General features: G+C 67.8%; 802 protein-coding genes, 7 tRNA genes, 1 other RNA gene, 3 pseudogenes and 2 riboswitches (1 of these 815 running past the window's edge). Of the genes and pseudogenes, 325 read left to right on the forward strand and 488 right to left on the reverse strand.

Going from position 1 to position 910,079, the window contains the following annotated elements; all coding sequences use genetic code 11:
* The 4 genes from CLU95_RS00005 to CLU95_RS00020 all read right to left on the reverse strand — a co-directional run.
* Positions 1–650 (reverse strand): ABC transporter substrate-binding protein (locus CLU95_RS00005; RefSeq protein WP_180288494.1); only part of this gene is annotated, 650 nt, incomplete at its 3' end.
* A gap of 200 nt (positions 651–850) precedes the next feature.
* Positions 851–2,080 (reverse strand): branched-chain amino acid ABC transporter substrate-binding protein, encoded by a 1,230-nt coding sequence (locus tag CLU95_RS00010; RefSeq protein WP_099789128.1) that lies wholly within the window; start codon positions 2,078–2,080, stop codon positions 851–853.
* 142 nt (positions 2,081–2,222) lie between these two features.
* A complete protein-coding gene (locus CLU95_RS00015) occupies positions 2,223–3,866 on the reverse strand; it encodes a 3-(methylthio)propionyl-CoA ligase (protein WP_099789130.1) in 1,644 nt (547 codons plus the stop codon).
* 117 nt (positions 3,867–3,983) lie between these two features.
* On the reverse strand, positions 3,984–5,822 hold the full coding sequence (locus CLU95_RS00020) for a carboxylesterase/lipase family protein (protein ID WP_099789132.1): 1,839 nt from the start codon (positions 5,820–5,822) through the stop codon (positions 3,984–3,986).
* A gap of 150 nt (positions 5,823–5,972) precedes the next feature.
* Between CLU95_RS00020 and CLU95_RS00025 the strand changes: the two genes are divergently transcribed.
* The 6 genes from CLU95_RS00025 (at position 5,973) to CLU95_RS00050 (ending at position 10,755) form a co-directional block, all read left to right on the forward strand.
* Positions 5,973–7,064 carry an AraC family transcriptional regulator gene (locus tag CLU95_RS00025; protein WP_099797041.1) on the forward strand — a complete coding sequence of 364 codons (1,092 nt, stop codon included), beginning with the start codon at positions 5,973–5,975 and terminating at the stop codon, positions 7,062–7,064.
* Positions 7,065–7,137: 73 nt separating this feature from the next.
* Positions 7,138–8,619, forward strand: a complete 1,482-nt coding sequence (locus CLU95_RS00030) for a protein adenylyltransferase SelO (RefSeq protein ID WP_099789134.1) — start codon at positions 7,138–7,140, stop codon at positions 8,617–8,619.
* Positions 8,616–9,026: a peptide-methionine (R)-S-oxide reductase MsrB gene (gene msrB, locus CLU95_RS00035; protein WP_099789136.1), complete on the forward strand. Its 411-nt coding sequence runs from the start codon at positions 8,616–8,618 to the stop codon at positions 9,024–9,026. The genes CLU95_RS00030 and msrB overlap by 4 nt, the downstream gene beginning before the upstream one ends.
* Positions 9,023–9,562 (forward strand): septation protein A, encoded by a 540-nt coding sequence (locus tag CLU95_RS00040; RefSeq protein ID WP_099789138.1) that lies wholly within the window; start codon positions 9,023–9,025, stop codon positions 9,560–9,562. Before msrB ends, CLU95_RS00040 begins: the two co-directional genes overlap by 4 nt.
* Positions 9,559–9,840 carry a BolA family protein gene (locus CLU95_RS00045; protein WP_099789140.1) on the forward strand — a complete coding sequence of 94 codons (282 nt, stop codon included), beginning with the start codon at positions 9,559–9,561 and terminating at the stop codon, positions 9,838–9,840. The genes CLU95_RS00040 and CLU95_RS00045 overlap by 4 nt, the downstream gene beginning before the upstream one ends.
* Positions 9,841–9,969: 129 nt before the next feature.
* Positions 9,970–10,755, forward strand: a complete 786-nt coding sequence (locus CLU95_RS00050; protein ID WP_099789142.1) for a foldase protein PrsA — start codon at positions 9,970–9,972, stop codon at positions 10,753–10,755.
* Positions 10,756–10,805: 50 nt separating this feature from the next.
* Here CLU95_RS00050 and CLU95_RS00055 read toward each other — a convergent pair whose 3' ends face one another.
* From CLU95_RS00055 to CLU95_RS00065, 3 genes are read right to left on the reverse strand one after another with little or no spacing between them, the layout of a single operon-like run.
* Complete coding sequence (locus CLU95_RS00055) at positions 10,806–11,792, reverse strand: Bug family tripartite tricarboxylate transporter substrate binding protein (protein ID WP_099789144.1); 987 nt, start codon at positions 11,790–11,792, stop codon at positions 10,806–10,808.
* 37 nt (positions 11,793–11,829) lie between these two features.
* Positions 11,830–13,188 carry an amidase gene (locus CLU95_RS00060; RefSeq protein WP_099789146.1) on the reverse strand — a complete coding sequence of 453 codons (1,359 nt, stop codon included), beginning with the start codon at positions 13,186–13,188 and terminating at the stop codon, positions 11,830–11,832.
* A 16-nt stretch (positions 13,189–13,204) separates the two neighbouring features.
* Positions 13,205–13,891, reverse strand: a complete 687-nt coding sequence (locus CLU95_RS00065; protein ID WP_099789148.1) for a DUF2848 domain-containing protein — start codon at positions 13,889–13,891, stop codon at positions 13,205–13,207.
* A 104-nt stretch (positions 13,892–13,995) separates the two neighbouring features.
* Here CLU95_RS00065 and CLU95_RS00070 point away from each other — a divergent pair, with 104 nt between their 5' ends.
* Entirely contained in the window at positions 13,996–14,697 is a 702-nt protein-coding gene (locus tag CLU95_RS00070) for a GntR family transcriptional regulator (protein ID WP_257214492.1), read from the forward strand.
* A gap of 113 nt (positions 14,698–14,810) precedes the next feature.
* Here the strand turns inward: CLU95_RS00070 and purL are convergent, their stop codons facing one another.
* Positions 14,811–18,818, reverse strand: coding sequence for a phosphoribosylformylglycinamidine synthase (purL, locus tag CLU95_RS00075; protein ID WP_099789153.1), 4,008 nt, complete (start codon positions 18,816–18,818; stop codon positions 14,811–14,813).
* 200 nt (positions 18,819–19,018) lie between these two features.
* On the opposite strand from purL, the gene map reads away from it, so the two are divergent.
* A complete protein-coding gene (gene map / locus CLU95_RS00080) occupies positions 19,019–19,843 on the forward strand; it encodes a type I methionyl aminopeptidase (RefSeq protein WP_099789155.1) in 825 nt (274 codons plus the stop codon).
* A gap of 22 nt (positions 19,844–19,865) precedes the next feature.
* Entirely contained in the window at positions 19,866–22,475 is a 2,610-nt protein-coding gene (locus tag CLU95_RS00085) for a [protein-PII] uridylyltransferase (protein ID WP_099789157.1), read from the forward strand.
* A 34-nt stretch (positions 22,476–22,509) separates the two neighbouring features.
* Here the strand turns inward: CLU95_RS00085 and CLU95_RS00090 are convergent, their stop codons facing one another.
* Both CLU95_RS00090 and CLU95_RS00095 read right to left on the reverse strand, forming a co-directional pair.
* A complete protein-coding gene (locus CLU95_RS00090) occupies positions 22,510–22,854 on the reverse strand; it encodes a hypothetical protein (RefSeq protein ID WP_099789159.1) in 345 nt (114 codons plus the stop codon).
* 53 nt (positions 22,855–22,907) lie between these two features.
* Positions 22,908–23,540 (reverse strand): response regulator, encoded by a 633-nt coding sequence (locus CLU95_RS00095; protein ID WP_180288495.1) that lies wholly within the window; start codon positions 23,538–23,540, stop codon positions 22,908–22,910.
* A gap of 199 nt (positions 23,541–23,739) precedes the next feature.
* Between CLU95_RS00095 and CLU95_RS30465 the strand changes: the two genes are divergently transcribed.
* The 3 genes from CLU95_RS30465 (at position 23,740) to CLU95_RS00105 (ending at position 26,191) form a co-directional block, all read left to right on the forward strand.
* A complete protein-coding gene (locus CLU95_RS30465; protein ID WP_143605919.1) occupies positions 23,740–23,982 on the forward strand; it encodes a helix-turn-helix domain-containing protein in 243 nt (80 codons plus the stop codon).
* A gap of 123 nt (positions 23,983–24,105) precedes the next feature.
* A complete protein-coding gene (gene pgm, locus CLU95_RS00100) occupies positions 24,106–25,761 on the forward strand; it encodes a phosphoglucomutase (alpha-D-glucose-1,6-bisphosphate-dependent) (RefSeq protein WP_099789164.1) in 1,656 nt (551 codons plus the stop codon).
* A gap of 16 nt (positions 25,762–25,777) precedes the next feature.
* Entirely contained in the window at positions 25,778–26,191 is a 414-nt protein-coding gene (locus CLU95_RS00105) for a PPC domain-containing DNA-binding protein (protein ID WP_099789166.1), read from the forward strand.
* Here the strand turns inward: CLU95_RS00105 and CLU95_RS00110 are convergent.
* The 3 genes from CLU95_RS00110 to CLU95_RS00120 are packed head-to-tail and all read right to left on the reverse strand — an operon-like array spanning position 26,146 to position 29,257.
* Positions 26,146–27,204, reverse strand: coding sequence for an amino acid ABC transporter permease (locus tag CLU95_RS00110; protein WP_099789168.1), 1,059 nt, complete (start codon positions 27,202–27,204; stop codon positions 26,146–26,148). The two genes, CLU95_RS00105 and CLU95_RS00110, sit on opposite strands and share 46 nt — an antisense overlap.
* On the reverse strand, positions 27,201–28,202 hold the full coding sequence (locus CLU95_RS00115; RefSeq protein WP_099789170.1) for an amino acid ABC transporter permease: 1,002 nt from the start codon (positions 28,200–28,202) through the stop codon (positions 27,201–27,203). The genes CLU95_RS00110 and CLU95_RS00115 overlap by 4 nt, the downstream gene beginning before the upstream one ends.
* Positions 28,199–29,257, reverse strand: a complete 1,059-nt coding sequence (locus CLU95_RS00120; protein ID WP_099789172.1) for an amino acid ABC transporter substrate-binding protein — start codon at positions 29,255–29,257, stop codon at positions 28,199–28,201. The genes CLU95_RS00115 and CLU95_RS00120 overlap by 4 nt, the downstream gene beginning before the upstream one ends.
* Positions 29,258–29,430: 173 nt before the next feature.
* On the opposite strand from CLU95_RS00120, the gene CLU95_RS00125 reads away from it, so the two are divergent.
* The gene (locus tag CLU95_RS00125; RefSeq protein ID WP_099789174.1) at positions 29,431–29,820 is read left to right on the forward strand and encodes a DoxX family protein; all 390 of its coding nucleotides are present in this window, start codon (positions 29,431–29,433) and stop codon (positions 29,818–29,820) included.
* 24 nt (positions 29,821–29,844) lie between these two features.
* Here CLU95_RS00125 and def read toward each other — a convergent pair whose 3' ends face one another.
* From def to smc, 5 genes are all read right to left on the reverse strand, one after another.
* On the reverse strand, positions 29,845–30,384 hold the full coding sequence (def, locus tag CLU95_RS00130) for a peptide deformylase (protein ID WP_099789176.1): 540 nt from the start codon (positions 30,382–30,384) through the stop codon (positions 29,845–29,847).
* Between the two features lie 32 nt (positions 30,385–30,416).
* On the reverse strand, positions 30,417–30,863 hold the full coding sequence (locus CLU95_RS00135) for a hypothetical protein (protein ID WP_099789178.1): 447 nt from the start codon (positions 30,861–30,863) through the stop codon (positions 30,417–30,419).
* Between the two features lie 119 nt (positions 30,864–30,982).
* Positions 30,983–33,079 (reverse strand): NAD-dependent DNA ligase LigA, encoded by a 2,097-nt coding sequence (ligA, locus tag CLU95_RS00140; protein WP_099789180.1) that lies wholly within the window; start codon positions 33,077–33,079, stop codon positions 30,983–30,985.
* Positions 33,080–33,105: 26 nt separating this feature from the next.
* A complete protein-coding gene (locus CLU95_RS00145) occupies positions 33,106–34,212 on the reverse strand; it encodes a cell division protein ZipA C-terminal FtsZ-binding domain-containing protein (protein WP_099789182.1) in 1,107 nt (368 codons plus the stop codon).
* Positions 34,213–34,225: 13 nt separating this feature from the next.
* Positions 34,226–37,741: a chromosome segregation protein SMC gene (gene smc, locus CLU95_RS00150; protein ID WP_099789184.1), complete on the reverse strand. Its 3,516-nt coding sequence runs from the start codon at positions 37,739–37,741 to the stop codon at positions 34,226–34,228.
* Between the two features lie 113 nt (positions 37,742–37,854).
* On the opposite strand from smc, the gene CLU95_RS00155 reads away from it, so the two are divergent.
* From CLU95_RS00155 to CLU95_RS00170, 4 genes are all read left to right on the forward strand, one after another.
* Complete coding sequence (locus CLU95_RS00155; protein ID WP_099789186.1) at positions 37,855–38,625, forward strand: hypothetical protein; 771 nt, start codon at positions 37,855–37,857, stop codon at positions 38,623–38,625.
* 55 nt (positions 38,626–38,680) lie between these two features.
* Complete coding sequence (locus CLU95_RS00160; protein ID WP_099789188.1) at positions 38,681–39,001, forward strand: helix-turn-helix domain-containing protein; 321 nt, start codon at positions 38,681–38,683, stop codon at positions 38,999–39,001.
* A complete protein-coding gene (locus CLU95_RS00165) occupies positions 38,998–40,296 on the forward strand; it encodes a type II toxin-antitoxin system HipA family toxin (protein WP_099789190.1) in 1,299 nt (432 codons plus the stop codon). The genes CLU95_RS00160 and CLU95_RS00165 overlap by 4 nt, the downstream gene beginning before the upstream one ends.
* Before the next feature lie 79 nt (positions 40,297–40,375).
* On the forward strand, positions 40,376–41,068 hold the full coding sequence (locus CLU95_RS00170; RefSeq protein WP_095948584.1) for a mobilization protein: 693 nt from the start codon (positions 40,376–40,378) through the stop codon (positions 41,066–41,068).
* A 137-nt stretch (positions 41,069–41,205) separates the two neighbouring features.
* On the opposite strand, the gene fabG is transcribed toward CLU95_RS00170, so the two are convergent.
* The 10 genes from fabG to CLU95_RS00220 are packed head-to-tail and all read right to left on the reverse strand — an operon-like array spanning position 41,206 to position 50,739.
* The gene (gene fabG, locus CLU95_RS00175) at positions 41,206–41,937 is read right to left on the reverse strand and encodes a 3-oxoacyl-ACP reductase FabG (protein WP_099789192.1); all 732 of its coding nucleotides are present in this window, start codon (positions 41,935–41,937) and stop codon (positions 41,206–41,208) included.
* On the reverse strand, positions 41,934–42,407 hold the full coding sequence (locus CLU95_RS00180; RefSeq protein WP_099789194.1) for a hydroxymyristoyl-ACP dehydratase: 474 nt from the start codon (positions 42,405–42,407) through the stop codon (positions 41,934–41,936). Before CLU95_RS00180 ends, fabG begins: the two co-directional genes overlap by 4 nt.
* Complete coding sequence (locus CLU95_RS00185) at positions 42,404–43,174, reverse strand: class I SAM-dependent methyltransferase (protein ID WP_099789196.1); 771 nt, start codon at positions 43,172–43,174, stop codon at positions 42,404–42,406. The genes CLU95_RS00180 and CLU95_RS00185 overlap by 4 nt, the downstream gene beginning before the upstream one ends.
* Complete coding sequence (locus CLU95_RS00190; protein ID WP_180288496.1) at positions 43,171–44,004, reverse strand: polysaccharide deacetylase family protein; 834 nt, start codon at positions 44,002–44,004, stop codon at positions 43,171–43,173. Before CLU95_RS00190 ends, CLU95_RS00185 begins: the two co-directional genes overlap by 4 nt.
* Before the next feature lie 20 nt (positions 44,005–44,024).
* Complete coding sequence (locus tag CLU95_RS00195; RefSeq protein WP_099789200.1) at positions 44,025–46,430, reverse strand: MMPL family transporter; 2,406 nt, start codon at positions 46,428–46,430, stop codon at positions 44,025–44,027.
* A complete protein-coding gene (locus CLU95_RS00200) occupies positions 46,427–47,062 on the reverse strand; it encodes a LolA-related protein (RefSeq protein WP_099789202.1) in 636 nt (211 codons plus the stop codon). Before CLU95_RS00200 ends, CLU95_RS00195 begins: the two co-directional genes overlap by 4 nt.
* Entirely contained in the window at positions 47,034–48,044 is a 1,011-nt protein-coding gene (locus tag CLU95_RS00205; protein WP_099789204.1) for an acyl-CoA synthetase, read from the reverse strand. Before CLU95_RS00205 ends, CLU95_RS00200 begins: the two co-directional genes overlap by 29 nt.
* Complete coding sequence (locus CLU95_RS00210; protein WP_257214493.1) at positions 48,041–49,759, reverse strand: AMP-binding protein; 1,719 nt, start codon at positions 49,757–49,759, stop codon at positions 48,041–48,043. Before CLU95_RS00210 ends, CLU95_RS00205 begins: the two co-directional genes overlap by 4 nt.
* A gap of 20 nt (positions 49,760–49,779) precedes the next feature.
* Positions 49,780–50,424: a hypothetical protein gene (locus CLU95_RS00215; RefSeq protein WP_099789208.1), complete on the reverse strand. Its 645-nt coding sequence runs from the start codon at positions 50,422–50,424 to the stop codon at positions 49,780–49,782.
* A 3-nt stretch (positions 50,425–50,427) separates the two neighbouring features.
* Positions 50,428–50,739, reverse strand: coding sequence for a phosphopantetheine-binding protein (locus tag CLU95_RS00220; protein ID WP_062482694.1), 312 nt, complete (start codon positions 50,737–50,739; stop codon positions 50,428–50,430).
* 102 nt (positions 50,740–50,841) lie between these two features.
* Between CLU95_RS00220 and CLU95_RS00225 the strand changes: the two genes are divergently transcribed.
* Positions 50,842–52,353 (forward strand): helicase HerA-like C-terminal domain-containing protein, encoded by a 1,512-nt coding sequence (locus CLU95_RS00225; RefSeq protein ID WP_099789210.1) that lies wholly within the window; start codon positions 50,842–50,844, stop codon positions 52,351–52,353.
* A 10-nt stretch (positions 52,354–52,363) separates the two neighbouring features.
* Here the strand turns inward: CLU95_RS00225 and CLU95_RS00230 are convergent, their stop codons facing one another.
* Positions 52,364–53,005 (reverse strand): DUF1109 domain-containing protein, encoded by a 642-nt coding sequence (locus tag CLU95_RS00230; RefSeq protein WP_099789212.1) that lies wholly within the window; start codon positions 53,003–53,005, stop codon positions 52,364–52,366.
* Entirely contained in the window at positions 53,002–53,586 is a 585-nt protein-coding gene (locus CLU95_RS00235; protein WP_099789214.1) for a sigma-70 family RNA polymerase sigma factor, read from the reverse strand. Before CLU95_RS00235 ends, CLU95_RS00230 begins: the two co-directional genes overlap by 4 nt.
* Before the next feature lie 82 nt (positions 53,587–53,668).
* Here CLU95_RS00235 and CLU95_RS00240 point away from each other — a divergent pair, with 82 nt between their 5' ends.
* From CLU95_RS00240 to CLU95_RS00305, 14 genes are all read left to right on the forward strand, one after another.
* Complete coding sequence (locus CLU95_RS00240; RefSeq protein WP_099789216.1) at positions 53,669–54,088, forward strand: hypothetical protein; 420 nt, start codon at positions 53,669–53,671, stop codon at positions 54,086–54,088.
* 14 nt (positions 54,089–54,102) lie between these two features.
* The gene (locus tag CLU95_RS00245; protein WP_099789218.1) at positions 54,103–54,570 is read left to right on the forward strand and encodes a DUF6152 family protein; all 468 of its coding nucleotides are present in this window, start codon (positions 54,103–54,105) and stop codon (positions 54,568–54,570) included.
* Between the two features lie 82 nt (positions 54,571–54,652).
* Positions 54,653–55,978, forward strand: coding sequence for a GTP cyclohydrolase II (locus CLU95_RS00250; RefSeq protein ID WP_099789220.1), 1,326 nt, complete (start codon positions 54,653–54,655; stop codon positions 55,976–55,978).
* Positions 55,975–57,372, forward strand: coding sequence for a URC4/urg3 family protein (locus CLU95_RS00255; protein WP_099789222.1), 1,398 nt, complete (start codon positions 55,975–55,977; stop codon positions 57,370–57,372). Before CLU95_RS00250 ends, CLU95_RS00255 begins: the two co-directional genes overlap by 4 nt.
* A 51-nt stretch (positions 57,373–57,423) precedes the next feature.
* A complete protein-coding gene (gene upp, locus CLU95_RS00260; RefSeq protein WP_099789224.1) occupies positions 57,424–58,053 on the forward strand; it encodes a uracil phosphoribosyltransferase in 630 nt (209 codons plus the stop codon).
* A gap of 189 nt (positions 58,054–58,242) precedes the next feature.
* Entirely contained in the window at positions 58,243–59,244 is a 1,002-nt protein-coding gene (locus CLU95_RS00265; protein WP_099789226.1) for a BMP family protein, read from the forward strand.
* Between the two features lie 8 nt (positions 59,245–59,252).
* Positions 59,253–60,203: a 5'-methylthioadenosine/S-adenosylhomocysteine nucleosidase gene (locus CLU95_RS00270; protein ID WP_099789228.1), complete on the forward strand. Its 951-nt coding sequence runs from the start codon at positions 59,253–59,255 to the stop codon at positions 60,201–60,203.
* Between the two features lie 74 nt (positions 60,204–60,277).
* Complete coding sequence (locus CLU95_RS00275) at positions 60,278–60,940, forward strand: alpha/beta fold hydrolase (protein WP_257214494.1); 663 nt, start codon at positions 60,278–60,280, stop codon at positions 60,938–60,940.
* Entirely contained in the window at positions 60,937–62,526 is a 1,590-nt protein-coding gene (locus CLU95_RS00280; protein WP_099789230.1) for an ABC transporter ATP-binding protein, read from the forward strand. The genes CLU95_RS00275 and CLU95_RS00280 overlap by 4 nt, the downstream gene beginning before the upstream one ends.
* Positions 62,526–63,590 carry an ABC transporter permease gene (locus tag CLU95_RS00285; RefSeq protein ID WP_180288712.1) on the forward strand — a complete coding sequence of 355 codons (1,065 nt, stop codon included), beginning with the start codon at positions 62,526–62,528 and terminating at the stop codon, positions 63,588–63,590. The genes CLU95_RS00280 and CLU95_RS00285 overlap by 1 nt, the downstream gene beginning before the upstream one ends.
* A gap of 130 nt (positions 63,591–63,720) precedes the next feature.
* On the forward strand, positions 63,721–64,644 hold the full coding sequence (locus CLU95_RS00290) for an ABC transporter permease (protein ID WP_099789232.1): 924 nt from the start codon (positions 63,721–63,723) through the stop codon (positions 64,642–64,644).
* A gap of 1 nt (position 64,645) precedes the next feature.
* Positions 64,646–65,116 (forward strand): hypothetical protein, encoded by a 471-nt coding sequence (locus tag CLU95_RS00295; RefSeq protein WP_257214495.1) that lies wholly within the window; start codon positions 64,646–64,648, stop codon positions 65,114–65,116.
* A 28-nt stretch (positions 65,117–65,144) separates the two neighbouring features.
* Positions 65,145–66,425 (forward strand): amidohydrolase family protein, encoded by a 1,281-nt coding sequence (locus CLU95_RS00300; RefSeq protein WP_099789234.1) that lies wholly within the window; start codon positions 65,145–65,147, stop codon positions 66,423–66,425.
* A 17-nt stretch (positions 66,426–66,442) separates the two neighbouring features.
* Complete coding sequence (locus CLU95_RS00305; RefSeq protein ID WP_099789236.1) at positions 66,443–66,952, forward strand: DinB family protein; 510 nt, start codon at positions 66,443–66,445, stop codon at positions 66,950–66,952.
* A 1-nt stretch (position 66,953) separates the two neighbouring features.
* Here the strand turns inward: CLU95_RS00305 and CLU95_RS00310 are convergent, their stop codons facing one another.
* The 7 genes from CLU95_RS00310 to CLU95_RS00340 all read right to left on the reverse strand — a co-directional run bounded on the left by CLU95_RS00310 (position 66,954) and on the right by CLU95_RS00340 (position 71,968).
* On the reverse strand, positions 66,954–67,445 hold the full coding sequence (locus CLU95_RS00310) for a RidA family protein (protein WP_099789238.1): 492 nt from the start codon (positions 67,443–67,445) through the stop codon (positions 66,954–66,956).
* A gap of 86 nt (positions 67,446–67,531) precedes the next feature.
* Positions 67,532–67,852, reverse strand: a complete 321-nt coding sequence (locus CLU95_RS00315; RefSeq protein WP_056580656.1) for a non-heme iron oxygenase ferredoxin subunit — start codon at positions 67,850–67,852, stop codon at positions 67,532–67,534.
* Positions 67,853–67,874: 22 nt separating this feature from the next.
* On the reverse strand, positions 67,875–68,840 hold the full coding sequence (locus CLU95_RS00320) for a Bug family tripartite tricarboxylate transporter substrate binding protein (RefSeq protein ID WP_099789240.1): 966 nt from the start codon (positions 68,838–68,840) through the stop codon (positions 67,875–67,877).
* Positions 68,837–69,205: a chorismate mutase gene (locus CLU95_RS00325; protein ID WP_099789242.1), complete on the reverse strand. Its 369-nt coding sequence runs from the start codon at positions 69,203–69,205 to the stop codon at positions 68,837–68,839. Before CLU95_RS00325 ends, CLU95_RS00320 begins: the two co-directional genes overlap by 4 nt.
* Positions 69,206–69,214: 9 nt before the next feature.
* Entirely contained in the window at positions 69,215–69,697 is a 483-nt protein-coding gene (locus CLU95_RS00330; RefSeq protein WP_099789244.1) for an aromatic-ring-hydroxylating dioxygenase subunit beta, read from the reverse strand.
* Entirely contained in the window at positions 69,694–70,953 is a 1,260-nt protein-coding gene (locus CLU95_RS00335) for an aromatic ring-hydroxylating dioxygenase subunit alpha (RefSeq protein WP_099789246.1), read from the reverse strand. Before CLU95_RS00335 ends, CLU95_RS00330 begins: the two co-directional genes overlap by 4 nt.
* Positions 70,954–70,978: 25 nt before the next feature.
* Complete coding sequence (locus tag CLU95_RS00340; RefSeq protein ID WP_099789248.1) at positions 70,979–71,968, reverse strand: 2Fe-2S iron-sulfur cluster-binding protein; 990 nt, start codon at positions 71,966–71,968, stop codon at positions 70,979–70,981.
* A 132-nt stretch (positions 71,969–72,100) separates the two neighbouring features.
* On the opposite strand from CLU95_RS00340, the gene CLU95_RS00345 reads away from it, so the two are divergent.
* Positions 72,101–73,021, forward strand: coding sequence for a LysR family transcriptional regulator (locus CLU95_RS00345; RefSeq protein WP_099789250.1), 921 nt, complete (start codon positions 72,101–72,103; stop codon positions 73,019–73,021).
* Here CLU95_RS00345 and CLU95_RS00350 read toward each other — a convergent pair.
* On the reverse strand, positions 73,018–73,479 hold the full coding sequence (locus CLU95_RS00350) for a 2'-5' RNA ligase family protein (RefSeq protein ID WP_257214496.1): 462 nt from the start codon (positions 73,477–73,479) through the stop codon (positions 73,018–73,020). The genes CLU95_RS00345 and CLU95_RS00350 overlap by 4 nt on opposite strands.
* Positions 73,480–73,822: 343 nt before the next feature.
* Between CLU95_RS00350 and CLU95_RS00355 the strand changes: the two genes are divergently transcribed.
* Positions 73,823–74,434, forward strand: a complete 612-nt coding sequence (locus CLU95_RS00355) for a porin family protein (protein ID WP_180288497.1) — start codon at positions 73,823–73,825, stop codon at positions 74,432–74,434.
* Here the strand turns inward: CLU95_RS00355 and argE are convergent.
* From argE to guaB, 8 genes are all read right to left on the reverse strand, one after another.
* Positions 74,431–75,537 carry an acetylornithine deacetylase gene (gene argE / locus CLU95_RS00360; RefSeq protein WP_099789257.1) on the reverse strand — a complete coding sequence of 369 codons (1,107 nt, stop codon included), beginning with the start codon at positions 75,535–75,537 and terminating at the stop codon, positions 74,431–74,433. The two genes, CLU95_RS00355 and argE, sit on opposite strands and share 4 nt — an antisense overlap.
* Positions 75,538–75,541: 4 nt before the next feature.
* Entirely contained in the window at positions 75,542–76,465 is a 924-nt protein-coding gene (locus CLU95_RS00365) for a DMT family transporter (RefSeq protein WP_099789259.1), read from the reverse strand.
* A gap of 2 nt (positions 76,466–76,467) precedes the next feature.
* Positions 76,468–77,187, reverse strand: coding sequence for an alanyl-tRNA editing protein (locus tag CLU95_RS00370; protein WP_099789261.1), 720 nt, complete (start codon positions 77,185–77,187; stop codon positions 76,468–76,470).
* 81 nt (positions 77,188–77,268) lie between these two features.
* Positions 77,269–78,099: a helix-turn-helix transcriptional regulator gene (locus tag CLU95_RS00375; protein WP_306511987.1), complete on the reverse strand. Its 831-nt coding sequence runs from the start codon at positions 78,097–78,099 to the stop codon at positions 77,269–77,271.
* Positions 78,100–78,208: 109 nt separating this feature from the next.
* Positions 78,209–79,825, reverse strand: coding sequence for a glutamine-hydrolyzing GMP synthase (guaA, locus tag CLU95_RS00380; RefSeq protein WP_099789265.1), 1,617 nt, complete (start codon positions 79,823–79,825; stop codon positions 78,209–78,211).
* 11 nt (positions 79,826–79,836) lie between these two features.
* Complete coding sequence (locus CLU95_RS00385) at positions 79,837–80,271, reverse strand: type II toxin-antitoxin system VapC family toxin (RefSeq protein WP_180288498.1); 435 nt, start codon at positions 80,269–80,271, stop codon at positions 79,837–79,839.
* Positions 80,268–80,516 (reverse strand): type II toxin-antitoxin system Phd/YefM family antitoxin, encoded by a 249-nt coding sequence (locus CLU95_RS00390; protein WP_099789267.1) that lies wholly within the window; start codon positions 80,514–80,516, stop codon positions 80,268–80,270. Before CLU95_RS00390 ends, CLU95_RS00385 begins: the two co-directional genes overlap by 4 nt.
* A gap of 77 nt (positions 80,517–80,593) precedes the next feature.
* Entirely contained in the window at positions 80,594–82,063 is a 1,470-nt protein-coding gene (guaB, locus tag CLU95_RS00395; protein WP_099789269.1) for an IMP dehydrogenase, read from the reverse strand.
* Positions 82,064–82,191: 128 nt separating this feature from the next.
* On the opposite strand from guaB, the gene CLU95_RS00400 reads away from it, so the two are divergent.
* Entirely contained in the window at positions 82,192–82,707 is a 516-nt protein-coding gene (locus CLU95_RS00400) for a DUF4124 domain-containing protein (RefSeq protein WP_099789271.1), read from the forward strand.
* An 18-nt stretch (positions 82,708–82,725) separates the two neighbouring features.
* Here CLU95_RS00400 and CLU95_RS00405 read toward each other — a convergent pair whose 3' ends face one another.
* Both CLU95_RS00405 and CLU95_RS00410 read right to left on the reverse strand, forming a co-directional pair.
* Positions 82,726–83,073 (reverse strand): RnfH family protein, encoded by a 348-nt coding sequence (locus CLU95_RS00405; RefSeq protein ID WP_099789273.1) that lies wholly within the window; start codon positions 83,071–83,073, stop codon positions 82,726–82,728.
* Positions 83,073–83,519 (reverse strand): type II toxin-antitoxin system RatA family toxin, encoded by a 447-nt coding sequence (locus CLU95_RS00410; protein ID WP_099789275.1) that lies wholly within the window; start codon positions 83,517–83,519, stop codon positions 83,073–83,075. Before CLU95_RS00410 ends, CLU95_RS00405 begins: the two co-directional genes overlap by 1 nt.
* A gap of 62 nt (positions 83,520–83,581) precedes the next feature.
* Here CLU95_RS00410 and smpB point away from each other — a divergent pair, with 62 nt between their 5' ends.
* The 6 genes from smpB to CLU95_RS00440 all read left to right on the forward strand — a co-directional run bounded on the left by smpB (position 83,582) and on the right by CLU95_RS00440 (position 87,170).
* Positions 83,582–84,058, forward strand: a complete 477-nt coding sequence (gene smpB, locus CLU95_RS00415; RefSeq protein WP_099789277.1) for an SsrA-binding protein SmpB — start codon at positions 83,582–83,584, stop codon at positions 84,056–84,058.
* A 96-nt stretch (positions 84,059–84,154) separates the two neighbouring features.
* Positions 84,155–84,535 (forward strand): COG4315 family predicted lipoprotein, encoded by a 381-nt coding sequence (locus tag CLU95_RS00420; protein ID WP_099789279.1) that lies wholly within the window; start codon positions 84,155–84,157, stop codon positions 84,533–84,535.
* 24 nt (positions 84,536–84,559) lie between these two features.
* Positions 84,560–85,078, forward strand: coding sequence for an RNA polymerase sigma factor (locus CLU95_RS00425; protein ID WP_099789281.1), 519 nt, complete (start codon positions 84,560–84,562; stop codon positions 85,076–85,078).
* A gap of 16 nt (positions 85,079–85,094) precedes the next feature.
* A complete protein-coding gene (locus tag CLU95_RS00430) occupies positions 85,095–85,919 on the forward strand; it encodes an anti-sigma factor family protein (RefSeq protein WP_099789283.1) in 825 nt (274 codons plus the stop codon).
* Positions 85,920–85,996: 77 nt separating this feature from the next.
* Positions 85,997–86,392 (forward strand): COG4315 family predicted lipoprotein, encoded by a 396-nt coding sequence (locus CLU95_RS00435; protein ID WP_099789285.1) that lies wholly within the window; start codon positions 85,997–85,999, stop codon positions 86,390–86,392.
* A 100-nt stretch (positions 86,393–86,492) separates the two neighbouring features.
* A complete protein-coding gene (locus CLU95_RS00440) occupies positions 86,493–87,170 on the forward strand; it encodes a hypothetical protein (RefSeq protein ID WP_099789287.1) in 678 nt (225 codons plus the stop codon).
* A gap of 13 nt (positions 87,171–87,183) precedes the next feature.
* Here CLU95_RS00440 and CLU95_RS00445 read toward each other — a convergent pair whose 3' ends face one another.
* The 12 genes from CLU95_RS00445 to CLU95_RS00500 all read right to left on the reverse strand — a co-directional run bounded on the left by CLU95_RS00445 (position 87,184) and on the right by CLU95_RS00500 (position 103,485).
* Positions 87,184–88,098, reverse strand: a complete 915-nt coding sequence (locus CLU95_RS00445) for a DMT family transporter (RefSeq protein WP_099789289.1) — start codon at positions 88,096–88,098, stop codon at positions 87,184–87,186.
* Between the two features lie 16 nt (positions 88,099–88,114).
* Entirely contained in the window at positions 88,115–89,953 is a 1,839-nt protein-coding gene (gene typA / locus CLU95_RS00450; RefSeq protein ID WP_099789291.1) for a translational GTPase TypA, read from the reverse strand.
* The gene (gene truB / locus CLU95_RS00455) at positions 89,950–90,906 is read right to left on the reverse strand and encodes a tRNA pseudouridine(55) synthase TruB (RefSeq protein ID WP_099789293.1); all 957 of its coding nucleotides are present in this window, start codon (positions 90,904–90,906) and stop codon (positions 89,950–89,952) included. The genes typA and truB overlap by 4 nt, the downstream gene beginning before the upstream one ends.
* A gap of 2 nt (positions 90,907–90,908) precedes the next feature.
* On the reverse strand, positions 90,909–91,280 hold the full coding sequence (rbfA, locus tag CLU95_RS00460; RefSeq protein WP_062479819.1) for a 30S ribosome-binding factor RbfA: 372 nt from the start codon (positions 91,278–91,280) through the stop codon (positions 90,909–90,911).
* Between the two features lie 117 nt (positions 91,281–91,397).
* Entirely contained in the window at positions 91,398–94,385 is a 2,988-nt protein-coding gene (gene infB / locus CLU95_RS00465; protein WP_099789295.1) for a translation initiation factor IF-2, read from the reverse strand.
* A 23-nt stretch (positions 94,386–94,408) separates the two neighbouring features.
* On the reverse strand, positions 94,409–95,893 hold the full coding sequence (gene nusA / locus CLU95_RS00470; RefSeq protein WP_099789297.1) for a transcription termination factor NusA: 1,485 nt from the start codon (positions 95,891–95,893) through the stop codon (positions 94,409–94,411).
* A 17-nt stretch (positions 95,894–95,910) separates the two neighbouring features.
* The gene (gene rimP / locus CLU95_RS00475) at positions 95,911–96,540 is read right to left on the reverse strand and encodes a ribosome maturation factor RimP (protein WP_099797045.1); all 630 of its coding nucleotides are present in this window, start codon (positions 96,538–96,540) and stop codon (positions 95,911–95,913) included.
* Positions 96,541–96,727: 187 nt separating this feature from the next.
* The gene (locus CLU95_RS00480; protein WP_099789299.1) at positions 96,728–97,933 is read right to left on the reverse strand and encodes a YbfB/YjiJ family MFS transporter; all 1,206 of its coding nucleotides are present in this window, start codon (positions 97,931–97,933) and stop codon (positions 96,728–96,730) included.
* A gap of 19 nt (positions 97,934–97,952) precedes the next feature.
* Positions 97,953–99,587: an ABC transporter ATP-binding protein gene (locus tag CLU95_RS00485; RefSeq protein ID WP_099797046.1), complete on the reverse strand. Its 1,635-nt coding sequence runs from the start codon at positions 99,585–99,587 to the stop codon at positions 97,953–97,955.
* Positions 99,588–99,592: 5 nt separating this feature from the next.
* Positions 99,593–100,636 (reverse strand): ABC transporter permease, encoded by a 1,044-nt coding sequence (locus CLU95_RS00490; protein WP_099789301.1) that lies wholly within the window; start codon positions 100,634–100,636, stop codon positions 99,593–99,595.
* Positions 100,629–101,642 carry a microcin C ABC transporter permease YejB gene (locus CLU95_RS00495; protein WP_099789303.1) on the reverse strand — a complete coding sequence of 338 codons (1,014 nt, stop codon included), beginning with the start codon at positions 101,640–101,642 and terminating at the stop codon, positions 100,629–100,631. The genes CLU95_RS00490 and CLU95_RS00495 overlap by 8 nt, the downstream gene beginning before the upstream one ends.
* 10 nt (positions 101,643–101,652) lie before the next feature.
* Entirely contained in the window at positions 101,653–103,485 is a 1,833-nt protein-coding gene (locus CLU95_RS00500) for an extracellular solute-binding protein (protein WP_099789305.1), read from the reverse strand.
* Positions 103,486–103,522: 37 nt separating this feature from the next.
* On the opposite strand from CLU95_RS00500, the gene fabI reads away from it, so the two are divergent.
* Entirely contained in the window at positions 103,523–104,305 is a 783-nt protein-coding gene (fabI, locus tag CLU95_RS00505; RefSeq protein ID WP_056580549.1) for an enoyl-ACP reductase FabI, read from the forward strand.
* Positions 104,306–104,342: 37 nt separating this feature from the next.
* On the forward strand, positions 104,343–105,203 hold the full coding sequence (locus CLU95_RS00510) for a DNA ligase (protein WP_099789307.1): 861 nt from the start codon (positions 104,343–104,345) through the stop codon (positions 105,201–105,203).
* A 31-nt stretch (positions 105,204–105,234) separates the two neighbouring features.
* Here CLU95_RS00510 and CLU95_RS00515 read toward each other — a convergent pair whose 3' ends face one another.
* Together CLU95_RS00515 and CLU95_RS00520 are read right to left on the reverse strand one after the other, a co-directional pair.
* Positions 105,235–105,801: a fasciclin domain-containing protein gene (locus CLU95_RS00515; RefSeq protein WP_099789309.1), complete on the reverse strand. Its 567-nt coding sequence runs from the start codon at positions 105,799–105,801 to the stop codon at positions 105,235–105,237.
* 94 nt (positions 105,802–105,895) lie between these two features.
* Entirely contained in the window at positions 105,896–108,214 is a 2,319-nt protein-coding gene (locus CLU95_RS00520; RefSeq protein WP_099789311.1) for an arginine/lysine/ornithine decarboxylase, read from the reverse strand.
* Between the two features lie 216 nt (positions 108,215–108,430).
* Between CLU95_RS00520 and CLU95_RS00525 the strand changes: the two genes are divergently transcribed.
* The 3 genes from CLU95_RS00525 (at position 108,431) to CLU95_RS00535 (ending at position 109,948) form a co-directional block, all read left to right on the forward strand.
* Complete coding sequence (locus CLU95_RS00525) at positions 108,431–108,844, forward strand: NfeD family protein (RefSeq protein WP_099789313.1); 414 nt, start codon at positions 108,431–108,433, stop codon at positions 108,842–108,844.
* A 48-nt stretch (positions 108,845–108,892) separates the two neighbouring features.
* The gene (locus tag CLU95_RS00530) at positions 108,893–109,822 is read left to right on the forward strand and encodes an SPFH domain-containing protein (RefSeq protein ID WP_099789315.1); all 930 of its coding nucleotides are present in this window, start codon (positions 108,893–108,895) and stop codon (positions 109,820–109,822) included.
* 35 nt (positions 109,823–109,857) lie between these two features.
* A tRNA-Ser gene (locus tag CLU95_RS00535) sits at positions 109,858–109,948 on the forward strand.
* A gap of 115 nt (positions 109,949–110,063) precedes the next feature.
* Here CLU95_RS00535 and CLU95_RS00540 read toward each other — a convergent pair.
* The 13 genes from CLU95_RS00540 to CLU95_RS00600 all read right to left on the reverse strand — a co-directional run bounded on the left by CLU95_RS00540 (position 110,064) and on the right by CLU95_RS00600 (position 123,664).
* Positions 110,064–110,807, reverse strand: a complete 744-nt coding sequence (locus CLU95_RS00540) for a GntR family transcriptional regulator (protein WP_099789317.1) — start codon at positions 110,805–110,807, stop codon at positions 110,064–110,066.
* A 58-nt stretch (positions 110,808–110,865) separates the two neighbouring features.
* Positions 110,866–111,627, reverse strand: coding sequence for an aspartate/glutamate racemase family protein (locus CLU95_RS00545; protein WP_099789319.1), 762 nt, complete (start codon positions 111,625–111,627; stop codon positions 110,866–110,868).
* A gap of 23 nt (positions 111,628–111,650) precedes the next feature.
* Positions 111,651–113,078, reverse strand: a complete 1,428-nt coding sequence (gene hydA / locus CLU95_RS00550) for a dihydropyrimidinase (RefSeq protein WP_099789321.1) — start codon at positions 113,076–113,078, stop codon at positions 111,651–111,653.
* Positions 113,079–113,129: 51 nt separating this feature from the next.
* The gene (locus CLU95_RS00555) at positions 113,130–113,858 is read right to left on the reverse strand and encodes a maleate cis-trans isomerase family protein (RefSeq protein ID WP_099789322.1); all 729 of its coding nucleotides are present in this window, start codon (positions 113,856–113,858) and stop codon (positions 113,130–113,132) included.
* A gap of 19 nt (positions 113,859–113,877) precedes the next feature.
* The gene (locus tag CLU95_RS00560) at positions 113,878–115,191 is read right to left on the reverse strand and encodes an MFS transporter (RefSeq protein ID WP_099797047.1); all 1,314 of its coding nucleotides are present in this window, start codon (positions 115,189–115,191) and stop codon (positions 113,878–113,880) included.
* 230 nt (positions 115,192–115,421) lie between these two features.
* Positions 115,422–116,648, reverse strand: a complete 1,227-nt coding sequence (locus CLU95_RS00565) for a pyridoxal-phosphate-dependent aminotransferase family protein (protein WP_099789324.1) — start codon at positions 116,646–116,648, stop codon at positions 115,422–115,424.
* 44 nt (positions 116,649–116,692) lie between these two features.
* On the reverse strand, positions 116,693–117,463 hold the full coding sequence (locus CLU95_RS00570) for a fumarylacetoacetate hydrolase family protein (RefSeq protein ID WP_099789325.1): 771 nt from the start codon (positions 117,461–117,463) through the stop codon (positions 116,693–116,695).
* Between the two features lie 43 nt (positions 117,464–117,506).
* Positions 117,507–118,301 (reverse strand): 2-keto-4-pentenoate hydratase, encoded by a 795-nt coding sequence (locus tag CLU95_RS00575; RefSeq protein WP_257214497.1) that lies wholly within the window; start codon positions 118,299–118,301, stop codon positions 117,507–117,509.
* A complete protein-coding gene (locus tag CLU95_RS00580) occupies positions 118,277–119,662 on the reverse strand; it encodes an amidase (protein WP_099789327.1) in 1,386 nt (461 codons plus the stop codon). The genes CLU95_RS00575 and CLU95_RS00580 overlap by 25 nt, the downstream gene beginning before the upstream one ends.
* Before the next feature lie 11 nt (positions 119,663–119,673).
* Positions 119,674–120,966 (reverse strand): TRAP transporter large permease, encoded by a 1,293-nt coding sequence (locus CLU95_RS00585; RefSeq protein WP_099789329.1) that lies wholly within the window; start codon positions 120,964–120,966, stop codon positions 119,674–119,676.
* Positions 120,963–121,607 (reverse strand): TRAP transporter small permease subunit, encoded by a 645-nt coding sequence (locus CLU95_RS00590; protein ID WP_099789331.1) that lies wholly within the window; start codon positions 121,605–121,607, stop codon positions 120,963–120,965. Before CLU95_RS00590 ends, CLU95_RS00585 begins: the two co-directional genes overlap by 4 nt.
* Positions 121,604–122,659: a TRAP transporter substrate-binding protein gene (locus tag CLU95_RS00595; protein ID WP_099789333.1), complete on the reverse strand. Its 1,056-nt coding sequence runs from the start codon at positions 122,657–122,659 to the stop codon at positions 121,604–121,606. The genes CLU95_RS00590 and CLU95_RS00595 overlap by 4 nt, the downstream gene beginning before the upstream one ends.
* Before the next feature lie 183 nt (positions 122,660–122,842).
* Complete coding sequence (locus CLU95_RS00600) at positions 122,843–123,664, reverse strand: IclR family transcriptional regulator (RefSeq protein WP_099789335.1); 822 nt, start codon at positions 123,662–123,664, stop codon at positions 122,843–122,845.
* 226 nt (positions 123,665–123,890) lie between these two features.
* Between CLU95_RS00600 and CLU95_RS00605 the strand changes: the two genes are divergently transcribed.
* Together CLU95_RS00605 and CLU95_RS00610 are read left to right on the forward strand one after the other, a co-directional pair.
* A complete protein-coding gene (locus tag CLU95_RS00605; protein WP_257214498.1) occupies positions 123,891–126,920 on the forward strand; it encodes a hybrid sensor histidine kinase/response regulator in 3,030 nt (1,009 codons plus the stop codon).
* A gap of 318 nt (positions 126,921–127,238) precedes the next feature.
* Positions 127,239–127,943, forward strand: coding sequence for a response regulator transcription factor (locus tag CLU95_RS00610; protein ID WP_099789336.1), 705 nt, complete (start codon positions 127,239–127,241; stop codon positions 127,941–127,943).
* A 55-nt stretch (positions 127,944–127,998) separates the two neighbouring features.
* Here the strand turns inward: CLU95_RS00610 and CLU95_RS00615 are convergent, their stop codons facing one another.
* The 3 genes and pseudogenes from CLU95_RS00615 to CLU95_RS31315 form a co-directional block, all read right to left on the reverse strand.
* On the reverse strand, positions 127,999–128,583 hold the full coding sequence (locus CLU95_RS00615; RefSeq protein ID WP_099789338.1) for a response regulator transcription factor: 585 nt from the start codon (positions 128,581–128,583) through the stop codon (positions 127,999–128,001).
* Between the two features lie 128 nt (positions 128,584–128,711).
* Positions 128,712–129,461: a fimbrial biogenesis chaperone gene (locus tag CLU95_RS00620; protein ID WP_099789341.1), complete on the reverse strand. Its 750-nt coding sequence runs from the start codon at positions 129,459–129,461 to the stop codon at positions 128,712–128,714.
* A gap of 100 nt (positions 129,462–129,561) precedes the next feature.
* Positions 129,562–130,245: pseudogene (locus CLU95_RS31315) on the reverse strand (response regulator); the annotation flags it as partial.
* Positions 130,246–130,487: 242 nt separating this feature from the next.
* Here CLU95_RS31315 and CLU95_RS00635 point away from each other — a divergent pair.
* Positions 130,488–130,877: a response regulator gene (locus CLU95_RS00635; RefSeq protein WP_099789347.1), complete on the forward strand. Its 390-nt coding sequence runs from the start codon at positions 130,488–130,490 to the stop codon at positions 130,875–130,877.
* A gap of 111 nt (positions 130,878–130,988) precedes the next feature.
* Here the strand turns inward: CLU95_RS00635 and CLU95_RS00640 are convergent, their stop codons facing one another.
* The 4 genes from CLU95_RS00640 to CLU95_RS00655 all read right to left on the reverse strand — a co-directional run bounded on the left by CLU95_RS00640 (position 130,989) and on the right by CLU95_RS00655 (position 134,746).
* Entirely contained in the window at positions 130,989–132,194 is a 1,206-nt protein-coding gene (locus CLU95_RS00640; protein WP_099789350.1) for a branched-chain amino acid ABC transporter substrate-binding protein, read from the reverse strand.
* Positions 132,195–132,330: 136 nt separating this feature from the next.
* Positions 132,331–132,771 carry a hypothetical protein gene (locus tag CLU95_RS00645; protein WP_099789352.1) on the reverse strand — a complete coding sequence of 147 codons (441 nt, stop codon included), beginning with the start codon at positions 132,769–132,771 and terminating at the stop codon, positions 132,331–132,333.
* Positions 132,771–133,214, reverse strand: coding sequence for a DNA polymerase III subunit chi (locus tag CLU95_RS00650; RefSeq protein WP_099789354.1), 444 nt, complete (start codon positions 133,212–133,214; stop codon positions 132,771–132,773). Before CLU95_RS00650 ends, CLU95_RS00645 begins: the two co-directional genes overlap by 1 nt.
* The gene (locus CLU95_RS00655; RefSeq protein ID WP_099789357.1) at positions 133,211–134,746 is read right to left on the reverse strand and encodes a leucyl aminopeptidase; all 1,536 of its coding nucleotides are present in this window, start codon (positions 134,744–134,746) and stop codon (positions 133,211–133,213) included. The genes CLU95_RS00650 and CLU95_RS00655 overlap by 4 nt, the downstream gene beginning before the upstream one ends.
* 21 nt (positions 134,747–134,767) lie before the next feature.
* On the opposite strand from CLU95_RS00655, the gene lptF reads away from it, so the two are divergent.
* The 8 genes from lptF to CLU95_RS00695 all read left to right on the forward strand — a co-directional run bounded on the left by lptF (position 134,768) and on the right by CLU95_RS00695 (position 140,727).
* A complete protein-coding gene (gene lptF / locus CLU95_RS00660) occupies positions 134,768–135,916 on the forward strand; it encodes an LPS export ABC transporter permease LptF (protein ID WP_099789360.1) in 1,149 nt (382 codons plus the stop codon).
* A complete protein-coding gene (gene lptG, locus CLU95_RS00665) occupies positions 135,913–137,019 on the forward strand; it encodes an LPS export ABC transporter permease LptG (protein WP_099789363.1) in 1,107 nt (368 codons plus the stop codon). The genes lptF and lptG overlap by 4 nt, the downstream gene beginning before the upstream one ends.
* Positions 137,016–137,387 carry a sirohydrochlorin chelatase gene (locus CLU95_RS00670; protein WP_099789366.1) on the forward strand — a complete coding sequence of 124 codons (372 nt, stop codon included), beginning with the start codon at positions 137,016–137,018 and terminating at the stop codon, positions 137,385–137,387. Before lptG ends, CLU95_RS00670 begins: the two co-directional genes overlap by 4 nt.
* A gap of 63 nt (positions 137,388–137,450) precedes the next feature.
* Entirely contained in the window at positions 137,451–138,392 is a 942-nt protein-coding gene (locus CLU95_RS00675) for a CysB family HTH-type transcriptional regulator (RefSeq protein ID WP_099789369.1), read from the forward strand.
* A gap of 30 nt (positions 138,393–138,422) precedes the next feature.
* Positions 138,423–139,604 (forward strand): pyridoxal phosphate-dependent aminotransferase, encoded by a 1,182-nt coding sequence (locus CLU95_RS00680; RefSeq protein WP_099789371.1) that lies wholly within the window; start codon positions 138,423–138,425, stop codon positions 139,602–139,604.
* Between the two features lie 28 nt (positions 139,605–139,632).
* A complete protein-coding gene (locus CLU95_RS00685) occupies positions 139,633–140,007 on the forward strand; it encodes a rard protein (RefSeq protein ID WP_099789373.1) in 375 nt (124 codons plus the stop codon).
* 10 nt (positions 140,008–140,017) lie between these two features.
* Positions 140,018–140,470 (forward strand): DUF3592 domain-containing protein, encoded by a 453-nt coding sequence (locus tag CLU95_RS00690; RefSeq protein WP_099789376.1) that lies wholly within the window; start codon positions 140,018–140,020, stop codon positions 140,468–140,470.
* A 98-nt stretch (positions 140,471–140,568) separates the two neighbouring features.
* Complete coding sequence (locus CLU95_RS00695; RefSeq protein WP_099789379.1) at positions 140,569–140,727, forward strand: DUF3309 family protein; 159 nt, start codon at positions 140,569–140,571, stop codon at positions 140,725–140,727.
* A 45-nt stretch (positions 140,728–140,772) separates the two neighbouring features.
* Here the strand turns inward: CLU95_RS00695 and hrpA are convergent, their stop codons facing one another.
* On the reverse strand, positions 140,773–144,738 hold the full coding sequence (gene hrpA / locus CLU95_RS00700) for an ATP-dependent RNA helicase HrpA (RefSeq protein ID WP_373667934.1): 3,966 nt from the start codon (positions 144,736–144,738) through the stop codon (positions 140,773–140,775).
* A gap of 362 nt (positions 144,739–145,100) precedes the next feature.
* On the opposite strand from hrpA, the gene CLU95_RS00705 reads away from it, so the two are divergent.
* The 11 genes from CLU95_RS00705 to CLU95_RS00755 all read left to right on the forward strand — a co-directional run bounded on the left by CLU95_RS00705 (position 145,101) and on the right by CLU95_RS00755 (position 158,531).
* A complete protein-coding gene (locus tag CLU95_RS00705) occupies positions 145,101–147,122 on the forward strand; it encodes an AAA family ATPase (protein WP_099789384.1) in 2,022 nt (673 codons plus the stop codon).
* 43 nt (positions 147,123–147,165) lie between these two features.
* A complete protein-coding gene (gene argA / locus CLU95_RS00710; RefSeq protein ID WP_099789387.1) occupies positions 147,166–148,512 on the forward strand; it encodes an amino-acid N-acetyltransferase in 1,347 nt (448 codons plus the stop codon).
* Between the two features lie 28 nt (positions 148,513–148,540).
* Positions 148,541–149,185, forward strand: coding sequence for a LysE family translocator (locus CLU95_RS00715; protein ID WP_099789390.1), 645 nt, complete (start codon positions 148,541–148,543; stop codon positions 149,183–149,185).
* 114 nt (positions 149,186–149,299) lie between these two features.
* Entirely contained in the window at positions 149,300–150,298 is a 999-nt protein-coding gene (locus tag CLU95_RS00720) for a DUF3829 domain-containing protein (protein WP_099789392.1), read from the forward strand.
* Between the two features lie 58 nt (positions 150,299–150,356).
* The gene (gene dapC / locus CLU95_RS00725; RefSeq protein WP_099789395.1) at positions 150,357–151,568 is read left to right on the forward strand and encodes a succinyldiaminopimelate transaminase; all 1,212 of its coding nucleotides are present in this window, start codon (positions 150,357–150,359) and stop codon (positions 151,566–151,568) included.
* A gap of 50 nt (positions 151,569–151,618) precedes the next feature.
* The gene (dapD, locus tag CLU95_RS00730) at positions 151,619–152,452 is read left to right on the forward strand and encodes a 2,3,4,5-tetrahydropyridine-2,6-dicarboxylate N-succinyltransferase (RefSeq protein WP_099789398.1); all 834 of its coding nucleotides are present in this window, start codon (positions 151,619–151,621) and stop codon (positions 152,450–152,452) included.
* Positions 152,453–152,534: 82 nt separating this feature from the next.
* Positions 152,535–153,683 (forward strand): PilT/PilU family type 4a pilus ATPase, encoded by a 1,149-nt coding sequence (locus CLU95_RS00735; protein ID WP_099789401.1) that lies wholly within the window; start codon positions 152,535–152,537, stop codon positions 153,681–153,683.
* A 25-nt stretch (positions 153,684–153,708) separates the two neighbouring features.
* Positions 153,709–154,887, forward strand: coding sequence for a succinyl-diaminopimelate desuccinylase (gene dapE, locus CLU95_RS00740; RefSeq protein ID WP_099789404.1), 1,179 nt, complete (start codon positions 153,709–153,711; stop codon positions 154,885–154,887).
* Positions 154,884–155,765 carry a 50S ribosomal protein L3 N(5)-glutamine methyltransferase gene (prmB, locus tag CLU95_RS00745; protein ID WP_099789407.1) on the forward strand — a complete coding sequence of 294 codons (882 nt, stop codon included), beginning with the start codon at positions 154,884–154,886 and terminating at the stop codon, positions 155,763–155,765. Before dapE ends, prmB begins: the two co-directional genes overlap by 4 nt.
* A gap of 143 nt (positions 155,766–155,908) precedes the next feature.
* A complete protein-coding gene (locus CLU95_RS00750) occupies positions 155,909–157,927 on the forward strand; it encodes an ABC-F family ATP-binding cassette domain-containing protein (protein ID WP_099789409.1) in 2,019 nt (672 codons plus the stop codon).
* 91 nt (positions 157,928–158,018) lie between these two features.
* On the forward strand, positions 158,019–158,531 hold the full coding sequence (locus CLU95_RS00755) for a hypothetical protein (protein WP_099789412.1): 513 nt from the start codon (positions 158,019–158,021) through the stop codon (positions 158,529–158,531).
* A gap of 16 nt (positions 158,532–158,547) precedes the next feature.
* Here the strand turns inward: CLU95_RS00755 and CLU95_RS00760 are convergent, their stop codons facing one another.
* On the reverse strand, positions 158,548–158,778 hold the full coding sequence (locus CLU95_RS00760; RefSeq protein WP_099789415.1) for a helix-turn-helix domain-containing protein: 231 nt from the start codon (positions 158,776–158,778) through the stop codon (positions 158,548–158,550).
* Positions 158,779–158,849: 71 nt separating this feature from the next.
* Between CLU95_RS00760 and CLU95_RS00765 the strand changes: the two genes are divergently transcribed.
* Both CLU95_RS00765 and CLU95_RS00770 read left to right on the forward strand, forming a co-directional pair.
* On the forward strand, positions 158,850–159,575 hold the full coding sequence (locus CLU95_RS00765) for a helix-turn-helix domain-containing protein (protein WP_099789418.1): 726 nt from the start codon (positions 158,850–158,852) through the stop codon (positions 159,573–159,575).
* 542 nt (positions 159,576–160,117) lie between these two features.
* Positions 160,118–160,372, forward strand: coding sequence for a hypothetical protein (locus tag CLU95_RS00770; protein WP_099789421.1), 255 nt, complete (start codon positions 160,118–160,120; stop codon positions 160,370–160,372).
* A gap of 43 nt (positions 160,373–160,415) precedes the next feature.
* Here the strand turns inward: CLU95_RS00770 and CLU95_RS00775 are convergent, their stop codons facing one another.
* Positions 160,416–161,366, reverse strand: coding sequence for a helix-turn-helix transcriptional regulator (locus tag CLU95_RS00775; protein WP_099789424.1), 951 nt, complete (start codon positions 161,364–161,366; stop codon positions 160,416–160,418).
* A gap of 305 nt (positions 161,367–161,671) precedes the next feature.
* On the opposite strand from CLU95_RS00775, the gene CLU95_RS00780 reads away from it, so the two are divergent.
* Positions 161,672–162,574, forward strand: coding sequence for a helix-turn-helix domain-containing protein (locus CLU95_RS00780; RefSeq protein ID WP_180288500.1), 903 nt, complete (start codon positions 161,672–161,674; stop codon positions 162,572–162,574).
* An 11-nt stretch (positions 162,575–162,585) separates the two neighbouring features.
* Here the strand turns inward: CLU95_RS00780 and CLU95_RS00785 are convergent, their stop codons facing one another.
* The 19 genes from CLU95_RS00785 to sctV all read right to left on the reverse strand — a co-directional run bounded on the left by CLU95_RS00785 (position 162,586) and on the right by sctV (position 189,591).
* Positions 162,586–163,632, reverse strand: coding sequence for an ABC transporter ATP-binding protein (locus CLU95_RS00785; RefSeq protein WP_099789430.1), 1,047 nt, complete (start codon positions 163,630–163,632; stop codon positions 162,586–162,588).
* Positions 163,633–163,663: 31 nt separating this feature from the next.
* A complete protein-coding gene (locus CLU95_RS00790; protein ID WP_099789432.1) occupies positions 163,664–165,925 on the reverse strand; it encodes an ABC transporter permease in 2,262 nt (753 codons plus the stop codon).
* A gap of 28 nt (positions 165,926–165,953) precedes the next feature.
* Complete coding sequence (locus CLU95_RS00795) at positions 165,954–167,009, reverse strand: ABC transporter substrate-binding protein (RefSeq protein ID WP_180288501.1); 1,056 nt, start codon at positions 167,007–167,009, stop codon at positions 165,954–165,956.
* 124 nt (positions 167,010–167,133) lie between these two features.
* Positions 167,134–168,474 (reverse strand): sensor histidine kinase, encoded by a 1,341-nt coding sequence (locus tag CLU95_RS00800; RefSeq protein WP_257214499.1) that lies wholly within the window; start codon positions 168,472–168,474, stop codon positions 167,134–167,136.
* A gap of 12 nt (positions 168,475–168,486) precedes the next feature.
* Entirely contained in the window at positions 168,487–169,209 is a 723-nt protein-coding gene (locus CLU95_RS00805; RefSeq protein ID WP_099797051.1) for a response regulator transcription factor, read from the reverse strand.
* A 100-nt stretch (positions 169,210–169,309) separates the two neighbouring features.
* On the reverse strand, positions 169,310–177,454 hold the full coding sequence (locus tag CLU95_RS00810) for a DUF4781 domain-containing protein (RefSeq protein ID WP_099789438.1): 8,145 nt from the start codon (positions 177,452–177,454) through the stop codon (positions 169,310–169,312).
* A 117-nt stretch (positions 177,455–177,571) separates the two neighbouring features.
* A complete protein-coding gene (locus CLU95_RS00815) occupies positions 177,572–178,603 on the reverse strand; it encodes an EscU/YscU/HrcU family type III secretion system export apparatus switch protein (RefSeq protein ID WP_099789441.1) in 1,032 nt (343 codons plus the stop codon).
* A gap of 8 nt (positions 178,604–178,611) precedes the next feature.
* Positions 178,612–179,394 carry a type III secretion system export apparatus subunit SctT gene (sctT, locus tag CLU95_RS00820; RefSeq protein ID WP_099789444.1) on the reverse strand — a complete coding sequence of 261 codons (783 nt, stop codon included), beginning with the start codon at positions 179,392–179,394 and terminating at the stop codon, positions 178,612–178,614.
* A gap of 21 nt (positions 179,395–179,415) precedes the next feature.
* Positions 179,416–179,904: a serine kinase gene (locus CLU95_RS00825; protein ID WP_099789446.1), complete on the reverse strand. Its 489-nt coding sequence runs from the start codon at positions 179,902–179,904 to the stop codon at positions 179,416–179,418.
* The gene (locus tag CLU95_RS00830) at positions 179,901–181,247 is read right to left on the reverse strand and encodes a FliI/YscN family ATPase (RefSeq protein WP_099789449.1); all 1,347 of its coding nucleotides are present in this window, start codon (positions 181,245–181,247) and stop codon (positions 179,901–179,903) included. Before CLU95_RS00830 ends, CLU95_RS00825 begins: the two co-directional genes overlap by 4 nt.
* On the reverse strand, positions 181,244–181,882 hold the full coding sequence (gene sctL, locus CLU95_RS00835; RefSeq protein ID WP_099789452.1) for a type III secretion system stator protein SctL: 639 nt from the start codon (positions 181,880–181,882) through the stop codon (positions 181,244–181,246). Before sctL ends, CLU95_RS00830 begins: the two co-directional genes overlap by 4 nt.
* Positions 181,864–182,577 (reverse strand): SctK family type III secretion system sorting platform protein, encoded by a 714-nt coding sequence (locus tag CLU95_RS00840; RefSeq protein ID WP_099789454.1) that lies wholly within the window; start codon positions 182,575–182,577, stop codon positions 181,864–181,866. Before CLU95_RS00840 ends, sctL begins: the two co-directional genes overlap by 19 nt.
* Before the next feature lie 6 nt (positions 182,578–182,583).
* Positions 182,584–183,393, reverse strand: a complete 810-nt coding sequence (sctJ, locus tag CLU95_RS00845; protein WP_257214500.1) for a type III secretion system inner membrane ring lipoprotein SctJ — start codon at positions 183,391–183,393, stop codon at positions 182,584–182,586.
* Positions 183,394–183,400: 7 nt separating this feature from the next.
* Positions 183,401–183,814: a hypothetical protein gene (locus CLU95_RS00850; protein WP_099789457.1), complete on the reverse strand. Its 414-nt coding sequence runs from the start codon at positions 183,812–183,814 to the stop codon at positions 183,401–183,403.
* A 55-nt stretch (positions 183,815–183,869) separates the two neighbouring features.
* Positions 183,870–184,076, reverse strand: a complete 207-nt coding sequence (locus CLU95_RS30475) for a hypothetical protein (RefSeq protein WP_021004014.1) — start codon at positions 184,074–184,076, stop codon at positions 183,870–183,872.
* A gap of 141 nt (positions 184,077–184,217) precedes the next feature.
* Positions 184,218–185,411 carry an FHA domain-containing protein gene (locus CLU95_RS00855; protein ID WP_143606075.1) on the reverse strand — a complete coding sequence of 398 codons (1,194 nt, stop codon included), beginning with the start codon at positions 185,409–185,411 and terminating at the stop codon, positions 184,218–184,220.
* Between the two features lie 20 nt (positions 185,412–185,431).
* Complete coding sequence (gene sctC / locus CLU95_RS00860; protein ID WP_099789460.1) at positions 185,432–187,207, reverse strand: type III secretion system outer membrane ring subunit SctC; 1,776 nt, start codon at positions 187,205–187,207, stop codon at positions 185,432–185,434.
* Positions 187,204–187,470 carry a type III secretion system export apparatus subunit SctS gene (sctS, locus tag CLU95_RS00865; protein ID WP_099789463.1) on the reverse strand — a complete coding sequence of 89 codons (267 nt, stop codon included), beginning with the start codon at positions 187,468–187,470 and terminating at the stop codon, positions 187,204–187,206. The genes sctC and sctS overlap by 4 nt, the downstream gene beginning before the upstream one ends.
* A 42-nt stretch (positions 187,471–187,512) precedes the next feature.
* Complete coding sequence (gene sctV, locus CLU95_RS00870; RefSeq protein WP_099789466.1) at positions 187,513–189,591, reverse strand: type III secretion system export apparatus subunit SctV; 2,079 nt, start codon at positions 189,589–189,591, stop codon at positions 187,513–187,515.
* A 323-nt stretch (positions 189,592–189,914) separates the two neighbouring features.
* Here sctV and sctQ point away from each other — a divergent pair, with 323 nt between their 5' ends.
* Both sctQ and sctR read left to right on the forward strand, forming a co-directional pair.
* Positions 189,915–191,048, forward strand: coding sequence for a type III secretion system cytoplasmic ring protein SctQ (gene sctQ / locus CLU95_RS00875; RefSeq protein WP_099789468.1), 1,134 nt, complete (start codon positions 189,915–189,917; stop codon positions 191,046–191,048).
* A gap of 2 nt (positions 191,049–191,050) precedes the next feature.
* Positions 191,051–191,710: a type III secretion system export apparatus subunit SctR gene (gene sctR / locus CLU95_RS00880; protein WP_099789470.1), complete on the forward strand. Its 660-nt coding sequence runs from the start codon at positions 191,051–191,053 to the stop codon at positions 191,708–191,710.
* A gap of 255 nt (positions 191,711–191,965) precedes the next feature.
* Here the strand turns inward: sctR and CLU95_RS00885 are convergent, their stop codons facing one another.
* The 6 genes from CLU95_RS00885 to CLU95_RS00910 all read right to left on the reverse strand — a co-directional run bounded on the left by CLU95_RS00885 (position 191,966) and on the right by CLU95_RS00910 (position 199,232).
* Positions 191,966–193,024 (reverse strand): porin, encoded by a 1,059-nt coding sequence (locus CLU95_RS00885; protein WP_180288502.1) that lies wholly within the window; start codon positions 193,022–193,024, stop codon positions 191,966–191,968.
* 85 nt (positions 193,025–193,109) lie between these two features.
* Positions 193,110–194,111: a tripartite tricarboxylate transporter substrate binding protein gene (locus tag CLU95_RS00890; RefSeq protein ID WP_099789472.1), complete on the reverse strand. Its 1,002-nt coding sequence runs from the start codon at positions 194,109–194,111 to the stop codon at positions 193,110–193,112.
* A gap of 37 nt (positions 194,112–194,148) precedes the next feature.
* Complete coding sequence (locus CLU95_RS00895) at positions 194,149–196,458, reverse strand: arylsulfatase (protein ID WP_099789474.1); 2,310 nt, start codon at positions 196,456–196,458, stop codon at positions 194,149–194,151.
* Complete coding sequence (locus CLU95_RS00900) at positions 196,455–198,074, reverse strand: GMC family oxidoreductase (RefSeq protein WP_099797054.1); 1,620 nt, start codon at positions 198,072–198,074, stop codon at positions 196,455–196,457. Before CLU95_RS00900 ends, CLU95_RS00895 begins: the two co-directional genes overlap by 4 nt.
* An 11-nt stretch (positions 198,075–198,085) precedes the next feature.
* Complete coding sequence (locus CLU95_RS00905) at positions 198,086–198,688, reverse strand: thiamine pyrophosphate-dependent enzyme (RefSeq protein ID WP_099789477.1); 603 nt, start codon at positions 198,686–198,688, stop codon at positions 198,086–198,088.
* Positions 198,689–198,698: 10 nt separating this feature from the next.
* The gene (locus CLU95_RS00910; RefSeq protein WP_099789480.1) at positions 198,699–199,232 is read right to left on the reverse strand and encodes a thiamine pyrophosphate-binding protein; all 534 of its coding nucleotides are present in this window, start codon (positions 199,230–199,232) and stop codon (positions 198,699–198,701) included.
* Positions 199,233–199,327: 95 nt separating this feature from the next.
* Between CLU95_RS00910 and CLU95_RS00915 the strand changes: the two genes are divergently transcribed.
* Positions 199,328–199,996 (forward strand): Crp/Fnr family transcriptional regulator, encoded by a 669-nt coding sequence (locus tag CLU95_RS00915; RefSeq protein WP_099789483.1) that lies wholly within the window; start codon positions 199,328–199,330, stop codon positions 199,994–199,996.
* A gap of 111 nt (positions 199,997–200,107) precedes the next feature.
* On the opposite strand, the gene CLU95_RS00920 is transcribed toward CLU95_RS00915, so the two are convergent.
* The 5 genes from CLU95_RS00920 to tolB all read right to left on the reverse strand — a co-directional run bounded on the left by CLU95_RS00920 (position 200,108) and on the right by tolB (position 203,650).
* Positions 200,108–200,183: transfer RNA gene (locus CLU95_RS00920), tRNA-Lys, on the reverse strand.
* A 51-nt stretch (positions 200,184–200,234) separates the two neighbouring features.
* Complete coding sequence (locus CLU95_RS00925; protein ID WP_099789487.1) at positions 200,235–201,053, reverse strand: tRNA threonylcarbamoyladenosine dehydratase; 819 nt, start codon at positions 201,051–201,053, stop codon at positions 200,235–200,237.
* A gap of 63 nt (positions 201,054–201,116) precedes the next feature.
* Positions 201,117–201,869, reverse strand: a complete 753-nt coding sequence (gene ybgF / locus CLU95_RS00930; RefSeq protein ID WP_099789491.1) for a tol-pal system protein YbgF — start codon at positions 201,867–201,869, stop codon at positions 201,117–201,119.
* Positions 201,869–202,387, reverse strand: coding sequence for a peptidoglycan-associated lipoprotein Pal (gene pal, locus CLU95_RS00935; RefSeq protein WP_099789493.1), 519 nt, complete (start codon positions 202,385–202,387; stop codon positions 201,869–201,871). The genes ybgF and pal overlap by 1 nt, the downstream gene beginning before the upstream one ends.
* 36 nt (positions 202,388–202,423) lie before the next feature.
* Positions 202,424–203,650, reverse strand: a complete 1,227-nt coding sequence (gene tolB / locus CLU95_RS00940; RefSeq protein ID WP_218967419.1) for a Tol-Pal system beta propeller repeat protein TolB — start codon at positions 203,648–203,650, stop codon at positions 202,424–202,426.
* 253 nt (positions 203,651–203,903) lie between these two features.
* Between tolB and msbA the strand changes: the two genes are divergently transcribed.
* Complete coding sequence (msbA, locus tag CLU95_RS00945; protein ID WP_099789499.1) at positions 203,904–205,688, forward strand: lipid A export permease/ATP-binding protein MsbA; 1,785 nt, start codon at positions 203,904–203,906, stop codon at positions 205,686–205,688.
* A 6-nt stretch (positions 205,689–205,694) separates the two neighbouring features.
* Here the strand turns inward: msbA and rng are convergent, their stop codons facing one another.
* Genes rng through CLU95_RS00985 form a run of 8 tightly spaced genes read right to left on the reverse strand, consistent with a single transcriptional unit; the run spans position 205,695 to position 212,653 of the window.
* A complete protein-coding gene (rng, locus tag CLU95_RS00950; protein WP_373669993.1) occupies positions 205,695–207,257 on the reverse strand; it encodes a ribonuclease G in 1,563 nt (520 codons plus the stop codon).
* Complete coding sequence (locus CLU95_RS00955) at positions 207,229–207,840, reverse strand: Maf family protein (protein ID WP_099789505.1); 612 nt, start codon at positions 207,838–207,840, stop codon at positions 207,229–207,231. Before CLU95_RS00955 ends, rng begins: the two co-directional genes overlap by 29 nt.
* 40 nt (positions 207,841–207,880) lie before the next feature.
* Positions 207,881–208,348: a 23S rRNA (pseudouridine(1915)-N(3))-methyltransferase RlmH gene (rlmH, locus tag CLU95_RS00960; RefSeq protein ID WP_062470115.1), complete on the reverse strand. Its 468-nt coding sequence runs from the start codon at positions 208,346–208,348 to the stop codon at positions 207,881–207,883.
* The gene (rsfS, locus tag CLU95_RS00965) at positions 208,345–209,037 is read right to left on the reverse strand and encodes a ribosome silencing factor (protein ID WP_099789507.1); all 693 of its coding nucleotides are present in this window, start codon (positions 209,035–209,037) and stop codon (positions 208,345–208,347) included. Before rsfS ends, rlmH begins: the two co-directional genes overlap by 4 nt.
* Complete coding sequence (gene nadD, locus CLU95_RS00970; protein WP_099789510.1) at positions 209,037–209,669, reverse strand: nicotinate (nicotinamide) nucleotide adenylyltransferase; 633 nt, start codon at positions 209,667–209,669, stop codon at positions 209,037–209,039. The genes rsfS and nadD overlap by 1 nt, the downstream gene beginning before the upstream one ends.
* The gene (hemF, locus tag CLU95_RS00975; protein ID WP_099789513.1) at positions 209,666–210,586 is read right to left on the reverse strand and encodes an oxygen-dependent coproporphyrinogen oxidase; all 921 of its coding nucleotides are present in this window, start codon (positions 210,584–210,586) and stop codon (positions 209,666–209,668) included. The genes nadD and hemF overlap by 4 nt, the downstream gene beginning before the upstream one ends.
* Complete coding sequence (gene purD / locus CLU95_RS00980) at positions 210,586–211,884, reverse strand: phosphoribosylamine--glycine ligase (protein WP_099789516.1); 1,299 nt, start codon at positions 211,882–211,884, stop codon at positions 210,586–210,588. Before purD ends, hemF begins: the two co-directional genes overlap by 1 nt.
* Before the next feature lie 43 nt (positions 211,885–211,927).
* The gene (locus tag CLU95_RS00985) at positions 211,928–212,653 is read right to left on the reverse strand and encodes a YebC/PmpR family DNA-binding transcriptional regulator (RefSeq protein ID WP_099789518.1); all 726 of its coding nucleotides are present in this window, start codon (positions 212,651–212,653) and stop codon (positions 211,928–211,930) included.
* A gap of 118 nt (positions 212,654–212,771) precedes the next feature.
* Between CLU95_RS00985 and CLU95_RS00990 the strand changes: the two genes are divergently transcribed.
* From CLU95_RS00990 to CLU95_RS01005, 4 genes are read left to right on the forward strand one after another with little or no spacing between them, the layout of a single operon-like run.
* A complete protein-coding gene (locus CLU95_RS00990; protein WP_099789521.1) occupies positions 212,772–213,563 on the forward strand; it encodes a class I SAM-dependent methyltransferase in 792 nt (263 codons plus the stop codon).
* 2 nt (positions 213,564–213,565) lie between these two features.
* A complete protein-coding gene (locus CLU95_RS00995; protein WP_099789524.1) occupies positions 213,566–214,606 on the forward strand; it encodes a chorismate transformation enzyme, FkbO/Hyg5 family in 1,041 nt (346 codons plus the stop codon).
* Between the two features lie 39 nt (positions 214,607–214,645).
* Entirely contained in the window at positions 214,646–215,443 is a 798-nt protein-coding gene (locus CLU95_RS01000; RefSeq protein ID WP_099789527.1) for a lysophospholipid acyltransferase family protein, read from the forward strand.
* Complete coding sequence (locus CLU95_RS01005; protein ID WP_099789530.1) at positions 215,407–216,186, forward strand: glycosyltransferase family 2 protein; 780 nt, start codon at positions 215,407–215,409, stop codon at positions 216,184–216,186. Before CLU95_RS01000 ends, CLU95_RS01005 begins: the two co-directional genes overlap by 37 nt.
* A gap of 241 nt (positions 216,187–216,427) precedes the next feature.
* Here the strand turns inward: CLU95_RS01005 and CLU95_RS01010 are convergent, their stop codons facing one another.
* From CLU95_RS01010 to CLU95_RS01065, 11 genes are all read right to left on the reverse strand, one after another.
* Entirely contained in the window at positions 216,428–217,816 is a 1,389-nt protein-coding gene (locus tag CLU95_RS01010; protein WP_099789533.1) for an efflux transporter outer membrane subunit, read from the reverse strand.
* Positions 217,809–219,791 carry a macrolide ABC transporter ATP-binding protein/permease MacB gene (gene macB, locus CLU95_RS01015; protein ID WP_099789536.1) on the reverse strand — a complete coding sequence of 661 codons (1,983 nt, stop codon included), beginning with the start codon at positions 219,789–219,791 and terminating at the stop codon, positions 217,809–217,811. The genes CLU95_RS01010 and macB overlap by 8 nt, the downstream gene beginning before the upstream one ends.
* Positions 219,788–220,948, reverse strand: coding sequence for a macrolide transporter subunit MacA (gene macA, locus CLU95_RS01020; RefSeq protein ID WP_099789539.1), 1,161 nt, complete (start codon positions 220,946–220,948; stop codon positions 219,788–219,790). Before macA ends, macB begins: the two co-directional genes overlap by 4 nt.
* A gap of 201 nt (positions 220,949–221,149) precedes the next feature.
* Complete coding sequence (locus CLU95_RS01025) at positions 221,150–221,653, reverse strand: disulfide bond formation protein B (protein ID WP_099789542.1); 504 nt, start codon at positions 221,651–221,653, stop codon at positions 221,150–221,152.
* Entirely contained in the window at positions 221,650–222,747 is a 1,098-nt protein-coding gene (locus tag CLU95_RS01030; RefSeq protein WP_099789544.1) for a sulfate/molybdate ABC transporter ATP-binding protein, read from the reverse strand. Before CLU95_RS01030 ends, CLU95_RS01025 begins: the two co-directional genes overlap by 4 nt.
* Before the next feature lie 88 nt (positions 222,748–222,835).
* On the reverse strand, positions 222,836–223,729 hold the full coding sequence (gene cysW, locus CLU95_RS01035; protein ID WP_099789551.1) for a sulfate ABC transporter permease subunit CysW: 894 nt from the start codon (positions 223,727–223,729) through the stop codon (positions 222,836–222,838).
* 130 nt (positions 223,730–223,859) lie between these two features.
* Positions 223,860–224,747, reverse strand: coding sequence for a sulfate ABC transporter permease subunit CysT (cysT, locus tag CLU95_RS01045; protein WP_099789553.1), 888 nt, complete (start codon positions 224,745–224,747; stop codon positions 223,860–223,862).
* Complete coding sequence (locus tag CLU95_RS01050; protein ID WP_099789556.1) at positions 224,748–225,764, reverse strand: sulfate ABC transporter substrate-binding protein; 1,017 nt, start codon at positions 225,762–225,764, stop codon at positions 224,748–224,750.
* Complete coding sequence (locus CLU95_RS01055) at positions 225,761–226,336, reverse strand: RBBP9/YdeN family alpha/beta hydrolase (protein ID WP_099789558.1); 576 nt, start codon at positions 226,334–226,336, stop codon at positions 225,761–225,763. Before CLU95_RS01055 ends, CLU95_RS01050 begins: the two co-directional genes overlap by 4 nt.
* A 22-nt stretch (positions 226,337–226,358) precedes the next feature.
* On the reverse strand, positions 226,359–227,000 hold the full coding sequence (locus CLU95_RS01060; RefSeq protein ID WP_099789561.1) for a peroxiredoxin: 642 nt from the start codon (positions 226,998–227,000) through the stop codon (positions 226,359–226,361).
* Between the two features lie 148 nt (positions 227,001–227,148).
* Entirely contained in the window at positions 227,149–228,063 is a 915-nt protein-coding gene (locus CLU95_RS01065) for a LysR family transcriptional regulator (RefSeq protein WP_099797055.1), read from the reverse strand.
* Positions 228,064–228,198: 135 nt separating this feature from the next.
* On the opposite strand from CLU95_RS01065, the gene CLU95_RS01070 reads away from it, so the two are divergent.
* A complete protein-coding gene (locus CLU95_RS01070; RefSeq protein WP_099789563.1) occupies positions 228,199–228,846 on the forward strand; it encodes an FMN-dependent NADH-azoreductase in 648 nt (215 codons plus the stop codon).
* 66 nt (positions 228,847–228,912) lie between these two features.
* On the opposite strand, the gene CLU95_RS01075 is transcribed toward CLU95_RS01070, so the two are convergent.
* Genes CLU95_RS01075 through CLU95_RS01090 form a run of 4 tightly spaced genes read right to left on the reverse strand, consistent with a single transcriptional unit; the run spans position 228,913 to position 231,840 of the window.
* Entirely contained in the window at positions 228,913–229,470 is a 558-nt protein-coding gene (locus CLU95_RS01075) for an NADPH-dependent FMN reductase (protein WP_099789566.1), read from the reverse strand.
* Positions 229,471–229,517: 47 nt separating this feature from the next.
* A complete protein-coding gene (locus tag CLU95_RS01080) occupies positions 229,518–230,252 on the reverse strand; it encodes an amino acid ABC transporter permease (protein WP_099789569.1) in 735 nt (244 codons plus the stop codon).
* On the reverse strand, positions 230,249–230,965 hold the full coding sequence (locus CLU95_RS01085) for an amino acid ABC transporter permease (protein ID WP_218967420.1): 717 nt from the start codon (positions 230,963–230,965) through the stop codon (positions 230,249–230,251). The genes CLU95_RS01080 and CLU95_RS01085 overlap by 4 nt, the downstream gene beginning before the upstream one ends.
* A gap of 32 nt (positions 230,966–230,997) precedes the next feature.
* Positions 230,998–231,840: a transporter substrate-binding domain-containing protein gene (locus CLU95_RS01090; protein WP_099789571.1), complete on the reverse strand. Its 843-nt coding sequence runs from the start codon at positions 231,838–231,840 to the stop codon at positions 230,998–231,000.
* Between the two features lie 226 nt (positions 231,841–232,066).
* On the opposite strand from CLU95_RS01090, the gene CLU95_RS01095 reads away from it, so the two are divergent.
* The 5 genes from CLU95_RS01095 (at position 232,067) to yjjJ (ending at position 237,421) form a co-directional block, all read left to right on the forward strand.
* Positions 232,067–233,050, forward strand: coding sequence for an aliphatic sulfonate ABC transporter substrate-binding protein (locus CLU95_RS01095; RefSeq protein WP_099789574.1), 984 nt, complete (start codon positions 232,067–232,069; stop codon positions 233,048–233,050).
* 19 nt (positions 233,051–233,069) lie between these two features.
* Positions 233,070–234,296 (forward strand): N-methyl-L-tryptophan oxidase, encoded by a 1,227-nt coding sequence (solA, locus tag CLU95_RS01100; protein ID WP_099789576.1) that lies wholly within the window; start codon positions 233,070–233,072, stop codon positions 234,294–234,296.
* 65 nt (positions 234,297–234,361) lie between these two features.
* Entirely contained in the window at positions 234,362–235,294 is a 933-nt protein-coding gene (gene panE, locus CLU95_RS01105; protein ID WP_099789579.1) for a 2-dehydropantoate 2-reductase, read from the forward strand.
* A gap of 14 nt (positions 235,295–235,308) precedes the next feature.
* Positions 235,309–235,986: an aspartate/glutamate racemase family protein gene (locus tag CLU95_RS01110; RefSeq protein WP_099789582.1), complete on the forward strand. Its 678-nt coding sequence runs from the start codon at positions 235,309–235,311 to the stop codon at positions 235,984–235,986.
* 106 nt (positions 235,987–236,092) lie between these two features.
* Entirely contained in the window at positions 236,093–237,421 is a 1,329-nt protein-coding gene (yjjJ, locus tag CLU95_RS01115) for a type II toxin-antitoxin system HipA family toxin YjjJ (RefSeq protein ID WP_099789585.1), read from the forward strand.
* A 9-nt stretch (positions 237,422–237,430) separates the two neighbouring features.
* Here yjjJ and CLU95_RS01120 read toward each other — a convergent pair whose 3' ends face one another.
* A complete protein-coding gene (locus CLU95_RS01120; protein ID WP_099789588.1) occupies positions 237,431–238,789 on the reverse strand; it encodes an NAD(P)/FAD-dependent oxidoreductase in 1,359 nt (452 codons plus the stop codon).
* Between the two features lie 168 nt (positions 238,790–238,957).
* On the opposite strand from CLU95_RS01120, the gene CLU95_RS01125 reads away from it, so the two are divergent.
* The gene (locus CLU95_RS01125) at positions 238,958–239,887 is read left to right on the forward strand and encodes an alpha/beta hydrolase family protein (protein WP_257214501.1); all 930 of its coding nucleotides are present in this window, start codon (positions 238,958–238,960) and stop codon (positions 239,885–239,887) included.
* Positions 239,888–239,901: 14 nt separating this feature from the next.
* Here CLU95_RS01125 and CLU95_RS01130 read toward each other — a convergent pair whose 3' ends face one another.
* The 16 genes from CLU95_RS01130 to CLU95_RS01205 all read right to left on the reverse strand — a co-directional run bounded on the left by CLU95_RS01130 (position 239,902) and on the right by CLU95_RS01205 (position 255,163).
* A complete protein-coding gene (locus CLU95_RS01130) occupies positions 239,902–241,809 on the reverse strand; it encodes a family 2A encapsulin nanocompartment cargo protein cysteine desulfurase (protein WP_099789592.1) in 1,908 nt (635 codons plus the stop codon).
* 66 nt (positions 241,810–241,875) lie between these two features.
* Positions 241,876–242,808 carry a family 2A encapsulin nanocompartment shell protein gene (locus CLU95_RS01135; RefSeq protein ID WP_042579703.1) on the reverse strand — a complete coding sequence of 311 codons (933 nt, stop codon included), beginning with the start codon at positions 242,806–242,808 and terminating at the stop codon, positions 241,876–241,878.
* Between the two features lie 75 nt (positions 242,809–242,883).
* Complete coding sequence (locus CLU95_RS01140; RefSeq protein WP_099789595.1) at positions 242,884–243,153, reverse strand: helix-turn-helix domain-containing protein; 270 nt, start codon at positions 243,151–243,153, stop codon at positions 242,884–242,886.
* Positions 243,150–244,070 carry a serine O-acetyltransferase EpsC gene (epsC, locus tag CLU95_RS01145; RefSeq protein WP_099789598.1) on the reverse strand — a complete coding sequence of 307 codons (921 nt, stop codon included), beginning with the start codon at positions 244,068–244,070 and terminating at the stop codon, positions 243,150–243,152. Before epsC ends, CLU95_RS01140 begins: the two co-directional genes overlap by 4 nt.
* A gap of 37 nt (positions 244,071–244,107) precedes the next feature.
* On the reverse strand, positions 244,108–244,590 hold the full coding sequence (locus CLU95_RS01150; protein ID WP_099797058.1) for a rhodanese-like domain-containing protein: 483 nt from the start codon (positions 244,588–244,590) through the stop codon (positions 244,108–244,110).
* A gap of 475 nt (positions 244,591–245,065) precedes the next feature.
* Positions 245,066–245,281 (reverse strand): TOBE domain-containing protein, encoded by a 216-nt coding sequence (locus CLU95_RS01155; RefSeq protein WP_007829250.1) that lies wholly within the window; start codon positions 245,279–245,281, stop codon positions 245,066–245,068.
* A gap of 54 nt (positions 245,282–245,335) precedes the next feature.
* Positions 245,336–245,932 carry a malonic semialdehyde reductase gene (locus tag CLU95_RS01160; RefSeq protein ID WP_099789601.1) on the reverse strand — a complete coding sequence of 199 codons (597 nt, stop codon included), beginning with the start codon at positions 245,930–245,932 and terminating at the stop codon, positions 245,336–245,338.
* Between the two features lie 16 nt (positions 245,933–245,948).
* The gene (locus CLU95_RS01165; protein ID WP_099789604.1) at positions 245,949–247,238 is read right to left on the reverse strand and encodes an O-acetylhomoserine aminocarboxypropyltransferase/cysteine synthase family protein; all 1,290 of its coding nucleotides are present in this window, start codon (positions 247,236–247,238) and stop codon (positions 245,949–245,951) included.
* A gap of 36 nt (positions 247,239–247,274) precedes the next feature.
* Positions 247,275–248,105, reverse strand: a complete 831-nt coding sequence (locus CLU95_RS01170) for an ATP-binding cassette domain-containing protein (RefSeq protein WP_099789607.1) — start codon at positions 248,103–248,105, stop codon at positions 247,275–247,277.
* A gap of 4 nt (positions 248,106–248,109) precedes the next feature.
* A complete protein-coding gene (locus CLU95_RS01175) occupies positions 248,110–249,072 on the reverse strand; it encodes an aliphatic sulfonate ABC transporter substrate-binding protein (protein ID WP_099789610.1) in 963 nt (320 codons plus the stop codon).
* An 11-nt stretch (positions 249,073–249,083) separates the two neighbouring features.
* The gene (gene ssuC / locus CLU95_RS01180; RefSeq protein WP_099789612.1) at positions 249,084–249,944 is read right to left on the reverse strand and encodes an aliphatic sulfonate ABC transporter permease SsuC; all 861 of its coding nucleotides are present in this window, start codon (positions 249,942–249,944) and stop codon (positions 249,084–249,086) included.
* Positions 249,945–249,952: 8 nt separating this feature from the next.
* Positions 249,953–251,122, reverse strand: a complete 1,170-nt coding sequence (ssuD, locus tag CLU95_RS01185; RefSeq protein WP_099789615.1) for an FMNH2-dependent alkanesulfonate monooxygenase — start codon at positions 251,120–251,122, stop codon at positions 249,953–249,955.
* 148 nt (positions 251,123–251,270) lie between these two features.
* Positions 251,271–252,230 (reverse strand): sulfonate ABC transporter substrate-binding protein, encoded by a 960-nt coding sequence (locus CLU95_RS01190; protein ID WP_099789618.1) that lies wholly within the window; start codon positions 252,228–252,230, stop codon positions 251,271–251,273.
* 23 nt (positions 252,231–252,253) lie between these two features.
* Positions 252,254–253,303, reverse strand: coding sequence for a sulfonate ABC transporter substrate-binding protein (locus CLU95_RS01195; RefSeq protein ID WP_099789620.1), 1,050 nt, complete (start codon positions 253,301–253,303; stop codon positions 252,254–252,256).
* Between the two features lie 126 nt (positions 253,304–253,429).
* Positions 253,430–254,014 (reverse strand): NADPH-dependent FMN reductase, encoded by a 585-nt coding sequence (gene ssuE / locus CLU95_RS01200; protein ID WP_099789623.1) that lies wholly within the window; start codon positions 254,012–254,014, stop codon positions 253,430–253,432.
* A gap of 99 nt (positions 254,015–254,113) precedes the next feature.
* Entirely contained in the window at positions 254,114–255,163 is a 1,050-nt protein-coding gene (locus CLU95_RS01205) for a sulfate ABC transporter substrate-binding protein (protein WP_099789625.1), read from the reverse strand.
* A 138-nt stretch (positions 255,164–255,301) separates the two neighbouring features.
* Here CLU95_RS01205 and CLU95_RS01210 point away from each other — a divergent pair, with 138 nt between their 5' ends.
* From CLU95_RS01210 to CLU95_RS01220, 3 genes are read left to right on the forward strand one after another with little or no spacing between them, the layout of a single operon-like run.
* A complete protein-coding gene (locus CLU95_RS01210) occupies positions 255,302–255,577 on the forward strand; it encodes an oxidative damage protection protein (RefSeq protein ID WP_013541095.1) in 276 nt (91 codons plus the stop codon).
* Positions 255,578–255,584: 7 nt separating this feature from the next.
* A complete protein-coding gene (mnmC, locus tag CLU95_RS01215; protein ID WP_257214502.1) occupies positions 255,585–257,393 on the forward strand; it encodes an FAD-dependent 5-carboxymethylaminomethyl-2-thiouridine(34) oxidoreductase MnmC in 1,809 nt (602 codons plus the stop codon).
* A gap of 39 nt (positions 257,394–257,432) precedes the next feature.
* Entirely contained in the window at positions 257,433–258,344 is a 912-nt protein-coding gene (locus CLU95_RS01220) for a transglutaminase family protein (protein WP_099789631.1), read from the forward strand.
* A 29-nt stretch (positions 258,345–258,373) separates the two neighbouring features.
* On the opposite strand, the gene CLU95_RS01225 is transcribed toward CLU95_RS01220, so the two are convergent.
* From CLU95_RS01225 to CLU95_RS01240, 4 genes are all read right to left on the reverse strand, one after another.
* Positions 258,374–259,582 (reverse strand): glycerophosphodiester phosphodiesterase, encoded by a 1,209-nt coding sequence (locus tag CLU95_RS01225; protein ID WP_373667979.1) that lies wholly within the window; start codon positions 259,580–259,582, stop codon positions 258,374–258,376.
* A gap of 141 nt (positions 259,583–259,723) precedes the next feature.
* On the reverse strand, positions 259,724–260,647 hold the full coding sequence (locus CLU95_RS01230) for a crotonase/enoyl-CoA hydratase family protein (RefSeq protein WP_095948677.1): 924 nt from the start codon (positions 260,645–260,647) through the stop codon (positions 259,724–259,726).
* A gap of 100 nt (positions 260,648–260,747) precedes the next feature.
* Positions 260,748–262,223: a sensor histidine kinase gene (locus tag CLU95_RS01235; RefSeq protein ID WP_099797060.1), complete on the reverse strand. Its 1,476-nt coding sequence runs from the start codon at positions 262,221–262,223 to the stop codon at positions 260,748–260,750.
* Positions 262,223–262,954 carry a response regulator transcription factor gene (locus CLU95_RS01240; protein ID WP_099789634.1) on the reverse strand — a complete coding sequence of 244 codons (732 nt, stop codon included), beginning with the start codon at positions 262,952–262,954 and terminating at the stop codon, positions 262,223–262,225. Before CLU95_RS01240 ends, CLU95_RS01235 begins: the two co-directional genes overlap by 1 nt.
* Positions 262,955–263,051: 97 nt before the next feature.
* Between CLU95_RS01240 and CLU95_RS01245 the strand changes: the two genes are divergently transcribed.
* The 4 genes from CLU95_RS01245 to msrA all read left to right on the forward strand — a co-directional run bounded on the left by CLU95_RS01245 (position 263,052) and on the right by msrA (position 265,625).
* Positions 263,052–263,675: a cytochrome b/b6 domain-containing protein gene (locus CLU95_RS01245; RefSeq protein ID WP_099789637.1), complete on the forward strand. Its 624-nt coding sequence runs from the start codon at positions 263,052–263,054 to the stop codon at positions 263,673–263,675.
* On the forward strand, positions 263,672–264,466 hold the full coding sequence (locus tag CLU95_RS01250) for a molybdopterin-dependent oxidoreductase (protein WP_099789640.1): 795 nt from the start codon (positions 263,672–263,674) through the stop codon (positions 264,464–264,466). The genes CLU95_RS01245 and CLU95_RS01250 overlap by 4 nt, the downstream gene beginning before the upstream one ends.
* A 111-nt stretch (positions 264,467–264,577) precedes the next feature.
* Complete coding sequence (locus CLU95_RS01255) at positions 264,578–264,829, forward strand: pentapeptide MXKDX repeat protein (RefSeq protein ID WP_099789643.1); 252 nt, start codon at positions 264,578–264,580, stop codon at positions 264,827–264,829.
* 94 nt (positions 264,830–264,923) lie between these two features.
* Positions 264,924–265,625, forward strand: a complete 702-nt coding sequence (msrA, locus tag CLU95_RS01260) for a peptide-methionine (S)-S-oxide reductase MsrA (RefSeq protein ID WP_099789646.1) — start codon at positions 264,924–264,926, stop codon at positions 265,623–265,625.
* 25 nt (positions 265,626–265,650) lie between these two features.
* Here msrA and CLU95_RS01265 read toward each other — a convergent pair whose 3' ends face one another.
* Both CLU95_RS01265 and CLU95_RS01270 read right to left on the reverse strand, forming a co-directional pair.
* Positions 265,651–266,946, reverse strand: a complete 1,296-nt coding sequence (locus CLU95_RS01265; RefSeq protein WP_099797061.1) for an acetyl-CoA hydrolase/transferase family protein — start codon at positions 266,944–266,946, stop codon at positions 265,651–265,653.
* 8 nt (positions 266,947–266,954) lie between these two features.
* Positions 266,955–267,857 (reverse strand): LysR substrate-binding domain-containing protein, encoded by a 903-nt coding sequence (locus CLU95_RS01270; RefSeq protein ID WP_099789648.1) that lies wholly within the window; start codon positions 267,855–267,857, stop codon positions 266,955–266,957.
* Between the two features lie 139 nt (positions 267,858–267,996).
* On the opposite strand from CLU95_RS01270, the gene CLU95_RS01275 reads away from it, so the two are divergent.
* Positions 267,997–268,401 (forward strand): RidA family protein, encoded by a 405-nt coding sequence (locus CLU95_RS01275; RefSeq protein ID WP_373667984.1) that lies wholly within the window; start codon positions 267,997–267,999, stop codon positions 268,399–268,401.
* Positions 268,398–269,492, forward strand: a complete 1,095-nt coding sequence (locus tag CLU95_RS01280) for an oxidoreductase (RefSeq protein WP_099789651.1) — start codon at positions 268,398–268,400, stop codon at positions 269,490–269,492. Before CLU95_RS01275 ends, CLU95_RS01280 begins: the two co-directional genes overlap by 4 nt.
* On the opposite strand, the gene CLU95_RS01285 is transcribed toward CLU95_RS01280, so the two are convergent.
* Positions 269,489–270,661, reverse strand: a complete 1,173-nt coding sequence (locus CLU95_RS01285; protein ID WP_099789654.1) for an NAD(P)/FAD-dependent oxidoreductase — start codon at positions 270,659–270,661, stop codon at positions 269,489–269,491. The two genes, CLU95_RS01280 and CLU95_RS01285, sit on opposite strands and share 4 nt — an antisense overlap.
* Before the next feature lie 78 nt (positions 270,662–270,739).
* Here CLU95_RS01285 and CLU95_RS01290 point away from each other — a divergent pair, with 78 nt between their 5' ends.
* Positions 270,740–271,633, forward strand: coding sequence for a LysR substrate-binding domain-containing protein (locus tag CLU95_RS01290; protein ID WP_099789657.1), 894 nt, complete (start codon positions 270,740–270,742; stop codon positions 271,631–271,633).
* 14 nt (positions 271,634–271,647) lie between these two features.
* Here the strand turns inward: CLU95_RS01290 and CLU95_RS01295 are convergent, their stop codons facing one another.
* Positions 271,648–272,676 carry an aldo/keto reductase gene (locus CLU95_RS01295; protein WP_099789660.1) on the reverse strand — a complete coding sequence of 343 codons (1,029 nt, stop codon included), beginning with the start codon at positions 272,674–272,676 and terminating at the stop codon, positions 271,648–271,650.
* Positions 272,677–272,799: 123 nt separating this feature from the next.
* On the opposite strand from CLU95_RS01295, the gene CLU95_RS01300 reads away from it, so the two are divergent.
* Both CLU95_RS01300 and CLU95_RS01305 read left to right on the forward strand, forming a co-directional pair.
* Entirely contained in the window at positions 272,800–273,252 is a 453-nt protein-coding gene (locus tag CLU95_RS01300) for a GNAT family N-acetyltransferase (RefSeq protein ID WP_099789662.1), read from the forward strand.
* A 116-nt stretch (positions 273,253–273,368) separates the two neighbouring features.
* The gene (locus tag CLU95_RS01305) at positions 273,369–273,815 is read left to right on the forward strand and encodes an SRPBCC family protein (RefSeq protein WP_099789665.1); all 447 of its coding nucleotides are present in this window, start codon (positions 273,369–273,371) and stop codon (positions 273,813–273,815) included.
* A 24-nt stretch (positions 273,816–273,839) separates the two neighbouring features.
* On the opposite strand, the gene CLU95_RS01310 is transcribed toward CLU95_RS01305, so the two are convergent.
* Together CLU95_RS01310 and CLU95_RS01315 are read right to left on the reverse strand one after the other, a co-directional pair.
* On the reverse strand, positions 273,840–274,043 hold the full coding sequence (locus tag CLU95_RS01310) for a hypothetical protein (protein WP_099789667.1): 204 nt from the start codon (positions 274,041–274,043) through the stop codon (positions 273,840–273,842).
* Positions 274,044–274,239: 196 nt separating this feature from the next.
* The gene (locus CLU95_RS01315; protein WP_099789670.1) at positions 274,240–274,686 is read right to left on the reverse strand and encodes a MerR family DNA-binding protein; all 447 of its coding nucleotides are present in this window, start codon (positions 274,684–274,686) and stop codon (positions 274,240–274,242) included.
* 171 nt (positions 274,687–274,857) lie between these two features.
* On the opposite strand from CLU95_RS01315, the gene CLU95_RS01320 reads away from it, so the two are divergent.
* On the forward strand, positions 274,858–275,061 hold the full coding sequence (locus CLU95_RS01320) for a heavy-metal-associated domain-containing protein (protein WP_099789673.1): 204 nt from the start codon (positions 274,858–274,860) through the stop codon (positions 275,059–275,061).
* Positions 275,062–275,106: 45 nt separating this feature from the next.
* Here the strand turns inward: CLU95_RS01320 and CLU95_RS01325 are convergent, their stop codons facing one another.
* Complete coding sequence (locus CLU95_RS01325) at positions 275,107–275,976, reverse strand: alpha/beta hydrolase (RefSeq protein WP_257214503.1); 870 nt, start codon at positions 275,974–275,976, stop codon at positions 275,107–275,109.
* A 362-nt stretch (positions 275,977–276,338) separates the two neighbouring features.
* On the opposite strand from CLU95_RS01325, the gene CLU95_RS01330 reads away from it, so the two are divergent.
* The 8 genes from CLU95_RS01330 to CLU95_RS01375 all read left to right on the forward strand — a co-directional run bounded on the left by CLU95_RS01330 (position 276,339) and on the right by CLU95_RS01375 (position 285,842).
* The gene (locus tag CLU95_RS01330) at positions 276,339–277,313 is read left to right on the forward strand and encodes a MurR/RpiR family transcriptional regulator (RefSeq protein ID WP_099789676.1); all 975 of its coding nucleotides are present in this window, start codon (positions 276,339–276,341) and stop codon (positions 277,311–277,313) included.
* Positions 277,310–278,269: an isoaspartyl peptidase/L-asparaginase family protein gene (locus CLU95_RS01335; protein WP_099789679.1), complete on the forward strand. Its 960-nt coding sequence runs from the start codon at positions 277,310–277,312 to the stop codon at positions 278,267–278,269. Before CLU95_RS01330 ends, CLU95_RS01335 begins: the two co-directional genes overlap by 4 nt.
* A 32-nt stretch (positions 278,270–278,301) precedes the next feature.
* Complete coding sequence (locus tag CLU95_RS01340) at positions 278,302–280,191, forward strand: dipeptide ABC transporter ATP-binding protein (protein WP_099789682.1); 1,890 nt, start codon at positions 278,302–278,304, stop codon at positions 280,189–280,191.
* Positions 280,192–280,287: 96 nt separating this feature from the next.
* A complete protein-coding gene (gene gsiB, locus CLU95_RS01345) occupies positions 280,288–281,841 on the forward strand; it encodes a glutathione ABC transporter substrate-binding protein GsiB (RefSeq protein WP_099789685.1) in 1,554 nt (517 codons plus the stop codon).
* Between the two features lie 125 nt (positions 281,842–281,966).
* Complete coding sequence (gsiC, locus tag CLU95_RS01355; RefSeq protein WP_099789688.1) at positions 281,967–282,887, forward strand: glutathione ABC transporter permease GsiC; 921 nt, start codon at positions 281,967–281,969, stop codon at positions 282,885–282,887.
* Between the two features lie 121 nt (positions 282,888–283,008).
* Positions 283,009–283,926, forward strand: coding sequence for a glutathione ABC transporter permease GsiD (gene gsiD / locus CLU95_RS01365; protein ID WP_099789691.1), 918 nt, complete (start codon positions 283,009–283,011; stop codon positions 283,924–283,926).
* An 18-nt stretch (positions 283,927–283,944) separates the two neighbouring features.
* A complete protein-coding gene (locus CLU95_RS01370) occupies positions 283,945–285,009 on the forward strand; it encodes a DmpA family aminopeptidase (RefSeq protein ID WP_099789694.1) in 1,065 nt (354 codons plus the stop codon).
* A gap of 11 nt (positions 285,010–285,020) precedes the next feature.
* The gene (locus CLU95_RS01375; protein ID WP_099789697.1) at positions 285,021–285,842 is read left to right on the forward strand and encodes a M55 family metallopeptidase; all 822 of its coding nucleotides are present in this window, start codon (positions 285,021–285,023) and stop codon (positions 285,840–285,842) included.
* Positions 285,843–285,848: 6 nt separating this feature from the next.
* Here CLU95_RS01375 and CLU95_RS01380 read toward each other — a convergent pair whose 3' ends face one another.
* Positions 285,849–287,879 (reverse strand): sensor histidine kinase, encoded by a 2,031-nt coding sequence (locus tag CLU95_RS01380; RefSeq protein ID WP_099789699.1) that lies wholly within the window; start codon positions 287,877–287,879, stop codon positions 285,849–285,851.
* A 99-nt stretch (positions 287,880–287,978) separates the two neighbouring features.
* On the opposite strand from CLU95_RS01380, the gene CLU95_RS01385 reads away from it, so the two are divergent.
* From CLU95_RS01385 to CLU95_RS01425, 9 genes are all read left to right on the forward strand, one after another.
* Positions 287,979–288,671, forward strand: a complete 693-nt coding sequence (locus CLU95_RS01385) for a response regulator transcription factor (protein ID WP_099789702.1) — start codon at positions 287,979–287,981, stop codon at positions 288,669–288,671.
* Positions 288,672–288,778: 107 nt separating this feature from the next.
* Positions 288,779–289,099 (forward strand): hypothetical protein, encoded by a 321-nt coding sequence (locus CLU95_RS01390; protein WP_143605921.1) that lies wholly within the window; start codon positions 288,779–288,781, stop codon positions 289,097–289,099.
* Between the two features lie 265 nt (positions 289,100–289,364).
* Positions 289,365–291,143: a nitrite/sulfite reductase gene (locus CLU95_RS01395; protein WP_099789709.1), complete on the forward strand. Its 1,779-nt coding sequence runs from the start codon at positions 289,365–289,367 to the stop codon at positions 291,141–291,143.
* Positions 291,140–291,535, forward strand: coding sequence for a DUF934 domain-containing protein (locus tag CLU95_RS01400; protein WP_099789712.1), 396 nt, complete (start codon positions 291,140–291,142; stop codon positions 291,533–291,535). Before CLU95_RS01395 ends, CLU95_RS01400 begins: the two co-directional genes overlap by 4 nt.
* A gap of 17 nt (positions 291,536–291,552) precedes the next feature.
* The gene (locus CLU95_RS01405; RefSeq protein ID WP_099789715.1) at positions 291,553–292,185 is read left to right on the forward strand and encodes a phosphoadenosine phosphosulfate reductase domain-containing protein; all 633 of its coding nucleotides are present in this window, start codon (positions 291,553–291,555) and stop codon (positions 292,183–292,185) included.
* Between the two features lie 32 nt (positions 292,186–292,217).
* Complete coding sequence (gene cysD / locus CLU95_RS01410; protein WP_099789718.1) at positions 292,218–293,171, forward strand: sulfate adenylyltransferase subunit CysD; 954 nt, start codon at positions 292,218–292,220, stop codon at positions 293,169–293,171.
* Positions 293,171–294,508 (forward strand): sulfate adenylyltransferase subunit 1, encoded by a 1,338-nt coding sequence (locus CLU95_RS01415; RefSeq protein WP_099789721.1) that lies wholly within the window; start codon positions 293,171–293,173, stop codon positions 294,506–294,508. Before cysD ends, CLU95_RS01415 begins: the two co-directional genes overlap by 1 nt.
* A gap of 43 nt (positions 294,509–294,551) precedes the next feature.
* Positions 294,552–294,881, forward strand: a complete 330-nt coding sequence (fdxA, locus tag CLU95_RS01420) for a ferredoxin FdxA (protein ID WP_056580277.1) — start codon at positions 294,552–294,554, stop codon at positions 294,879–294,881.
* Positions 294,839–295,915, forward strand: coding sequence for an NAD(P)/FAD-dependent oxidoreductase (locus tag CLU95_RS01425; RefSeq protein WP_099789724.1), 1,077 nt, complete (start codon positions 294,839–294,841; stop codon positions 295,913–295,915). The genes fdxA and CLU95_RS01425 overlap by 43 nt, the downstream gene beginning before the upstream one ends.
* Here the strand turns inward: CLU95_RS01425 and CLU95_RS01430 are convergent.
* Positions 295,902–297,212 (reverse strand): aspartate aminotransferase family protein, encoded by a 1,311-nt coding sequence (locus tag CLU95_RS01430; RefSeq protein ID WP_099789727.1) that lies wholly within the window; start codon positions 297,210–297,212, stop codon positions 295,902–295,904. The genes CLU95_RS01425 and CLU95_RS01430 overlap by 14 nt on opposite strands.
* Before the next feature lie 11 nt (positions 297,213–297,223).
* Positions 297,224–298,153, reverse strand: a complete 930-nt coding sequence (locus tag CLU95_RS01435; protein WP_099789729.1) for a LysR family transcriptional regulator — start codon at positions 298,151–298,153, stop codon at positions 297,224–297,226.
* 84 nt (positions 298,154–298,237) lie between these two features.
* Here CLU95_RS01435 and CLU95_RS01440 point away from each other — a divergent pair, with 84 nt between their 5' ends.
* The 3 genes from CLU95_RS01440 to CLU95_RS01450 are packed head-to-tail and all read left to right on the forward strand — an operon-like array spanning position 298,238 to position 301,469.
* Complete coding sequence (locus tag CLU95_RS01440; protein WP_099789732.1) at positions 298,238–299,269, forward strand: Bug family tripartite tricarboxylate transporter substrate binding protein; 1,032 nt, start codon at positions 298,238–298,240, stop codon at positions 299,267–299,269.
* Entirely contained in the window at positions 299,266–300,492 is a 1,227-nt protein-coding gene (locus CLU95_RS01445; RefSeq protein WP_099789735.1) for an aromatic ring-hydroxylating dioxygenase subunit alpha, read from the forward strand. Before CLU95_RS01440 ends, CLU95_RS01445 begins: the two co-directional genes overlap by 4 nt.
* A gap of 5 nt (positions 300,493–300,497) precedes the next feature.
* A complete protein-coding gene (locus tag CLU95_RS01450; protein WP_099797064.1) occupies positions 300,498–301,469 on the forward strand; it encodes a PDR/VanB family oxidoreductase in 972 nt (323 codons plus the stop codon).
* Here the strand turns inward: CLU95_RS01450 and CLU95_RS31320 are convergent.
* The 7 genes from CLU95_RS31320 to CLU95_RS01485 all read right to left on the reverse strand — a co-directional run bounded on the left by CLU95_RS31320 (position 301,443) and on the right by CLU95_RS01485 (position 308,465).
* Positions 301,443–302,480, reverse strand: a complete 1,038-nt coding sequence (locus tag CLU95_RS31320; protein WP_373669996.1) for an adenylate/guanylate cyclase domain-containing protein — start codon at positions 302,478–302,480, stop codon at positions 301,443–301,445. The two genes, CLU95_RS01450 and CLU95_RS31320, sit on opposite strands and share 27 nt — an antisense overlap.
* A 984-nt stretch (positions 302,481–303,464) precedes the next feature.
* Entirely contained in the window at positions 303,465–304,274 is an 810-nt protein-coding gene (locus CLU95_RS01460; protein ID WP_099789741.1) for a sugar phosphate isomerase/epimerase family protein, read from the reverse strand.
* 4 nt (positions 304,275–304,278) lie between these two features.
* A complete protein-coding gene (locus CLU95_RS01465; protein WP_099797065.1) occupies positions 304,279–305,043 on the reverse strand; it encodes an amino acid ABC transporter ATP-binding protein in 765 nt (254 codons plus the stop codon).
* Between the two features lie 23 nt (positions 305,044–305,066).
* Positions 305,067–305,903, reverse strand: a complete 837-nt coding sequence (locus CLU95_RS01470; RefSeq protein WP_099789744.1) for a transporter substrate-binding domain-containing protein — start codon at positions 305,901–305,903, stop codon at positions 305,067–305,069.
* Positions 305,904–305,963: 60 nt separating this feature from the next.
* Positions 305,964–306,611 carry an amino acid ABC transporter permease gene (locus tag CLU95_RS01475; protein WP_373669998.1) on the reverse strand — a complete coding sequence of 216 codons (648 nt, stop codon included), beginning with the start codon at positions 306,609–306,611 and terminating at the stop codon, positions 305,964–305,966.
* Positions 306,612–306,621: 10 nt separating this feature from the next.
* The gene (locus CLU95_RS01480; protein WP_099789750.1) at positions 306,622–307,290 is read right to left on the reverse strand and encodes an amino acid ABC transporter permease; all 669 of its coding nucleotides are present in this window, start codon (positions 307,288–307,290) and stop codon (positions 306,622–306,624) included.
* Between the two features lie 122 nt (positions 307,291–307,412).
* Positions 307,413–308,465, reverse strand: coding sequence for a Gfo/Idh/MocA family protein (locus CLU95_RS01485; RefSeq protein ID WP_099789753.1), 1,053 nt, complete (start codon positions 308,463–308,465; stop codon positions 307,413–307,415).
* Positions 308,466–308,573: 108 nt separating this feature from the next.
* Here CLU95_RS01485 and CLU95_RS01490 point away from each other — a divergent pair, with 108 nt between their 5' ends.
* The 4 genes from CLU95_RS01490 (at position 308,574) to CLU95_RS01505 (ending at position 312,236) form a co-directional block, all read left to right on the forward strand.
* Positions 308,574–309,488, forward strand: coding sequence for a LysR substrate-binding domain-containing protein (locus CLU95_RS01490; protein WP_257214504.1), 915 nt, complete (start codon positions 308,574–308,576; stop codon positions 309,486–309,488).
* Between the two features lie 131 nt (positions 309,489–309,619).
* On the forward strand, positions 309,620–309,901 hold the full coding sequence (locus CLU95_RS01495; protein WP_099789759.1) for a type II toxin-antitoxin system RelE/ParE family toxin: 282 nt from the start codon (positions 309,620–309,622) through the stop codon (positions 309,899–309,901).
* A 52-nt stretch (positions 309,902–309,953) separates the two neighbouring features.
* Complete coding sequence (locus tag CLU95_RS31255; protein ID WP_099789761.1) at positions 309,954–310,544, forward strand: HigA family addiction module antitoxin; 591 nt, start codon at positions 309,954–309,956, stop codon at positions 310,542–310,544.
* 166 nt (positions 310,545–310,710) lie between these two features.
* A riboswitch (TPP riboswitch) is annotated at positions 310,711–310,815 on the forward strand.
* Between the two features lie 77 nt (positions 310,816–310,892).
* Positions 310,893–312,236: a purine-cytosine permease family protein gene (locus CLU95_RS01505; RefSeq protein ID WP_099789764.1), complete on the forward strand. Its 1,344-nt coding sequence runs from the start codon at positions 310,893–310,895 to the stop codon at positions 312,234–312,236.
* On the opposite strand, the gene thiD is transcribed toward CLU95_RS01505, so the two are convergent.
* On the reverse strand, positions 312,181–313,029 hold the full coding sequence (gene thiD, locus CLU95_RS01510) for a bifunctional hydroxymethylpyrimidine kinase/phosphomethylpyrimidine kinase (RefSeq protein WP_099789767.1): 849 nt from the start codon (positions 313,027–313,029) through the stop codon (positions 312,181–312,183). The two genes, CLU95_RS01505 and thiD, sit on opposite strands and share 56 nt — an antisense overlap.
* Positions 313,030–313,214: 185 nt before the next feature.
* On the opposite strand from thiD, the gene CLU95_RS01515 reads away from it, so the two are divergent.
* From CLU95_RS01515 to CLU95_RS01550, 8 genes are all read left to right on the forward strand, one after another.
* Positions 313,215–314,309, forward strand: a complete 1,095-nt coding sequence (locus CLU95_RS01515; RefSeq protein WP_099789769.1) for an FAD-dependent oxidoreductase — start codon at positions 313,215–313,217, stop codon at positions 314,307–314,309.
* 14 nt (positions 314,310–314,323) lie between these two features.
* Positions 314,324–314,521, forward strand: a complete 198-nt coding sequence (gene thiS / locus CLU95_RS01520) for a sulfur carrier protein ThiS (protein ID WP_062472460.1) — start codon at positions 314,324–314,326, stop codon at positions 314,519–314,521.
* Positions 314,522–314,558: 37 nt separating this feature from the next.
* Positions 314,559–315,368, forward strand: a complete 810-nt coding sequence (locus CLU95_RS01525; protein WP_180838993.1) for a thiazole synthase — start codon at positions 314,559–314,561, stop codon at positions 315,366–315,368.
* Between the two features lie 5 nt (positions 315,369–315,373).
* The gene (gene thiE, locus CLU95_RS01530; RefSeq protein ID WP_099789774.1) at positions 315,374–316,333 is read left to right on the forward strand and encodes a thiamine phosphate synthase; all 960 of its coding nucleotides are present in this window, start codon (positions 315,374–315,376) and stop codon (positions 316,331–316,333) included.
* Positions 316,330–318,465 carry a TonB-dependent siderophore receptor gene (locus tag CLU95_RS01535; RefSeq protein ID WP_099789777.1) on the forward strand — a complete coding sequence of 712 codons (2,136 nt, stop codon included), beginning with the start codon at positions 316,330–316,332 and terminating at the stop codon, positions 318,463–318,465. The genes thiE and CLU95_RS01535 overlap by 4 nt, the downstream gene beginning before the upstream one ends.
* Positions 318,466–318,577: 112 nt before the next feature.
* A tRNA-Asn gene (locus CLU95_RS01540) sits at positions 318,578–318,653 on the forward strand.
* A gap of 188 nt (positions 318,654–318,841) precedes the next feature.
* A tRNA-Asn gene (locus CLU95_RS01545) sits at positions 318,842–318,917 on the forward strand.
* A gap of 240 nt (positions 318,918–319,157) precedes the next feature.
* Complete coding sequence (locus CLU95_RS01550; protein ID WP_099789780.1) at positions 319,158–319,601, forward strand: YXWGXW repeat-containing protein; 444 nt, start codon at positions 319,158–319,160, stop codon at positions 319,599–319,601.
* Between the two features lie 33 nt (positions 319,602–319,634).
* On the opposite strand, the gene CLU95_RS01555 is transcribed toward CLU95_RS01550, so the two are convergent.
* From CLU95_RS01555 to CLU95_RS30805, 6 genes are all read right to left on the reverse strand, one after another.
* On the reverse strand, positions 319,635–322,454 hold the full coding sequence (locus tag CLU95_RS01555) for a prealbumin-like fold domain-containing protein (RefSeq protein WP_257214782.1): 2,820 nt from the start codon (positions 322,452–322,454) through the stop codon (positions 319,635–319,637).
* A gap of 293 nt (positions 322,455–322,747) precedes the next feature.
* On the reverse strand, positions 322,748–325,993 hold the full coding sequence (locus CLU95_RS01560; RefSeq protein WP_180288506.1) for a prealbumin-like fold domain-containing protein: 3,246 nt from the start codon (positions 325,991–325,993) through the stop codon (positions 322,748–322,750).
* A 561-nt stretch (positions 325,994–326,554) separates the two neighbouring features.
* Entirely contained in the window at positions 326,555–332,881 is a 6,327-nt protein-coding gene (locus CLU95_RS01565) for a DUF11 domain-containing protein (RefSeq protein WP_099789789.1), read from the reverse strand.
* A 265-nt stretch (positions 332,882–333,146) separates the two neighbouring features.
* The gene (locus CLU95_RS01570) at positions 333,147–336,047 is read right to left on the reverse strand and encodes a DUF11 domain-containing protein (RefSeq protein ID WP_099789792.1); all 2,901 of its coding nucleotides are present in this window, start codon (positions 336,045–336,047) and stop codon (positions 333,147–333,149) included.
* 162 nt (positions 336,048–336,209) lie between these two features.
* Positions 336,210–336,719, reverse strand: coding sequence for a hypothetical protein (locus CLU95_RS01575; RefSeq protein WP_257214783.1), 510 nt, complete (start codon positions 336,717–336,719; stop codon positions 336,210–336,212).
* Between the two features lie 599 nt (positions 336,720–337,318).
* Positions 337,319–337,504 (reverse strand): hypothetical protein, encoded by a 186-nt coding sequence (locus CLU95_RS30805; RefSeq protein WP_180288508.1) that lies wholly within the window; start codon positions 337,502–337,504, stop codon positions 337,319–337,321.
* A 279-nt stretch (positions 337,505–337,783) separates the two neighbouring features.
* Here CLU95_RS30805 and CLU95_RS01580 point away from each other — a divergent pair, with 279 nt between their 5' ends.
* A complete protein-coding gene (locus CLU95_RS01580; protein WP_099789797.1) occupies positions 337,784–338,185 on the forward strand; it encodes a GreA/GreB family elongation factor in 402 nt (133 codons plus the stop codon).
* A 37-nt stretch (positions 338,186–338,222) separates the two neighbouring features.
* On the opposite strand, the gene CLU95_RS01585 is transcribed toward CLU95_RS01580, so the two are convergent.
* The gene (locus CLU95_RS01585) at positions 338,223–338,453 is read right to left on the reverse strand and encodes a hypothetical protein (RefSeq protein ID WP_099789800.1); all 231 of its coding nucleotides are present in this window, start codon (positions 338,451–338,453) and stop codon (positions 338,223–338,225) included.
* A 178-nt stretch (positions 338,454–338,631) separates the two neighbouring features.
* Between CLU95_RS01585 and CLU95_RS01590 the strand changes: the two genes are divergently transcribed.
* Entirely contained in the window at positions 338,632–339,519 is an 888-nt protein-coding gene (locus CLU95_RS01590; RefSeq protein WP_099789803.1) for a peptidoglycan-binding protein, read from the forward strand.
* An 81-nt stretch (positions 339,520–339,600) separates the two neighbouring features.
* Positions 339,601–340,677, forward strand: a complete 1,077-nt coding sequence (locus CLU95_RS01595; RefSeq protein WP_099789806.1) for an MBL fold metallo-hydrolase — start codon at positions 339,601–339,603, stop codon at positions 340,675–340,677.
* Positions 340,678–340,684: 7 nt separating this feature from the next.
* On the opposite strand, the gene CLU95_RS01600 is transcribed toward CLU95_RS01595, so the two are convergent.
* A complete protein-coding gene (locus CLU95_RS01600) occupies positions 340,685–341,698 on the reverse strand; it encodes a zinc-dependent alcohol dehydrogenase family protein (protein WP_099789809.1) in 1,014 nt (337 codons plus the stop codon).
* Between the two features lie 114 nt (positions 341,699–341,812).
* Between CLU95_RS01600 and CLU95_RS01605 the strand changes: the two genes are divergently transcribed.
* Genes CLU95_RS01605 through CLU95_RS01615 form a run of 3 tightly spaced genes read left to right on the forward strand, consistent with a single transcriptional unit; the run spans position 341,813 to position 344,145 of the window.
* Positions 341,813–342,715 (forward strand): LysR family transcriptional regulator, encoded by a 903-nt coding sequence (locus CLU95_RS01605; RefSeq protein WP_099797066.1) that lies wholly within the window; start codon positions 341,813–341,815, stop codon positions 342,713–342,715.
* 30 nt (positions 342,716–342,745) lie between these two features.
* Positions 342,746–343,612 (forward strand): alpha/beta fold hydrolase, encoded by an 867-nt coding sequence (locus CLU95_RS01610; RefSeq protein WP_099789813.1) that lies wholly within the window; start codon positions 342,746–342,748, stop codon positions 343,610–343,612.
* Positions 343,609–344,145: a GrpB family protein gene (locus CLU95_RS01615; RefSeq protein ID WP_099789816.1), complete on the forward strand. Its 537-nt coding sequence runs from the start codon at positions 343,609–343,611 to the stop codon at positions 344,143–344,145. The genes CLU95_RS01610 and CLU95_RS01615 overlap by 4 nt, the downstream gene beginning before the upstream one ends.
* Position 344,146: 1 nt before the next feature.
* Here CLU95_RS01615 and CLU95_RS01620 read toward each other — a convergent pair whose 3' ends face one another.
* Positions 344,147–344,560 carry a PaaI family thioesterase gene (locus CLU95_RS01620; protein ID WP_099789819.1) on the reverse strand — a complete coding sequence of 138 codons (414 nt, stop codon included), beginning with the start codon at positions 344,558–344,560 and terminating at the stop codon, positions 344,147–344,149.
* A gap of 183 nt (positions 344,561–344,743) precedes the next feature.
* Here CLU95_RS01620 and CLU95_RS01625 point away from each other — a divergent pair, with 183 nt between their 5' ends.
* From CLU95_RS01625 to CLU95_RS01635, 3 genes are all read left to right on the forward strand, one after another.
* Positions 344,744–345,718 carry an energy transducer TonB gene (locus CLU95_RS01625; RefSeq protein ID WP_180288509.1) on the forward strand — a complete coding sequence of 325 codons (975 nt, stop codon included), beginning with the start codon at positions 344,744–344,746 and terminating at the stop codon, positions 345,716–345,718.
* A 209-nt stretch (positions 345,719–345,927) separates the two neighbouring features.
* On the forward strand, positions 345,928–346,566 hold the full coding sequence (locus CLU95_RS01630) for a response regulator (RefSeq protein WP_099789824.1): 639 nt from the start codon (positions 345,928–345,930) through the stop codon (positions 346,564–346,566).
* A gap of 4 nt (positions 346,567–346,570) precedes the next feature.
* Positions 346,571–348,439 (forward strand): sensor histidine kinase, encoded by a 1,869-nt coding sequence (locus tag CLU95_RS01635; RefSeq protein ID WP_257214505.1) that lies wholly within the window; start codon positions 346,571–346,573, stop codon positions 348,437–348,439.
* Positions 348,440–348,457: 18 nt separating this feature from the next.
* Here CLU95_RS01635 and CLU95_RS01640 read toward each other — a convergent pair whose 3' ends face one another.
* The 4 genes from CLU95_RS01640 to CLU95_RS01655 form a co-directional block, all read right to left on the reverse strand.
* On the reverse strand, positions 348,458–349,945 hold the full coding sequence (locus tag CLU95_RS01640; protein WP_099789827.1) for a Do family serine endopeptidase: 1,488 nt from the start codon (positions 349,943–349,945) through the stop codon (positions 348,458–348,460).
* 76 nt (positions 349,946–350,021) lie between these two features.
* The gene (locus tag CLU95_RS01645; RefSeq protein WP_257214506.1) at positions 350,022–351,362 is read right to left on the reverse strand and encodes an ATP-binding protein; all 1,341 of its coding nucleotides are present in this window, start codon (positions 351,360–351,362) and stop codon (positions 350,022–350,024) included.
* 11 nt (positions 351,363–351,373) lie between these two features.
* A complete protein-coding gene (locus CLU95_RS01650) occupies positions 351,374–352,033 on the reverse strand; it encodes a response regulator (protein ID WP_062478105.1) in 660 nt (219 codons plus the stop codon).
* Positions 352,034–352,096: 63 nt separating this feature from the next.
* Positions 352,097–352,867 carry an IclR family transcriptional regulator domain-containing protein gene (locus CLU95_RS01655; protein ID WP_099789830.1) on the reverse strand — a complete coding sequence of 257 codons (771 nt, stop codon included), beginning with the start codon at positions 352,865–352,867 and terminating at the stop codon, positions 352,097–352,099.
* 154 nt (positions 352,868–353,021) lie between these two features.
* Between CLU95_RS01655 and pobA the strand changes: the two genes are divergently transcribed.
* Positions 353,022–354,203, forward strand: a complete 1,182-nt coding sequence (gene pobA / locus CLU95_RS01660) for a 4-hydroxybenzoate 3-monooxygenase (protein WP_099797069.1) — start codon at positions 353,022–353,024, stop codon at positions 354,201–354,203.
* Here pobA and CLU95_RS01665 read toward each other — a convergent pair.
* From CLU95_RS01665 to CLU95_RS01680, 4 genes are read right to left on the reverse strand one after another with little or no spacing between them, the layout of a single operon-like run.
* Positions 354,173–354,598: an SRPBCC family protein gene (locus CLU95_RS01665; RefSeq protein WP_099789832.1), complete on the reverse strand. Its 426-nt coding sequence runs from the start codon at positions 354,596–354,598 to the stop codon at positions 354,173–354,175. The genes pobA and CLU95_RS01665 overlap by 31 nt on opposite strands.
* A gap of 19 nt (positions 354,599–354,617) precedes the next feature.
* The gene (locus CLU95_RS01670) at positions 354,618–354,980 is read right to left on the reverse strand and encodes a VOC family protein (RefSeq protein WP_099789834.1); all 363 of its coding nucleotides are present in this window, start codon (positions 354,978–354,980) and stop codon (positions 354,618–354,620) included.
* Complete coding sequence (locus CLU95_RS01675) at positions 354,959–355,873, reverse strand: helix-turn-helix domain-containing protein (RefSeq protein ID WP_099789836.1); 915 nt, start codon at positions 355,871–355,873, stop codon at positions 354,959–354,961. Before CLU95_RS01675 ends, CLU95_RS01670 begins: the two co-directional genes overlap by 22 nt.
* Positions 355,874–355,912: 39 nt before the next feature.
* Positions 355,913–358,243 carry a xanthine dehydrogenase family protein molybdopterin-binding subunit gene (locus CLU95_RS01680; protein ID WP_099789838.1) on the reverse strand — a complete coding sequence of 777 codons (2,331 nt, stop codon included), beginning with the start codon at positions 358,241–358,243 and terminating at the stop codon, positions 355,913–355,915.
* Positions 358,244–358,469: 226 nt separating this feature from the next.
* Here CLU95_RS01680 and aat point away from each other — a divergent pair, with 226 nt between their 5' ends.
* From aat to CLU95_RS01695, 3 genes are read left to right on the forward strand one after another with little or no spacing between them, the layout of a single operon-like run.
* Complete coding sequence (gene aat / locus CLU95_RS01685; protein WP_099789840.1) at positions 358,470–359,225, forward strand: leucyl/phenylalanyl-tRNA--protein transferase; 756 nt, start codon at positions 358,470–358,472, stop codon at positions 359,223–359,225.
* Between the two features lie 6 nt (positions 359,226–359,231).
* Positions 359,232–359,981 (forward strand): arginyltransferase, encoded by a 750-nt coding sequence (locus CLU95_RS01690; RefSeq protein WP_099789842.1) that lies wholly within the window; start codon positions 359,232–359,234, stop codon positions 359,979–359,981.
* Positions 359,982–360,012: 31 nt separating this feature from the next.
* Positions 360,013–360,837: an IclR family transcriptional regulator gene (locus tag CLU95_RS01695; protein ID WP_070060913.1), complete on the forward strand. Its 825-nt coding sequence runs from the start codon at positions 360,013–360,015 to the stop codon at positions 360,835–360,837.
* 108 nt (positions 360,838–360,945) lie between these two features.
* Here the strand turns inward: CLU95_RS01695 and CLU95_RS01700 are convergent, their stop codons facing one another.
* The 7 genes from CLU95_RS01700 to CLU95_RS01730 form a co-directional block, all read right to left on the reverse strand.
* Positions 360,946–362,112, reverse strand: coding sequence for a serine hydrolase (locus CLU95_RS01700; protein ID WP_095950197.1), 1,167 nt, complete (start codon positions 362,110–362,112; stop codon positions 360,946–360,948).
* A gap of 117 nt (positions 362,113–362,229) precedes the next feature.
* The gene (locus CLU95_RS01705; protein WP_099789844.1) at positions 362,230–363,768 is read right to left on the reverse strand and encodes a 2-isopropylmalate synthase; all 1,539 of its coding nucleotides are present in this window, start codon (positions 363,766–363,768) and stop codon (positions 362,230–362,232) included.
* 53 nt (positions 363,769–363,821) lie between these two features.
* A complete protein-coding gene (leuA, locus tag CLU95_RS01710) occupies positions 363,822–365,525 on the reverse strand; it encodes a 2-isopropylmalate synthase (protein WP_099789846.1) in 1,704 nt (567 codons plus the stop codon).
* A 208-nt stretch (positions 365,526–365,733) separates the two neighbouring features.
* On the reverse strand, positions 365,734–366,558 hold the full coding sequence (gene pssA / locus CLU95_RS01715) for a CDP-diacylglycerol--serine O-phosphatidyltransferase (RefSeq protein WP_099789848.1): 825 nt from the start codon (positions 366,556–366,558) through the stop codon (positions 365,734–365,736).
* Between the two features lie 193 nt (positions 366,559–366,751).
* Positions 366,752–367,768 (reverse strand): ketol-acid reductoisomerase, encoded by a 1,017-nt coding sequence (gene ilvC, locus CLU95_RS01720; RefSeq protein ID WP_062478069.1) that lies wholly within the window; start codon positions 367,766–367,768, stop codon positions 366,752–366,754.
* 148 nt (positions 367,769–367,916) lie between these two features.
* Positions 367,917–368,408, reverse strand: coding sequence for an acetolactate synthase small subunit (gene ilvN / locus CLU95_RS01725; protein ID WP_099789850.1), 492 nt, complete (start codon positions 368,406–368,408; stop codon positions 367,917–367,919).
* A 106-nt stretch (positions 368,409–368,514) separates the two neighbouring features.
* Positions 368,515–370,299, reverse strand: a complete 1,785-nt coding sequence (locus CLU95_RS01730; RefSeq protein WP_099789852.1) for an acetolactate synthase 3 catalytic subunit — start codon at positions 370,297–370,299, stop codon at positions 368,515–368,517.
* A 283-nt stretch (positions 370,300–370,582) separates the two neighbouring features.
* On the opposite strand from CLU95_RS01730, the gene CLU95_RS01735 reads away from it, so the two are divergent.
* Genes CLU95_RS01735 through CLU95_RS01760 form a run of 6 tightly spaced genes read left to right on the forward strand, consistent with a single transcriptional unit; the run spans position 370,583 to position 374,016 of the window.
* A complete protein-coding gene (locus CLU95_RS01735) occupies positions 370,583–371,149 on the forward strand; it encodes an RNA polymerase sigma factor (protein WP_099789854.1) in 567 nt (188 codons plus the stop codon).
* On the forward strand, positions 371,146–371,571 hold the full coding sequence (locus CLU95_RS01740; RefSeq protein WP_099789856.1) for a DUF3619 family protein: 426 nt from the start codon (positions 371,146–371,148) through the stop codon (positions 371,569–371,571). The genes CLU95_RS01735 and CLU95_RS01740 overlap by 4 nt, the downstream gene beginning before the upstream one ends.
* Before the next feature lie 59 nt (positions 371,572–371,630).
* Positions 371,631–372,419 carry a DUF3106 domain-containing protein gene (locus tag CLU95_RS01745; RefSeq protein WP_257214507.1) on the forward strand — a complete coding sequence of 263 codons (789 nt, stop codon included), beginning with the start codon at positions 371,631–371,633 and terminating at the stop codon, positions 372,417–372,419.
* A gap of 10 nt (positions 372,420–372,429) precedes the next feature.
* The gene (locus CLU95_RS01750) at positions 372,430–372,999 is read left to right on the forward strand and encodes an RDD family protein (protein WP_099789860.1); all 570 of its coding nucleotides are present in this window, start codon (positions 372,430–372,432) and stop codon (positions 372,997–372,999) included.
* Positions 372,996–373,394 carry a diacylglycerol kinase gene (locus CLU95_RS01755; protein ID WP_099789862.1) on the forward strand — a complete coding sequence of 133 codons (399 nt, stop codon included), beginning with the start codon at positions 372,996–372,998 and terminating at the stop codon, positions 373,392–373,394. The genes CLU95_RS01750 and CLU95_RS01755 overlap by 4 nt, the downstream gene beginning before the upstream one ends.
* 31 nt (positions 373,395–373,425) lie before the next feature.
* Entirely contained in the window at positions 373,426–374,016 is a 591-nt protein-coding gene (locus CLU95_RS01760; RefSeq protein WP_099789864.1) for a TIGR00730 family Rossman fold protein, read from the forward strand.
* A gap of 123 nt (positions 374,017–374,139) precedes the next feature.
* On the opposite strand, the gene CLU95_RS01765 is transcribed toward CLU95_RS01760, so the two are convergent.
* Together CLU95_RS01765 and CLU95_RS01770 are read right to left on the reverse strand one after the other, a co-directional pair.
* Complete coding sequence (locus tag CLU95_RS01765; protein ID WP_056580191.1) at positions 374,140–374,478, reverse strand: P-II family nitrogen regulator; 339 nt, start codon at positions 374,476–374,478, stop codon at positions 374,140–374,142.
* Positions 374,475–376,172, reverse strand: coding sequence for an NAD+ synthase (locus CLU95_RS01770; protein ID WP_099789866.1), 1,698 nt, complete (start codon positions 376,170–376,172; stop codon positions 374,475–374,477). The genes CLU95_RS01765 and CLU95_RS01770 overlap by 4 nt, the downstream gene beginning before the upstream one ends.
* Positions 376,173–376,191: 19 nt before the next feature.
* Here CLU95_RS01770 and CLU95_RS01775 point away from each other — a divergent pair, with 19 nt between their 5' ends.
* Both CLU95_RS01775 and CLU95_RS01780 read left to right on the forward strand, forming a co-directional pair.
* Positions 376,192–377,433 carry a GNAT family N-acetyltransferase gene (locus tag CLU95_RS01775; protein WP_099789868.1) on the forward strand — a complete coding sequence of 414 codons (1,242 nt, stop codon included), beginning with the start codon at positions 376,192–376,194 and terminating at the stop codon, positions 377,431–377,433.
* Between the two features lie 77 nt (positions 377,434–377,510).
* Positions 377,511–378,263: a hypothetical protein gene (locus CLU95_RS01780; protein WP_099789870.1), complete on the forward strand. Its 753-nt coding sequence runs from the start codon at positions 377,511–377,513 to the stop codon at positions 378,261–378,263.
* A gap of 42 nt (positions 378,264–378,305) precedes the next feature.
* On the opposite strand, the gene ppa is transcribed toward CLU95_RS01780, so the two are convergent.
* Positions 378,306–378,833 (reverse strand): inorganic diphosphatase, encoded by a 528-nt coding sequence (ppa, locus tag CLU95_RS01785; protein WP_056518061.1) that lies wholly within the window; start codon positions 378,831–378,833, stop codon positions 378,306–378,308.
* A 254-nt stretch (positions 378,834–379,087) separates the two neighbouring features.
* Here ppa and CLU95_RS01790 point away from each other — a divergent pair, with 254 nt between their 5' ends.
* From CLU95_RS01790 to CLU95_RS01820, 7 genes are all read left to right on the forward strand, one after another.
* Positions 379,088–381,604, forward strand: coding sequence for a sodium-translocating pyrophosphatase (locus tag CLU95_RS01790; protein WP_099789872.1), 2,517 nt, complete (start codon positions 379,088–379,090; stop codon positions 381,602–381,604).
* 1 nt (position 381,605) lies between these two features.
* The gene (locus tag CLU95_RS01795) at positions 381,606–381,974 is read left to right on the forward strand and encodes a nuclear transport factor 2 family protein (RefSeq protein ID WP_099789874.1); all 369 of its coding nucleotides are present in this window, start codon (positions 381,606–381,608) and stop codon (positions 381,972–381,974) included.
* A 73-nt stretch (positions 381,975–382,047) separates the two neighbouring features.
* Complete coding sequence (locus CLU95_RS01800; protein ID WP_099789876.1) at positions 382,048–382,779, forward strand: MerR family transcriptional regulator; 732 nt, start codon at positions 382,048–382,050, stop codon at positions 382,777–382,779.
* Positions 382,780–382,784: 5 nt separating this feature from the next.
* Positions 382,785–384,224, forward strand: a complete 1,440-nt coding sequence (locus tag CLU95_RS01805) for a TolC family protein (RefSeq protein ID WP_099797070.1) — start codon at positions 382,785–382,787, stop codon at positions 384,222–384,224.
* 2 nt (positions 384,225–384,226) lie between these two features.
* Positions 384,227–385,213: an HlyD family secretion protein gene (locus CLU95_RS01810; RefSeq protein WP_099789878.1), complete on the forward strand. Its 987-nt coding sequence runs from the start codon at positions 384,227–384,229 to the stop codon at positions 385,211–385,213.
* A gap of 13 nt (positions 385,214–385,226) precedes the next feature.
* Entirely contained in the window at positions 385,227–386,411 is a 1,185-nt protein-coding gene (locus CLU95_RS01815) for an ABC transporter permease (RefSeq protein ID WP_099789880.1), read from the forward strand.
* A complete protein-coding gene (locus CLU95_RS01820) occupies positions 386,411–387,553 on the forward strand; it encodes an ABC transporter permease (protein WP_257214508.1) in 1,143 nt (380 codons plus the stop codon). Before CLU95_RS01815 ends, CLU95_RS01820 begins: the two co-directional genes overlap by 1 nt.
* Here CLU95_RS01820 and CLU95_RS01825 read toward each other — a convergent pair.
* A complete protein-coding gene (locus tag CLU95_RS01825; RefSeq protein WP_099789882.1) occupies positions 387,550–388,179 on the reverse strand; it encodes a TetR/AcrR family transcriptional regulator in 630 nt (209 codons plus the stop codon). The two genes, CLU95_RS01820 and CLU95_RS01825, sit on opposite strands and share 4 nt — an antisense overlap.
* Positions 388,180–388,297: 118 nt before the next feature.
* Here CLU95_RS01825 and CLU95_RS01830 point away from each other — a divergent pair, with 118 nt between their 5' ends.
* On the forward strand, positions 388,298–389,134 hold the full coding sequence (locus CLU95_RS01830; RefSeq protein ID WP_099789884.1) for a metal-dependent hydrolase: 837 nt from the start codon (positions 388,298–388,300) through the stop codon (positions 389,132–389,134).
* Between the two features lie 5 nt (positions 389,135–389,139).
* Here the strand turns inward: CLU95_RS01830 and CLU95_RS01835 are convergent, their stop codons facing one another.
* The 8 genes from CLU95_RS01835 to CLU95_RS01870 all read right to left on the reverse strand — a co-directional run bounded on the left by CLU95_RS01835 (position 389,140) and on the right by CLU95_RS01870 (position 396,672).
* Positions 389,140–389,733, reverse strand: a complete 594-nt coding sequence (locus CLU95_RS01835; protein WP_099789886.1) for a hypothetical protein — start codon at positions 389,731–389,733, stop codon at positions 389,140–389,142.
* Between the two features lie 225 nt (positions 389,734–389,958).
* A complete protein-coding gene (locus tag CLU95_RS01840; protein WP_056580179.1) occupies positions 389,959–390,207 on the reverse strand; it encodes a hypothetical protein in 249 nt (82 codons plus the stop codon).
* Entirely contained in the window at positions 390,194–390,553 is a 360-nt protein-coding gene (locus CLU95_RS01845; RefSeq protein ID WP_373668027.1) for a hypothetical protein, read from the reverse strand. Before CLU95_RS01845 ends, CLU95_RS01840 begins: the two co-directional genes overlap by 14 nt.
* A gap of 26 nt (positions 390,554–390,579) precedes the next feature.
* The gene (locus tag CLU95_RS01850) at positions 390,580–391,491 is read right to left on the reverse strand and encodes a DUF6999 family protein (protein ID WP_099789890.1); all 912 of its coding nucleotides are present in this window, start codon (positions 391,489–391,491) and stop codon (positions 390,580–390,582) included.
* Positions 391,475–393,394 carry a StlD/DarB family beta-ketosynthase gene (locus CLU95_RS01855; RefSeq protein WP_099789892.1) on the reverse strand — a complete coding sequence of 640 codons (1,920 nt, stop codon included), beginning with the start codon at positions 393,392–393,394 and terminating at the stop codon, positions 391,475–391,477. Before CLU95_RS01855 ends, CLU95_RS01850 begins: the two co-directional genes overlap by 17 nt.
* A gap of 4 nt (positions 393,395–393,398) precedes the next feature.
* Positions 393,399–394,343, reverse strand: a complete 945-nt coding sequence (locus tag CLU95_RS01860) for a fatty acid desaturase family protein (protein WP_099789894.1) — start codon at positions 394,341–394,343, stop codon at positions 393,399–393,401.
* On the reverse strand, positions 394,324–395,097 hold the full coding sequence (locus CLU95_RS01865; RefSeq protein ID WP_099789896.1) for a sterol desaturase family protein: 774 nt from the start codon (positions 395,095–395,097) through the stop codon (positions 394,324–394,326). The genes CLU95_RS01860 and CLU95_RS01865 overlap by 20 nt, the downstream gene beginning before the upstream one ends.
* 9 nt (positions 395,098–395,106) lie before the next feature.
* Entirely contained in the window at positions 395,107–396,672 is a 1,566-nt protein-coding gene (locus CLU95_RS01870; protein ID WP_099789898.1) for a phospholipase D family protein, read from the reverse strand.
* A 132-nt stretch (positions 396,673–396,804) separates the two neighbouring features.
* Here CLU95_RS01870 and CLU95_RS01875 point away from each other — a divergent pair, with 132 nt between their 5' ends.
* Positions 396,805–397,362: a peroxiredoxin gene (locus tag CLU95_RS01875; protein ID WP_099789900.1), complete on the forward strand. Its 558-nt coding sequence runs from the start codon at positions 396,805–396,807 to the stop codon at positions 397,360–397,362.
* A 55-nt stretch (positions 397,363–397,417) separates the two neighbouring features.
* The gene (locus CLU95_RS01880; RefSeq protein WP_099789902.1) at positions 397,418–398,851 is read left to right on the forward strand and encodes an aldehyde dehydrogenase family protein; all 1,434 of its coding nucleotides are present in this window, start codon (positions 397,418–397,420) and stop codon (positions 398,849–398,851) included.
* Positions 398,852–398,875: 24 nt separating this feature from the next.
* On the opposite strand, the gene CLU95_RS01885 is transcribed toward CLU95_RS01880, so the two are convergent.
* A complete protein-coding gene (locus tag CLU95_RS01885) occupies positions 398,876–399,775 on the reverse strand; it encodes a ZIP family metal transporter (RefSeq protein WP_257214784.1) in 900 nt (299 codons plus the stop codon).
* 46 nt (positions 399,776–399,821) lie between these two features.
* Positions 399,822–400,457 (reverse strand): superoxide dismutase, encoded by a 636-nt coding sequence (locus CLU95_RS01890; RefSeq protein WP_099789906.1) that lies wholly within the window; start codon positions 400,455–400,457, stop codon positions 399,822–399,824.
* A 252-nt stretch (positions 400,458–400,709) separates the two neighbouring features.
* Here CLU95_RS01890 and CLU95_RS01895 point away from each other — a divergent pair, with 252 nt between their 5' ends.
* From CLU95_RS01895 to moeA, 4 genes are read left to right on the forward strand one after another with little or no spacing between them, the layout of a single operon-like run.
* On the forward strand, positions 400,710–401,999 hold the full coding sequence (locus tag CLU95_RS01895) for a serine hydrolase domain-containing protein (protein ID WP_099789908.1): 1,290 nt from the start codon (positions 400,710–400,712) through the stop codon (positions 401,997–401,999).
* Positions 402,000–402,048: 49 nt separating this feature from the next.
* Complete coding sequence (gene moaA, locus CLU95_RS01900) at positions 402,049–403,194, forward strand: GTP 3',8-cyclase MoaA (RefSeq protein WP_099789910.1); 1,146 nt, start codon at positions 402,049–402,051, stop codon at positions 403,192–403,194.
* Positions 403,195–403,205: 11 nt separating this feature from the next.
* Entirely contained in the window at positions 403,206–403,850 is a 645-nt protein-coding gene (gene mobA / locus CLU95_RS01905; RefSeq protein WP_099789912.1) for a molybdenum cofactor guanylyltransferase MobA, read from the forward strand.
* Positions 403,847–405,157: a molybdopterin molybdotransferase MoeA gene (moeA, locus tag CLU95_RS01910; RefSeq protein WP_099789914.1), complete on the forward strand. Its 1,311-nt coding sequence runs from the start codon at positions 403,847–403,849 to the stop codon at positions 405,155–405,157. Before mobA ends, moeA begins: the two co-directional genes overlap by 4 nt.
* A gap of 13 nt (positions 405,158–405,170) precedes the next feature.
* Here the strand turns inward: moeA and rnhA are convergent, their stop codons facing one another.
* The gene (rnhA, locus tag CLU95_RS01915) at positions 405,171–405,620 is read right to left on the reverse strand and encodes a ribonuclease HI (protein WP_099789916.1); all 450 of its coding nucleotides are present in this window, start codon (positions 405,618–405,620) and stop codon (positions 405,171–405,173) included.
* 68 nt (positions 405,621–405,688) lie between these two features.
* Positions 405,689–406,459, reverse strand: coding sequence for a class I SAM-dependent methyltransferase (locus CLU95_RS01920; protein ID WP_257214509.1), 771 nt, complete (start codon positions 406,457–406,459; stop codon positions 405,689–405,691).
* Between CLU95_RS01920 and gloB the strand changes: the two genes are divergently transcribed.
* Positions 406,458–407,237, forward strand: a complete 780-nt coding sequence (gene gloB / locus CLU95_RS01925; protein ID WP_099789921.1) for a hydroxyacylglutathione hydrolase — start codon at positions 406,458–406,460, stop codon at positions 407,235–407,237. The genes CLU95_RS01920 and gloB overlap by 2 nt on opposite strands.
* Positions 407,234–408,832, forward strand: coding sequence for a transglycosylase SLT domain-containing protein (locus CLU95_RS01930; RefSeq protein WP_099789923.1), 1,599 nt, complete (start codon positions 407,234–407,236; stop codon positions 408,830–408,832). Before gloB ends, CLU95_RS01930 begins: the two co-directional genes overlap by 4 nt.
* A gap of 33 nt (positions 408,833–408,865) precedes the next feature.
* On the opposite strand, the gene CLU95_RS01935 is transcribed toward CLU95_RS01930, so the two are convergent.
* From CLU95_RS01935 to dnaX, 8 genes are all read right to left on the reverse strand, one after another.
* Positions 408,866–410,059 carry a low temperature requirement protein A gene (locus tag CLU95_RS01935; RefSeq protein ID WP_099789925.1) on the reverse strand — a complete coding sequence of 398 codons (1,194 nt, stop codon included), beginning with the start codon at positions 410,057–410,059 and terminating at the stop codon, positions 408,866–408,868.
* A 64-nt stretch (positions 410,060–410,123) separates the two neighbouring features.
* Positions 410,124–410,957 (reverse strand): ABC transporter permease, encoded by an 834-nt coding sequence (locus CLU95_RS01940; RefSeq protein ID WP_099789927.1) that lies wholly within the window; start codon positions 410,955–410,957, stop codon positions 410,124–410,126.
* Positions 410,954–411,769 (reverse strand): ABC transporter ATP-binding protein, encoded by an 816-nt coding sequence (locus CLU95_RS01945; RefSeq protein WP_099789929.1) that lies wholly within the window; start codon positions 411,767–411,769, stop codon positions 410,954–410,956. The genes CLU95_RS01940 and CLU95_RS01945 overlap by 4 nt, the downstream gene beginning before the upstream one ends.
* A gap of 52 nt (positions 411,770–411,821) precedes the next feature.
* Entirely contained in the window at positions 411,822–412,859 is a 1,038-nt protein-coding gene (locus CLU95_RS01950; protein ID WP_099789931.1) for an ABC transporter substrate-binding protein, read from the reverse strand.
* A 138-nt stretch (positions 412,860–412,997) separates the two neighbouring features.
* On the reverse strand, positions 412,998–413,390 hold the full coding sequence (locus CLU95_RS01955; protein ID WP_099789933.1) for an MAPEG family protein: 393 nt from the start codon (positions 413,388–413,390) through the stop codon (positions 412,998–413,000).
* Between the two features lie 60 nt (positions 413,391–413,450).
* Positions 413,451–414,041, reverse strand: a complete 591-nt coding sequence (gene recR / locus CLU95_RS01960; RefSeq protein ID WP_062473120.1) for a recombination mediator RecR — start codon at positions 414,039–414,041, stop codon at positions 413,451–413,453.
* Between the two features lie 7 nt (positions 414,042–414,048).
* On the reverse strand, positions 414,049–414,381 hold the full coding sequence (locus CLU95_RS01965; RefSeq protein WP_007836669.1) for a YbaB/EbfC family nucleoid-associated protein: 333 nt from the start codon (positions 414,379–414,381) through the stop codon (positions 414,049–414,051).
* 73 nt (positions 414,382–414,454) lie between these two features.
* Positions 414,455–416,320: a DNA polymerase III subunit gamma/tau gene (gene dnaX / locus CLU95_RS01970; protein WP_099789935.1), complete on the reverse strand. Its 1,866-nt coding sequence runs from the start codon at positions 416,318–416,320 to the stop codon at positions 414,455–414,457.
* A gap of 112 nt (positions 416,321–416,432) precedes the next feature.
* On the opposite strand from dnaX, the gene ffs reads away from it, so the two are divergent.
* Positions 416,433–416,529: signal recognition particle sRNA small type (gene ffs / locus CLU95_RS01975), an RNA gene on the forward strand.
* Positions 416,530–416,634: 105 nt separating this feature from the next.
* Complete coding sequence (locus CLU95_RS01980) at positions 416,635–417,063, forward strand: GNAT family N-acetyltransferase (protein WP_218967421.1); 429 nt, start codon at positions 416,635–416,637, stop codon at positions 417,061–417,063.
* Between the two features lie 13 nt (positions 417,064–417,076).
* On the opposite strand, the gene CLU95_RS01985 is transcribed toward CLU95_RS01980, so the two are convergent.
* From CLU95_RS01985 to CLU95_RS01995, 3 genes are read right to left on the reverse strand one after another with little or no spacing between them, the layout of a single operon-like run.
* Positions 417,077–418,315, reverse strand: a complete 1,239-nt coding sequence (locus CLU95_RS01985; RefSeq protein ID WP_099789937.1) for a TIGR03862 family flavoprotein — start codon at positions 418,313–418,315, stop codon at positions 417,077–417,079.
* A complete protein-coding gene (locus tag CLU95_RS01990) occupies positions 418,312–421,593 on the reverse strand; it encodes a UvrD-helicase domain-containing protein (protein WP_099789938.1) in 3,282 nt (1,093 codons plus the stop codon). Before CLU95_RS01990 ends, CLU95_RS01985 begins: the two co-directional genes overlap by 4 nt.
* Positions 421,590–424,145, reverse strand: a complete 2,556-nt coding sequence (locus CLU95_RS01995; protein WP_099789940.1) for a PD-(D/E)XK nuclease family protein — start codon at positions 424,143–424,145, stop codon at positions 421,590–421,592. The genes CLU95_RS01990 and CLU95_RS01995 overlap by 4 nt, the downstream gene beginning before the upstream one ends.
* Before the next feature lie 160 nt (positions 424,146–424,305).
* On the opposite strand from CLU95_RS01995, the gene trxA reads away from it, so the two are divergent.
* A complete protein-coding gene (gene trxA / locus CLU95_RS02000; RefSeq protein WP_042578306.1) occupies positions 424,306–424,638 on the forward strand; it encodes a thioredoxin TrxA in 333 nt (110 codons plus the stop codon).
* Positions 424,639–424,820: 182 nt separating this feature from the next.
* Complete coding sequence (rho, locus tag CLU95_RS02005; protein ID WP_099789942.1) at positions 424,821–426,086, forward strand: transcription termination factor Rho; 1,266 nt, start codon at positions 424,821–424,823, stop codon at positions 426,084–426,086.
* Positions 426,087–426,139: 53 nt separating this feature from the next.
* Here rho and CLU95_RS02010 read toward each other — a convergent pair whose 3' ends face one another.
* Entirely contained in the window at positions 426,140–427,207 is a 1,068-nt protein-coding gene (locus tag CLU95_RS02010; protein ID WP_099789944.1) for an oxidoreductase, read from the reverse strand.
* A gap of 200 nt (positions 427,208–427,407) precedes the next feature.
* Between CLU95_RS02010 and CLU95_RS02015 the strand changes: the two genes are divergently transcribed.
* From CLU95_RS02015 to CLU95_RS02025, 3 genes are all read left to right on the forward strand, one after another.
* A complete protein-coding gene (locus tag CLU95_RS02015) occupies positions 427,408–427,668 on the forward strand; it encodes a type B 50S ribosomal protein L31 (RefSeq protein WP_099789946.1) in 261 nt (86 codons plus the stop codon).
* Positions 427,669–427,758: 90 nt separating this feature from the next.
* Positions 427,759–429,492, forward strand: coding sequence for a hypothetical protein (locus CLU95_RS02020; protein ID WP_099789948.1), 1,734 nt, complete (start codon positions 427,759–427,761; stop codon positions 429,490–429,492).
* A 3-nt stretch (positions 429,493–429,495) separates the two neighbouring features.
* The gene (locus CLU95_RS02025) at positions 429,496–430,854 is read left to right on the forward strand and encodes an MATE family efflux transporter (protein WP_257214510.1); all 1,359 of its coding nucleotides are present in this window, start codon (positions 429,496–429,498) and stop codon (positions 430,852–430,854) included.
* A gap of 16 nt (positions 430,855–430,870) precedes the next feature.
* Here the strand turns inward: CLU95_RS02025 and phoR are convergent, their stop codons facing one another.
* The 7 genes from phoR to pstS are packed head-to-tail and all read right to left on the reverse strand — an operon-like array spanning position 430,871 to position 437,546.
* Complete coding sequence (phoR, locus tag CLU95_RS02030; RefSeq protein ID WP_180288511.1) at positions 430,871–432,208, reverse strand: phosphate regulon sensor histidine kinase PhoR; 1,338 nt, start codon at positions 432,206–432,208, stop codon at positions 430,871–430,873.
* Positions 432,209–432,252: 44 nt separating this feature from the next.
* A complete protein-coding gene (gene phoB / locus CLU95_RS02035; protein ID WP_007836652.1) occupies positions 432,253–432,945 on the reverse strand; it encodes a phosphate regulon transcriptional regulator PhoB in 693 nt (230 codons plus the stop codon).
* 31 nt (positions 432,946–432,976) lie between these two features.
* Positions 432,977–433,678, reverse strand: a complete 702-nt coding sequence (gene phoU / locus CLU95_RS02040) for a phosphate signaling complex protein PhoU (RefSeq protein ID WP_099797075.1) — start codon at positions 433,676–433,678, stop codon at positions 432,977–432,979.
* A gap of 22 nt (positions 433,679–433,700) precedes the next feature.
* Positions 433,701–434,486 (reverse strand): phosphate ABC transporter ATP-binding protein PstB, encoded by a 786-nt coding sequence (pstB, locus tag CLU95_RS02045; protein WP_099789950.1) that lies wholly within the window; start codon positions 434,484–434,486, stop codon positions 433,701–433,703.
* Between the two features lie 20 nt (positions 434,487–434,506).
* On the reverse strand, positions 434,507–435,394 hold the full coding sequence (gene pstA / locus CLU95_RS02050) for a phosphate ABC transporter permease PstA (protein WP_099789952.1): 888 nt from the start codon (positions 435,392–435,394) through the stop codon (positions 434,507–434,509).
* Complete coding sequence (pstC, locus tag CLU95_RS02055; protein WP_099789954.1) at positions 435,391–436,473, reverse strand: phosphate ABC transporter permease subunit PstC; 1,083 nt, start codon at positions 436,471–436,473, stop codon at positions 435,391–435,393. Before pstC ends, pstA begins: the two co-directional genes overlap by 4 nt.
* Before the next feature lie 38 nt (positions 436,474–436,511).
* Entirely contained in the window at positions 436,512–437,546 is a 1,035-nt protein-coding gene (pstS, locus tag CLU95_RS02060) for a phosphate ABC transporter substrate-binding protein PstS (RefSeq protein WP_099789956.1), read from the reverse strand.
* 251 nt (positions 437,547–437,797) lie between these two features.
* On the opposite strand from pstS, the gene CLU95_RS02065 reads away from it, so the two are divergent.
* The gene (locus tag CLU95_RS02065) at positions 437,798–439,318 is read left to right on the forward strand and encodes a Ppx/GppA phosphatase family protein (RefSeq protein ID WP_099789958.1); all 1,521 of its coding nucleotides are present in this window, start codon (positions 437,798–437,800) and stop codon (positions 439,316–439,318) included.
* A gap of 6 nt (positions 439,319–439,324) precedes the next feature.
* On the opposite strand, the gene CLU95_RS02070 is transcribed toward CLU95_RS02065, so the two are convergent.
* The 4 genes from CLU95_RS02070 to CLU95_RS02085 form a co-directional block, all read right to left on the reverse strand.
* On the reverse strand, positions 439,325–440,176 hold the full coding sequence (locus tag CLU95_RS02070) for a hypothetical protein (protein WP_099789960.1): 852 nt from the start codon (positions 440,174–440,176) through the stop codon (positions 439,325–439,327).
* A 220-nt stretch (positions 440,177–440,396) separates the two neighbouring features.
* Positions 440,397–440,858 (reverse strand): SixA phosphatase family protein, encoded by a 462-nt coding sequence (locus CLU95_RS02075; protein WP_180288714.1) that lies wholly within the window; start codon positions 440,856–440,858, stop codon positions 440,397–440,399.
* Between the two features lie 31 nt (positions 440,859–440,889).
* Complete coding sequence (ppk1, locus tag CLU95_RS02080) at positions 440,890–443,025, reverse strand: polyphosphate kinase 1 (protein WP_257214511.1); 2,136 nt, start codon at positions 443,023–443,025, stop codon at positions 440,890–440,892.
* Positions 443,026–443,210: 185 nt separating this feature from the next.
* Entirely contained in the window at positions 443,211–444,131 is a 921-nt protein-coding gene (locus tag CLU95_RS02085) for a GNAT family N-acetyltransferase (RefSeq protein ID WP_099789966.1), read from the reverse strand.
* Between the two features lie 158 nt (positions 444,132–444,289).
* Here CLU95_RS02085 and CLU95_RS02090 point away from each other — a divergent pair, with 158 nt between their 5' ends.
* From CLU95_RS02090 to CLU95_RS02120, 7 genes are all read left to right on the forward strand, one after another.
* Positions 444,290–445,966 carry an FAD-dependent oxidoreductase gene (locus CLU95_RS02090; RefSeq protein ID WP_099797076.1) on the forward strand — a complete coding sequence of 559 codons (1,677 nt, stop codon included), beginning with the start codon at positions 444,290–444,292 and terminating at the stop codon, positions 445,964–445,966.
* Between the two features lie 20 nt (positions 445,967–445,986).
* Complete coding sequence (locus CLU95_RS02095; protein WP_099789968.1) at positions 445,987–446,250, forward strand: UBP-type zinc finger domain-containing protein; 264 nt, start codon at positions 445,987–445,989, stop codon at positions 446,248–446,250.
* A gap of 115 nt (positions 446,251–446,365) precedes the next feature.
* On the forward strand, positions 446,366–447,070 hold the full coding sequence (locus CLU95_RS02100) for a glutathione binding-like protein (protein WP_099789970.1): 705 nt from the start codon (positions 446,366–446,368) through the stop codon (positions 447,068–447,070).
* Between the two features lie 35 nt (positions 447,071–447,105).
* Positions 447,106–447,182, forward strand: a tRNA-Pro gene (locus tag CLU95_RS02105).
* Positions 447,183–447,512: 330 nt separating this feature from the next.
* Positions 447,513–447,698: a hypothetical protein gene (locus CLU95_RS30490; protein ID WP_143605924.1), complete on the forward strand. Its 186-nt coding sequence runs from the start codon at positions 447,513–447,515 to the stop codon at positions 447,696–447,698.
* Positions 447,699–448,258: 560 nt separating this feature from the next.
* Positions 448,259–448,335 (forward strand) — tRNA-Arg (locus CLU95_RS02115).
* A 194-nt stretch (positions 448,336–448,529) separates the two neighbouring features.
* The gene (locus CLU95_RS02120; protein ID WP_143605925.1) at positions 448,530–450,389 is read left to right on the forward strand and encodes a hypothetical protein; all 1,860 of its coding nucleotides are present in this window, start codon (positions 448,530–448,532) and stop codon (positions 450,387–450,389) included.
* A gap of 105 nt (positions 450,390–450,494) precedes the next feature.
* Here the strand turns inward: CLU95_RS02120 and CLU95_RS02125 are convergent, their stop codons facing one another.
* Together CLU95_RS02125 and CLU95_RS02130 are read right to left on the reverse strand one after the other, a co-directional pair.
* A complete protein-coding gene (locus CLU95_RS02125; RefSeq protein ID WP_143605926.1) occupies positions 450,495–451,034 on the reverse strand; it encodes a hypothetical protein in 540 nt (179 codons plus the stop codon).
* Positions 451,035–451,065: 31 nt separating this feature from the next.
* Positions 451,066–451,683 carry a hypothetical protein gene (locus tag CLU95_RS02130; RefSeq protein ID WP_143605927.1) on the reverse strand — a complete coding sequence of 206 codons (618 nt, stop codon included), beginning with the start codon at positions 451,681–451,683 and terminating at the stop codon, positions 451,066–451,068.
* A 66-nt stretch (positions 451,684–451,749) separates the two neighbouring features.
* Here CLU95_RS02130 and CLU95_RS02135 point away from each other — a divergent pair, with 66 nt between their 5' ends.
* Both CLU95_RS02135 and CLU95_RS02140 read left to right on the forward strand, forming a co-directional pair.
* The gene (locus CLU95_RS02135) at positions 451,750–452,148 is read left to right on the forward strand and encodes a hypothetical protein (protein ID WP_099789980.1); all 399 of its coding nucleotides are present in this window, start codon (positions 451,750–451,752) and stop codon (positions 452,146–452,148) included.
* A gap of 138 nt (positions 452,149–452,286) precedes the next feature.
* Positions 452,287–453,573 carry an acyl-CoA dehydrogenase family protein gene (locus CLU95_RS02140; RefSeq protein WP_099789982.1) on the forward strand — a complete coding sequence of 429 codons (1,287 nt, stop codon included), beginning with the start codon at positions 452,287–452,289 and terminating at the stop codon, positions 453,571–453,573.
* Between the two features lie 16 nt (positions 453,574–453,589).
* On the opposite strand, the gene CLU95_RS02145 is transcribed toward CLU95_RS02140, so the two are convergent.
* Together CLU95_RS02145 and CLU95_RS02150 are read right to left on the reverse strand one after the other, a co-directional pair.
* Entirely contained in the window at positions 453,590–453,871 is a 282-nt protein-coding gene (locus CLU95_RS02145; RefSeq protein ID WP_223301334.1) for a hypothetical protein, read from the reverse strand.
* Positions 453,872–454,222: 351 nt separating this feature from the next.
* Positions 454,223–455,050, reverse strand: coding sequence for a crotonase/enoyl-CoA hydratase family protein (locus CLU95_RS02150; protein ID WP_099789984.1), 828 nt, complete (start codon positions 455,048–455,050; stop codon positions 454,223–454,225).
* 115 nt (positions 455,051–455,165) lie between these two features.
* Here CLU95_RS02150 and CLU95_RS02155 point away from each other — a divergent pair, with 115 nt between their 5' ends.
* Both CLU95_RS02155 and CLU95_RS02160 read left to right on the forward strand, forming a co-directional pair.
* The gene (locus CLU95_RS02155; RefSeq protein ID WP_099789986.1) at positions 455,166–457,043 is read left to right on the forward strand and encodes a PhoX family protein; all 1,878 of its coding nucleotides are present in this window, start codon (positions 455,166–455,168) and stop codon (positions 457,041–457,043) included.
* A gap of 42 nt (positions 457,044–457,085) precedes the next feature.
* Positions 457,086–457,475 carry a DUF488 domain-containing protein gene (locus tag CLU95_RS02160; RefSeq protein ID WP_099789988.1) on the forward strand — a complete coding sequence of 130 codons (390 nt, stop codon included), beginning with the start codon at positions 457,086–457,088 and terminating at the stop codon, positions 457,473–457,475.
* A 10-nt stretch (positions 457,476–457,485) separates the two neighbouring features.
* Here CLU95_RS02160 and CLU95_RS02165 read toward each other — a convergent pair whose 3' ends face one another.
* From CLU95_RS02165 to CLU95_RS02175, 3 genes are all read right to left on the reverse strand, one after another.
* On the reverse strand, positions 457,486–458,097 hold the full coding sequence (locus CLU95_RS02165) for a glutathione S-transferase (protein ID WP_099789990.1): 612 nt from the start codon (positions 458,095–458,097) through the stop codon (positions 457,486–457,488).
* A gap of 37 nt (positions 458,098–458,134) precedes the next feature.
* A complete protein-coding gene (locus CLU95_RS02170; protein ID WP_099789992.1) occupies positions 458,135–459,037 on the reverse strand; it encodes an SDR family oxidoreductase in 903 nt (300 codons plus the stop codon).
* A 121-nt stretch (positions 459,038–459,158) separates the two neighbouring features.
* Complete coding sequence (locus CLU95_RS02175; protein ID WP_099789994.1) at positions 459,159–460,214, reverse strand: OmpA family protein; 1,056 nt, start codon at positions 460,212–460,214, stop codon at positions 459,159–459,161.
* 158 nt (positions 460,215–460,372) lie between these two features.
* Here CLU95_RS02175 and CLU95_RS02180 point away from each other — a divergent pair, with 158 nt between their 5' ends.
* Entirely contained in the window at positions 460,373–461,245 is an 873-nt protein-coding gene (locus CLU95_RS02180; protein ID WP_099789996.1) for a CoA transferase, read from the forward strand.
* A gap of 6 nt (positions 461,246–461,251) precedes the next feature.
* Here CLU95_RS02180 and CLU95_RS02185 read toward each other — a convergent pair whose 3' ends face one another.
* The 3 genes from CLU95_RS02185 to CLU95_RS02195 form a co-directional block, all read right to left on the reverse strand.
* Positions 461,252–463,339 carry an esterase-like activity of phytase family protein gene (locus CLU95_RS02185; protein ID WP_099789998.1) on the reverse strand — a complete coding sequence of 696 codons (2,088 nt, stop codon included), beginning with the start codon at positions 463,337–463,339 and terminating at the stop codon, positions 461,252–461,254.
* 145 nt (positions 463,340–463,484) lie between these two features.
* On the reverse strand, positions 463,485–464,399 hold the full coding sequence (locus CLU95_RS02190; protein ID WP_099790000.1) for a hypothetical protein: 915 nt from the start codon (positions 464,397–464,399) through the stop codon (positions 463,485–463,487).
* A gap of 4 nt (positions 464,400–464,403) precedes the next feature.
* A complete protein-coding gene (locus CLU95_RS02195) occupies positions 464,404–465,324 on the reverse strand; it encodes a DMT family transporter (RefSeq protein WP_099790002.1) in 921 nt (306 codons plus the stop codon).
* 289 nt (positions 465,325–465,613) lie between these two features.
* On the opposite strand from CLU95_RS02195, the gene CLU95_RS02200 reads away from it, so the two are divergent.
* On the forward strand, positions 465,614–466,258 hold the full coding sequence (locus tag CLU95_RS02200) for a DUF1294 domain-containing protein (RefSeq protein ID WP_099790004.1): 645 nt from the start codon (positions 465,614–465,616) through the stop codon (positions 466,256–466,258).
* A gap of 19 nt (positions 466,259–466,277) precedes the next feature.
* Here the strand turns inward: CLU95_RS02200 and CLU95_RS02205 are convergent, their stop codons facing one another.
* Entirely contained in the window at positions 466,278–468,656 is a 2,379-nt protein-coding gene (locus CLU95_RS02205; protein WP_099790006.1) for a YgiQ family radical SAM protein, read from the reverse strand.
* A 156-nt stretch (positions 468,657–468,812) separates the two neighbouring features.
* Here CLU95_RS02205 and CLU95_RS02210 point away from each other — a divergent pair, with 156 nt between their 5' ends.
* The gene (locus CLU95_RS02210; RefSeq protein ID WP_373668057.1) at positions 468,813–469,754 is read left to right on the forward strand and encodes a bifunctional helix-turn-helix transcriptional regulator/GNAT family N-acetyltransferase; all 942 of its coding nucleotides are present in this window, start codon (positions 468,813–468,815) and stop codon (positions 469,752–469,754) included.
* A gap of 143 nt (positions 469,755–469,897) precedes the next feature.
* Here CLU95_RS02210 and CLU95_RS02215 read toward each other — a convergent pair whose 3' ends face one another.
* The 4 genes from CLU95_RS02215 to CLU95_RS02230 form a co-directional block, all read right to left on the reverse strand.
* Positions 469,898–470,680 (reverse strand): 3-hydroxybutyrate dehydrogenase, encoded by a 783-nt coding sequence (locus CLU95_RS02215; RefSeq protein ID WP_099790010.1) that lies wholly within the window; start codon positions 470,678–470,680, stop codon positions 469,898–469,900.
* Positions 470,681–470,738: 58 nt separating this feature from the next.
* Positions 470,739–471,488 (reverse strand): acetoacetate decarboxylase, encoded by a 750-nt coding sequence (locus tag CLU95_RS02220; RefSeq protein ID WP_099790012.1) that lies wholly within the window; start codon positions 471,486–471,488, stop codon positions 470,739–470,741.
* 102 nt (positions 471,489–471,590) lie between these two features.
* A complete protein-coding gene (locus tag CLU95_RS02225) occupies positions 471,591–472,820 on the reverse strand; it encodes a patatin-like phospholipase family protein (protein ID WP_099790014.1) in 1,230 nt (409 codons plus the stop codon).
* A gap of 74 nt (positions 472,821–472,894) precedes the next feature.
* Positions 472,895–473,347 carry a CHRD domain-containing protein gene (locus CLU95_RS02230; protein WP_099790016.1) on the reverse strand — a complete coding sequence of 151 codons (453 nt, stop codon included), beginning with the start codon at positions 473,345–473,347 and terminating at the stop codon, positions 472,895–472,897.
* Between the two features lie 106 nt (positions 473,348–473,453).
* Between CLU95_RS02230 and CLU95_RS02235 the strand changes: the two genes are divergently transcribed.
* A complete protein-coding gene (locus tag CLU95_RS02235) occupies positions 473,454–474,008 on the forward strand; it encodes a DUF924 family protein (protein ID WP_099790018.1) in 555 nt (184 codons plus the stop codon).
* Here the strand turns inward: CLU95_RS02235 and CLU95_RS02240 are convergent.
* Entirely contained in the window at positions 474,005–474,934 is a 930-nt protein-coding gene (locus CLU95_RS02240; protein ID WP_099790020.1) for a YihY/virulence factor BrkB family protein, read from the reverse strand. The genes CLU95_RS02235 and CLU95_RS02240 overlap by 4 nt on opposite strands.
* Before the next feature lie 46 nt (positions 474,935–474,980).
* Between CLU95_RS02240 and CLU95_RS02245 the strand changes: the two genes are divergently transcribed.
* The 3 genes from CLU95_RS02245 to CLU95_RS02255 are packed head-to-tail and all read left to right on the forward strand — an operon-like array spanning position 474,981 to position 477,179.
* Positions 474,981–475,571 carry a chromate transporter gene (locus CLU95_RS02245; protein WP_099790022.1) on the forward strand — a complete coding sequence of 197 codons (591 nt, stop codon included), beginning with the start codon at positions 474,981–474,983 and terminating at the stop codon, positions 475,569–475,571.
* The gene (locus CLU95_RS02250; protein ID WP_099790024.1) at positions 475,568–476,167 is read left to right on the forward strand and encodes a chromate transporter; all 600 of its coding nucleotides are present in this window, start codon (positions 475,568–475,570) and stop codon (positions 476,165–476,167) included. Before CLU95_RS02245 ends, CLU95_RS02250 begins: the two co-directional genes overlap by 4 nt.
* A 46-nt stretch (positions 476,168–476,213) precedes the next feature.
* A complete protein-coding gene (locus CLU95_RS02255; protein WP_099790026.1) occupies positions 476,214–477,179 on the forward strand; it encodes an aldo/keto reductase in 966 nt (321 codons plus the stop codon).
* 7 nt (positions 477,180–477,186) lie between these two features.
* Here the strand turns inward: CLU95_RS02255 and CLU95_RS02260 are convergent, their stop codons facing one another.
* Positions 477,187–477,708: a GNAT family N-acetyltransferase gene (locus tag CLU95_RS02260; RefSeq protein ID WP_099790028.1), complete on the reverse strand. Its 522-nt coding sequence runs from the start codon at positions 477,706–477,708 to the stop codon at positions 477,187–477,189.
* 42 nt (positions 477,709–477,750) lie between these two features.
* Between CLU95_RS02260 and CLU95_RS02265 the strand changes: the two genes are divergently transcribed.
* The 3 genes from CLU95_RS02265 (at position 477,751) to CLU95_RS02270 (ending at position 479,959) form a co-directional block, all read left to right on the forward strand.
* Positions 477,751–478,350, forward strand: coding sequence for a helix-turn-helix domain-containing protein (locus tag CLU95_RS02265; protein ID WP_180288512.1), 600 nt, complete (start codon positions 477,751–477,753; stop codon positions 478,348–478,350).
* 108 nt (positions 478,351–478,458) lie between these two features.
* Positions 478,459–478,629, forward strand: a complete 171-nt coding sequence (locus CLU95_RS30495) for a SoxR reducing system RseC family protein (protein WP_143605928.1) — start codon at positions 478,459–478,461, stop codon at positions 478,627–478,629.
* 202 nt (positions 478,630–478,831) lie between these two features.
* Positions 478,832–479,959, forward strand: a complete 1,128-nt coding sequence (locus CLU95_RS02270) for an NAD(P)/FAD-dependent oxidoreductase (protein ID WP_306512081.1) — start codon at positions 478,832–478,834, stop codon at positions 479,957–479,959.
* Positions 479,960–479,982: 23 nt separating this feature from the next.
* Here the strand turns inward: CLU95_RS02270 and rlmB are convergent, their stop codons facing one another.
* The 4 genes from rlmB to CLU95_RS02290 all read right to left on the reverse strand — a co-directional run bounded on the left by rlmB (position 479,983) and on the right by CLU95_RS02290 (position 483,062).
* Positions 479,983–480,729 (reverse strand): 23S rRNA (guanosine(2251)-2'-O)-methyltransferase RlmB, encoded by a 747-nt coding sequence (gene rlmB, locus CLU95_RS02275; protein ID WP_099790034.1) that lies wholly within the window; start codon positions 480,727–480,729, stop codon positions 479,983–479,985.
* Positions 480,730–480,762: 33 nt separating this feature from the next.
* Positions 480,763–481,752: a hypothetical protein gene (locus CLU95_RS02280; protein ID WP_099790036.1), complete on the reverse strand. Its 990-nt coding sequence runs from the start codon at positions 481,750–481,752 to the stop codon at positions 480,763–480,765.
* Between the two features lie 4 nt (positions 481,753–481,756).
* On the reverse strand, positions 481,757–482,278 hold the full coding sequence (locus CLU95_RS02285) for a ribosomal protein L7/L12 (protein ID WP_099790038.1): 522 nt from the start codon (positions 482,276–482,278) through the stop codon (positions 481,757–481,759).
* 61 nt (positions 482,279–482,339) lie between these two features.
* Positions 482,340–483,062, reverse strand: a complete 723-nt coding sequence (locus CLU95_RS02290) for an ABC transporter ATP-binding protein (protein ID WP_095947226.1) — start codon at positions 483,060–483,062, stop codon at positions 482,340–482,342.
* Positions 483,063–483,098: 36 nt separating this feature from the next.
* Here CLU95_RS02290 and CLU95_RS02295 point away from each other — a divergent pair, with 36 nt between their 5' ends.
* On the forward strand, positions 483,099–483,734 hold the full coding sequence (locus CLU95_RS02295; protein WP_257214512.1) for an arylesterase: 636 nt from the start codon (positions 483,099–483,101) through the stop codon (positions 483,732–483,734).
* Positions 483,735–483,821: 87 nt separating this feature from the next.
* Here CLU95_RS02295 and CLU95_RS02300 read toward each other — a convergent pair whose 3' ends face one another.
* Together CLU95_RS02300 and CLU95_RS02305 are read right to left on the reverse strand one after the other, a co-directional pair.
* Entirely contained in the window at positions 483,822–484,025 is a 204-nt protein-coding gene (locus tag CLU95_RS02300; protein WP_099790040.1) for a hypothetical protein, read from the reverse strand.
* A gap of 104 nt (positions 484,026–484,129) precedes the next feature.
* Entirely contained in the window at positions 484,130–485,323 is a 1,194-nt protein-coding gene (locus CLU95_RS02305; RefSeq protein WP_099790042.1) for a PLP-dependent transferase, read from the reverse strand.
* Between the two features lie 134 nt (positions 485,324–485,457).
* Between CLU95_RS02305 and CLU95_RS02310 the strand changes: the two genes are divergently transcribed.
* The 3 genes from CLU95_RS02310 (at position 485,458) to CLU95_RS02320 (ending at position 487,717) form a co-directional block, all read left to right on the forward strand.
* A complete protein-coding gene (locus tag CLU95_RS02310; protein WP_099790044.1) occupies positions 485,458–486,213 on the forward strand; it encodes a M48 family metallopeptidase in 756 nt (251 codons plus the stop codon).
* A gap of 80 nt (positions 486,214–486,293) precedes the next feature.
* Entirely contained in the window at positions 486,294–487,175 is an 882-nt protein-coding gene (locus CLU95_RS02315; protein ID WP_099790046.1) for an AraC family transcriptional regulator, read from the forward strand.
* 74 nt (positions 487,176–487,249) lie between these two features.
* Positions 487,250–487,717, forward strand: coding sequence for a VOC family protein (locus CLU95_RS02320; RefSeq protein ID WP_099790048.1), 468 nt, complete (start codon positions 487,250–487,252; stop codon positions 487,715–487,717).
* A gap of 31 nt (positions 487,718–487,748) precedes the next feature.
* On the opposite strand, the gene CLU95_RS02325 is transcribed toward CLU95_RS02320, so the two are convergent.
* The 20 genes from CLU95_RS02325 to CLU95_RS02420 all read right to left on the reverse strand — a co-directional run bounded on the left by CLU95_RS02325 (position 487,749) and on the right by CLU95_RS02420 (position 508,435).
* Complete coding sequence (locus CLU95_RS02325; protein ID WP_099790050.1) at positions 487,749–488,273, reverse strand: phosphoribosyltransferase; 525 nt, start codon at positions 488,271–488,273, stop codon at positions 487,749–487,751.
* Positions 488,274–488,291: 18 nt separating this feature from the next.
* Positions 488,292–489,623, reverse strand: a complete 1,332-nt coding sequence (locus CLU95_RS02330) for an adenylosuccinate synthase (RefSeq protein WP_099790052.1) — start codon at positions 489,621–489,623, stop codon at positions 488,292–488,294.
* Between the two features lie 23 nt (positions 489,624–489,646).
* Positions 489,647–490,807 carry an ATP phosphoribosyltransferase regulatory subunit gene (locus tag CLU95_RS02335; RefSeq protein ID WP_099790054.1) on the reverse strand — a complete coding sequence of 387 codons (1,161 nt, stop codon included), beginning with the start codon at positions 490,805–490,807 and terminating at the stop codon, positions 489,647–489,649.
* A 44-nt stretch (positions 490,808–490,851) separates the two neighbouring features.
* Positions 490,852–491,040 carry a DUF2065 domain-containing protein gene (locus tag CLU95_RS02340; RefSeq protein ID WP_062480756.1) on the reverse strand — a complete coding sequence of 63 codons (189 nt, stop codon included), beginning with the start codon at positions 491,038–491,040 and terminating at the stop codon, positions 490,852–490,854.
* Between the two features lie 39 nt (positions 491,041–491,079).
* Positions 491,080–491,976: a protease modulator HflC gene (gene hflC / locus CLU95_RS02345; RefSeq protein WP_056580103.1), complete on the reverse strand. Its 897-nt coding sequence runs from the start codon at positions 491,974–491,976 to the stop codon at positions 491,080–491,082.
* A 17-nt stretch (positions 491,977–491,993) separates the two neighbouring features.
* The gene (hflK, locus tag CLU95_RS02350) at positions 491,994–493,373 is read right to left on the reverse strand and encodes an FtsH protease activity modulator HflK (protein WP_099790056.1); all 1,380 of its coding nucleotides are present in this window, start codon (positions 493,371–493,373) and stop codon (positions 491,994–491,996) included.
* 74 nt (positions 493,374–493,447) lie between these two features.
* Positions 493,448–494,617, reverse strand: a complete 1,170-nt coding sequence (gene hflX, locus CLU95_RS02355; RefSeq protein ID WP_070061004.1) for a GTPase HflX — start codon at positions 494,615–494,617, stop codon at positions 493,448–493,450.
* Positions 494,618–494,671: 54 nt separating this feature from the next.
* Complete coding sequence (hfq, locus tag CLU95_RS02360; protein WP_056582504.1) at positions 494,672–494,917, reverse strand: RNA chaperone Hfq; 246 nt, start codon at positions 494,915–494,917, stop codon at positions 494,672–494,674.
* A gap of 164 nt (positions 494,918–495,081) precedes the next feature.
* Positions 495,082–496,425: a ribosome biogenesis GTPase Der gene (gene der / locus CLU95_RS02365; protein ID WP_099790058.1), complete on the reverse strand. Its 1,344-nt coding sequence runs from the start codon at positions 496,423–496,425 to the stop codon at positions 495,082–495,084.
* A 66-nt stretch (positions 496,426–496,491) separates the two neighbouring features.
* Entirely contained in the window at positions 496,492–497,634 is a 1,143-nt protein-coding gene (bamB, locus tag CLU95_RS02370; protein WP_099790060.1) for an outer membrane protein assembly factor BamB, read from the reverse strand.
* A gap of 12 nt (positions 497,635–497,646) precedes the next feature.
* Positions 497,647–498,339 carry a YfgM family protein gene (locus CLU95_RS02375; RefSeq protein WP_099790062.1) on the reverse strand — a complete coding sequence of 231 codons (693 nt, stop codon included), beginning with the start codon at positions 498,337–498,339 and terminating at the stop codon, positions 497,647–497,649.
* 6 nt (positions 498,340–498,345) lie between these two features.
* Positions 498,346–499,656 carry a histidine--tRNA ligase gene (gene hisS, locus CLU95_RS02380; protein ID WP_099790064.1) on the reverse strand — a complete coding sequence of 437 codons (1,311 nt, stop codon included), beginning with the start codon at positions 499,654–499,656 and terminating at the stop codon, positions 498,346–498,348.
* Between the two features lie 15 nt (positions 499,657–499,671).
* The gene (gene ispG / locus CLU95_RS02385) at positions 499,672–500,952 is read right to left on the reverse strand and encodes a flavodoxin-dependent (E)-4-hydroxy-3-methylbut-2-enyl-diphosphate synthase (protein WP_099790066.1); all 1,281 of its coding nucleotides are present in this window, start codon (positions 500,950–500,952) and stop codon (positions 499,672–499,674) included.
* Complete coding sequence (locus tag CLU95_RS02390) at positions 500,949–501,875, reverse strand: helix-turn-helix domain-containing protein (protein ID WP_099790068.1); 927 nt, start codon at positions 501,873–501,875, stop codon at positions 500,949–500,951. Before CLU95_RS02390 ends, ispG begins: the two co-directional genes overlap by 4 nt.
* Positions 501,868–502,719 (reverse strand): type IV pilus biogenesis/stability protein PilW, encoded by an 852-nt coding sequence (gene pilW, locus CLU95_RS02395; protein WP_099790070.1) that lies wholly within the window; start codon positions 502,717–502,719, stop codon positions 501,868–501,870. The genes CLU95_RS02390 and pilW overlap by 8 nt, the downstream gene beginning before the upstream one ends.
* 4 nt (positions 502,720–502,723) lie before the next feature.
* On the reverse strand, positions 502,724–503,893 hold the full coding sequence (gene rlmN, locus CLU95_RS02400; protein ID WP_099790072.1) for a 23S rRNA (adenine(2503)-C(2))-methyltransferase RlmN: 1,170 nt from the start codon (positions 503,891–503,893) through the stop codon (positions 502,724–502,726).
* A 21-nt stretch (positions 503,894–503,914) separates the two neighbouring features.
* Positions 503,915–504,340 carry a nucleoside-diphosphate kinase gene (gene ndk, locus CLU95_RS02405; protein ID WP_099790074.1) on the reverse strand — a complete coding sequence of 142 codons (426 nt, stop codon included), beginning with the start codon at positions 504,338–504,340 and terminating at the stop codon, positions 503,915–503,917.
* A gap of 152 nt (positions 504,341–504,492) precedes the next feature.
* Positions 504,493–506,349 carry a pseudouridine synthase gene (locus CLU95_RS02410; protein WP_099790076.1) on the reverse strand — a complete coding sequence of 619 codons (1,857 nt, stop codon included), beginning with the start codon at positions 506,347–506,349 and terminating at the stop codon, positions 504,493–504,495.
* On the reverse strand, positions 506,346–507,281 hold the full coding sequence (scpB, locus tag CLU95_RS02415) for an SMC-Scp complex subunit ScpB (protein WP_099790078.1): 936 nt from the start codon (positions 507,279–507,281) through the stop codon (positions 506,346–506,348). The genes CLU95_RS02410 and scpB overlap by 4 nt, the downstream gene beginning before the upstream one ends.
* A 128-nt stretch (positions 507,282–507,409) precedes the next feature.
* Entirely contained in the window at positions 507,410–508,435 is a 1,026-nt protein-coding gene (locus CLU95_RS02420) for an RluA family pseudouridine synthase (RefSeq protein WP_373668076.1), read from the reverse strand.
* Positions 508,436–508,449: 14 nt separating this feature from the next.
* Between CLU95_RS02420 and CLU95_RS02425 the strand changes: the two genes are divergently transcribed.
* Positions 508,450–509,259, forward strand: coding sequence for an outer membrane protein assembly factor BamD (locus CLU95_RS02425; RefSeq protein WP_099790080.1), 810 nt, complete (start codon positions 508,450–508,452; stop codon positions 509,257–509,259).
* Positions 509,260–509,289: 30 nt separating this feature from the next.
* Here CLU95_RS02425 and CLU95_RS02430 read toward each other — a convergent pair whose 3' ends face one another.
* The gene (locus tag CLU95_RS02430; protein WP_373668078.1) at positions 509,290–511,374 is read right to left on the reverse strand and encodes an ATP-dependent DNA helicase; all 2,085 of its coding nucleotides are present in this window, start codon (positions 511,372–511,374) and stop codon (positions 509,290–509,292) included.
* Entirely contained in the window at positions 511,374–511,580 is a 207-nt protein-coding gene (locus tag CLU95_RS02435; RefSeq protein WP_099790084.1) for a YdcH family protein, read from the reverse strand. The genes CLU95_RS02430 and CLU95_RS02435 overlap by 1 nt, the downstream gene beginning before the upstream one ends.
* A 107-nt stretch (positions 511,581–511,687) precedes the next feature.
* Here CLU95_RS02435 and CLU95_RS02440 point away from each other — a divergent pair, with 107 nt between their 5' ends.
* Positions 511,688–512,464, forward strand: coding sequence for a PP2C family protein-serine/threonine phosphatase (locus CLU95_RS02440; protein ID WP_099790086.1), 777 nt, complete (start codon positions 511,688–511,690; stop codon positions 512,462–512,464).
* Positions 512,465–512,479: 15 nt separating this feature from the next.
* On the opposite strand, the gene CLU95_RS02445 is transcribed toward CLU95_RS02440, so the two are convergent.
* The 8 genes from CLU95_RS02445 to CLU95_RS02480 all read right to left on the reverse strand — a co-directional run bounded on the left by CLU95_RS02445 (position 512,480) and on the right by CLU95_RS02480 (position 523,514).
* A complete protein-coding gene (locus CLU95_RS02445; protein WP_099790088.1) occupies positions 512,480–513,127 on the reverse strand; it encodes a hypothetical protein in 648 nt (215 codons plus the stop codon).
* On the reverse strand, positions 513,124–514,221 hold the full coding sequence (zapE, locus tag CLU95_RS02450; protein WP_099790090.1) for a cell division protein ZapE: 1,098 nt from the start codon (positions 514,219–514,221) through the stop codon (positions 513,124–513,126). Before zapE ends, CLU95_RS02445 begins: the two co-directional genes overlap by 4 nt.
* 82 nt (positions 514,222–514,303) lie before the next feature.
* A complete protein-coding gene (gene lpdA, locus CLU95_RS02455; RefSeq protein WP_099790092.1) occupies positions 514,304–515,734 on the reverse strand; it encodes a dihydrolipoyl dehydrogenase in 1,431 nt (476 codons plus the stop codon).
* Between the two features lie 19 nt (positions 515,735–515,753).
* Positions 515,754–517,010, reverse strand: coding sequence for a 2-oxoglutarate dehydrogenase complex dihydrolipoyllysine-residue succinyltransferase (odhB, locus tag CLU95_RS02460; protein ID WP_099790094.1), 1,257 nt, complete (start codon positions 517,008–517,010; stop codon positions 515,754–515,756).
* Between the two features lie 54 nt (positions 517,011–517,064).
* The gene (locus tag CLU95_RS02465) at positions 517,065–519,941 is read right to left on the reverse strand and encodes a 2-oxoglutarate dehydrogenase E1 component (RefSeq protein WP_099790096.1); all 2,877 of its coding nucleotides are present in this window, start codon (positions 519,939–519,941) and stop codon (positions 517,065–517,067) included.
* Between the two features lie 195 nt (positions 519,942–520,136).
* Positions 520,137–522,050 (reverse strand): propionate--CoA ligase, encoded by a 1,914-nt coding sequence (locus CLU95_RS02470; protein WP_099790098.1) that lies wholly within the window; start codon positions 522,048–522,050, stop codon positions 520,137–520,139.
* 159 nt (positions 522,051–522,209) lie between these two features.
* Positions 522,210–522,815 (reverse strand): isochorismatase family protein, encoded by a 606-nt coding sequence (locus tag CLU95_RS02475; protein WP_099790100.1) that lies wholly within the window; start codon positions 522,813–522,815, stop codon positions 522,210–522,212.
* Between the two features lie 12 nt (positions 522,816–522,827).
* On the reverse strand, positions 522,828–523,514 hold the full coding sequence (locus CLU95_RS02480) for a TetR/AcrR family transcriptional regulator (protein WP_099790102.1): 687 nt from the start codon (positions 523,512–523,514) through the stop codon (positions 522,828–522,830).
* Between the two features lie 127 nt (positions 523,515–523,641).
* Between CLU95_RS02480 and CLU95_RS02485 the strand changes: the two genes are divergently transcribed.
* Entirely contained in the window at positions 523,642–525,276 is a 1,635-nt protein-coding gene (locus CLU95_RS02485) for a 4-hydroxyphenylacetate 3-hydroxylase family protein (RefSeq protein ID WP_099790104.1), read from the forward strand.
* Positions 525,277–525,286: 10 nt separating this feature from the next.
* On the forward strand, positions 525,287–526,087 hold the full coding sequence (locus tag CLU95_RS02490; RefSeq protein WP_099790106.1) for an alpha/beta fold hydrolase: 801 nt from the start codon (positions 525,287–525,289) through the stop codon (positions 526,085–526,087).
* An 8-nt stretch (positions 526,088–526,095) separates the two neighbouring features.
* Here the strand turns inward: CLU95_RS02490 and CLU95_RS02495 are convergent, their stop codons facing one another.
* Positions 526,096–527,148, reverse strand: a complete 1,053-nt coding sequence (locus CLU95_RS02495) for a PQQ-dependent sugar dehydrogenase (protein ID WP_257214786.1) — start codon at positions 527,146–527,148, stop codon at positions 526,096–526,098.
* A 322-nt stretch (positions 527,149–527,470) separates the two neighbouring features.
* On the opposite strand from CLU95_RS02495, the gene CLU95_RS02500 reads away from it, so the two are divergent.
* Entirely contained in the window at positions 527,471–528,046 is a 576-nt protein-coding gene (locus CLU95_RS02500; protein WP_099790110.1) for a C40 family peptidase, read from the forward strand.
* Between the two features lie 96 nt (positions 528,047–528,142).
* On the opposite strand, the gene lpdA (CLU95_RS02505) is transcribed toward CLU95_RS02500, so the two are convergent.
* Genes lpdA (CLU95_RS02505) through aceE form a run of 4 tightly spaced genes read right to left on the reverse strand, consistent with a single transcriptional unit; the run spans position 528,143 to position 534,987 of the window.
* Positions 528,143–529,960, reverse strand: coding sequence for a dihydrolipoyl dehydrogenase (lpdA, locus tag CLU95_RS02505; RefSeq protein WP_099790112.1), 1,818 nt, complete (start codon positions 529,958–529,960; stop codon positions 528,143–528,145).
* Entirely contained in the window at positions 529,957–530,550 is a 594-nt protein-coding gene (locus CLU95_RS02510) for an MFS transporter (protein WP_099790114.1), read from the reverse strand. The genes lpdA (CLU95_RS02505) and CLU95_RS02510 overlap by 4 nt, the downstream gene beginning before the upstream one ends.
* Positions 530,547–532,208 carry a dihydrolipoyllysine-residue acetyltransferase gene (aceF, locus tag CLU95_RS02515; RefSeq protein ID WP_099790116.1) on the reverse strand — a complete coding sequence of 554 codons (1,662 nt, stop codon included), beginning with the start codon at positions 532,206–532,208 and terminating at the stop codon, positions 530,547–530,549. The genes CLU95_RS02510 and aceF overlap by 4 nt, the downstream gene beginning before the upstream one ends.
* A 49-nt stretch (positions 532,209–532,257) precedes the next feature.
* A complete protein-coding gene (gene aceE, locus CLU95_RS02520) occupies positions 532,258–534,987 on the reverse strand; it encodes a pyruvate dehydrogenase (acetyl-transferring), homodimeric type (RefSeq protein WP_099790118.1) in 2,730 nt (909 codons plus the stop codon).
* Between the two features lie 183 nt (positions 534,988–535,170).
* Here aceE and CLU95_RS02525 point away from each other — a divergent pair, with 183 nt between their 5' ends.
* From CLU95_RS02525 to CLU95_RS02545, 5 genes are all read left to right on the forward strand, one after another.
* The gene (locus CLU95_RS02525; RefSeq protein WP_099790120.1) at positions 535,171–537,711 is read left to right on the forward strand and encodes a PAS domain-containing sensor histidine kinase; all 2,541 of its coding nucleotides are present in this window, start codon (positions 535,171–535,173) and stop codon (positions 537,709–537,711) included.
* Positions 537,708–538,343 (forward strand): response regulator transcription factor, encoded by a 636-nt coding sequence (locus tag CLU95_RS02530; RefSeq protein ID WP_099790122.1) that lies wholly within the window; start codon positions 537,708–537,710, stop codon positions 538,341–538,343. Before CLU95_RS02525 ends, CLU95_RS02530 begins: the two co-directional genes overlap by 4 nt.
* 80 nt (positions 538,344–538,423) lie before the next feature.
* The gene (gene folD, locus CLU95_RS02535) at positions 538,424–539,275 is read left to right on the forward strand and encodes a bifunctional methylenetetrahydrofolate dehydrogenase/methenyltetrahydrofolate cyclohydrolase FolD (protein WP_099790124.1); all 852 of its coding nucleotides are present in this window, start codon (positions 538,424–538,426) and stop codon (positions 539,273–539,275) included.
* 5 nt (positions 539,276–539,280) lie between these two features.
* Positions 539,281–541,338, forward strand: a complete 2,058-nt coding sequence (locus tag CLU95_RS02540; RefSeq protein ID WP_099790126.1) for a M3 family metallopeptidase — start codon at positions 539,281–539,283, stop codon at positions 541,336–541,338.
* A gap of 31 nt (positions 541,339–541,369) precedes the next feature.
* A complete protein-coding gene (locus tag CLU95_RS02545; RefSeq protein ID WP_099790128.1) occupies positions 541,370–542,032 on the forward strand; it encodes a glutaredoxin family protein in 663 nt (220 codons plus the stop codon).
* Between the two features lie 40 nt (positions 542,033–542,072).
* Here the strand turns inward: CLU95_RS02545 and rpiA are convergent, their stop codons facing one another.
* Positions 542,073–542,777, reverse strand: coding sequence for a ribose-5-phosphate isomerase RpiA (rpiA, locus tag CLU95_RS02550; protein WP_099790130.1), 705 nt, complete (start codon positions 542,775–542,777; stop codon positions 542,073–542,075).
* A gap of 40 nt (positions 542,778–542,817) precedes the next feature.
* Between rpiA and CLU95_RS02555 the strand changes: the two genes are divergently transcribed.
* The gene (locus tag CLU95_RS02555) at positions 542,818–543,897 is read left to right on the forward strand and encodes a quinone-dependent dihydroorotate dehydrogenase (protein ID WP_099790132.1); all 1,080 of its coding nucleotides are present in this window, start codon (positions 542,818–542,820) and stop codon (positions 543,895–543,897) included.
* A gap of 15 nt (positions 543,898–543,912) precedes the next feature.
* On the opposite strand, the gene CLU95_RS02560 is transcribed toward CLU95_RS02555, so the two are convergent.
* The 4 genes from CLU95_RS02560 to CLU95_RS02575 all read right to left on the reverse strand — a co-directional run bounded on the left by CLU95_RS02560 (position 543,913) and on the right by CLU95_RS02575 (position 546,394).
* On the reverse strand, positions 543,913–544,614 hold the full coding sequence (locus tag CLU95_RS02560; RefSeq protein WP_099790134.1) for a phage holin family protein: 702 nt from the start codon (positions 544,612–544,614) through the stop codon (positions 543,913–543,915).
* Positions 544,615–544,701: 87 nt separating this feature from the next.
* Positions 544,702–544,998 carry a glycine zipper domain-containing protein gene (locus CLU95_RS02565; protein WP_099790136.1) on the reverse strand — a complete coding sequence of 99 codons (297 nt, stop codon included), beginning with the start codon at positions 544,996–544,998 and terminating at the stop codon, positions 544,702–544,704.
* Between the two features lie 134 nt (positions 544,999–545,132).
* Positions 545,133–546,236 carry an NAD(P)/FAD-dependent oxidoreductase gene (locus tag CLU95_RS02570; RefSeq protein ID WP_099790138.1) on the reverse strand — a complete coding sequence of 368 codons (1,104 nt, stop codon included), beginning with the start codon at positions 546,234–546,236 and terminating at the stop codon, positions 545,133–545,135.
* A gap of 35 nt (positions 546,237–546,271) precedes the next feature.
* The gene (locus tag CLU95_RS02575; protein WP_099790140.1) at positions 546,272–546,394 is read right to left on the reverse strand and encodes a stereocilin; all 123 of its coding nucleotides are present in this window, start codon (positions 546,392–546,394) and stop codon (positions 546,272–546,274) included.
* 1,314 nt (positions 546,395–547,708) lie between these two features.
* Here CLU95_RS02575 and CLU95_RS02580 point away from each other — a divergent pair.
* From CLU95_RS02580 to gmd, 19 genes are all read left to right on the forward strand, one after another.
* Positions 547,709–554,866 (forward strand): type I polyketide synthase, encoded by a 7,158-nt coding sequence (locus tag CLU95_RS02580; protein ID WP_099790142.1) that lies wholly within the window; start codon positions 547,709–547,711, stop codon positions 554,864–554,866.
* A complete protein-coding gene (locus CLU95_RS02585) occupies positions 554,863–559,860 on the forward strand; it encodes a non-ribosomal peptide synthetase (protein ID WP_099790144.1) in 4,998 nt (1,665 codons plus the stop codon). The genes CLU95_RS02580 and CLU95_RS02585 overlap by 4 nt, the downstream gene beginning before the upstream one ends.
* 2 nt (positions 559,861–559,862) lie before the next feature.
* The gene (locus CLU95_RS02590) at positions 559,863–560,636 is read left to right on the forward strand and encodes a 4'-phosphopantetheinyl transferase family protein (protein WP_099790146.1); all 774 of its coding nucleotides are present in this window, start codon (positions 559,863–559,865) and stop codon (positions 560,634–560,636) included.
* Positions 560,633–561,457, forward strand: coding sequence for a serine aminopeptidase domain-containing protein (locus CLU95_RS02595; RefSeq protein WP_099790148.1), 825 nt, complete (start codon positions 560,633–560,635; stop codon positions 561,455–561,457). The genes CLU95_RS02590 and CLU95_RS02595 overlap by 4 nt, the downstream gene beginning before the upstream one ends.
* A 4-nt stretch (positions 561,458–561,461) precedes the next feature.
* The gene (locus CLU95_RS02600) at positions 561,462–562,373 is read left to right on the forward strand and encodes a hypothetical protein (RefSeq protein WP_257214514.1); all 912 of its coding nucleotides are present in this window, start codon (positions 561,462–561,464) and stop codon (positions 562,371–562,373) included.
* 124 nt (positions 562,374–562,497) lie between these two features.
* Positions 562,498–563,583 carry a polysaccharide biosynthesis/export family protein gene (locus tag CLU95_RS02605; RefSeq protein ID WP_257214787.1) on the forward strand — a complete coding sequence of 362 codons (1,086 nt, stop codon included), beginning with the start codon at positions 562,498–562,500 and terminating at the stop codon, positions 563,581–563,583.
* Positions 563,584–563,627: 44 nt separating this feature from the next.
* Positions 563,628–565,910: a polysaccharide biosynthesis tyrosine autokinase gene (locus CLU95_RS02610; RefSeq protein WP_099790152.1), complete on the forward strand. Its 2,283-nt coding sequence runs from the start codon at positions 563,628–563,630 to the stop codon at positions 565,908–565,910.
* Positions 565,907–566,587, forward strand: a complete 681-nt coding sequence (locus CLU95_RS02615) for a sugar transferase (protein ID WP_099790155.1) — start codon at positions 565,907–565,909, stop codon at positions 566,585–566,587. The genes CLU95_RS02610 and CLU95_RS02615 overlap by 4 nt, the downstream gene beginning before the upstream one ends.
* A 37-nt stretch (positions 566,588–566,624) precedes the next feature.
* Complete coding sequence (locus tag CLU95_RS02620; protein WP_099790157.1) at positions 566,625–567,602, forward strand: GDP-L-fucose synthase family protein; 978 nt, start codon at positions 566,625–566,627, stop codon at positions 567,600–567,602.
* Positions 567,603–567,622: 20 nt separating this feature from the next.
* Positions 567,623–568,936, forward strand: a complete 1,314-nt coding sequence (locus tag CLU95_RS02625) for a hypothetical protein (protein WP_099790159.1) — start codon at positions 567,623–567,625, stop codon at positions 568,934–568,936.
* 8 nt (positions 568,937–568,944) lie between these two features.
* Entirely contained in the window at positions 568,945–570,036 is a 1,092-nt protein-coding gene (locus CLU95_RS02630; protein ID WP_099797080.1) for a glycosyltransferase, read from the forward strand.
* Entirely contained in the window at positions 570,033–571,001 is a 969-nt protein-coding gene (locus tag CLU95_RS02635) for a hypothetical protein (RefSeq protein ID WP_099790161.1), read from the forward strand. The genes CLU95_RS02630 and CLU95_RS02635 overlap by 4 nt, the downstream gene beginning before the upstream one ends.
* A 29-nt stretch (positions 571,002–571,030) precedes the next feature.
* On the forward strand, positions 571,031–571,987 hold the full coding sequence (locus tag CLU95_RS02640; RefSeq protein ID WP_099790163.1) for a hypothetical protein: 957 nt from the start codon (positions 571,031–571,033) through the stop codon (positions 571,985–571,987).
* Positions 571,984–573,252 (forward strand): polysaccharide biosynthesis protein, encoded by a 1,269-nt coding sequence (locus CLU95_RS02645; RefSeq protein WP_099790165.1) that lies wholly within the window; start codon positions 571,984–571,986, stop codon positions 573,250–573,252. Before CLU95_RS02640 ends, CLU95_RS02645 begins: the two co-directional genes overlap by 4 nt.
* Entirely contained in the window at positions 573,249–574,520 is a 1,272-nt protein-coding gene (locus tag CLU95_RS02650; RefSeq protein WP_099790167.1) for a glycosyltransferase WbuB, read from the forward strand. The genes CLU95_RS02645 and CLU95_RS02650 overlap by 4 nt, the downstream gene beginning before the upstream one ends.
* Positions 574,517–575,626: a UDP-glucose 4-epimerase GalE gene (gene galE, locus CLU95_RS02655; protein WP_099790169.1), complete on the forward strand. Its 1,110-nt coding sequence runs from the start codon at positions 574,517–574,519 to the stop codon at positions 575,624–575,626. Before CLU95_RS02650 ends, galE begins: the two co-directional genes overlap by 4 nt.
* Before the next feature lie 10 nt (positions 575,627–575,636).
* On the forward strand, positions 575,637–576,416 hold the full coding sequence (locus CLU95_RS02660) for a LuxR C-terminal-related transcriptional regulator (protein ID WP_099797081.1): 780 nt from the start codon (positions 575,637–575,639) through the stop codon (positions 576,414–576,416).
* A 58-nt stretch (positions 576,417–576,474) separates the two neighbouring features.
* Positions 576,475–577,962, forward strand: coding sequence for a mannose-1-phosphate guanylyltransferase/mannose-6-phosphate isomerase (locus tag CLU95_RS02665; RefSeq protein WP_099790172.1), 1,488 nt, complete (start codon positions 576,475–576,477; stop codon positions 577,960–577,962).
* Between the two features lie 29 nt (positions 577,963–577,991).
* Positions 577,992–579,029: a GDP-mannose 4,6-dehydratase gene (gmd, locus tag CLU95_RS02670; RefSeq protein WP_099790174.1), complete on the forward strand. Its 1,038-nt coding sequence runs from the start codon at positions 577,992–577,994 to the stop codon at positions 579,027–579,029.
* Between the two features lie 107 nt (positions 579,030–579,136).
* Here the strand turns inward: gmd and CLU95_RS02675 are convergent.
* The 10 genes from CLU95_RS02675 to uvrB form a co-directional block, all read right to left on the reverse strand.
* A tRNA-Val gene (locus CLU95_RS02675) sits at positions 579,137–579,211 on the reverse strand.
* A 75-nt stretch (positions 579,212–579,286) separates the two neighbouring features.
* A complete protein-coding gene (gene dnaQ, locus CLU95_RS02680) occupies positions 579,287–579,994 on the reverse strand; it encodes a DNA polymerase III subunit epsilon (RefSeq protein WP_099790176.1) in 708 nt (235 codons plus the stop codon).
* A complete protein-coding gene (gene fdx / locus CLU95_RS02685; protein ID WP_099790179.1) occupies positions 579,994–580,332 on the reverse strand; it encodes an ISC system 2Fe-2S type ferredoxin in 339 nt (112 codons plus the stop codon). The genes dnaQ and fdx overlap by 1 nt, the downstream gene beginning before the upstream one ends.
* A gap of 13 nt (positions 580,333–580,345) precedes the next feature.
* Positions 580,346–582,208 (reverse strand): Fe-S protein assembly chaperone HscA, encoded by a 1,863-nt coding sequence (gene hscA / locus CLU95_RS02690; protein WP_099790181.1) that lies wholly within the window; start codon positions 582,206–582,208, stop codon positions 580,346–580,348.
* A gap of 6 nt (positions 582,209–582,214) precedes the next feature.
* Complete coding sequence (gene hscB / locus CLU95_RS02695; protein WP_099790183.1) at positions 582,215–582,733, reverse strand: Fe-S protein assembly co-chaperone HscB; 519 nt, start codon at positions 582,731–582,733, stop codon at positions 582,215–582,217.
* A gap of 90 nt (positions 582,734–582,823) precedes the next feature.
* On the reverse strand, positions 582,824–583,147 hold the full coding sequence (gene iscA / locus CLU95_RS02700; protein WP_007828190.1) for an iron-sulfur cluster assembly protein IscA: 324 nt from the start codon (positions 583,145–583,147) through the stop codon (positions 582,824–582,826).
* 1 nt (position 583,148) lies between these two features.
* Positions 583,149–583,571 (reverse strand): Fe-S cluster assembly scaffold IscU, encoded by a 423-nt coding sequence (gene iscU / locus CLU95_RS02705; RefSeq protein WP_070061054.1) that lies wholly within the window; start codon positions 583,569–583,571, stop codon positions 583,149–583,151.
* A 50-nt stretch (positions 583,572–583,621) separates the two neighbouring features.
* Entirely contained in the window at positions 583,622–584,842 is a 1,221-nt protein-coding gene (locus CLU95_RS02710; RefSeq protein WP_099790185.1) for an IscS subfamily cysteine desulfurase, read from the reverse strand.
* Positions 584,843–584,927: 85 nt separating this feature from the next.
* On the reverse strand, positions 584,928–585,464 hold the full coding sequence (gene iscR, locus CLU95_RS02715) for a Fe-S cluster assembly transcriptional regulator IscR (RefSeq protein WP_056580055.1): 537 nt from the start codon (positions 585,462–585,464) through the stop codon (positions 584,928–584,930).
* 238 nt (positions 585,465–585,702) lie between these two features.
* Positions 585,703–587,820: an excinuclease ABC subunit UvrB gene (uvrB, locus tag CLU95_RS02720; protein WP_099790187.1), complete on the reverse strand. Its 2,118-nt coding sequence runs from the start codon at positions 587,818–587,820 to the stop codon at positions 585,703–585,705.
* Positions 587,821–587,925: 105 nt separating this feature from the next.
* Between uvrB and CLU95_RS02725 the strand changes: the two genes are divergently transcribed.
* The 4 genes from CLU95_RS02725 to CLU95_RS02740 all read left to right on the forward strand — a co-directional run bounded on the left by CLU95_RS02725 (position 587,926) and on the right by CLU95_RS02740 (position 592,016).
* Positions 587,926–589,122 (forward strand): amino acid aminotransferase, encoded by a 1,197-nt coding sequence (locus CLU95_RS02725; RefSeq protein ID WP_099790189.1) that lies wholly within the window; start codon positions 587,926–587,928, stop codon positions 589,120–589,122.
* Between the two features lie 155 nt (positions 589,123–589,277).
* Positions 589,278–590,738, forward strand: coding sequence for a polyhydroxyalkanoate depolymerase (locus CLU95_RS02730; protein ID WP_099790191.1), 1,461 nt, complete (start codon positions 589,278–589,280; stop codon positions 590,736–590,738).
* 19 nt (positions 590,739–590,757) lie between these two features.
* Positions 590,758–591,384, forward strand: a complete 627-nt coding sequence (locus CLU95_RS02735; protein ID WP_099790193.1) for an RnfABCDGE type electron transport complex subunit B — start codon at positions 590,758–590,760, stop codon at positions 591,382–591,384.
* The gene (locus tag CLU95_RS02740) at positions 591,381–592,016 is read left to right on the forward strand and encodes a LysE family translocator (protein WP_099790194.1); all 636 of its coding nucleotides are present in this window, start codon (positions 591,381–591,383) and stop codon (positions 592,014–592,016) included. The genes CLU95_RS02735 and CLU95_RS02740 overlap by 4 nt, the downstream gene beginning before the upstream one ends.
* Positions 592,017–592,028: 12 nt before the next feature.
* On the opposite strand, the gene yedA is transcribed toward CLU95_RS02740, so the two are convergent.
* Complete coding sequence (gene yedA, locus CLU95_RS02745; protein WP_099790196.1) at positions 592,029–592,946, reverse strand: drug/metabolite exporter YedA; 918 nt, start codon at positions 592,944–592,946, stop codon at positions 592,029–592,031.
* Positions 592,947–593,062: 116 nt separating this feature from the next.
* Between yedA and CLU95_RS02750 the strand changes: the two genes are divergently transcribed.
* The gene (locus CLU95_RS02750) at positions 593,063–593,560 is read left to right on the forward strand and encodes an Lrp/AsnC family transcriptional regulator (RefSeq protein WP_099790197.1); all 498 of its coding nucleotides are present in this window, start codon (positions 593,063–593,065) and stop codon (positions 593,558–593,560) included.
* Here the strand turns inward: CLU95_RS02750 and CLU95_RS02755 are convergent.
* From CLU95_RS02755 to scpA, 7 genes are read right to left on the reverse strand one after another with little or no spacing between them, the layout of a single operon-like run.
* Positions 593,550–594,035 carry a VOC family protein gene (locus tag CLU95_RS02755; protein WP_099790199.1) on the reverse strand — a complete coding sequence of 162 codons (486 nt, stop codon included), beginning with the start codon at positions 594,033–594,035 and terminating at the stop codon, positions 593,550–593,552. The two genes, CLU95_RS02750 and CLU95_RS02755, sit on opposite strands and share 11 nt — an antisense overlap.
* Complete coding sequence (gene bioB / locus CLU95_RS02760; RefSeq protein WP_099790201.1) at positions 594,032–595,069, reverse strand: biotin synthase BioB; 1,038 nt, start codon at positions 595,067–595,069, stop codon at positions 594,032–594,034. Before bioB ends, CLU95_RS02755 begins: the two co-directional genes overlap by 4 nt.
* Complete coding sequence (gene accC, locus CLU95_RS02765; protein WP_099790203.1) at positions 595,069–597,117, reverse strand: acetyl-CoA carboxylase biotin carboxylase subunit; 2,049 nt, start codon at positions 597,115–597,117, stop codon at positions 595,069–595,071. The genes bioB and accC overlap by 1 nt, the downstream gene beginning before the upstream one ends.
* 20 nt (positions 597,118–597,137) lie before the next feature.
* Positions 597,138–598,682 (reverse strand): acyl-CoA carboxylase subunit beta, encoded by a 1,545-nt coding sequence (locus CLU95_RS02770; RefSeq protein WP_099790205.1) that lies wholly within the window; start codon positions 598,680–598,682, stop codon positions 597,138–597,140.
* A gap of 59 nt (positions 598,683–598,741) precedes the next feature.
* A complete protein-coding gene (gene meaB / locus CLU95_RS02775) occupies positions 598,742–599,791 on the reverse strand; it encodes a methylmalonyl Co-A mutase-associated GTPase MeaB (protein ID WP_099790207.1) in 1,050 nt (349 codons plus the stop codon).
* On the reverse strand, positions 599,788–600,261 hold the full coding sequence (locus CLU95_RS02780; RefSeq protein WP_099790209.1) for a GNAT family N-acetyltransferase: 474 nt from the start codon (positions 600,259–600,261) through the stop codon (positions 599,788–599,790). The genes meaB and CLU95_RS02780 overlap by 4 nt, the downstream gene beginning before the upstream one ends.
* A gap of 16 nt (positions 600,262–600,277) precedes the next feature.
* Positions 600,278–602,443 carry a methylmalonyl-CoA mutase gene (scpA, locus tag CLU95_RS02785; protein ID WP_099790211.1) on the reverse strand — a complete coding sequence of 722 codons (2,166 nt, stop codon included), beginning with the start codon at positions 602,441–602,443 and terminating at the stop codon, positions 600,278–600,280.
* Between the two features lie 131 nt (positions 602,444–602,574).
* Here scpA and CLU95_RS02790 point away from each other — a divergent pair, with 131 nt between their 5' ends.
* Positions 602,575–603,222 carry a GntR family transcriptional regulator gene (locus CLU95_RS02790; protein WP_099790213.1) on the forward strand — a complete coding sequence of 216 codons (648 nt, stop codon included), beginning with the start codon at positions 602,575–602,577 and terminating at the stop codon, positions 603,220–603,222.
* Between the two features lie 168 nt (positions 603,223–603,390).
* On the opposite strand, the gene CLU95_RS02795 is transcribed toward CLU95_RS02790, so the two are convergent.
* The 4 genes from CLU95_RS02795 to CLU95_RS02810 form a co-directional block, all read right to left on the reverse strand.
* Complete coding sequence (locus tag CLU95_RS02795) at positions 603,391–604,176, reverse strand: IclR family transcriptional regulator (protein WP_099790215.1); 786 nt, start codon at positions 604,174–604,176, stop codon at positions 603,391–603,393.
* 165 nt (positions 604,177–604,341) lie between these two features.
* A complete protein-coding gene (gene dusA / locus CLU95_RS02800; RefSeq protein WP_099790217.1) occupies positions 604,342–605,340 on the reverse strand; it encodes a tRNA dihydrouridine(20/20a) synthase DusA in 999 nt (332 codons plus the stop codon).
* A gap of 31 nt (positions 605,341–605,371) precedes the next feature.
* Positions 605,372–606,187, reverse strand: a complete 816-nt coding sequence (locus tag CLU95_RS02805) for a helix-turn-helix transcriptional regulator (RefSeq protein ID WP_099790219.1) — start codon at positions 606,185–606,187, stop codon at positions 605,372–605,374.
* A 46-nt stretch (positions 606,188–606,233) separates the two neighbouring features.
* A complete protein-coding gene (locus CLU95_RS02810; RefSeq protein WP_099790221.1) occupies positions 606,234–607,031 on the reverse strand; it encodes an acetoacetate decarboxylase family protein in 798 nt (265 codons plus the stop codon).
* 236 nt (positions 607,032–607,267) lie between these two features.
* On the opposite strand from CLU95_RS02810, the gene CLU95_RS02815 reads away from it, so the two are divergent.
* A complete protein-coding gene (locus CLU95_RS02815) occupies positions 607,268–607,651 on the forward strand; it encodes a response regulator (protein WP_099790223.1) in 384 nt (127 codons plus the stop codon).
* A 4-nt stretch (positions 607,652–607,655) separates the two neighbouring features.
* Here the strand turns inward: CLU95_RS02815 and gabT are convergent, their stop codons facing one another.
* Genes gabT through CLU95_RS02830 form a run of 3 tightly spaced genes read right to left on the reverse strand, consistent with a single transcriptional unit; the run spans position 607,656 to position 611,187 of the window.
* Positions 607,656–608,945 carry a 4-aminobutyrate--2-oxoglutarate transaminase gene (gene gabT, locus CLU95_RS02820; RefSeq protein ID WP_099790225.1) on the reverse strand — a complete coding sequence of 430 codons (1,290 nt, stop codon included), beginning with the start codon at positions 608,943–608,945 and terminating at the stop codon, positions 607,656–607,658.
* Positions 608,946–608,980: 35 nt separating this feature from the next.
* Positions 608,981–610,219, reverse strand: coding sequence for a serine hydrolase domain-containing protein (locus CLU95_RS02825; protein WP_257214515.1), 1,239 nt, complete (start codon positions 610,217–610,219; stop codon positions 608,981–608,983).
* Between the two features lie 14 nt (positions 610,220–610,233).
* On the reverse strand, positions 610,234–611,187 hold the full coding sequence (locus CLU95_RS02830; RefSeq protein WP_099790229.1) for a GntR family transcriptional regulator: 954 nt from the start codon (positions 611,185–611,187) through the stop codon (positions 610,234–610,236).
* A 164-nt stretch (positions 611,188–611,351) separates the two neighbouring features.
* Between CLU95_RS02830 and CLU95_RS02835 the strand changes: the two genes are divergently transcribed.
* The 10 genes from CLU95_RS02835 to CLU95_RS02880 all read left to right on the forward strand — a co-directional run bounded on the left by CLU95_RS02835 (position 611,352) and on the right by CLU95_RS02880 (position 623,968).
* A complete protein-coding gene (locus tag CLU95_RS02835; protein WP_257214516.1) occupies positions 611,352–612,710 on the forward strand; it encodes an aspartate aminotransferase family protein in 1,359 nt (452 codons plus the stop codon).
* A 49-nt stretch (positions 612,711–612,759) separates the two neighbouring features.
* The gene (locus tag CLU95_RS02840) at positions 612,760–613,857 is read left to right on the forward strand and encodes a C45 family autoproteolytic acyltransferase/hydolase (protein ID WP_099790231.1); all 1,098 of its coding nucleotides are present in this window, start codon (positions 612,760–612,762) and stop codon (positions 613,855–613,857) included.
* 38 nt (positions 613,858–613,895) lie between these two features.
* Positions 613,896–615,500 (forward strand): ABC transporter substrate-binding protein, encoded by a 1,605-nt coding sequence (locus tag CLU95_RS02845; protein ID WP_099790233.1) that lies wholly within the window; start codon positions 613,896–613,898, stop codon positions 615,498–615,500.
* Between the two features lie 15 nt (positions 615,501–615,515).
* Positions 615,516–616,460, forward strand: a complete 945-nt coding sequence (locus tag CLU95_RS02850) for an ABC transporter permease (RefSeq protein WP_099790235.1) — start codon at positions 615,516–615,518, stop codon at positions 616,458–616,460.
* Positions 616,457–617,272 carry an ABC transporter permease gene (locus tag CLU95_RS02855; protein ID WP_099790237.1) on the forward strand — a complete coding sequence of 272 codons (816 nt, stop codon included), beginning with the start codon at positions 616,457–616,459 and terminating at the stop codon, positions 617,270–617,272. The genes CLU95_RS02850 and CLU95_RS02855 overlap by 4 nt, the downstream gene beginning before the upstream one ends.
* A complete protein-coding gene (locus tag CLU95_RS02860; RefSeq protein WP_099790239.1) occupies positions 617,269–618,930 on the forward strand; it encodes an ABC transporter ATP-binding protein in 1,662 nt (553 codons plus the stop codon). Before CLU95_RS02855 ends, CLU95_RS02860 begins: the two co-directional genes overlap by 4 nt.
* On the forward strand, positions 618,927–619,916 hold the full coding sequence (locus tag CLU95_RS02865; protein ID WP_257214517.1) for an alpha/beta hydrolase fold domain-containing protein: 990 nt from the start codon (positions 618,927–618,929) through the stop codon (positions 619,914–619,916). Before CLU95_RS02860 ends, CLU95_RS02865 begins: the two co-directional genes overlap by 4 nt.
* Positions 619,917–619,926: 10 nt before the next feature.
* Positions 619,927–620,565: an FMN-binding negative transcriptional regulator gene (locus tag CLU95_RS02870; protein WP_099790241.1), complete on the forward strand. Its 639-nt coding sequence runs from the start codon at positions 619,927–619,929 to the stop codon at positions 620,563–620,565.
* A 23-nt stretch (positions 620,566–620,588) separates the two neighbouring features.
* Positions 620,589–622,322 (forward strand): hypothetical protein, encoded by a 1,734-nt coding sequence (locus CLU95_RS02875; RefSeq protein WP_257214518.1) that lies wholly within the window; start codon positions 620,589–620,591, stop codon positions 622,320–622,322.
* Positions 622,323–622,762: 440 nt separating this feature from the next.
* Positions 622,763–623,968, forward strand: coding sequence for an NHL domain-containing protein (locus CLU95_RS02880; protein ID WP_143605929.1), 1,206 nt, complete (start codon positions 622,763–622,765; stop codon positions 623,966–623,968).
* A 101-nt stretch (positions 623,969–624,069) separates the two neighbouring features.
* Here CLU95_RS02880 and ilvB read toward each other — a convergent pair whose 3' ends face one another.
* Positions 624,070–625,863, reverse strand: coding sequence for a biosynthetic-type acetolactate synthase large subunit (gene ilvB / locus CLU95_RS02885; RefSeq protein ID WP_099790248.1), 1,794 nt, complete (start codon positions 625,861–625,863; stop codon positions 624,070–624,072).
* 65 nt (positions 625,864–625,928) lie between these two features.
* Here ilvB and CLU95_RS02890 point away from each other — a divergent pair, with 65 nt between their 5' ends.
* The 10 genes from CLU95_RS02890 (at position 625,929) to CLU95_RS02925 (ending at position 633,086) form a co-directional block, all read left to right on the forward strand.
* Positions 625,929–626,423 carry an Lrp/AsnC family transcriptional regulator gene (locus CLU95_RS02890; RefSeq protein WP_180288514.1) on the forward strand — a complete coding sequence of 165 codons (495 nt, stop codon included), beginning with the start codon at positions 625,929–625,931 and terminating at the stop codon, positions 626,421–626,423.
* Positions 626,424–626,718: 295 nt separating this feature from the next.
* A complete protein-coding gene (locus CLU95_RS02895; RefSeq protein WP_099790250.1) occupies positions 626,719–626,979 on the forward strand; it encodes a hypothetical protein in 261 nt (86 codons plus the stop codon).
* A gap of 262 nt (positions 626,980–627,241) precedes the next feature.
* Positions 627,242–628,993 carry a hypothetical protein gene (locus tag CLU95_RS30500; protein ID WP_143605930.1) on the forward strand — a complete coding sequence of 584 codons (1,752 nt, stop codon included), beginning with the start codon at positions 627,242–627,244 and terminating at the stop codon, positions 628,991–628,993.
* Positions 628,994–629,032: 39 nt separating this feature from the next.
* The gene (locus CLU95_RS02900) at positions 629,033–629,560 is read left to right on the forward strand and encodes an AAA family ATPase (RefSeq protein ID WP_099797084.1); all 528 of its coding nucleotides are present in this window, start codon (positions 629,033–629,035) and stop codon (positions 629,558–629,560) included.
* 4 nt (positions 629,561–629,564) lie between these two features.
* Positions 629,565–629,888, forward strand: coding sequence for a hypothetical protein (locus CLU95_RS02905; RefSeq protein ID WP_099790252.1), 324 nt, complete (start codon positions 629,565–629,567; stop codon positions 629,886–629,888).
* 20 nt (positions 629,889–629,908) lie between these two features.
* A complete protein-coding gene (locus CLU95_RS02910; protein ID WP_218967422.1) occupies positions 629,909–630,358 on the forward strand; it encodes a GNAT family N-acetyltransferase in 450 nt (149 codons plus the stop codon).
* Between the two features lie 87 nt (positions 630,359–630,445).
* Complete coding sequence (locus tag CLU95_RS02915) at positions 630,446–631,012, forward strand: GNAT family N-acetyltransferase (protein ID WP_257214789.1); 567 nt, start codon at positions 630,446–630,448, stop codon at positions 631,010–631,012.
* Positions 631,013–631,021: 9 nt separating this feature from the next.
* Positions 631,022–631,270 (forward strand): DUF1272 domain-containing protein, encoded by a 249-nt coding sequence (locus tag CLU95_RS02920; RefSeq protein WP_099790258.1) that lies wholly within the window; start codon positions 631,022–631,024, stop codon positions 631,268–631,270.
* Between the two features lie 672 nt (positions 631,271–631,942).
* The gene (locus tag CLU95_RS30505; RefSeq protein WP_143605931.1) at positions 631,943–632,251 is read left to right on the forward strand and encodes a hypothetical protein; all 309 of its coding nucleotides are present in this window, start codon (positions 631,943–631,945) and stop codon (positions 632,249–632,251) included.
* A gap of 82 nt (positions 632,252–632,333) precedes the next feature.
* Positions 632,334–633,086 carry a class I SAM-dependent methyltransferase gene (locus tag CLU95_RS02925; protein ID WP_099790260.1) on the forward strand — a complete coding sequence of 251 codons (753 nt, stop codon included), beginning with the start codon at positions 632,334–632,336 and terminating at the stop codon, positions 633,084–633,086.
* Positions 633,087–633,212: 126 nt separating this feature from the next.
* Here the strand turns inward: CLU95_RS02925 and CLU95_RS30810 are convergent, their stop codons facing one another.
* Complete coding sequence (locus CLU95_RS30810) at positions 633,213–633,374, reverse strand: hypothetical protein (protein ID WP_180288515.1); 162 nt, start codon at positions 633,372–633,374, stop codon at positions 633,213–633,215.
* 9 nt (positions 633,375–633,383) lie between these two features.
* On the opposite strand from CLU95_RS30810, the gene CLU95_RS02930 reads away from it, so the two are divergent.
* From CLU95_RS02930 to CLU95_RS02940, 3 genes are all read left to right on the forward strand, one after another.
* Positions 633,384–634,028, forward strand: coding sequence for a LysR substrate-binding domain-containing protein (locus CLU95_RS02930; RefSeq protein ID WP_257214519.1), 645 nt, complete (start codon positions 633,384–633,386; stop codon positions 634,026–634,028).
* A 171-nt stretch (positions 634,029–634,199) separates the two neighbouring features.
* On the forward strand, positions 634,200–634,616 hold the full coding sequence (locus CLU95_RS02935; protein ID WP_099790262.1) for a VOC family protein: 417 nt from the start codon (positions 634,200–634,202) through the stop codon (positions 634,614–634,616).
* Positions 634,617–634,775: 159 nt separating this feature from the next.
* Positions 634,776–634,985 carry a DUF4287 domain-containing protein gene (locus tag CLU95_RS02940; RefSeq protein ID WP_099790264.1) on the forward strand — a complete coding sequence of 70 codons (210 nt, stop codon included), beginning with the start codon at positions 634,776–634,778 and terminating at the stop codon, positions 634,983–634,985.
* Between the two features lie 589 nt (positions 634,986–635,574).
* Here the strand turns inward: CLU95_RS02940 and CLU95_RS02945 are convergent.
* Both CLU95_RS02945 and CLU95_RS02950 read right to left on the reverse strand, forming a co-directional pair.
* Positions 635,575–637,056, reverse strand: coding sequence for an ankyrin repeat domain-containing protein (locus CLU95_RS02945; RefSeq protein ID WP_099790266.1), 1,482 nt, complete (start codon positions 637,054–637,056; stop codon positions 635,575–635,577).
* Between the two features lie 59 nt (positions 637,057–637,115).
* Complete coding sequence (locus CLU95_RS02950; protein WP_099790268.1) at positions 637,116–637,625, reverse strand: hypothetical protein; 510 nt, start codon at positions 637,623–637,625, stop codon at positions 637,116–637,118.
* A gap of 211 nt (positions 637,626–637,836) precedes the next feature.
* Between CLU95_RS02950 and CLU95_RS02955 the strand changes: the two genes are divergently transcribed.
* On the forward strand, positions 637,837–638,229 hold the full coding sequence (locus CLU95_RS02955; RefSeq protein WP_099790270.1) for a VOC family protein: 393 nt from the start codon (positions 637,837–637,839) through the stop codon (positions 638,227–638,229).
* Positions 638,230–638,300: 71 nt separating this feature from the next.
* Here the strand turns inward: CLU95_RS02955 and CLU95_RS02960 are convergent, their stop codons facing one another.
* Complete coding sequence (locus CLU95_RS02960) at positions 638,301–638,657, reverse strand: winged helix-turn-helix transcriptional regulator (protein ID WP_099797085.1); 357 nt, start codon at positions 638,655–638,657, stop codon at positions 638,301–638,303.
* Between the two features lie 142 nt (positions 638,658–638,799).
* On the opposite strand from CLU95_RS02960, the gene CLU95_RS02965 reads away from it, so the two are divergent.
* From CLU95_RS02965 to CLU95_RS02975, 3 genes are read left to right on the forward strand one after another with little or no spacing between them, the layout of a single operon-like run.
* Entirely contained in the window at positions 638,800–639,360 is a 561-nt protein-coding gene (locus tag CLU95_RS02965) for a (2Fe-2S)-binding protein (protein ID WP_099790272.1), read from the forward strand.
* A 1-nt stretch (position 639,361) separates the two neighbouring features.
* A complete protein-coding gene (locus CLU95_RS02970; protein ID WP_099790274.1) occupies positions 639,362–640,351 on the forward strand; it encodes an FAD binding domain-containing protein in 990 nt (329 codons plus the stop codon).
* Positions 640,348–642,525, forward strand: coding sequence for a xanthine dehydrogenase family protein molybdopterin-binding subunit (locus tag CLU95_RS02975; RefSeq protein ID WP_099790278.1), 2,178 nt, complete (start codon positions 640,348–640,350; stop codon positions 642,523–642,525). The genes CLU95_RS02970 and CLU95_RS02975 overlap by 4 nt, the downstream gene beginning before the upstream one ends.
* Positions 642,526–642,611: 86 nt before the next feature.
* On the opposite strand, the gene CLU95_RS02980 is transcribed toward CLU95_RS02975, so the two are convergent.
* Together CLU95_RS02980 and CLU95_RS02985 are read right to left on the reverse strand one after the other, a co-directional pair.
* Complete coding sequence (locus CLU95_RS02980) at positions 642,612–642,923, reverse strand: hypothetical protein (RefSeq protein ID WP_099790281.1); 312 nt, start codon at positions 642,921–642,923, stop codon at positions 642,612–642,614.
* A gap of 203 nt (positions 642,924–643,126) precedes the next feature.
* Positions 643,127–644,020 carry a LysR family transcriptional regulator gene (locus CLU95_RS02985; protein ID WP_099790283.1) on the reverse strand — a complete coding sequence of 298 codons (894 nt, stop codon included), beginning with the start codon at positions 644,018–644,020 and terminating at the stop codon, positions 643,127–643,129.
* Between the two features lie 88 nt (positions 644,021–644,108).
* Here CLU95_RS02985 and CLU95_RS02990 point away from each other — a divergent pair, with 88 nt between their 5' ends.
* Positions 644,109–644,927, forward strand: a complete 819-nt coding sequence (locus tag CLU95_RS02990; protein ID WP_099790285.1) for an NAD(P)H-dependent oxidoreductase — start codon at positions 644,109–644,111, stop codon at positions 644,925–644,927.
* A 95-nt stretch (positions 644,928–645,022) separates the two neighbouring features.
* Positions 645,023–645,412, forward strand: coding sequence for a DUF427 domain-containing protein (locus tag CLU95_RS02995; protein ID WP_099790287.1), 390 nt, complete (start codon positions 645,023–645,025; stop codon positions 645,410–645,412).
* A gap of 118 nt (positions 645,413–645,530) precedes the next feature.
* Here the strand turns inward: CLU95_RS02995 and CLU95_RS03000 are convergent, their stop codons facing one another.
* The 5 genes from CLU95_RS03000 to CLU95_RS03020 form a co-directional block, all read right to left on the reverse strand.
* On the reverse strand, positions 645,531–645,911 hold the full coding sequence (locus CLU95_RS03000) for a helicase SNF2 (protein ID WP_099790289.1): 381 nt from the start codon (positions 645,909–645,911) through the stop codon (positions 645,531–645,533).
* A gap of 242 nt (positions 645,912–646,153) precedes the next feature.
* Complete coding sequence (locus CLU95_RS03005) at positions 646,154–646,963, reverse strand: APH(3'') family aminoglycoside O-phosphotransferase (protein WP_099790290.1); 810 nt, start codon at positions 646,961–646,963, stop codon at positions 646,154–646,156.
* A 3-nt stretch (positions 646,964–646,966) separates the two neighbouring features.
* The gene (locus CLU95_RS03010; protein WP_099790292.1) at positions 646,967–647,302 is read right to left on the reverse strand and encodes an SMR family transporter; all 336 of its coding nucleotides are present in this window, start codon (positions 647,300–647,302) and stop codon (positions 646,967–646,969) included.
* Between the two features lie 114 nt (positions 647,303–647,416).
* Positions 647,417–647,566 (reverse strand): hypothetical protein, encoded by a 150-nt coding sequence (locus CLU95_RS03015; protein WP_257214520.1) that lies wholly within the window; start codon positions 647,564–647,566, stop codon positions 647,417–647,419.
* Positions 647,567–647,605: 39 nt separating this feature from the next.
* Entirely contained in the window at positions 647,606–648,418 is an 813-nt protein-coding gene (locus CLU95_RS03020; RefSeq protein ID WP_099790294.1) for an ankyrin repeat domain-containing protein, read from the reverse strand.
* Between the two features lie 341 nt (positions 648,419–648,759).
* Here CLU95_RS03020 and CLU95_RS03025 point away from each other — a divergent pair, with 341 nt between their 5' ends.
* From CLU95_RS03025 to CLU95_RS03045, 5 genes are read left to right on the forward strand one after another with little or no spacing between them, the layout of a single operon-like run.
* On the forward strand, positions 648,760–649,860 hold the full coding sequence (locus tag CLU95_RS03025; RefSeq protein WP_099790296.1) for an N-acetyltransferase: 1,101 nt from the start codon (positions 648,760–648,762) through the stop codon (positions 649,858–649,860).
* Positions 649,857–650,708, forward strand: coding sequence for a PA4780 family RIO1-like protein kinase (locus CLU95_RS03030; protein ID WP_099790298.1), 852 nt, complete (start codon positions 649,857–649,859; stop codon positions 650,706–650,708). The genes CLU95_RS03025 and CLU95_RS03030 overlap by 4 nt, the downstream gene beginning before the upstream one ends.
* Positions 650,709–650,731: 23 nt before the next feature.
* On the forward strand, positions 650,732–651,661 hold the full coding sequence (locus CLU95_RS03035; protein WP_099790300.1) for an ABC transporter substrate-binding protein: 930 nt from the start codon (positions 650,732–650,734) through the stop codon (positions 651,659–651,661).
* Between the two features lie 13 nt (positions 651,662–651,674).
* Entirely contained in the window at positions 651,675–652,538 is an 864-nt protein-coding gene (locus tag CLU95_RS03040; protein WP_180288516.1) for a GNAT family N-acetyltransferase, read from the forward strand.
* Positions 652,535–653,089: an SET domain-containing protein gene (locus tag CLU95_RS03045; protein ID WP_099790304.1), complete on the forward strand. Its 555-nt coding sequence runs from the start codon at positions 652,535–652,537 to the stop codon at positions 653,087–653,089. The genes CLU95_RS03040 and CLU95_RS03045 overlap by 4 nt, the downstream gene beginning before the upstream one ends.
* Positions 653,090–653,114: 25 nt before the next feature.
* Here CLU95_RS03045 and CLU95_RS03050 read toward each other — a convergent pair whose 3' ends face one another.
* From CLU95_RS03050 to CLU95_RS03095, 10 genes are all read right to left on the reverse strand, one after another.
* Positions 653,115–653,411 (reverse strand): DUF1090 family protein, encoded by a 297-nt coding sequence (locus CLU95_RS03050; protein ID WP_099797086.1) that lies wholly within the window; start codon positions 653,409–653,411, stop codon positions 653,115–653,117.
* Between the two features lie 90 nt (positions 653,412–653,501).
* Positions 653,502–653,906 carry a RidA family protein gene (locus CLU95_RS03055; RefSeq protein ID WP_099790306.1) on the reverse strand — a complete coding sequence of 135 codons (405 nt, stop codon included), beginning with the start codon at positions 653,904–653,906 and terminating at the stop codon, positions 653,502–653,504.
* 133 nt (positions 653,907–654,039) lie between these two features.
* Complete coding sequence (locus CLU95_RS03060; RefSeq protein WP_099790308.1) at positions 654,040–654,786, reverse strand: vWA domain-containing protein; 747 nt, start codon at positions 654,784–654,786, stop codon at positions 654,040–654,042.
* The gene (locus tag CLU95_RS03065) at positions 654,690–655,748 is read right to left on the reverse strand and encodes an ATP-binding protein (protein WP_099790310.1); all 1,059 of its coding nucleotides are present in this window, start codon (positions 655,746–655,748) and stop codon (positions 654,690–654,692) included. The genes CLU95_RS03060 and CLU95_RS03065 overlap by 97 nt, the downstream gene beginning before the upstream one ends.
* Positions 655,745–659,557 carry a cobaltochelatase subunit CobN gene (gene cobN, locus CLU95_RS03070; RefSeq protein ID WP_099790323.1) on the reverse strand — a complete coding sequence of 1,271 codons (3,813 nt, stop codon included), beginning with the start codon at positions 659,555–659,557 and terminating at the stop codon, positions 655,745–655,747. The genes CLU95_RS03065 and cobN overlap by 4 nt, the downstream gene beginning before the upstream one ends.
* A 7-nt stretch (positions 659,558–659,564) precedes the next feature.
* Positions 659,565–660,632, reverse strand: a complete 1,068-nt coding sequence (gene cobW, locus CLU95_RS03075; RefSeq protein ID WP_099790325.1) for a cobalamin biosynthesis protein CobW — start codon at positions 660,630–660,632, stop codon at positions 659,565–659,567.
* Positions 660,633–660,713: 81 nt separating this feature from the next.
* Positions 660,714–661,391 carry an energy-coupling factor ABC transporter permease gene (locus CLU95_RS03080; RefSeq protein WP_099790327.1) on the reverse strand — a complete coding sequence of 226 codons (678 nt, stop codon included), beginning with the start codon at positions 661,389–661,391 and terminating at the stop codon, positions 660,714–660,716.
* Positions 661,392–661,464: 73 nt separating this feature from the next.
* Positions 661,465–663,003 carry a PepSY domain-containing protein gene (locus CLU95_RS03085; RefSeq protein ID WP_099790329.1) on the reverse strand — a complete coding sequence of 513 codons (1,539 nt, stop codon included), beginning with the start codon at positions 663,001–663,003 and terminating at the stop codon, positions 661,465–661,467.
* A 10-nt stretch (positions 663,004–663,013) separates the two neighbouring features.
* Positions 663,014–665,197 carry a TonB-dependent receptor gene (locus tag CLU95_RS03090; protein WP_099790331.1) on the reverse strand — a complete coding sequence of 728 codons (2,184 nt, stop codon included), beginning with the start codon at positions 665,195–665,197 and terminating at the stop codon, positions 663,014–663,016.
* A gap of 130 nt (positions 665,198–665,327) precedes the next feature.
* Positions 665,328–665,607, reverse strand: a riboswitch (cobalamin riboswitch).
* Between the two features lie 81 nt (positions 665,608–665,688).
* On the reverse strand, positions 665,689–665,910 hold the full coding sequence (locus CLU95_RS03095; RefSeq protein WP_099790333.1) for a hypothetical protein: 222 nt from the start codon (positions 665,908–665,910) through the stop codon (positions 665,689–665,691).
* Between the two features lie 149 nt (positions 665,911–666,059).
* Here CLU95_RS03095 and CLU95_RS03100 point away from each other — a divergent pair, with 149 nt between their 5' ends.
* Complete coding sequence (locus tag CLU95_RS03100; protein WP_099790335.1) at positions 666,060–666,467, forward strand: hypothetical protein; 408 nt, start codon at positions 666,060–666,062, stop codon at positions 666,465–666,467.
* Here the strand turns inward: CLU95_RS03100 and CLU95_RS03105 are convergent.
* The gene (locus tag CLU95_RS03105) at positions 666,437–667,306 is read right to left on the reverse strand and encodes an EI24 domain-containing protein (protein ID WP_143605932.1); all 870 of its coding nucleotides are present in this window, start codon (positions 667,304–667,306) and stop codon (positions 666,437–666,439) included. The two genes, CLU95_RS03100 and CLU95_RS03105, sit on opposite strands and share 31 nt — an antisense overlap.
* Positions 667,307–667,408: 102 nt before the next feature.
* Positions 667,409–669,112 (reverse strand): YbaL family putative K(+) efflux transporter, encoded by a 1,704-nt coding sequence (gene ybaL, locus CLU95_RS03110; protein WP_099790339.1) that lies wholly within the window; start codon positions 669,110–669,112, stop codon positions 667,409–667,411.
* 182 nt (positions 669,113–669,294) lie between these two features.
* Here ybaL and katG point away from each other — a divergent pair, with 182 nt between their 5' ends.
* Entirely contained in the window at positions 669,295–671,553 is a 2,259-nt protein-coding gene (gene katG / locus CLU95_RS03115; protein ID WP_099790341.1) for a catalase/peroxidase HPI, read from the forward strand.
* A 70-nt stretch (positions 671,554–671,623) separates the two neighbouring features.
* Here the strand turns inward: katG and CLU95_RS03120 are convergent, their stop codons facing one another.
* Together CLU95_RS03120 and phbB are read right to left on the reverse strand one after the other, a co-directional pair.
* Positions 671,624–672,967, reverse strand: coding sequence for a dicarboxylate/amino acid:cation symporter (locus CLU95_RS03120; protein ID WP_099790343.1), 1,344 nt, complete (start codon positions 672,965–672,967; stop codon positions 671,624–671,626).
* A 149-nt stretch (positions 672,968–673,116) separates the two neighbouring features.
* Positions 673,117–673,854: an acetoacetyl-CoA reductase gene (gene phbB, locus CLU95_RS03125; RefSeq protein ID WP_099790345.1), complete on the reverse strand. Its 738-nt coding sequence runs from the start codon at positions 673,852–673,854 to the stop codon at positions 673,117–673,119.
* A 206-nt stretch (positions 673,855–674,060) separates the two neighbouring features.
* On the opposite strand from phbB, the gene CLU95_RS03130 reads away from it, so the two are divergent.
* Positions 674,061–674,708, forward strand: a complete 648-nt coding sequence (locus CLU95_RS03130; protein ID WP_099790348.1) for a DJ-1/PfpI family protein — start codon at positions 674,061–674,063, stop codon at positions 674,706–674,708.
* A gap of 68 nt (positions 674,709–674,776) precedes the next feature.
* Entirely contained in the window at positions 674,777–675,307 is a 531-nt protein-coding gene (locus CLU95_RS03135; RefSeq protein ID WP_099790350.1) for a CinA family protein, read from the forward strand.
* A 26-nt stretch (positions 675,308–675,333) separates the two neighbouring features.
* On the opposite strand, the gene CLU95_RS03140 is transcribed toward CLU95_RS03135, so the two are convergent.
* The 5 genes from CLU95_RS03140 to CLU95_RS03160 are packed head-to-tail and all read right to left on the reverse strand — an operon-like array spanning position 675,334 to position 680,404.
* Positions 675,334–676,338, reverse strand: coding sequence for a tripartite tricarboxylate transporter substrate binding protein BugD (locus CLU95_RS03140; RefSeq protein ID WP_099797087.1), 1,005 nt, complete (start codon positions 676,336–676,338; stop codon positions 675,334–675,336).
* Positions 676,339–676,377: 39 nt separating this feature from the next.
* Positions 676,378–677,268 (reverse strand): HpcH/HpaI aldolase/citrate lyase family protein, encoded by an 891-nt coding sequence (locus tag CLU95_RS03145; protein WP_099790351.1) that lies wholly within the window; start codon positions 677,266–677,268, stop codon positions 676,378–676,380.
* Positions 677,265–678,446, reverse strand: coding sequence for a CaiB/BaiF CoA transferase family protein (locus CLU95_RS03150; protein ID WP_099790353.1), 1,182 nt, complete (start codon positions 678,444–678,446; stop codon positions 677,265–677,267). Before CLU95_RS03150 ends, CLU95_RS03145 begins: the two co-directional genes overlap by 4 nt.
* Before the next feature lie 21 nt (positions 678,447–678,467).
* Entirely contained in the window at positions 678,468–679,358 is an 891-nt protein-coding gene (locus CLU95_RS03155; protein WP_099790355.1) for an FAS1-like dehydratase domain-containing protein, read from the reverse strand.
* Positions 679,359–679,393: 35 nt separating this feature from the next.
* Positions 679,394–680,404: a Bug family tripartite tricarboxylate transporter substrate binding protein gene (locus CLU95_RS03160; protein WP_373668133.1), complete on the reverse strand. Its 1,011-nt coding sequence runs from the start codon at positions 680,402–680,404 to the stop codon at positions 679,394–679,396.
* Between the two features lie 92 nt (positions 680,405–680,496).
* Here CLU95_RS03160 and CLU95_RS03165 point away from each other — a divergent pair, with 92 nt between their 5' ends.
* Both CLU95_RS03165 and CLU95_RS03170 read left to right on the forward strand, forming a co-directional pair.
* A complete protein-coding gene (locus CLU95_RS03165; protein WP_099790357.1) occupies positions 680,497–681,408 on the forward strand; it encodes a LysR substrate-binding domain-containing protein in 912 nt (303 codons plus the stop codon).
* Between the two features lie 493 nt (positions 681,409–681,901).
* Positions 681,902–682,126 (forward strand): hypothetical protein, encoded by a 225-nt coding sequence (locus tag CLU95_RS03170; RefSeq protein WP_143605933.1) that lies wholly within the window; start codon positions 681,902–681,904, stop codon positions 682,124–682,126.
* A gap of 107 nt (positions 682,127–682,233) precedes the next feature.
* Here the strand turns inward: CLU95_RS03170 and CLU95_RS03175 are convergent, their stop codons facing one another.
* Both CLU95_RS03175 and phaC read right to left on the reverse strand, forming a co-directional pair.
* Positions 682,234–683,412 (reverse strand): acetyl-CoA C-acetyltransferase, encoded by a 1,179-nt coding sequence (locus tag CLU95_RS03175; protein WP_099790359.1) that lies wholly within the window; start codon positions 683,410–683,412, stop codon positions 682,234–682,236.
* 61 nt (positions 683,413–683,473) lie between these two features.
* A complete protein-coding gene (phaC, locus tag CLU95_RS03180) occupies positions 683,474–685,246 on the reverse strand; it encodes a class I poly(R)-hydroxyalkanoic acid synthase (RefSeq protein ID WP_099797089.1) in 1,773 nt (590 codons plus the stop codon).
* Between the two features lie 126 nt (positions 685,247–685,372).
* Between phaC and CLU95_RS03185 the strand changes: the two genes are divergently transcribed.
* Complete coding sequence (locus CLU95_RS03185; RefSeq protein WP_099790361.1) at positions 685,373–685,681, forward strand: hypothetical protein; 309 nt, start codon at positions 685,373–685,375, stop codon at positions 685,679–685,681.
* Here CLU95_RS03185 and pgeF read toward each other — a convergent pair.
* From pgeF to CLU95_RS03200, 3 genes are read right to left on the reverse strand one after another with little or no spacing between them, the layout of a single operon-like run.
* The gene (pgeF, locus tag CLU95_RS03190) at positions 685,613–686,368 is read right to left on the reverse strand and encodes a peptidoglycan editing factor PgeF (protein ID WP_099790363.1); all 756 of its coding nucleotides are present in this window, start codon (positions 686,366–686,368) and stop codon (positions 685,613–685,615) included. The two genes, CLU95_RS03185 and pgeF, sit on opposite strands and share 69 nt — an antisense overlap.
* Positions 686,369–686,382: 14 nt before the next feature.
* Complete coding sequence (gene maiA, locus CLU95_RS03195) at positions 686,383–687,021, reverse strand: maleylacetoacetate isomerase (RefSeq protein WP_099790365.1); 639 nt, start codon at positions 687,019–687,021, stop codon at positions 686,383–686,385.
* 34 nt (positions 687,022–687,055) lie between these two features.
* Complete coding sequence (locus tag CLU95_RS03200; RefSeq protein WP_099790367.1) at positions 687,056–687,970, reverse strand: hypothetical protein; 915 nt, start codon at positions 687,968–687,970, stop codon at positions 687,056–687,058.
* Positions 687,971–688,125: 155 nt separating this feature from the next.
* Between CLU95_RS03200 and CLU95_RS03205 the strand changes: the two genes are divergently transcribed.
* The 4 genes from CLU95_RS03205 to CLU95_RS03220 all read left to right on the forward strand — a co-directional run bounded on the left by CLU95_RS03205 (position 688,126) and on the right by CLU95_RS03220 (position 690,518).
* A complete protein-coding gene (locus CLU95_RS03205; RefSeq protein WP_099790369.1) occupies positions 688,126–688,827 on the forward strand; it encodes a fumarylacetoacetate hydrolase family protein in 702 nt (233 codons plus the stop codon).
* Between the two features lie 19 nt (positions 688,828–688,846).
* Positions 688,847–689,398 (forward strand): NUDIX hydrolase, encoded by a 552-nt coding sequence (locus CLU95_RS03210; protein ID WP_099790371.1) that lies wholly within the window; start codon positions 688,847–688,849, stop codon positions 689,396–689,398.
* 11 nt (positions 689,399–689,409) lie between these two features.
* Positions 689,410–689,898: a CreA family protein gene (locus CLU95_RS03215; RefSeq protein ID WP_099797090.1), complete on the forward strand. Its 489-nt coding sequence runs from the start codon at positions 689,410–689,412 to the stop codon at positions 689,896–689,898.
* A gap of 113 nt (positions 689,899–690,011) precedes the next feature.
* On the forward strand, positions 690,012–690,518 hold the full coding sequence (locus tag CLU95_RS03220; protein WP_099790373.1) for a murein hydrolase activator EnvC family protein: 507 nt from the start codon (positions 690,012–690,014) through the stop codon (positions 690,516–690,518).
* Between the two features lie 12 nt (positions 690,519–690,530).
* Here the strand turns inward: CLU95_RS03220 and CLU95_RS03225 are convergent, their stop codons facing one another.
* The 19 genes from CLU95_RS03225 to CLU95_RS03310 all read right to left on the reverse strand — a co-directional run bounded on the left by CLU95_RS03225 (position 690,531) and on the right by CLU95_RS03310 (position 742,322).
* Positions 690,531–692,156 carry a phospholipase D family protein gene (locus tag CLU95_RS03225; RefSeq protein ID WP_099790375.1) on the reverse strand — a complete coding sequence of 542 codons (1,626 nt, stop codon included), beginning with the start codon at positions 692,154–692,156 and terminating at the stop codon, positions 690,531–690,533.
* Between the two features lie 137 nt (positions 692,157–692,293).
* Positions 692,294–692,497 (reverse strand): hypothetical protein, encoded by a 204-nt coding sequence (locus CLU95_RS03230; protein ID WP_257214521.1) that lies wholly within the window; start codon positions 692,495–692,497, stop codon positions 692,294–692,296.
* A gap of 87 nt (positions 692,498–692,584) precedes the next feature.
* Positions 692,585–693,142, reverse strand: a complete 558-nt coding sequence (locus tag CLU95_RS03235) for an RNA polymerase sigma factor (RefSeq protein WP_099790379.1) — start codon at positions 693,140–693,142, stop codon at positions 692,585–692,587.
* Positions 693,143–693,155: 13 nt separating this feature from the next.
* Positions 693,156–705,785 (reverse strand): filamentous haemagglutinin family protein, encoded by a 12,630-nt coding sequence (locus tag CLU95_RS03240; RefSeq protein ID WP_099790382.1) that lies wholly within the window; start codon positions 705,783–705,785, stop codon positions 693,156–693,158.
* Positions 705,786–705,924: 139 nt separating this feature from the next.
* Entirely contained in the window at positions 705,925–706,890 is a 966-nt protein-coding gene (locus CLU95_RS03245; RefSeq protein ID WP_180288517.1) for a FecR family protein, read from the reverse strand.
* Between the two features lie 73 nt (positions 706,891–706,963).
* The gene (locus CLU95_RS03250; protein WP_099790387.1) at positions 706,964–707,500 is read right to left on the reverse strand and encodes an RNA polymerase sigma factor; all 537 of its coding nucleotides are present in this window, start codon (positions 707,498–707,500) and stop codon (positions 706,964–706,966) included.
* 9 nt (positions 707,501–707,509) lie between these two features.
* Entirely contained in the window at positions 707,510–708,169 is a 660-nt protein-coding gene (locus CLU95_RS03255) for a secretin and TonB N-terminal domain-containing protein (protein ID WP_180288518.1), read from the reverse strand.
* 160 nt (positions 708,170–708,329) lie between these two features.
* Entirely contained in the window at positions 708,330–709,700 is a 1,371-nt protein-coding gene (locus tag CLU95_RS03260) for a trypsin-like peptidase domain-containing protein (protein ID WP_257214522.1), read from the reverse strand.
* Entirely contained in the window at positions 709,684–710,154 is a 471-nt protein-coding gene (locus CLU95_RS31030; RefSeq protein WP_257214523.1) for a YbaB/EbfC family DNA-binding protein, read from the reverse strand. The genes CLU95_RS03260 and CLU95_RS31030 overlap by 17 nt, the downstream gene beginning before the upstream one ends.
* Positions 710,155–710,186: 32 nt before the next feature.
* Positions 710,187–710,882 (reverse strand): S1 family peptidase, encoded by a 696-nt coding sequence (locus CLU95_RS03265; RefSeq protein WP_180288519.1) that lies wholly within the window; start codon positions 710,880–710,882, stop codon positions 710,187–710,189.
* A gap of 237 nt (positions 710,883–711,119) precedes the next feature.
* Positions 711,120–711,704, reverse strand: a complete 585-nt coding sequence (locus CLU95_RS03270; protein WP_180288520.1) for an RNA polymerase sigma factor — start codon at positions 711,702–711,704, stop codon at positions 711,120–711,122.
* Positions 711,705–711,800: 96 nt separating this feature from the next.
* On the reverse strand, positions 711,801–724,568 hold the full coding sequence (locus CLU95_RS03275) for a filamentous haemagglutinin family protein (RefSeq protein WP_180288521.1): 12,768 nt from the start codon (positions 724,566–724,568) through the stop codon (positions 711,801–711,803).
* A 211-nt stretch (positions 724,569–724,779) separates the two neighbouring features.
* Entirely contained in the window at positions 724,780–725,781 is a 1,002-nt protein-coding gene (locus CLU95_RS03280; protein ID WP_143605934.1) for a FecR family protein, read from the reverse strand.
* 72 nt (positions 725,782–725,853) lie between these two features.
* Positions 725,854–726,369, reverse strand: a complete 516-nt coding sequence (locus CLU95_RS03285; protein ID WP_099790401.1) for an RNA polymerase sigma factor — start codon at positions 726,367–726,369, stop codon at positions 725,854–725,856.
* Between the two features lie 6 nt (positions 726,370–726,375).
* On the reverse strand, positions 726,376–727,092 hold the full coding sequence (locus tag CLU95_RS03290; protein ID WP_143605935.1) for a TonB family protein: 717 nt from the start codon (positions 727,090–727,092) through the stop codon (positions 726,376–726,378).
* A gap of 336 nt (positions 727,093–727,428) precedes the next feature.
* Positions 727,429–739,938: a filamentous haemagglutinin family protein gene (locus tag CLU95_RS03295; RefSeq protein ID WP_099790405.1), complete on the reverse strand. Its 12,510-nt coding sequence runs from the start codon at positions 739,936–739,938 to the stop codon at positions 727,429–727,431.
* Positions 739,939–740,078: 140 nt separating this feature from the next.
* Positions 740,079–741,095: a FecR family protein gene (locus tag CLU95_RS03300; protein ID WP_218967424.1), complete on the reverse strand. Its 1,017-nt coding sequence runs from the start codon at positions 741,093–741,095 to the stop codon at positions 740,079–740,081.
* Positions 741,095–741,649 (reverse strand): RNA polymerase sigma factor, encoded by a 555-nt coding sequence (locus tag CLU95_RS03305; RefSeq protein WP_099790409.1) that lies wholly within the window; start codon positions 741,647–741,649, stop codon positions 741,095–741,097. The genes CLU95_RS03300 and CLU95_RS03305 overlap by 1 nt, the downstream gene beginning before the upstream one ends.
* Positions 741,650–741,656: 7 nt before the next feature.
* The gene (locus CLU95_RS03310) at positions 741,657–742,322 is read right to left on the reverse strand and encodes an STN domain-containing protein (protein WP_099790411.1); all 666 of its coding nucleotides are present in this window, start codon (positions 742,320–742,322) and stop codon (positions 741,657–741,659) included.
* 192 nt (positions 742,323–742,514) lie between these two features.
* Between CLU95_RS03310 and alkB the strand changes: the two genes are divergently transcribed.
* The 5 genes from alkB to CLU95_RS03335 all read left to right on the forward strand — a co-directional run bounded on the left by alkB (position 742,515) and on the right by CLU95_RS03335 (position 747,617).
* A complete protein-coding gene (alkB, locus tag CLU95_RS03315) occupies positions 742,515–743,171 on the forward strand; it encodes a DNA oxidative demethylase AlkB (RefSeq protein ID WP_099790413.1) in 657 nt (218 codons plus the stop codon).
* A gap of 7 nt (positions 743,172–743,178) precedes the next feature.
* Complete coding sequence (locus CLU95_RS03320) at positions 743,179–745,008, forward strand: ABC transporter ATP-binding protein (protein ID WP_099790415.1); 1,830 nt, start codon at positions 743,179–743,181, stop codon at positions 745,006–745,008.
* A 169-nt stretch (positions 745,009–745,177) separates the two neighbouring features.
* Positions 745,178–746,860 (forward strand): alpha/beta fold hydrolase, encoded by a 1,683-nt coding sequence (locus CLU95_RS03325; RefSeq protein ID WP_099790417.1) that lies wholly within the window; start codon positions 745,178–745,180, stop codon positions 746,858–746,860.
* Between the two features lie 30 nt (positions 746,861–746,890).
* Positions 746,891–747,226, forward strand: coding sequence for a YnfA family protein (locus CLU95_RS03330; protein ID WP_180288522.1), 336 nt, complete (start codon positions 746,891–746,893; stop codon positions 747,224–747,226).
* Between the two features lie 13 nt (positions 747,227–747,239).
* Positions 747,240–747,617 carry a YkvA family protein gene (locus CLU95_RS03335; RefSeq protein ID WP_099797092.1) on the forward strand — a complete coding sequence of 126 codons (378 nt, stop codon included), beginning with the start codon at positions 747,240–747,242 and terminating at the stop codon, positions 747,615–747,617.
* A gap of 7 nt (positions 747,618–747,624) precedes the next feature.
* Here the strand turns inward: CLU95_RS03335 and CLU95_RS03340 are convergent, their stop codons facing one another.
* The 22 genes from CLU95_RS03340 to CLU95_RS30995 form a co-directional block, all read right to left on the reverse strand.
* Positions 747,625–748,281, reverse strand: coding sequence for a DUF2894 domain-containing protein (locus CLU95_RS03340; protein ID WP_257214524.1), 657 nt, complete (start codon positions 748,279–748,281; stop codon positions 747,625–747,627).
* Positions 748,274–748,936 carry an OmpA family protein gene (locus CLU95_RS03345; protein WP_099790421.1) on the reverse strand — a complete coding sequence of 221 codons (663 nt, stop codon included), beginning with the start codon at positions 748,934–748,936 and terminating at the stop codon, positions 748,274–748,276. Before CLU95_RS03345 ends, CLU95_RS03340 begins: the two co-directional genes overlap by 8 nt.
* A 1-nt stretch (position 748,937) precedes the next feature.
* On the reverse strand, positions 748,938–751,760 hold the full coding sequence (locus CLU95_RS03350) for a DUF802 domain-containing protein (protein ID WP_099790423.1): 2,823 nt from the start codon (positions 751,758–751,760) through the stop codon (positions 748,938–748,940).
* A gap of 36 nt (positions 751,761–751,796) precedes the next feature.
* Positions 751,797–752,501 (reverse strand): DUF3348 domain-containing protein, encoded by a 705-nt coding sequence (locus tag CLU95_RS03355; protein ID WP_099790425.1) that lies wholly within the window; start codon positions 752,499–752,501, stop codon positions 751,797–751,799.
* A gap of 145 nt (positions 752,502–752,646) precedes the next feature.
* On the reverse strand, positions 752,647–753,123 hold the full coding sequence (locus tag CLU95_RS03360) for a hypothetical protein (RefSeq protein WP_099790427.1): 477 nt from the start codon (positions 753,121–753,123) through the stop codon (positions 752,647–752,649).
* 63 nt (positions 753,124–753,186) lie between these two features.
* Positions 753,187–753,681 (reverse strand): pentapeptide repeat-containing protein, encoded by a 495-nt coding sequence (locus CLU95_RS03365; protein WP_099790429.1) that lies wholly within the window; start codon positions 753,679–753,681, stop codon positions 753,187–753,189.
* 44 nt (positions 753,682–753,725) lie between these two features.
* Positions 753,726–754,112 carry a VOC family protein gene (locus CLU95_RS30510; RefSeq protein WP_143605936.1) on the reverse strand — a complete coding sequence of 129 codons (387 nt, stop codon included), beginning with the start codon at positions 754,110–754,112 and terminating at the stop codon, positions 753,726–753,728.
* Positions 754,113–754,212: 100 nt separating this feature from the next.
* Positions 754,213–754,494, reverse strand: a complete 282-nt coding sequence (locus CLU95_RS03370; RefSeq protein ID WP_099790430.1) for a hypothetical protein — start codon at positions 754,492–754,494, stop codon at positions 754,213–754,215.
* A 46-nt stretch (positions 754,495–754,540) separates the two neighbouring features.
* Positions 754,541–754,960, reverse strand: a complete 420-nt coding sequence (locus CLU95_RS30515) for a VOC family protein (RefSeq protein ID WP_143605937.1) — start codon at positions 754,958–754,960, stop codon at positions 754,541–754,543.
* Between the two features lie 222 nt (positions 754,961–755,182).
* Positions 755,183–755,515 (reverse strand): hypothetical protein, encoded by a 333-nt coding sequence (locus tag CLU95_RS31035; protein ID WP_257214525.1) that lies wholly within the window; start codon positions 755,513–755,515, stop codon positions 755,183–755,185.
* A gap of 25 nt (positions 755,516–755,540) precedes the next feature.
* Positions 755,541–760,403: an RHS repeat-associated core domain-containing protein gene (locus tag CLU95_RS03380; RefSeq protein WP_099790432.1), complete on the reverse strand. Its 4,863-nt coding sequence runs from the start codon at positions 760,401–760,403 to the stop codon at positions 755,541–755,543.
* 66 nt (positions 760,404–760,469) lie between these two features.
* Positions 760,470–763,637 carry a type VI secretion system Vgr family protein gene (locus CLU95_RS03385; RefSeq protein ID WP_099790434.1) on the reverse strand — a complete coding sequence of 1,056 codons (3,168 nt, stop codon included), beginning with the start codon at positions 763,635–763,637 and terminating at the stop codon, positions 760,470–760,472.
* Between the two features lie 81 nt (positions 763,638–763,718).
* A complete protein-coding gene (locus tag CLU95_RS03390) occupies positions 763,719–765,026 on the reverse strand; it encodes a hypothetical protein (RefSeq protein WP_099790436.1) in 1,308 nt (435 codons plus the stop codon).
* Complete coding sequence (locus CLU95_RS30815; RefSeq protein WP_180288523.1) at positions 765,023–765,169, reverse strand: hypothetical protein; 147 nt, start codon at positions 765,167–765,169, stop codon at positions 765,023–765,025. Before CLU95_RS30815 ends, CLU95_RS03390 begins: the two co-directional genes overlap by 4 nt.
* A 58-nt stretch (positions 765,170–765,227) precedes the next feature.
* Complete coding sequence (locus tag CLU95_RS03395; protein ID WP_180288524.1) at positions 765,228–766,511, reverse strand: hypothetical protein; 1,284 nt, start codon at positions 766,509–766,511, stop codon at positions 765,228–765,230.
* Positions 766,512–766,522: 11 nt separating this feature from the next.
* Complete coding sequence (locus CLU95_RS03400) at positions 766,523–769,819, reverse strand: metallophosphoesterase (RefSeq protein WP_099790440.1); 3,297 nt, start codon at positions 769,817–769,819, stop codon at positions 766,523–766,525.
* Between the two features lie 3 nt (positions 769,820–769,822).
* On the reverse strand, positions 769,823–770,932 hold the full coding sequence (locus tag CLU95_RS03405) for a DUF4123 domain-containing protein (RefSeq protein WP_180288525.1): 1,110 nt from the start codon (positions 770,930–770,932) through the stop codon (positions 769,823–769,825).
* Between the two features lie 2 nt (positions 770,933–770,934).
* Positions 770,935–773,454, reverse strand: coding sequence for a type VI secretion system Vgr family protein (locus CLU95_RS03410; protein WP_099790445.1), 2,520 nt, complete (start codon positions 773,452–773,454; stop codon positions 770,935–770,937).
* A gap of 721 nt (positions 773,455–774,175) precedes the next feature.
* Positions 774,176–775,039, reverse strand: coding sequence for an EamA family transporter (locus tag CLU95_RS03415; RefSeq protein ID WP_099790447.1), 864 nt, complete (start codon positions 775,037–775,039; stop codon positions 774,176–774,178).
* Positions 775,036–775,653 (reverse strand): nitroreductase family protein, encoded by a 618-nt coding sequence (locus CLU95_RS03420; protein WP_180288716.1) that lies wholly within the window; start codon positions 775,651–775,653, stop codon positions 775,036–775,038. Before CLU95_RS03420 ends, CLU95_RS03415 begins: the two co-directional genes overlap by 4 nt.
* A gap of 59 nt (positions 775,654–775,712) precedes the next feature.
* The gene (locus CLU95_RS03425) at positions 775,713–776,195 is read right to left on the reverse strand and encodes an SgcJ/EcaC family oxidoreductase (protein WP_099790449.1); all 483 of its coding nucleotides are present in this window, start codon (positions 776,193–776,195) and stop codon (positions 775,713–775,715) included.
* Positions 776,192–776,773, reverse strand: coding sequence for a DUF6506 family protein (locus CLU95_RS30995; RefSeq protein WP_099790451.1), 582 nt, complete (start codon positions 776,771–776,773; stop codon positions 776,192–776,194). The genes CLU95_RS03425 and CLU95_RS30995 overlap by 4 nt, the downstream gene beginning before the upstream one ends.
* Before the next feature lie 100 nt (positions 776,774–776,873).
* Between CLU95_RS30995 and CLU95_RS03435 the strand changes: the two genes are divergently transcribed.
* The 5 genes from CLU95_RS03435 to CLU95_RS03450 all read left to right on the forward strand — a co-directional run bounded on the left by CLU95_RS03435 (position 776,874) and on the right by CLU95_RS03450 (position 782,190).
* Entirely contained in the window at positions 776,874–777,797 is a 924-nt protein-coding gene (locus CLU95_RS03435) for a LysR family transcriptional regulator (protein ID WP_099790453.1), read from the forward strand.
* 166 nt (positions 777,798–777,963) lie between these two features.
* Entirely contained in the window at positions 777,964–778,119 is a 156-nt protein-coding gene (locus CLU95_RS30825) for a hypothetical protein (protein ID WP_180288526.1), read from the forward strand.
* 133 nt (positions 778,120–778,252) lie between these two features.
* On the forward strand, positions 778,253–779,434 hold the full coding sequence (locus CLU95_RS03440) for a calcium:proton antiporter (RefSeq protein WP_099790455.1): 1,182 nt from the start codon (positions 778,253–778,255) through the stop codon (positions 779,432–779,434).
* A gap of 345 nt (positions 779,435–779,779) precedes the next feature.
* Positions 779,780–781,465: a sensor histidine kinase gene (locus tag CLU95_RS03445; protein ID WP_099790456.1), complete on the forward strand. Its 1,686-nt coding sequence runs from the start codon at positions 779,780–779,782 to the stop codon at positions 781,463–781,465.
* A 29-nt stretch (positions 781,466–781,494) separates the two neighbouring features.
* Positions 781,495–782,190: a response regulator gene (locus CLU95_RS03450; RefSeq protein WP_099790458.1), complete on the forward strand. Its 696-nt coding sequence runs from the start codon at positions 781,495–781,497 to the stop codon at positions 782,188–782,190.
* A 36-nt stretch (positions 782,191–782,226) separates the two neighbouring features.
* Here CLU95_RS03450 and CLU95_RS03455 read toward each other — a convergent pair whose 3' ends face one another.
* The 18 genes from CLU95_RS03455 to CLU95_RS03535 form a co-directional block, all read right to left on the reverse strand.
* A complete protein-coding gene (locus CLU95_RS03455) occupies positions 782,227–783,141 on the reverse strand; it encodes a type II secretion system F family protein (RefSeq protein ID WP_099790459.1) in 915 nt (304 codons plus the stop codon).
* Positions 783,142–783,153: 12 nt separating this feature from the next.
* A complete protein-coding gene (locus CLU95_RS03460) occupies positions 783,154–784,143 on the reverse strand; it encodes a type II secretion system F family protein (RefSeq protein WP_099790461.1) in 990 nt (329 codons plus the stop codon).
* Between the two features lie 9 nt (positions 784,144–784,152).
* Positions 784,153–785,523, reverse strand: a complete 1,371-nt coding sequence (locus tag CLU95_RS03465) for a CpaF family protein (protein ID WP_099790463.1) — start codon at positions 785,521–785,523, stop codon at positions 784,153–784,155.
* Between the two features lie 51 nt (positions 785,524–785,574).
* A complete protein-coding gene (locus CLU95_RS03470; RefSeq protein WP_099790465.1) occupies positions 785,575–786,726 on the reverse strand; it encodes an AAA family ATPase in 1,152 nt (383 codons plus the stop codon).
* 19 nt (positions 786,727–786,745) lie between these two features.
* Positions 786,746–787,174, reverse strand: coding sequence for a TadE/TadG family type IV pilus assembly protein (locus tag CLU95_RS03475; protein ID WP_099790467.1), 429 nt, complete (start codon positions 787,172–787,174; stop codon positions 786,746–786,748).
* On the reverse strand, positions 787,171–787,629 hold the full coding sequence (locus CLU95_RS03480) for a TadE/TadG family type IV pilus assembly protein (RefSeq protein WP_099797095.1): 459 nt from the start codon (positions 787,627–787,629) through the stop codon (positions 787,171–787,173). Before CLU95_RS03480 ends, CLU95_RS03475 begins: the two co-directional genes overlap by 4 nt.
* 5 nt (positions 787,630–787,634) lie before the next feature.
* Positions 787,635–788,906: a pilus assembly protein TadG-related protein gene (locus tag CLU95_RS03485; protein ID WP_099790469.1), complete on the reverse strand. Its 1,272-nt coding sequence runs from the start codon at positions 788,904–788,906 to the stop codon at positions 787,635–787,637.
* 45 nt (positions 788,907–788,951) lie between these two features.
* Positions 788,952–789,128, reverse strand: a complete 177-nt coding sequence (locus CLU95_RS03490; protein WP_099790471.1) for a Flp family type IVb pilin — start codon at positions 789,126–789,128, stop codon at positions 788,952–788,954.
* A 105-nt stretch (positions 789,129–789,233) separates the two neighbouring features.
* Positions 789,234–789,443, reverse strand: a complete 210-nt coding sequence (locus CLU95_RS03495; protein WP_099790473.1) for a Flp family type IVb pilin — start codon at positions 789,441–789,443, stop codon at positions 789,234–789,236.
* A 134-nt stretch (positions 789,444–789,577) separates the two neighbouring features.
* Positions 789,578–789,871: a hypothetical protein gene (locus tag CLU95_RS03500; protein ID WP_099790474.1), complete on the reverse strand. Its 294-nt coding sequence runs from the start codon at positions 789,869–789,871 to the stop codon at positions 789,578–789,580.
* Between the two features lie 12 nt (positions 789,872–789,883).
* Positions 789,884–791,374 carry a type II and III secretion system protein family protein gene (locus CLU95_RS03505; RefSeq protein WP_373670004.1) on the reverse strand — a complete coding sequence of 497 codons (1,491 nt, stop codon included), beginning with the start codon at positions 791,372–791,374 and terminating at the stop codon, positions 789,884–789,886.
* 92 nt (positions 791,375–791,466) lie between these two features.
* Positions 791,467–792,303, reverse strand: coding sequence for a Flp pilus assembly protein CpaB (cpaB, locus tag CLU95_RS03510; protein WP_099790478.1), 837 nt, complete (start codon positions 792,301–792,303; stop codon positions 791,467–791,469).
* Between the two features lie 33 nt (positions 792,304–792,336).
* A complete protein-coding gene (locus CLU95_RS03515; RefSeq protein ID WP_099790480.1) occupies positions 792,337–792,921 on the reverse strand; it encodes an A24 family peptidase in 585 nt (194 codons plus the stop codon).
* Positions 792,922–792,937: 16 nt separating this feature from the next.
* Complete coding sequence (locus CLU95_RS30830) at positions 792,938–793,084, reverse strand: hypothetical protein (RefSeq protein ID WP_180288527.1); 147 nt, start codon at positions 793,082–793,084, stop codon at positions 792,938–792,940.
* Between the two features lie 256 nt (positions 793,085–793,340).
* Complete coding sequence (locus CLU95_RS03520; RefSeq protein WP_099790482.1) at positions 793,341–794,558, reverse strand: CaiB/BaiF CoA transferase family protein; 1,218 nt, start codon at positions 794,556–794,558, stop codon at positions 793,341–793,343.
* Entirely contained in the window at positions 794,558–795,526 is a 969-nt protein-coding gene (locus tag CLU95_RS03525; protein WP_099790484.1) for a Bug family tripartite tricarboxylate transporter substrate binding protein, read from the reverse strand. The genes CLU95_RS03520 and CLU95_RS03525 overlap by 1 nt, the downstream gene beginning before the upstream one ends.
* A 36-nt stretch (positions 795,527–795,562) precedes the next feature.
* Complete coding sequence (locus CLU95_RS03530) at positions 795,563–796,702, reverse strand: acyl-CoA dehydrogenase family protein (RefSeq protein WP_099790486.1); 1,140 nt, start codon at positions 796,700–796,702, stop codon at positions 795,563–795,565.
* Complete coding sequence (locus tag CLU95_RS03535; RefSeq protein WP_099797096.1) at positions 796,699–797,856, reverse strand: acyl-CoA dehydrogenase family protein; 1,158 nt, start codon at positions 797,854–797,856, stop codon at positions 796,699–796,701. Before CLU95_RS03535 ends, CLU95_RS03530 begins: the two co-directional genes overlap by 4 nt.
* A 76-nt stretch (positions 797,857–797,932) precedes the next feature.
* On the opposite strand from CLU95_RS03535, the gene CLU95_RS03540 reads away from it, so the two are divergent.
* Positions 797,933–798,763, forward strand: a complete 831-nt coding sequence (locus CLU95_RS03540) for an IclR family transcriptional regulator (protein WP_099790488.1) — start codon at positions 797,933–797,935, stop codon at positions 798,761–798,763.
* Positions 798,764–798,888: 125 nt separating this feature from the next.
* Here the strand turns inward: CLU95_RS03540 and CLU95_RS03545 are convergent, their stop codons facing one another.
* Positions 798,889–800,481: a DUF6351 family protein gene (locus CLU95_RS03545; RefSeq protein ID WP_099790490.1), complete on the reverse strand. Its 1,593-nt coding sequence runs from the start codon at positions 800,479–800,481 to the stop codon at positions 798,889–798,891.
* A 50-nt stretch (positions 800,482–800,531) separates the two neighbouring features.
* Between CLU95_RS03545 and CLU95_RS03550 the strand changes: the two are divergent.
* Positions 800,532–801,131: pseudogene (locus CLU95_RS03550) on the forward strand (tripartite tricarboxylate transporter substrate-binding protein); the annotation flags it as partial.
* A 74-nt stretch (positions 801,132–801,205) separates the two neighbouring features.
* Here CLU95_RS03550 and CLU95_RS03555 read toward each other — a convergent pair.
* On the reverse strand, positions 801,206–802,099 hold the full coding sequence (locus CLU95_RS03555; RefSeq protein WP_099790492.1) for a LysR family transcriptional regulator: 894 nt from the start codon (positions 802,097–802,099) through the stop codon (positions 801,206–801,208).
* A 149-nt stretch (positions 802,100–802,248) separates the two neighbouring features.
* Between CLU95_RS03555 and CLU95_RS03560 the strand changes: the two genes are divergently transcribed.
* Entirely contained in the window at positions 802,249–803,319 is a 1,071-nt protein-coding gene (locus tag CLU95_RS03560; protein WP_099790494.1) for an alkene reductase, read from the forward strand.
* Positions 803,320–803,408: 89 nt separating this feature from the next.
* Here CLU95_RS03560 and CLU95_RS03565 read toward each other — a convergent pair whose 3' ends face one another.
* The 8 genes from CLU95_RS03565 to CLU95_RS03600 form a co-directional block, all read right to left on the reverse strand.
* Positions 803,409–804,623 carry a hypothetical protein gene (locus tag CLU95_RS03565; protein ID WP_143605938.1) on the reverse strand — a complete coding sequence of 405 codons (1,215 nt, stop codon included), beginning with the start codon at positions 804,621–804,623 and terminating at the stop codon, positions 803,409–803,411.
* A 337-nt stretch (positions 804,624–804,960) separates the two neighbouring features.
* On the reverse strand, positions 804,961–806,832 hold the full coding sequence (locus CLU95_RS03570) for an ATP-binding response regulator (RefSeq protein ID WP_099790498.1): 1,872 nt from the start codon (positions 806,830–806,832) through the stop codon (positions 804,961–804,963).
* Positions 806,833–806,893: 61 nt separating this feature from the next.
* Entirely contained in the window at positions 806,894–807,571 is a 678-nt protein-coding gene (locus CLU95_RS03575) for a response regulator transcription factor (RefSeq protein WP_257214526.1), read from the reverse strand.
* A gap of 65 nt (positions 807,572–807,636) precedes the next feature.
* Positions 807,637–808,623, reverse strand: a complete 987-nt coding sequence (locus CLU95_RS03580) for a Bug family tripartite tricarboxylate transporter substrate binding protein (protein ID WP_099790502.1) — start codon at positions 808,621–808,623, stop codon at positions 807,637–807,639.
* On the reverse strand, positions 808,620–809,069 hold the full coding sequence (locus tag CLU95_RS03585) for a GAF domain-containing protein (RefSeq protein WP_099790504.1): 450 nt from the start codon (positions 809,067–809,069) through the stop codon (positions 808,620–808,622). Before CLU95_RS03585 ends, CLU95_RS03580 begins: the two co-directional genes overlap by 4 nt.
* Positions 809,070–809,074: 5 nt before the next feature.
* Positions 809,075–810,049: a Bug family tripartite tricarboxylate transporter substrate binding protein gene (locus CLU95_RS03590; protein WP_099790506.1), complete on the reverse strand. Its 975-nt coding sequence runs from the start codon at positions 810,047–810,049 to the stop codon at positions 809,075–809,077.
* A gap of 41 nt (positions 810,050–810,090) precedes the next feature.
* Entirely contained in the window at positions 810,091–811,281 is a 1,191-nt protein-coding gene (locus CLU95_RS03595; protein ID WP_099790508.1) for a M24 family metallopeptidase, read from the reverse strand.
* A 66-nt stretch (positions 811,282–811,347) separates the two neighbouring features.
* A complete protein-coding gene (locus CLU95_RS03600) occupies positions 811,348–812,589 on the reverse strand; it encodes a metal-dependent hydrolase family protein (protein WP_099790510.1) in 1,242 nt (413 codons plus the stop codon).
* A 132-nt stretch (positions 812,590–812,721) separates the two neighbouring features.
* On the opposite strand from CLU95_RS03600, the gene CLU95_RS03605 reads away from it, so the two are divergent.
* On the forward strand, positions 812,722–813,666 hold the full coding sequence (locus CLU95_RS03605; protein WP_099797097.1) for a LysR family transcriptional regulator: 945 nt from the start codon (positions 812,722–812,724) through the stop codon (positions 813,664–813,666).
* A 15-nt stretch (positions 813,667–813,681) separates the two neighbouring features.
* On the opposite strand, the gene CLU95_RS03610 is transcribed toward CLU95_RS03605, so the two are convergent.
* The 6 genes from CLU95_RS03610 to CLU95_RS03635 all read right to left on the reverse strand — a co-directional run bounded on the left by CLU95_RS03610 (position 813,682) and on the right by CLU95_RS03635 (position 821,556).
* Complete coding sequence (locus CLU95_RS03610; protein WP_099790512.1) at positions 813,682–814,608, reverse strand: NAD(P)-dependent oxidoreductase; 927 nt, start codon at positions 814,606–814,608, stop codon at positions 813,682–813,684.
* Entirely contained in the window at positions 814,605–815,294 is a 690-nt protein-coding gene (locus CLU95_RS03615; RefSeq protein WP_099790514.1) for an RraA family protein, read from the reverse strand. The genes CLU95_RS03610 and CLU95_RS03615 overlap by 4 nt, the downstream gene beginning before the upstream one ends.
* A gap of 103 nt (positions 815,295–815,397) precedes the next feature.
* Positions 815,398–816,411, reverse strand: a complete 1,014-nt coding sequence (locus CLU95_RS03620; protein WP_099790516.1) for a Bug family tripartite tricarboxylate transporter substrate binding protein — start codon at positions 816,409–816,411, stop codon at positions 815,398–815,400.
* Positions 816,412–816,542: 131 nt separating this feature from the next.
* Complete coding sequence (locus tag CLU95_RS03625; protein ID WP_306513254.1) at positions 816,543–817,496, reverse strand: LysR family transcriptional regulator; 954 nt, start codon at positions 817,494–817,496, stop codon at positions 816,543–816,545.
* A gap of 4 nt (positions 817,497–817,500) precedes the next feature.
* Entirely contained in the window at positions 817,501–817,857 is a 357-nt protein-coding gene (locus tag CLU95_RS03630) for a hypothetical protein (RefSeq protein WP_099790520.1), read from the reverse strand.
* 90 nt (positions 817,858–817,947) lie between these two features.
* A complete protein-coding gene (locus tag CLU95_RS03635; RefSeq protein WP_099790522.1) occupies positions 817,948–821,556 on the reverse strand; it encodes an indolepyruvate ferredoxin oxidoreductase family protein in 3,609 nt (1,202 codons plus the stop codon).
* Positions 821,557–821,648: 92 nt separating this feature from the next.
* Here CLU95_RS03635 and CLU95_RS03640 point away from each other — a divergent pair, with 92 nt between their 5' ends.
* A complete protein-coding gene (locus CLU95_RS03640; RefSeq protein WP_099790524.1) occupies positions 821,649–822,170 on the forward strand; it encodes an Lrp/AsnC family transcriptional regulator in 522 nt (173 codons plus the stop codon).
* A gap of 41 nt (positions 822,171–822,211) precedes the next feature.
* Here the strand turns inward: CLU95_RS03640 and CLU95_RS03645 are convergent, their stop codons facing one another.
* The 3 genes from CLU95_RS03645 to CLU95_RS03655 form a co-directional block, all read right to left on the reverse strand.
* The gene (locus CLU95_RS03645) at positions 822,212–822,619 is read right to left on the reverse strand and encodes a GNAT family N-acetyltransferase (RefSeq protein ID WP_099797098.1); all 408 of its coding nucleotides are present in this window, start codon (positions 822,617–822,619) and stop codon (positions 822,212–822,214) included.
* A 29-nt stretch (positions 822,620–822,648) separates the two neighbouring features.
* The gene (locus CLU95_RS03650) at positions 822,649–824,058 is read right to left on the reverse strand and encodes a DUF2130 domain-containing protein (RefSeq protein ID WP_099790526.1); all 1,410 of its coding nucleotides are present in this window, start codon (positions 824,056–824,058) and stop codon (positions 822,649–822,651) included.
* A gap of 186 nt (positions 824,059–824,244) precedes the next feature.
* Entirely contained in the window at positions 824,245–824,703 is a 459-nt protein-coding gene (locus CLU95_RS03655; protein WP_099790528.1) for a GNAT family N-acetyltransferase, read from the reverse strand.
* A 109-nt stretch (positions 824,704–824,812) separates the two neighbouring features.
* Here CLU95_RS03655 and CLU95_RS03660 point away from each other — a divergent pair, with 109 nt between their 5' ends.
* Positions 824,813–825,496, forward strand: coding sequence for a class I SAM-dependent methyltransferase (locus CLU95_RS03660; protein ID WP_099790530.1), 684 nt, complete (start codon positions 824,813–824,815; stop codon positions 825,494–825,496).
* Positions 825,497–825,505: 9 nt separating this feature from the next.
* Here the strand turns inward: CLU95_RS03660 and CLU95_RS31040 are convergent, their stop codons facing one another.
* Positions 825,506–825,997: a phosphotransferase gene (locus tag CLU95_RS31040; protein ID WP_257214527.1), complete on the reverse strand. Its 492-nt coding sequence runs from the start codon at positions 825,995–825,997 to the stop codon at positions 825,506–825,508.
* Between the two features lie 97 nt (positions 825,998–826,094).
* On the opposite strand from CLU95_RS31040, the gene CLU95_RS31045 reads away from it, so the two are divergent.
* Entirely contained in the window at positions 826,095–826,508 is a 414-nt protein-coding gene (locus tag CLU95_RS31045; protein ID WP_257214528.1) for a hypothetical protein, read from the forward strand.
* An 82-nt stretch (positions 826,509–826,590) separates the two neighbouring features.
* Here the strand turns inward: CLU95_RS31045 and CLU95_RS03670 are convergent, their stop codons facing one another.
* The 9 genes from CLU95_RS03670 to CLU95_RS03710 all read right to left on the reverse strand — a co-directional run bounded on the left by CLU95_RS03670 (position 826,591) and on the right by CLU95_RS03710 (position 835,710).
* Positions 826,591–826,878, reverse strand: a complete 288-nt coding sequence (locus CLU95_RS03670) for a hypothetical protein (protein WP_143605939.1) — start codon at positions 826,876–826,878, stop codon at positions 826,591–826,593.
* A gap of 8 nt (positions 826,879–826,886) precedes the next feature.
* Positions 826,887–827,432 (reverse strand): YbjN domain-containing protein, encoded by a 546-nt coding sequence (locus CLU95_RS03675; protein ID WP_099790534.1) that lies wholly within the window; start codon positions 827,430–827,432, stop codon positions 826,887–826,889.
* 36 nt (positions 827,433–827,468) lie between these two features.
* Positions 827,469–828,416, reverse strand: a complete 948-nt coding sequence (locus tag CLU95_RS03680) for a peptidylprolyl isomerase (RefSeq protein ID WP_099790537.1) — start codon at positions 828,414–828,416, stop codon at positions 827,469–827,471.
* Positions 828,413–829,129 (reverse strand): hypothetical protein, encoded by a 717-nt coding sequence (locus tag CLU95_RS03685; RefSeq protein WP_099790539.1) that lies wholly within the window; start codon positions 829,127–829,129, stop codon positions 828,413–828,415. Before CLU95_RS03685 ends, CLU95_RS03680 begins: the two co-directional genes overlap by 4 nt.
* 19 nt (positions 829,130–829,148) lie before the next feature.
* Complete coding sequence (locus CLU95_RS03690; protein ID WP_099790541.1) at positions 829,149–830,945, reverse strand: putative porin; 1,797 nt, start codon at positions 830,943–830,945, stop codon at positions 829,149–829,151.
* 59 nt (positions 830,946–831,004) lie between these two features.
* A complete protein-coding gene (locus CLU95_RS03695; protein WP_225616730.1) occupies positions 831,005–831,748 on the reverse strand; it encodes a hypothetical protein in 744 nt (247 codons plus the stop codon).
* A 10-nt stretch (positions 831,749–831,758) separates the two neighbouring features.
* Entirely contained in the window at positions 831,759–832,172 is a 414-nt protein-coding gene (locus tag CLU95_RS03700) for an ExbD/TolR family protein (RefSeq protein ID WP_062474100.1), read from the reverse strand.
* A 12-nt stretch (positions 832,173–832,184) separates the two neighbouring features.
* Positions 832,185–833,990, reverse strand: a complete 1,806-nt coding sequence (locus CLU95_RS03705; RefSeq protein WP_099790546.1) for a DUF2341 domain-containing protein — start codon at positions 833,988–833,990, stop codon at positions 832,185–832,187.
* A gap of 82 nt (positions 833,991–834,072) precedes the next feature.
* Positions 834,073–835,710, reverse strand: a complete 1,638-nt coding sequence (locus CLU95_RS03710) for a ShlB/FhaC/HecB family hemolysin secretion/activation protein (RefSeq protein WP_099790548.1) — start codon at positions 835,708–835,710, stop codon at positions 834,073–834,075.
* 492 nt (positions 835,711–836,202) lie between these two features.
* On the opposite strand from CLU95_RS03710, the gene CLU95_RS03715 reads away from it, so the two are divergent.
* Positions 836,203–836,568 carry a hypothetical protein gene (locus CLU95_RS03715; protein WP_099790550.1) on the forward strand — a complete coding sequence of 122 codons (366 nt, stop codon included), beginning with the start codon at positions 836,203–836,205 and terminating at the stop codon, positions 836,566–836,568.
* Positions 836,569–836,794: 226 nt separating this feature from the next.
* On the opposite strand, the gene CLU95_RS03720 is transcribed toward CLU95_RS03715, so the two are convergent.
* Positions 836,795–837,052: a hypothetical protein gene (locus CLU95_RS03720; RefSeq protein WP_099790552.1), complete on the reverse strand. Its 258-nt coding sequence runs from the start codon at positions 837,050–837,052 to the stop codon at positions 836,795–836,797.
* Between the two features lie 239 nt (positions 837,053–837,291).
* Here CLU95_RS03720 and CLU95_RS03725 point away from each other — a divergent pair, with 239 nt between their 5' ends.
* The gene (locus tag CLU95_RS03725) at positions 837,292–837,612 is read left to right on the forward strand and encodes a hypothetical protein (protein WP_099790554.1); all 321 of its coding nucleotides are present in this window, start codon (positions 837,292–837,294) and stop codon (positions 837,610–837,612) included.
* A gap of 16 nt (positions 837,613–837,628) precedes the next feature.
* Here the strand turns inward: CLU95_RS03725 and CLU95_RS03730 are convergent, their stop codons facing one another.
* The gene (locus CLU95_RS03730; protein ID WP_099790556.1) at positions 837,629–838,126 is read right to left on the reverse strand and encodes an arsenate-mycothiol transferase ArsC; all 498 of its coding nucleotides are present in this window, start codon (positions 838,124–838,126) and stop codon (positions 837,629–837,631) included.
* Positions 838,127–838,275: 149 nt separating this feature from the next.
* On the opposite strand from CLU95_RS03730, the gene CLU95_RS30835 reads away from it, so the two are divergent.
* A complete protein-coding gene (locus tag CLU95_RS30835; RefSeq protein WP_180288528.1) occupies positions 838,276–838,413 on the forward strand; it encodes a hypothetical protein in 138 nt (45 codons plus the stop codon).
* A 60-nt stretch (positions 838,414–838,473) separates the two neighbouring features.
* Here CLU95_RS30835 and CLU95_RS03735 read toward each other — a convergent pair whose 3' ends face one another.
* The 6 genes from CLU95_RS03735 to CLU95_RS30520 form a co-directional block, all read right to left on the reverse strand.
* Positions 838,474–840,606 carry an HlyD family efflux transporter periplasmic adaptor subunit gene (locus CLU95_RS03735; RefSeq protein WP_099790558.1) on the reverse strand — a complete coding sequence of 711 codons (2,133 nt, stop codon included), beginning with the start codon at positions 840,604–840,606 and terminating at the stop codon, positions 838,474–838,476.
* Positions 840,600–841,952 carry an efflux RND transporter periplasmic adaptor subunit gene (locus CLU95_RS03740; RefSeq protein ID WP_099790560.1) on the reverse strand — a complete coding sequence of 451 codons (1,353 nt, stop codon included), beginning with the start codon at positions 841,950–841,952 and terminating at the stop codon, positions 840,600–840,602. Before CLU95_RS03740 ends, CLU95_RS03735 begins: the two co-directional genes overlap by 7 nt.
* Before the next feature lie 25 nt (positions 841,953–841,977).
* Entirely contained in the window at positions 841,978–842,772 is a 795-nt protein-coding gene (locus tag CLU95_RS03745) for an efflux RND transporter periplasmic adaptor subunit (protein WP_099790562.1), read from the reverse strand.
* Between the two features lie 17 nt (positions 842,773–842,789).
* The gene (locus tag CLU95_RS03750) at positions 842,790–844,685 is read right to left on the reverse strand and encodes a TolC family protein (protein ID WP_180288529.1); all 1,896 of its coding nucleotides are present in this window, start codon (positions 844,683–844,685) and stop codon (positions 842,790–842,792) included.
* A 65-nt stretch (positions 844,686–844,750) separates the two neighbouring features.
* Entirely contained in the window at positions 844,751–854,800 is a 10,050-nt protein-coding gene (locus tag CLU95_RS03755) for a VCBS domain-containing protein (protein WP_143605940.1), read from the reverse strand.
* Between the two features lie 26 nt (positions 854,801–854,826).
* Positions 854,827–856,182, reverse strand: coding sequence for a DUF4347 domain-containing protein (locus tag CLU95_RS30520; RefSeq protein ID WP_180288530.1), 1,356 nt, complete (start codon positions 856,180–856,182; stop codon positions 854,827–854,829).
* Positions 856,183–857,201: 1,019 nt separating this feature from the next.
* Here CLU95_RS30520 and CLU95_RS03765 point away from each other — a divergent pair.
* Complete coding sequence (locus tag CLU95_RS03765) at positions 857,202–857,597, forward strand: hypothetical protein (RefSeq protein WP_099790568.1); 396 nt, start codon at positions 857,202–857,204, stop codon at positions 857,595–857,597.
* Positions 857,598–857,736: 139 nt separating this feature from the next.
* Positions 857,737–858,417 (forward strand): GNAT family N-acetyltransferase, encoded by a 681-nt coding sequence (locus CLU95_RS03770; protein ID WP_099790570.1) that lies wholly within the window; start codon positions 857,737–857,739, stop codon positions 858,415–858,417.
* Positions 858,418–858,441: 24 nt separating this feature from the next.
* On the opposite strand, the gene CLU95_RS03775 is transcribed toward CLU95_RS03770, so the two are convergent.
* Positions 858,442–858,846, reverse strand: a complete 405-nt coding sequence (locus CLU95_RS03775; protein WP_099790572.1) for an OsmC family protein — start codon at positions 858,844–858,846, stop codon at positions 858,442–858,444.
* A 38-nt stretch (positions 858,847–858,884) separates the two neighbouring features.
* On the reverse strand, positions 858,885–859,814 hold the full coding sequence (locus tag CLU95_RS03780) for a LysR family transcriptional regulator (protein ID WP_099790574.1): 930 nt from the start codon (positions 859,812–859,814) through the stop codon (positions 858,885–858,887).
* Between the two features lie 186 nt (positions 859,815–860,000).
* Here CLU95_RS03780 and CLU95_RS03785 point away from each other — a divergent pair, with 186 nt between their 5' ends.
* The 7 genes from CLU95_RS03785 (at position 860,001) to CLU95_RS03815 (ending at position 867,605) form a co-directional block, all read left to right on the forward strand.
* On the forward strand, positions 860,001–860,537 hold the full coding sequence (locus CLU95_RS03785) for a cupin (RefSeq protein WP_099790576.1): 537 nt from the start codon (positions 860,001–860,003) through the stop codon (positions 860,535–860,537).
* Between the two features lie 61 nt (positions 860,538–860,598).
* Positions 860,599–861,633, forward strand: coding sequence for a tripartite tricarboxylate transporter substrate binding protein (locus CLU95_RS03790; RefSeq protein ID WP_099790578.1), 1,035 nt, complete (start codon positions 860,599–860,601; stop codon positions 861,631–861,633).
* A gap of 90 nt (positions 861,634–861,723) precedes the next feature.
* Positions 861,724–862,644 carry a dioxygenase family protein gene (locus CLU95_RS03795; RefSeq protein WP_099790580.1) on the forward strand — a complete coding sequence of 307 codons (921 nt, stop codon included), beginning with the start codon at positions 861,724–861,726 and terminating at the stop codon, positions 862,642–862,644.
* Between the two features lie 57 nt (positions 862,645–862,701).
* Entirely contained in the window at positions 862,702–863,691 is a 990-nt protein-coding gene (locus CLU95_RS03800) for a quinone oxidoreductase family protein (protein ID WP_099790582.1), read from the forward strand.
* Between the two features lie 85 nt (positions 863,692–863,776).
* Positions 863,777–864,763 carry a Bug family tripartite tricarboxylate transporter substrate binding protein gene (locus CLU95_RS03805; RefSeq protein WP_257214529.1) on the forward strand — a complete coding sequence of 329 codons (987 nt, stop codon included), beginning with the start codon at positions 863,777–863,779 and terminating at the stop codon, positions 864,761–864,763.
* A 34-nt stretch (positions 864,764–864,797) separates the two neighbouring features.
* Positions 864,798–865,820 carry a porin gene (locus tag CLU95_RS03810; protein ID WP_099790586.1) on the forward strand — a complete coding sequence of 341 codons (1,023 nt, stop codon included), beginning with the start codon at positions 864,798–864,800 and terminating at the stop codon, positions 865,818–865,820.
* A 9-nt stretch (positions 865,821–865,829) separates the two neighbouring features.
* Positions 865,830–867,605 (forward strand): amidohydrolase, encoded by a 1,776-nt coding sequence (locus CLU95_RS03815; protein WP_099790588.1) that lies wholly within the window; start codon positions 865,830–865,832, stop codon positions 867,603–867,605.
* 34 nt (positions 867,606–867,639) lie between these two features.
* Here CLU95_RS03815 and CLU95_RS03820 read toward each other — a convergent pair whose 3' ends face one another.
* From CLU95_RS03820 to CLU95_RS03830, 3 genes are all read right to left on the reverse strand, one after another.
* Positions 867,640–868,617, reverse strand: coding sequence for a Bug family tripartite tricarboxylate transporter substrate binding protein (locus CLU95_RS03820; protein ID WP_099790590.1), 978 nt, complete (start codon positions 868,615–868,617; stop codon positions 867,640–867,642).
* 38 nt (positions 868,618–868,655) lie between these two features.
* Entirely contained in the window at positions 868,656–870,074 is a 1,419-nt protein-coding gene (locus tag CLU95_RS03825) for an amidohydrolase family protein (protein ID WP_099790592.1), read from the reverse strand.
* A 100-nt stretch (positions 870,075–870,174) separates the two neighbouring features.
* Positions 870,175–871,107 carry a LysR family transcriptional regulator gene (locus tag CLU95_RS03830; RefSeq protein WP_099790594.1) on the reverse strand — a complete coding sequence of 311 codons (933 nt, stop codon included), beginning with the start codon at positions 871,105–871,107 and terminating at the stop codon, positions 870,175–870,177.
* 100 nt (positions 871,108–871,207) lie between these two features.
* On the opposite strand from CLU95_RS03830, the gene CLU95_RS03835 reads away from it, so the two are divergent.
* The 3 genes from CLU95_RS03835 (at position 871,208) to CLU95_RS03845 (ending at position 874,556) form a co-directional block, all read left to right on the forward strand.
* Positions 871,208–872,785 (forward strand): amidohydrolase family protein, encoded by a 1,578-nt coding sequence (locus CLU95_RS03835; protein WP_257214530.1) that lies wholly within the window; start codon positions 871,208–871,210, stop codon positions 872,783–872,785.
* Positions 872,786–872,950: 165 nt separating this feature from the next.
* Positions 872,951–874,156, forward strand: a complete 1,206-nt coding sequence (locus CLU95_RS03840) for a porin (protein ID WP_099790596.1) — start codon at positions 872,951–872,953, stop codon at positions 874,154–874,156.
* Positions 874,157–874,328: 172 nt separating this feature from the next.
* Positions 874,329–874,556, forward strand: a complete 228-nt coding sequence (locus tag CLU95_RS03845; protein WP_099790598.1) for a hypothetical protein — start codon at positions 874,329–874,331, stop codon at positions 874,554–874,556.
* Here the strand turns inward: CLU95_RS03845 and CLU95_RS03850 are convergent.
* Positions 874,553–874,804, reverse strand: coding sequence for a hypothetical protein (locus CLU95_RS03850; RefSeq protein ID WP_143605942.1), 252 nt, complete (start codon positions 874,802–874,804; stop codon positions 874,553–874,555). The two genes, CLU95_RS03845 and CLU95_RS03850, sit on opposite strands and share 4 nt — an antisense overlap.
* Positions 874,805–874,850: 46 nt before the next feature.
* On the opposite strand from CLU95_RS03850, the gene CLU95_RS30525 reads away from it, so the two are divergent.
* The 3 genes from CLU95_RS30525 to fusA all read left to right on the forward strand — a co-directional run bounded on the left by CLU95_RS30525 (position 874,851) and on the right by fusA (position 877,956).
* A complete protein-coding gene (locus tag CLU95_RS30525; protein ID WP_143605943.1) occupies positions 874,851–875,162 on the forward strand; it encodes a hypothetical protein in 312 nt (103 codons plus the stop codon).
* Positions 875,159–875,626 (forward strand): hypothetical protein, encoded by a 468-nt coding sequence (locus tag CLU95_RS03855; RefSeq protein ID WP_099790602.1) that lies wholly within the window; start codon positions 875,159–875,161, stop codon positions 875,624–875,626. The genes CLU95_RS30525 and CLU95_RS03855 overlap by 4 nt, the downstream gene beginning before the upstream one ends.
* A gap of 269 nt (positions 875,627–875,895) precedes the next feature.
* Positions 875,896–877,956, forward strand: a complete 2,061-nt coding sequence (gene fusA, locus CLU95_RS03860; RefSeq protein ID WP_099790604.1) for an elongation factor G — start codon at positions 875,896–875,898, stop codon at positions 877,954–877,956.
* 5 nt (positions 877,957–877,961) lie between these two features.
* Here the strand turns inward: fusA and CLU95_RS03865 are convergent, their stop codons facing one another.
* From CLU95_RS03865 to CLU95_RS03885, 5 genes are read right to left on the reverse strand one after another with little or no spacing between them, the layout of a single operon-like run.
* Positions 877,962–878,972 (reverse strand): Bug family tripartite tricarboxylate transporter substrate binding protein, encoded by a 1,011-nt coding sequence (locus tag CLU95_RS03865; protein WP_099790606.1) that lies wholly within the window; start codon positions 878,970–878,972, stop codon positions 877,962–877,964.
* A 34-nt stretch (positions 878,973–879,006) separates the two neighbouring features.
* Positions 879,007–879,870 (reverse strand): isocitrate lyase/PEP mutase family protein, encoded by an 864-nt coding sequence (locus CLU95_RS03870; RefSeq protein ID WP_099790608.1) that lies wholly within the window; start codon positions 879,868–879,870, stop codon positions 879,007–879,009.
* Between the two features lie 5 nt (positions 879,871–879,875).
* Positions 879,876–880,868, reverse strand: coding sequence for a tripartite tricarboxylate transporter substrate binding protein (locus tag CLU95_RS03875; RefSeq protein ID WP_099790610.1), 993 nt, complete (start codon positions 880,866–880,868; stop codon positions 879,876–879,878).
* Positions 880,865–881,806, reverse strand: coding sequence for a hydroxymethylglutaryl-CoA lyase (locus tag CLU95_RS03880; protein ID WP_099790612.1), 942 nt, complete (start codon positions 881,804–881,806; stop codon positions 880,865–880,867). The genes CLU95_RS03875 and CLU95_RS03880 overlap by 4 nt, the downstream gene beginning before the upstream one ends.
* Positions 881,803–883,002, reverse strand: coding sequence for a CaiB/BaiF CoA transferase family protein (locus tag CLU95_RS03885; RefSeq protein WP_099797100.1), 1,200 nt, complete (start codon positions 883,000–883,002; stop codon positions 881,803–881,805). The genes CLU95_RS03880 and CLU95_RS03885 overlap by 4 nt, the downstream gene beginning before the upstream one ends.
* A gap of 164 nt (positions 883,003–883,166) precedes the next feature.
* Here CLU95_RS03885 and prpR point away from each other — a divergent pair, with 164 nt between their 5' ends.
* Positions 883,167–885,125: a propionate catabolism operon regulatory protein PrpR gene (prpR, locus tag CLU95_RS03890; RefSeq protein WP_099797101.1), complete on the forward strand. Its 1,959-nt coding sequence runs from the start codon at positions 883,167–883,169 to the stop codon at positions 885,123–885,125.
* A 158-nt stretch (positions 885,126–885,283) separates the two neighbouring features.
* Here prpR and CLU95_RS03895 read toward each other — a convergent pair whose 3' ends face one another.
* Positions 885,284–887,656, reverse strand: a complete 2,373-nt coding sequence (locus CLU95_RS03895; protein ID WP_099790614.1) for a DNA polymerase II — start codon at positions 887,654–887,656, stop codon at positions 885,284–885,286.
* Between the two features lie 171 nt (positions 887,657–887,827).
* Here CLU95_RS03895 and CLU95_RS03900 point away from each other — a divergent pair, with 171 nt between their 5' ends.
* The gene (locus tag CLU95_RS03900) at positions 887,828–889,459 is read left to right on the forward strand and encodes a glycosyltransferase family 39 protein (RefSeq protein ID WP_099790616.1); all 1,632 of its coding nucleotides are present in this window, start codon (positions 887,828–887,830) and stop codon (positions 889,457–889,459) included.
* Positions 889,460–889,495: 36 nt separating this feature from the next.
* A pseudogene (locus CLU95_RS03905) lies at positions 889,496–889,861 on the forward strand (TetR family transcriptional regulator C-terminal domain-containing protein); the annotation flags it as partial.
* Between the two features lie 20 nt (positions 889,862–889,881).
* Here CLU95_RS03905 and CLU95_RS03910 read toward each other — a convergent pair.
* Positions 889,882–890,820: a LysR family transcriptional regulator gene (locus CLU95_RS03910; RefSeq protein WP_099790618.1), complete on the reverse strand. Its 939-nt coding sequence runs from the start codon at positions 890,818–890,820 to the stop codon at positions 889,882–889,884.
* A 111-nt stretch (positions 890,821–890,931) separates the two neighbouring features.
* Here CLU95_RS03910 and CLU95_RS03915 point away from each other — a divergent pair, with 111 nt between their 5' ends.
* Both CLU95_RS03915 and CLU95_RS03920 read left to right on the forward strand, forming a co-directional pair.
* Entirely contained in the window at positions 890,932–892,149 is a 1,218-nt protein-coding gene (locus tag CLU95_RS03915) for an MFS transporter (protein ID WP_099790620.1), read from the forward strand.
* Between the two features lie 136 nt (positions 892,150–892,285).
* Positions 892,286–893,062 carry an SDR family NAD(P)-dependent oxidoreductase gene (locus CLU95_RS03920; protein WP_257214531.1) on the forward strand — a complete coding sequence of 259 codons (777 nt, stop codon included), beginning with the start codon at positions 892,286–892,288 and terminating at the stop codon, positions 893,060–893,062.
* Between the two features lie 22 nt (positions 893,063–893,084).
* Here CLU95_RS03920 and CLU95_RS03925 read toward each other — a convergent pair whose 3' ends face one another.
* The 4 genes from CLU95_RS03925 to CLU95_RS03940 are packed head-to-tail and all read right to left on the reverse strand — an operon-like array spanning position 893,085 to position 896,711.
* Complete coding sequence (locus CLU95_RS03925; protein ID WP_099797102.1) at positions 893,085–894,461, reverse strand: enoyl-CoA hydratase-related protein; 1,377 nt, start codon at positions 894,459–894,461, stop codon at positions 893,085–893,087.
* A 23-nt stretch (positions 894,462–894,484) separates the two neighbouring features.
* Positions 894,485–894,955, reverse strand: coding sequence for a nuclear transport factor 2 family protein (locus tag CLU95_RS03930; protein WP_099790624.1), 471 nt, complete (start codon positions 894,953–894,955; stop codon positions 894,485–894,487).
* Positions 894,956–894,957: 2 nt separating this feature from the next.
* Complete coding sequence (locus CLU95_RS03935) at positions 894,958–895,815, reverse strand: SDR family NAD(P)-dependent oxidoreductase (RefSeq protein ID WP_257214532.1); 858 nt, start codon at positions 895,813–895,815, stop codon at positions 894,958–894,960.
* On the reverse strand, positions 895,812–896,711 hold the full coding sequence (locus tag CLU95_RS03940) for an NAD-dependent epimerase/dehydratase family protein (protein WP_099790626.1): 900 nt from the start codon (positions 896,709–896,711) through the stop codon (positions 895,812–895,814). Before CLU95_RS03940 ends, CLU95_RS03935 begins: the two co-directional genes overlap by 4 nt.
* A 320-nt stretch (positions 896,712–897,031) precedes the next feature.
* Between CLU95_RS03940 and CLU95_RS03945 the strand changes: the two genes are divergently transcribed.
* Entirely contained in the window at positions 897,032–898,165 is a 1,134-nt protein-coding gene (locus CLU95_RS03945) for an ABC transporter substrate-binding protein (RefSeq protein ID WP_180288531.1), read from the forward strand.
* Positions 898,166–898,228: 63 nt separating this feature from the next.
* Here CLU95_RS03945 and CLU95_RS03950 read toward each other — a convergent pair whose 3' ends face one another.
* Positions 898,229–898,981 (reverse strand): SDR family NAD(P)-dependent oxidoreductase, encoded by a 753-nt coding sequence (locus CLU95_RS03950; RefSeq protein WP_099790630.1) that lies wholly within the window; start codon positions 898,979–898,981, stop codon positions 898,229–898,231.
* Positions 898,982–899,173: 192 nt separating this feature from the next.
* On the opposite strand from CLU95_RS03950, the gene CLU95_RS03955 reads away from it, so the two are divergent.
* Positions 899,174–899,689 carry a nuclear transport factor 2 family protein gene (locus CLU95_RS03955; protein WP_180288532.1) on the forward strand — a complete coding sequence of 172 codons (516 nt, stop codon included), beginning with the start codon at positions 899,174–899,176 and terminating at the stop codon, positions 899,687–899,689.
* Between the two features lie 21 nt (positions 899,690–899,710).
* On the opposite strand, the gene CLU95_RS03960 is transcribed toward CLU95_RS03955, so the two are convergent.
* The 10 genes from CLU95_RS03960 to CLU95_RS04005 all read right to left on the reverse strand — a co-directional run.
* The gene (locus CLU95_RS03960; protein ID WP_099790634.1) at positions 899,711–900,331 is read right to left on the reverse strand and encodes a phenylacetic acid degradation protein PaaY; all 621 of its coding nucleotides are present in this window, start codon (positions 900,329–900,331) and stop codon (positions 899,711–899,713) included.
* Between the two features lie 13 nt (positions 900,332–900,344).
* Positions 900,345–901,055 (reverse strand): ABC transporter ATP-binding protein, encoded by a 711-nt coding sequence (locus CLU95_RS03965; RefSeq protein WP_099790636.1) that lies wholly within the window; start codon positions 901,053–901,055, stop codon positions 900,345–900,347.
* Positions 901,048–902,820, reverse strand: coding sequence for a branched-chain amino acid ABC transporter ATP-binding protein/permease (locus CLU95_RS03970; protein ID WP_218967425.1), 1,773 nt, complete (start codon positions 902,818–902,820; stop codon positions 901,048–901,050). Before CLU95_RS03970 ends, CLU95_RS03965 begins: the two co-directional genes overlap by 8 nt.
* Before the next feature lie 80 nt (positions 902,821–902,900).
* Positions 902,901–903,782 (reverse strand): branched-chain amino acid ABC transporter permease, encoded by an 882-nt coding sequence (locus CLU95_RS03975; protein WP_099790640.1) that lies wholly within the window; start codon positions 903,780–903,782, stop codon positions 902,901–902,903.
* Positions 903,783–903,833: 51 nt separating this feature from the next.
* Positions 903,834–905,237, reverse strand: coding sequence for a DcaP family trimeric outer membrane transporter (locus tag CLU95_RS03980; RefSeq protein WP_099790642.1), 1,404 nt, complete (start codon positions 905,235–905,237; stop codon positions 903,834–903,836).
* A gap of 174 nt (positions 905,238–905,411) precedes the next feature.
* Complete coding sequence (locus tag CLU95_RS03985; RefSeq protein ID WP_218967426.1) at positions 905,412–906,371, reverse strand: SDR family NAD(P)-dependent oxidoreductase; 960 nt, start codon at positions 906,369–906,371, stop codon at positions 905,412–905,414.
* A 3-nt stretch (positions 906,372–906,374) separates the two neighbouring features.
* Complete coding sequence (locus tag CLU95_RS03990) at positions 906,375–907,577, reverse strand: acetyl-CoA C-acyltransferase (RefSeq protein WP_099790646.1); 1,203 nt, start codon at positions 907,575–907,577, stop codon at positions 906,375–906,377.
* A gap of 3 nt (positions 907,578–907,580) precedes the next feature.
* The gene (locus CLU95_RS03995; RefSeq protein ID WP_099790648.1) at positions 907,581–908,648 is read right to left on the reverse strand and encodes an acyl-CoA dehydrogenase family protein; all 1,068 of its coding nucleotides are present in this window, start codon (positions 908,646–908,648) and stop codon (positions 907,581–907,583) included.
* A 10-nt stretch (positions 908,649–908,658) separates the two neighbouring features.
* A complete protein-coding gene (locus CLU95_RS04000; protein ID WP_099790650.1) occupies positions 908,659–909,825 on the reverse strand; it encodes an acyl-CoA dehydrogenase family protein in 1,167 nt (388 codons plus the stop codon).
* 8 nt (positions 909,826–909,833) lie between these two features.
* Positions 909,834–910,079: the final stretch of an enoyl-CoA hydratase family protein gene (locus CLU95_RS04005; RefSeq protein WP_180288533.1), read on the reverse strand. Its footprint extends 558 nt past the window's final position; 246 of the gene's 804 nt are visible here — the last part of the coding sequence; its start codon lies off the right edge, out of view; its stop codon occupies positions 909,834–909,836.

Genomic DNA, 910,079 nt, shown 5'->3' on the forward strand with positions numbered 1-910,079 from the left:
AAGTCGCGCACCTGGGCCAGCGGGTGCAGGTCGTCGCCGACGATCTGCACGTCGGGGCGCTTGGTCTTGAGGTTGTCCTTGGCGTACTTGGAGACCTGCTGGCCGTGCGAGTAGTTCTGGTTGATCAGGTAGACCTTCTTGATGTCGGCCTGGTCCTTCATGAAGGTGGTCAGCGCTTCCATCTTCATGGAGGTGTCGGCGTCGAGGCGGAAGTGCCAGTAGCTGCACTTGCTGTTGGTCAGGTCGGGATCGACGGCCGCGTAGTTGAAGTACACGACTTCCTTGCCCGGGTTGCGGGCGTTGTGCTTCTCGAGCGCGTCCATGATGGCCAGCGCCGGGCCGGAGCCGTTGCCCTGCACCACGTAGCGCGCGCCCTGGTCCATGGCCGAGCGCAGCGCGGCGGTGGTTTCCTGCGGGCTGAGCTTGTTGTCGATGCCGATGACCTCGAACTTCACGCCGGCCACGTTCTTCTTGTTGAACTCTTCGGCCAGGAACTGGAAGGTCTTGAGCTGGTTGGTACCGACCGCCGCCATCAGGCCCGACAGCGGGTCGAGCCACGCGATCTTGACGGTCTCACCCTTCTGGGCGAATGCACCGGCGGCAGTTGCCGCGAGCACGGCGGCGGTAGCGATCTTCAGAGCGAACTTCAATCTATATCTCCTGGTCAAACCGATATCAAAAACGCTGCACAAGCGTACAAGTCTTTGCCACCCCACCCCTCAGGGAATGCCCGTAAGGAGGGGGCCGCAAGGGCACGTATCTATCGCGCAGGCGACAGTGCATTTCCTGATTTGCTACCCATCGGTAGGTTTCTTCTACCGATGGGTAGGAAATGCGTTCACAAAGACGCCTAGGGGCGCTTCATCTGGCAGGTCGTGGGCGTGCTCGCCACATACGACTCGTAATACTTCACAGGGACGTTGGTGTAGCCGGTGTTCTCGGCGTCGTAGGGGTACTTGGCGCTGGCCTTCTCCCAGCGCGAGATGTACAGGCCCTGCTGCAGCTGGTGGTCGGCTTTGCGCATCTCGACCTCGCCGTTGAAGCTCTTGATCTTCATGCCCTCGAGCGCCGCGGCCACCTTGACGGGGTCGGTCGACTTGGTCTGCACGAAAGCGGCATCGAGCAATGCGAACGTGTGATAGATCGACGACTGCGTCAGGTCGTCGTTCATCTTCTTCTTGTAGCCGGTCAGCAGCCTCTGAATCTCGCCGCCCATGTTGTAGTGGGCATAGGCCACGGTGTAGACCTTGCCTGCCGAGGTGGCGCCCATGGCCGTGGGCGTACCGGCGCCCGGTGCGTAGTACGTGAGGAACTTGACGTCCAGCCCCGAGTCGTTCGCCGCCTTGATGAGCAGCGAGAGGTCGGAGCCCCAGTTGCCGGTGATGACCGTGTCGGCGCCCGAGGCCTTGATCTTGGCGATGTACGGCGAGAAATCGCGCACCTGCGCGAGCGGGTGCAGGTCGTCGCCCACGATCTGGATGTCCGGGCGCTTGATCTTCAGGTCTTCCTTGGCGAACTTGGACACCTGTTGGCCGTGGGAGTAGTTCTGGCCAAGGATGTAGACCTTCTTGATGTCGGTCTGGTCCTTCATCCAGGTGGTCAGCGCTTCCATCTTCATGGAGGTGTCGGCATCGAGGCGAAAGTGCCAGTAGCTGCACTTGCTGTTGGTGAGGTCGGGATCGACCGCCGCGTAGTTCAGGTAGAGCAGTTCCTTGCCGGGATTGCGCGCATTGTTCTTCTCGACGGCGTCGATGATCGCGAGCGCCGGGCCCGAGCCGTTGCCCTGGGTGATGTAGCGCGCGCCCTGGTCCTGCGCCGAGCGCAGCGCCGCGGTGGTCTCCTGCGGGCTCAGCTTGTTGTCGATCGCGATGATCTCGAACTTCACGCCCGACGCATTCTTCTTGTTGAACTCGTCAGCCAGGTATTGGGTGGTCTTGAGCTGGTTGGTGCCCACGGCCGCCATGAGACCCGACAGCGGGTCGAGCCAGGCGATCTTGACGGTCTCGCCCTTCTGGGCGAAGGACGCTGAAACGCTCACCAGCATGGCACAGGCTGCCACTGACTTGATACCGAAGTGCATGAAGAGTCTCCTGAGTGAAAGAGGCGGGACGCCAGCGTACAAGCGCCCTTTTCTTCGCCGCACAGGGAATGCCCGGAAGGAAAGCCGCCGGGGCGGCCTTCCTATCGCGTGCGCGACAGTGCGGGTGGGCTTTGGCCGTGCTTCAGAGGCCCGGCAGCTTGTAGTCCTTGAGCAATTCGCGAAGCTTGGTCTTGAGGATCTTGCCGGTGGCGCCGATCGGAATGGCCTCCACGAACACCACGTCGTCGGGAATCTGCCACTTGGCGGTCTTGCCCTCGTAGAACTTCAGCAGCTCTTCGCGGGTGACTTCGGCGCCGGGCTTCTTCACGACGGCAATGATCGGGCGCTCGTCCCACTTGGGGTGGAACACGCCGATGCACGCGGCCATGGCCACAGCCGGGTGGGCAACGGCGATGTTCTCGATCTCGATGGAGCTGATCCACTCGCCGCCGGACTTGATCACGTCCTTGCTGCGGTCGGTGATCTGCAGGTAGCCCTCGGCATCGATGGTGGCCACGTCGCCGGTGGGGAACCAGCCCCGGCCCGCGCCGTCGGCGACCAGCGGGTTGCCGCCCTCGCCCTTGTAGTACTCCTTGACGACCCAGGGGCCCTTGACCAACAGGTCGCCGTAGGCCTTGCCGTCCCAGGGCAGCTCGTCGCCGTTGCCGTCGACGATCTTCATGTCGACGCCGAAGATGGCGCGGCCCTGCTTCATGCGGATCTGCAGCTGCGCGTCGGCCGGCAGCGACAGGTGCTTGTTCTTCAGCGTGCACAGCGTGCCCAGCGGGCTCATCTCGGTCATGCCCCAGGCATGCAGCACCTCGACGTTGTAGTTCTCCTGGAACGCCGTGATCATGGCCGGCGGGCAGGCCGAGCCGCCGATGACGGTGCGGTTCAGCTTGCTGAACTTCAGGCCGTTGGTCTGCATGTGGCCCAGCATCATCTGCCACACGGTGGGCACGCCGGCCGCGAAGGTCACGCCTTCGGCTTCGATGAGTTCATACACCGACTTGCCGTCCAGCGACGGGCCCGGGAACACGAGCTTGCAGCCCACCAGCGCGGCCGAGTACGGAATGCCCCACGCGTTGACGTGGAACATCGGCACCACCGGCAGCACCGAGTCTTGCGCCGAGATGCGCATGACATCGGGCAGCGCGGCAGCGTAGGCGTGCAGCATGGTCGAGCGGTGGCTGTACAGCGCGGCCTTCGGGTTGCCCGTGGTGCCGCTCGTGTAGCACATGCTCGAGGCCGAGTTCTCGTCGAAGGTGGGCCAGTCGTACGCGGTGGGCTGCGCGCCCATCCAGGTTTCGTAGCTCACGAGGTTGGGCACGCCGCTGTCGACCGGCAGCTTGTCGGCATCACACAGTGCAACCCATTTCCGGATCGTGGGACAACGCGCATGCACCGCCTGCACCAGCGGCAGGAAGCTCAGGTCGAAGCACAGGATCTGGTCTTCGGCATGGTTGGCGATCCACGCGATCTGGTCGGGGTGCAGGCGCGGGTTGATGGTGTGCAGCACGCGGCCGCTGCCGCTCACGCCGTAGTACAGCTCCAGGTGGCGGTAGCCGTTCCAGGCCAGGGTGGCGATGCGGTCGCTGAACAGCAGTTGCTCGCCGTCCAGCGCGTTGGCCACCTGTCTGGCGCGCGATGCGATGTCGCTCCAGGTGCAGCGGTGGATATCACCCTCGACACGACGCGAGACGATCTCGCCGTCGCCGTTGTGGCGCTCGACGAACTCGATCAGCGACGAGATCAAAAGCGGTTGGTCTTGCATCAAACCCAGCATCTACGGACTCCTATGTGAAATGACTTCAGAAAGCTTTGCGAACGAGAGATTCACGCAAGCTTCGGCCACTTGCACAATGACACAAACCCGCACTGCATGATTGAACGAAGCGGCTCTTCAAGGGACGGTCACCGGCGTGATCTTGGCGGCCGTCGGCGTCGCGTCGAGCAGCATCTGCGAAGGCCACGTGCCCCAGGTTGCACCGAGTTCGGGCGTGTTCGGATCGCCGTTGCGCATGAACGCGCCCACGCTGGCCATGACGGCCTTCGACAGCGCCAGGCGCCCCTTCTCGTTGGCCTTGCCGCCCATCACGTTGCTGAGCAGCGAGCCCTCGAAATTGCCGAACACGAACGGCAGGTCGAAGGCGTGCGCGGCGCCGTACACGTCGTTCCACGGCGCGGCCTCCTGCGACCAGTCGAGGCGGTAGTGCCAGATGTTCGACTGGCGCGTCTTCATGGTGTTGAGCAGGTTGTCGCGGTTGGCGCCGAACAGGCCCTGCGTGATGGTGTCGGTGGCCGCGTTGTAGCCCAGCCCTGGCGCACCTACCGGCAGGTAGGTCGGGTGAATGATGTCGGCCACCGTCAGCGTGGGCGCGGCATCGGGGTTGAAGCCGGACATCATCGTGAAGCGCTGCGCGTCGTTCACGATCCAGCCGACGTCCGGGTAGCCGATGGTCTTCAGCAGCGAGGCAAAGAGCTTGCCTTCGTCGCGCGTGTTGCCCGCGAGCATGGGCACCTTGACGTACTTGTCGGCCGCGATGGCACCGATCGGGTCCGACGGCAGCACCGTGCCGTCCGGAATGGGCGCAACGGAACCCTGCCCGGCCGCAGTGACTTTGGTCAGCAGCGCCCCACCCTCCTGCGCACGCAGGTACTCGGCGATCTGCGCCGGCGTGCGCGTGCCGATGTACACCTTGGCCGCCGCGTCGTCGGCCACGGTGCCGTCGGCGACCAGCAGCTTTTCGAGGATCGTCTGGCCCTGCGTCAGCGACACCGACGCTGGCTGCAGCGAAGGCAGCGTCTTCACCGGCAGGTTGGTCGCGAGCGAAATGCCGCCGCTCATCTCGAAGGCCTTGTGGAACAGGCCCTTGGCCATCGGCGAGGTCATCACCGACAGCAGGTTGGTCGCGCCGGCCGACTCGCCCGACAGCGTGACGTTGCCCGGGTCGCCGCCGAAGTTGGCAACGTTGCTCTGAATGAAGCGCAGCGCCGCCATGTTGTCCAGCAGCGCGAAGTTGCCCGAGTCGTCGCCCGCCGTGCCGCCCGGCCGCAGCTGCGGCACGTTCAAAAAGCCCAGGATGCCCAGGCGGTAGCTGGCGGTGATGACCACCGCGTTGGTGGCCTTGGCCAGCGCCGCGCCGTCGTACAGCGGATCGGCCGTGTAGCCCGAAATATTGCTGCCGCCGTGGATGAACAGCAGCACCGGCAGGTTCTTGTCGGTGGTGGCCGGGCGCCAGATGTTGACGAACAGGCAGTCCTCGCTGCCGACCGGCTTGCCCAGGTTGGTGCCGATGGTCGCGTCGTAGGTGTTGTGGGTGCCGGGGCTGAAGAGCCGGCCGATCTGCAGGCAGGCGTTGCCGAAGGCCTTGGCGGGGCGGATGCCGGTCCAGGCTTCGGGCTCGACCGGTGCGCGCCAGCGCAGCGCACCGACCGGCGGCTGGGCGAACGGAACACCCTTCCACGACCAGGTGCCCGTCTTGGCGCTGTCGTCGACGCCCTCGACCTTGCCGGCCGTGGTCTGGCGCACCATGGGGCCGTCTGCGGCGGGCGCCGGAGCAGGCGCCGGTGCCGGTGCCGGTGCGGGCGGCAGGATCGGGAAGCCTGGCGATCCCGACGAGCCACCGCCGCAGGCCGCGAGCGCCGCCGCGGCGGCCAGCGTGGCCACGGTTGCAATGGCGCGCGCCATCGCCGTTTGTGCTGCCGCACCCTGGTTTTGTGCTGTTGTCGTTGTCTTCATGTTTTGTCTCCACACCGGGTTAATCGGAATTCCTGGCTCGGTGCGCGCCGCCCATACTGCGGGGCCGCTGTGCACTGGAAAAATTCTAGGAACCGGCGCCGTTTTCACCGCTATCGCAAGCGAGCCAATCGAATGACTTCAGAAGCCTCCCTGCCGCGCCATTCGCGCCGGCCGTCGCGCCGCCCCGGATGTCCGCAGCCGGAGTCGCGCACCAGTTCCGCCGCGTGGCTGGAAGGCGTGCTGTCGATGTTCCAGGCCGAGGGGCTGCACGTGCCCTCGCTGCTGCGCGACGCCGGCTTCGACCCGGATTCCCTGCACCGCCAGAACGCGCGCTTCCCCGTCGACGAGATCTCGGTGCTGTGGCAGGTGGCCGTGGCGCACGCCGGCCGGCCCACGCTGGGCCTGGACCGCGACCTGGCCGCCGCCCACAGCAAGCTGGGCACGGTGGGCCATGCCATGGCCTGCAGCCCCAACCTGGGCGCGGCGCTCACGCGGCTCACGCGCTACATGGCCGTGATTTCCGACGCTACGGCCTTCTCGCTGCAGTCCGATGCGCGCGGCTGCTGGATGGTCATGGAGCACACCGGCGGCACCCTGCCGATTCCGCGCCAGCGCGTCGAGTACGCCCTGCTCACCGTCTTCATGCAGTGCCAGTGGCTCACGCGGCGCGAGCTGCAGCCGCTGGCCATGGAGTTCGTCTACCCGCCGCCGGCCAACGACCGGCTGCACCGCGAGGCCTTCGGCTGCGAAGTCCGCTTCAACGCGCCCGCCAACCGCCTGCTGTTGTCGTCGGCCGACATGACGATGCCGCTGCCCACCCACCACGCGGCGCTGGGCGAGATGCAGGAGCACCTGCTCGACGACCAGCTCAACCTGCTGGGCCAGACCACCACCGCCAGCCTGGTGTGCGCCGAGATCGCGCGCCGGCTGCAGCACGGCGAGCCGCGCCGCCAGGACGTGGCCTCGGGCCTCGGACTGGCCGACCGCACGCTGCAGCGCCGCTTGCAGGAAGAGTCGGTGTCGTTCCAGGCGCTGCTCGACCGCACGCGCCGCGAACTCGCCAGGCAGTACCTGGCCGAACAGCGCCACACGCTCGCGGACGTGGCCGACCGGCTGGGCTTCGTGGACGTCAGCAACTTCTTCCGCGCCTGCAAGCGCTGGTTCGGCCTGCCGCCGGCCCAGTACCGCGCCAGCCTCGCGCTCGACGGCGCCGGGGCGCTGCGCGGCGCGCTGCTGAACTGATCGAAGGCATCCACCCCACGTCCCCGATGGCCTCTGCGGCCCGGGGTTTCGTGGGCTGCCGGACAATCCGGGCATGAGCTTGTTAGCCGAAGACACCCCGGTCGCCGACCTGGGCCTGCGCTGGAAGCCCGGCTTCTCGACGCTGGGCCCCGCCTTTTTCACCGAACTGCGCCCCACGCCGCTGCCCGACCCGTACTGGGTCGGCCACAGCGACGCCGTGGCGCGCGAACTGGGCCTGCCGCCCGGCTGGCGCGACTCGGACACCACGCTCGCCGCACTCACCGGCAGCCTGCCGGTCGCCGGCACGCGGCCTATCGCCACCGTTTACAGCGGCCACCAGTTCGGCGTCTGGGCCGGGCAGTTGGGCGACGGACGGGCGATCCTGCTCGGCGAGACCGAGGGCGGGCTCGAAGTGCAGCTCAAGGGCGCGGGGCGCACGCCCTACTCGCGCGGCGGCGACGGCCGCGCCGTGCTGCGCTCGAGCATCCGCGAGTTCCTGTGCAGCGAGGCCATGCATGGCCTGGGCATTCCGACCACGCGCGCGCTGTGCGTGACCGGCTCCGACGCCCGCGTGCGTCGCGAAGAGCTGGAAAGCGCCGCCGTCGTGACCCGCGTGGCGCCGAGCTTCGTGCGCTTCGGCCACTTCGAGCACTTCGCCGCCAACCAGCGCGAAGACGAACTGCGCGCGCTGGCCGACTACGTCATCGACCGCTACTACCCCGAATGCCGCACTACCGCGCGCTTCAACGGCAACGCCTACGCGGCATTCCTCGAAGCCGTGAGCGAGCGCACCGCCGCCCTGCTCGCCCAGTGGCAGTCCGTGGGCTTCTGCCACGGGGTGATGAACACCGACAACATGAGCATCCTCGGGCTCACCATCGACTACGGGCCGTTCCAGTTCCTCGATGGCTTCGACCCGCGCCACATCTGCAACCACAGCGACACCCAGGGCCGCTACGCCTTCAACCAGCAGCCCAACGTCGCCTACTGGAACCTGTTCTGCCTCGCGCAGGCGCTGCTGCCGCTCATCGGCGAGCAGGAAGTCGCCGTGGCTGCGCTGGAGTCGTACAAGACCGTGTTCCCCAACGCCTTCGAAGACCGCATGCGCGCCAAGCTGGGCCTCACGGCGCCCGCCGAGGGCGACCGCGCGCTGATCGAGCGCGTGCTCAAGCTGATGGCCGCTGAAAAGGTCGACCACACCATCTTCTGGCGCCGCCTGTCGAACCAGATGGCCGACGGCAACGTCGAGCCGGTGCGCGACCTGTTCCTCGACCGGGCCGGCTTCGATGCCTGGATGCTCTCTTTTTCAGAGCGGCACGCGCAGACCTCGCGGCCGGATGCGGCCGATTTGATGCTCCAATCGAACCCCAAGTTCGTGCTGCGGAACCACCTGGGCCAGCAGGCCATCGAAGCCAGTCAGCAAAAGGACCACACGGGTGTGGCAACCTTGCTGGCGCTGCTCCAAACCCCATGTGAAGAACACCCCGGTGCCGACGACTACGCCGGCTTTCCGCCCGACTGGGCATCCACGATCGAAATCAGCTGCTCATCATGACCACGCCCGTACAGAAAACCGACGCCGAATGGAAAGCCCTGCTCGCTGAAAAGGGCGCCGAACCCGCCGCCTTCGAGGTGACGCGCCACGCCGCCACCGAACGCCCCTTCACAGGCAAGTACGAAGCCCACTGGGACGACGGCACCTACCACTGCGTCTGCTGCGGCGCCAAGCTGTTCGAAGCCGCCACCAAGTTCGACGCCGGCTGCGGCTGGCCCAGCTTCTCCGAAGAAGCCGTGCCCGGCGCCATCCGCAACATCGTCGACCGCTCGCACGGCATGGTGCGCACCGAAAACGTGTGCGCCAATTGCGGCGCCCACCTGGGCCACGTGTTCCCCGACGGCCCCACCGAAACCGGCCTGCGCTACTGCATGAACTCGGCGTCGCTCGACTTCCAAAAGAAATGAAACTGCTCCTCGACTTCTTCCCGATCCTGCTGTTCTTCGGCGCCTACAAGTTCGCCGACATCTACACCGCCACCGGCGTGCTCATGGCCGCCACCGTGGTGCAGATGGCCGTCATCTACGCCATGGAACGCAAGCTGCAGGCGATGCAGAAGGCCACGCTGGTGCTGATTCTTTTGTTCGGCACGCTCACGCTGGTGCTGCACGACGACCGCTTCATCAAGTGGAAGCCGACGGTGCTGTACGGCGCCATGGCGATCGCGCTGGCGGTGGCGCTGTGGGCGCTGAAGAAGAACTTCCTGAAGATGCTGCTGGGCGCGCAGCTCGAGCTGCCCGAGCGCATCTGGGGCCGGCTCAATGTGGCGTGGATCGGTTATTGCCTGTTCATGGCGCTCATCAACGGCTACGTGGCGGCGTACTTCACGACCGAGGCCTGGGTCAACTTCAAGCTCTGGGGCTATGTGTTCCCGATCGTCTTCCTGGTGGCGCAGGGCCTGTACATCGCGCCGCACCTCAAGGAAGACAAGCCGACCGCATGACCGACGCCACCACCTTTCCCCTGCCCACCGTGGCCGCGCTCGAGGCGGCGCTGCGCGCATCGCTTGCGCCCACGCAGCTCGAAGTGATCGACGAAAGCGCGTCCCACGCGGGCCATGCGGGCGCCAACGCCGAGGGCTACGGCACCCATTTCCGGGTGCGCATTGCATCCCCTCTGTTCGACGGAAAGCCCCGCGTGGCGCGGCATCGGCTTGTGTATGATGCCCTCCAAGTTTTTATCGCACAGGGTCTGCACGCCATCGCCATCGAGGTGCTCTGAGTCGTCCAATCGGTTGCTTGCCGCGTTTGCCGCGGCCGCCCGCCCTCTCCTTCTTTCCTCCTGATTCCTGCTTTCTTTCCCGCGCCTTTTCCTACACGCGCATTTCCTCTCCAGCCTGATATTCATTTCATGAAAAAACACATCTTGCAGGCCGTTGCGGCCGCAGCGCTGATCGGTGCATTCCCCCTGACGGCCCTGGCGCAGAACGCAGCCATCGTCAACGGCAAGGCGGTGCCCAAGGCCCGCATGGACGTTCTGGCCCAGCAGCTGGCTGCCGCCGGCCGCCCGGTGACGCCTGAAATGCAAAACCAGCTGCGCGAGGAAATCGTGGCGCGCGAAGTGTTCATGCAGGAAGCGCAGAAGCAAGGCCTCGACGCCACCGAGGACTACAAGAACCAGCTCGAGCTCGCCCGCCAGGCCATCATGATCCGCGCGCTGTTCGAGAACTACCGCAAGACCAACGCGGTGTCCGACGCCGACGTGAAGGCCGAGTACGACAAGTTCGTCGCAGCCAACGGCGGCAAGGAATTCAAGGCCCGCCACATCCTGGTCGAGACCGAAGACCAGGCCAAGAAGATCATGGCCGACCTGAAGAAGGGCGCCAAGTTCGAAGACATCGCCAAGAAGCAGAGCAAGGACCCGGGTTCGGGCGCCAACGGCGGCGACCTCGACTGGGCCAACCCCGCCAGCTTCGTGCCCGAGTTCTCGGAAGCGATGATCAAGCTCAAGAAGGGCGAGACCACCCCTGCCCCGGTCAAGACCCAGTTCGGCTACCACATCATCCGCGTCGACGACATCCGCCAGGCCCAGCTGCCGAAGCTGGAAGAAGTGAAGCCGCAGATCACGCAGCAGCTGCAGCAGCAGCGCCTGCAGAAGTACCAGGAAGACCTGCGCGCGAAGGCCAAGGTCGAGTAAGCCTCAGGCCATCGCCCCCAGCAAAAAGCCCCGCAGTCGCGGGGCTTTTTTCATTGCGGCGTGATGTTGAAGTCTTTCACGAACCGGGCGTAGTCGTTCGACTCCTTGTGCACGAAGCCCGTGAAGTCCGGCGCCGAGCCGCCGATGACCTCCAGGCTGAGGTCGGTGAACTGCTTCTGCGTGTCGGCGTTCTTGAGCAGCGCCTGCACCTGCTCGTTGAGCTTGGCGATGACCGGTGCCGGCGTTCCGGCCGGCGCCACCAGGCCGACCCAGCCCATGAAGCGGTAGCCCGGCACGCCGGATTCGGCCACCGTCGGCACGTCGGGCAAGGTGGGAACGCGCTTGTCGCCCGTGACCGCCAGCGCCTTCAGCTTGCCGCTCTTGGCATAGGGCACGGCGGTCGGCGAGGTCTCGAACATCATGTCGATCTGGCCGCCGACCAGGTCGGACAGCGCGGGCGCGCCGCCCTTGTACGCCACGTTGAGCAGATCGGTACCGGTCATCTGCATGAAGCGGCGCGCGGCCACGTCCTGCGGGCCGCCCACGCCCGAGGTGCCGACGCTGAGCTTGCCGGGGTTGGCCTTGGCATAGGCCACCAGCTCGCCGACGTTCTTGAACGTCCACTTGGGATTCATGATGAGCACGTTGGGCTGGTCGGCCACGCGGATCACGGGCGCCAGGTCCTTGATCGGGTCGTAGGGCAGCTTGGCGAACATGTGCCCGTTGGAAGCCAGGCCGGTGTGCACCATCAGCAAGGTGTAGCCGTCCTTGGGCGCCTTGGCGACGTAGTCCATGCCGATGTTGCCGCTCGCGCCGGGACGGTTGTCCACCAGCACCGGTTGGCCCAGTGCCGTCGAGAGCTTCTGGCCGACCAGGCGCGCCGTCATGTCGATGCTGCCGCCCGGAGGGAACGGCACCACCATGCGGATCGGCTTGGACGGGTAGGCGTCCTGCGCGTGGGCCGCGGGCACGATGCACGCCAGGCCGGCGGCAAAGCACGCGAACGAGGCGAGCGAGAAACAAAAGCGCTTGTTCATGAAGTTCTCCGGAGTTTCTTGAGGGTTGGCAGACGGGTCAATCGACGGTGGCGCGCAGGGCGCGTTCGATGTCGGCGGCCCAGCCGAGCAGCGCGGCATCGCGCATCGCCAGGCCTGCAAGGCTCAGGCCCACGGGAGCTTCGCCGGCCGCGTGGCAGGGCAAGGAGATGGCGCCGCCGTCCATGAAGTTGACGATGGAGGGGTTGCGCAGCATCGCGGCGTTGACCGCGAAGTACTGCGCCTCGTCGGCTTCGAGGGCCTCGATGCGCGGCGCCACCAGCGGCACGGTCGGCATGAGCCAGCCGTCGAACTCGCCCAGGCGCGCCGCCACGCGGCGCTGCCAGTCGGCCCGCTGCGCCTGCAGCGTGAGGTAGGCGCGCGCCGTGAAGTCCTTTCCGCGCAGGATGCGGTTGAGCACCCGCGGGTCGTAGCCGCTGCCGCTGCGTTCGATCAGCTCGGCGTGCCACGCCCATGATTCGGCAGCGCTGAAGCCGCCTGCGGCGTTGATGGCGGCGAGCTCGTCGAACTCGGGCACCGCCAGCTCGACCAGTTGCGCGCCGGCGGTCGAGAGACGCTGCAGCGCACGTCGGAACGTGGCAGTGACGTGCGCGTCCATGCCGTCCTGCACCAAGGTGGTCGGCACCGCGAAGCGCGCCTGGCGCAGGTGCTGCGGCCGGGTCGTTTCGGACACGCCGGACAGCACCGCATCCATCGCCACACAACCGGCCACGTCGAGCGCCATCACGCCGACCGCGTCGAGGCTGTGCGACAGCGGCACGAGCCCGGTGCCGGGCATGCGGCGCGCCGTCGGCTTGAAGCCGGTGATGCCGCACAGCGCCGCCGGAATGCGCACCGAGCCGCCGGTGTCGCTGCCGACGCTCGCAACGCACATGCCGTCGGCAACCGCCACCGCAGCGCCCGAAGACGAGCCGCCGGGAATGCGCCGCTCGCCGCGCTGCCACGGATTGGCCGGCGTCCCGTAGTGCGGGTTGAGGCCGAGGCCGGAGTACGCGAACTCGGTCATGTTCGTCTTGCCGACCAGCACCGCGCCCGCAGCCAGCAGGCGCTGCACGGCCTCGGCGTCGTGCGCGGCGGGCGGTGCGTCGCGCAGCACGACGGAGCCGGCGGTCGTTGTTTCGCCGGCCACGTCGAACAGGTCCTTGACGGAGACCGGCAGACCTTCGAGCGGCGAGCGCACGAGGCCGGCTGCGCGCAGGCTGTCGGAGGCGCGCGCCAGGTGCTGGGCACGGTCTGTCAGCACGCGGGTGAAGGTGCGAGCGCCTTCACCGGAAGGATCGGCGATGCGTTCCAGCGCCGACGCGGTCAGCGCGGCGGAGGTGACGCGGCCTGCGGCCAGGTCGGCGCGGGCGGCTTCGAGGGAGATCGGGGCGGGCATGTGCGGTCCTTGTGCGTCAGGCGACGATGGGCAGCGAGACCGCGCGGTACTCGTGCGCGATGCGGCGGCCGGTGTGTTCATCCACCAGCTCCATGCGAAAGCGCGCGGCCGGGCGGATGCCGCCGATGGCGCCGACCGTGCCGCAGGTCATTGCGAAACCCTCGCCCGGTTCGCCATCGGCCGCGGCGCAGCGCGCCAGCAGATCGGCCGGCGGGCGCAGCGCGGCCAGCGCGCCTTCCTGGTACAGGCGCCATTCACCGCCCTCCTCGATCCACGAACGCAGCACCAGCGTGTCCCAGCGCTCCTGCACGTCGGCCAGCCGCCAGGCGCTGCGCGCCACGGGCTTGACGCAGATCTGCTTGGACAGCGCCACGCTGTGCGCTTCCAGCGCGCGGTCGGTGTGGTCCGAACCGATCGAGACGAAGAACTCGCCCCCGTGCAGGAACAGCAGCGGTTCGACCTCGCCCGAGGTGTCGGCCCCCACCACCTGCACGACGTCGGCCTGGCTCAGCTGCTGGGTGGCCACCCGGTAGAACAGCGGCACGGCACTCGGCGCGGGCACGCCGAGCTCGGCGAGTTCCTCGATGTGGTGCTCGATGGCGGCGGTGTCGCGCCCGGTCCAGCCGGCGATCACGAGGTGCCTGGCCTCGAAGCTCATCGTGTGCGGGGCATTCCCCTCGGGAAGTTCGAAAGACAGGTTCATGGCGGTGCTTCGTTGAAGTTTCAGTGAAATTTCACAACGATATTACAGTGACTCCACAAAAACTTCAAAGGGATTTCCCACAGGTACCATCAGGGCACCCCACCATGAAGACCCTCGCGCCGATGAAAGCAGCCACGCCCGCCCGCAAAGCCCCCGCCCGGCGGCCCGAAGCAGCCATTTCCCTCAACGAGACGGCCTACCTGCGCCTGAAGGAAGCCCTGGTGACCCTGGCCTACAAGCCCGGGGAGTACCTCAACACCGCCCAGGTGATGGAGCGGCTGGGCGTGGGCCGCACGCCGGTCAACCAGGCGCTGCACCGCCTGTCGGCCGAGGGCCTGGTCCGCATCATTCCGCGCAAGGGCGCGATGGCCTCGCCGCTGTCGATCAACGACGCGCTGGAACTCATCGAGGTCCGGCTGGTGAACGAGGTGCTGTGCATGCGCCTGGCCGCAGCGGCCATCACCGAGGCCGAGCTGGCCGAGCTGCAGGCCGTCGCAGAGCAGTTCGAGGCCGCGGCGCAGCGGCGCGATGCGATGTCGGTCATGAACCTCGACCGGCTCTTCCACGAGAAGATCGCGGCTGCCGCGCGCAACACCATGCTGCAGGATATCCTGAGCGTGCTGCATGCGCGCTCGCAGCGCTTCTGGGCGATTTCACTGGCCGCCGAGGGGCATCTGGCCGAAGTGATCGAAGAGCACCGCACCATCGTCGCCACGCTGCAGCGGCACGACGCCGACGCGGCGGCCGAAGCGGCGAAGACGCATGTGCTGTCGTTCAAGGCGTCGATGCTGAACAGCCAGCGCTGATCGACAGCGCTTCAGGGGCACCATCCCCATGAAAAATGCCCTCCAGACCCAAGCTTGGAGGGCATTTTTTGTTGACCTGACTCAGGCCGTTTGCACGGCCTGAATGCGCCCGATCACCCCACCCACTTGCGCGCGTTGCGCCAGATCTGCATCCACGGGCTCAGTTCGCTCTTGTCGCCCGACGTCCAACTCGTCTGGATGTTGCGGAACACGCGCTCCGGGTGCGGCATCACGGCGGTGAAACGGCCGTCCGGCGTGGTGACCGAGGTCAGGCCGCCGGCGCTGCCGTTCGGGTTGAACGGGTACTGCTCGGTCGGCTGGCCGTAGTTGTCCACGAAGCGCATCGCGCCGATGGCCTTTCCGGCGTCGCCGCGATGCTTGAAGTTGGCATAGCCCTCGCCGTGCGCCACCGCGATCGGCAGGCGGCTGCCGGCCATGCCCGCGAAGAAGAGGCTGGGCGACTCGAGCACTTCGACCATCGACAGGCGCGCCTCGAAACGCTCGCTCTGGTTGGTGGTGAAGCGCGGCCAGGCGTCGGCGCCCGGAATGATGTCGGCCAGCTCGGCAAACATCTGGCAGCCGTTGCACACGCCCAGGCCGAAGGTGTCGGTGCGGCCGAAGAAGGTCTTGAACTGCTCGGCCAGCTTCGGGTTGAAGGTGATGCTGCGCGCCCAGCCGATGCCAGCGCCCAGCGTGTCGCCGTAGCTGAAGCCACCGCAGGCGACCACGCCCTTGAAATTGGCGAGGTCCGCCCTGCCCGTCTGCAGGTCGGTCATGTGGACGTCGAAGGCCTCGAAGCCGGCTTCGGTGAAGGCATACGCCATCTCGACGTGCGAGTTGACGCCCTGCTCGCGCAGGATCGCGACCTTGGGGCGCGATTGCAGGATGGCGGGTGCCACCGGGGCGTTCGGCAGGAACACATGCATACCCGGATCGCTCGGCACACCGGCCGCGGCGTGCTCGGCGTCGGCGCAGGCCGGGTTGTCGCGCTCGCGGGCGATCTTCCAGCTGACCGAATCCCAGACCTGGTGCAGGTCGTGCAGCGATGCGCTGAACACCGACTTGGCATCGCGCCAGACTTCGAGCTTGCCCTTGCCTGCGTCCATGGCCGAGCTGGCGGGGCGCGTCTTGCCGACGAAGTGGCTGTGCGCGCTGAGGCCGTGGGCACGCAGCACCTGCATGACCTCGTTGCGCTCGGCCGTGCGCACCTGCAGCACCATGCCCAGCTCTTCGTTGAACAGCGCCTTGAGCGTGAGCTCTTCGCGGCGCGCGCTGACCTGCTGCGCCCAGTTCTTGGCGTCGCCGGTTTCCATGCGGCTGTCGGAAATGCCGTCGCCTTCGGTGACGAGCATGTCGACATTCAGCGCCACGCCGACGTGGCCGGCAAAGGCCATTTCGCAGGCGGTGGCGAACAGGCCACCGTCGCTGCGGTCGTGCATCGCGAGGATCTTGCCGTCGGCGCGCAGCGCGTTCACGGCGTTGACCAGCGCGACGAGCTGCGCCGGGTCGTCGAGGTCGGGCACGGTGTCGCCGCTCTGGTTGAGCGTCTGCGACAGGATGCTGCCGGCCATGCGGTGCTGGCCACGGCCGAGGTCGATGAGCACCAACGTGGTGTCGTCTTCGGTCGCGTCGAGCTGCGGCGTGAGCGTGCCGCGCACGTCGGCCAGCGAGGCGAAGGCGGTGACGATCAGGCTGACCGGCGACGTGACCTTCTTGGCTTCGCCATCGTCCTTCCACTGCGTGCGCATCGACAGCGAATCCTTGCCGACCGGAATCGACACGCCGAGCGCCGGGCACAGCTCCAGGCCCACGGCCTTGACGGTCTCGTAAAGCGCGGCGTCTTCGCCGGGTTCGCCGCAAGCAGCCATCCAGTTGGCCGACAGCTTGACGCGCGACAGCTCGATCGGCGCGGCCAGCAGGTTGGTGATGGCCTCGGCCACGGCCATGCGGCCCGAGGCCGGCGCGTCGAGCGCGGCCAGCGGCGTGCGCTCGCCCATGCTCATGGCTTCGCCGGCAAAGCCCTTGTAGTCGGCGAGCGTCACGGCGCAATCGGCCACGGGCACCTGCCACGGGCCGACCATCTGGTCGCGGTGCGTCAGGCCGCCCACGCTGCGGTCACCGATGGTGATGAGGAAGCGCTTCGAAGCCACGGTCGGGTGCGCGAGCACGTCGATGGCGGCCTTCTGCAGGTCGACGCCCGTGAGGTCGAGGGGCTTGAAGCTGCGGGCCACGGTCTTCACGTCGCGGTGCATCTTGGGCGGCTTGCCGAGCAGCACGTCCATCGGCATGTCGACGGGCTGCACCGCTGCGCCTTCGTCGGCCACCAGCAGCTGGCGCGCTTCGGTCGCCACGCCGACCACCGAGAACGGGCAGCGCTCGCGCTCGCAGAAGGCCTTGAACTGTTCGAGCGACTCCGGCGCGATGGCCAGCACGTAGCGCTCCTGGCTTTCGTTGCACCAGATTTCCTTCGGCGCCATGCCCGATTCTTCGAGCGGCACGGCGCGCAGGTCGAAGCGCGCGCCGCGGCCAGCGTCGTTGGTCAGTTCGGGGAAGGCATTGCTCAGGCCGCCCGCGCCCACGTCGTGGATCGCGAGGATCGGGTTGGCCGCGCCCTGCTGCCAGCAGTGGTTGATGACCTCCTGCGCACGGCGTTCGATTTCGGGATTGCCGCGCTGCACCGAGTCGAAGTCGAGCTCGGCCGCGTTGGCGCCGGTGGCCATCGAGCTGGCGGCGCTGCCGCCCATGCCGATGCGCATGCCGGGGCCGCCGAGCTGGATCAGCAACGAGCCGGCCGGGAACAGGATCTTCTTGGTCTGCGTGGCGTCGATGCTGCCCAGGCCGCCCGCGATCATGATGGGCTTGTGGTAGCCGCGCTGCACGGTGTCGAGGTCGCTCGTCACGGCCTGCTCGTACTCGCGGAAGTAGCCCAGCAGGTTGGGACGGCCGAATTCGTTGTTGAACGCGGCGCCGCCCAGCGGGCCCTCGGTCATGATCTGCAGCGGGCTGGCGATGTGCTCGGGCTTGCCGTAGTGGCCGTCTTCTGGCCACAGCTTGGAAACCGTGAAACCGGTCAGGCCGGCCTTGGGCTTGGAGCCGCGGCCCGTGGCGCCTTCGTCGCGGATCTCGCCGCCCGCGCCAGTCGAGGCGCCGGGGAACGGGGAAATGGCGGTCGGGTGGTTGTGCGTCTCGACCTTCATCAGCACGTGGCTCAGGGCGCTCTCTTTTTGATAGCTCTGCGAGCCTTCGACGGGAATGAAGCGCTCGATGGTCGCGCCTTCCATCACCGAGGCGTTGTCCGCATAGGCGATCACCGTGTGCTGCGGGTTCTGCTTCTCGGTGTGGCGGATCATCGAGAACAGGCTCTGCGGCTGGGCCACGCCGTCGATGGTGAAGTTGGCGTTGAAGATCTTGTGGCGGCAGTGCTCGCTGTTGGCCTGCGCGAACATCATCAGTTCGACGTCGCTGGGGTTGCGGCCCAGGCGGGTGAAGGCTTCAACGAGGTAATCGATTTCGTCTTCCGCCAGGGCCAGGCCGAAGCCGGTATTGGCTGCCACAAGAGCTTCGCGGCCGCCGGTTTGCACGTCGACTTGCGCCATCGGCTGGGCTGGCAGTTCGCTGAACAGGCTCGCCGCCTGTTCGACGGCGGCGAGCACCGATTCGGTCATGCGGTCGTGCAGCGGGCCGGCCACGGCAGCCAGGGCGTCGCCCTCGAGCACGGGGGCCTTGCCGATCAGCGGCGCCTTGAGCTTCAGGTGGTACTGGGTGACGCGCTCCACGCGGCGCAGCGCCAAGCCGCAGTTGTGGGCGATGTCGGTGGCCTTGGAGGCCCACGGCGACACGGTGCCCAGTCGGGGCGTGACCACGACCGAGGCGCTTGCCTTGGCCGCCAGGGCTTCGAAGGGCTCGCCGTAGGTCAGCAGCGCCGCAAAGCGCTCGCGGTCGGCCGTGGCCAGCGACCCGTCGGTGACCACCAGATGGACGAAACGGGCCGAAATGCCCTCGATGCGCGGCTCGATGGCCTGCAGCTTCGGCAGCAGCTGGCGTGCACGGAAATCGCCGAGTGCGCTGCCGCCCTCGAACAAGGTTACGACGGGAAGGGCTTGAGGTGCGGGCTGCGTCACGGTCGATGGGGGGCCTGGGGGCCGCGTTGGGAATCAAGGAATCTGGGCGGAGGGCCGCTGACTGGGGTCATCCGCGTTAACCCGGAATTTTAGGCCATCGCCGGGCCGCCCCAAGATGGCCGCCCCCCTCGGGGGGCAACGGAACACGAAGTGGTCCGTGTTGGGGGCAGGTTCATTTGCCGAATGGGATAATTCGGGGCATGAGCATTACCTACAAAGACGCCGCAGGCATCGAAGCCATGCGGGTCGCCTGCCGCCTCGGTTCCGAGGTGCTGGACTACCTCACGCCCTTCATCAAGCCCGGCATCACGACCAACGACGTGGACCGGCTGGCCGCCGAATACATGGTCAAGCAGGGCACCACCTCGGCCACGGTGGGCTACATGGGCGCCAGCAGCGTCCCGTTCCCGAAGTCGCTGTGCACCTCGGTGAACCACGTGGTGTGCCACGGCATCCCCAATGACAAGCCCCTGAAGAAGGGCGACATCATGAACGTCGACGTCACCGTCATCAAGGACGGCTGGTTCGGCGACAACAGCCGCATGTTCGTGATCGGCGACGCTTCCATTGCCGCCAAGCGCCTGTGCAGCGTCACCTTCGAAGCCATGTGGCACGGCATCCTGCAGGTGCGCCCCGGCGCTCACCTGGGCGATGTGGGCCATGCGATCCAGAAGTTCGCCGAAGGCCAGGGCTTCTCGATCGTGCGCGAGTTCTGCGGCCACGGCGTGGGCCAGCGCTTCCACGAAGAACCCCAGGTGCTGCACTACGGCCGCCCGGGCACCATGGAAGAGCTCAAGCCCGGCATGATCTTCACCATCGAGCCGATGATCAACGCCGGCAAGCGCGACGTGAAGGAAGACTTCAAGGGCGGCCAGTACGACGGCTGGACCATCGTCACGCGCGACCACTCGCTGTCGGCCCAGTGGGAGCACACGGTGCTCGTCACCGAAACCGGCTACGAGGTGCTGACGCTCTCCGAAGGCAGCCCGCCGCTGCCGGCCTTCGTCACCTCGACCAAAACCTGACGCGCCCCAGCGCGCCCCCGCCGTGATCGAAGCAGCCAAGATCGACGTGGCGACGCTGCGCGAAGCCTATCGCGCGAAAAAGCTCGCCCTTTTCGACACCCTGCGCTTCGCACGCGCGCCCACCCGCAGCGTCCACACGGTGCTGCGCCAGCTCTCGGCGCTGGCCGACCAGACGCTCACTGCCCTCTGGAACGAAGCCGGCTTCGGCGACGCCTTCGCGCTGGCTGCGGTCGGTGGTTTCGGGCGCGGCGAGCTGTTCCCCTACTCCGACGTCGACGTGCTGCTGCTGCTGCCGCCCGACGGCCATGACAGCGGCATCGACCCGGCCCGCATCGAGGCCTTCATCGGCCAGTGCTGGGACGCCGGCCTCGAGATCGGCTCCAGCGTGCGCACGCTCGACGAGTGCCTGGACGAGGCCGCCAAGGACATCACGGTCCAGACCTCGCTGCTCGAATCACGCCTGATCACGGGCGACAAGAAGCTCTTTGCGTCCTTCCGCCGCCGCTTCACGCAGGCCATCGACCCGCAGGCTTTCTTCGTGGCCAAGTCACAGGAAATGCGGCACCGCCACCAGAAGTTCGACAACACGCCCTACGCGCTCGAACCCAACTGCAAGGAATCGCCGGGCGGCCTGCGCGACCTGCAGACCATCCTCTGGATGAGCAAGGCCGCCGGCTTCGGCAGCCGCTGGGACGACCTGGCCAAGAACGGCCTGGCCACGCCTTTCGAGGCACAGCAGATCAAGCGCAACGAGGCCCTGCTCTCGCTGATTCGCGCCCGCCTGCACGTGATTGCCAACCGCCGCGAAGACCGGCTGGTGTTCGACCTGCAGACCGCCGTGGCCGCGAGCTTCGGCTACGAGAGCGAGTCGCAGCGCAAGTCGAGCGAGGCGCTGATGCGCCGCTACTACTGGGCGGCCAAGGCGGTGTCGCAGCTCAACCAGATCCTGCTGCTGAACATTTCCGAGCGGCTGCAGCCCATCGACGAGCAGCCCACGACCATCAACGAGCGCTTCTACGAGCGCGCCGGCCTGATCGAGATCGCGAGCGACGACCTGTACGAGCGCGAGCCGCATGCGGTGCTCGAGACCTTCCTGCTGTACCAGAAGACCATCGGCGTGAAGGGCCTGTCGGCGCGCACGCTGCGCGCGCTGTACAACGCGCGCCACGTGATGGACAGCAAGTTCCGCAACGACCCGGTCAACCACGTGACCTTCATGCGGATCCTGCAGCAGCCCTACGGCATCACGCATGCCTTTCGGCTGATGAACCAGACCTCGGTGCTGGGCCGCTACCTGCGCGTGTTCCGCAGCATCGTGGGGCAGATGCAGCACGACCTGTTCCACGTGTACACGGTCGACCAGCACATCCTGATGGTGCTGCGCAATGTGCGCCGCTTCTTCATCGCCGAGCATGCCCACGAGTACCCGGGCTGCTCGCAGCTCGCGGCCGGCTGGGACAAGCCCTGGATTCTTTACGTCGCCGCCCTCTTCCACGACATTGCCAAGGGCCGCGGCGGCGACCATTCCACGCTCGGCGCACGCGACGTGCAGCGCTTCTGCAAGCAGCACGGCATTGCGCGCGAAGACGGCAAGCTCATCGAGTTCCTCGTGGCCGAGCACCTGGTGATGAGCCAGGTCGCGCAAAAGCAGGACCTGAGCGACCCCGAGGTGATCGGCGCCTTCGCCAAGCGCGTGGGCAACGAGCGCTACCTCACCGCGCTTTACCTGCTGACGGTGGCCGACATCCGCGGCACTTCGCCGCGCGTGTGGAATGCCTGGAAGGGCAAGCTGCTCGAGGACCTGTACCGCTTCACGCTGCGCGCACTCGGCGGCCGCATGCCCGACCCGGACGCGGAAATCGAATCGCGCAAGCGCGAAGCGCTGGTGCAGCTCGCCCTGCACGCCCAGCGCTTCGAGGCGCACAAGGCGCTGTGGGACACGCTCGACGTCGGCTACTTCATGCGCCACGACGCTACCGAGATCGCCTGGCACGCCAAGCAGCTCTCGCGCTTCGTGCCGCCGAAGAACGTGCCCATCGACCCGAAGGCGCTGCCCATCGTGCGCGCGCACCTGTCGCCGGTGGGCGAAGGGCTTCAGGTGGTGGTCTACACGCCCGACCAGTCCGACCTGTTTGCGCGCATCTGCGGCTACTTCGACCAGGCCTCGTTCAGCATTCTGGATGCCAAGGTCCACACCACGAGCAACGGCTACGCGCTCGACACCTTCCAGGTGGTGACGACTTTCCAGCCCGACCACTACCGCGACCTCATCAGCATGGTCGAGACAGGCCTGGCGCAAACGCTCACCGAGGCCGGCGCCCTGCCCGCGCCGAGCATGGGACGCGTGTCACGGCGGGTTCGCAGCTTTCCGATCAAGCCGCGCATCAGCCTCGTACCCGACGACAAGGCCCAGCGCTGGCTGCTCAGCATCTCGGCCAGCGACCGTGCAGGGCTGCTGTATTCGGTGGCGCGCGTGCTCGCGCGGCATCACCTGAACCTGCAACTGGCGAAGGTGACAACCCTGGGCGAACGGGTGGAAGACACGTTCCTGATCAGCGGGCCGGAACTGCAGGGCCAGAAGACTCAGCTGGCCATCGAGACGGACCTGATGGAGGCGCTGGCCTCCAAGTAAGGCTGCGTGAGGCCGAGGGCTTTGCGTGTGCGGTTCAGCCGCAGTACGCGCCGAGGATGCGACCCGTAGGATCGACCTGTGCATTGAGCCGTGTCGCATCCTGCGCCGGGTCGGCCGGGGCCGTGGCCGGCACCGTGCGGGCGGTTTTCGCGCCGGCGCGCTGGCGCATCTCTTCGAGCAACGGACGCGTCGCCTGCAAGCCGAGCGCAAAGCGCACTTCCGGGGCCTGGCAACTTTCGGGCGGCGGCGCGAAGCTCGGCGGGGCAGGCACGTCGGAGGTGAGCGGCCGGTCTTTGGGCGGGGCCTCGCAGCCCGCGAGCACTGCAGCCAGGGCCACAGCCATCAGAAGAACCCCGTGCCGGCCAAACGTCATGCGCATCTTGTCTTGCTCCTTGAAACCAGCCCGAAGCTTAGCCGCCCGCGGCGGCCGGTTCATGACCCCTTGCGCTGCAACGGGGACAGCAGCCCCAGGCGGATGCCCGTGATCACGGCCTCGGTGCGATTGTGCACACCCAGCGCCTGGAACAAGGTGCCGATGTACTCCTTCACCGTGTGCTCCGAAAGGCCGAGCTCGCGCGCGATCGACTTGGTCGGCAGCCCGCGCGCCAGGCCGTGCAAGGTGTCGGTCTGCCTCGGGCTGAGCGTGGGCCTGTCTATGCTTTTCGGCCCCAGGTGCAAGATCTCTTGGGGCAGGTAGACCTCCCCCGCGAGCACGGTCTCGAAGGCCCGCTTCAAAAAGTCGGCCGGCATGCTCTTGGGCACGAAGCTCATCGCGCCGGCCTCCAGACAGCCACGGATGATGTCGACATCGGTCGACGCCGACACCACCACGGCCGCGATGTCGGGCGCCCCCGCTTTCAGACGCACCAGCGCGTCCAGGCCGTACTCGCCCTTGAGTTCGAGGTCCAGCAGACAGATCGCCAGGTCGGGGTGGCGCAGCGCCAGGGCGCAGGCCTCGTCGACCGTGGCAGCTTCGAAGATCTCCGCGCTGTGCTCCATGCTCTCGAGCAGCATGCGCAGGCCGGCGCGGAACAACGCGTGATCGTCCAGCATCATCACTTTCATGGCACACCCCCTTCGACCTTTGTGGTCGATATGCAGCCCCATTCTGACGCTGGCGTGCAAGGGTGCACCCGCCGCGCGTCGGAACTAGATCACCCTCCACGCAAAAAACTACCAGCCCCCTGCGAAGGAGGGGTTGGGCCTGTGGCCCGTTTGGAGGAGATTCGCATCCGACCGCTGTTGCGGCCAAGGGAGTCCGACCATGAACGCCAGCTTTCAAGACCGCTTGATCTCGCTCGTCGCCGGATCGCAACCCCAGTGGAAATCCGAGCTCGCCCGACAGTGCGGCGTCAGCGCTCCCACGGTGATCCGCTGGCTCACCGACCGCCACAGCTGCGCCGGCACCCTGCATCTGCACACGATTGCCGCCTACTTCGAAGTGCCCGCTCAATGGCTGGCCACAGGCGATGGCCCGGAGCGGGTCCGCGCACGGCGCTCACATTGAAAGGGTTGTAAGCGAACCGCTGCGAACGGGCGCGCAGACGGCAAGCCGGCCCCGGTCATGGCGTATGCTGAAAGGCCGCGCACGGCACCGCCGGCACGCTCCCTTTCATCACCCGCTTTCGACATGAGCACTTCTTCCCATCCCCTCGCGGGCCAGCCGGCCCCGTCTGATCTGCTGGTGGACGTGCCGCGCCTCGTCTCGGCCTACTACACCGGTCGCCCCGACCCGGCCGTGCCGAGCCAGCGCGTGGCCTTCGGCACCTCGGGCCATCGTGGCTCCTCGTTCGACGACGCGTTCAACGAATGGCATGTGCTGGCAATCAGCCAGGCCATCTGCGATTACCGCAAGCAGAAAGGCATCGACGGCCCGCTGTTCCTGGGCATCGACACGCACGCGCTGTCCACGCCCGCCTTCGCCAGCGCGGTCGAGGTGCTGGCGGCCAACGGCGTCGAGCTGATGCTCTCGAAGGACGACGAGTACACGCCGACGCCGGCCGTGTCGCATGCGATCCTGGTCTACAACCGCGGCCGCACCAGCGGCCTGGCCGACGGCATCGTCATCACGCCCTCGCACAACCCGCCCGAGAGCGGCGGCTTCAAGTACAACCCGCCCAACGGCGGACCCGCGGGCACCGACATCACGTCAGCCGTCGAAGCCGCCGCCAACAAGATGCTGGCGAACAAGCTCGAAGGCGTGAAGCGCCTGCCGCTCGCGCAGGCGCTGAAGGCGTCCACCACGCACCGCCACGACTACCTGAACACCTACGTCGAAGACCTGGCCCAGGTGCTCGACATGGACGCGATCCGCGGCGGCACCATCGACCTCGGCGTCGATCCGCTGGGCGGTGCCGGCGTGCACTACTGGCCCGCCATTGCCGCGCGCTACAAGCTCCAGCGCCTGAACGTGCTGAGCCAGGCGGTCGATCCGACCTTCCGTTTCATGTCGCTCGACTGGGACGGCCGTATCCGCATGGACCCGTCGTCACCCGATGCGATGCACGGACTGGTCGCGCTCAAAGACCGCTTCGGCATTGCCTTCGCCTGCGACACCGACCACGACCGCCACGGCGTGGTCACGCGCAGCGCGGGCCTCATGCAGCCGAACAACTACCTCGCGGTGATGATCGACTACCTCTTCACGCACCGCCCGCACTGGCCCGCGCAGGCGGCTGTCGGCAAGACCGTGGTCAGCAGCCGCATGATCGACCGCGTGGCGGCGCAGTTGGGCCGCCCGCTGTACGAAGTGCCCGTGGGCTTCAAGTGGTTCGTCGACGGGCTGGTCGATGGCTCACTCGGCTTCGGCGGCGAGGAAAGCGCAGGCGCCACCTTCCTGCGCCACGACGGCAGCGCGTGGACCACCGACAAGGACGGCATCGTGCCCGCCCTGCTCTCGGCCGAGATCGCCGCGCGCGTCGGGCGCGACCCCGGCGAGCGCTTCAACGAACTGACGCAGGCGCTGGGACGCCCGGTGTCCGACCGCGTGGACGCGCCCGCCACGCCCGAGCAGAAGAAGCGCCTGTCGGCCCTCTCGCCGCAGCAGATCACCTCGACCACGCTGGCGGGCGAGAAGATCGAGAACGTGCTGAGCCACGCACCGGGCAACGGCGCAGCCATCGGCGGCGTGAAGGTCGTCACCGAGAACGGCTGGTTCGCCGCGCGGCCTTCGGGCACGGAGAACATCTACAAGATCTACGGCGAGAGCTTTCTCGGCGACGACCATCTCGCACGCATCCTCGGCGAGGCGCAGCAGGTGGTCGACAAGGCGCTGTCGGCGAGCTGACGCGAGGCAACAGCGCATGGACACGCTCGTGCTGCGGCTGCAACCCGGCGACGACCTGCGTGCGGCACTCGATGCCGTGCTGAAGCAAGACGGCATCGGCGACGCGGCTTTCGTGGTCTCGGGCATCGGCAGCCTGCACGGCGCGAGCATCCGTTTCGCGGGCGCCGAGACGGCGACGCGGATCGAAGGCGATCTTGAAATCCTCACGCTCGCGGGCACGCTGACACCCGATGGCTCGCACCTGCATCTCAGCGTGTCGGATGCCAGTGGCCGGGTGTCGGGCGGCCATGCCGCGCCCGGTTGCGTGGTGCGCACCACGGCCGAGATCCTCGTCGCGGTGCTGCCCGAATGGCGTTTCTCGCGCGAACCCGACGCGCAGACCGGCTACGCCGAGCTGGTGCCCAGGCGCCGCTCGAGCCAGACGCTGTAGCGCGACAGCCCGAAGCACAGCAGCCAATAAACGGCTGCCACGAACAGGTAGCCCTCGAGATAGAACGGCCGCCAGACCGGATCGCCGCCCAGCGCCAGCCCGAGTGCGCCGGTCAGCTCGAACAGACCGACCACGGTGACCAGCGAGGTGTCCTTCAGCGTGCCGACCACGCTGTTGGTCAGCGCCGGCACCACGAGGCGCAGCGCCTGCGGCAGCACGATGTCGCGCTGCACCGGCCAGCGACCGAAGCCCAGCGCCATCGCCACCTCGGTCTGGCCACGCGGCACGGCCTGCAGGCCGCCGCGGATGATCTCCGCCAGATAGGCCGCGACGAACAGCGTGAGCCCCATCAGCACGCGCACCAGCACGTCGGGCTGCCAGCCTGCGGGCCACAGCAGCGGCAGCAGGAACGAGGCCATGAACAGCACCGAGATCAGCGGCACGCCGCGCACCAGCTCGATGTAGCTCGCGCTCAGCGTGCGCACCACGGGCCATTCGGAGCGCCGCCCCATCGCGAGCAGCAGCGCCAGCGGAAAAGCCAACGCCAGCCCGACCACAGCCAGCCCGATGGTGAGCGGCAGGCCGCCCCAGCGGCTGGTCGGCACCACGCTCAGCCCGGCCACACCGCCATGCATCAGCCCGACGAACAGCAACAACGCCACGAGCCACAACGGCACCAGCCACCAGCGCCAGCTGCGCGGCCAGGCGCTGAGCACGGTCACCGCGGACAACACGACCACCGCGATGGCCGGACGCCATTGCTCTTCATACGGAAAGCGGCCGAACAGCATCGGCCGCCACTTCTCGGCCACCACGCCCCAGCAGGCGCCATGCTGCACCGCGCGGCAGGCGTCGGCGTCGGGACGGAACACGGCATGCACCACGCCCCACTCGAACGCATGGAACCCGGCCCACGCGAGCACGCCCAGCAGCAGCACCGTGGCCAGCGCGCGCAGCGGTGAACCCCACAGCTCGCTGCGCCATGCGATGGGGCCTTGCGCGACGTTTCTCATCGCCAGCCTCGCAGCGCGACGCGCGCGTTGTAGCGGTTCATGCCGAAGGAGATCACGAGCGACAGCAGCAGGTACACCGCCATGATGATCGCGATGCACTCGAAGGCGCGTCCGTTCGAGCCGATGGTGGTGTTGGCCACCGACACCAGCTCCGGGTAGCCCACGGCCACGGCCAGCGACGAATTCTTGGTGAGGCTCAGCAACTGGTTGGTGAGCGAGGGCACGATCACGCGCAGCGCCTGCGGCAGGATCACGATGCGCAGCTGCTGCACCGACGACAGCCCCAGGGCCTGCCCCGCCAGCACCTGCCCCTGCGAGACCGAGAGGATGCCGGCGCGCACGATCTCCGCCACGAAGGCCGCCGAGTACAACGACAACCCGGCGACGATGGTCACGTACTCCGGGCTCAGCGCCGCGCCGCCGCTCACGCCGAAGTCACCGCGCTCGGGCCATTCGAAATGCGTGGGCCACCAGCCACCCTCGCCCGCCACGGGCCAGGGCACGCTGAGCCCGCCCTTGCTGAGCCACACGCCCGGCAGCAGGTGCACGGGCTCGGTCGGGTCGGGCAGCAGGTTGGCCATCGCGAAAGCCAGCATCAGCAGCTGCACCAGCAGCGGCACGTTGCGCAGCAGCTCCACGTACGCGGTGCAGATGCCGCGCAACAGCACGTGCGGCGCGAGCCGGCCGATGCCGATCAGTGTGCCGAGCACCACCGCGAAGATGGCCGCCGGCACGGCCGCGCGCACGGTGTTGATCAAGCCCGCAAGGAACGCGCGCCACGACGGCTGGCTGGCATCGAAGTCGAGCCAGCCTTCGCTGATCGAGAAACCCGCGGGCTCGGTGAGAAAGTCGAAACCCGAGCGCACGCCGCGTGCGCGCAGCACGTCGAGCGCATGGTTCACCACCCAGACGGCGCCGGCCACGACGGCCAGCACCAGAAGGGCCTGCACGAGCCAGGCCAGCCAAGCGCCGCGGCGCGAGGCGCCCTCCTGCCTCATCGCACGGGTGGTGCGTAGATCAGGCCGCCTTTGCTCCAGAGGTTGTTGGAGCCGCGCGGCAGCTTGAGCACCGACTTCGGTCCGACGTTGCGCTCGAACATTTCGCCGTAGTTGCCCACGGCCTTGATGGCGCGGTACGACCAGTCTTTGTCCAGGCCCAGCAGCTTGCCGAGGTCTTCACCGGCGCCGAGCAGACGCTGTTGCGCCGGGTCTTTGCTGGCGGCCTTGAGCTGGTCGGCATTGGCCTGCGTGACACCGAATTCTTCGGCCTCGATGAGCGCGTTGGGCACCCACTTGGCAATGGCGAACCACTCGTCGTCACCGCGGCGCACCAGCGGCGCGAGCGGTTCCTTGGAGATCAGCTCGGGCAGGATGAGGTAGTCGTCGGGGTTCGGCGCTTCCTTGTTGCGCAGGCCGGCCAGCGCCGAGGCGTCGGTCGTGAAGGCCTGGCAGCGGCCCGAGAAGAAGGCCTTGAACGAAGCTTCGAAGCTCTCGAACACGACGGTCTTCACGGGGATGTTCTGCGCGCGGAAGTAGTCCGACACGTTCTTTTCGTTGGTGGTGCCCGACTGCGTGCAGATGGTGGCGTTCTTGAGCTGCTTGGCGCTCGTCACCTTGAGCTTCTTGGGCACCAGGAAGCCCTGGCCGTCGTAGTAGGTGATGGTGGTGAAGTTGAAGCCCAGCGACGCGTCGCGCGTGAGCGTCCAGGTGGTGTTGCGCGCGAGGATGTCGATCTCGCCGGCCTGCAGGGCCGAGAAGCGCTGCTGCGAGTTGAGCGGCACGAAGTCGACCTTCTTCGGATCGCCCAGCACGGCCGCGGCGATGGCGCGGCAGGTGTCGACGTCCAGGCCCGACCAGTTGCCCTGCGTGTCGGGGGCCGAGAAACCGGCCACGCCGTTGGTCACGCCGCACTTGACGGTGCCGCGCTGCTTGACCGCATCGAGCGTCTTGCCGGCAAAGGCCGGGGCCGCGGTGGCCAGTGCGAGAACGGAAGCGGCGGCGAGCAGTGCCGGGCGCAGTCGGATGGTTGGGGTGGTCGTTGTCTTCTTCGTCATTGGTGTGTACTCCTCAACAGTAGGCAAAAGGCAGTGTACGGGGCGATGCAGGTCGGCGACAAAGAACCCCGCGTTGGATACATATGTCGATTCCTTCGCGGGCGATCGGTTGGCGGCGCGGTCAGTTTCACTACCATACGGCCCTTTCATCACTCCAGAACAGGAATCACACCATGGTCAAGTCCGACGACACCGGCAAGCTCATCCTGCGCGTTGCGCTGGGCATCCTCATCCTGCTGCACGGCATTGCCAAAGTCGGCAAGGGCGTCGACGGCATCGGCGGCATGCTCGCGTCGCACGGCGTGCCCGCCGTGCTGGCCTACGGGGTCTACGTGGGCGAGATCCTGGCGCCGGTGCTGCTGATCGTCGGCCTGTTCACGCGGCCCGCCGCGCTGGTCGTGGCGATCAACATGGTCGTGGCGATCTGGCTGGCGCACCGCAAGGACCTGGGCGCTTTGAACGGGCAAGGCGGCTGGGCGCTGGAACTGCAGGGCATGTTCCTGTTCGCGGCGATCTCGCTTGCGTTCATGGGTGGCGGGCGCTTCGGGCTCAACAACAAGTAAGCCAGTCAACAGACGGACGACCCGTCAGTCGTCGTCGGCCGCATCGAGGCCTGGAAACAGGACCTCGGTGTAGCCAAAGCGCGAGAAATCGCGCACCCGCATCGGGTACAGCTTGCCGAACAGGTGATCGACCTCGTGCTGCACCACGCGCGCATGGAAGCCGTCGGCGGTGCGATCGATCGGGTCGCCATACAGGTCGAAGCCCGTGTAGCGGATGTGGGCGAAGCGCGGCACCACGCCGCGCAGGCCCGGCACCGACAGACAGCCTTCCCAGCCCTCTTCCTCTTCATCGCCCAGCGGGGTGATGACAGGGTTGAGCAGCACGGTGCGTGGCACCGGCGGTGCGTCGGGGTAGCGTGGATTGACGGTGTCGGTGCCGAAGATCACCAGTTGCAGGTCGACGCCGATCTGCGGCGCGGCAAGGCCGGCGCCATTGACCGCTTTCATGGTCTCGAACATGTCGCGCACCAGCAGGTGCAGTTCGTCGGTGTCGAAAGCGACGACCGGCTGCGCAGTGCGCAGCAGCCGGGGGTCGCCCATCTTGAGAATTTCGCGGAAGGCCATCGCGGGATTATCGCGAGAGCCTCACCCCATGATCACGGGATACCCCCGGGGTTGTTCTTCGAGTCTGGCGAGGTCCACAGCCGCTCGCGGCCGCGCGGCATCTGTTGCGGTTGCGACGGCGTGATGCCAGGCACGCCACCCGCGCCGGGTCGCACCGGCGGCACCACGGCAACCGGGGGACGGCCACCGCCCCAGGGCGGGCGCGTCGTCGGATAGGTTGGTCGCACGCCAGGGTACGGATAGGCCGGCCGGTGACCGTCGTAGTACGGACGGCGGTCGTAGTACGGACGGCGGTTGTCGTAGTAACCGCCACCCTGGATGTAGACCGGCGCCGGCACCACCACGGGACCCGGATCGGCGTAGTACGGGTCGGAATAGCCGCCGGAGTAGTACGGATCGCCAGGAACAGCCACGCAGCCGCTCAGCAGCGCGATGCCGCCGAGTGCGAGGCTGGTAGCGAGAACACGAATTTTTTGCATGAGGGACTCCTTGTCGGCCTTCTGTCATCGTTCAACGTCCGCTTGTAGACCCTGTTGACTGCGCGGATGTGAAGTCGCGTAACGGCCGGTAAAGGCCCCAGTCAACGCCGCCGACCGGATCAGGCCTCGGGTGCCGGTGGAACCCCGTTCGCGAGGATCTCCAGCATACGCGCCTCGTCGATCACCGTGACGCCGATGTCGCGCGCCTTGTCGAGCTTGCTGCCGGCCTCTTCCCCGGCCACGAGGTAGTGGGTCTTCTTGCTGACGGAGCCGGCCACCTTGGCACCGGCTGCCTCCAATTTATCCTTCGCTTCGTCGCGGCCCAGCGTAGGAAGGGTGCCGGTGATCACGAAGGTCAGGCCCGCCAATGGCTTGGGCGCACGGGCTTCGGGCTCGAACTCTTCCCAGGTCAGGCCGCAGGCACGCAGCTGCTCGACCACCTCGCGGTTGTGCGGTTGGTCGAAGAAGGTGCGCAGGCTCTGCGCCACCACGGGGCCAACGTCGTTGACCTCGAGCAACTGCTCCTCGGTCGCATCCATGATGGCGTCGAGCTTGCCGAAATGCTTGGCGAGGTCTTTGGCCGTGCTCTCGCCCACGTGGCGGATGCCCAGGCCGAACAGGAAGCGCGGCAGCGTCGTCTTCTTCGAGGCTTCGAGCGCATCGACGAGGTTCTTGGCCGACTTCTCGGCCATGCGGTCCAGGCCCGCCAGCGTGACGAAGCCGAGCTTGTAGAGATCGGGCAAGGTACGGATCAGGTTGGCATCGACCAGCTGTTCGACCAGCTTGTCGCCCAGCCCGTCGACATCGACCGCGCGCCGCGCCGCGAAATGCAGGATGGCTTCCTTGCGCTGCGCCGCGCAGAACAGGCCGCCGGTGCAGCGGTAGTCGACCTCGCCCTCCTCCCGCACGGCTTCCGAATCGCACACGGGACACTTGTGCGGCATGGTGAAGATGGCGCCGCGCTGGTCGTCGGGCTTGGCCAGGCTGTCGGGTGCGACGCCGACCACTTCGGGAATCACGTCGCCGGCACGCCGCACGATCACGGTATCGCCCACGCGCACGTCCTTGCGGCGGGCTTCGTCTTCGTTGTGCAGCGTGGCGTTGGTCACGGTCACACCACCGACGAACACCGGCGCCAGCTTGGCCACCGGCGTGAGCTTGCCGGTGCGGCCCACCTGGATCTCGATGCCGACCACCTCGGTCAGTTGCTCCTGCGCCGGGTACTTGTGGGCCACGGCCCAGCGCGGTTCGCGCGAGACAAAACCGAGTTGCCGCTGCAGCTCCAGGCTGTCGACCTTGTAGACCACGCCGTCGATGTCGTACGGCAGCGCATCGCGCTGGCGGCCGATGGTTTCGTGGAATGCTATCAGTTCAATAGCACCTGTCGCCCGCGCCGTCTGCGTGGCGACCGGAAACCCCCATGCATGGAACTGCTGCAGCCAGTCGAACTGGGTGGCAATCTCCGGACCGCCTTCGCTCGCAGACGAAACCTCGCCAAGGCCGTAGGCGAAGAAGCTCAGCGGCCGTGCCGCTGCGATCGCCGGATCATGCTGGCGCACCGCGCCGGCCGCCGCATTGCGCGGATTGACGAACACCTTCTCGTTCTTCTGTCCGGCGGCGATCTTCTCGCGCTGGCGCTCGTTGAGGCCGTCGAAATCGGCGCGCTTCATGTAGACCTCGCCGCGCACCTCGACCACGGGCGGCGCCGTGTCCTTGAGCTTCAGCGGAATCTCACGGATGGTGCGGATGTTCTGCGTGACGTCCTCGCCCACCTCGCCGTCGCCGCGCGTGGCGGCCTGCACCAGCACGCCTTGCTCGTAGCGCAGGCTCATGGCCAGGCCGTCGAACTTGAGTTCGCAGACATAGGCAATCTGCGGTGCGTCTTCGGCCAGGCCCAGTTCGCGGCGCACACGTGCATCGAACGCGCTGGCGCCGGTCGGCGTGATGTCGGTCTCGGTGCGGATCGACAGCATCGGCACCCGGTGGCGCACCTTGGCCAGCCCGTCGAGCACCGCACCGCCCACGCGCTGCGTCGGCGAATCGGGCGTGCGCAGTTCGGGAAACTCGGTTTCCAGCACCTGCAGACGCTGGAACATCTTGTCGTACTCCGCGTCGGGCAGCTCAGGGGCGTCGAGCACGTAGTACAGATGGGCGTGGCGATGCAGCTGCTCGCTCAGTGCGGCGGCTTCGCGTGCCGCTTCGTCGCGCGTTGTCATGGGGTGTCCCTCGGGAAAAAGACGGATCAGCTGAAGAGGCGTCGCGCCAGCGGCGAGCCGGCGGCGAGGTCGCGTGCGTCGAGCGTGTCGTACAGCTGCTCGAGGTCGGTGCCGATCACGTCCATGGTTTCGTCGCGCAGCAACTGGCCGTCGCTGTCGGTCACCACGCCGTCCATCTCGCGGGCCAGCGTGGCAGCAGCTTCACGCATGCGGCGGAACGGCTCTTCGCCGCGATCGACCTGCGGCACATCGAGGCTCAGGCTGAGTTCGCGAATCGCCGATTGCGCCGGATCGTCGGCCAGCGCGGCCTGGGTGTCGAACGAGAGCCCGAGGATCGGCGGCAGGCCGGCTTCGCTGGTCGGCAGCACCATGCGACCCGGAATGATCCCGGCGACAAAGCCCAGCCGTGCGGCGTTCTGTTGCACGTAGCCCGGGCTCCAGGCCGCATGCAGCGCGCGCAGCACGAAGCCCAGTTGCGCGTCGTGGGCGCTGGCGAACTGGTCGAGTTCACGGGCACGTGCCACTTCGTCGAGCATCTCGGGAAACTCGGGCGCACCGTTCACAGCGTCGGCAAAGGCCTGCGCCTTGACCACGAACTCGGAGTACTCGATCTCGTTGAGCGCCCCGGTGCGGTTGGCCAGCTGCACGCCGACCTGGAACGCACGGTAGCGCTGCCCGGGCGCCGGCGGCTCCCACTGGCTGGTGAAGTCGTTCAGGCCCTCGATGGCCACCGGCTTGCTGCCCGCGCGGCGCGTCGACGGCATGGCCGCGAGCGCAGCGTCGCCCGAGGCCAGGCCTTCAAGCGAAATGGGCGCGATGACGTCGATCAACGGATCGAGCCCGCCGCGGCGCTCACCGGTGGGCACGGGCACGCCGCTGGGCGCGGGCAGGTCGGGGTCGAACAGTGGCTCGTGGCGGTCGCTTCCGGCCACCTGGCTCGGGTCGGCATGGAGCATCGGCTCCACGCCGCCGTCGCTGCCGCCGGCCAGCGCGCGTTCGGCTTCTGCCAAGGCGACATCGACCGCGTCGGGCTGGCGCGGCGCATTGCGACGCGACATCAGGGTGTTGTAGGCCACGACGGCCGCGAGAACGAGGCCGCCAAGGATCGCCAGGGCGAGGGTGAGATTGCTCATGCGCGCGCCTGCCTTATGCCGCTTCGACCATCGAGGCCGCCGACTCCATGTCGACCGCAACGATGCGCGACACGCCCTGCTCCTGCATGGTCACGCCGATCAGTTGTTCGGCCATTTCCATGGCGATCTTGTTGTGGCTGATGAAGAGGAACTGGGTTTCACGGCTCATGGCGGTCACGAGTTTGGCGTAGCGTTCGGTGTTGGCGTCGTCCAGCGGCGCGTCCACTTCGTCCAGCAGACAGAAAGGCGCCGGGTTGAGTTGGAAGATGGCGAACACGAGCGCAATGGCCGTAAGCGCCTTCTCGCCGCCTGAGAGCAGGTGGATGGTCTGGTTCTTCTTGCCGGGTGGCTGCGCGAGCACCTGCACGCCGGCATCGAGGATTTCGTCGCCGGTCATCACGAGACGTGCATTGCCGCCACCAAACAGCTCGGGGAACATGCGGCTGAAGTGCTCGTTGACGATCTTGAAGGTGCCGCCGAGCAGGTCGCGCGTTTCAGCGTCGATCTTGCGGATGGCGTCTTCGAGCGTGCCGATGGCTTCGTTAAGGTCGGCCGACTGGGCGTCGAGGAAGATCTTGCGCTCGCTCGCAATCGCGAGTTCATCGAGCGCGGCGAGGTTGACGGCGCCGAGCGCGACCACTTCGCGGTTCAGGCGGTCGATTTCGCTTTGCAAGCCCGTCAGGCGCACCTTCTCGGTCTCGATCGATTGCGCGACCACTTCGAGGTCGGCACCGGCATCGTCCAGCAGCTGCTGGTACTGCTCGACACCCAGGCGCGCGGCCTGCTCCTTGAGCTGGAACTCGGTGATGCGCTGGCGCAGCGGATCGAGTTCGCGCTCGAGCTGCAAACGGCGTTCGTCGCTGGCGCGCAGCTTGAGCGTGAGGTCGTCGTACTGGCTGCGGGCTGCGCCCAAGGCGGTCTCGCGCTCCAGCTTGAGCGAGAGCGCGTCCTGCAGCCCGGCTTGCGCGGCAGCATCCGACAGGCGGCTCAGCTCGGCGCGGGCGCGCTCGTCTTCGTCGGTGAGTGCGACGGTCTGCTGCGAGGCGGTTTCGATGCTGCGGTTCAGCTCGCCGCGGCGCGCTTCAAGCGTGCGCTGCGAGAAGGTGGCTTCCTGCGCCTGCCGCTCGAGGCTGCGGTGCTGCTCGCGGCTGGCATTCAGCGTGCGACCGGCTTCGATCACGCGCTCGTCGAGCTGCGCATGGCGCTCCTGGCTGTCGGCCAGTTGCATGTCGAGCTCTTCGAAGCGGCCTTCGGCGGCGATGCGCTTTTCTTGCAGTTCTTCGAGCTGGGCATCGACCTCGCCGAGGTCGGCGGCCAGCTGCTGGCTGCGCGCGCGAGTTTGTTCCGCGAGCTGCGTCATGCGCAGCGTTTCGACCTGCAGCTCATGGGCGCGCGACTGCGTTTCGGCGGCTTCGCGGCGGGCCGTGACGAGGCGTTGTGCGGCATCGCCGTAGGCAGCTTCGGCGCGGACCAGCGCGGTGCGCGCCTCTTCGTTGATGAGCGTCTGGGCCTTGAGCTGGCGCTCGAGGTTTTCCATTTCCTGCTGGCGGGCCAGGAGGCCGGCCTGCTCGGAATCGGGCGCGTAGAAGTTCACGCTGTGCGACGACACGGCATGGCCGCTGCGCACATAGATCACTTCGCCGGGCTGCAGCGTGGCGCGCTGGGCCAGCGCCTCTTCGAAGGTCTCGGCCGTGAAGCAGCCATGCAGCCAGTCGTTCAGCAGCGCTTGCTGGCCGGCGTCGTTCAGGCGCAGCAGGCTCGACAGCTTGGGCAGCGCGCCCGCGGCTTGCGGTACGCCTGCGGCAGGCGCGCTGTAGAAGGCCAGCTTGGCGGGCGGTGCGTCGTTGCCGAAGGCACGCACCATGTCGAGCCGGCTGACTTCAAGCGCGCCCAGGCGCTCGCGCAGTGCGGATTCGAGCGCACTCTCCCAGCCCTGTTCGATGTGGATGCGACTCCACAGGCCCTGCAGGCCGTCGAGGCCATGTTTGGCGAGCCACGGCGCGAGCTTGCCGTCGGTCTTGACCTTTTCTTGCAGCGCACGCAGCGCTTCGAGGCGGGCCGAAAACTCGGCGTGGCGGGCGCCTTCGGTGTTGACGGCCTGCTGCTTGGCGCGACGGTCTTCGTCGAGCTGCGGCACGGCTTCCTGCAGTTCCTGCAGGCGGGCGTCGGACTCGCTGGCGGCTTCTTGCGCCGCGGCCAGCTGCTCCTGCATTTCGGTCAGCCGGTCTTCGTCGGGTGCGGCCAGCGCGTTCTGGTCGGCGCGCAGGCGTTCGCCGCGCAGCGTGAGCTGACGGCTCTGGTCTTCGATGTTGCGCTGGTCGGCGGCCAGCACCTGGATCTGCTGCTGCACCTGCGACACGGTGGCGCGCTGCGTGTTGGCTTCGTTCTGGGCACGCTGCACGGCTTCTTCAAGATCAGGCAACCGTGCGTCGTGTTCTTCGAGCTGCGCGGCCAGCAGGATGGCCTGCTCCTCGGCATCGACGCCGGCACCGGCCAGCGTCTCGATTTCGGCTTCGGCTTCTTCGCGGCGACGGCCCCACTGACCCATCTGTTCGCGCAGTTGCACCAGGCGCTGTTCGACGCGTTGGCGGCCTTCGACCACGAAGCGGATCTCGCCTTCGAGCCGACCGACTTCGGCGCTGGCTTCGTAGAGCTTGCCCTGCGCCTGGTTCACCAGGTCGCCGGCGCCGTAGTGGGCCTGGCGCACGGTTTCGAGTTCGGACTCGATGCGGCGCAGATCGGCGGTGCGCGATTCGAGGTCGTTGATGGCCTTTTCCGAATCGGCCTTGATCTTGGCCTGGTCGGCGTCGCTTTCGCCGCGCTTCAGGAACCACAGCTGGTGCTGCTTCTTCGTGGCGTCGCCCTGCAGCGCGTTGTAGCGCGCCGCCACCTCGGCCTGCTTCTCGAGCTTTTCGAGGTTGGCGTTGAGTTCGCGCAGGATGTCTTCAACGCGCGTGAGGTTCTCGCGCGTGTCGCCCAGACGGTTCTCGGTTTCGCGGCGACGCTCCTTGTACTTGGAGACGCCCGCGGCTTCTTCGAGAAACAGGCGCAGCTCTTCGGGCTTGGACTCGATGATCCGGCTGATCGTGCCCTGGCCGATGATGGCGTAGGCGCGCGGCCCGAGGCCCGTGCCCAGGAACACGTCCTGCACATCGCGGCGGCGCACCGGCTGGTTGTTGATGTAGTAGCTGCTGGTGCCGTCGCGCGTGAGCACGCGGCGCACGGCGATTTCGGTGAACTGGTTCCACTGGCCGCCGGCGCGGTGGTCGGCGTTGTCGAACACCAATTCGACGCTTGAACGGCTGGCCTGCTTGCGGGTGGTCGTGCCGTTGAAGATCACGTCCTGCATCGACTCGCCGCGCAGTTCCGACGCACGCGACTCGCCGAGCACCCAGCGCACGGCATCCATGATGTTCGACTTGCCGCAGCCGTTCGGCCCCACCACCCCGACCAGTTGGCCCGGCAGCAGGAAGTTGGTGGGTTCGGCGAACGACTTGAAGCCCGAGAGCTTGATGGAGTTAAGACGCACGACTTGTCGCCCTGCCTTGGCATAGCGCCAAGGTATTGATTTGTAAGGAAAATTGCACGGGCCCGCAGCTTGAAGCGGGCCGCCGCCCCAGCCGTGGATGATAACGTCAGGGCATGAGCGATTCCTTGGCTTCTCCCCTCGCGGCGCGACGCACCTGCCTGCTGGCGGGCACCGCGGCCGCCCTGCTTGCGCCGCTGGTGCTGACGGGCTGTTCCTCCCTCCGATCCACCGAGCGCGCCGAACCCTACGGTAACCAGGAGTGGCTGCAATCCGCCACCAACCGCATCGCCAACCTGTCGCTGCGCGACAACCTGCAATCGGTGCGCCGCGTGCAGACCACGCTGTACCGGCGCAACCCGCGCGAATGGCGCAAATCGGCCGCCACCATGGAGGAAGCCACGCAGCGCACCTGGGACGCGATCCTGCAGGGCACGCCCCTGCCCGAACTGCGCGGCGCCATCGGCATCGACGCCATCCGCCTGGCCTTCGAGACCGGCCCGCAGGCCTACCAGGGCGACCGCGTGGCGGCACTGGTCGTCGGGTGGGCCACGATGCTCAAGCAGGCCAACGGCGACACCTGGGACCAGACCATGATCGACGGCGTCAACGCCGAGAACAGCTACCGGGCCGCGCGCAATTTCGAGATCTCGCTCTGGCTGATCTCGTCCAAGACCGGCCCCGACGGCCAGCCGCTGCTCCTGGCCACCGAGATCAGCGACCGCGGACGCAACCTCGTGGCCGACCGCGAGCTGTCGAAGGTGGTGGCGCGGCTCGACCTGCTGGCCGCGCAGGCCGACGAGAAATACCGCCGGGCGGCCCTCGATTTCGGCCAGAACTGGGTGATGGGCGTGGTCATGCCGCTCTTCACGCTGATCCCCAAGTAGGTTGTTCACATCGGAAATATGTTTCCCAAATAGGCATTTGCGGTAATATATTTCCGTGGACAAGCAGGAACTCATCACCGCCCTCACGGCGCGACGCGCGGCCACCGGCCTCACGAACGCCGAGATCGCGCTGCGCTCGGGGCTCACCGAGCGCTCGGTGCGCAATGCCCTGAGCCTGAAGGGCAATCCCCAGCTGTCGTCGCTGCTCGCGCTGGTCGATGCGCTGGGGCTCGAACTGCAGCTCGCGCCCAAGGGCTTCGGCGAAGGCACCGCCGTCGATCCCGGCTACCGCCCCGTCGCCACGCGCGTCGGCCGGGCACTGGCTGAAGCGCCTGCCGCGCCGCCCTACGTGCGAGGCCGCCGCTCACCGCCATGAACGTCAAGATCCTCGAGATTTCGCTCGGCGCACACCGCCTCGGCAAGCTGTTCCAGTACGCCGACCTGTGCCGCTTCGTGGCGGAGCCCGAGCTGATCGCCAGCCCGCCGCCAGGCGTGCTTTCGCTGTCGATGGTCGCGAGCGACCCGGCGGCCCAGGCTGCGCTGTGGAGCGACGTGAAGAACCCGTTGTTCAACGCCCAGGGCGGCCAGTTGCCCGGCTTCTTCCAGAATCTGCTGCCCGAAGGCGTGCTGCGCAGCCACATCGCGCAGCTGCGCGGTTGCCGCGACAACGACCACTTCGAATTGCTGGCGGCCTGCGGTGGCGATCTGCCCGGTGCGGTGGCCGCACGCCCGGTATCGGTCGACCGCGGCACGCTGCAGCGCCTCATCACCCAGGACCAGGACGCGCTCGAGATGTCGGTGGTCGAGCTGCCGATGCCGCAGGGCATTTCGGTCTCGGGCGTGCAACCCAAGCTGGGCCTGCGACGCCAGGGCGGTCGCTATGTAGCGCGCGTGCGCGCTGGGGCGAGCACGCGCGTGATCGCCAAGCTGCCGGTGGCGGGCCGGCCCCACATGCCGCAACTCGAAATGCTTTCGTTGCAGATGGCCGGGGCGGCGGGCGTCGAGGTGTGCCACGCCGAGCTCGCACCGCTGTCGGCCATCGCGGCGGAGCACAGCTATGCGCTACCGGATGAGCCCGAGTTCCTGGCCGTCACGCGCTTCGACCGGGACGGTGCGCGCCGCATCCACTTCGAGGATTTCGCCCAGGTGCTCGCGGTCGATCCGATGCACAAGTACAGCGGAAGCTATCTCGACATGGCGCTCGCGATGCGCGCCTTTCCGTCGCTGGGCGAAGACGCCGTGCTCGAACTGGTGCGGCGGCTCGTGGTCAACGATCTGTTGGGCAACCCCGATGCGCACCTGAAGAACTTCGGCGTGCTCTACCCCGACGGCATCGCGCCACGGTTGGCACCGGCCTACGACATCGTGGCCTACGCAGCGCTGCAGGGCGTCGAGGGCCACGCACTCCCGCTGCTGCCGGCCCCAGTGAGCGCCACCGCGGCCCGTCGCACCGCGATGTTCACCCCGGCCAACGTGCGCGCGTTCTGCTTCTCGGCCGGCCTGCACGAGCCGCGCATGCGACGCGTGGTCGCCGACGCGGCCCGGCTTGCGCGCGACCAGTGGCCCGCGATGATCGACGGCTCGGCGCTGCCGGCTCCGTGGAAGAAACGGCTGCAGCTGCGCTTGCAGGCACACCCTTTGCTGCAGGGCATGAGCAAGCGGGGCCGCTAGCCACAGTGGCGTGACAGGCGACCCCTAGAATGAATCCGCCCTCCCCCTCCCCTCAACCCATTCGAGGCAGCAACCACTCATGAGCTCCATCAATTTCATCGGCGGCGAAAAAGGCGGTGTCGGCAAATCGGTCACGGCACGCGTGCTGGCCCAGTACTTCATCGATCGCAGCCGGCCCTTCACCGGCTTCGACACCGACCGGTCGCACAGCTCCTTCACGCGCTTCTACGAGGGCTTCGCCTCGCCCGTCGTGGTCGACAGCTTCGAAGGGCTGGACACGGTGGTGAACGGCTTCGAGACCAACCCGAAGCAGAGCGTGATCGTCGACCTTGCGGCGCAAACGCTGGCGCCGCTGTCGCGCTGGATCAAGGAATCCGACCTGTTCGACGTGTTCGAGGAGATCGATGTCACGGTCAACTTCTGGCATGTACTGGACGACGGCAAGGACTCCACCGACCTGCTCGGCACGCTCATCGACACCTTCGGCAACCGCCCCAACTACATCGTGGTGCAGAACTACGGACGCGGCAGCGACTTCGGGATGCTGCTGGCATCGCAGTCGCTGTCGAAGGCCAATGCGAATGGCGCGCGCGTCATTGCATTGCCGCGACTGCACGAAGCCAGCATGCGCAAGATCGATGCGCAGAACACGAGCTTCTGGAAGGCGGTGAACGACCGCGAAGGGGCGCATGCGCTCGGGTTGCTGGAGCGGCAGCGCGTGAAGTCGTGGCTGGCTACGGCTTACGCTGCGTTCGATACGCTGCCGCTTTAGACCTTTGGGGGGCGCCCGACAGGCGGCACGGCGCGGGCGGCCCCACTGTGCCGGCCGGGCTCCGGGGATGAATGAGTGCCCCGTCCTTCAACGAGAAAGACGAATGCGGAGCGCTCCAGGTTGGAGGCTCCGATGCCTCAAATCATCCCGCCGTTGATCGAGATCACCTGCCCCGTGATGTACGCGGCTTCATCGCTCGCCAGGAACGCCGCCAGCGCCGCCACTTCCTGCGGCGTGCCGGCGCGCTTCACGGGCACCATCTGATTGATGAGCGCTGGGTCGAACACCGCATCGGCCATCGGCGACGCGATGATCCCCGGCGCAATCGCATTCACCGTCACGCCACGCGACGCCACTTCGAGCGACAGCGCCTTGGTCGCGCTGTTCAGCGCCCCCTTGGCTGCCGCGTAGTTCACCTGCCCCCGGTTCCCCGCGATGGCGGCGACGGACGAGATGTTCAGCACGCGCCCCCAGCGGGTGCGCATCATCGGCAGCAGCAGCGGCTGGGTCACGCGGAAGAAGCCGTTCAGCGACACGTCGATCACCTTGTGCCATTGCTCGGTGCGCATGCCGGGCAGCACCGCGTCGTCGTGCACGCCCGCGTTGTTGACGAGGATCTGCACCGCGCCGCCTTCGAGGATGCGTGCGCAGCCGGTCGCGCAGGCCTCATCGCTGCGCAGATCGAACACATGGCATTCCGCCTTGCCGCCGGCTGCGGTGATTGACGCGGCCAGTTGCTCGATCGCCTCGGGCCGCGAATTCGCGTGCAGCAGCACGGTGGCGCCGTCGCGTGCAAAGCGCTCCGCCATGGCCGCGCCGAGCGCCCCGCTGGCGCCGGTGATCAGTGTGCGTTTTCCTTCGAAACTCATGACGGTGTGCTTCCCATGTCCGCCAGCGGCGTGTTCAAGACCACCACGGCCCGGCCCTCGGCCAGCAGGCGGCCGTCGTCGGCCGCCACCGTGAATTCATACAAGACCTGCCGGTCGTCGCCGGACAGTCGTTTGGCGCGCACCTGCAACGCCCCGTCGATGTCGTCCAGCCGCGCCACCGCCAGCTTCACGTTGCGTGCGCTGGCCAGGAAGCCGGCCGATGGCCTGCTGCCCTCGACAGCCAGCAGGCCACCGTGTAGCGCCATCGCCTGCGCCGCGTACTCGATGGCGTTCGGCGCGAGCAGCCCGCTGTCGGTGCGCAGCGGGTTGTCCGCCTGGCGGTGCGTCGTGGTGCTGCAATGGATCGATTCGGCGTCCCAGCCTTCGAGCAGCTCCAGCAGGCACATGCTCCCGCTGTGCGGAATGCGCTGCGCAATGCCCGCGCGATCGAGCGTCTGCGGTGCCGTCAAGCGACGGCCTCCAGATCGGCCACCAGCAGCACGTTGGCAAACGGCGTGCCTTCGCTCATCGGAATGCTCTGCACGCGGAAACCCAAGCGCTGCAGCAATGCCGTCCATTCGATCAATGGCCGGCCCCAGGTCGGCGACACCTTGTGGCCGCGGATGCGCGTCACGGTGCGATCGACCCACTGGCTGATGGCGAACCCACGCGTGCTCGACGCATCGCCCACGCGCAGCAGCAGGCGCGCCTTCGGGTTGCCACCACGGCGGAGCGCATCACGCACACGCGTCAACACACCCTCCTGCGCGGTGAGGTCCACGTAGTGCAGCACGTCGAGGATCACGACCAGGTCGCAATCGGGCAAGGTGGCCGAGCACATGTCGGCGCACACGAGTCGCGGCGTGGGCTTCAGGTGACCGACCGACGCCTCGGCGCGCGCCACATCCTTCGGCATCAGTTCGATACCCGTGTAGTCCGCGGCGGCCGGCGTGGCGGCCCATGAAGCGGGCCAGCGTCCCTGCTGTTGCATCGCGCTCATCGACGCCAGCAGGCTCACGAAGAGGCCTTGCCCGCAGCCGATGTCGACCACGCGCCGATGTTGCGCATCGATCAGGCCGCGTTCGAGCAGGCCGCGGAACACCGGGTCGCGCCCGAGCTTGCCGCGCGCGAACTGCCAGGCGAAGGTGCCGCCCTTCTTGTAGGGCACGGTCGCGGCTTCGTGCAGCTCGCGCCAGGCTTGGTCGGTGGTCATCGTCGATGGCATCACGGCGCTCATGCGGTCTTTAATCCTTCAGGCAGGGTCACGGCACGCAATCCGTCGGTGCGCAAGCGTTGGAACAACAAGGGCAGGACATCCAGCAGAACGGGTTGCCCCGCAGCGGTGCGCGCGGCGTTGCCGTCGTGCAGCAGCAGGATGTCGCGCGCCTGCAGGTTGCGAGCGAGGCGCGCCATCACCTTGGCGGCGTCGCCTTCGCGGGTGTCGAAACCGCGCCGCGTCCAGCTCACGAGCGAGAGGCCGAGGCGGTGCAGCACGGGTTCGAGGAAAGGGTTGCGCAGGCCGGCAGGCGCGCGGAAACAGATCGGGCGCTGACCGGTCACGTCGGTCAGGATGTCCTGCGCCCGAGCGATCTCCTCCGCGAAGCCGCGCGGCCCGAGGAAGGAGAAGTTGTGGCGATGCTGCGCCGTGTGGTTCTGGATGCTGTGGCCGCGCGCGACGATCTCGCGCGCCAGCGCCGGATGCGCCTGCACGCGCTCGGCGATGCAGAAGAAGGTGGCGCGCTGGCCGTGCGCGTCCAGCAGGTCGAGCACGCGGGGCGTGACCTCGGGCTCGGGGCCGTCGTCGATGGTGATCGCCACCTCGCGCCGCGCACCCGCCGCCTCGGGCAGACGCGTGACGTTCGGACCCAGCAGGTTGCTGCGCGGGGTGAGCCCCGCGCCGGTGATCAGCGCATGGTTCAGCACCACCGCGCCGAGGGCCCAGGGCCATGCGCCCGGCACCAGCACGCCCGCGCCCAGCGCCGCCACATGCACGGCCGCGCTGGCGCGCATGGCCGGCGGCCAGGGCCAGGATTCGGAAGCAGCGACAGGGGCGGAAGGCGACGACATGGTGCGTCCGGATTTTCCCATCAGCGCGGTCGCTGTGGGCTCGGGCCCTTCCCGGGCACCACGTTGCGCGCGAACGCAGCCGACAGCAGCAGCGCCAGCAAGGCGCCCGGCGCCACCACGCGGCCGATGGACGACAGCGCCGGAATGTCCGAGATCGCGATCAGCCCGAACGACACCACCGTCGTGAGGTTGGCCAGCATCAGCGAGGCCAGCGTGTCTTCATCGGCGCGCCCGGTCGTGCGCAGCTGGTCGAAGAACAGCGCGTAGTTCGACCCCACAGCGACGATCAGCAACAGGCCCACGAGGTGCAGGATGCCGAGCGCCGCCTGTGCCAGCGCCATGCCGCCCAGCGTGAGCACCACCGCGAACAGCAGCGGCTGGCACACGGCCAGCAGCCGGCGCCACGAGCGCAGGTACACGCCCAGCAGCACCACCACCGCCAATGCGCCCAGCAGCACCTGCACGAAGGCCTCGTGCAGGTAGCGTTGGTAGAGGCCGCCGAGTTCGCGGCCGACGTCCACCACCTGCACCTCGGGCAGGCCAGCCAGCGCGGCTTCGAGCCGACCCTGATCGAAGCCCGGACCGGGATGCAGCACGACCAGCGTGGACCAGCCACCGCCCGGTCGCTCGTACATCAGCGTGTTCACCACGGAACCCAGCGGACCGCCCATGAGGTCGGCACGCTGCACGGGCGCCTGCTTGCGCGCGGCTTCCACATCGGTCACGAAGGCGCCGAGCCGTGAGGCCGGTAGCGGCAAGCCCTTCGTCGCTTCGGCCAGGTTGGCGCGCAGCGTGTCGGCATCGGGCAAGCTGGCCAGGCGTGCGGTCTGCGCCGCCACGCTCGGCAGCACGCGGGTCACGGTTTCGTAGCCGCTGAGCTCACCCTTGTCGACCAAGGCGTCGAGGCGCGTTGCTGCGGCCTCGGTGTGGCGCAGCGCGGCCTGTTCGTCGTCGCCGAAGGCCACGACCAGCACGCCGCCGTCGCTGGCGCCGATGTCCTTGCGCAGCATTTCGTCGAGCAGCTGGGCCGAGCGCGGCACCGGGCTCATGGCGCTCAGGTCGGCGCGCCACAGATGACCACCCTGCCACAGCACCAGCGCCAGCGCCGCCACGCCGAGCGCCACCAGCGGCCAGCGCAGGCCCGGCAGGCCGCGCACCAGCACGCCGGCCAGCCGCGCCATGTGCCGCCGCATGCCCATGCCGGTCGCGCCATCGGGCGCCAGCACCGGCAGCACGTAGCGCGTGGCCAATGCGGCCGACACCAGTCCGGCGATCGAGAACACACCCAGCTGCGCCAGCCCCGGGAAGCCCGAGAACACCAGCGCCGCGAAACCGCACACGGAGGTCAGCAGGCCGAGCCGCACCGTGGGCCAATGCACCTCGCGCCAGCGCTGCCAGCCGGTGCCGGCCACGTTCGCGCCGCGCGCCTGGATCAGGTAATAAATGGCGTAGTCGACCGTCTCGCCGATCAGCGTGCTGCCGAAACCGAGCGTGAGCCCGTGCACCGAGCCGAACACGAGACTGACCGATGCCGTGCCGACCACCACGCCCGTGGCCACCGGCAGGAAGGCGATGACGAGCGCACGTGGCGAGGCAAACGCCAGCAGCAGCAACACGCTCATCACGATGCCACCCACCACCGCGAGGTGGATGGCTTCGGTCTTGATCTTTTCGCGGCTCATCACCGAGAACACGGGCGGTCCGCTCAGCAACAGCTTGGGAGTGGCTTCACCCATGCCGCGCGCGGCAGCTTCATAAGCGGCCTGCACGCGCGCGATGGCGGAGGCCTGCGCATCGAGGTCACCGCCAGCCGCACGCGTCGTGGCGATCATCAGCGCACGCGGCGCATCGCGCGACATCCAGACGCCACCTTCGCTGCGCGGCGCGCTCGCCGGCACCAGCTCCATCGCCACGCGCTGGGTTTCGCCGGTCGGGTCGCGGTCGAGCAAGGGCTTGATCGCGTTGCCGGCCGGCGTGCCGAGCATCGACAGCGTGTCGATGATGGCGTCGCGCAGCCCGGCCACCGTGAACTGCCCGGGCATCACGCCGGGCGACAGCTGGTAGCGGTGCTCGAACACCCAGGTGCCGGCCTCGCTCCAGTCGCTCACGTCGCCGTTTTGCACCAGGTCGAAGAGCTTGCTTTCGCGCATCGCCTTGCCAACGGCACGCGAGACTTCAGCACGCTGTTCGACGCTGCCGCCTTCGAAACCCAGCATCAGCGTGCGCGAGGCGACGCCGCTTTGCAGCTGCTCGATCAGCACGCGCTGGCGCAGGTCCGGGCTCTTGGGGAGAAAGGCCGACAGGTCGGCGCCGATCTGGGTGCGCGCGATGACGACCGCGCCCAAGCCCACGACCAGCAGCCATGCCAACAGAACCACGATGCGGCGCGACCACCCCGGCGGCCCGCCCGCCTGCGCCAGGCTCACGGCGTCGCGCGCCGGGGAGCGCCAGCCGGCACCGCCGACGGTGGCGCGTTGGGCGAGATGTTCATGACCGAGCGGTCGCCGCCCACGAACTCCATCTCCAGCCCCAGCACCTCGCCGCCGCGGCCCGTGATACGCATGCTTCGCACCTGCGCGGCCAGCCGGCTGTCATTGGGAGTCAGGTCGAGCGTCCATTGATTGGCGACGCCGGTCACGGTGCTCTTGAAATAGCGCTGCAGCGTGGTGCCGTCGCCGGTCAGGGTGCCGCGCATGGCTTCGACCAGGCCCAGCAGCTCGGGCATGCTGTCCAGCGCGAGCGTGCGGTTGCGGTTGCCGCGCGACAAGGTCAGCGTGTTGCCGTCCACCGCCATGGTTTCGATGCGCGGCGACAGCGTGCGGCGCACCAGCTTGTCGGGCGCCTCGAAGCTCAGCGTGCCGCTCGCGTCGAGCGGGCCTTCGAGGCCGTGCACGAAGCGCTGTTCGGTGAAGCGCGCCTCGCCGCTCTTCTGCTTGGACAGCAAGCCCATCAGTTCGGGCAGGTCGAACGCCGCCCACGCGGGCGCGGCGCAGAAAGCCACGGCGAGCACCACCACCCTGCAAAGCCGATCAAGCCGCATCTTCGAGCCAGAAATCATGAAAATTGAACCAGTTGTACGGGTAGGCGCGGCACAGCGCCTCGAGGCGGGCCACATAGGCTTCGACTGCGCTGCGGATACGCTGTTCGCGCTCCGCGGCATCGGTGAACGGCGTGCCGAAGTCGGCCAGCGGGTCGAACCGGACATCGTAGCGGGCACCGCCGCCGTACATGCCGGCCATGAAGAACACCTTGCGGCGCAGCAGCGCCGCCAGCCGGAACGGGCCGTCGTTGAAGACGGCCGGCTGCCCCAGAAACGACAGCACGATGTTGTTGCCGCGCTGGTGCGCCGGCTGCTCCTCGCTGCCCGGCAGCGTGCGGTCGGCCAGCATGCCGCCGAGGCCGCCGCCGTCGAGCCAGTCGCGCAGCGCGAGCATCGAGTGCGGCCGGCCCAGCGAGATCACATGGGGCCGCATCTCGGGCAGCGCGATGGCGTTCAGGATGGCGGTGATGCGCTGCGCGTTGTCGGGGTACATCAGCATCGCCAGCCGCATGCGGTTCTGGTGCGCCTGCTGCTTGCAGGCGCCGAGCACCTCGAAGCTGCCGATGTGGGCGCCGAGCAGGAAAGCGCCCCGCCCTTCGGCCGCCTCGGCCTCGATCGGGCCGTTGCCTTCGATCTTCACCTGGAACAGGTCCATGCGCCCGCGCAGGAAGTACACGCGGTCGAGCACGGTCGAGGAAAACGCGTGCAGCAAACGGTAGCCGTCGACCCAGCCCGCGCGCGGACCGATGGCGCGGAACAGGTAGCGCTTGATGTAGCGGCGCGGCGCCGGCGCAAACAGCAGGAAGTACAGGCTGATCGGCGGCAGCAGCAACCGCGTGACATGCCGCCCGCACACCAGCGCCATCAGGCAGATGAAGCGCAGCGCGAGCATGTTGCTGCGCTCGGGCGCACGCGCCCAGTCGCCCTGCTGGGGCGTCGCTCGGGCGGTCTGCCGCGCCGCTTCGTCCACGGCGCGCGTTTCGGCGTCGGTGTGCTTCATCCCGCCGACTCTGGCACAGCCGTCCAGCGGCCGGTGACAGCCACCACGCCGTCGCAGCGCACGTCGAAACGCACGCCGCGGCCCGTTCCGGCCTCCGGCTGCAGCTCGATGGACAGCGTGCTGCCGGGGCGCACGGGCGCAAGGAACTTGGCGGCTGCGAGCGTCGGGCTCGGGCCGAGCCGCGCCGACAGCGCCGGCACGCGCCGCACGACTTCCATGACTTCGGCCAGCAGCAGCGCGCCGGGCACCAGCGGCTGGCCGGGGAAATGACCGGCAAAAGCGGGGTGGTCAACCGGCACCGTATGCGCCATCTGCACCGGCGTCTGGTCGTCGGCGAGCTGGGCCAGCGCAAATTCGCGCAGCGCCCGCACCGTCAACTTGCCCGTGCCTTCGCGCGGGAAGGCCTTGACCTGCACCACGCGGCGCGGCACGAACACGGGTTCCAGGCGTTGCCGCAATGCAGCAATGATGTCGGTCGCCGACAGCGTGGGTGCAACCACGAATGCCACCGGCCGCACCACGCCGTCGGCCACCTCGTCGGGCAGCCAGAAGGCGCCGTCCTCGACGCCCGCGATGCTGTTGAGGTGGTAGTTCAGGTGCGCGAGCGAACTGCGCCGTCCGGCGACGTGGATCAAATCGTTGGCGCGGCCGAACAGGCGAAAGCGGCGCGCATCGAGCAGTTCGAGCACGTCGGCCATCGGCGTCGGCTCGGGAATGAAGTCGCCGCTGAAGATGAAGCGCTCGGGGCCATCGCCCTCCCCCGGCTCCGCGTGCACGCGGATCTCGCCGAAGGTTTCCCAGATCTCGCTATGGGTCGTGCGGCGCGTCGCCACCTGGCCCGATTCGGTGCTGCCGTAGATTTCGAGCAACACGCCGCCCAATGCCTGCTCAGCCTGCAACGCCAGTTGCGGCGACAGCGGCGCGGTGGCCGACAAAATCAGGTCGACTGGCGGCAGTTCGATGCCCGACAGCAGCAAGGTCTTCAGATGGAACGGCGTGGTCACGAGCGCGCGAGGCCTCGGCACCGAGGCCAGCGCCTTCGCCACGTCGGCCGGGAAAAACGGCCGCCCGGTCTCGAAGGCCGCGCCGCCGAGCATCGCGAGCAGCACCGACGATTCGAGTCCGTAGCTGTGCTGCACCGGCACGGTCGCGACCAGCGTGAGCCCTTCGAGCGTGGGCCGCTGCAGCACGCGGCACAGCCGCTCGACCGCCACTTCGACGTCACCGACCAGCGTGCGCCAGGCTTTTGCGTGCGGCTGCGGAACGCCGGTGGAGCCCGACGTGAGCAGGCTGGCCGCATGCCGGCCGCCGTCGATGGTGGGCACGGGCGCATCGCCAGCCGGACCGGGAACGGCCTCGACCTGCAGGCGCCGCATGCCGGGGGTGTCGAGCTTCGCATCGTCGGTCAGCGCGAACAAATGGGGGCCGCCGGTTTCGGTCAGGCGCGCCAGCGTGTCCGGCCGCGCATCGGGCGGCAACAGGCTGGCGTGCCCGCGCACCAGCGCGGCGCCGAGGCTCACGGCGAAGGCGTAGCGGTCGAGGCACAGATTGACGGCAGGACCTTCGGCAGGCAGTGCGGGCGCCAGGCGCGCAACGTCGGCCAGGAACTGGCGCGCACTGACCGGCTGGCCGCCGCGCCACGCCAGCGGGGCGTCGGGGTTGCGGTCCGCGAGCAGCGGCAGGAAGGAAGAGGAAGAAGCGGTGTCGGTCGTCACGCGGGCTGCCTGCGCCTGTTTCATTGGCCGCCGGCGCCGTTGTCCACCGTCGAGGTGCCGTAGAACGCGCGCACCGCATCGACGAGCCGCGTGCGTTCGAATTCGGGGTGCAGGCGGTAGCGCACGAGGTGCTCGCCCACGAACAGCAGCGCCACGCTCAGCGGCGACAGCACGTTGGCCAAGAGCGACCAGGCCGAGAACGGCATCGTCAGGTAGACCACGATCGACGACACGACCACGACGGCGAAATACACCGTCCACACCTGCGTGAGGTGCGTCGTATAGGACAGCATGTGCCCCTTCAACGGGTGCACACGCTGCGCGAACTGGGTGATCAGCGGCAAGCCCTTGCCGCGCAGCGTCGAGCCGAACCAGCCACAGAGCGCGCCGTTGATGCCGATGTGCTGCAGCACATACAGACGATTCGTGTCGCCCGCCTCACCGAGGAAGACGAGCGAGAAACCACCGATGCCCAGCGCCGCCGCGGCGGCAAGGCCCCAGCGGCCGAACCAGCTGGCAGCGCAGCCCATGGCGGCGATCCACAACGGGCCGAGCAACACCACCACAGCCCAGGGCTCGGTGGCGTGGAACAGCGTCATCCAATGGGAGAGGCCGGCATACGTGACCCCCACCAGCAGCAGGAGGACGAGTCGCCATCGAGACATGGATCAGGTGGCGCTGCGGTGCTCGGCGACGTGGGTCGCGAGCGTACGCAGCGACTGGAAAATCTGCTGGTTGCGCTCGTCGTCCGAGCGCAGCTGGAAACCATAGCGGCGCGAAACTTCGAGCGCGACTTCGAGGATGTCGATGGAGTCGAGGCCCAGACCTTCGCCGTACAGCGGGTCGGTGGGAACGATCTCTTCAGGTGCGACCTCGAGATTGAGCGCGTTCACGAGCAACACGGCCAGCTCTTTTTCGATCGGCGACTGTTCGGATGCATCGCCAGTGGCGGGAATGGGGGGCTGAGCAGTCGATGACAAAAAAACCTCCTGAACTTTTTTCCTGAACGACCGTGCGGGGTCGTGAATTATAGGAGTGGCGGTTGATTAGACTGCGCGCTTCGATACGACCCGGAGCGCCCCATGGCCGACCCCCTTCTGATCGCACGCCACGACACCATCGAGTGCGCCCTCCTGCCCGGCCTGGCCAACCGCCACGGCCTGATCACCGGCGCCACCGGCACCGGCAAGACCGTCACGCTCCAGACCATCGCCGAACAGCTGTCGAACATCGGCGTGCCGGTGTTCATGGCCGACGTCAAGGGCGACCTGACCGGCATCAGCCAGAAAGGCGCCGTCGGCGACAAGCTGGCCGCCACGCTCAAGGAACGCGGCATCGAGGTGCCCGAGCCCGCCGCCTGCCCCGTCACGCTGTGGGACGTGTTCGGCGACCAGGGCCATCCGGTGCGCGCCACGGTGTCCGACATGGGCCCGCTGCTGCTGGGTCGCATGCTCGACGTGAACGAAACCCAGGCCGGCGTGCTGAACCTGGTGTTCAAGATCGCCGACGACAGCGGCATGCTGCTGCTCGACCTGAAAGACCTGCGCGCCATGCTGCAGTACGTGGGCGAGAACGCGAGCCAGTTCACCACCGAGTACGGCAACATCAGCGCCGCCAGCGTGGGCGCCATCCAGCGCGGCCTGCTGCAGATCGAGACCCAGGGCGGCGACAAGTTCTTCGGCGAGCCGATGCTCAACATCTCCGACTTCATGCAGACCGTCGGCGGCAAGGGGGTGGTGAACATCCTGGCGGCCGACAAGCTCATGAACTCGCCGCGCCTGTACGCCACCTTTTTGCTGTGGATGCTGTCCGAGCTGTTCGAGCAATTGCCCGAAATCGGCGACCCCGAGCAGCCGAAGCTGGCCTTCTTCTTCGACGAGGCCCACCTGCTGTTCAACGAGGCGCCCAAGGCGCTCGTCGAACGCATCGAGCTGGTGGTGCGGCTGGTGCGCTCCAAGGGTGTCGGCGTGTACTTCGTGACGCAAAACCCGCTGGACATTCCCGATTCGGTGCTGGCCCAGCTCGGCAACCGGGTGCAGCACGCGCTGCGTGCCTTCACGCCGCGCGACCAGAAGGCCGTAAAGGCTGCTGCCAGCACCATGCGCCAGAAACCCGGCCTGGACATCGAGACCGCCATCACCGAACTCGCCGTGGGCGAGGCGCTGGTGAGCTTCCTGGATTCCAAGGGCCGCCCGAGCATCACCGAGCGCGTGTACGTGCTGCCGCCGGGCAGCCAGCTCGGCCCGATCACGCCCGACCAGCGCAAGGCGCTCATTGCCGGGTCGCTGGTGGCCGGCGTGTACGAAAAGACGGTCGACCGCGAATCGGCCTACGAAAAGCTCAAGGGCCGCGCCGAGAGCGCACCCGATGCGCCGGCCGCAGCCGGCAAGGGCGCAGCGGCGGCAGAAGAGTCGTCCGGCATGGGCGGCATGCTCAACGACATGCTCTTCGGCAGCACCGGCCCGCGCGGCGGCAAGCGCGACGGCCTCGTGCAGACGATGGCCAAGTCGGCGGTGCGCACCATGGGCACCTCGGTGGGCAAGGAGATCCTGCGCGGCGTGCTGGGCGGGATCTTCGGCAGCAAGAAGCGCTGAAGCAGCGCCCTTACCAGCGCAGCAGGCGCGGTCCCAGCATCGCGCCCAGCAACACCGGCACAGCAATCCCGCTCACGAACCAGACCGCGAGAAACGGGGCCGCGAGTTCGGGACAGCGCAACGCATACACCGACGCGCCGATGCCGCCCGCCAGCGCCCCGGCGGCAGCGCCCGCCCATGCGGGCCGCGTCGGGGCCAGCCCGCGCAAGGCCACGAAGGCGCCCACGAACACGGGCAGCGCAATCTGACAGATGTTGATCGCGCACAGGCGCCACGACCTCCCCATCAGCAAGGCCATGCGCTCCTCCTGCGGCGCCGAGAACCAGACCACCGCCGCCAGCACCCACAGCCCCAGCACCGGCAGCACGGGGATGAGCCAGGCCTGCCGCACGGGCACGCCGGGACGGGCCAGCCGCTGGACGACCACGAAGGCGCCCACGGCGATGCCCAGCGGAAACAGCAGCTTGACCCAGAACATGGGCGAGGCCATGGCCTTCATCCCGAGCATGTCCAGCCCGTACTTGGCGAACAGGACCATGAAGGACAGCGGCAGCGCCAGGGTCAGCGCCTGTGCGAGGCGCTCGCTCGCGCCGCGCCGCCGCTCGGCCGTGGCGCCGGTGGCCAGCAGGGCCACGAGGTCGTCGGTCTTCACGCGGTGCCTCCGGTGGCGAAACGGGCCGCCAGCGCCTTGAGGCCCCGGTGGATGCCGATCTTCACGGCCGACTCCGACATGCCCGTGAGGCTGGCAGTCTCGGCCACCGACAGGCCTTCGAGCTTCACGTGCACGATCGGCAGACGCTGGCGCTCGGGCAAGGTCTGCAGCAGGCCCCCGAGGTCGCGCTTCGCGTCGCTGGCCTCGGTGGCGGAATCGGCGAACACGGCCAAGTCGTCGTCCAGTGGGTCATGCAGGTCTTCGCGGACGGCCTTGGCGCGCAGCAGATCGATCATCTTGTAGCGCGCAATCGCATGCACCCAGGCCGTCAATGGCTGGTCGCTCTGGTACGTGTGGCGCTGGTTGTGCATCGCGAGCAGGCATTCCTGGACAAGGTCTTCCACTTCATCGGGCCAGCCAAAGAGGCGTTTGCCCAGAAAAGCGCGCAGGTGCGCGCTGAGCTTCTGCAGGAATTCGCGGTACGCCCCGGCGTCGCCGTCCAGTCCCCGAAGGAAAAGGCCGCGCAGCGCCACTTCCGCGTCGCTCGCGCCTGTCCTGCTTCCTAGAAGGGTTCGTTCCATCGGGCGCGTCGGTTACAGACTTTGTAAAAAAGATTGCAAGCGATTGTGCGCGCCCCGGCGGGGGCTCCGCTAAGCTGCGCCGATGCTGGCCGGACTCGTCTCGCACCCCTGGGCCTACCCGGCGCTGGAGGCCGTGCACATCGTGGGCATTGCGCTGCTGTTCGGCGGCCTGCTGGTGTTCGAGCTGCGCGCCCTGGGCCTGGCCCGCGAGCTGCCGGCGCCGCTGCTGGCCCGCCTCACGCTGCGGCCGGCCCTCGTCGGCTTCGGGCTGTGCGCCGTCACCGGGCTCACCATGTTCTCCGGCCAGCCTGACGAACTGCTCGCCAACAACGCCTTCCGCGTCAAGCTGGCCCTGATCGCGCTGGCCGGCGCCAATGCGGCGCTCTTTCACTGGCGCAGCGGCGTGGCCGCCATCGACCGTTTCGGCCAGGCGCAATGCCTTCTCTCCCTGGGGTTTTGGCTCGCTGTCATCATCTGCGGGCGCTGGATTGCCTATGTCTGAACAAGGAGAACGCGATGCTGCATCGACGCATGTTCGTGGCCGGTTCGATCAGCCTGGCCCTGCCCGCCTGGGCCCACCACGGCTGGAGCCGTTTTGACCAGGAGCGCCCGCTGTATGTGGAAGGCCGCGCCACCAAGGTGAGCTGGCGCAATCCGCACGGCGAGCTGGAGATCGAGCTGCCCGAGAACCTCGCCCTGCCGCCCGACCTGAAGCAGCGCGTGTTGCCCAAACAGAGCGCAACGGTCGACGGCGCGGCGCTGCTGGCCAAGGCGCAGTTGCCGACACGCCGCGACCGCAAGTGGCAGGTCGAGCTGGCCCCGCTCACGCGGCTGCAGGCCTGGGGCGTCGAGGAGATCAAGCCCGGCACGCCCGTGGCGGTGCTCGGCTTCACCTTCACCGGCGAGAAAGGCGACGCGGTGCTGCGCGCCGAGTACCTGTTCGTGCACGGCAAGACCTACGGCCTGCGCTCGTCTCCGGCCTGACCGTCAGTGCGGCCAGGCCGCGCGGGCCCTCGCTTGCCAGCCGCACAAGTGCTCGGTACATTGCATTTTTTGAGGGCCTCAAATGTCTGCAGACAGTACCGCGATCCCTTCCGCCCTGCCGACCGCGACCGGCGCCAGCCCGACGCCCTACCCTCCGCTCCACCCCTCGTCCTCGACCGGCCACATCCGCCTGACCTCGCATGCCGGCGGCTTCGGCGCGCTGCCCATCCAGTGGGGCGCAGCCACCGCCCCCGAGCGCGGGCCGGTGGTCGGCACCACCACCAAACGCGCGCACCGCAACGTCATCGGCACCCACAGCGGCTCGTACAGCGTGTACCGCGCGCTCGCCGTGGCGGCCGGCGCCCTGAAGCGCGAACACAAGGCCGACCTCACCAACACCGCGCCGACCGACGTCATCGGCCCCTACCCGCAGTGGAGCGAGCCCGGACGCATCGTCTCGCTCGACCCCTGGGGTGCGCTGGTGGCCGATGTGTTTGCTACCGAACTCGCGGCCGGCTACGACATCCGCCCGACCATCGCGATCACCAAGGCCCATGTGATCCTGCCCGAGGTGATCGAGGCGCTGCAAAGCGGCCGCCTCAAGGCCGACGGCCACTTCCTCACCACGGGCGGCGCCGCAATGGTGACCAAGGCTGCCGTCGAGCCCGTGTGGTTCCTGCCCGAGGTGGCGCGCCGCTTCGGCTGCTCCGAGACCGACCTGCGCCGCACGCTCTTCGAAGAAACCGGCGGCATGTACCCCGAACTCGTCACGCGCTCCGACCTCGAGGTGTTCCTGCCGCCCATCGGCGGGCAGACGCTCTACATCTTCGGCAACCCGCGCGACCTGGCCAACCCGGACGTGGAGCTCACCGCGCGCATCCACGACGAGTGCAACGGCTCCGACGTGTTCGGCTCCGACATCTGCACCTGTCGCCCCTACCTCACGCACGCCATCGAGGAATGCATCCAGGGCGCGCAGCGCGGCGGCGTGGGCCTCATCGCCTACTCGCGCAAGGAAGGCCGCGCGCTCGGCGAAGTGACCAAGTTCCTGGTCTACAACGCCCGCAAGCGTCAGGTCGGCGGCGACACGGCCGACCAGTATTTCGCGCGCACCGAGTGCGTGGCCGGCGTGCAGGACATGCGCTTCCAGGAGCTGATGCCCGACGTCTTCCACTGGCTGGGCATCAAGAAGATCCACCGCCTCGTGTCGATGAGCAACATGAAGTTCGACGCCATCACCGGCTCGGGCATCGAGATCGGCGAGCGCGTGAACATTCCCGACGCACTGATCCCGGCTGACGCCCGCGTCGAGATGGACGCCAAGATGGCGGCCGGCTACTTCACCCCCGGCCCGGTGCCGGACGCAGAGGAACTGAAAAAGGCCAAGGGCCGGGGACTGAGCGAATGAGCCGCAGCACCGACATCGACCTGCCCGCCGACGGTTCCGGCAGCCTGCGCCCCGGCGGTGCGGGCCATGTCGATCCGTCGATCGAATTCACGCCCGACACCGGCCACGCGGCCGGCGCCGCCAGCCTGCTGCGCACCACCGCCGCCATCCGCCAGCGTGCCGGCGCCCTGCTGGCGCGCGCGCGCCGCGGCGAGTCGCAGTGGTTCCGCATCGGCAGCGACGACGCGCTCGAAGACGCGGCGCGCACCGTGGCCGAGGTCACGCGCGAGCGCTATCCGTGGGACACCATCCCGTACCACAGCCGCTGGCGCCACTTCGAGGCCGGCGGCGTCGACCGCCGCCAGCAGCTCGATGCATTGCTCGGCAAAGGCATCGACGCCCGCCAACGCGCCCGCGTCTACATCGACCTCACGGTGGTGAGCGTGCTGCTCGACGCCGGCGCCGGCCCGACCTGGCACTACACCGAGTCGGCCACCGGCCAGCGCTTCACGCGCTCCGAAGGGCTGGGCGTGGCGTGCTTCCATGCATTCACCAGCGGCCTCTTCTCGTCCGACCCCGACCATCCATTGCAGGCCGACGCCGCCGGCCTGCGCGGCCTCGTCACCGACCGGCTGGGCGATGCCTTCCAGGTGAGCGAGGTCAATCCGCTGGTCGGCCTCGCGGGCCGCGCCACGCTGCTGCGCCGGCTCGGCGAGGCCATGAACGAACAGCCCGAGACCTTCGGCGACGACGGCCGACCGGGCCGCCTGTTCGATGCGCTGGTCGGACCCTTCGGCCCGGCTGCGCCGCCCACGGCCGAGATCACCGCGCACCAGATCCTGTCGCTGCTGCTCGACACCCTCTCGCACATCTGGCCCTCGGCCAACGCCATCGACAGCCTGGCGGCCGACGGCAGCGACAACGTGGGCGGCACCGGCGACCCGGCCTTTGCGCTGGGCGACTGCTGGCGCCACAGCGCCGTCACCGGCCCCGGGCTCACCAACGGCTGGATGCCGTTCCACAAGCTGTCGCAGTGGCTCACCTACTCGCTGCTCGAGCCCTTCGAATGGGCCGGCGTGAAGGTGCGGCATCTCGACGCGCTCACCGCCCTGCCCGAGTACCGCAACGGAGGCCTGCTGATCGACAGCGGCGTGATCGTGCCGCGCGAGGCGGCCTTTCTCACCCGCCGCTGGAAGGCGAGTGACGAGTTCATCGTCGAATGGCGCGCCCTCACCGTCGCGCTGTTGGACGAAATCGCACCGCGCGTGCGCAAGGTGCTCGACCGCACCGCGGAAGAGCTGCCCCTGGCCTGCGTGCTCGAAGGCGGCACCTGGGCCGCGGGCCGGGTACTGGCACAGCGTTTGCGAGACGGTGCACCGCCGCTGCAGATCGAGAGCGACGGCACCGTCTTCTAGTCTTTTAGACTCTCCTGTTTTTCCGCAACGGCACACCAAAAGAAGACTCCAATGAGCAACGTCCACCTCGTCGACCACCCCCTCGTCCAGCACAAGCTCACGCTGATGCGCCGCAAGGACGCCTCCACCAACAGCTTCCGCCGGCTTTTGAACGAAATCAGCATGCTCATGGCCTACGAGGTCACGCGCGACATGCCGATGCAGGACATCGAGGTCGAGACCCCGCTGGAGACCATGCAGGCCAAGGTCATCGACGGCAAGAAGGTGGTGCTGGTGTCGATCCTGCGTGCCGGCACCGGCATCCTGGACGGCATGCTCACGGTGGTGCCGGGCGCGCGCGTCGGCCACATCGGCCTGTACCGCGACCCCAAGACGCTGACGGCCGTCGAGTACTACTTCAAGATGCCCGGCGAGATGGACAGCCGCGACGTGATCGTGGTCGACCCGATGCTGGCCACCGGCAACTCGGCCGTGGCCGCGGTCGAACGGTTGAAAGAGCTCAACCCCAAGTCGATCAAGTTCGTCTGCCTGCTGACCTGCCCCGAAGGCGTGGCCACCATGCAGAAAGCGCACCCCGATGTGCCGATCTACACCGCCGCCATCGACCGTGAGCTGGACAGCCACGGCTACATCCTGCCGGGCCTGGGCGACGCCGGCGACCGCATCTTCGGCACGAAGTAGGCTCGCCCCCAGGCTTCGCGCACTTCGTGTCGCTTCGCCAACCCCCTACCGGGGGCAACACCAGAGGCCCGGCAAAGCCGGTTCCTCGGTGTTTGCTGGAAGGGAGCCCGCCACTAGGGCGGGCTCTGTTCGGTTTTGTGGGCATGGGGATTGCAGGTTGGTTCTTTCATTTCAATCGAGGAGAAGACCGTGACAGCACGCCGTCAGTTGATCGTTCGTTCCATCGCCGTCGCCGCAGCCCTTGCGGCCGGTGCCCCGGGCCTTGCGCTCGCGCAGGCCAAGCTCAAGGTGGCGGCCGTGTACACGGTGCCTTTCGAGCAGCAATGGGTGGGCCGCATCCACAAGGCGCTGAAGGCGGCCGAGGCGCGTGGGGAGATCGAATACAAGGCGACCGAGAACGTGAGCAATGCCGACTACGAGCGCGTGATGCGCGAGTACGCGACGGGCGGCAACCAGCTGATCCTGGGCGAGGTGTTCGGCGTGGAAGCGGCGGCGCGCAAGGTCGCGAAAGATTTCCCCAAGGTCGCGTTCCTCATGGGCTCGTCGCTGAAGCCGCAGGCGCCCAACTTCTCGGTGTTCGACAACTACATCCAGGAACCGGCGTACCTGAGCGGCATGGTCGCGGGCGGCATGACCAAGAGCAACCGCATCGGCATGGTCGGCGGCTTCCCGATTCCCGAAGTCAATCGCCTCATGAACGCCTTCATGGCGGGCGCGAAGGAAACGAATCCGAAGGTGGAGTTCAGCGTGAGCTTCATCAACAGCTGGTTCGACCCGCCGAAGGCCAAGGAAGCAGCCTTCGCGATGATCGACAAGGGCGCGGACATCATGTACGCCGAGCGCTTCGGCGTGTCCGACGCGGCCAAGGAAAAGGGCAAGCTCGCCATCGGCAACGTGATCGACACGCAGGCCCAGTACCCCGACACGGTGATCGCCTCGGCACTGTGGAATTTCGAGCCTTCGGCCGACCGCGCGATCAAGCTCGTGAAGGAAGGCAAGTTCGCCGCCGAAGACTACGGCGTGTACTCGCACATGAAGCACAAGGGCTCCGAGCTCGCGCCGCTGGGCACCTTCGAGAAGAAGGTGCCGGCCGACATCGCGGCCAAGGTGAAGGCCAAGCAGGCCGACATCCTGGCCGGCAAGTTCACCGTGAAGGTGGACGACGCACAACCCAAGTCGACGGCCAAGTGAAAAAGCCGATGACGACGGTCCGCTGCCGTTCCCTCCTCGCGGCCGGCGTGCTGGCCGTGGGCCTGTCGGGCTGCGTCGGCGTCTACAAGGGCACCGGCGCGAGCATCAACAGCAGCACGCGGCTGGACGACACGCCGCGCCTGGCCGTGATCTCGGCCTTCGAGCCCGAACTCAAGCTGCTGCTGACGCGCCTGCAAGGTCCGAACAAGCACAGCGTGAACGGCGTCGAGTTCACCTCCGGCACGCTCGAAGGCAAGCCCGTGGTGCTGTTCCTCTCGGGCATCAGCATGACGAACGCGACGATGAACACGCAGCTCGTGCTCAACCGCTTTCGCATCACCGGCATCGTGTTCAGCGGCATCGCGGGCGGCGTGAACCCGTCGCTGCATGTGGGCGACGTGACGGTGCCGGCCCAGTGGGGCCAGTACCTCGAAGTGCTCATGGCGCGCGAAACCGCGCCCGGCAAGTACAGCGCGCCGCCCTTCATCACCGACGCCACGCTGCCCAACTTCGGCATGAACTTCCCGCGCCCGGTCGAGGTGCGCTCGGCCGCCAATCCGGGCATCGAACGCAAGTTCTGGTTCGCGGCCGATCCGAAGATGCTCGAGGTGGCGCGAAGCATCCGCAACGTCGAGCTGGCGAACTGCGGCGCCGGCAAGTGCCTGCCGCGCAAACCGCAGCTGGTGGTCGGCGGCAACGGCGTGTCGGGCCAGGCCTTCATGGACAACAAGGCCTACCGCGAATACACCTACAAGACCTTCCAGGCCAACGTGCTCGACATGGAAACCGCCGCCGTGGGCATGGTCGCCTACAGCAACGGCGTGCCCTACATCGCCTTCCGCTCGCTCAGCGACCTCGCGGGCGGTGGCGACGGCGAGAACGAGATGGGCACCTTCATGAGCATCGCGGCCGACAACTCGGCCAAGGTCATGCTGGCATTCCTGGCTGCCTGGAAGTGACGCTGGCGCCCACGGGCCCCCTTCGCCTTGTGCTGCTGCCGGGCATGGATGGCACCGGCGATCTCTTCGCGCCTTTGACGCAAGCCCTGGGGCCACAAGCCACCGTCGACGTCGTGCGCTACCCGGGCCGGCAAGTGATGGGCTACGACGAACTCGAACCACTGGTGCGCGCGCAGCTGCCCACGCAACAGCCCTTCGTGCTGCTCGGCGAATCGTTTTCCGGGCCGCTGGCCATTTCCATCGCAGCCTCGCGCCCGCCGGGGCTGCAAGGCCTCATCCTGTGCTGCAGCTTCGCGCGCCGGCCCGCGCCCGGCCTGGCGTTGATGCGCGCGGGCCTTCTCGACCTGTCGATGCGCCTGCTGCATTCGAAGCTGATGCGCGCGCCGATGCGGCACCTGCTGCTGGGTGGCTCGTCAGCACCGCACCTGTCGGACATGCTCCAGGCCTCGCTGAAGCAGGTGTCGGTCGCCGTCATGACCCGCCGCATGAAGGAAGTGCAGCGCGTCGATGTGCGCGACAAGCTGCCGCTGGTGCGAGTGCCCGCGATGTACCTGCAGGCGCTGCAGGACCGCGTGGTGCCGCGCCGCGCAGCAGCGGCGATCCAGCGCGGGCTGTCGGCGCTGCACCTCGTGCAGCTCGACGGTCCGCACGGACTGCTGCAGGCCTCACCCGCAGCCTCCGCCCGGGCCATCGAAAATTTCTGCCGCGGCCTGCCTTCGCCATCTGTGTCCCCATGAACCCCACCGTGCTTCGCCTCCAGGGCATCACCAAGCGTTTCGGCCCCCTCGTGGCCAATGACGCCATCTCCCTCGACCTGCAGGCCGGCGAAGTGCTCGCGCTGCTCGGCGAGAACGGGGCCGGCAAGTCGACGCTGATGTCGATCCTGTTCGGTCACTACGTTGCCGACGAAGGCCGCATCGAAGTGTTCGGCTCTGCCCTGCCGCCCGGCAACCCCAAGGCCGCGTTGGCGGCGGGCGTGGGCATGGTGCACCAGCACTTCACGCTGGCCGACAACCTCAGCGTGCTCGACAACGTGATGATGGGCACCGAGCCGCTGTGGCGCCTGCGCTCGCGCCGCGCCGCCGCCCGTGCGCGGCTGCTCGAGGTCGCACAGCGCTTCGGCCTGCCGGTGCAGCCCGACGCGACCATCGGCCGCCTCTCGGTCGGCGAGCGCCAGCGCGTGGAAATTCTCAAGGCGCTGTACCGCGGCGCGCGCATCCTGATCCTCGACGAGCCCACGGCCGTGCTCACGCCACAGGAGAGCGAGGCGCTGTTCGCCACGCTCGCGCAGATGGTGGCGCAGGGCCTGTCTGTGATCTTCATCAGCCACAAGCTCGGTGAGGTGCTGCGGGTGTCGCAGCGCATCGCGGTGCTGCGCGGCGGCAAGCTCGTGGCCGAGGCGCGCACGGCCGACACCACGCAGGCGCAGCTTGCGCTGTGGATGGTCGGCCATGCGGTCGAGGCGCCGCAACGCCGGCCCGCCAAGTCGGTGGGCGACGCGGTCTGCGTGCTCGACCATGTGAGTACCGCATCGGCGAAAGACGGTGGACAAGACCGGCTGCGCGAGGTGTCGCTCACGCTGCGCGCAGGCGAGATCACCGCCATCGCGGGCGTCTCCGGCAACGGCCAGGTCGCGCTCGCCGAGCTGCTGAGCGGCACGCGCCGCGCCGTCTCCGGCACCGCGCAATTCATGGGCCGCGCGCTGCCGCCCTCGCCCGCCCGGCTGGTGCAGCGCGGCGTGGCGCGCATTCCCGAAGACCGGCATGCGGTCGGCGTGGTCGGCGACCTGCCGGTGTGGGAGAACGCCGTGTCCGAGCGGCTGCGCAGCCCGGTGTTCTCGCGCTGGTCGTTCATCGTCCGGCGTGCGGCCGCGCGGCTGCATGCCCGGCGCATCGAGAAAGCCTTCGACGTTCGCGGCGCCGGCCTCATGGCGCCGGCCCGTTCGCTGTCGGGCGGCAACATGCAGAAACTGATCCTGGGGCGGGCGCTGCTGGCGCCCGAGCCAATGGAACAAGACATCGACAACAAGAAGTACCCGAACCGTGCACCGCGCCTCATCGTCGCGCACCAGCCGACCTGGGGCCTGGACATCGGCGCCGTCGCCTACGTGCAGCAGCAGCTCATTGCCGCGCGCGATGCCGGCGCGGCGGTGCTCGTCATTTCCGACGACCTCGACGAAGTGCTCGCGCTCGGCGACCGCGTGGCCGTGATGCACGGCGGCCACCTCGGCGAAGCGCGCCCGGCCGCGGCCTGGACGCGCGAGGCCATCGGCCTGGCGATGGCCGGCGCCACGGCGCCGCAACGCCCGGGAGCCGCCGCATGATGCGCCTCGAACGACGCCACGAAAGCTCGCGCGCCGCGCTGGTGCTGGCCCCCATCGGCGCGGTCGTGTTCACGCTGCTGGTGAGCGCGCTGCTCGTGCGCTGGGCCGGCGCGCCGGTCGGCCGCACCTACGCGCTGCTGCTGCAGGGCGGCTTCGGTTCGGTGTTCGCGTGGAGCGAGACGCTGACACGGGCCATTCCGCTGATCCTCACCGGCCTGGCCGCGACGGTCGCGTTCAAGGCGCGGCTCTTCAACATCGGCGCCGAGGGCCAGCTGTTCGCGGGCGCGCTCGCCGCCGTGGCCGTGGGCGGCATGCACGGCGGCACGGGCTTCGAGCTGTCGCCGTGGCTGCTGTTCCCGCTGATGATGCTGGCCGCTGCGGTGGCCGGCGCGCTGATGCTGTTGGGCCCGGCGCTCATGAAGAACAAGCTCGGCGTCGACGAAGTGGTGACCACGCTGCTCATCAACTTCATCGTGCTGCTGGGCGTGTCGGCGCTGCTCGACGGGCCGATGAAAGACCCGACGGCGATGGGTTGGCCGCAGAGCGTGTCGCTGCAACCTGACCTCGAGCTGGGCAAGCTCATCGCGCAGACGCGCGTGCACACCGGGCTGCTCTGGGCCGTGTCGCTCGCAGTGTGCGTGTGGGCGATCTTCAAGTACACGGTGCTGGGCTTCGACATCCGCGCGGTGGGCGCCAATGCCCGCGCCGCCGCCTTCGCCGGCGTGCCGGTGACGCGCACCGTGGTGATGGTCGCGCTGCTCTCGGGCGCACTGGCCGGGCTGGCCGGTGCCATCGAGGTGGCGGGCCGCACCAGCTACGTCACGCTCGACATGTCGCCGGGCTACGGCTACACCGGCATCGTGATCGCGATGCTCGCGGGCCTGCATCCGCTGGGCGTGATCGCCGCCGGCGTGTTCGTGGCCGGCGTGCTGGTCGGTGCCGACACCATGAGCCGCGCCGTGGGCGTGCCGACCTACATCGCCGACGTGATCGTCGCAGCCTCGCTGATCGCGGTGCTGGTGGCGACATTGCTCACGCAGTACCGCGTGCGGGTGACCAAATGACAACGCCCGTGACTTCGGTCTTGCCCCTTCCCCTCCCGGGGGAAGGCTGGGATGGGGGCATCGGCTCCCGAAGCGAGCGCCGCGTGCCCCCACCCCGGCCCTCCCCCGGAAGGGGAGGGAGAAATACCCGATGACCGACCTGCTCGACATTCTTTCCAACCCCGCCTTCTGGGTCGCGGTGCTGCGCATCGCCACGCCGCTCATCCTGGGCACGCTCGGCGTGCTGCTGTGCGAACGCGCGGGCGTGCTCAACCTCGGCATCGAAGGGATCATGGTTGCGGGCGCCTTCACCGGCTGGCTCGCGGTGTATGCCGGCGCGCCGCTGTGGGCCGGCGTCGGCGTGGCCGCGCTCACGGGCATGGTGTTCGGGTTGTTGCACGCCTTTTTGACCGTCGGGCTCGCGCTGTCACAGCACGTCTCGGGGCTGGGCATCACGCTGCTGGCGACGGCGCTGAGCTACTTCGGCTACCGCGTGAGCTTTCCGAAGGTGAACACGCCGCCGACCATCACGCCCTTCGCGCCGATGGACTGGCTGCCCGTGCCCATCCTCAACGCGCAGACCGCGCTCACGCTGTTCGCGCTGCTGCTGGTGCCGGCGGTGGCCTGGGTGCTGTACCGCACGCCGCTCGGCCTGGCACTGCGCATGGTGGGCGAGAACCCGCAGGCGGCCGAGAGCCAGGGCGTGTCGGTCGCGGCCACGCGCACCGGCGCCATCGTGGCGGGCTCCGCGCTGATGGGCGTGGCGGGCGCGTTCCTCACGCTGTCGGCCTTCAACGCCTTCTTCTTCAACATGGTGAACGGCCGCGGCTGGATCTGCGTGGCGCTGGTGGTGTTTGCCTCGTGGCGGCCCGGCAAGGCCCTGCTCGGCGCGCTGCTGTTTGCGTTCTTCGACGCGCTGCAGCTGCGGCTGCAACAATCGGGCGATGCCGTGCTGCCTTACCAGCTGTACCTGATGCTGCCCTACCTGCTGTCGATCCTGGCGCTGGTGCTGGTGGCGCGCAAGGCCAGCTATCCGCAGGCGCTGATGAAACCCTACCGCAAGGGAGAACGCTGACATGCCGATGACGCGGCACCGCCTCCGCTGCCTGCTGGCCGCCACGCTGCTCGCCATGGCCGGCAGCGGCGCCCATGCACTCGGCGCCGACTACGGCGCCGAGCGCTTCGCCACCCACGATGCCGTCACCTGGGTGCAGACCTGCGGCACCTGGGGCCCCGACCACCACGGCACCTACCGCGTGGTCCACGCCGAAGCCTTCGCGCAATCGTTCCTCTACGTGCAGTGGATGGCACGCGGCGAGGCCGACCGCAACTACAGCCTGTACGCCGTGCACACCACCGCCATCGCCGAACTCGACAACGACCACGCAGAAATTTCGCTGAGCGACCTCACCTGCCGCGCCACGCCGCGCGGCATCGTGGTGACGGCCAAAGCCGACTCGGGCCACGGCAACAAGCTGCGCCGCGTGACCATCGAGGTTGGCCCGGCGCTCGGACAGTACCGCTTCCGCGCGCAGCGCACGCGCTGAGCGCCCCCTCAAAAAAGACACCCCACCGATGCTCGACCTCCTCATCACCAACGCCACCCTCCCCGACGGCCGCACCGGCATGTCGGTTGCCGTGCAGGACGGCCGCATCGCCGAGGTCACGCCCGGCCTTGCTGCACCCGCGCACGAAACGCTCGACGCGCAAGGCCTGCTGCTCACGCCGCATTTCGTCGACCCGCATTTCCACATGGACGCCACGCTGAGCTACGGCCAGCCGCGCGTCAACCAGAGCGGCACGCTGCTCGAAGGCATTGCGCTGTGGGGCGAACTCAAGCCGCTGCTCACGGCCGATGCACTCATCGAACGCGCGCTCGCGTACTGCGACTGGGCCGTGGCCAAGGGCCTGCTGGCGATCCGCTCGCACGTGGACACGAGCGACCCCAGCCTGCTCGCGGTCGATGCGCTGCTCGAGGTGAAGCGCCAGGTGGCGCCGTACCTCGACCTGCAGCTGGTCGCGTTTCCGCAAGATGGCGTGCTGCGCTCGCCGGGCGGCGTCGACAACCTCACGCGCGCGCTCGACAAGGGCGTGGACGTGGTCGGCGGCATTCCGCATTTCGAGCGCACCATGGCCGACGGCGCCGCCAGCGTGAAGCTGCTGTGCGAGCTGGCCGCCGAGCGCGGCAAGCTGGTCGACATGCACTGCGACGAGTCGGACGACCCGCACTCGCGCCACATCGAGACCCTGGCTTCCGAGACGCTGCGCCTGGGCCTGCAAGGCCGCGTGACGGGCTCGCACTGCACGTCGATGCACTCGATGGACAACTACTACGTGAGCAAGCTGCTGCCGCTCATCGCCGAAAGCGGCGTGAGCGTGGTGTCGAACCCGCTCATCAACATCACGCTGCAGGGCCGCCACGACAGCTACCCCAAGCGCCGCGGCATGACGCGCGTGCCCGAACTGCTGGCGGCCGGCGTGAACGTCGCCTTCGGCCACGACTGCGTGATGGACCCGTGGTACGGCATGGGCTCGGGCGACATGCTCGAGGTGACCCACATGGGCCTGCACGTGGCGCAGATGACCGGCCAGGCCGGCATCCACCAGTGCTTCGAGGCCGTGACCACGCGCGCAGCGCGCGTGATGCACCTGGACGGCTACGGCCTGGAGGCCGGCTGCGACGCCAGCTTCGTGCTGCTGCAGGCGCGCGACCCGGTCGAGGCCATCCGCCTGCGCGCGACGCGGCTCAAGGTGTTCCGCAAGGGGCGGCTGCTGGCCGAGACGCCCGCGGCCACCGCCGCGCTGCACCTGCCGGGACGCGGCGACCGCACGCGCTGGATGCTCGGCGAACACTGAGTCGAAGGAGTCCTGACATGAGCGCCCCACCCTTGCTGCGCACGCTGTTCCAGTACCACGCGTGGGCCAATGACGAACTGCTGGACCGCATGGCCAGCCTCGACCCCGTACAGCATGCGGACGCCCGCCATGCCGCGATCCGCGTGGTCAACCATGCCCATGTGGTGAACCGGATCTTCGCGGGTCACCTCACGGGCACGCCGCACGGCTTCACCGACGACAACACGCCCGGGACACCCGCGCTGGCCGACCTGCGCGCGGCCGTGGCCGAGTCCGACCGCTGGTACCTCGCCTACCTCGACACGCTCACGCCAGCGCTGCTGGCCGAGTCGGTGCCCTTCGTCTTCACCGACGGCGACAAGGGCTGCATGACGCGCGAAGAAATGCTGGCCCACGTCGTGACGCACAACGGCTACCACCGGGGCGAAGCCGGCCGGTTGCTGGCGCAATGCGCGGTGCGCCCGCCGCGCGACACGCTGGCGGTGCACCTGCACCGCAGCGAACCTGCGCGCCGCGAACGCGGCTGACTCAGGCTGCGTGAACGGTCGCAACCGTCATTTCGACCTCGACCGTCGCATTCTTCGGCAGAGCATAGACGCCGACCGCCGTGCGCACATGCACGCCGGCCTCGCCGAACACGCGATGCAGCAGATCGGACGCGGCATCGGCCACCTCGCTCTGCTGCGTGAAGTCGGCCGTGCATTGCACGAAGACGCCGACGCGCAGCACCTTCTCGACCGCGTCGAGCGAACCGAGTGCCCGGCGCAGCAGCGCGAGGCTGCGCAGCGTGCAGATCTGGGCGCCCTCACGCGCGGTGTCGAGCGACACGGCATCGCCCACGCGGCCGGTGACGACCACCGTGGTGCCCACGCGTGGCACCTGCCCGCTGAGGTAGACGGTGCGGCCATCGCGCACCAGCGGCACGTAGTGGCCGCCGGCCAGGATCTCGCCGTCGAAGCTGTGGCCCAGCTCGGCGGCGATGCGGTCAGCGATCTGGTCGCGGCTGTGTGGTTCTGTCATCGGATGTCCAGGAAAACGGGCCTCGATTGTCGCCAACCGGTCTGGCACGAACAGAGACAGATGGCCCCCGTAGGAGGCAGAACAGTTCAGCCCTCGAACGCCAGGAACACCCGCCCGCCCTCGATCTTCACCGGGTAGGTGCGCAGGTCTTCCGTGAGCGGCGCGCACATGGCCTTGCCGCTGCGCACGTCGAAGCGACCCTGGTGCAGCGGGCATTCGATTTCGTGCCCTTCGAGAAACCCATCGCACAGCCGTGCATGGCCGTGCGTGCAGATGTTGTCGGTGGCGTGGATGCCGTCGTCGGTGCCGTACAGCGCAATGTCGCGCCCCTGCACCTCGATGCCGACCACGTCGTCGGCGGGAACGTCGTCGACCGCCGCAGCGTCGACCCAGGTCATCGTGCTCATCGTGGGGTGTCCTCTTTTTCTCTCAATCGGGCTTGAGGCCGGCGCGGTCGATCACCGGCTTCCAGCGGCGCAGTTCCTCGTCCATGAACTTCGACAAGGCTTCGGGCGTGCTGCCCACGGGGTCGAAGTACGCGGTCTCCAGGCGCTTGACCGTCTCGGGGTCTTTCAGCGTGGCGGCAATCTCACGGCTCATGCGCTGCACCACGTCGTTCGGCGTGCCCTTGGGCGCCATGTAGGCGAACCATGGCACGGCCTGAATGTCGGGCAGGCCCGATTCGCGCAGCGTGGGCAGGTCGGGCAGCAATGCCGAGCGCTCGGCCGAGGTGACGGCCAGCGCCTTGATGCGGCCGGCCTTGGCCTGCGGCATCACCGTGACCGGCGGCAGGCAGGCGTACTGCACATCGCCCTGCACGATGGCGGTCACGGCCTGGCCCGACGACGCGTAGGGAATGTGCACCGCGAACGACTGCGTCTTCGCCTTGATGAGCTCCACGCCCAGGTGCGAGATCGAGCCGTTGCCGGTCGAGGCGAAGTTGAACTTGCCGGGGTTCTTCTTCATCGCAGCGAGCCAGCCCTTGACCGAATCGACGCCCATCGAATTCGAGACCGCGCAGACGTTCGGCGTGGTCGCGGCCAGCGACACGGGCATGAGGTCCTTGAACGGGTCGTACGGCAGGTTCTTGTAGAGGATGGTGTTGTAGACCAGCGGCGCATTCACCGACAGCAGGAAGGTGTAGCCGTCGGGCTGCGCCTTCGAGACCGCGTCGGTGCCGCTGTTGCCGCCCGCGCCGGGCTTGTTCTCGACGATGAGCGGCTGGCCGATGCGCGCCGCGAGCTTGTCGTTGACGATGCGCGCCAGGATGTCGGGCGACGAGCCCGCCGCGAACGGCACGACGATGCGCACGGGCCGCTGCGGCCAGTCCTGCGCATGGGCAGTCGCGGCCATCGCCACGGCGGTGAAGGCGACGAAGAAGCGTGCGCGCGTCATGGCTGCATCTCCACGTCGGCCATGCCCAGGTGGTCCTGCTGCTCGCGCGCGATGAAGCCCGCGATGAGCGCGCGGTAGGCGGCCTCGACCACCTCCGGGTAGGCGCCCTCCTTCTCGGCCAGCGCCTTCACCTTGTCGATCACCTCCTGCTGGCGCTGCGGCGCCGACACCTGGAAGGCATCGCGCTTGAAGCGCGCCGCGTCTTTCACGTAACGGCCGCGCTCGGCCAGCAGCGTGACGATCTGGCGGTCGAGCCGGTCGATGTTCTCGCGCACCTCGGCGAGGTTGGCGCACAGCGGCACATAGGCCGGGTCGGTGAAACGGCGCAGGGGCGCACCGTGGGTCTCTGGTTCTTTTTCTGGCATGGCTGGGTTTCAGATGGGATAGATGATGGAGTTCGGGATCATTTCGCTGTCGAACACACACAGGCGCGACGCGAACTTCAGCCCCTCGGGCGTGGGCACGACCTTGTCGATGTAGCGCCCGACATTGAACACGGTCGAGGGCCCGTCGAGCTTGGTGCGGAACACCGCGTAGTTGGCTTCGCTGTGAATGGCGCCGTCATCGTCGACACGGTGCACCAGCGGCAGGCCCACCACGTGGCGCTGGTAGTACGGGTCGTGGAACAGCGTCTCCTTGATGCCGTAGACGCGGTCTTCGAGCATGCCCCGGCTTTCGAACGAGAGCGTGGCCAGCGGCAGGCCGCGTTCGTGGTTCTCGCGCGGCTGCAGGCGGTAGCTGCACTGCTCGGTGAAGAACGCGGGCCACAGGTCCCAGTCGCCCGAATCGACGGCGTGCGCGTAGGCCGCATACAGGCGCGACAGGTCGAGGTAGGTGGCGGTGTCGAGCGTGCTCATGCGGCCTCCATCACTTCGCGCCAGTAGCGGTACATGCCGCGGATCAGCGTCTCGGTCACCATGTGGTCGGTGTTCTCCACCTCGCGCCCGCCGAGTTCGGCCAGCGTGCGATGAAACGGCTTCTGCTCGAAGCCTTCCTGCGAGAACTCGATCACCTCACCGTCGTCGGCCGACACGAAACCCGCCGGGCCGAACAGGTTGGCCTGGCGCAGGCGGCGCTGCGTCATCTCGGGCGTGTCGTCCTCGAAGCCGAAGTGCGTCCAGACGAAATCGAAGGCGTCGTGCCCCACGGGCTGGATGTGGCGCGTCGACACGCTGTTGACCTGCTGCTGCAGGATGAGGCTGGGGAACAGCGTCATCATCACCGCCGTCGGCCCGCCCCACCAGGGCTCGGGCACGATGTCCAGAAAGCGCGGGTCCTTGAGCTGCATGCTCTCCTTGAAGCTTGACACCTGCGTCACCTGTGCGGCCTTGCCGGCGCTGCCGCGCGTGGAGATCATCGCGGCGTGGCGGCCGCGCGCGTCCATCTTCAGCTCCGACTTGTTGTCGGCGCGCCAGAGCCCGAAGGTCACGAACCAGGTGTGCAGCAGGCCCGGGTGGTAAGGGTCCTTGATGTTCTCCTGCATGAGCTTCCAGTTGCCCGGAATGCGCTGGCGGCTGTAGCCCAGGATGGTGAGCTTGCGACCGTCGAACAGGCGATCGAAGTAGTGAAGGATGTCGGGGCCGAGAAAGTCTTCGAACGATTCGATGTCGTGGTCGAACGACGCAAACACCACGCCGCCGCGCGAGGCCACCTTGAGCTTGGTGAGCCCGTGGTCCTCGGTCTTGAAGTCGGCCGGCATGCCGCCGTGCACCTTGCCGTCCTGCTTCACGCCGCGGCGGAACGGCACGCCCTGCAGGTCGCCCTTCAGCGTGTAGTTCCACTGGTGATAAGGGCAGACGAATTCTTTCTTGTTGCCATGGCGCTCGCGGCAGAACTGCATGCCGCGGTGGGCGCAGACGTTCTCGAACACGTGGATGGCACCGGCCTCGTCGCGCGACAGAATGACCGAGCGCTCGCCGATCGCGGTGCGCTTGAAGTCGCCCGGGTTCGGAATCTCGGCCTCCAGGCCGACGTAGCACCAGTGCTTGTCGTAGAAGAAGCGCTGAAGCTCCTTCTTGTGCAGCGCCTCGTCGGTGTAGGCCATGAAGGGAATGCGGCTGGTCTTTTCGCTCTCCCAGCGCAGTTCGATGGGGAAGACGGCTTGCGTGGTCATCGGGTCTCCTTTTCTTGTGTCGGTTTCAGGTGCCTTGCAGGTAGAAGGCATCGGCGTGCGTCTGCTCGGGCGCCAGGCCGTGCGCCTGCACCAGCCGGCTCGCGGCCTCCACCATCGGCGGCGAACCGCAGAGGTAGGCGCGCCAGCCGTCGAGCCCCGCGGGCAGGTCGGCGCGGATCGCGTCGGTGATGAGCCCCAGCCGCTGGCCGTCGCGCGCAGGCCCGGCGACCACCACCACGTGCACCTTCAGTCCCGGGTGCTGCGCCTGCAGTTCGCGCAGCTCGGGCAGGCCGTACACGTCGGCGTCGGAACGCACGCCGAGGTAGAGATGGATCGGCTGCATCAGCCCCGCCGCGACCGCGCCGCGCACGATCGACAGGATGGGCGCGAGCCCCGTGCCGCCCGCCGCGCAGAGCATCGGCCCGCGGTGCTTGGTGCGCAAATAGGCGGTGCCCAGCGGGCCGCTCACGCGCACGGTGTCGCCCACGCGCAGCTGTTCGAAGATGTGCGCGGTGACGCGACCGCCCGGCACGCGGCGCACATGAAATTCGAGCTCCGCGTCGCGGCTCAGCCCGGCCATCGAATACGGCCGCGCCAGCTCGGGGCCGAACTGCAGCTGCGCGTACTGCCCCGGCGAAAACTCCAGCGGCTTGTTGGGCTTGAGGCGCAGGCGGCGGATGTCGTGCGTGAGCACGTCGATGCCCGTCACCGTGGCCTTGAGCACGCGCGCCGGGTGCACCACGACCTCGTCGGGCTCGGGAATCTCGATGGTGCAGCTTTCGGTCAGCGTGCTCTGGCAGGCCAGCACGTAGCGCTCGCCCTGCCCGTCGGGCCGGATCGCGTTCTGGCCGCCGTCGAGCAACTGGCCGGACACCACCTTGCAGCGGCAGGTGCCGCAGCGCCCCGACATGCAGCTGTACGACACCGGCACCTGGTGCTCGCGCAGCACCTCGAGCAGGTTCGCGCCGGGGCGGACCTCGAGGGTGCGGGCAAGGGGGTGAATGTGCAGGTCCATCGTCGGGCTCTCTTTTTCTGGCGTCGGCGGCGGGGCCGGCTTGTCTCTGGGACGGATGATGCGCGGCGCTTGAAAATTGACCAATAGAATCTGGTGAATCGGATGTATCACCAGCGTGAATAAAGGTGCGCCATGCAACTCAAGGACATCGACCTCAACCTGCTGCTGGTGTTCGACCGCATGCTGGCCGAGAAGCGCGTGTCGGCCGTGGCCGCGTCGCTGGGCCTTTCGCAGCCCGCCATCAGCAACGCGCTGGCGCGCCTGCGCAAGCTGCTGGGCGACGAGCTTTTTCTGCGCACCGCGCGCGGCATGGAGCCCACGCCCTTCGCGCTGCAGCTGGCCGAGCCGGTGGCCTACGCCATGGGCGCGCTGCACACGGCGCTCAACCAGCAGGTGGTGTTCGACCCCGCCACGAGCACGCGCAGCTTCACGCTCGCGATGACCGACATCGGCGAGATCTACTTCACGCCGCGGCTCATGGAAACGCTCTCGGTCGCCGCGCCGGGCGTGACCATCAGCACGCTGCGCAACAACACCGCGACCAACCTGCGCGACGAGCTGGAGGCCGGCCAGGTCGACATCGCCATCGGCCTGCTGCCGCAGCTCAAGTCGGGCGTGTTCCAGCGCCGGCTGTTCCTGCAACGTTATGTGTGCCTGTTTTCCGGCACGCATCCGCTGGCGCGCAAGCGCAGCGTGTCACTGAAAGACTTCAGCGCGGCCGACCATGTGCAGGTGCAGGCCGCCGGCACGGGCCACGGCAAGGCCGACGACGTGATGGCGGCGCAGGGCATCCAGCGCCGCATCCGGCTCAAGGTGCCGCACTTCGTGGCCATCGGCCACATCCTGCAGTCGAGCGAAATGATCGCGACCGTGCCCGAGCGCCTGGCCCGCAGCATCGCCGAGCCCTTCGGCCTGGTGTGGCGACCACACCCGGTGGCGCTGCCGCAGATCGCGATCAACCTGTTCTGGCACGCGAAGGTGCACCGCGACCCGGGCAACCAGTGGCTGCGCGGGCTGCTGTTCGACACCTTTGCGGACGACGACGGCGCTTAGGCGGCCACCTCGGCGGGCCACCTGCCCAGCACCTCGTGCACGCCCTCGCCCACGTGGCTGTCGATGAGCACCAGTGAATGGGCGGTCCACCGCACGGGCGCTTCGAGCGCGTGCTTTTCGAGCTTGCGCCGCGCATAGGCGACGGTCATGTGCGGCGTGAACGCGCGCGAGGGCTTCAGGCCGACATCGGCCAGCGCTTCGCCCAGGCGTTGCCTGAATTCCCGCAACGCCGCGACGTTGGCTTCGTCGTCGGCGCACAGCACCAGCGCGCCCTTGGCGTAGCTCATGGATTTTTCGAAAACGACATCGAGTGCCGGCACAGGCACCGCGGCGGCCGCCGTCGATGCCTGGGCTACCTTGTCGGCCGGCACCTGGTCGTGGTCGCCGAGGTCGAACAGCGTGACATGCAGGCGCTGCGCCTCGACCACCGTGCCCTTCAGGGCGTGTTGAGAATTCATGCGCTCGCCGAGCGCGGCGATCGCCAGAGCGTCTTGGGTGGCGGGGAGCAGTGCGAAGAAAAGCGAGTGCGACAGCGGCGCCTTGCGAGGTGCCTTGGTGCCGCGCGGTCGCGGCAGGGGCCGCGGCGGGGGATCGATTCCGGGAAGAAGAAGCTGGGCTGACATGCCTCGATCATCGCCCATGGCAAGAGCCCTTCATGAGACCTTCAGCAAACGCGAAGCTCGCCTTCAGGTTGGTTTTTGAGAATCGTCTCACGGTGGCGGCAAGGCGAACAACGCAAAGCCTGCCACCCGACGAACCACCGTTCATCCACGCAATCAACCAACCCAACAGGATTTCATCTTGACGAAAACGCAAGCCCGCCTCGCACTCGCAGCCCTCTGGCTCGGCACCGCCTCCGTCGGCGCCTTCGCCGCCGGTCTCGACAAGGACACCGGGTTCTATGTCGGCGGCGCCATCGGCCGCTCCAGCTACAGCCTGTCGTCCTCGAAGAACCACGTGCCCGTGCCATGGGGCGGCAAGAAGGCCAACAAGAGCGGCACGTCCTACAAGCTGTACGGCGGCTACCGCCTGACCGAATACTTCGGCGTGGAAGCCGGCTACGCCCGCCTCGGCAACGTGAGCCAATGGAGCTCGGCCTACGGCGGCTCCCGGCTGCAGACCGGCACCGGCCAGGTCTTCTACGCCGCCGCCACCGCCCGCATGCCGCTGAGCGACGCCTTCGCCCTCAACGGCCGCCTCGGCGTGGCACGCGGACGCATCTCCGGCGACAACAACTGGGCCCCGGCCAACCAGCGCCTCTCGGGCACCAGCACGGGCCTGATGGTCGGTGTCGGCGCCGAGTACCGCATGACGCAGAACCTCGCGATCACTGCCGACTACGACTACTTCGGCAAGCTGTCGAAGCAGGCCAAGGGCGGAATGTTCACGGTGGGTCTGAAGGCGAACTTCTAAGCGGTCGCCGCCCAGGCGCCGACGCCGGCCAGGAACCGGTCGGCGGCGCGCAGTTCGCTGGCGGCAATCCACTCGTTGGGCTGGTGGGCCTGCGCGATCGCGCCGGGCCCGCACACCAGCGACGGAATGCCCGCCTGCTGGAAAAATCCGGCTTCGGTGCCGAACGGGATCTCGCCCGGAGGCCACAGTGCGCCCCAGCGCCTGGCGGTCTCCGCGGCAACGCCCTCACCTTCCTGCGCACAGAGCGCCGGCACGCCGGCCAGCTGCGTCATCTCGACGGCCACTTCGGGCGACACGCCTGCGAGCAGCCGCGCCAGTTCTCCCGTCACCATCGCCGTGCTGGCTGCATCCGTCGGCCGGAACTCCCACGTCACCTCACAACAGCCAGGGACGATGTTGATGGCCGTGCCGCCATGGATGCAGCCGACGTTGAAGGTCGTGCGGTTGCCTTGCGCGCGCAACGTACGTCCGAAGCGCGCAAGTTGGGCGATCAGTTGCGCAGCCGGCTCGATCGCGCTGACGCCCAGGGCCGGATCGCCGGAGTGGACCGGTCGGCCGCTGAAGGTGATGCGATGTCCGAAGAAACCTCGGTGGGCCAGCCCCGCGCGCATCTGCGTCGGCTCGCCAATGATGGCCAGTGCTGGCGCGGGCACATCGGCGCGCATCGCGGCGATGAGGCGTGGAACGCCGAAGCACCCCACCTCCTCGTCGTAAGACAGCGCCAGATGAATGGGACGCTGCAGATCGAGCGCGCGCCACACAGGCACTGCGGCGAGGCACGCCGCGATGAAGCCCTTCATGTCAGCGGCGCCACGGCCATGCCACCGGCCCTCGCACTCAACGAGCGTGAAGGGGTCCGAGTCCCAGGCCTGTCCGTCGACGGGCACCACGTCGGTGTGGCCGGACAACACGATGCCGCCTGCCACCTCAGGGCCGATCGTCGCCAGCAGGTTGGCCTTCTGGCCGTCATCGCTGGGGATCAGTCGCACCGTGATGCCCTGCGCCTGCAGGTAGTCGGCCACCCAGTGGATGAGGCCGAGGTTGGAGCGGTGGGAGGTCGTGTCGAATCCGACCAGGGTGCGCAGGAGTTCGACGGTGTTCATCGGTTCAGACCGCGACCTTCGCGCGCCTCGCCGGCTGCAAGGTCGTGACGAAGAAGCCGAGCAGGATCAGCGCGATGCCCGCGATATGGAAGCCGCGCACGGGCTCCCCCAGCACGAGAAAAGCCAGCAACGCAGTGAACAGCGCGACGAGATGGAACGACACGCCCGTCACCGTCGCCCCCAAGGTCGCGACGCAGCGGCTCCACAGGATGAAGGCGAACAGCGACGCGAAGAGACCGATGTAGAGCACCGCGCCCACCGAGGCCGCATCGGTCGGAATGCGCGCGCCGCGAGCCAGCTCGACCACCCAGAACGGCATCAACACCACCAGCCCAGCGGCCATGGTCGCGGCCAGGAACACCAGTGGACTGATCGCGGCCGGCTTGCGCCGCAGGAGCACCGAGTACACGGCGTAGTTGGCCACAGCCAGCAGCACCAGCAGCTCCCCGCCGCCCAGCCGCAGCGCCAGCAGATGGGCCAGCTCGCCGCGCGCCACGATCCAGGTCACGCCAAGGAACGAGATGCCGATGCCGACCAAGGCTTTCCAGGTGATGCGTTCGACACCGAGCACCACCGCGGCAAGTGGCACCATGAGCGGCAGCGTCGAGTTGAGAAACGCGACGCTGGTGGCAGGCACCGTCTGCAAGGCGAGGTAGCCGAGCGCGTTGTAGCCGGCGATGCCGAAGGCGCCGCAGGCCGCGATCAGCCGCCAGTGCCGCGCGAGCAGCGCGCGCTCGCGCCATGCCTGCGCCCCGACGAACGGCGCCAGCACCGCCAGCGCCACGACCCAACGCCCCACCGCCAGAGACACGGGCGGAAAGACCGGCCCGAGCGCGCGCCCCAGCACGAGGTTGCCCGCCCAGAAGGCCGGCGGCACCCAGAGCAGCCACACCGGATGCGCCCAGAGCGCCAGCAGCGATTTGCGCATGCTCACAGCCCCTGCAGCCCGATGCGCACGCGGCGGTTGGAACGGCCCTTGTTCTCGATCTTGAGAATCCGCACCGGGCGCGAGGCGCCCGTGGACGCGAGGTGCGTGCCGCCGCAGGCCTGTCGGTCGAGCCCGGCGATCTCGACGATGCGGACCAGACCTTCGGCCGACGGCGGCGGCGCCACCGAGCGGGAACGCAACAGCCCCTGCTCGCCGTGGGCGGCGGTGACCGACACGTAGCTTGTCTCGACTGCAAGGTCCTGCGCGATCACGTCGTTCAGTTCGGGCTCGAGTGCCCGCAGGCGGTCGTTGTCGGCACCGGGCAGATCGAAGTCGATGCGCGCGGTGCCGTCGTCGTTCATCTGCACGCCGGTGACCAGCGCGCCGTCGAAGTCACGGAAGACGAGCGCGTTGAGTACGTGCAGGTCGGTGTGCAGTTCGCGCATGCGTTGCCGGAAGACCGGATCGACCTCGGTCTGGACGTCGCCCGTGATCTCGATGCGATCGGCGAGCTGTATCCAGACAAGGCCGCCCTCTTCGGAAAAGCCGGTGACGGGCACGTCCCCGCCCTGCCAGCGGACGATGCCGCGGTCCGGCAACTGCCCGCCGCCGCCGGGATAGAAGGGATGCTGCGACAGCCGCACGGCGCCGGGCCGCGATTGGAGGACCTGGGCGTCCAGCCGAAGGATGTCGGAATGTTCCTGGCAGAAGAGTCGTGTCATGGGTGGCCTTGCTGATGGGTTTCAGCATGGCAGGACGACTCGAAACGCTATTGGTTGAAATTGCGCCCGCTATTCAATCAGTCAGTTCACCCGTGCGCGCACGTACTGCAGCGGCGTCATGCCGAAGGTGCGCTTGAAGTGCTTGTTCAGCGCACTCTGGTCGTAGAAGCCCGACGTGAGCGCGGCCTCGGCCACGGACTGGCCTGCATCGAGCTGCCGCAGTGCGGCCCGCAGGCGCAACTGGGTCAGGTAGGTGTGCGGCGTCAGCCCGAGCGTCCGGTGGAAGGCGCCGATCAACTGGAAGGTCGTCAGGTCGGCCACCTGCCCCATCTGCTCGAGCGTCAGGCGCTCGGCATGGCCCTCGCGCATCAGATCGAGCACGGGCGCGAGCACGCGCGCATCCGAGGGCGCGTGCGGCACGCGGGGCCCGGCCTGTCCGTGCGCGGCGAACAGCGCACCGAAGCTGCGCACGAGCAGCTCCTGGTGCAGCAGCGGATCAGGCTCCCCGTCGAGCGCGCGGTGCAGCGCCAGGAAGCGGGCGATGAGGTCGGGCTCGCGAAAGACGTTCGATGTGAAGTGCTGCGGCTGGTCGATGCCCAGCGACGTCAGCACGCCCTGGACGCCCTGCCCGGCCAGGTAGAACGACCGGTAGCGCCAGCGCGGACTGCCGGCCATGCGGCCCGAGTGCGGCTCGCCGGGGTTGAAGACCAGCAGTGCCTGCGTGTGGGCCACATCGGTGCGGCCACGGCTCCTGAACTCCGAGCCGCCCACTTCGGTGACGGCGACCACGAGGGAATCGTGCACGTGCGGGGCGTAGTCGTGCGTCGTGAAGTCGGCATGGAGCATGTCCATGCCCGGCACGCCAGGTGCGTGCCAATACCGCGAGGTGTTGCGAGGATCGGAGCGGGCCAATGGGCCTCCTTTCGCACGAAAGGCGGCGGCACTGTCGGCCGCCGCATCAGGTGCGATTAGATCGCAAGCGGTGTGCCAGCGCGTGCTTCAGCAGCCCGCGCGACGGGGATCACTCCCATTCGATCGTCGCCGGCGGCTTGCTCGACACGTCGTATGTCACGCGATTGATGCCGCGCACTTCGTTGATGATCCGGCCCGACACCTTCTTGAGCAGCGCGTACGGCAGCTCGGCCCAGTCGGCGGTCATGAAGTCACTGGTCTGCACGGCGCGCAGCGCGACCACGTAGTCGTAGGTGCGGCCGTCGCCCATCACGCCCACGCTCTTCACGGGCAGGAACACTGTGAAGGCCTGGCTCGTGAGGTCGTACCAGCTCTTGCCGGTTTCGTCCTTGAAGTTGCGCAGTTCCTCGATGAAGATCGCGTCGGCGCGGCGCAGCAGGTCGGCGTACTCCTTCTTCACTTCGCCCAGGATGCGCACGCCCAGGCCGGGGCCGGGGAACGGATGGCGGTACACCATCTCGGGCGGCAGGCCGAGGGCCACGCCGAGTTCGCGCACTTCGTCCTTGAACAGGTCGCGCAGCGGCTCGAGCAGCTTGAGGCCGAGCTGCTCAGGCAGGCCGCCCACGTTGTGGTGGCTCTTGATGGTGACGGCCTTCTTGCTCTTGGCGCCTCCCGACTCGATGACGTCGGGGTAGATCGTGCCTTGCGCGAGGAAGGTGGCGCCCTTGTGGCCGCCGTCGCCTGCCTTGAGCTTGGCGGCTTCCTGCTTGAACACGGTGACGAACTCGCCGCCGATGATCTTGCGCTTGGCTTCGGGGTCGCTCACGCCCGCGAGCTTGCCGAGGAACAGGTCGCTGGCATCGACGCGAATCACCTTCGCATGCAGCTTGCCTTCGAACATCTCCATGACCATGTCGCCTTCGTTCAGGCGCAAGAGGCCGTGGTCGACGAACACGCAGGTCAGCTGGTCGCCGATGGCGCGGTGGATGAGCGCGGCAGCCACGCTCGAATCGACACCGCCCGAGAGGCCGAGGATGACTTCTTCGTCGCCCACCTGCTCGCGGATCTTCTGCACCGCTTCGGCGATGTGGTCGCGCATGACCCAGTCGGGCTTGGCTTCGCAGATGCCGAGCACGAAGCGGTCGATGATGGCCTTGCCCTGCACGGTGTGCGTGACTTCCGGGTGGAACTGCAGCGCGTAGTAGCGGCGCGCCTCGTCGGCCATGCCGGCGATGGGGCAGCTGTCGGTGCTGGCCATGAGCTTGAAGCCGGGCGGCAGCTCGGTGACCTTGTCGCCGTGGCTCATCCACACGTTGAGCATGCCGTGGCCTTCCGGCGTGGTGAAGTCGGCGATGTCCTTCAGCAGCGCGGTGTGGCCATGGGCGCGCACGGCCGCGAAACCGAACTCGCGCTTGTGGCCGCCCTCGACCTTGCCGCCGAGCTGGTGCGCCATGGTCTGCATGCCGTAGCAGATGCCGAGCACCGGAATGCCGAGGTCGAACACGGCTTGCGGGCACTTGTCGGTGGTCTCTTCGTACACGCTGGCGTGGCTGCCCGAAAGAATCACGCCCTTGAGGTGGCCGTCGGCCGCGTACTCGCGCACCCATTCGTCGGTGACGTCGCAGGGATGCACTTCGCTGAGCACGTGGGCTTCGCGCACGCGGCGTGCGATGAGCTGGGTGACTTGCGAGCCGAAGTCGAGGATGAGGATCTTGTCGTGTTGCATGGCGAAAGGACTCAGAGCGTTGAAATGTCGAACAGCTTGACGCCCGCTTGCGGCGCCGCCTGGATGAGGTGCTCGTCGAAGGTGGCGAGCGGAAGATTGAGCGACTTGGCGAGCCAGAGATAGCCCGCATCGTAGAGCGAGACGCCCGCGTCGATGGCCACGGCGAGCACGGCCTTGTGCTGGGCCGGCGCGAGGTCGTGCAGCTCCACGCGGTGGCGGATGGCGTCGAGCACGCTCCACAGGCCTTCGACGGCCGACGCCGGAATGCGGCCGCTGCGCACGCCGTTGGCGAGGATGTTGGCGCACTCCCATTGCCAGGCATTGGGCGCCTGTGGCTCGACCTCGTCGCGGCGGATGGCGGCGTAGAGCTTGCGGGTGTGCTCGCTGGCCTGGTCGGGCAGCAGCCAGGCGGCGGTGACCGAGGCGTCCATGACGAAGGCGGTCATGGCTGACGTCCTTGGTTCAGAAGCTCGCGGGTCGTGGGGCCGGGCTGGATGGTGGCGTGCAGTGCGTCGATCTGCCCGAGCTCGCGGGCGATCTGCTCGTCGGTGATGACGGGCTTGCGGCGCACCGGCAGCATGCGCACGACTTCCTTGCCGTGGCGGGTGATGCGAACCTCCTCGCCCTTTTCGACCGAGTCGATCAGGGCCGAGAAGTTGTTCTTGGCTTCAGCGATACCGATGGATTGCATTTGGGCCAGAAATTTTGAATCTGGCCCAAATTCTAATCCCAGTCTGGCCTGACTTTCAAGGTCTGGCCAGATTGGGGTTATTCAGCGCGGTAGTTGGGCGCTTCTTTTGTGATCTGCACGTCGTGGACGTGGCTCTCACGGATGCCGGCCGTGGTGATCTCGACGAACTCGGCCTTGTTCTGCATGTCCTCGATGGTCGCGCAGCCGCAGTAGCCCATGCTGGCACGCACGCCGCCGGCCATCTGGTAGACGATGGAGACGATCGAGCCCTTGTAGGGCACGCGGCCTTCGATGCCTTCGGGCACCAGCTTGTCGGTGTTGGGGTTGCCGGTGGTCGATTCCTGGAAGTACCGGTCGGCACTGCCCTGTTGCATCGCACCGATGGAGCCCATGCCGCGGTAGCTCTTGTAGCTGCGGCCCTGGTACAGCACGATTTCGCCCGGTGCCTCTTCGGTGCCGGCGAACATGCTGCCCATCATGACGGTGCTGGCACCGGCGGCAATCGCCTTGGCGATGTCGCCCGAGTAGCGCACGCCGCCGTCGGAGATCAGCGGAATGCCCGTGCCGTGCAGTGCGGTGGCGACGCTGTCGACCGCCATGATCTGCGGCACGCCCACGCCGGCCACGATGCGGGTGGTACAGATGGAGCCCGGGCCGATGCCGACCTTGACCGCGTCGGCGCCGACGTCGGCCAGCGCACGCGCCGCGTCGCCGGTGGCGATGTTGCCGCCGATGACGTCGACCTGCGGGTAGTTCTTCTTGACCCAGCGCACGCGCTCGATCACGCCGGCGCTGTGGCCGTGCGCGGTGTCGACCACGATGGCGTCGACGCCGGCCTTCACCAGGGCTTCGACGCGCTCTTCGGTGCCGTCACCCACGCCGACCGCCGCGCCCACGCGCAGGCGGCCACTGGCGTCGCGTGCGGCGTTGGGGAAGCTGGTCTGCTTGGTGATGTCCTTGACAGTGATGAGGCCCTTGAGCTCCCAGTCGCTGTTGATGACGAGCAGGCGCTCGAGCTTGTGCTTGTTCAGCAGCGCCTTGGCTTCGGCCAGCGTGGTGCCGTCGGGCACGGTGATGAGCCGGTCGCGCTGCGTCATGATTTCGCTGACGGGCACGTCGTAGCGGTTCTCGAAGCGCAGGTCGCGCCCCGTGACGATGCCGACGACCTTGCCGGCGTCGATCACCGGGAAACCCGAGATGCCGAGCTGGTCGGACAGTGCCATCACCTGGCGCACGGAGTGCGTCGGCGTGATCACCACCGGGTCTCGCAGAACACCCGACTCGTAGCGCTTCACACGGGCCACTTCGGCGGCCTGCTGTTGCGCGGTGAGGTTCTTGTGCACGATCCCGATGCCGCCTTCCTGCGCGATGGCGATCGCAAGGCGGGCTTCGGTCACGGTGTCCATGGCCGCAGAGACGAGCGGCAGGTTCAACGTGATGTTGCGGGAGAACTTGGTGGCGAGGGACGTGTCCTTGGGCAGGACTTGGGAGAATGCTGGCACCAACAACACGTCGTCGAAGGTGAGCGCTTTGCCTAGAAGGCGCATGGGTGAGGCTCCAAAAGACGGATTGTAACGAGGGCTCCGCCCGCTTCGCCGGCGCGGGTTTTTTCTGACCGTTGCAAAACCGCCCACTACGGATGTTGCCAAACGTAAGGCAAAGCTAAACTCCGCGCATGAATTTCCTGCATTGGCTGGTATTGGGTTGCGCGTGCGCGCTGCCGCTCTCGGCGAGCGCGCAATGGCAATGGGTCGACAACAACGGCAAGAAGGTCTTCAGCGACCAGCCGCCGCCCACCGACATCCCCGAAAAAAACGTCCTGCGCCGCGCCGGCCCTTCGCCGTCCGCCCGAGCGCCTGCCCCGGCCACGCCAGCCCCCGAAGGAAGCACCGAGACGGCCGCAGCCCCCAAGCCCGCGCCGCCGAAGCCCGCGGGCGTGGACAAGGAACTCGAAGAAAAGACCAAGAAGGCCGAGGCCGAGCAGAAGGCCAAGGAAGCGGCAGAAACAGCAAAGGTCGCCAAGGCCAAGGCCGAGAGCTGTGCCCGCGCACGTGAAGGCAAGGCCACGATCGACAGTGGCATCCGCCTTGCCAAGGTCAACGCCAAGGGTGAGCGTGAAATCATGGACGACACTGCGCGCGCAGCCGAGCAGAAGCGGGTTCAGTCCGTCATCGACAGCGACTGCAAGTAAGCCAGCGTCGGCAGCGGCTCAGTAGCCGTCCTTACCACCCTTGCGCTTGTTCGCGAACAGCCCCGTGCCGCGCGCACCCTGACGCTGGAAGCGTTCACGGCGCGCCACCTTCGGATCGACCGTGAGCGGCCGGCACAGCTCGACGCGGTCACCGTCCTTCAACGGTTGCTCCCATGCCACCGCGCGGCCCCAGACACCGGGCGTCATGGTGTGCCGCCAGTCCAGATCGGGAAAGCGCTGTGTGAGGTCGCTGGCCTTCACCGCCTCGCTCAGCGCGGTGCCGGGCGCGAGCTGCAGGACCTGCTCGAACACCTCGCGCGCCGCCGGCGAACAGCTCAGCGTGACCTCGATACGGTTGTCGGCCATCAGCCTTCGCCGTAGACCTGTTCGGCGCGCTTGACGAAGGCCTCGACCAGGCTCGATGCAATGGTGTCGAACACCGGCCCCACCATGGCCTGCAGCGCGAAGTTGGCGAAGCCGTAGCTCATCTGCAGCTCGACGCGGCAGGCGCGTTCGCCCTGCTCGCCCACCGGGTGGAATTTCCAGGTGCCGTCGAGGTTGGAGAACGGCCCGTCGACCAGCTTCAGCTGGACTTCGCGGCCCGGGATGTGGGTGTTGCGGGTGGTGAAACTCTGGTGCAACCCGGCAAAGGCCAAGCCGACTTCGGCGGTCATGCCGCCCTCGTCCTGCTCGATGACGCGCGACTTGTTGCACCAGGGCAGAAACTGCGGGTACTTCGCCACATCGGTGACGAGCGCGTACATTTCTTCGGCGCTGTACCAGATGAGGACGGACTTGTGGACTGTTTTCATAGAATCGGCACCGCGTGCGCGACGGATTGTATTGAAGCCATGCGCCCCCAACTTCTCGAGCCATGGCCACCAAGAAACAAGACACCTCCTCCCGCATCGCCGACAACAAGAAGGCCGCCTACAACTATTTCTTCGAAGAACGCTTCGAGGCCGGCCTAGTCCTCGAGGGTTGGGAAGTCAAATCGCTGCGCGAAGGCAAGGTGCAACTGACCGACGGCTACGTGGTGATTCGCGACGGCGAACTGTTCGTCGTGGGCCTGCAGATCAACCCGCTCAAGAGCGCCTCGACGCACGTCAATCCTGACTCGATCCGCACCAAGAAGTTGCTGCTGCACAAGGAAGAGATCAAGCGCCTCGTCGGCAAGGTCGAACAAAAGGGCTACACGCTGGTGCCGCTGAACCTGCACTGGAAGGCCGGCAAGGTGAAGTGCGATATCGCGCTCGCCAAGGGCAAGGCCGAGCACGACAAGCGCGACACCATCAAGGACCGCGAAGGCAAGCGCGAGGTCGAGCGCGCGATGAAGAGCCGCAACCGCTGATCATTCTTTTTTGGGGCGGCATGGAATAAAACGCGCTCTGCGGGCGTTTGTGCGGTGTCATCGATCGGTCGATGCCATCAACCCAGGAGTCTTTCCATGTCGCCTCTCCGTATGTCCTCCGTCGGCGTCGCCGCCGCACTGCTCGGCAGCCTGCTCGCCCTCCCCGCGTTCGCTCAGCCCAAGGCCGCCGATGGCGCGCTGGTCGGTGCGAACGGCATGACGCTCTACACCTTCGACAAGGACACGGCCGGCAACGGCAAGTCGGCCTGCAACGGTGGCTGCGCCACCAACTGGCCGCCCTTCATGGCTGCCGACGCCGACAAGCCGAGCGGCGACTTCACCCTCGTCACGCGCGACGACGGCAAGAAGCAATGGGCCGCCAAGGGCTGGCCGCTCTACTACTGGGCGAAGGACACCAAGCCGGGCGACAAGACCGGCGACGGCGTCAACGGCACCTGGAAAACCGCCAAGCCCTGATCCGGACAGGCTCCCGGCCCACCCATGGACGCCCGCCTGCTGGTCGACCACATCCCGAGCCTGCGCCGCTATGCGCGCGCGCTCACGGGCGATGCGTGGGCGGCGGACGACCTGGTGCAGGACACGCTCGAGCGCGCCTGCAGCAAGTGGCGGCTCTGGGTGGTGGGCAGCGACCTACGCGCCTGGCTCTTCACGGTCATGCACAACCTCTTCGCCAGCCAGGTGCGGCGCCGGCCACCGCCGCATGCGGTCGTGCCGCTGGACGACGTGGCGCCCGAGCTGCTGCAGGGCGGCGCCGATCCGGGCCGCGACCCGGGCCTCGGACTCGACCTGCAGCGCTGCCTCATGCAACTGCCCGAAGAGCAACGCGCCGTGCTGCTGCTGGTAACGCTCGAAGACCTGTCCTACGCCGAGGTGGCAAAGGTGCTCGGCATCCCGATCGGCACCGTGATGTCGCGCCTCTCACGGGCCCGCCTTCGCCTGCAGGAACTGATGGACGGCGCCGCAGCACCCAACCGCCCCGGCCTGCGCCGCCTCAAGTGACGTGAAGCATCCCGCCATGAACCGCCCCACCCTGCCCCCCACCGACGACGAACTGCACGCCTGGGTCGACGGCCAGTTGCCGCCGGAACGCCGTGAAGCGGTCGAGGATGCGATCGCGCGCGATCCGGCCGTGGCGGCCCGCGTGGCGGCCTGGCATGCCCAGCGCGATGCGCTGCGTCGCCTGCATGGCGGCTTGCTCGACGAGCCCGTGCCTGCGCCGCTGATGGGCGTGCTCGAACGGCACCGTGCCGAGACCGGTCGCTCTGCTCTCTGGCTGCGTTGGAGCGGCATGGCCGCGGGCCTGTTGATCGCCTTCGCCGCGGGTTGGCTTGGCAATTCCCAGTGGTCGACGGTGACGCATGCGTCCGGGGCCTCCTTGGCCCGCGCACCGGCCGTGCGCGAGTTCGTCCGCGACGCCTCGGTGGCCCACGTCGTCTACACGCCCGAAAAACGGCACCCCGTCGAAGTGGCCGCCGCCGAGCAGCAGCACCTCGTGCAGTGGCTGTCCAAACGCCTGGACCACCCGCTCAAGGTGCCCGACCTGTCCTCGCTCGGCTACACGCTGGTCGGCGGGCGCCTGCTGCCCGGCGAAACCGGCGCGCGCGCGCAGTTCATGTTCGAGGACGCGGCAGGCGAACGCATCACGCTCTACATCGGCACGCTCGATGCGCAGGCCGCGGACGCCGCTGCATCGCGCGAAACCGCCTTTCGCTTCGCCTCGGACGGTGCCGTGCCGAGCTTTTACTGGGTCGACCGGGGCTTCGGCTATGCCGTGGCCGGTCGCCTGCCGCGCGATGCGCTACTGCGACTCGCGACCCTGGCCTACCGCGAGTTATCGTAGCGACGGCATAAACTGCCGGTTCGCGCATTCACCTGGCTTGTTTTCGCGATTGATTTTTCAACTGAAGGAGAAACTGCATGAAATTGCTCAGCGCCTCGATCCTCGCAGCGGCCCTGCTCGCCGGCTGCGGCGGCATGTCCACCAAGACCGCTGGAGCGCCCGACACGCCCACCCGCACCGCCGACGGCGTGCTGGTCGGCCCGAACGGCATGACGCTCTACACCTTCGCCCGTGACACCGCCAATGCCGGCACCTCGGCCTGCAACGCCCAATGCGCCGCCACCTGGCCCCCGCTCGGCGTGGCCGATGCCGCCAAGCCCATGGGCGGCTACACCATCGTCGTGCGTGAAGACGGCAAGAAGCAGTGGGCCTACAAGGGCTGGCCGCTGTACTACTGGGCCAAGGACACCAAGGCCGGTGACAAGACCGGCGACGGCGTGGCCAACGGTGCCTGGAAAGTCGCCCGCCCCTGATGCCGTGGATGTGATGGCGTCGGTCTGAACCGACGCTTCCATCGACCCAAGCCTCGGCATCCGCCGGGGCTTTTTTCATGACGCACGGCAGAATCGCCGAATGACTTCTGCCGACACCCACCGGGATGCCTTCCAGGTACTCCTGTCCCACGGCCTCATCACCGACGCGCAGCACGATGCCGCGCTCGCGCACCCCGAGGCCCCCGCCCTGCCGCCGATTCCCGGCCCCGCGCATGCACTGGCCTGGATGCGCCTCAAGAACCTGATCACCGAGGAAGAAGTCGATGCCGCCGTGGAGCGCCTCGAAGACGCATCGCCAGCGGTCGCGGCGTTCACCGAAGCGGAAGACATCGCCTACGACGCAGACGACCTGCTGGACCTCGGCACGACCGGCATCACGCACGAGGCCGTGGTCGCGCTGTTCAACGAAGGACTGATCGACACCGAGACCCGCGACCTGGCGCTGAGTGCCGCGCCTCTGACCGGCGCGCCCGCCGCCCTGGGCCCCACCCTGGGCTGGCTGGTGACCGACGGCCTGCTCGATACGGAGCCGTTCGAAGCGCTCCGCGCCCGTGTCGCCGCCGAGCCGGCCTTTGCGACGGCCGCCGACCATCGGCGCATCCTCGACGAAGCCCAGGCGCTCGTTGCCGCCGACGTGCAGGAGACCGCCGACATGCTCAAAGAGTTCGCGCGCAGCCAGCAAGCCAGCCTGCGCAACTTCGGAATGATCGTGGTGGCCGTCGTGATCGTGATCGGCTGGTACCTCTTCGGCCGCTGAAGGCCGCTGCGGATCAGTGCGCGCCCGGCAGCGCGCTGTCCGCCAGCGTGGTGCGGCGCCCGCGCAGCGCGAGCAGCTCGTTGAACACCAGCGCCCCGATCACGAGCACGCCGCCGGTCAACACGCTGGCCGCGGGCGTTTCGCCGGCGCCGAGCCAGGCCAGCGCGATACCGAAGATCACCTCGAGCAGCGCAAGCAAGGCCACCTCAGGCGCCTTGAGCACCTGCGCGCACAACACGGAGAGCACGCAGGGAATCGCCAACTGAAAGACACCGAGGAAGGCCAGCAAGCCCAGGTCATGCGGGCCGGCACGGAACGGCCAGGCCAGCGGCAAGGTGACGAGCGCACAGAGGGCCGCACCGATCAGCACCGCGGGCACGAGGTCGACCTCCTGCCCCTTGGCGTGCGCATGCTGGACCACAGTCCATTGCGTCGCGCCCGCCAGCGGCACGCACAGCGCCACCAGCGTGCCGACGAGCGACCCACCGCCGCCCAGCAGCTGCGTGCCGTACATCCAGCCGATGCCCAGCCCGGCGACCACGATGGCCGCCCAGGTGCGTGCAGGCAACCGGTGCCCGATGAAGAAGCGTGCAGCGAGTGCAGTGAAGAGCGGCCCGAGCGACATCGTGACCAGCACGCTCGCGGTCGATGTCAAGGTCAGCGCCACCATGAAAGCCGTGAACATCACGGCCCAGCAGACGCCCGAGATCCAGAGCGACTGCCCGCCGCGGCGAAGCTGCGAGAACACCGCCCGCCCCCGCCAAAGCGGCAAGATCACCAGCAGCGCCAGCATCGTGAAGAGGCTGCGCCAGAAGGTGATCTCGAAACTGTGCGCCTGTGCCAGGTGCCGTGTGACGACGCCCGCCGTACCCCACATGAGGGTCACGACGACCATCAGCCCGACTGCGGCGCCGTGCGTCAGGCGCATGGCCGGTCGAAGGCGATCAGCCGTTCGACGTGTCGCGGCCGGCGCGCTTGCGGTCGCTTTCCTTCAGGAAACGCTTGCGCAGGCGCACGCTCTTGGGCGTGATTTCGACCAGCTCGTCGTCCTCGATGAACTCGACGCCGTATTCCAGCGTGAGGTCGATCGGGGGCGTGATCTTGATCGCGTCTTCCTTGCCGCTCACGCGGAAGTTGGTCAGCTGCTTGGTGCGCGTGGCGTTCACCACGAGGTCGTTGTCGCGGCTGTGGATGCCGACGATCATGCCTTCGTACACCGGATCGTTCGCCTTCACGAACATGCGGCCGCGGTCGTCCAGCTTGCCCAGCGCGTAGGTGAAGATTTCACCGTCGTCCATCGAGATCAGTACGCCGTTCTTGCGGCTGCCGATCTCGCCCTTGTGGGCTTCGTAGCTGTCGAAGATGTTGCTGATGAGGCCCGAGCCGCGCGTCAGGTTCAGGAATTCGTTCGTGAAGCCGATCAGGCCACGCGCCGGAATGCGGTACTCGAGGCGCACGCGACCGCGGCCGTCCGGTTCCATGTTGACCAGTTCGCCCTTGCGTTCGCCCAGTGCCTGCATCACGCCGCCCTGGTGACCTTCTTCGATGTCGGCCGTGACCAATTCGATGGGCTCGTGCTTCTCGCCGTTCACGGTGCGGAATACCACGCGCGGCTTCGACACGGCCATTTCATAGCCTTCGCGGCGCATGTTTTCCAGCAGGATGGTCAGGTGCAGTTCGCCGCGGCCCATGACTTCGAAGATGCCTTCTTCGTCGGTCTCGCTCACGCGCAGTGCCACGTTGTGCTGCAGTTCCTTTTGCAGGCGGTCCCAGATCTGGCGGCTGGTCACGAACTTGCCTTCGCGGCCGGCCAGCGGGCTGGTGTTCACGCAGAAGTTCATAGTCAGGGTCGGTTCGTCGACCTTGAGCATGGGCAGGGGCGCAGGCTTGTCCTTGTCGGTCACGGTGACGCCAATGCCGATGTCGGTGATGCCGTTGATCAGCACGATTTCGCCGGGGCCGGCTTCGGTCGATTGCACGCGGTCCAGGCCCTGGAAGGTCAGCACCTGGTTGACGCGGCCCTTGACGGTCTTGCCGTCCGGACCTTCCATGACCAGCACGTCGGTCATGGGCTTGAGCGTGCCCTGGCTGATGCGGCCCACGCCGATGCGGCCGACGAAAGTCGAGAAGTCGAGGGCGGAAATCTGCAGCTGCAGCGGCGCGTTCGGGTCACCCTTTTGCGACGGCACGTGCTTCAGGATGGTGTTGAACAGGGCCGACATGTCGGGGCCCCACTGCTCACCGGCTGCGCCTTCTTCGAGCGACGACCAGCCGTTGATGCCCGAGGCGTACACCACGGGAAAGTCGAGCTGTTCGTCGGTCGCGCCGAGCTTGTCGAACAGGTCGAAAGCGGCGTTGACGACCTTGTCGGGGTTGGCGCCCGGCTTGTCGACCTTGTTCACGACCAGAATCGGCTTCAGGCCCAGGGCCAGTGCCTTCTTGGTCACAAAACGCGTCTGGGGCATCGGGCCTTCCTGCGCGTCGATCAGCAGCACCACGCCGTCGACCATCGACAGCGCGCGTTCCACTTCACCGCCGAAGTCCGCGTGGCCCGGGGTGTCGACGATGTTGATGTGCGTGCCTTCCCAGGTCACGGCGCAGTTCTTGGCCAGGATCGTGATGCCACGTTCCTTTTCGATGGCGTTGTTGTCCATCACCGTGTCGACGACCTTCTCGTGTTCGGCGAAGGTGCCCGACTGGCGCAGCAGCTGGTCGACCATGGTGGTCTTGCCATGGTCCACGTGGGCAATGATGGCGATATTGCGGATTTGCTTGGTACTCATGGTGTCGCTTCGGTCTGTGGTGCGTTCAAAAGAATTTGCTGAATTTCGATGGGGTTCAGCAAGCGCCCCGGGATCAGTTCGCCGGCGTTCACGTGGGCGGTGCCCAGGAACGCCTGCGGGTCGGTGCCGAACACGGCCACCGCTTCGGCATCGGCCCAGCCGCCGCGGCGGCGCAGGCCTGAAAGAAAACGTGCCGCATCTTCGGCGGCGAGCGTGACGCGGCTGTGGCCCTCGACCAGCGCTTCGGCAGGCAACAGGCGTGCCAGGCGCTCGTCTTCGGTCATGGCTTCGAGCGCCTCGATCGTGACGCACTGCGCCTCGCCGAAACCGCCCGTCGCTGTGCGGCGCAGGAAGCTCAGGTGCGCGCCGCAGCCCAGTGCCTCGCCGATGTCCTCGCCCAGGGTGCGAATGTAGGTGCCCTTGCTCACGCTCGCAACAATGCGGATGCTTGTGTCGTCCAGCCGCGTCAGCGCGAGCTTGTAAATGACGACGTCGCGCGGCGCGCGCTCGATCTCGATGCCTTCGCGTGCGTACTCGTACAGCGCCTTGCCGTCTTTCTTGAGCGCGCTGTGCATCGGCGGCACTTGGCGGATCGGGCCGGTAAACAGCGCTTCGACGCGGGCCAGGTCTTCTGGCGAAACCTGCACCGGGCGCTCGGCGATCACCTCGCCCTCGGCGTCACCGGTGGTGGTCTTGACGCCCAGGCGCGCAACCGCCTCGTACGTCTTGTCGGCGTCGAGGTGCAGTTGACTGAATTTGGTGGCGGCGCCGAAACACAGCGGCAGCACGCCTGTGGCGAGCGGATCGAGCGTGCCGGTATGGCCCGCTTTTTCGGCGCGCAGCAACCACTTGGCCTTTTGCAAGGCCTGGTTGCTGGAAAACCCCAGCGGCTTGTCGAGCAGCAACACCCCATGCACAGGGCGCCGCTGCACCCGTGTGCGTGGCGCGTTCATCGCTAGTCGTCTTTCGAGCGCGAAGCAACGGCCTGTGCGATGAGCGCATTCATGTCGGCCGCACGCTCGGTGGTGCGGTCGAACAGGAAGTGCAGCGTCGGCACGGTGTGGATGTGCAGGCGCTTGAACAGGCCGTTGCGCAGGAAGCCTGCGGCCTGGTTCAGCGCTTCGGTGGTCTCGGCCACGTCGCCTGTGAGCAAGCTGAAGAAGATCTTCGCGTGCGCATAGTCGGGCGTGACCTCGACCGCCTGGATCGTGACCATGCCCACGCGCGGGTCCTTCAACTCGCGCGCGATCAGTTCCGTCAGATCGCGCTGGATCTGGTCGGCAACCTTGAACGCGCGGTTGGGTGCGGCAGCTTTTCTTTTGGGCATTTATTCAATCACTAGCGTCGCGAAATCGGGCTCAGTGCAAGGCGCGCCGTCGCAGACAGTACTTCAGTACGGCCAGACGGCTGCAACGCGGCAATGAGCTCGATATCGTGGCGCGCGTTACAACGTACGCGCGATCTCCTTGATTTCGAAGAACTCGAGCTGATCGCCTTCTTTGATGTCGTTGTAGTTCTTGAGCTTGATACCGCACTCAAAACCTTCGCGGACTTCGCGGACATCGTCCTTCATGCGCTTGATCGAGTCGACTTCGCCGGTGTAGATCACCACGTTGTCGCGCAGCAGGCGGAAATGCGCGCTGCGGTTGACCGAGCCCGAAGTGACGTACGAGCCGGCCACGGTGCCGATCTTCGAGGCCACGAACACCGTGCGGATCTCGGCCGAGCCGATGATCTCTTCGCGGCGCTCCGGTGCCAGCATGCCCGACATCGCGACCTTGATCTCGTCGACAGCGTCGTAAATGATGCTGTAGTAGTTCAGCTGTACGCCATTGCCTTCGGCCAGCTTGCGCGCACCGGCATCGGCCCGCACGTTGAAGCCGATGACCACAGCCTTCGACGCGATCGCGAGGTTGATGTCGCTTTCGCTGATGCCGCCGACGCCGGCGTACACGATCTGCACCTTGACCTCTTCGGTCGCCAGCTTGAGCAGCGACTGGGCCAGTGCTTCCTGCGAGCCTTGCACGTCGGCCTTGATGATGATGCGCAGCGTCTGCACTTCGCCCGCCGACAGGTCGGTGAACATGTTCTGCAGGTTCGCGGCTTGCGCCTTCGCCAGCTTGGTGTTGCGGAACTTGCCGGCACGGTAGGTGGCGATTTCGCGCGCACGGCGCTCGTCGGCCATCACCATGAACTCGTCGCCCGCTTGCGGCACTTCGGTCAGACCCTGGATTTCGACCGGGATCGATGGACCTGCCGACTTGGTGGCCTTGCCGTCTTCGTCCAGCATGGCGCGCACGCGGCCATAGGTCGAGCCAGCCAGCACCACGTCGCCGGTCTTGAGCGTGCCGGACTGCACCAGCACAGTCGCGACCGGGCCGCGGCCCTTGTCGAGCTGCGCTTCGATGACCAGGCCCTTGGCAGCGGCTTCCACCGGCGCCTTGAGTTCCAGCACTTCGGCCTGCAGCAGCACCTGCTCGAGCAGGTCGTCGATGCCCTGGCCGGTCTTGGCCGACACGGGCACGAACGGCACGTCGCCGCCGTACTCTTCAGGCACGACTTCTTCGGCCACCAGTTCCTGCTTCACGCGGTCCAGGTTGGCGTCGGGCTTGTCCACCTTGTTGATGGCAACCACGATCGGCACACCCGCCGCTTTCGCGTGCTTGATGGCTTCCTTGGTCTGGGGCATGACGCCGTCGTCGGCCGCCACCACCAGGATCACGATGTCGGTGGCCTGCGCACCGCGGGCACGCATGGCGGTGAACGCCTCGTGACCCGGGGTGTCGAGGAACGACACCATGCCGCGCGCGGTTTCAACGTGGTACGCACCGATGTGCTGCGTGATGCCGCCGGCTTCGCCCGCAGCGACCTTGGCGCGACGGATGTAGTCCAGCAGCGAGGTCTTGCCGTGGTCGACGTGACCCATGACGGTCACGACCGGTGCGCGCGGCAGGGCTTCGGCCTGTTGCGCCGACACGTCCTCGTCGGTGAAGGCTTCCGGGTCGTCCAGCGCGGCAACCACCGCGTTGTGGCCCATTTCCTCCACGATGATCATCGCGGTGTCCTGGTCGAGCGACTGGTTGATGGTCGCCATCATGCCCAGCTTCATCAATTGCTTGATGACTTCCTGCGCCTTCACGGCCATCTTGTGCGCGAGCTCGGCGACCGTGATGGTCTCGGGCACATGCACTTCCAGAATGCGCGCCTCGACCGGTGCGGCCGGTGCGTGCTGCTCGTCGTGACCACCGCGGTCGTTGCCGCGACGGCCGCGCGGGCCTCCGCGCCAGTTGCCACGGCTGACACCCCCGCTGGCATCGCCGCGGGTCTTGATTTCCTTCTTCTTGGCAGGATCGCCAGCCCAACTCGACGAGAGCTTGGCGGACTTGACTTCCTTGCCGGCACCGGCAGCGGCCGGCGCTGCGGCGCCAGGGGCCGCAGGAGCACCCGGGCGGCCCGGCGGCGTGGCAGGCTTGTGCAGCGTGCCCTTGACCGTCGACTTTTCGGGTTGCGGCTTCTCGGGCGCCTTGTGCGGCACCAGCACGCGCGCCGGTGCGTTCATCATGGCGCGAATGGCTTCGGCCTCGGCGAGGGCCTTGCGGCGACGCTCGTCGAGGTCCTTGGCACGGGCGGCTTCTTCGTCGGCACGGGCCTTCGATTCGGCGGCGGCCTTGGCCTTGGCATCTTCCTTGGCCTGCGTGGCGGCGTTCTGTGCGGCCAGCTTCGTGTCGGCAGCCTGTTTTTCGGCCGCGGCAGCGGTTTCTGCGGCAGCGGCAGCGGCAGCAACAGCGGCCGGCGCGGCGGGGGCAGCCACCGGCTGCTTCGCGGCTTCCTTGGCGGATGCGGCAGCGGCTTCAGCGGCCTTCTTCTCGGCGTTGAGGCGTGCAGCTTCCTGCTCGGCCTGTTCAGCGCGCTCGGCCTTCTCTGCCTGCTCGCGTTCGCGGGCTTCGGTTTCTTCGCGCTGGCGACGCTTCTCGGCCAGCTCCTCTTCCTGGCGGCGGATCAGCTCGGCCTGGCGGCGTGCGTCTTCCTCGCGACGGGCCAGTTCGGCTTCGTCGATCTGAGGTGCGGCCGGTGCGGCGGACGTCTCGGCCGCCTGCTGCTGCGAGCCTTCGGCCGTGGCTGGATGGCCTTCATCGCGCTGGATGAAGGTGCGCTTCTTGCGCACTTCGACCTGGATGGTGCGGGCGCGACCGGTGGCGTCGGCCTGCTTGATCTCGCTGGTCGACTTCTTGGTCAGCGTGATCTTCTTGCGCTCGGGCTCGGTCGTGCCGTGGCTGGCCTTCAGGAAACCGAGCAAGCGCTGCTTGTCGGCCTCCGTGAGTGCATCGGTGGCGGCCGCTTTGGGCACGCCTGCGCTCTTGAGCTGGTCAAGCAAGGTTTCGGGAGTCTTCTTGAGCTCGTTCGCGAACTCGGCGACAGTGGTACTGGACATATTGCTTTCGTGCCTCCATACCGTCACTCTTGGCCGGCGAACCAATGTTCGCGGGCTTTCAAGATGAGGGCTTTGGCGTCATCGGCGCTCAGGCCGGTGATTTCGGTGAGTTCATCGACCGCGAGGTCGGCCAGGTCGTCACGGGTATTCACACCCGCTTCGGCCAACTGGGGAATCAGGTCGGGGTTGAGGCCTTCGAGGTCGCGCAGGTTCTGCGAAACGGTTTCGACGCCCTCTTCCTTGGCGATTTCCATGGTCAGCAGCGCATCCTTTGCACGGGCGCGCAGCTCATTGATGGTGTCTTCGTCGAAGGCCTCGATCTCAAGCATCTCGGAGATCGGCACGTAGGCCACCTCTTCGAGGCTGTTGAACCCCTCCGAAATCAGGATGTCGGCGATTTCCTCGTCGACATCGAGCTTTTCCATGAAGAGCTTGCGGCTGGTATCGGTTTCGACGGCCTGTTTCTGGGCCGACTCGTTGGCGTCCATGATGTTGATCTTCCAACCGGTGAGGTCAGAAGCCAGACGCACGTTCTGGCCGCCGCGGCCGATGGCGATCGCGAGGTTTTCCTCATCGACCACCACATCCATGGCGTGCTTTTCTTCATCGACCACGATCGACGAGACGTTGGCCGGCGCCAGGGCACCGATCACGAACTGGGCCGGGTCTTCGCTCCACAGCACGATGTCCACGCGCTCGCCAGCGAGTTCGTTGGTCACGGCGTTGACGCGGGTGCCACGCACGCCGACACAGGTGCCGATCGGGTCGACACGCTTGTCGTGCGAGAGCACGGCGATCTTGGCGCGCGAACCGGGGTCGCGGGCGCAGCTCTTGATTTCGAGCAGGCCTTGTTCGATCTCGGGCACTTCCTGGCGGAACAGCTCGATCATGAACTCGGGGGCCGAGCGCGACAGAATGATCGGCGCGCCGCGCAGCGTCAGGTCGACCTCCATGATCATGGCCCGCACGCGGTCGCCGTTGCGCAGGTTTTCCTTGGCGATCATCTCGCTGCGGCGCAGGCGGCCTTCGACGCGCCCGGCTTCCACGATGATGTCGCCCTTGTCCAGGCGCTTGACGGTGCCCACGAAGATCTTGTCGCCGCGCGACATGAAGTCGTTAAGCAGCATCTCGCGCTCGGCGTCGCGGATCTTCTGCAGGATCACCTGCTTGGCAGCCATGGCGCCGATGCGGCCGATCGGCACCGAGTCCACCGATTCCTCGATGTACTCGCCGACTTCGATGTCCGACATTTCTTCCTTGGCCTCGAACAGGAGGATTTCCTGGTCGGGCAGTTGCAGGCCGGCCTCATCGGGAACGACGTGCCAACGGCGGAAAGTTTCGTAGTCGCCGCTGTCGCGATCGACCGCCACGCGGATATCCACGTCACCCTGATGGAGCTTCTTGGTGGCTTGCGCCAGTGCGGATTCGACCGCGCCGAAGACCACGTCGCGTTCGACGTTCTTCTCGCGCGAGATCGCATCCACCAACATCAACATTTCGCGATTCATGCCACCACTCCTCTTGTTCAGTCCGGAACGTTCGTTCCGTCGTCAATATCTGAAAAACCCGGTTGGGTTTTGGCCTTGCGGCCCTTGAAATCCACAATCGGCGCGAGCCGCGCATCGCGCAGCTCGTCCAATACGAAGCCCAGCGCATGCAACGGTGCAGGCGCGCGCTTCTTGCTCACTTTTTGACCGGGCTTGGCCTTGGGCTCGTCGCTCCAGACGATCTGCCAACCCGAACCGCTTTCAGCACGCTCCAGCGTGCCGCGAAACTTCTTGCGGGTGGCCGACACCTGACCCGCCGCGGCAGCGCCCATGGGCGCCTTGAGGGTGAGGTCAATCACCGCACCCACGAATCGCCCGAAATCCTGTTCATTGCGCAAGGGGCGATCGATACCGGGCGAGGAAACCTCGAGCCGCTTGTAATCGACCGCATCGACTTCCAGCGCGAATTGCAGCTGGCGCGTGACCTTCTCGCAGTCTTCCACCGTCACGAAGGGCTCGGGCACGCCGGCCGCCACATCTTCGGAGGTGGGGGGCGTCCAGGGCAAATCAATCGTCACGCGCAGCAATCCTCCGGCCGAGCGCTCGACCTCGACCAGGTCGTAGCCGAGACCGGCCACGGTTTGTTCTACTGTTTGCTGCAATGCCACGTGTTTGAAAGCGCCTTCTGAATCAATGCCCAAGCCGCAGCACCCGCCCACCACGGATGCCACGACGCCAAATAATTGCTGCTTGAGAATGCATAGACCAAAAAAAACGGGCGGTTGGTACCCGCCCGTTTGGTCGTGAGCCTCGAATTATATGCTATTCGCGTGCATAAATGAAGGACATCGGTATTCAAACGGCCAGCGGGCGTCTGTATTTCGACCAGACCACGGCAAACAACACCGCGCCCAGCGCCAATGCGGCCGCGGCCACCAGCAAAGGCAGCTCGAAAGAGCCGGTGCGCTGCGCCAGTGGCGCCGCGAACAACGGCCCGATGATCTGCCCCACCCCGTAGGACGCCGTGGCATAGCCGATCAGCCCGGCCGCCGCGTTGCCGCGCAGCCGGCGAGCTTCCCGCATGGCGAAAAGTGTGATGGCGGTGAAAGGCATGCCGAGCAGCAGGCTGCCCAATGCAAAACCGGCAATGGTCGGCCAGGCCACCGAAAGCACGACGCCAAGTGCCTGCAACGCATAGGCGGCGGCCAGCAACAGCCGGTTGTCCCAATGCGCCGGGGCGCGGGCACCGATCAATGCGCCCGGAATGATGGCGACCCCGAACAACGGCCAGAAGAAATCCGGCCACGACGAACCTGGCAATGCCTGCCGGGCGATCACGGGCAGGAAGGTGGCAGTGATGATGTAGCCAAAGCCTGCCAGCCCATAGAGCGCGACCAGCCAGATCGCGTCGCTGCGCGCCGAGGCCGATCCGGTGGCGCCAGCGGTCGCGGCCGGGCTGGCAACCGTCCCGCCCGCCCCCGCCCCCACCCGCTCGCCATCGTCGAACACCCGCCAGATCACCGCGATCAGCACCACGGCCAGCAATCCGAGGCCGATCCAGCCCGCTTCCGAACCCCAGCGACCCAGTGCACCGCCCAGCAGCCCTGTCATGGCGATCCCGATGCCCGGCCCGGTGTAGATCACGCCGGCCAGCGCGGGCGAATTCGTCTCGGCCAGCCGGCGCAGCCCCCAACCCGAGGCGAACACGAAGACCCAGGCGCTCATCACCCCGGCCGCCGCGCGCAGCACGCCCCACCCGATGAAGCTGTGCAGCAACCCCATGCCGACCAGCAGCGCCGCCGTGGCCAGCAGGCCACCGCGCACCATGCTCGACGCCTTGATGCCGATGGCTGCGCAGCTCACCGCGCCGAAGAAATAGCCCAGGTAATTAAGAGAAGCCAAGAGGCCGCCGCCAGCCAGCTCGAGTTTTCCCTCGCTCAGCATGATGGGCAGCATGGGCGTGAAGGCAAAGCGCCCCAGGCCCATGGCCACCGCCAGCGTGACCATGCAGGCCAGTGCCGCGCGCCAGGCGCCGCGCCGGTCGCGTCCGATTCCCGACATTTTTTGCAATCTCCGTGTTTTATTCCAGCAGCGCCGCCGCCACCAGTTTCTGTGTGTAGGGATGCTCGGGAGCGTCGAGAACGCGCAGGGCTGGTCCGGATTCGAGAATCGCGCCGTCCTTCATCACGATGACCTGGTGCGCCATGGCGCGGATCACCTCGACGTCGTGCGTGATCAGCAGGTAGCTCAGCCCCCGCTCGCGCTGCAGCCGCTGCAGCAGGCCGAGCACCTGCTTCTGGATGGTCACGTCGAGCGCGCTGGTGGGCTCGTCGAGCACCAGCAGCCGCGGATCGACGATCAGCGCCCGGGCGATCGCCAGCCGCTGGCGCTGCCCGCCCGAGAACTCGTGCGGATAGCGGTCGAGCAGCGCGGGAAACTGAGCCTCGCTCAGTCCCACGTCGGCCAGCGCCGCGAGCGCGCGCACCCGGCGGGCCGCAGTGTCGAGCTCGGGTGCGTGCACGCGCAGCCCCTCGCCCACGATCTGCTCCACCGTCATGCGCGGCGAGAGTGACGAGAACGGGTCCTGGAACACCACCTGCATCGTGCGGCGCAGCGCGAGGTCGGAGGCGCGGTCCACCGCCCAGCCCTTCCCCGTCACCTGCAGTTCGCCCCGGTGCTTGAGCAGGCCGAGCGCGGCCAGTGCCAGCGTCGACTTGCCCGAGCCCGATTCGCCGACCACGCCCAGCGTCTCGCCCGGCGCAATCCGGAAATCGGCGCCCTGCACGGCGACGAACTCGCCCTTGCGGAACCAGCCTGCAAAGCCGGGGCGCGACACCGGATAGCTCACACGCAGCGCCCGCGCCTCAAGCACCGGCGGCGCCGCGCCATCGGCGGCGGCCTCGGCCACGTCGCGCGCCGGATGGCTGTCGATCAGCTTGCGGGTGTAAGCGTGTTGCGGCGCCTCGAACACCGTGCCCACCGGGCCGTGCTCGACGATGTGGCCGCGCTCCATCACCGCCACGCGGTCGGCGAAACGGCGCACCAGGTTCAGGTCGTGGGTGATGAGCAGCACGGCCATGCCGTACTTGCGCTGCAGGTCGGCCAGCAGTTCGAGGATCTGCGCGCGCACCGTGACGTCGAGCGCCGTGGTCGGCTCGTCGGCCAGCAGCAGGCGCGGCTTGCAGGCCAGCGCCATCGCGATCATCGCGCGCTGGCGCTGACCGCCCGACAGCTGGTGCGGAAACGACCTCGCCCGCCGCGCCGGCTCGGGAATGCCGGTATCGGCCAGCAGTTGGACAGAAGCCTCCTGCGCGGCGCGGGCCGACAGCCCTTCGTGCAACTCCAGCACCTCAGCGATCTGGTCGCCCACGGTGTAGAGCGCATTGAGCGCGGTCATCGGCTCCTGGAAGATCATCGCGATCTCCTTGCCACGGATGCCGCGCAGTTCGCGCTCCGGAATCGACAGCAGGTCGCGCGCACCGCGCTGATCTTGCGAACCCGACAGGGCTGCCACGCCGGCGAGATCCGCGTTCTGCACCAGCCGCAGCAGCGAGAGCGCCGTGACGGTCTTGCCCGAGCCCGACTCGCCAACCAGCGCGAGCTTTTCTCCCGCCGCAATCTGCAGGTCGATGCCGTGCACCACCGGCTTGCCGCCGAACGAGACACGCAGCCCCTTCACGTCGAGCAAGGGTTGGTTCTTCGTCGTATCGCGCATCGTCGTCATTTGTCGGCCTTCCGGGGGTCGAGCGCATCGCGCAGTGCGTCGCCCATGAAGGTCAGCAGCATCAGCGTGACGACCAGCACACAGAAGGTGGACAGCGAAATCCACCAGGCGTCGATGTTCCCCTTGCCCTGGCTCAGCAGCTCGCCGAGCGACGGCGTGCCGGGCGGAACGCCCAGGCCAAGGAAGTCGAGCGAAGTCAGCGCGAGGATGGCCGCGCTCATGCGGAACGGCAAGAAGGTGACGACCGGCACCATGCTGTTGGGCAGGATGTGACGCCACATGATCTGCAGGTTGCCCACACCGAGCGCGCGCGCGGCGCGCACGTAGTCCATCTGGCGGTTGCGCAGGAACTCGGCGCGCACGTAGTCCGACAGCCCCATCCAGCCGAACAGGCTCAGCAAGATCAGCAGCAGCGACACGCTGGGCGTGAAGATCGCGCTGAAGATGATCAGCAGGTACAGCTCGGGCATCGCGCTCCAGATCTCGATCAGGCGCTGGAAGGTCAGGTCGATCTTGCCGCCGAAGAAACCCTGCACGGCGCCGGTCGCGATGCCCAGCACCACCCCGACCACCGTGAGCGCGAGTGCGAACAGCACGCTCACACGAAAGCCGTAGATCAGCTGGGCCAGCAGGTCGCGCCCGCGCTCGTCGGTGCCCAGCAGGTTGGCGTGCGAAGGCGCCGCGGGGTTCGGCGGCTTCGAGAAATAGTTGAGCGTGGTCGGGCCGTAGCGGTTGGGCGCATACAGCGCCCAGTTGTCGCCCTGGGTGATGCGTTGCTCGATGAACGGGTCGAGGTAGTCGGCGGGCGTTTCGAAATCGCCGCCGAAGGTCTTCTCGGAATAGTCGCGCAGCACGGGGAAATAGGTCTGGCCTTCGTAGCGCACCACCAACGGCTTGTCGGTGGACAGCACATCGGCGAACAGGCTCAGCACCACCAGCGTCGAGAAGACGACCAGGCTCCAGAACCCCAGCGGGTTACGGCGAAAACGGTGCCAGGCACGGCGCCCGGGGCTCACAGACACGGCGGCGGCTTCAGTCAAACTTCACCCTCGGATCGACCCAGACGTAGCAAAGATCGGAAATGAGCTTGGTCACCAGCCCGATCAGCGTGAACAGATACAGCGTGCCCAGGAACACCGGGTAGTCGCGCCGCAGCACGCTCTCGTAGCTGAGCAGGCCCATGCCGTCGAGCGAGAACAGCGTCTCGATGAGCAGCGCGCCCGAGAAAAAAGCGCCGATGAAGGCCGTCGGAAAGCCCGTGATGATCGGGATCAGCGCATTGCGGAACACGTGCTTCCACAGCACCTGCCGCTCGGCCAGCCCTTTGGCGCGCGCCGTCAGCACGTACTGCTTGCGGATCTCCTCGAGGAAGGAGTTCTTGGTGAGCATCGCGGTGATCGCGAAGCTGCCCAACACCATGGCCGTCACCGGCAAGGTGATGTGCCACAGGTAGTCGACGATACGAGCGCCCCAGCTCAAAGACTCCCAGTTCGGCGAGGTCAGCCCGCGCAGCGGAAACCACTGCAGCTGGCCGCCGAAGATCACCAGGAGCGCCACGCCCAGCACGAAACCCGGAATGGCGTAGCCGACGAGCACCAGCAGCGTCGTGAAGAAGTCGAAGCGCGAGCCCGCGCGCACCGCCTTGGCCACCCCCAGCGGCACCGCGATGAGGTAGCTGATGAAGAAAGTCCACAGCCCCAAGCTGATCGACACCGGCAGCTTCTCCTTGATGAGCTGCCACACGTCCTTGCTCTGGAAGAAGCTCTTGCCCAGATCGAAGCGCGCGAACTGCTTGAGCATCTGCCAGAAGCGCTCGGGCGCCGGCTTGTCGAAACCGTAGAGCGCCTTGATCTCGGCCACCTGCTTGGCATCGAGCGTGCGGCCGGTGGGGCCGCCGGAGATGCGGTTCTCTTTGTTGGTGAGTTGCGAGAGCAGCTGCTCGGCCGGACCGCCCGGCACGAACTGCACGATCGCGAAATTGAGCAGCAGCACGCCGAACAGCGTGGGAATGATCAGCAGGAGGCGTCGGATCAGGTAGGCGGCCATGCGTGTTCTTCTACTTGACGCTCGGGTCGATCCACCACATTGTCAGCATCGCCGACCCCGCCAGCAGGCGCTGCGGCAAGGGCGCGTCCGGGCGGCGCAGTTTGCGCTTGTGGGCAATGAAATACTGCTTGCCGTAGTACATCGGGGTCATGTAGTGCTGGTGGAGCAAGTAGCGGTCCAGCAGCCGCGCGGCCGCCGCGAGCGAGGCGCGGTCGTGGCTGTTGACGATCACCTCGACGATCTCGTCGACCACCGGATCGCTGATGCCGCTCAAATTTTGGCTGCCCTTCTCGCTCGCCGATTTCGAGCTGAAGTCGTCGTACAGCTCGTTGCCCGGACTCGACGAGCCGCCCACAAGGCTGATGGCCATGTCGAAATCGAAGTCGTCCAGTTTCTTCTTCAGCAGGCTCGGATCGCGCAGGCGGTACTCCAGCCGGATGCCCAGCTTGCCAAGGTTGCGCGCATAGGGCGCAAGCACCACCCCTGAGCTGCGGTCTGCGATGTCGATGGTGATCACGAACGGCGTGCCGGCCTTGTCGCGCAGCGCGCCGTCGCGGTAGGTCCAGCCGGCCTCCTTCAGCAATTCTTGCGCCTTCACGAGGTTGCGCCGCAGACCGTCAGCGGTGTCGCCGCTGCTGTCGGGGCGCGGCAGCTCGCCCTGGGTGTTGTCGATGTAGCGCTGCTTGTTCTTGAGCTTGTCGATCAGCGCCTGCTCCTCGGGGCTGACCGCGGGCCGGGCCATGAGGTCATCGCTGTTCTGGAAGTAGCTCTGCGTGCGCCCGCGGCGCCCGTAGAACAGGTGGGCGTTGAGCCAGTCGAAATCGAAGGCCAGCGCCAGCGCCCTGCGCACGCGCATGTCGGCAAAGCGGGGCTGCCGCAGGTTGGGCGCCAGGCCCTGCATGCCGGTGAAGCGCCGGTGTTCGATCTCTTCCTTGACCAGTTCGCCGGAGTCGAAGCGACGTCCTTTGTAGCGACGCACCCACGCGATGATCGAGCGTTCTTCCATTGCGTCGAGCGCGCCGGCCTTGAGCGACTCTTCCTCACCGAGCGCGTCCTTGAAGTACTGGTACGACACCGTGTCGTAGTTGAACATTCCCTGGCGCACGCCAAGGTTGGCGGCCCAGTAGTCCGGGCGCCGGCGGTACGAGATGAACTTGCCGTAGTCGACCTTGTCCACCACGTACGGCCCGCTCGCGATCGGCGGCTCGGTCACGATCTGGTCGAAGGGTTTGCCCTTGCCCCAGGCGCTGGAGAACACCGGCAGCCCGCCGATGATCATGTGCAGCTCGGCGTTCTGGCGCACGAAGTCGAAACGGATGGTGCGCTCGCCCGTCACCACGGCCTCCTTGATGTCGGCCCAGTACGAGCGAAAGGTCGGCCCGGCCAGCTTGCTGCGCAAGGTGTCGAAGGAGTACTTCACGTCCTTCGCCAGCACCGGCGAGCCATCGGAAAACCGGGCCTTGGGGTTCAGTCGGAACGTGACGCTGAGACGGTCGGGCGCCAGCTGGATGTCTTCGGCCAGCAGGCCGTACTGCGAGAAGGGCTCGTCCTCGCTCGGTGTGGTCAGCGAGTCGAAAAGCAGGCCGTACTCGGAGAACACGAAGCCGTTGGCGCTGTAGCCCATGCCCACCGGCGGCACGCCGCGCAAGGTGAAGGGGTTGAGCTTGTCGAAGCCGCCGGGGGCCGACAGCGTGAGGTCGCCGCCCTTCGGCGCGTTGGGGTTCACGTAGTCGAAATGCGTGAACGACGCCGGGTACTTGGGCTCGTAACCCATGCCCAGCCCGTGCGCTGCCCACGAGGGCAGCGCCAGGAGCGTCAACATCCAGAGCAGCCAACCTCGCATGCGAGAATTCTGCCCAAGATTTTCACGAGGCAACTTCATGGGCTTTCTTTCCGGCAAGAAACTGTTGATCACCGGTGTGTTGAGCAATCGCTCCATTGCATATGGCATTGCCAAGGCCTGTCACGACCAGGGCGCGGAACTCGCCTTCAGTTATGTCGGCGAGCGATTCAAGGACCGTATCACCGAATATGCCGCAGACTTCGGCTCGAAACTGATTTTCGACTGCGACGTGAGCGACGACGCGCAGATCGACAAGCTCTTTGCCGACCTCGCCCAGACCTGGCCCACCTTCGACGGCTTCGTGCACAGCATCGGTTTCGCCACACGCGAATCGATTTCCGGCGACTTCCTGGACGGCCTCTCGCGCGAAGGCTTCAAGATCGCGCACGACATCAGTGCATACAGCTTCCCGGCCATGGCCAAGGCGGCCCTGCCCTACCTCAACGCCAAGTCGGCCCTGCTCACGCTGACCTACCTGGGCGCCGCGCGCGCGCTGCCCAACTACAACACCATGGGCCTGGCCAAGGCCTCGCTCGAAGCCTCGGTGCGCTACACCGCCGCCTCGCTCGGCCCGAAGGGCATGCGCGTGAACGGCATCAGCGCCGGCCCGATCAAGACGCTGGCAGCCAGCGGCATCAAGGGCTTCGGCAAGATGCTCGCGGCCGTGGCCGACGCCTCGCCCATCGGCCGCAACGTGACCATCGAGGAAGTCGGCAATGTGGCCGCCTTCCTGCTGAGCGACCTCGCCAGCGGCGTGACCGCCGAGATCACCTATGTGGACGGCGGCTTCAGCAACGTGGTCGGAGGCATGGCGGAGTAATTCGCACCCTCGGGCGCCCCACTCCAGTGCAATCACCGTGTTGAACCGACGCTCCCTCCTCCTGTTCGCGGGACTGGGCGCGGCCCTCCCCGGCCGTGCCGTGTTCGCGCGCGCCGCCGCGCCCGCCCTGATGCTGGCCGAGGTGTACCGCCCTGGCATGTCGCTCGCGGGCTACTGGGTCAGCGAGAAGTTCGACGGCGTGCGCGGTTACTGGGACGGCCAGAAGCTCTGGACCCGCGGCGGCGAGCCCGTCGTGGCGCCCATCTGGTTCACCGCCTCGCTGCCCAAGCAGCCGCTCGACGGCGAACTGTGGGCGGGGCGTGGACGCTTCAACCACGCGATGTCCACCGTGCGCAGCCAGACGCCCAATGACCCCGCCTGGCAGGAAATCCGCTTCATGGTGTTCGACCTCCCGGCCCAGGGCGGCGACTTCAACACCCGCCTTGCAGTGTTGCGCAAGCTGCTGCCGATCACCGACGCGCCGTGGGTCATGCCCGTGCCGCAGCAGCCCGCGACGACACACGAGGACCTGCAGGCACTGCTCGACAAGACCGTGAAGATGGGCGGCGAAGGCCTGATGCTGCACCGGGGCAGCTCGCTCTACCGCGGCGAACGCAACAACGACCTGCTCAAGGTCAAGCCCTATGAAGACGCCGAGGCGCGGGTCGTCGCGCACGTCGGCGGCAAGGGCAAGCACGGCGGCCGGCTCGGCGCGCTCGTGGTCGAAACCCCCGAGGGCAAACGCCTCAAGCTCGGCACCGGATTCACCGACGCCGAACGCGAAGATCCGCCGGCCATCGGCACCTGGGTCACCTATCGCTACAACGGACTCAACCCGGGCGGGTTGCCGCGCTTCGCGCGCTTCATGCGCGTGCGCGACGACATGCCGACACGCTAGGGACAAGCCCGCGTCAGCGGGCAAGTGCCGCTCACTTGGGCAGCAGCACCTTGTCGACCACGTGGATCACGCCGTTCGACTGGTAGACGTTGGGGATCGTGACCGTCGCGGTGCCGCCCTTCTCGTCCGTGATCGTGAGCTTGCTGCCCGCCATCTTGGCCCACAGCATGCCGCCGGCCACGGTCTTGAGTTCGGCGGTGCCTTTCCCGGCCTTGATCTCCTTCTTGAGCTCGGCCGCATCGAGCTTGCCCGACACCACGTGGTAGGTCAGCACGCCTGTGAGCGTGGCCTTGTTCTCGGGCTTGAGCAGCGTGTCCACGGTGCCGGCCGGCAGCCCATCGAAGGCCGCATTGGTCGGCGCGAACACGGTGAACGGACCCGCCCCCTTGAGCGTGTCGACCAGGCCCGCGGCCTTGACCGCGGCCACCAGCGTGGTGTGATCCTTGGAGTTGACCGCGTTGTCGATGATGTCCTTGGTCGGCAGCATCGGCGCACCGCCGACCATGACCGAAGCGGCAACGGCGGAGAAGGCACCGGCCGAAAGCGCGATGGCGAGTGCCACACCCGCCATGCGGCGGTGTTGAGAAAAACGGATCATTGAAAGCTCCTGGTTGAGGAAGGAAGCCGCTGGCCAAATGCAGCGGCCTGCTTTCAATACGCCTCGATCCCCGGAGTGGATTCGCCTTCGCCGACTACTTCTTCGGCACTGCGCGCACGCAGTCCGCGTAGTAGCGCTTCTTGCCGGTCTCGTCGACGCGCGCCACCAGACCGTGGATGTCGGTTTCGAAGCCCGGGCACTGCAGGTTGAACTCGCGCGAGAACTTCAGGTAGTCGACGATCTTCTTATTGAAGACTTCGCCCGGAATCAGCAGCGGAATGCCCGGCGGGTACGGCGTGATCAGGCTGGTGGTGATGCGGCCTTCGAGCTCGTCGATCTCCACGCGCTCGGTCTTGCGGTGCGCGATGTGGGCGAAGGCGTCGCTGGGCTTCATGGCCGGCGTCAGGTCGCTCAGGTACATCTCGGTCGTGAGGCGCGCCACGTCATAGCGCGCGTACAGCTGATGGATGTGCTGGCACAGGTCGCGCAGGCCCAGGCGCTCGTAACCCGGGTGCTGCTGGCAGAACTCGGGGAGGATGCGCCACATCGGCTGGTTGCGCGCGTAGTCGTCCTTGAACTGCTGCAGCGCCGTGAGCAGCGTGTTCCAGCGGCCCTTGGTGATGCCGATGGTGAACATGATGAAGAAGCTGTACAGGCCCGTCTTCTCCACGATCACGCCGTGCTCGGCGAGGAACTTGGTCACCACGCTGGCGGGGATGCCGGTCTCGGCAAAGTTGCCTTCCAGGTCGAGGCCCGGCGTGACGATGGTCGACTTGATCGGGTCGAGCATGTTGAAGCCGTCGGCCAGGTCGCCAAAGCCGTGCCAGTTGCGCGGCGACGACTTCTTGCTCTTGGCACGCTTGGAAGGCTGGGCGTCTTTCTCGCCCTTCATGATCCAGTCTTCGGCGCGGCCAATGCCTTCGTCGACGAGCTTCTCGGGGCCCCAGACCTTGAACCACCACTCGTCCTTGCCGAACTCTTCCTCGACCTTGCGCATGGCGCGGCGGAAGTCGAGCGCTTCAAGAATGCTCTCTTCCACCAGCGCGGTGCCGCCGGGCGGTTCCATCATGGCGGCGGCCACGTCGCAGCTCGCGATGATCGCGTACTGCGGGCTGGTCGACGAGTGCATCAGGTAGGCCTCGTTGAAGAGGTCGCGGTCGAGCGCGCGGTTCTGCGAGTCCTGCACCAGCACGTGGCTGGCCTGGCTGATGCCGGCGAGCAGCTTGTGCGTCGACTGCGTGGCGAACACCAGCGAATCCTTCGGGCGCACGCGGCGCTTGCCCATCGCGTGGTACGCGCCGTAGAACGGGTGGAAGGCGGCGTGCGGCAGCCAGGCTTCGTCGAAGTGCAGCGTGTCGACGTAGCCGTCGAGCATGTTCTTGATGGTCTCTGTGTTGTAGATCACGCCGTCGTAGGTCGACTGCGTGAGCGTCATCACGCGCGGCTTGACCTTGTTCGGGTCCACGTCGGCCAGCAGCGGGTTGGCCTTGATCTTGGCCTTGATGGCGCTCTGCTCGAACTCGCTCTTGGGAATCGGACCGATGATGCCGAAGTGGTTGCGCGTGGGCTTCATGAACACGGGAATCGCGCCGGTCATGATGATCGCGTGCAGGATCGACTTGTGGCAGTTGCGGTCGACCACCACCACGTCGTCGGGCGCCACCGTGTGGTGCCACACCATCTTGTTGCTGGTGCTGGTGCCGTTGGTCACGAAGAAGCAGTGGTCGGCGTTGAAGATGCGCGCCGCATTGCGCTCGCTGGCCGCTACCGGGCCGGTGTGGTCGAGCAGCTGGCCCAGTTCTTCCACGGCGTTGCAGACGTCGGCGCGCAGCATGTTCTCGCCGAAGAACTGATGGAACATCCGGCCCACCGGGCTCTTCAGGAACGCCACGCCGCCCGAGTGGCCCGGGCAGTGCCACGAGTACGAACCGTCTTCGGCGTAGTCGATCAGCGCCTTGAAGAACGGCGGCTGCACGCCTTCGAGGTAGCTCTTGGCCTCGCGGATGATGTGGCGCGCCACGAACTCGGGGGTGTCCTCGAACATGTGGATGAAGCCGTGCAGCTCGCGCAGGATGTCGTTCGGGATGTGGCGCGCGGTCTTGGTCTCGCCATAGATGTATATCGGCACGTCGGCGTTCTTGCGGCGCACCTCGCCGATGAAGCTGCGCAGGCTCAGCACGGCCGGGTCGAGGTCGGGGCCGACCGTGAACTCCTCGTCGTCGATCGACAGGATGAAGGCGCTGGCGCGGCTTTGCTGCTGCGCGAACTGGCTCAGGTCGCCGTAGCTCGTGACGCCCAGCACCTCGAAGCCCTCGCTTTCGAAGGCCTGCGCGAGCGCGCGGATGCCGAGGCCCGAAGTGTTTTCGGAGCGGAAGTCCTCGTCGATGATGACGATGGGAAAGCGGAATTTCATGAGCGGGGCTCCGGACAGGCAGTCAGACAGGCAATGAGCGAGGCGCGAAGTGTACGGAATTCGGATGACGGATTGCGCCGGCCGGGTTCAAGCCCGCAGAGGCGCACGACTGCGAAGGGCTCCACCGGGCGCCATACCCCTACGCGATACAGGCGCTTGGCACGCCATGCCGCAGAATGGCGACGATCCGAGTAACAAGAAAAGAGAGGAGTTGCCATGGGACATCCCACCTTCTGGTGGCTGATCGCAGGAGCGGCCATCGTGGCCGAGTTGTTGTCCGGCACGGTGTACCTGCTGCTGCTGGCTGCCGGCTTCGCCGCCGCGGCCATCGCCGCGCACCTGGGCTTCGACCTCGTCACGCAGCTGCTCGTGGCCGCCGTGGTCGGCGTGGGCGCGGTCGTGACCTGGTACCTGATCCGACGCAACCGTCCGGCCACGCCCACCAGCGATCTCAACCTGGACATCGGCGAGAGCGTGTTCGTCGATGCCTGGAACCCCGACGGCACCGCCACCGTGCGCTACCGCGGCTCGCAATGGACCGTCGTGCTGCGCGCGGGCCATGCGCCTTCCACCGGCGAACACCGCGTGGTCGAGATCATCGGCAGCCGCCTCGTGGTCGACAAGATCTAGCAGTTCAATCCGTCCGTCAGAAAAACGCATTCGAAAAGGAAGCACACCATGGAATTTTCCGTTCCTCTCATCATCCTGGTCATCGCGATCATCTTCATCAGCCAGTCGGTCAAGTTCGTGCCGCAGCAGAACGCATGGGTGCGCGAGCGCCTGGGCAAGTACCACGGCACCATGACGCCCGGCCCGAACTTCCTGATCCCGTTCATCGACCGCGTGGCCTACAAGCACAGCCTGAAGGAAATCCCGCTCGACGTGCCCAGCCAGATCTGCATCACGCGCGACAACACGCAGCTGCAGGTCGACGGCATCCTGTACTTCCAGGTGACCGACCCGATGCGCGCGAGCTACGGCTCGTCGAACTACATCGTGGCCGTGACCCAGCTCGCGCAGACCTCGCTGCGCAGCGTGATCGGCAAGCTCGAGCTCGACAAGACCTTCGAAGAGCGCGACGTGATCAACGCCCAGGTGGTGGCCGCGATCGACGAGGCCGCGCTCAACTGGGGCGTGAAGGTGCTGCGCTACGAAATCAAGGACCTGACGCCGCCGAAGGAAATTCTGCTGGCCATGCAGGCGCAGATCACCGCCGAACGCGGCAAGCGCGCGCTCATCGCCGCGTCCGAAGGCCGTCGCCAGGAACAGATCAACATCGCCACCGGCGAACGCGAAGCCTTCATTGCCCGCTCCGAGGGCGAGAAGCAGGCGCAGATCAACAACGCGCAAGGTGAAGCCGCCGCCATCACGGCCGTGGCCACCGCCACCGCAGACGCCATCGAGCGCGTGGCCGCCGCCATCCAGAAGCCGGGCGGCGAACAGGCCGTGCAGCTGAAGGTGGCCGAGCGCGCCGTCGATGCCTACGGCAAGGTGGCCGCCGACTCGAAGACCACGCTGATCGTGCCGAGCAACATGACCGAGACGGCCGCGCTGATCTCGTCGGCGATGCGCATGATCCAAACCGGCAAAAGCTCCGGCCCGACCTGAAATCGGCCGAAACCCACGCTACAATCGTGGGCTCAGGAGCGGTGGATGAGCGGTTTAAGTCGCACGCCTGGAAAGCGTGTGAGGGTTAATAGCCCTCCGCGGGTTCGAATCCCGCCTGCTCCGCCAAAACGATGCCCCAGTAGCTGTTCAGCTGCTGGGGCTTTTTGTTTGTAGGGCGCCCGCAATGGGTTTGCCTGTGCCTTGCGAACGCCGGGCATGCCGTTGCCCGACCTCCTCCGGCTCAGCTGAACACGCTTTCGAGATCGACCTCTTCCGCGCTGTCGTCCAGCTTCAGGCTCTGCTCGATGTGATCGAGGTGATGCAGCATGAGCTTCTCGGCCTGCGCAGCATCGCCGCGGTTCACGGCGGCGACGATTTCCTCGTGCTCGTCGGCGCGGCAGCTGGTGGCCGTGGGCGCGTCGTACAGCGAGATGATCAGGCAGGTCAGCACCGACAACTCGCGCATCGAGCGCGCCAGCGCCGAGTTGCCGGCCAGCTCGGCCAGCAGCACATGGAACTCGCCCGACAGCCGCACGATGGCGCGCTTGTCGTCGCGGCGGCGTGCGTCGGCTTCGAGTTCGATGTGGCGTTGCAGGCGCTCCCGCTTGGCGTCGTCGAGCGTGCGGATCAAACGGCGCAGCACACCGGGTTCGATGAGACGTCGCGCCTCAAACACATCCTGCGCCTGCTCGATGGTGGGCTTGGCGACGAAGGCGCCGCGTTGCGGCACCAGCTCGACGATCTGTTCATGCGCCAGCCGGGCCAGCACTTCGCGCACCTTGGCGCGGCTGGTAGCGAAGATCGTGGCCAGCCGGTCTTCGCCCAGCTTCGTGCCCGGTGCGAGACGGTGTTCCAGGATGGCGGCCGAAATCTTCTCGGCGATTTCATCGACGCTGTGTTCGCGGGCGTTGGGGGCACCGGTCGTGCCGGTGGCGCCAGCGGCGCCGTTCGCGCTGGTCTTGCGGGCTGGGGCTTTGGTGGGCATCGGCGCCGATTCTATCGACGCCCCCTCCAGGCTGCAGTGCGCCACGAGGCCCACCACCTCAGCCCGGAGCGCGTGTGCTGTCGCGCGCCAGCAGCCGCGCCAGCGCCTCGGGCAACCCCTGGTTCGGCTTGATCGGCGGCGGTGCAAAACTGCCCAGCCGCGCCGGCGCGGGCGCCAGCGACACGAGCGTCTGCGCATGGCACACGGCACTCGACACGCCGTCGACCACCGGCACCGGTATGCGGTCCTTGATCGAGCGCGCCAGGCCCGCGAGCGGCGCGCCGGCAATGATGATCACGTCCGCGCCGTCGTCCTCGATGGCCGACATGCACAAAGCCTCCAGCCGCTGGCCGTGGTCGTCCTGCACATGCCCGATGTCCTTGAGCGGACCGTCGAGGCTGCGGATACTCGCGAGCCGGTCGATGAGGCCGTTGGCCTGCACGCACTCGCGGTACCAGGCCGTGATGCGGCGCGAGATCGCGATGATCGAGAAGCGCTTGCCGAGCAGGCATGCGCTCATCAAGGCCGCTTCGGTCAGGCCGACCACGGGAATGTCGAGCGCCTCGCGCAGGCCGTCGATGCCGGGGTCGCCGAAGGCCGCAACCACGATGGCGTCATGCCGCGTGTGGTGTTCGGCCGCGAGCGTGGCGGCGGCGTACGCACCGATCAGCGATTCGAAGCGGGTCTCGATGTAGGCCACGCCGAAGGGCGCCGTGAGCACCTCGATGCGCGTGTCGCTCGCGGCCGCGCGCCGGGCTTCGGCCGCGATCAGGTCGGAGACGCTTTGCGAGGTGTTGGGGTTGATCAGCAGCAGGTTCATGGCAATGTCTCCAGGCGAAAGGCTCAGGACGGTCGGCGGCTCGGCAGCAAGGTGGGTTCGCCCCGGCGCAGGAATTCTCCGCGTCCGGCGCGTGGATGGAAACGTTCGCCGTCCCACACGACTTCGCCGCGTGCCAGCGTCAGTGCCGGCCAGGCTTTCACCTCGATGCCCTCGTAGGGCGTGTAGTCGACATCGTGGTGCAGGTCGGCGTTGCGAATGGCGCGCGGCGTGGTGCCCCAGACCACGAGGTCGGCATCGGCGCCGACAGCGATCGTGCCCTTGCGCGGGTGCAGCCCGTAGGCCTTGGCGGGGTTGGTGGACGTCAGCTCGACAAACTTGTTGATCGTGATGCGCCCGTCGAGCACACCGTGCGAGAACAAGAGCGGCAGCCGCGTCTCGATGCCCGGAATGCCGTTCGGGATGTGGCGGAACGCCACCTCTTCCCCGCCGGGCTTCTTGCCCTCGGGCGCGTCGTAGCGGAACGGCGCATGGTCCGACGAGAAGATCGTGAACAGTCCATCGGACAGCCCGTTCCAGATCACCTGCTGGTTCTCGCGGTTGCGCGGCGGCGGGCTGCAGACGCAGCGCGCGCCCTGGTAGCTGTCGTCGATGCCCAGGTCTTCGGCGGTCAGGAACAGGTACTGCGGACACGTTTCGGCAAACACGCTCAGGCCGTGCGCGCGCGCCCAGCGGATCTGCTCGACGGCTTCGCGCCCCGACACGTGCACGATCATGATCGGCACGTCGACCAGCTCCGACAGCGCAATGGCGCGGTGCGTTGCTTCGCGCTCGACCAGCATCGGACGCGAATGTGCGTGAAAGCGCGGCGCGGTGCGCCCGTTGGCTTCGAGCCGCTTGGTCAGCCACTCGATGCAGTCGGCGTTCTCGGCGTGGATCATGGCCATCGCGCCCTGCTCCCGCGCCACCGACAGCACGTCGAGGATCTGGCCGTCGTCCAGCTTCAGATCGTCGTAGGTCATGTAGATCTTGAACGAGGTGTAGCCCTCGGCGATGAGCTGCGGCAGCTCATGCTTGAGCACCTCCTCGGTCGGGTCGCTCACGATCAGGTGAAAGGCGTGGTCGACGTGGGCGCGGCCCTCGGCGCGCTGGTGGTAGTCCTGCACGGCGGCGCGCAACGACTGGCCCTTCTGCTGCGCGGCGAACGGGATCACGGTGGTCGTGCCGCCGCAGGCTGCGGCGCGGGTGCCGGTGTCGAAGTCGTCGGCCATGCGCACGGGCGGCTCCATCGGCTGGTCGAGATGGCAGTGGGCATCGACACCGCCCGGCGTCACGTAGCGGCCGGCGGCGTCGATCTCCTGCCGACCGGGCGGCAGGCCGAGGCCCAGCTGCACGATGCGGCCGTCGCGAATGCCGATGTCCGAATCGAAGGTGTCACTGGCGGTGGCAACGCGGGCGTTGCGCACCACGAGATCGAGGTCGCGGAAGGTCATGGTCTTTCTTTGCTTTTCTGTCTGTGTCTGGTGGTCGTCGGTGGCGGCTGTTCAGGCCTTCGCGTCGAACAGGCGGCCCCAGCCCTTCACGGCGCTCGGTTCGACGCCGACCGTCTTCAGTGCGCGCCAGACCACGGTGGCCACCGAGTCGTAGATCGGGATGCCGAGCTCGCGCTCCATCTCCTCGACCAACTGCGCGCCGCTCAGGTTGGTGCACATGATCGTGATGGCGTCGGGGCGCTGCTGCGCCACTTCGCGCAGCATGCGGCGCAGCGTGTCGGGTTCGACCTCGCTGAAGGCGAAGTTCACCGTCAGGTCGAGATGCCGTTCGGCCACGCAGTCGATGCCGATGCCCGCGTAGTTGGCAACGATGCGCTGCTGCACATCGTCGACGTACGGCGACACCAGGCCCAGCGTGCGCGCGCCCTGCGCGGCCAGCAGCTCGTTGAGCGCCAGCACCGAGGTGGTCGCCGGGATGCCGGTCGCCTCGGTGATGCGCGCGCACAGCGCCTGGTCTTTCTCGAAGCCGAGCCAGCTCGCCGAGGTGCCGCTCCAGCAGATGGTGTCGACGCGCGCGTCGGCCAGCAGCCGTGCGGCCTCGAGGATCTTGCGGTCGTCGAACTGGTTCAGCGATGCGTCGCGCATCGAGATCTCGGTGACGGTGAAGCGCGAGAAATGCGCCGAGACGCCGGGCACGCCCGCGACCATCGCGCTGGTCAGCGGCTCGAGCGCGGTGTTCGACGAAGGCGTGAGCACGCCGATGAGTTTGCGAGGGGTCATGGGAGTCGAGTGGGTGGGATCAGACCGGCAGCTTCTTGCTGTAGTCGATCAGCATCGTCGAGCAGACGAACAGGCCCGCGCCGGCGGCCGTGAACAGCATCAGCGCCATGAAGTACGAGCCCGTGGCCTGCACGATGAGGCCGACCACGATCGGCACGCCGATGCCCGCCACGTTGCCGCCGAGGTTCATCGTGCCGCCCAGGAAGCCGACCCGGGCACGCGTGCCGAGGATCGAGGGCACGCACCAGAACAGACCGCACCAGCGCAGGAAGAACAGCGTGACCGACAGCAGCACGACCACGGCGATCGGGTCGGTGATGCGCGTCACCATGAAGATGGCGATGGTCGCGATGATCGACGAGATGCCGAACAGCGTGCGCAGCACCTTGCTCTGCGAGGCGCCGGCGGCCATCCATTTGTCGGCCAGCCAGCCGCCGAACATTTCGCCGACGAAGCCCGAGAAGAACATGATGAACACCGCGCCGCCCATCTGCTTGATGTCGAAGCCGTGCACTTTCGACAGGTAGTTGGGCATCCAGGTGAGCAGGCCGTAGAACAGCGCGTTGAAGCACATCCAGCCGAAGAACATGCCCCACACCGAGCGGTAGCGGAAGAAGTCGAGCACGCGGCCGCTTGCATTGGCCGATTCCTTGGCGGCGTCGGCGGCGTGGCTGGCCTCGATGTAGCGCGCCTCGGCTTCGTTCACGTCGGGATGCTGGCGCGGGTGGTTGCGGATGTAGCGCCAGGCGAAGTAGCCGGCGATCACGGTGCCGACACCGGCGATCACGAAGGCCAGGCGCCACGAGCCGAGCACGGCGATCAGCGCCGAGATCAGGATCGCGCCCAGCGCCGCACCCAGCGGAGCGCCGCCGTCGAGCAAGGTGGCGCCGCGCCCGCGTTCGGTCTGCGTCATCCAGATGCCGTTGAGCTTGCCGCCCGCGGGGTAGATCGGCGCTTCGGCCGCGCCCAGGCCCAGTCGCGTGAGCAGCAAGGGCACCCAGCCCGTGCAGACGGCGGCGATGGCCTGGAAGAAGCCCCAGCCCACGGTGGCGCCGGCGATGACGACGCGCGGGCCGAAGCGGTCGGCCAGCATGCCGCCCGGAATCTGCATCAGCGCATAGGTCCAGAAGAACGAGCTGAGCAGCAGGCCCTGCACGGCCGGGCCGATGTCGAATTCCTTGGCGATCAGCGGCATGGCCACCGAGAGCGAGGCCCTGTCGATGTAGTTGATCGAGATCAGGAACAACATCATCAGGAAGATCTTCCAGCGCACCTTGGTGGGCTGGATCGTGTCGTCGGGCGCTGCGGCGGTCGCCTTGGCGCCGTCCGTCATGGTGTTTTGCATCGGTTTGTCTCCTTGCAGTGGCACGGATGCCAGCTTGCAAGGAAACGACCCGGCACGCTGGCGAACTTGGCAGTCGCGGGTCGGGCTGGTCCGGGCCAGTGCACCACCGAGGCTGTGGAGCGGAATTTAGGTGCTGTCGAAATTAACGTCAACAACAATGTTGACAATATTGTTGACGATAATGGCAAACACCTAGCCCGCAGCCCCTTCCCGAGGGATCACGCGGCGTGGACGGCCGGTGTTTCCGCAAAGTACGTCATGGCCGCCGCCACCCCGCTGGCGGCCATCGGCACGCCCGCCAGCTTGAAACCCATCTCGACGCCGGTCAAGGCGGCCATGAGCGTCAGGTCGTTGCAGTCACCCAGGTGGCCGATGCGGAACATGCGGCCCCGGAGCTTGCCCAGGCCTGCGCCCAGCGACAGGTCGAAGCGCTGGTGGATGAGGCGGCGCAGCGCGTCGGCATCGACGCCTTGCGGCGTGATGACGCCGGTCAGCACCGGCGAATGCACGCGCTCGTCGGCGCACTGCGTGGGCAGGCCCCAGGCCTGCACGGCGGCGCGCACGCCGCGGCCCCAGCGCTTGTGGCGCTCGAAGATCACGGGCAGGCCCTGCTCGAGCACCATGTCCAGCGCCTCGCTGAGGCCGTACAGCAGGTTCGTGCTCGGCGTGTAGGGCCAGTAGCCGCCCTGGTTCATCTCGATGATCTCGTCCCAGGCCCAGAAGGCCTTGGGCAGGCGCGCCGTCTTCGCCACCTCGAGCGCCTTGGGCGACACCGCGTTGAAGCTGATGCCCGGCGGCAGCATGAGGCCCTTCTGCGAGCCGCTGATGGTGACGTCCACGCCCCACTCGTCGTGCCGGTAGTCGGCGCTTGCGAGGCCCGAAATGGTGTCGACCATCAGCAGCGCCGGATGGCCCGCCGCGTCGATCGCGCGGCGCACCGAAGCGATGTCGGAGGTGACGCCGGTCGAGGTTTCGTTGTGCACCACGCACACGGCCTTGATGTGGTGCGTGGTGTCCTGGCGCAGGCGCTGCTCGATCAGGTCGGCCTGCACGCCGTGGCGCCAGCTGCGCGGCAGGCCGGTTTCGTCGGTGCCTTCGAGCGCAAGGAACTCGGGCTCCAGGCCGAGCCGGTGCGCCATCTTCTGCCACAGCGTGGCGAAGTGGCCGGTCTCGAACATCAGCACGTGGTCGCCGGGGCTCATCACGTTGACGAGCGCCGCCTCCCATGCGCCGGTGCCCGATGCGGGATAGACGACGACCGGATGCCGGGTCTGGAACACCTGCTGCAGCCCGCTGATGACCTTCTTGCCCAGCGTGGCGAACTCGGGCCCGCGGTGGTCGATGGTCGGCAGGCTGATGGCCCGCAGGATGCGGTCGGGCACGGGGCTGGGGCCCGGAATCTGCAGGAAGTGGCGGCCGCTGGGATGGTTGTCGAGCGCGATCATGGGTGTGTCTCCGTTCTGTGTTCTGGATGGATGGACGAAAGGTTCTAGAGCTGCACCGCCGCGTGGCCGATGCCCGGGAATTCAGCGGTGACGAGGTCGCCCTCGCCCGCTTCGAGAATGCCGACCCAGGTGCCGGTCGTGACCACGGTGCCGGCCGCGACGGTCTCGCCGTGGCGCGTGGCATGGCGCAACCACACGGGCAGCAGCCAGGCGGGGTCGCCGAGCGAATGCGTGCCGCGGCGCATCACGGCGGCGCGCGCGCCGATGCGCACCTCGCACGCTTGCGCGGCCCAGTCGCGTGCCACGAACGGCACCCACTCGCCGAGCACCAGCGCGCCGTGCGATTGCAGGTCGGCCAGCTTGCACAGCGCGGGCGCGTCGATGGGCTCCTGCCAGCGGGAATCGACGATCTCGATCGACACCGCCATCGCATCGACCAGGGCGCGTGCGCTGTCGACAGCCAGCGTCGATGCCAACGCCGGATCGACATCGCACCCGATCCGCAGCGCGATCTCGGCCTCGATGCCGCGGATGTGGAACGGCCAGTCGCCCGCCGTCGCCGGGCTGGGCCACACGCCGCGCGGCGGCAGCGGTGCGTGGGTCAGCACGGCATCGCGCGACGGGCCACCGGCTTTCCAGTACCGGGGCGGCGCAGTGCCGAACCAGCCGAGCGCCTGCGCCACCTGCTGCTGCACGGCGTAGGCATCGTTGGCCTGCGTCAGCAGGTCGGCCATCGACGCCGCGGGACACGTGGCGTGCGCACCGCGCGCACGAACCAGTGCCTCGGCCACAGCGTCGATTCTTGAAAGGGACATAGCGGTTGCCTCCAGTGATCTCGGAAAAACAGACAGGAAAAATTCAGAAGCTCGCGCGCAGCGGCGCGAGCCCCTTCACGTCCACCCGCACGGCCGTGCCCTGCGAGGCGAACAACATGCCGGTGCACGACCCGGTCGTCACGACCTGGCCGGCCCGCAGGCCCTGGCCTCGGGCCGCGCCCTGGTTGGCCAGCCACACGAGCAGCGCACCGACGTCGGGGTGCGTGTGCTCCCCGACCGTGTGCGCGACCACCTGCTCGTCGAAATGCATCACGACCTCGGTCTGCGCCAGGTCGAGCCACGCACGTTCGAAAGGCGCGGGCTCGCCGAGCACCAGGCCGCCGTGGCACAGCAGGTCGGCCAGCAGCGCCGAGGGGCTGGCGTCGAGCCAGTCGATGAGGCGGGTCTCCGCCACCTCGATCACGGGCAGCACCGAGACGATGGCATCGGCGACCTCGTCGCGGGTGTAGGGCGCCGCGCGTGGCGGCAGGTCGGTGCCGAGGCGGAACGCGAGTTCGGCCTCGACGCCGCGCAGATGCCATGCGCCGCCGACCAGCGACGCGCCGCCGGGCAGCAGCCCCTCGGCCGGCAGCGGTGCGCACGCGGGCTCGCGGCCCGGCGCGCTCGCACCGACCTTCCAGCCGCCGACAGTGCCGAGCACCGCCAGCGTCGCGTCCTGGATCGCGTAGGCCGTGTGCCGGTCGTGCGCAGGCAGCAGCGACGACATCACGCGCCGGCCGTCGCGCCGCGCGCGGCACAGCGCCTGCGCGGCCTCGGCCGGCAAGAGCTGCGGCGCGACGGCCTCGGCCAGCGTCACAACACGGGGAAGCGCTGCCACGGATGGGCCTGTTCGAACGAGCGCGCGAGCGCGAGCAAGGCGTCGTCCGCCCCTTCGCGCGCCACGAGCTGCACGCCGACCGGCAGTTGTCCCGCAAAGCCGCACGGCAGCGCGATGGCGGGCAGGCCCACGGCGTTCGCGAAGCCGGCGAACACCGCATGGCCGCGCGGGCCGACCTCGCGCCCGTCGATGCGCGTCGGATGCGTCTCGCCAGCGGGCCACGGCAACGCGGCCGCGGCCGGCGTCAACAGGAAATCGTAGCGATCGAACAACTGCGCCAGCGTGTTGCGCAAGCGCTCGGCCTCGTACAGCAGCTCGAACAGCTCGGCCGCGCTGGCCTTGCGCCCGTTCTCCGCATTCGCCTGCATCACCGGCCCGAACAGCGACGGATCGAAGGGCCGGCTCGACAGCTCCTGCGGATGCGCCACCAGCCACGCCAGCCCGACCTGCGCCAGCAGCGGCCAGCGCTGGTTGACTGCTTCAACGAGGCCGAAGTCTTGCGCCGTCGTGACCTCGTGGCCCAGCGCGGCCATGTGGCGCGCGGTCGCTTCGGTCAGCGCCGCGATCTGCGGATCGACCGGGTGATCACCGAAGCGCGGAATGAAGAGAATGCGCGCGCGTTGCGGGCCCGCGCCCTCTTCCACCGGCCGGTCGCCGATCACCTGCATCACCGCCGCCACGTCGGCCACGCTGCGCGCGATCGGGCCCGCGACCTCGAAGCCCAGAAAGATCGGCGGCAGCCCGTCGCCGCGCGGCACGCGTCCGCGCGAAGGCTTGAAGCCGACCAGGTTGGTGTGCGAGGCCGGCCGGCGGATGGAGCCCCCGCCGTCGGTGCCCAGCGCAATCGGGCAACCGCCCGCGGCCACCAGCGCCACTGCGCCACCCGACGAGCCGCCGGGCGTGAGCTTCGGGTCCCACGGGTTGCCGGTGGGGCCGAACACCGGGTTGTCGGTGTAGCCCTGCATCGTGAACTCGGGCACGTTGGTCTTGCCGAAGATCAGGGCACCGGCCTCGCGCAGCTTCGCCACCGGCAGCTCGTCGCGGTCAGCCACCACGCCGGCCAGCGCGCGGCTGCCCCAGTGCGTCGGCAGGCCGCGCACCTGCAGGTTGTCCTTGATGGTGACGGGCACGCCGTCGAGCGCGCCCAGCGCCCGGCCGTTGCGCCAGCGCGCGGTGCTTTGCTCGGCCGCGTGCGTGGCGCCTTCGCTGTCGAGCGTGATGAGCGCGTTCAGCCGCGGGTTGACCTCGGCGCTGCGCTGCAGGCAGGCATGCAGCGCGTCGGTCGGGGTGAACGACGCCTCGCGGTAGCCGGCCGCGAGCTGCGCGGCGTCGAGTTGCCAGAGCGGTGTGGTGGTGTGCATCGCGGCGGGCCTCACATGTGCGCCGGCAGCCACGTCACCAGCTGCGGCACGGCCATCAGCAGCAGCGTGAACAGGATCATTATCAGCGCGTACGGCATGGCGCCCCAGATCGCGTCCTGGATGCCGCCCTTGTCGGGACGGATGCCATGCACCACGAACAGGTTCATGCCCACCGGTGGCGTGATCAGGCCCAGCTCGCACATCAGCACGATGAAGATGCCGAACCAGATCGGGTCGACGCCCACGGCGATGGCGATCGGGTAGGTGATCGGGATCGTCGCCACCTGCATCGACAGCACGTCCATGAACATGCCCAGGATCAGGTAGAACACGATGAGCGCCAGGATCAGCCCCGTGGCCGACAGGCCCTGGCTCGCGACCCACTTCGTCATCGCTTCGGCCACGCCCGTCAGGCTCACCGTCAGGTTGAGGATGAAGGCGGCCACGACGATCAGCAAGATCATCCCGCTCACGCGCGCCGTCGAGATGAAGCAGTTGCGCATCAGCTCCCAGTTGAGCTTGCCCGACTGCCAGACGAAGCCCAGCGCCGCGAGCACGCCCAGCGCCGCGCTCTCGGCCGCCGTGGCGATGCCGAAGTACAGGCTCCCCATCACGATGCCGAACACCACCGCCGGCGGCACCAGGTGCACCAGCACGCGCAGCCGCTCGCGCATCGGCACCTTGGGTTCGCGCATCGCGTTGCCGCTGGCCAGGCTCGACACGGCGATCCAGAGCATGAAGCTCAGCGTGAGCAGCAGGCCCGGGATGATGCCGGCGACGAACAGCTTGCCGATCGAGTTGTTGGTGAGCGAGCCGTACACGATCATGTTCACGCTCGGCGGGATCAGGATGCCCAGCGTGCCGCCCGCGGCCAGGCTGCCCAGCGACGCGCGCATCGGGTAGCCGCGCCGCTGCAGCGACGGCAGCGCCACCGTGCCGACCGTGGCCGCGGTGGCCACCGACGAGCCCGAGGTGGCCGCGAACAGCGCGCAGCTGCCGATGTTGGTGTGCAGCAGCCCGCCCGGCAGGCGGCCCAGCCACGCCGACAGCGCGATGTACATGCGGTCGGCGATGCCCGAGCGCAGCAGCAGCTCGCCGAGCAGCACGAACAGCGGCACCGACGTGAGCAGGCTCTCGTTCTGCACGCCCCACACGACCGGCGCGATCGAGTCCATGAAGGGCGCGCCGTAGGCGGCAATGCCGCCGATGATGCCGATGGCCGCCATCGACACCGCGATCGGCAGGCCGAGCAGCATCAGGGCGAGCATCGCGAAGAATGCGAATCCGATCAGGGCAATGTTCATGGTGCGGCTCCTTCGGCGTGCTGCCGTGCCTTGAGGTCGTCGAGTTCTTCCTTCAGCTCTTCCTTCGCGCTCTTCGGATGGAAGTCGCTGTTCAGCGTCCGGATGTCGCCGCTGGCCAGCAGCCGCGTCGCGCGCCAGGCCAGCGCGCAGGCCACGAGAGCGAAGATCACCAGGCCCGCGTACCACACGCCCTGCGGAATGATCAGCGGCGTGGCCCAGGGCGTCTGCGCGGTGCTGCGGTAGGCCGTCGTGTCCTGGATCACCTGGAACGCGACCCACGCGATGAACAGCGCGAACACCGCCAGCGAGACGATCGAGAGCCAGTTCAGCAGCGCCTGCACGCGCGGCGGAAACTTGTCGTGGAACACGTCCACGCGGATGTGGTTGCGCCCCAGCAGCGACAGGCTGAAGGCCAGCGTGGAGCCGACCGCCAGCGCGTAGCCGCCCAGCTCGTCCGCGCCCTGCAGCGAGACGTTGAACAGCTTGCGCGAGATCGTCTCGATGGCGACGACGAACGCCAGCCCCAGGAAGATCGCGCCGAAGGCCGTGGCCAGCACGGTCTCCATGCGGGCTCTGAAGTCGGCGCGCGGGGCGGCGGCCTGGGTGGGTTGCCGGTCGCGGGTCATGGCGGCGCTGTTCATTGCAGGCCCAGCACCGGTGCCACCGTCGCCTGCCAGGTCTTCAGGCAGCTCGGGTTCGACTTGTTGCACACCTCCGCCCACACCGGCAGCGACACCTTGGTGACGGCGCCGCGCAGCAGCTCGGTGTCGGCGGGCGTGACGGGCACGTCGACCAGCTTGAACTTCTTGCCGGTGGTGCACGGCTCCTTGCCGGCGTTGCAGTTCAGCGCGTCCTTGAAGAGCTCTTCGGAGTACTTCCACATGTCGTCGCTCAGCGTGTCGAAGGCCTGCTTCATCTTGACCTTGGCCTCGGGCGCCAGCGCGTTCCACGACTTCATGGTCATGCCGTAGCCGTTCAGGGCCATCTGGAAGCCGATCGGCATCTGGTGCGTCGTCACCTCGGGCCAGCCCGCCGAGTTGGCCGAGCTGGGCCCGGTGATGGCGCAATCGACCACGCCCAGCGACAGCGACTGGTGCGTGTCGGCGAACGACACCGGCACTGGCGTGCCGCCCACCATCTCGATGAACTTGGCCAGGTTCTGGTCGTACACGCGCACCTTCAGGCCCTTGATGTCGGCCAGCCTGGCGATCGGCTTCTTGCAGAAAAGGATCTGCGGGCCGAAGGGCCACACGGCCAGCAGCTTCACGCCGAACTGCGCCTGCAGGCGCGCATCCGCCGTGTCGAAATAAGCCTTGGCCACCTTGCGGCCCGTGACGTAGTCGGGCGCCGCGCCCACCAGGTCCAGGCCGAGGATGGTGGGCTCGTCGCGCGAGTTCTGCGACACGCGCAGCGAGACGAGGTCGAACAGGCCCGCCTTCATCACGCGCAGCTGCTCGGTGTCCTTGATGCCCAGCGTGTCGATGGGCTTGTAGTCGACATCGATCGGCAACCCGGTGCGGGCCGCGAAGTTCTCGAAGAAGGGCTGCTCCTTGTTCTTCTGGAGCAAGCCGGTGGCCAACGGCTGGCCGATGGCTTTCATCTTGATGCGGTCTTGCGCGTGGGCCGCGGGCAACGCGAGCACCACGGCCAAGGCAACTGTGGCGAAGGACTTGAGGCGAAGGTGAAACGGCATGAAAACTCCAGCAGAGGTGAGTCGAAGGGAACGGGACGGCATCGAATGAAAGACGTGCCATTGAATCCCGCAGCGGCGCCGCGCAGCGGACTATTCCGCTGCGCGGGACAGTCGAAAAAACTGGTTTGGAATCAAGCACTTGGCGCGTTGCGCCAGTGGAAGACGCGCCGCAGGCGCGGGCCTTCAGCGGCCGCCGTAGGCGGCGGTGATCTCGTCGGCGGCGGCGCGCACGGTGGCGCCCAGCTGCGGGAAGTCGGTGCTCTTGATGCGCTGCGTCGGGCCGACCAGCGAGATCGCACCGAAGGGCTGGCCGTGTTCGTCGCGGATGGCTGCGGCAATGCAGCGCAGGCCGACCGCGTTCTGCTCGTCGTCGATCGCATGGCCCGCGCGGCGCACCTCGCCCAGCGTTTCATGCAGCCGCGAGGCGCGCGCGATCGTGTTGTTGGTGAGCTTGGGCAGGCCGTAGGTGCGCAGGTACTGCAGCACGTCGTCTTCCGACATCGCAGCCAGGATCGCCTGCCCCATCGCCGTGCCATGCAGCGGTGCGCGGAAGCCCGGCTTGCCGATGGCGCGCATGAGTTCGCGGCTCTCCACCTGCGTGACGAACACGATGTCGCCCAGGTCGGCAATGCCCAGGTTGATGCTCTCGCCCGTGCTGTCGCGCAGCCGGCGCATCACCGGCAATGCGAGGTGCGCGATGCGCCGGCGACGGCCGAAGGCCGCGCCCACCGAGAAGCAGCGCACGCCCACGTACCAGAGGTTCGTCTCCCGATCGAACTGCACGAAGCGCCGCTGCTCGAGCGTGGTGAGCAACCGGTGCGCGGTCGACGACGACAGCCCCGTGTGCGCCGCGATGTCGACCAGCCGGAAGCCCTCGTCGTCCTCGGCGAGGAGTTCGAGCAACTGCATGGCGCGCGTGAGCGACTGCACCGTGCTGTCGTTGTCTCGGTCGATGCGGGTGACCTTCGGGGTCTTGGCGGAGGTGCGCGGCGAGCTGGCTGTCATGGCGGGCCTTGTGCAAATTGCGTGCCATCCGGCCTGCCCGTCCGGCGCGCGATCTGGCCGCCGATGGTCTGCGACAAACGCCCTGTCAACTACAGTGTTTGCACCAATGTCGACATTTTGAAGCACGTCGATCGCCGGATTCGCCCCACACCCGTGCGTCCTGCGCACGGCAGTGCCCTACCATCGCGGGCATCTTCCTGTCCGCGCCGGTCACACGGATGCCATGATGCCCAGCGACCTCCCGCGCTTTTTCGGTTTCGGTGCCTCGCGCGCCACCCCACGCGGCGTGATCAGCCTGCTGAACCGCTACCAGCGCGCGCTGCTGTACGTGGGCGGTGCGGTCACTTCGCTGGTGCTGATGGCGGCCACCGCTGTCATGCTGAATTCGCAGGTGCGCGACTACGTCGTCGAACGGCAGGCCGAGTTCAATGCCCGCCGGGCCCTGCTCCATCTCGAACTCTTCGTGCGCCACGGCTCGGTGCGGATCAACATCTTTCACGAAGAAGGCGCCTGGGAGCGCCGTGCGCGCGCTCCGCAATCGCTGGTCGACACCTTCGCCGCGCACGACGGCCGGATGGTGCTGCCGAGCAACAAGGACTTCCCGCCGATGCTGCTGCTCGGCGACCTCTCGGCGCAGCGCCCGGCCAGCGACTTTGCGCAGTACCTCGGGCTGGCCGAAGAGGTCGGCTACCGCTCGGCGGCCTACACCAAGACGCTGACGCTGCACTCCAGCTATTTCTACGCCCCCGACCTGAGCTTTCTTGCCGTGGTGCCCGCCCCCGCGGCGGCCGACCTGTTCGAGCGCCACGGCGCGCACAGCACCGAAGACTTGTTGAAGCGCATCGCCCCCGACCTCGGTGACCTGAACGACCCGGTCGTCGTCGCCCGGTTGCGCCACAGCGGCACGGCGGTCTGGCTGCCGCCGGTGGTCAGCCCCTTCACCGGCGAGACCGTGCTGCGGCTGGCGCAGCTCGGCTTTCATGACGGCAAGCCCTTCGTGGTGCTGGTGAACGACTACCCGCTGGACATCATCTCCGCGCACCTGTCCAACGACCGCCATGACGAGACCTCGATGTTCGTGGACCCGTCGGGCCGGGTGATCGCCGAAACGCACGGCCCCACCGGCACCAAGGACCTGCAGGCCCGCGCGCTGGCGCTCTCGCAACCCTCGCTGGCCGCGAACGGCGCGACGCTGCAGTACCGCGATGGGCTCTTCACCCTGCGCGCGCCCATTGCCGATGCCGACTGGACCTACCTCTACGCCTTTTCGTGGCGCACCATCGCGTCCGAACTCGGCCCCCGGCTGGCGATCTATTCCGCCGCCATGCTGCTGCTCATCGCCTTCGTCTGGAGCGCACTGCTCCTGCTCGACCGCAAGGTGTTCCGGCCCGGCTACGCGCGCTCCCAGCGCATCGTCGAGAGCGAGAACCTCAACCGCACCATGGTCGCGACCACGCCGTCCGGCCTGGCGCTGCTGCGCTACCCGGGCGGCGAGGTGCTGCTGCAGAACCAGGTGATGCAGACCTGCACCGAGAACGCGCAGCCCGAAGACCTGCCGCTGCCGCAGCGCCTGCTGCGCCTGTACGACGATGCGTCCGGCGCGCCCGAATGGCTGCCCGATCTGGAACTGCCGGTGACGCTGGCCAACGGCGAAGTCAACGAGCTGCTGGTGAGCGTGGTGCGCACCAAGTACCAGGGCAGCGACGTGCTGCTGTGCAACTTCTCCGACATCACCACGCGCAAGAACGCCGAACGCGCGCTCGACAGTGCCCGCGAGGCCGCCCAGCAGGCCAACCATGCGAAGTCCGCCTTCCTGGCCATGATGAGCCACGAGATCCGCACGCCGCTGAACGCGATCATGGGCAACCTCGAACTGCTGCAGCGCTCGCCGCTCTCGCCCGCGCAGAACGAACGGCTGAGCGCCGTGACCTCCTCGTCCACCGCACTGCTGGGCATCATCAACGACATCCTCGATTTCTCGAAGATCGAGTCGGACCAGATGCGCCTCGAATCGATCCGCTTCGACCTCGCGGACACCGCGCGGCAGGTGCTCGCGGTCTTCACGCCGCTGGCGCACGCCAAGCGCCTGGCGCTGGACTGCGTCATCGACGACGCCCTCGCGCCGCACTACCTCGGCGACCCGACGCGCATCCGGCAGCTGCTCATGAACCTGCTGAGCAACGCCATCAAGTTCACCGACACCGGCGACGTGCTGCTCGAGGTCTACCTGAAGGACGACGGCGACGCCGACTCCGCGGTGGTGATCGGCGTGAGCGACACCGGCATCGGCATGACGGCGACGCAGCAGAAGGCCCTGTTCGAGCCCTTCACCCAGGCCGACAGCACCATCGCGCGCCGCTTCGGCGGCACCGGGCTCGGGCTGGCGCTGTGCCGCCGGCTGACCGGGATCATGGGCGGCGACATCCAGGCCGTGAGCGCGCCGGGCAAGGGCAGCACCTTCCTCGTCACGCTGCCGCTGCGCAGGGCGCCCGCCCTGCCCCCGCGCGCACCCGCACAGCCGTCGGCCGATGCCGATGCCGATGCTGCCGCGCCGACCGCACACATCCTCGTGGTGGACGACCATCCGGCCAACCGCGAGCTGGTCAAGATGCAGCTCCAGGCACTGGGCTACACCTCCGACCAGGCGTCGGGCGGACTGCAGGCGCTCGACCTGTTCGCCACCCGCCGGCACGACCTGATCATCACCGACATCAACATGCCGGGCATGGACGGCTACACCCTCGCACGCGCCCTGCGCGCGCAGGGCTCGCGCGTGCCCATCGTGGCACTGACCGCCGACGTGGCGGTGCGCGAGCGCGACCGCTGCGAAGCGGCGGGCATCGACACCGCGCTGATCAAACCCATCCTGCTCGACACGCTCGACCGGACCGTGCGGCAGCTCACCGCCCGGGACGCGGCGCCGCGCACCGCCGCAGCGCACCGGCAGGACATCGCCCAGGGCACCCTGCCCGCCTCGGTGCACCAGGCGCTCGCGCAGTCGCTGGCCGACACCGCCGTCGCCATTCGCGCGGCCCTCGAGGCCCGCGACACCCACGCGCTCGGCGCCGGCTTGCATTCGCTGCGTGGCGCCTTCGCACTGATCCACGAAGCCGCGCTTGCCACCGACTGCGCCGCCATGGAAGCCCAACTGCACGACGCAGACTTCGCAGCCCTGGCGCAGGCCTTCGAGCGCTTCGAGCCGGCCGCGCGCGCCGCGCTCGAACGCCGTGCACCGCAGGCCGCTTCACCCGTCTGACCCCGCTTGACGCCAGGCCGGTCCGAACCCGTTTTCGGACCCGATCCGATCTTCAAGCGCCCCGGTCCTAGCCCGCAGCGCCCTGCGTCTTACAAATTAAGACCAGTCCTATGCATTTGCGCCCCGCATTCGGATCAGGCCGCTTAACGGCAGCGGCACGCCCCCCTAAAGTTCAGCCATCCCCTGCTGGAACCGCCTGAAGCACTCGCAGCCAGCCCCCAAGCGTCGTTGACGCCGGGGCGCAGCGATCGACAGCAGCCCTTCCTGCCGCACTCACTGCGCGCGCAGGCACGACAACTCTGTTCAGACAGGTCCGCCATGAAGCCACTCAACCTCCGCGTCCTCATTGCGGACGATCACCCCGCTGTTCGCATCGGCATCGAAAGCACGCTGCGCGAAAGCAACGCCGTCACCGTCGTGGGCGCTGCGCGCGACTCCACCGAAATGATGGAGCTGCTCAAGCTGCACGACTGCCAGATCCTGGTGTCCGACTACGCCATGCCGGGCGGCCTGCACGGCGACGGCATCGCGCTGTTCGCGCTGATCCGCCAGCGCTACCCGCTGCTGAAGATCGTGGTGATGACCATGCTCGACAACCCCGGCATCATCCATTCGCTGCTCGACCTCGGCGTGCCCTGCATCCTGAACAAGGCCGACTCGGTGAGCCACCTGCTGCCGGCTGTGCATGCCGCCTATGCGAACGGACGGTACCTCTCGCCGAGCATGGCGGAGATCGCCGCGCGCACCGCGCCGCACCGCACCGACGCGCAGCCCCACGCCATGCTGTCCAAGCGCGAACTCGAGGTGGTGCGCATGTTCGTCTCCGGCCTGACAGTGACCGAGATCGCCACGCTGCTGCATCGCAGCAAGAAGACCATCAGCACCCAGAAGGGCTCGGCCATGACCAAGCTCGGCATCCTGCGCGACATGGACCTCGTGCGCTACGGCATGGAGATGGGGCTCACAAACACCTCGGCGGCACCGATGCCGATGCCGCCCAGCCCGGCAGTCGCCGTTCTCTGACTGAACCCCACGCACGCCGCAGGGCGTGCGTCCCGGGCCGCCCGCGCCCGGTGCGTCAGGCCTGCGGCGCCGCGGTCGTGGCCGTCGACGTCAGGCCGTTTTCCATCGCATAGCGCAGCAGATCGACATCGCGCTCGATGCCGAGCTTTTCCATCGCCTTGGTTTTCTGCGTGCTGATGGTCTTCTTGCTGCGATGCAGCTGCTCGGCGATCTCGTTGATCGTGAGCCCCGACGCATACAGCCGCACCACCTCCGACTCCCGCTGGCTCAGCACGCCCGCGGCGTTGCGGCTGCGCACGTCGAAGTCGATGGAGCGCACCACGGCGTCCATGGTCGGGGAGTAGTACGTGCCGCCGGTGCGGGCGGCATGAATGGCGGGAATCAGGTGCGCCACCGCATCCGACTTGCTCACGATGCAGCGAATGCCGCTGGACACCAGCGAGTGCAGCACCGCCGGGTTGTCGAGCATCGTGATCACCACGATCTGGATGTCGGGAAAGCGCCGCTTGATCAACTTGAAGAGCGGCACGCCGTCGCCGAACTCGCCGGCGGGCATCGCGTAGTCGGACAGCACCATGGCGCACACAGGGCTCAGGTGAAGGTGCTGGCGGGAAAGACGGGGTTGAAAGTAGCTGTTCATGGCGGTAAGGGGTGCAAAGGAAGTCGGGGCTGGGCGCAGCCTTCCCCGGGAGGCCGGTCAACCGGCGTCCGAAAATGGCGTGTCGTGGGAAGGGGCCGGCAAGGAATCTCCCGGCCTGCGGGCCGTGCTTAGCGCGCGGGTGCTGCGCCGAGCGGGCGTTGGCCCTTCACGGGGCCGCCGAAGTCGTTGATGGACGAGTAATCGACCCGTGCATCGCCTGCGGGACGCTCGTTCAGGTCTGCGAGCGGAAACACCTGTGAGCCGCGCGGCGGGACATAACCGTCGCCGGCGTCGAAACGCTTGCCGCCGACGACCAGCTCGAGCTCGCCCAGGTTCACGTGGAAAGGCGTGGGGTTGCTCGCACGCAGCGCATAGCCCTTGGCGCCTTCGGCAGGAACCACTTCCCAGCTCACCTGGGCAGGAGCGTCTTCCGAGGCACCCGGCAGGCCCTTGGGGCGGAACATCAGCTTGATGCGCGAACGGAAAGCCAGCTGGAGCTGGTTGGCCTCATCGCTCTTGGGCGGAACCTCGAGCACGTTGAGCCAGAACAGCGATTCCATGTCCTGCGCCAGCGGTTCCTTGCTGTAGATGATGCGCAGGGTCTGGCCCTTGTCCGGATCGAGGCGGAACACGGCGGGCGTCAGGGTGAACGGCACGTCGAGCTTTTCGGGCGCCACGTTGGGGTCGCCCTTGTCGAACCAGGCCTGCACCAGGGCGGGCTGCTTGCCGGTGTTCTTGAGCTTGAGGGTCACTTCGCGCTCCTGCCCCGGGAAGATGACACGCGTGCCTTCGATGATGACGTTGGCCTGTGCGACGTTGGCGGCCAGCGCCGCGCCCAGGGCGGTCAGGAGGCACAGCTTTCGGAAAATCTTTTTCATGGTGTTTGTTCCTTCTCTCGTGTGGGGGTGGCGGAATGTGCATATAGCCCAGCAACTCGAAGGCGCTGGCCAGCATGCGTTCCGTCAGCGCTTCCAGCAGACCCGCCTGCGCCATGGCAGGCACGAATTCAGACGCCGGCAGCCAGGTGTCGTCGGGCCGGTACCAGCACGCGTGCAGCTCGGCGCCGCGCAACGCACCGGTGCGCGTGCAGTGCCGCGGCTCGAAGTGGGCCGTGATCTGCCGCGAGGCCAGCGCCTCGCGCAGGATCTCCGATGTGAAAGCCGGCTGTGCCTGCTGCGACGGCGCGGCCGTGCGGCGCCGCAGCTCGACCTTGCAACGCCCCCGCGCCATGGCCTGCGCCGCCGACACCATCGTGACCATGGTGCACGGCTTCGCGATGACCGAGAGCACCCGCGCGCCCCGGGCCCGAGCGTAGTCCGCCGCCGCCTGCAGGATGCGCGGCGGCTGGGCGCTCATGAGCACCAGCGCGGCGGGGCTGCCGGCCTCGACCACGGCGTCGATCATCTGCAGGCCCGTCACTTCAGGCGTGTCGATGTCCACCACCAGCAGGTCGTGGCGGCGGCGCTGCACCGCCTCGACAAAACCGTGGCCGCTGCGCGTCACGTCCACGCGGGGAATGCCGGCGTAGCGCATGAAGGTGGCCAGCGCGAAGCCGGTGCGTTCGACCTGGTCGATCACGAGTGCGTTTCTGATCATGGCGGGCTTGGGTGTGTGAAGAGGATGGTGTTCTGCATCTTCCCGGGCACCGCCCGAATCCCCCATCGGCCCCGTCCTAATCTGGCGGGCCGGAGGCTAGGACTGCGCGCCAATCTGCGTCGCTTCACAACAACTGTTGTCCCGGCGCACACGTGGCGATGCGCTCCCTGGAAGATGTGACCAGAAAGGCCGGGCAAGGCCGGGGCAGCGTTCATTGCTGCACGCTTTCCATGCGTCCATCTCCTTTCTCCTACGCGGAGTCGGCGTGCGCCACGCTACGCTATTGGTTCACAGAACAAAACCCCGGCATGGCCCTCATCACGTTCCTCGTCGAGGACAACAAGACCATCAGGGACAACCTGGTCCCGGCCCTCGAGGACCTCGTCAACGGCCATGTCGTCGGCTTCGCGGAAACCGAGTCGGGCGCCCTTGCCTGGCTGGCCGCCCACCCCGACGCCTGGCAGTTGCTGATCGTCGACCTGTTCCTGAAGGAAGGCTCGGGCCTTGGCGTGCTGGCGGGCTGCCGCAAGCGCCGGCCGGGCCAGCGGGTCGTGGTGCTGAGCAACTACGTCACCGCCGACATCCGCGCGCGCTGCGAGGCCTTGGGCGCCGACGCGGTGTTCGACAAGTCGCGCGACCTCGACGCCTTCATCGAGTACTGCAACACCGACCGCCCTTCGGGCTTTGCAGCGCTCTGACACCGGACGCGCGCCGCGCACCATCCGTCCACCCATCCATGAATGACAAAAGGGCCCGAAGGCCCTTTTGTCGTGAAGCGGTCCGATGAAGGACCGTTGGCTGCAATGCGATCAGCGCACCACGGCGATCTGCGTGCGCACGCCACCCTTGTAGGTGAAGAGCGTCAGGGCGCCGTTCTTGATGTCGCCCTTTTCGTCGAAGGCGATCGGGCCGGTCACGCCCTTGTATTGCACCTTGCCGACTTCAGGCAGGTACTTTTCCGGGTCGGACGAACCGGCTTTGACCATGGCTTCGGCCAGCACGTTGACCGCGTCGTACACGTACGGTGCATAAATCTGCACTTCGACGCCGTTCTTGGTCTTGAACTTGGCCTTGAAGTCTTCCAGCGGCTGCTTGAAGTCGCCGTCGACACCGCCGGCCTCGGCGCAGACCACCATGTCTTCACCGATGGCATCGCCTGCCAGCTTCGGCAGTTCGCCGGTGCACAGGCCGTCGCCGCCCATGAACTTGACGTTCAGGCCGAGTTGCTTGACCTGCTTGAGCATCGGGCCGCCCACGGCGTCCATGCCGCCGAAGAACAGCACGTCGGGCTTGGTGGCCTTCAGCTTGGTCAGGATGGCGTTGAAGTCGGTCGACTTGTCGGTCGTGAACTCGTGGCCCACGATGGTCGCGCCTGCCGCCTTGGCAGCCTTCTCGAACTCTTCGGCAACGCCCTGGCCGTAGGCCGTGCGGTCGTCGATCACGGCGATGTTCTTGCCCTTGAGCGTTTCGACAGCGTACTTGCCCAGCGTGCCGCCGAGTTGCGTGTCGTCGGCCACCACGCGGAACGTGGTCTTGAAGCCTTGACGCGTGTACTTGGGGTTCGTGGCCGACGGCGAGACCTGCGGAATGCCGGCGTCGCTGTACAGCTTGGAAGCGGGGATGGTGGTGCCCGAGTTCAGGTGACCGACGATGCCGTTGACCTTTTCATCGACCAGCTTCTGGGCGACGGCCGTGCCTTGCTTCGGATCGCCTGCGTCGTCTTCGGGAACCAGCACGAACTTGGCAACCTTGTCGCCGATCTTGAGGCCCTTTGCATTCAGGTCTTCGATGGCCATCTTGGCACCCAGCTCGTTGTCCTTGCCAAGGTGGGCAATGGGACCGCTGGTCGGGCCGACGTGGCCGATCTTGACGACCAGGGCATCAGCCGGAGGCGCAGCGGGGGCCGGAGCCGCAGCCGTGGGTGCCGGCGCCGCCGGAGCAGCAGCTTCTTCTTTCTTGCCGCAAGCCACGAGCGTGAGTGCAGCCAGTGCGACCGCAGTCCATTTCAATTGCATGAGAACCTCCAGAACTTGGATGAAAAGATATAAAAACCGGTCGTTCGATCCGGGCGTTCAGACCTCGCAAGTTTCGCGCCGCAGACCAGCGGCACCCTCACGCCATCCCGACCTGCGGCGCAGTTTAGCCGAGGATTTATGCGCCGGAAGTTGGCGTAGACCCTGTGTTTTCCCCTGTGTTTTCACAGAGTTCAGCGGCCATGGATTCGATGACGAGCGCGCGCAGCACGGCCTCGATTTCGCCGCGCAGGCGCGGCACCATTTCGTCGAGCTGATGCTGAACGGCAGCTGACACGGCGTCGCTCAATCGCTCTTCCAGCGACAGGTCGACGCGCTGCAGCACGCGGTGCAGCAATTGCTCTTCGAGGCTGACGATTTCGGCCGGCGTGAGCGACACCGACGGCGGCAATGCAACAGCGCTCGCGGGGTCCGGCTGCGGAGGCTGCGACACCGGTGCGCCACTACTTGGAACTAAAGGGCGCACCGTCTCGGCGACCGGCACGGGCTCGGCCGGAATCTCGAGCACGGTCGTCAGCGTCGGGACGAACCGGGGCGGCGTGCGCAGCGTGCTGGCCATCAGGAAGCGCTCCTTGCGAAATCGTGCGGCTGGATCGTGTAGCCCCGGTCGGCGTAGTGGCGCCAGCGCGTGCGGCCGACCTGCCGGTCGCTGGCCTCGTCGCTCACGATGTCGATCATGCGTTCGAAGCGCTCGAAGCCGGCCGGCACTTCAAGGCCGAGGTTGACCAGCATCTCGCGGTGCGCCAGCGAGGCCGCGTCCGAACCTTCGGCGCACAGGATCACGGGCGAGCGCACCACCACATGCGCCGGCGCGTCGGCGCGGCAGTGCGCGACGAAGTCGACCGGCGACAGCTGCCAGAGCGCGGCGTCGACGGTGTCGAGCGCACGTGCATCGCCCACCACCACCACGCGCAGGCCGCGTGTGTTCACGGCCTTGCGAACCAGCCGGCAAGCGTAGGTGAGCTTGTCGGGCGCGTTGTAGTGAAAGCCGATGTCGGTCACTGCGCGGACCGGGCCTTTCGGGCCGGCTTGGCCGGGGCCTTCTTTGCAGGCTTGGCGGCCTTCGGCGTGGCAACAGCGGCGTGGCTGCTGCCTGCGCGGTTCGTCAGGTACGAGACCAGCAGGCCGACAGGCCGGCCGGTCGAGCCCTTGGCCGCCCCGCTCTTCCAGGCCGTGCCTGCAATGTCCAGGTGCGCCCACGCGTAATCGGCCGTGAAGCGCTGCAAAAACTTGGCCGCGGTGATCGCACCGCCGGCGCGGCCGGCGATGTTGGCCACGTCGGCGAAGTTGCTCTTGAGGCCTTCGGCGTAGTCGTCGTCCAGCGGCAGGCGCCAGCAGCGGTCTTGCGAAGCCTCGCCGGCCGACTCGAGTGCGGAGGCCAGCGATTCGTCGCTCGCGAACAGGCCGCTGCGCACGCCGCCCAAAGCCACCACGCAGGCGCCTGTGAGCGTCGCGATGTCGATGACGGCGGCCGGGTCGAAGCGCTTGGCATACGTGAGCGCGTCGCACAGGATCAGCCGGCCTTCGGCGTCGGTGTTCAGGATCTCGATGGTCTGCCCGCTCATGCTGGTGACCACGTCGCCGGGCTTGACGGCCTTGCCGTCGTTCATGTTCTCGCACGAAGGGATCAGGCCGACCACGTTGATCGCCGGCTGGATCGCGCCGAGCGCGCGGAAGGTGCCGAGCACGCTCGCGGCGCCGCACATGTCGAACTTCATCTCGTCCATCTCGGCCGCAGGCTTGAGCGAAACGCCGCCGGTGTCGAAGGTGATGCCCTTGCCGACGAGCACCACGGGCGCCTCGTCCTTGGCGCCGCCCTGGTAGCGCAGCACGATGAAGCGCAGCGGCTCGGCCGAGCCCTGGGCCACGGCGGCGAACGCGCCCATGCCGAGCTTTTCGACTTCCTTCGGGCCCAGCACTTCGCACTTGATGCGCGGCAGCTTCGCCAGCCCCTTGGCGGCTTCGGCCAGCAGCGTGGGCGTGGCGTGATTGGCGGGACGGTTGCCCCACTCCTTGGCCAGCTCGATGCCGGCGACCGTGGCGCGGGCGTCGTCGAAAGCCTTGGTGACGGCGGGGCTGGCGGCCTCGGACACGCCCAGCGTCAGATGGCGGATGCTGCGCGGCTCGGCCTTCGACTTGGTCGTGGTGTAGACATAGCTGGCATCGGCTGCGGCCGTGACGGCAGCGGCCACCGCGGCAGCGTCGGCCGGCTGCGCGAAGACGATCACGACGCGCTTGGGACTGTTGGCCTTGGCCGCGGCAACCGCCGCGCTCACGGCGCTGCGCACTGAGGCGGCCTTGCCGTCGCCGATGGCCGCGAGAAGCACGCGCGACGGCACCACGGCCTCGGGGCGGTACAGCGCGAGCAGCTTGCCGGCCTTGTCGGGCAGGTCGCCGGCCTTGCGGGCGCTGGCGGCGAGCACGGAAACGGGGTCCTTGGCGGTGGGGAGAGCGCTGCCGACCAGCACGATGAGGAGGTCGGATTTCTCGGCGGCGGCCTGGGCGACGGTGAGGGTCTTGAGTTGAAAGTCCATAATCCTTTTTTTCCTCGAACGATGTTATTCCATTCTTCCCTACGCAAGGAGCTGTCGCGCAGCTTCGGAGCGACCCTCGTCGTCCTGGTCACCATCGTGATGACCATGATGCTCATCCGTACGCTCGGGCTGGCGTCCAAGGGCAGCGTGAACCCACAGGAGGTGTTCCTCGTGATGGCGTACACGGTGCTCGGCTACATGCCGACCATCCTGAGCCTGAGCCTGTTCATCGCCATCGTCGGCACGCTCTCGCGCATGTACCGCGACAGCGAAATGGTGATCTGGTTCTCCAGCGGGCGCGGTCTGGCCGATTTCGTCCAGCCGCTGTTCCGCTTCGCCTGGCCGGTGCTGCTGCTCATCGCGGCCATGGCGCTGGTGGGCTGGCCCTGGGCCAACTCGCAGACCATCGGCATGCGCCAGCAGTACGAGGCGCGCAGCGACATCGAGCGCGTCACGCCCGGTGAGTTCCGCGAATCCTCGGGCCGCCTGCGCGTGTTCTTCATCGACAAGGACACGCCCGACGGCGCCACCGCCACCAATGTGTTCATCTGGGCCGTCGAGCGCGGCCTGCAGATCACCACGTCGGCGCGCAGCGGCCGCATCGAGGACATCGACAACCACCGCTTCCTGCTGCTGAGCAACGGCCAGCGCCTGGAGCGCCCGCTGTTCGAAGCCACCGGCCTGAAGATCAGCGAGTTCAAGACCTACGGCACGCGCGCCGGCGGCAGCTCGAATGCCACGGAAGACAGCACGCCCACGCGCGCCCGCTCCACGCTCTCGCTGCTGCGCGACCGCAGCGACGCCAGCCTGGGCGAACTGGGCTGGCGCTTCGGCATGCTGCTGGCCGGCATCAACTTCGTGCTGCTGGCACTGACGGTGTCCAGCGTCAACCCGCGCGTGGGGCGCAGCGGCAACCTGGTGTTTGCGCTGTTCGCCTTCGTCGTCTACTACAACCTGCTGAACCTCGGCCAGAGCTGGATCAGCTCGGGCCGCTACGGCCTGGGTTCCTTCATGCTCCTGCTGCACGGCGGCGTGTTCCTGTTCGCCACGGCCTGGCTCACGCTGCGCAACAACAACTGGTCGGCCCGCCGCCAGGCCCGCGCCAGCGCTGCCGCCACCACCGGCGTCCCGCCGGCCGCACCGCCTTCCCGGATCGACCCGACCTCGTGAAAACCATCCGCCGACTGATCTATGTCGAGGCACTGAAGGCCGTGGCCTTCGTGACGCTCGGCTTCCTGAGCCTGTTCTTCTTCTTCGACTTCGTCGACGAGCTGCAGTCCGTGGGCAAGCCCGAAAGCCTGGCCTATGGGCCGGTGCAGGCGCTGATCTACGTGCTGCTGCTGGTGCCCAGCCACCTGTACGAACTGCTGCCGATCACGGTGCTGATCGGCTGCATCTTCGTGATGGCACGGCTGGCACAGAGCTCCGAATACACCATCCTGCGCACCAGCGGCCTGGGCCCGTGGCGCGCGCTGCGCACGCTGCTGTTGCTGGGGCTGGGCTTCGTGATCCTCACCTTTGCCATCGGCGACTACATCGCGCCGCTGTCGGGGCGCACCGGCCAGCTGCTCAAGTCGCGCTACCAGGGCACCTACTCGCTGGTCGGCAACACCGGCGCCTGGCTCAAGGAAAAGCGCGGCGACACCTCGTATGCGGTCAATGTGCTGTCGATTTCGCGCGACGGCTCGCTGCAGAACACCCGCATCTTCGAGTTCGACGGCAACGGCTACGTAAGCAAGCAGCTGATGGCCAAGTCGGCCCGCATCCTCGACGACAAGTGGGTGCTCTCCGAAGTCGAGCAGCAAGACTACGAAACCCGCACCGCCGACAAGGCCCGCATCACGACCACCCAGGTCGACTCGATGGACTGGCCCACCTCGCTCACCGCCGAAATGGTGTCGGTCGCGCTGCTGCGGCCCGACCGCATGAGCACCATCGACCTGTTCGACTACATCCGGCACCTGAACGCCAACGGCCAGACTGCGCAGCGCTACGAGATCGAGTTCTGGCGCAAGGTGTTCTACCCGCTCTCGTGCCTGGTGATGGTGGTGCTCGCCCTGCCCTTCGCCTACCTGCACTTCCGCCAGGCCGGCATCACGACCTACGTGTTCGGCGGCGTGATGATCGGCATCAGCTTCTTCCTGCTGAACAACGTGTTCGGCTACCTCGGCAACCTCAGCAACTGGTCGCCCTGGCTCACGGCGGCGGCGCCGGGGCTCATTTATTCGGTGCTGTCGCTCACAGCCTTCAGCTGGCTGGTCCTGAGGCGATGACCGCGCAGGTGCCGGGCACGGTGCTGCTCGCGCACGGCTCGCGCGACGCCCGCTGGCGCGAGCCCATCGAGGCCGTCGCCGCCCGCATGCGCGCAGACGACCCCGCCGTGCGCGTGCTGTGCGCCTACATGGAACTGGCCGCGCCCGACCTGCCGAGCGCCGCCGCCACGCTGATTGCCGACGGCGCCACGGCGGTGCACGTGGTGCCGCTGTTCCTGGGCATGGGCAAGCACGCCCGCGAAGACCTGCCGCTGCAGCTCGACGCCCTGCGCCAGCGCTGGCCCGAGGTCGCGTTCTCGCTCGCCCCGATCGTCGGCGAATCGCCCGAACTGGTCGCTTTGCTGGCCCGGATCGCCATCAAATCCTGAAGTCCCGGTCATTTTTATAGACTTCAAAGGCATAATGAATTCCGCAATCAGACGGAATTTGATATGAATCTGCACCAGTTCAAGTTTGTTCAGGAAGCCGTGCGGCGCGGCCTGAACCTCACCGAGGCGGCCAAGGCACTGCACACCTCGCAGCCCGGCGTCTCCAAGGCGATCATCGAACTCGAGGAAGAACTCGGCGTCGAAATCTTCGCCCGCCACGGCAAGCGCCTGAAGCGCATCACCGAACCCGGCCAGCACGTCATCGCGAGCATCGAACTCATCATGCGCGAGGTGGGCAACCTCAAGCGCATCGGCGAACAGTTCAGTGCGCAAGACAGCGGCACGCTCTCCATTGCTACCACCCACACCCAGGCGCGTTATGTGCTGCCGGTGCCCGTGGCGAACCTGCGCGAGGCCTACCCGAAGGTCAACGTGAGCCTGCACCAGGGCTCGCCCGACCAGGTGGCGCGCATGGTGATCGACGAGATCGCCGAAATCGGCATCGCCACCGAATCGCTCGACGGCTACGCCGAGCTGGTCACGCTGCCCTGCTACGAGTGGCAGCACGTGCTGGTGCTCCCCAAAGACCATCCGTTGGCGGCCAAGGAGCGCGTGTCGCTCGAAGACCTGGCGCTCGAGCCGATCATCACGTACCACCCGTCGTTCACCGGCCGCACGCGCATCGACCATGCGTTCGCGCAGAAGAAGCTCACGCCGCGCATCGCACTCGAAGCCATCGACTCCGACGTGATCAAGACCTACGTGCGCCTGGGCCTGGGCGTGGGCATCGTGGCCGAGATGGCCGTGCGCGACGAGTCGAACGCCGACCTCGTGGTGCGCCCGATGGGCCACGTGTTCGGCCAGAACATCGCGCGCGTCGCCTTCAAGCGCAGCGCCTACCTTCGCAACTTCGTCTTCAAGTTCGCCGAGCTGCTGTCCGACCGGCTCGACCGCAACCTGATCGCGAAGGCCCTCAGCGGCCACCAACAAGATTACGAACTCTGACCTTCCGCTTTTTCCCCGCGACGACCGACCATGAGCACCGCCACCCCTTCGCCTTCTCCCCGCACGCCCGAGATCACCACCAAGCTGCCGGCTGTCGGCACCACCATCTTCACCGTGATGTCCACGCTCGCGGCCGAGAAGAATGCCGTGAACCTCGGCCAGGGCTTCCCCGATTTCCACTGCGATCCGAAGCTGCTCGAAGACGTGACCGCCGCCATGGCGGCCGGCCACAACCAGTACCCGCCGATGCCGGGCATCCCGTCGCTGCGCGACGCCATCGCCGCCAAGATCGAGGCGCTCTATGGCCGCAGCTACAGCGCCGCGACCGAGATCACGGTCACGGCCGGCGCCACGCAGGCCATCATCACGGCCATCCTGGCCATCGTGCGTCCCGGCGACGAAGTGATCGTGCTGGAGCCCTGCTACGACAGCTACGTGCCCAACATCGACCTGGCCGGCGGCAAGGTCGTGCGCGTGCCCCTCGTGCCCGGCACCTTCCGCCCCGACTTCGACAAGATCGCCGCCGCGCTCACGCCGAAGACGCGCGCCATCATCATCAACACGCCGCACAACCCGAGCGCCACGGTCTGGACCGAGGCCGAGATGCGCCAGCTCGAAGAGCTGCTCGCGCCCACCGACGTGTTCGTGATCAGCGACGAGGTCTACGAGCACATGGTGTTCGACGACGCACGCCATGAAAGCGTGGCCCGCTTCCCGGGTCTCGCGGCGCGCAGCTTCATCGTCAGCAGCTTCGGCAAGACCTACCACGTCACCGGCTGGAAGGTCGGCTTCGTGGCCGCGCCCGCGCCGCTGATGGCCGAGTTCCGCAAGGTGCACCAGTTCAACGTGTTCACCGTGAACACGCCGATGCAGCACGCGCTCGCGCAGTACATGGTGCGGCCCGAGCCTTACCTGGAGCTGCCGGCCTTCTACCAGCGCAAGCGCGACCTGTTCGCGGCCGGCCTGGCCGAGAAGACCCGCTTCAAGCTGCTGCGCAGCGAGGGCAGCTACTTCCAGTGCGTGGACATCTCGGCGGTGAGCGACCTGTCGGAATCGGAGTTCTGCCTCTGGCTCACGCGCGAGATCGGCGTGGCGGCCATTCCGCTGTCGGCCTTCTACGGCGACGGCTTCGACCAGCGCGTGGTGCGCTTCTGCTTCGCCAAGAAGGACGAGACGCTGCTCGCCGCGCTCGACCGCCTCGCGAAGCTCTGACACCGGCCGCCGCGATCCGGGCACCGTGATGACGATGAACCGGCCGCGCTGGATCCTGCAGGCCCTGGCCCTCTCGTTCCTCGTGGTCGGCGTGGCCGATGCCTTCATGCCGCCGCTGCGCGGCAAGGACTACACCGCGCTCGACGTGGTGCATGTGTTCCTCATCTCGGCGCTGTGCTACACGTGGTGCCGGGCCGACGGCCTGGTGCGCGGCGTGCCCGCGCCCGGCCGCTCGGCGCTCCTCGCGGGTGTCTTTCCACTGCTGGGCATTCCGGTCTACTTCTTTCGCACGCGCCCCTGGCGACAGGCGTTGTTGGCCACGTTGGGAGCGGCAGGCTTCCTGGTGATGGGCCTCGTGCTGGCCGCCATCGGCACCCTGTCCATCGAGTGGATGCAAAGTTGAAAGCCGCCGAATGAAATCCACCCGCCTCATCACGCGCATCTTCGCGCTCGTCGGCGTTCTGATGCTCGGGGGCGCAGGGCTGCTGTACCAGAACACCACGAAGTTCATCGCATCGGCCGGCAAGGCACAGGGCGAGGTGACCCAGTTGCTGCGCGTCGAGAGTTCGCGCCGCAACAGCTCGGACACCTGGCGTCCGCTGGTGCGCTTCAAGGCGCCTTCGGGCGAAATCATCGAGTTCTCGCCCCCGAGCAGCAGCAACCCGCCCGCCTACGACAAGGGCGAGGTCGTGGGCGTGTTCTTCAACCCCGCCACACCGCAAGATGCCCGGCTCGACGGCTTCTTCGACCTGTGGGGCGGCGCCACCATCGTCGGCGGGCTCGGCGCCGTGTTCCTGGCCTTCGCTGTCGGGCTGAACGTCCTGCTCTCCGACGGCGCACGCGCCAAGCGCCGACGCCCACGGTAGGACAGCCCTGACCGCCGAAGGGGCGGCTCTCCGGCGCTTGCGGCGCCCCGGGGCGATGAGCATGAAGGCTCGTTACAACAAACGCCCAGGAGAAAACCATGTCCCTCTCGCTCATTCTGCTGATCGTCCTGATCCTGATGCTGATCGGCGCGCTGCCCAGCTGGGGACACAGCCGGAACTGGGGCTACGGGCCCAGCGGCGGCCTCGGGCTCGTGGTGCTGATCGTGGTGATCCTTGTGCTCATGGGCCGCATATAGCGCCCGGCCCCCAATGAAGAAAGCCCGCGTCGACGCGGGCTTTTTTTACGCCTGAAGCTGCGCCCAGGCCTTGTCGAGCCGCTTCACGCTCACCGGCTGCGGCGTGCGCAGCTCCTGCGCGAAGAAGCTCACGCGCAACTCTTCGAGCAGCCAGCGGAATTCGAGCATGCGGTCGTCCACCACGCCCTTGCGCTCGGCCACGAGGCGCCAGTAGCGCTGCTCCTGCGGCTTCAGTTCGGCCAGCTTGGCCGCGTCGCGCGCGGGGTCGGCACGCAGCTTGTCCAGCCGCAGCACGATGGCCTTGAGGTAGCGCGCGAAGTGCTGCAACTGCGTCCACGGCGCGTCGGCGATGAAGCGCTTGCCGACGAGCTTCTGCAGCTGCTGCGCCGCGTCCTGCACCGCCTCGGGCTGGATCTTCGTGTCCTTGATCTTGCGCGCGGCGGCTGCGTATTCGACGAGGATGACGCCCGCGAGCCGCGCCACTTCATTGGCAATCAGCGTGAGCCGCCCGCGCCCTTCTTCGAGCCGCTTCTTGAAAGCGAACTCGTCGGTCGGCAGCGGCTCCTGCAGGAAGGCGCGGTCGATCGCCACGTCGATGATCTGCGTGCGCAGTTCTTCCGACGTGCCCAGCGGCATGTAGGCGACCGACATCTTCTGCAGGTCGGGGATGTTCTTCTCGAGGTACTTGAGCGCGTCCTTCAGCTGGAGCGCGAACAGGCGGCGCAGGCCAGCGCGGTGCTTCGCGGCGGCCACGGCGGGCTCGTCGAACACCTCGATGGTCACGGCGTCGCCCTCGTCGCGCAGCGCCGGGAAGCCGATGAGCGACTGCGAACCGCGCCGCACTTCCATCAGTTCGGGCAGCTCCCCGAAGGTCCAGCTCGTGTAGCGCTGGCCAGCGGGCAACGTGGGTGCAGCCTTCTCGGGCGCAGTGTTTTTCGCCGGTGCCTGGCCTTCGGCTGCAGGCGCAGCCTTGGCGGCCGGCGACGCCTTCACGTTGAGCCCCGCCAGCGCCTGGAACGCACCACGCGCCTGCGCGCCCAGCTCGGCCTTCAGCGCGCCGAGGTTGCGGCCCATGCCGAGCTGGCGGCCGTGCTCGTCGACGATGCGCAGGTTCATGAACAGGTGCGGCGGCAGCATGTCGAGCTTGAAGTCGGCGCGCTTCACGTCGATGCTGGTCAGGTCGCGCACGCGCTTGAGCAGCACGTCGGTGAGCGAGCCGGTGCCGAAGAGTTCGGGCGCCGACAATTCCTCGGCCAGCTTCGTCGCCGACTCGGGCAGCGGCACCAGCCGCGAGCGCGGGCGCTGCGGCAGGCTCTTGAGCAGCGCCTGGATCTTGTCCTTGAGCATGCCGGTCACCAGCCACTCGCAGCGCTCCTCGTTCACCTGGTTGAGCACGAACAGCGGCACGCTGACCGTGAGGCCGTCTTTCGCGTCGCCCGGTTCGTGCAGGTAGCTCGCGGCGCAATCGACACCGCCCAGGCGCAGCGTCGGCGGGAACGACTGCGTCGTGATGCCGGCGGCCTGGTGGCGCATCAGCTCGTCGCGCGTGAGATACAGCAGGCGCGGCTGGTCTTTCGAGGCGTGGCGGTACCAGTTCTCGAAGGTGATGCCGCTGGCCACGTCGGCCGGCAGCTGCGCGTCGTAGAAGGCGAAGATCAGTTCGTCGTCGACCAGCACGTCCTGCCGGCGCGCCTTGTGCTCCAGGCCTTCGACTTCGCGCACCAGCTTGCGGTTGGCCGTGAGGAAGGGGAACTTGCTTTCCCACTGCCCACCGACCAGCGCTTCGCGGATGAAGATCTCGCGCGCCGACACCGGATCGACCTTGGTGAAATCGACACGCCGCCCGCTGTAGACCACCAGGCCGTACAGCGTCGCGCGCTCCAGCGCCGAAACCTGCGCGCCCTTCTTTTCCCAGTGCGGATCGAGCAGCTGTTTCTTCAGCAGATGCTCCGCCACCTGCTCGAGCCACTGCGGCTCGATGTTGGCGATGCCGCGCCCGAACAGGCGCGTGGTCTCGACCAGTTCGGCCGCGACGATCCAGCGCCCGGGCTTCTTCTTCAGGTGCGCGCCGGGATGCTTGTAGAACTTGATGCCGCGCGCGCCGAGATACGCCTCGTCGTCTTCGAGCTTCCAGCCCACGTTGCCCAGCAGGCCCGCGAGCATCGACAGGTGCAGCGGCTCGTAGCCGGCCGGCGTGGCGTTGATGCGCCACTTGTGCTCGGTGACCACCGTGAGCAGCTGCGAATGGATGTCGCGCCATTCGCGCACGCGGCGGATGTTGATGAAGTTCTGGCGCAGCAGCTGCTCGTACTGACGGTTGCTCAGCTTGTGCGTGTCACCGTGGCCGCCGCGCGCGTCGGCGATCCATTTCCACAGGCGCAGGTAGCCGCTGAACTCGCTCTTTTCGTCATCGAACTTCGAGTGCGCCTGGTCGGCCTGCTGCTGCGCTTCCATCGGCCGGTCGCGCACGTCCTGCACGCTGAGCGCCGAGGCAATGATGAGCACCTCTTCGAGCGCCCCACGCGTGCGGGCTTCCAGGATCATGCGGCCGACGCGCGGATCGAGCGGCAGCTTCGCCAGCTCGCCCCCGGTGGCCGTGAGCTCATTGGCGTCGTCGACCGCGCCCAACTCGTTGAGCAGTTGGTAGCCGTCGGCAATCGCGCGCGGCGACGGAGCTTCGAGGAACGGAAAGCGCGCCACGTCGCCCAGTCGCAGCGACTTCATGCGCAGGATCACGCCCGCGAGCGACGAACGCAGGATTTCCGGATCGGTGAAGCGCGGGCGGCCCGCAAAGTCTTTCTCGTCGTACAGGCGAATGCAGATGCCGTTCGCCACACGCCCGCATCGGCCCGCGCGCTGGTTGGCCGCGGCCTGGCTGATCGGCTCGACCAGCAGCTGCTCGACCTTGCTGCGGAAGCTGTAGCGCTTGACGCGCGCCGTGCCGGTGTCGATCACGTAGCGGATGCCCGGCACGGTGAGCGAGGTCTCGGCCACGTTGGTGGCCAGCACGATGCGACGGCCGTGGTGGCTTTCGAAGATGCGGTCCTGCTCGGGGCCCGAGAGCCGCGCAAACAGCGGCAGCACCTCGGCATTGCGGAACAGCGGCTGGTGGCTGACGTGGCGGCGCAGGTGGTCGGCCGCCTCGCGGATCTCGCGTTCGCCGGGCAGGAAGATCAGGATGTCGCCCGCGTTGTGCGGGTCGCGCCAGAGTTCGTCGACCGCGTCCGCAATCGCGTCGTTCAGGTCGTGCTCGCGCGACTCCTCGAACGGCCGGTAGCGCTGCTCGACCGGAAACGTGCGGCCCGACACCATGATGGTCGGCGCGGGGCCTTTGGCCGAAGCGAAGTGCTGCGCGAAGCGGTCGGCATCGATGGTGGCCGAGGTGACGATCACCTTCAGGTCGGGCCGGCGCGGAAGAATCTCGCGCAGGTAGCCCAAGAGGAAGTCGATGTTCAGCGAACGCTCGTGGGCCTCGTCGATGATGAGCGTGTCGTAGGCCTTGAGCAGCGGATCGGTCTGCGTCTCGGCCAGCAGGATGCCGTCGGTCATCAGCTTGACCGAGGCATCGCGGCTCAGCCGGTCTTGAAAACGCACCTTGAAGCCGACCACGTCGCCCAGCGGTGTCTTCAGCTCTTCGGCGATGCGCTTGGCGACCGAGCTTGCGGCAATGCGGCGCGGCTGCGTGTGGCCGATGAGCCGGCCCTTGCCGGGCTCGGCATTGAGCTTGCCGCGCCCGAGCGCCAGCGCAATCTTCGGCAGCTGCGTGGTCTTGCCCGAGCCCGTTTCGCCGCAGACGATCACGACCTGGTGCGCCGCAATGGCGGCCATGATCTCCTCGCGCCGGCCGGAGACCGGGAGCGATTCTGGGAACTCGATGCGCAGGGGGGCGGGAGGTGTGAGGGTCGTCAAGGCAAGGCAGTCGTCGGTCGTTGCGCGCGGCGGCAGGCGGGCAAACCGCCAATTATCGCGGGGCCCCGCCGCTGTTGCATGGCATCCACAGCGAAGCCGCATGCAGCAGGTGGCGCAGAAAATTTCGTAAAGACTCTTTACTCTACCGCATGCCGCCGCTACGATCGCGGCATGACCTCCTTCCTTGCCCCCCTCTCGATGCGCATCCGCTGCGCAAGCCACGTCGCTGCACGTGGCGGGGTCAAGGCGACCCGCCCGGCCTGACGAAGCCCGCGCGCCGGCTTCAGCTTCCTTCGCGGAACTGAACGCCCACCGCTCGCGTGCTTCGCATCGGTCGAAGCGCGCCAGCCTGACCCGCACAGCGCCTGCACCACCGCCCTCCTCGCCCTGCTCACATGCAGCGAGGAGCAGCGGCCGCATTCCTGTTTCCGTGTCCCCGAATCATTCGAAGAAAAAAGAACCTCATGTCGCAACAAGACATTTCCCGTGACCTGCACGCCACGCTGGCCGAGCGCACGCGCCACCTGCAGGCCATTGCCCATTCGCTGAAGGCCGAGCTGTTCGGCATCGACGAGATCATCGATCGCGTGATCGATTCGCTGCGCGCCTGGTACGTGCTGCCGCAGCTCATCAGCCGCCCGGTCGTCATCTGCCTGTGGGGCCTGACCGGCACCGGCAAGACGCAACTCGTGCGGCGCCTGGCGCAGCACCTGGGCTTCTACGACCGCTTCATCGAAGTGCAGATGGACGGTTTCAGCCACGGCTCGGGCCACCGCACCGCCGGCTCCATCTCGGCCATGCTGGCCGAGTCGGGCATCGCCGAGGGCGCGCCCGGCATCCTCGTGCTCGACGAGTTCCAGCGCTTTCGCACCGTGGACGCCAACGGCAAGGAAGCGCGCGTGGAGCGCTACCAGGACGTGTGGGCGCTGCTGTCCGACGGCCGCCTGCCGCCGTCGCTGTCGGTGCTCAGCGAGATCGAATCGTCGCTGGCCTGGGCCGAGTACGACCAGGACCGCCGCACCGATGACGACGACGATGAAGACGAAGAGGAAAGTGCCAAGGCTGGCAAGACCAAGCGCAAGCGCCGCCTGCAGCTCTCGCCCTGGGAAGCGCAGGAGTTCAAGCGCTGCCTGAAGCTGCGCGAGTCGCTGCTCGAAATCATGACCTGGAAGCCCGACGAGATCCAGGCGCGGCTGCGCGCCTTCCGCGCCTCGCAAGACAACTGGGAAACCGACTATTCCAAGCTGCTGGTCTTCGTCTCGGGCAACCTCGACGAGATGTACGCCGAGACCGCCAAGCGGGTGGAAGACTGCGACACCGACGCCGACATCTTCCACGCGCTGACCAAGAAGCTCTCGCTCATCGACGTGAAGAAGGCGCTGGCCGAACGCTTCAAGCCCGAGCAGGTGGCGCGGCTGGGCAACAACCACGTCATCTACCCGTCGTTCAGCCGCGCCACCTATGTGCGCCTGATCCTGTCGATCTGCGACCGCTACGTGGGCGAGATCCAGGAAAGCTCGGGCGTGCGCTTCGTGCTCGACGCGAGCGTGTACGAGCAGATCTACGCCAACGCCGTGTTCCCGGCGCAGGGCACGCGCCCGCTGTTCTCGTCGATCCACGCGATCCTGAGCGCGACGCTGGTCAACGCCGCGCTGTGGGCGCTCGAACAGGGCGCGCACGGCAACGAGCCCGTGTGGCTGATGCTCGACCCCGGCGAGGTCACGCCCGGCGGCCCGCGCCTGGTCGCGCGCTTCCGGCTGGCGCGACGCGAGTTCCCGGTGGCGCTGGAGCTGAACCGGCTCAAGCAGCGCGCCAACGCCGACTTCCGTGCGCTGCTCGCGGTGCACGAGGCCGGCCACGGCCTGGTGTACGCCCTGCTCTTCGGCCGCGCGCCGCAGGAGATCCGCATCAACGTGGCCTCGTTCGAGGGCGGCTACAACAGCTACGTGAAGCGCAAGGCCTGGTCCAAGCGCAACCTGCTCGACAGCGTCTGCGTGAGCCTGGCGGGCCGCGCGGCCGAGCGGCTGGTGTTCGGCGAATCGGGCTGCACCACCGGCGCCGAGCGCGACCTGATGCAGGCCACGGCCACGGCGGCGCGCCACGTGCGCCACCTGGGCTTCGGCACCCGCTGGAGCCGCACCGACGTGACGACCGATGCGAACGACAACCTAAACACCGACGTGGCCGCCACCAACCGCGAGATCGAGGCCCTCCTGGCGCGCGAACACACCCGCGCGCTCGGCCTGCTCGAAGCGCACGCAACCGCCTTCATGGCGGTGGTCGATGCGCTGATGGCGCACGGTTCGATCGCGCCGGACGAGCTCGCGGCCCTGCTCGGCCTGCCGCTGGCGCCGGTCACGCCGGCAGGCTCGGCCGAGGCGGCCGTGGAGCCGCTGGACGCCTACGCCGACCAGCTCGAGGCCTTCAAGGCCCGCGGCACGCCCGCCGCGGCCGGGGCCGGCCGGCTGCTGCGCGCTTTGGCATGACGCGCTGCACCAAAACCTTGCCAAGAATGCACAATCACGCCCCATGTCCACCGTCTTCAATTTCACCTTCGTGCCCTGGTTCCGCTCGGTCGCGCCCTACATCCACACGCACCGCGGCAAGACGTTCGTGGTCGCGCTCGCGGGTGAGGCCATCGCGGCGGGCAAGCTGCAGAACATCGCGCAAGACCTGGCCCTGATCCAGAGCATGGGCGTCAAGATCGTGCTGGTGCACGGCTTCCGACCGCAGGTCAACGAACAGCTCGCGGCCAAGGGCCACGAGGCGAAGTACTCGCACGGCATCCGCATCACCGACGCCGTGGCGCTCGACTCGGCGCAAGAGGCCGCAGGCCAGCTGCGCTACGAGATCGAGGCCGCCTTCAGCCAGGGCCTGCCCAACACGCCCATGGCCGGCTCGACGGTGCGCGTGATCTCGGGCAACTTCATCACCGCGCGCCCCGTGGGCGTGGTCGACGGGGTGGACTTCAAGCATTCGGGCCTGGTGCGCAAGGTCGATGCGTCCGGCATCCGCCGCACGCTCGACTTCGGCGCGATGGTGCTCATGTCGCCCTTCGGCTTCTCGCCGACCGGCGAGGCCTTCAACCTGACGATGGAAGAGGTCGCGACCAGCGTGGCCATCTCGATCCAGGCCGACAAGCTGATCTTCCTGACCGAAGTGCCGGGCATCCGCGTGGACAGCGAGCTGCCCGAAAGCGAAGACAACCCGATCGACACCGAGCTGCCGCTGGCCGCCGCCGAAAAGCTGCTGGCCTCGCTGCCACCCGCGCAGAAGCCGACCGACACCGCCTTCTACCTGCAGCACTGCGTGAAGGCCTGCAAGGGCGGCGTGGAGCGCAACCACATCCTGCCGTTTGCGCTCGACGGCTCGCTGCTGCTCGAAATCTACGTGCACGACGGCGTCGGCACCATGGTCATCGACGAGAAGCTCGAGAGCCTGCGCGAGGCCACGGTGGACGACATCGGCGGCATCCTGCAGCTCATCGAGCCCTTCGAGCGCGACGGCACGCTGGTCAAGCGCGACCGCACCGAGATCGAGCGCGACGTGGGCCACTACACGGTCATCGAACACGACGGCGTGATCTTCGGCTGCGCGGCGCTGTACCCGTACCCCGAGGCGAGAACCGCCGAGATGGCCGCGCTCACCGTGTCGCCGCAGTCGCAGTCGCAGGGCGACGGCGAACGCATCCTCAAGCGCATCGAGCACCGCGCCAAGGCCATGGGCCTGGAAAGCATCTTCGTGCTCACCACGGTCACGATGCACTGGTTCCTCAAGCGCGGCTTCCAGCAGGTCAACCCCGACTGGCTGCCCGAGGCGCGCAAGCGCAAGTACAACTGGGACCGCAAAAGCCAGGTGCTGGTCAAGAAGATCTGAACCTCCCCTAAGAAAGAAAGACGCCCCGATGACGCTCGCCACCGCCCTGCTGTTCGCCATCGTGGCCTTCGCGGCCATCGCCACGCCCGGCCCCACGGTGCTGCTGGCACTCAGCAACGGCTCGCGCCACGGCGTGCGACGAGCGCTGCCGGGCATGCTCGGTGCGGTGCTGTCCGACTTCGTGCTGGTCGGCGCCGTGGCGCTCGGCCTGGGCGCGCTGCTCGCGGCTTCGGAGTTCTGGTTCTCGATGCTGAAGTGGGTGGGCGCGGTCTACCTGGCCTGGCTCGGGCTGCGCATGCTGCGCTCCAAGGGCGGCTTCCAGCTGCCGAACGCAGACGCCGCGGCCACCGTCACGGCAGGCGAAAGCCGGCGCATCTTCTTCAAGTCGTTCCTGGTGGCGGTGACCAACCCCAAGGGCTACATCTTCTGCTCGGCACTGCTGCCGCAGTTCATCGACCCGGCTACCGCGCAGGCGCCGCAGTACGTGGTCATTGCGCTGATCTTCGCGGGCCTCGACATGGTCGTGATGCTGGGCTATGCCTTCGTCGGCGCCCGCGCGATCCGGCTGCTCACGGTGTCGGCCACGCGCTGGATCGACCGCGCCTGCGGCGGCATGCTGCTGGCGCTGGCGGGCTCGCTCGCTTTCTATCGGCGCAGCGCGGCCTCCGTCTGACCCGCCTCGACCGCTGTCCTCAGGCAGCGGCGCTCCCCCCACGATGTGTTCCCGGCCGGCCGTGCCATCCCGCGGCCTGCCCGTGCTGTTTTTTTCAACGGAGGAAATGAAAGAATGAAGAAGTACCAAACCCTTCTGGGTGCCACCCTCGTCGCCGTGTCGGCGCTCGTCGCGGGCTGCGGCGACAAGGCGGACAAAACCGCCCAGCCCTCTGCCTCGTCCACCGAAGCCAAGCCGGCCGCCCCCGCCGCCAACGACCAGCAGCTCGTCGAAAAGTACAACCTCTACGTCGACGTCTCGAACAACCTGCGCACCTCGTTCCAGGAAGCACGCGAGAGCTACGTGACCGGCCAGGTGCCGCTGCTGCAGGCCAAGGCGCCGCTCACCAGCCTGCGCATCCAGAACGACATCCTGGTCGACCGCTCGGCCCAAAAGCTCGATGCCGCCGCCGCCATCGCCGCGCCGCTGCCCGAGATCGACGAATCGGCCAAGGCCTTCTCGGCCGCCCTCAAGGTGCTGTCGCCCCTGAGCCGCGAGCTGAACGACTACGCCAACTCCAAGGGCTACCTTGCCGACAACGGCGACAAGGCACGCCAGATGAGCGCCGACTATCTGGCCGCCCTCACCACCGTCGCGCAGGCCGAAGCGGCCTTCGACAAGGGCCTGAGCGCCCGCGACCAGGCGCTCACCAAGGAAGCCTTCGAGAAGGCGCCCAAGGACACCGCCGCCCACTACCGCGCCGGCTTGATCTACCACGGCAAGCTCAACCACGCCGACGCCATGGCGCTGTTCGCCGCGCCCAACGACCCGCAGGCCCTGGCCGCCTTCGAGGCCTCGCTGGCGCTGGTGGCCGACTCGGCCGCGGGCTGGAGCAAGAAGACCGGCGAGCAGTCGGCCCAGAGCGGCAAGAGCTGCAGCGGCGGCATGCTGCAGATCAACGAGTTCATCGGCCAGTCGCGCTCGGTGATCAAGGACGCCAAGGACGGCGTGTTCAAGCGCAAGGAAACCGGTGCGATGGCTCGCATGGGCCGCTCGGGCATCGTCGACGCGGCCAACCGCTACAACCAGAACTTCGCCAACATGATCGGCCAGTTCAACCGCCCGCTTTGCTGAGCGGGACAAGGGGTGCGGGGCGTGCGGGCCACCCGGCCCGTCGCCGATAATCCGGGGCATGAATCCCTTGCTTTCCAAATTGCAGCCGTACCCCTTCGAGCGGCTGAAGCAACTGTTCGCGGGCGTCACGCCCGCCCCCGAATTCGCCCCCATCAGCCTGGGCATCGGCGAGCCCAAGCACGCCACGCCGGCCTTCATCAAGGATGCCCTGAGCGCCGGCCTCGGCGCCCTCGCCGCCTACCCGGCCACCGCCGGCGAACTGAAACTGCGCACCTCGTTCACCGACTGGCTGCATCGCCGCTACAGCTTGGCGCTCGACCCGGCCACGCAGGTGCTGCCGGTCAACGGCTCGCGCGAGGCGCTGTTCGCGCTCGCCCAGACCGTGGTCGACGCCAGCGCCAGCCCCAAGCCGGTGGTGATGTCGCCCAACCCGTTCTATCAAATCTACGAGGGCGCCGCGCTGCTCTCGGGCGCCGAGCCGTACTACGTGCCCAGCGTGCCCGCGCGCAACTTCGCGGTCGATTGGGACAGCGTGCCCGAGGCCGTCTGGGCCCGCACCCAGCTCGTGTTCGTCTGCTCGCCGGGCAATCCCACGGGCGCCGTGATGTCTCTGGACGAGTGGAAGAAGCTCTTCGCGCTGTCCGACCGCCACGGCTTCGTGATCGCCGCCGACGAGTGCTACAGCGAGATCTACTTCCGCGACGAGCCGCCGCTCAGCGGCCTCGAGGCCTCGATGAAGCTCGGCCGGCCCGACTTCAAGAGCCTGATCGCGCTCACCTCGCTGTCCAAGCGCAGCAACGTGCCCGGCCTGCGCAGCGGCTTCGTGGCCGGCGACGCGGCCCTCATCAAGAAGTTTTTGCTCTACCGCACCTACCACGGCAGCGCCATGAGCGGCGCCGTGGCCGCCGCCAGCATCGCGGCCTGGGGCGACGAGTCGCACGTGGTCGACAACCGCGCCCAGTACCGCGCCAAGTTCGCCGCCGTCACGCCGCTGCTCGAACCCGTGCTCGACGTGCGCCTGCCCGACGCCAGCTTCTACCTCTGGGCCGGCGTGCCCGAAGTGTGGGCTGGCGACGACGAAGCCTTCGCCCGCGCGCTCTACGCTCAATACAATGTCACGGTTTTGCCGGGGAGCTATCTGGCGCGCGACACCGACCACAGCGCCAACCCGGGCCGCGGTCGCATCCGCATGGCGCTGGTGGCCGAAACCGCCGAGTGCGTCGAGGCCGCCCAGCGCATCGTCCGTTTCGTCAAAGACGGCCGCCGCTGACCCCCTGTCGCCCCGCTTCCCTGCCCCCTTTTTCACCCGAGACTTTCTCCATGACACAGCAACTGCAACAGACCATCGACGCCGCGTGGGAAGACCGCGCCAACATCTCGCCCGCCGCCGCGCCCGCCGAAGTGCGTGACGCCGTCGAGCACGTGATCACCGAGCTGAACAACGGCAAGCTGCGCGTGGCCACCCGCGAAGGCGTGGGCCAGTGGACCGTGCACCAGTGGATCAAGAAGGCCGTGCTGCTGTCGTTCCGCCTCAAGGACAACGAGCAGATCCAGGCCGGCTCGCTGGGCTTCTACGACAAGGTCGCGACCAAGTTCTCGCACCTGTCTGCCGCCGAGCTGAAGGAATCGGGCGTGCGCATCGTGCCGCCGGCCGTGGCCCGCCGCGGCAGCTTCATCGCCAAGGGCGCGATCCTGATGCCCTCCTACGTGAACATCGGCGCCTACGTGGGCGAAGGCACCATGGTCGACACCTGGGCCACCGTCGGTTCGTGCGCACAGATCGGCGCCAACGTGCACCTGTCGGGCGGCGTCGGCATCGGCGGCGTGCTCGAGCCACTGCAGGCCGGCCCGACCATCATTGAAGACAACTGCTTCATCGGCGCGCGCTCCGAAGTCGTCGAAGGCGTGGTCGTCGAAGAGAACTCGGTGCTGGGCATGGGCGTGTACCTCGGCCAGAGCACCCCGATCTTCAACCGCGAAACCGGCGAAATCTCGTACGGCCGCGTGCCCAGCGGCAGCGTGGTCATCAGCGGCAACCTGCCCAAGAAGACCAAGTCGGGCCAGGACTACAGCACCTACGCCGCCATCATCGTCAAGACGGTCGACGCGCAGACGCGCTCCAAGACCAGCCTGAACGACCTGCTGCGCGACTGATCCGCAGACCTGCCGGCCGCTTGAACGCTCGCGGCCGGTTCCGCTTCTTCCCTAGAAAAAACAGCACCGAGGAGAGAGACCGATGAACATGATGGAACGGATTCTTCGTTTGATGGCCGAGCGCAAGGCCTCCGACATCTACCTCTCGGCCCACTCCCCGGTGATGATCCGCATCAACGGCAACTGCCTGCCGATCAATGCGCAGGTGCTGCCGCCGACCGCGCCGCTGGCGCTGCTGTCGGAAGTGGTGCCCGAAGCCCGCATCCAGGAACTGGAAAACACGGGTGAACTCAACATGGCCGTCGCCCTCGAAGGCGCCGGCAACTACCGCATCAGCGCCATGCGCCAGCGCGGCAGCTACGCCGTGGTGGTGCGGCACATCGCCTCGATCATCCCCAGCTTCGACGAGCTGAACCTGCCCGACATCCTGAAGTCGCTCATCATGGAAAAGCGCGGGCTGATCCTGATGGTGGGCGCCACCGGCGCGGGCAAGACGACCACGCTGGCCTCGATGCTCGACTACCGCAACGAGCACGCCAGCGGCCACATCCTCACGGTCGAAGAGCCGATCGAGTTCACCTACACCAACAAGAAATCCCTGGTGAACCAGCGCGACGTGGGCAGCGACACCACCTCGCTGCAGGTGGCCCTGAAGAACGCGCTGCGCCAGGCGCCCGACGTGATCCAGATCGGCGAAATCCGCGACCGCGACACCATGACGGCCGCCATTGCCTACGCGCAGTCGGGCCACCTGTGCGTGGCCACGCTGCACGCCAACAACAGCTACCGCGCGCTGAACCGCATCCTGAGCTTCTTCCCGGTCGAGGTGCGCCCCACCCTGCTGGGCGACCTGGGCTCGGCGCTGCGCGCCGTGGTGTCGCAGCGCCTGCTGCGCACGCCGGCCGGCGCGCGCGTGCCCGCACTCGAAGTGATGCTGAACACCGCGCTGGTGGCCGACCTGATCGAAAAGGGCGACTTCTCCGGCGTCAAGGAGGCCATGGAGCAATCGATGGCCGAAGGCTCGCAGACCTTCGAGGAAGACATCGCCCGCCTCATCACCGAAGAACGCGTGACCCGCCAGGAAGGCCTGGCCAACGCCGACTCGCCCACCAACCTGATGTGGCGCCTGCAGAACCGCGACGCGCCCAAGAAGCAGGCCGAGGATCGCGACCTGACCGACCAGCTCGACGAACCGACTTTCACCGACATCACGCTCGACGTGAAGTTCTGACCGCCCTTTAATCCCCGCTCCCTCGATGTCCCGTACGCTCCAGCTCGCCGAACAACTGATCTCGCGCCCTTCCGTCACCCCCGACGACGCGGGTTGCCAACAGATCCTGGGCGAACGCCTCGCCGCGCTGGGCTTCACGCTGGAAACCATCGAGAGCGGCCCGGCCGATTTCCGGGTCACCAACCTCTGGGCCGTGCGCCGCCCCACGAACGGCAAGGCGACGAAGACGCTGGTGTTTGCCGGCCACACCGACGTGGTGCCCACCGGCCCGCTCGACCAGTGGAGCAGCCACCCGTTCACGCCCACGCACCGCGACGGCAAGCTCTACGGCCGCGGCGCCTGCGACATGAAGACCTCGGTCGCGGCCTTCGTGACCTCCATTGAAGAATTCCTGCAGGGCGAGCCCGACCCGGCGCTCACGCTGGCGCTGCTGCTGACCAGCGACGAGGAAGGCCCGGGCGTCGACGGCACCGTGATCGTCTGCAACGCGCTGGCCGCACGCGGTGAAACCATCGACTACTGCATCGTCGGCGAGCCCACCTCGGTGGCGCGCTGCGGCGACATGATCAAGAACGGCCGCCGCGGCACCATGAGCAGCAAGCTCACGGTGAACGGCGTGCAGGGCCACATCGCCTACCCGCACCTGGCGAAGAACCCGGTGCATGCGGTGGCGCCCGCGCTGGCCGAGCTGGTGGTGATCAATGCCGCCGGCGGTTGGGACGCGCAAAGCAACCCCTACTTCCAGCCCACCAGCTGGCAGATCAGCAATTTCCATTCGGGCACCGGCGCGAGCAACGTCATTCCGGGCAGCGCGGTGATCGACTTCAACTTCCGCTTCTCGACCGAATCCACGCCCGAGTCGCTGCAGCAGCGCGTGCACGCCGTGCTCGACGCACATGGCGTCGACTACACAATGGCCTGGACCGTCGGCGGCCTGCCCTTCCTGACCACGCCGGGCGAACTCGTCACGGCCGTGCAGGCGGCGATCCGCGAAGAAACCGGCCTGGACACCGAGCTGTCGACCAGCGGCGGCACCAGCGACGCGCGCTTCATCGCCAAGATCTGCAAGCAGGTCGTCGAGTGCGGCCCGGTGAACGCCAGCATCCACAAGATCGACGAGCACATCGAGGTCGCCGAGATCGAGACGCTGAAGAACATCTACCTGCGCACGCTGCGCGGGCTCGACGCAGCGCTCGCATCATGAGCACCGTCATCGAACTGATCGAAGCCGGCGCAAAGCGCCTGACCAATGCCGGCGTGGCCTTCGGCCATGGCACCGCCAACGCCTTCGACGAAGCCGCCTGGCTCGTGCTGTGGCGCCTGAAGCAGCCGCTGGACGACATCGACGCCGTGGCCGACACCCCTGTGTCGCCGGCCGATGCGGCCAAGGTGGCCGCGCTCATTGACGAGCGCATCGCCACGCGCAAGCCTGCGGCCTACCTCACGAAAGAAGCCTGGCTGCAAGGCGTGCCCTTCTACGTGGACGAACGCGCCATCGTGCCGCGCAGCTTCATTGCCGAGCTCATCGCCGACGGCAGCATCGACTACTGGCTGGGCGAACACACGCAGCGCGTGCTCGACCTGTGCACCGGCAACGGCAGCCTCGCGGTGCTCGCGGCGCTCACCTACCCGGACGTGACGGTCGATGCGGCCGACCTGTCGGTCGAAGCGCTCGAAGTGGCCGCCATCAACGTCACGCGCCACGCGCTCGACGCCCGCGTCAAGTTGATTGAATCGGATGGCCTGAAGAACGTGCCCGGTACGTACGACCTCGTGCTGTGCAACCCGCCCTACGTGAACAGCGCCAGCATGGCCGCGCTGCCCGCCGAGTACCGCGCCGAGCCCGAACTGGCGCTGGCCGGCGGCACCGACGGCATGGACTTCGTGCGGCAATTGTTCGCCGACGCGCCCGCCCGCATGAGCGAGCAGGCCGTGCTGGTGCTGGAGATCGGTAACGAGCGCGACTACTTCGAGACGGCATTTCCGCAGCTCGAGGTCGTCTGGCTCGAGACCTCGGCCGGCGAAGACCAGGTGCTGCTGGTCACCCGGACGGCGCTGCTGGCCGGCGCCGGCGTGCGTTAGCGGCGCCCGACCAAGCCCCCTTTTTTCGCCTTGCATGCAGCCTCGTGGCTGCGCCCCCTTTCATCGGGTGATGTCCGCCTTTGCCCCTTCGCGCCGGCTCGCTGAAGGTCGGACGGGATAATCCCCCCTACGGTTCCTATTTCATGATTACTCTCAAAAACGTCATTCTTCGCCGCAGCGCCAAGAAACTGCTCGACGGCGCCACCGTCAATCTCAACCCCGGCGAAAAGGTCGGCCTGGTGGGACGCAACGGCGCCGGCAAGTCGTCGCTGTTCGCGCTGTTCAACGGCACGCTGCACGAAGACGGCGGCGATTTCTACATTCCCAAGCAGTGGCGCATGGCCCAGGTCGCGCAGGACATGCCCGAGACCGAGGAGTCGGCCACCGACTTCGTGGTCGGCGGTGACACCCGCCTGACCGAGCTGCGCGCCACGCTGGCGGCCATCGAGGCCGCCTACGCCGAGAACCCCGACGATCCCGACATCGGCATGGAGCTGGCCCACGCCTACACCGACCTGGCCGATGCCGGCGAGCACGACGCCGTGCCGCGCGCGCAGGCGCTGGTGCTGGGCCTGGGCTTCAAGTCGCACGAGCTCGACGAGCCCGTCAACAGCTTCTCGGGCGGCTGGCGCATGCGCCTGCAGCTGGCCCGCGCGCTGATGTGCCCGAGCGACCTGCTGCTGCTCGACGAGCCGACCAACCACCTGGACTTGGACGCGCTCGTCTGGCTCGAAGCCTGGCTGCAGAAGTACGCCGGCACCATGATCGTCATCAGCCACGACCGCGAGTTTCTCGACGCCGTGACCGACGTCACCCTGCACATCGCCAACGCCCAGCTCACGCGCTACGGCGGCAACTACAGCAAGTTCGAAGACATGCGCGCGCTGCAGATGGAGCAGCAGCAGGTGGCCTTCAGCAAGCAGCAGGACAAGATCGCCCACCTGCAGAAGTTCATCGACCGCTTCAAGGCCAAGGCCAGCAAGGCCAAGCAGGCGCAAAGCCGCGTCAAGGCGCTGGAGCGCATGGAGCGCGTGGCGCCGCTGCTGGCCGAAGCCGACTTCACCTTCGAGTTCAAGGAGCCGGGCAACATCCCGAACCCGATGCTCTCGATCGACAAAGCGAGCTTCGGCTACGAGGTGGAAGGCGAGGCGCCCAAGACCATCCTGCGCGGCGTCAGCCGCTCGGTGCTGGCGGGCCAGCGCATCGGCATCCTGGGTGCCAACGGCCAGGGCAAGTCGACGCTGGTGAAGACCATTGCGCGCGAAATGGGCGCACTGGCCGGCGAAGTCACCGAGGGCAAGGGCCTGAACATCGGCTACTTCGCGCAGCAGGAACTCGACGTGCTGCGCCCACAAGACAACCCGCTCGAGCACATGGTGCGCATGGCGCGCGAACTCGGCAGCAATGCCAAGGAAGCCACCGGCGAGCAGGCCCTGCGCGGTTACCTGGGCAGCTTCAACTTCAGCGGCGACATGGTCAAGCAGCCCGTGGGCACCATGAGCGGCGGCGAAAAGGCGCGCCTCGTGCTGGCCATGATGGTCTGGCAGCGCCCCAACCTGCTGCTGCTGGACGAGCCCACCAACCACCTGGACCTCGCCACCCGCGAAGCCCTGGCCGTGGCGCTCAACGAGTTCGAAGGCACGCTGATGCTGGTGAGCCACGACCGTGCGCTGCTGCGTTCGGTGTGCGACGAGTTCTGGCTCGTGGGCCGCGGCGTCGTCACCGACTTCGACGGCGACCTGGACGACTACCAGCGCTACCTGCTCGACGAAGCCAAGCGCCTGCGCGAAGAGGCCAAGGTGGCCGTGCGCGAGGCGGACGCCGTGGCTGCGGCAGCCGCTGCCGCAGCAGCCGCCGCCCAGGCATCGACCAAGAGCAGCAGCAACAACCACACCCCCGAGCAGCGCAAGCAGGACGCCCAGGAGCGCCAGCAGCGCAGCGAGCAGGCCAAGCCGCTGAAGAAGGAACTCGCCAAGATCGACGAGCGCATGGCGGCGGCCGGCACCGAGCGCGGCACGCTCGAAGCCAGGCTGGCCGAACCGCTGCCGCCCGCCGAGATCGCCGAGGCCGGCAAGCGGCTGAAGGCGCTCAACGACGAGATCGCGCAGCTCGAAGAACGCTGGCTGGCGCTGTCCGACCAGCTCGAAGCGCTGGCCGCCTAAACCCTTTGGCCGCGCGCGGCTGGCCACCGGCCGGCCAGCGCGGGCCGGGTAGCATGGCAAGGTCAGGGAACCCGCCAAGGAGCCACGCTGCATGCCTTCTTCGATCGAACTCGCCCGGGGCGATGAAAAACTCATCGCGGCCATCCACCGCAGCCGACGCCTGATCGGCCGCAAGGCCCTCATGGCCGCCGCCGCCAGCGCCATCCCGCTGCCCGGCGTCGACTGGATGGCCGACGCGGCGCTGCTCTCGCGCCTCGTGCCGCAGATCAGCGCCCAGTTCGGTCTCTCGGTCACCCAGGTCGAAAAGCTCGCGCCGCACCAGCGCGAGCGCATCCAGAAGGCCGCCACCACGCTCGGCGCCCTGCTCGTCGGGCGCCTCGTCACGCGCGAGCTGCTCATGAAGCTCGCGCGCCACGCCGGCATCCGCCTCACCGCCAAGCAAGCCACCAAGTACGTGCCCATTGCCGGGCAGGTCGTGTCGGCCGCGCTCGGCTATGCCGCGCTGCGTGCGCTGGGCGAACAGCACATCAAGGACTGCGTGCGCGTGAGCACCACGCTGGCCCTGACACCGCCCGAGCCTGCCGAACGGCTCAAGCCGGCCTGAGCCTCCCGCACCTGCCTTAGTCGCCCGCCGGCGGCGGCGCAAAGGGCACAGCCGGCCGCAGCGCCTCTTCCTTCATCCGCTGCTCGTAGGCCTTCAGCAGCGCGACGTAGTGGCGCGACATCACGTCGCTCACCCGCCCCAGCCCGATCTTGCTGACCGTGGGCTGCGGAATGCCCGTTCGTTCCTGGATCTGCTTTTGCGTCAATCCCAGCGCTCGCAGCGCCTGCACCAACTCGCGTGGCTTCATATCGAACCCTCCCTTTTTTTAATATTCTAGAGTCCAATACGAATATTCATCTGCGCTTGAATCTCCACCCCATGGAGACTATTGCTTCTCGTGCCCTGGCCGCACGCAAATTCGCCAAGATGACGCAGAAGCAGGCCGAGGCCGCTTCGGGCGTCAAGCAGTCGAGCATTTCGAAAATCGAGCGTGGCGACACCAGCCGATCGATGAGCGTGCTCGCCCTGGCACGCATCTACCGCGCCGACCCCAATTGGCTCGACACCGGCGACGGCCCCGCCCCGTGGGACGAGGTGCAGATTCGCCTGGCACGCGACAACGCCCACGAGCCGCCCGGCCCCTACCGCGTCACCCGCATCCCGCCTGCGGGCCCGGGCTTTGCGCCGCAGACGCCCGGCACCGTGCCGCTGATCACGTGGGACCACGCGGGCGAATGGCGCGGCGCCGAATCGCCGCCCCGGCCCACGCTGGCCGAGCGCTGGATTCCCTGCATCGCCCACCACAGCGCGGGCACCTACGCGCTGCGCGTGCGCGGCGACAGCATGACGTCGCCGCACGGGCACCTGAAGAGCTATCCGGCCGGATCGATCATCTTTGTCGACCCGCAACACACCACGCCCGACGACGGCGAGCGCGTGATCGCCAAGCTCGACGACGACACCAGCGGCGAAGTCACTTTCAAGGTCTACAAGGCGGACGCAGGCCGCCGCTGGCTGCTGCCGCTGAACCCCGCGCACGAAGCGGTGCGCGTGCCCTTCACCGTGCTGGGCACCGTGATCGGCAAGTGGGAAGACGAAGACTGAGGAACTAAAGAGCCTCTTTTCGCGAGGTCAGGTTGCGTACAGATTCGCCGGGCACAGTGAGGTTTCTCCCGGTGGCTTGCACCTCTGATCCTCCCTCCTCCAGCAAGTCACCCTTCCAGCCCGCCCTCGTGCGGGCTGTTTTTTTGCCTGCATGCTGCGCGCCGGCACGGAGGTTTTGGAGCGGTCGATTTATTTTGGTATATAATCTGCGGTTGCCCGAAACGATCGGGCATTTGCCTGGCCAGGCAAGCTGAATCTCATACCAGCGCGTCGAAGTCACAGCGACGAGAAAAACAACAATGACTTCCGCAAACGAATCTTTGCCGTAGCGTGGACCGCGTAAGAGTTCACGACCAAATTCCGAACAAAGCCCTCCTCGCGAGGGCTTTGTCATTTCCGGCCCGCCGGCGCCCCCAAGGCGTTTGCCTGCCGTCAACCCCTCTTCTTTCCTACACGATGTAACGGAATGCGGCCTACGCGGTTCCACGGGGGCGCGGGAGACGATTCGTTCACTGTCAGCACAGGGAACAAAAGGGAACGACATGAGCCTCAGGGACATCCACGAACGCTACGGCGTCAGCTTCGAAAGAGGAACCCGCGTCATCTGCGGCGGCCGCCTCGGCACCGTCGCCGGCGCGAGCAACTCGCACATCCGCATCAAGTTCGACGGACGCCAGATCAGCAGCCCGTGCGATCCGCTGGAGGTCCAGCCCTGCCATGACGGCGCCACGGGCCCCACCGGCCTCGTGGACCTCGCGCCGCAGGCCGCCGCGCAGGACTGGCACGCTCCGGCCTGACACCCGGACAGGGGCCTTGAGGGCCCCTTCTTTTCGCCACTTTTCAGATTTCGCTCAGCACGCCGAAATCGCTGTCGCTCTGCTGCACCGCGTTCACCAGCTGCACGCGGTTGCGCGCGGCAAAGCGGCGACGCAGCTGGCGCATGTGGTAGTCGACCGTGTGGGACGACAGGTCCAGCCGGTTGGCGATTTCCTTGTCGCTACGCCCTTGCAGCAGGTGCTGCAGGATGTCCTGCTGCGTCGCCGAGATCTCGATGCGCCCCGTGCCCGGCGCGCCGACGATGCGCGTGTGGCGCGTCACGTACTCGTGCACGCTCAGGCCCAGAACCAGTCCCTGCCCGATCACGCTGTCGGTGATCCAGTCGCGCCCGGGCCGACGCGACAACAGGCTGATCACGGTGTGCTGGTTCACGTGCGTGGGCGAGGCCAGGCGAAACATCAGCCCGCTGCGGATGCCGCTGGCCTCGAGGTCGTCTAGAAAGCGCTGGCGCTGCCCGCCCGGGTCGTCGGGCTCCTGCGCGGCCAGGGCTTCGAGCTGCGCCACGTCCCATGCCAGCGGCACGCTCGACGCGGGCACGCCCTGCTGGCGCAGGTCGCCGCCGCAGTAGCTGTGCGCGAAGTAACGCTGGGTCCACTCGGGGTTCGCGTACGCGGTGAAGAAGCTCAGCGGCCACCAGCGTCCCCGCATGTACGCCACCGCGCCGTAGCCCAGCCAGTCGAAGTCGAGCGTGTGCAGCATGCCGCGCACCAGCGCCGCGCGGGCCTCGATGTCGGGTGCGTCCAGCAGGTCGCCGACGATGCTGGGCACGCTGCCGGCGGGGCGCTGCACGGTCTGCGGCAGAAACAGCTGCTCCTCGCCATAGAACTGCGGAATCGGCTGGGTGCACTGAAGCTCGGCATCGGACAGCGGCGCGGGATCGACATCCTGCTGCTGCTGCGGCGCCTGCGACAGCGACGCCAACGGGGCACGATAGAACAAGGTAGACAGAATCATGGGAGGCCTGATGGATGTGCCGCCGGCACCAGACAGTGTTCCGTGGGGCGGACTGGGAGCCAAACTACCAAAAGGGCGGAGACACCGCCTTGTAAATTCTTAGCAACCGACGGGCGCGCAGCCTGCCGCGCAGGCGGTGCGCGGCAATGTCCTACAGCCCGCGCTTCCAACTGAATACCTTCGCCTGAAGCACGCGCGGCACCGGTCGATTCCTGTGCGATCGAGGCTTCACAGATGCAGACCTCGCTGGCATGCTGCGCACCGCACGAAGCAATTGCCCGACGTTCGCAAACCCCCGTCTCCCGATGGAACCCGTTGCCTCCCGCTACTGGCGAGACGCCGATCTCGCAGGTCTTCAATTCACCGCCAACCGGTTCCGCCATCGCGAGGTGCGGCCGCACCGGCACGTCGGCTTCACGCTCGCGGTGGCCGACACCGAACTGCACGTGCGCAGCGGCACCCGCGTGACCGTCGTGCCGCCCGGCACGCTGTTGCGCATCGCGCCGCATGTCTGGCATTCGGTGCAGGCGCGCACGACACCGTGGCACGAAGACGCGCTCTACTGCAGCTTCGCCGTGGCGCGCTGCATCAGCCCCGCGGACGACGCCCTGCCGCGTGCGCGCGTGCAGGACGACGCGGGCATCTCGGTGTTCCTCGATGCCGCCGCGGCGCTCGAATTCCTCGAATGCCATCGCCTGCTCTTCGCACCCACGCGCAACGGCAACGCCGACGACGTCGTAGCGGCGCGCACACTGCTGCGCCGGCGCCTGGCGCAATGGATTCCCGCCGAGCCGCCGCCCGCGCACGGGCACGGGCCCGACGACGCGCCACCGCTGCCCGACAGCGGCGACGAACGCCTGAACCGGCTCTATGCCCTGATCGCGTCGGGCTTCCACCAGCGCATGACGCTCGACAGCCTCGCCGACGAAGTCGGCTGGCACCCGGTGCATCTGCAGCGGCGCTTCCGGGCCGCCTGGGGCTTCACGCCGCACGAGATGCTGGTGGGCCACCGCATCGAGTACGCACGCGACCTCATCGCCGGCGGCGCACACGTCACCTACGCGGCGCATGCGGCGGGCTTCACCGACCAGAGCCATCTGCACAAGACCTTCATGACCACCTACGCCGTGCTGCCCGGCGACTACCGCAAGCTCGCCGCGCTCGACGCGCTGCAGCCGCTGTCGGCCCGCAACGGCATCGCCGGGTAGGTGGCGCGTGTTCATTGCGCGGCAACGATGGACACGCCGTGGTCCGCCAGGTACAGGCTCACCGGCGCGCCCTGGCTCAGCGGCTGGCGCACCTCGGGCGACACCACGAAGATGTCGCCCAGCGGGCTGCGGAAGGTGTATTCCACGAGGCTGCCCACATAGGTCTGCTTGAGCACGCGCGCCGCCAGGCCGGTGCTGGCGACGGGCCCGATCACCCAGGCCTCGGGCCGCACCGCGATCTTCACCGGGCCGGGGCGCACGCCCGGCGCAGCCACCACGGTCAGCGCGCCGAGCGACACGCGCCCGTCTTCGCCGCACTCGCCGTCGAACAGCATCGCCTCGCCCATGAAGCCGGCGACGAACTCGGAGTTCGGCGCCTCGTACAGCTCGTGCGGCGTGCCCTGCTGCGCGATCACGCCCTGGTCCATCACGATGATGTGGTCGCTGACGGCCAGCGCCTCGTTCTGGTCGTGCGTGACGTAGGCCACGGTCAGCGCCAGGCGCTGCTGCAGCGCGCGGATCTCCTCGCGCATCGAGCGGCGCAGGCGGGCGTCGAGGTTCGACAGCGGCTCGTCGAACAGCAGCACCGCCGGCTCCAGCGCCAGCGCGCGTGCGAGCGCCACGCGCTGCTGCTGGCCACCTGACAGCTCACTTGGCGTGCGCTCGTTCATGCCGCGCAGGCCGACCGTCTCGAGCATCAGCGCAGCCTTCTCGCGCGCCTGCGGCACCGGCAGGCCCGACATGCGCAGCCCGTACGAGACGTTCTCGATCACGTTCATGTGCGGGAACAGCGCGTAGCTCTGGAACACCAGGCTCACGTTGCGCTGCGCGGCGCCCAGCGCGGTCACGTCCTTGCCGTCGATCAGGATGCGTCCGGCGCTCGGGCTCTCCAGCCCCGCGAGCATGCGCAGCGTGGTCGTCTTGCCGCAGCCCGAGGGGCCGAGGATGGTGGTCAGCGTGCCCTTGGGCACGCCGAAGCTGATGTTCTTCACCACCAGCGGCGCGTCGGAGGCGGTGCCGTAGCGCTTGGAGACGTTCTGGAATTCGAAGCCGTACATCTGGATCTGTCTTTCGCTTGTGAAAACTCAATCAAGGCTGCGCGGCCACCGGCGCTGCGCGCTCGGGGCCGGCGGGTGCAACGTCGGCATCCGGGCGGGCCGTGCCCGCCGCACGCCGGCCCAGCTTGCGGTCGCCCACCAGCCACTGGATGGCCGCGGTCGCCAGCGCCATGAACACGATGAGCGCGGTGCTGTAGGCCAGCGCCACGCCGTAGTCGCCCTGCCCCACGCGCCCGATGATGAAGGTGGTGGCCAGTTCAGTCTCGGCCGTCACCAGGAAGATCACCGCCGACACCGTCGTCATCGCCCGCACGAAGCTGTAGATCAGCGAGGCCGTGAGCGCCGGTTTCAGCAGCGGCAGCACCACCGACCACAGCGTGCGCGCGGTGGAGGCGCGCAGCATCAGCGAGGCCTCGTCGAGCGACTTGTCGAGCTGGCGGAAGGCCGCCGAACCGGCGCGCACGCCCACCGGAAGGTTGCGGAAGATGAAGCACATCACGATGATCAGCCCGGTGCCCGTCATCTCGAAGGGCGGCACGTTGAAGGCCACCACATAGCTCACGCCCAGCACGGTGCCCGGGATCGCGAAGGCCATCAGGGCCGAGAACTCGAAGGCGCCCTGCCCGCGGAACTGCACGCGCGCCAGCAACCAGGCGATCAGCAGGCCCAGCCCGGTCGTCAGCGGCGCCGCAATGGCCGCCAGCTGGATGGTGGTGAAGAGCGAGTTCCACGCCAGCCCCACCCACTGCAACCCGCCGCCCTCGAAGGTGATGGCAAAGGCCGAGCGGAAGTGGTCCAGCGTGGGCGTGTAGTTGCGCCCCCAGGTCTGCACGAAGCCGCCGGTGAAGGCAAAGCAATACACCACCAGCGTGAAGACCAGCCACGGCACCGCGATGGCCAGCGCCACCCGGCGCAGGCCGTGGGGCAGCCGCATCGGAATGCCCGCGTCGCCCTTGCCCGACACCGTCGTGTAGTTCTTGCGCCCGAGCACGCCGCGCTGCAGCGCGAACACGCCCAGTGCGAACAGCGTGAGCACCCAGGCGAGCGCTGCGGCCCGGCCCTGGTCGAACTGCGCGCCCACGATGGCGAAAAAGATCTCGGTCGACAGCACCGAGAACTGGCCGCCCGCCACGATCGGGTTGCCGAAGTCGGCAATGCTCTCGATGAAGCCCACCAGGAAGGCATTGGCCAGGCCCGGCAGCATCAGCGGAAAGGTCACGTGGCGGAAGGTGCGGCCCGAATCGGCGCGCAGCGTCTGCGACGCTTCTTCCAGCGACGGGCTGATGCCCTGCACCACGCCGCGCACGATCAGGAAGGCAATGGGCGTGAAGGCGAACAGCTGCGCCAGCCACACACCGAACCAGCCGTAGAACCAGCGCCCCGGCTCGATGCCGAAGGCCCATTCGAGGAACTGGTTGACCAGCCCGGCGCGCCCGAACAGCAGCACCAGCCCGAGCCCGACCACGAACGGCGGCGTGATGATCGGCAGCGGCGCCAAGAGGCGCAGCGCGCGGCGCACGCGCGAGTCGCTGCGGTCTTCGATCAGTGCCAGCAAGGTGCCCAGCGCCGTGGTGCTCAGGCCGGTGAGCACGGCAAGAAAGAGCGTGTTCCAGGCCACGCCGCAGTTGCGCGCGGAGTTCAGGCAGCCCAGGCCCCAGGTGCGCTCGTTGCCCACGCGCGCCAGCCAGGCGCCCAGGCTGATCGCGCCGCTCTCGTCGACGAAGGCGCTCGCCAGCGCGCGCAGCACCGGGAAGGCCACGAACACCATGAGCAGCCCGCCGCTGCCGACCACCGCCGCCGCCACGAACAGGTCGCCCCGGAAGGCGCCCGAGCGCGCGAAGCCGAAGGCGCTGAGCATCATCAACGCCGTGAGCACGCCCACGGCGCCCCAGCCGAAGCCGGGCTGGCCGATGCCCGCCGTGCCGAACAGCCCGGCCCAGGCGCCGGCATCGGGCGCGTTCGGCAGGCCGATGGCAAAGCCCTGCGCCAGCACGCCGAACACGCCCAGCGCCCCGCTCCACGCGAGCAGGCGGCCTTGGGTCTTGTCCGGTGCCATGCCCAGCGCCACGAGCCCCGCCAGCAACGGCCACAGGCCCAGCAGCAGCCAGGGCCGGTGGTGCAGCAGCACCTGCGCCAAGGCCGACGAGGTGTCGTGCCCTGCTGCCAGTTCGCTCAGCCCCTGCAGCCCGAACAGGCCATCGGGCAGGCTGTACCAGGGCAGCAGCACGAAGGCCGCCAGGCCCAGCGCAGACCACAGCCCGATCGCGCGGTTGTTGTTGTCCTTGAATTTCATGGTGTCGGCTTTGTCCGGTCGCTTGAACTCAGCGCGGCAGCGCGTTCACTTCGCGCTCCCAGCGTTCGATCAGGCGCTTGCGTTCGGCCGACTGGCCGTACTTCGCGTAGTCGTAGTGGATGAACTTGATCTTGCGGAAATCGGGAATGCGGCTGTCCAGCGGCGTGGTCTTGTTCGAGGGCAGCTGGAACTGCTTGGCCGCCACGCCCAGTTGCTGGGCAGCGGGCGTGAGCGCCCATTCGTAGAACTTCTTCGCGTTCTCCAGGTTGCGCGAGCCCTTGACGATCGACAGGGAGCCGATCTCCGCGCCCGTGCCTTCGCAGGGCGTTTCGGTCGCGATGGGAAAGCCCTGCATCTGCTCGCCCGGCGCGTCGTGCACGAAGCTGATCGACACCGTGGTCTCGCCGCGTGCCGCGGCCTTGATCGGGCCGGTGCCCGAGCGGGTGTACTGGCTGACGTTCTTGTGCAGGCCCTTGAGGTAGTCGTAGGCCTTGTCCTCGCCCATCAGTTGGACGATGGTCGCGATCATCGTGTAGGCCGTGCCCGAGCTTGCGGGGTTGGCCACCTGCACCTCGCCGCGCAGCGCGGGCGACAACAGGTCTTTCCAGCACCTGGGCACCGGCAGCTTCTTCTTGGCCAGCAGCTCGGTGTTGTAGGCAAAGCCCAGCGGCCCCGAGTACACGCCCACCGTGCGCCAGCCCGACTGCTCGGCCTGCGCCTGCGCCCACGGATGCAGTTGCGCCAGCGACGGCGACTTGTAGGCCAGCGTGAGGTCCTGCTCGGCCGCCTGCAGGTGCGGGTCGCCGGTGCCGCCGAACCACACGTCGCTCTTCGGGTTGGAGCGCTCGGCGATCAGCTGCGCCAGCGCCTCGCCGCTGCCGCGCTTGAGCACGTTGACCTTGATGCCCGCGCTGCGGGCGAAGGTGGTGCTGATCAGCGAGCACCACTCGTCCTGCACCGAGCACACCACGTTGAGCTGGCCCGAGCCCTGGGCCCGTGCGTCGGCCTGTGCCAGCAGGGCTGCGGCGGCCAGCGCAGTGGCGCTCATCAGGATCTTTCGTGTGCTTGCGGTCGTTGTCGTCATCGTCGTCATCTCCGGGTTGTTCTTCATCAAGGTTCTTGCGGCGACACCTGTCCCCCGGCTGCGATGGCGCCGGATGGAACGGGCAGGAAAAGGAAGGAAAGAAAGAGGCGCGGGAAAGCGCGCGTCAGGGCCCCTGGCCCCAGGTGACCACCGCGTCGACACCGATCACGCGGCCGTCGTCGATGCGGTTGTAGAGGTCCATGCGGGCGCCCATCGCATCGGCGATCTGGCGACAGATCGACAGGCCCAGCCCCACGCCGCCCTTGGCGGCAGAAAACGCCTGGAACAGCCGGGGCCGCACCTCGTCGTCGAGGCCCTGCCCTTCGTCCCACACCACCAGCTCGGTGTTGCCCGCATAGCCGCGCAGCAGCACGCCGAGCCGGCCGGCCACCGGCGTGTGATGGATCGCATTGGCCAGCAGGTTGCGCAGCAGCTCGCCGAGCATCAGCGCGTCGGCCGGGGCCCACATCTCGTCGCCTTCGAGCGCGAAGTCCAGCCGCTTGGCGGCGATCAGCGGCGACAGCTCCATCACCGCATCGCGCGCCACGCTGCGCAGGTCGATGGGCTTCAATTCGCCGGCGCGCTTGATCTGTTCCAGCTTGGTGAGGCTGAGCAACTGGTTGGCCATGCCCGTGGCCCGGTCGACCGTGTGCAGCATCTGCGGCAGCACCTCACTCAGCGGCACGTCGCCCGCCATGGCCGACTGCAGCTGCGTGCGCAGCACCGACATCGGCGTGCGCAGCTGGTGCGACGCGTCGGCGAGGAAGCGACGCTGCTGGCCCACCCATTCGCGCTGGCGCCGGTGCAGGCCGTGCATGCGTTCGACCGCAGGGCGCAGCTCGGCCGGGCCGTCGTAGTCGAGCGCATCGACGTTCGGTGCATCGAGCGCCTGCCGCGCGCGCTCGAGCCAGCGCGCGGCCACGGCCACGCCGCTGTAGACCACCACCGACATCAACGCGGCACTCGCGTAGAGCCAGGCCAGCAGGCGTTGCGGCAAGGCCTGCCACAGCGCGACGCGCTGGCGCAGCGGCTCCGCCACCTGCACGACCACGCCTTCGGCCGTCGCCGCACCCGGCACATGGCGCAGCGCCGCAGCGGCACGCATCGGCGCGCCACCGCGCTGCGTGATGTACAGCGCCGGCAGACCCGACGCCGGCAACGCGCCGCGCCAGGGATACGCCGCCAGGGCGCGGTCGCCCGCGAGCCAGTCACCCTGCATGCTGCTCACCCTGTACGCCAAAGGTTCGAGCGTGGACGCGAATGCCAAACCTTCGGCTTGCACCACGGCCTGCTGCACCACCTGCGAGATCGCCGCGCCCAGGCGCTCGTCCTGCGCACGCGCCACCTCGGCGAACGCCAGCAGCACATGCCACAGCGTGACGGCCGCCACGATCAGCCACAGCCCGCCGAGCATCCAGGCCAGCAGGAACTGCCGCAGCGAGGCCGCGCGAATGAGGCGTTGCACCCATGCCTTCACCTACCGCGCCGCTCGTTGCTGTTGTTGCAGCGACGACTGCTGCTGCTGCTGCACCGCCGCGCTCGCGTCGTCGCACAGCAGGTAACCCACGCCGCGCAGCGTCATGATCTCGACGCTCGCGCCGGCCAGCTTCTTGCGCAGGCGATGCACGATCACCTCGATGGCCTCGGCATGGGCCGTGTCGTCGGCGCCGAACACCGCGTCGCGCAGGGCTTCTTTCGGCACCACGTGGTCGACGCGCGACATCAGGCTCTTGAGCAGTTCGGCCTCGCGCGGCGACAGCTCCAGCGGGCTCTCGTCGCGGTAGAAGGCGTTGGACGCCGCCTCGTAGTGCAGCCGACCGCAGCGCAGCTCGCCGTCGCGCCCCAGCCGGCGCGTGAGCGCGCCCAGCCGCGCGATCAGCTCGTCCAGGTCGAAGGGCTTGGCCAGGTAGTCGTCGGCGCCGGCATTGAGCCCGACGATGCGCTCACCCACCGCGCCGCGCGCCGTGAGCACCAGCACCGGCGTGCGGTTGCCGTCGCCGCGCAGGCGCTGCAGCAGCTCCAGGCCATCCAGGCCGGGCAGCGACAGGTCGAGCACCACCACGTCGAAGCGCTTCTTGCGCGCCGCCGCCAGCGCCTCGATGCCGTCGGCGCAGCACAGCACCTCGAACCCGCGCGACGAGAGGCTTCGGCCCAGCACGCCCGAGAGATCGAAATCGTCTTCAACCAGCAGCAGCTTCATGCCTTGCATCGTGCCATTCCTCTGCCGGCTGCGAACCGGGAGTTGCCCGCCTGAACGGTGAAAGGGAGTCGAAAGGCAGGCACCCGGCGTGTGGCGCGGTTCAGGTGGCCGGCCTCTGTCCGACCTCGATCTGCCAGCCGTTGAGCAGCGTGTCCGGGTCGCCCGCGACATTGCTGGCCACACCGTCCATGAGCCGTCGGTCGAAGCGTGGGTTCAGGTTGAAGAGCTGCGACAGGGCCTCGTTGATCACGCGGACCTCTCCGCCCTCGCGCCGTGCCTCGCCGAGTTGAAGCGGCGTGAGCAGCGTCTGCTCGTTGTGCTCGGAAATGCCCCAGAGCGTGGCGGTGTCGGGGTCGTTGCCGTCGACGGTGACGAGGATGGGCGTGGGCTTGCCGGAGGGCGGTGGGGTTGTCGTGGTCGGGGGCGGCGTCGTGGTCGGCGGTGGCGTTGTCGCAGTCGCGCTCGGAGACGGTGTCGTCGCGCTCGGCGATGGCGTCTTCGCAGTCGACGGCGTCGGTGTGACGGTCGGCGTCGGCGTGACCGGCCTCTGCTCGAACAATCCCGTGAAGCCGTTCCACACCATCTTCACCACGCTGTCGGACTTTTGCTGGTCAGTGCCGAAAAAGGCCTTGTACAGCGCTGTGGCCGCAGGAACGATCGCGATCGCACCGACCGCCAACCACTTGAGGGACTTGGTGAGATGGGGTGCCGCGCCGTTGCGCAGCTTCGGAATCTGCTGCAGGCCGACCCAGGTGAGCGTGAGCCCGGCCTGCGCGAAGGCGCCGTAGGCCAGTATTTCAGGCCCTGCTTCCAGCAACCCCAAGCCCACTGCGGTGGCCCGCGCGGCGCTCAGGCCACCCGCGAAGTCGCGGTACTTGTTCCAGTTGTCTTTCTCCTTCTTCGCTGCCGTCTGCGTCTCCTTCAGCGTCGGGTTGTCGTTGAGGTACTCCTTCTCCGATTTGTTTGCCGCCCTGGCCCCCTCGGCGACGGTCCGGTCGATGGTGGCGAGCTTGTCCACCTTGTTGTTGTAGATGTAGTTCGCACCCAGGGTTCCGATCGAGAGCGAGTCGGCAAAATTGCCCACGTCCGTCCTCCAACCGCCACCCGCGTTCAGCGGCTTGAAGGCGACGCCGACAAAGGTGTTCATGCTCACGAGGATGGTCGCGCGCCGGCTGACCAGCCCGAGGCGCGTGTTCGGCGAATTGGTGCTGCCACCCATGCTTTCGGCCGCCTGCGGATCGATGCCCGTCTTGTCCTTGAGCATCGACGCCACCTTGATGTAGAGCGCACCATGGGGCTTGCCCGGCACATCCGGATCGTCGGGGAACATGGATTTCAGCTGGGTGTAGAGCGCTTCATGTGCCTCCCGCATCTTGGCGCGCTCGTCGAGCGTGTTCCTGAATTTCGCCTGCACTTCGGGGAACTCGCGCAGCAGTTGCGCCTGCGGCGAATCATCGGGATGCGAAGGATCGGCCGCGCGCTGAAGTTCGTCGGCGCTCATCCGGTCGATGCGCACGAGCAGCTGGTCGCGAATCTTCGACGGGCGCTGGCCGTGGAATTCGCCCGCGGGATCGGCGCCTTGCAGGCCCAGGAAATCGCGCATGCCCGGCACGCCTTTGAGGTAGCCGGACGGCGCCAGGGCCAGGGCACTCTCATCGGTCGGGAGGATCGTGTGCAGCTGAAAGTCCTTTTCCGACGGGCCGCCCGGCACCGCCCTGCGCGCGTCCGCAAACTTTTCTCCGAGCGTCGCCACTTTGTTCACGTCGCTGCGCAGCGAGGCGATTTTCTTCGCGTCCATGATCTTGTCGCCGCGCCAGCCACTGCCGCTGATCACCTTGTCCATGAGTTCGTCGGCCTTGCCGCGGTCTCCTCGCGTGGCGGCGGCCATTGACTCTTTCGCGCGTTGGGAGGCCTTGAGATAGGCCGCGCGGCCGAAGCTCGACAGCGGATAGCCCGCGTAACCCGCCGTGCGGCCGCCGGCCCAGTCGGCCGGCACGCCGAAGACGGGCTTGACCGCCTCGAAGACGACGCGCGTGCCGCCGGCAATGATCGTCATCCCCTTGGCGCGAATCAGCGCGTCCTTCGGCTGGTCCGACAGCAGGCCCTTGGTGCCCTGCTTCCACGTCGGCACACCATCGGTCGCGGCCAGCGCGGCGGCATCGCGTGCGTTGGGTATGCCCATCGGCAGCACCTGCCCTTCACCGTTGACGTGCAGCGCACCCACGATCTCGTCGGCGCCCACCTTGCGGCGGGCGTTGAGCGGCAGCTTGTTCGGATCGGGCTTCACGCGCTGTACCCAGCCGCCGCCTTCGCGCACCGCGGTCGCGCTGGCATCGGGGAAGTTGTCGAAGGTCCTGTTGTTGGGTACGCGCATGTCGGCCCGTTTGCCCTCGGGAGTCTGCTTGCTGTAGAAGGTGTCGCGCGGCCCCAGCCTGGTGAACACGAAGCGCTCGGCCGAACCCGCGGCCGGGTCGGCCATCAGCGAATTCGTCACTGCCGTTTCATCGGCCGAAGGCTGCAGCGGCGCCAACGTCGAATCCGGGTCGGCCGCCGCTCGTTGCCTTGCAAACAGATCGCCGACATGCGCGGCCGTGCCCTCCCAGTCGGGGCGGCCCGACGTGGTCGGCGGCTTGGGCACGCCGTCCGCGTCGAAGCCCGGCCGCCCGCCATTGGCCGGCGTGCCCGCCAGCCGACCCTGCGGACCATTGGCCGGCACCTTGTCCGCAGAAGCGTCGAGAAAACGCGCCAGGCGCGGGCCGGACAACACCGTCTGGTCGACCCGGGGCTGGCCGCCTTCGTGCGTCACCATCACTTTGACATCGGCGGCGTCGAAGCTGTCGACCAGCCTTCCTGCCTGGGCATCGATGAGTTCCGTGCGTCCACCGCGCCGCACGAAGTTGACGACATGGGCCTCTCCGTTCGGATCGCCCATGAAGACGAAGCCGCGCGAGCCGTCCGGCAGCGCCGACATCGCGGCCCCCGCCTCTCGCGAACTGCCGAACGATGACAGGGGCGCATCGCCGTACAGCGCAAGGATCTGCGCCCAGGTCTTCGGTCCCGAAGGAACGGCCTGCATCTTGATGCCGGGCGCACTCAGCATCCGGTCGAAGGTGACGGCGCTGTTGACGCAGTTGGTGTCGGAGCCGGTCGGGTTGATGTCGCGCGCCAGCGGGACCGCGTCGCCGTGCGCCACGCGCCAGGCATGGCTGTTGCCGCCGGTATTGCCACCCAAGCGCTGGCGCTCCAGCGCGGCACGCTGCGGTGCATTCGCTGCGGGGCCCTTGTCGTTGGCCGCCGTTGCCGCGCGCTGGACATCGGGCCTGCGCGCCGAGGCGGGCACTGCGCCGCCACCCGTGCCGGGGTCGTCGCTGGAACGTCGCAAGGCGAGCGAAACCACCGGGTTCAGCGCGGTGTCGGCCGGCACCTCCGCCACCGGCTTCGATGGCGCCTTCGCGACGGGCGCATCGGCCCCGACCGGCGGTGTCGCGCGCACCGGCGGCACCCGCCCACCGCTGTTCAACGGAGCGACAGCGGCATTGACCGGGGCGTCGGCCGGCAGCGACGAGACTTCGCGGAAGTCGGTCAGGGCGTCCTTCTTTCCGGCGGCCGGCAGCATGTGGGCGGGCGTGCGCGCATTGCCGGATGCCGCGACATCCCCGCCCGGCGTCCCGTTCGTCACGTGGCTGGCGGGCACGGCGTCAGGGCCGCCCTTGCCGGCAAGCCACTTCTTGAACGCGTTGTAGCCACCCTGAGTGCCGCGCACAGCCACCCCCGTGGCAAAGCCGCCCGCGTTCAGGCCGAGCATGCCCAGCTGCTGGTTGCGCTCGGAGGGGGTCATGTGGTCCCAGTTCTCCATCAGATAGCGCGCGCCTTCCTCGAAGGCATAGACACTGCCGACGGTCAGCGGCACCGCCGCCGTCGAGGCAGGCTTTCCCCAGGCCTTGGCGCTCTGCAGGTAGCGATTGGCATCCGCAAGGTGGCCCTCGGCCGCCGCCCCTGTGGCGCTGTTGGCCGACTTGAAGGCCCTGCCGGCGCGCACCGTCTGCATGGCCGCCCGGGTGGATGCACCGACCACCGGCACGCTGAATGCAGACAGGCCCAGATTCAACCAGTCCAGGCGTGCCTGCGTGTTCGTGAGGGGGTTCACGCTCTGCCCGTGGTCGGCCTGCCGGACCAGGCTTTGCCGCGAGGTCTCGACGCCGTAGCCGGCCGTGAGCACGGTGAGCGAACCTGCCGCGAGCATCATGCCAGGGCCCACCAGCGTCCCGAACGAGCCCACGGTCAGCACCACGCCGGCGACGAGCCCGACGCCGCCCGCGATCCAGTCGAGCTTGTAGCGGCGCCGCGCGGATTCAAAGCCGGTCTCGGTGCGCGCGTCGCCGCTGAACAGCTCGACGTTGCCCTTGTCGTCGACCGAGAACTTGCCGTCTTTCGCCGTCACGAGGTTGACGTCTTCCACCGGCAGGCTGTTGTTGGCCCGGTAGTCGTCAAGGTCGTCGTAGCGCCAGGCTTGCTCGTCGACGAATTTCACCTGCCCCGGCTTGTCCCGGCTCTCCACCTTGAACAGGGCCGTCTTGACAATGCCCCCCTTGTCGCCGTCGAGTGCATAGACCACCGGGAGCACCGTCACGCGGGCCTTGTCGCCGCCGGTCTCCACCAGCTTGTCCACCACCTTGTCCAGCATCTCCCGCTGTTCCCTGGGCAGGTTGCCGAACAGGTTCTGGGTCTGGCGGATCCTTGCGTTGTCTGCGGCGGTTTCACCGTCGAGCGGTTTTTCGGGGCCCCAGCCCAGTGCCAGCGCCACCTCGTTCTCCAGGTGCAGGCGGCTTTGCATCTGCATCGGCTCGGGACCGTATTGCAGATAGTGGCTGTTGATGATGGACTGCGCCATCACCTGCGGATTTTTCTCGAACAGGCTGTAGAGCGCACGCGGGTCCTGGAACTTGTCGGGCGTGAGGTTCTGCGAAATGAAGCTCTTCTCGCGCGCAATCGCACTGTCCGCGGCGCCGGCCACGTGGTTGACGTCGGCGACATTCATCTGGAGCCTGGCATCCTGCAGCGCCGTCCAGGTGGCCGAGCCGGTCTCGGCCAAGGTCGGGTTCGCACTCTTCCATTGGTCGTGGGCCGTCTGTGCCTGGCCCAGGTCGCGCTTTGCGGTGTCGACCAGAAACTTGTTGCGCGAATCGATCCAGTCCTTGCGTGCCAGCTCCGCCTTGTCGCGCGACTTGTCCGCCGTGACCGTCGGCAACTCGGCATAGCAATACGCGGTGCGCCCCGCGCGTTCGTCGGCTTGGTAGATCTGGCGATTGCGGTTGTCCGTCTGCCAGGCGAGCACGGCATTCACCGCCGTCTGTTCGTTCTGGGCGATCTGCACGCGCGACTTGGCGTCCGCGAGATCGTTGCCGAGCTTGGCTCGGTCGCCGGTCGCTGCGTCGTAGGCCGTCTGCGCCTTGTCCCTTGCGGCAATGGCATCGACCACGCCCTGGTCCACGGTCTTCTTGCGCGGTGCCAGGTCGTCGTTCATGCGCAGGGTCGGCACGGGCTTTCCGTCGGGGCCCGGTGGCAGCAGCGCATTTTCTGCGGGCGGTGCTTCCGCCGCCGCCTTGGCCAGTGCGGCACTGACTTCGTTGCGGGCGTCGTTGGCTTTCGCAAGCCGCCCGCCGCCCGTGTCCGAGGTCTGCCACACGTGGGCAGCGACAGGGTTCATTTCGTAGGTGCCGGCCTTCACCACGAAATTGCGCATGCGTCCGTCGATGGGCGACTCCTGCACACCCACGCGCTTGGAGTCCTTCTTGATCGTGACGATGTAGCCGCCGCCACAAGGGTTGGTCTCGATCTTCACGTCGTCCGGCGAGAGGCCCTCCGGCAAGGTCTTGGGATCGGCCTTGCCGTCGGCGCCGCGCCGGATCCCCGCCGTGGGGTCGTAGTTCTGGGGATAGACCTGGTCGCTGTGGGTTTCCCCGTCCTGTCTGTACATCCCCAGTTGGGGCTTGGCGAATGTCGTCTTTTCCAACCGGTATTGCGCTGCCCGGAAGTCGCGCTTCGCGTCGATCAGCTCGATCTGCGTTTCCTTGTCGCGCACCGTGAGCTTCAGGGTGTCGAGTTCGCCCAGCACCTTGTCGCGCGCCGCCTTTTCCTCGGGCGTGTTGGGCTGCGGGAGCTTGCGGTATTCCTCGTCCTTGGCCTTGAACGCGTTGCGCGCGTCGGGCAGTTGCTTGTCGCGCAGGTCCTTCTCCTGCTCCGGCGTCATCGAAGGGGTCCACGCAACGTCCTGGCTCTGCGCCTTGCGCGCTGCCTCGCGCAGCATTTCGAGCCGGGCCTCGTCCACCGGCTTGCCGGCCGCCTGGTCGCGTTCGGCGCCGCGCAGTTCCTGCATCGCCTTCATGGCGTTGAAGGCGGCTTGCGCGTTGTATTGCTTCTCGACCAGTTCACCCAGCTGCAACGGCGTGGGGGGCGTGGCCACCGGCCCGACGAAGCCCGCAGGGCGCGGCCCTGCATCGACGTTGGCATAGGCGGCAGCCAGTGCCTTGTTGGCATCCAGGAGGCGATTGTTGATTCCGTCCGCGTCGGCGTAGCGGGACGCATCGAGCTTGGGTGCGCCGCCATCGGCACCGGGATACAGGTCGCTCACGACGCCGCGCAGCGCGTTGTCGGTCTGGCCGGCGCGCGTCGTGGCCGCATCGCGCTTTTCCTTCGCGGCAAACAGGCGGTTCGTGATCGGGTCCAGCTCCGTTTTCTTGTTGCCATCGACGTAGTAGCGCTTGCCGTCGATCAGCTGGACCTTCTTGCCCTCTTCGTTGTCGGGCTTGGCCCGGAACGCCGGGTCGTAGCCCTCCATCCTGACGGTCTTGGTCGTCTCCTTGCCGCCGTCGCGCTCGGTCACTTCATAGGTGCCGGGCCGCTGGGTGGCTTCCGCGTTCCAGGCCGCTTCCGCGTCGGTGTACTCCGTCGCGGCGTCGCGCAGGTCGACCTTGGCGGCCTGGTCGTCCCGGAAGGCATGGATGTGGCGCAGCGCCCCCTGCGCCTGGCGTAGCGCGGTGTCGGCCTCGTCGATCTTCTTCTTGTCGCCACCGGCCAGCGCCTTCTGGTACTTGTCTTCGAAGTCCTGCACCTGCAGGTCGGCCGCGCGCGCTTCGTAGTCGGTGTTGACGGCGCCGAAGACTTCGGCCTTGGGGTCGGTGCCTGTCGGATCGTCCGGGTGGTGGCCGCCGAAGGTCTCGACAAGCCCTTTGTATTTCGCCTCCGCCTGGTCCGATGCGGCGCCAAGCTGCGCCGCTTTGGCCCGGGCGTTTTCCCGCGCCGTGAACCGGCTGTCGCTGGTGATCGGACCATCGCCGTAGGTCGCGACATCCGCCTTGGCCTTGGCGGCCGCGTCCGCCGCCTTGCCCGCCTCGGTGCGTGCATCGGCAATCTGCTGCTTGCCGGACTGGTTGACGTCGTATTGCTCGCTGCGCAGTTGCCGGACTTCGGGCGACTCGGCCTGCACGCTGTCGCGCACCTCGGCAACGCTCTTTGCCATCTCCTTGGGCACGAACAGGCCGCCTGCCACGACCTCCTGGTTGACCCGTTCCCCTTCCTGGGCGATGGCCGCCTGCGGGTCCTTGCCCTGGGCCTGCGCCTTCAGCCCGGCCGTGCGCATGTCCTGTTGGGCGGCTTCCAGCCAGTCGCTGAACGCTGCGTTGCGTGCGCTCTCCTGCGCCGGCGTGGCCTTGTCGCCCTTCGCCTGTGCATCGAACACAGGCTTGGCGGCATCCTGGAGCTTCTGGAGGGCGGCCTTGGTTCCTGCGCTGGGCGGTGGCGGCGGCTCGGCGCCCGGCTGAGCCGCCGGTGCCTCGTAGAGTGCATTGAGTTTCTGCGCCGCAGTCACCTCGCTCTGCGCGGCGCGCGTCGCGTCCGACGGATTGCCCTTGGCGCGGCTCTGGCACACGTCGTCCAGCTTGCTGGCCGCCAGGGTCGATTCCTTGCTGCTCAGATTGGACGCAGCCTCTTTCTTCAGCGCATCGAGTTCGTCGGTCTTGGCCTGCGCGCGCGCCTTCTGCGCTTCGGCCTGGTCGGCTTCGGCCTTGCTCTGCGCGGCCTTGAGCTCGGCCGCCTCGGCGGCCTTTCTTTGCGCCTCCGCTTTCTTGCGGGCCTCTTCCGCCAGGCGCAGAGCCTCGGCCGCCTTGCGCGCGGCCTCTTCGGCGATCCGGCGTGCTTCGGCTTCGGCGGCGCGCCGCGCGTCTTCGGCGGCACGCGCGGCGGCCATCTGATCGAGGACGGACTGCGATGGGCCTGAAGATGAAACGGCAGCTGCGACCATGGGACCTCCGGATATGAACGGGTTCAGACAAAGAAGAAAGACGGCGGGCGTGCGGCCATGGCGTCACCCCTGCCCCTGCGCCCAGCGCAGGAGCGTGGCCACGGGCGCATACAGCGAGCGCGGAATCGGCTGGTCGACCGGCACCTCGGCGTAGATGCGCTCGGCCAGCGACGGCTCGAACTCCATCGGCACCAGGCCCTCGCCGGCAAAGCGGCGGATCTGCGCGGCCACCTCGCCCTCGCCGCGCGCGATCACGCGCGGCAGGTCGGTTTCGCCGAGGTACTGCAGGGCCACGGCGGTGCGGGCCGAATGGATCACGGCCGAGGCCATGCGCACGCGGTCGCCCAGGCTGGCGTACACGGCCTCGAAGTGGGCGGAGCGGCGGCGCGACTGGTTGATCGGGTCGCCCTCCACTTCCTTGTATTCCTGGCGGATGTCGTCGATCGACATGCGCTGCTGCTTCATGAACTCGAAGTGCTCGTGGGCGTAGTCGACCGCGGCCATCAGTGCGTAGATCACCACGGCCCAGCCGAAGGCCACGAGCACCATGTGCGCCGAGGCGGTCATGATCGCGGCCGGGGTCGCGTGGCCGAGCTTGAGCGAGGTGTCGACGAAGCCGCGCACCACCACGAACATCAGGCCCGCGAGCAGCGCGGTCTTGACGCTCATCTTCAGGAGGTTGATGAGATTGCGCGTGGAAAAGATGCGCTGCAGGCCCTGCGCCGGGTTCATGCGGCTCACGTCGGGCTTGAGCCGTTCCCACGCGGCCACGCCGCCCACCTGGGCCAGCGAGCCGACGATGCCGGCCACCGCCGCGATGGCCGTGACAGGCAGCGTGCCCCACACCAGCGCGGCGCCGGTATGCAGCAGCAGCTCCGCAAAGCGGTCGTCGGGTTGCGTGAGCAGGGGGGTGCTGGTGGCGTGCAGCCACAGCTCGCGCAGCAGGCTGTAGATGGCGCCGCCGCCCAGCCACATGCAGACCACGACCACGGCGAACACGAGGGTCGAGGCCACGTCGTTGCTGAACACCACTTCGCCGCGCTTGCGCGCATCGCGCAGGCGCTTGGGGGTGGGGTCCTGGTCTTTCTCGGCCATGGCGTGCGCTAGAGGGTGGCCCGCAGGAAATCGAGCACGCCGTTCTCGGGCCGCAGGAATTCCTGCAGCGACTCGTACACGAAGAAGACGAACAGCAACATCATCAGGTGCGCCAGCAGGCTCTTGAGCGGCTGCGAGAACACGAACACGTTGAGCTGCGGTGCCACGCGGCTGATGAGGCCCATGCCCAGCTCGACCAGCAGCAGCACAAAGACCACCGGCGACGCGAGCTTGACGATCCACAGGAACAGCGTGTCGCCCTGGCGAACGGCGAACTGCTCGATCACCAGGCCCAGGTTCGGAAAGAACGAGGCCACGGGCCACAGCCGGTACGAATCGACGATCACGCCCAGCATGGCGAGCAGCCCGCCGGCCGAGACGAACAGCGTGATGACCATCCAGCCGAGGAACTCGCCCGTGGGGCCGTTCTCGTGGCCCGCCACGGGGTCGAAGAACGAGGCGTTGCTGGAGCCGGTCTGAAAGTCGATCAGGTCGCCCACGCTCTGCACGGCCCAGATGAAGATGCCGAAGCCCAGGCCCAGCATGAGGCCGATGAAGGCCTCCTTGCCGGCAATGAGCACCCAGGTGCCGATGGAGGCCACCGGCATGTCGCCCGCCACCGGCGACATGAAGAGCGCGAGCAGCAACAGCAGGCCGTTGCGCACGGTGCCGGTGATCATGCCGCCCGACAGAAAGGGCACGACCGCAAAGATCGCGAACAGGCGCGGCAGCGTGAGCACCACCGACGAGAAGAATTTCTCGATGCTGGCGAGTTCGATGGTGGGGTCCATGGGCTGTGCCTGTCCTTCTGCCTAGGCCGGGCGCCGTGCGGCCCAGGCCTGCGAGGCGCTTTCCTCGGCCGCCTCGTCCAGCCGCTGGTCCTGCACGCGCAGCTGCTCGGTGCGCGCGCGTTGCTGCATCTGCTGCGCCTTCTCTACATCGCCGCTGGCGGCGCGCAGCTTCTGCCGGCTGGCACCGAGCGTCTGCTCGCGCAGTGCATGCGCCTGCCCGGCCTGCGCCGCAAGCTGGCCGGCCTGGGCGATCTGCGCATCGAGCGCGCCGCTCCAGGCACCGGCATGCCGCAGTTGCGCGACGCTGCATTGCCCGTGCGACAGCGCGCCGACGGTCGACTGCCAGTGCGCGGCCTTGTTCTGCACCTGCTGCTGCTGCCATGCCTGGGCCTGTTGCAGCTCGGCGTGGCTCTGCTCGGCGGCCGCGCGGTCGCGTGCGACGACGCCCATGGCGACGGTCTTCTGGCGTTCGCGCACGCCGACCAGCGTCTTCCAGTCGATGCCGCTCATCGCGCCACCTCCGCGCCCTCGCCCACCTGCAGCAGCTGGGCGAGCGACTGTTCGTAGGGCAGGCTCATGCCCGGCGGCTGCGACAAAAACGCGAGCATCGCCGGCCGCGCGCGGATCGCCTCGTCGGCCAGCGCATCGGCGCCGGGCTTGTACTCGCCGATCTGCACCAGCAGCTCCATCTCCTGGTACTTGGCCAGCAGGCTGCGGAAATGCGCCGCTGCCGCGCAGTGCTCGCGCGAGGCCACCAGCGGCATCACGCGGCTGATGCTGGCCAGCACGTCGATGGCCGGGTAGCGGTTGGCCGCCGCGAACTTGCGCGACAGCACGATGTGGCCGTCGAGGATGGAGCGCACCTCCTCGGCAATGGGGTCGTTCTCTTCGTCGCCCTCGGTGAGCACCGAGTACACGGCGGTGATGGAGCCGGTCTTGCCCTGCCCCGCGCGCTCCAGCAGCTGCGGCAGCATCGAGAAGATCGACGGCGGGTAGCTGCGCCGCGTGGGCGGCTCGCCGCTGGCCAGGCCGATCTCGCGCTGCGCGCGCGCAAAGCGCGTGAGCGAATCGACCAGCAGCAGCACCTTCTTGCCCTGGTCGCGAAAGTGCTCGGCGATGGTGGTCGCCACATAGGCCGACTTGATGCGCTCCATCGGCGGCCGGTCGGAGGTCGACACCACCATCACCGTCTTCGCCAGGCCTTCGGCGCCCAGGTTGTGCTCGATGAACTCCTTCACCTCGCGCCCGCGTTCGCCGATCAGTGCGATCACGTTCACGTCGGCCGTCGAGCCGCGCGCCAGCATGCCCAGCAAGGTGCTCTTGCCCACGCCGGGCGGCGCGAACACGCCGACGCGCTGGCCTTCGCCCAGTGTCAGCAGGCTGTCGAGGGCACGGATGCCGGTGGGCAGCGGCGCGTCGATCATGCGGCGCGCCAGCGGGCTCACGGGCTCGCGGTGCACCGGCAGCTGCATGTGGGTCTTCAGCGGGCCGCGTTCGTCGATGGGCTGGCCCAGCGCATCGAGCACGCGGCCCAGCAGGCTGGTGCCGACCGGGCACACATGGCCGCGCCCGGTGGGCACCACCTCGGTCAGCGCCGAGATGCCGGTGATCGGCCCCAGCGGTGTGAGGATGGCGGTGTTGTTGCGAAAGCCCACCACCTCGGCCAGCAGCGGCGGCTCGCCCGGCGTGACCAGCTCGCACAGCTCGCCCACGTGGGCCTGGATGCCCGAGGCGTCGATCAGCATGCCGACCGCCTTGCTGACACGCCCGCGCATCGCCACCGGCGTGACGCGGCCGAAGGCCTGCGCCAGGTCGGCGACGACGCCCAGGGCCGCATCGGACACCGGGTTCATCGGCCGCCCTCCGCGCCGTCGATGACGCCGCTGCGCTCCACCGCGCGGCGAAAGGCTTCGAGCTGCGCATCGACGCCGATCTCCAGCACGCCCGATGCGGTCTGCACCACGCAGGCGCCGGCGGGCAGTGCCGCGTCGGCCACGAGGCTCACGGTCATGGTCCAGTTGGCGTCAGCGCGCAGGCGCGCCAGCACGTCGCGCAAGGTGGCCTCCTGCGCGGGCGCCACGCGCACGGTGATGAAGGGTTCGTGGCGGATCAGCGTGTCGACGCGCAGCAGCGCCGCCTCGAACAGCGCCGCCGGTTCGGCGTCGGCGACGAACTGGCCCACGGCCTTGACGACGATCTGCGCCATGGACGCGCGCAGCGCATGCAGCTGCCGCTCGCTGGCCATGGTGTCGCTCAGCAACTGGCTCGCGTACTCGGCCTTGGCGCGCTGCAGGCCTTCTTCGTAGCCCTGCCGGCGGCTGGCCTCGGCGTCCTGCACGGCCTGCTGCACGATGCGCCGCGCCTCGCGCCGCGCAGTCTCGACCACGGCCGAGGCGTCGAGCAACGCGGCGTACTCGTTTTCCTTGAGGACCTTGCGCTCGCTCAGGAGCTGCAGGTTCTCGGTGGTGATCAGAAAAGCCAATCCCATTGGGGCAGTCTTTCGGGAACGATGCACGAGAGCACCAGTTCGTTGAGTTGTCGGGCCTGGGGCCGCTGCAGCAGCGGCACGCCCAGCGTCGAGATGCGCCGCGGCAGCTTGCGGCGCAGGCGATGCAGCACCGCCTCGCCTTCGGCGGCAGCCAGGCCCAGCAGCAGGCGGTGGCCCCGGTCGACGACCACCCGGCCCGTGGCCAGGGGCCGCTGCTGCAGCGCGGCGTTGTCCATGTGCAGCTCGGTGAGCTGCGGCACGCGGTCGAGCACGAAGTCCACCGCATCGGCGTCGAAGCGGCGGGCCTGGCGGCGGATCTGCGCGCCCGCGCCGCCGCGTTGCCTGAAGAGCGGCAGGTGCACGCAGAACCCAAGGTACACAGCGAGCCGGCGCAATGCGGTGGCGTCGAGCAGCGCCAGGCGCTTGAGGCGCGCGTCGAAGTTGTAGTCGGCGCTGGGCTCGCCCACCGGTCCCTGTTCGCGCCGCAGCTGGTTGGCGAGCACCGCGCGCCCGCCCTCGCCCAGCCGCGCCAGGCTGCGGTGGCGGGCCGGCCAGTGGGCAGGCAGCCAGCTCGGATGGAGGTCGGCCTCGGGGTGCAGGTTGAAGCGCATCACCAGGCGCACGAGGTCCATCGGGCCGTGCGCAACTTGCGCGGCCTGCGGCGTGTCGGGTGCAGTGACGGGTGATGCGGGCATCGGCGGTCAGCGCCTGAACACCTGGCGGCGCGTCCAGCTGCGCCAGTCCAGCCCCTGCCGGCGCAGCAGCGTGGGCAGCACCATCAGGCAGACCGCAGCCACCAGCAGCAGGCCCAGCAGCACCATCGCCGTCGAGGTCGAAAACAGGCCCAGCACCATCGGCTGGCCCCGACCGCCCTCGCCGCCCGGCGCCACCGCCGCGGGCTTGCGTGCCTCGAACAGCGACAGCGACACCTGGTCGTGCGTGAGGCCTTCGATGCTGTGCGCCACCATGTCCTTCACGGCCGGCGCCAGCAGGCGGATGTCCACGTCGGGCCGGTGCTTGATGAACACCGCCGCCGACGAGGGGCGCAGCTTCTCGCTCAGCGGATCGTTGGCCGGAATCACCACGTGCACGCGCGCCGACACCACGCCGTCGACATGGCGCAGCGTCTGCGACAGCTCCTGCGAGATGGCGTAGATGTAGCGCATGCGTTCCTCGGAAGGCGTGGACACCAGGCCCTGCTTCTGGAACACCTCGCCCATGGTGGCGAAGCGCTCGTTGGGCAGGCCCTGTGCGCGCAGCACATCGAGCGCGGCGCCCATGCGGCCTTCGTCGACCTCGACCTGCCAGTTGCTGCCTTCCACGCGGCTCTTGGACGCGTCGATGCCTTCGGCCGACAGCGCGGCGACGATCTCGTTGGCCTCCTGCTCGTTGAGGCTGGAATACAGGCCGACCTTGCAGCCGCCCAGCGCCAGCAACAGGGCCAGCGCCGCGAGCCATCGGCCGCGACGCGAAAAAACGGAAAGAGAAAGGGGGTGACGCAGCGGGTTCACGGCATCCTCATTGCTGGTTCTTCAGCAAGGTGCCGAACAGGCTGGTGGCGGCGCTCGCCAGGCCCGTGGAGATGTGCATCTTCGCGAACATGGTGTGGGCCTCCATCGAGTGGTCGGTCATCGCGAACATGGTCTTGATGGGGTCAGACATGTCGATCGACTCCAGCATGCTGCGGCGCATTTCCTCGTAGGAGCGCACGTTGCCCGAGAACTGCGCCGCCAGCGCCTTGGCGGCGTCGCCGAGCGCACTGGGCGCGGCCACGGAAGACGGCGGCGCCTGCACGCCCTGCATCATGTTGGCGAACATCCGGGTCTCGCCCGGATCGAAGCGCGAAGCGTTGGCGGCCTGCTGCGATGCTGCCGGCCCGGACACGTCGGCCGGTGGCGCGCCCGCAGCGACCAGCGCGGTGGGATCGGTCATGGTTCACCTCCTGGGGAAAAGGCCGCGCGATGCACCGGGCACCGCGCGGACCTGCTTACGAGGACTTGGCCGACTGGCGGATGTCGTTGCCGGTGGACTTGGCCACCTCGCCGCCCGCGGCGCTCGCACCGTTGACCGTGTGCGCGGTGGAAGCCGCGCCCTGGATGCTGGTGGAAGCGGCCATGCTGGCCGACATCAGCCGGGCGTTGTCCGCCGCGGCCTGGTTCATCTGCTGGATAGAGCTGTCAACTGCGCCTGCCATATGTATCTCCTGGTCAAGTGGAACGATTCACGAGGGTTGAAGCGCTCCGTCCCGGCGGGACGAAGCCATTCCACGCGGCGCACGAACGCGTCGCCGCATGAAATCCGGGGTGCGCGTGATGGCGGTGTGCGTGCCATGCCGTCATCTCGCGCGTCTGTTGTTGTGGTTGCCGGTGTCGGGCACGCCGCCGCTGAGCACCAGGCCGTCGGCGTCGATGCGCTTGAGCTCGGCGCCCGAGCGCAGCACCGAGCCTTCGTAGTAGCGGTTGCCGTTCGACAGCTGGATGTGGCGCAGGCCGTTGCCGTCCTCGGTGATGCTCACCATGCGCGCGGGCAACACGCTCTGCCAGCCGTCCCACTGGGCGCGAATGTCGGGCTCCTTGGCCTCGGCGGCGGGCTTCTCGCGGTACTGCACCTTGTCGGACACGAGCACCGAGGGATGCAGGTCTTCGCTCAGGCGGCGGATCTTCTGGCGCACCGAGGCGTCTTCCACCGTGCCGGACAGCACCAGCCGGCCCTGCCCCGTGTAGGTGACGGCCACGCCGGGGTCGGCCACGTAGCGGCGCGCCTGCTCGACCATGTCCTCGGCCGAATGCACGTTGACGCTGACCTTGCTGCCGAAGGGCGCCATGGCCTGCTGCAGGGCCTGGCGGCGCTGCTTCGATTCCACGTACCCCTTCACGCCGAGCAGCCCGCCCTGCGCGGCCACCACCTCGACTTCGGGGAACGGCACGAGGGCCTTCTCCACCTCGGCCAGGTTGACGCTGCCCTTGGCGCGCGCACCCGCGCCCGCATCGCCCAGCGACACGGCGGCCAGCCCGATCACGGCCAGCAAAGCCATCACGCCGCCCACCCAGTAGCCCAGGCGCCGCGACGACGGCGCGGGCTGACCCACCGGGGCGCCCTCGCCGGCCTGCGCCTCGCGGGCCGGGGCGAACATGCGGTCTTCGCGCGCGTTGACGGGGTAGCTGCGGTCGAGCTGGAAGTCGATCTGGCCCAGGCTCACGACATCGCCCGCCACCACGCTCTTGCGCGGCTGCTGCATCTCTTCGCCGTTGAGCCGCGCCGAGGCCGTGCCCAGGCGCTGCATCGACACCACCAGCTCGCCGACGGTGAAGGCCAGGTGGCGCGGCAGCACGTCGCCGCCGGGCAGCATCACTTCGCAATCGCCGCCCGAGCCCAGCACGTTGAGCCCGGGCTTGAGCGCGATGGTGCGGCCCTTCACGGCACCGCTCAGGAAGCGCAGGCACCAGCCCTCGCCCAGGGCCGGACCGGGCCGCGGGTCTTGCGCTGCGTCGCCGTCGCTGCCGGCGTGACTGCTGTTGTCGAAGGACATGTCTTCGGTCTCGCGCACGTTCAGCCTCCCACCGATGCAGGGGGCGGCAGCGGCAGCGTCGGCACGTTCGCCGTGGCGCCGGGCACCACGAGGCGCGGCGTCAGCAGGTAGAAGCGTTCCATGTTGGCCTGCTTCTTCTCGGTCGAGCGGAAGAGCCCGCCGACGCCGGGGATGTCCTTCAGCAGCGGCACGCCCGTGACGGCATTGGTCTTTTCTTCCGACGAGTAGCCGGCGATCAGCAGGCTCGAGCCCTCTTCCACCAGCGCCTGCGTGTTGACGGTGCGGCGGCGCACGATCGGGATCTTGTCGACCGACATCGGGCTGAGGTCGCCGTCGACGATGTCGATGGACATCATCACGCCGCGGCTGGCCTTCTCGTCGATGACCAGCGGCGTCACCCGCACGGCGGTGCCGGCGGTGATGCTGAACAGGCCTGCGTCCTGGAAGCCGTCCACCCGCACGTAGAACTCGCTCAGGTTCTCCAGCACGGCCTCGGTGTTGTCCAGCGTCATCACCTTGGGGCGGGCCACGAAGTTTGCATTGCCGTTGGTGGCCAGCGCCGTGACGCGGGCCAGCAGGTAGTTGCGCGCGCTGTTGCCGATGGCCGCGGTGAGCATGCCGCCCAACGGCGTGAGCGGGTTGCCCGTGCCGTCGAAGCTGCCGATCTGCCCGGCCTCGCTGCCCGTGCCGCCCCAGGTCAGCTGACCGCGGTCGCCGCGGCCGGTCTGGAAGTCGGCGTGCCGACCGTGCAAGCGCCAGTCGATGCCCAGGCTGCTGAGCGTGTCGGAGCTGATGTCCATGATGGTCACCTCGATCTCGACCAGGCGCGGGCGCACGTCCATCGATTCGATCAGCCGGGCGTACTGCGCCATCTTGTCGGGCATGTCGCGCACCAGCACGGCGTTCATGCGCGTGTCGGCCTGAAACTGCGGCAGCTCGCCGCCGACGATGCTCGACATGCCGCCCAATGTCGCGCCGTCGCTGCCGCCGCCTGCGCCGGCGATCTCGACCTTGGGCGCGTTGATGGTTTCGCCGCTGCGCAGCTTGATCTGCCGGTTCGGCCCGAGCGACATGCCGCCGGCCATGCCGCGGCCGCCGCTGCTGCCCGACGACGCATTGCCGGTGCTGCGACCGTAGAGGCTGCGCAGCACGTTGGCCACGCCGGGAATCACCGTGTCCTTGCCGGAGCGGTTGATGCGAAAGTCGGCGGCCCAGGCGTACTTGAGCGGGAACAGGCGGATCTCTGCGCCCTCGGCCATGGCGCTCTTCTGGTCGGCCAGCTTCACGGCCTGGCGCACCATCTCCACGTAGCGGCGCGGGCCGGTAACGTACACGCTGGCGTCGCGCTCGCTGATGCTCAGCGGGTAGCGTTCGTCGGAGATGTGCAGGCGCACCAGCGTCTCGGCGATGCGCCCCGCGTTCTCGCCGGCGATGGGCAGCACCTCGCTCTTGGCGTCGGCCGCCAGGTCGACGAAGAGGAAGGCGCCGTCGAAGTACCAGGTGAGCCCGTTCACCGAGCACACGCTGTTGAGAATGCCCAGCGCCGGCCCGGCGAACTTGCCGCTGATGACGCCGGCCACCTTGGGGTCGATCACCGCCGTGACGTTCTGCGACGACGCCAGCTCGCGCAGGAAGTCGGGCAAGGGCTTCTCGTTGGCGACGATCTGGAACGGCCGGTTGTGCCAGCGCAGCTCGGCGGCCTGGCTGTGCGGGTGCGCGGCCAGCAGCACCAGCGCGGCGCAGCCGAACAGCAGGAAGGCCCGTTGGCGCAGCAGGTGCAGGTGCGCGGCGATCACGGCAAGGAACTCAGTGTCTGCAAGGCGCGTTCGGCGAAGCGCATCACGTCGCGCCCCAGCCAGCCGGCCGTGGCGATGATCGCCACCATCACCGCAATCAGCCGGATCGACTGGCCGATGCTCTGGTCCTGCACCTGCGTCACGGCCTGCAGCACCGCCACCACCAGGGCCGTGAGCGTGGCCACCGCCACCACCGGCAACGAGATCCACAGCACGAGGAGCAGCCCCTCGCGCGTGATGTCCAGGATGTTCTGCGGTGTCATGGTGCTTCTTGGGGAGTGCCACGGAAGGCAAGGAAAAGTTCATCAATGGGCTTGCGGATTCGTGACCCAGCCCACCGGCTGCAGGGCCACGTCTTCGTCGACTTCCTGGTAGGACAACACGGGCAGCAGCGGCGCCACCGGCTCGATCAGCGTCTTGATGTAGCGGCGCACGTCCGACGAGGCGATGGCGACCACGCGCGTCGCGGCCGAGCCGAGGATGCGGCGCACCTGCTCGCGGATGTCCTGCGTGACGGCCGGGCTCAGCAGCAGCAGGTTGCCGCGCGGTGAACGTTCGATGGCGTTCTGCACGCGCTCCAGCAGGCTGGACTCGAACAGGATGGCTTCGAGCTGACGGTTCGGCCCCACGTAGCGGCTGGTGATGTAGCGGCCCAGGTCGATGCGCACCAGCTCGGTCAGCGCGATGGCGTCCTGCTCCTTCGGCGCCCAGATCGCGAGGCACTCGAAGATGGCGTGCAGATTGCGGATCGGAATGCCCTCCTGCAGCAGCCGGCGCAGCACCTCGGCGATGCGCTGGCTGGAGGCCGCGCGCGACACCTCGGCCGCCAGCTCGGGCGCATCGCGCTGCACCGAATGCAGCAGGCGCTGCACTTCCTGCAGGCCGATCAGCTGGCGCACGTTGCGGCGCACCGCATCCTGAAGGTGCTGGCCCACCACCTCTTCGTTGTTCCAGCTCTTGAAGCCGGAGGCTTCGCCCGGCGCCCACACCACGCGCGTGAACGGGCCGAAGGGCTCCGCCACTTCGGCGCCGGCCGGCGGCGCGGCGGCCTCCGCCGGATCGAGCATGCGCCAGCCCGGGCGCAGCGTGCCTTCGGTCACCGCCACATCGTGTACCAGCACCTGGTAGCCATGCACGGGCAAGCCGTCCGCATAGGCCACCTGCAGGCGCGGGAACACGGGGCCGAGGTCGGACTCGACCGCGGTCTTCACCGTGGCCAGTTGCTGGTCGAGCGCATGGCGGTCGACACCGCCGCGCAACCGGCTCGACAGGCGCACCGCCAGCGGCGCGGCGATGGCGTGGTCGCCCTCGTCTTCATCTTCCGGCGAGGCCTCGCCTTCGCGGTGCGAGATCCAGCCCGGCGTCTGGTTCTTTTGGCGCAGCATGCGCACCGCGAAGCCCAGCCCCAGCAGCACGGCCGCGAGCAGGCCGAACACCCACTTCGGAAAACCGGGCACCAGCAGAAAGCTCGCCACCGCCAGGCCCGCGATGATCAGCGCGCGCGGGTGCGCCATGAGCTGCTGGCCGATCTGGTTGGCGAGCTGCGTGTCGCGGCGCTCGCCGGTGCTCACACGCGTGATGACGATGCCGGCTGCGATCGACACCAGCAGCGACGGAATCTGCGACACCATGCCGTCGCCCACCGTGAGGATCGCGTAGCGCTGCAGCGCGGCGCCCAGGCTCATCTCGTGCATCAGCGTGCCGATGGCGATGCCCGCGAGGATGTTCACCAGCGCGATCACGATGCTTGCGATGGCGTCGCCCTTGACGAACTTCATGGCGCCGTCCATCGCACCGTGCAGCTGGCATTCCTGCTCCAGCATCTGGCGGCGCTTCTGTGCCTGCGCGGACGAAAGCACGCCGGCGCGCACATCGGCATCGATGCTCATCTGCTTGCCCGGCATCGCATCGAGTGCGAACCGCGCCGCCACTTCGGCCACGCGCTCGGAGCCCTTGGCGATCACGATGAACTGCACGATCGCGATGATGAGAAACACCACGCCGCCCACCACCACGTTGTTGCCGACGATCAGCTTGCCGAAGGTGTCGATGATGTGGCCCGCATTGGCATGCAGCAGGATCAGCTTGGTCGATGCGATGTTCAGCGCCAGGCGAAACAGCGTGGTGAACAGCAGAAGCGACGGAAAGGTGGAGAGCGACAGCGCCGAGGGCACGTACATCGCCACGATCAGCAGCACCAGGCTGATGGCCAGGTTGCTCGCGATCAGCAGGTCGAGCAGCGGCGTGGGCAGCGGCAGCACGAACAGCGCGACGATCACCACCAGCAGGCCGGCGAGCAGCAGGTCGTTGTAGCGGCCCGCATTGCCCAGCAGGTCGCGCACACCGCCCCGGTAGGTTGAAAGTGATCGCGGAGAACTCGCCATTGCTACTTTTCTACTTTCGTCTTGCGCTGTGTTCGGCGCAGTGGGCAATGCCGTTTGCATCGCTCGCCACACCCTCTTCGAACGTGAGGGATGTCACGTCGCGTCGGACTCTATGCGCCGCCCTCCATTCACGGCAACCACGAGTTTTCGTAGATGCCTTCGGTGTGTGGCGCGCGCGGCACTACGTGTTTGCGGACTACCTGCGCGAGAGGCCTCTGGCTAAGCTGCCGGTCCCGATGCGAGCTGCCTCGCGTTGCTTCAAGGCATGAAGAAAGTGACAAGACGTAGGACCGCCCGCATCGCCATGTCGAACGAAAGCGTGCATGCCGAACGCAGGCGCTGAATCGGTGACCGAGCTCGGCGAAGCCCGCGCATTGCCGCGTGCCGATGCCGCGAATGTGCGCGCGCTCAATCGCCTGTATGGCGCACCGCCGCTGCCCGACGCGGTGTCGGCGCGCGGCACGCGGTATGCCATCGGCTGGCACCACGACGCCGTGCGCGGCCACACCGCGCACGAGAGTTATCGCTTCAGACTTGGCGCGCACGTGGGCCACCTCGCGCTGGATGCGCCGAGCCTGCAGGTGCTGCTGGGCGAGCGCCGCATCGACCTGCTGCCGCGCGACCTGCGCTACATCCTGCTGGCCGATGCACTGCATCCGGTGATCGATGCGCTGGAGAAAACACTGCGCCTGCATTTCGAATGGCAGCCTTCGGAAGCCGAGGCGCGCGACGCGCAGGAGCGGCGCGAACACAACACCGCGTCGCGCGTGCACTGCGATCCCGAGCGCGCTGCGTTCTTCACGGCCACGCCCACCGAGGGCGGCGCGCTGCTGCGCGGCTTCGTCCAGTTCGAGGATGCCGCCACGCTCGACACGCTGGTGCCGGTGCGCGACGCCACGCACCGCCACAACGCGCATGCGGACGAGGCCTTCGACGCCTTGCGCCTGCCCGTGAACTTCAGCCTCGGCAGCACGCCCATCCAGCTGCGCGAGATCCGCAGCATCCGCCCCGGCGACATCGTCGGCATCGAGCAATGGCGCTCTTCGGGCGCCGCGATCGTGGTCACGGCCGAGCTGGGAGGCCCCGCGGGGCGGCATCTCTCGGCCTTTGCCGAGGGCTCGCGCATCACCGTTCAGCAATCGAGAGACAGTGCCATGAAGCCAGACTCCCCCACCCCGGCCGCGCCCACTGCGGGCGTCGCGGACAACACCCACCTGCCGATCGACCGGCTCGACGCGCTCGAGGTGACGCTGCGCTTCGAGGTCGGCGACCTGTCGCTGTCGCTGGGCGAACTGCGCAGCATCCGTGCCGGCCATGTGTTCGACCTGGGCCAGCCCCTCAACCGCAGCCCGGTGCGCATCCTGGCGCACGGCAATGTGCTGGGCAAGGGTTACCTTGTCGCGGTGGGCGACCGCCTGGGCGTGCGCGTGTCGGAGTTCGCCCCCGGCGAAGTCTGAGCATGCAAGGCGGCCTTCCCGAACCCCTCACGCTGGTCGCGCTCATCGTCGCCTTCGGCATCGCGCCGTTCGTGGCGCTGATGGTGACCAGCTACACCAAGCTGGTGATCGTGTTCGGCCTGCTGCGCACCGCGCTGGGCCTGCAGCAGACGCCGCCCAACATGGTGCTCAACGGCATCGCGATCATCCTGTCGGTCTACATCATGGCGCCGGTCGGCATGGACATCGGCGATGCGCTGCGCGGGCGCACCTTCGGCGCCAAGGGCGAAGGGCTGGGCGACATCATGGCCGTGGTCGATGCGGCCAAGGCGCCGGTGAAGGAGTTCCTGCAAAAGCACACGCACGAGCGCGAGCGGCAGTTCTTCCTGAAGTCGGCCGCCAACATCTGGCCCAAGGCGCGCGCCGAGCAGCTGAGAGACGACGACTTCATGGTGCTGGTGCCGAGCTTCACGCTCAGCGAACTCACGCGCGCCTTCCAGATCGGTTTCATCATCTACCTGGTGTTCGTGGTGGTCGACCTGATCGTCGCCACCGTGCTGCTCGCATTGGGCATGTCGATGATCTCGCCCACCACCATCTCGCTGCCCTTCAAGCTGCTGCTGTTCGTGATGCTGGACGGCTGGACGCGGCTGGTGCACGGGCTGGTGCTGTCGTACCGCTGAACGCGACGTCCGTTGCAACGGCCTCCCGGGCGTTGACGACCGAGTGCCTGCGGCGGCGCCGCAGGGCCGGGTCACAGTGGACAGCGGTCGCTATCTCGTGGTGTGGCGCAAGGTGGAAGGCCACTGGCTGATTCACCGCGACATGATCAACCACGGCGCACCGGCATGAAGCGGGCCGCCATGTCGATGTGGACATGGCGGCGGGCAGCCCGGCCGCGTCGACGCCGCCGATGCGGCACAGCGGTGGACGGAACCTCAGAAGCTGTGCCGAATCCCCACGCCGCTGGAGTTCACGCCGTCGCCGCTGTAGGGCGTGAACGCGATCCCGCCCGCCGAAGCGGTCGCCCCGCCCTTGTTCGACAGGTGCAGCAAGCGCCCGTAGAGCACGGTGCGTTTGCTGAGCGCGTAGTCGTAGCCCAGCGTGATGCCGAACTGGCTGCGCGGGCTGCCGCTCACCTTGCGCTGGACGATGCCCGCAGTCCAGCGCGACAGGCCGTCCTGGAACGACACGCCCAGATTCAGCAGCCGCGCGGACGGCGTCGACGCCAGGCCGCCGCCCACGCGCATGCCGTTCGCGGCCACGGCCCAGGATTCGCCCAGGTCGATGCGCGCGCTGAGCGCGTCGGCGCGGGTCACGACCGGCGACTTCACCGGCGCGGCGGCCGTGCCCGAGCGCGCGCGGTAGAAGGAATAGGCCGCGTAGTACGGCGCCTTGTCGTAGCCCACCGCCCCGCCGTAGAACTCGCCGCTGCGCTTGCTGGCGGCAGACGACTCGCCGAACGCGTACGCCAGGTCGAGCAGGAAGGCCTGCCCCGCCGGCGTGCGGTAGCGCACCATGTTGCTGGCACGGAATGCGAGGGCCGGGCCGAGCCCGGGTTGCGCGTCGGTCTGCGCCGCGAGCACCAGCGGCGAGTAGATCGCGTTCATTCCGAACGGATCGGCGCGCAGGAAGGCGTTGAACATCGGCGTGTACATGCGCCCCGCATCGACACGGCCCCAGCCGCCCGACAGCCCCACGTACGATTGCCGCGTGAACGAGATCTGCGGGCCGGGCAGCGTGCCCGTGCCGGTGTCGGCATTCACGCCGGCTTCGAGCAGAAAGTTGGCGGCGAGCCCACCGCCGAGGTCTTCGGTGCCCCGGAAGCCGAAGCGCGACGCGCCGTTGCCGCCGTCCGCCAGTTGCGTGACCGAGCGCCCGCCCGAACTCACGCGTTGCACGAACAGGTCGACCATGCCGTACAGCTGCACGGTGCTTTGCGCGCAGGCGAAGCCGGTCCCCAGCAGCGCCGAAGCGGCCAGAATTTTTTTCTTCACGATGTGTCTCCGTTGTTGTTTGTTTCTTCCGGCCCGCCCCCTCGGACGGGCCTGGGCTCTGGGCACATGACCCTGCGTGCGCCCGCTAGCTGCTGACCAGCCCAAGCCGCTTCACGATCTGCCGCTGGCTGGTCAGCTCCGCCTCGAGTTCCACCTTGAACTCGGCGCGTGAACGGCTCACGGTCGGGTACGAGCCGGTGGACGCAAGCAGTCGCTTGATCTCGTCGGTGCCCATCGCGTGCCGGAAGGCGACGAGCGCCCGCTCGGCGATGTCGTCTGGCGTGTCCGCGTGCATCGCCATGCCGCCCCACGACTCGAAGACATAGCGACCGCCCCCGCTCTCGGCGATCGTCGGCACCTGCGGGATCAGCGCCACGCGGCGTGCGCTGCTCGTGCCCAGCGCGCGCAACTTGCCGGCCGCGATCAGCGGCATGGCGGCGCCGAGCACGAGGATCGAGAAATCGATCTGCCCGCCGATCAGCGCGTTGATCGATTCCACCGCGCCCTTGTAGGGCACATGCAGTGCCTTGAAGTTGCCCGTGGCGTCGGCCAGGTACTCGACCGCCAGGTGCGCGGGCGAGCCCGCCCCCGCCGAGCCGTAGCTGAGCGAGCCCGGCTTGCTGCGCCCGGTCTCGATGAGCTCGCCCATGCTCTTGAAGCGCGAATCCGCCGCAACCACGCACACGAAGGGCGAGGTGGTCAGCCGCGTCACGGGCTTCAGTTCGGCCAGCAAATCGAACTTCGGGTTCATCGCCGACAGCGTGACGATGCCCGACGACAGCGACAGAAAGTTGTGCGCGTCGGGTGCGCCCTTCGACACCTGGCGCGCTGCGATCAGGCCCGACGCACCGGGCTTGGCCTCCACAACGATGGGCTGCCCCAGCTGCGACTGCAGCGACGGGCCGAGCTGACGCGCCAGCATGTCGGGCGTTCCACCCGCGGGATAAGGCACGACGATGCGCAACGGTTTGGTCGGCCATGCGGCAGCGGCAGCCAGCGCGCGGCCCGGCAGGCCGAGCACGGACGCGGGAGCGAGCGATGCAAGGGCCCAGGCCAGGCCTTGCCGGCGTGAGATGAGGGGGTTCATGGCGATCCTTCCTTCGTTCTTCGTGTGAGGGCGGTGGTCAGTCGAGCTGGGCCTGCGCTTCCGGCCGGTTGGCGATGCTGTCGGGAGCCTGCGCGCCCGGCGTCACCCAGACCCGCGCGATGCGGCCGGTGAACGCGAAGGTGCCCCGCCCTTCGTAGAGGCGGCTCACCTTGCGCTTGCGGTCGAGGCCGACGTCGACGCCCTCGCCGCCCAGGCGCAGGAAGGTCGGCGTCATGTCGAGGTGCAGGTTGTGGCGCTGGCCGTCGAGCACGAGCGTGCCCTCGCCCCGGCGCGCGCCGAGCGCCCGGTGTTCGAGCGTGAAGCGGTGCGTGCCCGCGCCCAGCGCGATGGCCACCGAGCGCTGCACGGATGCACCCGCCGTGAAGGCCACGTGCAGCTGCCCATCGAGCACGAAGGCTGCAAGGCCGTTCATGTTGTCGCCGATGGCGTAGAGCACGCCGGTGTCCTCTCCCGTGCATTCGAATTCGCAGTCGATGCGGTAGTCGCGGTCGGCGATGAGCGCCGCGATCACGATGGGCGACGCGGTGCCGGTGCCGGGGTAGAAGGTGCGCACACGCGCGCTCTCTTCTTCCAGGAACGGCGGCAGGCCCAGCACGCGCCGGTTGTCGCGGTTGTCCAGCGGGTAGACGTAGTTGGCCTCGGCATCGCGCTCGAAGGCCTCGATGAGTTCGCGCAGCTTCTGCGGCTCGTGCGCCGCGAGGTCGTTGCATTCGGTCGGGTCGGCCTGCAGGTCGAACAGCAGCCACTGGTCGAGCGCGATGGGCGTGCCCGGCGGTTGCAGCGACACGATCTTCCAGCGCCCGCTGATGTAGCCCCGGTTGCCTTCGAGTTCGAAGTGCTGCCGCTCGCGGGCAGACGGATGGGCGGGGTCGGCCAGCATGCCCTTGAAGCTCACGCCGTCCAGGCCGCGCGTGCGGTAGCCGTTGAAGGCCTGCGGGTAGTCGGTGCCCAGCACGTCGAGCAAGGTCGGCACCAGGTCGCTCACGTGAATCCACTGGCGGCGGATCGCGCCGGGGTCGGGCACCTTGTTCGGCCAGCTCGCAATGAACGGCACGCGGATGCCACCGTTCATGGGCGTGCGCTTGTAGAAGCGGAACGGCGTGTTCGAGGCGTTGGCCCATCCTGCCGGGTAGGCGGGGAACGAGTCGGGCCCGCCGAGGCGGCCGTCGAGGTAAAGCGAGTGCGCCAGCTGCGGGTCTTCGGTGCGCGTGACGCGCTTCTCGTAGATGTTGGCCGCGCCTTCCAGCCCGCCGATCGACGACGCGCCGTTGTCCGAGGTGAGCACGATCAGCGTGTTGTCGTACACACCCAGCTGCTTGAGCTCGTCCACCAGGCGGCCGATGCTGCGGTCGATGTTCTGCACCATGGCCGCGTATATCTGCATGTACTGCGACATCACGGGCTTCTGTTCGTCAGGCACGTCGGCCCACGGCTTCACGCCCGGGCTTTCGGGGGACAGTTGCCAGTCCGGCGGCACCAGGCCCGATGCGACCTGGCGCGCGAAGCGCTGCTTGCGCGTGGCGTCCCAGCCTTCTGCGTACACGCCGTCGTAGGCCGCGATGTCTTCGGGCTTCGCGTGCAGCGGCACGTGCGGCGCGTTGTGCGCGAGGTACAGAAGGAAGGGCTTGTCGGGCGCAGCGCTGCGGTGCGAGCGCAGGTACTTGATGCTGCGGTCGGTCCAGTCGTCGGTGCAGTAGTAGTCCTTGGGCAGCTCGTCGATGTCGGCGACGTCGTTGCCTTCGATGAGCTGGCCCGGCGAGAAGAAGTGCGTCTCGGCGCCGAGGAAGCCGTAGAAGTGATCGAAGCCGCGCTGCAGCGGCCATGCGGTGCGCGTTGCGGCGGAGCTCACGTGGTAGTCGGCCGTGTTGTGCCACTTGCCGACCGCGTAGGTGGCGTAGCCCGCCTCGCGCAGCAGCTCGGGCAGCGTGGGCGCGTCGAGGCTGATCTCGCCGGCCTGGTAGCCCGGGTAACCGGGGTTGTTGTGGGTGAGCCAGCCGCAGCCGACCGAATGCGGGTTCTTGCCCGTCATCATCGCCGCGCGTGCCGGCGTGCACATCGGCACCGTGGTGTAGCCCGTGAAGCGCAGGCCGTGTGCGGCCAGGGCGTCGATGTGCGGCGTGCGGATCTCGCTGCCGAAGCAACCGAAGTCCGAGAAACCGAGGTCGTCCAGCAGGATGACCACCACGTTGGGCGCACCGGCGGGCGCCTTCTTCTCAGGCCGCCACCAGGGCTTGGAAGTGCCCAGGGTCTTGCCGATGGTGGCGCCGTGGTCGCGGCCGGGGTCGGCGCTGCGCAGCAGGTCGTTCGTGTCGTGTGCGTGGGTCATGGGTGCTTCTCCAGGATGAGGTCGGCCGCCTTCTCGCCGATGGCGATCGACGCGGCATTGGTGTTCGATGAAGGCATCGTCGGCATGATCGAAGAGTCGACGACGCGCAGGCCCTGCACGCCGCGCACCCGCAGGCTGGCATCGACCACGGCCAGGGGGTCGTTGCCCATCTTGCAAGTGCCGATGGGGTGCCACGAGGTCTGGCCGCAGCCGCGGATGTAGGCCAGCAGTTCGTCGTCCGACTCGATGTTCAGGCCCGGGCGCGTCTCGCGCTTCACGTAGGCCGCGAGCGCGGGCTGGCGGGCCACGCGGCGCGCCAGCCGCAGCGCCTTGAGCATGGCCTCGATATCGGCGGGGTCGCTCAGGTAGCGCGGGTCCATCGCCGGGTCGTCGGTGGCGGAGCGGGTGACGGCATGCACCTCGCCGCGCGACTGCGGACGCAGCTGGAACAGGCCGATGCCGAAGCCCGGAAACGGATCGGTGCCCGCGCCCTTGCTGCGCGAGTAACGGTCCTTGCCGGTGATGTGGTGCATCTGGATCTTCACCGTCGGGCGCTCGTCGCGTGCATCGGCGCGGGCCAGCGCATGCGCCGTGGCCGAGGGCGTGGCCATCATGCCGCGCCCGGTCAGCAGGTAGCGCGCGCCCATCAGGCCCTGGCGCAGCGGGCTGCTCACCACCTCGTTCAGCGTGACGCGCTGGCTGCATTCGAAAGTGATGCGCGCCTGCAGGTGATCGATGAGGTTCTCGCCCACGCCGGGTGCGTGATGCGCCACGTCGATGCCCAGCGCCTGCAGCCGGTCGCCATCGCCGATGCCCGAGAGTTCGAGCAGCTGCGGCGACTTGATCGGCCCGGCGCTGAGGATCACCTCGGCTCGTGCGCGGGCCCGGCGCTTCACGCCGCCGTGCAGGTAGTCGATGCCCACGGCGCGGCGGTTCTCGAGCACGATGCCCAGCGCGACCGCTTCGGTGCGCAGATCGAGCGAGGCCGGCCGGCTGTCGCCCAGGTAGCCGCGCGCCGTGCCGCAACGGCGCCCGTTCGCGGTGTTCAGCTGCAGGTAGGAAACGCCTTCGTAGGCGCCGCCGTTGTAGTCCGGCGTGGCGGGAATGCCCGCCTCCACGCAGGCCTTCACGAACGCGCCGCCCAGCGGCTGCGGATCGTTGGCCAGGCTGGTCACGCCGATGGGGCCGGTGCGTCCGCGTTGGCTCTCGTCGCCGCCCGCATAGGACTCCATGCGCTTGAAGTACGGCAGCAGGTCGGCGTAGCCCCAGCCCGGGTTGCCGAGGTCGCGCCAGTGGTCGAACTCGCGCGGTTCGCCGCGCACGTAGATCATGCCGTTGACGGAGCTGGAGCCGCCGGGCAGCCGGCCGCGCGGCCAGTAGATGCGCTGGTTGCCCAGCCCCGCCTGCGGTGCGGTCTGGAAGGGCCACACGTAGTCCGGGTTGGTGAGCAGCTTCGCGATGCCCAGCGGCGTGCGCACCCAGAAGTCGTTCTGCCGCGGCTTCCCCGCTTCGAGCAGGAGCACGCTTGTCTGTGGGCGCTGCGCCAGGCGGTGCGCCAGCGCCGCACCGGACGAGCCGGCGCCCACCACGATGTAGTCGAAGTCTTCGGTCTGCATGGTCGGTGCGCTCACGAGGCAGACGCCTGCAGCCAGGCCCGCAATGCGCGTGCGCCGTCGCCCATGCGCGAGAACTGGAGGTCGGGAATTTCCGTCTGCACGCCGCCTGCGGCCAGGCGCGAGGGCAAGGGCTCGACCTGCAGCTCGGCGAAGCACGGACCCGGCAGGTCCTTCAGGCGGGCAAAGCCGGTGGCCCACTCGGCGGCGTTGTCGAAACGCTCGGCGTGCGCGTAGCCAGCCGCAAGGGCATGCGCGGCAAAGTCGCAGCCCTCGACGGGCGCCTTCAGGTTGGCCAGCCCGGTGAACTGCGTGCCGTTGCGCAGCACCACATGCAGCAGGTTGTGCGGGCGCTGGCTTGCAACGCTCACCAGGCCGCCCAGCTCCATCAGCAGGCTCGCATCGCCGTCGACGACGATCACCCGGCGGTCGGGCCGCGCCATGGCCAGGCCCAGCCCCAGGCAGGCGGCGCCGCCCATCAGCGGCACCGAGTCGACGCGCCCTTGGCGCACCTCCAGCGCATCGAACAGGAACATCGCTCCCATGGTGGAGACGATGACGGCGTCTTCGCGGCCTTGTGCGATGACGCGGCAGGCTTCGATCATTGGCATGCTCATGTGTGTCTCCTCAGTGCCAGGCCATGGGCGCGCCGACGATCAGCACGACGGGGCCGCCGCGCGCCTCGGACGCTTCGAACGCGGCATCGATGCAGCGCAGGTCGTCCTCGCCGTCGAGGCGATGGAACGGAATGTCGAGCGTCTGCAGCATGGGCTCGAGCAGGCGCACCATGGTGCGGCGCGACTGCGTGCTGGGCTTGTCGAAGTTGTCGAACTCGCGGCCGAACTGGCCGACCATGAGCACCAGCGGAATCTGCGCGTCGAGTCCGACGGCGCGCAACGTGTTGATGCAGTTGTAGAAGCCCTGGTTCTGCATCACCACGAGGGCGCGAGAACCCGCTATGTACAATCCCGCCGCCAGTGTCAGGCACTGGTTTTCGTTGCTGCAATTGGCGATATCGATGCCGGCTTCGGACGCATCCAGGTGCGAATGAAGCGAGAGCTGGACCCAGTCGGGGACCGTGACCACATGCCGCACGGCGCAGCGCTGCAAGGCGGCCACGGCGGCACTTGCGGGGATCGGATGGGAGACAGAAGCGTGCATGTTGTATCTCTGGTGTTCGGGTGCCGTGTAGTGTGGGCAGCCGCACTTTTTTCGTCTGTCGGGTACCCGACGTCCGCGGCTCGGGTTTACGCGCAATGAAGGCGCGCGCCGAACCGCTCGTGCAGGCCCTGGCCGCCGTGCCGTGGCTGCGCGCCAGCGGAGACGCCGCGGTCGAGTGCCTGGCCGACGCCTCGCACCTGCAGCACCTGGTCGACCGACAAGCCGTCGGCTCGCGCGGCACGCAGACGTCCCACCTCGTCGTCGTCGCGAGCGGCACGCTCGAACTCAGCATGACCAATGTGCAGGGCAAGCGGCACACCACGAGCCTGCTCGGCAAGGGGCAGGTGTTCGGGCTGATTCCGCTGCTCGACGGTTCGACGCTCATTCACGACGCGTGCGCGCGCGGCGCGAGCAGCATCGTCGTCGTGCCGCGCGATGCCATCCTGTCGACGATGGAGGCACAGCCGGCGCTGGCGATGCAGATGCTCCTGCTGATGTGCCAGCGGGCGCGCCACAACTACGAAGTGCTCGCGGGGCTGTCGCTGCTGCCGCTGCACGTGCGCGTGGTGCGGCTGTTGCTGGATCGGTCGTCGGAGCAGCGCATCCACCTGACCCAGGCCGCACTCGCGGAAATGCTGGGCGCGTCGCGCCAGAGCGTCAATCTCGAGCTGAAGAAGCTCGAACGCAGCGGCGCGATCGCCATCTCGCGTGGCGACATCGAGATTCTCGATGCCGGTCAGCTGCAGGCGATTGCAGGGAGCTAGCACTCCCGGGCTCAGAACTGCGGCAGGGGCGCGCTGGAGCCGCAGAAAAAAGAAAAGCCGCTATTCCTGAAAATAGCGGCCTGTCTAGTAGCTGGTAGCCAAGAAAAGGCTTGGTAGGACGTACTGGATTCGAACCAGTGACCAACGGATTAAAAGTCCGCTGCTCTACCAACTGAGCTAACGTCCCGGAACCATTTTTCTTGCTTCTTGCCGACGTTGAATCCGGCAAAGCCTTGGATTATAGCGTGGTGTTTCGCGCAATTTCGTCGAGCACCCATCCTGCCGCACATTGACCGAAGGTGGCGGTCACGCTGACCACCGATCCGTAGCCGTGGCAGTTGAGCGAACCGTCGCCCGAATCGATCTGGCAGGACGCATCGGGCGGCGCCACGCTCTCGCGGCTGAACACGCAGGCCACGCCGATCTTGCGGCCTTCGCGCGGTGCGCCGTGCAGCTTGCGCAGCCGCTGGCGAAGCTGGGCCAGCAATGGGTCGTGGGTGACGAGCGACAGGTCGTCGATGTCGACCTTGTGCGCCTGCCGCTTGCCGCCCGCCGCACCAACGGTGATGAATGCGGTGCTGCGCGACACCGTGCGCGCCCATGCGGCCATGGCGAGCTTGGCCTTCACCTGGTCGCAGGCATCGATGACCGCGTGAACGGGCCCATGAGTGGCTTGCGCGGTTTCGAGCAGCGAGGCCCAGTTGTCGGGCTCGACGAACTCGTCGATGGCGAGCACCTGGCACTCGGGGTTGATCTGCGCGATGCGTTCGCGCATGGCCTCGACCTTGGCCTGCCCCACGGTGGAGTCAAGCGCGTGGATCTGGCGGTTGATGTTCGACTCCGACACGTGGTCGAGGTCGATGAGCGTGAGGCGCCCGACCCCGCTGCGCGCCAGCGCCTCGACCGCCCACGAGCCCACGCCGCCGATGCCGACGACCAGCACATGGGCATGGCGGATGCGCGCGGCACCGGCCACACCGTACAGGCGCTCGAGGCCGCCGAAGCGGCGCGCAAAGTCAGGCGCCGCGGTGTCGATGAGGACATCCGCGGCGGCCATGGGGAGGGACGAGGCTTCGGGCGAAGCGCTCAAGCGGAAAGCTCCGCTGAAACGGTCATTGCTTCAACGCAGGCGCGACAGACGCTCGCGGCCGGCCTGTGCGGCTTCCGACTGCGGGTAGGCCTTGGCCAGGTCTTCCAGCGTGCGGCGTGCGGCGCGCGTGTCCTTCAGCTCGATCTGGCAGTTCGCAATCGACAGCACGGCTTCGGGCGCCTTGGCGTGGTCGGGTGCGAGCGAGAGCATCGAACGGAAATTGGCGATGGCTTCGTTGTAGTTGCGCGTGGCGTACTGCGCATTGCCGAGCCAGAACAGCGCGGACGCGTTGTAGCCGCTTTGCGGGTAGCGCTTCACGAACTCGGCGAAGGCAGTCTGGGCCTGCGCGAACTGGCCCGCGCGGAAGATGCCCAGGGCCGCTTCGAAGTCGGCCTTTTCCTTCGGATCGGCGTTGAACTCGCGGCCATCGATCGAGACCTTGGAAGGCTCGTTCTGCTTGAGCTTGTCGTCGATCGTGGTCTGGCGCGACTGCATGTCGCTCAGCGTGCGCGTGAGCTGCTCGTTCTGGCCGGTCATGCGTGCCAGTTCACCGCGCATCTGCTCGATCTGGCTTTGCAGGTCGAGCAGGCTGCGACGCAGCTGGCCGTTTTCATCGGCCAGGCGCTGGTCGGTCTGCTGGCGCATGGCTTCGACACGCTGGCGCAGGTCGAGGATGGCCTTGCGGGCCTCGTCGTCCTCGAACAGCGCAGCCTGCGAGCCGGCCGACGCGCAGAGCAAGGCGGCGGCGAGGGCCGCGCCTCGCCACAGGGCACGTGGTTGCATCACCGGGTGTAGCGGATTTCAGCGCGGCGGTTCTGCGCCCACACTTCTTCACCCGAGCCTTGAGCAGCAGGCTTTTCCTTGCCGAAGCTCACGGCTTCGATCTGGCTGTCGTTCACGCCCAGCAGCGTGAGCGCACGGCGCACGGCTTCGGAACGCTTCTGGCCGAGGGCCAGGTTGTACTCGCGGCCGCCGCGCTCGTCGGTGTGGCCTTCGATCGAGATGCGACGTTGCGTGGCGCCCTTGAGGAAGCGCGCATGGCCGTCGATGACCGACTGGAACTCGGGCTTGACCGTGTAGCTGTCGTAGTCGAAGTACACGATGCGTGCCACGCCGACCGGACCTTGCGCCGTGTTGGCATTGGGGTCGATGGTCACGGGTGCCACGGCGGTCGCGCCGCCTTGCTGGCCGCCGGCCGTGCCGGTGCGGTCGGTGACCGGCGTTTCGTTGAGCTTGGTGCCCGACGAGCAACCGGCGATGAGCGCCACGATGGCGAGCGAATAGATGGTGCGTTTCAACATGTGCGAACTCCTCAAGTAAATTTATCTGGTCAATGTTTATTGCTTTTGAAACGGACCCCAGTCCGGTTCGCGGATGTCTCCCGCCTGGCCCGCCAGGCGGGCTTTGATTTTTCCGTCCAGCGTGGTCGTCATGAGCGCCTCGCGACCTTGCAGGTGCGTGGCATAGACGATCAGCTTGCTATTGGGTGCGAAGCTCGGGCTCTCATCGGCCGTGGTGTCGGTGATCGCGGCGACATTGCCGCTGGCCAACTCCATCACGTGGAGTTTGAACGCACCACCGACCCGCGAGATGTAGGCCAACCACCGGCCATCGCCGCTGACAGACGGAGAAATGTTGTAGGTGCCGCTGAAGGTGACCCGCGTCGGGTTGCCGCCGCTGGCGCTCATCTTGTAGATCTGGGGCGCGCCGCCGCGGTCGCTCACGAAGTAGATCGTGCTGCCGTCGGCCGAATACACCGGCTCGGTGTCGATGCTCGAGCTCTGGGTGAGGCGGCGCGGCTCGCCGCCGCTGGCCGGAATGGTGAACAGCTGCGAGCCGCCGTCGCGGCTGAGCGTGACGGCCAGCGAGCCGCCGTCGGGTGCCCAGGCCGGGGCGCTGTTGGAGCCCTTGAAATTGGCGAGCAGCCGGCGCTGGCCGCTGGCCACGTTGTGCACGTAGACCACGGGCTTGCGCGACTCGAAGGACACATACGCCAGTTGCTGGCCGTTGGACGACCAGCAGGGCGAGATGATCGGCTCGGGGCTGGCCAGCGCGGCTTGCGCGTTCTCGCCGTCGGCATCGGCCACCCACAGCGAATAGCGGCTGCCGCCCTTGGTGACATAGGCGATGCGGGTCGAGAAAATGCCCTTGTCGCCGGTCAGCTTCTCATAGACGTAGTCGGCAATGCGGTGCGCTGCCAGGCGCAGATCACCCTGCGGCACGGTGTAGCTCTGGCCGCCGAGGTCGCGGTCTTTGACCACGTCCCACAGGCGGAAGCGCACGTCGTAGCGGCCGTCGGCCAGCCTGGTGACGCTGCCCACCACGAGCGAGTCGGCGGTGCGCTGGCGCCACAGGGCGAGGTCGGGGCGCGAGGATTCGTCGAGCGCCTGGCCCGAGGCATCCACGCCGCGGAACTGGCCGCTGCGCTCCAGGTCGGCCTGGACGATGTCGGAAATCTTCTGCGGCGAGGCGTCCTGCCCCTTGAAAGGCACGAGCGCGATCGGCAGCTGCGTCAGCCCCACGCCCGACACTTCGACCCGGAACTGGGCCATGGCGGGAAGCATGGGAGAGGCAGCAAGGGCCGCGATGAGGCTGCGGCGCGCAATCAACGATGAAGAAGGAGTTGGGGAAAGATCTGGCAACGGCTTGTTCATGCGGTTCGGAGAGGTTTCCGGGTAAAAAGTTTCTCCCCGGCGTTTCACGGGCCACATGTTACACACTGGGTTGAACCCGCCGTCACAAAACGTTTATCCGGCGAAATGGTCCTACAGCCCCTCCAAAAGACGGCCGGAGCCGCCCCGTAAAATCCGCCGCCATATGCAAGCATCCCCCGGCAGCGAGAGCGCCCGACCTCCCCTCATGCGCCGGCTGGCGCGACTCATGACCTGGTTCGGCAGTTCGCGCCAATGGTGGGCCGTGGGGCTGATCGGCGCCCTGCTGGCCGCCCTCACCGAGCCGCTCATGGCCGCCCTGCTCAAGCCGCTGCTCGACCGGGGCTTCACGCGCGGCGAGATGCCGCTGTGGTTCATTCCGGCCGCCGTGCTGCTGCTGTTCGCGGTGCGCGGCATCGCCCAGTTCATTTCGCAGTACGCGCTCTCGCGCATCGCCAACGAAGGCATGCAGAAATTGCGCCGCGTGCTGTTCGAGCGGCTGCTCGGCGCCGAGCTGGCGCTGTTCGCCCGGCAATCGGCCAGTGCGCTGTCGAACACGGTGGTGTACGAGGTGCAGACCGGCGCCATGCTGCTGGTGCAGGCGCTGCTCGGGCTGTCGCGCGACGGCTTCACGCTGATCGCGCTGCTGGGCTACCTGGTCTACCTGAACTGGAAGCTCACGCTCATCGTCGCCTTCCTGGTGCCCAGCATCTCCTGGATCATGAAGGTGTTCTCCAAGCGCCTGTACAAGCTCACGCAGCAAGGCCAACAGGCCACCGACGAGCTGGCCTACGTGGTCGAGGAAAACGTGCTGGCCCACCGCGTGGTGCGGCTGCACGGCGCCGAGCAGGCGCAGGAGCGCCGCTTCGAGCAGTTGAGCCAGCGCCTGAACCGCCTGGCCGTGAAGTCCACCATCGCCCAGGCCGCCACCACGCCGCTGACGCAGATGATGGCCTCGCTGGCGCTGTCGATCGTGGTGATGATCGCCCTCTGGCAAAGCGGCAAGCAGGGCTTCACGGTGGGCGGCTTCGTCGCCTACATCACGGCCATGCTGATGCTGATCGCGCCGATCCGCCGCCTCGCCGAAGTGGCCGGGCCCATCACGCGCGGCCTGGCTGCGCTCGAGCGCGGGCTGATCCTCATCGACGAGGTGGCACCGGAATCGCAGGGCGACTACCGCGTCGAGCACGCGAAGGGCCACATCGAGTTGCGCAATGTCGAAGTCAGCTACCGCGGCGAAGACGGGCTGCGCGCCCTGGACGGCGTGAACCTCGTCATCGAGCCGGGCCAGGTGGTGGCTTTTGTCGGGCCGTCGGGCTCGGGCAAGACCACGCTGGTCAACCTGCTGCCGCGCTTCGTGCAGCCCAGCGGCGGCCAGGTGCTCCTCGACGGCCACGACACCAGCGAATGGCAGCTCAAGAGCCTGCGCGCCCAGTTCGCGATGGTGAGCCAGGACGTGGTGATGCTCAACGACACGCTCGCCGCCAACGTGGCACTCGGCGGCGACATCGACCTCGCGCGCGTGCAGGAGTGCCTCGAGGCAGCCAACCTGAGCGCGCATGTCGAGACGCTGCCCCAGGGCATCGAGACCGTGCTCGGCCACAACGCCACGCAGCTGTCGGGCGGCCAGCGCCAGCGGCTGGCGATTGCTCGCGCGCTCTACAAGAACGCGCCCGTGCTGCTGCTCGACGAAGCCACGTCGGCGCTCGACACCGAATCGGAACGGCTGGTGCAGGACGCCCTGCAGCGCCTGATGCAGGGCCGCACCACGCTGATCGTGGCGCACCGCCTGTCGACCATCCAGCACGCGGATCGCATCATCGTGATGGAGCAAGGCCGCATCGCCGAGCAAGGCAGCCACGAGCAGCTCATGGCACGCGACGGGCTCTATGCGCGTCTGCAGACGCTGGCGGTGCGCAGCGCGGCGCCGGGGCAAGACCCGACGCTCTGACGCACGCTACAGCAGCACGATGTCGTACTGCCCCTGCCCGATCGCGGGCTCCGACTGCAGCGAAATCGGCTTGCCGATGAAGTCGCTCAGCCCCGCGAGGTGCTGGCTCTCCTCATCGAGAAACAGCTCGATGACTTGCGGCGACGACACGATGCGGAACTCGCGCGGCGTGAACTGCCGCGCCTCGCGCAAGATCTCGCGCATCACGTCGTAGGCCACGCTGCGTGCAGTCTTCACGATGCCCTGCCCGCTGCAGGCCACGCAGGGCTCGCACAGCATGTGGGCCAGCGATTCGCGCGTGCGCTTGCGCGTCATCTCGACGAGGCCGAGCTGCGAGAAGCCGCCGGCCGTGGTCTTCACGCGGTCGCGTGCGAGCTGCTTGCGGAACTCGGCGAGCACCTGCTCGCGGTGGTCGTCGCGCGCCATGTCGATGAAGTCGACGATGACGATGCCGCCCAGGTTGCGCAGCCGCAGCTGCCGCGCAATCGCCTGCGCCGCCTCGAGGTTGGTCTTGAAGATGGTGTCGTCGAAGTTGCGCGCACCGACAAAGCCGCCAGTGTTCACGTCGACCGTGGTCAGCGCCTCGGTCTGGTCGACCACGAGGTAGCCGCCCGACTTCAAATCGACGCGCCGACCCAGCGCTTTCGCAATCTCCTCGTCCACCGAATACAGGTCGAAGATCGGCCGCTCGCCCTTGTAGTGCTGCAGCTTGCCGGCCGCCTGCGGCATGAATTCGAGGCCGAACTTGAGCAGCACCTCGAACTGTTCGCGCGAGTCGATGCGGATGGTCTGCGTGTCTTCGCTCGTCATGTCGCGCAGCACGCGCTGCAGCAGGCTCAGGTCCTGGTGCAGCAGCGACATGGCCGGCATCCGGCCCGAGGCCTCGCGGATGCGCGTCCAGGTCTTGCGCAGGTAGGCGATGTCTTCGGCCAGCTCGGCGTCGGCGGCGTCTTCGCCGTTGGTACGCAGGATGAAGCCGCCCGTGTTCACGGGCACCACGCCGCCGCTCTCGGCAGCCGCAGCCGCTTCGATGAGCGCCAGCATGCGGTTGCGCAGCGACTCGCGCTGGTCGGGCGGGATCTTCTGCGACACGCCGATGTGGTTGTCCTGCGGCAGGAACACCAGCAGCCGGCCCGCAATGCTGATCTGCGTGGACAGCCGCGCACCCTTGGTGCCGATCGGGTCCTTGATGACCTGCACCAGCAGCGACTGGCCTTCGAACACCTGCTTCTCGATGGGCACCATCGGCCCGCCGTTGCGGTGGTCGCGCTCGGGCGGCGTGGCGCTCGGGCGCGAGCCCGGCGTGAACGGCGAGACGATGTCGGCCACGTGCAGGAAGGCGGTGCGCTCCAGGCCGATGTCGATGAAGGCCGACTGCATGCCCGGCAGCACGCGCGAGACCTTGCCCAGGTAGATGTTGCCGACCAGCCCGCGCTCGAGCGTGCGCTCGACGTGCAGCTCTTGCACCGCGCCGTGCTCGACCAGCGCCACACGGGTCTCTTGCGGAGACCAGTTGATCAGGATGTCTTGCATGGAATTCTTAAGTATTGAAACCGGCCAGACGCGCATCACGGAGCAGCTGCGCGGTCTCGAACATGGGAAGTCCCATGATGCCCGAATAGGAGCCGCTGATGTGCTCGACGAACGCAGCCGCCGCGCCTTGAATGGCATAGGCGCCGGCCTTGCCGAGCGGCTCGCCGCTGGCGGCATACGCCGCGATCTGCTTCTGCGTGAGTGTGGCGAAGCGCACGCGCGACACGCTCAGCGCCGCATGGCGACGACGGCCGTGTTGCAGCGCGACAGCGGTGAGCACGCGGTGCGTGGCGCCGGACAGGTGCGCGAGCATGCGCTCGGCATCGCGTGCGTCCTCGGGCTTGCCGAGGATGGTACGGCCGAGCGCGACCGTGGTGTCGGCGCAGAGCACGGGCGCATCGGCGAGGCCGAGGCGCTTGCGGCGCGCGACGGCCGCATCGAGCTTGAGGGCGGTGACGCGCTGCACGTAGGCGGTGGGTGACTCGTTCGGCAGCAAGGCTTCGAGCGCCTCGGCGTCTTCGTCCGGGCCGGCCAGCAGCAGTTCGTGGCGCACGCCGAGCTGGCCGAGCAATTGGGCGCGGCGCGGGCTTTGCGACGCGAGGTAAATGAAGTCAGGCAAGTTCAGGTCTCCGTGGAGGGCCCCACCGCCGGCCCCGTGGTCATTCCCGGTGGTACGGATGGCCCGCGTTGACCGACCACGCCCGATAGAGCTGTTCGACCAGCAGCACGCGCGCCATGGCATGCGGCAGGGTCAGGTCGGACAGGCGGATGCGTTCGTGCGCCGCGGCCTTGAAGGCCGGGTCGAGCCCGTCGGGGCCGCCGATGACCAACGCGACATCGTCGCCCTCGACCTGCCAGGTCTGCAGTCGTGTGGCCAGCGCCTTGGTGGTGAGTGCGGTGCCGCGCTCGTCGAGCACGACGATGCGCATGCCGCGGGCGATGGCGCCCTCGATGCGCTCGCGCTCGGCGGCATACAGCGTCTCGAGTGTCTTGGAGCCGCGCGGCTCGGTCTTGACGGCGCGCAGCTCGAGCTTGAGCTCGGGCGGGAAGCGCTTGGCGTAGTCGTCCCAGGCAGTCTGCGCCCAGTCGGGCATGCGCTGCCCGACGGCGACCACCAGCAGCTTCATGCGCGGCGGGCGGGTGCCTTCTTGGCCGGCGCCTTCTTTGCCGCGACCTTCTTGGCCGCCGGCTTGCCGACGACCTTCACCGGCACGCGTGCGGTGCCCGTGGCGGACTTCTTCGCAGGCGCCTTCTTGGCGACGGTCTTGCCCGCGGTCTTCGAAGGGGCGCGCTTTGCCGGGGCCTTGGCGGCCTTGGCTTCCTGCTCGGCCGCGCGGATTGCGGTCTTGGCGGCGCTCGAACGGCGCAGGCTCGGCGTCTTGGCGGCGGGCGCCTTCTTCTCTTCGGCGCCCTTGACGGACGACGCGGTGGCCAGCGCGGGCTTGGTGGCGCCGAGCTTGGCGCGCACCGGCTTGTCGCCCCAGATCTCTTCGAGGTGGTAGTACTGGCGGATGGCGGGCTGCATGATGTGCGCCACGGCCGCGCCGCAGTCCACGATGATCCACTCGCCGTTTTCCTCGCCCTCGGTGCGCGGCTTGGCAAAGCCGGCCTCGCGCACGGCATCGCGCACGCTCGAAGCGAGCGCCTTGGTCTGGCGGTTGGAGGTGCCCGACGCCACGATCACGCGCTCGAACAGCGGCGAGAGGTGCTCCGTGTCGAATACCTGGATGTCCTGCGCCTTGACGTCTTCGAGACCATCGATGATGGCTCGCTGGAGTTTTTGGATGTCTTTTTTGGCGGCGGCTTCAGTGGTCATCAGGCAGAACGGTAGAGGTGGTGTTGGTCAATATAGCGTGCAACCGTGGGCGGAACCAGCGAGGAAATGTCCACACCCGACGCCACACGCCGCCGAATATCGGTGGCGCTGGTGTCCATGGCGGCAGGCAGTTCAAGCGCCTCGAAACGCGCGCCAGCCGGGAGGCCGGGCAGCTGTTTCGGATCAAAACGAGTGACGTCACCCGTCGATAGTGCGCGATACGCTACAGAAACGATAGCAATGCCGAGTATATCCTGCCAGCCGTGCCAGGTCGGCAAGGCAGCTGCCTGGTCGGCGCCCATCACCAGAACGAGCTGTGCGCCGGGCTGTTCTTTCTGCAATTCATGCAGCGTGTCGAGCGTGTAGGTCGGGCCGTCGCGCAACACTTCGCGGCTGTCGATGACGACCTTGCCCGTCAGGCCACCGAAGGCCAGTTGCGCCATCGCGAGGCGATCTTCCTTCGGCGTGAGCGTGCGGCGCTTGTGCCAGGCCTGCCCCGTGGGAATGACGTGCAGCTCCGTCAGATCGAGTTGCGCCAATGCCGCTTCGGCCAGGGCGACGTGGGCGTTGTGCGGCGGGTCGAAGGCCCCGCCGAAGACGCCGATGCGCAAAGCGGAACCGGAGGGGCTCACACCCAGTCCCGGCGCACGATGAAGTCGCTGTACAGCGCGGCTTCGGGGCTGCCCGCTTCGGGCTGTTGCCAATAGGCCCAGCTCGCAAGCGGTGGCATCGACAGCAGGATCGATTCGGTGCGTCCGCCCGACTGCAGGCCGAAGTGCGTGCCGCGGTCCCACACGAGGTTGAACTCGACATAGCGCCCGCGCCGGTACAGCTGGAATTCGCGTTCGCGCTCGCCGTACGGCATGCCGCGGCGGCGCTCGACGATCGGCAGGTAGGCCTGCAGGAAGGCATCGCCGACCGAGCGCATCAGCGCAAAGCCGTTCTCCATGCCGCCCTCGGCAAAGTCGTCGAAAAAGATGCCGCCGATGCCGCGCTGTTCGTTGCGATGCTTCAGAAAGAAATACTCGTCGCACCAGGTCTTGAAGCGCGGGTACTTGTCAGCGCCGAAGGGTGCGAGCGCGTCGCGGCACGCGGTGTGAAAGTGCACCGCGTCGTCTTCGAAGCCATAGCACGGCGTGAGGTCCATGCCGCCGCCGAACCAGCACACCGGTTCGCCGCCGCCGGCGGGTTGCGCGGCCAGCATGCGCACGTTCATGTGGACGATCGGCACGTAGGGGTTGCGCGGATGGAACACCAGCGACACGCCCATGGCCTCGAACGGCGCGCCCGACAGCTCGGGGCGGTTCTGCGTGGCCGAAGGCGGCAGCTTGGCGCCGCGCACCTGCGAGAAGCCGACGCCGGCACGCTCGAACAGCGCGCCGCCCTCGAGGATGCAGGTCAGGCCGTTGCCCTGCAGCGGCTCGCCGGGTTCTTTCTGCCAGGCGTCGCGCACCGCGCTGCCGCCGTCCGCCGCCTCGACCGCCGAGATGATCGATTGCTGCAGTCCGCGCAGGTAGTCGCCGACCGCCTTCGGCTGGGTGGCTGGCATCAGGATTGGGGCGCGTTGCGCGCGTTCAGCGCGCGGTAGCCGATGTCCCTGCGGTACTGCGCACCGTCGAACTGCACGCGCGCCGCGACCTCGTAGGCGCGCTGCTGCGCCTGCTTGACGCTGTCGGCCAGCACGGTCACGCAGAGCACGCGGCCGCCGCTGGTCTTGAGTTCGCCGTTTTCCAGCGTGGTGCCCGCGTGGAACACCACGGCATCGGGCGCTTCGGCCGGAATGCCGCTGATGCGGTCGCCCTTGCGCGGCGACAGCGGGTAGCCGTGCGCGGCCATCACCACGCCAAGCGCGACGCGCCGGTCCCACTGCAGCTCGACCTGGTCGAGCGTGCCATCGGTGGCGTGCCAGAACACCTCGAACAGGTCGGACTTGAGCCGCATCATGATCGGCTGCGTCTCGGGGTCGCCCATGCGGCAATTGAATTCGAGCGTCTTGGGTTGGCCGGCCGCGTCGATCATGAGACCGGCGTAGAGGAAGCCGGTGAACGGAATGCCGTCCTTTTCCATACCGCGGATGGTCGGCAGGATGATCTCGCGCATGGCGCGCGCATGCACCTCGGCCGTGACCACAGGTGCGGGCGAGTACGCACCCATGCCGCCGGTGTTCGGGCCTTCGTCGCCGTCGAGCAGTCGCTTGTGGTCCTGGCTGGTGGCGAGCGCGGCGACGTTCTTGCCGTCGCACATCACGATGAAGCTGGCTTCTTCGCCCTGCAAAAACTCTTCGATGACGACGCGCGCGCCGCCTTCGTTGTGCGACACGCCGAACTTGTTGTCGACCAGCATGAAGTCGACGGCTTCGTGCGCTTCCTGCGCGGTCATGGCAACCACCACGCCCTTGCCGGCGGCCAGGCCGTCGGCCTTGACGACGATCGGTGCGCCCTTGGCGTCGATGTACGCATGGGCCGCAGCGGCGTCGGTGAAGGCCTCGTACTCGGCCGTCGGGATCTTGTGGCGCTTCATGAAGGCCTTCGAGAAGGCCTTGGAGCTTTCGAGCTGCGCAGCCGCCTGCGTCGGGCCGAAGATGCGCAGGCCATGCGCGCGGAACTCGTCCACCACGCCGGCCGCCAGCGGCCCCTCGGGGCCGACCACGGTCAGCGCGATTTTCTCGGCCATCGCCCACTCGCGCAGCGCGGCGGGTTCGGTGATGTCGATGCAGTCGTAGCGTTCGTCGCTCACGGTGCCGCCGTTGCCGGGCGCCACGTAGACGCGGCTGACCCGGTTGCCCTGCGCCAGCCGCCACGCCAATGCGTGCTCGCGGCCCCCTCCTCCAATCACCAGTACCTTCATTCGCGGGCTTTCGTTTGTCGCTGTGGTTCCATCATTCATTCGCTCAGTCGGACAGTGCGGCGTTGTGATAAACGTCCTGCACGTCGTCCAGGTCCTCGAGCACGTCGAGGAGCTTCTGCATCTTGGCGGCGTCTTCGCCGGTCACGTCCACGGTGTTCTCGGCGCGCATCGTGATTTCGGCGGCATCGGGCTTCAGGCCCGCGGCTTCGAGCGCGTTTTTCACGGCCTCGAAGTCGCCGACGGCGGTGAGCACCTCGATGGCGCCGTCGTCGTCAGTGATCACGTCTTCGGCGCCGGCTTCGAGGGCCACTTCCATGACCTTGTCCTCGCTGGTGCCGGGCGCAAAGATGATCTGGCCGCAGTGCTTGAACTGGAAGGCCACCGAGCCTTCGGTGCCCATGTTGCCGCCGTACTTGGAGAAGGCGTGGCGCACTTCGGCCACGGTGCGCACGCGGTTGTCGGTCATGGTGTCGACGATGATCGCCGCGCCGCCGATGCCGTACCCTTCGTAACGAATTTCTTCGTAATTGACGCCTTCGAGGTTGCCCGTGGCCTTGTCGATGTTGCGCTTGACGGTATCGATGGGCAGGTTGACCGCCTTGGCTTTTTCGACCGCCAGCCGCAGCCGGGGGTTGGCGCTGAGGTCAGCGCCGCCGGCGCGTGCCGCCACCGTGATTTCACGGATGGCACGGGTCCAGAGCTTGCCCCGTTTCTCGTCCTGGCGGCCCTTGCGGTGCTGAATATTTGCCCACTTGCTGTGTCCGGCCATGGCTATCTCTCTCGCTGTCGTGTGTTTTCAAAGCAAGTGTGGAGTTTACTGTCCGGCGCACACAACGCTCCCCCGGCGCCCGGGATTTCCGCCCGGACCTTTTGGTGATAATTGTTCGATGACGCCATCGCCTATTGCCGGTACGGGAAATCCCGACGCCCTGCCGCCGCACGCCCCGCTGCCGCTGTACTACAACACCGAAGCGGAGCACCAGGCGTTCCTGCGGCGCATCTTCGACAGCACGGCCGCGGACTACGACCGCATCGAAGCCGTGCTGGCCTTCGGCACCGGCCCCGCGTACCGGCGCGACGCGCTGAAGCAGGCCGGCCTCGCGGCGGGCGCGCAGGTGCTCGACGTGGGCATCGGCACCGGGCTCGTCGCCCGCGAGGCCCTGAAGATCATCGGCCCCACCGGCAAACTCACAGGCGTCGACCCCAGCGTGGGAATGATGGGCCAGGTCCGGCTGCCCGGCGTCGAACTGATCCAAGGCGTGGCCGAGGCCCTGCCCCGCCCCGACGCCAGCTGCGATTTCGTGAGCATGGGCTACGCCATGCGCCACATCAGCGACGTGGCCGCCGCCTTTTCCGAATTCCACCGCGTGCTGCGCCCCGGCGGCCGCGTGGTGGTACTCGAGATCACCAAGCCCGAAGGCCGCATCGCCACCGCGCTGCTCAAGGGCTACATGCGCGCCGTGGTGCCGCTGATCGCCCGCGTGGTCGGCCGCCGCAGCGACACCTCGGAGCTGTGGCGCTACTACTGGGACACCATCGAGGCCTGCATCCCGCCCGAGCGCGTCATGCAGGCGCTGGGCACCGCCGGCTTCGGCGAGGTGCGCCGCTACGCAAGCCTCGGGGTCTTCTCTGCCTACACCGGCCGCAAACCCGAATCCACCGCCGACAAGGTTCGCTGAACGTGCGCGCGCCCGACGACCACCTTCATTCCCCCCTGCGCGTGGAGCGCCTCTCGCTGCCGGACAGCCTCGCGCTGGCCACGCACAGCCATGCACCCTTTGCCGCGCTCGGCTACGGCACGCCGCACGGTGTCGCCTGGATGCCCACGGTCAACGCGCGCGTGCTGTCGCCGCAAGGCGCGATGGCCGACGTGTGGCACGTGGGCGACGGAACCCAGGTCCGGTCGGGCACCACCGGCATCGCGCGCTGGCGCACCGACGGGCACTGGCTGCTGGGCGCCATCGACCTCGATGAAGCCGTGGAAGGCCAGAGCCTGACCGAGCTGTCGCAGCGCGCCTACCGCGACCTGTTCCGCACGCTCGACCAGGCCGGCACGCCGCACCTGCAGCGCATCTGGAACTACCTGCCGCGCATCAACGCTGACGGCGGCGGGCTCGAACGCTACCGTCAATTCAACCTGGGCCGGCAAGAGGCCTTCTTCGAAGCCGGCCGCGCCGCCTTCGAGGGCGCCCCGGCCGCCTGCGCGCTGGGCATCCGCCAGGGCGCGCTGTCGATCCGTTTTCTCGCGGGACGCGCCGCGCCGCTGCCGGTCGAGAACCCGCGGCAGGTGTCGGCCTACCGCTATCCCGAAACCTACGGCCCGCGCTCGCCGACCTTCTCGCGCGCTGCGCTGGCGGACATCGGTGACGGCCAGGTCGCGCTCTTCATCTCAGGCACGGCGAGCATCGTCGGCCACGAGACCGTGCACCACGGCGACGTGCGTGAGCAGGCCCGCGAAACGCTGCGCAATCTCGAGGCCGTGATCGCCTCCGCCCATGCGCAGACCACGGCGCGCTTCTCGCTCGATGCGCTCGATTGCGTGGTGTACGTGCGGCATCCGTCGGACACCGACGCCGTGCGCGAGGTAATCGAATCCGCGATCGGCGCCCCCGCGCCGATGGCCCGCCACGCGGTGTACCTGGAAGCCGACATCTGCCGCAGCGATCTGCTGGTCGAGATCGAGGCCCACACGGTCGCCGCCGGCCGGCTGCAGGCCGCCTGAGCGGCCCGCCGTCCGCCCGTCCGACCGACACCACCATTCATGAACGTGCTGCGTTTTCTCACGTCGATCCCGCTCGCGCTGATGCTCTACGCGCTGCTGCTCTTCCTCGGCCTGATCTCGCTGGTCTGGAACTTCGCCGCCATGCTGCTGTACCCGGTGATGCCGGCCGCACCGGCGCGCACGCTGGGCCGCATGACCATCGCCTTTGCCTACCGGATGTTCTGGTGGCTCGCGTCCGTCACCGGCATGATGCGCATCGACGCCTCGTGCCTGGACCCGATGCGCAACGAACCCGGCGTGATCTTCGTGGCCAACCATCCGACCATGCTCGACGCGCTGCTGCTGGTGGCGCGGCTGCCGCGCAGCGCCTGCATCATGAAGGCCGAGCTGATGGGCAACATCTTCCTCGGCGCGGGGGCCCGGCTGGCGCGCTACATCAGCAACAAGTCGGCCCGCACCATGGTGCGCCTGGCGGTCAACGACCTGCGCCAGGGCGGCCAGCTCGTGATCTTCCCTGAAGGCACGCGCACGGTGACGCCGCCGCTCAACCCCTTCCGTCCCGGCACCACGCTGATCGCCAAGCTGGCGCAGGCGCCGATCCAGACCGTGTTCATCGACACCGACTCGCCCTACCTGGGCAAGGGCTGGCCGCTGTGGCGCGTGCCACCGCTGCCCATCGTCTTCACGCTGCGGCTGGGCAAGCGCTTTGCGCCGACGCAGGACAGCGATGCGTTGCAGGTCGAGCTGGAACACTATTTCCGTCAACACATGGAGCAGCGCGCCACCGACGCGTCCCCCGAATGCCAGCAGACGCCTCGCGCACCCACCTTGTCCTGATTCCCAGCTACAACACGGGCGAGCGCCTGTTCTCGACAGTCGCCGCCGCGCGAGCCCAATGGAACCCGGTGTGGGTGGTGATCGACGGCAGCGACGACGGCACGGGCGAGCGGCTGCAGCAGATGGCGGCCGGCGATCCGGGCCTGCGCGTGTGGGTGCTGCCGCAGAACCAGGGCAAGGGCTCGGCGGTGCTGCACGGCTTGCGGGCAGCGAAAGAAGCGGGCTTCACGCATGCACTCACGATGGATTCCGACGGGCAGCATCCGGCGGACCTGATCCCCTCTTTCATGAACGCCTCGCTGGCGCGGCCCGAGACGATGGTGCTGGGCCGACCGGTGTTCGACGCCAGCGCGCCGCTGCTGCGGGTGCGCGGGCGGCGGGTGTCCAACGGCTGGACGCAGCTCGAGACGCTGTTCGCGGGTGTCGGAGATTCTCTCTACGGTTTTCGCGTGTACCCGGTGGTCGACCTGATCGCTGTGATGGCGCGGCAACCGTGGATGCGGCGCTTCGACTTCGATACCGAGGCGGTCGTGCGGCTGGCCTGGCGCGGGGTGAAGCCGGTGAACATCGATGCGCCTGTGAAATACCTGACGGCGGAGGAAGGCGGGGTGTCGCACTTTCGCTATGGGCGGGACAATGTGCTGCTGACTTGGATGCACACGCGGTTGATGGTGGAGTTTGTTTTGCGGTTGCCTGGGTTGCTCTTTCGCAAATTGCGGGGGGCGCCGCCATTTCAGGCCTAGCCTCTTTTTGAGGGGCGCCCGACAGGCGGTACGGCGCGGTCGGCCCCACTGTGCCGGCCGCTTCGCGGCTGCCCTGCGGTGCTCGCGTTTCACGGGGTCTCGCAGAACTCGCCTGCGGCTCAAACAGCTGCGAGCCCTGATCCGCGAAACGCTGCGCTCCTCGGCGGCACAGAGGGGCCGCCCACACCGCACCGCCTGCCGGGCACCTGCCGTGGCGTGAAAGCCCCCTGTCCTTCTTCTGCTACTCGACGATCGCGCCTCCGCCCAGTGCCTTGTAGAGCGTCATCGTTGCGTTGAGCTGGTTCAGACGGTTCTGCGCCAGCGAGACCTCCGCAGCGCGGCGCTTGTCCTTGGCGTCGAGCACGGGCTGCAGCGCGGTAGCGCCGGCGCGATAGCGCACTTCCGACAAGGCCTCGGCGCGTTGCGCCTGTTGCAGCGCCAGGGCCAGCTTCACGCTTTCGTCCTGCAGCTGGGTTCGCGACGACAGCGTGTTTTCCACCTCGGACAGCGCGGTGTACAGCGACTGGCGGAACCCGACGACCGCTTCTTCGTAACGCGTCTGCGATACGGCGACGGTCAGCCGCGCGGTGTTCCATTGCAGGAAAGGCAGCACCAGGCCGGCACCGAGGGTCGCGACCGGGTTCTTCAGCACCTCGCCCAATGCATTGCTCCCCGCGCCCAGCGAACCCGTGAGGCTCAGCACCGGATAGAAGCTGGTGCGCGTGGCATCGACGTTCGCGAGCGAGGACCGCAGGCGCTGCTCCGCAGCGCGCAGGTCGGGCCGGCGGCCCAGCAGGTTGGCGGGCAGTCCGGCATCGATCACGGGCAAGGCGGTGTCCGGCAGTTGGGAGGGCTCGTCCCTCGGGGCGTCGGGCGGCATGTCGAACAGGATGGCCAGCGCGTTGCGCGCTTCGACGCGCTGTTGCAGCAGCTGCGTGTGCGCCGCCTCCTGGCTCGCGAGGTTCTGGCCGGCCTGCGCGACGTCGAGGCCGGACACGGCACCCGCCGCGTACTTGGCTTGCACCAGCGCCTGGATGCGCCGCGCATCGGCCATGCCGGCTTCGCTCAGTGCGATGCGGTGGTTCAGGTAGCCGGTCTGCCAATACAGCCCGGCCGTGGTGCCCACCAGCGCCAGCGCCGTGGCCTCGCGGTCGGACTGGGTGGCCTGCAGCTCCCAGTCGGCAACGCTGCGCTGCGCCGACAGGCGGCCCCACAGGTCAACTTCGTAGCTCAGGCTCAGCAAGGATCTCGCGCTCGAAGCGGCAACGCCGCCGCGCTTCAGGTCGAAGCTGCGTTGGGTGCCCAGTTGCCCCGTCACGCCCGGCGTGAGGTTGGTGTTCGCCAGGCCGGCCTGCAGCTGCGCCCGTTGCACGCGGATGCCGGCGGCAGCCAGGTTGTTGTTGGTGCGCAGGACGCTGTCGATCAGGGTATCGAGCCGCGCGTCGTGGAAGGCGGTCCACCAGCGGGCCTGCGGCACGGCCGCCGCGTTCTGCGGCAGGGGCAGTTGCTGCTGCCACGCCTGCGGCACGCCGAGCGGCCGTTGTTCGCGCCGCTCCGGTTGGAACAGCGTGCAGCCGCTAAGCGCCAGCGCGATGGCGAGCGTCCCGAGGGTCAGGCGCGCGCTACTCACGAGCCAGTGCCTCGATGGGGTCGAGCCGCGCGGCGTTGCGCGCCGGCAGGTAGCCGAACAGCACGCCGATGAGCGACGCGCACAGGAAGGCCGACGCCACGGCCCCCAGCGAAAAGATCATTTGCCATTGCTTCACGAACACCGAAAACAAAAAGCTGATGCCGTACGACAGCATCACGCCGATGAAACCGCCGACCAGGCACACGAGCACCGCCTCGGTCAGGAACTGCTGCAGCACGTCGCTCTGGCGCGCGCCCACGGCCATGCGGATGCCGATCTCGCGGGTGCGCTCGGTCACCGACACCAGCATGATGTTCATCACGCCGATGCCGCCCACCACCAGCGAGATCACCGCGATCAGCGACAGCAGCAAGGTGAGCGACTGGCTCGTGCGCTCGGCGGTCTTCACGATGCTGTCCATGTTGAAGGTGAAAAAATCCTTGCCGCCATGGCGCAGCGTGAGCAGCCTCACGATGCTCTCTTCGGCGGCCTTGGTGGGCTGGCCGTCGCGGATGCGCACGGTGATGTTGTCGAAGTGCTGCTGGCCGAACAGGCGGCTGGCGCCGGTGCTGTAGGGCAGCCAGATGTTGAGCGACTTGTTCTCGCTGAACATGGTCTTCTTTTCCTGCGCCACGCCGATCACCGTGCACGGCAGGCTGCCCACGAGGATGACCTTGCCGATCGGGTCGGTGCCCTCGGGAAAGAGCTTGCGCCGCGTGTTCTGGTCGATCACCACCACCTGCGACTGCTGCCGCACGTCGTTGGCGTTGAAAGCGGTGCCGCTGGCCATCTGGATGTCGCGCACGCTGAAGAAGTTGTCGCTGACGCCGTTCACGTTGCCGTTGACGTCGGCGCTGCGGTAGCGCAGGCGCAGGCCGCGCATGGTGGTGGGCGTGACGCTGTGCACGTAGGGCTGCGCGGCAATGGCCTGCAGGTCGGCGGGCAGCAGCGTGCGGATGCTCGCGGCCTTGTCGTCGCCGAAGTCGTGGCCCGGATAGATGTCGAGCGTGCTGGTGCCGATGGCCTTGATGTCGGCCAGCACGAAGCGCTTGGCGCCCTCCCCGATGGCCACGATCGACACCACCGAGGTGATGCCGATGATGATGCCCAGCATGGTCAGCGCCGTGCGCATGCGGTGCGCCATCATCGAGCGCCAGGCCATGCGAAAGGCTTCGGAAAAACGCGCCCAGCCCGTGCTGAAGCGCGCAATGCCGAGCGTCGGGCGGGTCATGGCGGGCGGTGCCGGGGCGTCCTCGCCGACCGCGTGTGCGGGCGCGGCCACGGTCGGCACGTTCGGCCGGTCGCCGACGATCACGCCGTCGGCGATCTCGATGATGCGCTCGGTGCAGCGCGCCACCTGCATGTCATGCGTCACGATGATGATCGTGTGCCCCTGTGCATGCAGCTCGCGCAGGATGCCCATGACCTCGTGGCCGCTCTTGCTGTCCAGTGCGCCGGTCGGCTCGTCGGCCAGGATGACCTGCCCGCCGTTCATCAGCGCGCGCGCAATGCTCACGCGCTGCTGCTGGCCGCCCGAGAGCTGGCTCGGCCGGTGCTCGGTGCGGTCTTCGAGACCCAGGCGCGCCAGCAGCTGCCGCGCCCGTGCATCGCGCGCCGTGCCCTCGGTGCCGGCATAGACGGCGGGCACCTCGACGTTGCCGGTGGCCGTCAGGTGCTGCATGAGGTGGTAGCGCTGGAAGATGAAACCGAAGTGCTCACGCCGCAGCGCGGCGAGCGCGTCGCTGTCGAGCGTGCCGACGTCCTGGCCCGACACGGTGTAGGTGCCGGTGCTCGGCCGGTCGAGGCAGCCGAGGATGTTCATCAGCGTTGACTTGCCCGAGCCCGAGGCGCCGACGATGGCCAGCATCTCGCCATGGCCGATGTCCAGATCGACGTCCTTCAGCACCTGGACTTCCTGCTCGCCCGAAGGAAAGCTGCGGCCGATGCCGCGCAGGGTCAAGAGCGGTTGCGTCACTGGCGCGGTCCCCGGTTGCCACCGCCGTTGCCGTCGGTCTTCTCCAGTGCCGAGGCGTCGCCCGTGATGACGTTGTCGCCCTCCTTCAGGCCTTCGAGCACCTGGGCCTGGAAGTTGTTGCTGATGCCGATGCGCACCGGCCGCTTTTCCACGCGTTGGTCGGGCAGGAGCACGCGCACTTCATGGCGGCCGTCCTTGTCGCGCGCGCCGAGCGCGGTGAGCGGCACGGTCAGCGCCTGCTTGGCCTCGCCCAGCATGATGGCGACCTGCGCCGTCATGTCGACACGCAGCGTGCGCTCGGGGTTGGGCACATCGAACAGCGCGTTGAAGAACACGGCGTTGTTGATTTTCTCGGGCGACGGCTGCACCGCGCGCAGCGTGCCGTGGTAGCGCGTGTCGGGGTCGCCGAGGATGGTGAAGTACACCGGCAGGCCCGCCTTCACGCGCACCACGTCGGCCTCGGACACCTGGGCCTTCACGGTCATGGTCGACAGGTCGGCCAGCTTCATGAGCGTGGGCACCTGGAACGAGGCCACCACGGTCTGGCCTTCGAGCGTGTTGATCGACACCACGTCGCCGTCGATGGGCGCCATGATGCGGGTGTACGACAGGTTGGTCTGCGCCGAGGCCAGGGCCAGCTTCTGCTGGCGGATCTGCGCATCGAGCGACACGGCATCGGCGCGCAGCGCACGCAGTTCGGTGTCGGCGCTTTCCAGGTCCTGGCGCGCGGCGGCGTCCTGCGCCAGCATTTCGCGCTGGCGTGCCCAGGTGAGCTCGGCCTGCTTCACGCGGACCTCCTTCGCGAGCTTCTGGGCCTGCAGGTTCTCGAGCTTGGCCTGCTCCTGCGCCAAGGTGTTCTGCGAAATGACGGGATCGATCTCGGCGAGCCAGTCGCCCTTCTTCACCGTCTGGCCGAGCACCACTTTCAGCGACTTGAGCTGGCCGGACACCTGCGCACCCACCTCGACCTGCTTGAAGGCCTGCAGCACGCCGGTGGCGAGCACCGCGTTCTCGAGGTCGCTGCGCTGCACGGTGGCGGTGAGGTAGTCGCTTTTCTTCGGCGGGCTCAACCAGAAGAAGGTCGCGACGGCCAGCACGATGAGCAAGGCCAGGCCGACAAGGAGCTTGCGCGATCGTCGCGAAGGAGTGGTGGGCATGCAGTGAAGTGGGAGTGGAAACGGGCGATGAGACCCTGGAAAGGATGCGATTGATCCTAGCCCCGCTTGCTGAAGGTCTGCTAAAGCATGCGTTTTGGTGGGCTTTTTGCACGAACCCCGCGAAACGCCCCACGAAAAACGGCGTGGCCCGCCGCCCTTAAAGGACAGCGGGCCACGCCGCAGAAACTACTGAAAAAGAACTCAGCGCGCCGTGCGTCGACGCAAGAGCAGCGTGAGGAGCAACAGCGCCAGCACCGTGAACGCAACGAACGACCAATTCGCCAGCGTCAGGCCGAACAGCGACCAGTCGATCTTGGAACAGTCGCCGCCGCCGCGGAAGATCATCGGCAGCGCGCGCTTGAGCGGGAAGGTCTCGATCATCCCGTACAGGTCACGCCCGCACGAGACGACTTCGGGCGGATACCACTGCAGCCAGCTCTGCTGCGCCGCCGTGTAGGCACCGCCCACCGCCGCCGCCAGTGCCAGCACCCCGCCCGTCACCTGCAGGCCCCGGCTGTTGAACAGCGCCGCCAAGCCGGTGAAGAGCGCCACGAGCATCAGCGCATAGCGCTGCACGATGCACATGGGACAGGGTTCGAGCCCGACCACGTGTTGCAGATACAGCCCGAAGGCCAGCATCAGGACACAGGCCAGGCAGATCAGCGCGAGCGCGCGGCGCGGTGCGCCGAAGTACCAATGGATCAAGGAGATACCCAATCTTCTTCTACGAACACCCTGGCCTTGCGGGGGTTGGCGACGACGGTGTCGCCTTCCTTCAAGTCCAGGTCGCGGAACTGTTGCGCAGGGAGTTGCGCTTCGATGATGGTTCCGGAGCCCGGATTATCTGGATTCGTTTCGGTGGGCTCAAGTTCCAGCCGCGCGATCGGTCCGACCACAATTGCGCGCGACAGCGTGGCGACGATGCCGGTGGCGCCTGCCACGTAGCGGGTCACGTCCAGGTCATGCGGGCGCACGTAGGCCAGCGCCTTGGCGTCGCGCGCGGTGCTGTGCTCGGGCGAGTCGATGCGCATGCCGTCCAGTTGCACGGCGCCGTTGTCGGCCCGGCCGTGGAACAGGTTCACGTCGCCCAGGAAGCCGTAGACGAACGGGCTCGCGGGCTTGTCCCACACGTCCTGCGGCGAGCCGACCTGCTCGATGCGGCCCTTGTTGATCACCACCACGCGGTCGGCCACTTCAAGCGCTTCTTCCTGGTCGTGCGTGACGAAGATCGAGGTGACGTGCAGCTCGTCGTGCAGCCGGCGCAGCCAGCGGCGCAGTTCCTTGCGCACCTTGGCGTCGAGCGCGCCGAAGGGTTCGTCGAGCAGCAGCACCTTGGGCTCCACCGCCAGCGCGCGGGCCAGCGCGATGCGCTGGCGCTGGCCGCCGGACAGCTGTGACGGGTAGCGGTCGGCCAGCCAGTCGAGCTGCACCAGCTTGAGCAGGTCGGTCACCTTCTGCTTGATCTGCGCGTCGCTCGGCCGCTCCTTGCGCGGCTTCACGCGCAGGCCGAAGGCCACGTTCTCGAACACGGTCATGTGGCGGAACAGCGCGTAGTGCTGGAACACGAAGCCGACCTGGCGTTCGCGCACGTGCACGTCGGTCGTGTCTTCGCCCGAGAAGTGGATGCTGCCGGTGTCGGCCGTTTCCAGGCCCGCGATGATGCGCAGCAGCGTGGTCTTGCCGCAGCCCGAAGGGCCGAGCAGCGCGACGAGTTCGCCCGACTCGACGTCGAGGTTCACGTTGTTCAGCGCCCGGAAGTCGCCGAACTGCTTGCTGATGTTGCGGATTTCGATGCTCATGGAATCTCTTCCTCTGCCTTCTTCTGATGACTCCCTCTCCCCGCGGGGAGAGGGTCGGGGTGAGGGTTCTCCCCTCACCACAGGACTTTCAAACCGCCGCGGGACGCTCGGGCGGCAGCTCGGCGATGGCTTTCATTTCGCGCTCATGGCGCCACTCGATGACCGACTTGATCACCAGGGTGACCAGCGCCAGGATCGCCAGCAATGAGGCCACGGCAAAGGCGGCCACCGACTGGTATTCGTTGTAGAGCACTTCGACGTGCAGCGGCATCGTGTTGGTCTGGCCGCGGATGTGGCCCGACACCACCGACACCGCGCCGAACTCGCCCATGGCGCGCGCATTGCACAGGATCACGCCGTACAGCAGGCCCCACTTGATGTTGGGCAAGGTCACGCGCCAGAAGGTCTGCCAGCCGGTCGCGCCGAGCACGATGGCGGCCTGCTCTTCGTCGGTGCCCTGCGCCTGCATCAGCGGAATGAGTTCGCGCGCAATGAAGGGGAAGGTCACGAACACAGTGGCCAGCACGATGCCGGGCACGGCAAAGATGATCTTGATGTCGTGCTCCGCCAGCCATGGGCCGAACCAGCCCTGCGCGCCGAACACCAGCACGTAGATCAGGCCCGCCACCACCGGCGACACCGCGAACGGCAGGTCGATCAGCGTGGTGAGGAAGGCCTTGCCACGGAACTCGAACTTGGCGATGGCCCAGGCCGCGGCCACGCCGAAGACGAGGTTCATCGGCACCGCGATGGCGGCGGTGATGAGCGTGAGGCGGATGGCGCTCCACGCATCGGGTTCCTTCAGCGCCTCGAGGTAGGCATTGAGGCCCTTGCGCAGCGCCTCGACCGCCACGGCCGCCAGCGGCAGCACGAGGAACAGGAACATGAACACGAGGGCGATGCCGATCAGCGTCCAGCGGACCCAGGCCGACTCGGTGGTGCCGGCCTGTGCGCGGCGAATGATTTTGGAAGGCGCACTCATTGCGAGGTCCCGATGGGGTTGCGCGAAGGAACACCGCAGAACCGGCTTTGCCGGGCTGCTGGTGTTGCCCCCGGCGAGGGGGTTGGCGAAGCGACACGAAGTGCGCGAAGACTGGGGGAGTGCAACATTGCTAGGCCCCCGCGCGCTTGCGCTGCCAGGCTTGCAGGCCGTTGATGACCAGCAGCAGGATGAACGACAGCACCAGCATCACCAGCGCGACCGCGGTGGCGCCCGTGTAGTCGTACTGCTCCAGCTTGCCGATGATGATGAGCGGCGTGATCTCGGAAATCATCGGCATGTTGCCGGCGATGAAGATCACCGAGCCGTACTCGCCGATGGCACGTGCGAAGGCCATGGCAAAGCCGGTCAGCAGCGCGGGCGCAATCGCCGGAAAGATCACCCGGGTGAAGGTCTGCAGGCGTGTGGCGCCGAGCGAAGTCGCGGCTTCTTCGAGTTCTTTCTCGGTGTCTTCCAGCACCGGCTGCACTGTGCGCACCACGAACGGCAGCCCGATGAAGATCAGCGCAATCACGATGCCCGCCGGCGTGAACGCCAGCTTGATGCCGTACGGCTCGAGCAGTTGCCCGACCCAGCCGTTGCCCGCGAGCAGCGCCGTGAGCGAGATGCCGGCCACGGCCGTGGGCAGTGCGAACGGCAGGTCGACCAGCGCATCGACGATGCGCTTGCCCGGAAACTTGTAGCGCACCAGCACCCAGGCCACGAGCAGGCCGAACACCGCGTTCACCATGGCGGCGATCAGCGAGGCGCCGAAGGTCAGGCGGTACGAGGCCATCACGCGCGGCGCGGTCACCGACACCCAGAAGTGCTCCCACGTCATCGTGAAGGTCTTGAAGACCAGCGCCGACAGCGGGATCAGCACGATCAGGCACAGATAGAAGACCGTGAAGCCGAGCGTGATGTGGAAACCGGGCAGCACGCGCTTGGCGCCCCCTGCCCGGTTGGCACGTGAAAAAGGCGCTCCCGCTGCCGGGAGCGCCGAAGAAGCAGCGCCGCTCATTTACTTCGCGCCAGGGGTGTACAGCTTGTCGAACTGACCGCCGTCATTGAAGTGCACCTTCTGCGCCTCGCTCAGGCTGCCGAACAGTTCCTGCACCGTGAACAGCTGCAGCGGCTTGAAGGTCGAGGCGTACTTCTTGAGCACGGCCTGCGAACGCGGACGCAGCGCGTGCTTGGCGGCGATTTCCTGCGCTTCTTCGGAGTACAGCCAGTCGAGGTAGGCCTTGGCGAGCTCGCCCGTGCCCTTCTTCTTGACGGTGCGCTCGACGATGGCGACAGGGTTCTCAGCCACGATGGAAATCGACGGGTACACCGAGTCGACCTTGCCGGTGCCGAATTCACGGTCGATCGAGACCACTTCGGATTCGAAGGTGATCAGCGCATCGCCGATGTTGCGTTGCAGGAAGGCGGTGGTCGCGTCGCGGCCGCCGCGTGCCAGCACCGGCACGTTCTTGAACAGCTTGCCGACGAACTCGGCAGCCTGGGCGTCGGTGCCGCCCTTCTTCTTGATGTAGCCCCAGGCCGCCAGGTAGGCGTAGCGGCCATTGCCGCCGGTCTTGGGGTTGACGATCACGACCTGCACGCCCGGCTTGATCAGGTCGTCCCAGTCCTTGATGCCCTTGGGGTTGCCGTTGCGCACCAGCAGCAGCATGGTCGAGGTGGTGGGCGATGCGTTGTCGGGAAACTTCTTGTTCCAGTCCTTGGCGACCACGCCGGTGCCGGCCAGGAAGTCGATGTCGGTCGAGGTGTTCATGGTGACCACATCGGCGTCGAGGCCGTCGGCCACGGCGCGCGCCTGGGCGCTGGAGCCGCCGTGCGACTGGTCGATCTTGACGTCCTTGCCCGTGGTCTTCTTGTAGTTCGCCACGAAGGCCGCGTTGTAGTCCTTGTAGAACTCGCGCGCCACGTCGTACGAGGCGTTCAGCAGGCCCGTGCCTTGGGCAAAAGCGGTGTTGCCGGCGAGTGCGGAGGACGCCAGCGCGAGCACGGCAGCGAAGGTCTTGATTCTGGAAGTCATGTGGTTGCCAGGTTGTCTGAAAATTCACGACCGGCCGACCAGGCGGCGGGTTCGTCGGTCAACGATTGCAGCAGGGCCAGGCCGAGCGGCCAGTCTCCGTGCCCCGAATCGATGTTGATGTGCCCCGCATTCTGCATGCGCACGAACTCGCTGCCCCAGGCGCGCGAGTAGGCGCCGGCCAGGCGGATGGGGCAATAAGGATCGTTGCTGCTCGCCACCACGATGCTGCGGTACGGCAGCGCCGCATACGGCACGGGCGCGAAGTCGGACAGCACCGCGCGGCGCTCCGGGTCGGCCGGCGCCACCAGCAGCGCGCCCTGGATGCGGGCGGCGGCCTCGGGCGGCAGGTGCGCCGTGGCAATGCAGCCCAGGCTGTGCGCCGCGATGACCACGGGGCCTTCGCTTTCGAGCACCAACTTGGCCAGTGCGGGCACCCAGGCATCGCGCTTGGGCGAGGCCCAGTCGTCCTGCACCACCCGCGCCGCGCCCGGAATGCGTTCTTCCCACAGGCTCTGCCAGTGGCCGGGCCCGGAGTCGCGCCAGCCGGGCACGATGATGACGCGGGTCTGCATGTGCGGGTGCCGCCTGTGCTTCTTACTTGTTGGGCTGCGGCGTGATCCGCAGGTAAGGCTTGACGGCCTTGAAGCCCTTGGGGAAGCGCTCGGCCAGCTCGGCCGGGTCCTGGATGCTCGGCACAATGACGACGTCGTCGCCGTCCTTCCAGTTCACGGGCGTGGCGACCTTGTGGCTGTCGGTGAGTTGCAGCGAGTCGATCACGCGCAGGATCTCGTCGAAGTTGCGGCCGGTCGATGCCGGGTAGGTGATGGTGGTGCGGATGACCTTCTTCGGATCGATGATGAACACGCTGCGAACGGTGGCCGTCGCCGAGGCGTTCGGGTGGATCAGGTCGTACAGGTCGGCCACCTTGCGGTCGGCGTCCGCAATGATCGGGAAGTTGACGGTGGTGTTCTGCGTCTCGTTGATGTCCGAGATCCACTCCTTGTGCTTGGTGGCCGGGTCGACGCTCAGCGCGATGGGCTTCACGCCGCGCTTGGCGAACTCGCCCGACAGCGCCGCCGTCTTGCCGAGTTCGGTGGTGCACACGGGCGTGAAATCGGCCGGGTGCGAGAAGAACACGATCCACGAATCGCCGGCCCACTGGTAGAAGTCGATCGGGCCTTCGCTGGAGTCCTGGGTGAAATTGGGGGCGGTGTCGCCGAGTCGCAGGGTTGCCATGGTCGCTCCAAGGAGGGGGTGAAGCCTGGATTGTGCGAACCGCTGCTTCAATGGCAAACGAATATCTGTTTGTTTGGATATGACGTTTTTCGCATATAGAACTTGCGAAGCCCTGGCGTGACGCTATCTTTTAGATAGCAATCCGACCTCAGAACATCCGCATCTGCTCGCTTTGCAGGTGCTCCGACAGGAAGTCGATCAGCCGTCGCACTGCCGGCACCAGCGCCCGCCGCGCCGGGAACACCATGTGCGCCACCACGGGCGACGGCCCCCAGCCGGGCAGCACCCGCACCAGCCGGCCGGCCTCGACGTCGGCGCTGCACATGTAGTCGGGCAGCAGCGTCGCGCCGACGCCGCCCAGTGCGCCGAACTGCAGCGTGGCGAGGTCGTCGGCCACGTAGCGCGGCGTGTGCACATGCAGATGGCTGCGGCCCTCCGGGCCTTCGAGCCGCCATTCGGCGCGCCCTTCGCCGTTGACCGACATGGCCGCGGTCGGCAGCTTCGCGAGATCGGCGGGCGTGTCGATCGGGCCGTGTTCTGCCAGCAGCGCCGGGCTCGCGACCAGCACGCCGCGGCTGTGGCCGAAGGTCTTGGCCACGAGCACCGTGCTGTCCTCGATGGCGGGGCGCACGCGCAGCGCGATGTCGATGCCCTCCTCGATCAGGTCCACCGGCCGGTTGATGACGCGGATGTCGACGCGCACCGCCGGATAACGCGCCATGAACAGCGGGATCAGCTGCGCCAGCCCGCTGTGCGAGATGGTGACCGGGCAGGTCAACCGCACCAGCCCGCTCGGCTCGGTCTGCACCTGCGCCACCGCCTCGGCGGCCGCCTGCGCTGCGTCGCGCATCGCCGAGGCGTGCCGCAGGTAGATCTCGCCGGCCGGCGTGAGCGACAGGCGCCGCGTGCTGCGCTGCATCAGCTGCACGCCCAGCCGCTCCTCGAGCTCGGCCACGCGGCGCGACAGGCGCGATTTGGGAATGCCCAGCGCCCGGCTGGCGGCGGCAAAGCCGCCCCGCTCGGCCACCTCGGCGAAGAACACCATGTCGTTGAGGTCTTGCATCGCTTCATTGTCCTGCAAACAGAACGATCTGATCAAATTTTGGCTACTTATCAATCACTCGCATCAAAAATAGAATTCTCCCAACGCCGGCCACTTCTCAGCGCCGACACCTTGCACAGAAAGTGATTGACTGACATGAAGCTGCTCCACATCGACTCCAGCATCCTGGCCGCCGGCTCCACCTCGCGCCAGCTGACCGCCGAAACCGTCGCCGCCTGGCGCGCCGCCCACCCCAACACCCAGGTCGAGTACCTTGACCTCGCCGTGGACGCGCCCTCGCACTTCGGCGCCGACGCCCTCGGCATCAAGACCGGCGTGCAGGCCCAACCGACCGAAGCGCAGCTGCGCGAGAACGCCCTGTCGGAAAAGCTGGTGACCCAGTTCCTGGCCGCTGACGTCGTCGTGATCGGCGCCCCGCTGTACAACTTCACCATCCCGACCCAGCTCAAGGCCTGGATCGACCGCCTCGCGCAAGCCGGCCGCACCTTCAAGTACACCGACAAGGGCGCCGTGGGCCTGGCCGGCGGCAAGACCATCATCGTGGCGTCGAGCCGCGGCGGCATCTACTCGACCTCCGAAGGCGGTCAGGCCGCGGAACACCAGGAGAGCTACCTGAAGGTGATCTTCGGCTTCTTCGGCATCACCGACGTGCGCTTCGTGCGCGCCGAAGGCATCGCGATGGGTGACGCGCCCAAGGCCGCCGCACTGACCGCCGCGCGCGCCGACATCCTCGTGGCCACGGCCGAAGCCGCGAACCAGAAGACCGTTGCGCAAGCTGCCTGAGTCTTCCCGCGCCGGAACGAAAAAGCCGCCCCACGGGGCGGCTTTTTCATGAGCGCTTGCCTGCGTTCAGGCTGCAGCGTGGGCCTTGACCCAGGCCACGTACTTGTCCATCCAGCCCTGCAGGAATTTCTGCGTGCCTTCGTTGCCGATGTGGCCCTTGTCGTCGAACAGGCCTTCCTTGGCCTGCAGGAACACCTCGGGGCCACCCATCGTGGGCGCGTCCAGGTAGGCCAGGATGTTGCGCAGGTGCTGCTGCGCCAGCGCGGTGCCGATGGCGCCCACCGAGATGCCGAGCACGCCGGTCGGCTTGCCGGCCCACACGCTCTGGCCGTAGGGGCGCGAGGCATGGTCGATGGCGTTCTTCAGCACGCCGGGAATCGAGCGGTTGTATTCGGGCGTGACGAACAGCACGCCTTGCGCAGCGGCCACTTCGCTCTTGAGGCGCTTCACCGGCGCAGCCTGGTTGCCATCGTCGTCCTGGTTGTACAGCGGCAGGTCGTCGATGCGCAGGGTCTCGAAGGTGAAGTCCGACGGCGCCAGGTGCGCCAGCGCCAGAGCGAGCTTGTGGTTGAAAGAATCCTTGCGCAGGCTGCCGACGATGACGGCGATCCGGGTCTGTGCCATGGGTGGAACTCCTTGAAATGAGAAAGGCGTCGGAATGACCGGGACGATTATGCGAAGCGCTCAAGACCTTTTCCAGAAAAGTTCATGACCACCGGCGCACGCGCCTGCGCGCGGCGCACGACCCCGTGGGCCAGCCGGTCGAGCCCGGTGCACAGCAGCCAGTAGATCGCGCCCACGAGCATGAAGATCTCCGCCGGATAGACCATGGTGCGCGCATTCACCTGCGAGGCCACGAACGACAGCTCGCCCACGCCCACCACGTACGCCAGCGAGCTGTCCTTCACGAGCGTGACCCACTGGTTGATGAACGACGGCAGCATCATCCGCAGCGCCTGCGGCAGCACAACGTGGCGCAGCGTGCCCCAGCGCGTGAGCCCGAGCGACAGCCCCGCCGCCCACTGCCCCGCACCGATGCCGCGGATGCCCGCGTGCACCGCGTGGGCCAGGTAGGCACCGCCCACCAGCGACAGCGCGCACATCACCGACAGCACACCCGGCACGCTGACGCCCAGCGCGAACGGCAGCAGGAAGTAGGTCCAGAAGATCAGCATCAGCACCGGGATCGCCCGCAGGAAGGCCAGCCCCAGCGTCAACGTGCGCTTCAGCGGCCCCCGCGCCATGGCCAGCCCGATGCCCCACGCCAACCCGAGCACCGCCGACGCAATGCCCGAGCCCGCACTGAGCAGCACCGTGAGCGCCGCGCCGCCCAGCTCGCCTTGCGGAAAGGCGCCCCACAGCAAGTACGGCAGGCTGTCCCACAGCGTGTGCAGCGCATCGCTCATGCAGCAGCCCTCCCCGGCCCCACCGATTGCCGACGCGCAGCCCACGCCGCCAGCAGCTCGATCGCGCCGATGGTCACGATGTAGAGCAGCGTCGCCACGCCGAAGGCCTGGAAGGTCTTGAAGGTTTCGGCCTCGACCTGGCGCGAGGCGTACGACAGCTCGACCAGCCCCACGGCCATCGCGAGCGAGGTGTTCTTGACGATGTTCATGTACTGGCCCAGCAGCGGCGGCAACGCGATGCGCAGCGCCTGCGGCAGCACCACCTGCGCCAGCACCTGCGCGCGCGTGAAGCCCAATGCCTGCGCCGCCAGCGTCTGCCCCACGGGCACGCCGCGGATGCCCGAGCGGATGTCCTCGCCCACGTAGGCCGCCGCATACAGCGTGAGCCCGAACAACGCCGACAGCAGTTCGAAGGAAATGAAGCGCCCCGCCAGCAGCCCTTCGCGCAGCGCCTCGGGCAGCACGCTGGGTGCGCCGAAGTACCAGAAGAAGAGCTGCACCAGCAGCGGCGTGTTGCGAAACAGCGAGACGTACGCGCCACTCGCGCGCAGCCACGCCGGCCGGCTGGACGAGCGCCCCGCGGCCACGGCAATGCCCAGCAGCGTCGCGCCCGCCGCCACCAGCAGCGAGGCCCCCACGGTCACGAGCCAGCCGTCGAACAGCCAGCCGAGGTAACGGGGCGCGAGCAGGTGCTCGCGCAGGAAATCGGTCAAGGCCGCATCGATCCGGTGATCGATCCCGCTCGTCAGTTGGCGGCCACGCGCTGGTCGCCGATCTTCAGCAGGCGCGGCAGCGGCGCCTTGCTGCTGGGGCCGAACCAGGTGTCGTAGATCGCCACGGCGCGGCCGTTCTTCTCGCTGTCGACCAGCCAGGCGTTGAGCGTTTCGAGCAGGCGCGTCTCGCCCTTGGCCACGGCCGCACCGAGGTATTCCTTCGACACCGTGATCGCCGGGATCTCGTACTTCTCCTTGTCGGGAATCGCGTTCCACTGCGCCGTGAGCTTCACGCCGTCGTTGGTGATGGCCTGCACGTTGCCGTTGCGCAGCGCGGCCAGTGCAAACGGCGAATCGTCGTAGAGCACGACCTTCGCGTCGGGGTAGTTCTTGCGCAGGTTCGACTCCATCGTCGTGCCCTTCTCGGTGCCGATGCGGATGTCCTTGATCTGCGCAGCCTCCTTCAGCACGCCCGTCTTCGCCAGGAATTGCTGGCCGACCAGGAAGTACGGCGTGGTGAAGTCGACGGCCTTGGCGCGCTCGTCGGTGATGGTGAAGCTGGCAAACACCACGTCCGCCTTGCCCGAGGTGAGCAGCGGAATGCGGTTGGCCGGGTTGGTCGGCACCAGCTCGATCTTCACGCCCAGGCTCTTCGCGAACTCGGTGGCCAGGTCGATGTCGTGCCCCACCTGCTTCTTGCTGGCCGGGTCGATGTAGCCGAAGGGCGGGTTGCCGTCGAACGCGGCCACGCGCAGCACGCCGGCCTTGCGGATGTCGTCGAGCTTGTCGGCCCAGGCGATGTTGCCCAGGGTGGTGAAGGCGCCGAGGGCCAGGGCCAGGCTGGTCACGGTGAAAGAGGGGGTGTTGCGGGTCATGCCTGCGCTTCGCTGGAAGTGGAAAAAGAGAGCGCGACTCTAGGCAGCGCTGCGTGCGGCACCAACGAAGCAATTTCCGCTTGCATATGCAGCGACGAGTTGCGCATGAACAAATGACAAAAGCTTCGTGGCGCGAGACAGCGTCGATCCCTAGAGTGGCCAGCCTCTGCCTTCCGACTGACTGCTTTTTTCTTCTTCGGCCGCGCGACGCGGCCTCACTCTCTTCATGCACTTCCCGACCTCTTCCTCGCCCGCCGTCTCCCGGCGCCTTCTGCTTCGCGCCGGTGTCAGTGCCGCCGCCGTGGCCGCGTCGGCCCCGCTGTTTGCCCAGACGCGCGCCCGCACGCTGCGCATCGGCTACCAGAAGTTCAACACGCTCAATATCCTCAAGGGCACGGGCCAGCTCGAGAAGGCGCTCGCACCGGCCGGCGTGACCGTCGAGTGGCGCGAGTTCCTCGGCGGCAGCCAGCTGTCGGAAGCGCTGGCCGCCGGCGCCATCGACTTCGGCCATGCCTCCGATGGCATCGGCGTGTTCCAGCAGGCCAGCGGCAAGGGCTTGGCCTACCTCGCGGCCGAAAGCCCCTACCCCGGCGGCGTCGGCTTCCTGGTGCCGCGCGACTCGCCGATCCGCAGCGTGCGCGACCTGAAGGGCAAGAAGGTTGTCACCGGCCGCGGCTACAACACGCAGTACGTGCTGATCCGCGCGCTCGAAGCGGCCGGCCTGCGCTACGAAGACATCGAGCCGGTCTACATCGTCACGGCCTCCGACACCGTCGCCGCCTACCAGTCGGGCAGCGTCTCGGCCATCGGCCTGTGGGACCCGTTCCTGGCCGGCGCGCAGGTGGCGACCGAGTCGCGCCTGCTGTTCGACGGCACCGGCCTGAGCGGCAACCGCACCTACCACTTCGCGCAACCCGCCTTCGCGCGCACCAACGCCGACACGCTGCGCACCGTGTTCGCCGAACTGCGCAAGGCCAACGACTGGGCGCAGGCCCACCCCGGCGACGTGGTGGCCACGCTCGCGCCACAGCTGAAGGTCGAGCCCAAGGTGCTGGCGCTGGCAACCGAACGGCGGCACTATGGCGTCGTGGCGCTCACGCCCGCCATCGCCCGCGAGCAGCAGGGCCTGGCCGACGTGTTCGCGCAGCTGAAGCTCATTCCCCAGCCCATTGCGGTGAAGGATGCTTTTCTCGACCTGAACCTTGTGTGACGACGACACCCCGCACCCCGTGACCCGTTCTTCCTCCCACTACGACGCCATCGTCATCGGCCTGGGCGCCCTCGGCGCGGCCACCCTCTACCAGCTCTCGCAACGCGGCGCGCGCGTGCTCGGCATCGACCAGTTCGCGCCGCCGCACGACCGCGGCTCCTCGCACGGCGATTCGCGCATCACGCGGCTGGCCGTCGGCGAAGGCGACGAGTACGTGCCGCTGGTGCACCGCTCGCACGCCATCTGGCGCGAACTCGAAGCGCGCACCGGCCGCACGCTGATGACCACCACCGGCGGCCTCGTCCTCGCGCCGCGCGACCGTGTGGCCGCACATCACGGCAAGTCCGACTTCGTGCGCCGCACCATCGCCTGCGCCGAGCGCTTCGGCATCGCGCACGAGGTGCTCGACGCGGCCGGCATCCGCGCGCGCTACCCGCAGTTCCATCTGCAGGGCGACGAGATCGGCTACCTCGAGCGCGACGCCGGCTTCGTGCGCCCCGAAGACGCCATCGCCGCCCAGCTCGCCGTGGCCCGCGCCGACGGCGCACAGACCCGCACCGGCGAGCGCGTGCTGAGCGTCGAGCCCGTGGGCAACGGCGACACCGTGCGCGTGCGCACCGAAACCGCGAGCTTCACCGCCGACCAGGTGGTGGTCGCGGCCGGCGCCTGGCTGCCCGAATTTCTCGGCCGCCAGGCACGCACCGACTGGCAGGCCGACTTCTCCGTGCACCGACAGGTGATGCACTGGTTCGACACCGGACCCGCCGCCGCGGCCGACTTCGCGCCCGGGCGTTTTCCCATCTTCATCTGGATGTTCGGCGACGCGCAGGAAGACTACATGTACGGCTTTCCGGCCTCCGACGCGTCGCAGCCCGCGCTGAAGGTCGCCACCGAGCAGTACGTCGACGCCACCACGCCCGACGCACTCGAGCGCGACGTGAGCGCCGAAGAAACCGCCGCCATGTACCGCAACCGCGTCGCCGGTCGCTTTCCGCAGATCAAGGGGCACGCGCTCAAGGCCCGCGCCTGCATGTACACCGTGACGCCCGACCGCCGCTTCGTGATCGACGCGCTCGACGGTTTGCCGAATGTGCTGGTCGTCTCGGCCTGCTCCGGCCACGGTTTCAAGCACTCGGCCGGGCTGGGCGACGCCATCGCCGACCGGGTGCTGGGCCGCGAGAGCGCGCACGGCCTCGACCTGCGGCCCTTTGCCCGCGAACGGTTGGTGGCCTCGCAACACCCCTGAGGCGCCCGCGCGCGATCCGGGGCATCATCGCTCCCGATCTTCAGTTTCTTCGGAGGCAGCGCGCGATGCGATTCCTGATGGTGGGTGCCGGTGCACTCGGTGGTTACTTCGGCGGGCGCCTGCTCGCAGCGGGCCGCGATGTGACCTTTCTACTGCGTCCCGGCCGCGCGGCCCAGCTGGCCACGACCGGCCTCGTCGTGCGCAGCCCCTGCGGCGACCTCGACCTGCCCACGCCGAAGCATGTGCTGGCCGAGCAGATCGATGGCCCCTACGACGTGGTCGTGGTCGGCTGCAAGGCCTACGACCTCGACGCGACCATGGACTCGTTCGCGCCCGCCGTCGGGCCCGACACCGTCATCCTTCCGCTGCTCAACGGCCTCGGCCACATCGACCGGCTGGCCGCGCGCTTCGGCGAGGCGCGCGTGCTCGGCGGCCTGTGCATGATCTCCGCCACCCTCGACGACGAAGGCCGCGTGCTGCACCTGAACGACATGCACAGCCTGAGCTACGGCGAACGCGTGGGTGGCCGCTCGGCGCGCATCGACGCCATCGCGGCCCAGTTCACCGGCGCGAACTTCGCCGCCACCGCGAGCGAGACCATCGCGCAGGACATGTGGGAGAAGTGGGTCTTCATCGCCTCGGCGGCAGGCCTCACGAGCCTGATGCACGCCTCCATCGGCGACATCGTGGCGGCAGGCGGCGAAGACGTGGCGCTTGCGATCTTTGACGAGTGCTGCGCGATCGCCGCCCACAACGGCTTTGCGCCACGCCCCGGCGCCCTCACGCGCGGCCGCGCGGTGGTCACGACCGCCGGCTCGCCCATGACCGCCTCGATGTACAAGGACATGGCCCGCGGCGCACGCGTCGAGGCCGACCACATCCTGGGCGACCTGCTGGCCCGAGCTCCGCGCACCGCATCGCCCACGCCGTCGGTGCTGCGCACGGCCTACGTGCACCTCAAGGCCTACGAGTTCCGCCGCGCCCGCGAAGCCGGCTGAACGGCCACCACGCCATGGCCGACACGCTCGCCTTCCTCCACACCGCGCAGGTGCATGTGCAGACCTTCGGCGGCCTGGCACGCGAGATCGCACCCGAGCTGCGCGTGCAGCACCTGGTGATGGAAGCGCTGCTGGCCGACGCGCGCACGCTGGGCGTCGATCACGCCGGCCTGGTGGCGCGCGTCCACAACGCCATGAGAGACGCCGCTTCGGACGGCGCCTCCGTGGTCGTGTGCACCTGCTCGACCATCGGCGGCATCGCCGAGAAGACCGCCACCGGCGGCGCCTTTGCAGCCCTGCGCATCGACCGCGCCATGGCCGACCGCGCCGTGCGCAACGGCCCGCGCGTGCTGATCGTCGGCGCCGTCGAGAGCACCATCGACCCGACCCTGTCGCTCGTGCTTTCAGCCGCGCGACAGGCCGGTGTCGGCATCCGCGCCAGCACGCTGCTGGTCGAAGACGCCTGGGTGTATTTCCAGTCGGGCGACACCCCGCGCTACCTGGCCACGTTGGCCGAATCGATCCGCGCCGCGGCCGATGGCACCGACGTGATCGTGCTGGCGCAGGCGTCGATGGCGCCGGTGACGGGGCTGCTGGCGGATTTGGGGGTCGATGTACTCAGCAGTCCGCAGTTGGGGGTGGCGCATGCGGTGGCAACAATGCGGGCCCGGCATGCGGCGTTGAATTCGTGAGAATCGGGCACGCTTCGGACCAAAAGTATCTATTCACTTAGAAATTCATTTGGTTTGAATTTCCCAATGGCGAATGGGATAATTTATCTATTCATATAGATATGCAATGCCGCCGTCCAACCCGTCATCCCTGAGCGCCACAGCCCTCGCCTTCATCCGTTCGCAAGGCGCTGCCACGAGCGCCGAGCTGCAGGCGCGGCTGGGCATCAGTCAGGCGACTGCCTCACGCACGCTGGCGCCGCTCGTTCGCAGCGCGCAGATCCTGAAGGTCGGTGCGGCGCGCTCCCAGATGTATGTGGCGCCCCGGCACGTCGAACGCGTCGGCGCCGAGGTGCCGGTCGTCGAGGTCGATGCCGCTGGCCAGGCCTCGCCCTTCGGACGCATCGTGCCGCTGCAGGGCGGACGTTGCTGGATGGACGAGCAGCAAGGCCGCAGCGCGCTGCATGACGGCCTGCCGTGGTTCCTTGCCGACATGCGCCCTCAGGGCTTCATCGGCCGCGCCTTTGCGCATGGGCACCCCGAACTCGGATTGCCGCCCAACCCCGAGCATTGGAACGACGACGACGTGCTGCAGGCGCTCGCGCTGTGCGGCGAAGACCTGCCCGGCAACCTCGTGGTGGGCGCCGAATCCTTTCAGCGCTTTCATGCATTGGGCGCACGCGCCGCTCGCCCGGTCTCGGTGAACGACTACCCGGCCATGGCGGAAAGCGCCATGCAGGGCACCCTGCCCGGCTCCTCAGCCGGCGGCGAACAGCCGAAGTTCTGCACGGCGCGCGACGGCCGGCAGGTCATCGTCAAGTTCTCGCTGGCAGGCGCGTCGGCGCTCGACCGGCGCTCGCGCGATCTCCTCGTCAGCGAACACCTGGCACTGAGCACGCTGGCGCAAGCGGGCGTCGCGGCGGCCGCCACGCGCATCTTCATCGAAGGCGGCCGTGTGTTCCTGGAGGTTGAACGCTTCGATCGCTCGGCCCACGGCCGCATCGGCATGGTGTCGCTCATGGCGTACGACGCGCAGCACATCGGCAAGATCGACAACTGGGCCGCCACGGCCAACCGGATGGCCTCGCGCGGCCTGCTGCGCGCAGACGATGCGCAGCGTCTGCGCTTTCTCGAAGCCTTCGGTCGCCTCATCGGCAACACCGACCGGCACTACGGCAACATCTCGCTGCTCATCGAAGGCAACGATTGGCGCCTCGCGCCCGCCTACGACGTGCTGCCCACGCTGTATGCGCCGACGAGCGGCGAACTGCCCGCGCGCGATCTGGCGGCCACCGGGCTGGCGCCTACTGTGGACACCCTGCAGGAATGGCCGCATGCCCGGCAACTGGCGGGCGTGTATTGGGAAACCCTGGCCGCCGACGACCGCCTCTCCGGGCCGTTCCGCACGCTGGCGCGACAGAACCGGCGGCTCATCGCCGAACTGCCAAGCGCGTGAACTGCGCGTTCAGTCCGCCTTCTGAATCGTCTCCCCCTTCAACGCCCCCATGTCGCGGATGTTGAAGCGGTGCTGCTTCCACCCCGCCATGGTGCGGCGGAAGTTGGCCAGGGAGATGCCGTAGTACAGCACCTTGAACATGCGCAGCGCGCCCCACATCGGCGTGCCCTTGTAGATGTCGCCGGCCAGCAGCGACATCAGCGCTTCCTTCACCCGGAACGGGTTGCCGGGGTACATGAACATGTCGCGGATGGTCGGGTTGGTCACGCGGTAGATGAACCACGAGTACTCGCGCGGGCCCTTGCGCATCATGGCCTCGAAGCCTTCGCGGGCACGGGCCAGCTCGGCCGGCTGGTCGAGCGCGGTGGCCACGAGCTCGGCGCCGTCGAAGGCGCTGTGCATGGCCAGGTACACGCCCGAAGAAAACATCGGGTCGATGAAAGTGAAGGCATCGCCCAGCAGCAGATAGTTGTCGCCCGTGGCGTGCGTGCTCGAGTACGAGAAGTTGCCGGTGGCGTGCACCGCGTCGTCGATCAGCGTGGCGTTCTTCAGGCGGTCGGCCAGCACGGGGCACAGCGCGATGGTGTCGTAGAAGAATTCCTTCAGCGATTTTTCGCGCGTCTTCAGGTAGTAGGGCCAGCACACCGCGCCCACGCTGGTCGTGCCGTCCGCCAGCGGGATGAACCAGAACCAGCCGTGCGGAAACCAGCAGATGCTGATGTTGCCTTCCTTCTTGCCCTCGAGCCGCTCGGCGTTGGTGAAGTGGCCGAACAGCGCGGTGCTGTTGTGGGCGGGGTTCTTCTGCTTGCAACGGAATTTGTTGGCCAGCAACGTGTCGCGGCCCGTCGCGTCGATCACGAAGCGGGCACGCCAGCTGCGCTTGGCGCCGTCGTCCATCACGGCCTGCACGGTCGCGCCGTCGGCGTCGAAAGCCACGTCGCGCACCTTGCAGCCTTCGAAGGTCTGTGCGCCGCGCGTGGCGGCGTTGCGGAACAGCAGTTCGTCGAGTTCGGAGCGGCGCACCTGCCAGGCGGAGTCGAGCGACTTGTCCCAGCCTTCGGCGAACTCGACGTAGCTGCGGTGCTCATGCTCGGGCGAGACGAACTCGATGCCGAACTTCGGCATGCCGATCTTCTCGACCTGGTCGCGCACGCCGAGCCTGTCGAACAGTTCGACGTTCGCGGGCAACAGCGATTCGCCGATGTGAAAACGCGGGTGGTGCTCTTTCTCGACCAGCACCACCTGTCGGCCCTGCTGCGCCAGCAGCGCCGCGACGGTCGAGCCGGCTGGGCCGCCGCCGATCACGAACACGTCGCACGACTCGTTGACAGAAGGAGCGCTGGAAGAAGAAACCTGAGGCTGGGACATGCAAGGACAAGCAGCGTGATGGACAGCGACAGAGCATAGCGCGCCCGCACCGCACGACGCAAAACGGGCTGGCAGCACGCCCCCGGAAACGGCACACTGGCCGCCTTTTCAGCCTTCGATTTGCGCGCCATGACCCTGCATCGCCTTGCCCTGTCCGCCGCCCTCTGTATGTCTGCCGCATGGAGCCATGCCGCAGGCTTCAGCTTCATCGAGGTGCCGGCCGACAAGGACGGGCCGGCCTTGCGCGGCGCAGTGTGGACGCCTTGCGAGACGGCGCCCGGCGAAATCGCGTTCGGCCTGATCGCGATCTCGGCCACCAAGGATTGCCCCGTCGCCGGCACGGGGCTGCCGCTGGTGCTGATGTCGCACGGCTCGGGCGGCTCGTTCCTCGGGCACCACGACACGGCGGCGGCGCTGGCCGATGCGGGCTTCGTGGTCGCCGCCATCAACCACCCGAACGACAACTTCCAGGACATGGAACGCCGGGGCCATCTCTCGACATTTGCCGCTCGGCCTGTCGACATGCGGCGGGTGACGGATCACATGCTGAAGACGTGGCCCGGGCGCAGGAAGCTCGCTCCCGAACAGGTCGGCTTCTTCGGCTTCTCCCGCGGTGGCTACACCGGCCTCGTGGCGACGGGCGCAGTGCCCGACTTCAAACTCGGCCAGCGCTTCTGCACGCCGACCTCGAAGATTCCGTTCTGCGGCCAGATCCAGCGCCAGGAACTGCCGGCGCCCCCGGTGCGCGATGCGCGCATCAAGGCGGCGGTGATCGTCGATCCGTTGAGCTTCTTCGATGCCGAAGGGTTGAAGCAGGTCACGGTGCCCGTCCAGCTCTGGGCTTCCGCCCGGGGTGGCGACGGGGTCACGCTGGACGACGTCGAAGCGGTCCGCCGCAACCTGCCTCCAACGCCGGACTGGCACATGCCCGCGAACACCGCGCACTTCGCCTTCCTGGCACCCTGCGCGCCCGCCATGGCCAAGGCCTTGCCGGAGATCTGCAACGACGCCGGCGGCTTCGACCGCGTCGCCTTCCACGCCGACTTCAATGCCAAGGTGCTCGCCTTCTTCAGGCAGCACCTGACATCGAAGCCCTGACCTGTGACCTGACCTCAGCGCGTGCGCCGCTGGCCGGCGAGCCGCCGCACCACCGTCACCAGCCGATCGATCTCGTCGAAGGTGTTGTAGAACGCCAGCGAAGGCCGCACCGTCGTCTCGACGCCGAAGCGCCGCAGGATCGGCTGCGCACAGTGGTGTCCCGTGCGCACCGCAATGCCTTCGTCGTTGAGCGCGTGGCCCACCTCTTCGGTGGTGTAGCCGTCGAGCACGAAAGACATCACGCTCGCCTTGTCGGCCGCCGTGCCGATGAGCCGCACACCGGGAATCGCCCCGAGCTGCGCCATGCCGTACACCAGCAGGTCGTGCTCGTAGCGCGCGATGTTCTCGATGCCGACCTTGTTCACGTAGTCGATGGCTGCGCCCAGACCCACCGCATCGGCGATGTTGCCGGTGCCGGCCTCGAACTTGTTCGGGATCGGCTGGAACACGGTCTTCTCGAAGGTGACGTCGGCAATCATGTTGCCGCCGCCCTGCCATGGGGGCATGTCTTCGAGCACCTCGCGCTTGCCCCAGACCACGCCGATGCCCGTCGGGCCGAACACCTTGTGGCCGGAGAAGACGAAGAAGTCGGCACCGAGGTCCTGCACGTCGACCCGCATGTGCGAGACCGACTGCGCCCCATCGACCAGCGCCTTGGCGCCGGCACGGTGGGCCAGCTCGACGATCTCCTTCACCGGCACCACGGTGCCCAGCGCGTTCGAGACCTGCGTGACCGCGACGATCTTCGTGCGGTCGTTGAGCAGCTTGCGGTATTCGTCGAGCAGCACCTGGCCCGAGTCGTCCACCGGAATCACGCGCAGCTTCGCGCCCTTGGCGGCGGCCAGCTGCTGCCACGGCACGATGTTGGCGTGGTGCTCCAGGTTCGACACGATGATCTCGTCGCCCTCGCCCACGTGCTGGCCGCCCCAGCTCTTGGCCACGAGGTTGATGGCCTCGGTGGTGCCGCGCACGAAGATCACTTCTTCGACTTCGGGCGCGTTGATGAACTTGCGCACGCGCTCCCGTGCGCCTTCATAAGCGTCGGTTGCGCGCGCAGCCAGCTCATGCGCCGCGCGGTGGATGTTCGAGTTCTCGTGTGCGTAGAAGTGCGCGATGCGGTCGATGACCGACTGCGGCTTGTGCGTGGTCGCCGCGTTGTCGAACCACACGAGCTGCTTGCCGTTCACGCGCTCCTGCAGGATCGGGAAGTCGCGGCGCACGGCGTGCACGTCGAACGGCGGGTGCTGGCCGCTGCCGGCGAGCGGTACGGCATCGGGGCCGCGCGGATCGGGCTTGGCTGGTATGACGAAGCCGCTGGGCAGACGCACGGCATCGACGAAGTAGAACTGCGGCTTCTCACTCCCCTGCACCTGGGATTGGCTCCCTCGCCCCTCTGGGGAGAGGGTTGGGGTGAGGGGCTGCGGCGATGGAACGCCAGCAAGTGATTGAACACCCCTGCCCTCACCCCAGCCCTCTCCCGCACGCGGGAGAGGGGGCAAGACCTGCCCCGGCGGCGAAATGGCGGAGGTCGCACCGGCCGACGGATGGCCATGGCTCTCGCTCAGGAAGTAGAACGGCGAGGCCGCCGCCTGCGGCGCCACAGGCGCGCCGACTTGCTGCGGCACGCCCTGCACCACACCCCCCGAGCGCGGCTCGAAAGCCGGCGCCACGGACAGCACGTTGTCCGGTACACCATTGCCCGCCACCGCATGCGGCAGCAAGGCCGGCGCACGGTTCGCGAGCGAGGGCAGCTGGGTCGGCGATGCGGCCAGCACGTTGGCGCCCGGAATCTGCCCTTGCGGAATCGGCGTGCCCGGCACGCTCGGCCCGAAGCCGGCGGGACTCACCAGCGGCGAGCCCGGCGGTGCGATGTTGGCGGGAAACTGCGCGCCCGGCGGCGCGGAGAACATGGCGCTCGCCATGCGCGCGAGAACGGCCGGATCGAACGGCGCCTCGCCCGGGAACGGGGGTGTGCTGCTCACCGCGGCTTACTTGTAGGTGTCGGGATAGTCGTGGTACTTGCCGATCTCGACGTCGTCGAGCACGGCCAGCGCGTCGGTGGTCAGCACCGCGAGCGAGCAGTACAGCGAGATCAGGTACGACGCGATCGCATGGTTGTTGATGCCCATGAAGCGCACCGACAGCCCCGGGCTCTGCTCGCCCGACAGGCCCGGCTGGAACAGCCCCACCACGCCCTGGCGCTTGTCGCCCACGCGCAGCAGCAGGATCTTGCTCTTGCCGTCGGCCACCGGCACCTTGTTCGATGGAATCAGCGGAATGCCGCGCCAGGTGATGAACTGCGAACCGAACAGGCTCACGGTCGGCGGCGGCGTGCCGCGGCGCGTGGCTTCGCGGCCGAAGGCGGCGATGGCCAGCGGGTGCGTGAGGAAGAACGCGGGCTCCTTCCACACCTTGGTCAGCAGCTCGTCCAGGTCGTCGGGCGTGGGCGCGCCGGTCAGCGGAAAGATGCGCTGCTCTTCGCTCACCTGCGCCAGCAGGCCGTAGTCGGGGTTGTTGATGAGTTCGCTCTCCTGGTTCTCCTTGATCGTTTCGATCGTGAGACGCAGCTGCTCCTTGATCTGGTCGTGCGGGCTGCTGTACAGGTCGGAGATGCGGGTGTGCACGTCGAGCACGGTGCTCACGGCATTCAGATAGTGCTCGCGCGGGTTTTCTTCGTAGTCGACGAAGGTGCGCGGCAGCTGGTTCTCTTCTTCACGCGAGGTGCACGTGACCTTGATCGACTCGGGGTTCTTGACCTTGTTGACGCGGTAGATGCCTGCCTCCACCGGCACCCACTGCAGCAGGTGGGTCAGCCAGCGCGGGCTGATGGTTTCCAGCTGGGGAACGGTCTTGGTGGCGTTGGCTAGCTGGCGGGCGGCGTTGTCGCCAAGGGCGGTGGTACCACCGACTGTTGCACTCATGGATCAAGGCTCCGTGGGTTGAGAGAAAGAAGAAAACACTGTGGTCCCCAGTGTCCGGGGACCACGGGTTTCCCCTCAACAGGCTATAGCCGCCAAGTTGATCCGCCGTGCAAGGCGCGACTGCTCCAGTTGCTCGCAACGTGCGAGCAGGTTGACGATGTTGATGCCCAGTGCAGTGGCCAACTTCTGCGCTGTAACGATCGACGGAATCACACGCCCGCGCTCGATCTCGCCCACGTACGAGCGGTTCAGATCGGAACGCTCGGCCAGCTGCTCCTGCGACCAGCCCTGCCCTTCGCGCAGCTGGCGCACGGTGACACCGAAGTCTTCGACAAAAGCCTTCATACGCTGCCCGCCTTCGGTGCACTGTTGTTCTGCAGGCTGGCCTGCGTGACGCTGGCACCGGGCTTCACGTCGTCGGTGATCCACACGTTGCCGCCGATGACCGCACCCTTGCCCAGGGTCACGCGGCCCAGGATGGTGGCGCCCGCGTAGATGACCACGTCGTCCTCCACCATCGGGTGCCGCGGCAAACCCTTCTGCAGGTTGCCTTCGGCGTCGGTCGGGAAGCGCTTGGCACCGAGCGTGACGGCCTGGTACAGCCGCACGCGCTTGCCGATGACGGCCGTCTCACCGATCACGACACCCGTGCCGTGGTCGATGAAGAAGCCGGCGTCGATCGTCGCGCCCGGGTGGATGTCGATGCCGGTCTGCGCATGCGCCAGCTCGGCCACGATGCGCGCGAGCAGCGGCAGGTCGAGCTCGTAGAGCCGGTGCGCGAGGCGGTGATGGATCATCGCGAGCACGCCCGGGTAGCACAGCAGCACCTCGTCGACGCTGCGCGCGGCCGGGTCACCCTGGTAGGCAGCGAGCACATCGCTGTCGAGCAGCCGGCGCAGGCCCGGCAACGCGTTCGCGAACTGGCGCACCGCTTCGGTGGCCGACGCATCGATCTCGCTCGCGGGGCGCGGTGCCAGCCGTGCATTGAAGTTCAGCTCGAGCCGGGCCTGCACCAGCAGCGCCTGCAAGGCGGCATCGAGCGTGTGGCCGACATAGAAATCCTCGCTCTCGTGGCGCAGGTCCGGTGGGCCGAGCCGCATCGGAAAGAGCGCGCCCTTGAGCGATTCGACGATCTGCGTCAGCGCATCGCGCGACGGAAACTCGCGCGCCCCGGGCTCGCGCGAACGGCGCTGCGAATCGCGCCACTCGTCGCGCACCTCGTGCAGTGCGCGCACGATGTCGCTCACTTCAAATTGAGCCATGTGTTTTTCCTCCCCTGTGTGTCTGCGTTTTTCGGATTCAGTCCTGCACCCACGGCAGGCCATGAAAGCGCCAGCCGTCGGACCCGCCGCGGTGCTGCCCTGCATCGATCTCGCCCTCGAAGCCTTCGAGCACATTGAACACATGCAAGAAGCCGGCCTTCGCTGCCGCCTCGGCCGCCAGTGCCGAGCGCTTGCCGCTGCGGCACAGCAGCAGCACCACGGCCTCCTTGCCGCCGTCCTTGGCCAGCTTGGCTTCGAGTTCGCGCACGAAGCGCGGGTTGCGCGTGAGCGCGGTGCCGGTGGCCCACGCCACGTGCAGGCTCTCGGGCACATGGCCGACGAACTTGCGCTCTTCGCCGGAGCGCACGTCGACGAGCACGGCCTGGCCGTTCTGCACCAGTTGCCAGGCCACGGGGGGCGTCACGCCGCCGGCATAGGGCCAGCCGGCTTCGGCCGCTTGTGCCTTGGCCTGTTCGAGGGCGGGCGGCAAGGCGATGACATCTTCAACTTCCACGGACATGCGGTTCGGCTCCTGTTGTACGTTGGTCATTCCATCTTCCTTGATGGCGATAACCACCACTGTAGGAGTGCAACGACGAAGGTCAAACGACTCAAAAGTCGATTCTTAACAACCTTGTGATCTATGGAGTTCCGGGCATGGGTGCTTCGGGGCGCGCTCCCGCCGACGGGGCACCTTGCTTCGCGAATGTCCCCCGGCCTGCGGCCTCCTCCTTGATTTCGCTGCGCAAGGCACCCCATCAGCGTGATCGTTGTTCAGTGCGGTCATTGATCGGAGAGCACCAGCAGCGCGTCCTCGTGCGCAGGGCATCGGGTACTCCCCGCAGCGAAATCAAGGAGGAGCGAAGCGGGGGACATTCGCGGAGGGGAGTACCCGGTGTCCTGCGCACGCGCCCTGAAACAGCGTCTCGAGCACGCAGACGTGAAAAACCCCGGCACCAAGACAGCACCGGGGAATCGCAAAGCCCGAGGGTCCGTCAGAGCTTGGCGATCGAAACTTCGGTCGACTTCACGAGGGCGACCACGTCGGAGCCCACCTTCAGCTGCAGCTCGTCGACCGAGCGCGTGGTGATGACGGAGGTGACGATGCCCCAGGCGGTTTCGACATCGACTTCGGAGACGACGTCGCCGCGGATGATTTCGCGGACCTTGCCCTTGAACTGGTTGCGGACGTTGATGGCTTGGATGGACATGGTGATTTCTCTTTCAGGGTTGACAGGGGTTGTGAGTGAAAAAACGGCCGGCGTTCAGGCGATCTCGGCCACGTCGTCGAACGCCAGCCGGGGCCCACGTTCGAAGGTGCCGGCGTGGTCGGCCACGCCGAGGTTGACGAGAAAGTTCGCGCGATAGCGGCCGTCGGGGAAGAAGGCCTTGTCGACCAGGTCGGCGTTGAAGCCCGACTGCGGCCCCGCGTCGAGCCCGAGCGAGCGCGCCGCCAGGATCAGGTAGGCGCCTTGCAGGCTGCTGTTGCGGAAGGCCGTGGCCTGCGCGGCTTCGGCGCTCTTCTCGAAGAAGGGCTTGGCGTCGTAGGCGGGGAACTGCGTGGGCAGGTGCTCGTAGAAGCGCGTGTCGTGCGCAACGATCACCGTCACGCCGGCCTGCAGCGTCTGCGCGGTGTTGCCCGCCGACACGGCCGGCTTCAGCTTGGCCTTGGCCTCCTCGCTGCGCACGAACACATAGCGCGCGGGCTGGGCGTTGTAGGCGGTCGGCCCCCACTTCACGAGGTCATACAGCTGATGGATCAGGGCGTCGGTCACGGGCACCGGCTTGAAGGCGTGCACGGTGCGCGCCTTGCGGAACAGCTGGTCGAGCGCGGCGTCGGGAATGGCTTGCAGACTGGTCATATCCTGGAACGCTGTGTCAGTGCGACGCGGCGGCGAGTGCCTGGTCGAGGTCGGCAATCAGGTCGTCGATGTGCTCGATGCCCACCGACAGGCGCACCGTGTCTTCGGTGACGCCGGCCCGGGCCAGCTCTTCGGGCGACAGCTGCCGGTGCGTGGTCGATGCGGGGTGCGTGGCCAGCGAGCGCACGTCGCCGATGTTCACGAGGCGCGTGAAGAGCTTCAGCGCATCGAGGAACTTCGCGCCACCCTCGCGGCCCGCGCCGATGCCGAAGGTCAGCACGCCGCTCGAACGGCCGCCGAAGTACTTCTTCGCCAGCGCGTAGTCGGGATGGTCTTCGAGCGCGGCGTAGTTCACCCAGTTGACGGCCTTGCTTTGCTTCAAGTGCTGCGCCACCGCGAGCGCGTTGCTGCTGATGCGGTCCATGCGCAGTGCCAGCGTCTCGATGCCCTGCAGGATCAGGAAGGCGTTGAACGGCGAGATGGCCGCGCCCGTGTTGCGCAGCGGCACCACGCGCGCACGGCCGATATAGGCGGCCGGGCCCAGCGCCTCGGTGTAGACCACGCCGTGGTAGCTCACGTCGGGTTCGTTCAGGCGCTTGAAGCGCTGCTTGTGCTCGGCCCACGGGAACTTGCCCGAGTCGACGATGGCGCCACCGATGCTGGTGCCGTGGCCGCCGAGGTACTTGGTGAGCGAGTGCACCACGATGTCGGCACCGTGCTCGATGGGCCGGCTCAGGTACGGCGAGGGCACGGTGTTGTCGACGATGAGCGGCACGCCGTGGCGGTGCGCAATTTCGGCGATGGCCGCGATGTCGGTCACGTTGCCGGCTGGGTTGCCCAGCGATTCGACGAACACCGCCTTGGTCTTCTCGTCGAACAGCTTCTCGAAGCTGCTCGGGTCGCGGTGGTCCGCGAAGCGCGTGGTGATGCCGAACTGCGGCAGCGTGTGCGCGAACAGGTTGTAGGTGCCGCCGTAGAGCGCGGTGCTGCTGATGATGTTGTCACCGGCCTCGGCGATGGTCTGGATCGCGTAGGTCACGGCCGCCTGGCCCGAGGCCAGTGCCAGCGCGGCAATGCCGCCTTCGAGCGCGGCCACGCGCTGCTCCAGCACGTCCTGCGTCGGGTTGTTGATGCGCGTGTAGATGTTGCCCGGCACCTTCAGGTCGAACAGGTCCGCGCCATGCTGCGCGCTGTCGAAGGCGTAGGCCACGGTCTGGTAGATCGGCGGCGCCACGGCACGGGTGGTGGGCTCGGGCGAATAGCCGGCGTGGACCGACAGGGTTTCGAATTTCCAGTTCTGCGACATGCGACTGCCTTTCAAATGGGGAAGGAATGAAACGACTCAAATTGCCCAGCGCAAGGCATGGGCTTGAGGTGTGAGCCAGCTGGCATCGGTGCTTTCCACATCGGTCTCTTCGGACTTCTGCAGCACCCGGTCGAGGATTCGTTTCTCGATGGCGGCAAAGGCCGGATCGCCCTGCGAGCGCGGGCGGGCCAGCGCAATGTTTTCGTCGAGCGCGATGCGGCCGTCCTCGATGAGGATCACGCGATCAGCCAGCGCCACGGCTTCCTGCACGTCGTGCGTCACCAGCAGCGCGGTGAAGCGGTGGCGCTGCCACAGGTTCTCGATGAGGCGGTGCATCTCGATGCGCGTGAGCGCGTCGAGCGCGCCCAGCGGCTCGTCGAGCAGCAGCAGGCGCGGGTGGTGCACCAGCGCACGCGCCAGGGCCACACGCTGGCGCTGCCCGCCCGACAGGCGCGCCGGCCATTCGTTCTCGCGATCGGCCAGCCCGACATGTGCCAGCACTTCCTTGCCGCGCGCCTTGGCGTCGTTCGGCAGGCCCAGCGTCACGTTGTCGAGCACGCGGCGCCAGGGCAGGAGGCGCGCCTCCTGGAACATGATGCGCGTGTCGTCGTGCAGGCCGCTCACGGCCTTCCCGTCGGTGTACAGGCCACCGGAGCTGGCTTCTTCGAGGCCCGCGATGAGCCGCAGCAGCGTGCTCTTGCCGCAACCGCTGCGCCCGACGATGGCGATGAACTGGCCCGGCTCGATGGTGAGCTGCGTGTTGCGCAGCACCTCGCGCTCGCCATAGCGCTTGTGCAGGCCGCGCGCCTCGAGGCGCACGCCGCCGGCGATGGCGGGGGGTTGGATGTCTTTCAGAACGGCACTCATGAATTCAGGCCCCGGGGTTGAACAGCGCCACGTTCAGCGCATTGATTTTTCTGGGCAGCAGCTTCTCGGCGAAGAAGGCATCGGCGATGCGCTGCTGTTCGGCCAGGCCGCCGGCCGCCACGGGCCGCACCGCGTAGCTTCGGCGGCTGTTGGCCTGTTCGATGGTCGGGGCGTCGAGCCCCCACACGGGCGCGAGCAAGGCGGCCGCTTCCTTCGGGTTCTGCTTGACCCACTTGCCGGTTTTTTCCAACTCGGCGTAGACCACGCGCAGCACGTCGGGCCGCGCCTTCGCGAACTTGGTGCTTGCCAGGTAGTAGCGCTGGTACGACGCGATGCCCGTGCCGTCGGCCAGGATGCGCACCTTCGACTGGCGCTGAGCCGCCGCCAGGAACGGGTCCCACACGACCCAGGCGTCGATGGCGCCTTTCTCGAAGGCAGCACGGCCGTCCGCGGGCGTGAGGTACGCAGGCTCGATGTCCTTGAGCGACAGGCCGGCCTTCTCCAGTGCGGCGATCAGCAGGTAGTGCGCGCCAGCCGCCTTCGCGAAGCCGACCTTCTTGCCCTTGAGATCGGCGACGGTCTTGAGCGGTGAATCGTCGCGCACGACGATGGCCTGCGCGGCGGGCGATGGTGCCTCCTGCGCCAGAAAGGTCAGGTCGGCGCCCGCGGCCTGTGCGAACACGGGCACGGTGTCGGCCACGTCGGCGCTGATGTCGAGGTTGTCGAGGTTCAGCGCCTCCAAGAGCGGCAGGCCGCTGGTGAACTCGTGCCAGCTCAGCGTCACGTTGAGCGGCGCGAGATGCTTCTCGAGCGTGCCTTGCACCTTCAGCAGCGCAATCAGCGTGGACGACTTCTGATAGCCGAGCCGCACGGTGGCGGGGCGTTGCTGCTGCGCCAGCACGGCACCGGCGCTGAGCGCACCCAGCGTCGCAATGACGGTGCGGCGATTGATGAGGAGGTGGTTCATGTGCCCTGCCCTCACTTCGCCGACTTCTTCTGGTAGCCGGGGTGCCAGCGCAGCCACCACTGCTCCAGACCTCGTGCGAACAGGTCGGCCAGCTTGCCGAGCAGCGCGTACAGCAGGATGCCCACGAGCACGATGTCGGTCTGCAGGAACTCGCGGGCGTTCATCGTGAGGTAGCCGATGCCGGCCTGCGCCGAGATGGTCTCGGCCACGATGAGGATCACCCACATCAGGCCCAGCGAGAAGCGCAGGCCCACGAGGATCGACGACAGCGCGCCCGGCAGGATCACCTCGCGGTACAGCTGCCAGCGCGACAAGCCGTAGGTGCGCCCCATCTCGATGAGCTGCGGGTCGACGTTGCGGATGCCGTGGAAGGTGTTCAGGTAGATCGGGAAGAACACCGACACCGAGATCAGGAACAGCTTGGCCGATTCGTCGATGCCAAACCACAGGATCACGAGCGGAATCAGCGCCAGCGCCGGGATGTTGCGCACCATCTGGATGGTGGAGTCGAGCAGCGTCTCGAAGAACTTCACCGAGCCGGTCAGCAGGCCCAGCGCCAGCCCCGCACCGCCGCCGATGGCGAGCCCCGCGAGCGCACGGCCCGCGCTCACCTTCACGTGCGTCCAGAGCTCGCCGGACACGGTGAGCGCCCACGCGGCCTTGACCACGTCGACCGGCGCCGGCAGCACGCGCGTCGAGAGCCAGCCCAGTGACGAGGCGATCTGCCAGACGACGATCAGCCCCACGGGCACCAGCCACGGGATGAGCCGCTTCGCGACGTTGAGGCCGAAGCCTCGCAGCGCGCTGCCTGCGTCCCCTGCGGTGTTCGATGCCGGCGCCACCGCCGGCAGTTCCTGTACTTGTTCGGTCATGCGTGTCCTCAGCTTTGCGAGACGAGTCGGGAAGGCGCATCGAGGTTGGCGACGATTTCGCCGAAGGGGCCGCTCAGCGAGCCGCCCGCGAGTTGCGTCTTCGCCTTGCGCGAGAGCAGCGGAAACACCAGCTCGGCGAAGCGGTAGGCCTCTTCGAGGTGCGGGTAGCCCGAGAAAATGAACTTGTCGATGCCCAGCGCCGCGTACTCCTCGATGCGCGCCGCCACGGTCTTGGCATCGCCGACCAGCGCCGTGCCCGCGCCGCCGCGCACCAGGCCCACGCCGGCCCACAGGTTGGGCGCAATCTCCAGGTCGGCGCGCCCGCGCTTGGCGCCGCCGGCATGCAGCGCGGCCATGCGGCGCTGGCCTTCGGAGTCCATGCGCGCAAAGGCGGCCTGAGCGCGCGCGACGGTGTCGTCGTCGACGCGGCTGATGAGTTCTTCGGCGGCCTTCCAGGCGGCGTCTTCGGTCTCGCGCACGATCACGTGCAGGCGGATGCCGAACTGCACGGTGCGGCCCTGGCGTTCGGCGCGTGCGCGCACATCGGCGATCTTCTTCGCCACCTCCGCGGGCGGCTCGCCCCAGGTCAGGTAGGCATCGACCTGCTCGGCGGCCAGGTCGTGCGCCGCGGCCGACGAGCCGCCGAACCACACGGGCGGATGAGGCTTTTGCACCGGCGGAAACAACAGGCGCGCGCCCTTCACGCTCAGGTGCTTGCCTTCGTAGTCGTAGGTGCCGGTCTCGTGGCTGCGCGCAATGATCTCGCGCCAGATGCGGATGAACTCGGCCGATTGCTCGTAGCGCGCCGCATGGTCGAGGTACACCCCGTCGCCTTCCAGCTCGGCCTGGTCGCCGCCAGTGACGAGGTTCACGAGCAGTCGCCCGCCCGAGAGCCGGTCGAAGGTCGCAGCCATGCGCGCGGCCAGGCTGGGCTGGTGCAGGCCCGGGCGCACCGCCACCAGAAATTTGAGCTTCTTCGTCGCGCCGATCAGGCTGGACGCGATCACCCACGGGTCTTCGCAGGAGCGGCCGGTGGGAATCAACACGCCTTCGTAGCCGAGGTGGTCGGCTGCGCCGGCGATCTGTTGCAGGTACGGCAGGTCGACGGCGCGCGCGCCTTCGCTCGTGCCGAGGTAACGGCTGTCGCCGTGCGTGGGGAGGAACCAGAAGATCTGCATCGGGGACTCTCGATCGTTCGTTTGTTTGCTCAGATGGCAAGCAGGAAAGGAAAGCGGCGCGGCGCAGACACCACGCCCCAGGCACGCGCCGTGAGGGCGAGCACGCGCCCGGCGCGTTCGTGCAATGCAGTCGACAACACGGCGGTCATCACGCGATCCCCGCGCCGGCGGCTTCGAGCACGTTGATCTTTTTGGGAATCAGCTTGAGCGCGAAGAAGGTGTCGGCAATCTGCTGCTGCTCGGCCAGGATGGCCTTGGTGATCGGGCCGGTGCCGTAGGCGGTGCGGCCTTGCGACAGGTCGGCCACCGCCTTGGGCAGGCCCCAGATCGCCGACAGCTCGGTGGCCAGTTCGTTGCGGTGGGCGGCGCCCCACTGGTCGATCTTGTTGACCTCTTCGATCGCAACGGCCAGCACGTCGGCGTTTTTCGCCACGTAGTCGAGCGACGAGAAGTAGTAGGCGCGGTTGCCGACCACGCCCACGGCGTCGGCCAGGATGCGCGCGTCGAGCGACTGCTGCGCGGCGGCCAGGAACGGGTCCCAGATCACCCAGGCGTCGACCGAGCCCTTTTCGAAGGCGGCGCGCGCATCGGCGGGCGGCAGGTAGACCAGGTTCAGGTCGCTGTACGCCAGGCCGTGCTTCTCGAACAGCTTGACGATGAAGTAGTGGACGTTCGAGCCCTTGTTGAGCGCGATCTTCTTGCCCTTGAGGTCGGCCACGGTTTGAATGGCCGAGCTCTTGGGCACCAGCACCGCCTCGGTCTTCGGGCGCGGCACCGTGGCGCCCACGTAGGCCAGCGGCGCGCCGGCGGCCTGCGCGAAGATGGGCGGTGCTTCGCCGACGTCGCCGAAGTCGATCGAGCCGACGTTCAGAGCCTCGAGCTGCACCGGGCCGGCCGTGAACTCGGTCCACTTCACGGTGGCGCCCAGTGGCGCGAGCCGCTTCTCGAGCGTGCCGCGGGCCTTGAGCACACTCAGGTAGCCCTTCTGGTGACCGATGCGCAACTGGCGCGTGGGGCTCTGCGCCAAGGCGGCGAACGACGACGGCAGCGCGAGGGCGGCGGCCGCGCCCTGGAGCAGGCGGCGGCGGGGAATGGCAATGCGGGTCATGGAAAGTGATCCTTTGAAACTTCTCAGGGCTGGGCGGTGACGACCGCGTCGCCGACCTTGATGGGCTTGGGAATGAGCTTCAGCGCGTAGAAGGTGTCGGCGATCTGCTGCTGGTCGGCCGCAACGGCCGCGGTGATCGGCTTCACGTTGAACTCGTAGCGGCGCAGCGCCAGCTCGACCACGTCCACGGGCAGGCCCTGCAGCGGCGCGATCAGCTCGGCGGCCTGGCGCAGGTTCTTCTTGAGCCAGATGCCCTGCTCGACCGAATCGGCGAACAGCGCATCGATCACCTGCGGGTGTTTCTTCACGAAGCCGCGCTCGCCCAGGTAGAACTGGTAGTTGTTGACCACGCCGAAGGCACCACCCGTGCCGCCCGTGCCATCGGCCAGCACGCGGGCGCCGGTGGCTTTCTCGGCGGCGGCCTGGAACGGGTCCCAGATCACCCAGGCGTCGACGTTCTTGCTTTCGAAGGCGGCGCGGCCGTCGGCGGGCGCGAGGTACACGGGTTGGATGTCGGACAGCTTCAGGCCGTTCTTCTCGAGCTGCTTCACGAGCAGGTAGTGCACGTTGCTGCCCTTGTTGAGCGCGACCTTCTTGCCCTTGAGATCGGCCACCGAGGCGATGGGCGAATCCTTCGTGACCAGGATCGCCTCGGCGCGCGGCGCGGCCGGGTCGTAGCCGAAGTAGACGAACCTGGCACCCGCGGCCTGCGCAAAGATGGGCGGCGCTTCGCCGACATAGCCCACGTCGACCGCGCCGACGTTCAGCCCTTCGAGCAGCTGCGGTCCGGCCGGGAACTCGACCCACTTCACGCCGAAGCCCAGGGGCGACAGCTTTTTCTCGAGCGTGCCCTGCGCCTTCTGCAGCACGAACAGGCTGGCCGACTTCTGGTAGCCGATGCGCAGCTCGCCCTTGGGCTTGCCTTGCGCATGCGCCGAAGCGGCGGAGATGAAGCTCACGATGAGCGCGATGGCGGTGACGACGATGGCGCTGATGGCCAGGTCGCGCAGCGCCTGCCAGAAGGAGCGCGGCGCGACTTCGAACACGGAGTCTTCGGGAGCGACGGGGTTCATGCGGAATTCCTTGCTTGGTGCAAAAACGTGAGGCAAAGCGATCCCCCGGCCGCACACAGGCGGCTTCGAAAAACGGGGAACGGAAAGAGGTCTGGCCGGGGCCGGGTTCAGCGAGGAACCCGGTCGTCAAACGCTACATCGCACACGGGAAAAGGGCACCGGCTCGAAGCCGTGCGTGGCCGGCAGCTTCAAGCCTTCGGTCGCGAGCACCTCGACGGCCTCGTTCAGGCGCTCCGCCAGGTCATGGTGCACCTGGTAGGCGTTCTCGGGCGTCAGCGCGATCTGCGAATCGCTCGCGTAGACGCCCGGCAGGATGTGGCGCGCCGACAGCGACTGCAGCACGGGGCGCAGTGCGTAGTCGAGCGCGAGCATGTGGTGCGGGCTGCCGCCGGTGGCCAATGGCAGCACCGTCTTGCCCTTGAGCGCGTTCTGCGCGAGCAGGTCGAGAAAGACCTTCAGCACGCCGCTGTAGGCCGCCTTGTAGACCGGCGTGGCCACCACGATCACGCGGGCCGCCGCCACCTGGGCAATGGCACGCTCGATGGCCGGATGCGCCCACTCGGCCAGCAGCAGCGCTTGCGCCGGCAGCTCACGGATCGCGAGCCGCTCGATGCGCGCATGGCGTTGGGCCAGCCGCTCGCCCACCGCGTCGAGCAAGGCGGTGGAACGGGACGGGGCCGAAGGGCTGCCGGCAATCAGGAGAACGGACACGAGAAACTTTCGTTGGGCTTCAGGAGAAATTCAGGGCGAAGCGATCCCCGGCGCCCTTCCACGGGGTGCCACCAGCGATCGATTCCGGAACTGCTGCGCTTACTTCTGCTTGGGCGCGTAAATTTGATCGAAGGAGCCGCCGTCGGCGAAGTGCGCCTTGTCGGCCTTGGCCCAGCCACCGAAGGCTTCGTCGATGGTCACCAGCGTGAGCTTGGGGAACTGCTTGTCGTACTTGGCCTTGGCCTTGTCCGAGGTCGGGCGGTAGAAGTTGCGACCGGCGATGTCCTGGCCTTCGTCGGAGTACAGGTACTTCAGGTACTCCTCGGCCACGGCGCGCGTGCCCTTCTTGTCGACCACCTTGTCGACCACCGCCACGCTGGGCTCGGCCAGGATGGAGATGGACGGCACGACGATCTCGAACTTCTCGGGGCCGAATTCCTTCAGCGCCAGGAAGGCTTCGTTTTCCCAGGCCAGCAGCACGTCGCCCACGCCGCGTTGCACGAAGGTGATGGTCGAGCCGCGCGCGCCGGTGTCGAGCACGGGCACGTTCTTGTACAGGTTGCCGACGAATTCCTTGGCCTGCGCCTCGCCGCCGTACTTGCGCTTGGCGAATTCCCACGCGGCCAGGTAGTTCCAGCGGGCGCCGCCCGAGGTCTTGGGGTTGGGCGTGATCACCTGCACGCCGGGCTTGACCAGGTCGCTCCAGTCCTTCAGGCCCTTGGGGTTGCCCTTCTTCACCAGGAACACGATGGTCGAGGTGTAGGGAGCGGAGTTGTGCGGCAGGCGCTTTTGCCAGTCGGCCTTGACGAGGCCGCCATGCGTGGCCAGTGCGTCGATGTCGCCGCCGAGGGCCAGCGTGGCCACGTCGGAATCGATGCCGTCGATGATCGAGCGGGCCTGCTTGCCCGAGCCGCCGTGCGACTGCTTGATGCTCACGTCCTGGCCGGTCTTGGCCTTCCAGTACTTGGCGAAGGCCTGGTTGTAGTCCACGTACAGCTCGCGGGTCGGGTCGTACGACACGTTGAGCAGCGTCACCGGGCCCTTGGCACCCGCCGCGCCCTGCGAAAACGACGGCAATGCCGACAGGGCCAAGGCACCGGCCACGCCGGCACCCAGGGAAAGCTTGATAAAGTCGCGGCGAAGGCTCATGGTGTCTTGCTCTTAAAAAGGCATATCAATGAAGCTGCGTATTCTGAATACGACATATAGGAACTGGAACGACCAAGTTCTCAGTTCTAAATAGCCAAATCAACTAAGCACCCGCTTTCCCCCACAAGAGGCAATCAAATGGCACGCATGGTTCAGTGCATCAAGCTCGGCAAAGAGGCCGAAGGACTCGACTTTCCGCCGTACCCCGGCGACCTGGGCAAGCGCCTGTGGGAAAACGTCAGCAAGGAAGCCTGGGCCGCCTGGCTCAAGCAACAAACGATGCTGGTCAATGAAAACCGGCTGAATTTGGCCGACCTGCGCGCCCGCCAGTACCTGGCACGCCAGATGGAAAAGCACTTCTTCGGCGAAGGCGCCGACGTGGCGCAAGGCTACGTTCCCCCTCCTGCAGCCTGAATTCGGCGTGGCCGCCGACGGCACTCCGCTCGGCGCGCGCTCCGGCGACACCTCCCCCCTCGACAACGACACACCGGCGCTTTCGCGCCGTGTGTTTCTGGACGGCTGCGGCCTGCCCGCCGCCTGGTCCGGGCGTCCGCAATGGCGGATTCTCGAAACCAGCTTCGGGCTGGGCCTTCATTTCCTGACAACCTGGCAGGCCTGGCGCACTGACCCGCACCGGCCGCGCCTGTTGCATTACGTTGCGGTCGACGCCCATCCGGCGCTGGCCGGCGATCTGCTGCGCGCGGCCGAAGCTTCGCCTGACCTGGCGCCGCTCGCCCGGGAACTGGCCGCTCAATGGCACGGCCTGCTGCCGGGCTTCCACCGGTTGGCCTTCGACGACGGCCGCGTGCTGCTCACGCTGTGCGTCGGCGAGCTGCAGCCGATGCTGCGCGCCCAGCGTTTCGAGGCCGACAGCCTCTTTCTCGACGGCTTCGACCCCGCGACCGCCTTGCCCGACACGCTCAAGGCAGTGTCGCGCTTCGCCCGCCAGGGCACCGGCCTCGCGGCCCGCACCGACGACGACGGGGTGCGTCATGCGCTGGCGCGGAACGGTTTCCAGCTCGACCCGCACACCGGCAGCCTGCGCGGCGCGTTCGCGCCCGCCTGGACCGTGCGACGCCGCCAGCCGGCGCGAGAAGGCGTCGACGCGCCCGGCCATTGCGCGGTGATCGGCGCCGGGCTCGCGGGTGCTGCGGTCGCGGCCAGCCTTGCGCGGCGCGGCTGGCGGGTCACCGTGCTCGATGCGGCCGACGCGCCGGCCGCGGGCGCCTCGGGCCTACCGGTCGGGCTGCTGGCGCCGCATGTGTCGTCCGACGACGCCTTGCTGTCGCGGCTCACGCGCGCCGGCATTCGCGCGACCTGGACCGAACTGACGCAACGGCTCGAAAACGGTTGCGACTGGGGCGCCCACGGGTCACTCGAACGCCGGCCCGACGGCGACGTGCGCGTACCGCCCGGCTGGAGCGCGGACGGGCCGAACGAATCGTGGCCTGCACAGCCCGACCGGCTCGCGGCGGCCGGCCTGCCGCCTGACACGCCGGCGCTCTGGCATGCGCGCGCGGCCTGGGTGCGTCCGCACCGGCTGATCGCCGCGTGGCTGAGCCAACCGGGCATCGAGTTCCGTGGCAACTGCCACGTGGCGCGCCTCGCACGATCGGACGGCAGCTGGCAGCTGCTCGACGACGCCGGCATCCTGCTCACCGAAGCCGACCGCGTCGTCGTGGCCGCAGGCTTCGAATCGCACCACTTCGCGCCCGACCTGCCGCTGCAACCCGTGCGCGGCCAGGTCGCCTGGGGCCGGGCGGACGGCACCGCCCTGCCCGTCACGCCCATCAACGGCGACGGCCACCTGATCGCCGGCGTGCCCGATGGCGAGGCGCCGCAGCCGCTCTGGCTGATCGGTGCCACCTTCGACCGCGACAGCACTGACCTCGCCCCCACCGATGCCGACCGCCTCATCAACCGCGACCGGCTCACGCGCCTGCATCCCGGCGCCGCCGCAGTGCTGGCGCCCGCCTTCGCGCAGGGAGAAACCCACACCTGGGTCGGCGTGCGCTGCGCCTCGGGCGACCGGCGACCGCTGGTTGGCCCGCTGGCACCGGGCGCCGACGACGGTCTCTGGGCCTGCACCGCACTCGGTTCGCGCGGCCTGAGCTTCGCCACGCTGTGCGCCGAGCTGCTAGCGGCGCAATGGCACGGCGAACCGCTGCCCTTGCCTCAGACGCTCGCCAAGGCGCTGGGCACGCAGCGGCTCTGGCCCGGTTCGGACTGACCCGCTCCCCATCGTCACGCGCGCACCGCACAATGCACGATGGCCATCCAGTACGACATCACCCACACCACCGTCTACCGCTACAACAAGCCGGTCACCTTCGGCTTGCACCGCGTGATGTTCCGTCCGCGTGACAGCCACGACCTGCGCGTGCTCGCTACCGACCTGCAGGTGAGCCCGCAGGCCCTCACGCGGCTCATTCAAGACCCGTACTCGAACTCCGTCGCGCTGGTGCAGCCGCTGGGCGAAGCGACCGAGCTGCGCATCGTGTGCTCCTTCACCATCGAGCACGTGCCGCCGTCGCAGCGCGACCTGCTCACGCTCGACCCGTCGGCCGAGTTCCTGCCCTTTGCCTACTCGGTGGAAGAACGGCTGGACCTGGAGCACTACCTGCGCCCGTACCACGACGACGACGCCAACGGCACGCTGATCCGCTGGGCCCACCAGTTCCTGCACACCGACCAGCCCAACAGCACGCGCGACGTGCTCACGCGCATGAACGCGCACATCGGCCAGAGCTTTCAATACAAGGCGCGCGACGAGGAAGGCACACAGACGCCGCTCGAAACGCTGGCGCTGGGCAGCGGCAGTTGCCGCGACTACGCACTGCTGATGATGGAAGCCACGCGCCGCCTCGGCATCGCGACGCGTTTCGTCTCGGGCTACCTCTACGACGCCGCGCTCGACAACGACACCGCGCTGCAGGCGCCCGGTGAATCGGTCACCGGTGCCGGCACCACCCACGCGTGGCTGCAGGCCTACCTGCCGGGCGCAGGCTGGCTGGCCTTCGACCCGACCAACAACCTCATGGGCAGCGGCCAGCTGATCCGCGTGGGCGTGGCGCGCGACCCCGCGCTGGCGGCGCCCATCTCGGGCAGCTGGTACGGCGACGCCGAGGCCTACGAAGGCCTCGAGGCCACGGTGGTCGTGAAGCGCCGCAAGGGCAGCTGAGCGCCCTTTTCCTTTTCAGGTTCGACTTACTACTTCGGCTGCGCCGCGCGGTAGGCCTTCACCGCCGGCACGGCCGTGGCCGCGCTGTCGGCAAAGAAGCCGTCGATGCCCACATCGAGGAACGCCTTGATCTCACCGGCGGTGTCGCCGTACACGATCGGATCGTTCTTCGGCGCCTTCTTCAGGCTGTCGGGCAAAAAGTTGTTCTCGGGGCGCACGGTGAAGATGTGGACCAGCAGCTTCTTGTCGTGCGCGTCTTTCACGAGCGTGGTCGGCGTGCCGAGCTTGCCGTCGACCACGGGGATCACGCGCGCCTTGGCCGGGCCGATGCCGTTCGCATAGGTCGCAATCTCGGCCAGGCCTTCGGGCTTCACGAGGTCGGCGTAGGTGCGCTTGTCGTTCAGCGCCACCAAGTCATACGGCGCGCCCTGCCCGTCGATGAGCTGGACGATCTTCACCGTGCTCTTCAGGCGGATGTCCTTGAGGTTGCCGGTTTCGAAGGACTGCACGAACACCGGCGCGTCGGCCTTGTCGAGGTCGTAGGTGTGCAGCGTGTCGAGCAGCTTCTTCTCGAGCGGCAGGCCGATCGAACGGAAATACGTCGGGTGCTTGGTCTCCGGGTAGATGCCGATCACGCGGCCCTTGATCACCGACTGCGCCTTGGCGAGCTGGATCACCTCGTCGAGCGTGGGCACCTGGAGCTGGTCGAAAGACACGTTGGCCGGGCGCAGCGCCGGAATGCGTTCGCGCGCCTTCAGCTCCTTGAGCTCGGCCAGCGTGAAGTCTTCGGTGAACCAGCCGGTAACTTCGCGGCCGTCGATGGTTTTCTTGGCCTTGCGATCCGCGAACTTGGGCACTTCGGCCACGTTCGTGGTCGCTTCGAGCACCTTGCCGTCGGCATCGACGATGGCGATGGCGTTCTCATGGCGCGCGACCAGCTCGCCGTCCTTGGTGGGCACGAGGTCGGGCTCGATGAAGTCGGCACCGTCGTCGATGGCCTGCTGGTACGAGGCCAGCGTGTGCTCGGGCCGCAACGCAGGCGAGCCGCGGTGGCCGATGACGAGCACGGGGGCAGCCTCGGCCGGGGCGGGCGCAGGCGCTGGGGCCGGTGCCGGGGGCGAGACCGGTGCGATGGGCCACATCGGCACGCCACCGCCGCCATTGCCGCCACCGCAAGCAGCCATGAATGCGCAGGCACAGGCCGCGAGGGCCGTGCGCGAGAAATTGAACATTTGCATTGAAATCCTCCCCTTTTGTATCCATCGAAATGGATGCGCCATCGTTCCGCCGTCAACGTGACAAACGGCAGGCGCGCCGGATCATCAAGGGGGGATATGTCGGTCGCGTGACATGGGAGCAGATGTCACGCGGCAGCGCGCTCAACCGCGCGCAGCCAGCTTCGCTTCGAGTTCGGCGATGCGCGCTCTCGCCTCGTCGCCTTCAGGAATCGGCCGGCCGCTGTCGCGCCACTGCACCGCGCTCTTGAAGCCTTCGGCCTCGGCCTGGCGGCGAAACCACATGCCTTCAGGGTTGTGGCGCGTGATGCCGTCGAACACGGTGGCGAACATCTGGGTCTGCTCCAGCCCCATCGAATGCCAGACCTGGTTGACCACCATCTTGTGCATCATGAGGTGCGAACTCGGCACGCCCGCGATGCGCTGCGCGAGCGCCAGCGTGGCCTCGTCGAGCTGCGCCGCCGGCACCGCGAAGTTGGCCAGCCCCCAGTCGGCCGCCTGTGTGCCGGTGATGGTGTCGCCCGTGAACATGAGCTGCTTGGCGCGCAGCGCGCCGAGGCGGTAGGTCCACATCGCGGTGGTCGGGCAGCCCCACACGCGCGTGGGCATGTAGCCGATGCGCGCGTCGTCGGCCATGGTGAGCAGGTCGCAGCACAGCGCGATGTCGCTGCCACCCGCCACCGCGTAACCGTGCACCTTGGCGATGGTCGGCTTGCGGCAGCGCCACAGCGACATGAAGTCTTCGGTGTTGCGCTTCATGGCGGCGTAGTCGAGCATCGGGTCCCACGGCGTTTTCTCTTGCCGGCAGGGATGGTCGCCCTGGCCTTCGCGGCCGTGGCCCTCGGCGTAGTCGCCCAGGTCGTAACCGGCGCAGAAGGCGCGGCCCGCGCCCTCGACCACGATCACGTGCACCTCGTCGTCGGCCTCGGCCCATTCGACCGCGCGGCGGATGTCGGTCGGCGTGCTGTCGCCGATGGCGTTGAGCTTCTCGGGGCGGTTGAGCACGAGGCGTGCGATGCGCGGGTGCTGCGGGTCCTTGTCGATCAGGACGGTCTCGAAAGCGGGCATGGTCGGAGGTCTCCTTCGGTTCTTTTGGGGGGATGCCGCTTCGCTTGTAGCATCGCCCGCCGCCCGCTGGCAAACCCGCCGACCGCCGGGTTCAGCGCCTTCAGCGCCCTGTAGCGCCCCCGAGCCGGAACAGAAACACCGCGCCCTTGCCCGCCTGCGGCACGAGCCGGATGTCGCTGCCGTGCAGCTGCAGGATGCGCTGCACGATCATCAGCCCCAGCCCGCCGCCGCGCGTGCCGCCATCGGCAAAGGCCGGCCGCGTGAACAGGCCCTTCTGCAGCTCGCCGGGAATGCCGGGCCCGGTGTCGCTCACCTGCACCGCCACGCCGGCCTCTGACGGGCGCAGGCGCACCTCGATCTCGCCGCCAGCCGGTGTGTGGCGGATGGCGTTGTCCAGCAGGTTGGTCAGCACGCGCTCGATCATGCCAAGGTCGGCCGACACCACGGGCAGGTTCGGCGCGATGTCGGGCTTGAGCTGCTGGCGCCGCGCCTCGGCCGCGAGTTCGAACTTCTGGAACACGTCCTGCACGAGGTCGGCGAGCGCGAAGTTTTCTTTCTCGGGCTTGACCACGCCGTACTCGAGCCGCGCCAGCTCGAACACTTCCTGCGCAAGCCGGCCGACCTTGCGGCTCTGGCCGAGCGCAATCTCCAGGTAGCGGCGGCGCTCTTCCTCGCTGAGCGTGCCGGCCTTGAGCAGCAGCGTCTCGAGGTAGCCATGCAGCGAAGTGAGCGGCGTGCGCAGGTCATGCGAGATGTTGGCGAAGAGTTCGCGGCGCTGCCGGTCCTGCAGACTCAGTTCGCGCCATTGCTCGGCGATGCGGCGCGTCATCTGCTCGAAGGCCTGCTGCAGCTGCGCGATCTCGTCGTCGGCGCGGCGCGGCGGCGCGGGCATGGGCGCCTCACGCTCCAGCGCCTCGATGCCCTCGGCTTCGAAGCGGCGCACCGCCGCCGTCAACTCGCGCAGCGGCCGGGTGATGAGGCGGAACGCCACCAGCCCGGCGATGAGCCCCAGCAGCGCCACCAAGGCCATCGACCACAGCGTGGTGCGCAGCACGGTATCGGCCGAGAAGTTGGCGGCCAGCGCGTCGTGGTCTTCGCCTTGCAGCACCACGTACACATAGCCGGCGTCGCGCCCGCCCATGCGCAGCGGCGCGGCGCTGAAGACCTTGGTGCCGTCGGGGCTGCGCGGGTCGTCGCCCGCAAGGGGCAGCCGCTCACCGGCCAGCAGCTGGCGGATGGGGCCGAGCGCCACCTTGTCGCGCTTGAGGTGGCCCGGCGGCGCGGCCTGGGCCTCGATGCGGCCGTCGAGCCCCAGCACATAGACCTCGACGCTGGGGTTGACGGTCATGAGTTTGTCGAACAGGTCTTTCACCGCCACCGGGTCGAGGCCGCCGGGCTTCATGAGTTCGGTGTTCTGCGCGATGTGGGCCGCGAGCCCGAGCGACAGCCGCTGCGTCACCTCTTGGGCGTGCTGCGCGCCGGCGCGCATCTGCAGCCACGCCGAGGCGCCGCAGCAGGCCAGCAGCAGCACCGCAAACGCGATCGACAGCCGCCGCGAGAGCGTGGCCCAGGCCATCATGGCGTGTCGCCCTTCGGCGCGGCATCGTCCGCCGCGAGCTTGTAGCCGCGCCCCCACACCGTGAGGATGCGCCGCGGCGCGGCCGGATCAGCCTCGACCTTGGTGCGCAGCCGGTTGATGTGCGTGTTGACCGTGTGCTCGTAGCCGTCGTGCTGGTAGCCCCAGACCTGGTTGAGCAGGTCGAGCCGCGAGAACACCTTGCCAGGGTGGCGCGCGAAGAAGTACAGCAGGTCGAACTCGCGCGGCGTGAGCTCGATCGGCTTGCCGTCGACGCGCACTTCGCGCGCCAGCGGCTCGATGTCGAGGTTGCCCAGCGTGAGGCTGCCCGAATCGAGCCGGGCGTTGCGCGCCAGCGCGTCGGTTCGCCGCAGCAGCGCCTTCACGCGCGCCACCAGCTCCAGCACCGAGAAGGGCTTGGCCAGGTAGTCGTCGGCGCCGAGTTCGAGCCCGAGGATGCGGTGCACTTCGCTGGACCGTGCGCTCACGATGATGATGGGCGTGTAGCGCGCCATGGCGCGGGCGCGGCGGCAGATTTCGAGGCCGTCGATGCCGGGCAGCATGAGATCGAGCACCAGCGCGTCCCACTGGCCGCGCTCCAGTGCGCGCAGGCCGGCATTGCCGTCGGCGGCGTGCTCGACCGCATAGCCCTCGTCGCGCAGGTGCATGCGCAGCAGTTCGGCAATGTGGGCGTCGTCTTCGACGATCAGCACGCGTTTGGCGGTGTCCATGGCCGCGATTGTCCCGCGAGACGGGCCCCGGAGTTATCACGATTCTTTGAACTTTGCGTGATGAATCGGCGAGGGGGTGCGCCCAACAATCCAGCCCATGCAGACACGCACCGCCCCTGACAAGCGACCGATCCACCCGCTGTGGATGCGCGCCACGCACTGGCTCAACGCGCTGGCCGTGCTCGTGCTGGTGGCCAGCGGCTGGCGCATCTACAACGCGGCGCCCTTCTTTCCTTTTCGCTTTCCGGCCTCCATCACGCTGGGCGGCTGGCTCGGCGGCGCGCTGCAGTGGCACTTCGCGGCGATGTGGCTGCTGGTGTTCAACGGGCTGGTCTACCTCGGCTTGAACATCGCCAGCGGGCGCTTCGCGCGCAAGTTCTTTCCGCTCTCGCCGGCCGGCCTCTGGCGCGACGCGCGGGCCGCGCTCGGCGGCAAGCTCTCGCACGCCGACCCGCGCCACTACAACCATGTGCAGAAGCTGGCCTACCTGTTCGTGATCGTCGACCTGGTCGCGCTCGTGCTGTCGGGGCTGGTGCTGTGGAAGTCGGTGCAATTCCCCATGCTGCGCGAGCTGCTGGGTGGCTACGAAGCCGCGCGCCGCGTCCACTTCGTGGCGATGGCAGCCCTGGTGGCCTTCGTTGCCGTGCACCTCGTGATGGTGGCGCTCGTGCCCCGCACCCTGCTCACCATGCTGCGCGGTCGCGCGCCCCACACCCCATGAGCCTCTTTTTCAAACGCCCTCCCCTGACCGGCGTCGACGGCGACGCCGTGGTGCGCGAAGCCCGCGCCCTCATCGAGCGCCAGCTCGACGCCCCCTCGCGCCGAATGTTCCTGCGCCGTTCGCTGACGCTGGGCGGCCTGTCGATGCTCACCGGCTGCAGCATCAGCGACGACAGCCACGTGGAAGCCGCGCTGACGAAGGTCTCGCGTTTCAACGACGAGGTGCAGGGCTGGCTCTTCAGCCCGACGCGGCTGGCACCGACCTACACCGAGGCCGAGATCACGCGCCCCTTTCCGTTCAACGCCTACTACGGCGAGGACGAGATCCGCGAGGTCGACGAAGCCACCTACCGCCTCGAAGTGAGCGGCATGGTCGCCGACAAGCGCCGCTGGACGCTCGCCGAGCTGCGCGCCCTGCCGCAAGAGGACCAGATCACGCGCCACATCTGCGTGGAAGGCTGGAGCGCCATCGGCAAATGGGGCGGCGTGCGCTTTGCCGATTTTCTGCGGCACGTCGGTGCGGACCTCAGCGCCAAGTACGTCGGCTTCCAGTGCGCCGACGACTACCACACCAGCATCGACATGCCCACCGCGCTGCACCCGCAGACGCTGCTCACGCTGAGCTACGACGACCAGCCGCTGCCGCCGAAGTACGGCTTCCCGATGAAGCTGCGCATGCCGACCAAGCTTGGCTACAAGAACCCGAAGCACATCCAGGCGATGTACGTGACCAACACCTATCCCGGTGGCTACTGGGAAGACCAGGGCTACAACTGGTTCGGAGGGAGCTGAGGGGCTGCCACAGCCGCTCGACTGCCGAAGAAAGCGCGAGGCCGAATTCCGACAGGGAGCCAGGCCGATCTTGACGACAACGAAACCCAACCTCAACTCAGGAAGACCGACATGAACAAGCTCACCGCCACCCTCCTCGCCACCTGCATGGCCTTCGCCGGCGCCTCGGCCTTTGCCGCGGACGACATGGCCAAGGACGGCATGAAGAAAGACGCCATGGGCAAGGACGAAATGAAGAAGGACGCCATGGGCAAGGACGCCATGAAGAAGGACGGCATGGCCAAGGACGGCATGAAGAAAGATGCCATGGGCAAGGACGAAATGAAGAAGGACGCGATGGGCAAGGACGAGATGAAGAAGTAACGCCCTCTCGCCCGATCCCCGTCCCGCCGCCATTGACGGCCGGCGGGATCGGGGCCACTGTCTCTCTCATCTGCGCTCCCTACGAAAGACCGCCATGAAATCCTTCGCCATTGCCGCCGGTGCGCTCGCCGTTGCCGCTTTCGCCTGGCACGCGGCCCCTTCCTTCGCCGAGACCGCGCGCCGCGTGCCCGCGCCGGCAGCCGACCTGGCCGCGTCGGCCGACGCCACCACCGCCACCGCCGTGTTCGCAGGCGGCTGCTTCTGGGGTGTGCAGGGCGTGTTCCAGCGCGTCGAGGGCGTGAGCAATGCACTCTCGGGCTATGCGGGCGGCGAGGCCCGCACCGCGCGCTACAACGAGGTCGGCTCGGGCCGCACCGGCCATGCCGAGGCCGTGCGCATCAGCTACGACCCACGCAAGGTGAGCTACGGCAAGCTGCTGCAGATCTATTTCTCGGTGGCACACGACCCGACCGAACTCAACCGCCAGGGCCCGGACACCGGCCCGCAGTACCGCTCCACCGTGTTCGCCGAAAACGCCGAACAGGCCCGCATCGCCAACGCCTACATCGCCCAGCTCAACCAGGCCAGGACCTTCGGCAAGCCGCTGGCCACCACGGTCGAGATGGCCAAGTCCTTCTACGCGGCCGAGGACTACCACCAGGACTACCTCACGCTGCACCCGAACCAGCCCTACATCGCGATCAACGACCTGCCGAAGATCGACGACCTGAAGAAGCTGTTTCCCGAGAGCTACAAGGCCACGCCGTCGCTGGTGCGGGCGGCCAAGGCCAGTTGATCAGCGCCTTGGGCCACCCCAACGCTCACAGCACCTTCGCGCGCTTCGCCTGCTCCGTCAGCTCCGCCCGGAAGTTCGGATGCGCAATGGCGATCAGCTCTTGCGCGCGCTGCTGGGCCGACTTGCCGCGCAGCTGCGCCACGCCGTACTCGGTGACGACGTAGTTGATGTCGTTCTTGCTCGTGCTCACATGCGTGCCCGGCGAGAGCGAGGGCACGATGCGCGAGATGGTGTCGTCCTTCGCCGTCGAGGGCAGCACGATGAAGGCCTTGCCGCCGCGCGAACGGTTGGCCGCGCGCACGAAGTCCGACTGCCCGCCGGTGCCCGAGTACGGCGCATGGCCCAGGCTCTCGGAGCCGCACTGGCCCAGCAGGTCGATCTGCATGGTGGCGTTGATGGCGATGAGGTTGTCGTTCAGCCCCGCCAGCGCCGGGTCGTTGGTGAAGTTCACCGGGTGCATCTCCAGCCCCGGGTTGCGGTCCATGAAGCGGTACAGCTTGTTCGAGCCCAGCGCGAAGGTCGCGACCGACTTGCCCGGCAGGTAGTTCTTGCGGCGGTTGGTGACCGCGCCGCTTTCGACCAACGTGAGGATGCCGTCGCCGATCATCTCGGTGTGGATGCCCAGGTCGCGCTTGCCCGTGAGCTGCATCACCACCGCGTCGGGAATGCCGCCGTAGCCGATCTGCAAGGTGGCGCCGTCGTCGATCAGGTCGGCCACGTGCTTGCCGATGGCTTCCTGCACCGGGCCGATCTTGGGCAGGCCGACTTCCATCACGGGCTCGGTGCTCTCGACCAGCGCCGCCACCTGCGAAATGTGCACGTGGCAGTTGCCATGCGCGTAGGGCACGTTGGGGTTCACCTCGAGCACGACCGCGCGCGCCTTCGCCACGGCGGCCATCGTGTAGTCGGGGCCCAGGCTCAGCGCGAAGTAGCCGTGCGCGTCCATCGGCGAGGCCATGCTGAACACCACGTCGGCCGCGATCTGCCCGCGCTCGATCTGCGCGGGAATCTCGGAGAAGTAGTTGGGAATGAAGTCGATCCAGCCGGCCTGCCCGCCCGCACGCGTGGCGCCGCCGAAGAACAGCGCCACATGGCGCACATGCGCGACCGTCTCGGGGTCGATGTAGGCGTACTTGCGCATCGCAAGAATCTGCGCGACCTTCACGTCGCGGAAGTCGCGGCGCTGCTCGGACAGCGCCGTGAGCAGCGACGGCGGCTCGCCGACGCCCGTGGGCACGATGATCATGTCGCCGTTGCGCACCTGGCGCACGGCATCGGCGGCGGAGACGCGCTTTTGCGCGTACAGGGTCTGGGCAGTCATGCCTGCCACTATGCCTTCTTTTCGTTGGCGCCGAATTCGCGGTGCACCCAGTCGCGCAGCACCGTCGTCGCGGGCCGGCTGGCGGCACGCGGGCTGTACACGAGGTCGTAGCGGTAGCTTTCCACCGACAGCTCGAAAGGCTGCACCAGCAGGCCCGACGCCAGCTCGTCGGCCACCAGCGCCAGGCTCAACAACCCAACGCCCTGCCCTGCGACCGTGGCCTGCACCGCGTGAATCTCTTCGGTGAACGACAGGCCCGCCTGCGCATCGACGTCGGTGCGGCCCGCGCGCGCGAGCCACGTGCGCCACACCGGCGCCAGCGTTTCGTCGCGCCCCGCGCGCCCCCATTCGAAGTGGATCAGCGAGACAGCGCGCAGGTCTTTCCTGGCCGCGACCGCCAGCGCGGGGCTGCAGACCGGCGCGTAGTGGTCCTGGAACAGCGGCTCGACGACCAGGTCGGCATAGCGGCCGTTGCCATATCGGATGGCCGCGTCGGCCTCGGTGTCGAGGTCGACGACCTGGTTGGTGGCATCCAGCCGCAGCGTCCATTCGGGGTGCAGGTCGCGAAAGGTGCCGGCGCGCGGTGCCAGCCGGCGGGCCATGAAACCGACCGTGGACGACAGCGTGGCGATGCGCGTGCCCTTCAGGCGGCGCACGCCGTCGACGGCGCGCTCGAAGCTGTCGAAGCCGTCGCGCAGCGCGGGGAACAGCTGATGCCCAGCGGCCGTCAGGTGCACCTGCCGCGTACCGCGTTCGAACAGGCGCACGTCGAGCGCTTCTTCGAGCTGCTTGATCTGGTGGCTGACAGCGGTCGGCGTGACGTGCAGCTCGTCGGCCGCCGCCTTGAAGCTCAGCCGGCGGGCCGCGGCCTCGAACACGCGCAATGCGCCCAGGGGAGGAAGTCTTCGCATGCGGACAGATTAGCTGAATTCATCTGTCGACTGAAAAATCAGCCTTTGTCGGGTGCTCTCCTCATCCCTAGATTCCAGGGGTCGCAGGAAGAAATCACTTCCACGGCTGATCTGAAATTCACCATAGAAGGCACCCGTCATGCAACTGCAACCCCAACAAATCCACACCCAACCCGACCCCTACGCGCCCTTCCTGCTGTCGCAGGCCATCCAGCTCGGCAACCTCGTCTTCGTGTCCGGCCAGGCCGCGATCGGCGACGACGGCGAGATCGTCGGCAAGGGCGACTTCGACCGCCAGGCCGAGCAGGCTTTCAAGAACCTCGACCGCGTGTTGCGGGCCGCCGGCACGGGCCTGGGCAGCGTGGTCAAGGTGACGATCTTCCTGACCTCCATGTCGCACTTTCCAAAGATCGTCGAATTGCGCCGCCAGTGGTTCTCGGCCCCCTACCCGGCCGACACCATCGTCGAGGTCTCGGGCCTGTACTCGCCCGACGCGATGATCGAGATCGAGGCCATCGCCGTCGCGCCGGGAGACGCCCGATGAACACGCCGCTGTTCTCGCAGGCGAACCTGAACGGCCTGCAGTTGCCCAACCGCCTGGCCGTGGCGCCGATGACACGCGTCAGCGCCTCGCCCGAGGGCCACGCCAACGGCACCATGGCCCGCTACTACGAACGCTTTGCGCGGGGCGGCTTCGGCCTCGTCATCACCGAAGGCATCTACACCGACGCGGCGTATGCGCAAGGCTATTTCCGCCAGCCCGGCCTGAGCGATCGCGAACAGGCCCGCGCGTGGCAGCCGGTGGTAAAGGCGATCCAGGGCACAGGCGGACGCGTCATCGCGCAGCTCATGCATGCGGGCGCGCTGTCGCAGTTCAATCGCTTTCGCGACCACACGGCGGGGCCGTCGGCGATTCGCCCCCGCGGCACGCAGATGACGGCCTACCGCGGCGAAGGCGAGTACCCGGTGCCTCGCGCGATGACCGATGCCGACATCGCCGAGGCCATTCGCGGCTTCGCCCGGGCCGCACTGCTGGCGACGGAAGTGGCGGGCTTCGACGGCGTGGAGATTCACGGCGCGAACGGCTACCTGCTCGACCAGTTCATGACCGGCCACACCAACGCGCGCACCGACCGTTGGGGCGGTGCCCTCGCACACCGCGTGCAGTTGACCGTCGAGGTGGTGCGTGCCGTGCGGCAGATGCTGGGTGCGTCGGCACCGGTCGGCGTGCGCATCTCGCAAAGCAAGGTCAACGACTTCGCCCACAAGTGGCCGGAAGCCGGGGCCGGTGCGGCGACCGTGTTCGGGGCGCTGGCGCACAGCGGCATCGACTACCTGCACGTCACTGAGTTCGAAGCCTGGCGCCCGGCCTTCGGCGATACGGGGCCGAGCCTGCTGCAGCTCACGCGCCGCCATGCGCCGGGCATTGCGATCGTCGCCAACGGCAGCCTGCACGACCCGTTGCGTGCCGAGGCGGCACTCGCGGATGGCGCCGACTTCGTGGCACTGGGGCGCGGCGCGCTGTCGAACCCCGACTGGCCGAAGCGACTGAAGGAAGGCCGCACGCTCGCCGCCTTCGACCCGGCGTTGCTGTCGCCCGTGGGGGACATCAAGCCGATGGAGCAGCAACCCTAGATGATGTTCTTCTCGATCAACGGCCGGTTCTCCAGAATGCGCGCGAACGACAGCGGCGACAGGTCGAGGCTGCGGTAGCCACCGAAGCGGATCAGCTCGGCGATACCCCGCCCCGCCGCTGGGCACTGCTGCAGGCCGTGGCCCGAGAAGCCGTTCGCGAAGTACAGGTTGTCGCAGTCCGGGTGCAGGCCGAGGATCGCGTTGTGGTCGAACAGGTTCATCTCGTAGTAGCCGGCCCAGGCGCCCGTCATGCGGACGGCTTCGAAGGCCGGAATGCGTTCGGCCAGCGCTGGCCAGATGAAGCTGTCGAAGGCCTCGTGTTCGACGTCGAGCGGCGCGTCATCGGGGTCCCGGTCTTCGGGCGGCGCGAAGCCGCAGATGAACTGTCGACCTTCGGGCCGCAGCCAGATGCCGGAGGTGTCGATGACCAGCGGGCAACCGGGCAAGGTCTCGGGGCATGAAAAGCTGAACACGCTGCGGCGTCGGCCGCGCACCGGCAGGTCGATGCCCGCCCATTCGGCCACCTTCGCGGCCCAGGCGCCGGCGGCGTTGACGACGATGTCGGCATCGATCGTCTCGCCGTGGTCGAGGTGCACGCCGGTCACGCTGCGGCCCTGGCGGCGCAGCCCCGTGGCATGCGCCTGCACGTACCGTGCGCCCTGCGATGCGGCCTTCTTGCGAAAGGCCTGCAGCAAGCTGTAGCCGTCGTACCAGCCCTCGCCCGAAAGGCCGAGCGATGCGAGCGCGATGCCCTCGGTCGAGATCCACGGGAAACGCGCCTTCAGCTCCTCGGGCGTTAGCAGCGCCACGTCCACCGCATGCGCCTTCTGCATCGCGTGGTTCTCGCGCAGCACGTCGACGCCCGCCGGCGAGGCCAGGTAGAGGTAGCCGGGCTCGACCAGGCCGATGTCGGGCGCGTCATCGCCCACGCGAAGGGTCTCGCCCAGCGTGCGGAAGAAGTCGATGCCGTAGAGCGACATCTCGATGTTGATGGCGGTGGAAAACTGCTGCCGGATCGAACTGGCCGACAGCGCCGACGAGGCCTGCCGGTACGAGAAGTCGCGCTCCACCACCGTGATGTCGAAGGCCTCGCCTGCCGGGTCGGCGCCCAGGAAGTACGCGATGGCCGAGCCGATGGCTCCGCCGCCGATGATCGCCACACGCCGCATGAGATGCCTTTCCGTGTCTTTCGGTGCCTGGGCCCGGGCAGTTGCCTGGGCTGCGCACGCTCCCGCCAGAATAGCGCGATGAGAAAAGACATTCCCAACCTCGGCGCGCTGCAGGCCTTCGAGGCCTCGGCACGCCTGGGGAGCTTCACCCGCGCGGCGACCGAGCTGGCGCTCACGCAAAGCGCCGTCGGCCGCCAGGTGGCGATGCTGGAGCAGCGCCTGGGCGTGCCGCTGTTCTCGCGCGTGCGCAAGCGGCTGACGCTCACCGACGTGGGCCGCGAGTACGCCGCGCGCATCCGCCGCCACCTCGACCAGATCCGCCGCGACACGCTGGAGATCAGCGCCGGCCACGAGATGGGCTTCATGCTCGAACTGGCCGTGGTGCCGACCTTCGCCACGCAATGGCTCATCCCGCGGCTGCCCGATTTCAGCCGCCTGCACCCGAACATCACGGTGAACCTGTCGGCGCGCTCGCAGCCCTTCTCGTTCCAGGAACACGCGTACGACGCGGCGATCTACTTCGGCGACCAGTTCTGGCCGAACACGCGCGGCGGGCTGATCTTTTCCGAAGGCGAGATGGTGCCCATCTGCAGCCCCGCGTTCCGCGACGCGCACGCCCAGTGGGACGAAGCTGGCTTCGAGCGCTGCCGCCATGTGCACCTGAGCACGCGCGCCCATGCATGGCGCGACTGGTACGCGCAGCAGGAATGGGAGTACACGGTGCACGCCTCGCGCGGGCCACGCTACGAGCTGTTCACCATGGTGGTGGCCGCCGCGGCGGCGGGCATGGGCGTGGGGCTGGCGCCGCGCCTCCTGATCGAACAGGAACTGCGCACTGGCGAACTCGTGATTCCAGTGGACCGGCACCTCGACGTGCACCAGGGCTACTACTTCGCGTACCCCGAAGGCCGGCCGGCCTCCGGGGCGCTGGAGCAGTTCAAGCAGTGGGTGCTGGGGCTGACACCCGCCTGAGCCGGTGAACCGCGTCAGACGGGGTTCGGGTTGCGCTCCAGAAAGCCCTGCTGGTGCCAGTACGGATAGGCCCGCGTCGTCGCGCTGGCCGCGTCGAGTTCGGCGACCTGTGCGGGCGTGAGGTTCCAGCCCACGGCGCCGAGGTTCTGGCGCAGTTGCGCTTCGTCGCGCGCGCCGACCACCACGCTCGACACCGTCGGGCGCTGCAGCAGCCAGTTGAGCGCGACCTGCGGCACCGTCTTGCCGACTTCGGCGCCGACTTTCTCCAGCGCCTCGACCACGCGATACAGCAGCTCGTCGGCCACCGGCGGGCCCATGTCGGCCGTCACGTGCAGGCGGCTGTTGGCCGGCAGCGGCTGGCCGCGGCGGATCTTGCCCGTGAGCCGGCCCCAGCCCAGCGGGCTCCAGACCACGGCGCCCACGCCCTGGTCTTGCGCCAACGGCATCAGCTCCCACTCGTACTCGCGCCCGACCAGCGAGTAATACGCCTGGTGCGCCACATAGCGCGCATAGCCGCGCTGCTCCGACACCGCCAACGACTTCATCAGGTGCCAGCCCGAGAAGTTCGATGCGCCCACATAACGCAGCTTGCCCGCACGCACGAGGTCGTCGAGCGTGGACAGCGTTTCTTCCACCGGCGTGCTCGCATCGAAACCGTGCAGCTGGAACAGGTCGATGTAGTCGGTGCCCAACCGCTTCAGCGACGCATCGACCGCCTGCACGAGGTGCTGGCGCGACGAGCCCACGTCGTTCGGCCCGTCGCCGCTGCGGAAGGTGGCCTTGGTCGAGATCAGCAGCCGGTCGCGCGGCCGGCCCTTGAGCGCCTCGCCCAGCACCGATTCGGCGGCGCCGCCCGAGTAGATGTCGGCGCTGTCGAACATGTTCACGCCGGCGTCCATGCAGATGTCGATCAGCGTGCGCGCCTCGGCCACGTCGGTGCTGCCCCACGCGCTGAAAAACTCGCCCTTGCCGCCGAAGGTGCCGGTGCCGAAGCTCAACACGGGGACCTTGAGGCCCGATTTGCCCAGATGACGGTATTCCAAAGTGCTACTCCTTGAATCGAACGAACAACGAACACGGATGAATGACGCAACCATTGTTGGCCGCCGCGGGGAACCCCGTCGCGCGTCGGGCTTTGCAGCACGTCGGCTCGCTACGATCGAACGATGCAGATCTCGATTGAAAACCCGAACCAGCCCGACGTCATCCAGCTCATCGACGACCTCGATGCGTACCAGAAGCCGCTGTACCCGCCCGAGAGCCATTACGGCATCGACCTGGCCGCGCTGTCGGCAGCGCATGTGTTGTTCGCGGTCGCGCGTGACGACGCCGGCACGGCCATCGGCTGCGGCGCGCTCGTCATGAACCCCGGCTACGGCGAACTCAAGCGCATGTATGTGCGCCCGCAGAACCGCGGGCAAGGCGTGGCGGCGAAGGTGCTGGGTTTTCTCGAAGGCGAAGCCAAGGCGCACGGATGCGCACTGTTCCGGCTGGAGACGGGCGTGAGCCAGCCCGAGGCGCTGGCGTTCTATGCGCGCGCGGGGTATGCGCGGCGCGAGCGCTTCGGCGACTACCCGGACGATCCGTTGAGCGTGTTCATGCAGAAGGCAGCGGCTTAGCCTCGAGGGTCGGGCCGATCAGGGTTTGTCCCAGTCCTGGACCTGTCGAATCGCAGCGGGCTCATCCGACGTCACCATAGAGGGTCGTCCTCTGAACTTCAAAGGAGAAAGCAACCATGGCTACCAACACCGTTCGTCTGCACCGCGTGCTGCGCACCTCCCCCGACAAGCTCTACCGCGCCTTCGTGGAGGCCGGCGCCTTCGAGCGCTGGCTGCCGCCCTTCGGCTTCACCGGCAAGGTCCACAGCATGGAGCCCGTGGTGGGCGGCGCGTGGCGCATGTCCTTCACCAACTTCAGCACCGGCCACAGCCACTCGTTCGGCGGCAAGTACCTGGAACTCGTGCCCGGCCGGCGCATTGCCTACGACGCGAGCTTCGACGACGCCAACCTGCCGGGCACGATGAAGACCACCGTGACGCTGACCGCCGTGTCGTGCGGCACGGACATCTCCGTCGTGCAGGAGGGCATCCCCGAGGTGATTCCCGCCGAGATGTGCTATCTCGGTTGGCAAGAATCGCTGATTGCGCTGGCCCAGCTGGTCGAGCCGAACATTCCGGGTTGAGGGCCTGGAACGACGGGCCCGATATCAGGCGGGTTGATCCGGGCTGGCGCCTTCGCCTTCGCCTTCGCTCTTTTCCTCGAGTTTCTCCTTGACGAGCTCGACGCCCTTGTAGCCCGCCACAGCGGCAGCGGCCTTGCCGAGGAACGAAGCATTCGGATCGACCTTTTCCAGGCCCTCGACGGCAACGACGGCGCCAGCGACTTCCTCAAGTGTGTTCAGAATTCCCATGATGTGCTCCAGCTCGGGTTGAAACGGAAGGTGATGTGCGTAGAGCGCAGATGATGGCCGTGAATTCTGAGTCGTGACTGACCGCGGCTGATGTGCGCGCGCGAATGTCAAGGAACCTGAACCACGCACCCTCAGCAGGGCGTCGCCTGAGCAAGCGCGGTGCGCCGCACCTGAGGTGCCAAGCCGAAGCACCGCTTCACTCGCGCCGTGCCTCACACCCGGCAAACCCCTTGAGCCCGGCCAGCTCATCGAGGATGGGGCACTCGGGACGCTCGTCACCTTCGCAGCAGTGGGCCAGGCGCTCCAGCAGACGCTTCATGTGTGCCAGCTCTTCGATGCGCTGGGCGAGGTCGTCGGCCCGTTCGAGCGCGACGCGCTTCACATCGAAGCTTGCACGGCGCCCGTCTTGCCACAGGGCGTGCAGCTCGACGACTTCCGGTGTGTCGAAACCCAGCGTGTGCGCGCGCCGCACGAAGCGCAGCGTCGACACGGCGCGCTCGTCGTAGCGGCCGGCGTGCGCCGTGTCGTCGAGCAGTCCGAGCGATTCGCAGTCGCTCAGCAGCTGCGCGGACGCGCCCGAACGCGCAATGACGTCTGCAAGAGACAAGCGCGCTGCAACCGCCGGCGCCGTGGAATGTTCCATGGAGTTCTCCTTCGAGTCAAAGCGCGAAGTCTCAACCTTCACACCATGGAAGAGTCAAAGCCGAGCAACCGCATGACCTTGGCGCGGCAGGGGTCAGGCGTTCACCGCGCTTGACCTTCACACGATGGCAAGCTTGACACTGAGCGTCACTCTTTTGAAAGGACGACTCTCATGCAAGCGTTTGAAATCCAGTCGATGACCTGCGGCAGCTGCGCCGGCCGCATCACCCGGGCCATCAAAGACTTGGACCCGCAGGCCAGGCTCGAGGTGGACGTGAAGCAAAGAACGGTGCGCATCGACACCACCGAAGACCGCCCCTCGCTGGTGGCGGCGTTGACGGAAGCCGGCTATCCGCCGAGCCCTTCCGTCAGCTGAGCACGGCCTGCGCGCGAACCGGGTTGCCCGGTTCGCCGCCAGGTCTTACTTGAAGATCCGCACGATCGCGTCGTCGAACGCGAGCACGTCCGTGCCCACGTGCGTGGAGTTGAACTCCGTGTCGATGAGCTGCAGCCCGACATAGCCCCGCTCGGACATCCGCTTGTACATCGCCTTCACCGGCACTTCGTTGCAGCCGCTCGCGCAGTGCGCCAGGATCAGCGTCACGGGCAACGGCCGGCCAGCCAGCGCGTCGAACATCTTCTTTTCGAGGGCGTTGTTCTCAGCCTCCTGCTGCCAGAAGGCGGCCTCGATGGAAATGAAGTACGAGAAGACGAGGTTGTCGGGCGCCTCCAGGAACAGCGCCGTGGCCGCGAGGTTGCCGCTGGTCGACAGCCCCGTGAGCATGCGTTTCTTCGGGTCGGCGCGGTACTTCGATTCGATGTACGGCACCAGGTCCTTCGTGAGGAAGGTGTGGTACGGGTTGGCGCCCGGAAAGTTGTAGTCCTCCTGCCGGCGCGCGGTGTTGCCGATGCCCACGAGGATGGCCTTGGTGCCGCGCTTGATCAGCACGTTCTTGAGATTCGTGAAGCGCGTGTCGGGCAGGCCGTTGGTCGCGTCGCCGTCGAAGGCATAGATGATCGGCACGGCATCGGTGCTGCTGTCGTAGGCCGCCGGAATGAACACCTCGAACGGGTAGCGCACGTTGTTGACGCTCGACGTCAGCGTGTCCGACACCACCCGGCCACTGGCCGAAGGCGGTGGCTGCACAGGGGCCACGCCGGTCGGCGGCAGGATCGGCACACCGCCCCCGCCACCTCCTCCGCCCCCACCGCCGCCGCATGCGGCAACGGCCGCAATCAGCACAAAGCCACCCATCACCGCGAGCGCGCGGCGAAGCCATTCCTGTCTCATGTCGTGGTTCCTCGTTCCCCGGTGCCAATTGCACCGCTCGGGATACTCAGGGCTGGGCACAAGGGCGTCAATGTCGCTATCCGATTCGCATCTCGCAGTTAATTCGTTCGTTTTCAACGCGCCCGACCCCGCCCAAGGGATGAAAAGACAACATCAGGGTAATCCCTGAACGCCGCGCGCCAACGGCTCCGAACGCGCCGCCCCGCAAGGGAAACACGCCCGATCACGCGCTCGCCAAAGCCCCTCGCTCCTGGCCCGCTACTTGCGATATCGATCGGAAATGACAGAAAATTTTCATATCTGTCATATATTTGTAAACCGATTTTCATCACCCGCACCCACCCAGGTGCATCGCCCGCCCCATGAGCACCAACGTCGACACCCCAGGCACCACCGTGGCCCAGCGCATTGCGCAGGCGCTGCCGCGGCTGACGCGTTCGCACCGGCAGGTGGCCGACTTCGTGCTCGAGCACCCGCTGCAGGTCGCGACGCTGCCCATCGATGAGCTCGCCGCCGCAGCAGGCGTGTCGGTCGCCACGGCCAACCGCTTTGCGCGGGCGCTGGACTTCGACGGCTACGCCGCCTTCCGCGCCGAGCTCGTGCGCGGCTTCGAGTCGCTGGTGGCGCCGGTCGAGCGGCTGCGCGGCAACCTGGAGCACCCCACCACGGTGGCCGAGGTGTTCGCCACGGCGCTCGACGAAAGCCGCCGCAACATCGAAGCGACGCGCCAGTCGCTGGACTACGCCGCCTGCGAGGCTGCGGTGCAGCGCATCCTGAAGGCGCGCTCGATCTACATCGGCGGCTTCGGCGCCAGCGCCTGGCTTGCGGGGTTGCTGCAGCACGGGCTCGACGGTTCGTGCAACGACGTGCGCATGCTCTCCAGCGTGAGCGGCGTGACGCACTCGGCGCGCTCGCTGATGCACTCGGGCCCGCAGGACCTGTTCATCGGCCTCACCTTTCCGCGCTACCTCACCGACACGGTGGCGCTTGCGCAGATTGCGCGCAGCCAGGGTTGCGCGGTGCTCGCGCTGACCGACCGCCCCAGCTCCCCGATCGCGCCGCTGGCCGACGTGGTGCTCTATTGCCAGACCGAAACCAGCTACCGCCCCAACTGCGAGACCAGCGTGCTCGCGCTGATCGAGGCACTGACCAGCGCGGTCGCCCTGCGCGCGCCCGGCGCGGCGCAGTCGGCCGGCCGCATCCTGCAGGCGGTGCGCCCGTGGCTGCACGGCGGGCTGGGCCAGGGCCATGCGCGCGGCCAGGTCTCGATGCCTCCCCTCCTCCCCGCCGCCGTCGCTTCCGACGCCGGCAAGAAAAAGAAGAAAGCTTCCCGATGAAGAACGTCACGCCCGTCATCGCCATCCACGGCGGCGCCGGCACCATCAGCGCCTCGACCACCAACCCCGAGCAGGCGCAGGCGTACCACGACGCGCTGCAGACCATCGTGCGCGCCGCGCAGGCCGCGCTGCTCAAGGGCATGTCGGCGCTCGACGCCACCTGCCTCGCGGTCGAGATGCTCGAAGACTGCCCGCTCTTCAATGCCGGCTACGGCGCGGTGTTCACGCACGAAGAAACGCACGAGCTCGACGCGGCTGTGATGGACGGCGCCACGCTCGCGGCCGGCGCCATTGCTGGCGTGAGCCACGTGCGCCGCCCCGTGCGCGCCGCGCGTGCCGTGCTCGAAGACGGCGCCCATGTGCTGCTGGCCGGCGCGGGCGCAGAAGCCTTCGCACGCGACCGTGGGCTGGAGATGGTCGAACCCTTCTTCTTCTCGACCGACGCACGCCGCCAGCAGCTGTACCGCGTGCGCGACACGGGCCGCGTGGTCACCGACCACGAAGGCGCCGCCATGACCAAGCCGCCGCTGGACGAAGACAAGAAGTTCGGCACCGTCGGCGCGGTCGCACTCGACATTCACGGCCACCTGGCCGCCGCCACCTCGACCGGCGGCATGACCAACAAGCGCGTCGGCCGCGTCGGCGATTCGCCGCTCATCGGTTCGGGCACGTATGCCGACGACCGCACCGCCGCCATCTCGTGCACCGGCAGCGGCGAAATGTTCATCCGCGTCGCGGCCGCCCACGACATCTGCGCGCGCATGGCCTACGGCGGCGCCACGCTCGAAGCGGCCACGCACGCCGTGGTGCACGGGTCGCTGCCCGCCATCGGCGGCACCGGCGGGCTGATCGCCGTCGACCGCCACGGCAACCTGAGCCTGGCCTTCAACACCGAAGGCATGTACCGCGGCCACGCGCGCGGCGATGAAGCCCCGGTGACGGCCATCTTCGCCTGACGCACACGCCCCACTTTTCTCCCGCACCCGCCATGTCTTCCCCTGCCCTGAATCTGCCCGACGGCCGTGTCCTCGCCGTCGACGACCTCACCGTGCGCTTCTCGACGTCCGAGCGCACCGTCGATGCCGTCAAAAGCCTGTCCTTCCACGTCGACCACGGCGAAACGCTCGCGGTAGTGGGTGAATCGGGGTCGGGCAAGTCGGTCACCTCGCTCGCGCTGATGCGGCTGGTGGAGCACGGCGGCGGTCGCATCCTCGGCGGCAGCATGGCCTTCCGTCGTCGCAACGGCGAAGTGCTCGACCTGGCGCAGGCACGCGACAGCACGATGCGCGGCATTCGCGGTGCCGACATCGCGATGATTTTTCAAGAGCCGATGACCTCGCTGAACCCGGTGTTCACCGCCGGCGATCAGATTGCCGAGGCCATCCGCATCCACCAGGGCAAGAGCAATTCGGCCGCACGCGCCGAGGCGTTGCGCATGCTCGAACTCGTGCGCATCCCTGAAGCGCGCAACGTGCTCGACCGCTTTCCGCACCAGCTCTCGGGCGGCATGCGCCAGCGCGTGATGATCGCGATGGCGCTGTCGTGCAAGCCGCAGTTGCTGATCGCCGACGAGCCCACCACCGCGCTCGACGTGACCATTCAGGCGCAAATTCTCCAGCTCATCCGCGAGCTGCAGAAAGAGATGCGCATGGGCGTGCTCTTCATCACGCACGACATGGGCGTGGTGGCCGAAATTGCCGACCGCGTGCTCGTGATGTACCGCGGCGACAAGGTCGAAGCCGGCACCTCCGACCAGGTGTTCGCGTCGCCGCAGCACCCCTACACCAAGGCGCTGCTGTCGGCCGTGCCCAAGCTCGGCGCGATGCAGGGCACCGACCTGCCAGCCAAGTTCGAACTCCTTCGTACCGAGTCCGGCACCGAAGACAGCACCGAGACCGTGCCCAGCACCAACACCACGCCGCAGACCACCGTGCGTGAAGACGCCGGCCCGATCCTGCGCGTGCGCGACCTCGTGACGCGCTTCGACGTGCGCAGCGGCATCTTCGGCCGCGTGAAGCGCCGCGTGCATGCGGTGGAAAAGATCAGCTTCGACCTCTACCCCGGCGAAACGCTGGCGCTGGTCGGCGAATCGGGCTGCGGCAAGTCGACCACGGGCCGCTCGCTGCTGCGCCTGGTCGAGAGCCAGAGCGGCGCCATCGAGTTCGGCGGCAAGAACATCCGCGAGCTGCCCACGCGCGAGCTGCAGGCGCTGCGCCGCAACATCCAGTTCATCTTCCAGGACCCGTTCGCCTCGCTCGATCCGCGCGTGACAGTGGGCTTCTCGATCATGGAGCCGCTGCTGATTCACAACATCGCCAAGGGCGCCGGGGCGCAGAAGCGCGTCGACTGGCTGCTGCAGAAGGTCGGCCTGCCGCCTGAAGTGGCGCAGCGCTATCCGCACGAGTTCTCGGGCGGCCAGCGCCAGCGCATCGCGATTGCGCGCGCGCTCGCACTGAACCCGAAGGTGGTGGTGGCCGACGAATCGGTGTCGGCACTCGACGTGTCCATCCAGGCGCAGATCGTCAACCTCATGCTCGACCTGCAGCGCGAGCTGGGCGTGGCATTCCTTTTCATCTCGCACGACATGGCCGTGGTCGAGCGCATCAGCCACCGCGTGGCCGTGATGTACCTGGGCCAGATCGTCGAGATCGGCCCGCGCCGCGCGGTGTTCGAAGCGCCGCAGCATGCCTACACGCGCAAGCTGATGGCGGCGGTGCCGGTGGCCGATCCGTCGCGCCGCCACAAGCCGCGCGCGCTGCTCGAAGGCGAGATTCCCAGCCCGATCCGCGCCGTGGGCGACGAGCCCGACGTGCCGCCGCTGGTGCAGGTTGCGCCCGGCCACTTCGTTGCACGACACGCCATCGGCGGGGCCTTCTGAGGCTTGACGCCATCGGCGGCGCCTTCCGAATCCGAACCGTTTTTTTTCACCCGCAGGCCCCCTGCATTTTTTCCACGAACCGACTGGAGTTCTTCCATGAAGCAATCTTCTTCCTCCCTGCGCTGGGCATCCGCACTGCTGGGCCTGGCCGCGCTCGCCGCCTCGGGCTCGGCACTGGCTGCCAAAGACGTGGTGCTGGCCATCGGCTACCAGCCGGAAACGCTGGACCCGTACAACACCAACACGACCATCACCACGGCCGTGACCAAGACCTTCTATGAAGGCCTGTTCCAGTTCGACAAGGACCTGAAGGTCCAGAACGTGCTCGCCGAGGGCTACGAAGTCTCGAAGGACGGCCTGGTCTACACGATCAAGCTGCGCAGCGGCGTCAAGTTCCACGACGGCACCGACTTCAACGCCGAAGCCGTGAAGGTCACGCTCGACCGCGTGCTGAACCAGGACAACAAGCTGCTGCGCTACAACCAGTTCAACCGCGTCGGCAAGGTCGAAGCGCTGAACCCGACCACCGTGCGCATCACGCTGAAGGAGCCCTTCGGCCCCTTCATCAACTCGCTGGCCCACGCCTCGGCCGCCATGATCTCGCCCACTGCGCTGAAGAAATGGGGCAACAAGGACATCGCGTTCCACCCCGTGGGCACCGGCCCCTTCGAGTTCGTCGAGTGGAAGCAGACCGACGCCGTCAAGGCCAAGAAGTTCGACGGCTACTGGAAGAAGGGCTTCCCGAAGGTCGACAACCTGCAATGGAAACCGGTGCTCGAGAACAACACGCGCGCCGCGATGCTGCAGACCGGCGAAGCCGACTTTGCCTTCCCCATTCCCTACGAGCAGGCCGAGCTGCTGAAGAAGAGCGACAAGCTCGAAGTGGTGGCATCGCCCTCGATCATCACGCGCTTCCTGGCCTTCAACATGCTGCAAAAGCCGTATGACAACCCGAAGGTGCGCGAAGCCATCGGCTACGCCATCAACAAGGAAGCGTTGTCGAAGGTGGCCTTCGGTGGCTACGCCTTCCCCGCACAGGGCGTGATGCCCCAGGGCGTGAAGTTCGCCGAGAAGATGGCGCCCATTCCCTACGACGTGAAGAAGGCCAAGGCCCTGCTGGCCGAAGCCGGCTACCCGAACGGCTTCGAGTCGGTGCTGTGGAGCGCCTACAACAACACGACCAGCCAGAAGACGATCCAGTTCGTGCAGCAGCAGCTCGCACAGGTGGGCATCAAGCTGCAGGTGCAGGCGCTCGAAGTGGGCCAGCGCACCGAGATGGTCGATGCCTGGCCCGATCCGAAGACGGCCAAGGTCCGCATGTACTACACGGGCTGGTCGTCGTCGACCGGTGAAGCCGACTGGGGCCTGCGCCCGCTGTTCGCTTCGGAGTCGTGGGCACCGAAGCTCAACAACATGTCGTTCTACAAGAGCGACGTGGTCGACAACGCGATCGCCAAGGCACTGATCACCGTGGACGACAAGGAAAAGGCCGCGCTGTACAAGACCGCGCAGGACGAGATCCGCAAGGACCTGCCGCGCGTGCCGCTGGTTACCGAGCAGAACCTGTCGGCGCACGCCAAGCGCCTGTCGGGTGTGTTCGTGATGCCCGACGCGAACATCAACATCGACGCCATGTCGGTGTCTAACTAAGACCTCCCCCAGGCTTCGCGCACTTCGTGTCGCTACGCCAACCCCCTCACCGGGGGCAACACCAGCGGCCCGGCAAAGCCGGTTCCGCGGTGTTCCCCGAATGAGGATTTGACTGCCCGCACCCCATGCTGAACTACTTTCTCAAACGACTGTTGGGCCTGATCCCGACACTGCTCATCGTGGCAGTGCTGGTGTTCCTGTTCGTCCACATGCTCCCCGGCGACCCGGCGCGCCTTGCCGCCGGCCAGGATGCCGACGAGCAGACCGTGGCCATGGTGCGCGCGGACCTCGGGCTCGACAAGCCGCTGCCGCAGCAGTTCGTGAGCTTCTTCACCCACATGGTGCAAGGCGACTTCGGCACCTCGATCCGCACGCGGCGGCCGGTGTCGACGGAGATTGCCGAGCGCTTTTTCCCGACGGTGATGCTGACCATCACCAGCATGGTGTGGGCGGTGATTTTCGGCATGGGCATCGGCATCGTGTCGGCCGTGTTCCGCAACCAATGGCCCGACCGCATCGGCATGACGCTGGCGGTGTCGGGCATCTCATTCCCCGCATTTGCATTGGGCATGCTGCTCATGCAGATCTTCTCGGTGCAGCTCGGCTGGCTGCCCACGGTGGGCGCCGCGACCTGGCAGCACTACATCCTGCCCTCGATCACGTTGGGCGCGGCGGTGGCCGCCGTGATGGCCCGCTTCACGCGCGCCTCGTTCGTCGAAGTGATCCAGGAAGACTTTGTGCGCACCGCACGCGCCAAGGGCGTGCGCGAGCGCACGGTGATCATCAAGCACTGCCTGCGCAACGCGCTGATTCCGGTGGTCACGATGATGGGCCTGCAGTTCGGCTTTCTGCTGGGCGGCTCGATTCTTGTGGAGGCGGTGTTCAACTGGCCCGGCCTGGGCCGCCTGCTGGTCGACGCCGTGCAGATGCGCGACTACCCCGTGATCCAGACGCTGGTGCTGCTCTTCTCGCTCGAATTCATCCTGATCAACCTCGTGGTCGATGTGCTGTACGGCTACATCAACCCGACCATCCGCTACAAATGACCTCCCCCAGGCTACGCGCACTTCGTGTCGCTTCGCCAACCCCCTCACCGGGGGCAACACCAGCGGCCCGGCAAAGCCGGTTCCGCGGTGTTCCACGAAAAAGCCGCAACGAGCGACTGTTATGACTCAAGCTTCCGCCGAATCCATCGTTCCTCTTTCTCCCGTGGCCGTGGTGCAAACCGCGGGCAAGGTCCGCACGCCCTGGGGCGAGTGCTGGCGCCGCTTCAAGAAGCAGCCCGTGGGCATCGTCGCGGCCATCTTCGTGGGGCTGCTGGTGTTCATTGCGGTGTTCGCACCGTGGATCGTGCCCTTCGACCCCGAGAATTTCTTCGACTACGACATGCTGAACAGCGGGCCCTCGGCCACGCACTGGTTCGGCGTCGATCCGCTGGGCCGCGACATCTTCAGCCGCATCCTGGCGGGCACGCGCATCTCGCTGGCGGCCGGCTTTCTGTCGGTACTGGTGGGCGGCTTCATCGGCACGGCCTTCGGCCTGCTGGCGGGCTACTACGAAGGCTGGTGGGACCGCATCGTGATGCGCATCTCGGACGTGCTGTTCGCCTTCCCCGGCATCCTGCTGGCGCTGGGCGTGGTGGCCATTCTGGGCAGCAGCATGACCAACGTGGTGGTGGCGGTGTCGGTGTTCAGCGTGCCGGCCTTTGCGCGCCTGGTGCGCGGCAACACGCTGGTGCTCAAGCAGCAGACCTACATCGAGGCCGAGCGCAGCATCGGCGCGTCGGACTGGACCATCATCGTGCGGCACATCCTGCCGGGCACGATCTCGTCGATCGTCGTGTACTTCTCGATGCGCGTGGGCACCTCGATCATCACGGCGGCCAGCCTGTCGTTCCTGGGCATGGGCGCGCAGCCGCCGACGCCCGAGTGGGGCGCAATGCTCAACGAAGCCCGCGCCGACATGGTGACCTCGCCGCACGTGGCGCTGTTCCCCAGCCTGGCCATCTTCTTCACCGTGCTGGCCTTCAACCTGCTGGGCGACGCCCTGCGCGACGCGCTCGATCCGAAGATCGACCGCCAGTAAGTTCTTCGTTCTCTCTTCATGGCCCCGACGACCTCCCTGCCCTTCATCGGCACCCTGCCCCCGGGCACGCGCGACGCCATCACCGACGTTGCGGGCGTCACGGTCGGCCACCGCACGCTGGCCGACGGCCCGGTGCAGACCGGCGTGACCGTGATCCGTCCGCACGCGGGCGACCCGTTCCGCGACAAGGTGCCGGCCGCGGCCGTGGTGCTCAACGGTTTCGGCAAGAGCGTGGGGCTGGTGCAGCTGGCCGAACTCGGCGTGCTGGAAACGCCGATCGCGCTGACCAACACCTTCTCGGTCGGCACCGTGGCCACGGCGCAGATCCGCGACTGCGCGGCGGCCAACCCCGAGACCGGTCGCGCGCTGCCCACGGTGAACCCGCTGGTCTTCGAATGCAACGACGGTTTTCTCAACGACATCCAGCGGCTGGCCGTGACCGAGGCCGACTACCTGCAGGCACTGGCCGCCACCGATGCGGACTTTGCGCAGGGCTCGGTCGGCGCGGGTCGCGGCATGTCGAGCTTCCAGCTCAAGGGCGGCATTGGCAGCGCGTCGCGCCGCGTGGCGATGGCCGATGGCACGACCTGCACGGTCGGCGCGCTCGTGCTCGCGAACTACGGGCGTCAGCCGCAGCTGGTGCTGGCCGGGCATGCGGTGGGCGAACGGCTCGCGGCGCTGCAGCAGGCGTCGAAGGAATCCTCGGAGCCCGAGAAGGGCTCGATCATCATCGTCCTCGCCACCGACGCGCCGCTCGACGCGCGCCAGCTGCGCCGCCTCGCACTGCGCGCGGGCGCAGGGCTGGCCCGCACCGGTTCGGTCTTCGGCCACGGCAGCGGCGACCTCGTGCTGGCTTTCTCCACCGCCTACACCGTGCCCGACCGCGCCGACCGGCCCATGCCGGCCGTCGCGATGCTGCACGACACCCTGCTCGACGGGCTGTTCCAGGCCGCGGCCGACAGCACCGAGCAGGCTATTCTTCATGCGCTGTGGCGCGCCACGCCCGTCACGGGCCGCGATGGCAACCACCGCGCCACGCTTGGCGAGCTGCTGCCGGCGTCTTCCCTTTCACCTCTGGTCTGAAACACACGCTCATGAAAGTCCTGATCTCCACCGACATCGAAGGCGTGGCTGGCGTCTACCACCACGAGCAGGCGCGCCAAGGCAACCCCGAGTACGAACGTGCCCGCGTGCTGATGGCGCAGGAGGCCAACGCCGCGATTGCGGGCGCCTTCGACGCCGGCGCCACCGAGGTGCTGGTGAACGACTCGCACGGCGGCTTTCGCAACATGCCGCCCGACGTGCTCGATGCACGCGCCCGCGTGGTGCAAGGCAAGCCGCGCTACCTGAGCATGGTGGCCGGCGTGGAGGAAGACGGCGTGCAAGCGGTCTGCATGATCGGCTACCACTCGCGTGCCCAAGGCCGCGGCATCCTCGCGCACACGATCAACGGCTTTGCCTTTGCGGGCATCCGGTTCGGCGACCAGGAACTGGGCGAAGCCGGGATCTACGGCGCGCTGGCCGGCGAGTACGGCGTGCCCGTGGTGATGGGCAGTGGCGACGACGTGTTCATCTCCGAAAACCAGGCGCTCTTTCCGCACGCGACCTTCGTGCAGACCAAGAAGGCGACCGGCTTCAACAGCGGCGTGTCGCTCTCGCCGGAACAGTCGCGCCAGGCGATCCGTGCCGGCGTGATCGAAGCGCTGGCCGCGCGTGCCCATGCGCGTCCGTTGGTCTTCAAGGGCCCGCAGGTGGTCACGCTGCGCACCCAGTCGCCGATGATGGCCGACCTGTTCTGCCAGTGGCCGAGCTTCGAACGCGTCGATGGCGTCACGCTGCGCTTCACCGCCGACACGGTGGAGTCGGCCGTGCGCATGCTGAACTGCTGCTCGGCGATGTCGGCGATGCTGCGCTGAAGCCTCTCAGGGCAGCGCGAGGCTGAAGCGCACGTGGCCGTCCTGCCCGGCGCTTTCGAGCCGGGCGTGCCCGCGGTGCAGCTCCGCAATCTGATGCACGAGGTACAGCCCCAACCCGGCGCCCGGTGAGCGCGCCGCCTGCCGGCCGCGAAAGTACTTCTCGAACAGCCGCGCCACCTCGTCGTGCGGGATCGCGTCGCCGGGATTGCTCACGCGAATGTTCAGGCCGCCCTCCCCATCCGGCCCCGCCGGCACCACGTCCAGCACGATCGCCCGGCCCGCCGGCGTGTGGCGGTCGGCATTGGCCAGCAGGTTGCGCAGCGCCACGCGCAGCAGCCCGGGGTCGCACACCAGCTGTGGCGGCAACTGCCCGTCGTGCCACACGACGCGGCCGTCTGGCCAGTCGGCCACCAGGTCTTCGAACAGCTCCAGCAGCTCGTCACGCTCGCAAGAGCGCGGCTGGAACGGCGTCTGACCGGCTTCCATGCGATCGGAGGTGAGGTACTCGTCGACCAGCGCGGTCATGCGCTGCGCGGCGGCGCGCAGGTTCAGGCAACGCGCCAGGGTCTTCTCGCGCGCGGCATCGAGGTTCTTGGCAATCTGCTGCGCCGTGGTGTGGATGATGGCCAGCGGCGTGCGGAACTCGTGCGACACCATCGCGACGAAATCCACCTGCGACTGCTTGGCGCGGCGCTCGGTCTCCAGCGCCGCGCGCAGGTCGACCTCGAGGCGCTGGCGCTGCTCGATCTCGCCGCGCAGGTCGGCCGTGCGCCGGCGCACTTCCGCCTCCAACCGGTCGTTCTGGCGGCCGACCACGTGCACGAGGCGCGCCTGCGCGGCTTCCTTCTCGCGGCGCAGCTGGTCGTAGCGGCGGTTCAGCCGCATGCTCATCAGCAGCAGGTGCAGCAGCGTGCCGACGGCGGTCGCGTTGTCGGTCCAGACACCGGCCGGCAGCCAGCCCTTGTTGCGCAGAAAGCTCACCACCACGCCCACGTAGTAGATGCCGAAGATGATGAGAAAGGCGCGCGCCTGGCCCTGGTCGCGCGGCAGCAGCCACAGCGCCGCGCCGATCAGGTACACGATGCACAGCATCGCCGTCCCCTGCACCGTCTGCATGGCCACGCCGTTGGCGCCGCCCAGCACCAGCACCACCCCCACCACGCTCACCAGGCCCACCGCATTCATCGCCACGCGGGTGAAACGCGGCCACTGCAGGTCGGCGCCCAGCTGCATGACGGCGAACCGGATGCCGATGCCCACGCCTGCGCAGATCGACAGGCTCAGCAGCATGTCGGACAGCCGCGCCGGCATCGCGAACAGCTGCTGCGGCAACCCGGCCGACAGGAACTCGACCAGCAGCGCGTTCGAGACATAGACCAGGTACCAGGCGCTCACGCGCTCGCGCGTCATCTGCCAGAACAGGGCGTGGAAGGCGATCAGCATCAGGCCGAAACCGAAGCCCAGGCCGTAGAAGAGGTACTCGCGCCGCGCAGTGCCCGCGTAGACCTCGGGTGCGGCGAAGCCGATGGTGGTCGACAGGGCGTTGCGCGACTGCAGGCGCAGCAGCAGCGGCGTGGGCGCGGCGCTCTCCAGGGTCAGCGGCAGCTGCGCGTTGCGCGCGTCGATGGGCCAGTTCTCGCGGCCGATGTCTTCGCCGGAATGAACGGCCAGGTGCCAGCGGCCCGCGTCGTCCTGGCGGTACAGCCGCACGTCGTCGAGCAGCGCGTTCTTGAATTGCGCCAGCCACCGCTGCTGGGGCACGTCGGCTGGGCGTTGCACCTCGAGCCGGATCCACACGGCGTCGCGGGTGAAGCCCGCGTTCACGGCGCCGGGCAAGGCCTTCCAGCCCGAGGCGGCGGCGGCGGCGTCGGCGCTCAGCTGGCCTTCGGGGTCGCGCAGCATCGACAGCTGGCCGTGACTGTCGACGCTCGCCAGCGGATTCAGCTGCAGCACGCCGGCTGCGGCCGCTGTCGAAAAGAGAAGGCCCCACACGACGAGGCAACCGCACAACCACAGGCACCGAGCGAGGCGTTTCATGGGCGCGGATTATCGATGCCGCACCTAGAATCTGGGCGCCTTTCACGCCGCTTAGAAACGCTCAGATTCCCCCGTCCGCCAGCCCCTACCCTGTTCCCCATGCGTGATGTGATCCTGCTGGAAGATGAAGCCGTGCTGCGTGAAGAGTTGAGCGAGTTCCTGGCCGGCAGCGGCTACCGGGTCGATGCCGAGGCGTCGCTCGAAGGCTTCCGCCGCACCTACGACCCGGCCCGCCACGGCATCGCGCTGGTTGACCTCGGGCTGCCCGACGGCGACGGCCTGTCGCTGATCCGCGAACTGCGCGAACGCGGCGAGCGCCTGGGCATCGTCGTGCTGACGGCACGCGGCGGCGCCCGCGACCGCGTGACCGGACTGGACATCGGCGCGGACTACTACCTGTCGAAAACAACCGACCTCGATGAACTGGCGGCCACGCTGGCGGCGCTGTCGCGGCGCCTTGGCGATTCGCCCGCTGCCGTGCCGGCCGACGCCTGGGTGCTGGAACTGGGCCCGCGCCGGCTGTCGCCGCCGGGCTTTGCGCCCATTGCGCTGTCGGAGCAGGACCTCACGGTGCTGCACGAGCTGATGCGCAGCGGCGGCGAAATTGCCAGCCGCCAGCAGATCGTGCAGGCGCTCGGTGAGCACTACCTGAGCTACGACCAGCGCCGCCTCGACACCCAGATTCGCCGTCTGCGGCGCAAGGTCAGCGAGGCCACGGGGCTGGTGCTGCCGATCACCACGGCGCGCAACGCCGGCTACCGCTTCCACGCCAAGACGCTCATCCGGCGCTAGCCCGGCGCCGGTCGGGCGCCGGGCTAGCGCTCAGAAACGCTCAGTTTCATTTCGATACCCGCCGCTAATCTGCGGCACAGGCAGCGACTTGAGGCACGGATGAAGGCATGAGCGATCTCGCCAGGACAACTTCTTATGTGGTCCCCTACGTGGTCCACGTCAAAGGCCAGAACTTCACTTTGAAGGACGTCATGGTGGCCGCCGACATCTACCGGCTGCGGATCGAGGAGCAGATCGGCGATCCGCTGCGGGTCGTGCGTTGCTTCCAGGCCTGGTCGAAGGAGCGCCACCACGGCATCGAGCACCTGAACCGGACGGAAGCCAGGCTGGCCCGGGAATGGCTCAATGCACAGCATCAGGCCGACAAGGCCGCCCGGCAGCTGCTGAGCTCGCCCCAGACCCTGGGCTTCGACTTCAAGCTGCGATAGGCAGGATCGGCAGGATCGCCCGCGCCGTTCTGCACAGGCGCCCCCAGGTTCCTAGAATTCAGCGTCCGGCGACCCCGCGCCGGCGTCCGCGCCTTATCCGGAATAAGCAACCAACCGCCTCGCAACCCGCATGGATGCTGGTGAATAAGCTTATCCGCATAAGGCGCGAACCAAAAAATAGTTTGTTTCCATAAGGCGGGCTTTCAGAATCGCGGCTTCTTGCTGGGGCGCTGGACGCACTGCACTTCAAGACACAGCACGCACGATGTACCAATACACAGAATTCGATCGCCAGTTCGTTCACCAACGCGCTGCCCAGTTCCGAGACCAGCTCGAGCGCTGGCAAAAGAGCCGCCTGCACGAGGACGAGTTCCGCCCCCTGCGCCTGCAAAACGGCTGGTACGTGCAGCGCTACGCGCCGATGCTGCGCGTGGCCGTGCCGTACGGCGAGCTGTCGAGCAAGCAGCTGCGCGTGCTCGCCCGCATTGCCCGCGAGTACGACGAGCCCGAAGCCGAGGTCTACCGCAAGGCCATCGAAATCCAGGGCCAGCTCGGCAGCCATAAGCTGCCCACCCACTACGCCCACTTCACGACGCGCCAGAACGTCCAGTACAACTGGATTCCGCTGGCCAAGTCGGCCGACGTGATGGACCTGCTGGCCTCGGTCGATATGCACGGCATCCAGACCAGCGGCAATTGCATCCGCAACATCACGAGCGACGAGCGCGCCGGCGTGGCCGTCGACGAGATCGCCGACCCGCGTCCGTTCGCGGAAATCATGCGCCAGTGGAGCACGCTGCACCCTGAGTTCGCCTTCCTGCCGCGCAAGTTCAAGATCGCCATCACGGGCGCCACCGAAGACCGCGCCGCCACTGGCTGGCACGACGTGGGCCTGCACGTGGTGAAGAACGAGGCGGGCGACATCGGCTTCCGCGTGCAAGTGGGCGGCGGCATGGGCCGCACGCCGATCATCGGCACCGTGCTGCGCGAGTTCCTGCCCTGGCAGCAGATCATGAATTACCTCGAAGCGGTGATTCGTGTCTACAACCGCTATGGCCGCCGCGACAACATCTACAAGGCGCGCATCAAGATCCTGGTGAAGGCTGAAGGCCAGCGCTACATCGACGACGTCGAGGCCGAGTACAAGCAGATCATCGAGCACGACGGCGCGCCGCACACCATCACGCAGGAAGAGTACGACCGCGTGGCCGCCTCCTTCGTGCCGCCGACGCTGGCCACCCGCGTGCTGCAAAGCGCCGAAAAAACCGACGCCGAACTGCGCGCCTACGCCGCCGACGACGTCATGTTCGCGCGCTGGCTGGCCCGCAACGTCGACGCGCACAAGAACCCTGCACTGCGCGCCGTCACGCTGTCGTTCAAGCGCCTGAAGCAGGCCCCCGGCGACGCCTCGGCCGACCAGCTCGACACCGTTGCCGAGCTGGCCGACCGTTTCTCGGCCGGCGAAGCCCGCGTGACGCACGACCAGAACGTGGTGCTGCCCTGGGTGCATGCCGAAGACCTGCACGCGCTGTGGCTCGCCGCCCGCGCCGCCGGTTTCGCCAGCGCCAACGTGCACCTGCTGACCGACATGATCGCCTGCCCCGGCGGCGATTTCTGCTCGCTGGCCAACGCGCGCTCCATTCCCATCGCCGAAGCCATCACCGAGCGCTATCAAGACCTCGACGAGCTCGACGACCTGGGCGAGATCGACCTGCACATCAGCGGCTGCATCAACTCGTGCGGCCACCACCATAGCGGCCACATCGGCATCCTGGGCGTCGACAAGGACGGCAAGGAGTGGTACCAGGTCACCCTCGGCGGCTCCGACGGCTCCGCGCTCAGCGGTGCATCGCAGGCCGGCAAGGCGGTCGGCCCCTCGTTCTCGGCGGCCGAAGTGCCGGGCGTGATCGAGGCCGTGCTCACCACCTACCGCGACACCCGCGAAAACGGCGAGACCTTCATCGACACCCTGCGCCGCGTCGGTCACGACCCGTTCAAGGCCTCGGCCAACGGTGCGCGATTCAAGGTGGAGGAAGCAGCATGAAAAAAACTCTGAACATCCTGGCCGCCGAAGACCACATCGACGACGGCGACCCGAAGGTTTTGCAGCTCGCCAACGACGCCGATCCGCTCGCCATCGAGGTGTGCCTGGCCGACATCGAACGCATCGACCTGAACTTTCCGAAGTTCACCGACGGCCGCGCTTACAGCCAGGCCTTCCTGCTGCGCCGCCGCCTCGGCTTCACGGGCGACATCCGCGCCACGGGCGATGTGCTGATCGACCAGCTGGTGCAGATGGAACGCACCGGCTTCTCCAGCGCCGTGCTCAAGGAAGGCGTGGACGCCTCCGACGCGCAGCGCCAGTTCGACCGCTTCGCCACGTTCTATCAGGGCGACGCAGTGAAGACCGCGCCGCACTTCGTGGCCGGCGCCTGAGCAGACAAGAGAGCCCCATGAGCATCGCCACCGACATCGACTTCGCACGCATCAACACCGACCTCGGCCGCAACGCCGAGGGCCTGGTGGACTGGGCCGTCGGCCTGGGCCAGCCCGCGATCATCACCACCAACTTCCGCCCGTTTGAAGCCGTGATCCTGCACATGGTCACGCGCGCCAAGCGGGACGTTCCGGTGGTCTGGATGGACAACGGCTACAACACCGAGGCCACCTACCGTTTTGCCGACGAGGTGACGAAGCTCCTGGGACTGGACCTGCACATCTACCTGCCGCGCCGTTCGCGCGCCCACCGCGAAGCGGTCGAAGGCCCCACGCCGGCGCTCGACGATCCGCGCCACGCCGCCTTCACCGAAGAAGTGAAGCTGGAGCCCTTTGCCCGCGCGCTGCGCGAGACGGCACCGAAGGTCTGGTTCACCGCGCTGCGGGCCACCGACACGGCCGTGCGCGCGCAGATGGACCCGGTCAGCGTCAACCCCGACGGCCTCATCAAGGTCGCGCCGCTGCTGCACTGGTCGTCCAAAGAGCTGTACGAATACTGCGAAGCGAACGGCCTGCCCAACAACTTCGACTACGTGGACCCGACCAAGGGCGAAGACAACCGCGAGTGCGGCTTGCATCTGTCGCACTGAACGATCGATCTCCGCCTCCAGGACCCCATCCGATGAACGCCCGTACCGAAGCCGACCTGCTGCAGCCGCCCATGCATTCACCCGCGAACCTGTCCAACACGCACCTCGACGCGCTGGAAGAAGAAACCATTTTCATCCTGCGCGAAGTGGCTGCCGCCTTCGAGCGCCCCACCCTGCTGTTCTCGGGCGGCAAGGACTCGCTGGTGCTGCTGAAGTGCGCTGAGAAAGCCTTCGGCGTCGGCCGCATTCCCTACCCGCTGCTGATGATCGACACGGGCCACAACTTCCCCGAAGTGACGGCCTACCGCGACCAGCGCGCGCAGGAACTGGGCGCCGAACTCATCGTGCGCAGCGTCGAAGACTCGATGAAGCGCGGCACCGTGCGCCTGGCGCATCCGGGCGAATCGCGCAACGCGCACCAGTCGGTGACGCTGCTCGAAGCCATTGAAGAATTCCGCTTCGACGCGCTGATCGGCGGCGCACGCCGCGACGAAGAAAAGGCCCGCGCCAAGGAGCGCATCTTTTCGCACCGCGACGCCTTCGGTCAATGGCAACCCAAGGACCAGCGCCCCGAGCTGTGGACGCTGTTCAACACGCGTCTCGCACCCGGCGAGCACTTCCGCGTGTTCCCGATCTCGAACTGGACCGAGCTCGACGTGTGGCAATACATCGAGCGCGAGAACATCGGCCTGCCGTCGATCTACTACACGCACAAGCGCGAAGTGGTCGAGCGCCGCGGCCTGCTGGTGCCCGTGACCGAACTCACGCCGCCGCGCGACGGCGAGACCGTGCAGGTGCGCGACGTGCGCTTTCGCACCGTGGGCGACATCACGACCACCTGCCCGGTCGAGAGCCTGGCCGCAGGCGCGGGCGATGTGGTGATCGAAACGCTGACGGTCGACGTCAGCGAGCGCGGCGCCACGCGCATGGACGACATGACGTCCGAAGCTTCGATGGAAAAACGCAAGAAAGACGGTTACTTCTGATGAGCGCAACGATTGCAACCCCTGCCACGACGGGCGTCCACGGCGACACCGGCACCGCCCTGCGCTTCATCACCTGCGGCTCGGTCGATGACGGCAAGAGCACGCTCATCGGTCGCCTGCTGGTCGACAGCAAGACTGTCCTGCAGGACCAACTGGCCGGCGTGCAGCGCGGCGGCGAAACCGACCTGGCCCTGCTGACCGACGGCCTCTCGGCCGAGCGCGAGCAAGGCATCACGATCGACGTGGCCTACCGCTACTTCTCGACCGCCAAGCGCAAGTTCATCATCGGCGACGCGCCGGGCCACGAGCAGTACACGCGCAACATGGTCACGGCCGTCTCGGCCGCCGACGCAGCCGTGGTGCTGGTCGATGCCACCAAGCTGGCCTGGGCCGCCGAAGTGGAAGACGGCACCGTGGTCAAGCGCGAACTGCTGCCGCAGACGCGCCGCCACACGCTGCTCGCCAACCTGCTGCGCGTGCAGTCGATCGTGTTCGCGGTCAACAAGCTCGACGCCATCGGCGACGCGGGCCTCGCCTTCGAACGCATCTCGACCGCGCTGAACGCCTTTGCCGAAGCGGCCGGCGTGAAGGTCGCGGCCATCGTGCCGATCTCGGCCCTCAAGGGCTGGAACGTGGCCACGCGCCATGCCGACTGGGTCGGCTACGAAGGCCCAAGCCTGCTCGAGCTGCTCGAAGACCTGCCCGTGACCGCGCCGGACGAAGCCGTGCCCTTCGCTTTCCCGGTGCAGTGGGTCGAGAAGTTCTCGGCCTCGGCCGACACCTCGCAGGGCCGCCGCGTGTTCTGGGGCCGCGTCGCCTCGGGCCATGTGGAACCCGGCCAGCGCGTCACCGTGCTGCCGAGCAACCAGACCGCCACCGTGGCCCAGGTGCTGAGCCACACGCGCCAGCCCCAAAGCGTGCATGCGGGTCACAGCGCCGGCATCGTGCTCGACCGCGAACTCGACGTGTCGCGCGGCGACTGGCTGTTGGCGCCCGAGGCCTTCGAGCCCGTGCGCGAGATCACCGCCACCGTGGCCTGGCTCGACGACGAGCCGCTGGTCGCGGGCCGCGTGTACTGGGCGCTGCAGGGTCACCGCTGGGTCAAGGCCAAGGTGGCGCGCATCGTCGATCGCGTGAACATCACGACGCTCGAATCCGAGCCGGCGACCCAGCTCGAGGCCAATGCCATCGGCGATGTGGTGCTTGCGCTGCAGCAGCCGCTGGCCGTTCTGCCGTTCGCCCAATCGCGTGCGCTGGGGTCGCTGGTGCTGGTCGATACGGCCTCCCATCGCACCGCCGCCGCCGTGCTCGTGCAGACACCCGCCGCAAAGGCCTAAAATCTAGGGTTTTCCAGCCCCTTCTCCTGACGCTACAAGACAAATGACCCACGTCGTCTCCGAAGCCTGCATCCGTTGCAAATACACCGACTGCGTGGACGTTTGCCCCGTCGACTGCTTCCGCGAAGGTCCCAACATGCTGGTGATCGACCCGGATGAGTGCATCGACTGCGCCGTCTGCATCCCCGAATGCCCGGTCAATGCGATCTACGCCGAGGAAGACCTCCCGGCCGACCAGCTCGCCTTCATCAAGCTCAACGCCGAGTTGGCCCTGGCCGACGGCTGGAAGAGCATCACCAAGCGCAAGCCCGCCCTGCCCGAAGCCGAGGAGTGGAAGGACAAGACGGGCAAGATCTCGGAGCTCGTGCGCTGAGCCAGCCGCCCGCACCGATCGAGACCGACGCGCTGATCATCGGCGCCGGTCCGGTCGGCCTGTTCCAGGCCTTCCAACTGGGCCTGCTCGAGATTTCCTGCCACATCGTCGATGCGCTGCCCGCCGCGGGCGGCCAGTGCGTGGCGCTGTACGGCCACAAGCCGATCTACGACATTCCCGGCACCCCGGTCACCAGCGGGCGCGATCTGGCGCAGTCGCTGTTGCAGCAGGTGGCGCCCTTCAAGCCGCAATTCCACTTCGGCGAGCAGGTTTCTGCGCTGGCCCGCCAGGCTGACGACCGGCTCTTGCTGACCACCTCGGCTGGCACGGCCTTCCTTGCGAAGACCGTGTTCATCGCGGGCGGCGTGGGCGCCTTTGTGCCCAAGCGCATCACCGTCGACGGCATCGCGCAGTTCGAAGGCTCGACGCTGTTCTATCACCCCGATTCGCTCGACCGCTTTGCCGGCCAGACGGTCGTGGTCAATGGCGGCGACGACATCGCGCTGGAAACCGCCATCGCCCTCACGGCCCTGGCCAGGCAGGTCACGCTGGTCCACCGCCGCGACGGCTTCCAGGCCGACGAGGCGAACGTGGCCGCGATGCGCGCCCTCGTGGCCGACGGCAAGCTGGCCTTCCGGGTCGGCCAGCCGAGCGCCTTCGACGGCAAGCAACTGCAGATCACCACGCCCGACGCCACCACGGTCGACCTGCCGCTCGATGCGCTGGTCGCCTGCCTGGGCATTTCGCCGCGCCTGGGCCCCATCGCCGACTGGGGCCTCGAGCTGGAACGCAAGCAGGTGCCGGTCGACACCGAGAAGTACGAAACCCGCGAGCCCGGCGTGTTCGCGGTGGGCGACATCAACACCTACCCGGGCAAGAAGAAGCTCATCGTCTGCGGCTTCCACGAGGCCACGCTGGCGGCCTGGGGCGCTGCGGCGCGGGTGTTCCCCGGCAAGGCGATCCCGCTGCAGTACACGACCACCAGCACGCGGCTGCACGAGCTGCTGGGCGTGACTGGTACTACCCCGCGCTGAGCAGCGGCCGGTACGCGTCGATGAAGCTGCCCACGGCAGCAACGTAGCGATCGATCTCCTCCGCCGACAACGGCAGCGAGAGCACGACAAATCCACGCGGCGAGGTGTAGATCCCCTGGCTCAACAGGTGGAAGAACAGCAACTGCCGCAAGCGCCCGTCCACCGCTGCCAGGTCGGCCACGCGCCGCACCTCGCCCCGCAGGAAATGCGCATTCATCAACGAGCCCACGCCGGTGAACTGCATCGCGACGCCTTCGCGTTCGCACAGCGCATTGAGCCGTGACCGCATCGCTTCGCCGCGCTCGGCCAATGCGGCAGCCGCCTCGGGCGTGAACAGCTGCGTGAGACCCGTGTAGCCGGCCGCCATCGTCATCACGTTGTTGTTGAAGGTGCCCGAATGCGCGAGCGCGCCGGTGCGTGGATCGAACTGCGCCATCACGTCAGAGCGCCCGCCGAAAGCGCCGAAGGACATGCCGCCGCCGATGTACTTGCCCAGCGTCGTGAGGTCGGCGCGAATGCCCAGGCCGTTCGCGAGACCATGCGGTCCGAGCCGCGAGGTCATCACCTCATCGAAGATCAACAGCGCACCGACCCGCGTGGCCCCGTCGCGCAGTGCCTGCAGAAACTCGCGCCCGCCTGGAATGCAGCCGCTCGCGCCCTGCATCGGCTCGACCAGGATGGCGGCGATGTCTGCGGCGTGCGCGTCGATCTGCGCGCGCGCCGTGTCCGCATCGTTGTAAGGCAGCACGAGGAAGTCGAAGGGCACGGTCGTCGGCGACGGCTGGTCGCCGAAGCCGAGCACGCCGCCGTGGTAACCGCCCGAGAACACCACGATCTTTCGCCGCCCCGTGAAGCGCAGCGCGGCCGTGAGCGCCATCAGGTTCGCCTCGGTGCCCGAGTTGGTGAAGCGCAGTTGTTCGACCTGCGGAAAGCGCTCGCAGATCGTCTGCGCGAGCCGGCCTTCGAGCAGGTTGTGGCCCGTGAGGTTGATGCCGCCCTGCATCGCCTCGATGACCGCATCGCGGATTTCAGGGGCCGAGTGGCCATAGACGCCGGCCGTGTACTCGGCGATGAAGTCGGTGTAGCGGTGGCCGTCCGCGTCCCAGAGCGTGGCACCCTCACCTTTGGCGATGGTGAGCGGGAACGGTGCATAGAACAGCACCGAGCGGCTGTTGGCGCCGGGCATGTAGCGCGTCTGCGCCTCGAACCGGCTGAGGCTCTCAGGGTTGCCGGCGGTGAAGCGTTGGTGGGCCTCGGCAAGGGCCTGGTCGATGGCGGTGTCAGCGTGGGTCGTCATGGAACATATCCTCAAGGTTGGAGCGCGTGATCGTCGCCGCGCGCAATGCGCAGCAGCGCGTCTTTCAGCCACAGCACGCCCGCATCCGAATTCGAGCGCCGGTTCCAGCAAACGACCGAGCGGTAGCCCGGCAGCTCGAAAGGCAGCGGGTGCACCGCGAGCAGTTCGCGAAAGCGCTCGGCCACGCGCAGCGGCAGCACGGCGACATGGTCGGTCTGCGCCAGCAGGTCGACGATCTGGCCAAAGCTGGTCATCGCCACGCGCATGCTGCGCGTGCGCCCCTGCCGCGCCAGCACCTGGTCGATGAGGTCGTCGAGCGCCGAGCTGCCATAGCCCAGGAACACGTGCGGTGCTTCGCAAAAAGCGTCGAGCGTGGCCGCTTCGCCCAGCGTCGGATGGCCGCGCCGCACCGCGACCACGTAGCGGTCTTCGTACAGCAGTGCCGATTCGCAATCGCTCGGCGGCTGCAGGCGCGGCAGCACGGCCACGTCGAAGTCGCCCTTGCGCAGGCGCTCGGTGAGCGTGAGGAAAGAGCTGGTCTCCCAGTGCAGGCGGATGCGTGAACCGCAGGCCACGAGTTCGTTGGCCAGCGTCGGCAGCAACAGGTGGCTGGCGTAGTCGCTGCCCGAGATGCGAAAGATGCGCTGCGACGACGCCGGCTCGAAGCCCTCGCCGGGCTCCAGCATCGCGGACAGATCGGCCAGCACGCGCTCGACCTGGCCGGCCAGCGCATGGGCACGCGCCGTGGGCTCCACGCCGTGGGCCGTGCGCGTGAACAGCGGATCGTCGAAGGTGTCGCGCAGCCGGTTGAGCGAGGCGCTCACCGCCGGTTGGCTCAGGAAGAGCCGGGTGGCCGCGCGCGACACGCTGCGTTCGCGCATCAGGGCATCGAAGGTCCGCAGCATGCCGACGTCGAGGCTGCGGATATCACGTTGGGCCATATCTCATATTCAAAGCTTCGAATTGCCCGCGGGGCAGGCTGTCCGTATCGTCCAGCGCACAAGTACAACACGACTGGAGACACGATGAATCGGTTCAGACCCTCGCCGCTTGAGGCACGTACGGCAGACAAGACGTGCGCTACGCGCCGCCATGCACTCGGTGTTCTTGGTGCCGGCTTCGCGGCCCTCGCCGCCGGCTCCGCCTTCGCGCAGCCCGCGCCCTTTCCCAACCGCGTGGTGCGCATCGTGCCCTTCGGCTCACCCGGCGGACCGATGGACGCCATCGCCCGCGTCTATGCCGAGAAGCTCAAGGCGCGCTGGAACCAGCCGGTGATCGTCGAGGCCCGACCCGGCGCCAGCGGCACCATCGCGGCCGACGCCGTCGCCAAGGCGGCGCCCGACGGCTACACGGTGCTGCTCACGCTGCCGCTCACGCACATCAACAACGTGGTGCTGCAGCCCAAGCTGCCCTACGACCCGGTGAAAGACTTCGAGCCGCTGTCGCAGCTGGCCACGGGCGGCCCGATGCTCGTCGCCCGCGCCTCGGCGCCCTTCTCCACCGTGCGCGAGTTCGTGGCCTATGCCAAGGCACACCCCGGCGTTTCGTACGGCACCTGGGGCAACGGCTCCAACGCGCACCTCTTCGGCGAACTGCTGGCGCGCCAGAACCACATCGACCTGGTGCACGTGCCCTACAAGGCCGAGGCCGCCGCGCACAACGACATGTTCGGCGAAGCGCTGGGCGTGGCCTGGGCCAACCCCGCGACCGCACGCGGCCTCGCACAGGCCGGGCGCATCAAGGTGCTGGGCATCACGGGCCGCCAGCGCGTGCGCTCGATGCCCAACGTGCCGACCTTCACCGAGCAGGGCTTTGCGGGCTTCGACCTCGACAGCTGGATCGGTGTGTATGCGCCCGCGCGCACGCCGCAGCCCGTGCTCGACGAGTGGTCGCTCGCGCTGCGCGAGATCACGAAGCTGCCCGACATCCAGGAGCGCCTGGCCGGCTACGGCTTCGAGCCGCTGGGCAGCACGCCCGCCGAATTCCGTGCCGGCTACAAGGCCGACTTTCCCCGCGTGGCGGACCTGATCAAGGCCGCAGGAGTCACCCCCGAATGAGCGCCGTTGTCCCTTCTTCCAGCACTTCCGAGTGGCAGCCCATTGCCTTCGACACCGGCACCGCCTACGGCCGCAAGGCGCCGAGCCACAAGCCCGAGCTGACCGAGGTTGGCGCCGGCACGCCCATGGGCGAGCTGCTGCGCCGCTACTGGCACCCCATCGGCCTGGCCGCCGACGCCACCGACACGCCGCACCAGGTGCGCGTGCTGGGCGAAGACCTGATCTTGTTCCGCGACAAGCGCGGCCGCGCGGGCCTCGTGCACTGGCGCTGCGCGCATCGCGGCGCCTCGCTGTACTACGGGCGCGTGGAAGAAGAAGGCATCCGCTGCTGCTACCACGGCTGGATGTTCGACGTGCAGGGCTACTGCGTCGACCAGCCCTGCGAACCCGAAGGCGGCGCGCGCGGCCGCGGCCGCGTGCGCCAGCCCTGGTACCCGGTGCAGGAGCAGTACGGCCTGGTCTGGGCCTACCTCGGCCCGGCCGACAAGAAGCCCGTGCTGCCGCGCTACGACTGCCTCGAAACCATGGACGACGGCGAGACGCTGGAGGCCGACGGCAACAGCATCGGCGGCGGCGGGCCGCAGGTCATTCCGTGCAACTGGCTGCAGCACTACGAGAACGTGGCCGACCCTTTCCACGTGCCTGTGCTGCACGGCAGCTTCAGCGGCACGCAGTTCGTGGCGCTCATGGGCCAGATGCCCGACGTGAGTTTCGAGAGCACCGAGACCGGCGTGACGATCACCTCGATCCGCACGCTGGACGACGGCCGCACCTTCCGCCGCGTGGCTGGCCCCGTGCTGCCGACGCTGCGCGTGGTGCCCAACCCGCGCGTGGCCACGTACGGGCGCGTCGAGTCGATCGGCTGGGTGCTGCCCATCGACGACCACAGCTTCCGCATCTACACCGTGGGCCGCGTGAAGACCCCCGGCGATCTTTCCCGCATGCGCTCGCGCCTGAACGGCAAGCTGTGGGAAGAGCTGACCGAGGCCGAGCACCGCGCCTTCCCCGGCGACTACGAGGCGCAGGTGAGCCAGGGCGCCATCACCGCGCATTCGGAAGAGCACCTGGCCTCGTCCGATCGCGGCATCGTGATGCTGCGCCGGCTGCTGCAGCGCCAGCTCGACGCGGTGCGTGAGGGCCGCGATCCGGCCGGCGTGAGCTTCGATCCCGCGGCACCGCCCGTGCAGTTCGAGGCCGGCAACTTCCTCGTGCCCAAGGAGTGAGCGACGTGTTGAGTGCGGGCATCGCGGTGCGGGTGGCGCGCAAGACGGTCGAGGCCGAGGGCGTGGCCGGCTTCAGGCTGGTGCCCGCCGACGGCGAGCGCCTGCCGGCCTTCACGCCGGGCGCGCACATCGACGTGGCATTGCCCGGCGGGCTGGTGCGCCAGTATTCGCTGTGCAACGCATCGGCCGCGGGCGACGAGGGCCACTACGAGATCGGCGTGCTGCGCGATGCGGCCTCGCGTGGCGGCTCGCGGGCGATGCACGACGCTGTCCACGAAGGCTCGCTGCTGCAAATAAGCCCGCCGCGCAATCTCTTCACGCTCGACGAAAGCGCAACGCAGAGCCTGCTGCTGGCCGGCGGCATCGGCGTGACGCCGCTGCTGTCGATGGCGCAGCGGCTGGCCGCGCTGGGCGCCGACTTCGCGCTGCACTGCTGCAGCCGTTCGGCGGCGCGTGCGCCTTACCGGCGGCGGCTCGAAGACAGCGCGTTCGCAGACCAGGCGTTCTTTCACCATGACGACGGACCGCCGGCGCAACACCTTGACCTTGCGATCACCCTCGGCCATCCGGCCCCGGGCAAGCACCTCTACGTGTGCGGCCCCGCAGGCTTCCTCGAGGCCGTGCGCACAACCGCGCGCGCCCTGCACTGGGCGGACGCACAGGTGCACTTCGAGTCGTTCACGGGCACTGCGCCGCCGGTTGACGGACAAGGCAGCTTCGAAGTCGAACTGCACCGCTCGGGCCGCGTCATCCGCATCCCCGCGACGATGACGGTGCTGGACGCACTCGCCGCCGAGGGCGTCGAGATTCCTGTGTCGTGCGCGCAGGGCGTCTGCGGCACCTGCCTCACGCGCGTGCTCGCGGGCAAGGTCGCGCACCACGACCTCTATCTGACACCCGCCGAGCAGGCGGCCAATGACCAGTTCCTGCCCTGCTGCTCGCGGGCACTCTCACCGAGGCTGGTGCTCGACCTCTAGCAGCTCGTAGAGCACCATCCGCGTCTGTCGCCCGCGCAACTCGATCTGCTCCTCGATGCGCCGCGTGGCCAGCCGCCCCCCAAGCCCTTCGAACGTTGTCTCGGACATCAGCGTGCGCGTCCCCAGCTGCTTGTTGATGCCTTCGATGCGGCTCGCCGCGTTGATCACGTCCCCCAGCGCGGTGTACGACAGCCGGTCGCTCGACCCCAGCACACCGGCGATCACGACGCCGGTGTGGATGCCGATGCGCGTGCGGAACGGCTGCAGGCCTTCCGCTTGCCACCGGCGGTTGAGGTCATTCATCTCGGCATGCAGTTCAAGTGAGGCCTCGCAGGCGCGATGCTCCGCATCCGGCAGGTCAGCGGGCGCGCCCCACAGCACCATGATGCCGTCGCCCATGAACTTGTCGATCACGCCGCCGTGGCGTGCAAACACGCGGGTCGCGAGGTTGAAGTAGTCGGTCAGCTGCCGCATCAGCACATCGGCCGGCATCGATTCCGAAATGCTGGTGAAGCCCTCCACGTCGGTGAACATCGCGGTGACGCGGCGCGGCGAGCCGTTGGGTTCGAGTGCATGCCCTTCGGCGATGAGCTGGCGGATCACGTCCACCGGCACGAACTTGCGAAAAGCCCGCAGGCTGCGCGCCGACTCGTCCAGCGCCTGGTTCAGGTGCTGGATCTCGAGCACGCGGCTGGGCTCGCGCGGCAGGTCGTCCAGCTCAAGCCGCCCGATGCGCCGCGCCGTGCGCGCGAGGCTTTCGATGGGCGCCGTCACGAGCTTCGACAGGCGCAGCGAAATGAAGAGCGCGATCGCCAGAAACGCCAGCACCAGCAGCAGCGACCACAGCACGTTGCGATGCAGTGCGCCCATCAACGCCTCTTCGGGCTCCCAGCTGACCAGATGCCAGTCGGTGGCCGGAATGCGCGAGGTCTGCACCTGGTAGTGCATGCCCTCGTGCCTGAGGGCAAAGGCCATGTCCTCGGTCCAGCCGCGGCTGCCGTTGGCCAGCATGTGCGTGTGCAGCGCACCGAGCACGCCGTCGTCGGGGTCTTCGAGCTTGCGCACGGAATGCGGATGGTCGCTGCGCGCGATCACGTGGTGGTCGGCGCTCAGCAGCGCGCTGTGGCCGTGGCCCGTGCCGCCGAACAGGCGCACCAGGCTGGACAGGTGCCCGAGCGACACGCTGGCGACCGCCACCATCGTCTGCGCAACGCCCTCCTCGTCCTGCCGCCGGCTCGGCCGCGCATGGCTCACGCCCAGTTCCTTCATCGAAGGCAGCACGTAGGGCGCCGTCCACACGGCGCGCTGCGCCTTCTCGGCCTGCGTGAACCAGTCCTGGTGCACCGGGTCGTCTTCGCTGCGAAAGGCTTCGATGCGCGTCGTCTCGTAGCGCCGCCGCGGGTCTTCGTCGGCATCGCTGTCGGGCGGCGACTTGTACTCCCAGGTCTCGGTGCTGAACTTTCCTTCGCGCAGCACCTGCCGCACCACCGGCACGGGGTGGCGCATGGCCATCAGGAAGTGCCCGTCGTCGCTGCCCACGCCGATGCTGTCGATCTCGGGCGTCTGCTCCAGCGCAGCCCACAGCAGCTCGGCGGTCTGCTCGCCGTCGTGGCCCGCCGGGTGCAGGTCGGGCGTGTGGGCGATGGCGCGCACCAGCCCTTCGGTCTTCGCGAGGAACGCGAGGACGTTGTCTTCGACCCGGTCGTGGTTGACCTTGTGCGCCGACTCGCCGACCTTCGACACCAGCTTCTCGGCGCCCCAGTAGCCGAAGGCCACCAGCAGCAGCGACTGCAGCAGCGCGACCGCGCAGATGATCGTGCCGACGTCGACGCGGAAGCGGCGCAGGCGCGCGTTGGGTGCGGGCGGCGATGCCGGCGGGTCCGGGTGCTTGCGGTCGTCTGTCATGTGCGGGGAGCCCTCCAGGGCATTCGAACGCGCCCTCGTGGCAGCAATTCTCACCCGGGCCGCGGCCCCCGCGAACGTGCGCGCGCAGGCTCAGCGCGACGGCTGCCAGGACTGCAGCAATGTCCGCGTCGCAGCGCAGCCCCGCGCGGCGCGCTGCGCGTCTGTGAGCCCCGGATGCGTGCGCCCGGTCGGCACCTCCACGCCGACGGGAATGTCGCCCGGCAAGGCGTCCATGAAGGCCTTCAGCGGCAGCGCGCCTTCGCCGGGAAACAACCGCCCTTCGCGCGCCTCCGCGACGATGTGAGCGTCCGTCGGGTCTTCGTGCGGCGCGTCGCACAACTGCACCGAACCCAGCGCATTCGCCGGCACCGCGCGCAACATCTCTGCCGTTCCCCCGGAACGGAACAGGTGCAGCACGTCGATCAGCAACCGACCGTTGGGCCGCGCCGCGCGCTCGACGACCGCCAGCGCCTGCGGCAGCGTGCCGACGATGCGAAAGCGCATGAACTCCAGGTCGACGCCGAGGCCGACCGCTGCCGCTAGGTCACACAGCCCACCGAAGTGGTCGACGAGGCGATCGAATTCGGCATCGTCGCCGGACACGTTGATCCGCCGTGCGCCCAGCTCACCAGCCAACGCCAGGTCGCGCGCGAAGTCGCTCACGCGCACCTGCGGCGTCAGCGGAATGAACTCGACATCGTGGACACCCACGCCGGCATCGGCCATGCGCCGGCGCCATGCAGGGAGCACCAAAGGGCTCAACGGATACGACACCGCGCCGGGCGCGGCAGGCAGGATGCGCAGGCCAACGTTCTGGTACCCGGCTTCGGCCGCCAGGTCGAACAGCGCGGGCGGCGGCATGTCGAGCACCGTCAGGTGGGCCAATGAGAGCGGTGTCATCGTGCTACGCGTTGTGCAGCACCTGGCCGAGAAAATCACGCAGCCGCTCGTGCCGCGGATTCACGAAGAACTCTTCCGGGGGCGCCTGCTCGACGATCTCGCCGCGGTCCATGAACAGCACGCGGTCGGCCACGCTGCGCGCAAAGCCCATCTCGTGCGTGACGCACAGCATGGTCATGCCCTCCTCGGCCAGGCCGATCATGGTGTCGAGCACTTCCTTGACCATCTCGGGGTCGAGCGCGGAGGTGGGCTCGTCGAACAGCATGATCTGCGGCGTCATGCACAGCGCGCGCGCAATGGCCACGCGCTGCTGCTGGCCGCCCGAGAGCTGCGCCGGGTATTTTTTCGCATGCTCGGGAATGCGCACGCGCGACAGGTACTTCATGGCCGTGGCCTCGGCTTCGGCCTTGCCGGTGCCGCGCACCTTCATCGGCGCGAGCATGCAGTTCTCGAGCACCGTGAGGTGCGGGAACAGGTTGAACTGCTGGAACACCATGCCGACTTCGGCGCGCACCGCCTTCACGTTGCGCGCGTCCGCGCCCAGGTCGATGCCGCCGACCACAATGCGGCCCTTCTGGTAGGGCTCCAGCCGGTTGATGCAGCGGATGGTGGTCGACTTGCCCGAGCCCGAGGGCCCGCAGATCACGATGCGCTCGCCCTTGCGCACGCGCAGGTTGATGTCGGTCAGCACCTGCACGGGGCCATACCACTTGCTGACGTTTTCCATCGTGATGATGGTTTCGTCGCTGAGTGCGTGAGAGGAACTCATGGCAGTCGCTGCGTGGGCCATCGTCATTTGGTCACGACCAGCGGCAAGGCGCCCTCGCCTTCGCCCGAGGCCGGCAGTGCCTTGTCCATCTCTTGCCCGATCCACTTCTTGTAGAGCGCGCCGAGTTCGCCGCTGGCAATCTTGCGGCCGATGAAGTCGTTGATGTAGCCCACCCATTCGCGCTCGCCGGGCCGCACCGTGGCGCCCTGGAAGCCACGGGCCACCACGAGCTTGACCTCGTACTTGCCCGCGCCCGCCACCTGGGCGATGGGGCCGAGCTGCGAGTTCGCGGCGCCGGCCAGGTCGACCTGCCCCGAGAGCAGCGCCTGCACGGCGGCGGCATCGTCGTCGAAGCGCTGAATGGTCGCGCCCGTTTTGGCCTGCGTCACGGACGAGTCCTGCACGCTGCCGCGCGGCACACCGATGCGCAGGCCCTTGAGGTCGCCGTAGCCCTTCATCGGCGGCAGCGACACCTTGCCGATGAGCACGGTCTCCAGATACGAGTACGGGCGCGAGAACAGCACGACCTTCTGCCGGTCGGGAAGGATCGTCACCACCGCTGCGAGCACATCGACCTGCCCGGTGAGCAGCGCGGCTGTGCGGTTGGCCACCGTGACCGGCGTGAACTCGGGCTTCACGCCGAGGTCCTTGGCGAGCATCTCGGCAAACTCGATGTCGTAGCCCGTCAGCTTGCCGCCCTTGTCGCTGAAGCCCCAGGGCACCTGAGCCACCTGCGCGCCGACTTTCAGCACGCCGGCTTTCTTGATGTCGGCCACTTTCTGTGCCTGTGCAAAGCCGCTCAGGGCAAGGCCCACGAACAGCGTGAGCGCGGTGCGGCGGAGGATGGGTTGAAACAGCATGGTGTGCTCCTCGGGTGAGTGGATGCGGGACGTCCGCGGTTCTTGTGGTGGGAAAAGAAGTCAGTGGCCGTTGGCGAAGCGCTTCTCTAGCCGTGCGCTGTAGCGCGAGAGCGGAAAGCAGATCGCGAAGTAGCAGGCGGCCACCAGCCCGAAGGCAAGCAGCGGCTTGTAGGTGATGCTCGAAACGAGCTGGCCCGCACGCGAGAGCTCGACGAAACCGATGACGGCTGCCAGCGAGGTGCCCTTGATCAGCTGCACCAGGAAGCCGACCGTCGGCGCGAACGACATGCGCAGCGCCTGTGGCAGCACGACGTGGCGCATGCGCGCGCCGTAGCCCAGCCCGAGTGCATCGGCCGCCTCCGTCTGCCCGCGCGGCACGGCCTGGATGCCGCCGCGCCAGATCTCGCCCAGGAACGCGCCGGCGTGCAGCGTGAGCCCCACGGCGGCGGCCACCCAGACGTTGACCTTCCAGCCCAGCACCGGCAAGCCGTAGAACACCAGGAACAGCTGCAGCAGCATCGGCGTGCCCTGGAAGAAGTCGATGAAGGCCGCCGCCGCCACGCGCAGCGCCTTCATCGGCGCGGTGCGCGCCAGGGCCACGAGCAGCCCTGCGAGGCTGCCGCCGACGAAGGCGATGGCCGACAGCATCAGCGTGGCCCCGAAGCTGCCCGCGATGACCCAGAACTCGGTGAGCGTGAAGTCGCGAATCATGGCCGCCTCACTTGGTGGGATAGGAGAAGTACACGCGGTCGATCGCCTTGAACACGGTCGAGAAGACCGTCGACATCGCCAGGTAGAGCAGCGCCGCGACGATGTAGACCTCGAAGCTGCGGAAGGTGGCCGAGTCGATGTTCTGCGCCACCGAAGTCAGCTCTTCGGCGGAGATCGACGAGACGATGCTGGTGGTCAGCAGCAGCATCACGAACTGCCCGGTGAGCGCGGGGTAGATGGTGCGCAGCGCGGGCTTGATGACGATGTGGCGCAGCGTCTGGAACGGGCTCAACCCGAGCGCGGCACCGGCCTCGAACTGGCCGCGCGGCACCGACTCGATGCCGGTGCGCAAAATTTCTGCCGAGAAAGCCCCCAGGTTCAGGCTCAGCGCCAGCACGGCGGCCGTATTCGGCGTGAGGCTGATGCCCAGCGACGGCAGGCCGAAGAAGACGAACAGCACCTGCACCAGGAACGGCGTGTTGCGGATCAGCTCGATGTAGCTCTGCGCCGTCCAGCGCACGGCTGACATGGTGGAGCGCTTGCCGAGCACGGCCAGCAACCCAACGGCCAGGCCGATGGCCACCGAGACCGCCGACAGTCGCAGCGTCAGCCAGCAGCCTTCGGCGAAGGCTTCCCAATGCGGCAGCAAGACCGCGAAGTCGAATGTGTAGCGCATGGCGATGTGCTCTTGTCTCGTGGAGCGTTTTCTTGTGGTGGATGTCTCTCGTCCGGGCTGGCGATCTCCGGTCGTCTCATGCCTTCTTCACGCGGGGCCAGCCACCGCGTGCAACCCCGCGCCTACGTGGGCAGCAAGACCCGCTGCCCCGTGGCGGCGGCCTCGGTCACCGCCAGCGTGGCCTCGAGCGTGCGAAAGCCGTCGAGCGCGGAACACACCGGTTCTTCGCGGCCTTCGACCAGCGCCGCAAAGTGGCGCATCTGCTCGCTGTACGGGCAGCCGATGTGGACCACGGTGCGTTCCTGCGTGATCGGGTCGTGCCAGCCTTCGGCCGCCCCCTGGTCCTGGCGGTAGCGCCAGAGCTCCAGGCGCGGCAGCGTCAGCGAGCCTTCGGTGCCCGAATAGAAATGCGCGTTGACGTCGTCCTGGCGCGGAAAGCGCTCGGCCTCGCCCGCGCTCAGGTCCCAGTTCCACGGTGCGGCGGTGGTGTCCGACACCGTGACCGTGCCGAGCGCGCCGTTGCGAAAGCGCAGCGCGACCACGGCCGTGTCTTCGACCTCGAAGCCGCGCACGGCATTCGAGGCCAGGGCCTGCACGCTTTCGATCTCGCCGTAGAGGTGGCGCATCAGGTCGATGTCGTGGATCAGGTTGATCAGGATCGGCCCGCCGCCCGGCTGGCGGCGCCAGGCCGCATCGAAGTAGTCGCGCGGCTTGAGCCAGGTGCACAGCACAGTGGCGCTCACCGGCCGGCCCAGCGTGCCCGCGCCGACGATGGCCTTGGCCTTGCGCATGATCGGGTTGTGGCGGCGCTGGTGGCCCACCAGCACCGGCAGGCCCGCCGCGCGCGAGGCCTCGCAGATGCGGCGGCCGTCTTCGAGCGTGTCGGCGATGGGCTTCTCGACCAGCACCGCCGCGCCCTGCTCCAGGCACTCGACCGTGATCCGTGCGTGGGTCGCGTTCGGCGTGGCGACCACCACGCCCCGCGGCTTCGCCTCGGCCAGCAGGCTCGCGTGGTCGGGGAAACAGGGCACGCCCAGCGCGCGGGCAAATTCGGCAGCGGCGGGCGTCGGATCGGCGATGCCGACCAGTTCGACATCGGGGCACTTCAGGGCGCGGTCGATGTGGGTCTTGCCGATCAGGCCTGCACCGATGACGGCGACGGGGAGTTTGCTCATGGACCTTGTCTCTGTTTTGTCGGAATGGAGGCGAGTCTAGTAACAACACTCAGAACTACAATCCGCTTCCTGTTGACTCGAAATCAACGAATCGTTGATAAAGAAACCGTGGACCTGAAAGACCTGGAAGTGTTCTGCGAGGCGGCCCGGCGCTCCAGCTTCGTGGGGGCCTCGCTCGAGATCGGCACGACCTCGGCGCACATCAGCAAGCGCATCGCCATCCTCGAATCGCAGCTGGGCGTGCGCCTCTTTCACCGCACCACGCGGCGCGTGGTGATCACCGAGGACGGCGAGCGCGCCTACCAGTGGGCGCGGCGCATCCTCGACGACGCCAACGCCATGTCGGAAGCCTTCAGCAGTGCCAAGGCCGAGCCCTCAGGGCTGCTGCGCATCGCCACCAGCCAGCGGCTCGGGCGCGAGCACGTGGCGCCCATCCTGTCGGCACTCAGCGAGCGCCACCCGCGCATCGAGGTCTGGCTCGAGCTGATGGACCGGCGCGTCGACCTGATCGCCGAGAACTTCGACCTCGACATCCGCGTGGGCGACCCGACGCAGCCGCGGCTCATCGCGCAGCGCATGGTGGAGAGCCGCCGCGTGCTGTGCGCCTCGCCCGCGTACCTCGCGCAGCGCGGCCATCCGAAGACCGTGGCCGAGCTCGCGGAACACGAGTGCCTGCTGTTCCGCGAGCGCGACCAGTCCTTCGGCAACTGGCGGCTGATCGGCCCCAAGGGCATCGAGACGGTCAAGGTGACGAGCAAGTTCGGCTCGAACCACAGCGACGTGGTGCGCGGCTGGAGCCTCGACGGCAAAGGCATCTGCCTGCTGTCGGTCTGGGACGTGGCGCAACCGCTCATCGACGGGCGCATGGTGCGGGTGCTCCCCGCGTACCACGAGTCGGCCGACATCTGGGCGATGACCAGCACCCGCTCGGCGGGGTCGGCGAAGGTGCGGGTGTGTGTGGAGTTCTTGAAGAAGCAGCTGGCGAGCGGGCCGCATGCGTTGAACATCGATCCGCAACGCTAGGGAATCTTCGATCGAGGAAGAGTCGCTTTACGCAAATTCGTGGGCATCGGCCCCGACCATGAGCATGTGCCCAAGGAGAGAATATTTAGCAACGCTTGACGTTACCAACGTCAAGCGTTACTATAAATTCAATGGCGATCCAGACCTTCAAATGCGACGACACCCGCAGGCTGTTCGAGGGGCAACGCGTCGCCCGTTGGGTCAACATTCAGATCGTGGCAATTCGCAAGCTGGCGATGCTCAACGCCGCAGTCCTTCTGCTGGACCTGCGCATCCCCCCGAACAACCGCCTTGAGGCTTTGGCCGGTGATCGCAAGGGCCAGCACAGCATCCGCGTCAACGACCAGTGGCGCATCTGCTTCAGATGGACCGAGGCAGGTCCCGCAGAGATTGAGATCGTTGATTACCACTGAGCCCCGCCGACAGGCCTTAGTTTTGTGTTTGTGCTGAGAAGAAGGAGTTTCTATGCCGCGCCAAGTCCAGTACCCGCACCCCGGCGAAATCCTCGCCCAAGAATTTTTGGAGCCCATGGGCATCACGCCCTACAAGCTGGCTCAGGCGATCCATGTCCCGCTGACTCGCATTACCGCCATCATTGCCGGTGAACGCGGCATCACCGCGGATACCGGTCTTCGTCTGTCGCGGGCATTCGGTCTGAGCGATGAGTTCTGGATGAACCTGCAACGCGACTACGACGCTGCGACGACGCGGGACGCGTTACGCGATGAACTGAATGACGTCGAGCCGCTGACCTATCGAGTCATCGTCGCGAATGCGGAGGGTTCCAGCGCGAAGCAAGTCGACGCAGCGCAGAAGCGATTCATCATCGTGCTCTCGAACAAGCTTGGCGGAACACAAAAGGTGCCCGAGTTCTTCGCTTCCTGGTCGAAGTGCTTGCACGCGGGAAGGAAGGCGCTGACCGACACCGAACGCAAGCAGGTTCAGGCATGGAACGCAGCGACCGAAGACGCGAAAGCAGCAGCCGTGGAATTGCTCGGCAAGGTGAGCAATCCCTCGTTTCTGGTGACCCTGCGAGAAGCGGCCGCCAAGCATTGATCGTGGCACGCAGCCACTGCGCCGCCTCCAGCAGCACCCGCTCCGCCGGTTCGGCGACGGTGCGCGTGTGCGTGGAGCTACTGAAGAAGCAGTCGGCGAGCGAACCGCGCAGCTGACAGGGCCGCCATTGACCGCGTCGCCCGCGTGGAGTCTTTTGCCTACAATCCGGGTTCGCTAGGGGTGCTGCGCCGGTTTCGACCGGTGTGGCTGAGAAAGTCCCTTTGAACCTGACTGAGGTAATCCTCGCGCAGGGAAGCTGGTCCGGTGGCCTCTCACGTTCTCTCGCGTGACGGCCGCGCCACTGGAGCCTCGCCCACCTGCCAAACCTTTTGCACTGGAGCAAAACGGATGGCACACGACCACAACAACGACAGTTCCGCCTCGTCCGGCAACGAAGCGCTCACACCCCTGCCCGCCTCCCGGCGCGTCTTCGGCTGGCACGACCACGCCTCGCTGTGGTTCAGCCTCGGCGTCGGGCTGCTGGTGATGCAGATCGGCGCCTACCTGGTGCCGGCCGTGGGCACGCGCGACGCGGCGCTGGCCATCGTGCTGGGCTCGCTGCTCGGCGCCGGGCTGCTGGCCTGGACCGCGCGGCTGGGCTGCGAAACCGGACTGGCGAGCGCCGGCCTGATGCACGCCACTTACGGCAGCGCCTTCGCGCGGCTGCCGGTGCTGCTCAACATCGTCCAGCTGGTGGGCTGGACCACCTTCGAACTCGTGATCATGCGCGAGGGCACGCAGGCCATCGGGCAGCAGGCCTTCGGCCCCGCGCTGGGCACAGCCTGGGGCGGCGTGCTGACCACGCTGCTGTGGGGCGCCGTGCTGCTGGCGCTGCTTGCGGGTTCGATGGTGAAGCTGGTGCGCCGCTTCGTGAGCCGCTTCGGGCTGCCGCTGGTGGTGCTGTCGCTGCTGTGGCTCAGCTGGCAGTTCGCCACGCAGCTGCATGCCAAGGGCCTCGACGCCTTCTGGGCGCGGCCGGGCAACGGCAGCATGGGCATGTTCAGCGCACTCGACCTGGTGATTGCGATGCCGGTGTCTTGGCTGCCGCTGGTGGCCGACTACGCGCGCCACGGCAAGCGCAGCGCGGGCGGTGGTCTGGGCAGCGCATTCAGCGGCACGTGGATCGGCTATGCGCTCGCCAACATCTGGTGCTACGCGCTGGGCGTGATGGTGGTGAGCGTGGCCGAGCCGGGCACCAGCCTGGTCATGGCGCTGCTGCTGGCGCAGGGCGGCCTGGTGGCGTTGGGCCTCATCCTCATCGACGAACTCGACAACGCCTATGGCGACGTGTACTCGGGCTCGGTGTCCACGCACAGCCTGCTGCCGCGCTGGAGCGTGAAGCGCTGGGGCCTGCTGCTGGCGGTGCTGTGCATCGGCCTCGCGCTGGTGCTGCCGATGCACACGCTCGAACCCTTCCTGCTGCTGCTGAGTTCGGTGTTCGTGCCGCTGTATGGCGTGATCCTCGGACGGCTGGGCAGCGGAAACGCCGTGTCGGCGGGCGGCACGCGCACCATCGACTGGGGCGCGGCGCTGATCTGGCTCGCGGGCATCGCGGCCTACCACGCGCTGGCCAAGTGGGCGCCGCAGTTCGGCTCGGCGCTGCCGACGCTGGCGGCGACTTTCGTTCTGGCCTGGCTCAGCCGGCCGACAGCGGCAAGCGGTGGGTCGGCACTGGCGCAAAGCCGTGGTTGAGCGGACCGTGGCCCGCGCCCACCTGCACATTCGCACCGGCGCTCATCGCGCCGAGGATGTACGCGCGTGCGCGCTCGACCGCGTCGGGCAGCGCCAACCCCAATGCCAGGTACGCGGCGATGGCCGACGAGAGCGTGCAGCCGGTACCGTGCAGGTTGCGGCTGGCAATGCGTTGCGACGCGAGCCGCTTGCGCGCGCCGCTGCGCTCCAGCAGCACATCGACCACTTCGTCGCCCGGCAGGTGACCGCCCTTGAGCAGCACGGCCTTCGCGCCGAGCGCGAGCAGTTCGTCCGCCGCGCCGTCGAGCGCGTCGATGCCGCCGATGGCGTGGCCGACCAGCAAGGCGGCTTCGTCGAGGTTGGGCGTGACCACCACGGCGCGCGGGAACAGCTCGCGCACCAGCACCTGCACGGTCTCGGCCGCGATCAGGCGATCGCCGCTGGTGGCGATCATCACGGGGTCGAGCACCACGTTCTTCAACTGGTAGCGGTCGATGGCCCAGGCCACCACCTCGACCACCTCGGGCGCGTGCAGCATACCGAGCTTGACGGCGTCGACGCCGATGTCTTCCACCACGGCCTGGATCTGCGCCTTCAGGAAAGCGGGCGGCACGCCGTGGATGCCCGAGACACCCATCGTGTTCTGCGCGGTGAGTGCGGTGATGGCCGTCATGCCGTAGCAGCCGAGCGCCGCGAAGGTCTTGAGATCAGCCTGAATGCCGGCGCCGCCGCCGCTGTCGGAGCCGGCGATGGAAAGCACGCGTGCGTAGCGTTGGGTGGGTGCGGGGGTCATGTTGAAAATTATCGGCGACGCGTGCTTCTTCCTACGCCACGGTTGTCTTACTCCCTCTCCCCTTGGGGAGAGGGTCGGGGTGAGGGCGTGGGCCTTTGCGAGCGCACGGCCTTTGCCATCGCAGTCGGCCCTCACCCCAGCCCTCTCCCCAAGGGGAGAGGGAGCAACAGCCGCGGAGCAAGACCATGAGCGTGCCATTTCAATCGGCGGCCATCCTCGGCGCAGGCCTCATGGGTCGCCTGATGGCGGTCACGCTCGCGCAGGCCGGCTGCAAGATCGACCTGTACGAAGCCGGCAGCCCCGAAGCCGAAGGCGCCGCCGCGCGCGTGGCCGCGGCCATGCTCGCGCCGCTGGCCGAATCGGCCGTGGCGCCGGTGTCGGTCGTGCGCATGGGGCAGCACGCGCTGTCGCGCTGGCCCGAGTTGCTGGCACCGCTGACGCAACCCGTGTTCTTCCAGCGCGAAGGCACGCTGGTGCTGTGGCACCGCCAAGATGCCGCCGAAGCCACGCGGCTCGCGGGCGTGCTGGCGCGCACCGGCGCGCAGGTGCCCGAGCTTGCACCGATGCAGGCGCTCGACACGCCCGCCGCCATCGCCGCACTGGAGCCCTCGCTGGGCACGCGCTTCGCTCGCGGCCTGTACCTGCCAGGCGAAGGCCAGCTCGACAACCGCGCGCTGCTTGCGTCGCTGCGCGCCACGCTGGAAGCCGATGCGCGCGTGACGCTGCATTGGCAGTCGCCGCGTGCGCCTTCCGACTTTTCGCCCGGCACGGCGGGCCAGCCCGACTGGGTGATCGACTGCCGCGGCCTCGGTGCCAAGCCGCAATGGAACGCACTGCGCGGCGTGCGCGGCGAGGTGATCCGCGTGCATGCGCCCGAGGTCACGCTGCAGCGCCCTACGCGCCTCGTGCATCCGCGCTACCCGCTGTACATCGCGCCCAAGCCCGACCACCTGTTCGTGATCGGCGCGACCGAGATCGAGTCGGACGACATGTCGCCCGCCAGCGTGCGCTCCACGCTCGAACTGCTGAGTGCGGCCTACGCGGTGCACAGCGGCTTTGCCGAGGCGCGCATCGTCGAGATCGCGACGCAGTGCCGCCCCACCCTGCCCGACAACCTGCCGGCGATCCGCCAGCCGCAACCGCGCATGCTGCAGATCAACGGCCTGTACCGCCACGGTTTCATGATCGCGCCCGCGCTGCTCGACGCGGCCATGGAGCTGCTGGTGCACGGCCGTTCCACGCTCGCGCGCGGCTTCGGCATGGACGTGCCCGACGCATGACGACGACATCGACGATGAACATCCTGATCAACGACAAACCCTGCACGCTGCCCGAAGGCGCGCTGCTCGCCGACGCGCTCGCCGTGCTGCAGGCCGTGCCGCCCTTCGCGGTGGCAGTCAACCGCGAGTTCGTGCCGCGCTCGGCCTACGCCACGCACCCGCTGCACGCGGACGACCGCGTCGAGGTGATCCGCCCGGTGACCGGCGGCTGAACGGACGCACAGAGACAAGACGATGGAGACGACACCCATGACCAATCCCGATCCGCTGGTCCTCTACGGCCAGACCTTCCACAGCCGCCTGCTGCTGGGCACCGCGCGCTACCCGTCGCCCGACGTGCTCGAAGCGGCTGTGCAGCGCGCCAAGCCCGCGATGCTGACTGCTTCGCTGCGCCGCCAGACGGCGAACCAGGGCTCCGGCAACAGCGACCTCGGCAACGGCTTCTGGGAGCTGCTGCGCAAGCTGGGCGTGCCCGTGCTGCCCAACACCGCCGGCTGCCACAGCGTGCAGGAGGTGGTCGCCACCGCGCAGATGGCGCGCGAGCTGTTCGACACGCCGTGGATCAAGCTCGAGCTCATCGGCGACGACTACACGCTGCAGCCCGACACGCTGAACCTCGTCGATGCCGCGTCGCAGCTGATCCGCGATGGCTTCCACGTGCTGCCCTACTGCACCGAAGACCTCGTGCTGTGCCAGCGCCTCGTCGATGTCGGTTGCCAGGCCGTGATGCCGTGGGCCGCGCCCATCGGCACCGGACGCGGGCCGGTCAATCCGTATGCGCTGCGCCTGCTGCGCGAGCGGCTGAAGGTGCCGATGCTGGTGGACGCGGGCCTCGGCCTGCCCTCGCACGCGTGCCAGGTGATGGAGTGGGGCTACGACGGCGTGCTGCTCAACACCGCCGTCGCGCTCGCCCAGGAACCGGTCGCGATGGCCGGCGCCTTTGCCGATGCGGTGCAGGCCGGCCGCACCGCCTACCGCGCCGGTGCGATGGCCGCGCAGGACGCCGCGCAGCCCAGCACGCCCGTGCTCGGCACGCCCTTCTGGCACCACGCGCCCTGAACCCCATGAGCACCATCGACACCTCCAACGCCCGCGCCGTGGCGCAAGCCATCGTCGCGGCCCACGGCCTGCGCTTCGGCGCCGCCACGTCCACGCCCGTGAGCGGCGCACCGCGCTTCACGTCGGACGACGCCGTCTACCGCGGCGCAAAGCAAGCCTGCACCGCGCTCGGCTTCATCGAGATCGATGCCGAATGCCTCGCCCATGCGTGGCGCGCGCAGACCGAACGGCTGCGCCAGTTCGACGCGTCGGCATGGCCCGATGCGCCGGTCGATTTCGGCATGGGCCCGTTTCCACCCACCGCGCGCGCCGACGCCTTTCCGCCCTGCCCCGAACGGCTCGGCCTCTACGCCGTGCTGCCCGATGCCGCCTGGGTCGGCCGCATGGCGCGCGCCGGCGTGCCGACGGTGCAGCTGCGCTTCAAGTCGGACGACGCAGCCGCCGTCGCGCGCGAAGTGCAGGCTGCCGTCGACGCGGTGCGCGGCACGGATGCGCTGCTCTTCATCAACGACCACTGGCAGCTCGCCATCGCGGCGGGTGCCTACGGCATTCACCTCGGGCAGGAAGACCTCGATGCGCTGTCGCCCGATGAACTGCAGCAGCTGCGCGCCTCGGGCCTGCGGCTCGGCGTGAGCACCCATGGCTACGCCGAGATGGTGCGCGCCGACGCGGTGAGTCCGAGCTACATCGCGATGGGCGCCATCTACCCGACCACGCTCAAGCGGATGGCGACCGCGCCGCAGGGCGTGGCGCGGCTCGCGGCCTACGCGCGCCTGCTGCGCGGCTACCCGCAGGTCGGCATCGGCGGCGTCGATGCCGTGCGATTGCCCGAGGTGCTCGCCACCGGCGTCGGTTCGGTCGCCGTGGTGCGCGCGCTGGTCGCCGCCGACGATCCCGAGGCCACGGCCGCGCAATGGATGACGGCGATGCACGCCGCCCCGGTTTCCCCTGAACGCACAGAATGAACGCTCGACTTTTCTCGCACTCCCCGCTTTCGCGCGCACTCGCCGCCGCCCTCCTCACTTTCGGTGCCTGTGGCGCGCATGCGCAATCTCAGGCCTTGCCCGAGGTCACCGTGAACGACGGCGCCGCCGCGCCGCAAGCCGACATCAGCGGCTTCGGCGACGTGCCGCTGCGCGAGCTGCCGCTGTCGGCCACGATCATCGACAGCCAGCAGTTGCGCAGCAGCGGCGCACGCCGCCTCGCCGACCTGACGCAGTTCGACGCCTCGGTCACCGACGCCTACAACTCGGCCGGCTACTGGGACTACCTCACGGTGCGCGGCTTCGTGCTCGACAACCGCTTCAACTACCGGCGCGAAGGCCTGCCGATCAGCGCCGAAACGGCGATTCCGCTCGACAACAAGGAGCGCATCGAGATCCTGCGCGGCACCAGCGGCATCCAGGCCGGCACCAGCGCACCGGGCGGGCTCGTCAACTACGTGGTCAAGCGCCCCACCGAACAGGACCTGCGCACCGTCCGCCTCGAAACCACGAGCCGCGGCAGCGTGCTCAGCGCGCTCGACTTCGGCGGGCGCTTCGGCGAGAACCGCCAGTTCGGCTACCGACTCAACGTCGCCGGCGAAAAGCTCAAACCGCTCACACACAACCTCGACGGCAGCCGCCGCATCTTCTCGCTCGCGGCCGACTGGCGCATCACGCGCGACTCGGTGCTCGAGTTCGAAGCGGAGCAAAGCCACAAACAGCAGCCGAGCCAGAACGGCTACAGCCTGCTGGGCAACACGCTGCCCCGGCCGGTCGATCCGCGCATCAACCTCAACAACCAGCCGTGGTCGCAGCCCTCGGTGTTCAAGGCGTTGACGGGCACGGTGCGCTTCAGCCAGGCGCTGAATGCCGACTGGCGCTGGAGCGCGCAGATCGGCCAGCAGCGCCTGAAGACCGACGACCGGCTGGCCTACGCGTTCGGTTGCGGCGCCGAAGGCAACTACGACCGCTATTGCTCCGACGGCACCTTCGACGTGTACGACTTTCGCAGCGAGAACGAGCGCCGCACGCAGACCGCGGGCAGCCTGAACCTCAAGGGCAACGTGATGACGGGCAGCGTGCGGCACGAGCTGGGCTTTGGCCTGCTGCAAAGCCGCGTGCGCAACCGCTTCCAGGACCAGGCCTACAACTACGTCGGCACCGGCAACATCTGGGCGACCGCGATGACGCCGGCCGACCCGCGACTGACCGACGCGAACACCAACCGCAACGAGCGCTCGACCGAGCTGTCGGTGCAGGACGCGATCCGCTGGAACGACCGCTTCACGACCTGGATCGGCGCGCGGCACACACGGCTGTCGCGCGACAGCATCCGCACCGACGGCTCGCGCCCCACCGGCTACAGCGACAGCATCACCACGCCGTGGATCGCGGCCAGCTACACGATTCAGCCCGGGCTGCTCGCCTATGCGAGCTGGGGCAAGGGCGTCGAATCGCAGGTCGTGCCGAACAAGAGCTCGCAGTACGCGAACGCGGGCGAGGCGCTGCCCGCGCTGCAATCGCGCCAGTGGGAACTCGGCCTGAAGGGCGGCGATGCGGCGTTCAACTGGCAGGTCGCGTGGTTCGACATCTCGCGCCCGATGACCAACCTCGACCTGTGCGGCGAGTCCTGCACGGTGCGCAACGACGGCCGCGCGGTGCATCGCGGCCTCGAGGCCGGCGCGCAATGGACGGGCGGCCCCTGGCGCCTGGGCGGCAGCGTGGCACTCATCGACGCCAAGCGGCGCGGCAGCACGACCGCCCCCGAACTCAACGGACAGGCACCCACCAACGTGCCCAAGCAGGTGCTGCGCGCGCAGGCCGCGTACCGCTTCGCGTCGGTGCCGGGCCTCGAACTCGCGGGCCAGCTGTCGTACGAAGGCCGCCGCAACGTGCTGCCCGATGGCTCGATCCGGCTGCCGTCGTGGACGCGCCTCGATGCGGTGCTGCGCTACGACACCAAGCTGGCCGGCATGGCCACGAGCTGGACGCTGGCCGTCGACAACCTGTTCGATCGCCGTTACTGGAAGGAGTCGCCCTACCAGTTCAGCCACGTCTACCTGTTCCCGGGCGCGCCGCGCACGCTGCGCCTGGGCGTGAGCATTGCGATGTGACGATACGAACGAGTGCTTCGTCCTCGTCGCGGCCTCGTCGCCACGATTTCGTTGCACCGGCGCCTCGGAGTTTTTGGAAGCCCAAAAAACCACGCTATAATCTAAGGCTTGTTCCTCGATAGCTCAGTTGGTAGAGCGCCGGACTGTTAATCCGTAGGTCCCTGGTTCGAGCCCAGGTCGAGGAGCCAGAACAAAGCCGCAAGGCCTCTGGAAGGCCCGCTACTCACAAGGTAGCGGGCCTTTTCATTTGTGAGACGACAGTCGGACGAAGACGCGAGTGAAGCGATAAAAGAAATCGCATTGCGCACTTCGATTGTCAAAAATTGGTGGTCGCCGTTCAGAACGGCGATTCCATTGAATATAATTGAAGGCTTGTTCCTCGATAGCTCAGTTGGTAGAGCGCCGGACTGTTAATCCGTAGGTCCCTGGTTCGAGCCCAGGTCGAGGAGCCACCATTTGCTGAAGGCCCGTTACTCACAAGGTAACGGGCCTTTTCGCTTTCTGCGCCACACATCGGCCGCCGTTGCGCGGCACGCGGGCCTGTCCGACACGGACGCCTCGCCCTGCGTGCAAAACTCCCTCTTTGTTAACAACTTCTGCGGCCCCGCCCAGGACAACCCCGTGCACGCGATCCGCCGGTCGGGCGTTGTTCGGGTTCAGTCACTCATAACAAACAACCAAAGGGCATCACGATGAAACTCACACGCCTTCTTCTGGCCGCCGCCGTGGCCGCTGCCACCTTGCCCGCCGTGGCACAGGTTTCCGTCAACATCAACGTGCCCGGCCTGATCCAGGTCGCGCCGCCCGCGCCGCGCTACGAACCCGCGCCGCGGCCGCGTGGCGGCCAGGTCTGGGTGCCCGGCCATTGGCAATGGAACGATCGCGCCTACGCATGGCGCCCCGGCTACTACGTGGCCGCCCGCCCCGACTACGCCTACGCCCCGGGTGGCTGGGTGCGTGCCGACGGCGGCTGGCGCTGGCGCGAAGGCGACTGGCGCCGCGCCGAGCGCCGTGAGGAGCGCCGCGAAGACCGCCACCACCGCCATGACCGCGACCACGACCGCTACGACCATGACGACGATCACCGCGGCGGCGGCCACTGCCCGCCCGGCCAGGCGAAAAAGGGACGCTGCTGATCGCGGCGCCTTCCCTTCCGGAAGGCGGTTCCGTCAGTTCACCGTGACCCGGAAGCGCACGGCGCCCGTGCCGCCGGGCGCCAGCTGCCCGGTGAACTTCCAGTCCATGCTCCCCACCCCGCCAACCGCCTGTGTCGCCGTGCACAGCACCGAGGGTGCAGGCACGGGGTTCGCCGGCGTGTTTTTCGCGCATGCCGTCAGCGTGGCCGGGGGCGTATCCGCCTCCGAACCGGCAAAGCTCGTGTAGACCGGCGTCGCATCGTTCAACGTCAGATTGCTGATCGGCGTCGCGCCGTTGTTCGTGTACGTGATGCGGTACTCCAGCGTCTCGCCCGACTTGGCCAGGTTGTTGAGCCCAAAGGCGCCGTCCTGCGTCACGTTGCGCACTTCCTTCTTGAGCTCCAGCGCCATGATCGACATCGTCGTGGTGTCGTGCACCGCAAAGCTCGCGTTCAGGCCAGGCGACGCATTCGTGAACACGAAGTTGGCCTGCACCGTCGCATCGTTGCGATGGCCGTCCGTTGCGCTGCCCGGGACGAAGGTCTGCAGCACGACACAGACGTTCTGCCCGGCCGTCACGGTCATTGCCACCGCGGGCGGGTAGAGCACCGCTGCGCCGGCTTGCGGCACGCCGGTGCAACCCGGGTCGGCAAGAACTCTGGCGCTCCAGCCCTCCACTGGTGGCGTGGCGACCTGGCTCACGATGTCGAAGCTCACCGAACCGCCGGTTTGCGCCGTGAAGATGTGCGCGTGGTTGACGTTGCCGCCAGACACGCCTCCCTTGACGCTGTCCGCCCCGAAGGTGTTGAAGGGAACATCGCCAAAGTTCAAGCCGGTGCTGCTCGCGCCATTCCATGAGAACGCCATGCGATCCGGGGTGCCCGCCGCCGTGCGCGTGTAGGTGTACGCCTTGCCCCCGCTGCTGGTGCTGGCGCCCGAGGGCAACTGCGTGGCGCCGACAGAGGCGCCCGTCGAGAGGTAGCCGGCGGGTGTCGATTCTTCGACGCACAAGGCCGCCCCCATGGCCATCGAAGACGGCACGGGCAGGCTGTAGTTGCCCAGGCCATCCGTGGTGGCTGTGGAAAAAATGGCCGCGGCACAGTCGGTCAGCCGCACGGCCACGCCATCGAGTCCCTTCTCCCCGCCATTCACCAGACCGTCGTTCGGTACGCCCGAACCGAAGCCGTTGTCGTTGAAAACCCGTCCCGCCAGCGCGAAGCCCACGCTGTTGACGAAGGTGCATTGAATGTCGGCGCCCGCCACCATGCGGGCAGCCGGAATTTCCAGCACATTCCCCGTCAGCGTGCCGAAGGTGAGCGCAGACGTGGCGCTGGCCACATCGACACAACTGGCGCTCACCGGGTTCGCTGGCCAGCCGGCCGGAGAAGACTCGGTGATGCTCGCCCCCACACCGGCCGTTCCAACAATCCCGGGCGCTCCCGTGGCGGACGTTGCGCCTGCCACGACGATGGAGTCGCTGGCCTTGCTCAGGCCGGCCAACGCGAAGCTGAACAAGCTGCTCCCGGTGCCGCTGGCAACGCGCTTGACGATCTGGACCTTCGGGACGCTCAAGATCACCCGGACCGGCACGGTGGTGGCATCGCAGATTTCCCCCGCCGCCGACGTGCAGCTCGGGTCGCCACCTCCGCTCAGGTTGACCGTGTTCGTGCCGCCGGTGGCCCCCACGGCCGTTGCCGCGACGTTGACAGGAATCCTCAGGGAGAGAACCCCCGGCGTGACGCCGATGCCGATGCTGCACCCCCCCGCGCTGGAGCCCGCCGAAAGGCAACCCGTCAAAACAGCCCCTGTGGTCGTCCCGGCATTCAGCGTCGGTGCGCCGGCCAGCGTGATGCCCACCGGCAAGGTGTCCGCCAACGTGATCGGCGCCGTGGTCGCGGCCGTCGACACGGTGATCTCCACGGTATAGAACTGGTTCGACGCGCCCACCAGCAGCGGATTCGCGCTTGCGCTTTTCTTCGTGGCGATGGCTGGCAGCGGGTCGACCAAGGTCGTCACCGAACTCCTGCATGCACCTGCGTCGATGCATGCGGCGTCCCCTCCTCCGCTCGCGGTGGCCGTGTTGGCCACGCTCGGTACCGCGAAAGGCAGCGGCGTCACAGGAATGTCGAACGACTTCGATCCAAGCGAACCGGCAGGGACAGTGCATGTCACCACCTGGCCCGACTTCGTACAGCCGGCAGGCACCGTGCCAACGGTCAAGGTCGCGGGAATGCTGTCACTGATGGTGGTGACGGCCGTTGTCGCCACGCTGTTGGTGCTGCTCAGCGTCAGCCTGTAGGTGGCCGGTTTGCCTACCGTGAAGCGGGCCGGGCTGGCTGTCTTGCTCAGTGCCAATTGAGGGGGAGGGGTCGAAAAGCAGAGCCTGTAGGCGGCCCCATCTGAGACCCCGCTCACGATTTCATGCGTCAGCGTGACGGAAGACACGGCCGCAGCCGAGATGCGCGCTCGGGCAGTACCGTCCGGGCTAGTCGCTCCCAGAATGTCGCCGGGTTCAACGATTGAAGTGACGCTCCCCCCCAAAATCGGAGATGGCGTCGTCACGCTTGCGGCGGTGAACGGGTAATGCTGGCCATCGACGCTCGTCACGACCTTTTCGCACCCGGAACTGAGGCAGCCCAAACTACCGACATCAAAGTAGACCTGAGATACAGGCACTGAGAATTTGAAAGTGCAGGACTCCGTGACGCCGTCGTTCCCGAGAGTGACGGGAAAGCGTGGGTCGCATCCGCTGCCCGCCGTCGAGAAAATGACGCCGCCATACACCGTCGATGGCGAGCCCGGATTCACACAAAAATCTGCAGCGATGGCCGGCACCCCGGCCAGCAGCAGCATCGCCACCAAGACGCTGCTGTGTCGCAAGGCACGACAAAAGGCCCCCGCACGCCGCGCGAGCGCCACGGCCCCCATGCACGCAAGCTTGCCCCGAGGCGCAACGGCGCTCTCGATCCAATCAGTTCTTCTCATCGTCTTCACCGTCAAGGTTCTGGCTGCCGAGGTGACAGCAACGCCAACTGCGAAGGATTCTTCGGTCGGCCCCCTTCGCTTTGGCCGTTGCCCGCTCGGACGAGCGGAAAAGAGATGTTGCTGATCGATCGCCGTGGCGTTCCTGCCGCCAGGCGCCCCGGTCAGTTCACCGTCACCCTGAAAAGCACCGCGCCCGTACCGCCGGGCACGAGTTGCCCGGTGAACTTCCAGTCGAGCGCGCCCGCGCCACCTGCCGCCTGCGTTACCGCGCAGGCCACCGAGGGCGCAGGCACGGGGTTGGCGGGCGTGTTCTTCGCACATGCCGTCAGCGTGGTCGGTGTCGTGTCCACCTGCGAACCGGCAAAGCCCGTGTAGACCGGTGTGGTGTCGTTCAGTGTCAGGTTGCTGATCGGCGTCGCACCGTTGTTCGTGTACGTGATGCGGTACTCCAGCGTCTCGCCCGACTTGGCCTCGTTGTTGAGTCCGAAGGTGCCGTTCTTCGTCGCGTTGCGCACTTCCTTCTTGAGCTCGAGCGCCGTGGTCGACACGGTCGTGGTGTCGTTCACGATGTAGCTCGCGTTCAGTCCGGGCGAAGCGTTCGTGAACACGAAACTCGCCTGCACCGCGCTCTTGTCGGAATGCCCCGCGAGCGCGTTGCCCGGAATCAATTCCTGCATCACCACGCAGAGGTTCTGCCCTGCCGTCACGGTCGTCGGCACCGCCGGCGGATAGAGCACCACCGCGCCAGCCTGCAGTGCGCCGGTACAGCCCGGATCGGCATAGATCTTCGCGCTCCAAGCAGTGTTCGCAGGGGTCGCCACCGCATTGGCGATGCCGAAACTCACCGCGCCACCGGTTTGCGCCACGAAGGTGTGCGCATGGCTGACGCTGCTGCCGGGCGGCCCGCCCCGGGCGCTGTCGGCACCGAAACGGTTGAGGGCCACGTCGCCGAAATTCAGATCGCCCACGGGGGCGTCGTCCCACGTGAAGGCGACACGGTCCGGCGCACCGTCAGCCATGCGCGTGTAGGCGTAGGTCTTGCCGCCTTGGTCCACGGCCACACCGGAGGGCAGCCGCGTGCTGCCGACCGACGCGCCCGTAGAGAGATGGCTGGCCGGCGTCGCCTCCTCGACGCACATGGCGTCGCCACGCAATGTCGAGGTCGGCACCTCCAGCCCGTAGCGGCCGAGCCCGTCGGTCACGGCCGTGGCCAGAACGCCCGCAGCGCAGTTCGTCAGACGCATCTGAACGCCTGCCAGCCCCGTTTCACCGCCGTTCGGAAGACCGTCGTTCGGCACGCCCGCGCCGTTGCCGCTGTCTTCGAAGACGCGGCCAGACACGACGAACGCATCGTTGTTGACGAAGGTGCACAGCAGATCCGCGCCGGGCACCATCCAGTCGGCCGGGATCGCCAGCGTGTTGCCGGTGAGCACGACCGGCGTGCCTGCTGCCCTGGCACCGACCGCCCGGCGCAGCGGCCTGGGAGCGATCGGCGAAGGCGCAATGATGTCCTTGCTGTCGATGCAGTACGCATCGATGGGGTTCCGGGGCCACCCGGCGGGCGACGTCTCGGAAATGGTTGCTGCCACGCCCACCGTGCCCGTGATGTTCAAGGCCCCGGTTTCCCTGCCGGCGCCGGTGACCGTGAGGGTGTCGCTGAAGGCGCTCAGACCCGACAGCGCGAAGTGGAAGCGATGGGTTCCCGTGCCGCTGACCACCTCCTTGATGATGCGCACCCTCGGATCGCCCGCCTGGACCGCCGTGGCCGGCGTCGTGGCGTCGCAAGGCTCCCCCAGCAGTGCGGTACAGAGCGAATCGCCGCCGCCATGCAGGTTCACCGTGTTCGTGCCGGCCTGCGCACCGATGGCCGTGCCATCGACCTGAATGGGAATCCGAATCTCGAGGGTGCCTGGCACCACACCCGCGGCCACACTGCAATTGGCGATCAGGGAACCCGTTGCAGGGCAACCGCTCAGGGTACCCGTGGTGCTCCCCGGAAGCAGGGTGGGCGGCCCGGCGAGCGTGATGCCCGTGGGCAGCATGTCTTCGATGAAGAGCGGCGCCGTGGTCGGCAGGTTCTCCACCTTGACGGCAACCGTGTAGAACTGGCCCGTCTTCCCGACCAGCAATGGATTGGCGCTGGCCGTCTTCGTGGAGGTGATGGCCAGGGGAAAAGTCACGGGCGTGTTCACCGAGCTCGCACAAGCGTCCACGCCGTTGCATGTGCCGTCGCCTCCTCCGGTCGCCAACGCGATATTCGTGACGCGCGGCACCGCCGACGCCAGGGGCGTCACGGGAATGACGAACGACACGGGCAGTGGCGTTCCGGCGGGCACGCGGCAGGTGACATCCTGCAGGACGACAGTGCAACCGGCCGGCAGCGTACCGATGCGCAAGAACGGGGAAACCTCATCGGTGACGATGGCCTCCTTCGTGGTCGCACCGCCATTGCTGCGCAGCGTGAGGGTGTAGCTCGCCGGCACGCCGACGACAAGGCTGGCTGCGCTGGCGGTCTTCTCGAGCGTCAGCTTCATCGGCACCACCGGTGTGTCCGGCGTGGTCGCATCGCAGGCTTGTCCCGCGGCGGCCGTACACGCCGGGTCTCCGCCGCCGCTCAGATTCACCGTGTTCGTGCCGCCGCGCACGCCCACCGCCGACGCGTCGACGCTGACGGGAATCCTGAGGTCGAAGCTGCCTGGGGCGACGCCTTCCGCCACGCTGCAATCGGCAAGGCTGCCGCCGGTGGCCGGGCACCCGCTCAAAACCCCGGTGGTGGTCCGCGAGATCAAGGTCGGCGCGCCACGCAGCGTGATGCCCGGGGGCAAGGCGTCCGCCACCGAGAGGGGCGCCGCGGTTGTGGCGTTCGAGACGTTGACGGCAACGGTATAGAACTGGTCTGGCGCTCCCACCACCAACGGATTGGCACTCGCTGTCTTTGTCGCGGTGATGATCGACGGAAGGGCCACGGTCGTGTCCACCGTGCTCGCACAGGCCCCCGTGCCGTTGCAGGTGGCGTCTCCACCACCCGACGCCTTGGCGGTGTTGGTCACGCGGGGCACAGCGGCAAGCAGGGGCGTGACGGGAATGACGAAGGACGTGGACGTCGCCATTCCGACAGGCACCTTGCAACTCACGGTCTGGCCTGCGCGGGTGCAACCTGCCGGCAACAGACCAATGGTGAGCGAGGGCGGGACCTCGTCGGTGATCGTTGTTTCCGCCGTCGTAGGCAAGCCACTCACGCTGGTCAGCGTCAACGTATAGCTTGCGGGCTGGCCCGCGATCCAGCGGGCCGCGCTGGCTTCTTTCTTGAGCGCCAACCGGAGTTCTGGTGCGGAGAAGCACACCTGATACCTCGCCCCATTTGGCTCGCCGCGGATTGCCTCGTGCGCGAGCTTGACGGAAGACACAGATGGTCTCGAAATAAGGGCCCATGCAGAGGCCCCGCGACCTTCCGTGGTGAGGAGTTCTCCTCCCTGAAGGTCGCCGTTCGCATCGATTTGTACCGCCCCAGGGCCTGTGCCTGCGATCCCCCCCCATCGGGGGCAGGGGTTGTGACCTCCGCCGCAGTGAACGGATAGTGATTTCCGTCGACGGACACCGCGACCTTCTCGCAGGAAGGGATGGTGCAGTTGGACGCGTAGACCCGAACACTCGGGTTGCTCACAGGCACAGAAAAGTTGAACGTACATGCCTCAGCGCTGTCGTGGAATCCCAGCCAGAGGTAAGTAGTTCCGTAGACAGTGCTCAAGGCCTCACATTGGCCCTCCATAGTGACAACGACCCCCGCGTAGGTCCCCCGCATCGCTACACAGACCTCCGCTGCCATGGCCTGCACACCCATCAGCAGCGAGGTCGCCAGAAAGACGATTCCGCGCAAGGCATGAAAGAAGCGCCCTGTGCGCCGCACAAACGCCACGGCGAACGCCCAAACGAGTGGGCAGCGAAGCGCAGCCGCGCACCGCATCGAATCAGTTCTTCTCATCGTCATTTGCTGCTGTATCTGTTATTGCCGTGGCGGCGCCTGCAGGCGCGGCGGCTTCGCTCTGCCCCCTTGCCTTGCTGCCCATCGGCCGCGCCGCAGCGCCCGCCGAAGCAGCCCCGAGCGTGGTCTCGTCGAACTTGAACCGCAGCCGGATGTACGCGCCCTTGCTCGTGTAGTCGTTGGCGGCCAGGTCGCGGTCTTTGAGGCCCACGAAGTTGTAGCCCGCCGACACCCACAGGTCTTTCATGACCTGGTAGCCGAGTTCGACACCGAGGGTCTTCTGCAGGCCGCCGCCCTTGCCGCGCAGCAGGCCGGCCTGCACACCCAGGTCCCAGTCGTCGTTGAGGTCTTGCGTGTAGCGCGCCTGCAGCAGGTGCGCCCAGTAGGTGCTCTTGAGCAGTCCGTCGTCGGCGCGCGACCACTTGGCGGCGTAGCGCCCGTTGATCACGGTGCCGGGGCGCGGGTTGTAGTTCAGGTGGGCCGAGACGATGTCGGCGCTGGTGGCACCGGGCAGGCTGGCGTTGCCGTGGCCCGTGCCGAAGACGCTCGCGCCGTCGAGTGCGCCGGTGGCGCTGCCCGTGCCCGTGACACGCTCGGAGCGGCGCTCGTAGCGCATGAGTGCGTTCCAGCTGTCGGTGTCCACGGGGCGGTAGGCCAGGCCGATCTGGTGGCGCGCCAGATGGTGCGCGTTGCCGGCATTGGCGCCCTGCCCTTCGCTGGCGCTCATCACGCTGCGCGCCAGCAGGCTCCATGACGGATCGATCTTGAAGCCGTAGCCTGCGCTGAACAGGCGCGTGTTGGCGTCGTCGCCGTGGCGGCCTTCGAGAATGCCGCTGGCCTTGATGCGCCCGCTGGTGTATTCCACACCGCCCGTGAGCGCGGTGGAGTCGCCGCCCAGGCCGCTCGCGTAGCCGGTGCCGTTGTTGCCGCTGTTGCGCAAGCCGCCGATCTGGCGCGTGTGTTCGATGCCGCCAGTCAGGCGCCACTCGTCGGTGAGCTTGAAGGTGTTGCGCAGGCCCGTGGCCGCTTGCGCGGCGCGACCCTCGAGGCTGTCGGCCAGGCGGTACTCGCTGTACACGCGCCCGCCCTCCATGTAGGCGCTCTCGATGCCGACGATGCCGACGTTGTTCGACTGCCCCGCGTTCAGCTCGTACGGCCCGTAGAGGCTGGAGACCAGCTCGTAGCGGCCGTACAGGCGGGTCTTGTCGGTGACGGCGTAGTTGCCGCCCACGGCCAGCACGTGGCGATCGGACTTGCGGGTGTCCTGCTCGCCTTCGACGAACACCTGCGCCTGCGGCACGCCCGGCACCTGCGCCGACAGGCGCGCACGCACGGTGGTCAGTTCGTCGTCGTTCGCGTTGGCCTGGGTGCCGGCATTGGCCGCCGCGCCGAGCGCGGTGACGTTGTTGGCGGCCACGCCGCTGCCGAGGTTGCCGCTGTAGGTGGAGATCTGGCCGTAGTCGAAGCCCGAACCGCTGCCCAGGCCGGTGCCGTTGTGCCCGTAGCGCAGACCGACCTCGCCCACGAGCTGTTCGCTGAATTTTTTCTGCACGCTGGCGGTGATGCCGCGGCGGCTGCCCTCGCGCAGCGCGTCCTGGCCGTAGAGCAGCTCGCTGCGCAAGGCGGTGGTGGTGTCGAGCCGGTATTCGGCGCGCGCCGAGGCTTCGGTGCGCCCCGCCGAGAAGCTCGCACCGGGGTTGTCGAAACCGGTGCTGGTCTTGCTCGCGAGCGCGGCCACGGCAAGGTCTTCGCCCTGGTGGCGCAGCTCGACACGGGCGCCGCTGCCCTTGCCGTTGCGGTCGGAGTCGGTCTGCACCCATTCGCCCGCAACGGTGGTGTTGTCGCCGAGGCGGGCCAGGGCGGTGAGCGCGCCGAGCTTGCGGCGGTTCTCGGGGTTTTCGTCGATGGCGGCGACCACGCCGACCTGCAGGTTCTTGGCCACCTTGAGCTGCACGTCGGTGCCAGCCACGGTGAACTTCGGCCCGCCCGCATCGACCTCGTAGGTCACGCGGATGGACTGCGGGTTGAGGTTCGGGTCGACCGACGCGATGGCGCGCGTGAAGAGCAGGCGGCGCGTGAGCGGCTCGACGGTGTAGTCGACGAAGCGCGTGACGGCCGTGCGCTGCAGCACGAGGTCGGGCTGGTTGCGGTCGCGCACGACGATCTCGACCTGCTCGCTGTTGTCGACGAACTCGCCGCCCTTGGCGCTCAGGTAGTACGGACCCGAGGTGCCGACGGCGCGGAACTCTTCGATCTGCTGGGTCTGCGCGGTGCGTGAGGCATACGTGGTGGCGCGCACCTCGCCGTCGTCGTACACATGCTTGAGGCCGGTGGCCTGCTCGGTCTTCTTGCCGACGCGCCGCGCCTCGACGGCCTGGCCGTTGACGCTCAGTCGCAATGCCATGCCGGCTTCGCCCTTGACGCGCACGTTGAGCGAGGTCGAGGGCACGGTGTCGCCGTCCTTGAGGTCGATGAAGCCGAGGGCGTTGCTTTCGATGCGAGGCAGCAAGGCTTCGAGATCGATGGGGCTGGGGACCGCCTGCGGCAGCAGTGGCGCCGCCGCTGTCGGCTGCGCAATGCCGCGCGACACACGCATGCCGGAGAAGAGGCTGCCCACGGGGGCAGCGCTGTCCGTCGCACCGCCACCGGTCGTCGCGCTGAGCGTGCTGCCCTGCCCCGACGCACCGCCGACAAAGCTGCTGAGCGAGGCCGATGCAGCAGGCATGGCGATCAGCGGCGCCGAGCTGGTCTGGATGGTGCCGGTGCTTCCGCCCCCGCGCACTTCACCGCTGGCGGGCAGCGAGCGCCGGTCGCCCACGGGCACGACCTTGCCTTCGGGGTCCAGGCGCATGCGCACCTGGGCTTCGGCTTCGGTGTCGGGCACGGCAGCGATGGCCTCGCGCCGCGCGATGACGTCGTTCATCACGCTGGGCGTGTCGCAGTTGGCAATGGCGAAGTTGGCCTTGTGGAACTCGCCCTTCTTGAGATCGACGAACCGGCTGTCGGGGCGCCCGGCATTGCGGTTGTCGAGCGCTTCGAGCTTCGCGCCCGCAGGCAAGGTGATCGGATCGACGCGCAGCACGTGCGTGACGGGCTTGAGGCCGTACAGGCTCCACTTGCCTTCGACGTCGGTGATGACGTGCGTGCCGTCTTCCATGTACAGGCGCACGCCGGGCACGCCGACTTCGTCCGAGCCTTCCTGGCGGCCATCGCGTCGGCAGTCCATGTAGACCTTGCCGAAGAGAAAAGCGTCGTCGGAGAACACGCCGCCGGTGACGCGCACGGTCCACTGGGCGAGGTTCGACTGCATGGGCCCTGAACTGGCCCTTGCGCGGTTGATGGCGTCGCCGTTGGTGGGCGCGCCGACACCGACGCGCACGCGGTAGCGCACGGAGGCCGACTGGTCGATGCCGAGCGCGAGGCCCGGTTGCTTGAACGTGAGCCCGGGGCCGGCGCCGCCCACGGGATCAGCCGTGGCTGCACCGTTGAGCCGCGCGCTGCCTGCCACGTAGGCAAAGCCCGGCGGCAGTTGGTCGGCGAGGCTCAGGCCGGTGACGGGAAAGCCGGTCTTGTTGGTGACGACGAGTGCGTAGTCCAGGAAGTCGCCGAACTCGACCTGTCGCTTGCTGCCTTCCTTGCGCAACACGAGGCCGAGCACGTTGCCCGGGTCCAGCGGGATGTGGTTGTTCACCACGTCGCAGGCCGCACCCGAGGCGTCGAAGCCGGCCTTGAGCGAGAAGTGGTGGGTGGTGGGCTCCGCGCCCTGCGGCGACGCAGCGTTCGGGACCACGGCACCGCAGCGGCCGTAGGCGCCGGGCGTGGCCGGAATGAGCTGTGAAGGCGAGGCATACGCACTGCCCGCAGGCGACGCCACGCTCAACGCGTAGGTGCAGATGCCGGTGACCGGCGGCGACAGGAAGTAGAACTGGTAGCCGCCGTCGGCACCGGTGGTCATCGAGAGGCTGCCGTTGGCGTTCGCGCGGTAAAGGCCGCTGTCGCCGCCGAACAGTTCGGCCAGCGTCATGGGCTTGGCCGCTGCGTCGACGCACGACTGGCGCGCGATGGTGACAACGGCGCCGGCCACGGGCTGGCGGCTGACGGCGTTGTAGACCGTGCCCTGCGGGTCGGCCAGCATCGACGACACGCTGCTGGCACTCGCAGCAACGAGCATGGCTGGCGTGGGGTTGGCTGTGTTCTGCTCGAACGCAGCGGCCCAGGCCTTGTTGGTGAACGGCACGCGGACGCCGCTGCTGGAGGGCTTGCGGGTGACGCGCACGGTGAACTCGAGCTCTTCGCTCTGGCCGGGCGCCAGGGCACGGCTGCCGTCGGTGATGCCGAGCACGGCCTGCAGGGGCAGCTTGAACGGGTCGACGCTGGCGGCGGCCTCGCGGTCGCAGGCCGCGCGGCCGGTGAAGCCGGGGGTCACCTGAAGGATTCCGTGGCGCGCCTTGGGCGGACCGCGGAGCTCCCAGGCGGCGACGAGGCCGTCGGGCCGGTCCATGTCGAAGGTGCAATTCAGGTTGTCGATCACCCGCACGTTCGGCGCCGGCGCGGCGCCGGTGTTGCTGACCTTGAAGCGGTAGTCGAGTTCGTAGACGCCCTCTCCCACGCGGCGCGGCAGCGAGACGCTCTTGGCGAGCGAGAGCACGGGCAGCAGCGTGGACACCGGTGTGGGCGAGGTGTCGTTGGTGGGGTTGCCGTCGCCGTCGGCATCGGGGTTGCTGCCGTTGACGGAATCGTCGAAGACGGCGGGCGGGCCGCCAGCAGCAAGTGCGGCCTGTGCACGCACGGTGTTGAGCAGCGTGCCTGTCCGGCCTGCGAGGTTGAAGCGCACGTCGAAACGCACGGTGAACTGGCCGCCCGCGGGCAGCATCGCGCCGGGCGCAAGCAGGTTCTGGGCAGAAGCCGTGCCGTCGAACGCGCCGCTGACCGCAGCCACGGTGCCGGAAGCGCCGCCGCCCTGGCTGCCGACGATGGTCAAGGTTCCGGGCACGACCATGTACTGGTGAGGGCCCGGAGCCGCAGCGGTGGTGCGGGTGCCGAATTGCGCGGCACCGGGGCCTTCCAGGACGTCGACGGCCTGCACACCGTAGAGCGAGGCCGTGCCGTAGTTGCGCACGTTGACATCGAAGGTGACGGTGGCCGTGCCGTCGGGCTGGCCGTCGGCGCCACGGTTCATCCGCGGGGTGGAAGCAGCCTTGGCGACGCCGATGCGGCTCTGGCCTTGCGTTGGGCTCGCGGCGATGACGACCGTGTTGGACGGCGACGCGGCGGCAGCCACGCCGTCGTTGTACTGGCTGTGCGCGGTGTTGCGAATATCGCCCGTGAGATCGGCCTTCGCCTGCACCGCGAACTGCATGGCGATGGAGGCATTGCGCGAGAGCGCGGTGGGCACGCCGATGGCGACCTCGACAGCGGCGCCGTCTTCGGCGGTGCGATAGCTGAAGTCGGGGTCACCGGGCATGCGAAACAGGCGCACCGCTCCGGCGGCCGTGCCTTGCAGGCTGCCTGCGATGTAGCGGGTGCCGGCGGGCACCACGTCGCGCAACAACAGCAGGTTGCGGGGGCTGCCATTGACCAGCACCGGCGTGCCGGTGGGTGCGGCCGTGCCGCCGGGCTGCGCATCGCGCGCGCCGGTGTTGGTGCCCGAGATGCTGAAGTCGATGCGCGTGCTGCCAGGAACGACGACACCTGCATAGCTGGCGGACTTGACCAGGGCGAGCACGGCAACGCAGCCGACCTCGACGATGTCGCGGTTGCTCGCGCTGGCGCCCTGCAGCGCCGTGGTTGCCGTGAGCAGCAGGCAGGCGCTGCCGCTGGCTGCAGCGGGAACGGTGCCCTGCACCAGCAGTTCGGCCGTCTGGCCGGGCTGCAGCGCGAGCGTGCCGGCGGCACCGGGAATCAGCACCAGATCGTCTGCATCGACGACGCCGTTGTGGTTGCTGTCGCGGGCGACGCGCAGCGCAGAAAGGTCGAGCCCATCGGCCAAACAACCCGCGCCGTTGTTGACGAAGCTGAGAACGTAGTTCGACGCCACGTTGCCTGTGTTGGTGAGCAGGTGGCTCAGCGTGGCGACGGTCCCCGGCGGTCGGTTCACGCGCTGGTCCTGCGTGAGCGACAGCGCTTCCACGGGCAGCACGCTCGCAATCACGACATTGGAACTTGCGGTTTCGCTGTGCCCCTGGCCGGCAGGGACGTAGGTGCCCGTCGCGATGCTGCGGATCACGATGCCGCCGGGCGCCGGCGCGGCTTGCGCGAACGCCGCGGCCAGGACAAGACCGAAGGCCGCAAACGCGATGCGCGCGGCGGCCATGCCGCCGCACCATCGACGCGCCAGAACGCGCGGGTAGAAACAAAGAAGAAATTGCACGCAGTGAACCTTCCGTCAGCCTCCAGATGCAGGAGGCGCGTCGAAAACTTGAAAACTCTTTCCTCTGCCGCCTGTCAGATCGGCACGGCTCGCATGCGGTGATGTGCGTGCAAGTGGCAGGGGAAAGAGGCGAGGCGCCGGGAATGAACCGGGCCTCGCGGGAGGCCGCCGACGGCCCTTGCGGACCGTCGGCGGCTCTGGCGCCGGATCAGGGGTTGATCTGCACGGCGAAGGTCAGCGTGGCTTTGCCACCTGGGGCCAAGGTGTTGGCTGTGCTGCCGCAGCTCACGGCAGTGGCAGTCGACGCATAGGCCAGCGGCGTACCGCCTATGCCCGGTGCCTCGCACTGCAATGCAGGTTGTTTCACGCTCAGCGTGGTGTAGGGCGGCAGTGCGTCGTTGATGGCGATGTTGGTCACCGGCACGACGCCTTCGTTCGTGGCAACGACTTGATAGACGATGCACTGGCCGGGCTTCAGCTGCAACGCGGTTCCCGCAAGAGCGGTATCCGCCACGCCGTCGCAGGTCGCATCGGCCGCCTGCGTCTTGACGACACGGATCTGACCGGTGATCACGGCAGTGATGTCGGTCGCCGACGGCGTACCGCAGTTGGGCGCCGGGTCCGTGAAGGTGGCCGTCACCGTCGTGGTGTTGCTGACACCCGCACTCACGCCACCCGGCGCGAACACGCGCACCAGCAGCTTCTGCGCCGCGCCGACCGCCAGGCTCGTCAGCGGCCCGTTCACCGGCGTGTCGCCGGCATCGATCTGGCCGTCACCGTTGACGTCGAGGTAGACCGTGGTGGTCCAGCCTTGCGTCGCATCTGCAGAAGGCACGGTGGCCGTCAGCGTGTAGGCGCCGCAGCTCTGGCTGCCGATGTTGGTCAGCGTGTGTGCGTACACCACGGTGCCGCCGGGCGCGATCTGGCCGCTGTTGTTCGGCGTGAGCGAAGCGCCCTTCTGCAGTGCCGTTGCGGTCACCGTCACGGCGTCGGTCTTGACGTCGGAAGCGATCGCGCCGGTCGAGGCTACGGCGGTGGATTGCACCTTGAAGTAGATCTTCTGTCCGGCCACGGCGGCTTGCGAGGAAGGCGGCGTGACACAGGCTTCGAGCGCTTGTTGCCCCCTGGTAGGCACCGAGATGCTCGAGATTGCCGACGATGCACAGGTGCCGCCAAACGGGACGAACTTGACCGTCCAGCCTGCCGGCAGCGTGCCCGGGAAACCGGTCGTCTGGCTGGCGGAAAGGTTGTAGATCGCATCGACGTCGTCGTAGTTCTTCACCCACAGCGTGAAGAGTGTGCCGGTGCCGGGACTCGTCTCATGGGTCTGGGTGGGCATCGGGCTGGGGCCCGCGCCAAGGTCACCGTTCGTTGTTGGATCGGGTGTGCCTATCTTGGTGTTGGTCAAGTCGACCAGGGTGTCGACCACCCGATCGAGCCGGTCTTCGGTCGCATCGATCTTCGTGTTGTCGCTCGTGGAGCGCGCCAGAACGGTGGCCGTGTAGGCCACGTTGGCAGGCACCGAGGGCGGCAGCTGCACCTGCGTCACGATGTTGATGCTGCCGCCAGCCGGAATCGGGCCGGTGTCGGGTATGCCGTCACCGTTCGTGTCCAGCAGCGGTGCACCGCTGCCGGCCGCGAAGAACTGGAAGCTCGTGCCAGACGGGAAGGTGTGGGTCGAGATCGACAGGTTCACTGCATCGGTGGCGCCGCCCGTGTTGAACACGATTTGCGGGAACCGGACGCTGCCGCCTGCGACGCCCAGCAGCTTCGTGGTCAAGTCTTGACCCGCGGGGTTCGGTGTGCCGGGCGTAACGTCAGCGCCCGTTGCAGACGTGGACGGGTTGGAACCGACCACGATGCTGTAACGCGCCAGAACCGTGTAGGCCGCCGGATTGGTGGACGAGCCGAGCGTGCTGCCAATCGCTGCTGCAGTGACACTTTGCGGCGCGTTCGCGGCATCGTATCGGGCCACGTTGGTGGTGGTCGACGTGCCGACTGCAGCGCTGCTGTTCACGAGCACCACGAAGCTCAGCGTCTGCGTCACGTTCGGGTTCAGCGAAGTCACCACGGCATTCACCGTGTCGCCACTCACCTGGAAGTCGATGCCTGACGGATCGCCGGCCGCACCGTCTCCCAGTGCCGTACCGGACGCGCCGCTCCACACCGCGGAACCCGCGACATAGGTCAGCCCCGGCTGCAGCGTGTCGGACAGCGCGAACTTGCCGGGTGCGCCACCCGTGTTGTTGAAGGTGAGGGTATAGACCGTGTACTTGCAGGTGTCAGTCGATGCAAGGCCGTTGGTCCAACTCACGGGCGTACAGGCAGCGGAAGACCGGGGCCCGCTGGCCGAGGCGGCCGGCCAGACGCCGTTGCCCGGTGCTGCGACCGACGGAGCGCCAATGGACTTGGTGACGTTGAACACCGCATCGGTGGCCAGCTTGACCTCGTCCTTGTCGGCCGCCGAGATGTTCGGTGCGGCATACAGCGCCAGGGTGCCCGGGATGGCCGTGATCGTTGCCTTGTCGAAATCGCCCGTGCCCGTGGCCGAGCCCGGGATCGTGTAGGCCACGACGAAGCGGAACGCGCCGTTGTTGCCCGGCACGCTCTGCGCCGGGGTCACCGTGCAGACGTCTGCGGCAGTGGCCGTGCAAAGCGCCGTCGTGCTGTCGGGCAGCCCGTTGCCATCGGCATCGGCAAAGACTTCGACGCGCGAGAACTTGCCTGCATCGGCCTTGACCGTGAGGCTGAAGGTGTCGACGCCGTTGCCGGTGTTGGTCAGCACGTGAGGTGCATAGACCGTGGCGCCGGCAGCGCCGGACTTGGTGTTGACGACGGTCGTCGTGATGCGGTCGACGTTGTCGAGCGTGAACGAGCCGACCTGGAGAACCGTGGTCTGCACCAGGTTGGACGTGGCGACCTGGGTGGTTCCGGCAGCGTCTGAATAGCTGGCGGAAGCCTGGTTGCCGATGACGGTGTTGGCGGGCGGCGAAGCGGCCAGTGCAGCCGGGCTTCCGAAAAGGAAGCCCAGCGTCAATGCGGCTGCGCCTGCCCAGGGCGCGGACGGCTTGCAGCCGGTGACGCGTCGGGTTGGCTTGGTGGGAATCACGTAGTTTTCTCCTCTGTTGTCAATGAACGGGAACACGAAAGAACCTGGCCGGCACGTTTCGCCGGGCGAACGCGTACCTGCCGACTGGCACTCGAAAATGGGAGGTCTGTGGAAAAGGCAGGCGCCCTCGCCTCGCGCAGCGCGCGAGGTGCGGCGCGGCCTTTACTTGCCGCGCGGGGGCGGTGCGGCGGACGCGAGCGGCGCCGGTGGCGGCGCGACGGCTTCAACCTTGGCGCGCGCGCTCACGGCAGTGCTGCCGTTGGCGGGCAACTGGCCCAGGCTCCAACGCAACATGCGGTACTCGCTGTAGGGAACGGGCTCGGTCTTGCCGCCGGCCAATTTGCGAACAAGCGGCTCGGGCTCGAAGACGGCGTCCTTGGTGGCGGCTTTCACGAGGCTGGCGCCGGGCTTGGCGCTGCGTGGCAGGTACTCCAGCCCCTCGGGGATCGGAAGATCGGCCACCAGGCCCTTCACCGACTTGCTCGTGTTGTTGGTGTACGTGGCCTTGTATTCGATGACGTCACCCGGCTTGATGGTGGCCGCGTCCTGAAGCTGCTCGTTGCCGTCCGGGCCCTTGACCACCTTCGACTGGGTCAGCACCACGGTCACCGCCTTGGCCGTTGCGGGTGCTCGCGGGGCCTCCACCGACGTGGCAGGTTGTGCCAACGCCACAGCCATACCCCCCGCGGCAAGAAGTCCCAGCCCCGCGCGGACCATCCGCCGAACCGTGCCTCTGTTGCTTTGCGGTGCTGCCGGGAGCCGATTCCACGTGGATGCTGTCATTCGAACCTCAATTAACAATATTCAATAAATTCACCGCATTTGCTTGCAATCAACAATGCCCATTGCATGCAAACGGATGATTCTCCAGAGATTTGACAAAAATCAACTCGTCAAATTCTTGTGTACTGAATTCTTATGCCATTGGACTTCTATCGCAACCACTTAAATTCCGGAAACTTAGAAAGTGAGAAGTATTGACCACACATGGAACAAGCCGATCTCGGCGCTACTGAATTTAAATATATTTCCTCTTCGACTTACGCGTCAATTAAAACAATTCATCTCAATTGATGGCAAACGCAATCGACAGGTATTTGACAGTTTCGTCCGTGCGAACTTGTTCTCGCTTGGTCGAAAAAATGATCTTCCGAATGTTTCATGCAAAAAGAAAAATCAACCACTTCATTCATTGGAAATTATTCTCGAATTCTTAAAAATGACTCAGAACCAATCACTGAAGCGCCAGCCATTCAATTCATTTTTTGCATTCATGTTATTAAAAAACGGAAAAACTTCACGCCCGCAACGCCCACCCCTTCAAAGAAAAAAAGAGGCGCTCGACCATTGAGCAGATTCGTCTCAAGGCAATCGATCTTTTCTGTTTCGGGTTCAGGTATTTCTTTGACCACTTCACCTAATTCGGCGATGGTGCCTTCGTGAACTCGTAAGGCCATAATTAGCCAATCTGGCCAGAACCACCTACACTCGCCCCATGGCTCCCTTCTCGCCCCGTCTACACCCTGCACGCGCAGCCCTGCCCATGGCAGCGGCCGGTCGTCGCACGGTCGTCGTCGCGGCGACCACGTCGGTCTTCCGACGCACGTCCGCACATTCCTGAGCCCGGCGGTCCGCTACCTTCTTCTTGATGCGCACACCTTGACCGCCGGGCACCACACCGCGCGGTAGCGACCCTGTCCGTTTGAAAGGCGGGTTGCGTTCATCTGGAGTGCTTCATGCTTGCAACTGTTCACGGGGAGCGCACGCTCACCGAACTCGATTACGTCCGTCTCAGCAAATTCGCGGACGCCCCCCTTCCCCCGGCCCTGTCCGATCTGCTCGACACGGCCGACATTCTTCCTTCGCGGGAAATGCCCTCGGACATCGTCACGATGTACACGCAGGTGGAAATCGAAGACCTGCCCGGCGGACAGCGGCAGAAGATCGTGATCTGCTATCCCGTCGACGCAGAGCCGACCACGGGCTTCATCTCGGTGTTCTCGCCCGTCGGCATCGGCCTGCTCGGCCAGAAGATCGGCGCGGTCGCGCGCTGGAAAACACCCGACGGCGGCGAACACAGCGCGCGCGTGATCGCCGTGCTGTTCCAGCCGGAAGCCAGCGGCGACTACACGACCTGAGAGTGCGCCGGTTCAGGCCGGCGCTGCCGCCGGCCGGTCAGTGCTGCATGACGCCGACGCCGGCGGGGCCCCGGCTCTTCGCACTGTCGATGGTCGCGCTGACGGAACTCGTGTTGACCGCCAGCGCCACCAGCACCGCACCGACGAACGACGGGTCGGCGCTGCCGCTGTAGCCCGACGCCCCGGCAATGGCCAGGGCCTGCGCGACCTGCTGCGTCGTCAGCTCGACGGCGGCTTCTCCCACGACATTCCTCTTCTTTGTGGCCATCTGAGAACTCCTGCGAATGGAATCCGGACTGTAACCAAGCCTCAACAAGCGCCACAAATGTTCCTGATTGGGTGACTTTCGACACTGGCCCCCGCATCGGGCGCCTCGTATCGTCCCGCGGGCGCGGCGCCTGCCCCTGCGGCGGTCGTCACATTGTTTTCATTTGATGGACAGGGACATGCCTTTTTCCAAACTCTCTCTTGCCAGCGCACTCGCAGGCCTGCTCGCGCTTTCCGGTTGCCAGACCATGGACATGCAGATGGGCGCCCCGTCGGCCAAGACCACGGCCACGGGCAGCGCTGCCGGCGGCGCCACCTCGGGCGAAAGCAGCCAGCTCGAGCGCTGCGACTCGCCGCTGGGCACCGTCTCGCTGATCGAGAACGTCAACGCCGGCTGGTACACCATCCTCACGGGTGAATACCGCCTGCCGCCCACGGCCAACCTGCTGCGCCTGCTGGTGCAGCAGTCGAACTGCTTCGTGGTGGTGGAGCGCGGCGCGGCCGGCATGAACGCCATGACGCGCGAGCGCGCGCTGATGCAGTCGGGTGAGATGCGCGGCGGCAGCAACTTCGGCCGCGGCCAGATGGTGGCGTCCGACTACGGCCTGTCGCCCGAGATCGTGTTCAGCAACAACGACGCCGGCGGCCTGGGCGGCGCGCTCGGGGGCCTCGTGGGCGGCGGCCGTGGCCGTGCCATCGCGGCCGTCGGTGCCAGCCTGCAGACCAAGGAAGCCAGCGCGCTGCTGACGCTCATCGACAACCGCTCGGGCGTGCAGGTGGCAGCGGCCGAAGGCAGCGCCTCCAAAACCGATTTCGCGGGCTTCGGCGGTCTCGGTGGCCGCGGCGGTGCCGGTGGCATCGGCGGCTACACGAACACCGCGCAGGGCAAGGTGATCGCGGCGGCGTTCATGGACGCCTTCAACCAGATGGTCCGTTCGCTGCGCAACTACAAGGCGCAGACCGTGCGTGGCCAGGGCCTGGGCGGCGGCGGCCGGCTGGGCGTGGACGGCGGCGCAGCCCCGTCGCAGACCTCGGCGCCGGGCGCCTCCCGCACGCGCCGCAAGTAAGCGCGGCCGTCCATCGTCTTCGAGGCGACCCGGTTTGGATATCGACCGGGTTCACAATTCACCCTTCTGGAGGTGAACACGATGGATGGTTTGGAAGAGTCGGCGGAAGCAGCCAAGGGCAAGCTCGTTTATCCCTTTGCGGAGCTTCCGCCGCGCGGCAAGTCGATCGAGGTCGCCACGGGCGTCCACTGGATCCGCATGCCGCTGCCCTATTCGCTCGACCACATCAACCTGTGGGCGCTGGACGACGGCGATGGCTGGGCCGTGGTCGACACCGGCGTGCGCACCGAGGAAACGGTGGCCGTCTGGCGCGAGCTCTTCGCCAATTCACCCGACACGCGCGGCCTCACCCGCGTCTTCGTGACGCACATGCACCCCGACCACGTCGGCATGGCCGGCTGGCTCACGCGCAAGTTCGGCGTGCGGCTGTGGATGACCCGCTCCGAGTACCTCATGTGCCGCGTGATGGTGTCCGACACCGGCCGCGAAGCCCCCGACGACGCCATCGCCTTCTACCGGCGCGCCGGCTGGGGCGAAGCCGCCATCGAGACCTACCGCACGCGCTTCGGCAACTTCGGCAAGCACATCCATCCGCTGCCCGACAGCTTCCGCCGCCTGCGCGATGGCGAGGTGCTGCGCATCGGCGCGCACGACTGGCGCGTCGTCACCGGCAACGGCCATTCGCCCGAGCATGCGTGCCTGCACTGCCCCGACCTGAAGGTGCTGATCTCTGGCGACCAGATCCTGCCGCGCATCTCGTCCAACGTGTCGGTCTCACCCGTGGAGCCCGACGCCGACCCGATGGCCGACTGGCTCTCGTCGCTCGCCAAGCTCAAGCGCGAAGTGCCCGACGACGTGCTCGTGCTGCCGTCGCACAACGAGTGCTTCCGAGGGCTGCATGCGCGCATCGACCGGCTGCAGCACGGACAGGAGCGCGCGCTCGACCGCTTGCGCAACGCATTGAAGACGCCGAAGCGCGCCGTCGATGTGTTCACGAGCCTGTTCGCCCGCAGCATCGCCGAATCCGACGTGCAGTTGCTGGGCATGGCGACGGGGGAAAGCCTCGCCTGCCTCAACTACCTGCGGCACCGCGGCGAGATCGCGTGCGACATCGCCGACGACGGGGTGGCCTGGTACCGGCTGACGTCCACCGCCTGAGCGTCGCTCAGATCTCGAGCACGACCTTGCCGATGTGCCCGGCGCGCTCGAGGTAGCGGTGGGCCTGCACCACGTCGTCGAGCGCGAAGGTCCGGTCGATGCGCACATGCAGCGAGCCATCGGCAAGGCCTGCGTCGATGAAAGCCAACGCACGACCCAACGCGCCCTCGTCGCGCGACAACCCCATGGTGGCCGCACCCGTGTGCTCCAGCACCTTGTAGACGTGGAAACGCCAGCTCTTGCGGAACTGCGCAATCACCGGGAACTTGAACTCGGCGCCACCCGACAGGCCATACAGCACATACAACCCGCGATGCGCCACCACATCGCCGAGCCGTTCGACCTGCGCACCACCCACGCCGTCGTACACAAGGTCGACGCCGCGGCCTTCGGTGAGCGTCAGCACGCGCTCGACCACGTCTTCGTCGTCCGTCACGACCACATGCGTCGCACCCGCGTCCCGCAGCGCGTCGCGCTTGGCGGCCGTGCGCGTGACGGCGATGGCGACGATGCCCGCCGCGCGCGCCATCTGCAGCGCCGCGATGCCGGTGCCCGATGAAGCCCCGGTGACCAACATCACCTGGCCGCGCCGCAGCCGCACCATCTCGAACATCGGGAAGTAGCCCGTGAGGTAGGCCATGTAGGCGCCCGCAGCCTGCGCAGCCGACAGGTTGGCGGGATACCGCACCACCTGTGCGGCCGGAAAGAGGATGCGGTCGCCGTAGGTCGGATACAGCCCCTGGCCCGCCCCCGGCAGCACCGCGACCCTGTCGCCCACGCCCAGCCCTTCGACGCCCTCGCCCACCGCCTCGATAACGCCGGCGGCTTCGTTGCCCAGCCCGGCCGGCAGCGTCGCGTCTTCGATATACAGGTTCTCGCGCCACAGCGCGTCGGCCCGGTTCAGGCCGATGGCCTGCACCGCGATGCGCACTTCGCCGGCGCCCGGCGCTGGCACTGCGACCTCTTCGACTGTCAGCACCTCGGCACCGCCGAACGCGTGGAAGCGAACCATCCTGTTCATGAAAACTCTCCTTCTTGAATGACCGATGGCTTCAATCTAGAGGCCGCAGCGCCATCAAGGAAATCGATTCGCGGGATAGTCGCTATGCGCACCATCGATCACGCCAAGACCCCGATGAAACCCATCGAACTCAACCGCATCGACCTGAACCTGCTCACCGTGCTGGCCGCGCTCATGCGCGAGCGCCATGTCAGCCGCGCTGCCGAGCGACTGAACCTCGGCCAGCCCGCGGTGAGCCATGCGCTGGCGCGGCTGCGCGATCTCACCGGCGATCCACTGCTGGTGCGCCAGGGCCGCGTGATGGAGCCGACCGCACGGGCGCTCGCCCTGATGCAGGGCCTGGGCCCCGCGCTCGCGCAGATCGAGGCCACCTTCCGCGCGCAGGCCGACTTCGAACCCGAGCGCGCCGCGCCGGTGTTCCGCATCGGCCTGACCGACGACCTGCAGATCGCGATGCTGCCCCGCCTGCTGCGCGCCCTGAGCGCCGAAGTGCCCGGCGCCAAGCTGGTGACGCTCACCGTCTGCTACCGCAACGCCATGCGCTATCTCGACCAGGGCCGTGTCAGCGCGGTGATGTCGTTTCTGAAGGACCTGCCCGCCGATGCGAAGGTGCGCAAGGTCCGCACCGCGCGCTTCGCCGTGCTCCGCGCCGACACCGCCCCCGGCAAGCTGTCGCTCGACGACTTCTGCCGCCGACGCCACGTGCTCGTGACCTATGCCGGCGACCTGTGCGGCACCGTCGACGAAACGCTGGGCGAACTCGGACGCCAGCGCGACGTCGTCTTCTCGGTGCCGCAGTTCGGCAGCCTGCCCGCCGTGCTCGCCGGCACCGACCTGCTGGCCACGGTGCCCGAACATGTGGCGCTGGCGCTGTCGGCGCAAGGCGGCTTGCGCTGCGAGCCCCTGCCCTTCGAAAGCCCCACCTATCAGCTGCGGATGGCCTGGCGCGCAGTGACCGACAAGGACCCAGCCCAGGCGTGGCTGCGCAAAGCCATGCTGCGGGCCGTCAACGATTAGGATTCACCCCACTTCCATGGAGGACCCCGCATGTCGAGCACCGAGACCCACTTCGAACTGACCGCCAACGACGGCTATCCGGTGGAGGCCCACCGCTGGCAGGGCACCGCACCCCGGGCCATCGTGCAGCTGGCGCATGGCATGGGCGAGCATTCGCTGCGCTACCGGCCGCTGGCCGATGCGCTCACGCAGGCCGGGTACGTCGTCTACGCGAACGAGCACCGCGGCCATGGCCCTGGCGCCTCGGCGCGCGGCGAACTCGGTGAGTTCGGCCCGCGCGGATTCACGGGCCTCGTGGACGACATGGCGCTGCTGAGCCGCCACGCGCGCGCCGAGCACCCCGGGCTGCCGCTGATCCTCGTCGGCCACAGCATGGGCTCGTTCGCCACGCAGTACTACCTGGTGCGCCACAGCGAGCTGTTGTCGGGCGCGGTGCTGTCGGGCACCACGGCGCTCGACCTGCTGGGCGGCGCGCTGCAAAGCGGCTTCCGCCTCGAAGACATGAATGCCGCGCTGCCCGACGTGCGCACGCCCTTCGACTGGCTCAGCCGCGACCCGGCGCAGGTCGATGCCTACATCGCCGATCCGCTGTGCGGCTTCACCGTGTCGGCAGAAGGCATGGGGACCATGTTCGCGAACCTGGACGAACTCACGCCTGCCGCGATGCAGACGCGCATCCGCCCCGAGTTGCCGCTGTACCTGTTCACCGGCGACCAGGACCCGGTCAGCAACAAGGCCGAATGGTTCTACCCGCTGGTGCAGCGCTACCGCGACGCCGGCCTGCGCGACGTGTCGTGCCATGTGTTCGGCGGCGCGCGCCACGAGACGCTCAACGAGACCAACCGCGACGAAGTCGTGGCCGTGCTGCTGGCCTGGTTGGCGCGCATCGTGCGATGAAACTCCTCGCCTTCGATGAAGGCCTGGACCAGCGCCACATCCTGCCGTACGACGCGGCGTATGCCGAGGTGTTCGCGCAGGTGCAGCGCCATGTACAGGCGCGCCTCGAAGGCGTGGAACTCGTGCACATCGGGAGCACGGCCATCGTCGGTTTGCGAGGAAAGCCGATGGTGGACATCGCGGCGATCACGCCTCATGAAAACCTGCGCACGGCCCAGACGGCATTAGAGGCCCTCGGGTTTCACCGCCGCCCCGTGTGGGTCGACACGGACGAGAAGCCTTACGTCTGCGCGTCCGTTCTGCACGACGGCCGCAGGCTCAACGTCAACCTGCACATCTGCCATCGCGGCGACCCGGTGCACGTGGACTCGCTGGCGTTCATGGCAGTCCTCGACCGGCGCCCCGACCTGCGCAGGAAGTACGAAGAAGCCAAGGACCGGGCCCACGGCGTCGACCCGGCCAACCCGCAGATCTACAACCAGGAAAAGGAAGCGGTGATCCGGGAGATACAGGCCCAGGTCGGGCGCACCTAACCTAGAGGCTCGCCAGTATCCCGGTCGACGTGGCCTCGGCCGCCAGCTTCCCATCGGGGTTGTAGAGCGCCGCTTCAAGAAACGCCACGCGCTTCCCGCGCCGGATCACACGCCCCTCGACGCGCCCTTCGCCAGGACCGACCTTCTCGTAGAAGCTCACCTTGATCTCCAGGCTGAAGACCGTCTGCGACTGCTCCGTGTCGTGCATGACCGCGTGGGCCATGGCGGCGTCGAGCCAGGCTGTGATGAAGCCGCCCTGGGCGATGGTGCCGTTCGTGTGGCAGTACTCGCGCCGCACCGTGAAGGCGGCCTTCAGCGTCTTGTGCTCGGCGTCCCATCCGGTCACATGGAAGTTGCCCATCGATTCGGACAGGGCCTGGCCCGAGCGGATGCGGGCTTCCAGTTCGTCGTTCATTGGTTTTGTTCGCAGCAGGTGGAGCAGCGGGCATTCTCTGCCGAAAGCGCGGGCACTACCGGGCACGGGCCCCTTCACGAATTTCAGATAAAAAGGCTGGCTCGGAGAAGAAAGAAAAAACCCATGCAAAGAAACACTGGAGCGCCGAGAAGCGTGAGAACGCCTCACGCCTTGCTCGGCGCCATGATCGCCGCGCTGCTGCCGTTTGCTGGATTCACCGCGCCACAGTCCAATCAGCAACCCGCGGCCGGTCTGCCGCCCAAGCCGGATATCTGCGCCGTCGCCATCCACGACCCGGCGCACATGATCGATGAAGGTACCCGCCAGCGCTTCACGCAGGACTTCAACGACGGCGTGGCCAGGAACGAAGGCGGGCTCCTGCGCGATGTCTTCGACCAGCCGCCGATGGCGCTGTCCACCGTCCCACCTCGATACCCCGCATGGGCCAGGCGCTGTGGCGTGGAAGGTCGGGTCATCATCGACCTGGTGATCGGACTGGAGGGAGAGGTGGCCCTCACCCAAGTGCTGGGCAATCCGCCGCGCGTCCTGGCCGACGCCGCCGTTCTTGCCGTGCGCCAATGGCGGTTCCAGCCGCAAACACTCGACGGCCAACCCGTCAGGGCCCGGTTTCGGCAGCCCGTCAACTTTCTCCTCACGCCCTCCACAACCGATCCTGAGGCAAGCCGCCCGCAGGCCGTCATCGGGCGGAAAAACGTCTCGCCCGAGGACGCCAGGAAATCGCTGCAGCTCAGCTACGCCAGCGCCCGGCTGGAGTCCCAACTGGGAGCAGGTGTCCGAGTCGTTGACATGCAGACGCTGGAATGGCCGTTGCTCGACTACGTCCGCGCGGTGCAATCGCGGATGGACGCCATCGAGGTGGAGGAAGGCGCGCCCCTCGTGAACCGGAATCTGCGCGTGGCCCTCACGGTCAATGGCGACGGAAGCATTGCGAACGCCCTGGTGCTGGGCTCTGCGAACGAGGCCGCGCAACAACGGGCAGAGCAGGCGGCACGACGCGCCGCCACGCTGGGCCCGCTGCCCCGCGTGCCCGGCAGTGAAATCAAGCAGATCGTTTTCGTGCTCCCGTTCGAGACGGGGTTCGATCGATTCCCGCAGACTCCATCGAACCTGTCCCGCCCCGAGCCCGCTCAAAGGTAGCGCACCTCCGCCGGTGCTTCGAACCAGTTGTTGTAGCGCGCGTCACCAAACGGCTGGACACCATCGCGCGCCGGCAGGGTACCTCCCTCCCCCGTCTATAGGATGGGCCCGCCCGATACCGGTCGATAGGCTTGCGGCACCTGCAACCTCCGAACGGAAACGGATCTGCCCATGCGCCTCGGCCTCGGTCTCGCTTTCGGAAGCCCGCCATGCCCCTGACCGCCACCCAGGTCGCCGTGGTCGAGGACGACAGCGGCATGCGCGAGCGCATCGCGCGCGTGATCGGCGCCGACCCGGCGCTGGCGCTGGCCTTCAGCGCTTCGAACGCGGTCGACATCCTGAACTGGCTCACGGACAACCCGGTCGATGTGCTGCTGGTCGACCTCGGCCTGCCCGACCACCCCGGCCTGCAGGTGATCCGCCAGTGCCGCCGCATGCAGCCGGCCTGCGCGGTGATGGTGCTGACGATCTTCGGCGACGAGACCCACATGGTGCAGGCCTTCGAGGCCGGCGCACGCGGCTACCTGCTCAAGGACGGCACCGAGGCCGACCTGGCGGCGCACCTGCGCCACCTGGGCGCCGGCGGCTCCCCGCTGCCGCCGGGCATCGCGCGGCAGTTGCTGCGCCGCTGGCAGGCGTCCGACGGCGCGCCCGGGCACTTCTCGTCGCGCGAGGCCGAAGTGCTCGACCGGGTCTCTCGTGGTTTCACCTATGCCGAAATCGGCGCGCAGATGGGAGTCTCCGCATCGACGGTTCAAACCCATATTCGAAACATCTACGGCAAGCTGGATGCGCCCCCCCCCTCGGAAGCCGTGTTGGCGACCCGTCCTCCAGGCCGGCTTTCCTAGCCGCGTGAACCGCCCCGTCTTTTTCTTTCCCTCTCTGCGGGCCCTGCTGCTACTGCTGCTGTGGCTGGCTCTCGCAGCGCCCTTCGCCCATGCCGCCAACCCGCCGGGCACCACCGACGTGCGCTGGGCCGAAGCCACCCTCGAACCCGACGGCCTGCCGCTGCAGGTGCGGCAGGTGGAGCTGCCCTTTCGCTGGGACCACGAGTTTCCGGGGCGCGGCGGCAAGGCCAGCTACCGCATCGTGCTGCCGGCGGACGCCGTTCGCGAGGGCGAAGCCCAGGCGCTGCTGATGTCGGGTCTGGGCAACCAGGTCGCGGTCTGGTTCAACGGCGCACTGGTCGCCAACTACGGCGTGCTCGGCGACCCCACCTACGACGCCGCCAAGGCCAACCACCTGGTGCCGCTGGCCGCCGCGCTGCGGCGCGGCAACGGCCAGACGCAGGAGCTGCACATCCAGGCCACCCTGCAACGCCAGCGCGGCGGCGGGCTGGCCAGCGTGCTCTACGGACCCGAGGCCTCGCTGGCCCCGTTGCACCGCTCGCAGCAGAACTGGCGCAACACCTCGGCCATCGTCTACGCGGTGAGCCTGCTGCTGATGGGCGGCCTGGCCGCCGGGCTGTGGCTGCGCCAGCGCGACGCGCTCTACGGCTGCTTCGCACTGGCGGCGCTCTCGGGCGTGGCGCGCAACCTCGACCGCGTGCTGACCGAAGGGCCCGTGCCCTGGCCGCTGTGGGGTGCGGTGGTGGCGGTCTGCTATGCCTGCCACATCGGACTGATCGCGCGCTTCGTGCTGCTGGTGCTCGACCGCAACCCGCCATGGCTGGTGCGCTCCATCTACGGCGCGCTGGCGCTGTCGGTGGCGCTGGCCTGCGCCTCTTTCGCCTTTGCACTGCCGGCGCTGTGGACCACGGGCCTGGCGATCCTGCAGCTCACGAGCACCATCTGCCTGCCCTACGTGGTGCATGGGGCGCTGGTGGCCCGGCGACGCATCGCCGGCGTGCTGATGGCGGCGGGCACGCTGGCCATCCTGGCCGGGGCGCACGACCTGCTGCTGGTGCGCATGGGCCTCTTCGGCGGCGCGTACTACACGCTCACCTCGCACGCGATCTTCTTCTTCGTGATGATCCTGGCCGGCCTCGTGGTGGAGCGCTACAGCCGCACCGTGGCCGACTACCGCTCGCTCAACGCCAACCTCGCCGCGCGCGTGGCCGAGCGCGAAGAGCAGCTGCGCGGCGCCTTCGAAACCGTGCGCAAGCAGCAGGAAGAACAGGCCGTGCTGCTGGAGCGCCAGCGCATCATGCGGGAGATCCACGACGGCGTCGGCTCGCAGCTCGTGGGCTTGCTCAACGTGGTGAACCAGCCCGCGCCCGACCGCGATGTGGTCGAAGAGCACGTGAAGCTGGCGCTCGACGAGATGCGCATGGCCGTCGATTCGCTGCAGCCCATGCACGACGACCTGACGACCGTGCTGGCCACGCTGCGCTACCGCCTGCAGCCCCGGCTGGACGCCGCCGGCATCGAGCTGGTGTGGGACGTCGCCCTCATCCCCACGCTCGCGCCCTTCGCCGCGCAGGCCGCGCTGCAACTGCAACGCATCCTGCTCGAGGCCTTCACCAACGTGCTGAAGCATGCGGGCGCCACGCGCATCGTGATGCATGTGGGCTGGCATGGCGAGCAGACGCCGCCGCTGGTGCGCATCGTGCTCACCGACAACGGCCGCGGGCTGCAGGCGAACGAACGCCCCGGTGGCCATGGCCTCGCGAACATGCGTTCGCGGGCACAGGCCATCGGGGCGCGGTTGCAGATCGAGCGGGCCGACGCGCAGACCGGTGGCACGCGCGTCTCGCTCGACTGGCCCTGCGCGCTGCCCTGAGCGCGCCAGATCGGCCGGTCAGCCCAGGCGCACCGGCACGAAGATCTTGTCCTCGCCGCGCTGGATCAACAGCGCCACCGACTTGTCCGCCTTGGCCACCGCCTGGCGCACCTGCTCCAGGCTCTTGGCCGGCGTGCCATTGATCGCCAGCAGCACGTCGCCGGCCTGCACCCCGGCCATCGCCGACGGGCCGGCCACGTCCTCGATCAGCAGACCGCCGTCGATCGACGCTGCGCGCTGTTCCTGCGGCTGCAGCGGACGCAGCGCGAGGCCGAGCTTGCCTTGCCCCGCCGTGTTGTCGGCCTTGGCAACCTGCGCCGGCTTGTCGCTCGCATCACCGAGCTTGGCCTGCAGCTCCTGGCGCTCGCCCTGGCGCCACACCTCGAGCGTGACCTTCTTGCCCGGCGCCTGTTGGCCGATCACGGCCGGCAGATCGCCCGACGACACGATGGCCTGGCCGTCGACCTTGCGGATCACGTCGCCCGCCTTCAGGCCCGCATGGTCGCCGGGGCCGCCCTTCTCGATGTTCGAGACCAGCGCGCCCTCGGGCTTGTCGAGCTTGAACGAATCGGCGAAGGCCTGGTTCACCTCCTGCACCGCCACGCCCAGGCGCGCATGCGTGGCCTTGCCGGTGGCGACGATCTGGTCCTTCACCTGCACGGCCACGTCGATCGGAATGGCGAACGACACGCCCTGGTAACCGCCGCTGCGGCTGTAGATTTGCGAGTTGATGCCGACCACCTCGCCGCGCGCATTGAGCAGCGGCCCGCCCGAGTTGCCGGGGTTCACGGCCACGTCGGTCTGGATGAAGGGCACGTAGCTGTCGTCGGGCAGCGAACGGCCCTTGGCGCTCACCACGCCGGCCGTTACCGTGTTCTCGAAGCCGAAGGGCGAGCCGATGGCCAGCACCCATTCGCCGACCTTCAGGTCCTTGGTGTTGCCCAGCGCGAGCACGGGCAGGTTCTTCGCGTCGATCTTGAGCACCGCGATGTCGGTCTTGGCGTCAGCACCGAGCACCTTGGCGCGGTACTCGCGGCGGTCGGTCAGCTTGACGGTGACTTCCTTCGCATCCTTCACCACGTGGGCGTTGGTCATGATGATCCCGCTCGGGTCCACGATGAAGCCCGAGCCCTGCGAGCGCACCGGCACGGCGCGCTGCTGTTGCTGTTGTTGGCCGCGCGGTCCCATCTGCCCCTGGAAGTGACGGAAGAACTGGAACATCGGATCGTCCGGGTCGATGCCCTGCAGCTGCGCCATGGTGTCGTCGTCCGGGGCTTTCTCGGTGCCGGTCACGCTGATGTTGACCACGGCCGGGCCGTCACGCGAGGTGATGGTCGAGAAGTCGGGCAAGGTGACCATCGCGGCGGGCGCGGCCACGGCGGCAGCGGTGGCCGGCGCACCCACGGCGCGGGCGCTGGTGTAGGCCCCGGCGCCGACGGCACCGATCACACCGGCGGCGGCCAGCGCGATCACGAGGGCACGGGGGGAAGTCAAGGCGGTTTTCATTCTTCGATTCCTTTCAATCCTGCGCCGGAGCGCAAACACGATGAAAGGAATGTCGCGGCCTTGACTTAGGCGTCGCTTAAACGGAATCCACTTTCTCTCGGGGAGCGAACACCACGCGCACGCACAGCCCGCCGAGGCTCTCAGACTTTTCCAACGCCACCGTGGCGCCATGCAGGTCGGCGATCGACTTCACGATCGCCAACCCCAACCCGCTGCCCGGCGCCTGCGGCTCGCCCGAGCGATAGAACCGATCGAGCACGCGCGCACGCTCGGCCTCGGGCAAGCCGGGGCCGCTGTCGTCCACGCGCAGCTCCACCGCATCGGCGCGCTTCACGATGCCGACATCGACCCGCCCTTCTTCGGGCGTGTACTTCACGGCGTTGTCGATCAGGTTGCGCAACAGCATGCGCAGCGCCTCGGGCTGGCCGCTCACCGTCGCGCCCGCGTCGGCCTGCGCGACGCCGATGTCGATGCGGCGCGCCTGCGCGGCCGCCACCGCATCGGAAATCGCCAGGCGCGCCACCTCGGCCAGATCGACCGTCTCGGGCTTCGCGCCCGCAGCCATGCTGGCCTCGTGGCGGGCCAGCGCCAGCATCTGCTCGACGAGACGCGTGGCGCGGTCGATGCCGGCCGACAACCGGCTCACGGCCAGCGTGCGCGCCGCGTCATCAGGCGCGCGCTGCAGGCCTTGCACCTGCAGCTTGAGCGCCGCCAGCGGCGAACGCAGTTCATGCGCGGCATCGGCCACGAAGTGCTTCTGTGCGTCGAAGGCATGGCGCACGCGGCCGAACAGCAGGTTGAGTTCCTGCACCAGCGGGCGCACTTCTTCGGGCAGGTTCTCCTCGCTCACGGGCGAGAGGTCGTCCGCTTGCCGCGATGCCACCTGCCGGCGCACGCGAGCCACCGGCGCCAGCGACAGGCTCACCACCCACCACACGACCAGCATCAAGAGCGGCGCCATCAGCGCCACGGGCACGATGGTGCGCAGCGCGAGCGAGCCGGCCATGTTCCGCCGTGCCGCCATGTCCTGCGCCACCTGGATCACCAGCCCGCGCGTCTGCATCGAGAACACGCGGTAGGTCGTGCCGCGTGCGCGCACGTCGGCAAAGCCCAGCACCGCGAGCTGCGGCAGCGCCGCTTCTTCGGCCGACTCGAAGATGCGCACGCCGTCGACGGTCCACACCTGCACCACGAATTCGAAGTTCTGCTCAGCGCCGCCGAGCCCACCCACGGCAGCGCTAGGCGGCAGCCCCGCGCGCAGCGACAGCGCCATCTGCTGCATGTGGTAATCGAAGATGTCGTCGGCCTCTTTCAGCACCGTGCGGTAGGCCACCAGCGCCTGCGCACCGGCCGCGAGCACGATGGCCGCGAGCAAGAACACCAGCAGCCGCGCGCGCAGCGATCCAGTCCATCGCATCACGCGGCGCATCATGCCTTGGGCACCATGTAGCCGACGCCTCGCACGTTGCGGATCAGCTCCGCGCCGAGCTTCTTGCGCAGCCCGTGCACATACACCTCGACCGCGTTGCTGCTGATCTCGTCCTTCCAGCCGTAGAGCTTTTCTTCGAGCTGCGCGCGCGAGAGCACCATGCCCGGGCGGGCCAGCAGCGGCTCGAGCACCGCCCATTCGCGCGCCGACAGCACCACCGGTTCGCCGTTCACCGCGACCTCGCGCGTGGCAGGGTTGATGCTGACGCCCATGTGCTCGTACACCGGTTCGGCGCGACCGGACGCGCGCCGCAGCAAGGCCCGGATGCGCGCCAGCAGCTCGTCGAGGTCATAGGGCTTGAGCACGTAGTCGTCGGCACCGGCGTCGAGGCCTTCGATGCGCTGCTGCACCGAGTCGCGCGCGGTGGCGATCAGCACCGGCATGCGCTGCTTGCGCGCACGCAGCGCGCGCAGCACTTCCAGGCCGTCGCGGCGCGGCACGCCCAGATCGAGCAGCACGAGGTCGTACTGCTGGGTGCGCAATGCCGATTCGGCGGCGTCGCCGTCTTTCACCCAATCGACGGCGTACTGCTCAGCCCGTAACAGGTCGAGCACGGCTTCGCCGATCATCACGTCGTCTTCGAGAAGCAGGAGTCGCATGGTGGATGTCCGTTGTCGGGGGTTCGAGGCCGCGCCGGCGCCGAAAGTTCAGCGCGCCTCAGTTCACAGGAGGGAGCGCACTTCGCGTGCCGCCTCGAACAGAAGCGGCAGCATCTCGCGCTGCAAGGTCTCTTCCTGGTAGCGCGTGCCCGACAGCACCACGTTGAGCGCGGCCACCGTGTGACCTTGCATGTCGCGCAGCGGCACCGCGAGCGCCTGCACGCCGAGCTCGTGTTCCTCGCTGGCGAAGCAGTAGTCGTCCTTGCGCACCTGCACGATCCGCTGGCGCAAGGCGCGCGCCTGGGTGAGGGTCTGAGGTGTGAGGCGTGCGAGGTGCCGGCCCTTGAGCCACTGGGTGAGCTGCGTGGCAGGCATCGCGGCCAGCAGCACGCGCCCCGTCGAGGTGGCGTGGGCCGGCAGGCGCGCACCGAGGTGCAGGCCGTAGGCCAACACGCGCGTCGGCGTGCCATAGCTGCCGCTGCGCGCGACGATGACCACCTCTTCACCGTCGAGCACCACGGCCGAGAACGACTCGCCCGTTTGCGCCGCGAGCCGGTTCAGCGTGGGCTGCAACGCGCGCGGCAGGCGCGACGAGGCCAGATAACTGCCCGAGAAGCGCAGCACCTTCGGTGCCATCCAGAAGTAGCTGCCGTCGGTTTCCAGGTAACCCAGGTGGGCCAGCGTGAGCAGGTGGCGCCGGGCGGCGGCGCGTGTGAGGCCGGCGCGCTCGGCCGCCAGCGTGGCGTTGAGGCGCTGGCGCTCGGTGTCGAAGCTTTCGAGCACCGCCATCCCCTTGGCGATGCCCTCGATGAAGTCGGCGCGGGCGATGGTCATTCGTCGTCGGGAGTTCGTCGTGGGTCGGTCGGCTGAAGAAGTGTTGCGCGATGATCGCGCACGCGTTCGCATGATCGCACAGAGCCTCGCCAGCCGCCGCCCCAACCGGCCGGCCGCGCCCTACGCTTCGCAAAACCCATACGGAGACACGAACATGCGCACCCAGGTCGCCATCATCGGCGCAGGCCCCGCCGGCCTTCTGCTCGGCCAGCTGCTGCACAAGGCAGGCATCGACAACATCATCGTGGAGCGCCAGAGCGGCGACTACGTGCTGGGCCGCATCCGCGCCGGCGTGCTCGAACAGGTCACGATGGATCTGCTGGTGCGTGCGGGCGTCGACACCCGCGCCAAGGCCGAGGGCCTGCCGCACGACGGCATCGAGCTGCTCTTCAAGGGCGCGCGCCACCGCATCGACATGCACGGCCTCACGGGCGGCAAGCAGGTGACGGTGTACGGCCAGACCGAGGTGACGCGCGACCTGATGGAAGCGCGCACGGCCGAAGGCCTCACCACCATCTACAGCGCGGCGAACGTGAGCCTGCGCGACTTCAACACCGGCCGCCCGCGCGTGCGCTACGAAAAAGACGGCCAGACACACGAGATCGAGTGCGACTTCATCGCCGGCTGCGACGGCTACCACGGCGTGAGCCGCGCCAGCGTGCCCGCCGACGCGATCCAGACCTACGAGAAGGTCTATCCCTTCGGCTGGCTCGGCGTGCTGGCCGACGTGCCGCCGGTGTCGCACGAACTCATCTACGCCAACACCGAACGCGGCTTTGCGCTGTGCAGCATGCGCAGCGCCACGCGCTCGCGCTACTACGTGCAGGTGCCGACCGAAGAAAAGGTGGAGAACTGGAGCGACGAGGCCTTCTGGAACGAGCTGCGCGCGCGCCTCGACCCCGAAGCGCGCGAACGCCTGGTGACCGGCCCGTCGCTCGAAAAGAGCATTGCGCCACTGCGCAGCTTCGTGGCGGAGCCGATGCGCTTCGGTTCGCTGTTCCTGGCCGGCGACGCCGCGCACATCGTGCCGCCGACCGGCGCCAAGGGGCTCAACCTCGCGACGGCCGACGTGGGGTACCTATCGCGCGCCCTGGAGATTTTCTACAACGAGAAGTCGGCCTCGGCGCTGGACCGTTACTCCGACCTGTGCCTGCGCCGGGTCTGGAAGGCCGAGCGCTTCTCGTGGTGGTTCACCTCGCTGATGCACCGTTTTCCCGAGACGGGCGCCTTCGGCCAGAAGATCCAGGAAGCCGAGCTCGACTACCTCGTGCATTCGCGCGCGGCGTCCACCGCGCTGGCGGAAAACTACGTGGGGCTGCCGCTCGAAGACTTCTGAGCGCGCTCCAGCGCCTGCTTCATCGCAGCGCCGCCGTGCGCCATCATGGGTTCGATGTATGCCGCGAGCGCGTCGGGCAGCACGTCGGTGATCCAGACGAAGCGCGAGCGGCCTTCGCCGTCCGCGAACACCTGGGCCGATGCGTGATGGTGCGTGGCCTTGCCGTCGGTCACGGTGTAGGCCAGGCGGCGGTGCTCTTCGTCGAGGGCCACGAGCAGCTCGCGCGCGACGAGGCCGTTGGCAAAGTGGACGATGCGGGCGCCCTGCCCGTCGAGTTCGCAGCCGGTGAGAAAGCCCGGCGCGAGGCGCGCGTGGACGGCGCCGAAGTCGCGCAGCGCATCCCACACCTGCGCCACATCAACCTCGACGATGAACTCCTTGTAGACGGTAGCCATGAGGTCGGTGCCTTTCGGGTCAGGGACAAACGGCCTCGACGTTGTTGCCGTCGGGGTCGATGAGGAAGGCCGCGTAGTAGGTCGGGCTGTAGTCGGCGCGCGGCCCTGCGCCGCCGTTGTCGGTGCCGCCGGCTTTCAACCCGGCTTTGTGGAACGCGGCGACGGCTGCGTGGTCGGGCGCGCGGAATGCGATGTGCGTGCCCGGGCCCTTGGCATCTTTCGCGGCGTAGAGCCACAGCGCCGGTTCGCCGGCGGGGCCGAGGCCGGCGTAGCTTTCGTCGTCGTGGGAGCCCAGCACGTGGCCGAGCGGCGCGAGCGCGGCTTCGTAGAAGCGCCGGCTCGCGGCGAGGTCTTTGACTTTCAGTCCGATGTGGTCGTACATGGCGATGACTTTCTGCTTGAAGGGTGGATCAAGCGGTCATCGTGAAGCAGCGCGGCCAGGCGGTCTTGGAAAATCTTGCGGTCGCCCTTGGCAGCGAGCCGGAAGCCGCGTGGCGACACGCCGGCCGCGCGATGGAAGGTGCGCACGAAGTTGCTCAGGTCGGCAAAGCCGGCCTCGAAAGCGACCTCGGTCACGGAAAGATCGCTGTCCGCCAGCAGGCGCGCGGCGCGACGCAGCCGGGAGCGCACGAGGTACTGGTGCGGTGTGACGCCGAGCACCTGGGAGAACAGCCGCAGGAAGTGGAAGGCGCTCAGGCCCGCCTGCGCGGCCGCGTCTTCCAGGCCGATCTCGCCCGCTGCGTGGGCCTCGATCCACGTCGCGGCCTCGACTGCGCGGCGTCGGTCGCGCGGCGTGGCCGACGGCGGCGCTGTGGGTTTGCCGCGCCCTTTCACCACGTCGAGGAAACGGCTGGCGAAGCCCATGCCCAGCTCGTCCAGGCCCACGTCGCTGCCGCCTTCGACCGCGACCTGCGCGAGTTCACCGAGCACCATGAGTTCGGGCAGCGGCGGCAGCCCCGAGGCATGCCAGCTGCGCCGGTCGCCGCCGATCAGGTCGACGAAGCCCGGCGAGAAGTGGAACGACAGGCACTCGTCGCCGCAGGCGAAGTGCTCGTGGGTGCAGACGTAGTCGTCGCCCGGTGCTCCGACCAGCACCGAACCGGCCACCAGTTCGTAGTCGCGGCCGAGCGCGCGGCAGCCGAAGCTGCCCTTGCGCACGTACGAGACCGAGTGCGTCTCGTGCATCTCGGTGAACGGCGCCGCGCCGACACCCGCATCGCAGCGGTAGGTCGAAACGCGGATCGCGTCGGTCTGCAGTTCGGTGGTGACACGCATGATGACTTTCGTCGCCCTTCGATCACCGGCCAGTGGCGCTCAGTCGATCGTCTGCATGGCCTGCCAGACCCGCGACGGGCTCAGCGGCATGTGCAGGCGAGGTGCGCGGGCCCCGAGCCCGTTGCGTGCGAAGGCATCGGCCACCGCGTTGACGATGGCCGGCGTGGCGCCGATGGTGCCCAGCTCGCCGACGCCCTTCACGCCCAGCGGGTTGTTCTTGCAGGGCGTCGACTCGTCCATCTCCATCTGGAACATGGTGTCGACAATGTCGGCGCGCGGCGCGACGTAGTCCATCAGGCTGCCGGTCACGGGCTGGCCGGTTTCGGTGTCGTAGACCACCTGCTCGTACAGCGCCTGACCGATGCCCTGCACGGCACCGCCTTCGAGCTGGCCACGCACGATCATCGGATTGACCACGCGGCCCACGTCGTTGACGGAGCTGTAGGCCACGACGCTGATCTCGCCCGTGGGCGGATCGAGTTCGATCTCGCAGATGTGGCAGCCATTGGGCCAGCTCGGGCCAGCCACGGTGCTGGTGGAGTCGACAAAGATCTCGCGCCCCGGCTGCTTGGCGGCCAGGGTGAACAGATCGAGTTCGAGGTCGGTGCCGGCCACGATGAAGGTGCCACGGCTGTAGACGATGTCGTCGATGGAAGCCTCGAACTCCTGCGCTGCAAGTTCGCGCGCCTTGTTGATGGTGCGCTCGGCACCGATGCGCACGGCCGAGCCGCCGGTGAAGAGCGAGCGCGAGCCGGCACTGCCGAAGCCGTCGCCGCGGTCGGTGTCGCCGAGCACGACGCGCACCTTTTCGATGGGCACGCCGAAGGCATCGACGGCCAGCTGCGCAAGCGAGGTCGCAATGCCCTGCCCCATCGCGTTGACGGCCGAGAACACCTCGATCACGCCGTCGGCCTGCACCGACACCGTGACGCGCTCTTCGAACACGTTGCCGCCGGTCCACTCGAGAAACGTGGCGATGCCCAGGCCGCGCTGCTTGCCGCGCGCCGCGGACTCGGCCGCGCGGGCTTCGAAGCCCTGCCAGTCGGCCAGCTGCAGCGCCTGGTCCATCACCGACTCGAACTGGCCGGTGTCGTAGGTCTGCGCCATCGGGTTCTTGTAGGGCATCTGCTCGGGGCGGATGAAGTTACGCCGACGCAGCGCGATGCGGTCGATGCCCGTCTGGCGCGCGGCCTCGTCCATCAGGCGTTCGATGGTGAAGATGGCCTCGGGCCGGCCCGCGCCGCGATACGCGCCGGTGGGCGCGGTGTTGGTGAGCACCGCCTTGAAATGGAAGTCGATGGTCTGGATGTCGTAGACGCTGGTCTGCACCCACGGGCCGATCAGCAGCTGGATCGCTACGCCGGTGCCGGTCGCGTAGGCGCCGACGTTGGCGAGCGTCTTGATGCGCAGGGCGAGGATCTTGCCGTCGGCGTCGAGCGCCATTTCAGCGCGCGCCTCGATGTCGCGGCCGTGCGCGCTCGAGAGGAACTCTTCGCTGCGGTCGGCCACCCACTTCACAGGCCGGCCCACCTGCAGCGCGGCGTAGGCGACCGCGATGTCTTCAGGGTAGGCGCCGGTCTTCATGCCGAAACCGCCGCCGACGTCGCCGACGACCACGCGCACTTTTTCTTTCGCCAGGCCGATGGCCGCGCAGACCGAATCGCGCACGCCGGACGGCATCTGGGTGCTCATGCGGATCGTGAGGCGGTCGGTCTTGCTGTCGTGCGTGGCGAGCACGGCGCGCGGCTCGATGGTGAGCGCAACGACGCGCTGGTTGTTCACGTCCAGCGCAATCACATGGGCGGCGCGCTCGAATGCGGCGGTGGCGGCTTCGCTGCTGCCGTGGCGCATCTCGGCGGCGATGTTGCCCGTGGCCTCGTCGCACAGGAGCGGCGCACCGTCGGCGGTCGCACCGGGGAGGTCGACCACCATCGGCAGTTCTTCGTAGTCGACCATGACAGCCTCGGCCGCATCGCGCGCCTGCTGCACGGTGTCGGCAATGACGCACGCGACCGGTTCGCCGACGAAGCGCGCGCGTTCGTGCGCCATGGCGCGACGCGGCGGGCTGGCGCTGTCGCTGCCGTCCGCGCGCTTGAAGCCTGCGGCGCCGGGCATCGGCTTGACGCCGGCTTCGGCCAGGTCGGCCCCGGTGATCACGCGCAGCACGCCGGGCATGCCGACGGCCGCGGACGTGTCGACGGACACGATGCGCGCATGCGGATAGGGGGAACGCAGAAAAACGAGATGCGCCTGCTCGGCGAGCGTGACGTCGTCGGTGTAACGGCCGGCGCCTGCGAGCAGGCTTTCATCCTCGAGGCGGCGCACCGCCTGGCCGCTGCCGAAGCGCGTGGGGTTGGGTTCAGTGGTCAACGTGGTCCTCTTGTGCTGATCCCCGGCGCTCTGCTCATGCCTGCCGGATCCGCTGTGGTACTGCGAAAGCAAGCTGAGCACTATAGGTTTTTCGACGGGTCTTGTGGGTTGTCTCTTGTGCCATCGGCGGTGGCACCAGGGCCGCAGCCTTGTGGACTGTTCCCGTGTGAGCGGGATTTTCCCTCAACTGGCGGACGTTTTCGAGAAGCCGTGTATACCTGCAACCATGCGACAACTGCCTTGGCTCGAACCCGGAGACACACTGCCCGACCCCGCGTCGGCATGGGACGAAAGAGACCCCGTGCCCGGCCTGCTGGCGGCTGGCGGATCGCTCGATGTCGATACTTTGATGCAAGCCTATGGCCGCTGCGTTTTCCCCTGGTTCAGCGACGACCAGCCCATCCTGTGGTGGAGCCCCGACCCGCGCATGGTGCTGCGGGTGCACGACTTCCGGCTGCATCGCTCGCTGCGCAAGACCCTGAACCGTTTTGCCATGACGCCCGGCTGCGAGCTGCGCGTCGATCACGATTTTGGAACGGTGATCCAGGCGTGTTCGCAGTCGGCGCGCGCCGGCCAGTCGGGCACGTGGATCGTGCCCGACATGGTGCAGGCCTATACGCAATTGCACCGCGCCGGGCATGCACACAGCGTCGAAACCTGGATCGACGGCGAGCTGGCGGGCGGGCTCTACTGCGTGGCGCTGGGCCAGGCGGTGTTCGGTGAGTCGATGTTCACGCGCCGGCCGGACGCTTCGAAGATTGCGCTGGCCGGCCTGGTCGCGCTGTGCCGGCGTGCCGGCGTCGAAATGATCGACTGCCAGCAGAACACCGCGCACCTGGCCAGCCTCGGCGCCCGCGAAATGCCGCGCGCGCGCTTCGTGGCGCACGTGGCCAAGGCCCGAAAACAGGAGGGCCCACAGTGGCAATTCGACCCCGTATACTGGTCTGAACTCCTTTCCGAGCGACCTTCTCTTTCGACGTGACGTGACGTGACGCACCTCAAGGATCTTCCGCTTCACACGCTGCAGTTCTATGCGACGGCGCCCTATCCCTGCAGCTACCTGCCGGATCGCCAGGCCCGCTCGCAGGTGGCCACGCCGAGCCACCTGATCCACAACGACGCGTATTCCGACCTGGTGCTCAGCGGCTTTCGGCGCAGCGGCATGTTCACCTACCGGCCGTATTGCGACGGCTGCCGTGCCTGCATCCCGCTGCGCGTGCTGGCGCACAGCTTCCAGCCGAACCGCAGCCAGCGGCGCACGGCCAAGCAGCACGCCGACCTGCAGGCCCGCGTGCTCAAGCTGTGCTTCGTGCCCGAGCACTACCAGCTCTACCTGCGCTACCAGACCGGCCGCCACTCGGGCGGCGGCATGGACCACGACAGCATCGACCAGTACACCCAGTTCTTGCTGCAAAGCCGCGTCAACTCGCGGCTGGTCGAATTTCGCGAGACCCTGCCCGACGGCAGCCCGGGCGCGCTGAAGATGGTGTCGATCCTCGACGTGCTCAGCGACGGCATCTCGGCCGTCTACACCTTCTACGAGCCCGAGGACGGCGCTGGCTACGGCACCTACAGCGTGCTGTGGCAGATCGAGCAGGCCCGCAAACTGGGCCTGCCGCACGTCTATCTGGGCTACTGGATCGAGCGCAGCCCCAAGATGCACTACAAGGCGCGCTTTTCCCCGCACGAAGTGTTGGTGGACGGCCACTGGCAGCCACCGGGCAATTTCACAAGGTAAAATTGGCGTCCGGTCATCACCGCCCAGCGCCATGAGAAAAAACCTATCCGACGTTCCCGCCACTCCCGTCATCCAGGTCATCGAGCGCATGTTCTCGCTGATCGATGTTCTCGCCTCACGCGAAGAGGCCATTTCGCTGAAGGAGATCAGCGAAAAGACGGGGCTCCACCCGTCGACCACGCACCGCATCCTCAATGACCTCGCGGTCGGTCGTTTCGTCGACCGGCCGGAAGCCGGCAGCTACCGCCTCGGCATGCGCCTGCTGGAGCTGGGCAACCTGGTCAAGGGCCGCCTGAACGTGCGTGACGCGGCCCTGGGCCCGATGCGCGAGCTGCACAAGCTCACCCAGCAGCCGGTCAACCTCAGCATGCGCCAGGGCGACGAGATCGTGTACATCGAGCGCGCCTACAGCGAACGCTCGGGCATGCAGGTGGTGCGCGCCATCGGCGGCCGTGCCGCCCTGCACCTGACCTCGACCGGCAAGCTCTTCTTGGCCGCCGACGACCCGCAGCGCGTGCGCAGCTACGCCACGCGTACCGGCCTGGCCGGCCACACCCGCAACAGCATCACCCAGTTGCCCGCGCTCGAGCGCGAGCTGTCGAAGGCACGCCAGTACGGCATCGCCCGCGACAACGAAGAACTGGAATTGGGCGTGCGCTGCATGGCCGCCGGCATCTACGACGACCAGGGCAAGCTGGTGGCGGGCCTGTCGATCTCGGCCCCAGCCGATCGCCTCGACGAAGGCTGGTTGCCCAAGCTGCAGGCGACCGCCAATGAAATCTCGGGCGCACTGGGTTTCAAGGACGGCATGGCTGCAACGCCTGCGTCGGGCGCGAACGTGACAACGGGCGCCTGAGCGCCCGTTTTCTTTCGACTCTTTCTTCTCTCTTCCGGCGAGTCAGCCGGTTCGCCCTCCACGAGGGCTGCAGGCAGGCCGCTAAACGGCCTCCCTGCTCGATCAATCTCAGCCAGCGACCTGGAAGCCGCGCGGTCCCGACACAGCGTGCGTGGCCTCGACCCAGCGGCGAACCCGCTCGGCGTCGGCGATGCGGCTGAACTTGCCGGCCGAATCCAGGAACACCATGATCAGCTTGCGCCCGGCCACCTTGGCCTGCATCACGAGGCACTGGCCGGCTTCGGAGATGTAGCCGGTCTTCTGCAGGCCGATGTCCCATTCCGGGCTCTTCACGAGGCGGTTGGTCGTGTTGAACTGCAGCACGCGGTTGCCGACCTCGACCTGGTATTCAGGCGACGTGGACAGCGAACGCACCGTGGCGTCGGAATAGGCTGCGTTGACCAGCAGCGCCAGGTCTTGCGCGCTCGACTGGTTGCGGCTCGACAGGCCCGTGGGCTCCACGTAGCGCGTGTCCTTCATGCCGAGCATGCGGGCCTTGGCATTCATGATGCTCACGAAGGTCGTGAGGCCGCCCGGGTAGGTGCGGCCCAGTGCGTGCGCGGCACGGTTCTCACTCGACATCAGCGCCAGGTGCAGCAGCTCGCCGCGCGAGAGCGTGGTGCCGACGGTCAGGCGCGAACGGCTGCCCTTTTCGGTGTCGACGTCATCTTGCGTGATCGTGATGAGCTCGTCGTTCGGCAGATGGGCCTCGCTGATCAGCAGGCCGGTCATGAGCTTGGTGAGCGACGCGATCGGCAGCACGGCGTGGTCGTTCTTGCTGAACAGCACTTCGTGGGTGTCCTGGTCGATCACCAGGGCGACGCTCGACTTCAGGTCGAGCGCGTCGTCGGTGCTGTGCAGACCGGCCATCTGGCCGAAGGACTGGCGGGCGGGCGTCTCGACGCGCACCACCGAACGGCGCTGCACGGCAACGACAGTCTTGCCATTCTTCTTGTGGATGGTGGCCACGACGTTGCGGCCGCCGCGCACGACCTTGTCGGCCTGCTCGGCGCGACCGCCGCGCGCCACCTTGGAAGCGGACGCATTGCGCTGCTTGGCTTCGGCGGGTGCCTTCGCCTTCTTGGCGACCGCGGACTTCGCGGCAGCGGGTTTTTCCTTCTTCGCGGCCTGGGCGCCAGGCAGCAAAAACGCCGAGGCGCACAGCGCCACGGCGAGGAACTTGAAGGCGGGTAGGAACCGCTGGATGGAAACTCGACGTAGACGGGTTTCAGGCATCAATAAATCTCCAGCGGCAACAAACGAGGACCGCAGTGTATCGAAATCAAAAAAGGCACGCAATATCAGTTACTTGCATCCCCTTCTTCATTCGAATACCAAGGAACGCCTCAAAACCTAACCTTGTGCCGCCACTCTCTCAGCTTGGCTCTGTAACTTGTTGAGCGCACTCAAATAAGCCTTTGCCGAAGCGACCACGATGTCTGGGTCTGCACCCACACCGTTGACCACCCGCCCTGCGTTTTGTAACCGGACTGTAACTTCCCCCTGGCTTTCCGTCGAGCCGCTGATGGCATTGACAGAGTAAAGAACCATCTCCGCGCCGCTCTTGACGTGGGCCTCGATCGCCTTGAGGGACGCATCGACCGGCCCGTTGCCGTCGGATTCGCTGGTGACTTCCTTGCCCTGGATCGTGAACACGATCTTGGCCTGGGGTCGCTCGCCGGTTTCGCTGTGCTGGGAGAGAGAGACAAAAGCGAACTGTTCACCAACGTTTGACAACTCTTCCGCGCTGACCAGCGCCAGGATGTCTTCGTCGAAAATTTCGGACTTGCGGTCGGCCAGCTCCTTGAAGCGCGAGAACGCGGCGTTGACCTCGGTCTCGCTTTCCATCGTCACGCCCAGGTCCTGCAGGCGCTGCTTGAAGGCGTTGCGGCCGCTGAGCTTGCCCAGCACGATCTTGTTGGCGCTCCAGCCCACGTCTTCGGCCCGCATGATCTCGTAGGTGTCGCGTGCCTTGAGCACGCCATCCTGGTGAATGCCCGAGGCATGTGCGAAGGCGTTGGCGCCCACCACGGCCTTGTTGGGCTGCACCACGAACCCTGTGGTCTGGCTCACCATGCGGCTCGCGGCCACGATGTGCTGGGTGTCGATGTTCAGGTCGAGCCCGAAGTAGTCCCTGCGCGTCTTCACGGCCATGACCACTTCTTCGAGCGAGCAGTTGCCCGCGCGCTCGCCCAGGCCGTTGATGGTGCACTCGACCTGGCGCGCGCCGCCGATCTTCACGCCGGCCAGCGAATTCGCCACGGCCATGCCGAGGTCGTTGTGGCAATGCACCGACCAGATCGCCTTGTCACTGTTGGGAATGCGCTCGCGCAGCATCTTGATGAAGTTGCCGTACAGCTCGGGAATGGCGTAGCCGACGGTGTCGGGCACGTTGATGGTGGTGGCGCCCTCGTTGATCACGGTTTCGAGCACGCGGCACAGGAAGTCCGGGTCGCTGCGGTAGCCGTCTTCGGGGCTGAACTCGACGTCGGCGATCTGGTTGCGTGCAAAGCGCACGGCCAGCTTGGCCTGCTCATGCACCTCGTCGGGCGACATGCGCAGCTTCTTCTCCATGTGCAGCGGCGAGGTCGCAATGAAGGTGTGGATGCGCCCGCGCGCCGCGCCCTTCAGGGCCTCGGCCGCGCGTGCGATGTCACGGTCGTTGGCGCGCGAGAGGCCGCACACCGTCGCGTCCTTGATCGCGTTGGCAATGGCCTTCACGGCCTCGAAATCGCCGTTCGAGCTGGCCGGAAAGCCCGCTTCGATGACGTCGACCTTGAGCCGCTCCAGCAGCTTGGCGATGCGCAGTTTTTCGTCGCGCGTCATCGAGGCGCCAGGCGACTGCTCGCCGTCGCGCAAGGTGGTGTCGAAAATAATGAGTTGGTCGGTCATCGTGGAGCTCCTTTGTTCGTTCCCACCTTGCGCATGCGGCTGGTGCCGGTGCTTCAGGCGACTTCAACCGCCGATTGTGCGCTGTGCGCGCCCCGGGCCCGTGCGCGCTGCACGCCCGACACGATCGCTTTCAGCGAGGCCGAGATCACGTTCGCATCGATGCCGACGCCGAACAGCGTCTGCGACTCGTCGACGCGCAGTTCGAGGTAGGCCACCGACTTGGCATCGGCACCCGCGCCGATGGCGTGTTGGTGGTAGTCCATGACGCGCACCGTGTGGCCGGTGGCCTGGCTCAGCGCCTGCGTGAAGGCGTCGATCGGGCCGTTGCCGCGGCCTTCGATGGCGCGCATTTCACCGTCCCAGGGCAGGTCGCCGCGCAGCACCACCGTGGCCTCAGCGCCCTCGCCTTCTTCCTGGATCACGCGGTGCTGCAAGGCCTTGGCGGTCTCGATGCCGTATTCGTTCACGAAGATCTGCCAGAGATCGGCGGCGGTGAGTTCCTTGCCGCCCACGTCCATCACGCGCTGCACGACCTGCATGAACTCCATCTGCAAGCGGCGCGGCATCTCGAGGCCGTACTCGCTCTCGAGCAGGTAGGCCATGCCGCCCTTGCCCGACTGGCTGTTCACGCGGATCACGGCTTCGTAGCTGCGGCCCACGTCCTTCGGATCGATGGGGAGGTACGGGATGTCCCAGATGTCGCCGTCCTTGCGCGCGGCGAAGGCCTTCTTGATCGCGTCCTGGTGCGAGCCCGAGAACGAGGTGTAGACGAGGTCGCCCACATACGGATGGCGCGGGTGTACGGGGATCTGGTTGCAGTGCTCGACCGTGGCGCGGATCTCGTCGATGTTCGAGAAGTCGAGTTCCGGCGAAACGCCCTGCGTATAGAGGTTGAGCGCGACGTTCACGAGGTCGAGATTGCCGGTGCGCTCGCCATTGCCGAAGAGGCAGCCCTCGATGCGCTCGGCGCCCGCCATCAAGGCCAGTTCGCCAGCTGCCGTGCCGGTGCCGCGGTCGTTGTGCGGGTGCACGCACAGCACGATCGAATCGCGACGCTCGAGGTTGCGGTGCATCCACTCGATCATGTCCGCGAAGATGTTCGGCGTGGAGTGCTCGACCGTGGTGGGCAGGTTGACGATGCACTTGCGCTCGGGCGTCGGCGCCCAGACCGCGGTGACCGCATCGACCACGCGCTTGGAGAAGACCACGTCGGTGCCCGAGAACATTTCGGGCGAGTACTGGAAGGTCCACTGCGTGGCCGGTTGTTTGGCGGCGAAGTCGTTGAACATGCGCGCATGGCTGCTCGCGAGTTCGACGATCTGGTCTTCGTCCATTCCGAGCACCACACGGCGCATCACGGGGGCGACGGCGTTGTAGAGGTGGACGATGGCGCGCGGCACGCCTTGCAAGGCTTCGAAGGTGCGCTCGATGAGGTGGTCGCGCGCTTGGGTGAGCACCTGGATCGTCACGTCGTCGGGAATGCGGTCTTCTTCGATGAGCTTGCGCACGAAGTCGAATTCGACCTGCGACGCCGAGGGAAAGCCGACTTCGATTTCCTTGAAGCCGATGGCCACGAGCGTCTCGAACATGCGCATCTTGCGCGGGATGTCCATGGGCTCGACCAGCGCCTGGTTGCCATCGCGCAGGTCCGTCGACAGCCAGATCGGGGCCTTGGTCAGCACGGCGTCGGGCCAGGTGCGGTCCTTGAGGCCGATCGGTGCGAATGCGCGGTACTTGGCTTGAGGTTGCTTCAACATGTCAATTTCTCTGTGATGGTTGGAACTCAACCAGCAACCCCAAAAGACAAACGGCCCGTTGCTGGTGCGAACGGGCCGTGATGAGGGATTAGCGCGTGCGCTACCGTCTCCGCCCGTGAGGGAGGGCTAGTAGGGCCAGCAGCGAAATCTTGGTCATGAGGGTTGCGAATGTAGCACAGCCTTCGCGGGCCTGTGAAGGCCCGGGACTTCAGTTGTGCAGCCCCCGCTCGTCGGGCTCTTCGGTCGAGGTGCTGATCACGCTCACCGGCTGGCCCTTGGCCCTGCGCCATGCGTACACCACGTAGCCGCTCAGGCCATAGGCCACGAACAGGCTGAACAACACCGTCGGCGGATGGATGTTGATGACCGCAATGCCCAGCGCGATCAGCACGATCACGACGAAAGGCACGCTCTTCTTCATCTGGACATCCTTGAAGCTGTAGAACGGCGCATTGGTGACCATCGAGAGTCCGGCATAGAGCGTGAACGCGAAAGTGATCCACGTGATCTGCGTCCACGAGAGATACAGCACCTCGCCGCCGCGCTTGCCCCACTCGGTCATGAGCCAGATGAAGCCGGCCACGAGCGCTGCAGCCGCCGGCGACGGCAGCCCCTGGAACCAGCGCTTGTCGACCACGCCGGTGTTGACGTTGAAGCGGGCGAGCCGCAGTGCCGCACAGGCGCAGTACACGAAGGCGGCGATCCAGCCCCAACGTCCCAGCCCCTTGAGCGACCACTCGTAGGCGATGAGCGCAGGCGCGGCGCCGAACGACACCATGTCGGACAGCGAGTCCATTTGCTCACCGAACGCGCTCTGCGTGTTGGTCATGCGCGCGACGCGGCCATCGAGGCTGTCGAGGATCATCGCGGCAAACACGCCGAGCGCCGCGAGGTCGAAGCGCGCGTTCATGGCCATCACTACCGAGTAGAAGCCGCCGAACAACGCCGCCAGCGTGAACAGGTTCGGCAGGATGTAGATGCCCTTGCGACGCTTGCGCGGCTGCACATCGTCGGGGAGCGTGTCGTCATGCATTGAAATGGCCTCCGTCCCTCGTGGGAACTGCCCGGTCAGCCATCCATTCGATAGCGTCTTGGTCTGTGAATCGCATGTTTCGCAGTGTAGTTCAGGGGACCTGTGCACTCCCCCTCAAACAAAAGGGCCACCGCAACGGGTGGCCCTGCGAAACAGGGTGCCGAAGCACCCTGCTGGCTCTTGCCTCTGAAGATCAGTTACGGGTCTGGTCGACCAGCTTGTTCTTCTTGATCCAGGGCATCATCGCGCGCAGCTTTTCGCCGACGACTTCGATCTGATGCTCGGCGTTCAGGCGACGGCGGCTGATCAGCACCGGCTGGCCGGCAGCGGCTTCGAGCACGAAGCTCTTGGCGTATTCGCCGGTCTGGATGTCCTGCAGGACCTTCTTCATGGCCTTCTTGGTCTCGTCGGTCACGATGCGCGGGCCCGTGACGTACTCGCCGTACTCGGCGTTGTTCGAGATCGAGTAGTTCATGTTGGCGATGCCGCCTTCATAGATCAGGTCGACGATCAGCTTCAGTTCGTGCAGGCATTCGAAGTACGCCATTTCGGGCGCGTAGCCGGCTTCCACCAGCGTTTCGAAACCAGCCTTGATCAGCTCGACCGTGCCGCCGCACAGAACCGCTTGTTCGCCGAACAGGTCGGTCTCGGTTTCTTCGCGGAAGTTGGTCTCGATGATGCCGGCCTTGCCGCCGCCGTTGGCGGTGGCGTAGCTCAGCGCGAGGTCACGCGCCTTGCCGCTCTTGTCCTGGTGCACCGCGATCAGGTGCGGCACGCCGCCACCTTGCGTGTACGTGCCGCGAACGGTGTGGCCCGGGGCCTTGGGAGCGACCATCCACACGTCGAGGTCGGCGCGCGGCTGCACGAAGCCGTAGTGCACGTTGAAGCCGTGCGCGAAGACGAGCGAAGCGCCTTCCTTGATATTCGGGGCCACGTCGTTCTTGTAGACGGCGGCGATCTGCTCGTCGGGCAGCAGGATCATGACGACGTCGGCCGACTTCACGGCGTCGGCGACTTCAGCGACCTGCAGGCCGGCCTTGCCGACCTTGTCCCACGAAGCGCCGCCCTTGCGCAGGCCGACCACGACCTTGACGCCGCTGTCGTTCAGGTTCTGCGCGTGTGCGTGACCTTGCGAGCCGTAGCCAATGATGGCAACCGTCTTGCCCTTGATGAGGCTCAGGTCCGCGTCCTTGTCGTAATAAACCTTCATGATGTTCTCCAGATAGATATGCGAGTTGCAGTGTGTTGTTGTGCCGTCCGTCCTGAGCCTGTCGAAGGGCTCAATGCAGTCCCCGCTTGCGCGGAGGCTTCGACAAGCTCAGCCCGAACGGGCGACGACTGAGCTCCGAATCATGGTGTCAGACCCGCAGGATGCGTTCGCCGCGTCCGATGCCGCTGGCACCGGTACGGACCGTCTCCAGAATGGCACTGCGGTCGATCGCTTCAAGAAAAGCGTCGTTCTTGCCGTGATCGCCGGTGAGCTCGATGGTGTAGCTCTTGTCGGTCACGTCGATGATGCGGCCACGGAAGATTTCCGCCATGCGCATCATTTCCTCGCGTTCCTTGCCCACCGCACGCACCTTCACCATCATGAGCTCGCGCTCGGTGTAGGCGCCTTCGGTCAGGTCGACCACCTTCACGACCTCGATGAGGCGGTTCAGGTGCTTGGTGATCTGTTCGATCACGTCGTCCGAGCCGTTGGTGACGATGGTCATGCGCGAGAGGCTTGCGTCCTCGGTCGGCGCCACGGTCAGCGATTCGATGTTGTAGCCGCGGGCCGAAAAGAGGCCCACCACGCGGGAAAGAGCACCCGGCTCGTTTTCCAGCAGCACTGCAATGATGTGTTTCATGTTGGCGTGACTCCTCTTTTCGCCGCCCTCCCCCGTGCACGGTAATGCGCGGGCTTGGCGGGCAATAGATTCGTCAGTAAAAAGTTGAGCGAACGAACGTTCCGGATCAGAGATCTTCGGAACCCAGCAGCATCTCGGTGATGCCCATGCCGGCCTTGACCATCGGGAACACGTTCTCGGTGGGGTCGGTACGAAAATCCATGAACACCGTGCGGTCCTTGAGCTTGCGCGCCTCGCGCAGCGCCGGCTCCACGTCTTGTGGACGCTCGATCAGCATGCCGACGTGACCATAGGCCTCGGCGAGCTTCACGAAGTTGGGCAGCGCGTCCATGTAGCTGTGGCTGTAGCGGCCGGAGTATTCGATCTCCTGCCATTGGCGCACCATGCCCAGGTAGCGGTTGTTGAGCGAGCAGATCTTGATCGGCGTGTTGTACTGCAGGCAGGTCGAAAGTTCTTGGATGCACATCTGCACCGAGCCTTCGCCCGTGATGGTGAACACTTCCGAATCGGGCTTGGCGAGCTTGATGCCCATGGCGTAAGGAATGCCCACGCCCATGGTGCCCAGGCCACCCGAATTGATCCAGCGGCGCGGCTCGTCGAAGCGGTAGTACTGGGCGGCCCACATCTGGTGCTGGCCGACGTCCGACGTGATGTACGTGTCGGCGTCCTTGGTCATGTTCCAGAGGGTCTCGACCACGTACTGCGGCTTGATCACATCCTTGTTGTCGCGGTCGTACTTGAGGCAGTCGCGCGAGCGCCAGCTTTCGATGGTCTTCCACCAGTCGGCCAGCGCGCCGGCGTCGGGCTTGGCGGTGCTCTCGCGGATCATCGAGATCAGCTCGGTGAGCACGTCCTTCACGTCGCCGACGATCGGGATGTCGACCTTCACGCGCTTGGAGATGCTCGACGGGTCGATGTCGACGTGAATGATCTTGCGTTCGTTCTGCGCGAAGTGCTTCGGGTTGCCGATCACGCGGTCGTCGAAGCGCGCGCCCACGGCCAGCAGCACGTCGCAGTTCTGCATCGCGTTGTTGGCTTCGATGGTGCCGTGCATGCCCAGCATGCCGAGGAACTTGCGGTCGCTCGCGGGATAGGCGCCCAGGCCCATCAGCGTGTTGGTGACCGGGTAGCCGAGCATGTCGACCAGCGTGCGCAGTTCGTTGCAGGCATTGCCCAGGAGCACGCCGCCGCCGGTGTAGATGTAGGGGCGCTTGGCCGCCAGTAGCAGTTGCAGCGCCTTGCGGATCTGTCCGCCGTGGCCCTTGCGCACCGGGTTGTACGAGCGCATCTCGACCTTGTCGGGATAGCCGCTGTACGGAACCTTCTTGAAGGACACGTCCTTCGGCACGTCCACCACCACGGGGCCGGGACGACCGCTGCGTGCGATGTGGAAGGCCTTCTTCATCGTCATGGCCAGATCCTTCGGATCCTTGACGAGGAAGTTGTGCTTGACGATGGGGCGCGTGATGCCGACCGTGTCGCATTCCTGGAAGGCGTCGAGGCCGATGGCGGCCGTCGGCACCTGGCCGGAAATGATCACCATCGGGATCGAGTCCATGTACGCCGTCGCGATGCCGGTGACCGCATTGGTCAGGCCGGGGCCGGAAGTGACCAGGGCCACGCCGACTTCGCCGGTGGCGCGCGCATAGCCGTCGGCTGCGTGCACGGCGGCCTGCTCGTGGCGCACCAGCACGTGCTGGATGGTGTCCTGCTTGTAGAACGCGTCGTAGATGTAGAGAACCGCGCCGCCGGGATAGCCCCAGACGTACTGAACGCCTTCGGCCTGCAGTGCCTTGATCAGCACTTCAGCGCCCATGAGTTCTTGCGTGGTGTTGCCGGCGCCAGAGGACGCGGCTGCTGCGGAAGCGAGTTCCGCCTTCGAGATTTCCATGATCAACCTTTGTGTTTTTTCGGGAACGAAAAACCTTGGGTGCCCCTTGCCAGCCCTTGTGGGGCCGCGCCAGGACTTGAGGCCAAAGCCATGAGCGGACTGATGTTCCGCCGGACCGTGACCCGTTTGCCTTTTGACTTGCAAGGCGGATTATGACACTACCGGCGCGTTCAGACTCGCTTCAGGTGCCCTGTCTTGGCACAAAGGCATAATCCGCGGCATAAAAACATGAGCGTTCGCCAAACATCCTCCCCACGCGGCGCGTCCCGCCGCCTCCTCTCATTTGGCTACTGAACACGAACTCTCCGACTTCCTGAAAAGCGTCGAACGACGGGCCTTCAAGCGCTCGGTCTATCACGTGCGGGACGAAGAAGCGGCCCTGGACATCGTGCAGGACAGCATGATGAAGCTGGCGCAGCACTACGGCGACAAGCCTGTCGAGGAACTGCCGATGCTGTTCCAGCGCATCCTGTCGAACTGCACGCTCGACTGGTTCCGCCGCCAGAAAACCCGCCGGGCCCTTTTCTCCAACCTCAGCGACTTCGAACCGGCCGACAACGGCGAGGATTTCGACCTGCTGGAGAACTTTGTCTCGCCCACCGACTCCAGAGAATCGGAGAGCGCCGAAGACACCACCCGCCGCGCCCAGGTCTTTCACGAGATCGAAGAACAGATCGCGGCTTTGCCCGGCCGTCAACGCGAGGCTTTCCTGATGCGTTACTGGGAGGAAATGGACGTCGCAGAGACGGCCGCCGCAATGGGCTGCTCCGAAGGCAGCGTCAAAACCCATTGTTCGCGAGCCGTCCACGCTCTGAGCAAGGCGCTCAAAGCCAAGGGAATATCGCTATGAATACCAAGGTTCCAACCTCTCAATCCAACGCTGCAGAAGACCGCTTCGGCCAACGGCTGACGGCCCGGCTGTCGGACGGCAATCAAGCGTTGCCGCACGACATCAGCGAACGACTGCGCGTGGCTCGCTCGCAGGCCGTGGCTGCGCGCAAGCTGGCCCCGCAGTTGCGTACGGCGCCCGTCGCGGTCCAGTCGGGCCACACGGTCACGCTGGGCGGCAGCTGGTGGACCCGCATTGGTTCCGTGGTGCCCTTGATCGCCCTGGTGGCCGGACTGATCACCATCAGCGTGATGCAGGACGACGACCGTGCCAGCGAACTCGCCGAGGTCGACTCGGCCCTGCTGACGGGCGACCTGCCGCCTGCCGCCTACACCGATCCCGGCTTCGCCCAATTCCTGAAGTCCGACAGCGCCTCCGACTGAACACCTTGCCCGACCGAATGCGACGCCGCTCCGTTTCCCGTGCGAAAGCCCTGCTTCCGTTGCGCCCGCTCCCGGCGGGCGCCGTCGTTTGGGCGGGTGCGCTGGCAGCCGTTGTCTTCGGCCTGACACTGGCCGATGCACAGACGCTGCCCGAAGCCACCAAGCCCGCCACGCACGCCGCAGGCACCAATGGCGCAGCAAGCCCCAAGGGCGTCGCCACGACCAGGCCCCTCTGGAGCGATCTGAGCTCCGAGCAGCAGTACGCCCTGAAGCCGCTGGCCTTGCACTGGAACACGCTGAACGTCGGCCAGAAGCGCAAATGGCTGGCCCTGTCGCGCAACTACGCGAACATGCCCGCCGACGACCAGGTCACGCTGCACAGCCGGATGATCGAGTGGGCGGCGCTGAGCAACCAGCAGCGCACCCAGGCCCGCCTGAACTTCGCCGAGGTCAAGCGGCTTCCCGCCGACGAGCGCCGGCTCAAGTGGGAGCAGTACCAGGCACTGAGCGAAGAAGAAAAGCGCAAGCTCGCCGAGCGCGCACCGCCCAAGCCGCGCGGCGCCGCCGTGCCGGTGCGCCCGGTTTCATCGCAAAAACTCGTGCCTGTGCCGGCCGTCACGCCGCCCGGACAGCACACGCCCCGCATCGTGCCGGCCACGCTCCCCACGCCCGTGCTGCCGCCGGCGGCCGTCGTGGTGAGCTCGCCGGCAACATCGCCCGCTGCAACGGAACGCGCGCCCACACCGGCCAGCACCGTCGCAGCCCCGGCCGCCTCCGCGCCGAACGGCGTCACGCCGCCCCCCGTGCCCGCCGAAGCGCAGGTGCCGGCGCCGTCCTCCGCTCCCTGACAAGATGTCGATGGTTTCCAGTTCTCCCGAGACCTCGGGTCCCGGCCAGTCGGCCTCGCCCCTTCCCACCGCGGCCGGCCACGGCGTCTCGCCGACCGTGCCCGGCCTCTGGCGTCGCATGGCCTGCTGGCTTTATGAAGGCATGCTGCTGTTCGCGGTCGTGTTCGTGTCCGGCTGGCTGTTCAGCACGCTGGGCCAGATGCGCGACGCCATGGACGAACGGCGGCACCTGCTCCAGGCTTTTCTCTTCGTGGTGTTCGGCGTCTACTTCGTCTGGTTCTGGGCCAAGGGCCAGACCCTGGCCATGAAGACCTGGAACATCCGCATCGTCGACCGCCACGGCCAGCCCGTCACCCAGGGTCGCGCGCTGGCGCGCTACCTCCTGAGCTGGATCTGGTTCCTGCCGCCGCTCGCCGCCATCGCCCCGTTCAAGCTGTCGGGCGGCGAATCGACCGTGCTGATCTTCGGCTGGGTCGCCGTCTGGGCCCTGCTGGCCCGTTTTCACCCCGACCGCCAGTTCTGGCACGACGCCTGGGCCGGTACGCGGCTCATCACCTCCAAGCCGATGAGCCGCCAATGAGTGCCTTGCCCGACCCCGCCGTGAACCCGCAGAAGGCCCGCAAGGGCCTCGAGCGCGTCTGGCACGCCACCCTGATCTCGTTGCACGGCTTGCGCGCCGGCTGGACCGAGCCGGCGTTCCGCCAGGAAGCCATCCTGTCGATGGTCATGATCCCGGCCGCCTTCTGGTTGGGGCGCAGCTGGGTCGAGGTGGCGCTGCTCGCCGGCAGCGCCGTGCTCGTGATGATTGTCGAGCTGCTCAACACGGCGGTCGAGGCCGCCATCGACCGCATCGGCCCCGAATGGCACGACCTCTCCAAGCGCGCGAAGGACATGGGCAGTGCCGCTGTCCTGCTGTCGCTCACGCTGTGCGGTGGCATCTGGGCCGCAGCCCTGTGGCAACGCTTCGTGTCATGAGCGGGTCTGCCGCCTGCGGCATGATCGCAAGATGACTCCTGAATTTTCGATTTGCGTGTATTGCGGCTCGCGCCCCGGCGAACGCCCCGAGTTTTCCCAGGCCGCCCAGGCCGTGGGCCAATGGATCGGCCAGAACGGCGGCCAGTTGGTCTACGGCGGTGGCCGCACCGGCCTGATGGGCACGGTGGCCGAGGCCACCCGCCTGGCCGGCGGCCGCGTCGTCGGCATCATTCCCAAGGCCCTGGTCGACAAGGAACTGGCCAACCCCCTGTGCGACGAGCTGCACGTGGTCGACACCATGCACGAGCGCAAGGCCATGATGGGCGAGCGCGCCGACGCCTTCCTCGCAATGGCGGGCGGCATCGGCACCTTTGAAGAACTGTTCGAGATCTGGACCTGGCGCCAGCTCGGCTACCACGACAAGCCGACCGGCATCCTCAACACCGCCGGCTATTACGACGGCCTGCTGGGCTTCCTGGCGCACAGCGTGCGCGAGGGCTTCATGGGTGAATGGCAGATGGACCTGGTCCGCACCGGCACCGACGTGCCCGAACTGCTGACCGCGCTGCGCGCCGAAGTCCCCCTGCACCCCCGCGACGACAAGCTGTCAGAAAACCTCTGACCGGAACGGGCCCCTGCCCCATTCCAGCGAACACCGAGGAACCGGCTCCGCCGGGCCTCAGGTGTTGCCCCCGGTAGGGGGTTGGCGAAGCGACACGAAGTGCGCGCAGCCTGGGGGCGAGTTCTAGACTGCGTTTTCGTTTTCTTCGCCGGTGCGGATACGCACGATGCGCTCCACCTCGGTCACGAAGATCTTGCCGTCGCCGATCTTGCCCGTGCGCGCCGAGCTCACGATGGCTTCGATGCAGCGCTCCACGTCGCTCTCGTTGACGACCACTTCCACCTTCATCTTGGGCAGGAAGTCGACCACGTACTCGGCGCCGCGGTACAGCTCGGTGTGGCCCTTCTGGCGGCCGAAGCCCTTGACCTCTGTCACCGTGAGGCCGGTAACGCCCACTTCGGCCAGGGCTTCGCGCACGTCCTCGAGCTTGAAGGGTTTGACGATGGCGGTGATCTGCTTCATGGTTTTTGTGCTCCGGCGGTTTCGTTGAACTTGCTGGTGATAGGGTAACGCCAATCCTTGCCGAAGCTTCGGTGGGTGACCCGGATGCCTACGGGCGCCTGGCGCCGCTTGTATTCGTTGATCCTGATGAGCCGCGCAACCCGCTCGACCACCGCGCGGTCGTAGCCCGCGGCAATGATCTCGTCGATGCCTTCATCGTCCTGCATGTAGCGTGCCAGGATGCCGTCCAGCACGTCGTAGGGCGGCAGGCTGTCCTGGTCGGTCTGGTCGGGGCGCAGTTCGGCGCTCGGCGGACGCGTGATGATGCGCTCGGGAATCGGCGCCGCGCCGGTGCCGTACGGGTCATGGGCGTTGCGCCAGCGCGCCAGCGCGAACACCGTGGTCTTGAGCAGGTCCTTGATGACCGCGAAGCCGCCCGCCATGTCGCCGTAGAGCGTGCAGTAGCCGGTGGCCATCTCGCTCTTGTTGCCGGTGGTCAGCACGATCGCGCCGAACTTGTTCGACAGCCCCATGAGCAGTGTGCCGCGGATGCGGGCCTGAAGGTTCTCTTCGGCCGTGTCTTCCGGCCGGCCCTTGAACTCCTCGGCCAGCGCGGCCTTGAAGGACTCGAAGGTGTCCTTGATTGACATCTCGTCGTAGCGCACACCCAGCCGGCCGGCCATGTCGCGCGCGTCAATCCAGCTGATGTCGGCCGTGTAGGGCGACGGCATCATCACCGCGCGAACCTTGTTCTTGCCCAGCGCGTCGACCGCGATCGCGAGCACCAGCGCCGAGTCGATGCCGCCCGAGAGCCCCAGGATCGCGCCCGGAAAACCGTTCTTGCCGATGTAGTCGCGCACGCCGAGCACCAGGGCGTCCCACAGCTGCGCCTCGGCGTCGCGCGGCGCGGCGATGGCCGACGGGTCGGCCACGACGGCAACACCGCCTTGCGCCCCGCGCGCGAGTTCCATGAAGACCAGCCGCTCGCGAAAGCTCTCGGCCTGCGCGGCCAGTGCGCCGTCGGCCTGCAGCGCGAACGAGGCGCCGTCGAACACCACCTCGTCCTGCCCGCCCACCAGGTGCGCGTAGACCAGCGGCAGGCCCACGGCGCGTGCGCGGTCGGCCATGCGCGCCACGCGCTCGCCTTCCTTGCCCACGTGGTACGGCGAAGCGTTGATCACCGCCAGCACCTCGGCGCCGCCGGCGCGCGCCAGCTCGGCCGGCGCGTCGAACCAGGCGTCTTCGCAGATCAGCAGGCCGACCGACACACCGCCCGCCTCGAACACGCAGGTGCCCTGCCCCGGCGTGAAGTAGCGGCGCTCATCGAACACCTGGTAGTTGGGCAGCTCGCGCTTGGCGTAGGTTTCGAGGATGCGGCCTTCCTTGATGACGCTGGCCGCGTTGTGGCGCAACTGCACGGCCACGGACCGGCTGCGCAGGCTGCCGCCGCTGGGATGCCCCACCACCACGACCATGTCTTTGAGGTCGGCCAGCGCGGCGGCGATGCCTTTCACGGCATCATCACAGGCTTCGGTGAAGGCGGGACGGAGGAACAGGTCCTCCGCCGCATAGCCGGCGATCGAGAGTTCGGGTGTCAGCAGAAGGCGCGCGCCTTGCGCGTAGGCCTCGCGTGCGGCGCCGACGATCTTCTGCGCATTGCCGACGAGGTCGCCCACCACAAAATTGAGTTGCGCGATGGCGAGCTTGAGCGTCATACAGAAGGAAGAAAAAGGCTTGAACGATTATGTCATTCGGGTTCTGGCGTCGCCGTCGGACATCGACCCGCAAGCCTGGAACGCCCTGCTCGCGGCGCAGCCCGAGCCCTCGCCCTTCATGCGCCACGAATACCTCGCGGCGATGCACGACAGCGGCAGCGCCTCGCCCGAGCGCGGATGGACGCCGCAGTTCGTCACGCTGTGGCGCGGCGACGTGCTCGAAGCCGCCTGCGCGCTCTACCTCAAGGACCATTCCTACGGCGAGTACGTGTTCGACTGGGCCTGGGCCAACGCCTACGAGCAGCACGGGCTCGCCTACTACCCCAAGGCGGTGGTGGCGGCGCCCTTCACGCCCGTGCCCGGCGCCCGGCTGCTGGCGCGCGACGCACAAAGCCGCACGCTGCTGGTGCAGGGGCTGGTGGCCGTCTGCAAGGAACAGGAACTTTCGTCTCTGCACCTGCTGTTCGGCGCCGATGCCGACATCACCGCGTGCACCGAAGCCGGGCTGATGCTGCGCCACACGGTGCAGTTCCATTGGACGAATGTGGCCCCCACGCTCGGCACTGACGTGTCCTCGCTGCCCCCCGAGGGGGCGCGTTTCGCCTTGGGGCGGCCCGGCGGCGAAACCGAAACCGGCTACGCCGACTTCGACGCCTTCCTCGCGAGCCTCTCGCACGACAAGCGCAAGAAGATCCGCCAGGAGCGCCGCAAGGTTGCCGACGCCGGCGTCAGCTTCCGCTGGTCACGCGGCACCGACATCTCGACCGCCGATTGGGATTTCTTCTACCGCTGCTACGAGCGCACCTACCGCGAGCACGGCAACCCGCCCTACCTCACGCGCGACTTCTTCCAGCGCATGGCCGACACGCTGCCCGAGGCCTGGCTGCTGTTCGTTGCGGAGCGCGACGGGCGCCCCATCGCGACCAGTCTGATCGCGCTCTCCACCGACGAGGCCCAACCGCTGGTGGCCTATGGCCGCTACTGGGGCGCACTGGAGCGCGTCGACTGCCTGCATTTCGAGGCCTGCTACTACCAGCCGATCGCCTGGTGCATCGCGCACGCCGCGGCACGCTTCGAGGGCGGCGCGCAAGGCGAGCACAAGATGGCCCGCGCGCTGATGCCGGTGCGCACCACCAGCGCCCACTGGCTCGCGCACCCGTCGTTCGCCGATGCCGTCGAGCGCTTTCTCGAGCGCGAGGGCGCCGGCATCGAGAACTACATGGACCACCTCGGCGAGCGCAGTCCGTTCAAGGCGGCCTGAGCGGCGTGGGGGCGCCGGGGGCTGCTATAAACCCGCCCGGCACTCAAACAACCACACACAACACACAGGGAGCACCGATGCCATTCGTCGGACTGGGACTGCACATCCTCATCGCGCTGTACTTCGCCGTGCATGCCATGCGCCACGGCAAGCAGATGTACTGGCTCATCATTCTTTTCAGCTTTCCGCTGTTCGGCAGCATCGTGTACTTCGTCGTCGAGTACCTGCCCGCCTCGCGCCTGCAGCGCACCGCCGGCAAGGTGGCCAGCGCGGCCATCGGCTTCATCGACCCCGAGCGCGAGTACCGCGCCGCTGCGGATGCCTACGACCTGGCGCCCACCGCACAGAACAAGCTGCGCCTGGCCAAGGCCGCCCTCGACCGCGGCCAGGCGGCCGATGCCGTCGGGCACTACCGCGACGCGCTGAAAGGCCCCTTCGCTTCCGACCCCGAGTTGCAGTTCGGCCTGGCCAGCGCCCTGGTCGCCGAGGGCAGCCCGGCCTCGGGCCGCGAGGCCCACTTGGCGCTGCAGGCCCTGCGTGCCACGCGCGACGACTACCGCAAGGACGAGGTCGCCGTGCTGAACGCCCGCGCGCTCGCCGCCGAGGGCCGCACGCCGGAAGCGCGCGAAGCCTTCGAGAATGCGCTGAACACTTACAACACGGTGGAAACGCGCGCCCGCTACATCGCGTGGCTGGCGCAACAAGGTGACACAACCGCTGCGCAGCGCCAGTGGGACGAGCTGCAGCAGGCTGCGCGCCACTGGAACTCGCATGCGCGAGGCGTCAACCGCGAATGGATGCGGCTGGCCGGGGACGCGGTCCAGGGCTGACGGCCCGGAGCATCCAGGCCGTCTTTCAAGCGAAAGAAAAAATTACTTCTTGTACGCGGCGATGCCGTCAAGAATTTCCTTCTTGGCAGCGTCGATGCCTTCCCAGCCCAGCACCTTGACCCACTTGCCGGCTTCCAGGTCCTTGTAGTGCTCGAAGAAGTGGCTGATGGCCTTCAGGCGCATCGGGTTCACGTCGTCGACCGACTTCCAGTGGCTGTAAATGGGCAGCACCTTGTCGGTGGGCACGGCCAGCACCTTGCCGTCGACGCCGGCTTCGTCTTCCATCATCAGGATGCCCAGCGGGCGGCAGGGCACGACCACGCCCGGCAGCAGCGGGTACGGGGCAATGACGAGCACGTCGACCGGGTCGCCGTCGCCCGACAGGGTCTGCGGCACGTAGCCGTAGTTGGCCGGGTAGTACATGGCCGTCGTCATGAAGCGGTCCACGAAGATCGCGCCCGATTCCTTGTCGACTTCATACTTGATCGGGTCGGCGTTCATCGGGATTTCGATCACGACATTGAAGGCGTCGGGAACGTTCTTGCCGGGGGAGACTTTGTCGAAGGACATGACGTTTTTCGAGTAGTTGAAAAGTATGAGACGGATGGGGACAAACCCGGAGTTTACTTTCCGTGTCACGGACCGGTCGCACGCGTGTGTGTTTTTGCCTGTAAATTGCAACCGTTGGCCAATCGGCTCCGCACCTTCGGTGCAGTGAGCTTCGAGGAAGCAACGCGGCGGAGAACATGGTCCCGTACGCGTTGCGCGCAGGGCCCAGGCTGTCCGTCTCCACAAGTCACAACGAACGAATGGAGAAGCTAAGCATGAGCGGCAACACCCCCCTGATTCTTGCCATCGTCTGCGGCCTGGTGGCCGTAGGCTACGGTTTCTGGGCCCGAAGTTGGATTCTCGCCAAGGACCCGGGCAACGCCCGGATGCAGGAAATCGCCGCGGCCATCCAGGCCGGCGCCTCGGCCTACCTCGCCAAGCAATACACCACCATCGCGGTGGTCGGCGCGGTGCTCGCGGTGCTCATCGCCCTCTTCCTCGACCTGACCACGGCCGTCGGCTTCGTGGTCGGCGCGGTGCTCTCGGGCGCCTGCGGCTTCATCGGCATGAACGTGTCGGTGCGCGCCAATGTGCGCACCGCGCAAGCCGCGACCAAGGGCATCGGCCCGGCGCTCGACGTGGCGTTTCGCGGCGGCGCCATCACCGGCATGCTGGTGGTGGGCCTGGGCCTCTTGGGCGTGACGGGCTTCTACTGGTTCCTGGCCGGCAGCGCGCCGAAGGCGGACCACAGCCTGGCGGCCCTCCTCAATCCGCTGATCGGCTTTGCCTTCGGCTCCTCGCTGATCTCGATCTTTGCGCGCCTGGGCGGCGGCATCTTCACCAAGGGCGCCGACGTCGGTGCCGACCTGGTGGGCAAGGTCGAAGCCGGCATTCCGGAAGACGACCCGCGCAACCCGGCGGTGATCGCCGACAACGTGGGCGACAACGTCGGCGACTGCGCCGGCATGGCGGCCGACCTGTTCGAGACCTACGCCGTGACGCTCATCGCCACCATGGTGCTGGGCGCGCTGATGGTCACGGCAGCGCCGCTGGACGCGGTGCTGTACCCGCTCGCGCTGGGCGGCGTGTCGATCATCGCGTCGATCATCGGCTGCTTCTTCGTGAAGGCCTCGCCGGGCATGGTCAACGTGATGCCTGCGCTCTATAAGGGGCTGGCGGTAGCGGGAGCCCTGTCGCTGGTTGCGTTCTGGTTCGTCACGAGCTGGATCATTCCCGACAACGCCATTGCCGCGAGCGGCAGCCAGCTGAAGCTGTTCGGCGCCTGCTTCGTGGGCCTGGCGCTCACGGCCGCGCTGGTGTGGGTCACCGAGTACTACACGGGCACACAGTACAAGCCCGTGCAGCACATCGCGCAAGCGTCGACCACGGGCCACGGCACCAACATCATCGCGGGCCTGGGCGTGTCGATGCGCTCGACGGCCTGGCCGGTGATCTTCGTGTGCATCGCGATCCTGGCCTCGTACTCGCTGGCCGGCCTCTACGGCATTGCAGTCGCCGCCACGTCGATGCTGAGCATGGCCGGCATCGTGGTCGCACTCGACGCCTACGGCCCCATCACCGACAACGCCGGCGGCATCGCCGAGATGAGCGACCTGCCCGCCAGCGTGCGCGCCGTGACCGACCCGCTCGACGCGGTCGGCAACACCACCAAGGCCGTGACCAAGGGCTACGCCATCGGCTCCGCCGGCCTCGCCTCGCTGGTGCTGTTTGCCGACTACACCCACAAGCTGGAGAGCTTCGGGCTGAACATCAGCTTCAACCTGAGCGACCCGATGGTGATCGTGGGCCTGTTCATCGGCGGCCTGATCCCCTACCTGTTCGGTGCGATGGCCATGGAGGCCGTGGGCCGCGCGGCCGGTGCGGTGGTGGAAGAAGTGCGCCGCCAGTTCCGCGAGATCCCCGGGATCATGGAAGGCACAGCCAAGCCCGAGTACGGCAAGGCCGTGGGCATGCTGACCGGCGCGGCCATCAAGGAAATGATGATTCCGTCGCTGCTGCCGGTGGTGGTGCCGATCGTCGTGGGCCTGCTGCTCGGACCGAAGGCGCTGGGCGGCCTGCTGATGGGCACCATCGTCACGGGCCTGTTCGTCGCCATCTCGATGTGCACGGGCGGTGGTGCGTGGGACAACGCCAAGAAGTACATCGAAGACGGCCACCACGGCGGCAAGGGCTCCGAGGCGCACAAGGCGGCCGTCACCGGCGACACGGTGGGCGACCCCTACAAGGACACGGCCGGCCCGGCGGTGAACCCGCTGATCAAGATCATCAACATCGTGGCGCTGCTCATCGTGCCGCTGGTGGTCAAGTTCCACGCCGGCGATGCGGCGGCTGCCGTGCCGGCCAAGGTCGAGATGCCGCCTGCAGTCACGGCACCCGCCGCGATGGCGCCGGCAGCCACGCCGGCCGCCACCCTCGCCTCGGCGGCCGTGGTGGCCACCGAAGCCGCGGCGGTGAAGGTCGAGAACGGCATCGTGAAGTTCTACTTCGCGAGCGCCAGCGCCGAGGTCGCGCCCAATGCGAAGGAAGCGCTGTCCGATGTCATCAAGGCCGTGCAGAGCGGCGGCACCGTGCTGGTGAGCGGCTACCACGACGCCAGCGGCGACCCGGCCAAGAACGCCGAGCTGGCCAAGCAGCGCGCCATGGCCGTGCGCGACGCCATCAAGGCGGCGGGTGCGCCCGAGGACAAGATCGAACTCGCCAAGCCCGAGCAGTCGCAGGCCGACGGTCCGGCCTCGGAAGCACGCCGCGTCGAAGTGAAAGTGAAGTCCTGACATGCCCACCGCCGCCCGGCTCGAAGCCTTCATTGCCGCCGTCGAAGGCGGCGCGCATGCCCAGGTCATCGAAGACTTTTATACCGAAGACGCCACCATGCGCGAGAACCAGGCCGAGCCGCGGCGCGGGCGCAGCACGCTGGTCGCGCAGGAAAGCGCCGTGCTCGCGCGCACCGAGTCGGTGGCGTCGACTTGCGTGCGGCCGGTGCTGGTGAACGGCGACCACGTCGCCATCCACTGGATCTTCGAATTCGCCTTCAAGGGCGGCGGCCGCATGCGCATGGAAGAGATCGCCTGGCAGCGCTGGGACGGCGAGCGCATCGCCGAAGAGCAGTTCTTCTACGACCCGGCGCAGCGCAAGCCGGGCTGAGGATGCAGCGCCCGGACCGCGTGGCCCGGGCTGGTTTTATGCAACATTTTCGATGTAACATTGAAACTGTCACATGAACGCATCCACCGCCGCCCCCGATTCCACTGCCCCGCAGGACCTCTCCATCGAGGCCCTGGCGGCGCGCTCGGGCGTCACGGTGCGCAACATCCGCGCCTACACCACGAGCGGGCTGCTGCCGCCGCCCCGGCTGCAGGGCCGGCTCGGCCTGTACGGCCCCGACCACGTTCAACGCCTGGCGCTGATCCGCGAACTGCGCGAACAGGGCTTCGGCATCGAGGCGATCCGCCGCATCTTCACGCGCGCGCCGGCCTCCACCTGGCCCGATCTGCTGGCCGTGGCGCGCTCGGTGTCGGGCAGCCTGTTTGCCGAAGAAACGCCCGTGGTGGTGTCGGCCCAGGCGCTGGCCACCAAGTGGCAAGGCCAGATGACACCTGCCCTGCTCGGTCGCGCCACCCGCGCCGGCCTCATGCGTGAACTGCCCGACGGCCAGGTGCAGGTGCTGAGCCCGGCGCTCGGCCAGGTCGCCGAACAACTGGCCGCGCTCGGCCTGCCGCTCGAAGCGGTCATCGGCATGCAGGAAACCATGGTCCGCACGCTGCGCACCGTGGCGCGGCGCTGGCTGCGCACGCTGGCCGACAGCCTGCTCTCCGGAGACACCCTCGATGCCGGCCGCGCCGCGCAGCTGCTCGAGAAAGCACGGCCGTTGGCCACCGGGGCGGTGCAGGCCGCCTTTCCCGTGATCCTGCAGCAGGAGCTCGACGCCCTGCTGCACAAGACCGCCTGATGCCGATGACACGCCCTCGCCTCGCTCTTTTTCCGTCCCTGCTGCTGTCGTTACTGCCGGCCTTCGTGGGCCCTGCGGCCTTCGCGCAGCAGCAGGCCCGCGGCGACACCAACGCCCTGGCACTGAGCTTCGACGCCGCGCGCCTGCGCATGGTTGAACGCTCCGACAAGCTGGCCGCCGCGCGCATGGCCGTCGAGGCCAAGGAGCTGCAGAGCGAAGGCGTCAAGCGCCTGGGCGGGCCGGTGGTCAGCATCTCGGGGCTGGCCTATGCGTACAACGCGAACCTGAACCTCGATCTCGACCCGCTCAACCAGAAGCTCGGCCAGATCGGCTCGTCGCTGCCGCCGTCGATCCAGGGCTTCATCTCGCGCGTGCCGATTCCGCAGCTGCCCAACAGCTACACGCTGAACCGCCACGACACCGGCGCCAACGCCTCGGTATCGGCCGTGTGGCCGCTCTACCTGGGCGGTGCGACCGACGCGGTGCGCGGCTTTGTCTCGGCGCAAGCGCGTGAGGCCCAGGCCGATGCCGAACAGGCCGGCCACGAAGTCGACACGCTGCTGGTGCAGCGCTACTTCGGCGCCCAGCTCGCACAGCGCGCCGCCACGCTGCGCCTGCAGGCCGAGCGCACCATCGCCCAACACGACGCGGCCGCGCAGAAGATGCTCGCGGCCGGCGTGATCTCGCGCGTCGAGCGGCTGCAGGCCAGTGCCGCCTACGAAGAGGCGCGCCGCAACGCCAGCAAGGCCGAGAACGACGCCGCGCTCGCGGGCGTGGCCCTGGCGCGCACCGTGCGCGCCGAGGGCAGCGTCACGCCGCAGACGCCGCTGTTTCTCATCAGCGCGCCGATCGAACCGCTCGGCCACTTCATCGATGCAGCGCTCACGCGGCATCCGGGCCTGGGCAAGGTCGCGGCCAAGAAGGCGCAGGCCGAGCAGTTGCACGAAGGCGAAGAAGCCCTGCGCCGCCCGCAGGTCATCGCCTTCGGCACGCGCGAGATCAAGAGCGGCAACGCCGACTGGGTCGCCGGCCTCGGCGTGCGCTGGACGCTGTACGACTCGGTCGACCGCAACGCGCTCTCGGCCGCCTCGCACAAGCAGGTCGAACAGGCCGAGCGCACCGACCTGCAGGCGCGCAGCGACATCTCGCTGCTGGTCGAGCGCAACTGGCGCGCGCTGGACAACGCGCGCCGCCAATATCTCGAGATGAAAGTCTCGGTAGAGCTCGCACAAGAGGTCGTCAAGCTGCGCACCGCCGGGCTGCGCGAAGGCACCAGCACCACGCTCGACCTGATCGACGCCGAGACCAACCAGGCCAAGGTACTGACCGAACGCGCGCAGGCCGCCAACGACTACGTGCAGGCGCTCGCGCAGCTGCTCGAGAGCGCGGGCCTGTCCGAGACTTTTTCCGACTACATCGCGCGCGCCGACGTGAAGGTGAACTGACCATGATGAGTGCCAAGACCCGCCGACTGATCGCCATCGCTGCCGCACTGCTCGTGCTGGTGCTGCTCGTCTGGGGCTTCTGGCGCGCCGCGCAGCCGGCGCCCGAGGTGTTCCAGGGCCAGATGGAAGCGCGCGAGACCGATGTGGCCGGCAAGGTTACGGCGCGCATCGCCGAGGTGGCTGTGAAGGAAGGCGAGCGCATCCAGGCCGGCGCCCTGCTCGTGCGCATGGACAGCCCCGAGGTGCGCGCCAAGCTGGCACAGGCCACCGCCGCCGAGCAGGCCGCACAGGCCGTGGCCGACAAGGCGCAGCACGGCGCCCGCCCGCAAGAAATCGAAATGGCGCGCATGCAATGGCAGCGCGCCGAGACCGCCGCACAGCTCGCGCAGACCTCGTTCCGCCGCGTCGACGGGCTGGCACGCGACGGCCTCGTGGCCGACCAGAAGCGCGACGAGGCCGAAGCCAACTGGAAGGCCTCGCGCGACGCCGCGGTGGCCGCCAAGGCGCAGTACGACATGGCGCGCACCGGCGCCCGCACCGAAGACAAGGCCGCCGCCAACGCCCAGGTGCGGCAGGTGGCGGGCGTGGTCGCCGAGGTGGAAGCCGCCAAGGCCGAGACCGAGCTGCGCAGCCCGGTCGCCGGCGAAGTGGCCAAGGTGCTCGCCAAGGTCGGCGAACTCTCGCCGCAGGGCGTGGCTGTGGTCACGGTGGTCGACCTGAACGACCAGTGGGTGGTGCTCAACGTGCGCGAAGACCGGCTGGCCCGCTTCGCGCTCGACAAGGAATTCGACGCGCGCCTGCCGGCCCTGCCCGAAGAGCAGCGCACGGCCCGCTTCAAGGTGTACTACAGCGGCGTGCTGCCCGACTTCGCCACCTGGCGCGCCACGCGCGGCGGCGCCGGCTTCGACGTGCGCACCTTCGAGGTCCGCGCCCGGCCGCTCAAGCCGATCGAAGGCGCGCGCCCCGGCATGAGCGTGCTGGTGGACTGAAGCCGAACCCGCCATGAGCCTGCGCGGCTTTTCCACCGCCAGCGCCCGGCGCGAATTCGCGCTGCTGCGCACGCGCCCGTGGGACCTGGCCATGATCTCGTGGGTGCCGCTGCTCGCGGTGTTCCTGATCTGGTGGATCTTCTCGGCCGGCCTGCCCGAGCGCCTGCCGACCGGCGTGCTCGACCAGGACCACTCCGCCCTTTCGCGCCAGCTGGTGCGCTTCCTGGACGCCACGCCGGGCCTGCGCGTGGCGCAGCAGTACGCCGACGAGGCCGAGATGCAGCGCGCGCTCACGAGCGGCGCGGTCGATGCGGCGGTGCAGGTGCCGCGCGAGCTGAGCCGCGACGTCAAGCAGGGCCGCGTCGGGCAGATCGTGCTGCTGCACAACGCGCAACTGGGCACGCATTCGAGCCTGATCCAGCGCGACGTGCGCACCGCCGTCGCCACCCTGTCGGCCGGCGTCGAGCTCGCGGTGCGCAACAAGCGTGGCGAGTCGATGAAGGCCGCGCGCGTGAGCATGGAACCGGTCAAGGCCAGCATGGTGGCGCTGTTCAACACCTCGACCGACTACGAGCAGTTTCTCGGCGCCGCGCTCATTCCGGCGCTGCTGCACATCCTCGCCATGACGGCCGGAGCCTGGGCCGTCGGCCGCGAACTGCGCGACCGCAGCCTGGGCGGCTGGCTCGGCGCCGCGCCGCGCTGGCCCGAGGCACTGGCCGCGCTGACGGGCAAGCTGGCGCTGCCGTTCGCGAGCCTGTCGGCCGTGGGCATCGCCGCCATGCTGTGGATCACTGCGGGCCGCGGCTGGCACCCGGTCGGCTCGGTGGGGTGGACGCTGTTCGCGCTGGTGGTGTTCGTGGCGCTGTCGATCGCGCTCGGCGCCTTCGTGTCCAGCCTCACGCGCTCGCTGCGCACCGCGCTGTCGGCCACCGGCTTCATCACGGCGCCGGCCTTCGCGTTCGGCGGCGTGGGCTTTCCGCTGGTCGCCATGCCCGTGCTCGCGCAGCTGTGGGCCAGCCTGCTGCCCTACACGCACTACATCCGCGTGCAGATGGAACAGCTGCAGATGGGCGCGCCCGTGACGTACTCGGCCGCGACGCCGCTGTGGATGGTGGTGGGCACTGCGGTGCTGCTGGCCGTGTCGGCCACGCTGCTGGTGCGCGCGGCCGCTGCGCCCGAGACGTGGGGAGGCCGCTGATGAGCGAACCCACCCAAGGCTTCGGCGCCGCCTGGCGCGACACGGCGCTCGATGTGTTGCGCGACAAGGGCGTGCTGCTGATCATGCTGCTCGCGCCCATCATCTACGGCTTCTTCTACCCCTGGCCCTACGGCACGCAAGCCGTCACGCGGGTGCCGGTGGCGGTGGTCGATCAGGACCACAGCGGGCTGTCGCGGCAGATCGCGCGCTTCGCGATGGCCAACCCGCGGCTCGACGTGCGCATGGTCACGTCCGACGTGCACGAGGCGCAGCAGGCGCTGTGGCGCGGCGAGATCGAAGGCTATGCACTGCTGCCGCAAGACCTCAAGCGCAACGTGCTGCGCGGCACGCCGGCGGTGGTGACCATCGAGGGCAACGGCGCCTATGCGCTGCTGAACAAGGCGGTGCTGTACGGCTTCTCGGAGGCGGTGGGCACGGTGTCGGCCGGTGTCGAGATCCGCAAGCTGCAGGCCGGCGGCCAGAGCGCCATCCAGGCGGCACGCAGCCGCAGCCCGCTCAACACGCAGCTCGTGCCGCTGTTCAATCCGACCGAAGGCTACGGCAGCTACGTGGTGCCGGCGGTGGCGCTGTTGATCCTCCAGCAGACGCTGCTGATGGGCGCCGCGATGCTGGCCGGCACCTGGGCCGAGGCCCGTCGCCTGCGCACGGGCATGGGCGCCTGGCTCGGGCGGCTGGGCGCGCTGTCGGGCTTCGGCGTGCTGAGCGGCGTGTTCTATTTCGGCTGGGTGTTCTTCTTGCAGGACTATCCGCGCGGCGGCAATCCGTTCGGGGCGCTGGTGCTGCTGCTGTTCTACGTGCCCGCGATCTGCGTGCTTGGCCTGCTGCTGGGCTGCTGGTTCCGCGACCGCGAGCGTGCGCTGCAGGTGCTGCTGTTCACTGCGCTGCCGATGGCGTTTCTCTCGGGCTTCTCTTGGCCCGTCGAGGCCCTGCCCGCACCGCTGCAGGCGCTGCGCTGGCTGTTCCCGAGCACAGCAGGCATCCAGGCCTCACTGCGGCTCAACCAGATGGGCGCGCCGCTGCATGACGTGCTGCCTTACCTGGGGGCGCTGGCGGCGATGGTGGTGGCGGGCCTGCTGGTGCTGTGGATCGCGGCCACGCCGCGCAAGGCCAAGCGAGCTTAGCGTCGGCTGTCGGCCGCCACGGCGCGCACCAGCCGCGTGGCCGGCGCCACCAGCTCTCGCAGGTCGCCCACGCGGTCCTGCTCGATAGCCTGCAGCACCAGTTCGTTGATGCCGCCCACCACCGTCATCGCCATCTGGCTGCTGAGGTGCGCCGCGGGTGTCTCACCTGACTCGCTGCTGTTGATCGCCACCTGGATGAAGTTGGCGATCTCGCCATTCACGCGCCGCCGCGCCGCCAGGCCCGGCAGGCCCAGCCCGAGGATTTCGACGAACAGCGTGCGCAGCAGCACCGGGTCTTGCGCGAGGTAGTCCATGTACGCGGTCATCGCCTGCTCCACCTGCGTGTGCCAGGGCTGGGCCGGGTCGAAGGCCTCGCTCACGGCCTGCAGGCCGAGCCGGCTGGCCGTTTCGTACAGCGCGATCAGGCACTCGGTCTTGGTGCTGAAGTGCTCGTAGAACGTGCGCCGCGACACGGCCGCCTCGCGCACGATGTCGGCGATGGTGGTGTCTGCGTAGCCCTTGGCCGCCACGGCATGCGCCATGCCCTGCAGCAGCCGCGTGTAGTGCTCGCTCGGCGCGCCTTCGGCGGCATCGGGCGTGGCGGGTTTGTCGATGGTGGCAGTCATGTGCGATTCATTTTCCTACGCCTTGGTACTTGACAGTACCAATTCACAATTGCACCATGGCGGCACGCGGTACGGAGTTGTACCAACTTTTGCCCCCGACCTCAGGAATTGCCATCCCATGACCGAACTCGTTGTCCGCCGCCTGCTGATCGATCTGCAACCGCCCTTCTCGCGCGACTGGTGCGGCGGCGATGCCTTTTCGACGGCTTTCTTCAACGCCCTGTCGATGAGCTTCCCCTTCGGCGAGCAGTTCTTCATCGACGCCGTGCGCGACGCCATGGCCACGCTGCCGCCCGAGCTGCAGGAGCGCTACCGCGCCGACGTGCGCGGCTTCATCGGACAGGAGGCGACGCACCGGCGCATCCATTCGCTGTTCAACGCGCACCTCGACCAGCAGGGCCTGGTCGACCGCTGGACCGCGCGCGCCAGTCAGCGCATGGAACTGATGGACGGCGCCGATCCGCGCCACGCGCTGGCCGTGACGGCCGCCACCGAGCACTTCACGGCCATGTTCGCCGAGTGGCTGCTGGCCCGCCCCGAGATCCTGGACGGCGCCGAGCCCCGGCTGCGCACGATGTGGCTGTGGCACAGCGCGGAAGAGCTGGAGCACAAGAGCGTCGCCTTCGACATCTACAAGGCCGCGGGCGGCTCCGACGAATGGCGCACGCGCTGGTTCCGCCGCGTGACGGTGATGTTCCTCGGCGACCTGATGCGCCAGACGGTCGACAACCTGCGGCATGAAAAGCAATTGTGGAAGTGGGCCACCTGGAAGAGCGCCGCGCGCATCCTGCTGGGCCGCGGCGGCCTGCTGCGGGGCAATCTCGCAGGCTGGCGCCAGTACCTGCGCAGCGACTTCCACCCCGACCAGCAGGACAGCAGCCTCTCGGCGCGCTGGCTGGCCGACAACGGCGCGCAGTTCACGCCGGTGGGCGCTGCTGTGGCAACGTCGGCCTGAGTTCGTCAGTAGATGCTGGCGCGGTGCGGGCTCAGCGCGCCCGCTTGCGTCGGCTGCCCGTCGGCGCGCATCGTGAGGTCATGCAGCGTGTCGAAATCCGACGGGGCGTCGGGCACGCGCATCACCACTTCGAGCTCGTGCATGGAAGCCACCCAGCGGCCGGCCGGTGATTCGGCCGGTTCGTCGTTGGCGAACACGCCGTCGCGGATGTAGAGCGTTTCGCCTTCGGGGCGTTCGCCGTGCAGCTCGATCAGGCGTGCGATCGAGAAGTTGTAGGTCACGAGCTTTTCGCGCGTGCGGCGGTCCTTGCCGCCGCAGTTGAACGAGCCCTCGGCTGCGATCACGATGCAGGAGCCGTCGACCCCGCCGTCGATGGCGATCTCGTTGCCCGAGCGCCAGATGGCGTTGGGCAGGCGCACGCGGACCTTGTCGATCACGAGGTCGCGTTGTTTGTTGAGGGCACCCAGCGGCGGCACCAGCGAGCGCAACTGACGCAGGCGCTCGGCGAAGTTGTCGTCCATCAGGAATTCGACGTGGTGCGTGGCGCTGCCGGACGAGCGCTTGACGACCTGCATGACGACGTGGCGCGGCTTGTTCACAGCTCAGTCCCTCCATGCAGAGAAAAATCCACACCCACTGCGGGGCACCGATCGCCTTCTTGCTGGATTTGAGTGGTCATCGGCTACAAATTAGAACTTTAGATTAATGCAATTACTTGCATCATTTGTGTCCAACTGTATATCGATTGCGCCCGGGAGGGAAGGCAATCGACGACATGCCGATGAGGCCATGTCGCCAACGCGACGCGGCGTCGTGCTAGGGGTTCAGCTCGACGATGCTTCAGCCTCGAGGGCCTCGTCGAGCGCCTTGCACGACGGTGCGCAAACGGTCTGCGACTTGCCCAGCACCTGGCGCGTGCGCAGCTGCGACCGCACGCGGTGCTTGCCGCACATGAAGCAGGACATCGTGGCCCCGCTGAACGACGCCGAGGCGCGGAACGGAGAGCCCGGCGCCTTCGATTTGTAGCGCAGCCCGTCCGCCACCACTGCCGTTTTCACTTCACCCTTGGCCATGCATCTTGTCCTTGTTCGATTCGTCACCGCGCATGGCGCGGGCAATGGCTTCCCTGGCTGCGCCTTCGGCGGCCAGGGAAACGTCCAGCGCCGAGCGGCAAAGGCCGGCGTGCTGGTAATTCATATTTTCGTAGACCTCGGAGGCGGCCGGATAGGCATCGAGCAGTTGGCCCAGTTCGGCACCGGCTTCGACGTCTTCGAATTCATGCACCAGGTGCTCGACCACCGAGCGGTACTGCTCGGCGCCAACCGGCACGGCGCTGTGCTCAAGCCTCTCCAGCAGTTGAGCCAGTACGTGGGTCACTGCCAGATCGGTCTTGGGGGACGGATTTCGGGTCGTGTTCATGGTTTGCATGTGGGGACAGCATACCCCTATGCAAGGGGCGGGTCGCGCGGAAGTGTCTCTGCCGACATGGCTTCCCGCGCCGCGCGCATGCGCTGGAGCAGGCTGTGAAGCATTTCGGTCGACAACCCGTGGATCACCAGCCGGTGCCCGGCCCGCAAGGTCGACAGCGGCACCAGCGGATGCTTGTTGTTGACCAGGATCAGGTGCTCGGGCGCGTTCAGGATCGTCGCCGCGTAGATGCCGATCGTTTCGTCCAGTTGCAAGGAGTTGGCCGCGCGCCAGAAATCGTTGTCGGTCAGCATCAGCTGGTACAGCGGCGTGAACAGCTCGATGGCGCTTTGCAGGTCGAGAAAATTCAGCTTGCCCTGGGGCATGTCTTCCAGCCGCAGCGCCGGCGACTGGATCATCGAGAAATCGACCTGCTCGCCCTTGCACAGCGCCAGCCCCTTGTCGCGCAACGCTTTGTTCAGCCGGATCACGAAGTTGAACAAATTCAGGTCGTGCTTCAGGAACATCTCGTCCTTCAGCGCGTCGATGTCGGCCGGCTCCAGCGGCGACGTGCCCACGGGCGCGGGCGAGTTGCGCCCGATGAACGCCAGCACCTGCGAGCCCAGGTGAAAGTGCCGCAGGATCAGCCAGTTGGCTTCGGGCGACACGAAGCGCTTGAGCCCCCACGCCAGGAAGCGGTGCAGCAGCATCGAATGCGACCAGTTGCGCGGCACGAACACCTTCACGATCTGGATCAGGATGATCGTCAGCCGCGCGATCGGCCGCAGGAACGGCAGCAGGTACTGGCGCGACGCCGAGCTCGAATCGGCCAGCCACGCGGACTTGACGTCGTCGGGCAGCGGCGTGCTCTGGTCGAGGTACAGCGCCAGCCACGGGCTAGGGTCGCGCTCGTCGTGGGCTTGCGTCAAAAATTCAGGCGTTCGGCTCATGAGGCATTCGTTCGGTGATGTGCTGGAACTGCATCAGGTACAGCGCCGCCGTGTGGCGCGCGGTGTCGGCAATCTGGCGGGCGGCGCGGGCCTGCCCTTCCACGGCCATCACCATCTCGACCGCCGCGAGCCAGCGGTTCAGGTGGTGCTCGTCGTTGTGGCCGTGGTACTCGAGGAAACGGAAGGCTTCGGGCGGCAGCTTCAGGCTGGCCTTGAGCAGCGGCAGCAGCGCCGGCACGATGCGCTGGCCCGTGCCTTCGATGATGTAGATCGCGCCCAAGAGGCCAATCGGGTCGCGCGTGGCGGCCAGTCCGTGCAGGTAGGCGTTGAGCGCCTCGCCGCCCGGGTTGCGGCGCAACTCGTCGATCGACTCGACCGTGCCGCCGGCCTTGCGGTAGTCGCTGAAGAGAATGTTGAAGTCGTTCTGCTCCTCGCCCGCGTGCACGTCGATCAGTGACGACAGCATGCGGTACGGCGCGCTCAGCGAGGCGGCACCCTCGCGCATCCACAGGCTGCCTTCGCGCACCTGCGGCACCCACTGCTCCATCCAGTTCAGGTAGTCGGGCACGGCAAAACGGCGCTCGCGGATCTGACGGATCAGCGGCGTGCGCCACACGCGCGAGCGGTAGTCGTGCCAGATGGCGGCCAGCTCCGTCAGCAAGGCGCCCAGGCCTTCGGGCGCGGCGGCCGGGTCGTGCGGCGGCGCGATGACGAGGTCGTCGTCGGGCACCACAGCCGCGGCGCGGGGCGCGATCACGACCGGCGCCGCATCGACGGCCTCGACCTCCAGCAGCATGTACGCCGCCATGAAGCGCCCCGACTCCGGCACGTAGCAGAAGATCTGCTCGCCCGGCTTCAGCGCCTTGGTGTGCAGAAACTCCGCCAGCATCACGAGGATCGACGCCGCGCCGGTGTTGCCGCGCCACGCCAGGTTGCTCCACCAGCGCTCGCGCGGAATCGCCAGATCGGCCTTGGCCATCAGGTCTTCGACCACCGGGATGAATTTTTCCGACGAGTAGTGGCACAGGAAATGGTCGACCCGCTTCGGATCGACCCAGCCGTCGCGCACCAGCCCCGCGTACTCGTGGATGCCGATGTCGAACAGGTGCGGCAAGAGGCGAATGTCCTGGCGCAGCGACAGCGCACCGGCCGCCTCGGCTTCGGCCCATGAGCCGAAATCGAGGTGCCCGCGCGCACGGTCTTCGGTGAGGCCGAGCTGCATGCACACCGGGTAGTCGCCCGAGAAGGCGCGCTGGTGCACCCACTTCAGCTTCAAACGCAGCCCCGGCTTGCCGGCCAGCGCAGGCGTGCCGTCGGACAGCAGCAGCGCGCCCGCGCCATCGGACAGCATCCAGCGCAGAAAGTGCGAGTCGAAATCGGTCTCGTAGCCGCGCGCGGCGAAGCGCGAGCGCTTGAACAGGCGCGACGGCATTTCGCTGGCCACCGCCAGCGCCGAGCGGTGCGCGCCCAGCTCGATGCCTTGCGCGGCCGTCTGGATCGCCGACACACCGGCCGCGCAGATGCCGTGGACCGAATGCGTTTCCATCGGCTGCGCCGCCAGTTCGCCCTGGATCATGTTGGCGAAGCCGGGCATCAGCGTGTCGCCGCCCGACGAGCCGCTGGCCAGCAGCGACACGCGCGACAGCTCGGCACCGCCGCGCTGCAGGCAGTCGCGGATCGCGCCGGCCGCCAGTTGCGCATTGGTGTGGCGCGTCACGCCCTCTTCGTCGATCGCGTAGTGCCGCGTGAGGATGCCGTTCTCGGCCAGGATGCGGCGCTTGATGCGCTCGGACATGCGGTTGAGCGGCGCGATGTACGCGTCCATGCGGTCGTTGGGAACAGGCTCGCCGGGCATGAAATAGCCGGCGCTTTCGAGGTACACGCGTTGGAATGAAACGGGCATGGGTTCAGGCAATAGGTGAATCGGGAGGCATCAGCGAGCGGCTGCGAAAACGCGGCCACACGGTCCCCAGCACGAAGACGCGCACCATGTACGGCACCAGCCCGCCCTCGTTGAGCGCGGGTGCCACCTGCGCGCGGTAGCGCGTGTGATGCAGGTGCGTGAGCTCGGACCAATGGGCATGCGGGTTCTCGTGGTGTGCGGTGTGCAGGCCAATGTTGAACAGCAAGGGGTTCACCAGCCCCTCGAAATTGCGGGCGTAGTTCAGCTGGCTACCGCGGGTATCGCCGGGTGCCTCCTTGCGCGGCGTCTTGCGGCCGTCGGCGTGCGCGTGTTGCAGGTAGTTGGTGGCCAGCAGCCAGTGCAGGCCGTGCAGTTGCGGCACGATCACGAAGATCAATGCCTTGCGCCAGTCGACCGCCAGCAACACGGTCCAGCTGAGCAGCCACAGCGCGTACTGCGCCATGCAGTAGCGCCAGGCGCCGCGGTGGTGCCGGTGCAGCCGCGCGAGCCAGCCGACGAACACCGGCATCAGCACCCACACCGCCTGGAACGGGTGCAGCAGGTAGCCCCACAGATGGTTGGTGTCGCCGCCGAAGCGGTAGGTGCGCACCACGTCCTTCGGCCCATGGCGATGGCGGTGGTGGTTGGCCACGTGCGCGGGCCAGAAGACGAAGGTCGGGTGGCCCTGCAGCAGCGTGATCCAGAAGTCGGTCAGCCGGTTCATGCGCCGACCGCGCCACATGCGCAGGTGCACGTGGTTGTGATGGATCACGCCGATGCCGAGCGTGAGAAACAGCATCAGCGCATACAGCACCCCCTGGAAGCCATGCACCCACTGCCACGCCGCCAGTGCAGGCAAGGCGACGAGGTAGGCGAGGCTTTGCCAGTCGCGCCAATGGCGCAGCCTCGGCAGCCGATGGCGCGCGGCGTCAGGCGGTCGTGGCGCCATGCTTCTTTCGAAAAGCCTGGAACAACGGCTCGGCCGCATCGGCCGCGATGCGCGTGCGGAACAGCCGGTCCATGAAGGTGAACTGAAAGCCGTAGTTGCCGTTGTGCACGGCATGGTGCAGGTGGTGCCGGCGGCTCGCGGCGAACCAGTGGCTGTACGACACGCCGGGCACGAAGTCGTAGTTCGAATGCCCGACGCAGTTGAAGAACAGACTGAAGACCGGCACCGACGCCAGCGACCAGAAGCTGAAGTCGTGCAGCACCATCGGCAGCAGGATCACGTTGCCGAGCATCAGCGCCTCGATCGGGTGAAAGCTGTACGTGGCCCACGGCGTGGTCACGAACGAGCGGTGGTGCGGGCCGTGGAAACGGCGCAGCCAGCGCGTGTGCAGCAGCCGGTGGTTGAGCCAGAAATGCACGTCGTTCCACACCGCGAGCACGAGGATTTCGACGCCGATGCGGCGCCAGCCCGCGTCGGGCTCGAGCCGTGCCCAGCCCAGCTGCAGCAGCCCCCACGGAAACACCATGCCCAGCCCGAAGATCAGCACCGAGATGCCCGATTGCGTCAGTTCGCGCCGCAGCTGGCCGGGCTGCAAGGGTCGCGGGTCGAGCGCGCGCCCGATGTGCAACGCCGGCAGCACCCGCTTCGTGAGCAGCCAGGTGAGTGCGCCGAAACCCAGGTAGATGCCGCCGAAAAAAAGCAGGCCCCACAGCATGACCTGCGGGGCCGAAAGAGAAGTGAAGGTCTGCGCCATCCCCCGAGGCTACAACAGCATCTCGGGCACCAGCGGAGAGATCAGGGTGTTGTACAGGCGCTGGAAGAAACCCGACTCGGGTTCCGAGGTGAGGATCATCTCTTTCTCGCCATCGTTCGTGAGCCATTCGAGCGTGCCGCCCTCCTTCGACAGCCGCAGCCGGTACGAGTTCTGCAGCTTGCTCACATGGATGATGCGCAGCATCTCGCGCGCGAGTTGCGGGTTGTCGACCACCACGCCCATCTCGGTGTTCTGGCTGGCCGAGCGCGGGTCGAGGTTCATCGAGCCGATGAAGATGCGCGTCTTGTCGATGGCGGCGGTCTTGGCGTGCAGCCGGCCCAGCGAGTTGCCGAAGCTGCCGAAACGCATGCTCGCGGTGGTGCGCTGCGGGCTCAGTTCGTACAGGTCGGCGCCGCCTTTGAGTAGGCGCTCGCGGTAGCGCGCATAGCCGGTGTGCACCAGCGGCTCGTCATTGGCGGCCAGCGAATTGGTCAGCAGCGTGAGCTTGACCTTGCGCCTGGCCAGGTCCTCGAAGGCCGCCATGCCGCGCTCGCCGGGCACGAGGTAGGGCGAGGTCAGGTCGACCTCGGTCTTGGCGTCGAGCAGCAGCGCCCAGACCTTCATCGTCACGCTGGTGGCAATGGCGTCTTCGGCCGTCAGCGTCGTGGGCTTGGAGGGCGGGTCGGCGATGGCGCGTGCCTCGCCCCACAGCAGGCCCATGCGGCCGCCGTCGAGCTCTTCGGCGATCGGGCCGTAGCCGAGGATGTCGGAGGGCGGCAGCACGACCTTCGGCGGCGGCCCGGCCATGCCGACCTCGTCGTCGAAGGTCGCGGCGCCCGCCTCTTTGCGCACGATGTCGGCAATGGGCCAGATTTGGTCGCTGTTCCAGTAGGCGTCGAAGATGCTCTCGAGCTGCGGCACGACCTCGCCGACCACCAGCGCGTCCATGTCGATGAAGTTCTGCGCCTCGCTCAGCACGAAATACTCGTCGGCGATGTTGCGCCCGCCCACCACCGCCATCGCGCCGTCGGCGATGAACAGCTTGTTGTGCATGCGGTGGTTGAGCCGGTGGATGTCGAAGATCGACACCACGAAGCGCGAGAGAAAGCCATCGCGCGCGCAGCAGAACGGGTTGAAGAGGCGCACCGACACATTCGGCGTTTCGGACAGCGCCAGCAAGAGCTGCTGGCTCTTCACCGTGTACAGGTCGTCCACCAGCACCCGCACCTTCACGCCGCGCGCCGCCGCTTCGCGCAGCGTGCGCAGCAGCAGCCGGCCGGTGGCGTCGTTCTCGAGCTGGTAGTACTGCACCACCAGCGAGCGCTCGGCGCGCTGCGCGAGCTGCAGGCGCGCGTCGAGCGAGTACACGCCCAGCGGCATCAGCCGGAAACCCGAGTGCTCGCCGGGCGGCGTGGAGGCCGCGGCGATCTTCGCGAGCGCGGTGCCCGGGTCGGCCGTGGCCGCGTGCTCGGCCGGGCGTTCGCGCGCCGGCGGCAACGAACCGCACGCGCCGAGCAATGCCAGCAGCACGCCGGCCAGCGCCGTGCGCAAGAAAGACCGGGCCCAGGCATTCATGATCGGATTCCTCTTGTCGTTGTGGTTGCCATTGCCCTGATGTACGCCGCCGCGCCCGCTGCGGTTTCAGCGAGGGCCCATTTCGCAAGGCACCGTCCTAGAATTCGGTTCACTTCGCTTCGGAGTTACATCATGGCCCGATCGCTCCTTCTGCGCACCGCTTTGTGGGCCGCGGCCCTCACCGCCGGGGTACCCCCTGCCCACGCCGCACTCGACATCGGCGATCCCGCGCCCAAGTTCACGGCCACGGCCGCGCTCGGCGGCAAGACCTTCCGCTACTCGCTGGCCGAAGCGCTGGCCAAGGGGCCGGTGGTGCTGTACTTTTTTCCGGCGGCCGACTCGAACGACTGCTCCATCGAGGCCCACGCCTTCGCCGAGGCGGTCGACCAGTTCGCAGCGCTCGGGGCCACGGTGATCGGCGTCTCGGCCGACGACATCGACACGCTCTCCAAGTTCTCGGTCAAGTCGTGCCAGAGCCGCTTTCCAGTGGCGTCCGACCAGGGCAAGACCGTGATCCAGGGCTTCGACGCGCTGATGCAGACCCGGCCCGACTTCGCCAACCGCCTGTCGTACGTGATCGCGACCGACGGCAAGGTCGCCTACTACTACCAGAACCTCAACCCCGACAAGCACGTCGAGCGCATGCTGAACGCCGTGCGCGCGCTGCCCAAAGCCACCGCGGCGAAGTAAGGCGGGCCGGCCGGGGCACCACGCGCGGGACGTGCTTCGCGCAAAATCTCGCCCCATGCAGCTCAACTACATCGCCAACGCGGACGTCCCTTCCGCCTCCGGCCGCACCCTCCCCGTCATCGACCCGTCGGACGGCCAGCCCTTCGACGAGATCCAGCGCAGCAACGCCGCCGACATCGACGCCGCCGTGCGCGCCGCGCGCGACTGCTTCGAGGGCGTGTGGCACAAGGTCAGCGCCGCCGACCGCGGCCGACTGCTCTTCAAGCTCTCGCAGAAGATCGCCGAGCACGTCGACGAGCTCGCACTCATCGAGCAGCGCGACTGCGGCAAGCCCGTGAAGCAGGCCCGCGCCGACGCGGTGGCGCTGGTGCGCTACTTCGAGTTCTACGCCGGCGCCTGCGACAAGCTGCACGGCGAAACCATTCCCTACCAGGACGGCTACAGCGTCTTCACCTGGCGCGAGCCGCACGGCGTCACGGGCCACATCATTCCGTGGAACTACCCGATGCAGATCTTCGGGCGCAGCGTGGGCGGCGCCCTGGCGGCCGGCAACGTGTGCGTGGTGAAGCCGGCCGAAGACGCCTGCCTCTCGCTGATTCGCGTGGCACAACTGGCGGCCGAGGTCGGCTTTCCGGCCGGCGCGCTCAACATCGTGACGGGCTACGGCCATGAAGTGGGCGACGCACTCGCACGCCACGAAGGCATCGACCACATCAGCTTCACGGGCAGCCCGAAGATCGGCACGCTGATCCAGCAGGTGGCGGCCGAACGGCACTGCCCGGTCACGCTCGAACTGGGCGGCAAGAGCCCGCAGATCATCTTTGCCGATGCTGACCTCGACGCGGCCGTTCCCGTGATCATCAACGCCATCGTGCAGAACGCCGGCCAGACCTGTTCGGCGGGCTCGCGCGTGCTGATCCAGCGCGACATCTACGAGCCCCTGCTCGAGCGCCTGGGCCACGCCTTCGAAGCCCTGCGCGTCGGCCCCGCCGCCATGGACCTCGACGTCGGCCCGCTGATCCGCCAGACACAGCAACAGCGCGTGTGGGACTTCTTGAGCGACGCGCAACACGCCGGCATCCCGATGGTGGCGCAGGGCGTGGTGGTCGAAGAAGCGCCCGAGACCGGCTTCTACCAGGCCCCGACCCTGCTGCGCGACGTGCCCGTGGGCCATCGCCTCGCACAGGAAGAAGTGTTCGGCCCCGTGCTCGCCGCGATGCAGTTCGCCGACGAAGACGAAGCCGTGGCACTCGCCAACGCCACCCAGTTCGGCCTCGTGGCCGGCGTCTGGACAGCCGACGGCGCGCGCCAGTTCCGCATGGCCAAGCGCGTGAAGAGCGGCCAGGTGTTCATCAACAACTACGGTGCAGGCGGCGGCGTGGAGCTGCCCTTCGGCGGCGTGAAGTCGTCGGGCTACGGGCGCGAGAAGGGTTTCGAGGCGCTGTACGGCTTCACGACGCTCAAGACTATCGCCATCAAGCACGGCTGAGGCCGACGGCGCCGCGCCCGGGCGTCAGCCCAGCGCGGTGTCCAGCAACATCATGAGCACGAAGCCGATCATCAGCCCGCTGGTCGCATAGGTTTCGTGCCCCTTGCGGTGCGATTCGGGAATGATCTCGTGGCTGATCACGAACAGCATCGCACCCGCCGCAAAGCCCAACCCCCAGGGCAGCAGCATTGCCGAGTGCCCCACCACCGCCGCGCCAAGCACGGCACCGAGCGGCTCGACCAAGCCCGACGCCATGCCGATCAGCACCGCGAACAAGCGGCTGTAGCCGGCCGCCAGCAGCGCCACAGCCACCACCAGCCCTTCGGGCACGTCCTGGATCGCGATGCCGGTGGCGAGTGCATCGGCGCGCACGCCGTTGTTGGCCGCGTAGCCGACGCCGATGGCCAAACCCTCGGGCACGTTGTGCAGCGCAATCGCGAACACGAAGAGCCAGGTGCGACGCAGTTGCCGCCCCGTCTGCCCTTCGCGGCCCTTGATGAAATGCTCGTGCGGCAGCACGCGGTCCATGGTCATGAGCACCAGGCCGCCGAGCAAAATGGCCGCGCCGATCACGCCGCCGGCCGCCCAGTCGCCACCGCCGAAGACGCCCGTCGATTTGGCCGCGTCCAGCCCCGGAATGATCAGCGAGAAGGCACAGGCCGCGAGCATCACGCCCGCGCCGAAGCCGAACAGCGTGTCTTGCAGCTTGTCGGGCAACCGCTGCGAGAACAGCACCGGCAGCGTGCCCAGCGCGGTCGCCAGCGCCGCCACCGAACCGCCGCGCAGCGCGTTCCACACCATCGGGTCGGCGCGCACGAACGACCAGAACTGCGACGCCAGCGCCAGCGCACCGGCCGCGACGATGGCAAAGCCGATCCATTCGCGCACCGTGCGCGGCGACCTTGGCGACGGCTGTGCGGCCATCGTTCCCTGCGGCGAGTCGTTCATGGGCAGGCTCCTCTTCGGCTCATCAGCCGCCGGTCGCAGCGGCATGGCGGCGGGCCACTTCGGCCCAGTTCACCACGTTGTAGAAGGCCGCGATGTAGTCGGGGCGGCGGTTCTGGTACTTCAGGTAGTAGGCGTGTTCCCACACATCCAGGCCCAGGATCGGGGTCTTGCCCGAGCCGATGCCACGCATCAGCGGGCTGTCCTGGTTGCCACTGCTTTCCACGGCCAGCTTGCCGTCGGCGCCGACGACCAACCAGGCCCAGCCGCTGCCGAAGCGCGTGAGCGCGGCCTTGGTGAAGGCGTCCTTGAAGGCGTCGAAACCGCCCAGGTCGGTGTCGATGGCGTTCGCGAGCGCGCCCGAAGGCGCCCCGCCGCCGCCCTGGCCCACCGGAGCCATGACGGTCCAGAACAGGCTGTGGTTGGCATGGCCGCCGCCGTTGTTGCGCACGGGCGCGCGCAGCGCCTCGGGCAGTTCCTCGACACCGGCAATGAGGGCTTCGACCGGCGTGTCCGCAAGCGGCGTGTCTTTCAACGCCGCATGGAGGTTGTTCACGTAGGTTTGATGGTGCTTGCCGTGGTGGATTTCCATCGTCTGCGCGTCGATGTGGGGTTCGAGCGCATCGAAGGCATAGGGCAAGGCTGGCAGGGTGTACGGCACGGTTCGGAAGCTCCTTGGTTGAAGAGAGCCCTTTGCGTGGTGCTTGTGCTGCGTACTCAGGCGTTCAAATGATAGTAATTCTCATTGTCTGCGTCAAGATATCGGCGCCATAGATGCCGCCAATCGGCCAGCCCGCCAAGCACCTGCCCTGCGGCCCGTCCACCGATACACTGCCCGGCGACCGGTTCGAACGGACGGCGTCAAGACCGTCCTGCCGGTTCCATCCTTCCACCACCGACGGAGACAACACGCATGACCTTCCTGAAGCGCCGCGCCCTGGTGCGCACAGCCCTGCTCGGCCTGAGCCTCGCCCTGCCGCTGCTCGCCACCGCCCAGTCGCTACCCACCGCCCGGCCTGAATCGGTGGGCCTGTCCACCGAACGTCTGCAGAAGCTCACCGACGTGCTTAAGGCCGACGTGGCCGCCGGCAAGATTCCCGGTGCGGTGCTGCTGGTCGCGCGCCAGGGCAAGGTCGCGTGGTTCGAACCGGTCGGCAAGCTCGACGCCACCGCCGGCACGCCGATGCCGCGCGACGGCATCTTCCGCATCTACTCGATGAGCAAGCCCATCACCACCGTCGCCGCGATGATGCTGGTGGAAGACGGCCGCATGAAGCTCGACGACCCGGTGGCGATGTACCTGCCCGAATACGCCAGCATGACAGTCGGCATCGAGAAGCCCGGCGCCGACGGCAAGCCGGTGCTCGAGACCGTGCCCGCACGCCGCCCGATCACCGTGCAGGACCTGATGCGCCACACCTCGGGCCTGACCTACGGTTTCTTCGGCCCCGGCCTCGTCAAGCAGGCCTACAACGCCGCCGACCTCGCGGCCGGCGACCCGACCAACGCCGAGTTCTCGCAGCGCCTGGCCAAGCTGCCGCTGGCCTACCAGCCCGGCACGACCTGGGACTACAGCTATTCGACCGACATCCTGGGCCGCGTGGTCGAGGTGGTGTCGGGCCAATCGCTCTATCAGTTCGAAAAGACGCGCCTGCTCGACCCGCTGGGCATGAAGGACACCACGTACTACGTGCCCGAGCCCGCGCGCCAGCCGCGCATCGCCGAGCCGCTGCCGAGCGACCGCAGCTTCGGCGTGGGCGCCGACCTGAACGACCCGCGCATCGCGCGCAAGCTCGAATCGGGCGGCGGCGGGCTGGTGTCGACCGCGTCCGACTACGCGCGCTTCCTGCAGATGTTGCTCAACGGCGGCACGCTCGACGGCACGCGCTACCTCGGCCCGCGCACGCTGGCGCTGATGACGAGCGACCACTCGAACGCCGGCGCCGGCATCACGGCCGGCCCGCTCTACCTGCCGGGCCCGGGCTACGGCTTCGGCCTGGGCTTCGCGGTGCGCCGCAACGACGGCGAGGCGCCCTACCCCTCCGGCGGCGGCGAGTACAACTGGGGCGGCGCGGGTGGCACCTACATGTGGATCGATCCGAAGAACGAGATGTTCGTCGTGCTGATGCTGCAATCGCCCAAGTACCGCACCCATTACCGAAGCCTCGCGCGCAACATGGTCTATGCGGCGGTGCTGAAGTAGCCCGCATGGCGCGCGCCCGCGGGCCATGGCGCAAAATCGGCATCGCCCCATGAAGAACAGCAGCATCAGCAGCACCGTCATTCCGATCGCCCAGGCCGGCCACGCCGTCGCGGCCGCGCCCGATGTCGCCGTGCCCGCCACCGGCCTGCTGGCCGACCGGCTCGGCCGCCCGCTGACCGACCTGCGCATCAGCGTGACCGACCGCTGCAACTTCCGCTGCAGCTACTGCATGCCGAAGGACGTGTTCGACAAGGACTACCAGTACCTGCCGCACAGCGCCCTGCTGAGCTTCGAGGAGATCACGCGCCTGGCGCGCCTCTTCGCCTCGCACGGCGTGCGCAAGATCCGCCTGACCGGCGGCGAGCCGCTGCTGCGCAAGCACATCGAAGGGCTCATCGGGCAACTGGCCGAGTTGCGCACGCCCGATGGCGACCCGCTCGAACTCACGCTCACCACCAACGGCTCGCTGCTGAAGCGCAAGGCCGCCGCGCTGAAGGCCGCCGGCCTGCAGCGCGTGACCGTGAGCCTGGACAGCCTCGACGACGCCGTGTTCCGCCACATGAACGACGTCGACTTTCCGGTGGCCGACGTGCTTGCCGGCATCGACGCCGCGCTCGCAGCAGGCCTGGGCCCGATCAAGGTCAACATGGTGGTCAAGCGCGGCACCAACGAGCAGGAGATCCTGCCGATGGCGCGCTACTTCCGCGCGCACCACGGCGGTAAGGTCGTGCTGCGCTTCATCGAATACATGGACGTGGGCGCCACCAACGGCTGGCGCATGGACGAGGTGCTGCCTTCGGCCGAAGTCATCGCGCGCATCGCGGCCGAGTTTCCGCTGGTGCCGCTCGAGGCCACCACGCCCGGCGAAACCGCCCAGCGCTGGGCCTACGCCGACGGCGGCGGCGAGATCGGCGTGATCAGCAGCGTGACCCAGGCCTTCTGCCACGACTGCAGCCGCGCGCGCCTGTCGACCGAGGGCAAGCTCTACCTGTGCCTGTTCGCGAACGCCGGCCACGACCTGCGTCCGATGCTGCGCGGCAACGCGAGCGACGACGACATCGCCTCCGCCATCGGCCATATCTGGCAGGGCCGCGCCGACCGCTACTCCGAGCTGCGCGCCCTGCGCGGCCCCGACGATGGCGCCCCCGACGCGGCGGCGCCCCGGCGCGTCGAGATGAGCTACATCGGCGGATGAGGCCGCCCGCCATGGACGCCGCACGGGCCATCGCCCAGGCCGACATCACGGGCCTCGTGCTGGCCGGTGGCCTCGGCACCCGCATGGGCGGGCTCGACAAGGGCCTGCAGTTGTTCCAGGGCGAAACGCTCGCCGCGCACGCCGTCCGACGGCTGCGCCCACAGGTCGGCCGCGTGCTGCTCAATGCCAACCGGAATTTCGCGGCCTACGAAGCGCTGGGCGTGCCGGTGTTCGCCGACAGCGTGCCCGACCACCCCGGCCCGCTCGCCGGCATGCTGAGCGGGCTCGAACACAGTCCCACGCCGTGGCTGCTCACCGTGCCCTGCGACACGCCGCGCTTTCCGACCGATCTGGCGGCGCGGCTGGCCGAGGCCCTGGCTGCCGACAGCAACCACGCGCGCCTCGCCATCGCCAGCGCCCCCGAAACCGGGCCCGACGGCGGCACGGTGCTGCGACCGCAGCCGGTGTTCTGCCTGCTGCACATCGAACTGCGCGACAGCCTGCGGCGCTTCGTCAAAGACGGCGGCCGCAAGGTCCGCGCATGGGCTGCACAGCACGGCGCCGTGATCGTTCCCTTCGACCGCCCGGGCGACGCGCCCGACGCTTTCTTCAACGCCAACACGCCGGCTGACCTGCAGGCCCTCGACACCCCATGAGCCGCATCGCCGCCATTGCTGCCGACCTCGCGGACTACGACGCGGGCGACCTCGACGTCGACACCGTCACCGCCTTTCTTGCGCGCCTCGTCGCGCCGCTGGCCGTGGCCGAAACTGAAGAGATTGCGCTGCGCGACGCGCTCGGCCGCGTGCTGGCCGACGACCTCGTGTCGCCCGTGAGCGTGCCGCCGCACGACAACTCCGCCATGGACGGCTACGCCTTCGACGGCGCGCTGCTGCCGGCCGATGCGCCCATCGACCATTCGCTCACGCTGCGCGTGGCGGGCACGGCGCTGGCCGGCTCGGCCTGGCGCGGCGCACTGGGGCCGCGCGACGCGGTGCGCATCATGACCGGCGCAATGATGCCGGCCGGCCTCGACACTGTGATCCCGCAGGAGTTCTGCAAGGTCGACGGCGACCAGGTCTGCTTCCCGGCCCGTGTGCTGCGGCGCGGCGACAACCGCCGCCTCGCAGGCGAAGACCTGATGCAGGGCCAGCCGGCGCTGCGGCGCGGCGAACGCCTGTCGCCGGCCGCGCTCGGCATGGTCGCCAGCCTGGGCATGGCGCGCGTGACCGTGCGACGCCGGCTGCGCGTGGCGTACTTCTCGACCGGCGACGAAATCCTCTGCCTGGGCGACACACCGCGCGAAGGCGCCGTGTACGACAGCAACCGCTACACCCTGTTCGGCCTGCTCACGCGGCTGGGCTGCGAGGTGATCGACCTCGGCCTCGTGCACGACGACCCCGCCACGCTCTCCGCCACGCTGCAGCGCGCGGCGCGCGAAGCCGACGCCATCGTCACCAGCGGCGGCGTGAGCGCGGGCGCGGCCGACCACACGCGCGACGTGATGCAGCAGCTGGGCGACATGGCCTTCTGGCGGGTCGCGATGCGGCCCGGACGGCCGCTGGCGGTGGGGCTGATTCCACGCGACACCGCAGCGACGTCTGCCGTACTGTTCGGCTTGCCGGGCAATCCGGTGGCGGCGATGGTCGCCTTCCTGGCCTTCGTGCGGCCGGCGCTGCTGCGGCTGATGGGCTGCCACGACGCGGCCTCCGCTCCGCCGCCGCTGCTGCGCGCGCGCAGCGCGGGGCCCATCCGCAAGAAGCCGGGCCGCACCGAGTACCAGCGTGGCGTCGTCCGGCAGGTGCCCGGCTCGCTGCCCGAGGTGCAGGTGGCGGCGCACCAGGGCTCGGGTGTGCTGAGTTCGATGCTCGAGGCCAATGGGCTCGTGGTGCTGCACCACGACCAGGGCCATGTCGACGCCGGGCAGGAAGTCGACGTGATGATCTTCGAAGGACTGATCTAGCCGAGGGGACCGGTCAGATCCGGCCCAGGGCCTTGTCCACGCCCTTGTTGGCCAGCATGTCGGCCCGCTCGTTGCCCGGGTCGCCCGAGTGGCCCTTCACCCAGCGCCACTCGATCTGGTGACCGCCTTCGGCCACCAGCTTGTCCAGCTTCTGCCAGAGCTCGACGTTCTTCACGGGTTGCTTGCTGGCGGTCATCCAGCCCTTGGCCTTCCAGCCGCGAATCCACTCGGTGATGCCCATGCGCACGTACTGGCTGTCGAGGTACAGCAGCACCTTGCAGGGCCGCTTGAGCGCGGCCAGGCCTTCGATCACGGCCGTGAGTTCCATGCGGTTGTTGGTGGTGTTGAGTTCACCGCCGAACAGTTCCTTCTCGGTGGGGCCCGACTTGAGCCACGCGCCCCAGCCGCCCGGTCCCGGGTTGCCCTTGCATGCGCCATCGGTGTAGATCACGACTTCGTTCAAACTGACTGTTCCTTGTTTCTGTAGCTTTTCATGCGGGCGATGCCGCCCGCTTCTGTGTTCTGTTCAATTCAATTCTTGCCCGCTTTGCTGCGGTGCACCTTGCCCGCGATGGGCACCGGCGCTGTCGCCCGCGCACCGGCGCGGCGCCAGTCGGTGCTCAGCAGGCGCATGCCGCGCACGCGCTTCACCGCCACCAGGAAGTAGGCCGCGCCGAAGATCGGCCACCAGCGCTCGCCGGCAGCGTCCATCCAGCGCGAGCGCTCCAGCCAGGCTTCGCTGCGCACCGCCGGCCGGTAGATGCCGAAACGGCCCGACTCCACCTCGAAGCTCAGCAGGCGCAGCCAGTCGCGCATGCGCCAATAGCCGATGAACTCGCCCGCCTCGGGCAGGAAGGTCTCGCCCAGGCCCAGCCGGCGGTAAATGTGCCCGCGGCGCTGCCGCAGGCCCCACAGGCTGGTCGGGTTCAGGCCGCAGATCACCACCCGGCCCTCGGGCACCAGCACCCGCTCCACCTCGCGCAGCGTGGCGTGCGGATCGGGACTGAGTTCCAAAGCGTGCGGCAGCACCACGAGATCCAAGCTGTTGGCCGCGAACGGCAAGGCCGCAAAGTCGGTCACCAGCGTGGCCTTGCCGGCCCGCACCGGGTCGGTCAGGGCCAGCCAGCGGTGCGGCATGCGGTTGGTGCGCAGCCCGTTGACCTCGGCGGCACCGAGCTGCAAGGCGTGGTAACCGAATACATCGGCCACCGCCTCGTCGAACTGGGCCTGTTCCCAGGCCAGGAGGTAGCGGCCGGGGGGGGTCGCGAACCAATCCTGCAAACCTATAATTTGACCGCTCATGACCCTTGTTCCGCTGCCCGCTTTTGCTGACAACTACATCTGGATGCTGCACGACGGGCACCACGCCATCGTGGTGGACCCGGGCGATGCCCAACCGGTGTTCGATGCGTTGGCGCACCACAAGCTGCAGCTGGCCGCGATTCTAGTCACGCACCACCACCCCGATCACACGGGCGGCGTGGCCGCGTTGCATGCGGCCACGGGCGCCAAGGTGTGGGGCCCCGCGCGCGAGCGCATCCCCGAGCCCTTCACGCCACTGGTGCAAGGTGACATCGCCCAGGCCCTGGGCCTGCGCTTCGAGGTCATCGACGTGCCGGGCCACACGGCCGGGCACATCGCGTACTTCCTGCCGGCCTCGGCCACGCAGGCCCCCGTGCTGTTCTGCGGCGACACCCTCTTCTCCGGCGGCTGCGGTCGCCTGTTCGAGGGCACGCCCGCGCAGATGCTGGCCTCGCTCGACGCGCTGGCCGCGCTGCCCGGCGACACACGTGTGTGCTGTGCGCACGAATACACACTTGCTAACCTGAAGTTCGCCCGCGCCGTGGAACCCGGCAACGACGAACTCACTCACTACAACGCGCATTGCGAAAGCCTGCGCGCACAGGGGCAGCCCACGCTGCCCTCGCAACTGGCGATCGAACGCCGGATCAACCCCTTTCTTCGCAGCCGCGAAGCCACCGTCTTTCGAGCGGTGCGGGCCCATGCCGAGCTTTCCGCGGATGCCGCCGAAGCCGAGGTGTTCGCCGCGCTGCGCCAATGGAAAAACGACTTCCGATGAAATTTATTGTTGCCACCTGCCTCGCAGGTTCACTGGTACTCGCGGGCTGCGCGAGCACGGACAACAGCGCTTCTTCTTCCTCGACCACCACCGCCAACGCCGGCGGCACGGGCGCCCGCCCGTCGGGCAGCGCCACGCCCATCTATCCGCGCGACGCCAACCTCAGCCCGCTGACCAGCGGCCAGGCCCGTTCGCAGAGCGTGGTCACGCTGGCACCGCCGGCCGACATGTGGGACCGCATCCGTCGCGGCTTCAAGATGCCCAACCTCGAGAGCGACCTGGTGCGCGATCGCGAGCAGTGGTACGCCAGCCGGCCCGACTACATCCTGCGCATGACCGAGCGCTCGAACAAGTACATCTTCCACATCGTCGAGGAACTCGAGCGCCGCAACATGCCGACCGAACTCGCGCTGCTGCCGTACATCGAGAGCGCCTTCAACCCGCAGGCCGTGTCGAGCGCGCGCGCCGCCGGCATGTGGCAGTTCATGCCCGCCACCGGCACCGACTTCGACCTCAAGCAGAACATCTTCCGTGACGACCGCCGCGACGTGGTGGCCTCGACCCGCGCCGCGCTCGACTACCTGCAGAAGCTCTACGGCATGTTCGGCGACTGGCAGCTCGCACTGGCCGCCTACAACTGGGGTGAAGGCAGCGTGGGACGCGCCATCGCCAAGAACCAGCGCCTGGGCCTGCCCACCACCTACAGCGACCTGTCGATGCCGGCCGAAACGCGGCTCTACGTGCCCAAGCTGCAGGCCGTGAAGAACATCGTGGCGAATCCGCAGGCCTTCAACGCCGAACTCCCGCTGATCGCCAATCACCCCTACTTCCAGACCGTGCCGCTCACGCGCGACCTCGACGTGGAACTGGCGGCCAAGCTGGCCGACGTGCGCCTCGAAGACTTTCGCGCGCTCAACCCCGCTGCCCACAAGCCCGTGCTGATCGCGGCCGGCACCTCCGACATCCTGCTGCCCTGGGACAACGCGGCGGTGTTCAAGCGCAACTTCGACGCCTACTCGCAAGGCCAGTACGCCAGCTGGACCGCCTGGGTCGTGCCCAGCACCATGACGGTGGCCGACGCTGCCCAGCGCTCGGGCATGAGCGAATCGGACCTGCGCGCGCTCAACAACGTGCCCCCGCGGATGCTCATCAAGGCAGGCTCCACGCTCATCGTGCCGCGCGGCGCGCGCGTGAAGGAAGACGTGGCGGCGGTCGTGGCCGATGGCGGCCACCTGAGCTTCCAGCCCGAGATCATCACGCGCCGCACCACCGTCAAGGCCGGCCGCTCCGACAACGTGGCGAGCATCGCGCGCCGCTACAACCTCAAGCCGGCGGCCGTGGCCGACTGGAACGACGTGAACACGAGCCACGCCTTCAAGCGCGGCTACAGCGTGGTCGTGTACCTGCCGGTGCGCGCCACGCCCACGGCCCGTGTCGGCTCGGGCGCGGCACCCGCGCGCGGTCGGGGCGCCGTGGTGGCCACCTCCAAGCGCGGCGGTACGCCCAGCAAGACCGCTGCACGCGGCAGCAGCAGCGCCAAGCAGGCGGTGGTGCGCCAGCCGCGCGGCGGCACGCCGTCCAAGCACAAGCGCTGAGCACCGTCGTCGGCAACGGCAACGCCGCGCCGCTCAGGGGTGCGGCGCCTGCGCGGCCCCGGCCCGGCGGCGCACCACGGCTTCCAGCGCCGCCACGCCCACCATCACCAGCGTGGTCAACGTCCCCACCACCAGGATCGAGAGCTGCGAGGCGAACACCGCCAGCACCGCGAGCAGGGCCAATCCGTAGAGATGCGACTGCGGTAGGAAGCCGCGCACCACGCGCTTGAACAGCGCATTGCCGAACAGATAGATCGCCGGCCCGCCCAGCAGCGGCCCGAGGTGCTTCCACTGCGCATGGTGCGAGCCCTCGCCGATCACGAGCTCGTCGGCCACGGCGCAGACGATGATGCCGGCCACCAGAATCACGTGCGTGTAGTGGAACTTGGCGCCCACGCCGCCCGGGTCTTTCGCGTGCTCGATGACGTGCGTCGCCTCCTTGGCGCTGGTGTCGAAGTACATCCACCACATCGCGAGGCTGCCGACGAAGCTCACGAGCAGCGCGAACAGATCGACGCCGTGCCACTCGGCGTGGTGGCCGAAGGCGATGCCGGTGGCCAGCACCGATTCGCCCAGCGCCACGATCACGAACAGCTGGCAACGCTCGGCCAGGTGACCGCCGTCGATGGTCCAGTCCGCGGTGGTCGAACGCCCGAGCCCCGGAAAGCGCAGGCCGATCATCGGCGCCACGTACTCGCACAGGACGGCGATCGCCCACAGCAGCAGGCGAAGCAGGCCTTGCTGCGCCAGGCCGCCCGCGATCCAGAACACCGCGGCCACGCAGTTCCAGGCCAGCAGGCGCCGGAAGTTGGGCGCCAGTGCATGGTCGCGCCCCACCGCCACCAGCATGCCGAAGGTGCGCCCGACCTGGATGCCTGCAAAGCACAGCGCAAACACCAGCCCGCGCTCGCCGAAGGCACCGGGCAGTGCCGACGCCATCACCAGCGCGAGCAGCATGACGCCGAACAGCATGCCCCGGATCCGCAGCGCACCCGGGTTGAACCAGTTGGTCGCCCATGCCGTGTACTGCCAGCCCAGCCACACCGCGAACCACATCACCAGCGTCTGCAAGGCGCCGAGCAGCGTGAGGTGGTCCAGCAGGTAGTGGGACAGTTGCGTGACGGAAAAGGCGTAGACCAGATCGAAGAACAGCTCTTCGTTCGACACCCTTGCGGCTTCGCCGCGCGAGCGCAGGGTGCTCCCGCGCGGGCTCTTGTGGTGGTTCAAGATTCACTCCCAGACGTTGTTGCCGCGCCCCCCTGGCGCGCCGGGGCGATCATCGCACCGCGGCTCAGAGCTTCTCGGTTTCTCCGCTGCGCGGCTGCCATTTCATGAGCCGCTTCTCGATCAGCCCCACGAGCCCGTCGAGCGCCAGTGCGAAGGCCGTGAGCACCACGATGCCGGCAAAGACCGTGTTCACGTCGAAGGTGCCCTCGGCCTGCAGGATCAGGTAGCCCACGCCGCGCGCCGAGCCCAGGTATTCGCCCACCACCGCGCCGACGAAGGCCAGGCCCACCGAGGTGTGCAGGCTGGAGAACACCCAGCTCGTGGCGCTCGGCAGGTACACCGTGCGCAGCAGCTGCCGCTGGTTGGCGCCCAGCATCTTCGCGTTGGCCAGCACCACCGGACTCACTTCGCGCACGCCCTGGTAGACGTTGAAGAACACGATGAAGAACACCAGCGTGACCGCCAGCGCCACCTTGCTCCAGATGCCCAGGCCGAACCACAGCGCGAAGATCGGCGCGAGGATCACGCGCGGCATCGAGTTGGCGGCCTTGATGTACGGGTCGAGGATCAGGCTCGCCGTGGGCGCCAGCGCGAGCCACAGGCCGCAGCCCAGCCCGAGCGCCGTGCCGATGCCGAAGGCCAGCACCGTTTCGAGCAGCGTGGTGCCCAGGTGGCGGTAGATGTCGGCATTGCCTTTCAGGCCTTCGGGAAACAGCAGGTTCGGCGGCACCTCGAAGGGCAGGAACCAGCTCCAGATGCGCCCCGCCACCACGATCGGCTGGCCGAGGAAGAACGCGATCTGGTCGTTGCGCGAGGCCACGTGCCAGGCCACGAGGATCACGGCCAGCAGCACCAGCTGCCAGAAGCGCGCGTGGCGTGCGTCGAGGCGCGGCATCATGCGGCCTTCCTCAGTTGCTGCGCGTAGCCCTTGAGCACCTCGTCGCGCAGCACTTCCCAGATCTGCCGATGCAGTTCGACGAAGCGCGGTTGCGTGCGCACCTCGGCCACGTCGCGCGGACGCGGCAGGTCGATCACGAACTCGCCGATCGGCCGCGTCGCCGGGCCGGCCGACAGCACCACCACACGGTCGCTCATCGCAATCGCCTCGTCGAGGTCGTGCGTGATGAAGAGCACGGCCTTCCTCTTTGCACTCCAGAGTTCGAGCACTTCGTTTTCCATCAGCTGCCGCGTCTGCACGTCGAGCGCGCTGAAGGGCTCGTCCATCAAGATGATGTCGGGGTCGAGCACCAGCGTCTGCGCCAGCGCCACGCGCTTGCGCATGCCGCCCGAGAGCTGGTGCGGATAGCGATCACCGAAGCCCGTGAGGCCCACGCGAGACAGCCAGGCCTCGGCCTGCGCGTGCGCCTCGGCATCGGGCACGCCGCGGTACTGCAGCCCCACCTTCACGTTGTCGATGGCGCTGCGCCACGGCATCAGCGCCTCGGTCTGAAACATGTAGCCGGCGCGCTTGTTCACGCCCGTGAGTGGCTGGCCGAAGACCTTCACCCCGCCCGACGACGGCTCGAGCAACCCCGCGCCCACATTCAGCAGCGTCGACTTGCCGCAGCCCGTGGGCCCGACCACCGACACGAACTCGCCGGCGCCGATGCGCAGCGTGGTGTCGTCCACCGCCGTGTAGCGCTGGCCCGGATCGTCCTTCGAATGGAAGGTGCAGCGGATGGAAAGGAGTTCGAGGGCGTAGTCCGACATGGCGCTCCGGAAGAAAAAACCCGGCCGAAGCCGGGTTGCTGAACGTTCGCAATCAGGCTTTGAACCTGTCTTTCGCACGCTTTGCAAAATCGTTGGTGTAGGTCTTGGCAAGGTCGATCTTGTCGGCCTTCACCGAGGTATCGAAGCTCGCGATGGCATTGAGCGCCGTCTTCGGCCCCTCGGCCGGCACGAGGCCGTCGGTGGCGATGGACTCGCGCACCTTGTCGAACGATGCGAGGTACAGCGCGCGGTCGCCAAGCAGGTAGGTCTCGGGCACGGTCTTGATGATGTCGCCCGGCCCTGCTGTCTGCAGCCACTTGAGGCCGCGCACGATCGCATTGGCCAGTGCCTGGCAGGTGTTGGGATGCTTCTGGATGAAGTCGGTCGGTGCGTAGAGGCAGGCCGCGGGCATCGGCCCGCCGAACACCTGCTCGGTGCCCTTGAGCGTGCGCGTGTCGCTGATGATCTTCACATCGCCCTTCTGCTCCAGCATCGTCATCACCGGGTCGGTGTTGCTGATGGCGTCGATCTGGCCCGAGCGCAACGCGGTGAGCGCACCGGCCGCCACGCCCACGCCGATGAAGCTCACGTCGCTGGCCTTGAGGCCGCCGCGCGAGAGCACGAGATTGGCCACCATGTTGGTCGAGGAGCCCGGCGCCGAGACGCCGATCTTCTTGCCCCTGAGGTCCTGGATGCCGGTGTAGCCCGCCATGTTCTTCGTCGACACGCCCACCGCGATCTGCGGTGCGCGGCCCTGCAGCACGAAGGCCTGGAAGAACTGGTTCTTGGCCTGCAGGTTGATCGTGTGTTCGTATGCGCCCGAGCAGACATCGGCCGAGCCGCCCACCACCGCCTGCAATGCGCGTGCACCGCCGGCGAAATCGGAGATCTCGACCTCGAGGCCTTCGGCCTTGAAGTAGCCCAGCTGTTCGGAGATGGTGAGCGGGAGGTAGTAGAACGCCGCCTTGCCGCCCACTGCGATGGAGATCTTGGTCTTCTCCAGCTTGGCCTGCTGCGCAAAGACCCGCGGCAATGCAATCGCTGCGGCAGCGACTGCGGAGGCGGAAATGAGGGTTCTGCGATGAAGCATGGCGCGGTCCTGCGGGCTCTGTGATTCTTGTGAAGTGAATCGAGCTTAGGCGTGCGCACCGCCGGCCTGCATCGGGGTCATCCCGTGCGGGTTTTCACGTAAGCACGAAGGCCTCTCCGAGAAGCCTTCGCCCGCGCGTTATCGCGCCAGAAAAAGTATCGCGATATTGACCAGAAACGCGAGTGCCCAGACCGCGCTGCGCGCACTCGCCGCACCGCGGATGTACATGCCAAGGTAGATCACGCGCAGCACCACGTAGGCCACCGCGAGCATGTCGAGCCGCGCCTGCGCCACGCCGAGCTGGTGCGCAATGAGCACCGCGCCGATGAAGAACGGCAGGCCTTCGAAGCTGTTGGCTTGTGCGCTGTTGGCGCGTGCGCGCCAGCCGCTTTGCTTGGCGGCCCAGTCGCGCGGATGCATGTTGTCGCGCGGACCGAAGTTGCCCGCCTTCGCGATCCACGCCGCGAGGTACGGCAGGCCGCAGGCGATGAACACACACCAGTAGGCGATGGTGAGCAAGGAGAAGGTCATGGTGGCGACGACAACAACAACGAAGAGGAAGAAAGAACGCGGCCTGCGCGAGGCCGTGCTTCAGCGGCGATCGACCAGCGCGTGCGCGATGGTGCCGAGGTCGACGTACTCGAGCTCGCTGCCGGCCGGCACGCCGCGCGCGAGACGCGTCACGGTGAGCCCGTGCTGCTTGAGCGCTTCGCCGATCACGTGCGCGGTGGCCTCGCCTTCGGCAGTGAAGTTGGTCGCGAGGATGACCTCGCTCACCGTGCCGTCGCGGGCGCGGTCGAACAGCTTCTGCAGGCCGATGTCCTTCGGCCCGATGCCGTCGAGCGGACTGAGCTTGCCCATGAGCACGAAGTAGTAGCCACGGAAAGCGCCCGTGCGTTCGAGCGCGGCCTGGTCGGCCGGTGTCTCGACCACGCAGAGCTTGGTGCCGTCGCGCCGCGAGTCCATGCAGACATGGCAGATTGGCGCTTCGGTGAAGGTGTTGCACAGCTCGCAATGCCGCACCTGGCCTGCCGCCTGCTGCAACGCGCGCGCGAGCAGCTGCGCGCCCTCGCGGTCGTGCTGCAGCAAGTGAAACGCCATGCGCGAGGCCGACTTGACGCCGACACCGGGCAACCGGCGCAGCGCATCGACCAGCGCATCGAGCGAACTGGCGTCTGCCATGCGTCGCTTAGAACGGGAGCTTCATGCCAGGGGGCAGGCCGGGCATGCCGGCCGTGAGCTTGCCCATCTTCTGTTCGCTGGTTTCTTCGGCCTTGCGCACGGCGGCGTTGAAGGCGGCAGCCACGAGGTCTTCGAGCATGTCCTTGTCGTCGGCCAGCAGGCTGGGGTCGATGGTGATGCGCTTGACGTCGTGCTTGCAGGTCATGACGACCTTGACGAGACCGGCGCCCGACTCGCCTTCGACCTCGATGTGCGCCAGTTCTTCCTGGGCCTTCTTGAGGTTGTCCTGCATTGCCTGCGCCTGCTTCATGAGGCCGGCCAGTTGTCCTTTGTTGAACATCGTTGGTCCTGTCTGTGATGGGTTGGTGATGGAAAGAATACGGTCGAAAAATGCGGCGACTGCGGCGCCGGCTTCAGAGGGGCTTCAGCGATCCGGGAACAATCTTCGCATCGAAGTCGCGCATCAGCATCTGCACCTCGGGGTCGCTGCGGATGGCTTCCTCGGCCACCCGCTGGCGCTCGTCGGCCGCCTGCTTGTTGCGGCGCGCCGGGCTGTCGACCACGCCGCCGATCTCGATGGCCAGCCTCACATTGTGGCCGAGGCCCTGCAGCGCCGCCGTGAGCTTCTCGCGGCTGGAGGGCTGGTTGAGGGTTTCGCGCTCGATGCGCAGCATCCACTGGTCGGTGTCGCGCGCCACCAGCTGCGACTGCAGCGCCAGCTCGCGCGCCAGTGCCGCCACGCTTTCGGCGGCGACGAGCTGCATGACCGTGGCGTGCCAGAAGTCGCCCTCTTCGCTCGGCGGGATCGGGGTGTAGGTGCTGCGCTGTTCTTCTTCGCGCGGCACGTCGCGCTGGCCGGGCGGTGGCTGCACGCGGATCGGCACGCCGACCACATGGGCCGCGGGCGCATCGGACGCCTCCTGCGCGGCAGGCCGGGGCATGGGCTGGCGCTGCGGGGCATCGACCACCGTCAGTCGCTGGCCGGCCGGCATCGATTGCGCGGGCGGTTGCTGCGAAAAGGCGGGCGTGGAAGGCGTGGCAGCGGGTGCCGAATCGGGCACCGAAGGCCGGGAAACCGGGGCAGCTTCGCGCGCGGGAGCCCGCGGCGCGGCGCCACCGGCGTCATTCAGAGTTTTTTTTTCCGTGGAGGCCGTCGAAGCGGCCGCATGGGAGGGCTTGAAGGCCAGCAGCCGCAACAGCACCATGGTCAGTGCCGCGTACTCGTCGGGCGCCAGGCCCAGCTCGCCGCGCCCGTGCAGGCACAGGCTATAGAGCAGTTGGGTCTCGTCGGCGGGCATCAGCGACGCCAGGCGGGCCGTGTCGGCCGCGTCGGGGTCGGTGGCCGCATCGGCCGATTCGGCGCGCGAGGGCACGGCCTGCAGCACGGCCATGGCCTGCAGCACCGACGTCATTTCTTCGAGCGTGGACGCGGCGGACATGCCGTCGCGGCGCAGCGCCTCGGAGGTGTCGACCACCGTCTTGCCGTCGCCTTGTGCGAGGGCCTCGATGAGGCGGAACACATGGCCGCGATCAACGCTGCCGAGCATCTGGCGCACGCCGGTCTCGAGCAGCTCGCCGTTGCCGAACGCGATGGCCTGGTCGGTGAGCGAGAGCGCGTCACGCATCGAACCGCGCGCGGCGCGTGCCAGCAGGCGCAGGGCCTGCGGCTCGGCCGGCACCTGCTCGGTCTGCAGCACGCCTGTCAGGTGTTCGAGGATCGTCTCCGGCGCCATCGGCCGCAGATTGAACTGCAGGCAGCGCGACAGCACCGTCACAGGCACCTTCTGCGGATCGGTCGTGGCCAGCACGAACTTGAGGTACTCGGGCGGCTCCTCGAGCGTCTTCAGCATCGCGTTGAACGCGGTGTTCGTGAGCATGTGCACTTCGTCGATCATGAAGACCTTGAAGCGCCCCTGCACCGGCTTGTAGACCGCTTGTTCGAGCAGCGACTGCACTTCGTCGACGCCGCGGTTGGAGGCCGCATCGAGCTCGGTGTAGTCGACGAAGCGGCCCGAATCGATGTCGCGGCAGGCCTGGCACACACCGCACGGCGTGGCCGTGATGCCGCCCTGCCCGTCCGGGCCCTGGCAGTTGAGCGACTTGGCCAGGATGCGCGACACCGTGGTCTTGCCCACGCCTCGCGTGCCGGTGAACAGATAGGCGTGGTGCAGGCGCTGCGTCGTCAGCGCGTTTTCCAGCGCCTGGACCACATGCCCCTGACCGACCATCTCACCGAAGGTTTTCGGACGGAACTTGCGAGCGAGCACGAGATAAGACATTGCGGGCATTCTAAAAGGCGCGGCGGGGGTCACTTCACGCTTGTTTCCCGTCCCCTCGAAATGATTCACGCCCCGGCGAAGGGGGCAAATTCACGCGGTTAGAATGCAGGCTGACGGGCCTCCCTGCATGGTGAAGTGGCCAACCGGGTCAGGTGGGGAACCAAGCAGCCCTAACTGCGTAGTCAGTGCCAGGGGTAAGGCTCGTCAACCTAACATCAAGAAGCCGTGAGTTCCTTTTCAGAGAACTCACGCGCTGTGTCCAGGGGTTACCGACCCCGGGCACGCCAACCTCCCAGAATTTCGCGCAGCCCGCCATGAACATGGACATCCGGCCCGCCCGCCTCAGCGACCTCGACGCGCTGGTGCACCTCGACACCGTGGCCGCGCACGACGAGCGCCGCGCCGTGCAGATCAAAGGCTGGATCGAGGACCGCTTCTGCCACGTGATCGAGGTGGATGGCGACATCGCCGCCTACGGCGTGCTGCACCACCACTTCTTCGACAGCGGCTTCATCGAGATGCTGATGGTCGGCGAGAAGTTTCGCCGCCGGCGACTCGGCCTGAAGCTCGTTGATCACTTCCAGTCGATCTGCGAATGCCCCAAGCTTTTCACTTCCACGAACCGCTCCAACGAGGCGATGCAATCGCTGCTGAAAGAAGCTGGCTTCAGGGAGAGCGGCCACATCGACAACCTCGATGCGGACGACCCCGAGCAGGTGTTTTTCTGGCCGTGCAAGCGCTGAGCAGCGCCTGCCGCTACAGCCCCAGTCGCTGGATCGCGCCCCGCGCCGCAGCCGCCCCGCTCGCCATCGACGCCGTGAGCAAATAGCCGCCGGTCGGCGCTTCCCAATCGAGCATTTCCCCCGCTGCGAACACGCCGGGCATCGCCGTCGCCATCAGTGTCGGATCGAGCGCATCGAATCGCACGCCACCGGCGGTGCTGATCGCCTCGTCGACCGGGCGCGTTGCGACCAGTTTCAGCGGCACCGCCTTGATCGTGGCCGCGAGCTGTGCCGGGTCCTGCATCGCTTCCTTGCTCAGCGCTTCGTGCAGCACGCCCGCCTTGATGCCTTCGATGCCGAGGCGGCTCTTGAGGTGGCTGCTCAGCGAGCGCGCGCCGCGTGGATGCTTCACCGCGGCGAGCACCTGCTCGGCGCTGCGGTCGGGCAGCAAGTCAAGCAGCAGCGTCGCGCTGCCATTCGCGGCAATCTCGTCACGCAACAGCCCCGATGCCGCGTAGACCAGGCTGCCTTCGATGCCCGTGGCCGTCGCGACAAACTCGCCCTTGCGCGCAAAGTGGCGCCCCTGGCTGTCGGTGAAGGCGATGGCGACCGACTTGAAGGGCTGCCCCGCGAAGCGGCTTGAAAAATGGTCGCTCCAGCCTGCACCGTCGAAGCCGCAATTGGCGGGCAGCAGCGGCGCGACCGCCACACCCTGCGCCTGCAGCCACGGTGCCCACGCGCCGTCGGAGCCCAAGCGCGCCCAGCTCGCGCCGCCCAGGGCCAACACCACGGCATCGGCCTTGGCCGTGACTTCGCCTGTCGGCGTCGCAAAGCGCAGCGCGCTCGCATCGAATGCCCCGTCCCCCACCCAGCGATGCCGCATGTGGAACTGCACGCCCGCGGCGCGCAAGCGATGCAGCCAGGCGCGCAGCAGAGGCGCGGCCTTCATGTCGGTCGGAAACACACGGCCCGACGTGCCGACGAAGGTCTCGATGCCCAGCCCGGCCGCCCACTCGCGCGCCTGCTGCGGACCGAACTTTGCGAGCAGCGGCTCGAGCTGCGCGCGGCGTTCGCCGAAGCGCATCACGAACACGTCGAAGGGTTCGGAGTGCGTGAGGTTGAGGCCGCCGCGGCCGGCCAGCAGGAACTTGCGGCCCACCGAGGGCATTGCGTCGTACACGTGCACTTGCGCGCCGGACGCGCTCAGCACTTCGGCCGCCATCAGGCCGGCAGGTCCGCCGCCGATCACGGCGACGGTAGAAGAAACAGTCATTCGAGATTCACCAGTTCGCCCTGCCCGGTCAGGAACGCGGCGCGCACCGTGGCACCGGGGTAGGCATGTTGCACGGCAGCGCGGTAGCGCTGCATCTGTGCGATCAGGGCCGCGTCCCGTTCGGGGCGCGCGGCCGATTTGTAGTCGAGGATCCACCATGCGCCGGTGGCGCGCTCGCGCACCAGCCGGTCGATGCGCAAGGTATCGCCCTCATGGACCAGCGTGACTTCATTGCCATGCCAGTCGATGCTGCGATCGTCCCACACCCAGGCACCGGCGCCCGCGCGGATGCGCTGGGCCAGCGCCGCGGCGCCACGCGCCTGCTGTGGATCGAGCATGAACTCGCGCGCAGCCGCCCGCACATGGGCCGGTGGCAGCGCCTCGCCGGGCACTGCCCATTCGAGCAGCCGATGCATGGCCTGGCCGAACGCAGCGGCGCGCGCGTCGACCGTGGCGTCTTGCGCCTTCTTCTTTTCGGGCACCGCATCGGTTGCAGCCACGAGCGGAGTGAGCGGTGCGGGCAGGCGCTTCATCGCGAAGGTGGCCGATGCGGCCTCCGTGGCAGCAGACGCCTCGACCAGCGGCTCGTCGGCCTCGGTCGGCTCGCACAGCGGCTCCAGCCGCGTCCACCAGCTGCCCTCGTTGGCGCGCGACGGCTTCACCGACGACAGCACGAGACGCTCGCGCGCCCGCGTGGTCGCCACGTAGAGGCCGTTGAGTTCTTCGCGGTGGCGCGCGTGCTGCTCTTCTTCGAGCAGCGCGGCGGCGCAGGCCGGCGGCGTCTTCTCGCTGGCCAGGAAGACGAAGCGCGTCGGTGCGCTGTCGCTGCCCTTCCATTCGACCAGCACGCCCATGGTCTGCGCGCGCGGCGGCGGGGCGTCGCAGTCGAGCATCAGCACGGTGTCGGCTTCGAGGCCCTTGGCGCCGTGCACGGTCAGCAGCTGCACAGCCTCGGGCGCAGCCACGGTGGGCGCGCGCACGCCGCCCGCGCGCAAGGCGCGCACCAAGGCGTAAGGCGTCGCGAAGCGCGCGCCGTCGATGTCGAGCGAGGCGGCGACCAGCCCACGCAGGTTGGCCAGCGCGCTCTGGCGCAAGGCCGCCGGCACCGCGGCACCGAACTTCGCGAGCAGGTCGCCATCGTGAAAGATCGCGTCCAGCGCGTCGTGCGGCGGCATCGCCATCAGCCAGCGCTGCCAGCGGCGCAGTTGCACGCCCGCCTCGGTCAGCACGGGCGGCAGCCCCTCGCCCTTCTGGATCAGCGAGAACCAGCTGGCCACCGGTGTCTCGCGCTGGCAGCGGGCCAGTTGCACCAGCGTGTCGTCGTCGATGCCGAACAGCGGCGACTTGAGCGCGCGCGCCAGCGACAGGTCGTGCGCGGGCGACACCAGCGCATCGAGCAGCGCGACCACGTCCTGTACTTCGGGGGCATCGTTCAGGTCGTTCTTCTCGGGCTGCTGCACGGGGATGTGGCGGCGGCGCAGTGCGTCCTGCATGGCCGACAGCCGGCTGCGGCGGCGCGCCAGCACCATGATCTGGCGCGGCGGCGTGCCGTCGGCGATGCGTTGCGCGACCCAGCGAGCGGCCTGTTCGCACTCTTTCTGCAGCAGCTGTTCTTCGGGCAGCACGCGCGGTGTGACGAGGCTGTCACGCCAGTGCAGCATGCCATCGTCGGCCGGCGCGGCGACCGCGGCGGTGTCGACTGCGTCGCGGTCGATCGCGGGCAGCTTCAGCAGTTCGCCGTCGTCGCCACGCTCGGTGGTGTGGGCGCGGTAGCCGTCGAACTCACCGGCCGCCTGCGCGGCCAGCATCGCGCTGTTGACGAGGCCGACCACGGCGCGCGCGTTGCGGTGCGTGTGGTCGCAGTTGAGCAGTTCACCGCCCAGCCCTTCACGCACGAACTTCTTGGCCGCGATGAACACCTGCGGCTCAGCGCGGCGGAAGCGGTAGATGCTCTGCTTGGGGTCGCCCACGATGAACACGCGCGGTGCACTGCCGCCCGCACCCGTGTAGGCGCTGAGCCAACCGTAGAGCGCCTGCCACTGCAGCGGGTTGGTGTCCTGGAACTCGTCGATCAGCAGGTGGGCGACGCGGGCATCGAGCCGCTCCTGCACCCAGCCCGACAGCGCCGACTGGCCCAGCAGCAGCTGCGCGGCCTGCTCGACGTCGTTCATGTCGACCCAGCCGTGGGCGCGCTTGACCTCGCCGAAGGCGGTGATCAGCAGGCGCGTGAGTCGGGTCATGCGTTGCTGGTACAGCCACGCCGCGTGCTGGGCCTGCGCGGCGCACAGCAGTTGCAGTTCGGTTTCGGCTTCTTGCGCGGCGGGGAATTTCTGCAGGTTCTTGGTGAGCCGGTCTTCGCTCGCGACGAAGAAGGTCTTGCGCAGCACCGCGAGCGCGTCGGTCAGCGCTTCGGGCGCGGGCTCGCCCGTGCCGAACACGTCGATGATGGCTTCGGCCGCCTTCTGCGGCGTCTTGTTGGCCTCGCGACCGAGGGCGGCGGCACGGTCGAGCCAGCGGCGGCGCACAGCCTCGCCGCGCAGCGCGTCGGTCGGCACCTCCAGCCCCTGCAGGGTCGGGTACAGCACGTCGAACGGCGCCACCGCACTTTCTGCGTCGGACAGCGAGAACTCGACGCGCTTCGACAACGCCTCGCCCAGCGCCTTGGCCGTCTGCGAGCGCCCGTGCGTGGCGACGACGGCGTAGTAGTCGGCCAGCGCGCGCGCGTCGCCGGTCACAGATTCGAAGAACGGCCGCCAGGTGTGGGTGCGCGCCTCGGCATCGTCTTCGAGCAGCTCGTAGTTCGCCGGCAGGCCCAGCTCGCGCAGCACGGCGAGCGGCGCGTTGCGCAGCAGGCCCGCGAACCACGCGTGGAAGGTGCGGAACTGCACGGGCCGCCCGCCTTCGAGCAAGCGCCGGTAGAGCCCCTGCAGGCGCGGCACGGCCGCCTGCGCGGCCTCCGGCGTCATGCCGCGCATCACGAGTTCGCGCTGCGAAGCGGCCGGATCGAGCTCGGCGAACAGCGCGAGCCACTGGTCGAGCCGCTCGCGCATTTCGCCGGCGGCCTTCTTGGTGAAGGTGATGGCCAGGATCTCGTGCGGCTCGCAGGCCGACTCGCCTTCTTCGAGCAAGGCGCGCACGATGCGCGACACCAGCATCCAGGTCTTGCCGGCGCCCGCGCAGGCTTCGACCGCGACCGAGCGCCGCGGGTCGCAGGCGACGGTGTAGAAGGCCTCGCGCGCGACGTGCCGGCTGTTGTGTTCGTAGGCGGCGTCGTTCATGGCGTGACCTCCCAGAAATCCTTGCGGCACAGGCCGCGTGCGGCACAGAAATCGCAGACGCTGCCCTCGCCCAGCGGCGGCAGCGGCGCGCCCTGCGCGATGCGCGCGAAGTCGTCGATGATGCCGGCGACCAGCGCATCGCGCGCCTCGACCACAGCCGGCTGTTCGACGGTCTGCGTCCCTGACGACTTCTCGCCGACGTTGACGTAGGCCGCGTGCAAGGTGTCGTCGGCCACCAGCGCCGCGTAGAAGGCGAGCTGCGTGTCTTCGGTCGGGTCTTTCACGCGCTCCTTGGTGACAGAGGCGGTCTCGGTCTTGTAGTCGATCACGAAGGGCTGGCCGTCGGCGGTGCGGTCCACGCGGTCGAGCCGGCCGACCAACCGCAGGGTGCCCAGCGGTTGTTCTTTCCAGGGTTCGGCCTCGACGAAGACCGCCCCGCCCGCTTCATGTTTCGCGAGCCATTCGAGATACCCGTCGCGCACCGCCGGCCACGCGGCGGCGAACGGCAGGAACTCGGCGTCGGAATAGCCGAGCGTCTGCGTGACTTCGCGCGCGGTGTCGGCGAGCAGCGCGGCGCGCGCTTGGGCATCGTTCGTCGGTGCGTCGCGCAGGGTCTCGTGGAACTGGCCGAGCACCGCGTGCAGCCAGTTGCCGAAGTCGCGCTTGTCGACCTCGGCATCGAGCTCGTCGGCAGTGCGCAGGCCGAGTTGGCGCAGCGCGAAGAAGCGATAGGGGCAGCGGCGCAGGTCTTCGTAGACGCTGGTCGACACGTTGGTGAGCGGCAGCAGCGCGCCCGAGGGCGTGGGGCGCAAGGTCGGCGTGACGGCGACGTCGCGTGGCGTGCGCGGATCAACGCCCGGCTGCAGTGCATGAGCGAGCTGCAGGGCCTGCACGAGCGGGCTCGGCCGCACGGGCTCGCCGCTGGCGTCGGAATGGCGCCAGACCAGGTCGCAGCACGGGTTGCGCGTGGCCATGGCCCAGGCCGCGCGCTGCGCGACTTCCAGCACGTCGCGCGACGCCAAGCCCAGGTCGAGGCGCTGCGCCGCGCTCCAGTTGCCCGGCGGTTCGGGCGACGCGGGCATGCGGCGGTCGTCGCAGCCGGGAATGACGACGGCGCCGAAGACGCGGCCCAGCAACTGGTTCATCGGCAGCACGGACACCTTGGGGGTCTCGTCGCCGGCGGGCGGCACGAAGCTGGCGTCTTCGAGCACGTCGCGCGCCCAGGCCGTGAACTCGGCGAGGCTGTGGCGTCCGCCGGGGAACTCGTCTTCCTCGCCGTGCGCGTCGGCATCGAGCCACAGGGCTCCGATGACCTTGGCGCCTGCGAAGTCGGCGGTGAGCGCGTCCCACTGTTCGCCGGCCGTCAGCAGCTCGCGCAGCGCGCGGTGCCAGTCGGCCAGAGAGCGCACGCGCGCCATCGGGGCGCGGCGGGCTTCGATGGTGAGGGTGAAGGTGCGCAGACCTTCGTCCTGCGGTTTCTCGCTGCGCGCGATCAATGCGCACCAGGCCTGCCAATCGCGCACGCCTTCGCGCCGCAGGCGCATTTCGAGCGACTGGACGGCGTGCACATCGACCTCGGCGCCGCTCTTGAGCCATTCGAGCACCTGGTCGGTGGCGGCGTCGTGTGCGCAGGCGCGCAGTGCGCTCATCAGCGTGGCGGCGGCGCGCGTAGTCGAAAGCTTCCAGCCGGTTTCGTCGTGCGTGACGATGCCCTGGGTGCTCAGCTGCGCACTGATGCGGCGGGTCAGCGCACGGTCGGTGGCGACGAGCGCGACAGGCGCGCGGCCCTCGGCCAGGTGCTGCAGCACGCAGGCGGCGGCGAGCTGGGCCTCGTCTTCGGGGTCGAGCGCCACATGGGCGTGGGCAGCGGACGGCGGTGCGTCGGCGGGCACGAGCGGAATGCGGATCGCGCGGTCGCCCCACAGCGTGCACAGCGCCTGCGTCAGCGGGTCGGTCTGGAAGCCTTCGAGCACGATCAGCGCATCGACCTGGGTGCGTGCCGCATCGCGCAGCAGCACGTCGGTCGCATAGCCCGAGTTCGCAGCCCAGGCCACGGCGACGCGGATCAAGGCGCTCTCGATACGGAACCACTCCGACTCGCTGCCCGCCTCGGCCACCTTGGCCGCGCTCTGTGCCCAGTCACTGCTGCGCAGCTCCGGCGCCACGGCAGCGGCCAACGGCGCCAGCTGGTAGGCCAGCTCGACCACGCGCCCGGCAAGCGCGAAGCGTTCGGACTGGAAGCCCGACTGCGCGAGCAGGCCCTGCGCCGTGACCAAGTCGCGCGCCATGTCGAAGGCGATGTCGTAGCCGGACGGCAGAAAGCCGCCCGCGCTGCGCGCCCAGTTGTGCGTGGTTTCGAAGCGCGGCACGAAGCCCGGGCTGCCGCAGCGCGCCCACATGCCGCGCGCGACCGCCATCAGCTGCGCATACGGCACCAGCACCACGGTGCGCGCCGCATGCAGCTGCCGTTCGCCGAGCGCGCGGACGATCCGCGCGACGACGCCGTCGGCGGGATCGCACCACAGGGCCTGGACGGGGTGGCCTTCGTTCATGTTCTATCGAGGGGGTTGAGGGGGTCGGCGGCAGGGCCGCAAAGGGCTTTGGCTATCGCTGCCATAGCCGGGCCGCGTGGCACGTCACCCCTTGGTTTCTGTCACAATGACCAGCACTTTAGCTGCACCGAAACTCTCTCTGCGCACAAGGACACATCACATGGCCAGCGAACTGATCAAACACATCTCCGATTCTTCCTTCGAGGCCGACGTGCTCAAGTCCAGCCAGCCGGTTCTGGTCGACTACTGGGCCGAATGGTGCGGTCCCTGCAAGATGATCGCCCCCATCCTTGACGAGGTCTCGGCCACGTACGAAGGCAAGCTGCAGATCGCCAAGCTCAACGTCGACGAAAACCGCGACATCCCCGCCAAGTTCGGCATTCGCGGCATCCCCACGCTGATGCTGTTCAAGGACGGCCAGCTGGCCGCCACCAAGGTCGGCGCCATGAGCAAGGCACAACTCACGGCCTTCATCGACCAGCAACTCGCCTGATGCATTTCTTCCGGCCAGCGCGCAATGTGTTGGCCGGGGCGATTTTCCTGTCATAATCGCCCTCAGTTCACCGGGCCTTTCATCAGGCAACCGGTTCGAGTTCCCCGGTTCGTGAGGCAGTTCTTGCCCCACATCAAACCTCCCCCCGTTCCCGATTCGATTACCCCTCCAGGGGTCGTTCCATGCACTTAAACGAACTCAAGGCACTCCACGTGTCTGAAGTCTTCAAGCAGGCTGAGGCGCTTGAAATCGAAAACATCGGCCGCATGCGCAAGCAAGAGCTGATGTTCGCGATCATCAAGAAGCGCGCCAAGGCCGGCGAACAGGTCTTCGCCGACGGTGTGCTCGAAATCCTGCCCGACGGCTTCGGCTTCCTGCGCAGCCCCGACACCAGCTTCACGGCCAGCACCGACGACATCTACATCTCGCCCAGCCAGGTGCGGCGCTTCAACCTGCACACCGGCGACATGATCGAAGGTGAAGTGCGCACGCCCAAGGACGGCGAGCGCTACTTCGCACTGACCAAGCTCGACAAGGTCAACGACGGCGCACCCGAAGCCAACAAGCACAAGGTGATGTTCGAGAACCTGACGCCGCTGTTCCCCAAGGAACAGATGAAGCTGGAGCGCGAAGGCGTCAAGGGCGAAGAGAACCTCACCGGCCGCATCATCGACATCATCGCCCCCATCGGCAAAGGCCAGCGCGCCCTGCTCGTGGCACCGCCCAAGAGCGGCAAGACGGTGATGATGCAGCACATCGCCCACGCGATCAGCGCCAACTACCCCGACGTGCACATGATGGTGCTGCTCGTGGACGAGCGCCCTGAAGAAGTGACCGAAATGCAGCGCACGGTGAAGGGCGAAGTCATTGCTTCGACCTTCGACGAGCCTGCAGCGCGCCACGTGCACGTCGCCGAAATGGTGATCGAGCGCGCCAAGCGCCTGGTCGAACTCAAGAAGGACGTGGTGATCCTGCTGGACTCGATCACGCGTCTGGCCCGCGCCTACAACAACGTCGTGCCCTCGTCGGGCAAGGTGCTGACCGGCGGCGTCGACTCCAACGCACTGCAACGTCCCAAGCGCTTCCTGGGCGCCGCGCGCAACGTGGAAGAAGGCGGCTCGCTGACCATCATCGGCACCGCGCTGATCGACACCGGCAGCCGCATGGACGAAGTGATCTTCGAAGAGTTCAAGGGCACCGGCAACTCCGAAATCCACCTCGACCGCCGCCTGTACGAAAAGCGCGTGTTCCCGTCGATCCAGCTCAACCGCAGCGGCACGCGCCGCGAAGAGTTGCTGCTGGCGCCCGAGATCCTGCAGAAGACCCGCATCCTGCGTCAGCTCATGTACAACATGGACGAGATCGAGGCGATGGAGCTGATGCTCAAGAACATGAAAGCGACCAAGACCAATGTCGAGTTCTTCGACATGATGCGTCGCGGCGGCTGAGCTTCAGGCTCTCCCGCAAAAGCGCGTCGGCCCCACGGGCCGACGCGCTTTTTTCATGGGCGCTCGATACGGAGGGCGCGGCCTTCGGCGGCGCTCTGGCGGCCGATGTCGAGCAGTTCCATCAATGCGACGGCCTGCTCGGGCGGCACGGGGTTCGGACCCTTGCCCAGGATCGCATCGCGGACCGCCGCGTAGTAGTCGACGTAGTTGCCGGCCTGCGTCGGCACCGCGTGAAAGTGCGGCGCGCCGTCACTGCCGATCAAGGTGAGTTCGCCATCGATCGGATCGGCGCCCCACCCTTCGGCCGGCGGTCGCTGGCCGGCGCGCAACGCGTCTTCCTGCGGATCGACGCCGTGCTTGACGTAGCTGCCGCGCGTGCCGTGGACGATGTAGCGCGGCGCCGCATGGGCAGCGAGGGTCGTGGCGTGCAGCACCACGCGCAGCGGCGCATGGGGGCCGCTTTCGTAGCGCAGCACGGCGTGGAAATAGTCTTCGACCAGCGCGCCATCACGCAAAGCGGCGGTGTCGAGCTGCAGCGTGGCAGGCCGGCCGAAGAGCTGCACGGCCTGATCGACCAGATGCGCGCCCAGGTCCACCCACAGGCCCGAACCGGGCACGGGCTGCTCCCGCCAGCGCTCGCGAACCTGGGGCCTGAACCGGTCGAAATGCGATTCCAGGTACACCGGACGCCCCAGATCGCCAGACCCCAGAACCTGCTGGAGCGTCAGGAAGTCGGCGTCGAAGCGGCGGTTCTGGTAGACCGAGAGCACGCGATTGTTGCGTCTTGACAACAATTCGAGCTCCCGCGCTTCGGCCACATCGAGCGTGAACGGCTTGTCGACGACAACGTGCTTGCCAGCCTCCAGGGCCGCCCTGGCGACCGGGTGGTGCTGGGCGTTGGGCGTTGCCACCACCACAAGGTCGATGCCCGCCCGGGCGACCAGCGCCGCCACATCGGGCACCACGGCCACGCCCGGCCAGTCGGCGTGCACCTTGTGCGGCTGCGAGCTCGCCACGGCCGCCAGTTCGAGCCCCGGAACGGCCGAAAGCACCGGCGCATGGAAGGTCTGGCCGGCAAAACCGTAGCCGACGAGGCCGGCGCGAAGGGGTGTGGAAGTCATGGGAGGGCCCGGTTTGCTCGCAATTGGGGCAGTATGCGATAATCATGGGCTCCGCGAAAAGTGCGGCTGGGCACGTCGCCCGGCTTCCTTGGCCTTCACGTCAAGACGTCAAGACCCAAGGGCGGCGCGCCAGATTGCTGGCACGCTGGTGGCTCTCGCATCGACCGCGCATTGATTCCAACAGCGCAAAAGGAAACACCATGGCAAAAGAAGGCATCCACCCGAATTACCGCGAAATCCTGTTCGTCGACATGTCGAACGGTTTCAAGTTCGTGACCCGTTCGTGCGCAAGCACCAAGGAAATGGGCAAGACCGACGACGGCCGCGAGCTGCCCCTGTACAAGCTCGACACCACGAGCGAATCGCACCCCTTCTACACCGGCACGCAAAAGTCGGTGGACAACATGGGCGGTCGCGTCGAGAAGTTCCGCAACCGTTTCGGCAAGACCGCTGCCAAGTAATCAGGCACGCGCTCTGGCGTCGAGGGCAGCCCGGTTTACCGCGCTGCCCTTTTTCTTTCCAATCACCCGTTCGCCTCTTCCGCCTCGCCCTTGAACCAGCCGACCCCCGCGATCGTTGCCCAGAATGCCGTCCGCCGGCTGCCGCGCGTCGCGTTGCTGCTGTTGTGCGCGGCTTATCTGCTGCCTGGCCTGCTCGGCCGGGGGCCCTGGAAGAGCGCCGACATCACGGCCTTCGGCTACATGGCCGAACTGGCCCGCAGCACCGAGGGCCTCGCCCGCTGGTTCGACCCGCTGCTGCTGGGCATGCGCCCCGAGACCCCCGCTCTGATCCCCTACTGGATCGGCGCCTGGGCGATCCAGCTCGCCCCGTCATGGGTCAACCCCGACCTGGCCGTGCGCTTCGTGTTCGCGCTGATGCTCTGGGGCACCTTCACCGCGACCTGGTACGCCGTCTACTACCTGGCCCGCACGCCGCGCGCCCAGCCCGTGGCCTTTGCCTTCGGCGGCGAGGCGCGCCCGACCGACTACGCCCGCGCCATTGCCGACGGTGGCCTGCTGGCACTGATCGCCTCGCTCGGCCTGGCCCAGCTGGGGCATGAAACCACGCCCGCGCTGGCGCAGCTGTACTTCGCCTCGCACCTGTTCTACGGCGTGGCCGCGCTGCCCTACCGCCGCGTGGGCCCGGTGATCGCGCTCGTGGTCGGCACGCTCGGCGTGACGCTGAGCGGCGGGCCGACGGTTGGCCTCGCGCTGGCGATCGGCAGCGCGGTGTACATGGTCTACGAACGCCGCCAGCGCGCCGCCCGCGAAGCAGAAGGCCGCAGCGACGACGAGAGCCCCGGCTTCACCCTGCCCGCCCTGCTGACGATGGTCGGCATCACCGTGCTGGCCGCCGCGCTGGTCTTCGGCCTGGGCCTCGCGCAATGGAAGATCACGGTGGGCAACGGCAGCGCGCTGTTGTCCGACGTGCGCAGCCAGGCAAAGTTGCTGCTGTGGTTCACCTGGCCGGTCTGGCCGCTCGCGCTCTGGACGCTCTGGCGCTGGCGCCGCCAGTGGCTCGAGCGCCACGTCGCGCTGCCGCTGTGGTTCGCGCTGGTGCCGCTGGCCGCCACCTGGACCACCGACTTCTCCGACCGCTCCCTGCTGCTGGCCCTGCCCGCCTTCGCCACGTTGGCGGCCTTTGCGCTGCCGACCTTCCGTCGCAGTGCGGCTGCGCTGATCGACTGGTTCAACGTGCTGTTCTTCAGCGGCCTGGCCGTGCTCGGCTGGATGTACTGGATCGCCATGCTGACCGGCGCGCCGCGCAAGCCCGCCGCCAGCGTGGCGCGGCTGGTGCCGGGCTTCGAGGCCGCGTTCTCGCCGGTTGCCTTCGTGCTCGCACTGGCCGCCACGCTGGCCTGGTGCTGGCTGGTGCGCTGGCGCACCGGGCGCCATCGCGCCGCGCTCTGGAAGACGCTGGTGCTGCCGGCCGGCGGCACCGCCCTGTGCTGGATGCTGCTGATGACGCTCTGGCTGCCGCCCATCGACTACGCGCGCAGCTACATCCCGCAGGTGCGCGCCGTGACCGAGCGCATCGGCCAGCCGCGCTGCGTGGCCGAACTGGCGCTGAGCCGCCCGCACATCGCGGCGCTGCGCCACCACGGCAACCTCAACCTGCAGCCGCTGCTGCTGGGCAACGACTGCCCGTGGCTGCTTGTGAGCCCCGAGACCATCGAGCGGCTGCACACCATCATCCCGATGGACCAATGGCGCTTCAGCGGCACCCTGCGCCGCCCCAGCAGCCCCGCGGACGACCTGCTGCTCTACGAAAAGATCGTGCGCTGACCCGTGAGCAGCAGCACGCACGGCAGCGAACGAGGACTCATCGCGCGGCACGCCGGCACGGTGCTGATCGGCCAGCTGGCCGTGATGGCCTTCGGCGTGGCCGACACCATCATCGCGGGCCGCTACTCCGAAGGCGCGCTGGCCGCACTCTCGGTGGGCGCCGCGATCTTCGTCAGCGTGTATGTCTCGCTGATGGGCGTGCTGCAGGCACTGCTGCCGGTGTGGGCCGAGTTGCACGGCGCCAACCGGGGCAGCGAAATCGGCCGCTCGGTTCGCCAGTCGCTCTACCTCGCCGCCATCGCCGTCGTGGTCGGCATGACGGTGCTGCTGCTGCCCGGCGCCGCGCTGCGCTGGACCCAGGTGCCCGCCGACATGCGCGGCGAGGTCGAGGCCTACCTCGCGGTACTGGCCTTCGCGCTGGCGCCCGCCCTGCTCTTTCGCCTTTTCAGCACCCTGAACCAGAGCCTGGGCAAGCCCAAGCTCGTGACCTGGCTGCAGCTGGCCTCGCTGCTCGTGAAGCTGCCGCTGTCGGTCTGGTTCACCTTCGGCGGCGCCGGCCTGCCTGCGATGGGGCTGGTGGGCTGCGCCTGGGCCACGCTGTGCGTGAACTGGGCCATGCTCGGCTGCGCGGTCTGGCTGCTGCGCCATGGCGCGTTCTACCGCGGCTACCAGCTGTGGGAGCGCATCGAGGCGCCCGACTGGCGCCAGATCCGGCTCTTCGCGCGGCTGGGTGTGCCCGGCGGCCTCGCGGTGCTGGTGGAAGTGACATCGTTCACGCTGATGGCGCTCTTCATCGCGCGCCTGGGCACCACCGCGGCGGCCGCGCACCAGATCGCGTCGAACCTGCTGGCCGTGGCCTACATGACGCCGCTGTCGCTCGCCATCGCAACCAGTGCGCGCGTGAGCTTCTGGCTCGGCGCCGGCGACACCGCCAAGGCGCGCCATGCCTGCCGGCTGGGCTTCGAGCTCACGGCGCTGTTCGCGCTGCTCTATGCCGGCGCGATGGCCGCGTTCCGCACGCAGCTCGCCAACGTGTACTCCGACAACCCCGCCGTGATCGCGATGGCCTCGGCGCTGCTGGTCACCGTGGCGCTGTATCACATCGCCGATGCATTCCAGACGCTGTGCGTCTTCGTGCTGCGCTGCTACCGCGTGACGCTGGCGCCGCTGGTCATCTACTGCACGATGCTCTGGGGCATGGGCCTGGGCGGCAGCTACCTGCTGGCCTACCGCGGCCTGGGGCCGTGGCCGGCCATGCAGTCGCCGCTGGCCTTCTGGCTCATGAGCGCTGTGGCGCTGGCGCTCACGGCGCTGTTGTTCGTCGCGCTGCTGCGCTGGACGATGAAGGCGCGGGCCCGCTGAAGGCCGCGCGGCCTGCTTACTTGACCATCACGCGTGCTTCGCGCACGCGCGTCGCCGGGAACAGCAGCGCGAAACGACTGCCCTTGCCCACCGTGCTCTCGATGCGCAGCTCGGTGCCGTGGCGCTGCGCGATGTGCTTCACGATCGCCAGTCCGAGCCCCGTGCCACCGGTCTCACGCGACCGACTGCGGTCGATGCGATAGAAGCGCTCGGTGAGCCGCGGAATGTGTTCGGCGGCAATGCCCGGGCCCGTGTCGCGCACCGCGTATTCACCGCGCCCGTCGGGCAACACCCGCCACGTCACCGCCACCTCGCCGCCGCCCGGCGTGTAGCGGATGGCGTTGGTCACGAGGTTCGACATCGCGCTCTGCAGCTCGGTCGGCGCGCCCGACAGCTCGGACTCGGCTTCCGACGTGAACGTGAGCCGGTGCCCCTGCGGCGTGAGCCGGCCCGACAGGCCTCGCCCTTCGTCTTCGCACTGCGCCAGCAGCGCGCGCATGCGCACCCACTGGTTGCCCGAAGGCGCTGCGCTGCCTTCCAGCCGCGACAGCGTCAACAGGTCGTTCACCAGCGTTTCCATGCGGTGCGACTGCTGCCCCATCAGCGACAGATAACGCGTGCGCTCATCGGCATCCAGCGGCAGGTTCTGCAGCGTCTCGACGAAGCCCGCCAGCACCGTGAGCGGCGTGCGGATCTCGTGCGACACGTTGGCCACGAAGTCGCGCCGCATCGCCTCGGCCTGCTCCAGCGCCGTGATGTCGCGCGTGAGCAGCATGCGCCGGTTGCCGGCGTAGGGATGCACCTGCACCGACAGCCGCACCGGGTGGCCGCGATGCTGCGCATGCACGAGACCGGGCGCGTCGATGACGACATCGCGGCTGTAGTTCCACGAGGCCAGATAGGCCACGAAGGCCGGATCGCGCACGAGGTTCGCCAGGTGCTGCAGCAGGTCGCGCTCGGCGTCGATGCCGAACTGGCCCGCCGCCGTCTGGTTGCACCACTCGATGCGGCCCTGCTCGTCGAGCAGCACCACGCCGTTGGGCGAGGCCTGGATGGCGGCCAGGAATTCCTGCAGCCGGTCTTCCGCCTGCCGGGTCTGTTGTTCACGCTCGCGCAGCAGCTTGCGGATGCGCTCCGAGAGCTCGCCCCACACACCCGGCCCGCGCGACGGCAGCCCGGCCGCGTCGTTGCGCAGCACGCGCAGCAGGCGGTCGGCGCGCCAGGCATCGAGGCCCAGCCAGAGCACCGCGCCCAACCAAGCGCCCAGCCAGCCGTACTTCCAGCCGAAAAGGCCGACAGCGCCCGCCGCAATTACGAGGGACGCTATTAAAAACGTAGCAATACGAAAAGGCATGGCGGGCGATTATCCGCGCCCGCCGCCGAGGCTCACGGCGCTGCTCACACCGTGACTTGGGCCGTCAGCCGGTAACCCGCGCCGCGAACGGTTTCCACCATCGGCGCAGCCGCACCCAGCGACTCACGCAGGCGCTTGACGTGCACGTCGACCGTGCGTTCCTCGATATAGACGTGGTCGCCCCACACCTTGTCGAGCAGTTGCGCACGGCTGTGCACGCGCTCGGCGTGCTGCATCAGGTAGGCCAGCAGCTTGAATTCGGTCGGGCCGACCTTCAGCGCCCCGCCCTGCCACGTGACGCGGTGGGTGGAGGTGTCGAGGGCCAGTTCGCCGATCTCGACGCGCTCGGTCACCACCTCGGGCGCGCGGCGGCGCAGCACGGCGCGGATGCGCGCCAGCATTTCCTGGGTGGAGAACGGCTTGGTGATGTAGTCGTCGGCACCGGCATCGAGGCCGGCGACCTTGTCGGGCTCGTCGCCGCGCGCCGTGAGCATCAGGATCGGGATGGCCTTGGTGCGCGGGTCTTTGCGCCATTGGCGCGCGAGCTGCAGGCCGCTCTGGCCCGGCAGCATCCAGTCGAGCAGGATCAGGTCCGGCAGGAAGGCGTCGATTTCACGCTGGGCAGCGGCGCCGTCTTCGGACCAGATCGGCTCGAAGCCGTTGTGGCGCAGGTTGACGGCGATCAGCTCGGCGATCGAGGATTCGTCTTCGACGATCAGGACTCTTGGTTTCTTCATGCGTTCTGGGGAGTCTGTGCGGCGACGGTCGTCACTGCAATGCCGACTCGATTTCCTCCATCGAAGTGTGCCGCACATCGGCGCCCTTGACGATGTAGATGATGAACTCGGCGATGTTCTTGGCGTGGTCGCCGATGCGTTCGATCGCCTTGGCCAGGAACAGCAGGTCCAGGCTGGCGGAGATGGTGCGCGGGTCTTCCATCATGTAGGTGACCAGCTTGCGCACGAAGCCGTCGAACTCCTTGTCGATGAGGTCGTCGTCTTTCAGGATCGACAGCGCGGCCGCCGTGTCCAGGCGCGCGAAGGCGTCCAGTGCGGTGCGCAGCAGGTTCGAGGCCAGGTCGGCGGCAATGCGCAGCTCGGTGGTGGGCAGCTGGCGGGCCGATCCGCTTTCGATGATCGACTTGACCATGCGTGCGATCTTGTTGGCCTCGTCGCCCACGCGCTCCAGGTTGGCGGTGGTCTTGCTGATGGCGATGAGCAGGCGCAGGTCGCGCGCCGTGGGCTGGCGGCGCGCAATGATCGACGACAGCTCGCGGTCGATCTCGATCTCCATCGCGTTGACGCGGTGCTCGGTCTCCATCACGCGGTCGGCGGCTTCGGGGTCGAACTGCAGCAGGGCGTACACGGCCTGGTGGATCTGCGACTCGACCATGCCGCCGAGCTCCATCACGCGCGACGAGACGCCGTTGAGTTCGCTGTCGAACTGGCTGGAAAGGTGTTTCTCGGTCATGGTGTTTTCCTTTGACTTCAACTCAACCGAAGCGGCCGGTGATGTAGTCCTCGGTCTCCTTGCGCTGCGGCTTGAAGAACATCTGTTCGGTGGCACCGAACTCGATCAGGTCGCCGAGGTACATGTAGGCGGTGTAGTCGCTGCAGCGGGCAGCTTGCTGCATGTTGTGGGTCACGATGACCACGGTGTACTCGTTTTTCAGCTCGGCGATCAACTCTTCGATCTTCGCGGTCGAGATCGGGTCGAGTGCGGAGCAGGGTTCGTCGAGCAGCAGCACTTCAGGCTTGATCGCAATGCCGCGTGCAATGCACAGGCGCTGCTGCTGGCCGCCCGAGAGTCCCGAGCCGCTTTGCTGCAGCTTGTCGCGCACTTCGGTCCACAGGGCGGCCTTCTTCAGGGCCCACTCGACGCGGTCGTCCATGTCGCTGGCCGAGAGGTTCTCGAACAGCTTCACACCGAAGGCGATGTTGTCGTAGATCGACATCGGGAACGGCGTGGGCTTCTGGAACACCATGCCGACCTTGGCGCGAATGAGCGCCACGTCCTGCTTGGACGTGAGCAGGTTCTCGCCGTCCAGCGCAATGGTGCCTTCGGCGCGCTGCTCGGGGTACAGCTCGAACATGCGGTTGAAGGTGCGCAGCAGGGTCGACTTGCCGCAGCCCGACGGGCCGATGAAGGCCGTGACCTTGTTCTCGGGGATCTCGAGGTTGATGCCCTTGAGCGCGTGGAACTTGCCGTAGTAGAAGTTCAGGTCCTTGACCGAAATCTTCGAGCGCGACGGTTGTTGTTGTGCGACGGTGTTTGGCATGTTGGCGCCTTCTTGATTATTTAGTGTTTGTTGCGCGTCAGCACGCGCGCCAGGATGTTGAGGGCAAGCACGGCGACGGTGATCAGGAACACGCCGGCCCAGGCCAGCTGTTGCCAGTTCTCGTACGGGCTCATGGCGAACTTGAAGATCGTGACCGGCAGGCTGGCCATGGGCTGGCTCACGTCGGCGGTCCAGAACTGGTTGTTCAGCGCGGTGAAGAGCAGCGGTGCGGTCTCGCCGGCGATGCGGGCCACGGCCAGCAGCACGCCCGTGACCACACCGGCGCGCGCGGCGCGCAGCGTGATGCTGAGAATGACCTTCCACTTCGGCGTGCCCAGTGCGTAGGCCGCTTCACGCAGGCCCGGCGGCACCAGCTGCAGCATGTTCTCGGTGGTGCGGATCACCACCGGAATCACGATGAGCGCCAGCGACAGTGCGCCGGCCAGGCCCGAGAAGGTCTTGAAGTAGGCCACCACCACGGCGTAGACGAACAGGCCGATCACGATCGACGGTGCCGACAGCAGGATGTCGTTGACGAAGCGCGTGATCGAGGCCAGCAGGCCCTTGGGGTTGTACTCGGCCAGATAGATGCCGGCCATGATGCCGATGGGCGTGCCCACGAAGGTGGCCAGCGACACCATCACGAACGAGCCGAAGATGGCGTTGGCGATGCCGCCCGCCTCGTTCGGCGGCGGCGTCATCTCGGTGAAGGTGGCGAGCGCCAGGCCGCCGATGCCCTGGCGCAGCGTTTCCCACAGGATCCACACCAGCCAGAACACGCCGAACGCCATCGCGGCGAGCGACAGCGTGAGCGCGATCTTGTTCACGCGGTTGCGCGCGGCGAACCTCGCCTGGCGCGTTTCGGCCAATGCCTTGGCGTTGATCAGGTTTTGCGCAGTGGTGCTCACGACTTGGTTCCTTCGCTCTTCTTCATCTGGGCCAGCAGCATCTTCGAGAGCGACAGCACGACGAAGGTGATGAAGAACAGCACGAGGCCGAGGTACATCAGCGCGGCCTGGTGCAGGCCCGCGCCGGCTTCGGCGAATTCATTGGCCAGTGCCGAGGTGATGCTGTTGGCAGCCTCGAACACCGACAGGGAGTTGAGCTGGTTCATGTTGCCGATCACGAACGTGACGGCCATGGTCTCGCCCAGTGCACGGCCGAGGCCGAGCATGATGCCGCCGATCACGCCGGCCTTGGTGTAGGGCAGCACGACCTTGGAAACGACTTCCCAGGTGGTGGAGCCCAGGCCGTAGGCCGACTCCTTGAGCAGCGCGGGCGTCACTTCGAACACGTCGCGCATCACCGAGGCGATGAACGGAATGATCATGATCGCCAGGATGATGCCGGCCGACAGAATGCCGATGCCCACGGGCGGGCCGGACACCAGGGCGCCGAGGTACGGCACGCCGGCCAGCAGCTTCTGCAGCGGCTGCTGCACCCAGGTCGAAAGAATCGGGCCGAAGACCAGCAGGCCCCACATGCCGTACACGATGGACGGCACGGCAGCCAGCAGTTCAATGGCAGTGCCCAACGGGCGCTTGAGCCAGTTGGGCGAGAGTTCGGTCAGGAACAGCGCGATGCCGAAGCTCACCGGCACGGCGATCAGCAGCGCGATGAACGAGGTGGCCAGCGTGCCGTAGATCATCACGAGGCCGCCGTACTCGTCCTTCACCGGGTCCCACACGCTGCTGGTGAGGAAGCCGAGGCCGTACTTCGCAATGGCGGGCCAGGCGCCGACGACCAGCGACAGCAGGATGCCGATCAGCATCGCGAGCGTCAGCAGCGCGGCGCCCTTGGCGGCCCAGCCGAAGATGCGGTCGGCCATGGGGCCGGAACGGGGCGCCTTCACGGGCGGCGGAGGAGCGGCAGAGGTGCGCGCGCGCTCGGCCGCGAGGTCGAGGGAGGCGGCAGCAGGGAGAGTGGATGACACGGGTCGCTCCGGCAAAGACGAAAGCGGCGCGTCCTGGAGCGAAGAGTTGCTCATGGGCGCGCCGTCCTGGAGGGTGGATGAAGGGTTGGTTCTTACTTGAACGCGACCGGCTTGCCCGATGCGTCCTTCACTTCACCCCATGCCTTGGCGATGGTGGCCTTCACGGCGTCGGGCATCGGCACGTAGTCGAGGTCGTCGGCCGTCTTGTCGCCGCCCTTGTAGGCCCAGTCGAAGAACTTCAGCACGGTGGTGGCGCTGGCGGGCTTGTCCTGCACCTTGTGCATCAGGATGAAGGTGGCGCCGGTGATGGGCCACGAATCCTTGCCGGCCTGGTTGGTCAGCACCTGGTAGAAGCTCTTGTTCCAGTCGGCACCGGCGGCGGCGGCCTTGAAGGCGCTGTCGTCGGGCGAGACGAACGAGCCGGCTGCGTTCTGCAGCTGCGCGTAGGTCATCTTGTTCTGCTTGACGTAGGCGTACTCGACGTAGCCGATCGAGTTGGGCAGGCGGTTCACGAAAGCGGCGACGCCTTCGTTGCCCTTGCCACCCGCACCGGTGGGCCAGTTCACGGCCGTGCCTTCGCCGACCTTCGACTTCCACTCGGCGTTGACCTTGCTCAGGTAGTTGGTGAACAGGAAGCTGGTGCCCGAGCCGTCGGCGCGGCGAACCGGGGCGATGGCGGCATCAGGCAGGGCCAGCGAACCGTTCAGCGCCTTGATGGCGGGGTCGTTCCACTTGGTGATCTTGCCCAGGTAGATGTCGCCCAGCACCTGGCCGTTGAGCTTCAGCTCGCCCGGCTTGATGCCGGGGATGTTGACCACGGGGATCACGCCGCCGATGACGGTGGGGAACTGCATCAGGCCCTTGGCTTGCAGTTCGTCGTCCTTCAGGGGAGCGTCAGAGGCGCCGAAATCGACGGTCTTGGCTTCGATCTGCTTCAGGCCAGCACCCGAGCCGACCGACTGGTAGTTGATCTTGACGCCGGTGGCCTTGTTGAAATCGGAGGCCCACTTGGCGTACAGCGGTGCGGGGAAGCTGGCGCCGGCGCCGGTCACGTCTTGGGCAAGGGCGGGAAGGGAGAACAGCGCGGTCACGAGGCCGGCGGTTGCAAATTTGAACGTCGTTTTCATAAAGCTTCCTTGAGAAGTAAGAAGTAGTCCCTTTTGGGGGCTCGAACGGACTCTAAAAAGCTTTTATGACATCACTGTGACACCCCTTCTGTCGAGGGAAAATGCCGCTGCGCCACCCCCGCTGTGTGTGACGCTGTCACACAACCGTCATTCGCCGCGCCTAACCTCTAGCCCTCGCCGTGACGCGACTGGAGAGGCGGCGCCTGCTGTCACGGCGCTACGATCAGAGAACCGCCCTCTTCACTAGAACAATGCAAAACGGCACCCGCCTCGCAGCAGTCGATCTCGGCTCCAACAGCTTCAGGCTGGAAATCGGCCAGGTCGACCACGGACAGATCCACCGCACCGAGTACCTCAAGGAAACCGTGCGCCAGGGCAACGGCCTGGACAGTGCACGCAACCTCACGACCGAAGCCATGCAGCGCGGCTGGGACGCCCTCGCCCGCTTCGGCGAGCGGCTGGCCGGCTTCAAGCGCTCGCAGGTGCGCGCCGTGGCCACGCAAACCTTGCGCGAAGCACGCAACCGCGAAGAATTTCTGTTGCGCGCACGCACCATCCTGGGCTTCGGCATCGACGTGATCCCGGGCCGGGAAGAAGCCCGCCTGATCTACCAGGGCGTGGCGCACCATCTGCCGCACACCGACGTGTCCGACCAGGAACGCCGGCTCGTCATCGACATCGGCGGGCGCTCCACCGAAATGATCATCGGCCACGCGCTCGAGGCCGAGCGCATGGAGTCGTACCGCGTGGGCAGCGTCGCCTGGTCCATGAAGCATTTCGGCGAAGGCCAGTTCACCGCCCCCGCCTTCCGCGCCGCCGAAGTCGCGGCCAAGGCCGTGCTGGACGACGCGCTGTCGAGCTACACCCGCGACCAGTGGGATGTGGCCTATGGCGCCTCCGGCACCATCGGCGCGGTGGGCGACGTGCTCGCCGCGGCCGGCGGCGAGGCTGGCCTCGTGACCCGCGACGGCCTCGACTGGCTGCTCGACCGCCTGCTCAAGGCCGGCAGCATCGACAAACTGCGCATCGACGGCATGCGCGAAGACCGCAAGGCCGTGATCGGCGGCGGCCTGAGCGTGCTGCGCGCGGTGTTCGACCTGCTCGACATCCAGGAAATGAAGGTCGCCCAGGGCGCACTGCGCCACGGCGTGCTGTACGAATTGCTCGAACGCGACGAGAGCGTGGCCGACATGCGCAGCGCCACGGTGGCCCGGCTCGCGACCCGCTTTGCGGTCGATCCGGCCCAGGCCAAGCGCGTGAGCGACACCGCCGCCGCGCTGTTCGTGCAGCTCGCCCCCGCCGCGCGTGGCGGCAGCACCTCGAGCCGCGCCGGCCGCGCGCTGCGCAAGCTCGGCTGGGCCGCGCAGCTGCACGAGATCGGCGCGCTGGTGTCGCACAGCGACTATCACAAGCACGGCGCCTACATCCTCGACAACGCCGACGCGCCGGGCTTTGCTGTGAACGAGCTGCACGCGCTCGGCCAGCTGGTGCTGGGCCAGCGCGGCAAGCTGCGCAAGCTCGAAACTTCGCTCGACGACGAGACCTTCGTGATGCAGCTGCTCGCGCTGCGGCTGGCCGTGATCCTGTGCCATGCACGCCGCGACCCCGACCCGAAGGCGCTGAACCTCGCGGCACTCGGTGCCAGGGCCTTCACGCTTGCCTGCGCGCCCGATTGGGCCGACGCCTATCCGCAGTCGGCACACCTGCTGCGCGAGGAAGTGCTGGCCTGGCAGAAAACCAGCAACTGGCGCGTGGAACTCAGCGGCGCCTGAGCCGTTTCACTTCGTGTCGATGCCGGCCGTCTGCGTGACTGCCGCAGCGCTGGCCTTGCGCGGCTCGTCTTCCCCGAACAGGCTGACATAGGCCGGCTGCACGATCTGGTCAAGCCCGCGCTTCAACCCTTCGCGAGCGCCTGCGGTGTCCTTGAGCAGGCCGTCGTACAGGAGATAGGTCGGCTCGCTCACGTCGGCGACCTGCAACGTCTGGCCCACGACGGACTGCTTCTCGTCCCTCAGCAACTGTTCCACCCAGACGTACGGCTTGAAGCTCGATGTCGCATCGGCCGCGCCATAGGACGTCGTGATCCGCAAGATCAATGTGCTGTAGCCGGGCGTCGGCTGGAGCTCCTGCACCTGCATCTGCGCGTGCTCTCCGGTCGCACGCAAGAAAGGCGTCAGCTTCACCTCGCGGCCACTGTCCCGCAGGCGCACCGCCAGCCGCTCTGCGAACTGCCTGTTGAGCCCCATGGTCACTCCACTGTTCTTCACTGCGGCCGTGAACTCCTTGCTGCGCTGGTCGGTCCGGGCGGCCATCGTCAGCCGGCTGTTGGTATCGACGGAGATGGCCACCAGCGCAGCGACGGGTCCGAGAAACCCAGCGAAGCCCGTCAGCCCCGACCCGCCGCCATCCGTGACGATCAGTTGGTCTTCCTGGTTGTAGATGAGCTCGATCTTCTCGATCGAACGAGCGACATCGTGGCGGGTCGGCGGCACAGGCGCGGCGGTGTTCGCCGCGCACCCCGACAGCAGGGCTGCGGCAACAAGCAGAAAAATCAGCGCCTTCAACCGCACGTCCGCGTCTGCACGCAGCATGTTCACGAAGCTTCCTGGCAGTGTGTTGAGCGGTTTCATGCGCGTCCCCCAGTGAGGTGGTCGACCGGCACCGCTTCTTTCCCGCATCGAGGTCAAAAGCACGTTGCCGTGCACTCACACTGTAGAAATTGCGCCGCACGCGCGCATGAGTCGTTCGCCCCTTTTTCCGGGAGACAAGCGCCCTGCCACCTCGGCCCGCGACCGTGACAAAGCGCCTGTCCGGAAGCGTCAGGCAGGGGTGTCCGCGGCGAAGGACGGCTTAGAGAAGCTCGGGCGCCTGCACCGTCACCACGACGGTCTGCACATCGCCGTCGCGCTCGCGGGTGCGGATCCACCACAGCGAGCCCTTGCGCACCGGGCAGCTGTCCTGTTTCAGGCCGAGGAGCAACGAGATCGCCTGCCCCAGCGAGGGCTGATGGCCGATCACCAGCACCACCGACTTGCCGTTGGGCCAGCCGGTGGCGGCCAGCAGCGCGTCGGGGGTGGTGTCGGGCGACAGCTCGGAACGCACCTTGTACTTGCGACCCAGCGCCAGGGCGGTCTGCTCGCAGCGGCGCGCCGGACTGCACACGATGCGCGTGCCGTCGGGCAGTTGCCGATCAAGCCACAAGGCCATGCGCTTGGCCTGTTTTTCGCCGCGCTGCGTGAGCGAGCGCTGCATGTCGTCACACCCTTCGGTCCAGTCCTCGGCTTCGGCGTGACGCCAGAAGATCAAGTCCATGCTCATCGTCTTTCGAACTTCTTCTTCAATTTCAATTGGAGGCCGCATCACGGTGGTTTCCTCGTGATGCATAGCGGCCCATCAAGGCGGCCTGGGCGCCATGCGCTTCGATCGCGGGGGACGCGCCCGCCTCGCCGGGGTGCGTGTCATGGTCGACACGCCGGTAGACGCCGTCGCCGCCCAGGTCCCAGGCGTCGCGGCCATCGTGCAGGTAGGCCACCAGGCACTCGTCGATGAGGCGCTGGCGCAGGGTGGGGTCGGTCACGGGCCAGGCCAGCTCAATGCGCCGCATCATGTTGCGGTTCATCCAGTCGGCGCTCGACAAATAGAGCGACTCGTCCTCGCCATGGCGGAAATAGAACACCCGCGAATGCTCGAGGAAGCGCCCGATGACCGAGCGCACGCGCACGTTGTCGGTGAGCCCCGGCACCTGCGCCGGCAGCGTGCAGGCGCCGCGCACGATGAGGTCGATCTTCACGCCCTTCTGCCCCGCGCGAATGAGCGCGCCGATGATGGCCTCGTCGGTCAGCGCGTTCATCTTGGCGACGATGCGCGTCGGCTCGCCGCTGGCCGCAGCCTGCCCCAGCGCATCGATGCGCGCGACCAGGTTCTTGTGCAGGTCGAAGGGCGCGAGCCACATGCGGTTGAGCTTGGGCAGGCGGCTCTGGCTGGCCAGGTGGACGAACACGGCTTCCATGTCGGCCGTGAGCGCCGGGTCGGCCGTGAGGTGGCTGATGTCGGTGTACAGCCGCGCCGTGCGCGGGTTGTAGTTACCCGTGGACAGGTGGCCGTAGCGGCGCAGTTGCTTGCCCTCGCGGCGCGTGACCAGCAGCATCTTGGCGTGGGTCTTCAAGCCCACCACGCCGTACACCACCTGCGCGCCGATCGATTCGAGCATCTCGGCCCAGTTGATGTTGGCCTCTTCGTCGAAGCGCGCCTTCAGCTCGACCACCACCGTGACCTCCTTGCCGCGGCGCACGGCTTCGCGCAGCAGGTCCATGAGCTCCGAATCGGCGCCGGTGCGGTAGATGGTCTGTTTGATGGCCAGCACCTGCGGGTCGAGCACCGCGTCGCGCAGGAAGGCCAGCACGCCGTCGAAGCTCTCGAAGGGCTGGTGGATCAGCACGTCGCCGCGCTGCAGCCGGTCGAAGAACGACTGCGCGGGCGACAGCGTGACGGGGAACGACGCCGCGTACGGCGGAAAGCGCAGCTGCGGCTCGCCGATCAGGTCGATGAACTGCGTGAGTCGTGCCAGGTTCACCGGGCCGTGCACGCGGTACAGCGCCTGCGGCGGCAGGTTGAACTGCGCCAACAGGAAGCTCGCGAGCGATTCTGCGCAGCTCGCCGACACCTCGAGCCGCACGGCCTGGCCGTAGTGGCGGTGCTGCAGGCCCTGGCGCAGCGCGGTGCGCAGGTTCTTGACGTCTTCCTCGTCGACGGCGAGGTCGGAGTGGCGCGTGACGCGGAACTGCGAGAAGTCGCCCACCTCGCGGCCCGGGAACATGCTCGAAAGGTGCGCGCGCACCACGCTCGACAGCGCCACGAACAGCGTCTTGCCGTCCGACACCTTGGCCGGCATCTTGATGAGACGCGGCAGCACGCGCGGCAGCTTGACGATCTGGATCGGGTTCTCGCGGCCGAAGGCGTCCTTGCCGCCCAGACGCACGATGAAGTTCAGCGACTTGTTCGCCACCTGCGGGAACGGGTGCGCCGGGTCGAGCCCCACGGGGATCAGCAGCGGGCGCACTTCGCGCTCGAAATACTCGCTGACCCACTTGCGCTGCGCCGGGTTGCGTTCGCCGTGCGACACGATGTGGATGCCGTGCGTGGCAAACGCCGGCATCAGCTCGTCGTTGTACAGCGCGTACTGGCGCGCCACCAACGCATGGGCGGCCTCGGCCAGCCGCTCGAAGGATTCGACGGTGTAGGTGCCCTTGTTGTCGCCGGCGCTGCCGGCGATCAGGTGCGGTGCGGCGCGGACTTCGAAGAACTCGTCGAGGTTCGACGACACGATGCACAGATAGCGCAGCCGCTCGATCAGCGGCACCTCGGGGCGGCGCGCCCAGTCGAGCACGCGTTCGTTGAACGAGAGGATGCTGTGGTCGCGGTCCAGCAACGCGAACGGAGGCGCGTCACCGCGCGACGGGTCAGCGGAGAGGGAAGGCATGGGCACTGATTCTGGAGCAAGCGGCACGGGAGAACACGTCGGCTGAAATATGACAGTGTCAACGTCATCCGTGACAGTTCCATGACATTCGCGTGACGTGCCCTGCCCCACAGAGAGCGAAGCTGACACATTCGGCGACAGCGAAGCAGCGTGCGGCCCGGCGTCGGGCCGGATGGCCGCCGGCTTCATGCGCCGAGAAAGTGCTTGCGATAGCGCGCCGGCAGGTCGTCGATGCGCATCAGCATCGGCAGGTCGGCGGTGTTGAAGTCCGGGTCCCAGGCCGGTGCGCCGAGCACCTTGGCACCCAGGCGCAGGTAACCCTTGATGAGCGCGGGCGGCTCCACGTCGAGCGCGCTGTCGAGCCGTTCGACCGGCAGCGGCAGGCGCGGCTGCACCTGGTATTGAATCGGCGCGAGGTGGCTGGCCGAAAGCTGGCGCCAGATGCTGGCCGCCGCATCGCCGCTGGTCACGCCGTTGTGCGACATCGGAATGCTCGCGCAGCCGATCATGGTGTCGAGCTTGTTGCGGTGCATGAAGCCGGCCAGCGCGCCCCACAGCGCGAGGATCACGCCGCCCTGGCGGTGCTCGGCGTGCACGCAGCTGCGGCCCAGCTCGACCATGCGCTCGCGCAGGTCGCGCAGGCGGGTCAGGTCGAATTCGGTGTCGCTGTAGGTGCTGCCGACGCGGCGGGCCTGCGCGGGGGTCAGCACGCGGTAGGTGCCGATGACCTGGCCGGTGAGTTCGTCGCGCACCAGCAGGTGTTCGCAGAAGTCGTCGAACAGGTCGATGTCGTGGCCGGCCAGCGGTGTGCTCAGGCGTGCGCCCATCTCGCCGACGAACACATCGTGACGCAGGCGTTGCGCGGCGCGCACGTCATCCAGATGACGTGCCCAGCTCACCGTGATGCCCGGCTTGTTGACCTCGGCGGCCGGCGGCACGATGACGGCCAGCGGCGCCTCGGGGACCGACGTGCGGGTGGCCAGTGCGGCGGCGGTTGCGGCGGCAGCAGCAACAACGGCGGGGGTTCCGGCCGTGGGTGCGGGCCACAAGGCTGCGCGCAGTCCGAGCTGCGAGAGCGGAAACGTCGGGTTCGGCAGTTCTTTCATGGGAAATCCCTTTCTGCTGACCGAGTCTGGACACGCGCAATGAAAGCGGCATGTCAGCGGCGTGGCAGCCACATGACGTTGTTACAACGCGCGTCAGCGTCGCTTTGGCGCCGCTTCGGCGTCTAATGCGGGGCATTCGCGACACGGAGTTCGACCCCATGGCCACCGATGCACCAGGCGCCAACAGCCGCCTGCACCAGACTTTCCCCGTCCTCAGTGACGCCGAGATGGCACGCATCGCCAGCTTCGGCAGCGTGCAACGCTTTGCGCGCGGCGAACGACTTTTCACCGCCGGCGAGACCGGCGCCGGCATGTTCGTGCTGCTCAAGGGCGTGGTCGCCGTCACGCAGCGCGACGGCCTGGGCCATGTGGTGCCGATCGCACGCCAGGGGCCGGGCGAGTTTCTCGCCGAGGTCGGCCAGCTGAGCGGACGCCCTGCCCTGGTCGACGGGCATGCCGACGAAGAAGTCGAGGCACTGGTCGTGCCGCCGGACCGCCTGCGCGCGCTGCTGGTGGCCGAGGCCGACCTGGGCGAGCGCATCACCCGCGCGCTGATCCTGCGGCGCGTGGCGCTCATCGAATCGGGCGCGGCCGGGCCGGTGCTGATCGGGCGCCCCGATTCGCCCGAAATGGCGCGGCTGGAGAACTTCCTGCGCCGCAACGGCCATCCTTATCACCTGGTCGACGCAGCCGCCGACGCCGATGCGGCCGCACTGCTCGCCCAATACGGCCCCGACAAATTGCTGGCCGTGTGCCCCGACGGCTCGGTGCTCGTCAACCCGAGCGACGAAGGCCTGGCGCGCTGCCTCGGCATGGTCGACACCGCGGCACGCGACGAGCTCTACGACGTGGCCGTGGTCGGCGCTGGCCCGGCCGGCCTTGCGACCGCGGTGTATGCCGCCTCCGAAGGGCTGCGCGTGATCGTGCTCGACTGCCGCGCCTTCGGCGGACAGGCCGGTGCCAGCGCGCGCATCGAGAACTACCTGGGCTTTCCGACCGGCATCTCGGGGCAGGCGCTGGCGGGCCGCGCGTTCGTGCAGGCGCAGAAGTTCGGCGTCGAGATGCTGATTCCGGCGCAGGTGGAAGCGCTCGACTGCTCGCGCGAGAACGCGATCGGCAGCCTTGCCCTGAAGCTCACCGACGGCCGCACGATCAGCGCGCGCACGGTGGTCATCGCAAGCGGCGCGCGCTACCGCCGCCCCGGCGTGCCGCGCCTGGCCGAGTTCGAAGGCCGCGGCATCTGGTACTGGGCCTCGGCCATCGAAGCCAAGATCTGCGCACAGCAAGAGGTTGCGCTGGTGGGCGGCGGCAACTCGGCGGGCCAGGCGGCGGTGTTCCTGTCGCGCCATGCGGCCAAGGTCAACGTGCTGGTGCGTGGGCCGTCGCTGGCGGCCAGCATGTCGCGCTACCTCATCGACCGCATCGAGGCCACGCCCAACATCTCGCTGCAACCGCACACCGAGCTCGTGCGGCTGCACGGCGCGCCCGAGGAAGGCCTCACCGGCGCCACGTGGCGCTGCCACACCTCGGGCCAGGAGCACGACTGCCCGGCGCGCAACATCTTCCTGTTCGTCGGCGCAGAGCCCGAGACGTCGTGGCTCGACGGCTGCGGCGTGTCGGTCGACCGCCACGGCTTCGTGCTGACCGGCCCGGCCGCGAGCAGCGGCTTTCCGGCGCGCCCCGCTGCGGCGCTCGAATCGAGCGTGTCCGGCGTGTTCGCGGTGGGCGACGTGCGCTCGGGTTCGGTCAAGCGCGTGGGCGGCGCGATCGGCGAAGGCGCCGCGGTGGTGGCGCTGATTCACCAGCACCTGTCGTCGACCTCGGCCGTGGCCTGAGTTTTTTCCAGAGATACCCCATGCCCATTCAAGCCTGCGAACACGTGCCCGCCGACATCGCACCACCGCACACGCCCCGCGGCTGCGAAGACTGCCTGAAGACCGGCGACACCTGGGTCCACCTGCGCCTGTGCGTGCACTGCGGCCATGTGGGCTGCTGCGATTCGTCGAAGAACCGCCACGCCACGAAGCACGCGCGTGCTGAAGAACATCCCGTGATCCAGTCGATCGAGCCCGGCGAGCACTGGATGTGGTGCAACGCGCACGAACGACAGGTGGGGTGACCGGGCCCAGGGCGCGGCCGGCAGACGGCAAATGCCCGCACCCGCACGCGTCCGGATGCGCGTGTATATGCTGCCGTTCTCCCGTCACAACCCTCTCAATCTGGAGCTCCGCGACATGCCCGCATCGCCCATCGAGGTCTATTCCTGGCCCACGCCGAACGGCCACAAGATTCACATCATGCTCGAGGAGTGCGGCCTGCCGTACCACGCGCACCCAGTGAACATCGGCACCGGCGACCAGTTCGCGCCCGAGTTCCTGAAGATCAGCCCGAACAACAAGATCCCCGCCATCACCGACCCCAACGGACCGGACGGCCAGCCGATCTCGCTCTTTGAATCGGGCGCCATCCTCGTGTACCTCGCGGGCAAGACCGGCAAGTTCTTGCCCACGGGCGACCGCGAACGCTACGACGTGCTGCAGTGGCTCATGTTCCAGATGGGCGGCGTCGGCCCGATGCTCGGCCAGGCACACCACTTCCGCATCTACGCGCCCGAGAAGATCGCCTATGCCGTCGACCGCTACACCAACGAGGCCAAGCGCCTGTACGGCGTGATCGACCGGCAGCTGTCGAAGCACAAGTTCATCGCCGGCAACAGCTATTCGATTGCCGACATCGCCATCTTCCCGTGGCTGCGCAGCTGGGAAAACCAGGGCATCACCCTCACCGACTACCCGCACCTGAAGGCCTGGTTCGACGGCATCGCCGCGCGCCCGGCCGTGCAACGCGGCGTGAAAGTGCTGGCCGATCTGCGCCGCCCCATCACCGATGACAAGGCGCGCGAGATCCTTTTTGGCAAGACACAGTACGAGAAGCGCTGAGCCGGCCTTTATTCGGGCTAGAATGGAAGGCTTGGCGGGGTGTAGCGCAGCCTGGTAGCGCATCTGGTTTGGGACCAGAGGGTCGAAGGTTCGAATCCTTTCGCCCCGACCAAAAGAAAAGTGAAAGCCTGCAACGATGAAAGTCGTTGCAGGCTTTTTTCTTTTCCGGGCCGCTCGCAATTCACCGCGAATCTCGCGCCCCTTTAGACGTTTCGTAGCACGTCCCACCGGTTTCCGTACATCGGGCAACGCCACTGCCTTGTTGTTACACCGTTATGGCAACCTTTTTCTTACGGGACTACCCGCGGAGCCCTCGGCGCTCACGCAGAATCGAGTCAATCGTGATCGTGTTTACAAAGTAAGCTGAATCGCGTTTACAAAGCCGAAGAGCTGAGTCAGGGACGGACGTTGAAGCAGACCCTCACCCCTGGATTCTTTTCCGATGCTGAATTACTTTTCCCGCTGTTCCTGCGGCCTCCGGCATCTCGCACGCATCGAGCGCCGGCCATGGATGCGGCTCTTCTCGAGCCAGCGCTTCTACCAATGCAGCGCCTGCGGAAAAAAGCAACTGGCGTCCGAACGCGCGGTGAACGAAGCGGTCTTCAAGTACCGCTCGGAGAACGTCTGACGGCCCCTCGGCCGCAAAGATCCAGGAAAGCATCGGACGACCGAAACGCCCGTCCCTAGCAATCTGTTGCGCGTGCAGCCCTTTCGCTGCAGGCCCTGCCCACCCACAGAATCGAACGCGGGTGCTTCATGGTTGCGCAAACCGCGAAGCAGCGTCGGGGAAAGAGTGTCGACACCTTCCCGGTTTGAACTCTTCTGTGATGCTGCTGAATCTGTTTCTCCGATGTTCCTGCGGCCTGGCCGGCCTTCGTCGCCTCGAGCGGCGAACCTGGATGAGGATGCTGCCGGCCCTCAGGTTCTATCGGTGCAGCACCTGCGGCAAGAAGCAGCTCGTGTCGAAGCAGGCGGCCGAGACCGCCAGGGTGTCCTCCCGCGCCAGCCACGCCCATTCGCCCTCTCAACGAGCGCCCGCGAAGGCGTCGTGCATGGAGGGATGTAGGTAGAATCCGCGCTTCCCCGGTCAGAGGCAGAAGCGTCCAGACCGTTGATTTTTCGGGTCTGTTGCCGCATCCCTTGTGGCCCGAGGACTGAAGGCTTCGGCCCTCGCTTCTCAACCGAAATCTGCCCGTAGCTCAGTTGGATAGAGCACCTGCCTTCTAAGCAGGTTGTCGGGGGTTCGATCCCCTCCGGGCAGGCCATCATTTCTCTCTTGTCCTTGGCCTCCCGATCAAATTTCGGAGAGCACCTCGCCTCACTTGCGAGGGCCGATAGGCGCCTTCCGCATCGCGGCCCGGCAAGGCGAGCTACCGGTTTCCGTGGACTCCCACAAAAGCGGTATTTGGTTTGCAATTTGCTCCGCTAGATTCGGCCCATCACAGACCGAGGAGACGTCATGACGATGGCGACCATTGCACGAGAACCAGCGCTCATTTCCACGCCGGCACGCCGAGGGCGTCAACGCCCCAGGCAAGCGCCCCGGTTCCCGTACGCCTTCCTGTCGGCACTCGTCCTCTCGGCCTGTGTGCTCGCCGTCCCCATGGGAGCCCGGGGCCAGGTCAATCCCGAGATCGCGAATTGCGTCGAGCTCAAGGATGAAGCCACGATCACCCAGGCCGACCTTTGCTCGGCGCACATCGGTTGCCGCTTCGTATTGAGCGCGCAGAAGACCTGCGCGCGCGCCAAGGGCTACCTTGAGCGGCTGCAGGCTGCCATTGGCGAAGGCACGCGCAACTTCTTCGGCTACCACCGCAAGGAGGTCACGCCCGATGCGATGTTCAACGCAGTGCTCAACGGCGATGACCGCGAGAACGAGCGCAAGCTCGGCGGCCTGGCGCAGCCGCAGCGGCTGTCGCAGGAGATCGGGGCGCGCGTGCGCGAGGTGGGCACTGGCGACACGCTGTCGGGCAAGGGCACCGGCGACACGAGTTGGGTCTACTACGGGCAGGTCAAGGACGGCAAGGCTGACGGCACCGGAACACGCGTCTTTTCCGACGGCGAGATCCAGCGTGGACAGTTCAGTGCCAATCGCGTGCAGGGCGCTGCCGACATGCTGTACGCCCCCAACGGCAATCGTTATGTGGGAGAGGTGGCCAGCGACAACCGCGAAGGACAAGGCCTGCAGGTACTCCGCGACGGCGGGACGAAGTCAGGCAGCTGGAGCAAGAACGCGTCCTTCCAGGGTACTTTCTTGCGCGCCGACGGCACGCGCTTCGAGGGAAGCATGAGCACCAATTGGCGCACACAAGGACGCGAGTACCGCGCCGATGGCACGCTGGCCGAAGAAGGCCGTTACGAAAGCGGCAAGCTGTCGGTGGGCACGCAGTACGACGTGGCCGGTGTTCGCACCGAGGTCAATCTGCCGGGCGCGCGTGAGGCCGCCACCCGCGAGGCCGCCGAGAAGACCCGGCTCGCCGCAGAGGCCGAAAAACAAAGCAAACGCGAAGAGGCCGCACGCGCCGAGCAGCAGTTCCAGGCCAGCCTGCTGGCCATGAACCCTGGCCAGTTGTTCGCACGCGCCGACGAGCTGAACGCACAGGGCGACCGCACCCGTGCGCGCGAAGTGCAGCGCACGTTGATGAGCCGCTTTCCCGACCACCCTCTGGCAGCAACAGCAGCGCGGCAGATGACGGGTGAGTCCGGTGGCAGTGCAGCGGCGGGTGGAGGTTCAGCGCCAGGGGGCGCGGCCAACCGCCCTGCAAGCGTGCGCCTTTCCAGCCAGACCTGCGAGGCCATGAAGCAGTCGGTCATCGCGACCAAGGTCCCATCCAATGCCTCGATCACCGCCAGCCAGGAAACGGTGATGTTCATGACCAAGACGGTGCTGGACATGATCGCCGCCAACTGCCCCACCGAGCCCGGCGTGACGCCCGCCCAGATCGCCGCGGAACGCCAGACACGTCAACAGCAGTACACGGCCGCCGAGAACGCCTGCAATGCCGTGCAATCCGGCGGGCGCCGGTGTGTTGCGCAGAATCATTTCGGCCCCGGCGCGGCACCCCGCCCGGCAACGCCCGTGGCCGCGGCCGCCCCGACCGAAACCCGCGGCCCGGTTTACACCTGCGAGATGACCGACAGGGTCGGTCCCGATGTCATCCAGTCGTACGACCCGGTGAAGGGACGGACCACCTGCCAACGCATCTACCGTGCGGGGCAGTCTGGCGGGAGTGCGACGACGTCGTCGTCGACGGCCGGCGGCGGAGCATCGCGCGTGTCCGACGACAACCGCACATGCAGGAATTGCACGGCCAACTAATGTCGGCCGGTGGTCACCCTCGGTGCGAATGGCACAGGAATTGGAGCGGGCCGAATGCGCCGCAGCGCAGGCCTCACGGCATCACGCGAATCCGTTGGCTGATCCTCAGCATCTCGCCCTGAACTGCTGATCGCGCGCCTCCTTGCGCTGCTCGGCGATCCAGGATTGGGATGCGCCACTCTGCGGTTGTCGCGCCAAGCGGTCGTAGTACGCCACCCGCTCATTGAAGTGCGCACAGCGCGATGCGTCGCCACTCGCACCCGTCACGCCCGGCGAGCTCGCACCGCGTTGTTGCGCAGCCTGTTGCTGCACTGCATAGCCTTGCCTCGTTTGCCGGTCGGCAATGTCCACCTGCTGCTCCCACGTCAGCCCGGCCGGCACCGGCTCGATGCGCTCGACCAGTGCGCCTTGCCCGCGGCAATGATCCGGCGACCAGAAACGCCCGCCGCTGGTGCTGACGCAGAGAAACACCTGGGACGCACCGGCCGCGTCGAGGTTGCGCACCGGCGGCGACACGTCGACCACGCGGCCACCGCCGCTGCGGCACGGCTCACCGCTGTACTGGTTGCCGCATCGGTAGACCTGCTGGGCATGGGCCATGCCGCTGGCGATCAGGAGAAGGCTGGCGAAGAAGGTGAGGCGCATGGCCCGATGGTAGTAGCGATGCACCCCAGGATCACGCACCGGCCCTGGCATCTGCCGGCAGCAACGCCTCCCGCGCACGACCGGAGAGCGGCACGCTCTCGGGCAACAACGACAGCGCCTGCGCCCCACGCGCCGCTGTGCCCACATTGGCCACGAAGGTGCGCCGCGTGTCGTGGAACTCGAAGATCAGGTTGAAGGTGCCATAGGCCTCGCGCACATCGACCTGTCGTATCTCCGCGAAAGGCCGCTGGCGCTGGCGAAGCACGCGGTACACCAGCTGATCGTTTTCGATACGCAAGACAGGGTTCAGGCTGTTGGTCGCCAACGCCACCCACGGCAATCCGCGCAGGCCGGTGAACGCGGCCGTGACGGGGATCACCCCGCCCTTGATCACGAGGGGTGCAGCACCCGCACGGGGCGCCTTGGGCGTGCGAAGCTTCTTCCAGAGCCAGTAGAGGAACCAGAACGACAGCCCTTGAAAGACGATCACTCCGACGGTCCCAAGGACAGTCATCCAATCCATCTGCACGTCGCCTTCCTCTGTGACACACGCCTGGGCCCTCCCCGGCAAGGCGCCATTAAAGCAGAGGGTTCCAAGCATCAGATGCACGCCGCCTGTCGTTGGAACTTTGGATTCAATACTGTACATTTAAACAGTATTCTCAAGGAATCCACATGCCGAAGAACGCATCCCAGTCCAACGCGTGGGTGAGCCATGACCCAAGCTGAACTCTTCTTCCCCCGGCCGGCACCGCCGCCCTCGACCGTCTTCCACTTTCACGAGCCCGCCCCTATGGTCCTGCCCGAGGCACCCGAAGACGAGCTGCGCGAAGCCTTCTGCGCCAAGCTGATCGACTACCCCCATTCGTCGGCCGACGCGGTCAGGGTCGCAGAACAACGCTTCCGGCGCGAACTCGAGAAGCAACTGGGCGCCGACGTGCTGCCGGTGATGCGCGCCTTCCAGAACGCCAGCGAATCGAGCGACACCGACCTCACCAAGACCGAGATCGCCCTGGCCGCGCGCTGGATCAAGGCCTACGACGCCGCGCGCAAGGCAGGTTTTCGCGACCTGGGCGATACGGACGAGGCGTACTTCGAGGTCAAGGCGATCTGAGCTGCGGCCCTGTGCGCGTTCATCCGTCGCGCATAAGAAAACACGAAAAGCGTATTTCCCAGTGAAGGCATGGCGCGGGCACAGTCCCACGCCTGTATCGCTCTTTTTCCGGCGCGCCCTCGGGCCGCCCGGCTCGCCATGGCATCCCTTCACGACACGCCGACGCGCCCTGCCGCGCCCTCGGCTCCCACCCGTCCTTCCACGCTCGCACCTTCTTCGCAGCAACTCGCCGAGCGCTTCCGCCCTGTCTTCGACCGCATCGCCGAACACGCGGCGCAGCGCGAGCACGACCGCGAACTGGCCTACGCGCCCGTGGCCTGGCTCAAGGCCGCCCACTTCGGTGCGCTGCGCGTGCCGCTCGCACACGGCGGCCTGGGCGCATCGGTCGAGCAGCTGTACGACCTGCTCATCGAACTCGGCGAAGCCGACTCCAACCTGCCGCAGATTCTTCGCGCGCACTTCGGCTTCATCGAGCGCCTGTTCGCCGAGATCGATCCCGCGCTGCACGGCCCGTGGATGCGCCTCGCGGCCGACGGCGTGATCTTCGGCAATGCCACCACCGAGCTCGGCGAAGGCGCGCTCGGCGCGCTGCAGACCACGCTGACGCGCGACAAGAACGAGAGCACCGATGTGTGGCGCCTCGACGGCGACAAGTTCTACAGCACCGGCACGCTCTACGCCGACTGGATCTCGGTCGCGGCGCAGCGCCTGAACGACGACGGCAGCAGCGACCGCGTGATCGCCCTCGTGCCTGCGGAGGCTGCAGGCGTGGAACGTGTGGACGACTGGCGCGGCTTCGGCCAACGCCTGAGCGCTTCGGGCACCACGCGCTTTCGGCAGGTGCGCGTGAAGCCCGAGCATGTGCTGCTGTACGTGCGCGACCAGCCCACGCCGCTCACCGCGCACTTCCAGCTCACGCACCTCGCGACGCTGGCCGGCATCGCCCGCGCCATCGTGCGCGATGCGGTGGCCTTCGTGCAGCCGCGCAAGCGCGTCTACAGCCTCGGCAGCGGCGCCACCCCGCGTGAAGACCCTTTGGTGCAGCAGGTGATCGGCCAGCTCGCGAGCACGGCCTTCGTGGCGGCATCGACCGTGCAGGCGGTGGCGCGTGGCCTCGGCGAGGTCGATCGCCACCTGCAGCGCGGTGAGGCCGTGCCCGAGCAGTTGCTGTTCGAGGTGGAGCTGAACACCGCCAAGGCGCAGGCCGGCATCGTCGATGCAGTGCTGCAGGCGGGCACGCGGCTGTTCGATATCGGTGGCGCTTCAGCCTTGCAGGAAGACCGGCGGCTCGACCGGCACTGGCGCAATGCGCGCACGCTGGCGTCGCACAACCCGACGATCTACAAGGGGCGCGTGGTGGGCGACCACCTGCTCAATGGCGCGCGGCCGACCTTCTATTGGGCGGTCGGCGCCATCGCCAGCTGAGACAAGAAACGGGAGTTCAGACCCGCGGCAGCGCCGCGAGAAAGGTCGACACCACGATCGCCGCCGCGCGGTCGAGCTGCAGGATGTCGGCGACGTCGAAGGCATTCGGCGCCGTGTGGCCGCTGGTTCCGAGCGGCTTGCGGATTTCCACCAGCACTTCGGCGGCGAGTTCGCGATCGCTGCGCGGCCGACCATCGGGGTGCATCACCCACTCGTCGACCTGTTCGATGGGGATGCTGCGAAACACCCCCACGATCGGGACGTACTTGTAGCGGTCCTCGCCCACGAGGATGGGCACGCTGAGATTGCAAAAAAACGTATTCGTCGACATGCGGAACGCCGTCGCTAGCCAAAGCAAAAGTTGATTAATTGTTTTCGAGTGTGACTCCGATAGCCATTTCCCCGACCGAGGGCATACGACAAGTCGTGATCTTCCGCACACTAATTGCGGTCAATTCCGTCGAATTGCTCGGGAAAACAACTACTTAATTCTTACACAAAGACACGGATGGCGCACTTTGTGTACGATTTTTGGCATACGAAATGTGGCGACGCCCCCTCTCGGCACGCCGAATCGGGCACGCAAACAGGTGCGCCTCGCGTTGTTTTTGCAACGCAAGGGACTCGAAGACAACGAGCGAGAGACCGCTCAGGCCGGCGCGCTGAACTGCGGCGCGCGCCGCTCGATGTTGGCCTTCACGGCTTCGAGCTGGTTCGGGCTGCCGATCAGCGCCTGCTGCTCCACCGACTCGGCGATCAGCAGCTCGGCGGCGCTGTGCGCGAGCGAGGCGTTCAGCAGCCGCTTGCCGGCGCGGATCGCGTCGGGGCTCTTGGCCGCAATCTCATGCGCCATCTGCAGCGCTTCGGCCAGCGGGTCGGCCGCCACGCGCGTGGCCAGGCCCAGGCGCACGGCCTCCTCGCCCGAGAAGATGCGGCCGGTGAACGTGAGTTCGCGCACGACGTCGGTGCGCGCCAGTTCGCGCATCAGCACCATGCCCGCCATGTCGGGCACGAGGCCCCACTTGATCTCCATCACCGACAGCTTGGTGTCGGCCGCCACGAGCCGGATGTCGGCGCCCAGCGCCACCTGAAGCCCGCCGCCGAAGGCCACGCCGTGCACGGCCGCAATGACCGGCACCGGCACTTCGCGCCACACCATCGCCACCTGCTGCGCGGCATTCGAAAGGCCATGCGTGCGTGCGACGAGGTCGGTGCCGCCGGCCGCTGCGCCCAGGACGTCGCTGGCGGCGCCCTGCCCCATGCGCTCGAACGAAGCCATGTCGAGCCCCGCGCAGAAGGCCTTGCCGCGGCCCGCGATGACCACGGCGCGCACGCTCCTGTCGTCGCGCAAGGTCTCGCCGGCTTCGACCAGCGCGTCGAACATCGCGGGGTCGAGCGCGTTCATCTTGTCGGCGCGCGCCAGCTGCAGTTCCACCACGCCGTCGGCGTGGCGGGTCCATTCGATACGGTCGCTCATTGCATGTCTCCTGTCGGTCTCGATGTCGCTAGGGGGTATCGGTCCAGTATCGCGCGGGTGAGCCGCTGGGCGATGATGCGCACTGTCGCCGACCCAACACCTCCGCCCCCTCGCCATGTCTCTGGACCGCCGTCACTTTCTCATTCAATCGGGCGCGACCGCCGCCGTCGTCGCGCTGTTCGGCCAGGGCTGCGCCCGGTCGCAGCTGCCGCCCTCCACAGGCGCGACGAGCCCGTCGGGCTTCTTCACCAGCGTGCCCATTTCGGAACGCGACGCGGTGGTGGTGCCGCCGGAATACGAGTGGCAAATGCTCTACCCCTGGGGCGCGCCCACGGGCCTGGCGGGCCGCATGCCGGCCTTCGCGCCCGACGCCGGCAACAGCGCCGACGATCAGGCCCTGCAGGCGGGCATGCACCACGACGGCATGCACTTCTTCGCGCTCGATGCGCGCAGCGAGCGCGGCCTGCTCGTGATGAACCACGAGTACACCGACGAGCAACTGCTGCACACCGACGGCGTGAAAGTCTGGAGCGCCGACAAGGTCCGCAAGTCGCTGCATGCGATGGGCGTGTCGGTGATCGAGGTCCGCCGCACACCCGAAGGCTGGCGCCAGGTGCTGCCCTCGCCCTACGCGCGCCGCGTGCACGGCCGCACGCCGATGCGCATCGCCGGCCCCGCCGCGGGCACGCCGCTGATGCGCACCGCCGCCGACCCGGCAGGCCTCAACGTCTTCGGCACCTTCGCCAACTGTGCGATGGGCGTCACACCCTGGGGCACCTACCTGACGTGCGAGGAAAACTTCCACGGCTATTTCGGCGGCCCCAAAGAGGCAGCCAAGAACGCGACACCCGCACAACGCCGCTACGGCACGGTGCCGGGCGCGCAGTGGGTCGAGTACTGGCGCTTCGACGAACGCTTCGACCTGAGCCGCCATCCGAACGAGCCGCACCGCTTCGGCTGGGTGGTCGAGATCGATCCCTTCGACCCCGAATCAACGCCCGTCAAGCGCACCGCGCTCGGCCGCAAGCGGCAGGAAAGCGCGACCTGCACCGTGGCGAAGGACGGCCGCGCGGTGGTCTACATGGGCGACGACGCGCGCTTCGAATACATCTACAAGTTCGTGAGCCGCGACACCGTGCGCCCGGGCACCGATGCCGCCGCGCGTGTGGCCAACCGGCACCTGCTCGACGAGGGCACGCTGCATGTCGCGCGCTTCGATGCCGACGGCCGCGGGCGCTGGCTCGAACTCGTGCACGGCCGCCACGGCATCGATGCCGCCAACGGCTTCGCAAACCAAGCCGAAGTGCTGATCCACGCCCGGCTCGCAGGTGACATCGTCGGCGGCACGAAGATGGACCGCCCCGAATGGATCGCCGTGCACCCGCACAGCGGCGAGGTGTACGTCACGCTCACCAACAACTCGCAGCGCGGCGACCTCGGCAAGCCCGGTGCCGATGCCGCCAACCCGCGCGCGCCCAACTTCTTCGGCGGCATCCTGCGCTGGCGCGAAGACGGTGGCGACGCGGCGAGCACCGCCTTCGCGTGGGACCACTACGCGCTCGCGGGCGACCCCGCGCAGCCCGGCGCCGGCACGCGCTACCCCAGCGACAGCGCCGATGCGTTCGGCTGCCCCGACGGCCTGCACTTCGACAGCGGCGGGCTGCTGTGGATCCAGACCGACATGAGCGGGCAGTCCATGGGCAAGCCGCCCTATGCCGCGCTCGGCAACAACCAGATGCTGTGCGCCGACCCGGCCACGGGCCGCATCCAGCGCTTTCTCACGGGGCCCAACGGCTGCGAGATCACGGGCTGCGTGGTCACGCCCGACCGGCGCACGCTGTTCGTCAACATCCAGCACCCGGGCGAATCGCGCGACGACGGCGACGCGAAACACAACAGCGCCTGGCCCGATGGCACGCAACCGGGCAGCGCGCGCCCGCGCTCGGCCACGCTGGCGATCCGCCGGCGTGACGGCGGCATCGTCGGCACCTGACAGTCACACACATCACAACAACAGCCCCAGGAGACCCCTGTCATGAGCATCCGCATCGTCCGTCTCGGCACCCCGCGCGCACCCGGCGAGGGCCTGCGCATCGGCACCGTGCGCCGTCCGCCGCGCGGCGTGCCGAAGACCGAGTTCGCCTCGCAGAACTGGTACGACGTTTGGTACCCCAACCTCGCGCCGTCGGTCGAGACCATGAAGCAGGCGCAGGCCGCGCAGACGCCCGCCGAATGGAACGCCTTCGTGCGCAAGTACAAGACCGAGATGGCCGAAGCCAACGCGAGCCGCAGCCTCGACCTGCTCGCGGCACTCTCGCACACGGCCGCGCTGGCGGTCGGCTGCTACTGCGAGGACGAATCGCGCTGCCACCGCTCGCTGCTGCGCGGCCTGCTGGCCGAGCGCGGGGCGGACATCGCAGCCTGAGCGCGGTCGCTCAGACCAGCGGCGCGTCGACGAACACCGGCAACTGCTCGGCCTGCGCCGTGTACGCCGCGAGCAGCGGAAAGTCCGACGGACGCACCACGTCGGGCAAGATGAACTGCGTGAAGGTCCAGGCCACCGCCGCCGAGAGACCGCCCTGCGTGATCGTGCTTTCTGCGGGCGCCGCCAGCGGCGCGGCGGCCAGTTCGCGCTCCAACTCCGCATACGCCGTGTTCAGCTGGCTCTGCACGCGATCGACCCACGGCTGGTGCAGCTTCTCGGCAGGCCGCAGGTTGCGCTCGTAGACGATCTGCACCGTCTTCTCGCAGGCTGCGAGCGCGAGCCCCGTGAGGCGCAGGTCGCGCAACCGCCCCGCCGGATCGGCAGGAAACAAGCTGCGGCCCGCGACCGCTTGCGCGTGGTCGATGATGAGCGTCGAGTCCATCAGCACCGTGCCGTCATCGCACACCAACGTCGGGGCCTTGACCACCGGGTTGATCGCGCGGAACTGCTCGAAGGTGCTGAAGACCGAGACCGAGCGGTGCTCGAAGTTCAGGCCGAGCAGCCGCAGCGAGATGGCGGCGCGGCGAACAAAAGGCGAGTCGAGCATGCCGACGAGTTGCATGGGTTCTCCTGGGAAAAGAACGCCACGATAACCCGCCTCAGCGCTGCGCCTTGTCCTTCTGGTTCTGCGCCTCGATGCGTTCGCGCGCTGCCAGCCAGTCGGCGTCGCTCCACTGGCGCAGCTCATAGAAGTTGCCGCCGGTGGCCAGCGCATTGCCGCCGTCCATCATGATGCTCTGGCCCGTGAGCCAGTCGCACTGGCCCGGCGCCATCAGAAAGGACGCGAGGTTCTGCAGCTCGCTCATGCGGCCCACGCGCGCCATCGGGTTGGTCTTGATGCTGCGCGCGCCGGGCTCCTCGCCGGGGTTCAGGCGCTTGCTCATGCCTTCGGTCGGAATCTCGCCGGGGCCCACCGCGTTCAGGCGGATGCCGTGGCGCGCCCACTCCACCGCGAGCGACTTGGTCATGACCTCGATGCCGGCCTTGCTCATCGCCGAAGGCACGACGTAGGGGCTGCCGTTGTCGACCCAGGTGACGATGATGCTCATCACGCTGCGATAGGCGTCGCCCGGCTTCCATTGGCCCGACTTGGCCTGCGCCACCCAGCGCTTGCCCACGGCCTGCGTCACGTAGAAGCTGCCATGGAACACGATGTTGGCGACGGCGTCGAAGGCGCGCGGCGACAGGCTCTCGGTCGGCGAGACGAAGTTGCCCGCCGCGTTGTTCACGAGCCCCGTGAGCCCGCCGCTCTGGAACAGGCTCTCGACCATGTCGTCGACCTGCTGCGCGATGCGGATGTCGACGCCGAAGGCATCGATGCGCCGCTCGGGAAACTGCTGGCGCCAGGCGGCGGCGGTTTCTTCGCAGACCGCCTGGCGCCGGCCGCAGATGGCGACGTCGGCGCCCAGGCTCAGAAATCGCTCGGCCATGGCACGGCCCAGGCCGGTACCGCCGCCGGTGACGAGGATGCGCTGGCCGCGCATCAGGGATGCTTCGAACATGAGGGGTCTCCTTGGCGTTGCGGCAGCGGCAGGGACTCGCGTGCTGCCATCGGGCGCATGCTATGTCGCCCCCGGCCGCCGTGGCTTGCGGAATCTGGCTGCGCCCCTGCCGCTGGCGCGGCTACTGCAGCACCAGCTCCACGCGCCGGTTCTTCGCCTTGCCGGCCTCGCTCGCATTCGATGCCACCGGCGCCAGGCTCGCCACGCCGTTGGCGGTGAGGCGCTCTCGCGCAATGCCGCGGTCTCTTGCGAGCGCGGCCGACACGGCATCGGCGCGGCGCTTGCTCAGGTCGAGGTTGGCCGCCAGCGCACCCGCGTTGTCGGTGTGGCCCACCACATGCAGCTTGAGCGCGGCCTGCTGCTTCAGCAGCGCGCCGATCTGGTCGAGCGAGGCCTTGCTCTCGGGCTTGATGTCGGCCTTGCCGGTGTCGAACAGGATGCCGTAGACAGCCACCTTGCCGTTGGCGTCGAGGCTCTTGCCGAGTTCGGAGGCCGAGAGCGTTTCCATCTTCTGCTCGCGCGCCTTGGGCTCGACCTTGACCACCAGCACGCTGATGCGCTTCTTGAACTCCTTCTCCTCGCAGTACACCGACACGTCGCCGGGCTTCCAGACCATGAGCGCGATGGCCGCGCCGCTCGCCTTGTTGTCGAGCACGGCATAGCGGAAGTCGGTGACGAAGTGACCCGCGCCGCAGGCCGCGGGCGAGTTGTCGCCGGCCTTGGTCCACCAGGTGTCGGGCAACACCAATGCCGAGAGGCTGGTCTTGTCGATGTCGCGGCTGTCGCCGCAGGCTTCGCCCGCGCACTCGAACACCGTCTCGAAGCCCGCGCCCTTCTGCTCCTGCTGGTAGTTGCGCAGCACCTCCAGCGCGCTGCGGTCGGGGGGCGTGATGTATTGCAAGGCGGTGCGCTGGCCCGCGCGGTCGAGGGAGCGCGCGGCGGTCACCTTTTCGTCCTTGTAGACGGCCTTGCCTGCCGGCAGCTTGACTTCGTCGTAGCCGACATCGTCGCGGTACACGAGCACCGAGCCCGCGAAGCGCTTGAGCCCCGCCGGATCGCTCAGCCCTTTCAGGTCCTGCCGAGGCACTTGCGTGTCCGCGGCCTGCGCCACGGGCGCGAGGGGAACGAGCGCGCCGAACAGCGCGGCGGCAAGAAAGACACGGTGTGCGGCGTGCATGGCGCTCCCTGGCGTCGAGTGAGAATGGCCGCCACGATAACGCCGCGCCGACAGGCCATCGAAGGCCGATTTCAGGCCCCCTAAGGCCTGAAACGACCGCCACGCCTGCGGCTTCAGCTACGCATTCAATAGCAACTTGTTCTTTGGATATACGCCCTATGCCGAGTCTCGCCCCCCCAGAATTCCTGCCGCTCGACGGCGTGCGCGTGCTGAGCCTCGCGCTCAACCTGCCCGGCCCCGCCGCCCTGCTGCGCTGCCGCGCGATGGGCGCGACCTGCCTCAAGCTGGAACCGCCCGGCGGCGATCCGATGGGGCTGTACAACCGGCCCGCCTACACCGCGCTGCACGAGGGCGTCGAGGTCCGCACGGTCGACCTGAAGACCGAGGCCGGCCAGCAGCAGCTGCACGCCGAACTGGCCAGCACCGACGTGCTGCTGACCTCGTTCCGCCCCTCGGCACTGCAGAAGCTGAAGCTCGACTGGGCCACGCTGCAGGCGCGGCACCCGGCCTTGTCGCAGGTCGCCATCGTCGGTGCGCCGGGCGAGCGCGCCGAGGAGCCGGGCCACGACCTGACCTACCTCGCCGAAAGCGGCCTCGTCACCGGCACCGAATTGCCGCCCACGCTGTACGCCGACATGGGCGGCGCGCTGCTCGCGAGCGAGGCGGTGCTCAAGGCCATGCTGCAGCAGACCCGCCAACGTGGCGGCGTGTACCTCGAAGTGGCGTTGAACGCCTCGGCCGACTGGCTCGCCCTGCCCCGCACCTGGGGCCTGACGAAGCCCGAGGGTGCGGTGGGCGGCGCGCACGCGGGCTACCGGGTCTATCCCTGCGCCGACGGCCGCGTGGCGGTGGCGGCGCTGGAGCCGCATTTCGCGGTGCGCCTGTGCGAAGTCGCAGGTGTGGCGCCGCCGGACATGATGGCGCCGGCCACGCACGCGGCACTGGCCGCCTGGCTCGCGACGCGCACGCGCGCCGCGCTGGAAGCCATGGGCCGTGAGCGCGACGTGCCGCTGCTCACGCTGGCCGACTGACGGCGCTCAGAGCGCCGGGAGGCGCAGCTCGCTGAGCTTGCGGTCGAGCTTGATGAGCCAGATGCGCGTCGGCCGTTCCAGGTCGGAGCCGCGCGTGATGCGTGCGCTGATGGTGCCCGCGGGGCAACCGCTGATGAGCTTTCCGGTGGCATCGACCGTGCAGTCTTCGACGCTGCCGGCCACGACCTTGCCATCGGCGCCGAGCAACACGGTGCCCAGGCCGAAGTCGTTGTCGTTCACCAGCGCCAGGGTCTGGTCGTCGACGACCGTCAGGCCCTCGGCCTTCTCGGCCAGCCAGCCCAGCACGTTGAGGTCGAGCAGCTCGGTCTTGCGCATCGTCACCACGGTCGAGTAGTCGGCGCCGTTCGACGCGGCCTGCGTGATGCTGCTGATCTCCAGGTTGTGGTCGAGGGCCTTGATGTCGGTCGCGTGGGCCGGCAGCTCCACCAGCATCAGCTTGTTGAACACCTTGCCGTCGCTCTTGCGCGCGCCCTGTTCGATCACGATGAAGCGGCCGTTGCCCAGGCTCACCACATCGCCGAGCTTGGCGTTGCCGGTGCGGTCCTTGTCGTACTGGCTGCCGTCGATCGGGTAGGCGTAGAGCTTCGAGGTCTCGGTGGCCGGATCGAACGCGAGCCAGCGCGTGAACTTGGCGATATGGCGCACGTCGGTGTTGCTGCCGCCCGGCGGCTTGGCCTTGATCGACTTGCCGTTGGCGTCGCGCGGGTCGATCGGGCTCTGCAGGAAGCCGTGCAGCACGCCGCTGGCCGCGTCGAGCGTCAGGCCTTCCATGCCGCGGTTGGGGCGGCGCTGGGCCAGCACCGCCGGCAGGTCGGTGGCGCCGGGGCCGGGCGCGTACTTCTTCTCGATCACGCCGCTGGCGATGTTCAGGCGCGCGATGAAGGGGCCGTACTCGTCGCTGGTCCACAGCACGTTGCGCGCCTTGTCGAGCACCAGGGTCTCGGGGTCGAGGCCGTGGGCGTCGTAGCCGGCCTTGGCCTCGTCGAACACGTAGCGGTCGGTCAGCGGGGTCTCGCCGGTCGAGCCCACGCCCGAGCGCGGCGGCAGGCCGGTGATCTTGGTGTTGGCGTCGCGCTTGAGCGGCACGCTGGTGCTGAGCACTGCGCCGGTCTTGCCCACGCGCACGATGCCGAAGCTCGGCGCGAACGACGGTGTCGGGAACACCTTGCTGGTGCTGGTGACACCATCGCCGCCGCCGGGCACGGGGGCGGTCGGGCCGTCGCCGTTCGGGCCGCGGTCGGTGATGGCGTAGAACTCGAGCGCGCCGTCGTCGGCCTTGCCCTTGAACGCCAGGCCCGAGCCGTAGGCCGGCAGGAAGCCTTGGGGAAAGTCGGCCTTGATGTCCGCGTTGTCGCCCTCGTAGGGCACGTGGAAGCGGGTGTCGGCCTGCAACTGGTAGCGCGTGACGGCGATGCCGATCGCGCCGAGCTGGTTGGTTTGCGTGGACGCTTCGGTGACCGGTGCGGCCAGGCGCGAGGCCAGCGTGTCCTCGAAGTGTTCGCGGGCCAGCATGCGGCGGTTCGAGTCGACCATCCGGGCATTGTAGGGAGCGGGCAACGCGGCCAGCACCGCGTTGAGCGCGGTGTGGAAGGCATCGGGCGCGGCGTTGAAGTCGAGCGCACCGGCCGTCAGCGCGGCCTTGAGCGCGGGCGTCAGGCGGATGCCGTTGGCGGGGTCGCGGTCGTCGTCGAAGCTTTGCAGCGCGAGCAGGCGGTTGACGACGGCATCGGCCTTCACGTCGCTGCCACCGGCCAGGGTCAGCGGGGTGATCGCGTCGCCGCATGCGGCGCTGCCCAGCGCCAGCGCGCCGGCGCTGAAGGTGACGGTCTCGCCGTCCTTGCAGCTGAACTCGCCCTTGGCGTTGGTGGCGGCCTTGGCGGCGCTGCCGGCCACGTAGTCAAGGCCTTCCACGGCGGCGTCGAGGAAGGTGCCGGTCTTCGACTGTGCAGCCGGTGGGTTGGTCGTGCCACCACCCCCACCGCCCACCGGGAACGACCAGCCGCCCCCGCCGCCGTTGCCGCCGCCGCAGGCGGTCAGCACCGCGCCAGCGCCCACGAGCGCCAGCCATCCCATCCTCGATCCTCTTGTTGTCTTGCGCATTGCTTGTTGTCCTTGTGATGCGCCCGCGCAAAGGCGCAAGCCCCGGCGATTAATGCCGAGGCAGATGACAAGCCCGTGAAATTGCAACCGAAAGGTTGCGGTGGTCGGCGCCTTTTTCTCAGCGCCCGTTGCCGTCGCGCTGGCGGTCTTCGCGCTTCACCGCGAGGTAGGTATCGAGGTCGACCTCGTGCAACTGGCGCGGGTAGCGCTCGGCCGCCGCGAACCAGTAGCGCTGACGGCGCTCGGCCGGCTCGTTGCTGCCGGTGGCCAGGTAGGCGTCGAGCGTGAGGAAGTAGCGCATCGCATTGCGCTCCACCAGCCCGCGCAGGCCGCGGATGTACTCGGGCTGGCCGTCGGCGCCCTTGCCCACCACGGTGAAGCCAACCTTGTTGCTGCCGAAGGTGGCGAGGTAGGCCTGCGTGGCGAGCCGCACCATCGTGTTGTGGTCGTAGCCGTAGCTGAAGTGCACGAAAGTCTTGCGCTCGTCGAGCGCCACCGCCTCGAGCCGCACGCGGTAGTTGCTGGTGCCGAACGGGCCGCTGTCGGCCGACATCTCGACCTGCAGGTGCTCGGGCGTGGCGCTCGCCACGCGGTAGGCAAACGGCAGCTCGAAGGCCTGGTCGACCGGCTTGTCGTAGCGACGCACCACGAACAGCGTGAGCGTCTCCTTGCCCTGCGGCGAGGTGCTGACGCGGCAGCGCCGGTTGTTGATGTGCAGCGTGAGCAGTTCGCACCAGTGGTCCGAGCCCTTGAGCGCCGCGCTGACCTTCGACAGCGGGTGCTCGACCACGGCGTAGATGTCGCCCTCGAGGCCGTCAGGGGTCTCGGTGGAGTTGAGCTGCACGGGGCGCCCGAAGCGGCTCTGGTCGAGCTTGTCGCCGAGCTTCTGGTGCTCGGCGCGCAGGGCCTGGGGGCCCGTGGGCGCGGAGGCCTCGGGTGCCGCTGCCTGCGCCAGCAGCGACACGCCGCAGCAGGCGGCCATCGCCAGGATGCGCGTCCACGAAACCGGCACGGGGGTCGAACTGCTCGTCATGGGGCTACACGATACCCCGGTTCCGCCGCACCAGCAGCAGCATCGCGCCCGCCAGCAGCGCCGCCCCCAGCCATTGGCGCGGCGCCATCGGTTGGGCCAGCCACAGCGCCGCGAGCCAGGCGGCCACCAGCGGCTCGATCAGCGTGCCGACCACCGCCGCCGTCGGCGACAGCCGGCGCGCGCCCCAGGCAAAGGCCAGGTAGGCCACCGACGTGGTTGCCACGCCGGTGTAGGCGGCGCCCGTCCATTGCGCCACGCCTTCGGGCCAGGTGATGCCGTTCGCAGCAGCGACGCCGAGCATGCACAGCGCCGCGGCGCTCATGCCCCAGGCGGACGCGGTGACGGCCGGCACCCGCGCCGGCATGCGCGCGTTACCGAGCACCACCAGCGCGTAGCAGACGGCCGAGCCGAAGGACCACGCCAGCCCTGCGCCGTAGCCCGTCGGCAAGGCGCCCCAGCCGCCGGCCGGCATCACCAGCAGCAGCACGCCCGCCAGCGCGAGCACGAGGCCACCGAGCAGGCGCGCGCCGAAGGGCTCGTAGCCGCGCAGCACCGACACGCAGGCCACGATCAGCGGCGCGCAGCAGATCGAGATCACCGTCGGCAATGCGGCGCCCAGGTGCGCGATGCCCGCGAACCAGCAGCTCACGTTCAGCGCCATCGCGGCGCCAGTGCCGACGACGTGGCCTTGCTCGCGCCGCGACAGATGGCGCCATCCGGCATCGGCGGCCGGCGAGCGCCGCGTCGCCTGCCAGTGCAGCCACCACAGCAGCGGCATGCCCAGCGCGAAGCGCGCGAGCGACAGGCTGTGCGGCGCGATGCCGCCATCGATCAGGAATTGCGCCACCAGGGCGCCGCCGCCCCAGAGCACGCCGGCCAGCAGCACGCCGCCCCAGGCCAGGGCGGCCGTTGTTCTTGCATTCATGTTGAAACTCTCCGTGAGGCCCACCGCTTCGGCGTCGTGTCGACGCATTGCCAGGGGCGGGCATGACCATCCGGCCACCGCCCGGCGTTCTTCATTCAACGAAGAAGGCGGACGGCAGCGACCACTTGCGGGCCTGACAGGCGCGGCGCGAGGCGCGCGCGAACGTCAGCGGCGGGTCGACGGAGGGGGAGAGTGATGCAGGTGCATGAGCGGCCGATGATAGAAGCGCGACCGCAGGCCCACAAGAGAGAATCGCCCGCATGTGCCCTGCCCTCTTTCACCTCACTTCATGAAGCGCCAAGGTCGACTCGTTCGTTGGGAGGCCGAGCGCGGCTTCGGTTTCATCCGCAGCCCCGAGGTGTCGGCCGACGTGTTCGTGCACCTGCGCGACTTTCGCGACCGCCAGTTGAAGCCGCAGGTCGGCATGGCGGTGCGCTTCGATGAAATTCATGTCGGCGGCAAGGGACCGCGGGCGGTGGCCGTGGAGGCCGCGGCCTCGGCCTCGGCGGGTACCGTACCCCGCGCAGCGTCACGCGCACAGCCGCGCCGTCCCTCGGGTCGCAGTGCGGCCGGCACGCCGTGGGACGCTTGGTTGATCGTGATCTATGCCACCGGCCTGGGCGCTGCCGTGTGGCTCGGTCGACTGCCGCTGTTCGCACTGGCAGTCGTCGCGGGGCTGAGCCTGCTCACCCTCGGGGTCTACGCCTTCGACAAGAGCGCGGCGCAGGCCGGGCGCTGGCGCACGCAGGAAAGCACGCTGCACCTGCTCGCACTCGCAGGCGGCTGGCCGGGCGCGTGGTGTGCGCAGCGGCTGCTGCGGCACAAGTCGAGCAAGGTGAGTTTCCTGTGGCGGTTCTACGCCACGGTCGCGCTGCATTGCGCGGCGCTGGGGGCGTGGGTGTTCTGGCTGTCGAAGCACGCGGCCTTGGCCTGACCGCGCCGTCTTCAACGCATCAACGCACCTTGCGTGAAGGCTTGTTGAGCGGCTTGCCACCGCTGCCGTTGTCGCGCGGCGGCAGGCCGGTGTGCTGCGTGAGGATGCGGCCCTTCGAGGGCTTCACCGGCGTCAGCCTGACCGGCGCAGCGGCCTTGGCAGCCACCGGCGCCGAGGTCGAGTTCTTGCGCCGCGCACTCGTGTAGCCGCCATCGGTCAGCGGCTGCCACGTCGGGATCAGGTGGTGCTTGCCGTTGCCGATGAGGTCGGCGCGGCCCATGCTCTTCAGGGCTTCACGCAGCAGCGGCCAGTTGTTGGCATCGTGGTAGCGCAGGAAGGCCTTGTGCAGGCGGCGGCGCTTGTCGCCGCGCACGATGTCCACCGTCTCGCTCTCGCGCGTGATCTTGCGCAGCGGGTTCTTGTTGGTGTGGTACATCGTCGTCGCGGTGGCCATCGGCGACGGATAGAAGGTCTGCACCTGGTCGGCGCGGAAGCCGTTCTTCTTGAGCCAGATCGCGAGGTTCATCATGTCCTCGTCGCTCGTGCCCGGATGCGCGGCGATGAAGTACGGAATGAGGTACTGCTTCTTGCCCGCCTCGGCCGAGTACTTCTCGAACATCTGCTTGAACTTGTCGTAGCTGCCGATGCCGGGCTTCATCATCTTCGTGAGCGGGCCCTGCTCGGTGTGCTCGGGCGCGATCTTCAGGTAGCCGCCGACGTGGTGCTGCACCAGCTCCTTCACGTACTCGGGCGACTGCACGGCCAGGTCGTAACGCAGGCCGGAACCGATGAGGATCTTCTTGATGCCCTTGAGCGCACGCGCGCGGCGGTAGATCTTGATGAGCGGGTCGTGGTTGGTGCCCAGGTTCGGGCAGATGCCCGGGTACACGCAGCTGGGCTTGCGGCACGCCGCCTCGATCGCGGGGCTCTTGCAGCCCAGGCGGTACATGTTGGCCGTGGGGCCACCGAGGTCGGAGATGGTGCCGGTGAAGCCGCTGACCGAATCACGGATGGCCTCGACCTCCTTGATGATCGATTCTTCGGAGCGGCTCTGGATGATGCGGCCTTCGTGCTCGGTGATCGAGCAGAAGGTGCAGCCGCCGAAGCAGCCGCGCATGATGTTCACGCTGAAGCGGATCATTTCCCACGCGGGAATCTTGGTCGCGCCGTCGTGGCTGCCGTTTTCGTCGGCGTAGCGCGGGTGCGGGCTGCGCGCATACGGCAGGTCGAACACGAGGTCCATCTCGGCCGTGGTGAGCGGAATGGGCGGCGGGTTGATCCACACGTCGCGCGCCGTGGCGCCCTCACCGTGCGCCTGCACGAGTGCGCGGGCGTTGCCGGGGTTGGTCTCGAGGTGCAGCACGCGGTTGGCGTGGGCGTAGAGCACCGGGTCGCTGCGCACCTGCTCGTAGGAAGGCAGGCGGATGACCGAGTGGTCGCGCGGCGGCACCTTGATCTTGGTGCGCGAAACCAGCGCGGGGTTGGGCATGAAGGTCAGCGGCTTGATCGCCGGATTGACCGCCGGCGAGCCGGCCGCTTCCGCCGCCTTGGCGACGTCTTTCGCCTCGTCTTCCTTCGCGCAGGTGGCGCCGTTGGCCTTGGCCTGGTCGGACACCATCAGGTACGGGTTGACATGCGCCTCGACGCGGCCGGGCTCATCGACGCTGGTGGAGTTGATCTCGAACCAGCCTTCGGGCGTTTCGCGCCGCACATAAGCGGTGCCGCGCACGTCGGTGATCTGCTGCACCGGCTCCTTGGCGGCCAGGCGGTGCGCGATCTCGACGATGGCGCGCTCGGCGTTGCCGTACAGCAGCAGGTCGCACTTGGCGTCGACGACGATGGAGCGGCGCACCTTGTCCGACCAGTAGTCGTAGTGCGCGATGCGACGCAGCGAACCCTCAATGCCGCCGAGGATGATCGGCACGTCGTTCCAGGCTTCCTTGCAGCGCTGCGAATACACGATGGCCGCGCGGTCGGGGCGCGAGCCGCCGATGTCGCCGGGCGTGTAGGCGTCGTCGCTGCGGATCTTCCGGTCCGCTGTATAGCGGTTGATCATCGAATCCATGTTGCCGGCGGTGACGCCGAAGAACAGGTTCGGTTTGCCCAGCGCCTTGAAGGGCTCGGCGCTCTGCCAGTCGGGCTGCGCGATGATGCCGACGCGGAAGCCCTGCGCCTCGAGCATGCGGCCGATGACCGACATGCCGAAGCTGGGGTGGTCGACGTAGGCATCGCCCGTGACCACGATGATGTCGCAGCTGTCCCAGCCGAGCGCGTCCATCTCCTTGCGCGAGGTCGGCAGGAACTTGGCCGTGCCAAAACGGGCCGCCCAGTACTTGCGGTAGCTGGTCAGCGGCTTGGCGGCACGCGCGAAAAAGGAGACGTCGACGGGGGCGTTCATCGGTGGGAGTTAACAGCGCTTCGGTGGCGCCGTGAAGGGCAACCCTTGATTTTAGGGTTTTCCATCATCCCTGTCGCCTCTGACAGGCAGTGCCCCGGGATCGGCAAGGTCGGCATTTGATTGCCAAAGTCAATCAATTAAATGACAATGGCAACCATGAACGCTTCTGCCAGCCCCGTCGACCCGTCCGCCGTCAAGGCGATCCGCCAGTTCAACCGCTTCTACACGCGCCGCATTGGCGCCCTCGACCCCTACCTGGACAGCGACCTGTCGCTGACCGATGTGCGCGTGCTCTACGAGCTGGCGCACCGCGAAACCCCGGTCGCCAGCGAGATCGGGCGCGACCTGGGTTTTGATGCCGGCTACCTCAGCCGCATCCTGCGCCGCTTCGAAACCCAGGGCTGGCTCACGCGCGAGCCGCACGCCCGCGACGCGCGCCAGAGCGTGCTGCGCCTCACCGAAGCCGGCCACGCCGCGTTTGCGCCGTTGCAACAGAAATCGCGCGACGAAGCCGCCGCCCTGCTCGCTGCGCTGCCGCCGGCGCAGCAAGACCAGCTGGTGCAGGCCATGGGCACGGTGCAGTCGCTGCTCGACCCGGCCACGCCTCCGGCCCGCACTCAGGCCGCCGTGCTGCGCGACCCGGCGCCCGGCGACATCGGCTGGGTGGTGCAGCAGCACGGCGAGCTGTATGCGCGCGAATACGGCTGGGACCACCGCTTCGAGGCGCTCGTGGCGGGCATCGCGGGGGAGTTCTTGCTCAAGTTCCAGCCCGAATGGGAGCGCTGCTGGATCGCCGAGTTGAACGGCGAACGCGTCGGCGCGATCTTCGTGGTGCGCAAGTCGGCCACCGTGGCGCAGCTGCGCATGCTGATCCTGACGCCGGCCGCGCGCGGGCTGGGCCTGGGCGGGCGCCTCGTGGACGAGTGCATCGCCTTCGCGCGCCGCAAGGGCTACAAGAAGATGACGCTGTGGACCAACACCTGCCTCACGGCCGCGCGCAGCATCTATGCCAAGCGCGGCTTCCAGCTCACGCATTCGGAGCCGCATGAAGGCTATGGCCAGCCGCAGGTCGGTGAGACCTGGGAGCTGAAGCTGTAGCACTTGCCGCCGGTCTTGCTCCTTCCCCTCCCGGGGGAAGGTTGGGATGGGGCAGCGCCCAACGAGCGCCTTGATCGGATGAAGGCCGTCGTGCCCCCACCCCGGCCCTCCCCCGGAAGGGGAGGGAGAAACTCAAATCATCGTCACTGCATGAACCAGCCGTGGCTCACCACGAGCGACTGGCCCGTCAGCGCATTCGTCGGGAACCCCGCGAACAGCAGCGCCACGCGCGCCACGTCTTCCGTGGTCGTGAACTCGCCATCCACCGTTTCCTTGAGCATCACGTTCTTGATCACCTCCTGCTCGCTGATGCCCAGCGTCTTCGCCTGCTCGGGAATCTGCTTCTCGACCAGCGGCGTGCGCACGAAGCCCGGGCAGATCACGTTGGCGCGCACGCCGTGCTTGGCGCCTTCTTTCGCAACCGTCTTGGCCAGCCCGATGAGGCCGTGCTTGGCCGTGACGTAAGGCGCCTTCAGCAGCGACGCCTCTTTGGAGTGCACCGAGCCCATGTAGATCACGCTGCCGCCGCGGCCTTGCGCGTACATGTGCTTGAGGCAAGCCTTGGTGGTGAGGAACGCACCGTCGAGGTGAATCGCGAGCATCTTCTTCCAGTCGGCGAAGCTGAACTCTTCGACCGGATGCACGATCTGGATGCCGGCGTTGCTGATGAGGATGTCGATGCCGCCGAAGGCCTTGGCGCCCTCTTCCACCGAAGCGTTGACCTGGTCTTCGTTCGTCACGTCGACCGCCACGCCGATGGCCTGCGCGCCCGTGGCCTTCAGTTCGGCGGCGGTGGCGTCGGCCGCTTCCTTGTTGAGGTCGGCAATGATGATCTTCGCGCCTTCCTGCGCGAAGAGGATGGCGATTTCCTTGCCGATGCCGCTGGCCGAGCCAGTGATGTAGGCGACCTTGTCCTTGAGTTGCATGGTGAATGTTCCTTGAGGGTTGGAATGAAAAGAAGACAGCAAAAAACGTGCGGGGACGTCAGGCGAGGTAGTCGTGCTCGACCGTACCGAGCGCGAGCGTCATGTCTGCGATGTAGTGCACCGCCGATTCGACCTTCAGCACCGGCAGATCGGCCACCGGCGCCAGCGCATGCGGATGCAGCTCGAGCGAAGCCGGCGCGGTCCATGCGCCGTGCAGCGTCACGTCGACCATGTGATAGCGCACCAGCTCGCAGATGCGGGCCGTGCCATCGACGTGCGGAATGATCTTGAGCAGGAAGTTGGGCTGCGCGATGCCCGCAAGGATCGGCGCGGGGTCGAGCGCGCGGTGCTTGAAGCCCATCGTGGCCTTGGCCACGCGCACCTTGCCGTAGTCGAGCGTGCCGACGACCACGTCTGTCTCGTAGTCGAGCACCGGCGAGGCGAGCTTCTTCGGAAAGCCCCACAACTCGCGGCCACCGGCAATCGGCGGATGGTCGTTGAGGTACATCGCGTGCACGTACGCGCCCTTCTCCACGCCCTGGGCCGTGCGCAGTTGCACCGGAATGACCTGCCCCGACTCGGTGTAGTCGCCGAAGCCGGTGGAGTCGGGCATGCGGATGAATTCGTACTTGACCAGCGGCTCGACCACTTCGAGCGGCTCGGGCACCACGGCACGCAGCGCGTCCATGTCGGTGCGGTAGGTGACGATAAGAAATTCGCGACGCGTGAAGCGGTAAGGCCCGGGCGGAAACGCCGGGCTGGTCAACGGCATGGCGAAAGCCGTTCGTCGCACATCTTCAATGTTCATGAAAACATTTCCTCCTGTTGAAGTGACGACCCAGTCTGGCGCTGGTTTCTTAGCCCAAGCTGAATGGCCACCGCTCGCGACAAGCGGCGCTAGTTGCGACGTTCAGCGAGACAGCCCCGGCCGCTTGATGCGCCCGGTGCCCGGCTCGCCGAGGTCGAAGGTGGTCACGCCGTTCACCGTGGCGTCGGCGCGCAGCGTCTCGGGGTGCGAGAGCGTCTTGCCCATGTCGCGCACGCCCGACTCCCAGTGCTCTTCGACCGCGGCGCGCGAGAACTCGTAGTCCTTCGACTCGAGCTCGTACGACTTGTCGCGGTAGATCAGGTGAAAGATGTCGATCGGCTCGTGCGTGAGCTGCGCCTGCACCTCGACCACGCTCGGGTCGTTGCGCAGGCCGGCCGGCAGCTTGGCGATCAGGTCGGCAATGGCCTGCTGCAGGTTCATGTTGGCCGCGAGCGCATCGGTGTTCATGCGCGTGCGGCTCGAGTAGGTGATGTCCTTCTGGCGCTCCATCACGCCTGACAGCGTGTGCGGCATCTCGCCGCGCGCGTTGAACAGGTCGACCTGCAGCACCACCAGCGCCTCGGAACGCGGATGCGTGTCGAGCACGTACTGCAGCGGCGTGTTCGACACGATGCCGCCGTCCCAGTAGTCGTCGCCGTCGATGTGCACCGGCGCAAAGCCCGGCGGCAGCGCGCCGCTGGCCATGATGTGCTCGGGGCCGATGCGCTGGCGCGTGTTGTCGAAGTACACCGAGTTGCCCGTGCGCACATTCACGGCGCCCACGCTGAAGCGCGCCTCGCAGGCGTTGATGCGGTCGAAGTCGATGAGCCGCTCCAGCGTGGCCTTGAGCGGCGAGGTGTCGTAGTAGCTCAGGAGCGGCGCAGCACCGCCCATCAGCAAGGCCGGTGAATAGCGCGGCTCGAAGAAGCCCGGAATGCCAACCAGCGAGGCCATGGTGGCGCTCCACTGGTTCTGTGTGGCGCGGTCGCCGAGCCATGACGGCAGGCGCTGCGCCGGCCCCGAAGACACCAGATGCCAGAACTCGCGCAGCCGGTCGACCCGCTGTGCGGGCGCGTTGCCAGCAATGAGTGCGGCGTTGATGGCGCCGATCGACACGCCCGCGATCCAGTGCGGCTGCAGCTCGGTCTCGCTGAGCGCGGCGTACACGCCCGCCTGGTAGGCCCCGAGCGCACCGCCGCCCTGCAGCACCAGCGCCTTGCGGGCGACGCGCATGTCGTCGCGGCGGGCGATGAACGGATGGGGGGGTGCAGCGTGAGAAGAAGAGGCAGCAGCAGCGGCGGCGCGAGGCTTTTTCTTGGGTGTCGTCGTCATGCGGTCATTGGACACCAGCCTTGCGACAGCTACCTGACCTGGGGCCTTTTCGCCGCTTCAGCTCCGGACGAATCTCACATCTTCGGCAGCATCTGCCCGCGGATCTCGCCGCCCGGGTTGGCGGCCGTGTGGATGTTGGCGTACCACTTGCCGGCCACGAGATCGGCCGCCTGCGCCGGCGTGAGCGTGGCCTGGCCCTCGATCGGGCTGGCCGCACTCGCGAAGGGCAGCACCACGCCGGCATTCGCACCCGCCGCGGCAGGGCCGTGGAAGTGGGCCGCCGTGGCCGGGCCGCTCAGGCCGTCGTAGACGATCTTGTACTTGAGCACGTTGGTGTCGCGGTTGAGCCAGGCCTCGGCCATGCCGCTGCCGCGCGTCATGTTGGGCGGCACTTCGCTGGCCGCGTTCATCGCGCCGCTGAAATTCGCGACGTTCGATTTCGACATCATTCCGCAGCCGGCCAGCGCGACGGCAGCCAGGCCGGCGACGAGGGTGGTGCGCCAGAGTGTGCGAGTGCTGTTGTTCATGGTCGTTGTCTCCTGAGGATGTAAAACATTCAGCATAGGCAGACACCGCCTGCGGCCTTGTCGGCCAGCACGCCTTCTTCGAACGCCTCTGCAAGAGAATGCAACGATGATTTCCGACGACACACTCCCCTCTGCACACGACGTGGTCGCCTTCTGGCGCGATGCCGGACCCGAGCGCTGGTTCGCGAAGAGCGATGCCTTCGATGCCGCATGCATCGACCGGCTGGCCGCCGCCCACCAGGCCGCGGCCAGTGGCCGGCTCGACCACTGGGCCGGCACCGGCGAAGGTGCCTTGGCGCTGCTCGTGCTGCTCGACCAGTTCCCGCGCAACGCCTGGCGCCAGAACCCGCACATGCTCGCCACCGACGGCCTCGCGCTGGCCGTGGCGCGCCGCGCCGTCGAGGCCGGCTTCGACCAGCAGGCCGACGCTCTGATGCAGCGCTTCTTCTACCTGCCCTTCATGCACTCGGAAGTGCTGGCCGAGCAGGAACGTTCGGTCGAACTCAACGCCACGCAGGACGCCAACACGCAGCGCTTTGCGGTGCTGCACCGCGACATCGTGGCGCGCTTCGGACGCTTTCCGCACCGCAACCGGATGCTAGGGCGCACGTCCACGCAGGAAGAGCAGAAGTTTCTCGACGACGGCGGTTTCGCAGGCTAAGCCGCATCGACGTGCGCGGGCAGCGGCACGTCGCGCGTCGGCGACGCGTGGCCTGCCGGCTCGGCCAGGGTGTCTTTCATCGAGCCGTAGGTGCGCGCATAGACCCAGGTGAACTCGGCGCCCAGCAGGAAGATCTGCGCCGAGTAGTACACCCACACCAGCACCACCACCAGCGAGCCGGCCGCGCCGTAGCCCGAGGCCACGCTGCTCTTGCCGATGTACAGGCCGATGAGGTGCTTGCCCACGGTGAACAGCAGCGCCGTCACCGCCGCGCCCACCCACACGTCGCGCCACTGCACCTTGGCGCGCGGCATGATCTTGTAGATCATTGCGAAGATCACCGTGACCATCGCGAAGCTGAAGACGAAGTTCACCACCTGCGCCAGCGTGGCCCAGGCACCGAACACCGGCGACCACCACTTGCCCAGCGCCGCCAGTGCTGCACTCGCCACCAGCGACACCATCAGCAGGAAGCCGATGCCCATGATCATGCTGAACGACAGCAGGCGCACGCGCAGCATGTTGAAGACACCCTTGTTGCGGGTGCGTGCGGGGGCGCGCCAGATGCGGTCGAGTGCGTCCTGCAGCTCGCCGAAGACGGTGGTCGCACCCACGATCAGCAGCGCGATGCCGACCACCGTGGCCACGATGCCCTCGGCCGGCTTGTTGACCGCCTTCAGCATGCCCTGCACGGCCGCCGCGCCCTGCTCGCCCATGAGGCCCGAGAGCTGCGCGAAGATTTCACCGCGCGCGGCCTCCTGCCCGAAGACGAGGCCGGCCACCGCGATCACGATCAGCAGCAGCGGCGCAATCGAGAACACCGTGTAGTAGGCCAGCGCGGCGCCCATGCTCGGTGCGTAGTCGTTGGACCAGGAAGCGAAGGCGCGCCGGCAGAGATCGAAGAGTGCGCGAAGTTGCATGAGCATGGCGTCGGGTCCCGGTGAAGCAGTGCGCCTACGATAATCGTTCCACATGCATCCGTCCGCACCCGCCGCGGCATCGCCGCCCGACCACCCCCAGCCCGCGTCGCCACGCGATCTTTTTGTTTCATTCACCTGGCTCGCGCTGCAGGGCTTCGGTGGCGTCCTCGCCATCGTCCAGCGCGAGATGGTCGAAAAGAAGAAGTGGCTCACGCCCGACCAGTTCCTCGAGGACTGGGCCGTGGCCCAGGTGATGCCGGGGCCGAACGTGATCAACCTCGCGCTGATGATCGGCGACCGCTACTTCGGCCTGCGCGGCGCGATTGCCGCGGTGGCGGGCATGCTCACCGTGCCGCTCTTCGTGATCCTCGCACTGGCCGTGCTCTATGCGCACTACGCCGCCAACCCGCAGGTGGCGGCCGCGCTGCGCGGCATGGGCGCGGTGTCGGGCGGACTGATCGCCGCCACGGGCATCAAGCTGATTCCGCAGCTGCGCAAGCATCCGCTGGGCTTTGCGACCTGCCTGGTGTTCGTGGCGCTGGTGTTCGCGGCCATCGCGCTCCTGAAGATCCCACTGGGGTGGGTGCTGCTGGCCGTGGGCGGCGTGGCCTGCGTGTGGACCTGGAAGAAGATTTCCCCATGACCATCGCGATGCAATGGCACGACTGGCTGGCGCTGTTCGGCCAGTACCTGCTGCTGTCGCTGCTGTCGATCAGCGGCGCGATCACCACGGTGCCCGACATGCACCGCTACCTCGTGGCGCAGCACGGCTGGCTCACCGAGGCGCAGTTCACTTCCTCGGTCGCCATCGCCCAGGCCGCGCCAGGACCCAACGTGCTGTTCGTCGCGCTGATGGGCTGGAACGTCGGGCTCAACGCGGGCGGCGGCATCGGCGCCGGCCCGATGGCCTGGCTGCTCGGCTTCTTCGGCCTGATGGTCACCATGGTCGGCATCATGCTGCCGAGCACCACCCTCACCTACGTCGCCACGCGCTGGGGCCACCGCAACCGCACGCGCCGCGAAGTGCGCGCCTTCAAGCAGGGCATGGCGCCCGTGGTGGTCGGCCTGCTCATCGCCACCGGCTGGGTGCTGGCCGGCGGCAACCAGTCGACCGGCGTGCCGGCCTGGCACCTGTGGCTGCTCAGCGGCGTGGCCGCGCTGGTGGTCTGGCGCACGCGCATCCATTTGCTGTGGCTGCTGGCCTGCGGCGCGGCGCTGGGCGCGGTAGGCTTCGTCTGAGCACCTTTCCTTTCTACACACTTTTTTCTTTCAGGAGCCCTCTGCCATGTCGCAACTTCGTCCGCTCGGCCGTTCCAGCCTTCGGGTGTCTCCCCTCGCCTTCGGTGGCAACGTGTTCGGCTGGACCGTCGACGAGGCGGCCTCGTTCAAGCTGCTCGACGCCTGGCTCGACGCCGGCTTCAACTTCGTCGACACCGCCGACGTCTACTCGGCCTGGGTGCCGGGCCATGTGGGCGGCGAATCCGAGACGATCATCGGCAAGTGGCTCAAGCAGAGCGGCAAGCGCAACCGCGTGGTGCTGGCCACCAAGGTCGGCAAGCCGATGGGCGAAGACAAGGTGGGCCTGTCGCCCAAATACATCCGCGAGGCCGTCGAAGCCTCGCTGAAGCGCCTGCAGACCGACTACATCGACCTGTACCAGTCGCACGACGACGACGCCAACACGCCGCTCGAAGACACGCTGGGCACCTTCGACGCGCTCATCAAGGAGGGCAAGGTGCGCGCCATCGGCGCCTCGAACTACACGGCGCCGCGGCTGGCCGAGGCGCTCGACGTGTCGGAACGCCTGGGCATTGCGCGCTACGAGAGCCTGCAGCCGCTGTACAACCTGTACGACCGCGCGGTGTTCGAAGACGAACTCGAGCCGCTGTGCGTCAAGCGCGAAGTAGGCGTGATCAACTTCTACGCGCTGGCGGCGGGTTTTCTCACCGGCAAGTACCGCACCGAGGCCGATGCGGCCAAGAGCGCGCGCGGCGCCAACACCACCAAGAAGTACCTGAACCCGCGCGGCCTGCGCATCCTGGATGCGCTCGACAAGGTGGCCCAGCAGTACAACGCCAAGCCCGGCCAAGTCGCCATTGCGTGGCAGATCGCACGGCCCGGCGTGACGGCGCCCATCGCCAGCGCCACCTCGCTGGCGCAGCTCGAAGAGCTGGTGGTGGCCACGCAGCTCAAGCTGGACGCGGGCACCATCGGCATGCTCGACCGGGCCAGCGCCGAGACGCCGGCCTGAGCCTCGGTCAGCCGTCGACCGGGTTCAACGGCGTCGCCAGAATCCGCTGGTAGAACGCCACGTCGAGCCAGCGGCCGAACTTGAAACCGGCCTGCTGCACGGTGCCTGAGTGCGTGAAGCCCAGGCGCTCGTGCAGCGCGATGCTGCCTGCGTTCGACGCATCGATGGCGCCGACCATCACATGCACCTCGCGCGCGATCGCCTCGGCCACGATCGCCTCCACCAGCGTGCGGCCCAGGCCCTCTCCGCGGTGTGCGGCATCGACGTACACCGAGTGCTCCACCGTGTACTTGTAGGCCGGAAAGGCGCGAAAGCTGCCGTAGCTCGCGAAGCCCAGCAGCTTGCCGTTGTCGTCTTCCGCACCGATCACCGGGAACCCGTTGGCGCGCTTGGTGGCGAACCACGTCACCATGTTCTCGGGCGTGCGCGGCTTGTAGTCGTACAGCGCGGTCGAGTTGACGATGGCCTCGTTCAGGATCGCCAGGATGGCGCCTGAATGGGCTTCTTCGGTACAGGCGATGAGACGCATGGTGTTTCTCTGTCGTTCAATATAAGAGAATAATAATCTCATATGGGAAACACTTCACCCTCCACCCGCTCGATGGCCCCGGCCGACGGCCACATCAACGCGCTCATCGCCACCCGACTGCTGGCGCTGCGCCAGGCCCAGGGGCTCAGCCTTGCCGATCTGGCTGGGTTGTCGGGCGTGAGCAGGGCGATGATCTCCAAGGTCGAGCGCGCGCAGAGCAGCCCGACGGCCGTGCTGCTGGGAAAGCTCGCCGCCGGCCTCGGGGTCTCGCTGGCGCAGCTTCTCACCGAGGACAAGGCGCAGCCGCAGCGGTTGCGCAAACGAGCCGCGCAAGAAGTCTGGCGCGACCCCGAAGCCGGTTACCTGCGCCGTCAGGTCGCAGAGCGTGGCGCAGGCAGCGGCGTGGAGCTGGTCGAGGTCGAGCTGCCGCGCGCCGCGCAGGTCGGCTATCCGCGATGGAGCGGCACGCCGTACCGGCAGAGCCTCTGGATGCTCGAAGGCGCGCTGCAGGTCGACTACGGCGACGAGCGCTTCGAACTCGCCCCGGGCGACTGCCTCGACTTCGGCGTGGACCGGCCGCTGGTCTTCAAGGCGCTGGGGCCCAGCGCCTGCCGCTACCTGCTGGTCGCCGTCCCGGAGTGACAGTACCCGCGCGGTAGGCTAGCTCCCACACGCAGAGACGGTTCAGGCCGGTCCGGGCAGCGGGGTGCGTCGGGATACTGCAAGGCATCTCAGCTACGGAGCCCCACGATGTCCTTTGCGCTTTACATGATCGGCTTTCTGATCTTCCTGGCCGGGGTCGCCTGGGGCGCCTCGGTGGCCGGCGTGCCCACGCTCTACATCGGCATCGGTGCGCTGATCCTGCTGGGCATCGGCATCTTCAGCGCGGTGGGTCGCACGCGCAGCAAAGACCCCTCCTGAGTGAGCCTGCCGGCTTCACAGATCAGTTCACACAGGCTTCACGCCCGGCGCACATGGCGTCGCTAACTTCGCAGGCGCACCACACCCCGTGGTGCGCATTGCAAGTCAGCCTCTCATGCACGTCGCTTCTTCCTGTCCCTTTTCCCTTCGCACCTCAGCCTCTCCTGCGTCGTCAGCCGCGCCCTGCCCCGCGCCGGCTTTCGTGGCCGACCCCGGTCTGGCCTGCACCCAGGTCGACCTGCTCGTCATCGGCGCGAGCTTCGCCGGACTGGCCTGCGCACGCGCCGCCGCCAAGGCCGGCCTCAGCGTGATGGTGCTCGAAAAGAAAACCGCCGCCGGCGCCAAGCTGCACACCACCGGGATCATCGTCAAGGACGCGGTCGACAGCGTGCCCTGGCTGGCCGAAGTGCCACCCGCGCTGGTGCGTCGCATCGAAGGCGTGCGGCTGTACGCGCCCGACATGCACCACGTCGACCTGCACGCGCCCGGCTACTGGTTCTGGGCCACCGACGCGCCCGCGCTGCTCGACTGGATGGTGGACTCCACCCGGGCCTGCGGCGTCGAGGTGCGACTGGGCACGCTGTTCGAACAGGCGCTATGGGTGAACGGCCGCTGGGAGGTGCCGGTGGCGCAGGGCCCGTGCATCCGCGCGACCTACCTCGTCGGTGCCGACGGCCCGCATTCGCGCGTCGCCAAGGCCCTGGGCCTGTCGCGCAACACGCGCTTTCTCTACGGCGTGGAGCACGAGTACCAGGGTGCGCGCATGGCGCCCGACCTGCTGCACTGCTTCATCGACAAACAGCTCGCGCCGGGCTACATCGGCTGGGCGCTCGAGGGCGTCGGCGTGAGCCAGATCGGCCTGGCGCGCCGCATGGGGCGCCACGACACAGGCGCGCTGCGGCTCGACCCGCTGCTGCGCAAGATCGCTCCCGTGGTGTCGCCCGGCGACGCACCACCGGTCGCCGTGCGCGCCGGGATGATTCCCTGCGGCGGCGTGCTGCCCGTGGTGGCCCGCGAACGGGCGCTGCTGGTGGGCGATGCGGCGGGCATGGTGTCGCCCGTGACGGCCGGCGGCATCCACACGGCACTGCAGCACGGCGAGCGCGCCGGCGAGGCCGTGGCGCGCTTCGTGCGCGGCGAGGTGGACGACCCCGCCACGTGGTTCGTGCGCGGCTACCCGCGTTTCCTGATGAAGCGCACGCTGCGCTGGGCCTTCGACCACTTCCAGAGCGACTGGATGTTCAACCGCCTGCTGGGCACGGCCCCGATGCGGCGTGCGGCGGAGCTGGTGTACTTCCACCGCAAGGGCAGCGGGCCGGTGACCCGCTAGCCCGCTAACCCGTCAGGCGATGCTCAGAGGCCGCGCTGGCGCATCGCCTCGTAAAGGCACACGCCGCTGGCCACCGACACGTTCAGGCTCTCCACCGCGCCGGCCATGGGGATGCTCACCAGCTCGTCGCAGGTCTTGCGCGTGAGCTGGCGCATGCCGTCGCCCTCGGCGCCCAGCACCAGCGCCAGCGGGCGCTTGAAGTCGCTCTGGTAGATGGTGCCCGGCGCGTCGTCGCTGGTGCCCACGCACCAGATGCTGCGCTCCTTGAGCTCGTTCATCGTGCGCGCCAGATTGGTCACCATGAAGTACGGCACGGTCTCGGCCGCGCCGCTCGCCACCTTGGCGACGGTGGCGTTGATGCCGGCCGCATGGTCCTTGGGCGCGATCACCGCATGGGCGCCCGCGCCGTCGGCCACGCGCAGGCAGGCGCCGAGGTTGTGCGGATCGGTCACGCCGTCGAGCACCAGCAGCAGCGGCACGGTGCCGGCCTCTTCGAGGCCTTCGAGCAGCTCGTCGAGCGAATGGATTTGCGCGGCGGGCTCGACCCGCGCGACCACGCCCTGGTGGCCGTGGCTGCCGCTGAGCTTGGACAGCCGCAGGCCGTCGGCCTCGACCAGCCGCACGCCGGCTTCTTGCGCACGCGCAATGAACTGTTTCATGCGCGCATCGCGCCGGCTGGCGTCGAACATCACTTCGAGCACCGATTTCGGCGCGGTCTTGATGCGCACGCCCACGGCATGGAAGCCGAAGATCACTTTAGGGGAAGACATGCCTCGATTATCGAGGGCGCGGCGCCCTCGCCCTCAGGCCAGCGGCAAACCGCTGTTCGCGCGGGTGCGTTCGTCGTGCAGTTCCTGCACCACCAGGGCGTTCATGTGCACCTTCAGCGTGTTGCCCACGCTCCCCAGGTACTGGCAGGCGGCGTACCCTTCGGCGGCCTTTTCGTAGCGTGCCACCCAGGCGTCGCGTGCCGGCAGCCGGTCGGGCGACACCGGCCAGACGCCCGGGCGCGGCCGCAGGTGCTCGCCGATGCCCACGCGCCAGGGCTTGGCGCTCAGGCGGGCGCGAAAGCAGTTCTGGTTGCGGCACATGCGCGCGTAGACCTTGTCCGCGCCCAGCGTCTGGAACGCGTCGGTCACGGCGGCGTCGGACGGCGCGAAGACGTCGTGCATGGCCAGCACGCGCAGGCCGGCCGGCGTGCGGTACAGGCGCAAGTGCCAGTCGGGATGCTGGTGAATGAAGCGCTCGACACGCGCCCGCGCGCCCGCCAGCGGGTCGCTCTTGTCCTCGACCGCGGGCAGACCCTCTTTGTGAGCACGCCAGAAGCCGAAAGCCGCCACCAGCATGAAGGCGGCCACGCCGGCCATTGCCGAGCGCGTGGCATAGCCCGCGACCAGCGCACCGATGAACGCTGCGCCGATCACCGTCAACCCGCGTGCGCTGCCGCGTGAGCCTGGGCCCTCGAAGTCGACATCGACGAACAGCACGTCGGGCGTGTTGAGGCAGCGTGCGCCGTAGCCGTTGCGGGTGACGACGGTGTCGCCCTGGCGTTCAACGATCTCCTCGCGGATCGGCATGCCCTCGGCGCCGTTGTAGGCCAGCTTGCGTTCGCGGCGCTCCAGCTTTTCGCCGCCCACCACGATGCGGTCATAGGCCTCGCGGGTGCGCTGGTCGGCATGGGCCTGCGCGGCGAGCGGGCTGTCATCGGACCAGCCGAAACGGCGCACGGTGACCTGCCGGCCGGCCACGCGTTCCTGGATGCGGCCTTCGGCCCAGAACTGGGGAACGATCACGCGCTCAGGCGCCCTTGAAATACGACCACGCCGCGGCCACGATCAGCAGCACGACGATCACCGGCAGCCACTTGAAGCCACCGCCCGACACCCGGCCCGGCTCGGCCATCGGGTTCACCGCCGCGCTCGACGGCAGGTGCCCGAAGTCGCCGGCGGCGGGGTTCTGGTGCGCCTCGACCAATTGCTTGGCCTCGGCCAGGCCCAGGCCCGTGGCCTCGCGCGTGAGGCGCACGGCCTCGACCTTCTGGCCCCGCGCCAGCGCCGCGAGCGCGGCGGCAGGTACGGCGGCGGGGCCGTTGCCCTGCATGCCGCTGCCGGTCTCGGTGGCAGCCTCGCCCCGGCCCCAGTCGCCTTCCTGCCAGTCCGCCGGCGCGCCAGTAGCGACCGCGCCACTATTGGCGTAGCGCTCGACGGCCTCCTTGGACGACTTGAGGTCCATGCCGGTTCGGTCGCGCACGATCTTGATGGCCTCGATCAGGTTGCCGCGTTCGAGGGCGGCAATGGCTTCGGGGGGAAGCTGGGTCATGAACTCTCCTCTGTGTTCAGGGGGGAGCGCCGCGGGAGCCGGGCGCTGTCTTTCTGCGGGCTCAGGCGGCCTGGGCGACGGTCGATTCTGGCGTTTTTTCATTGAGCGCCACGCGCCCGGCCTCGATGGTGATGCGCCGCTCGCACTGCGAGGCGATGCCGCGGTCGTGCGTGACCAGCACCAGCGTGGTTCCCAGTTCGCGGTTCAGGTCGAACATCAGCTTCATGACCTGCTCGCCGGTGGCGAAGTCGAGGCTGCCGGTGGGCTCGTCGGCCAGCAGCAGGGCCGGCTGGACCACGAAGGCCCGCGCCAGCGCCACGCGTTGCTGTTCGCCGCCCGACAGCACCTTGGGGTAGTGGCCCAGGCGCTGGCCCAGGCCGACGCGGCCCAGCATCTCGGTGGCGGCCTTGCGCGCGTCCTTGCGGTTGGCCAGCTCCAGCGGCAGCATGACGTTCTCGAGGGCGCTCAGGTTGCCCAGCAGCTGGAAGCTCTGGAACACGAAGCCCACACGCTGGGCGCGCAGCGCGGCGCGCTCGTCTTCGTCGATGGCGAAGATGTCGTCGCCCGCGAGCTTCACGGTGCCGCGCGTGGGCGTGTCCAGCCCGGCAATGATCGACAGCAAGGTGCTCTTGCCGGAGCCCGAGGCGCCGACGATGGCGGCGGTTTCCCGCGCGCCCAGGGTGAAATGGATGTCCTGCAGAATGTCCAGCGTGCCGGCCGAGTCGGTGACGGACTTGAAGACATGCTCGACGGCGACAATGGCATCAGACGGGGGTTGGGACATGAAAGGCTTTTCGTTTTGAATCGACGTGACTTTATCTTGACCACCGCCGCGCTCGGCAGTGCGGGGGCATGGACGGGTGCTGCGGCCCAGGCACAGGCGGCATCGGCCGGCAAGCCGGTGATCCTCGTGCTCGGTGATTCGCTGAGCGCAGAGTACGGCCTCAAGCGCGGCGAAGGCTGGGTACCCTTGCTGGAAAAAAGGCTTGCGCAGCAGAAGATCGCGGCCTCGGTGGTCAACGCCAGCATCAGCGGCGACACCAGCTCCGGCGGACGCGCCCGCTTCCCGGCCCTGCTGACGCAGCACAGGCCCAGCCACGTGGTGCTGGAGCTGGGCGCCAACGACGCCCTGCGCGGCCTGCCGCTCTCGAACACCGAAGACAACCTGCTGCAGATCACCAAGGCCGCGCAGGCCGCGGGCGCCCGGGTGCTGATCGTCGGCATCCAGGTGCCGCCGAACTACGGCGGCGACTACACGCGGCGCTTCGAGGCGGTGTTCGCGAAGGTGGCGGGCACGACGAAGTCGGCGCTGGTGCCGTTTCTGCTCAAGGGCGTGGCCGATGCGCCCGACGCCATGACGCTGTTCCAGTCCGACCGCATCCATCCGACCGCCGCGGCGCAGCCGCAGATCCTGGACAACGTCTGGCCGGAGCTGCGCAAGCTGCTGCCCAAATAACGCGCCCTCGCGCGACCAAAGAAAAAGCCGCAGCAGGCCTTCGCCTGCTGCGGCTTTTCTATGTCCGGGGGTACGGGAAACGGGCAATCACCCGTTCTTGGTCGGCAACTCGGGCGCCGTGGGGGGATCGCGTTCGAGCGAGGCCACGTCGGTTTCCGGATCTCCGGGAGCCAGCCCGTCGCTGCTCGGGCTGAGCTTGCGGTTCGCCTTCTCCCGAAGCTTTTCTTCCTTCTTCTTCTTCTTGGCCAGCTCTTTCTGGCGCTTCTCGTAGCCGTAATTGGGTGTTGCCACTGCTTTTCCTTCAGGCGAGGCAGTCAGGGTGACTGCGATTCGGCCTACTGTAAGCGATAACGGTGCACTCCCAGCCCGGCGGCGGCCCGGGCCTGGCGCTTTGCTTACATCTGCAGCAACGCCTGTTGCAGGTCGGCACGCAGATCGTCCACGTCTTCCAGGCCGACCGAAAAACGCACCAGCGTGCCCTTGTACGGCCAGCGGGCGACGCCGGCGTCGCGCATCAAACCGATGTCGTAGGGCACCACGAGGCTGATCGGGCCGCCCCATGAATAGCCGAGGCGGAAGAGCTTCAGGCTGTCGCAGAAGCGGTCGACCTGCTCGGTGCTGAAGCGCTCGTCGAACACCACCGAGAACAGGCCTGCGGCGAGGTCGGTGGCGCCGCACAGCGCGCGCCAGTTGGCATGGCCCGGCGAGTCTTCGAGCGCGGGGTGCAGCACCTGAGCGATCTCTTCGCAGCCGTTGAGCCAGCCGGCCAGCTCGCGCGCCGCACGGTCGTGTGCGCCGTAGCGCAGCGCCATGCTCGGCAGCGAACGCAGCAGCGTTTCGACGTCGCCCACGCCGATGCCGAAGCCCGTGCGCATGTGGGTGAGCTTGAGCGCGCGGTGCAGGCGCTCGTCGCGCGTGACGACGCTGCCCATGAGCACGTCGCCGCCGCCGCTCGGGTACTTGGTGAGCGCGTGCACCGACACATCGGCGCCCTGCCCCGTGCCGTTGAAATCGAAGGGCGCGAAGGCCAGGCCCGCACCCCAGGTGTTGTCGAGTGCGGTCATCACGCCGCGTTCACGGCAGACGTCGGCCAGCGCCGGCAGGTTGGGAAACTCCATCGTCACCGAGCCGGCCGCTTCGAGCCACACCAACCGCGTGCGGTGCGAGAGCTTGGCTTCCAGGTCGGACGGATTCATCGCGTCGTACAAACGATGCGTGATGCCGAAGTTTGCGAGCTCGCCGGTGGCCAGCGCCTTGGTGGGGCCGTAAGCGTTGTCGGGAATGAGCACCTCATCGCCGGTTTTCAGGAACGCGAACGAGACCAGCGAGATAGCAGCCAGCCCGCTCGGCACCAGCAGGCATTCGGTGCCGCCTTCGAGCGTGGCCAGGCGTTCTTCGAGCGTGAAGGTGGTGGGCGTGCCGTGCAGGCCGTAGGTGTAGCCGGCCTTGGTCTTCCAGTCGCGCGCGCGCATGGCGGCGACGTCGGCGAAGAACACGGTCGAGGCCTTGAACACGCCGGGCTGCGGCGCGGCGAAAGTGGCCGGCGGCGTGTAGGGATGGTGGATCAGGGTCGTGGAAGGCTTGCTCATGTGCCGATGCTAGCGCCCCGCGAGGAACCCTCAACGGCCGTGACATTCTCCGTGCGATGTCGACGGCCTTGACCGGATCGATGCTGCATTGCGGATAGAGTTGCCCCTCCGAAAATAAAGGGAGGATTTTCTCGATGCGTCATCTGCTCATCACCATCACGGCCGCTGCGGCCCTGTCCGCTTGCGGCGGCCTGAAGAACCTGGATTCGAACGCGCTCGCGGGCGCCGGCGGCACCGCCTTCAAGGCCATGTCGCTCACCGACGGCGACGTGCAGGCACTGGCCAACCAGTCGTGTGCCGAGCTCGACAAAAGCTCCAAGGTCGCGGCACCTGCCGATGCGTACAGCAAGCGCCTGGAGCGCGTACGCCAGGGCCTGCCCACCACCATCGGCGGCCAGCCCGCCAGCTACAAGGTCTACCTCACGAAGGACGTGAACGCCTGGGCCATGGGCAACGGCTGCATCCGCGTCTACAGCGGCCTCATGGACCTCATGAACGACGACGAACTGCGCGGCATCATCGGCCACGAAATCGGCCACGTCGCCCTGGGCCACAGCAAGAAGGCCATGCAGACCGCCTACGCCGTGTCGGCCGCGCGCGGCATCGCCGGCGCCACCGGCAATGCGGCGATCACGCAGCTGTCGTCTTCGCAGATCGGCGACTTCGCCGAGAAGCTGGTCAACGCGCAGTTCTCGCAATCGCAGGAAACCGACTCGGACAACTACGCCTTCGACCTGCTGACCACGCAGAAGCTCAAGCGCGAAGGCCTCGTCACCGCGTTCCAGAAGCTGGCCAAGCTCGACGGCGGCAAGAGCTCGATGCTCAGCTCGCACCCGGCCTCCGGCGATCGCGCAGCCAACATCCAGAAGCGCCTCGCCACGAGCAAGTAAGCAGCCTGGGCCGGAGCGGGCCTCTCGGCGCACAATGCGCCGATGGTCACCCGCCCGCCCCTTCCGGGGCCCGTCGCGCCATGCAGCTGACGCGGCCCCCGTCCCCTCATTTGCGGCCCTTCCTGCGGCTGCTGTGGGCCTCGGCGCCCGAGGGCGAACCCCCAACACGCACCGGCGCGCGCGAGCACGTGCTGCCCACGGGCGGGATGCACCTGGTGTTCCGGCTTTCAGGGCCGCCGCTGCGGCTCTTCGACGACACACGCGACCTGCACGGCCACACGGTCGGCTACGCGATCGTCGGTGGCGCACGCGCCGCTTTCTACCTGCGCGATGTGTCGGTGGCGACACGCTCGGTCGGCGCGCAATTGCACCCCGGTGCCGCCCGCCTGTTGCTGGGCGCACCTGAAGACGCCCTGAGCGGTCGCCACACGCCGCTCGACGCGCTGTGGGGCGAACGCCAGACCTGTGATGCGCTCGAACAACTGCATGCAACGGCCGACGACCCGGCGCGGCAACTGGACGTGTTCGAGGCCTTGCTGACCCAGCGCCTGGCCGCTGCCGCCCTGCCCCGCACCAGCCCGCGCGGCCTGCACCCGGCCGTGGCCGCCTCGCTCGGACAGATGCGCCGCGACACGCCCGCGTCGATCGCCACACTGGTGGCGCACAGCGGCTACAGCCACCGGCGCTTCATTGCGCTGTTCCGCACGGCGATCGGGCTCGCCCCCAAGGAGTACGCTCGCGTGATGCGCTTCGACCGCGTGCTGGCGCTGGCCGCCGACGATCCCGCGCGCGCCTGGGCCGACATCGCGTTCGCCGCGGGCTACAGCGACCAGGCGCACCTGAGCCGCGAGTTCTCCGCACTGGCCGGCCTGTCGCCGCAGGCCTGGCGGCAGACGGGCGCGACCTCGCCGCGCCATGTGCCGGCCGTCAGTGCGGCAGGTCAAATTCCTTCAAGACGCTAGCGCCGCGGCTGCGCAGAATCGGCGCCACGGTCCCCGTTTCATCACCCATTCCAGAAAGAAAGGCAGGTCAGTCCATGGCCATCCACGAGCTGTTTCCGTACCTCTGCGTCGACAACGCCGCCGCCGCCGTCGACTTCTATTGCCACGTGTTCGAAGTGAAGGAAATCTTTCGACTGACCGAGCCCAGCGGCCGCATCGGGCACGTCGAGCTGGACTTTCACAACGGCGCGATCCTGATGATCTCGGACGAGTTCGCCGAGTTCAACATCCGCTCGCCCAAGGCGCTCGGCGGCAGCGCGGTCACGCTGCACCTGCACGTGGATGACGCCGATGCGCTCGTGGCGCGCGCGGTCGCCGCGGGGGCCACGCTGGACATGGCACCGCAGGATCAGTTCTATGGAGAGCGTTCCGGCGTCTTCCGCGACCCGTTCGGTCACCGGTGGAACGTGGGTCACAACATCGAGAAGGTGACACCGGAGGAAATGCAGCGGCGCTATACCGCGATGTTCGACACCCCCGGCGGCGGCAGCTGCAGCAGTTGAGCGCGCCGGCCGATGGTGCCAGGGCCGGTCGTCAGACCGACCACTTCTCGATCAGCTTCTCGGCGCCGAGCGAGTCGTAGCCCTCGAAGGGCTGGTGGATCCACGGGTTGGTGGCCAGGAACTCGACCGAGTAGTCGGGCGTGAAGGTCGACATCGCCTTGGTCCAGATGACCGCGCTGCGCAGCTCGGTGATCGGCTTGTAGTTGTTGCGCAGCATGTCCATCACGGCGTGCAGCGTATGGCCCGAATCGGCCAGGTCGTCCACCAGCAATACCTTGCCGGCGATCTCGCCCTTGGGGGTCGTGATGAAGCGCGCGATGTCGAGATGGCCCTGGACCGTGCCGGCGTCGGCGCGGTAGGAGCTGGTCGACATGATCGCCAGCGGCTTGTCGAAGATGCGCGAGAGCACATCGCCCGGGCGCATGCCGCCACGCGCCAGGCACAGGATGGTGTCGAACTGCCAGCCCGACTGGTGCACCTTGATCGCGAGCTTCTCGATCAGGTTGTGGTATTCGTCGTAGCTGACGTAGAGATGTTTGCCGTCTTCGGTCAACATGGTCTGGTTCGTTCCTGTTCAGTCTGCGAGATAAGGGTGACGCATCATGATCGTGTGATCGCGATCAGGGCTGGTCGACACCATGTGGATCGGCACGCCGGTGATCTGCTCGATGCGCTGCAGGTACAGGCGCGCATTGACCGGCAGCTTGTCGTGCTGCGTGACGCCCACGGTGCTCTCGGTCCAACCTTCAAGGGTTTCGTAGATCGGCGTGCAGCGCTCGATTTCGTCGGCGCCCATCGGCAGGATGTCGGTGATTTCGCCGTCGAGTTCGTAGCCGGTGCACAGCTCCAGCTTCTCGAGGCCGTCGAGCACGTCGAGCTTGGTGATGCACAGGCCCGACAGGCCGTTGACCTGCGCCGAGCGCTTGAGCAGCGCGGCGTCGAACCAGCCGCAACGGCGGCTGCGGCCGGTGGTCACGCCCTTTTCGGCGCCCACGGTGCTCATGTGGAAGCCGGGGGTGCCCGGCGTGGCCCAGTCGAGCTCGGTGGGGAACGGACCGCCGCCCACGCGGGTGCAGTAGGCCTTGGTGATGCCCAGCACGTAGTGCAGCATGCCCGGGCCCACGCCCGAACCGGCGGCGGCGTTGCCGGCCACGCAGTTGCTCGAGGTGACGTACGGGTAGGTGCCATGATCGACGTCGAGCAGCGTGCCCTGCGCGCCTTCGAACAGCAGGTTGGCGCCGGCCTTGTGGGCATCGTTCAGTTCGCGCGACACGTCGGCCATCATGGGCTTGAGCAGCACGGCGTGGCGCATGGCCTCGTCGAACACGGTGTCGTAGTCGATGGCGGGCGCGCCCAGCACCTGGGTCAGCACGTGGTTGTGCAGCTCGAGCAGCACGCGCAGCTTGGCGGCAAAGCGCTCAGGGTGCTTCAGGTCCTGCACGCGCAGCGCGCGGCGGGCGATCTTGTCTTCGTAGGCCGGGCCGATGCCGCGACCGGTGGTGCCGATCTTCTCGATGCCGCCCTTTTCACGGTAGGCCTCGCGCGCGATGTCCAGCGCGGCGTGGAACGGCAGGATCAGCGGGCAGGCCTCGCTGATGCGCAGGCGCGAACGCACTTCGACGCCGGCTTTCTCCAGGCCTTCGATTTCCTCGAAGAGCTTGGCAGCCGACAGCACCACGCCGTTGCCGATGTAGCACTTGACGCCGGGCCGCATGATGCCGCTCGGGATCAGGTGCAGCGCGGTCTTCACGCCGTTGATGACCAGCGTGTGGCCCGCGTTGTGGCCGCCCTGGAAACGGACCACGCCTTGGGCGCTTTCCGTCAGCCAGTCAACCAGCTTGCCCTTGCCTTCGTCGCCCCACTGGGTACCGACGACGACCACGTTTCTTCCGGTGGTTACGCTCATGCTCGTTCCATTACTTCAAAAATTCAGATCGCTCGGACATTCCATTGGCCGGCCTGCTCGACGAGCTCGCGGTCGCAATGGAATTCATCGATTTCGCTGCCGTGGCCGGGCAGCACGCAGACTACCGTTTCGCCGGCCTTGCGCAATTGGGCAATCGCCTGACGCAGGCCGGCCGCGTCGCTCCAGGGCGCACGGATGGCGGCGCGCAGCGGACGGGCCGGCAGCACGCCGACGAGTTCGCGCACATCGAGGCTGAAGCCGACGGCCGGACGGTTGCGGCCGAACACGGCGCCCACCTCGTCGTAGCGGCCTCCGCGCACCAGCGAATCGGCCGCGCCCGGCACGTAGATGCCGAAACGCATGCCACTGTAATAGGCATAGCCGCGCAGATCGGCCAGGTCGAAGCTGATCTGGCGCCCTGCCGTGCCGTTCAGGCCAGCCGCAAGTTGCTTCAGGTCGGCCAGCGCCGCGGCCACCGCGGGCGTGCCCTTCAGGGCCTTGGCGGCCTCGTCGAGCACGGCCACATCGCCGTACAGGCCCACGAGGGCGCGCAGGCCGTCGCGTGAGGCCGCGGGAAAATCTTGGGTGAGCGCCTGCAGCTCGCTCGCGTCCTTGGCGGCCAGCGCGGCGTGCACGCGGGCGATCGCGGCGCCATCGACCGGTACGCCGGCGAACAGCGCGCGCACGATGCGGGCGTCGGCCAGGTCGACGATCACGCCGTCGCGCAGGCCGGCGGCGTCGAGGCAGTCGAGCGCCAGCAACAGGGTTTCGGTGTCGGCTTCCAGGCCGGCGTGGCCGTAGATTTCAGCGCCGAACTGCAGCGGCTCGCGGGTGGCGTGCGGGCGGTCGGGCCGGGTGTGGACCACCGGACCGCAGTAGCACAGCCGGGCCACGCCATCGCGGTTCAGCAGATGGGCATCGATGCGCGCCACCTGGGGGGTGGTGTCGGCACGCAGGCCCATGCTGCGACCGGAAAGTTGGTCGACGAGCTTGAAGGTTTGGAGGTCGAGCGCCTCGCCGGTGCCCGAAAGCAGCGACTCCAGGTGCTCGAGCAGCGGCGGCATCACCAGCTCGTAGCCATAGCCACGGGCGGTATCGAGCAGCTGGCGTCGAAGTTCTTCGATGTGGCGCGCCTCGGAAGGCAGCACATCGGCAATGTGATCCGGGAGGACCCAGGCGGACATGGGGATCGGGGGCGTGGTTAAACCGGGATTCTACCGGGCCCGCGTTACCCCAGAACCCAAAGGAGTACCAAACCCAGCAGGATGCTGCAAAGACCGAAGAAACGCAGCTGGCCGTCGCGCAGCTGCAGCAGCTGGCTAAAGCCGCGCCGCCACCCACCCGGCGAGACGAAAGGCAGGATGCCTTCGATCACCAGGACCAGCGCCAACGCGCTCCAGAAGGTGTCGGCGCTCACGGCTCCAGACAGGAAAGCAGAGAAACGGAAGACCCGTTGTTACTTGCGCGCCGCGCCGCCCGAGCCGGAGCTCTGCATGGCGCGGAAGAAGTCCGAGGACGGGTCGAGCACCATCACGTCGCTCTTCTTGTTGAAGCTCTGCTTGTAGGCTTCGAGGCTGCGATAGAACTGGGCGAACTGCGGATCGCGGCCGAAGGCCTCGCTGTAGGTCGCGGCAGCCTGGGCATCGCCCTCGCCCTTGATCTTCTGGGCATCGCGGTAGGCGTTGGCCACGATCACTTCGCGCTGGCGGTCGGCGTCGGCGCGGATCTTTTCGCCTTCGGCCGTGCCGGTGGAACGCAGCTCGTTGGCCACGCGCTTGCGCTCGGCTTCCATGCGGCGGTAGACCGATTCGGTGATGGCTTCCACGTAATCGACACGGGTGATACGCACGTCGACCACATCGACGCCCCAGGGCTTGGCACCCTTCACCACGGCCAGCACTTCGCGCTGCACGTCGGCCATCAGGGCCTCGCGGCGAACGGAGATCAGGTCGCGCACGGTGCGCTTGTTGATGTTTTCCTGGAACGCGTTGCGCACCACGCGGTTCAGCTGCATGGCGCCCGCGTTCTCGTCGAGGCCGACGTTGCGGATGTAGGCCTGCGGGTCGGAGATGCGCCAGCGCACGTACCAGTCGATCACCACGCGCTGCTTTTCAGCGGTGAGCATGGGTTCGGTGTCGAGGCTCGACAGCGTCAGCAGGCGCTTGTCGATGTACGACACATTCTGGAACGGCGGCGGCAGCTTGAAGTTGAGGCCGGGCTCGGTGATGACCTGCTTGATCTGGCCGAGGGCATAGACCACGCCGAACTGGCGCTGGTCGACCACGAAGAGGGTCGAGCTCAGCAGCACGAGCAGGACGAGGACCGAGGTGGCGATGAAACCGATTCTGTTCATGTTGTTCCGAGCCTTTCTCAGCGCACGTCGCGGTCACGCGAGCGGCCGTCACGGGCGCGCACGTCGGTGGTGGTGGGTGCCACCGGGATCACCGACGACTGGGTCGGTGCGGTGCCGGCCACGTTGGGGTTGGCAGCATCCACCGGCGTGGCCGCGGTGTTGTTGCCGCCTTGCTGCATCAGCTTGTCGAGCGGCAGGTACAGCAGGTTGGAACCCTGCTTGCTGTCGACCAGCACCTTGGTCGTGCTGGCGTAGATCTGTTGCATGGCGTCGGTGTACATGCGGTCGCGCGTCACCTGCGGTGCCTTCTGGTATTCGGCCAGCACCGAGCTGAAACGACCTGCGTCACCCTGTGCCTGCGCCACGATCCGCGCCTTGTAGGCCTCGGATTCTTCCTTCAGGCGCGACGAGGTACCGGTGGCCAGCGGCACGACGTTGTTGGCATAAGCCTCAGCGTCGTTCTTGGCGCGTTCGCGTTCCTGGCCGGCCTTGAGCACGTCGTCGAAGGCGGCCTGCACCTGCTCGGGCGGACGCACACCACCCTGCTGCAGGTTGATGCCAACGACTTCGACGCCGACCTTGTAGCGGTCGAGGATGGTCTGCATCAGCGCGCGCACGCGCGGTGCGATCTGGTCGCGCTCTTCGGCGAGCGCTGCGTCCATCTTCATCTTGCCGACCACTTCGCGCACGGAGCTTTCAGCCACCTGCACGATGGTTTCGGCGGGCGACTTGCTCTCGTAGAGCCAGGCGCGCGCATCGCTCAGGCGGTACTGCACGGCAAACTTGATTTCGACGATGTTCTCGTCTTCGGTCAGCATGGCCGATTCGCGCAAGCCCGTGGAACGCACGATGGCGTCGCGGCCCACGTCGGTGGAACGGATCTGCGAAGTCACCACCAATTCGTGGCGCTGGATCGGGTACGGCAGGCGCCAGTTAAAGCCGGCATTCACCGTCGACTTGTAGCGTCCGAACTGCGTGACCACGGCCTGCTGGCCTTCGTTCACGATGAAGAAGCCGGTGCCGAGCCAGATCAGGACCGCCACGATGGCAACGAGGCCGATGCCAAAGCCGGCGTTCTTCATGTCGGGCTTGTAGCCGTTGCCGCCACCGCCGCCGGTGCCATTGGGGCGATTGCCGCCACCCTTGCCGCCGCCGAAGAAACCACCGAGCTTGCGATTGAGGTCGCGCCAGAGTTCATCGAGGTCGGGTGGACCCTGGTTCGGGCCCTGGCCGCGCGGGCGATTGCCGTTGCCGTTGTTGTTCTGGTTGCCGCTCGAAGGCGGCGGGATCGGGGCGCCGGGGGGATCGGCATCGGACGGCCGGTTGCCGGCCGGGCGGTCGCCGTTGGAGGACGGCTCGTCGCCGCGACCCCATCGGCCATCGTTCAGATTGAACATGCCCAGAAACCCTCTCCGCGCTGGCTTTGCATTCATTCGCTTCGTTCTCGTGTCAGTGGCGGGATTGTGCCCAATCAAGGGGCCGCATCGTGCAATTCAGCGTCCGCCTCAGGGGTCATCGTATCGGCGACGGAACCCGATTGCCGGGCCAGCTCGGCCCGCAGCAGCGGCAGGCCTTCGCCAGTCTTGGCGCTGAGGAAGATGCGGGGAACCTGCACGCCGTCGATTTCCATCTCGTCCTGCAGATGCAGCGGATGTTGCGCGCTTTCAAGGGCGTCGAGCTTGTTGAATACCAGCAGTTGCGGCACGTCACCTGCGCCGATGTCCTGCAGCACCGACTGGACCTCGGCCATCTGCTCGGGGTAATGCGGGTTGGAGGCGTCGATCACGTGCAGCAGCAGGTCGGCATCGACCGCTTCCTGCAAGGTGGCCTTGAACGCATCGACCAGGCCGTGCGGCAGGTCGCGGATGAAGCCCACGGTGTCGGAGATCGACACCTGCCGGCGCGCATCGCCCAGGTAGAGGTTGCGCGTGGTGGTGTCGAGCGTGGCGAACAGCTGATCGGCCGCATAGGCGCGGGCCTTGACCATCGCATTGAAGATCGACGACTTGCCCGCGTTGGTGTAGCCGACGAGCGAGATGTTGAAGGTCTCGCGGCGCTCGCGCTGGCGGCGCTGCGTGCTGCGCTGCTTCTGCACCTTGGCCAGACGCTCGCGCGTGCGCTTGATCGACTCGTTGATCATGCGGCGGTCGAGCTCGATCTGCTTCTCGCCGGGGCCGCCGCGCACACCTGCACCGCCGGTCTGGCGCTCCAGGTGGGACCAGCGACGGACCAGCCGCGTGCTCAGGTACTGCAGTCGAGCCAGCTCGACCTGCAGCTTGCCTTCGTGCGAACGGGCGCGCTGGGCAAAGATTTCGAGGATGAGGAAGGTGCGGTCGTAGACCGCAACATCGAGCTGGCGTTCGAGGTTGCGCTGCTGCGCGGGGCTCAACGACTGGTCGAAGATGACCTCGCTCGCCCGGTGCATGGCGGCGAGTTCCTTGATCTCTTCGGCCTTGCCGCTGCCGACGAAAAGCGCCGCATCGGGCGCCTTGCGTTTGCAGGCCAGGCGGGCGACAGGCGTCAGGCCCGCGGTTTGTGCGAGCAGGCCCAGTTCTTCGAGCTCGCTGTCGAAATGGGGCAGCCCGAAATCGACGCCGACGAGAACGGCGGCGCCTTCCTGGCGGGGGATCGAATCAGACAAGCGGAATCAGAATATGGAAAAAGCGCGGCGGGGTTGCCGCCGCGCTCCGCGCGATCAGGCGGCGGCGTCGTCGTTCTCGTTGGCCGAGAAGTTGACGGCACGACCCGGCACGATGGTGGAAATGGCGTGCTTGTAGACCATTTGCGTCACTGTGTTGCGGAGCAACACGACGTATTGATCGAAAGACTCGATCTGGCCCTGCAGCTTGATGCCGTTCACCAAATAAATGGAAACCGGCACATGCTCGCGACGCAAGGTGTTCAGAAACGGGTCTTGCAGAAGTTGCCCTTTATTGCTCACGATATTCTCCGTGTTCAAGAGTAGTTGTTGGAGAGATGACCTTAACACAGGGTTTCTGCGCCGCAGCAATCGGGGTCAAAAGCCTTGAGAAAATAACGGTTCTCAAAAGACGGAACTTCCACTCCTGCTGCGGCTCATCGGCTGCCATCGGCAGCCAAGCGCCCTCAGTTGTCCTTGTCCGCAAACGGATTTTGCGAGCTTTTGAACTGGATCCGCAAGGGCGTGCCCACGAGGTCGAATTCCTTGCGGAAACGCCCTTCCAGGAAACGCTTGTAAGCGTCGGTCACGTGCTCCAGCGAATTGCCGTGAATGATGATCACGGGCGGATTCATGCCGCCTTGGTGCGCATAGCGCAGCTTGGGCCGGTACATGCCGCCGCGTTGGGGCGCCTGGAATTGAACCGCCTCCAGCAACAGGCGCGTCAGCACCGGCGTCGACATCTTGCGTGTGGCCGACTTGTGGGCCTGCGCAATAGCCTGCCACACCGGGCCCAGGCCCTGCCGCTTGATGGCCGAGATGAAATGCAATGACGCGAATTTAAGGAACGGCAGCCGGGTTTCGATCTGCCGCTGGATCTGCTCGCGCTGGTAGCTGTCGACCGCGTCCCACTTGTTGATGGCGATCACCACGGCGCGTCCGCTTTCGAGGATGTAGCCGGCGATGTGCGCGTCCTGGTCGGTCACGCCCTGCGTAGCGTCGAGCAGCAGCAGCACGACGTTGGCCGACTCGATGGCCTGCAGCGTCTTGACCACCGAGAACTTCTCGATCGCCTCGAACACCTTGCCCTTGCGGCGCAGCCCGGCGGTGTCGATCAGCTCGAAGCGCTGGCCGTTGCGCTCGAACGGCACCGAGATGGCGTCGCGCGTCGTGCCGGGCATGTCGAAGGCCACCAGGCGCTCTTCGCCGAGCCAGGTGTTGATCAGCGTGGACTTGCCGACGTTGGGCCGGCCGGCCACCGCCAGCTTGATCGGCTTGTTGACGTCGTCTTCGTCTTCCTCGTCGTCCGGGTCGGGCAGGTTCAGCGGCTCGAGCGCCAGTTCGACCAGGTCGCGCATGCCCTGCCCGTGCGCCGCGGACACGCCGTGCACGTCGCCGAAGCCCAGCTCGTAGAAGTCGACCAGCTTGGTGCCGTCGTGCATGCCCTCGGCCTTGTTGGCCGCCAGCACACAGGGCTTGCCGAGGCGGCGCAGCTCGTTGGCGATGTCGTGGTCTTGCGCCGAGAGGCCTTCGCGGGCATCGACCACGAAGATCACGACGTCGGCTTCGGCCACGGCCTGCCGCGTCTGCTTGGCCATCTCCTTGTAGATGCCGCTGCCGGCATCGGGCTCGAAGCCGCCGGTGTCGATCACGATGAACTCGTGCTTGCCCAGGCGGCCGTTGCCGTAATGGCGGTCGCGCGTGAGGCCGGCGAAGTCGGCAACGATGGCGTCGCGCGTCTGGGTCAGGCGGTTGAAGAGCGTCGACTTGCCGACGTTGGGACGGCCGACCAGGGCCACGACCGGCTTCATGGCCGGCCTTTCGATGGCGCGGTTTTCATGGTCGGGCCTTGGAAGTAAGAGAAAGACAAAAAATGATTATTCAGGGCGGTAACCGAAGACGCCGCCCTTGGCGGTCACGACGACCACCGTGTTGCCGGCCAGGACCGGCGTCACGGTGATGGCCGAGCCATCGGGGGTCACGCGGTTGAGCAGTGCACCGTCTTCGCGCGACACGAAGTGCAGCGTGCCGGTGCTCTCACCGATGATCAGCGAACGGCCCACGGCCAGCGGCGCGGTCAGTTCGCGGTTCTTCAGGCGGCTCATCTGCCAGGCGCGCTCGCCGTCGGCGCGGCGCCAGGCGGTGACGCTGCCATCGGATTCGGTGCCATAGAGAAAGCGCTCGTCGCCGCTCACGCCATCGGCGCCCGAGGCCGGCTTGCTCCAGAGCAGCTGGCCGCGCAGGGTGTCGACGCAGCCGACGCTGGCGTAGTAGGCGCGTGCGCAGACGGTGTCGCCGTAGCGGCTCACGCTGCCGGTGAGGTCGACCAGGCGTTCCACGTCGTTGGTGCCGCGCGGCGCGGCGATGGGGGCTTCCCAGCGTGAGCTGCCGTTGCCGGGGTTCATGCCGACCAGTCGGCCGCCCAGACCGGCAACCAGCGTGTCGCCGACTGCGATCAGCACGCCCGACTTGCGCAGCACGAGGTTCTCGCCCGGGCGCTGCTGCTGCCACAGGCGGCGGCCGCTCTGGCCGTCCCAGGCGCTGACGCTGCGGTCGGCGGTCTGCACGAAGACGCGACGGCCGGCCACCAGGGGTGCGGTGAAGGCCTGGGCCGACAGGCGCTGCTTCCACAGCACCTTGCCGTTTTCGATAGCCACCACTTCGTTGTTGGTGGTGACCACGGCCGTCAGCGAACCGTCGCTGCCGACACCGGCCGCCAACGGCGCACCGGCGCTGGCGCGCCAGGTCTCGCGACCGGCGCGGGCGTCGATGGCGACGATTGTGCCGTCGCTGCCTGCCACGGTCACGATGTCGCCGCTGACATCGGCGGTGAGCGGGAATTCAACGCCCGGAATCCGCACGTTCCAGACCTGGCGCACGCCCATCAGGGACGGGTTGGCCGGCAGCTCGGCGGGCTTGGGCTTGCCGGAACCCGAGCAGGCGGCCAGCAGCGCGACCAGAACAAGAGCAGAACCCGCGCGCAGCGCGGTCGATTCAGGCTTGAAACGCATGAAATTCATGGAGGTGTGCGGTCAGGAGTTCTTGGGGACGGCGGGCGTCACGGTGACGGTCGGCGCCAGGGTCTTCGGGTCGACACCGACCGCGTTGAGCTTGATCTCGACCAGTCGGCGGTAGTCCGAGCCGGCGCCGAGGCCGGTCCAGGCCTTGCGGTACTCGGCCTGTGCCTCGTCGCGCTTGCCTTGCGCCATGTAGATGTCGCCCTTGCGGTCGGCCACCAGCGGTTCGAATTCGGTCGGCACCTTGCCGTCGAGTTGCTTGAGCGCGTCGTCGTAAGACTTGGCATCGAGCAGTTCGGCTGCGAGCCGCAGCTTGGCGATGGCCTGGTAGCCCGGGTCGACGGCGTTCTGCGCGACCCAGCCCAACGCCGCGCGCGAGCCGTCGGCATTGCCCTTGTCGAACAGCGTCTTGGCGACCAGCAGGCCGGCCTGCTGTGCGTAAGCGGTGCCTGCGAAGCGCTCCTTCATGTCGGTCATCACGCGCTGGATGCGCTCGACGTCGCCGGACTGCGTGCTGCGCTCGACCTCGTCATAAAGGGCTGCGGCCTGGGCTGCCTTGGTGCGCTGGTAGTACTGCCAGCCGTTCCAGGCCACGAAGGCGCCGGCGACGAGCAGCACGGCCCAGGTGATCAGGGTGCCGTAGGTGTTCCAGAAATGCTTGAGCTGGTCGAGCTGTTCCTGTTCTTCGAGGTCGAGATGGGTGGCCATGCGCTGTCAGAGGTTGGGAGCCGGCGATTGTAGGGTGGCGGCCCAGGTGGTCACTTCAGCAAGTGAACGGGCGGACTGCGCAACGCTGGCGTCGCGCAAGGCCTTGAGAGTCACTTCACCGCGTGCAAGTTCATCGGCGCCGAAGATCAGGGCATAGGCGGCGCCGCTGGCGTCCGCCTTTCGCATCTGTGCCTTGAAGCTCGCCAGGCCTTCGGCCGTGCTGGCATGCATCTGCACGCGCACGCCGGTTTCGCGCAGCTGCTGCAAGGCCCGCAGCACGACGGGCATCGAGGCGGCGTCGGGCACGATGGCATAGACGTCGGGCACCGGTGCGGGCACTTCAGCGCCCTGCTCCTTCAGCAGGTCGAGCACGCGCTCGACGCCGATGGCCCAGCCCACGGCGGGCGCCGGCTTGCCGCCGATCTGGGCGATGAGGTCGTCGTAGCGGCCGCCAGCACACACCGTGCCCTGCGCACCGAGGCGGTCGGTCACGAACTCGAACACCGTGAGGTTGTAGTAATCGAGCCCACGCACGAGGCGCGGATTGATCGTGAAAGCGATGTCGTTGGCCTTGAGGATGGCTTGCACCCCCTCGAAGTGCGCCAGCGATTCCGCGCCCAGGAAGTCGATCAGCTTCGGGGCCGACTCGACCACCTCTTTCATCGCCGGATTCTTCGTGTCGAGGATACGCAGCGGGTTGCTGTGCAGACGGCGCTTGCCGTCCTCGTCGAGCTTGTCGGCGTGCTGCTCGAAGTGAGCGATAAGCTGGGCGCGGTGCAGCGCGCGCTCGGCCGGCTGGCCCAGGCTGTTGAGTTCCAGGCGCACGTCGGTCAGGCCGATGGCCTTCCACAGCGCGGTGGCCAGCAGGATCAGTTCGGCGTCGACATCGGGTCCCGCAAAGCCGAGCGCCTCGGCGCCGATCTGGTGGAACTGGCGGAAGCGCCCGCGCTGCGGCTTTTCGCGGCGGAACATCGGGCCCGTGTACCACAGGCGCTTGGGCCCCTCGTAGAGCATGTTGTGCTCGATCACGGCGCGCACGAGGCCGGCGGTGTTCTCCGGGCGCATCGCCAGATGCTCGGCCTGCCCATGTTTGTCCGAGCGGTCTTCGAAGGCGTACATCTCCTTCTCGACGATGTCCGTCACTTCGCCGATGCCGCGCACGAACAGCGCCGTGTGCTCCAGGATCGGGGTGCGGACATTGCGGTACGCATAGCGCCCCATCAGGTCGCGCACGATGGCTTCGAGCCATTCCCAGCGCGCCGATTCGGGCGGCAATATGTCGTTCATGCCTTTGACGGCATTCAGTTTTTCAGCCATGGATCTGCGGAGGTGTCAGGCCAGGACAGCGTGTTCGCTGCCGAAGCGCTTTTCGATGTAGGTTTCGACGAGCTGGTGGAACTCGTTGGCGATATTGTCGCCGCGCAGCGTGAGGGCCTTTTCGCCGTCGATGAAGACCGGCGCAGCCGGCGCTTCGCCGGTGCCGGGCAGGCTGATGCCGATGTCGGCGTGCTTGCTCTCGCCAGGGCCGTTGACGATGCAGCCCATGACGGCCACCTTCAGCGTCTCGACGCCCGGGTACTTCTTGCGCCAGACCGGCATCTGCTGGCGCAGGTAGTCGTCGATCTGCTTGGCGAGTTCCTGGAACGTGGTGCTCGTGGTGCGGCCACAGCCCGGACAGGCGGTGACGCTCGGCACGAACACGCGCAGGCCCAGGGCCTGGAGAATTTCGTTGGCGATCAGCACTTCCTGCGTGCGCGACTCGCCCGGCTGCGGCGTGAGCGACACGCGGATCGTGTCGCCAATGCCCTCCTGCAGCAGGATCGACAGCGCCGTGGCCGAGGCCACCGTGCCCTTGGTGCCCATGCCGGCTTCGGTCAGGCCCAGGTGCAGCGGGTTGTCGCAACGCCGCGCGAGCTCGCGGTACACCGAAATCAGGTCTTGAACGCCACTCACCTTGCACGACAGGATCACCTGGTTGCCGGCCATGCCCATCGACTCGGCCAGCTTGGCGGATTCGATGGCCGAGGTGATCAGCGCCTCGTACATCACCTGCTTGGCGTCCCAGGGCGTGGCGCGCTGGCTGTTGGTGTCCATCAGGCTGGCAAGCAGTTCCTGGTCGAGGCTGCCCCAGTTCACGCCGATGCGCACCGGCTTGTTCCAGCGCATGGCCGCATCGATCATCTGGCCGAACTGCTTGTCCTTCTTGTCGCCCTTGCCCACGTTGCCGGGGTTGATGCGGTACTTGCTCAGCGCCTCGGCGCAGGCCGGATAGTCGGTGAGCAGGCGATGGCCGTTGTAATGAAAGTCGCCGATCAGCGGCACGTCGATGCCCATGCGGTCGAGCTGCTCGCGGATGTAGGGCACCTGCGCGGCGGCTTCGGGCGTGTTGACGGTGATGCGGACCATCTCGGAGCCCGCAATGGCGAGTTCCTTGACCTGGATCGCGGTGCCGATGGCATCGACCGTGTCGGTGTTGGTCATCGACTGCACGCGCGTGGGCGCGTCGCCCCCCACCGTGACCGTGCGCGGTCCCCAGACCACGCTGGCCTGGCGCGAGCGGCGCGCCTTGGGCGCGGCCGATTCAATGGGTTGAGGAGTGCAGTCGGTTGTCACGATTTCACCTCGAAACGCGCCACGCCGCCCCCGCGGGTGACAGGCTTCAGATCGTAGGGCTTTCCGTTCACTTGCACATCGACGGCCGATGCGCGCCCGATCACCACGGACAGCGGCAGCGTGCCAGACAGTCCGACGGTTTCGCCGACCTGCAGGCTGCGGCGCAGCAACTGCTTGCCGCCGGCTTCGGTGACAGTGACCCAGCACTCCTCGCGCGCCACGAGGACGAGCTGCTGGCTGCTGGCGGTGCTGGTGTTGGCGACGGCTGCCGCGGGGGCGGAAGCCGGGGCGGTTGGCACGGCGGCTACTACGCCAGCAGCCGGTGCGGCGCCCGCCGGGCCGGTCGGCGCCACAGCCTGCGTCGGCACGGACTCCGAGACGCCGCCCTGATCGGCGGGCGGCATGACCTCGGCATCGTTCTTTGCGGTCAGCCGCGCGACGGAGGCGCCGATCTGGTCGAACGCCGACTGCGGCATCCAGAACAGCACGCCGGCGCCGATGAGCAACAGCACCACAACCGTCAGCAGCGCGCGCGACGGCAGGCCGCCGGAACGCCCACCGCTCCAGCGCGGCGTGTCGGAGACCACGCGAGCATTCAGCGTGCGATTGGTTTCTGCCAACGGCGCGCGTTGCGCACCCGGCAGCTTGGCCAGCACAGGCGCCGGATCGATGCGCAGTGCACGGCACACGCTGCTGGCCAGGGCCCGGGCAAACACCGGGTCGGGCAGCGAGGCGATGTCGTCAGCTTCGAGCGCGAGCAGTTTTTGCGGCGGCACCTTGAGTGCCGCAGCCACCATCTCGATGTGCAGGCCATGCGCTTCACGCGCCTCGCGCAGCATGTCGCCAGCCGTCTTGTGCGCGACGTCGCCTTCTGCCAGCGGCAGCGCCGCGGACGTCCCGAACTCCGAAACCCGTTCAGTCATTGAAATTCCCGCGCTCGTACGCCATTGCCTCCCGCGATTGAGGGAAACGTCGTTGCAGTTGACCGCCCAGCTGCGCGACAGCCTCGCGGTTGTTGAGCTGCCGTTCGATCTTGATGCCGAGCCACAGCGTCTCGGCATTGGCCGACGGGCTGTTGTTGACACGGCGGACGTAGAACTGCGCACGCGACCATTCTTCGCGTTGCGCCAGCACCGAGGCCAAGTTGAAGCCGACCACCGGATTGCCGGCGTCGAGCTCGTAGGCCTGCAGGAGGCTGCGCTCGGCTTGCTGCCGCTGACCGGCCTTGAGCTCGCAGACCCCTTGGGTCATGAGCGTCTTGGCGCGGTCGGTGTAGCTGGGCACGGCCAATGCCGCGGCGAACTGTTGCGCGGCGTCGCCGTAGCGGCTCTGTTGGCACAGCAGCCAGCCGTAGTTGTGGCGCGTGTTGGCATCGCGCGGATTGATCGCGACCGCGCGGCGGAAGCTGTCTTCGGCCTGGGCCGCATCCTCGAGCCGCATGTAGACCACCCCGCGCAGGTTGTAGGCGTCGGCGTAACCCGGGTCGATGGCCAGCACCTGCTTGAGCTCTTCGAGGGCGACCGAAGTCTGGCCCTGTTCGAAGTAGCCGGCGGCCAGCTCCATCCGCAGACGGGCACGCCGGCGGTTGTTTTCGTCGACGTCGGTGACGACACTGGTGCCGCTGTCGGCCCCACTGCCGACAAGCCCGGTGGTGGTGGTTCGCGTGTTGACGCAGCCCGCGAGAAGAAGCACCACGGCGACGCTCGCGATTCCTGCGCTCAGCACTCGCTGCGCGCTCGCGGTCGTCGTCGGTAAGGCCATGCTCATTGCGTCAATGCTCCTGGGGAACGGTTGGTTTGGGGGTCTTGGCGCGGGGCGGGTGCAGAACGACGGGGCGCTCGGCCACCGCCGCACGGCGCTGGGCCATGCGTTCGGCCGCACGGGTGCGGTCTTTCACGTCGCCAGCGAGTTGTCCGCAGGCGGCGTCGATGTCGTCACCGCGCGTCTTGCGCACGGTGGTCACGAGGCCCGCTTCGCTCAGCGTGCGGGCAAAGGCCAGCACGCGCGCTTGCGGCGAGCGCAGCAGGCCCGACGCCGGAAACGGGTTGAATGGAATCAGGTTGAACTTGCACGAGACCCCATGGGTGCGCACGAGTTCGATCAGTTGCCGCGCATGCTCGGGCTGGTCGTTGACGCCATCGAGCATGCAGTATTCGAAGGTGATGAAATCGCGCGGCGCATGCACGAGGTAGCGCTTGCAGGCCTCGAGCAGTTCGGCGATCGGGTACTTGCGATTAAGCGGCACGAGGTCGTCGCGCAGCGCATCGTTCGGCGCATGCAAAGAGACGGCCATGGCCACGGCGCAATCGGTGCCCAGGCGGTCGATCATCGGCACCACGCCGGAGGTCGATACCGTGACACGGCGACGCGACAGCCCGTAGGCGTTGTCGTCGAGCATGGTGCGCAATGCGGGCACCAGCGCCGAGTAGTTCTGCAGCGGCTCGCCCATGCCCATCATCACCACGTTGGAGATGACGCGCTCGCTGCGCTTCAGGTGCTTGCGCAGGAAGTGCTCGGCGAACCAGAGCTGGGCGACGATTTCGCCCGTGGTGAGGTTGCGGCTGAAGCCCTGATGCCCGGTCGAGCAAAAGCGGCAGCCCACGGCGCAACCGGCCTGCGACGACACGCACAGCGTGCCGCGATCGTCTTCGGGAATGAACACGGCCTCGACCGCATCACCGCCGCCGACGTCGAACAGCCACTTGATCGTGCCGTCCTTGGATTCATGCTGCGTGAGGACCGACAGGGCCTCCACGCGCGCGGTGGTCGCGAGTTTCTCGCGCAGCGACTTCGCCAGATCGGTCATCTGGGTGAAGTCGCTGGCGCCACGCTGGTGGATCCAGCGAAACAGCTGCGTGGCGCGGAATTTTTTCTCGCCGAGTTTTTCGCAGAACGCAGCCAGCCCGTCGAGATCGAATTCGAGCAGATTGGCTGTGGTCATGAATTCAGGCGAGAAACGGCTTCAGCGTGCGTAGACGTTGAGGCCGGCGAAGAAGAAAGCGACTTCGGCGGCAGCCGTTTCGGGCGCGTCCGAGCCGTGAACGGCGTTGGCGTCGATGCTGTCGGCGAAGTCGGCGCGGATGGTGCCGGCGGCTGCCTTCTTCGGGTCCGTGGCACCCATCAGGTCACGGTTCTTGGCGATGGCGTTCTCGCCTTCGAGTGCTTGCACGAACACGGGGCCCGAGATCATGAACTCGACGAGGTCCTTGAAGAAGGGACGCTCCTTGTGCACCGAGTAGAACTGCTCGGCTTCGTTGCGCGACAGGTGCACCAGCTTGGCGGCGACAACCTTGAGGCCGGCAGCCTCGAAGCGGGAAACGATCTTGCCGATGACGTTCTTGGCGACGGCGTCGGGCTTGATGATGGAAAGGGTACGTTCGATAGCCATTGAAATGCTTCCTGAGCTTTGATTTTGAAGTGTTTTGTCACAACTGCAGCGAATTTGTTTCGCGGCCCGTCGACAAAGCCTCTGATTTTAACCGGCGCGACCTGCGGGATTGGTGAAAACCCCGCGAAAGGCCGCGCTCCGACGGCTGGCTTTCAGCGTCCGCGGCGGCGACTGCCGGCCGGGCCGCCGAAGCCACCACCGCCTTGCGAGCCGCCGCCACCGCCGCGACGTCCCGGGCCGCCGCGTTGCTCCTTGCGCTGGCGCGAGAAGCTGTCGGCACCGATGTAGCCGAGCGAGGTCTTCATCGGATCGGGCTGGTTGGCAGCACCGCCGCCACCACCGCCGCCACTTGGCGCCCGGTTGCCGCCACCGCCCTGCCCTTGCCCCTGGCCGCCCTGACGGTTGCCAGGACCCGCGTTGCCGCGGCGCCCCTGCTGCGGCGGACCGCCGTTGCCGTTGCCCCGATTCGGGCCACCGCGCCCTCCACGCTCACCGCGCGGCGGACGACCGTCGCCCAGCGGACTCGGGATCGGTGCTTCGCCGCGTGCTTCACGCGGCTGACCGCCCCCCATGCTGCCGTTGTTGTTGCGGTTGTTGTTGTTGCCACGGCGCTTCTTGTTCCGGCCGTTGCGACCGCCGCCCTCCGGACCACCGGGGCCACGTTGCTGCTGCGGGGCCGGTCGCGCCTGCGCGCCGCCCGAGGCCTGGAACAGCGCTTGAATGTCGCGCTCGTCGAGTTCCATCCAGGCACCGCGCTTGAGACCGCGCGGCAGCACCATCGCGCCGTAGCGGATGCGGATCAGCCGGCTGACCGCATGGCCCACCGACTCGAACAGGCGGCGCACTTCGCGGTTGCGGCCTTCGGAAATGGTCACGCGGTACCAGCAGTTGGAGCCTTCGCCGCCCCCGTCTTCGATGGTGCCGAACTGCGCCATGCCGTCGTCCAGGCGCACGCCCTCGAGCAGCTTTTTCTTTTCTTCGGCGGTGAGCGCGCCCAGCACGCGCACCGCGTACTCACGCTCCAGGCCGAAGCGCGGGTGCATGAGCTGGTTGGCCAGATCGCCGGAGCTGCTGAACAGCAGCAGGCCTTCGGTGTTCAGGTCGAGCCGGCCGACCGATTGCCACTTGCCCTGCTGCAGACGCGGGAGCTTGCGGAACACGGTCGGGCGGTTCTGCGGATCGTCGTGCGTGACGACCTCGCCCACAGGCTTGTGGTACGCGATCACGCGCGGCGGCGGCGGTGCGATACGGTAGCGGATCGGCTTGCCGTTGATCTTGACCTGGTCGCCGTACTGGATGCGCTGGCCGATATGGGCCGGCTCGTTGTTGACGGAGATGCGACCCTGCAGGATCAGCTGTTCCATCTCGAGGCGCGAACCGAGGCCGGCCTGCGCCAGCACCTTGTGCAGCTTGGGCGAATCGGCTTCGGGTAGCAGCACGCGCTTGAGCGGCGGCACCTCGGGGCTCTCTTCGTCGGCGTCGAACTGGCCGGAAATGACGTCGGAGAAACGGATCGGCTCGGTCGGCGGCGCGTTGCGCTGCTCGCGTTCGGCGGCGCGGCGGGCGCGGTCGAGGTCGTCTTCCTCTTCGTCGGGCTCGTCTTCCTCGTCGTCTTCGTCATCCCCACGGTCGTCGTCCTCGTCCTCATCGGACGCCTGAGGACGCCGCGCTTCGACGGGTGCCGGCTCGTCTTCCTCGGTCGTCGCTGCTTCAGCAACCACGGGGGCCGCATCGGGCTCTACCGTCGCGGGAGCTTCGGCCGCAGGCGCGACTTCCGCCGCGCTCGCCGGTTGCTCATCGGCAGCCAGCGCCTCGATCACCTTCTTCTTGCGGGGTGCACGCGGCTTCTTCGGCGCTTCCTCGGCCTCGGCCCCTGCTGGCTCTGCGGGCGCAGCAACGGATTCAACAGCAACTTCCGTCACCTTCTTGGGCGTGGCTGGCCGCTTCCGCTTCTTGACTTCGGGTTCGACCGGCAGCATCGCTGCGTCGTCGGTGTCGGATGAGCTCATGGGGTTTTTCCGGGAGAAACAGCGGGGGGGTCGTGGGGGTCGGTCTCGTCCGCTGCGGGGGACGGGACCTCAGATTCGGGTTCTTCGGGCGCGGCGGCCACTTCGGGTTCGGCGGGCGGCTCACCGGCGTCTGGCTCGGGCGCGGGCGGCGCCTCGTCGACAGGCGCGACGGCCTCGCCGCTTTCGGTGATCGCCACCACCTCTTCGGCGAATTCCGCCGCGTCGGTCGAGACGACCTCGGCCAGCTCAGCCGACTCGGGCGGCACATCGACTATGGCGAGTTCGGGCTGCACGCCTTCTTCGGCCACGGGCGCTGCAGCTTCTGCAGCAGCCTCGTCCGCCGCGTCGATGTCGTCCATCGGCAGCCCCGGCTGGTCGCCCGCGGCCTGCTGGAGCGCATCAACCAGCGCGGCCTGCTGCGCGGGCGTCTCCACCAGCGGCAACTGGTCGAGCGAGGCCAGCCCCAGGTCGTCGAGAAACTGGCGGGTGGTTGCATAGAGCCCGGGCCGGCCGACCGTTTCGCGGTGGCCGATCACCTCGACCCAGCCGCGGTCTTCGAGCTGCTTCAGGATCAGCGAGTTGATCGTGACGCCGCGGATGTCTTCCATGTCGCCGCGCGTGGCCGGCTGCCGGTAGGCAATGATGGCCAGCGTTTCGAGCGCGGCACGCGTGTAGCGCGGCGGCTTTTCGGGATGCAGGCGATCGAGGGCATCGCGCATCTCGGGCCGGCTCTGGAAACGCCAGCCGCTGCCGACGCTCACCAGCTCCAGGCCGCGTTGCGCCCAGTCTTCCTGCAGTTCGAGCAACAGCACCTTGATGGTGTCCACGCCCAGCTCGTCGTCGAACAGCACGCGCATGTCGCGCACCGGCAGCGGCTGGCTCGAACAGATCAAGGCGGTTTCGAGAATGCGCTTGGCATCCGCCGTATTCATGGTTCGCGGTATCCGGAAAAAGGCGCCTGGCGACGCTTGTTCAGATGGATGGAAGGGGTAGGCGTTGCCGGCACGCGGCGAGTGCAACGCAAGGCCGGCATCGGGTGGCCGGCGCGGCCCTCGGGCCGTCAGGCGCGATTGTAATCCAGCCCCCAGGTCTGCAAAGCCTGGGCCAGATCGGGCGGCGGCGGCGAGCGGAACTCCATCGGCTGCTGCGTGACAGGATGCACGAACGCCAGCCGGAACGCATGCAGCGCCTGCCGCGCCAGGCCGACCGCGGGCGCGCCACCATAGAGCGCATCGCCGACCAGCGGATGGCCGATCGACGCCATGTGCACGCGGATCTGGTGGGTGCGGCCGGTTTCGAGCGTGCAGCGCACCGCGCAGCCGTCGGTGTGGCTGTCGAGCCGCTCGATCAGCGTGCGTGCGGTCTTGCCCGCGTGGCGCTCCAGGTCGACCACCGCCATGCGCAGCCGGTTGCGCGGATCGCGGCCGATCGGCGCATCGACCTGCCGGGCCGCCGCGCCTTCCCAGGCCTTGTGCCCCATCGCCAGGTACTGTCGCTTCACGTCGCGCGCGGCGATCAGCGCCACCATGGCGTCCATCGCGGCCCGCGTGCGCGCCACCACCATCAGGCCGCTGGTGTCGCGGTCGAGGCGGTGCACGATGCCCGCGCGCGGCAGCAGCACGGCCTTCGGGTCGAGTGCCAGCAGCCCGTTCAGCAGCGTGCCGCTCCAGTGGCCCGGGGCCGGGTGCACCACCAGGCCGGCCGGCTTGTCGATGATCCGCAGGTGCTCGTCTTCATGCACCGTGACCAGGTCCATCGCCTCGGGCCGGAAGGCCTGGCTCTGGGGCGTGGGCCGCAATTCGATGCGCCCCGACTGGCCGACGCGCACCGTGGCAGAAACCTTGGTGAGCGTGCGCCCTTGCAGCTCGACGGCACCCGCCTCAATGAGTTGCTGAAGGTAACTGCGCGAAAACTCGGGCACCAGCGCGGCCAGCGCGCGGTCGAGCCGCTGGCCGTGCTGCGCCTGGTCGATGGCGAAGGGCCGCAGCTCGCTGGGCTCCGCGAGATCGGCACCCTCTTCAGGTTCAGGCCCTTCCGGGGGATCGGTCAGGGGGTCGGTCGATATAATTGAGGGCAACTGTTTCACGAAAGCCGTATGTGATGTTTCGCGCCAAATTATCGGTCCCTGCCTGGATCGCGCTCAGCGCGGCGGCCCTTCTCGTCGCCGGTTGCGGTTCCACCACCAAGGAAGACAAGACCGCGAACTGGAGCCCCAACCGCATCTACTCGGAAGCCAAGGACGAAGTCGGCTCCGGCGCCTACGACAAGGCGGTGCCACTGTACGAGAAGCTCGAAGGCCGTGCCGCCGGCACGCCGCTGGCCCAGCAGGCCCAGCTCGAAAAGGCCTACGCCCAGCACAAGGCCGGCGAAAAGGCCAATGCCGTCGCCACGCTCGATCGCTTCATGAAGCTGCATCCGGCCAGCCCGGCGTTCGACTACGCGCTCTACCTGAAGGGCGTGATCAACTTCAACGACGACCTGGGCATGTTTGCGTTCCTGACGCGCCAGGACCTGTCCGAGCGCGACCAGAAGGCTGCCAAGGAATCGTTCGAGTCCTTCCGCGACCTCGTGACGCGCTTCCCCGAGTCGCGCTATGCGCCCGACGCGCGCCAGCGCATGAACTACATCGTGAACTCGCTCGCGCAGTACGAGGTTCACGTGGCCCGCTACTACTACTCGCGTGGCGCCTACCTGGCAGCCATCAACCGGGCGCAGATCGCGCTGGCCGACTACCGCGAAGTGCCGGCGCTCGAAGAAGCCCTGTACATCATGGTGAAGTCGTACGATGCGCTCGGCATGAAGGACCTGCGCGACGACGCCCAACGCGTGCTGACCACCAACTACCCGCAAAGCTCCTACCTGGCCAACGGCTTCAAGGGCAAGGACGATCCGTGGTGGAAGGTCTGGTAATCCAGACCCAGCCAGCCACTTCGATCAATATCAGTAGGGTTTCCTGAGCGCGTCGATCGCGCTCTCGAAATCCGCTTCGGTCTCCAGCCGGCGCATCGGCGGCAACGCCGCCAGCAGCCGCCGGCCATAGCCCATCGCCACGAGGCGCGTGTCGCAGATCGCGAGCACGCCGCTGTCGGTTTCTCGGCGAATGAGGCGCCCCGCCCCCTGTTTCAATGCCACGGCCGCTTCGGGCAGCGAGTAATCGCTGAACGAACTGCGCCCCTGCGCTTCGAGCCGCTGCGAGCGGGCCTCCACCAGCGGATCGTTGGGCGGCGGGAACGGCAGCTTGTCGATCACCACGAACTGCAGCGCGTCGCCCGGCGCATCGAAGCCTTCCCAGAACGACGCCGACGCGACCAGCACGCAGCCTGCGCGCCCGTTGCTCGCGCCTTCGCGGAAGCGGTCCATGAGCACGCGCTTGGGCAGTTCGCCCTGCACCAGCACCTCGGGCCGCGCCTCCGTCTGGAGCAACTCGAACTGCTGGCGCATCGCATCGCCGATGGTGCGCAGCGCGCGCAGCGTGGTGGTCAGCACCAGCGTGCGCCCGCCGAGTTCGGCGGCGCCGTGCGCGGCCAGCTTGGCCACCTGCTGGCTGTGCGTGGGATCGTTGGGCTTCGGAAAAGCCCGCGGCACGTAGATCGCTGCCTGTGAGGCGTAGTCGAACGGGCTTTGCACGCGCAGCACTTCGGCGTCGCGCAGGCCGCAGGGTTCGGTGAACCAGCGCAGCGTCGGGTCGTCGCCCAGCGTGGCGGAGGTGAAGACCCAGGCGCGGCGGCTGTCTTCCGGCGGCGGCGGGACGGCACCGTGCTCGGGGTCTTCGTCGTCATCGCCCTCATCCCCGTACGGCAGGTCGGACTCCACAGGCTCGTCGGTCAGCTTGAGCACGCGCTTGCGCATCGCGTCGGCGATGTCGAGCGGCGACTCGATCAGCCGCAGTTGAGTGCCCACGTCGACCCAGCGCACCGAGTCGAGCTCGCACGGCTGCGCGAAACGCGCGGTCCGCTTGGCGAGCTGGCGCGCGCGCTCGTGCAGGCGCACGAAGTCGGGCGAAATCTCGCTCACCGTGTCCAGCCCGTCGGCGGCCTGCACGAAGGCGTCTTGCAGATCGTCGAGCGCGCTCTGCCAGGCCTCGGCATCCACGCCCTCGGGGGCGGGGCCGACCCAGCGCAGCTTGGCGCCCGGCCATTGCTTGCCAACCACCAGCCGCAGCTCGCGCGCCGCGCGTTCGACGCCCGCCACCAGCTGCTGCCAGTCGACCAGACCGCGCGCATGCTGCAGGCCCGCGCCGAGCATGTCGCGCGCGAAATCGAGCGCCTGCCCGCTGCCGAGCTGCGCGCCCAGAAACTGCACGCCGGTCTCGTTGAGTTGGTGCGCTTCGTCGAACACGACGACGCTCACGGTCGGCAGAAGCTCGGCCATGCCGGTCTCGCGCACCGCGAGGTCGGCAAAGAACAGGTGGTGGTTGATAACCACGATGTCGGCCGCCAGCGCCTCGCGCCGCGCCAGGTTGACGTGGCATGACTTGAACTGCGGGCATTGCGCGCCCAGGCAGTTCTCGCGCGTGGACGTGATCAGCGGGATCAGCGGCGAACGTTCGTCGAGCCCCGGCAGTTCGGCGAGATCACCGGTGCGCGTGGCTTTCGACCACTGCTCGATCTTTGCCAGCGTGCGCAGGCTGCCGCGCTCGGGCAGCGAGGCGTCGTGGCGCGCCATGTCGAGCCGGTGCAGGCACAGGTAGCTGCCCCGCCCTTTCAGCAGCGCCGTGCGTATCGGCAGTGCGAAAGCTTCGACGAGGCGCGGCAGATCGCGGCCGAACAGCTGGTCTTGCAGGGTCTTGGTGGCGGTCGAGAGCAGCACGCGCTCGCCGCTCAGCAGCGCCGGCACGAGGTACGAGAAAGTCTTACCCACGCCGGTGCCGGCCTCGACCACAAGGATGCCGCCGTCGGAGATGGTGCGGGCCACGGCCATCGCCATCTCGGTCTGTCCACCGCGTTCGCGGAACTGCTCGGCGGCCTGCGACAGCACCCCGTCCTGCGCGAACGCGTCGCGCACCTGGTTTTCGAGCGGCGACATCACGCCGGCTCTTTCGGGTCGAGCACGTTCTCGAGCCGGGCGATCTGGTCGCGCAGGGCGAGGCGGCGCTTTTTCAGGCGGCGCATCAGCAGCTCATCTTGCGGCGCGCCGTCTTCCGAGAGCCGGTCGATGGTGGCGTCGAGGTCGGCGTGCGCCATGCGCAGCTCGATCAGCTGACGGGAAAGGGAATGAAGATTGGAGTCCAACGGTGGGGGTGCGCGTGCCGCATGGGGCCGCGCGTGTTCATTCGATAATACGTCCTGACACGAACCCCAGAGAAGACAGAAAGCGCGCCTCTGGCGCCCCAGCGCTCATGACCCAAGGCTTTCGACTCGCCGCCGCCACCGGCCTCCACAAGGGCGACCGCCCCTACCAACAGGACCAGGTGCTGTTGATGAGCCACCCACGCACGCCGGGTTGCGTGCTCGGCGTCATCGCCGACGGCATGGGCGGACGCAGCGGTGGGCGCAAGGCGTCCGACCAGGTGCTGATGACCGCGCGCCAGCTCTTCACCCGCTACAGCCCCGAGCGCGACGACCCTGCCGTCGTGCTGCGCCAGTTGCTCGAAGACGCCCACACGGTGATCAAGCTCACGGCGCTGTCGAGCGAGCAGGAGCCACACAGCACGCTGGCCGCCTTCCTGATGACCCCCCAGGGCGGTTGCGCCTGGATTCACGCGGGCGACTCGCGCATCTACCACTTCAACGACGGGGCGCTGGTCAAACGCACGCGCGACCATTCGTACGTGCAGGCGCTGGTCGATCGCGGCCAGATCAGCGAGGCCGAGGCCAACATCCATCCGCAGGGCAACATCCTGCTGGGCTGCCTGGGCATGACAACCACGCCGCCGCCCGTCGATCCGCACCACATTGCCAAGCTGCAGCCGGGCGACCTGCTGATGGCCTGCAGCGACGGGCTCTGGCACTACTTCTCGCCCGAGGAGCTGGCCAGCGTGCTCTACGCGCAGCCGCCGCGCGATGCGGTGGAAATTCTGGTGGGGGAAGCCCGACGCCGTGCGCGCGGCACGGGCGACAACATCTCCATCGCGGTGCTCAAGCTCGACCCGCTGCCGGTAGCGGCAGCGGCCTGAGCGACCACCTCTCTTTCAGGGTGCCGGCGCTGGCAACGGCGCGCCGCGCGGCTTGGTCCGCTCGGCGTTCTGGCGTTCGCGGCTGGCGCGGTGTTCCGCCGCCCGTTTCTGCTTTTCCTCGAAGCGCGTGGTCAAGGCCGGTGCGTCGGCGCGGCGCTGCGCCGTCTTGGCCTGCTCGTCGGCGTGGGCCTTCTGCTTGTTTTCGAACTGGCGCTGGCGCGCGTCCGCATCGGCCGCCGTCGCGGCGCGGCTCGCCGCGTGGTCGGCGGCGCGCTGTTCGCGCTCTTTCTGATCCTGTTGCGACTTTTCGCGCTGTTCGCGCGAATCCTGTGGGCGCTGGGTGGCAGCCTTCTGGTCGAGCTTCTGCAGCTCGGCCGCGCCGCTGCGCTGGCGCTGGATGTCGTTGATCGCGGTTTCCTGCCGCTTGATGTGGTCGGTTTCCTTGCGACGGCGGCTGCGGCTTTCGCGCAGGCAGTCTTCGACCGCGAACTTCGCGTAGCAGGCTGCCCGCTCCTTGGTATAGCGCGACTCGATCGCCTCGCGCTCGGTCGCAAGGCGGCTGCGTTCGGCTTCGAGGTCGGCGCTACCCGCCGCCGCATTGGACTGCGCCCAGAGCGGCAGGCTGGCCAAGGCCAGGAACAGGGCAAGAGCGGTTTTTTTCATGTGAGTCGGGTGTCGACGATGCGGCGTTCCAGGGCGAGGAATTCGCTCGACTGCATTTCGGTGAGCCGGGACACCGTGCGCGGAAACTCGTGCGCCAGCGGGCCCTCGGTGTACAACGCCTCGGGCGGAACCTCGGCCGACATGATGAGCTTGCAGCGCCTGTCGTACAAGACGTCGACCAGCCAGGTGAAACGGCGTGCTTCCGAAGCCATGCGCACGGGCATGTGCGGCACGTCGGACAGCAGCACGGTATGGAACTGGCTCGCGATCTCGAGGTAGTCGTTCTGCGAGCGCGGGCCGCCGCACAGCGTCTTGAAATCGAACCACACCACGCCACCGGCCTTGCGTCGCGCGCGAATCTCGCGCTGCTCGATGTGCAGGATCGGGTTTTCGTCGGCCGTCTCGGCCAGCTTGTCGAAGGCGTGGCGCAATTCCTTCTCGGCCGCCGCGTCGTTCGGCGTGAGGTACATGCGCAGCTGCTCCAGCGTGCGGCGCCGGTAGTCGGTGCCGTTGTCCACGCTCAGCACTTCGAGCTTCTGGTTGAGCAGCGCAATCGCCGGCAGGATGCGGTCGCGGTGCAGGCCGCCCGGGTACAGGTCGTCGGGCTTGAAGTTCGAGGTGGTGACAAAGCCCACGCCGTTGTCGAACAGCGAGACGAGCAGCCGGTGCAGGATCATCGCGTCGGTGATGTCCGCGACGTGGAACTCGTCGAAGCAGATCAGCTTGTAGCGCTTGGAAATTCGCAAGCCCAGCTCGTCGAGCGGGTTCACGGTGCCCTGCAGGTCGCGCAGTTCGCGGTGCACTTCGCGCATGAACTCGTGGAAGTGCAGGCGCGTCTTGCGCCGCAGCGGCACGGCGTTGAAGAACAGGTCCATCAGGAAGCTCTTGCCGCGCCCTACGCCGCCGTACATGTAGACGCCGCGCGGCAGCTCCGGCCGGTTGATGAGCTTCTTCAGCGCATTGGAGCGCCGGGCCTTGTACTCACCCCACTCGGTGGCGCAGCGGTCGAGCGCCTCGACGGCCGCGAGTTGCGCGGGATCGCTCTTGAACCCGCGTGCCGCGAGTTCCGCTTCGTAAGCCTGTTTGACGCTCAAGGGATCGGATCGCTTCAAAAATGGAGAGCCCCGACCGCCCCGCGAGGGTCGATCGGGGCCGGGTTCGCTCAAGAACCGGAGATCAGAAGTTGAGCGTGCGCTTGTCCACGGCCAGGGCCGCTTCCTTGGTGGCTTCCGACAGCGACGGGTGCGCATGGCAGATGCGCGCGATGTCTTCGGCGCTGGCCTTGAACTCCATTGCCACGACGGCTTCGGAGATCAGCTCGCTGGCCTGCGGGCCCACGATGTGCACGCCCAGGATCTCGTCGGTGGTGGCGTCGGCCAGGAACTTGACCATGCCGGTCGTGTCGCCCAGCGCGCGTGCGCGGCCGTTCGCCAGGAACGGGAAGGTGCCGGCCTTGTAGGCGCGGCCTGCGGCCTTGAGCTGCTGCTCGGTCTGGCCGACCCATGCGATCTCGGGGCTGGTGTAGATCACCCACGGCACGGTGTTGAAGTTCACGTGGCCATGCTGGCCCGCAATGCGCTCCGCCACGGCCACGCCTTCTTCCTCGGCCTTGTGCGCCAGCATCGGGCCGCGCACCACGTCGCCGATCGCCCACACGTTGGGCAGACTGGTCTTGCAGTCGTCGTCCACGGCGATGGCGCCGCGCTCGTCGAGCTTGAGGCCCACGGCTTCGGCGTTCAGGCCGATGGTGTTGGGCACGCGACCGATCGAGACGATCAGCTTGTCGACTTCCAGCGTCTGGGCTTCGCCCTTGGCGTTGGTCCAGGCGACGCTCACGCCCTTCTTCGACGACTTGATCTCACCGACCTTGACGCCGAGTTCGATCTTCAGCTTCTGCTTGTCGAAAGCCTTCTTGGCTTCCTTGGCGATCTGCTCGTCCACGGCGCCCAGGAAAGTCGGCAGTGCTTCGAGCACCGTGACTTCGGCACCGAGGCGGCGCCACACCGAGCCCATTTCGAGGCCGATGACGCCCGAGCCGATGAGGCCCAGCTTCTTCGGCACCGCGCCGATGCGCAGCGCACCGTCGTTCGAGAGGATGTTCTCCTCGTCGAACGGCGTGCCCGGCAGCGCGCGGGCGTTGGAGCCCGTGGCCAGGATGATGTGCTTGCCGCTGATCGACTCTTCAGCGGCGCCTGCCACCTTGATCTCGTAGCCGGCTTCGTCCGCCTTCACGAATGAACCGCGGCCGTGGAAGAAGCTGATCTTGTTCTTCTTGAACAGGTACAGGATGCCGTCGTTGTTCTGCTTCACGACCTGGTCCTTGCGGGCCAGCATCTTCTCGACGTCCAGGCCGAGGCCTTCGACCTTGATGCCGTGGTCCGCAAAGTGGTGGCCGGCCTGCTCGAAGTGCTCCGACGATTGCAGCAACGCCTTCGAGGGGATGCAGCCGACGTTGGTGCAGGTGCCGCCCGGTGCGGGGCCGCCCTTGCCGTTCTTCCACTCGTCGATGCAGGCCACGTTGAAGCCGAGCTGCGCAGCGCGGATTGCCGCGATGTAGCCGCCAGGACCGCCGCCGATGACGACGACGTCGAATTGCTTGTTTGCCATCTGTGTCTTGCTCCCGGGATCAGATGTCGAACAGCAGGCGCGACGGATCTTCCAGCGCTTCCTTCATGGCGACCAGGCCCAGCACGGCTTCGCGGCCGTCGATGATGCGGTGGTCGTAACTCATGGCGAGGTAGTTCATCGGGCGAACGACGATCTGGCCGTTTTCGACCACGGCGCGGTCCTTGGTGGCGTGCACGCCGAGGATGGCCGACTGGGGCGGGTTGATGATCGGGGTCGAGAGCATCGAGCCGAAGGTGCCGCCGTTCGAGATGGAGAACGTGCCGCCGGTCATTTCTTCAATGCCCAGCTTGCCGTCTTGGGCCTTCTTGCCGTACTCGGCGATCTTCTTCTCGATGTCGGCGAAGCTCATCTGGTCGGCATTGCGCAGGATGGGCACCACCAGGCCGCGCGGCGAACCGACGGCGATACCGATGTCGAAGTAGCCGTGGTACAGGATGTCGTTGCCGTCGACCGAGGCGTTGAGCACCGGGTACTTCTTCAGCGCGTGCACCGCAGCCTTCACGAAGAAGCTCATGAAGCCGAGCTTCACGCCGTGTTCCTTGGTGAACGCGTCCTGGAACTTCTTGCGCAGGTCCATGACCGGGGCCATGTTCACTTCGTTGAAGGTCGTGAGGATGGCGTTGGTCGATTGCGATTGCAGCAAGCGCTCGGCGATGCGGGCGCGCAGGCGGCTCATCGGCACGCGCTGTTCCGGACGCTCGCCCAGGTCAGGCGCGGCAGGTGCAGCCACCTGTTGCAGCGCGGGCTTGGCAGCCGGTGCGGCGATGGCGGCGGCAGGCTTGGCGCCGGCAGCCACTGCGCCGAGCACGTCACCCTTGGTCACGCGGCCATCTTTGCCCGTGCCGGCCACGTCGCTGGTCTTCAGGTTGTTGTCGGCCAGCAGCTTGGCAGCGGCGGGCATGGCGACGTCGGACTTCGAACCACCGGTGGCGGCGGCTGCCGCTGCGGGTGCAGCAGCGGCCGGTGCGGCGGCGGGGGCTGCTGCTGCAGCGGGTGCTGCGGCGGCGGCCTTGCCATCGGTGTCGATCTTGGCGATCAGCTGCTCGGCCACCACGGTGGCGCCGTCGGGCTGAACGATCTCGACCAGCACGCCGGCCGAGGGCGCGGGCACTTCGAGCACGACCTTGTCGGTTTCGATCTCGATCAGGATTTCATCGACGGCGACGGCTTCGCCGGCTTTCTTCTTCCACGTGAGCATGGTGGCCTCGGCCACGGATTCGGAAAGCTGGGGGACTTTGACTTCTACGATAGACATTTGGAGTGAGCTCCGTTTTGTTCTTGAGGGTGTTCGTGTGAAAAGGGGCGGTTCTTACTTGGTCAGCACGAAGCCCTTGAGCTTGCCAAATGCGCCATCGACCAGCGCCTTCTGCTGTTCCTGGTGCAGGTGCGAGTAGCCGACTGCAGGCGATGCCGAAGCGGCACGGCCGGAGTAGCCGAGCTTCTGGCCTTCCTGCATGTTTTCGTGGATGTAGTGCTGCACGAAGAACCAGGCGCCCTGGTTCTGCGGCTCGTCCTGGCACCACACGATGTCCACGAGGTTGGGGTACTTCTTGACCTCGGCGGCGAAGGCCTTGTGCGGGAACGGATAGAGCTGCTCGACGCGGATGATCGCCACGTCGTCGGTGCCCTGCTCTTCGCGCTTCTTGGCCAGGTCATAGTAGACCTTGCCCGAGCACGCGATGAGGCGCTTGACCTTCTCGGCCTTCAGGCCCTTGCTGTCGGGAATGACGGTCTGGAAGCTGCCCTTGGTGAACTCGGACAGCGGCGAGGTCGCGTCCTTGTTGCGCAGCAGCGACTTGGGCGTGAGGATGATCAGCGGCTTGCGCAGGTTGCGCACCATCTGGCGACGCAGGATGTGGAAGATCTGGCTGGCCGTGGTGGGCTGCACCACCTGCATGTTGGTGTCGGCGCTCAGCTGCATGAAGCGCTCCAGGCGTGCCGAGCTGTGCTCGGGGCCCTGGCCTTCGTAGCCGTGCGGCAACATCATCGTGATGCCGTTGACGCGGCCCCACTTCACTTCGCCCGAGGCAATGAACTGGTCGATCACCACTTGCGCGCCGTTCACGAAGTCGCCGAACTGGGCTTCCCAGATCACGAGCGTGTTCGGGTCGTTCGAGGCGTAGCCGTATTCGAACGCGAGCACGGCTTCTTCCGACAGGATCGAGTCGATGACGACGAACGGCGCCTGGTTCTCGGCGACGTTCTGCAGCGGCGTGTAGGTGCCGGTGTCGAACTTCTCGCGGTTCTGGTCGTGCAGCACGGCGTGGCGGTGCGTGAACGTGCCACGGCCGCTGTCTTCGCCCGACAGGCGCACCGGGTAGCCACTGGCCACCAGCGAGGCGAAGGCCATGTGCTCGCCCATGCCCCAGTCGACGTTCACGTCGCCGCGGCCCATGGCGGCGCGGTCGTCCAGCACCTTCTTCACCAGCGGGTGCACGGTGAAGCCTTCGGGCGGCGTCGTGATCTTCTCGGCCAGGCGCTTCCACTCGGTGGTCGGAATGGCGGTGTCGCCGGCGTCGGTCCACTTCTTGTTGAGGTACGGGCTCCAGTCGACGGCGTACTTGCTCTTGAAGTTGGTGAGCACGGGGTCGACGGTGTTCTTGCCTTCGTCGAAGGCGGCGCGCTGCGCCTTGACCATGTCGTCGCCGAGCGTGTCGCCCAGGCCTTGCGCGGCCAGCTTGTCGGCGTACAGCCGGCGCGTGCCGGGGTGGGCCGCGATCTTCTTGTACATGAGCGGCTGGGTGAGCGAAGGGGTGTCCTGCTCGTTGTGGCCCAGCTTGCGGAAACAGATGATGTCGACGACCACGTCCTTCTGGAATTCCATGCGGAAGTCGAGGGCGAACTGGGTGGCGAGCACCACGGCTTCGGGATCGTCGCCGTTCACGTGCAGCACCGGCGCTTCGATCATCTTGACGATGTCCGAGCAGTACAGCGTCGAGCGGCTGTCGCGCGGGTCGCTGGTGGTGAAGCCGATCTGGTTGTTGATGACGATGTGCACCGTGCCGCCGGTGGAATAACCACGGGTCTCGGCCAGCGCCAGCGTTTCCATCACGACGCCCTGCCCTGCGAAGGCGGCGTCACCGTGCACGATCACGGGCAGCACCTGCTTGCCCAGCGGGTCGCCGCGGCGGTCCATGCGGGCGCGCACCGAGCCTTCGACCACGGGGTTCACGATTTCCAGGTGCGACGGGTTGAACGCCAGGCTCAGGTGGACCGGGCCGCCAGGGGTGGTCACGTCCGAGCTGAAGCCCTGGTGGTACTTGACGTCGCCGCTGGGCAGATCTTCGGGAGCGGTGTGGTCGAACTCGGCGAACAGGTCGGCGGGCATCTTGCCCAGCGAGTTCACGAGCACGTTCAGGCGGCCGCGGTGGGCCATGCCGATCACGATTTCCTGCACGCCCTTGATGCCGGCCTGGTTGATCAGCTCGTCCATCGAGACGATGAAGCTTTCGCCGCCTTCGAGCGAGAAGCGCTTCTGGCCGACGTACTTGGTGTGCAGGAAGCGCTCGAGGCCTTCGGCGGCCGTCAGGCGGTTCAGCACGTGCTTCTTCTGCTCGGCGCTCAGCTTCGGGTTCGTGCGGGCGCTTTCGAGCTTCTGCTGCCACCAGCGCTTGTGGTTCTGGTCGGTGGTGTACATGTACTCGGCACCCATCGTGCCGCAGTACGTTTCACGCAGGGCATTGAGCAGGTCGCGCAGCGACATGGTCTCTTTGCCGAAGAAGGTGTTGCTGGTGTTGAACACCGTCTCGAGGTCGGCATCGGTGAAGCCGTAGAACGAGGGCTCGAGTTCCGGAATGGCGGGACGCTCGGCGCGCTTGAGCGGGTCGAGGTCGGCCCAACGGGCGCCGACGTTGCGGTAGGCGGCAATCAGCTGCTGGACGGCGGTGCGCTTGCGGCCGAGTTCGGAGTCGGCGCCGCTGGCCTGCACGACCTTGGTCGTGCCCTGCTTTGCCAGCTCGGCAAAGGCGTTGATGACCGGCAGATGGGGGACGTCGCGGGCGCTGGTGCCGTCGGCGGCGGGAACGTTCTGCAGGGCGTCGAAATACGTGCGCCAGTTGTCAGGAACGCTGCCGGGGTTGGCGAGGTAGTTTTCGTACATCTCCTCGACATAGGGCGCATTGCCGCCGAAGAGGTAGGTGTTGCCTTGATAGGCGGTATACGCCGTAGGCGTAGAGGAATCGCTCATGATCCGCTGACCTTCGCTTCCCTGGAGGAAGCACGAGTTGGTTAAGAAACCTTCCGCGACACGGCTGGACCGATTGGCGGATGCGACTGTGGCTGGGGAAGGGCCTGAGTACCTTGGCATTGTGCCACGTCAACCATATGACGACAGAACGCGGCTGCGCAAGGCCCGCAACCCTACCCCGACTCGCGCCTGCGGTCAGGTGGCGGACAGCAACTGTTTGATCTGCTGCAGCGTGGCCGGATCGTCGATGGTGGTCAGATCGCCCGGGTCGCGCTGCTCGCACACGGCCTGGATGGCGCGGCGCAGCAGCTTGCCGCTGCGGGTCTTGGGCAGGCCGCTCACGAAGCGCACGCGCGCGGGCCGCGCCAGGGCGCCGAGCTGGTCGGCCACGACCTTCATGATCTCGCCTTCGAGTTGGAGCGCCGCGTCGGCGTCGGTCACGGCCAGGCCGTCTTTCGGCACGACGAAGGCCATCGCCACCTGCCCCTTGAGCGCGTCGGCCACGCCGACCACCGCCACCTCGGCCACGTTGGCGTGACCCGAGATGCTCTCCTCGATCTCGCGGGTGCCCAGGCGGTGGCCGGCGACGTTGATCACGTCGTCGGTGCGGCCCAGGATGTAGAAATACCCGTCGGCATCGCGGATGCCCCAGTCGAAGGTCGAATAGACCATCTTGCCCGGCACGCTCTTCCAGTAGGTGTTGACGAAGCGCGCGTCGTCCTTCCACACGGTCTGCATGAAGCCGGGCGGCGTCGGGCCCTCGACCACGACCACACCCTTCTCGTTCGGCGCCGTCAATTCCTCGCCGGTCGACTCGTGCAGGATCTTGATGCGGTAGCCGTACATCGGCACGCCCGGGCTGCCGAACTTGCTCGGCTTGGCTTCCACGCCGTTGGCGATGGTGATCATCGGCCAGCCCGATTCGGTCTGCCAGTAGTTGTCGATGATCGGCACGCCCAGGCCGTCGCTGATCCAACGCGCGGTCGGTTCGTCGAGCGGCTCGCCGGCCAGGAAGAGCGCGCGCAGGGTCGACAGGTCGTATTTCTTGAGCAGCGCCGGGTCTTGTTTCTTGAGCACGCGCACGGCAGTAGGCGCGCTGAACATCACCGTCACCTTGTACTTCTCGACCAGGCGCCACCAGATGCCGCCGTCGGGCTGCTGGTCGATGCCTTGCGTGGGCAGGCCCTCGTACATGATCGTCGCCATGCCCGCGATCAGCGGACCGTAGACGATGTAGCTGTGGCCCACCACCCAGCCGATGTCGCTGGTCGAGAAGTAGGTTTCGCCAGGCCGGCCGTCGAAGATGTGCTTCATGCTCGCGGCCAGCGCCACGGCGTAGCCGCCCACATCGCGCTGCACGCCCTTGGGCTTGCCGGTGGTGCCGCTCGTGTAGATCGTGTAGCTGATGTCCGTCGAGGCCAGCCAGGTGCAGGGCACCTGCGCATCCAGGTGCTTTTGCCGCAGTTCGCCGGCCAGGTGGTCGCGGCCGGCGGTCAGCTGCATGGGCGCGAGGCTGCGGTCGGTCAGCAGCACGGCTTCAGGCTTGTACTTCGACAGACGGATGGCTTCGTCGAGCAGCGGCTTGTACGCGATGACCTTGCCGCCGCGCGAGCCGGCGTCGGCGCTCACGACCACCTTGGGCTCGGCGTCCTCGATGCGGGTGGCCAGCGAGCCGCTGGCGAAACCGCCGAACACCACGCAGTGAATGGCGCCGATGCGCGCGCAGGCCAGCATTGCGAAGGCGGCCTCGGGAATCATCGGCATGTAGATGAGCACGCGGTCGCCCTTGCCCACGCCCAGCTCAATGAGGCTGGCAGCGGTGCGCTGCACCTCGGCATGCAGCTCGGTGAAGCTGTAGCTCTTTTCGGTGCCCGTTTCGGTCGACACGAAGATCAGCGCCGGCTGATCGCCCCGATCGGCCAGGTGCCGATCGACCGCGTTGTGGCACAGGTTGGTGGTGCCGCCGACGAACCAGCGCGCGAACGGCGGCTGGCTCGCGTCGAGGATCTGCTGCGCGGGCGTGTGCCAGTCGATCAGCTTCGCCTGCTCGGCCCAGAAGGCCTCGGGCGCATCGACGGACTGGCGGTAGAACTCTTCATAGCGGCTCATCGGGATCTGTCTCCTGTTTTATGGATGCCGTTCCGGGCTCGACGCCGAAACTGAATTCATAATTATGGGGACCGATCTTGCGGGAAGCTGACAGCCGAGGCAATCCAGGCGGCGCCCTTGCCGGGCCGCCCTTCAACAGCAATTCAGTGAATCAGCGGACTAGCGGATCAGTGCCTGCAGGTCGCGGAACGCCGGGTGCTCGGCGGTGCGCAGCCACTCGAAGCCGACCATCTCGGTGGTCACAAGCTCCGCGCCGGCGCCGGCCAGGCGGTCGAAGGCCGCGTCGCGGTTGCGCTCGGTGCGCGAGCTGCAGGCGTCGGTGACGACCCACACATCGAACTCGTCCTCGAGCAGGTCGAGCGCGGTCTGCAGCAGGCAGACATGGGCTTCGCAGCCGGCGATCACGATGGTGTTGCGCTCTTCGGCCGCGGCCGGGGGCTTCTGCAGGTGCTTGGGCAGGCTGCGGGCATTGCCCTGCGGCGCGGTCTTGGCTGGCGGGCGCAGCCATTCGCCAAGCCCCTCTTCCACGCCGCTGAAATGCATCTTGGCCAGCGTCTTGTGGCAGAAGGCGCGGATCTCCGGCAGGTTCTCGCCCAACTTCGACGGGTTCTGCTCGGTGCCCCAGACCGGCACGTCGACCCACTGCGCCATCTGGCCCAGTCGCGCTGCATTGCGCGCCGCCGCTTCGCCTTCGAAGATCGCCGGCATCAGCCGCGCCTGGTAATCGACCAGGACGAGTTGGGATTGCGTGGCGTCGAGCAGCATGGACTTCTTCTTTCAGGTATCGGTTGAACTGGGCTGAACCGTACCACTGAAAAGAGCGGGTTTCACTGCGTCTTCCGCTGTTGCTGCAGGGGTCGATCGCTGTGCCAACTGCGCAAGGTAGGTCTTGAACAGTGCATCGGCCGACTGCTTGAACATGCGGATGCGCCCCGTGTGCTGCATCAGCAGCAGGCCGACGCCGTGCGCGAACAGCGCCGTGTTCTCCTGCTGCGCGAGGTCGGCATCGAGGCCCAACGCCAGCAACGCTTCTTCGCAGGGACGCAGGGCATCGTAGAGGCGGTCGTTCAGTTCGTGATCGAGCGCATGCGTCAGTCCCCGGGGCCGCATGCCATGCACCAGATAGAAGCCGAGGTCGAGGTCGCGCGGGTTCGCCGCGTAGAAATCGAACCAGGCTTGGGCCTTGGCGGCCAGGGTCTGGTCGGGCCGGCGCTCGGACACCGCCACCTCGGCCACGGCGGCCTGCAGGCGCAGCAGCGACTCGTCGAGCAAGGCCGCGTAGATCGCCTCCTTGCTCTCGAAATACGAATAGATGGCGCCCGGCGTGTAGCCGGCTTTCCTGGCGATTTCACGGATGCTCGCGCCCTCGATGCCGGCCTCCGCGAACACCGTGCGGGCCGCGTCGAGCACCAGGGCGCGGCGAGCATCGGTGAGGGTCTGGCGGCGTTGGAGCTTGGCGTGCATGGGCGGGACTATAGCCCGCGATCCGTTCGACGATCAAATTTTCAAACGTTGATCTAAAAATTGAACAGTGTTTAAATTATCGCGCCAACGGTCAAAAAATCCCCACGAGCCCCAGGAGACAACCCCCATGAATGCCCCGCCTTCCGACGCCCTCTTGATGTCCGGCGCCGACTACCGTGAATCGCTGCGCCGCTACACACCCACCGTGTTCGTCGACGGCCGCCGCGTTGCCAGCGTGGCCGACGAGCCCGCCTTCCAGCCCGGCATCAACGCCATCGCCCTCACCTACGACCACGCGCTGAAGTCCGAGTACGCGCCGCTCATGACCGCCGTGCAGCACACCAGCGGCAAGCGCGTGAACCGGCTCTCGCACATCAACACGAGTTCGGGCGACCTGCTCAACAAGCTCGAGGCCGTGCGGCTCGTGTGCCAGGAAACCGGCTGCGCCCAGCGCTATCTGACGCACGACGCGCTCAACGCCATCGCCCAGGTGTCGGCGCGCATCGACGACGCGCGCGGCAGCACCGAGCACACGGCCCGCTTCCAGAATTACCTGCATCGCATCCAGGACCAGGACCTGACCCTGGGCGTCGCCATGACCGACGCCAAGGGCGACCGCAGCCGCCGGCCGCACGAGCAGGCGAACGTCGACAGCTACCTGCACGTGGTCGAGCGCAACGCGCGCGGCATCGTCATCTCGGGCACCAAGGCCATCGTGACCGGCGCGCCCTATGTGCATGAGTTGCTGGTCATGCCCTGCCGCAACATGGGCAAGGAAGACGCCGACTTCGCGGTCTGCTGCGCCGTGCCGCTCGATGCGCCCGGGCTCACCATCGTCGCGCGGCCGGCCGGGCGGCCCGGCGAGAAGCTCGAGCACGGCGACGCCCTCTTCAGCCGCAAGTACGGCCAGAGCACCGGCGTGTGCATGTTCGACCGGGTGTTCGTGCCGTGGGAGCGCGTGTTCTATGCGGGCGAATGGGAGCACTCGGGCCACCTGACCTACAGCTACGCCACGCACCACCGCCACAGCTGCATCGCGGCCCGCGCCGGCTTCGGCGACCTGCTGATCGGCGCCGGCGCGCTGATGTGCGAGGCCAACGGCTTCGACCCCGGCAAGGAGAGCCACCTGCGCGAGCAGATGGTCGAACTCATCACCATCACCGAGGGCTTCTTTGCCTGCGGCGTGGCGGCCAGCGTCTACGGCAAGGCCGACGACCATTGCGAGGTCTTCATGCCCGACCCGGTGTTCAGCAACATCGGCAAGCTGCTGCTCGCCACCAAGATCTACGACATGCACCGCATCGCCCACTACGTGAGCGGCGGCCTCATCGTCACCCTGCCCGGCCCGGACGAAGACCACAACCCCGAGACCGCGGCGCGGCTGTCGGACGTGCTGCGCGCCAACCCCGCCATTCCCTACGAACAGCGCATCGAGACGGCGCGCTTCATCGAAGACCTCACGGCCGGCTACCAGGGCGGCTGGTACAGCGTGATCAGCCTGCACGGCGGCGGCTCGCCCGCGGCGATGAAGCAGGAGATCTGGCGCAACTACCCGGTGGGCTCGAAGGTCGAGCTGGTCGAGCGTTTGCTCGAACGCGGCATCGCGGCCGACGGCACGCCGGCCGCCGCGCCGCACGACCCGCGCCGCGCCATCACGAAGAACCGCCAGCCCGGCAAGTGCTGCGACACCGGCTGCACCGCGCCGGGACAAACCGTGATGGTCGACCTGCCGGTTCCGACCCTCGCTCGCCCAGGCGCCTAGACTCCGGCGGATGCAGACCTTGTCGCTCCTGCGCCGCCGCCTCGCCCCGCTCTTCGGCGCCGCCTCGCTGCTGCTGCTCGCCGGCTGCGGCGGGTTGCGCGCGGCCGATCCGCCGATGGCCACCACGCTGGAAAAGAGCAGCTGCACCCGCAGCGCCGACACGCTGATCGTGCTGCTGCCCGGCGCCTACTCGGCGCCCGAGGAGTTCGTGCGCGAAGGCTTCATCGACGCGCTGAACGAGAACCGGCTCGCGGTCGACACCCTGCGCGTCGATGCCCACATGGGCTACTACCGGAACAAGACCATCCTCGAGCGGCTGGAACAAGAGGTGATCGCGCCGGCGCGCCGCCAGGGCTACAAGGCGATCTGGATCGCGGGCATCTCGGTCGGCGGTTTCGGCGGGCTGCTGTATGCCCAGACGCACCCCGGCGACCTTGCCGGCCTGGTCGTGCTGGCGCCGTATCTGGGCGAACGCGTGCTGAGCCAGGACATCGCCAATGCCGGCGGCCTGTCGCGCTGGCGAGGTCCGCTCGACGCGCCGCCAGGCAGCGACCCGCGCACGCCGAGTGAAACGCAGCTCTGGCAATGGCTGCGCGGCTATGTCGGCCACACCCGCACCTTCGGCGAACGGCCGCCGCTGTACCTGGGCTACGCGCTCGACGACCGCTTTGCCTTCAGCCACCGGTTGCTGGCCGGGGCGCTGCCGGCGGAACGCGTGGTCACGACCGAAGGCGGGCACGACTGGCCCGAATGGCGACGGCTCTGGCAGCGCCTGCTGCCGACGCTCCCGCTGCCGGGCTGCCCCGGCTGAGCCTTCGTTCAGTTCGAACGCAAGCGCAGCAACTTGCCGTCGGACTCGTCGGTGAGCACGTAGAGCAATCCGTCCGGCGCTTGCTTCACATCGCGGATGCGGGCCCGGCCGTCGGCCAGCAGCTTGTGCTCGGCGACGACCTTGTCGTCCTTCAGTTCGATGCGATCAAGGTAGCCGAACTTCAGCGAGCCCACGAAGAGGTTGCCCTTCCAGGCGGCGCCATAGCGGTCGCTGGTCAGGAAGGCCATGCCCGAAGGCGCGATCGACGGCACCCAGTAGTGCAGCGGCTGTTCCATGCCGTCCTTGCGGGTGATGCCCTCGCCGATCTTGCCGCCGCCGTAGTTCTCGCCGTAGGTGATCACCGGCCAGCCATGGTTGACGCCGGCGCGCGGGATGTTGATTTCGTCGCCGCCCTGCGGGCCGTGCTCAGTCATCCAGAAGCGGCCGTCAGGCGCGAGCGTCGCGCCTTGGCTGTTGCGGTGGCCGTAGCTCCAGATCTCGGGCAGCGCGCCCGCCTTGCCGACGAAGGGGTTGTCTTTCGGCACGCTGCCGTCCTTGGCGATGCGCACCACCTTGCCGTGGTGGTTGTCGAGCGTCTGCGCGTCTTCCTTGCGGCTGAAGCGGTCGCCGAGCGTGAGGAACAGATTCCCGTCGCGGGCCTCGACGATGCGGCAGCCGAAGTGCGCGCGGCTCGCGACCTTGGGCTTCTGGCTGAAGATGACCTTCAATGCTTCCAGCTTCGTGCCGTCGGCCGACAGGCGGGCGCGTGCAAGCGCGGTGCTGTTGGCCGATCCACCGCCCGCCTCGGGTTCCGAGTAGCAGAAGTACAGGGTGCGGTTCTGCGCGAAGCCGCTGTCGGCCAGCACGTCGAGCAACCCGCCCTGCCCGCCCGCCGCGACGGGCGGCAGGCCCTGGATCGGTGCGCCCAGCTTGCCGTCCGCCGCCACCAGGCGCAGGCGGCCCGGCTTTTCGGTGACCACGAAACGCCCCTCCGGCAGGAAGGCGACGCCCCAGGGGTTCTCAAGACCGGAGGCGACGGTTTCGGCACGCACCTGCGCCATGGCCGCGCCAGCCAGGCCACAACCCGCGAGCACCACGAGGCTTCCCAGGGAGCGACGAAAGAAGAAATTTCGCAAGTTCATGAAGATTTCCTGAATTTGAGGCCACCTTGACAACAAATGGAACGCATATGTCGACTTTTAAGACTTCAAAGTCATATCGACCGAGGCGTTTACATTCGAATCCTTATGCCGCATAAACGTTCACCGTTACATTTTTTCTTCCGACGGATCGAAAAAGTTCATGTAAATCAATGGTTTACGCACGCATTCAACAATTCAGATTAAATTGACATAACTGCGCGTCATCAATATCCTACGCGCCATGCGTTTTTTCGTCCTACCCGTATCCCTCCTGTTCGCCGTGGCCGTCCACGCCGCCCCCCAACAACAGGATCGGTCGGATGAGATGGACCGAATCCTTGTAGAACGCGGCCTGGTCGGCCAGTTCCATCAGGTTCGCCAGACCGTCGCAGAGCGCACGTCCGACCTCGTCGTAACCGCCATCGGTTTCCTCGGCGTTCCCTACCGCCGCGGCGGCAACACCGCCGAATCGGGCTTCGACTGCAGCGGCTTCGTCCGCGCCATGTACAACCAGACGGTGGGTCACGTGCTCCCGCGCCGCGCCGAAGAGCAAGCCGCCGCCACCGAAAAGATCGACCGCAGCCAGCTCAAGCCCGGCGACCTCGTGTTCTTCAACACCATGCGCCGCACCTTCAGCCACGTCGGCATCTACGTCGGCGAAGGCAAGTTCATCCACTCGCCCCGCTCCGGCGCCCAGGTCCGTGTGGAAGACATGAACGGCAGCTACTGGCAGCGTCGCTTCGACGGCGCCCGCCGCGTGCTCAGCGGCCAGGGCGACGAGGTCAAGGCTGCGGCCATGGCCAACGCCAGCGACTGATTCGATTTCCCGAATCCAGAACGAAAAAAATCCCGCCGCGGCGGGATTTTTTGTGGGCGCTCGATAGCGCCTTGATGGCGCCGTAGCGCCTATCGATCAGGCCGCCTTCTTCGCCGGCGGCAGGTCGGTACACGTCCCGTGCGCCACTTCCGCCGCCATGCCGATGCTTTCGCCCAGCGTCGGGTGCGGGTGGATGGTCTTGCCGATGTCGATCTCGTCTGCGCCCATTTCGATGGCCAGCGCGATCTCGCCGATCATGTCGCCCGCGTGCGTGCCGACGATGCCGCCGCCCAGGATGCGGTGCGTCTCGGCGTCGAACAGCAGCTTGGTGAAGCCCTCGTCGCGGCCGTTGGCGATGGCGCGGCCCGACGCGGTCCACGGGAAGTGGCCCTTCTTGACCTTGATGCCTTCGGCCTTCGCCTGGTCTTCCGTGAGGCCGACCCATGCCACCTCGGGGTCGGTGTAGGCCACGCTCGGGATCACGCGGGCGTTGAACGCGGCGCTGGACAGCTCCTTGTCACCCTTCTGCTCACCGGCGATCACCTCAGCCGCCACATGCGCTTCATGCACCGCCTTGTGCGCCAGCATGGGCTGGCCCACGATGTCGCCGATGGCGAAGATGTGCGGCACGTTGGTGCGCATCTGGATGTCGACCGGAATGAAGCCGCGATCGCTCACCGCGATGCCGGCCTTCTCGGCGCCGATCTTCTTGCCGTTCGGGCTGCGGCCCACGGCCTGCAGCACCAGGTCGTACACCTGCGGCTCCTTCGGCGCGTTCTCGCCCTCGAAGGTGATCTTGATGCCCTCTTTCGTGGCTTCGGCGCCGACCGTCTTGGTCTTGAGCATGATGTTGTCGAAGCGCGGCGCGTTCATCTTCTGCCAGACCTTGACGAGGTCGCGGTCGGCGCCCTGCATCAGGCCGTCGAGCATCTCGACCACATCGAGGCGTGCGCCCAGCGTCGAGTACACGGTGCCCATTTCGAGGCCGATGATGCCGCCGCCCAGGATCAGCATGCGCTTGGGGTCGGTGCCCATCTCGAGCGCGCCGGTGGAGTCGACCACGCGCGGGTCCTTCGGCATGAACGGCAGGCTCACCGACTGCGAGCCGGCCGCGATGATGGCGTTGCGGAACTTGACGGTCTGCTTCTTGCCGGTCGTGTCCCAACTCGTGCCCGACGTCTCTTCGACTTCCAGGTGGTACGGATCGATGAAGTTGCCCACGCCGCGCAGCACCGTCACCTTGCGCATCTTGGCCATGGCCGTGAGGCCGCCGGTGAGCTTGCCCACCACCTTGTTCTTGTGGCCGAGCAGCTTGGCGCGATCGACCGTGGGCGCGGCGAAGCTCACGCCCAGGTCGGCGAAGTGCTTGACCTCGTCCATGACAGACGCCACGTGCAGCAGCGCCTTCGAGGGGATGCAACCCACGTTCAGGCACACGCCGCCGAGCGTGGCGTAGCGTTCGATCAGCACGACCTTCAGGCCGAGGTCGGCCGCGCGGAAGGCGGCCGAGTAGCCGCCGGGGCCGGCGCCGAGCACGACCACGTCGCATTCGACATCGACCTTGCCGCCGTAGCTGGACGCCGCCACGGGCGCCGCCGGTGCAGCCGCCTTGGGCGCGGGCGCTGCGGCCGCTGCAGGTGCCGGCGCTGCAGCAGCCGGCGCAGGCGCGGCGGCCCCGTCGACTTCGAGCGTCAGCACGACCGAACCTTGCTTGACCTTGTCGCCGACCTTCACGGCCAGCGACTTCACTACGCCGGCTGCCGACGACGGGATTTCCATCGAGGCCTTGTCCGATTCGACCGTGATGAGCGACTGCTCGGCCTTGACCGTGTCACCGACGTTGACCAGCACCTCGATCACCGCGACTTCGTCGAAGTCGCCGATGTCCGGCACCTTGATGTGTTGTTCGCTCATTTGGACACTTTCAGTTTGAGTGTGAGAACGTCGGCCGGCAGGGCCGAATTGCGATCGAATTCGCAGGCGGCGGCGATGCCCGCCTCCGCCACGTCGCGCGCGTTGCGCGACTTGTTGTCATAGGCCGCGTGCATGGCGCCGAGCGCGAAGCTGCGTCCCGAGCCGATGGCCCAGTACTGCTTGAACTCGAACACCTCGCGGTAGCTGTAGATGCCGTAGATGCCGCTCGGGTTGGCCAGCAGCATCGTGAACTGGCTCGACTCGTAGGGCTCGTGTTCGTCTTCCTTGGTCTGCATGAAGAACGAGTCCTTCAGCACCGGATGCAGCCGCGTGAAGGTGTGAAACACCTCGTGCTTGCTGCCGAACTGCAGCGCCTCGCGCGGCTGGGCGGCCAGCGCATGCTGGAGCACCAGCTGGTGCGCGGCGGCGCCCGCCACCGCGAACAGGCTCTGGCCCGCGGCATCCTCGACGGTGAAGATCTTCTGGTTCGCTTCGGCGTTGTGCGACATGCGCGTGTCGCCGAAGGTCACCAGCGAATCCGCCGCCATCGTGACCTGGCCACCCTTTCGGACGGCCACTACGGTGGTCATAGCAGGATTCGACGGTAGTCCGCGAGCACCTGGCCCAGGTAGGCGTTGAAACGCGCAGCCAGGGCGCCATCGATCACGCGGTGGTCGTACGACAGCGACAGCGGCAGCGTGAGACGCGGTACGAACTGCTTGCCGTCCCACACCGGCTTCATCTGACCCTTGGAGAGGCCGAGGATGGCCACTTCGGGGGCGTTGATGATGGGCGTGAAGTGCGTGCCGCCGATGCCGCCGAGCGAGCTGATCGACATGCAACCGCCCTGCATGTCGGCCGAGCCGAGCTTGCCGTCGCGCGCCTTCTTGGCGAGTTCGCCCATCTCGGCGCTGATCTGCAGGATGCCCTTCTTGTCGGCGTCTTTCAGCACCGGCACCACGAGCCCGTTGGGCGTGTCGGCCGCGAAGCCGATGTTGTAGTACTGCTTGTAGACGAGCTGGTCGCCGTCGAGGCTGGCGTTGAAGTCGGGGAATTTCTTCAGCGCCGCCACCACCGCCTTGATCACGAAGGCCAGCATCGTGACCTTGACGCCCGACTTCTCGTTCTCCTTGTTGGTGGAGACGCGGAAGGCTTCGAGCTCGGTGATGTCGGCTTCGTCGTTGTTGGTGACGTGCGGAATCATCACCCAGTTGCGGTGCAGGTTCGCGCCGCTGAGCTTCTTGATGCGCGACAGGTCCTTGCGCTCGACGGTGCCGAACTTCGTGAAGTCGACCTTGGGCCACGGAATGAGGCCCAGTGCCGCGCCGTCGCCACCACCACCTGCCGGCGCCTTGGCCGCCGAGGCCTTGGTGCTGGCCTGGCCGCTCATCACGGCCTTGGTGAAGTTCTGGACGTCGTCCTGCGTGATGCGGCCCTTGAGGCCGGAACCCTTGACCTCTTCGAGCGGCACGCCGAGTTCGCGCGCGAACTTGCGCACCGAGGGCGAGGCATGCGGCAGGCTGCCGGTGGGGGCCGACGTCGGCTGGTGGGCCGGCGCAGCCGTTGCCGGTGCGGCGGCCGCCGGCGCAGGTGCGCTGGCGGTTGCAGCAGCGGGCGCAGCAGCCGCGGCCTGTGCCGGCGCCGATGCGGGTGCGGCAGCACCAGCGGCGCCTTCGAGCACCGCGATCAGGTCGCCGATGTTGACGGTGTCGCCCACCTTGACCTTGAGTTCCTTCAGCACGCCGGCGCCCGACGACGGGATTTCCATCGAGGCCTTGTCCGACTCGACCGTGATCAGCGACTGCTCGGCGGCGATGGTGTCACCCACCTTCACGAGCAATTCGATGACCGCGACATCCTTGAAGTCGCCGATGTCCGGCACCTTGATGTCGACCGGACCCGATGCAGCCGGTGCGGCTGCGGGTGCAGCAGCCACCGGTGCAGGCGCTGCGGCAGCGGGTGCCGCGGCAGCAGGCGCAGCGGCCGGTGCCGGGGCGGCGGCAGCCGCGCCCTCGGCCTCGACCACCAGCACCACCGAGCCTTGCTTCACCTTGTCGCCCACGGCGATCTTGATTTCCTTGACCACACCGGCCGTGGACGACGGGATTTCCATCGACGCCTTGTCCGATTCGACCGTGATGAGCGACTGCTCGGCCTTGACCGTGTCGCCCACCTTCACGAGCACCTCGATCACCGCGACTTCATCGAAGTCGCCGATGTCGGGCACTTTCACTTCCACTGCTGCCATATCGTTGTCTCCCGCCGTCAGGCGCCGTTCGTTCGTTGGTTGTTGATGTTCAAGCGTAGAGCGGGTTGACCTTGTCGACATTGATGCCGTACTTCTTGATCGCTTCCACCACCTTGGCCACCGGCACGGTGCCATCTTCGCTCAGCGCCTTGAGCGCGGCCACCACGATGTAGTGACGATTGATTTCAAAGTGCTCGCGTAGCTTGGCGCGGAAGTCGCTGCGACCGAAACCGTCGGTGCCCAGCACCTTGTAGGTGCGACCCTTCGGCACGAACGGACGGATCTGCTCGGCGTAGGCCTTCATGTAGTCGGTCGACGCGACCACCGGGCCGGTCGTGGCACCGAGCTGCTCGGCCACGAAGGGCACGCGCGGCGTCTGGTCGGGGTGCAGCAGGTTCCAGCGGTCGGCGTCCTGGCCGTCGCGGGTCAGCTCGTTGAAGCTCGGGCAGCTCCACACCGAAGCCGACACGCCCCACTCTTTCTCGAGCAGTTCTTGCGCAGCAAAGCTCTCGCGCAGGATGGTGCCGCTACCGAGCAGTTGCACGGTCGGCGCTTCTTTCGCACCCTTGGCGGCCTTGACCACCGGGCCCTGCTTGGACAGGTACATGCCCTTGATGATCTGCTCTTCGGTGCCGGGCTGCAGGCCGGGCATCGCGTAGTTTTCGTTGAGCAGCGTCAGGTAGTAATAGACGTTGTCCTGCTTCTCGACCATGCGCTTCAAGCCGTGGTGCAGGATCACGCCGACTTCGTGCGCGAAGGTCGGGTCGTAGCTCACGCAGTTCGGGATGGTGTTGGCCAGGATGTGGCTGTGACCATCTTCGTGCTGCAGGCCTTCGCCGTTCAGCGTGGTGCGTCCCGAGGTGCCGCCCAGCAGGAAGCCGCGGGCCTGCATGTCGCCGGCCGCCCAGGCCAGGTCGCCGATGCGCTGGAAGCCGAACATCGAGTAGTACACGTAGAACGGCACCATGATGCGGTTGTTGGTGCTGTACGACGTGGCCGCCGCGATCCAGCTGGACATGCCGCCGGCTTCGTTGATGCCCTCTTGCAGGATCTGGCCGGCCTTGTCTTCCTTGTAGTACATGACCTGGTCTTTATCGACCGGGGTGTACTGCTGACCGTGCGGGTTGTAGATGCCGATCTGGCGGAACAGGCCTTCCATGCCGAAGGTGCGGGCTTCGTCCACCAGGATGGGCACGACGCGCGGACCCAGGGCCTTGTCGCGCAGCAGCTGCGTGAGGAAGCGCACGTAGGCTTGCGTGGTCGAGATCTCGCGGCCTTCGGCCGTGGGCTCCATCACCGACTTGAAGACATCGAGCGAGGGCACCGTGAAGCTCTCGTCGGCTTTGGTGCGGCGATGCGGAAGATAGCCGCCGAGGGCCTTGCGGCGCTCGTGCAGGTAACGCATTTCGGGCGTGTCGTCGGCCGGCTTGTAGAACGGCAGCTCGGCGATCTGGCTGTCGGGAATCGGGATGTTGAAGCGGTCGCGGAAGGCCTTGATGTCTTCGTCGCCGAGCTTCTTGGTCTGGTGGACCGTGTTCTTGCCTTCGCCGATCTTGCCCATGCCGAAGCCCTTGACGGTCTTGACGAGCAGCACGGTGGGCTGGCGCTTGTGGTTCTGGGCGGCGTGGAAGGCGGCGTACACCTTCTGCGAATCGTGGCCGCCGCGCTGCAGGTTCCAGACCTCGTCGTCGGTCAGGTGTTCGACCATCTTCAGCGTGCGCGGATCGCGGCCGAAGAAGTTCTTGCGCACGTAGGCGCCGTCGTTGGCCTTGAACGACTGGTAGTCGCCGTCGTTGCACTCCATCATGATCTTGCGCAGCGCGCCGTCATGGTCCTTCTCGAGCAGGGCGTCCCAGCCCTTGCCCCAGATCAGCTTGATGACGTTCCAGTTGGCGCCGCGGAACTCGCCTTCGAGCTCCTGGATGATCTTGCCGTTGCCGCGCACCGGGCCGTCCAGGCGCTGCAGGTTGCAGTTGATGACGAAGATCAGGTTGTCGAGGTTCTCGCGTGCGGCCAGGCCGATGGCGCCGAGCGATTCGACTTCGTCCATTTCGCCGTCGCCGCAGAACACCCACACCTTGCGGTTCTCGGTGTCGGCGATGCCCCGGGCATGCAGGTACTTGAGGAAGCGCGCCTGGTAGATCGCCATCAGCGGGCCCAGGCCCATCGACACCGTGGGGAACTGCCAGAACTCGGGCATCAGCTTGGGATGCGGGTAGCTCGACAGGCCCTTGCCGTCCACTTCCTGGCGGAAGTTGAGCAGCTGGTCTTCGGAAAGGCGGCCTTCGAGGTAGGCGCGGGCGTAGATGCCGGGCGACACGTGGCCCTGGATGTACAGCAGGTCGCCGCCGTGGTTCTCGCTCTCGGCGCGCCAGAAGTGGTTGAAGCCGGCGCCGAACATGCTGGCCAGCGAGGCAAAGGAGCCGATATGACCGCCGAGGTCACCGCCTTCGGGCGGGTGGATGCGGTTGGCCTTGACCACCATGGCCATGGCGTTCCAGCGCATGTAGGCGCGCAGGCGTTGTTCGATCTCGAGGTTGCCGGGGCTGCGGGCTTCCATGCCGGGCTCGATGGAGTTCACGTAGCCGGTGTTGGCCGAGAACGGCATGTCGACGCTGTTCTGGCGCGCATGTTCGAGCAGTTGTTCGAGCAGGAAGTGCGCCCGCTCGGGCCCCTCGCTCTGGATGACGGAAGACAGTGCATCCATCCATTCACGCGTTTCCTGGGCGTCCGCATCGTTTGCGGCCGAGCCGAACAGGTTCTCGGGATTTGCCGACATGCTTGTCTCTCCTTTTAGGGCTGTGGCTGTAATTTAGTGCGCTGGGCACCGAGCGCGCCGGAGTTTCGCATAGAAGTTTCCCTATTTCAAATAGTGCTTGTTGATTTCTTATTATGAAATATCAACGAAGCACGTCTCTGGCAGGGCCTCTTCGCCGGGAGGGCCATCACCTAAACTCCGCGCATGCCCCTTTCCTCCCCGCTCGCGGTCGCCCGCAGTGCCGTCAAAGCCTCGCCGCTGTCCTGGTGGCGCACGTGGTGGCGCAAGCAGACGCCCGTGCTGCAGGACGCCGTCGCGATGCTCGCGCCGATGGCGGCCGTGCTGTTGTTTCTCGCGGCCATCGTGTCGGCGTTCTGGTACCTGCGCACTGAAGAAGTCGAGCGCGAGCAGGAGTCGGTGCGACGCGACGTCGAGTACGCGCAACAACGCATGCGCCTGCGCTTGCTGGAGCGACAGGAGCAGCTGATGCGCATCGCGCGCGATGCGTCCAACCGCGAGATCGACCCCGTCGAATTCACGAGCCGCGCCGAGTCGCTGGTGAGCCAGTTTCCCGAACTGCAGACCATCAGCTGGATCGACGACCGCCGCCGCTTCAAGGCCGGCTACGCCGCGCCCAGCGTCCACCCGGCGCAGCAGCACCTGATCGGCGACGTGCTGCGCCCCGGCGACATCGAGAGCAACTACGCCCTGGCGCGCGAGCTGCGCCAGCCGGTGTACTCGCAACCCGTGGCCGGCGGCGAGCCAGCCGCGATGTTGCAGCTGCACATTCCGCTGTTCGACCAGGGCCTGTTCGCGGGCGTCGTGCTCGGCGAGTTCTCGATCGACGGCCTGCTGCGATACGGCATGCCCTCCGAAGTGCAGGCGCGCTACGCCGTCTCGCTGCTCGACGCCAAGGGCAACGTGATCGCCGGCAACACCACGCCGCTGAAGAACAGCGGCACCCGCCTGCTGCCGTGGACCGAAGCCACCAACGAATACGAAGTGCCGGTGTCACCCGTGGGCAACGCGCTGATGCTGCGCGCCCAGGCCTATCGCACCTCGCAGGGCGTGGTGGGCAACGGCCTCTTCTGGCTCGTGTGCGCCCTCAGCGTGATGACCAGCTGGATGCTGATCGGCACCTGGCGCCACACGCGGCGCCGACTGCAGGCGCAGCAGCGGCTGGTGGCCGAAACCAACTTCCGCCGTGCGATGGAAAACTCCATGCTGACCGGCATGCGCGTGCTCGACCTGCAAGGCCGCATCACCTACGTGAACGCCGCGTTCTGCGCCATGACGGGCTGGAGCGAAGACGAGCTGGTCGGCCAGACGCCGCCCTTCCCGTACTGGCTCGAATCCGACCGCGAGGTGATGAACGAGCGCCTCGAAGAAGAACTGCACGGGCGCGCCCTGCCCGGCGGCTTCCAGGTGCGCGTGAAGCGCAAGAACGGCAGCGTCTTCAACGCACGCCTGTATGTGTCGCCGCTGATCGATGCGCGCGGCCACCAGACCGGCTGGATGACGTCGATGACCGACATCACCGAGCCGACGCGCATCCGCGAGCAGCTGTCCGCCTCGTACGAACGCTTCACCACCGTGCTCGAAGCGCTCGACGCCGCCGTGTCGGTGGCCCCCATCGGCAGCGAAGAACTGCTGTTCGCCAACAAGCTGTACCGCCTGTGGTTCGGCTCCGACACCGTGGGCCACCTGGGCATGGTGGCGCAGGCCGGCGTGCCGCCGTCGAACGCGCACGACGAGGGCCTGGACGACGTCGATCCCTACGCCGGCCTGCCGATCGACACCCTGACCGCCGCCCAGACCGCGAACAACGAGATCTTCGTGCCGCACCTGGGCAAGTGGCTCGAGGTGCGCTCGCGCTACCTGACCTGGGTCGACGGCCGCCTCGCGCAACTGGTGATCGCCACCGACATCACGCCGCGCCGCGACGCCGAAGAGCAAGCCGCCGCGCAAGCCGACAAGGCCCAGGCCGCGAGCCGCCTGATCACCATGGGTGAAATGGCTTCCAGCGTGGCGCACGAACTCAACCAGCCGCTCACGGCCATCGCCAACTACTGCAACGGGATGATGTCGCGCATCAAGGGGCAGACGATCGACAACGACGCCCTGCTCGCCGCACTCGAAAAAACCTCGAAGCAGGCGCAGCGCGCGGGCCAGATCATCCAGCGCATCCGCTCCTTCGTGAAGCGCAGCGAGCCCAACCGCACGCCGGCCGACGTCGCCACCATGGTGAGCGAGGCGGTCGAACTCGCGGGCATCGAGCTGCGCCGGCGCAACGTGCGCCTGAACCACTACGTGGCCGCTCGGCTGCCGGTGGTGCGCGTCGACCCGATCCTCATCGAGCAGGTGATGGTCAACCTGCTGAAGAACGCGGCCGAATCCATCGACATCGCCGACCGCCCGCTGGCGCGCCGCAGCGTCGAGCTGCGCGTGTTGCCCAAGGTGATCGAGGGGCAGAATGCCATCGAGTTCTCGGTGCAGGACACAGGCAAGGGCCTCTCACCAGAAGTGATGGACCGGCTCTACGAGGCCTTCTTCTCCACCAAGCCCGAAGGCATGGGCATCGGGCTCAATTTGTGCCGCACCATCGTCGAGTCGCACCGCGGCCGGATGCAGGCGGAGAACATCTACAATGGCCCGGATGTGATCGGATGCCGTTTTTCCTTCTGGATTCCGGTGTTGGACGCTATCAGTTCCGTAGCAAGCGACGAGGCAAAGGTACCTGCATGAGTTTGATTCCGAAGAAGGGCACGGTCTATGTCGTCGATGACGACGAAGCCGTCCGCGATTCACTGCAATGGCTGCTCGAAGGCAAGGACTACAGAGTCCGCTGTTTCGAGTCCGCCGAATCCTTTCTCTCCCGATACGACCCGCGCGAAGTCGCCTGTCTGATCGTCGATATCCGCATGGCCGGCATGACCGGCCTCGAATTGCAGGATCGACTGATCGAACGACGCTCTCCGTTGCCGATCGTGGTCATCACCGGCCACGGCGACGTGCCGATGGCGGTCGACAGCATGAAGAAGGGCGCCATGGATTTCATCCAGAAGCCCTTCAACGACGAAGAACTCGTGTCGCTGGTCGAGCGCATGCTCGAACACGCACGCGGCGCCTTCACGCAGCACCAGCAATCGGCCAGCCGCGACGCGCTGCTGTCCAAGCTCACCGGCCGCGAGGCGCAGGTGCTCGAGCGCATCGTCGCCGGCCGCCTGAACAAGCAGATCGCCGACGACCTGGGCATCAGCATCAAGACGGTGGAAGCGCACCGCGCCAACATCATGGAAAAGCTCAACGCCAACACCGTGGCCGATCTGCTCAAGATTGCGCTCGGGCAAGCGGCCCCCACGGCCAAGGCCTCCTGAGCTGCAGCTATCTCACCGATAGCCACGCACCTTCCCCACGCCTGCGCAAGCGGGCGTTTTTACTTGGAAAATCAAAACCGATGACCGCCCAACTGATCGACGGCAACGCCCTCGCAAAAACCATCCGCGCCGAGGTGTCCGGCCGCACCGCTGCGCTGAAGGCCCGCGGCGTGAACCCGGCCCTGTCCATCATCCTGGTGGGCAGCGATCCGGCGAGTCAGGTCTACACCAAGCACAAGGTCAACGACAGCACCGAGACCGGCCTGCAGGCCACGCTCGAGACCTACCCCGCCGACCTGAGCGAGGCCGACCTGCTGGCGCGCATCCGCGCCCTCAACGACGACCCGAAGGTGCACGGCATCCTCGTTCAATTGCCGTTGCCCAAGCACATGGACAGCCAGAAGGTCATCGAGACCATCTCGCCCGCCAAGGACGTCGACGGCTTCCACGTGGCCAGCGCCGGTGCGCTGATGACCGGCGCCCCGGGCTTCTGGCCCTGCACGCCGCACGGCTGCATGAAGATGCTCGAATCGATCGGCTACGACCTGCGCGGCAAGCACGCCGTGGTCATCGGCCGCAGCAACATCGTCGGCAAGCCGATGGCCATGATGCTGCTTGCCCAAAGCGCCACCGTGACCATCTGCCACAGTGCCACGCAAGACCTGGGTGCGATCACGCGCCAGGCCGACGTGATCGTCGCCGCCGTCGGCAAGCTCAACCTGCTGACCGCCGACATGGTGAAACCCGGCGCGGTCGTCATCGACGTGGGCATGAACCGCAAGGCGGACGGCAAGCTGGCCGGCGACGTCGATTTCGACGGCGTGAAGGAAGTGGCCGGCTGGATCACGCCCGTGCCTGGCGGCGTCGGCCCGATGACCCGCGCCATGCTTTTGGTCAACACCCTTGAAGCGGCCGAACGCGCCGCCAAGTAATTTCCATGGCCATGACGAACAACCCCCTCCTCGACTTCACCGACCTCCCGCTGTTCGACCGCATCCAACCCGTGCATGTGTCGCCCGCGGTCGACACGCTGCTGGCCGATGCCGAGGCTGCGCTGCAGACGGTGACGGCACCCGAATTCCCGGCCGACTGGATCGCGATCTCCAAGGTGCTCGACGTGGCCTCCGAACGTTTCAGCCGCGCCTGGGGCGCCGTCGGCCACCTCAACGCCGTGGCCGACACGCCGGAGCTGCGTGCCGCCTACAACGAGGCCATGCCGCGCGTGACCGCGTTCTGGACCCGCCTGGGTTCCGACGAACGCCTGTACGCCAAGTACAAGGCCATCGACCCGGGCACGCTCAACCCCGAGCAGCGCCAGGCGCACAAGAACGCCGTGCGCAACTTCGTGCTCGGCGGTGCCGAGTTGCAGGGCGAGGCCAAGCAGCGCTTTGCCGACATCCAGGAACGCCAGGCCGAGCTGAGCCAGAAGTTCAGCGAGAACGCCCTCGACGCCACCGACGCCTTCGCGCACTACGCGCAGCTGGGTGAGCTCGACGGCGTGCCCGCAGACGTGGTGAGCGCTGCGCGTTCCGCCGCCGAGGCCGAAGGCAAGCAAGGCTACAAGCTCACGCTCAAGATGCCGTGCTACCTGCCCGTGATGCAGTTCGCCAAGAGCAGCGCGCTGCGCGAAACCCTTTACCGCGCCTATGTCACGCGCGCCAGCGAACTCGGCGATCCGAAGTTCGACAACACCGCGCTTATCACCGAGATCCTCGCGCTGCGCGAAGAAGAGTCGAAGCTGCTGGGCTACAAGAATTTCGGCGAACTCTCGGTCGTGCCCAAGATGGCCGAATCGCCCGAGCAGGTCGTCAAGTTCCTGCGCGACCTCGCCGCCAAGGCCAAGCCCTACGGCGAGCGCGACCTGGCCGACCTGCGCGCCTTTGCGTCCGAGCAGCTGAACCTCGTCGATCCGCAGGCCTGGGACTGGACCTACGTCGGCGAAAAGCTCAAGGAAGCGCGCTACGCCTTCAGCGAGCAGGAGGTGAAGCAGTACTTCCCGGCGCCGAAGGTGATGGCGGGCCTGTTCAAGATCGTCGAGACGCTGTTCGAAGTGTCGATCCGCCGCGACAGCGCGCCCACCTGGCACCCGAGCGTCGAGTTCTATCGCATCGAGCGGGCCGGCCAGAAGGTCGGCCAGTTCTACCTCGACCCCTCCGCCCGCGCCGCCAAGCGCGGCGGCGCCTGGATGGACGACGTGCGCGCCCGCTGGCTGCGCCCCGACGACGGCGTGCTGCAAACGCCCATCGCGCAGCTGGTGTGCAACTTCGCCAGCGGCGTCGACGGCAAGCCGCCGCTGCTCACGCACGACGACGTGACCACCCTCTTCCACGAATTCGGCCACGGCCTGCACCACATGCTCACCCAGGTGAACGAGCGCGACGTCTCGGGCATCAGCGGCGTCGAATGGGACGCGGTCGAACTGCCGAGCCAGTTCATGGAGAACTTCTGCTGGGAGTGGGACGTGCTCACCCACATGACGGCCCATGTCGACACCGGCGAGCCGCTGCCGCGCGCGCTGTTCGACAAGATGACCGCCGCCAAGAACTTCCAGAGTGGCCTGCAGACGCTGCGCCAGATCGAGTTCTCGCTGTTCGACATGCTGCTGCACACCGAGCACCAGGCCGCCGCCGCCCCGGCGGGCGCCGTGATGGCGCTGCTCGGCCAGGTGCGCGCCGAAGTGGCCGTGATGCCCTCGCCGCCGTTCAGCCGCACGCCGAACACCTTCAGCCATATCTTCTCGGGCGGCTATGCGGCCGGCTACTACAGCTACAAGTGGGCCGAGGTGCTGAGCGCCGACGCCTACGCGGCCTTCGAGGAAACCGTGGGCGCCGACGGCGAGCCGAACATCGAGACCGGCCGCAAGTACCGCCAGGCCATCCTCGAGGCTGGCGGCAGCCGCAGCGCCATGGAGTCGTTCAAGGCCTTCCGCGGCCGCGAGCCGCAGCTTGATGCGCTGCTGCGACATCAGGGCATGGCTCAGGCCCAGCCCGCTTGATACGGCGCTGAAGCTTGCGATACTCGGGAGGATGTATCCGACTTTTTACAAACTCTCCTCGCATCGCCTGATCGGCCTGGCCGTCGTGCTGCTCTCGGCGGCTGCCAGCGTGCTGGCGCAGCCGGTCTACCGCCAGGTCGACAAGAACGGCAAGGTCACGTTTTCGGATCAGCCCCCCGTCGTCACCAACGCGCCGACGGGCGGGCCGCAACCGGCCGGCATCAATGCACCGGCCAACAGCGGGCTTCCCTACGAACTGCGTCAGGTGGCCCAGCGCTACCCCGTCACGCTGTACAGCGGCGAAAGCTGCGGCCCCTGCAACGAGGCGCGCACGCTACTCACCACGCGCGGCATTCCCTTCGAGGAACGCACCATCAAGAGCAACGAGGACGTCGACGCCCTGCAGCGTCTGAGCGGACAGAACGCACTGCCGCTGCTGACCGTCGGGTCGCAGCAGCTCAAGGGCTTCTCGGATGTGGAATGGTCGCGCTACCTCGATGCGGCCGGCTATCCCAAGAGCAACAGCCTGCCCGCGGGCTACCGGCCGTCCGCCGCGCGCCCGCTCGTCGCGCAGCAAGCACCGGCGGCGGCTGCGCCCCGTGCAGCCGACACGCCGCTGCAGCCGCCGAACCCTGCGCCGGCTCCGCCTTCGAACGCACCGGGCCCGAGCAACCCGGCCGGCATCAAGTTCTAAAGACGATGGGGGCCTGGCCCCCATTTCGCAGCGTCGCCGCTCAGCCGGCGAACTGCATCGTCTTCACGCCGGATGCCGTGCCCAGCAGGCAGACATCGGCCTTCTGGTGCGCAAAGACCCCCACCGTCACCACGCCGGGCCATTGGCTCACTTCGGATTCGAAGGCGCGCGGGTCGGTGATGCGCAGGCCGGTCACGTCGACGATGTGCTGGCCGTTGTCGGTCACCAGCGGCAGGCCGTCTTTCTCGCGCACCTGGGCGATGCCGCCCAGGCTGGCGAACTGACGCATCACGCGGCGCACCGCCATCGGGATCACTTCCACCGGCAGCGGAAAGTCGCCGAGCGTCTCGACCAGCTTGGAGGCGTCGGCAATGCAGATGAAGCGCTTGGACTGCGCCGCGACGATCTTCTCGCGCGTGAGCGCCGCGCCGCCGCCCTTCACCATGTAGCCCCGGTGGTCGATCTCGTCGGCGCCATCGATGTAGACGGCCAGTTCTTCCACCTCGTTGCTGTCGAACACCGGGATGCCCAGCGCGCGCAGGCGCTCGGTGGAGGCGACCGAGCTGGAGACGGCACCCTTGATCTCGTCCTTGATCGTGGCCAGCGCGTCGATGAACTTGTTGACCGTGGAGCCGGTGCCCACGCCGACGATTTCGCCCTTGACCACGTAGGCCAGCGCGGCAAGGCCGACCTGGGCCTTGAGTTCATCCTGGGAAAGAGGGCTTGGGGAGGTGGGTGCGGTCATCGCGGAGAATCCTTGGCTCATTGAAGTCGAGAATTATCCGATGCCCCTGCTGCTGCCCTCTTCGCTCTATGGCCTGGCCCGCCCTTTTCTGTTCGGTTTCGATCCCGAGCACGCCCATGAAATCACCCTCGACGGGCTGGCCCGCACCCAGAACACGCCGTTGGCCTGCGCCTACGCGGCGGCGCGCGTCGAAGACCCCATCCAGCTCGCGGGCCTGAATTTCCCCAACCGCGTCGGCCTGGCCGCCGGGCTGGACAAGAACGCACGCTGCATCGACGCCTTCGCGGCCATGGGCTTCGGCTTCGTCGAGGTCGGCACGGTCACGCCCAAGGGCCAGCCCGGCAACCCGAAGCCGCGCATGTTCCGCCTGCCGCAGCGCGACGCGCTGATCAACCGGCTCGGCTTCAACAATGAAGGGCTCGACGCCTTCCTGACCAACGTGCAGAAGGCGCGCTTCCGCAAGCAGGCGGGCGGCAGCAAGTCGCCCATGCTGCTGGGCCTGAACATCGGCAAGAACGCCGCCACGCCGATCGAGCGTGCAGTTGACGACTACCTGGCCTGCCTGGACGGTGTCTACCCGCACGCGGACTACGTGACGATCAACATCTCCAGCCCCAACACGGCCAACCTGCGCTCGCTGCAGAGCGACGAGGCCCTCGACGCCCTGCTGGGCGCCGTGGCCGAGCGACGCGAAGCACTGGCCACGCGCCACGGCAAGCGTGCGCCGCTGTTCGTGAAGATTGCCCCCGACCTCGACGACGCGCAGGTGGCCGTGATTGCCGCCACGCTGCAGCGCCACGGCATGGACGGCGTGATCGCCACCAACACCACGCTCGCACGCGACGCGGTGGCCGGCCTGCCGCACGCGCAGGAAGCCGGCGGCCTCTCGGGCGCACCGGTGCGCGAAGCCAGCAACCGGGTGATCGCGCAACTGCGCGCGGCACTGGGCAAGGACTTTCCGATCATCGGGGTGGGCGGCATCCTGAGTGCGGCGGATGCCAAGGCCAAGATCGCCGCGGGTGCGGACGTGGTGCAGATCTACACCGGCCTGATCTATCGCGGCCCCGGGCTGGTCCGCGAAACGGCCCAGGCGCTGCAGCAGGATCGCCGCAAGGCCTGAGCCGGTTCTTCGTGCTCAGCGCATGCGCCAGAGCACGGGCGCAATGACCGTGGCCCAGCGCAGCAGCCGCTTCGGGCGAATCACCGCCACAGCCGCAGCGGCGACAACCCCGGCAGCCACCGGGTGCTCGCGTGCAATGCGCAACGCGGTTGCCGCGGCCGACTCGTGGACGGGCTCGCCTGTCGCCGGCTGCGTCTCGCGACCGCCCTGCAGGGTGGCGATGCGTTCACGTTGACGCTCCATGCGGGCCAGCAGCTCCTCGCGCGTGGCGGGGCGCGGCGGACGCGGCGCTTCGTCGTCCTGCTCCGGGTCCTTGCCGAGGTTGAAGCGGTCCTGGACCCAGGCCCAGTCGCGCTCGAACTCCTGAAAGGTCGGAACGAAGCTGTTGGACGCATTGCTCAGGCTGCGCATCAGGCCGATGACGGCCGCCAGCCACAGCACCACCCAGACAGCGGCCACCACCCAGGCGGCGGTGACGCGGTACGGCGTGTCCCAGTAATGCACGACCACCGCCATCGAGAGCAGCGCCACCGCGACGGTGGTCAGCCCCAGCACCGCGACGACCAGAACCAGCGTCAACTTCAGGCGCTGCTTCTCGTCCTCCCAGGCCATGCGCAGCAACTGCACCCGGTCCTCGGCCGCCAGCGCACCTTCGGCCGCGGCGATGCGCAACCGGCGGATACGGGCATCGAGCCCGAACAGGGACAGCAGTTTCATGCGCCGCCTCCGCCCTCGCCGGCCACATCCGCGTGGCAACGGCGAACCAACGGACGACGGTGTGCGCTCAGGCCGGTGCGGTGACGCTCAGCGGCGGCCAAGCAACAGACCCACCAGCACGCCGACCGCCAGTGCGGCGCCGGCAACTTGCCAAGGTTCGTCGTGGGCGTAGCTGTTGGTGGCGGTGGCCGCCTGGCGCGCCTTCTTGGCGGCCAGCTTGCTCTTTTCGGAAGCCAGCTCGCGCGCGATGGCGAGCTTGGTGTCGATGCGTTGGCGCAGCGCCTTGATGTGGGGAACCGAATCCAGGTCCTTGCTGGCCAGCACGCCGCGCACGTCGCTTGCGATGTCTTCGGCTGCTGCTTCAAGATTGTTGGATGCACTCATTGGAATCTTTCCTCCGTGATGACACCGGCACCGCGCCGGCGGCTTCACGCCAGCATATGGCGTGCTGTCATGTTACAGGCTCGAAAGCCCCTCATGCGCGACAGATGTGCTCAGTTGTGCCTGAGTACACGTGATCAGGCCTCTGCGAGCAGGCCTGCAACATGCCGTCCGATGGCCAGGCAACTGGTGAGGCCCGGCGACTCGATGCCGAAGAGATGGACCAGCCCCGGCACCCCATGCGACGCCGGCCCTGCGATCACGAAGTCGGCCGCAGGCTCATCCGGCCCCGAGATCTTCGGACGCATGCCCGCATAGCCGGGGATCAACGCACCGTCGGGCAACGCCGGCCAGTACCTGCGCACCTCGTCGTAGAAACGATCGCCGCGCGCCGGATCGACCACGAGATCGTCGGCGCTCTCGACCCATTGCACGTCGGGCCCGAACTTCGCCTGTCCGCCGAGGTCCAGCGTCAGGTGCACGCCGAGCCCGCCCGGCTCCGGCACGGGATAGATGAGCCGGCCGAAAGGCGCGCGGCCCGCGAGGGTGAAGTAGTTGCCCTTGGCGAAGTGCGCGCGCGGCACGGCCGATGCCGGCATGCCTTCGAAGCGACGCGCCAGTGCCGGGGCACCGAGCCCCGCGGCATTGACCACCGTGCGGCAACGCAGCGCCGTGCCATCGGCGGCGATCAGCACGACGGCGCCGTCCCCGCGTTCGGCACGCGCGATGGGCGACTTGAGCGCCAGCATGCCGCCTGCGTTCTCGAGGTCGCCGAGCAGGCTCAGCATCAGCGCGTGGCTGTCGACGATGCCCGTGCTCGGTGAATGCAGCGCCGCGACGCAATGCAGCTGCGGCTCCATTGCGAGGGCTTGCTGCGCAGTGAGAAGGACCAGATCGTCCACCCCGTTGGCCGCGGCCTTGGCGCGGATCACGTCGAGCTGGCCCACCTGTTCAGCGGAGGTCGCCACGATGAGCTTGCCGCAGCGGTGGTGCGGCACGCCGCGCGCCTGCGCGTAGGTATAGAGAGCGTTGCGCCCTTCCACGCACAGCGTCGCCTTCAACGAGCCCTGCGGGTAATAGATACCTGCGTGGATCACCTCGCTGTTGCGGGAACTCGTTCCCGTGCCGATGGCCCCTTCGGACTCCAGCACCAGCACCTCCCGGCCTGCGAGCGCCAATGCGCGCGCCACGGCCAGACCCACCACGCCAGCACCGATGACGGCGCAATCGACTTCATCCATCGCGCGAGCTTAGCGCGGCGCGAGGGGCGTCGTTCTCACCTTGCGCTGGGCGGCGGCTCGGGGTCGGTGGGCTCGTCGGGCGCGTGCTCCGGCCCTTCGTCGGGCTCGACCGGCAGGCCGGGCGTGATCGGAGACGGAAGATCGGGTTGGGTGGCCATGGCTGCACTCCTTCGTTCCATCTCTTCGTTCTAGCGCGTTTTCACGCGCCTGCAAGCAGCCCGCGGCGGAAGGCGTCGTCGGTGCGCACCGACAGCAGCCCTCCGCTCAGGCGCCCCAGCGCCAGATCAACACACGCTGCGGCATTCATCGCCCCCCTTCCCTTCAACACTCCATCGAGAAGATCACATACCGCGATTCATGGCAGGGCCAGTCTAGAAGTCGCCGTGCCTTCGCACATGAGCGGAACGCACTTTTGTGAGGGAGTCATGCGCCCTGCCCTGGCGCGCATGCGAGCGTGACAAAGCGCCTGCCCGACACCACGCGATGCCGACGCGGGACGTGGAGCGCGTTCATCGCAGCGATGGCGGCGGGCACGTGCCGGTGGCCGCTGCGTGGCGGGCCAGGCCGTGCATCGGCGTCGAAAAAGAGCGATCCATCCGACCTGAAAACCCGTCCTCGCAACGCATCCCGGCCGCGGTCCGGCGGCGAATTGCGGACGAAATGGCGGACCCGCTGCGCCGATCTGCGTGCCCGGTTCGGGCCTTCCGGCCGGCACAAAAAAATGAACCGGGATCAATGCCGGGACCCACGGCGCGACCGATGGTCCGAATTCCGTTGACGGCGGTCGCGGGGGCATCCATGCGTCTTGCGTGCTGACAGAGGGAAAAACACCTCGCTGCCTGCCACTCTTCGCCTCATAAAAACAATGCCTTGAAATTGAAATTCAATTCCATTACGAAGGTCATTGGAATCAAAAATCGAACAAATTAAATGGGTGAAAGTAACATTTTCCATTCAACTTCAATGGAATATCAGTAAATTCAAATTCCAATTGATATTTTATTGGAAGACAAATTATTTCTTCAATCAAGGAAAAATATCTACCCCATTTGATCCTGAAGCATTGAAAGACCAACACCTTCTGCTTGCTTCAATTTGAGAAAAATCTCTTACTTGAACTTCAATTTTTGGCGGATTATCGCCATATTCATGAAAGTAGTGCTGATAGTCAGACTTCAAAGTCCGTTGCCATCTCGAAGGAGAACAGCCATTTTTCCGAACCGACGTGTCGTCGTGACTTCGCAATCTGGTGGCGAATCATCCCCACCCCATGACCTTGGTACCCCAAACGTTACGGTTTAGGTAGTTCGATTCAGAAATATATATATCCAAATGTAAACAACAACGAAACACCCGAACAAGCGCCTCACCAAGTTCCTAGGATCGCGACAAATCAAGGCAAATATTCAATTGAAATAATTTCGACGCGATTAATTGTATTTTTCATTCACAGTCTGCTGCCGGGTAATTGCATGGAATCCCACATTGCTTCGTCACCGGAGGCCGCCTTGGCTTCGGAGGCCGCGCTGGGCGATCTGTTCGCCTCACCGCCCGCGCGCGCAGCAGCAGGCGAACGGCTCGGCGTCTCGTTGGCCCTCGACGCCGGGTTCGCGCAGCACTGGCTGGCGTCGCTGGGTGCCACGGGGTACCTGCCGGACACGCTGTTCGTCGGCGCCTGGCGGCTGCTGCAATCGCACTGGCTGGGCACGGCGCTTCCAATGCCGGCGTCCAGCACCGCGAACGCATGGCTGACCCAGCTCGACCTCGACCGCCGGTCCGCGCACCACACCTCCGACACCCTGCCGCACCTGCGGCTCGAAGCCCGGGTAGAGCACCCCGCCTCCCTGCATCTGGACGTCGATGCGCGCCTGATGGACGCGCCCTGCGCCACCCGCCTGCTCGCGGCCATCGCCGACACCGCCACCGATCTGTTGGCGCGCCCCGACGCGGCGCTCGACAGCATCCGCGCCCTGCCCGACGCCGACCGCAACGACCAGCTCGCCGCGTGGACCACGCCGCCCGCCGCGCCCGACCTGTCGCTCACCGTGCCTGCCGTGTTCGGCCGCCGGGCCGCAGCCACGCCCGACACGGTGGCGCTGGTGGAAGGCGACGAGACCATGCGCTACGGCGAACTCGACGCGCGCAGCGACCGGCTCGCACGGCGCCTGCAGCAGTTGGGCGTGCAAGCGGGCGACAGCGTCGGGATGGTGTTCGAGCGGTCGATGGCCGCCATCGTCGCCATGCTCGGCATCCTCAAGGCGGGTGCGGCCTACGTGCCGGTGCCGACCGACTTTCCGCCCGATCGGGTCGCCCTCATGCTCGACCAGGCCGGAGCAACCCTTGTCGTGACGACCGAGGCGCTGGCCCCTCTCGTGCCGGCCAACCGCGCCGCCGTGCTGCTCGATGCACCAGAGGACCCCACGGACCGCGCGCCGTGGACACCACCGGCCATCGACGGCGAATCGCTGGCGTACCTCATGTACACCTCGGGCTCGACCGGCGTACCCAAGGGCATCGAGATCAGCCATCGCGCCATCCTGCGGCTGGTGGTCGATGTCGACTACATCGCGCTCGCACCGGGGCGCGCGATGCTGCATGCGGCGCCGCTCGCCTTCGACGCCTCGACGCTCGAAGTCTGGGGGCCCTTGCTGAACGGCGGGCGCTGCGTGATCCACGGCGAGCGGGTACCCACCGGTGCCGGCCTCGCACGCACCATCGCCCGCCACGAAGTACACACCGCCTGGCTCACGGCCTCGCTCTTCAACGCCGTGGTCGACGGCGATCCGCAGCACCTCGCGGGCCTGGCGCACCTGTTCACCGGCGGCGAGGCGCTGTCGGTACCCCATGTGCAGCGCGCGCTCGACGCACTCCCCGGGCTCACGCTCAGCAACGGCTACGGGCCGACCGAGTGCACGACCTTCGCGACCACCCATCGCATCGAGCGCGCCGCTGTCGCGGCGGGCCTGCGCTCGGTGCCGCTCGGGCGCCCGATCAAGGACACCGTGCTGCGCGTGCTGAGCCCGACGCTGGCCCTGCTGCCCAGCGGACTCGTGGGCGAGCTGTGCATCGGCGGACACGGCCTGGCCCGCGGGTACCTGGGGCAACCCGAACTCACCGCCGCGCGCTTCGTGCCCGACCCGTTCGGAGCGCCCGGCGAGCGGCTCTACCGCACCGGCGACCTCGCCCGCTGGCTGCCTGACGGCACCGTCGAGTTCATCGGCCGCATCGACGGCCAGGTCAAGATCCACGGCCACCGCATCGAGACCGGCGAGGTCGAGGCAGCAATCCTTGCGCATCCCGCGGTGCAGTCCTGCGCGGTGGTCGCGCGGCCCGGTCGCGACGGCCAGCTGCGCCTGGTCGCCTACCTGGTCGCACGCGCGCAAAAGCTGGCGTGGGACACGCTGCGCGCGCACCTGGCGACCCGCCTGCCCGCGGTGATGCTGCCGTCGGCGCAGGTCTGGCTCGCGCAACTCCCCGTCACGCCCAACGGCAAGCTCGACCGCAACGCGCTGCCCGAGCCGGCCGGCGAACGCCCCGACCTCGCGCAGCCTTTCGAGGCCGCGCGCGACACGCGCGAGCAGCAGGTGTGCGACGCCTTCGCGCGCGCCCTGGGCATCGACACCGCCGGGCGCAACGACAACTTCTTCGACCTGGGCGGCAGCTCCTTGCTGGTGCTGCAGGTGCTCGCGGACCTGCAGCGCGAGGGCGCACCGCCGCTGTCGACCAACCTGTTCTTCCGCCATCCGACGCCGGGCGCCATCGCGGCGCAGTTGCAGCCGGCCGACGCAACGCCGCAGCCTGTGCCCGTGCGAGAAGACGCCACCCGCGCTGCGGCCAACGCCCCGGAACCGATCGCCCTCATCGCCACCGCAGGCCGCTTCCCCGGCGCGGGCGATGTGGAGCAGTTCTGGGACAACCTCGTGGCCGGGCGCGACACCGTCAGCTTCTTCGACGACGCGAGCCTGGACGCCGGCGTCAGCGAGTCCCTGCGCCGCGACCCGGCCTACGTGCGGGCGCGCGGCGTGATCGACGGCATCGAGGGCTTCGATGCCGCCTTCTTCGGCCTCGGCCCGAAGGAAGCCGCGCTCATGGACCCGCAGCATCGCGTGTTCCTCGAGATCTGCTGGGAGTGCCTGGAGCGCGCGGGCTACGTGCCCGACGAAGCGCCGGGTCCGGTGGGCGTGTATGCGGGCACGTACAACGCCACCTACTTCCAGCGCCATGTGGCCTCGCGGCCCGATCTCGTGGAGGCCGTCGGCGAGTTCCAGGTGATGCTGGCCAACGAGAAGGACTACATCACCACCCGCGTGGCCAACCGGCTCAACCTGCGCGGGCCGGCCGTGAGCGTCAACACCGCGTGCTCGACCTCGCTGGTCGCGGTGGCCCAGGCCTTCCACGCGCTGCGCACGGGCCAGTGCTACATGGCGCTCGCGGGCGGTGCCTCTGTCACTTGCCCGCCCCGCAGCGGCTACCTCTACAACGAGGGCTCGATGCTCTCGCCCGACGGTCACACGCGCAGCTTCGACGCGCAGGCCAAGGGCACCGTGTTCAGCGACGGCGCCGCCGTGGTGCTGCTCAAGCGGCTGTCCGACGCACAGGCCGACGGCGACACCATCTATGCCGTGCTTCGCAGCGCCTGCGTCAACAACGACGGCGGCGCCAAGGCCAGCTTCACCGCGCCCAGCGTGGACGGCCAGGCCGCGGTGATCCGCGCCGCGCTGGCCGCGGCGGACGTGGACGCACGCAGCATTTCCTACGTGGAAGCGCACGGCACCGCCACGCCGATGGGCGACCCGGTCGAGGTCGAGGCGCTGGCCGTCGCGTACGCCGAACACACCGACGCGCGCGGCTACTGCACGCTGGGCTCGCTCAAGAGCAACGTGGGCCACATGGTCACGGCCGCGGGCGCCGCCGGGCTCATCAAGACGGCGCTCTCGCTGCACCACGAACTGATTCCGCCCACCGCGCATTTCACGGCACCGAACCCGGCGATCGACTTTGCGCGCACGCCGTTCCACGTCAGCAACCAGCTGCAGCCGTGGCCGCGCGCCGACCTGCCGCGCCGCGCGGGCGTCAGCTCGTTCGGTGTCGGGGGCACCAATGCGCACGTCGTGCTCGAGGAAGCGCCGGCGCGGCAGGCGCGTACCACGCAACCGGGCGTCCATGTGCTGGCGCTGTCGGCCCGCTCGGAGGCCGCACTGGCGGTCGCGACGCAGCAGTTGGCGACGCACCTGGAGGAGCAGCCCGCGCTTTGCCTCGGCGATGCGGCGTTCACCCTGTGCGTCGGTCGCAAGGCCCATGCCTTCCGCCGCGCCGTGGTGGCCGGCGATGCGGCGCAAGCCATCGAGGCCTTGCGCTCGGAGAACGCGGCGTGGCGCGTGAGCGACCGCGTCGCCGAGCGCGCGCCGCAGCCCGTGCTGATGTTCCCGGGCCAGGGTGCGCAGTACCCGGGCATGGGCCGTGCGCTGCACGCGGGCGACCCGGTCTTCGCCGCCGCCTTCGACAACTGCCTGCGCGCCTTCGACGGTGCGCTGGACTTCGACCTGCGCGAGCGCATGTTCGCCGCCGACCCGCAGGCGCTCGCGCCGACGGCCGTCACGCAGCCCGCGCTCTTCACGCTCGAGTACGCGCTCGCACGGCGGCTGCTGTCGCTGGGCCTGCGCCCGCACGCGCTCATCGGCCACAGCGTCGGTGAATTCGTCGCGGCCGTGATCGCCGGCGTGATGCGCCTGGAAGATGCCGCCCGGCTCATTGCCCGCCGCGGCGCGCTCATGCAGGCACAGCCCGCGGGGACGATGCTGTCGGTGCGGCTCGGCGCGGACGCGCTGGCCCCGCGGCTCACGGCCTCTCCCCAGGTCTCGCTCGCCGCCGAGAACGCACCCGGCGCCTGCGTGGCCGCCGGCCCGTCCGAGGCCATCGCCGAACTCCAGGCCGCGCTCGAAGCCGAGGGCGTCGCCTGCCGGCTGCTGCAGACATCGCACGCCTTTCACTCCGCCATGATGGACGCCGCGGTGGCGCCCTTCGAGGCGCTCGTGAGCCAGGTGGTGCTGCACGCGCCGCAGATCCCCATCTACTCCACGTTCACCGGCCGCCTGCTCGAAGACGCACAGGCCACCAGCCCGGCCTACTGGGCGCAGCACCTGCGCGGCACCGTGCGCTTCTCGCCCGCGTTGCAAAGCGCGGCGGGCGAGGCCATCCATCCGGTCTTCGTGGAAGTCGGCCCCCGCAACACGCTGGCCGCGCTGGTGCGCCAGCACCGCGTGCCAGGCCTTGTCGCGGCGGTGTCGCTGCTGCACGGCGAGCCGGCCGACGAGACCCGCACCCTGCGCCTCGCCGCCGCGCGCCTGTGGACCTGCGGCGCCGAGGTCGACCTCGCGCTGCTCGCACCGCGCGCCGGCGCCCGGCGCGTGTGCCTTCCCACCTACCCGTTCGAACGCAAGCGCCTGTGGGTCGACATCGCACCCGCCGCGCCGGTGTCGCCGGTGATGTTGCCCGCCCCGCCTGTTTCATTGGAGCCGATCGTGACCGCTGCAGCGCCCTCGCCTCACCTGCCCCTGCCTTCTCCCCAGCCGCCCGATGCGTCGCGCGCGGCCTCGGTCGACGCGCGATTGCGGGCCCTGTTCGAAGACATCTCGGGCATCGACATGGCACAGGCCGAGGGCCACGCCGCGTTCGGCGAGCTCGGGATGGACTCGCTCACGCTGACCCAGGCCGCCACGCAGATCAAGAAGCGCTTCCAGGTCGCGCTGAGCTTCCGGCAGCTGATGGAGAACTACCGCAGTTTCGACGCGCTGGCCGCGTACCTGCTGCAGAGCCTGCCGCCCGAAGCCGAGCCGGTGGTTGCGCCCGTCACGCCTGCGGCATCCGCCGTGCAGGTGTCGATGCCAACCCCAACACAAGGGCTTGGGCAGCCCACCGGCCTGCTGAACCAGGTGATCGCGCAGCAGATGGAGCTGATGCGCCAGCAGCTCGCGCTCCTGTCCGGCGCGGCCGCTCCAGTGGCGGCAGCGATGCCCGTGGCGGCCGAGGCCGTGCCCGCCGCTGCGCAACAGCCGCCCGCCGAAGCGCCGCTTCGCTACGACGTCAACAAGGCCTTCGGCGCCATTGCCCGCATCCACACCCAACGCACCGCCGAACCCAGCGCACGGCAGAAGGCGCGGCTGGCCGCGTTCGTGCGGCGCTATGTCGAACGCACGCCAAGGAGCAAGCGCTTCACCGAAGAGAACCGCACCCACATGGCGGACCCGCGCGTGGTCAACGGCTTCCGTCCGCTGACCAAGGAGATCACCTACCAGATCGTGATCGAGCGCTCCAAGGGCTCCCGGCTCTGGGACCTCGACGGCAACGAGTACGTCGACGCGCTCAACGGCTTCGGGCTGAACCTGTTCGGCTGGCAACCCGATTTCGTGCAGGACGCCGTGCGGGCCCAGCTCGATGCGGGCTACGAGATCGGGCCGCAGCATCCGCTCGCGGCCGACGTGACCCGCCTCATCTGCGAGCTCACGGGCAGCGAGCGCGCCGGCCTGTGCAACACCGGCTCCGAGGCCGTGATGGCGGCGCTGCGCATCGCACGCACCGTCACCGGGCGCAGCACGGTGGTGGCCTTCACGGGCTCCTACCACGGCACCTTCGACGAAGTGCTGGTGCGCGCCGGCAAGGGCGGCAAGGGCCTCTCGGCCGCGCCGGGCGTGATGAGCGGCATGTTCGGCGACATCCGCGTGCTCGACTACGGCACGCCCGAGGCGCTCGCCTTCATCCGCGACAACGCGGCAGACCTGGCGGCCGTGCTGGTCGAGCCGGTGCAAAGCCGCCGCCCCGACTTCCAGCCGCGCGAGTTCCTGCACGACGTGCGCGACCTCACCGCGAAGAACGGCTGCTGCCTCATCTTCGACGAGGTCATCACCGGCTTTCGCACCGCGCTGGGCGGCGCGCAGGAACTGTTCGGCGTGCGCGCCGACCTCGCCACCTACGGCAAGGTGATCGGCGGCGGTTTTCCGGTCGGCGTGATCGCCGGCAAGCGCGAGTTCATGGACGCGCTCGACGGCGGCGCCTGGCAGTACGGCGACGACTCGATCCCGGGCGTCGGCGTCACCTACTTCGCCGGCACCTTCGTGCGCCACCCGCTCGCGCTCGCCGCGGCCAAGGCTTCGCTCACGCACCTGAAGCAGGCCGGGCCCGCGCTGCAGGCCGGGCTCAACGCCAGCACGACCGGCATGGCCACGGAACTCTCGGGCTGGTGCCGGGAGGTGGGCGCGCCGCTGGAGATCCGTCATTTCGCATCGCTGTGGCGCGTGAGCTGGCTCGAAGACCACCCGCTGCAGGACCTGCTGTTCGCCATGATGCGCAGCCGCGGCGTGCACATCCTGGACAACTTCCCGTGCTTCCTCACGAGCGCGCACAGCGCCGAGGACATCGCCTTCATCCAGCGCGCCTTCAAGGAGTCGGTCGCCGAGATGCAGGAATCCGGCTTCCTGCCGCGCCGCGCTCCCGCCCCCACCCACTTCGACGCGCGCAAGCCCGCCGAAGACGGCAGCGTGCTGGCCCGCGACAGCGACGGACAGCCGTTCTGGTACGTGCCCGAAGACGCCGCCTCGCGCGAGCGCCTCATCAACGGAAAGGCTGCAGCATGAACGCCGCACTCAAGCCCACCGTGAGCGGTGGCCTCGTCGAATGCATCATTGCGACGACCGAATCGCAACGCGAAGTCTGGCTCGGCGCCTCGATGAGCACCGAGGCCTCGATGGCCTACAACGAGTCGGTCGTGCTGCGATTGCGCGGCGCGCTGGACGGCCCGGCCATGGCGCGCGCCACCGACCGCATGCTCGAACGCCACCAGGCGCTGCGCGCCACGATCTCGCCCGACGGCGCCTTCATGCTGGTCAGCCCTCCCGGCGGCAACCACCTGGTCCGGCAGGACCTGGGCGGGCTGGCGCCGGAAGCCCTCGCGCAGGCGCTGCACGCGGCCCACGCCGAGGCGGTGTGCACGCCCTTCTCGCTCGAACACGGTCCGCTGTTCCGGGCCGTGCTGTACCGCCTGGGCGATGCCGAGCACGAACTCGTGATGTCGGCGCACCACGTGGTCTGCGACGGCTGGTCGTGGGCGGTCATCACCGAACAACTGGGCCACCTCTATGCCGAGGGAACCGGCATCGGGCTGAAGCTCAAGGCCGCGCCGCTGTTCGCCGACTTCGCCGCCGAGGAGGCCGTCGCCGCCGCGAGCCCCGACATGCAGGCGCACATCGACTACTGGCTGGCGCGCTTTTCCGGCTCCACGCAGCCGGTGCTCGACCTGCCGCTGGACCGCCCCCGCCCACCCGCCCGCACCTTCCATTCGCGCCGTGCCGAACGCCTGCTCGACCGGCGCGTGGTCGGCGCCGTGCGCACCGCGAGCACCAAGGCCGGCGTCAGCCTGTTCACGGGCCTGTTCAGCGGCTTCATCGCGACGCTGCACCGCCTCACGGGCCAGGAAGACATCGTCGTCGGCATCCCGACCTCGGGCCAGCTCGCGCACGACGTGCCCGGCCTGGTCGGCCATTGCGTGAACCTGCTGCCGCTGCGCATTGCCGTGCATGCCGCCACGCGCTTCGACGCGCTGATGGACGAATGCAGCACCGCCGTGCTCGACGCCTTCGATCACCAGGCCCTGACCTATGGCGCGCTGCTGAGCCAGTTGTCGCTCGAGCGCGACCCGAGCCGGCTGCCGCTGGTGAGCGTGAGCTTCAACGTCGACCCCGACGTGGCGAGCAGCGCGCAGGCCTTCACCACGCTCGACGTGGTGCAGGACACCATCGCCCGCCGCTACGAGAACTTCGAACTGTTCGTGAACCTGCGCCCGCACGCCGGCAGCCTGCAGGTCGAGGCGCAATACAACACCGACCTGTTCGACGACGTGAGCGTGCAGCGTTGGCTCGACATGTTCGAGTGCGTGCTGCAGTCGGCCGCGCACAAGCCCGAAGAAACCGTCGGCGGGCTCGAGGTGCTGTCGGCCGGCGCCGCGCGTGCGCTGCTGGCACTGCAGCCCGCGCGCGTGCCGCTGCGCGGCGCACCGCTGGCGCACGCCGGCTTCGTGGCGCGCGTGCCGCTGCAGCCCCACCACCCGGCGGTGCGCGACGGTGCGCGCAGCTGCAGCTACGGCGAACTCGATGCGCTGACCAACCGCCTGGCGCGTGCGTTGCGCGCACGCGGCGTGGGCCGCGGCGAGCGCGTGGGGCTGTGCCTGGAGCGCAGCCTGGAAATGGTCGTCGCCATGCAGGGCATCCTGAAGGCGGGGGCGTCCTACGTGCCGCTCGATCCGGCCTTCCCGCAGGCCCGGCTGGAACACTACGCCAGCGACGCCGGCCTCGGCCTGATGCTGACGTCGTCGGACATCGCGGTGGCGCCGCGCGACTGGCGCGCCGACGCCGAGCAACGGATCTTCGAGATCGATCGCGACACGGCCTGGCGCCAGCTGTCGGGCGACGCCCTGCCGCCGAGCAGCGACGACCCGGGGCCGGAGGACGCCGCCTATGTGATCTACACCTCCGGCTCGACCGGACAGCCCAAGGGCGTCATCGTCCATCACCGGGGCGTGGCGCACCTGCTGCAGTGGATGCAACGCGAATCGGGCATGGGCCCGGCCGACCGGGTGGCCGCCGTCACGACGCTGTCGTTCGACATGGCCGTGCCCGACCTGCTGCTGCCGCTGGCGGCGGGCGCCGAGATCGTGATGGTGCAGCGCGAGGTCGCCATGGACGGCAACCGCCTGTCGCAGGCGCTCGACGACGAGCAGATCACGCTGCTGCAGGCCACGCCCGGCATGTGGCAATTGCTGCTCGACGCGCAGTGGGCCGGCGGTGCGCCCGGTTTTCGCGGCTGGGCCGGCGGCGAAGCGCTGCGCCCGAGCATGGCACTGGCACTGTGCGAGCGCATGGAAGGGCTGTGGAACGGCTACGGCCCGACCGAGACGACGGTGTATTCCTCGGCCTGGCATGTCCGCCCCGAAGAGATTGCGTCGCGCGGCGTGTCGATCGGCCGGCCCGTCGACAACACCGAGATCTGGATCCTCGATGCCGGCCTGCAGCCCTGCCCGATCGGCGTGCCCGGCGAAATCTGCATCGCGGGCGAAGGCGTCACGCTGGGCTACCTCGACCGCCCCGCGCTGACGGCCGAGCGCTTCGTCACGGTGCGCATCTTCGGCGCCACGAAGAAGGTCTACCGCACCGGCGACCGCGGCCGCTGGCGCAACGACGGGCTGCTCGACCACCTCGGCCGGCTCGACTTCCAGGTCAAGGTGCGCGGCTACCGCATCGAGCCCGGCGAGATCGAGGTGCGCTGCTGCGAAGTGGCCGGCGTCTCGCGCAGCGTGGTCGTGGCCCGCGAGGACACCCCCGGCGACGTGCGCCTGGTGGCCTACCTCGCGCGGGTCCCGGGCGCCGGCTTCGACCTCGATGCGCTGATGGTGCACCTGCGCAAGCACCTGCCGGCCTTCATGCTGCCGCAGCACGTGGTGACGCTCGACGCCCTGCCCACGCTGCCGAACGGCAAGGTCGACCGCGTCTCGCTGCCGCCGCCGCAGGCGGTGGCGCGCGACGAGGTGCGGCGCGGCGCCGCTCCGCGCAACGCCCACGAGCGCAAGGTGCTCGCGGTCATGGAGAAGGTGCTGAGCCTGCCGGGCCTGGACATGCACGACAACTTCTTCACCATGGGCGGCCACTCGCTGCTGGCCGCGCGGCTCACCACGCTGCTGAGCCGCGAGTTCCAGGTCACGCTGCCGCTGCGCGCGCTGTTCGAGTCGCCCACCGCCGAGAAGCTGGCCGCGGCCATCGAGACGCTGCAGGGCGCGGGCGTCGGCCTGCAGGCGCCGATTGCCTGCCACCCCGATCGCCGCAGCGCGCCGCTCACGCCTTCGCAGGAACGCATCCGCTTCATGGAGCAGCTGTACACGGGCCGTTCGGTCTACAACGCGCCCTCGGCGCAGCGGCTCACCGGCAAGCTCGACGCGGCGCGCTTCGAGAGCGCGCTGCGCGAAATGATCCGCCGCCAGCCTTCGCTGCGCACGTGCATCGGCTTCGACGAGGACAGCGGCCGACCGATCCAGTCGATCGAAGAGTCCGTCGAATTCACCCTGCCGCTGGTCGACCTGCGCGGCCTGCCGGCAGACCAGCGCGAGGCCGAGCTGACCGAGCAGATGCAGGAGCTGTCCGACCGGCCGATCGACATCCACCGCGCGCCGATGATGCGCGCGACCCTGTTCCAGCTCGACGACCACGAGCACGTCTTCCTGTTCGTGCCGCACCACCTGATCTGGGACGGCTGGTCCTTCGACCTGATGCAGCGCGAGCTGGGCGCGTTCTACGACGCCGCCGAACGCGGCCGTCCCCACAACCTGCCCGCGCTCGCTACCACCCACGGCGACTATGCCGAGTGGCTGGACACCTGGCTGACCGAGCCCGCCTGCGAAGAGCAGCTCGCGTTCTGGCGCGGCCGGCTCGCCGGCGCCAAGGCCGTGCGGCCGCCCCGGACCGACATGCCGCGCCGCGCGGGCAAGAGCGGCCAGGGCGGCGCGCACTGGATCCACATCGACCTGCAGAGCACGCAGCGGCTGCGCGAGATCGCGCGCGACATGGACGTGACGCTCAGCATGCTGACCTTCGGCATCTACGCGCTGACCATGGCCCAGGCAACCGGCAACGGCGCCATCGTCATCGCGAACCCGGTGCGCGGGCGCCAGCAGGCCGAGACGGAAGACGTCATGGGCTTCTTCAGCAACGTGCTGCCGGTCTCGCTCGCGGTCGACATGGCGCTGCCGCTGCCCGACTTCATGCGCTATGTGAAGCAGGAGCTGCTGTCGATGATGAACCACCAGCAGGTGCCGTTCGAGCGCCTGATGGCCGAGCCCGGCTACGCGGGGCAGATCAAGGCGTCCGGGCCCTACCAGGCGATGTTCTCGTTCCAGGACGCCCGCGAACGCGCGCGCACCGTCGGCAGCCTGCAGACCCGCCAGGTGCACGTGATGCAGCACGGCGCCACCGACGACATCGGCGTGTGGCTGATGGACAAGCCGCACGGCCTGGAAGGCGCGCTGCTCTACAACGCCGACGTGTACCTGCGCGAGACCGGCGCCCAGCTGCGCGAGCGCTACCTCGAAGTGCTGGCCCGCGTCGCCGAGCACCCCGGGGCCACGCTCGCGGAGATCGCCCGCGCCGAAGGCTCGGCCAGCGCGCTCTACCTGCGCAAGCTGGCGGCCGACGAGGTGGACAAACGTGCGCCGGCCGAAGCCCCCGGCAGCGACGTGCGCGAGGCGAAGCAGGGCCTGCTCAGCCCCGAGCACGCGCAGCTGGCCCAGATCTGGGCCGACGTGATCGGCATCGATGTCGACGAGATCCGCGCCAGCGACAACTTCTTCGACCTCGGCGGCGACTCGCTGCTGGTGCTGCGCGCCGTGCAGCAGGCGGCGCAGACGCTGGGGCACCGCGTGGAACCGCGCCGCTACCTGTTCGAGAACCTCGGGCAGATCGCCTCCTCGGTGCACGCCGCGCCGCACGGCGTGCCCCCGGACCTCGCCGACCTGGCCGCCGGCACGGCCGCGCAGGCAAACCGCGGCGGGCTGCTCGGCGCGCTCGGCAGCTGGCTGCGCAAAGGCTGACCATGACCGGCGACGCCCACGCCCTGTCCATCGACGCACCGGTCTGCCGGTACGTCGAACTGGACGGCTTCACCGACACCCTGCCCGCCCAGGTGCTGTCGGACGAAGAACGCGCGCGTGCCGAGAGCCTGCGCTTTCCCCTCGACCGGCAGCGCTTCGTGGCGGCCCATCTCGCGCTGCGCCAGGCGCTGTGCGCGTACACGGGCCTGCATCCCGCCGCGCTGACGCTGGCCACCGGCGCCTTCGGCAAGCCCTCGCTGGCGGGCCCCACGCGCGCGCAGTTCTCGCTGAGCCACAGCCAGGGCCTGGCCTTGATCGCCATCGGCGGTCGCGGCCCGCTGGGCGCCGACCTCGAGCTGCTGCGCCCGATGCCGGACGCGACCGCTTTGGCGGCGGCGCATTTCACGCCGCGCGAGCAGGACGCACTGGCCGCCCTGCCCGCGCATGAACGCGACCACGCCTTCCTGACCTGCTGGACCCGCAAGGAAGCCTGCCTGAAGGCCATCGGCGTGGGCCTGCTGGTGTCGCCGCAGAGCTTCGAGGTGGGCGTGACACCGGACGGCCGATGCGTCGAACTGCCGGTGGCCGGCCGCACCCTCGTGCTCGTGCTGGGACCGGCGCCCGCGCGGGCGGACAGCGTGGGCTCGCTCGCCGAATGGCGCCACACCGAAGCCCGCGCCCAGGCCTCGGGGGCCGGTTCCGAAGGCGGCCGCATGCAGCGCCTGAACGCGCGCAAGGGAATGGCCGAGGCGCGATGCGCAGGGGGTGTCGCATGACCCTGTTCACGCCGCTCATGTTCGGACCGGCCTCGCGCCAGGTCTTCGGCGCGTTCCACGCCGCCGACGAAGACAACCTCGGCGAGCACACGGCGGTGCTCCTGTGCCCGCCCTTCGGGCAGGAGGGCCTGCGCACCCATCGCTTCTTCAAGGTGCTGGCCGAACGCCTCGCGCGCGCCGGCATCGCCACGCTGCGCTTCGACTTCTACGGCTCCGGCGACTCGCCGGGCGACGAGAGCGAGGGCGAGCTCGACGGCTGGCGCCGCGACCTGTGCGCGGCGCACGAGGAGCTGCGGCGGCACGCACCGCATGCCGCCATCGTGTGGATCGGTGCGCGGCTGGGCGCCACCCTGGCCGTGCTGGCCGCGCGCAACGGACGCTGCGACCCGGCGCGGCTGGTGCTCTGGGAGCCGGTGATCGACGGACGGGGCTACGCGCGCCTGCTGCGCGAGCGGCACGTCGAGGCGATCGACACGACCTTCTGCATCCCCGACCTGTCGTGGCGCCGCAGCCTCGCGCGCGAACCGGACGCGCTGCCCGAGGAGGCGCTGGGCGTGCGTCTGTCGCCGGCGCTGCAGGCGCAGCTGCGCGCCCTCACGCCGCAATCGCTGCCGCTCACCGCCCTGCACGACACGCTGGTGCTGGCCCCGCCCGACGACACGTCCACCGCGCAATGGGCGGCCGAGCAGCAGTCGCGCCACATGCCGGTGCGCCTGGCCTACCTGAGCCACCCGCTGGACTGGACGTCCGACCCCTATCCCCACAGCGCGATGGTTCCGGCCGATGCGCTCAGCCGCCTGCAGGGAGCCATCCATGAATGACCTGATGCAGACCCCGCTTCGCTTCGGCCCCGGGGACGCCCTGATGGGCATGCTCACCGTCCCCGCGCGGCAGGTGCCGGCGCCCGTTGCCTGCCTGATGTTCAACATGGGCGCGAACCACCGCGTCGGGCCGCGCCGCATCAACGTGAAGCTGGCGCACGTTCTCGCCGCGCGCGGCGTGAGCAGCCTGCGCTTCGACCTGGGCGGCGTCGGCGACAGCGACGCGCTGGACACCGGGCCCGACCTGCAGACGCGCGCGGTGCACAGCCTGCAGGCCGCCATGGACATCGCGCAGCGCATGCTGGGCATCCGCCAGTTCGCGGCCGTGGCCATGTGCTCGGGCGTGGAGCACGCCATGTCGGCGGCCGCGGTGGACGCGCGCATGGTGGCGCTCTCTCTGTTCGACGGCTTTGCCTTCCCCCAACGGCGCACGCGCTGGGAGCTCACGGTGCGCCGCGCGCTCGCCGTGCCGATGCACCCGTCGTTCCCGGGCAAGGCGCGGCGCTGGGTGCTGCGCCATCTGCCGGGCAGCACGGCGGCCAGGCCGCTGCCGGGCTACTTCGTGGACCGGCGCCCCCCCAACGTCAACGCGATCTGGTTCGAAGCCACCATGAAGCGGCTGGTCGAACGCGAGGTGGCGGTGCAGCTGCTGTATTCGGGATCGCTGCACGTGCGCGACCGCGACCGCGACCAGCTCGGCGCCCTGCGCCGCGAACCGTTCATGCAGGGCCTGCAGTACGAGTTCCTGCGGGACGTGGACCACACCGTCTGCACGGTGAAGGGCCAGCAGCTCTTCCTGCAGTCCGTCGGCGACTGGGTCGCCGAGCACTGCCTGGCCACCCGCAGCCCCGAGCGCCAGAGCCGCCCGGCGGCAGACCCCCCGCGCGCCATGGCGGCCACGCTCGCCGCGCCCTGAAACGACAACCGAAGCCAAGGAGAGACTCATGAAATCCGTCGACCAAGCGAACCCGCGCGGCGAGCGCCTCCTCGCCACCGAGGGCGCCTGCGCCCTTCCCGGTGGCCGCTTCCGGTCGCGGGCGATGGCGCTGCTGCTGTCGCTCGGGTTGTGCGGCTGCGCACCCGGCTTCGGCACGCCGGGTCCGCTGCAGTCGGCCGACGGCACGGCCGGCGGCACCGGCAGGGTGGAGGCCATCACACCGGAGCTGATCCGCAAGCAGCTCGCCGGGAACACGGGCATCCCGCCCGAGGTGAAGGCGCTGTTCGGCCGGCCCACGCCCTACACCATCGGGCCGGGGGACGTGGTGGGCATCACCGTCTACAACAATCCCGAGCTGCAGCCCAACCTGGGCGCGGTGATCGCGCAGCAGAGCGACCCGACCGGCGTCACCGTGGCGCCGGGCTTCATCGTCGATGCCGCGGGTGAGATCAGCTTTCCCTACATCGGCCGCACCCGGCTGCAGGGGTTGACTGAGAGCGGAGCGTCCGAGCTGATCGCCAAGCGCATCGGCAACATCATCAAGTCGCCGCTGGTCAGCGTGCGCATCCAGTCGTTCCGCAGCCAGCGCGCCTATGTCGAGGGCGAGGTCCGCACGCCGGGGCTGCAGATCTTCACGGACATCCCGATGACGCTGTCCGAAGCGCTCAACCGGGCGGGCAGCATCACCGCCTTGGGCGACCGTTCGCAGGTGACGCTCACGCGCGGCGAGCGCACGGTGGCCATCGACCTGAACCAGCTCAAGCGCTTCGGCGCCGACGCCAACAGCATTCCGCTGCGCAACGGCGACATCGTGTACGTCGGCACCCGGGACGACAGCCGGATCTACGTGATGGGCGAAATCCTGCGGCCCTCGGCGCTCCTGATGCGCAACGGCCGCATGAGCCTGAACGAGGCCCTCGGCGATGCGGGCGGGCCCGACCTGCTCACGGCCGACCCCGGGCAGATCTACGTGATCCGCAACTCGCCGCAGTCGCCCGACACGCCGCAGGTCTTCAGCCTGAACGCGAAGAACCCGACCGCCCTTGCACTGGCCGACCGCTTCGAGTTGCGCCCGCGCGACGTGGTCTACGTCGACCGCGTGCCGCTGGTCTCGTGGAACCGGGTCGCCAACCTGATCCTTCCCGCCGCCCAGGTGATCAACCTCGCGCGCGACACCGCCCGCAGATAGGCCGCGCGGCGCCCCGGCCCGAACACGAAGAAAAGGTGAAGCCCATGAATGCGCGTTGGTACCCCCCGCTTCCCGCACCGTACAGCCCCGAACCCGAGCCCCCGCACTCACGGTTCAAGGAATACGTCGACCTCCTGCTGGACAACCGGCGGCTGATCGCCTCGGTCACCGCGGTGGCGTTGGTGCTGGGCACGGGCTACGCGCTCTTCGGGCCGCGGGTGTACGAAACGAACGTGCTGATCCAGCTCGAGGACGCCGAACGTTCGCCCGGCGGCGCGGGCGATGCCGCGGTCAACGGCGTGAACGTGAAGACGCCGACCTCGGGCGAGGCCGAGATCCTGAAGTCGCGCATGGTGCTCGGCCAGGCGATCGAGAACACCAAGCTGTTCATCACGGCGCAGCCGCACTACATCCCGATCGTGGGCGCCTTCATGGCGCGGCATTCGAAGACGCTGTCCACGCCGGGCGTGTTCGGCCTGCGCGGCTACGTGTCGGGCACCGAGCGGATCGCGGTTCCGCAGATGGACGTGCCGCCGGCCTTCGAGGGCAAGAAGTTCCTGCTGACCGCCGCCGCGGACGGCCACTACACGCTGACGCACCCCGACCTCGACACGCCGCTGCACGGCCGGGTCGGCGAGCCGCTGGACAGCTCCGTGCCGGGCGGAACCGTCCACCTGCTGGTGGCCTCGTTCGACGCCCTGCCCGGCGGCGCCTTCGAGCTGACCCGGCGCTCCACGCAGCTCACCCTGCTCGGGCTGCAGCGCGAGCTGCGCGTGATCGAGAAGGGCAAGCTGTCCAGCGTGATCGATGTGAGCTGGCAGACCGACGATCGCGAGCACCTGGCGAACCTGCTCAACGAGGTGGCGCGCCTGTACATGCGGCAGAACATCGACCAGAAGACCGCGCAGGCCGAGCGCACGCTGAACTTCCTGGGCACCGAGCTGCCCAAGTTCAAGCAGCAGCTGGAACAGTCGGAAGAAGCCTACAACCAGTACCGCAACCAGAACGGCACCATCAGCCTGGACGACGAGGCGCGCAATGCGCTGTCGCAGAACGTCGACCTGCAGGCCAAGCTGCTCGACGCGCGCCAGAAGCGCCTGGACCTGGCGAGCCGCTTCACCAGCGAGCACCCGATGCTGATCACGCTCGACGCGCAGATCGCCTCGCTGCGCAAGGAGCTGGGCGGCGTGGACGGGCGCATCCGCCGCATGCCGATGCTGCAGCAGAACTCGCTGCGCATGCAGCGCGACATCAAGGTCAACACGGAGCTCTACGCGTCGCTCCTGAACAGCTCGCTGCAGATGCGCCTGGCACGCGAAGGCCGCATCGGCAACGTGCGCGTGCTCGACCAGGCGCTGTCGCCGGAGAAGCCGGTGCGGCCCAAGGCCGTGCTCGTGGTGGCACTGGCGCTGGTCGTGGGGCTGTTCCTCGGTGCGCTCATCGCGGTCCTTCGCAAGGTGCTCAAGAACACGGTCGCCACCCCCGACGAGATCGAGATGCGCACCGGCCTGAACGTCTACAGCACGATCGCGCTCAGCGCGCGGCAAGGCGTGCTCGATCGTGCCATCCGCCACGGCAGGCCCGGGATCAAGCTGCTGGCGGCCTCGCATCCGGAAGACCCGGCGCTCGAAGGCGTGCGCCGGCTGCGCACCACGTTGGCCTTCCTGATGGCCGGGGCGCCGAACAACCGCATCCTGCTGACCAGCGCCACGCCGGGTGCGGGCAAGACCTTCCTGTCGGCCAATTTCTCGGCTGTGCTGGCCGCCTCCGGCAAGCGCGTGCTGCTGATCGACGCCGACATGCGCCGCGGCAAGCTGGCGAGCCAGTTCGGACTGAAGGCCGGCACCGGCTTGTCGGAGCTGATCGCCGGCACCGCCACGCTCGGGCAGGCGGTTCATGTCCAGGTGCTGCCCCACCTGGACGTGATCACCACCGGCAAGCTGCCGCTCGACCCGGCCACGGTGCTGGGTGCCAGCGCGTTCACGCGGTTGCTGGAGACGCTGTCTGCGCTCTATGACGCCGTGGTCGTCGATGCACCGCCTATCCTGCTGGCGACCGAGACCGTGGCGATGGCGCCGGACATGGGCACGCTGATGCTCGTGGCCCGCGCCGGCAACAGCGAACTGGGCGACATGGTGGAGAGTGCGAAGCGGCTGGCGCACGTGGGTGCGGCGTTCCACGGCGTGGTGCTCAACGCGCAGGACGCACGGCCACGCCACAGCGCAGGCTATGGCTACGACTACGGCCCCTACCGCCTGCATGCGAACGTCTACCCGCCGGCCCTGGGGCACACGCCCCGCGCCGAACCGGAGCGCGCGAGATCATGAGCGCGCACTTTTCACGCACGCCGCACCGTGCCGCCGCCGGTGTCGTTCCGCTGGGCGGCTCACGCCTGCTGCAGGCCGCCAAGCGCGCCATGGACATCGGCCTGGCCGGCGCCTTCTTCCTGTTCCTGGGCTGGGCCTACGCACTGATCGCCCTCGGCGTGCTGCTGACCTCGGGCGCCCCGGCCCTCTACGTGCAGCCGCGCTACGGCAGGGATGGCCGGATCTTCCGCTTCTACAAGTTCCGCACCATGGCGCCCAACGCCGATGCCTTGCTGGCCCGGCACCTGCGCGAGAACGATGCGGCGCGGCGCGAGTGGGAGAAGTTCCAGAAGCTCGAACACGACCCGCGGATCACCCGCTTCGGCGCCTTCCTGCGCCGCTACAGCATCGACGAGTTCCCGCAGTTCTGGAACGTGCTCAAGGGCGACATGAGCATGGTCGGCCCGCGCCCGTGCATGTTTGCGCAGAAGGAACTGTACGGCCCGTACTGGGCGTACTACTGCGCGGTGCGCCCGGGCATCACGGGCCTGTGGCAGATCAGCGGACGCAACGAAGTGAGCTACCGCCGCCGCGCGGCCATGGACGCCGAGTACGTCGCCACGCTCTCCCTGCTGCGGGACGTCGTGATCGTGCTGAAGACCTTCCGCGTCGTGCTCGGGGCGCGCGGTTCGCGCTGAGACCCGGCATCAACGATCCCTTCACAGAAAGAACGCCATGCGAATCTATGTTGCAGGTCATCGCGGAATGGTCGGCCAGACGCTCACCAGGCGCCTGCGCGAGGGGGGCCACGAGGTCGTGACGCGCAGCCATGCCGAGCTCGACCTGCTCGACCAGGCGGCCGTTGCGCGCTTCTTCGCGACCGAGCCTGTCGACCAGGTCTACGTGGCGGCGGCCCGGGTCGGCGGCATCCACGCCAACATGACCTACCCCGCGCAGTTCCTCTACGAGAACCTGCTGATCGCGGCGAACCTCACGCACCAGGCCTTCCTGGCCCACGTCAAGCGGCTGCTGTTCCTCGGCTCCAGCTGCATCTACCCGCGGCTGGCCGAGCAGCCGATCCGCGAAGACGCCCTGCTCACCGGCAAGCTCGAGCCCACCAACGAGCCCTACGCCATCGCCAAGATCGCGGGCATCAAACTCTGCGAGAGCTACAACCGGCAGTACGGCGCCACGCACGGCGTCGACTTCCGCAGCGTGATGCCGAGCAACCTCTACGGCCCCGGCGACAACTACCACCTGGAGAACAGCCACGTGGTGCCCGCGCTGATCCAGCGCTTTCACCTGGCCAAGATCAGCCGCACGCCGAGCGTGCTGATCTGGGGCAGCGGCCGGGCGCGGCGCGAGTTCCTGTACGTGGACGACATGGTCGAAGGCTGCCTGGACGTGATGAACCTGTCGCGCGCCGCCTACGACCAGCACACCGATCCGATGCGCGGCCACATCAACCTCGGAACGGGCGAGGACGTCTCGATCGCCGAACTGGTGGAACACATCCGCGAGGTCGTGGGCTACGAGGGCAGCATCCACTACGACCTGGCACAGCCCGACGGCGCACCGCGCAAGCTGCTGGACGTGTCGCGCGCGGCCAGCTTCGGCTGGCGCGCCACGGTGCCGCTGGCCGAAGGGCTGCGCCGCACCTACGCGGACTACCAGGCCGCCCCCCGCACCGCCGCAGAGGCCGCGCACGCCTGAATGAAGAACCGAGCGTTGCCATGAGAACTCTCGTCTTCTGGTCCGGCATCGTCTGCGCCCTGCTGTGCGGGCTCATCGATCCCGTCTGGGGCTACGGGGTGGTGTGCGTGCTGGCGGTGGTGCAGCTGTCGATGCTCGGCGCCCCCGGCGACAGCGTGTTCCTGTTGATCCACTACACGGCGGTTCTCATCTACTTCTCGCTGGCCCCGGCGATGCAGATCGCGACCGACGTCGACTTCTGGGAGGTCGGCATCCTCGGGCAGGCCGCGCACACGCAGGCGCTGATGCTCGTGCTGCTGTACATGGCCGGCGTGGAAGCCGCACGGCTGGGCATGCCCACGCCGCCGGCCGCGCCCTGGCCGGCGCAGCGCGCGCACGGCGCCGGCGTCGCCCACCCCTTCCTGCTGCTGGGCTGCCTGGAGGTGGCGTTCGCCATGCTCTTCCTCCATCCCGACATGAACTTCACGGCGCGCGGCGTGATTACCGAAGAAGAGAGCGCGCCGGTCCAGTACATCGTCTATTCGACGCTGCCCAAGCTCATGGTGCTGTTGTGCTGCGTGGCGCTCACGATCCACGCCATGCGCCGGCGCACGCTGTGGGCCTGGTGCAGCGCGGGCCTGGCCCTTGCGCTGGCCGCCATCGCCGCGAACCCGGTCAACACGGCGCGCCAGGTCATCCTGATCGGGCTGCTTCCGCTGCTCATCCATGCCCTGGGCCGCGGCCACCGGTGGACGCTCGCCGCAGTGATCTTCGGCGCCATCGCGGGCCTGGGCCCGGTGCTGAACCTGATCTCGCGGGACGCCATGTGGGGCGCCGAACTGGCCTCGTACCCCTTCAGCCAGGACTTCGATGCGATGTTCGTCATCGCGGGCATCCTGGAGCGCGCGCCCTCGCCCGAGCTCGGCTACGGGCGCTACCTGCTCTCGGCCTTTTCCTTCGTCCTGCCGCGCGAGCTGAAGATGTTCCCGGAGTTCGACCCGCTCGGCTGGCCGGCCGTGCTGGGCAACTTCTCGCAGAGCAACCTGTCGCTGCCGCCCTTCACCACCGCGTACTTCGACTTCGGGCTGGCGGGCCCCGCGCTGCTGGGCTTCGCGGTTTCGGCGGGCTTTCGCCTCGTCGACAAGGCCTTCGACCCGCAGCGCACGCTGACGACCGGCTACCTGAGCGCACTGGTGCTGCTGGCCGCCTACGTGCCGTTCCTGCGCGGACCGATCCTGGGCTGGGGACCGTTCGCCGTCTCGGGACTGGTCGCGGCCGTCGTCGCCGGCAGCCTCGCGTCGTGGTTCCGCAGGCCGGCACCCAGCCCGGCGCGCGCCAGCCTGCCGACGGCATGAGAACGACCATGGCCACCTACCTCTTCTACGACACCATCCGGCTCAACGCGTCGGCGGGCGGGGTGCTGAACGTGTCCGAGGTGCTGCTGCAGAGCATGCGCGGCTCACCGGACCACCGCGTGCAGCCGATCAGCGAGCGCCATCCGCACCTCTACGCGGTCGCGCGGCGGCTGAAGATCAGCCGCTTCATCCTCGACACGCTGCTCTACAACCTTCACCTGGCGCTCGGGTGGCTGCGCGGGGAGCGGGTGTACTCGCTGTTCCCGAACTACTTCCTGCCTTTCTCGCTGCTGGCGCCCTTCGGCCGCCATCGGGATTCGATCGTGGTGGTGCACGACGTGCAGTACAAGTCGTACCCGCAGTACTTCACGCCACAGAAGCGCCTCTGGCTCGACTGGAACCTGCACCGTGTCGCGCGCAGCGCCGCCGACGTGGTCTTCATCAGCCGCAGCAGCCAGGAAGATTTCGAGCGGCACTTCACGCGCTGCGAACACGCCGCGGTGATCTTCAATCCCGTGGATGCGGGCACCAGCGCGTACAGCGCTGGAAGCCTGATCGCGCCCGGCGGGCGCTACCTGATCGCGGCCTACCACTACTACCCGCACAAGAACTTCGAGGGCATCCTGAAGCTCTTCGTGCGCATGAAGCGCCAGGGCCTGGTCGACTACCTCGACATCACGGGCAACGGCGCCGCCGAGGTCGAACGCATGATCTCGGCGATGGCGCCCGCGTTTCGCGGCAGCGTGCGGCACCGGGGGCTGGTGTCGCGGGAAGAACTCCTGCGGCTGTACCGGGGCGCGACGGCCTTCATCTCGCTCTCCACCTTCGAGGGCTTCAACCTGTCGGCCGCCGAGGCGGCGACGCTGGGCGTGCCGCTGCTGCTCTCGGACCTTCCGGTGCACCGGGAGCTCTTCGCGGGCTACGCGTTCTTCATCGGCAACGAGTTCGGCGGCCTCGGCGGCATCGAGCGCTACCTGGCCACCCACGAGCGCGCACGCCCCGCGTGGTCGCTCTCGCGGGCCTGCACGCCGGGCGCGGTGGCCGCGAGCTACTTCACGTTGAAGCGCGACGGCGCTTCGCTGGCGCAGGCCACGCCATGACGAACCGCGCACGGCCCCTGTCCCTTCTTCGCGCATTCGCGGTGCTGGCGCTCGGGCTGGTCGCGTGGGCCGGGCTGGCGGTCGCGACGCGGCCCACCCCGCCGGATGCGCCGGGCGTGCAGGGCTTTGGCGTGATGGTGCACTACCTGCCCGACAAGCAGTCCATCGCCGGCATCGGGCGCTTCGACGTCGACGCCTTCGCCGACGCGCTCGCCGAGATGCGCGCCAACCATCTCATCCTCACGCTCGGACAGAACAACGGCCAGTTCATCGCGCCGAACGCCGCGCTCGAAGCGCTGTGCCCGCGCAGCGCCGCGCACCGCTCGCCGCGCGACCTGCCGCTGGAGATCGGCCGCGCGCTGCGGCGCCACGGCATCGCACTGATCCTCTACCTGCCGTTCCGCGCACCGCAAGGCGACCCCTACCTGATGGAATGCCTGGGCGACGTCTCCGAACAGCTGCCGCCGCCGCCGCGCTTCATCACCGCATGGTCGGCCGTGATCGAGCGCTGGTCGCAGCACTACGACGCGCTGGCCACGGGCTGGTGGTTCGACGGTGTCTACAACACGACGGGCATGACGCCGCGCGACTGGAACACGCTCTGCGCGGCCGCGCGCAGCGGCGCCCCCACCCGGTGGCTGGCCTTCAATGCCGGCGAGGGGCCGGCACGCTTCAGCCTCAAGAGCGCGCCGTGCCAGAACCTCATGGCGGGCGAGTACCTGCAGCCCACTGCGCGCCTGGCCTCGCCGCCCTCCGAACTCAGGCTGCATGTGCTCACGCCGCTGGGCGCCTCCTGGGCCCAGCCGAGCGCGCCGCGCTTCTCGGCGACGCAGCTGCGCAGCTGGATCGGCGATGCGAACGCCAAGGGCGGAATGCTCACGCTCGACATGCCGCTGGACGCCGACTTCCACTTTCTTCCCGCACACGTCGCGCTGGTACGCAGCGCGACCGCGCCGCGGCCCTGACCCGTATTGCCTACACCGCTTGCCCGACCATGACCCCCACCCTCCCCTTCCTCGTTGTGGAAGACCGCCAGAACCAGGCCCTGCGCCTGTGCTGTGAATCCGCGGCCATGGCGGCGGAGCCCCTGGTCGTTCTGTCGGACACCGACGCCGGGCCGGCGTACGAACGCTTCTGCCAGGCCTACGTGCACCTGTCGAGCAACACGCCGGCGTTCGAGAAGATCTGCTTCCGGCGCTACTTTCTGCTGGCGAACCATCTGGCGACGCACCCCGACTGCCGCGCCTTCGTGCTGATCGACAGCGACGTGCTGCTGTTTGGCGGCGTCGGCGCACACATTGCGCGCCTGGTGGGCACGGCCGACTTCTCCGGCTCGCGCATCCTGCCCACGGACAACTGGAACCCCTGCCAGATCTCACCGCACGTGAGCTACTGGACCGCAGCCGGCCTGCAGGACTTCGTCGCCTTCATCGCCCGGATGTACAGCACGCCCGCGGGCCTGCACCAGTTGCGCGACATTGCCGAGCGCTTCGCGGCCCGCAGCGTGCGCGGCGGCGTGTCCGACATGACGCTGCTGTACCTGTGGGCGCAGGCCACGGGCAACACCGTGTCGATCAACCGGGTGCTCGACGGCCGGGTGATCGACCACAACATCAACGGCGGCACCAACCACCTCGTGCGCGAGTTCCGCATGCGCGGCGGCGCCAAGCGCCTGGCCTTCGTCGACAGCCTGCCCTGCCTGCAGACACCGGCGGGCGACACGGTGCGCGTGCTCGCGCTGCATTTCCAGGGCGCCGCCAAGATGGCGATGCGGCCCGCGCTGCAACGCCGGGTGTACACGGTCGCGGTGCTGACCTGGGCATTGCAGATGGCGCGCAGGGCCAAGAACAACGCGCACCGGGTCGCCTCGCGCGCGCGCCGCGTGGCCGACAGCCTGGGCTTCGCGCAGGCGCCGGCGGCCAAGCGGCCTGCGGACGGGAGCACGCCATGAAGCCCGCGGCAGGTACATCGTTCGCCCTGCCCGGCCTCCGCCTGGCGCAGCGTCTGGGCCTGGGCGCACTCGCGTCGCGGCTGTATGTGTACCTGTCGGGGTTCCTGGCGATCTTTCTCATCGCGGCGCAGGTGGCACCCGCGCGCTTCGGCGAGTACTCGATCTACCAGTCGGTGCTGGAAGTGGCGCTGGTGGTGGGCACGCTGGGCAGTTCGCTGCTGTTCTCGCGCAATGCCGCGAGCGTGCCGCCGCGTGTGACCCGCGGCGACCTGGTGCGCACGCTGGCGATCGGGCTGCCGCTCGCCGCATTGCTCGCGGCCGGCGTCGTGGGCGCGCAGCGCCTGCCGGTGGCCGGCATGCCCTTCGTGCTGATCGTGTCGTCGCTCGCGGTCTTCGCCTTCAACAGCCTGCGCCTGTCGTTCAGCCGGGGCCTGGGCCATGCGGGCCTGCTCAACCTGGAGTCGGGCGTGCGCGCGACCGTTCTGGTGCTGGGCGTGGCGGCGCTCGCTGCGCTCGGCCTGGAGATCGGCGTGGCGCACCTGCTCGCCATCAACCTGCTGGCCTTGCTGCTCGTGGGCGCGGCCATCGTCCTGCCGGCGAACGGCGCGGCGCCGCCGGCCGGGCCGCCCGTGCTGGCGCTTGCGTCGCAGGCCAGCGCCACGGTGTATGCGCTGCTGACCTTCCTGCTGCGCAAGTCGGACCTGCTGCTCGTGGCGCTCTTCATGCCGCTGGGCTACGTGGGCGCGTTCAAGCTGGCCTTTCTTCTGGCGGAGGCGCCCTCGCAGTTCGTGCAGGCCTTTCTGGTCACGAAGACGCCGGCGATGCTGGACGCCAACGCGGCCAACCTCACGACCGAAAAGCTGCGGCTGGCGCGGCATTCGTTCCTGCTCGGGTGCGTGCTCTTCGTGGGGCTGGCGGGGCTGCTGGCCGTGGCCGCGCCGCTGCTGAAACTGGGCCCCGAGGCGCGCGACATCTTCGTGTGCATCGCGCCGTACTTCCTGCTGAGAACCTACACGGTCCATCACGAAATCATGCTCTCGCTCAACGCCACGATGGGCTCGCTCGGGTGGTGGACGCTGCTGGAGTTCGCGCTGCGCATGGTCTCGTACGGCGTCGTGATCTCGCTCTTTCCGGACAAGCCGCACTACGTCTTCTTCATCGCCTTCGTGTCCGATTTCCTGCTGTACGAGCTGCGCATGCGCGCGCTGTTCGGCTTCTTTCCGATCGTGCGCCTGCTGCGCCCGGCCATGGAGAGGTCGCCATGAAGATCCTGCTGTACTCGATGAACTTCGCGCCCGAGCTGGCCGGCATCGGCAAGTACTCCGGCGAGATGGCCGACTGGCTCCAAGCCAGGGGCCACGACGTGCGCGTGATCGCGGCGCCGCCCTTCTTCCCGCACTGGGCGGTGTTCGAGGGGCATTCGGCCTGGGCCTATCGCAAGAGCGAGCACAACGGCCTCACGGTCTGGCGCGCGCCCACCTGGGTGCCCGCGCAGCCCCGTGCGCTGGCGCGCGTGGCGCACCTGGTCTCGTTCATGCTGTCGAGCCTGCCGCTGCTGCTGGCGCAGGCGCGCTGGAAGCCCGACCTCGTGTTCGTCGTGGAGCCGCCGGTTTTCTGCGCGCCTGCGGTGCTGTTCTTTTCGAAGGTGCTCGGCATCCAGTCGTGGCTGCACATCCAGGACCATGAAGTCGATGCGGCGTTCAGCTTGGGCCACCTGCGCGGCGCGGGCGTGCGGCGCGTCGCGCTGTCGCTGGAGCGATGGCTGCTCACGAGGTTCGACCGCGTGTCGACCCTCTCCGCGGCCATGATGGACAAGGCCCGAAGCAAGGGCATCGACGAAGGCCGGCTGGTGCTCTTTCCGAACTGGGTGGATGTCTCGGCGATCCATCCTGCCCCTGGTACGGACGGCGGCTACAGGGCGGAACTGGGCATTGCCCCCGAAGCCGTGGTCGTGCTCTATGCGGGCAGCCTGGGCAGCAAGCAGGGCATCGAGCTGCTGGCCGAAGCGGCCGGCCTGCTCGCCGACCAGCGCAACATCCACTTCGTCATCTGCGGCAACGGCCCGAGCCGCGGCCCGCTGATGTCGGCCTGCGCCGGCCTGGACCGCGTGCACTTTCTCGACCTGCAGCCTGCCGAGCGGCTCAACGAATTGCTGGGCATGGCCGACATCCACGTGCTGCCGCAGCGCGCCGATGCCGCCGACCTCGTGATGCCCTCGAAGCTGGGCGGCATGCTCGCCAGCGGCAAGGCCGTGATCGCCACGGCGCACCCTGGCACCGAACTCGGCAACGTGGTCGCAGGCCGCGGCCTGGTGGTTCCGCCGGGCGATGCAGCGGTGCTGGCCGACGCGATCGCGCAGCTCGCGCATTCGCCCGCCCTGCGCGAAACGCTCGGTGCGGCGGGCCGCGCGTTCGCGCAGGCAGAACTCGACCAGGACGCCATCCTGTCGCGCTTCGAGCAGGCGCTGCTTCGCTGCGTTGCGGACCGAGGCACGACCACGCCCGCCCCTCCACTTCACGAGTCCCAGCCATGACCCCTTCCAAGATTCTGGTGACGGGCGGCGCAGGCTTCGTCGGAAGCCACGCCTGCGTGGCGTTGATCTCGGCCGGTTTCCTGCCGGTGGTGCTGGACACGCTGGTCAACAGCGACCCGCGTTCGCTGGAGCGCGTGGGGCGCATCTGCGGCGTGCAACCGCAGCTCGTGCGCGGCGACGTGCGCGACGCGGCAGTGCTCGACCGCGTGTTCGCCGAGCACGGGGTCGACGCGGTGCTGCATCTCGCGGGGCTGAAGGCGGTCAGCCGCTCGGTGAGCGACCCGCTCGGCTACTACGACGTCAACGTGGCGGGCAGCCTGGCACTGGCGCGGGCCATGGAACGCGCCGGCGTGCGCACGCTGGTCTTCTCGTCCTCGGCCACGGTCTACGGCGACATCCCGCGCTCGCCGATCCGGGAAAGCGCGTCGTACGCAGCCGTCAACCCCTACGGGCGTTCCAAGGTGATGGTGGAGCGCATGCTCGCGGACCTCTCGCGCTCCGATCCGCGCTGGGGCATTGCGTGCCTGCGCTTCTTCAACCCCATCGGCGCGCACGAGAGCGGCCTGCTGGGCGAGCACCCCCAGGGGCCACCCGACAACCTGGTGCCGTACGTTTCGCAGGTCGCGGTGGGCGAGCGCGGGCACGTCGTCGTGCACGGCAACGACTACGAGACGCACGACGGCACGGGCGTGCGCGACTACGTGCACGTGATGGATGTGGCCGAAGGCCATGTGGCGGCCCTGCGGTACGCGAACATCCATCGGGGCCTGCTCACGGTGAACCTGGGCACGGGGCGCGGCGCCTCGGTGCTCGACGTGATTGCGGCGTTCGAACGCGCCTGCGGGCACCGCATCGCGGTGCACATCGGGCCGCGCCGCCCCGGCGATGCCCCGGCCTACTGGGCGGATGTGCAGCACGCCCAGGACCGGCTCGGCTGGCGCGCGCTGCGAAGCCTGGACCAGATGTGCGCCGACAGCTGGCGCTGGCAGTTGGCGAACCCGCGCGGCTTCGACGCGCCGGTGCCTGACTTCCCGCTGCACACCGCCGATGGCACCGCACCGGCCGCCCTCCCTCACTCACTCCCACTGGGGCAAGAACATGGCTGACCACACGCTCATGACTTCTGACGAACCCGTCTCCGCCGCGATGCCGCTGCGCCACCCGGGCACCTCCATCCCCGTGTGCGCACCCGCCGCCAGGCTGTGGCCGGACTTCCTGACGGGCCAGGAAAAATCGCCGGTGCGCGTGCTGCTCATCGACGACGACGAGTACATGCGCCGGGTGATCGCCCAGGAGCTGCTGTCGGACCTGCGCATCCAGCTCGAAGGCCAGGCCGACAGCATCCGCGAGGGGCGCAAGCTGCTGGCCACGCGCGCGTTCGATGTGCTGATGGTCGACCTGCGCCTGAGCGACGGCATGGGCTTCGAGCTGATCACCGAGGCGCGCCGCCACCATGGCAACGGCGAGATCATCGTGATCTCCGCGCTCGAGGACGACGCCCACGTGCTGCGCGCCTTCGAGCTGGGCGCCACGGGCTATCTGCTGAAGAACGCCTGGCTGCAAAGCTTTGCCGATGCGGTGCTGCACGTGGTGAACGGCGGCGCCGTCATCACGCCGCGGCTCGCGCGGCGCCTGCTGCACCGCCTGAACCACCAGCCCCGCGAGCAGCCGCAGCCCGCTGCCGATGCATCGGCGCCGCACGGGGCCACGCTGACGCCGCGCGAGAGCCAGGTCCTGCGCCACGTGGCGTCGGGCTGCGTCTCGGCGGAGATCGGCGCCAGGCTCGGCATCACCGGCCAGACGGTCAACGTGCACATCAAGAGCATCTACAAGAAGCTGCATGTGCATTCGCGCGCCCAGGCGGTGAACTTCGCCGTTCACACGGGCCTGATCTGAGCGGCACGCCTTCGACGCGATCCGAGTCACCCCCCACTGCACAAAAAGGCTGGCCCCCATGAACACCCCCACCATTCATCCCGTGGTCCTGTGCGGCGGCAGCGGCACGCGGCTGTGGCCGCTGTCGCGCAAGGCCTTTCCCAAGCAGTTCGCACCGCTGGTGGGCAACAAGAGCCTGCTGCACCTCACGCTCGAGCGGCTCGCGACGCTGAACAGGACGATCACCTGCGTCGCGTCGGAAGAGCATCGCTTCCTGGTGCGAGAAGCGATCGAGAACGCGCACACGCAGGGCCGCCAGATCCTCGAACCCGTGCCCCGCAACACGGCCGCCGCCATGGCCGCGGCGGCCCTGCTGGCCAACCCCGACGACCTGCTGCTGTTTGCGCCCGCCGACCACCACATTCCCGACGTGGCGCTGTTCGAGGCCACGATGCGCAGCGGCGTGGAAGCGGCCCTGGCAGGCAAGATCGTCACCTTCGGCGTGGCGCCCAGTTTTCCGAGCACGGCCTACGGGTACATCGAGGCGGCCGGGGCCACGGGCCATGGCGCCAGCCACGCCGTGGCGCGCTTCGTCGAGAAGCCGACGGCGGCGGTGGCGCAAGCGCTGATCCTGCAGGGCAACTACTGCTGGAACGCGGGCATCTTCCTGGTCCAGGCCCGCACGCTGGTCGCGGCCCTGCGCACGCATGCGCCCGACATCCTCGCCACCTGCGAACGCGCGACCGCCGCGGTGTCGGTCGACGGCAGCTTCGTGCGCCTGGACCCCGAGGCCTTCGAAGGCTGCCGCAGCGAGAGCATCGACTACGCCGTGCTCGAAAAGCACGCCGACGTCGCCGTGGTGCGCTTCGAGGGCACCTGGAGCGATGTGGGGAGCTGGAACGCGGTGGCGCAGCTGCACCCGGCCGACGAAGCGGGCAACCGCGTGAGCGGCGCAGGAAGCGTGCTGAATTCGCGCAACACCTTTGTCCACGCGCCGCATCGGCCGGTGGTGGCGCTCGGTACCGAAGACCTGATCATCGTGGACACACCCGACGCCGTGCTGGTCGCGGGCGCGGACTGCGCCGAACAGGTGGCCGAGGTGGTGCGCATGCTGGCACGCGAAGGCACGGTCGAAGCCACCGAGCACCGCCGTGTGGTGCGGCCCTGGGGCGCCTACGACAGCATCGACACGGGCGAGCGATTCCAGGTGAAGCACCTCACCGTCAAGCCCGGCGGCAAGCTGTCGCTGCAGATGCACCACCACCGCGCCGAGCACTGGATCGTCGTCAAGGGCACGGCCAAGGCCACGCGCGGCGGCGAAGTGCTGCTGGTGCGGGAGAACGAGTCGATCTACCTGCCCTCGGGCACCATCCACCGGCTGGAGAACCCCGGCAAGACCCTGCTCGAGGTGATCGAGGTGCAGACCGGCAGCTACCTCGGCGAGGACGACATCGTGCGCTTCGACGACACCTACGGCCGCTGCCCCGCGGCCGAGAAGCGCGAGGCGCTCGCCTTGCAATCGGCGGTGCCGCCTGCGGTCGAACGCGGCGTCGATGCACCGGCCTGAGCCGTCCTTTCATTTCACCCCACGAAGCCATGAAAAAACGTGCTGTCGTCACTGGCATTACCGGACAGGACGGGGCGTACCTGGCCGAGCTGCTGCTGGGCAAGGGCTATACCGTCTACGGGACCTTCCGCCGTACCAGTTCGGTGAACTTCTGGCGCATCGAGTCGCTCGGCATCCAGGACCACCCGGAGCTGCACCTCGTGGAGTACGACCTGACCGACCTGGGCAGTTCGCTCACGCTGATCCGGGATGCGGAGCCCGACGAGGTCTACAACCTGGCGGCGCAGAGCTTCGTGGGCGCGAGCTTCAACCAGCCCGAAGCCACCACGCACACCAACGGCCTGGGCGCTCTTCACCTGCTCGAAGCGATTCGCCTGACGAACCGCAAGATCAAGTACTACCAGGCCTCGACGTCGGAGATGTTCGGCAAAGTCCAGGCCATTCCGCAGAAGGAAGACACGCCCTTCTACCCGCGCAGCCCGTATGGCGTCTCCAAGCTCTTCGCCCACTGGATGACCATGAACTACCGGGAGAGCTACGGCATCTTCGGTTGCTGCGGCATCCTCTTCAATCACGAGAGCCCGCTGCGCGGCCGCGAATTCGTGACGCGCAAGGTCACCGACGCGGCGGCGAAGATCAGGCTCGGCAAGCTCGACGTGCTCACGCTGGGCAACCTGGACGCCCAGCGCGACTGGGGCTATGCGAAGGAATACGTCGACGGCATGTGGCGCATGCTGCAGGCCGACAAGCCGGACAACTACGTGCTTGCCACCCACCGCGCGGAAACCGTGCGGGAGTTCGTCGACATGGCGTTCCGGGCCGCGGGCTACGCGCTCCGGTTCGAAGGGATGGGGCAGGAGGAAGTCGCCATCGACCGCGAGACCGGCAGGGTCCTCGTGAAGATCGACCCGAAGTTCTATCGGCCTGCGGAAGTGGACCTGCTCATCGGCGATGCGTCCCACGCCCGGAGAACGCTGGGCTGGGAGCCCCGAACGACGCTGGAAGAGCTGTGCACGATGATGGTGGAGGCCGACCTGCGGCGCAACCGCGAAGGCCATTCCTTCTGAGCGCACCGGGGTGACTGGCCGTGCAGCAGGCCCGTCCTGAATTGCACTGGGATTGCACAGGACAAACGAAAACGGCACCCGAAGGTGCCGTCTGTCGTAGGTCTGAATGGTGGGCGGTGGAGGTTTCGAACCTCCGACCCCAGCAGTGTGAATGCTGTGCTCTACCCCTGAGCTAACCGCCCTGAGACACTGCTTTTGAGTTCAGCGTCTTGAACACGTATCGCGCTGTGCGAAGCCTCAGATTATGCCACAGCTTTTCAAGCGTTTTGGCGGAACACCGTTTTTCCACCGCTGGATTTGTCGAGTTGCGACAACACGGCCTCGTGCGCGCTGAGTTCATGCTCGGCCGCCGCGATCACCGGAAGCTCGAACTGGCTCAGGTCGATGGCCACGACCGCCGTGCCCTGCGCGGGCTCGTTCGAGGCCACGTCGATCAGCAGCGCATCTTGTCCGCGCGTGAGGTTGATATAGACGTCGGCAAGCAGCTGCGCGTCGAGCTTGGCGCCGTGGAAGGTGCGGTTCGAGCGGTCGACACCGAAGCGGTCGCACAGGGCGTCGAGCGAATTGCGCTTGCCCGGGTAGACCAGCTTGGCCATGGCCAGCGTGTCGGTCACTTCGCTCACGAAGGTCTTGAGCGGCGGCAGGCCGGCGCGCTCGAATTCCTTGTTGAGGAAGCCGACGTCGAAGGCCGCGTTGTGAATGATCAGTTCGGCGTCGCGCAGGTACTCGATGATGTCCTTGCCCAGCGTGGCGAACTTCGGTTTGTCGCGCAGGAAGTCGGTGGTCAGGCCGTGGACCTTGAGCGCGTCCTCGTGGCTTTCGCGCTCCGGGTTGAAGTAGATGTGCAGGTCGTTGCCGGTGAGCTTGCGCGCGAACAACTCCACGCAGCCCAGCTCGATGACGCGGTCGCCGTTCTCTGCAGACAGCCCGGTGGTTTCGGTATCAAGAACGATCTGACGTGACATCAGTGGTTTTCCTTGGCGTGGTTGATCGTGTACTTGGGAATCTCGATCGTCACATTCTCCTGCGCCAGGATGGTCTGGCAGCTCAGGCGCGACTGCGGCTCCAGGCCCCAGGCACGGTCGAGCAGGTCTTCTTCGCCCTCCTCGGCTTCGTTCAACGAATCGAGGCCCGCGCGCACGATCACGTGGCAGGTGGTGCAGGCGCAGCTCATCTCGCAGGCGTGCTCGATGTTGATGTCGTTGTCGAGCAGGGCCTCGCAGATCGAGGTGCCGGCGGGCGCGGTGATCTCGGCGCCTTGCGGGCAGTACTCGGGATGCGGGTAGATCTTGATCGTGGGCATGAAATTGTTCTGTCTACAGGGATTCGACCTTGCGGCCTGCGAGCGCGCGGGCAATGCCGGCGTTCATGCGCTGGGCGGCGAAGGCTTCGGTGTCGTTGGCCAGCGCCTTCGTGGCGGCTTCGATCACGGCGGCTTCGTTGCTGCTCTTGGCAACGTCGCGCAGCCGTGCCATCGAGGCGTCGATGGCGGCGCGTTCTTCGCTGCTCAGCAGGTCGCCGTCAGCATCGAGCGCGCTCTGCGTGGCCAGCAGCATGCGGTCGGCATCGACACGCGATTCGACCAGCGCACGGGCCTGCATGTCCTGCTGGGCAGTGGAGAAGCTCTCCTGCAGCATGGTCGCGATCTGGTCGTCCGACAGGCCGTACGAGGGCTTGACCGCCACGCTGGCCTCGACGCCGCTGCCCTGCTCCTTGGCGCTCACGCTCAGCAGGCCGTCGGCATCGACGGTGAAGGTCACGCGGATGCGCGCCGCGCCGGCCGCCATCGGCGGGATGCCGCGCAACGTGAAGCGCGCCAGGCTGCGGCAGTCGGACACGAGGTCGCGCTCACCCTGCACCACGTGCAGCGCCAGCGCGGTCTGGCCGTCCTGGTAGGTCGTGAAGTCCTGCGCCATCGCGGTCGGGATGGTCTGGTTGCGCGGCACGATGCGCTCGACCAGGCCACCCATGGTCTCGATGCCGAGCGACAGCGGGATCACATCGAGCAGCAGCAGTTCGCCCACGCCGTTGTTGCCGGCCAGCTGATTGGCCTGGATGGCGGCGCCAAGCGCCACGACCTCGTCGGGGTTCAGGTTGATCAGCGGCTCGCGGCCGAAATGCTCGGCCACTGCGCTGCGGATCTGCGGCATGCGCGTGGAGCCGCCGACGAGCACGATGCCCTGCAGGTCTTCGGGCTTGAGCTTCGCGTCGCGCAGCGCCTTGCGCACAGCTGCGAGGGTGCGGTCGGTCAGCGCCTGGGTGGCTGCGAAGAACTGCGCACGGGCCAGCGTGAACTCGACATCGCCGCCCGTCAACGCGGCACGGAAGGTGGTCGACTCGGCGTCGGTCAGCGCTTCTTTCGCCGCACGCGCGGCCACAAGCAGTGCCGCGCGGTCGTTGTCGTTGCCAGCCTGCCGATCGGTCTGCGCGAGCACGAAGTCGGCGATGGCGTGGTCATAGTCGTCGCCGCCGAGGGCCGAATCGCCACCCGTCGCAATCACTTCGAACACGCCTTGCGTGAGCCGCAGGATCGAGATGTCGAAGGTGCCGCCGCCCAGGTCGTAGACCGCGTAGACGCCTTCGCTCGCGTTGTCGAGCCCGTAGGCAATGGCTGCGGCAGTCGGCTCGCTGATCAGGCGCAGCACGTTCAGGCCCGCGAGCTGTGCCGCGTCCTTGGTCGCCTGACGCTGGCCTTCGTCGAAGTACGCCGGCACGGTGATGACGGCGCCGTAGAGCTCGTCGTCGAAGGTGTCTTCGGCGCGGTAGCGCAGCGTGGCCAGGATCTCGGCGCTGATCTCGACGGGCGACTTCTCGCCGGCCGAGGTCTGCACCTTGACCATGCCGCCGTCGTCACCGCCGATGCGGTACGACATGGCATCGCGGTTCGCGATGTCGGCCAGGCCGCGGCCCATGAGCCGCTTGACCGAGGTGATGGTGTTGGCGGGGTCCTGTGCGCGTGCGGCCACGGCATCGAAGCCGATCTGGCGGCGGTCGCCGTCGAGGTAACGCACAGCGGAGGGCAGCAGCACGCGGCCCTGGTCGTCGGGCAGGCATTCGGCCACGCCGTTGCGCACCGAGGCCACCAGCGAATGCGTGGTGCCGAGGTCGATGCCCACGGCGATGCGGCGCTGGTGCGGATCGGGCGCCTGGCCGGGTTCGGAAATCTGAAGAAGAGCCATAAGGGCTTATTGTCCCAACTGATCGAATTTGGTTTCGACGTCTTGTCCGAATCGCTCAATGAACATGAGGGCTCTCACCTGCTGAACGGCACCGGGGTAGTCGCCCTTCTCGTCGATCAGCCAGTCGAGCGACGAGAGTGCGCGGGCGCGCGTGCTTTCGACGTCCTCCTGCAGCACCTCGACGGCGGCGATGTCGCGGGCGTCATCGAGCGCTTCGCGCCACTCCATCTGCTGCATGAGAAAGGCACCCGGCATCGCCGTGTTGTTCTCGGCATTCAGCGGCGCGCCGTTGAGTTCGCAGAGATAGCTCGCGCGACGGATCGGGTCTTTCAGCCGCTGGTAGGCCTCATTGATGCGCACCGACCACTGCATGGCCACGCGCTGCGCCGCGGCGCCCTGCGCGGCAAAGCGGTCCGGGTGCACCTCGCGCTGCAGTTCCTTCCAGCGCGCGTCGAGCACGGCGCGGTCCTGCGCGAAGGTCGCCGGGACGGCGAACAGTTGGAAGTCGGTGTCGTTGAGGTTCATCAGACTGCCTGCCGGGCCGCGCTAAAGATCAAGAAAAAACCGCCAGCACATGACATGGTGGCGGCTGTGGTCGCAGTCAGCGACGACGCATCAGATGCGGAAACTTTCGCCGCAGCCGCAACGGTCGCGTTCGTTCGGGTTGATGAACTTGAAGCCCTCGTTCAGGCCTTCGCGCACGAAGTCGAGCTGCGTGCCGTCGATGTAGGCCAGGCTCTTCGGATCGACCAGCACCTTCACGCCGTGGTCTTCGAACACCACGTCTTCAGGCGTGAACTCGTCGACGTACTCAAGCTTGTAGGCCAGGCCCGAGCAGCCGGTGGTCTTCACGCCCAGCCGCACGCCCACGCCCTTGCCTCGTTTGCCGAGGTAGCGGGTGACGTGACGCGCAGCGGCTTCGGTCAGCGTGACGGCCATCTCAGTGAACAGCAGCTTCGGCGGTCGACTCGGTGGTCTTGGCGCCGTGCTTCGCCTTGTAGTCGCTCACGGCCGCCTTGATGGCGTCTTCCGCGAGGATCGAGCAGTGGATCTTGACCGGCGGCAGCGCCAGTTCTTCGGCGATTTGCGCGTTCTTGAGGGCCGCTGCTTCGTCGAGCGTCTTGCCCTTGACCCATTCGGTCACGAGCGACGAGGAAGCAATGGCCGAACCGCAGCCGTAGGTCTTGAAGCGCGCGTCTTCGATCACGCCGGTTTCGGGGTTGACCTTGATCTGCAGCTTCATCACGTCGCCGCAAGCCGGTGCGCCGACCATGCCGGTGCCTACCGAGTCGTCGCCCTTTTCGAAGGAGCCAACGTTGCGGGGGTTTTCGTAGTGGTCGATGACCTTGGAAGAATATGCCATGGTGTACCTCTCAAACTTTGTTCAATCGTGGAGCCGTGGGCTGGCCTGGGTCAGTGGGCCGACCACTGGATCGTGCTGATGTCGACGCCGTCCTTGAACATCTCCCACAGGGGGCTCAGCTCGCGCAGCTTGGCGACGTTGTGCTTGATGGTCGAGATGGCGTAGTCGATTTCTTCTTCGGTCGTGAAACGGCCGATGGTCATGCGCAGGCTGCTGTGGGCCAGCTCGTCGCTGCGGCCCAGGGCGCGCAGCACGTAGCTGGGCTCCAGGCTGGCCGAGGTGCAGGCCGAACCCGACGACACCGCCAGGCCCTTGATGCCCATGATCAGCGACTCGCCTTCGACGTAGTTGAAGCTCATGTTCAGGTTGTGCGGCACACGGCGCTCGAGGTCGCCGTTGATGAAGACCTGTTCGACATCCTTCAGGCCATCGAGCAGGCGCTTCTGCAGGCGGGCCGCATGGGCGATGTCGTCCTTCATCTCGAGCTTGGCGATGCGGAAGGCCTCGCCCATGCCGACGATCTGGTGCGTGGGCAAGGTGCCCGAGCGCATGCCGCGCTCATGGCCACCGCCGTGCATCTGCGCTTCGAGGCGGATGCGCGGCTTGCGACGCACGTACAGCGCGCCGATGCCCTTGGGGCCGTAGGTTTTGTGCGAGGCGAGGCTCATCAGGTCGATGGGCAGCTTCGTGATGTCGATCTCGACCTTGCCGGTGGCCTGGGCCGCATCGACGTGGAAGATCACGCCCTTTTCGCGGCAGACATTGCCCAGCGCGACCACGTCCTGGATCACACCGATTTCGTTGTTCACGAACAGCACGCTGGCCAGGATGGTGTCGGGGCGGATGGCCGCCTTGAACTTCTCGAGATCGACGAGACCGTTTTCCTCGACGTCGAGGTAGGTCACTTCGAAGCCCTGGCGCTCGAGTTCGCGCATGGTGTCGAGCACGGCCTTGTGCTCGGTCTTCAGGGTGATCAGGTGCTTGCCCTTGCCCTTGTAGAACTGGGCCGCGCCCTTGAGGGCCAGATTGATCGACTCGGTGGCGCCCGACGACCAGACGATTTCACGCGGGTCGGCGTTGATCAGGTCGGCGACCTGGCCGCGCGCCTTTTCAACCGCCTCTTCGGCTTCCCAACCCCAGGCGTGGCTGCGCGATGCCGGGTTGCCGAAGTGTTCGCGCAACCAGGGAATCATGGCGTCGACCACACGCGGGTCGGCCGGCGTGGTGGCGCCGTAATCGAGATAGATCGGAAAATGAGGAGTGACGTCCATGGCTGGCTCGGGCTGGCGTGGGGGTTGTGTTCTTGGATCTGGGTGGCTCGCGGCGGCGCCCGCAGGCACCACCGGAACCCGGGACTCAGGACTTGGCGAAAACGTTGCCGAGAGCGAAGACCGAATTCGGCGCATTCACGCGGATGGGCTTGACCACCGGCTGAGCCGAGATGGCGCGCTTGACGACCGGCTTGTTCTCGATCTGCACGCCCTTGGCGATCTGGTCGTCGACCAGCTTCTGCAGCGTGACGGAGTCGAGGAACTCGACCATGCGCTGGTTCAGCGAGGCCCAGAGTTCGTGCGTCATGCAGCGACCCTGCTCACCGAGGCAGTTTTCCTTGCCGCCGCACTGCGTGGCATCGATCGGCTCGTCGACGGACACGATGATGTCGGCGACGGTGATGTCTGCCGCTTTGCGTCCGAGGCTGTAGCCGCCGCCGGGGCCGCGGGTCGACTCGACCAGCTCGTGGCGACGCAGTTTGCCGAACAGCTGTTCAAGGTACGACAACGAAATCTGCTGCCGCTGGCTGATCGCAGCCAGCGTGACCGGACCGGTGTTCTGACGCAACGCCAGATCGATCATTGCTGTGACCGCAAAACGGCCTTTGGTAGTGAGACGCATCGCAAGCTCCTTCAAGTGCTTACCGTTGAAATGACACCACAGCCTTGGGCCGCGGTGACTTCGTCTCCGCCCTGCCCGACCCCGACGCTGGTGAACCAGCCGGTAGGAGTCGGTCCTTCATCGCGAAGTTCTTTGTTGTTGAGTATTTCGGTCAAGTATAGCAGATGCCCCTGAACTCTGCTCGGGTAAACCCCAGCGCAGTTCGCTTGAAGAAAGCGAACTTATGGCCTAGCCAAAATCAGGACGCCAACCCGGGGATGTTGTCGCCGCCCGACGCCCCGAACGCCTGCTCGCGCAACAGCGCCAGCTGGTCGCGCACCCGGGCCGCCTTCTCGAACTCGAGGTTGCGGGCATGCTCCAGCATCTGCTTCTCGAGGCGCTTGATTTCTCGCGCGATGTCTTTCTCGCTCATGTCCTCGACCTTGGCGCGTTCCAGGTCGAGCTTGGCCATTTCCTTGCCGGTCTTCTCGCTGTAAACGCCGTCGATCAGGTCGCGCACCTGCTTCACGATGCTGCGCGGCGTGATGCCGTTCGCCTCGTTGTGGGCAATCTGCCGCGTGCGGCGGCGCTCTGTTTCGCCGATGGCCTTCTTCATCGACTCGGTCATCCGGTCGGCATAAAGAATGGCCTTGCCGTTCAGGTTGCGCGCCGCCCGGCCGATGGTCTGGATCAGCGAGCGCTCGGCGCGCAAGAAACCTTCCTTGTCGGCGTCGAGGATCGCCACCAGCGACACCTCGGGAATGTCCAGCCCTTCGCGCAGCAGGTTGATGCCCACCAGCACGTCGAAGGCGCCCAGGCGCAGGTCGCGCAAGATTTCCACCCGCTCGACCGTGTCGATGTCGCTGTGCAGGTAGCGCACCTTCACGCCGTTGTCGCTCAGGTAGTCGGTGAGCTGCTCGGCCATGCGCTTGGTCAGCGTGGTGATCAGCACGCGCTCGTTCTTCTCGACGCGGATGCGGATCTCGCCCAGCACGTCGTCCACCTGGTGCGTGGCGGGACGCACCTCGACTTCGGGGTCGATCAGCCCGGTGGGCCGCACCAGCTGCTCGACGACGTTGCCGGCGTGGTCTTTCTCGTACTGCGCGGGCGTGGCCGACACGAAGATGCACTGGCGCACCCGCTTTTCGAACTCCTCGAGCTTGAGCGGCCGGTTGTCCAGCGCGCTCGGCAGGCGAAAACCGTACTCGACCAGCGTGACCTTGCGCGCCCGGTCGCCGTTGTACATGGCGCTGAGCTGGCCCATCATCTGGTGGCTCTCGTCGAGGAACATCAACGAATCCTTCGGCATGTAGTCGGTGAGCGTCGCCGGCGGGTCGCCGGGCTCCGCGCCCGAGAGGTGCCGCGTGTAGTTCTCGATGCCCTTGCAGTGGCCGATTTCGGCCAGCATTTCGAGGTCGAAGCGCGTGCGCTGCTCCAGCCGCTGCGCCTCGACCAGCTTGCCCGAGCCGGTCAGCTCCTTGAGCCGGCCGGCCAGCTCGATCTTGATGGTTTCGACTGCCGCCAGCACCTTGTCGCGCGGCGTCACGTAGTGGCTCGACGGGTACACCGTGAAGCGCGGCACCTTCTGGCGGATGCGCCCGGTCAGCGGGTCGAACAGCTGCAGCGACTCGATCTCGTCGTCGAACAGCTCGAAACGGATCGCCAGCTCGCTGTGCTCCGCCGGAAACACGTCGATCGTGTCGCCGCGCACGCGGAACGTGCCCCGCGCAAAGTCCTGTTCGTTGCGCGTGTACTGCATGCGAATGAGCCGCGAGATCAGGTCGCGCTGGCCGACCTTGTCGCCGACGCGGGCAATCAGCCGCATCTCCATGTAGTCCTCGGGCGTGCCGATGCCGTAGATGGCGCTCACCGTGGCCACGATGACCGTGTCACGCCGCTCCAGCACGCTCTTGGTGGCCGACAGGCGCATCTGCTCGATGTGCTCGTTGATCGACGAGTCCTTCTCGATGAACAGGTCGCGCTGCGGCACGTAGGCCTCGGGCTGGTAGTAGTCGTAGTAGCTCACGAAGTACTCGACGGCGTTCTTCGGAAAGAACTCGCGGAACTCGCTGTAGAGCTGCGCCGCCAGCGTCTTGTTGGGCGCGAACACGATGGCCGGGCGGCCCAGCCGGGCGATCACGTTGGCCATGGTGAAGGTCTTGCCCGAGCCCGTGACGCCCAGCAGTGTCTGGTACACCTCGCCGTCGAGCACGCCGGCCACGAGCCCCTCGATCGCCTTGGGCTGGTCGCCTGCCGGCGGATAGGGCTGGAACAGCTCGAACGGCGAGTCGGGATAGCGGATGAATTCGCCCTGTTTCGCCGGCCCGATCGGGTCGACTTTCTTCAGGTCTGCTATGGCTTCGGTGTTCTCTGGCATGGCTGTTCCCGACAGGTGGCGTGGCGCCGGTAAAATTCAAGGCAACCGGAAAGGATAAAGCCTCCTCCGGTTGCCAGCGAAGCTTTCATCCCAAAGGACCTTTCCATGTCTATGTTCACCGCGGTCGAAATGGCGCCGCGCGACCCGATCCTCGGCCTCAACGAGCAATTTGCAGCCGACACCAACCCCCTCAAGGTCAATCTCGGCGTCGGCGTGTATTACGACGACAACGGCAAGCTGCCCCTGCTCCAGTGCGTGCAGGCCGCAGAGCAGAACATGATGAAGGCCCCCTCGGCCCGCGGCTACCTGCCGATCGACGGCATCGTGGCCTACGACAACGCCGTCAAGGGCCTGGTCTTCGGCACCGACAGCGAACCCGTCACCTCGGGCCGCGTGGCCACCATCCAGGCCATCGGCGGCACCGGCGGCCTGAAGGTCGGCGCCGACTTCCTCAAGAAGCTCAACCCCAACGCCACCGTGCTGATCAGCGACCCGAGCTGGGAAAACCACCGCGCGCTGTTCACCAACGCCGGCTTCACGGTCGAGAGCTACCCCTACTACGACGCCGCCCAGCGCGGCATCAACTTCGACGGCATGCTGGCCGCCCTGAACGCGGCACCGGCCGGCACCATCGTCGTGCTGCACGCCTGCTGCCACAACCCGACCGGCTACGACATCACCCCCGAGCAGTGGGACCTGGTCGTTGCCGCCGTGAAGGCCAAGGGCCTCGTGCCCTTCCTCGACATGGCCTACCAGGGCTTCGGCTACGGCCTGAAGGAAGACGGCGCGGCGGTTGCCAAGTTCGTCGATGCCGGCCTGACCTTCTTCGTCTCGACCTCGTTCTCCAAGAGCTTCAGCCTGTACGGCGAGCGCGTCGGCGCCCTGTCGGTGCTGTGCGAGAGCAAGGAAGAAGCCGGCCGCGTGCTGTCGCAACTCAAGATCGCCATCCGCACCAACTACAGCAACCCGCCGATCCACGGCGGCGCCGTGGTGGCCGCGGTGCTCGGCACCCCCGAGCTGCGCGCCCTGTGGGAAAAAGAGCTGGGTGAGATGCGCGTGCGCATCAAGGCCATGCGCCAGAAGCTGGTCGACGGCCTGAAGGCTGCCGGCGTGAAGGAAGACATGAGCTTCATCACCACCCAGATCGGCATGTTCAGCTACTCGGGCCTTTCCAAGGACCAGATGGTGCGCCTGCGCAACGAGTTCGGCGTGTACGGCACCGACACCGGTCGCATGTGCGTCGCCGCGCTCAACAGCAAGAACATCGGCTACGTCTGCGCGTCGATTGCGAAGGTCATCTAGGTGACAACCGGGTGTGAGTGAATCGACTTTTTGACGATTCGTTCACATTCGCCCACAGAAGGCGAATCCAGCCCGCTCCGGGCTAGGGTTCGGCCCCCTGCGCCGCGGTGAATGCACTGATATATTGCACTGCAACATCCACTCAAAGACCCGCGATGCTCTATCAACTCTACGAAGCCCAGCGTTCCCTGATGGAGCCCTTCTCGGACTTCGCCCAGGCCGCTTCCAAGCTCTACGGCCCCGGCGCCGTCTGGAGCCAACTGCCGATGGCACAGCGCATGGCCGCCGGCTATGACCTGATGTACCGGCTGGGCAAGGACTACGAGAAGCCCGAGTTCAACATCAAGTCCGTCAAGGTCGAGGGTGAAGACGTCGTCATCCAGGAGGCCGTCGAGCTCGACAAGCCCTTCTGCGAACTGCGCCGCTTCAAGCGCTTCACCGACGAACCGCACATCCTCAAGACGCTCAAGAGCCAGCCCGTAGTGCTGATCGTGGCGCCGCTGTCGGGCCACTACGCCACGCTGCTGCGCGACACCGTGCGCACCATGCTGCAGGACCACAAGGTCTACATCACCGACTGGAAGAACGCGCGCCTGGTGCCGCTGTCCGACGGTGAGTTCCACCTCGACGACTACATCAACTACGTGCAGGAGTTCATCCGCCGCCTGCAGGCCGAGTACGGCAACTGCCACGTGGTGAGCGTGTGCCAGCCCACCGTGCCCGTGCTCGCAGCCGTGTCGCTCATGGCCAGCCGCGGCGAGGCGCTGCCCCTCACGATGACCATGATGGGCGGCCCGATCGACGCGCGCAAATCGCCCACGTCGGTCAACAACCTCGCGACCAACAAGAGCTTCGAGTGGTTCGAGAACAACGTGATCTACCGCGTGCCGCAAGGCTTCCCGGGCGCGGGCCGCAAGGTCTACCCGGGCTTCCTGCAGCACACGGGCTTCGTGGCCATGAACCCCGACCGCCACGCCAGCAGCCACTACGACTACTTCAAGGACCTGATCAAGGGTGACGACGCCAGCGCCGAAGCCCACCGCAAGTTCTACGACGAGTACAACGCCGTGCTCGACATGGACGCGGACTACTACCTCGAGACCATCCGCACCGTGTTCCAGGACTTCGACCTGGTCAACGGCACCTGGGACGTGAAGAACCCCGCCGGCCAGGTGGAGCGCGTGCGTCCGCAGGACATCCACGCCACCGCCCTGCTCACCGTCGAAGGCGAACTCGACGACATCTCCGGCTCGGGCCAGACCGAGGCCGCGCACAGCCTGTGCACCGGCATCGCCGACGGCAAGCGCGAGCACTACGAGGTCAAGGGCGCGGGCCACTACGGCATCTTCAGCGGCCGCCGCTGGCGCGATCTGGTCTACCCGAAGGTGCGCAACTTCATCGCCGCCAGCGACGAGCCCCAGCGCCGCGCCGGTGCCCGCGAGGAGCTGCCGGCCGAAGACCGCATCAAGCCGGGCCAGAAGCTGAAGGTCGTGGCAACCGCCGCGGCCCGCAAGACGCCGGTCGCCGCCAAGAAGGCGGTCGCCGTGAAGGCCGCGCCGGCTGCCACGAAGGCGCCGGCCGCAAAGAAGAAGCCCCGCGCCAGCGCCACGCGCTGAGTCGCGCGCATCACCCACCGTGAACGGGCTGGCCGCACGCATCAACGACGCACTGCCTCAAACGCAGTGCACACGGTGCGGCTACCCCGATTGCGCGGGTTATGCGCAGGCCATCGCCGACGGCGAGGCCGACATCAACCAGTGCCCGCCGGGCGGCGCCGAAGGCATCGAGCGCCTCGCGCTGCTCACGGGCCGCCCCGCACAACCGCTCGATCCGCAGTTCGGCACCGAAGGACCGCGCGCCATGGCGGTCATCGACGAGGCCTGGTGCATCGGCTGCACGCTCTGCCTCGACGCCTGCCCGACCGACGCGATCATCGGCATCAACAAGCGCATGCACACGGTGATCGAGGCGCATTGCACGGGCTGCGAGCTGTGCATTCCGGTCTGCCCGGTCGATTGCATTTCGCTCGAGGTTGAAACCCCCGGCCGCAGCGGCTGGCAGGCGTGGTCGCAGGCACAGGCCGAGGCCGCACTGCAGCGCTACAAGCTGCACGCCCAACATCGCGAGACCGCGAAGCGCGAGGCCGAGCCGGCACCCGCCGCCACTGAGCCGCAAGCCGCCGACACGCGCAAGCGCTCCATCGTCGAAGCCGCGCTGGCACGGGCCCGCGCCGCCGCTGAACAACGCGCCACGAAATCATGACCCTCGACACCCTGCTGATCTATGCCGTCGCCTCGCTCGCCCTGGCGGTGATTCCCGGCCCGACCATGCTGCTGGCGCTGTCCAACGGCATCGACGGCGGCATGCGACGCGCCAGTTGGGGCATCGCGGGCGCGTCGCTCGGCAGCGTCTCGCTCATCGCGGTCGTGGCGCTCGGGCTGGGCTCGCTGCTCGCGGCCTCGGAATGGCTCTTCAACGCGATCCGCGTCGCGGGCGTGGCCTACCTGGTGTGGCTCGGCATCAAGCTGTGGCGCAGTGAGGCGACCGACTTGGGCACCGCACTGGCCAAGTCGGCCATCGAGGTCCGGCCACACGGCCGCATCGCGCTCGTGCGCAGCCTGATGGTGGCGCTGTCGAATCCGAAGACGGTGCTGTTCTTCGCCGCCTTCCTGCCCCAGTTCATCGACACCGCCAAGCCCCAGGGCATGCAGTACCTGGTGCTGGGCTCGATCTTCGTCGTGCTCGACACCTGCGTGATGCTGGCCTATGCCGGCGCCGGCACGCAGGCCGTGCGCTGGCTCTCGCGCCGCGGCCTCAAGGTGCTCAACCGCAGCTGCGCCGTCGGCATGTGGCTGCTCGCGGCCACTCTCGCCTTCTGGCGCCGCCCGGCCTGAGCCTCGTCGAACTCAGCCCTTCTGCGGGCGCTTGAAGAGCAACAGCAGCACGCCCGCCAGCACCACGCCCACGGCGTACCACTCGAAGCGCGTGACCGTCTCATGGGCGATCCACACGCCCAGCAGCATTGCGATCACCGGGTTGACGAAGGTGTAGCTCGCCGCCAGCCCGGCCGGCGCCTGCGCGAGCAGCACCATGTAGGCGTTGAACGCAATCAGCGAGCCGAACACCACGAGGTAGACCCACGCGCCCAGCGCCACCGGCTGCGGCGGCCAGCTCATCGTTTCGCCCGACACCGCGGCCAGCACCATCAGCACCACGCCGCCGCACAGCATCTCGCTCGCGAAGCCCATCGCACCGGGCGCCAGCGGCAGGCTGCGCTGGCTCAGCACGCTGCCGAGCGACCAGCACATGCAGGCCACGCAGATCGCGATCAGCCCCTCGGGCGAGGCCTTGAAGCCGCTGCCCTGCGTGAGCATCAGCACGCCGGCCAGCCCGAGCGCAATGCCGGCCGCTTCGAGCCGCGCGGGCTTCACGCCCCAGATCAGGTTCAGCAGCGCGATGAGCAACGGAATGACGGCGATGAACGCCACCACCAGCCCCGAGCCGATCGACACCTCGGCCAGGGCCGTGCCGCCCATGCCGCCGCCGAGCATCAGCGCGCCGACGACCAGCGCATTGCGCCATTGCAGGCGCGTCGGCCAGGGCGTGCCGCGCCAGCGCATCCACGCGGCCAGCAGCACGCCCGCGACCAGGAAGCGCGAGCCCATCTGCAGGAACGGCGGAAAGCTGATCAGCGCGTACTTGATGGCCAGGTAGGTCGAGCCCCAGACCACCCAGGTGGCGGCGAGGCAGAGCCACAGCAGCGGCGTCAGCCGGGGGCGCGAAGCAGCAGGCGCGGCCTGCGCAGTTGGTGCGAGTGTCGACATGGCGAGGGTGTCTCTTCTTGGTATGTGGTGGCTGTCATGGTATGAAAGCGACCGGCCGGCAGCCATGCGAATTTCATGGTTCTGCTCGCACCGCACCGTCGAATTAAAGGACTTCCATGGACTTCACCTTGACCCCCACGCTGGACGCCCACGACACCCGCATCCTGGCCGAACTGCAGGCCGACGCGCGCCTCAGCATGGCCGAGCTGGGGCGCCGGGTGCACCTGAGCCAGCCGGCCGTGACCGAGCGCGTGAAAAAGCTGGAAGCCGCCGGCGTCATCACCGGCTACCGAGCGACCGTGAACCTCACGCGGCTGGGCTACGGCATCCGCGGAATCATCCGCGTCGGGCGCGCCGACTACGACCTCGTGGTGAGGCTGGTGCAGGAAACGCCCGAATGCGTCAACGCCTACAACGTGACCGGCGAGGACAGCTGGATCCTCGAGATCGCGGTGATCGACGTGCCGCACCTCGATGCCGTGCTCGCCAAGTTCTGCATCCTGACCGAGACCGCGACCTCGATCATCCTGAACCCGGCGCGCGAGCACCAGCCGATGCTGCCGCCGCAACGCGCCGACGTGAAGCCGCCGGTGCGCAAAGCGCTCAGCGCGTAGCGGCGAGCGCTTTGAAGGCCGTCACCACCTCGGGCGGCGCCTGCACCATCTCGACCAGCACGCCCTCGCCCGAAATCGGGAACTCGTCGTTGGCCTTGGGGTGCAAAAAGCAGATGTCGAAACCGGCCGCGCCCTTGCGGATGCCGCCCGGCGCAAAGCGCACGCCCTGCGCCGTGAGCCATTCGACGGCCTTGGGCAGATCGTCGATCCACAGGCCGACGTGGTTCAGCGGCGTGGTGTGCACTGCCGGCTTCTTTTCTGGGTCGAGCGGCTGCATCAGGTCGACCTCGACCTTGAACGGGCCGCTGCCCATCGAACAGATGTCTTCGTCGACGTTCTCGCGCTCGCTGCGGAAGGTGCCCGTCACCTCGAGCCCCAGCATGTCGACCCACAGCTTCTGCAGCCGCAGCTTGTCGGGGCCGCCGATGGCGATCTGCTGGATGCCCAGTACCTTGAAGGGACGCGGCGTGGTCATGCGCAGCCGCCTGCTTCTGCTTGTTCCTGCGTGCGGTGCGAGCGCAGGCCGAGCTTGCGCAGCAGCTGCACGTCAGCATCCGCGTCGGGGTTGCCGGTGACCAGCAGCTTGTCGCCGTAGAAGATCGAGTTGGCGCCGGCCATGAAGCACAGGGCCTGCACCGCCTCGCCCATCTGCTGGCGGCCGGCCGACAGGCGCACGCGCGCGGTCGGCATGGTGATGCGCGCCACGGCGATCATGCGCACGAAGTCGAAGGGATCGACCGGTTCCGAGTCGGCCAGCGGCGTGCCGGGCACGCGCACCAGGCTGTTGATCGGCACCGACTCGGGGTACGGGTTCATGTTCGCGAGCTGCGCGATCAGCCCGGCGCGGTGCACCGGCTGCTCGCCCATGCCCACGATGCCGCCGCAGCACACGCTGATGCCGGCGCTGCGCACGGCCGCCAGCGTGTCCAGGCGGTCCTGGTAGGTGCGCGTGTCGACCACGTCGGTGTAGTACTCGGGCGCGGTGTCCAGGTTGTGGTTGTAGTAGTCCAGGCCCGCGGCCTTGAGCTGCTGCGCGTGGTGCGGCTCCAGCATGCCCAGCGTGGCGCAGGTCTGCAGGCCCAGGCCCTTCACGGCCTCGACCAGCACCGCCACCTTCTCGACGTCGCGGTCCTTGGGCGCGCGCCAGGCGGCGCCCATGCAGAAGCGCGTGGCGCCGGCGTCCTTGGCGGCCTGCGCGGCGCGCACCACCTCGTCGACCTCCATGAGTTTTTGCGCCTTCACGCCGGTGTCGAACTCGGCCGACTGCGGGCAGTAACCGCAGTTCTCGGGGCAGCCGCCGGTCTTCACCGACAGCAGCGTGGCCAGCTCGATGTCCCCTTCGGGGAAATGCCGGCGGTGCACAGTCTGCGCCTCGAACAGCAGTTCCATGAAGGGTTTGTCGAGCAGCGCCTGGATCGCCTCGACGGACCAGGGGCCCTGGGGCGTCGCCACGGCCTTGGCCGGTCGGTGCAGCGTGATTGCTGCCTGTTGCAGGTCGTTGGCACCCATCAGTTGAACTCCAGAATGATTTGGTCGACGGCGAGCGATTCGCCCTTGGCCGCCGAGATCTTGCCCACCACGCCATCCTGCGCGGCGAACAGCACGTTTTCCATTTTCATGGCCTCGATCACGGCCAGCTTCTCGCCGGCCTGGACCTGCTGCCCCGGCTGCACCGACACCTCGACCAGCAGGCCGGGCATCGGCGACATCAGGAACTTGCTGAGGTCGGGCGGTGCCTTGTAGGGCATCAGCTCGAGCAGGCGCGCACCCAGCGGCGACAGCACCATGGTCTCGATCTGCGTGCCGTCATGCGACACGCGCAGCGCCAGCGGGTTCTTGCCCGCGCCGCGCTCCACCTGCGCCGTGAACGGCTTGCCGTTGGCCGTGCCCTGCACGCGCGCCGCGCCCAGCGCAAAAGCGCTGTCGATCTGGTAGCGCTTGTCGCCCACCGTGACGACGCTGGCGCCGGTCTTGTCCTGGAAGTCGCTCACCGACACCGCGTGCTGCACGTGCTTGCCCTCGGGGCCCAGCTCGACCACCACGAACTTCTCGCCCACCTTCACGCCATGGCCCGCGAGTTGCCCGGTGATGCCCGAGGCGCGCGCGCGGTAGCGGCGGTTGACGAAGGCGGCCAGCGCCACCAGGAACGACGGATCGGCGTGCGGCACGTCTTCCGCATGGAAGCCCTTGCCGTAGTGCTCGGCGATGAAGCCGGTGTTGAAATCGCCCGCCACGAACTTCGGGTGCGCCAGCAGCGCGGCCTGGAACGGGATGTTGCTGCTGATGCCGCGGATCACGAAACCGTTGAGCGCCTCGCGCATGAGCGCGATGGCCTCGGTGCGGTCCTTGCCGTGCACGATGAGCTTGGCGATCATCGAGTCGTAGTACATCGGGATCTCGCCGCCGTCGTACACGCCCGTGTCCACGCGCACGCCGTGCAGGTGGCCGGTGTCGCTCGCGAACATGCTCTCGGCCGGCGGCTGGAACTTCACCAGGCGGCCCGTCGACGGCAGGAAGTTGCGGAACGGGTCTTCGGCGTTGATGCGGCACTCGATGGCCCATCCGTCGCGCTTCACGTCGGCCTGCGCCAGCGGCAGCTTCTCGCCGGCCGCCACGCGGATCATCAGCTCGACCAGGTCCAGGCCGGTGATGCACTCCGTCACCGGGTGCTCCACCTGCAGGCGCGTGTTCATCTCCAGGAAGTAGAAGCTCTGGTCCTTGCCGACCACGAACTCCACCGTGCCCGCGCTCTGGTACTTCACGGCCTTGGCCAGCTGCACCGCCTGCTCGCCCATCGCCTTGCGCGTGGCGTCGGTGATGAAGGGCGACGGCGCCTCCTCGATCACCTTCTGGTGGCGGCGCTGGATGGAGCACTCGCGCTCGTTCAGATAGATCACGTTGCCGTGCGAATCGCCCAGCACCTGGATCTCGATGTGGCGCGGCTCCTCGACGAACTTCTCGATGAACACGCGGTCGTCGCCGAAAGAGTTGCGCGCTTCGTTGCGGCACGAGGTGAAGCCCTCGAAGGCTTCCTTGTCGTTGAAGGCCACGCGCAGGCCCTTGCCGCCGCCGCCGGCCGAGGCCTTGATCATCACGGGGTAGCCGATGTCCTTCGCGATCTCTACGGCGCGCTCGGCCGTCTCGATGGCGTCGTTCCAGCCCGGAATGGTGTTGACCTGGGCTTCGTTCGCCAGCTTCTTCGAGGCGATCTTGTCGCCCATGGCCGCGATCGAATAGTGCTTCGGGCCAATGAAGGCAATGCCCTCTTCCTCGACCTTGCGCGCAAAGGCTTCGTTCTCCGACAGGAAGCCGTAGCCCGGGTGCACGGCCTCGGCGCCCGTCTGCTTGCAGGCCGCGATGATGCGGTCGGCCTGCAGATAGCTCTCACGGCTGGGTGCGGCACCGATGTGCACGGCCTCGTCGGCCAGTTCGACGTGGCGGGCTTCCTTGTCGGCGTCGGAGTAGACGGCGACGGTGAGGATACCCATCTTCTTCGCAGTCTGGATGACGCGGCAGGCGATTTCGCCACGGTTGGCGATCAGGATTTTCTTGAACATTTTCTTCTTCTCCGTGCGGCTCACAGGGGGATGTTGCCGTGCTTGCGCCACGGGTTCTCGAGCTTCTTCTCACGCAGCATCACGAGCGAGCGGCAGATGCGCTTGCGCGTCTCGTGCGGCAGGATCACGTCGTCGATGTAGCCGCGCGCGCTGGCCACGTACGGGTTCGCGAAGCGGGCCTTGTATTCGGCTTCGCGGGCCGCGAGCTTCTCGGGGTTGTTCTTGTCTTCGCGGAAGATGATTTCCACCGCGCCCTTGGCGCCCATCACCGCGATCTCGGCGCGCGGCCAGGCCAGGTTGACGTCGCCGCGCAGGTGCTTGGAGGCCATCACGTCGTACGCGCCGCCGTAGGCCTTGCGCGTGATGACGGTGATCTTCGGCACCGTGCACTCCGCATAGGCGTAGAGCAGCTTGGCGCCGTGCTTGATGATGCCGCCGTACTCCTGGCCGGTGCCGGGCATGAAGCCGGGCACGTCGACGAAGGTGATAACAGGGATGTTGAACGCATCGCAAAAACGCACGAAGCGCGCCGCCTTGATGCTGCTCTTGATGTCCAGGCAGCCCGCCAGCACCAGCGGCTGGTTGGCCACGATGCCGACCGTCTGGCCTTCCATGCGCGCAAAACCGATCACGATGTTCTTTGCGTAGTCGGGCTGCAGCTCGAAGAAGTCGCCGTCGTCCACCACCTTCAGGATCAGTTCCTTGATGTCGTAGGGCTTGTTCGGGTTGTCGGGCACCAGCGTGTCCAGCGAGTAGTCGGGCCGGTCGGCCGGATCGCCCTGGCCGTCGTTGCCCAAGCGCACCGGCGGCTTCTCGCGGTTGTTCAGCGGGAGGTAGTTGTACAGGCGGCGCAGCATCATCAGCGCCTCGACGTCGTTCTCGAACGCCATGTCGGCCACGCCGCTGCGCGTGGTGTGGGTGATGGCGCCGCCGAGTTCTTCGGCCGTCACGCTCTCGTGCGTCACGGTCTTCACCACCTCGGGGCCGGTGACGAACATGTAGCTGCTGTCCTTCACCATGAAGATGAAGTCGGTCATGGCGGGCGAGTACACGGCGCCGCCGGCGCACGGGCCCATGATCATGCTGATCTGCGGCACCACGCCCGAGGCCATCACGTTGCGCTGGAACACGTCGGCATAGCCGCCCAGCGACGCCACGCCTTCCTGGATGCGGGCGCCGCCCGAATCGTTCAGGCCGATGACCGGTGCGCCGACCTTCATGGCCTGGTCCATCACCTTGCAGATTTTTTCGGCGTGGGCTTCGCTGAGCGCGCCGCCGAAGACGGTGAAGTCCTGGCTGAACACGAACACGAGGCGGCCGTTGATCATGCCGTAGCCCGTGACCACGCCATCGCCGGGGATCTTCTGCTCGGCCATGCCGAAGTCGACCGAGCGGTGCTCGACGAACATGTCCCATTCTTCAAACGTGCCGTCGTCGAGCAGCAGCTCGATGCGCTCGCGCGCCGTGAGCTTGCCCTTGGCGTGCTGCGCGTCGATGCGCTTCTGCCCGCCGCCGAGTCGCGCCTGGGCGCGCTTCTTTTCGAGTTGTTCGATCAGTTCTTGCATGGTGTGCTTCCGAAGCTGTGGTTCTGGATTGCTGGGAGAGTCTTGTGGGGGCCGAGGTGTCACACCCGGGCGGTGATGGCGGCCGCGGCGAGCAGCTGGCGCGCCGCCGTCGAGGCCGGCAGGCTGCCTTGCGCCACCTGCTGCGTGAGCTGCGGCAGCAGCTCGCGCACCTGCGCGTGGTGGCGAAACGCCTGCTTGAGCCCGGCGTCGATGCGTTCCCACATCCACGCGGTCGCCTGTTTTTCGCGGCGCTTCGCGAGCTTGCCGTTGGCGGTCTGCAGTGTCTTGAATTCGAGCACGGCGTCCCAGAAGGCGTCGACGCCGGTGCCGGCGAGTGCGCTCAGCTGCAGCACCTTGGGCAGCCAGAAGCGCCGCTCCACGCCGCTGTGCGCGTCGTGCACCGCGTGCGCATGGTCGGGGTTGCCCTGGTGGCCGAAGAGGCGCAGCGCCGAGGTGATCTGGGCCTGTGCGCGCGTGGCGGCGTCGCGGTCGATGTCGGCCTTGTTGATGGCGACCAGGTCGGCCAGCTCCATCACGCCCTTCTTGATCGCCTGCAGGTCGTCGCCCGCGTTGGGCAGTTGCAGCAGCACGAACATGTCGGTCATGCCGGCCACTGCGGTTTCGCTCTGGCCCACGCCCACGGTCTCGACGATGACGATGTCGTAGCCCGCGGCCTCGCAGACCAGCATGGCCTCGCGCGTTTTTTCGGCCACGCCGCCGAGCGTGCCGCTCGACGGGCTGGGCCGGATGTACGCGCGCTCGTGCACCGACAGGCGCTCCATGCGCGTCTTGTCGCCGAGGATGGAGCCGCCCGACACGGTGGACGACGGGTCGATGGTGAGCACGGCCACGCGGTGGCCCTTGCCGATCAGCAGCAGGCCGAGTGTTTCGATGAAGGTCGACTTGCCCACGCCGGGCACGCCCGAGATGCCCAGGCGGAACGACTGGCCGGTGCGCGGCAGCAGCGCCGTGAGCAGCTCGTCGGCCTGCGCGCGGTGGTCGGTGCGCGTCGACTCGAGCAGCGTGATCGCCTTGGCGATGGCACGCCGCTGCACCATGCCGTCGGTCGAGGCAATGGCGCGTTCGAGGGTCTGAACCGTGCCGCTCATCCGCAGGCCAGCTCCGTGCAGCGCCAGCGGTAATGCAGGTCGACGCCCTCTTCGCCCTCGAGCACGAAGCCGTGGCGCAGGTAGAAGCGGTTGGCGTCGCTCTGCACGAGCGCGGTGAGCTTGATGTCGCGGCGCTGTTCGCGCGCCTGGGCCTGCGCCCAGTCGATCACCCACTCGCCGATGCCCAGGCCCTGGAAGCCGGTGCGCAGGTAGAGGTGATCGAGCCGCAGCGCATCAGCCCCTTCGGGCTTGAGCGTGACGAAGCCCACGCGCTGGCTGCCGTCGAGCACGATGTGGTGCATGAAGGGCACCACGAAACCCGCGCTCAGGCGTTCGCGCGAACGCGCGGCATCGAAACGGCCGACACGCTCCAGGCTCGGGCGCATCGCATCGATGCGCAGGGCCAGCATGTCCTCGAAGTCATTGGAGTCCACCGGCTGCAGGGACAGCCGTGGCAGAAGATCGCCCACGATGTACCTCGACCGATCAGGCGGCGACGGCCGCGCGGATCTGCTCCAGCACGTCCTTGGCGCTGGCCGGGATGGGCGTGCCCGGGCCGTAGATGCCCTTGACGCCGGCTTCATAGAGGAAGTCGTAGTCCTGGCGCGGAATCACGCCGCCGACGAAGACGATGATGTCGTCCGCGCCCTGCTTGCGCAGCTCTTCGATGATGGCCGGCACAAGCGTCTTATGGCCGGCGGCGAGCGTGCTCACGCCCACGGCATGCACGTCGTTCTCGATGGCCTGGCGTGCGCACTCTTCGGGCGTCTGGAACAGCGGGCCCATGTCGACGTCGAAGCCCAGGTCGGCGAACGCCGTGGCCACGACCTTCGCACCCCGGTCATGCCCGTCCTGGCCCAGCTTGGAAATCATCACGCGCGGACGGCGGCCTTGCGCCTCGGCAAAGTCGTTGATCTCGGTCTTGAGCGCTTCCCAGCCTTCGGCCGAGTCATAGGCGGCAGCGTACACACCGGTCACCTTTTGCGTGTCGGCGCGATGGCGGCCGAAGGATTTTTCGAGGGCGTCGGAAATCTCGCCGACGGTGGCGCGCGCACGCACCGCGTCGATGCTCAGCGCCAGCAGGTTGCCGGTGTTGCTTTCGGCGGCTTCGGTGAGCGCGTCGAGCGCGGCCTGCACCTTGGCGTTGTCGCGCGAGGCGCGGATGCTCTGCAGGCGCGCCACCTGCTGGTCGCGCACCTTCACGTTGTCGATCGACAGGCTGTCGATCGCGTCTTCGGTCTTGAGCTTGTACTTGTTGACGCCGACGATCACGTCCTTGCCCGAGTCGATGCGCGCCTGCTTCTCGGCGGCGGCGGCTTCGATCTTGAGCTTGGCCCAGCCGCTGTCGACGGCCTTGGTCATGCCGCCCATGGCCTCGACCTCTTCGATGATGGTCCAGGCGGCGTCGGCCATGTCCTGCGTGAGCTTTTCCATCATGTAGCTGCCGGCCCAGGGGTCGATCACGTTCGTGATGTGCGTCTCTTCCTGGATGATGAGCTGCGTGTTGCGTGCGATGCGCGAGCTGAACTCGGTGGGCAGCGCAATGGCTTCGTCGAGCGCGTTGGTGTGCAGCGACTGCGTGCCGCCGAACACCGCGGCCATCGCCTCGATGGTGGTGCGCACCACGTTGTTGTACGGGTCCTGCTCGGTGAGCGACCAACCCGAGGTCTGGCAGTGCGTGCGCAGCATCAGGCTCTTGGGGTTCTTGGGGTTGAACTCCTTCATGATGCGGCACCACAGCAGACGCGCCGCGCGCATCTTGGCCACTTCAAGATAGAAGTTCATGCCGATGGCCCAGAAGAAGCTCAGGCGCCCGGCAAAGCCGTCGACGTCCAGGCCCTTGGCCAGTGCGGTCTTCACGTATTCCTTGCCGTCGGCCAGCGTGAACGCGAGCTCCAGCGCCTGGTTGGCGCCGGCTTCCTGCATGTGATAGCCGCTGATCGAGATCGAGTTGAACTTCGGCATCTTCTGCGCCGTGTACTCGATGATGTCGCCAATGATCCGCATGCTCGGCGCCGGCGGAAAGATGTACGTGTTGCGGACCATGAACTCCTTGAGGATGTCGTTCTGGATGGTTCCGCTCAGCTGGTCTTGCGCCACGCCCTGCTCTTCGGCCGCGACCACGTAGCCCGCCAGCACCGGCAGCACGGCGCCGTTCATCGTCATCGACACGGAGACCTTGTCGAGCGGGATCTGGTCGAACAGGATCTTCATGTCTTCCACCGAATCGATCGCCACGCCGGCCTTGCCGACGTCGCCGGTCACGCGCGGGTGGTCGCTGTCGTAGCCGCGGTGCGTGGCCAGGTCGAAGGCCACGCTCACGCCTTGGCCGCCGGCGGCCAGCGCCTTGCGATAGAACGCGTTCGATTCTTCAGCCGTCGAGAAGCCCGCGTACTGGCGGATGGTCCACGGACGCACCGCGTACATCGTGGCCTGCGGGCCGCGCAGGTAGGGCTCGAAGCCGGGCAGCGTGTCGGTGTACTTCAGGCCTTGCAGGTCGGCCGCGGTGTACAGCGGCTTCACGCTGATGCCGTCGGGCGTGACCCAGTTCAGCGTATTCACGTCGCCGCCGGGCGCCGACTTGGCGGCGGACTTGGCCCAGGCGTCGAGGTCGGCCGGCTTGTAGGTGGGTTCGGGTGTGCTGCTGCTCATGGAAGGCGCCGCTCCAGGCGGTGGTCTGACGGGATTCGCAAGGTCGCTTGCACGGATTTGCAAGCCGTTCACAAGTCTAACCCATCTGTAATTATTAATTCAAACGCATTTTTTGAAGTACAGTGCAGCCCATGTCCGCCGTCACCCTGACCCCCCGCGCCCTCTATGAAGAGGTGGCCGAGCTCCTGCGCCAACGGATCTTCCGCCGCGAGCTGGAGCCCGGCAGCTGGATCGACGAACTCAAGCTGGCCGAGGAATACGGCATCAGCCGCACGCCCCTGCGCGAGGCGCTGAAAGTGCTGGCCGCCGAAGGGCTGGTGACGATGAAGGTGCGCCGCGGCGCCTACGTCACCGAGGTGTCGGAACAAGATCTGGCCGATGTGTACCACCTGCTCTCCCTGCTCGAGAGCGACGCCGCCGGCGTGGTGGCCGAGCGCGCCACCAACGACCAGCGCGCCGAGCTGAAGGCGCTGCACGCCGAGCTGGAGGCCGCCGCCGCCCCCGGCAAGGAAGACCGCGAGCACTTCTTTGCGGTGAACGAGCGCTTCCACATGAGCCTGCTGGCCATTGCCAACAACAAGTGGCGCGACCAGATGGTGGCCGACCTGCGCAAGGTGATGAAGTTGAATCGCCACAACTCGCTGCTGAAGGCGGGGCGCATTGCCGAATCGCTGGCGGAGCACCGCGCGGTGATGGCCGCCATCGAGGCGCGCGACGCCGCCACGGCCATGGCGCGCATGCGCGAGCACTTCCTCAACGGCCTGGAAGCCGCAGTCTGAGTTCACCCCCAGGCTGCGCGCACTTCGTGTCGTGCACTGAGCTCTCCCCCAAGCTGCGCGCACTTCGTGTCGCTTCGCCAACCCCCTTCCGGGGGCGACGCCTGCGGCCCGGCAGAGCCGGTTCCGCGGCGTCTCGCGAAGGGGCCTCCGCCTTTGGCGCGGCCTCGTTCAGTCCAGCGTTAGGGTGCCGGCCTCTGTGGCGATGCGGTGGGCTATTTCCAGCATGCGGGGCGCGACGCGGCTCAGCATGGTCTCCCTCGGCAGCAGGTACGCGGGGCCGCCGCAGCTCACGCCGTAGCGTTCGCCGCGCGGGCCTGCGAGCGCAAAGCCCAGGGCGTGGATCTGGGGGTTCCATTCGCCGAACGAGGTGCAGTAGCCCAGGCGGGCGTACTCTTCCAGGCTGGCGATGAGGCGCGGTTCGATGGCGTGCCAGTTCTCGCCGGTTTCGAGCCGGATCTGCTCCAGCAGCGCCGACTGCTCGGCGGCGGGCAAGGCGCCGATGTAGGCACGGCCGGAGGCCGAGGTGGCGATCGACATGCGCGAGCCGACGTCGATGCGGGAGCTGATGAGCGCCGAGCGCGGTCGCAGCGAATCGATGACCAGCATGTCGAGGTCGTCGCGCACCGCCATGTGGATGCTGGCACCCGACAACTCGGCCAGGTTGCCGAGATGGGGACGCGCCAGTGATCTCAGGTCGAAATTGCGCAGGTAACGGCTGCTCATGTCGAGCAGCACCGGCCCCAGGCTGAAGCGCTCGCTGTCCTGCGACTGCCGCAGAAACCCCGCGCCCACCAACGTCGCCGTGAGGCGTGACACCGTGGCCTTCGGAATGCCGGTGGTGTCGGCCAGTTCCCGGTTTCCGACGGGTGCCGCCGACATCCCGATGACCTTCAGCAGCGACAACCCCCTGGCAAGCGCACTGACTTCTTCCTTGCCACCCACAGCTTCACTCATAAGACAGAACCTTTTTCTTGTTTCCCTGACCGCCTTATTCTTGAGCAAAAACAGGTGATTCGCTCACACTTGTTGTTGCATTGTCATGAAACTGTGTTCCATCGTGCGTCAACTTCGGTCAATTGTGTTGACTGTCTACAAAGTCGGTGGCGGCGGCGAAGGAAATCAGGCAGCCTGGGCGGCGACGGGTTCGTGCGCCAGCGCCATCACTTCGTGCGGCGGGCGGGTCTTCAGGCGGTGGTCGCTCCAGACCTGACGCCAGCGGCGGGCGCCGGGCAGGCCGTTGCGCAGGCCCAGCATGTGGCGTGCGATCGACCACCAGTTCGTGCCGTGTTCGGTCGCCTCGCGGACCATGTAGTCGCACATCTGCGCCTCGATGTCTTCGCGCGTGAGCGTCTGCGGGGCCTCGCCGTAGAACTCGGCGTCCCACTCGGCCAGCCACCAGGGGTTGTGGTACGCCTCGCGGCCGATCATGGCGCCGTCGAGCAGCCGCAGGTGCTCGTGCACCTGGGCGTTGGTGGCGATGCCGCCGTTGATCGAAAACTGCAGCGCCGGAAAATCGTGCTTCAGCCGGTGCACCAGCGCATAGCGCAGCGGCGGAATCTCGCGGTTCTGCTTCGGGCTCAGGCCCTGCAGCCAGGCGTTGCGCGCATGCACGATGAAAGTGCCGCAGCCCGCCTCGCTCACCGCGCCGACAAAGTCGCGCACGAACTCGTAGCTCTCGATCTTGTCGATGCCGATGCGGTGCTTCACCGTGACCGGCACATCGACCACATCGACCATCGCCTTCACGCAATCGGCCACCAGCTGCGGCTCGTTCATGAGGCAGGCCCCGAAAGCGCCGCGCTGCACGCGCTCGCTCGGGCAGCCGCAGTTCAGGTTGATCTCGTCGTAGCCCCACTCTTCGCCGAGCTTTGCGCAATGCGCCAGGTCGTTCGGCTCGCTGCCGCCGAGCTGCAGCGCCACAGGGTGTTCTTCGGCATGAAAGCGCAGGTGGCGCGGCACGTCGCCGTGGATCAGCGCGCCGGTGGTCACCATCTCCGTGTAGAGCAGCGCGTGGCGCGTCATGAGGCGGTGGAAGACGCGACAGTGCCTGTCGGTCCAATCCATCATGGGCGCGACGGAGATGATTTTTTCTTTCAGATTCAAGGACTTGTCGTTCATACGCGGGGCGCTCGCTCGGGGGCGTAGTTTCTCACGCGACGGTTTTTGGCGAGTCGCCCGCCCGGTAGTTCCCCGGCGTCACACCGAAGCAGCGGCGGAACCAGCGCGAGAAATGCGCCTGGTCGGCAAAGCCGCATTGCGCCGCGACCTCGGCGGGCCCGTGGCCTTCGCGCAGCAGCACCTTGGCGCGGGCGATGCGCGCCAGGCGCGCGTACTGCGCCGGCGCCATGCCGACCGCCGCGCGGAACAGGCGATGGAAATGCTCGCGCGACACGCCGAGCCGTTCGGCCAGCGACGCGGGTTCGATGCGGCAGGCGTCTTCGGTCGCGAGCAGGTCGCACACGGCCTCGACGCGCGCATCGCCCGCGGCGCGCGCGACCGCCACGAGCGGGTCGGTCGTCTGCATACGGAAGAGATGGTCGAGCAGCCCGCCGACCCGCGCGCCGTCGGCCGCTGACGCCGCTTGCGCGAGCGCATCGACGGTCGCCTCGTCGCGCCAGACATCCTGCCGCAGCGACCCGCGCCGGTCCACCGGCCAGTCCATCCGCGCCGCCACCCAGGCGTGCGGTACATACAGCATCACCATGCGAAAGCCCTGGGCGCTCACGCCGGCCGTGTGCAGCGCGAACGGCGGCATCAGCACCAGCGCGCCCGCCTGTGCCGAGCGCGGCGCGCCCGCGCAGACGAACTCGCAGCGGCCTTCGAGGATCGCGCCCACGCTCCACTCCGCATGCCAGTGCAGCGCGAAGTGCGCCTTGGGATCGCCCGCGAACATCACCTCGACCGGCGTGCCGTCGTCCAGCGGCAGGCCGATCACGTGCGAGGTCGTCGGGGCGGGAAACGTCATGGCCCGCCGAGCGTAGCGCAGCCGCCCGCGGGAGGCAGGGCGCTCCTCACACCGCGATCGCGCCGCGCACCGTGAGGCCCATCCAGCCCGCGCTGGCCTGCGTCGCCTGCACGGGGCCGAGCAGCGCGAGTTCCTCGACAGGGTGCTCGTGGAAACGCAGCGTGGCCTCGCCCTGCACCCAGCCCGTTTCGACACGGTCGATGATGTCGGCACGCAGGTAGCGCGGCACCGCCTCGCTGCCTGCTTGGGTCAGGTCGGGCCAGCCGATGGCGCCGATGGTGGGCGCGGCCAGGAAGCCGAGCGGCCCGCTCGCCTCGCCCGACAGCGTGACCGTGGCATCCACCAGCCGCCGCTCCTTCACGCTGAGGCTCGCGCCGAGCCGGCTGCCGGCCGCCACGGGTGCGGCGGCCGGATGGATCAGCGGCAGGCTGCGCGTGAGCCAGGTCTGGCCGATCTTCTTGGGCCAGCCCTGCAGCCAGCCGCGCAGCATCGAGATGTCCTGGTCGACGTAGATGAGCGGACAGTAGAAGCAGCGGCGCGAGGTGTCGCCGCGCGCCGGTTCAATCTCGAGCACCACGATGGTCTCGCGGTACTGCGCATACACCGGGTCGAGCATTTCGCGCCCGTCGTCGCCGCACGATTGCCAGTCGGCGAAATGCACGCAGCCGTTGCCCGTGGCCACGCCGACGTCCGCCGGCACCAGCGCCGCGCCGCGTGCGGCATCGAAAGAAAAACCCACATTCACCAGCCATCCGGCGTAGTGCCACGGCGGCGCCTGCACGAGCGCACTGCGGCCCGAAGCGGTGAAGGGGGGAGCGAAAGAAGACCAAGAAGAAGGCGACATCGAACAACCTGTCGTGACGGAGTCAAAGAAGCCCCGCACGATAGGCACGCCCCGCGCCTGCGTCTTGTACGCCAGTGATGCAATGCACAAACAGCCGTTTCGCGTGCGCAAGGGACGCCATGTGGCGGCGTTGTCCGACTCCGCCGCGCCCTCCCCTCGTGACAATGGACCGGCCCGGCAGCCCCGCGCCACAAGCGCAGACACGCCGTTGCATTTCATTTCCAGACTCCGCACCGATGACCCGCATCTACCTCATAGAAGACAACCCCCTGATCGCCACCACCCTGACCGATGGACTGAGGGAATTCTCCGGATGCGAAGTCGTTGCCACTGCCAGCACCTGCGATGAAGCGATCGACTGGCTCGACGCGAACCCCGACGCGTGGGACGCCGCCGTGATCGACGTGTTCCTCGCACAAGGCAACGGCCTGACGATTGCGAACCACCTGCGGGAGCGCAAGTCACCCGTGCAGCGCACCGTGGTGTTCATGAACCACGCGACCTCCGAGGTGCGCGAAGGCGCGCTGTCGGCGGGCGTCGATGCGGTGTTCGACAAGTCGCTGCAGCTCGAAGACTTCTACGACTTCTGCCGCACGCTCGGCATCCAGACGCGCCGCTGAACGTTCAGACGTTGGCCGCGCGAATCGATTCGGCCAGCAGGCCCAGCCCTTCTTCAAAAACCGCCTCGGGAATGGTGAGCGGGAACAGGAAGCGCACCACGTTGCCATGCACGCCGCAGGTCAGCAGCAGCAGGCCGCGCTCGAGCCCGGCCGCATGCACGCGCTTCGTGAACTCGGCATCGGGCTCGCCGCTGTGCGGATCGCGAAACTCCACCGCCACCATCGCGCCCAGGCCACGCACGTCGCAGATGCGCGGCACCTCGGTGCGCAGTGCCGCGAGGCACGCCGTCAGCCGCTCGCCGAGCATGCGGGCGCGTGCGACCAGCCCTTCGTCCTCGATCACGCGCATCGTCTCCAGCGCCGCCGCCACCGCCAACGGGTTGCCCGCGTAGGTGCCGCCGAGGCTGCCGACGCGCGTGGCGTCCATGAGTTCGGCGCGCCCCGTGAGCGCAGACAGCGGAAAGCCGCCGGCCAGGCTCTTGGCCGTCGTCACCAGGTCGGCCTCGATGCCGTAGTGCTCCAGCGCAAAGAGCTTGCCGGTGCGCCCGAAGCCGGTCTGGATTTCGTCGACGACCAGCAGGATGCCGTGCCGGTCGCACTCCGCGCGCAGGTGTTCCATGAGTGCGGGCGGCGCCACGTAGAAACCGCCCTCGCCCTGCACCAGCTCGATGACGATCGCCGCCACGCGCTGCGGATCGACGTCGGTCTTGAACAACCGGTCGAGCGCCGCGATGCTGTCGTCCACCGTCACGCCCAGCGGCGCAGCCGGAAACGGCACGTGCCACACGTCGCCCGGCATCGGGCCGAAGCCCGCCTTGTACGGCGCGACCTTGCCGGTGAGCGCCATGCCCATGAAGGTGCGCCCGTGGAACGCACCCGAGAACGCCACCACGCCGCTGCGGCCGGTGGCGGCGCGCGCCACTTTCATCGCGTTCTCGATGGCCTCGGCGCCGGTCGTGAAGAGCGCGCTCTTCTTCGCGCTGGGGCCGGGCACCACGCGGTTCAGCTGCTCGCACAGCGCCACGTATTCCTCATACGGCGTGACGTGGAAGCAGGTGTGGTGAAAGTCGTCGAGCTGCGCGCGCACGGCCGCCACGATGCGGGGGTGGCGGTGACCGGTGGCGAGCGTGGCGATGCCGCTGGCAAAGTCGACAAAGCGCCGGCCTTCCACGTCCCACAGCTCGGCGTTGTCGGCGCGGGCGGTGAAGTGCGGCGTGAGCGTGCCGATGCCCTGCGCGCAGGCGGCGTTCTTGCGGGCCTGCAGGCTCGCATTGGTCGTGACTTGGGTGAGCATGAAGAAAGAGAAAGGAAGAAAGGGAAGAAAGGAAATCAGCCGCGCATCAGGTGCTCGGCCAGCGCGCGAAAGGCGTGCATCGAGGTCGGCAGGTGCGCGTTGGCAGCGAGCGGGTGCGAGGCAAAACGCGCCACCACCATCTCCGCCTCGGGGTCGATGTGCAGCGCCTGGCCGTGGATGCCTTGCGCGGTGAAGGTGCGACGCGCGTCGTGCGCCACCCACCACATGTTTCTGTAGCTCCAGCCGGCCAGCCGCGTGTAGCCCGCGAGCGCAAAGCGCGCCGGATCGGCGCCGCGGCGGATGTCGGCCACCACGGCCTCGGGCACGATCTGCGAGCCGTTGAAGGCGCCGCCGAGCCGCATCATTTCGCCCAACCGCGCCAGGTCGCGCAAGCCGGTGCACAGGCCGCCGCCCGCGAACTCGGCGCCCTGCCCGTCCACGACAAAGGCTGCGTCCTGTTCGGCGCCCAGGCGCGACCAGATGCGCTCGCCCAGCACCTGCGCCAGCGGCTGGCCCGCCACGCGGCTGATGAGCCAGCCCAACACGTCGGTGTTGACGGTGCGGTAGGCAAAGGCTTCGCCGTGCGTGCCCTGCCCCTGCACGGTCTGCAGAAACTGGCGGTAGCCCTCGGCGCCCGCGTAGCCCGCGGGGCGCGGCAGCAACTGACCGGCGCGCGCGTGCTTCCACACGCCGGCGTCGGGGTCGGCGTAGTCCTCCGAGTAGTCGATGCCCGTCGTCATGTCCATCACCTGGCGCACGGTGGCGTGGCCGAAGGCGCTCGTCGCCAGCTCGGGGATGTAGTGCCGCACCTCGGCGTTTTCGTCGAGCAACCCCTCGGCCGCGAGCATCGCGCCGACCGTGCCGACGACCGACTTGGTGACCGACATCGCCATGTGCTGCCCGTGTTCGTCGAGCGCGCCGAAGTAGCGCTCGTACACGATGCGCCCGCGGTGCAGCACCACCGCGCCGTCGGCGCAGATCGTTGTGAGCGCGCTGCGCCAGTCGGTGCGCGAACCATCGGCGGGCAAGGTGAAGGCCAGCGTGTCGAGCTCGGGCCGCTCGGCGCGCGGCAGCACCGACACCGGGCCGGTGCCGCGCGACACGTTGCGCGTCGGCTGCAGCTCGCGCAGGTGCGAAAAGGCCCAGCGGTTCTCGGGGGCCTGGAAGATCGGGCGTTCGCGCGGGCGTTGCACCGCCGTGCCGGCCGTGGGAAAACCATCGCGCCAGCCGTCGGCCAGCGCGGCGTTGGGAGCCGTCGTTTCTTGGGGGGTCATAAGGGTGCGGTGGCTCATTCGCCGAGCGCATCCAGGTCGCCCATCACGCGGCGCTCCAGGATGTCGCTGGCACGGCTCAGGTGGGCGTGCATGTGCTTGGCGGCGACTTCGAGCTTGTTCTCTTCGACCGCGTCGAGGATCTGCAGGTGCTCGCGGCACGACTTGCGCAGCAGGTCGATGTTCACGAGCGGGTAGTCCGACAGATCGGAGATGCGGCGCAGCCGGTTCTGCTGCTTCACCGCATCGAGGATGAAGCGGTTGCCCGAGGCGCTGGCCAGCAGCTCGTGGAACTGCGCGTTTGCCTCGAAGAATTCCATCCACGAATGGCGCGAGGCGTGCGTGAGCAAGGTCTGCTGTTGTTCGCGGCAGGCCAGCAGCCGCTCATGCTCGACCTTGAAGCCGGGCTCGCGCAGCGACGCGCATTCGACCACCAGCCGAAAGCGGTAGCTCTCGCGCTCGCTCTCGACCGAGTCGAGGGTTTCGGTGAACTCCCAGCGCTGGTAGTGGCGACCGCGCAGCACGCCGTCCTGCAGCAGCGTGGTCATCACGTTGCGCAGCAGCGGGCGCGGCACGCCGTAGGTCTGGGCCAGCTCGAGTTCGTTGACGCGCGTCGGCAGCTTGCCCGCGAGGCGGTCGCGCAGCACGCGGTAGTAGAGCGTCTTCTCCTCGTCTTCCGGCATCTCGCGGCGCGCACGGTCGAGCGCCTCGCGGTCGGCTACGAGCGTGTAGCCGCGGTTGGGCACATGCGCCAGCAGCGCACGCTCGTGCAAGAGGCGCAGCGCGGCGCGCACCGGCGTGCGCGAAATGCCGAGCCGGCCGGCGAGGTCGGTCTCGGTCATGTGGCGACCGTTCTCGTAGCCGCCGGCCAAAGCCTGGTCGAGGATGTAGCGGCTCACACGCTGGGTGAGCGGCGGGACCGACTTGTTGTCCATCTGCGTCTGCATCGGGATCTGCTGCTGCGGGGCCATCCATGGGTCTCCGGAAACACGGGCTGGGTGCCGATCATCGCGGGTTCTTTGTATTTTTGGCCCTAAAAAACCATGTACATCTCACGCCAAAAATACAATTTGAATTCCAAGATCGGCCCCACGCCGACCCGGACGACGGGTCGTTTCCCAAGGAGAAAAACACCGTGGCTTCCGCCGATACCCTGACAACGCCACCCGGTTCGCTCGACGCGTTCTGGATGCCCTTCACGCCCAACCGCAAGTTCAAGCAAGCGCCGCGCCTCATCGTCGGCAGCGAGGGCCTGTACTACGACCTGGCCGACGGCCGCCGCGTGCTCGACGCCATCGCCGGCCTGTGGTGCGTGAACGCCGGGCACCGCAACCCGCGGGTCAGCGCGGCGATGAAGGCGCAGATCGACGTGCTCGACTACGCCTCCAATTTCCAGATCGGCCACCCCGCCGCCTTCACGCTGGCGCAGCGCCTCACGCAGATGGCGCCGGCCGGCATGGAGCACGTGTTCTTCACCAACTCGGGTTCGGAGTCGGTCGACACCGCGCTGAAGATCGCCGTGGCCTACCACCGGGCGCGCGGCGACGCGGGCCGCTACCGGCTCATCGGCCGCGAACGCTCGTACCACGGCGTGGGCTTCGGCGGCATCTCGGTGGGCGGCATCGGGCGCCAGCGCAGCACCTTCGGGCCGCTGCTCAACGGCGTGGACCACCTGCCGCACACGCTCGACCTGGCGCGCAACGCCTTCTCGCGCGGCGAGCCGGAGCACGGCATCGACAAGGCCGACGCGCTCGAGGCGCTGGTCTCGCTGCACGACGCCTCGACCATCGCCGCCGTGATCGTCGAGCCCGTGGCCGGCTCCACCGGCGTGCTGCCGCCGCCGCGCGGCTACCTGAAGCGCCTGCGCGAAATTTGCGACAAGCACGGCATCCTGCTGATCTTCGACGAGGTCATCACCGGCTTCGGGCGCGTGGGCAGCAACTTCGCGTCCGACCTGTTCGGCGTGACGCCCGACCTCATCACCACCGCCAAGGGCCTGACCAACGGCGCCGTGCCGATGGGCGCGGTGCTCATGCGCGGTGCGGTGCACGACGCCTTCATGCAGGGCAGCGTGAGCGCGGTCGAGCTCTCGCACGGCTACACCTACTCGGGCCATCCGCTGGCCTGCGCCGCCGCCCTGGCCACGCTCGACGCCTACACCGAAGACGGCCTCATCGCCCGCGCCGCCGAGCTGTCGCCCTACTTCGAAGACGGCCTGCACAGCCTGCGCGGCCTGCCGGGCGTGATCGACGTGCGCAACGTCGGCCTGCTGGCCGGCGTCGAGCTGCAGGGCTGGGCCTCGGGCCCCGGCACGCATGCGCAGGCGGTGGCGCAACATTGCCTGGACGAAAGCGGCGTGCTGGTGCGTTCGGTGGGCGACACCATCGCGCTGTCGCCGCCGTTCACGCTGGAGCGCCGGCACATCGACCAGATCATCGACAGCCTGCGCGCCGCCATCGCGCAGACCGCACAAGCCACCGACACGGCAGCCTGAGCCCCCTCACGCCGCACCGACAAGACAAGCCCCGGAGACAAGACACACCATGGACATCGAATCGTTCCCCCTCTACGACATCGAAGGCGACGCACAGCAGCGCGGGCGCCAGTACGGCCGCGCCGCCGGCGACCGCATCGACCTGAGCCTGCGCACCTACCGCGCTGCCTTCGAGCGCGTGGGCCTGAGCTGGGAGCGCACACGCGTGCTGGCACGCCGCTTCATGCCGATGGTCGAGGCCTTCGACGCCGGCATGCTGCGCGAGATCGAGGGCGTGGCCGAAGGCGCGGGCGTGCCGGCCGAAGACATCGTGGCGCTCAACGCGCGCAGCGAAATGCTCTACGCCTTCCAGCAGCTCGAAGCCACCGAGCCGCCCGACGGCTGCACCGGCGTGGTCGTCATGCCTTCGGCCGCGCGCGACGGCAAGCTCATCCACGCGCAGAACTGGGACTGGCGCGTCGAGAGCCTCGAACTCGGCGTGGTGCTGCGCATCCAGCCGGACGAAGGCCCGGCCATGCTCACCTTCGCCGAGGCCGGCACGCTGGCGCGCGCGGGGCTCAACAGCGCGGGCATCGCCGTCACCGGCAACTTCATCAAGGCCGACAACGACGGCAAGCAGCAAGGCGTGCCGCTGGCGCTGATCCGCCGCGGCATCCTGCAGTCGACGCTGTACGCCAACGCGCTGGGCGTGGTATGCCGCAGCGCGCGCTCGATCTCCAACAACATGATCATCACGCACGCCGAGGGCGAGGCCGTGAGCCTGGAGACCTGTCCCGAGCAGGTGTTCTGGCAGCAGCCAGAAGGCGGCATCCTGGTGCACGCCAACCACTTCAAGACCCCGGCGGCACTGGCGCGCGTGGTCGACCGCAGCCTGGAGACCACGCCCGATTCGCTCTACCGCGACCGCCGCGTGACCGAGGCGCTGCACAACAAGCGCGCAGTGGGCCTGCTCACCGAGCAGGACGTGCTCGACGCATTGCAAGACCGCTTCGGCGCACCGCGCGCCGTGTGCCGCAGCCCGAGCGCGGGCCCCGGCGGTGCCTCGTCGGCCACCGTGGCGACCATCGTCATGGACCCGGCGGCACGAAAGATGCGCATCGCGCCGGCGCCCTTCAAGGCGCACCGCTTCACCGAGTATTCCCTCTGATCCGCCCGCCCCGCCCAGCCATCGCCAGGAGTGTTGCCATGAACCTGCCCACGCCCCCGTCCCTCCCTCCCGCTGCGCGCGCCGCTGCCGCACTGGCCCTCGGCCTCGGCCTCGCTGCCAGCGCGGCCTTCGCCCAAGCGCCCGTCGGCGCCGGCCAGACGATGCGGATCCAGATCAACTCCGACATCCGCTCCACCGACCCCGGCGGCAACCGCGACGACAACACCGACAACGTGCTCACCCACGTGGTCGAAGGCCTGGTCGCGCTGCGCGAGGACACCTCGGTCGGCCCGATGCTCGCGAGCAAGGTCGACACCTCGGCCGACGGCCTGACCTACACCTTCACCCTGCGCGACGGCGTGAAGTTCCAGAACGGCGCGGTGCTCACCGCCGACGACGTGGTGTGGAGCTGGCAGCGCTACCTCAAGCCCACCAGCGGCTGGCGCTGCCTGCCCGAGTTCGACGGCAAGGGCATGACCAAGGTGCTCGCGGTGGAAGCGCCCACGCCGAAGACCGTGGTGTTCAAGATCGAGCGCCCGAGCGCGCTGTTTCTCACGATGATGGCGCGCCCCGACTGCGGCGGCGCCGCCATCGTGCACCGCAGCTCGCTCGGCGCCGACGGCCAGTGGAAGGAGCCCGTGGGCACCGGCCCCTACAAGATCAAGGAGTGGAAGCGCGGCCAGTACATCGAGCTCACGCGCTTCGACGGCTACAGCGCGCGCCCCGAAGCCCGCGACGGCCTCACCGGCGGCAAGAAGGCCGAGATCGAAAACCTGCGCTTCGTCGTCATTCCCGACTCGGCCGCGGCCAAGGCGGCGCTGTACAGCGGCGGCATCGACGCCTTCATCAGTCCCAGCCCCGCCGACGTCGTCGAGATGCGCGGGCGCAGCGACGTGCGCGTCGACACCACGCCGGTGATGACCATGGTGGCGCTGCTGCTGCAGACCACCGACCCGCTGCTGAAAGACGTGCGCATCCGCCGCGCCCTGGCACTGGCGCTCGACACGCCCGAGATCGCCAAGTCGGTCACCGAGGGCCTGTCGGCCGTCAACAACTCGGTCGTGCCCTCGTCCAGCCCGTTCTACAGCGCCGTGCAGGCCGGCGGCTACAAGCGCGACATCACCGGTGCCAAGAAGCTGCTGGCCGAAGCCGGCTACCGCGGCCAGCCGATCAAGCTCGTGGCCAACAAGCGCTACGAGGCGCTGTACTCGGCCGCCGTGCTGGTGCAGGCCATGGCCTCCGAGGCCGGCATCAACGTCGAACTCGAAGTGCTCGACTGGGCCACGCAGCTCGACCGCTACACCAAGGGCCAGTACCAGAGCATGGCCTTCATCTACTCGGCGCGCATCGACCCTTCGCTCAACTACGAGATGGTGTCCGGTGACAAGGCCGCGCAGCCGCGCAAGGTGTGGGACAACGCCGCCGCGCAGACCCGGCTCACCGAGAGCATGGTCTCGCGCGACAAGGCGCGCCGCCAGGTGCTGTTCGACGAACTGCACAAGCAGATGCTGCAGGACGTGCCGATGGTCGTGCTCTTCAACGCCAGCGACGCCACCGCCATGCGCAAGAGCGTGACCGGCTTCAAGGGCTGGGCGCCAGCCAAGCCCCGGTTCTGGAACGTCCGGCTCGACGCGCGCGGCTGACGGGGCGCCGCCGCCATGCTTGCCTACCTCTTGCGCCGGATCGCCATGACGGTCCCGACGCTGCTGCTGGTGTCGATTGCCGTCTTCACGCTCATGCGGCTGATTCCGGGCGACCCGGTGCAGCTCATGCTCGGCGAAGGCGCCGACCCCGCGCAGCTCGAACTCGCCCGCCAGCAGATGGGGCTGGACCAGCCCCTGGTCACCCAGTACTTCGTGTGGCTGCGCCACGCGCTCACGGGCGACCTGGGCGTGTCGACCACCAACGGCCTGGCCGTGCTGCCGCTGATCTGGGAGCGCTTTCACGTGAGCGCCGTGATCGTGCTCACCGCCGTGGCGCTGGCCTCGCTGATCGCCGTGCCCGCCGGCCTCATCGCCGCCTGGCGCAAGGACCGGCCGACCGACCTCGCCATCATCGGCGCGGCCACGCTGATGCTGTCGGTGCCGAGCTTCTGGCTCGGCCTGCTGCTGTTGATGTTCTTCGGCCAGTACCTGCACTGGCTGCCGGTGGTGGGCTACGTGCCGATGTCGGAAGACTTCTCGCAGGGCCTGCTTTACGTGATCCTGCCGATCGTCACGCTGGTGCTGGTCGAGACCGGCGTGCTCACGCGCATGTCGCGCGCCAGCACCATCGAAGTGCTGCGGCTCGAATACGTGACGCACGCACGCGCCAAGGGCGTGCCCGAGTCGCAGGTGCTGCGCCGCCACGTGCTGCCCAACGCCTTCAACCCCACGCTCACCATGATCGGCCTCATCCTGGGTCATCTGCTGAGCGGCATCGCGGTGCTCGAAACGGTGTTCACCCTGCCCGGCCTGGGCCGCCTGATGATCGATTCGATCTTCGCGCGCGACTACCCGGTGCTGCAGGGCTGCCTGCTGTTCACGGCCTGCATCTACGTGGTCATCAACCTGATCGTGGACATGTGCTATCCCCTCTTCGATCCCCGGGTGTCGGTGCAGTGAAAAAGCTCAAGACCCATACCCTCGTGGGCGGCGTGCTCATCGGCGTGCTGCTGGTGCTGGCCGTGGTGGCCGCGCTGTGGACACCCTACAACCCGCTGGGCATCGACCTGCGCGGCAAGCTGCAGCCGCCGTCGATGGCGCACTGGCTGGGCACCGACGAGTTCGGGCGCGACGTGGCCAGCCGCGCCATGCGCGCGGCCTCCACCAGCTGCCTCATCGCGCTGCTCACGGTGGCGCTGGCCACCGCCATCGGGCTCGTGATCGGCGTGGTCGCCGGCTTCGTGCGCGGCTGGACCGACCGCGTGCTCATGGCCTTCAACGACACGCTGCTGGCCTTTCCGGGCCTGCTGCTGGCGCTGGGCGTGATGGTGATCGTGGGCGCCAACCAGTGGGGCATCGTGCTCGCGCTGAGCATGGCCTACGCGCCCTCGGTGGTGCGCGTGGTGCGCGGCACTGTGCTGTCGCTGCGCGAGCGCGAATACGTCGAGGCCTCGCGCATGATCGGCAACGGCGAGATCTACACCATGTGGCGCCACATCCTGCCCAACTGCGTGGCGCCCGTCGCCGTGCTGGCCACCAGCATGTTCGGCTGGGTGCTGCTGTCGGAAAGCGCCCTGAGCTTCCTCGGCCTGGGCGTGCCGCCGCCCGCGCCCACCTGGGGCAACATGCTCTCCAGCGCCCGCCCCTACATGGCCTCGGCCGTGTGGCTGTGCCTGGTGCCGGGCCTGTGCATCGCGCTCACGCTGCTGGGCATCAACCTCTTGGGCGAATCGCTGCGCGACCGGCTCGATCCGCGCACGGAGAAGTCATGACCCATTCACCCTCTTCCACAGCGCCCGTGCTTTCCGTGCGGCATCTGAAGATCGACCTGCACGGCGGCGCCCAGACGCTGGTGCACGACCTCTCGTTCGACGTGCGCCCCGGCGAGTTCCTTGCCGTGGTCGGCGAATCGGGCAGCGGCAAGACCATGGCCGCGCGCGCCATCCTGCAGCTGCTGCCGCCCGGCATCGCGCAAAGCGGCGGGCAGATCGTGTTCGACGGCGAAGACCTGAGCACGCGTGATGTGAAAGCCATGCGCCCCATCCGCGGGCCCGGCATCGGCATGGTGTTCCAGGAGCCGATGGTCTCGCTCAACCCGGTGCACCGCATCGGCGAGCAGATGGCCGAAGGCCTGCGCATGCACACCAAGCTGTCGGCCACCGAGATTCGCGCGCGCTGCCTCGACATGCTGCGCCGCGTGCAGATCGCCGACCCCGAGCGCTGCATGCACGCCTACCCGCACGAATTTTCAGGCGGCATGCGCCAGCGCATCATGCTGGCCAGCGTGATGCTGCTCAAGCCGCGCCTGCTCATCGCCGACGAGCCGACCACCGCGCTCGACACGCTGAGCCAGCGCGAAGTGCTCGACCTCATGGTCGGCCTCGCGAAGGACCAGGGCACGGCCGTGCTGCTCATCACGCACAACCTCGGGCTGGTCGGGCGTTATGCGCAGCGCGCCATCGTGCTGGAAAAAGGCCGGATGGTGGAGACCGGCGACGTGCCCGCCATCCTCGTCGACCCGCAGCAGCCCTACACCCGCAAGCTGGTCGATGCCCTGCCGCGCCGCCAGGCCGCGAAGCCGGCCCCGGCCGCGCCGCAGCAGCCGCTGGTGCAGGTGCGCGGCCTGTGCGTGAGCTACCCCGGCCCGCGCGCGGGCTTCTTCAAGCGCCATGCGCCGGTGCAGATCATCGACCAGCTCGACCTGGACATCCACCCCGGCGAGATGGTCGCGCTGGTGGGCGGCAGCGGCTCGGGCAAGACCACGCTGGGCCGCGCCATCCTGCGGCTTGCGCCGTCGCATGCGGGACAAATCTTGTTTCGCGGCGACGACGTGCGCAGTGCCGACCGCGCCGCGCTGCACCGCTTCCGCCTCGCCTGCCAGCTCGTGTTTCAAGACCCGTTCTCGTCGCTCGACCCGCGCATGCGCGTGCAGGAGATCGTGGCCGAGCCGCTGCGCCACCTGCCCGCGCTCGATGCCGCCGCGCGCCTGAAGCGCGTGCACGAGACGCTCGACGAAGTGGGCCTGGACGGCCTGGGTGCGCGCTACCCGCACGAGCTCTCGGGCGGCCAGCGCCAGCGCGTGGCGATTGCGCGCGCGCTGGTGCGCCGGCCCGCCTTCGTGGTCGCCGACGAGCCCGTGTCCGCGCTCGACATGACCATCCAGGCGCAGGTGCTGCGGCTCTTTCAGAGCCTGCAGGCGCACCACGGCTTTGCGTGCCTGTTCATCAGCCATGACCTCGCGGCCGTCGAGCAGATCGCCGACCGCGTCGTCGTGATGGAGCGCGGCCGCATCGTCGAGCAAGGCCCGCGCGATGCCGTGTTCGACCAGCCGAGCCATGCGTACACGCGCGCACTGCTGGCGGCCACGCCACGGCCGCTCGCGTCGCTGGCCGAATCTGTCTCCCGCCCTTCCGAGAAAGTGTTTGCGTGACCGCCTCCTCCTTGCCCGCGACCTGGCTGAACCCCACCGCCCCGCCCCCGCTCGACCCGCAGATCGTCGAGTTCATGCGCCTCATGGCGGCCGAGGGCGGCCGCTACCCGAAGCGCCACACCATCCCGATCGCCGAAGGTCGCGCCAACGCCGAGAAGGTGCGCGCGCCGTGGACCGAAGGCGGCCCGACGATGGCACGCACCGTCGAACAGCAAGTGCCCACGCGCCACGGCAACGTGCGCATCCGCGTGCACTACCCCAAGACGCGCTCGCTGCAGGGCGCACTCGTCTACATCCACGGCGGCGGCTTCGTGCTGTTCAGCCTCGACACCCACGACCGCGTGATGCGCGAGTACGCGGGCCGCGCGGGCATCGCCGTCATCGGCATCGACTACACGCGGGCGCCCGAGGCGCAGTTTCCGCAGCCGCACGACGAATGCGTCGACGTGATGCGCTGGCTCGCGGTGAATGCGGGCGCGCTCGACATCGACCCTGCGCAGCTCTTCATCGGCGGCGACTCGGCGGGCGCCAACCTGTCGGTGGGCGCCTGCCTCGTGCTGCGCGACGCGGGCGAGGCGCTGCCGCTGGGCATGCTGCTGAACTACGGCGCCTACAGCACCGAGCTGTACCGCGAGTCGGTGGTGCGCTACGGCGCGGGCGAGTACGGCCTGTCGCTGCACATGATGGTGTGGTTCTACGGCCTGTACCTGCGCCGGCCCGAAGACGCTCGCGACCCGCGCCTGGCCAGCCTCACGGCCCGGCTCGAAGGCCTGCCGCCCGCGTGCCTGGCGATCACCGAGTGCGACCCGCTGCACGACGACAGCGTGCTCATGGCCGCGCGACTGCGCGAGGCCGGCGTGGCCGTGACCGATGTGCTCTACCCCGGCACCATCCACGGCTTTCTCGAAGCCGTGTCGATCGCCGACGTGGCGGGCCGCGCCTTCGACGACGCCGCCCGCTGGATGCACGCGCTGGCCGCGCGCTGAAGCCTTCGCCATGTACACGCCCAAGCCGTACATCGAGGACGACCTTGCGACGCTGCACGCCGGCATCCGCGCCTGGAGCTTCGGCACGCTCATCACCGTGGGATCGTCGGGCGCCAGCGCCACGCATCTTCCTTTCTTGCTTGATGCGCAGGACGACGGCCCCGGCCTGCTCACCACGCACCTGTCGAAGAAGAACCCGCAGTTCGACGAACTGCGCGCGGGCGCCGAAGTGCTCGCCATCTTCCAGGGGCCACACGCCTTCATCACGCCCAGCTGGTACGTGAAGCAGAGCACCTTCCCGACCTGGAACTACACCGCGATCCACGCGCGCGGCACGCCCCGCGTGATCGAGGACCGCATGGTCATCCACGCCGTGCTGCGCCGCACCGTCGCGCTGTACGACACGCCGCTGGGCGGCACCTGGGACTTCGACGCCATGCCCTTCGACTTCGTGGCGCCGCGCCTGGACATGATCGCGGCGGTCGAGATTCCGGTGCGCGTGCTCGAAGGCAAGTTCAAGCTCAACCAGGACCGCTCGGAAGACGACCGCAAGGGCGTGATCGCCGCGCTGGAACGGCTGGGCGATCCGCAGGGCGTGGCCGTCGCCGGACTCATGCGGCAGCAGATGGCGTTGACGGTGGCGGGCTGAATCGCGGCGGCACAATCGTCCGCGTGCCACGTCTCCTTCACCTTCTGACCGCCGGCCTCGCGCTCGCGTCCTCACTCGCTGTACCGGCCGCTCGGGCAGCCGACCCGGTCCTGCTCGTCACCTCGCCCGTCGCGCTGCAGGCCGCCGAGAAATCCGGCGCCGGCTTCGGCCGCTGGTTCGATGTGCCCATGGCTGCGAGCGGCATTGCCACCAACCAGGCACTTGCGCGCGCGCCGGCCTGGCAATCGATCGCCAATCCGCTGAAGGGCAGCCTCGCCGCCCTGCAGCGCCGCGACCCGCAAGCCGGCGTCGGCATTGCGCGCTACCCGCACCGGATCTTCGACGCGCGCTGGCTTGCCAGCCCCGATGCTTTCTTCGAGCTGGTCGGCGTGGCCAACCGCATGGACCGCCGCCCGTTCCAGCCCGGCGCCTGCGGCGAGACGCGGCTCGTGTACCGCCTGGCCTACCGCTCGGCCGCGATGCAGTCGCGCCTGCCGATGACCGTCGCCGTCGAGCTGCGCGGCGATGCGCCCGATGCCGACGGCAGCTGCGCCAGTGCCGCGCGGCGTTGGCAACCACCGCAGGCGTCGATGAAAGACGAAGCGCTCGGCCACTGGCTCGTGTCGGCCGACGGCCCGCTCGCGCCACCACGGCTCGCGCAGGCCCGCATCGCGCAGGTGACGACCAACCTTCAGAGCGTGCGCTGGCCCTCGGCCGTGCGACCCGACCTCGGCGGCCATGCCGAGTACCTGCTGCGCGCCTTCCGCTGGAACGCGGGCACGCAGCGCTTCGACGCAGGCCCGTTGGAGAACACGCCCGACGTCGCGAAGCTCAAAGCCGACGCGCCGCTGCGCAAGGCGCTGCTGCAATGGCTGCAGCAGCCCGACACGCTGCGCGCACTCGACAGCGCCACCGTGCGCATCCCCGATCGCTTTCTGGCGACCGAGTCTGTCTCCGTCGCGCCGCGCGGCCTCGAACGATTGGCGAACCGCCCCTTCGAACAGCTGTTCGCGCCCGGCGACTGGCAGCCCGTGCCCGGCAGCCGCACGCTGCAATCACCGCAGGCCGTGCTGCGCCGTCTCGACGACCTGAGCTGCGCCGGCTGCCACCAGAGCCGCGCCGTCGCGGGCTTTCACCTGCTGGGCCTGGACCGGCGCGGCGCCTCGCGCACCTTCACGACCGGCAACGCGCTCGCGCTGCCGCACTCGCCGCACCTGCAGGATGAACTGGCGCGGCGTGAACGCTATGTGAAGGCGGCGATGACGACGCCCGTGCCCGACCCGTTCCGCCCGCTGGCCGCGCCGGACGACGAGAGCGCGGCGCCCGAGAAAGCCACCGTCGGCGCGAGCTGCGAGCCCACGCGCATCACCGCATCCGCCGACCCGTGGCGCGACCGCGCGCAGAAGCTGCCGCGCACCGCTGCCACGACCTGCGAGGGCGCGGACTCGGTGTGCGAGAAAACCTCGGTCGGCTTCCCCGGCGGCATGTGCTCGGGCGCCTGCGATCCGAAGGACCCGAATGGGACTTGCGGCGGCATCGCCATCCTCAGCGACTTCAACCAGTGCCTCGCTGCCAAGCAACCCTTCGGCGATTGTTTGAGCAAGCACACGCGCCCCGGCAACCTGCGCAGCTGCTCGGCACAGAAGCCTTGTCGTGAGGACTACATCTGCGCGCAGGCGGAGGGCCAACCCGAAGGACGCGGGGCGTGCATTCCGCCGTACTTCCTGTTCCAGATGCGGGTGGACGGGCATTCGTGAAGGGGGCTCCCGTACGGCTCCCGAATGAATGACTCCCTCTCCCGCTTGCGGGAGAGCGTTGGGGTGAAGGTGAGCGGCGATGAAGGCCGCGCGATGTTGTCAGGCCCCCCTGGCTGGCGGACCAGGGAGCCATTGCTGGCGCCAGATGAGAGGGCCGACCGCGAAAAATACCAAGTTCTGGGGATATCGAAAGACACTCTTTTTAACAATGATTGACATTTGGAAACCCCCTGCAGACCCGTCGGCAGGGGGCTTCTTTTTGTTGAGTCATACAACCATAAAGAGGAGTCAAGATGCGTTTCAGTCAAGCGAGTTCGGTCGCGCGAATCGGCGCCGTGGCCGGTGCGGTCATGTTGGTGGCATCGTGCGGCGGGGGTGGAGGTGGTGGTACTTTTCTGCCGATGGTCGCACCGCCCCCTCCGGCGACAGTGCCGCCCGTCGTGAACCATTCCATCGGCGGCACGGTCACCGGCCTTGAAGGCCGCCTGGTGCTGCAAAACAATGCCGGCGACGACCTCCAGCTGTCGGCCGATGGCAAGTTCACCTTTGCAACGACCCTGGTCGAGGGCTCGGACTACAAGGTCAGCATCCGTACGCAACCCCTGTGGCAGTTCTGCACCGTCACCAAGGACACCGGCAAGGCTTCGGCCGACGTGAGCGACGTGACGGTGGCCTGCTCGGCCGCCGCCGCCAAGGTCGAGACGCTCGCCGGCGGCACCCCGGGCGCCGCCGACGGCAAGGGTACGGCCGCATCGTTCTTGCTGCCTTACGGCATCGCCCCCACCAAGGATGGTGGTCTGCTCATCGGTGACTGGGGAAACAATTTCGTGCGCAAGATTTCGCCCGAGGCCGACGTCATTACGATCGCCGGCGACGGCCCCAACCCACCGTTCGTAGACCTCGCCGGCCTCACCGTGGATGCGACCGACACCGCCTTCGTCGCGGACGCCCAAGGCCATCGAATCTTCAGGGTCACGCCGACGGGCGATGTGAGCCCGGTGGCGGGCAATGGCACGAACACCACGACCGATGGCAACGGAACCGCCGCCACCTTCAACACGCCCATCTCGGTGGCCGTGGATGCTGCCGGCAATCTGTACGTTCTGGAGTATGGCGGCGGCGTCGTTCGCAAGATTGACCCGGCGCTCAATGTCACCACGCTGGCCGGCAGCAGCCCGCGGGGCTTTGCCAACGGCACGAAAACCGCCGCGAAATTCGGGCGCGGCTACGGCATTGCCATCGATGCGTCAGGCAACCTCTACGTCGCCGACTCCGAGAACCATCGAATTCGCCAGATCACCCCCGCCGGGGTGGTCACGACATTTGCAGGGACGGGGACACCCGGCGCCACCGATGGCCCCAGGGACTCCGCGACCCTCTCCGATCCCCGCGGCGTGGCTGTCGATGCGGACGGCAATGTCTACGTGGCCGATTTCGGGAGCAGCCTGTTGCGCAAGATCACACCGGCAGGGGTGGTCTCCACGCTCGCCGGCAAAGAGGGTCGTACGGGTAGCCAAGACGGCATCGGCGATGCTGCCAGATTCAATCAGCCGCAAGGGCTCACGATCAATGCGGCGGGCACGCTGTATGTCGCCGACACCTTCGGCAATGTGATCCGCAAGGTCACGCCGGTTCGGGCGCCCTGAGGCGCGCTGCGGCGACGTGCGCCGAGCGCGTCGCCGCATCAGCCGCCGTCTGCGGCGGTGAGCGGCGATGGAGGCCGCGCGATGTTGTCAGGCCCCTGCCCTCACTCCCCCTCGTACCACCTGTCCTTCGCCAGCATCACCCGGTGATGCCCACACCCCGACGGCATCATCGGAAAGCAGTTCTCCTGCGCCGCCACCTGCACGTCGAGAAAAAACGGCCCCTTGCTCTCCAGGCATTCGGCCAGTGCCTCTTCCAGCTCGGCCGGGTCTGACACCCGCCGCGCCCCCCAACCAAAAGCCTTCGCCAGCGCCACGAAATCAGGCAGCGCCTCGTTCCAGCTGTGGCTCAGGCGGTTGCCGTGGTTCAGCTCCTGCCACTGGCGCACCATGCCCATGTAGCCGTTGTTGCTCAGCACCAGCTTCACCGGGGTGCGATGCTGCATGGCCGTCGACAGCTCCTGGATGTTCATCAGCACCGAGGCGTCGCCGCTCACGCACACCGTGAGCGCGTCGGGGTGCGCGATCTGCGCGCCGATGGCTGCGGGCAGCCCGTAACCCATGGTGCCGGCGCCGCCCGAGGTGAGCCAGTGGCGCGGGCTGTCGAAGCGCAGGTACTGCGCGGCCCACATCTGGTGCTGGCCCACGTCGGTCGAGACGATCGCATCACGCCCCGCGATGGCCCGCTGCAGCGACGACATGAGCTGCTGCGGCAGGATTTCTTCGGTCGACGGCGTGAAGGCCAGGCAGTCTTCGGCGCGCCAGCGCTCGATGCGCGCCCACCACGGCGCCAGCCGTTCGGGTGCAAAGTCTTCGGGCAGCAGCCCCAGCAGCGCTTCGACGATGGCGCCGCAGTCGCCCACCATCGGCACGTCGACGTGCACCACCTTGTTGATGCTGCCGGGGTCGATGTCGATGTGGATCTTGCGGGCGTGCGGACAGAACTCGTCGAGCTTGCCCGTCACGCGGTCGTCGAAACGCGCGCCCACGCACACCACCAGGTCGGCCTCGTGCATCGCGAGGTTGGCTTCGAGCATGCCGTGCATGCCCAGCATGCCGACGAACTTCGGGTCGGACGCGGGGAACGCGCCCAGCCCCATCAGCGTGAGCGTGCACGGCGCGTGCAGCCGGTGCACGAGTTGCGTGAACGCCTCGCAGGCCGTCGGCCCCGAGTTGATGAGCCCGCCGCCGCCATAGAGCACCGGCCGGCGCGCGGTCGAGATCAGGTCGGCGGCGCGCTGCAGCATCGCCCGCGGCGGCAGCGGCGCGCGGCCCGTGCGCAGCGCGCGCAGCGGCGCCGGCGCGGTGCCGTGCGTGAGGCGCATGAGCTGGATGTCCTTCGGCACATCGAGCAGCACCGGGCCGGGACGGCCGGTGGTGGCGATGTCGAGCGCGCGGCGCACCAGCGCGGGCACATCGTCGGCCGCGCGCACCTGCCGGTTCCACTTGGTCACCGGGCGCGACATGCCCAGCGCGTCGCTTTCCTGGAACGCCTGCGTGCCGATCACCGCCGTCGACACCTGCCCGCTGATGCACAGCACCGGCACCGAATCGCTCATCGCGTCGAGCAGCCCCGTGATCGTGTTGCCCACGCCCGGCCCCGACGTGACCAGCACCACGCCCACGCGGCCCGTGCTGCGCGCATAGCCCTCGGCCGCATGCACCGCCGCCTGTTCGTGGCGCACCAGCACGTGGCGCAGCCGGGGTTCGCCGTGCAGCGCGTCGTACAGCGGCAGCGCCGCGCCGCCGGGGTAGCCGAAGATCGTGTCGACGCCGCACGCGACCAGCGTGTCGAGCAGCGCTTCGGCGCCGTTGCGCACGCGGAGTGGGGTCTCGGTCTCGGGCAGGGCCGGCGAGAGGGAGGGCGAGGATGTAGGGGGAAGGTCGAGCAGTCGCATGCCGTCAATTCTTCCGCTCTTGAGGCAGAATTTGCTTCTTTCTTTTGGCTGTTTAAGCTCGAAACATGAAAACCAATCGCCAAACCTCGTCAGACAGCGAAGGATCTTTCGACAAGACCGATCTGGCGATCCTGCGGGTGCTGCTGCTCGACTCGCGCAAGACCCTGCAAGAGATCGGCAACGAGGTCGGCCTGTCGCCCACCAGTTGCTGGACGCGCATCAAGAAACTCGAGGCCTCGGGCGTCATCAAGCGCTACACCGTCGACATCGACCCGGCCAAGCTCGGGTACCACGACTCGGTCATCGTGCAGGTCACCCTCGAGAGCCACACCGACGAAACCCTGTACGACTTCGGCCGCACCCTCGCCACCATTCCCGAGATCCAGGAGGCCTACCTCGTGTCGGGCGACTACGACTACTACATCCGCATCGCCGTACGCGACACGCGCGACTACGAGCGGCTGCTGCGCGAAAAGCTCTACAAGATCCCAGGCATTCGCCACAGCAAATCGCACTTCGTGCTGCGCGTGCTGAAGGAAGCGACCGTGCCGCTGATCTGACGGCGCCCTGCTCTTCTCTTTCTGCCCGCCACGTCACTTATCCGCGCGATTCGAGACTTACTGGCGCATTCGGCCCACCAGCGTGCGCCGCGCTTCTCTACAGTGGATGCCCCTGTCATCCGACACCCCGCTATGGGGACAAGGAAGACAGGACCGCTTCGCCTCGCGGCGGGTCATCGATGCGGCAATGCGCATCGGTGCGAACGCGAGGCACAAAAGGCGACGGCCAGGGTGTGTCAGCACCCCAGCCGTCTAACCACACGACGTGCCAACACCTCGAAAAGGAGCACACCAAATGGCTACTTCAACTATAGCCCGGCCTCGCGCGCCGGCATCCCCCGACACCGCCTGCGGGCCCACCCCGTCGGACCTCCTGGAAAACAAACTCGCGCAATTGAATTCGCTGCTGTGGTGCTGCCACGGCGACGGCAATCGATGGTTCGAAGACGCGGGGCCGGAGCATCTGGACAACGTGCTGTGGATCGCGGCCGAGTTGGCGCGGGATGCGATGGGGTTGTTTCAGGCGTGTGAGGTGGGGAGAGCTGCGCAGGGGTGATGTGCGTGGGCTCCGACTGACAGGCTGTGAGGGAATGCGTCCGCGCAGGTGCCGCGGTGCGGAATCGCGCGTTGGCGTTCTTTGCCATCAAGAACAACAGCCATGCGAACTATGTCTCGCGCGGCGCTGATGTGACTCGAAAGATTGCTCCTGTTCATGCCCGCTTTGCCGGCGATCCTCCTCTCGGCCTCCGAAAGATGAAGCGAGACGACCCGTTTCCCCTCCCGACGTGGCACGATTGCTTACAACTAAGGAGTCGAGGATGAGCAAATTCCAGCGCACGGCATGCCTTTGGGTCATCACATTTTTCCTAGCGAGCCCGCTGAGCGCGGCGCCCTGGAGTATTTTTTACCCTCATCCAGAACCTAAACCCATATCTGCAAGTGAGCCGACTCCAGCCTGGATAAAAAGCGGCGTCGGGGACGACGGCTACATACGGGTAATGGCGGAACCTTCACTCAGCAGTGGGTGCCAACGTTTAGGCGATGCAGGTTTGCTTGGAGTCATAAACAAGGAATCCGTACGCTTAATTATCACGTTGATTATTACCGGCATTGAAGGCCCTTTCAATGGAAAAGAAGTGCCAATCGCGACACTGTCCTCAAACAGACCGGGCGAATGCGTTTTAATTAACAATCCACAGATAAATATAGTTCCACTCACTCGCCTACGATCAATAAATCCCGGGGATTTCGAAATTGTAAAATTTGAACTTAGAGTTCGAACAGTTTCCGAGAGTGATTTTAATTTAATCAACGCCACACAAGCATCCTTGGGACTTGTCAGCCTTTTTGCTACTGGCGGAGCGGCAAATACGGTCGCAGCCCTCTCCTCTTGGGCTGTAAAGCCAATGTTTGAAAATGCCGAGAAATTTTTCGAAGAACAAGCAAAATCAACAACTCCAGGCCAATCCTCTTACCCCTCGACATTTTCAGATCTGAGAAAAAGCGTCCGCAGGATTGATTTCCCAATTTACCTGGGAAGCTATTGGCTTGGAAACCCCGGAGACAATTTAAATGATTTTCAAAAAAGCATAAAGGAAGACACGCCACGCGCTCTTACGGTTTCTGTCAGGTTGTTTTTCACCCGTTCGGCCTTTCCACTTCAGCTACTCGAAGCATCGCAACTTCCTGATGCAAGGGACATCAAGAACAGCCAAATACTGAAGTACCCGAACCAGCCGAACGCTGCAAATCTGCTTCAAATCTTGGCCGGCAACGACCCCGAGCAACCGAGCTTTCTACAAGCGATGGCCACCGCCACTTCCGAAAACATACAAATCCAATGCAAACGAGCACTGGAACTCCTCGAAGCACAAGGCCTCAACAAGATGGATCGAGTCATTGCGTTAAAGGCTTTCATTGACACGGCCAAAAAGAATTCGGGATGGTACACACCTTCTTTTCTTAGTAAATGTTTCGCGGACGGATTTTATTCGGAATTCAGCCTACTAAAAACAATATACGGAAATACACCTCCACCGCCGCCAGTCGATAGAGATGCGGTCAATCCCATCACGGGTGAGCCGGCGGACATTGAGCGCCATAAGAAGTGGATGGCTTCTGGAGTTCCATTTCTCTATAAATTTCAAAATGCCATTCTTGCAACAGAAAATCGCGAAGCGTCGCTTTACCGACTTTCAGGTGGCACGGACATAGATTTGCAATTTTACAAAGGGGAAGCCCCCTGGGCGGCTCTGCCTGAAACAGGCGCACATGCGAACATCTCAAGACTTGCCTCGAAGAAAATTATTGCTGCAGGCTGCTTTGGGTATGCGTTAGACGAAGAAAACCCCTCCGTTAATATGGGCAACCTGCTTTTGCGCGACGATACTGGCGCAACATGGGTCGCACGTGTTTTCGTCAAACGAAATAATGAAGAGGTAACTCTAAAAACCGTTGAGATAGCGCAATACCAAGAGGACTGGAAGTTGTATTACGAACCTATATTCGAAAATAAATTGTTTCCATCTCCACTCAGCAGTCAATGCGCAAAGGTAAGGAAAAACAATTGAGCGACCGCATGCCTCATGCGAGCGACGCCATCCATTTCAATGAGATCGACATCGGAACATCGACCCCTGATTGTCCTGAGCGGACTACCAGGCACAGGCAAGACCACCATCGCGCGCGAACTCGTGGCTCGCTGGCCTTCTGCATACCTGCGCATCGACGCCATCGAGCACGCGCTGAAAACGGCGAGCGGAAGCGCTGAAGACGTGGGCCCGGCCGGCTACATCGTGGCCTACGAGCTTGCCAAGTCCAACCTCACACTCGGCATGTCCGTGGTTGCTGATTGCGTCAACCCGCTGTCGGTCACGCGCGAAGCGTGGCGGGCCGTGGCGGCGGAGACGTCGTCGCATCTGGTGGAGGTTGAGGTCGTGTGCTCTGACGCCGTTGAACACCGCCGGCGCGTGGAGAGCCGGGAAGCCGACCTTGCGGGCTTTGCGCTGCCGAGCTGGGAGGCTGTGCTTCGGCATGACTACGAGGCTTGGGGGACGGCGCGCTTGATCATTGATTCGGCGCTCGTGAGTGCGAGCGAGGCAGCCGACCTGATCTGGCGGCGCGTGCGTGAGCGGTAGATCGATGCGATCCCGCTTCATCGATGCCTTCCTGGGCGCCATCGTGCTCGGCCCCTGGGCGGCGATGTTTGCCTATCTGGGCCTCGCCCCGCTGGCCGCCTACTGGCTCGACGGCACCAAACATCGCACGGGGCCCGGACGCGGTGCCTCCTATTGGTGGAGCTTCTCGGACGCCGTGACCGCTCAGTACCCTGCCCTTACCTGGCTGCTGGAATTCAAGAGCCATGTCGTTGTGTGGAGCTGCCTGGCTGGCATGGTGATGGGGCCGGTGCTTGCGTGGATCATGAGCAGCCGCTTGAACCGCGTGCGTCGCGGCATCCGGCAATGAATTGGAATCAGCGAGCTTCAATGAACCCCACGCTGCGCGCCGCCCTCGACTCGGATGTCGAATTTGCGTTCGATGCCAAGCGGCAGGCACTCGGCCCCTACGTTGCAGCGCGATGGGGATGGGATGACGACTTCCAACGGAACCTGCATCTGAGTCGATGGCAAGAACGCCCGTGGTCAATCATTCTCAAGGGTGCAACGCCGGTTGGCACGATCGCCACATGGGAGGTCGATGGTCACCGCCGGATTGGCGAGTTCTACGTCTTGCCGGCTTTTCAGCGCGCGGGCATTGGTTCAGCGGTGCTTCGTCATGTGCTGGAGCAAGCGGACCGGGACAACCAAGCGGTGCGACTGGAGCATCTGAAGTGGAATCCGGTTGGCGAGCTTTACGCGCGCCATGGGTTTGTCCACGAGAGCGCCAACGACACGCATTGCTTTTTGGTTCGTTGGCCGGTCGCTCCGTCTCGATGAGGCGGGTCGGCGGGCAGAGTTTCGTTGAAGCAATGATCGCGAGTTCAGTCCCTCAGCTCTTAACCAGAAGGTGATTTTTTGATCTCAGTGCAACCAGCGAAATCGGATGAATGGAAGACCTATCGGGACATGCGCCTGCGGGCGTTGCTCGACTCCCCGGACGCCTTCGGAAGCACGCACGAAGCAGAGGCCACGAGAACCGATGCGATGTGGTCCGCTCGAATTGCCGCGGCTGCTTCGTCCGAGAAGGATTGTGTCCTCTTCGCGTTCAATCGCGACGACGCCTGCGGTCTGATCTGGTGCAAGTTGTCCAGTGATGAACCGGCGGTCGCCGACCTTTTCCAGATGTGGGTCGCTCCTGCATCACGAGGACTGGGGGCCGGTCGCGCTTTGCTCAAGGAGACGCTTTCTTGGGCTGAGAGCGTGGGCGTGAACCGCGTTCGTTTGGGTGTCACTGCCGGAGATACGCCGGCGATTCGCCTGTACACAGCTAGCGGCTTCCGCCCCGATGGTGCGTTGGAGCCGCTGCGGGAACACGCGAATCTGATGGTGCAGCCGATGAGCCTTGCACTCGGACCCATTGGATTGACGGACCGACTTCCGCCATCAACCACCTTGACCTCGTTTAAGCTCAACCGACAAAACTCTCTCTGAGGTTTCGCCATGCTCCAAATGCGCCCTGGGTGTGAATGCTGCAACCGCGACCTGCCGCCGGATTCAGCCGATGCCCGCATCTGTTCTTTCGAGTGCACGTTCTGCAGCGAGTGCGCAAGCGGACGCCTCGCAGGCACATGCCCGAACTGCGGCGGAGAGTTGCTTCCGCGTCCGTCGCGGCCGGCCGCCAAGCTTGAAAAGTTTCCGGGTTCGACCACGCGGGTGTTCAAGCCTGAAGGTTGCGGGGTAGCACCGTGAAATGCGCGTCGTCGGCCTTCTCGCGCTGATGACTTGTCACTCGCTGCCAGTGCACGTGATGATGCAGCCCCATTCAACCGACAGCTGAAAAGGGAAGGTGTTGTGCATATTCATAGCGTCCGTGCGGAACGCGGTCTGAAACATTTTTGGCATGTCTGCGGTTCAGTCGCAACTCTTTGCCTGGCATTGACCGCATGCGCCCCCATTCCATATGCCGACCCGGATAGCAAGGCCGATCAGGTGCCGCTCACGATCGAGTACACGGGCGCCCCTCTCCATCCGCAGGTCTCCCTCTTCCTGGAGCCCAAGACTTGCAGTGCACCTCGCTACGTTGCGATGGAGAACACGACAACCCGAACGATCTTTGTCCCTGCAGATCAGCCTTCAACGTTGTTCGTCGGCGGTGCGAGGCTTACGGGACTGGGTGTTGCTTCTTGCCAGCGCTTTGCCATCACCGCCAGATTCGACCGCGGTGCGCGCTATAGATTGACGCACCATACGAGCGACAAGCAATGCACGTTGCGGCTCATCCGGGTAGAAGATGGTGCTGCACGCGACGTCTCGTCTGTCATGAGATCGCGCCAAGAAAGAAACCCTGCGCTACCGGCGCCGCGAGACGGCCCCTATTGCGTCGACAAATAGGTGGGCCACCAAAAAATGCCAATCTCAGATATGCAAGCCCTTGAAACTCACTTCAGGCTTTTGGAGGCGGGCGCGCAGGCTGAGGTCTGCTCTGCCAAGGTTGTCGGCTTTCAAGCAAAATTTGAGAAGCTATTCAGCGCTTGGCGTAAAGCCAACTCGGAAGCGATCGCTCGAGGTGAGGCTCTTGCAGAGGCAAGAGGATGGAACAAGAAAGACGGTACTAGCCTGAGGAGCTTTGCAAGCATGGAAGCACAAGTGATCGCTCAGATCCCTTCCGATGACAGACAACGTAGATGTGACGAACTGCTCGCATCCTTCATTGCATCGCGCGGGTCGTAAGACGGAGTCCGGCCAGGACAAAACCTTCGCTGATCCGACCATTCGTAGACTGTCGATTCCCTTCGCAGCCTGATGTCAAGCCATGGACTTCTACGACGACCTCGCCCCGCTGTATCACCTGATGTTCCCCGACTGGAGCAACAGCATCCGGCGGCAGGGCGAGCAGCTGGACAGCGTCATCCAATCGGAATGGCCCGGGCATCGCACGGTGCTTGACGTCTCTTGCGGCATCGGCACCCAGACTCTTGCGCTTGCCGGGCGGGGCTACGCCGTCGTCGGGTCAGACCTGTCGGCCAAGGAAATCGAGCGTGCACGGCGCGAAGCGGACCTTCGCGGTTTGGCTATCGACTTCAGGGTCGGAGACATGCGCACGGCCCACGAGGACCACGGGACTGGATATGACCTCGTCATTTCGTGCGACAACTCGGTCCCTCACTTGCTGACCGACGAAGACCTGCTGCTTGCGTTGCGCCAGTTCCTCGCGTGCTTGCGCCCCGGCGGCGGATGCGTCATCACGGTCAGGGACTACGACAAAGAAGAGCGTGGGACGAACCTGGTCAAGCACTACGGCGCGCGGGTCGAGGACAGCAAGCGGTACGTGCTGTTCCAGGTTTGGGATTTCGACGGCGACCACTACGACTTTTCCTTCTTCGTCGTCGAAGACGAACTGGCCACCGGCATGGTAAAGACCCATGTCATGCGCTCCAGGTACTACGCAGTCTCGGTCAGCCGTCTTTGCGAGCTGATGCGAGAGGCCGGCTTCGAGAATGTGAAGCGACTCGACGCCGCGTTCTATCAGCCTGTCTTGGTCGGTACCAAGCCTGCAACCGGGTAGCTTGCTTCCGCGGGCGGAATTCGGCCAGAAACAGGCATTGGCCCCTAACCTTTCTGCGCGCCTGTATGAAGTAGAAACCTCAAACGCTTGGTAGACGTTTGAGGTCGATCTGAGCCCTGCTACTTGTTATTTGAGTTTCGGGAACAGCTTGGGTACTTCCCCGGAAAAGTCCACCCAGGGGTTGGTGTTGAGCAGTTGAGCATTGGGCGCTGTGGATTCGTCAAAGCGGATCACAAAGCGCTCGGGACCATGGGCATACGCCACGATCAAACCGTCCTTCGGGTCCATGTAGCCCGCATGAGTTCCCATGCCGGGATAGCTCAGGCGCACGGCGGGACCGTTCTCCGTGATTCGGTCAACGGTCAGACGGGCAACTGTCGCGTCGGGCACGCGCCTGGCTTTGACTTCGCCATCAGCCAGGCCAGCCGGGACGCGATGCTCGTTCAGCTCGCGGATGGTGAACTGGACCTGGCGCTCGGCATCTTTCCTGATCTTCCCAAGGACATCCGGGTCGAGACGTTGTTTGAAGAAGATTTCGTCTGCCTCGCGGACAAGGCAACCGTTCCTGGAAAAGGCGCGCTGTCGCTGGAAGAGTGGCTGTCCCGCCCGCACGTCATGCTCGCATTGAGGCCAGATGCGAACGATGAAATTGAACGGGCGCTTGCAGCCAAAGGGCTGAAGAGGCGGATCGCCGTTGCCTTGCCCCACTGGAGCGCTGCCGTTGAGCTGCTACCGGGAACAGATTTGGTGCTGACCATTGCCCGCCGCGCAGTTGGCCCGCTGCGCTCATTTCGGGAACTGCGGCAGTTTGCACCACCGCGACAACTGCAGTTGCCGAAGATGGCTTACCAACAGGCTTGGCACATCAGAAAAGACAGCGACCCCGCGCTGAATTGGATGCGCGATGTCGTCATGAATTGTTGCCGACCGGAAGAAAAGTGAGTCTGACAATTTACGGGGTCCCCCATCTTGCGGCAACCAGTTGATGTGGAAATGGCAACTAGAGAATTACCCCCCTGGGGGCCCTTTGGGCCGATACCGCTTGCAAGTGGACGAGGGCCCAGCATGAACGATTCATCGCCTTACCATCCCTGATTTTTCCGACCACACCCCATGCACCAATCACTCGGCCTCGTCTCCCTGGTGGTCCTCGACTGCGACAAGGCGCTCGACTTCTTCGTCGGCACACTGGGCTTCGAGCTCGTCGAAGACACGCCCGTGCCTGCGCAAGGAAAGCGATGGGTCGTGGTCAGGCCTCAGGGTGGAACAGGGGCGTGCCTTCTCCTGGCGCAGGCGTCAGCACCAGAGCAACAACGCGCCGTCGGCGATCAGGCCGGAGGCCGCGTGTTCCTGTTCCTGTACACCAACGACTTCTGGCGAGACTACGAAAAGTACAAGACCGCGGGCGTGACGTTCGTCCGCCCACCGGAAGAACAGCCGCATGGCATCGTGGCCGTGTTCAAGGACCTGTGCGGGAACATGTGGGACCTGATCCAGCCGAATGCCAACAACAGGAGTTGGCGGCAGTAAGACCTGGGCACGAACATCGCCAGTCCTCGCGCCGCATGGAAGCGCCCGGCGACGTGGACAGGTAAGAATCCGAGCAGGCCCGGCCGCATCGAATGCCGCGCCCGCAGCGGCCTACAGGCCTTGCAAAAACCGCACTCTCAATCTACGAAAGAGCTACTCATGACCGAGACCGCCAAGGTAAAAGGACCCGCCTCGTATTTCCCCTCCATCGAGAAGACCTACGGCCAACCGATCGCACATTGGATGGACATGCTTCAGGCCGCGGGCCCGCTGAAGCACATGGAGCTTGTGAGCCAGCTCAAGACCCAGCACAAGATGGGCCATGGGCATGCGAATGCCCTGGTTGCGGCCTTTCTTGCGAAGAAGTAGCGGGCAACCGTGACGTGCAATCGTCGGGCCTGCCTCCCCGACGACCCGTCACGGCCGGGGATTCAACGGGCCACCGAATACCGTAGTTCAACTCGCTGCATCTACCGCCGCATCGACGGCAACGTCCTCGAAGTGCCACTAGTCACCAAACCAAAAAATCACCCAGAGGCCGACGGTGCTATAGGCGACGAGCATGACCAGCGTTTCGCCTTGAAGAGCCAGGCGTGCGCGCAACAAACGGATGTGAATCATCATCTCAACCCTCTCTCCACGGATGCTCCCCTTGGCCGAGGTTGCGCGAGACCGGTCCGTTCGTCAATCCGAAATTAGTTCGCGCTGGGCACACCTGTGTCGGGCGTCACACCTGGATGCGGTCCGGGCGGAAAGAATCACGGCACGAGCAAGACGCACAGGCGTGCCGGGTATCGGCCGGGTATCGGAATGGTCTTGCCGCCAAGGCGAAGCCTTGCTGGCCGTCAGATCTCGAACGACCCGCCCGATGTCCGCATGACGCGCTCCTGTCGGTAGCGATCGGAGAGGCGACATCGACCTCAGCAAGCCTCGCCTATCGAACGGAAGGCTGAGCATCTCAGCGCCGATTCAGTTTCAGCAATTTCCTCCACGCGACCAGCGACCCACCGTGCGATGGCGGACGCGCTCTCAGCCATGTCTGCGCCGATGCATGCGGCGGATAGTTGCTTCGCAGCGCCGGGTCGGCACCGGCGGCCACCAGCAACTGCGCGATCTCGAGGTTGTCGCGCTCTACAGCTCGCATCAAGGCGCTGCCCGTCCAGAACCCCGGCGACGGCAGGACACTTTCGGTACCAGGCGCGGGTGCGAACGGCAACCGGCCGACAGGCAGCGTGGCCTCCACCAGCGTCGGCGCGCCTGCCGCGGGGACGAGCGAAGCGTCGTTGCAAGGCGGCGGCAGCACATGGACAAGGCGAGGCAGCCCCGACGACGTGTGCGGCTGCGGCACCAGTTCGCTGCGCAGTGGCGCGGGGGTCTGGTAGTTCACATCGATGCCCAGGGCCAGCAAGGCGCGCACTGCCTCCGTGTTGCCGGCATCCACCGCGGAAGCCAACGGCGTCTTGCGTCCGCACGCGACGGCCTCGAAGGTGCGATAGGCGGCCAGAGCCTCCTGCGGCTTCTGCTGCAGGATCAGCAGGTAGACGCGCGCCTCGGCCGTTGCATCCGCTTCGGGCGACGGCCACGACGCCTGGCCCATGGCCCGGTGCAGCAGCCGCGCCGCCTGCAGATGGCCTTGTGCCACCGCTGCACGCAAAGCGCCCTCAGTGGCCGGCAGACCCTTCGCCAAGAGAAGACGAACGATCCTGGCATCGCCACCACTGGCCGCCGCATCGAGCGCGTTGTGCCCGTCGGCATCGGTACCCCGAACCGCGTCCGGCGACATGACCGCCAGGAGCTGCCGGACACTTTCAAGACGGCCCTTCCCTGCTGCCGCTGCCAGCGCTGACGCACCCTGCGCATCGCGCACATCAGGGCGGGCGCCGGCGGCCAGCAGCAGTCGCACGCGCGCCGGGTCGTGCGCGTGCTCGATCAACGGCGGGTTTCTGGTCGCAGCATTGGGGTCCGCGCCCGCAGCCAGCAGCGCCCGGATGACCCAGGTCGTGCGCGCGAAAAACAACGGAAGACCGCCGTTGCGATCGGGCGTGTCGGGATTCGCGCCCGCCTTCAGCAGCAGCGCCAGGGTCTGGCGATAGTCGATGACGTACGCGTCGCTGACACCGTCCGAGCCCGCGAACTTGGCCGCACGAAACAGCGCCGTCTCACCGTCGTTCTCGTTGCGGTAGTCCACATCGGCATGGCGGCGCAACAGCAGCTTCACCATCTGCGCGTTGCCCTGCTGCGCGGCCTTCATCAGCGGTGAGTCGCCGAGGTTGAAACCGTAGCCCTGCACATCGTTGGCACCGAAGCCCTGCGCAAGAAATGCCTCAACCTCGCGGGTGCGACCGCGCTCGACGGCATCGAAGAATGGAATCTGCGCTTGCGCGGAGGTCGTGTCGCGCGCGGGTTCGGTCTCGGCCGGATGCGCGGGCAGGTGGAGCATGAGAGCGGATGCGAGGGTGATGCCCCAACGAAGGGATGGGTTTCGTGTGAACACGGGGGTCAGGCCTCGCTGGCCTGTCGATCGATGTCCGCCACAAGGCCCTGCAGCCACAGGCGGTGATCGCTGAAGCTTTGCAGCTGTTCCTCGGCCTCTTCCCTCGCCGCCAGATGCTGATCCAGATACCGGAACCCGACCAGCCGTGCGGCCTCGTGCAGAACGCTCTCGGGCACATCGTTTTCATACAGCACGTCGAATTGGGTCACCCAGAAGCCTTGTTCAGTCAAGGCGACCCGTTCGAACGCACGAGGGTCTTCCACGCTGAACTCGACGAACTCCAGGCCCTCCGGATGCGCGCGCAGGCCGGTGACCCGGCTGCCGCGGTCCCACAGCGGAACCCATGGCGGCCCGTCGGGTGCGCGGGCACCGTGGTACGCATAGAACGACGGCCCCAGGCAGACGGTGCGGAACACTTCGTGGAGGCACTCGCCCGTCGCCAGCCGCACCAGGGGCGCAGAAGCCCCGAGCCGCTGCAATGTCGCCACCCGCAAAGTCTCTGCAACCACAGTCATCCTGCGTCCTCCTTGATCTGCTTTCGGCCGATGTTAGCCATGCCTGCCCCCGGCCGAAGGCGACCTCATGAAGGGATCACGCATCACCACACAGGCTACCCACCGCACTGGCATCGCCCCCGCCGCAAGCGTAAGCTGACCACCGGTCGGCCAGCCAAGGCAACGCCGCCAAGCGGCACCCGCTGCGCCGAGCTGTGCGAAAGGACTCCCCATGTTGTCCGATTCGTCTGTCACGACCATGCTTCCGGTGAAGGACATGGACCGCGCGCGTGCTTTCTACGAAGGCTGCCTGGGCTTGACGGCCGGTGGTTTGCGGCCCGACGGAAAGTTTGTCTACACGGTGGGCGGCAGCACGCTGGCGCTGTTCCCGAAGCCCGAAGGGACGAAAGCCGACCACACGGCGATCAGCTTCCAGGTGCCGGACATCGCCGCCAGCATCGACAAGCTGAAGCGCGCCGGCGTGGTGTTCGAGGACTACGACTTTCCCGACCTGAAGACCGTCGACCATGTCTGCGTGCTCGGTTCAGAAAAAGCGGCGTGGTTCAAGGACACCGAAGGCAACTACCTTTGCATTCACGAGGACATTGGGCAGGCCCAGCCATAGGCGGCTTGGCCGGTTGTTCCATCGTGCCGACCGGATCGTCGGCATCGCCCGTGAAGACTGTTGATTCCCGCCTACTCGTGACCGGTGGAGTCTTTCAACGGGTAGGAAAGCCCTGCTCCCCAATCGGCGAGGGGCCATAGGGCGTCGTCCAGCGCAGCGCCCATTTCGGTTGCCGAGTATTCGACCCGAGGCGGGCTTTCTGCAAAGGTCTCGCGGCAAATGATGCCGTCCTCCTCCAGTTCGCGCAGTTGCTGGGCAAGCACCTTTCCGCTGACCTCCGGCAGGCACCGCCTCAAGTCTGTGAATCGCATCACCTTTGCAACCTTGATTTCCCACAGGATGCTGGCTTTCCATTTTCCTCCGATGACCTCGATCGCGGAGCCGAGGCCATGGCTGTATCGCTGTTTGTCTTGTGCTTCTTTTTTCATACTTACCAATCAGTAAGTACATAACCAAATGGTAAGTACTTGTCATTCTCGATAGTTTTTTTAACATGCAAATCGGCGATCGGCTCTTTACCAAGAGAGGTCTCAGGGGTTTTCAAATTGATTTTTTTTGATGGAGACGCGCATGGATTCTTTGAGCCCTCATCTGCACGAGACAAGAACGGCACACCCTGCGTTGCACGCAGACCAGGAGTTCGCGAGCGGCCCCCTGGATGCGATCCCTGTCACTCTGCGAGTCAACGGCTCGGACCATTCGCTGCCCCTCGATCCGCGCGCGACGTTGCTCGACGCACTGCGCGAACGCCTCGGACTCACGGGCACCAAGAAGGGCTGTGACCGCGGTGAATGCGGTGCCTGCACGGTGCATATCAACGGACACCGCGCACTCAGTTGCATGACGTTGGCCGTCATGGCGGAGGGCAAGGAAGTGACCACCATCGAGGGTCTCGCACCCGAAGGCGAACTGCATGCGATGCAGGTGGCATTCATCGAACACGATGCCTTGCAGTGCGGGTACTGCACGCCCGGGCAGATCATGTCGGCGGTCGCCCTGATCCGCGAAGGCCATGCGGGTTCAAAGGATGAGATCCGTGAATTCATGAGCGGCAACATCTGTCGTTGCTCCGCATATCCCCAGATCGTTCAGGCAGTGCACGTGGTTGCGAATGCCGGCGGAGACAACTGACATGCAGACCTTCAGCTATGCACGACCGGCCACGCTGGCGGACGCCATCGACGCCACCTCTCAGGCAGGCACATGGGCCATCGCCGGTGGCACCGAACTCGTCAACTGGATGAAGGAAGGCATTGCCTCCCCCCGTCGCCTGATCGACCTCAATCACATCCCGGGTCTCGACCTCATCGAGGCCGACGACCGCGAACTGACGATCGGTGCGCTCGCACGCATGAGCGACGTCGCGGCACACCCGTCGGTGCGCAACGACTTCCCTGCCATCTCCGAGGCTTTGCTGAAAAGTGCATCAGCGCAACTTCGCAACATGGCCACCATGGGTGGCAACCTGATGCAGCGCACACGGTGCCCCTACTTTCGAGCGGAAGCAGAACTTCCTTGCAACATGCGGCGAGCGAGCAGCGGTTGTGGGGCAATGGATGGCGAAGACCGCGCGGGCGCGTTGTTCGGCGGGAACGCGCACTGCATCGCGACCCACCCTTCGGACGTTGCGGTGGCCTTGACCGCATTGGATGCCGATGTGGTCGTCCAGGGGCCCGGCGGGCAGCGGCGCATCGCAATGACGGCGTTGTATCGCGTCCCGGGTGAAACGCCCGGCAACCCCACGGTGCTGGATGCGGGCGAACTCATCGTTGCCATCTCGGTGCCGCGCTCGCAGACGGCTCGCTTTTCGCACTACGTGAAGATTCGCGAGCGAGCGTCCTACGAATTTGCGCTCGTCTCGGCCGCCGCCGGGGTGGCGCTCGACGGCGAGGTGATCCGTGCAGCACGCATCGCTCTTGGAGGGGTCGCTCACAAGCCTTGGCGGCTGAACGCCGCCGAGCATGCACTCCAGGGCCTCGCTATTGCCGACTCCGCGGCACTCGGACGTGCGCTGGAAGAGGACTTCGCCTCGGCACGCCCCGGACGCCAGAATGCCTTCAAGCCCGAGCTTGCCAGGCGAGCCGCCATCCGGGCCCTGCAAACTGCGGGAGGTGCGGCATGAGCGGCGGCCTCATCGGCAAGGCCGTCAGCCGGCTGGACGGGCCGGACAAAGTGTCGGGGCGCGCACGCTATACCGCGGACACCTTCGTGGCGGATGCGACGCACGCGGTGATCGTGACGGCAAGGTGCGCCAAAGGAACGATCACCCGGTTCAACCTGACAGACGCGCTGGCCGCGCCGGGCGTGATTCGTATCTTCACGCACCTCAACACGCCGCGGCTCGTCAGCATCAAGGACTACCCGCTGGCGTCGCAGCATCTGCTGCCGCTGCAGGACGACCGCGTGATGCACGATGGACAACCCGTGGCGCTGGTCGTGGCCGATACGCTGGAGCACGCAACGGAGGCCGCCCGGCGTGTCGAAGTGCTGTACCGGGAAATTCCTTTCAACGTCGGTTTTCTCCCCGGCATCGATCGCGCAGAAGTGGCTCCTGCCTTCTTCGATGTACCGCCCAACAAGAGTTTCGGCGACGTGGCCGCGGCGTGGACCGAAGCAGACGCAACAGTGGATGGCGTCTACACAACCTCGGACCGGCATCACAGCCCCATCGAGCTCTCGGTGACCCTTGCGATCTGGAACGACGGCCACTTGCTGGTTCATGACGCGACGCAAGGCGTCGTGGATACCCGCAACGTGCTGGCGCGCGCACTGGGGCTGGCCCCGGCGAACGTCCGCGTACGGAACGAGAATCTCGGCGGCGGCTTCGGCTGCAAGCACTACGGCTGGCCGCACCAGATCCTGGCGGCGATGGCTGCGCGCGAACTGGGGCGACCGGTCAAGCTCGTGCTGACACGCGCACAGTCGTTCACCGGCCATGGCCATCAACCGGCCACCCGGCAAAGGGTGAGGCTCAGCGCCCGCGCCGACGGCGCCTTGACCGGCATCCGCCACGACACCATCGCGGCCGCCTCCCGGGCCGGCGACCATGTCGAGGGTGCGGGCTGGGAGACGGCGCCGCTGTATGCGTGCCCATCCGTCATGACCACGCACAGCATCGTGCGGCTGGACCGCAGCGCCCCGTGGTCGATGCGGTCACCGTTTGGCGGTGTCGGTCTCGTGTCGGTCGAGATCGCCATGGACGAGCTGGCCTTCACCCTGGGCATGGACCCGCTTGCGCTGCGGCTGAAGAACCATGCGGATCTCAACCCGGTGGACGGACGCGCCTTCTCCTCCAAGAAGCTGCGCGAGTGCTATGAGGTCGGTGCCCGCCGGTTCGGCTGGGCGGACCGCTCACCCGCGCCGCGCTCGATGCGCGCAGGCCGCGACCTGGTCGGCTATGGCATGGCAACCGCCATCCTGCCGGCGTATCGCTACCCGGCGAAGGTCCGGGTCAGCATCGACCGAACGGGGCAGGTGCTGATCGAGGCCAGCACGCAGGAACTCGGCACGGGCACGCGCACGGTGTTTCCGCAGATCGCGGCAGATGTGCTGGGCATTCCGGTCGAACGCGTCACCATCGAACTGGGCGACACGGCACTGCCGACGTCGCCTGTCAGCGGCGCGTCGGCGACAACCATGAGCGTCGGCGCTGCGGTGATGGACGGTGCGCTGAAGCTCAAGGCCCTGCTGGCACAGGCTGGCGCCAGTGAACCCGCGGACTTTCCGCGCGCGCTGGCCCGGCTCGGCGCCAGCCAACGCCTCTCGGCCGACGGCGAATGGACGCCGGGCGAAACTGCTGGGGCCATCTTCAGCTTCGGCGCGATATTCGCTGAAGTCCGGATCGACGAGGACCTCCCGATCCCGCGCGTCAGCCGCATCGTTGCGGTGTACAGCGCCGGAAAAATCGTCAACCCCAAGACAGCGCACAGCCAGATGACCGGCGGCATCATCTGGGGACTGGGGCAGGCGCTGCTCGAGCGATCGGAGACGGATCTGCGACTGGGGCGTTTCCTGTCGAAGAATCTCGCGGGATATCTGGTGCCGGTGAATGCCGATGTTCCCGACATCGACGCATCCTTTGTCGAAGAATTCGATACCCAGTCGTGCCCGTTCGGGGGACGCGGCATCGGTGAACTCGGCGCCATCGGCGTCGGCGCGGCCGTCGCCAACGCCGTCTTTCATGCAACAGGTCATCGCGTGCGCGATCTGCCGATCCGTCCGGAACACCTCATGGAATTCAGCACAACAGGCACTGAAACTTCACGCGCTGCTTCTGCGAGAGCGGGGCATGGTTGAAGGTGCAGTCCTCCGATCGCACCTTCTCGTCGTCCGTACGCAATCAGGATCGGTCATCCGGCCAGGGCCTTGCACAATCGACGCACCTAGTCCCACGCAGGCAGTTGCTGCAAGGCATCGTTGGGACGGTCAACAATGTCGACGCCAGTGAACGCGGTCCCGCCCGGCAAGAGTCGGACGTCGCAAATGACTTCCCAGCCGTGGCTTTCAGTGCGCCGGGCAAGGCAGACCTGCTCGCCGGCTGCAAGGAGCTTGACGCATTCGCCGGCGCTGATCCGCTGTGCCGTGCCAAGGGCGAATTCTGTCGATCCGAACTCTTTCTCCGCAACCGGGTGAATGGCGACGAGATCGACCTTTGCGTCCTTGAAGTGAATCGCGGTAATTGCATGCTGCGCCATCTTCGACCTCCATTCGTGTAGCGCTTCGACAGGGCTGCGGCGGCTGCCGGCGGCCGTTGCGTGGCTCCCCTGTTGGACTGTACGCCGCAGCAGCAAGTTCTCCTGAGGCCTTCCGAAAAGCCGACGCAGGCGAAGGGCGGCGTCTGGCCGACTGCAGAAGCCCCGGGCCTGCCGCTCGAAGCGCCGGCACGTCTGCGAGGCATCTACAAGCTCTGGGCGATCTGCTCCCGCAGCCACCGATGCCCCGGGTCGCGATGCCGCCGCTCGTGCCACAGCATCGCCATCTCGTAGCCCGGCACCTCCAGCGGCGCCTCCACCACGCGCAACCCCGGCGCGCCGCGCGCCAGGCGCTCGGGCAGCATCGCGACCATGTCGGTGCTGGCGAGCACGGACATCATGAACAGGAAGTGCGGCACCGACAGCGCCACGCGCCGCGTGAGGCCCTGCGCCGCCAGCGCCTCGTCGGTGGGGCCGACAAAACCGCCGCCGCCCAGCGACACCACCACATGCGCCAGCGCGCAGAACTGCGCGAGCGTGGGCCGGCGCTTCAGGCGCGGGTGCCCTGCCCGGCCGGCCAGCACGTAGCGTTCGTGGAACAGCACGCGCCGGTGCAGGCCGGGCGGCGCGCCGACGCTGGTGTGAAAGAACAGGTCGATCTCCGCCTGCTCGAGCTGGCGCGCCATGCGCGTCGGCACGGCCTCGACCACGGCGAGCCGGGTGTTCGGCGCGGCCGTGCGCAGACCGGCCAGCGCGGGCAGCAGGATGGCCGACTCGGCGTAGTCGGCCGCGGCCACGCGCCAGGTGGTGGTGGCCTGGGCGGGGTCGAAGGGCTGGCTGGGCGCCACCGCACGGCCCAACGAGGCGAGGGCTTCGCGCAGCGGCTCACGCAGTTCGTCGGCGCGCGCAGTGGGCCGCATGCCGCGTTGCGCGGGCACGAGCAGCGGGTCGTTGAAGAGCTCGCGCAGCTTCGCGAGCTGCACGCTCACCGAGGGTTGAGAGAGGTTCAGGCGCTCGGCCGCGCGGGTCACGTTGCGCTCGGCCAGCAAGGTGTCGAGCGTGACCAGCAGGTTGAGGTCGATGCGGATGAAATTGTTCATGGCGATACCTGGCATTCAAACTATTCATTTCCAATATAGCGCGGCACTGCCTAACCTGAGGACATCTTCACTCAACCCTCATGACACCGTGAACATCCTGCTGGTTATTGCCCATCCCGAAGCCGCCTCGCTGAACGGCTCGCTCCATCGCTTCATGGCCGAACGCCTCACGAGCGCCGGCCACTCCGTGCGCGTGTCCGATCTGTACGCGATGCGCTGGAAGCCCGCGCTCGATGCCGACGACTTTCCCGCACGGGACACCGCCGCGCCCTTCGACCCCGTGCGCGATTCGCTGCACGCGTTCGAGGGCGGCACGCAGACCGCGGACATCGCCGCCGAACAAGAGAAGCTGCGATGGGCCGACGCAGTGATCCTGCAGTTCCCGCTGTGGTGGTACTCGATGCCCGCCATCCTCAAGGGCTGGATCGAGCGCATCTACGCCTATGGCTTTGCCTACGGCGTGGGCGAACATTCCGACACACACTGGGGCGACCGCTTCGGCGAAGGCACGCTGGCCGGCAAGCGCGCGATGCTGGTGGTAACGACCGGTGGCTGGGCCTCGCACTACGCCCCGCGCGGCATCAACGGGCCGATGGACGAGCTGCTGTTTCCCATTCACCACGGCATCCTCTACTACCCGGGCTTCGACGTGCTGCCGCCGTTCGTGGTGCACCGCACGGACAAGGTCGATGGCGCAGCCTATGAGCGCATCACCGGCGAGCTGGGCGAGCGGCTCGATACGCTGTGGACCACCGACCCGCTTCCGTTCCGCCCACAGAACGGCGGCGACTACGAAATTCCCGCGCTCACGCTGCGCGAACACATCGCGCCAGGCCGCGCGGGCTTCGGGGTACACCGCAAAAGCAGCGAATCTGAAACTTTGGTTTTCGAATCCAACAGCCTTTAACCACGCCGGAAGCAGGTGGATTCGCTGGAGACTTCAAATCGTCGCGACAACGCAGCAAGATGCGCATCCGCCGATTCGTCCGAAGGAGCTTGTCCATGTTCGCCACGCAAGAACGCACCGTCAAGATTCCGGGCCCCGACCATGCGATCACCATCACGCCGAATCCGATGCGCGTGGTGGTGTCGGTGGGGGGCCATGTCATTGCCAGCTCGCGCGAAGCGCTGACCTTGCGAGAGTCGCATTTCGGCACGGTGCATTACCTTCCGCGCAAGGACGTGCGCATGTCGCTGCTGGAGCGCACCGCGCATGCGACCTATTGCCCGTACAAGGGCGAGTGCGCCTACTACAGCATTCCGGCCGGCGGCGAACGCTCGGTGAATGCGGTGTGGACCTACGAGTCGCCCTACGACTCAGTCGCGCCGATCAAGGACTACGTGGCCTTCTACCCGGACCGCGTGGGCACGATCGAAGAACGCTGCTTCTGACGACGACCCCACTCCGTTCGTGAAAAAACCGGCCCTTGCTTTCGCAAGGCCGGTTTTTCTTTCTCTGACCCGCTGACACCTCGCCACGGGCAACGTGCGCGTGCCTGTTACCGATCTATTACAGCGGCAGTGCGTCACCGCGTGCAGCGGCACGGGCTTCGGCACGCACCGAGGCGCGGTCCAGGCCGCTGGCCAGCACCGGGGCCACGCGGGAGGTCACGGCCTCGCTGTAGGGGTTCTCGCTGCGAGCAGCCACCACGGCCTGGGCGCGGACGGTGTCGCGGCTCACGGTCGAGACAAACACCTGGGCGGGGCCGGCATCGGCGCCTGTGGCGTAGGGGTTGGCGCTGCGTGCGGCCACGACGGCTTGTGCGGCGACGTCGGCGCGGCTGGCGGCCGAGGTCAGCTGATGCACGCCTTCGTAGGTTTCAGCGTGGGCGGCACCGGCGACGGCCATCAGGGCAACAGCAACGGCGGAGAGGATCTTCGAGGCGTTCATGGCGGTTTCCTTCTTCAATTCAGTTCAGTAGTACAAGTGTTTGACTTGGAGGGGTTGAACCGGTCTGGGGTGGGTCACCGTCCCTCTTCTTGAAGGGCGGCCAACTCGCTCGGGGCCTGTTCATCCGGATCAGCTGGAGGGCCGGTCCGTGAGATGAATTGTGCGCGGCGATCTAGGTAAAAACCCGCAGCAAAAGGAACCGCGGCGTTCCCGAAACGGAAACAATGCGACGCGCCGGAGCCTCAACCCCAGGTCAGCGGATCGAGGCGCAGGTAGAAGTCGAGCCGCCCGTCGTCGGGCGCATCGATGCCGAGCTGGGCGTACAGCAAGGCATGCGCGGCGCGTGCGTCCGCCGCATCACGCCAGCTGTCGCGCGCATTGCCCAGCAGCAGCGACAGGTCGACATACCGGTCCGCCGTGCCGAGCCGGCCGACGTCGATCAGGCCCGTGCAGCGCAGCGTCTGCGGATCGACCAGGAAGTTCGGCAGGCAGGCGTCGCCGTGGCACACGACGCAGTCTTGCGCCTCCTGCGCCAGCCGGTGCGGCAGGTCGGCTTGCAACCGCGCCAGCAGCTGCGGCGGCGGCACGTCCTGCTGGCCGGGGTCGAGGAATTCCGGGTTCACTGCGCCGCGTGCGACGACATCGGCGGCGCGGTCGAACATCGCCGACAGCGGACGCGCAAACGGACAGTCGCCAGCAGGAATCTCGTGCAGCACGCGCAAACGCTGCGCCATCGACGGCCAGGCGCGCAGCAGGTCCGTCGCCGACAGGTCGCTGGCCGGCACACCCGGCACCGCCGTCGTGACCAGACAGGCGCCCTCAGGCGTCATGTGCCAGTCGAGCACGCTCGCGGAGCCGACGCCGTACGGCGCGAGCCATTCGGTGCGGCGGCGCTCCTCGTCGAGCTGCGTCGCACCCGCACCGAGTGACACCTTCGCGAACGCAGCGCCATCGCTGCGGCGGAACACCGCATCGCCCGACTCGCCCTCACTGGCCGGCTCCCAGGTCGTGCCAACGGGCAGCCGGGGCAACAGTTGTTCGACCGTGCCCATGCCTCAGTGCCCCACCGATTTCGAGAACACGTTGACGACCACCACGCCCGCGATGATCAGCCCCAGCCCGACGATGGCTGGCGCGTCGAGCGTCTGGCCGAACCAGAGCCAGCTCCCCACCGAGATCAGCACGATGCCCACGCCCGACCAGATCGCATAGGCGATGCCGGTGGGCAACACGCGCAGCGCGAGCGAAAGAAAGTAGAACGACACCGCGTAGCCCACCACCGTGGCCACGCTGGGCCAGAGCCTGGTGAAGCTGTCCGATGCCTTGAGGAAGCTGGTCGCGAGCACTTCGACGACGATCGCAACAGCGAGGTATGCATAGGTCGGGGTCATCGCCGGACTCTAATCGCGCGCGCTCTGCGCGACCTCGGTGGCCTTGCGCGATCCGGGGCCGAAGGCGCGTGCGTTTGACGCTCTCTCGAAGCTGTGCGCACAGCACCGAAAGCTTCAGGGCGGCAGCAGCAGCGGCCCGCAGTTGGTGTCGGTGACGAACACCGCCATGAGCTTCGCGGGCTTCACCGGGTCGGGGTTCTCCGCGAACACATGCAGGGTGTTTGGCGGCGCGAAGAAGGTCTCGCCGCTCTTGAAGGTGCCCACCGGGCCGCCGCCCAGTTGCGCGCGGCGTTGGGCTGGGACTCAGGCGCGCAGATCGACTTCAGGCCGCATCGCCGACGCGCCATTCCAGCGCACCTCGAAGCCCGCGCTGCGGAACTGACTGACCACCAGTTCGCCGACACGCTGCATGTCGGCAGCGCCGCCCTCGGGCGCGCCCCAGAACGCGAGCGAGAGCTGGCTGGTGCGCTTGGCGCGGTTCTGGTCCTGCCGCGTGTAGAAGCAGAAGCCGTGCACGCCGGCCTTCTTGCCGCCGCGCGTGCGGAACGCTTCCGAGCAATCGGAGAAGCCATCGGACTGCGTGTCGCCCGCGTCCTGCAACGCGACCAGACCCGCCTGCGTCAGCGCGGCGAACACCTCGGCGATGCGCGCTTCGGCCGCACGCCACTGCGCGGCGCTCATCTTCACCGGGTCGGGTTCGGGCGGCGGCGGCTCGGGCAGCACATGGCCGGTGATGCGCGACAGCAGCTCGGCCACCTCTTCCTCCATCGCGTTCTCCGTGATGTGGTTACCGTGGCTGTCGCGCACATCGGGGTTGGCGCCCGCATCGATGAGCAGTTGCACCGGCTCCGTGGTCGGCGAAAACTCGGCCGTGAGGTACAGCGCGGTGCGGCCGTCGGTACCGATGTATTCGAGCGGGCTGCCGGCGTCGAGCAGCAGCCGCAGCACGGCCAGGATCGGTTCGAGCTCGGATTCGTTCGTGCCCATCGCGGCGCACTGCAGCGCGGTGAAGCCCTGCTTGTTGACGGCGGCCAGGTCGGCCCCCGCCTCGATGCAGGCGCGCACCGTGTCGACATCGGCTTCGCGCGCCGCGTCGAAGATCTTCTTCGGATTCATGGCATCCCCTGTTGGTTTTTGGATTCTGCCGCAGGCGCTTTGCGCTTCACAGATCGCGCGAACCTCGCTACATTCGACGCCTCGATCAACAAACCGGACTGGAGGTGCGCGATGGAAGACACAGCTATTCACTCTCCCTCCCCCGTACGGTTTGTCGGGTCGCATCCGAACTGCTGCTGAAGCGCTCCCCGCGCACCCGGTGCCGCTGAAGGCACCACCAGCCAGCCCGTTCGACCCTCGCGGTGTTCTGCCGCGACACGCCGTCCGATTCAGACAACCAACGCCACGCCGGCACACCCGTGCCGCGTGCGGTTCGTTCCCTTTTCGAATCAAGGCTCACCATGCTTGAAACCCGTGCCGCCGATGCGCGGCAGTTCGCGACTTCTCCTTTCGATCCGCAGCAGGCGTCCGCTGAAGAATGGGCGCAGGCGCTGGCCTACTGGCGCCAGCGCCACGACGAAGACCATCCGGGCGAACCGCAGCCCGACGACGCCCACACCCAGCAGAACGTGCAACAGCACACACCGCTGCATGTGGTGCACCGCGCCTTCGCGCGGGACGCGCAGGGCCGCATCGTCGGCAGCCTCAACATGGGCGTGCGCCGCGAAGGCTCACCCGACTACGCGACCTTCGCGCCTTTCATCGACGTGTGGGGCGGCGTGCTGCGATCGCACCAACGCCAGGGCGTGGCCAGCACCTTGCTGCACCGGCTGCTGGCGCTGATGGAGGCCCGCGACCCCAGCACAGCGACCTTCAAGACCCACTTGCCGGAAGGCCGCGCGTTCCTCGCGGCCATCGGCGCGACCGAAAAGCACCGCAGCATCGAGAACCGCATGGCCTTCGACAGCCTCGACTGGGCGGCGCTCGCGCGCTGGCGCGCCGACGCTCTGGCGCCCGCGCACGGGTTGCGCCTCGAGATCCACGCAGGCCGCGTGCCCTTCGAGCGGTTGGCCACGCTGATGGCGCCGCTGTCCGCGCTGCTCGAAGACGCACCCACCAGCGCACTCGAACGCGCGCCCATGCGCTTCGAGCTCGAAGGCTTCCACGCCTGGTACGCCGAAATCGACCGCCGCGGAGGCGAGCACTTTCTCGTGCTGCTGCGCGATGCCAATGACGAGGTGGCCGCCGTGTGCGACGCCAGCTGGAACCAGCTGTACCCCGACCGCATGTTCCAGCGCCTCACCGGGGTTGCCCGCCATTGGCGCGGCAAGGGACTGGCCAAGGGCGTGAAGGCGATCATGCTGCAGCTCGTTCGCGAGCGGCACCCCGAGGTGGTGATGGCCATCACCACCAACGCAGAGGTCAACGCGCCCATGCTCGCCATCAACCGCCAATTGGGCTTCGTGCCGTACAGGCATGATGGGGCCTACCAGATCGGCAGGGAAAGCCTGAGGGCCTTCCTCTCGACCCGCCCCCTGGCTGTGCCGGAGGCGCACGCATGAAGACACCCCCCAGACTGCAATCCCTCGTCGACGAGGGCCTGATCGACAGCGTCGTGCGCCAGCTCATGAGCGGCAAGGAAGCCATGGTCTATGTCGTGCGCTGCGGCGAGGAAACGCGCTGCGCCAAGATCTACAAGGAAGCCGACAAGCGCAGCTTTCGCCAGGCCGTCGACTACACCGAGAACCGCCGCGTCAAGAACACGCGCGAAGCGCGCGCCATGGCCAAGGGCACGAAATTCGGCCGCCAGGTGACCGAGGCCATCTGGCAGAGCGCCGAGGTCGACGCGCTCTACCGCCTGGCTGCGGCCGGCGTGCGCGTGCCCACGCCGCACAACTTCCTCGAAGGCGTGCTGCTGATGGACCTGGTGACCGACGCTCACGGCGACGCCGCCCCGCGCCTGAACGACGTGGCCTTCTCGGCCGAAGACGCGCTGCAGCACCACGCCAGCCTGCTGAAAGAAGTGATGCGCATGCTCTGCGCAGGCATCGTGCACGGCGACCTGTCGGAGTTCAACGTGCTGCTGGCCGAAGACGGCCCGGTTATCATCGACCTGCCGCAAGCGGTCGACGCAGCCGGCAACAACCACGCCAAGCGCATGCTGCTGCGCGACGTGGAGAACCTGCGCAACTTCTTCGGGCAGTACGCACCCGCGCTGCTGAAGACGCACTACGGCGACGAGATCTGGCAGCTCTACGAGCGCGGCCTGTTGCGGCCCGAGACCGAGCTCACGGGCACCTTCGTGCGCGAGACGGGCCCTGTCGACCTCAGCAACGTGCTGCGCGAAGTGGACGACGCGCGCTCGGAAGAAGCGGCGCGCCAGCTGCGGATGCAAGCGCCGCGACAATAGCGGGGACTCGCACCCCCGCCCCGATGACTTCCAACGCCCTGCCCCAGCGCCCGCCCTTTGCGTCCATCGCCGCCCGCCACATCGCCCGGGCTGCGGCGGTCGTGGCTCTGGGCATCGGCCCCGCAGCGCATGCGGGCGCCATCCGCCTCGAAGACGACCGCGGCCGCGTGCTCGAGCTGCAGGCGCCCGCCAAACGCATCGTGTCGCTGATGCCCTCGCTCACCGAGACGGTCTGCGCGCTCGACGCCTGCGACCGGCTCGTGGGCATCGACCGCCACGCCAACTGGCCGACAGCGGTGAAGGGCCTGCCACAGGTCGGCGGCATGGACGACGCGAACATCGAGCGCATCGTCGCGCTCAAGCCCGACCTCGTGCTGCTGCGCCCGCGCAGCCGCGCTGCCGAGACGCTGGAGCGCCTGGGCATCAAGGTGCTGGCGCTCGACGCCAAGACCCATGCCGACATGCGCCGCGTGATGGAAACCGTGGCCCGCGCCACCGGCAGGCCGGGCGCGGGCGAGGCCTTCTGGCGCACCCTCGATGCGCGGCTGAACGCAGCGCGCGCCCGCGTGCCGCTGAACTGGCAGGGGCGGCGCGTGTACTTCGAGGTGCACGGCGGCGTGGCCGCTGCGAGCGAAAGCTCCTTCATCGGCGAGACCCTGGCGCGCCTGGGCCTGGTCAACGCGGTGCCGGGCTCGCTCGGCCCCTTCCCCAAGATGAACCCCGAGTTCGTGGTGCGCGCCAACCCCGACGTGCTGATGGTTTCGGCCCTCGGCGAAATCTCGGCCATGGCGACGCGGCCCGGCTGGTCGGCCCTGTCGGCCATCCAGCGCGGGCGCGTCTGCAGCTTTGCCTCCGCGCGCTTCGACCTGATGATGCGGCCCGGCCCCCGGCTCGACGAGGCGGCCGACGCCATCGTGAATTGCCTCGCGTCGCTGGATGCGCCGCGCAACTGACCCTCCTCTCCCCATGAACTTCGACATCGTTCCCGCCGCGAACTTCGGCACCGACGAACTCACCGCGCTCTGGAACCGCGCCTACGAGGACTACTTCGTGCCGATCGCATTCGATCGCGCGATGTTCGAGCGGCATGTGCGGCGCGCCGAAGCCGACCTTGCGCTCTCGCGCGTGATCGTCGTCGATGGCGACGCCTGTGGCCTCTCGCTCGTCGGCCGACGTGGGCCGCGTGCCTATCTCGCGGGCTTCGGCATCGCGAGCGCCCAACGGCGCCGGGGGCTGGCGAAGCAGCTCATCGAGGCGCAGCTGCGCGACCTGGCGGCGGCCGGCATCGCGCAGGTGCAGCTCGAAGTGATCGAGCAGAACCCGGCGCGACAGCTCTACCGGCAAGCGGGTTTCGTCGAGGTCCGCACGCTCGAGGTGCTCGAAGGCAGCTTCGAGCCTCGCGCCGATGCAACCTCGACGGCGCCCGACACCGACACGCTCGCCGCCGTGCATGCGGCCTGCACCGCCCTCTCGAGCCCCACCTGGCGCCGCGAGTGGCCGACCGTGCAAGGCGCGCTGGCGCACGACGGCGCCGTGGCCCTGGGCACGGCAACGGGCGGCTACGCCATCCTCCTGCCAACGACCCTGCCGCTGAACACGTTGCTCGACGCCGCAGCACTCGACGAGGCCTCCGCCCACGCGCTGCTCAACGCGCTCGCCCAGGCACGCCCCGGTGCACGCTGGCGGCTGGTCGACGAGCCCGAGGGCAGCCCGATGCACCGCGCCCTGACCGCACGCGGCGCCACCCTTGTCATCCGCCAGATCGAGATGACCGCGACACTCCAGCCCACCTCTTCTTTTTCCGATTCCTCGCGCCCCGCCCGTTCATGAAGCCCAACAAGCGAACCTCGTCCACCCCGTTCATCCGCGTGGGCCCCAGCGGCGTGCACGGCCTGGGCGCCTTCGCCACGCGCGACCTGCCGTCTGAAGCCTTCCTCGGCCTGTACGAAGGCCGCCGCTACACCAAGCAGGAAGTCGCCGCCAAGGCCTGGGACGACCAGCTCACCTACCTGTTCACGCTGACGACCGGCGAGACCATCGACGGCGCCAAGGGCGGCAACGCCACGCGCCACCTGAACCATTCCTGCGAGCCGAACTGCGAGGCGGTCGAGGAGTTCGACGAGGCGGGCGAGATGGTGCTGCGGTTCCAGACGATGGAGGCGGTGGAGGCCGGCGACGAGCTGTTCATCGACTATTCGCTGACGGCGGACGATGGCTCGCCGCCGTCGAAGTACCCCTGCCATTGCGGCTCGGCGAACTGCCGCGGGACGATGCTGGCGCCGGTGGAGGCCGTGGCGGAGAAAGACGGGTCGGCCACCCCCGCCGATGTGCTGCCGGCTGTTTCAGACCCGCGCAGGCCGCTCAGCGAACTGCCCTGGTGAGGTAGCGGCAACGAGCCGCCAAGGCTCAGGGCGACTCGCTCTTCACGCTGCGCAGCTGCGCCTCCGCGCGTTCGAGTTCGGTGCGCAGCGTGCGGATTTCGTGTTCCAGCTTTTCGATGCGCGCTTCGCGGTTCAGCGGCGCCAGCGTGTGGCAGCGCAGCTGCAGCGCACTCAGGGTGTCGGCCAGCTCACGCCGGCGCAGCATCTGGCCGCGAGAACGGGCCAGGGCCATGTCGCGCTCCAGCACCGCTTCCTGCGCCTTGCACTCTTCGGCACTCAACGGCTGCGCAGTCACCTCGGTTTGGGCAAAGGCGGCAGGCATGGCCAGGGTCAACGCAAGGGCCAGGAGACAGTGTTTCGGACGCATGCCGTACGGTACCCGAACTCCCTGGCGGAAACGGCCTTCAGCCCTTCAGGCTGCAGTCGTTCTGGCGATGCACTTGATCTCGATCAACCAGTCCGGGCTGCCGAGCCGTGCCACCTGCACCAGCGTCTGCGACACCTGCGGCTCGCCGCCGAACATCTCGGCGCGCAAGGCGAACAGCGCATCGGCCTGGCCGAGGAAGCCGTCGATGTCGGTCACGAACAGGGTTTCGTCCACGATGTCGGCCATCGAGGCGCCGAAGGATGCGAGCACGCTGCGCACGTTGGCGTAGGCCTGCCGCACCTGCGCCGCGATGTCGCCGGCGCCGAGGGTGTGGCCCTCGCCGTCCACGCTCACCTGGCCCGAGAGATAGATGGTGTCGCCGACCTGCACGCCGTCGGCAATGATGTTTTTGAACGCGCCTTCGCGCACCACGCGCCTTGCTGCTGCCATGTCGTTTCCTTGCTGGGATGGGTTCGGCGGCAGTATCGAAGGGAAGTGTCGCCGTGCATGCCCCTGCGCGAGATGAGCCTTTGGCGCGAAGGCCGATCACAGCGTCCGAAGACGCGCCATCGCTTCCTGTGCTTCAACCTGGGCGGTCGGCAAGCAGGTAGCGCGCCTGCCAGCGTTCGGCCAGCTGCTGCGCGCGATGCAGCGGAAGGCGCGCCGCCTCGAAGTCGACCACGCAGGCCACATCGGCGGCTTCGGGCCGCGCGGGGTTCTCGCTGCTGCGGCCGTCGGTCAGCAGCCACAGCCAGCGCTGCCGCGCCTCGCTGCGCACCAGCAACTGTTCGGCGCGTTCCACGCCCAGCGCGAGCGGCGTGCCCCCACCGGCCGCGATGGGCGCGATCCAGTCGTCGTTCCAGGCGCTCGCGCGGCGCGGCGGCAGGCGCAGCTCGACCACGTCGCCAGCAAAGCACAGCAGTGCCACATGGTCGCGCCGCTGGTACGCCTCCTGCATCAGCGCGAGCAGCAGGCCCTTGGCGCGCGCGAGGTTGCCGTCATGGCGCATCGAGGCCGAGCAGTCGAGCAGGAAGCAATGCAGCGTGCCGCTGCGCGCCTCCTGCGGGCGATGGCGCAGGTGCGCGGCCTGCAGCCGGTCGGCGCCACGGGCGACGAGCGTGCGCGGCCAGTCGAAGGCGGTGCCGGGCGCGGCGGCGCCGTGCCAGGCGTCCCGTTGCGTGCCCTGCCTCCGGTCACCCTGGCGTGCGCCAGCGGGTGCGGCGTCCCGGAGGCTCAGGCTTTTTTTGGGGCGGCCTGCTGTGCGGAAATCAGCGGACGCAGCGGCTTCACGCGCTCGATGCCGACGGGCTCGGGCGGCATGGCGCCCCATTCGCTGTCGCCAGCATTGCGCGTGGGTGCGTCACCGGGGTTGCGGCGGGGTGCGGGTGACTCCATCGGGGGCGCCACGGACGCTTCAGCCGACGGATGGCGACGGTGCAGCAGCACCGCCTCGACCACGCGCTGCACGTGGTCGTCGGTGATCGATGCCGCACCTTCCCACGCCGCGAGCGCGCGTGCGGAGCGCAGCATCACGAGGTCGGCACGCAAGCCATCCACGCCTGCCGCGATGCACAACGCGCCGACGGATTCGTGCACCGCATCGCCATACGGCAGCGCCGCAGCGTCTGACACGAGGCTTCGCGCACGCACCAGCGCGGCGGCGAGCGCTGCCTCTTCATCCGCGTGTGCGGCGCGGAAGCCCTGCGGATCGGCATCGAAAGCCAGCCGTGCGCGCACGATGGCCTGCCGCTCGGCCGCATCCTGCAGATTGCGCAACCGCACGCACAGGCCGAAGCGGTCGAGCAGCTGCGGGCGCAAGGTGCCCTCTTCCGGGTTCATGGTGCCCACCAGCACGAAGCGCGCGGCGTGCCGGTGCGAGATGCCGTCGCGCTCCACCACGTTGACGCCGCTGGCCGCCGCATCGAGCAGCGAGTCGATCAGCGCGTCGGGCAGCAGGTTGATCTCATCGACATACAGCACGCCGCCGTGGGCGCGCGCCAGCAGGCCCGGCGCGAACCTGAGTTCGTGGCCGGCCAGCGCCTGCCCGAGGTCGAGCGTGCCCACGAGGCTTTCGAGGCTCGCGCCCAGCGGCAGCGTGACGAAGGGCGCGCCGGGCAGCAGCTCGGCGAGCGCGCGCGCGGCCGTGGTCTTGGCGGTGCCGCGCGGGCCTTCGATGAGCACGCCGCCCAGCGCAGGATCGACCGCGGCCAGCAGCAGCGCCTGACGCAGCTGCGGCTGGCCGGCGATCGCGGCAAAAGGGAACGGCACCGGCATCGGGGCGGCTGTGGTCATCGGGGGCTTCCTTCCATCTGCTGCTCGTGGTCGAGCAGCAGGTTTTCCAATTGGTCCTTGTAGTCGCCGGGCGACTGCCAGAGGCCGCGCTGCATGGCTTCGAGCAGGCGGTTGAGCATGTCCTGCAGCGCGCGCGGATTGTGCGCGTTCACGAAGTCGCGGGTGGCCTCGTCGAGCACGTAGGCGTCGGCCACCATCGCGTACTGGTGGTCGCCGACCACGCGCGCGGTGGCATCGAAGCCGAACAGGTAATCGACCGTGGCAGCCATCTCGAAGGCACCCTTGTAGCCGTGGCGCTTCACGCCGTCGATCCACTTCGGGTTGACCACGCGCGAACGGATCACGCGGCTGATTTCTTCCTTCAGCGTGCGCACGCGCGGCGCCTGCGGGTTGCCGTGGTCGCCGTGGTACATCGCGGGCTGCTGCCCGCTCAGGTGACGCACGGCAGCGGCCATGCCGCCCTGGAACTGGTAGTAGTCGTTGGAGTCGAGCAGGTCGTGCTCGCGGCTGTCCTGGTTCTGCAGCACGACGTTCATGGCGCGCAGCCGCCGCACCAGCGCATCGCTGGCCGGCACGCCGTCGCTGCCCTGGCCGTAGGCGTGGGCGCTGCCGCCGACGTAGGCCTTCGACAGGTCGTCGTCGGTCTGCCAGTCGCCGTGGTCGAACAGCGGCTGAAGCCCCGAGCCATAGCTGCCGGGCGCGGAACCGAACACGCGCCAGCCGGCCTGCGTGCGCGCCTCGCCGGGTGCCACGCCCTGCGCTTCGAGCGCCGCGGCCTCGCGCAGGATGCGTGCGCGGATCGGGTTGCGCTCGGCGTCTTCGTCTTCCTGCGCGGCCACGGCCTGCACGGCCGCGTCGAACATCTGCACGGCGTTGGGAAAGGCATCGCGGAAGAAGCCCGAGATGCGCAGCGTGACATCGATGCGCGGACGGCCGATGCCGACCGTGGGCAGCACCTCGAAGTCGACCACGCGCTGGCTGCCCGGCGCCCACTTGGGGCGCACGCCAATCAACGCGAAGGCCTGCGCCAGATCGTCACCGCCGGTGCGCATGGTGGCCGTGCCCCAGACCGACAGGCCCAGCGCGACCGGGTAGTCGCCGTGCTCCTGCAGATGGCGTTCGACCAGCTGCGCAGCGGATTTGAGCCCGAGCATCCAGGCCGTGGGCGTGGGGATGGCGCGCGTGTCGACCGCGTAGAAGTTGCGCCCGGTCGGCAGCACGTCGGGCCGGCCGCGCGAGGGCGAACCGCTCGGGCCCGGCGGCACGAATCGGCCTTGCAGTGCGCGCGACAGCTGACGCAGTTCTTCCCCGCCGCACGCATCGAGCGCGGGTGCGAGGCGGTTCGCGATGCGACCCATCACTGCAGCGGTGCACGGCAGTCCGGCCGGGCACGCGTCCGCCTCGAGCAGCTGCTGGGCCAGCAGCTCCAGCCGCTCCCGCGTGTCGCCCTGGTGGCGCCACGCCTCGTCGCTCACGGCCGCCAGCAGTGCGGGTCGCGCCCCCTGCCAGGGTTTCGCCGCGTCGATGTCGAGCGGGTCGAAGACCTCGCCGGGCAACAGGTCGGCCGCAAGCGCACCGAGCAGCCCGGCGTTCTCGCCCGCGCCATCGCCGGCCGGGTAGCGCGCGAGCGCGAGCAACGTGTCGCGCCGCAGCCGTGCGCGCGGCGAGTCGCCGAAGACATGCAGGCCGTCGCGGATCTGGGTCTCTTTCAGCTCGCACAGGTACGCATCGACGCGCGCCAGCACGGCATCGTCTTCCGCACCTGGCATGCCCAGTTCTTCGACCAGATGCTGGGCGCGCACGGTCGCGAGGATCTGCGCGCGCAGCACCTTGGCGCGGCGCGCGTCGACCAGCAGCGCGTCGTAGTACTCGTCGACCTGGCGCTCCAGGTCCTGCAGCGGGCCGTGGTTCTCGGCGCGCGTGAGCGGCGGCATCAGGTGGTCGACGATCACGGCCTGCGTGCGGCGCTTGGCCTGCGCGCCCTCGCCGGGGTCGTTGACGATGAAGGGGTAGACGTTGGGCAGCGGCCCCAAGATGGCGTCGGGCCAGCAGGTCTGCGAGAGCGCGAGGCTCTTGCCCGGCAGCCATTCGAGGTTGCCGTGCTTGCCGACGTGGACCACCGCGTCGATGGCGAACACATCGCGCAGCCAGAAATAGAACGCGAGGTAACTGTGCGGCGGCACCAGCTCGGCGTCGTGGTAACTCGCGTAATCGGCCAGGCCCAGCGGGCCGAGTGCGCGCGCCGGCTGGATGCCGACGAACACGCGGCCCAGCCGCAGCCCGGCGATCATGAAGCGACCCTGGCGCAGCATCGGGTCGTGTTCGGGCGGGCCCCATTGCGCATCGATGGCGGCGGCCATGCCCTCGGGCAGCGCCGCGAGGCGGGCGCGGTAGTCGGCGAGCGCGTAGCTCTGCCACGCGGGCCGCGCGGCCCACTGGGCGGGATCGTTGGCGATGCCCTCCTGCAGCGTGCGCATCAGTGCGTCGCCGTCCGCGGGCAACGCGTCGAGCGTGTAGCCCTCGGCCTGCATCGTGCGCAGGATGGCCATCACCGAGGCCGGCGTGTCCAGCCCCACGCCGCTGCCGATGCGGCCTTCGCTGCCGGGGTAGTTCGCCAGGATCAGCGCGACGCGTTTTTCATCCGCGCGCAGGCTGCGCAGCCGGCACCAGCGGCGCGCCAGCTCGACCACGAAGGCGATGCGATCGGGCTCGGGCCGATAGCCGACCACCTCGGTCTGCGTGAGTTCGCAGCGGTGCGACAGGCCCTTGAAGCTCACGGCGCGCGTGACGATGCGCCCGTCCATCTCGGGCAGGGCAATCTGCATCGCGATGTCGCGCGGGCGCAGGCCCTGGCTGTCAGCAAGCCAGTCTTCGCGGTTGCCGCCGCTCACGATCACCTGCAGCACGGGCGCGTCGCCGGCCAGTGCCACGGGCTCACCACTCTCGTCCGAAGCGCCCTGCCCCAACGCAGCGAAAGCGGTGGTGTTGAGCACCAGCTGCACGTCGTGCTCGGTGCACAGCGCGCGCAGTGCGGACAGGCACAGCGGGTCTTTCAGCGAATCGAGCGCCACGGGCAGCGGGTTCAGTCCTTCGGCATGCAGCGCGGCGGCCAGCGCATCGAAGGCTTCGGTGTTGCCCGACAGCAGGTGCGATCGGTAGAACACCAGCGCCACCACGGGCGCGTTCGCGTGCCAGCCAGCACGCAGGTCGTCGATGCCCGCGACCGTGTGCGTCGCGTCGATGCCACCCGGCACATGCAGCGCCACCTGCGGCAGGCTGCGCGGCGGCAACGGCGCCTCGCCATGGCCCAGGCCATGGAAGGCCACCGCGCGCAGGAACTGCGCCGCATTGCCCGCGCCGCCCGAGCGCAGGTACTGCCAGAGCTGCCGGCTCACGCCGCGCGCCGCGGTGCCGCGCGCGAGCAGGTCTTCGTCTTCCTGCAGGTCGCCCGAGAACATCGCGAGCTGCTGGCCCTGGCGCTTGGCGAGCTTCTCGAGCTGCTGCAGCCCGTAGGCCCAGGCCGATTCGGCCCCCAGGTGATCGACCACCACCACGCGCGCATGCCGCAGCACCTCGTCGATGTACAGGTCGAGCGACGCGGGCTGGCGCAGGTGCATGAGATTGGCCAGCCGCAGCGACGGGTAGCCGGGGTCGGTGGCAGCCAGCGCGGTGCGCGCGGCGGCGAGCAGCGCGAGCGTGGTGTCGGCCGAGCTGAGCACCACGATGTCGCCCGGCGTCTGGTCGAGCCGGGTGACGACGCTCGGATCGTCTTCGACGAAGCGTCCGGGCTGGGTGCTCAGCAGGTGCATGCGTTGATCAGGCAGGCACGGCGGCCACGCCTTCGAGCGCCGTGCGCAGCGCGGCCTCGTCGAGGTCTTCGCCGATGAACACGAGGCGCGTGCGCTGCGCTTCGCCGTCGCGCCAGCGGCGGTCGAAGTGGTGGTCGAAGCGGCGGCCCACGCCTTGCACCAGCAGGCGCATCGGCTTGTTCGGCACGGCGACGAAGCCTTTCACGCGGTAGATGGTGTGCTGCTCGACCAATGCGGTCAGCACGGCAATGAGGCTGTCGCAGTCCACGGGCGGCAGCTCGATCACGAGCGAGTCGAACTCGTCGTGGTCGTGGTCTTCCTCGTGGTCGTGGTGGCTCTCGCGCAGGTGGATGGTGGTCTCGGCGGCGCGGCCCTGGCCCAGCAGCAGCGCGAGCGGCAGCTTGCCTTCGGTGGCGCCGACGATCTTCACCTCGGGCGGCAGCTCTTCGCGCACCAGCGCCTCGACCTGCGCGCGCGCGGCGGCGTCCATCAGGTCGGTCTTGTTGAGCACCACGAGGTCGGCGGCCGAGAGCTGGTCTTCGAACAGCTCGTGCAGCGGCGATTCGTGGTCGAGGTTGGGATCGGCGCGACGCTGCGCGTCGACCTGTGCGGGGTTCGCGGCGAACTGCCCCGACGCGGCGGCGGGGCCGTCGACCACGGTGACCACCGAATCGACGGTGAAGATGTTCGCGATGTCGGGCCACTGGAAGGCCTGCACCAGCGGCTTGGGCAGCGCCAGGCCCGAGGTTTCGATGATCACCGCATCGATGTCGCCGCGCCGCTCGGCCAGTTGCAGCATCACGGGCAAAAACTCTTCCTGCACGGTGCAGCAGACGCAGCCGTTGGCCAGTTCGTACAGCGCACCTTCACGCTCGTTGCCCTCGTCGTCGCAGCCGATGCCGCAGCCGCGGAGGATGTCGCCGTCGATGCCGAGTTCGCCGAACTCGTTGACCACCACCGCGATGCGGCGGCCCTCGGCATTGCCGAGGATGTGGCGCAGCAGCGTGGTCTTGCCGCTGCCGAGGAAGCCCGTGACGATGGTGACGGGGATCTTGGCGTTGCTGTTGGATGTCATGGAGTGAGTGCTTTCAGGCGCCGAGAGCGCACAGGGAATCGGGCGCCGGCGAGCGGCGCCCCCTCTTCAGATTGGCGCGAATCAGACGGCGCTGTACAGGCGGCGCTCGACGAGGGCCGTGCCCTGCAAGCGACGCCAGGCCTTGGCCGCAGCCAGCACGCCCAGGTCGACCAGCGGCTCGACCAGCACGACGGTCATGTAGGCCGCGCCGAAGCTGGCGATCTGGCTCAGGTTCTCAAGCCCCGTGCCGCGGCCGTAGAGGGCCCAGAAGCCGACCCACACCACGATGCCGCCCTGGTAGGCCACCGACAGCTTGAAGGCCTGCTGGTAGCTGATGTCCACGTAGGCCATGTTCGCCGGAATGATGCGGCGTGCCAGCGCGGCGGTGGCGAACAGCGGCACAAGCAAGGTCGTGACGTTCATGCCGTACTGCGGCAGGTCCGGTGGCGCGAAGAACAGGCTCTGGATGAGCAACCCGCCCGCCAGGCCGATGGCCGCAGGCGCGAGCCCGAAGAGGAGCATCAGCGTGGTGCCCAGGATCAGGTGCACTTCAGAGACGCCCACGGGATGGTGCGGGAACACCTCGAAGAAGCAGAACACGAGCATCACGGTGAAGACCGAGCGCAGCGCCAAGCCGATGGGGCCGTCCTTCAGCAAGGTGTCGAAGGCGACTTTGCCTGTGTAGGCCAGCGCAGCCGCCCCTGTGGCATAGCTGAGGAAGATCTTGGATCCGTCGACGAGTCCGGGTTCGATGTGCATCGCGCACCTCCTGAAATGCACCGAAGTGCGAAAGTTGATTGTTGGGGGATGGACCGGCTTGCGCAAGTCCCCGTCATGAAACCCGGGAGCCTTGCAGCCCCCGCTGAACGGGCGATGGCTGTGGCTTGCGCCGCAGCCGCCGCCAGCCGATCACCACGCCGCTCGCCGAAGCGACGACGCCGATGATCGACAGGAACCACACCACGAAATCCCAGGCCGGCCGGTACTGGATGAGCCAGGGAAAGTCGAGGCTGTGCGCGGCGTTGAAGAGCCAGCGGCGCAACCGCGCGTTGCGGTCGTTGCTGCCGGCCACCTGGCCGCTCGTGGGGTCGATGTAGAGCCAGCTGCGCGCGGCGTCGTTGAATTCGAGCCGCCACACGGGCAGCACGCGCGTGCGGTGGTGGCCGTACCAGTGAAAGTCTTCGTGCGTCTGCAGCGTGGCCTGCGTGATCGTGGCGCCGGGGCGCAGGCGTGCGGCGGCGCGCTCGATGTCTTCGCGGGCGATGGCGGCCGGTGCGCCGGTCGCTGCATTGATCACCTGCACGCGGGCCTGCGCGTCGCGCAGTTGCAGCAACGGCTTGCCGTCGAACCACATCAGCAGCGCCTCGCGCGGTGCGTCAGCGCCCTCGCCTGTCGGCAGCACCGCTGGCGGCCAGGGGAACGGCGATGCGCCGGCGCCCGTGTAGCGCGCCATCGCTGCGGCATCGGCGGGTCCGCGCTGGAACCAGCCATTCGGGTTCATCGAGAGCCAGCCGCTCACGATCCAGGTCAGCACGAAGAACCCGCCGATGAGCCCGGCGATGTGGTGCCAGGCCATCCAGCCGGTGTACGGCGTGACCGCGCCGCTGCGAAAGCGTCGACGCAGCCGGATGCGCAGGATGCCGATGACGATGCCCGTCACGGCCGAGACGATGCAGGCGGCCGACAGCCACACGACCACGTCGTGCCACAGCGGCGGGTCGGCGCGCAACGGCGTGAAGTAGATCCAGTGCGGCACGGCGCCCAGCCAGTTCCAGAAGCGCTCGGTGCGCGTGGTGTCGCGCACCACCTCGCCGGTGCGCGAAGACACGTACAGCTCGGTGCCCGCCACGTCACCGACGTCGATGCGGTGCAGCGGACGCAGCGGGTTCAGGCCCTGCGGCACGGTCCACTGGTCGCGCTCCAGCGTCTCGGCCCAGCGTGCACCGGGCTGCGCGGAGAAGTCGCGGGCGATGGCCTCGGCCTGCGCCGCATCGACCGGGCCGAGCACACGGCCATCGCGCGCGGACACGGCATGCCGCCCGCCGCGCGCATCGACGATGCGCCACACGGGCTGCGCGTCGGCACCGGCCTGCATCTCGAGCGCCATGCGGCGGGGCTGCTGCGCGCGCACCGCGGGCGGCAAGGCATCGAGCGCGGCGGACGGCGTGACCACCGCCTGCGCGAAGCGCACCGGGCCGAGCCCCGCGAGCCGCTCTTCGTCGGTGAGGTTCGGGTACCCCACGTACATCATGACCACGCCCGAGACGAACCACATGACGAACAGCAGGCAGCCGCCGATGCCCAGCCATCGGTGCGTCCAGTACAGCGCCCGCCGCAGCGGGGGCCATGCGCGTTGCCATGCGGTGCTCATGAGGCCTTGCTCAGAAGTTCACCAGCGCCGACAGCTCGAACGAGCGCGGCCGGCCCAGCAACCACTGGTTGCCGCCGTTCGAAAACGAGACCGGGTACTTGCGGTCGGCCAGGTTGAAGGCGCGCAGCGCGAGCTTGAGCGACGGGTTCGCCTGCCAGCTCACGCCCGCATCGGCCACGGTGTACGAACCGATCTGCCGCGTGTTGGCCGCATCGACCTGCCGCGCGCCGACATGGCGCACGCCGAACTCGGCCTCCCACTGCGGCAGGAAGCGCCAGTGCAGCCACAGGTTGGCCGCCACCTCGGGCACGCCAGCCGGCGTGTTGCCCGCGCGCGAGACCAGCGACTTGCCGACCGCTTCGTTGAAGTCGTCATAGCGCGCACGCAGCCGCGCGGCGTTGGCTTCGAGCCGCAGCGTGGAGGTCAGCGCCAGGTCGAGCGTGGCCTCGATGCCTTCGGACGACTGCTTGCCGACCTGCTGGGTGAGGGTCGGGTCGTTCGCGTCGCGCGACAGCAGCTTGTCCTTCTCGATGCGGTAGGCGGCCACGCTCCACGCGCCGCGGCCTTCGGCCAGCTGGCGCTTGTAGCCCACCTCGACCTGATTGCCGGTGCTGAGTTCAAACGGCACCTGCGTGGCCGACGTGCTGATGAGCCCGGTGAGCGGATCGGCCGCGCGCGCCACCTGCGCATAGAACGACTGCGCGGCGTCTGGCGCGTAGACCACACCGAGGCGGCCGGTGGCGTACTCGAAGGTCTTGTCCAGGCGCGGGGCGCGGTTCTGCGGATCGGTGCGCACGATCTTCGCGTGGTCCCAGCGCAGGCTGCCGACCACCGACCACTGCGCGTTGAAGGCCAGCTTGTCTTCGGCGAAGAAGGCGTAGGTGCTCGTCTTCGTCTTGTAGCGCGGCAGGTAGGCCGTGGGCGACACGTAGTAGCCGGGATTGAAGACAAAAGCGTCGACCACCGAGCGCCCGCCGTAGGGCGTGTCGCTCGAATTCAGGAAGTCGATGCGGTTCACGTCGAAGCCCACCAGCATCTGGTTCTTCAGGCCGAACAGCGCGTGCTTGAAGGTGGCGTCGGTGCGGTTGCCGATCTGCTCCTGGTCGTGGCCGATCTCCAGGTAGTCGCCGCGCGTCACGCGGTTCGTGGCGGCGCTGTAGGTGTAGGTTTCGCTGTCGCGCCAGTGGCGCTTGCTGTCCAGGCGGTAGAGCTGGTTGCGCACGGTGACGGCGTCGTTGGGCGTCCACTGCGCATCGAGGCGGGTCCAGCGGTCGCGGTACTTGACCTCGGCGTCGTCGAGGTTGTAGTTCTGCTCGCGGTTCAGGCTGCTCACGCGGCCGTTGATGAGCGGCACGCCGAAATAGCGCTGCGGCGTCTGGCGGCCCTCGTCGTGCGAGAGCGTGAACTGCAGCTGCGGCGACACATCGAGCCGCACCGCGCCGCCCACGGCCAGGCTCTCGGCCTCGCCGCGCACCATGAAGCCGTCGGTCCTGCGGTGGCTGATGTCGAAGCGGTACGAGAGCATGTCGTTGATCGCCCCGCCGCTGCCGAAGGCGACCTGGCGCGTGGCGTCGGAGCCCACGGTCACGAGCGCTTCGTTGCGAATCGGGCCGCGCGTGGGCTTCTTGGGCACCACGTTGATCGCGCCGCCGATGGCGCCCTCGCCGAACATCACCGAGGCGGCGCCGCGCAGCACCTCGATGCGGTCGGTCGACCAGGTGTCGAACGGGAAGGTGACGGTGCCCGCGCCCACGTACAGACGCGTGCCGTCATACAGCTGCATCACCGAGCCGTGGCCGTTGAAGCCGCGCGCCGACAGCGACGAGCCGCCGTTGCCCGGCGCGGGCGAGCCCGTGATGCCGGTGGCGCGGCTCGCAGCCTCGACCACCGACACGTCGCCGCGCGCGCGGATGGTGTCGCCGGTGAGCACCTCGATGCTGGCCGGCGTTTCGAGTGGCGTGAGGCCCAGGCGGCTGCCGGTCTGCGTGGGCTCGTCCAGGGCCAGCGGCGTGTGGCGGCTGGCTTCGACCTGCACGGGCGCGAGGCTGGGGCGGCCCGCCGTGTCGCCCGACTGGGCCAGAGCTGGCCCGCATGCGAGGCCGAGCCCCAATGAAATGCCTGAAAGACCCGAAAGGCGTGCCCGTTGCAGGGGCAGGCCCGGGCGATCGCGCAAGGGCAGCGATGCCTGATTCATCCGATTTCTCCTCCGGCCCGCGTCCCCGCAGGCTCCTGACCGATCGAGGACGAAGAGGGAGAAGAGACTGAGGGCGGTGCCGTTTCGCGCGAGGGGAAAGGGCAGGCCCGGACACGCACTCCCGCAGCGTCCGAAGGCGGTTGCGAAGGCCGGTATCCGGGCTCGCGGAGTGCGTCGAAAGGTGCATGCACCTCGACGCCGAAACCCTCGCCTTCCCACGCCGAAGCGCAGTGGCTGCCCATGCAAGAAAGCGCATGAGCCTGAGGGTGTCGATATCCGCTGACCGTTGCGGGGGCAGCGCAGGAATGGAAGCGTCGATCAAAAAGACGACGCCTCGCACCTGCTTCCCGTTTAACCCCGCCGCCAGTCCTGTGACTGGTCGTGCAGGGCACCTTCGAACCGTGGGGTGGTGGACGACACCGGTGTGAACCAATGTTTCCAACCGCCGGGATTATAGGGAGCGCCCTGCGGCGGCGCCCTCATGGGCCCCGTCAGACGGGCTTGCCGTCGGGCCCGAACAGCCGCCGCAACACCGCCACGCCGGCCACCAGCGCGTTCGAATAGGTGGCGTAGGGCTCGTGGGCGGCTTCGAGCGGTACGTACACGTGGGTGGAGTCGCCGGTCGAGCCGTCCACGGCTTCCATCAGCACCCAGTAGAACTCCCCTTCTTCCAGTTCGTGGACGGTGAGTGCGATGTCTCTCGGCGAAGGCATGTCGGTCGGAAATGAAACAGGGAATGAACCCGCCTTTGAACGGGCTGGGGGCTGGCGCGGTTGTCAGTACTAGGGCTTCTCCTACAGTGCTTGTACGCCGCTCGGCCTAATGTTAGGGGTGGGGAGCTGCATCAGAACAAGGAGTCAGCATGAAACATTTCACGCTTGAACCCAACATGCGCGCCAGTTTCGGCGGCGCGTTCTACCCGACCGGCTTCTCCCTGGTGATGTTCCCGAGCATCGAAGACGCCAGCCGCATCGGCCACGGGCTGATCGAGAAAGGCATCGTGAGCGGCGACGAGGTCTACCTGATACCGGCCGAAACCGTCCTGGCGGAAATCGCGCCGACCGTGCATGCCTCGCACAGTCCCCTGCCCTCCGCCGGCACCGACGGCGCCACGGTGCGCGCCTTCATCCATCTGGCCCACGAAGGCCACACGGGCCTGTTGATCCGCACCAAGGACGGCGCCACCACCGAGCGCGTGATGGAACTGGTGCGTACCGTGCCCTACTCGATCGCCGAGCGCTACCGGACGCTGGTGATCGAGGACCTTTGAACGCCGGCTGAAGCGCCGGCGTCAGCCTGGCGCTCCGCCTCCATACCTCGGTAGCCGAGGTGGCAGGCGCCTGCGCCCAGCAACGCAGGCAGCAGCAGATTCACCACGGGCACGAGCGCCAGCAGCAGGATCAGCACGCCGAACACCACCATCGCCCCGCGCTGGCGGCGCACGATCCGCATGCGCTCCTCGCCGTTCGCGATGCCGGCAAGCGCGGGCCCCAGCAGAAAGCGCACGTTAAGGTAGGCGAGCAGCAGGAACAGCAGCACGCCGTTGACCACCGGCACCAGCAGGCACAGCAGCATGCCCAGGCTTGCGCCCAGCCACGGCCCCAACCAACCGCGCACGCCGGCCAGCCAGCCCGAGGGCTCGGGCCGTGGCTGCGCCAGCAGCGCCGGGTAGCGCGCCTGCACGCGCTCGCGCACCGGGCCCAGCAGCGCCCAGCGCAACGCCAGCCGGATGGTGGCGACGATGACGCCGACGTACATCACCACCAGCACCGCGACCGTGAGCACCGCCGCGTAGAGCAGCAGCATCGCCAGCGCAGGCGCAATGCCCGCCATGCCCGCGACGCTCCCTCCGGTGCCTCCCGTGCCGGGCAGCAGGCCGAGCACCGCACCGCCCATCACGACGAAGACCGACACCACGCCGGCCGCCGTTCCGATCGGCTGGAAGTGACGGTAGAACACCCAGCTCCACACCGCGAAGACCAGCAGGCACAAGCCCGCGGAACGCAGTGCGATGCCGGGACGCAGGCTGGAGCGAAAGGCCAGCGCCAGGCAGACCAAAGACTCGCGCACAGCGCCGAGCAACGAATGCCATCGGGCTTTCAGTGACATGGGATGAGGAAAAAAGAGATCGGTGAAATGTGCGGGGGCATGCCGTGGCCAGGAGATGACGCCCGACCGGCGCGACCCGCGACAAGCGTATTCAGCCAGCTCTCAAGCCGGCACCGCCATCGCGGCGGCGCGCTGCACCACATCGCGGGCCATGGCCTGGGCGAGTTCCTGTTCGCCCAGGAACACCTTCGCATCGGTTTCGTCGGCCAGCAAACGGGCTTCCTGCTCGTTGTGGCTGCGCACCACGGTCTGGATGGTCGGGTTCAGCGTGCGGGCGGTTTCGATCATCTGGCGCACGTTCATGGCGTCGGGCGTGGCCACCACGAGCACGCGGGCGCGTGCCACATGCGCCTGGATCAGCACCGCCGGATCGGCCGCGTCGCCCCACACGGCCGGAATGCCGGCCTCGCGCAGCTTCTCGACCAGCTCGCGGTTCTGCTCGGCCACCACGTAGGGGATGTCGTTCGTCTCGAGCTCGGCGGCGATGCGCCGGCCCACCCGGCCGTAGCCGACCAGCACCACCTGGCGCGACAGGTACTTGGCCTCGGTGGTCATCGGCAGCTCGGCCAGCGGGTCGCTGCGCATGTCGAGTTCGCGCGCGAATTTCGAATGCGCGTGCAGCCATTTCTGTAGCGGCGCGATCAGGCTGAACCACAGCGGATTGGTGGCAATGGAGATCAGCGCACCCGCCAGCACCAGGCTCTGCCCTTCCACCGGCAGCAGGCCGAGCGACACGCCCAGCCCGGCCAGGATGAACGAGAACTCGCCGATCTGCGCCAGGCTCGCGCTCACCGTGAGCGCCGTGGCCAGCGGGTAGCGGAACACCAGCACCAGCGCACAGGCCGCGAGCGACTTGCCCAGCACGATCACGAGCACCACGGCCAGCACCTGCAGCGGACGCTCCACCAGCACCGACGGGTCGAACAGCATGCCGACCGACACGAAGAACAGCACGGCAAACGCGTCGCGCAGCGGCAGCGACTCCTGCGCCGCGCGGTGGCTGAACTGCGACTCGCGCATCACCATGCCGGCAAAGAAGGCGCCCAGTGCGAACGACACACCGAACAGCGCCGCCGAGGCGAAGGCGATGCTCACGGCCGCCGCCACCACGCACAGCGTGAACAGCTCGCGCGAACCGGTGCCCGCGACCTGCCAGAGAATCCACGGGAACACGCGCCGCCCGACCACGAGCATCAGCGCCACGAAGCCGCCAACCTGCAGCAACGTGAGGCCCAGCGTCTGCCAGACCGGCGCGCCGTTGGTGTCGGCGTTGGTGCCGCCCAGCGCGCCCGCCAGCGGCGGCAGCAGCACGAGCACCAGCACCATCGCGAGGTCTTCGACCACCAGCCAGCCGATGGCGATGCGGCCGGTAAAGGAATCGAGGATGCCCAGGCTTTCGAGTGCGCGCAGCAGCACCACCGTGCTCGCCACCGACAGCGCCAGCCCGAACACCAGCGCCGCGCCCCAGCTCCAGCCCCACCACACGGCCAGGCCGCCGCCGAGCAGCGTGGCGACCACGATCTGCGCAATGGCGCCGGGCAGCGCGATCTTGCGCACCGCGAGCAGGTCGGTCAGCGAAAAATGCAGGCCCACGCCGAACATCAGCAGCATCACGCCGATCTCGGCCAGCTGCGCGGCAATGCCCGCATCGGCCACGAACCCCGGTGTGAACGGGCCGATGATCACGCCCGCCAAGAGGTACCCCACCAAGGCTGGCAATCGCAACCGCGCCGCGAGAAAGCCGAACACCAGCGCCAACCCCAGGCCGGCGGCAATCGTATTGATGAGTGAGACGCTGTGGGGCATCGGTCCATTTTGCAGGAACGCCCCCCAACCTTTGAAGCCCGCAGGCTTCTACAGGCTCGCGTCTACACCCCTACGGCGACCACGCGAACTATCGTAGGCATAAAGCACTTCTATTCGCATAGACACCTTTCTCATTGAGAATTTGTGCGGTCCCCCCGTCCCCCCACAACAGGAGCCTCCCCATGAGCAACGAGAAGACAGCAGCGAAGTGCCCGTTCAGCCAGACCACCGGCGCCGGCACCACGAACCGCGACTGGTGGCCCGAGCAGCTGCGCCTGGACCTGCTGCATCAGCACTCGGCCAAATCCGATCCCCTGGGCGCCGGTTTCGACTACGCCAAGGCCTTCCAGAGCCTGGACCTCGCCGCGGTGAAGAAAGACCTCGCCGCGCTGATGACCGACTCGCAGGACTGGTGGCCGGCCGACTTCGGCCACTACGGCCCGCTCTTCATCCGCATGGCCTGGCACAGCGCCGGCACCTACCGCATCGGTGACGGCCGTGGCGGCGCCGGCCGCGGCCAGCAGCGCTTTGCGCCGCTCAACAGCTGGCCCGACAACGTGAGCCTGGACAAGGCACGCCGCCTGCTCTGGCCGATCAAGCAGAAGTACGGCCAGAAGATCTCCTGGGCCGACCTGTTGATCCTCACCGGCAACGTCGCGCTCGAAACCATGGGCTTCAAGACCTTCGGCTTCGGCGGTGGCCGCCCCGATGTGTGGGAACCCGACCAGGACGTGTACTGGGGCCGCGAGAAGACCTGGCTCGGCGGCGACGTGCGCTACGCACAAGGCTCGCCCGGTGTCGAGAAAGACCGCGGCGTGCTCGTGAAGGACGACGACAGCAAGGTGCCGCACACCCGCAACCTCGAGAACCCGCTGGGCGCCGTGCAGATGGGCCTGATCTACGTGAACCCCGAAGGCCCGGACGGCAACCCCGACCCGATCGCCGCGGCCCACGACATCCGCGACACCTTCGCCCGCATGGCCATGGACGACGAGGAAACCGTGGCGCTCATCGCCGGCGGCCACACCTTCGGCAAGACCCACGGCGCGGGGCCGGCCTCGAACGTCGGCAAGGAACCCGAAGCCGCCGGCCTCGAAGACCAGGGCTTCGGCTGGAAGAACAGCTTCGGCACCGGCAAGGGCGGCGACACCATCACCAGCGGCCTCGAAGTGACGTGGACCACCACGCCCACGAAGTGGAGCAACAACTTCTTCGAGAACCTGTTCGGCTACGAATGGGAGCTGACCAAGAGCCCCGCCGGCGCGCACCAATGGGTGGCCAAGGGCGGCGCCGGTGCCGGCACCATCCCCGACGCGCACGACGGTTCCAAGCGCCACGCGCCGACCATGCTCACCACCGACCTGTCGCTGCGCCTGGACCCGGCCTACGAAAAAATTTCGCGCCGCTTCCTGGCCAACCCCGACCAGCTCGCCGACGCCTTCGCGCGCGCCTGGTTCAAGCTCACGCACCGCGACATGGGCCCGCGCGCCCGCTACCTCGGGCCCGAGGTGCCGGCCGAAGAACTCATCTGGCAAGACCCGATCCCGGCCGTCGACCATCCGCTGGTCGATGCGGCAGACGTCGCCGCGCTGACGAAGAAGGTGCTGGCCTCGGGCCTCACGCCTGCGCAGCTGGTGTCTACCGCCTGGGCCTCGGCCTCCACCTTCCGCGGCTCCGACATGCGCGGTGGTGCCAACGGCGCCCGTGTGCGGCTGGCGCCCCAGAAGGACTGGGCCGTCAACCAGCCCGCGCAGCTGGCCCAGGTGCTGAAGGCGCTCGAAGGCATCCGCAGCGAGTTCAACGCGGCGCAGGCCGGCGGCAAGCAGATTTCGCTGGCCGACCTGATCGTGCTGGCCGGCGGTGCGGGCGTGGAACAGGCCGCGCGCAACGGCGGCCGTGAAGTGAAGGTGCCCTTCTCGCCGGGCCGCGCCGACGCCTCGCAGGAACAGACCGACGTGCCCTCCTTCGAACCGCTGGAGCCGTACGCCGACGGCTTCCGCAACTACATGAAGGGCCGCTACAGCGTGCCCGGCGAAGCGCTGCTGGTCGACAAGGCCCAGCTGCTCACGCTCACGGCCCCCGAGATGACCGTGCTGGTCGGTGGCCTGCGCGTGCTCGACACCAACGTCGGCCAGACCCGCCACGGCGTCTTCACGAAGACGCCCGGCACGCTGAGCAACGACTACTTCGTCAACCTGCTCGACATGGGCACGGAGTGGAAGGCGGTGTCGGACGCCAAGGAAGAGTACGAAGGCCGCGACCGCAAGACCGGCGCCGTCAAGTGGACCGGCACACGCGTCGACCTCGTGTTCGGCTCCAACGCGCAGCTGCGCGCCATCGCCGAGGTGTACGGCGGCTCGGACAGCCAGCAGAAGTTCGTCGATGACTTCGTGGCCGCCTGGACCAAGGTGATGAACCTGGACCGGTTCGACCTGGCCTAAGGCCGTTAAGACAGGCGCTCTCGGGCGCTTTCACGGCGGTCGGGGGCTTTGCCTCCGACCGCCGTTTTGCTTATGGCGCCATCTTCGACTCGCGCGCGTTCACCAGCTCTTCCGGCTCCTGCGACTCGACCCAGCTCTCGTTGTTGAGCGCGGCCTGCAGCCGCTCCTCGTCCAGCTCATTCGTCCACTTGGCCACCACGATGGTGGCCACGCCGTTGCCGATGAGGTTCGTCAGCGCGCGCGCCTCCGACATGAAGCGGTCGATGCCCAGGATGAGCGCCAGCCCCGCCACCGGCACATGCCCCACCGCCGACAGCGTGGCCGCCAGCACGATGAAGCCGCTGCCGGTGACACCCGCCGCGCCCTTCGAGGTGAGCAGCAGCACCGCCAGCAGCGTGATCTCCTGCGTGAGCGTCATGGGCGTGTTGGTGGCCTGCGCAATGAACACCGCCGCCATCGTCAGGTAGATCGAGGTGCCGTCGAGGTTGAACGAGTAGCCCGTGGGAATCACCAGGCCCACGCAGGTCTTGTGGGCGCCCAGGTTTTCCATCTTCTCCATCATGCGCGGCAGCACCGATTCGCTGGACGACGTGCCCAGCACGATCAGCAGCTCTTCCTTGATGTACTTGATGAACTTCCAGATGCTGAAGCCGTGAAAGCGCGCAATGAGCCCCAGCACCACGAAGATGAACAGCAGGCAGGTCAGGTAGAAGGTGCCCATGAGCTTGCCCAGCGACAGCAGGCTGCCCAGCCCGTACTTGCCGATGGTGAACGCCATCGCACCGAAGGCGCCGACGGGCGCGAGCTTCATGATGTAGTTGACGATCACGAACAGCACGTGCGAGCCCTTTTCGATCACGTCGAACACCAGCGTGCCGCGCCCGCCGAAGCGGTGCAGCGCAAAGCCGAACAGCACCGCGATCAGCAGCACCTGCAGGATCTCGCCCTTGGCGAAGGCATCGACGAGCGTGCTGGGAATGATGTTGAGCAGGAAGTCGACCGTGCCGGTCATCTTGCCGGGGCCGGTGTAGGCCGCGATGGCCTTGGTGTCGAGCGTGGACGCGTCGATGTTCATGCCCGCGCCGGGCTTGAGCACGTTCACCAGCACGAGGCCGACCACCAGCGCGATGCTGCTCACGACCTCGAAGTACAAGAGCGCCAGCCCGCCGGTCTTGCCGACCTTCTTCATGTCTTCCATGCCGGCGATGCCGACCACCACCGTGCAGAAGATGATCGGCGCAATGATCATCTTGATGAGCTTGATGAACCCGTCGCCCAGCGGTTTCATCGATTCCCCGAGCGAGGGGTAAAAGTAACCGAGGAGCACGCCGATGACCACCGCGGTGATCACCTGCACGTAGAGGGAACGGTAGAGGGGGAGCTTCCTGGGTACTGTGTTTGTTGTATGTGCCATGACTGCCTCCTGAAAAAGATGGAGAAGGAAAACGCAGAAGAAAGGGTTCGTGTCGCGGATGCTTTCGATGGTTGAAATGGTTTTGGCTTCGGCCCAAATGAAAAAACCCGCCGAAGCGGGTTTTGGTTTTCAGGGTGTGGCGCGCATGCTCAGTGCATGTGAAGGCCGCCGTTGACCGAGAAGTCGGCCCCGGTGCTGTAGCCGCCTTCGTCGGTGGCGAGCCACGCGATGATGGAAGCGATTTCGCTCGGCTCGCCCAGGCGCTTGACCGGAATGGTCGCCACGATCTTGTCGAGCACTTCCTGGCGGATGGCCTTGACCATCTCGGTGCCGATGTAGCCCGGGCTCACGGTGTTGACCGTGACGCCCTTGTTGGCCAGCTCCTGCGCCAGCGCCATCGTGAAGCCGTGCATGCCGGCCTTGGCGGCCGAGTAGTTGGTCTGACCGGCCTGGCCCTTGGCGCCGTTGACCGAGCTGATGTTGATGATGCGGCCCCAGCCCTTTTCGACCATGTCGCCCACCACCTGCTTGGTGACGTTGAACATGCTGTTGAGGTTGGTTTCGATCACCGCGCTCCAGTCTTCCGGCGTCATCTTGAGGAACATGCGGTCCCGCGTGATGCCGGCGTTGTTGACGAGCACGTCAATCGCGCCGTGGGCCGCCTTGGCGGCGGAAAAAGCCTCGACGGTGGATTGCCAGTCGCCGACATTGCCGACCGACGCGTGAAACTCGAAGCCTTCGGCTTTCTGTTCGGCCAGCCATTTGGCATGGTCGCGTGTAGGACCGCAACCGGCGATCACAGTGAACCCGTCCTTGTGCAGACGCTGGCAGATGGCTGTTCCGATGCCACCCATGCCCCCGGTGACATATGCAACTTTCTTGCTCATGAGATTTCCTTGATTTGAAGCTAGCAAAAAGCCTGAACGGCCGCCTTCACTCTAGCCATTTTCAGGCCACACAACCCTGAGGGAGAACACTGAGCCAAGCTTGCAACCAGCTGTCACCGAGACCGCCTCGGCGGCACTCTATATGCTTGCGGCTGCGCGACCGTGACACGCCCCCCGCCGACCACCCCCACCAGGAGTTCGCACGCATGAATTTCGGAATCATCGTCTTCCCCGAGGTCGAGGAGCTCGATTTCATCGGTCCCTGGGAAATGCTCACCATGTGGAGCAAGCTGGCCGGCGGCCCCGCGAACTGCCTGGTGGTGGCGCAAACGCACGGCCCGGTCGTCTGCGCCAAGGGGCTGTCGATCAACCCGCATGTGTCGTTTGCCGACTGCCCACCGCTCGACTTTCTGCTCGTGCCCGGTGGCATGGGCACGCGGCGCGAGGTCGACAACCCCGCGATGGTGCAGTTTGTGGCCGCGCAGGCGCCCGGCTGCAAGGCACTGATGTCGGTGTGCACCGGCGCCTTCGTGCTGCATGCGGCCGGCCTGCTCTCGGGCCGCACCGCCACCACGCACTGGGGATCGCTCGACCGCCTGCGCGCGCTCGGCGACGTGAAGGTGGTCGAGCAGCGCTTCGTGCAGGACGGCCACGTCTGGACCTCGGCCGGCGTGTCGGCGGGCACCGACCTGATGCTGGCCTTCATCGCGCATGCCGCAGGTGAGGAAGCCGCGGCCAAGGTGCAGCTGCAGGCCGAGTACTACCCGGCCGACACGGTGTATGGCCACACCTCGAGCCATGAGCGTGCGCCGTCGTATGTGCGGCGACCGGGGTCGCGCGCGGGCACGGCCTGATCGTTCATTCGTTTTCTTGATCGATCGAACGGTCGGTCATTTCTTCTTTTTTACTTCTTTAGACCTCCATGTCCACGCCCGACCTCACCGACCTCGAACCGCTTGCCGTGCTCGCCGCCCGCGTGGGGGCGACGCTGCGTGAGCGGCGCCAGACGGTGGCGGTCGCCGAATCGTCGGCCGGCGGCCTGGTCTCGGCCGCCCTGCTCGCGGTGCCGGGTGCCTCGGCCTACTTCCTGGGCGGTGCGGTCGTCTACTCGCGCCGCGCCGGCAAGGCCCTGCTCGGCCTCACGCCCGAGGACATGGGCGACATGCGCGGCGAGACCGAGCCCTATGCGCGCTTCATGTCGGGCCGCATCCGCGACGCCCATCGCTCGAAGTGGGGCATCTGCGAGAGCGGCGCGGCGGGACCGTCGGGCAGCCCGTACGGCGACGCGCCCGGGCATGTCTGCATCGCCGTGACCGGCGCGGACGGCCTCGTGGTCAGCCGCACGATCGAAACCGGCGCGACCGATCGGCCGTGGAACATGGACGTGTTCGCGCGGCTGTTGCTGAAGTTGTTCGAGGAGACGTTGCAGACGGTCAGCGAAGACGCTCGCTGACGCCCCCGCAACTCAGCTTGGCGTCTTCAATCCGCCTGCACCCCCGCAGCCCGGATCACCTTCCCCCACTTCTCGATCTCCGCCGCCAGGTGGCTGCGCAGCGCCTCGGGCGTGACCTTCTCCATCGGCACGGCCTCGGTGCTCAGCTCGGCAAAGCGCTTCTTCACGTTGTCGTCCTGCAGCGCGGCGCGCAGGGCCACGTTGAGCTTCTCGATCACGGCCGGCGGCGTGCCCTTGGGGGCGTACACGCCGTGCCACACCTTCACGTCGAAGCCCTTGAGGCCCTGCTCGTCGAGCGTGGGAATGTCGGGCATGCTCGACAGGCGCTTGGGCGTGGTCACGCCGAACACCTTCACGCGCTGGCCGTCCTTGATGACCGGCGCGGTCTGCGTGGTCTGGTCGCACAGCAGGTCGACCTGCCCGCCCATGAGGTCGTTGAGCGCCGGGCCTGCGCCCTTGTAGGGCACGGTCGTGAGCTGCACGCCGATCTGGTGCGCGAAGAGCATGCCGCACAGCTGCGAGACGGCGCCGATGCCCGCGTTGGCGAGCGAGACCTTGTCCTTGTTCGCCTTCACGTAGGCCAGCAGCTCCTTGAAGTTGTTGGCCGGAAAGTCCTTGCGCGACAGCAGGGTCATCGGCACGTCCATGACCTGGCCGATGTACTCGAAGTCTTTGAGCGGGTCGTAGTTGAGCTTCTTGTACAGCGCGGGTGCGGTAGCCATGCCCATGTGGTGGATGAGGATGGTGTAGCCGTTGGGCGCCGCCTTGGCCACGCGGGTCGGCGCGATGGTGCCGCCCGCGCCCACGGTGTTCTCGACCACCACGGTCTGCCCGAGCGACTTGCCCATGGGCACGGCGAGCATGCGCGCCACCACGTCGGTGGGGCCGCCGGCGGAGTACGGCACGACCATCACGATGGGCTTGTCGGGCCACGCGGCCTGCGCGGCGGCGGGCGATGCGGCACCAAGCAGGCAGGCGCCCGCCGAGGCCGCGATGAGGGCTTTCAGTTTCCAGGTCTTCGTTGCGTTCACTTCTTTCACTGCTTTGTCTCCTTTTGGTTTATCTGTAGATCAGTGCGTCAGGGATGAATCGCCCGGACTGCTTGGCGGCGCCAATGCCAGCCAGCGCTCGGCCAGCCGCACCACGGGCCCGTCGACCATGCGGCCGTCGAGGCTCACGACGCCGCCGCCGGCCGCGCGCACGGCCTCGGTGACGCGGTGCGCCCAGGCCACCTCGTCGACCGAGGGGCCGAGCGCGGCCTGCACGGGCGCGACCTGTTCGGGATGGATGCAGAGCTTGGCGCCGAAGCCGCCACGGCGGGCGCGTGCGGTGTCGGCGGCGAGCCGCTGCGCATCGCGCCAGTCGGGCGTGACGCCGTCGATGGGCGTGGCCAGCCCGGCGCGGCGCGAGGCCAGCACGAGCGCGAGGCGCACGGCCGCCAGCTCGACCTCGTCGGCGTCGCAGGCCATGCCGAGGTCGGCCTGGAAATCGAGGTGGCCGAAGGCCAGCCGCAGCACCTGCGGCGCACCCGCGATGGCGTCGACTGCAGCGAGCCCCGCGGCCGATTCGATGAGCGGCAGCAGCACGGCCTTCGGTCCGACCGTGGCGGCGAGGCGATGCAGTTCGTCGGCGTGTTCGGCCTTGGGCAGCACGACGCCGGCGATGAGTCCGTCGGCGATCCAGCCCGCCGCACACGCGCAGTCGTCTTCATGCCATGGCGTGCCGCTGGCGTTCGTGCGCACGAGCAGCCGCCCTCGCCCTCCGGCGGGCAGCGCTGCGAGCGAGGCACCGAGCGCGCCGCGCGCTTCGGCCTTGCGCGCGGGCGCCACGGCGTCTTCGAGGTCGATGATCACGGCGCCCGCGCCCGTGGCCAACGCACGCGCATGGCGCTCGGGCCGGTCGGCCGGCACGAAGAGAAAGGCGCGCGCCAACGCCAGCGCTTGCTTTGCGGGCCCGCTCATACCGCCCCGGCCGCGCGCAGCGTCGCGATCGCGTCGTCGCCCCGGCCCAGGCTGCGCAGGATCGCATCGGTGTGCTGGCCGACCGCAGGCACCGGGTCCATGCGGTAGTCGAACGCACTCTGACGACCGGCTGGCAGCAGCGCCGGAATGTCGCCGGCCGGCGAGCCCACCTGGCGCCAGCGCTCGCGCGCCTGGAGTTGCGGGTGCGCCCACAGCCCGGCCATGTCGTTCATGCGCGCATTGGCGATCTGCGCCGTGTCGAGCCGTTCGAGCACCTGCGCCGCACTCAGCGCGCCGAAGGTGTCGACGATGAGCGTGCGCAGCGCCTCGCGGTGTTCGTTGCGCCGCGCGTTGCTGTCGAAGCGCGGGTCGGTTGCGAGCTCGGGGCGCAGCAGCACCTTGTCGCAGAAGGCGCGCCACTCGCGCTCGTTCTGCAGGCCCAGCATCACGGTGCCGCCGTCGCCCGCGGGGAACGGGCCGTAGGGGTAGATGGTCGCGTGCGAGGCGGCACTGCGCGGCGGCGGCGGTGCGCCGTCGTAGGCGTAGTACATCGGGTAGCCCATCCACTCGGCGAGTGACTCGAGCATCGACACGTCGATGTGCGAGCCCTTGCCCGTCTTGCCGCGCTGCATCAGCGCCGCGAGGATGCCGGTGTAGGCATACATGCCTGCCGCGATGTCGGCGATGGAGTTGCCCGACTTGCACGGGTCGTCGGGCGTGCCCGTCACCGACAGGAAACCGGCCTCGCTCTGGATGAGCAGGTCGTAGGCCTTCTTGTCGCGGTACGGGCCGTCTTCGCCGTAGCCCGAGATGTCGCAGACGATGAGCGCGGGGTGTTTTTCCTGCAGCACCTGCGCGCCCAGGCCCATGCGCGCGGCGGCGCCGGGTGCGAGGTTCTGCACCAGGACGTCGGCGCCGGCCACCAGCTCCTGCAGCACCGCGAGCGCGGCGGGCTGCTTGAGGTCGAGCGTGAGGCTTTCCTTCGAGCGGTTGACCCACACGAAGTGCGAGGCCTCGCCGTTCACGCGCTCGTCGTAGGCGCGCGCAAAGTCGCCGCCGCCGGGGCGCTCGACCTTGATGACGCGCGCGCCGAGGTCGGCGAGCTGGCGGGTGCAGAACGGCGCCGCGATGGCATGCTCGAGCGAGATGACGGTGATGCCGTCCAGGGGTCTTGTCATGGGCTTCTTTCTTTCCTTGCGTCAGGCGAGCACGGCGGTCGCCTGCATCGTGAGCCAGCCGTCGGCGTCTTCGCCCCACAGGCTGAAGGTCTTGCCGTCGGTGCTGCCTTCGGCGGGCTTGCCGTGCACGCGGAACGGCGCGATGTCGAAGGTCGGGCGCACGGCGCGGAACTCGAAGCGCGCCAGCTGCGCATCGGCCGGCACGTTGCGGCGCAGCAGGTCGACCAGCAGCGTCGCGATCAGCGGCCCGTGCACGATGAGGCCCGGGTAGCCCTCGACCTGCGTCACGTAGCGGCGGTCGTAGTGGATGCGGTGGCCGTTGAAGGTCAGCGCCGAGTAGCGGAACAGCAGCACGTCGTCGGGCACGAGGTCGCGGCTGAAAGTGGCGTCCTTCGGTGCGGGCGTGGGCGGCGGCGCGGCCTCGCCCGGTGCGGCGGCGGCGCGGTAGACGATGTCGTGCTCTTCGGTGAGCGCGAGCCCGCGTGCGTTGCGCACCTCGTGGCGCACCAGCACGAACACCAGCTCGCCCGTGCGGCCGGCCTTGTGCGTGACCGAGGCGATGGTCGACGTGCGCTCGATCGCGTCGCCCACCTGCAGCGGATTGCCCGGCGCCCACGTCAACCGGCCGCCGGCCCACATGCGGCGCGGCAGCGGCACGGGCGGCAGGAAGCCGCCGCGCTTGGCATGGCCGTCTTCGCCGATCTCCGACTGGCGGTGGTGCGGCAGGAAGTAGAGCCAGTGCCACAACGCGGGCAGGCGCGTGCCCGCCTCGGGCAGCGGGTCGTCGCGGTCGAGCGTGGCGGACAGCGCGCGCACGGGCGCGGCCGTGAGGTCGTCGCGCAGCGTTTCGCTGCGGCCTTGCCAGGCCTGCAGCCGCGCGAGGGCTTCGGCGTCGATCAATGGAGAAGTCATGGCGTGAGTGGCAAGAAGAGAAATGAGTCGATGGATCAGTCGACGGCAGCGCCCGAGGCCTTGACGATGCGCGCCCACTTCGCGAGGTCGGTGCGCAGCAGCGCCGAGAACTGCTCGGGCGATGTGGGCGCCGCGATCTCGACACCTTGCTGGTCGAGCTTGTCGCGCAGGTCCTTGGCCGCGAGCGCCTTGCGCGTCGCGTCCTGCAAGGTGGCGAGCACGTCGGCCGGCACGCCCGCGGGCGCGAACAGGCCGATCCACAGCGTGCCGTTGTAGCCCGGCACCTGCTCGGCGATGGCGGGCACGTCGGGCAGCACGGGCGAACGTTTTTCGCCGCTCACGGCCAGCGCGCGCAGCTTGCCGGCCTTGATGTGCGCCAGCGCCGAAGGCAGGCTCGCGAACACGATGGGCAACTGCCCACCGAGCACGTCGTTGATCGCAGGCGCCACGCCCTTGTACGGCACATGCTGCATCGAGATGCCGCCCATGCTGTTGAGCATTTCGCCCAGCAGGTGGTTGAGCGTGCCGTTGCCGGCCGAGGCGTACTGGTAGTTGGCGCCCTTCTCGCGCGCCAGCTTCAAAAACTCGGCGAAGTTCTTCGCGGGGAACGACGGGTTCACCAGCAGCACGTTGGGCACCGCGCCGATCAGGCCGACGGGCTTGAAGTCTTTCTCGGGATCGAAGCCCGGGTTCTTGTAGAGCGCGGGGTTGATGGCCTGGCTGCTGCTGATCGTCATGAGCAGCGTGTAGCCGTCCTTCGGGCCCTTGGCGACCAGCTGCGTGCCGATGTTGCCGCCCGCGCCGGGGCGGTTGTCGACCACCACGCTGGCGTTGTTCAACACCTCGCTGAGCTTCTGGCCCACGAGGCGGCCGACGATGTCGTTGGTGCCACCCGCCGCCTGCGGCACGACGAGCGTGATGGGGCGCGAGGGGTAGGTCTGGGCGGTGGCCGGGCCTGCGGCCAGCAAGGCGGTGGCGGTGAGGCCGAAAGCGAGCAGCGCCTTGGCGCGAAGCCGCAAGGCGGGGGTGGTGTTGTGTGTCTCCATGGCCGCATGGTCTGCTGCCGGCCCCTGGCGCGCAATCTGCGATTTCGGAACCCAGGCTTCTGAAATTCCGAAGGCTTGACTACCATCGCCCCATGCTCTTCGACCTCACCGACCTGCGCCTGTTCGTGGCCACGGCCGAGCTCGGCAACCTCACGCGGGCGGCCGAGCGCCAGCACCTGTCGCTGGCCGCGGCCAGCGCGCGCATCAAGGCGCTCGAGACCCAGGCCGGCCTGCAGCTGCTGCAGCGCGAGGCCCGCGGCGTGCGCCTGCTGCCGCCGGGCGAGGCCTTTTTGCACCATGCCCGGCTGGTGCTGCACCAGGCCGACCAGCTGCGCGCCGACCTGCTCGAGTACGGCGGCGGCCTGCGCGGCCACCTGCGCGTGTTCGCCAACACCACGGCGGTGACCGATTTCCTGCCCGAAATCCTGCCCGGCTTCCTGGCCGCCAACCCGCGCATCAACGTCGACCTTCAGGAAAAACCGAATGCTCAGATCCCGCGCGGCGTGCGCGACGGGCGCGCCGACATCGGCATCGTCGCGGGCCAGATGGACACGCTGGGCCTGGACACCATCCACTTCAGCACCGACCGGCTGGTGCTCGTCACCTCGCGCCAGCACCGCTTTGCGCGGCGCCGCCGCATCTCCTTCGCCGAGACGCTCGACGAAGACGCCATCGGCATGCAGCAAGGCAGCACGCTGCAGGCCTTCCTGGGGCAGATCACCGACAACCTGGGCAAGCGCCAGAAGCTGCGCATCCAGCTCGGCAGCTTCGACGCGATGTGCCGAATGATCGGCAGCGGCGTGGGCATCGGCGTGGTGCCCGAGTCGGCCGCGCGGCGCAACCAGGACAGCATGCAGCTCGCACTGGTCGAGCTCAGCGACCCCTGGTGCGTGCGCGAGCGCTACCTGCTCGTGCGCGACCGCGCCGCCCTGCCCGTGTACGCCCAGGCGCTGGTCGAGACGCTGTGCCGGCACTACACAGAGCCGCAGGCCAAAACCGGCTGACGGCCCGATTTCCGGCCAAAAACAGGCACTTGCAGGCGGCTTGTGAGAAACCCGATGTCTTCCCCATTTTCTGTGCACAACTTTGGGGGTAAGTCAGGGGTCGCGTTGTAAAGCCGTCGCAAGTTGTTGTTTTATAAGGGGAATAGTTAGTCTGCTTAAAAATTTTGCAGTGCACAACTCTGGCGGCCCGGAGGTCCAAAAATGGCTGCAAAACAAGAAAGTCAAGCGAAAAAACAGGGGGTTGCCTGTGCTAGGCCGCCCTTTGAAACCAACGACTTGCCGCCGGTTGTGCAGAAGTCCGCTTCAATCCCCACTTTCTGTGGGCAACTTTGGGGGTAACTGGGGTGGAGCTTTGTAAAACGAATGCAAGTTGTTGTTTTACAAAGAGATTCGACACATTGCTCAATTTTTGAGCGGTGAACAAGATTGGCGACCGCTCAGACGCCAGTCGCTCGAATGAATTCAAAGGTTCTCAGAACACCGAACCGAGCCGGTGGCAGGCGCAAAAGACGGCCGCTACAGTCGCCCTGACATGCTCGAAGCCCTCAGCTCTCCCTGGTCCTGCCTCGGTGCCGTCGCCGGGCTGCTGATCGCCCTGCTGGTCCACTGGCTGGCCCCCGCCGACATCGACACGGTGCACGCCGGCGCATGGCTGGTGGGCATCGGCTGGCTCGCCGGGCTGGCCTGGGACCTCGTGGATTCGGACCGCTCGAAGTAATCCGCAGGTGAGTCCTGCGAACAGCGGACACAAAAAAGGGAGGGGAAGCCGCAGCCCTTGCGAGCCCCTGCCTCCCCTCCCCGTACCGGTTCACCCGGTAATCAGGCTCAGCGCTCGATCGTCAGCGCCACGCCCATGCCGCCGCCGATGCACAGCGAGGCGATGCCCTTCTTGGCGTTCTGGCGCTGCATTTCGTGCAGCAGCGTCACCAGGATGCGGCAGCCCGACGCGCCGATGGGGTGGCCGATGGCAATGGCGCCGCCGTTCACGTTCACCTTGTTCACGTCCCAGCCCATTTCGCGGTTCACGGCGCAGGCCTGCGCAGCGAAGGCTTCGTTGATCTCGAGCAGGTCGAGGTCGGCGGCCTTCCAGCCGGCGCGCTGCAGCGCCTTGGTCGACGCGGGCACGGGGCCCATGCCCATGATGGTCGGGTCGAGGCCGGCGGTGGCGTAGCTGGCGATGCGGCCCAGCGGCTTCAGGCCCAGGGCGGCGGCCTTCTTGGCCGTCATGACCATCACGGCGGCAGCGCCGTCGTTCAGGCCCGAGGCATTGCCCGCGGTCACGCCGCCGGCCTTGTCGAAGGCAGGGCGCAGGCCGGCCAGCACTTCGGCGTTGGTCTTGCGGTTGATGAACTCGTCCTGGTTGAAGACGAGCGGGTCGCCCTTCTTCTGCGGAATGCTCACGCCGACGATTTCGTCCTTGAACTTGCCGGCGTCTTGTGCGGCGGCGGCCTTGGTCTGGCTGGCCAGGGCCAGTTCGTCCTGCGAGGCGCGGTCGATGTTGTACTGCTTGGCCACGTTCTCGGCCGTGATGCCCATGTGGTACTGGTTGTACACGTCCCACAGGCCGTCGACGATCATGGTGTCGACCAGCTTCCAGTCGCCCATGCGCTGGCCGTTGCGCGAGTTGGGCAGCACGTGCGGCGCCATGCTCATGTTTTCCTGGCCGCCGGCGATCACGATTTCGGAGTCGCCCGTGGCCACGGCCTGCGCCGCCAGCATCACGGCCTTCAGGCCCGAGCCGCACACGGCGTTGATGGTGAGCGCCGGCGTTTCCTTGGTGCCGCCGCCCTTGATCCAGGCCTGGCGCGCGGGGTTCTGGCCGGCACCGGCCGCGAGCACCTGGCCCATGATGGCCTCGCCGACCTGGTCGGCCGTGAGGTTGGCGCGCGCAATCACTTCCTTGATCACGAGGGCGCCCAGCTCGGTGGCGGGAATGCCGGCGAGCGAGCCGCCGAATTTGCCGACCGCCGTACGCGCAGCCGAAACGATGACGATGTCTTCCATGAGGTTCTCTCCGTTGAGGTGATTTGAAATCGGTTGCGATCTTGCGGGAGCTGGCGCCCGTTCAGGCCTTGGCCTTCACGTAGCGTCCCGGCGCCGGTTCGATGGCCTTGTAGGCCTTGCCGTTGCCGTAGCCCTTGGGCGCGGGGATCTGCTTGCCCGCGTGGCCCTTGAGCCATTGTGCCCAGTCGGTCCACCAGCTGCCCGGCTGCTCCTGCGCGCCGGCCAGCCATTCGGGCTGGGTCTTGGGAAACTTGCCGTCTTCGCGCAGCCAGTGGCTGCGCTTGTTCTTGGCGGGCGGGTTGATCACGCCGGCGATGTGGCCCGAGGCCCCCATCACGAAGCGCTTCTTGCCCGTGAGCAATTGCGTGGTGGTGTAGGCGCCGCCGATCGGCACGATGTGGTCTTCGCGCGAGCCGTAGATGTAGGCCGGAATGTCGATCTTGCCGAGGTCGACCTTCTCGCCGCACACCGTGAGCGCGCCGGGCTTGGCCAACTTGTTCTCGTGGTACGTGTTGCGCAGGTACCAGGCGTAGAAAGGGCCCGGCAGGTTGGTGGCGTCGCTGTTCCAGTACAGCAGGTCGAAGGCCGGCGGCGTCTCGCCCTTGAGGTAGTTGCCGACCACGTAGTTCCACACCAGGTCGTTCGGGCGCAGGAAGCTGAAGGTCGAGGCCAGGTCGCCGCCGGGCAGCAGGCCGCCCTTGCCCAGCTGCATTTCGCGGTACGCCACCATGGGCTCGTCCACGAAGATGTCGAGGATGCCGGTGTCGCTGAAATCCAGGAAGGTGGTCAGCAGCGTGACCGACGCGGCCGGCTTCTCGCCGCGCGCCGCGAGCACGGCCAGCGCGGTGCTCAGGATGGTGCCGCCCACGCAGAAGCCGAGCGTGTTGATCTGCTTGCTGCCGCTGATCTCCTGCACGGTATGGATGGCCTTGATGGCGGCGTTCTCGATGTAGTCGTCCCAGGTGGCCTGGGCCATCGACTCGTCGGGGTTGCGCCAGCTCACCACGAACACGCGGTGGCCCTGGTCGTTCGCATAGCGGATCAGCGAGTTATCGGGCTGCAGGTCGAGGATGTAGAACTTGTTGATGCACGGCGGCACCAGCAGGAACGGCCGCTCGTACACCTTGGCGGTGAGCGGCTTGTATTCGAGCAGCTGGAAATACTCGTTTTCAAACACCACGGCGCCTTCGGTGGTGGCCACGTTGCGCCCCACTTCGAAGGCGCTTTCGTCGGTCATGCTGACGTGGCCCTGCTGCACGTCGTGCAGCAAATTCTGGATGCCCTTGGCGATGCTCTCGCCCTGTGTGTCGATGGCTTTCTTCTGCGCCTCGGCGTTGAAGGCGAGCGAGTTGCTGGGCGAGGCCGCCGCCATCCATTGCTCGACCGCAAAGCGCAGGCGCGCCTTGGTCTTGTCGTCGGCGTCGACGGCCTCGGCCATGCGCATCATGGTGCGGCCGTTGAGCAGGTACACGGCGGCCGAGAAAGCCGCCATCGGGTTGCTGCCCCAGGCCTCGGCGGCAAAGCGCTTGTCGCCCTCGGGGCGGGCACCGAAGCCGCGGCGCCAGAGGTCGGTGGCGTCGGTCAGGTATTGCTGCTGGATCGACTGGAGCTGCTCGGGATCGATGGAGAGCTTGGGCAGCTCGGGCATGCGGGCCGCGCCCGGAAACTGTGGCATTTGTGGCAATTGCCATAGCGGCGTGCCGCCGATGTCGAAAGCGGCGGTACCCGGAGAGCCCCCGGCTTTCTGGAAAGCCTCCATGGCCTGGGTCCAACCCTGCGTGAGGGCTTTTTGAAAGGGCGCGAACGCATCGGCCCCCGTGTCTTCTTGCTTCATCATGTCTCCTGGCCGTGGCCTGGGTCGATACGAACGGATGGCTTGCGTGTTTTGAGTATGCTGCATTCGCAAGGCACTCACAACGCCGCGCTTTCACTAATCCATTGAAACGAAACGTCTCTGCCTGTGTTCATCCATTTGATCGTGATCGGCTGGCTCTATGTGACCGTGATGATGGCGGTGGCCGAGGCCACCAACACCACGGGCACGGTGCTGGGCGCCATCTTCACATTTCTTCTTTACGGCCTGGCGCCGGTGGCCCTGGTGGTCTACCTGATGGCCACACCGGCGCGCCGGCGGGCGATCAAGGAACGCGAGGCACAGGCCCAGGAGGCCGCGCGCCGCGCCGCCGCGGAAGCCGCGGGCTCAGACCTTCCAGACCAGCGCAGCGAAGCGCCCGCTGACGCCGTCGCGCCGGTGCGAAAAGAACCGTGACGGCTGCGCGACGGTGCACCACGCATCGCCGCTGTCGTTGCCATGGAGCGACTCGACACCCACTGCACGCAGCCGCTGCCGCGCGAGCGCAGGCAGGTCGGCCAGCCACTTGCCTTCGCCTGCTGCGGGCGTGAAGCACGACGCTGCCTCGGGCGACTGCGCCTCGAAGGCGGCCTTGACCTCGGCCCCGACCTCAAAGGCCTTCGGGCCGATGCAGGGGCCGAGCCAGGCCATGAGGCGCGGCGCACCACCTTCATCTTGTGCGAAGGCGCGCACGGTCTGCTCGAGCACGCCGCCGGCGAGCCCGCGCCAGCCCGCATGCGCAGCGGCCACGCGGTGGCCGCGTTCGTCGGTGAAGAGCACGGGCAGGCAGTCGGCCACCATGACCGTGCAGGCACGCGCGCCGGTCGTGGCGGTGCACGCATCGGCGATGGTGCCGTCTTGCACCGCATCGTCGAGCGATACGAGACCCGTGCCATGCACCTGCTGCAGGAACACCGGCTGCGTGCCGATCGCCTGTTGCAGCCGTCGGCGGTTCTCGGCGACGTGCGCGGCATCGTCGGCCACGTGGTCGCCGAGGTTCAGGCTGTCATAGCGCCCGGCCGACACCCCGCCGTCGCGCGTGGTGCACAGCGCGCGCACGTTCGATGGCGCCGGCCATTCGGGCACCAGCCATTGCGGATTCATCGCGACGTGCCGGCTCAGGCTTCCGCGTCGGGCGACTGCGAGGGCTGCGCGCGCTGGAAGGCGTCGAGCTTCATGCAGGCGTCGAAGGCGGCCATGGTGCGCGGCAGGCCGCTGAAGTCGCAGTCGAAGCGGCGGCCGTTGAAGATCTGCGGCACGAGGCAGCAGTCGGCCATGGTCGGCGTGTCGCCCCAGCAGTAGGTGCCGCCCGGGTGCTGCGCGAGCTGGCGCTCGAACGACAGCAGGCCTTCGCGCACCCAGTGGCGGTACCAGGTGTTCTTGGCTTCGTCGTCGACCTTCAGTTCCTTCACGAGGTACTTGAGCACGCGCAGGTTGTTCAGCGGATGGATCTCGCAGGCGATCGACTGCGCCAGCGCGCGCACATGGGCGCGGCCCACGGGGTCGGTCGGCAGCAGCGCCGGCTCGGGGTGCACTTCGTCGAGGTATTCGATGATGGCCATCGACTGCGAGAAGCGCTCGCCTTCGTCTTCGAGCAGCGGCACGAGCATGTCGGCCGAGATCGCCGAGAAGGGGCCGGTGCGGTGGTCGCCGCGCGCGATGTGCACGGGCACGTAGTCGTAATCGAGGCCCTTCAGTTGAAGGGCGATGCGGACGCGGAACGAGGCGGAGGAGCGGAAATAGTTATGCAGCTTCATGATTTCTCGAGGATAGCGCCCTTGGATTTCACCTTCAGGAGCGGGGTGTGGCCGGGAGCACGCAGCGGAAGTCGTGCAGCCGGGCTTCGGGGTGTTCTTGCTGCCATGCATCGAGCAGATCGCGCGCGGCGGCTTCTTCGCGCGAGGCGATGCCCAGGCGCCACGGCCCGAGCGTGCCGGGCGCCTCGTCGGCGCCGTGGTTGTGCCGGCCCTCGCCGAAAGGGCGGCCTTCGGAGCAGGCGCGGCAGAGCATCTCCATGCTGTCGGTCCAGTTCTCGGCGAAGCCATCCGCGGCCTTGCAGCGCTGCACCAGCGCCTCGATGTCCTCCGAGCTCACGCCTTCCACCGAGACCTCGTAGGTCGCGTGCGCCGACGGCGCAATCAGTTCCAGCGCATCGAACACCGGCACCTCGCGCTCGCCGCGCAGCCGGTAGCCGTTGGGCGCGCCGTCGTGCAGCACCAGGTCGCCGTAGCGGTGGCCGCAGGCGGGCGTGGGCACGTTGCGCAGGATGGCGCGCGCCGGGTCGATGCGGTCGGCCCACACCACCTCGGTGCCCTCGTCGCCGTGCACACGGATCGGCGTGAGCCCGACGAAATAGTCGACCGGCCCTTCGCCTTCGGGAATGCCGATGCCGTACTGGCGCCACGCACGCCGCGCCGTGGGCCAGTCGCCCAGCGCGGTGGCCGCGATGCCCAGGTTCCACAGCGCGCCTTCGTGGCGCGGCTCGCACTGCACGGCGCGCTCGTTGGCCTGCAGCGAGGCGGCCCAGTCGCCGCGGTACTTGTGGATGAGCCCGGCGTTGTACCAGGGTGCCGACCAGTAGGGATGGATGGCGCTGGCCTGCGCGTAGGCGGCCAGGGCGCCGTCTTGATCGCCGGCATCGTCGCGTTCGCGACCGAGTTCGTTGAAGGCGGTGGCCTTGCCGGCTTTGCCGAGTCGGAGGGGCATGGTGAAACGAGGGGAGAAAAGAGGTCGGGGAAACGCGCAGAAGCGCCTATTGTGGGCCGCCGCAAAATCCCGAGTCCGGCGTGCCGGCAAGCCCGTGCCGCCTCTGGCACACTGCCGGTCTCCCCTCCCGTTTCGCTGAAAAAGGACACCTTCCCATGGCTTCCGAGTTTGTTTTTGCCCCGCCGGCCACCGTTTCGGTGCCGGTGGTCGGTCAGCCCGCCCGCTTTCCGGTGCACCGCATCTACTGCGTGGGCCGCAACTACGAAGATCACGCCAAGGAAATGGGTTTCACCGGCCGCGAGCCGCCCTTCTTCTTCATGAAGCCGGCCGACGCGCTGGTGACGGTCGATGCCGGCCAGACCGGCTCCATGGCCTACCCCACGCTCACGAAGAACCTGCACCACGAGATCGAACTCGTGGTGGCCATCGGCACCGGCGGCAAGAACATCAAAGCGGCCGACGCCCACAAGCACATCTACGGCTACGCCGTCGGCCTGGACATGACGCGCCGCGACCTGCAGAACGACATGAAGAAGCAGGGCCGCCCCTGGGACATCGGCAAGAGCTTCGAGCAGAGCGCGCCCATCGGTCCGATCGTGCCCGTGGCGCAAGCCGGCAACGCCGAGCAGGCCGAAATCTCGCTGCAGGTGAACGGCGAAGACCGCCAGCGCAGCACCGTGAGCAAGCTGATCTGGAACGTGGCCGAAACCATCGAGCACCTGTCGGCTGCCTGGGAGCTGCAACCCGGCGACCTGATCTTCACGGGCACGCCCGAGGGCGTCGCGGCCGTGGTGGCCGGCGACACGCTGGTGGGCCAGGTGGCCGGCCTGCCCGCGCTGACCGTGAAGATCGTCTGACGCCAGGCGGTCCCGCTTCATGTTTCTTCGCGTACCCATCAAGCATTGCAAGAACTGCGGCACGACGGTGGTCTACCGCGTGCCGGACGACGGCGACACCAAAGAGCGCGCCGTCTGTCCGGCCTGCCACACGATCCACTACGAGAACCCGCTGAACGTGGTCGGCACCATCCCCGTGCTGGGCGACAAGGTGCTGCTGTGCAAGCGCAACATCGAGCCGCGCTGGGGCAAGTGGACGCTGCCCGCGGGCTTCATGGAACTCGAGGAAACCACCGCCGAAGGCGCGGCCCGCGAGACTGACGAAGAGGCCGGCGCCAACTTCGAAATGGAAGGCCTGTTCGCCGTGATCAGCGTGGTGCGCGTGGGCCAGGTCCACCTGTTCTACCGCGCGCGCCTGCTCGACGACCGCTTCGACCCGGGCCACGAAACCATCGAGGCGCGCCTGTTCACCGAGGAAGAAATTCCCTGGGACGAGATCGCCTTTCGCACCGTGCGCCAGGCGCTCGAACACTTCTTCGAAGACCGCAAGCGCGGCAGCTTCGACCGCGTGCACGAACTCAGCATCGTTTGACCAATTTCTCCATGATCAAGACCCTTCGCGCCACCCTTCTCTGCGGCGCCAGCCTCGGCTTTGCACTCGCGGCCTCGGCGGCCAAGGCGGAGACGGTGGGCGAGGTCGACACGGCCTTCAAGCTCATCGGTCCCGACCACAAGATCGTGGTCGAGGCCTACGACGACCCCAAGGTCAGCGGCGTCACCTGCTATGTCTCGCGCGCCAAGACCGGCGGCATCGCCGGTGCGTTCGGCGTGGCCGAGGACAAGGCCGAAGCCTCCATCGCCTGCCGCCAGGTCGGCCCGGTGAGCATCACGCAGCCGCTGCCCAAGCGCGAAGAGGTTTATACCGAACGCCTGTCGGTGCTCTTCAAGCGCCTGCGCGTGGTGCGCATGGTCGATCCCAAGCGCAACACGCTGGTCTACCTGACCTACTCCGACCTGCTGATCGACGGCTCGCCCAAGAACAGCATCACGGCCGTGCCGGTCGATCGCGGGACGCCGATCCCGCTCAAGTGATGGGGCTGCTGAAGGGCCCGGCGGTGCGAGTTTGCTAGCATGGTCCGAGCGGCCGACACTGCGGTGTCGGCCTTCGACGGAACCCTCCGCAACGAATCCGTTCCAACAGCGTCATGCACCTTCAGACTTTTGTTTTACGTACCGCCGCCACGCTGCTCGTGGCCGGCGGCATTGCCGCCTGCACCACGCCCGGCCCCACGCCGCCGCAGCAGCCTGTTCCAGGCGCCACGCCGCAGCCGCCGCGCCAGGCGCTCTTCATCCGCCCTGCCGCCGGCACCACCGTGGGCCGCTTCGACGGCGTGCGCAACAAGGGCCTGGACATCGCGGGCAACCTGGGCGACCCCATCGTGGCCTCGGCCGACGGCCGCGTGGTGTACGTGGGGGGCGAGCTGCGCTCCTACGGCAACATGGTCATCGTGAAGCACAACGAGACCTTTCTGACCGCCTACGCACACGCCAAGACCATCCTCGTGAAGGAAGGTGCCGTGGTGCGCCAGGGCCAGAAGATCGCCGAAATGGGCAACAGCGAATCCGACCGCGTGAAGCTGCATTTCGAGATCCGCAAGAACGGCACCGCCGTCGATCCCGAGCCGTATCTCAACGGCCGTTTGCAGCAGTAAACGTAAAAGCCGTTACAGCAGGCTTTCGGGCACCAGCGGCGCCAGCAGCTCCAGCCGCCAGCGGGCCCAGAAATGGGTTTCGGGCTCGGTGTGCAGGATGGTGTCCGCCCCGTCGCCCGACGCCGGGCTCACCCACTCGATGCCGCCGCGCGGCCCCAGCTGCAGCTGGTAAGCGCCGTCCAGCCGCATGAAACCGATCAGGCTCGTGAGCTGCTGCGCGATCTGCGGGCTGAAGATGAAGATGCCGATCTCGGTGTTGTGCAGCGCCGAGCGCGGGTCGAAGTTCATCGAGCCGACGAACACCACCTGCCCGTCGATCACCGCCGACTTGCCGTGCAGCCGCCCGCTGGCCGAACCGTAGATGCCGAAGCGCTTCGTCTGCTCCACGCGCTTGGGGCTCAGCTCGTACAGTTCCACGCCCAGGCGCAGCATCTGCCCGCGGTAGCGGCGGTAGCCGATGTGCACCAGCGACTCGTCGGTGGCCGCCAGCGAGTTGGTGACGATGGTGTAGCCCACGCCGTTGCCGCGCACGATCTGCATCGTCTCCATGCCGCCGCGCCCGGGAATCAGGTAGGGCGTGGTCAACAACACCCCGTGCTGCGCGCCGCGCAGGTAGCGCTGCACGTTGTAGAGCACGCTGTCGGCGGCCTGGTCGGCCGGCAGCCCACGCCCTTCTTCCGTCGGCGCCAGCGCCTTGGCGGGTACGTCGGCATACGCCTCGGCGCGCGCCCAGCTCAGCGAGAGCTTGCCGGCGTTCAGGTCTTTCGCGAGCGGGTTGTGGCCCAGCAGGTCGGTCGATTCGGGCTCTTCGGGATGCAGCGTCTCGGGCCCCGTGGTGAGCCGGTCGAAGCGCTCGCGCAGCGCCTGCGCCGACTCGCCGCCGCGCGGCACCAGCGACTCGATGGGGTACACGTACGGGCTGTTCCAGTACATGTCGAACAGCGACGACAGCCGGGGCACCACGGCGCCGGCCACCAGCGTGTCGATGTCGATGAAGTTGGAGCCGCCGTCGCGCAGGAAGTACTCGTTGGCGATGTTGCGCCCGCCCATGACCGCCATCGTGTTGTCGACCACGAACAGCTTGTTGTGCATGCGGCGGTGCACGCGGTCGAAGTCCAGGATCGACCACGCCCAGCGCGTGCTGAAGCGCGAGCGCCCGGCCGGGAACGGGTTGAACAGGCGCACCTCGACGTTCGGGTGCGAGGCAAAGCTGGTGAACAGCGGGTCGGCACCCGCCGTGTACAGGTCGTCCACCAGCAGCCGCACGCGCACGCCGCGGTCGGCCGCGTCGCGCAGCGTGCGCAGCAAATAGCGGCCGGTCTCGTCGTTCTGCACGAGGTAGTACTGCACGTCGATGGAGCGCTGTGCGCGGCGCGCCAGCTCGATGCGCGCATGCAGCGAGAACTGCGGCATCGGCAGCAGGCGAAAGCCGCTGAGCGGCTCGCCCGGCGGCGCCGCGGCACGCACCAGCTGGCCCAGCGCGGTGTCCGAGCCATCGGTGATGGCGCTCGAGGGCTTGCGCACCACCTCGGTCGGCAGGCCGGCGCAACCGGCGAGCACGAGCATCGCCAGGCCGCACAGCAGCCATGCGAACCACCGGGCGCGCGACGCGTCAGCGCGGGGTGGCGGGTTCTGCATGAACGACGACGACGGGACGACGAAAGTGCACAGGCGAGGGAGCGAGAACGGGGGTGGAAAGCGCCGCTGGCGCGCCGCGGCTGGCGGTTTCTACCACGCACGGCGCCACCGCGCTTTCAAGGCCCCATCGGGGCGTGTCAGTGCCCGCGCTCGGGCGACCACTGGCGCACGAAATGCCCCGCGCGCACGTTCGCGCGCGCCACGGCCGAGTCCCACGACAGCTGCTGCGTGATGACCAGGGCGCAGCGCGTGATGCCGTCCAGGCTCAGCGCCGCGATGCCGGCGTAGGTGCCCTTCGGCGTGCGCGTGAGTTCGAACCATCCCGTCCAGCCGTCTGGCACGCGAAGATCCAGTCGGACCATCTCCATGATGAAACCATCATAAGACTTTGGTATTCAAATGCAAACTTTGAATACAAAAGCAAAGCCTCAGGCATGCGCACCCGACGCGCGCCCCACGGGCAGGCGCAGCAGCGCCTGGCGCAGCGTGGAATCCACCCGCCGCAGCGACAGCCCGTGCCGTACCGCCACCTCGTGCCGCGTCAGCTCGTGCACGCGCAAGGCCACGAAGATGTCCTGGTGGCGGTGCGGCAGCCCCTGCATCGCGCGTTCGACCGCCTTCAGGTCGGAGCGCGCCTCGGCGATCAGCTCGGGCCCCGGCGCGTGATCGGCCACCTGCGCAAGCGCGTCGTCCGCCTCGCCGGCGTACTGCCAGGGACGCTCCGCGCGCAGGCGGTCCATCGCGGCATTGCACGCCACGCGGAAGATGTAGGCCACGGGGTTCTGCAAGGTGTCCGTGAAGGCGGCCTCGGCCAGGCGCAGCCAGGCATCGTGCAGGCTTTCGGTGGCCGCGTCGGCGCACCCCAGGTGCATCGACAGCCGCCGGTGCAGCTGTGCGTAGTGCGCCACCAGCAGTTGCTGGACATCCGGCGGCGCAGGGGCGACCCCCGCGGCATCGCCGCGGGGCAGCAGGCAGGCGTGCGACATGGTGCGTCGCCGCTCAACGGCCGCGCGGCAGGCCGCGCCGTTCGGGCTCGTTCAGGCGCGCCAGCTGCGCGTCGGTGAGCGCACCGTGCCCGACCATCTGGACAAAGCCCGACGGGTCGTAGCTCGCCTGCTCCGCGGGCTTGCGCCGTACGTCCGTTGCCTCGGGCGCGCCGGACGCCGGCTCGTTGCCGAAGCCCAGCACGCGCACCGAGAACACCGACGGCAGGCTCTGGCGCGCCGCCGCGCGTTCGCGCTGCATCACGTCCTGCGCCGCCGCCGTGGCCTGCGAAGCCGCGGCGCTGGCGTTGGCGAGGGCCCCGACATTCACCGACGCCACCACCGGCAGCCCCGTGCTCTTGCCCTGCACCGCCACGTTGGCCGCGTTCACGATCTGCAGCGCCGCCAGGTTCACGTTGCCCGACACGCGGATGCCCGCCTCGCCCGCGTCGATGGTGCCCAGCGGCGCGATCAGGTCGATGTCGCCGGCCGGCACCTCGGGAATCGGGTTCAGCGTGGCAATGCCCGCGCCCGTGCTCGGCACGTCCGACGACAGCACCACGTTGCCCCAGCGGTCGTACACGCGCTTGGGCGGCGTGTAGACCACCGTGGTCTTCGAGCCGCGGCCCGCGTTGATGTCGCCCTCGGCCGACCAGCCCAGCACGCTGCCGCCGAAGGTGGTCATGATCCGGCTCTGGCCCAGCAGGATGCTGCCCAGCGCATAGAGCGAGATGTCGCCCGCGCCCTGCGTGATCACGCCCGGAATCAGCGTGCCCACGGCCTTGGGCGCCTCGCCCTCGATGCCGAACACCTGGCGTCCGCCCGGCGTGAGCATCGCGATGTCGCCGCCGAACAGCGTGTTGACGCCGGCCGCGCCGAACATCGTGATGTCGCCCCTGTAGCTCGTGCCCGGGAACAGCGACGCGATGGCGTTGCGCCCACGCAGGTAGCTGCCATAGCGCACGCCGGCCTCGTCGTTGTATTCGCGACCGCCCTCCTTCAGCTCCGCGAAGTACACGCCGCGCAGGTAGCTGCGCTGCTGCTCGGGCGGCAGGCCGTTGAAGAAGGCGAGCGCCTCCTGTGCACCGCCCTTGCCCCTGTAGCCCTGTGAGGCTTCGAGCCAGTTCACCAGGTACAGCTGGCTCGCCTGGCGGTAGTCGTTGGCGAGCACGCGGCGCGGCGTGCCGGTTTCGCCGTCGAGGCTGGTCTGGCGCTGCGCCATCCACGCCGCCGCGCCGTTCTCGTCGCCGCTGTAGCCGAGCTCGGCGCGCAGCCAGTCGCCCAGCGTGAGCTGGCGGTTGTAGTTCTTCACCACCTTGCCGGCCTGGTCGGCCAGCGGCTGGCCGCTCTGCATGAGGTTGACGGGATCGAGGTAGCGCTGCGCGAAGCCCCTGTAGTCGGGCCCGCTTGAGCCCACGCCCGCCAGCATGGCGATGCCTGCACCGGGCCGGTTGTCGCCCGGCACCACCGCGCCGAGGCTGCTCACCGAGGCCTTGTTCTCCATGCGGATGTCGCGGCCGGCCGTGATCTCCAGCGTGCCGGGACCGGCCACGTTGAAGGTGCTGAACAGGATGTCGCGGCCCGCCGAGACCACCGAGATGTCGCCCGGCTTCTGGTGCGCGAACAGGTTGCCGCTGCTCTCGAAGTAGGCCTGCGCCGCGCCGTTCGAGGGCTCGGTCCGCCCGACGGGCGTGCCGCTCGCGACGATGTCGCGCCCGGCCCGCATCCACACCGGCTGCGCGCCCTCGTACCAGGTCTGGCCGGCACGCGTCGCGTCGTCGGGCCTGAAGCGCAGGATGCGCCCGCTGCTCACGCCGACCAGGTCGCCCTGCACGGCATAGAACCGCGCCGGCTGCGTGCCCACCGTTTCACCCGACACCGTGTTGGGGCCGAAGGCGAACAGCGGACGCACGCCGCCTCCGTCCAGGTTGTTGCCGCCCGACAGGTTGCCGAGCGCCGTGCCGTCGCCGGTCGTGCCCTGGAAGGCCGGGCGCAGCGGCGTCGCCAGCGCCGAGGCGGCCGCGCCCGACTGGCTCACGGTGTTGCCCCCCGCATAGATCGAGTCGCGGGCCAGGAACTCCAGCGCGCCATGGGCCGCGGGCGCCAGCACCAGCGGCGTGCCCGTGCCGATCTCCTGGAAGGTCGCCGCATCGCCGTAGAACAAGCTGCCGCTGGCGGCCACTGCATGCAGGATCGACGGATACACGAAGGCCGAGTCGGTCACGGGCAAGCCCGCGCCGCCCGTCACCGGCACCAGGTCGCCACCCGTGGCGAACAGGCCGATGGCGGTGTGCGGCGTCCACAGGGTGAACCAGCTCTGGCCTTGTCCCGCCAGGCCATTGGCGCTGAACGGCGTGGCATTGGCGAGGCCCACGCGCGTGGGGTCGATCACGCCCTTGACCACCAGGTCGCCCCGCGTGGCGAGCGTGTAGTTCGCATCGCCCGGCGCCAGCACGATGCCGCCTTGCGCCATGCCGCGGGTCGCGGTGTACAGGTCGTAGGCGCGGGTTTCGCGGGGCGACTGCGACCGGGCGTAGAGACCGTAGACCAGGGGCAGGCTGCCGAGGCTGCCAGCCTGCAGCTGCACGTCGCCCCGGAGGTTGACGATGGCCCCGTTGAGCCCGGCGTCCACGTCGCCGCCGGCGCCCTGGACGAAGGGGGTGTCCAGCGGATTGAAGGCGCCGCCCACGCGCACCTGCACGTCGCCGCCGCCCGTCAGGCTCAGGCGGCCGTCGGCCAGCACGCGGCCGGTACCGCCCACCGCCAGCACCAGGCCCTGGCTGCGCCGGCTGTCGGTGGACGAATCGATCCTGGCGCCGCGCCGTGCCTGCAGGCCCGCGTTGCCGCCCACGTCCACGCGCAGGTCACCGCCACCGAGCGTGCCGAAGCCGGTGAAGCCGAGCAACTTGTCGGCCGCCCCGGGCGTGCCGACATAGGAGCCGAAGTTGATCCACCACGCCGTGGGCTGGTCCTGCCCGCCACCGAAGCTCTCGCCCGTGCCCTGGCGCCACAGCCAGTTGCCGATGGCGCCGCTGCTGAAGCCATTGTCGGCGGGATTCGGCCGCCTCGAGCCCGTGCCCCCGGCGATCAGCGTCATGTCGCCGGTCAGGTCGCCGCCGGCCTGGAGCGTCAGGTTGCCCCCGGAGGCCGGGTACCAGGCGCGTGCCAGGTTCTGCGCGCCGCCGTCGACGAACTTCTCGTAGCCGCCGTTCGCGTCGTTGAGCACCGTGCCGTTGGCGCCTACCGCGCGCGACAGGTTGTAGGGGTCGCCGGCATGCGTGGCCTGCGACGAGGCGCCGGCGGTGTACACGCCGAACAGCGAATCCATGCGCAGGTTGCCGGCGGCCAGCAGGTCGAGATCGGCCGCGCCAGTGCGCACCACGCTGAAGCGCGCGCTGCCGGGGACCATCGCGTATTCAGGCTTGCTGTTGGACACGCAATAGTCCGGCACGTCCTTGCAGAAGAACTCCACGTCGCCCACGATGGCCGGATCGACAGGGTCGCCTACCTTGACGGTGATCCCGCTCCAGGACAGTTCCTCGACCGCTTGCGCAGACCAACCGAATCCGCCTTTCGGTGGCAACAGCTTGCCGAACATGCCGTAGTGGCTGTCCGCCAGCCGCAGGTCGCCCCGGCCCGCCGCCGGATGCACCTGCACGATGCCGTTGTCCGCCGCGTTCAGGTCCGCACCCGCCACCAGCCGCAGCGACCACGACTGCGAGCCTTCGGGCAGCATCGCCGCCGCGGCCCACAGCCGGCCGGCGCCGTCCGGGCGCAGCTTCACCGAGGTCACGCCACTGGGCAGCTTGATGTTCGTTGCGGCCGGCAGCAGCGCGCCCAACGGCAGCGTGAGGGCGCCGCTCAGCACGAACTTCTTGCCGTTGCCGGGCAGCGGCACGCCCTTGGGCCACACCACGCCCGACAGCGTCGCCGCCGACGGCAGGCGCATGCCGGCCCCCAGGCGCGTGCCCACCGGCAGCGTCACGTCGGCGCCGCTGACGATGCTGCCCGCCGCGAACAGCAGCGCGCCCGAGGCGCTGCGCACGTCGGCGCTCAGCACCGTGCCCACCTTCAGTTCGAGTGCCTGGGCCAGCACGCTGGCCACCGGCATCAGTTGCCCGGCCACGAAGAGCGTCGACTTGATCGGCAGGTCGTAGTTGAGCGTGCCGGCACCGCCCTCGAAGGTCGTGCCGTCGGCCAGCACCACGCCGCCGCGCGGCAGCACGGTGTCGCCGCGCAGCAGGTTGACGCCCGGCAGCAGCAGCCAGCCGCCGTCGTCCTGCGTGGCGGGCGGCGGCGCGAAGCCGTCGTTGATGCTGCCGAAGATGTCGAGGTTGCCGCCCGCGCGGATGGCCAGCGCGCCCACCTCGCCCGAGCCGTACACGTTGGTCTTTTGCGTGTGCAGGTTGGCGCTCGCATAGCGATAGCCCGACAGGTCGATGTCGCCCTGCACCACCAGGTCGCCGTCGGGTGCCTTGCTGACGATTTCCACGCCGGGGCGCAGATGAAAGGCATCGGCATAGCGCGCGTTGTTCAGTCCCGCAAGCTTGCCGTTCATCAGCGCGCCGTTGGCCAGCGCGTGGTCGATGAAGGCCGTGCTCTGCAGGTGCTTGGCGTCGAGGTAGACCTGGTCGATGACCTGGTAGGGCCGGCCGGTGGCTGCGGCGTCGGTGCCGAAGCGCGCATCGTCGTAGCGCCACATGCCGTTCACGGCGATGGAGCGCGCGCCCTCGATGGCGAGGGTGCCGCTGGCGTCGATGCGGATGTCGCCGACGGTCTCGCCGGTGCGGCCCGCGTTGAGTTCCAGCGTGCCGCGTGCCCGGCCGTCGTTCTGGCCCGGCTCGCCGCCCACCTTCGCGTCGGTGCCGTGTCGCAGGTCGATGCGCGAACCCGAGGCGAGCGTGAGCTGCCCGTCTTTCGACGTGAGTTCGACCATTGCGCGGTTCGGCGAATCGATGATCTGGCCGTGGCTGTCCACGCGCAGCGTGCGGCCGTGCGCGTCGAGCATCGCGCTGCCGGCCAGCGTGAGGTTGTGCTTGGCCGCGAGGTTGATGCGGCCCACGCGCTCGCCGCTGGCATCGATCGTGCCGGTGACGGTGAGGCTGCCGTTGTCGAGCGACACGTTCACCTCGCCGGCCTTCAGGCCGTCGCCGATGGAAAGGTCGCCCTGACGCAGCTGGAAGCTGCGCGCGCCGAACACGCCGCCGTCGTTCAGCCGCTGGTTGAGCGCCGCGAACTCGGCGTCGCCGAGTTGCCGCGCGCGCACGTCCACGCTGCCGGCCTGGAACGGCACCCGCGTGCCGCCCGCGTCGTAGTGGCCGCTGCTCGCGCCGAGGATGCGGCCCTGCAGGTCGACCTGGCCGGCCGCATCGTCGAGCGCCATCGCCTTCAGCGTGCCCGCGCGGTTGTTCTGCGCCGAAATGTCGATCACCGAGCCCGCCGCCTGCCGCAGGTTGCCGTGCAGGCTTTCGAGCACCACGTCGCCGCCGGCGCTGTACTTGCTCACGTCGTTGAACACCACCTGGCGGCCCGACAGGTCGAGCACCGCGCGGTCGGTCAGCGTGAGGTCGCGTTCGGCGCTCAGCGTGAGCTTGCCGCTGGGCAGCGCCACGGTGGTGTCCAGCGTCAGGTCGCGTCCGCGCAGGCTCAGCTCGGCGCCCAGTGCCGCATCGCCGGTGGCAGCCGCCGGCGCGCCGGTGGGTGCGGCCACGCGCAAGGTGCCGCCCGCCGTGATGCGGTTCACCGAGCCCGCCTCGCCCGTCAACAGCGGCGCCACGATGTTCAGGTTGCCGCCGCTGTACGCGTAGCCCTTGCCGGCTTCGTACGCGCCCTGCGACTGGTAGACCGAGAGGCTGCCCTTGTGGTTGGCGCTCATGCGCTCGCTGGCCTTCAGGTTCACGTCGGCAAAGCCAAGCACCAGGCGACCCGCGTCTTCCAGGCCGCTCGGCTGGCTGTTGGAGCCGTAGCCGAACTCGATGTGCTCGGCCTCGATGTTCAGCGTGCCGCTGCCGGTGCCCGCGCCATTGCGCACCACGGCCGAAGGCGCCGTGGTCGCGCCCTGCCACACCAGGCGACCGGTGCGGATGGTGGCCACGTCGTCCGCGCCGCCCTGGCCGTAGATGGCGGGCGTGGCCAGCACCAGCTGCGCCATCGTCGCCTTGCCGGTGGCGGGGTCGATGGTGTCCAGCGCCGCGGTGCCGAAGAAGTTGACGCCGCCGCTGGCGCTGAGCTCCAGCGTTTCGAGCGCGGGCGCGCCGTACTGCCGGTCGCCGCGCAACAGGCGGTCGAGCAGGGCCTGGCTCATGGCCAGCCCCGGCGGCAGCGTGTTGTTTTGCGCGGCGGCAGCCAGCGCGGCGCTGTCGCCCACGTTGATGCCGCGCACCGCCAGCGTGAGGTGGCGCGTGCCGTAGCGCACCGCCTCGTTCATCTCGAAGCGGTCGGGCGTCACCATGGCGATGGTGCCTTCGGAGTACAGCTCGGTCTGCCCGCTGCACGACGCGCTGGCACACACGCCGATCTGCAGGCTGCGGTTGTCCGACTCGGCCTGGGTCTGCGGCACCGGCAGCGTGCTCACCCGGCCGTTGGAGACCATCAGCATCTGGCCGTTCGCGGCATAGACGAAGCCGTCGTCGGCGTCATACGCGGCCTTGCCGCGGCCGAGCGTGTGGATGCGCGCGCCCTGCTCGACGACCACGCCGAGCGGCGAGCCTTCGGTCACCGCCACCGCGGCCAGGAACACTTCGGGCGCGGACAGCACCGCCCCCTGGCGCAGCACCACGCTGCCCCCGCCGTCGCCGGTCTGGATGACGTTGCCGCTCTGACCATAGTCGGCGCCCTGCAACCCGCCGATGACCAGGCGCGCCGCGCCCATGCCGCTGAGCGCGCCGGCGTCGAGCGTGACGCCCTGGAAGCCCGCCGTCGCCGGCGCGCCCGCCGCGACGATCTCCAGGCCGAACTGCTCATCGCTGGTCGTGGCCGCCACGGACCCGCCCCGCCCGCCCGCGCCCACCCGGAAGCGCGCCGTGCCGTCGAAGCGGAAGGCGTCGGCGCCCGCACCGGGTGAGAGATTCAGGTGCAGGTTGCGTGCGTCCGCCGGCAGCATGGCGCGCGGCACGCCCACGCGCAGCGCATCGGCGCTCACGAAGTCGGCGTAGCCCATCTCGTTGTATTGCGAATAGCTGCGCAGCACCTCGCCCGAGGTCACGATGGCCTGGCGGAACAGCGTGTCGCCGATGCCGGTGCGGCCCACGCCCAACTGCGCGGCCGTGAGCCACGAGCCGTTGCGCATCGCCAGCGTGCCGGTGGGCGCGCCCAGGCCGGCCGCGCCGTTCAGCTCGACGCGGAAGGCGCCCTGCTGCAGCGCATAGGTCGAGGGCATCAGCGTGTAGGTGCCTGCGGGCAGGCCCGGCACGCCGGCGCCGATGGTGATGTGCTGGCCCACGAGCGGATCGACCGCGCCCTTCTCCGCACCCGTGGGCGCCACCGCCGGCTGCACGCCGGGCACGATGGCGTACACCGGGTTGGTCGCGAGCCCCGGCAGTGTGAAGCCGCCGTGCGTGCCGACCTGCATCAGCGGGCTGAAGCGCGCGTCGGTCGAGCCACCGCGTCCGCTCACGAAGCCCGCGCCCGTGAGGTTGCCGCCACCCGACAGGTCGAGCGTGGCGCCTTCCTGGCCCTGCACGCTGGCCCCCATGAACGTGAGGCCGATCGTCTGGTTGCGTTTGTAGAGGTCGCCCGCGCCCACGCCGGTGAGCTTGACCTGCTTGCCGTCGTACAGGTAGTTGATGCCGTCGACCGTGCCGCCATAGGGCATGTTCAGCCCTTCGCCGCTCACGGACGTGAGGCTGCCGGGCAGCAGCCTGACCTGCGTGGTGAGCGCATCGCCGAGCGTCAGCTGCCCGAGCGGCACCCGCAGCACGCCGCCCTGCTCGATGACGCCGGCGCGCAGCGACAGGTCGCCGAAGGCCGCGTACGGCACGTCCGGCGTCGCGCCCGTGCCCTCGATGCGCAGCGCCGTGTCGGGCAGGTACGTGCCGTCCGGCGCCAGGCCCGCGGACACGAGCGCCACCACGCCCGTGGCCGGATAGATCTGCGCGGCGCGCAGGGTCAGGCTGCCGGGCACGACCAGGCTCGTGGAAATGCCGACGTCCTGCCGGCCTTGCAGAAAGCGCAGGTCGCCGCTGCTGGCCAGCGTGACGTGGCCGAAGGCGGCCAGGTCGACCGTGGGCGCTTCGCTCGCGCTGTCGAGCAACGGGACCTTGCCGTTGACGCCGAAGCCCATGCCGTCGCGGATGTCGATCAGCTCACCGGCCACATCGAGGCGGGTGCCCGACGGCACGCGCACCACACCGCCCTCGGCGACGGGCGCCCGCAAGACTTCGCGCGTGAACGACGGCATCGCGCCGGCCAGCCGCACGTGCGCGGCCGACAGCGCCACGTGCGCGTCGTCGGGTGCGTCGGTGCCGAGCGCGAGGCCGCCGGCATAGATCTGCAGGCCCTGCCGCATGCGCAGGTCGACGCCGTCTTCGAAGGCGAGCGTGGCGCCGGCAAACAGCGAGAGGGTGTCGAAGCCACCGCGCCGGACCGTGTCGGTGCCCAGCCGGGCCTGCCCGTATGCGAGGGCGCCGTCGTCGACGCCGGCCTGCAGGGTGTCGGGCGCGAGCGCTGCGCCTTGCGCCACGCCCAGCACCAGCACGCGATGCCGGCGCACGCGGTCTTCCGCCTGTTCCAGCGGGTCCAGGTGCAGGCGCAGGCCCGGCGTGCCGAGCACCACGGCCAGCGTGCCGCCGGCTGCGCGCTCGCCGCCTGCGACGGCGCGCAAGCTGCCGTCCAGGTGCAGCCCGTTGTACGACGCGAGCGAGATGCTGCCGCCGTTGCTGGCGACGTCGGTCGCGCCCAGGCCGGGCACGTCGAGCACCGCATGCGTGCCCGAGGCATCGAGCAGCGCGCCCGGGCGCACGACGACGAAATTCTGCGACGCAGTGGCTTTGCTCGACACCGCATCGATCTCGCCGCCCACCACGATGCTGCCGCCGTCGCGCACCAGGCCGTAGCGCTTGCCGGTGGTGTCGGTGGCGGTGGCCGCGTGCGCCGACGCATCGAGCACCGCCTGCCCGCCGATCCAGATCGAGCGGGCATGGGCCTTTGCATTGGCAATGTCGGCCTCGAGATCGGTGATGTCCACCGTCTTCAGCACGATGCGCCCGCTGTTCGCGCGCAGCGTGCCGTCCACCGTGAGCTGGCCGGCGCTGCGCACCTCGATGGCCTGGCCCGGATCGACGTGGATCGTTGCGCCCTTGCCCACCACGGCCTGCACCGTCGGCAGTTCCTGGGCGAGCGTGGTCGTCGTGCCGGCCTGCAGCGACAGGCTCGCGCCCTTGCGCGGCGTGAGCACGGCCTTGGTGGCGTCTTCCTGGTAGAGCGGCGGCGTCCACACCTCGAGCGCGTCGGCCGGACGGCTGCCGGTGGCGATGTCCTGCGCATGGGCGCCGAAGCGGTACACCGGCATCGTCACATCGACCTGCGCACCGTCGGCCACGGCGAGGCCGTGGTTGCCGATGAGCGCATAGCGGCTGAAGCCCTTGTCGAAGAAGTCGGCGTCGAGCATCAGCGTGTCGGCCTGCGCCATGCCCGAGGTGTCGCCGATGGCGACGCGCATGGTCTGCACGGTCAGCGTGCCGCCGCCGTCCACGCCGTGGCCGCGCAGCACCGCGCCGTCGAGCGCGACATGGCCGCTGCCGGCGTTGAAGCCGTCCGCCTCGAGCGTGACGCTGCCGCCCTTTCCGCCCTGCGGCTTGGCCTTGGCCAACAGCGCCGCGCCGGACGACACGTCGATGACGCTGCCGGTGCCCAGCACCACATCGCCGGTGCTGCGCACCGACACGCTGCCGCCGTTGCGGTACGCCACGCCGCCCGCATCGGCGGGGTTCGTCAACAGGTTGGTCCACAGGCCGCGGGTGTCGAGCGTCGCGCCGCCCGCGAGCACCACCGAGGTCGTGCCGCCGGCGGGCGCGGTGAGCGCGCTCGTGTCCTTCAGGTAGTTGAGGCTGACCTGTTCGAGCACGTTGCCCAGCTGGATGCCGCCGCCGCGCGCGACGAGGTCGGCGTTGACCTTCACGTCGGGGCTGTACAGCGTGAGGTGGCCGCCGTCGCCCGCTTGCAATGCTGTGTCGACCGCGATGCTGTCGGTGGCCGCGATGCGCACCGCGCCCAAATGAAAACCGCTGAGCTGCGCCGCGTCGAGCACCAGCGTGTCGCGGCGTTCGGCCGGCAACGCGGTCGCGAGGTCGAGACCGCCCGCAATGCCGTCGGCCGTGTCTCCCAGCACCACGTGCTTGATGCCCGCCGCATCGAGCCGCCGGTGGATCGCACCGGTCGCCTTGTCGTAGTAGGCGTCGTAGCGGCCCACGACGAACTGCCCGCGCTGCGCCACCGCACCGGTCGACTGCTGGTAGCCGTCGAGCCCGGCCTGCCGCGCCTGCGTCTGCCGGTCGCCCTGGAAGGTCTCGCCGACGATCTCGCCTTCGAGCACCGCGGCCTGCGTGCCGACGACGAGCAGGCCGGCATCGCGGCCCACGGTGTAGCCGCTTTCCAGCCGCGTCTGCGGGCCGATCAACGGGTTGTAGAAGAAGCCGGTGGTGTTCTTGCCCCAGCGCGCGTGTTCGTCTTCGAAGCCCTTGTAGACGCCCGTGTAGCGCAGGTCGCCCGGTGCCTTCGACACCTCGTACAGTCGCCCGTCCGCGCCCTTGAGCCAGCTCTGGTGGAGCTTGCCCGTGAGCACGTCGAGCGTGCCGCCCGAAATGTTGATGCTCGCGCCGCGCTGCGTGACCAGCTCGCCGCCGCTGAAGCCCACCACGCCGCCCTGCGCCATCCACTCGCCCACGCCATGCGCCTGCGTGCCGAGGTAGCCGCCCACCTCGAGCAGGCCGCCGCCGGTGTACCAGCGCTCGCCCTGGTAGCCGCCGGTGCCGCCTGGCACGAAGACCAGCGAGCGCCGGTCGATCCACAGGTCGTTGTTGTTGAGGTTCTTGCTGTCGCGGTTGAGCGGCGCATCGCGCTGCTCGTTGCCCTGCACGTTGATCTTGATGTTGTTGGATTCCATCGCGAGCTTCACGCCCACCGCGCCCGACACGTCGATGCGCGCGCGCTCGCGCACGAGGCTGCGCTGCTTGGCGTCGACCACCACCTGGCCGCCCGTGGCCAGCGTGAGCGAGTCGGCCTGGAACTCGACCGTGCCGCCGCTGGCGACTTCGACGCGCGACAGGTCGCGGCGGTCGTTGCCCGCCAGCACGATGTTGCCCGTGCCCACCTGGACCGCCGGCGCCATGAGCCCGGCGCGCTGGCTGTCGAGCGCGGTCGCGCCGCTGGTGTCGAGCGCGATGGCCGTGGTGCTGCCTTCGCCGAGCGTGACCTGGCCCGTCGCGCCGGTCGCGTTCAGATGCACCGTGCCCCGTGCGTTGACCGACGTGCTGGAAAGGATGACGCCGCCTTGCACCACCTCGCGCCCCGCCAGCGTGACGTCGCCGGTGGGCGCCTGGATCAGGCCCGAGTTGCGGACCAGGCCGGCCTTGCTGTCTGCGGCCAGCGTCACCGCGACTTCGTTGCCGCGCGTGGTCGAGGCCAGGTTGCCGTCGGTGCCCACGCCCTTGCGGATCGTGAAGCTGTCGCCCGCCGCCAGCATCGTCTGCCCGCCCGGCGTGGCGATCTCGCCGGCGTTGTGCACCTCGGCGCCCAGCAGCAGCACATAGCCGCCGCCCTGCGTGGCCGAGCCCGGCGCGGGCGTGGAAAGCCGTGCGCCGGCCTGCACCTCGACGCGGCCTTGCGCGTTCTTGAAGTTGGGCGTGTTGCCGTTGGCGTACACGCCGTGGGCCTGGAACTGCGCGTCGTCGATCTGCGCCGCCGCGGCCACGAGGTTGCGCGTGTCGACCTGGCTGCTGCCGCTGAACACGATGCCGTTGCGGTTGACCACCATCACCGTGCCGTCGGCCTTGATGCGGCCCTGGATCTGGCTCGGGCGCGCCTGCGGGTCGTTCACCCTGTTGAGCACCGCCCAGTCTTTCTGCTGCGCGAAGGCCACCGTGGTGTTCTTGCCGACGTTGAAGGTCTCCCAGTTCAGGATGGCCTTGTCGGCTGTCTGCTCGACGGTGACGACCGTGCGGCCGTCGACCTGCCGCTGCGAATCACCGGTCAGTGCGCGCGCATTCGACCAGCCGGCGGTCAGCGAATTCGTGTCGACCTTCAGGCCGCCGTCGGCCAGGCCGTCGGGCACAGAGGGATCGTTCTGAGCGGCCCGCCGCGCGGCCTCTTGTGTCGCCTGCTGCGCCGCGATGCCGCGCGCCGCGAGGTTCAGGTTGCCGATCGACTGGCGCAGCTGCTCATTGGCGCGCTGCTGCTGCGCGAGCGGGCTCGTGAACTGCGCCGCCGGCGACCCGTTGGGCATCAGGCCGGTGGCCGTGGCGGTGGCCTGTGCCGCGCCCTTGGCGTTGAACCAGGTCGGGCTGAAGGCGCGCTGCGCGTGGGCCGGCGCGGTGGCCGCACCGGCGGCCAGTGCCAATGCCATGGCCTGTGCCAGCGGCGAAATCCGGAAGCTCCTCGCATGCACGGCAGCGCCCTGGCGGCGGCTGCGGTGTCCCTCGTGTGTGTTCATCTGACGACCCGTAAAGAATGAAATGCACAGGCACGGAATCCGTGCCCCTTACGGGACAGACCGACGGACGCAAACAAAACCGCTAACTTTCTGGCGCAATCCTGAGCGCACGCGAGGGCCAATCAGGCTGTCACATTCATCAGCTAAGGAGGAGCACGCCGCCCGGCAGCGCGCGCGCATCGAGGTCGTACGAGCGCTGGATCTGCACCAGCACCGTGTCGAGCGAGGCGATGGCGAAACGCCCGCTGACTTCGCGCCCGGCCAGGCGCTGCGCCAGCAGCACCACGCGGCCCGGCCGGTAGCGGTTGATCTCGTCGATCACATGCGCCAGCGGCGTCTGCCTGAACACCAGCACGCCGCTGCGCCAGGCCGAAGGCTCGCGGGTGGCCACGCCCGCCACCGACCCGAGCGAGCCGGCGTCGTACAGCACCTGCTCGCCGGCCTGCAACTCGCGCGTGCCACTCCCGTGCGTGACGCGCACGCGCCCTTCGAGGCAGGTCACGCAGCCTCGGCCCGCGAGGTAGCGCACCTCGAAGCGACCGGCCTGTGCCTCGCTGCGGGCCGCGCCCGCCACGACACCGAAAGGCTGCGGCCCGGCCACCAGATCGACCGCCGCCTCGCCCGCGATCAGATCGATGCCGACGACGCGGCCCTCGACGCTGCGGCGCTGCACGCTGGTCTGCGTGTTGAGCATCAGGTCGACGCCTTCGGCCACCTGCACCGCGCGCTGCTCGCCGGTGGCCGTGCGGTAGTCCGCGTTCCATTCGCCGAGCGACGGCCACAGGCCCAGCGGCGGAGAAACCACCGCCACGCCCGCGGCGCCGGCCGCGCCCACCGCCGCACCGAGGAACGCGCGGCGCGCGGCCACGGGTCGCGGCGACGACACGGAAGGCCGTTGAATTTCGGCCGGCATGCCTCCGATGGCCGGGTCGAGCGCCTGCCACAAGCGCCGGGCCTGCGCGAGCGCGGGCTGGCGCAGCGGGTCGCCGTCGCGCCAGCGGCGAAAGCCTTCGACGTCGTGCTGCGTGGCCGCGCCGGACGACAGCCGGCGCAGCCAGGCCTGCGCTTCGCGCAAGGCCTGTGCGTGTGCATCGGGCGGGGTCATCGGGGCGTCAACCTGTGTGCGTTGAAAGATGTCGCATATCCATGAGACGGCTCTCGAGGCGGTGAACCGCAATTTATTTGTCATGCGGCTCCTTTGCTCTGAGCGCACGGCCCATGCGGGCGGCGATGTGGTCATGCGCCTCCTTGAGTTCCTTCTCCACCGTGCGCAGCGAGATGCCGAGCCGCGCAGCCACCTCGCGCTGCGGCAGGTGCTGCCAGCGCACCATCACCAGCACCTGCCGGCGCCGTGGCGGCAGGCGCTCGATGAGCGCACGCAGCGCGGCCAGTTCCGCGCGGTCTTGCGCGATCTGCGCGGGCCCCGGCGCGGGGTCGGGCGTTTCGTCGAGCAGCGCCTCGATCTCGTCGGACGTGGCCAGGCGCCCCTGCTTCGCGACCTGGTCGTAGGCCAGGTTGACGGCCACGCGCAGCAGGTAGGCGGCGGGGTCGTGCACGCCGTCGATGTCGTCGCGGCTTTCCAGCCGCAGCCAGGTGTCCTGCAGCGCATCGCTCGCACGCTCAGCATTGCCGAGTCGTCGCGCGAGCCGCTGCTTGAGCTCGTCGTAGCGGGCGACCAGGAAGTCGCGCAATGCGGGCAGCGCGTTCTCGGGCATGGCGATGCGTCAGTGCCGCACCGGGCATTCGAGCCCGGGCGTCTGCGAGCGCGGCAGGATCAGCATCGTGAGCGGCTGCGCCATGTCCGGCGGCGGCGCGCGGTCGATGCGCAACTGCCGCAGAGTGTCGAGGATCGCATCGTCGCGCGCGCGGTCACCGCTGGTGTGCAGCAGGAAGGCATGGGCGATGCGGCCGGTGCCGTCGATCACGAAACGCATCGCCGCGCGGTAGCCGCCCGGCGCCGAGCGCGGGTGCGCGCACAAGGCTTCCCAGATGCGGGTCTGGACCAGCCCGTCGTAACCGCGGTCCACGGTGGCAGGTGCGGCCTGCACCGCGTCGGCAGGCCGTGCCGGCGCAGGCGCCGTCGGTGCGAGCCGGAGCACGAAGGCGGTCGTGGCCCCCACGCCGGCATCGTCGGCGACCAGGCCCGTGCCCGCGAGCAACGCATCGAGTGCGGCCTGCGCATCGAACACCCCGTGCACGGGCGCAGCATGGCGTCCGGCCACGCGTTCGGCATCGAAGAACACGGGCAACCCGGTCGCGCGGCCGTACTGCTCCAGCGCCGCGGCGAGCGGCTGGGCCGCAATGTCGAAGGCGATGCGCGTTTCGTGCGGTCGGCGCGGCGCCGCGTCGGACTGCGCGCGGGCGGTCGTCCACGGGCCGGTCATGCAGGCGACCAGCGCGAGGCAGGCGAAGGAGACAAGAGGAAAGGAAAGAGGTGCATGCCGCATGAGTTCGATACGCCCGGCGAAAGCCACGGCCCGGGGGCATGTCGAAGCGGATGCTAGGTTCGCTTAATGACGCTCGAATGACGCGGCACGATTGCACTCAACACTTCGGCGACCCGGCCCGCGCGCAGATCGGCACGAAGATCCGCGCGCCCGCGCGCTGCACCAGCAACGCCGCCGTGCCGTCGGCCCCATCGAATGCCTGGGCCAAGGCTTCGGCGCTGTCGATCGGCTGGCCGTTGAGCGCCAGGATCACGTCGCCCGGCTGCACGCCCGCACGCGACGCCGCCACGTTCACGCGCTGCACCAGCAGCCCGCCCTCCACGCGCAGAAACTGCCGCTCGGCCGGTGCCAGCGGGCGCACCGCGAAGCCCAGGCGCGAAGGCATCGAAGCAGCCGCATCGCCCTGCAGGCGCGGCGTGTCGTAGCCCTCCACCTTCACCGCGATCACCTGCTCGGCGCGGTCGCGCCACACCATGAGGCGCGCGCGCTGCCCCGGCACCTGCTCGGCGATGAAGCCGAGCGCGTCGGCCGCCTGCACCACCTCGCGGCCCTGCACCGACAGGATCACGTCGCCGGTCTTCAGCCCGCCCCGCGCCGCCGCGCCGCGCGGCTCCACGTCGGTCACCAGCGCGCCGGCCGGGCGCGGCAGGCGGAAGGTGTCGGCCAGCGCCTGTCCCACCTCCTGAACGGCCACGCCGATGCGCCCGCGCGTGACGGTGCCGGTGGCCAGCAGCTGGTCCTTGATGCGCATGGCGGCGTCGATGGGGATGGCGAACGACAGCCCCTGGTAGCCGCCGCTGCGGCTGTAGATGCGCGAGTTGATGCCGATCACCTCGCCGCGCAGGTTGAACAGCGGCCCGCCCGAGTTGCCGGGGTTGATCGGCACGTCGGTCTGCAAGAACTGCATCGACTCCGCCCCCGGCAACAGCCGCCCCTTGGCGCTGACGATGCCGGCCGTCACCGAGTTGCCGAAGCCGTAGGGCGAACCGATGGCCGCCACGCCGTCGCCGGGCTCCGTGTCCGCCGGGTCGCCGATGCGCACCGTCGGCAAGCCCGTCGCGTCGATCTTCAGCAGCGCCACGTCGGCCAGCGCATCGAGGCCGATCAGCCGCGCCTGGAACTCGCGCCGGTCGGGCAGCTTCACGCGGATCTGCGTGCCGTGCGCCACCACGTGCGCGTTGGTCAAGATGAGTCCGTCGGCGCTCACGAGGAAGCCGCTGCCCAGGCTGCTTTCGTCGGCCTCGGCCGGCGCCACGCGCTGAAGCCAGCGGTCGCTGAAGCGACGCGCCGGCACCGAGGGCCGCTCCACGCCGATGTGGACCACGGCCGGCCCGTAGGCCTTGACCAGCGCCGCGAGCCCCGGCACGGGCCACGGCATGGCGGCGTGCAGCGGTACCGCAGCCGCAAGGCCCAGCAGCGCCACGCAGATCAGGCCGCGCCGGCGCGATCGCTCAGGTGCGCGCGACAAAGCTGAGCGTGAGTTGCAGCACCATCGGCTGGCGCATGTCGCGCGGCGGCGGCTCGGCCAGCGGCTGCGCGGTGAGCAGCGCGCGCAGGTCGGTGTCGGCCTGCGCATCGCCCAGCGAATCGAAGGCCACGCGCTCGACCTTGCCGCTGCCCGCGACCCACACGCGCACCACCACCGGCGCGGGCGGCACGGGCTGGCCCTCTTTCAGCATGCGGTCCTGCATCCACGTGTGCAGCCGCACCACGGTGTCGCTGGCCGGGTCGCTGAGCGACGACTGCAGCTGGTTGCTTGCAAGGTTCGCGTAGCTGATCCAGTGCTGCGGCACCTGCGGCTGCGGCTGTGTTTGCGCCGATGCCGCGAGCGGCGCGACGGCGGCCGACAGCCCGAGGCCGAGCCAGCCGAGCGCCAGGCGCAGGCGGCGCCAGCCGCGGGTCGTGTCGGAAGAAGAGGTCATGGAGGTTCCAGTGAAAGGCTAAAGAAGAACGCTCAACCGCACAGCACGCCGACCGACAGGGTCGAGGCCCGCGCGGCGGGCGACTGCTGGGGGCTGAGCTGCGGTTCGCGGCTGTGCGTGTACGCGATGCCGTGGGCGTCCAGGAAGTCGCGCAGGCGCGAGGCCGGCACCGCGCGCACCCGCGTCACGCCGCCCCCCACGCCCGCGGCCGAGGCCGCGCGACTGAGCACCATGCCCGACGCGTGCGGCGCGGCGGCGACACGCTCGACCACCACGCCAAGCAACAGGCCGTCGGCGCCCAGCACCGCGCTGCCGCTGGCGCCGGGCTGCACGCCCGACAGCAGCTGCAGGCCTTCTGCCCCGGACACGCCGGGCACGGTCAGGGCGTTGCTCAGCAACGCGGCGCGGTCGGGCATGCGCTGCAGCACCGCGTAGGCCTCGGCGAACACAGCCACGCTGCCCGCGGCCGACGCGCGCTCGCCCGCCGCGAGCGTGGCATGCAGATAGGGCGTGAGGGTGGTGCGCAGCACCGCGATGTCGAGCTCGGCGCTCTCGGCGATCACCCGGGCCTGTGCCACCTGCGCGTCCTTGAGGGCGAACAGCGAACGGCAGTCCGCCACCGCATGGCGCGCGGTCAGCACGTCGCCGGCGGCGTTGAGGAACACGCCGCTGGCATTGGCCTCGGGCGGCGCGCCATGCGCCGCGCCGGCCAGGGCAGCGAATGCCATGGCCAGCAGGAACGACGCCCACAAGGGCATGCGGGGGCCGGCAGAAGACAACAACAGAGGGGGCATCGGACAGTCACGAAAGCTCTGAGACAAAGACGGAACTGCGCGCCCGGGAATGTCGTTTGTCACAAAAATTTCATGAAACAACACTCACCCCACACCCAACCCGCTGTGGTGCTCATGGCTTGGATTCGTGGTGAAAGACGTGAACCTGATGGCCATGAACCTCTTGACGCTTCACACCTGGGCCGACATGCACTGGAACCTGGGCGCAGCGCAACAGGCGAGCGCTCGGCGCAACGCCGCATCGATGCGGCGCAACGACAGTCCGCTGCGCACCGCCACTTCCTCGCGCGTCATTCCGTCGATGCGCAACGCGATCAGGATGGTGCGATGGCCCACCGGCAGTTGCTTCATGGCTTGCTCCACGGCCTGAAGGTCGGAGCGCGCTTCAGCGATCAGTTCCGGGCCCGGTGCGTGGTCAGCGAAGCTCTGGAGTTCGGCGTCGGCATCTCTTGTGTATCGCCACGATCGATCACTGCGCATGCGATCCAAAGCGATGTTGCAGGCCACCCGGTACACATAGGCTTCCGGACTCTGCACGGTCGTGCACGTCTGCTCCGCGCCCAGCCGCAGCCAGGCATCGTGCAGGCATTCGCTCGCCGTATCCGCGCAGCCCAAATGCCGCGTCAGTCGCCGGTGCAAACGCACATAGTTGGCAACGAGGAAGTCGCGCAGCGGCGGGCCGCACCGCATCTCCTGCTGTCGTTCGTTCGTCGCTTCATCGCAAGCGAAGGCGTGCGGGCGGTGCGGAATGCTCACGAGTGTCATGGCGGGATAGAGGGCGAAGCGTTCCGCTGCCCATTCCCGTGGAGGGGGCGATGGGAGAGAAACATGGACTGAAAAGATGACCGAGGCTCAGCGGTTCTGCTGCAAACGCCGTCGCTCGTCGTCGCTCAGGCGTGCGACCTGGCCGGGGTCGAAACTTCCCCCCAGACCGACGAGCTGCACGGGGTGCGAAGGGTCGTACTTCGGCTTGACCTCCGACTGCAACGCCGGGCGTGACGATGTGGAGGCATCTGCACCATTGCCGCGTGCCGGTGCGGCTTCGTTGCCGAAGCCCAGCACGCGCACGGTGAACACCGATGGCAGGTTTTGCCGCGTCGCCTGGCGCTCCCGCTGCACCGCGTCCTGCGCCGCCGCAGCGGCCTGTGAGGCCGCCGCACTGGCATTTGTCAGCGCGCCGACGTTCACCGACGCGACCACCGGAAGCCCCGCCGACGCGCCCTTCACCTGCACGTTGGCCGCATTCACCACCTGCAGCGCCGCGAGATTCACGTTGCCGGACACGCGGATGCCCGCCTCGCCCGCATCGATGGTGCCCAGCGGCGCGATCAGGTCGACGTCGCCTGGCGGCACCTCGGGAATCGGGTCGAGCGTCGCGATGCCCGCACCCGAGCTCGGAATGTTGGGCGCCAGCTTCACGTTGCCCAGCGCGTCGTACTCGCGCCGAGGTGGCGTGTAGACGAGCGTGGTCTTCGAGCCCCGGCCGGCGTTGATGTCGCCCTCGGCCGACCAGCCGAGGATCGCGCCGCCGAAGGTGGTCATGATGCGCGACAGGCCCAGCAGGATGCTGCCCTTGCTGTAGATCTGGATGTCGCCTTCGCCCTGCGTGAGCAGGCCGGCCGGCGGGATGTCGTCGCGCGACGCCGGGGTGACGCCCTCCACGCCCAACACCGTCTTGCCCCCTGGCGTGAGCAGCTGGATCGCGCCGCCTGTCACCGTGCGGATGCCCGCGTTGTTCCTCAGGCCCTGGAACAGGGTGAGGTCGCCGCCGCGCGCCATCGCATGGCCCTGCGCGTCTTGGGTGGGAAAGAGCGCGTCGATGGCTTCACGCCCGCGCAGGTAGCTGCCGTAGCGCCTGCTGCTGGCGTCGTTGTACTCGCGGCCACCGGCCGTGAGTTCGGCATAAAAGACCTGGCGCACGAAGATGCGTTGCTGCTCGGGTGCCAGCGCCGAAAAATACACCAGCGCCTGATCGGCCGTGCCCTGGAAGCCGTAGCGATCGCCGAGCCAGCGCGCGAGTTCGGCCCCATAGGTCTTCACCACCTTGCCAGGCTGATCGGCCAGCGCGCCGGTCGCGTCGATGCGGCTGGCGGGGTTCAAGTACCGCTTGGCGAAGCCGGCAAAGTCACTGGTGCCCTCGCCCGGCGCCCCCTGGCCGAGACCAGACTGCACCACGATGTCCGCACCCTTTCGCGTGTCGGCCGCCGAGACCGGGCCAAGGCTGGTCATGCTGAACTGGTTGCCCAGGTAGATGCTGCCGCTGGCACTCACCTCCAGCGTGCCCGGCCCGAGGAGCGAGAGGCCGACGCCCTCGCTCGAGAAGAAGATGTTGCCGCCGGCGGCAAGCATCGACACATCGTTCGCGTTGCCGTGCGCGATCATCAGGCCGCTGCTGATGATGTCGCCGCCGGCCATCATGCGCAGCGGCTTGGAGGTCCGGTAGTAGATGCCACGGGTGCCCTCATCAAGGCTGCCGAGCTCGACCGCCTCCCCGACCCGCACGCTTTGGATGTCGCCGCGCAAGGCATAGATGTGCGTCGCCGTGCCCTGACCGGCCATGCTGTCGTCGGTCAGCGTGTTGGCGGCGAACATGAAGGGGGTGCCGCCCACCCCCCCGAACTGGCCGGTGTCCGGGATATACCCCATGGCGTAGATCACGGTCTGGTCCACCGGGTTGCTCGAGGTGAGCCCTCCGCGCCAGTAGTTCGAGCCCAGGATGTCGTCGGTGCTGAAGGAATCGGTCTTGGCGACGCGCCAGGCCGCGTTCAACGGCGTGGCCAGGGCGAGCGCCGAGGTGCCCAACAGGCCGATGGAGCCGCTTCCGATATTCAGATTGTTGGCAGATACACCCGAAACCCGATTTCCGGCCAGCAGTTCGAGCTGCCCCGTCGGCGATGGCATCAGGTAAGCGGCACCGTTGAGTGCAGCGAAATAGATGCTGCCGCTGGGTGCCACCGCACGCAGCTTGGACGGCCATACGTTGGTGCTCGTCTGGCCGACGCCGTCGCTGCCCATGGGCGAGAGGTTCCCCCCCGCGGCAAACAGTCCGATGGCGGTGTTGTCGCTCCACAGCGTGAACCAGCTCGCGGCATTGCCTTCCTGGCCGTCGGGCATGCGGGCGCGTGTCTCCACGCGCTCCCCGACACGCCCAGGATCGATGACCTGGCTGAGCACCAGACTGCCCAGCGCCTCCACCTGCACCTGGCCGTCGCCCGGCACGAAGCTCGCGCCGGCGCGGCCGGTGCCCGAGTAAGCGGTGTACGCGTCGGGTTCACGCGGATCGTTGAGGGCCACGCCATAGTTACCCAATCGGACGGAGCCCACGCTGGCAGCGCGCACTGTCGTGTCGCCGCGCAGGTTCGCGTACTGCCCGCCATAGAGGGTGCCGTTCGCACTCAGCGAGAGCGTTCCCCCGCCGGTCTGCACCACCGCACCATCGATCACGCGGCCGCTGCCACCCACAGCCACCACGATCCTCTGCTGCGAGTAGCCGTTGATGCCGTCGGCGCCGATGTCGCCACCGGCACGCACGGTGACGTTGCCGCCACCCAGCGCGCCCAGCCCCGAGTAGGCCGCCAGCCCGAGCTTCGAGTAGCCGTCGTATTTGCTCACACCGTCCAGCACGTAGCTGCCGAACTGGATGCCCCAGCCCGTGGCCTGCCCCAGCGCCGCGCCGCCTTGGCGCAGGAACCAGTTGCCCACAAACTCGGAATTGAGTTCCTCGCGGCCGCGGATGTCGCCGCCGGCTGCGAGGGTGAAGTCGCCGCCATCGGTCACGTACCACATGCGCTGCCGGCCGATGGTCGCAAGGTAGCCGTCGCGATCGCCCAGGCCGCTGCCCAGCGTGGTGCCATCGGGTTGCAGCGCACGCGGTGTGTTCCAGATCGAATCCGCCCCCGTGCCGGACACCGGCGTGCCCGCGGTGTAGACGCCGAACGGGCTTTGCTGCACGTAGTTTCCCGCCGCGTAGAGCTCGAGATCGCCGGTGCCGGTGCGCACCACACTGACCCCCTCCGAGGGCGCGCCCAGACCCTTGCCCTCGAGGTTGATGTTGAACGGGTCGTTCAGCGTGATGCCGCCGGCCCTGGTCCCGTGCACCGCGCGCGAATCGGCGCTCGTCAGATCGGCCCCTCCCACGAGCCGCATCGACCACGAGCGGCTGCCCGGCTCGAGCATGGCCGATATCGGCCAGATGGCGCGCCGGCCTGTCATCACCGAGGCGCTGCTGACATAGGTGCCGACCGGCAGCGTGTTGCCGGCGGCGATGACCATCGGCTGCGAGAGCGTGTAGCCGTTCAGCACGCCCAGATCCAACCCTGCGCGCCAGGTCATGGCCTTCGCCTGGAAGCTGTTCACGATGGCGTTCATCCCGGCCTTGAACGTGGTGCCGGCGGGTAAATACGCCGTACCCAACATGTCGACGATCGTCGACATGTGGGTGCCCGCAGGAATCGACTTGCCGTTTGGCAACACGATGCTGGCTGTCGTGACGGCATCGGGCACGAAATCCCAGACCCAGACTTCGGTTTTCAACACCACGTCGACCGGCAGCCGCACCCGATCCGACAACAGGACCGGGGTTCCGTCAGGAAGCGAAAGATCGAAATCGAGCGCGCCTTCGCCCGGCAATTTCGTGCCGGTGCCGAGCGTGACGCCGCCCTGCGGCACCTTGTAGTCGGTGTCCAGCGTGACCGTCGAGAGCAGCGCCGTGTAGATCGGGCTGTCGGGTGTGTTCGGCGGCGGCGCGAAGCCGTCGTTGATGCTGCCGTTGATGCGCAGTTCGCCGCCGGCGCGCAGCGTGAGCACGCCGGGCTCGCCCGCACCGCGCCGGCTCGCGCTGGCGTCGGGTCCGTAGCGGTAGCCGGACAGGTCGAGGTCGCCCTCGGTGTTGAGATCGCCGCTGCTGCGGATTTCCACGCCCGGGCGCAGGTGGAAGGCGTCGCCGTAGGCCTTGAGCCCGGCCAGGCGGTCCTGCAGGTCGGTATTGCGCCAGGCCGCGTCGATGAACGCGCGGCTGCGCCCGTCGATCTGGTCGAGGCCGGCCACACCGTCCGCGCTCACCGGGCGGCCGTCGGCATCGCCGTTGTCCTGCCTGAGCGTGCGCTTGGCATCGGTGGGGCTGTAGGTCCAGAAGGCATTGACCGCCACGCTCTGCGCGCCGCGGATCGTGAGCAGACCGCCCGCCTCCAGCCGCACATCGCCGCTGGTCTCGCCGGTGCGCGGGGCGTTGATGCTCAACTGGCCACGCGACACCCCGTCGGCAGCACGCAGGTCGAGCGTTGCACCGCTCGCCAGCCGCACCGTGCCCTGGCTCGATGTCAGCGACACCCTGGCCCGGTTGGCGGCGTCGATCGCGACGCCGCGGCTGTCGGCGACGAGCGTGTTGCCGTGCGCATCGAGCACAGCCGACGCGGCCAGCGCGAGTTCGTCGCGGGCCGACAGCGAAATGCTGCCGACGGTGGGGCCCGATGCGTCGAGCCTGCCGTCGATGTGCAGGCTGCCGCCGTCCAGCGCGATGCCGATCTCGTGCGCGCGCACGCCATCGCCCACGCGCAGGTTGCCGGTCTTGATCGTGAAGTCGCGCGCGCCGAAGAATCCAGCGGCATTGAGCTGGCGGTTGAGCTGCGCGAAGCCGTCGTCGCCGATCTGCGCCAGCGTCAGCGCGAAGCGGCCGTCCTGGAAGCCCGCGCCGCCCCCTGCGCCCTGCAACGCACCCGCCAGGTCCACCGCGCCGGCCGCAGCGCTCGCCGACAGCGAGCCGGCGTTCTGGTGCGTGGCGGACACGTTGATGCGCGAACCAGCCGACTGGGCGATGTTGCCGCCGCTGCTTTCCAACCGGAGGTCACCGCCCCAGCTGTACTTGGTCACGTCGAAGAAAGAGACGGTGCGGCCTGCGAGGTCGATGTGCGCGTCGTTGCCCAGCGTGATGTCGCCATCGGCGCGCACGCCGAGCTTGCCGCTGGGCAGCGCCACCGCGGTGTCGAGTTGCACCGTGCGCGCATCGAGCGTGATCGCTGCGCCCAGGGTGTCGATGGCCGACGTGTCGGGCCGCACGGCGCCGGCCGGGGCCGTGACCTGCATCCGCCCGCCCGCCACGTACTTCATGCGGGACCCCGCATCGCCCGTCAGCAGCGGCGTGCTGATGAACAGGTCGCCGCCCCGGCGCGTGCCGTCGGCCGCCTGGGTGCCGCCCACGGTGAGCGTGCCGAGGTTGTTGGCGGTCACGCGGCTGGCCGCACGCACCGTGACACCGGCAAAGCCCAGTGCCAATCGGTCGAGCGCCGCCTCGTTCTGCGGCCTGCTGAACGCGCCGTAGCCGAACTGGACCGTATCGGCATCGATCAGCAGTTGCCCGTGCCCGGTGCCGGGCCCGCCCGGTTGCACCGCCGCGGGCGCCGCACTGCCGTAGAAGTTGAGGCCATTGATCGGGTCAGAGCCGGCCAAAGCAGAGATGCCGCTCCAGACGAAGTTGCCGGTCGCGATGCGCGCGCGGTCGTCCGCACCGCCCCAACCATAGAAGGCCGGCGTGTTGAAGACCATCTGTACCGGCGAATTGCCCGTATCGAGCGTGACCGTGCCGAAGAAATTGAAGGCACTGCCGGCTGTGAGGCTCAGCCGTTCGAGCGCCGGCACGCCGGCACTCGGCAACGGTCTGAGCAGCCGGTCGAGCAAGGACTGGGTCAGGCGCCAGCCCTGCGGCTGCACGCCGCTGGCTTCGGCCGCGGCCAGGCTTTCGGTGGTGCCCACGCTGATCTGGTCCTGCGACACCGTGAGGTAGCGCGCGCCCAGGTTCACGTTGCCGATTTCGAGTGCCCCGGGGGCGACGAAGGCAATCGTGCCCTCGGTGAGCAACGTGGCGCCATCGCCGACCGCGATGCGGCCGTCACCACTCACAGGCAGGAAGTCGAACCAGCCGTTGCCCACTGCCAGCACCGCCGGCGTACCGTTGCCGGCGTTGTCCTTCAGCGCATTGCTGTAGACGTAGCCCCACGATGAATCGACCGAACGGCCACCGACGCCTCGCGTGTCAACGGTCGCGCCGCCCTCCACTGTCACCGTGTCGCCCACGAGGAACACCTGGCCGGCCTTGAGCACCGCGCCAGCGCGCAGCGCAACGCTGGTGCGACCCCGGTCCCGCCCGAAGTAAAGGCGCGCGCTGTCGCCGTCGCTGCCAGACCCGTCGAAGTAGCTCAGCGTGCCGCCGATCGTCAGCACGGGCGCGGCAAAGGCGTTGATCGCGCCGTCGGCCAGCGACACCTTGGTGAGGTCGCCCGCCGGGCCGGCCACGCTTTGCGGCCGGATCTCGACAGACTTGTCAAATTCGGCCGTGGCGACAACCATCTGGCCGTCGATGCCGACGGCACCGCCGCGGGTCACGCCGCCGAAGCGCACCGTGCCCGCAAAACTCAGCGGCTCCTGTACCTTGTCGCTCGTGAAGAACCGCAGGTTGAGTATCTTGCCGTCCTCCGGCAGGCGGGAACGCACCGCACCGAACGTCCGGGCCTGCGCAAGCACGAACTCGCTGAAGCTGGTCTCGTTGTACTGCGATTGGCTGCGCACCGCCTGCCCCGGCGTCAGGATGACCTGCGTGGGCACGGCATTGTGCTGGCCGGTGCCGGCCACGGACTGCGTGGCGGTGGTGAGCCACGACACGCCGCTGGCGATGGTCCCGCCGCCCGGGTTCGTGAGGCTGCGCAGCGGCGCCTGGGCACCGAGTTCGACCCGGTAGCCCCCTGGCATCAAGGCGAAGCTCGCGGGCAGCAAGGTGTAGCGCCCTTCGGGCAGTCCGGGCACGCCCGCACCGATCTCGATCTGCGCGCCGACGGCCGGGTCGCCCGCGCCGTTGTCGGCGATGACCGGCGCATAGCCCGACGCGTAGCCCGGCAGGATGGCGTAGACACCGTTGCCGGGCCGGCTGGCGCCACGCAACGCCGGATTGGCATTGGCCAGCGGAGTGCTCAGCACATTGACCGAACCGCCTCGGCCCGAGAGGAACCCCTCGCCGTGCAGGAGTCCACCACCCGACAGGTCGAGCACTGCGCCGCGTTCGCCGATCACCTGCGCCCCACCGATGCTGATGCCGCTGGCCAGAACGCCTGTGTCGGACTGCGCGTAGGGGTTGGAGTTGTCGATGACGCCGCGGTAGACGAAGGTATCGGCCAGGTAGTCCTGCGTGACGCGACGGCCTTCGCGCGGCTTCACTGCGCCGCTGTAGGCCACGTTGTCGACCGTACCGCCGTAGGGCATCTCCAGCCCCGCAGCACTCACCGAGGTCAGGCTGCCGCCGCGAAGCACCACCACCGGGTCAGTCTGCGTGACGAACAGCGTGGCCCCATAGGTGCCGAACGAAACGACCGAGCGCCAGTCGGTCCCCAGATTGCCTCCCGTCGTGTTGAGCGAAACGGTGCCCAGCGGTGCGCGCACCACCCCCCCCTGGTCCACGGTGCCGCCCAGCAGCACGAGACTGCCGAAAACCGAGTACGGCATGTCGGGCACCGTGCCAGTGCTGGAGCGGATCGACAGCAGGCTGTCGGGCGCGATGCCCTGCAGGCGGTTGCCCGCCACGAGGGCGCCATTGCTCCCCGACATCGGGTACACCTGCGCCGCGCGCACGTCCACGTTGCCGCTCGTGTTGAGACCGCCGGCCAGGCGCAGGTCGCCGCTGCTGTGCAGCGCGATGTCCGCGAAACCGTCCAGCGTGACCGTGCCGACATCCACGGAAGTGTTGCTGTCGTAGTAGCCGGTGCCCAGCGTGGAACTGATACCGGACAACACGAGGCCGCGGACGTCGATCAGGTCGGCCGACAGCGTCAGCGCGCTGTGACCGGCGGGGGCCGCGCCGGCGCCGACGGTCAGGACGAAACCGGGCGCGAACAGGGGAGGAGCGTTGGGCGGCAGCGAAATCCGCGATCGGCCGTCCAGGCGGATGTAGGGCGCGGCGAAGCGCACCTTTGCATCGGGCGTCTCCTGCGCCACCGTCAGCGCGCCCCGCTGCAGGTTCAGGCTGCGGCCGAGCGAGAGGTCGATGTCGCCGTCAAACAGCAGGCGATCGGGTGCGGATAACGTCAGCGCATCGAAGCCGCCGGCAACCACCTGGTCGACGCCGAGCGCGGCCTGACCGAAAACCAGGCCCGCGTTGGCTTCGCCCGGTGCGAGCGCGCCCGGCAGACCGCTCGGGCTCGCCGTCTGCGCCAGGCGGACCGTGTACAGCTGATTCTTCGAAGGGTCGACCGACTGGACGATCGGGTCGTAATAGCGGTCGTGCAGATAAAGGCCGAGCGCGCCGCCGGACGCGTTGGTGCCACCCGCTTTGGCGCGCAGCGTGCCTTCGAGCACGATGCCGCTGTACGAACGCAGCGCGATGCTGCCGCCCGCGCCGGCCAGCGTCACGGTGCGCGACGCGGCGCTGGCGGCGGTGCCCGCGGCGGCGTCCACCTCGGCCGATGCGCCCGATGCGTCGAGCACAGCGCCCGGACGCACCAGCACGTAGGCGTCGCTGGGCCCGATGCGGATGGTGCCACCGTCGGGCGCCACGCCGTAGGCACGGCCGTGCGTGTCGTAGGCCACGTGGGCGCGGCCCGCGACATCGATCACCGCATCGTTGCCGATCCACACCGACATCCCGTCGCTGGCGAAAATCCCGAACGGGTCGGGCAGATCGCTGGCGAGGCTGACCGCGCCGCCCCAGGCATTGAGTCGTCCTTCGAGCGTCAGTTGTCCGTCGGCCTGCAGCGAGATCGACTGACCCGGGTCGACCGACACCACCGCGCCGCGCCCCACGCCCAAGGGCGAACGGTCCCGCAGGGCAGGCACGCCGGACGTGAGCGTGAGGCTCGCCCCCTTGCGCTGCAAGAGCGTGGCCGCGACCGGATCTTCCGTGTAGACCGGCGGCGTCCAGAGCGCGAGTGCGGCATCGGGCGCAGCGCCGGTTCGCACCGCATAGCCGTGGCCGGGATCGATACGCAGCACCGGCATCGCCACCTCGAGTGCGGTGCCGTCGGCCACGGCAACGCCGTCGCGCCCCTGCACCGCGTAGCGCGAAAAGCCGCGCTGGAAGAGGTTGGTGCGCAGCGTGGTGACGGGCACCACCCCGATCTCCTGCAATGCGGTGCTGCCGGCGATGACGCGTGCACCCGCCGGCACGACCAGGTCGGTGTCGACGACCGTGCCCGCCGCATGGCGCAGGGTGACTGTCGTGATGGGGATGCCGTCAGGGAAGACTTCCGCCGGGACTGTGTAGCCGACCGGGAAGGCACCAACCATATAGCTCAGCACCGCGCCCTTCGGCACGGTGCTGCCGGCGTAGTACCCCGTGCCGTTGGCCGTCTGCGCATAGAAGCCGTCGGGCAACGTCCAGTTCTCGGCGACCGTGAGCTTCTTGCCGCTCAGGTTCGGAGCGATCGACTGGGTCAGCGTCTGCCCCGGCATGAGTGCGCGCACCGTGACCTCGAAATCGACCGGCACCGTGGCGCCGGCCTGCAGCCGGTAGTCCTTTGCAAGCTGCAGATCGAATGCAGCGGCCGCGCCGACCCGCAGCGTGCCGTCCGCCCCCTGCAGGCCGTTGCCGATGCCCACCGCGACGCCGGACCCCACGGTCAGTGTGCCGCCGCCGTTCACCCCCCAGCCGCGCACCTCACCGTCCATGCGCAGCGCCCCGCCGCGTGGCACGTCCAGCCCGCCATCGAGGATCGGATCGCCCGTGACCGGTACGTAGCCGGCAGACAGCGTCACGTCGCCGCCGCGGCCGCCCTTGAGCGAGCCGTTGCCCATCAGCGCAGCGCCCGAAGACACGTCGATCGACGTGCCGGCCGCAAGCGTCACCGCACCCGAGTTGCGAATGTCTACCTTGCCGCCGTCCACGAATGGCAGGCCGTTGCCGCTGCCGGGGTCGCGCAGCAGGTTGGTCCACAGGCCGCGCGCATCGAGCGTCGCGCCGTGGGCGATGACGACGCCGGTGGGCGTCTTCTGGTCGACCCTCAGCAGGTTTTCGTAGGGCACTTTGGGTACGCCGAGGAACCCCACCGCGTTACCGAGGACGATGCGCCCGCTGCGCGCGGTGAGGTCGGCATTGACCTCGATCTGCGGCGCATGCAATTGAATGCGACCGCCGGGCTGGACCGTGAGCGCACCGTCCACCGCGAGATGGTCTCCCGCCGCCGCGATGATCGAGCCTAGGCCGAAGCCGTTCAGGCGGTCGCTGTCGATGAACAGCGCATCCCTGTGCGCCTGTGAGAGTGCCGTGTCGGGTTCCGGCGCCGCGTCGGGTTCCGGCGCCGCGTCGGGCGCCAGGGGGCCGGCGCCGAACACGATACGGTCGAAGGTCGGGGCCAGGTTCAGGGCAGCGCCGAGCGGACCGGCCTTCGGGTCGTTGTTGTATGCGCTCGTGTAGCTGCCCAGCACGAGCTGTGCGGCCCGTGCCGCTGCGTCTTGCGACTGGCGATAGCCGTCGAGTGCATCGTTGGCCCTCTTCGTCTGCCTCGGCCCCTGGAACACCTCCGACGCGATGTCGCCTGCCAGTACGGCGGCGCCGGTCGCCACCACGAGCCGGCCCGCGTCGCGGCCGATGGTGTAGCCGTTCTCCAGTCGTTTGTCGGGCCCGATCAGCGGCGTCATAAAGAAGCCGGTGGTCTTGTCGCCCCAGCGCTTGTGTGTGTCTTCGAAGCCCTTGTAGAGCCCCGTGTAGACGATGTCGCCCGGCGCGCTCGACACCTCGTACAGCCGCCCTTCGGGGCCCTTGAGCCAGCTCTGGCGGATGCGCCCGGTCTGCACGTCGAACGTGCCGCCCGAGAGGTTGATGCTGGCGCCCGCCTGCATCACCACCTCGGCGCCCGTGAAGCTGACGATGCCGCCCTGCGCAGCCCATTCGCCGACCGTGTGGCCCTGCAGGCCGAGGTAGCCGCCCACCTCCAGCAGGCCGCCTGCGGTGTACCAGCGCTCCTTGTCGTAGCCGCCCGTACCTGCGGCCACTTGCACCAGCTTGCGCCGGTCGATCCACACGCTGGCGTTGTTGAGCCGCGAGGTGTCGCGGTTGAGCGGCGCATCGCGCTGCTCGTTGCCCTGGATGTTGATCTGGACGTTGTTGGAGGCCATGGCCACCTGCACGCCGACCGCGCCGGACACGTCGAGCGTGGCGCCCCGGGAGACGGTGCTGCGGCCAGTGACGCTGCCCGCGCTGACAGCCAGCTGGCCGCCCGTGGCCAGCGTGGTCGATCCGCCCTCGAACAGCACACCGCCGCCCGAGACGATCTCGATGCGTGAGAGGTCGCGGCGATCGTCCTGGCGCGACAGGCTGTCGAACACGCCGAGCGCTGCGCCGCGACGCGCGATGTCCATGCGGGCCGACTCGTCGATCAGCGCATCACGCTGGCTGTCGAGCGCGGTGCGGCCATTCTGCTCGTCGAGCACGATGGCGTTGAGCGCGCGCGCCGTGGTGGTCACACTCGACGTCGCATCCGAAGCGGAGGTCAGCAGGTGGATCGTGCCGCGCGTGTCCACGCTGGTGCTGGCTAGCGCCACGCCGTCCTGCACCACCTTGCGCCCGGTCAGCGTGATGTCGCCCTCGGGTGCTTGCAGCAAGCCGGTGTTGACGACGCGGCCTGCGGCGCTGTCGGTGTTGAAGCCCGGCGCAACCTCGTTGCCGCGCGTGGTGGCGTGCTGGTTGGCGGCGGTGCCCTGCCCCGGCCGGACGATGAAGAAATCGCCCGCCGCCAGTTGAACCTGCCCACGCGGCGTGGTCACGGTTCCCGCGTTGCCGACTTCCTTGCCCATCAGCAAGACATAGCCGCCGCCCTGCTTGACGGTGCCTGGGGCACGGGTCGCGAGCTGCGCGCCCGCCTCTACCGTGACCGCACCCGCGGCATCGGTGAAGCTCGGCGTGTAGGCCCCGTTGGTTTGCGCGCTGTAGATGCCACTCACCTTGAACTGGTCGTCGCCGATGCGCGCGGCTGCTGCCACGAGGTTGCGCGTGTCGGTCTGGCTGCTGCCGCTGAAGACGATGCCGTTGCGGTTGGCGATGAGCACCGTGCCGTCGGCTTTGATCCTCCCTTTGACCTGGCTCGGCCGTGCCTGCGGGTCGTTCACGCGATTGAGCACCGCCCAGTCGGCCTGCTGCTGGAACTCGACCGTCGTCTTCTTGCCGACGTTGAACGTCTCCCAATTGAGGATGGCCTTGTCGGCGGTCTGCGCGATCCTCACAGTCGTGGCACCACCGGCCGTACTCTGCTCGGGCGCCCGGGCGTTCAACCAGCCGGCCGTCAGGCTCTGGGTGTCGACCTTCAAGCCGCCCTCGGCAATGCCATCGGGCACGTCGGTGCCTGCGTTCTGCGCGGCTTGCCGGGCGGCGGCCTGCGCCGCCTGTTGCGCGGCAATGGCCTGCGCCGCAAGACTCAGGTTGCCGAGTGAGCGCTGCAGCTGTTCGTTCGCTTTTTGCTGCTGCGCCTGAGGATTCATCAGCAGCGACGCGGGCGTGCCGTTGGGCAGGTAGCCCGTGAGCGTTGCCGATCCTTGCGCCACGTTCTTCTGCGCCATCCACGCCGAGCTGAAGGCCCGCTGGGCTTGCGCCGTGCCGAGAACGGTGCCCGTCGCCAGCACGAGGGCGATGGCGCGTGCGAGCGGCACCATGCGAAGGTGCCGTCCGTCCTGCGCCCGGTGTCGTGGTCGTGTTGCTGCGTCCTGCTGCCCGCACGTGTTCATCTGAGGTTCCCGCCGATGGTTGAGTCAAAGTCATCAGGCCTGTCGCATCGCGCGACCTGCCTTGTCGATGCCCTAAGACGGAACCAGCCCGGCCGAAACCGCAGACTATTTTTTTGGGTTCGGCCTTCTTGTCGCCGCGTCAGCTCAACAACAGCAGGCCGCCGGGCAGCGCGCGCGCGTGCAGGTCGAAGCTATGCTGCAACTGCGACAGCGCCGAGTCCAACGCCTTGATCACAAAGCGGCCACTGACCGGGCTGTTGCGCACGTTGTCGTTCAGCAGCACCACGCGCCCCGCGCGGTAGCGGTTGATCTCGTCAAGCACGTCAGAAAGCCGCGTGTTGCTGAACACCAGTTCACCCTTTCGCCAAGCCGATGCGTCCGCCGTGTTGACGCCCGCGACACCGCTGACCGAAACCGCGTCGTAGACCAACTGCTGGGCCGCCTGGAGCATCCGCTGCCCGGCGGGGTGCACGACGCGCACGGAGCCCTCGACACACGTCACGCGGACCTTGCCCGCCAGATAGCGCACCTCGAAGTGCCCCACCTCGGCGAGGGTGCGTCCCTCGCCCGCCATGACGCTGAAGGGGGCCCTCCGGGCCGGCATGTCGACAGCCGCCTCACCGGCGAGCAAGTCCATGCCGACAGCGCCTTCGCTCGCGACGCGTTGCCGGATGCTGGTCTGCGTATTGAGCGTGATGTGGACGCCGTCGCCCAAGGTCAGCGCCTGTTGCTCGCCAGTGGCGGTGCGCAAGTCCGCGCCCCACTCCCCGGGTGCAGGCCACAGCCTGGCTGGTGGATGCCATACGGCCATGCCGGCCACCGCCGCCGCGCCGACAGCCGCGCCCAGAAAAGCGCGGCGCCCGAACGGCGAGCCGGACAGTGTGCGCGCATGGAAACCCGCAGCCTGCGGGTCGGTGCGCAACAGCGCTCCCACACCCGGCTTGAGCGCCGCCCACCGCTGCCTGACCTCGTGAAAGGCCTCCTTGTTTCCAGGGCTCGCGGACAGCCAGCGCCTGAAAGCCTCGGCGTCCCATGGCTTCACGTCCCCTGAAGTCAACGTGCGCAGCCACACGCGCGCCTGCCGTTGCCGCACGTCTTGAGGGGCAACTCCGCTGTTGTCGCGACGCACCTGCGTCTTCATGCTGTCATCCTGATCTGCCACGGTAATTCTTGTGTATGCGCTATGACGTTTCGAGGTTCCAGGAAACCGCAATTATTTTTTTGCATGGAGCATCCGCACATCGAGATAGTCGTGGGCGCGCTTGAGATCCATCTCGACCGTGCGCAGCGAAACGCCCAACTTTCGTGCCACCTCTTTCTGCGGCATGCCCTCCCAGCGCACGAGCACGATCACTTCGCGCTGTCGCTGGGGCAGCTGATTCAGCAACCTGACCAGGACGCCCAGATCGGAGCGCGCTTCGACAACCTGCATCGGACCCGGCGCGGGATCCGCCAGATCGAGCAACGCGCTCACATCTTCATGCGGCAGCGACTGGCCATGCCGACGCTGGATGTCCACCGCGGCGTTGGCCGCCATGCGCATCAGGTAGGCACGCGGACTCTGGATCGCCGCACCCTCGTCCTCCTGGCTCTGCAGGCGCAACCAGGTGTCCTGCAGCGCGTCGCCCGCAAGGTCGGCGTTGCGCAGCACCCGCGCCAGACGCAGCTTGAGCTCGCCATAGCGCTTGGTCAGGTAGTCCAGCAGAACCGGCTGCGCGTTGTCGGACATGCGTGATCAGGACGGCGTGTCGCGATGACAACGCCGCTCCGCCCGAGGGGCAGCCGGATCGTCTGGCAAGACAAGCATGGTCAGAGGCTGCGGCATGCCGGTGGGCGGCGGTGCACCCATGCGCACGCCGTCGAGCGCATTCAGCAGGGCCTTGTCACGGCGCGCGTCGCCCGTCGAGTTGAGCAAGCGGGCCTGAAAGAGCCGGCCCCGCTCATCTACCTGGAAGCGCAGCAAGGCGCGGTAGCGGCCGGGTTCGGCGGGCGGGCTGGCACACAGTGCGTCCCAGATTCGGCGCTGCAACAGGCCTGGATAGTCACCGGCGCTGGCCAGGGCCGCCTGCAGGGAAACGGCGGAAGAACCGGCCGTTCGCAGCACGAAAGCATTTGCTGGACCGTCGTCGATCCTCTCGAACACGAGGCCGGTCCCCTCCAGCAACTGTGACAAGGCGGCCTCGGGTGTGTAGCGCCCCTGGACGCCTCCCGATGTCCGACCGGCGGCGAGCTCGCTGCGAAACAGCGTGGCGCGCGAGGTGAGCGACGCATAGCGATTGAGCGCAAGCGACAGCGGCTGGGCGGGAATGTTGAATTCGATCAGGGGAGCGATCGCGGCGGAATGCTCCGCTTTTGAAGGCACATCAGATTCGTCGGCCGCCCATGTCGACATCGATGTCAGCAGCCCGTACCACATGCACAGCGCGACAACGCGGCCGTTCAATTGCGCCACCCGGCCACGCACCTTGATCGATCTTTGTCCGGCGTGTTGCCTCGGGGGCCATCACACCCACGTTGAAGGCGCGAGTCGCATGCGAGGGGGCAAGTCGGTGGGGCAAAGAACATACACCATTCGGGAAGCCGACATGGTGACGCCGATCGATGACTTTCTGATTACAAGGAACCCACGGTGCAGGTTGCTTGAGAAACGTCGACGTCCGCGACGATTCGCACCAGTGGCCGTGGGGGAGTGTCAACATCAAACGCCGTCGCCCGTGCACAGCGCGACGCGGCTCGGGTGGGCATGGACGGGCGCCTTCGACAAGCGCCCGCCATCGGCGCCCTGCCTTCACTGCCCCAGCAAACGTCGCTCCTGCGCCGTGAGCTTCGTCTTCTGCGCATCGCCCAGCGGCCCGCGGCCCAGCACCTGCACCGGGCTGTGCTCGTCGTAGCCCACCGGACGCGCCGCCGCACGGCCCGCATCGGATGGCGCCGCGGCACCGTCCGCAGGCTCGTTGCCGAAGCCCAGCACGCGCACCGAGAACACCGACGGCAAGGCTTGGCGTGCCGCCGCGCGTTCACGCTGCATCACGTCCTGCGCCGCTGCCGTGGCCTGCGAAGCCGCCGCGCTGGCGTTGGTCAGCGCGCCCACGTTCACCGACGCCACCACCGGCAGGCCGGCCGACTCGCCCTTGACCTGGATGTTGGCCGCGTTCACCACCTGCAAGGCTGCGAGGTTCACGCTGCCCGACACGCGGATGCCCGCTTCGCCCGCGTCGATGGTGCCCAGCGGCGCGATCAGGTCCATGTCGCCCGCCGGCACTTCGGCGATGGGCGCCAGCGTCGCCAGGCCGGCACCCGAGCTGGGCACCTGCGACGACAGCTTCACGTTGCCGATGTTGTCGTACACGCGCTTGGGCGGCGTGTAGACCAGCGTGGTCTTGGAGCCGCGGCCGGCGTTGATGTCGCCCTGCTCCGACCAGGCCAGCACGTCGCCGCCGAAGGTGGTCATCACGCGCGACAGGCCCAGCAGCAGGCTGCCTTCGCTGAAGAGCTGGATGTGGCCCATGCCCTGCGTGATGACGCCCGCACTGCCCGGCGGCACCGCGCCCTGCACGCCCACCACGATCTGCCCGCCCGGCGCGAGCATCTGGATGTCGCCGCCGAAGTCGGTGTGCACGCCCGAGGGGCCGTACAGGATGATGTCGCCGGTGCGCACGATCTCCTGGCCCGCCGCGTCGAGGTCGGGGAACAGCGTGGCGATCATGCCGCGCCCGCGCAGGTAGCTGCCGTAGCGCGGGCCGTCCACGTCGTTGTACTCACGGCCACCCGCACGCAGCTCGGCGAAGTACACGCCGCGCAGGAACACGCGCTGCTGTTCGGGCGCCAGCGCCTTGAAGTACGCGAGCGCGCTGCCCGGCTCCTTCACGTCGGCGCTGGTGGCGACGAAGCCGTAGCGCTCCTTGAGCCATGCGCCCAGTTCGGTGTCATACGTTTTCACCACGCGGCCCGGCTGGCTGGCCAGCGACTGGCCGGGGCCCGACTCGGCGCGCTTCGCAGGGTCGAGGTAGCGGTCGGCAATGGCCGAGAAGTCCGGCCCACCCACGCCCATCGGGCCCATGCCGGCCATCATCGCGATGCTCGCACCGGGGCGCGTGTCGCCCTCTGCCAATGCACCGCGGCTCACCACGCTGGCGCGGTCGTCCTGCGTGATGTGGCGGCCGGCCGAGATTTCCAGCGCGCCGGGACCGGCGACCTGCACGTTCGCATACAGGATGTCGCGCCCGGCCTCGATCAGCGACACGTCGCGCGCGTCGTTGTTCACGATCAGCGCCTCGGTGCCGACGATGTCGCGTCCGGCGCGGATGCGCGCCGGTGCGGCCGAGCGGTACCAGGTCTCGGGCACGGGTTGGCCGCTGGAATCCACCTTGCGCGCCGTGCCGCTGGCCAGGCCCAGGATGTCGCCCTGGACCGCATAGAACAGCGAGGGCGGCGCGTCGGCCGCGTGCAGCGCGCGGGGGCCCAGCGTGTCCGGCCCGAAGGCGAACAGCGGATAGCGGTCGACCTCTCCGTAGTTCGGCACGCCGAGCGACCCGGTCACCGAGCCCTCCGGGCTGGTGTTGTAGACCACCGGCCGCTGGGACCCGTCGTAGCCGACGAACGCGGGCGCCCACGGCGTGGGCAGCGGCGTGACCGCGCCCGACATGCCCACGGGATAGCCGCCGCCGAACAGCGAGTTGCCCGCCAGGAACTCGAGCGCACCCGACGGCGACGGCGCGAGCACCAGCGCGCGGCCCGGCGCCTGCGTGGCGGGCGTGGCCGAGAAGCCGTAGTACAGGCTGCCCGAGGCCGCCGTCGCGCGCAGGATCGACGGATAGACCGTGACGTTGTCGCTCATGTTGATGCTGCCGAGGTACCGGCCGCCGGGCTGCAGGTTGGCCAGGTCGGTGCCGGGCGTGAGGTTGCCGCCGGCGCTGAACAGGTTGATCGCGGTGCGGTCGGTCCACAGCGTGAACCAGCCCTGGCCGATGCCGTACTCGGTGCCGCCGAGCTTGAATCCCGAGCTGTTCGGCACCCGCGCGCGGCCCGCGTCGGCCACGCTCGTGAGCACCAGGTCGCCCGGTGTGTCCAGGTACATCGCCGAATCGCCCGGCACGAGCACGATGCCGGCGTTGCCGATGCCGATGGTCGGGACGAAGGGGTTGATCGGGCGCGTGTCCATCGCATCGCCTTCCTGACCCGGAATCGAACGCTCGGCCTTGCGGTAGCGCACCTCGACGCCGCCGATGGCGGAGGCCGACACGTTGGCCGCGCCGCGCAGGTTGACCAGGGCACCATTGAGGTCCTGGTACTGCGCGTTGGTGCCATAGCTCGCGTACTGCGCAGCGGCCAGGTTCGGGTTGACCACGCCGCCGATGCGCAGCTGCAGGTCGCCGCCGCCCGTGAGCGTCAGCCGGCCGTTCGCATCGACACGGCCCGTGCTGCCGACCGCCGCCACGATGGCTTCGCTGCGCTGCCAGATCTGGCCTTCGCCCATCCGCGTGGTGAGGCCCGCGTCGCCGCCCGCGCGCAGCGTGAGGTTGCCGCCGCCCAGCGTGCCCATGCCGGTGAAGCCCACGAGGTAGGGCTCCGGGCTGCTGTCGGTGCTGAACTGCACGCCGGCGGGCAGCGCGTAGGTGCCGAAGTTGATCCACCACGACGTCGCGATGCGGTCGCTGCCGGCCAGGGCCGTGCCCGAGCCCTGGCGCCACAGCCAGTTGCCCACCGCGGCACTCGGCGCCTGCGCGCGCTCGCCCGAAAAGTGGCCCCAGACGTCGCCGACGACGTTGCCGCCCACCGCGATGTCGAGGTTGCCGCCGTGCTCGGGGTACCAGGCCTGGTAGGCCGCGAGCGCCGCACTGTAGTCCGCCGTTTGCGGGCCGATCACCGAGCCGCCGACCGCCTTGCCGCGTGCGAGGTTGAAGGGGTCGAGGCCGTTGGCGTCGAGCAGCGGCGCGGAGCGTGTGCCGGCCGTGTAGACGCCGAACGGCGACTCCATGACGAAGTTGCCGGCCGCCGCCAGGCCCAGGTCGCCGGTGCCGGTGCGCAGCACGCTGAACATCGGCGACAGCGGCGTGTATTTGGTGACGTCCTTGACGGGGTTGATGACCGTCGTGCAGACGCCCGGCCCCCACTCGCAGATGACGACGTACTCCGGAGAGACCGGCGCCCCCTCGACGAAGCTCGGGTCCCAGTCGGCGCCGTTGGGCCCCCAGAAATAGGAGAGGCGCGCCGGGTCGACCTTGCAGGTGCCCTCGCCGCCCCAGTCGCAGTAGCCCGCCTCGAAATCCAGCGGGTCCATCGGCGTTCCCTCGTCGTGGCCCCACATGGGCCCGTTCGGACCCCACACGAAGCCGCTGCCGCCCGGCGTGAGCCTGACGTTGTACATCGCGTGGCTGTCGGCCAGGATGAGCGCGCCGTGCTTCGCGGGGTCGACCGCGCGGCGGTCGGCCGAGTCCAGGTCGGCGCCGGCCGTGAGCTGCAGGCTCCAGCTCGTCGCGCCCTGCCCCAGCATCGGCGCCACGGCCCAGTTGCGGCCCTGCACGCCGTCGACTTCGGGCCGCAGGTTCACGGCCGCGTCGCCCGGCAGCTGCACATCGGTCATCGACGGAATCAGCGCGCCGCGTGCCAGCGCGATGGTGCCGTCGGCCTTCATGGCGACCGGCAGACGCACGCCCTTGGGCCACACCATCGCCTGCACGCTGGCCTCGCCGCGCAACGCGGTGCCTGCGCCCAGCTGCATGCCGCTGTCGAGCGTCACGGCCTCGCCCAGCACCGTGCCCGCCTTCAGGCGGATGCTGCCGTCGGCGTTGTAGACGTTGGCGCGCAGCACCGTGCCGGCGGGCAACGTGTAGGCCGCACCCAGGGTCGCGGTCACCGGCAGCACCGTGCCGGCCGGCAGCACCATGGCTTCGGCGGGCACGTCGTAGTTGAGCAGCGCGTTCTTCGGGAACACGGTGCCCTTGTCGAGCACCACGCCGTCGATCGGCACGACGATGTCGCCGCCGTCGGGCGTGAACGGGGAGCCGAACTTCGTGCGCTGCTCAGTGAGGTACCAGCCCTTGTCGTCGGGCGTGGCCGGCGGCGGCGCAAAGCCGTCGTTGATGCTGCCGTAGACGTTGAGGTTGCCGCCCGCGCGGATCACCAGCACGCCGGGCTCGCCGAAGCCGCGCCGCGCCGGATCGTTGCGGTTCGCACCCGGGCCGTAGCGGTAGCCCGAGAGGTCGATGTCGCCGACCACGCTGAGGTCGCCCTCGGCCGTCTGGCTGACGATCTCCACGCCGGGGCGCAGGTGGTAGCTGCCCAGGCCTGCGAGGCGCGACGAGAGCGAGGTGTTGGCCAGCGCCTTGTCGATGAAGGCGCTGCTGTGGCCGTCGATCTCGTCGAGGTACTTCTGCGTGATGAGCTGCGGCACGTGGCCCGTGACGTCGGGCGCGTCTGCCAGCGGTGCGTCGCTGTAGGTGCGGAAGGCGTTGACGGCGATGGTCTTCGCGCCCTGGATCGTGGGCGTGCCGTTGATGCCGATCGCCACATCGTTGTCGCCGCGTCGCGGCGCGTTCAGCGCGAGCGTGCCGCGCGATGCGCCGTCGTTGCCTTGCGCCGCGCTCACGCCCGTGCCCACGCGCAGGTCGATGGCCGCGCCGCTGCCCAGCGTCAGCGTGCCCTGCGTGCTGGTGAGGTCGACGATGGCGCGGTTCGGGCTGTCGATGATCTTGCCGTAGCTGTCCACGCGCAGGCCGGTGGCGTGCGCGTCGAGCGTGCCGTTCACCGTGAGGTCGCCCTTGGCCGCGAGGCGGATCGCGCCGGGCTGGAAGCCGCTCGCGTCGATGCGGCCGTTCACCGTGAGGCTGCCGCCGTCGACCGTGACCTCGACCACGCGCGCCTTCACTTCGTCGCCGATGGCGAGGTCGCCCTGCTTGATCTGGAAGCGCCGCGCGCCGATCACACCGCCTTCGTTCAGGCGCGTGTTCAGGCCCGCGAAGTCGGCCACGGTCTGGCCGCGCACGTTGATCTCTGCGGCGTCGTACGGCACCACCGTGCCGCCCGCGTCGTAGGCGCCGCTGGCCGTGCCGAGGATGCGCCCACCCAGGTCGATGCGGCCCGCGCCGGCGCCCAGTGCCGTCGCCTGCATCGTGCCGCCGCGGTTGTGCGTGGCCGACAGGTCGATCACCGAGCCTGCGGTTTGCACGATGTTGCCCGCGGTGCTTGTCACTTCGAGGTCGCCGCCGCGGCTGTAGCGCGTCTGCTCGAAGAACTTCACGGCGCGGCCCGCGAGGTCGATGCGCGACCCCGCGCCCAGCGTCACGTCGCCACTGGCCGTGAGCTGCAGCTTGCCCGAGGGCAGGCCGACCGTGCCGTCGATGGTGATGTTGCGGCCCGTGAGCGTCAGTTGCGCGCCCAGCGGCACGTCGCCGGCCGGTTGTGCGCCTGCCGGTGCGCTGACAACGATGTCGCCGCCCGCCGTGATGCGGTTGTTCGAGCCGGCCTCGCCGGTGAGCAGCGGCGCGCGCAGGTTCAGCTGGCCGCCGCTGTAGTCGTAGCCCTTGCCGGTCACGTACGCGCCCTGCTGCTCGTACACGCCCAGCGTGCCCTTGGCGTTGGCCGTGATGCGCTCGCTCGCGTTCAGGTTGACGGTGCCGAAGCCCAGCGCCAGGCGGTCTGCCGAGAAGCCCGCGTCGGGCTGCGTGTTGGGCGCATGGCCCAGCACGATGCGCGCGGCCGACACGTCGAGCGTGCCGTGGCCCAGCAGGCTGCCGATGGCGCCGCCCGGTGCGTTCTCGCCGGGAAAGATTTCGCCGCTGCCGGGCGGACGCGGCGTGAGGCCGGTCCAGATGAATTCGCCGGTCGTGATCTTCGCGGTGTCGCCCGCGCCGCCGTAGCCGTAGATGGCCGGCGTGCCCAGCACCAGGCGCTCGATGGACGACACACCGGTGGTGGGGTCCAGCGTGTCCAGCGACACCGCGCCGTAGATGTTCACCGACTCGCGCGCATTCAGCACCAGCGTCTCGACCGCCGGCACGCCCTCGCCCTTGTTGCCCGCCAGCAGGTTCGCCAGGATGCCCTGGTTCATCGACAGGCCCGACGGCAGCTGGCCGTTGGCAGAGGCCTGCTGCAGCGCCGCGTCGCTGCCCAGGTTGACCGAGGACACGGCCAGCAGCAGGTTCTTGGCGCCGTAGCGCACGGTGTCGGCCATCGTGAACGAGCGGTTCGTGGCCACGGCCAGTGTGCCCTCGCCGTACAGCGTGGTCTGGCCGGTGCAGGCGCCGCTCGGGCACGCGCCGACCTCGATCGTGGCGGGCACGGCCTCGGGGACGGGCGGCAGCAGGTTGATCCAGCCGTTCGACAGCCCCAGCACCGCGCCCCGGCCGGCCGAGAACACCACGCCGTCGGTGGAGTCATAGGCCGGCGCGCCGGCGCCCAGCGTGTTCAGCGACGCGCCCTGCTCCACCTGGATGCCGTCGCCGTAGCCGCCGGCCACGAGGAAGATTTCCGCACCACGCAAGGTTGCGCCGCTGCGCACGACGACGTGGCCGGTGTTCGACTTGAAGGTTGCGTAGTTGTCGGCATAGGGCAGATCGATGCGGCCGCCCAAGATCATCCGCGGCGCGCCGAAGGCATTGAGCTGGTCGGCCTGCACCGACGCGCCCCCGAACCCGGTCGTGCGCCCGGCGCCCGGCGCCGTCACCTCGAGGGCGACGGCCGTCATCGACAGCGTGCCGCCGAAGCCTGCGCTGCCGGCCGCCGGGTTGAACAGCGCCGTGCCGTCGAACTGCAGCATCGACACGCCGTCCTTCGGCTTGGAATAGAAGTAGTCGAGCTGCAGGTTGCGGGCGTCGGCCGCGATCTCGCCGCGCACGCCGCCGCGGCGTGCCGCATCGGCCGCCACGAAGGCGTCGTAGCCCATCTCGTTGTAGGTGGCGTGCTGCTTCACCACGGCCGCCGGCGTGACGACCAGCGGGCTCGCCAGCGACGACTTCACCGCCGTGTTCGCCACGCCGAGGTAGCCGCTCGCCACGTACGAGCCGTAGCCCGCCGGCAGCGGCGTGGCGGGCAGCGCGCTGGGCGCGCCCACTTCCACGCGGAAGGCACCGGGCAGCAGCGCGTAGGTCGAAGGCAGCAGCGTGTAGGTGCCGGCCTTGAGCCCGCCCACGTCGTGGTCGAGCGTGACCTGTCGACCGATGGCCGGCTCGCCCGCGCCTGCGTCCGGCGACACCGGCGCATAGCCGCCCTGGAAGCCCGGCACGATGGCGTACACGCCGTTGCCCGCCTTGCTGAAGGTGTTGGCCGGGTTGGCATTGGCCAGTGGCGTGCGCAGCACATCCACCGAGCCACCACGCCCGCTCACGAAGCCCGCGCCCGTGAGCTCGCCGCCGCCCGACAGGTCGAGCACCGCGCCGGCCTGGCCGACCACGCTGTCGCCCGTGAGCAAAATGCCGCTGCTGCCGATGGCGCGCTTGTCGATGGGCGTGCCCGCGACGCTGTAGCCGATGCCGTCGGTCGTGCCGCCGTAGGGCATGACCAAGCCGGCACCGCTGACCGAGGTGATGCTGCCCGGCAGCAGGTCGACCAGGCTGGCGCGCGCCTCGTAGGTGCCGCGCCCGTCCTGCCCCACGATGAGGTTGCCCAGCGGGGCGCGCACGATGCCGCCCTGGCGCACCGTGTCGCCGCCGAGCGCGAGGATGCCGAACACCGACTGCGGCATGGCCACGTCGCCTTCGACCTGGCGGCGGATGTCGAGCACGCGGCCGGTGTCGTAGCCCGCGCGGATCTGCGCATTGGCGCCGGTCGCGGGGTAGATCTGTGCGGCGGTGAGCGTCAGGTCGCCCATCGTCGCCAGCTCGGTCGTGGTCGCGCCGAGCAGGCCGAGCGCGGGCGTGCCGCCGAGCAGGCGCAGGTCGCCGCGGCTCGTCATGTTCACGGTGTCGAAGCCGCGGCGGTCGACCACCAGCGCGGGGCCGGCCGTCATGGCGATTTCGCCGTGCGCGCCGAAGCCCACGCGGTCGCGGATGTCGATGTGGTCGGCCTCGGCCGTGAACACCGCCTCGCTCGTGCGGGTCGATGCGCCGTGGCGCCAGGTCGTGGTGTAGACCACCTCGCCGTCCTTCGTGGGCGCACCGGTCACGCCGGCCAGCCGCAGGTAGGACGAAGCAAGCCGCACGTGCGAATCGGTCGCGGCGCTGTCGGCCAGCGCGAAGCTGCCGGCGTAGAGGCGCAGGCTCTGCGCGGTCGTGAGGTCGACGTTGCCGTCGAAGCTCAGCAGGCCGTTGACCAGCAGCGACAGGTTGCCGAAGCCGCCGGCCTGCACCTGGTCCACGCTCAAGCGTCCCTTGCCGTAGTCCAGCGCCGCGTCGGCATGGCCCGGCTGGAGGGTCGAGGGCAATCCGCTGGGCTGCTGCGTCTGCGACAGCACCAGCTCGCGCGCCCGCCGCACGGCGTCGTCGGGGCCGAAGAACTTCGAGAACACCGGGCTTTCGAGCGCCACCGCAAGCGTGCCGCCGGCCGCATTCGCGCCGCCCGCGTGGGCACGCAGCGTGCCGTCGAGGTACAGGCTGTGCGCCGACTTGAGCACGATGCTGCCGCCGTCGCTGGCCACGTCGAGTTCGCGCCACAGGCTGCCAGCCGCCGGCACGTCGGTGCGCGCATGGCCGCCCGAGGCATCGAGCACCGCACCCGGTCGGATGATGAGGGCCAGGTCGGGCGCATGGGCCACGCCCTTCGCTTCCCAGTCGAGCGCGCCGCCAATGGAAATGGTGCCGCCGTTGCGCACGGTGCCGTAGCGGCGGCCGTCGTCGTCGACGCCGATCTGTGCGCGCGCTGCCACGTCGAGCACCGCGCTCTCGCCGATCCACACCGAACGCTGGTGCGGCTGCAGCGACGGGCTCTCGGGCATCGTGAAGGCCGGGGCCTCGATGTCGATGCCGATGCGCCCGCCCCAGGCGTTGAGCCGGCCGTCGACCACGAAGCTGCTCTTGCCGCCGCCGAGCAGCTGGATGGAACGGCCCGCGTCGACCGTCACCACCGCGCCCGCGCCGACGCCGACGTTGCCGCCTTCGGTGACGCGGCGCTGCGAACGCAGCACGAGGTCGGCGCCCTGGCGCTGCACGACCTGGCGGTTCACCGCATCCTGCTGCAGCAGCGGCGGCGTCCACAGCTGCAGCGCGATGCCGCCTTCGTGGTCGGCACCGGCCCCGGGCGCGATGCCGTAGACCGGCATCACCACGTCGAGCTGTGCGCCCGGCGCGACCGTGAGCCCCGCGTGGCCATTGAGGTCGTAGGTCGAGAAGCCCGATTGCAGGCGCGACGCGTCGAGCACGAGCTGCGTTGCGTCGGACAACGCCGGGTCGAGGCCGATGAGCAGCGCGTTCCCCGTTTCAATCTTCAGCGTGCCGCCGCCGTTCACGCCATGGCCGCGGATCTCGCCGTCCAGCGACAAGCGCCCTTGCGCATCGGTGCTGGTGGCGGCCGAGTCGGCCACCAGCGACACGTTGCCGCCCTTGCCGCCCCGCTGCTTGCCCTTGGCCAACAAGGCTGCACCCGACGACACGTCGATGAGGCTGCCCTGCCCGATCGTCACGCCGTGCGTCGACTCGAGGCGCACCGTGCCGCCGTCGATGGCAGCGAGCCTGGCCGTGTCTTCGGGCGATGTGCCGACATCGACACGGCGCCCACGCAGGTCGAGCGTGACGCCGTCACGCACCCGGAGCCGCGAGCCGCTCTCCTGCGTGAGCGCACGCGGCACCGACCCGGCCACCGGCGACAGGAAGACATTGCCGGCCTCCAGCGTGCCGCCGCGCACCGTGACGTCGGCACCGATGTCGATGAACGCGCCGAGCAGGTTCATGCGCCCGCCGTCGGCCAGCGTGAGCGCCTTCTCGGTGGTCACACTGCCGCGCGTGCCGATGTCGAGCACCGAGAGGTGTTGCGCATTCAGGTGCGCCGCATCGAGCCACAGCGTGTTGATGCGGTCGGCGGCCAGCGCGTCGGCCGCGGCCATCTGTTGCGTGATCGGTGCCACGTCGCCGAAGCGCACGTCGGTGTCGAACAGGTCGATGCGGCCCAGCGCACCGTAGCGCCCCACCGCCAGCACGCCGCCGCGCGCCACTGCCGTCTGCGACTGGCGGTAGCTGTCGTCCATGGCGGCATCGCGTGCGCGCGTCTGCTGCGCGCCGTTGAACACCTCGGCGACGATGTCGCCTTCGAGGACTGCCGTGGGCGCGCTCACCACCAGCCGGCCCGCATCGCGACCGACCGTGTAGCCGTTTTCCAGCACGCGCTGCGGCGCGATCAGCGGGTTGTAGAAGTAGTCGGTCGTCTTCTTGCCCCAGCGCGCGTGCTCGGCCTCGAAGCCCTTGTAGACGCCGTCGAAGAGCATGTCCGACGGGGCCTTGTCCAGGCTGTACAGGCGCCCGTCGCTGCCCTTGAGCCAGGTCTGGTTCAGGAAGCCGGTCTGCACGTTCAGCGAACCGCCCGACAGGTTGACTTTCGAACCCGCCTGCGTGAGCACCTCGGCGCCGCCGAGCACCACCGTACCGCCCTGCGCGGCCCATTCGCCGATGCCGTGGCCCTGGTTGCCCAGGTAGCCGCCGACCTCGAGCAGGCCGCCCGCCGCGTACCAGCGCTCGCCCTCGTAGCCGCCCACGCCGGGCGCCACGCGCACGAGCTTGCGCCGGTCGATCCACACGTCGCTGTTGAAGAGCGTGCCGCTCTCGCGGTTGCGCGGCGCGTCGCGCGTCTCGTTGCCCTGCACGCTGACCTTGACGTTGTTGGATTCCATCGTCACGTTCACGCCGACCGCGCCCGACACGTCCAGGCGCGCCTTGTCGGCCACGAAGCTGCGGCGCGTGGCACTGGCCGCGATCTGCCCGCCGGTGGCGAGCGTGAGCGACTCGCCCTCGAAGCGGATGTCGCCGCCCGAAACGATCTCGATGCGCGACTGGTCGCGGCGGTCCGACAGCCGCGAGAGGTTGTCGAAGAGGCCCGGCGGCACGAGCGCGCGTGCGGTGTCCTGCGCGGCCGACTCCTTGAGGAGCGCGTCGCGCTGGCTGTCGAACGCGCTGGCCTTGCCGTCGTCTTCGATGAGCACGGCAGTGACCGCGCCGCTGCCCAGCGCCACGTTGCCGCGCGTGTCGGCGGCCGAGTTCAGCAGGTGCACCGTGCCGCGCGCGGACACCGTGGACGTGGCGAGCGCCACGCCGTCCTGCCGCACATCGCGGCCGGCGAGCGTGATGTCGCCTTCGCGCGCCACGAGCAGGCCGGTGTTGCTCACCTTGCCCGACGTGCTGTCGGCCACGAACTGCGGCGCGATCTCATTGCCGCGCGTGGTCGAGAAGGCGTTGGCCTCGGTGCCCACGCCCTTGCGGATCACGAAGCTGTCGCCCGCCGCGAGCTGCACCTGGCCCTTGCGCGCGGCGATCTCGCCGGCGTTGGCCACTTCCTTGCCGAGCAGCAGCACATAGCCGCCGCCCTGCGTGACGGAACCGGGCTCCTTGGTGGTCAGCCGCGCGCCGGCCTTCACCTCGACCTTGCCCAGGTCGTCCTTCGCCGTGGTGAAGCTGGGCGCGGTGTCGTTCGAATAGATGCCGCGCGCCTTGAACTGGTCGTCGCCGATGTGCGCGGCGGCCGCCACGAGGTTGCGCGTGTCGGTCTGGCTGGTGCCGCTGAACACCACGCCATTGCGGTTGGCGATGAGCACCGTGCCGTCGGCCTTGATCTGGCCCTGGATCTGGGACGGCCGCGCCTTCGGATCGTTGACGCGGTTGAGCACCGCCCAGTCGGCCTGCTGCTTGAAATCGACCGTGGTGTTGCGCCCGACGTTGAAGGTCTCCCAGTTCAGGATGGCCTTGTCGCCGGTCTGCTCCACGGTGACGACGGTGCGGCCGTTGACTTGCTGCTGCGAGTCGCGGTTCAGCGCGCGGGCATTGAGCCAGCCGGCACTCAGCGAATTCGTGTCGACCTTCAGGCCGCCGTCGGCCAGGCCGTCGGGCACCGACGGGTCGTTCTGCGCAGCGGCGCGCGCGGCGGCCTGGGCGGCCTGCTGCGCGGCAATCGCCTGCGCCGCGAGGCCCAGGTTGCCGAGCGACTGGCGCAGCTGCTCGTTGGCCTTCTGCTGCTGCGCCAGCGGGTTCGTCAGCATCGAGGCCGGCGTGCCGTTCGGCAGGTAGCCCGTGACCGCGGCCGTGCCCTGCGCCACGTTCTTCTGCGCCATCCATGCGGCGCTGAAGGCGCGCTGCGCCTGTGCATTGCCCGCCAGGCCCGCCATGGCCAGCGCGAGGGCGGCGGCGTGCGCGATCGGCGCGCGGCGGAATGTCTTGTTGCTCATGTCATACCCCAGAGAAAAACCGTTCTGGAGAAGAGACCGGGCTCACGGGATGCGACCGACACGCGCAGCACGAAAGTTCGGGAGAATTTGCGAACGAAGACGAAGCGCTGCTTTTTTCACAGCCGCGTCACACAGCGCGGCTACCCGAGCAGCACGATGCCGGCGGGCAGCGATGTGAGCTTCGCGCCGTAGCTCACGGCGATCAGCGTCTCGACATGCGGCAGCTCGTCCAGCCGCAGCCGCGCCTGCACCTTGCGGCGGCCGAGTTCGGCACGCGTGACGATGAGGCGGCCTGGACGGTAGCGGTTGATTTCGTCGACCACGGCCGCGAGCGGCGTGTCGTCGAACACCAGCACGCGCTCGCGCCACGCGCCCACGGCCGCGAGATCGGGCGCGCGCGCCACCTCGGCCTCGCGCAGGCCGCCGTAGCGGATCTGCTGCGCCTCGCCGGCCACGAGCACACGCTCGCCGTCGCGCAGCTCGACCGAGCCCGCGAAGCAGGTCACGCACACCTCGCCGCCGGTGGCGCGCACGTTGAAGCGGCTGGCCGCTGCAGCCACGAGGCGCGCGCCGCCCACCGTCATGGTGAAGGGCGCGCGGCGCGCCGCATCGAGCTGCACCTGCGCCTCGCCGCCCAGCATGTCGAGCACGGGCGGCTCGCCCTCGGCGCCGCGCGCGAGGTTGAGGCTGGTCTGCGTGTTCATCTCGACCACCGCGGCCGCATCGGCCAGCACCACGCGGCGCTGCTCGCCGGTGCCGGTGCGGTAGTCGGCCGTCATGTCGGACAGCGCGGGCCACAGGCCGGCGGGCGGGCGCACCACCACGAAAGCAGCAGCACCGGCCGCGAGCGCGGCGCCGAGGAACTGGCGGCGGCCGAATGCGGGTGGGCGCGACGCGGCGATGGCCGCGCGCGGTGGTACTGCGTCCATGGCGGGCATGCGCTGCGCCACGGCTTCAGCGGCAGGCCGGGTCAGGTCCCACAGCCGGGTCGCGTCGGCCATCGCCTGCGCGTGCTGCGGGCTGCGGGCGCACCAGCGGCGGAAATCCTGCGCGTCGCCCGTGGTGGCGCGGCCGGAGGTCAGGCGCACGAGCCAGTCGTGGGCCTGGGCGTCCAGCGCGGCGCGGTCGGCGTCTTGAATCGGGGTGGGTGCGGCCATCATGTCTTCTCAGACTGTTTTCCGGCGCCGGGACCGAACCTTTGAATCACGTCTCGTCCCAAACGGCCCGCGCAATGCACCAGCGCGGCCTTCACTTCGCGCTCGACGATGCGCACCGACACGCCGTAGCGCCGCGCAAGGTCGGCATGCGGCGTCTCGTCCACGCGCGAGGCGATGAAGATGTCGCGGCGGCGGCGTGGCAGCTCTTCGAGCGCGCGCTCCAGTGCCTGCACCTCGCTGCGCGCCTCCGAGACGCGGGCCGGGTCGTGGCTGTCGTCGGAAAAGTGCAGCAGCTCCTCGACCTCGACGAAGTCGAGCAGGCGCCCGTGGGAGATGCGCCGGTCTTCCGCCACGTTCGACGCGATGCGCAGCAGGTAGGCCATGGGGCTTTGCACCGGGCCGGGGTCGCTCATGCGCTGCACGCGCAGCCAGGTCTCGTGCAACACATCGTCGGCCCGCTCATCCGAGCCCAGGCGGCGGCGCAGCCGGTTGCGGAACTCGATGTAGCGGCTGGTCAGCAGGCTGCGCAGAAAGCCGGGGGTGTCCTGTTCCACGGCGTGCTCAGGGAGAAACCGCTGCGTCGCAGACGTCGGGGCGGTCGCCGGTGCGCGGCAGCAGCAACACGGTCAGGGGCTGGTCGGCCTCGCCTTCGGGCGGACGGTCGAACACCAGCGTGTTCATTGCGGCTTCAAGCGCGGCGTCGCGCTGCGCGAGGCCGGTGGAACTGAGCAGCCGCGTGCGCCGCACATGGCCGCTGGGGCCTACCCACAGCTGCACCAGTGCGCGGTAGGTCCCAGGTCGTGCATGCGGCCAGCGGCACAGCGTGCGCTCCAGGGCCTGTTGCACCACACGGGCATCGCGCGGGGACATGGCGATGGCGGGTGCGGCCGGTGTCGTCACCACTGCAGGCGGAGACGCCTCGGCCTCGACCAGCGTGAAGGTGCGCGCATCGGTGTGGCGCGCGGCCAGCCGCGTGCCGGCCAGCAGGCGCTGCAACGCCTCGCGCGGCGTGAACACGCCGTGCAGCGGCGCGGATTCGAGGCCGGCGGTGAGCTGTCCGTCGAAGAACACGGACTGCCCCGTCGCCTGCGCATAGACCTGCACGGCGGTGGCCAGCGGCTGGGCCGGCAGGTCGAAGGCGATGCGCCCCGCCGCATCGGGCGAGGGCGCAGGTTCGCCGGCAAGCGACACGGCCGCGAGGGACAGAATTCCGAGGATCAGGGTCAAGACACACACCCACCGTGACCGAGCAACGCGAGACATGCCGGGTCCTGTGACGAAGGAGGAATCGCAGGCGCCGGGCCGGTGCCAGGTACTGCTTTGGTGCTCGGAATGCTAGTGACGCTTTGTGACAGCTTGAATGCATGGCAGGCGCGAGCAACGGTCCGAACCGCGCCTGTCGCTGGCGACAATGCGCCCATGACGTTCGACCTCTTCGACGCCCCGCCGCGCGCCGCGCGCGAGCCGATCGGCCCGGCCGCCTTCGTGCTGCCGGGCTTTGCATTGCCGCGCGTCGACGCGCTGCTCGCGGCCATCGCCGACGTGTCGGCGCGCGCGCCGTTCCGTCACCTGGTCACGCCGGGCGGCTTCACCATGTCGGTCGCGCTCACCAACTGCGGCGCGCTCGGCTGGACCAGCGACCGGCGTGGCTACCGCTACAGCGCGGTCGATCCCGACAGTGGCGCGCCCTGGCCCGCGATGCCCGAGGCCTTTGCACGGCTCGCGCGCGACGCGGCGGCGCTGGCGGGCTTCGACGGCTTTGCGCCCGACGCCTGCCTGGTCAACCGCTACCAGCCGGGCAGCCGGCTCTCGCTGCACCAGGACCGCGACGAGCGCGACCACGGCGCGCCGATCGTGTCGGTGTCGCTGGGCATGCCGGCGGTGTTCCAGTTCGGCGGGCTCGCGCGCGCCGACAAGACCGCGCGCATTCCGTTGACGCACGGCGACGTGGTGGTGTGGGGCGGCGTGGACCGGTTGCGCTTTCATGGCGTGCTGCCGCTGAAAGACATGCCGCATCCGCTCCAGGCGCAGCTCGGCGCGCAGCGCATCAACCTCACCTTCCGCAAGGCGGGCTGATGCACGCATGACGGACACGACGACCACCTCCACCGAATCCCCCGGCCGCGCGATCCGTGCGCTCTACGCTGCGCTGTGGCACTTTGCGGCCGGTGCGCGTGCGCAGCTGCTCGGCGCTACGGCATTGCTCGCGAGTTCGCAGCTGATCCGCCTCTCACTGCCCTACCTCGCGGGGCAGGCCATCAACGCGCTGCAACGCGGCGACCTGCCCGCGGCGGGCCGATGGATCGCGACGCTCGCGGCCGTGTACGTCGGCGCGTGGGCGCTGCACGGGCCGGGCCGCATCCTCGAGCGCAACGTGGGCCTGAAGGTGCGCGAGACGCTGGCCGACCAGCTCTATGCGCGCATTGCCGCCGCGCCGCTCGCCTGGCACGACAGCCACCACTCGGGCGAGCTGCAGCACCGCGTGCACCAGGCCAGCCGTGCGCTCGCCGACTTTGCGCAGAACCAGTTCATCTGGCTCACCAACGCGGTCAACTTCGTCGGGCCGCTGGTGGCGCTGGCGCTGCTGTCGCGCACCAGCGGCGTGACGGCGCTCGCGGGCTATGTGCTGATCGGCGTGGTGATCGTGCGCATCGATCGCGCGCTCATGAAGCTCGCGCGCGCCGAGAACGACGCTGACCGCCGCTACGTGGCCGCGCTGCTCGACTTTCTGGGCAACGCCTCGACCGTCATCGGCCTGCGGCTGCAGGGCGCGTCGCGCCTGTTGCTGCGCCGTCGCATGGCGGCCGTGTCGCTGCCGCTGAAGCGCACCGTGGTGCTCAACGAAGGCAAGTGGTTCGCGGTCGACCTGATGGGGCTGGCGCTGACCTGGGGCCTGGTGGTGATCTATGTGTGGCAGGCGCGCGCGCCGGGCCAGGCCGTGATGCTGGGCGCGGTGTTCATGATCTACCAGTACGCGCAGCAGGCGGCGGGCGTCGTGACCTCGGTGGCGGCCAACTTCAGTTTCTTCGCGCGCATGCACACCGACTACAGCAGCGCCGAGCCGATCTGGCACGCGCCGACGAGCGCCACGCTCGAGGCCCCACCCGAAGAAGTGCCGGCGCATGAGCGCATCGATGCCCAGGCACCGTGGACGCAGCTGCAGGTCGAGAGCCTGCAATGGCGCTACGCGCCGCGCGGCGGCGGCACCGTCGCCGACGACCCGGCGGCGCCCACGCGCAGCGGCCTGCACGACGTGGCGCTCTCGCTGCGCCGGGGCCAGCGCGTGGCGCTGGTCGGCCCCAGCGGCGGCGGCAAGAGCACGCTGCTGCGCGTGCTCGCCGGCCTGTATGCGCCGCACGGCGGCACGCTGGCGCTCGACGGCGTGCCGGCCGACTGGGCCCGGCTGCGCCAGCTCGCCACGCTGATCCCGCAGGAGACCGAGCTGTTCGAGGCCAGCGTGCGCGAGAACCTGGCCTTCGGTCGCCCCTGCGACGACGAGCGCCTGCGCGCCGCGCTGCACACGAGCACCTTCGACGAGGTGCTGCAGGCCACGCGCGGCGATCTCGACAGCGCGATCTCGGAACGTGGTTTCAATCTGTCGGGCGGACAGCGCCAGCGGCTGTGCCTGGCGCGCGGCGTGCTCGCGGCCGAGGGCAGCTCGCTGCTGCTGCTCGACGAGCCGACCAGCGCGCTCGACGCCGCGACCGAGGCGCGCGTGCTGGGGCGCATTGCCGCGGCGTTTCCGCAGGCCTGCGTGATCGCCTCGGTGCACCGGCTGAGCCTGCTCGACCGCTTCGACACCGTGATCCTCATGGAAGCCGGTCACGTGCGCGACCACGGCCCGCGCGATGCGGTGCTGGCGCGCCAGCCGATGCTCCGGGACGTTCGGGAGGCGCCGGCCCCGCCGCAGTGAGTAGGACCCCTCCTGCGCCAGAAGGCGGCGTTCACACCCGCCGCGCTGGCATGCCTTCTGCAACAGTATCGGCATCCATTTGTTCACGTCTGGCCCCGCGCAGTCCCTTTTTGCGCTCCGGCTGCGTTCCAATCACATGGTTCTTCATTCCGCGAGCGTTTCCCGTCTCATGCGTCCTTCCCGCGCCACCCTTCCGCTTGCCCTGCTCGGCGCCCTGCTGGGCCTGTCGGCCTGCACGTCCGGCACCACCGCCGCCCAGCGCCAGGCCGCCGCGAGCAAGCCCCCGCCCACCGACTGCGTGGCCTGGGTCGGTGCCGACCGCAACGCACGGGTCGGCGGCTACCTGTTGCCGCAGGCCGGCACCGCGGTGAACGCCGGGGGCCCGCGCGTGTGCGTGCCCGTGCTCATGAGCGCCTACCCCGTGCCCACCAACTATGCGGGCGGCGACTACCACGTGGGCCAGTTCACCGACGACCAGCTCAAGGCGCGCTGGCGCACCTGCAAGGCCGAGCCGGACTGCTTCGAGCGCGTGAACGCGCAGATGCAGCGCTGGCTGCCGCCCAACAAGGCGCGCGCCACGCGCGTGACCGGCGCGGTCGACCCGGCCGGGCGCATCGATGCCGACAGCCCGAACGTCGACCTGAAGCAGATCCGCCGCCCCGCCTTCTTCGCCAAGGCGCCCTACCGTGAAGGCATTGCCGAGGCCGACGCCCGCACCCACATCGTCGAGTTCACCGTGCCGCGCGACACCTTCGAGCGGCTCGACCTCAAGCTCACCGACCCGATCAAGCTGCGCGGCTGGTACCTCGAAGGCGCGGGCGTGGACGACGGTCAGGGCCGCAAGGTGCGTGCCCTCGCGGTCATGGCCGCGGGCGGCGGCGGGCAGCTCACGGCCCTCCAGCACCCGGACGAGGTGGCCTACCGCATCGACGGCGCCAGCGGCAAGGCCGTGCCGGTGTCTTTCCCCAACGGCACCACCGAGGCCATGGGCCAGCGCTGGTGGCGCGAGAATCTGCACGCGCTGAACAATGCCGGCTTCGACGTGCTGGCCTACGACCGGCGCGGCGAAGGCCTGTCGGGCGGCGTGAGCGACACCAACACGTTGGAGCAAGGCGAAGACGTGTTCCGCGTGCTCACGCAACTCGACAACGGCCAGGGCCTGCGACTGCTCACGCCCTCGGGCCAGTTGTTCGAAGGCAACGCCGCGCGCGGGCGACTGCTCGCGGGCCAGAGGGCCAGCGAGATTCCACTGGTGCTCGGCGGCTACTCGCGCGGCTCGATGTCGACCGCCTGGGCCCTCACGCGCAACTACGTGGCCGCCTGCAGCTTCGACATGCCCGTGCCCAACTGCACGCCGGCGCGCGGCTGGCGCAACATCCGCGGGGCCATCCTGCTGTCGTCGTTCGCCAGCGGCGCGGGCTACCTGCCCGATGCGCCCGACCTGGCCGACCGCAACCTGTTCCTGGGCGGCATGGCGGCAGACCACCACATCCTTTTCTATCCGAACTCCGCCACGCTCGCGGGCATGGACCGCTGGCCCGCCGCCTTCTTCGGCAAGGGCCTGTGGGACCGCGCCGAATCGCTCGAAGGCACCGTGGCCGCCTACAACCGCATCCGCGGCGTGAAGGAGATCGTGCTGTCGCGCGGCCCGCACGCCATCGAGACCTGGCCCGAGTCCGAACGGCGCTACCTGCGCGAGCGCATGGTGGCCTACGCGAAGGTGGTGATCGTCGGCGGGCGTGCCGTGCCGGGCGCGCGGCCGTGGAAAGATTTCAAGTCGCTGGTCGCGACCACGCCCGATGTGTGGGAGCCTTCGTCGCGCCCAGGCACGGGCCCCGGACGACAGCCCTGAGATCGACAGGCCACCGCCACAATGGCGGCCATGGACCTGCTCAAGACCTTCGGCCTCTTCATCGCGACCGCACTTGCGGAAATCGTCGGCTGCTACCTGCCCTACCTGTGGCTCAAGCAGGGCCAGTCGATGTGGCTGCTGGTGCCTGCGGCGCTGAGCCTGGCGCTCTTCGCGTGGCTGCTCTCGCTGCACCCGACGGCTGCGGGCCGCGTGTATGCGGCCTACGGTGGGGTCTACATCGGCGTGGCCATTCTGTGGCTGTGGGCCGTGGACAAGGTGACGCCGTCCACCAGCGACTGGGTCGGCGTGGCCGTGTGCTTCCTCGGCATGGGCATCATCATGTTCGGCCCGCGCAGCGCGGGCTGATGCCTTGGTCACGATGAAGCTCCGGGACTGGGCGCGCCGCATCAAGCGCGACGCCGTCACCCTCTGGTTCGCCTGCCGCGACCCCGCCACGCCGTGGCTGCCGAAGGCGCTGTGCTGGTTCACCGTGGCCTACGCGCTGAGCCCCATCGACCTGATTCCCGACTTCATTCCCGTGCTCGGCTACCTCGACGACGTGTTGCTGCTGCCTGCGCTGATCTGGCTCGCGGTGCGCCTGCTGCCGCCCGAGGTCATCGCACGCAGCCGCGAACGTGCCGAAGACTGGATGGCGCGCACCGGCAGCCGGCCGACAAGCAAGGTCGGCATGGCCCTGGTCATCGGCGTCTGGGTGGTGGTGGCGGCCGGGCTGGCCTGGTGGCTCTGGCCGCGCTGAGCGGCCGTCAACCGGCGCGGCTGCGCGAACTCTTGCGCGGGCTCTCGGTGCGCGCCACACGTGCGGCCTCGGCCGCGGCGTTCACCTGCTCGATCCACAGCAGCGCATCGACGTGCGCCATGAAGCGCTGCAGGTACTGCGGCGACAGGTCGCGCATCAGCGTGAGCGCGCGCTGCACGAGGTGGTGCGTGTTGAGCGGACCGGCGTTCTTCGGCACCTTGGCGAGCGATTGCGTCACGCGCTGGTCGGCGGCGAGCTTCGACCAGGTGCTGCGGAAATAGCTCAGCGTCTTGAGCTCGGGCGCGGTCGACAGGCTGGGCACGGCGTCGCCGTCGGTCGCCGCCGCGTCGGGCGGGGGCGGCAGCGGCGCGAGTTGGGCGATGTGCACCATCAGCTCTGCGAGCGCGGTGTGCAGCGGCGCTTCGGTCGGCGCTTCTGCCTCGGGTGCGACCTTGTCGAGATCGGCGCGGTAGGTCGCCATGAGGCTGGCCAGTCGCGCATCCAGCAGACGTCGCGCCTCGCCCGCGTGCGCCGCCGCGCGCTGCGCCATCGCCTCGATGAAGCGGAAGCGCACCGGGTCGAAGCGGTCGTCGCCGCGCGCGCGCCAGGCGTCGAGCGCCGCGACCGCGTCGACCTGATCGTCCGGTGCTGTGTCGTTACTCACGGGGCTTCGCAGCGTCGGGCGTGTTCTTGGGCCGGGGCGTCGGCGCCATCTCCACGCGGCGGTTCTTCGCGCGGCCTTCCGCATCGCCGTTCGAGGCCACGGCCTGCTCGGCGCCGAACGCGGCAGCGAACACCGACGACGAGGGCACGCCCTCTTCGATCAGCGCGCGCGTCACGGTGAGCGCACGCTGGGCGGACAGCTCCCAGTTGTCGGCGAACAGGCGCGCGCCTTCGCGCATCTGGCGGTCGTCGGTGAAGCCGCTCACCATCAGGATCTCGTCGCGCGCCTTCAGGTAGGCGCCCAGCGGGCCGGCCAGGCTTTTCAGCAGTTGCCGGCCGCCGGGTTGCAGGTCGGCGGAGTTGAAGGCGAACAGCACGCTGCCGCTGATGCCGATACGGCCGTTGTTGAGCGTCACGCGGCCTGCGGCGAGCGGACCGGCCAGCGCCTGTTCGAGCGCCTCGCGGCGCTGCGATTCGGCGCGGCGCTGCTGCACCTCGGTTTCGAGGCGGCTCGCCAGGTCCAGCTGCATGCCGAGCACGCACACCAGGATCAGCACGAACGCGCCCAGCATGCCCGCCATCAGGTCGCCGAACACCGCCCACACGGGGACGGTCGGCTCCAGGCCGGCGTCGAGGTCGATCTCGTCGCGCCCCATCTCAGGCCTCGCTGCCCACGGCCGTCTGGCGGCTTGCGAACTGCTGCAGGTCTTCGACGATCTGCTTCTGCGACATGATGCTCAGGTCGATCACCTCGCGCGCCTGCGCCACGTAATAGGCCAGCTGTTCGTCGCTGCGAGCGAGCGACTTGCCCAGCGCGCCTTCGATGCGCTGCAGATGCGCCACCAGCTTGTCGTTCGACTCGCCGAAGCGCTGCACGGCAAAGCCGAAGGCCTCGCCCAGGCTCGCCACCTCGACCGCGCCGCCGGTGATCTGCGCGGCAATGCCGGCCATCTTCTCGGTCTCGCTCTCGACCTTCTCGGTGAAGCTGGTGCCCACGCGTTCCATCATGTCGGCCGAGGCCGTGACGAGCGCGTCGATGGCGCTGCGCTGCTCGGTCGAGGCATGGTTCACCGCGCCCAGCAGGGTCTCGAGCGTGCCGAGGATGCGACTGCGCTCTTCGAGCATGTCGTTGTCGCGCGCCATGCCGTCGGACAGCTTCTGGCGCAGCTCGGCGATCACGTCGGCCGCGGCCTTCGGTGCTTCGGCCGCCACCTGCAGCAGCTGCGCGACTTCGGCCACGGTCTGCTTGGCATTGGCCTCGGCCTGCGACGACATGTCGCGCACGGTCTGCGCCAGCGTCTCGCTCATCTGCTGCTGCTGGCTCAGGCTGTGTGCGCCGGCCTGCTGCCATTCCTTCTGCAGCGACGCGGCCATGGTCTCGAGCGACCCACTCCAGGCCGCGAGGCGCTGCGCGTCGCGCGTGGCGAGTTCGGTCTGCAGGTTGGCGTGCGCCTCGCGCACGGTGTCGAGCAGCGAAGCGGCGGCGCGGGGCGCGTCCGATGCGGCCTGCAGCAGCTGCGCGACTTCGGCGACGGTCTGCTTGGCGTGTGCCTCGGCCTGCGTCGACACGTCGCGCGCGGCCTGCGCCAGCGTGTCGCTCAGTTGCTGTTGCTGGCTCAGCGTGTGCGCGCCGGCCTGCTGCCATTCCTTCTGCAGCGACGCGGCCATGGCTTCGAGCGACTGGCTCCAGGCCGACAGGCGCTGCGCATCGCGCGCCGCAAGTTCGGTCTGCAGGCTGGTGTGCGCTTCGCCCACGGTGCGCAGCAGCGAAGCCGAATGCTGCTCGAAGGTAGCGGCAGCAGCGGTGAGTGCCTGGTGCGAATCGCCCGACAGTTTTTCGCTGACGCGCTGGTGCTGCGCAAGCGCGCTGCCCCAGGTGTCGGACACGCTGCCCACGGTGCTTTCGAGGCGGGCGGACACGCCGTCGACCAGTGCGGCCGAGCGCTGCTCGAAGGTCTCGGCAAAGCGTTCGAGCGTGCCGCGCAGGTCGCTGGACAGCGCACCGCTCGCGCGCTCGTGTTCGGCCAACGCAGCCTTCCAGGTGTCGGCGACGCCGGCAGTCGAGGCCTCGAAACGGTCTGTGAGGCCTTCGAGCTGCCGTTCGACGGCCTGCGCCATGCCGCCTTGCAACGCCGCTGCTTCGCGCGCGATGCCGAGCATGGCCGCCTCGACCACGGGCTGGATCGTGGCGCCGGCGATGCGGGCGGTGTCGGTGAGGCTGTCTTTCAGCGAGCGATCGACCGAGGCGGCCAGCCCGCTGTACGCGGCCTCGGCCTTCTCGTGGAAGCTGTCCTGGCTGGCGACGAGGCGGTCGTTCTGCGACTGGCTCTGACGCTCCAGCGCGGCCATCATGGTCTGCAGCTGGCCGACCAGCTCGGGCATCACCTTCGCCACGGGCTGGATGGTTTCGCCGGCGATGCGGGCGCTGTCGGCCAGGCTGTCCTTCAGCGAGCGATCGACCGATGCGGCCAGCCCGCTGTACGCGGCCTCGGCCTTCTGGTGGAAGCTGTCCTGGCTGGCGACGAGGCGGTCGTTCTGCGTCTGGGTCTGGCGCTCCATCGCGGCCATCATGGTCTGCAGCTGGCCGACCAGCTCGGGCATCACGCGCGCCACGGGCTGGATGGTTTCGCCGGCAATGCGGGCGCTGTCGGCCAGGCTGTCTTTGAGCGAGCGATCGACCGATGCGGCGAGCCCCGTGTAGGCGGCCTCGGTCTTCTGGTGAAAGTTGTCCTGGCTGGCGACCAGGCGTTCGTTGAGCGACTGGCTCTGGCGGTCCATCGCGGCCACCATGGCCTGCAGCTGGTCGACCAGCGCCGGCATTGCGTGCGCCTGCTGCTGCATGAGCTTGAACGACTCTTCGCGGCGGTGCGCCAGCGAATGGCCGCGCAGCGAGGTCGCGATCTGCGTGTCGAGCGCCTGCCCGGCCAGCAGGCGTTCGCGCCGGCACAGCGCCGAGGCCAGGCCCAGCATGGCCGACGCGGCCACGCCCGCCACCGAGGTGCCGAAAGCCAGGCCCAGGCCGCGCACGGGGGCCGACAGCGAGTTGCGGATGGCCTGCACGTCGGTCGCGCTTTCGAGCGCCAGACCCGTGCCGTTGAGCGTGACCACCATGCCCAGGAAGGTGCCCAGCATGCCCAGCAGCACCAGCAGGCCCGCAAGGTACGGCGTGAGCGCCGGGCCCGGCAGGCCGACGCGCTCGCCCTCGATGCGCAGGCGCACCGCATTGCGCAGCGAGGGGTGCAGGTTCGCGAGCCAATCGCCGAGGCTCGTCAGCGGCGCCGACAGGTCGTTCACAGCGCGCGACAGCGTGCTGGTGGCCTGGTGAAAGCGGTGCAGCTCCAGCGCGCCCATCAGGTAGAACGCGCCGATCAGCGCCGTGATCACCAGGGCCAGCGGGTTGTGGCCCACGTAGCTGGCACCGACCCAGCACACGACGGCCAGGCCCACGAGGAAGACGGAGTAATGGAAAAATCTGTTCATGGAAGCTTGTTGTCTTGTCTCTTGGGGGGCTGCAGGCTAGCGATCGCGAAGGGCTTCGAGCAGGCCTTCGACCGGTTGCATGCGAATGTCCAGCTCGGCCCGCAACACGCTTTGCATGTCGCGGCCGAACACGTTCAGCCAGCCGCCGGCGGAATTCGGTGGCGGCTGGGGGGTGTCGGGGTTGGCGTCCTGCGCGGCCTGGTTGGCTTCACGCAGGCGCTTGAAGTGTTTCTCCAGCAGCGACGGCACGCTCGCCAGCAGGCTGCGTTCGCGGGCGCCCACCACCTGTTCCAGGATGGCGTCCACCGCGGCCAGCCGGGCCAGCTCGGGCGAACGGGTCGCGAGCCGGGCCCGCAAACGGGCACGCAGCGGTTCGATGGCCGTTTCCATGGCCTGCTGCCGCGCGAAGTAGCGGCGGCGGTACGGCGGAAAGTCGTCGTTCGCGCCCGGCAGCACGGAGGCCACGCCGCCGTCGGCATTGCCCTTGGCCAGTGCGGCCTTCAGACGCGCGCACTCCTGCGCCTCCTCGTTGCTCTCGGACGCCCGGGCGCCGGACACGGCGACGCCCAGATCGGAATCCAAAGCTGCAGACAAGGAGATGGCGTCGGTCCAACTGAACCACTGACTCAAACGATCCGCGAGGGCTTGCCTGGATTCGGGAACGTCGATGTCGCTCAATTGAGCGAGCAAGCGAGTGAGCGCCGAGCCGGTGAAGCCTGTGCGCCGTGACACTTGCACCATACCGCGAGAGAGGGAGAAAACCGGGCAGTTTACACCGGTCAACTGGGCGCTTTGCCTCTGTGAACTGGTGCACAAGAAGCGCCGGAGAAGTGAAACGGTGTGTGACGGGAATCGAGAAAATGGAAGCCCGGCCGACCCACCGCGATCAGCACGAAGCGGCCGCCGTCGGGCTCGACGGGTGGTGGGTGATCAACGCTGGCGTCGATCCATCTGCCGGATGACGCGAGGCATACCCCGTCATCTGCTCGAGTTGCTTTTGTCGTTCGGCAATCGCCAGTTCGCGCGCACGCGGGCCATACCGCCCGACCGAGAAAGCCTTGCTGACCGATTTCTCCGGACTGACTCTGGTCATCGCGATCCACATCGGATTCTTCCCGCCCGGCTCTTCTCGAAAATACACCCCCGCCACACCGCTCTTGTTGTCACGCCGCACCCGCTGAGCGATCTCTCGCTTCAAGACCGGCAAGTGTTCGCGCACGAATTGATCCCGATGGGCTTGGGCACGCGCCAATGCGCCCTCGCGACCGCCGTGGGTGTTGAAGTAGAACGCCTTGACCATGCGCACCTTGTTGCGGCGAATATCGACGCTCCAATAGTCGTCATAGCCGTAGATGCCATACATGGGATTGGGGTTGGGGGTGCCTCTGGGCATGGAAGCTCCGAAAGTTCGCGCCGCTTGTCGACCTCAATTGATCTGCGTGTTGCGCATTTCCAAGTGCTCGAAGTAGCTGCCAATGAAGTCCACATGCTCCCCGCGCAGGCCATCGGCCTGAACCGTGGTACCCGTGCATCCCAGCACGGCGACATCGGACCAGTGACCCCCATCGAAATTCAAGCCGTTCCACTGGCAGTTGTTGAACTGACAGGCACTGAGCCGACTTTGCTGGAACTGTGACTGCGAGAAGGTGCAGTTGGAGAACGTGCACCCAGAGATGGAAATGCCCTCGAAGTCGCACGCGGTGAAGGTGCAGCCTGTGAACTGGCATCCGGTCCAGCCGGCCTGCTTGAAGGTGCACGCGGCAAAGCTGGTGCCGGTGAAGACGGTGGTGGCGAACTGGGCGAGGTTCAGGTCCAGGCCAGCGTAGGCATAGCTGTCGGCCATGCCAACAAGACCTGCGGGGGCACCACCGGCGCCTTTGCGCCAGAGGTTGTGGTTTTGGATGATCAGTTGGGAGGGCATGGTCTTTGGCTCATTGATGGCAACACATCAGGGCGCTTGGGATTTCAATAAAAATCGGAATTGGCAAACAAAATGTTATTTCCAGCAGGATCTTTCAAATAAATCCACTCTCCGTATGGCTGAGAAATGCTTCTTATCACAAGATCACTGAAGCTCTTGAATATCAAACTCTGCCAACCGAAAAACTCTTCATCCCAAGAAGAAATCAGACCGAATGCCACCACGGGAAGGTCCGCGTCATCGACATCTTTGTAGGCGCGCAACAAAGAGTTGTTGTCACGAAAATTCAGGCCCAGAGACGGTGCGGCACTGTGAGTCATTCTTGCGATTCTGATTCCGGCCCCATCAAAATCATCACTCGCAAGGGCGAATCCGAACTCCCTATAAAACTCAATACTGCTCGGAATATCGCTTGCATGAAGATGGATCAATACTCTAATCATTTAAATCCCTCAACACCCCTTCGGCACAGGAAGACGAAATTTCCATCAGGAACACCCCCCGATTTTTCACACTGAATGTCGCGCAGAATCAGAAGATTTCCCAGCAATTGTTGCAAAACTCAAATCGCAATTTCGTCAAAATTAGATTTGAAATTTCTTCGACTTCCTTGCTGGAAAACGAATCAACCGGATCGATCTCCGCACCGTATGCAAGATCAATCTTGATGTTGATACGCCTCCCCAAGAATCGGCAGCGCAGCACATCTGCTTCTGCAATAAAACCCATCTCCTCAAGAAGAAGGCCATCGCCTTTTAGCTGCTCAATTGATCTTTCGATTTCCTCAATCGTGAGCGCATGAAACTCCTTCATCGTAGATGTCTCAGCTTGTGCAAAAATTCACCGTCGACGCGGAATTTCAGTCAACATCCTGATAGATATTCCAACTCGATATGTCGAAATTTAGATCATCCTCGAAGCTCTCTGAGATTATTTCGATTGAATTTCCAGAAGGACCCATGATTCTTGCAAAATAGAATCCAGGAGTCCGTGCAAGCATGTCAAACTCGACTCCTCTTTCTTTCAAATTTTGGCAAAGACTAGGGAAATTTTTGTCAACAAAAAACTCATAGAGCGACTCTTTATCTTTTTTGTTCTCCCCTTTGGAAAAATTTGAATACTTGAAGCAGACCGCCAAATTCGAATGATTTGGCACCCGCAGAATACTCAACACGGGATCTCGCTCGTAGCCCAGAATGCCTTCGTAGAAAGAATTCATTTGTTCAAGCATCCCTTTTTTCCGGAGCATTGGAATATGAATGGTGAATGGTTTCGTCATCGTCCGTATCGTCCTTTTGCTTTGGGGCGAGAGCTTTCTTTCGAACCATCTCTGGCAGCCGCAGCCGCACACTTATTGGCCCTGTATGTCTTGCCACTGGCCCGCCTTGCGGATCGCCTGCCCCACCTCCTTCAAGCCCTTTTCGCATTCCAACACACCCACTACTCCGAATTCACTAACTCCTGCAACATGCCCAAGGGGTTGCACTGGAAGAAGCGTGATCTATTTGCTCAAATATTCCCGTAAAATCTCCCCCGTTTGAGCCGAAAGCACGTAGGTTATAGATTTTCCCATTCTATTTGCGTTACCCAACCCCTTCATTCCGGGGCGGAGGTTTGCAACAAATGCAACTTCGATGGTTTCTACTCCAGCTGGATCCTCTCCATTTTCCCCAGCCCTCTTTCTAATTATTACCTTGTAATTCTTAATTTCATTATTCCCCTCCAAAAATTTCTTGTACGAAACGCCCACCCCAATAGTGGCGGCACTACTAAGACTGACGTGACCCTCATCCATCTCTTCAAAGATTACGTTGGAAAAAGCCTTTGAGTTCATAAAAAAAATTAGAAAGAAAATAATTTTAAAGTGGGTAGTCTTTTTTAGTTTTTGGATTGTAACCTTTGAACCCAGCGCTCGGCGTTCCAACATATCCTCTGTAGTTTGGATATTCAGTTTGCCCAATCTTTGCTGCATCTCGATCAGGATCTGAGAAGTTGTTGCTGTCATAGGCATCCTTGTTACGCGTCGTCCTGTTTCCCTTGGAATCCGAATGATCTCCATGAGTGTGCCAATAGCCGACTTCTTGGGCACATCTTGGAGGCTTAGGAGCCATGGGATCCCAAGGGTTAACCGAATCACCCTGACCAGTAATAGCCTTGGTGTAGTCATATTTTCCGTCAGGGGTTTTGTAAATCAACCCTCCATACTCTTTATTGTCACGAATTGATTTATCGTTATATCGAAGGAGCGCCGCCTTGGCTGCTCCATCAGATGTAGCAAATCTACCGCCTTTAGACGCTCCGCAATTTGCTGGCTTTGCCTGCAACCCCATCGGATCAATCCATTGCGTGGGGTTCGGGACATACGCATGTGTATTGGAGCCGCCTCCTAAACCCAATGGGTCACTGCTGACAAACCTCCCGCTGTGCGGATCGTAGTAGCGATACCGGTTGTAGTGCAGCTCCGTTTCCTCGTCGAAATACTGCCCCTGGAACCGGATCGGATTCACGATCCCCGCGAGCCCGGCCGCCTTGCTGATCGCCTGCTTCGCCTCGCCCCAGGCCTTGTAGTTCGCGCTCCAGCAGACCTGGCCTTCCGAGTCGGTCAACTCCTGTGGCGTGCCCAGGTGGTCGCACTGGTAGAAAGCGATTTCTTCAGGCCTGAACGCCTCGGCGCTGGCTTGCTGCAGTCCCTGTCCGTTCCACAACGGGTCCTGCTCGATGTCGTAGGCCCCGCCGTTGGCCTGCATCAGCGCCTTCACGTCGGTGGTGGGGCTCAGCTGAAGGGAGCGCTGTCTGCGCACCTGCACCAGCGGCACGAAGCTGTCCTTCTCGTGGACGTAGTGCACGGTGTACGCCTGCTCCCGGGTCCTGGGGTCCACCGGCGTTGCGCTTTCGTAGGCGATGGTGTCGCCGTCCCAACCAAAGAGGGTCTCTCTGGCTCCGCTCGCCTTGGCAATGCGCCGGCCCATCGGGTCGTAGCGGAAGGTCGTGGTGCCCTCCTCGCTCTTGGCGCTGACCATGCGGTTGAAGCCGTCCCAGTTGAAGAGGGTCTTCTGCCCGTTCTTCGTGCGCTCGATGAGGTTGCCGTGCTCGTCGTACTTGTAGCGCGTGCCGGCGTACTCTTTGAGCAGGTTGTCCAGCAACTTGCCGGGGGCCACGCGCTGTTCACGCGCGAGCGCTGCGGTGCCGAGTTCCTTCTGCACCGGGTCGGCGATGTTCCCGGCGGGGTCGAAGGCGAACACTTCCTTGCCCAGTTGGCTCTGGGCTTCGAGCAATCTCCCGACCGGGTCGTAACGGTAGTCCAGCCGCCCGCGCCGGCTATCGCCGATGCCGGTGAGTTGGCCGGCCTTGTCGTAGCGGTAGCTGCGACGGATGCCGACGGTGGTGGTGCCTGTGGTGCCAGGCGCTGGTTTCGTGTGAGTGATCTGCTGCTCGAGCAACCGCCCGGCAGGGTCGTAGGCTTGCGTCTGGACCAGGCCGTTGTGCTGCTGGCGGCCGACCTCACGGTGGAGGTCGTCGCGCTCCAGGCTCAGGATGTCCTGGCCGTCGAGCAGCAGGCCGTGCACATGGCCGCTGCCGTAGGTGAGCCACTCCTGGGTGTGGCCGTCGGGGCGGGTGCTGCCGATTCTTTGGTTGAGTTCGTTGTAGCGGTGCTGCCAGATGGCGGTGTGCCCCCGGGCGAGGTCGGCGTGGTGCTCGCGGGTGAGGTTGCCGGCGGGGTCGTAGAACCACTGAAGCTTGGCGTCCTGGTTCCGGGCTTCGACGAGGCGACCGTTGCCGTCGTAGGCGAAGGTTTCGGCTTGGGCTGCGGCCTCGCGTTCGACAAGTCGGCCCAAGGGGTCGAAGGCGAGTCGGGTGACCTGTCCTGCTTCGGCCACTTCGGTGAGCACGCCGCTGGTTTCTTCGTAGCGGTACTGGGTCAGCTTGCCATCGAAGCCGGTTTCTTCGAGCAGGCGACCGACGGGGTCGTACTTGAACAGGTAGTGGCTGCGGTTCTCGTTGTCGAGCCGAGTGAGACGCCCCAGTGGGTCCCAGTGGTAGCTCAACGTGTGGCCTGCAGCGTCAGTGCGTCCGGCGATGAGTCCCGCGTCGGCGTAGCGGTAGTGGGTGCTGCGCGCCAGGGCGTCGGTGTGCGTCAGCAGGCGGCCTTCGGCGTCGTGGGCCAGGCGCTCGCTGGTCTGATCGGGGTGGGTCACTTCTTCGAGCTGGCCCGGGTGATTGGCACCCGCCTGGGCCGCCGTCAGCGTTTGCTCGTCGAGCGTGGTGTAGCGGTACTTGGTGACCTGACCGGCGGCGTCGGTGCTTTGGGCGAGGCGGCCTTGAGGGTCGTAAGTCCAGGTGGTCGTCTTGCCCGAGCAGTCGGTGTAGCTGGCGAGTTCGCCCGTCGGGGTGTAGGCGAGTTTCTTGACGCCGCCCTTGGCATCGGTGATCTGCACCGGCCGCCCGGCCTTGTCGTAGGCGTATTGGGTCTTGTGGCCGAGCGGGTCGGTTTCCTCGGTGAGGTGACCCTGCGGGTTGTAGTCGCGCCGCCAGGTGCCGCCTTCGGCATCGCGCACGCCGGTCAGGCGGCTGAGCTTGTCGTACTCGAAGTGAACCTGGCTGCCGTCGGCCTGGGTGTGGGTCTGCAGGTTGCCGGCGTCGTCGTAGACGTAGTCGTCGGTCGTGCCGTCGGCGTGCACATGGCGGGTGATGTTCTTGGCGTCGTCGCGGAAGAACCATTCCTCGTTCTCGTCCGGGTGAATGACGCGGTAGGTGTAGCCGAGGATGTCGTAGTAGATCCACGTTTCCTGGCCCAGCGCATCGGTCACATAGGCCAGGCGGATGTTCTCGTCCCACTCCAGATGGGTGTCGAAGCTGCCGTCGTCCGCCCATTCACGAATAGCCTTGGCCTGGGCCCCGGTGCCGTCGTAAGCCAGGTTCATGCCGCGGCCGGTGCGGTCGGTATAACGGGTGACGAGATGATGGCTGTACTGGTAGGCCCAGGCGGCACCGTTCTCGTCCTGCGCTGCGACCAGATCGCCGGCCTCGTCGTGGGTATAGGCGGCGAGTTGGCGAACGACCTGCCCGTCTTTCAGCTCCCAGACGGATTCGATGCACCCCGACACCGCATGTGGCCGGATGCCGACGTGTGCGAGCGTGACGTCGCCCTGCTTGCTGACGACATCGCTCAGCACCTGCTCGCCGGAAGGCAATGCATGGTCGTAGCGCAGGCCGATCGCGGCGCCATCCTTGGCATGTTGAGCCACCAGACGGAAGTGCTGCTTGCCTTGGGTGGCGGCCTTGCTGCTGACCGTGTCGACGAGTTCGTAGCTCTCGCGCCAGTCGGCCGGTTCGCCGGCGGGCAGCGGCTTGCCGAAGTCGAGCACCAGCAGCGTGTCGCTCACACGCGTGGCACTGAATTCCTCGATGGCGTTGCGATGGCTTTGGCCGACGGCCAGCCAGGGGATGTCGTGGCTGCGACCATCGGCGGCACGGTAGACCAGTGCGCGTCGGCCCCTGGATTCGACAACGTCGATGCGCGTCGTGTACGGGATCAGCCAGCGCGCGCCGAAACTGCCCTGTTCATAGGCGTCGAGGTCGCTGCTGTAGGTGCGGCTCCATTCGATGGGCAGCGTGGCCGGCAGCACGAAATCCGTGTGGGTGAAGCTCTCGCTGCCTGTGGCGAAGCTGATGGACTTGCGCGTCTTGGCCTTGGCGGCGCCCTGCTTGCAGCAGTTGCCGCTGCCCGTGGCGCCCGCCTGGGTGTTCACGGCACCGAGTTCATGGCCCGGCTTGGTGGCCTGCGCCTGGGCGCCCTTGGTGGGCGGCACCACGGCGGCACGCTTGGCCTTGAATTTCTTCACCGCGGCAAACAGGCGCTTGAGCAGCCACATGATCGAGCGCTCGGTCTCGGCGCTGGCCAGCGCCATCAACTTGGCTCGCAGCGCGCCCTTGAAGTCGGTCAAGCTGCTGATGACGATGTTGACCACCGCCTTGGCCTTGTCCGGCAGGCGTGCGGCTGCCACCTTGACGGCATAGTTGGCCGCCTGTTTGGCATAGCGGTCCGCGGCGGCGAGCATGCGGTTCCACATGCTCTCCTTCTTGGGGTTGTAGGTGTTCCGCTCGGGCTTGGGGCCCGCGATCTTGAACAGGTCTTCGCCGCCAGTGCAGCGGCGCAACACGCTGATGAGGTCATCGACAACGCCATCGGCCTTGTCCGCGCAACTGTTCAGGATGCCCGAGAGCTTGCTCATCGCACCGTCGACAAACTTCTCGATCTCGCCGGCGATCTTGTCGTTGAGGTGCATCACCAGCACGGAAATCAACGCCTCGCCAATGTTGGAGGCGCTGTGCTTGAGCTGCTGTTTGACGAGATGCAGCGCCGGGCGCAGGCTCATGCGGGCAGCCGCCATGCTCGGCGGTGCAGGAATGATGCCGATCAGGTTGATGCCCAGGTTGACCCACGCAAGAAAATCGACGGCCTCTTTCTTGATGAATCGTCCGCTGATCAGGACGATGTCCATGATCACGTCGATCAACGCCATGATGTTGCCGATGACAGGCAAGCTGCCGGCCACCGTGCTCAGGCGCTCCAGCGTGACGTAGTCGTTGCTGATGTCGCGCAACCACTTGTCGAAACGCGCCGCACCGGCACCGATGTCCTGCGGTGCGATGGCGTTGAGCGGCGCGACCGCAGTCTGCTTCTCGCGCGGCTTGGTTTCCTGCGGTCCCTGCGTTGCCATTTTTTGTGCTTCCTCGATCTGATTTGTTCTCTTCAGGCCCGCGCAACCGCCGGGCCTGTGTTGCCGTCAACCGGCGAAGCCGGGTGTTCTGCCAGCCATGGCTGTCGCAGCGTTCGCGCTGCCCAAGGACGGCAGGCTGGGCAATGCGCCAGGCAGCTTGGGAACGAGCGACGCCACCGCACCGCTCACGCTGCCCTGCGCCGCGGCAGCCGCGCCCGCCAGCCCGCCCTTCATGCCGCCGGCCACCACGCTGCCGGCCACGCCTGCTGCAGGCGCGCCCATCGGGCCGAGTGCACCGCCAACGGACTTTCCAATGGCTTGGATCGCGGCGCCAGAGGCCATCTGCCCCGCTTGTCCCAGCAATGCCCGCGCGCCGCCTTGCTGCACGGCCTGGACGGCCGCTACGGCTTGTTGCGCCGTTCCGGCCACTTGGCCGATCTGTCCCAACGCGCCCTTGGCTCCGCCGAGAACGCCCTTGGCCGACAGCAGGTTCGCAGCAGGCAAAGCGCCCGCATCGCCTGCAGGGCTCGTCGTCGACTTTTCGTCCAGCGGCTTGGGCGGCCATTCGTGCGGTGGCCCGAAGTAACTGCCCTCGTCCCAGGGATCGCGCGGGTCCGGACCGAAGGTGATCTTGGCGCCACCGATCGGCAAGCCCGACACCGTCGCGAACCCTTTGGCATCGAGGTTGCCGCTGTGGGTGCCGCCTTCCGAATCCACCACCGTGTACTCGCCCTGCTTCACGGCCTGCCGCGGCGTGCCATCGCTCTTGATGTAGTGGTTGTGCAGATCCAGCTGCCCTTTCGGCAGCTGGGTCGGCTCCGGCAGCTTGGGCGACCCTTTGCTGTTCGGCCCGACCAGGCTGTGCACGGCCGCATGCTCGCGCCAGATGCCATTCGTGCCGCTCTCGATGCCGCTCGCATTCCAGCGTGTGTAGCTGGTGCCGCCATTGACCAGCACCTCTTCCTTGGCGGTGATGGTGATGCGATTGGCCTCCATCTTGATGTCGAGCTTGGCGATGACATTGATGCAACTCTTGAGTGCAGTGATGTCGATGTCCGCCGCTGCCGCCACCAGACGAATGCCTTTCTCGAAGGCTGCGATGCGCACCGCCTCCCTGGCGCTGACCAGCAAGCTCTTGCCCGCCGCAATGCTGGTGTGCGCCCCGCTGGTGACTGCATGGTGCTCGGTGCTCACCAGATGTATCGAGCCACCCGTGGTGGCCTCGATCCCCACAGGACTGGCCAGCACCACATGCGGCTCGTTGAGTTCGGGGAACTCGCCCTCGGTCTTGTTGCCACTGCCCGAGCCCTTGATCGCGTCGTTCTGCGCCTTCAGGCTCTTGGCCACTTCGTCCTGGTCGCCCGCCTCGTGCGCCTTGGCCTGCTGCGCCGCTTCACTCAAACCCTCGTGCAGGTCCCGCCCCTGAGTCAGGCGCTGCACCGTCTCGCCCATGTCGGTGATGTGGGCCTGGGCGTTGGCGCGCGCCTCGGTGCTGATCAGGAGTCCGTCCTGGGCCCGGATCGCGCCGTGGCCGTCCGTGCGCAGCTCGAAGCCCTGGCCCCGGGCGTCCTTGCGTCCGGCGTTGTCTTCGATGCGGGTGATGTGCCCCAGGCTCAGGGAGCTGCTGTCGTGGTCGCTCTTGAGCTGCGCCTGGATCTTGCCCTCGGTGTCGTCCAGCAGCAGGTGATTGCTCTTGCCACCGGCCTCGTTGCCGCTGGCGCCCGCCAGTTCACGGCTTCTGAGCCCGGTCAGGGCCTTTTGCTCGGGCAGCTTCCACGGCGGCATGCGCTGCGCGTTGTAGACCACACCCATGACGATGGGGTGGTCGGGGTTGCCGTCCAGGCATTGCACGATGACTTCCGAGCCGACACGAGGGGTGGAGACCGCACCGGTCTCACCGCCGGCCCATAGGCTCATCACACGCACCCAGGCCGAGCTGCGTTCGTCGCTCTGGCCTTCGCGGTCCCAATGAAATTGCACCCGGATACGCCCGTACTCGTCGGTGTGGATGCTGCCCTCGGCGGACGGCCCCACCACGGTGGCGGTCTGCGGCGCCATCACGCGCTGCTCCACGCTGTGGAAGCCGCGACCCGGCATCCATGCAACGAAGCGGCGGCTGCACGTGAAACGGTTGCTGTATTGGGCGAGTTCGCCTGCGCTTTGCAGGTAGTTGTTGCTCGCGCTGTGCTCGACCTCCAGGATCAGGAATTCGCTCTCGGGGCCTGTGCCCTGGGTGCGCCCGAAATGATCGGTGAGGCGGAAGTAGCGCCCCGGCAGTACTTGCCGGTTGTTGCCGCGCGCATCGAAGTGCTTGCCGACGGCTTCGATCTCTTCGACGCGCCGGGTGGCCAGCGCATCGCCTTCGCGGCTGGTCTTGAAATGCCGGTGGCCGCCGTACTCGTGCACTTCCAGTTGCGGAACTTCACCTTGCCGATTGCCGCTGGGGATGTCGGCGTGCTGGGGGCGCGGGTTCTTGAAGTCGAAGGCGCTGACGGCCGTGCGCCCGGACACGAGGGTGCGTGCAGCGCTCCACTGGTGGATGGCGTCTTCTTCCTGAGCGCCGCCTTCGCGCTGGAAGCGGATGTCGGGCGTGGACCCGTCCACGGCTTGGGCCAAGGTGGTGTCGTCGGCGAGAACAAGGGTGTGGCCTGTGGCCGTGTGTTCGTACCAATAGCTGTAGCCGGCGGCTTCCCAGCGCCGGTGCAGGTAGTTGTGGTCGCTCTCGCCTTGGGCACCTCCGCCTTGGGCGGCCATGGTGATGGGGAGGTCTTCGCTGCGGACTTGCCACTTCCATTGCGGCAGGGTGTCGTAGTCGTTGAAGATGGCCTGGGTCTGCTCTTTCAGGTTCTGGCGATGGAACAGGCGGTTGTTCGAACGCAAGCGCAGGTATCTCAACCAGGGGCCGAGGCGGGCTTCATAGAACGCAAGGTTGCCGTCGGTCTTGACGAGACGGAATGCGAAGACGATGCCGGTGAAGTGACGCAGGCTGCCATCCGCACGCACGAGATCGATGCACAGCATCTTGCCTTGCAGGTCTTTGAGCGCCAGGTCGGCATTGCTCGAGAGCAGCTCGGCCGTGTATTCGAAGTCGCGCGATACGCCTTCGCTCGCGTCCAGCCGGTTGATGACGAGCCGCGCACCCGCAGGCTCGCCCCCCTGGGGAAACGACAGACGCAACAGCCGGTCGTGCTGGCGGTCGAGAAGCGCCCCTCTGCTTTGGATACCTTCGGCCATTTGGCTCTACTCCCTGAAGATGCAACCATCGTCGCGATGGCCTGCTGGAAATTGATCAGACACGGTCAGTCTTCCCGCGCCTCAACGTGGCAGCTTGATGCTGGAACCCTCTTTATTGAGGTTGCGCCCAAGCTTGCCGATGTCGGTGCCGCCGACCTGCCTAAACTCCTTGATCTGGGTGTTAGACAGGTTCAGCGTTTTGGAGAAAACGACTGATCTGAGCATCAAACTGTCGATGAAGCTACTGCCAAGATTCAACGTCGAGGCAATCGTCGTGTTGCTGATCTCAAGACTCCCTATGCGACCATTGCGCAGATCAACCTCCTGAAAATTGCCCCCCTCCACCAAGAGCCGCGCTGTATTCAGGTAAGTCGCATCGATGCGACTGGATTTCAGATTCTTGAGCGTCACGCTTTGGTTGACTGGAGGGCGGCTCTTGTACGCTGGCTCCTTCTCCGCCCCACCGATCCATGGTGCTTCGGAGTCGGGCGCATTCGGCAACACGCAGTCGTTCAACAGCACGCTCGTCACACGATTGGCGGCTAGGTAGAAAACCTTCTGACCACTGCCACTGATCTTCACATCACTCAAGTCGATGGCTTTTCCCGACGCGACGGCGAGATTCATCTTCTCAGCGTTGACTCGCTCCATCAGGATGTCGCCCTTGACCGTCGCGTCGCTCAGGTTCAAGGTGCCGATGGTGCTATCCCGGATGGTGAGGGACAGCAGCATGGCAGGTCGCATGTCGAAGTCCCCGAGCAAGCGTGAGTTCTCGATCAGCACTGCCGATCCGCCGCCGTCGTCACTGACACCGCAATCGACGCTCTCGAAATCGCAGTCGCGAATCAAGTGTTGGGTCTCGCCTGTCACGTTCGTCCACTTGGCCTTGCATTTGATGAACGCGACCTCACCGTAACTACCGAAGCTGCCCCAATGGTTGGGCTCGGGATCCTTGCCGATCTGCTCGCATTGTTCGAAGGTCACGTCCAGGCTTCCCGTGTCGCCGACCACATGGCTGGAGCCGCTGATCAGGCAGCGTACGAACCGCACTTGCTTCAACACGCCGAGATTGAAGATGCCTGCAAACTTGCACCCCTCGAAGCTCGATTTCTCAATCAGCGCCTGCTTTATTTCGTAGGCACCCGCGAAATCGCAATTGACGAACTTGATGTTTCGCCATTCTTGGCCCTTGAATCTGACGCCGCTGAACTCGGCACCTTCCACCACAAGCTGCGCATCACCCATGTCCTTCTTGCGGAGCGCTGGGTCGCTCAGATAGTCGAAGGTTTTTCCGAAGTCCTTGATGTTCTTCTTACCGCTCATTTCGCATCCGTACAGAACAGCGCCCGCAACCACCGCACCGAGCTTGAGGAATCGCCTGCGCGTCATGGCGTGGTCTTTTCTGAGAAAGAAACTTTGCCTGCGATGGCAGCCTCGGTGTTGACGTCGCCGTCGGATTCGAAGATCTTGGCCAGCCATTTCCAATCCGAAACCTCCTCCTTCTCTCCGCCGAGATGACCAAGATTGGGCATCGTTCTCCTCACATTCGTTCTCACCGCACTGATCGGACATTCGCAGCCTTCCCGCGCCTCAACGTGGCAGCTTGATGTTGGAGCCTTCCAGCTTCAAACCCCGCCCTAGCCTCTTGAGGTCGGTGGTCCCACGTTGCTTGAACTCCTTGATCTGCGCCCCGCTCATATTCACAGACCTTGTGAAACTCACATCGTCCAGCTCCAACACCTCCGCGCGAGTGTTCGTGAAATCAGCTTCCCCAATCTCCACCTTCCTGAGTACGAGATTCTTGGTATTGAGATGCTGAGATTGCAGTTGGGGGATCTTGCTGTCGCGAATCAAAATAGATTGGCTGACACTCGACGTGCGGGTCGGTTCCTTAAGAGAGAAGCCTCCTGCGATCGTGACCCCATCGGTGCCGTTACCGCCTCGTATCGAGCCTACGCCGAAGGTCGTTCCCTCAATCGAGATCGCCCTGATCCCACCGGCGAAGGCCTCGAACACATCCATTCCGTTGCCTGCGATCTTGCTGTCTCGCACAGTGAAACTGTTGGCATTCTTGACATAGCCGAGGATCACACCGGCAGTCACTCGCTCCATCAGGATGTCGCCCTTGACCGTCGCGTTTGTCATGTCGAAGGTGCCTTCGATGAGAGTGTCACGGATGATGAGGGATTGGAAGTCTGCGGGGACCATGCTGAACACACCACGCAACTTGCTGTCTTCGATCGACACATCAGCGAAGACTCCGCCCGACTCCTTGCTTCGGGGTGTGCACTTCGTATCTTCAAACTCGCATTGCCGAAGCGTGAGCTTTGCGTGTCCTTCAATGACAAAGTACTTTGCTGTGCAGCGAATGAATTCCGCTTCGCCATCGCTGCCGACACCTCCCCAGTGATTCCGATCGGGATTGGTGCCAACGAACCGACAAGATTCAAAAACAAGAGCCGTGCTCTTCTCGCCGGCATACCCTATGGAACCGTCCGTCCATGCGCATCGCAAGAAGTGAACACGGTTGGTCTTGCCGTATCCAAAGATGCCAGAGAACCGACAGTCTTCGTACCGAACGTCCGTGGAGTTTCCAATCTTGATCTGATACGCACCGACGAAGTCGCAATTCCTGAACAGGATGTGACTCCAGTCAACGTACTGAAAACTTTCACCGCTGATCTCCGCACCCTCGACGGTAAGTAAGGCGTCTCCGACTTCCTTTTTGCGAAGCTCTGGGTCTTTGAGGTACTGGAAGATCTTTCCAAGCTCGCGGATGTTCTTTTTGGACGTGGCCATGTTGCAAGCGGTCAAGAGTGGGCTTGAGGAAATGATCAGCGCGGGAAGCGCAGTCAAAGCGGAGCGACGATTCATTGAGTAGGAGATCACTTGGGTCTGATTGCCTCGAGCGGCGGTAGATATCCCACGGCGGGAAAGTGTTCGGCCAGGAAATACCAATCCGGCACCTCCCCCTTCTCTCCTCCGACACGGCCAAGACCGGCCATCGTTCTCCCTGCGTTCGTGCTCACCACAGCGATCGGAAAAACCCATGGATCGGTGCATTGCATGTGCAGGGCCCAGTCTTCGTCTGCTTTCATCGGTTCAGGCTTTCGCAGCCCCACCTCACAAAAGGTCACCTGGATGCGCCGGAATGCCGAATCGGCCTGCTTGCCCACGACACCTGTTGCAAAGGCTCTTGAGAGTGCCGCCATTCCTTCGTTGCTGACCGTCGCGTTGCCGGGAGAGCCAAGCGTGTCCAGCTTTGTGTCTACGCGATGCCATTTGCGAACGTCGTTCTTCTCGGAATCCTTTCCGCCCTCAAACACCCACAGCGTCAAGCTCACGATGCAGTTGAGCTTTTTCATCTGTCGACTCAGTCGAAGCGGGATCTGCGTGTTGCCCATCGCAAACTGAGGAATGTCGCCAAACTCAAGCGGCTTGTCGATGTTGCCCTTCGCCGGCAGGCCGCTCATCACATGCAGGTAGTCCAGCGCCACGCACAGCCTTGGCTTCTCGTTGTACGCCTTGCCGTCTTCGATGCGGCAGCGACGCGTGCTGACCTGGCTGATCTTGCCCGTGGCCGGCTCCAGCAAGGTGCCCGCAGGTGGCCGCCCTGTCCATGCGCTGAGTTCACCATCCAGGTTCTGATAGCCAATCGGACCACCGCAACTGCTGACGATCAGGGCCGTCTGCGTATCGGCGGGCACGGTCCGCACCTGGTGAATCCCCGGGTCCGTGGCCGATACAACCTGGATGTAGGGCTTGGTATCCGGTCCGTCGCTTTGCCACTCGACCTGATAGACGCCGCTTCGATGGCTATGGCCTGACAAATGCCAGTCGACCTGTGCACCGCCCTTGGGTCTGCGCCGGCCCGCGCGCACGTAGTGTTCAAAGTAGTGGGCAAGCCCTCGCTCGCAGGTCCCCACATTGACGTGGTTGAAACCCGCCGGCTCATCCGGCAGGCCGGTAGCGCTGTTGTGCGGCCACAAGCGCGCCTGGACCAACCTCTTCTTCACGTTGCTGTACGGCTGCGGCTCGTCAAAGCTCACGATGGTGAAGTGGCTGGCTACCGTAAGGCTTGCTTTGCTGCCGGCAGCCTTGTACTTTTGAGCCTGGGAGAGCAACTCGAATTGCGCTGTGCTCCACGACTCTGTGGCGCGCGGCAAGATGCCCGCGCCTTGCCTGTCCACACCACCGAAGTCTTTCAGATATGGCAATTTGGTGGGATCGACCATTTCGCCCAGATTCTTGAAGTTTTCGTCGGCACCCCAACCCATCGGCGCGATGACCTGGAGGGTTCCTGCCGCACTGTCATCGTCACTCTGGGCACCATAGGCGACCACCACATCGGCCAACGGCGTGAACAGCGCATAGAACCAGTCGAACTGACCGCTGTGAAAATTGAATCCCGTCAGAGCCTGTCCGTAGGTTGGACCATATGCCAGGCAGGCTTCGTAGATGGTCATGTTGTGGTCACGACTCATCCCTTCATTGGCTTTGCCGCGGGTCCAGTCGCTGGCCGCTTCGATCTGCTTGCGGTGCGCTGCAAGTTCGCTGCCGTCCAGGGTGCCGCGGGCCGTCTTGAGCGCCTTCGAGAGACCGTCGTTGAGGCCACCCAGCCCGTTCTCAGCAGCGCGGGCGACCTGCTCGACACCTTCTACGCCCCGACCTGCCGCTTCGCTTGGAGAAACGCCGGTGGCTGACTTGAACCAGCCGGACACCTTGTCGACGACGGTCCCCGCTCGATCACGCAAGGCACCGCCACTGCCAGTGACCGCGGCCCTGGCAATCTCGCTGCGTTTCGCGGGGTCGGCCGCGGTTTCCAGCACGCCCAGCTTGAATGCCCAGTTGGTCATGTCTCCAGCCTCTACCCGCGCACTGATGCCGTAGGGCACCTGGTACGCCTCATGGTTGCCGCTGGTCATGAAGACGGGCAGGCTGTGCTTGCGGTACATCTCACGCACCAGGCTGAACACGAGCATGTCGTCCAGCCCGCGCGGGTACAGCCTCTTGCCGTTGGCCGGGTCATCGATGTTCGCCAGCAGGTTGAAGCTCTTCCATTGCTCGCCGATGGCCTTGTTGCCCGTCGCTTTTCCTGCGGCAACCTGTGCCGGGTTGAGGTTGCGGTTGAAATCGATCAGGTCGCCGGTGAGCAGCACCGCGTCGGCCTTCTCGACTTTGTCGCCACCCAAAGCCATCTTCTCGAACAAGGCGCGCAGCGCATCGAAGCTGTTGCACACCTTGGTGCCGACAGGCGCATTCCATTTCGCGCCGGTCACATCGCCTTCCAGCACCTGGGCCATGCTCTTGCCCATCGCGGTATGGCGAACATTCACGTGCACGTCGGACAGGTGGCCCAGCTTCAATGGACGTGCGGGCATGTACTTCACGGGGTGCCAGCTCTGCAGGCGTTCGCCCGAGCCGGTTTTTTGCGGCGGCAACTGGTTGGCCGTGGTGCGGGCGCCCTTGGACAGGTCGAACTCCTGGATGTTCGCGAAGTGGAAAGGGTCCTTGGTGGATTGCTCCCGCAGGAACTTGGCAATCATCAGGTCCTGCGGCTCGGCGTGCGTGGCGTTGGGCAGAAGCTGCTTGCCGGCGTCGTTGAGTTTGACCATCCAGGCAAAGCTCATGAAGCTGCCCGAATTAATGCCCTGGAACGGCGCGGCCTTCAGGTCGATCTCTATCTCGTAGATGTCGCCGCCTTGCAGATCCTTGTAGACCTGTGCCGCCATCGGTGCGATGGTGGCAAAAGGCCGCCGATGGCGATCCTTGATGAGCACCCCCGCTCCGAAGCGGCCGACGCGCCAAGCCTTGATGTGCTGCGGGGCCGTTGCGCAAGTGTTGCCATCGCCGAACAGCGTACCGGTGGTCGTGTCGGTCTGGGTGCCTTTCTCCTTGATGGAGTAAAGCCGCAGATGACGGTCGACAAAGACATGCAGGTTGGGCGCAGGCGCGGGGATGAGACCTCCTGCACCCGAGGCCGCCTTCAAGCTCGACTCGCCGACGATGAAGATGCTGCACTTGGTCTGCCCTTCCTTGAGCAGCAGCGGCGTTCCCAGGCTCGGATAAAGGATGAGTGCCGATTTATCGACCGGGTCGCTGCAATCGCAAACGCCTGGAATGCGGTTCTTGGCGGATTGCGCGTTGGCAGCGCTGCTGCCGAGGTTGGGAACGGTGGCCATGATTCAGCGAACTTCGGTGCGCGGGATGTGAAAGGGGTGTGCGGACACGGCAGCAAGGCGTCGTTGGCGCAGGGGTTCGAGCAGTGCGTGCGAATGCAGCGCAAGCACCTGCGGCGCCGCCTCGACCAGGTCTTGCCACACCGCGTTGTCGACGTCCGCGATGGCGGCACCGAGGCCTTGCTCGCCGGTTGCCGCAGCGGCAATCATGGGCTGCAGTGCCTGTGCCTTGGCAATATCGGGGTGCAGGCGCAACCCCATGGCAAGCAACATGTATTGATCGGCCCACTCGCCCAAACCAAGGCGCCGGGCATCGTCGCTCAATTGGTGGGCCAGGCGGCGTTGCAACGCCGGTGCCATGTGATCGAGTTCACCAGGCTCGATGTCGTTCTCGCGCACGGAAGCGAGCATGGTTTCTGCCGTGTTGAGTTGGTCGAGTGCCAGCAACAGTGTCTGGTCAAGCGGCAGCGGCTCGGCACGCGGAGCCGCCCTGTTGAGAATGGAGCCCTGCACCATGCGCGGCGAGAAGTCGGCGCGCCAGGCGGCCCACCATTGAAATGCCTGCATGAACTGCTGGCGATCCGCTGCAGGCCAACAGCCGGGCATCTCCAGGCCGATGCGTGGGTCGAACCAGCGCAGCACGGCACCACAGGATTCGTCGCCCTCGATCGTTGGGTCCGGCGGAATCAGGCCTTCGAGCCAGCTTCTCATGTGAATCGCCAGATCGCCCAACGCGAGGGATGAGCCCACCATGCTCAACGCATGATGAACGCCCGCATGCAGGGCCAGCGTCTCCAGCAGAGCGCCCGAAGGCTGTACCGGAAGCTGGATCAACCATGGCCCCTGATCGGCCAGTTCGGATTCGGGCGTGCCCTCGAACAAGCGCTCCACCTCCAGCCCATGCGCTCGGACACCGAGGGCGATCGCCTCGCGCTCGGCCATTTCGCATTGGCCGAGTTCGACCAATGCGTAGCGCGGCATGCTCGCACTGCAGGCCAACAGAACACCCATGTCATGTGCCAGTGCCTGCGCGACTTCCTTGTTGAACACCGCAGGCGCGTGCGGCGGCAGGCCGCCGTGGGCCCGCGTCGCTTGTGGGGTTGGGTACACGGACACGGTCACTGTCGGGGTGCCACCGCGGCAGCACGCGCTGCAGCCTTTGCCATGCACTCTTTGCACACGGCTTGAGGCAAACGAATCTCCGGCACCGGCAGGCTTTTGGGGCCCGTTGTGACATGGGAAGCCGCGTGCTCGCGCCAGATGCCCTTGGTGCCGTTCGCAATGCCTGCTCGACCCCAATGGGTGTAGCTGGTGCCGCCGTTGATGATCACTTCTTCTTTCGCAGTGATCGTTATCCTGTTGGCTTCGGCCTTGACGTCCAGCTTGGCCAGGATGTTGATGTTGTCCTTCAAGGCCTGGATGTCGATATCGGAATTGGCAGCAATGAGCCGCATGCCTTTCTCGAACGCCGCGATGCGCACCGCCTCCTTGGCACTGACCAGCAAGCTCTTGCCCGCCGCGATGCTGGTGTGCGCCCCGCTGGTGATCGCATGGTGCTCGGTGCTCACCAGATGCATCGAGCCCCCGGTGGTGGCCTCTATCCCTACAGGACTGGCCAGCACCATATGCGGCTCGTTGAGTTCGGGGAACTCGCCTTCGGCCCTGTTGCCGCTGCCCGAGCCTTTGACCGCATCGTTCTGCGCCTTCAGGCTCCTGGTCACTTCGTCTTGGTCACCGGCCTCGTGCGCCTTGGCCTGCTGCGCCGCTTCACTCAAGCCCTCGTGCAGCTCCCGCCCCTGGGTCAGGCGCTGCACCGTCTCGCCCATGTCGGTGATGTGGGCCTGGGCGTTGGCGCGCGCCTCGGTGCTGATCAGGAGTCCGTCCTGGGCCCGGATCGCGCCGTGGCCGTCCGTGCGCAGCTCGAAGCCCTGGCCCCGGGCATCCTTGCGTCCGGCGTTGTCTTCGATGCGGGTGATGTGCCCCAGGCTCAGGGAGCTGCTGTCGTGGTCGCTCTTGAGCTGCGCCTGGATCTTGCCCTCGGTGTCGTCCAGCAGCAGGTGATTGCTCTTGCCACCGGCCTCGTTGCCGCTGGCGCCCGCCAGTTCACGGCTTCTGAGCCCGGTCAGGGCCTTTTGCTCGGGCAGCTTCCACGGCGGCATGCGCTGGGCGTTGTAGACCACGCCCATGACGATGGGATGGTCGGGGTTGCCGTCCAGGCATTGCACGATGACTTCCGAGCCCACGCGGGGCGTGGAGACGGCGCCCGTCTCGCCGCCGGCCCATGGGCTCATCACACGCACCCAGGCCGAGCTGCGTTCGTCGCTCTGGCCTTCGCGGTCCCAATGAAATTGCACCCGGATGCGCCCGTACTCATCGGTGTGGAGGCTGCCCTCGGCGGACGGGCCCACCACGGTGGCGGTCTGCGGCGCCATCACGCGCTGCTCCACGCTGTGGAAGCCGCGACCCGGCGTCCATGCAACAAAGCGGCGGCTGCAGACGAAACTGTTGCTGTACTCGGCCCACGACCCCTTGGGTTTTCCTTCTGCGGTGGCGGGCTCCTGCAGGTAGTTGTTGCTCGCGCGGTGCTCCACCGAGAGAACGAGGAATTCGCTCTCGGAGCTTTCGCCTTGCGTGCGTCCGAAGTGGTCGGTCAGCCGGAACCAGCGCCCGGGCAGCACCAAGCGGTTGTTGCCCTGCGCCTCGAAGCGCCTGGCCTTCGCCTCGATCTCGCCAATGCGCCGGCGTGCCACGCCTTCACCGTCGAGCGAGGTCTTGAAGTGACGCGCGCCGCCGTACTCATGCACCTCCAACCGGGGCACGTCGCCCTGCTGGTTATTGCTGGGCATCGCGGCATGCTGGGGACGCGAGTTCTTGAAGTCGAAGGCGCTGACGGCCGCTTGCGCCGAGACCAGCTCGCGCACCGCGCTCCATTGGCCAATGCCGTCTTCTTCTTGCGCGCCACCCTCCTCCTGGAACCGGATCTCCGGGGACGAGCCATCCACGGCCTTGGCAAGCGTGCTGTCGTCGCACACATGCAGGGTGTGACCCTCGGCCGAATGCTCGTACCAATAGCTGTAGCCCGCGGCCTCCCAGCGCCGGTGCAGGTAGTTGTGGTCAGTCTCCCCGCCGGCCCCGCCCCCCTGCACCGCCATCGTGTGAGGTGCGTCTTCGCCGCGGACAAGCCACTCCCATTGGGGCAACACGCCGTAGTCGCCGAAGATGGCCTCGGTCTGCGCGCGCAGCGTCTGGCGATGGAAGAGGCGATTGTTCGCCCGCAGCCGCAGGTACTTCAACCACGGGCCGAGCCGGGCTTCATAGAAGGCCACGTTGCCGTCCGTTCGCACGAGCCTGAACTCGAAGACGATGCCGGTGAAATAGCGAAGCGTTCCGTCGGGGCGCACCAGCTCGACGCAAAGCATCTTGCCCTGCAGGTCCTTGAGCGCCAGATCGGCATTGCTGCTCAAGAGCCCGACCGTGAAATCGAAGTCGCGCGACAGGCCTTCCGAAGCAGAAAGGGTGTTGACCACGAGGTCGGCACCTGCGGGCTCACCACCCTGGGGGAACGACAGTCGCAACAGCCGGTCGTGCTGGCGGCCAGCGACAAGCTCCGCGAGATGACGGCTCGACGGGTCGCTCATCGGATGCGCCCGTGCAAGAACAATCTCGCCACGATGTGGTTCACGCGGATTCCTCCCCTTTGATTCTTGTTTTCAAGAAATGCGCGCAGTCACGCGCCTTGCCCAACTGCATGCAAACACATCAGGCCCGCTCCCAACCTGATCATGTGAAGCTGAATTTTCTTGTTATTTGATCGTCATTTTCTCACGCGTACCAGAGGAGTTTTCTGGGATTTATCGCGAGTAAGCCATTGGTTTCCCAATCGGAAGCCGAGACGCTTCTGGCTTCAAAGACACCTGACTAAGGTGTAAGACAAAACAGTAAATGACTCGTGAAAACGAAGAGTCAATCACCTGAAAGTTCAAACTTTATCCAGCCGGCCTGGTGGGGTAACAAGGCGTGTCTGTAACGCAGGAGCTGCGCGCGACCTCGACGTGCGCAAGAGCGCACTGCGCAAGTGGGGGGCGCGCTCTACAGCTTCGATCTTCCAACACAGTTCTGCCACACGGTCCTCTGCCTTGCACAGGTTCTCCTGTCGCGTGGGCTCACGAATCCATGGACGAGCGTTTTGGCAGCGGATTGATAGATCCGCCGCATGGCTTTGGCCATCGCTCTCCATCTTCAATAGCTCGCCTGCAGGTCTTTTTTTGAGGCCCCGCTTGAGGCGCGGCGGGGATTCTGCGGACAGTCATCTCACAAAGAAGGTCGACCGCATCCCTTGCGAGAAAAATGACTGCGACCTCATCGCGAGCCCGCCCTCGCCTGCGCGCGCTGCGCCACCCCGATGCTGCAGATCACCACCACGAGCCCCGCAATCTGCGCCGCCGTGAGCGTCTGCTGCAGGAACACGCCGCCGAGCACCACCGCCGTCAGCGGGCTCAGGAAGCCGAGCGACGACACGACCGACGACTCCAGCCGCGCGATGCCGCGAAACCACAGGATGTAGGTCAATGCTGCGCCCACCAGCCCGAGCCATGCGAGCCCCAGCAGGCTGGGCGTCGTGAACGCGGGCAGCACCGGATCGAGCGCGAGCGACACCGGCACCAGCAGCAGCCCACCCGCCGTGAGCTGCCACGCGGTGAAGGTGAGCGGCGAAACCGGCGGCTGCCAGCGTCGGCTCAGCACCGTGCCGCAGGCCATCGACGCCGCGCCCGCGAGGCCCGCAGCGATGCCGACCGGATCGAGCGTCGCGCGCGGCGTGAGCACCAGCAACGCCACGCCGCCCAACCCCGCCAGCGCCGCGACGATCGACAAGGGCCGGATGGGGCTGCGCAAGAGAACGTATGCCAACCCGATCACCAGCAGCGGCTGCACCGCGCCCACGGTCGCCGCCACGCCGCCCGGCAGCCGGTAGGCCGACACGAACAGCATCGCCCAGAAGAACGAGAAGTTGAGCGCGCCGAGCACGAACACCCGCCCCCACCACGCGCCGCGCGGCAGTTGCCGCACGACGAGCAACAGCAGCAGCCCCGCGGGCAGCGCGCGCAGCATGGCGACCGTCATCGGCGGCCAGCCCGCGAGGAACTCGGTGGTGACGATGTAGGTACTGCCCCAGATGGCCGGCGCGATCGCCGTGAGCCACAGGTCGGTGGCGCGCGCCTTCACAGGATGTCGAGCACTTCGGCCAGCGGGCGGCGCGGCTTCTGCGGCCAGTTGCCGGGCGCGGCGCGGCCCACGGCCACGAGCACCACAGGCACCTCGTGCGGCTTCAGGTCGAACTCGCGGGCCACGCCCTCGGGGTCGAAGCCGACCATCGGCCCCGACACGAGCCCCTGCGCCTCGGCGGCGTGGATGAGCGTGGCGGCACCGAAGGCGGCGCTGCGCACGGCCTCGTCGCGCGCGGTGCGCGGGTCGTCGGCGTACTGCAGGCGCGCGCCTTCGCGCCAGCCGGCCGCCGTGTCGGGCGACATGAAGCCGGCTTCCATGAAGGGGCGCAGCCGCTCCGACAGCGCATCGTGGTCGGGCAGCAGGCCGCAGACGATGAAGGTGACGGCGGCTTCGGTCACCTTGGGCTGGTTGTGCGCCACCTGCCGCAGCCGCGCCTTCGCCTGTGGCGTGCGTGCCGCGATGAAGCGCCAGTTCTGCAGGTTGTAGGCCGTGGGCGCGCGCGTGGCGAAGCGGATCAGCGATTCGATCTCTTCGCTTTGCAGCACGTGGGTGGGGTCGAAGCGGTTGGCCGAGGCACGTTGTTCGATGAGGGTCAGCGCGGGATGGGTCATGGGAATGGGAATGGGAATGGCAACGGTGAAAGAAGAGGAGAAAAAGAAGACAGGCGCGGTCATGGGCGGACTGGCTGCGCCTGCGCGGCAATGGAGGCTTCCTGGCGCGGCGTGTTCTGGCCGGCGGCGATCATCCAGCCGTCGCCCTGCTTGCTCATCACGTACAGCGGGCGCCCTTCGGCCCGCCCCGCCAGCGGCGCACCGACCGCGTCGACCGGGCGCTGGCGCACGTTGACGACCGCGATGGCGTCACTGAGGAAAGTGATGTGCTCCACGTCGTAGAACGCGTGCTCGTCGCCGATGGCGGGCGTGAGCACGCTGGCGGTGAACTCGCGGATCTTCGGCCAGTCGTTGAGTCGCCGGCCAAAAGCTGTCACCCACACGGCCTCGGGCGTGAGCAGGCGAGTGAAGCCGTCGACATCGCGCGCCCGCTGCGTCGATTCGACACGGGCGACGACGCCGTCGATGAGTGCGATGTCGTGCGTGCGGTGCCGCGGCGACGAGGCCGCGTAGCTCACGGTCGGGCGCGGGCGCAGCCTCATGCGGGGTCCCCGTGATGCGTCGCGTCGAGCGTGAAGCTGCCGACACCGACCGGCGCGCGCCCCTGCACCGCGTCGATGACGGCGGCAGCACCGGCGCTCGTGAAGCCGCCGTAGAGTTCGATGAGCCCCACGCCGTCGGCCACCAGCCCCCGCGCCGCGGCGACGGCAGCGGCCTCGTCGGGCACCGGCACGAAGGTCGTGTGCTCGCGCATGAAGGTCTGCACGAAGCGGTCTCGGCGCGCGTCGGCGCCGGGCTCCAGGAAGATGAAGGCGGCCGGCAGCGGCGCGCCGTCGGCATGGGCCTGGCTGAAGCGCGCGGCCGGCGCCAGCGACTCCATGCCGAAGGTGACCGAGCTGACCTGCACGCCCGGGCCGGCGGCGGCGCTCACCAGCGGGCGCCAGCGGGGCGAGACGCCGCCGCACAGCTCGATGAGCTCCACGCCGCCCTTCGCCAGATCGATGGCCACGTCGGCCAGTTCGCCGGGGTGACCGACCGCCACGATGGTCAGGTCGTTTCGCTCGAGATGGTCGCGCCGGGGGTCGGCGCCGGTGGCTTCGTAGACGATGGCTTTCTTCATGGCTGACTCCAGGAAAGGGAGAAGAGGACTCCATGCTCTCGCAGGCCATCGATCTGCACAATTGATAAAATTTAGATCGAATTGATCACAAAATCAGATCATGCTGGATGCCCTCACCCTCGACCAATTGCGCGTCTTCGTCTCGATCGCAGACCGGGGCTCCTTCCGCGCGGCGGCCGGCTCGCTCGGGCGGGCGCAGTCCGGCCTCAGCGCCGCCATTGCCAACCTCGAATCCGAGCTGCGCCTGTCGCTGTTCGACCGCTCGCAGCACCGCCCGGTGCTCACCGAGGCCGGCGCCACGCTGCTGGCGGAAGCGCGCACGCTGCTGATCAAGGCCGACGCGTTCCGCGCGCGGGCCAACAGCTTCAGCGAAGGGGTCGAAGCCGAACTGCGCATGGCGCAAGACCCGCTGCTGCCGCTGCCGCTCGTGGCCGAGGCCATTCGTCGTTTTCAGGCGGAGTTCCCCAGCGTGCGGCTGGAACTCGAAACCGCACCCATGACGTCGGCGCTCACAGCCGTGCTGGAAGGCCGCTGCGACCTCGGGCTCACGGCCGCGGAGGAACACGATCCGCATGTGGCGTCGGAAGGAGTCGGCGAAATCGCGGGCATGGTCGCGGTGTGCCATCCCGATCACCCGCTGGCGCAGGCCACTGCCACGCGATGGACCACGGTCGACCTGGCAGACCACGTGCAGGTCGTCGTGGCCGACCCGTCGGCCCGCTCGCAAGGCCGCAACTTCGGCGTGCTCTCGCAGAAGACCTGCCGCGTCAGCGAGATCGCGACCAAGCACGCGCTGATCCTCGGCGGTGTCGGCTGGGGGCACCTGCCGCTGTGGATGGTGCAGGCCGACCTGAAGGCGAAGCGGCTGGCGCACGTGCCGCTGGCCATGCAGCAGACCTCGGCGCCGCGGCCGTTGCCGGTCTACCTGATCCGCCGGATCGACCGACCGTTCGGCCCTGCGGCGTCGGGACTCAGCCGCATTTTTTCGGACGCTTTCCGTGGCCGGAAGCTGCCGAATACCTAGAACAGGTGAGTGTGCTTGTTTACATTTGTCGTAAGAATGAATACTTTCAATTCCCAGTAGCCGAAGAGCCACAGAGCTTGGTCAGGGTGGGATCTGGACAGCATGGTCATTCGGACAAATGTCGTCGTCTCATTCGGTTTCTGCCTGCCCCTGCCACCCTCAGGACATGGATCGCCAGCCGCGCAGCGGGTGGATGCGCCTGCTGCCCTGGCTGCGCCTGTACCGCTGCTCGATCTGCAGCAAGATGCACCTTCTTTCCAAGCAGAAGGTAGACAACGCCCGCCTCCTGCACGCGGCCCAGGTGCGCGCCCGCGGGGGCTGAGGGCGCCCGACCGCAGTTTCCCTGCTATCATTTTTTCGTTCGCGCGCCCTGCGCGAACCGGGCCGAGGACGACCTCGGCCCCGCACACCACCACCTTGCAAGGGACGGCCCTTCACTTCTCACGAAGTCCTTCATGGCCGACCTGTCCTCGCCCCCTTCTCCTCGCACTCCCCACGGCGCGCCGCAGCGCCTCGCGCCGCCCGCCACCTGGGCCCTGATCGCCGCCGCCTGGCTCGTGGTCGGGCTCTTCGTTGCCTTTGGCGACCGCTGGCTGGCCGCGCCGATCAACCCCGTGGTGGCCGGCTGCGTTTTTCTGGCGCTGTTCGTCACCATCCTGGCCGCGTCGTTCGGCGTGGTGCGCGAGGCGGACCATCTGGCGCACCAGCTGGGCGAGCCCTACGGCACGCTGATCCTCACGCTGTCGATCGTATCGATCGAGGTGATCCTCATCGCGTCGGTGCTGCTCGGGCCCGGGGAGTTTCCGACCATCGGGCGCGACTCGATCTTCGCCGTGATGATGATCATCCTGAACCTCGTCATCGGCATCTGCCTCATTGCCGGTTCGGCCCGCCACGGCGACCAGGAATACAACGCGCAGGGCACCACGGCCTACGTGTCGATGATCGTGCTGCTGACCGGCACGGCGCTGGTGCTGCCCAACCACACGACGGGCGCGGGCGAGTTCACACCGGTGCAGGCCATCGGCATGTCGGTGCTCACCGCCGTGCTGTACGGCGCCTTTCTCTGGATGCAGATGCGCAGCCACCAGCGCTTCTTCATCCAGCCGGCGCCGGGGCATTTCTCGGTCCGGGCGACCGCGCCCTCCCCCGCGGCACAGTCGGCGCACGGCGGCCTGGACAAGCGCGCCGTGGTCGTGCGCTCGCTGCTGTTGCTCGCGATGATCCTGCCCATCGTGCTGCTCGCGCACTACCTCGCGGTGGTCACCGACTACGGCATTGCCGCGGCCGGCGCGCCTGCCGCGGTGGGCGGCGTGCTCATCGCCATCATCGTGTTCACGCCCGAGTCGATCACCGCCGTGCGCGCCGCGATGAACAACGAGATGCAGCGCGCCATCAACCTGTGCCTGGGCGCCTTCGTCTCCACCGTGGGGCTCACGGTGCCGGCCGTGCTGGTCATCGGGTTGGTCACGGGCAAGCAGGTGCTCATGGGCATCTCGGGCGCCGAAACCCTGCTGTTCGCGGTGACGGCCGTGCTGACGATGCTGAGCTTCAACGGGCAGCGCACGTCGCCGATCCAGGGACTCATGCACCTGCTGCTGTTTGCGGTCTACGGGATGCTGCTGTTCCTGCCCTGAACTCGCGCAGGACACGGGGCTGAAAAAGCACGACCGGGGTACCCAACGGCACCGCCTTCGCGAAGGGAGGCGGACGGCCTTGCGAGGTACCGCGCCATCGCCATGGGTTTGCACGCGACCCCGTGCAGAAGCCCCTGCACATGAAATCCAATGCAAATATAGTTACCAAGTGTTAATGGAATGCGATTTCAATTGCTTCTGAACACCAAAGTAGTAATGTGAACTCGTCACACGTTGTGGTCTCAGGTAAGAAAAATGTATCCCAAACTGTCACAGCCGGGCTTCGTCGTCTCCACTGCGATCTCTCGCGGTGCCTGACATGGTTCATGCACAGGATGCATCCCCATGCGAGTTCGCGGCTCCGCCCCCAGCATCGACGCCAGCCTGGCGGCGGATGCACTCATGGTGGGACGCATGCGGCTCGTGCTGTCGATTTCGGCCCTGCTGGCGATCACGGTCGACGCCGCCGATAGCCACAACGAGGTTCCCGCAGCGGTCTGGCTGGCCTTCTTCGGCTACATCCTTCACAGCCTGCTGATCCACGTCTGCACGGCGGTGGGACGGCCCTACTTCCAGGGCAAGGCGATCCATTGGTCCGACGTGCTGTGGTTCACGCTGATCATGTCGGTGACCGACGGCACCCACAGCCTGTTCTTCCTCTTCTACTTCTTCGCGATCCTCACCTCCTCGTTCCGCTGGGGCTTCGAGGAAGGCGCCCGCGTGACGGTTGCCTCGGTGGCCTCGTTCGTTGCCTGCGTGCTGGTCACGTGCTCGGACGACACGCCGCAACTGCTGATGCGCACCGCCTTCCTGCTGGCACTGGGGCACATGATCGTGTACTGGGGCGGCTCCAAGCTGGCGCTGCAACGGCGCCTCGCATTGCTTGGCGACGTGAGCCAGCTGTCGAACCCGCGCTTCGGCGCCGGGCGCACCATCGCCCGCACGATGGAAAAGACGCTGGCCTTCTTCAAGGCCAGCCACTGCATCCTGCTCACGCGCGACCGCGCCACCGGCACCTGGACCCTGCGCACGCTGCGCGAGGACGACACCTGCGAGCAGGTGAGCATCGAGACCATCGGCCGCCTCGCGGAATCGCCGCTCATGGCCCTGGCGTCCGACAGCATCGTGCTGAGCAACCGCCTGCCCTGGCCCCTGAACCACCTGCGCGCGCAGCACCATGTCTTCGCAGCAGGTGCGACCGCCTGGCGCAGCGCCAACGAAAAAGGCGCGCAGCGCTGCGCCACCGTCGCCGCCATGCTGGAGGCCCGCGCGTTCATCAGCGCGCCGCTGCCGATGCGCCTGGGCGAAGGCCGGGTGTTCATCTCGTCGCGCGACGGACGGCTCGGCAAGTCCGACGCGTTGTTCCTCGCGCACCTCATGGAGCAGATCTTCCCGATCATCGAGACCATCGAGGTGCTCGACCGCATGGCCTCGGAAGCCGCGTCGACGGAGCGCCTGAAGATCGCGCTCGACCTGCACGACACGGCCATCCAGCCCTACATCGGCCTGCGCATGGGCCTGTGCGCACTGCGCAAGCGGGCCACCGCCGACAACCCGCTGCGCGAAGACCTCGACAAGCTCGCGGACGTGGCCGACGGCGTGATCGCCGACCTGCGCCGCTACGCCGGCGAAGTCAGGCACCGCACCAACGATCCCGGCGGACTCGTGCGGCCCCACCTGGAACGCCAGGCCGCGCGGATCAAGGGCCTGTACGGCATCGACATCGACATCGTGATGGCCATCGACGCCCCGCTGCACCTGGACGACCGCGTGACCGCGGAGCTGCTGCAGATGGTGAGCGAGGGGCTGAACAACATCTGCAAGCACACCCATGCGCGCCGCGGCAGCGTGCGCATCGACTGCAAGAACGGCCAGCTGGCGTTGTGCATCGAGAACGAAGCCTGCCAGGAAAGCTTCACCCCCTTCCACCCCCGCTCCCTCACCGAGCGCGCCGCGGCCCTGGGGGGCCAGGCGCATGTCGACCGATGCGCGAATGGCGGCACGGCGGTGCGGATCGAAATCCCGATCTGACCGCGCCGCAGACACAGGAGAAATCCGTCATGCAAACCCTCGACCACCTTGACCACCCTATTGCCGTCCTGCTCGTGGACGATCACAAGACCATGCTGTGGGGCCTGTCCAAGCTGATCGACGGCGAACAGCCGCGCATGAAGGTGGTCGGCACGGCCAGCTGTTGCGACGAAGCGGTGGCCACGGCGCAAAGCCTCGCGCCCGATGTCATCGTGCTCGACCTGGACCTGGACGGCCACAGCGCGCTGGACATCCTGCCCCGGCTGCTGACCAACGAGGTGTCGCGCGTGATGGTGCTGACGGCGGAGAAAGAGCAGCGCACGCTCGACCTGGCCGTGCTGCGCGGCGCGCGTGGCGTAGTGGGCAAGGACGCCTCGGCGCAGCAGCTGCTCGACGCCATCGAGCGCGTGTCCCGCGGCGAACTCTGCGTCGACGCGCAGACCATGGGCCGCGTCTTCTCCGAACTCACGTCGGCGAAGAAGCCGCCGAAGGCCGACCCCGAAGCGGCGCGGCAGGCCGCGCTGACGCACAAGGAACGCGAGATCATCCGCATCGTCGTGACCGGCTGCGGCGCCTCCAACAAGGCGCTCGCCGAGCGCGCCTTCGTCACTGAGCACACGCTGCGCAACCACCTGTGCGCGATCTACCAGAAGCTGGGCGTCACGAACCGGCTCGAGCTGTACATCTACGCGATCAAGCACCAGCTCGACACGCTGACGCACTGAATCGCTGCAACGGCGCGTGGCATGCGCGCCCCTCCCTCACAGCTGCCCGTTCAACATCGGCACGATCATCCGGATCACCCGGATTGCCGCCGGCGTGAGGATCACGAGCGAGATGCACGGAAAGATGCACAGCACCAGCGGCAACAGCATCTTGGTCGGCACCTTGGCGGCCAGCTCCTCGGCGCGCACCTGGCGCTTGTGGCGCAGGTCGTCCGAGAACACGCGCAGCGACTCCCCGATGCTGGTGCCGAAGCGGTCCGCCTGGGTCAGCATGGTCGCGAAGGTGCTGATTTCTTCCACGCCCGTGCGCAGCGCCAGGTTGCGCAGCGACTTCTCGCGCGTGCCGCCCGCACGCATTTCCAGGTTGGTCCAGTGCAGCTCCTGCGCGAGCGCCTGGCTCTTGATCTGGATTTCCTCGGTGACCTTGGCAAGCCCCGCGTCCAGCCCGAGCCCCGCCTCCACGCACACCAGCATGAGGTCGGCGGCGTCGGGAAAGTTCTCGAAGATCTCGCGGCGCCGCGCGCGAATGCGCAGGCGCAGCAGCAGGTTGGGCAGGTAGCAACCGGCCAGCGCGGCCAGCGCGAGCCACAGCAGCATCGTCATGCCGCCCTCCGACCCCGTCGCGCGCAGCATGAGGAATGCGACAGCCGCGAGGCCCAGCGGCAGCAGTGTCTTCAGGCCGAAGTAGACGAGGTACGCATCCGGATGGCGGATGCCGGCGTTCAGGAAGCGCACGCGCAGCGGCGACAGGTCGGCGTCGCCGGTCGGGGACGACAGCTGCGCGAACGGGCCGACGAGCTTGACGGCCGTCTCGGTCCAGGCCGACTTGCCGGACGACGGCGCCACCGCCTGCAGCCGCTGCGCGGTGCGCGTCGGGGACAGCCACACCGCCAGGCCGATGACCGCCAGCGACACGGACAGAAAAACCAGGATGGGAAACAGCATGGCCATGGCACTTCTCCTTCAGACGCGAATCTTCACGATCTTGCGCAGGAGCAGGATGCCTATGAGCATCAGCACCAGCATGTAGCGCAACACCGTCTGGCCGATCGGATCGGTCCACAGCGGCGACATGAACTCAGGGTTGAAGATGTTCATGAGCGCCGCCAGGGCGAACGGCATGACGCCCAGGATCCAGGCCGACAGCCGCCCTTCGGACGACAGCACCCGCACCCGCGCGAGCAACTTGAAGCGCGCGCGGATGAGCCGGCTCAGGTTGCCCAGCACCTCGGTGAGGTTACCGCCCGAATCGCGCTGAATCAGCACCGACACCACGAAGTAGCGCAGGTCGGTGAGCGGCACGCGCTCGCTGAGGTTGGTCAGCGCCTGCTGCAGCGAGACGCCGAAATTCACCTCGTCGGCCACCAGGCGGAACTCGCTGGCGATCGGCTCTGGCATTTCCTCGCCGATCATCTGCACGCCGCTGGCAAAGGAGTGGCCCGCGCGCAGGGCGCGCGTCACGAGATCCAGCGCGTCCGGCAGCTGCTTTTCGAGGCGCTCCAGCCGGTGGCTGCGCTGATGCTGCAGGTACAGGACAGGAAGCGCCGCCGCCACGGCCCCGGCCAAAAGCGCCATTGCCACGGGCTGGCGCGCCAGCCACACGGCGCAGAACGCGAACACGCCCAGCACACCGCAGGCCAGCAGAAAGCTGGACACCGTCCAGTCCAGCCCCGCTTGAAGGATGAAACGGTCCAGACGGTGCGCCCGCGGCAACGCCAGCAACTGGCGCTGCATCCAGGGCACGTCGCTGAGCATGCGCTCCTTGGCGAGATGCGCCTGCGGCGTGCGGTCGACCGCGGCGGACATCGCCTGCAGCCGCTTCTCGATCTTGCGCGCGTCGGGCCCCTTGTAGGACCGCCACAGCAGGTAGAACCCTTCGATCATGAGCAGCGCGGTCACGAAGACCAGCACCGTGACCGTGATCAGCGTGTCACCTCCCAGCTTGTCGAACATGGCGAGCTCCTATTCGTAGTGCTTTTCAGGATCGAAGATGCTGTCGGGCAGATCCACGCCGTACGCGTGCAGCCGCTCCATGAACTTCGGCCGGACACCGGTCGCGTGGAAATGGCCGCGCACCTGGCCGTCGGGGCCCATGCCCGTCTGGTGGTAAGTGAAGATCTCCTGCATGGTGACGATCTCGCCTTCCATGCCCGTGATCTCCTGGATGCTGGTGACCTTGCGCCGCCCGTCGACCAGCCGCAGCACCTGCACCACCACCGTGATCGCCGAGGCGATCTGCTGGCGCACGGTGCGGTGCGGCAGGTTCAGGTTCGCCATGCCGATCATGTTTTCCAGCCGCGCCAGCGCATCGCGCGGCGTGTTGGCGTGGATGGTGGTGAGCGAGCCTTCATGGCCGGTGTTCATCGCCTGCAGCATGTCGACCGCCTCGGCGCCGCGCACTTCGCCAATGACGATGCGGTCGGGCCGCATGCGCAGCGCGTTGCGCACCAGCGCCCGCTGCGTGATCTCGCCCTTGCCCTCGATGTTCATCGGCCGCGTTTCCATGCGCGCCACGTGCGGCTGCTGCAGCTGGAGTTCCGCCGCATCCTCGATGGTGATGATGCGTTCGGTCTCCGGAATGAAGCCCGAGAGAATGTTCAGCAGCGTGGTCTTCCCTGCCCCGGTGCCGCCCGAGATCAGCATGTTGACCTTGGCCTGCGCCAGGCCTTCGAGCATCTGCGCCATCGGCGGCGTGAGCGATTTGAGATCGCCCACCAGGTTGGCCATGCGCAGCGGAATCTTCGCGAAGCGACGGATCGACATCATCGGACCGTCGAGCGCCACCGGCGCAATGACGGCATTGACCCGCGAGCCGTCGGGCAACCGCGCATCGACCATGGGGCTGGACTCGTCGATGCGACGCCCCACCAGCGAGACGATCTTGTCGATGATGCGCAGCAGGTGCTTCTCGTCGGTGAAGCTCACGTTGGTCAGCTCCAGCCGCCCTCGGCGCTCCACGTAGATCTGGTCCGGCGAGTTGACCAGGATGTCCGACACCGTCGGGTCGGCCATCAGCAGCTCGATCGGCCCGAAGCCCAGCATCTCGTGCTGGATGTCGCGGATCAGCGTGCGCCGCTCGATGTCGTTGAGCGCCTCGGGTTCTTCCTGCAGAAGCCGCCCGACCATGGTCGAGATTTCCTGCCGCAAGGCGTCGGGCTGGAGGGTTTCGAGCGCCGCCAGGTCGAAGCGCTCCAGCAGCTTCAGGTGCATGCGCTCCTTCAGCAGCTTGTAGGTGTCCGAGGCGAAAGGCGACGCGGTCAGCTCGACGACCGGCCCCGCCGGCCGCGCGCCGGCATCGCCGTCGATTGCATTGAGTTGGTCCCTGAATGACATGGTTGGCACCTCCGCCTGGGTATGGATGGGAATCCGCTGCGTCGCCCTGTCTCATGCACGGCGGAACAGCCGCCCCATGAAGCCGTGCGCCGCTTCCGGGCGCGGACTGAGCGTGTGGGCGATCTCGTCGAGGCGCTTGGCGAGCGCGCTGCCGCGCGACATCTCCGCCAGCGGCACGCCGCGGTTGATGGACGCGTCCACGTCCTTGCCGCCGTCCGGCACCGCCGTGAACGTTGCGCCGGGCAGCGACCGGCGCATGTCCGACAGCCCGATCTCGCCGCCGCCGGTGCTGCGGTTCACCAGCAGTTCGACCTTGCCGGGGGCGTAGCCGAGCGACTTGAACACCTGCATCAGGCGCGTCACGTTGCGGATGTGCGGCAGGCTGGTCTGCAGCACGGGAAAGATGTGCTCCGCGCGATCGAGCACGCGCAGCGTGAGCGTGTCGATGCGCGGGCCGAGGTCGAAGATCACGAAGTCGTACTGCCCGAGTGCCACCTGCAGGATGGCATCGATGTGCTCGGCCTTGACGTCCATCGCGCGCGCTAGGTCCTCGGGCGCGGGCAGGATGCTGAAGCTCGGCGACACGCGCACCACGCTCGCCGCCAGCAGCGAGGCATCGAGGCGCCCGATGTCGCGCGCCACGTCGGCCATCGTCGAGGTCGGGCGCAGGTCGCTCACATACGACAGCGCGTCGCCGAACTGCAGGTTCAGGTCGATCAGCAGCACCGAGCGCTCGCGCGACAGCTGGTAGGCGATGTTGGTCGCAAGAAAGGTCGCACCGCTGCCGCCCTTGCAGGGCATGAACGCCACCACCCGCCCGGGACTGCGCGCCTGCGAACCGGACATCTTGAGCGCGATGCGGCCGACGGCGGCCTCGAGCGCGGCGGTGTCGGCGGGCGACGGCAGCACCTCGCGCACGCCCGCGCGCATCGCGTGGATCAGGAACTCGGGCGTCTGCATCGCGCACAGCAGCACCACCGCCACCGCCGGATGCCGCAAGGTCAGCGCCTCCACCAGCGAGAGTTCCTGCGGATCGCAGCACATGCCGTCGACCAGCAGCAGGTCGGGCGCGACCTTTTCTACGACCGCCTGCATGCGGCTCTTGCCGCCTTCGAAGAGCGACACGGCATGGCCGCGCGGCTCCAGCACCTTGCGCATGTCCTGCAGGTGGTTCGGATTGGGGGAAACGATGGCGATCTTCATGGTCGTGTCCGGTGTGTTGCTAGGAACAGATGGCCGCGCTGTTCGGATCCCTGCGCATGACCTCGCGCGGCAGGTACGTGGAGAACCCGGGCATGGGGATCAGCGGCGCCGCGGCGCCGACGATGGGAGAAATCCACTGGTAGTTCAGGCCGGTGATGCTGACGGTGACACCCTGGCACGTGGCAGCCGTGCAGCCCGAAGGCGCCCACGTCACCGACACCGTGTTGATCTGCGGCAGCAGCACCTGCATCCGGGCGAGCACCTGGGCCTGGTAGGCGGTGTCGTCGCACACCACCGCATACCGGGCTCCCGCGCGCGTGGCCTCCTGGGCCGCATTCCACATGAACAGCATGCGCGAGAAATCGACGATGCCCAGAACGAGCATCAGGAAGATGAGCAGGCCCAGGGCGAATTCGACGGTGGTCGCGCCGTTGACGTGGTGTCTCATGACGGAGCCCTCATGGTGGCGGTGATGTCGCTGAAGACGATGTTGCCGTTCGCACCGGCGAAAGCGACACCCATCACCGAAGGGAACAGCGAATGAAAGGCGTAGCTGCTGACGCGCACCGTGACCGTGGTGATGATCGGGTTGGCCCCTGCCGCCTGCCAGGTGCAGCAGCTGCCGGCGGGCACGTTCGAAAGGCTCAGCCCGCGTGCCAGCGGTGTTCCGGTGCCGGCGGTGTTGCCGTACACGATCAGGTTGCGCGCCTCGGCGACGTGCGTGTTGGGTGTCTGCACCGACAGGTAGCGCACCGCGTCGCGGGTTGATTTGACGACCGTGTTGTACTCGTACACCGCACGGCCGAACTCGGTGGTGATGAAGGTCAGCAGCAGCAGCAGCGGCGTGATGAGCGCCAGCTCGATCAGTGCGGTGCCATGCTGGGTGCGACGGGACTTTTTCATGATGCTCACCTCACCAGGACCGGAACCAACGGGCCTGCCGATCCACCGGCCAGCCCGCCGGTGGTGCAGGGGCTGCCTGTGGCTCCCGCGTTGCTGAGGAATTCCAGCTGCGTGTCGGTCATCGGAATGCTCAGCGGCTGCAGCATCAGCATGCAGAGGTAGTCGATCACGCGGTTGCCGCCGTCGATGACCGGCACCGTGACGAAGCGGCGGTCCAGGCCGTACTGCATGTGGCCTCCGGCCACGTTGCCGGGATTGGCCAGCTTCTGGAAACTGTTGAGCGACAGCCCGGTGATCGACTCGCAGCTGTTCGCGCCCTTCACCTTGGTGCCGGTGTCGGCGCAGGAAGCAAAGGCGGCCCGCTTGGTCACGAAGTTCTGGGCGGTCGGATCTGCGCCAGCACCTGGCGTGCCGGCATAGGCATTGAACTTCGCGGGCCAGTTGAGCGCGGTGTAGGCATAGCCGGTGTAGTCGGGCCTGTCCACGCTCGGATCGCCGCTGTTCTTGTAAATGCCGAAGCGATAGTTCCAGGTGTCGGCCACCGAGGTCTGCACGCCGGGGGTGCCGATCGTGTCGCCCACCTTGGCGCCACAGCGGCCGTTGAGTTCGGCTTCGGTTTCCGAGGCGCTGTTGCTGCCGTCGAGGTTGGCCCAGCCGATCTGGCCGCCCGTGGCAGCGTTCTGCGCCATGATCAGTGTCACCCATTCGCCGACGACAAAGCCGTAGTTCGGCGCCGTGTTGCCCGGCTTCGGCTTCGCTGCGACCGGAATGGGGCATGCAGTCTGTGCGCTCGCGCGGGTGGCGACCGCGCTCGCCGCCACGCTGCGTGTCGCGGGGTTGCCGGCGGTATCGCCCGAGAAGGCGCCGATGGCCTGCATCAGCCACATTCTGATGTTGGGCTGGCTGTGCACGCATTGCGCGTAGACGGCCGCGGTGGGAACGCTCGTGGGCGCATAGGAAGCGTCGCGGAACGTGATTTCAGTGGCCACGATCTGGCCTTGCCCGCCCCAGGTGGCCGACTGCATGTTCACCCGGTTCGCGTTGCCGGCCGTCTGGCCGGCGCTCATGCCCCGCGTGATCGCCGAGCTCGATTTATCGAGCTCGCGCGCCGCAGCCAGCGCGCAACTGTCGACCGCCGTCTGCAGCTCGGTCCTGACGATGAACAAATGGCCGAAATCGAGCGCAATGCCCATGAAGCCGAGCAGGAACAGCAGGAGCAGCGCGGCCGTGATGATCATCGCGCCACGCTGGCGGCGGGGGGAGCGGCGGGCTTTCATGATCGATCCTCGGTCTGGACGATGAAAAAGAAGATGCCCGGCGCGTCACGCGCAACCGTTCCCGGCCAGGCAATCGGCCACGCGGGTGAGCACGGCGTCGATGCTCGCCGAGATCGTCCCCGGTTGCAGCGCGATCACCAGCGCAATGGAAATGACGGCAATGATCAAGGCGTACTCGACCACCTGGGCGCCGTCCTCGTCTGCCAGCAATGTCTTGAACATGGTGATGACCCCGTTTCGTTGTGTTGGAAGGTCTCGCAAAGGCATAGGGAACTGCGGAAGGAGGCGAGCCTCGAGGAAAAGCCCGCCTCCTCCGCAACACGCGCCTCAGGGGCAGCTGGTCCCGCTCAGGCAGTTGGTCACGTGCGTGATGAAGGTGGAGAACCCACCGCCGTTGGCCGTGAGGGCCTTCAGGGCAACGACCAGTGCAATCGAGACGACCGCGATGATCAGCGCGTACTCGACGACCTGAGCACCTTCTTCGTCGCGCAGCAATCCGCTCGCGGATTGACCGATGGTCTGGAAAAACTTGTTCATGGCTCTTTCCTTTCAAGGTATGGACTACAGAAAATCAGGTTGAAAAAACAAGGGGGTCGAATGTCATGCGTGTCGTGGCGTTCTCCTTTCCATGCGGAAGTTGGTGCGGAACGGGTCCGCAGGATTGCGGTCTTTCATTTCCCCGAGCCGCCGCTCTGGCTACCGATGCCGCCTCCGATGTTGATGACGTTGACCACCGGCGGCGGCGTCTTGTAGGACTCCTGGTACTGCACCATCGCCTCGCGCGATGCGCGGCCGTCCATGCCTGTGACCGGGTCGCCGTTCTTGCCGGCGTTCGGGTTCAGCGTCATCTTCTTCTTGGCGTCCCGCACCGCGTCGCCGAAGCGCGCGTCATAGTTGGGCGTGACGCTCGAGCAGCCGGTCGCCAGAAGGCATGCAAGCGCAAGGGTGGTGGATCTGATGAACATGGCGTGTGCTCCTCACGGGGTTTCGCTGGCCGGGGCGGCCGGGGCCGGGGTGCTGCTTTCGAGGGCCCCGTTGAGGTAGACCTCGGCGCGGCTGGGCAGGACGTGGTTGTCGGTCGGCACGCGCGGCGACTGGGCCAGCGGACGCACCAGGCGCGGCGTGATGACGAACATCAGCTCGGTCTGCTCGTTCTGGAACTCGGTGCTGCGGAACAGCGCGCCCATCACCGGCACTTCGCCGAGCCCCGGGAAACGCTTGATCGCCTCCGTCGCGTTGCTCTTGATGAGCCCTGCGATGACAAAGCTCTGGCCGTCGTTGAGCTGCACCGTGGTGTCGGCACGCCGCACCGTGAGCGACGGCAGCACGGACGTCACGCCCCCGACCGTGGTGAAGGGCGAGCCGGTCTGCGACAGGTCCGACACCTCCGACACCATCTTGAGGTTGATGCGGTCGCCGTTGAGCACGGTCGGCATGAACTTCACGCCGATGCCGAACTCCTTCTCTTCCAGCGTGATGGTGCTTCCGTTGGTGCCGCCACCGGTTTGCGCCACTGGAATGAAGATCTTGCCGCCCGACAGGAAGCTGGCCTGCTGGCCGCTGATGGCCATGATGTTGGGCTCTGCAAGAACGCGCACCAGCCCGTCGTCCTTCTGGCCGTCGATGGTCACGGCGGTGCGGCCGATGCGCAGCGCCTGGACCAGCCCGCCGCCCGCGCTCAGGAAGTTGGAGATGAGCGAGTAGTTGTTCGCCCCCCCGCCACCCGTGCGCGCCAGGCCGACGCGTGCGCCCAGCCGGTCGAGCAGGGTCTTGCTGACCTCGGCGATCTTCACTTCGAGCATCACCTGCTGGGACGTTCCGACGCGCAGCAGGTTCACCACCTTCTTGCCTTCGGCGCCGTAGGCCGAGGCCAGGTTCATCACGTCGTCGAGCTTCAGCGCGTCGCTGACTTCGCCGGTGAGCACGATGGATCGTTCGGCGCTGCGCACGCGGATGCCGCGCTCCTCGGGCATCAGCTCGGCCAGCTTGGCCTGCAGCGCCCCGGGATCGATGGTGACGATCACGTCCTTGATGTGGCAGGTGCCGTCGGCACTCTGGAGCACGACGTTCATCGAGCCGGCCTGCCGGCCGCGGAAGAACAGGTCGGTCGGGCTCAGCAGCGTGACCTCGATGTCGCCGACGCCGTCGGTGCGGGCCGCGGGTGGCGCCGCCACGGGCGCCGCACCCTGGGGGGCTGCCGCCGGCGCGGGCGCCTGGCTCTGGGGCTGCGGCTGGCCGCTGACCACGATGCGCACCGCGCGCGCCTTCAACGGAATGACCACCGACTTGCCGAGCACGGCATAGGTCGGCTCGTCGTCCGGAATGATGGCGGTGCAACGCCGGCTGCCGGATGCATTGCCGCTGGCCGCGGCCGCGGGTCGCGCCGCAGCGGGCGCGGCGGCGGCAGCGGCAGTGGCGGCGGGCATGGCGGCCGTGACCGGGGCGGTTGCCACGACCTCCGCGGCCATGGCGGGGGCCGCCACTGTCGCGAGGGTCGCCAGCAGACGGGCGATGGTGGTGGTGGTGAGTGGGCGCACTTGGTGTTCCTCCTGACGGACGATCAGAAACAGGTGACCGAACGGGAGGCGCTCTGGATCACCTCCACGCATTCGGAAGACCGCTGGGCGGCGGGCGCCGCACGCTGCATACGCGGGCGGACCGGTGCCGCGGTCGAGACCGGCACGATGTCCTTCTTATCGCCGAACAACTGCCCCTTGGTGATGCCCAGGGTGGCCACGGTGGTCTTGTCCATCTGGTTGCGAAGCACCAGCGACAGGGTGCCCACGCTGCGTGCCAGGTCGAGCTTCTCGGAGTCTTCGAGCGAGAGCTCGAGCGTCACAGCGCTCACGACCTTCGGCTTGGTATCGTCGCGGTTGGCCTCCTGGGCCACGGCCAGCACCAGCACTTTCTCGAGCACGGTCTTGCTGATCTGCAGCGCGTCTTCGCCGCGTCCCTTGTCCTGCTGGGCGTTGACCATCACGTCGACGTAGTTGCCCGGCAGCGCGAAGCCGGCGACGCCGACGACGTCGTTGACGCGCACCGTCATGGCCCGCTTGCCGCTGGCGATCACCGCCGACAGCCCGCCCTGCGTGCCCACCGGCGCCAGCTTGCCCTCCATGAGCGCTTCGCCGCGCAGCACGCCGACCTTCACCACGCGGTCGTTCAGCGCCTTGATGTCGCTGAAAGCGCCGTTCGGTATCGAGCCGCTGGGCCAGTCGACCGTGGACAGCATCTGCGCGTTGACGCGGCTGCCCAGGTCGATGTCGACGGCGGCCACCACGACCTTGTTGGACGCGATGCCGCTTTGCCGGGAGATCCAGCCGGTCGCGTAAACCGCGGCCGCCAGCCCGAACAGCAGGGCCAGAAAGATCAGCCCGATCGCCTTGATGTTCTTCATACGAACCTCCGCCAGGGGTGAAACATGTAGGAGCTAGACAAAGCCCAGCTGGTGCGCCAGCACTTGGACCACCGTGCCCGCCGCAATGCACAGGCCATAGGGCAACTTGCCCACGGACTGGCCCGCCTGCAGGCGCCCGTCGGGCCGCACGCCCACGATGCTGGAAATGAACATGCCCTGCGCCGCGGTCTTGACGTTGCCGAGCATGTGGACCAGGCGGCGGCGATGGATCGCGAAGGCCAGCGCCGCGACACCGCCCGCAATGAAAGTGAAGAGCACGGCCATCAGCGTCTGCTGGGGCCCGAGGAAGGCCCCGGTCATCGCCATCAGCTTGACGTCGCCCGCACCCATGATCCCCAGCGCATAGAACGGCAGCATCGCGGCGAAGCCCACGCCCAGGCCACCGAAGGCGGCGAGTGCACCGGATGACGGCGTGCGTGCCGCCATCGTCCCGTAGATGAGGGCGAAGAACGCGCCACCGAAAGTCAGCCAGTTGGGAATGCGGTAGGAGCGCCAGTCGCTGACAGCCGCCACGCCGAGCAGCGCGAAGAGCGCCAGCATGCGCACGTCGGTCGCCAGCATCGCGAGCAGTTCCAGGACAGCGTTGAATTCCTGCATGGCGGGCTCCCCGTGTTCAGGCGCTGCGCCGCAGGGCGAGCAGCAGCAGAAGCACCACGACCATCACCAGCGCACCGATCAGCGCGAACTCCATGAACGACATGCCGGCGTCTTCGCGCAGCAGGCTCAGGGCGGTTCTGGGCAGAACTTCGAGCGGTTCCATGCGGCTTCCCCGGTGGCGGTGACCGGCCGAAACCGCTGGCCTTCCCGGCGTGGGAAGAAGCGTTCGGCATGGGGATGACTGTAGGAATCGGGCCGCTTTCGCGCATGAGCGGAGCGCCCTTTTCTGGGGGGGTCAGGCGCCCCGCGGTGGCGCGGGGGCGGGCATGACAAAAGGCCTGCCCAACGTGGTGCAGATGCGAACGGTTCTCCGCATCCGGCCGCGCGGTCGCGGGCGTCGCCGCGACCGCAGACGCTCTTCAGATCACCTGCGCTTCACGCAGTGCTTCGAGCTGCGCCTCGCCCAGGCCCAGCTCGCCATACACCTCGACGTTGTGCTGCCCCGTGCGCGGCCCGGTGCCAGCCGGTCGCACGCCTTCGCGCCCCACGAAGCGCGGCACCGCCGCCGGTGCAGGCACCGTGCCGAACTGCTCGTCGGGCACGTCGATGAAGGCGCCGCGTGCCTGCATGTGCGGGTCGGCCTGCAGGTCGGCAATCGAATACACCTTGCTGTAGGGCACGTCTTCGCGGTCCAGCCGCACGGCCAGTTCCGCGAACGGGAGGCTGCTGCACCAGTCGGCAATGATGCGGTCGAGCGCTTCGAGGTGACGGATGCGCGCGGCGTTGTCGGCAAAGCGAACGTCGGTGAGCAGGTCTTCGCGATCGATCGCGCGGCAGATGCGCGCGAAGATCGGCCCGCCCGTGCCCACCAGCGTGAACCACACGCCGTCGAGCGCGCGGAACACATTGGAAGGCGCGGTGTAGGTGGCGCGCGAGCCGGTGCGCTCGCGCACCACGCCGCCGATGCGGTGCTCGGCCGCCAGCGGATCGAGCAGGCGCGACATCGCCTCCGTGGCCGACAAGTCGATCTCGGCGCCCCGCTGCTGATCGCGCGGCAATGCGTTGCGCTCGGCCAGCGCGGTGCTGATGGCGAAGGCGCCGAACAACCCAGCCACCACATCGCCCAGCGGGTAGTTCATGTGCTGCGGCGGGCCGCCGGGTTCGCCGGTCAGGTGCGTGAAGCCGCTCATCGCTTCGAAGATGCGGGCAAAGCCCGGCCGGCGCGCATAGGGGCCGGTCTGGCCGAAGCCCGTGAGGCGCAGCACGATGAGGCGCGGGTTGGCCGCATGCAGCGTGGCGATGTCCAGGCCCCAGCCGTCGAGCGTGCCGGTGCGGAAGTTTTCCACCAGCACATCGAAGCCGGCGATGAGCTGCAGGAACAGCGCGCGGCCCTCGGGCTTGCGCACGTCCAGCGAGATGCCCTTCTTGCCGCGGTTGGCGGTCTTCCAGAACAGCGGATGGCCTTCGTGCACCGGCGTCAGCCCGCGCAGCGGATCGCCGCCGCCCGGCAGTTCGAGCTTGACGACGTCGGCGCCCATGTCGCCGCACAGCGTGGCCGAGAACGGCGCCGCGAGCACGGTCGCCATGTCGAGGATGCGCACCCCATGCAGGGGGGCGTGGTCGGCAGGCTGGCCCATCAGTTGCCCTTCAGGTCGACGCGCTTGAGCACGGGGTCCCATAACTTGCGATCGGCGGCGATGCGTTGGCCGTAGGCGGGCAGCGACGGATCGAGCGCGGCCGCGCCCAGCTTGGCCAACTTGTCCTTCACCGCCGGCAAGGCCTTGGCCAGCGCTGCGCGCAGCGGACGCATCACCGCATCGGGCGTGCCCTTGGGCGCAACGATGCCCACCCACAGGCCACTGTCGAAGCCCTGCAGGCCCAGCTCGGAGAAGGTGGGCACGTCGGGCGCCGAAGGCGAGCGCGTGCGGCCGGTCTGCGCCAGGATGCGGATCTGCCCGCTGCTCATGTAGGGCAGCGTGCCGCCGAGGTTGTTGCACATCACCGGGATGTGGCCGGCGATCAGGTCGTTCACCGCCGGCGCGTTCCCCTTGTAGGGCACGTGCTGCATCTTGATGCCGGCCTGGTGGTTGATCATTTCGCACACCAGGTGCGACGGCGTGCTCGGGCCCGCCGAGCCGAAGGCGAGTTGGCCCGGCTTGGCCTTGTCGGCGGCGATGAGCTCGGGCAGCTTCTGGTACGGCGTCTTCGCGTTGACCGCGATCACGTTGGGCAGGTCGGCCACCAGGCCCACGGGCACGAAGTCGTCCACCGGGTTCCAGTTGAGCCCCTTGTGCACGTAGGGCAGGAAGATGTTGGTCAGGCCCGCCATGAGCAGCGTGTAGCCGTCGGGCGCGGACTTGGCCACTTGCTCCGAGCCGATGAGGCTGCCGGCGCCGGGCTTGTTCTCCACGATGACCGGCTGGCCCAGCGCATGGCCCAGTTCCAGCGCCACCTCGCGCGCCACCAGGTCGGTGCTGCCGCCGGCGGGGAAAGGCACCACCAGCTTCACGGGGCGGTCGGGGAAAGCAGCCACGGCCAGCGAGCCGGCCAGGCTGAGCGCAAGGCCTGCGGCCAGGTGCGAAAGTGTCTTGGTCAAGGACGTCATCGTCAGTCTCCAGTTTCTGTGTGTGTGTTCAGCGTGTCAGTGAGTGAGGAAGCGGCGGCCGAGCGTGGCGCGGTGCAGCTCGGAAGCGCCGTCGTAGATGCGGAACGGCCGCAGCTCGCGCACGATGAGGGCGATGGGCGCGTCTTCGGACATGCCCAGTGCACCGCACATTTGCGCCGCGCGGTCGGCCACGCGGTTCAGGGCTTCGGACACGAAGACCTTCGTCATCGCCGACTCGGTCTTCACCGACGAGCCCTCGTCCATGCGGCGCGCGCAGTCCAGGCTCATGAGGCGGCTGGCATGCAGGTCGATGTGGCAGTCGGCCACCATCGCCTGGATCTGCTGCAGATCGGCCAGCCGATCGCCGAAGGACGTGCGCTCGCACACGTAGGCCTGCGCGATCTCGAGCGCGCGCCGCGCACGGCCCATGAGCCGCAGGCAGTGCGACAGGCGCGCAGGCTCCAGCCGCTGCTGCGCCTCGGCGAAGCCCGAGCCCACCTCGCCGAGCACCGCGTCGCCACTCACTCGGCAGGCCGTGAAACGCAGCTCGCCGTGACCGCCGACGGCGAACGGGTCGATGGCCTTGATGGCGCGCACCAGCGCAAGGCCCGGGTTGTCCATGTCGACGATGAACTGCGTGGAGCCCTCGTCCGTCTGCGCCAGCACGATGCAGAAGGCCGCGCCCACCGCGCCGGTGATGAACCACTTGTGGCCGTCGATGACCCACCCGTCACCCTCGCGCCGCGCGGTGGTGCGAAGCATCGACGGATCGGAGCCCGCGCCGGGGGCCGGTTCGGTCATCGCGAAGCAGGAGCGGATGCGGCCCTCGGCCAGCGGGCGCAGGTAGCGCTGTTGCTGCGCGGGCGTGCCCCGGCGCAGCAGGCTGATCATGTTGGGCTGGTCGGGCGCCGCGCAGTTCAACGCGGCCGGACCGAGGTAGCTGCGCCCGGCCTCCTCGAACACCGCCGCGCGCTCGACCCACGACAGGCCCAGCCCGCCCTCCTCCGCCGGCATCTGCGGCAGGTACAGCCCCAGCTCGCGCGCGACCGGGCGCAGCTGCGACAGCGCGGCGTCCAGCGCCAGCGGGTCGTGCACATGGGCGTTCGATTCGAGCGGAATGCAGTGCTGCTCGACGAAGTCGCGCACCCGTGCCGGAAGGTCGACGCGCACGTTCATCGCGTGCCCGCCTCGCGCAGCGCCAGCTTGGCGATGTTCAACTGATGGATCTGGCTCGTGCCCTCGTACAGACGGAACAGGCGCACGTCACGGTAGTAGCGCTCGATGGGGCTGAAGTCGGCCACGTAGCCCGAACCGCCGAACATCTGCACCGCACGGTCGGCCACGCGACCGCACATCTCGGACGCGAAGTACTTGCACATCGAGGCCGACATCGCCACGTCTTCGCCGCGATCGCGCGCACGCGCGGCTTCGAGGATCATCGAGCGCGCCGCGTAGATGTCGGTGCGGCTGTCGGCAATCATGGCCTGCACCAGCTGGAAGTCGGCCACCGCCTGGCCGAACTGGTTGCGGCCGCTCGTGTGCGCCATGGCCAGGTCCAGCATGCGGATGGCTGGGCCCGTGCACAGCGCCGCCAGGTGCAGGCGCTGCTTGTTGAGCACCTTCATCACCGTCTGGAAGCCCGCGCCCTCGCGCCCACCGATGAGCTGGTCGGCATGCACGCGGCACTCGTTGAAATGCACGTCGGACACGAACGAGCCGGCCTGTCCCATCATGCGGTAGGGCTCGCCCGTCGTGAGACCCGGGCCGCGCTCGACCAGAAACGCCGACACGCCCTTGCTGCCCTTCGAGCCTTCTTCGGTGCGGGCGATGACGGTGAACACATCGGCCACCGGCGCGTTGGTGATGAAGCGCTTGCTGCCGTTGAGCACGTAGTGGTCGCCCTCGCGGCGCGCGGTGGTCCGCACATTGCTCGCCTCCGAGCCGGCCTCGGGCTCCGTGAGCGCCAGGCAGCCCGTGAGTTCGCCCGTGGCCATGCGCGGCAGCCAGCGCTGCTTCTGCGCCTCGGTGCCGTCGGCCACCAGCGCTTCGGAGCCGATGCCGGTGTTGGTGCCCACGCGGGCACGCAGCGCCACCGACGACTGCGACAGCTCCATCGCGCACAGCACGAGCTCCTCGGTCGTGAGGCCCAGGCCGCCATACGCTTCGGGAATGCTCCAGCCGAAGTAGCCCTTGCGCCGCAACTCGTCGACCACCTCGGGCGGGATGTCGTTCTCGCGGCTGACCTGTTCTTCCAGCGGATGCCAGCGTTCGCGAACGAAGGCGCGGATGTCGGCCCGCAGGGCCTCGAAGTGGGGGGTGTCTCGGATCATGGTGAGCGCGACTGTAGGAAGCAGGTCCACAATCACCGGCACTGAATTTCAATTATTGAAACTGCGATTCACACCCATGCCTCGCCCCACCCAGAATCGCCGCCAGCCCATGAAGGACTCCGACGACCTGCGCCGGGTACGCGACGAAGACCCGTACTTTGCCGGCACCCTGGCCAAAGGCCTGCTCATCCTGCAGACTTTTGTGAGCGACCCGCGCGCGCACGCCAACAGCGAGTTCGCCACCAAGCTGGGCCTGCCGCGCCCGACCGTCTCGCGCCTGTGCCGCACCCTGTTGGCCATGGGCTTCCTGGACCACGACGAGCGGCTCGACCGCTACTTCATCGGCCCGGCCGCCGTGGCGCTGTGCTACCCCTACGTCATCAACACGCCCCTGCTGGCCATGCTGCGCCCGGCCATGCAGCAGCTGGCCGACCGCATCGAGGGCGCGGTCTCGGTCGGCGTGACCAACGACCTCGACGTGGTCTACCTGGAAACCTGTGCCCACGAAGGCGGCACCTTGAAGCGCCCCGGCGTGGGTGCCGTGCGCGGCATCGTGGAAACCGCCATGGGCCGTGCGTGGCTGGCGCAATTGCCCGCGGGTGAACGCCAGGAGTTCCTTGCCCGCGTGAAGCGCGAGCGGCCTGAAGAGCATGCACGCTGCATGGAAGGCGTGCGCGAGAGCGTCGCGAACTACGCCAAGCGCGGCTTCGCGATCAACCTGGGCGATTCAGGGTTTGGCGTGCTTGCTGCGGGCGCCGCGGCACGCGTTCGCTACGGACCGCGGCGGCTGCTGTTCAACTGCGCGGTGCCGGGGTTTCACTGGAAGAAGTCGCAGCTGCTGGACACGATCGGGCCGGGGCTGGTGCAGCTGGTGGGGGCGGCGGATCGGCAGTCGGGGTTGCGGTGAGGCGACGCAGGTCGCGGATCTGCTAGTGCGTCGGCGGGACCAGCGTGGCTTGCTGGCCCGCACCGAATTCGAAGCGCACACCCGGATTCACCGGCGACGCATCCGCGTACGCAGCGCCACGGCGCCTAGCCAGGTGACGTGCATGTGAAGCTGGACGCTGCGTCAGGATCGCCGGCACCGTTGTACTTCGGAAACTGCGGATATCTGCACATCGGCCGCTGCATGCCCTTGGCCGGCTCGACGCTGCGCGTGGCGACGATCTCGCGGGCGCTGGGACGGGTGCCAGTTTCGATCCAGTCGAACATCGGGGTGACGAGGTCGACGCTGTCCGGGCCCTTGCCGCCGTCCGGTGTGGCGGCGCAGTGGTCGTTGCCTGCCAGCACGTAGTACTCGACGAACCGGTCGGCCGCGGCCTGCCCGCCCGCTGCGGCGACGACCTTGCTGTAGTAGTCCGTGGTGTTGTTCTGCGTGATCAGCCAGTCGGTGGTGCCATGCATGAGCAGCATCTTGCCGTTGCGGGCCCGAAAGCCGCTCAGGTCGGGGTTGACTGCATCGATCAGGCGCGCGAGGTGGTCGAGCCGGTTCGTGTACTGCAGGGGGTCGACTTTCAGTGGGTCTGCGGACGGGTCCTGCGCCACAAAGAACTTCATGTAGTCGCCGCCGAGAACCTGGAAGGTGGTGCCTCCGATGGCCTGCCATGACGCGTCGTCGGCGGTCTCGCCGCCGACATAGGGAAAGGCCGGCCATGTGTAGCGGCCACCCGCCACATCGGTGGGTTCATACAGGACCTTGGCGGACGCCAGCTGCGCGTCGGTCAGGCAAGAGTCGGCGTCGGCGCCCGTGCATCGGAGCTGGGCCAGGTCGGGCTTGCAGGCCTCGGGGTGGCTGATGATGCCGTCCTTCAGGCCGTCGAGCGCATCGCATTGGGACTGCATGAAGTTCGCGAGCGTCTTGACCTTCGGGATGCTCAGGCCCGCCTCGGGCTGGGCCAGCTGCTTGAGTATTTTTTGATACCAGAGGAACTGGCCCGTGTAGGCATTGGCCGGGGCGCGCGCAATCACGCCGTCGAACAGATCGGGATGCCGTTGCGCCTGGATCAACGCCTGGCGCCCGCCGCCCGAACAGCCCTCGTAGACAAACTTCGAGCGCCCGACCGATTCGCCGTAGCGCGAGCGGAGCACGGCCTTCGCCGATGCAAGCACCTTGGGCACGGCACCGTCCGCGTAGTCCTGAAGCAACTGAGAGTCCATGGCGAAGGAACCGTTGGGGTGTTTGGCTGCGTCGTGCCCGTGGTTCGTCGCGATGGTGGCGTAGCCACTTTCCGCGACGCCGGGGCTGTAGGCGCTGGGGTAGATGGCGCCGTCGAAGCCGCCGCCGCCGATGAACAGGACACGCTGGTTCCAGCTGCTGGGCAGCTTGACTTCAAACGCGAGCTCCGGCGGCAACTCGCCGCGCACGGTGCAGGTCTCAGGCGCGGTGTCTGTCTGGGGCGTCAGCGTCGCTTGCGTGATCGTGGCGCCTTCGAAGATCCGGTTCAGGAAGCTGTTGCATGCGGCCTGCGCGCTTCCGGTGGCGGACGGGAACAGCGCAGGTGGCGCGCTGCCGCCGCCACCGCTACCGCCGCCGCAGGAAGCAAGCAGCGCCGCAGCAGCCACCACGGACCACGAGGTGATGCGCCGGTGGGTGTCGCGCCGACATGTGAGAGGGGCCATCTTCATTTTTTGTCTCCTTGTTGGGGCAATGCCCCCGTGAACGCGCACGCTGGCGCGGAAAGCCGAGCCTCGCTGCCAACAACTTTGCGGAGTTGCGCCAGTGGATCGCGTCGAACGGCGGCAAGGTGAACCTCGCCAACGCGGGGCTCGGCTCCGCATCGCACCTGTGCGGCCTGATGCTCCAGGGCGCGCTGAAGACGAGCATGACGCCCGTGCCCTACAAAGGAACCGCGCCTGCAATGACGGACCTCATCGGCGGCCAGGTCGATGTGATGTGCGAACAGGCGACCAATGCGGTGCCGCAGATCGAGGGAAAGAAGGTCAAGGTCTACGGCATCACCAGCTTGCAGCGGCTCCCGCTCGCGGCGCTGAAGGACACGCCGACCCTGTCCGAAGCCGGACTCAAGGACTTCAACGTCCAGGTTTGGCACGGCTTGTACGCACCGCGTGGCACGCCTGCCGCAGTGCTCGCCAAGCTCAACGCCGCACTGCGCATCGCGCTGAAAGATCCTGATCTGATCAAGCGGGAGGAGGCGCTCGGCCTCACCGTCGTCAATGACGACCGGCTCGACCCCGCGGCCCACAGGAAATACCTTCAAGCTGAAATGGCGCGGTGGTCGAAGGTGATCAAGGACGCTGGCGAATACGCCGACTGATGCGACGAGGGCGGCGGGCTGACAGCGCCCGCGCTTTCCGTTGGATGGCATGGCGGGTCGGTCGGCACGGCGGTTCATCCATCAGCGCGTGGATGCCCCAACCGCTCCTGCAGGAACTCGATGAACCGCAGCGTCTTGGCTGGCAGCAGCCGGGTTTCGGTCAGCGCATACACCGGCACCGGCTCTCCATGCCAATCCGGCAGGATGCGACGCAGACGCCCTTGGGCCAGGTCGTCGGCCGCCACACCTTCGGCCAGCAGCGCGATCCCCTGGTCGTGCACCGCGAGGCTGCGGTACATGCCGACGCTGGTGACGGTGAAGCGCCGGCCGATGCGCACCTCGGCCGTTGCCTCGTCGTTGTGCAGCACCCAGGGGCCGGACTTCGGGAAGCCAAGGCACTCGTGCTGCTGCAGCTCGGCGGGATCGCGCGGTTCGCCGGCCGTCTTCAGGTAGCCCGGCGATGCGTAGAGACAAGGCGTCAGCCGCGCCAGCAGACGCGCGATCAGCGTCGAACTGGGTTGCTCTCCCATGCGAATGGCGACGTCGAAGGGCTCGGCCACAAGGTCCACATTGCGTGGGCTGAGGTCCAGGTCGAATGCGATGCCCGGATAGCGGCGCGCGAACTCCGCGATCAGCGGTGCCAGGTAGATGGTCGCGAAGTCCACCGGCAATGACGCACGCAGCACGCCGGTGGGCTGGGCCAGCATCTCGCCCAATTGCTCATGCGCGATGCGCGCCTCCTCGACGATGCGCCGGCAACGCTCGTAGTAGAGCTGCCCCGCCTCGGTCAGTTCGATCCTGCGCGTCGTGCGATGCAGCAGGCGCAGGCCGATCACCTTTTCCAGCGCCCCGATGCGGCGCGACAAGGTCGAATTGGGCACCCCCGTGACCTCCGCCGCCCCCCGAAAGCTCTTGGCTTTCACGACCTCCACGAAGAGGGCCATGTCGTTCAGGTATTCCGTGCTCATTGCGCCAATTTTGGATCAATCAATCTCACTAGACCATCTTTATCTCACCGATGGATTAATCGAAGATTGCCTTCTTCTTCAGCGCGACGCACGCGTTCAAGCCAGCTCAGACGGTCTGGGCACTTTTTTCAACCTCATCCGAAATCGCCATGAAACAACTGTTCAACCCCGTCCAAGTCGGCCGCTACACCCTCTCGAACCGCCTCGTGATGGCACCGATGACCCGCTCGCGCGCCGAGTTCGATGGCACGCCCAAGGCGCTGGCCGTCACCTACTACGCGCAGCGCGCCACCGTCGGCCTGATCGTCTCCGAGGGCACGCAACCTTCCGACGACGGGCAGGGCTATCTCTGCACCCCCGGCATCTACACCGATGCCCAGGTCGCCGGCTGGAAGGCCATCACGCAGGCCGTGCACGACAAGGGCTCGCGCCTCTTCATCCAGCTCATGCACGCGGGGCGCATGTCCCATCCCGACAACACGCCGCACCACCGTCAGCCGGTCGCCCCCTCGGCCATCGCCCCCGGCGCGCCGATGTTCACCATGACCGGCATGCAGCCCATTCCCGAGCCCCGTGCGCTGACCACCGATGAGATTCGCCAGACGGTGGCGGACTTCCGCCTGGCCGCGCGCCGGGCCATCGAAGCAGGTGCCGACGGGGTCGAGATCCACGGCGCAAACGGCTATCTCATCCAGCAGTTCTTCGCCCCGAGCGCCAACACCCGCACCGACCTGTACGGTGGGTCGGTCGAGAACCGCGCCCGCTTCGCGATCGAGGTGGCCGCAGCGATCGCAGAAGAAATCGGCGCGGACCGGACCGCCATTCGTTTGTCTCCCGGCGCCAAGCTCGGGGGCATCGACGAAGGCTCCGAAGCGCCGGCCCTGTACCGCCATCTGATCACCGAACTCGCCAAGCTGGGCCTGGCCTACGTGCATGTGATGCACGTAGGCGACGAGGCCCTGGTGGCAGACATCCGCAAGCTCTGGCGCGGCACGCTCATCGTGAACCGCCCGTCGCGCGCACGCGAACAGATCGGCACCGACCTGGCGTCGGGCCTGGCCGAGCTCGAAGCCTATGGACAGATGGTGCTGGCCAACCCCGACTTCGTCGAACGCCTCCAGACCCACGCACCGATGAACCCACCAGACCACGCCACCTACTACGGCGGCGACGCCAAGGGCTACACCGACTACGCCAGCCTGAGCGGCGCAGCAGCCTGACACCGCGCTGCGAGACGCATCCACCGGGTTCTGCGCGGTGGTGCGTCCCGCGTATCACCTTCAGCTGCCTGCGGTGCTGGCCCCCATGCCTACGGGAAAAGAACGGCGCCCCCGCGATTGAGGTCCGCCAGCAAGACGCCCTGAACATAGACGGCATAGTCCGCGAAGAACATCGCTGCGCCCCCGCTCGCTCCGGTAGGAACACTCAGGCCCGAGTAGAAAAATCCCTGGCTCGCCTGGTCGTTGAGTCGCGCGAGCCCTGCGGGCGTGTTGATATCGACCGGGCCCCCAGGCATTTCATCCGAGAAGCGATAGGCCACTGCCGCGGGCCTGCTGCTGTCGAGCTCGTAGGTGTTGAAAACACCTCGAACGGGCTGTCCGCTGCGGTTCGCAAAATACTCGAAGTAGCCCTTGTAGCGGAATCCGGTTTGACCGCGGCTGTTGAGTTGCGGCTTCGGATCGGAGACGACCGGTTCGAACGCGTAACTGTAGGTCGCCCCTGCGGCTGCAGAGCTTTTGACGACGATCGCATTCACGCTCGGGCTGAGACCCAGCTCCGTGTTCAGGAAGCGATAGCCTTCCTGCCCCAACGCGTTCAACCGGGCGATGAAGTCTGCCGGCATCATCAGATCGAAGCTGAATTTTTGATAGGTGTAGGTGGCGGGCTGACTTTCGTTCTTCACCAGAATGAAGCTGGCCTTGCGGATGGCATTGAGCGAATCGTCCAGCGTATGCGTCTCCCCCACCAGGTGGTGCAGCACGTAGCCTTTGGCGCCCTCGTCTTCCAACCGCTGCAGCAGCGCGTTGCTGGCCCCGTCCCAGCCATCGCGACCTGAGAAGGTGAGCGTGAATTCCTTGTAGCTGTATTTGTCGTTGGCGGCCTGCGGATTGACATAGAGAGAGTTGCTTCCGACGGGACGCAGTCGGACGCTGCCTTTGGCGCCTTGGTCGTTCAGTTGCTGCACGACGGCCGGCACCGAGGCAATGTAGGAATCCTTGTCGCCGTCCCAGGCAGACGGGAACGTCTCATATTGCGCGGGTGCAGGTGTTCCGGGTTCCTGGGTTCCAGGTCCCTGCGTCCCGGGCACTTGCGTTCCAGGCCCTTGTGTTCCGGGGTCGTCCGTTCCAGGCCCGATAAGCCCCACGGGGAAGCCACCGCCACCTCCGCCCCCGCTGCCACCCCCGCATGCCGCAAGCATCAAGGCGACTGCCGTTGCAGCAGCCACTGCAGATTTTCTGAATTTCATTCCCTTGCCTTTCAATTTTGTCGAAGCCAATGCTGCCGAGATGGCAACGTTGTCCATGGCGATCGGTCCTCCCAACGTGGCCCGTCAGATCACCGTCGACGTTTGTATGGCCGTCGGGAGAAATTTCCCCATGCCGAAAGTCACAACGACCTGAAAGCTATGTGAAATCGATTTTTTGTCATGAGTAAGTTATGACTAATTTGAAGCATGTGATCGGAAGAGAGACGGTGTCTTCCCTTTCCAATATCGAGAGGGTTCGCATGACGATTCTGGATTTGCCTCACCGATCTATTCTTCTCACCTGATTTTGAAAAGTAGCGCCTTGGCAAGGCGTCTTTGAAACCGGCATCGGCCCACCAGGCGAACAGCGCCGTGGCAATGACGCGGCAGACAATCAGGTAACCGGCGACGGGTCTCTGAAGTGACGGGTTGCCGGAGAAAAAATCCGCGTCTGCCCCGTGACGGATGTCAGTTCTGCCATCGCCTGCAGGAGCGAAGCGGCGCTCACAGGCTTGAACAACATCGGCACCCCCGAGGACTGTGCACGCCGCAGTTGCTGCGGGGCCGTCTCGCCCGTGATCAGGAGCAGGGGAATGTCGAGCTGAAAGCGCTCGAGCAGGCGCAGGCCGACCTCGAGTCCATCTCCCCCATCGGCCAGCCGGTAGTCGCACAAGAGCATCGAGAACGGACGGCTTTTCGCATCCGGGTGCGTCAATGCTTCGACCGCATGCGATTCGTCCGTCACTGCCACCACATCGACGGCGTGTGCACGCAGCAGTGCCGCCATGGCCAGGCGAATCTCCGCTTCGTCGTCGATCAGCAGCACGGGCCCGGGCAGGTTCGGCGCAGCAAGGCTGCGATGCGCGGGAATCTCCAGTTCATCGAGCAGCAGTTCGGCCGGCGCGGTGATCGCTGCCTCGGCTTGCGGCAGGACCACGCGGAAATGCGTGCCGCGCCCCGGTCGTGAGTGCACCTCGATCGGGTGAGACATCAGGTGCGACAGGCGCTTGACGATCGACAGCCCGATCCCGAGTCCGCGCGCCCGGTCGCGGCCGGGGTTGTCGATCTGATAGAACTCTTCGAAGATGCGGCTCAACTGTTCGGGGGCAATGCCGACGCCGGTGTCGCGAACCTCCAGCCACACCTTGTCTCCTCGCCGCCGCGCGACCACGCTCACACCGCCCTCATGGGTGTACTTCAAGGCGTTTTCGACCAGATTCGAAAGCAGGCGGAACAGCAGCTGGATGTCACTGCGCACCCACATGCCACTGGCACGGATGCGCAATTGCAGACCCTTCTGTTCAGCGTAAGGGGTGAAGGTCTGGTTGAGGACAAGAAGCAGCGCATCGAGTTCCAGTGCCTGCGGTTCGGACACGACCACGCCTGCATCCAGATGCGACACGTCGAGCATGGTGTCCAGCGATGCGCCGAGCGCGTCGACGGCGCGCATCAGGCGTTTGGCATTCGTTCTTTCAGGATGGTCATGCAGTGCGGTTTCCATGGCCGCGCCGAACAGTGCAATGGCATGCATCGGCTGGCGCAGGTCGTGGCTGGCCGCTGCAAGAAAGCGGGTCTTTTCCGCGCTGGCGCGCTCCACGGCAGCGATGCGTTCGCGCAACTGTGCGGCGAGCATCTCGTTCTCGAACTGCAACATCAAGGAGGCTGTCAGCCGCTTGTTCTGCTTCACCCCTTCGTGCAGTGTCAGTACCAGATTGGCAAAACTGAAAAGCGCCAGAAACCAGTGCAGCGTGCCACCGTGCCAGATCAGGGCAAGAATCAGCCCGCCCATCACGGGGATGCCGCAGCCGAACATGGCCCCCTTGATCGGCCAACGGGCCTGAATGGCCCGGGTCCAACTGACCATGATCACGACGATCACGACGGTCGTCATCGCCGGGGTCTGGATGAGCACGAGGAACAAGGCGCAGGGCAGCGCCGTGGTCACGCTGACCAGCGTGACGATCCACGTGTACCGGCGTGCCCAATAGCGGCTTTCGGACAAGGGGACATCCGGCGTCCACCGCGGAGAAAGCAAGGCATACAGGTTCATCGACACGACGGCGGCGACCATGCCGATCACCAGCAGGTGGTGGGTCGAATCGATGTTGAAGTAGCCGAAGATGCCAATGGCAATGGCGAAGCCGATGTGCGCACAGGTGGCCGTCGTGTGTGCGGCATACACCGAGGCCACGTGTTCGCGGAGCACCCGATGGTCCAGATCGGCGGCCGCCGGGGCCTGATGCATCGATCGGGCAGCGTCATTCATGAATTGGGCCCTTCCTTCTTCCTTTTTTCTTCGACGATCGCGTTGCACCTCCTCCGGTGAATCAACGCAGGCTGCTGATCAGTTCCGCCCGCGATTGCACACCGAACAGCAAGAGGATCGTCGAAACATAGTTCTTCACCGTGCCTTCGCGCAACTCGGCCAACAGTGCGATCTCCTTGTTGGACTTGCCTTCGAGAATCATCTGCAGCACACGCGCCTGGCTTCCCGTCAGCGAGCTCAGGGCGCCGCCGGCGGAACGGCGAGGCGCCCGGGCAACCCACCTGGACGTACCTGGCAGGCCATCGACAACGTTCCGCCCGATCAGACCGCAGGCACGGATGAAACTCACCACCTCCTTGAGGTTGGCCGACTTCGGCAAGAACGCGCTGGCGCCCTGAGCCAGCGCACTTTGGGCAATGGCGTTCTGGGCCAGCGCGGTGGCGCCGGCGCCCGACAACGCGACCACGCGCGCCTGCGGATAACGCTGGAGAAAAACGGACACGCCGCTCAGGCCTGGTGTGTCAGGAAGCGCCAGATCGAGCAACACCAACCCGATGCTCGCCTGAGAGCGCTCATACACAGCCAGTGCCTGCGCCATGCTGCTGGCTTCGAAGACCTCGATTGCAGGCCCGTGGGGCGACGCTTGCGCCTGGAGCAAGGCACGCACGCCCAGGCGCACCAGGTCGTGGTCGTCCACGATCAGGATGGCTGACGCCCGGGTCGACACAGGAATGCTCATGGCGCGCATGTTAGGGTCATGCGCCGCCGGCTGAAAGTGACGAAAGTCAACTCGTCAGCAGACCTTTACGCCTTCTTCAGTCCGATCTGCTGGGCGATCTGCCCAAACCGCGCAAGGTCTGACCGGGCCCGCGCCGCTGCCTCAGCAGGCGAGCTCCCCATCGGCATCCACCCCGCCTCAATCAACCTTTTCCGCGTCTCAGGCCGCGCCATGCCCTCAACGATCACCGCATGGAGCCTGTCGATGACGGCCTGCGGCGTGCCCTTCGGCGCCGCCAGGCCGAACCACCCCGAAGTCACGAAGCCCGGCAGCCCCGCCTCCTGCGCCGTGGGCACGCCGGGCAGCGATTCGCTGCGCTCGCGCGTCGTGACGAACAGCGCGCGCACCTTGCCGGCCTGCACGTTCGCGACCTGCGCGGCGGCGTTGTCGATCATGGCGTCGATGTGGCCGCCGAGCAGGTCGGCGATGGCGCCGGTGCCGCCCTTGTAGGGAACGACGTTGGCCGAGATGCCGGCCTCCTTCATGAACATCATCTGCGTCAGGTGGGCCTGTGTGCCCACGCCTGCATTCGCGAACGAAACCTTTCCCGGGTTCGCCTTGGCATGCGCGATGAACTCCTTGAGGGTGCGCGCGGGGAAGTCCGGCTTCGTCACGACCACGAAGGGAATGTCGACCAGGATCATGATCGGCGCGAGGTCTTCCACCGGCTTGTACTTCAGGTCGTACAGGTAGGGGTTGACGGCCATCGTTCCGCTGGCCATGAGCACCAGCGTGTGCCCGTCCGGGTTGGCGCGCACCACCTGCTGCAGCGCCATCGATCCACCGGCACCCGGCTTCGCATCCACGATGACCGGCTGGCCGAGCGCCTTGGCCATGAGGTCGGCAATCTGGCGCGTCATGGCGTCGGTGGCGCCGCCGGCCGCGTAGGGAAAGACGATGGTGATCGGCTTGCTGGGATAACCCGGCCCGGCCGCTCGCGCCGCGGTGGCGAGCGATGCCGCACACACAAACGCGGCAGCATTCAGCACGAAGGTTCGGCGAGGGATCGTCATGCGGGCATCTCAACGTATCGGAGCGAAAGAAGCAAGGGTGCGGCCTGTTCGGCGAAGCGCATCAGCGCGGGCACCATGTCGGGCTGGTACCAGTGCTCCTGGTGCAGGAGGTTCAGCGAACCAATGGTGCCGCCGCCGTGCCGGACCGGCACGTTGATGGCAGACCGGCAGCCCAGCGTGTCGATCAGCGCATGGTCGGGAAACGCGCGGCGACAGGCTTCCTGATCCGAGCAGATGCGCGCTCGACCACCCTGCACCACCTCGCGAAAGAAGTCGTTATCGTGGTGCAGCGGCTTGGTGCCACCGCACGGATAGGCCACCGCATCGCTCGTGTACAGGCGCCGGGAGGCCGCAAGGCCGGGCTCGATCGCCAGCACCGTGAAGAGCCGGTGCCCCGGAGACCGTCGCAGCGCGTGGTCCAAGGCCTCGAAGGAAAGCTGCGCCATGTCACTCACTGCGCAATGCCCAGCTTGTCGATGATGGGCCCCCAAGCGGCCGACTCGCGCTGCGTGAACTTCAGGACATCAGCCGGCGTCGACTTGACGCCGATCAGCATCTGGCCGGCCAGGCGTTCCTTCATCTCGGGCGTGTCCAGGGCCTTGTTGATCTCGGCGTTGAGCCGCGCGACCGCGTCGCCGGGTGCGCCCGCGCGCGCCACCAGGGAGTACCAACCGGGCACCTCCATGTCGATGCCCAGCTCCTTGAACGTGGGCACGTCGGGCAGCTGCGGCAGCCGCTTTTCGCCAGTCACGGCCAGCGGCACCAGCTTGCCGCTCTTGACCAGCGGCACGACACCGACGGGGACGGTCGTCATCACCGGCGTGTCGCCCGCCATCACGCTGGTCAGCGCGTTGGGGCCGCCGGCGCCGCTGATGGGCACGTGCTGCATCTGGATGCCGGTGCGCGACTTCAGCAGCTCGCTCGCAAGGTGCGTGGAGTTGCCGATGCCGGCGGATGCAAAGCTGAGCCGCTGCGGCTCGGCCTTGGCCATCTTGATGAGGTCCGGCAGCGTCTTCACGCCCAGGCTCGGCGACACGACCGTCACGAACGGGGTGTTCGCGATGACGGCGACGCCGGTGAAGTCGCGCGCCGGCTGGTGCCCCAGCGACTTGTACAGGTGCGGGTTCCACGACATGTTGGAGACGCCGGCCAGGAACAGCGTGTAGCCGTCCGCAGGCTGCGAGAGCACATAGGCCGCGGCCAGCGTGCCGTTGGCGCCGGGCCGGTTCTCCACCACGACGCTCTGCCCGATGCTCTTGCCGAGCACGTCGGCCAGCGTGCGCGCCAGCGTGTCCGGCCCCGAGCCGGCAGGCTGCGGAACCACGACCTTGATCGGCTTGGAAGGAAATCCCTGCGCGAAGGCGGGTGCGGCGAGCAGCGAAGCTGCAACGGCCAGCGCGGAAAGCATGGTGCGGCGGGTGGTCATGATGAAGTCAAGGTCGATGGTTGCGAAAGGTGTGAGCGGTCTCAACCGACGGTGGCGTAGTCGAGCGACTTGGGCGTGGCGGTGAGCACGCGCGGCGTCGCGCCCACCACGACCGTGTCGTCGATGCGAAAGCCGCCCACGCCGTAGACATACAGGCCGGGCTCGGCCGAATAGACCTCGTTGTCCAACAGCGGACGCTGGCTGAATGCCATGTCCTCCGGGTACTCGTGGTGCACGATGCCGATGGCGTGGCCCGTGCGGTGACGGATGCAGTCGGTAAAACCGGCGCGCTCGATCACGGCCTGCGCCGCCGCGTCGATCCCGCACACGGGCCGGCCTGTCACGGCCGCGCCGATGGCCGCATCGGTCGCGTCGCGCGCGGCCGTCCACAGCGCCTTCTTCTGTTCGTCGGGACGTCCGCAGAACCAGGTGCGCTCGTTCTCGATCGTCAGGCCGTTGAGCCGGGGAATGACGATGTTGACGAGCACGTCGCCTTCGCGGATCCGCGCGCCGCAGGAGGCACCGTCGCCGTGCGGCGACGCCGACGCCGGGCCGCTGAGCGTCCAGCACCGCACGACCTCGAACTGCTCGCCGGGGAAGCGCTCGGCAGCCTCCTGCACGAACAGGCTGGCCATGGCGCAGTCCATCTCCTGCACCAGGCGGCCGGGCTTGATGGCTTCGCGGTAGCGGTCCTGCAGCCAGTCGGTCAACCCGGCCATGGCCTGCATCACGGCCAGTTCCTCGGCATGCTTCTGCCAGCGCAAGCTGCGCACTTCCGTGGTGGCGACGCGCACGTTCAGGTCGGGCAGCAAGCGCTGCACGGCGGCCATCACGCCGCTGCCGGCATCGAGCGCGATGCGCGAGCGGCGCAGGCCGGCGCGGCTCAGGCGCTCGGCAAGGATCTCGGGGAGCTGCGACACGAGCGGCAGGCGGTTGCTCACCATCGGATGCTCGGCATAGAACGTCACGTCGGTGATCCACACCTTGTGGGCTTCCATCGAAAAGCGCATGTGGTTCGTGGACAGCTCGTTCATGACCAGGAAGCCCTCGCCCTGGCGCGGCACGACCGCGAAGATCGGCCGCTCCCACGGCTGCACGTCGGTGTGGAAGTTGGTGGCGAACTGAAAGAAATCCGCAGTCGTGAACACCAGCGCATCGACGGCGAGTTCGTCCATCAACCGGACCATCTGGTCGTGGCGGTACCGCCAGACGGCTTGCGTCAGCTTGGGCATGTGTCGTTTCCTTGAAGGGGCCGGAGGCATCCGGCGGGTTGTGTTCTGAACAGCTCGGGGTGCGGGCTACAGCGCGTCGAACTCGACCACGCCGGCCTTCATCACCAGGGGAATGCGCTCGCCCTGCCCCAGCAGGCAATCGAGGTTGCGCATCGGGTCGCCATCGACCAGCAGCAGGTCGGCCAGTGCGCCGGGAATCAGCCGGCCGAGCCGGTCGCTCATGCCCAGCACCTCGGCGCCGATGAGCGTGGCGCTGGCGATGATCTCGGCCGGCGACAGCACCTGCGCGCGCAGGCGGAACTCGTCGCTCTGCAGGCGATGCGACTCGCCCAGCAGGTCGGTGCCGAAGCCCATCTTCACGCCCGCCGACTTGTAGATCTCGAGCGAGCGCAGCCCGGCGCCGCGCACGTCTTCCACCTTGGCCACGCTGGCGGGTGGCAGCCCCAGGGCCGCGCCTTCGTTGGCGAGCGCGTCGTAGGTCACCAGCGTGGGCACCACGTAAGCGCCGTGCTCGGCCATGAGCGCCGCGGTGGGCGCATCGACGAGGTTGCCGTGCTCGATCGTGCGCACGCCGCAGCGCACCACGCGCTGGATCGCGGCCGGGGTGTAGGCGTGGGCCAGCACGTAGGTGTTGCGGGCCGCCGCTTCGCCGACGATGGCGCGGATCTCGTCCTCGCTGTAGCCCAGCGCGTCGACCGGGTCGGTGGGCGATGCCACGCCGCCGCCGGCCATGATCTTGATCTGGTCCGCGCCCATCTGCAGTTCTTCGCGCGCGGCCTTGCGCACGGCGTCCACGCCGTCGGCCACGCGGGCGAGCATGCCCACGCGGGCGCAGTTGGGGCACACGCCGTTGGCGATCAGATAGTCGGAGCGCGCACGGCCGTCGCCATGGCCGCCGGTCTGGCTCAGTGCGCGGCCCGAGACGAACAGGCGCGGCCCCTGCGCCAGCCCCGACTGCACGGCCTGCTTGAACGCATCGCCCGCACCGGCGGCGTCGCGCACCGTCGTGAAGCCGCGGCGCAGCATGCCGCGCAAAATCGGCAGGCTGCGCAGCGTCACCAGCACGTTCGGCATCTGCGCCTGGCGCTGCAGGTTCAGGTCGATGGCCACCACATGCACATGCAGGTCGATCAGGCCGGGCATCACGGTCTTGCCGGCGGCGTCGATGACCCGCGCATCGCGCGCCACGATCGGCCGGTCGGACACCTCGCGGATGGTGTCACCCTCGATCAGGATGTCGTGGCGGTCCTGCAGCTCGGGCTTCAGCGGATCGAGCAGGCGGGCGTTCTTGACGAGGATCTGGGTCATGGGGTCTGTTTGCCGGGTTCCGGGGCATGGGCGGTAAGGAATGACGGGATCGTAGGATCGCGTCACAATTCCGAAAAATTTATATGCTGAATCCATTCCATTGATGGAATGAATGGTTTCAGCCTCCTGCCCATGAACTACCGCAACGCCGATCTCAACCTGCTGAAGGTCTTCGAAGCCCTCATGAACGAAGGCAACGTGACGCGCGCCGCATCCAAGCTGTCGCTCACGCAGCCCACGGTCAGCAATGCGCTGCGCCGGCTGCGCGAAACCTACGGCGACCCCTTGTTCGTGCGCAACGGCGCCGGCATCCGCCCGACGCGGCGCGCGACGGAGTTGTGGGCGCCGCTGGCGCGCTCGCTGCGCACCATCCGGGGCACGCTCGAGGGCGAGAGCTTCGATGCCTCGCAAAGCGACGCCCGCCTGACGGTCTCGATGACCGACTACGTAGCCTGCATCGTCGCGCCGCGGCTGCTCGAGCGGCTCGGCGAACTCGCACCGGGCATGCGCCTGCACACGCACCCCGGCACGGTGGTGGACTTCGCCCAATCGCTGGACGACAACCGCGCCGACTTCGCCATCGGCGCCTACAACGACGACGTGCAGCGCCCCGGCTTCATGCGCTCACGCCGGCTGTGGTCGGTCGACTTCGCCTGCTTCATGCGCAACGACCATCCGTTGGCGAAGCTGGACAAGATTCCGCTGAAGAAATTTCTGGCCGCACGCCATCTCGACGTGAGCCTGGCGGGCCGTGTCGGCGGCATCTACGACCGCGTGCTGCAAAGTCGCGGCCTGCAGCGCAACCTGGTCTCTACGGTGAGCCACTACTCCGCAGCCTATGAGGCCGTGCGCCGCTCCGACCTCATCGCCGTGCTGCCCTGGTCCGAGGGCCTGGAGACGGTGCGCATGACGGGCCTGAAGCGCGTGGCGCCACCGCTGGCGGCGCCGGCGCGCACCGTCGAGCTGGTCTGGCACGAGCGGCACGAGACCTCGGCGCTGCACCAGTGGTTCATTGCCTTGGTGGTCGAGATGCTGGCGCGGGAGCCGCAGCCGCGCGCGGCCCGCGCTCGTCGCTAAACATCGGAGAGCGATTCAGGCCGTCGCTGCCCGGCGCGACAGCACCTGCAGCAGGTTCTTCGCAGCACCCACGCCCATGTTCACATAGGCATCTCTCGTCACGCCGCCGATGTGCGGACTCAGCACGATGTGCTTGTCGCCCTGGAACGGGTGGCCGGGCGCCATGGGTTCGACCGCGAAGCTGTCGAGCCCGGCCATGGCGACCTGGCCCGCGTGCAGCGCTGCGAGCAGGGCCTCCTCGTCGATCAGGCCGCCGCGCGCCGTGTTGACGACGATCACGCCCCGCTTGCATTGCGCCAGAGTCTGCGCGTTGAGCAACCCCCGGTTGTCTTCGGTCAGCGGGCAGTGCAGCGAGATCGCATCCGATTCGCGCCAGAGGGTGGCAAGGTCCACGGCCTGCACATGCGCCGGCAGGTCCTTGGCGAAGGGATCGAATCCGAGCACACGCATGCCGAGGGCATCCGCCATGCGCGCGAAGCGCAGGCCGATGGCACCCAGCCCGACGAGGCCGATGGTGCGCCCGCCGAGTTCGAGGCTCTTGTGCGTGGCCTTGTCCCAGTGGCCGGCGTGCATGCGTGCGTCCAGGGCCACCACCGATTTCGCGCAGGCCAGCAGCAAGGCGAGCGCCTGCTCGGCGACGGCCGCGGCGTTGGCGCCCACGGCCGCGACGACCTCGATGCCGCGCGCGCTCGCAGCCGCTTTGTCGATCGTGTCGGTGCCGCTGCCGTGCTTCGAGATCACCTGGAGCGAAGGCGCCGCGTCCATCACGGCCGCACCCACCTTGCCGTAGCGCACGATGATGGCCACCGGATCGTGCGTGCGGCACAGGGCGACCAGGTCTTCTTCGGTCGGCGTCTTGCCTGCGTAGACGACCTCGTGCCCCGCGAGCAGCGCGAGCGCTTGCGGCGCGAGGTCGGCGCCGGTCACCAGAATGGCGGTCACAGCGTTTCGCCTTCCTTCAGCACGCCAGCCGTGCGCAAGGCCGACACGAGCCATTTGGCGGCCGTGTCGCCCTGCTTGATGGCCGCGATGCGCGCGGCCTCGTCCTTGACCTTCTTGGCGGCCAGCGGCAGCAGCGATTCGATCTTCTCGCGCTCCACCACGACCACGCCGTCGCCGTCGCCGATCACGAAGTCGCCGGCGTTCACGGTGACGCCGCCGATCGACACCGGGTGGCCGATGCGTCCGCCGATGTGCTTGGTCGGCCCGTTCGGGTTCGTGCCCACCGAGAAGACCGGGAAGTCCATCTCGTCGATCTCCAGGCTGTCGCGGCACGCGCCGTCCATCACGACGCCGGCGATGCCGAGCTGCTTGCAGGCCGTCATCATGATGGTGCCCATGAGCGCCGAGGTCTGGTCGCCCTTGCCGTCGATCACCAGCACGTCGCCCGGTTGGGCCATCGCGATGGCGGCATGGATCATGAGGTTGTCGCCCGGGCGCACTTCGACCGTGAGCGCCGTGCCCGCCAGCTTCATGCGCGGCCGCAGCGCCTTGATGCGGCCGTCGAGCGCGCCGCGCCGGCCGGCCACGTCGGCCAGGATCGCGGGCTGCAACTCAGCGGCCTGCGCCACGAGATGGGAAGGCACGCGTTCAAAGTCGCGAATGATGTCGGGAAGTGTGGAGGACATGGGCTTCTTTCTGGGATGAAGAGGGGTGCCGACGCGGGCATGGCTGCGCCCAGGCAACGCTCAGTGCGTACCCCTTGGCGTGTCGCCGCGTCAGTGAGTTAGGTCAGTCGACCTTGGCGCCGGATTCCTTGACGATCGGCGCCCAGCGCACGATGTCGTCGCGGATCAGCTTGGCGAATTGCTCGGGCGTTCCACCCAGCGCATCGGAGCCCTGACTGGCGAGCTTCTTCTTGACTTCCGGGTCCTGCAGCGCCTTGTTGAACGCGCCGTTCACCTTGGTCACCACGTCCTTCGGCAGGCCAGCAGGCCCCGCAATGCCGAACCAGGTCACGGCCTCGAAACCCTTGAAGCCCGACTCGGCGACCGTGGGCACGGCCGGCAGGTCGGCGGTGCGCTTGGCCGAGGTGACGGCCAGCACGCGCATCTTTCCGTTCTTGACGTAGCCGATCAGCGTCGGCACGGAAGACATGTACATCTGGATCTGGCCGCCGATGAGGTCGGTCGAGCCTTGCGCGGCGCCCTTGTACGGCACGTGCGTGAACTTCACGCCGGCGGTCTTCTGGAGCAGCTCCGTGGCCAGGTGCGCGACCGTCCCGCTGCCGGAGCTGGCGTAGTTCAGCGCTTCGGGCTTGGCCTTGGCCGCGGCCACCACGTCGGCGAGCGTCTTGTAGGGCGAGTCCGCCGCCACCACGAGCGCCAGGGGCGCGCTGGCCACCGTGACGATCGGGGTCAGGTCCTTTTCGGGGTTGTAGGGCAGCTTGGGGTACAGCGTGGGGTTGATCGCCAGGTTGCTCGTCTGGCCCAGGACGAGCGTGTAGCCGTCGGGTGTCGACTTCGCCGCCGCGTCCACGCCGAGGTTGCCGCCCGAGCCCGGCTTGTTGTCGATGATGATCGACCAGCCATTGGCCACGGCCACCTTGTTGGCGACTTCACGCGCAATCAGGTCCGTGCCTCCGCCCGCAGGAAACGGCACGATGAGCTTGATGGCCCGCGAGGGATAGGCCGCCTGCGCCGACGCCGGCGAAGGCACCAGCAGCATCGCTGCGGCAACGGCAGCGGTGGCGGCCACGAAGCCGGTGAAGCGGCCCGAGGCCGTGGCGGGGAAAGCGCGATGCATGTCTTGTCTCCAGTTTTTTCGTCCGCTTCGCAGGAGCGCGGGCGGCGTGTTCGATGGAGGCAAGTATTCGCAGCGTCGCCCATTCAGTCCAATCGATACTTTTTGAAGATCGATAGATTTGACTTGGGGTATCAGCCGGCCGGCGTGTCTGCGTATTTCGCCAGCAGGTTGATCAGGCGTTGCGCCGCGGGAGAGAGGTAGCCGCTGTCCCGGTAGGTCACGACCATGCGCCGCCGCATGGCCGTGGCGGGCACCTTCACCTCGCGCAGCGCGGCGCCCGACTGCCCGGCTTGAAGGTGCAGCCGCGAGATGAAGCTCAAGAGGCCCGTCTCCCCGATCAGGCCGGGGAGCATCAGCAGCATCGTGCTTTCGACCTGCACCAGCGGCCGCGGCAGACGGTGCCGGTCGAAGGTCTGGTCGAGCCAATCGCGGGTCGGGGCCCCGGGAGGCTGCAGCACCCATCGATGAGCCGTCAGGTCTTTCAAACTGGGCTTGGGCTTGCTGAAGATCGGGTGCGACTCGGCGGCGGCCACCACGATCACGTCTTCGGCCAAGTAGTGCGAAGCAAACCCGGTTTCCGCCGGGACTTCGGTGCCGACCATGAGGTCGATGTCGCCGGCGCGCAAGAGCGGCTTCAGCACGTCGACCAATGCCACGGTGGTGCGCAACGTGACGCCGGGTGCTTCGCGCATCAGGTCGCGTGCGGCCGGCGGCAGCAAGAACTGCGCGGCCGTCGGGACGATGCCCACCTTGATGTTGCCGGTCAGGCCGCGGCCGATGTCGCCGATCTCGCGGCGCGCGCTCTCCACGTCGAAGCGCGTGCGCTGCGCCCACTTGAGCAGGGCACTGCCGGCCGCAGTGAGCCGGATGCCGCGGCCCGTCTTCTCGAACAGCGCCGCGCCGCATGCTTCTTCGAGCCGCCGCACGCAGCTCGTGAGCGCGGGCTGCGTGCGGTGCAGCCGCTCCGCCGCGCGCCCCATGTGTTCGAGCTCGGCGATGACTTCGAAATACTGGAGGTCGCGCAGGTCCAGGGGGTTGCTCCGTGGGGTGGGAAAGAAAGAACGGTGCCGAAGACAGCGGTGCAGGCGGCTACGCCCGGAACCAGATCTTGAGCGTCACGTACATCGCGTAGCCCAAGCCCAGGACCATCCACGCAACGAAAAACAGGTTGGCCCAGTAGTCGCCCGCATGCGCCGCCAACGTGTAGACCTGCCCCGCGCAGCCTTTGCCGACGCAAGGAATTTCGCCCCGAACCAGGGCGCGCAGCATGGCGAAGAAGAGGTAGCAGGTCACGCCGGCGACCATCAGGAATCCGACGGGCCCTACGACCCCTTGGGTGAGTTCGCCCTTCTCATCGCGATAGCCCTGGCGCAGCAGTTTCTGTCCGTACCTGTACCAGGCAAATCCGAGCAGGAGCATCAAGGCGTAGTAGAGGAAGGTTCGCATGTCGGGGGGTCGTCGGGGTGTCGCGGGGGGGGGCTTCGGCAAGGATCGTAGCCGAGCGAAGCCCCTTCTCCGCCCGACCGCGCGCCCCCGCTACCGCGCGCTGGCCACGATGGCGATGCCTCGGATCTGCCCGGCGCTGGGCGCGTCCACCGGCTTCGCGTAGCGCGATGGCGCAAAGCGGTGCAGCAGCTCGGCCTCGCGGATGCGCGCCGAGTCCAGGTTCGCCAGCTTCACATGGCCGAAGCCACGCACCGACAGCGGCAGGGCCGCGATGCGTGCAGCAGTCGATTGGTTGTCGGGCGTCAGTTCGGCCGCCATCTCCTGCAGCAAGCGGTCGAAGTGATCGATCAGCCCGCGCTCGGTGCGGCGCTCCGCCGTGTGGCCGAACAGGTCGAAGGGCGTGCCGCGCAGTCGCTTGCCGTGGGCCAGCCATTTCATCGCTGGCAGCATCCATGCACCGAGGCGAATCTTGGCGGGCGCCTGACCGTGCGCAGGGCGTGAGAGCAACGGCGGGGCCATGTGGAACTCGAGCTTCAGGTCGCCTTCGAACTGGTCTTTCAGCTTCTGCAGAAACGTGCCGTCGGTGTACAGGCGCGCGACCTCATACTCGTCCTTGTAGCTCATGAGCTTCAAGAGGCTGCGCGCCGCGTTGCGCGTGAAGGGCAGGCGCGCATCGCCGCCCGGCAATGCGGACTCGGTCGCCTGCAGCGCGCGAATGCGCTGCTCGAAGCGCTGCGCCCATGCGGCGCTCTGGTAACCGGTGAGGTGGCGGCGCGCATCGGCGAGCAGGGTTTCCAGCGGGCGGTCGTCGACCTGGTGCGCCGCAGCCTCGACCGGCGCCGCGCGCAACTGGTCGAGCGCCGCAGCGTCGCCCGCCGCGAGCCGCCCCAGCGAGAACGCCGACTGGTTGGCCGCCACGGCCACGCCGTTGAGTTCGATCGCATGCATGAGCGCCTCGAGGCTCAGCGGCACCAGGCCGCGCTGCCACGCGTAGCCGGTCGCGACGATGTTCGCAGCCAGCGTGTCGCCCAGGAACTCTTCCGCCAGGCTCTGCGCATCGAAGGTCTCGACCTGTTCCTCGCCCGCGACGAAGCGCATCTTCTCGAGCAGCAGGTCGACATGCAGGTCCGCATCGGGGTTGCGCAGCGACTCGGCCACCGGAATCTCGTGGATGTTCGCGAGCACGCGCGTGCGCCCGTGCCGCACGGTCTGCAGCGCGTCGGCCGAGGCGCCCACCACCACGTCGCACGCGAGGATGGCGTCGGCCTGCTGCGTGTCGATGCGCACCTGGTTCAGCCGCTCGGGCGTGTCGGCCAGCCGCACGAAGCTCAGTACCGAGCCGCCCTTCTGCGCGAAGCCCATGAAGTCGAGCACGCTGGCCGACTTGCCTTCGAGGTGCGCGGCCATCGCGATGACCGCGCCCACCGTCACCACGCCGGTGCCGCCCACGCCGGTCACCAGCAGGTCGTACGGACCGGTCCACGCATGCGGCGCAGGATGCGCGAGCGCGCCCACGCGGTGCAGGAAGGCATCGCGCCCGGCCGCCAGCGCCCCGCTCTTGCGGCGCAGCTTGCCGCCGGTGACGCCCACGAAGCTGGGGCAGAAGCCCTTGGCGCAGGAATAGTCCTTGTTGCAGCTGGTCTGGTCGATCTTGCGCTTGCGGCCCATCGGCGTCTCGTGCGGGAGCACGGCCACGCAGTTGCTCTGCACGGTGCAGTCGCCGCAGCCTTCGCACACGGCCTCGTTGATGAACAGGCGCTTGGGCGGATCGGCCAGCTCGCCCTTCTTGCGGCGACGGCGCTTCTCGGCGGCGCAGGTCTGCTCGTAGATGAGCACGGTCACGCCGGGCATTTCGCGCAGGCGTCGCTGCACCTCGTCGAGCGCGGCGCGGTCGTGGAACTCGGTGCCGGCCGGAAACTTGTTCTTGATGGCGTCGTAGTGGTGGATGGCGTCGCTCACGACCACCACCTTGGTGACGCCTTCCGACTCCACCTGCCGCGCAATGGCGTCCACGCTGATGACGCCGTCGACCGGCTGGCCGCCGGTCATCGCGACCGCGTCGTTGAACAGGATCTTGTAGGTGAGCGTGGCCTTGGCCGCCACGGCCTGGCGGATCGCGAGGTAGCCCGAGTGGTAGTAGGTGCCGTCGCCCAGGTTCTGGAACACGTGCGGCGTCTTGGTGAACATCGCGTGCGAGATCCAGTCGACGCCCTCTCCGCCCATCTGGATCAGGCCCGCCGTGCTGCGGTCCATCCAGTTGGCCATGAAGTGGCAGCCGATGCCCGCGCGCGCCGTCGATCCCTCGGGCACCTTGGTGCTGGTGTTGTGCGGACAGCCGGCGCAGAAGTACGGCACGCGCTTGACCGCATCGCTCGCGTTGCCCAGCAGCTCGGGCGGCGTGAAGTCGCGCACATGCTGCAGGTGATCGCCCAGGTCGTAGTTCTCGGGAAAGTGCACGGCCAGCCAGTGCGCGACCAGTTCGATGAGGCGCGAAGGCCGCAGCTCGCCGAGCGCCGACACCAGCGGCTGACCCGCGTGGTCGTGCTTGCCCACGAGCACGGGGCGCGCATCGGGCGGCGCGTTGTAGAAGATGTCGCGCAGCTGCGTCTCGACCACGGCGCCCTTCTCTTCCACGATGAGGATCTCGCCGAGCCCGCGCGCGAACTCTTTGAGGCGCGTCTGCTCGAGCGGAAAGCTCAGCCCGATCTTGTACAGCCGCACACCCGCACGCGCGAGTTGCTCGGGCGAGAGTTCGAGCCGGCGCAGCACCTCCATCAGGTCGTGGTGCGCCTTGCCGCAGGTGACGATGCCCACCTTGGCATGCGGGCTCACGATGACGTGGCGGTCGATGCTGTTGCGTTGGGTGAAGGCAGCCACGGCCGCGAGCTTGTCTTCCAGCCTCGACTCGATGCGCAGCGACGGCAGATCGGGCCAGCGGTAGTGCAGGCCGTCGGGCGGCGCGGCGTGGCCGGTGGCGGCGCGCACCGCATCGGCGTCTTCCCAGGCGGCCACGCGCGCGTTCACCGCATCGAGGTCCACCGTGCCCGCGCTCTCCACGATTTCGGACAGCGCCGCCATGCCGACCCATGCGCCTGAATAGCGCGAGAGCTCGTAGCCGTACAGCCCGAACTCCAGGTACTCGGCCACGCTGGCGGGCTGCATCACGGGCATGCGCCAGGCCATGAAGGCGTGATCGCTCTGGTGCGGCATCGACGACGACACGCAGCCGTGGTCGTCGCCTGCCACCACCAGCACGCCGCCGCGCGGCGACGAGCCGTAGGCGTTGCCGTGCTTGAGCGCATCGCCCGCGCGGTCCACGCCCGGGCCCTTGCCGTACCACATGGCGTACACGCCATCGACGGTGCGCTCGGGGTCCGATTCAACGCGCTGCGTGCCCAGCACCTGCGTGGCGGCCAACTCCTCGTTCACGGCAGGCACGAAGCGGATGCCGGTCTGCTTGAAGCGCTCGCCGGCCTTCCAGATGGCCTGGTCGACCATGCCCAGCGGCGAGCCGCGGTAGCCGCTCACGAAGCCCTGCGTGTGCAGGCCGCGTACCGCGTCGCGCTGTTTCTGCATCACCAGGATGCGGATCAACGCCTGCGTGCCGGTGATGAAGACCGAGCCGGCATCGGCCCAGAGGTTGTCGGACAGTTGGTAGTCGGGCCGTCTGAGTGCGGTCGCTTCGAGTGGGGCGTTCATGCCCGGAATTGTTCTGCGGCCCCCCAAGTAAGTGTTTCTTCAATACACTGGCGCAGACCCTTGTTTGAAGAAGAATCCACTCGAAAATCACGATGAACGTCGGTTCTGCTTCTCTTGACGAGCATTGCCTCAAGATTCTTTCTGCACTGCAGCATGACGGCCGGCAGACCGTGCAGCAGATTTCCGAGGCCGTGGGCCTGTCGCCCACGCCCTGCTGGAAGCGCATCAAGGACATGGAAGCGGCCGGCGTCATCCGCGGCTACACCGCGCTCGTCGACCCCGAATTGGTGGGTTTGCATGTGTCGGCCGTGGCCGAAGTGAACCTCGACCGGCACAGCGAGGCGATGGTGCAACGCTTCGAAGAAGCCGTGGCCGCAAGCCCGCAGATCATTCGCTGCGTGTCGGCCACCGGGCCCGCCGACTACATCCTCAACGTGACCGTGCCGGACATGAAGCACTACGAGCGCTTCCTGCACGAGGTGCTGTTCAGTCTGCCCGGCGTGACGCACGTGCGGTCGAGCATCGTGCTGCGCGAGATCAAGTCGGAGGCGGCGCTGCCACTGGGGCACCTGCTGGATGCGAAGGCCGGGCTGGTGGGCTCACGACGAACCTAGACGCATCCGGTCGTCGTGGGCCGTGGAGCAGCGGCCCCTGCTTACTTCTTGCGCCGGATGGCGTAAGCGTTCTGCGCCAGCTCGAAACCGAGCGTCGGGTAGTAAGACATCGCGTCGGGGGCAGACAGCAAGATCAACGACACCTCGTCGCCGATGATGGCCTGCGTGCGCTTCACGAGTTCCCGGCCAATGCCATGGCCCTGGTACTTCTTGTCCACCGCCAGGTCCGACAGGTAGCAGCAGTACGCATGGTCGGTCAGTGACCGCGACAGCCCCACCAGCTCGTCGCCGACCCACGCCGACAGCAAGAGACTGGGCGCGGCGAACATCCGCTCGATTCGCGCGAGATCGTGGGTGGGACGCTTGATGCCGGATCGATCGAAGACGCGGGCGATGTCGACCGGATCCAGTGGAACGTTCTGACGGTAGTCGATGGTGATGTTGTTCATGTGTTTCTTCAGCAGTGCCTGCGCCCCGCTCATTCAGTCTCGGAAGAATCCAGCTTCTTGAGTTCGGCGAACTTGGCCGCCATCGTCGGGTTGCCGCGCGTGAGCTTCTTGATCGTCACGTCCTGCGCCTTGTCGTTCGCAAGACGAAGGTTCCGATCGGTGCCGAGCAGCGCTTCCTTCGTCTTCTGCAGGTGATCGATCGACTTGTCGATCTCGGCGATTGCCTTCTGGAAGTGCCCGGAGGCGAGGTCGTAGTTTCTGGCAAATGCGGTCTTGAAGGTCTCGAGTTCGGACTCGAACTTCGTGATGTCGATGTTCTGCGCCTTGACGAGCGCCAGCTCCGACTTGTACTTGAGCGAGTTCATCGCCGCATTGCGCAGCAGCGTGATGATGGGCAGAAAGAACTGCGGGCGCACGATGTACATCTTCGGGTAGCGATGGAACACGTCGACGATGCCCGTGTTGTAGAGCTCGTTGTCGGGCTCGAGCAGCGAGACCAGCACCGCATACTCGCACCCCTTCTCGATGCGGTCCTTGTCGAGCTCCTTCAGGAAGTCTTCGTTCCTGTTCTTGGTTGCGGTGCGGTCGCTCTCGTTCTTCATCTCGAACATGATCGAGACGATCTCGGTGCCGGCTTCGTCCGCGTCGCGGAAGATGTAGTCGCCCTTGCTGCCGGTGCGCGCGTCGTTGTCCTTCTCGAAATAAGCCCGGGGAAATGCCATCGACCGGATGCGGTTGAACTCGGTCTCGCAGTGCTGCTCCAGGGTCTCGCCGACCATCTTGGTCGACAGGCGCGCCTTCAAATCCTTCAGGCGATCAATCGCGTCGTCGCGGTCCTTGATCTGCGTCTCGTACTTGTCCTTGAGTGATTTCTCGGCCAGTTGCTTCTCGAGCTCCGCCCGCTCGAGGCCGCTCTTCAACTGATCCCGCTCCTTCTCGACCGCACCGACGGCCTCGCTGATCGCGAGCTTCTTCGCCACCTCGACGGCGTCGAGCCTGGCCTTCAGTTCCTGGATTTCCACGTCCTTCGCGGCGGCGCCCTTCTGCAGCTCGCCCACGTGCCTGGCCTCGGCGAGCGCGGTCGCGGCCAGCTTGTCCTGCTTGGCCTTTTCAAGCTCGTTCGCGAGCGCGTCGCGCTCCCGTTCCACGATGCTCAGGGCTTCGCTCACGGCGAGTTTGCGCGCGACGTCGCCGGCCTCGAGCTTGGCCTTGAGTTCCTGAATCTCGCCGTCCTTGGCTGCTGCAGTTTTCTGCAATTCTCCGGCAGCTTTTGTCTGGGCGAGTTCGACGGCGTTGCGCTTGTCCCGCTCGGCCAGCTCCAGCCGCTCGTGCAACTGCTTTTCGAAATCGCCGTCGCGTACCTGCTTCAGGATGTCCGCGTAGCCGGCTTCGTCGATCTTGAATGCTTTGCTGCAGTGGGGGCAGATGATTTCATGCATGGTTACTGACCTTCGACCGGAAGAGTTGCCGTTCGATGCGCGAGGTGATTTTTCGCGAGGTTGAGACCTCCATCCTTCGGCGTGCGTTGATTCTTTTTGCGAGCGGATTGAATCCTCATGTGCAACTTTCGGTTTGTGTCTGCATAGGGCGATGTTAGGCGCTCGCAAGCGCATGCAGCGACATGACTAGCAAGCAAAGGCCCGCCGATATTTGACGAGCCCGCGCTTGATCGAGGCATCGAAACCGCATCGCTCGAAGAAGCGATGGGCATCCGTGCGATCCACCGAACTCAGCAACATGATCTTCGAGCAATCGCTCACCGCGCAGAAGGCCTCGACCTCCCGCATCAGCGCGGCCCCGACCCCTCGGTTGCGGGCAGCGACGTCGACAACGACGTTCTCCACGACGGCGAACGGCTGCCGCTTGAACATCACGTCCTCGCACAGAGAAACCAGCGCCGTCGCGCACACCTGGCCGTCGACCTCCGCGACAAGAAGCGCCGTCCTCGGGTCTTCGGACAACTCCTGCAGGCGCTCGGGCAGCACGCAGCGCGCCGTGTCTCCCACCAGTTGGCCGTAAAGCGCATCGATGCGCGCTGCGTCATCGGACACCGCACGACGGACGCTGAGGGATGAGATGGACATGCAGGCGGTCTCCGCAAATGACGTCGGGTTCGGGCGAGGCCCGCTTCTGGCTGGATTCTCCTGCAGCCCTACACCTGCAAAACGCGCGATGCCCACATAGACTGGCGAAATGTCCGAGTCCACGCCCGCCTTCAGCGCCCCCTCCACCACCAACAACTACGCCGAAAAAACCGCCCGTCTGGTGCCAGGCCTGCACGACCTGCAGACGATGGCGGCCCTGCTCATCGCCGAAGGTGCGCCGGACTCGGCCAACGTGCTGGTCATCGGTGCCGGCGGCGGCATGGAGTTGAAGGTGCTCGCGCAGGCGCATCCCCGATGGCATTTCGTCGGTGTCGATCCGTCGCAGCCCATGCTCGACCTCGCCGCGGAAACGCTCGGCCCGCTCGCCGAACGGGTCGCGCTGCACCACGGCTACACCGACACCGCCCCCGAAGGCCCCTTCGATGCAGCGACCTGCCTGCTGACGATGCACTTCCTGACGCTCGATGAACGCAGGTCGACGTTGAGGGAAATTCATCGCCGTCTGAAGCCCGGTGCGCCGTTCGTCGTGGCGCACCTCAGCTTTCCTCAGGCGGATGGCGAGCGGGAGTTGTGGCTCTCGCGCTATGTCGCTTTCGCGGCGGCGTCCGGTGTCGATCCGAACAACGCGCGCAAAGCGGCAACGGCCATCGGTTCGACGCTGTCGCTGCTCAGCCCGGAACAGGAAGAAGCACTGCTGGAAGAGACGGGTTTTTCGAACGTCCGCTTGTTCTATGCGGGCATGGCGTTCAGAGGCTGGGTCTCGCAAGCCTGAGCCGAAGCCTCACTCCGGCGTCTGCAACTCCGCCCACGCCGTCAACATCTTCACCTGCGTGCGCAGCCAACTCGTCGGCATCGACTGCGTGCCCCACACCGCGATACGGCCCGCGTGTTCGCCCATGAGCCAGAACTGCCGCACCGCGAGGAAAGCGGCGATGGCTTCGACATCTACCGAAGACAACGGGCGCGCGCTGCGGTAGCCCGTCAGGTAGCTGCGCCAGCGCGCCAGCGACGTCGCGTCGAGCGATCCGCCCACGGTGCGCGGGTGCATCGCCCACAGGTACACGCACAGGTCGTAGGCCAGCCAGCCGGGGCCCGCATCGTCGAAGTCGAAGAACGACGCGACGCGCGTTCCCTCCGGGCCGTCGGTCACGAAGTTGTTCATGCCGTGGCAATCGCCGTGCCCATGGACACGCGTCAGGGCCGGCATCGCGGCAATGCGGGCTTCGAGCGTTCGCGCGATGGCGCTGAACTCCGGGCGCAGCGCGTCGGTCATCGTGGGCGCGGCATGCAGGCGCTCGAGCGACGCGTGCAGCAGGTCGGAACTCCAGCGTGTAGCGACTGGCGGGGCCGTGGTAGTCCTGTGCGGCTTCGTGCAACAGCGCCAGGCCGCGACCGGTGGCCTCGACGTCGGGCAGCACGTCGCCGGGGATGTCGCCGTCGAGGTGCTCGAACAGGATCAGCGGGCGCTCGCCCTCGGGCAAGTCCATCGCGACGGCATGTGCGCCGTCGCGTGCAGCCAGCGCGCCGGCCACGGGTACGCCCTTGGCCTTCAGGTGCGCGAGCAGTGCCGTTTCGTAGCCGACGTTCGGCGCGCCGCGCGGACGGTCGGCGCTCAGGCGCGCGACGGCGCGGCGGCCGTCGACAAACTCCAGTCCGTAGACGTGGTTGAAGCTGCGCCTCAGCAGCTCGCACGACCGGACCTCGCCGAGGTCGTAGGCCTGCGCCACCTTCTCTGCGATGGCGGCGCCCGTGGGCGTGGTCTGGGCGATCTGCGTGGAGCGTAGAAGCGTCGTCACGGGTGCGGCCTTTCGGGAGCGTGGGCGGCGGGCGATTCTGCCCTACCCTCCGCCGCCTTGCCGCGTTGCGTCAACGCTCCACGTCGTTGTCGAGCGAAGCCCTTTCATCCCCCACCTGCCGCCACGCAGGCGCCAGCGCCTTGCGCGCCGCATTGAGCTCGGCCATCGAGATGTGCAGCTCCGCCATGGTCTGCACCAGCAGCTCTAGCAGCGCGGCGCGTTGGCGCAGCCGCACGGTCTCGGCGCGGCGCGCGCGCTGGGCCTGGCGGGCCGCGGCCTGGATGGCGCGGCCCGTGGGCGAGTCGTGCGTGGGATGGCTGTGGTGGTCGTCCATCGACAGGCCGGGTGCGGCGCGCATGGGCAACATCACGCGGCGGCGGGCACACCCTGGACGGCGGCGGCAGCGGCGAGTTCGGCATTGGCCGCATCGCCGCGCGTTTCAGCAGCGGGGCCGTAGTTGCGCAGGTGCAGGAAGAACTCGCCCATCATCTGCATCCACAGGCGCACGGCAAACGCCAGGTAGGCGGGGCTGACGCCGCCGGCGACGACGACGTCCATCTCGAGCACGACGAAGTCGCCGTGCTGCGCCACGCGCGCAAAGCGCTTGCTGCGGTGCCATGCGGCGAGCACGGCCTCGGGCAGCGTGCCGCCCTGCACGCGCAGCGGGCAGCTCAGGGTGAAGTCGGTGTACTGGGTGGTGGTGACGGCGTTGCCCCACAGCACCTGGAAGCCGATGCCGTGGCTGGCGCTGTGCAGGCGCACCACGCCATCTTGCTCAATGGCGGTGACGGCGCCGCCGGCGGCCTTGATGGCGTCCGACACCTGGTCGGGCGTGACGGCGTCGAGCATGTCGAGTGCGGCCGGCGTGGCGGCGATGTCGTCGGCTTCCGGGGTCGTGGCGGTGGTGTTCATGGTCTGGTTCTTCTTTCGGAAAAAGGGGAAATAGGTTCAGTTGGTTTTCTTGAGCGCGGCGTCGAGTGCGGCGCTGTCGATGCTCAGTTGCGCCGGCGGCGCCAGCTGGGCCATGTAGGCCTGCACCAGCTGCTGTTGCCGCTGCTGACGCAGCGCAGCCTGCAGCTGCGGCTTCATCTCTTCGAGGGTGGCGGTGCGCGCGGGCTGGATGTCGAGCAGCTTGACGACGTGAAAGCCGGCCTCGGCCTGCACCGGTTCGCTGACCTGGCCTTGCTTGAGTTTGGCCACGGTGTCGCGCAGTTCGGGGAGGATGCGCGCGAGCGGCAGCGTGTCAACCTCGCCGCCGCGCTCGGCGCTGCGGCGGTCCTGCGAGCTGGCGCGCGCGACGGCAGCGAAGTCGCCGCTGCGGGCCTGCTTCGCGAGGCGGTTCGCTTCGTCGCGCACCTTGGCGATGGCGGCCGGGTCGCGCTCGGGCGTGGCCAGGTAAATCTGCGCGACGCGGTAGGCGGCCGGTAGGTTGAAGCCGGTCTTGCCTTGGTCGTAGGCAGTCTTCACTTCGGCGTCCGACGGGAAGCCCGCGGGCACCTGGCTCACGGATTCGAGATAACTGGTGGCGACGATGCGCGCGGCAATCTCGCGCGTGGCGGCGTCGATCTTTGCCTTCACCTCGGGCCGATCGGCCCAGCCCTTGGCGCGGGCGTCGCGCAGCAGCGCTTCGCTCACGAGGCGCTGGCGCAGCCAGCCGTCGAGACCCGCGCGGTCGGCCTTGACAGCAGCGCGCTCGGCCTCGGGCAGGGTCTGCAGCAGCTTCTCGATTTCGTCGGGGCCGATGGTCACTTCGCCGATGCGTGCGACCACGGCGGGGCCGGGCGCGGCGGGTTGCTGCGCGGCGGCCACGCCGACAGACGAAACCAGCAGCACGCCGGCCGCTGCGCGCAGGCGCCGGCCGATCCCGGCGGTGGAGGTTGCTTGTGCATGGGTCATTGCGGCTTTCCTTCCGTAGCGGACGCAGCGGCTTCAGGTGCCGGCGCGCTCACAGCGCGCACGTCGAAGCGGCTCTCGTAGAGCTTGTCGCCGTACTGCTGCGCGATCTGTTCGTACTTGACGCGGCTCTGCGCCGCGAAGGGTTGGCGCGAGGCGAGCACGCTGCCCACGTCCATGGTTTCGTAGGCGCGCAGCACTTCCTGGCCGACGGCGTACAGCTGCGTGTTCTTGGCCTCGCACTGCGTGAGCGCGGTGCGCTGCAGCGCGGCCTCGCCAGCCAGACGCTGGCGCTCGGCCTCGGAGGCGCGCGACATCTTCAGCAGTTCGTCGTACGCGCCGCGGAACTGCGCGATCTGCGCGCCCGCCTTCTCGCTCGCGGCCTGGGCCTGCTCGCGCAGCTGCGCGTTGCCGGCACTGGCCTGCCCGCGCGCGTGGCGCTCGGACGCGAGCTGGGCCTGGCTTGCGGCCAGTTCCTTCTTCAGCGTTTCGAGCTCGGGTGCAACGGGTGCAGCACCAGGTGCCTTGCCTGCGGGCTGGCCCGCCTTGAGCGCGGCCAGCTCGTTCTGCGCCTGTTGCAACTGCGTGGTGGTGGTGCGCAGCTGCGCACGCAGCCGCTCCTCCATGCTCGCGCCTTGCGCTTGCTGGGCCTGCGCCACGCCGGCCGTGGCGGCCAGTGCGGCCAGGGCCAGCGCCGGGAAGATCGTTCGGGACACGGCGCTCTCCTTCTTTTGCTTAGAAACGCGCATTGAATTCAAGCTGCAAGGTGTCGATCGACAGCGGCGGGCCGTAGACCTCCTTGGTCGAGATCCAGCGGCCGGTGAACCACATGTTCTTGTCGATCGCGTACGAGCCGCCCAGGAAGTAGCCGCGCGCATTCGTACCGCCACCGTGGAAGCTCGAATCGTTGTAGCCGTCGGGCATGGCATCGGGCTCGATGCGCTTGTAGCCCGCGAGCACGTTCCAGTCGCCGCGTGCGGCCGGTGCCGGCTTGCCGTAGGTGGCCTGCACCATGTAGGCGTTGCCGCCGCTCTTGAAGTCGGACTGGGTGGTGCCGCCGGTCGGGCCGAAGTTGTTCACGATGGCGCCGCGAATGCCGCCGCGGGCCCAGATGCCGGCGGCGTCGTAGGCGGTGTTGCGCACGAAGTTGGCGTCCAGACGCAGGTTGTTGCCGGCCACCTGGGTGTCCCAGCGCAGGTTCAGGTCGATCAGGCGGAACTTCGAGGCCAGGCCCACGTACTGCGGCTGCGGCGTGCCGGCCGGGTTGAGCGGGTCCAGCGAGATGTCGCGCAGCAGCATGAGCGTGTTGCCCTTCTGCATGAAGGCCGGACGCGACCAGTCGGTGCTGCAGCCGTCGGCGCCCGCGTACAGCGCGCAGGGCTCGGAGACCTGGCCGCTGATGTTGCGGAAGTTGTAGTACGCCAGCGCGCCGCGCACGCGGTTGTCTTCGTTGATCTTCCAGTCGGCGCCCACCTGCGCGCCGAGCAGCCACTTGTTCTCGCTCTTCATCTTGCGCTGGCTGCGGGTGGGCGAGCCGTCCGCCGAGTATTCGAGCGGAATGAGGCCCAGCGTGCCGAACAGCGAGAGGTCGCGGTTCGCGGCGAGCTTCTTGTCGAACTGCGCGGCAATGCCGTCGAAGTTCAGGTCGCTCGAATACAGCAGGTCGGTCGACATGAAGGGGTTGCCGAAGCGGCCGCCGGTCACGGTGAGCCAGTCGGTCGGCTTGTGCGAGATCCACATCTGGTCGAGCCACACGCTCTTCTTGCCCAGTCCGCCGCCCAGCGTGGTGGTCGTCGACACGGGGCTGTCGTCGCTGCCCGAGGCCAGGCGCACGCCGGCCTTGGTGTTCTCCGACAGGTCGGCCAGCAGGCCCACGCGTGCGCGGGCGCGGAACAGGTTGCGGCGGTCCTGGCGCGTGTTCAGGATCGACGGCAGCGACAGGTTGGTGTTCGGGTTGACGTCGTAGCCGCTGCCCTGGTTGAGCGAGGGCCAGTTGATCTCGATGTCGCTGTTGTTGCCGGCATAGCTGCGCGATTCGTTGCGCACGCGCACGTCGCCTTCGAAGCGGATGCGCTTGCTCCACTCGGGCGTCTCGTTGGGCGCGGCCCAGCCTTCGTCCTTGGCCTGGGCCATGACCTGCGCCTTGACCTCGTCGCGGATCTGGTCGCGCACGGTCTGCGAGATGTAGGGCACGCGCACGTCGCCGGCCTCAAGGCGCATGCCGCCCGCGACGGTGGCCGATGCCGCGGTGGCCGACACGGCCGCCTGGCGCTGTGCCTGCTGCGCGGCGATGGCTTCGGTCTGCGCCTGGGCCAGCAGGGCTTCGCCCACGTCCTTGGCGAGCGTGCCGCTTTGAATGAGGCCGCGGATCAGCTTGACCATCGCGGATTCGGCGGCGGGCGCGGCGGCGGTCTGGGCCAGGGCGGTGCCGGCCGACAGCACGAACGCGGAGGCCACGGCCGCCGCGAGCGCGCACTGGCGCAGGGCCGGCATCGCGCCCCGGCGCGGGAGGGTGTTGTGGAGGGTGTTCATCGCTTCGTTCACTGGATGGAAGGAGTCGGGCCGACGGTCGGCCGTAGAGATATGGAAATTCATGGCCGGCGGCCTTTCATCGACACGCGCATCGGAAAGCGCATCGAGGCCGGCGGACGTTCTTCGATGCGATCGAGCCCGCGCAGCAGCGCCAGCACGGCTTCGTCGATGTCCTCGGTGCCGGTGCCGCGCACCAGCTGGGCGCGCGTGGTCTTGCCGTCAGCGCCGAGCCACAGGTCGATCTGGATGTCGTCGAACACCAGCTGGCGCGTGCGCGGGTCGCGCGACAGCGCCTGCTGCAACATGCTCGACACGTAGCGCGCATACGAGCCGCTGCCCAGGCCGCCGCCACCGCCGGTGCCGCTCATGCCACCGCCGCTGCCGGCCTGGATGCCGAAGGCGTCGTTGCCGGCCTGGCCGGCGCTGTCCATGGTCACCGGGTCGCCCAGGTCTTTCGACGGGCTGGGCGGTGCGTCGTCCTTCGGTGCTTCGAGCGGCTCGAGCGGCTTGGGCTCGGGCTCGACCACTTCGGGCTTGATCTTTTCCGGCTCGGGCTCGGGCAGCTTCTCGGGTTCGGGTGGCGGTGGCGGGGGCGGCGGCAGCATCAGCGTGGGCGCATCGGCCACCACGCGCTTCTGGCTCGCGGTGTCGGACAGCAGCCGCCACACGAGCAGCGCCAGCGCCACGACGACCACCAGGCCGATGACCACCCCGCCCCAGCGGCGCCAGAGCGCGGCCGTTCCGCCTGCACCACGGGAGCGCGGCGCAGGCGAGGCAGAAGAAATCGGGTCGCGAGGGTTCACGCTCCGGTCCTCACTTCTGCTTGCCGGTCACGAGGCCGATCTGGTTCAGCTCGATGCGGCGCAGCAGGTCGAGCACGTCGACCACCTTCGCGTACTGCACGCTGGCATCGCCGCGCACGATCACGGGAAAGTCGGGCGACAGCGCCTTCTCGGTGCGCAGGCGTTCTTCGAGTTCGGGCAGCGTGACCGGGTAGGCGTCGAGGAACACGTTGCCCGCGTTGTCGATCGTGATGGCCTTGGTCTTGGGCTTCTCCAGCGCCACCGAGGCGCTGGCCTTCGGCAGATCGACCTTGATGCCCGGGATGCTGGCGTTGCTGGTGAGGATGAAGATCACCAGCACCACCAGCAGCACGTCGACAAAGGGCGTGATGTTGATGCCGCCCGTGCGCTTGCGCACGGCGAACTTCGCGGCTGTGTTTGCCATGGTGCGCGGTCCTCAGGCGCGGCGCGCCTGCACGGCCACCGGCAGCGAGCGGCCCTCGCCCTGCTCTTCGGCCAGGCGCGTGACGAACTCGTCGACGAACACGGCCATGTCGGCGCCGATGGCGTCCGAGCGCGAGGCCAGCCAGTTGTAGCCGAACAGCGCGGGAATCGCGACGCCCAGGCCGGCGGCGGTACACAGCAGCGCGGCGGCCATGCCGGGCGCCACCGAGTTGATGTCCACGGCGCCGGCCATGGCCGCCACCACGAACACCAGCATGATGCCGATCACGGTGCCGAACAGGCCCACGTACGGCGCGCCTTCGATGGTGGTCGAGAGCCAGTTCATGCGCTTGGACATGCGCTCGGTCTCACGCACCATCACGCCGTCCATCGCGGCGCGGATGGCACCGATGGTGGAGGCCGACACAGCGTTCAGGTCGTAGCCGCGGTCGTGGCGGCGGCGCATCTCTTCGATGGCCACTTCGTATAGGCGCCACAGCGACGAGTCGGCACGCACCTCTTGCGGCACGGTGTTGTTCGTGGCCATGCGGTCCAGCGGCGCACCGGCGCCTTCGCGGAAGTGCTCGATGAAGGTGGCGTTGGCGCGCGAGGTGGCGCCGAAGCTGCGGCCCTTGCCGATCATGATGGCCCACGACAGCACCATCATCAGGCCCAGCAGGCCGACGACGACCCACGCGTCCAGCGGCATCGCGGCCAGGATGAAGCCGAAGTGGCTCTTGCCCGCCTGCTGCTCGTCGGCACCGAAAGCGGCCAGGCGCGACTCGGCGCCTTGCGACACGGCATCGGCCAGCAGCAGCGCGTCGGGGCGCGCGACCTTCGACAGGCGCACTTCGTCGATCGCGCCGGTGAACGGGGCGAAGGCATCAGCGGGTGCGGCGCCCGGCGCAGCAGGTGCGGCCGGTGCATCGGCGCCAATCGCGGCGGCGGTGTTCAGCGCGGGCAGCTTGGCCGCCAGCGACACGGCCGGACGGCCACCCACATACAGCGCCACGCTGTCGCCTTCGGCCTTCACCGCAAGGTGCGACCACTGGCCGGCCTGCATGGGCTGGCCGGGCGTGCTGCGCTGGCCGTTCACCTGCACGAAGGGCACGCCCTGGTCGATGCCGACCACGAGCTCGCCGGCGCCGTCGCGGCGTGCATAGATCGCCTGGCGCGCGCCAAGCGAATCAGGCTTCACCCAGGCGGAGAAGGTCAGCGTGCCGCCGGCCGTCACGGCCAGCGACGGCGTGGCGGGCAGCATCAGCGCGCCGTTGCCGAGCTGCGCGCCCTTGCCGATGACGGTGCCTTCGACGGGCACCGCCGCGGTCTGGCCGTTGTTGCCGTAGGCGGTGGTGTCGCGCGGCGGTACCGCGCCTTCGGCGAAGTGGTAGACCAGCGTGTAGTCGGGGTCGAAGCTGCGCTGGCCGTTGCCCGAGGCCGGGGCCTTCGGGTTGCCGTAGTACATCCAGAGCTTTTGCGGCGTGCCGGCCGAGACGTTGGGCACGTCGACCCAGATCAGCGCCATGCCCAACAGCGGATCGAACTGCTCGATCTGGTGGTTGAGCACAGTCTTGTCGTCGCCCGCGACAAAGCGCAGGTCGGCGCCGGTCTCGCTCACGCCTTCGAACTTGAAGTTGCCCGTGTGCAGGCGCACCAGCACCGGCACGCGGCCGGCATCGCTGCCGATGGCGCCGGCCTGCGGGCCGCCGTCGATGGTGACGGGTTTGCGGTAGGCCCATTCGGCCTGCCACCAGGCATGGGCCAGGCCCGGCAGGAGCGTGCTCAACAGCGTGAGCGCGATGAAAAGAAGTCGTCGCATGACAGGGGTTCTCCGGAAAGCTCGTGGAATGAGAAGAAAAATCGAAAAGAAAGAGGGATGGCTGTCGCCGTCGTTCGTGTGGTCAGTAGCTCGCGGTGATGCTGAAATTCACCTGCGGGTCGTGCTTCTTGGTGCGCGGCCCGTCGACCAGCGGGTAGCCGATGTCGACGCGGCCCGAGAAATAGGTGCCGACCTTGAAGGTCGTTCCCACGCCCACCGAATACAGCGAGAAGCGTTCGGCCTGCTCGGGCAGCGGGCTCTTCAGGCGCAGCCGCGCCGCGTCGGCGAAGGCGTACACGCGCCAGTTTTCGACGGTGCTGCCCAGGAAGGTGAGCGGCTTGCTGCGCAACTCGACCGAGCCGACCACGCCGTAGTCGCCGGTGGCTTCGGCCGAGAGATAGCCGCGCACCGAGTTCATGCCGCCCGCGGCGATCTGCTCGCTCGAGACGAGTGGCGAATCGGTCATCTGTGCGTTGACGCGGAAGGCCACCTGTGTACCGCCCTCGAAGCTGTGCGCGCCGTTGAGATCGGTCTTCAGCACCATGAAGCTGGGCGAGGCCTTGTAGCGCTTGTAGTCGAAGGCCGCCCAGTCGCTGCCGTACTTGAACGAGCTGCTCGTGCCCGCCACCAGCGACACGCCCACGCCGTACTGGCTCTTGTCGGTCTGCCGGAAGCCCGAGTACGACAGCGTGATCGGCGCGTACTTGAGCGGCACCGTGTCGCCGCTGCCCTTGAGCGTCAGCGCTTCCTTGTTGTTCTTGAAGTCGACGCCCACGCTGAAGGCATGCCACCAGTTGCCGGTGTTGGGCACGGTGTAGGTGGCCTTCAGGCCGATCGAGTGGCCCTTGCCCAGCACGGTGGTGCCGCCGACGGTGGCCACGTTGCTGTCGGACACGAAGGCGTTGGCTTCGAGGCTCCAGTTCGTGCCCTTGAGCGGCGCGTTGTACGAGGCCGAGAACACCTGCGTCTGGTTCAGGTCCTGCGGCGCACCGAAGAAACTGATGGAGGCGCTGTGCCCCATCTGCCAGAGGTTGTCGTGGCCCAGCGAGGCACTGGCGCGCAGCTTGCGCGTGTCCGCGCTGTAGTCGTTGTTGAGGCCGACGCTGGCGCGCCACGGGCTCTGGTCTTCGACCTTCAGGTCGACGTCCATCGTGCCCGGCATCGTGCCCGGTCGCACCAGCGGCATCACCTGGCGCTTGGGGCCGCGGTTGAGCGCGGTGAGCTCGGCCTGCGCGGTGTTGAAGTTGGGCACGCCGCCCTCCTTCAGCGCCGGCACCTGATCGCGCACGTCGAGCGGCGAGTTGTACTCGGCGCCCACCACGCGCACGCGGCCCACGCGGGTCTCGTTGACCTGCAGGAACACCACGCCCTGCGTGACCTGCTGCTCGGGCAGGTCGACGTACACCGACTGGTAGCCCGCCGCCTGGTAGGCCGCGAGCAGCGCGTCGCGCGCGCCCTCCACGTCCTTCAGCGTGCGCTCGGGGCCGAGGAAGGGCGTGACCGCTTGTTCGATGGCGCGGGCGTCGAGCACGGTGTTGCCGCGCACGATGTATTCGGCGATGTCGACCTTGCGGGCCGGTTCGGTGGCTGCGGCCGGCGCGGGCGTAGAGACAGCGGCAGGTGCTTGTGCGAAGGCGCCCGCCGGGGCACCGATCGCCATCACCGCCAGCCACACCGCTCTCCAGCAGGTCGGCGGCGCGTTGTTCTTCATGTCATGCATTTACAGCTCGGTTTTCAAGGATGAAGCTCGCGTGGCAGCGGCTCATGGTGGAGAGCCTTCATGTCGCTGCTGCGTACCGATACCTAGACGCACGGCGCGCGCGGCGACTGCCGTTTGTCACGAAAACTTCATCAAGAAATCGGCACGAGGTCCGGCGCGGCGGGTTTCGCGCGGATAAGAAGAAGGGCCTCGGCGTGGGAGGCCCTGGTGGTTTCTTGGTGGGTGCGGTGCTTCATCGGAGGCCGCTTGCCCCCATCCCGGCCTGCCCCCCGGGAGGGGAAGGAGCAAGACCTCACGACCTTCACCCGGCGGTATTTGTGTTTCTCCCTCCCCTTCCGGGGGAGGGTCGGGGTGGGGGCACGACGGCCTCCACGACGACAAGGCTCAGCCCCTCGACCACCGTCTTCTTCCTGTCTTGCAGGCAGCCCAGACTGCAGGGTGGCTCACCGCATCCGCTCGGCGAGCCTTCATCATTTCTTCAAGGGAGCTGCGATGCGCGTCGGTGTGTGGCTATGGGGTGTGGCGCTCGGCGCGGCCTGCGTCGGCGCTGCGGCGCAGACGGCATCGACCGACAGCGGCGAAGACAGCTGCGTCGAAGTGGTGGTGAACGGCGAGCGCACGCCCGCCTACGACTGCCTGACCCGCAAGCTCACGCCCACCCTGCCGGCACGCGGGCCGGACGACGCCGCGCCCGCGTTCGCCTCGGAAGCGATCACGCAGCGGCCGGGCAACCAGCTGGGCCTGTTCAACCGCGCGGCGACCGGGCATCGCATGGGCAACACCTTCGGCACCTCGGTGTATCCGCAGCGTCCGCCGCCGGTGGTGCCGACGTCGCCGCTGCTGTCGCCCCGTCGCTGAGCGACGACATGCGGGCACCGGGTCCGGGCGTTCAGAGTTGCTGGGTCACCAGCACGACGACGCCGGCCAGCGAAATGGCGGCGCCTACGGCTTTCCTGAAATTCTTCAACATCTCATGTGCTCCATCGGTAAGACTCGATGGTGCCCCGCCGGCGGGTGCAGCGGGTTTGGCAATCCCGATGGCCGGGATAGACAAACTTCAACCGCAGGATGCTGCTGACCGCGATCAGCTCGCCCGCACGCCCGCCCGGGCTTCGGCGAGCGACAGGCGCTCGCGGGCAAACTGGCTGGCGCGCAGGCGCACGCGCGCAACCGCAGCGTCCAGCGAAGGTTGTTGCATGAAGACGAGCACGCCGCGCTTGAGCCCGCGCAGGCTGAGCTCGGCAACACCGGCGTAGCGGCCACCGGTGGTCTGGCGAATGTCGATCTCGCTGGACCAACCGTCGGGAAGTTCGACGAAAAGATGTTGCTGTGTGGCGCTCATGTCAGTGAGAAGCTTAGGGCTACTGCCGCCGGCGCCCTAGGACTTAGTTCCTAGGTATTAGCATTTAATTTCTTTTAATAACAATTTCACGCGCACCGCGCAAAGGGACACCATGTGTGAACACCCGCATGACTTTCGGCACTCGCGCCGCAACCGTGCGCCATCTAGGATGGAGCGGCCGTGATCCGTCTCCCTCTTTCCGCGCATCCGCCTGACCGACCTGCCTCCCCCGCTGCCGCATGAAGGACGAGACACACACAGCCGAACACCTCTACACGGTCGAAGTCGAGGGGCGCAACGTCACGGTGCGGGACGTGATGGTGGCGGCTTTCACCTACCGCATCAAACTCGAGGAACTGCTCGGGTCCCCCCGACAGGTCGCGCACTGCTACCGGCTCTGGCGCCGGCTCGAGCAGCTCGACGAACCGCCCATGACCCGTCTGGACATCAAGTACGCGACCGCCTGGCGCGACGCACATGCGCAGGCCTGGCAGGTGGCACAGGTGTTTCTGACCGAGCCGCACGCCAAGACCTTCGTGCTCCGGCTCGCCATTCCCTGATCCCTGGCTGCGCGCGTCAGCGCATGTGCGCCATGTCGCGGATGTCGGACCTCAGCGCGCTGCGGTCGGCGCCCAGCAGCGGCAGGTTGATCAGCAGTTCGAGCCGTCGCCGCAGCGAATACAGCACCTGGATCGCGCCATGCACCGCGTCGTCCGGGCCGGCGCCGGCAGCGGCCACGTCCGGGTAAGGCCACAGCGCCGCATCGGGCTGTCCGGGCCAGCGCGGCTGCAGCGGTTCGAGCGAGGGGTCGAGCGTGATGACGAAGTCGACCCGGGGCGAGCCCGCGCGCGCGAACACATCCCAGCTGCGCGGCGGTGACATCGGCACCGCGATGCCGGCGCTGCCCAGCGCCTCGACGGCCGCAGGATGCACGTCCGCCGCAAGCCGCCCCGGCTGCCCGCACGAGCGCGCCGCGAAACGCTTCGAGTCGAGGTGGGCCAGGCAGGCCTCGGCCAGCACGCTGCGCAGCGAGTTGCGCCGCGAGACAAAGACGACTTCGATCCGTTGCTGCATGGTCAAACGACTATAGCCACGCCGTGTGGCAGGTGTGTGCAGGGGTACGTCAACCCTTCTGCGCACACCTGTTTTGCCCTACCTTTTGCGCATGGCAAATAAGTGTAAACACTGGTAAACCTTGGGGCGATGCACGGCGTTAGAACCCCATGTGGACCACCGACCCCTCCCTCGTAGTGCTTGCCTTCCTGGTCGGTCTTGCCGCGGGCGTGACGCTCATGAGCATGCTGGCGGTCCTGCGTTCCGACCAGGAACACCGGCCGCCCTCCAAGCACACCCGGTTGTAAGGCAGACCGCGGGCATCACCCGCCAGCATGTTGCCAGCCCGTGCAAGCGGGCGCGCTTGTTCAGAACCCCGATTGCTCGATCAGCACCGAGGTCGCCGCGTTGATCCAGCGGCGGGCCAGGCTCTCGCGGGTGCCTTCGAAATGCGCGCGCACCTCGCGCACCCCGTCGACCGGCGTGTCGTCCTCTCCCTCCACCGTCACGCGAAACCAGGCTTCGGCCGGGCGTAAATCTTTCTTCTGCGCGGTCGGGTTGAGTGCGATCGGGCCGCCGTGGTCCTGCGCCAGCAGCAGGTGCGGCAGCCGGCGCACCGGGCTGTTGTCGATGGCGCGCACCTGCCCTTCGAGCTTGCGCGTGCGGCCCTTCACGATGATCACCGCACGGCTGCCGGCCGCCAGGCGCTGGCGGTCGTGCTCGGGCACCAGCGCTTCCACGCGCCAGCGCCGCCCGTCGACCACCATCGCCATCAGTTGCGACGGCGCGACCCAGGTGCCGGACTGCAACAGCGGATCGACGTCGCGCATCGTGCCGCCGTGCGCCGCCACCAGCCGCAGGCGCAGCAGCTCGGCGTCGCGCGCGCGGCGCTCGGTGTCCCAGCGGCTGGCCTGCTGCTCGGCCAGCACCTGCTGCGCCGCCGGGCGTTCTTCCAGCCCCATGGCGCCGCGCGCCGCGCGCGTGTAGGCGCTGGACATCACGCGCGCCTTCTCGCGTTCCTCGGACTGGCCGGGCGCTTCGAGCGTGACGAGCGACTGCCCCGCCGCCACGGCCGCGCCGTCGCTCGCTTCCATCGCGGCCAGCCGTGCCGCGTAAGGTGAGAACACGGGCTGCTCGATGCCGGCCCGGATCACGCCCGGCGCCGAGATGCCGCCATGCCACGGCACCAGCAATACCGCTGCCACGAGCACCAGCAGCAGCGCCGCCACGACGCGCCGCCGTGGCTTGATCTCGCCCTGCCGCGCGTGCCACACGCGCAGCTCGGCCATCACCGGCCGCACCACGAAGACGCCCATCTCGACGATGAAAAGGAACACGCCCAGCGCCTTGAAGAACGCGTGGTACACCACGACCGCGATGCCGATGAACAGCACCAGCCGATACACCCAGGTGGCGAACGCGAACGCGATGAGGAAGCGACGAAAGCCCGGCGTCAGCGTCTCGGGCGACGGATCGTTGAAGCCCAGCAGCCAGCGCCGCAGCGCGCGCTTGGCCTGCTGGCCGGCGCGCTCGTGCAGGCCCGGAAAATCCAGCGCGTCGGTCAGCATGTAGTAGCCGTCGAAGCGCATGAAGGGGCTGGCGTTCACCGCGAGCGTGAGCACCCAAGCCGTGGTCGCCAGAAAGAACAGCGCATTGCGCAGGTCGCCGTCGGGCATGAAGGCCCACAGCAAAGTCGACCAAGCGGCCAGCACCAGCTCGGCGCAGATGCCCGCCGACGCAATGGCCAGGCGATGCCGCGAGCGCGCCAGCTTCCAGCTTTCGCCGGTGTCGGTGTAGGCCATCGGCCACATCACCAGCAGCGCGACGCCCATGTGCCCCACCCGCACGCCGTGGCGCGTGGACATGAGTGCGTGCCCCATCTCGTGCAGCAGCTTCGACACCACGATCGCGCCAGCAAAACCCAGCACGCCCTCCCAGCTGATGGCGCCGTGCAGGTGGGCCGCCACCGTGTCCCACTGCCGCGCGGCCAGCAGCACGCCGACGCCGGCTGCGAGCACGGTGAGCACCACGAACCAGCGGCTGTAGAGCCACTCGACCCAGGGCAGCATCTTCTCGAGCAGACGCGCCGGCCGCACCAGCGGAATGCGCACGAACAGGTAGTTGTTGAGCAGCCAGCGCCACGCGGGCGTCGGCGGCTTGCGGCGCACGGTGCGCAGCAGCTGGTGCTGTTCGAGAAAGGCCTGGAAGCGCACCACGTCGTCGGCGTCGGGTGCCAGCGTGGTGTCGCGCGCGATCTCCTGCGCAATGCGCTCGGCATCGGCCATCGGCCAGCGCAGCAGGATCTCGAACTCGAGCCAGCCGATGCGAAAGAACAGGTTGCGCACCGGGTCGCTGATGTGCCAGGCCGGCGAGCCGTCGCGGTTGGCGCCGGTCGGGTGGATCTGCAGTTCCTCGCGCAGCGCCGGCCAGGGCGGTGGCGATGCAGCCCCGCCTCCGCCCGCCGCCGGGCCACGGCCCGCGACTGCGGTGCCGCTCAGCATCCGCACCACTCCCGCGCCGCCGCGAACGGCCGGCGCAACAGCAGGTAGCCGAGCACGGTCCAGTTCCCCGACACGCGCGCCGTGCCGCGCAGGCCGATGCGCGCCACGCTCGACGGCTCGCTCAGGTGACCGCGCAGCTGGTAGCTGGCCACGCCGTTGGGCGCTTCGACCGCCTGGTAGCCGGCGTAGTCGAGCTGCGCCGACACCGGATCGAGCGGCGCCACGCGCAGGAACAAGGTCATGGGCGCGCCGGGCGTGAGGTTGACCGCCTCGCTCACCGGCGCCCAGGCCTGCACGCCGAGCGCGGCCGGGTCGGCCAGCAACCCGACACGCTCGCCGGTCTGCACCGGACGGCCGGCCCAGTCATCGGGGTCGGAATAGACGAACACGCCCTTGGCCGGCGCCTTGATCTGCAGCTGCGCCACTTCGCGCTGCAGCGCATTCACCTCCACCTCGCGCTCGCGCAGCTTGCCTTCGGCCAGACTCAGCTCGGCCTTGGCCGACTGCGACTCGATGGCCCGCTGCGAGGCCTGGTGCAGTTCCAGCCGCGCGGTCGACAGCGCTGCGCGCGCCACCGACAGGCGGTTGTCCAGCGTGGTGTCGTCGAGCTCGGCGATGGTCTGGTCGGCCTCGACCGGCGTGTTGGGCGGCACGGTCATGCGGCGGATCACGCCGTCCCGCGGCGAGGCGATCACCTGGCTGCGCGTGGAGATCACCTCGGCCTGCAGCAGCGCGTACTCGCGCACCGGCACCAGCAACGCGAGCGGCAGCAGCGCCAGCGCCCAGCGCAGCGGCTTGCGCGCCCACAGCTCGCGCAGCATGGTGCCGAACGAGCGGCGCCGCCCGGTCAGTGCCCACCATGCATGGCCGTACATCGCGGCGGCCTGCAGCAGCAAGAACTCGGGCGCCTTGGCATCGAACTCGGTGGGCCACGGCGCCTCGCGCGCGAGGAACAGCGCGGCGCGTGCGCGGCCTTCGGGGTCGGTCATGGGCAGCACCCACACCTGGTCGGGCAGCCAGTCGGCCCACGACGCAGCGAGCGCGGGCGGCAGCATGCCGGGCGACAGCGCCAGCACGCGCGCGGCGGCGGGCAGCTCGTCCAGCCGCGGCTTCAGGTGGTCGGCCACCGACGCCAGCCACAGCGCATAGGGTGAGTCGGACTCCACGTCCGCCAGCCCCGAGTGCGCCACCAGCCGCGTGCGGCGCGCGCCGAAGAAACCGACCAGCGCGGCCTGCCGGTACGGCGCGATCGCGTGGGTCTCGTTGCAGATCAAAAAGGCCAGGTCGGCCGGGCGCTGCGCCGCGCGCACCTTCGCGGCCAGCGCATGGAACGCGAGATCGGTCACTGAAAGAATTCCTTACCCGTGGCGCTCATCCCTTGCTGGCCGGTGCGCGCACCTGCCCGCTCATGCCCGGCAGCACCTGGCCGGCCGCGTCGCCCGCGAGCTCGGCCTCGATCTCGATGGTCTGGCTCACCGCGTCCACGCGGCCCGACACACGCGTGACCTTCAGCGCCACGGTGCCACCGGTCTCGTCGACCGTGCCTTCCAGGCGCTGGCCGGTCTTCAGCCAGGCCAGCCATTGCGAGGGCACGTTCATGCGCGCCTTCAGCGGCCCGTTGCCCACCAGCTCGACCACCGGCGCGCCGGGGTTCACGCCCTGCCCCACCTTCACGTGCACGCGCGCCACCTTGCCGGCGAACGGCGCCACGAAATTGCACTGCGCGATCTGCGCATCGAAGATGCGGACCTGGCTCTGCGCCTTGTTCACGTTGGCCGCGGCCAGCTCGACCTCGATCTCGGCCGCCGACTGCAGGCCCTGCAGCTTGAGCTTGCCCACGTACTGCACCTTGGCGGCCTCGTGCTCGGCACGCGCGGCGGCGCGGCGTGCCTGCATCTCGTCGCACTCGTAGGAGGCCAGCACCTGGCCGGCGCGCACCGTGTCGCCCAGGCTCACCGGCACCTTCGCGAAGCGGCCCGGCGCCGAGGCCGAGAGCACGCTTTCCTGCGCGGCCACCACGAGAAAACGCACCGGCGCGGCAGTGCCCGGCGCACTGCGCGGCGGCGCCGCGGCGGGCGCGGGCTGGGCGCCGGCCTGCATCGCGCCCCCCAGGGCGCAAGACAGCAGAACGATGGCGCGAAGAACCGCGGGGCGCGATGGCTTCATCAGGGACCCGTTCACTTTCACTTCTGCGTCACCGTGGCGCTCGTGCGCGCGAGGCGGCGCACGTCCGAGATCACCGACAGCGTCGCCGCCTCGGCGAAGGCGCTCATCGCGCTTTCCGTCGTCACGGCCGGCACGTAGCTGGCGTAGTTCTGCGACAGCAGTTCGCGCCCGCCCGGCTCGGCCAGCGTGAGCCGCCACTGGGCGCGCGTGGTGCCGCGCGTCTGCGGCACGTTGCGCTGGAAGGCCAGCGTGAGCACCAGCGCGTCGGCCGCGCCCGATGACACCAGCTCGTTGCGCGTGACGATGCGCTCGACCGCGCTGCGCACCGCCGCTTCGCTCACGCCCGAGGGCAGGTCGCGCACGCGCACGGTCACGGGCCGGTTGCGGGTCTGGATCAGCGCCGCTTCGAGGAACACCGCCTTCTCGCCCTCGGCCATGCTCTGCTCGATGGCCTTGGCGACGGTCTTGATGTCGGTGCTGGCCACGGAGGCCGGCATCAGGTCGACGCCGACCGAGTTGAGCACCCGCCCATACGAGGTCTGCGTGGCGGCATAGGCGGTGGCGAGCTGGAAGCGCGACACCAGCGCGCGCGAATCGACGCGCAGCGCCTCGAGTTCGCTCTCGAGCTGGTTGCTGGCGCCGGCGCGCGCCACGCTCGACATGCGCTGGTCGACACGGCTCGACTCGGCCGCCAGCTCCTGGTCGACCACCGCCAGCTTGTAGCGCTCGGCCGATACGCGCACCTGCGTGATCACCGCCATGGTCAGCGCCAGGCGGCGCGCTTCGTCGGTCTTCTTGCGGGCGTCGTTGGTGCGGTTGATGGCCGGAATGGCCGCCAGCCGGAACAGGTCCATCGACAGGCTCACGCCCGCGTCGCTCCAGTTGCTGTTGTAGAGAAAAGAGTTGGAGTCGTAGCGCGCCCCGGCGTACAGGTTCAGGCTGGGGAACAGCGAGGCGATCTGCTTCTTGGTCTCGGCGATGCCGATGCGCGCCTTGTAGTCTTCCTCGCGCAGCTCGGCGCGGTTTTCCAGCGCGGCGAGTTCCAGCTTGTCGATGTCCAGCGTGACCGGTGCGCGGCCGTCCTGCGGCCCTTCGACCAGCGTGAAGTCGACACCCGGCGGCAGGCTCATCAGCGCGGCCAGCTCGCGCTTGGCGAACTGCATCTCCTGGCGTTTGGCATTCACCAGCGACATCGCATCGAGCAGCGCGCGCTGGTAGGCCAGGCCCTGCGCGGGCGGCAGCACGCCGGCGCGCTCGGCCTCGCGCGACTTCTTCAATGCGTCGTCGATGCGCACAGCCAGCCGGTCGGCATCGCCGATGAGCTGCTGCGCACCGATGGCGCGCCAGTAGGCGCTGCGCACGTCCTGTGCGATGTTCTGCAGGATCTTGCGGCGGCGCTCTTCCGAGATGTTCACCTCGTCGGCCGCCTGCTTGGCGCGGAAGTAGCTGATGCCGAAATCGAGCGCGTTCCACGACAGCGTGGCACGGCCGTAGTAATGCGAGCGCTGCTCCGAGGTCGAGGGCCGCAGGCTCACCACGCGGTCTTCGATGCCGATGCTGGTGCCGCCCGAGTCGTTGCTGCGGTCGTTGTAGCCGGCGTCGGCCACCAGCTTGGGCAGCATGTCGGCCGCCGACACGTCGAGCAGGCCGCGCGCCAGCGCCGACTCCATGAGCTTGAGGCGGTAGTCGGCGTTGTACTTGAGCGCACGCGCCAGCACCTCCGAATAGGTCATCGGCGTGGCGACTGCCGACTGGTCCTTGTAGAGCTGCTTCTGGTCGTTGCGCACGCGAACCACGATCTCGTCGCGCGTGAGCTGCACCGGCGTCATGCTGCAACCGGCCAGCATGAGCGCGGCCGCGGCGGCGGTCCATGACAGGGGGGAACGGAACGTCGATTCTTGTGGGTGTTGCATATCGGTCCTGGTGCTCGCTGGATATGAAGGGGTCGGAGGTTCCGGGAAAGTTCTGGCGTCGGTCATCAACTCGTGGGCACGCGTACGGTGGGCTCGGCGCGCTGCGGATGCCGCAGCACGTCGCGCACGGCACCGCGCTCGGCGGCGGCCGCAGCCACGCGGCTGGAGAAGGAACGCGCCGGTGCGTCGGTGGCGGGCCCCACCGGCACGGCCTTGCCGGCCGCAGGCACCGCCTCGGCATGCGCAGCCTCGGTGGACGGATGCGCCGCGTCGGCACGCGGCACCACGATGCGCCCGCCGTCGCGCGGCGGCGCCTCCTGCGGCGCTTGCTGTTGCGGCACGGAGAAGCTGCCGAAATCTCCGAACAGCGGGCTCACGCTGTCGCCCAGCTTGCCGGGCGTGACGCCGCGCAGCGCCAGCGTCTGCTCCACGTCGCGGATCATGCGCAGCGAGAAGGCCACGCCGTCGCGGCTCACATGGTCGGCATAGTCCACGCCCTGAGGCTCGCCCCACAGGTCGGTGGGACGGTCTTCGCCGAAGATGCGGTCGCCGCCCAGCGCGCGCGCGGCAATCGCGCCCGACAGCGTCTGGCTCAGGCGCTGCGACTCCTGCACCGCCACCTGCACGAACAGCGCCGGCGTCATCGACTGGTCGAGGCGGCGGCTGGTGTCGCCGAAGTCCGCGGGGAACACCTGGTCGCCGGTGAGCGGCCGGTGCTGCGAGGTGCCGTTGATCGTGACGACCAGCTTCGCCGTGCTGGTGCTGCCGTCGGCGTCGGTGATGACGTAGTCGAACACCTCGGTCAGCGTCTGGCCGTCGCCCAGCGAGGCCACGCGCACGTTGCTGGCGTTCACCGAGTAGCTGTAGCTGCCGTCGGCGTTCAGGCGCAGGTTGCCGTAGCGCCCTGCCGTCGAGCCGCCGATGGTGCCGGCCACGCCCTCGAAAGAAACACCCGTGACCGGCGTCGGCGTGCCGTCGGCACCCAGGCGGTCGGCCACGTCGTTCGCCCCCATGCCGTCGCCGCCGAACACGTTGCCCGTGGCCGTGGCGCCCGGGCGCGTGGTGCCGATCGAGGTGGCGTCGTCGCGCGCCGTGGGCACGTCGTCGATCACCAGCACGCGCAGTGTGCCCTGCACGGTGTCGCCGTCACGGTCGGTCACCTGCAGCGCGATGTCGTCGGTGACCTGCCCGCCCGCATGGTTCTGCGCGGCGCCCAGCACGTAGGTGTAGCGCACGGTGCCCGTGGCCGCATCGAAGCCGGTGAGCGTGATGCGCCCGCGGTCGGTGGCGATGGTGACCGGGCTCGTGCCCAGCGCAGCAAGCTGCGCCGGCGTGAGCGTGGTGCCGTGCACCGCGATGCTGCCCAGGCCGTCGGGTGAAGTAACGAAGAAGCTGCCCGAGACGGTCTCGCTCGCATCGGCCGGGTCGTTCAGGCCGCGCTCGTACACCGTGGCCTGCCCTGCGGTGTCGGGGCCGTTGTTGTCGCCGATCACCAGCGTCACGCCGTCGTTGGCGCCGTGGATGGTGATCGTCAGCGTGGCCGTGCTGGTGTCGCCGTCGTTGTCGGTGAGCGTGTAGCTCACCACCTCCGTGAGCGTGTCACCCACGATCAGCGCCTGCACGCGCGGATCGCCGTTGTTCAGCGTGTAGGTGTAGGTGCCGTCGGCGTTCAGCACGATGCGGCCGTAGGTGGTGGTGATCGACGCACCCACTGTGCCGGCCACGCCGCCGAAGCTCACGCCCGTCACCGGCACGCCGTTGGCATCGTCGGCACCGACAATGTCGTTGGCCTTCACGTCGCCCGACACCGTGTTCGGCGCGCCGTCCTCGGTGATGGCGTTGGCGTCGTTCGCCGCCTCGGGCACGTCGTCCACGATGCGCACGGTGAGCGTGCCCGAGGCCGTGTCGCCGCCGGCGTCGGTCACCATCAGCGCGATGTCTTCCGTGCTCTCGGTCGCGTTCGGCTGCGCCACCTGCGCGTCCAGCGTGTAGGTGTAGGCCAGCTCGCCCGTCGTCGGCACGCCGCCCACCGACGCGGTGGGCGTGAAGCCGGTCAGCACGAGCGTGCCGCGCGGCGTGTCGATGGTGATCGGCGCCGTGCCCAGGTTCGCCAGCTCGGTCAGCGTGAGCGTGCGGCCGCCCACCGTGACGGTGCTCAGGCCATCGCTCGCCGACAGCACGATGGTCCCGGTGGTGGTCTCGCGGGTGTCGGGGCCGCCGACGCCGTCGACCAGCCCGCGCTCATGCACCTCCGCCTGCCCCGTGGCCGCGCCATTGCCGTCCACCGCGCCGATGGCCGGGTCGCCGTCCAGGCGGCCGTGGATGGTGATCGTCAGCGTGGCGGTGCTGGTGTCGCCGTCGGCATCGGTGATCGTGTACTGCACCTGCTCGGTCAGCGTCTCGCCGACCGACAGCGCCTGCACGCGCGCGTCGGCGTTGTTCAGCGTGTAGGTGTAGCTGCCGTCGGCGTTCAGCACGATCGAACCGTAGGTCGTCGTGATCGACGTGCCCACCGTGCCGGCCGCGCCGCCGAAGCTCACGCCCGTCACCGGTGCGACGTTGAGGTCGTCCGCGCCGACCGTGTCGTTGGTCGTCACATTGCCCGTCACCGTGTTCGGCGTGGCGTCTTCCGTGATGCTCGCGCCGTCGTCGGTCGCCTGCGGCACGTCGTCCACGATGCGCACCGTGAGCGTGCCCGTGGCCGTGTCGCCACCGGCGTCGGTCACCTGCAGTGCGATCGCTTCCGTGCTCTCGGTCGCATTCGGCTGCGACACCTGGGCGCGCAGCGTGAAGGTGTAGGCCAGATTGCCCGCCGTCGGCACGCCGCCCACCGAGGTGGTGGCCGTGAAGCCCGTCAGTGTCAGCGTGCCCAGCGGCGTCGTGATGACGATGGGTGTCGTGCCCAGGTTGGCCAGCTCCGTCAGCGTGAGCGTGCGACCGCCCACCGTGACGGTCTGCAGTCCATCGGCCGCCGACACCGTGACCACGCCGCTGCCGTTCTCGCGCGCGTCGGGGCCGTTGGGGCCGTCGACCAGGCCGCGCTCGTAGACCTCGGTCTGGCCCGTGGCCGCGCCGTTGCCGTCCACGGGCACGATCTGGGGGTTCGCGTCGGAATGGCCGTTGATCGTGATGGTCAGCGTCGTGGTGGAGGTGTCGCCGTCCGCGTCGGTGATGGTGTAGCTCACCGTGTCCGTGAGCGTCTCGCCGTCTTTCAGCGCATTGACCCGCGGGTCGTTGTTGTTCAGCGTGTACGTGTAGCTGCCATCGGCGTTGAGCACGATGCTGCCGTATGCCATGCCCAGCGCGTTGCCGACCGTTCCGACGGTGGCACCGAAGTTCACGCCCGTCACCGGCACGGCCGTGTCCGCGCCGTCGCGGTCGTTGGTCTTCACGTTGCCTGTCGCCGTGTTCGGCGCACCGTCTTCGGTGACGGTGTTGGTGTCGACGTTCGCCGTCGGCACGTCGTTGATGATCAGCACCGTGAGCGTGCCGTTGGCCACATCACCGTCGCGGTCGGTCACGCTCAGCGCCACGGCTTCGGTCACTTCGCCGCCGCTGTGGTTCTGCGCCGAGGTCAGCGTGTAGGTGTAGCTGACGGTGCCGCCGGTCACGACGCCGGGCGTGGGCTCGGGGTCGGCCGCGAAGCCCGTCAGCACGATCACGCCGTCGGGCGTGACGATCGTGATCGATGCGCCCGGCGTCAGCGCCTGCAATTGCGCCAGCGTCACCACCGTGCCGCCGACGTTGATGCTCGCCACGCCGTCCGCCGCCGTGACGTTGAAGCTCGCGCCCGTCGTCTCGCTCGTGTCGCCCACGCTCGTCAGGCCCGACTCGTGCACCGTCACCTGGCCCGTCGCGCCGCCGTTGGCGTCGGTCACCGTGATGCCCGGCACGTCGTTGCTGGCGCCGCGGATCGTGATGGTGATCTGCGCAATGTCGGTGCCGCCCGCGCCGTCGGAAATGGCGTAGGTGAAGAGGTCGGTGAGCGTTTCGCCGGCGATCAGCGCCTGCACGCGCGGGTCGGTGTTGTCCAGCGTGTAGGTGTAGCTGCCGTCGGCGTTCAGCACGATGCGGCCGTAGGTGCCGGTGAGCGCACTGCCCAGCGTGCCGTCCGTCCCGGCGCCGAGCTCGGGGCCGGTGCGGATGTGGGTGACGGTCAGCTGTGCGGTGGTGTTGTCGGGGTCGGAGTCGGCCTCGCCCGGAACGCGCCCGGTGATGACGTTGCTGCCGACCGAGACCGTGTCTTCGTCGATGCTGTGCGTGTCGTCCAACGCCTTCGGCGGGTCGTTCACGGCCGTGATGTTCAGCGTGCCGGTGAGCACGTTGCTGTTCAGCGCCGGCCCGCCCGCGTTGCCGCCGGGCTGCACGTTGTTGCCGTCGTTGAGCACGATGGTGTACACGCGCTCGTTGTCGGTGCCAAAGGCCGTCGGGTTGTCGCTGCTGCTGCGGTACGACAGCATGTCGATCACCGCCTGCACCTGGGCCACGGTGGTGTCGGCGTCGAACTGCACCACCAACGGCGCCCCGTTGCCGCCCGAGACGGTGACGCCCGCGGGCGGCGTGCCGTTGACAAACAGCTGGTCGCCCGGCTGGTAGCCGTCCAGGCTCAGCGTCAGCGAGCCCGCGCCGAACACGCCGGCGGCCAGGCCGGGCGTGGTGGCCAGGTCGAGGTCGCCGACGGTGCTGCCGGTGACCAGCGCCACCGGCGGAATGCTCACGCCGGTGCCGGTCTGGTTGTTCTCCACGGCCGTCGCGCCGGTCGTGCCCGTGATGACGGGCGCGTCGTTGCGCGGATCGATGGTGATCGACACGTTGTGCAGCACCGACCACTGGCTGCGGTGATCGCCGACGGTCGCGCTGATGTCGCCGCTGCCTGCAGCCACCGGCGCATCGGACACACGCACGACCAGGCCGCCCGGCACACCGTTGAAGTTGGCCGCCGGCACGAAGCGCAGCTGCGCGTCGGGCGGCAGCAGCAAGGCGTTGCCGTCCGACGGGCTGGCGGGCACGTCCACCCAGGTGCTGCCGTCCAGGCTGTATTGCCACGCGCCTTGCGAGGCGTTGGCGTTGTTGCCCACGATGGCCAGGCCGCCGAACGACGTCGATGCATTGCCGCCGCCGTCGATGGACGTCTGGTCGTCCGTCGTGTCGCCGTAGCTGCCGGTGAAGAGCGTGTCGACGCGCACGCCGCTGCCCGACACGTCCTCGGTGCCGGTGGGCGCCGTGACGTCGGTCGCGGTCGGCCGGTCGTTCACATTGATGACCGTGGTGCTCAGCACGATGGTGCCGGCGCTGTAGATGGTGGTGCCGCCGTTGTTGGCGCCGGCCACATTGACCGTCGAGCCCGACGTGGGATCGGCGGTGGCGCTGTCGTTGTTGGTGTCGGTCTCGACCAGCCGCACGGTCAGCGTGGTGGGCGTGCCGTGGAAGTTCGCGGCCGGCACGAAGCGCAACTGCGCATCCGCGGCCAGCACCAGGGCCGTGCCGTCGGTGCGCGCGCCGACGGGAGTCCAGCTGACGCCGCTGTCCAGCGAGTACTGCCAGACGCCCTGCGCGGGGTCGGGCGTGTGGCCGGTGATCGCGACACCGAAGAAGTTGTCGGACGTGCTGCCCGGCGTGGCGCCGATGCCGCTGTTGTCGATCAGGTCGGCGGCGTCGTCGAACTGGCTGCCGAACAGGCTGCCCACCGTGCTGCCGGCCGCGTTGGTGCCCACGTCCTCGGTGACGTCCGGCAAGGCCTCGGTGGTGCCGCCTACCACCACCGGTGCGTCGTTGACCGGCGCCACCGTGAAGACGAAGGTGCGCGTGGTGACCAGGCGGTTGTCGACGCCGTTCTCGTAGTCGAAGGTGCCGGTCGTGTTGTTGTCGCCGGGCGCCAGCACGCCCGGACGGTCGCCGGTGTGGCCCTGGTCGTTCACGACCACGGTCACGGTGAAGGTGCCGTTCCAGTCGCTGGGCAATGCGGCGCCGGGCGCGTCGGGCAGCGCGACCGAAATGGCGTTGATGCGGCTGTTGATCTGCGCCAGCGTGCCGGTGATGGTGACTGTCGTGCTGGTGGGCGTGAGCGCGCTGACCGTGCCGCCGCTGCCGCCCACGCCGCTGATGATGAAACCGTTGGGCACCGAGACCGTCGCCGTCAGCACGTCGCCGGTGGCCGCATCCTGGTCGGTGACCGTGATGCCGCCCAGCGTGACCGTGCCGCTGCCCTCGTTCACCGGCGGGCTGGTGACGCCGATGTGGGCCGGGTCGTTGATCGACGAGGGGAACAGCGTGCGGTAGGCCGACGCCACGTTGGCCGTCAGCCCGGCCAGGATCGGCTCGTAGGGATCGACGTTCGTCGTGGGCGGCGCCGTGGTGCCGCCGCCCGCGTTGTTGTTGTTGCCGCCGTTGGCGCCCCCCAGCAGCACGCCGGCGTTGTCGCGCAGGCGGTCGTCCACGATCACCTCGACACGCAAGGCCTGGTCCGTGTTGCCCAGGCCGCCGCCCAGGGCCACCTGCAGCCCGTCCAGGTAGGCCTGGACCTGCGCGTGCGTGCCGCGGATGACGAGCGCGCGGCCGGCGCCGTCGTAGCTGCTGTCGATGATCGCGCCCGCGCTGCCCGCGTTGCTCGAGGTGATGACGATGCTGCCGCCGTAGATGGACACGTCCAGCGGGGTCCCGGCGGCATTGGTGATGCGCACCGTGACCTGCAGGAAGTCGGTTTCCCCGGCCGCAACGCCGCCGCCGTCGCCGGCCGCGCCTGTGCGGATGTCGAGGTCGCTCACGACGAAGCCCGGCACGGGCGTGGGCGTGTCGCCGCCCGTCAGGAACAGCGGCGTGTTCGGGTTGGTGCCCGGCGTGAGCCCGGCCGTCGGCGCATCGTTGACCGCCGTGATCGTGATCGCCATCGTCACGTCGGGCGGATTGGCCGACACGCTGCCCCCGCCGGTGTCGCCGCCGATCTGCGAGCCGGTGTCGTCGAAGGACACGGTGAGCGTCACGTCGCCCGGGGTGACGACGGGGGTGTCGTTGAGGTCGTGGTTGACGTTGAGCGCACTCGTGAACGTCAGGCCCGTGGCGGCCCCGCTGGTGATCAGTTCCTGGATGTCGCTGGCGCGACCGGTGAGCACCAGCGTGCCCGTGTTGTCACCGGTGATGGTCACGATGCCGCCGCCGGGCAGCGTGTAGGTGCCCTGCGAGCCCGTGCCGCCGATGCCCAGCGTGCCGTGGCCCGCGGGCACCGACAGCGTGAGCGTGATGGGCGTGTCGAACGCGGCCGACTCGGCGTCGGACACGATGAAGCCCGCGCCGATGTAGGTGGGCTGGTCTTCGTAGACCGTGTGCACCGGTGGCACGACCAGCACGCCCGGATCGTTCACGCTCGACGCGCGCACCAGCACCGAGGCGGCGGCGATGTTGCCCTTGATGTCTCCGGTGGTGGGCACGGTGTCGGTGTACCAGTCGTACTCCGTCGTCGGAACCGGGATGTTCGGCCCGCCCGGCGTGGTCGGCTCGTTCTCCGGGCCGCCGTTGGCACCGGGCTGCAGCACGCCGGTGGCGGTGTCGCGCACCCGGTCGTCGACGATGACCTGCAGGCGATAGGCCTGGTCCTTGTCGGTGGCGAAGGTGAGCGTGAGGCCGGCCAGCGCGGCGTTCACCTGGGCGCGCGTGCCGCGCAAGGTGAGGAAGTCGCCGTTGCCGTTCTTGTCGGCGTCGACGGTCACGCCGCCCATCGAGGTCGAGCCGATGCTCACGTCCGCATAGTCGGCCGCCGACAGCGGGTTGCCGTTGGCGTCGGTGAGCCGCACCGTGACCTGCAGGAAGTCGACCTCGACCGGCAGCAGCACATCGATGTTGATGTCGTCGACGCTGAAGCCGGGCACGGGGTTGTTCGCCGGGTTCGCGCTGTCGATATCGATCGGGCCCGCGGGCGCGGTGACCACGGGCGCGTCGTTCAGCGGCGTGACGTAGATCCAGAACTCGCCGCCGGTCTGCTCTTTGTCGCCGTCGCTCAGCGTGAAAGTGAAGCGGTCGCTCGGCGGGCCGGGATAGGTGGCGCCATCGGACTCGTCGCCCGAGTTGGTGTAGTAGATGTGGCCGGCGTTCACGTCGGCCTGCGTGAACGACGAGCCCACGCCCAGCGCCACGAAGTTGACGCCGTCGGTCGAGTACATGATGCGCCCGTGCGTGGTGACGGAGGTGATCGTGTACTGCAGCTGCGTGAGCGTGCTGTCGGGGTCGAAGGCCGTGAGCATGCCCGGCGTGATCTGGCCTCGGCCGCCTTCGGTCACCGTCAGCGGGTTGTTGGCGGTGGTGCCGCCGGGCGGGTCGGGCTGCGTCGGATCGGTCGCGATCATCGGCGCGTCGTTGACGTTGGTGATCTCGATGCCGACCGTGACCTGGTTCGACGCGGCGCCCCAGCGGTCCACGGCGTGCACATTGAAACTCGTGACGCGCACCTCGGAGCCGTCGCTCACGAAGCGCAGGCCCGTGGTGCCGGCGCTGCCGGTGATGAGCGACGCGTCGATGCGCATGCCCACGGTCACCACCTGCCAGACGCCGTTGCCGTCCCGGTACTGGAGCGTGCCGCCGGTGGGCAGGCTGTCGAACTCGAACTGCAGCGCGGCACCGTTGTTGAAGGCGTAGTTCGGGTCGCCGTTGAGCAGCGTGTCCGAGCCTTCGAGGTAGCTCTCGCTGGTGGCGTCGTCCGCGTCGGACACACGGATCTGGCCGGTGGTGAGGTAGGCGGTCTCGCCCTCGCGGATGACGGTGTTCGACGAACCGGTGGCCACGGGCACGTCGTTGATGGGCGTGATGAAGAACGCGAAGCTGGTGTTCCAGACGTTGCGCACGCCGCCGACGGCAACACCTGCCGTCACCGAGAGCGACACCGCCGACTCGAAGTCCTCCACATCGCCGTTGTGCTGGAAGCGGATGCGCCCGGCGTTCAGGTCTTCCTGGGTGAAGGACTCGAAGGTGTCGATGTCGACCCAGGCCGCGCCGTTGAAGCGTTGCAGCACGCCGTTGCGCTCAGGCCCCGTGGTGCCGGTGTACTCGGTGACCGTGTAGATCACCTGCGACGGCGGCACGCCGTCGACCACATAGCTCAGGCCCGGCTGGGTGCTGAAGTCGGAGTTGGTGCCGCTCAGCACGACCGAGCCGCCCTCGCTCAACGTGCCTCGCGTGGCGCCGTTCTGGTCCGTGCCCGCGTGGTTGGAGCCCGAGGTGACGACGTTGCCGTTGATGGTCTGCAGCGGATTGCCGTTGCCCGCCGGGGTTTCGACCAGGTTGATCGTGAAGTCGTAGGTCTTCAGCGTGCCGTCGGGGTTGCGGTCGGCGCCCTCGCGGATCACGGTGTTGCCGTTCGCGTCCCAGGTCGGGCCGAGCGTGTTGTCGACGACCTGGAAGCTGAAGCTGTCGGTGTCGCCCGCCGATGCGCCCTGCACCTGCACGTACTGCACGCGGCCGGTGCGCACGTCCTCCATGGTGAAGGTGCCGCCCGGCGGCAGGATCTTTCCGTCGAGCAGCAGGTAGCCCTGGTTCAGGCCGGTCATCGAGGTGACGGCGAAGGTCAGGTTGTCGTCGCTCGAGTCGACGTCGGTGGCGCCGAGCATGCCGGGCGTGAGCGTCACGGTGTAGCCGCCCGCCGGGTCCACGGTGGCTTCGAGCGTGCTGCCGGGGTCGAGCACCGGGTCGTCGTTGGCCGGGCGCACGGTGATGCCGATGGTGCCCGAGGTCGACGACGGCGTGCCGGTGCCGCCGCCCGCGTCGCGCACCGTGACGCCGAAGCCGTCGGTGAACGGGTAGCTCTGTCCGTTGTTGTCGCGCTGGCCGTTGTTGCCGTAGGTGAGGCCGCCGCGGTCGTCGTAGTCGAACACGAAGCCGGCGTCGATGTCGGCCTGCGTGATGGCGCGGTTGGTCACCGTCTGCGCCACGCCGCCGATGAGCACCGTGCCCGTGAAGTACAGCGTGCCGTCGGTCGGCAGGCTCGTGAGCTGCACCGTGAGGTCGGCGCTGGCATCGTCGCCGCCGCCGTCGGCCACGATGAAGTTGCCCACGACCGAGCTCGGGTTGCCGCTGGTGTCGATGGCGTTGGGCGGCTGCCCTTCGAACACGCTGCCCCCGCCCGAGAGCACCGGCGGCTGGTTCAGCGGCGTGACGTTCAGCGTGATGGTCGCGTGGTCGGAGCCCGCGAGCGGCGTCGCGCCGTCGCGCCGTCGTTGACCACGATGACGAAGCTGTCGCTCAGGTTCTGGTCGGCGCCGGTGGCCGTGTGCACGTACACGACGCGGCCCGCGATCACGTCGGCCTGCGTGAACACCGAGCCCACGCCGATGCGCTCGCCGTTGAGCGTGAGGTAGCCGTGGGCGGTGTTGGTCGCGATGCCGTAGATGATCTGGCTCGCGTCCTGCGAGCCGATCGCGACCTCGGGGTCGATGGCGTTGAGGGTCGTGGTGGTCAGCGTGGTGCTGCCGCCCTCGTTGACCGACTGGGCCGCATCGGCCAGCGTGGTCGGGTCGTTCGACGGCGTGATGCTCACGTCGAGCGCGCGGTTGGCGGTGAGCGCCGGCGTTTCCGAGTCGGTGATCGACACCAGGATGCGCGTGCTCACGGCGGTGTTGCCCAGCTCGGTGTCGGCGGCGGCGAACACCAGCTGGTTGATCCAGGCGTTGGCGTCGGCCACGCTGCCGACAAAGCGATAGCCGCCGGGCACGGTGGTGACGCCCGCCATGCTGGCGCTGGACAGCGAGCCCAGCGCGGGGTTCTCGACGGTGACGTCGACCGTGACGTTGCCGGCACCGTCGTCCGTGAACGTCCAGCCGCTGAGCGTCGCGCGGTCGGCGCCCGCCGCATTGAGCGTGCTGGGTTCGCTGACCGTGATGCCCGTGGCCGTGGTGGACACGGTGGGCGCGGCCAGCAGGCCGTCGTAGCCGGGGGCGGCGAAGACACGCGACTCGATGAGCCCGGTCGCAACCTCGAGCGACCAGTCGCCCTGGCGCGACGCCGCGCCGGTGGCATCGCTCGACGCCGCAACGTCGGCACCGGTCGCGCGGCTCAGGGCCTGTGCGAACTGCTGCCCGTCGGCGCCCACGTCGCAGCCGTACAGCAGGATGTCGCCGTTCACGTCCAGGCTCGCGCCGATCGCCTGCCAGGCGCCGGCCGACTGCGCCAGGCTGGCGACGCCCAGGGTCTCGTTGCCCAGCGTGATCTCGCCGGCGGTGCCGTGGCTCAGGATGTGCAGCGCCGTGATGCCCGTGCGCCCTTCGAGCGCCTGGCGCAGCTGCTCGACGCCCGACGAGCCTGTGTCCAGCAGGATCAGCTCGGCGCCCTGCGGCACCGAGGCGGCGAGCTGCTGCCAATTGGCAACATTCTTGTCGACCACGTAGACCTCGCTCGCCGCGGCCGGGCCCGATCGCGCGTCCGCTTCGGCCGGCGCGCGGGCCGCTTCGGCCATGCTTTCGCGGCCATGCGGCACGGTGATGGGCGCCGCCGCATCCGCGGCATGCGGCGCATCCACATGCTGGCCCTGCGGCGCGTCCGGCGGGGCTGCCGCAGCGGCTTCTACAAAGGCGGCCCCATCAAAAAGCTGCCGGCTTTCCAGCGCAAATCGATGGGAACGAGGGCGGAGGAATTGGGGCGATTGGGGCCTGGACATGCGCCGAAGTGTGACGACAAATGCTCAATTGTGTCCACCGTTTACCAACGCAAACACTGCTAAATCAATGCCTTTGCACACAAAGCAACGTTCAATCGGTGTTTTGGCCATTTACTGAAAACAATTGTTACCCAGATGACGGGTCATTCACCTACGGATTTCCGTGACATTCGGCTACCACCCTGACAAAACCGTGGCCAACGGGTAATGCACACCTTGAATCGCGAGCGACTTTCGATCGTTGACTTTTCAGGCCGACGAGATGTCGGCAATGGATGAAGAGGCCCATTGAAATGTAAACATCGTCGATCAAAACGCTTGAATTCAATTCAATGAAGCGAGAAGCGCCAGGCGCCCAACTCAATTGGCGCGCGGTATATGAATACTCAAATACCGGTCATCTTCCAATGCGTGTAATTATTTTTCAGTACATGCAAATCCAATCGAAAAAACTGCTGCTCATCCCCGCGAGAAGTTCATTGCAATAGTCGGGGATGCCGTGATGCCAACAGTGCGACCGGCAGTGCGTGCGCCCGGCTGTCGCCGCCCCAGATCCGGCTTCGGTTCGATGTACTACCAAATGATCAATTGAATTTCATTGAATCGCGGCTCGGTGCGCACGACCCGGACGTGTCGACCTCGCGCAACGGCCGCGGACCTGCGCGGCGCAGCCCTCACAGCCCGGCAAGAATTAACAATAAGAGACGATTTTTGTGCCATTTGCGTCGCTGCAACCCAACTGACCACGTTCCAGTCACGGCCAAGCCCCAGCAACACGGCGATACTGAAATGGCCTTGATATTTGCGTTCCCGGCGTGCTGTGCGCGCGCCGCGGGACACGAGACGAGGCACATCATCCAACTCGCTCATGTAAGACAAAAATGAACAAACTGCTCGCACTCATCATCGTGGCTGCTGCCATCACCGCTTGCTCCAAGCAAGAGTCCACCCCCGCAGCACCGGCCGCGCCCGCGGCACCTGCAGCGGCACCGGCCGCACCGGCACCCGCCCCGGCCGCCAGCGCACCGGCTGCCGCAGCACCTGCGGCCACCACCACGGCATCGGCCGACGTGCCCAAGGAATGCCAGGAATACCTGGACAAGGTGAGCGCCTGCGTGGGCAAGCAAAGCGGCGCCGCCGCCGACGCGCTCAAGGGCAGCCTCGAGCAGACCAAGGCCACCTGGGCCAGCTACGGCGCCAACGCTGCGCAACTCGGCGCTGCCTGCAAGGCCGCTTCCGACGCCTTCGCCGCACAAGCCACGGCCATGAAGTGCTGATGCACTGAGTCGCTGATGCCGGCGAGGCCACCCTCGCCGCGCGACGCGACCAACCTCCTCGTCACCGACGAGGAGGCGCCGCCCCCACTCAGCGGACGGCGCACCGACGGTTCCTGTCAGACCGAGAGAATCCAGCCTCATGACAGATCTCCTCACCAACCTCACCTGGCACGCCCTCTCGGGCCCGCACGCGCGCCATGCCAGCGGCACAGCAACCGCCCGCCGGTACGCCACAGGTTTCTCCCCCATCGTCGGTTTTGCCGACGCACTGCACCCCGACCTCGACGCGCTCCTGCCCTTCTGCACGCCGGACGAGCACTTCTACGCCATCGGCTGGTCGGGCACCGCGCCATCCACGTGGCAGGTCGACATGGAGTCGGTCATCGTGAAGATGATCTGGGACGCACCTGCGCCCGTGGCCGACACGCGGCCTGATGTGGTCCGGCTCGGCGCAGCAGACGCGGAACAGGTGCTGGCCCTGGCCGACCTGACGCGCCCCGGCCCCTTCTCCACGCGGACCATCGAACTCGGCGAGTACGTCGGCTGCTTCGACGACGACGGCCGCCTCGTGGCGATGGCCGGCGAGCGCATGGCCGCCGGCACGCTGCGCGAGATCAGCGGCGTCTGCACGCACCCCGACGCGCAGGGCCAGGGCTACGCGAAGCGACTGGTCACACGGCTGGTGACACAGCAGATGCAGCGCGGCGAAGTGCCCGTGCTGCATGTGATGCAGGGCAACGCGGACGCGCGGCGGATCTATGAACGCATGGGGTTCCGCGTGCACAGCGAACCGGTCGTTCGTGTGATCTCGCGGCGCTGAGCGGCGCCGCGCCTGCCGCCTGAATCAGGCCGCCGCCGCCCCGCGCTCGCTCGTGATCTCGGCACCTTCACGCATGGTCTTGGTGACCGGCGTGTTGGCCACCACCTCGAGCAATCGGCTCCACTGCGCATCGGTCAGCGGCCCGCTGGCATGCAGCACGCGGTGAATGTGCGCCTTGCCGTCCGCGTCCTTCGCGAAGCTCAGCTCGGCCTTGAACTCGCCGAGCTCCCAGCCCTTGCGCTGGGCATACATGCGCAGCGTGATCGCGGTACAGGCGGAGAGCGCGGCCAGGTAGTAGTCGTAGGGCGCCGGCCCCGCGCCCTGCCCGCCCAATGACGCCGGCTCGTCCGCCACGAGCTGGAACTTGCCGACCTGGATCCGGTGGTTGAAATTGACGTCGGTGGAAACGATCGATGCGGTGTGGCTCATGGGTGTACTCCTGTTGGCGATGAGGCATTCTGGCGCGCTCAGCGGTCCAGCACCGCGTGCGGCCAGCGCCCCGCGTCCACGCGCTCCTGCACCACGGCGCGCAGGATGTCGATGAGCACTTCGGTCGCGCGCGACGGCGGCCGGTCGGAGGCGCGGGCCAGCACGCGGCGCAGCCGCAGCCCCTCGATGGGAATCGCGACCAGCCGGCCGGCCTCGATCTCGTCCTGCACCACCGCCGCAAAGTGCACCGTGAGGCCCAGGCCTTCCTCCACCAGGCGGGCCGCCACGCTCAAGGTCTCGACCTCGACCACGGGGTTCAGCACCACGCCCGCGCGTGCCGCCGCCGCTTCCAGCTCGAGCCGCACGCCCGACTTGGACACGCCCGTCATCACCAGCGGCAGGCCGGCCAGCCGGGGCAGCTTGATCTTCGTCATGCGCAGCAGTCGCGCGTCGTCGGTGCGGCCGATGAGGCACAGCGATTCGGTCATGAGCGGCGTGGCCAACACGTTGGCCAGCTGCATCGGGCCGTTGAGGATCGCGACGTCGACGGCCCCCTGCTCCAGCATGCCCAGCAGCGACTGCGAAAAGCCTTCGACGATGCGCAGCCGCACATCGGGAAACTGCTCGCGCACCGCGCGCGCCAGCGGCACCGCAAGCAGCAGCGCGAGCGCGGGCGACAGGCCGATCGCCACCGGGCCGCGCGGATCGCGCTGGCGGGCCGTCATGTCCTGCTTCATCTGCTCGGCATAGCGCAGCAGGAACGACGCGCGCTCCATGAGGAACACGGCCTCTTCGGTCGGCGTTGCGCCGCGTGCGTGCCGCTCGAACAGGCGCACGCCCAGCTCTTCCTCGAGCAGGCGGATCTGCCGGCTGAGTGCCGGCTGCGCCACATGCAGCACGGCGGAGGCGCGGCCGTAGTGCTGCTGCGTGGCGAGCACCACGAAATACCGAAGCTGTCGGAGGTCCATGCGGGGGTTCCAGGTCGTTGCCACAAGAGCGGCCGAGGGTCACCGGACGCCTCATACCGAAATGTTATCGAATCGCTCGAAAAATGGTAATGGACGCATGAAAGACCGTTGCCTACAGTGGGCCTCGCAGAACGTAAACCGCTGCTTTTTCGACGACTCCGAACCTCATCGCATCAAGGAATAGACATGGACCCCACCCTCCAGGAAATGGAATCCACCCGCATCGCCCGCTGGGGCAAGGTCGCGCCCTACGGCGAGACCTTCATCGAGAGCCGGCTGCCGGGGATGAAGAAGAACATCTACAAGATCATGAACCGCGGCGTGCTGGAGAACAAAGGCGTCCAGCCGGCAATTCCAGGCAACCACCGCTTCGGCGTGACCTTCATCGAAATCCCGGTTGGCCAGGGTGCCAGCCTTCACGCACACAAGACCGAGGAAGTCTTCTGTCCGCTGAACGGGCAGATGGAGGTCATCTGGGGCGAGAAGGGCCAGTACTCCGTGATGCTCAACCAGTGGGACGTGATCTCGTGCCCGATCGGCGTGATGCGCGGTTTCCGCAATCCGAACGATCACGCGCTGGTGGTGTACTCGGTCGTCGGTGGAACCGACGAAGAATGCGGGCGCATCGCCTGGCACGAAGATGTCGTCAGGGCTGCAGAGGCCACCGGCCTGGTCTACGGAACCGACGGCTACATCAAGGAGACGGCGTCAGAACGAAAGTAGTCGCCGCGCCGACCGCCCAAACTGCGCAAGGCTCACAGGCACCACCCGAGGAGACAAAAAAATGACGATTCCCCACGACTTTCAGGCCGCACGCCGCATGCCGGCATGCGGTGTGGCACACGGCATGAGCCGGCGACACGCCCTCGTCGCGACGCTCGCGGCGCTGGGCGCCGGCCTTGTCCGCGCCCAGCCGGCCTGGAGCCCCAAGGGCCCCGTGCGCATCGTCGTTCCCTTCGCCGCCGGCGGCACCTCGGACATCATCGCGCGCATCGTGGGCGTGCGGTTCGCGCAAGCGCTGGGCCAGCCCGTGCTCGTCGACAACCGCGTGGGCGCCGGCGGCAACATCGGCATCGCCTCGGTGGCGCGCGCCGCGCCCGACGGCCAGACGCTGCTGCTCGTGTCGTCCGCCTTCGTGACCAACCCGGCCCTGTTTGCCGACAAGCCCCCTTACGACCCGCTGCGCCAGTTCGCACCGGTGTCGCTCGCCGTCAGCTCACCCGACGTGATCGTGGTGCCGGCCAAGAGCCCGCTCACCAGCCTGTCGGCACTGATCGACGCCGCCAAACGCCGACCGGGTGCGCTCACGTACTCGACGCCCGGCAAGGGCAACAGCGTGCACCTGGGTGGCGAGTTGCTCTGGCAGCGCGCCGGCATCGAGCTGCTGCACGTGCCCTACAACGGCGCGGCCCCGGCCGTGCAGGCGGTGCTCGGCGGACAGGTTGATTGCGCACTGACCGCATTGCCCGCCGCCAAGGCCCACATCGCGGCGGGCACGCTGCGGGTGCTGGCCGTCGGCAGCCGCGCACGCTGGGCCGAGTTGCCGCAGGTGCCGACGGTGGCGGAGTCGGGCTTTGCCGGCTACCGCTCCGAGACCATGCAGGCGTTGTTCGCACCGGCGGGCACGCCCGTCGCCGCCATCGAGCGACTGCACACCGAGGTGCGGCGCATCCTGGCGCTCGACGACGTGCAGCGCCAGACCCGCGAGCTCGGCTTCGAGACGGTCGCGAGCCTGCCCACCGATCTCGCTGCGCGCGTCGCCGAAGACGTGCCGCGCTGGACCGCCGTCGCCACCCGCGCGCGCATCCGCGCCGACTAGCGGCCTCACGCCCCTTCAGCCACAGCGGTGCGCCATGCGTGCCGGGCGGCGCCGTGCCGATTTCGTTTTCTCCACTCTCCAGGACTTCCCATGATTTCTGTCGCCGAGACCCCCACGGACACCGGGGCACCGACCGCCCAGCGCTCGATTCCCGCCAACGCCGAAGCGCTGCTGCAGGCCGTGCTGGACGCCAATCAGGGCACACGCGACGCACGCACCCGCACCGTGCTCGACGCGATGATCCGGCACCTGCACGCCTTCGCCACGGAAGTGACGCTGACCTACGAAGAGCTCTTCAAGGGCCTGGACTTCATGGTCCGCATCGGCCAGGCCACGGGCCCGCGCAAGCACGAAGGCATCCTGCTCGCCGACATTCTCGGCATGGCCACGCTGGTGCTGCTGATGGACGCCAAGGCCGTGCTGGCCGCGGGCGGCACCGAGCCGGCACTCATCGGCCCCTTCTGGCGCGCGAACCAGCCGGTGCGGCCCAACGGCGTGCGCATCGCGACCGACGACACGCCCGGCGAAACGCTGCACGTGAAAGGCCGCGTGCTGTCGCTGGACGGCACGCCCATTGCCGGCGCCCGCATCGAGACCTGGCAGGCGGCGCCCAGTGGCCTGTACGAGAACCAGGACCCTGAGCAGGAAGACATGAACCTGCGCGCCGTCTTCGAGACCGACGCCGACGGCCGCTTCTGGTTCGAGAGCGTGCAGCCCTCGGGCTATGGCGTGCCCACCGACGGCCCCTGCGGCGAACTGCTGGCGCTGCAGAACCGCAGCCACATGCGCCCGGCGCACCTGCACTTCATCGCCATCGCGCCCGGGCACAAGGTGCTGACGACGCAGATCTTCGATGCACGCGATCCGTACGCCTACAGCGATGCGGCCTTCGGCGCGGTCGGGTCGCTGCTGCGCGATTTCGAACCCGACAGCGCGGGCCACTTCCACCTCGACTTCGAGCTGCGGCTGGAGCCCGGCGAAACGCGCCTGCCCACGCCGCCGCTGCCCTGAACGACCACACACACACGCATTTCCCTCCCTCCACTTCACACCACGAGACATCGCACCATGAGCACACCACCGCGCGCCCTTCGCCTCAGCGCCAAGGCCCCGAGCCCCGAGGCACTGAACCCCGACCTGGTCGACATCGCACAGCCCGAAACCCCGGCCGGCTGCGCCATCGTCGAAGTCCTTGCCGCGGCGATCAACCCGAGCGACGTCAAGGCGGCGTTGGGCCTGATGCCGTATGCCATCTGGCCCCGCACGCCGGGTCGCGACTACGCCGGGCGCGTCGTCGCCGGCCCGTCGGAATGGATCGGCCGCGCCGTGTGGGGCACCGGCGGCGACCTGGGCATCACGCGCGACGGCACGCATGCGCGCTACCTCGTGCTGCCCGTGGCGGCGCTCGTCGCCAAGCCCGAACGCATCGCCATGGCCTCGGCGGCCACGGTGGGCGTGCCCTTCGTGACGGCGTACGAAGGGCTGCGCCGGGCCCACCTCGCGGGCCCCGGCCAGACCGTGCTGGTGCTGGGCTCGAACGGCAAGGTCGGCCAGGCCACCGTGCAGCTGGCCACGCGTGCCGGCGCACGTGTGATCGGCGTCGAACGCGGCGCCACCCGGTACACAGGCCATGCCAGCGCGCAGGTCGAGGTGATCGACGGCACGCGCGACGACATTGCGCAAACCGTTCTGTCGATGACCAACGGCCAGGGCGTGGACATTGCCTACAACACCGTCGGCTCGCCGTACTTCGCGGCAGCGCTTGCGTCGCTCAAGGTCGGTGGCACGCAGATCCTGATCTCCACACCCGACCGCAACGTGCCCTTCGACATCATGGCGTTCTACCGCCGCGACCTGCACATGCTCGGCGTCGACAGCCTGAAGCTCACGGCCAGCCAATGCGCGGACGTGTTCCGCACGCTGCTGCCCGGCTTCGAGGACGGCAGCCTGCAGGGCTTCGACGTGAACGACGGCTCGGTGCTGCCGCTGGACCGCGCGCGCCAGGCCTACCTGCAGGTGCTCGAAGGCTCGATGGAGCGGCTGGTTCTGGCGCCCTGAGCGCCCGCGGGGCGCCCTGCCCCGCGCATCACTTCGGGGCCTGCCCGCAGGCAGGCCCTTCCCCACGAACAACAAGGAGACAACGATGGACATTCATCGCAGGACATTGCTTCGCCTCACGGCAGCCGCAGGCGGCATCGCCGGCCTTCCCGCCACGCTCTTCGCGCAGCCCGCCTACCCGAGCCAGCCGGTGAAGCTGGTCATTCCCTTCACCGCCGGATCGACCACCGACGTGGTGGGCCGCATCGTCGGCGAACGGCTGCAGCAGTACCTCGGCCAGCCCTGCGTGGTCGACAACCGGCCCGGCGCGGGCGGCACGCTCGGTGCCAGCGCGGTGCTCAATGCCGCGGCCGACGGCCACACGGTGCTCATCCACTCGACCGGCCACGTGGCCAACGCCGCGCTCTACCCCGGGCTCAAGTACGACACGCTGAACGACTTCACGCCGGTCACCATGCTGGCGTCGATGCCCAACGTGCTGGTCGTTCCCCCGGACCGCGGCTTCACTTCGCTGCAGGACCTCGTGCGCAAGGTGAAGGCCGGCCCGCAGAAGTTCGTGTACGGCTCGTCGGGCAGCGGCAGCGCCTCGCACATCGCAGGCGAGAAGTTCCGCATCGCGACCGACATCGAGGTCGCGCACATCCCGTACCGCGGCACGCCGCAGGCGCTCACCGACCTCATGGGCGGGCGGCTCGACTGGTTCCTGGCGCCGCTGGCGCTGGCCGCCCCGCTGGTGCAAAGCGGCAAGCTCGCCGCGCTGGCCATCGGCGCACCACGGCGCTCGCCGCTGCTGCCGCAGGTGCCGACCACCGCCGAAAGCGGCTTCGGCGATGCGGACCACCGCTTCTGGGTCGGCATGTTCGTGGCGGCGAAGACGCCGACGCACACCGTCGCGCGCCTGCATGCCGAGACCGTGCGTGCGCTGAAGACCGACGAGGTGCGCGCGCGCCTGGACAAGCTCGGCGCCGACGCCGCACCGATGCCGCAGCAGGCCTTCGCGCAGCAGGTGCGCGAAGAGATCGTGGCGACCACCGCGCTCATCCGCCGCGCCGGCATCCGCATCGACAGCTGACCACCCATCGACCGCTCCGCCTCGAAAGAAAAACATGAGACAAGCACACAAACTTCTGCTGGCGCTCGCAGCCACCGGTGCACTCGGCGCTGCGCACGGCCAATCGTCCGTGACGGTGTTCGGCAGCATCGACCTCAACTTCACCTACTCGAAGGCGGGCAACGCCTCGACCAAGGCCATGGACCAGGGCGGCTACCTGCTGCCCAGCCGCCTGGGCTTTCGCGGCGTGGAAGACCTGGGCGGCGGACTCGCGGCCGGCTTCTGGCTCGAGACCGCCGTGCTGCCCGACACCGGCGAAACGCAAGGCGGCTTCGGCCGACGCTCCACGGTGAGCCTGATGAGCAAGGACCTCGGCGAGCTGCGCCTGGGCCGCGACTACACGCCCACGTTCTGGAACGTGTCGAGCTTCTCGCCCTTCGGCACGGTCGGCGTGGGCGGCAGCAGCAACATCGTCGAAGGCTGGCCGCTCGGCCTCGGGCGTGCGCGCACGCAGGCCCGCGCCAGCAACTCGGCCGGCTACTTCCTGCCGCGCGGGCTTGGCGGCCTGTACGGACAGTTCATGTTCGCGGCGGCCGAAGGCGCAGAGGGCGCCGGTTACCGGGGCGGACGGCTGGGCTACGAGTCGGGTCCAGTCAACGTGGCGGCCGCCTACGGTCTGACCGCCATCGGCCCCGACGACTACCGCACGGTGACCGTCGGCGGCAGCTACGACTTCGGCGTGGTCAAGGTCTATGCCAACTACCTGCGCCATCGGCTGGCACGCGAGCGGCAGACGAACACGCTGATCGGTGCGTCGGTTCCCATCGGCGCGGGTCAGATCCGCGTGTCGTTCGCACGCTCCGAGCGTTCCGGCCCCGGCCTCGAGACCGACGGCACCGCGCGCCAGTTCGCCATCGGCTACGCGCACCACCTGAGCAAGCGCACCACGCTGTACAGCGCCTATTCGCGCATCAGCAACCGCGGCAATGCCGCCTACGTGGTGGCCGATTCGTCGTCCGCCGGCGTGGCAGGCCGGCGCTCGTCGGGCCTGCAACTCGGTGTGAACCATGCCTTCTGAGCGCAGCCCATGAACCGACCGATCCGACAACGGCTCGTCGCGGCCGCCGCTGCGGCGCTCGCGCTGATGTGGCTGCCCGCGGCGCAGGCTGCAGACACTCTGCTGCTCAACGGCGAACTCCTCACGATAGACCCCGCCAAGCCCCGCGCACAGGCGCTCGCGGTGCGCGGCAACCGCATCGTCGCGGTCGGCTCGAACGCTGCCATCCGCAAGCTGCGCACCGCGCACACCCGCGTCATCGACCTGGGTGGCAAGACGGTGGTGCCCGGGCTCATCGATGCGCACATCCACGCCATCCGCGGCGGCCAGGGCTTCACCTTCGAGAGCTACTGGTATGAGCAGACCACGCTGTCCGGCGCGCTCGACCAGCTCGCGCAAGAGGCGACGAAGCGCGGGCCCGGCCGATGGGTTGCGGTGATGGGCGCGTGGCATCCGGCGCAATTCGCCGAGCAACGCGCGCCGACGCCGCAGGACCTGAGCACCGCCCTGCCGCACAACCCGGCCTACGTGCAGTACCTGTACGACTACGCTGTCGTCAACAACCAGGCGATCGACGTGCTGGGGCTGGACACCGGCGCTACGCTGCCGCCCGGCATCACGATCGAACGGGATGCGCAAGGCCGAGCCACCGGCAAGCTGTTCGGCGGCATCGGACCTTTCTCCGCCTTGTTCGCGCGCATCAGCGCGCGCCCCGAAGCCGAGAACCGCGCCAGCCTGCAGGCCTTCTTCCGCGAACTCAACCGCCTGGGCGTGACCGGCGTCGTCGATCCGGCCGCGGGCGACCACGCCATCTACAGCCCGCTGTTCACGCTGTGGCGCGACAAGGCGCTGACCGTGCGCGTCGCCTACCGCGCCTCGGCCCTCGCGCCCGGCAACGAGACCGCCTGGTTCCAGACCAGCCTGGCCTACCTGCCGCCGCTGTTCGGCGACGACATGCTGCGCTTTCTCGGCGTGGGCGAAGTGCTGGCCTTCGGCATGAACGACGGCGTGCGCATGAGCGCGGGCTTCAATCCGCCGCAATCCGCCCGCGACGAGCTGGCGCAGGCTGCGCTGTTCGCGGCCGAGCGCCGCTATCCGCTGGAGATCCACGCCTACACCGAAGACGGCGCGAAGGCCATCCTCGATGTGCTCGAGAAGGTGGCGCAGACGCGGCCCTTCAAGGACCTGCGCTGGGCCCTCACGCACATCAACACAGGCTCCGAACAGACCTTCGAACGCATGCGCAAGCTGGGCCTGGCGTACACGGTGCAGATGGGCCCGTACTTCGAGGCACCGGCGATCCAAGAGGCCCATGGCGCCGAGGCCGCGCAGGCCTCGCCACCCACGCGCCTGGCACTGCAAAAGGGCCTGATGGTGGCCGGCGGCACCGACTCCACGCGCGTCGGCGTGATCAACGTGTGGCGCGCCATCGAGTACCACGTGACGGGCCGCGCCGTCGGCGGCGCTGTGCAGCGCCGTGTCGACCACCTGCTCACGCGTGAGGAAGCCTTGCGGCTGTACACGGCCAACGCCGCGTGGCTCACCTTCAGCGAGCCGCATCGCGGTTCGTTGACGGTGGGCAAGCTCGCGGACTTCGCGGTGCTCGATGCGCCCTTCCTCACGGTGGCGGCCGACGAGATCCACACGATCCGTTCCGTGCTGACCTTCGTCGACGGCAAGCCCGTGCATGTGGCGCAGCGCCACGGTGCCGCGTTGCCGCCGCGCACCGATGCCAGCGTGCTCAAGACTATCGGCCACATGCATGACCACGGCGACGACGCCGACAGCGCGCCGCCTCGCCATTGACCGGTTGCCGTCGGAGCGCATGGCCGGCCGCGTCTCAGTTCTGCGCCGAGATCTTCTCGTCGCGGACCACCTGGGTCCAGCGCGTCACCTCCTTCGCGACGAAGGCCTGCGCCTCCGTCGGCGTGGTGGACCACGCATCGGCCGCCTGCAGCCGCAGGCCTTCGGCGACCTCGGGGCGCTTGAGCGTGACGCGCACCATCTCGGCGAGCTTCGCGACGATGGCCGGCGGCAGGTTCTTCGGCCCGCCCAAGGCATACCAGGCGGTCACGTCGAAGTCGGGCAGCACGGTTTCGGCAAGGGTCGGCACGTCGGGGTACAGCGCGAAGCGCTGGCGCGAGGTCACGGCCAGCGGCTTGACCTTGCCGCTGTCGATGTAGGCGCTCATGCCGGCCATCGACGTGACGATGATCGGCACCTCGCCGCTCACCACCGCCAGCGCGGTGGCGCTGCCGCCGCGGTAGGGCACGTGGTTGAAGCGCACGCCCGCCCGCGACTGCAGCAGCGCCGCGGCCAGGTGCATGCCGCTGCCGTTGCCGCCCGAGCCGTAGTCGATGGTGCCGGGCGCGGCCTTGGCCTTCTTCATCAGCTCCTGCACGGTGGCGAACTTCGCGTTGGGGTTGGCGATGATCGCGAACGGGCTCTGCGCCACCATCGAGATCATCGTGAAGTCATTCACTGCGTCATACGGCAGCGCGCCGTACAGGCTGGGCGCCGCCGCATGGCCGGAGGCCATGAGAAAGAGCGTGTAGCCGTCGGGTGCGCTGCGCGCCACGTAGCGCGCGGCCATCGTGCCGCCCGCGCCCGGCTTCGCCTCGACGATGGCCGACTGCTTGAAGTGCTCGTGGAACTGTGCCGCCAGCAGGCGCGCCAGGTGGTCGATGGGACCGCCCGGCGCGAAGCCGTGCACGATGCGCACCGGCCGGTTCGGCCAGGTGTCAGCGGCCTGCGCGTGCGAGGCCACGGCGCCCAGTTGCAGCGCGGCGAACGCGAAGAGTCTCAGTATTTTTTTCATGATGGGGTTCAGAGGATCGGGCGTGCGGCCTCAGCGCCTCAGACGAACTTGATGCTGGCGGCCTGGGCCCCCACGCGCTCCTGCGCTTCCACCAGCCGGGCCTTGAGGTTCGCCCAATCGACACCGAGCATCTTGCCGTGCCGCTTGCGCGCCTTGCCGGCGATCCACACGCTGTCGACGTCGGGCGTGCCCGCAAAGGTGACAACACGGTCCGCGAGGCTGCCGGCCATGCCGAAGCCGATGCGGTCGGTGCTCAGCAGCACGAGGTCGGCGCGCTTGCCGACGGTGATGGTGCCCGTCACGCCGCCCAGCCGCACCGCCTGCGCGCCCATCGAGGTGGCGAAGTCCAGGATGTCTTCCGACGTGTACCGGCCGACGTACCCGCGGCATTCGGGGTCGAGGTACAGGCTCCAGAACGTGGCGCGGATGTGCTCGAAGTAATCGCCCGTGAGCGCCAGCGAGATGTCGATGCCCATGCCCGTGGGCACACCGGCCGCGCGTGCGCGCCCGTGCACCGACGGACCCTTGCTCGGCGACATCACGTACGGAAACTCGCCCATCGCGGTCGCGCAGATCATGCCGCCGGTGTCGCGCAGCATCTTCAGTTCTTCCGACGTGAGCCGGTTGGCGTGCGTGGCCTGGTAGTCGGGGCCGAGCAGGCCGGCTTCGTGCAGGTCGGGCATGCCCGAATCGCGATGGCCCATCACGCCCGGTGCGTGCGGCCGCTCAGGCTTGTGGATGTGGGCCGCGAGCATCTTCACGCCCATGCCGCGCGCACGCGTCCACTCCTTGCGGATGTCGTCGATGCGGCTGCCGTTGTTGCCGCTCGGTGCCAGGCCGAGTTGCAGCAGCGCCGTGCTGTCGGAGAACAACTCTTTCTGCAGCCGTTCGGCGGTCTTCCAATGCGACTCGTTGGTCATCGCGATGCGCTCGCCGTCGGCCTTGGCGAGCGACACGGTGTCGCCCGGCTTGTACGAAGACGACACGCCGAGCTGGAAGGCGAACCAGCCGGCGATGCCCGAGTCGCGCAGGCCTTGCGCGGCGGCCATGGCGCGGTCTTCGCTGGGCTGGCCGTGCGCGTAGTCGAGCACCGTGGTCACGCCGGAGTCGATGGCCTGCAGGCCGCCGATCAGTTCCGCGAGGTAGTTGTCCTCGGGCGTCATCGACACGATCGTGCGCATCTTCCACTGCTGGTAGTACGGCGCGTACTCGGCCGGGCGCGTTTTCACCAGGCGGCCCATGTCGATGATTTCCCAGACGTGGCGGTGGCCGTCGATCAGGCCCGGCATGAGGACCATGCCTTTCGCATCGATGACTTCGGCGTCGGGCGGCGCCTGCAGGTTCGGGCCAACGGCGGCAATGCGGTCGCCGTCGATCAGCAGGTCACTGCCGTGCAGGTCTCCGAGCTTGGGGTCTCGCGTCAGGATGCTGGCGTTCTTGATCAGTGTGTGCGTCATGTCTCACTCGGGGTTTCAAAGGGTCCGAGGATGTTGACGATTTCGTTTCGATCAATAAACGGCGTCCAAAGAAAGAAATGATTTCTTGAAAGGAAAAAATCTAGACCACTGCCGCCGCGTCTTCCGCTTCGAGCTGCCACTGGCTGTCGGCCGCAAAACTGCGCGCCACGAAGTTCACGAACTCGCGCACCTTCGGAGAGGGCCGGCGCGGCTGCGGGAACACGGCGAACAGCGTGCGCGGTTCGGGCACCACGCCGGGCAGCACGGTGTGCAGGTTGCCGTCGACCAGATGGCCCGTCACCAGGAACGCGGGCAGCAGGCCGATGCCCGCGCCGGCGAGCAATGCCTCGCGCAGCACGAGGCTGTTGTTGCAGCGGCAGTTGCCGCCGACGCGCACCGTGCGTTCGCTGCCGGCTTCGGTGAAGCGCCACTCGTCGGGCGTCTGGCCGCGCGTGTAGACCAGGCAGTTGTGGCGCACGAGGTCCGCCAGTGCTTCGGGCGCACCGCGTGTCGCCAGGTAGGCCGGTGCGGCGACCAGCATGCGCGGCATCTTCGCGATGGCGCGGGTGGCACCGGTCGCGTCCTTCACGTGGTCGGCAATGAACAGCGCCACATCGACGCCCTCTTCCGCCGGATCGACGAAGCGATCGTTGAGCGTCATGTCGATCGTCACCTCGGGAAAGCCGGCCAGGAAATCCGCCACCGTGCGGCCCAGGTGCGCCGTGCCGAGCGACACCGGCGCGCGCACTTTCAGCAGGCCGCGCGGCGTGGTCTGCAGCTGGCCAGCAGACTTCTCGGCCTCCTCCACGTCGTCGAGGATGCGCACGCACTTGTCGTAGTAGCTGCGCCCGGCATCGGTGAGGTTGATGCGCCGCGTGGTGCGCGCCAGCAGCGGCGTGCCGATGTGGTTTTCGAGCGCCGCCACGTACTTGCTCACCGACGCGTTGGACATGCGCATCTGCTCAGCGGCGACCGTGAAACTGCCGCGCTCGACCACCTTGCGGAACACACACATGGCCGTGAGGCGGTCCATATTCTTTCCTCTCTGGAAAACAGTTTTTTCTCCGGGCGATATTTATTGTCAAAAATGAAAATGTCAACATCCTCGGACTCTTACAACCACGGAACGAGACATGACCCCACCCAAGATCGCCCCGCCTTCGGGCTCGGCGCCACCGGCCGGATTGACCCGCAAGGCTTTCCTCGGACTGTCGGCCAGCGCAGCCGCCGCGGCGGCCTTTGCCCCGCAGGCCATGGCGCAAACACCGAAGCCCGCTGCGTCGCCACGCGGCCCCGCGCGGCGCACACTGATCCGCGGCGCCGACCTGCTCACGATGGACCCGCTGAACAAGGAGCTGCAGGCGACCGACGTGCTGATCGAGAACGGCAAGATCGCAGCCATCGGCAAGCGCCTGCCCGCCGGCGATGCCGAAGTGATCGAGGCGCGCGGCATGATCCTGATGCCCGGCATGATCGACGGCCACCGCCACATGTGGCACGGCCTGGATGCGGGCCGCATCGTCAAGGCCGAACCGAATGCCTACGCCAAGGGCTACATCGGCTGGCAGCGGCGCACCATGGCCTGCATGACGCCCGAGGACAACTACCTCGCGGAACTGATCGGGGGCCTGCAGGCCATCGACGCGGGCGTGACGACCGTGCTCGATTACGCGCATGGCCAGCCCACTGAAGAGAAAGCGCTGGCCGCGGCGCGCGGCGTCAAGGACTCGGGCGTGGCCGGCTGGTTCACCTTCCAGCTCGGGCGCGCAACCGCCTTCGGGCCGGGCTCGACGATCTCGACGGCGCGCGTGCATGCCGACCTCAACACGACCACCGAAACCAACTGGAAGACCGTCGAGCGCCTGCAGAAGGAGTTGTTCTCCGACAGCAACGGCCTGCTGCAACTGGGCCTGGCGCCGTCGAATGCCACCGGCCGCGCCGTGGCCGAGGTGCGCAAGGAATGGGAGCGTGCCCGCGCCACCGGCGTGAAGATGATTGCCGCGCACGTGCACAAGACGGCGCAGCCGCAGCCCGCCGGCACCATCGGCCACCGCGGCTCCGGCATCGTCGACCTGCACGAGGCGGGGCTGCTCGGGCCCGACTACCACGCCTCGCACGGCAACCGCCTCACCGACGATGAGCTCAAGATGCTGCGCGACACCGGCGGCATGCTCTGTGCCACGGTGGTCGGCGAGTTCCCCTACATGATGACGCCGCACCTCATGGCCTCCGCGCACGGCCGCGCGCGCCATGCCGGCGTGGCCACCGGCATCGGCATCGACGTGAACTCGGTGCTGCAGCAGGACTACTTCGAGCACGTGCGCTGCGCGTTCCTCAGCCTCTTTCTCGAGCCCGAGGGCCGCGAGATCGTGCGCAACTACAAGTCGGAAGACTCGCTCGACTTCGCCACCGCGCTCGGCGCCAGGGCCGTGCGGCTGGGCGACGTCACGGGCAGCCTCACGGTCGGCAAGCGCGCCGACCTGGTGCTGCTGCGCACCGACCGCATCGGCTTCGCCATGCTGGGCAGCCTGGCCGACCGGGTGATGAACTTCGCCTCGCAGGCCGACGTCGACAGCGTGTGGGTCGCTGGCAAAGCGCGCAAGCGGCACGGAAAGATGCTCGGCGTCGACTGGGCGAAGCTCAAGGCCCAGCAGGTGGCCGCGCAGCAGCGCATCGGGCCGCAGCAGGCCAGCATCACCTTCACGACCTAGCGCACAACGCAGGCCCCCTCGGCCTGCTGGCCTGCAGGCGCTGCGTGACGTCTTCGTCGCGCGCGCCCTCTTCACCTCCGCTCACTGAACACCTCCGTGCAGCCCGCTCCCGGGCTGTCGTGGCGCCGCTCGTCCTGCGCCTTCCCACTTTCTGGAATTCATGCAATGAACAAGTCCCTGATTGCCCTGGCCACCGTCTCCCTGGCCAGTGCTGCTTCGGCCCAATCCTCGGTCACCGTCTTCGGTGTGATCGATGCGATGGTCAGCAGTTATTCGAACCGCTCGGAAGACCCACACGGCCTCACGCCCGCGGTGACCGTGCGCCGCACCGCCCTCGGGCACTCCGGCTACAGCACCAGCCGCCTGGGCTTTCGCGGCACCGAAGACCTGGGCGGCGGCCTGGCCACCAGCTTCTGGCTCGAAGCCCCGATCACCAATGACGACGGCGCCATGGGCATCGCGAACTTCTCGCGCCGCTCGACCGTGAGCCTCTCGGGCGGCTTCGGCGAGATCCGCCTCGGCCGCGACTTCACGCCGACCTTCTGGAACGACACGCTGTTCGACCCGATCAACACCAACGGCGCCGGCGGCAACCTGATCCTCGCTGCCAACACCGCCTTCGCGGGCAACGCGAACTACGTGCGGGCGAGCAATTCCATCGGCTACTTCCTGCCGCCGAACCTTGGTGGATTTCACGGGCAGCTGCAGTACGCGCTGCACGAGCGCGACAGCTACGACCCCGGCACCGCGACGCCGCCGGGCGCGCATCCGATCACGGGCGCACGCAATCCTGGCGCGGTCGCTCCCTCGCGCGCAGGCCGCTACATCGGCGGGCGTCTTGGCTACGCGAACGGACCGCTGCAACTGGCCGCGGCCTACGGCGACAGCACCGTCGCCGACAACTACTACGCTGGCAGCACCGACTCGGTGAAGACGATGAACCTCGGCGCCTCGTACCACTTCGGCAGCGTGAAGCTCTTCGGCGAATGGTCGCGCTCGCGGCATGCGCGCGACCTTGCGCAGCCCGCGCTCGGCGGCGGCCTGCGCAAGGTGGACCTCGAGGGCTACGTCGTCGGCGTCACCGTGCCCGTCGGCGCCGGGCTGATCCGCGCCGCGTACTCGCACGTCACCTACGACCAGGACAACACCGGCGCACCCTTCGCCGTGACGAAGAACCCGAAGGCCGGCAAGCTGGCGCTGGGCTACGTGCACAACCTGTCGAAGCGCACCGCGCTGTATGCGACCGTGGGCCACGTGCGCAACAAGAACGGCGCGGCGCTCACCACGGGCGGGCCGGCTTTCGTGCAGACCGCGGGGCTCACGCCGAAGACCTCCACCGGCTACGACTTCGGCATTCGCCACGCCTTCTAGCGGGGGATCGGGGCGCCTCGGAACCGGCACCGCGAGGTGCCCTAAAACATCAGCGCCAACGCGGTTGATCCAGACGCGCACAATGCTCGCCGGGCGGCCATGCCAGGGGTCGCCAGCCACCCGGCACAAGCGGGTACGCCGCCCTCCTGCCTGGCATCGACGGAACGACACCATGAGCGCACTGCACATGTTTCTACCGGTCTCCGAGCCCGCGCGCAGCGAGGCGTTGGCACTGTTCATCAAGACACACCACGTACCCCGCCATCTCGTGAGAGGCATCTCGCGCAAGATGCCGGACGACTGCGGACCGCCCGCGCCGATTCGCACCACCACGCAGGAGCTGCCGCCCGCGCCTGCGCAGGCATCCGCCGCATCGGCGGCATCGACGGCATTGGCCTAAGGCTCGCAGACAGCAAAGAAGACAGCCCGCGTCTCGCCCGCCGTGCACAGGGCGCGCGTGTGCGCGCCCTTCTTCCAGAGAAACTTGCAGGCGCCCACGCCGGTGCCCGCGCACGCCACCATCTCGGGCCTGTTGACGCAGCGCGCGTCGTAGGCGCTGCACCTGTCGGCGTCGGGGGCGTGGTACGGCTTCCACCCCGCCTGGATCATCCGCGCGCGCACCGCGCCGTAGTCTTCGCCCTTCGTCATGCGAGGCAGGTCGCCGGTCGCCGATGCGGACGGCACCAGGAGACACATGGCCATACAGAAGGCCAGGAAGCGGGTCACGCGCTTCGGAATATTCGACATGTCGGCGGCTCCTGTCCAAAAAACAAACCGTGCGGGCCATGGCCCGGCCTTCGTGATTTTCGATGACGGCGGTGACGGCGATGGCAAGACCGAATTTCTCCGTCCGCGCCGAAACGGCGCACCTCATAACCCAACAATCGGTCACACTGGCGACATCACGAAAAGGATGTTCGCGTTGTTGCGACATACTTCACGTATGCGAATTAATCACATCGAAGCCAGCTCTCCATCGATGCGCTCGTTTCGTGGCCGCCCATGACCGAATTGCGGGTCAGCTGGGAGCACACCTTTCCCGACGACGGATCGAAACTCGTCGTGCATTCGAACTGGATTTCCAACACCCCCGCCACGCTGGCCTACCTCGAGGCCCTGATCGCGCGGGTCTCGGAGATGGAGTCCGCACCCCACTGCGTTTTCGAAAAACGCAAGGCGGTTCCCTCGCGGTCGTTGCCGCCCGACGTCGGGACCTTCACCTCGGCGGAGTTCTGGAAAGTGGCCGGGCTTTTGCACCTGCAAGCCACCCCCTCGCTCGCTGCTGCGCGGCTGGTGCTGGTCGAGGGCATGCGGCCCGCGAAGGCGGCCCGGCAGCTCAACACGAGCCCGCAGGCGCTGACCAACACCCTGCGAAAAATCCGCACGGAGCGGGCGACCTCCTCCCGGCTGGGAAGGCTGCCCACCGATCCGCCGCCGCCCTCCGACGATGCCGCGCCAGTGACACCGTGATCGTGCGGCCGTAGCCACCCGGCGCCACGTACTGGCGGACGGTATGCGGCCGTAGACGGTGTCGTTGCGCGGCGCGACCCTCGTGTGGAGACGCGTCGCGCAAGGTGCTATGCGCCGTCGGTGGACGCGTCGCATCGACGGGCGCGTTGCGGCGCAATCAACTTGCATCGGCACGGTCAATCCCGTACGCTGGCCCGACGTCCACGCGCTGCACCCGAGCCCCTGCGGGCCGCCGGGCCGGCCTTGCGAAGGCGCAAAGGAGACCAGCCATGCCAAGCCGATCGAACGGCCTCGCGGCCGAAATGGAAGCCGTGCGAACGCTGGCGCTCGTGGGCGCCGCCGCCGCCGGCAAAACGTCCCTCGCCGAGGCCTTGCTGTTCAAGGCGGGCGCCATCGGGGCGTGCGGCAGCGTCGAGCGCGGCAGCACCGTCAGCGACCACGACCCGCTCGAGCGGCGCATGCTGCATTCGCTCAACGCCTCGGTGATGCACCTCACGCATGCCGCCACGCGCATCCACCTCATCGACACGCCCGGCGGCCCCGACTTTCTCGGCCAGAGCCTGCCGGCGCTGGAGGCGGTCGAAACCGTGGCGGTGGTCATCAATGCCGCCACCGGCATCGAGCCGATGGCGGTGCGCATGATGGAGTACGCGACCTCGCGACACCTCGCCCGCATCATCATCGTCAACAAGATCGACTCGCAGGGCATCTCGCTGGCGGGCCTGCTGGCCGACATCCAGGCGACCTTCGGCCGCGAATGCCTGCCGCTGAACGTGCCCGACGGGGTCAACCGGCAGGTGATCGACTGCTTCTTCAACCGCTTCGGGCGCTCCGACTTCGGCCCCGTCGAGGCGTCGCACCGCGCGCTGGTCGAGCAGGTGGTCGAGGTCGATGCGGCCTTTGTCGACCGCTACCTCGAGGAAGGCGACGTGGACCCGTCCGAGCTGCACGCGCCGCTCGAGCAGGCGCTGCGCGAAGGCCACCTGATCCCGGTGTGCTTCACCTCGTCGCGCAGCGGCGCCGGCGTGGCCGAGCTGCTGGACGTGATCGTCAAGCTCCTGCCCGATCCGACCGAGGCCAACCCGCCGGCGTTCATCGTCGGCGAAGGCGCGCAGGCCCAGCCCATGAAGGCCCTGCCCGATCCGTCGCTGCACGTGCTCGCACATGTTTTCAAGATCACCATCGACCCCTTCGTCGGCAAGATGGGGGTCTTCCGCGTGCACCAGGGCACGGTCACGCGCGACAGCCAGCTCTACATCGGCGACGGCCGCAAACCCTTCAAGGTGGGGCACCTGTTCAAGCTCCAGGGCAAGGACCATGTCGAGGTGTCGCACGCGGTGCCCGGCGACATCGTGGCGGTGGCCAAGGTCGACGAGATCCATTTCGATGCCGTGCTGCACGATGCGGCCGAAGACAGCCACGTGCATCTTGCGCCGCTGCCGTTCCCGGTGCCGGTGTACGGCCTGGCCGTGGAGCCCAAGCGCCACGGCGACGAGCAGCGCGCCTGGGAAATCCTCGGCAAGCTCGCGGCCGAAGACCCGTGCCTGCGCATCGAGCATGTGGCCGCGACCAACGAGACGGTGCTCTACGGCCTGGGCGAGCTGCATCTGCGTCTCGTGCTCGAACGCCTGCGCGAGGTGTACCGCTTCGAGGTCCAGACGCGGCCGCCGCGCATCGCCTACCGCGAGACCGTGACCGCGCCGGCCGAGGGCCACCACCGCCACAAGAAGCAGACCGGCGGCGCCGGCCAGTTCGCCGAAGTCTTCCTGCGCATCGAGCCGCTGGCGCGCGGCGCGGGATTCCAGTTCGCGGACGAAGTCAGGGGCGGCGCCATTCCGAACCAGTTCATCCCCGCGGTCGAGAAAGGCGTGCGCGAGGTGCTGGTGTACGGCGCGATCGCCGGCTACCCCGTGGTCGACGTGCGCGTGGTGGTGTACGACGGCAAGCACCACAGCGTGGACAGCAAGGACATCGCCTTCGCGACCGCCGGCCGCAAGGCCTTCATGGCGGCGATCCGCGAGGCGCAGCCGACCGTGCTCGAGCCCATCGTGCAGATCGAGATCGCCGTGCCCGAGCACTCGGTGGGCGACGTCACGAGCGACCTGTCGTCGCGGCGCGGCCTGGTCACCGGCACCTCGGGCCAGGGCGGCGGCACGGTGGCCATCGGCGGGCAGGTGCCCGAGGTCGAGCTGGCCAATTACCAGTCGCGGCTCAACGCAATGACCAGCGGCCAGGGCCGCTACACCATCGCGTTGTCGCACTACGACGCGGTGCCGCCGGCTGTGCAGAAGACGTTGATGAGCGAGTACCGCGGGCGCGAGGACGACTAGGCGCCTCAGTCGATCTTGATGCCCGCCGCCTTCACCACATCGGCGTACTTCTTCAGGTCCGCCTGGATCTGCTGGCCGAACTCCGCCGACGTGTTGCCCACCGACGTGATGCCCAGCTTGGCCAGGCGCTCCTTGACCGCCGGCTCGTTCACCACGGCATGCAGCTCGCGCTGGATGCGATCGACGATGGGCTGGGGGGTTTTGGCGGGCGCGAGCAGACCGATCCACGAACTCGCCTCGAAGCCCGGCACGGTTTCTCCGACGGTCGGCACGTTGGGCAGTGACGGCAGCCGCTGCGCGCTCGAGATCGCGATGGCGCGCACCTGCCCTCGCTCGATGAACGGCAACGCGCCGGCCACGGCGGTGTAGAGCATGGGCAGCTGACCGCCGACCACGTCGGTCATGGCCTGGCCGCCACCCTTGTAGGGCACATGGATGAAGTTGGCGCCAGTCTTCACCTTGAGCATTTCGGCGGCGATGTGGGGCGTGCCACCCGTGCCGGAGCTGCCGTACGACAAGCCACCCGGGTTGCTCTTCGAATACGCGATCAGCTCGGGCAAGGTCTTCGCGGGCACCGAGGGGTGCGTGACGATGACGAGCACCGCATCGCCGATCTTGCTGACGGGCACGAAGTCTTTCACGGTGTCGAACGGCACTTTCGCGAACACGTGCGGGTTGATGACGAGCGTGCCGTCGAAGCCCAGCACCAGCGTGTAGCCGTCGGGCGCCGCGGCCGCGACCATCTGCGTGCCGATGTTGCCGGAGGCGCCGGGCCGGTTGTCGACCACCACCTGCTGGCCCAGCCGCGCACCGAGGCGCTCGGCCACGACGCGCGCGCCGGTGTCGGTCACGCCGCCGGGCGTGAACGGCACGACGAGGCGGATCGGCTTGTTCGGGTAGTCCTGCTGTGCGTGCGCCGGCGTGGCGGTGATGCCAATGCCGATCGCGAGCGCACTCGCGGCAGCCATTGCCAGCGCCAGCACGCTGCGGCGGGGAATCTTGTCGGTGTTCGTCATGGGTCTTGTCTCCGTTCTTTTGTTGATTGAATCTTCAGCGCGCCCAGCGCTTCTCGAAATCCCACACGTCCTGAAAGCCGATGAGACCGCAGAACTCGTTGAAATCGAACAGCGGCACCTCGGGCGCCTGGCTCATGCCGCTGTGCTTGAGGTGGCTCAGCGCGCGTTCCATCGCGGCGGCGGCCGACAGGCTGGTGAGCGAGGGGTAGATGGCCAGCGCAAAGCCGATCTCTTCCAGCACCTTCGCGGGCAGGATCGGCGTCTTGCCGCCATCGGCCATGTTGGCCAGCATCGGCGTGTCGAACGCGGCGCAGGCCTTGCGCATCTCTTCCTCGGACTGCGGCGCCTCGAAGAACAGGATGTCGGCGCCGGCTTCGGCATACGCTTCCAGGCGGCGCATCGCCTCGTCGACGCCGAGCGAAGCACGCGCATCGGTGCGGGCGATGATGAGGAAGTTGTCCTTGTCCTCGCGCGCCTGCGCGGCCACCTTGATCTTGTCGACCATGTTCTGCGTCGGCACGCAGCGCTTGTTGGGCGTATGGCCGCACTTCTTCGGAAACTCCTGGTCTTCGAGCTGGATGGCCGTGACGCCGGCCGCCTCGTAGCCGCGCACCGTGTGGTGCACGTTGAGCAGCCCGCCGTAGCCGGTGTCGGCATCGGCGATGACGGCGCCCTGGCTCGTGCGCACCAGCGTCGCCATGCGGTCGAGCATCTGCGTGTAGGTGGCAATGCCTGCGTCGGGCAGGCCGAGGCTCGAGGCCGTGAGCCAGTAGCCCGTGCCGTAGACGATGTCGAAGCCGACCTTGTTCGCCACGGTGGCCGCAATCATGTCGTGCAGGCCGGGCACGACGATGAACTCGCCGCGGTCGAGCTTCTGTCGGAGGATGGGGTTCGCCATGCCGCTTACTCCGCCGTGATGCCGCCGCGCTGCGCGACGAGCGACCACTTCTTCGTCTCGCTCGCCAGGAAGGTGCGGAACTCGGCCGGGGGCGTGAGCGTGATGTCGGCGCCCTGGTCGTGCATCTGCTTTTGCACCGCGGGGTCGGCCGTGACCTTCTTCAGGTCCTGGTTGATCTGCGCCACGATGGGCGCCGGCAGACCGGCCGGGCCGAACAGGCCGTACCAGCTCAGCGACTCGACACCGTTCAAACCCGCTTCCTTGAAGGTCATCGCATCGGGGAACAGCGGCATGCGGCGATCGGCCGCGACGCCCACCACGCGCAACGCGCCCGAACGCACATGCGGCAGCGCGGTGAGCACGCTGGTCACGCCCATCGGCAGGTGGCCGCCGATGATGTCGACCATGATCGGCGCGCCGCCCTTGTAGGGCACGCCGGTCAGCTTGAGGTGGCCGACCTGGCGGATCAGCTCGCCGGTGAGGCGCGTCTGCCCTTCCGAGTAGCCGCAGCCCAGCTCTTCCTTGCGTGCGGCGGCCAGCAGGTCGGCCAGCGTCTTGTAGGGGCCGTTGGCCTGCACCACCAGCACCGACGGCGAGTTCGCGATGTTGGTGATGGGCGTGAAGGCCTTGTCGGTGTCGTAGGGCAGCGACTTCATCAGCACCGGGTTGACCGCGTGCGAGCCCACCACGAGCAGCAGCGTGTGGCCATCGGGCGCCGCGCGCGCCACGGTGCTGGAGCCGATCACGCCGTTGGCACCGGTGCGGTTGTCGACCACCACCGACTGGCCCCACAGCTCCGACAGGCGCTGCGCCATCAGGCGGCCGACGATGTCGGTGCCGCCGCCGGCCGAATACGGCACCACGAGCGTGACCGCCTTGCTCGGGTACTTGGCGCCTTGCGCGAAAGCGCTGCCGCCCGTGCCGATGGCGGCGAGCGACGCGAGGCCGGCGAGCATCTGGCGGCGGTTGGGATGAGGAAGGTGGAAGGTGGGGTTCATGCAAGTCTCCGGGTGTTGTCTTGGGTGTCCTTGTCGCGCTGGCGGCGCAGCCAGGTGATGGCGCGGCCGCCGAGCGGCTTGCGCAGTGCGTCCTGTGCAAAGTCGACCGCCGCGAGCAGGCCGGCGAGCGAGATGCCGGTGGAAAAGCCGCTGCGCTCGGCCATGAGCACGAGGTCTTCCGTCGCCACGTTGCCGGCGGCGCCGGGCGCGAACGGGCAGCCGCCGATGCCGCCGACGCTCGCGTCGAAGCGGCGCACGCCGGCTTCGAGCGCCGCCCAGGCATTGGCCACGCCCATGCCGCGCGTGTCGTGCAGGTGCACCGCGAGGCGCTCGATCGGCACCACGCCGCGCAGCGCCGCCATGCGCTGTTTCACCTGGCCCGGAGAGGCCGAGCCGATGGTGTCGGCGATGACGATCTCGTCGGCCGCCGCCGCATGCATGCGGGCCGACAGGCGCAGCACTTCGTCCAGCGGCGTCTCGCCCTCGAAGGGACAGTCGAAGGCCACGGCCACGTAGGCGCGCGTGCGCAGGCCCAGCGCGCGCGCGGCGGCAATCGTCTGCTCGCTCACCTCGGTGGCCTGGTCCAGACCCATGTTGATGTTCTTGCGGTTCATGGTCTCGGTGGCCGAGAGCACGACGGCGATCTCCTTCGCGCCGGCCGCGTGCGCGCGCTCCAGGCCCTTGAGGTTGGGCACCAGCACCGAGGTGCGCAGCGCCGCAAAGCGCGCCTGCACTTGCGGCACGAGCTCGGCGGCGTCGGCCATCTGCGGCACGGCCTTCGGCGAGACAAAGCTGGTCGCCTCGATGCTGCGCAAGCCGGCCTCGACCAGCAGTTCGATGAGGTGCAGCTTGCCTTCGGTGTCGACGTGCACCGCCTGGTTCTGCAAGCCGTCGCGCGGTGCAACGTCGGTGATGTGAATCGCTTCCTTCGCGCTCATGCAATCGCCCCTTCGGCGCGCAGCGCCTCGAGCTTGTCGGAGGCGTAGCCGACGAGGTCGACCAGCACCTGGCGCGTGTTTTCACCGAGCGCCGGCGGGCAGGTGAACGCCTTGCCCTTGTCGGCCGCCGACAGCTTGATGGGGTTGCCCGGCATGCGCACGCGCTCGCCGGTCTTCAGCGGCACCTCGACCACCATGTCACGCGCCAGCACCTGCGCATCGTTGAGCGCCTGCTCGAAGTTGTTGACCGGGCCGCAGGGAATGCGCGCCTCGCGCAGGCGTTCGAGCCAATGGGCGGTAGGTTGCTTGCGCATGGCTTCGCCGACCACCGCATCGATCTCGGCCTTGGCCGCGAAGCGCACCGGCTGCTGGCGGTATTCGGGCTTGCGCAGCGCCGGCAGGTCGATGAACTCGACAAAACGGTCGAAGAACGGGTCGCCGATGCAGGCAATGATCACGTGGCCGTCGGCCGTCGGGTAACTGTTGTACGGCACATGCACGAAGTGGCCGTTGCCGATGCCTTCGGGCACGTGGCCCGACAGCAGGTGCATCGTCGCCATGTAGTTGAGCAGCGAGATCTGCGCGTCGAGCATCGACACGTCGACATGCTGGCCCTTGCCGGTCTGGTCGCGTTCCACCAGCGCGGCCAGCACGCCCATCGCACCGAACATGCCGCCGCCGAGGTCGCCGATGGGGATGCCGCTGCGCGTCGGGCCCGTCTCGGGCGTGCCGGTGATCGACATGCCGCCACCCATCGCCTGCACCACCTGGTCGAAGGCCGGGCGCTGCGTGTGCGGGCCGGTCTGGCCAAAGCCGGTGACCGAGCAGGTGACGATGCGCGGGTTCACGGCGGCAAGCGACGCGTGGTCGATGCCCAGCCGTTCGGTCACGCCGACGCTGAAGTTGTCGAACACCACGTCGGCCTTGCGCACGAGGTCGAGAAACACCGCCTTGCCGGCCGGCGTCTTCAGGTCGACGCACACGCTCTCCTTGTTGCGGTTGAGCGTGAGGTAGTACGCCCCCATGCCATCGCGCGAATAGTGCGGGTCGTTCTCCAGCAGGCGGCGGGTGCCTTCGCCGCTGCCGGGCGGCTCGACCTTGATGGTGCGCGCGCCGAGGTCGGCCAGCAGCATGGTGCCGTAGGGGCCGGACAGCATGTGCGTCAGGTCCAGCACGGTGATGTGTTCGAGTGCCACGTTCAATGTCTCCGAAAGGTTGGCGAATGCCCAGCTATTGCAGGGGCCGTGCCAGCGCTCGAGACGCACGTAAGTGCTTGATTTGAAAAGGACTTGCCTTCCCACAGCTTTCGCCTCAAGTTGCAATGCGACATGAATGAAACACTCATATGTTTCAATGCGACATGCCCAGCGACCGCCCCTCCTCCCACTTCTTCCCGGCTTCCGTGCGCAGCGGCGAACTGCCGCGCCTGTGCTTCCTGAGCTACCGGCAGATCCGCGGGTTCGCGATGCCGGTGGTGGCGGAGTACACCGGCCGCGCCGAGATCGAGGTGGTCGACGGCACCTTCGGCGACGCGCTCGCCATCGCGCGCGACCGCCTCGAGCGCGGTCTGGTCGATGCCTTCGTGAGCGCGGGTTCGAACGCGAGCATCCTGCGCACCGGCCTGCAGGCGCCCGTCGCCACCATCCAGCTGAGCGGCTTCGACCTGCTGCAGGCGCTCATCAAGGCGCGGCGCATGTCCAGCCGCGTCGGCGTCGTCATGTACGGCCAGACCATTCCCGAACTCGACGAGGTGAAGGACCTGCTCAACATCGAGGTGGTGCAGCACGCCTACCAGACACCCGACGACGCGCGCCAGCGCTTCGAGCAGCTGCGGCGCGAGGGCTTCGAGGTGATCGTCGGCTCCAGCCTGGTCGTCGAGCTCGCGGAGCAGGCCGGCCTGCACGGGCTGCTCGCCTACTCGCTGGGCAGCGTGCGCAAGGGCTTCGAAGACGCGCTCGAACTCGCACGCGTCGCGCGGCTCGAAGCCGGCCGCTACGAGCAGCTCAACGGCGTGCTGCACAACCTGCAGGAGGCCGTGCTGGCGGTGAACCGCGACAACCGCGTGATCGCGGTCAACCCGCCGATGCAGCAGCTGCTCGGCCCGCCGCACGCGCGGCTCATCGGCCAGTCGCTGGAGGCGATCGAACCCGAGCTGTCGCTGCAGCCCACGCTCGACAGCGGGCAGGTCGAGCGCGCCGTGGTGCAGCGCTTTGCGCAGCGCGACTGGGTGGTCAACCGCACGCCGATCCGCGAGCACGGCGAGATCGTCGGCGCCGCCCTCACCCTGTACGACGCGCGCACCATCCAGGAAGCCGACACCAGCCTGCGCATCCAGCAGGGCCGGCGCCAGAGCGCGGCGCGCCACCGCTTCGCCAACCTCATCGGCCAGAGCCCGGCCTTCGTGCGTGCCGTGCAGACCGCGCGGCGCTTTGCACGCACCGACCTCACGGTGCTGATCGCCGGCGAGAGCGGCGTCGGCAAGGAGCTGTTCGCCCAATCCATCCACAACGAAAGCGTGCGCGCGGGGCGGCCCTTCGTCGCCGTCAACTGCGCCGCCTTTCCGGAAGCGCTGCTGGAAAGCGAGCTGTTCGGCTACGAGGAAGGCGCCTTCACCGGCTCACGCCGCGGCGGCAAACGCGGCCTGTTCGAGGCGGCGCACACGGGCACCCTCTTCCTCGACGAGATCGGCGACATGCCGCTGCAGCTGCAGACGCGCCTGCTGCGCGTGCTGCAGGAGCGCGAGATCACGCGGCTCGGCGCCACGGCCGCCATTCCGGTCGATGTGCGCGTGATTGCTGCCACGCATCAGCCGCTGAACGACATGATTGCCGAGCGCCGCTTCCGGCAAGACCTGTTCTACCGCCTCAACACGCTGCGCCTGCCGCTGCCGCCGTTGCGCGAGCGTCGCGAAGACATCGCGCCGCTGGCCGAAGCGCAGGTCGACCGCTGCCTGCAGCGCCTGGGCACACGCCTGGACCCGGTGCGCGCGCTGGCGCCGCTGCTGCCGCGCCTGCGCGCCTACGACTGGCCCGGCAACATCCGCGAGCTGGAAAACCTTGGTGAGCGCATCGCCGTGTTCCTCATGCAGTTCGACCGTCTCGAGGACGTTCGCTACGACGAACTGCGGCATGACCTGCCGGAGCTTTTTGCCGATGCCGAACCCGAGGCGGCGGACACCACCGGATTGAGCGCAGCGCGCGTGGTCGCGGCACTGCAGGCGCAAGGAGGCAACCGGCAGGCCACAGCCCGGCAACTCGGCGTGAGCCGCTCCACGCTGTGGCGCTGGATGCGCGAACACGGCGCCGAGGCGCCGGGCTAGTGTGGTGTCCCGCAAATAACTGCGCATGAAATCGCGCCTTTCACGCCAGGGCGGCGTTGCAAATCCTCGCGATACCTTCGGGTATCGCTGCGGTTTGCGCCTTGCCCTGACGCGAAACGCATCGATTTCATTTGCGCAGCTATTTGCGGGACACCACACTAAAAGAGCCCGCGCTGCGACGTCGTCAACGCCATGAAGCTGTCGCCCATCGGCTGAAGAATCGCATCGGCGATCGGCTGCAGCTGCCGCGTCAGGTAGTGCTCGTAGTCGATGCGCGAATGGCGGGTTTCCAGCGGCTCCGGTCCGTTCTGCGTCATGACGTACTGAATCCAGCCACCCTTCTGGTACTGCTTCGGCCGGCCGATCCGGCCGTTGTGGTCGTCGGCGATGCGCGCGGCCCGCACCTGCGGCGGCACGTTCACCAGGTAGGCATCGAGCTGATGGCGCAGGCGCTTGCGATAGATGAGCAGGTCGTCCTTCGCACCCGCCAGCGTCGCCCTTGCGTAGTCGGTCACGAACGCCTTGTAGGGCTCGCCCTGGAAGATGCGTGACAGCAGGCCTTCCTGGAACTGGCGCGCCAGCAGGGTCCAGTCGCTGCGCGCCATCTCGAGGCCGCGGTACACCATCTCCTCCTTGCCCACGGCGTCCACGCTGAGACCGGCGTAGCGTTTCTTGCTACCGACCTCCGAGCCGCGGATGGTGGGCATGAAGAACTTCTTGTAGTGGGTGTCGACCTCGATCTCGAGAAAGCTCTCCAGGCCCTGCTCTTCGCGCAGCGTGCGCGCCCACCAGTCGTTGATGTCGGCCGCCAGGCGAGCCGCAACGGCGTGCGCCTCGTCGTTGGTGTGGGTGCGCTTGAGCCAGATGAAGATCGAGTCGGTATCGCCATAGATGGCCTCGTAGCCGCGCTCTTCCACGAACTCGCGCGTGAGCTTCATCATCTCGTGCCCGCGAAGGGTGACGGCGGACACCAGCTTCGGGTTGAAGAACCGGCACTCGGACGCGCCCAGCACGCCGGCAAACGAGTTCATGAGCAGCTTCAGCGCCTGCGACAGCGGCTCGTTCTTCGCGCGCTTGGCCTCGTCCCGCGCGCGCCACAGCGTGGTCACGATTTCCGGCAGGCAGTGCCTGTCGCGCGAGAAGACAGTGCCCTGCGGCCCGTGGATGAGCACGCTCGGATCGGCGGCGTTCGAGCCCTCGACGAGCCCGACCGGATCGACCAGAAAGGTCCGGATGATCGAGGGGTAAAGGCTCTTGTAGTCCAGCACCACGACCGAGTCGTAGAAGCCCGGCTTCGAGTCCATCACGTACCCGCCGGGGTAGGCCTTGCTCGCAATCTCGCCCACGCTCGGCGCCACGTAGCCCAGGCGGTGCATGCGCGGCAGGTAGTGGTGGCTGAACGCGGCAATGGAACCGCCGAAGTGGTCGGCCTGCAGGCCGGTGACCTGGGCGCGCTCCATCATGAACTGCAGCAGCTTCGCCTTGTCGAAGATGCGCAGCACCAGCTCGCAATCGCGGATGTTGTAGAGCGCGAGCGCGGGCTTGTCTTCCTGATAGCGCCGCTCGATCTCCGCCATCTTGTCGTACTCGTCGCCGATGGCCTTGCCTTCACCGAGCAGTGTTTGCGAGACGTTCTCGAGGCTGAAGGACGGGAAGCTCCACACCGCGGCCTTGAGTGCATCGATGCCGTCGAGGATGACCCGGCCCGGCGTCGGCGCGAACAGGTAGCCCTGCTTGCCCGGATGGGTCCGCCATTCGATGAGGCGGCGCTCGCGCCCCAGGAGCAGCGGCACACCGCAGTCGTTGGCGGTCTTCTGCAGCACGCGCAGGTCGAACTGGATGACGTTCCATCCGATGACGACGTCGGGATCGTTGCGCTCGAACCAGTCGTTGAGCTGCTCGATGATGGCTTTGCGCGTCGGGCAATAGACGAGCGAGAAGTCCAGAGACTCGCCCGGTTCGGACGGCGGCTCGCCCAGCATGAAGACGACGCGCTCCGGCGTGCCGTCCAGCGCAATGGAATAGAGCCCTTCATGCTGGCTCGTCTCGATGTCCAGCGACACGACCTTCAGCACCGGTCGGAACTCGGGCGCGGGCTTGAGCTTGCAATCGACGAGGGCGGCGCCCTCTGCCCGCCCTCCTTCCACCCGCACGCCGGCGGTGATGAAGCGCTCCATCAGGTAGCGGTCGTGCGGGCGCACGTCGGCTTCGAGCAAGGGAATGCCCTGCGCCAGGAGCGCGCGCGCCAGCCGGCCGAGCTGGCGGAAGTGCGTCGCGTAGACACCGAGGACGGGTTCCTGCTGGAAGCTCTGGAGCGCGAGCTCGCGCAACTGCACACCCGGCATGGCCGCGAGGTGGACTTCCACTGCCGCGCGGTGCCGAGCGGCGACAAACGCCACGCTGCTGTGGGAGGTCAGGACCACTTTCCGTGGCCCCGCATCGGTGGCCAGCCAGTACTCGATCTCGGTGCCGGCGGATGCATCACGCCAGTGGCGCGTGAGGATGAAGCCGTTGAGGTCGGTGGAGGTCACGGGGGCGGGAGGAGTCGGTAGAGCGGGAAGGCGGGCGGGGTGCACAGGATTTTCGCCCGGCCGCGCAGCGGGTTGCGGACCCGCGCGCCCACCGGCCGAACGCGGCATTTGCAGCGTGCACGGCGCAATGGTCAGGCCCAGGTGAGGTCGCGCGCATTACAAACGCCCACGATGCAATCCTGGCTGAACCCCTCCCCCACCCGCCACCTGCCGGCGGCCGCACGCCCCTTCCCGATGCACAGCGCCGTGCTCCTTGCGCTCGGCTTGCTGGTGGTGCTCTGGACCGTGCCCATGGCCACGTTCTACGAAACGCCGCCTTGGGACAACGTCGAGGAGCTCTTCTGGGGCGGCAGCCTGGAATGGGGCTACTACAAGCATCCGCCGCTGCCGAGCTGGCTGATGGGCCTGCTGGTCTCCCTGGCAGGCCGCCAGGCCTGGCTGACGTATGCCGCCGGCGTCGGCTGCGGCGTGGGCGCGCTCTACATCCTGTGGCGCTGGTCGCAGGAGGTGATGAGCCTCGAACGGGCGGCGCTGGCCGTGCTGCTCGGCTCTCTGGTGACCTACCACGTCCAGCGCGCGACCATCTTCAACCACAACACGGTGCAGCTGCTGCCGATGGCGGGCTACTGGTGGATGCTCTGGCGCGTGCTGCGTGCGCCGGCGCCGGAGCGCCGCGACTGGCTGTGGCTCGGCGTGTTCGCGGCATTGTCATTGCTCACCAAGTACAGCGCCGTGGTGCAGTTCGCAGTGGGCGCAGCCTTCATCGTCCGCGAGGGATCCTGGCGCGATGCGCGCGTGCGACGCGACCTGCTGCGGGCCGGCGCGGTGGCGCTCCTGCTCATGGCGCCGCACCTGGCGTGGCTGCTGCAGCACGGCGACCAGACCATCGGCTACGCACGGCATTCGGTACATCCGTCCATCCTGTCGGCGCACGTGCACTCCCGGCCGCTTCGCGTGCTGCTCGTGCAGCTCGCGCGCCTGTCCCCGATGCTGCTGTTCGTTGCATGGGCGTGGTTCACGCGCGAGCGCGCCCCGCTCGCCGCGCCGCCGGAAAAAAATGCGTTCGACCGTCGTTTTCTGGCCTGGGCGACCCTCGGGCCGGTGTGCCTGGTGCTGGCCGCGTCGGCGCTGCTGCAGACGCGCCTGGTCGCTTCGTGGCTCAGCACCTTTTTTCTTCCGCTTGCCATGTGGGCGGTGGCGGTGCTGCCGGGTCTCGAGGCGGAACGCTGGCGTCGCCACCGCTGGGTGGGCATGCTTGCTGCCGCGACATGCCTGCATGTCGCCGGTGCGTTCGGCCAGGCATGGATCGACGGCGTCTGGAGCGCCAGGCACGGCTACATCACGCGCGCCAACCTGCCCTCACGACAGATCGCCAAGGCAGTCGACGCCCTGTGGCGTGAGCATGTCGACGACCGCCCCCTGCGCCTGATGGTGGGCGACACCTGGTTTGCGGGCGCGGTGGTCCTGCACATGGACCCTGCCGTCCAGCTGCTGATCGACGGCGACCCGCGCACCTCGCCCTGGCTGGCGCCCGACACGCTGGCACGGGAAGGCGGCATGGTGCTCATCCTGGACACGCCGGAGTTCCGCTCCGAGGGGCTGCTGCTGGCGCCGCTGCTGGCAACCGCCGGTTGCACGGGCAACCTGCGCCTGCCTTGGGCGGGCGAAGACGAAGCGCACAGCGTGCGTGTGCGCTGGGGCATCCTGTTGCCGGACGGGAAGCGCGATCTGCGCGGGTGCCTGGCGGACACGCCGGCAGCACCAGCGCCAACGCCAGCGGCGCCGCCATCGCCACCACCCTGACTTCGCGCTGCACGCAGCCGCGCCAGCGGTCCGGCCACGGTGCAGGGCGACGACATCCGCAAGAAGCTCGACCACGCGTTCGACACCCCCGAGATCTCGCGCATCTTCACGCGTGAAGTGCTCGACGGCGGTCGCAACCTCGACCGCTACGGGCCCAACGCGCAGGCCTGGACACAGAAGAAGGTCGATGTCATCAACGGCTGGATCGCGCGCGGGCAGATGCGCCCGCTCGATGCGCGCCTGCTGCCGATGCACATCTGGGCCATGACCCAGAGCTACGTCGACTGCGCGATACAGACGCGCGTGATGCTCGGCCTGCCGCCCGAGGCGCCGATCGAGCGCGAGCCGATCGCGCGGGAACTGGTGGCGTTCGTTCTGGGCAGCTGCGGCATCAAGGCCTGAGTCCCGCAGCGCGCCACCGTTCAGGCCACGTCCGCTTCCCAGGCGCGGCCCGTCGGGTCGGCCAGCGCAAGCCGCATCGCCTCGATGAAACGGCGCAGGCGCGCGGGCTGGAAGCGCGCGTGCGGATAGACCAGGTACACGGGCAGCGGCGCCGCCTGCCATTGCGGCACGAGCTGCACCAGCCGCCCCGCAGCGATGTCGGCCTTCAGCAGCCAGGTCGACCCCAGGCAGGCGCCCAGGCCCATGCGGGCCGCACTTTGCAGCGCATAGAGGCTGTCGGTGCTCATGCGCGGGTGGATCGGCACGCGTGCCGTTTCGCCGCTCGGCCAGTGCGTGAGCAGCACTTCGTTGCGATAGAACGTGCGCAGCGCAAGCCACGGCAACCCGGCCAGTTCCGCCGCGTGCGTGGGCGGCGTGCGTCCTTCGAGCACCGAAGGCGCGGCCACCACCACGCGCGGCACCTCCGAGAGCTTGACCGCCACGGCCATGGCGTCGGTCACCTCGCCCACCTGGATCGCGCAGTCGACGCCTTCGGCGATGAAGTCGGGCCGGCGGTCGTTCAGCAGCCATTCGACGGACACGCGCGGGTAAGCGCGCAGGTAATCGGCCAACGGGCCGACCAGCAGCATCTGGCCCAGTGCATGCGGCGCCACCACGCGCAGCGTGCCCTCGGGCTCGTCGCCCACGCCGCGCAGGTCGGCCTCGAAGGCATGCCAGTCGGCAATCAGCTCCCTGGCGCGCTCGTAGCAACGCTCGCCGTCCTCCGTGAGCTTCATGGCGTGGGTGGAGCGGCGCAGGAGCCGCACGCCTAGCGAGCGCTCCAGTGCCTGCAGGCGACGGCTCACGGTCGGTTGGGTCGCGCCCATCTGCAGCGCGGCGGCCGACAGGCTGCCGGCCTCGACGATGTGGACAAAGGTCTGCATCAGTTCGATGCGATCGACAGCGGGGGAAGTTGACATGGCGCTTCTTTATACGTCTGACGTATAGACATTGTGCGACCCGCGGGACTACCAAGCCAAGCCTCGAGCGAGCACATTTCAGGCATCGCTTCAGATTCAAGGGTTAACACCATGTCTTCCATTCAAAGCACGCATGCACCGGCCACGGCGCAGGGGCACGGCCTGCCGGCCTCGCTGGTCCTGCTGCTGGCCGCCGGCGCGGGGCTGTCGGTGGCGTCGCTCTACTACGTGCAGCCGATGCTCGGGGTGCTGGGCGCCGACATCGGCGCCTCCACCCGGGCGGTCGGCTTCATTCCCACGCTCACGCTGCTGGGCTATGCGCTGGGCATCCTGCTGCTGGCGCCGCTGGGCGACCGCTTCGACCGGCGCCGCATCGTGCTGATCAAGGCGGCAGCGCTGTGCGCCGCACTGCTGGTGGCCGGCGCCGCACCGTCGATCGGCGTGCTGCTCGCAGCCAGCCTCGCCATCGGGCTGGCGGCCACGATGGCGCAGGACATCGTGCCCGCCGCCGCCACACTGGCGCCCGACGCCACGCGCGGCAAGACGGTCGGCACGGTGATGACGGGGCTGCTGCTGGGCATCCTGCTGTCGCGCGTGGTGAGCGGCTTCGTGGCCGAGCACTTCGGCTGGCGCGCGATGTTCATCGCGGCCGCGGCCAGCATCGCGCTCATCGGCGCCGCGGCCTGGCGCGGGCTGCCGCGCTTCCGGCCGACCACGCACCTGGCCTACGGCGCACTGCTCGGCTCGCTGGGCACGCTGTGGTCGCGCCACGGCACGCTGCGCCGTGCGGCGCTGGCCCAGGCGCTGCTGGCCGTGGGCTTCAGCGCGTTCTGGTCGACGCTGGCGGTGATGCTGCACGGCGCGCCCTTCCACCTGGGCAGCGCGGCCGCAGGCGCCTTCGGCCTGGCCGGCGCGGCGGGCGCGCTGGCGGCGCCGCTGGCCGGGCGGCTCGCCGACCGGCGCGGGCCCGAACTGGTGACGCGCCTGGGCGCGGGGCTGACGGTGGTGTCGTTCGCGGCCATGGGGCTGGCGCCGCTGATGGCGCCGCATGCGCAGCTGTGGCTGCTGGCCCTCGCCGCCGTCGGCTTCGACCTGGGGATGCAGGCGACGTTGATCGCGCACCAGACCATCGTCTACGGCATCGAGCCCGGCGCGCGCAGCCGGCTCAATGCGGTGCTGTTCACCGGCATGTTCATCGGCATGGCGGCCGGCTCGGCGCTGGGTGCGCTGGCGCTCGCCGCCTGGGGCTGGGCCGGCGTGACGGTGCTGGCGACCGCCACGGCCGCCGCCGCGCTGGCGGTGCGGCTCTGGCCGCGCCAGGCTGCGTAGCCGCGTCAGCCGCGGGACCGAAGCAGGACAGCAGCTCGCGCCAGGATGAGCGTTTTCAACTCAGGCGAACTCCGGCAACGCCCAGGACCCCGCCCCCTTCATTCGGACGATGCCTGCGCGCGGCAGCCGACGCACCATGCCTTCACCATTTTTCAAGGAGCAGAAGATGGGGAAACTCGAAGGCAAAACCGCACTGGTCAGTGGCGCCGCACAGGGCATGGGTGAGGCAATCGCGCGCCTCTTCGTCAAGGAGGGCGCACAGGTGGTGATCGCCGACATTGCCGCGGAGGCGGCCCGGCAACTTGCGCACGTGCTGGGCGATGCCGCGCGCGCGGTGGCGCTGGACGTGCGCGACCCGGCCTCCTGGACTGCCGCCGTGGCCACCGCCGAGCAGGCCTTCGGCCGACTGGACATCCTGGTGAACAACGCCGGCGTGCTGGCCTGGCAGTCCATCGAAGCCATGACGCTGGACAGCTATCGCCGCGTGATCGACGTGAACCAGGTCGGCTGCTGGCTCGGCATGAAGGCCGCACTGCCGGCGCTGCGACGCGCCGGCGGCGGAGCCATCGTCAACATCGCATCGCTGGCCGGCCGCCAGGGCATGCGCGACGGCTCGGCCTACGTCGCCAGCAAACACGCGGTGCTGGGTATGAGCAAGTGCGCGGCGCTGGAGTTCGGGCCCGACAACATCCGCGTCAATGCCGTGCTGCCCGGCGCCATCGCGACGCAGATGGCCGGGCTGCGCGCAGCCACGACGGGCGAGCCCGCCGTGCCGGTCTATGCGAAGCAGCCCATTCCCAGGCGGGGCACCCCGGAGGAAGTCGCGCGCCTGGTGGCGTTCCTGGCCTCCGATGAAGCGGCCTACTGCACAGGCGCCGAAGTCACGCTCGACGGCGGCATGTCGCTGGGCTGAAGGCGATCGCACACCACCCGGCTCAGAGGCTGTAGAACCCCTTGCCTTCACTGGCCAGACGTGCAAGCAGCGGCGACGGCGTCCAGTGTTCAGCGCCCAGCGTCTGCTGGTAGCCCTGCATTGCGCGAAGGATGTGCTTCAGGCCGATCTGGTCCGCATGGAACATCGGGCCGCCCCGGTAGCGGGGAAACCCAAAGCCGTGGACCCAGACCACGTCGATGTCGAGCGCGCGCAAGGCCACGCCTTCCTCCAGAATCCTCGCGCCTTCGTTGATCATGGCGAACAGGCAGCGCTCGAGGATCTCGGCGTCCGGCAACGGGCGGCGCACCAGCCCTCGCCGATACGAGTGCGCCACGATCAGGGCCTCGGTGTCCGGGTCGGCCAGGTCACTCATGGCATACGGGCCCATGGGAAAGCCGAAATCGAACAGCACCTTGTCGATCTGCCACGGCGTTGCGCCCTCCTCCCGCATGAAGAAGCCTTCGCGCGAGCGCCTGGCCAGCATGCGGTTGCCGATGAAGCCATCGCAGATGCCGACCCGCACGGATTGCGTGCCGAGCCCCTTCCTCGCTTCGCGCTCGGCGAAGAACAGGTGCCGCAACGCCGCGGACTGCGGCGAAGCCAGCAACGCCCGCGTCAGCTCGTCCTCGCGCGCCAGGCCTTCGGTCAACGTCAGTTCGCAGGCCCCCCGGATCGCCTGGATGCTGTAAGCGGGCGCGAGAAAGCCTCGGTATGTCGTGGCGACGCGTTTCTCCCAGTCATCGAAGACCTGCAGATCAATCTGCGCAATGGGACGTTCGTCGACGGGGCGCATCGGTCGCTTGCCCGCCACCACCTCTTCGGCGAAGGCCAGGCTGCCCGCCAGCAGATCGCCGTCGATCACGGCATCGATGGCGCCCAAGGCCATCGCCTGGGCCGCACCGATGGGGTCGCCTTCGACGATCAGCCGCAGCGCGGCGTCCACGCCGATGAGCCGGGGCAGGCGCTGCGTTCCACCGCAACCGGGCAGGATACCGAGCTTGACCTCGGGCAGGCCGACCTGGGCCGAGGCCAGTGCCACGCGGAACTGGCAGGCCAGCGCCAACTCGAAGCCGCCGCCCAGGGCCGTGCCGTGCATGGCGGCGATGACGGGCTTGGCGGACTGCGCGACGGCACGGACCACCTCGGCCAGGTGAGGCGCCTGCATCGGTCGGTCGAACTCGCGGATGTCCGCGCCGACGATGAAAGTGCGCCCCTCGCAGCGCAGCACCAGCGCATCCAGCGCGGGGTCTTCGCCCCCACGCCGCACCGCCTCCAGCAGGCCGGCCCGGACCGCCTGCGACAAGGCGTTGACCGGCGGCGCGTGGACGGTGATCACACCGATGCGGCCGTGCGTGGACGAGGTGACAGGCGTGGACATTTCCAGCTCCAAAGAAAAAGCGTTCAACCGTGCCGCGGCCCCGGTTCCACCCGCTCCAGCCGCATCGTGCGGATCAGCCAGCGCCCCTGCACACGCACATAGTCTTCGTGGTAACGGCCGCTGCCCTGCCAGTGGCGCCAGCCATCCGGCGCGGCGGCATCGGGAAACCACAGCCGGTCTTCCATGGTCCAGATGCCGTGGGCGGCGGTGGACGACTGCAGCGTGATGAAGGGCATGCCCGCGACATGCAGCGTGACGGCACCGGTCAACAGCGTCGACACCTTGTCCACGAAGCTGTCGCGGCCGCGCGATCGGCCCTGGCCGCCGGTGTCCGTGGCCGCCTCGGGCGTGAAGAGCTCGCGCAGTTCGTCCCATCGCTGGCCGTCGACGCACAGGCAGTAGCGGGCCTTGAGCTGCCGGATCGCTTCGATCGCCTCCAGGGCTTCGATGCCCTTCACGGACGCCATGACGGCCGGCCGATCGCGCGTGTCCATGCCTAGATGGAGAACCCGGAGCCACTGACCAGTGGCGCGTTGGTCCAGTGGCCTTCAGGCGTGCGATAGAAACCGCCCGCCGCGAGCGCGCCGCCATCGACATGCAGCGTCGTGCCGGTGACCCACGACGACAACTCGCTGGCCAGGAACACGGCGGCGCCCGCGACGTCGCGCGGCCGCCCATAGCGTCCGAGCGGCACCCAGTGCTGCGGGTTCTCGCGCAGCCCGGGCGGCAGGCCCGACAGGTCCACCTGGAGCGAATCGGTGGTCTCCGGGGCGATGGCATTGACGCGGATGCCGCGCGGCGCCTGGCCCACCGCCAGGCTGCGCGTGAAGCCGGTGAGGCCGGCCTTGAAGGCCGAATACACCGGGCAATTCGGAATGCCGCGGAACGCCTCGATGGTCGTGAGGTTGATGATGGAACGGTCGCCCTCGGTGCGCAGCATCAGCGGCAAGGCCGCGCGCGTGACGCGGAACACCTGCTTCAGGTTGATGTCGTACAGCTGTTCCCACTGCGCCTCGGTGTGCCGCTCGAAGCGACCGAAGATGCGCAGGAAATCGCCGACGTTGTTGACCAGCACATCCAGCCGGCCATAGCGCTGCCCGATCGCGGCGACGCAGGCATCGACCTGTTCCGGATTGCGCACGTCGGTGCAGCTGACCAGCGCATCCGCGCCCTGCGCATTGAGCGCGGCCTCGAGGCCGGCGGCACGTCCGGGGTCGGCCTCGGCGACGACCACGCGCGCGCCCAGTTGCACATAGGCCTCGACGATCGCGCGGCCGATGCCGGCGCCGCCGCCGGTCACCCACGCGACCTTGCCGTGCAGATCGATCGTCGGGGGCATGCGCGTCGGCGTCATGGGTGCCTGTACTGGGCGACGATCTCCTCGATCGCGCGGGTGATGTCGTCCCGGGCATAGCCCAGCAGTGCGGTCTGCGCCGGATCGGGCTCGAAGTAGAGGGTCCCGCCCAGCCCCGCATAGCTGGACGCGAGCGGATGGTCCTGCGCCAGCTGCGGGATCGCCGCGGTGTTGCCCACGGCGCGAAAGAAGGCCGTGAAGTAGTCGAGGAAGGAGAGGTTCCGGTCGCCGACCAGGTAGGCCCGCCCCGCTTCGCCGCGCATCAGCGCACCTTCGATTGCCTGCGCCAGCGATCGCGTCGACATGAAATTGACGCCGCCCGTCGGCGCGAACACCGGGATCTTCGGGACCCGTCCCTGGGCGTAGTGGGTCAGGCGCTCGAACGCCCGCGAGCCGAGGCCAGGCACGGCTCCGAGCATGTAGGGAGGGTTCAGGCAGACGACGCCGAAATCCGGCGTGGAGAGCGCGCGCACGGCCTCGTCGACGCGATGGCGGGACAGGATGTAGGGGTTGCCCGCCATCAGTTGCGGCGCGGCCTGCGGATAGAAGCTGCCGATGTTGACGGCGCGCCGCACACCGGCATCACGGGCCTGCGCGAAAAAGCGCGGCACTGCTTCCACGTTGGCACGTTCCCAGTGCACCGCGGCGTCGTCTCCCTTGCGCAGGTGGCGCGGGTCCTGCCCGGCCGCGAACACCAGCGCGTCGAAGCGCGCGAGATCGGCGGTCCTGAAGCTCCCGGCCACGTAGTCGCCCTGAAGAAATGCCAGGGCCGACATCGGCGTCGCCCCGGCCGGTGGGTTGCGCGAGGCGATCGTGACCTCGTGCCCCGAGGCCGCCAGATGCAGGGCTGCGTGTCCGCCAATCATTCCGGACCCGCCGACGACGAGAATTTGCATGGGGCTCCTTGTCCAATGGATCGGGGAAGAGAATCCCCGTGACGCCCCATCTTGCTTTCGCCCCCTGCGCCCGTCGTCGTCTGTTCAGACTAGAGAAACGCCGAGCAGACCTTAGTCCGACTGGACGATGCCTGCCCACCCCGAAGTACAGACCATCCGCACTGAAGCCCCGCGCCCGTGCGGCAAGCCTCGCATTCTTTCAATAACGATGGAGTAGACAAATGAAGCCTTCGCGAGCCCCTCACCGAGCCCCTGTTCTTTCCCCTGCCCGGCGCACCCTGGTCGCCGGACTCGTCGCCAGTGCCTGCTGCCTGTCGGCATTGGCCCAAACGGCCGCCGAGCCTGTGCGCCTCGGTGCGCTGGTGTCGATGACCGGCAACCCGGCCAACGGGCTGACCTCGCTGGCCGGCTACAAGATGGCGGTCAACGAAATCAACAAGTCCGGCGGCATCCTCGGGCGCCAGGTCGACCTGTTCGTCGGCGACGACGCCAACGACCCGACCCAGGCGGTCACCGCCGTCAAGCGCCTGATCTCCAAGGACAAGATCCAGGTCCTGGTCGGCCCCATGGTGAGCCAGGCGACGCTGGCCATCGCGCCGGTGCTGACCGAAGCCCGCATCGCCAACATCAGCGTCTCCGGCTCGTCGGCCATCACGCCCAAGGTGGCGCCCTACCACTTCAGCCTGTTCACCAGCATCGAGGCCGTCTCCGAGGCCATGACCGACTACATCGCCAACGTGCTGAAGGTCAAATCGGCGGCGATCATCACCGACACGGGCAGCCAGGGAAAGTCCGCGCAGGAGAACCTGCAGCGCATGCTCGCGGCGCGCGGCATCAAGGTGACCGGCACGCAGCAGCATGAGCCGCACATCACCGACATGACCTCGCAGGTCCTGTCGCTGCGCCGGGGCAACCCCGAGGTGCTGCTGCAGGTCAGCAGCACGGGCGACGACACCGGCTCCATCCTGAAGAACCTCGACGAGGTGGGCTGGAAGGTCAAGCTGGTCAGCAACTCGGCTGCATTGAATGTGCCGATGGTCATGCGCACCGGCGGTCCCGATGCGTTCAGCAACGGGCTGACCGCCGGCCAGCTGCTCAAGGCCTACACCTACTGCCCCGGCGACGCAGTGGGCCAGACCGAGTTCGGCAAGTTCGTCACGAAGCTCAAGGCCGCCGACAGCAAGAACTTCGCCCAGCTCAACCAGCAGGTCGTGAGCATGGCCTACGACGGGGTCTACATCGTGAAGGCGGCGGTCGAGGCCACCCAGTCCTTCGACGGCCCGGTGCTGGCGGCGTGGATCGAGAAGAACGCGCAGGCCATCAAGGGCCGCATCAACGGTCCGCTGTCGGCGTCGCCCGCCAACCACTTCCTGGTCGGCACCGATGCCATCGTGTTCGTCACCCGGCCCGACAAGAAACGCGAAGACGGCCTGCCCGAGCGCAGCTGCCTGTAGGAACAGGAACGGAACAGCAACGAGGAGCGGCCTGCCGGAAGACGCAGGCCGCTGCCGCCGCGCTCACAGCATCCAGTTGCCCCCGTTGACCAGCAGCGTCTGCCCGGTCACGTAGTTGCTGGCGTCGCCCGCAAAGAACGAGACCACACTGGCAATCTCTTCCGGCTCGGCGATGCGCTGCATGGGAATGCCCGCGATCACCTTGTCCATCAGGTCCTTGGGGGCCTGCTCGATCGCGCGGGTGCGCGTGGCACCGGGGCCGATCACGTTGACGTTGACCTGGAAAGGCGCCATCTCGCGCGCCAGGGCGCGCGTGAAGCCGATGACGCCGGCCTTGATCGCCGCGTAGTCCCAGTTGCGCAGCACACCGTTGACGGCCGCTTCCGAGGTCACGTTGATGATCTTGCCGCTGCGGCGCTCGCGCATCTGCGCCACCACCTGCTGCGAGCACAGCACACAGGTCTTGAGGTTCACGGCGAACAGGAAATCGATGGACGCCAGGTCGGCCTCCAGGAACTCGTGCGTGTTTTCGCGCGCGCCCTGGCCGACGTTGTTGAACAGGATGTCCACGCGCCCGAACTCGCGGTCGATGCCGGCAAAGGCCTCGCGCACCGCAGGCTCGCTGGTGCAGTCGATGGCGTAGGTCTGCGCGCGCCGGCCGAGCGCGCGCACATCCGCGGCAGTCTGGCGCAGCCCGGCCTCGTCCCGGTCCAGCAGCGCGATGTCCGCGCCGTCGCGTGCCAGCCGCAGTGCCGCCGCGTGGCCGATGCCATTGGCGCCGCCGGTCACGACGGCGATTTTTCCTTGCAGGCTCATGTCTTGTCTCCTGATCCTCGGGTCTGTTGTGTGGGTTGTTGTGTGGGTTGTCGTGTGGGTCCGTTGCACAGCGAATGCATGCGCCCGACGCCATGACCTTATCGAAGCGTGCCCATGCGCTCATCGTCCAAGCGGACGATTCAGCGCATCGAGATCGCCCCTACGCTGCAGGCGATCCCTGGAGAAAACTTCGTGTCCGACCCCACCCCTGACGCCCTGCAGCGCCTGCTCGACCACCGCGAGATCCAGGACCTGGCGATCCGCTATTGCCGCGCCATCGACCGGCACGACTGGGCCGCGATGCACGCGCTCTACCACGGCGACGCCACCGACGACCACGGCAGCCTCTTCCAGGGTCCGGCCCGCGCGTACATCGACTGGCTGCCCTCCATCGCGCACAAGATGCACGCTACCTTCCACCAGGTCAGCAACCACCTGATCGCCTGGCGCGGCGACCGGGCCGAAGGCGAGGTCTATGTCGTGGCCTGTCACCTGAAGACCGGCGCCGACGGGCAGGAGGAACAGGTGATCACCGGCGGACGCTATCTCGACCGCTACACGCGGCGCGACGGCGTCTGGAAGTTCCAGAGCCGCAAGGCCGTGATGGACTGGAACGAAGTGCAGCCTTCGCTGCGGCGCTGGCCGCTCACGGGTGCGCACGGGCCGCAGGACCCGGCCTGGGACTTCTTCGAGTTCCTGGGCAAGTAGGCCCGGCAGGCGCCGCGCGGCTCAGGGCGCCGTGGCATCGCGCCTGCGCGCCAGGCGCGCGTGGGCCTCCAGCGCGAAGGCGACGCTCTTGCGGTCGGGTTCGATCTCGGTGCTCGCCTCGACGGCCCGCAGGGTGCGCAGCGACACGGCCGCCAGGCGCTGGTATTCGGTCGTGCCTTCGGACTTCCAGAACACCTCGTCGTCGGTCATCGTGCGCACCACCCGCGCTGGAATGCCGGAGACCATCGAGCGCGCCGGCACCACCATGCCCTTCTTGACGAAGCTCAAGGCCGCCACCAGGCTGGACTCGCCGATGACCGCGTTGTCCATGACGATGGCGTTCATGCCGACCAGCACATTGCGGCCGATGCGGCAGCCGTGCAGGATCGCGCCATGGCCGATGTGGCCGTCGGCCTCGACGACGGAGGCCCGCCCGGGAAAGCTGTGCATCACGCAGGTGTCCTGGACATTCACCCCGTCCTCCAGCACCAGCTGACCGAAGTCGCCGCGCAGGCAAGCCGCCGGGCCGACGTAGCACCGGGCGCCGACGATCACGTCGCCGATCAGCACCGCCGTCGGATGGACATAGGCCGAGGGATGGACCACCGGCCGCACGCCATCGAATTCATACACGATCGTCATCGCCGTGCGCCGTTCATACCGGATGCGCCACCGCATCCGCCTGCTGCTTCAGGTGGGCCTTCAGGTCCCGGGCGGCGCAGCTGAGCTTGATGGCGCCGCGCTCGACCACCATGGCCCGGTCGGCCACCGACAAGGCGATGTCGATGTGCTGCTCGACGATCACGATCGCCGTGCCCGATGCCGCCCAGCGGCGCAGGAAGTTGAGGATGGGCGGCAGCAGCGACTGCGCCAGGCCCAGCGAGGGTTCATCGCTGAGCAGCACACGCGGCTGCGCGACGAAGGCCTGGCCCAGCGCCAGCATCTGTTGCTGCCCGCCGCTCAGGTTGCGCGCGGGCTGCTTCAGCCGCTCCTTGAGGATGGGGAAGACGTCGAACACCTCCTCGATCGCCCGGTCGAAACCGCGCTGGTCGCGGCGGATCACCGCGCCCAGGCGCAGGTTGTCCCACACCGAGATGTCGGGAAACACGCGGTGCCCGTCCAGCACCAGGCGCAGGCCGCTGCGTGCGATGGCCTCGGGACTCATGCCGCCGATGTCCTTGCCGTCCAGCCGGATGCGGCCCTGTTCGGGTTTGATGAAGCCGCCGATGGTGCGCAGCAGCGTGGACTTGCCCGCGCCGTTCTCGCCCACCACCAGCAGGATCTCTCCCGGCTTGACCGAGAGATCGATGTCGCGCAGCACCGGCACATTGCCGTAGCCCGAGCGCAGTTGTGTGGTTTCAAGCATGGGCCGGCTCGATGAACAGTTTGCGGACGAAGGGGTTTTCGGCGATGTCGCCGGCGCTTCCGTGCGCGACCACCTTGCCGGCCTCCAGCACGGTGATGGTGTCGGCGATGTCCCAGACCAGCTCCAGGTCGTGCTCGACCAGCACCACGGTCTTGCCCAGGTCATCGCGCAGGCGGCGCAGCAGCTGCTTGAACTGCTCGCGCTCCGACGGCGAGAGCCCGGCCGCCGGCTCGTCCAGCAGGATGATGTCCGCGCCCATCAGCACGACGCGCATCAGTTCGACCAGCCGGCGCTGCCCGTGGGGCACCAGGTCGACGTGGCCGCCGGCCATGGCCAGCGCCAGTGCCGCGATCAGTTCGGCCGGATGCGCCTGCCCGCCCTGCCCGCCCTGCCCGCCCATACCGCGCGCACTGCGCACGACACGCGAGGCGTCCACGCCGATCTCCACGTTCTCCCACAGCGTCATTGCCGGGAAGATGCGCGGCTTCTGGAAGGTGCGCCCCAGGCCCAGCCGGGCGATGCGGTGCGCAGGCAGCGAGCTCACCTCGCGGCCCGCCATGCGCACAGAGCCGCTGTCCAGGCGCGAGAAGCCGCTCAGCATGTTCAGCAACGTGGTCTTGCCCGAGCCGTTGGCGCCGACCAGGCCGTGGATCTGGTGGCGCCTGACCCGGAGGTCGACACCGTCCAGCGCCGCCACCGAGCCATAGCGCTTGGTCGCCGAGCGCACGTCGATGGCGTCGCCCGATGCAGACTCGCCCACGCGCGCCTTGGCAGTGCCGCCTTCGAGCAGGCACTCCAGGTTCACGTTCAACGGCGGCTGGGCCTCCCGGCGACGCTGGCGCCAGCGCTCGAAGGTGCCGACGATGCCGTCCGGCAGCAGCAGCATGACGACCAGCGCCGCGGCGCCATAGGCCAGCAGGCGGTACTGGAACAGCTCGGCCAGCAGGATGTTGGGCAACAGGTAGAGCACCCACACCCCGACCACGGTGCCCAGGATGTGGCCGCGTCCGCCGACGATCACCGCCAGGAAGAACAGGATGGACGTGTCGAGGTTGAAGGCCGCGGGACTGACGAAGCCGACGATGGGCGCGTAGAGCGTGCCGACGATGCCCGTGCCGAAGGCCACGAGGGTGAAGGCAAAGCAGCGCATCAGGCCCGGCGAGACGCCCAGGGACTGTGCCGCCTCGGGGCTGCTGGCGGCCACGCGCAGCAGCCGCCCCAGTGCGGTCCGTCGCAGCAGCACGTGCGCGGCCAATGCGGCGCAGGCCACGCCGCAGACCGCCAGCGTCATCGGCGAGACGCCGAGCACCGTGCGTTCATGCCAGGAAGAGAAGCTCAGCGAGAGGCCGTTGATGCCGTTGGTGTAGCGGTTCGCCGCCACCAGCATTTCCGGGAACACGGTGGCCGCGCTCATCGTGACGAAGCCGAGGTAGTAGCCCTGCACGCGCAGCGACGGCAGCGCATAGAGGAATCCCGCCACGACCGCTGCCGCCACGCCGCAGCAGGCCGCCACCCAGTAGGGCTGGCCGTACAGGCTGGCAACGACGGCTGCACCGTAAGCGGCCACGCCGAAGATCGCGCCCTGGCCGAAAGAGGTCTGGCCGGCGTCGTGCATCAGCAGGTTCTGAAAGGCGGCGACCGCGATGAACAGGTTGACCAGCTGGAAGCTGTGCGTCCAGTAGTCGTTGCCGACCCAGTCGGGCACCAGCCCGCTCAGCACGATCAGCACGCAGGCGATCGCCAGTTGCCCGGTGTCCGCATCCATGCGGGAGCGGCGGGCCGCTCCCGGGACGGCGGGCGTAGAGACAGTGGATGTCATTCGAAGGGTTTCCAGAGAGACGCTCATCACACGCGGCGCGCGCTCGCCCGACCGAAGAGGCCTTCGGGACGGATCAGCAACATGCCCACCAGCAGCAGCAGCGACACCAGGCCCTGGTACTCGCCGCCGACCAGGTAGATGGCCAGCATCGAGACCACGCCCACCAGCGCGCCGCCCACCATGGCACCCAGGTTGCTGCCCATGCCGCCGATGACCGAAGCGACGAAGCCGTTGAGCACGTAGCGGATGCCCGTGTCGGCCGAGATCGACATCAGCGGGGCTGCCACGAAGCCCGCGCTGCCCACCACCAGGCCGCTGATGCCGAAGGCCAGCAGCTGCAGCTGGCGCACCTTCAGGCCCGCGGCGCGCGCGGCCTCCAGGTCCTGCGACAGCGCGCTCACGGCCAGGCCGACCAGCGTGCGGGTGAGGAACAGGCGCAAGGCAATGAACCAGAAGACGGCCAACGCCATCACGGCGATGTAGGGGCCGGGCGTGCGCACGCCGAACAGCACCAGCGGCGGCATCGGGCTGCGCGCCGTCGCGGCCCAGGGGCCCTGCACCAGCAGCAGCGTGGCGCTGATCATGATGGACACGGCCATGGTCGTGATCAGCCAGGAGTTCTGTTCCACCGAATGCCGCAGGGGCACCAGCGTGATCCAGCCCTGCACCGCGACCACCAGCGCCAGCACCAGCGCCGCCGCCGGGATCAGCGCCAGCCAGAGCACCATGCTCTGGCCGGCGGGCGTCGCGGCCACGGCGACGAAGCCGCCCAGCACGAACATGTTGCCCTGCGCGAAGTTGAGGATGTGCGTCGCCCCGTAGACGATGTTCATGCTCATCGCGATCAACGCGAAGATCGCGCCGAGGCCGATGCCGCGGATCACCACAATCGCAAATTCGTCAACCATAGTCACTGCCCTTGAATGTCGGCGGCCGATGGCCGGCCGCCCTGTCGGCCATTAAAACTTGTACTTGCCGATGAACGACAAGCGGCTGCCGATGCCGGACTTGGGCACGTCGTTCTTGATCTTGGCCCAGGCGTACTCCAGCCCGAGTTCGGCCTGCGGCACCGGCGACCAGATCAGGTTGGCGAAGACCGACTCCACCGAACTCATGGTGGTGAGCGGCAGCTGCGGATGCGGCACCGTGGTGCGGACCTTGCCGTAGTCGATGGTCGAGCGCCACTGGTCGTTCCAGTAGTGCAGGTAGGAGATGTTGAAGCCGCGCGACTTGATGGCGTCGAGCGCGTTGGGCGCGCCGGCCACGTTGGGATACAGCACGGCGGACGGCTGCTGCTGCGTGATGTAGCGGCCGGCGCCCTTGCCCCAGACCAGGTGGTAGCCCAGCTTGTCCCTGCCGAACACGTTGAAGGTGCCCTGGTTGTTGAGGGAGTAGCCGGTGGTGCTCAGGGTCTTGTCGCCCAGCGCCGCGCCCGCCGTGCCCGCGCCGCCCACGTTGGTCGCCGTCAGGCGGCGGGCCACGAAGCCGAAGGACTGGCGGCCCCAGGTGTCGTCATAGACATAGCGCGCAGTGATGTCCGGCAGCTTGTCCAGCGAATTGGTGCTGATGTTGTTGTAGCCCGCCTGGAACACCACGCTGTCCGCGCCGCTGAAGTCCTGCGTGGGTTGCTCGATCGAGGTCGAGAAGGTGGAACGCGGGTTGATCTTCCAGGTGTAGCGGATCTGCGGCACGCGGCTGAGGGCCGCCAGGCCGACCGGGCCGCCGAAGTCGTACACGTCCGGCCCCTGCATCAGGTCCGCCGAGTTGGACCAGTACTGGCCGAACATCCAGGGACCGATTTCCGCCATGGCATGGCGCAGCCGGAACGAGACCGAGTTGGTCGAGGCCTTGGTGCCGCCGGTGCCGTAGAAGTCGCCTTCGATCAGGGTGCGCAGGTCGCCATAGCGCGTGGGCGTGAGCGTGGTGACGTTCAGTCGCGATTCGCGCGCCTCGAAGCTGGTCTCGCCGCTGCGCTTGGACGCCTGCGATCCCGAGTACGGAATGCCGCCGGCTGCCGCGGAGAACGGCGACAGCACGGTCTGCGTGTTGCCGATGAAACCGTTCATCTCCCGGCTCGCGGCCAGCTGCACGTAGCCGCCGATCTTCAGCGAGGTGTTGGTGCCCGGCAGCAGGATGGAGCCCGGCAGCGTGCCCGCCACGACCGGCGCTGCGCCCTCCGGCTTGGCGGCGGCGTTGGCCGTCTGCCTGGCCTCCATGTCGTCCTGCTTCTTCTGCAGCGCCTGCACCTGCAGCAGCATCTCGCTCATCTTCGCCTTGAGGTCCGACAGCTCGTCGGCGTGCGAAGGCAGGGCGAACGCCGCCGAGAGGGCCAGCGCCATCGGCACTTTCCTGAATGTCGTCATGTCTCTTGTCTCCTGGTGCTTTTATGAAAATCGGTGGGGTCTCCGAAGACCCCTTGTGCGAATTGCGCCGTGTCCGGTGCGTGTCCGGTGCGTGTCCGCCGGCCGGATTCTGTGGAAAGACATCCGCCTCAACATCGTCCTTAAAGACTAGGCGGATCGAATGGATCGGCGCCTTCAGCCGCCGGCGTCCGCCGCGCGCGGATAGCGCAGTGCGTAGGGATGCAGCACGAGCTCCGCCCCCACCACGCCGACCGGCAGCTGCCGCGACTTGAGCTGCGCCTCGAAGGCCTGCGCGACCTCGTCCACGCCCCAGCGGGCGCTCTCCAGCGGCGGATGCAACACGGCGGGATGCGTCATGAGCGACAGGCGATCGCCGTCGATGCGCACGACCTGTCCGTTGACGCCTTGTGCCGCATCGGACAGCAGGTAGGCCACGACGGGCGCGTTGTCTTCGGGGCTCACCGCGACCTGCGGCCACGGCATGCGATGCCGGTCCGTGAAATAGCTGCGGGCCACGTCGGCCATCGGCGTCTTCGCCATGGGCGACACCGCATTGACGCGCACACCGTGCGGCGCGGCATCGACCGACCAGCTGTAGGTCAGCGAGGCCACCGCGCCCTTGGACGCGCCGTACACGCCCTGCAAGGTGGTGCCGGTCTGCGAGCCCGAGGTGACATTGACGATGGCGCCCCGGCCGCGCGCCAGCATGTGGCGCAGCGCGTGCACACCGCAAAAGGCCGTGCCCAGCACATTGACGGCGAGCAGCGCGCGCATCGCGGCCTCTTCCTCGTCCTCGGGCCGCGACATGTAGAAGCGCGCGGCGTTGTTGACCAAGCCGTCGATGGTGCCGAAGCGCCCGATGCATTCGCCGATCAGCTCGGCAGCGCCGGCCCAGATCGAGATGTCGGCCGCGTTCGCCGCGGCCTGCCCGCCGGCGGCCTCGATGCCCTGCACCACCGCCTGCGCGGCCGCTGCATCGATGTCGTTGACCAGCACCCTCGCGCCCTGCGCGGCGGCCAGCCGTGCGTAGGCCGCGCCCAGGCCCTGGCCGGCGCCGGTGACGACGACGGCCTTGCCCTGCAGGACACCGGCGCGCTCAGCCCCCGCGGTGCCCACGCCCCTCGTGGCGGCCACGGATCACAGCACCTCGAACAGGGCCGCCGCACCCATGCCACCGGCGATGCACATGGCCACCACCACGTAGCGCACGCCGCGCCGGCGCCCTTCGATGAGCGCATGGCCCACCATGCGCGCGCCCGACATGCCGAAGGGATGGCCGATGGCAATGGCACCGCCGTTGACGTTCAGGCGGTCGTGCGCAATGCCGAGCTGCCCGGCGCAGTACAGCACCTGGCAGGCAAAGGCCTCGTTGATCTCCCACAAGCCGATGTCGTTCACGCCCAGGCCGTGCCGCTTCAGCAGCTTGGGAATCGCGAACACCGGCCCGATGCCCATTTCTTCCGGACCGCAGCCCGCCACCGCCATGCCGCGGTAGACACCCAGCGGTGCCAGGCCACGGCGCGCCGCCTCGGTGCGGCGCATCAGCAGCGTCGCCGAGGCCCCGTCCGAGAGCTGCGAAGCGTTGCCCGCCGTGATGTGCTGCCCCTCCTTCACCCAGGTGCCGTTCTTGAGCACCGGACGAAGCGCGGCCAGGCTTTCCAGCGTGGTGTCGGCGCGATTGCCTTCGTCGCGCTCCAGGGTCACGCGCGTGGTGCCGATCGACTGGCCTTCCTTGTCCGTCAGCGCCTTGTCGACGGTGATTGGCACGATCTCGTCGTCGAACAGGCCCGCCTCCTGCGCAGCGGCCGTGCGCTGCTGGCTGGCCAGCGAATACGCGTCCTGCGCGGCGCGTGAAATCCCGTAGCGCTCGGCCACCACTTCCGCCGTTTCGATCATGGCGATGTAGGCCTCGGGCACCACGGCGCGCACGGCCTGCGACTGTGCGCGGTAGCTGTTCTTGTGCGCGTTCTGCGTGAGCGAGATCGACTCCAGCCCGCCGGCGACGGCAATGTCCAGCTCGCCGCACATCACGCCCTTGGCGGCGGTGGCAATGCTCATGAGGCCGGAGCCGCACATGCGCTCGATGGCCATGCCCGGCACGCTCAACGGCAGGCCGCCGGTGTAGGCGCACAGGCGGCCCAGGTTGTACGACTGCGTGCCCTGTTGCGCCGCTGCGCCCATCAGCACGTCGTCGACCTCGCCCGGCTCGATGCCGGCACGCTTGACCACGGCGCGCACCACATGGCCACCCAGCACGGGGGCCTCGGTGTCGTTGAAGGCGCCCCGGAAGGCCTTGCCGATGGCGGTACGGGCGGTGGCAACTATCACTGCTTCATGCATGGCTTACTCCGTCGATTCAGAAAAGGTGTGGCCGGGTCCGAGCGCCGCAGCGGGGTCGAACACGTGCTGCGCGACGCGGGCCTTGTGGAAGGCCTCGTCGCCCCAGGTCGCGTCCAGTGCCCAGACGCGCTTGGCGAAAATCTGCAGGTCCATGTCCCACGTGTAGCCCATGGCACCGTGGACCTGGATGCCGTTGCGGCAGGCCAGGCGCGCCGCATCGGCCGCCACCAGCTTGGCGTGGGACACGTGGACGTCGCGCAGGTCTTCGCGCTCGGCCTGCGCATAGGCGGCGCGGTAGGTCACCGGCTTGGCGAACTCCAGCTCGACCGCCACGTTGGCGATCAGGTGCTTGACCGCCTGGAAGCTGCCCACGGGCTTGCCGAACTGCTTGCGCTGCGCGGTGTAGTCGACCGACAGGTCGATGAGGCGCTGCGTCAATCCGTTCATCTGCCCGGCCACGGCCAGGGCCCCGCGGTTCAGCGCGTCGGCCCACAGGCGCTGGCCGAGCTCGGCATCCGCAATGCAGCTGGCGCGGCTGGGCGTCCACTCGACATGGAACAGCCGGCGCGAGGCGTCGATGCTGCGCCGCGGGCTCATGCGCACGTCCTCGCGGTGTACCGCATGGACTTCGTGCCCGTGCGCGAGCAGCAGCAGATCGGCCACATGCGCGTCGGCCACCAGCGGGTTGACCGGATGCCCGATCGCCAGGCGGACCTCGCCCGCCGCGATGCGCGGGAGCCAGCGCTCGCGCTCCGGTGAATCCGGCCCCAGCGCGTCGATCAGCGAAGCGGCCAGCCAGGCGGTCTCGAACAAGCCGTCGGAGCCGCCGTAGTAGCCGATGACCTGCGTCATCAGCGACCAGGCATCGTCGCCGCAGCCCAGCCCGCCGAAGCGTTCCGGCACGGACATGCCCAGCATGCCCTGCGCGGTCACGCGGGCCCACATCTCGGACGAGCGCCCGGTCGGCGTGTCCCACAGTTCGCGCGCCAGCTCGGGCGTGGCTTCTTTCATGAAGAAGCTGCACATGGCTTCGCCGAACTCGCGCTGGTCATCGGTGAAATGAAAGTACATCGCGGTGTCCTCAGGAGCGCGGCATGCCGAGCATGCGTTCGGCAATGATGTTTCGCTGGATTTCGTTGGCGCCCGCGTAGATCGTTCCGGCCTGCGCATGCAGGAAGCCGTTGAGCCAGTGGCCCACCACGCCGGGCTCGCGCACCGGCGGCAGCAGTTCGGCCTCCGGGCCGAGGATGCGCAGGGCGGTCTCGTACATCCGCAGGTCCAGCTCGGACCAGAAGATCTTGTTGGTGCTCGACTCGGGGCCGATGCTGCCGCCGTTGTCCAGGCGGCTGGCCGTGCGGTAGGTCGCCAGGGTGTAGGCCTCGGCATCCATCCAGGCGCGCAGCACGGCGTTGCGGATCGCCGGGTCGCGATCGGCCGACGCACGGTGGCGGTGGTACAGCGCCACCAGTGCGCGTGCCGTCGCCTGGAAGCGTGCCGGCGAGCGCAGCATCAGCCCGCGCTCGAAGCCCGCCGTGGCCATGGCGACGTGCCATCCCGCGCCCTCTTCCGCAATGCGGTTGGCCACCGGCACCCTGACGTTGTCGAAGAACACGTCGGCAAAGCCGGCCTCGCCGTTGAGCTGGCGGATCGGTTGCACGGTCACGCCCGGTGCGTTCAGCGGCAGCAGCAGGAAGGTCAGCCCGTGGTGGCGCTGCGAATCGGGGTCGCTGCGAAACAGGCCGAACAGCCAGTCGGCCCACACCGCGCGGGACGACCAGGTCTTCTGGCCGTTGATGACATAGAAGTCGCCGTCGCGCACGGCGCTGGCCTTGATGGCGGCCATGTCCGAACCGGCGTTGGGCTCGGACCAGCCCTGCGCCCAGATGTCGTCGCCGGCGGCCATGCGCGGCAGGAAGCGCGCCTTCTGCTCGGCGCTGCCGAAGTCGATCAGCGTGGGGCCGAGCAGGAAGATGCCGTTCTGGTTGACGCGCAGGGGCGCCTGCGCGCGCCAGTACTCCTCTTCGAAGATCAGCCACTCGATGAGGTCGCAACCGCGCCCGCCGAGCTCGACGGGCCAGGTCACCATGCTCCAGCGGCCCGCGTTGAGCGTGCGCTCCCAGGCGCGGTGCTGCGCGAAGCCTTCGGCCGTGTCGAAGCTGGCCAGCGATTCCTTCGGGACGTGGGCCTCCAGCCAGGCGCGGACCTCGGCGCGGAACCGGCGCTGCTTTTCCGTGTAGTGCAGATGCATGGAACGCCTCAGGCCTTCGCGTCAACGTTCACGTCGACGTTCTTCGCATCGAAGCTCGCGTCGCGCTTGGCGACGAAGGCCTCGCGGCCTTCCTGCGAGTCCGGACTCATGTAGGCCTCGAAGGTGAAGCCTTGCTCCCAGCGGTACTTGTCCTCGAGGTTGCCGTCCTCGATGCCGTTGAGCGACTCCTTGGCCAGGCGGATCATGGTGGCGCTCTTGGCCGCGATCTTGCGGCCGATGTCCAGCGCCGCCTC

The organism is Variovorax sp. 54, from assembly GCF_002754375.1.
Lineage (GTDB): Bacteria > Pseudomonadota > Gammaproteobacteria > Burkholderiales > Burkholderiaceae_C > Variovorax.

What these genes read in the sequence shown, in the direction of transcription:
- CLU95_RS30810 (WP_180288515.1), bottom strand. Translation starts at nt 633,374, where the DNA reads ATGGACCCGAAGGACGGTTTGATCGTGGCGTATGCCCATGGTCCCGAG.
- CLU95_RS02130 (WP_143605927.1), bottom strand. Translation starts at nt 451,683, where the DNA reads ATGTACAGTATTGAATCCAAAGTTCCAACGACAGGCGGCGTGCATCTG.
- dnaQ (WP_099790176.1), bottom strand. Translation starts at nt 579,994, where the DNA reads ATGTCACGTCAGATCGTTCTTGATACCGAAACCACCGGGCTGTCTGCA.
- CLU95_RS03830 (WP_099790594.1), bottom strand. Translation starts at nt 871,107, where the DNA reads ATGGACCGCCTCACGGCCATGTGTGTGTTCCGCAAGGTGGTCGAGCGC.
- CLU95_RS03520 (WP_099790482.1), bottom strand. Translation starts at nt 794,558, where the DNA reads ATGGGCCAGCCTGCCGACCACGCCCCCCTGCATGGGGTGCGCATCCTC.
- ybgF (WP_099789491.1), bottom strand. Translation starts at nt 201,869, where the DNA reads ATGCAACCACGTGCCCTGTGGCGAGGCGCGGCCCTCGCCGCCGCCTTG.
- CLU95_RS02185 (WP_099789998.1), bottom strand. Translation starts at nt 463,339, where the DNA reads ATGGGATGGCTGGCGCTCGTGGGCGCTGGCGCGGTGCTGACCGCCTGC.
- iscR (WP_056580055.1), bottom strand. Translation starts at nt 585,464, where the DNA reads ATGCGTCTCACTACCAAAGGCCGTTTTGCGGTCACAGCAATGATCGAT.
- CLU95_RS02500 (WP_099790110.1), top strand. Translation starts at nt 527,471, where the DNA reads ATGCGTTTTTTCGTCCTACCCGTATCCCTCCTGTTCGCCGTGGCCGTC.
- CLU95_RS01445 (WP_099789735.1), top strand. Translation starts at nt 299,266, where the DNA reads ATGAGCGCCGTTGTCCCTTCTTCCAGCACTTCCGAGTGGCAGCCCATT.
- smpB (WP_099789277.1), top strand. Translation starts at nt 83,582, where the DNA reads ATGGCCACCAAGAAACAAGACACCTCCTCCCGCATCGCCGACAACAAG.
- CLU95_RS03285 (WP_099790401.1), bottom strand. Translation starts at nt 726,369, where the DNA reads ATGTCCGACAACGCGCAGCCGGTTCTGCTGGACTACCTGACCAAGCGC.
- CLU95_RS31040 (WP_257214527.1), bottom strand. Translation starts at nt 825,997, where the DNA reads ATGACCGACGCGCTGCGCCCGGAGTTCAGCGCCATCGCGCGAACGCTC.
- CLU95_RS03700 (WP_062474100.1), bottom strand. Translation starts at nt 832,172, where the DNA reads ATGGCAAACACAGCCGCGAAGTTCGCCGTGCGCAAGCGCACGGGCGGC.
- dapD (WP_099789398.1), top strand. Translation starts at nt 151,619, where the DNA reads ATGACACAGCAACTGCAACAGACCATCGACGCCGCGTGGGAAGACCGC.
- CLU95_RS00070 (WP_257214492.1), top strand. Translation starts at nt 13,996, where the DNA reads ATGAAGACCCTCGCGCCGATGAAAGCAGCCACGCCCGCCCGCAAAGCC.
- CLU95_RS02620 (WP_099790157.1), top strand. Translation starts at nt 566,625, where the DNA reads ATGCGAATCTATGTTGCAGGTCATCGCGGAATGGTCGGCCAGACGCTC.
- CLU95_RS02160 (WP_099789988.1), top strand. Translation starts at nt 457,086, where the DNA reads ATGAGCATCCGCATCGTCCGTCTCGGCACCCCGCGCGCACCCGGCGAG.
- CLU95_RS00695 (WP_099789379.1), top strand. Translation starts at nt 140,569, where the DNA reads ATGTCCCTCTCGCTCATTCTGCTGATCGTCCTGATCCTGATGCTGATC.
- CLU95_RS00335 (WP_099789246.1), bottom strand. Translation starts at nt 70,953, where the DNA reads ATGACCACGCAAGCCGTCTTCCCCATCGAACTGCGCTGGGAGAGCGAA.
- CLU95_RS30805 (WP_180288508.1), bottom strand. Translation starts at nt 337,504, where the DNA reads ATGGCCTTACGAGTTCACGAAGGCACCATCGCCGAATTAGGTGAAGTG.
- gsiB (WP_099789685.1), top strand. Translation starts at nt 280,288, where the DNA reads ATGAAGCAATCTTCTTCCTCCCTGCGCTGGGCATCCGCACTGCTGGGC.
- CLU95_RS02970 (WP_099790274.1), top strand. Translation starts at nt 639,362, where the DNA reads ATGCAGACCTTCAGCTATGCACGACCGGCCACGCTGGCGGACGCCATC.
- CLU95_RS03460 (WP_099790461.1), bottom strand. Translation starts at nt 784,143, where the DNA reads ATGTTCGACAAGCTGGGAGGTGACACGCTGATCACGGTCACGGTGCTG.
- CLU95_RS01140 (WP_099789595.1), bottom strand. Translation starts at nt 243,153, where the DNA reads ATGAAGGCTTTTGTCGAAGACTTCGGTGTCACCGTGCGCCAGCTGCGC.
- folD (WP_099790124.1), top strand. Translation starts at nt 538,424, where the DNA reads ATGACCGCCCAACTGATCGACGGCAACGCCCTCGCAAAAACCATCCGC.
- CLU95_RS00385 (WP_180288498.1), bottom strand. Translation starts at nt 80,271, where the DNA reads ATGACCGCCTTCGTCATGGACGCCTCGGTCACCGCCGCCTGGCTGCTG.
- CLU95_RS02155 (WP_099789986.1), top strand. Translation starts at nt 455,166, where the DNA reads ATGTCTCTGGACCGCCGTCACTTTCTCATTCAATCGGGCGCGACCGCC.
- CLU95_RS02665 (WP_099790172.1), top strand. Translation starts at nt 576,475, where the DNA reads ATGAACACCCCCACCATTCATCCCGTGGTCCTGTGCGGCGGCAGCGGC.
- CLU95_RS01070 (WP_099789563.1), top strand. Translation starts at nt 228,199, where the DNA reads ATGAAGCTGCTCCACATCGACTCCAGCATCCTGGCCGCCGGCTCCACC.
- hscB (WP_099790183.1), bottom strand. Translation starts at nt 582,733, where the DNA reads ATGAACCTCAACGACACCGACTTCCAACTGTTCGCCGTCCCGGCGACC.
- CLU95_RS01050 (WP_099789556.1), bottom strand. Translation starts at nt 225,764, where the DNA reads ATGACTTCCAGAATCAAGACCTTCGCTGCCGTGCTCGCGCTGGCGTCC.
- CLU95_RS03910 (WP_099790618.1), bottom strand. Translation starts at nt 890,820, where the DNA reads ATGTCAACTTCCCCCGCTGTCGATCGCATCGAACTGATGCAGACCTTT.
- CLU95_RS02645 (WP_099790165.1), top strand. Translation starts at nt 571,984, where the DNA reads ATGAAGCCCGCGGCAGGTACATCGTTCGCCCTGCCCGGCCTCCGCCTG.
- CLU95_RS02605 (WP_257214787.1), top strand. Translation starts at nt 562,498, where the DNA reads ATGGCGCTGCTGCTGTCGCTCGGGTTGTGCGGCTGCGCACCCGGCTTC.
- CLU95_RS01395 (WP_099789709.1), top strand. Translation starts at nt 289,365, where the DNA reads ATGTACCAATACACAGAATTCGATCGCCAGTTCGTTCACCAACGCGCT.
- CLU95_RS03220 (WP_099790373.1), top strand. Translation starts at nt 690,012, where the DNA reads ATGCACCTTCAGACTTTTGTTTTACGTACCGCCGCCACGCTGCTCGTG.
- CLU95_RS02560 (WP_099790134.1), bottom strand. Translation starts at nt 544,614, where the DNA reads ATGAAACTGCTGTCCCTGTTCGGGCTCGATGCCCGTATCCGCCGGTTG.
- CLU95_RS03035 (WP_099790300.1), top strand. Translation starts at nt 650,732, where the DNA reads ATGACTTCCAACGCCCTGCCCCAGCGCCCGCCCTTTGCGTCCATCGCC.
- CLU95_RS02580 (WP_099790142.1), top strand. Translation starts at nt 547,709, where the DNA reads ATGGAATCCCACATTGCTTCGTCACCGGAGGCCGCCTTGGCTTCGGAG.
- CLU95_RS03745 (WP_099790562.1), bottom strand. Translation starts at nt 842,772, where the DNA reads ATGAAGCCATCGCGCCCCGCGGTTCTTCGCGCCATCGTTCTGCTGTCT.
- ilvC (WP_062478069.1), bottom strand. Translation starts at nt 367,768, where the DNA reads ATGAAGGTTTATTACGACAAGGACGCGGACCTGAGCCTCATCAAGGGC.
- CLU95_RS00850 (WP_099789457.1), bottom strand. Translation starts at nt 183,814, where the DNA reads ATGACCGATCCCACCGCGCTGGTCGCTGCGGGCGCGCCACCGGCCGAC.
- CLU95_RS02075 (WP_180288714.1), bottom strand. Translation starts at nt 440,858, where the DNA reads ATGGACTTGATCTTCTGGCGTCACGCCGAAGCCGAGGACTGGACCGAA.
- CLU95_RS03295 (WP_099790405.1), bottom strand. Translation starts at nt 739,938, where the DNA reads ATGAGCAACAAGACATTCCGCCGCGCGCCGATCGCGCACGCCGCCGCC.
- ilvB (WP_099790248.1), bottom strand. Translation starts at nt 625,863, where the DNA reads ATGCGACTGCTCGACCTTCCCCCTACATCCTCGCCCTCCCTCTCGCCG.
- CLU95_RS01095 (WP_099789574.1), top strand. Translation starts at nt 232,067, where the DNA reads ATGCACTTCCCGACCTCTTCCTCGCCCGCCGTCTCCCGGCGCCTTCTG.
- CLU95_RS03105 (WP_143605932.1), bottom strand. Translation starts at nt 667,306, where the DNA reads ATGTCACTGAAAGCCCGATGGCATTCGTTGCTCGGCGCTGTGCGCGAG.
- CLU95_RS01005 (WP_099789530.1), top strand. Translation starts at nt 215,407, where the DNA reads ATGCCAGCAGACGCCTCGCGCACCCACCTTGTCCTGATTCCCAGCTAC.
- CLU95_RS02470 (WP_099790098.1), bottom strand. Translation starts at nt 522,050, where the DNA reads ATGAGCCGCTATGAAGAGTTCTACCGCCAGTCCGTCGATGCGCCCGAG.
- CLU95_RS00690 (WP_099789376.1), top strand. Translation starts at nt 140,018, where the DNA reads ATGAAATCCACCCGCCTCATCACGCGCATCTTCGCGCTCGTCGGCGTT.
- ppa (WP_056518061.1), bottom strand. Translation starts at nt 378,833, where the DNA reads ATGTCCTTCGACAAAGTCTCCCCCGGCAAGAACGTTCCCGACGCCTTC.
- CLU95_RS02850 (WP_099790235.1), top strand. Translation starts at nt 615,516, where the DNA reads ATGCTTGCCTACCTCTTGCGCCGGATCGCCATGACGGTCCCGACGCTG.
- CLU95_RS03730 (WP_099790556.1), bottom strand. Translation starts at nt 838,126, where the DNA reads ATGCAGCAACGGATCGAAGTCGTCTTTGTCTCGCGGCGCAACTCGCTG.
- CLU95_RS03880 (WP_099790612.1), bottom strand. Translation starts at nt 881,806, where the DNA reads ATGAGCGCGAAGGAAGCGATTCACATCACCGACGTTGCACCGCGCGAC.
- CLU95_RS02640 (WP_099790163.1), top strand. Translation starts at nt 571,031, where the DNA reads ATGACCCCCACCCTCCCCTTCCTCGTTGTGGAAGACCGCCAGAACCAG.
- truB (WP_099789293.1), bottom strand. Translation starts at nt 90,906, where the DNA reads ATGAACGCGCCACGCACACGGGTGCAGCGGCGCCCTGTGCATGGGGTG.
- CLU95_RS30830 (WP_180288527.1), bottom strand. Translation starts at nt 793,084, where the DNA reads ATGGAACCGCTCGAAGTTCTGCCCAGAACCGCCCTGAGCCTGCTGCGC.
- CLU95_RS01400 (WP_099789712.1), top strand. Translation starts at nt 291,140, where the DNA reads ATGAAAAAAACTCTGAACATCCTGGCCGCCGAAGACCACATCGACGAC.
- CLU95_RS00425 (WP_099789281.1), top strand. Translation starts at nt 84,560, where the DNA reads ATGGACGCCCGCCTGCTGGTCGACCACATCCCGAGCCTGCGCCGCTAT.
- CLU95_RS02205 (WP_099790006.1), bottom strand. Translation starts at nt 468,656, where the DNA reads ATGAACGCCCCCGTCGACGTCTCCTTTTTCGCGCGTGCCGCCAAGCCG.
- bioB (WP_099790201.1), bottom strand. Translation starts at nt 595,069, where the DNA reads ATGGGTGCCAACGACCTGCAACAGGCAGCAATCACGCTGCACCGACCG.
- CLU95_RS02325 (WP_099790050.1), bottom strand. Translation starts at nt 488,273, where the DNA reads ATGTTGACCGAAGACGGCAAACATCTCTACGTCAGCTACGACGAATAC.
- CLU95_RS03250 (WP_099790387.1), bottom strand. Translation starts at nt 707,500, where the DNA reads ATGCCCGAGAACGCGCTGCCCGCATTGCGCGACTTCCTGGTCGCCCGC.
- CLU95_RS03440 (WP_099790455.1), top strand. Translation starts at nt 778,253, where the DNA reads ATGGCCGACCTGTCCTCGCCCCCTTCTCCTCGCACTCCCCACGGCGCG.
- CLU95_RS03770 (WP_099790570.1), top strand. Translation starts at nt 857,737, where the DNA reads ATGACAGATCTCCTCACCAACCTCACCTGGCACGCCCTCTCGGGCCCG.
- CLU95_RS02590 (WP_099790146.1), top strand. Translation starts at nt 559,863, where the DNA reads ATGACCGGCGACGCCCACGCCCTGTCCATCGACGCACCGGTCTGCCGG.
- CLU95_RS02610 (WP_099790152.1), top strand. Translation starts at nt 563,628, where the DNA reads ATGAATGCGCGTTGGTACCCCCCGCTTCCCGCACCGTACAGCCCCGAA.
- CLU95_RS01255 (WP_099789643.1), top strand. Translation starts at nt 264,578, where the DNA reads ATGAACAAGCTCACCGCCACCCTCCTCGCCACCTGCATGGCCTTCGCC.
- CLU95_RS01620 (WP_099789819.1), bottom strand. Translation starts at nt 344,560, where the DNA reads ATGAACGACGAACTGGAAGCCCGCATCCGCTCGGGCCAGGCCCTGTCC.
- CLU95_RS01945 (WP_099789929.1), bottom strand. Translation starts at nt 411,769, where the DNA reads ATGTCGGACTACGCCCTCGAACTCCTTTCCATCCGCTGCACCTTCCAT.
- CLU95_RS00435 (WP_099789285.1), top strand. Translation starts at nt 85,997, where the DNA reads ATGAAATTGCTCAGCGCCTCGATCCTCGCAGCGGCCCTGCTCGCCGGC.
- CLU95_RS01230 (WP_095948677.1), bottom strand. Translation starts at nt 260,647, where the DNA reads ATGCCCGCTTTCGAGACCGTCCTGATCGACAAGGACCCGCAGCACCCG.
- CLU95_RS03325 (WP_099790417.1), top strand. Translation starts at nt 745,178, where the DNA reads ATGCGTCCTTCCCGCGCCACCCTTCCGCTTGCCCTGCTCGGCGCCCTG.
- CLU95_RS03595 (WP_099790508.1), bottom strand. Translation starts at nt 811,281, where the DNA reads ATGCCCAAGCTGACGCAAGCCGTCTGGCGGTACCGCCACGACCAGATG.
- CLU95_RS01275 (WP_373667984.1), top strand. Translation starts at nt 267,997, where the DNA reads ATGCAACTGCAACCCCAACAAATCCACACCCAACCCGACCCCTACGCG.
- CLU95_RS02845 (WP_099790233.1), top strand. Translation starts at nt 613,896, where the DNA reads ATGAACCTGCCCACGCCCCCGTCCCTCCCTCCCGCTGCGCGCGCCGCT.
- CLU95_RS00615 (WP_099789338.1), bottom strand. Translation starts at nt 128,583, where the DNA reads ATGAACAGCTACTTTCAACCCCGTCTTTCCCGCCAGCACCTTCACCTG.
- CLU95_RS00345 (WP_099789250.1), top strand. Translation starts at nt 72,101, where the DNA reads ATGCAACTCAAGGACATCGACCTCAACCTGCTGCTGGTGTTCGACCGC.
- CLU95_RS30495 (WP_143605928.1), top strand. Translation starts at nt 478,459, where the DNA reads ATGTCCTTTGCGCTTTACATGATCGGCTTTCTGATCTTCCTGGCCGGG.
- CLU95_RS00750 (WP_099789409.1), top strand. Translation starts at nt 155,909, where the DNA reads ATGATTACTCTCAAAAACGTCATTCTTCGCCGCAGCGCCAAGAAACTG.
- maiA (WP_099790365.1), bottom strand. Translation starts at nt 687,021, where the DNA reads ATGAAGCTGCATAACTATTTCCGCTCCTCCGCCTCGTTCCGCGTCCGC.
- CLU95_RS03715 (WP_099790550.1), top strand. Translation starts at nt 836,203, where the DNA reads ATGCGCGTCGGTGTGTGGCTATGGGGTGTGGCGCTCGGCGCGGCCTGC.
- ssuD (WP_099789615.1), bottom strand. Translation starts at nt 251,122, where the DNA reads ATGCAGATCTTCTGGTTCCTCCCCACGCACGGCGACAGCCGTTACCTC.
- prpR (WP_099797101.1), top strand. Translation starts at nt 883,167, where the DNA reads ATGCCCAGCGACCGCCCCTCCTCCCACTTCTTCCCGGCTTCCGTGCGC.
- CLU95_RS02485 (WP_099790104.1), top strand. Translation starts at nt 523,642, where the DNA reads ATGAATGCCCCGCCTTCCGACGCCCTCTTGATGTCCGGCGCCGACTAC.
- CLU95_RS03245 (WP_180288517.1), bottom strand. Translation starts at nt 706,890, where the DNA reads ATGACCCCGCCCGATGCACACGCACAGGCCTTGCGCGAAGCGCAGGCC.
- CLU95_RS00165 (WP_099789190.1), top strand. Translation starts at nt 38,998, where the DNA reads ATGAACGTCAAGATCCTCGAGATTTCGCTCGGCGCACACCGCCTCGGC.
- CLU95_RS02320 (WP_099790048.1), top strand. Translation starts at nt 487,250, where the DNA reads ATGGCCATCCACGAGCTGTTTCCGTACCTCTGCGTCGACAACGCCGCC.
- CLU95_RS31035 (WP_257214525.1), bottom strand. Translation starts at nt 755,515, where the DNA reads ATGAACTCAAAGGCTTTTTCCAACGTAATCTTTGAAGAGATGGATGAG.
- CLU95_RS03840 (WP_099790596.1), top strand. Translation starts at nt 872,951, where the DNA reads ATGAACAAGTCCCTGATTGCCCTGGCCACCGTCTCCCTGGCCAGTGCT.
- CLU95_RS03775 (WP_099790572.1), bottom strand. Translation starts at nt 858,846, where the DNA reads ATGAGCCACACCGCATCGATCGTTTCCACCGACGTCAATTTCAACCAC.
- CLU95_RS01300 (WP_099789662.1), top strand. Translation starts at nt 272,800, where the DNA reads ATGCAGATCTCGATTGAAAACCCGAACCAGCCCGACGTCATCCAGCTC.
- CLU95_RS03635 (WP_099790522.1), bottom strand. Translation starts at nt 821,556, where the DNA reads ATGAACGCCCCACTCGAAGCGACCGCACTCAGACGGCCCGACTACCAA.
- CLU95_RS04000 (WP_099790650.1), bottom strand. Translation starts at nt 909,825, where the DNA reads ATGCATCTGCACTACACGGAAAAGCAGCGCCGGTTCCGCGCCGAGGTC.
- CLU95_RS31030 (WP_257214523.1), bottom strand. Translation starts at nt 710,154, where the DNA reads ATGACCTCTTCTTCCGACACGACCCGCGGCTGGCGCCGCCTGCGCCTG.
- CLU95_RS03900 (WP_099790616.1), top strand. Translation starts at nt 887,828, where the DNA reads ATGCAATCCTGGCTGAACCCCTCCCCCACCCGCCACCTGCCGGCGGCC.
- CLU95_RS02445 (WP_099790088.1), bottom strand. Translation starts at nt 513,127, where the DNA reads ATGAAAAAAACCGCTCTTGCCCTGTTCCTGGCCTTGGCCAGCCTGCCG.
- CLU95_RS03240 (WP_099790382.1), bottom strand. Translation starts at nt 705,785, where the DNA reads ATGAACACACACGAGGGACACCGCAGCCGCCGCCAGGGCGCTGCCGTG.
- CLU95_RS00300 (WP_099789234.1), top strand. Translation starts at nt 65,145, where the DNA reads ATGCTCGACCTCCTCATCACCAACGCCACCCTCCCCGACGGCCGCACC.
- CLU95_RS01610 (WP_099789813.1), top strand. Translation starts at nt 342,746, where the DNA reads ATGTCGAGCACCGAGACCCACTTCGAACTGACCGCCAACGACGGCTAT.
- CLU95_RS03870 (WP_099790608.1), bottom strand. Translation starts at nt 879,870, where the DNA reads ATGGCGAACCCCATCCTCCGACAGAAGCTCGACCGCGGCGAGTTCATC.
- rho (WP_099789942.1), top strand. Translation starts at nt 424,821, where the DNA reads ATGCACTTAAACGAACTCAAGGCACTCCACGTGTCTGAAGTCTTCAAG.
- CLU95_RS01885 (WP_257214784.1), bottom strand. Translation starts at nt 399,775, where the DNA reads ATGGCCGCACAGCCGTCGCCAAGGTCGCCGCGCACGGTGCGCGAATGG.
- CLU95_RS00925 (WP_099789487.1), bottom strand. Translation starts at nt 201,053, where the DNA reads ATGGCCGCCGCGGATGTCCTCATCGACACCGCGGCGCCTGACTTTGCG.
- scpB (WP_099790078.1), bottom strand. Translation starts at nt 507,281, where the DNA reads ATGAATACGGCGGATGCCAAGCGCATTCTCGAAACCGCCTTGATCTGT.
- argE (WP_099789257.1), bottom strand. Translation starts at nt 75,537, where the DNA reads ATGAACACCGTCGAACTCCTGCGCACCCTGGTCGGATTCGACACGACC.
- CLU95_RS02245 (WP_099790022.1), top strand. Translation starts at nt 474,981, where the DNA reads ATGCATCCGTCCGCACCCGCCGCGGCATCGCCGCCCGACCACCCCCAG.
- CLU95_RS00760 (WP_099789415.1), bottom strand. Translation starts at nt 158,778, where the DNA reads ATGAAGCCACGCGAGTTGGTGCAGGCGCTGCGAGCGCTGGGATTGACG.
- CLU95_RS03335 (WP_099797092.1), top strand. Translation starts at nt 747,240, where the DNA reads ATGAAGCTCCGGGACTGGGCGCGCCGCATCAAGCGCGACGCCGTCACC.
- CLU95_RS03090 (WP_099790331.1), bottom strand. Translation starts at nt 665,197, where the DNA reads ATGAATCAGGCATCGCTGCCCTTGCGCGATCGCCCGGGCCTGCCCCTG.
- gsiC (WP_099789688.1), top strand. Translation starts at nt 281,967, where the DNA reads ATGCTGAACTACTTTCTCAAACGACTGTTGGGCCTGATCCCGACACTG.
- CLU95_RS02630 (WP_099797080.1), top strand. Translation starts at nt 568,945, where the DNA reads ATGGCCACCTACCTCTTCTACGACACCATCCGGCTCAACGCGTCGGCG.
- CLU95_RS02600 (WP_257214514.1), top strand. Translation starts at nt 561,462, where the DNA reads ATGCAGACCCCGCTTCGCTTCGGCCCCGGGGACGCCCTGATGGGCATG.
- CLU95_RS00645 (WP_099789352.1), bottom strand. Translation starts at nt 132,771, where the DNA reads ATGGCCAGCACGCTGCGCACGCCGCCCCGGTTCGTCCCGACGCTGACG.
- CLU95_RS03130 (WP_099790348.1), top strand. Translation starts at nt 674,061, where the DNA reads ATGAATTTCGGAATCATCGTCTTCCCCGAGGTCGAGGAGCTCGATTTC.
- CLU95_RS02790 (WP_099790213.1), top strand. Translation starts at nt 602,575, where the DNA reads ATGTCCGCCGTCACCCTGACCCCCCGCGCCCTCTATGAAGAGGTGGCC.
- panE (WP_099789579.1), top strand. Translation starts at nt 234,362, where the DNA reads ATGCGATTCCTGATGGTGGGTGCCGGTGCACTCGGTGGTTACTTCGGC.
- CLU95_RS30515 (WP_143605937.1), bottom strand. Translation starts at nt 754,960, where the DNA reads ATGACGAAACCATTCACCATTCATATTCCAATGCTCCGGAAAAAAGGG.
- CLU95_RS00590 (WP_099789331.1), bottom strand. Translation starts at nt 121,607, where the DNA reads ATGAACAGCGCCGCCATGACCCGCGACCGGCAACCCACCCAGGCCGCC.
- CLU95_RS03980 (WP_099790642.1), bottom strand. Translation starts at nt 905,237, where the DNA reads ATGACGACATTCAGGAAAGTGCCGATGGCGCTGGCCCTCTCGGCGGCG.
- CLU95_RS03395 (WP_180288524.1), bottom strand. Translation starts at nt 766,511, where the DNA reads ATGAATCGTCGCTCCGCTTTGACTGCGCTTCCCGCGCTGATCATTTCC.
- CLU95_RS03365 (WP_099790429.1), bottom strand. Translation starts at nt 753,681, where the DNA reads ATGCCCTCCCAACTGATCATCCAAAACCACAACCTCTGGCGCAAAGGC.
- CLU95_RS02860 (WP_099790239.1), top strand. Translation starts at nt 617,269, where the DNA reads ATGACCCATTCACCCTCTTCCACAGCGCCCGTGCTTTCCGTGCGGCAT.
- CLU95_RS03280 (WP_143605934.1), bottom strand. Translation starts at nt 725,781, where the DNA reads ATGAAGACGCAGGTGCGTCGCGACAACAGCGGAGTTGCCCCTCAAGAC.
- phaC (WP_099797089.1), bottom strand. Translation starts at nt 685,246, where the DNA reads ATGAAGCAAGAAGACACGGGGGCCGATGCGTTCGCGCCCTTTCAAAAA.
- CLU95_RS03160 (WP_373668133.1), bottom strand. Translation starts at nt 680,404, where the DNA reads ATGGAGACACACAACACCACCCCCGCCTTGCGGCTTCGCGCCAAGGCG.
- CLU95_RS02870 (WP_099790241.1), top strand. Translation starts at nt 619,927, where the DNA reads ATGTACACGCCCAAGCCGTACATCGAGGACGACCTTGCGACGCTGCAC.
- CLU95_RS01090 (WP_099789571.1), bottom strand. Translation starts at nt 231,840, where the DNA reads ATGACCCGCAACACCCCCTCTTTCACCGTGACCAGCCTGGCCCTGGCC.
- CLU95_RS03560 (WP_099790494.1), top strand. Translation starts at nt 802,249, where the DNA reads ATGAAACAACTGTTCAACCCCGTCCAAGTCGGCCGCTACACCCTCTCG.
- CLU95_RS01985 (WP_099789937.1), bottom strand. Translation starts at nt 418,315, where the DNA reads ATGACTGTTTCTTCTACCGTCGCCGTGATCGGCGGCGGACCTGCCGGC.
- CLU95_RS01375 (WP_099789697.1), top strand. Translation starts at nt 285,021, where the DNA reads ATGAAAGTCCTGATCTCCACCGACATCGAAGGCGTGGCTGGCGTCTAC.
- CLU95_RS02140 (WP_099789982.1), top strand. Translation starts at nt 452,287, where the DNA reads ATGGCATCCCTTCACGACACGCCGACGCGCCCTGCCGCGCCCTCGGCT.
- thiD (WP_099789767.1), bottom strand. Translation starts at nt 313,029, where the DNA reads ATGACCCCCGCACCCACCCAACGCTACGCACGCGTGCTTTCCATCGCC.
- CLU95_RS01695 (WP_070060913.1), top strand. Translation starts at nt 360,013, where the DNA reads ATGAGAAAAAACCTATCCGACGTTCCCGCCACTCCCGTCATCCAGGTC.
- CLU95_RS01380 (WP_099789699.1), bottom strand. Translation starts at nt 287,879, where the DNA reads ATGAAACGCCTCGCTCGGTGCCTGTGGTTGTGCGGTTGCCTCGTCGTG.
- CLU95_RS02725 (WP_099790189.1), top strand. Translation starts at nt 587,926, where the DNA reads ATGTCTATGTTCACCGCGGTCGAAATGGCGCCGCGCGACCCGATCCTC.
- CLU95_RS01645 (WP_257214506.1), bottom strand. Translation starts at nt 351,362, where the DNA reads ATGCGATGGACTGGATCGCTGCGCGCGCGGCTGCTGGTGTTCTTGCTC.
- CLU95_RS01515 (WP_099789769.1), top strand. Translation starts at nt 313,215, where the DNA reads ATGAGCGTGCCATTTCAATCGGCGGCCATCCTCGGCGCAGGCCTCATG.
- CLU95_RS00190 (WP_180288496.1), bottom strand. Translation starts at nt 44,004, where the DNA reads ATGTCGTCGCCTTCCGCCCCTGTCGCTGCTTCCGAATCCTGGCCCTGG.
- CLU95_RS00520 (WP_099789311.1), bottom strand. Translation starts at nt 108,214, where the DNA reads ATGAAATTCCGCTTTCCCATCGTCATCATCGACGAGGACTTCCGCTCC.
- CLU95_RS00855 (WP_143606075.1), bottom strand. Translation starts at nt 185,411, where the DNA reads ATGTCCTTCGACAACAGCAGTCACGCCGGCAGCGACGGCGACGCAGCG.
- CLU95_RS02180 (WP_099789996.1), top strand. Translation starts at nt 460,373, where the DNA reads ATGCCGAGTCTCGCCCCCCCAGAATTCCTGCCGCTCGACGGCGTGCGC.
- CLU95_RS01605 (WP_099797066.1), top strand. Translation starts at nt 341,813, where the DNA reads ATGAAACCCATCGAACTCAACCGCATCGACCTGAACCTGCTCACCGTG.
- CLU95_RS03470 (WP_099790465.1), bottom strand. Translation starts at nt 786,726, where the DNA reads ATGAAGATCGCCATCGTTTCCCCCAATCCGAACCACCTGCAGGACATG.
- CLU95_RS01840 (WP_056580179.1), bottom strand. Translation starts at nt 390,207, where the DNA reads ATGGCCAAGGGTGAAGTGAAAACGGCAGTGGTGGCGGACGGGCTGCGC.
- CLU95_RS03205 (WP_099790369.1), top strand. Translation starts at nt 688,126, where the DNA reads ATGGCTTCCGAGTTTGTTTTTGCCCCGCCGGCCACCGTTTCGGTGCCG.
- gsiD (WP_099789691.1), top strand. Translation starts at nt 283,009, where the DNA reads ATGACTCAAGCTTCCGCCGAATCCATCGTTCCTCTTTCTCCCGTGGCC.
- CLU95_RS00010 (WP_099789128.1), bottom strand. Translation starts at nt 2,080, where the DNA reads ATGCACTTCGGTATCAAGTCAGTGGCAGCCTGTGCCATGCTGGTGAGC.
- CLU95_RS01075 (WP_099789566.1), bottom strand. Translation starts at nt 229,470, where the DNA reads ATGGCACAGACCCGGATCGCCGTCATCGTCGGCAGCCTGCGCAAGGAT.
- dusA (WP_099790217.1), bottom strand. Translation starts at nt 605,340, where the DNA reads ATGAACGACAAGTCCTTGAATCTGAAAGAAAAAATCATCTCCGTCGCG.
- gmd (WP_099790174.1), top strand. Translation starts at nt 577,992, where the DNA reads ATGAAAAAACGTGCTGTCGTCACTGGCATTACCGGACAGGACGGGGCG.
- CLU95_RS01760 (WP_099789864.1), top strand. Translation starts at nt 373,426, where the DNA reads ATGACTCCTGAATTTTCGATTTGCGTGTATTGCGGCTCGCGCCCCGGC.
- CLU95_RS03505 (WP_373670004.1), bottom strand. Translation starts at nt 791,374, where the DNA reads ATGGCCGCGGAGGTCGTGGCAACCGCCCCGGTCACGGCCGCCATGCCC.
- CLU95_RS01850 (WP_099789890.1), bottom strand. Translation starts at nt 391,491, where the DNA reads ATGAGCCGAACGCCTGAATTTTTGACGCAAGCCCACGACGAGCGCGAC.
- CLU95_RS01980 (WP_218967421.1), top strand. Translation starts at nt 416,635, where the DNA reads ATGAACATGGACATCCGGCCCGCCCGCCTCAGCGACCTCGACGCGCTG.
- CLU95_RS01170 (WP_099789607.1), bottom strand. Translation starts at nt 248,105, where the DNA reads ATGAGTGCCGTTCTGAAAGACATCCAACCCCCCGCCATCGCCGGCGGC.
- CLU95_RS02555 (WP_099790132.1), top strand. Translation starts at nt 542,818, where the DNA reads ATGCCCCTGCTGCTGCCCTCTTCGCTCTATGGCCTGGCCCGCCCTTTT.
- gloB (WP_099789921.1), top strand. Translation starts at nt 406,458, where the DNA reads ATGACCCTTGTTCCGCTGCCCGCTTTTGCTGACAACTACATCTGGATG.
- CLU95_RS02740 (WP_099790194.1), top strand. Translation starts at nt 591,381, where the DNA reads ATGACCCTCGACACCCTGCTGATCTATGCCGTCGCCTCGCTCGCCCTG.
- CLU95_RS01595 (WP_099789806.1), top strand. Translation starts at nt 339,601, where the DNA reads ATGGATGGTTTGGAAGAGTCGGCGGAAGCAGCCAAGGGCAAGCTCGTT.
- CLU95_RS00020 (WP_099789132.1), bottom strand. Translation starts at nt 5,822, where the DNA reads ATGAAGACAACGACAACAGCACAAAACCAGGGTGCGGCAGCACAAACG.
- CLU95_RS02545 (WP_099790128.1), top strand. Translation starts at nt 541,370, where the DNA reads ATGTATCCGACTTTTTACAAACTCTCCTCGCATCGCCTGATCGGCCTG.
- pgm (WP_099789164.1), top strand. Translation starts at nt 24,106, where the DNA reads ATGAGCACTTCTTCCCATCCCCTCGCGGGCCAGCCGGCCCCGTCTGAT.
- CLU95_RS01865 (WP_099789896.1), bottom strand. Translation starts at nt 395,097, where the DNA reads ATGGCGCAGACCTTCACTTCTCTTTCGGCCCCGCAGGTCATGCTGTGG.
- CLU95_RS02895 (WP_099790250.1), top strand. Translation starts at nt 626,719, where the DNA reads ATGGCTACTTCAACTATAGCCCGGCCTCGCGCGCCGGCATCCCCCGAC.
- trxA (WP_042578306.1), top strand. Translation starts at nt 424,306, where the DNA reads ATGGCCAGCGAACTGATCAAACACATCTCCGATTCTTCCTTCGAGGCC.
- CLU95_RS02840 (WP_099790231.1), top strand. Translation starts at nt 612,760, where the DNA reads ATGGACATCGAATCGTTCCCCCTCTACGACATCGAAGGCGACGCACAG.
- mobA (WP_099789912.1), top strand. Translation starts at nt 403,206, where the DNA reads ATGGACGCCGCACGGGCCATCGCCCAGGCCGACATCACGGGCCTCGTG.
- CLU95_RS00515 (WP_099789309.1), bottom strand. Translation starts at nt 105,801, where the DNA reads ATGATCCGTTTTTCTCAACACCGCCGCATGGCGGGTGTGGCACTCGCC.
- CLU95_RS01290 (WP_099789657.1), top strand. Translation starts at nt 270,740, where the DNA reads ATGAGAAAAGACATTCCCAACCTCGGCGCGCTGCAGGCCTTCGAGGCC.
- CLU95_RS00525 (WP_099789313.1), top strand. Translation starts at nt 108,431, where the DNA reads ATGGGACATCCCACCTTCTGGTGGCTGATCGCAGGAGCGGCCATCGTG.
- CLU95_RS03825 (WP_099790592.1), bottom strand. Translation starts at nt 870,074, where the DNA reads ATGACGCACACACTGATCAAGAACGCCAGCATCCTGACGCGAGACCCC.
- CLU95_RS03790 (WP_099790578.1), top strand. Translation starts at nt 860,599, where the DNA reads ATGACGATTCCCCACGACTTTCAGGCCGCACGCCGCATGCCGGCATGC.
- CLU95_RS01165 (WP_099789604.1), bottom strand. Translation starts at nt 247,238, where the DNA reads ATGTCGCAGAACTGGAAATTCGAAACCCTGTCGGTCCACGCCGGCTAT.
- CLU95_RS01765 (WP_056580191.1), bottom strand. Translation starts at nt 374,478, where the DNA reads ATGAAGCAGATCACCGCCATCGTCAAACCCTTCAAGCTCGAGGACGTG.
- CLU95_RS02795 (WP_099790215.1), bottom strand. Translation starts at nt 604,176, where the DNA reads ATGAGTGAAGCTGTGGGTGGCAAGGAAGAAGTCAGTGCGCTTGCCAGG.
- CLU95_RS01320 (WP_099789673.1), top strand. Translation starts at nt 274,858, where the DNA reads ATGCAAGCGTTTGAAATCCAGTCGATGACCTGCGGCAGCTGCGCCGGC.
- phoU (WP_099797075.1), bottom strand. Translation starts at nt 433,678, where the DNA reads ATGACCGAGAAACACCTTTCCAGCCAGTTCGACAGCGAACTCAACGGC.
- CLU95_RS03920 (WP_257214531.1), top strand. Translation starts at nt 892,286, where the DNA reads ATGCCTTCACCATTTTTCAAGGAGCAGAAGATGGGGAAACTCGAAGGC.
- CLU95_RS03725 (WP_099790554.1), top strand. Translation starts at nt 837,292, where the DNA reads ATGAAGGACGAGACACACACAGCCGAACACCTCTACACGGTCGAAGTC.
- msbA (WP_099789499.1), top strand. Translation starts at nt 203,904, where the DNA reads ATGCAAGCATCCCCCGGCAGCGAGAGCGCCCGACCTCCCCTCATGCGC.
- CLU95_RS01505 (WP_099789764.1), top strand. Translation starts at nt 310,893, where the DNA reads ATGGCACACGACCACAACAACGACAGTTCCGCCTCGTCCGGCAACGAA.
- der (WP_099790058.1), bottom strand. Translation starts at nt 496,425, where the DNA reads ATGAAGCCGGTCGTGGCCCTGGTCGGCCGTCCCAACGTCGGCAAGTCG.
- CLU95_RS01155 (WP_007829250.1), bottom strand. Translation starts at nt 245,281, where the DNA reads ATGTCCATCCAAGCCATCAACGTCCGCAACCAGTTCAAGGGCAAGGTC.
- CLU95_RS01590 (WP_099789803.1), top strand. Translation starts at nt 338,632, where the DNA reads ATGCCTTTTTCCAAACTCTCTCTTGCCAGCGCACTCGCAGGCCTGCTC.
- CLU95_RS01825 (WP_099789882.1), bottom strand. Translation starts at nt 388,179, where the DNA reads ATGACTGCCACCATCGACAAACCCGCCACGCCCGATGCCGCCGAAGGC.
- CLU95_RS00440 (WP_099789287.1), top strand. Translation starts at nt 86,493, where the DNA reads ATGACTTCTGCCGACACCCACCGGGATGCCTTCCAGGTACTCCTGTCC.
- CLU95_RS01385 (WP_099789702.1), top strand. Translation starts at nt 287,979, where the DNA reads ATGCGTGATGTGATCCTGCTGGAAGATGAAGCCGTGCTGCGTGAAGAG.
- leuA (WP_099789846.1), bottom strand. Translation starts at nt 365,525, where the DNA reads ATGTTGAAGCAACCTCAAGCCAAGTACCGCGCATTCGCACCGATCGGC.
- CLU95_RS00670 (WP_099789366.1), top strand. Translation starts at nt 137,016, where the DNA reads ATGACCGCGCAGGTGCCGGGCACGGTGCTGCTCGCGCACGGCTCGCGC.
- CLU95_RS03720 (WP_099790552.1), bottom strand. Translation starts at nt 837,052, where the DNA reads ATGAGCGCCACACAGCAACATCTTTTCGTCGAACTTCCCGACGGTTGG.
- CLU95_RS02730 (WP_099790191.1), top strand. Translation starts at nt 589,278, where the DNA reads ATGCTCTATCAACTCTACGAAGCCCAGCGTTCCCTGATGGAGCCCTTC.
- CLU95_RS00500 (WP_099789305.1), bottom strand. Translation starts at nt 103,485, where the DNA reads ATGCGAGGTTGGCTGCTCTGGATGTTGACGCTCCTGGCGCTGCCCTCG.
- def (WP_099789176.1), bottom strand. Translation starts at nt 30,384, where the DNA reads ATGGCCTTCCGCGAAATTCTCAAGATGGGCGACCCCCGGCTGCTGCGC.
- CLU95_RS00720 (WP_099789392.1), top strand. Translation starts at nt 149,300, where the DNA reads ATGAAGAAGTACCAAACCCTTCTGGGTGCCACCCTCGTCGCCGTGTCG.
- CLU95_RS00655 (WP_099789357.1), bottom strand. Translation starts at nt 134,746, where the DNA reads ATGGACTTTCAACTCAAGACCCTCACCGTCGCCCAGGCCGCCGCCGAG.
- CLU95_RS01285 (WP_099789654.1), bottom strand. Translation starts at nt 270,661, where the DNA reads ATGCGGCGTGTGGCGATCATCGGCGGCGGAGCCATCGGCTCGGCCATC.
- CLU95_RS00565 (WP_099789324.1), bottom strand. Translation starts at nt 116,648, where the DNA reads ATGATCGCGCTCGACAACCATCCCAGCGGCCGCCACTTCCTGCAGATT.
- CLU95_RS01080 (WP_099789569.1), bottom strand. Translation starts at nt 230,252, where the DNA reads ATGAGCGATGCGCTGCACACGCTGTGGGACAGCCTGCCGTACTTGCTG.
- CLU95_RS02930 (WP_257214519.1), top strand. Translation starts at nt 633,384, where the DNA reads ATGAGTTCCCATGCCGGGATAGCTCAGGCGCACGGCGGGACCGTTCTC.
- CLU95_RS03010 (WP_099790292.1), bottom strand. Translation starts at nt 647,302, where the DNA reads ATGACCCCGACCTATGCATACCTCGCTGTTGCGATCGTCGTCGAAGTG.
- CLU95_RS30490 (WP_143605924.1), top strand. Translation starts at nt 447,513, where the DNA reads ATGCTGAATTACTTTTCCCGCTGTTCCTGCGGCCTCCGGCATCTCGCA.
- CLU95_RS02335 (WP_099790054.1), bottom strand. Translation starts at nt 490,807, where the DNA reads ATGTCCGCCTGGGTCCTCCCGGATCACATTGCCGATGTGCTGCCTTCC.
- CLU95_RS00810 (WP_099789438.1), bottom strand. Translation starts at nt 177,454, where the DNA reads ATGGCCGCCGCGCGTGCCGCCGAAGACGCGCGGCGCGCCGCCGAAGCC.
- meaB (WP_099790207.1), bottom strand. Translation starts at nt 599,791, where the DNA reads ATGAGCGGCACGGTTCAGACCCTCGAACGCGCCATTGCCTCGACCGAC.
- infB (WP_099789295.1), bottom strand. Translation starts at nt 94,385, where the DNA reads ATGTCCAGTACCACTGTCGCCGAGTTCGCGAACGAGCTCAAGAAGACT.
- CLU95_RS02235 (WP_099790018.1), top strand. Translation starts at nt 473,454, where the DNA reads ATGATTTCCGACGACACACTCCCCTCTGCACACGACGTGGTCGCCTTC.
- CLU95_RS03810 (WP_099790586.1), top strand. Translation starts at nt 864,798, where the DNA reads ATGAGACAAGCACACAAACTTCTGCTGGCGCTCGCAGCCACCGGTGCA.
- CLU95_RS00990 (WP_099789521.1), top strand. Translation starts at nt 212,772, where the DNA reads ATGACGCCATCGCCTATTGCCGGTACGGGAAATCCCGACGCCCTGCCG.
- CLU95_RS03355 (WP_099790425.1), bottom strand. Translation starts at nt 752,501, where the DNA reads ATGGTGCAAGTGTCACGGCGCACAGGCTTCACCGGCTCGGCGCTCACT.
- CLU95_RS01160 (WP_099789601.1), bottom strand. Translation starts at nt 245,932, where the DNA reads ATGACCAGTCTGCAAGCCATTCCCGACGCCGCGCTCGACCAGCTGTTC.
- CLU95_RS01955 (WP_099789933.1), bottom strand. Translation starts at nt 413,390, where the DNA reads ATGACCTTCTCCTTGCTCACCATCGCCTACTGGTGTGTGTTCATCGCC.
- CLU95_RS01800 (WP_099789876.1), top strand. Translation starts at nt 382,048, where the DNA reads ATGAACGCATCCACCGCCGCCCCCGATTCCACTGCCCCGCAGGACCTC.
- CLU95_RS01600 (WP_099789809.1), bottom strand. Translation starts at nt 341,698, where the DNA reads ATGAACAGGATGGTTCGCTTCCACGCGTTCGGCGGTGCCGAGGTGCTG.
- hflK (WP_099790056.1), bottom strand. Translation starts at nt 493,373, where the DNA reads ATGTTCAATCTGAACGATGGCCGATGGGGTCGCGGCGACGAGCCGTCC.
- CLU95_RS03570 (WP_099790498.1), bottom strand. Translation starts at nt 806,832, where the DNA reads ATGAATGACGCTGCCCGATCGATGCATCAGGCCCCGGCGGCCGCCGAT.
- CLU95_RS03275 (WP_180288521.1), bottom strand. Translation starts at nt 724,568, where the DNA reads ATGGTGCCGCTCGCACGCGCCATCGCCCTCGTGCTGGCGACGGGCACC.
- CLU95_RS00370 (WP_099789261.1), bottom strand. Translation starts at nt 77,187, where the DNA reads ATGACACGACTCTTCTGCCAGGAACATTCCGACATCCTTCGGCTGGAC.
- CLU95_RS01125 (WP_257214501.1), top strand. Translation starts at nt 238,958, where the DNA reads ATGTCTGCCGCATGGAGCCATGCCGCAGGCTTCAGCTTCATCGAGGTG.
- CLU95_RS00310 (WP_099789238.1), bottom strand. Translation starts at nt 67,445, where the DNA reads ATGACAGAACCACACAGCCGCGACCAGATCGCTGACCGCATCGCCGCC.
- CLU95_RS03370 (WP_099790430.1), bottom strand. Translation starts at nt 754,494, where the DNA reads ATGAAGGAGTTTCATGCGCTCACGATTGAGGAAATCGAAAGATCAATT.
- CLU95_RS01930 (WP_099789923.1), top strand. Translation starts at nt 407,234, where the DNA reads ATGAAATTTATTGTTGCCACCTGCCTCGCAGGTTCACTGGTACTCGCG.
- CLU95_RS03045 (WP_099790304.1), top strand. Translation starts at nt 652,535, where the DNA reads ATGAAGCCCAACAAGCGAACCTCGTCCACCCCGTTCATCCGCGTGGGC.
- CLU95_RS02090 (WP_099797076.1), top strand. Translation starts at nt 444,290, where the DNA reads ATGGCCACCGATGCACCAGGCGCCAACAGCCGCCTGCACCAGACTTTC.
- CLU95_RS03210 (WP_099790371.1), top strand. Translation starts at nt 688,847, where the DNA reads ATGTTTCTTCGCGTACCCATCAAGCATTGCAAGAACTGCGGCACGACG.
- CLU95_RS02985 (WP_099790283.1), bottom strand. Translation starts at nt 644,020, where the DNA reads ATGAACAATTTCATCCGCATCGACCTCAACCTGCTGGTCACGCTCGAC.
- CLU95_RS02425 (WP_099790080.1), top strand. Translation starts at nt 508,450, where the DNA reads ATGTTTCGCGCCAAATTATCGGTCCCTGCCTGGATCGCGCTCAGCGCG.
- hemF (WP_099789513.1), bottom strand. Translation starts at nt 210,586, where the DNA reads ATGCCAGCCACCCAGCCGAAGGCGGTCGGCGACTACCTGCGCGGACTG.
- CLU95_RS03475 (WP_099790467.1), bottom strand. Translation starts at nt 787,174, where the DNA reads ATGAGACACCACGTCAACGGCGCGACCACCGTCGAATTCGCCCTGGGC.
- CLU95_RS03930 (WP_099790624.1), bottom strand. Translation starts at nt 894,955, where the DNA reads ATGGACACGCGCGATCGGCCGGCCGTCATGGCGTCCGTGAAGGGCATC.
- cysW (WP_099789551.1), bottom strand. Translation starts at nt 223,729, where the DNA reads ATGAGTGCGCCTTCCAAAATCATTCGCCGCGCACAGGCCGGCACCACC.
- CLU95_RS03975 (WP_099790640.1), bottom strand. Translation starts at nt 903,782, where the DNA reads ATGGTTGACGAATTTGCGATTGTGGTGATCCGCGGCATCGGCCTCGGC.
- lptF (WP_099789360.1), top strand. Translation starts at nt 134,768, where the DNA reads ATGTTATTCCATTCTTCCCTACGCAAGGAGCTGTCGCGCAGCTTCGGA.
- CLU95_RS02220 (WP_099790012.1), bottom strand. Translation starts at nt 471,488, where the DNA reads ATGAACATTGAAGATGTGCGACGAACGGCTTTCGCCATGCCGTTGACC.
- CLU95_RS03500 (WP_099790474.1), bottom strand. Translation starts at nt 789,871, where the DNA reads ATGTTCATCAGATCCACCACCCTTGCGCTTGCATGCCTTCTGGCGACC.
- CLU95_RS02095 (WP_099789968.1), top strand. Translation starts at nt 445,987, where the DNA reads ATGCCCATTCAAGCCTGCGAACACGTGCCCGCCGACATCGCACCACCG.
- CLU95_RS02815 (WP_099790223.1), top strand. Translation starts at nt 607,268, where the DNA reads ATGACCCGCATCTACCTCATAGAAGACAACCCCCTGATCGCCACCACC.
- CLU95_RS03865 (WP_099790606.1), bottom strand. Translation starts at nt 878,972, where the DNA reads ATGACGAACACCGACAAGATTCCCCGCCGCAGCGTGCTGGCGCTGGCA.
- CLU95_RS02585 (WP_099790144.1), top strand. Translation starts at nt 554,863, where the DNA reads ATGAACGCCGCACTCAAGCCCACCGTGAGCGGTGGCCTCGTCGAATGC.
- CLU95_RS00765 (WP_099789418.1), top strand. Translation starts at nt 158,850, where the DNA reads ATGGAGACTATTGCTTCTCGTGCCCTGGCCGCACGCAAATTCGCCAAG.
- CLU95_RS03030 (WP_099790298.1), top strand. Translation starts at nt 649,857, where the DNA reads ATGAAGACACCCCCCAGACTGCAATCCCTCGTCGACGAGGGCCTGATC.
- CLU95_RS03530 (WP_099790486.1), bottom strand. Translation starts at nt 796,702, where the DNA reads ATGAACGTGCGCGTCGACCTTCCGGCACGGGTGCGCGACTTCGTCGAG.
- CLU95_RS00430 (WP_099789283.1), top strand. Translation starts at nt 85,095, where the DNA reads ATGAACCGCCCCACCCTGCCCCCCACCGACGACGAACTGCACGCCTGG.
- CLU95_RS03445 (WP_099790456.1), top strand. Translation starts at nt 779,780, where the DNA reads ATGCGAGTTCGCGGCTCCGCCCCCAGCATCGACGCCAGCCTGGCGGCG.
- CLU95_RS03495 (WP_099790473.1), bottom strand. Translation starts at nt 789,443, where the DNA reads ATGAACAAGTTTTTCCAGACCATCGGTCAATCCGCGAGCGGATTGCTG.
- CLU95_RS01795 (WP_099789874.1), top strand. Translation starts at nt 381,606, where the DNA reads ATGCCCACCGCCGCCCGGCTCGAAGCCTTCATTGCCGCCGTCGAAGGC.
- CLU95_RS00985 (WP_099789518.1), bottom strand. Translation starts at nt 212,653, where the DNA reads ATGGCCGGACACAGCAAGTGGGCAAATATTCAGCACCGCAAGGGCCGC.
- CLU95_RS02540 (WP_099790126.1), top strand. Translation starts at nt 539,281, where the DNA reads ATGGCCATGACGAACAACCCCCTCCTCGACTTCACCGACCTCCCGCTG.
- CLU95_RS02430 (WP_373668078.1), bottom strand. Translation starts at nt 511,374, where the DNA reads ATGTCGCCGCTCGAAAACCAGGTGCGCGACGCGTTCGCGCAGGACGGG.
- CLU95_RS00840 (WP_099789454.1), bottom strand. Translation starts at nt 182,577, where the DNA reads ATGCCCGCATCACCCGTCACTGCACCCGACACGCCGCAGGCCGCGCAA.
- sctL (WP_099789452.1), bottom strand. Translation starts at nt 181,882, where the DNA reads ATGGGATTGGCTTTTCTGATCACCACCGAGAACCTGCAGCTCCTGAGC.
- CLU95_RS01245 (WP_099789637.1), top strand. Translation starts at nt 263,052, where the DNA reads ATGCAGACACGCACCGCCCCTGACAAGCGACCGATCCACCCGCTGTGG.
- CLU95_RS00735 (WP_099789401.1), top strand. Translation starts at nt 152,535, where the DNA reads ATGAACATGATGGAACGGATTCTTCGTTTGATGGCCGAGCGCAAGGCC.
- CLU95_RS01225 (WP_373667979.1), bottom strand. Translation starts at nt 259,582, where the DNA reads ATGCAAATGTTCAATTTCTCGCGCACGGCCCTCGCGGCCTGTGCCTGC.
- guaB (WP_099789269.1), bottom strand. Translation starts at nt 82,063, where the DNA reads ATGCGCCTTCTAGGCAAAGCGCTCACCTTCGACGACGTGTTGTTGGTG.
- CLU95_RS02330 (WP_099790052.1), bottom strand. Translation starts at nt 489,623, where the DNA reads ATGAGCGTAACCACCGGAAGAAACGTGGTCGTCGTCGGTACCCAGTGG.
- CLU95_RS02770 (WP_099790205.1), bottom strand. Translation starts at nt 598,682, where the DNA reads ATGCAAGAACTGATCGAACAACTCGAAAAGAAGCGCGCCCAGGCGCGA.
- CLU95_RS02085 (WP_099789966.1), bottom strand. Translation starts at nt 444,131, where the DNA reads ATGAAAGAACTGCCGAACCCGACGTTTCCGCTCTCGCAGCTCGGACTG.
- ndk (WP_099790074.1), bottom strand. Translation starts at nt 504,340, where the DNA reads ATGGCTATCGAACGTACCCTTTCCATCATCAAGCCCGACGCCGTCGCC.
- rlmH (WP_062470115.1), bottom strand. Translation starts at nt 208,348, where the DNA reads ATGAAGCTGCTGGTGGTCGCCGTCGGGCAGCGCATGCCCGACTGGGCG.
- CLU95_RS00910 (WP_099789480.1), bottom strand. Translation starts at nt 199,232, where the DNA reads ATGCACGCTTCTGTCTCCCATCCGATCCCCGCAAGTGCCGCCGTGGCC.
- CLU95_RS02940 (WP_099790264.1), top strand. Translation starts at nt 634,776, where the DNA reads ATGACCGAGACCGCCAAGGTAAAAGGACCCGCCTCGTATTTCCCCTCC.
- CLU95_RS03935 (WP_257214532.1), bottom strand. Translation starts at nt 895,815, where the DNA reads ATGACGCCGACGCGCATGCCCCCGACGATCGATCTGCACGGCAAGGTC.
- CLU95_RS31320 (WP_373669996.1), bottom strand. Translation starts at nt 302,480, where the DNA reads ATGCTGGCCAACGGCAGCCGCGGCTGGACCGAGGACATGGCCTTTGCC.
- CLU95_RS03535 (WP_099797096.1), bottom strand. Translation starts at nt 797,856, where the DNA reads ATGATCCGAGACACCCCCCACTTCGAGGCCCTGCGGGCCGACATCCGC.
- CLU95_RS01920 (WP_257214509.1), bottom strand. Translation starts at nt 406,459, where the DNA reads ATGAGCGGTCAAATTATAGGTTTGCAGGATTGGTTCGCGACCCCCCCC.
- sctT (WP_099789444.1), bottom strand. Translation starts at nt 179,394, where the DNA reads ATGGACCCCACCATCGAACTCGCCAGCATCGAGAAATTCTTCTCGTCG.
- CLU95_RS01845 (WP_373668027.1), bottom strand. Translation starts at nt 390,553, where the DNA reads ATGAACACGACCCGAAATCCGTCCCCCAAGACCGATCTGGCAGTGACC.
- CLU95_RS03915 (WP_099790620.1), top strand. Translation starts at nt 890,932, where the DNA reads ATGTCTTCCATTCAAAGCACGCATGCACCGGCCACGGCGCAGGGGCAC.
- CLU95_RS00420 (WP_099789279.1), top strand. Translation starts at nt 84,155, where the DNA reads ATGTCGCCTCTCCGTATGTCCTCCGTCGGCGTCGCCGCCGCACTGCTC.
- CLU95_RS00780 (WP_180288500.1), top strand. Translation starts at nt 161,672, where the DNA reads ATGGAACCCGTTGCCTCCCGCTACTGGCGAGACGCCGATCTCGCAGGT.
- CLU95_RS02650 (WP_099790167.1), top strand. Translation starts at nt 573,249, where the DNA reads ATGAAGATCCTGCTGTACTCGATGAACTTCGCGCCCGAGCTGGCCGGC.
- CLU95_RS03850 (WP_143605942.1), bottom strand. Translation starts at nt 874,804, where the DNA reads ATGACGAAGGGCGAAGACTACGGCGCGGTGCGCGCGCGGATGATCCAG.
- CLU95_RS03385 (WP_099790434.1), bottom strand. Translation starts at nt 763,637, where the DNA reads ATGGCCGAAGGTATCCAAAGCAGAGGGGCGCTTCTCGACCGCCAGCAC.
- CLU95_RS01535 (WP_099789777.1), top strand. Translation starts at nt 316,330, where the DNA reads ATGAACGCTCGACTTTTCTCGCACTCCCCGCTTTCGCGCGCACTCGCC.
- CLU95_RS01175 (WP_099789610.1), bottom strand. Translation starts at nt 249,072, where the DNA reads ATGAACCACCTCCTCATCAATCGCCGCACCGTCATTGCGACGCTGGGT.
- hflC (WP_056580103.1), bottom strand. Translation starts at nt 491,976, where the DNA reads ATGAACAGAATCGGTTTCATCGCCACCTCGGTCCTCGTCCTGCTCGTG.
- CLU95_RS01000 (WP_099789527.1), top strand. Translation starts at nt 214,646, where the DNA reads ATGAACGTGCTGCGTTTTCTCACGTCGATCCCGCTCGCGCTGATGCTC.
- CLU95_RS01415 (WP_099789721.1), top strand. Translation starts at nt 293,171, where the DNA reads ATGAGCGCAACGATTGCAACCCCTGCCACGACGGGCGTCCACGGCGAC.
- CLU95_RS02905 (WP_099790252.1), top strand. Translation starts at nt 629,565, where the DNA reads ATGCGATCCCGCTTCATCGATGCCTTCCTGGGCGCCATCGTGCTCGGC.
- CLU95_RS03585 (WP_099790504.1), bottom strand. Translation starts at nt 809,069, where the DNA reads ATGGCGCAGCTTTCCTTCGAGGCCTTGGACCACGCGCTGCGACGGTCT.
- CLU95_RS03960 (WP_099790634.1), bottom strand. Translation starts at nt 900,331, where the DNA reads ATGACGATCGTGTATGAATTCGATGGCGTGCGGCCGGTGGTCCATCCC.
- CLU95_RS01730 (WP_099789852.1), bottom strand. Translation starts at nt 370,299, where the DNA reads ATGGAAATCTCGAAGGCGGAACTCGCTTCCGCAGCAGCCGCGTCCTCT.
- CLU95_RS02945 (WP_099790266.1), bottom strand. Translation starts at nt 637,056, where the DNA reads ATGCTCCACCTGCCCGCGCATCCGGCCGAGACCGAACCCGCGCGCGAC.
- CLU95_RS02975 (WP_099790278.1), top strand. Translation starts at nt 640,348, where the DNA reads ATGAGCGGCGGCCTCATCGGCAAGGCCGTCAGCCGGCTGGACGGGCCG.
- CLU95_RS00620 (WP_099789341.1), bottom strand. Translation starts at nt 129,461, where the DNA reads ATGAAAAAGATTTTCCGAAAGCTGTGCCTCCTGACCGCCCTGGGCGCG.
- pstS (WP_099789956.1), bottom strand. Translation starts at nt 437,546, where the DNA reads ATGAAAACGACGTTCAAATTTGCAACCGCCGGCCTCGTGACCGCGCTG.
- CLU95_RS03515 (WP_099790480.1), bottom strand. Translation starts at nt 792,921, where the DNA reads ATGCAGGAATTCAACGCTGTCCTGGAACTGCTCGCGATGCTGGCGACC.
- CLU95_RS02190 (WP_099790000.1), bottom strand. Translation starts at nt 464,399, where the DNA reads ATGACGAGCAGTTCGACCCCCGTGCCGGTTTCGTGGACGCGCATCCTG.
- CLU95_RS01270 (WP_099789648.1), bottom strand. Translation starts at nt 267,857, where the DNA reads ATGCGAAGACTTCCTCCCCTGGGCGCATTGCGCGTGTTCGAGGCCGCG.
- CLU95_RS02410 (WP_099790076.1), bottom strand. Translation starts at nt 506,349, where the DNA reads ATGAGCTCATCCGACACCGACGACGCAGCGATGCTGCCGGTCGAACCC.
- CLU95_RS00815 (WP_099789441.1), bottom strand. Translation starts at nt 178,603, where the DNA reads ATGGCCGAGAAAGACCAGGACCCCACCCCCAAGCGCCTGCGCGATGCG.
- CLU95_RS30525 (WP_143605943.1), top strand. Translation starts at nt 874,851, where the DNA reads ATGGCCATACAGAAGGCCAGGAAGCGGGTCACGCGCTTCGGAATATTC.
- CLU95_RS03155 (WP_099790355.1), bottom strand. Translation starts at nt 679,358, where the DNA reads ATGACTTCTCCATTGATCGACGCCGAAGCCCTCGCGCGGCTGCAGGCC.
- ilvN (WP_099789850.1), bottom strand. Translation starts at nt 368,408, where the DNA reads ATGAAACACATCATTGCAGTGCTGCTGGAAAACGAGCCGGGTGCTCTT.
- CLU95_RS02750 (WP_099790197.1), top strand. Translation starts at nt 593,063, where the DNA reads ATGGACTTCACCTTGACCCCCACGCTGGACGCCCACGACACCCGCATC.
- CLU95_RS01110 (WP_099789582.1), top strand. Translation starts at nt 235,309, where the DNA reads ATGGCCGACACGCTCGCCTTCCTCCACACCGCGCAGGTGCATGTGCAG.
- CLU95_RS00205 (WP_099789204.1), bottom strand. Translation starts at nt 48,044, where the DNA reads ATGAAGCACACCGACGCCGAAACGCGCGCCGTGGACGAAGCGGCGCGG.
- CLU95_RS00055 (WP_099789144.1), bottom strand. Translation starts at nt 11,792, where the DNA reads ATGAACAAGCGCTTTTGTTTCTCGCTCGCCTCGTTCGCGTGCTTTGCC.
- iscA (WP_007828190.1), bottom strand. Translation starts at nt 583,147, where the DNA reads ATGGCCGTCACGCTGACCGAAGCCGCTGCGCGTCACGTCACCCGCTAC.
- CLU95_RS03580 (WP_099790502.1), bottom strand. Translation starts at nt 808,623, where the DNA reads ATGACGATCCCTCGCCGAACCTTCGTGCTGAATGCTGCCGCGTTTGTG.
- aat (WP_099789840.1), top strand. Translation starts at nt 358,470, where the DNA reads ATGCGACAACTGCCTTGGCTCGAACCCGGAGACACACTGCCCGACCCC.
- CLU95_RS01615 (WP_099789816.1), top strand. Translation starts at nt 343,609, where the DNA reads ATGAAACTCCTCGCCTTCGATGAAGGCCTGGACCAGCGCCACATCCTG.
- CLU95_RS03380 (WP_099790432.1), bottom strand. Translation starts at nt 760,403, where the DNA reads ATGGCAACGCAGGGACCGCAGGAAACCAAGCCGCGCGAGAAGCAGACT.
- CLU95_RS00445 (WP_099789289.1), bottom strand. Translation starts at nt 88,098, where the DNA reads ATGCGCCTGACGCACGGCGCCGCAGTCGGGCTGATGGTCGTCGTGACC.
- CLU95_RS01060 (WP_099789561.1), bottom strand. Translation starts at nt 227,000, where the DNA reads ATGGCAACCCTGCGACTCGGCGACACCGCCCCCAATTTCACCCAGGAC.
- CLU95_RS02015 (WP_099789946.1), top strand. Translation starts at nt 427,408, where the DNA reads ATGGCAAAAGAAGGCATCCACCCGAATTACCGCGAAATCCTGTTCGTC.
- CLU95_RS01805 (WP_099797070.1), top strand. Translation starts at nt 382,785, where the DNA reads ATGACACGCCCTCGCCTCGCTCTTTTTCCGTCCCTGCTGCTGTCGTTA.
- CLU95_RS00705 (WP_099789384.1), top strand. Translation starts at nt 145,101, where the DNA reads ATGTCGCAACAAGACATTTCCCGTGACCTGCACGCCACGCTGGCCGAG.
- CLU95_RS00365 (WP_099789259.1), bottom strand. Translation starts at nt 76,465, where the DNA reads ATGCGCAAATCGCTGCTGGCGCTCTGGGCGCATCCGGTGTGGCTGCTC.
- fdx (WP_099790179.1), bottom strand. Translation starts at nt 580,332, where the DNA reads ATGCCCACGATCAAGATCTACCCGCATCCCGAGTACTGCCCGCAAGGC.
- CLU95_RS03120 (WP_099790343.1), bottom strand. Translation starts at nt 672,967, where the DNA reads ATGGCACATACAACAAACACAGTACCCAGGAAGCTCCCCCTCTACCGT.
- CLU95_RS01550 (WP_099789780.1), top strand. Translation starts at nt 319,158, where the DNA reads ATGAAACTCACACGCCTTCTTCTGGCCGCCGCCGTGGCCGCTGCCACC.
- CLU95_RS02565 (WP_099790136.1), bottom strand. Translation starts at nt 544,998, where the DNA reads ATGAGTGCATCCAACAATCTTGAAGCAGCAGCCGAAGACATCGCAAGC.
- CLU95_RS00775 (WP_099789424.1), bottom strand. Translation starts at nt 161,366, where the DNA reads ATGATTCTGTCTACCTTGTTCTATCGTGCCCCGTTGGCGTCGCTGTCG.
- CLU95_RS02285 (WP_099790038.1), bottom strand. Translation starts at nt 482,278, where the DNA reads ATGACCCAGCTTCCCCCCGAAGCCATTGCCGCCCTCGAACGCGGCAAC.
- CLU95_RS00045 (WP_099789140.1), top strand. Translation starts at nt 9,559, where the DNA reads ATGACCGACGCCACCACCTTTCCCCTGCCCACCGTGGCCGCGCTCGAG.
- CLU95_RS01250 (WP_099789640.1), top strand. Translation starts at nt 263,672, where the DNA reads ATGAGCCTCTTTTTCAAACGCCCTCCCCTGACCGGCGTCGACGGCGAC.
- CLU95_RS01860 (WP_099789894.1), bottom strand. Translation starts at nt 394,343, where the DNA reads ATGGCGCCACGACCGCCTGACGCCGCGCGCCATCGGCTGCCGAGGCTG.
- CLU95_RS01675 (WP_099789836.1), bottom strand. Translation starts at nt 355,873, where the DNA reads ATGCGTGTCACCACCGAACTGCAGACCGACGCGATCCGCGTTTCGACC.
- CLU95_RS01220 (WP_099789631.1), top strand. Translation starts at nt 257,433, where the DNA reads ATGGCCATCCAGTACGACATCACCCACACCACCGTCTACCGCTACAAC.
- ybaL (WP_099790339.1), bottom strand. Translation starts at nt 669,112, where the DNA reads ATGCCCCACAGCGTCTCACTCATCAATACGATTGCCGCCGGCCTGGGG.
- fabI (WP_056580549.1), top strand. Translation starts at nt 103,523, where the DNA reads ATGGGCTTTCTTTCCGGCAAGAAACTGTTGATCACCGGTGTGTTGAGC.
- CLU95_RS00685 (WP_099789373.1), top strand. Translation starts at nt 139,633, where the DNA reads ATGACGATGAACCGGCCGCGCTGGATCCTGCAGGCCCTGGCCCTCTCG.
- recR (WP_062473120.1), bottom strand. Translation starts at nt 414,041, where the DNA reads ATGGCAGACGCCAGTTCGCTCGATGCGCTGGTCGATGCGCTGCGCCGG.
- hisS (WP_099790064.1), bottom strand. Translation starts at nt 499,656, where the DNA reads ATGGCTGAAAAACTGAATGCCGTCAAAGGCATGAACGACATATTGCCG.
- yedA (WP_099790196.1), bottom strand. Translation starts at nt 592,946, where the DNA reads ATGTCGACACTCGCACCAACTGCGCAGGCCGCGCCTGCTGCTTCGCGC.
- CLU95_RS00215 (WP_099789208.1), bottom strand. Translation starts at nt 50,424, where the DNA reads ATGTCTCGATGGCGACTCGTCCTCCTGCTGCTGGTGGGGGTCACGTAT.
- CLU95_RS00480 (WP_099789299.1), bottom strand. Translation starts at nt 97,933, where the DNA reads ATGTCGGGAATCGGACGCGACCGGCGCGGCGCCTGGCGCGCGGCACTG.
- CLU95_RS01630 (WP_099789824.1), top strand. Translation starts at nt 345,928, where the DNA reads ATGCCCCTGACCGCCACCCAGGTCGCCGTGGTCGAGGACGACAGCGGC.
- cysT (WP_099789553.1), bottom strand. Translation starts at nt 224,747, where the DNA reads ATGAGCGGCGCTGCTTCTTCGGCGCTCCCGGCAGCGGGAGCGCCTTTT.
- CLU95_RS03555 (WP_099790492.1), bottom strand. Translation starts at nt 802,099, where the DNA reads ATGAGCACGGAATACCTGAACGACATGGCCCTCTTCGTGGAGGTCGTG.
- CLU95_RS03265 (WP_180288519.1), bottom strand. Translation starts at nt 710,882, where the DNA reads ATGGCATTCGCTGCCCTGGCCGGCGCGGCGCATGGCGCGCCGCCCGAG.
- CLU95_RS01195 (WP_099789620.1), bottom strand. Translation starts at nt 253,303, where the DNA reads ATGAACCCCGTCGCTCCCGAAGACTCCGTGTTCGAAGTCGCGCCGCGC.
- CLU95_RS02920 (WP_099790258.1), top strand. Translation starts at nt 631,022, where the DNA reads ATGCTCCAAATGCGCCCTGGGTGTGAATGCTGCAACCGCGACCTGCCG.
- CLU95_RS01030 (WP_099789544.1), bottom strand. Translation starts at nt 222,747, where the DNA reads ATGAGCATCGAAATCCGCAACATCAGCAAGCAGTTCGGCGACTTCCGG.
- pilW (WP_099790070.1), bottom strand. Translation starts at nt 502,719, where the DNA reads ATGAGCATGGCCTTACCGACGACGACCGCGAGCGCGCAGCGAGTGCTG.
- CLU95_RS01820 (WP_257214508.1), top strand. Translation starts at nt 386,411, where the DNA reads ATGAGCGAACCCACCCAAGGCTTCGGCGCCGCCTGGCGCGACACGGCG.
- CLU95_RS02375 (WP_099790062.1), bottom strand. Translation starts at nt 498,339, where the DNA reads ATGGCCACCCATCTCGACCTCGAAGAACAGGAACAGCTCGACCAGCTC.
- CLU95_RS03845 (WP_099790598.1), top strand. Translation starts at nt 874,329, where the DNA reads ATGAGCGCACTGCACATGTTTCTACCGGTCTCCGAGCCCGCGCGCAGC.
- CLU95_RS02595 (WP_099790148.1), top strand. Translation starts at nt 560,633, where the DNA reads ATGACCCTGTTCACGCCGCTCATGTTCGGACCGGCCTCGCGCCAGGTC.
- CLU95_RS02150 (WP_099789984.1), bottom strand. Translation starts at nt 455,050, where the DNA reads ATGAGCGACCGTATCGAATGGACCCGCCACGCCGACGGCGTGGTGGAA.
- CLU95_RS01430 (WP_099789727.1), bottom strand. Translation starts at nt 297,212, where the DNA reads ATGACGACCCACGCTGACACCGCCATCGACCAGGCCCTTGCCGAGGCC.
- dapE (WP_099789404.1), top strand. Translation starts at nt 153,709, where the DNA reads ATGTCCCGTACGCTCCAGCTCGCCGAACAACTGATCTCGCGCCCTTCC.
- CLU95_RS00295 (WP_257214495.1), top strand. Translation starts at nt 64,646, where the DNA reads ATGCCGATGACGCGGCACCGCCTCCGCTGCCTGCTGGCCGCCACGCTG.
- CLU95_RS00290 (WP_099789232.1), top strand. Translation starts at nt 63,721, where the DNA reads ATGACCGACCTGCTCGACATTCTTTCCAACCCCGCCTTCTGGGTCGCG.
- CLU95_RS03950 (WP_099790630.1), bottom strand. Translation starts at nt 898,981, where the DNA reads ATGAGCCTGCAAGGAAAAATCGCCGTCGTGACCGGCGGCGCCAATGGC.
- CLU95_RS01650 (WP_062478105.1), bottom strand. Translation starts at nt 352,033, where the DNA reads ATGCGACTCCTGCTTCTCGAAGACGACGTGATGATCGGCGAAGCCGTG.
- CLU95_RS02625 (WP_099790159.1), top strand. Translation starts at nt 567,623, where the DNA reads ATGAGAACTCTCGTCTTCTGGTCCGGCATCGTCTGCGCCCTGCTGTGC.
- CLU95_RS03735 (WP_099790558.1), bottom strand. Translation starts at nt 840,606, where the DNA reads ATGCTGAGCGGCACCGCAGTCGCGGGCCGTGGCCCGGCGGCGGGCGGA.
- CLU95_RS00320 (WP_099789240.1), bottom strand. Translation starts at nt 68,840, where the DNA reads ATGACGCGCGCACGCTTCTTCGTCGCCTTCACCGCCGTGGCGATGGCC.
- CLU95_RS00170 (WP_095948584.1), top strand. Translation starts at nt 40,376, where the DNA reads ATGAGCTCCATCAATTTCATCGGCGGCGAAAAAGGCGGTGTCGGCAAA.
- CLU95_RS00065 (WP_099789148.1), bottom strand. Translation starts at nt 13,891, where the DNA reads ATGAACCTGTCTTTCGAACTTCCCGAGGGGAATGCCCCGCACACGATG.
- guaA (WP_099789265.1), bottom strand. Translation starts at nt 79,825, where the DNA reads ATGCAACACGACAAGATCCTCATCCTCGACTTCGGCTCGCAAGTCACC.
- CLU95_RS03150 (WP_099790353.1), bottom strand. Translation starts at nt 678,446, where the DNA reads ATGACAAGACCCCTGGACGGCATCACCGTCATCTCGCTCGAGCATGCC.
- CLU95_RS02070 (WP_099789960.1), bottom strand. Translation starts at nt 440,176, where the DNA reads ATGAAACCGCTCAACACACTGCCAGGAAGCTTCGTGAACATGCTGCGT.
- CLU95_RS03750 (WP_180288529.1), bottom strand. Translation starts at nt 844,685, where the DNA reads ATGCAACACCCACAAGAATCGACGTTCCGTTCCCCCCTGTCATGGACC.
- CLU95_RS00340 (WP_099789248.1), bottom strand. Translation starts at nt 71,968, where the DNA reads ATGGACCTGCACATTCACCCCCTTGCCCGCACCCTCGAGGTCCGCCCC.
- CLU95_RS00805 (WP_099797051.1), bottom strand. Translation starts at nt 169,209, where the DNA reads ATGAAGCTGCTGCTGGTTGAAGACGATTTCGATCTCTCGGGCGTGCTG.
- CLU95_RS03025 (WP_099790296.1), top strand. Translation starts at nt 648,760, where the DNA reads ATGCTTGAAACCCGTGCCGCCGATGCGCGGCAGTTCGCGACTTCTCCT.
- CLU95_RS03165 (WP_099790357.1), top strand. Translation starts at nt 680,497, where the DNA reads ATGCTCTTCGACCTCACCGACCTGCGCCTGTTCGTGGCCACGGCCGAG.
- CLU95_RS03040 (WP_180288516.1), top strand. Translation starts at nt 651,675, where the DNA reads ATGAACTTCGACATCGTTCCCGCCGCGAACTTCGGCACCGACGAACTC.
- uvrB (WP_099790187.1), bottom strand. Translation starts at nt 587,820, where the DNA reads ATGCCAGAGAACACCGAAGCCATAGCAGACCTGAAGAAAGTCGACCCG.
- odhB (WP_099790094.1), bottom strand. Translation starts at nt 517,010, where the DNA reads ATGTCTATCGTAGAAGTCAAAGTCCCCCAGCTTTCCGAATCCGTGGCC.
- CLU95_RS01440 (WP_099789732.1), top strand. Translation starts at nt 298,238, where the DNA reads ATGAATCGGTTCAGACCCTCGCCGCTTGAGGCACGTACGGCAGACAAG.
- prmB (WP_099789407.1), top strand. Translation starts at nt 154,884, where the DNA reads ATGAGCACCGTCATCGAACTGATCGAAGCCGGCGCAAAGCGCCTGACC.
- ppk1 (WP_257214511.1), bottom strand. Translation starts at nt 443,025, where the DNA reads ATGCCTTCCCTCTCCGCTGACCCGTCGCGCGGTGACGCGCCTCCGTTC.
- CLU95_RS02475 (WP_099790100.1), bottom strand. Translation starts at nt 522,815, where the DNA reads ATGCTGCTCGACGCCACGCAATCCCAACTCGTCCTGGTCGATTACCAG.
- CLU95_RS03925 (WP_099797102.1), bottom strand. Translation starts at nt 894,461, where the DNA reads ATGTCCACGCCTGTCACCTCGTCCACGCACGGCCGCATCGGTGTGATC.
- CLU95_RS01465 (WP_099797065.1), bottom strand. Translation starts at nt 305,043, where the DNA reads ATGAGTTCCTCTCACGCACTCAGCGACGAAACCATCATCACGATGGAA.
- CLU95_RS02100 (WP_099789970.1), top strand. Translation starts at nt 446,366, where the DNA reads ATGCCCGCATCGCCCATCGAGGTCTATTCCTGGCCCACGCCGAACGGC.
- CLU95_RS03575 (WP_257214526.1), bottom strand. Translation starts at nt 807,571, where the DNA reads ATGAGCATTCCTGTGTCGACCCGGGCGTCAGCCATCCTGATCGTGGAC.
- CLU95_RS01580 (WP_099789797.1), top strand. Translation starts at nt 337,784, where the DNA reads ATGCTTGCAACTGTTCACGGGGAGCGCACGCTCACCGAACTCGATTAC.
- CLU95_RS00770 (WP_099789421.1), top strand. Translation starts at nt 160,118, where the DNA reads ATGAGCCTCAGGGACATCCACGAACGCTACGGCGTCAGCTTCGAAAGA.
- CLU95_RS02570 (WP_099790138.1), bottom strand. Translation starts at nt 546,236, where the DNA reads ATGGATGAAGTCGATTGCGCCGTCATCGGTGCTGGCGTGGTGGGTCTG.
- CLU95_RS03225 (WP_099790375.1), bottom strand. Translation starts at nt 692,156, where the DNA reads ATGCAGAACCCGCCACCCCGCGCTGACGCGTCGCGCGCCCGGTGGTTC.
- CLU95_RS01625 (WP_180288509.1), top strand. Translation starts at nt 344,744, where the DNA reads ATGATCGCCGCGCTGCTGCCGTTTGCTGGATTCACCGCGCCACAGTCC.
- moeA (WP_099789914.1), top strand. Translation starts at nt 403,847, where the DNA reads ATGAGCCGCATCGCCGCCATTGCTGCCGACCTCGCGGACTACGACGCG.
- CLU95_RS03490 (WP_099790471.1), bottom strand. Translation starts at nt 789,128, where the DNA reads ATGTTCAAGACATTGCTGGCAGACGAGGACGGCGCCCAGGTGGTCGAG.
- CLU95_RS03820 (WP_099790590.1), bottom strand. Translation starts at nt 868,617, where the DNA reads ATGAAAAAAATACTGAGACTCTTCGCGTTCGCCGCGCTGCAACTGGGC.
- CLU95_RS30505 (WP_143605931.1), top strand. Translation starts at nt 631,943, where the DNA reads ATGCAAGCCCTTGAAACTCACTTCAGGCTTTTGGAGGCGGGCGCGCAG.
- CLU95_RS00890 (WP_099789472.1), bottom strand. Translation starts at nt 194,111, where the DNA reads ATGAACCCCCTCATCTCACGCCGGCAAGGCCTGGCCTGGGCCCTTGCA.
- CLU95_RS01830 (WP_099789884.1), top strand. Translation starts at nt 388,298, where the DNA reads ATGACCGAACTCGTTGTCCGCCGCCTGCTGATCGATCTGCAACCGCCC.
- CLU95_RS03065 (WP_099790310.1), bottom strand. Translation starts at nt 655,748, where the DNA reads ATGACCACAGCCGCCCCGATGCCGGTGCCGTTCCCTTTTGCCGCGATC.
- CLU95_RS03235 (WP_099790379.1), bottom strand. Translation starts at nt 693,142, where the DNA reads ATGTCGCACGCCTGCCTGCTGCCCCGCGGCGATGCCGCGGGGGTCGCC.
- CLU95_RS00040 (WP_099789138.1), top strand. Translation starts at nt 9,023, where the DNA reads ATGAAACTGCTCCTCGACTTCTTCCCGATCCTGCTGTTCTTCGGCGCC.
- CLU95_RS01585 (WP_099789800.1), bottom strand. Translation starts at nt 338,453, where the DNA reads ATGGCCACAAAGAAGAGGAATGTCGTGGGAGAAGCCGCCGTCGAGCTG.
- CLU95_RS00485 (WP_099797046.1), bottom strand. Translation starts at nt 99,587, where the DNA reads ATGCGCGATACGACGAAGAACCAACCCTTGCTCGACGTGAAGGGGCTG.
- CLU95_RS03050 (WP_099797086.1), bottom strand. Translation starts at nt 653,411, where the DNA reads ATGCCTGCCGCCTTTGCCCAAACCGAGGTGACTGCGCAGCCGTTGAGT.
- CLU95_RS00240 (WP_099789216.1), top strand. Translation starts at nt 53,669, where the DNA reads ATGCTGGCCGGACTCGTCTCGCACCCCTGGGCCTACCCGGCGCTGGAG.
- fabG (WP_099789192.1), bottom strand. Translation starts at nt 41,937, where the DNA reads ATGAGTTTCGAAGGAAAACGCACACTGATCACCGGCGCCAGCGGGGCG.
- CLU95_RS00390 (WP_099789267.1), bottom strand. Translation starts at nt 80,516, where the DNA reads ATGCAATCCATCGGTATCGCTGAAGCCAAGAACAACTTCTCGGCCCTG.
- hrpA (WP_373667934.1), bottom strand. Translation starts at nt 144,738, where the DNA reads ATGCGGCTTCGCTGTGGATGCCATGCAACAGCGGCGGGGCCCCGCGAT.
- rpiA (WP_099790130.1), bottom strand. Translation starts at nt 542,777, where the DNA reads ATGACCGCACCCACCTCCCCAAGCCCTCTTTCCCAGGATGAACTCAAG.
- CLU95_RS03005 (WP_099790290.1), bottom strand. Translation starts at nt 646,963, where the DNA reads ATGGGCACGGTCGAACAACTGTTGCCCCGGCTGCCCGTTGGCACGACC.
- CLU95_RS03785 (WP_099790576.1), top strand. Translation starts at nt 860,001, where the DNA reads ATGGACCCCACCCTCCAGGAAATGGAATCCACCCGCATCGCCCGCTGG.
- CLU95_RS00580 (WP_099789327.1), bottom strand. Translation starts at nt 119,662, where the DNA reads ATGCACACCACCACACCGCTCTGGCAACTCGACGCCGCGCAGCTCGCG.
- CLU95_RS02995 (WP_099790287.1), top strand. Translation starts at nt 645,023, where the DNA reads ATGTTCGCCACGCAAGAACGCACCGTCAAGATTCCGGGCCCCGACCAT.
- CLU95_RS01700 (WP_095950197.1), bottom strand. Translation starts at nt 362,112, where the DNA reads ATGCCTGAAACCCGTCTACGTCGAGTTTCCATCCAGCGGTTCCTACCC.
- CLU95_RS00145 (WP_099789182.1), bottom strand. Translation starts at nt 34,212, where the DNA reads ATGAGCAATCTCACCCTCGCCCTGGCGATCCTTGGCGGCCTCGTTCTC.
- aceF (WP_099790116.1), bottom strand. Translation starts at nt 532,208, where the DNA reads ATGGCAGCAGTGGAAGTGAAAGTGCCCGACATCGGCGACTTCGATGAA.
- CLU95_RS02170 (WP_099789992.1), bottom strand. Translation starts at nt 459,037, where the DNA reads ATGTTCGAAGCATCCCTGATGCGCGGCCAGCGCATCCTCGTCACCGGC.
- CLU95_RS02260 (WP_099790028.1), bottom strand. Translation starts at nt 477,708, where the DNA reads ATGCGTCTCATCGCCTGTACCGAAGAAGCCCATTCAGGCGCCATCCTG.
- CLU95_RS00155 (WP_099789186.1), top strand. Translation starts at nt 37,855, where the DNA reads ATGAGCGATTCCTTGGCTTCTCCCCTCGCGGCGCGACGCACCTGCCTG.
- CLU95_RS00595 (WP_099789333.1), bottom strand. Translation starts at nt 122,659, where the DNA reads ATGCCGTTTCACCTTCGCCTCAAGTCCTTCGCCACAGTTGCCTTGGCC.
- CLU95_RS03940 (WP_099790626.1), bottom strand. Translation starts at nt 896,711, where the DNA reads ATGCAAATTCTCGTCGTCGGCGGGTCCGGAATGATTGGCGGACACGCA.
- pssA (WP_099789848.1), bottom strand. Translation starts at nt 366,558, where the DNA reads ATGCATGACGACACGCTCCCCGACGATGTGCAGCCGCGCAAGCGTCGC.
- CLU95_RS03710 (WP_099790548.1), bottom strand. Translation starts at nt 835,710, where the DNA reads ATGCATGACATGAAGAACAACGCGCCGCCGACCTGCTGGAGAGCGGTG.
- CLU95_RS02250 (WP_099790024.1), top strand. Translation starts at nt 475,568, where the DNA reads ATGACCATCGCGATGCAATGGCACGACTGGCTGGCGCTGTTCGGCCAG.
- CLU95_RS00915 (WP_099789483.1), top strand. Translation starts at nt 199,328, where the DNA reads ATGAAGGCGCGCGCCGAACCGCTCGTGCAGGCCCTGGCCGCCGTGCCG.
- CLU95_RS03655 (WP_099790528.1), bottom strand. Translation starts at nt 824,703, where the DNA reads ATGTCCATCTCATCCCTCAGCGTCCGTCGTGCGGTGTCCGATGACGCA.
- CLU95_RS03620 (WP_099790516.1), bottom strand. Translation starts at nt 816,411, where the DNA reads ATGCATCGCGCTTTCCCCGCCACGGCCTCGGGCCGCTTCACCGGCTTC.
- typA (WP_099789291.1), bottom strand. Translation starts at nt 89,953, where the DNA reads ATGAGTACCAAGCAAATCCGCAATATCGCCATCATTGCCCACGTGGAC.
- CLU95_RS01525 (WP_180838993.1), top strand. Translation starts at nt 314,559, where the DNA reads ATGACCAATCCCGATCCGCTGGTCCTCTACGGCCAGACCTTCCACAGC.
- katG (WP_099790341.1), top strand. Translation starts at nt 669,295, where the DNA reads ATGAGCAACGAGAAGACAGCAGCGAAGTGCCCGTTCAGCCAGACCACC.
- CLU95_RS02315 (WP_099790046.1), top strand. Translation starts at nt 486,294, where the DNA reads ATGCAGCTGACGCGGCCCCCGTCCCCTCATTTGCGGCCCTTCCTGCGG.
- CLU95_RS03680 (WP_099790537.1), bottom strand. Translation starts at nt 828,416, where the DNA reads ATGACCCATGCACAAGCAACCTCCACCGCCGGGATCGGCCGGCGCCTG.
- CLU95_RS30500 (WP_143605930.1), top strand. Translation starts at nt 627,242, where the DNA reads ATGAGCAAATTCCAGCGCACGGCATGCCTTTGGGTCATCACATTTTTC.
- CLU95_RS00185 (WP_099789196.1), bottom strand. Translation starts at nt 43,174, where the DNA reads ATGAGCGCCGTGATGCCATCGACGATGACCACCGACCAAGCCTGGCGC.
- CLU95_RS03020 (WP_099790294.1), bottom strand. Translation starts at nt 648,418, where the DNA reads ATGAATCCGAAGAAGATCTTCGACGCGGCGCGCGAAGCCGATGTCGAC.
- CLU95_RS03800 (WP_099790582.1), top strand. Translation starts at nt 862,702, where the DNA reads ATGAGCACACCACCGCGCGCCCTTCGCCTCAGCGCCAAGGCCCCGAGC.
- CLU95_RS03455 (WP_099790459.1), bottom strand. Translation starts at nt 783,141, where the DNA reads ATGGCCATGCTGTTTCCCATCCTGGTTTTTCTGTCCGTGTCGCTGGCG.
- CLU95_RS02305 (WP_099790042.1), bottom strand. Translation starts at nt 485,323, where the DNA reads ATGAGCAAGCCTTCCACGACCCTGATCCACCATCCCTACACGCCGCCG.
- CLU95_RS01205 (WP_099789625.1), bottom strand. Translation starts at nt 255,163, where the DNA reads ATGAGCCTTCGCCGCGACTTTATCAAGCTTTCCCTGGGTGCCGGCGTG.
- CLU95_RS03645 (WP_099797098.1), bottom strand. Translation starts at nt 822,619, where the DNA reads ATGAACAACATCACCATCGACTACCGTCAGAACGTTCCACTGGATCCG.
- CLU95_RS00225 (WP_099789210.1), top strand. Translation starts at nt 50,842, where the DNA reads ATGGCCGACCCCCTTCTGATCGCACGCCACGACACCATCGAGTGCGCC.
- CLU95_RS02135 (WP_099789980.1), top strand. Translation starts at nt 451,750, where the DNA reads ATGACCCAAGCTGAACTCTTCTTCCCCCGGCCGGCACCGCCGCCCTCG.
- CLU95_RS01370 (WP_099789694.1), top strand. Translation starts at nt 283,945, where the DNA reads ATGGCCCCGACGACCTCCCTGCCCTTCATCGGCACCCTGCCCCCGGGC.
- rlmN (WP_099790072.1), bottom strand. Translation starts at nt 503,893, where the DNA reads ATGACCACAGCCAATCTGCTCGAATTCGATCTCGACGGGCTGGCTGCG.
- CLU95_RS00830 (WP_099789449.1), bottom strand. Translation starts at nt 181,247, where the DNA reads ATGAACCCGGTGTCCGATGCGGCCCTGGGCGTCGTCGCCGACCTGGCG.
- msrA (WP_099789646.1), top strand. Translation starts at nt 264,924, where the DNA reads ATGAAATCCTTCGCCATTGCCGCCGGTGCGCTCGCCGTTGCCGCTTTC.
- CLU95_RS00315 (WP_056580656.1), bottom strand. Translation starts at nt 67,852, where the DNA reads ATGAGCACGATGACCTGGGTCGACGCTGCGGCGGTCGACGACGTTCCC.
- CLU95_RS02165 (WP_099789990.1), bottom strand. Translation starts at nt 458,097, where the DNA reads ATGCAACTCGTCGGCATGCTCGACTCGCCTTTTGTTCGCCGCGCCGCC.
- CLU95_RS03465 (WP_099790463.1), bottom strand. Translation starts at nt 785,523, where the DNA reads ATGTCATTCAGGGACCAACTCAATGCAATCGACGGCGATGCCGGCGCG.
- CLU95_RS00105 (WP_099789166.1), top strand. Translation starts at nt 25,778, where the DNA reads ATGGACACGCTCGTGCTGCGGCTGCAACCCGGCGACGACCTGCGTGCG.
- CLU95_RS03675 (WP_099790534.1), bottom strand. Translation starts at nt 827,432, where the DNA reads ATGAACACCACCGCCACGACCCCGGAAGCCGACGACATCGCCGCCACG.
- CLU95_RS03615 (WP_099790514.1), bottom strand. Translation starts at nt 815,294, where the DNA reads ATGTCCTCCACACTTCCCGACATCATTCGCGACTTTGAACGCGTGCCT.
- ssuC (WP_099789612.1), bottom strand. Translation starts at nt 249,944, where the DNA reads ATGACCGAACAAGTACAGGAACTGCCGGCGGTGGCGCCGGCATCGAAC.
- CLU95_RS31255 (WP_099789761.1), top strand. Translation starts at nt 309,954, where the DNA reads ATGCCGCGCCAAGTCCAGTACCCGCACCCCGGCGAAATCCTCGCCCAA.
- CLU95_RS01815 (WP_099789880.1), top strand. Translation starts at nt 385,227, where the DNA reads ATGAGCCTGCGCGGCTTTTCCACCGCCAGCGCCCGGCGCGAATTCGCG.
- CLU95_RS03835 (WP_257214530.1), top strand. Translation starts at nt 871,208, where the DNA reads ATGACCCCACCCAAGATCGCCCCGCCTTCGGGCTCGGCGCCACCGGCC.
- CLU95_RS00795 (WP_180288501.1), bottom strand. Translation starts at nt 167,009, where the DNA reads ATGACGACAACGACCGCAAGCACACGAAAGATCCTGATGAGCGCCACT.
- sctQ (WP_099789468.1), top strand. Translation starts at nt 189,915, where the DNA reads ATGCCGAACGCAGGCGCTGAATCGGTGACCGAGCTCGGCGAAGCCCGC.
- CLU95_RS00555 (WP_099789322.1), bottom strand. Translation starts at nt 113,858, where the DNA reads ATGACCCCTCGCAAACTCATCGGCGTGCTCACGCCTTCGTCGAACACC.
- cysD (WP_099789718.1), top strand. Translation starts at nt 292,218, where the DNA reads ATGAACGCCCGTACCGAAGCCGACCTGCTGCAGCCGCCCATGCATTCA.
- CLU95_RS03345 (WP_099790421.1), bottom strand. Translation starts at nt 748,936, where the DNA reads ATGGGGCGCGACGAGATCGACCTCGACGCCGGCCTGGAGCCGACCGTC.
- CLU95_RS03450 (WP_099790458.1), top strand. Translation starts at nt 781,495, where the DNA reads ATGCAAACCCTCGACCACCTTGACCACCCTATTGCCGTCCTGCTCGTG.
- thiE (WP_099789774.1), top strand. Translation starts at nt 315,374, where the DNA reads ATGAGCACCATCGACACCTCCAACGCCCGCGCCGTGGCGCAAGCCATC.
- bamB (WP_099790060.1), bottom strand. Translation starts at nt 497,634, where the DNA reads ATGAATTTCATGCGTTTCAAGCCTGAATCGACCGCGCTGCGCGCGGGT.
- galE (WP_099790169.1), top strand. Translation starts at nt 574,517, where the DNA reads ATGACCCCTTCCAAGATTCTGGTGACGGGCGGCGCAGGCTTCGTCGGA.
- CLU95_RS02065 (WP_099789958.1), top strand. Translation starts at nt 437,798, where the DNA reads ATGCAAAACGGCACCCGCCTCGCAGCAGTCGATCTCGGCTCCAACAGC.
- CLU95_RS03320 (WP_099790415.1), top strand. Translation starts at nt 743,179, where the DNA reads ATGACGGACACGACGACCACCTCCACCGAATCCCCCGGCCGCGCGATC.
- CLU95_RS01310 (WP_099789667.1), bottom strand. Translation starts at nt 274,043, where the DNA reads ATGGGAATTCTGAACACACTTGAGGAAGTCGCTGGCGCCGTCGTTGCC.
- accC (WP_099790203.1), bottom strand. Translation starts at nt 597,117, where the DNA reads ATGTTCAAGAAAATCCTGATCGCCAACCGTGGCGAAATCGCCTGCCGC.
- dapC (WP_099789395.1), top strand. Translation starts at nt 150,357, where the DNA reads ATGAATCCCTTGCTTTCCAAATTGCAGCCGTACCCCTTCGAGCGGCTG.
- purD (WP_099789516.1), bottom strand. Translation starts at nt 211,884, where the DNA reads ATGAAGGTACTGGTGATTGGAGGAGGGGGCCGCGAGCACGCATTGGCG.
- argA (WP_099789387.1), top strand. Translation starts at nt 147,166, where the DNA reads ATGTCCACCGTCTTCAATTTCACCTTCGTGCCCTGGTTCCGCTCGGTC.
- CLU95_RS00330 (WP_099789244.1), bottom strand. Translation starts at nt 69,697, where the DNA reads ATGAGCACGCTCGACACCGCCACCTACCTCGACCTGTCGCGCCTGTAT.
- CLU95_RS03350 (WP_099790423.1), bottom strand. Translation starts at nt 751,760, where the DNA reads ATGAACAGATTTTTCCATTACTCCGTCTTCCTCGTGGGCCTGGCCGTC.
- CLU95_RS02955 (WP_099790270.1), top strand. Translation starts at nt 637,837, where the DNA reads ATGTTGTCCGATTCGTCTGTCACGACCATGCTTCCGGTGAAGGACATG.
- CLU95_RS02390 (WP_099790068.1), bottom strand. Translation starts at nt 501,875, where the DNA reads ATGACTGAACGGGTTTCGGAGTTCGGGACGTCCGCGGCGCTGCCGCTG.
- CLU95_RS01135 (WP_042579703.1), bottom strand. Translation starts at nt 242,808, where the DNA reads ATGAGTGCAACAGTCGGTGGTACCACCGCCCTTGGCGACAACGCCGCC.
- CLU95_RS03400 (WP_099790440.1), bottom strand. Translation starts at nt 769,819, where the DNA reads ATGGCCACCGTTCCCAACCTCGGCAGCAGCGCTGCCAACGCGCAATCC.
- moaA (WP_099789910.1), top strand. Translation starts at nt 402,049, where the DNA reads ATGAAGAACAGCAGCATCAGCAGCACCGTCATTCCGATCGCCCAGGCC.
- CLU95_RS02210 (WP_373668057.1), top strand. Translation starts at nt 468,813, where the DNA reads ATGAACGCTTCTGCCAGCCCCGTCGACCCGTCCGCCGTCAAGGCGATC.
- CLU95_RS02255 (WP_099790026.1), top strand. Translation starts at nt 476,214, where the DNA reads ATGTCGCAACTTCGTCCGCTCGGCCGTTCCAGCCTTCGGGTGTCTCCC.
- CLU95_RS01130 (WP_099789592.1), bottom strand. Translation starts at nt 241,809, where the DNA reads ATGGCGAGCGCCATGTTCTCCGCGCCGCCGGGCGCGCAGTTTCCCGCC.
- CLU95_RS02825 (WP_257214515.1), bottom strand. Translation starts at nt 610,219, where the DNA reads ATGACCCCCCAAGAAACGACGGCTCCCAACGCCGCGCTGGCCGACGGC.
- CLU95_RS03360 (WP_099790427.1), bottom strand. Translation starts at nt 753,123, where the DNA reads ATGTATGGCATCTACGGCTATGACGACTATTGGAGCGTCGATATTCGC.
- CLU95_RS01755 (WP_099789862.1), top strand. Translation starts at nt 372,996, where the DNA reads ATGAGTGCCTTGCCCGACCCCGCCGTGAACCCGCAGAAGGCCCGCAAG.
- CLU95_RS03215 (WP_099797090.1), top strand. Translation starts at nt 689,410, where the DNA reads ATGATCAAGACCCTTCGCGCCACCCTTCTCTGCGGCGCCAGCCTCGGC.
- CLU95_RS01340 (WP_099789682.1), top strand. Translation starts at nt 278,302, where the DNA reads ATGTCTTCCCCTGCCCTGAATCTGCCCGACGGCCGTGTCCTCGCCGTC.
- CLU95_RS01460 (WP_099789741.1), bottom strand. Translation starts at nt 304,274, where the DNA reads ATGACACCGCTCTCATTGGCCCACCTGACGGTGCTCGACATGCCGCCG.
- CLU95_RS01280 (WP_099789651.1), top strand. Translation starts at nt 268,398, where the DNA reads ATGAACACGCCGCTGTTCTCGCAGGCGAACCTGAACGGCCTGCAGTTG.
- pstB (WP_099789950.1), bottom strand. Translation starts at nt 434,486, where the DNA reads ATGCCAAACACCGTCGCACAACAACAACCGTCGCGCTCGAAGATTTCG.
- cobN (WP_099790323.1), bottom strand. Translation starts at nt 659,557, where the DNA reads ATGCACCTGCTGAGCACCCAGCCCGGACGCTTCGTCGAAGACGATCCG.
- CLU95_RS02525 (WP_099790120.1), top strand. Translation starts at nt 535,171, where the DNA reads ATGCCCCTTTCCTCCCCGCTCGCGGTCGCCCGCAGTGCCGTCAAAGCC.
- CLU95_RS02465 (WP_099790096.1), bottom strand. Translation starts at nt 519,941, where the DNA reads ATGAGCGATTCCTCTACGCCTACGGCGTATACCGCCTATCAAGGCAAC.
- CLU95_RS03330 (WP_180288522.1), top strand. Translation starts at nt 746,891, where the DNA reads ATGGACCTGCTCAAGACCTTCGGCCTCTTCATCGCGACCGCACTTGCG.
- CLU95_RS01670 (WP_099789834.1), bottom strand. Translation starts at nt 354,980, where the DNA reads ATGTACGACCACATCGGACTGAAAGTCAAAGACCTCGCCGCGAGCCGG.
- CLU95_RS01235 (WP_099797060.1), bottom strand. Translation starts at nt 262,223, where the DNA reads ATGGCCTGGGCCACGCTCTCGCGGCGGCTGTCGATCGCGTTTGCGGTG.
- pal (WP_099789493.1), bottom strand. Translation starts at nt 202,387, where the DNA reads ATGTTGAAACGCACCATCTATTCGCTCGCCATCGTGGCGCTCATCGCC.
- pgeF (WP_099790363.1), bottom strand. Translation starts at nt 686,368, where the DNA reads ATGAATCCGCAATGGCTGGTGCCCGAATGGCCGGCGCCATCGAACGTG.
- CLU95_RS02960 (WP_099797085.1), bottom strand. Translation starts at nt 638,657, where the DNA reads ATGAAAAAAGAAGCACAAGACAAACAGCGATACAGCCATGGCCTCGGC.
- CLU95_RS02125 (WP_143605926.1), bottom strand. Translation starts at nt 451,034, where the DNA reads ATGCGCCTCACCTTCTTCGCCAGCCTTCTCCTGATCGCCAGCGGCATG.
- CLU95_RS00410 (WP_099789275.1), bottom strand. Translation starts at nt 83,519, where the DNA reads ATGAAAACAGTCCACAAGTCCGTCCTCATCTGGTACAGCGCCGAAGAA.
- CLU95_RS03480 (WP_099797095.1), bottom strand. Translation starts at nt 787,629, where the DNA reads ATGAAAAAGTCCCGTCGCACCCAGCATGGCACCGCACTGATCGAGCTG.
- CLU95_RS01655 (WP_099789830.1), bottom strand. Translation starts at nt 352,867, where the DNA reads ATGACCATCGCCCGCGCCGACTTCATCGAGGGCATCGCCAAGGGGATG.
- CLU95_RS00270 (WP_099789228.1), top strand. Translation starts at nt 59,253, where the DNA reads ATGACGACGGTCCGCTGCCGTTCCCTCCTCGCGGCCGGCGTGCTGGCC.
- yjjJ (WP_099789585.1), top strand. Translation starts at nt 236,093, where the DNA reads ATGCCGCCGTCCAACCCGTCATCCCTGAGCGCCACAGCCCTCGCCTTC.
- CLU95_RS00585 (WP_099789329.1), bottom strand. Translation starts at nt 120,966, where the DNA reads ATGAACATTGCCCTGATCGGATTCGCATTCTTCGCGATGCTCGCCCTG.
- CLU95_RS00400 (WP_099789271.1), top strand. Translation starts at nt 82,192, where the DNA reads ATGAATTTCCTGCATTGGCTGGTATTGGGTTGCGCGTGCGCGCTGCCG.
- CLU95_RS30475 (WP_021004014.1), bottom strand. Translation starts at nt 184,076, where the DNA reads ATGGCAGGCGCAGTTGACAGCTCTATCCAGCAGATGAACCAGGCCGCG.
- sctR (WP_099789470.1), top strand. Translation starts at nt 191,051, where the DNA reads ATGCAAGGCGGCCTTCCCGAACCCCTCACGCTGGTCGCGCTCATCGTC.
- CLU95_RS01555 (WP_257214782.1), bottom strand. Translation starts at nt 322,454, where the DNA reads ATGCTGCTGCTGGCCGGGGTGCCGGCCATCGCTGCAGATTTTTGTGTG.
- pstC (WP_099789954.1), bottom strand. Translation starts at nt 436,473, where the DNA reads ATGAGCAACTCTTCGCTCCAGGACGCGCCGCTTTCGTCTTTGCCGGAG.
- hscA (WP_099790181.1), bottom strand. Translation starts at nt 582,208, where the DNA reads ATGGCTCTTCTTCAGATTTCCGAACCCGGCCAGGCGCCCGATCCGCAC.
- CLU95_RS01330 (WP_099789676.1), top strand. Translation starts at nt 276,339, where the DNA reads ATGAGCACCAACGTCGACACCCCAGGCACCACCGTGGCCCAGCGCATT.
- CLU95_RS02925 (WP_099790260.1), top strand. Translation starts at nt 632,334, where the DNA reads ATGGACTTCTACGACGACCTCGCCCCGCTGTATCACCTGATGTTCCCC.
- CLU95_RS03425 (WP_099790449.1), bottom strand. Translation starts at nt 776,195, where the DNA reads ATGAGGCTGCGCCCGCGCCCGACCGTGAGCTACGCGGCCTCGTCGCCG.
- CLU95_RS00325 (WP_099789242.1), bottom strand. Translation starts at nt 69,205, where the DNA reads ATGCCAGAAAAAGAACCAGAGACCCACGGTGCGCCCCTGCGCCGTTTC.
- CLU95_RS00790 (WP_099789432.1), bottom strand. Translation starts at nt 165,925, where the DNA reads ATGAAATTCAAGGACAACAACAACCGCGCGATCGGGCTGTGGTCTGCG.
- CLU95_RS02200 (WP_099790004.1), top strand. Translation starts at nt 465,614, where the DNA reads ATGAAGCGCCAAGGTCGACTCGTTCGTTGGGAGGCCGAGCGCGGCTTC.
- CLU95_RS03000 (WP_099790289.1), bottom strand. Translation starts at nt 645,911, where the DNA reads ATGAACGCCTCGAAGATCCTCTCCGCCGTTGCTGTTGCCCTGATGGCC.
- CLU95_RS00680 (WP_099789371.1), top strand. Translation starts at nt 138,423, where the DNA reads ATGAGCACCGCCACCCCTTCGCCTTCTCCCCGCACGCCCGAGATCACC.
- CLU95_RS00570 (WP_099789325.1), bottom strand. Translation starts at nt 117,463, where the DNA reads ATGTCCCTTTCAAGAATCGACGCTGTGGCCGAGGCACTGGTTCGTGCG.
- CLU95_RS00095 (WP_180288495.1), bottom strand. Translation starts at nt 23,540, where the DNA reads ATGAAAGTGATGATGCTGGACGATCACGCGTTGTTCCGCGCCGGCCTG.
- lpdA (WP_099790092.1), bottom strand. Translation starts at nt 515,734, where the DNA reads ATGGCAAACAAGCAATTCGACGTCGTCGTCATCGGCGGCGGTCCTGGC.
- upp (WP_099789224.1), top strand. Translation starts at nt 57,424, where the DNA reads ATGAGCAACGTCCACCTCGTCGACCACCCCCTCGTCCAGCACAAGCTC.
- CLU95_RS30995 (WP_099790451.1), bottom strand. Translation starts at nt 776,773, where the DNA reads ATGAAGAAAGCCATCGTCTACGAAGCCACCGGCGCCGACCCCCGGCGC.
- iscU (WP_070061054.1), bottom strand. Translation starts at nt 583,571, where the DNA reads ATGGCATATTCTTCCAAGGTCATCGACCACTACGAAAACCCCCGCAAC.
- CLU95_RS02215 (WP_099790010.1), bottom strand. Translation starts at nt 470,680, where the DNA reads ATGCAACTCAAGGACAAGGTCGCCTACATCACTGGCTCGGCCAGCGGC.
- CLU95_RS02510 (WP_099790114.1), bottom strand. Translation starts at nt 530,550, where the DNA reads ATGACCACCGTAGTGGCCGTCCGAAAGGGTGGCCAGGTCACGATGGCG.
- CLU95_RS01265 (WP_099797061.1), bottom strand. Translation starts at nt 266,946, where the DNA reads ATGACTGCCCAGACCCTGTACGCGCAAAAGCGCGTCTCCGCCGCCGAT.
- CLU95_RS02530 (WP_099790122.1), top strand. Translation starts at nt 537,708, where the DNA reads ATGAGTTTGATTCCGAAGAAGGGCACGGTCTATGTCGTCGATGACGAC.
- CLU95_RS01120 (WP_099789588.1), bottom strand. Translation starts at nt 238,789, where the DNA reads ATGTCCCAGCCTCAGGTTTCTTCTTCCAGCGCTCCTTCTGTCAACGAG.
- CLU95_RS00285 (WP_180288712.1), top strand. Translation starts at nt 62,526, where the DNA reads ATGCGCCTCGAACGACGCCACGAAAGCTCGCGCGCCGCGCTGGTGCTG.
- CLU95_RS03525 (WP_099790484.1), bottom strand. Translation starts at nt 795,526, where the DNA reads ATGACGTCCTTGACCAAGACACTTTCGCACCTGGCCGCAGGCCTTGCG.
- CLU95_RS02225 (WP_099790014.1), bottom strand. Translation starts at nt 472,820, where the DNA reads ATGACGACGACACCCAAGAAAAAGCCTCGCGCCGCCGCTGCTGCTGCC.
- cobW (WP_099790325.1), bottom strand. Translation starts at nt 660,632, where the DNA reads ATGACATCCAACAGCAACGCCAAGATCCCCGTCACCATCGTCACGGGC.
- CLU95_RS03690 (WP_099790541.1), bottom strand. Translation starts at nt 830,945, where the DNA reads ATGAACACCCTCCACAACACCCTCCCGCGCCGGGGCGCGATGCCGGCC.
- CLU95_RS00540 (WP_099789317.1), bottom strand. Translation starts at nt 110,807, where the DNA reads ATGCCCACCAAAGCCCCAGCCCGCAAGACCAGCGCGAACGGCGCCGCT.
- CLU95_RS30835 (WP_180288528.1), top strand. Translation starts at nt 838,276, where the DNA reads ATGTGGACCACCGACCCCTCCCTCGTAGTGCTTGCCTTCCTGGTCGGT.
- CLU95_RS02265 (WP_180288512.1), top strand. Translation starts at nt 477,751, where the DNA reads ATGGGAAACACTTCACCCTCCACCCGCTCGATGGCCCCGGCCGACGGC.
- CLU95_RS03080 (WP_099790327.1), bottom strand. Translation starts at nt 661,391, where the DNA reads ATGCACATCGAACCCGGACTCGTCGACGGATCCAAGATCTTCCTCAGC.
- CLU95_RS02950 (WP_099790268.1), bottom strand. Translation starts at nt 637,625, where the DNA reads ATGACTGTGGTTGCAGAGACTTTGCGGGTGGCGACATTGCAGCGGCTC.
- CLU95_RS03995 (WP_099790648.1), bottom strand. Translation starts at nt 908,648, where the DNA reads ATGTACTTTCATTTCACCGATGACCAGCGCGAGTTCGGCGAAGCCATG.
- aceE (WP_099790118.1), bottom strand. Translation starts at nt 534,987, where the DNA reads ATGTCGGCAAATCCCGAGAACCTGTTCGGCTCGGCCGCAAACGATGCG.
- CLU95_RS01875 (WP_099789900.1), top strand. Translation starts at nt 396,805, where the DNA reads ATGGCCCGATCGCTCCTTCTGCGCACCGCTTTGTGGGCCGCGGCCCTC.
- CLU95_RS00235 (WP_099789214.1), bottom strand. Translation starts at nt 53,586, where the DNA reads ATGGAACGAACCCTTCTAGGAAGCAGGACAGGCGCGAGCGACGCGGAA.
- CLU95_RS02480 (WP_099790102.1), bottom strand. Translation starts at nt 523,514, where the DNA reads ATGCACGCCAAGCTCCAACGCCGCCAGACCCTCACCGATGCTCGCCGC.
- CLU95_RS01950 (WP_099789931.1), bottom strand. Translation starts at nt 412,859, where the DNA reads ATGCTTCATCGCAGAACCCTCATTTCCGCCTCCGCAGTCGCTGCCGCA.
- CLU95_RS02635 (WP_099790161.1), top strand. Translation starts at nt 570,033, where the DNA reads ATGACGAACCGCGCACGGCCCCTGTCCCTTCTTCGCGCATTCGCGGTG.
- CLU95_RS01665 (WP_099789832.1), bottom strand. Translation starts at nt 354,598, where the DNA reads ATGGCTACCGTCTACAAGGAGTTCATCGTCGAGGTTGATGTGGCGCAG.
- CLU95_RS00495 (WP_099789303.1), bottom strand. Translation starts at nt 101,642, where the DNA reads ATGGCCGCCTACCTGATCCGACGCCTCCTGCTGATCATTCCCACGCTG.
- rng (WP_373669993.1), bottom strand. Translation starts at nt 207,257, where the DNA reads ATGCGCGTCTGGCCGGTTTCAATACTTAAGAATTCCATGCAAGACATC.
- CLU95_RS00015 (WP_099789130.1), bottom strand. Translation starts at nt 3,866, where the DNA reads ATGCTGGGTTTGATGCAAGACCAACCGCTTTTGATCTCGTCGCTGATC.
- CLU95_RS03805 (WP_257214529.1), top strand. Translation starts at nt 863,777, where the DNA reads ATGGACATTCATCGCAGGACATTGCTTCGCCTCACGGCAGCCGCAGGC.
- CLU95_RS03855 (WP_099790602.1), top strand. Translation starts at nt 875,159, where the DNA reads ATGACCGAATTGCGGGTCAGCTGGGAGCACACCTTTCCCGACGACGGA.
- CLU95_RS02755 (WP_099790199.1), bottom strand. Translation starts at nt 594,035, where the DNA reads ATGACCACGCCGCGTCCCTTCAAGGTACTGGGCATCCAGCAGATCGCC.
- CLU95_RS30825 (WP_180288526.1), top strand. Translation starts at nt 777,964, where the DNA reads ATGGATCGCCAGCCGCGCAGCGGGTGGATGCGCCTGCTGCCCTGGCTG.
- CLU95_RS01065 (WP_099797055.1), bottom strand. Translation starts at nt 228,063, where the DNA reads ATGCAAGACCTCAACGACATGGTGTTCTTCGCCGAGGTGGCCGAGCGG.
- CLU95_RS02910 (WP_218967422.1), top strand. Translation starts at nt 629,909, where the DNA reads ATGAACCCCACGCTGCGCGCCGCCCTCGACTCGGATGTCGAATTTGCG.
- CLU95_RS03600 (WP_099790510.1), bottom strand. Translation starts at nt 812,589, where the DNA reads ATGACCCAGATCCTCGTCAAGAACGCCCGCCTGCTCGATCCGCTGAAG.
- CLU95_RS01940 (WP_099789927.1), bottom strand. Translation starts at nt 410,957, where the DNA reads ATGATGCCGCGCCTCGACGCACGCCACGCGCGCTTCTGGCAGCTGGTG.
- CLU95_RS03095 (WP_099790333.1), bottom strand. Translation starts at nt 665,910, where the DNA reads ATGCCTTCGCCGAGAGACATCGCACTCACCGTCCACGAACTGGAAGAA.
- CLU95_RS02490 (WP_099790106.1), top strand. Translation starts at nt 525,287, where the DNA reads ATGCAGACCTTGTCGCTCCTGCGCCGCCGCCTCGCCCCGCTCTTCGGC.
- cpaB (WP_099790478.1), bottom strand. Translation starts at nt 792,303, where the DNA reads ATGAAGAACATCAAGGCGATCGGGCTGATCTTTCTGGCCCTGCTGTTC.
- CLU95_RS03060 (WP_099790308.1), bottom strand. Translation starts at nt 654,786, where the DNA reads ATGGGGCGCCATGCCGCCCGAGCCCGTCGGCATCGAGCGCGTGAAGCC.
- fusA (WP_099790604.1), top strand. Translation starts at nt 875,896, where the DNA reads ATGCCAAGCCGATCGAACGGCCTCGCGGCCGAAATGGAAGCCGTGCGA.
- CLU95_RS01565 (WP_099789789.1), bottom strand. Translation starts at nt 332,881, where the DNA reads ATGGCCGCCGCGCGCATCGCGTTTGCGGCCTTCGGTCTTGTCCTGGCC.
- CLU95_RS02615 (WP_099790155.1), top strand. Translation starts at nt 565,907, where the DNA reads ATGAGCGCGCACTTTTCACGCACGCCGCACCGTGCCGCCGCCGGTGTC.
- CLU95_RS02230 (WP_099790016.1), bottom strand. Translation starts at nt 473,347, where the DNA reads ATGAACAACAGCACTCGCACACTCTGGCGCACCACCCTCGTCGCCGGC.
- CLU95_RS01495 (WP_099789759.1), top strand. Translation starts at nt 309,620, where the DNA reads ATGGCGATCCAGACCTTCAAATGCGACGACACCCGCAGGCTGTTCGAG.
- CLU95_RS01390 (WP_143605921.1), top strand. Translation starts at nt 288,779, where the DNA reads ATGAGCGATCTCGCCAGGACAACTTCTTATGTGGTCCCCTACGTGGTC.
- CLU95_RS03540 (WP_099790488.1), top strand. Translation starts at nt 797,933, where the DNA reads ATGCCTCGCCCCACCCAGAATCGCCGCCAGCCCATGAAGGACTCCGAC.
- CLU95_RS00635 (WP_099789347.1), top strand. Translation starts at nt 130,488, where the DNA reads ATGGCCCTCATCACGTTCCTCGTCGAGGACAACAAGACCATCAGGGAC.
- CLU95_RS02440 (WP_099790086.1), top strand. Translation starts at nt 511,688, where the DNA reads ATGACCCAAGGCTTTCGACTCGCCGCCGCCACCGGCCTCCACAAGGGC.
- ligA (WP_099789180.1), bottom strand. Translation starts at nt 33,079, where the DNA reads ATGACAACGCGCGACGAAGCGGCACGCGAAGCCGCCGCACTGAGCGAG.
- CLU95_RS01055 (WP_099789558.1), bottom strand. Translation starts at nt 226,336, where the DNA reads ATGCAGACCCGCGTCATCATCGTGCCCGGCTGGCGCGACTCCGGGCCC.
- CLU95_RS01990 (WP_099789938.1), bottom strand. Translation starts at nt 421,593, where the DNA reads ATGAACGACGCCGCCTACGAACACAACAGCCGGCACGTCGCGCGCGAG.
- CLU95_RS03765 (WP_099790568.1), top strand. Translation starts at nt 857,202, where the DNA reads ATGAACAAACTGCTCGCACTCATCATCGTGGCTGCTGCCATCACCGCT.
- CLU95_RS00120 (WP_099789172.1), bottom strand. Translation starts at nt 29,257, where the DNA reads ATGACGAAGAAGACAACGACCACCCCAACCATCCGACTGCGCCCGGCA.
- phbB (WP_099790345.1), bottom strand. Translation starts at nt 673,854, where the DNA reads ATGAGCAAGAAAGTTGCATATGTCACCGGGGGCATGGGTGGCATCGGA.
- CLU95_RS00610 (WP_099789336.1), top strand. Translation starts at nt 127,239, where the DNA reads ATGAAGCCACTCAACCTCCGCGTCCTCATTGCGGACGATCACCCCGCT.
- CLU95_RS02980 (WP_099790281.1), bottom strand. Translation starts at nt 642,923, where the DNA reads ATGGCGCAGCATGCAATTACCGCGATTCACTTCAAGGACGCAAAGGTC.
- CLU95_RS03135 (WP_099790350.1), top strand. Translation starts at nt 674,777, where the DNA reads ATGTCCACGCCCGACCTCACCGACCTCGAACCGCTTGCCGTGCTCGCC.
- CLU95_RS03485 (WP_099790469.1), bottom strand. Translation starts at nt 788,906, where the DNA reads ATGAAAGCCCGCCGCTCCCCCCGCCGCCAGCGTGGCGCGATGATCATC.
- CLU95_RS02890 (WP_180288514.1), top strand. Translation starts at nt 625,929, where the DNA reads ATGAAAACCAATCGCCAAACCTCGTCAGACAGCGAAGGATCTTTCGAC.
- CLU95_RS03565 (WP_143605938.1), bottom strand. Translation starts at nt 804,623, where the DNA reads ATGGACAACGTTGCCATCTCGGCAGCATTGGCTTCGACAAAATTGAAA.
- CLU95_RS01210 (WP_013541095.1), top strand. Translation starts at nt 255,302, where the DNA reads ATGGCACGCATGGTTCAGTGCATCAAGCTCGGCAAAGAGGCCGAAGGA.
- CLU95_RS00905 (WP_099789477.1), bottom strand. Translation starts at nt 198,688, where the DNA reads ATGAGCATGCCAATGATCGAAGCCTGCCGCGTCATCGCACAAGGCCGC.
- CLU95_RS00200 (WP_099789202.1), bottom strand. Translation starts at nt 47,062, where the DNA reads ATGATTTCTGGCTCGAAGATGCGGCTTGATCGGCTTTGCAGGGTGGTG.
- CLU95_RS02660 (WP_099797081.1), top strand. Translation starts at nt 575,637, where the DNA reads ATGACTTCTGACGAACCCGTCTCCGCCGCGATGCCGCTGCGCCACCCG.
- CLU95_RS01305 (WP_099789665.1), top strand. Translation starts at nt 273,369, where the DNA reads ATGGCTACCAACACCGTTCGTCTGCACCGCGTGCTGCGCACCTCCCCC.
- CLU95_RS01740 (WP_099789856.1), top strand. Translation starts at nt 371,146, where the DNA reads ATGAATACCAAGGTTCCAACCTCTCAATCCAACGCTGCAGAAGACCGC.
- CLU95_RS01880 (WP_099789902.1), top strand. Translation starts at nt 397,418, where the DNA reads ATGCAGCTCAACTACATCGCCAACGCGGACGTCCCTTCCGCCTCCGGC.
- sctV (WP_099789466.1), bottom strand. Translation starts at nt 189,591, where the DNA reads ATGGCGAGTTCTCCGCGATCACTTTCAACCTACCGGGGCGGTGTGCGC.
- CLU95_RS02575 (WP_099790140.1), bottom strand. Translation starts at nt 546,394, where the DNA reads ATGGCCACCCAACCCGATCTTCCGTCTCCGATCACGCCCGGCCTGCCG.
- CLU95_RS01965 (WP_007836669.1), bottom strand. Translation starts at nt 414,381, where the DNA reads ATGTTCAACAAAGGACAACTGGCCGGCCTCATGAAGCAGGCGCAGGCA.
- CLU95_RS00255 (WP_099789222.1), top strand. Translation starts at nt 55,975, where the DNA reads ATGAGCCGCAGCACCGACATCGACCTGCCCGCCGACGGTTCCGGCAGC.
- CLU95_RS03875 (WP_099790610.1), bottom strand. Translation starts at nt 880,868, where the DNA reads ATGAACCCCACCTTCCACCTTCCTCATCCCAACCGCCGCCAGATGCTC.
- CLU95_RS02495 (WP_257214786.1), bottom strand. Translation starts at nt 527,148, where the DNA reads ATGGCGCAGGTGCGTGCCGAAACCGTCGCCTCCGGTCTTGAGAACCCC.
- CLU95_RS02935 (WP_099790262.1), top strand. Translation starts at nt 634,200, where the DNA reads ATGCACCAATCACTCGGCCTCGTCTCCCTGGTGGTCCTCGACTGCGAC.
- CLU95_RS03435 (WP_099790453.1), top strand. Translation starts at nt 776,874, where the DNA reads ATGCTGGATGCCCTCACCCTCGACCAATTGCGCGTCTTCGTCTCGATC.
- nusA (WP_099789297.1), bottom strand. Translation starts at nt 95,893, where the DNA reads ATGAATCGCGAAATGTTGATGTTGGTGGATGCGATCTCGCGCGAGAAG.
- CLU95_RS00605 (WP_257214498.1), top strand. Translation starts at nt 123,891, where the DNA reads ATGCCCAGCGACCTCCCGCGCTTTTTCGGTTTCGGTGCCTCGCGCGCC.
- CLU95_RS01870 (WP_099789898.1), bottom strand. Translation starts at nt 396,672, where the DNA reads ATGAATGCCTGGGCCCGGTCTTTCTTGCGCACGGCGCTGGCCGGCGTG.
- CLU95_RS01640 (WP_099789827.1), bottom strand. Translation starts at nt 349,945, where the DNA reads ATGAAAACCGCCTTGACTTCCCCCCGTGCCCTCGTGATCGCGCTGGCC.
- CLU95_RS01810 (WP_099789878.1), top strand. Translation starts at nt 384,227, where the DNA reads ATGATGAGTGCCAAGACCCGCCGACTGATCGCCATCGCTGCCGCACTG.
- CLU95_RS03255 (WP_180288518.1), bottom strand. Translation starts at nt 708,169, where the DNA reads ATGACCGGCCCGTGGACGACCGCCCGCGCGCAGTCCGACGCGGCGCCG.
- CLU95_RS01480 (WP_099789750.1), bottom strand. Translation starts at nt 307,290, where the DNA reads ATGCGCTACACATTCGACTTCGCGGTCTTGCTGCCGCATTGGGAAGCC.
- CLU95_RS00305 (WP_099789236.1), top strand. Translation starts at nt 66,443, where the DNA reads ATGAGCGCCCCACCCTTGCTGCGCACGCTGTTCCAGTACCACGCGTGG.
- CLU95_RS03085 (WP_099790329.1), bottom strand. Translation starts at nt 663,003, where the DNA reads ATGAGCACCGCATGGCAACGCGCATGGCCCCCGCTGCGGCGGGCGCTG.
- CLU95_RS01470 (WP_099789744.1), bottom strand. Translation starts at nt 305,903, where the DNA reads ATGCTGTTTCAACCCATCCTCCGCCGCACCGCGCTCACGCTGTTCGTG.
- CLU95_RS01405 (WP_099789715.1), top strand. Translation starts at nt 291,553, where the DNA reads ATGAGCATCGCCACCGACATCGACTTCGCACGCATCAACACCGACCTC.
- CLU95_RS00250 (WP_099789220.1), top strand. Translation starts at nt 54,653, where the DNA reads ATGTCTGCAGACAGTACCGCGATCCCTTCCGCCCTGCCGACCGCGACC.
- CLU95_RS01435 (WP_099789729.1), bottom strand. Translation starts at nt 298,153, where the DNA reads ATGGCCCAACGTGATATCCGCAGCCTCGACGTCGGCATGCTGCGGACC.
- CLU95_RS03590 (WP_099790506.1), bottom strand. Translation starts at nt 810,049, where the DNA reads ATGACCACCCGCCGCACCATGCTTTCCGCGCTGGCCGTTGCAGCTTCG.
- CLU95_RS00600 (WP_099789335.1), bottom strand. Translation starts at nt 123,664, where the DNA reads ATGACAGCCAGCTCGCCGCGCACCTCCGCCAAGACCCCGAAGGTCACC.
- CLU95_RS00900 (WP_099797054.1), bottom strand. Translation starts at nt 198,074, where the DNA reads ATGCAGACCGAAGACTTCGACTACATCGTGGTGGGCGCCGGCTCGTCC.
- CLU95_RS03780 (WP_099790574.1), bottom strand. Translation starts at nt 859,814, where the DNA reads ATGGACCTCCGACAGCTTCGGTATTTCGTGGTGCTCGCCACGCAGCAG.
- CLU95_RS03605 (WP_099797097.1), top strand. Translation starts at nt 812,722, where the DNA reads ATGAACTACCGCAACGCCGATCTCAACCTGCTGAAGGTCTTCGAAGCC.
- CLU95_RS03630 (WP_099790520.1), bottom strand. Translation starts at nt 817,857, where the DNA reads ATGCGAACCTTCCTCTACTACGCCTTGATGCTCCTGCTCGGATTTGCC.
- CLU95_RS03650 (WP_099790526.1), bottom strand. Translation starts at nt 824,058, where the DNA reads ATGCATGAAATCATCTGCCCCCACTGCAGCAAAGCATTCAAGATCGAC.
- CLU95_RS30465 (WP_143605919.1), top strand. Translation starts at nt 23,740, where the DNA reads ATGAACGCCAGCTTTCAAGACCGCTTGATCTCGCTCGTCGCCGGATCG.
- CLU95_RS02290 (WP_095947226.1), bottom strand. Translation starts at nt 483,062, where the DNA reads ATGTCCCAACCCCCGTCTGATGCCATTGTCGCCGTCGAGCATGTCTTC.
- CLU95_RS03390 (WP_099790436.1), bottom strand. Translation starts at nt 765,026, where the DNA reads ATGACGCGCAGGCGATTCCTCAAGCTCGGTGCGGTGGTTGCGGGCGCT.
- CLU95_RS02310 (WP_099790044.1), top strand. Translation starts at nt 485,458, where the DNA reads ATGCGTCATCTGCTCATCACCATCACGGCCGCTGCGGCCCTGTCCGCT.
- CLU95_RS03145 (WP_099790351.1), bottom strand. Translation starts at nt 677,268, where the DNA reads ATGAGCGGGCCCGCAAAGCAAGCGCTGGCGTTGGCGCGCGCCTTTCTC.
- CLU95_RS01240 (WP_099789634.1), bottom strand. Translation starts at nt 262,954, where the DNA reads ATGGACACCGCCAAACGCGTGCTGATCGTCGAAGACGACGCCCACATT.
- CLU95_RS03410 (WP_099790445.1), bottom strand. Translation starts at nt 773,454, where the DNA reads ATGAGCGACCCGTCGAGCCGTCATCTCGCGGAGCTTGTCGCTGGCCGC.
- CLU95_RS00405 (WP_099789273.1), bottom strand. Translation starts at nt 83,073, where the DNA reads ATGGCCGACAACCGTATCGAGGTCACGCTGAGCTGTTCGCCGGCGGCG.
- CLU95_RS03300 (WP_218967424.1), bottom strand. Translation starts at nt 741,095, where the DNA reads ATGGCCGCACCCACCCCGATTCAAGACGCCGACCGCGCCGCGCTGGAC.
- CLU95_RS00125 (WP_099789174.1), top strand. Translation starts at nt 29,431, where the DNA reads ATGGTCAAGTCCGACGACACCGGCAAGCTCATCCTGCGCGTTGCGCTG.
- CLU95_RS00135 (WP_099789178.1), bottom strand. Translation starts at nt 30,863, where the DNA reads ATGCAAAAAATTCGTGTTCTCGCTACCAGCCTCGCACTCGGCGGCATC.
- CLU95_RS03100 (WP_099790335.1), top strand. Translation starts at nt 666,060, where the DNA reads ATGAAACATTTCACGCTTGAACCCAACATGCGCGCCAGTTTCGGCGGC.
- CLU95_RS00675 (WP_099789369.1), top strand. Translation starts at nt 137,451, where the DNA reads ATGAATCTGCACCAGTTCAAGTTTGTTCAGGAAGCCGTGCGGCGCGGC.
- CLU95_RS02010 (WP_099789944.1), bottom strand. Translation starts at nt 427,207, where the DNA reads ATGACTTCCACACCCCTTCGCGCCGGCCTCGTCGGCTACGGTTTTGCC.
- CLU95_RS01780 (WP_099789870.1), top strand. Translation starts at nt 377,511, where the DNA reads ATGCCATTCGTCGGACTGGGACTGCACATCCTCATCGCGCTGTACTTC.
- CLU95_RS00115 (WP_099789170.1), bottom strand. Translation starts at nt 28,202, where the DNA reads ATGAGGCAGGAGGGCGCCTCGCGCCGCGGCGCTTGGCTGGCCTGGCTC.
- CLU95_RS00245 (WP_099789218.1), top strand. Translation starts at nt 54,103, where the DNA reads ATGCTGCATCGACGCATGTTCGTGGCCGGTTCGATCAGCCTGGCCCTG.
- CLU95_RS03705 (WP_099790546.1), bottom strand. Translation starts at nt 833,990, where the DNA reads ATGCGACGACTTCTTTTCATCGCGCTCACGCTGTTGAGCACGCTCCTG.
- CLU95_RS00640 (WP_099789350.1), bottom strand. Translation starts at nt 132,194, where the DNA reads ATGCAATTGAAATGGACTGCGGTCGCACTGGCTGCACTCACGCTCGTG.
- CLU95_RS02195 (WP_099790002.1), bottom strand. Translation starts at nt 465,324, where the DNA reads ATGAATGCAAGAACAACGGCCGCCCTGGCCTGGGGCGGCGTGCTGCTG.
- alkB (WP_099790413.1), top strand. Translation starts at nt 742,515, where the DNA reads ATGACGTTCGACCTCTTCGACGCCCCGCCGCGCGCCGCGCGCGAGCCG.
- CLU95_RS00090 (WP_099789159.1), bottom strand. Translation starts at nt 22,854, where the DNA reads ATGCGCATGACGTTTGGCCGGCACGGGGTTCTTCTGATGGCTGTGGCC.
- CLU95_RS00560 (WP_099797047.1), bottom strand. Translation starts at nt 115,191, where the DNA reads ATGACGGACGGCGCCAAGGCGACCGCCGCAGCGCCCGACGACACGATC.
- sctS (WP_099789463.1), bottom strand. Translation starts at nt 187,470, where the DNA reads ATGACACCGCAGAACATCCTGGACATCACGCGCGAGGGGCTGCTCCTC.
- epsC (WP_099789598.1), bottom strand. Translation starts at nt 244,070, where the DNA reads ATGGCTCAATTTGAAGTGAGCGACATCGTGCGCGCACTGCACGAGGTG.
- phoB (WP_007836652.1), bottom strand. Translation starts at nt 432,945, where the DNA reads ATGAAGAAACCAAGAGTCCTGATCGTCGAAGACGAATCCTCGATCGCC.
- thiS (WP_062472460.1), top strand. Translation starts at nt 314,324, where the DNA reads ATGAACATCCTGATCAACGACAAACCCTGCACGCTGCCCGAAGGCGCG.
- CLU95_RS00350 (WP_257214496.1), bottom strand. Translation starts at nt 73,479, where the DNA reads ATGAATTCTCAACACGCCCTGAAGGGCACGGTGGTCGAGGCGCAGCGC.
- CLU95_RS01150 (WP_099797058.1), bottom strand. Translation starts at nt 244,590, where the DNA reads ATGTCCGTGGAAGTTGAAGATGTCATCGCCTTGCCGCCCGCCCTCGAA.
- rsfS (WP_099789507.1), bottom strand. Translation starts at nt 209,037, where the DNA reads ATGACCACTGAAGCCGCCGCCAAAAAAGACATCCAAAAACTCCAGCGA.
- CLU95_RS02240 (WP_099790020.1), bottom strand. Translation starts at nt 474,934, where the DNA reads ATGCTCATGCAACTTCGCGCACTCTTCGATCTCTGCCGGCGCGCCTTC.
- scpA (WP_099790211.1), bottom strand. Translation starts at nt 602,443, where the DNA reads ATGAGCAGCAGCACACCCGAACCCACCTACAAGCCGGCCGACCTCGAC.
- CLU95_RS00755 (WP_099789412.1), top strand. Translation starts at nt 158,019, where the DNA reads ATGCCTTCTTCGATCGAACTCGCCCGGGGCGATGAAAAACTCATCGCG.
- CLU95_RS03200 (WP_099790367.1), bottom strand. Translation starts at nt 687,970, where the DNA reads ATGCCCCTCCGACTCGGCAAAGCCGGCAAGGCCACCGCCTTCAACGAA.
- CLU95_RS01855 (WP_099789892.1), bottom strand. Translation starts at nt 393,394, where the DNA reads ATGCCCGTTTCATTCCAACGCGTGTACCTCGAAAGCGCCGGCTATTTC.
- CLU95_RS01485 (WP_099789753.1), bottom strand. Translation starts at nt 308,465, where the DNA reads ATGAGCAAACTCCCCGTCGCCGTCATCGGTGCAGGCCTGATCGGCAAG.
- CLU95_RS00825 (WP_099789446.1), bottom strand. Translation starts at nt 179,904, where the DNA reads ATGAGCGGCATCGACTGGAAGACGCTGGTCGGCGTGCGCGAACGCCAG.
- CLU95_RS00030 (WP_099789134.1), top strand. Translation starts at nt 7,138, where the DNA reads ATGAGCTTGTTAGCCGAAGACACCCCGGTCGCCGACCTGGGCCTGCGC.
- CLU95_RS01190 (WP_099789618.1), bottom strand. Translation starts at nt 252,230, where the DNA reads ATGACCCGCATTGCCATTCCCCGCCGCCGCCTGCTCCAGGGCGCGGCC.
- rbfA (WP_062479819.1), bottom strand. Translation starts at nt 91,280, where the DNA reads ATGCCCAAAAGAAAAGCTGCCGCACCCAACCGCGCGTTCAAGGTTGCC.
- gabT (WP_099790225.1), bottom strand. Translation starts at nt 608,945, where the DNA reads ATGCTCACCCAAGTCACGACCAATGCGAGCCTGCAGGCCCGCAAGAAC.
- CLU95_RS03660 (WP_099790530.1), top strand. Translation starts at nt 824,813, where the DNA reads ATGTCCGAGTCCACGCCCGCCTTCAGCGCCCCCTCCACCACCAACAAC.
- CLU95_RS03055 (WP_099790306.1), bottom strand. Translation starts at nt 653,906, where the DNA reads ATGGCAGCAGCAAGGCGCGTGGTGCGCGAAGGCGCGTTCAAAAACATC.
- CLU95_RS03970 (WP_218967425.1), bottom strand. Translation starts at nt 902,820, where the DNA reads ATGGATGCGGACACCGGGCAACTGGCGATCGCCTGCGTGCTGATCGTG.
- CLU95_RS03175 (WP_099790359.1), bottom strand. Translation starts at nt 683,412, where the DNA reads ATGGAAGACATCGTCATCGTTTCGGCTGCGCGTACGGCGGTCGGCAAA.
- CLU95_RS02175 (WP_099789994.1), bottom strand. Translation starts at nt 460,214, where the DNA reads ATGCACGCCGCACACCGTGTCTTTCTTGCCGCCGCGCTGTTCGGCGCG.
- CLU95_RS00545 (WP_099789319.1), bottom strand. Translation starts at nt 111,627, where the DNA reads ATGAACCTGCTGCTGATCAACCCCAACACCTCGCAAAGCGTCTCCGAC.
- CLU95_RS02810 (WP_099790221.1), bottom strand. Translation starts at nt 607,031, where the DNA reads ATGTCGCCTTCTTCTTGGTCTTCTTTCGCTCCCCCCTTCACCGCTTCG.
- CLU95_RS00050 (WP_099789142.1), top strand. Translation starts at nt 9,970, where the DNA reads ATGAAAAAACACATCTTGCAGGCCGTTGCGGCCGCAGCGCTGATCGGT.
- CLU95_RS01335 (WP_099789679.1), top strand. Translation starts at nt 277,310, where the DNA reads ATGAAGAACGTCACGCCCGTCATCGCCATCCACGGCGGCGCCGGCACC.
- lpdA (WP_099790112.1), bottom strand. Translation starts at nt 529,960, where the DNA reads ATGAGCGAACAACACATCAAGGTGCCGGACATCGGCGACTTCGACGAA.
- CLU95_RS00530 (WP_099789315.1), top strand. Translation starts at nt 108,893, where the DNA reads ATGGAATTTTCCGTTCCTCTCATCATCCTGGTCATCGCGATCATCTTC.
- CLU95_RS02120 (WP_143605925.1), top strand. Translation starts at nt 448,530, where the DNA reads ATGACGATGGCGACCATTGCACGAGAACCAGCGCTCATTTCCACGCCG.
- CLU95_RS03815 (WP_099790588.1), top strand. Translation starts at nt 865,830, where the DNA reads ATGAACCGACCGATCCGACAACGGCTCGTCGCGGCCGCCGCTGCGGCG.
- rlmB (WP_099790034.1), bottom strand. Translation starts at nt 480,729, where the DNA reads ATGTCTTCCCCTAAAGTGATCTTCGGCTTCCATGCCGTGGGCGTGCGC.
- CLU95_RS03640 (WP_099790524.1), top strand. Translation starts at nt 821,649, where the DNA reads ATGAACGTCGGTTCTGCTTCTCTTGACGAGCATTGCCTCAAGATTCTT.
- CLU95_RS03420 (WP_180288716.1), bottom strand. Translation starts at nt 775,653, where the DNA reads ATGACCCATCCCGCGCTGACCCTCATCGAACAACGTGCCTCGGCCAAC.
- CLU95_RS01325 (WP_257214503.1), bottom strand. Translation starts at nt 275,976, where the DNA reads ATGAGACAGGAATGGCTTCGCCGCGCGCTCGCGGTGATGGGTGGCTTT.
- CLU95_RS01750 (WP_099789860.1), top strand. Translation starts at nt 372,430, where the DNA reads ATGGTTTCCAGTTCTCCCGAGACCTCGGGTCCCGGCCAGTCGGCCTCG.
- CLU95_RS02830 (WP_099790229.1), bottom strand. Translation starts at nt 611,187, where the DNA reads ATGGCCCCGCAGCAGCAGATCCCGATGCAGACGCAGATGGACAACAAG.
- tolB (WP_218967419.1), bottom strand. Translation starts at nt 203,650, where the DNA reads ATGCTTCCCGCCATGGCCCAGTTCCGGGTCGAAGTGTCGGGCGTGGGG.
- CLU95_RS01895 (WP_099789908.1), top strand. Translation starts at nt 400,710, where the DNA reads ATGACCTTCCTGAAGCGCCGCGCCCTGGTGCGCACAGCCCTGCTCGGC.
- macA (WP_099789539.1), bottom strand. Translation starts at nt 220,948, where the DNA reads ATGCCCACCACTCCTTCGCGACGATCGCGCAAGCTCCTTGTCGGCCTG.
- CLU95_RS01705 (WP_099789844.1), bottom strand. Translation starts at nt 363,768, where the DNA reads ATGACCGACCAACTCATTATTTTCGACACCACCTTGCGCGACGGCGAG.
- map (WP_099789155.1), top strand. Translation starts at nt 19,019, where the DNA reads ATGAGCATTACCTACAAAGACGCCGCAGGCATCGAAGCCATGCGGGTC.
- CLU95_RS00715 (WP_099789390.1), top strand. Translation starts at nt 148,541, where the DNA reads ATGACGCTCGCCACCGCCCTGCTGTTCGCCATCGTGGCCTTCGCGGCC.
- CLU95_RS00895 (WP_099789474.1), bottom strand. Translation starts at nt 196,458, where the DNA reads ATGACCCACGCACACGACACGAACGACCTGCTGCGCAGCGCCGACCCC.
- CLU95_RS02710 (WP_099790185.1), bottom strand. Translation starts at nt 584,842, where the DNA reads ATGGACGTCACTCCTCATTTTCCGATCTATCTCGATTACGGCGCCACC.
- CLU95_RS03670 (WP_143605939.1), bottom strand. Translation starts at nt 826,878, where the DNA reads ATGCGCGCCGCACCCGGCCTGTCGATGGACGACCACCACAGCCATCCC.
- phoR (WP_180288511.1), bottom strand. Translation starts at nt 432,208, where the DNA reads ATGCCTTTTCGTATTGCTACGTTTTTAATAGCGTCCCTCGTAATTGCG.
- CLU95_RS01770 (WP_099789866.1), bottom strand. Translation starts at nt 376,172, where the DNA reads ATGACGCTCAAGCTCGCCATCGCGCAACTCAATTTTGTGGTGGGCGAC.
- CLU95_RS01790 (WP_099789872.1), top strand. Translation starts at nt 379,088, where the DNA reads ATGAGCGGCAACACCCCCCTGATTCTTGCCATCGTCTGCGGCCTGGTG.
- pobA (WP_099797069.1), top strand. Translation starts at nt 353,022, where the DNA reads ATGCGCACCCAGGTCGCCATCATCGGCGCAGGCCCCGCCGGCCTTCTG.
- CLU95_RS03795 (WP_099790580.1), top strand. Translation starts at nt 861,724, where the DNA reads ATGATTTCTGTCGCCGAGACCCCCACGGACACCGGGGCACCGACCGCC.
- CLU95_RS01995 (WP_099789940.1), bottom strand. Translation starts at nt 424,145, where the DNA reads ATGAACGAAGGCCACCCCGTCCAGGCCCTGTGGTGCGATCCCGCCGAC.
- CLU95_RS02965 (WP_099790272.1), top strand. Translation starts at nt 638,800, where the DNA reads ATGGATTCTTTGAGCCCTCATCTGCACGAGACAAGAACGGCACACCCT.
- dnaX (WP_099789935.1), bottom strand. Translation starts at nt 416,320, where the DNA reads ATGTCTTATCTCGTGCTCGCTCGCAAGTTCCGTCCGAAAACCTTCGGT.
- hydA (WP_099789321.1), bottom strand. Translation starts at nt 113,078, where the DNA reads ATGACCTTCCGCGACCTCGATCTCGTGGTGCGCAACGCCCGCGTTGCC.
- CLU95_RS03965 (WP_099790636.1), bottom strand. Translation starts at nt 901,055, where the DNA reads ATGCTTGAAACCACACAACTGCGCTCGGGCTACGGCAATGTGCCGGTG.
- CLU95_RS02805 (WP_099790219.1), bottom strand. Translation starts at nt 606,187, where the DNA reads ATGACGTTTCCCGCCCCGACGACCTCGCACGTGATCGGCCTGCCGCTG.
- fdxA (WP_056580277.1), top strand. Translation starts at nt 294,552, where the DNA reads ATGACCCACGTCGTCTCCGAAGCCTGCATCCGTTGCAAATACACCGAC.
- CLU95_RS03545 (WP_099790490.1), bottom strand. Translation starts at nt 800,481, where the DNA reads ATGAAGATGGCCCCTCTCACATGTCGGCGCGACACCCACCGGCGCATC.
- CLU95_RS01315 (WP_099789670.1), bottom strand. Translation starts at nt 274,686, where the DNA reads ATGGAACATTCCACGGCGCCGGCGGTTGCAGCGCGCTTGTCTCTTGCA.
- CLU95_RS30815 (WP_180288523.1), bottom strand. Translation starts at nt 765,169, where the DNA reads ATGCCCAATCTTGGTCATCTCGGCGGAGAGAAGGAGGAGGTTTCGGAT.
- CLU95_RS00110 (WP_099789168.1), bottom strand. Translation starts at nt 27,204, where the DNA reads ATGAGAAACGTCGCGCAAGGCCCCATCGCATGGCGCAGCGAGCTGTGG.
- msrB (WP_099789136.1), top strand. Translation starts at nt 8,616, where the DNA reads ATGACCACGCCCGTACAGAAAACCGACGCCGAATGGAAAGCCCTGCTC.
- CLU95_RS00060 (WP_099789146.1), bottom strand. Translation starts at nt 13,188, where the DNA reads ATGCCCGCCCCGATCTCCCTCGAAGCCGCCCGCGCCGACCTGGCCGCA.
- CLU95_RS02900 (WP_099797084.1), top strand. Translation starts at nt 629,033, where the DNA reads ATGAGATCGACATCGGAACATCGACCCCTGATTGTCCTGAGCGGACTA.
- CLU95_RS00280 (WP_099789230.1), top strand. Translation starts at nt 60,937, where the DNA reads ATGAACCCCACCGTGCTTCGCCTCCAGGGCATCACCAAGCGTTTCGGC.
- CLU95_RS03990 (WP_099790646.1), bottom strand. Translation starts at nt 907,577, where the DNA reads ATGCATGAAGCAGTGATAGTTGCCACCGCCCGTACCGCCATCGGCAAG.
- CLU95_RS00785 (WP_099789430.1), bottom strand. Translation starts at nt 163,632, where the DNA reads ATGTACGGCTTCGAATTCCAGAACGTCTCCAAGCGCTACGGCACCGCC.